The organism is Escherichia albertii (assembly GCF_028622335.1).
GTDB lineage: Bacteria > Pseudomonadota > Gammaproteobacteria > Enterobacterales > Enterobacteriaceae > Escherichia > Escherichia albertii.
In genome coordinates, this window is the sequence record NZ_CP117568.1 from 3,110,783 (window position 1) to 4,033,528 (window position 922,746).

The window sequence follows — 922,746 nt, forward strand, 5'->3', positions numbered from 1 at the left end:
TAAATGGGCGGAATTTACCCTTCGGACCGATTTTTCGCCGGGAATCGAGCATGATGCCGGTACCGATATCGGTAAATGCTGTGAAGAATTTAGAAATAAAAAAGATAATGCCGCCATAGGTGCCGGGCAGCCCCAGAACGTCGGTATAAAACTTCAAAAGATAAAGCGTGCCGATATCCAGCAGAATGTTGGAGGCCAGGTCGCCGATACCGTAAGAGAGTTTTTCTTTAAACGGCAAACGTAGAGTAGCCGGATCTTCCGTTGTGATGTGACTCATCGTCGTTCTCCATTTGCCCGTGAGTTACCCCACGGGCGGGCGTGATTAGATATTTTTTAACGCAGCGAACAGTGCAGCCCATTCGCTATCAGCACGATAAAAGACTGGCGGCTTACCGATGGGAGCATCGACGGTAATTTCTCCACCGCAGAAGGTTTCTCCGGTCCAGGCATGGATCCAGTTATCGTCTGGCAGATAGAGCGTCCAGTCGCTACGTCCTTGCTCATGCACTGGAGCAACCAGAATGTCGCGACCCAACAGATACTGGTATTTCAGGGCGTAGGTATGCGCATCGTCTTCGTAATGCAGGAACAGTGGGCGCATGACTGGCAGACCGGACTTCGCATTGTGGGCAACGGCCTCTTTCAGATAAGGCTTCAGGGTGGTGAAGACGGTCGTCATGCGGGCAAAATGCGCAATGGTTTCCGCGTCGCCATCGAACTGCCAGTTGTCGCCCGGGCGGTTGCCTTCATGGGTGCGCATCATTGGTGTAAAGGCGCTGAAGTCACACCAGCGCAGCAGCAGTTCTTTGCTGCGTTTCATTTCAAATAGCGTGGTGTAGCCGCCAATATCACTGTGATGCAGGCCGTGTCCGGTCATGGCCAGCGATAGCGCCGCCGGAACGACCGAGGCCAGGCCATCATCCAGACTCCAGTCCACGTTCTGGTCGCCCGCCCACATCATGGTGGAATATTTCTGGCTACCGGTAGAACCGGCGCGCATAAAGAAGAGAATCTCGCCGAGCTTGTCTGCTTCCTGAAGGGCTTCGTAGTTACATTTTGCCCACAGCGCAGGCCAGGCGTTATGCATAATTTCAGCGCTGATGCCGTTATGCAGGTAAGTGTCGGTGGGCAGATACTCGCCGAAGTCGGCCATCCAGCCGCCGCAGCCGAGTTCAATCATGTTCTTTTTGATGACTTCTTTAAACTAGGCGTAGGCTTCAGGGTTAGTCAGGTCAACCACGCCGCCGTAGAACTCACCGAACTCCACCAGATAATCGCCGCCGGAGGCATCTTTTGCCAGATAGCCGCGCTTTGCCGCTTCTGCGCAGAGGTCCTTATCGCTGGCAACATACGGGTTGATATAGGCGAGGAACTGCACGCCTTCTTTATTCCATTGCTTAATACGCGAATCCAGTTGCGGATAGTTTTCGCTATTCCATTTCCAGTTCCACATCACGCGTTTACCAAAGGAGGTCATACGGACACCGGACCAGTCCTGCGCCCAGATACCATTCACTTTGACGCCTGCGTTGCGCATAACATCCAGCTTTTGCTGACAAACCTCGGTGCCGCCCTGAATGCCGAGCGTCACCCCGTCATAAACCCAGTCCGGCAGTTCTGGCTGGCGTCCCAGCAGAGCGGTTAATTTTTCCAGCAAGGAGATGTACGTATCCGCACATTCAAAACGCAGAGTGGCTTTGTCTTCCCACAGCGCCAGCTCATGGTATTCCGGTGCGCTAAAGTCGAAGTTCATGTAGCAACTGTTGTCGACATGGCAGTAATACTTCTGCGTGCTGACGAACGTGGGTTGTGGGAAGAAGGTCCAGTAGTAGTCACCTCCGGCGTTCTCTTTGCAATCGGCCTGCCAGGTAACATAGCTTTGTTTATTACGCCCAACACCTTGCTCGCTGGTCCACAGCGGGAATGGTTTTCCGCGCAGATCAAAGTACGAGAATTGCTCGCCGCAGCCGTAGATATGGTCTTCTGGCTGCGCGGCAAGACGTAACCAGATGCGATTGTGGTTAACGTCGTCATTTTGCAGTTTCAGCACTAAACGACCCTGATCGTCGGCGGAGATACGCAATGTGGCGCTAATGTCAGAACCGCGGCTGAAATGGATTAACCAGCCATCCGGCGACTGACTGACAGCGGTATGGGTGAGCGCAATCTTTTCCTGCAATTTATCTTTAATGCTGAAATTGCCGCGGAACATATCAATATCCGCAATACCTGAGCCAATCCATAAACAAGGATTATCTTTGCTGTGTGTTAAAATAAGACGTTGTTGAAAATGTAGCGTAAAATTGTCGCTATTTTGGTGAAATTGAAAATCTAATAACTGCTGGCGTGGCGTATCCATAAATAATCTCCATAGAGTATAAAGGTAATATTCATGCCATCCTGTTATTACAGGTTTAATTCAAAGTTGCTGTGCGGATATAAAATTAATGCCCGCACGAATTATTATTTACTTTCTTCAGCCCGGCGAATTTCCGCTACTTTTTTACCAAATGCCAGTTGCAATATGGCTAACAAGGCAAATGGAGGCAGAAGCGCGGCAGCCGCAGGGATGCTCAGCGCGCCTTTTATTAACATAGAGCCGGAGGCTATTAGCAATAAGAAGACCATCACGCGGAAGACCTTAACGGAAATGCGTTTATGTACATATTGTCCAACCAGCGAACCGAGGATCATGGTGGGAATACAAAAGATCACCAGTTTAAAAATGGAGACAGTTAAAATTCCACTGGTGGCCAGCCCGCCAATGACCGCAATGTTGTTCGCGGTGAAGAAAGCGTTCAGCGTGCCGCGAAATGCGGCCGGACCCAAGTTACGCAACATGCCGTAGATAACCATCGGTGGTCCGTTGGTTGAGAACGCTGCGCCTAATGCACCGGCAACAGCCCCGATGGGGGCGGCAATCCAGTTGCGGTCATAAATCGGCAAGCGTGGAATAAACATGCTGTAGAACGAATAAAGGATCAGGAATCCGCCTAAGCCCACCTTCATAAAATGGTCGGGTAAATACGACAACGCGTATAACCCGACTGGTATTCCCAGAAATGAGAAAATAATCAGCACTATTGCCGAGCGCCAGTCTGTTTCTTTGCGTGACAGCCAGGTGGCGTACAACGCAGTAGCCGTGCCGACAATCACTGAGAGCGGCGTCGCCATTTTAACGGGCAGCATTAATGTGACCAGCGGCATGGTCGTTAAACCACCGCCGAACCCTGCGCAGATGCCGACAAAGGTATAAAGAAACATTAACGCGATAACAATGCATACCACGTTGGTTTCCACCATGACCCCATCCGGCGTAAATAAAGTAAAAAAGTCCATAATGTTTCCTGTTACGTTAATATAACTATTAACAACGATATTGTTCTTCTCTTAATAAAATTAACGTCGCTTTCCGTGAATATTAAAAAACAGGCGATGTGTTTTTCCGGGTTCCAGTAATAGTAAATCGGTGCCAGAGTTAAAGGCGTTCGGCGGGCAACTCATGGGTTCTACTGCTAATCCCTGACGCTGTAGTTTTTCACCACTATAAACCTGTACCCAGGGCTGATCGGAACGGAGGCTGACTGAAAGCGCCTGCTGTGGATGAGTAATAGTCATTTCCCATTGGTCATTAATGGTTTTGAAAGTGTGGTCAATTTGTGTATCGGCTATTTTTTTCGCCTGCGTGAAATTTAAATTTAGCTCGTCAACGTGGTGAAGCGTTGTCGGATTGGCGTGCTTATCAACGGCATAAACCTGATTTGCCGGTAGCTGGAATAAATAGTCATCAACAGGCATTAAGTTGCAGGTCAAATAGGGATGAATACCCACACCGTAAGGCGCTGACTGGCTGCCGATATTCTGGCTGGCAATTTCCACAGCAAGGCCGCTTTGTGCATTAAGCGAATAGACAACCTGTGAAGCCAGCATAAACGGATAGCCATAACTGGGCGGCAGAAAAGCCGTCAAGGTGACGCTGGTGGCGGTTAACTCGCTGATTTGCCAGTCACGCCAGGCAAGCAAACCGTGAATAGAAGCCTGTGACGCGTGTTCATTAATAGGTAACTGATATTCCTGTCCTTGATAGCGATAACAGCCGTTGGCAATCCGATTGGGCCACGGAATAAGCACTTTCCCCAGATGCGCGAGCGGCATCTCTTCGGGTTTGTGTGGGAGCACTAAATGGCAGCCCTGAAAGGTTAATTCAGCCAGACCTGCTCCGACAGTCACGATAGTCGCGTGATAATCCCCGGCGATGAGTGAAATTGTCTGCCCGCTACTATGCATATTGGTTATTCGCATACGAGACGCCTTATTAAATAACGGCATATCCGACACGCAGTTTGGTATGCCGTTTTTCAGATCAGTTATTTGGCATTCACGTCCAGCAGACCCGCCGCAACTGCTGGAGCCAGACCTGGCGCTAACGGGATACGTGGGATCACCAGGCAGTGCAGCAGGTGGTAGATATCCTGTTTACCGTCCCAGACTTTGGTGGTGACCTTATTGTCTGCGTCCAGCTCCTGCCACCACGAACCATTTTCATAGTCCATCAGATACTTAATGCAGTACTCCCACCATGTCTGATACCAGGTTTCGTACTGGCGATCGCCGGTGACGGTGTAGAGCGCGTAAGCCGTACCCATCGCTTCGACGATAGGCCAACGCACACGTTCGCGGACAACCGGTTTGCCTTCCCAGTCAACGGTATAAACAATTCCGTCTGCGCCATCGGGCGCCCAGGCGTCGCGGATGGTGGCATTGAACAGGCCTTTGGCATCTTCCAGCAGCCAGGCTGGAGGCTGTTCGCAGCGGGCTTCCAGTGCGGCATGGATATGCAGCATCAAGCGGCCCCACTCAATCCAGTGTCCCGGCGTACCACCGAACGCGCGGAAGCGGTGAGCAGGGTTATCTTTGTTGTAATCAGGAATAGGTTTCCACTGCGTATCGAAGTGTTCGTTGACGCGGTAATGATTATTTCTGGCGACGTCGTGAATAATGACGGAAGCCACGCGAATCGCACGATCCAGCCATTTTTTGTCGTGGGTGACGTCATAAACAATCAGGAAGGCTTCCACTGCATGCATGTTGGCATTGCCGCCGCGATACTCTTCGGTTTTACTGAAGGCTTCGTCCCAGGACTCAAGGCACATCTGCTCTTCTTCACTCCAGAAATATTTCTCGATGATCTCAATGGTGTAATCGAGCAGTTTACGGGCTTCCGGGTGGCCTGTTGTGACGGCGCTGGCAGCCCCCAGCAGAGCAAAAAAGTGTTGATAACCCTGTTTGGAAGCATCCACTACGCCTTCATCATTCACGCAGGCATACCAGCCGCCATATTTTTTATCGCGCAGTGCGCCGTTCATCGCTTTGATACCGTGATCAACCAGTGAATAAGCGCCAGGGCGGCCCATCGCGGCAGCAACGGAATAGACGTGAAGCATACGGACGGTGATCCATAAATGCGTGCCCATTTCTTCTTTGATTTGACCTTTATTACCCAGCCAGCCAAAGCCGGTTGGTACTACGGCATGTTTACCAAAATCAAAGATGCGATCGGTTTCCTGTTCCAGCCAACGGTTGTGGCTCAAGGTATTAAACCATTTCATTCCTTTATCCTCATATTAACGGCGTTTAGCCATCATTTCGTCGACGATATTGCCAAGTTGTTGCAATTTCGGTGCACAAACGTCACGTAGCATTAACTCACTATCTGGTAAACCAACGACGGATGCCCACACTGCACGACCTGCCAGGAATCCAGATGCGCCCGCCGTCATTGCTACACGCACGGCGCGCGGGAACAGTTTTTCGTCCACGCCGGAAGAGAGGATCACCCAGGGCATATTGATATGCTCGTTCAGACGTTGTGAAGCGGTAAGAAGCTCTTGTTGCGGACCTTTGCCATAAAGCGGCATTTCGACTTTGTAGAGATCGGCGCCGCTGTCGCCAAGCTCTTTTGCGGCATTGATGATTGCTTGTTCGCGATCGAATTTATCGCCACGACGCGGTGGGCGGACGACGGGCTCAATGATGCTCACCAGACCGTGTGAATGACACAGTTCGTTGAACTCTTTCACCATCTCCAGGCGTTGTTGTGCATCTTCATCACTACGCCAGAGCACCAGCAGTTTCAGAGCTTTGCCGCCGTCCTGTTTGATCTGTAATGGGTTGATTTTGCGGTCAATCACCACGCTATCCACCGGAATACCGTTGCCTGGAATAAACTCATCGGCGGCGACAATCATGGCGCAATTTTTGGCAATCGCGTTTTGCTCAACCACCTGGCGATAGCAGAACTGTTGATCCACCAGAATGGCTGAGGCATAAGGCGAAAGCGTTTTTGCGGCGTTAACTTTGAAATTGGTCAGTACGCTGTCGGCCACCGGCGATTTTTCGCCTGCCGCAGCAAACATCATGCGCATGGCTTCACGCTGATCGACCGCCAGCATGGCAAAACCGCCTGATGCACGCGTAATGTCGTTGATGGTGTACTTATTCATTCATTTTTTCCTTTATCCAGTCGTTACATTTTTACGTTGGCAGTCATCCCGGCGCTGACACGGACCTGTTCCAGAATGGCGGACCAGTCCTGGCGACCACGACCTGCTGCGCGCGCCTGGCTATAAACCTCCCGTGAAGCGGCCCCCAGTGGCATCGGCACATGCAACTGGTTAGCGACATCAAGGGCGATACCAAGATCCTTATGGGCGAGATCGATCATGAAAGCGGGAGAAAGATCCCCGCTCAGGACTTTGTTCGGCCAACTGGTGGTGAAGTGGCCTTTTCCAGCGGCGGTGCCGCTCATCACCTTGACGGCAACATCGAAGGAAAGATTCAGGGCTTCACACAGTACGGCGGCTTCAGCCGACAGCGCATTGAGCGCGATGCTCATGTAGTTGTTGATCAGTTTGACGCGGATCCCCATGCCCGGACCGCCCGTGTTGATCAGCTCGCTGCCCATCGCCATCAGCACGGGTGTAGCGCGCTCAACTTGTTCAGCGGTGCCGCCAGCGAGCAGCAGCAGAGTGCCGGTAATAGCATTCGCGGAAGTTCGACCTACTGGCACATCCATCAGGCTGAAGCCTCTGGCATGCATATCAGCAATTAATTTATCGGTTTGCAGCGGGTGGATGGTTGACATATCAATGACCAGCGCATTGGCAGATAAACTCTCGCAAACGCCGTTTTCCCCAAATAGTACGCTGCGTACCAGATCGCCATTCGGCAACATAGTGATGATAAATTCAGCATCGATCGCTGCTTGCGCTGGATTGGCGGCAGGAGTTGCCCCTTTTTCTACCAGATGCTGTACGGCCTCTGGGTTGACATCGAATACGCGAAGCTGGTGTCCCTGCTGCAGTAAATTGCTCGCCATAGGCGAACCCATTTGCCCTAAGCCGATAAATGCGATTGCTGCCATAACCCTCTCCTGATGACGATCTTGTCAATTTATGTCATTTATGACGCGTAATGACTGTCTGTTTTTGATCGTATTTGTAATTTATGGTCAAAAAATTGACAGTCGTCACTTTTTAAACAATTGGTGAAATTAAAATGAATACATTCAAAAGTGATTAAGGAATGACCATGATTCGTATTGCTTGTGTAGGTATTACCGTGATGGATCGCATCTATTACGTGGAAGGGTTACCGACAGAGAGCGGTAAATATGTGGCGAGAAATTATCAGGAAGTGGGCGGCGGGCCAGCGGCTACGGCAGCGGTTGCGGCGGCCAGACTGGGAGCGCAGGTTGATTTTATTGGTCGCGTCGGTGATGACGATATCGGCAACAGCTTACTGGTAGAGCTGGAATCCTGGGGAGTTAACACCCGTTACACCAAACGGTATCGGCAGGCGAAATCCTCGCAGTCCGCCATCATGGTAGATGCCAAAGGCGAGCGGATAATTATTAACTACCCAAGCCCAGATCTGCTTTCTGACGCTGAGTGGCTAGTGGATATCGATTTTTCTCAGTGGGATGTTGTGCTGGCGGATGTGCGTTGGCATGACGGGGCGAAAAAAGCGTTCACCCTGGCGCGGCAGGCAGGCGTGATAACTGTACTGGATGGTGATATTACGCCGCAGAATATCAGCGAGCTGGTGGCGTTAAGCGATCACGCGGCTTTCTCAGAACCGGGACTGGTGCGCTTAACGGGCGTGAACGAGATGGCGAGTGCGCTAAAACAAGCGCAAATGCTCACAAATGGTCATGTTTATGTTACCAAAGGAAGCGCAGGGTGCGACTGGCTGGAAAACGGCGGTCGTCAGCATCAACCCGCATTCAGTGTTGATGTTGTGGATACCACTGGCGCAGGTGATGTTTTTCACGGCGCATTAGCGGTGGCGCTGGCGACTGGCGGGACGTTAGCGGAGTCAGTCCGGTTTGCCAGCGGCGTTGCAGCGCTGAAATGTACGCGTCCTGGTGGCAGAGCTGGGATCCCTGACTGTGATCAAACCCGATCTTTTTTGTCACTTTTTGTATAAAATGCCAGGGTGATGGTTTTTCGAGGAATTCCCATGAGTCTTACCGAATTGACCGGTAACCCGCGGCACGACCAACTTCTCATGCTGATTGCGGAGCGTGGGTATATGAATATCGATGAGCTGGCGAATCTGTTGGATGTTTCCACGCAGACGGTCCGCCGGGATATTCGTAAATTGAGCGAACAAGGACTGATTACGCGCCATCATGGTGGTGCGGGTCGGGCCTCCAGCGTCGTCAACATGGCATTCGAACAGCGAGAGGTTTCGCAGACAGAGGAAAAAAAAGCCATTGCCGAAGCGGTGGCCGACTATATTCCTGATGGTTCGACAATTTTTATCACTATCGGCACCACGGTGGAGCACGTAGCCCGAGCGTTACTTAACCATAACCATCTGCGGATTATTACTAACAGCCTGCGTGTGGCGCATATTCTTTATCATAACCCGCGCTTTGAAGTGATGGTGCCTGGCGGCATATTGCGTTCGCATAATAGCGGGATCATTGGCCCTTCTGCAGCGTCGTTTGTTGCTGATTTTCGCGCGGATTATCTGGTGGCAAGCGTGGGTGCGATTGAGAGTGATGGCGCGTTGATGGAGTTCGATGTGAATGAAGCCAACGTGGTGAAAACGATGATGGCGCACGCCAGAAATATTCTGTTGGTCGCCGATCATACGAAGTATCACGCTTCCGCAGCGGTAGAGATTGGTAATGTGGCGCAGGTCACCGCGCTTTTTACCGACGAGGAACCGCCTGCCGCCTTAAAATCGCGCTTACAGGACAGCCAAATCGAAATCATCCTTCCCCAGGACGATGCATAGATTTTTGTGACCGTTAACCTGGCTTCGCGCCTGACCTCATAGCCAAACTCATCCTTTCCCGCTACAGTTAATTTCTTGTGGCGAGAAAGGAGGCAAAAATGCTCTATATCTTTGATTTAGGTAATGTGATTGTCGATATCGACTTCAACCGTGTGCTGGGAACGTGGAGCGATTTAACGCGTATACCGCTGGCTACGCTTAAGAAGAGTTTTCATATGGGCGAGGCATTTCATCAGCATGAGCGCGGGGAGATCAGTGACGAAGCGTTCGCAGAGGCGCTGTGTCATGAGATGGCTCTACCGCTAAGCTATGAGCAGTTCTCCCACGGTTGGCAGGCGGTATTTGTCGCGCTACGCCCGGAAGTGATCGCTATCATGCATAAACTGCGTGAGCAGGGGCATCGCGTAGTGGTGCTTTCCAATACTAACCGCCTGCATACTACCTTCTGGCCAGAAGAATACCCGGAAATCCGTGATGCTGCCGACCATATCTATCTGTCGCAAGAATTGGGTATGCGCAAACCCGAAGCGCGAATTTACCAGCATGTTTTACAGGCAGAAGGATTTTCACCTGACGATACGGTCTTTTTTGACGATAACGCCGATAATATAGAAGGGGCTAATCAACTGGGCATTACCAGCATTCTGGTGAAAGATAAAACCACCATCCCGGACTATTTCGCGAAGGTGTTATGCTAAAAAACATTCAGGATAAAGCCAGGCATCATACCCGTCCGCTATGGGCCTGGCTGAAACTACTCTGGCAACGCATTGATGAGGACAACATGACAACCCTGGCAGGTAATCTTGCCTATGTGTCGTTACTCTCATTAGTGCCGCTGGTTGCCGTTGTTTTTGCGCTTTTCGCCGCTTTTCCCATGTTTTCCGACGTCAGCATTCAGCTGCGTCACTTTATCTTCGCCAACTTTCTGCCTGCTACTGGCGATGTTATTCAGCGATATATCGAACAGTTTGTCGCCAATTCCAACAAGATGACCGCCGTTGGGGCATGTGGCCTGATCGTCACGGCGTTATTGTTGATGTATTCCATCGATAGTGCGTTGAATGCCATCTGGCGAAGTAAACGGGCGCGACCCAAAATTTACTCGTTTGCGGTGTACTGGATGATCCTGACGCTGGGGCCGCTGCTGGCGGGGGCCAGTCTGGCGATCAGTTCCTATTTGCTTTCCCTGCGCTGGGCGAGCGATCTCAATACCGTTATCGACAATGTGCTGCGTATTTTTCCGCTGCTGTTGTCGTGGATCTCCTTCTGGCTGCTGTACAGCATTGTTCCTACCATCCGCGTCCCCAACCGCGACGCGATTGTCGGTGCGTTTGTCGCCGCACTCCTGTTCGAAGCAGGAAAGAAAGGTTTCGCGCTATATATCACCATGTTCCCGTCATATCAGCTTATTTACGGCGTGCTGGCGGTGATCCCCATTCTCTTCGTCTGGGTCTACTGGACATGGTGTATCGTCTTGCTTGGCGCGGAAATTACTGTCACTCTCGGGGAATACCGCAAACTAAAGCAAGCTGCTGAACAAGAAGAAGACGACGAACCATGATTGCATTAATTCAACGCGTAACCTGTGCCAGCGTCACCGTGGAGGGAGAAGTGACGGGCGAAATCGGCGCGGGACTTTTGGTGTTATTGGGTGTCGAAAAGGATGATGACGAACAGAAAGCAAACCGTCTGTGCGAGCGCGTGCTCGGCTATCGTATTTTCAGCGATGCCGAAGGCAAGATGAATCTCAACGTACAACAGGCGGGCGGCAGTGTGCTGGTGGTTTCCCAGTTTACCCTTGCCGCAGATACCGAACGGGGGATGCGCCCCAGCTTCTCCAAAGGGGCTCCGCCAGATCGCGCAGAGGCGTTATATGACTATTTCGTCGAACGCTGTCGCCAGCAGGAGATGAACACGCAAACAGGATGCTTTGCTGCGGATATGCAGGTATCGCTGGTCAATGACGGTCCCGTGACATTCTGGTTGCAGGTATGAGCCAGCTTCCGGGGTTGTCACGGGTTACAAGAGAGAGTATCGCTATGTATCACCTTCGGGTTCCACAAACAGAAGAAGAATTAGAGCGCTACTATCAGTTCCGTTGGGAGATGTTGCGTAAGCCCCTGCATCAACCGAAAGGTTCTGAACGCGACGCCTGGGATGCGATGGCGCATCACCAGATGGTCGTCGACGAGCAGGGAAATCTGGTGGCGGTCGGTCGGCTGTATATTAATGCCGATAACGAAGCGTCCATTCGCTTTATGGCTGTTCATCCCGACGTGCAGGACAAAGGATTAGGAACGCTGATGGCGATGACTCTGGAGTCGGTAGCGCGCCAGGAAGGTGTTAAGCGCGTGACTTGTAGCGCTCGTGAAGACGCGGTGGAGTTTTTCGCCAAGCTGGGGTTTGTCAATCAGGGAGAAATCACCACGCCTACCACCACGCCGATTCGCCATTTTCTGATGATTAAACCTGTCGCTACTCTGGATGATATTCTTCATCGCGGCGACTGGTGCGCCCAGCTCCAGCAAGCGTGGTATGAACATATCCCGTTAAGCGAAAAAATGGGTGTGCGCATTCAGCAATATACCGGGCAAAAATTTATCACCACCATGCCGGAAACCGGCAATCAGAATCCGCACCATACGCTGTTTGCCGGGAGTTTATTCTCGCTGGCAACGCTCACCGGTTGGGGGCTTATCTGGCTGATGCTGCGCGAACGCCACCTCGGCGGAACGATTATTCTTGCCGATGCGCATATCCGCTACAGCAAGCCGATTAGCGGAAAACCCCATGCGGTAGCCGACCTCGGTGCGTTAAGTGGCGATCTCGACCGTCTGGCGCGCGGACGAAAAGCACGGGTGCAAATGCAGGTCGAAATCTTTGGCGACGAGACGCCGGGTGCGGTGTTTGAAGGTACGTATATCGTTCTGCCCGCGAAGCCATTTGGCCCGTATGAAGAGGGCGGGAATGAAGAGGAGTAGAGGGGGGAGGGGGCGGTGAAGCCTCTCTCATCCATTCAGGTTATTTACATCTAACGTATTTGTTAGCTTTTGACTATTTCTTCCAGTTTTATCTAAACATTAATTACAGTAAAAACGTCCATGTGTATCATTTGTGGAAATTCTTATGATTGCACAATCATCGTAGATAATGCTTAATTTATCATATAACTTCAGATTTGAGCGTTTTTTGATAGTTGGAGTACGCTCAGATGGAGTATTTTCCACATAATAGCCATTTAAATCGGTATCAAGCAAGTAATATAAAAATATTTGCTGATTAAGATATTTATATGGAGTGTCAGAAAATCATAAAAAATGACTTCGTAATTTGTATTAGTGAAAATAATAGATTGTCATCATGTTAGTATCATCAATTTATTATCCTGAATTGTTATAAGCTATTATACGTTTGTGATTAAATCATGTGCAGGAGGCTAAAATGGTTGTTGATATTAATCTTATTAAACAAAAATATTATTCTGTAATTAATTTAGAAAAATTGCGTTCGAGCAATGAATCACAGAAGCAAACGCTATTAAATGATTTTTCTCATCGCCTTAAAATGGATGCTCAGGAGCAACTGAGCAGTTGTGTAAATGAACTAAAACATGGACTGTCGAGTAACAATGAATATAGTTTATTCAAAAATAGAGAAGGTTCACTGTGGAAACGAACAGTGCCGGAAAGTGCTGCTTTGGCAATGACGGGAACCGTATATAAATTATTTGGTAGCCGATTACTCAACGATTGTGGTCAATTGGATAAAGACCTCCTCGAAATGGCTATGCAAATGGTTTATGGAAAGGATATGGTGACAAAATCGGGAGAAATACTGATTGATGCCCAACTAAATAAGGAGGGAGTTCTCCAGAGTAAGCATTATTTACTTGATGTCGGTGAAATTAAAAATAATTATGATATTGACCTTTTTGTAAATACTTCGAGTGTTAATCAAACTTATCTGCATGACAAAAGTATCAGTGACATTACGATTTTATATGACACTTTAGATAACGTTCCCTCTGTTGTCGCGGAATGTACAGGTAAAAATAATCAGTTCAAAGTTGAAGCTACATCACCACAAGAAAGACGCGAAAAAATTCAGAAAATGTGTGATGATATGAGAAGTAATGCTTTTATGTTTGATCACACGACGAAAACAGCCGGTAATATTGAGCACAGATTGCAGCTAAAATTTCTCGTAGATTCACGTCCGTCGATTACGAATAAATATCCCGCCGGAGAAGTTGGTTCTGACATTCTCGATCTGCCCGTCAACGTATGGCAGGCGCAGTTTAACATTAATAGTGCAGTAGAGAAAGTTTCAACAATTATTTTATGTGCTGTACAACAAGATCAATATACGGCCAGGCAGGTTATGGGAGGGATAATGAAAAATCTGCCGAAAAATAATAAACCCAAAACGGTTCTTCTTGATTTACGTTTTCTTAGTGCAATTAAGCAGATGGTTGTTTCGGGAAGTGAAAAACCGTTATTTGTAAAACATACTGAAATGATAAGAGAGGCATGCGAAGAATTATCGCAGCCAGTAGAATACATACCTTTACATTGTGAAGCACATAGCCACCGTAGTGTCGCCTTTGCCAAAACCGTGGCTGCCCCCATCATGGCGACAGGTGTGGGTGCGGCATTAATGTATGCCACATCATCAGGCCCATATTATGCGCGGAGCATGTCCAGTTCACCGGAAATAGAGATGGTTAAAAGCCGCATGGCTGATCTGTTTAACCAGATGGATAATGTTGCGCGGGAAAAATATCTCCCGATTTTCCGTAAATGGAATGAAATGGTGGGGGAATTGAATTATGAAAGGAATTCCGTTCCGTTTGCCTCATTGACTAATATTTTAGCTACGGCGATAAATCAAAGTCATAATGGTGATACGAACGTTGTTGTTATGATGGGGTGTAAATCTGCGAAAGATCGCACCACTTCTGTTGTTCTTGGCAACTCTCTGTTACAGACATTGATTGAAAAGCGCCTCGCTGAGCATACAACAATAGAAACTCTCTTTGACAAAGAGGGTTATTTCAGTTGTGAATCACTCACAACTGAAGAATTAGTGATGTTAAAAGATCTTTTTGATATTCGTATCCTTCATATTGCCAATAAATTCAATGTAGGGTTGGAAGGGAACATAAATACCGATGTTTTACAAGATTCGTTTTTTAAAAATGTTGATTTTATCCATAAATCAAACGCATATACTGGGTCGATGAGTAATTGATAATTAATATTCGTTGGAGTTATCAGAATTCTACAACCGAGCCTGCAAAGGCTCTGTTGCGAGCGATTGCCAATGATTTGCAAAACATGTTGCGTTAGGGTGTATACAGAAAGCGCCAGCGTTCAGAACTCATATAATCGAATAATAAAAATAACTATCGTTTGAAAGCGCCACATTGATAATGAGATTAGATTCACATCTTGCTTATAACCTGATGGTTATACTATATCATCAAACTTCGATATATTTATTCTATGAATGATTGGTGGTATATGAAGATACTCCGTTTATCAAAATATTCACCGCCAAAACCTGATGAGGAAATCTGGTCTTTTGGCTTGTTTATTGTTGGTTTTGTTGTAACAGTTTTTATGATGAATAAAATTCTGTCAATTGACTTGAACTATATTATCAGGATCGCCTTTATTGGTGTTCCCGCATTTATAGTTGGCTGCCTTCTTGTTTATCTACAGGAGATTATAAGAATAATTGCATTATTAATTGAAACTGTGTTATTTTTGATTGAAATTTTATGTTCTCTTGCTTTTATTTGCTTTGTTATATATATGGTGTGTGAACTGGTCTATACTATTGTACGATCATAAATATTAGGTATCTTTGTGATTGAATATGTCGGATTGTTTATCTGATATCAGTTCAATCATGTTTGTATCTCCTTATCTAAATATATGTAACTCTTTTTTGTGTCATTCAGGATGGTAAACTTTCTCTTTAGGTGTTATTGCTGGAGAATGAGCATGATAACTAAACCGTATCCCCCGAACTTTTGGAACGCGCATCCATCTCTTCCGGCCATTTAAATAGCCAATTATTTCTCAAAAAAACAAATGGCTTCGGTTTGGTCGATTCATCAGGAACAGGCATAAAGGCCATGTAATGCTGGCAGTAGCTCCAGATTTTGGGAATATAACTTCTTTGTCTTTCCCATTCTTCATTTGTCCACGGCGCTCGGGTTGCATACATGCGCGTTTGTTTTAATAGGCTGATCTCATTCGAGGTGTTTTCAACAAGATGAAGCCCAAAATAAGGTGAGTTTTTAGCAAAACGTCGACTTACCGACCAGGCCTCCACATCCTTCCAGTCCATCTCCCTAAAGGTTAATTTTATCTTGCGGAAAAATATACCACCTTCTATCTTTAGGTCGGCAACATAAATTTTTTGCGTTTTTCTGTTAAATCGGATGGGAAGATAATGTGGGGTTAAAAATGCGATTTTTGCCGCGCTGGGTAAGACAGCAATGCAAAAAAACGCAGTGACAATATAAGCGAAAAATAAATGAGGACTATAACCTAATGCAAAAAATGAACTTACGGTCACTAACAGGAAAGATATTGACAGTAGGGAAAGAATAAATCCCATAAATACTTCTCCCGATACCATCCAAAAAGGTGAGCGCCTGAACTCCATGTAGTCATCGTTAACGTCTATGTGCCATGGCGCCTCTGGTGGAATGAGGTTATAGCGAACATCGCCAGGGAGTCGGCTCAACTCGATACCTTCTGTGCCGTATGGCCAGCGGCTAATTGCTTTTATCTCTTGAGCAAAAAAAAGCCTCATTTTTTTATGTGAGATAAATTTATTTATTTTCATAATTATAACTCTATAAATTATATTGTAATAAAAATAGCAAATGGCAGGTCAGGTTGTCAAAGTATAAACTCATTTAAGTTATGAATATATTAATAAGTATGAATGTGTGCTATTGATATTTAAATATAACGTGATCGTTGAGGAAGTATAATTTTTCCACACCAGAGGATCATGCTATATAACCTGAAATCTTCATTACCGCGTAAAAATTCAGGGAAACAATATCTACGCCTTTAAAATAATTTATCCACTAACTCTCTGGAATTAAATGTGGGTTGGTTAGCTGTAAATGTAAGCGGAAGAGAGGGGAGCGGAAACCGTGCAATATCACTTATATCATCTTTCCATATATAGTTTGGTCATTGGTTACCGGGTTGTAGATGATAACATAGATTCAAAAATAATATTGGTGAAATAATTATGAATCCTCTGGCAGGTATGGATATGGGCAGAATTTTACTCGAGTTATCCGATGAGGTGATTAAGTGACTTGATGATCTCAAGGTGCTGCGCAATCTTCCATGTGCAGACCTATTACGAGAAGCGATAGAACAATATATGGAAAATCAATCGCAAACAGCAATATCCCGTGTTTCTGGCATCTGGCAAAGTATGCCGGATGCGGCGTGAACGCCTTATCCAGCCTACAAAGCCTTGAAAGCTCAATATATTGTAGTTTATTGGTAGGCTTGATAAGCGCAGCGCATCAGGCAATCTTACGCTTGTCATCAGTGACATACCAATAACCTTATTGATGTGTTGGAGGGAAGAACGAGGCCAAACAAGCACTGGCGGCATGGTCTTGAATGGATAACGCGAAATACGAGAGATGGTGTAATCACACCCTATCAACCGTAATCCGGGCGACCTGCGCCACCCGGAAAACATCAGAGATTACTCCCCTTCCCCCGGAAACAGGAACGGGTTGATGGAACTGCGGGCGTAGCCTTCTTGCTCCATTCGCGCGTCCAGCACCAGAGACGCGAGGTCATCCGCTACGGCTTCAACTTTTGGATCTTTTTCCTGATAAAAAATCTTCAGGTAAGTGCCGCAGTCATCACAGCTTTCGGCTTTAATTGCGGCTTGTTCGTCATCCAGTGACCAGTAGTGCAGTTTGCCGCTCTGTTCGCAGTTGCTGCATTTTACACGCACCACGTGCCATTCGGTTTCACACAGGTTGCAGTGCAGGTAACGCAGCCCCTGAGTGGTACCAATTTGCACCATACTGGACACCGGCATAGAACCACAGACCGGGCAATATTGACGCTGTTCGCCGTATTCTGCGCGGGCTTTACCGGGGATCAGGTTGGCCATTTGCGCCCAGTAGAGCGACAGCGCAGCCCAGATAAACGGCGCTTTATCGCTGCTGACGGACGAGAAATCAGAGGCAAACAGTGCGCTGGCCATATCTTCCAGCTCCTGAGTCGATGCCTTCTCCAGATTCTCAATCACTGCCAGCGCCGGGCCGCTCATTTCAGGTTTCAGCTCAGCAATCAGCGCCATCAGCAGCTTTTGCCAGTGCTTATCACGCGGCAGAACGTGAATATCCAGCGGTGGCTTGCCTTGTGCGCTGGCTTCTTTAATGCGCGCAGTCAGGTCCATCTCCAGCGGATGGTCGTACAGCACCACTTCCTGGGCGTGGGCGATAAGCGCAGCAAAGCGCAGATAATCGCCCAGCGGATTATTTTCGGCCAGTTCGCGCAGACGCTCGGCGCGGCGGTTGTATAAATTCTTGAGTCGAGGGAACAATAACGGCGGAATCATATCCGCCGTACGTTTCTCGCTCGAACCCAGCTCATCTTGCGGGATTATGCGAATACTCATTCAGCTTTCTTTTCCGTTGTCTTGCGGACCTCACGGTACCAGCGCGGGTGATGTTTCTTCGCCCATGCGTTGGTAACCCATCCTTCCACCATGGCGGTAATCGTGCCTTTTACCCAAAGGGCAGCGTAGATATGCACCATGATAACCACAATTAACGCCACTGCGGCAAATGAATGCAGCATTAACGCGAATCGGATCACCGGGATTGAGAAAGCAGGCGCGAAATAAGGACGCCAGATAATCACGCCGCTCACCAGCAGCAGCACCAGGAAAATAATCGCCGCCCAGAAAACGCATTTCTGACCGAAGTTATAACGCCCGGTGTCACCTACTTCCTCGTTGACGACGATCTTACGAATATTCTTCGCCCAAAAGATATCATCCCGATTGATTAGGTTGTGGTGCCAGTAACGGAAAAACATGATGATGAACGAGGCAAACATAACCACGCCGACAAACGGGTGCAGAATACGCGCCAGTTGCGGTGTGCCCATGATTTGCATCAACCAGTTGAAGGAGGGGAACAAAAAGCCCATTCCGCTCACCGCCGCCAGGATGAAGCAGAAGGCGGTGATCCAGTGGTTGATACGTTCCGGCGCGGTGTAGCGCACGATGGTGTCACGTCGTTTCATTTGCGCTCCTCGTCTTTCTCTTCATGCAGATTATTCTCTTCCTCATCCGCACGGTTCGGACCGACACCCACGTAGTGGAAGATACTGGCCGCAAAGGTAGCCGCAAAGCCAACAGCCGCGAGCGGTTTCCAGATGCCTTTCCAGAATTTCACGGTTTCACTGATTTCCGGGTTCTCCGGCAAGCCATGATACAGATTCGGCTTGTCAGCATGGTGCAGCACGTACATGACGTGTGTACCACCGACGCCTGCCGGATCGTACAGACCCGCGTTGTCGTAACCACGAGTTTTCAGCTCAGCCACACGCTCGCTTGCCAGCGTTTTCATCGATTCTTTCGTACCGAAGTGAATCGCGCCCGTCGGGCAGGTCTTCACGCAGGCCGGTTCTTGCCCAACCACCACACGGTCAACGCACAGCGTACATTTGTAAACCCGGTTGTCTTCCGGGTTGAGGCGCGGCACGTTGAACGGACACCCGGCGATGCAATAACCGCAGCCGATACACTGCTCGGACTGGAAATCGACAATGCCGTTAGCATACTGAATGATAGCTCCTTCCGCCGGGCACGCTTTCAGGCAGCCTGGATCGGAACAGTGCATACAGCCGTCTTTGCGGATCAGCCATTCCAGTTTGTCGTCCTGCTCCACTTCCGAGAAGCGCATTACTGTCCACGATTTGGCGCTTAAATCATTGGGGTTGTCGTACACCCCAACGTTATTGCCGACAGTATCGCGAATGTCATTCCACTCTGAACATGCCACCTGACAGGCTTTACAGCCGATACAGGTGGTGACGTCGATGAGCTTCGCTACTTCTTCCTGGAAGTCCCGCGCCTGAGGCGCGGGGGTCAGACCGTTAGTCGCGGAGCGACGAATAATGTCTTGCGATTGATAAGCCATATGTCGTCTCCGTTATACCTTTTCCACATTCACAAGGAAGGACTTAAACTCCGGCGTCTGCGTGTTTGCATCACCGACGAATGGCGTTAACGTGTTGGCAATAAAGCCTTTTTTCGCAACGCCTTCATAGCCCCAGTGAATTGGAATACCGATGGTATCGATATCTTTGCCGTTCGCTTTCAGCGTGCGAATACGTTTGGTCACCACCGCTTTGGCTTTGATATAGCCACGGTTAGAGGAGACTTTCACGGTATCGCCCTGAGCAATGCCCAGTTTATTCGCCAGCGACTCGCCGATTTCCACAAACTGCTCTGGCTGCAAAATCGCGTTCAACAGCGCGTGTTTGGTCCAGTAGTGGAAGTGCTCGGTCAGACGATAGGTGGTTCCGACATACGGGAACTTATCGGCTTTACCCAATGCTTCGGCGTCGTCTTTAAAGATACGTGCAGCCGGGTTTGAGATAACGTTTGGATGCAGTGGGTTAGTCCCCAGCGGCGTTTCAAACGGCTCGTAGTGTTCCGGGAACGGACCTTCCGCCATCTTATCGAGGGCAAACAGACGCCCCATGCCTTCCTGCTGCATGATAAACGGCCCGACGCCGCTGCCCGGAGGCGCTGCGCTGTAGTCCGGGATATCCCAGCCGGTCCACTTAGTGCCATCCCATTTCAGTAACTGACGCTTCGGATCCCACGGGTTACCCTGCGGATCTGCGGAGGCGCGGTTATACAGAATGCGGCGGTTAAGCGGCCATGCCCATGCCCAGCCCAGCGTGTTACCGAGGCCAGACGGATCGGCGTTATCACGGCGTGCCATCTGGTTACCTTCCGGCGTCCAGCTACCGGCGAAAATCCAGCAGCCACAGGAGGTTGTACCGTCATCGCGCAGTTGGGCGAACGAGCTAAGTTGTTGGCCTTTCTTGACGATAACCGCCCCAGTTGCCGGATCGGTAATATCGGCCAGCGCCTTACCGTTGCTCTCCATCGCCACTTCCTCAGACTTCGGCTCATGCGGGATGGCGTAGTTCCAGGTCATGTTCAGCACCTGGTCGGGGTTCGCGCCACCTTGTTCGGCATACATCTTGCGCAAGCGCAGGAAGATACCGGAGAGGATCTCGCCGTCAGTCAGCGCAATCCCCGGGGCGTCCGCACCTTTCCAGTGCCACTGCAACCAGCGACCGGAGTTAACGATTGAACCGTTCTCTTCCGCGAAGCAGGTCGATGGCAGACGGAACACTTCGGTCTGGATCTTCGTCGGATCCACGTCGTTCATCTCGCCGTGGTTCTGCCAGAAGTTGGAGGTTTCAGTGTTCAGCGGGTCGATGGTGACGAGGAACTTCAGTTTCGACAGACAGCCGATCACTTTGTTTTTGTTCGGGAATGAGGCGACCGGGTTAAAGCCCTGGCAGATATAGCCATTGACCTTGCCTTCTTTCATCATCTCGAAGTATTGCAGGACGTCGTAGCCTTTATCCCACTTCGGCAACCAGTCAAAGCCCCAGCTATTTTCCGCCGTCGCTTTATCACCAAAGAAGGCCTTCATCATGGAGACGAAGAATTTTGGGTAGTTGCCCCAGTAGTTAACCTGGCCTTCCAGCAGCGGTTTCGGCGTGTTGGCGGTGAGGTAGGTTTGCAGATCGGTCTGCTTCTCGCTTGGCAGTGTCATGTAACCTGGCAGGCTCTGCGACAGCAGCCCCAGGTCCGTCAGCCCCTGAATGTTGGAGTGACCGCGCAGGGCGTTAACGCCGCCGCCTGCCATCCCCATATTGCCGAGCAGTAGCTGGATCATCGCCATCGTACGAATGTTCTGCACACCAACGGAGTGTTGCGTCCAGCCAAGCGCGTAGAGGAACGAGGCGGTTTTATCGTGAGCACTGGTTTCGGCGATGTATTCGCAGACTTTCAGGAACGCGTCTTTTGGCGTACCACAGATGTTTTCAACCACATCTGGCGTATAACGGGAAACGTGCTGTTTCAGCAAGTTCCACACGCAGCGCGGATGTTGCAGCGTGGTATCGCGTTTGGCGAAGCCGTTTTCGTCCAGTTCGTAAGTCCAGGTGGATTTATCGTACTGGCGTTTTTCCGCGTCGTAGCCGGTGAACAAACCATCTTCAAAGCCGTAATCCGCACGCACGATCAGGCTGGCGTTGGTATAGGCTTCGGTGTATTCGCGGTTGAATTTTTCATTGTTCAGCAGATACAGCAATACGCCTGACAGGAAAGCAATGTCAGTACCGGAACGGATAGGGGCATAGTAGTCAGCCACCGCCGCCGTACGCGTAAAGCGAGGATCGATCACAATCAGCTTCGCGCCGTTGTGAATTTTGGCTTCCATCGCCCAGCGGAACCCGACCGGGTGAGCTTCAGCGGCGTTACCGCCCATCACCACGACGAGGTTGGCGTTCTTGATGTCGACCCAGTGGTTGGTCATCGCACCGCGACCAAATGTTGGAGCAAGACTTGCTACCGTTGGTCCGTGTCAGACACGCGCCTGGTTGTCGACCGCGAGCATACCCAGCGCGCGGGAGAATTTTTGCGTTAAATAGCCGGTTTCGTTACTCGACGCGGAAGCACACAGCATTCCGGTGGAGAGCCAACGGTTAACCGTCACGCCTTCGGCGTTTTGTGCAATGTAGTTAGCATCGCGGTCTTCTTTCATCAGTTTGGCGATGCGATCAAACGCTTCTTCCCAACTGATTTGCTGCCATTTATCAGAACCAGGGGCACGGTATTCCGGGAACTTCAGACGGCTTTCGGAGTGGATGAAATCCACCAGGCCAGCGCCTTTCGGACAAAGTGCACCGCGGTTGACCGGGTGATCCGGGTCACCTTCGATATGGAAGATAGATGCTTTGGCGTTTTTTGCTCCGTCACCGAGGCTGTACATCAGCAGCCCACAACCAACAGAACAATAGGTGCAGGTATTACGGGTTTCGCGGGTACGCAGCAGTTTATACTGCCTTGTTTCTGCGAGTGCTACGCTGGGTGCAAAACCCAGTGCGGCTGCCGTGGTGCCTGCCATACCGCCAGCGCAGATCTTAAAGAACTGCCTTCTGCTGACCTGCATGGATTGCTCCTTGTTTCGACATTGTCACGTCCCATTTACATTCGCGTGCTGCGTGTGCAGGGAGTGGGAGTTATTTTTCTTTGCGGAAGGGGCCGCAAAGGTCCAGAATTGGCGCAATTTCCCTCCGTCCAGGAAGGGTTTGTAACAGAATACCATAATGTTGGTGTGTGTGTTCTCATCTGGTTAAAAGAAAGTGAAAAAAACACAGCAAAAAGAAATCATAAATGTGACAAATGTCACAGGCGTTCGCCAAATTGAGGTATGGCGGCGTGATGATTTACAACATCCGCGACTTGATGAAGTGGCGGAAGAAGTTCCTGTTGCGCTGGTCTACAACGGCATTTCGCACGTGGTGATGATGGCCTCGCCCAAAGACCTTGAACGCTTTGCGCTTGGTTTTTCGCTTTCCGAAGGGATTATCGAAAGTCCGCGCGATATCTTCGGCATGGACGTCGTTCCTTCCTGTAACGGCCTGGAAGTGCAAATCGAGCTTTCCAGCCGCCGCTTTATGGGACTGAAGGAGCGCCGTCGGGCACTGGCCGGGCGCACGGGCTGTGGCGTCTGTGGCGTAGAGCAGCTTAATGACATCGGTAAACCGGTGCAGCCGCTGCCATTCACTCAGACGTTTGATCTCAACAAACTGGATGACGCGTTACGCCATCTCAACGATTTCCAGCCCGTGGGGCAACTGACCGGTTGTACTCACGCTGCGGCCTGGATATTACCTTCCGGTGAGCTGGCGGGTGGACATGAAGACGTGGGCCGCCATGTGGCGCTGGATAAATTACTAGGTCGTCGGGCGCAAGAAGGTGAAAACTGGCAGCAAGGCGCAGTGCTGGTTTCCAGCCGGGCCAGTTATGAAATGGTGCAAAAGTCGGCGATGTGCGGCGTAGAGATTTTGTTTGCGGTGTCTGCTGCGACCACGCTTGCCGTAGAAGTAGCTGAGCGCTGTAATCTGACGCTGGTGGGCTTTTGTAAGCCGGGTCGGGCGACGGTTTATACCCATCCCCAAAGGTTGAAGTGTTAATTAAATTAAGTCCTGCAATTGTATATTGCATTGCAGGACTTATTCATTTTGTGAATTTTATCGATTTATTTATAAATAAATCTTGCGTAGTGGTATTTCCTTTTTCCCTTTATCATATTCGCACTCTTATTCATCTATTTATAAGGCAATTAAATGAAAAGGAATTTATTATCTTCGGCTATTATTGTCGCCGTAATGGCCCTCAGTGTCACTGGATGTGATGATAAAAAAGCTGAAACAGAAAGCTCTCCGTCCGCCAATAATCAACCCGCCGCTCCCACAACTGAATCAAAACCGACTGAAAAACCGGCAGCAAAAGCTGAGGCTAAATCGGAGGCGTCTGCGCAACCTGTGGTCGATGAGCAAGCTGTGTATGATGAGAAGATGGCTGTCTACATCAAATGTTTCAATGAATTACAGCTTCCTGTACAACGTAGTCTGTCGCGTTACGCTGATTGGTTAAAAGATTTTAAACAGGGGCCGACAGGTAAAGAGAGCATTGTTTATGGGATCTATAGTATCAGTGAAATAAGCCTTACTGGCTGTGAAAAAGGGATGAAGCGTGTTGAGGCATTAACACCGGCGCTTGAACCTATTGATGGTGTTGCGTTGGACTATATTAATGCTGCTGTAGCGTTGGGTAATACCATTAATGAAATGGATAAATATTACACTCAGGAAAATTATAAAGACGACGCGTTTGCTAAAGGGAAAATTCTTCACCAGACGTTGTTGAAGAATATCGAAGCCTTCCAGCCAGTTGCGGAGTCTTATCGTACGGCTATTGAAGAAATTAATGATCGGCGCCAGCTTGCTGAACTGAAAAATATTGAGCAACGAGAAGGGAAGAATTTCCACTACTATTCACTGGCTGTCATGATTTCAGCTAAAAAAATTAATGGGTTAATTTCACAAGAAAAGTTTGATACGGAAATGGCAATGAAGAAAGTTGCCGAACTGGAAACATTGGTCGCGCAGGTCAAGGAAGCAGATAAAGGCGGCATGAATTTTCCTTTTATTAACTCGGCAGGCGAATATCAACTTGCGGCTAAGAAATATGTTCGCCGCGTCAGAGATAACGTCCCGTATTCTGAAGGGGATAAAGAGCTGCTTCAGGATCCAGGCTCAAGTTGGATGGTAGAAGCCTCTTACCCGGCGGCATTAAACGAATACAATGAAATGGTCGGCGATTATAACCGTCTGCGATAAGAGTTTGTTTTTTGGATTAGCGTTGTAATGTCGGATGCGACGCATCCGATAATATTCCCTCACTGGCGGAGTGACGCTATTCCGTTAGTCTCATGACATTAAGTAGATGATTTGGCGCATATCTCAGGCATTTCCCTGCAAAACCATATCCTTATGAAAAGTGCGGCATTGATAATCATTTTCAATATCATTTAATTAACTATAATGAACCAACTGCTTACGCGGCATTAACAATCGGCCGCCCGACAATACTGGAGATGAAAATGAGCTATACCCTGCCATCCCTGCCGTATGCTTACGATGCCCTGGAACCGCACTTCGATAAGCAGACCATGGAAATCCATCACACCAAACATCATCAGGCCTACGTCAACAACGCCAACGCGGCGCTGGAAAGTCTGCCAGAGTTCGCCAATCTGTCGGTTGAAGAGTTGATTACCAAACTGGAACAGCTGCCAGCAGACAAGAAAACCGTGCTGCGCAATAACGCGGGCGGTCACGCTAACCATAGCCTGTTCTGGAAAGGTCTGAAAAAAGGCACCACTCTGCAGGGTGATCTGAAAGCGGCTATCGAACGTGATTTCGGTTCCGTCGATAATTTCAAAGCAGAATTTGAAAAAGCGGCGGCTTCCCGCTTTGGTTCCGGCTGGGCATGGCTGGTGCAAAAAGGCGATAAACTGGCGGTAGTTTCTACTGCTAACCAGGACTCCCCGCTGATGGGTGAAGCCATTTCTGGCGCTTCCGGCTTCCCGATTCTGGGGCTGGACGTTTGGGAACACGCTTACTACCTGAAATTCCAGAACCGTCGCCCGGACTACATCAAAGAGTTCTGGAACGTGGTGAACTGGGATGAAGCTGCGGCACGTTTCGCGGCGAAAAAATAAGGTTGCATAAACGCCTGTGAGAAGCGAGTCTGATGGCTCGCTTTTTTGTATCTGCGAAGGAGAAAACAGATGCATTATCCCGTTGATGTATACACAGGCAAAATTCAGGATTATCCGCAAAGTCGCCCCAGTGCGATTGCGAAAATCCAGGTCGATGGCGAACTGGTGCTGACGGAACTGGGCCTGGAAGGCGATGAGCAGGCAGAGAAAAAAATCCACGGCGGGCCAGACAGGGCGCTGTGTCACTATCCTCGTGAACATTATCTTTATTGGGCGCGGGAATTCCCGGAGCAGGCGGATCTGTTTGTGGCTCCAGCCTTTGGGGAAAACTTGTCAACCGAAGGCCTGACCGAGAGTAATGTCTATATTGGTGATATTTTTCGCTGGGGAGAGGCGCTGATTCAGGTCACCCAGCCGCGTTCGCCATGTTTTAAACTCAATTATCATTTCGGTATTAGCGATATGGCGCAGTTGATGCAGAATGCCGGGAAAATTGGCTGGCTGTATAGTGTGATAGCGCCAGGAAAGGTGTCTGCCGATGCGCCGCTGGAGCTGGTCTCGCGTGTCAGTGATGTCACCGTGCAGGAGGCTGCCGCCATCGCATGGCATATGCCGTTTGATGACGATCAGTATCACCGTTTACTGTCCGCCGCCGGGCTATCGAAAAGCTGGACGCGGACGATGCAGAAGCGGCGTCTTAGCGGCAAGATTGAAGATTTTTCCCGGCGGTTGTGGGGAAAATAACCCCGGAGTGTAGGCCTAATAAGACGCTATCAGCGTCGCATCAGGCATCCTGCTCAAATGCCGGATGCGGCGTAAACGCCTTATCCTGCCTACAAATGCGGAGTTTAACTCCGCTTATACAACGGCAGCCAAATCACCAGTCGTAAACCGCCCAGCGGGCTATCGTCGGCTTTCACCCAACCACGGTGCTGCTGAATGGCGGTTTCAACAATCGCCAGACCCAGGCCCGTACCGCCAGATTCGCGATCGCGCGCTTCGTCAGTACGATAGAATGGACGGAAAATCTGCTCGCGATCTGCCGGGCTAACGCCCGGGCCATCGTCATCCACCGTAATGGTGATACCGTCTTTATCTACCGCGAAGCCCACTTCAATCTTCGTATGAGAATAACGCAGCGCGTTGCGAACGATGTTTTCCAGCGCACTTTCCAGAGCATTCGGGTTACCGTACAGCGGCCATGGCCCTGGCGGGAAATTAACCGTAAACGATTTGCCCATTTGTTCTGCCTCGAACGCCGCATTATCCAGCACTTCACTCCATAACTGGTTGGCTTTGATGGTCTCGCTCACCAGCGCGTTCTTTTGCTGATTACGTGACATCACCAACAGGTCGTTGATCATGCTATCCAGTCGTTGGGCTTCGGTTTCAATACGTTCCAGTTCCTTGCTTTCGCCGCTACGACGACGCAGTAACGCCGTACCCAGTTGCAGGCGCGTCAACGGCGTGCGTAGTTCGTGAGAAATGTCAGAGAGCAAGCGCTGCTGGGAGGTCATCATGCGCTCCAGTGCGGTGACCATCTGGTTAAAACTGGCGCCTGCGGCAAGGAATTCTTGCGGCCCTGCTTCCAGTTCCGGGTGCTGGCGTAAGTTCCCCTGGGCGACCTCATCGGCAGCGTTTTTTAGCTTACGCGCCGGTTTCGCCAGACTCCAGGCCAACCACAACAGCAGCGGTGAACTGACCAACATGGTGACAATAAGCAGTAATAGAGGACGGTCGAACAGTAAGTTAATAAAATCGGATTGAGAACTGCTGGCCGGGCGGATCAGATAGAGTTGGTAATTATCTTCGCCGTCGCGCACGGAGAATGGCCCGACAAGTTCCACGCGACCATACTTTTTCTTCTGCGGGTGATCGGCGTTATCTGCCTGACCAATAAAGTTGCGAATGATCTGCATTTCGTTGCGTTCAGCACCGATCACGCGCCCTTCGGTGGTTACCAGTAATAAACGCTGGCCCGGAGGCGCCCACTTATCAATGGCACGGAACAGGCGACGCCACCACATTAAATCGTTGGGCGGATCGTTCGCCAGCTCTGCTTCGACATGCTGCTCAATCATCAGCCCCTGACGCTGCTCGCTATCCAGAAGCTCGGTCATCTGGCGTGAATCGAGCTTAGGTAACATCAAGACCAACATCAACACCAGCGCCAGCGTCAGCCAGAAGATGGCGAAGATACGCGCGGTTAAGCTGCCTATCATGAAGCGGAGACCATCAGATAGCCGCGACCACGCAACGTTTTAAACCACGGATGACCGTCTTTACGATCTGGCAATTTACGACGCAGGTTGGAGATATGCATATCGATAGCGCGGTCGAAAGGCGTCAGGCGTTTGCCCAGCACTTCCTGGCTTAAATGTTCGCGTGAAACGACCTGACCCAGATGCTGCGCCAATAAATAGAGCAGGGTAAATTCGGTGCCGGTTAACTCCAGCGTTTGCCCGTCGAAGCTGGCTTCCTGACGCCCCGGATTCAGTACTAACGCATCGACTTCCAGTGTCGGAGAACCGTTGTCGTTGTTTTGCTGTTGCTGCTCGCTCCAGTGCGAACGGCGCAGAATCGCGCGAATACGGGCGACCAGCTCACGGTCATTAAATGGTTTTGGAAGATAGTCATCTGCGCCCAGCTCAAGGCCGAGAACGCGATCAAGTTCACTACCGCGTGCCGTCAACATAATGACAGGCGTCTGGTGTGTCTGGCGAAGTGTTTTTAGCGTATCGATGCCATTTTTCTTCGGCATCATTACATCAAGCAAAAGTAAATCAATGCTGTCGTCCAGAAGCTCAAGCGCTTGTTCCCCGTCGTGGGCAACAATCACGTTGAAGCCTTCCATTTCGAGCAGCTCCTTTAACAGGGAAGTCAGCTCTCGGTCATCATCAACTAACAGGATTTTATTCATTGTTTAAATACCTCCGAGGCAGAAATTACGTCATCAGACGTCGCTGATCCATGACTTTACGTTGTTTTACACCCCCTGACGCATGTTTGCAGCCTGAATCGTAAACTCTCTATCGTTGAATCGCGACAGAAAGATTTTGGGAGCAAATGATGCGCATAGTTACCGCTGCCGTCATGGCCTCAACGCTGGCAGTCAGTTCATTAAGCCACGCTGCTGAAGTCGGTTCAGGCGATAACTGGCATCCGGGCGAAGAACTTGCGCAGCGCAGTACGCAGAGCCATATGTTCGACGGCATAAGTTTAACCGAACATCAGCGTCAGCAGATGCGAGATCTTATGCAGCAGGCCCGACATGAACAGCCTCCTGTTAATGTTAGCGAAATGGAGACAATGCATCGCCTTGTCACTGCAGAAAATTTTGATGAAAACGCTGTGCGCGCTCAGGCAGAAAAAATGGCGAAAGAGCAGATCGCTCGTCAGGTTGAAATGGCTAAAGTCCGCAACCAAATGTATCGCCTGCTAACGCCAGAGCAGCAAGCGGTTTTAAATGAGAAACATCAACAACGAATGGAACAGTTGCGCGACGTGACGCAATGGCAAAAAAGTTCATCGTTGAAGCTATTGAGTAGTAGCAACTCACGTTCCCAGTAGTAAACCCTGTTTTCCTTGCCATAGACACCATCCCTGTCTTCCCCCACATGATGTGGGGGTTTTTTTTATCAATCACTTACATCGGTTCCCTTAAGAAAACAGCAACTTAAGAAAACCTATAAGGGACTGGAAGGGCTACAAAGTTCTCCAAGTGTGGACACTATGTGGACACTCGGTCGGTCTAATTCCCTAATCGAGTATGTCGAGTTCTCTGATTTTTTGTACGGCTGCAATAAGCTCATCTGGCTTGTAATTGGAAGCATCAATTTCTTTCAACTTTCCATCATCGAGAACAAGCCGCAATTTTTTATCTTTTTTAAGATAAGCGGCTAACACACCGGCAACTGCGCCAATGGCAGCAGTGCCGAACGGTAGCAGGATGTTGATATATTCCGTTGTTCCAGCACCGAAACACATTGGCCCTCGTTGATAAGGAACGGCCACGGTGTCAAGCTCTTTGGCTAAATAGGCAATATTTCTGCCGCTGGCTCTGCAATGGATCTTGTTTATGGAACTGTTTGTCATTTCTTCAAAACTCCCTTTGCGTAAACGCATTAAACTGGTCATCCCACTTTTTAAAGGTGTTATGACCATCCTCTGTGGTTACAACTGGTCGCTTAAATTCAGACCTGCTGGGAAAGCGCAGGCCGACGGGTTAAGCTTTGACGTCTATCAGGACGACGTTACATCGCAAGGTGCGCTTATCGTCTTGGTCGATAGCAAACGGACTATGCTGCATGATTAGTTATCAAACCGTTAAACCTCCCTTTAGCGGGTTTAATGCTACTGCGTTTTGCAGGTAATCAGGTGCAAGGTGCGCGTAGGCCATCGTCTGCTGAATGCTTGCGTGTCCGAGAATCTGTTGCAACGCAATAATATTGCCCCCGTTCATCATGAAATGGCTTGCGAAGGTATGGCGCAGGATATGGGTTGCCTGATTGGGTGGGATATCAGGTTTTACTCTGCGTAAAATTCCACAAAACTTCTCATAATCGACCTTGAACAATTTAGCGCTGGCCTCCTCTTTAACTTTCTTCTCCAGTTCCTCAGAAATCGGCACGGTTCGCTTTTTACCGTTTTTGGTTTTCAGGAAGGTAACCCTACAATTTGTAATCTGTGCTGGTTTTAGCGTGGCAACTTCCGTCCATCTTCCTCCAGTGCTCAGACATAAAAGCGCGACAAGTAAGTCATCACCAGTCAAAACATTTAACAGTTTTTTGATTTCTGCTTTTTCCAGGAACGTCATTTCCGGGTTGGCTTCCGCCAGTGGCGGCAGTCCGTGAATCGGATGTTGCCCGGAAAACTCATCTAGCTGGATTAGCTTGGTGAACATGCCCGATAAGCGGTACATGTCACGATTTATCGTCGCCGCGCTGATGCCATCGCGTAGACGAGCAGAGCGGTAATCCATCAGGCATTTTTTATTTAACCTGCTGACCTGTATGTCACCCAATCCGCTGATGGTTTTGCGCAAATGCCCTCGCTCTTTTTCTCCGTGTTCGTGATTCTGGCCGTGATACTTCCACCATGCCTCTAACAGCTCTGACAGGGAGCGGCGGTCTGTTCGCTGGCCTGCCCATTCTTTCTGGCTGGCGTTGGCGATTGTGTACCGCTCAAATGCCACCGCCTCAGCTTTTCTTTCAAACTTCCTGCGGATGCGTTTTCCGTCGCGACCGCGAGGTCTAATGTCCACTTCATAGCGACCATCATCGAGCTTCTTAATTGACATAAGAAAGCCCTCCGGCGCTGTACTCACCATCTTGGTAACAAATGGTGAAAATGTAATGTTTATAGAGAGTTAACCAGTCTGTTTCTCGGAGCGGTCTGATTCTGTTGGTTCTCGCCCAATGTGTGCGAGAGCCGGTGCTATCTGACCAGCTTGCGGAGCTGTCTCATCAGTCATTATCCAAAGAGTGTATTTTTTGAGCTGTGGTGTGTTAACTACTTGAGTCACAATTTGAATTCCGGGTTCCTTATGTCCACCTTCATAATTTTTCAGTGAGCTAAGAGCTATCCCACTAATTTCACAGAACATTTTTTGAGTTAAACCTTCGGCTTTGCGGATTGCTCGTAGCTTCTCGGATATTTTCATTTGACATGGTTTCCTTATGGAGACTATATTTCTCCCAAAAGGTATCCGAATGGAAACCTTTTAAGGCACGTAAACCAGCCCCTAGTAAGGACAGGAGTGACTTGTAAGGGACTGGAACTAACAAGGGTAACACGAAAGCAAAAAGGGGCTAACCAATGGGAGTCAATGACTATGTGATTCAGTACCCGCTTGATGCGGTACATACGGTTAAGTTTGCAGAGTTACTTGGTAAGCCAGAAACGGCGGTAGTCAAGATGGTAAAAGAAAATAAATTGCCAGTTATTGAGCTTCGGGATCCAAGTAAGCCGAACGCTCGTGTCGGTGAGAAGTGGGTTTTCATTCCAGAGTTTAATCGTGCTGTGCGTGAGGCATTCTACAACCGACCTGTTGAACAGCGCGACGCGTGGCTGCTGTGGATGGGGCTTTAAATCATTGCTAAATCAGGCTGTCGGCAACGGGGCGGACGGCATAAGGGGAAAGTCATGGCGAATAAAAATAGTGCGAACCAGTGCGGCACAGATAAGGCACTGACGCAGAGAGAAATTTTAGAACTGGCGGTAAAAATCGGGGATTTCATTAAAGAAGAGGCCGGACGCTTAGATAAACAGGTGTCCGGCAAAGATATCAGCGTTATCGCTGGCGTCATTGATTTTCTGTCTTATGACGAATGATGCATTAACTGGAGGCTAATTTCTCCTCGAGCTTTTTTTCCAATACTGGATAAATCGAGTCAAAGAGACGTTGAGTGTGCTTATCCAGCGTAACGTTGGGGTTCATGTGAGGTATGGAGGAGCTGATTACCACGCAAGTTTGCTCAAAGAGAAATTTTACCTTTTCTTCATTATTCATGATTTTTTCCCTTGTGTTATTAACTAATTGCATACATGTGGAGTGTAGCGTTTGGAGCATATCACAAGACCATGTGCCGGACATGGCTAAAAACCGGCTCTGTTTCAGGAGGAGTTATGCAGGAACCTCGTTGTATTGCTCAGTTATTGCGTAACGAAAGCCCCAGGGCGATTGACTTCACCATCACCCATGGGAAGGGGCGCAAAGGCATCATTATTCGCACCAAAAAACAGAGTCCGTTAAAGAAGGCTCTGACCTTTCTGAAAAGCCGGAGGGTATGGAAATGACAGTGATGACGCTCAATCTCGTTGAAAAACAACCAGCAACTATGCGCCGGATAATTGGTAAGCATCTTGCAGTCCCTCGCTGGCAGGAGACATGTGATTATTATAATCAGATGATGGAGCGCGAACGGCTAACGGTTTGCTTCCATGCTCAGTTAAAACAGCGTCACGCAACGATGCGTTTTGAAGAAATGAACGACGTCGAACGTGAACGACTGGTATGTGCAATTGATGAATTGCGTGGCGCATTCTCAAAACGCCGTCAGGTTGGCGCAAGTGAGTATGCATATATTAGTTTTTTAACAGTCAGTCAGCGTCGTACTTTATTTATGCACGCACGACTTACAGAAAAAGAATTTAACCAGCCATACTGGCGAATTAATGAAGAGTCATGTTACTGGCGTGATGCTTTATTCCGTGCATTACGTGAATTATTCAGCCTGTTTGAGTATGCACCGACAATTTTGACGTCGGTAAAACCAGAGCAATATCTGCATTAAGTAATTAACCAGAGTTTTTAACGCACTTAATTGTGCGGGGCTTCTTTTTGCCTGGAGAAAGTCATGCATACAGTTTCTGAAAATCAGTGCGGTAAATACGCATTACTGCTGCAACAGGCCAGAACCGAAGCACAGGCCGACGCTGCGACGCGTTTTTCTTCTCATCTTGACGCCATGATTCGCCACATCACAAAGGCGGAGTTATCCCGCGTGGAGATAGTCGAGTTGCTCAGTCAGGAGTCTGCCAAATTCCATAATCTAGGACTCAATAAATAACAGGAAAGTTGGAGATGACAAAGACAAAATGGTTCAGGAAACGCTTAACAGATTATCAACTTTCATTACTTAAAAAATTAGATGACAAGACTCCACTACATCCTTCAAGCGATGTCTTCCTCTCCTGGCCTAGTCGTGTGGAAAAAGCATTTATGGCAATGGAGAAATGGGGGCTTGTGACCAAATCAAGAGAAGGTTTCTGTATTACCGATAATGGCCGGGGAATGATTGATTCTGCGGAGAGGGCATACAGCGAATGAAAAATATATTGCTTAATAACTGGCTGAAGATTTCAGTTATGAAAAACGGTGATTTGTCGCTAGCTGATATTAAACGCGATAAAAACACTGGGGATATGGTGGAATCAACTATAGCCATTTATGCGGATAAATTAAATCTCCTGTCTGATGTGGTCAATTTACTTGTTAAACGCGCTGTATTTCACAAGCAAATTTCCTCCGTGGATGGACTGACAAAATTAACGACAGAAGTCACCAGCTATTGCGCTGATGAATTTAAGAAACTGAACGACAAAAGGAGCTGGTAATGCCGGACAACGTAGATTTTATTCAGGAACAACAGGCTGAATTACTGGAGCGCCAGATTAACGCGGCAAGGGTAAAACATTGCGGTGCTTCTGCGCTGGTTTGCGAAGAGTGTGACGCGCCAATACCTGCTGCCCGTCGTGCGGCTTATCCGTCAGCCACGCGTTGTGTTTCCTGTCAGTCAGTCTTTGAAGCAAAAAACAAACATTACCGGAGAACGGCATGAGTATTCGTATTGAAATTGGCGAACGTTATGTCGTTACCAGTGACAGCTTTCAGTTTATTCTCCACGAGAAAAAGAGAGCTGAAAGCGGTAAAAACGCCGGTCAGGAATGGCTGGCGGTGGTTGGTTATTACCCGAAATTAAGCCAGCTCGTTTCCGGCCTGATGCATCACGATATTCTGACCGGAAGCGCAAAGTCTTTTGCTGATTTAAACGCGCAGGTTGAGCAACTCAGCAGGCGTTGTTCAGAGGCTTTTGGCTCATATGGCCGTTAAAGCCTCCGGGCGTTTTGTCCCTCCGTCAGCATTTGCCGCAGGCACCGGTAAGGCGTTTACCGGTGCTTACGCATGGAACGCGCCACGCGAGGCCGTCGGGCGCGAAAGACCCCTTACACGTGACGAGATGCGTCAGGTGCAAGGTGTTTTATCCACGATTAACCGCCTGCCTTACTTTTTGCGCTCGCTGTTTACTTCACGCTATGACTACATCCGGCGCAATAAAAGCCCGGTGCACGGGTTTTATTTCCTCACATCCACTTTTCAGCGTCGTTTATGGCCGCGCATTGAGCGTGTGAATCAGCGCCATGAAATGAACACCGACGCGTCGTTACTGTTTCTGGCAGAGCGTGACCACTATGCGCGCCTGCCGGGAATGAATGACAAGGAGCTGAAAAAGTTTGCTGCCCGTATCTCATCGCAGCTTTTCATGATGTATGAGGAACTCAGCGATGCCTGGGTGGATGCGCATGGCGAAAAAGAATCGCTGTTTACGGATGAGGCGCAGGCTCACCTCTATGGTCATGTTGCTGGCGCTGCACGTGCTTTCAATATTTCCCCTCTCTACTGGAAAAAATACCGTAAAGGACAGATGACCACGAGGCAGGCATATTCTGCCATTGCCCGTCTGTTTAACGATGAGTGGTGGACTCATCAGCTTAAAGGCCAGCGTATGCGCTGGCATGAGGCGTTACTGATTGCTGTCGGGGAGGTGAATAAAGACCGTTCTCCTTATGCCAGTAAACATGCCATTCGTGATGTGCGTGCACGCCGCCAGGCAAATCTGGAATTTCTTAAATCGTGTGACCTTGAAAACAGGGAAACCGGCGAGCGCATCGACCTTATCAGTAAGGTGATGGGCAGTATTTCTAATCCTGAAATTCGCCGGATGGAGCTGATGAACACCATTGCCGGTATTGAGCGTTACGCCGCCGCAGAGGGTGATGTGGGGATGTTTATCACGCTGACCACGCCGTCAAAGTATCACCCGACACGTCAGGTCGGAAAAGGCGAAAGTAAAACCGTCCAGCTTAATCACGGCTGGAATGATGAGGCATTTAATCCAAAGGATGCGCAGCGTTATCTCTGCCGTATCTGGAGCCTGATGCGCACGGCATTCAAGGATAATGATTTACAGGTCTACGGTTTGCGTGTCGTCGAGCCACACCACGACGGAACGCCGCACTGGCATATGATGCTTTTTTGTAATCCACGCCAGCGTAACCAGATTATCGAAATCATGCGTCGCTATGCGCTCAAAGAGGATGGTGACGAAAGAGGAGCCGCGCGAAACCGTTTTCAGGCAAAGCACCTTAACCGGGGCGGTGCTGCGGGATATATCGCGAAATACATTTCAAAAAATATCGACGGCTATGCACTGGATGGTCAGCTCGATAACGATACCGGTAAGCCGCTTAAAGATACTGCCGCGGCTGTTACCGCATGGGCGTCAACGTGGCGCATCCCGCAATTTAAAACGGTTGGACTACCGACAATGGGGGCTTACCGTGAACTACGCAAATTGCCTCGCGGCGTCAGTATTGCTGATGAGTTTGACGAACGCGTCGAGGCTGCTCGCGCTGCCGCAGACAGTGGTGATTTTGCGTTGTATATCAGCGCGCAGGGTGGGGCAAATGTCCCGCGCGATTGTCAGACTGTCAGGGTTGCCCGTAGCCCGTCGGATGACGTCAACGAGTACGAGGAAGAAGTCGAGAGAGTGGTCGGCATTTACGCGCCGCATCTCGGCGCGCGTCATATTCATATCACCAGAACGACGGACTGGCGCATTGTGCCGAAAGTTCCGGTCGTTGAGCCTTTGACTTTAAAAAGCGGCATCGCCGCGCCTCGGAGTCCTGTCAATAACTGTGGAAAGCTCACTGGTGGTGATGCTTCGTTACCGGCTCCCACACCTTCTGAGCACGCCGCAGCAGTGCTAAATCTGGTTGATGACGGTGTTATCGAATGGAATGACCCGGAGGTCGTGAGGACGCTCAGGGGTGCATTAAAACACGGCCTGAAAACACCAAATCGTCAGCAAAGAAACGGAAGCCCGTTAAAACCACATGAAATAGCACCGTCGGCCAGACTGACCCGGTCGGAACGATTGCAAATTACCCGTATCCGCGTTGATCTCGCTCAGAACGGTATCAGGCCGCAGCGATGGGAGCTTGAGGCGCTGGCGCGTGGCGCGACCGTAAATTATGACGGGAAACAATTCACGTATCCGGTTGCTGATGAGTGGCCGGGATTCTCCAACTTTATGGCGTTCAGTAGTGAACATTACTGAGAATCTTCGGTTTTTATTAGTTGTGAATAAGGGGAATAGCGTTCTGTACATATGGGGCTATGTAATAAATATAAACCGTCAGTTCATTCTGACGGTTTATATATTTTTATGCTTAGTATGATAGAAAATCATACAGGCACAATAATTTACGGTAATGAGTATCTATTTTGTGTGATATAGAGATAAGATATTTTCTGAGTTGTGCTAAGGAAATGGTGTCATTAAGTACACAATACATGATTGTATTGGCTACTTTATATTCTTTTGTTGTTTCTAATATCTCATCTATTGTTGTTGCATCACATCTGCACGCTTTAATTCTAGTGAGTTGATTTATTATCTTATCCAGTTGTCTGTCTTTGTATAGCTTAACGTTTTCTAATTCAGGGCATACAGAACTAAATGCGTAAATTGGAAAGTGCTCATGATTTGTGATAGTTTGTTTATTCAAAAGTGCAATGAGTTGTGCGTTAGCTTCATCGACAATTTTAAAGTAATTTTGAATCATTTCAGATTTTGTCTGGTATTCGTAGGTAACAGTTCTTTCTGAGCCTACAGCGATTACCATTTCTTCATTCCGTAATTCATCGAGGTTTTCCGTGATTTTTACCTTGATTTCACCGCCACTTTTTATTGTATTCCAGACTTTTTGTACTTTTCTTATATCCATTGCGGAAACAGGGAGAATTAAATTAGATATGGCATCGTAAACGGCTTTGTAATTGTCTGTTTTGATTTTGTTAATTCTTATAATGGATAAACCTTCAATATTAATATCATGTTCAGAAATAGTTGTAGACATGTTCCCCTCATCATATTCAACAAGGAGAAAGTTGTCTTTTATTTTTTTTGCTAGTTCAGTATTTAGATCTACATATGAAAATATTGTCTGCAGGAGGTATTTAATATTCTTATCACTGATGCTATATCCTAAAAAAATAATGGGGTTGTGAATGAATATAGATAATAGTTGAGCACGTATTAACTCATATTTGTCATTAAAGTTATTATAATCATCAGATGTTATGATTATGTTGTTGGGGTCACTAACACAACCGTGTATTTTATATACCGAGCCATATGGATTGCTTAGTAATATATTGTTGCCAATAAGCGGGGAGAAATCGAATAAATTTTCGATAAGTTGATCGTAATTGGTGGTAATAATTGAGCCAATATTCTTTCTTGTTTTTATTAAGCTATTAATCTCATCTCTTAAATCTTCTTTGAGAGGTGAGTCTTTTAATATTGATGTTAGGTATATTTTGAACCGGCTAAGTTTTTTTCCATGACTCATGTTCTCGTAGAAAATATCATTGATGCTTTCAAACTTTCCGTTTCTGTCTTCGGCGAGTTTCTTATTGAAGATATTCTCTAATTTTGTTGCAAGAATGTCGTATCTGTATTCGTCACCTTCAATACTTTCCGATTTAAGATCATAATAAAATTCAGGATTGCCAGTTAAATCAACGGCAATTTTCATCAATAACCCATCCCAACTGAATGAGTTTTGCAGATATCTTAGACTAAAACCTGTACCTATAAAAAGAACAGGGTGGTTTTTGTACTGGCTGACAAATTCTTTGATTTCCATATTAATTCTCGAAGTTGATCATCGTTATCTCTATACAACCAAATAGCAGATAAAACTTCAAACAGACTTTCAAAAAGCGACATATGTTTTGGCAGAATAAGGATGAGCGCATCAGTGTCAAGAAGATTCGAGATCTTAATCTACTCAATAGGAACAAGACGTCAGACTTAATTGTGTACTACCGGTGAAAACTGCCTGATAAAGTTGAATCTACGGCATGATTCGTCGGTTTTTTATGCGATATTACCTTAGTTTATGTTGTCCTTGGTAATACTGACGTTATTGCATTAAATTGCATGTGTTTTGATTTCATGCCCTTTGCCAACTACGTCAATACTGGTGCTGTTTCCACGTGTTTATGCACTTGCATTAAAACCGCAACATGAAGCGGGCGGGCGAGGCGGGGAAAGCACTGCGCGCTGGCGGTGGTGCTGATTTTATTTTTTCAGCGTCTGAGCGCGTCGTGATGACGTTTATATTGTGCGCCGGGGCGTTGGTGTGTCTGCGGGGTGTTTTGTGCGGTGGTGAGGGCGTGATGACGGGGTGTAAAAAAGCCGCCCGCAGGCGGCGATGTTCAGCCGTTGTCAGTGTCCAGTGAGTAGTTTTTAAAGCGGATGACCTCCTGACCGAGCCAGCCGTTTATCTCGCGGATCCTGTCCTGTAACGGGATAAGCTCATTGCGGACAAAGACCTTTGCCACTTTCTCAATATCGCCCAGCGACCCGACGTTCTCCGGCTTGCCGCCCATCAACTGAAAGGGGATGCGGTGCGCGTCCAGCAGGTCAGCGGCGCTGGATTTTTTGATATTAAAAAAATCGTCCTTTGTCGCCACTTCACTGAGCGGGATAATTTTGATGCCGTCTGGTTTTCCCTGTGGGGCATAGAGAAACAGATTTTTAAAGTTATTGCGGCCTTTCGAATTAGCCATGTTTTCGCGGAGTGAGTCAATGTAATCGCGATCCTGCAATGCGTCGGTGATATACATGATGTATCCGGCATGAGCGCCGTTTTCGTAATACTTGCGGCGGAACAGCGTGGCCGACTCATTCAGCCAGGCAGAGTTAAGGGCGCTGAGATATTCCGGCAGGCCGTACAGCTCCTGATTAATATCCGGCTCCAGCAGGTGAAACACGGAGCCGGGCGCGAAGGCTGTCGGCTCGTTGAAGGACGGCACCCACCAGTAAACATCCTCTTCCACACCACGGCGGGTATATTTTGCCGGTGAGGTTTCCAGTCTGATGACCTTACCGGTGGTGCTGTAACGCTTTTCCAGAAACGCATTACCGAACACCAGAAAATCCAGTACAAAGCGGCTGAAATCCTGCTGGGAAAGCCACGGATGCGGGATAAATGTCGAGGCCAGAATATTGCGTTTGACGTAAATCGGGGAGCTGTGATGCACGGCAGCACGCAGGCTTTTTGCCAGACCGGTAAAGCTGACCGGCGGCTCATACCATCTGCCGTTACTGATGCACTCGACGTAATCCAGAATGTCACGGCGGTCGAGTACCGGCACCGGCTCACCAAAGGTGAATGCTTCCATTTTCGGGGCGCTGGCGGTCATTGTTTTTGCCGCAGGTTGCGGTGTTTTCCCTTTTTTCTTGCTCATCAGTAAAACTCCAGAATGGTGGATGTCAGCGGGGTGCTGATACCGGCGGTGAGTGGCTCATTTAACAGGGCGTGCATGGTTGCCCAGGCGAGGTCGGCGTGGCTGGCTTCCTCGCTGCGGCTGGCCTCATAGGTGGCGCTGCGTCCGCTGCTGGTCATGGTCTTGCGGATAGCCATAAACGAGCTGGTGATGTCGGTGGCGCTGACGTCGTATTCCAGACAGCCACGGCGGATAACGTCTTTTGCCTTGAGCACCATTGCGGTTTTCATTTCCGGCGTGTAGCGGATATCACGCGCGGCGGGATAGAACGAGCGCACGAGCTGGAACACGCCGACACCGAGGCCGGTGGCATCAATACCGATGTATTCGACGTTGTATTTTTCGGTGAGTTTGCGGATGGATTCCGCCTGAGTGGCAAAGTCCATGCCTTTCCACTGGTGACGCTCAAGTATTCTGAATTTGCCACCGGCCACCACCGGCGGTGCCAGCACCACGCATCCGGCACTGTCGCCACGGTGTGACGGGTCGTAACCAATCCATACCGGGCGGGAGCCGAACGGATTGGCGGCAAAGGGTGCATAGTCTTCCCATTCTTCCAGCGTGTCGACCATGCAGCGTTGCAGCTCCTCGAACGGGAACACCGACGCCTTGTCGTCAACAAATTCACACATGAACAGGTTTTTAAAATCGTCGGCGCTGTTTTCGCGTTTGAGCTGCTCAATGTCGAACAGCGTGCAGCCACCTTTCAGGGCGTCCTCAATGGTGACAATCTGTCGCCACTGGCCGTCCGCACAGAGAAGCCCACCGGCAAGGGCGTTATGACTGACGTCGATTTCCACGCGTTCGGCGGCGCTGGCGCGTCCCCGGTTAAACAGTTCACCCGACCAGAACGGGTAGGCGTCGTGCGCCAGCGTGGACGGGGTGGAGAAATAGGTCGAGCGCAGGTGGCTCTGTGAGGCCATACCTGATGCCACCTTACGCAGTACCTGAAAATTCGGGATCCAGAAAATCTCGTCGACGTACAGGTCGCCGTTATGGCTCTGTGCGGTGTTGGAGTTGGTGCCGAGAAAAATCAGTTTTGCGCCGTTATTGCCCAGGACAATCGGGTCACCGGTCAGGTCAACGTCAACCAGCCGGGCAAAGGCGATGATGTATTCGCGGAACACATACGCCTGCGTTTTACTGGCCGACAGAAAAATCTGGTTATGACCGGTTTTCAGGGCGCGCAGCAGCGCCTCGCGGGAAAAATAAAACGTCGCGCCAATCTGGCGGGATTTCAGAATATCGCGGATGCGGTGCTCAAGCCCGGCGCGATACCAGTGCAACTGATAGTCGAAAGACTGCTCAAAGAAAATCTGCTCCAGCTTTTCGATGGCTTCGTCGCTGAAAAAATTCTTTTTCGGTTTGCGGCGCCCGCCTTTGTTGCGGTTAGCGACGTTCGGATTAAGGTCTGCCTCGTTGCCGGTCTGACTGTAACGGTTGACCCGTGCCAGTCGTTCAATCTGGCGTCCCAGCAGGTCAATTTCCTTGAAGTCACCGCCGGTTTTCTGCGGTTTGATGATGAGCTGGGTCAGCCGCGCTTCCAGACTCATTTCGACACGGCTGATGGGGGCAACGCTGTCCCAGCCGTCGCGCTGTTTCCAGCTCTGCACCGTCGGGCGTTTCATCTGCAACATGGCGGCAATCTGCGGCACGGAAAACCCCTGCCAGTACAGCAGCGCCGCCTGACGACGCGGGTCGTGCAAAAGAGTGGTGTCTGTGGTGATGGTCATGAATACCTCGCCGTGATGAATACACGGCAAGGCTACTGAGTCGCGCCCCGCGATTCGCTAAGGTGCTGTTGTGTCAGTGATAAGCCATCCGGGACTGATGGCGGAGGATGCGCATCGTCGGGAAACTGATGCCGACATGTGACTCCTCTAATCACTATTCAGGACTCCTGACAATGGCAAAAAAAGTCTCAAAATTCTTTCGTATCGGCGTTGAGGGTGACACCTGTGACGGGCGTGTCATCAGTGCGCAGGATATTCAGGAAATGGCCGAAACCTTTGACCCGCGAGTCTATGGTTGCCGCATTAACCTGGAACATCTGCGCGGCATCCTGCCTGACGGTATTTTTAAACGTTATGGCGATGTGGCCGAACTGAAGGCCGAAAAGATTGACGATGATTCGGCGCTGAAAGGCAAATGGGCGCTGTTTGCGAAAATCACCCCGACCGATGACCTTATCGCGATGAACAAGGCCGCGCAGAAGGTCTACACCTCAATGGAAATTCAGCCGAACTTTGCCAACACCGGCAAATGTTATCTGGTGGGGCTGGCCGTCACCGATGACCCGGCAAGCCTCGGCACGGAATACCTGGAATTCTGCCGCACGGCAAAACACAACCCCCTGAACCGCTTCAAATTAAGCCCTGAAAACCTGATTTCAGTGGCAACGCCCGTTGAGCTGGAATTTGAAGACCTGCCTGAAACCGTGTTCACCGCCCTGACCGAAAAGGTGAAATCCATTTTTGGCCGCAAACAGGCCAGCGATGACGCCCGTCTGAATGACGTGCATGAAGCGGTGACCGCTGTTGCTGAACATGTGCAGGAAAAACTGAGCGCCACTGAGCAGCGCCTCGCTGAGATGGAAACCGCCTTTTCCGCACTTAAGCAGGATGTGACTGACAGGGCGGATGAAACCAGCCAGGCATTCACCCGCCTGAAAAACAGTCTCGACCACACCGAAAGTCTGACCCAGCCGCGCCGCAGCAAGGCCACCGGCGGTGGCGGTGACGCCCTGATGACGAACTGCTGACCGGCGTCAGTCAGTCCGGGAAAACCTTCACGATTAACCCTTAATTTCAGGAAAAACTATGCGCCAGGAAACCCGCTTTAAATTTAATGCCTACCTGTCCCGTGTTGCCGAGCTGAACGGCATCGATGCCGGTGATGTGTCGAAAAAATTCACCGTTGAACCGTCGGTCACCCAGACCCTGATGAACACCATGCAGGAGTCCTCTGACTTTCTGACCCGCATCAATATTGTGCCGGTCAGCGAAATGAAAGGGGAAAAAATTGGTATCGGTGTCACCGGCTCCATCGCCAGCACCACCGACACCGCCGGTGGCACCGAGCGTCAGCCGAAGGACTTCTCGAAGCTGGCGTCTAACAAGTACGAATGCGACCAGATTAACTTCGATTTTTATATCCGCTACAAAACGCTGGACCTGTGGGCGCGTTATCAGGATTTCCAGCTCCGTATCCGTAACGCCATTATCAAACGCCAGTCCCTTGATTTCATCATGGCCGGTTTTAACGGCGTGAAGCGTGCCGAAACCTCTGACCGCAGCAGCAATCCGATGCTGCAGGATGTGGCGGTCGGCTGGCTGCAGAAATACCGCAATGAAGCCCCGGCGCGCGTGATGAGCAAGGTCACTGACGAGGAAGGGCACACCACCTCTGAGGTCATCCGCGTGGGTAAGGGCGGTGATTATGCCAGCCTTGATGCACTGGTGATGGATGCGACCAACAACCTGATTGAGCCGTGGTATCAGGAAGACCCTGACCTTGTGGTGATTGTGGGACGTCAGCTACTGGCGGACAAGTATTTTCCCATCGTCAACAAGGAGCAGGACAACAGCGAAATGCTGGCCGCTGACGTCATCATCAGCCAGAAACGCATCGGCAACCTGCCAGCGGTACGCGTCCCGTACTTCCCGGCGGATGCGATGCTCATCACGAAGCTGGAAAACCTGTCCATCTACTACATGGATGACAGCCATCGCCGCGTGATTGAGGAAAACCCGAAACTCGACCGCGTGGAGAACTACGAGTCAATGAACATTGATTACGTGGTGGAGGACTACGCCGCCGGTTGTCTGGTGGAAAAAATTAAGGTCGGTGATTTCTCCACACCGGCTAAAGCGACCGCAGAGCCGGGAGCGTAACCGATGACGAGTCCCGCACAGCGCCACATGATGCGGGTCTCGGCAGCAATGACCGCGCAGCGGGAAGCCGCCCCGCTGCGACATGCAACTGTCTATGAGCAGATGCTGGTTAAGCTCGCCGCAGACCAGCGCACACTGAAAGCGATTTATTCAAAAGAGCTGAAGGCCGCGAAAAAGCGCGAACTGCTGCCGTTCTGGTTGCCGTGGGTGAACGGCGTGCTGGAGCAGGGCAAAGGTGCACAGGATGACATTCTGATGACGGTCATGCTGTGGCGTCTGGATACCGGCGATATTGCCGGTGCGCTGGAGATTGCCCGTTATGCCCTGAAGTACGGTCTGACCATGCCGGGTAAACACCGCCGCACCCCGCCGTACATGTTCACCGAGGAGGTGGCGCTTGCGGCCATGCGTGCCCACGCTGCCGGTGAGTCTGTGGATACCCGCCTGCTGACGGAGACCCTTGAACTGACCGCCACGGCTGACATGCCTGATGAAGTGCGCGCAAAGCTGCACAAAATCACCGGTCTGTTTCTGCGTGACGGTGGTGATGCCGCCGGTGCGCTGGCTCACCTGCAGCGTGCGACACAGCTCGACTGTCAGGCAGGCGTCAAAAAAGAGATTGAACGACTGGAGCGGGAGCTGAAACCGAAGCCGGAGCCGCAGCCCAAAGCGGCCACCCGTACCCCGCGTAAGACCCGGAGCGTGACACCGGCAAAACGTGGACGCCAGAAAAAGAAAGCCAGTTAACAACCGAATGCGCCCCGCGCCAGGGCGGCACGCCGGTCAGTGAGGGTGAATCACCTGACGCTGTACCGGCGTCCACCGCCCGACTTTTCAGAGGTAGTCATGATGACGCTGATTATTCCGCGAAAGGAGGCTCCCGTGTCCGGTGAGGGTACGGTGGTCATCCCGCAACCGGCAGACGACGAGCCGGTGATTAAAAACACGTTCTTTTTTCCCGATATCGACCCGAAGCGCGTCCGGGAACGTATGCGCCTTGAGCAGACCGTCGCCCCCGCCCGTCTGCGTGAGGCCATCAAGTCAGGCATGGCGGAGACGAATGCGGAGCTGTACGAGTACCGCGAACAGAAAATTGCCGCCGGTTTTACGCGTCTGGCGGACGTTCCGGCGGACGACATCGACGGTGAAAGCATCAAAGTTTTTTACTACGAGCGCGCCGTGTGTGCGATGGCGACCGCGTCGCTTTATGAGCGTTACCGCGGCGTGGATGCCAGTGCGAAAGGCGACAAGAAGGCCGACAGCATTGACAGCACCATTGATGAGCTGTGGCGGGATATGCGCTGGGCAGTGGCGCGCATCCAGGACAAGCCGCGCTGCATCGTGAGTCAAATCTGATGAAGACCTTTGCGCTACAGGGCGACACGCTCGACGCCATTTGTGTCCGGTATTACGGGCGCACTGAGGGCGTGGTTGAGAACGTGCTCGCCGCAAATCCGGGACTGGCTGAACTGGGTGCGGTGCTGCCGCACGGCACCGCCGTCGAACTGCCCGACGTTCAGACCGCGCCCGTGGCTGAAACTGTCAATCTGTGGGAGTAACGCATGACAGCAGAAGAAAAAAGCGTCCTGTCGCTTTTCATGATTGGGGTGCTGATTGTTGTCGGCAAGGTGCTTGCCGGTGGTGAACCCATCACCCCGCGTCTGTTTATCGGGCGCATGTTGCTCGGTGGTTTTGTATCGATGGTTGCCGGTGTTGTTCTGGTGCAGTTTCCTGACCTGTCGCTGCCTGCGGTGTGCGGCATCGGCTCCATGCTGGGTATCGCCGGTTATCAGGTGATTGAGATTGCCATTCAGCGCCGTTTTAAGGGCAGGGGGAAACAGTAATGCCGGTAATTAACACGCATCAGAATATCGCTGCCTTTCTCGACATGCTGGCCGTGTCCGAAGGGACGGCGAATCATCCGCTGACGAAAAACCGGGGCTATGACGTGATAGTCACCGGACTGGACGGGAAGCCGGAAATTTTCACCGACTACAGTGACCACCCGTTCGCACATGGCCGACCGGCGAAGGTGTTTAACCGTCGCGGTGAAAAATCCACGGCCTCCGGTCGCTATCAGCAGCTTTACCTGTTCTGGCCGCACTACCGCAAACAGCTTGCCCTGCCGGATTTCAGTCCGTTGTCACAGGACAGGCTCGCCATTCAGTTGATCCGCGAACGCGGTGCACTGGATGACATCCGGGCGGGACGCATTGAGCGCGCCATTTCACGCTGTCGCAATATCTGGGCGTCCCTGCCGGGTGCCGGTTACGGTCAGCGTGAGCATTCACTGGAAAAACTGGTCACCGTCTGGCGTACCGCTGGCGGCGTACCGGCTTAAACGGAGTAAACACCATGAAGAAATTATCCCTTTCACTGATGCTGAACGTGTCGCTGGCGCTGATGCTGGCACTGTCCCTGATTTACCCGCAGAGCGTGGCCGTCAGTTTTGTCGCCGCCTGGGCGATTCTGGAGACGGTTATCTGTGTGGTTGCCGGTGGTGTCGGGGGGTATGCCACTGAGTATGTGCTGGAACGCTACGGGCGGGAGCTGCCGCCGGAATCGCTGGCCGTGAAGATTGTCACGTCGCTGTTTTTGCAGCCGGTGCCGTGGCGCAGGCGGGCAGCGGCTCTGGTGGTGATGGTGGCGACGTTTATCTCGCTGGTCGCTGCCGGGTGGATTTTTACTGCGCTGATTTACCTCGTGGCGTCGGTGTTCTTCCGGCTGATACGTACGGCCTGCCGTCAGCGTTTTGAGGGGCGGGAACCATGTCAAAGCTGATGATTGTGATGGTTGTGTTGTTATCGCTGGCGGTGGCGGGGCTGTTTCTGGCGAAGCATGAAAACGCCAGCCTGCGCGCCTCGCTGGACAGGGCGAACAACGTCGCCAGCGGGCAGCAGACGACCATCACCATGCTGAAAAACCAGCTTCATGTTGCACTCACCAGGGCAGACAAAAACGAGCTGGCGCAGGTGGCACTGCGTCAGGAACTGGAGAACGCCGCGAAGCGTGAAGCACAGCGCGAGAAAACCATCACGAGGTTACTGAATGAAAACGAAGATTTTCGCCGCTGGTACGGTGCTGACCTGCCTGATGCTGTGCGCCGGTTGCACCAGCGCCCCGCCTGCACCGACGCCAGTGATTGTCCACAACGCCTGCCCGAAAGTGAGCCTTTGCCCGATGCCGGGCAGTGACCCGGAGACGAACGGCGATTTAAGTGCTGATATCCGGCAGCTTGAGAACGCGCTGGCACGCTGTGCCAGCCAGGTAAAAATGATTAAACACTGTCAGGACGAAAACGATGCTCAAACCCGACAGCCTGCGCAGGGCGCTGACTGATGCCGTCACGGTGCTGAAAACTAACCCCGATATGCTGCGGATATTCGTGGATAACGGGAGTATTGCCTCCACACTGGCGGCGTCGTTGTCATTCGAAAAGCGTTACACGCTCAATGTGATTGTGACCGACTTTACCGGTGATTTTGACCTGCTCATCGTGCCGGTGCTGGCGTGGCTGCGGGAAAATCAGCCCGACATCATGACCACCGACGCAGGCCAGAAAAAGGGCTTCACGTTTTATGCAGACATCAACAATGACAGCAGCTTTGATATCAGCATCAGCCTGATGCTGACCGAGCGCACGCTGGTCAGTGAGGTGGACGGTGCGCTGCATGTGAAGAATATCCCGGAACCTCCGCCGCCGGAGTCGGTCACCCGCCCGATGGAGCTTTATATCAATGGCGAACTGGTGAGCAAGTGGGATGAATGAGTTTAAGCGTTTTGAAGACCGGCTGACCGGACTGATTGAGTCGCTGTCACCGTCAGGGCGTCGGCGACTGAGTGCCGAACTGGCAAAACGTCTGCGGCAGAGTCAGCAGCGTCGGGTGATGGCACAGAAAGCCCCGGACGGCACACCCTACGCGCCACGCCAGCAGCAGAGCGCCAGAAAAAAGACCGGTCGTGTTAAGCGAAAAATGTTTGCGAAACTTATCACCAGTCGTTTTTTGCATATCCGCGCCAGCCCGGAGCAGGCATCAATGGAATTTTACGGCGGGAAGTCGCCGAAAATCGCCAGTGTGCATCAGTTTGGTCTGTCGGAAGAAAACCGGAAAGACGGTAAGAAAATTGATTATCCGGCGCGTCCTCTGCTCGGCTTTACCGGTGAGGATGTGCAGATGATTGAAGAGATTATCCTGGCTCACCTTGAGCGTTAGTTGTGCCATCCCCGACACCTCATCGTCACATTGCCGCCGGTATGACCCGGCGGCATCCTTCCCGTTATGAACACTCTCGCAAATATTCAGGAACTTGCGCGCGCACTGCGCAACATGATTCGTACCGGCCTTGTCGTCGAAACCAACCTTAAAGCCGGTCGCTGCCGTGTGCAGACCGGCGGCATGTGCACCGACTGGCTTCAGTGGCTGACCCATCGCGCCGGACGTTCGCGCACATGGTGGGCACCTTCCGTGGGGGAGCAGGTGCTGATTCTGGCCGTGGGCGGTGAACTCGACACGGCATTCGTTCTGCCGGGGATTTATTCCGGCGATAACCCTGCGCCGTCTGCGTCGGCGGATGCCCTGCATATCCGTTTCCCTGACGGGGCGGTGATTGAGTATGAACCCGAAACCAGTGCACTCACGGTAAGCGGAATTAAAACGGCCAGCGTGACGGCTTCTGATTCTGTTACCGCCACGGTGCCGGTGGTCATGGTGAAAGCATCAACCCGCGTCACCCTGGACACGCCGGAGGTGGTCTGCACCAACAGGCTGATTACCGGCACGCTGGAAGTGCAGAAGGGCGGGACGATGCGCGGCAACATTGAACACACCGGCGGTGAACTCTCATCAAACGGTAAGGTACTGCATACCCATAAACACCCCGGCGACAGCGGCGGCACAACCGGGAGTCCTCTATGACTGCGCGTTATCTCGGAATGAATCGCAGTGATGGCCTGACTGTCACCGACCTTGAGCATATCAGCCAGAGTATTGGCGATATCCTGCGCACACCGGTCGGCTCACGGGTGATGCGTCGTGATTACGGCTCGTTGCTGGTGTCAATGATTGACCAGCCGCAGACCCCGGCGCTTGAGTTGCAGATTAAGGTCGCCTGTTACATGGCGGTGCTGAAATGGGAACCCCGCGTCACGCTGTCATCTGTCACCACGGCGCGCAGTTTTGACGGGCGAATGACGGTCACGTTAACCGGCCAACACAACGACACCGGCCAGCCACTTTCGTTAACCATCCCTGTGAGTTGAAACCATGCCGATTATCGACCTGAACCAGCTACCCGCACCGGATGTGGTCGAGGAGCTGGACTTTGAAACCATTCTCGCTGAACGCAAGGCGACACTGATTTCCCTTTACCCGGAAGACCAGCAGGAGGCGGTCGCCCGTACCCTGACGCTGGAATCTGAGCCTCTCGTCAAACTGCTGGAGGAAAATGCTTATCGTGAGCTTATCTGGCGTCAGCGTGTGAATGAGGCTGCACGGGCGGTGATGCTGGCCTGTGCGGCCGGTAATGACCTTGATGTGATTGGTGCCAATTACAACACCACGCGCCTGACTATCACCCCGGCAGACGATTCGACCATCCCGCCGACACCGGCAGTGATGGAATCTGACACCGATTATCGGCTGCGTATTCAGCAGGCGTTTGAAGGTTTAAGCGTTGCCGGGTCGGTGGGTGCCTATCAGTATCATGGTCGCAGTGCCGACGGGCGCGTCGCAGATATCTCTGTCACCAGTCCGTCTCCGGCCTGCGTCACCATCTCCGTGCTGTCACGTGAAAATAACGGTGTTGCATCCGAAGACCTGCTGGCCGTGGTGCGTAACGCCCTTAATGGCGAGGACGTCAGGCCGGTGGCCGACCGCGTGACCGTGCAGTCTGCCGCCATTGTTGAATATCAGATAAACGCCACGCTTTACCTTTACCCAGGTCCCGAAAGCGAACCCATCCGCGCTGCTGCCGTGAAAAAACTGGAAGCGTACATCACGGCACAGCACCGGCTTGGGCGCGACATCCGTCTGTCTGCCATTTATGCCGCTTTGCATGTGGAAGGTGTGCAGCGTGTCGAACTGACTGCACCTCTGGCTGACATCGTGCTCAACAGTACGCAGGCGTCTTTCTGTACCGAATACCGCGTCGTGACCGGAGGCTCGGATGAGTGATTCGCGACTGCTGCCGACCGGCTCATCACCGCTTGAAGTCGCCGCCGCAAAAGCCTGTGCGGAAATTGAAAAAACGCCGGTCAGTATTCGTGAGCTGTGGAACCCGGACGCCTGTCCGGCAAATCTGCTGCCGTGGCTGGCGTGGGCGTTTTCGGTCGACAGGTGGGATGAAAAGTGGCCGGAAGCGACAAAACGCGCTGTTATCCGCGATGCCTATTTCATCCACTGTCATAAAGGCACTATAGGTGCAATCCGGCGTGTGGTGGAGCCGCTCGGCTATCTCATCAACGTGACGGAGTGGTGGGAAAACAGTGACCCGCCCGGCACCTTCCGGCTTGATATTGGTGTACTGGAAAGTGGCATCACAGAGGAAATGTATCTGGAAATGGAGAGGCTGATTGCTGATGCCAAACCTGCAAGCCGTCACCTTATTGGTCTGAACATTACCCAGGACATTCCCGGCCACCTGTTCGCCGGTGGTGTGGCTTACGACGGCGATGTCATTACGGTTTACCCCGGATAAGTGAGGAATAATGAGCACAAAATTCAAAACCGTTATCACCACTGCCGGTGCAGCAAAGCTGGCAGCGGCAACCGCGCCGGGAGGGCGGAAGGTCAACATTACCACGATGGCCGTCGGGGATGGTGGTGGTAAATTGCCTGTCCCGGATGCCGGACAGACAAAACTTGTTAATGAGGTCTGGCGACATACCCTGAATAAAATCAGTCAGGACAATCGACACAGTAATTATATTATCGCAGAGCTGGTTATCCCGCCGGAGGTGGGCGGTTTCTGGATGCGTGAGCTTGGCCTGTACGATGATGCGGGAACGTTAATTGCCGTGGCGAACATGGCCGAAAGTTATAAGCCAGCCCTTGCCGAAGGCTCAGGGCGTTCGCAGACCTGTCGCATGGTCATCATCGTCAGCAGTGTGGCCTCAGTGGAACTGACCATTGACACCACAACGGTGATGGCGACGCAGGATTACGTTGATGACAAAATTGCAGAGCACGAACAGTCACGACGTCACCCGGACGCCTCGCTGACCGCAAAAGGTTTTACTCAGTTAAGCAGCGCGACCAACAGCACGTCTGAAACACTGGCCGCAACACCGAAAGCGGTAAAGGACGCCTATGACCTTGCTAACGGGAAATATACCGCACAGGACGCCAGCACGGGGCGAAAAGGTCTTGTTCAGCTAAGTAGTGCCATCAACAGCGAATCTGAGACGCTCGCAGCAACGCCAAAGGCGGTTAAGACAGCATATGACCTTGCTAATGGCAAATACACTGCACAGGACGCCACCGCGGCACGAAAAGGGATTGTTCAGTTAAGCAGCGCCACTAACAGTGACTCTGAAACGCTTGCGGCAACGCCGAAAGCGGTGAAAGCTGCGAATGACAATGCGAATGGGCGGGTGCCTTCTGTCCGCAAGGTGAATGGTAAGGCACTTTCAGAGGATATAACACTGACGCCGAAGGATATCGGTACGCTTAACTCAACAACTATGTCATTCATCGGTGGTGCTGGTTGGTTCAAATTAGCAACGGTAACCATGCCACAGGAGAGTTCTGTTGTTTCAATTACGTTGATTGGTGGCGCTGGATATAACGTCGGTTCACCTCAACAGGCAGGTATATCTGAACTTGTTTTGCGTGCAGGTAATGGTAATCCGAAGGGGATTACTGGTGCTTTATGGCAGCGCACATCGACAGGGTTTACAAATTTTGCCTGGGTCAATACATCTGGTGATACTTACGATATTTACGTTGCAATCGGAAATTATGCGACTGGTGTAAATATTCAATGGGATTATACCAGTAATGCCAGCGTGACGATTCATACGTCACCAGCATATTCTGCTAATAAGCCGGAAGGGTTAACGGACGGTACAGTTTATTCACTCTATACGCCATCAGAGCAGTTTTATCCGCCTGGCGCACCAATCCCGTGGCCATCAGATACCGTTCCGTCTGGCTATGCCCTGATGCAGGGGCAGACTTTTGACAAATCTGCATACCCGAAACTTGCAGCGGCTTATCCGTCAGGCGTTATTCCTGATATGCGTGGCTGGACGATTAAGGGCAAACCCGCCAGTGGTCGCGCCGTATTATCACAGGAACAGGACGGAATTAAATCACATACCCACAGTGCCAGTGCATCCAGTACGGATTTAGGGACGAAAACAACCAGTTCGTTTGATTACGGGACAAAAACGGTCAGCACGTTTAACCACGGCACAAAAACGACAAACAATACGGGAGCGCATACACACACTGTCGGTGGTCGTTACGGTGGTGACTCCATCGGGGGTAAACAACGCGTACAGGTATCAGGAACCAACCAGGTGTCAAGCTCTGCGGGAGCACACGCCCATACAGTCGACATTGGTCAGCATAATCACACGGTTGGCATTGGTGCTCACAGCCATTCCATTGCGATTGGCGCGCATAGTCATACCGTCACTGTAAGTGCCACAGGTAATTCAGAGAACACCGTCAAAAACGTTGCGTATAACTATATTGTGAGGCTGGCATAATGACTTTCAGAATGAGTGCAGAGGCACAAACTATTCGCGTATTCAATTTACTGGATGGAAGCAATGAATTTATTGGCGAAAGCGATGCATATATTCCACCGTATACAGGTCTTCCTGCAAACAGTACAGACATTGCACCTCCAGATATTCCGGCTGGCTATGCTGCCGTTTTCAATGCAGACGAAATGAAATGGGAACTGATGGAAGACCATCGCGGAAAGACTGTCTATGAAACAAAAACAGGAGCAGCCATTTATATTTCTGAACTTGGCTCATTACCATCTGATGTAACAACAATTTCCCCGACCGGCAACTATCAGAAATGGAACGGGAATGTGTGGGTGGACGATGAGAGCGCAGAGCGTGATGCGCTTGTCAGGGAGGCTGAGTCTCAGAAGAAAGAGCAGACCGCATATGCAGGCGAAATTATTGCCACTTTGCAGGATGCAGTCGATTTAGATATGGCTACCGAAGAAGAAAAATTAAGTCTGACAAAATGGAAAAAATACCGGGTATTACTTAACCGCGTTCAGCCGGAAGATGCTCCGAATATAGAATGGCCGGAACTACCGCAATAAACACAGGCGGGCTGATTGCCCGCCTTTTCTTTATCTGTTGTTTCATCCACTGACCATCCAGGCCAAATAGCGTCTCATGCTCTGCACAACAGACAATAGTTGCACCCATTAACCACGGAGTTAAACGGATGAGTGACTATCATCACGGCGTGCAGGTGCTGGAGATTAACGACGGCACCCGCGTCATTTCCACCGTATCCACTGCCATTGTCGGCATGGTCTGCACGGCCAGCGATGCGGATGCGGAAACCTTCCCCCTCAATAAACCGGTGCTGATTACCAATGTGCAGAGCGCAATTGCAAAGGCCGGTAAAAAAGGCACGCTGGCGGCGTCGTTGCAGGCCATCGCTGACCAGTCAAAACCGGTCACCGTTGTCGTGCGCGTAGAAGACGGCACCGGCGACGACGAAGAAACGAAACTCGCGCAGACCGTTTCCAATATCATTGGCACCACCGACGAAAACGGTCAGTACACCGGACTGAAAGCCCTGCTGGCGGCGGAGTCGGTAACCGGTGTTAAACCGCGTATTCTCGGTGTGCCGGGACTGGACACCAAAGAGGTGGCTGTTGCACTGGCATCCGTCTGTCAGAAGCTGCGCGCTTTCGGGTATATCAGCGCATGGGGCTGTAAAACCATTTCCGAGGTGAAAGCCTACCGCCAGAATTTCAGCCAGCGTGAGCTGATGGTCATCTGGCCGGATTTCCTCGCATGGGATACGGTCACCAGTACCACCTCCACCGCGTATGCCACCGCCCGTGCACTGGGGCTGCGTGCCAAAATCGACCAGGAGCAGGGCTGGCATAAAACGCTGTCCAATGTCGGGGTGAACGGTGTTACCGGCATCAGCGCATCTGTATTCTGGGATTTGCAGGAGTCCGGCACCGATGCTGACCTGCTTAACGAGTCAGGCGTCACTACGCTGATTCGCCGCGACGGTTTCCGCTTCTGGGGTAACCGTACCTGCTCTGATGACCCGCTGTTCCTCTTTGAAAACTACACCCGCACCGCTCAGGTGCTGGCCGACACGATGGCTGAGGCGCACATGTGGGCGGTGGATAAGCCCATCACCGCAACGCTGATTCGCGACATCGTTGACGGCATCAATGCCAAATTCCGCGAGCTGAAAACAAACGGCTATATCGTGGATGGCTCATGCTGGTTCAGCGAAGAATCCAACGATGCGGAAACCCTCAAGGCCGGAAAACTGTATATCGACTACGACTATACACCGGCGCCTCCTCTCGAAAACCTGACCCTGCGCCAGCGTATTACCGATAAATACCTGGCGAATCTGGTCACCTCGGTTAACAGCAATTAAGGAGCCTGACCGATGGCAATGCCGCGCAAACTCAAGTTAATGAACGTCTTTCTGAACGGCTACAGCTATCAGGGCGTTGCAAAGTCCGTCACGCTGCCAAAACTGACCCGTAAGCTAGAAAACTATCGCGGTGCGGGGATGAACGGCAGCGCACCGGTAGACCTCGGCCTTGATGACGATGCGCTGTCAATGGAGTGGTCGCTCGGGGGCTTCCCGGATTCGGTTATCTGGGAGCTTTACGCCGCAACCGGTGTGGATGCCGTACCGATTCGTTTTGCTGGCTCTTACCAGCGCGACGATACCGGCGAAACGGTGGCCGTCGAGGTGGTCATGCGTGGACGTCAGAAAGAAATCGACACCGGCGAGGGGAAACAGGGAGAAGACACTGAGTCGAAAATCTCCGTGGTCTGCACCTATTTCCGGCTGACGATGGACGGTAAGGAGCTGGTCGAAATCGACACCATCAACATGATTGAGAAGGTGAACGGCGTCGACCGGCTGGAGCAACACCGCCGTAATATCGGCCTGTGATTTTCATCCGGTCAGCCAGGCTGACCGGTTAACCCTGATTCAGAAGTGAGAAAACCATGAACAAAGAAAATGTGATTACCCTGGAAAATCCGGTCAAACGTGGTGAGCAGGTTATCAAACAGGTCACGCTGATGAAACCTAATGCCGGGACGCTTCGCGGTGTCAGTCTGGCTTCGGTCGCACACTCCGAAGTCGATGCACTTATTAAGGTGCTGCCGCGCATGACGGCACCGATGCTGACCGAGCAGGAAGTCGCCGCGCTGGAACTGCCTGACCTTGTGGAACTGGCCGGTAAGGTGGTCGGTTTTTTGTCGCCGAACTCGGTGCAGTGACGTTCCCGAAAAATCTCTCGGTCGATGACCTGATGGCGGATGTGGCAGTGATATTTCACTGGCCGCCATCAGAACTGTATCCCATGAGCCTGACCGAACTCATCACATGGCGCGAAAAGGCGCTCCAACGAAGCGGAAACACGAATGAGTAACAATGTAAAATTACAGGTATTGCTCAGGGCTGTTGACCAGGCATCCCGCCCGTTTAAATCCATCCGCACAGCGAGCAAGTCGCTGTCGGGGGATATCCGGGAAACACAAAAATCACTGCGCGAGCTGAACGGTCACGCATCCCGTATTGAGGGATTCCGCAAGACCAGTGCACAGCTCGCCGTGACTGGTCAGGAACTGAAAAAAGCCAGACAGGAAGCCGCAGCTCTGGCTGTCCAGTTTAAAAATACTGAACGACCGACAAATGCACAGGCAAAGGCAATGGAAGCCGCGCGTAAAAATGCGTCTGAGTTACAGGCGAAATATAACAGCCTGAGATTGTCGGTACAGCGACAGCGTCAGGAGTTGAGTCAGGCGGGTATTAATACCCGTAATCTGGCGCATGATGAACGAGGGCTGAAAAACCGTATCAGTGAAACCACCGCACAGCTTAACCGTCAGCGTGACGCGCTGGCGCGTGTCAGTGCGCAACAGGCAAAACTTAACGCAGTAAAACAGCGTTATCAGGCAGGCAAGGAACTGGCCGGAAATATGGCCTCGGTAGGCGCTGCCGGTGTGGGGATTGCGGCGGCGGGAACGATGGCCGGAGTTAAGCTGCTGATGCCCGGTTATGAGTTTGCGCAGAAAAACTCAGAATTACAGGCTGTGCTCGGAGTGGCAAAAGACTCCGCCGAAATGGCCGCGCTCCGCAAACAGGCGCGCCAGCTCGGCGACAACACCGCCGCCTCGGCGGACGATGCAGCCGGTGCGCAGATTATTATTGCGAAAGCCGGTGGGGATGTTGATGCCATTCAGGCGGCAACGCCGGTCACGCTGAATATGGCGCTGGCAAACCGTCGTACGATGGAAGAAAACGCTGCCCTGCTGATGGGGATGAAATCCGCCTTTCAGCTTTCAAACGATAAGGTCGCTCATATCGGGGATGTTCTCTCCATGACGATGAACAAAACCGCCGCCGATTTTGACGGCATGAGCGATGCGCTGACCTATGCCGCACCTGTGGCAAAAAATGCCGGTGTCAGCATTGAAGAAACCGCCGCAATGGTCGGGGCGCTGCATGATGCAAAAATCACAGGCTCAATGGCGGGGACGGGAAGCCGTGCCGTGTTAAGTCGCCTGCAGGCACCGACGGGAAAAGCATGGGATGCACTCAAAGAGCTTGGCGTGAAAACCTCAGACAGTAAGGGGAATACCCGACCAGTATTTACCATTCTGAAAGAAATGCAGGCCAGTTTTGAGAAAAACCGGCTCGGTACTGCCCAGCAGGCTGAATACATGAAAACCATTTTCGGGGAGGAGGCCAGCTCAGCCGCCGCCGTGCTGATGACTGCCGCCTCAACCGGAAAGCTGGACAAACTGACCGCTGCGTTTAAAGCCTCAGACGGGAAGACCGCCGAGCTGGTAAATATCATGCAGGACAACCTCGGCGGTGACTTTAAGGAGTTTCAGTCCGCTTATGAGGCGGTGGGGACAGACCTGTTTGACCAGCAGGAAGGCGCGCTGCGTAAGCTCACGCAGACGGCCACAAAGTATGTGTTAAAACTCGACGGCTGGATACAGAAAAACAAATCACTGGCGTCAACCATTGGCCTCATTGCCGGTGGCGCGCTGGCGCTTACTGGCATCATCGGTGCAATTGGTCTTGTTGCCTGGCCGGTTATCACCGGCATCAATGCCATCATCGCGGCAGCAGGCGCAATGGGGGCAATCTTCACGACGGTTGGCAGTGCTGTTATGACGGCCATCGGGGCGATTAGCTGGCCGGTTGTGGCCGTGGTGGCCGCCATTGTCGCCGGGGCGTTGCTTATCCGTAAATACTGGGAGCCTGTCAGCGCATTCTTTGGCGGTGTGGTTGAAGGGCTGAAAGCGGCATTTGCGCCGGTGGGGGAACTGTTCACGCCACTGAAGCCGGTGTTTGACTGGCTGGGCGAAAAGTTACAGGCCGCGTGGCAGTGGTTTAAAAACCTGATTGCCCCGGTCAAAGCCACCCAGGACACCCTGAACCGTTGCCGTGACACGGGCGTCATGTTCGGGCAGGCACTGGCTGACGCGCTGATGCTGCCGCTTAATGCGTTCAACAAACTGCGCAGTGGTATTGACTGGGTACTGGAAAAACTCGGTGTTATCAACAAAGAGTCAGACACACTTGACCAGACCGCCGCCAGAACTCAAGCCGCCACGTATGGCAGCGGTGGTTATATTCCGGCGACCAGCTCTTATGCAAGCTATCAGGCTTATCAGCCGGTCACGGCACCGGCTGGCCGCTCTTATGTAGACCAGAGTAAAAACGAATATCACATCAGCCTGACGGGTGGTACTGCGCCGGGGACACAGCTCGACCGCCAGTTACAGGATGCGCTCGAAAAATACGAGCGGGATAAGCGTGCGCGCGCCCGTGCCAGCATGATGCATGACGGTTAAGGAGGTGACGAAAAATGATGCTCGCGTTAGGTATGTTTGTTTTTATGCGCCAGACGCTGCCACACCAGACCATGCAGCGTGAATCAGATTATCGCTGGCCGTCAAATTCCCGTATCGGTAAACGGGATGCCTACCAGTTTCTCGGTGTTGGTGAGGAAAACATGACGCTTGCCGGTGTGCTTTATCCCGAACTTACCGGCGGCAAGCTGACGATGACCACGCTCAGACTGATGGCAGAGGAAGGCCGGGCGTGGCCGTTGCTGGATGGTACCGGCATGATTTACGGCATGTATGTCATCAGCAGGGTGAGTGAAACAGGGAGTATTTTCTTTGCAGACGGCACACCCCGGAAAATTGATTTTACGCTGTCGCTCACCCGCGTTGATGAATCACTGGCCGCGCTTTATGGCGATATCGGTAAACAGGCGGAATCGCTCATCGGTAAGGCTGGCAGTATGGCGACCAGATTCACGGGTATGACGGGGGCGGGATAATGCTGGATGCGCTGACATTTGATGCAGGCAGTACGCTGACGCCGGATTACATGCTGATGCTCGACAGCAGGGATATTACCGGCAATATCAGCGACCGTCTGATGAGTATGACCCTGACGGATAACCGGGGCTTTGAGGCTGACCAGCTTGATATTGAACTGAACGACGCCGACGGGCAGGTCGGGCTACCGATTCGTGGCGCTGTCCTGACGGTGTATATCGGCTGGAAAGGTTTTGCCCTGGTATGCAAAGGGAAATTTACCGTTGATGAGGTTGAACACCGGGGCGCGCCGGATGTGGTTACCATCCGCGCCCGGAGTGCAGATTTCCGCGGGACGCTTAATTCCCGCCGGGAAGGCTCCTGGCATGACACCACGCTCGGCGCGATTGTTGAGGCGATAGCCTCCCGTAACAGGCTGGAAGCCAGTGTCGCTCCGTCACTGGCCGGAATTAAAATTCCGCACATCGACCAGTCGCAGGAGTCTGATGCGAAATTCCTGACCCGCCTTGCTGAACGCAACGGCGGTGAGGTGTCGGTAAAAATGGGAAAACTGCTGTTTCTCAAAGCGGGGCAGGGGGTGACGGCCAGCGGTAAAAAAATCCCGCAGATTACCATCACCCGCAGCGACGGCGACCGTCATCATTTTGCGATTGCTGACCGTGGAGCTTACACCGGCGTAACGGCAAAGTGGTTACACACCAAAGACCCGAAGCCGCAAAAGCAGAAGGTAAAACTGAAACGCAAAAAGAAAGAGAAACACCTGCGCGCACTGGAGCACCCCAAAGCGAAACCGGTCACGCAGAAGAAAGCGCCAAAAGTACCGGAAGCGCGCGAAGGTGAATACATGGCCGGTGAAGCTGACAACGTTTTTGCCCTGACTACGGTATATGCCACAAAAGCGCAGGCCATGCGCGCCGCTCAGGCAAAGTGGGATAAGCTGCAACGAGGCGTTGCGGAGTTCTCCATCAGTCTGGCTACTGGTCGGGCAGATATTTACACGGAAACGCCGGTCAAAGTGTCAGGCTTTAAGCGCGTCATAGACGAGCAGGACTGGACAATCACTAAGGTGACACATTTTCTGAATAATAGCGGCTTCACGACGTCCTTAGAGCTTGAGGTCAGGCTTTCTGATGTGGAGTACGAAACAGAAGATGATGAGTGATGTTTTTATTTTATCTGTTTGTTTTATAAGGATAAATTAAATAAAATGGCACCATCAACAAAACCGGAAGAGGTGCTCGCGATGTTTCATTGTCCTTTATGCCAGCATGCCGCACATGCGCGTACAAGTCGCTATATCACTGACACGACAAAAGAGCGTTATCACCAGTGCCAGAATGTGAATTGCAGCGCCACGTTCATCACTTATGAGTCGGTACAGCGATACATCGTGAAGCCGGGAGAAGTCCACGCCGTGAGGCCGCACCCGTTGCCGTCAGGGCAGCAAATTATGTGGATGTGATCACAAAAATAGCCCCTCAGTTGAGGGGCTTTATTTATGGTCGATGTGGACGCTATGTGGACAGTGCTTGATATAAATCCATTTATATCATCAGGTTAGGTGCTTTTTTGTGACACCATCCCTGTCTTCCCCCACATGATGTGGGGGTTTTTTTTATCCTTAATTTGCCTGTTGCTTAATGCATTGCAGATGATTTGCATCCGTTATACTACCGTCAGTTGATAGCGGGAGTATTTATGAATCAATCTTATGGACGGCTGGTCAGTCGGGCGGCAGTTGCTGCGACGGCGATGGCTTCGCTGCTATTGCTGATTAAAATTTTTGCATGGTGGTATACCGGTTCGGTGAGTATTCTTGCCGCGTTGGTCGATTCGTTAGTTGATATCGGCGCGTCGCTGACGAATTTGCTGGTGGTGCGATATTCGCTGCAGCCTGCCGACGACAATCACTCGTTTGGCCACGGTAAAGCTGAGTCCCTCGCGGCGCTGGCGCAAAGCATGTTTATCTCCGGTTCGGCGCTGTTTTTGTTTTTGACTGGCATTCAGCACTTGGTTTCTCCAACGCCGATGACAGATCCTGGGGTTGGAGTTATCGTGACTATCGTGGCGTTAATCTGCACGATCATACTTGTCTCGTTTCAGCGTTGGGTCGTGCGCAGGACGCAAAGTCAGGCTGTGCGGGCAGATATGCTACATTATCAGTCTGATGTTATGATGAACGGCGCGATTTTGCTGGCGCTGGGTTTGTCCTGGTATGGCTGGCATCGTGCTGATGCCTTGTTTGCTTTGGGAATCGGCATCTATATTTTATATAGCGCGTTACGCATGGGGTATGAGGCGATACAGTCATTGCTGGATCGCGCGCTGCCCGATGAGGAGCGACAGGAAATTTTTGATATCGTGACTTCCTGGCCGGGAGTTAGCGGTGCTCACGATCTTCGCACGCGGCAGTCAGGGCCGACTCGCTTTATTCAGATTCATTTGGAAATGGAAGACTCTCTGCCTTTGGTTCAGGCACATATGGTGGCGGATCAGGTAGAGCAGGCTATTTTACGGCGTTTTCCGGGATCGGATGTGATTATCCATCAGGATCCTTGCTCCGTCGTACCCAGGGAGAGTAAAAAGTCTACGCTTTCATGATCGGTATAAAAAGAGAGCCAGACTCGCATTTTGTGTATAAAATACCGCCATTTGGCCTGACCTGAATCAATTCAGCAGGAAGTGATTGTTATACTATTTGTACATTCGTTGGATCACTTCGATGTGCAAGAAGACTTCCGGCAACAGATTTCATTTTGCATTCCAAAGTTCAGAGGTAGTCATGATTAAGAAAATCGGTGTGTTGACAAGCGGCGGTGATGCGCCAGGCATGAACGCCGCAATTCGCGGGGTTGTTCGTTCTGCGCTGACAGAAGGTCTGGAAGTTATGGGCATTTATGACGGCTATCTGGGTCTGTATGAAGACCGCATGGTACAGCTAGACCGTTACAGCGTGTCTGACATGATCAACCGTGGCGGTACGTTCCTCGGTTCTGCACGCTTCCCGGAATTCCGCGACGAGAACATCCGCGCCGTGGCTATCGAAAACCTGAAAAAACGTGGAATTGATGCACTGGTCGTTATTGGTGGTGATGGTTCCTATATGGGGGCAATGCGTCTGACCGAAATGGGCTTCCCGTGCATCGGTCTGCCGGGCACCATCGATAACGATATCAAAGGCACTGACTACACCATCGGTTTCTTCACTGCGCTGAGCACTGTTGTAGAAGCTATCGACCGTTTGCGTGATACCTCTTCTTCTCACCAGCGTATTTCCGTGGTGGAAGTGATGGGTCGTTACTGTGGCGATCTGACGCTGGCTGCGGCTATTGCTGGTGGTTGTGAATTCGTTGTGGTTCCAGAAGTTGAATTCAGCCGTGACGACCTGGTAAATGAAATCAAAGCGGGTATCGCGAAAGGTAAAAAACACGCGATTGTGGCGATTACCGAACACATGTGCGATGTCGACGAACTGGCGCACTTTATCGAAAAAGAAACCGGTCGTGAAACTCGTGCAACTGTACTGGGCCACATTCAGCGCGGCGGTTCCCCGGTACCTTATGACCGTATTCTGGCTTCCCGTATGGGCGCTTATGCGATTGAGCTACTGCTGGCTGGTTATGGCGGTCGCTGCGTAGGTATTCAGAACGAGCAACTGGTTCACCATGACATCATTGACGCTATCGAAAACATGAAGCGTCCGTTCAAAGGCGACTGGCTGGACTGCGCGAAAAAACTGTATTAATGATTTCGGAAAAAGGCAGATTTCTTTAGCCTGAAACCGATGACAGAAGCAAAAATGCCTGATGCATTTCGCTTATCAGGCCTACATGAATTCTGCAATTTATTGAATTTGCAAGATTTTGTAGGCCTGATAAGGCGTTGACGCCGCATCCGGCATGGACAAAGCGCATTTTGTCAGCAATATGAGGCGGATTTCTTCCGCCTTTTTAACCCCCCCGATATATACCTACAAGTTATAGCCAATCTTTTTTTATTCTTTAATGTTTTATGCCCTTTCTGGCACGCTTTGATCATCACAACACAACATAAGAGAGCCGGGCGATGAACACGTGGGGCGTAGGGTTAACATTTTTGCTGGCAGCGACCAGCGTTATGGCAAAGGATATTCAGCTTCTTAACGTTTCGTATGATCCAACACGCGAGTTGTATGAGCAGTACAACAAAGCGTTCAGCGCCCACTGGAAACAGCAAACTGGCGATAACGTGGTAATTCGCCAGTCGCACGGTGGTTCAGGTAAGCAAGCGACGTCGGTAATTAATGGTATCGATGCAGATGTCGTCACGCTGGCGCTGGCTTATGACGTGGATGCCATTGCAGAACGTGGTCGTATTGATAAAAACTGGATCAAGCGCCTGCCAGATAACTCTGCGCCATACACTTCCACCATTGTATTTCTGGTGCGCAAGGGCAATCCGAAGCAAATTCACGACTGGAACGATTTGGTTAAATCGGGTGTTTCAGTGATTACGCCAAACCCAAAAAGCTCTGGCGGCGCTCGCTGGAACTATCTGGCTGCCTGGGGATACGCGCTGCATCACAATAATAACGATCAGGCAAAAGCGCAGGATTTCGTGCAGTCACTGTATAGAAACGTTGAAGTGCTGGACTCCGGCGCACGCGGTTCCACGAATACTTTTGTCGAGCGCGGTATTGGCGATGTGCTGATTGCCTGGGAAAACGAAGCACTGTTGGCGGCGAATGAGCTGGGGAAAGATAAATTCGAAATCGTTACGCCGAGTGAGTCTATTCTTGCAGAACCAACCGTGTCGGTGGTTGATAAAGTGGTAGAGGAAAAAGGGACTAAAGAGGTGGCGGAAGCCTATCTGAAGTATCTCTACTCACCAGAGGGTCAGGAGATTGCGGCCCAAAACCATTATCGCCCGCGCGATCCTGACGTGGCAAAAAAGTACGAAAATGCGTTTCCGAAGCTGAAGTTATTCACCATTGATGAAGAGTTTGGCGGTTGGGCGAAAGCGCAAAAAGCGCATTTCTCTAATGGCGGTACGTTTGACCAAATCAGCAAACGCTAATCTCCTGGATAATCACCACACCCGATCGTATTGCACGATCGGGTTTTTTATTTGTCGCGATTTTGCGTTACCCTTGCATCTCTTTGAGGTACAGGGAAAAAAAGATGAAAAAAGCGGGTCTTCTTTTTTTGGTGATGATGGTTATTGCCGTTGTAGCTACGGGTATCGGCTACTGGAAATTGACCGGCGAAGAGTCGGACACGTTACGTAAGATTGTTCTTGAGCAATGTCTGCCCAACCAGCAGGAAAACCAAAATCCGTCGCCATGTGCGGAAGTCAAACCCAACGCCGGATACGTGGTTTTTAAAGATCGTAATGGCCCACTGCAATATTTGCTGATGCCAACGTACCGTATTAACGGTACTGAAAGTCCATTGTTAACCGATCCGTCGACACCTAATTTTTTCTGGTTAGCCTGGCAGGCGCGTGATTTTATGAGTAAAGAATACGGTCAGCCTGTTCCCGATCGCGCGGTATCTCTGGCGATAAACTCCCGAACCGGGCGTACGCAAAACCATTTCCATATTCATATTTCTTGTATTCGTCCTGATGTGCGCGAACAACTGGACAATAATCTGGCGAATATCAGCAGCCGCTGGTTGCCGCTGCCTGGTGGTTTGCGTGGGCATGAATACCTGGCGCGTCGGGTAACTGAAAGCGAACTGGTACAACGCAGTCCGTTTATGATGCTGGCGGAAGAAGTGCCTGAAGCGCGGGAGCATATGGGAAGCTACGCGCTGGCGATGGTGCGGCAAAGTGATAACTCGTTTGTATTGCTGGCGACACAACGTAATTTGCTGATGTTGAATCGTGCTTCAGCCGAGGAAATTCAGGATCATCAGTGTGAGATTTTGCGTTAATCGAAGAGCGTTGGCGTAGTCAGAGGCGGGAGCTGAAAGGCATGTTTACCTGTGCTCATTTGAGATGAGCACCTCATCAGGTGATATGGTAACATTTACTCATATACCTACCATTTCAACGGGTCAGGAGACTATGCATGTCTATTCAGCCCCTACAAAAAATACAGGCTATTGCCGTCGTCAAAGCTTATTTCATTGAGCGCAAAACGAAAAGCCAGATTGCCGATGAGTTGGGGATTTCACGCTTTCGTGTCGCGCGGATACTCGACGAAGCAATAGAAAGTGGCTTGATCAAGTTTGTTATTGCTGAACAAGACGAAATTGATAGTGACCTTTCACAACGACTGGCTAAAAAATTTGCCATCAGGCAAGTAGTTGTTTTAAGTGGCCCAAATGCTGCTGCCAGAACATTGATCCCACAACTAGGGGCGCTCGGTGCTTCCGTTGTTGAAGAGTTGTTGACGTCTGGTATGAATGTTGGCATTGCTTCCGGGCGCGTGCTTTCCGCCATGGCTGACGCATTAAAACATCTGCCATTTTTGGATGTTGTACAGGCGACTGGCGCGTTACCCGGGATGGAGTTTTCCCATAATTCGATTGAATTAGTCCACCGAATTGCTCAGGTTGGAGAAGGAAAAGCGCATCCTATTTATATTCCGATGTGGGTTGATAGCCCGGAGACGGCACAAAATCTGTTGCGCGAACCGAGCGTGGCCGCAGTGCATGAACGTTATAACCACCTCGATGTACTCATTACCGGTATTGGTTCATGGACCCAACCAGAATCTTGTATGTTCAACACATTTCCGGAAGCGTGGCGGCAACAGGTATTAAAAAATGGGGTATGCGCCGATCTCTGTACAGCATTGATTGATGAAGAAGGAAATCTTGTTCCATCTCCTTTAGATCAGTTAAGTCTTTCTATAAAACCGGAACAGATACGCAAAATTCCTGAGATCATTGCCATTGCTGGCGGACAGGAAAAACATGCCGCGATTGCAGCGGCGCTTAAAGGGCGCTGGGTAACAACACTCATTACTGATGCAGGTACTGCCCGATACCTCCTTTCTTTATAATTCCACACTGTGCGCTCAAATGAGCGCATGCATCATTTCTCTTATCGTTTGTTAACTCTTCTCATTGCGCTTTTTAAGGCTTTACTGGCTGTTTTTAGCGAAATTTTGTGATCAATGATCGATCTAAAGCAGATTCTCATTGCTCAAGTTGCTTGTTGTTGTAAATTTAGACAAACAAATGAGCGGAGCATAAATACAAATGAGCAATATAAATAATTTTAGTATCAGTGAGGTCGCATCTCAGGTCACTGACGCTGAAATAAGAGCGGTCGCTGCGATCAAAGACCTTTTTTCTCAACAAGTGCTTAGCGATGTTGCGGATCTACTGGCGAATTGTCAGGGAAAGGTCCTGGTGACGGGGTGTGGAACGTGTGGTGCGGTTGCCGCGCGAACTGCACATTTGCTGTCTGTATGCGGAACGCCAGCATTTCATCTCTCTCCTGGCGATGGTTTACACGGTGGCCTTGGCGTCTTAACCGAACACGATGTCATCCTCGCGTTTTCCAAAGGTGGCAGCTCACTTGAGCTAAATGATTTTTGTGCGCGTGGACGTACGTTGGCAAATCATCTGGTTGTTGTCACTGCGAATCCAGATTCCGCGTTAAGTCAGCAAGCAGATTATGTCCTCAATATTCCCCTGGAAAAAGATTGTGATCTGGGCGGAGTAATTGCTACCGGTTGTACGCTGTCGTTCTCCGCGCTGACCGATGTGTTGGTTGAACTTACCCGCAGAATGCGTGGCTATGAGTGGGAGTCATTTTTCTATACGCATCCAGCGGGCGCCGTTGGGAAGCACGCCGAAGATAGCCTGAAACGTTTACATAATAGCGAGCAGGGGTAAGTAACATGGCGCGCGATATTGTTGCTGGCATTGATTCTTCAACCCAGTCTTGCACCGTGTTACTACGGGATCTGGCTTCTGGAGAGGTGATTGCGCAAGCTCGCGCGCCGCATCCCCCGACTACGCCGCCCTGCAGTGAGCAGGAGCCAGAGTCATGGTGGCAAGCCTTGTGTGTTGCCCTGGAAGAGCTGAAAGCATATTGGCCGCGGATTGCTGCACTGGCTGTGGGCGGACAAGGCCACGGTCTGGTTATGCTGGATGAACATGATCAACCGTTACGTCCGGCTAAATTGTGGAACGATACTGAGTCAGGCCCACAGGCAAGAGCACTTTGCGCCATGTTGTCCGGGCAGGAGTGGGCTTGCGCGACAGGGTCAGTGCCTGGGCCGGCATTAACCATTTCTAAACTGGCCTGGACTGCGGAGCATCATCCCGACATTCTGCCGAAAATTCGTCGCATTATGTTGCCTTTTGATTACCTGGTCTGGCGTTTATCTGGCGCTTTTGTCACCGAGCGTGGAGGGGCATCCGGTACTGGTTACTTCAATCCTTTCAATAATACCTGGCAACCGCAGCTTACTGCATTGATTACATCGAAAATTGACTGGCTGCCTTTGTTTCCCCGCATCATTCCTTCGAGCCAGACGGCTGGGACAGTGCAAGCCAGTGCTGGTTTTGCGGAACTGACTGGCGCGCTGGTCGGTGTCGGTACTGGTGATAATATGTCAGCGGCGCTGGGAATGAATCTTCAGCCTGGAGACATTGCTATTTCAATCGGTACCAGCGGCACACTGTATGGCATTTCACTACAAGGCATTGTCGATCCGACAGGGACCTTAAATGGTTACGCCGATGCAGGCGAACGGTTTATGCCGATGGTCACTACGCTGAATGCCGCCAAAGTTACGGATACTTTTCGTCGAATATTACGCGTCACCACCGATGAATTTGATCAACTGGCGCTGTCCAGTCCAGCTGGCGCAGAAGGCGTAACGTTAATCCCTTATCTTGATGGCGAAAGAACGCCGAACCTTCCTTCTGCACAAGGGCAGCTGTCGGGTATTCGTTCCACAACCACTGACGCGCATATTGCCAGAGCGGTTATTGAAGGCGTGCTCTGTGGGTTATTGATGGGGCGGGAGACGCTTTTTGGCGCAGGGTTTAATGCACAAAGTGGCGGGCGTTTGCTGTTAACGGGCGGCGGAAGTCGTTCACTCGCTTATCGACAGATCCTCGCAGATTTAACGGGTGAAACGGTATGGGTTAGTGCGGTTGATGAAACTGCCGCCGCTGGCGCCGCAGTTCAGGCAGCCGCGATTGTTTATGGTTGCGGCAATGTTGAAATGGCTGCGCGCTGGGACGTGGCGCTTCGTCAGGTTGCCGAGCCGCGAAGCGATGGTCGATTTGTCATGCAGCAGTATGCCGCGCGGGCAAAGGTATTCCGGGAGATTAACCATGAGTCAAATTGATATTCATCCAGCGAAAAAACCCATCAAAGTTCCGGTTGAAACCGGGATTGCCGTCGTGTTTATGCTGGTTATGTTGGGGGGATTTATCGCTTCTCCTAATTTCCTGACAGTATCAAACCTGATGGTGCTGTTACTGAACGGCGCAGTAATTGGATTTTTGTGTCTTGGGCAATCTTTTGTTCTGCTGACGGGCGGCATTGATCTTTCTTGCGGTTCAATTGTGGCGATGACCTGTGTGGTTGCGGCATTGCTAATGGAAAAGTTCGGCCTACCCTGGCAAATCGCAGTTCCTGTGGTACTGGTAGTTGGTGCATTAACTGGGTTTATCAATGGGTTAATCATTGAAAGAACGGGTGTGCCACCTTTTATCGTAACTTTTGCCATGATGGGTGTTGCTGCTTCGATTCCACAGATTATTACTGGTGCAGAGTCCATTCGGGTAACACAAATAGGTTATAGCCTGATTGGTCAATCGAAACCATTAGGTATTCCTTTTCCGGTCATTGCTTTGGTATTAGCCATTGTGATAGCGGTGATATTTTTACGCAGAACGGTCACAGGCACACATATTTATGCTGTTGGCGGTAATGTCGACGCTGCGCGTTTATCGGGAATTAGTATTCCGCGCATAACGTTGCTGGTTTATGCCATCTCCGGTTTGTGTGCAGCATGCGGTGGGTTAATTTACGGTTCACGCTTAATGACCGGATATCCCACAGCGGGGCGCGGTGACGAATTATTTTTCTCGATTGCTGGCGCAGTTGTTGGCGGTGTGAGTTTATTCGGCGGTACGGGAAGTATTATTGGGGCCATGATTGGTGCCATGCTTATTGCCGCGATTTCAAACCTGATGAATGTAATGAATGTCAGCGCCTACTGGCAGCCATTGGTTATCGGTTTGATTATTTTGTTTGGTGTGACATTCGACACGTTAAGAAGTACAAAGAAATTAACTATTCCATGGTTAAAAAAACGTAATTCAACGAACCGATTATAAGAACATCATGTACCCTACCAAAGGAGACGGTCATGCAACTTGGTAAAAAGTTTATTCTGGCAACATCAGTAGTGCTAATAGCTACTGCGTTAGCTGGTTGTAATAGAGAAGAGGCGGCGGAAACAGCAGGCAGATCAGATACAAAAACATTAGGCGTAACATTGCCAAATTTGACGAATCCTTATTATGTGGCGATGAAAAAAAGCTTTGAGGAAAACGGGAAAGCGCAAGGCTTTAACGTCAAAGTTTCTATTGCCGATAACGATGATGCAAAACAACTTTCACAAGTGCAAAGTTTTATCCAACAAAAAGTTGATGCTGTTGCCGTAAACTGTGTCTCCTCTGGGCCTTGCGTATCGGTTATTGGTGAACTGAATAAAGCCAATATTCCCGCATTTGCTATTAACATTATGCCTGATACCAATGGCATGAAGCAGCAAGGCGTAAGTATGGTGCAAGGTGTTCAGACCGATCAGCGTGAAGGGGGGAAATATATCGGTCAGCAGTTAGTTAAAGATTTAGGTCCTGACGCGAAAGCGGTTATTGGTATTGTCGGTGAACCGACCTCTATTTCCGCAAATGCACGCGACGATGGGTTTAAAGAAGCGATAGCCAGCAATCCAGGTTTAAAAGTCGTGGCATTAGTTAACGGCAAAGTTGAAGAAACGACGTCCCTGAAAGTCACGACTGAAATGTTGCAAGGGAATCCTGATATGACCATCGTTTTTTCCGATACAGAACCCGCTGCGCTGGGGGCTACTGCAGCAATTGAGCAGCTCGGTAAAAGCGGTACAGTACAGTTATATAGCTTTGTTGATAAAGAGGGTGTCAAGAAAATTACCGACAACAAAGTGCTAAAAGCTGGTGCCATTCAGGAGCCCGTAAAATTAGCAAAATTGTTAGTTGAGAGTGTGAAAAAACATTTTTCTGGTGAAAAAGTACCTGAGATGCTGAATAGCCCGCCACTGCTGGTCAATAAAGATAATGCTGGCGAAGTTATCAATTCTGCGTATTGATAAGTAATGATGACGAAAGGCGAAACTAAAATGGATTATACCGCTCGACAAATTAAAATAGCATTCTCTGGTGTTCAGGTACTTCACGGCGTAGATTTTTGCGTTAAGCCTGGAGAGATTCATGGTCTATTTGGTCATAATGGTGCAGGTAAATCAACATTGCTCAAAATACTGGCCGGAGTTAACCCTCATGACTCGGGAGAACTCCGGTTGGGCAATAACGTTATTCGTCTTTCGTCACCTCGTGATGCGCTAAATAAAGGGATCGCCTGTGTTTATCAGGAACTCCGACTGATCCCCGGAATGAGTGTATGGCAAAATTTATTTCTTGGGCGTGAAATAAGAAAAAATGGTTTTCTTGATGAAATTACCATGCGAGATCATACCGTAAAGATTATTGAGGAATATGGTCTTAGTTTTCATGCGAATGATTTAGTTAAGGATTTATCGCATCCCGATAAACAAATGCTTGAAGTGATTGCGAATCTCGACCGCGATGCTCGTTTTCTCTTTCTCGATGAACCCACTACTGCGCTGGAAGGACATCAGGCAAAAGAGTTGCTGAATGCAGTACAGCGTATTGCAAGAGAAAAAAGTATCGGCGTGGTGCTGGTATCTCACAAACTGGATGAGGTTCTGGGTGTTTGCGATAAAGCAACGGTGATGTGCGGCGGCAAAGTCATTTACCATGCCGATAAAGAGACGCTGAGTAAAGACGCTATCGTTGATGCGATAGTCGGAGATGCTGCCGTTTATCAGGCATCTGAAGAGAAGCGAGATATTTCTGCTTTATCTCTACCCTTATTTTTACAGGTTAATCACCTGACAACGCCGCGTTTGAAAGAGATTAATTTAACTGCCAGGAAAGGAGAAATTCTCGGTATTTATGGTCTGGCGGGGGCGGGGCGGACGCGATTTTGCCGGACGCTGTATGGTCTTGAACCGCAAACTGGCGGTGAGATCCTGATGAATAATCAACAGTACCATCCATCTTCTCCTGGATGGGCAATTAAAAATAACATTGCCTATTTAACGGAAGAGCGCAAAAAGGATGGTTTCATTCCAAATATGTCCAGCTTTGTGAATGCAACGCTACCTATATTGCAACGTTTTCGGTCTTCAGGATTGGTTAATCACATGCAAGCGGAGGAATCCGCCTCTGAAATTTTGCGCCAGATGAACACGCGAGGAACCCTGACAGGACCAATTAAATCATTGTCGGGTGGGAATCAACAAAAGGTTTTGTTTGCCAGAGTCATTGGTCAAAAAGCGGAACTGGTCTTGCTTGATGAACCGACTAAAGGTGTTGATATTGGTGCTAAAGCCGACATTTACAAAATAATTTATCAGCTGGCTGAAGCTGGTTGCTGTGTCTTAATGGTTTCCAGCGAAGAAGAGGAATTGCTTGAGGTTGCCGATAATATCGTTGTATTCCGTCAGGGAGTCTGTGATGGCGTAGCGATCCCTGCACAGCAGTTAACGCCTGCGCTATTGCGTAAGGCGGCCTGGAGTGAAGGGGAGGCGGTGAAATGAATATTTCTGCCAGTGTTTATGCCGCCAATCCTCTGTATATCAACAGTCAGATTACGGCGTTGTTGCCTGACATTGAATCCCTGCATTTTGATGTTATGGATGGGCATTTCGTTCCTGCTTATGGCTTAAATATCACCTTATTTCAGCAATTAAAGGAAAATTTCGACCTGCCGATCGACGTCCATTTAATGGTGACGAATCCAGAAGAATGGGCACTTTCTTTCGCGCAAATGGGGGCGAGGTATATTGCTGTTCATCCAGAGAGTTGCCGCGACCCTGTTTCATTATTACGTGCGATTCGGCAACGGGGTGCGAAGGGATATCTGGCGATAAGTACATCGCTGTCAATGGTGGATGTGCAGCCATTAATTGCAGAAGCGGACGGTATATTGATATTGAGTGCACCTGCGGGCGGTGGTGAATTTATACCGGAGATGTTGCACAAAGCCCAGGATATACCTGCTGATTTACCGGTTGTCTATGACGGTAGAATGCAGAAAAATCGATTTCATCTGTTAAGAAACCAACCCCACGATCAGGTTGTTATTGGCAGTGCGTTATTTAATTCACTGATGCCAGAGGATAAATAACCCCTCTCCTGAGAAAAGAAGAGGGGGAAAGCATTAAGCCTGTTTAGCCGCTTCAGCAGCTTTGACGATCACTGCGAAAGCATCAGCTTTCAGAGAAGCACCGCCAACCAACGCACCGTCGATGTCCGGCTGAGCAAACAGTTCTGCAGCGTTAGACGCGTTTACAGAACCGCCGTACTGAATGATCACTTGTTCAGCGATGTTAGCGTCAACTTTAGCGATGTGGTCACGGATAAATTTGTGAACAGCCTGTGCCTGCGCTGGAGTCGCAGACTTGCCAGTGCCGATTGCCCATACGGGTTCGTAAGCGATTACTGCACCTTCGAATGCAGCAGCGCCCTGAGTTTTCAGTACCGCATCGATCTGGCGTGCGCAAACTTCTTCAGTTTTGCCTGCTTCATTTTCAGCTTCAGTTTCACCGATGCACAGAACCGGAGTCAGACCCTGTTCTTTCAGTACAGCGAATTTTTTCGCGATCAGTTCGTCAGACTCTTTGTGGTAAGTACGACGTTCAGAGTGACCAATGATGATGTACTGTGCGCCGATGTCTTTCAGCATAGCAGCAGAGGTTTCACCAGTGAATGCGCCGGACAGGTTCAGATCTACGTTCTGAGCACCCAGCATGATGTGGCTGCCTTCAGCTTCACGCTTCGCCATATCGATGTACATTTCCGGTGGCGCGATTGCAACCGCACAGCCAGCAACGCCTGCCAGCTCTTTACGCAGGTTAGAAACCAGCTCGTGAACCATGTGGCGGCTGCCGTTCAGTTTCCAGTTACCCATCACTAAAGGATGTCGCATTTTAATTCTCCACGCTTATAAGCGAATAAAGGAAGATGGCCGCCCCGCAGGGCAGCAGGTCTGTGAAACAGTATAGAGATTCATCGACATAAAGGCTTTGCTTTTTGTCATTGATTCAACCCTTCCAGCGTTTCAGATAGCGCCAGCTTAATCGGTTCAACAGCGAAGGTCAGCCCCTTTTCGCCGTTGTCCGCGACAACATAGCGCAGAGCGCCTTCTGTCTCGGTGTAATAACGTTTGTTTTTACCCGCAGTGAGTAATGACTGTAACTTCTTCTGGCTTTGCGCTTTAGTCATCAAAGGCGTGAGCGTGCGAATGACTGCGGCCATATATTCCTGGGCTTTCGCCCTGGCGGCTTTTTGCTCTGGCCCCTGGATTGGCAACCAGGTAATTTGAATGCTTTTGATTTTTAAAGTGCCGCGCTCCAGCGCTGTAGAGGCATACAAGTTCTCGTTAATTTTACTGGCGGCGCGAGTCAGGTTGGCTTTGTCGGGGCTGCTGTCGATAGCGCGAAACTCGTTCAGTGGCAGGCTGGGGTTCTGGCTGTTAAAGTTTTCTCGAAACTGGCTGATAGAGAGATCGAAGGTAGGGGCGCCAGCCAGCAAGTAAGGCGCTGTAGTCGCCGTACTTTGTGTTTGTGCATACGCCGTTGTTGTCACGGTTAATGCAGAACATATGAGAAAAAACAGCGTACACCCTGACTTCATCGACAGTACCTTTTGTTATGACTGGCTTCGATTAAAACGATATCTGTCGCCCTTGTCAAAAGGGTAGAATCCTGGAGAAGACAACCACCAAGGAACTTACATGACCATACAGCAATGGTTATTCTCGTTTAAAGGGCGTATTGGACGCCGTGATTTCTGGATTTGGATCGGCCTCTGGTTTGTTGGCATGCTGGCGCTGTTTTCACTGGCAGGTAAAAATTTACTCGATATCCAGACCGCAGCGTTTTGCCTTGTGTGCCTGTTATGGCCAACAGCGGCGGTGACAGTTAAACGGCTGCACGATCGTGGGCGTTCCGGCGCCTGGGCGCTTTTGATGATTGTGGCATGGATGCTGCTGGCAGGTAACTGGGCAATTTTGCCGGGAGTATGGCAATGGGCGGTGGGGCGTTTTATCCCAACATTGATTCTGGTGATGATGCTTATTGATCTTGGGGCTTTTGTCGGGTCACAAGAGGCAAATAAATACGGTAAAGATACTCAGGATGTGAAGTATAGAACGGATAATAAATCAAGTGATTAACTTTTAATATATCTATTATTGCTATTTTCCCCCGGGATCGTTATTCCTTTATGAAAATAACGATCCCGGAAAATCCTTCTCATATCCTCACCTTAAGCAATATCAAAAAAAATGGTAATCCATAAGATCATTACTTGTTTGTTCTTCTGTTAACGGCGCATTATTCTTAAGTGGCAATCGACAGAGAGGCGAATATACAGAGGTGCCCTATGAAAGATGTCGTAGATAAATGCAGTACTAAAGGATGTGCGATTGATATCGGTACCGTTATTGATAACGACAACTGTACCAGCAAGCTGTCGCGCTTTTTCGCCACTCGCGAAGAAGCAGAATCCTTTATGACGAAACTGAAAGAGCTTGCCGCCACTGCATCCTCTGCGGATGAAGGGGCCAGCGTGGCCTACAAGATTAAGGATCTGGAGGGGCAAGTCGAGCTTGATGCGGCTTTCACCTTCTCATGTCAGGCCGAGATGATTATTTTTGAGCTATCCCTGCGTTCACTTGGTTAATGGAGTTAAACATGGCTTATAAACATATTGGCGTGGCAATTTCCGGGAATGAAGAAGATGCCTTACTGGTGAACAAAGCTCTGGAGCTCGCCAGACATAATGACGCTCACCTGACGTTAATTCATATTGATGATGACTTAAGTGAGTTTTATCCGGGCATCTATTTCCCTGCTACAGAAGATATTCTTCAACTGTTGAAAGATAAGTCTGATAACAAACTGTATAAGCTGACTAAGAATATTCAGTGGCCGAAGACGAAACTGCGTATTGAGCGTGGGGAAATGCCGGAAACACTGCTGGATATCATGCAAAAAGAGCAGTGTGACCTCCTTGTTTGCGGTCATCACCACTCATTTATCAATCGCCTGATGCCTGCTTATCGCGGCGTTATCAACAAGTCGACGGCAGATTTGCTAATCGTGCCGTTTATCGACAAGTAACTGCTTACCAATAATGCTCCGCTGTCATGTGACCCGGTCGACGACGTAAATGCTTCGTCATCTGCCGGGTCTCTTTCAGCAGTTGCTGGGTGTCCCGCACCATCTGTGGATTACCGCACAGCATTACATGGCTGGTCTCTTTGTTCATCGGCAGGCCAACGGCATTTTCCAGTGCGCCGCTTTCAATCAACGCCGGTATCCGCCCGGTAAGCGACCCTTCTGCGGTTTCCCGACTGACTACCGTTTGAATACGTAGTTTCCCTTCATAACGTTTTTCCAGTTCCCGCATTAGCGGCAGATAGCTTAAGTCCGCGGCATAACGCGTAGCGTGAACCAGTACCAGATTTTTGAAGCGATCTAAATCTTTGCCCAGTTGCAGAATAGACAAATAGGGGCCAATCGCCGTCCCCGTCGCCAGCATCCACAGTGTTTCACTATTCGGCACTTCATCCAGTACAAAGAATCCTGCCGCTTCGCTAACAACGTGTACTTCGTCACCCGGTTTTAGCGCCGCCAGTCGTGGACTTAATTTGCCATCGGGAACGGTTACCAGGTAAAACTCCAGATCGGGATTGTCTGGCGAGTTAACATAGGAGTAGGCGCGCTGAATACGCTCGCCGTCAATATCAAGGCCAAGTTTGGTGAATTGCCCGGCAGTAAACGGATGCACGGGGGCGTGAACGGTGAGACTAAACAGGGCGTCGGTCCAGTTCTGCACTTTAGTAACTTTGCCTGTTACCCAATCAGCCATGTTTTTCTCCTGTTTTGATTGACTGACCTTATCTTCGTTCTCCGAACAAAAAAATTCCAGTCCCGAAGGACTGGAAGGCTCAATCGATCAAATCGGTCAGAGGATGTGCACCTGCATTTCCGGGTCTTTGCGATCCAGATAGTGAATCGACTGAATGCGGCGAATGGTGCGTGACTTACCGCGAATCAGCAGTGTCTCAGTGGTGGCGATATTGCCTTTACGGCTAATACCTTCCAGCAGATCACCCTTGGTGATGCCGGTTGCGGAGAAAATAACGTTATCGCTGCGCGCCATATCACCCAGACGCAGCACTTTACCGGCTTCGATACCCATTGCTGTACAACGCGCCAGCTCTCCCTCGCCAATACGGCGATTCTCTTCGTTGTCGCCTTTGACGTCATGACGCGCCAGCAGACGACCATTCATATCGCCATCTAACGCGCGGATCACTGCCGCGGAAACTACGCCTTCCGGCGCGCCGCCAATACCGTACAGCACATCTACTTCACTATCCGGCATACAGGTGAGAATTGAGGCGGCAACGTCACCATCAGGAATAGCAAACACACGCACGCCAAGTTGTTGCATTTGGGCGATTACCGCGTCATGACGTGGTTTCGCCAGAATCGTTACCGTCAGTTCGCTTAATGGTTTGCCGAGCGCTGTCGCAACGTTGCGCAGGTTATCTGCCAGCGGCAGATTCAGGTCAATGGCGCCTTTCGCTCCTGGCCCGACGATCAGCTTTTCCATATACATATCCGGCGCATTGAGGAAGCAGCCTTTATCCCCCACAGCCAGCACCGCCAGCGCATTTGCCTGGCCCATCGCCGTCATGCGCGTGCCTTCAATCGGATCAACGGCAATATCTACCGCATCGCCGTGGCCTGTCCCGACCTTTTCACCAATGTAGAGCATTGGCGCTTCGTCGATTTCACCTTCGCCAATGACGATAGTACCGTCAATGTTGACCTGGTTGAGCATAATACGCATGGCGTTAACCGCCGCGCCGTCAGCGGTGTTTTTATCGCCGCGTCCTAACCATTTGTAGCCGGCCAGCGCCGCAGATTCGGTGACGCGGGAAAATTCGATGGCAAGTTCTCGTCTCATAGCAAACTCTAAGCAGTAAGGAATGGCGCGAAGTGTAGCACAGGGGAAAGGAGGGATTATTGATGTGTGCGGGGTTGCCCCCGCACGGTTTCAGCGCCTGCATGATGCCGGATATGTATCCGCCTCGTAGGCCAGGTAAGACGCGTCAGCGTCGCATCAGGCGATCTGCATCAGGCAATCAGCTCTGGTGCCTGACATTACTCGTCGTGTTCTTCCCACGCCATCGCGCGTTTAACTGCTTTTTTCCAGCCAGCGTAACGGTAATTACGTTCGGTGGTTTCGATGCCAGGACGGAACTCGCGCTCAATCACCGCTTTCTCGTGCAGTTCGTCGAGATTCTGCCAGAAGCCGACAGCCAGACCCGCGAGGTATGCCGCACCTAATGCAGTCACTTCGCGGACTTCCGGGCGCTCTACGCGAGCGCCGAGGATATCGGACTGGAACTGCATCAGGAAGTTGTTCGCCACCGCGCCGCCATCTACGCGTAATGCGTGCAGACGAATGCCGGAGTCAGCCTGCATCGCTTCCAGCACGTCACGTGTCTGATAAGCGATAGATTCCAGCGTTGCACGAATAATGTGGTTAGAGTTCACCCCGCGAGTTAAACCGAAAATCGCCCCGCGCGCATACGGATCCCAATATGGCGCGCCCAGCCCGGTAAAGGCCGGAACCACATATACGCCGTTGGTATTTTGCACTTTAGTGGCAAAGTATTCGGAATCGTAGGCGTCATTGATCAGCTTCATTTCATCGCGCAGCCACTGAATGGATGCGCCCGCCATAAATACGGCGCCTTCCAGAGCATAATTTACTTCTCCGCCTGGGCCGCAAGCGATGGTCGTCAGCAGTCCGTTTTCCGATTTTACGGCCTTCTTGCCAGTGTTCATCAGCATAAAGCAGCCGGTGCCGTAGGTATTTTTTGCCATCCCTTCTTTAACGCACAATTGACCGAACAGCGCCGCTTGCTGATCGCCTGCGATCCCGGCGATCGGAATACGTGTGCCGCCTTTGCCGCCAATGTTGGTCTGACCATACACTTCGGAAGAACGACGCACTTCCGGCAGCATCTCGCGCGGGATATCCAGCGCATCAAGCATTTTGTCGTCCCAGTCCAGAGTATGGATGTTGAACAACATGGTACGAGACGCGTTGGTGTAATCGGTGACGTGAACGCGACCCTGGGTCATTTTCCAGATAAGCCAGGTATCAACTGTACCAAACAACAGTTCGCCACGACGCGCACGCTCGCGGGAACCCTCTACATGGTCGAGGATCCACTTCACTTTAGTGCCGGAAAAGTACGGGTCAACGACCAGGCCGGTGTTGTTACGAATGTACTCTTCCATGCCATCGCGTTTTAGATGCTCGCAGATGTCGGCAGTACGGCGACACTGCCAGACAATGGCGTTATAAATGGGCTTGCCGGTTTCTTTTTCCCAGACGATGGTGGTTTCACGCTGGTTGGTAATACCGATAGCCGCAATTTGATCGGAACTGATGTCTGCTTTCGCCAGCACCTCAACCAGCGTGGAGCTTTGGGTGGCCCAGATTTCCATTGGGTCGTGTTCTACCCAACCTGCTTTCGGGTAGATTTGCTCGAATTCGCGTTGCGACACGCTAATGATATTGGCATCGTGATCCATCACGACCGCGCGGGAACTGGTGGTGCCCTGGTCGAGCGCGACGATATATTTTTTTTCAGTCATGATTATTTGTCCCGTAGTCACATTACAGCGAAGCTTTTTGTTGTGAAGGTGTAGTGGTCTCTTTCTCTTCCACAACACAGGTATCGCACGGCAAATGGCGTCCAATCAGTTTGCGATAGGCAAATGCGCCTATAATTGCGCCAACGATGGGGCCGAAAAGCGGTACCAGGAAGTAAGGAATGTCTCTGCCGCCGGTAAAGGCGACGTTGCCCCATCCAGCAAGCCAGGCAAAGGCTTTCGGACCGATGTCACGTGCTGGGTTCATGGCAAAGCCCGTCAATGGGCCCATCGATGCGCCAATGACTGCAATCAGCAAACCAATCAACAACGGAGCCAGAGGCCCACGCGGTACGCCGTTGCCATCGTCGGTTAACGCCAGGATCAGCCCCATCAGAATAGCGGTAATCACCATCTCAACTGCGAAAGCCTGCACAAAATTGATATGAGGATTAGGGTAAGTAGAGAAAGTACCTGCCAGATCAACACTTTCGACGCTTCCGCGCACAATGTGATGAGTCTGCTCGAAGTCGAGGAATAAATTGTAGTAAAGCCCGTAAACTAATGCCGCGGCGCAGAAAGCACCGGCAAATTGTGAAACGATAAAAGGGATAACCTTGCGCTTGTCGAAACAGGCAAATAGCCACAATGCGATGGTGACTGCTGGATTAAGATGTGCGCCGGAAACCCCTGCGGTTAGATAGATTGCCATCGCCACCCCCAGTCCCCAAATGACACTGATTTCCCACTGACCAAAAGTCGCCCCAGCGACTTTAAGTGCAGCTACGCAACCCACACCGAAAAAAATCAACAACCCGGTACCGAGGAATTCAGCAATGCACTGGCCTTTCAAGGTTGATGTTTGACTCATAATCGGATCCTGAAGAGTTAATGTTTGTTGTATGCGTGAAAGTCACGGACCTTCACGATGCTTGTAGGTTCGCTGTGAATTTATCGTTAACGAGCAAAAACGAGAAATATCGAACTTAAAATGTGTGTGCTTCGTCATAAAATGAGCGTTATCGCGCCATCTATTTCCCATGTTTGTACATGATGCACGCTTGTAAGATCATTTGTGTAACAAATATATTAACATTTGCAATTCGCGTGGGGTATGTAACCAGGAGAAGGACGAAAAGTGTAGCAAACCGTAATCTGCAAGGCGTGCCGCTGGACAGCGATGTCGCGGCTTCATACAATCGGAGCTAACTAAAGTGCGCTCGTATTTATTAAGGCGTCACCGATAATCGGGACGAGGATTTTTATCCATCAACGCCTTGCAATTCAGGAGAGGTATGACGATGTCATTAGAAGTGTTTGAGAAACTGGAAGCAAAAGTACAGCAGGCGATTGATACCATCACCCTGTTGCAGATGGAAATCGAAGAGCTGAAAGAAAAAAACAACTCATTGTCGCAAGAAGTTCAGAATGCCCAGCATCAGCGTGAGGAGCTGGAGCGTGAGAACAATCATCTGAAAGAACAGCAAAACGGCTGGCAGGAACGTCTGCAGGCTCTGCTGGGTCGCATGGAAGAGGTTTAATCTCTTTCACACTGAGGCGCCGCAAGGCGCCTTATTTTTCACTTCACTGCATTTTTAGCAGACAACATAATCTCCATCGCCTGTTGGCGATATTTTTCTGCCGTATCTGGCTCCATTAATGCAATGAGCCCCACAGCCCTGGGGGTATCTTCAAGATAAACGCTGATAGTTCTCTTCTGCTGACCATCAAAAGTTATTAGCACATCCTGATATTTGCAGGTGAAATGTTTGGCATTACAATCATGAAACTGGAAGGTTTCTTCATTGTATTGATCCTTGAGATTGTCTCGCTGCATCTTCTTTAACTCTTCCAGCGAGTCATCGGCGCTACGCCCTGCGGGCAGGCGGAAAGCAGAGATAAAGACGCTATTATCTTCACTTCTTATATCAATGGTTTTATCAGTACTAATGGAAACCGTATTCCAGTGTCTGTTCGGGACAGTCACGGAAATTGCAGCATTCTGAAATGTATATTGCCACGGGGTGAACATACGAAACATATTGCCGATATTGGATAAAAGCAGCACTCCCAATACCCAGCAGCACCCGCGAGTAAAACTGGCGAAGTTACGCGTTTTTTTAGTGAATGCGCACAGGATCCCAGATACAAGCACCGGGAGTAATAACGGCCCCAGAAATACTGAACCGATATACTCGCCAACCATGCCAGGATCTCCAGCAAGCAAGTTACTGTGCTGAAGATGACTAAGAAAAACAGTTATTATCCATAGTATAAATAAGATAACATATCTCATATCAATCCCTTATTATATAATGTGCTCTCTACTACCGATAATTCATATCGATATTCCCGGAATAGTTAATTTACCATATAACTTAATTTCCGATGTTATATTGTTTTTTGGGGATTGGGTGTCGATAATTAATTTATATTGTTAGATGTGAAGCATTGATGTTTAAAATGAATCGAACAAAGGAACATAATAGTTGTTATAAGTATTTAGTATATAAAAAAGGGGGAATTTAATTCCCCCTTTTAACGCATGGCAGAGAGTTATTCAATATCCAGCGGATCTTCGGAAAGAATAATTCCGGTATTGTCGGCATAGAGATGGTCGCCGGAGAAGAAAGTGACGCCGCCAAAGTTGACGCGGACATCGCTTTCGCCAACGCCTTCACCTGCGGCGCCGACCGGAATTGCGGCCATCGCCTGGATGCCGATGTCCAGCTCTTCCAGATCATCAACCTGACGTACCGCGCCGTAGATGACCATTCCTTCCCATTCATTTTGTACTGCCAGACGTGCCAGCTCAGCATCGACCAGTGCGCGACGAACAGAACCACCGCCATCGACGACGAGGACATGACCACGGCCATTCTGTTCGAGCAGATCGTACAGCAACCCGTTGTCCTCGAAACATTTTACCGTGATGATTTGTCCGCCAAACGACGCCCGTCCGCCAAAGTTGGAGAACAGCGGTTCCACGACGTTGACATCTTCCTGATAGATGTCACAAAGCTCGGAAGTATCGTATTTCATAGGCTTAACATTCAGTTGCTGCGAGAATTTTCAGTATATCGCGCTATGTGGGTTGTTGGCAAAATCATCAATTGTTAATTGATATTTGTCAGTTATGCTACCCACTGGCTTAAGAATATTCCCAAAACAAACAGCAAGTTAGTCAGTAACGCGCCTTTGACAGTGCGTTCCAGCATTGGGCGCATTGCCACCGGATTCATTTCACGCATCACATAGCGAGTTTGTTTCACCAGCAACGGCGCCGCCAGCAGGAACAGCCAACCCCACAGGCTATGCAGAGAAAAGAGATTAAACAGCGCCAGACAAACCAGAGAGCCCATCAACAGGCAGGCATGGTAACGTCGGGCGTTAATTTCACCTAAGCGTACTGCCAGCGTGTTTTTGCCGTTTTCACGGTCACTATTGATGTCGCGCAGGTTGTTAATGTTCAGTACTGCCGTGGCCAGCAGACCACAAGCCGTTGCCGGAAGGAAAAGCGCCGGAATCAGAGTATGGGCTTGTAAGTACCAGCTACCCATTACACTTAGCCAACCAAAAAATACCAGTACGGAAATATCACCTAAACCTATGTATCCGTAAGGACGATTGCCTACGGTATAGGTGATTGCGGCGATGATCGACAGTCCACCCAGAATCAGGAAGCCGACAAAATCGGTTAACGTGTGACATGCCACCACCACCAGCGCCAGCCCTGAGAGGCAGATCAGCGCCACGGTGATAATGAGCGCACGTTTCATTTGCTGTTGAGTAATGACGCCTTTTTGCATGCCGCGTAACGGCCCAATACGGTCAGGTTTGTCGCTGCCTTTAACGGCATCGCCGTAATCATTGGCGAGGTTAGAGAGAATTTGCAGCAATCCTGCGGTGATTAACGCTAGAAGAGCGACCAGCGGATCGAAGTGACCTTGCCACCATGCCAGTGTCGTCCCGACGATAATTGCAGCAAAGGCGAGAGGGAGGGTTTTAGGTCGTAAACTTTCCAGCCACGCCTGAGTTCGGCTAATTTGTTGTTCAGTCATATTACGCGCCAATAAAAATGGGGCCTTTCAGCCCCATCAAACAATGATGAAAATGATTGAACGCGATTATAGGATAAAACGGCTCAGATCTTCATCTGCCACCAACGCATCCAGATGTTTGCTCACATAATCTGCGTCAATAGTGATGGTTTGACCGCTTAAATCACTGGCGTCGTAGGAAATCTCTTCCATCAAACGCTCCAGAACGGTATGTAAACGACGTGCACCGATGTTTTCGGTGGATTCGTTCACCTGCCATGCGGCTTCGGCAATGCGCTTAATACCCGACTCAGTGAACTCGATGTTCACGCCTTCGGTCGCCATCAGCGCTTTGTACTGCACGGTGATGGACGCATTCGGCTCGGTCAGAATACGTTCGAAGTCGCTGGTGGTCAGTGCCTGCAATTCAACGCGGATCGGCAGACGACCTTGCAGTTCCGGGATCAGGTCAGACGGCTTCGCAATCTGGAATGCGCCAGAAGCGATAAACAGAATGTGGTCGGTTTTGACCATCCCGTGTTTGGTGGAAACGGTACAACCTTCTACCAGCGGTAGCAGGTCGCGCTGAACGCCTTCACGGGAAACATCCGGGCCGGAGGATTCGCCGCGCTTACAGATTTTGTCGATTTCGTCGATAAACACGATCCCGTGCTGCTCAACAGCGTCGATAGCATCTTGTTTCAGCTCTTCCGGGTTCACCAGTTTCGCTGCTTCTTCTTCAATCAGCAGCTTCATGGCGTCTTTGATTTTTAGCTTACGCGCTTTTTGCTTCTGACCGCCCAGGTTCTGGAACATGGACTGTAACTGGCTGGTCATCTCTTCCATTCCCGGAGGCGCCATAATTTCAACGCCCATCGGTGCGGCGGCAAGATCGATTTCGATTTCTTTGTCATCGAGCTGGCCTTCGCGCAGTTTTTTGCGGAATGCCTGACGGGCAGCGGAAGGTTCCTGCTGCTGTTCGGTCTGTCCCCAGTTGTTTTTAGCTGGCGGGATCAGCACGTCGAGAATACGTTCTTCTGCCAGCTCTTCAGCGCGATAGCGGTTTTTCTCGATGGCTTGTACACGCACCATTTTCACTGCGGCGTCAGTCAGATCGCGGATAATAGAATCCACTTCCTTACCGACATAGCCTACTTCGGTGAATTTGGTTGCTTCGACTTTGATGAATGGCGCATTAGCCAGTTTCGCCAGACGACGGGCGATTTCGGTTTTACCGACGCCGGTCGGGCCGATCATCAGGATATTTTTTGGGGTGACTTCATGGCGCAACTCTTCGTTGAGCTGCATGCGGCGCCAGCGGTTACGCAGTGCAATCGCCACAGAACGCTTGGCGTTGTCCTGGCCGATGATGTGCTTATCCAGTTCGCTGACGATTTCGCGTGGGGTCATTTCAGACATGGGAGATCCTTACGCTTTGTAGCTTAATTCTTCGATGGTGTGGAAATGGTTGGTATAGATGCAAATATCGCCTGCAATATCCAACGCCTTTTCAGCAATTTCACGAGCGCTAAGTTCTGTGTTTTCTAACAGCGCACGCGCCGCAGCCTGGGCGTAAGGACCGCCGGAGCCGATAGCAATAAGATCGTTTTCTGGCTGCACTACGTCACCGTTACCGGTGATGATGAGCGAAGCGGTTTCGTCCGCGACCGCCAGTAATGCTTCAAGTTTGCGTAACATGCGATCGGTGCGCCAGTCTTTCGCCAGCTCAACGGCGGCTTTGACCAGATGGCCCTGATGCATTTCCAGCTTACGTTCAAACAGTTCGAACAACGTGAAGGCATCCGCCGTGCCGCCGGCAAAGCCTGCGATCACTTTATCGTTATACAGGCGGCGAACTTTTTTTACGTTGCCTTTCATTACGGTGTTACCCAGTGTGGCCTGACCATCACCGGCGATTACCACGTGGCCATTACGGCGTACGCTTACTATAGTTGTCACGAGCAGACCCCTTGGTTAGGAATACAGAATCCAAACCCCGCACAATAGTGCGGGGCATAATGAGAGTATAGATGGGGGAGATTTTGAGGGTTTCAACCCCCGGCGGCGAGCCGAATGCAGTTTGTATGACCCGCCATCTTCAAACGGTTGAGGGTGCTATCTGCGTTCTCTTTGCCTTTCACCGGGCCAATGACCACACGATTCCAGCCATTGTTGGTGGTAATTTTTGAATCAAAGCCTTCAAACGCTAGCTGAGCACGTACCGTCTCTGCCTGTTCTGCGCCTCTGAACGAACCGCACTGTACCATCCAGCGGCGTTCGTCTTTTTTCTCTGCCGTTGGTTTTGGTGCGTCCGCGGCGCGGGCAACAGGCGCAGCTTGCTGTTGTTTCGGCTGCGAGGCGGTGGTGTGCGCAGGCGTTTGCAGCAGATCCTGATACGGCTGCTGAGTGGAAGCCGGTTTAGATTGACGCGGTTGCGACTGTACCTGCGCGGTTTGCGATGTACGCGTCTGCTGCTGCCAGCTTTGCTCTGTCGTACGCGGCTGTTGGGCCAGACGTTGTTGTTCCGCAAACTGCTGCGCCTGACGCTGGCGTTGCAGCGTTTGCTGACGCTGTGCCGGCGTTTGTTCGTTCCACGGGACCTCAACCAACTGAGTCGGCTGCTGACGCATATCTGCCTGCATTTGCTCAAGAAGCTGGCGTTGTTCCGGGGTCAGTTGTTCCGGGTTTTTTACTTCTCCGCCCGCAGAAGGTTCTGTTGGCGCGCGTACACCAGGCTGGCGACTTTCCAGCTCTTTAATGTAGCGCCAGCGCTCTTCCGGCTTCGGCGGTAACCCGTTTCCGGTCACTTTCTGGCTTTGCAGCGTCTCGGACTCTTCTTTCTTGTGATGCGTAATGAAGTACAGACCACCGATAAAGGTCACAAGGACGGCGGCAGCAATAGCGACCATTGCGGGAGAAACCGCAGGCATGTTTCGTTGCTTTTTCCGTGAGGTGCTCTTTTTTCGCCGCGAAGGTGCCTGTTGGCTGCGGCGTACATAATCTCGTTGTGCCACTATCGTTTCGCTGTATTTATTCGTTCGTCAGCCCGCCATGTTACTTAAGCGGCGGGCCTTTGACCAGTCGCGTAGGCCTTAAAGGTTTACTTTAAGTTAACGCGCGTGTTGATCCCCGGATAATAAGTTCGCAGTCCATTAAACGTGATCCACTGCCGACTATTTGTCCTTGCATTTGATCAAGCAATAACAGCATAGCCTCCCGACCAATTTCATAACGTGGTTGCGCGATGGTTGTTAGCGGAGGATCGCTAAATTGCGTCAGGTCTATGTTATCGAAACCAATTATAGAAAGGTCTTCGGGGACTTTCAGCCCCTGACGCTTGGCCTGCGAAAGTGCGCCGAGTGCCATTACATCGCTATGGCAGAAGACTGCGGTAGGCGGTTGTGGAAGGTCGAGTAATTGCTGCATAGCTTTGCTTCCGGCTTCGAAGGAGAAGTCACCCCGGGCAATATAATGCGGGTCAACCATAATGCCGCAACGCCGCAGCGCCTGAACGTAGCCTTGCAGGCGGTAATGACACAGCGGCATTTCTTCGGGACCAGCAATACAACCAATCCGTTTATGTCCCTGTTCATACAGATAATTTACTGCATTAAAAGCAGCGGTCAGATTGTCGATATGAACCGTAGGCAGTTCCAGCTCCGGTGCGAATTCGTTCGCCATCACCATCGGCGGCAGATTACGTTGTTCCTCAATGCTGGCATCAAACGGTAGCCTTGAACCCAGCAGCAACATGCCATCAATTTGCTTGGTGATGATCAAATCGATAAAGGTTTTTTCCTGCTGATTCTGATGGGCGCAGTCGCCAATCAGCACCAGATATCCGTGGCTTGCCGCTGTGACTTCGATACCGCGAATAATTTCGCTAAAGAAGGGATCGCAGATATCCGGGACAATCACCAGAATGGTTCGGGATTCATTACGTTTGATGTTGCGCCCCATTGGCTGCGGAAAATAACCCACTTCCCGGGCCGCTTTTTCTACCCGACTACGGGTGGCCTGAGAGACTTTGTCGGGGTTCATTAACGCTCGGGAGACGGTGGCCGTTGAGACTTTTGCCTTCAGAGCAACATCTTTCATCGTCGCTGCAGTTTCCTGCTTCTTCGCTTTCACTCTCACTCCTCGCCTGGCACATCAGGCGCAGTACTTCCATGTTGCTTTCACATCGGCAACATTTTTAGCAGATAGCGCGTGAAAACGGTTACAGAATTTTCATGAAAAGTGTGATGAATATTAAATTTTTCGATCCGCCTCGCATCGTGAGCGATTTAACCCTCAATAGGATCGACATCCAGCACCCATTTCACTTTTCGTGAATCGGGTATTGTATTGATAAGCGCTAATGTGCCGTTGATGATGTGCTGCAAGCGCACGCGGGAAGGGTGCTGCAACAAGATTTGCCAGCGCCAGCGACCGCCTCGTTTAGGGGCCAGTGCCGGAACCGGACCGAGAACCCACAGTTTGTCATCCGCCAGCGGGCTGGAGAGGATCAGATTACGCAGTTGCTGCAAGAACAGCGGCGCGTGCTGATTGTTATGATCTTCCGCGCGTACAATCACATGGCTGGTCCACGGCGGTAGTTGCATCATCCGTCGCTCAGCAAGCGCCTGTTCAGCGAAAGCGTCGTAGCCTTTATACAGCAACGTTTGCAACAGAGGATGTTCAGGATGGTGTGTTTGCAGCACCACTTCGCCCTGTTTACCCGCACGCCCGGCACGCCCGGCGACCTGAGTGTAAAGCTGGGCAAAACGTTCCGCCGAGCGGAAATCCGCAGAAAACAGCGCACCGTCCACGTCCAGTAATGCCACCAGCGTCACATCCGGGAAGTGGTGGCCTTTCGCCAACATTTGCGTGCCAATCAAAATCCGTGCACCACCGCGGTGTACTTCCGCCAGTTGCTGTTCCAGCGCGCCTTTGCGGCTGGTGGTGTCGCGGTCGATACGTGAAATGGGTACGCCAGGGAACAGTGGCGCTAACGTCTGTTCAAGTTGTTCGGTGCCCAGTCCCACCGGCACCAGATGCGTGGAGCCGCAGGAGGGGCACTGGCGCGGCACCGGACGCTGACTATCGCAATGATGACAGCGCAGATGCTGTTGTGCCTGATGCAACGTGTAGTAGTGATCGCAGCGCGGACATTCGGCAATCCAGCCACAATCATGGCACAGCAACGCAGGCGCAAAACCCCGACGATTAAGAAAAAGAATGACCTGATTGTCGGCTTGTAAATGTTGGCGCATACGGGTGATCAACGCCGGAGCCAGCCCCGCCTGTACCTTCTGACCTTTTAAATCCAGCACGTGTTGAATTGCCGGACGCGCATTCCCCGCCCTACGGGTCAGGCGCAGCAGACGGTATTTTTTCTGCTGTACATTACATAACGTTTCCAGTGCGGGCGTTGCGGAGCCAAGAATAATCGGGATTTGCTCGCTGTGCGCACGATACACCGCCAGGTCGCGGGCATGATAGCGCCAGCCTTCCTGTTGTTTGTAGGAACTGTCGTGCTCTTCATCGATAACAATCACGCCGAGATTTTTAAATGGCGTAAACAGCGCGGAGCGGGTGCCGATAACAATCGCCGCCTCGCCATTTTTCGCTTTCAGCCACGCCGAAAGGCGCTCGCTGTCGTTCAGGCCGGAATGCAGAACTTCTACTGGCGCATTAAACCGTTCACGAAAACGGGCGATAGTTTGCGGCGTCAGGCCGATTTCCGGCACCATCACCAGCGCCTGTTTGCCCTGAGCGAGTACATTTTCCAGGACGCTCAGATAAACCTCTGTTTTACCGGAGCCGGTAACGCCCGCCAGCAGCCAGGCAGAGAAGGTATCCGCCGTGCTATGGATGGCGCCAACGGCGGTGGCCTGTTCGGTATTCAATCGCAATCGCTCACCAGAAACGGCATAGTTTGTGCGCCAGTCGCTAAACTCTGGTGTTTCACTTGCTAAATCACACAGACCTTTTTTGCGCAGCGCCTGCAACGCGGCATCATTAAATTCAAGTTCCGCAACCTGGTCACGCCAGATTTTCCCTTGTCGCAATGCTGCCAGTGCCTGTTGCTGCTTTGGCGAGCGTTTCAGGCTGTTAATATCCACCGCCTGACCTTGTTCAGTAGCAAACCAGTACCACATCGGCGCGTTCGCTGCAGGCCGCCCCTGGCGCAATAAAATCGGCAAGGCATGAAACAATACATCGCCAATTGGATGATGATAGTAATCCGCAGCCCACAGCAGTAATCGCCAGACGGAGTGAGTAAACACCGGTTCAACGTCCAGCACGTCTACCACCGCTTTTAGTTCATTGAGCGGCAACTCGCTGATATCGCTAACTGACACCACAATCCCGATGCGCTCCTGCTGTTTGCCAAACGGCACGCGTACGCGACACCCGGCTTTAACTGTCATGCCTTCTGGTAGCAGATAGTCAAAGGTACGAGGAAGCGGAACGGGCAAGGCAACGTGGGCAACGGGCATAGCATCATCCTGGCTTGAAATTCGGTGGAACAGTATACACATTGCCGCAGAGGAGTGCGGATCAGTTTGCATACGCTGGTTAATTTCTGTATGATTCGGCGCCTTTGATGCGAAATGATCGTGTCAAACTATACTTTAAACATCGCGTGGTGTCTGGCGTTAGGGCTGGAAGAGCGACGCGGCCTTAAACCGAGGTTTTCCCATGAAAAAAGATATTCACCCGAAATACGAAGAAATTACTGCAACCTGCTCTTGCGGTAATGTGATGAAAATCCGCTCCACCGTTGGTCATGACCTGAACCTCGACGTGTGCAGCAAGTGCCACCCGTTCTTCACTGGCAAACAGCGTGATGTTGCTACCGGTGGCCGTGTTGACCGCTTCAACAAGCGTTTCAACATCCCGGGCAGCAAATAAGACCGGATTTCCGAAAAAAGCGCCGTATGGCGCTTTTTTTGTGCCTGAAATTTCGTCATATCACCAGGAAAACAGCGGCCACTCTTTGGCGACTGTGGTGAGTTGTGGCGCATCGAAAACGGCCTGTGGCGAGACCACCGTTTCCTCAAGCGGAATATTTTTACCGTAGCGTTCTTTGAGTTTTGCCTGAACCTGCGGGTTACTAAGGTCGAACTCTTTCAGCTTTTGCTGTTCGCCCACACGCATTCCCAGCGCATTCTGATAAACCTTCCACACCACTTCCGAACAGTACTGGCGATCGTCGCTCCACGAGAAACTGAAATCATAAGGTTTACCGAGATAACGTTTTGTCGTTTGCGCTAGTTTTTGCTGTTGCTCGGCATTTAGCCCGCCTTTAACGCGACGCACGATGTACTTGCTATCTTCACCGTGGGCGATCCACTGTTTCAGCGGGGTATATTTTACCGGGCCGACGGCTTCAAAGACGTAGGGCTGTTTGTTGCGTATCACCAGCATACCGGTGTGGCTGTAATCGGAATGGGTAGCCAGTTGGATCGCTTTACTTTGCGACGAGCGAGAAATTTGAAAGATGATGTCGCCGGTTTGCGGTTGCCAGGCAAGGGCTGGTGCGGAAACCAGCAGGCTGAGAATGAGTAGCCTGTATTTCATAGTTAAACGTCCATGTATAAAAAAGCGGTGGGTTAGAGCAGAGCCGCTGACAACGTGCTCGTTGTTTATGCCGGATGCGGCGTGAACGCCTTATCCGGGATACAAAATCAGTAAATTCAACAGGTTTTGTAGGCCTGATAAGCGTAGCGCATCAGGCGATTTTGCCTTTGTCAGCAGATGCAGCGGCTGGTTAACCCCACGCCGCTCTTTTCAGCTTTAGTATTCCCACGTCTCCGGGTTAATCCCCATCTCACGCATGATCTCTTTTGCTGCTTCCGGGATTTCGTCGTTGCGCTCTTTACGCAGGTCGGCATCATCCGGCAGAGGTTGCCCGGTAAAGGCATGCAGAAACGCTTCACACAGCAGCTCGCTGTTGGTCGCGTGACGCAGGTTGTTCACCTGACGACGCGTGCGTTCATCGGTGAGGATTTTTAACACCTTCAGAGGAATGGAAACCGTAATTTTTTTGACTTGTTCACTCTTCTTGCCGTGCTCAGCGTATGGGCTGATATATTCGCCGCTCCATTCAGCCATGAGATACTTAATCCTCTTCGTCAATAAATTGAGACCAGACCACCCAATTAATGTGGGTACTGACCATAAACCCGCATAGTTTACCGTACAGGCGCCACTGTGACATCGTGTAATGCGCCTGTCGGCGTGATAATGCATATAATTTTAACGGCTATTTGGGATTTGCTCAATCTATACGCAAAGAAGTTTAGATGTCCAGATGTGTTGACGTCTATTGGCGCAGTGTTTACTCTGGTGGCTGACTTTTCACCGACAAAGCCCAGGGAACTTCATCAAATGACGCGTAAACAGGCCACCATTGCAGTGCGTAGCGGGTTAAATGACGACGAGCAGTATGGTTGTGTTGTCCCGCCAATCCATCTTTCCAGCACCTATAACTTTACCGGATTTAATGAACCGCGCGTGCATGATTACTCGCGTCGCGGCAACCCGACGCGCGATGTGGTCCAGCGTGCGCTGGCAGAACTGGAAGGCGGAGCTGGCGCGGTGCTGACGAATACCGGCATGTCAGCCATTCACCTGGTGACCACTGTCTTTTTGAAGCCGGGCGATCTGCTGGTTGCGCCGCACGACTGCTATGGCGGCAGCTATCGCCTGTTTGACAGCCTGGCGAAGCGCGGGTGTTACCGTGTGTTGTTTGTTGATCAAAGTGATGAGCAGGCATTGCAGGCAGCACTGGCGGAAAAACCGAAACTGGTACTGGTAGAAAGCCCAAGTAATCCGTTGTTACGCGTCGTGGATATTGCGAAAATCTGTCATCTGGCAAGGGAAGTCGGGGCGGTGAGCGTGGTGGATAACACCTTCTTAAGCCCGGCATTACAAAATCCACTGGCATTGGGCGCCGATCTGGTGTTGCATTCATGCACTAAATATTTGAACGGTCACTCTGATGTAGTGGCTGGCGTGGTGATTGCCAAAGAGCCGGATGTGGTCGCCGAACTGGCCTGGTGGGCAAACAATATTGGCGTGACGGGCGGCGCGTTTGATAGCTATTTGCTGCTGCGTGGTCTACGAACGCTGGTGCCGCGTATGGAACTGGCCCAGCGTAATGCGCAGGCGATTGTGAACTATCTGCAAACCCAGTCGCTGGTGAAAAAACTGTATCATCCGTCGCTGCCGGAAAATCAGGGGCATGAAATTGCCGTGCGCCAGCAAAAAGGCTTTGGCGCAATGTTGAGTTTTGAACTGGATGGCGATGAGCAGACGCTGCGTCGTTTCCTGAGCGGGCTGTCGTTATTTACGCTGGCGGAATCATTAGGGGGAGTGGAAAGTTTAATCTCTCACGCCGCAACCATGACACATGCGGGCATGGCGCCAGAAGCGCGTGCTGCCGCCGGGATCTCCGAGACGCTACTGCGTATCTCCACCGGTATTGAAGATGGCGAAGATTTAATTGCCGACCTGGAAAATGGCTTCCGGGCTGCAAACAAGGGGTAAAAATGAGTGTGATTGCGCAGGCAGGGGCGAAAGGTCGTCAACTGCATAAATTTGGTGGCAGTAGTCTGGCTGATGTGAAGTGTTATTTACGCGTCGCGGGCATTATGGCGGAGTACTCTCAGCCCGACGATATGATGGTGGTTTCTGCCGCCGGTAGCACCACTAACCAGTTGATTAACTGGTTGAAACTCAGCCAGACCGATCGTCTCTCTGCGCATCAGGTTCAACAAACATTACGTCGTTATCAGTGCGATCTGATTAGCGGCCTGTTACCCGCCGAAGAAGCCGATAGCCTCATTAGCGCCTTTGTCAGCGATCTTGAGCGCCTGGCGGCGCTGCTCGACAGCGGTATCACTGACGCGGTATATGCAGAAGTGGTGGGGCACGGTGAAGTGTGGTCGGCGCGCCTGATGTCTGCGGTACTTAACCAACAAGGACTGTCTGCGACCTGGCTTGATGCCCGCGAATTTTTACGCGCTGAACGCGCCGCGCAACCACAGGTTGATGAAGGGCTTTCTTATCCGTTGCTGCAACAATTATTGGTGCAACATCCGGGCAAACGTCTGGTGGTGACCGGGTTTATCAGCCGCAACAACGCGGGGGAAACGGTGCTGCTGGGGCGCAACGGTTCTGACTATTCGGCAACGCAAATTGGTGCGCTGGCGGGCGTTTCCCGCGTAACCATCTGGAGCGATGTTGCCGGGGTATATAGTGCCGACCCGCGTAAAGTGAAAGATGCTTGCCTGCTGCCGTTGCTGCGTCTTGATGAAGCCAGCGAACTGGCGCGTCTGGCGGCCCCCGTTCTTCATGCCCGTACCTTACAGCCCGTTTCTGGCAGCGAAATCGATCTGCAACTGCGCTGTAGCTACACGCCGGATCAAGGCTCCACGCGCATTGAACGTGTGCTGGCCTCCGGTACTGGCGCGCGTATTGTTACCAGTCATGATGATATCTGTTTGATTGAGTTTCAGGTGCCAGCCAGCCAGGATTTCAAACTGGCGCATAAAGAAATCGACCAGATCCTGAAACGCGCGCAGGTACGTCCACTGGCAGTGGGCGTACACAACGACCGCCAGTTGCTGCAATTTTGCTACACCTCAGAAGTCGCCGACAGTGCACTGAAAATCCTCGACGAAGCAGGATTACCTGGTGAACTGCGTTTGCGTCAGGGGCTGGCGTTGGTGGCGATGGTTGGGGCAGGGGTCACCCGTAATCCGCTGCATTGCCACCGTTTCTGGCAGCAACTGAAAGGTCAGCCGGTCGAATTTACCTGGCAGTCGGATGACGGTATCAGTCTGGTGGCGGTACTGCGCACCGGTCCGACCGCAAGTCTGATTCAGGGGCTACATCAGTCCGTCTTCCGCGCGGAAAAACGCATCGGTCTGGTGCTGTTCGGCAAAGGCAATATCGGTTCCCGCTGGCTGGAGCTGTTCGCTCGTGAACAGAGCACGCTCTCGGCGCGTACCGGATTTGAATTTGTGCTGGCAGGTGTGGTGGACAGCCGCCGTAGTCTGCTGAGCTATGAAGGACTGGACGCCAGCCGCGCGTTAGCCTTCTTCAATGATGAGGCTGTTGAGCAGGATGAAGAGTCACTGTTCCTGTGGATGTGTGCCCATCCGTATGATGATTTAGTGGTGCTGGATGTTACTGCCAGTCAGCAATTGGCAGATCAATACCTCGATTTCGCCTGCCACGGTTTCCACGTCATCAGTGCCAACAAGCTGGCGGGAGCGAGCGACAGCAACAAATATCGCCAGATCCACGATGCGTTCGAAAAAACCGGGCGTCACTGGTTGTATAACGCCACCGTCGGTGCAGGTTTGCCGATCAACCACACCGTGCGCGATCTGATCGACAGTGGCGATACTATTTTGTCGATCAGCGGGATCTTCTCCGGCACGCTCTCCTGGCTGTTCCTGCAATTCGACGGCAGCGTACCGTTTACCGAACTGGTGGATCAGGCATGGCAGCAGGGCTTAACCGAGCCTGACCCGCGTGATGACCTTTCCGGCAAAGACGTGATGCGCAAGCTGGTGATTCTGGCGCGTGAAGCAGGTTACGATATCGAACCGGACCAGGTGCGCGTGGAGTCGCTTGTGCCAGCCCATTGCGAAGGCGGTAGCATCGATCACTTCTTTGAGAACGGCGATGAACTGAACGAGCAGATGGTGCAACGGCTGGAAGCGGCCCGCGAAATGGGGCTGGTGTTGCGCTATGTGGCGCGTTTTGATGCCAACGGCAAAGCGCGTGTTGGTGTGGAAGCCGTGCGTGAAGACCATCCGCTGGCATCACTGCTGCCGTGCGATAACGTCTTTGCCATCGAAAGCCGCTGGTATCGCGATAACCCGCTGGTGATCCGCGGACCTGGCGCAGGGCGCGACGTCACCGCCGGGGCGATTCAGTCGGATATTAATCGTCTGGCGCAGTTGCTTTAAAATCTTTAATAAGGAGTTAGCGGAAGTTAGCTCCTTATTTTATTTGTTTATTATGTTCCCATTTACAACCGAATTATCCGGCGATAAGACGTATAATTTCCGCCAATGTCGTTTATATAATCTAATTCATCTGTATGTTTGTTGTATCCTTTATAATACGTCGCTACCGGTAAGAAACCTAATGCAATATTGGCTCCCCCGCAGAGATTACATCCGCCATCGCCACCTTTCAAAAGAGTATCTTTGTCATTAATGATTTCCTGAATATAGGGGTTGAACGCGATCTTCAATCCAAATTGATTCGGCCATTCTATATCCCAGGTTGTAGGTTCTTCTGATGTTATAAAAGGGATTTTCATTTTATAATCGAAGCTATTTCCCCAACGCCAGAGTGTTCTGGAGCCGCCTCCACATAAATATTCCCACTCATCTTCTCCAGGAAGATCAAAGCCGGATTTTTGTATTTCTTGAATCAACTCCTGATAACTGATTATTTCATAGATATGTACCAATAATCTTTCATCTTTATATTGTAATTTCAACGTGTCATTTAATTCGTGAATCCCTGGGTTAGTTTTCTTCATGTAATCAGATAGAAATTCTTGTAACATATGATTTTCTGTGATGCGAGAGTCAGTCAGAGAAACCTCTTTCCAGCTTAGTTTAGCGTGCACGTTTCTTTCAACGAGCATTGGAGAAATAATGACTTTTCTGACAGGTGTGCAAGAATCAGTGAGATAATTATTCAAATTTAATTTTTCTGGTTCGAACATCTCCTCAAATTCTTGTTTTGTTTGGTCATCCATATCATTAAGGCTGGTGTCCCAACCTAATATTGCTATATCTCCGGGGACAACAACAAATTCACTGCCATCTTTATACTTAAAAATACCCGTTTCAGTAGATTGCCCAAATGCGGAGAATGTCTCTATTCTGTCAAAAGTAAAGTCTGTTAGAGATGCCAGTTTTTGCAGTAATAAATTTTTCTTTTCACTTTTATTTAACTTATTGTACTGAGTTTGAGTATTAAGGTACATGGGTTATTCTTCCAGAAAATAGTTTGACGCTATCAAGCTATCATTATCCATATGAGAGTGACTATTGATATAATCTTAAAATCTCACGGTTTAACATACGTTGTGCCTATGAATAGGGGAGTAATTAGATAAATAATTATCTTAATAAAAGAACATATCCTGGCGTTTCTATTACGAGGGATTTTGGCCTGCATCCTGAATTTTTCTCATCTTCTCTGATTTTTCCTCACCATCATTGCCCATTTTTTGGTTGACGCTCCTCGGCTTTTCCTTCATCTTTGCATCTGGACGTCTAAATGGATAGATGTTCGCAACACAACATATAACGACAAGCGATTGATGAGGTAAGGTATGAGCTTTTTTCACGCCAGCCAGCGGGATGCCCTGAATCAGAGCCTGGCAGAAGTCCAGGGACAGATTAACGTTTCGTTCGAGTTTTTCCCGCCGCGTACCAGTGAAATGGAGCAGACCCTGTGGAACTCCATCGATCGTCTTAGCAGTCTGAAGCCGAAGTTTGTATCGGTGACCTATGGCGCGAACTCCGGTGAACGTGACCGTACGCACAGTATTATTAAAGGTATTAAAGAGCGCACAGGTCTGGAAGCTGCGCCGCATCTCACCTGCATTGATGCGACGCCCGACGAGCTGCGCACCATCGCCCGTGACTACTGGAATAACGGCATTCGCCATATTGTGGCGCTGCGTGGCGACTTGCCGCCAGAAAGCGGTAAGCCAGAAATGTACGCCGCAGACCTGGTGACGCTGTTAAAAGAAGTGGCAGATTTCGATATCTCGGTGGCGGCGTATCCTGAAGTACATCCAGAGGCGAAAAGTGCTCAGGCGGATCTGCTCAATCTGAAGCGTAAAGTGGATGCCGGAGCTAACCGCGCTATCACCCAGTTCTTCTTTGATGTCGAGAGTTACCTGCGTTTTCGCGATCGTTGTGTCTCTGCGGGTATTGATGTGGAAATTATTCCGGGCATTTTGCCGGTTTCTAACTTTAAACAGGCGAAGAAGTTTGCCGATATGACCAACGTGCGCATTCCTGCGTGGATGGCGCAAATGTTTGATGGTCTGGACGACGACGCAGAAACCCGCAAGCTGGTGGGCGCGAATATTGCCATGGATATGGTGAAGATTTTAAGCCGTGAAGGAGTGAAAGATTTCCACTTCTATACGCTTAACCGTGCGGAAATGAGTTATGCGATTTGCCATACGCTGGGTGTGCGTCCGGGGGTATAGATATTTTGGCTTTTGTAAAAATCACACTGCGATCACAAAATTTAAACAGAGCACAAATTAGCTCCTCGTATTGAGGACAGGAAATTCAAAATCATTGACCCGCTTTTCCTCCCGTTATCCTTGAAGGACAAGGGAGAATAAAGCGGGAAAATCCCTTTTTATAAAGCATTTGTCCGTATTCGGATATATTGCAAAAAACTTATTCACGATCAATTTGATCTACATCTCTTTAACTAATGGTATGTAAGATCCCAACTATCGCATCCGTGGATTAATTCAATTATAACTTCTCTCTAACGCTGTGTATCGTAACGGTAACACTGTAGAGGGGAGCACATTGATGAGTACGTCAGACGACATCCATAACACAACAGCCACTGGCAAATGCCCGTTCCATCAGGGCGGTCATGATCAGAGCGCAGGTGCGGGAACAACCACTCATGACTGGTGGCCAAAACAACTCCGTGTTGACCTGTTAAACCAACATTCAAACCGTTCTAACCCATTGGGCGAGGACTTTGACTACCGCAAAGAATTCAGCAAGTTAGATTACTATGGTCTGAAAAAAGATCTGAAAGCATTGCTGACAGAATCTCAACCGTGGTGGCCGGCAGACTGGGGCAGCTATGCGGGTCTGTTTATTCGTATGGCATGGCACGGCGCAGGTACTTACCGTTCCATCGACGGACGCGGCGGCGCCGGGCGTGGTCAGCAACGTTTTGCTCCGCTCAACTCCTGGCCTGATAACGTCAGCCTGGATAAAGCGCGTCGCCTGCTGTGGCCAATCAAACAGAAATATGGTCAGAAAATCTCCTGGGCCGACCTGTTTATCCTTGCGGGTAACGTCGCACTGGAAAACTCCGGTTTCCGTACCTTTGGTTTCGGTGCTGGTCGTGAAGATGTCTGGGAACCGGATCTCGATGTGAACTGGGGTGATGAAAAAACCTGGCTTGCTCACCGTAACCCGGAAGAACTGGCAAAACGCCCGTTAGCAGCAACTGAAATGGGGCTTATTTACGTCAACCCGGAAGGACCAAATGCCAGCGGCGAACCGCTTTCAGCGGCATCAGCTATTCGTGCAACCTTTGGCAACATGGGGATGGACGATGAAGAGACCGTGGCGCTGATCGCCGGTGGTCATACGCTGGGTAAAACTCACGGCGCAGGTCCGGCAACACACGTTGGCCCGGATCCAGAAGCTGCGCCGATTGAAAACCAGGGCTTAGGCTGGAAAAGTGATTTTGGCAGCGGCGTTGGCGCAGACGCCATCACCTCGGGTCTGGAAGTCGTCTGGACGCAAACGCCGACCCAGTGGAGCAACTATTTCTTCGAAAACCTGTTCAAGTATGAGTGGGTACAGACCCGCAGCCCGGCTGGCGCAATCCAGTTCGAGGCGGTAGACGCACCGGAAATCATCCCGGATCCGTTCGATCCGTCGAAGAAACGTAAACCGACAATGCTGGTAACCGACCTGACGCTGCGTTTTGATCCTGAGTTCGAGAAGATCTCTCGTCGCTTCCTTAATGATCCGCAAGCGTTTAACGAAGCTTTTGCCCGTGCGTGGTTCAAACTGACGCACAGAGATATGGGGCCGAAATCTCGTTACATCGGACCGGAAGTACCGAAAGAAGATCTGATCTGGCAGGATCCGCTGCCGCAGCCGACCTACAATCCGACCGAGCAAGACATTATCAATCTGAAATTCGCTATTGCGGATTCTGGTCTGTCGGTCAGTGAGCTGGTGTCGGTCGCCTGGGCGTCTGCTTCTACCTTCCGTGGTGGCGACAAACGCGGTGGCGCCAACGGTGCACGTCTGGCATTAGCGCCGCAGCGCGACTGGGATGTTAACGCCGCAGCGGTTCGTGCACTGCCAATTCTGGAGAAAATCCAGAAATCAACGAATACCGCTTCTCTGGCCGATGTTATCGTACTGGCAGGTGTGGTTGGCGTTGAGAAAGCGGCAAGTGCGGCAGGCGTCAGCATCCATGTGCCATTTACGCCGGGTCGTGTAGATGCGCGCCAGGATCAAACTGATATTGAAATGTTTGAGTTGCTCAAACCTGTCGCTGATGGTTTCCGTAACTATCGTGCTGGTGCGGGTGAAGCTACAACAGAATCTTTGCTGATCGATAAAGCACAGCAACTGACGCTGACCGCGCCGGAAATGACCGCGCTGGTGGGCGGGATGCGCGTACTGGGCGCCAACTTCGATGGCAGCAAAAACGGCGTCTTCACTGACCGCGTGGGCGTATTGAGCAATGACTTCTTTGTGAACTTGCTGGATATGCGTTATGAGTGGAAAGCGACCGACGAATCGAAAGAGCTGTTCGAAGGCCGTGACCGTGAAACTGGCGAAGTGAAGTTCACTGCCAGCCGTGCGGATCTGGTCTTTGGTTCTAACTCCGTCCTGCGCGCTGTGGCAGAAGTTTACGCCAGCAGCGATGCCCACGAGAAGTTTGTGAAAGACTTCGTTGCGGCATGGGTGAAAGTGATGAACCTTGACCGTTTCGACCTGCTGTAATCTGATCTCCTTCAGCGACTGCTTGATGGCAGTCGCTGAAGTTTCTTTACCAGCGTATAGTGTCCGCAGGAAAACTACACACTGGATCTCTCATGTCTGCCGCAGGAAAGAGCAACCCACTGGCAATTAGTGGCCTGGTTGTGCTCACGCTTATCTGGAGTTATAGCTGGATTTTCATGAAGCAAGTCACCAGCTATATCGGTGCCTTTGACTTTACGGCCTTACGCTGCATTTTCGGCGCTCTCGTTCTATTCATCGTTCTTTTGTTACGTGGACGCGGAATGCGCCCAACACCATTTAAATACACCTTAGCCATTGCTCTGTTACAAACCTGTGGGATGGTTGGTCTGGCGCAATGGGCTCTGGTGAGCGGCGGAGCGGGGAAGGTGGCAATTCTTAGCTATACCATGCCGTTCTGGGTAGTGATTTTCGCGGCGTTGTTTCTCGGTGAACGACTGCGACGTGGGCAATATTTGGCGATTTTGATTGCTGCTGTTGGATTATTGCTGGTGTTACAACCGTGGCAACTTGATTTCTCTTCGATGAAAAGCGCTATCCTGGCGATCCTCTCCGGCGTCAGTTGGGGCGCGAGCGCCATTGTCGCGAAACGCCTTTACGCCCGCCATCCACGTGTGGATTTATTATCCTTAACCGCCTGGCAGATGCTTTATGCGGCACTGGTGATGAGCGTAGTGGCATTGATGGTGCCGCAACGTGAAATTGACTGGCAACCGACCGTATTCTGGGCGCTGGCTTACAGTGCGATTCTGGCGACGGCGCTGGCCTGGAGTTTATGGCTGTTTGTTTTGAAAAACTTACCTGCCAGTATCGCCAGCTTAAGTACGCTGGCGGTTCCCGTTTGCGGCGTGCTTTTTTCCTGGTGGCTGCTCGGCGAGAATCCCGGCACAGTTGAAGGCAGCGGTATCGTGCTGATTGTGTTAGCACTGGCGCTGGTGAGTCGGAAGAAAAAAGAATCTACTAACGTAAAAAGAATCTGAAGAGGCCATCCATTGGGTGCTATTGCTTAGCGAGCAAAATAGCGATAGTGCCCGACAATTCGCCAGCTAAACAGCACGTCTTCTTCTTGCGCGCCTGCACCGATGTTATGTATCACCAGCGGCGTGCCGTCACGGGCAAAACCATCTGAAATCACGCCAATGTGCGCCAGTCCGTTGTCTAATCGCCAGGAGACGATATCGCCTGGTTGATAGTCACCGACATTTTTACTGATGGGGCGTGTTTTGTTGTGGCGGGTAAACCAGGTTTCCAGGTTAGGAACCCGACGGTGATCGATGTTGCTGTCCGGGCGCTTTAACTGCCACTTGTGCGGATAATCGGCAAAATTCTTTGCCATATCTTCATGAACCAGTTTCTGCAAATCCACCTTCTGGTTGCGTAGGGCGCGGATCACCACATCGGAACATACGCCGCGCTCCTGCGGGACATCACCGCCAGGATAGGTAAGCTGCACATATGTGGGGTCGTAAAATAGCGTGCTGCCAATTTGCTGTCTGGCACCGTCTGCGATGGCAAGGTTGGTGTTGGCCTGGATTTGTACCACCGCTGGTGGAACGGCGGGGGATTTTAAGGAGTGGCTGGTAAATGCCATCAGAAGGCTGACCAGCGCCAGTGAAACTTTCATCTGTTTCGTCCGTGAAAATAGTATTCACAGATTCGACCTTCCGGGCTAACGATTGTTCTGTAGATAAAATGTCCAGAAGCGGATAAAAAACTCCCGAACAACGTGGGCGTTTCAGATTACCTGGATAGGGTGCCAAATGCGGTGTGAACGCCTTATCTGGCCTACAAAAGCATGCAAATTCAATATATTGCAGAGATTACGTAGGCCTGATGAGCGTAGCGCATCAGGCAGTTTTGCGTTCAAACTCCCGGACAAGCCGGGAGTTTGGCGTAGGTTATTCCCACTCTTGCAGGAAACGTTGGCCGTACTGGTCAGCCACCAGCAATGCTGCATACACTTCATCTGGCGTTGCGCCGCCAGGCATGTTGTGGATAGTTTCACCTTCTGCGCATGCTGCTTCTGCCACAATCCGCATTTTCGCCGGGACGTTTTCTTTAATATCCAGTTGTGCCAGCGTAATAGGCAGGCCAACAGCGTGGCTAAGTGCAGCGACGGTTTCAATTTCTTCAATCGGTGCGTTTTCCAGAACCAGTTGCGTCAGCGTACCGAACGCCACTTTTTCACCGTGATAATAGTGATGTGCATCTGGAATTGCAGTCAGGCCATTGTGCACCGCGTGTGCCGCAGCCAGACCACCGCTTTCAAAGCCAACGCCGCTCAAATAGGTGTTGGCTTCAATCACGCGCTCCAGTGCAGGGGTTACCACATGCTGTTCGGCGGCGAGCATCGCTTTTTCGGCCTCTTCCAGCAGAGTGTTGTAGCATAGTTCAGCCAGTGCCAGCGCCGCCTGAGTACATTTACCGCCCGCCATGGTGGTCGCGCCGCTACGGGAACAGGCACGCGCTTCAAACCAGGTTGCCAGCGCGTCGCCAATACCCGCTGCTAATAGACGCGCAGGCGCGCCCGCGACGATTTTAGTATCGACAATAACCATATTCGGGTTGTTTGGCAGCATCAGATAGCGGTCAAACTCGCCTTCATCAGTGTAGATAACGGAAAGTGCGCTACAAGGCGCGTCGGTTGAAGCAATGGTCGGGGCAATGGCTACCGGAACGCCCATAAAGTGTGCCAGCGCTTTAGCGGTATCGAGGGTTTTACCGCCGCCGATACCGAGAATGGCGCCACACTGAGCCGTTTCCGCGATGCCGCGCAGACGATCAATTTCATTTTGCGAACATTCGCCGCCAAACGGCGCTATTTCTACCGCCAGTCCGGCATCTTTAAAGCTTTTTTCAACGGTGGATTGAGCAAAACCTAACACGAATTTGTCACCCACCACTAACCAGCGTTCTGCCAGTGGTTTCAGGTATTCGCCCAGACGATTAATCACATCAGCGCCCTGGATATATTTACCTGGGGATTGAATAATGCGGTCCATAATTGCTCCTTTAAAGATGAGTTGTGCCAAATGCGGCATTCCAGTCGTGCTCGAACTTCTCTATCGCTGACTCTACCGCAGGGGTGTTGAGCATTTGTTGCGCTACATCTAAAGGCAGGGTGATGGATTCACATCCAGCCAGCAAACAATCCAGCGCCTGACGCGGCGTTTTAAAGCTAGCCGCCAGTACCATGCTTTCTGGCGCGTGCATTTCCAGTAATGCTTGCAGTTCTTGCACGGTGCGAATGCCGTCGCCGCCCTGAGCGTCTACGCGGTTAACATATGGAGCAACGTATTTGGCGCCTGCCAGCGCGGCCAGTAACCCTTGCGCGGCGCTATATACAGCGGTGCCAAGTGTAGTAATACCCTCTTTTTTCAGCATCTTAATGGCGGCCAGACCTTCGGAAGTCACCGGGATTTTTACCACAATACCCGGAATGGCGTCGCGCAGGCGCTTCGCTTCTTCCACCATGCCCTGTGCGTCGCGGCTCATGGTCTGAGCAAACAGAATGCCCTCATCACCGATCGCTTTTTGCAGGCGCGGCAGCACTTCCCAGATGGACTCCTTGCTGGCAGCGATAATGCTCGGGTTAGTTGTCACCCCGGCAATCGGGAATATACGTGCCAGACGTTCGACTTCTGCGACGTTAGCGGTGTCCAGATACAGTTCCATGATGTTTCCTTTTACAGTTCCAGTTCATGTTGCAGCAGGCTGGCGATAGCGTCGGCAGAGGCGGCGTTAACCAGCGCGTTACGGAATTCTTCGTGCATGATACGACGAGCGAGGCGCGAGAAAATGCGCATATGTTGATCGCCAGCGGCGTGTTTGTTCAGGGTTAACATAATGATGAATTGCGCTTCATCATCGCCCCAGCGCACTGGCGCTTGCAGACGTGCTACGCTGATGGTGGATTGCTCAATATGTTCCGATTTGCTGTGTGGAATGGCAAAACTAAAGCCCAGTCCGGTAGAGAAAACGGCCTCGCGCGCCCACAAGTCGGCTTCCAGTTTACGCGGATAGCGGCAGCGCCCTGCCAGCAGCAGGTTATCGGTCATGCCTTTGAGCACTTCTTCTTTGTTGCGCCAGTCGCTTTCCAGCGTGATGCACTCGGCGGTGACCAGCGGCGCGTCCTGTTGTGTCATGCGGAACTGCGCCAGCAGGTGTTCCACTTCCAGTGAAGTACGGCAGGCCATCGCCTGGTTGAGCAACTGGCGGCACTCGCGGCTATCAAGTTGCGCCATCCGCGCTTTCGCCGCCGGAATCGACGGCGCGCTCATGCTGAGTTCATCCAGACCTAAACCAATCAGCAGTGGCAGCACGGAACCCTTTGCTCCCAGTTCACCGCACAGGCCAATCCATTTGCCCTGGCGATGCACCGCCTGCACGGCATAATCGAGCGCCCGTAAGAATGCCGGATTCAGGCTGTTGTAGTGACGAGTTACCTTAGCATTATCGCGATCTACTGCCAGCAGATATTGCGTCAGGTCGTTACTGCCGATACTAAAGAAATCAATCTCTTCACAGCACTGATCGATGATGAACATTACCGATGGCACTTCCAGCATGATGCCAAGAGGGATCTTCTCATCAAACGGAATGTGTTCATTGCGCAGCTGCTGTTTGGCTTCCGCCAGTTTCTCTTTCACCCATAAGATCTCTTCCATTGAGGAGATCATCGGGATCATGATCTTTAAGCTGCCGTGGGCAGATGCTCGCAGGATCGACCGTAATTGTGTGGTGAACAGCGACGCATATTCTTCATAAATACGTACTGCGCGATAACCGAGGAACGGGTTCGCTTCCGCAGGAATATTTAGATAATCAACAGGTTTGTCACCGCCAATGTCCATAGTGCGGACAATAATGCTGCGACCGTTGGCGGATTCCAGCGCCTGACAAAAAATGTTGTACAGCTCGCTCTCGCCAGGAGCGCTGGCGCGATCCATATAGAGCATTTCAGTACGGAACAAACCGACGCCTTCCGCACCATTGCCGAATGCGGCCTGCGCTTCCACGGAGTGAGCGATGTTCGCGGCAATTTCAATGCGGATACCGTCAGCGGTACGGGCTTGCTGGGTCAGCCAGACACGCTGTTGCTCACGCAGGGCGTCCTGCACGCGGGCTTCTTGCTGATAATAACGGGCTACCGCGTCTGTCGGTTCGACTACAATCGCCCCAGCGTTGCCGTCGATATAAATCGTTTGATGTTGCCACGGAGTAAGCGTGTCGATATCCACGCCAACCAGCGTCGGAATATTGAACGAACGGGCAAGGATCACTGTGTGTGAGGTAGTGCCGCCGCTTTTCAGCAACAGACCTTTCAGATGATTTTTATCCAGTTCGAGGAACTGGCTGGGAGTCAGCTCATCCGCCATACAAATGGCGGGTTGCGTCAGTTTTCCGGGGGCAGGGAAGCGTTGTTCGCCATAAATTTGCTGGAGTAACTGGAAGCAGACGTCGCGTACATCCAGTGCACGCTCTTGCAGGTAGCTGCTGCTGGAACGGGCAAACTCGTCACAAAAGTGATTCGCGCTGGCGATAATTGCTTCGGCACAGCTTAATCCGGCGCTGACGCCAGCCAGTAAGTGCTGACGTAAAGAGGTATCGCTCGCTAATGATCGGTGAGCTTCCAGAATCGCGCTGGTAGCACCGTCGCTATCCAGCAGACGAAACTCTATGTTTTTCAGTACCAGCGTCAGGCCGTTTTCCAGTGCGGATTGTTCGGCGTCAACGCCTTTGGCAGCGGGAAGATTACCCAGCGCATTGAGATCTAAAGAAGAGATCGGCGTCAGAATGCCGCCTGCGCTGCCACTGCACACGGAGCGAGCGCGAATAATTCGCGGCTTCAGGTTAGTCAGTGAAATCGGTAGCGGCTCCAGCTCGTCAGATTTTACTTCCGCCAGCGGTGCATCGCAGTGGGGAAATTCATCGCGCAACCATTGGCTTAAACGCTGGTGTGCTGTTTGTTCGTCTGCCCCGGAAATCAGTAACTGACAGCTATCGCCCATCAGAGTATCGGTACCGATCAGCGCCAAAGCGCTTTTGGCGTTACCCTTGCGGTCAGTGCGTAGGTTGTGCCACTCAATCTGTGATGAAAAAGTATTACACAGCGTTTCAACGTGGCTTGCCGGGCGTGCATGTACGCCATTTGGCAGCTCACAAGTAAATTCCACAATCAGGGCCATTGCCTCTCTCCCATTACGCTTTTCTGCTTACAGGATAAGAGCGCTCGGCGACGGCCTGCCATGTGACAAATCTGCCAAAAACTGGACAAATGTAATGTAACCGTCAAAGTGAGACACGCCTCACAAGACGCGACGCCTCGTTTAAATTCCGAGTTAACGCAAGTTATGAGGCTGATCGCATTTTTGTACTGATATTACAAAAGTCCAGTAAATGGCCTTTTTATCCACTGTTTGCCCTGCTTGCGATTGCCTATTGTTTCACCCATCAAAAATATGGACATGGGCTTTCGCAGGCCCGGGAGCAGCTTATGAATGAGTTGGTACAGATCCTGAAAAATACCCGTCAGCACTTAATGACGGGCGTTTCACACATGATTCCTTTCGTGGTATCGGGCGGTATTTTGCTGGCGGTTTCCGTCATGCTGTATGGCAAAGGCGCGGTGCCGGATGCTGTAGCCGATCCGAATCTGAAAAAATTGTTTGATATCGGCGTGGCTGGATTAACGCTGATGGTGCCTTTCCTTGCGGCTTACATCGGTTATTCCATTGCAGAGCGCTCTGCGCTGGCCCCGTGCGCCATCGGCGCCTGGGTGGGTAACAGCTTTGGCGCAGGCTTCTTCGGTGCGCTAATTGCCGGGATTATTGGCGGCATCGTCGTGCATTACCTGAAAAAAATACCGGTGCATAAAGTTCTGCGCTCGGTGATGCCCATCTTCATTATTCCCATTGTCGGCACACTGATTACCGCAGGCGTCATGATGTGGGGGCTTGGCGAGCCGGTAGGGGCATTGACCAGCAGCCTGACCCAGTGGCTACAGGGGATGCAGCAAGGCAGCGTGGTGATGTTGGCGGTGATCATGGGCCTGATGTTGGCCTTCGATATGGGCGGTCCGGTCAACAAAGTGGCCTATGCCTTCATGCTGATTTGCGTCGCTCAGGGTGTTTATACCGTGGTGGCCATTGCTGCTGTAGGGATTTGTGTTCCGCCGCTGGGTATGGGGCTAGCGACGTTGATTGGGCGCAAAAATTTCTCTTCCGAAGAGCGTGAAGCAGGTAAAGCGGCGCTGGTGATGGGCTGTGTTGGCGTCACCGAAGGGGCGATTCCTTTTGCTGCTGCCGATCCGTTGCGTGTTATTCCTTCCATCATGATCGGTTCTGTGTGTGGAGCGGTTACCGCAGCGCTGGTGGGGGCGCAGTGTTATGCCGGTTGGGGTGGCCTGATTGTGTTGCCAGTGGTTGAAGGCAAGCTGGGTTACATCGCGGCTGTCGCAGTTGGCGCCGTTGTAACCGCGGTTTGCGTAAACGTGCTGAAAAGTCTGGCGCGTAAAAATGGGTCTTCAATTGATGAAAAAGAAGACGACCTGGATCTGGATTTTGAAATTAATTAATTGAGGAACGAGCCATGACGAAAATTATTGCAGTAACCGCGTGTCCTTCCGGTGTTGCCCATACTTATATGGCGGCGGAAGCGCTGGAAAGCGCCGCGAAAGCCAAAGGCTGGGAAGTGAAAGTAGAAACTCAGGGGTCGATTGGTCTGGAAAATGAGCTGACTGCGGAAGACGTGGCGAGCGCCGATATGGTGATTCTGACTAAGGATATCGGCATTAAGTTTGAAGAGCGTTTTGCCGGAAAAACCATCGTGCGCGTCAACATCAGCGACGCAGTAAAACGCGCTGACGCCATCATGAGCAAAATTGAAGCTCACCTGGCACAAACCGCTTAAGTTCTTATCCCGCCCGTAAGGGCGGGTTCGCTTTCCTGGAGGAGTTCTTCATGACGAATCGTATCTCTCGCCTTAAAACTGCGCTGTTTGCCAATACCCGTGAAATCTCACTGGAGCGGGCGCTGCTTTATACTGCCAGCCATCGGCAAACCGAAGGCGAACCGGTGATATTGCGCCGGGCGAAAGCAACAGCGTATATCCTTGAACACGTTGAAATTTCGATTCGTGATGAAGAACTGATTGCCGGTAACCGCACGGTGAAACCGCGCGCCGGGATTATGTCGCCGGAAATGGACCCTTACTGGCTGCTCAAAGAGCTGGACCAGTTCCCGACGCGCCCGCAGGACCGTTTCGCTATTAGCGAAGAAGATAAACGTATCTACCGCGAAGAGTTGTTCCCGTACTGGGAAAAACGTTCGATGAAAGATTTCATCAACGGTCAGATGACGGATGAAGTAAAAGCCGCGACCAGCACGCAGATTTTCAGCATCAACCAGACGGATAAAGGCCAGGGGCACATCATTATTGATTACCCGCGCTTGCTGAATCACGGGCTGGGTGAGCTGGTGGCGCAGATGCAGCAACATTGCCAGCAACAGCCGGAGAATCACTTTTATCAGGCGGCGCTGTTATTGCTCAAAGCCTCGCAGAAACACATTTTGCGTTACGCCGGGCTGGCGGAAACGCTGGCGGCAAACTGCCCGGATGCTCAGCGTCGCGAAGAGTTACTGACCATTGCGGAGATCTCCCGCCATAACGCCGAACATAAGCCGCAGACCTTCTGGCAGGCGTGCCAGTTATTCTGGTACATGAACATCATTTTGCAATACGAATCTAACGCCAGCTCGCTGTCGTTGGGGCGCTTCGACCAGTATATGTTGCCGTTCTATCAGGCATCATTAACCCAGGGCGAAGATCCGGCGTTCCTGAAAGAACTGCTCGAATCTTTATGGGTGAAATGCAACGACATCGTGCTGTTGCGCTCCACCAGCAGCGCGCGTTATTTCGCAGGTTTCCCAACCGGCTATACCGCACTGCTCGGCGGTTTAACCGAGAACGGACGTAGCGCGGTGAACGTGCTTTCGTTCCTTTGCCTCGATGCCTATCAGAGCGTGCAATTACCGCAACCGAACCTCGGCGTGCGCACTAATGCTTTGATAGACACACCGTTCCTGATGAAAACCGCAGAAACCATTCGCCTCGGCACCGGTATTCCGCAAATCTTCAACGATGAAGTGGTAGTGCCCGCGTTCCTCAACCGTGGCGTTTCGCTGGAAGATGCGCGCGACTATTCCGTAGTGGGTTGCGTGGAATTATCTATTCCCGGCAGAACCTACGGTCTGCACGATATTGCGATGTTTAACTTGCTGAAAGTGATGGAAATCTGCCTGCATGAAAATGAAGGCAATGCTGTGCTGACTTATGAAGATTTGCTGGAGCAGATTCGTACCAAGATTAGTCACTACATCACCCTGATGGTTGAGGGCAGCAATATTTGCGATATCGGTCACCGTGACTGGGCGCCGGTGCCGCTGCTCTCGTCGTTTATCAGCGATTGCCTGGAAAAAGGCCGTGATATTACCGACGGTGGCGCGCGTTATAACTTCTCCGGCGTACAGGGGATCGGTATCGCTAACCTGAGTGATTCTCTCCATGCGTTGAAAGGGATGGTTTTTGAGCAACAGCGTTTAAGTTTTGACGAGTTGTTGTCGGTATTAAAAGCCAACTTCGCCACGCCAGAAGGCGAAAAAATCCGTGCTCGCTTAATTAACCGCTTCGAGAAATACGGTAACGATATCGATGAGGTGGATAACATCAGCGCCGAGCTGTTGCGCCATTACTGCAAAGAAGTGGAAAAATATCAGAACCCGCGTGGTGGTTACTTCACGCCGGGGTCGTATACCGTTTCTGCTCACGTCCCGTTGGGAGCGGTGGTTGGCGCGACACCAGACGGGCGTTTTGCCGGGGAGCAACTGGCAGACGGTGGTTTGTCACCCATGCTGGGCCAGGACGCACAAGGGCCAACGGCAGTACTGAAGTCAGTCAGTAAACTGGATAACACGCTGCTTTCTAACGGGACGTTGCTGAACGTGAAATTCACTCCGGCAACCCTGGAAGGTGAAGCGGGATTACGCAAACTGGCCGACTTCTTACGGGCATTTACCCAGCTTAAGTTGCAACATATTCAATTTAACGTGGTGAATGCCGACACGTTGCGGGAAGCGCAGCAACGCCCGCAAGATTATGCCGGGCTGGTGGTGAGAGTTGCCGGATACAGCGCCTTCTTTGTCGAATTGTCAAAGGAGATCCAGGATGACATCATCCGCCGGACAGCGCATCAGTTGTAATGTTGTGGAAACGCGCCGCGATGACGTGGCGCGTATTTTCAACATTCAGCGCTATTCGCTGAATGACGGCGAAGGCATCCGCACGGTGGTCTTTTTTAAAGGCTGCCCGCATCTTTGTCCGTGGTGTGCTAACCCAGAATCGATCTCCGGCAAAATCCAGACGGTGCGCAGAGAGTCGAAATGTCTGCATTGCGCGAAATGTTTGCGTGATGCGGATGAATGCCCTTCTGGAGCATTTGAGCGGATTGGTCGTGATATCAGTCTTGATGCGCTGGAGAGGGAAGTGATGAAAGATGACATTTTCTTTCGCACCTCCGGCGGCGGCGTCACGCTTTCTGGCGGCGAAGTGTTAATGCAGGCGGAGTTTGCCACCCGTTTTTTGCAACGACTGCGGCTATGGGGTGTGTCATGCGCCATCGAAACTGCCGGAGACGCGCCAGCCAGCAAGCTGTTACCGCTGGCGAAATTGTGCGATGAAGTGTTATTTGATTTAAAGATTATGGACCCGAACCAGGCGCGGCAGGTAGTGAAGATGAACCTGCCACGCGTGCTGGAGAACCTGCGTTTGCTGGTGAGCGAAGGCGTCAACGTAATTCCTCGTTTGCCGCTGATTCCCGGTTACACGCTCACTAAAGAAAATATGCAGCAAGCGCTGGATGTGTTGATTCCGCTGAATATCAGGCAGATCCACCTGTTGCCGTTTCACCAGTACGGCGAGCCGAAATACCGTCTGCTGGGGAAAACATGGTCGATGACAGACGTTTCTGCGCCATCGTCAACTGATGTTGCATTGATGCGTGGAATGGCAGAACGGGCCGGGTTTCAGGTTACCGTGGGAGGTTAAAAATGGCATACCTGGTAGCAGTAACCGCCTGCGTGAGCGGCGTGGCGCATACTTATATGGCGGCAGAACGGCTGGAAAAGTTGTGCCAGCAAGAAAAGTGGGGCGTCAGCATCGAAACGCAGGGCGCGCTGGGAACTGAAAATCGTTTATCGGAAGAAGATATTCGTCGGGCTGATGTGGCGCTGCTGATTACCGATATCGAGCTTTCTGGTGCGGAGCGATTCGAGCATTGTCGCTATGTGCAATGCGGTATTAGTGCGTTTTTACGGGAACCACAGCGAGTAATGAGCGCAGTGCGCAAAGTGCTTTCTGCACCGCAACAAACCCATCTTATTCTGGAGTAGTTGGTTTTTCTGTCAGTTGGCTGTGGTATTGCCGACGATACTCCGACGGTGAGCGTTCGGTATTTTTGCGAAACAGACGGCAAAAGTAGTTGCTGTCGACAAACCCGCAGGCGTGCGCCACTTCTTTTACCTTCAGGTCATAGCCTTTCAATAACGTTTTTGCATGTTCCAGCCGCGTGTGGTTCAGATATTCGTTAAAGCCAATAGCGCCTGTTTTTTGAAACAGGTGAGAGAGATAGTTTGGTGAAATGTAGAACGCCTGCGCAACAGATTCACGAGTCAGCGCGGAGGCATAACGTTCGTCGATATAATCGCGGATAGCCTCGAACAGCGCCTGGCTGCGCGAAGCGGTCTGGATTTGGCTGCCGAGTAAGTCGCGGCAGTGGCTAAGCAGACTGGTGACGATAAGTCTGGCCGTTTGCTGTTCCTGCGGCTGCATTTGCATTTCATTGAGTGTTTGCAGTAAGAACGAACCAATACGCGGGCCGCGTCGGGCGACGTGCTGTTTCGCCAGGTTTTGATATTGCTTGCCATTCCATTGCACGACGCTGAAGCCGAGTTGCTGTTTGCCAAACAGCACGCTAAAAGTCGTGGTGGGTGTTTGCCATTGCGGGAAATTCCAGCCGCCAGCGGGGACGTACAGTACATCGCCCGGAACTAACGCCGCACCCGCGCCGGTATCGACAAATTCACCCTCCAGCACAATTTCCAGCCGTGGGAAATCGACCTGATACGCAAGATCGGGGACCGGACCATTAGTGCTGGCAAAGTAAATCTGACGGAGCGGCAGCGGGCCGTTTATCAGGCGGGAGAGCAAATAGCTGACGTCGTGATACATGTTATTCCCTTCGATATGCAGACGGGAAAACAGTAACTGGCATTAGGAAAAAAGGCCACCTGAAAAGCGTGGCCTGATGGGAGTTCGATGTAAACATTGCGGCAGTTGTATTGCCGGATGCGGCGTAAACGCCTAATCCGGCTTACCGCCGCGATCTGTCGACCGGGTAAGACGCGTCAAGCGTCGCATCCGGCAAAGAGCACTTGGCTGATAATTACTGATTACCCACCTGATCGCCATACGGCAGAGTATCGTAATCGATCAGCGCATTTTTCTTATACGGGTTACCAATCCAGCGAGTGGTTTCTTTGAACTGCGGGTTCACCACTGAACGGGTTGGGTCGTAACCGTCGTAAGATAAACCAGCCAAATCTGACCAGGTGTGGATCAGTTCCGCCAGGCTGTATTTACGATTAACATCCTGCGAGAAATCACGCGGATGAGTCGCCTGCCATTTGTCCGACGTCCACAGCAGGAACGGAATGGTGTACATGTGGCGTGTCGGGTTGTCTTCGTTGCGCCCCTGAGTTTTGTGCGGAGGCGTGTCGTAAACCTCTTCACCGTGGTCAGAGAAATAAACCAGGAAACCGTTCGGGTCGGTCGCTTTAAAGTCTTTAATCAGGCTGGCAACCACGTGATCGTTGTACAGGTTAGCGTTGTCGTAATCGTTATACGACTCCAGCTCTTCCGCGTTCAATCCCGGCGGGACATGATCGGTATTGCCATCAAACTTGCCCTGATCTTCCGGGTAACGGTACTTGTACTTGATATGTGTGCCCAGCAGATGAACGATGATCAGTTTCTTCGGCGCAGGGTCCTTCAGCACTTCCTGGAATGGCTTCAGTACGTTGGTGTCGTATTCACGGGCACTCTGCGTGCGTTGCTGATTCATGTAGTACTGCTTGTCGGTCTGGCGCGAAAATACCGTCAGCATGGTGTTGCGGGCGGTCATCGTTTGCTGGTTGGTGATCCAGAAGGTTTTATAACCTGCCTGTTTCATCATGTTCATCAGCGACGGTTGCGTCAGATACAGATCCGGGTTCTTTTCGTTGGCGAAAGTCAGCGCCTGTTGCAGGATTTCAATGGTGTACGGACGTGAAGTGACCACGTTATTAAACACAGTCAGATTCGGATCGGTTTTATGCAGCATATCCAGTTCCGGCGTGGTTTCACGCGGATAACCGTACAGACTCATACGCCCACGCTGGGTAGATTCACCAATCACCAGTACTAAAGTACGCGGCGCATCGCCGGAATTATCTTTAAAGTTTGCCAGTGGCGGTAACGCATCGTTTTCGTTAAGCAACCGGGTCAGTGAAGAGAGTTGCTGACGATATTGATAATAGCCGGAAATAAACTGCCACGGAGCCGCAGGTTCCATGCGTGAAGCCAGGTTATTCAGCGTTTTCGCGAAAGGTTTATGGTTGATGACGGAATTGACCACCATCGGATGCAAAATCAAACCATACAGCAGTGCAAACGACACCAGATAGCGCCACGGAGATGGAATATAGACCGGGCGCAGGCGTGTCCACAGCAGAACAGCCACCGCTGTATAGGCCAGCGCGATAAGCACAATCTTCAGGCTGAAATACTGGCTTAAATACTCACTGGCTTCGTTGGTGTTGGTTTCAAACATCACGAACAGAACGCTTTGCGAGAACTCCTGACCATATATGACGTAGTAGCACAATGCGGCCAGTGAGGCCGCCCAGAGCACCACGCCGACTACTGCCGCGATAATTTTAATCCGCCTTGGGAAGAGGAATACCGGGATCAACCACAGCGAACTAAACAACAGCGAGTCGCGAACGCCGTTGGTACCGCTGTAGCCGCTGATGTAAATAATGGCCTGTAGCAGGGTGGAGAAAAACCAAAAATAGAGCAGTGCCCAACCCAGGGCTTTCCAGCTAAAAAGGGGTTTAGCCTGGACTTCTGTGGAATGCATAGTAAAAACCTGTCTCGAAAAAAATAGCGCTGAATGTAACGACAAAACCTTAAAGATATCTGAAGGGATATCCGGGATTTGAATAAAATGCAGACAGAAATATATTGAAAACGAGGGTATTAGAACAGCAGTATTTCAGAAAACCCTCGCACAAAAGCACGAGGGTTTGCAGGAGAGGAGGATTAACCGGTATTACGCATACCTGCCGCGATCCCGGCAATAGTGACCATTAACGCTTGTTCAACGCGAGGATCTGGTTCGTGGCCTTCTTTTTCCGCCTGACGGGAACGGTGCAACAATTCTGCTTGCAGTACGTTTAGCGGGTCGGTGTAAATATTTCGTAGCTGAATAGACTCGGCAATCCACGGTAGATCCGCCATCAGATGGGAGTCATTGGCAATCGCCAGCACGACTTTGATGTCTTCTTCTTGTAGATTGCGTAACTCTTTACCCAGCGACCAAAGCTCTTTTGCGACCAGCCGCTGATCGTAGTATTCCGCCAGCCACAGATCCGCTTTGGCGAAAACCATCTCCAGCATTCCAAGGCGCGTTGAGAAGAAAGGCCAGTCGCGACACATGGTTTCCAGCTCGTTCTGTTTGCCATCTTCCACCACTTTTTGCAGCGCCGTACCTGCGCCCAGCCAGGCTGGCAGCATCAGGCGGTTTTGCGTCCAGGCAAAAATCCACGGAATGGCGCGCAATGATTCGACACCGCCGGTCGGGCGACGTTTCGCCGGACGTGATCCCAACGGCAGTTTGCCGAGTTCCTGCTCTGGCGTGGCAGAGCGGAAGTAAGGTACAAAATCTTTGTTTTCACGCACGTAGCCGCGGTAGACATCGCAAGAGATGACAGACAGTTCATCCATAATGCGACGCCAGCTCTCTTTCGGCTCCGGTGGCGGCAGCAGGTTGGCTTCCAGAATCGCCCCGGTATACAGCGAAAGGCTGCTAACAGTGATTTCTGGCAGACCGTACTTGAAGCGGATCATCTCGCCCTGTTCGGTCACACGCAGGCCGCCTTTCAGGCTTCCCGGCGGTTGCGACAGCAGTGCCGCATGGGCCGGTGCGCCGCCGCGACCAATGGAACCGCCGCGACCGTGGAACAGCGTCAGTTCAATGCCCGCTTTTTCGCAGGTTTTGATTAACGCATCTTGTGCCTGATATTGCGCCCAGGATGCCGCCATCACACCCGCATCTTTTGCTGAGTCGGAATAGCCAATCATCACCATCTGTTTGCCCTGAATCAGGCCGCGATACCAGTCGATATTCAGCAACTGGGTCATGACATCGTTAGCGTTGTTCAGGTCATCCAGGGTTTCAAAAAGCGGTGCGACTGGCATCGCAAATCCAATACCTGCTTCTTTCAGTAACAGGTGGACGGCCAGTACGTCGGACGGCGTTTTCGCCATTGAGATCACATAGGCAGCAATCGAACCTTGTGGCGCTTCGGCAATGACCTGACAGGTATCAAGCACTTCACGCGTTTCGGCGCTTGGCTGCCAGTTGCGCGGCAGCAATGGACGTTTAGAGTTCAGTTCGCGGATCAGGAATGCTTGTTTGTCGGCTTCAGACCAGCTTTCGTAATCGCCAATGCCGAGGTAGCGGGTCAGCTCGCCCAATGCTTCGGTATGACGAGTGCTCTCCTGGCGGATATCAATACGCACCAGCGGTACGCCGAAACATTTCACACGACGCAGGGTATCGAGCAGATCGCCGTTGGCGATAATTCCCATGCCACATGCCTGAAGTGACTGATAACAAGCGTAGAGCGGCTCCCAAAGTTCTTCGTTTTGCGTCAGCAGACCTTCTGGCTTCGGCAGTTCTTCGCCTTTCAGACGTGCTTCCAGCCAGGCCTGTGTCGCCATCAGACGGGAGCGCAGGTTTTTCATCAGATAGCGATACGGTTCTGCGGCGCCTTCTTCGCCGACCAGCGCCAGCAGTTCAGGCGTCGCGTCAACCATCGACAGTTCAGAAACCAGAACCTGAATATCTTTCAGGAACAGATCGGTCGCTTTCCAGCGGCTGAGCAACAAAACGTGTCGGGTGATATCCGCGGTAACGTTCGGGTTACCGTCACGGTCGCCGCCCATCCACGAAGTAAAACGGACTGGAACAAATTCCACTGGCAGTTTGTAGCCGAGATTCTCTTCCAGTTGTTCGTTCAGTTCGCGCAGATAATTCGGCACGCCTTGCCACAGGCTGTTTTCCACCACGGCAAAGCCCCATTTGGCTTCATCTACCGGGCTTGGGCGCTGTTTACGGATTTCATCGGTATGCCAGGACTGAGCGATCAACTGACGCAGGCGGCGCATCAGTTGGTTTCGCTCGTAGTCAGCGATGTCTTTGTTATCGAGCTGTTTCAAACAGGTGTTCACTTCCACCATTTTGTGGATCAGCGTACGACGGGTAATTTCGGTCGGGTGCGCGGTCAGAACCAGTTCCAGCGACAGCGATTCCACCGCTTTTTTGATCGTAGCAGCGTCAAGGTCTGGCTGGTTTTTCAGTTTACGCAGGGTGCGGGCAATGACTTCCGGGTTGCTGGCAGCCTCGCCTTTCGGCGAAATGCTATGATATTGCTCAGCGGTGTTGGCCAGATTCAGAAACTGACTAAACGCACGTGCAACGGGCAGCAGCTCGTCGTTCGACAAATTTTGTAAGGTGGTGAGTAACTCCTGGCGGTTAGCATCATTGCCAGCGCGTGAAGATTTGGACAACTTACGGATAGTTTCTACGCGTTCAAGAATGTGTTCGCCCAACGCATCCTTGATGGTTTCTCCCAGCACTTTGCCGAGCATACTGACATTACTACGCAATGCGGAATATTGTTCGTTCATATGACCCCAGACACCCCATCTTATCGTTTGATAGCCCTGTATCCTTCACGTCGCACTGGCGCGAATATGCTCGGGCTTTGCTTTTCGTCGTCTTTTATAAAGCCACGTAAACGCGGTGACGTCAAATGCTGCGAAATCGCTTCAGCAAACGAATAAATAGCCGGAATTTACGCCATTAAATTCACAACGAATAAAATAAGCGTAACTTATGGAAATGTTAAAAAATCGCCATACATAACACCAAAGGTGTAGGTCAGATAAGTTTGGGCATCATTTGAGTCACTGTAGGCCGGATAAGATGCGCAAGCATCGCATCCGACATGATTTGTAGCACCGGAGCTTCGCAACAGTGCCGGATGCGGCGTGACCGCCTTATCCGGCCCGAGTTTTAATGCCAGCAGAAATGATGAATTACCTGAGTGATCAGCTCACGGGTGGGCTTGATAAAACGTGTTTCCAGATATTCATCAGGCTGATGAGCTTGATTGATTGAGCCGGGGCCTAATACCAGCGTCGGGCATAACGTCTGAATAAAAGGCGCTTCGGTACAATAGTTCACCACTTCGGTCTGCGCGCCGAGCAATTTCTCAACCACTTCAACCAGTTGATGGTTCGGCGGGCATTCATAGCCAGGGATCGGCGGATGTAACTCTTCGACCGTCAGACGACCCGGCCAGCGTTCGCTCACTGGCGCCAGCGCGTCGTTGAGTAATCCATTCAGCTCATTGAGTGTCATGCCCGGCAGCGGACGAATATCCATATGTAACTCACAGCAGGCACAGATACGGTTAGACGCGTCGCCACCATGAATATGCCCGAGGTTGAGTGTGGGATATGGCACGGTAAACGCTTCGTAGTGATAGCGTTCTTTCAGATTATCGCGCAATTGCAAAATATGACCGATGGCGTCGTGCATCAGTTCGATAGCATTAACTCCGCGCGACGGATCGCTGGAGTGCCCAGACTGGCCCATGATTCGGATGGCATTGGAGATGTGACCTTTATGTGCGCGTACCGGTTGTAGCGATGTTGGTTCGCCAATGATGGCGCAGTCAGGACGCAGAGCGGTGGTTTCGGCAAAATAGCGCGCCCCAGCCATGCTGGTTTCTTCATCGGCGGTTGCCAGAATATAGAGCGGTTTTTTCAGTTTTGTGACGTCGACATCGCGTAATGCATCAAGGATAAACGCAAAGAACCCTTTCATATCGGCGGTGCCTAAGCCGTAAAGTTTGCCCTCATGCTCTGTCAGCGTAAACGGATCGCGCGTCCAGCGCCCATCATCAAACGGCACGGTATCGGTATGGCCTGCCAACAGTAAGCCGCCAGCGCCCTGCCCGCAACTGGCCAGCATATTAAACTTATTGCGCGTCTCTGGCACGGGCTGGACTTCCACATTGAAGCCCAAATCTTTAAACCAACCCGCCAGCAGAGTGATTAAATCTGCATTGCTTTGATCGAGCGCCTCTTCCGTAGCGCTTATTGAAGGTGTGGCAATCAGGGCGCGGTAAATCTCGATAAATGGCGGTAATTTGTTTTTCATTGTTGACACACCTCTGGTCATGATAGTATCAATATTCATGCAGTAATTATGAATAAAAATACACTAACGTTGAGCGTAATAAAACCCACCAGCCGTAAGGTGAATGTTTTACGTTTAACCAGGCAACCAGACATAAGAAGGTGAATAGCCCCGATGTTGAATACGCTGATTGTGGGGGCCAGCGGTTACGCTGGCGCAGAGTTAGTGGCCTATGTAAATCGCCATCCGCATATGAACATAACCGCTTTGACGGTTTCTACGCAAAGCAATGATGCGGGAAAGTTAATCTCCGATTTGCATCCGCAGCTCAAAGGCATCGTTGATCTGCCGTTGCAGCCGATGTCGGATATCAGCGAGTTTAGTCCAGGGGTGGACGTGGTGTTTCTCGCCACCGCCCATGAAGTTAGCCACGATTTAGCACCGCAATTTCTTGAAGCTGGCTGTGTGGTGTTCGACCTTTCCGGCGCGTTTCGTGTTAACGATGTCGCCTTCTACGAAAAATATTACGGCTTTACCCATCAATACCCGGAACTGTTGGAACAAGCAGCTTATGGTCTGGCGGAGTGGTGCGGAAATAAATTAAAAGACGCAAATTTGATCGCGGTGCCGGGTTGTTATCCCACAGCGGCACAGTTGGCGCTGAAACCGTTGATTGACGCCGATCTCCTCGACCTCACTCAGTGGCCGGTCATCAACGCCACCAGCGGTGTGAGCGGGGCAGGACGTAAGGCGTCGATTTCAAATAGCTTTTGTGAAGTCAGCCTGCAACCTTACGGTGTCTTTACCCATCGCCATCAGCCTGAGATTGCCACACACCTCGGCGCCGACGTGATTTTCACTCCACATTTGGGCAATTTCCCGCGCGGTATTCTCGAAACCATTACCTGTCGCCTTAAGCCTGGCGTAAACCAGGCGCAAGTGGCGCAAGCGTTGCAGCAGGCGTATGCCCATAAACCGTTGGTACGGTTGTATGACAAAGGCGTTCCGGCGCTGAAAAACGTCATAGGGCTGCCGTTCTGCGATATCGGGTTTGCCGTTCAGGATGAGCATCTGATTATCGTGGCGACCGAAGATAATTTATTAAAAGGTGCGGCGGCACAGGCTATCCAGTGCGCCAACATTCGTTTCGGCTATGCGGAAACGCAGTCTCTTATTTAAGGATGCAAAGATGAATCCATTAATTATCAAACTGGGCGGCGTACTGCTGGATAGCGAAGAAGCGCTGGAACGTCTGTTTAGTGCACTGGTGAATTATCGTAAGTCACATCAGCGTCCGCTGGTCATTGTCCACGGCGGCGGCTGCGTGGTGGATGAGCTGATGAAAGGGCTGAATCTGCCGGTGAAAAAGAAAAATGGCCTGCGGGTGACGCCTGCGGATCAGATAGACATTATCACCGGGGCGCTGGCGGGAACGGCAAATAAAACTCTGCTGGCGTGGGCGAAGAAACACCAGATTGCTGCTGTAGGCTTGTTTCTCGGTGACGGCGATAGTGTAAAAGTGACCCAGCTCGATGAAGAGTTAGGCCATGTTGGACTGGCGCAGCCAGGTTCACCTAAGCTCATCAACACATTGCTGGAAAACGGTTATCTGCCGGTGGTGAGTTCTATTGGCGTGACCGACGAAGGGCAACTGATGAACGTCAATGCTGACCAGGCGGCGACGGCGCTGGCGGCAACGCTGGGCGCGGATCTGATTTTGCTTTCTGATGTCAGCGGCATCCTCGATGGCAAAGGGCAACGTATTGCCGAGATGACGGCAGAGAAAGCGGAGCAACTGATTGAGCAGGGCATTATTACGGATGGCATGATTGTGAAAGTGAACGCGGCGCTGGATGCCGCGCGCGCGCTGGGCCGTCCGGTGGATATCGCCTCCTGGCGTCATGCGGATCAGCTTCCGGCACTGTTTAACGGTATGCCAATGGGCACGCGGATTTTAGCTTAAGTTTTGTTAGCCGGAGGCGTTGCTATCCGGTATTGCATTCAAAAGAAGGAAACAGAGTTATGGCACTTTGGGGCGGACGTTTTACCCAGGCAGCAGATCAACGGTTCAAACAATTCAATGACTCACTGCGTTTTGATTACCGTCTGGCGGAGCAGGATATTGTTGGCTCTGTGGCCTGGTCCAAAGCGTTGGTAACGGTAGGTGTGTTGACCGCAGAAGAGCAAGCGCAACTGGAAGAAGCATTGAACGTGCTGCTGGAGGAAGTTCGCGCCAGGCCACAACAAATTCTCGAAAGCGATGCTGAAGATATTCATAGCTGGGTGGAAGGCAAACTAATCGACAAAGTGGGTCAGTTAGGCAAAAAGCTGCATACCGGGCGTAGCCGTAATGACCAGGTGGCGACTGACCTGAAACTGTGGTGCAAAGATACCGTTAGCGAGTTGCTGACGGCTAACCGCCAGTTGCAATCGGCGCTGGTGGAAACGGCGGAAAACAATCAGGATGCGGTAATGCCGGGTTATACGCATCTACAACGCGCTCAGCCGGTGACGTTCGCGCACTGGTGCCTGGCTTATGTTGAGATGCTGGCGCGTGATGAAAGCCGTTTGCAGGATGCGCTCAAGCGTCTGGATGTCAGCCCGTTAGGCTGTGGTGCGCTGGCGGGAACGGCTTATGAAATCGACCGTGAACAGTTGGCAGGTTGGCTGGGGTTTGCCTCGGCGACCCGTAACAGTCTCGATAGCGTTTCTGACCGCGACCACGTGCTGGAGCTGCTTTCTGCGGCCGCTATCGGTATGGTGCATCTGTCGCGTTTCGCTGAAGATCTGATTTTCTTTAACACCGGTGAGGCCGGTTTCGTGGAGCTTTCTGACCGTGTGACTTCCGGTTCGTCATTAATGCCGCAGAAGAAAAACCCGGATGCGCTGGAGTTGATTCGTGGTAAATGCGGGCGTGTGCAGGGGGCGTTAACCGGCATGATGATGACGCTGAAAGGTTTACCGCTGGCCTATAACAAAGATATGCAGGAAGACAAAGAGGGTTTATTCGATGCGCTCGATACCTGGCTGGATTGCTTGCATATGGCGGCACTGGTGCTGGACGGCATTCAGGTGAAGCGTCCGCGTTGCCAGGAAGCCGCACAACAGGGTTACGCTAATGCCACTGAACTGGCTGATTATCTGGTCGCAAAAGGCGTGCCGTTCCGCGAAGCGCACCATATCGTGGGTGAGGCGGTGGTGGAAGCTATTCGTCAGGGTAAACCACTGGAAGAGCTGTCGCTGGCCGAGTTGCAGAAATTCAGTCCGGTGATTGGCGAAGATGTCTATCCGATTCTGTCGCTGCAATCGTGCCTCGATAAACGTGCAGCAAAAGGCGGCGTCTCACCGCAGCAGGTGGCGCAGGCGATTGCTTTCGCGCAGGCGCGGTTGGGGTAAGCACATTTCTTTATGCAAACGTGAGCTGTTTTTTGAGTAAAAAAAATGCGGATCCTGGGATCCGCAAAAGTTCACGTTGGCTTTAGTTATTCGAGTTGAGAAACTCTCGAAACGGGCAGTGACTTCAAGGGTTAAAAAAGGTGCCGCTCCGTTTCTGTGCTCTATTATTAGACAGAAAGCTTGATAGGGATAATCGTTCGTTGCTATGCTTCCTATCGCCGCTAACTATCGTGGCGATGGAGGATGGATAATGAATATTCGTGATCTTGAGTACCTGGTGGCATTGGCCGAACACCGCCATTTTCGCCGTGCGGCAGATTCCTGCCACGTCAGCCAGCCAACCCTGAGTGGGCAAATTCGCAAGCTGGAAGATGAGCTGGGCGTAATGTTGCTGGAGCGGACGAGCCGCAAAGTGTTGTTCACCCAGGCGGGAATGCTGTTGGTGGATCAGGCGCGTACCGTGTTGCGCGAGGTGAAAGTCCTCAAAGAGATGGCAAGTCAGCAGGGCGAGACCATGTCCGGCCCGTTGCATATTGGTTTGATCCCCACAGTTGGACCTTACTTGTTGCCGCATATTATTCCGATGCTGCACCAGACCTTCCCGAAACTGGAAATGTATCTCCATGAAGCGCAGACTCACCAGCTACTGGCACAACTGGACAGTGGCAAACTCGATTGCGTGATCCTTGCGTTGGTGAAAGAGAGCGAAGCCTTTATTGAAGTGCCGTTGTTTGATGAACCCATGCTGCTGGCAGTCTATGAAGATCACCCGTGGGCTAATCGCGAATGTGTGCCGATGGCCGATCTGGCAGGGGAAAAACTGTTAATGCTGGAAGATGGTCACTGTTTGCGTGATCAGGCGATGGGCTTTTGTTTTGAAGCGGGGGCGGATGAAGATACGCATTTTCGTGCCACCAGCCTGGAGACGTTGCGTAACATGGTGGCGGCGGGTAGCGGTATTACTTTGTTACCGGCGCTGGCTGTGCCGCCAGAGCGTAAACGCGATGGCGTTGTCTATCTTCCATGCATTAAGCCGGAGCCCCGTCGTACTATTGGTCTGGTTTATCGTCCTGGTTCGCCGCTACGCAGCCGCTATGAGCAGCTGGCAGAGGCTATCCACACAAGGATGGATGGCCTCTGCGATAAAATGTTAAAAGAGGCGGTTTAAGCCATTTAACGCGGCTACCCGATAGGCTTCCGCCATCGTCGGGTAGTTAAAGGTGGTGTTAACGAAGTACTCAATGGTGTTGCCGCCACCTTTCTGTTCCATAATCGCTTGACCGATATGAATAATTTCGGCTGCGCGCTCACCAAAGCAATGGATACCCAGAATTTCTTTCGTTTCCCGATGGAACAAAATTTTCAGCGTACCCACGTTCATTCCGACGATTTGCGCACGTGCCAGATGTTTAAACTGGGCGCGCCCCACTTCATACGGCACTTTCATCGCAGTGAGTTGTTGTTCGGTTTTGCCCACGGAGCTGATTTCCGGGATGGTGTAGATACCCGTCGGGATATCTTCAATCAGATGCGCGGTGGCTTCGCCTTTCACCAACGCCTGTGCGGCGATGCGTCCCTGGTCGTAGGCCGCTGAAGCCAGACTTGGATAACCAATCACGTCGCCTACTGCGTAAACGTGCGGCTGTGCAGTTTGATACATGCTGTTGACTTTGAGTTGTCCACGGCTGTCAGTTTGCAGACCGATGTTTTGCAATGCCAGCGAATCGGTGTTCCCGGTGCGACCGTTGGCATAGAGCAGGCAGTCTGCTTTCAGTTTTTTACCTGACTTCAGGTGCATGATCACGCCGTCATCGCAGCCTTCAATCTTCTCATACTCTTCGTTGTGGCGAATCACTACGCCACTGTTCCAGAAGTGATAGGAGAGAGAATCAGACATCTCTTGATCAAGGAATGCCAGCAGGCGATCGCGAGTGTTGATCAGATCCACTTTCACATCCATACCACGGAAGATCGACGCATATTCGCAGCCGATTACTCCAGCGCCATAGATAAGCACGTGGCGCGGTTCGTGATGCATGCTAAGAATTGAGTCGCTGTCGTAAATGCGTGGATGAGTGAAATCGACATCCGTTGGATGATAAGGACGTGAACCGCAGGCAATAACAAATTTTTCAGCGGTCAGCGTTTCGGCCGTGCCGTCCGGGCAGTCCAGTGCCAGCGTGTGTTCGTCAACAAAGCGGGCGTTCCCCTGCAATATTTCACAGTGATTACGTTCGTAAAATCCCTGACGCATGCGCGTTTGTTGATTAATCACGTTATCAGCATGATTGAGAATATCGGCAAAAGAAGAACGGAGTAGTCGCGAATGGTCGCTGTAAAGTGGGTTTTGATTGAATTCAATGATACGGCTGACGGCGTGGCGGAGGGCTTTTGATGGGATGGTGCCCCAGTGGGTACAGCCGCCGCCAACGTTTTGATAACGTTCAATAACCGCGACGCGCGCTCCTTGTTTAACCAGGCCCATTGCAGCGCCTTCGCCGCCGGGGCCGGAACCTATTACTATGGCATCGTAATCGTAGGAATGTGGCATGGTAGGGCTTACCTGTTCTTATACATAAAAGCAACAGAATGGTAACATTTTATCGCGGGTAAGCCAATTGATCCCCGTCATTTATCTGGCTATATCATGAGCGGCCCTGGCTTTGTCTTCCCCCTTCTTATTTTATTTATTCACTATTAATCGCTTTTTCTTATAGCTGATAGTTTTATCTTGCCGAAGCGTGCTTTTTTGTTATTGTCTTTTTGAAATATCATTATAAAACAAATATATAAATATTTTATATTGATGAGTTATTTATATTTATACCATCAATAAAATCCATTAATTAGCCTGTTTATAAGTGAATAAAGGAATAGCAGATGATCGAACACTATATTCGTGGGTTTGAGGAAGAGCTGCGCGAGATCCGCCATCAGATTCATGAAAATCCTGAACTGGGATTACGAGAGTTTAAAACCAGTACGTTGGTAGCGGAAAAGCTACGCCAGTGGGGCTATGAGGTAGTGCAAGGGCTGGCGACGACTGGCGTGGTGGCCACATTAAAGGTGGGTGACGGAGAGAAAAGTATTGGTCTGCGCGCTGATATGGATGCGTTGCCAATTTATGAAAATAGCGACAAGCCCTGGGCCAGTAAACAACCGGGTTTAATGCATGCCTGCGGGCATGACGGGCATACCACAATATTATTGGGAGCCGCGCGTTATCTTGCTGAAACTCGCCGTTTTAACGGTACGTTGCGTCTCATCTTCCAGCCAGCGGAAGAGATGATCAATGGCGGTGAGATTATGGTTAAAGAGGGCCTTTTCGACCGTTTCCCCTGTGATGTCATTTTCGGCATGCATAACATGCCTGGTTTGCCGGTGGGTAAGTTTTATTTCCAGCCTGGGGCGCTGATGGCGTCAATGGATCAATTCCACATTACCGTTCGCGGTTGTGGCGGACATGGTGCGATTCCTCACAAAGCGATTGATTCGGTTGTGGTTGCCGCGCATATCACCACCGCATTGCAAAGTATAGTAGCGCGCAATGTTGATCCACTGGAAGCGGCAGTGATAACTGTCGGCAGCATTGTTGCGGGTGAAGCCGCTAACGTAATCCCTGATAGCGCTGAAATGAAAATCAGCGTCCGCTCCCTGAGTCGTGAAACCCGACAACTTCTTCTGACTCGTCTCCCCGCTTTAGCACAAGCCCAGGCAGCCAGTTTTGGCGCAACGGCTGAAGTTACGCATGTTAACGGTACTCCGGTGTTGGTTAACGATGAAGAGATGGCGCGCTTTGCCTGGCAGGTAGCGTGTAAAACGTTTGGTGAAGAGCGGGCCGAGTTTGGCATCAAGCCACTGATGGGTAGCGAAGATTTCTCTTTCATGCTGGAAGCCCAGCCGAAAGGCGCTTTTTTGCTGTTCGGTAATGGTGATGTCGGGGAAGGGGCATGCATGGTTCATAACCCCGGTTATGACTTCAACGATGCAAGCCTGGTCCCGGCAAGCAGCTACTGGGGCGCACTGGTAGAAACCTGGCTGCAATAAATAAAAAACAACACAAAACACAACAACTCTTATGGCAAGGAACATGGAATGACGGCGATCGTAAATGAAACAATGGACGTAAGGAAAAAGCCCAGCGGTAAGCGGGTGATTTTTGCCTCAGCGTTTGGCAATGCGCTCGAATTTTTTGATTTTGGTGTTTACAACTTTTTTGTCGTCTACATTAGCGCGCTGTTTTTCCCTCCCAGCGCGGATAAAAACGTCGCACTATTACTGGCATTCGCCACCTTCGGGGTGAGCTTTTTTATGCGTCCGCTTGGTGGCGTTATTGTCGGAGCATGGGCAGATCGATTCGGCCGCAAACCCGCGATGGTGTTTACCATTGCCCTGATGAGCCTGGGGACGCTGATGATTGGTATCGCGCCGACATATGCAACGGCGGGCTATTGGGGAACGGCGACACTGGTGCTGGCGCGCCTGATTCAGGGGGTTGCGGCGGGTGGTGAAGTCGGAGCCTCAATGTCTTTGCTGGTAGAGTCAGCTCCGGCAAATCGTCGTGGTTTTTACAGTAGTTGGTCGCTGGCGACTCAAGGTCTGGCAACAACCTTTGGCGGTGTCGTTGCTTTAGGTTTAAGCGCATGGTTGCCGTTCGTCACAGGTTCAGAAACCGTAATGGCGGAATGGGGCTGGCGTGTGCCGTTTTTTATTGGTGTGCTATTAGCGCCCATCGGTTGCTGGCTGCGCCTGAGCCTGGAAAACGATGGGCCTGCACCTGCGCACAATAAAAAAGTCGTTGCCAACGAAAGCGCCTTCTCTTTACTTATGCAACATAAAGCAACCCTTGCCAACGGCGTTTTACTCGCTATTGGTAGTACGGTTGCGACCTATATCTCTCTCTTTTACTACGGTACCTGGGCGGCGAAGTATCTGGGGATGCCTCAACACTATTCTCATGCAGCGATGTTACTGGCAGGGGTAATTACGTTTGCTGGCGCGCTGCTGGTGGGGATGCTGTGTGATTCAGTCGGACGTAAAAAGCTGATTTTTATCTCGCGTGTGATGGTGTTGATCTGTAGCTGGCCTTCGTTCTGGTTGTTGGTGAATTACCCAAGCCCAGGCATGTTGTTGACGGTGGTTTTCGTGATGGTCAGCTTTACCACGTTGGGCGGCGTACCTGTGATGTTGCTGATCTCTGAGCTGTTGCCCAAACGTATTCGCGCTCTGGGATTTGCCCTGGTCTATAGCATAGGTGTGGCAATCTTCGGCGGTTTTGCACAATATTTTGCGACACAATCCATTGTGTTACTGGATAGCCTGACGGCTCCGGCGTGGTATCTGGGCGGGGGAACGTTGTTATCGATGTTGGCGTTGTTGTTCGTGAAAGAACCGGCTAAAGAGCTGCAATAATTCTGTCTGGTTGCGTTACTGTTCATTCACAACACGGGATGAATCCAGTATGTTCATTCTTCTGGTATAGTGCCAGCGGTACTTTTGGCAAGGATTCAGACATCGTGATGGGCGTAAGAGCGCAACAAAAAGAAAAAACCCGACGTTCGCTGGTGGAAGCCGCATTTAGCCAGTTAAGCGCTGAACGTAGTTTCGCCAGTTTGAGTTTGCGTGAAGTGGCGCGTGAAGCGGGCATCGCTCCCACCTCTTTTTATCGGCATTTCCGCGACGTAGATGAACTTGGTCTGACAATGGTTGATGAAAGCGGCTTAATGCTGCGTCAGCTAATGCGCCAGGCTCGTCAGCGTATTGCTAAAGGCGGGAGTGTGATCCGTACCTCGGTCTCCACATTTATGGAGTTCATTGGTAATAATCCGAATGCCTTCCGGTTATTATTGCGGGAACGCTCCGGCACCTCCGCTGCATTTCGTGCCGCCGTCGCGCGTGAAATTCAGCACTTCATTGCGGAACTTGCGGACTATCTGGAACTCGAAAACCATATGCCTCGTGCGTTTACTGAAGCGCAGGCTGAAGCCATGGTGACGATTGTCTTCAGTGCAGGCGCCGAGGCGTTGGATGTCGGCATTGAACAACGTCGGCAATTAGAAGAGCGACTGGTACTGCAACTGCGAATGATTTCGAAAGGGGCTTATTACTGGTATCGCCGTGAACAAGATAAAACCGCAATTATTCCGGGAAATGTGAAGGACGAGTAATGAAACAAGCAAATCAAGACAGAGGTACGCTGCTGCTGGCACTGATTGCTGGCTTATCGATTAATGGTACTTTTGCAGCGCTATTTAGCTCCATTGTGCCATTTTCTGTATTCCCTGTTATTTCCCTGGTACTGACAGTTTACTGCCTGCATCAACGTTACCTTAATCGCACTATGCCTGTCGGTTTACCGGGACTGGCCGCAGCCTGCTTTATTCTCGGTGTACTGCTGTACAGCACTGTGGTTCGAGCGGAATACCCGGATATCGGTTCTAACTTCTTCCCGGCCGTGCTGTCCGTCATTATGGTGTTCTGGATTGGCGCTAAGATGCGTAACCGTAAACAGGACGTTGCTGAGTAATCGGTATCATGCCGGATGCGATGCTGGCGCATCTTATCCGGCCTGGGTTTTACTTCGCAGTCAGTAACACACCGCACTCCATATGGTGTGTATAAGGGAACTGATCAAACAGAGCCAGACGTTCAACTTTGTGCGTCTGGCTTAATGTTTCCAGATTCTTACACAGTGTTTCCGGGTTGCAGGAGATATACAGAATACGCGGATACGCCTGCACCATTTTCTCGGTTTCACTGTCCAGACCGCTGCGCGGCGGGTCGACAAAAATGGTTTCGCACTGATAACTCTTTAAGTCGATTCCCTGTAAACGGTTAAACTCGCGTACGCCATTCATCGCCTGGGTAAACTCTTCCGCTGCCATACGAATTATTTGTACGTTATCAATATGGTTAGCGGCAATGTTGTATTGCGCCGCGGCGACTGACGGCTTGGCGATTTCGGTGGCGAGTACCCGATCAAAATTACGCGCCAGCGCTAACGAAAAGTTACCGTTGCCGCAGTACAGCTCCAGTAAATCGCCCTTTGATCCTTTGGTGACGTCCAGCGCCCATTCCAGCATCTGAATATTCATCGCCGCGTTCGGCTGGGTGAAGCTATTCTCCACCTGACGGTAGATCATCTCTTTGCCTGCTACAGGCAGACGTTCGTCGATGTAATCTTGATCCAGCTCGATTTTGGTTTTCGTTGCCCGACCAATCAGATGTACATTCAGATTCTGCGCGCGCAGCGCATCACGCAGAGCTTCCGCCTGCTGACGCCACTCATCGTCCAGCTTTTTATGATACAGCAGGGAAACCACTGCCTGGTTACTTAGCGTGGTGAGGTAATCAATCTGGAACAGCTTGTTGCGCAGAACGGGATTATTACGCACGCCCGCAATCATTGCCGTCATTAACTGGTTGATAAGTTCACTGGCGGCAGGAAAGCTCTCTACGCGGATGCGGCTTTTGGTTTGCTGATCGAAAATGATGTGGTACAGGTCATCGCCATCGTGCCAGATGCGGAACTCTGCACGCATCCGGTAATGACTGACCGGCGAGCGAAACACTTCCGGAACCAGGTCAGAAAACGGTGCCATCATACTTTGCAAACGCACCACTTTTTCGGCTAACTGCGCTTCATACTGTTCTGTTGGAAGGTGTTCGGGGGTCATGATGTATCCTGAAAAATTAAAGTACGCGGCGATTGTAGGGATTGCTCATCAGATGTCCAGATCTTGATGAATTCCTATTTGTGAGCTACGTCTGGACAGCAACTTGTTACAACCTGTAGCATCCACTCGCCGGTCCTGTGAGTTAATAGGGAATCCAGTGCAAATCTGGAGCTGACGCGCAGCGGTAAGGAAAGGTGCGATGATTGCGTAATGCTGACACTGCCATCCGGTGGGAAGTCATCATCTCTTTTGTATCCTGTGGATACCCCTCCAAGCCCGAAGACCTGCCGGCCAACGTCGCATCTGGTTCTCATCATCGCGTACTATCGGTGAAACCTGCGGCATCCTTCTTCTATTGTGGATGCTTTACAATGATTAAAAAAGCTTCGCTGCTGACGGCGTTCTCCGTCACGGCATTTTCTGCTTGGGCACAGGACACCAGCCCGGATACTCTCGTCGTTACTGCTAACCGTTTTGAACAGCCTCGTAGCACTGTGCTGGCGCCAACGACTGTTGTGACGCGCCAGGATATTGACCGCTGGCAATCGACTTCGGTCAACGATGTGCTGCGTCGTCTTCCGGGCGTGGATATCACTCAAAATGGCGGGTCAGGTCAACTCTCTTCTATTTTTATTCGTGGTACTAATGCCAGTCATGTATTGGTGTTAATTGATGGTGTACGCCTGAATTTGGCGGGGGTGAGTGGTTCTGCTGATCTTAGCCAATTCCCTATTGCGCTGGTGCAACGTGTCGAATATATCCGCGGGCCGCGATCCGCCGTTTATGGTTCTGATGCGATAGGCGGGGTAGTGAATATCATCACGACGCGCGATGAACCGGGAACGGAAATATCAGCGGGATGGGGAAGTAATAGTTATCAGAATTACGATGTCTCTACACAGCAACAACTGGGGGATAAAACACGGGTAACTCTGTTGGGTGATTACGCCTATACCCATGGCTTTGACGTTGTTGCTTATGGCAATACCGGAATGCAAGCGCAGCCAGATAAAGATGGTTTCTTAAGCAAAACGCTTTACGGCGCGCTGGAACATAACTTTACCGATGTCTGGAGCGGTTTTGTGCGCGGCTATGGCTATGATAATCGTACCAATTATGACGCGTATTATTCTCCCGGCTCGCCGCTTCTCGATACCCGTAAACTCTATAGCCAAAGTTGGGACGCCGGGCTGCGCTATAACAGCGAACTGATTAAATCACAACTGATTACCAGTTACAGCCATAGCAAAGATTACAACTATGATCCTCATTATGGTCGTTATGATTCGTCGGCGACGTTGGATGAGATGAAGCAGTACACCATCCAATGGGCAAACAACGTTACCGTTGGGCACGGTAATATTGGTGCGGGTGTTGACTGGCAGAAGCAGACCACGACGCCGGGCACGGGGTATGTTGACGAGGGTTATGATCAGCGTAATACCGGTATCTATCTGACCGGGCTGCAACAAGTCGGCGATTTTACGTTTGAAGGCGCAGCACGCAGCGACGATAACTCTCAGTTTGGTCGTCATGGCACCTGGCAAGCCAGCGCCGGTTGGGAGTTCATTGAAGGGTATCGTTTTATCGCCTCTTATGGCACGTCTTACAAGGCTCCTAATCTTGGGCAACTGTATGGCTTCTACGGTAATCCGAATCTGAATCCTGAGAAAAGTAAACAATGGGAAGGTGCGTTTGAAGGCTTAACCGCTGGGGTGAGCTGGCGTATTTCTGGGTATCGTAACGATGTCAGTGATTTGATCGATTATGACGATCACACCCTGAAATATTACAACGAAGGGAAAGCGCGGATTAAAGGTGTCGAGGCGACTGCCAATTTTGATACCGGTCCTCTGATGCATACAGTGAGTTATGATTATGTCGATGCGCGTAACGCGATTACTGATACGCCGCTGTTACGTCGTGCTAAACAGCAGGTGAAATACCAGCTTGACTGGCAACTGTATGACTTCGACTGGGGTATTACTTATCAGTATTTAGGAACTCGTTATGATAAGGATTACTCTTCCTGGCCGTATCAAACTGTGAAAATGGGCGGTGTGAGTTTGTGGGATCTCGCGGTTGCGTATCCAGTCACCTCTCACCTGACAGTTCGTGGTAAAATAGCCAACCTGTTCGACAAAGATTACGAGACAGTCTATGGCTACCAAACTGCAGGACGGGAATACACCTTGTCTGGCAGCTACACCTTCTGAACCACGTCCCACCGTGCTGGTGTTTGACTCCGGCGTCGGTGGGTTGTCGGTCTATGACGAGATCCGCCGTCTCTTACCGGATCTCCATTACATTTATGCTTTCGATAACGTCGCTTTCCCGTATGGCGAAAAGAGCGAAGAGTTTGTTGTTGAGCGCGTGGTGGAAATTGTCACTGCGGTGCAAGAGCATTATCCCCTTGCGCTGGCGGTGGTGGCTTGCAATACAGCCAGTACCGTTTCGCTTCCTGCATTACGCGAAAAGTTCGCTTTCCCGGTTGTCGGTGTTGTGCCGGCAATTAAACCCGCTGCGCGTCTAACTGCTAATGGCATTGTTGGATTGCTGGCAACCCGCGGTACGGTGAAGCGTTCTTATACCCATGAGCTGATCGCCCGTTTCGCCAATGAATGCCAGATAGAAATGCTGGGATCGGCGGAAATGGTTGAATTAGCTGAAGCGAAGCTGCATGGCGAAGACATTTCTCTGGATGCGCTAAAACGTATCTTGCGTCCGTGGTTGAGAATGAAAGAACCGCCAGACACCGTTGTTCTGGGCTGTACCCACTTTCCTCTATTACAAGAAGAGCTATTGCAAGTGCTGCCAGAGGGAACCCGACTGGTGGACTCTGGCGCAGCGATTGCTCGCCGAACGGCCTGGTTGTTAGAGCATGAAGCCCCGGAGGCAAAATCTGCCGACGCTAACATTGCCTTTTGCATGGCAATGACGCCAGAAGCTGAACAATTATTGCCTGTTTTACAGCGCTATGGCTTCAAAACGCTCGAAAAACTGGCAATCCCGGACTGATTTGGTTGAATGTTGCGCACTCGGAAAATTATTTTAAATTTCCTCTTGTCAGGCCGGAATAACTCCCTATAATGCGCCACCACTGACACGGAACAACGGCAAACACGCCGCCGGGTCAGCGAGGTTCTCCTGAGAATCTCGGCAGAGAAAAGCAAAAAATGCTTGACTCTGTAGCGGGAAAGCGTATTATGCACACCCCGCGCCGCTGAGAAAAAGCGAAGCGGCACTGCTCTTTAACAATTTATCAGACAATCTGTGTGGGCACTCGAAGATACGGATTCTTAACGTCGCAAGACGAAAAATGAATACCAAGTCTCAAGAGTGAACACGTAATTCATTACGAAGTTTAATTCTTTGAGCATCAAACTTTTAAATTGAAGAGTTTGATCATGGCTCAGATTGAACGCTGGCGGCAGGCCTAACACATGCAAGTCGAACGGTAACAGGAAGAAGCTTGCTTCTTTGCTGACGAGTGGCGGACGGGTGAGTAATGTCTGGGAAACTGCCCGATGGAGGGGGATAACTACTGGAAACGGTAGCTAATACCGCATAACGTCGCAAGACCAAAGAGGGGGACCTTCGGGCCTCTTGCCATCGGATGTGCCCAGATGGGATTAGCTTGTTGGTGAGGTAACGGCTCACCAAGGCGACGATCCCTAGCTGGTCTGAGAGGATGACCAGCCACACTGGAACTGAGACACGGTCCAGACTCCTACGGGAGGCAGCAGTGGGGAATATTGCACAATGGGCGCAAGCCTGATGCAGCCATGCCGCGTGTATGAAGAAGGCCTTCGGGTTGTAAAGTACTTTCAGCGGGGAGGAAGGGAGTAAAGTTAATACCTTTGCTCATTGACGTTACCCGCAGAAGAAGCACCGGCTAACTCCGTGCCAGCAGCCGCGGTAATACGGAGGGTGCAAGCGTTAATCGGAATTACTGGGCGTAAAGCGCACGCAGGCGGTTGATTAAGTCAGATGTGAAATCCCCGGGCTCAACCTGGGAACTGCATCTGATACTGGTCAGCTTGAGTCTCGTAGAGGGGGGTAGAATTCCAGGTGTAGCGGTGAAATGCGTAGAGATCTGGAGGAATACCGGTGGCGAAGGCGGCCCCCTGGACGAAGACTGACGCTCAGGTGCGAAAGCGTGGGGAGCAAACAGGATTAGATACCCTGGTAGTCCACGCCGTAAACGATGTCGACTTGGAGGTTGTGCCCTTGAGGCGTGGCTTCCGGAGCTAACGCGTTAAGTCGACCGCCTGGGGAGTACGGCCGCAAGGTTAAAACTCAAATGAATTGACGGGGGCCCGCACAAGCGGTGGAGCATGTGGTTTAATTCGATGCAACGCGAAGAACCTTACCTGGTCTTGACATCCACGGAAGTTTTCAGAGATGAGAATGTGCCTTCGGGAACCGTGAGACAGGTGCTGCATGGCTGTCGTCAGCTCGTGTTGTGAAATGTTGGGTTAAGTCCCGCAACGAGCGCAACCCTTATCCTTTGTTGCCAGCGGTTAGGCCGGGAACTCAAAGGAGACTGCCAGTGATAAACTGGAGGAAGGTGGGGATGACGTCAAGTCATCATGGCCCTTACGACCAGGGCTACACACGTGCTACAATGGCGCATACAAAGAGAAGCGACCTCGCGAGAGCAAGCGGACCTCATAAAGTGCGTCGTAGTCCGGATTGGAGTCTGCAACTCGACTCCATGAAGTCGGAATCGCTAGTAATCGTGGATCAGAATGCCACGGTGAATACGTTCCCGGGCCTTGTACACACCGCCCGTCACACCATGGGAGTGGGTTGCAAAAGAAGTAGGTAGCTTAACCTTCGGGAGGGCGCTTACCACTTTGTGATTCATGACTGGGGTGAAGTCGTAACAAGGTAACCGTAGGGGAACCTGCGGTTGGATCACCTCCTTACCTGAAAGAACTGTACTTTGCAGTGCTCACACAGATTGTCTGATGAAAATGAGCAGTAAAACCTCTACAGGCTTGTAGCTCAGGTGGTTAGAGCGCACCCCTGATAAGGGTGAGGTCGGTGGTTCAAGTCCACTCAGGCCTACCAAATTTGCACGGCAAATTTGAAGAGGTTTTAACTACATGTTATGGGGCTATAGCTCAGCTGGGAGAGCGCCTGCTTTGCACGCAGGAGGTCTGCGGTTCGATCCCGCATAGCTCCACCATCTCTGTAGTGATTAAACAAAAAATACTTCAGAGTGTACCTGCAAAGGTTCACTGCGAAGTTTTGCTCTTTAAAAATCTGGATCAAGCTGAAAATTGAAACACTGAATAGTCGAAAGATTATTCGTGAGTCTCTCAAATTTTCGCAACACGATGATGAATCGAAAGAAACATCTTCGGGTTGTGAGGTTAAGCGACTAAGCGTACACGGTGGATGCCCTGGCAGTCAGAGGCGATGAAGGACGTGCTAATCTGCGAAAAGCGTCGGTAAGGTGATATGAACCGTTATAACCGGCGATGTCCGAATGGGGAAACCCAGTGTGTTCCGACACACTATCATTAACTGAATCCATAGGTTAATGAGGCGAACCGGGGGAACTGAAACATCTAAGTACCCCGAGGAAAAGAAATCAACCGAGATTCCCCCAGTAGCGGCGAGCGAACGGGGAGGAGCCCAGAGCCTGAATCAGTGTGTGTGTTAGTGGAAGCGTCTGGAAAGGCGCGCGATACAGGGTGACAGCCCCGTACACAAAAATGCACATGCTGTGAGCTCGAAGAGTAGGGCGGGACACGTGGTATCCTGTCTGAATATGGGGGGACCATCCTCCAAGGCTAAATACTCCTGACTGACCGATAGTGAACCAGTACCGTGAGGGAAAGGCGAAAAGAACCCCGGCGAGGGGAGTGAAAAAGAACCTGAAACCGTGTACGTACAAGCAGTGGGAGCCTCTTAATGGGGTGACTGCGTACCTTTTGTATAATGGGTCAGCGACTTATATTCTGTAGCAAGGTTAACCGAATAGGGGAGCCGGAGGGAAACCGAGTCTTAACTGGGCGTTAAGTTGCAGGGTATAGACCCGAAACCCGGTGATCTAGCCATGGGCAGGTTGAAGGTTGGGTAACACTAACTGGAGGACCGAACCGACTAATGTTGAAAAATTAGCGGATGACTTGTGGCTGGGGGTGAAAGGCCAATCAAACCGGGAGATAGCTGGTTCTCCCCGAAAGCTATTTAGGTAGCGCCTCGTGAATTCATCTCCGGGGGTAGAGCACTGTTTCGGCAAGGGGGTCATCCCGACTTACCAACCCGATGCAAACTGCGAATACCGGAGAATGTTATCACGGGAGACACACGGCGGGTGCTAACGTCCGTCGTGAAGAGGGAAACAACCCAGACCGCCAGCTAAGGTCCCAAAGTCATGGTTAAGTGGGAAACGATGTGGGAAGGCCCAGACAGCCAGGATGTTGGCTTAGAAGCAGCCATCATTTAAAGAAAGCGTAATAGCTCACTGGTCGAGTCGGCCTGCGCGGAAGATGTAACGGGGCTAAACCATGCACCGAAGCTGCGGCAGCGACGCTGATGCGTTGTTGGGTAGGGGAGCGTTCTGTAAGCCTGTGAAGGTGTGCTGTGAGGCATGCTGGAGGTATCAGAAGTGCGAATGCTGACATAAGTAACGATAAAGCGGGTGAAAAGCCCGCTCGCCGGAAGACCAAGGGTTCCTGTCCAACGTTAATCGGGGCAGGGTGAGTCGACCCCTAAGGCGAGGCCGAAAGGCGTAGTCGATGGGAAACAGGTTAATATTCCTGTACTTGGTGTTACTGCGAAGGGGGGACGGAGAAGGCTATGTTGGCCGGGCGACGGTTGTCCCGGTTTAAGCGTGTAGGCTGGTTTTCCAGGCAAATCCGGAGAATCAAGGCTGAGGCGTGATGACGAGGCACTACGGTGCTGAAGCAACAAATGCCCTGCTTCCAGGAAAAGCCTCTAAGCATCAGGTAGCATCAAATCGTACCCCAAACCGACACAGGTGGTCAGGTAGAGAATACCAAGGCGCTTGAGAGAACTCGGGTGAAGGAACTAGGCAAAATGGTGCCGTAACTTCGGGAGAAGGCACGCTGATGGTAGGTGAAGCGACTTGCTCGTGGAGCTGAAATCAGTCGAAGATACCAGCTGGCTGCAACTGTTTATTAAAAACACAGCACTGTGCAAACACGAAAGTGGACGTATACGGTGTGACGCCTGCCCGGTGCCGGAAGGTTAATTGATGGGGTCAGCGCAAGCGAAGCTCTTGATCGAAGCCCCGGTAAACGGCGGCCGTAACTATAACGGTCCTAAGGTAGCGAAATTCCTTGTCGGGTAAGTTCCGACCTGCACGAATGGCGTAATGATGGCCAGGCTGTCTCCACCCGAGACTCAGTGAAATTGAACTCGCTGTGAAGATGCAGTGTACCCGCGGCAAGACGGAAAGACCCCGTGAACCTTTACTATAGCTTGACACTGAACACTGGTCCTTGATGTGTAGGATAGGTGGGAGGCTTTGAAGTGTGGACGCCAGTCTGCATGGAGCCGTCCTTGAAATACCACCCTTTAATGGCTGGTGTTCTAACGTTGGCCCCTTATCGGGGTTGCGGACAGTGTCTGGTGGGTAGTTTGACTGGGGCGGTCTCCTCCTAAAGAGTAACGGAGGAGCACGAAGGTTGGCTAATCCTGGTCGGACATCAGGAGGTTAGTGCAATGGCATAAGCCAGCTTGACTGCGAGCGTGACGGCGCGAGCAGGTGCGAAAGCAGGTCATAGTGATCCGGTGGTTCTGAATGGAAGGGCCATCGCTCAACGGATAAAAGGTACTCCGGGGATAACAGGCTGATACCGCCCAAGAGTTCATATCGACGGCGGTGTTTGGCACCTCGATGTCGGCTCATCACATCCTGGGGCTGAAGTAGGTCCCAAGGGTATGGCTGTTCGCCATTTAAAGTGGTACGCGAGCTGGGTTTAGAACGTCGTGAGACAGTTCGGTCCCTATCTGCCGTGGGCGCTGGAGAACTGAGGGGGGCTGCTCCTAGTACGAGAGGACCGGAGTGGACGCATCACTGGTGTTCGGGTTGTCATGCCAATGGCACTGCCCGGTAGCTAAATGCGGAAGAGATAAGTGCTGAAAGCATCTAAGCACGAAACTTGCCCCGAGATGAGTTCTCCCTGAGACTTAGAGTCTCCTGAAGGAACGTTGAAGACGACGACGTTGATAGGCCGGGTGTGTAAGCGCAGCGATGCGTTGAGCTAACCGGTACTAATGAACCGTGAGGCTTAACCTTACAACGCCGAAGGTGTTTTGGCGGATTGAGAGAAGATTTTCAGCTCAGATTCAGAGTCCGAAGGGTTTTACGCTGAGACAAGGCGGCAAATGAAGCGAAGGAAGGAGCATACTGAAGTATGTGACTGACTTTCGGGAATGCAGCCGGCGCAGTATCAGTGGAAAAGACACAGGACAGAGCACAAAGAATTTGCCTGGCGGAGATAGCGCGGTGGTCCCACCTGACCCCATGCCGAACTCAGAAGTGAAACGCCGTAGCGCCGATGGTAGTGTGGGGCTTCCCCATGCGAGAGTAGGGAACTGCCAGGCATCAAATTAAACAGAAGGCCATCCATAAGGATGGCCTTTTTGCGTTTCTACAAACACTTCCTGTCATCATATCTACAAGCCATACCCCCGCAGATACGGTAAACTAGCCTCGTTTTTGCATCAGGAAAGCAGCTATGAACCACTCCTTAAAACCCTGGAATACATTTGGCATTGATCATAATGCTCAACACATTGTATGTGCCGAAGACGAACAACAACTACTCAATGCCTGGCAGCATGCAACCGCAGAAGGACAACCCGTTCTTATTCTGGGTGAAGGAAGTAATGTACTTTTTCTGGAAGACTATCGCGGTACGGTGATCATCAACCGAATCAAAGGTATCGAAATTCATGATGAACCTGATACGTGGTATTTACATGTAGGAGCCGGAGAAAACTGGCATCGCCTGGTAAAATACACTTTGCAGGAAGGTATGCCCGGTCTGGAAAATCTGGCATTAATTCCTGGTTGTGTTGGCTCATCACCTATCCAGAATATTGGTGCTTATGGCGTAGAATTACAGCGAGTTTGCGCTTATGTTGACTGTGTTGAACTGGCGACAGGCAAGCAAGTGCGCTTAACTGCCAAAGAGTGCCGTTTTGGCTATCGCGACAGTATTTTTAAACATGAATACCAGGGCCGCTTCGCCATTGTAGCCGTAGGTCTGCGTCTGCCAAAAGAGTGGCAACCTGTACTAACGTATGGTGACTTAACTCGTCTGGATCCTACAACAGTAACGCCACAGCAAGTATTTGATGCGGTGTGTCATATGCGCACCACCAAACTCCCTGATCCAAAAGTGAATGGCAATGCCGGTAGTTTCTTCAAAAACCCTGTTGTACCTGCCGAAACGGCTAAAGCATTATTGGCACAATTTCCAACCGCACCAAATTACCCCCAGGCGGATGGTTCAGTAAAACTGGCAGCAGGTTGGCTTATCGATCAGTGCCAGCTAAAAGGGATGCAAATGGGTGGGGCTGCGGTGCACCGTCAACAGGCGTTAGTTCTCATTAATGAAGACAATGCAAAAAGCGAAGATGTCGTGCAACTGGCACATCATGTAAGACAGAAAGTGGGTGAAAAATTTAATGTCTGGCTTGAGCCAGAAGTTCGCTTTATTGGTGCATCAGGTGAAGTTAGCGCAGTGGAGACGATTTCATGAAGGATAATACCGTTCCACTGAAATTAATCGCGCTGTTAGCAAATGGTGAATTTCACTCTGGCGAGCAGTTGGGTGAAACGCTGGGAATGAGCCGGGCGGCTATTAATAAACACATTCAGACACTGCGTGACTGGGGGGTTGATGTCTTTACCGTTCCGGGTAAAGGATACAGCCTGCCTGAGCCCATCCAGTTACTTAATGCAGAACAGATATTGAGTCAGCTGGATGGCGGCAGTGTGGCCGTGTTGCCGGTTATTGATTCTACAAATCAATATCTCCTTGATCGTATCGGAGAGCTTAAATCGGGCGATGCCTGCGTTGCAGAATACCAGCAGGCAGGTCGTGGTCGCCGTGGTCGGAAATGGTTTTCGCCTTTTGGCGCAAACTTATATTTGTCGATGTTCTGGCGTCTGGAACAAGGCCCGGCTGCGGCGATTGGTTTAAGTCTGGTTATCGGTATCGTGATGGCGGAAGTATTACGCAAGCTGGGTGCTGATAAAGTTCGTGTTAAATGGCCGAATGACCTCTATCTGCAGGATCGCAAGCTGGCAGGTATTCTTGTGGAACTGACTGGCAAAACTGGCGATGCGGCGCAAATAGTCATTGGTGCCGGGATCAACATGGCAATGCGTCGGGTTGAAGAGAGTGTCGTTAATCAGGGGTGGATCACGTTGCAGGAAGCGGGGATCAATCTCGATCGTAATACGTTGGCGGCCATGCTAATACGTGAATTACGCGTGGCGCTGGAACTCTTCGAGCAAGAAGGATTGGCACCTTATCTTTCTCGCTGGGAAAAGCTGGATAATTTTATTAATCGCCCAGTGAAACTTATCATTGGTGATAAAGAAATATTTGGTATTTCACGCGGAATAGACAAACAAGGTGCTTTATTGCTTGAGCAAGATGGAATAATAAAACCCTGGATGGGCGGTGAAATATCCCTGCGTAGTGCAGAAAAATAAGAAAGGGGAGCATTAGCTCCCCTGAAAATTATTTGCGTAGTCTGACCTCTTCTACCGCATGATTAGCACTTTTCGTCAGGATTAAACTGGCGCGCTCACGAGTAGGTAGAATATTTTGCTTTAAGTTCAGCCAGTTGATCTCTCTCCACAACGTCATGGCTGTCTTAATAGCTTCTTCCTTAGTTAATTTCGCGTAGTTATGAAAATAGGAATCCGGGTCTGTAAAAGCCCCTTCGCGGAATTTCAGGAAACGATTGATATACCATGTCTGAAGTAAGTCTTCCGGGGCATCAACATATATCGAAAAATCGACGAAATCAGAAACAAAAACATGATGCGGGTCGTGCGGATAATCCATCCCGCTCTGTAAGACATTTAATCCTTCAAGAATTAAAATATCAGGTTGAACAACAGTTTTATCTCCATCCGGGATCACATCATAAATAAGATGCGAGTAAACAGGAGCTGTAACGTTTGGCACGCCAGATTTGAGATCGGAAACAAACTTCACCAGACGATGCATATCATACGATTCCGGGAAGCCTTTCTTCTTCATCAGGCCACGCTCTTTAAGCACCTGGTTAGGGTGAAGAAAACCATCTGTGGTTATCAACTCAACACGGCGATGTTCCGGCCAACGGCTTAATAGCGCCTGTAATACACGGGCGGTCGTACTTTTCCCCACCGCGACGCTACCAGCAATGCTGATAATGTAAGGAATACGTTGCCCGTTGGTACCAAGAAACTGTTCCAGAACTGCCTGACGGCGCAGGTTTGAGCTTATATAGAAGTTCAGCAAACGCGACAGAGGCAAATAGATCTCGGCAACTTCTTCTAAGGAGAGATCTTCATTTATACCTTTGAGGCGGGCAATCTCTTCTTCCGTTAACGTCATGGGTACGGAATCACGCAGAGCTGCCCACTGGTTGCGGTCAAACTGTAGGTAAGGCGTCATTAACGTTTGCTCTTTTACACTCATAAGCATGTTTCTGGCGGTCATAGCTCTATCGGCAAAGCGATATTCGCCATGGCGCGTCACAGTTCAGTTTAATGGGATAATGGGCAGGAGGGTAACACCAGATGGGAAGGAATAATAAGAAAAAATCTCTTTCGGCGAGCTATCGTTGAAAAGCAATGTGACAGATATTCCATCTGATAAAAAGGATTGTGTCTTGATGGCGGTATGTTGTTAAGCAGAACGGTGCTGAAAAAGTGTGCTAATCAGCGCCTTCTTCGATGATTTCTTCATCGTCTCGAGCAAAATGTGACCAACAAAACAAATTATGCAATTTTTTAGTTGCATGAACGCGCATGTCTCCATAGAATGCGCGCTACTTGATGCCGACTTAGCTCAGTAGGTAGAGCAACTGACTTGTAATCAGTAGGTCACCAGTTCGATTCCGGTAGTCGGCACCATCAAGTCCGGTGGGGTTCCCGAGCGGCCAAAGGGAGCAGACTGTAAATCTGCCGTCACAGACTTCGAAGGTTCGAATCCTTCCCCCACCACCAATTTCGGCCACGCGATGGCGTAGCCCGAGACGATAAGTTCGCTTACCGGCTCGAATAAAGAGAGCTTCTCTCGATATTCAGTGCAGAATGAAAATCAGGTAGCCGAGTTCCAGGATGCGGGCATCGTATAATGGCTATTACCTCAGCCTTCCAAGCTGATGATGCGGGTTCGATTCCCGCTGCCCGCTCCAAGATGTGCTGATATAGCTCAGTTGGTAGAGCGCACCCTTGGTAAGGGTGAGGTCGGCAGTTCGAATCTGCCTATCAGCACCACTTCTTTTCTCCTCCCTGTTTTTTCCTTCTGTCTATTGCATTCAACAAGTCGGGCATGTTGCCTGGTTGATGTGGTGATATCACCGATTTATCCGTGTCTTAGAGGGACAATCGATGTCTAAAGAAAAGTTTGAACGTACAAAACCGCACGTTAACGTCGGTACTATCGGCCACGTTGACCATGGTAAAACAACGCTGACCGCTGCAATCACTACCGTACTGGCTAAAACCTACGGCGGTGCTGCTCGCGCATTCGACCAGATCGATAACGCGCCGGAAGAAAAAGCGCGTGGTATCACCATCAACACTTCCCACGTTGAATACGACACCCCGACCCGTCACTACGCACACGTAGACTGCCCGGGCCACGCTGACTATGTTAAAAACATGATCACCGGTGCTGCGCAGATGGACGGCGCTATCCTGGTTGTTGCTGCGACTGACGGCCCGATGCCGCAGACTCGTGAGCACATCCTGCTGGGTCGTCAGGTAGGCGTTCCGTACATCATCGTGTTCCTGAACAAATGCGACATGGTTGATGACGAAGAGCTGCTGGAACTGGTTGAAATGGAAGTTCGTGAACTTCTGTCCCAGTATGATTTCCCGGGCGATGACACCCCGATCGTTCGTGGCTCTGCTCTGAAAGCGCTGGAAGGCGACGCAGAGTGGGAAGCGAAAATTCTGGAACTGGCTGGCTTCCTGGATTCTTACATTCCGGAACCAGAGCGTGCGATTGACAAGCCGTTCCTGCTGCCGATCGAAGACGTATTCTCCATCTCCGGTCGTGGTACCGTTGTTACCGGTCGTGTAGAACGCGGTATCATCAAAGTGGGCGAAGAAGTTGAAATCGTTGGTATCAAAGAGACTCAGAAGTCTACCTGTACTGGCGTTGAAATGTTCCGCAAACTGCTGGACGAAGGCCGTGCTGGTGAGAACGTAGGTGTTCTGCTGCGTGGTATTAAACGTGAAGAAATCGAACGTGGTCAGGTACTGGCTAAGCCGGGCACCATCAAGCCGCACACCAAGTTCGAATCTGAAGTGTACATTCTGTCCAAAGATGAAGGCGGTCGTCATACTCCGTTCTTCAAAGGCTACCGTCCGCAGTTCTACTTCCGTACTACTGACGTGACGGGTACCATCGAACTGCCGGAAGGCGTAGAGATGGTAATGCCGGGCGACAACGTTAAAATGGTTGTTACCCTGATCCACCCGATTGCGATGGATGACGGTCTGCGTTTCGCAATCCGTGAAGGCGGTCGTACCGTTGGCGCGGGCGTTGTAGCTAAAGTTCTGGGCTAATTGCCGATAACATTTGACGCAATGCGCAATAAAAGGGCATCATTTGATGCCCTTTTTGCACGCTTTCGTACCAGAACCTGGCTCATCAGTGATTTTCTTTGTCATAATCATTGCTGAGACAGGCTCTGTTGAGGGCGTATAATCCGAAAAGCTAATACGCGTTTCGATTTGGTTTGCCTCGCGATCGCGGGGTGAAAATGTTTGTAGAATACTTCTGACAGGTTGGTTTATGAGTGCGAATACCGAAGCTCAAGGAAGCGGGCGCGGCCTGGAAGCGATGAAGTGGGTCGTTGTGGTTGCGTTGCTCCTGGTGGCAATTGTAGGCAACTACCTTTATCGCGACATTATGTTGCCGTTGCGTGCGCTGGCCGTAGTAATTCTTATTGCTGCAGCGGGCGGTGTCGCGCTGTTAACGACAAAAGGTAAAGCAACCGTTGCTTTTGCCCGTGAAGCGCGTACCGAAGTCCGTAAGGTCATTTGGCCGACTCGCCAGGAAACATTGCACACCACGCTGATTGTGGCTGCGGTTACCGCAGTAATGTCACTGATCCTGTGGGGACTGGATGGTATTCTGGTTCGCCTGGTATCCTTTATCACTGGCCTGAGGTTCTGAGATGTCTGAAGCTCCTAAAAAGCGCTGGTACGTCGTTCAGGCGTTTTCCGGTTTTGAAGGCCGCGTAGCGACTTCGCTGCGTGAGCATATCAAATTACACAACATGGAAGAGTTGTTTGGTGAAGTCATGGTTCCAACCGAAGAAGTGGTTGAAATCCGTGGCGGTCAGCGCCGCAAAAGCGAGCGCAAATTCTTCCCGGGCTACGTCCTCGTTCAGATGGTGATGAATGACGCGAGCTGGCATTTGGTGCGCAGCGTACCGCGTGTGATGGGCTTTATCGGCGGTACTTCCGATCGTCCTGCGCCAATCAGCGATAAAGAGGTCGATGCGATTATGAACCGCCTACAGCAGGTTGGTGACAAGCCTCGTCCGAAAACGCTGTTTGAACCGGGTGAAATGGTTCGTGTTAATGATGGTCCATTCGCTGACTTCAACGGTGTTGTTGAAGAGGTGGATTACGAGAAGTCTCGCCTGAAAGTGTCTGTTTCTATCTTCGGTCGTGCGACCCCGGTAGAGCTGGACTTCAGCCAGGTTGAAAAAGCCTAACTCAATGATCAAAAAAACGGCGATTTAATCGTTGCACAAGGCGCGAGATTGGAATACAATTTCGCGCCTTTTGTTTTTATGGGCATTGCCCGTAAAACGATTTTTTATATCACGGGGAGCCTCTCAGAGGCGCTATTACCCAACTTGAGGAATTTATAATGGCTAAGAAAGTACAAGCCTATGTCAAGCTGCAGGTTGCAGCTGGTATGGCTAACCCGAGCCCGCCAGTAGGTCCGGCTCTGGGTCAGCAGGGCGTAAACATCATGGAATTCTGCAAAGCGTTCAACGCAAAAACGGATTCCATCGAAAAAGGTCTGCCGATCCCGGTAGTTATCACTGTTTACGCTGACCGTTCTTTCACTTTCGTTACCAAGACTCCGCCGGCAGCAGTTCTGCTGAAAAAAGCGGCTGGTATCAAGTCTGGTTCCGGTAAGCCGAACAAAGACAAAGTGGGTAAAATTTCCCGCGCTCAGCTGCAGGAAATCGCGCAGACCAAAGCTGCCGACATGACTGGTGCCGACATTGAAGCGATGACTCGCTCCATCGAAGGTACTGCACGTTCCATGGGCCTGGTAGTGGAGGACTAAGAAATGGCTAAACTGACCAAGCGCATGCGTGTTATCCGCGAGAAAGTTGATGCAACCAAACAGTACGACATCAACGAAGCTATCGCTCTGCTGAAAGAGCTGGCGACTGCTAAATTCGTAGAAAGCGTGGACGTTGCTGTTAACCTCGGCATCGACGCTCGTAAATCTGACCAGAACGTACGTGGCGCAACTGTACTGCCGCACGGTACTGGCCGTTCCGTTCGCGTAGCCGTATTTACCCAGGGTGCAAACGCTGAAGCTGCTAAAGCTGCAGGCGCTGAACTGGTAGGTATGGAAGATCTGGCTGACCAGATCAAGAAAGGCGAAATGAACTTTGACGTTGTTATTGCTTCCCCGGATGCAATGCGCGTTGTTGGCCAGCTGGGCCAGGTTCTGGGTCCGCGCGGCCTGATGCCAAACCCGAAAGTGGGTACTGTAACGCCGAACGTTGCTGAAGCGGTTAAAAACGCTAAAGCTGGCCAGATCCGTTACCGTAACGACAAAAACGGCATCATCCACACCACCATCGGTAAAGTGGACTTTGACGCTGACAAACTGAAAGAAAACCTGGAAGCTCTGCTGGTTGCGCTGAAAAAAGCAAAACCGACTCAGGCGAAAGGCGTGTACATCAAGAAAGTTAGCATCTCCACCACCATGGGTGCAGGTGTTGCAGTTGACCAGGCTGGCCTGAGCGCATCTGCAAACTAATGCCTTTACGTGGGCGGTGATTTTGTCTACAATCTTACCCCCCACGTATGCTGCTTAAAGCAGGTTTATATCCGCGATATTCGAGGGGCGGCAAGGCCGTTACAAACTGAATAGCGACGGGTAGAAAAGATTTGTTCGTTGGAGTCTGGCCTATCCAGACCTCCGTCGAAGACCGCAGGTGTTTCGTAAGAGACTTAATACCCTGCGTAGACGGTGACAGAACGCTAAGATTATTCTTTTATATTCTGGCTTGTTTCTGCTCACCGTATTAAAGATGCTCTCTCCATTTGGAGGAGTGAAGTGAGTTCCAGAGATTTTCTCTGGCAAACATCCAGGAGCAAAGCTAATGGCTTTAAATCTTCAAGACAAACAAGCGATTGTTGCTGAAGTCAGCGAAGTAGCCAAAGGCGCGCTGTCTGCAGTAGTTGCGGATTCCCGTGGCGTAACTGTAGATAAAATGACTGAACTGCGTAAAGCAGGTCGCGAAGCTGGCGTATACATGCGTGTTGTTCGTAACACCCTGCTGCGTCGTGCTGTTGAAGGTACTCCGTTCGAGTGCCTGAAAGACGCGTTTGTTGGTCCGACCCTGATTGCATACTCTATGGAACACCCGGGCGCTGCTGCTCGTCTGTTCAAAGAGTTCGCGAAAGCGAATGCAAAATTTGAGGTCAAAGCCGCTGCCTTTGAAGGTGAGCTGATCCCGGCGTCTCAGATCGACCGCCTGGCAACTCTGCCGACCTACGAAGAAGCAATTGCACGCCTGATGGCAACCATGAAAGAAGCTTCGGCTGGCAAACTGGTTCGTACTCTGGCTGCTGTACGCGATGCGAAAGAAGCTGCGTAATCGCAGTTATCTTTTTAACGCATTCGCTTACGTATAAACTTATTCTGATATTCAGGAACAATTTAAATGTCTATCACTAAAGATCAAATCATTGAAGCAGTTGCAGCTATGTCTGTAATGGACGTTGTAGAACTGATCTCTGCAATGGAAGAAAAATTCGGTGTTTCCGCTGCTGCTGCTGTAGCTGTAGCTGCTGGCCCGGCTGCTGAAGCTGCTGAAGAAAAAACTGAATTCGACGTAATTCTGAAAGCGGCTGGCGCTAACAAAGTTGCTGTTATCAAAGCAGTACGTGGCGCAACTGGCCTGGGTCTGAAAGAAGCTAAAGACCTGGTAGAATCTGCTCCGGCTGCTCTGAAAGAAGGCGTGAGCAAAGATGACGCTGAAGCACTGAAAAAAGCTCTGGAAGAAGCTGGCGCTGAAGTTGAAGTTAAATAAGCCAACCCTTCCGGTTGCAGCCTGAGAAATCAGGCTGATGGCTGGTGACTTTTTAGTCACCAGCCTTTTTGCGCTGTAAGGCGCCAGTAGCGTTTCACACTGTTTGACTACTGCTGTGCCTTTCAATGCTTGTTTCTATCGACGACTTAATATACTGCGACAGAACGTCCGTTCTGTGTAAATCGCAATGAAATGGTTTAAGCGTGATAGCAACAGGCATTGCGGAAAGTGTTCCATTTTCCGGTCAACAAAATAGTGTTGCACAAACTGTCCCCCGCAGGACAGATGGGTCGACTTGTCAGCGAGCTGAGGAACCCTATGGTTTACTCCTATACCGAGAAAAAACGTATTCGTAAGGATTTTGGTAAACGTCCACAAGTTCTGGATGTACCTTATCTCCTTTCTATCCAGCTTGACTCGTTTCAGAAGTTCATCGAGCAAGATCCTGAAGGGCAGTATGGTCTGGAAGCTGCTTTCCGTTCCGTGTTCCCGATTCAGAGCTACAGCGGTAATTCCGAGCTGCAATACGTCAGCTACCGCCTTGGCGAACCGGTGTTTGACGTCCAGGAATGTCAAATCCGTGGCGTGACCTATTCCGCACCGCTGCGCGTTAAACTGCGTCTGGTGATCTATGAGCGCGAAGCGCCGGAAGGCACCGTAAAAGACATTAAAGAACAAGAAGTCTACATGGGCGAAATTCCGCTCATGACTGACAACGGTACCTTTGTTATCAACGGTACTGAGCGTGTTATTGTTTCCCAGCTGCACCGTAGTCCGGGCGTCTTCTTTGACTCCGACAAAGGTAAAACCCACTCTTCGGGTAAAGTGCTGTATAACGCGCGCATCATTCCTTACCGTGGTTCCTGGCTGGACTTCGAATTCGATCCGAAGGACAACCTGTTCGTACGTATCGACCGTCGCCGTAAACTGCCTGCGACCATCATTCTGCGTGCCCTGAACTACACCACTGAACAGATCCTCGACCTGTTCTTTGAAAAAGTTATTTTTGAAATCCGCGACAACAAGCTGCAGATGGAACTGGTGCCGGAACGCCTGCGTGGTGAAACCGCATCTTTCGACATCGAAGCTAACGGTAAAGTGTACGTAGAAAAAGGCCGCCGTATTACTGCGCGCCACATTCGCCAGCTGGAAAAAGACGACGTCAAACTGATCGAAGTTCCGGTTGAGTACATCGCAGGTAAAGTGGTTGCTAAAGACTACATTGATGAGTCTACCGGCGAGCTGATCTGTGCTGCGAACATGGAGCTGAGCCTGGATCTGCTGGCTAAGCTGAGCCAGTCTGGTCACAAGCGTATCGAAACGCTGTTCACCAACGATCTGGATCACGGCCCATATATCTCTGAAACCTTACGTGTCGACCCAACTAATGACCGTCTGAGCGCACTGGTAGAAATCTACCGTATGATGCGCCCTGGCGAGCCGCCGACTCGTGAAGCTGCCGAAAGCCTGTTCGAGAACCTGTTCTTCTCTGAAGACCGCTATGACCTGTCTGCGGTTGGTCGCATGAAGTTCAACCGTTCTCTACTGCGCGAAGAAATCGAAGGTTCCGGTATCCTGAGCAAAGACGACATCATTGATGTTATGAAAAAGCTCATCGATATCCGTAACGGTAAAGGCGAAGTCGATGATATCGACCACCTCGGCAACCGTCGTATCCGTTCCGTTGGCGAAATGGCGGAGAACCAGTTCCGCGTTGGCCTGGTACGTGTAGAGCGTGCGGTGAAAGAGCGTCTGTCTCTGGGCGATCTGGATACCCTGATGCCTCAGGACATGATCAACGCCAAACCGATTTCTGCAGCAGTTAAAGAGTTCTTCGGTTCCAGCCAGCTGTCTCAGTTTATGGACCAGAACAACCCACTGTCTGAGATTACGCACAAACGTCGTATCTCCGCACTCGGCCCTGGCGGTCTGACTCGTGAACGCGCGGGCTTCGAAGTTCGAGACGTACACCCGACTCACTACGGTCGCGTATGTCCTATCGAAACGCCTGAAGGTCCGAACATCGGTCTGATCAACTCTCTGTCCGTGTACGCACAGACTAACGAATACGGCTTCCTCGAGACTCCGTATCGTAAAGTGACCGATGGTGTGGTAACCGACGAAATTCACTACCTGTCTGCTATCGAAGAAGGCAACTACGTTATTGCCCAGGCGAACTCCAACCTGGATGAAGAAGGCCGCTTCGTTGAAGACCTGGTAACTTGTCGTAGTAAAGGTGAATCCAGCTTGTTCAGCCGCGACCAGGTTGACTACATGGACGTATCCACCCAACAGGTGGTATCCGTCGGTGCGTCCCTGATCCCGTTCCTTGAACACGATGACGCCAACCGTGCATTGATGGGTGCGAACATGCAACGTCAGGCCGTTCCGACTCTGCGTGCTGATAAGCCGCTGGTTGGTACGGGTATGGAACGTGCTGTTGCCGTTGACTCCGGTGTAACTGCGGTGGCTAAACGTGGTGGTGTCGTTCAGTACGTGGATGCTTCCCGTATCGTTATCAAAGTTAACGAAGACGAAATGTATCCGGGCGAAGCAGGTATCGACATCTACAACCTGACCAAATACACCCGTTCTAACCAGAACACCTGTATCAACCAGATGCCGTGTGTGTCTCTGGGTGAACCAGTAGAACGTGGCGACGTGCTGGCAGATGGTCCGTCCACCGACCTCGGTGAACTGGCGCTCGGTCAGAACATGCGCGTAGCGTTCATGCCGTGGAATGGTTACAACTTCGAAGACTCCATCCTCGTCTCTGAGCGTGTGGTTCAGGAAGACCGTTTCACCACCATCCACATTCAGGAACTGGCGTGTGTGTCCCGAGACACCAAGCTGGGGCCGGAAGAGATCACCGCTGACATCCCGAACGTGGGTGAAGCTGCGCTCTCCAAACTGGATGAATCCGGTATCGTTTACATTGGTGCTGAAGTAACTGGTGGCGACATCCTGGTGGGTAAGGTAACGCCGAAAGGTGAAACCCAGCTGACCCCAGAAGAAAAACTGCTGCGTGCGATCTTCGGTGAGAAAGCGTCTGACGTTAAAGACTCTTCTCTGCGCGTACCAAACGGTGTATCCGGTACGGTTATCGACGTTCAGGTCTTTACTCGCGATGGCGTAGAAAAAGACAAGCGTGCGCTGGAAATCGAAGAAATGCAGCTCAAACAGGCGAAGAAAGACCTGTCTGAAGAACTGCAGATCCTCGAAGCGGGTCTGTTCAGCCGTATCCGTGCAGTACTGGTAGCCGGTGGCGTTGAAGCTGAGAAGCTCGACAAACTGCCGCGCGATCGCTGGCTTGAACTGGGCCTGACCGACGAAGAGAAACAAAATCAGCTGGAACAACTGGCTGAGCAGTATGACGAACTGAAACACGAGTTCGAGAAGAAACTCGAAGCGAAACGCCGCAAAATCACCCAGGGCGACGATCTGGCACCGGGCGTGCTGAAGATTGTTAAGGTATATCTGGCGGTTAAACGTCGTATCCAGCCTGGTGACAAGATGGCAGGTCGTCACGGTAACAAGGGTGTAATTTCTAAGATCAACCCGATCGAAGATATGCCTTACGATGAAAACGGTACGCCGGTAGACATCGTACTGAACCCGCTGGGCGTACCGTCTCGTATGAACATCGGTCAGATTCTGGAAACCCACCTGGGTATGGCTGCGAAAGGTATTGGCGACAAGATCAACGCCATGCTGAAACAGCAGCAAGAAGTCGCGAAACTGCGCGAATTCATCCAGCGTGCGTACGATCTGGGCGCCGACGTTCGTCAGAAAGTTGACCTGAGTACCTTCAGCGATGAAGAAGTTATGCGTCTGGCGGAAAACCTGCGCAAAGGTATGCCAATCGCAACGCCGGTCTTCGACGGTGCGAAAGAAGCAGAAATTAAAGAGCTGCTGAAACTGGGCGACCTGCCGACTTCTGGTCAGATCACTCTGTACGACGGCCGCACAGGTGAACAGTTCGAACGTCCGGTAACCGTAGGTTACATGTACATGCTGAAACTGAACCACCTGGTCGACGACAAAATGCACGCGCGTTCTACCGGTTCTTACAGCCTGGTTACTCAGCAACCGCTGGGTGGTAAGGCGCAGTTCGGTGGTCAGCGTTTCGGGGAGATGGAAGTGTGGGCGCTGGAAGCCTATGGCGCGGCATACACCCTGCAGGAAATGCTCACCGTTAAGTCTGATGACGTGAACGGTCGTACCAAGATGTATAAAAACATCGTGGACGGCAACCATCAGATGGAGCCGGGCATGCCAGAATCCTTCAACGTATTGTTGAAAGAGATTCGTTCGCTGGGTATCAACATCGAACTGGAAGACGAGTAATTCTCGCTCAAACAGGTCACTGCTGTCGGGATAATTCCCGGCAGCGGATTGTGCTAACTCCGACGGGAGCAAATCCGTGAAAGATTTATTAAAGTTTCTGAAAGCGCAGACTAAAACCGAAGAGTTTGATGCGATCAAAATTGCTCTGGCTTCGCCAGACATGATCCGTTCATGGTCTTTCGGTGAAGTTAAAAAGCCGGAAACCATCAACTACCGTACGTTCAAACCAGAACGTGACGGCCTTTTCTGCGCCCGTATCTTTGGGCCGGTAAAAGATTACGAGTGCCTGTGCGGTAAGTACAAGCGCCTGAAACACCGTGGCGTCATCTGTGAGAAGTGCGGCGTTGAAGTGACCCAGACCAAAGTACGTCGTGAGCGTATGGGCCACATCGAACTGGCTTCCCCGACTGCGCACATCTGGTTCCTGAAATCGCTGCCGTCCCGTATCGGCCTGCTGCTCGATATGCCGCTGCGCGATATCGAACGCGTACTGTACTTTGAATCCTATGTGGTTATCGAAGGCGGTATGACCAACCTGGAGCGTCAGCAGATCCTGACTGAAGAGCAGTATCTGGACGCGCTGGAAGAGTTCGGTGACGAATTCGACGCAAAAATGGGTGCGGAAGCAATCCAGGCCCTGCTGAAGAGCATGGATCTGGAGCAAGAGTGCGAACAGCTGCGTGAAGAGCTGAACGAAACCAACTCCGAAACCAAGCGTAAAAAGCTAACCAAGCGTATCAAGCTGTTGGAAGCGTTCGTTCAGTCTGGCAACAAACCAGAGTGGATGATCCTGACCGTTCTGCCGGTACTGCCGCCAGATCTGCGTCCGCTGGTTCCGCTGGATGGTGGTCGTTTCGCAACGTCTGACCTGAACGATCTGTATCGTCGCGTTATTAACCGTAACAACCGTCTGAAACGCCTGCTGGATCTGGCTGCGCCGGACATCATCGTACGTAACGAAAAACGTATGTTGCAGGAAGCGGTTGACGCCCTGCTGGATAACGGTCGTCGTGGTCGTGCAATCACCGGTTCCAACAAGCGTCCGCTGAAATCTTTGGCCGACATGATCAAAGGTAAACAGGGTCGTTTCCGTCAGAACCTGCTCGGTAAGCGTGTTGACTACTCCGGTCGTTCGGTTATCACCGTAGGTCCATACCTGCGTCTGCATCAGTGTGGTCTGCCGAAGAAAATGGCGCTGGAGCTGTTTAAACCGTTTATCTACGGCAAGCTGGAACTGCGTGGTCTTGCTACCACCATTAAAGCTGCGAAGAAAATGGTTGAGCGCGAAGAAGCTGTCGTTTGGGATATCCTGGACGAAGTTATCCGCGAACACCCGGTACTGCTGAACCGTGCACCGACTCTGCACCGTCTGGGTATCCAGGCATTTGAACCGGTACTGATCGAAGGTAAAGCTATCCAGCTGCACCCGCTGGTTTGTGCGGCATATAACGCCGACTTCGACGGTGACCAGATGGCTGTTCACGTACCGCTGACGCTGGAAGCCCAGCTCGAAGCGCGTGCGCTGATGATGTCTACCAACAACATCCTGTCCCCGGCGAACGGCGAACCAATCATCGTTCCGTCTCAGGACGTTGTACTGGGTCTGTACTACATGACCCGTGACTGTGTTAACGCCAAAGGCGAAGGCATGGTGCTGACTGGCCCGAAAGAAGCAGAACGTCTGTATCGCTCCGGCCTGGCTTCTCTGCATGCGCGCGTTAAAGTGCGTATCACCGAGTATGAAAAAGATGCTAACGGTGAATTAGTCGCGAAAACCAGCCTGAAAGACACGACTGTTGGTCGTGCCATTCTGTGGATGATCGTACCGAAAGGTCTGCCTTACTCCATCGTCAACCAGGCGCTGGGTAAAAAAGCAATCTCCAAAATGCTGAACACCTGCTACCGCATTCTTGGTCTGAAACCGACCGTTATTTTTGCGGACCAGATCATGTATACCGGCTTTGCCTATGCAGCACGTTCCGGTGCATCTGTTGGTATCGATGACATGGTCATCCCGGAGAAGAAACACGAAATCATCTCCGAGGCAGAAGCAGAAGTTGCTGAAATTCAGGAGCAGTTCCAGTCTGGTCTGGTAACTGCGGGCGAACGCTACAACAAAGTTATCGATATCTGGGCTGCGGCGAACGATCGTGTATCCAAAGCGATGATGGATAACCTGCAAACTGAAACCGTTATCAACCGTGACGGTCAGGAAGAGAAACAGGTTTCCTTCAACAGCATCTACATGATGGCCGACTCCGGTGCGCGTGGTTCTGCGGCACAGATTCGTCAGCTTGCTGGTATGCGTGGTCTGATGGCGAAGCCGGATGGCTCCATCATCGAAACGCCAATCACCGCTAACTTCCGTGAAGGTCTGAACGTACTCCAGTACTTCATCTCTACCCACGGTGCTCGTAAAGGTCTGGCGGATACCGCACTGAAAACGGCGAACTCTGGTTACCTGACCCGTCGTCTGGTTGACGTAGCGCAGGACCTGGTGGTTACCGAAGACGATTGTGGTACCCATGAAGGTATCCTGATGACTCCGGTTATCGAGGGTGGCGATGTTAAAGAGCCGCTGCGCGATCGCGTACTGGGTCGTGTAACTGCAGAAGACGTTCTGAAGCCGGGTACTGCCGACATTCTCGTTCCGCGCAACACGCTGCTGCACGAACAGTGGTGTGACCTGCTGGAAGAGAACTCTGTCGACGCGGTTAAAGTTCGTTCCGTTGTATCCTGTGACACCGACTTTGGTGTATGTGCGCACTGCTATGGTCGTGACCTGGCGCGTGGCCACCTCATCAACAAAGGTGAAGCTATCGGCGTTATCGCGGCACAGTCCATCGGTGAACCGGGTACACAGCTGACCATGCGTACGTTCCACATCGGTGGTGCGGCATCTCGTGCGGCTGCTGAATCCAGTATTCAGGTGAAAAACAAAGGTAGCATCAAGCTCAGCAACGTGAAGTCGGTTGTGAACTCCAGCGGTAAACTGGTTATCACTTCCCGTAACACTGAACTGAAACTGATCGACGAATTCGGTCGTACCAAAGAAAGCTACAAAGTACCTTACGGTGCGGTACTGGCGAAAGGCGATGGCGAACAGGTTGCTGGCGGCGAAACCGTTGCAAACTGGGACCCGCACACCATGCCGGTTATCACCGAAGTAAGCGGTTTTGTTCGCTTTACTGACATGATCGACGGTCAGACCATTACGCGTCAGACCGATGAACTGACCGGTCTGTCTTCGCTGGTGGTTCTGGATTCTGCAGAACGTACCGCAGGTGGTAAAGATCTGCGTCCGGCGCTGAAAATCGTTGATGCTCAGGGTAACGACGTTCTGATCCCAGGGACTGACATGCCTGCGCAGTACTTCCTGCCGGGTAAAGCGATTGTTCAACTGGAAGATGGCGTACAGATAAGCTCCGGTGACACCCTAGCGCGTATTCCGCAGGAATCCGGCGGTACCAAGGATATCACCGGTGGTCTGCCGCGCGTTGCGGATCTGTTCGAAGCGCGTCGTCCGAAAGAGCCGGCAATCCTGGCTGAAGTCAGCGGCGTTGTTTCCTTCGGTAAAGAAACCAAAGGCAAACGTCGTCTGGTTATCACCCCGGTAGATGGCAGCGAACCGTACGAAGAGATGATTCCGAAATGGCGTCAGCTCAACGTGTTCGAAGGTGAACGTGTAGAACGTGGTGACGTAATTTCCGACGGTCCAGAAGCGCCGCATGACATTCTGCGTCTGCGTGGCGTTCATGCTGTGACTCGTTACATCGTTAACGAAGTTCAGGACGTATACCGTCTGCAGGGCGTTAAGATTAACGATAAGCACATCGAAGTTATCGTTCGTCAGATGCTGCGTAAAGCGACTATCGTTAATGCGGGTAGCTCCGACTTCCTGGAAGGCGAACAGGTTGAATACTCTCGCGTCAAGATCGCTAACCGCGAACTGGAAGCGAACGGCAAAGTGGGGGCAACTTACTCCCGCGATCTGCTGGGTATCACCAAAGCGTCTCTGGCAACCGAGTCCTTCATCTCCGCGGCATCGTTCCAGGAGACCACTCGCGTGCTGACCGAAGCAGCCGTTGCGGGCAAACGCGACGAACTGCGTGGTCTGAAAGAGAACGTTATTGTGGGTCGTCTGATCCCGGCAGGTACCGGTTACGCGTACCACCAGGATCGTATGCGTCGCCGTGCTGCAGGTGAAGCTCCGGCTGCACCGCAGGTGACTGCAGAAGACGCATCTGCCAGCCTGGCAGAACTGCTGAACGCAGGTCTGGGCGGTTCTGATAACGAGTAATCGCTCTTCTTAAGAAATAAGCCAGTCAGGTCATACTGACTGGCTTTTTTGTGCACAGAAAACCCCCAGCTAGGCTGGGGGTTCTGGAAAGCTTTCAGCTTTGAGCCAGTTATTAAAACCCCTTTTGATTTGTTAAAACACCTTGCGGTCTGGCAACTGCAAGTGTCAAACAAGAAATCAAAAGGGGGTCCCAATGGGGAACGAAAAGAGCTTAGCGCACACCCGATGGAACTGTAAATATCACATAGTTTTTGCGCCAAAATACCGAAGACAGGTGTTCTACAGAGAGAAGCGTAGAGCAATAGGCAGTATTTTGAGAAAGCTGTGTGAGTGGAAAAGCGTACGGATTCTGGAAGCTGAATGCTGTGCAGATCATATCCATATGCTTGTGGAGATCCCGCCCAAAATGAGCGTATCCGGCTTTATGGGATATCTGAAAGGGAAAAGCAGTCTGATGCTTTACGAGCAGTTTGGGGATTTGAAATTCAAATACAGGAACAGGGAGTTCTGGTGCAGAGGGTACTACGTCGATACGGTGGGTAAGAACACGGCGAAGATACAGGATTACATAAAGCACCAGCTTGAAGAGGATAAAATGGGAGAGCAGTTATCGATTCCCTATCCGGGCAGCCCGTTTACGGGCCGTAAGTAAGGAAGTTGGATGCAAATGTCAGATCGTGTGCGCCTGTTAGGGCGCGGCTGGTAAGAGAGCCTTACAGGCGCATTTGAAAAACCTCCGGCTATGCCGGAGGATATTTATTTGGCATTCCGGTTACGATTGAAAGCGCTTTCCCACGCATTTTCGAGTTTCTTCTTTCAAAACAACATTCCCCACCCACCACTCCTATCCCGTTGAATAAAAATCCCTTTCCCGAAAAATTTCCCGTTTGTTTTTGTTTTCGTGATGGTAGTGTGAAAGGATTCATGGAATCAGAAAATTACAAAAGATATAAACGTTACGTGAGGTGAAATCATGTTTGGAAAAGAAAGGCAACGTCAAATATTGGCATATTTGAATAAGCATGAGCGGGCTACGGTTAATCAACTCGCCATCTTATTCTCTGTCAGTAAAGAAACGATCCGTAATGACTTAAATTTATTAGCGGAGCAAGGGGTTGTTGAGCGTTGTCACGGCGGAGCAATAATATTACGTCGTATTTTCCATTCGCAGCCCGTTAATAACGTTGGAACCTCTATTGAAAAGTTCCTCAATCAGGTCAACCGGCGAAAGAATTCGATGACAAACAAGAAAGGGAAAATAATGATAAGCAAAGTTTGTATATTAGGATCTTTTAATGTCGATATTATTGCCAAGGTTGATCGCTTCCCTAAAAGCGGCGAGTCAATTCTTGCCAGCAATACCATTATCGGACCAGGCGGTAAGGGCGCAAACCAGGCGATGGCAGCCAGTAAATGCCCCGTGCAGGTACACTTTGTCGGCAAAGTTGGCAACGACCATTTCGGCCAGATGGCGCATGACCATCTCTCTTCATCCGACATACGCAGTTTTACCCTCTACCAGGATGGAGAGCATAAAACAGGAAGCGCCATAATATATGTTTCAGAGCCTGCGGGTGAAAATAAAATTGCGATTTATTCTGGCGCCAATCAATATATCACTGAAGCGGAAGTCGCCAGTATTGCGGGCGAGTTGACGGATGCCAAAATATTTCTGACGCAGCTGGAAAATAACTTTGAAGCAACTGTGCTGGCATTAAATATGGCGCATCGGTCGGGCGTGAAAACTATCCTTAACCCGGCCCCTTATTCTGACCGGGCAAAAGAATGCCTGCAGTATGTTGATTATCTGACCCCGAATGAAACAGAAGCGTCGCTGATGTCCGGTGTCGAAATTAATGATGTCGAGAGCGCGAAAGAAGCGGCGCAAATCATAAAATCCTTGGGGGCAAAAAACATCATTATTACGATGGGTTCTCAGGGGGCGCTGATTTATGACGGTGAACAATTTACCCATATTCCAGCGCTAAAAGCAGTAAGTATTGACACCACCGGTGCGGGGGATGCGTTTAACGGTGCGTTTGCTGCCGCGATTGCGCAGGGCCAGTCGTTGCTCAGTTCAGCAAAATTTGCCTCTGCGTTTGCTTCTCTGGCAGTTGAGCGGGAAGGCGCATCGAACATGCCTGAGTATGAAGCCGTACTATCACGTCTTGCTCAATATGAGAGGAAATAAAATGACGAGCCAAGTCCAGAACCCGTCTGATGTTTCAGGTACGATGAAGGTCGAAACCAATGGGGTAAACCCGGTTAGTGATAACGAACGTTATGGTTCGCCAGCCGGACTTTTCCCGATCTGGTTTTCATGGAATGTCTCTATCCTCGGTATTACCTATGGGATTTATGTTTACTCACTGGGGTTAAGCCTCTGGCAGGCGATTGTTGCCGGTGTTGTGGGTTATTTTTTATCAAGCACGCTGGTGGGGGTTCTGGCCGTTGGCGGGCCACGCACTGGGCTGCCTACCTTAACGCAGACCCGATTTGCCTTTGGTTATCATGGGAATAAGATCCCCACATTATTTGCCTATATTTCCAATATGGGCTGGAAAATCACCATTATTACGCTGTCCTCGACCACGGGTGCCGCCCTCTTTGCACGGTTATGGCCAACCGTATTTGCCGCAGAAAACGGTCACCCTACCCTAGGGTGCCTGTTGGGCTGGTTCGTGGTGACCTTAGCATTGACCATGTCCGTTGCCATCTACGGCCACCAGCTCATCATGAAGGTAGAAAAGTATATTGCATGGTTAACGGGCGGAATGAGCATCATCTTTATTATCCTGATCTTGCCGCATATTCACTGGTCGCAGGCGGGAGCCGCGCCTGATGCCGGGTTTTTAACGTTTATCGGCGGCATGGTTATGGCAATGACGATGGTTGGGCTGGGCTTTCTCAACTATGGCGGTGATTTCGCCCGCTATCTGCCGCGCAAAATCGCTGCCGGGAAAGTGATTTTCTGGACGTCTCTTGGGATTTCGTTTCCGGTTTCCATCTTGCTAATTTTAGGTGCCCTGCTGGCCGACAGTAACCCGGAACTGAGCGGAGCCGCAGCGTCCGAACCGATTGCGGCCTTAACCTCGTTCCTGCCGTTTTGGTTCTATGTGCCGTTTTCAATTGTGATCATCATCTCCCTGCTGGCGGCAGCCATTACAGGTGTTTACAGCTCGGGCCTCGCATTGCTGGCAATGGGCGTTCCAGCCAGTCGTTCAACCACTACCGCGATCAATGCGGTCATTATCGCATTCGGTGCTTTCTACTTATTGTTTGTTTCTGACTCGTTCCTCGCAACCTTTCAGTCATTCCTGGCGACGGTATCCGTCGTATTGGGATCGATGGGCGCGATCCAGCTTGTCGACTTTGCCCGGCAAAAGCGCTTGCACTGGAACACTGATATGGCGCAGCCCGCCGGGCTTGGCGGACGTAACGGTCGCTGGACGGCATTATTATCGCTGTTTGTTGCCTCGGTTATCGGCATGGGGACCATCACCTCTGGCGATCCGTGGATTGCTCACCTGGTCGGCTTCTTACTGACGGCAGAAACCAAAACCAGCGTGTTTGCGACAGCAAATATTGGCGTGGTGGTGGCGATGCTGGTGGGCGCAGCGCTGTATGCCATTTTGACATACATTTGCCATTGTGATGTTCCGCCGATTAAGAAGGGGGAAAGTCATGAATGATTCGTTAGCACAGGCACGCCAAAACTTTAAAAACCCTGATGTATGGCACCTACCTGCAACCTACTGGTTCTGGCATACCATTCCAGGCAAAGAGCAGATCGACAGCCAACTGAGGCAATTGCAGGCGGGAGGGTATGGTTCATTTCAGATAGCCGCACGTTTGAGCCTTCCGCTGGAGAGTTATCTCAGTGAGCAGTGGCTGGCAGCCTGCCGCTACACGGCTGATAAAGCTGCCAGTATGGGACTGATGATGGGTATCTACGATGATTACAACTGGCTTTCCGGGCACGCCGGGGGAAGGACTGTTGAAGGGAGAGACGAGCTGCGTGAGCGCCATCTTTTCTGGAGCCAGTCCAGCCGGTCTGGAGATGTACTGACATGTCGTCTTTCCGGGATCCGCTCTGCGGATGCGCAGGCGCTACAGCAGTGTGGAATGGAGTGGATTTTTGCTGGCGGTAAACCGGCGTGGGATGAATGGGAAATTGTCGCCGCGTATGCCACCTCTTCATCAGGTCAGTGCAATGTGGATGAAATCGTTGATGTTTCTTCATTAGCCCGCATCACCAAAGCAACCACAGAGGAATTTGAGGTCACCTTTACGGGAAGCGATCTGCCCTGGGGAGCGGACACGGTGATTACGCTCTTTGCCGCGGCACGTTGCCTGACCTCACGGATGATTAATTACCTGATGCCCGAGGCGGCAGAAAATTTTATTCGTGTTGGCTACGAACCTTACGCCCGCGCTTTTGGCGATCATTTTGGTAAGACGGTGGCGTATCTTTTTTTCGACCAGCCGCATGCCTGTTTTTGGCAATGGAATGAACATACTGGCGCAGTCAAATCCTCCTTAATGTATGAAAAAAGGTTCGTTGATGCATTGCAACAGGCACCTTACTGCCTGGCAGAAAACCTGATGTCCTTAGTTATGGATATTGGCAGTCGTACCGCACGTCGGCGCTGCGAGCTGTTTTCCTGTTATTCCAGCCAGGCGATGCGGGCCTTTTTTGGTACGTTGTCAGAATGGGCGCACCAGCAGGGAATACAGCTAAGTGGTCATGAAGTATTAGGTCACGTCAGTAGCTGGAATTTCGCCAGTAAAATCATCACCGAAGATAACCGGTGTAATTTTGCTATGGATTACTTTGCTCTCGATGGCTGGCGGGATATTACGGCTGTCGATTCGCGAAATAGCGAGCCGCAGATGGCGGCGAAGGTTGGTGACTCCGTGGCGCGCGCTCACGGGCGGAAAGGGTGCATTGTTGAGCAATATTATGCGCGGGTGAAGCCAGACACGCATTTTGCCGCCGGGCAGTGGGAAATTTCGCTGCATGACATCCGGTTGCAGGCATTGCGCCATCACCTCCTTGGTGCGCGGCAATTTTTGATGCATGCGTTCTGGCTGACGGATGGGGAGGCAAATGACGACGTATTAAGTAACCCGCGTTTTGATTTTGCGCCGGGCGTTAACTTCCAGCCTTGGTACGCCTTCCACGCCGGGTTTGCTCAGGAATCTGGTCGCCTTGCCGAATTTCTTGAGCAGGGGGAGCCGTATGTTGATGTTGGCGTACTCTACCCCAAACGGACTTTCTGGCACTGTGGCGTGGATGGCAACGAAGGGCAGTCAGGCGAATATTGGGCAAAACAACTCAGCGCTCAGGGATTTGAATATTTCTTTATTGATGAAGAGAATTTGCTCCAGGCTGATGGAACGCGCATTAACGGCATGAATTTCCCGGCGCTTCTGTTAGCGGACGTTAAGGTGGTGAAATCAGCCGCCACGCTCAGCCAACTGGAGCACTTTGTCGCCGCTGGCGGTCAGCTTCTGATCGCCGGTGAGCTTGCGGCATATAGCGAGGAAAAAGGTGAAGACCGTTCTCTCACCGAAAGGCTGCAAAAACTGATTGAGGCGCAACCGCAGTGCAGCACGTTAGCCGACACGCTGAAAAACGATCGTCCCTTTGTTGAGTGTCCCCCTCGGAAAACTGCCGTCTGGACGCGAATTACGCAGGATGACACATCACGTTACGTCAGCGTATTTAACGACGGTGATACCCCGCTCTACGGCTGGCTACATTTTCCGGGCCTCAGCGGGCAGTTGTCGGAGTGGCATCTTGCAACGGGAGAGGTTTCAGTGCTGGAAGAGCATCTCATGGGAAGTTATCCGCTACAAATCGAACCCTGGCAGGCCCGTTGTTTCTCATTACAGGTAGCGGAAAGTCGCCACGAGGTGGTGCTGGATAAGCGCTGGCAGCTGCTGGTGGATAACGTTTCCCGCCCCATTGAGGTAACAAAAGGGTGGGAGCAGCAGGGGATGGAGACGTGGTGTGGTCCGGGACGTTATCAGTTACACTTTGCGCTGGAGACGATTACCGACGATATTGAGCTTTATTTACCGCAAGTGCAGGGAAGCGTTGCTATCTGGCTTAACGATACGTTAATTGCCGAAAAGGGCTGGCCGGAATATCGCTTCACCTTGCCACAGTCTTTGCTGAAAAAGCGTAATGAACTGGCGGTAGTAGTCTACCCATCGGCTGCGAATCATTATTATTCTGCGAGTGCATGGCAGGGGAATGAGTGGGATCGCTGCGGTTTGACCATGCCACCACGCGTGCGAACAAAAGACAGCGTGGCGGTAATTGCCGGGTAAAGAGGAGGCGAAGAGAAATCTTCGCCATTTTCACACCTGAATAATATCATTAACGCAAAGATGCGGCCCTTTTAATAATGGGCAAGGATGCTCAGTGAAACTTTCATGAGCGATAAACCAGGTATTTCGCTTGCTCAATATTGTGGGTTTTTTCTTGCCATCAATATCTTCATTAGTTCCATCAAGAAGAATAATCGCTGCGCTAAAAGGTTGTGCATTGATACTAATAGGGCAGTAATGTAGCGTTGTGCTATAAAGTTCAATCACCGATTTTGCCGGAATGAAAAATGGCTCTGCAAGTTCACCATTAAACGTGTCTCCCTGCATCAACCCTCGTTTACCTAAAAACAGGAAAAAGTCGCTGGCGGCGATAATGACTTCACTCCCCTGGTGATATTCAAAGCCATTCTGGGTGGTATTTACCCCGCAAACATACCCAGCCTGAACGGGCATTTCACCATAGATTTGGCACTGAATGTCGCTCACGGCGGAGTATCGGTTTAAGCGCTCATCGCTTCTGACATACGCCACCTGATCCGCTGGTACAGAAATTTCATCTTTAAGGTATTTAAGCAATGAATCTACATTTATTACAGAAATTACGTTTCCGTATAAGTGAAATTCATCACTATGAATCGATAACGCCTTTTTGGGGTAAACTGACATGATATTCTTGACCATATTTTGGTGAGGGTAAAATTATTATATCCTGTTATTGCATTCTCTTTTTTTGACGGCGCTCTTGCTTTGCAATTAAAACTTTATGTCGTGTCCGTTAAAATAGTTGTCTTATTGAAATGGTTATTTCTTCTGGCAATTATGAAATAGCGTACTGAGACGTTATTTTAAGAAAGGCAGGGCGAAACGAGGAAGAAGCTTTTCGCCCTGGACAACATTCCTGCTGACGGCACTACCATAAAAAACACAACGCTTTCAACAACCTTGCGTTTTTCATCTTCCGTAGCGGCTCGGAATAAATTTATGTTGTTACATTCCGTCTCATAGCTTTTGCGAGGCGCGTCCCAGATAACTGTCCCAGTCTTTCCATACTGGCTGCAAACCCTGAGCGGTTAATGCGGCGGCAACCGCTTCAGGTCTGCGATCGTCGTGCGGTGTGAACTGTTCCAGCTCGGGGTGATTGTCGGCATAACCACCTGGCTGCGTTTTCGAAAAAGCGCTGACGTTATTAATTGCCAGCGGAATAACGCGATCGCGAAACCACGGTGATTCCCGCGTGGAGAGTGACAGTTCAATCTCCGGCGCAAGCAGCCGGAAGGCGCAGATGGTTTGCACTAACTGGCGTTCATCCATAATCGACGCAGGCTCAATGCCGCCAGTACATGGACGCAGGCGTGGGAAGGAGACAGAGTAGCGGCTTTGCCAGTAATGCTGTTGCAGCCATAGCAAATGTTCTGCAACCATATAGCAGTCAACGCGCCAGCTGTCGGAAAGGCCAATTAGCGCGCCGAGGCCTATCTTATCAATCCCCGCACGGCCCAGCCGATCCGGTGTTTCCAGACGCCAGAGAAAGTCCTGTTTTTTGCCTTTCAGATGATGGAGGGTGTATGTCGCCTCGTGATACGTCTCCTGATAAACCATCACTCCATCGAGACCAAGTTGCTTTAACTCGGCGTATTCTGCTTCCGCCAGCGGTTGCACTTCCATCTGTAGTGAAGAGAACTGCTCACGCAGAGCAGGGAGATGACGACGAAAGTAATCCATCCCCACTTTCGCCTGATGTTCACCGGTGACCAGCAACAAATGTTCAAAGCCCATCTCCCGGATAGCGGCGCTTTCTCTGGCGATATCCGCTTCATCCAGCGTTTTGCGCTTGATGCGGTTGCTCATGGAAAATCCACAATAGGTGCAGTCGTTAGCGCAAAGATTAGAAAGATAGAGCGGGACGTAGAAGCTGACGATGTTGCCAAATCGCTGGCGAGTCAGACGCTGCGCTCGCTGGGCCAGGGGTTCCAGATAGTCACTGGCGGCAGGTGATAACAGCGCCATCATATCGTCGCGGGTGAGTTGCGAGGCATTTAGCGCTCGCTCTACGTCAGCAGCCGTTTTGCTGTTGATACGCAGGTGGATATCGTCCCAGTCCAGTTGTCGCCAGCGATCGCTGAAGGTTTTCATGCCGATGCCTCCAGAAATCCGGTCAGTGGGCTGGTGGCATGAGCAAAATGACTGCGGCTGCCCGGTCCGGCCTGACGTGCCAGCAGGCCCGCTTCAACCGCCAGACGAAATGCCTTCGCCATGTTGATGGGATCGTCCGCGACGGCAATCGCCGTATTCACTAACACTGCATCGGCCCCCATTTCCAGCGCCTGCGTGGCATGGCTGGGAACGCCGATGCCAGCATCGACAACCACCGGAACCGTAGTTTGCTGGATAATAATCTCCAGCATGGCGCGGGTTTCCAGCCCCTGATTAGAGCCAATCGGCGCGCCGAGCGGCATCACCGCTGCACAGCCGACGTCTTCCAGACGTTTGCACAACACCGGATCGGCACCGCAGTAAGGCAGCACGACAAATCCCTGTTGCACCAGCGTTTCGGCGGCTTTCAGGGTTTCGATAGGATCGGGCAACAGCCAGCGGGCGTCAGGGTGAATCTCTAATTTTAGCCAGTTTGTGCCTAACGCTTCACGTGCCAGATGGGCGGCGAAGATCGCTTCCTCTGCCGTTTTCGCCCCGGAAGTATTCGGCAGCAGGGTCACACCCGCCGTGATAAGCGGTTCGAGGATAGCGTCGTTGTGCTGGCGCAAGTTGACGCGTTTCATTGCCAGCGTCACCAGTTGACTGCCGGAAGCGCGAATAGACTCCACCATCAGTTGTGAAGAGGCGAATTTCCCGGTGCCGGTAAACAGATGTGAATCAAACGTTTTGTCCGCAATACGTAACATCTCAACCCCCTGCAATAACCTGAAAAAGCAGGATCTGGTCGCCATCCTGCACGATATGTTGCGCCCACTGTTCGCGCGGGATGATTTGCTGATTAATCGCCAGCGCCGCACCCGCTTGTTGTTGATTGAGTTGCTCCAGCAGCTCGTGAACGGTTTGTCCGGCGGCGCATTGCATCGGTTGATCGTTAAACAGGATCTGCATTGCATCCTCCACATACCGGGCAACCACTGGCGCGGCGCAACGCCAGGCTGCGCCACTGGCTCGACTTACCGTCGAACAGTCGGAGTTCTCCCGCAGGCGTCTCTATACCGCTTAATAACTTAATTGCTTCCAGTGCCTGCAACGTGCCCATAACCCCGACCACCGGGCCAACCACGCCCGCCGTGCGGCAGTTGCGTTCAGGTTCCTGGTTATCTGGCCACAGGCAGCGGTAACACCCCCGCTCCCAGGGCGGCGTCAGTACCATCAACTGACCGCCAAATCCGACCGCGCTGGCGGTGATTAGCGGCGTGTTGAGTGCCACGCAGGCGGCATTAATCTCCTGGCGAGTCGCCATATTGTCGGTACAGTCGAGCACCACATCGGCTTGTGCAACCGCATCTTTTAACGCCTCACCTGTTAATCGTTGTTGCAATGCCGTCAGTTGAATGTCGGGATTCAACTGTGTCAGTCGCTGTTGGCTGACCTGCGATTTCGGGCTGTTGATATCTTCAGTGGTAAAGAGGATTTGTCGTTGTAGATTGCTTAAATGCACATCGTCGTCATCTGCCAGTATCAGCGTCCCGACGCCTGCGCCCGCCAGGTATAGCGCAGCAGGTGTACCCAGCCCGCCAAGACCAATAATCAGCACCTGGCTGTCGAGCAGTTTTTGCTGCCCGTCCAGAGCGATATCGTCGAGCAGGATTTGGCGGCTATAACGCATAAAGTCACGGTCATTCATCGCCAACTCCTGCAATTTCCAGCAGCTGTGCCGTTGCCAAACGCCAGTCTGCGGCTTGAGTAATGGCGCTGACGACGGCGATACTGCCGACACCCGTCGTCATCACCGCAGGCGCGCGCGCCAGACTGATACCGCCAATCGCCACGGTGGGATAATCAGCCAGGCGCTCAACATGCCGTGCCAGCTGTTCCAGCCCCTGTGGTGCGGAAGGCATCTGCTTGGTTTGTGTCGGGAACACATGTCCCAGCGCGATATAAGAAGGGCGTGCAGCCAGCGCGACGTCGATTTCCATATCATCATGGGTCGAAACGCCCAGCCGCAGACCTGCCGCGCGGATGGCGCTGAGATCGGTGGCCTGCAAATCTTCCTGCCCCAGATGGACGCCATAGGCCTGATGTTTGATCGCCAGTCGCCAGTAATCGTTGATAAACAGTCGTGCGTTATAGCGGCGGCCCAGCGCAATTGCCGCCACAACATCGGCTTCAACCTCTTCATCGCGCCGATCTTTGATGCGTAGCTGGAGGGTGCGCACGCCTGCATCCAGCAGGCGTTCGATCCACTGTACGCTGTCCACCACCGGGTACAGTCCTAAACGAAAGGGCACAGGAGGAAAATCAGGCTGATACATCACGCTTCCTCCTTACGCAGGTAGATTTCTCCGCCTCTGGCGCGGAAGTTCTCCGACATATCCGCCATTCCCGCTTCAATGGTTTGTGCGGCAGCGTAATCGCGCACTTCCTGACTGATTTTCATCGAGCAGAATTTCGGCCCACACATGGAGCAAAAATGGGCGACCTTGCCGGACTCTTGCGGCAGAGTTTCATCGTGATAAGCGCGGGCGGTAAACGGGTCGAGAGCCAGATTAAACTGGTCCTCCCAGCGAAATTCGAAGCGGGCTTTCGACATCGCGTTATCGCGAATTTGCGCGCCCGGATGCCCTTTTGCCAGGTCGGCAGCGTGGGCGGCAATCTTGTAGGTGATAAGACCTTGCTTAACGTCTTCTTTATTGGGCAGACCCAGGTGCTCTTTTGGCGTTACGTAGCAGAGCATCGCACAGCCAAACCAGCCGATCATCGCTGCACCAATCCCCGACGTGAAGTGGTCATAACCTGGCGCAATATCGGTGGTCAGCGGCCCGAGAGTGTAAAATGGCGCTTCGTGGCAGTGCTCTAACTCCTCGGTCATATTGCGGCGAATCATCTGCATCGGCACATGCCCGGGGCCTTCAATCATCACCTGTACGTCATATTCCCAGGCGATTTTGGTCAGTTCGCCCAGCGTATGCAGCTCGGCAAACTGCGCTTCATCGTTGGCGTCCTGAACAGAACCGGGGCGCAGGCCGTCGCCCAGCGACAGCGAAACATCATAAGCGGCACAGATTTCACAAATTTCGCGGAAGTGTTGATAGAGGAAATTTTCCTGATGATGGGAGAGGCACCATTTCGCCATAATCGAACCGCCGCGAGAGACGATGCCGGTCAGGCGTTTCGCGGTCATCGGTACGTAGCGCAGCAGCACGCCCGCATGGATAGTGAAGTAATCCACACCTTGCTCGGCCTGTTCCAGCAGCGTGTCACGGAAGACTTCCCAGGTAAGATCTTCAGCGATCCCGTTCACTTTCTCCAGCGCCTGGTAGATCGGCACAGTGCCGATCGGCGCCGGGCTGTTACGCAAAATCCACTCGCGGGTTTCGTGAATATAGCGACCGGTGGAAAGATCCATCACGGTATCTGCTCCCCAGCGCGTGGACCATACCAGCTTTTCCACTTCTTCTTCGATGGAAGAGGTGACCGCCGAGTTGCCGATATTGGCGTTAACTTTTACCAGGAAATTGCGACCAATAATCATCGGTTCTGATTCAGGATGATTAATGTTGGCGGGGATAATCGCGCGTCCGGCAGCGACCTCATCACGGACGAATTCCGCGGTGATATTTTCCGGCAAGCGTGCGCCAAAACTCATTCCCGGATGCTGGTGGCGTAAAACTTCGCTACGTATGCGCTCGCGGCCCATATTCTCGCGGATGGCGATGAACTCCATCTCCGGCGTGATGATACCCTGGCGGGCATAGTGTAACTGTGTGACGCGGCGGCCTGCTTTGGCGCGTTTTGGCGTTAATACGCCACTAAAACGCAGCTCGTCGAGGCCATCATCTGCCAGCCGCGCTTTTGTGTAATCGGAACTGCGCACGGTAAGTTCTTCGGTATCGCCGCGTGCATCGATCCACGGCTGGCGCAGTTTTGCCAGCCCTTGCTGCACGTTAATGGCGATCTGTGGGTCGCCATACGGGCCGGAGGTGTCATAGACCGGAATCGCTTCGTTTTCTTCGTACTGCGGCTGTTCTTTGCTACCGCCGATTAGCGTCGGGCTAAGCTGGATCTCACGCATTGGCACGCGCACGCCGGGGTGTGTGCCGGTGATGTAAATGCGTTTTGAGTTCGGAAAAGCGGTGCCCTCCAGAGTATCGATAAAATGTTGGGCCTGGGCGCGTTGTTCGCGGCGGGTCAGTTTTGTTGCAGACATAGCTCATTCCAAAAGTTAAGGACGTGGCTTGTCAGACGACGGATGAAGCAAGAGACGATCGCCGCAAAGGCGATGCGATAGCAGATTAACTCTTGTTCCCTTCGCAGGTATTAGCCTGATCAGGTTCCGCGGATCCCGAATGAACGGTCTCAGCCAGTTAAGGCACTCCGACAAGAAATTAGCCCCGCAGACGGGGCGTTGGCTGTAAATTACGCGTTAACCGCGCAGAACTCAAGCAGGATGTTTGACGCGAGCGGCATCAAGCACCAGCAGAATCAGCTTATCTTCCAGCACAAAGCGCGCTTCCAGCGCCTCGCCGATGTCAGATAAAACCTGTTGAAACTCAAGGTAATTATCGTGATCGATGGCGGTTTCCAGGCTGGAATCGTAGTAATCCATAATCTGTTGGGTATTGGCTTCAAGCTGGGGCCAAATCTTCGTGGCGCGAGCGAGTTGTCCGTTGCCTTCCAGCTTATGAAGAATGCGTTCATAAATACTGAAATGTCCGGCAGACAAGTAATCGACCAGGCTCTGGCAAAAATCATCAAGGGCTTTTTCATTTAGCCTCATGTACGATTCTTTACCAGGCTTAATGCCAACCAGATTGTAGTAAGCCACGAGCAGATGCTTACGTACATGTAGCCAGCGATCAACCAGTTTGTTACTTCCTCTGACGTGCTCCGTCAGGTTATCGAGCTGGTTAAGCATGATTGACTCCGCAAGTTTGAATTCAAAAACTGCTCAGTGAGAAATGTAAAAACCATGTTAAACATGCCAGTGATGCAAAGGTAGTGCAAGAGCTATGGATCGTATAATTGAAAAATTAGATCACGGCTGGTGGGTCGTCAGTCATGAACAAAAATTATGGTTGCCGAAGGGTGAATTACCCTATGGCGAAGCGGTAAATTTCGATCTTGTGGGCCAGCGCGCACTACACATCGGCGAATGGCAGGGAGAACCCGTTTGGTTAGTACAACAGCAGCGTCGTCACGATATGGGATCGGTGCGTCAGGTCATTGATCTGGATGTCGGGCTGTTTCAACTGGCTGGACGCGGCGTGCAACTGGCGGAGTTTTACCGTTCGCATAAATACTGCGGATATTGCGGGCATGAAATGTATCCGAGCAAAACCGAATGGGCGATGCTGTGCAGTCACTGCCGCGAGCGTTACTATCCACAAATCGCCCCCTGTATTATCGTTGCTATCCGGCGTGATGATTCGATCCTCCTCGCTCAACATACCCGCCATCGCAATGGTGTCCATACGGTACTTGCCGGATTTGTCGAAGTGGGCGAAACCCTCGAGCAGGCAGTCGCGCGTGAAGTGATGGAAGAGAGCGGAATTAAAGTTAAAAACTTGCGTTACGTGACTTCCCAACCGTGGCCGTTTCCCCAGTCTTTAATGACCGCGTTTATGGCGGAATATGACAGCGGCGACATCGTGATCGACCCGAAAGAATTGCTGGAGGCGAACTGGTATCGCTACGACGATTTGCCGTTACTGCCGCCGCCCGGTACCGTGGCGCGTCGTCTGATAGAAGATACAGTGGCGATGTGTCGGGCAGAGTATGAGTGATGATACACTGACCGCCTGACGCACTAAGGAACAGCCAAAATGACCGAACTTAAAAACGATCGTTATCTGCGGGCGCTGCTGCGCCAGCCCGTTGATGTCACTCCAGTATGGATGATGCGCCAGGCGGGTCGCTATCTACCGGAATATAAAGCCACGCGCGCTCAGGCGGGTGATTTTATGTCGCTGTGCAAAAATGCCGAGCTGGCGTGCGAAGTGACTTTGCAACCGCTGCGTCGCTATCCGCTGGATGCGGCGATTCTTTTCTCTGACATTCTGACTGTCCCGGATGCGATGGGGCTAGGGCTTTATTTTGAAGCCGGAGAAGGTCCGCGATTCACCTCGCCAGTCACCTGTAAAGCCGATGTCGATAAACTGCCAATCCCGGACCCGGAAGATGAGCTGGGTTACGTGATGAACGCGGTGCGTACCATTCGCCGCGAACTGAAAGGCGAAGCGCCGCTGATTGGTTTTTCCGGCAGCCCGTGGACGCTGGCGACTTACATGGTGGAAGGCGGTAGCAGCAAAGCGTTCACCGTGATCAAAAAAATGATGTATGCCGATCCGCAGGCGCTGCACGCGCTGCTCGATAAACTGGCGAAAAGCGTCACGTTGTATCTGAATGCACAGATCAAAGCTGGCGCCCAGGCAGTGATGATTTTCGACACCTGGGGCGGCGTGCTTACCGGGCGCGATTATCAACAGTTCTCGCTCTATTACATGCATAAAATTGTTGATGGTTTACTGCGTGAAAACGACGGTCGCCGCGTGCCGGTCACGCTGTTTACCAAAGGCGGCGGACAGTGGCTGGAAGCGATGGCAGAAACCGGTTGCGATGCGCTGGGCCTCGACTGGACAACGGACATCGCCGATGCGCGCCGTCGTGTGGGTGATAAAGTCGCGTTGCAGGGCAACATGGACCCATCAATGTTGTATGCACCGCCAGCACGCATTGAAGAAGAAGTGGCGACAATTCTTGCCGGTTTTGGTCACGGCGAAGGCCATGTCTTTAACCTCGGCCATGGAATTCATCAGGATGTGCCGCCAGAACATGCTGGCGTGTTTGTCGAGGCAGTGCATCGCTTGTCTGAACAATATCACCGCTAAGGAGTGATTATGGATCTCGCGTCATTACGCGCTCAACAAATCGAACTGGCTTCTTCTGTGATCCGCGAGGATCGACTCGATAAAGATCCCCCGGATCTGATCGCCGGAGCCGATGTCGGGTTTGAGCAAGGCGGAGAAGTGACGCGAGCGGCGATGGTGCTGCTGAAATACCCCTCGCTTGAGCTGGTGGAGTATAAAGTGGCACGTATCGCCACCACCATGCCTTACATTCCTGGTTTTCTTTCCTTCCGTGAGTATCCTGCGCTGCTTACCGCGTGGGACATGCTGTCGCAAAAACCGGATTTAGTGTTTGTCGATGGTCATGGGATCTCGCATCCTCGCCGTCTTGGCGTCGCCAGCCATTTTGGTTTGCTGGTGGATGTGCCGACCATTGGCGTAGCGAAAAAACGACTATGCGGTAAATTCGAACCGCTCTCCAGCGAACCGGGCGCACTGGCCCCGCTGATGGATAAAGGCGAGCAGCTGGCCTGGGTCTGGCGCAGCAAAGCGCGCTGTAACCCGTTGTTTATTTCTACCGGCCATCGGGTCAGCGTGGACAGCGCGCTGGCGTGGGTACAACGCTGCATGAAAGGCTATCGTCTGCCGGAGCCAACGCGCTGGGCGGACGCGGTGGCCTCGGAACGTCCGGCGTTCGTGCGCTTTACAGCAAATCAGCCCTAATTCAGGTAAACTGCGGATAATTTTCGTATCTGAGAACTCAACATGTTACAAAACCCGATTCATCTGCGTCTGGAGCGCCTGGAAAGCTGGCAGCACGTCACTTTCATGGCTTGCTTATGCGAACGCATGTACCCCAACTACGCCATGTTCTGCCAGCAGACAGGTTTTGGTGATGGGCAAATTTACCGCCGTATTCTCGATCTCATCTGGGAAACGCTGACCGTCAAAGACGCAAAAGTAAATTTCGACAGCCAGCTGGAGAAGTTTGAAGAAGCGATTCCTTCTGCAGACGATTTCGATCTGTACGGCGTTTATCCAGCAATCGACGCCTGCGTGGCGTTAAGTGAACTGGTCCATTCGCGTTTGAGTGGCGAAACGCTCGAACACGCGGTGGAAGTGAGTAAGACTTCCATCACCACTGTCGCGATGCTGGAAATGACTCAGGCTGGTCGCGAAATGAGCGATGAAGAGCTCAAGGAAAACCCAGCTGTAGAGCAAGAATGGGACATTCAGTGGGAAATTTTCCGACTTTTAGCCGATTGCGAAGAACGCGATATCGATCTGATAAAAGGGTTGAGAGCGGACCTGCGTGAGGCGGGTGAGAGCAATATTGGTATAATTTTTCAGCAATAAGACCAGAAAACGTGATTTAACGCCTGATTTGTCGTACCTGGAGTCTTCCCTTTCGCCCCCCGTCTGGTCTACATTTGGGGGGCGAAAAAAAGTGGCTATCGGTGCGTGTATGCAGGAGAGTGCTATTCTGGCATTTCCGTCGCACTCGATGCTTAGCAAGCGATAAACACATTGTAAGGATAACTTATGAACAAGACTCAACTGATTGATGTAATTGCAGAGAAAGCAGAACTGTCCAAAACCCAGGCTAAAGCTGCTCTGGAGTCCACTCTGGCTGCAATTACTGAGTCTCTGAAAGAAGGCGATGCTGTACAACTGGTTGGTTTCGGTACCTTCAAAGTGAACCACCGCGCTGAGCGTACTGGCCGCAACCCGCAGACCGGTAAAGAAATCAAAATTGCCGCAGCTAACGTACCGGCGTTTGTTTCTGGCAAGGCACTGAAAGACGCAGTTAAGTAAGATTGCGTGGCAGTGAACAGTTTTAACGAAGGGGTGGTTTCACCCCTTTTGTCTTTCTGGCGTCGATCATTGATGCTGGCTGGCGCTCTGTTTCTCACTGCCTGTAGCCACAACGCTTCACTTCCTCCCTTTACCGCCAGTGGATTTGCTGAAGATCAGGGCGCGGTCCGCATCTGGCGAAAAGACAGCGGCGATAATGTCCATTTGCTTGCCGTGTTTAGCCCGTGGCGCAATGGCGATACCACGACGCGAGAGTATCGCTGGCAGGGCGATAACCTCACACTTATCAATATCAACGTTTACAGCAAACCGCCGGTAAACATCCGGGCGCGTTTTGACGATCGCGGTGACTTGAGCTTTATGCAACGTGAATCCGACGGGCAAAAGCAGCAGCTTTCCAATGATCAGATCGATTTATACCGTTATCGTGCCGCGCAGATCCGCGAGATTAGCGATGCCTTACGCCAGGGGAGAGTCGTGCTGCGTCAGGGACGCTGGCATGCAATGGAGCAGACAGTAACCACCTGTGAAGGGCAAACCATTAAACCTGATTTAGATGCGCAGGCGATAGCGCATATCGAGCGCCGCCAGAGCCGCTCATCTGTTGATGTGAGCGTGGCATGGCTGGAAGCGCCCGAGGGTTCGCAATTACTGTTAGTGGCAAACTCTGATTTCTGCCGTTGGCAACCCAACGAGAAGACGTTTTGATTTACCAGTGGCCCATGCCCATATGACCGCCACCATCGCAACCACCGTAACCCATACCGTAACCGCGCGGGATACCCGCTTCAGCCAACGCAATATCGCGTTTAACCCGTAACTCGTCTAATGATTGACGCAGCGTTTCCATCTCTTTAGCAACGGCATTGATTTTGCTGCTATCCGGTGGGTTCGCGGCTAACAACGCGTTGTATTCATAACGCTTCGTCACCAGTTTTTGTTGCAGCACGCTGCTTTGGGCGTAAAAGTCATTATGAATTTTTTGCCAGACTGTCTGTTGTTCGCTGGTCAAGGGGGCGGCGTTTTGCTGCCACATGCCGTGTCCGCCGTGGGCGAATGCCGGTGTTGCTCCCATTGTCATTGCTGAAAGCGCCATCATGACCAGGGCAATTTTCGTGTTCCGTTTCATGACTCATCCTCATGTGGTTGTTTTCTTCGGGTATTTGCATTTTCCGTGCCAACTAAAAAAAACAGGTCTGATGGGCTTTCTGTTGCGGCAAGCGAGTAAAAATGACTCGCCAGTCGTGGAGAGTGAGTCGTTTTTACTCATTGAAACACAAGCCTTTGTGTTTCAGCGCAGGGTCACAGTCGATAAAAGATGGCATGATTTCTGCTGTTCAGAAGGAATGACTAAGCAAAGAGCAGATCGTTTTATGCAGCGACCAAAAGATACCTTAGCGAAATGGCTCAGCACGATTCTTCCGGTGGCGATTCTGGTGCTGGTAGGGTTGTTTGCGGTAACCGTCATTCGGGATTATGGCCGGGCGAGCGAGGCCGATCGGCAGGCATTACTGGAAAAAGGAAATGTACTCATTCGCGCTCTGGAATCAGGAAGCCGCGTGGGCATGGGTATGCGTATGCATCATGTGCAGCAACAGGCATTGCTGGAAGAGATGGCAGGGCAACCGGGAGTGTTGTGGTTTGCCGTGACTAATGCGCAGGGGATTATCGTTCTTCATAGCAATCCCAATATGATTGGACGCCCTCTGTATACATCCGACGAAATGAAGCAGTTAAAGCCAGAGGAAAACGCTCGCTGGAGACTGATGGATAACACAGGAAATGAACCTGCACTTGAGGTTTATCGCTTATTCCAGCCAATGTCGGCTTCCTGGCGCCACGGCATGCATAATATGCCGCGCTGCAACAACGAAGGTGCGCCATTGGGAGAGGCACAACAGGTTATTTTTATCGCTGTTGATGCCAGCGATCTGGTAGCTACTCAGGCAGGAGAAAAACGCAATACCCTGATTATTATCTTCGCGCTGGCGACAGTACTGCTGGCAAGCGTGTTGTCTTTCTTCTGGTATCGTCGATATTTGCGTTCGCGCCAGCTTCTGCAGGATGAGATGAAACGCAAAGAGAAGCTGGTGGCGTTGGGGCATCTGGCAGCAGGTGTCGCCCACGAAATCCGTAACCCGCTTTCATCCATTAAAGGGCTGGCGAAATACTTCGCCGAGCGCGCGCCTGCGGGTGGCGAAGCGCATCAACTGGCGCAGGTGATGGCGAAAGAAGCCGACCGTTTGAATCGTGTGGTAAGTGAGCTGCTGGAGTTAGTTAAGCCAACGCATCTGGCTTTGCAGACGGTGGATCCCAATACTCTGATTAACCACTCATTACAGCTGGTAAGCCAGGATGCAAACAGCCGGGAGATCCAGTTACGCTTTACCGCCAACGACACATTACCGGAGATTCAGGCCGACCCGGACCGGCTGACTCAGGTCCTGTTGAATCTCTATCTCAATGCCATTCAGGCTATTGGTCAGCATGGCGTGATTAGCGTTGTGGCAAATGAAAGCGGAGCGGGCGTGAAAATCAGCGTTACCGACAGCGGTAAGGGAATTGCGGCGGATCAGCTTGAAGCCATCTTCACCCCGTATTTCACCACCAAAGCCGAAGGTACCGGGTTGGGGCTGGCGGTCGTACATAATATTGTTGAACAACACGGTGGTACAATTCAGGTCGCAAGCCTGGAGGGCAAAGGCGCTACGTTCACCCTCTGGCTTCCGGTCAATATTACGCATAAGGACCCACAAGGATGACGCACGATAATATCGATATTCTGGTGGTGGATGATGACATTAGCCACTGCACTATCTTGCAGGCATTGCTGCGCGGCTGGGGCTATAACGTCGCGCTGGCGAACAGCGGGCGACAGGCGCTGGCACAGGTGCGGGAGCAGGTTTTTGATCTCGTGCTTTGCGATGTGCGAATGGCAGAGATGGACGGTATTGCCACGCTGAAAGAGATCAAAGCGTTAAATCCGGCGATTCCGGTACTGATTATGACTGCGTACTCCAGCGTTGAGACGGCGGTAGAGGCGTTGAAAACCGGGGCGCTGGATTATCTCATTAAGCCGCTGGATTTCGATAACTTGCAGGCGACGCTGGAAAAGGCGCTCGCGCATACGCACTGTGTTGACGCTGAAATGCCTGCGGTGTCTGCCAGCCAGTTCGGTATGGTTGGCAAAAGCGCGGCGATGCAGCACCTGCTCAGTGAAATTGCCCTCGTCGCGCCATCAGAAGCCACAGTGTTGATCCACGGCGATTCCGGCACGGGCAAAGAGCTGGTTGCCAGAGCGATTCACGCCAGTAGCGCCCGTCGCGAAAAGCCTCTGGTGGCACTTAACTGCGCGGCGCTCAACGAATCCTTACTGGAATCCGAATTGTTTGGTCACGAAAAAGGGGCGTTTACCGGCGCCGACAAACGGCGGGAAGGGCGCTTTGTTGAGGCAGATGGCGGCACGCTGTTTCTCGATGAAATTGGCGATATCTCGCCGATGATGCAGGTTCGCCTGCTGCGTGCCATTCAGGAGCGCGAAGTGCAACGTGTCGGTAGCAACCAGACTATCCCGGTTGATGTCCGGCTGATTGCGGCGACCCATCGCGATCTTGCCGAGGAGGTGAATGCCGGGCGTTTTCGCCAGGATCTCTACTATCGCCTGAACGTAGTGGCAATTGAAGTACCGTCGCTACGGCAACGGCGGGAAGATATTCCCCTGCTGGCTGACCATTTTCTTCAGCGGTTTGCCGAACGTAATCGCAAGGCGGTAAAAGGTTTTACGCCCCAGGCGATGGATCTGTTGATTCACTACGACTGGCCGGGGAATATTCGTGAACTGGAAAACGCGATGGAACGGGCGGTGGTGTTGCTGACCGGGGAATATATTTCCGAACGCGAGCTGCCGCTGGCGATTGCCGGTACGCCGATCCCGATGGCGCAAAGTCAGGATATTCAGCCGCTAGTGGAAGTGGAAAAAGAGGTGATTCTGGCGGCGCTGGAGAAAACGGGCGGTAACAAAACCGAAGCCGCCCGTCAGTTAGGAATTACGCGTAAAACGCTGTTGGCAAAACTGTCGCGTTAGTTCTGTTCGCGTTCGATGGCGCGCCAGCCGATATCTTTCCGGCAGAAGCAATCGTCCCAGTGGATATCGGTCATTAAGGTATAAGCACGTTTCTGCGCTTCAGCTACGGTATGACCCAGCGCGGTGACGCACAGTACGCGTCCGCCGCTGGTCACCACCTGCTCGTCATCCGCCAGTTTTGTGCCCGCATGGAACACTTTGCCGCCTGCCACTTCTTCCAGCGGCAGGCCGTGGATCACATCGCCGGTGCGATAATCACCCGGATATCCACCCGCAGCCATCACCACGCCGAGAGAAGCACGTTCATCCCACTCGGACGTTTTCTCGTCCAGCTTCCCTTCACAGGCCGCCAGGCAGAGTTCAACCAGATCGGACTTCATGCGCAGCATAATCGGCTGGGTTTCCGGGTCGCCAAAGCGGCAGTTAAATTCGATAACCTTCGGATTGCCCTGTTTGTCGATCATCAGGCCCGCGTAGAGAAAACCGGTGTAGGTGTTGCCTTCCGCCGCCATGCCTTTCACGGTTGGCCAAATGATACGTTCCATGGTGCGCTGATGAACGTCATCGGTCACTACCGGGGCAGGGGAGTAAGCGCCCATCCCGCCCGTGTTTGGTCCGGTATCTTTATCGCCTACGCGTTTGTGATCCTGGCTGGTGGCCATCGGCAGCACATGCTCGCCGTCCACCATCACGATAAAGCTCGCTTCTTCGCCGTCGAGGAACTCTTCGATAACAATGCGATGACCCGCGTCGCCAAAAGCGTTGCCCGCCAGCATGTCGTGCACGGCGGCTTCAGCTTCTTCCAGCGTCATCGCCACGATCACGCCTTTCCCGGCAGCCAGACCGTCAGCTTTAATGACGATTGGCGCGCCTTTCTCACGCAGATACGCCAGCGCAGGTTCTACCTCGGTGAAGTTCTGGTATTCCGCCGTAGGGATTTTATGGCGGGCCAGGAAATCTTTGGTAAACGCTTTCGAACCTTCAAGTTGCGCGGCACCTGCGGTTGGGCCGAAGATTTGCAGCCCGGCGGCGCGGAAGGTATCAACCACGCCTTTCACCAGCGGCGCTTCCGGGCCGACGATGGTTAGATCTACCTTTTCGTTTTGCGCGAAATCCAGCAGTGCCGGGATATCGGTCACGCTGATAGCAACGTTTTGCAGCGCGGGCTCCAGTGCAGTGCCTGCGTTACCCGGAGCAACAAACACAGTCTCAACCAGCGGCGACTGCGCCGCTTTCCAGGCCAGCGCGTGCTCGCGCCCGCCGTTACCAATCACTAATACTTTCATCTATTGCTCCATTAATGGCGGAAGTGGCGCATGTCGGTGAAGAGCATCGCAATACCGTGCTCGTCGGCAGCGGCAATCACTTCGTCATCACGGATAGAACCACCAGGCTGGATAACACAAGTCACGCCCGCAGCGGCGGCGGCATCAATACCGTCGCGGAACGGGAAGAACGCGTCAGAGGCCATCGAGGAACCTTTCACTTCCAGACCTTCATCGGCCGCTTTAATACCGGCGATTTTTGCGGAGTACACGCGGCTCATCTGGCCCGCGCCAATCCCGATGGTCATATTGTTTTTGGCATAGACGATGGCGTTAGACTTAACGAACTTCGCTACCTTCCAGCAGAATAGCGCATCACGCAGTTCCTGTTCGGTCGGCTGGCGTTTGGTGACAACGCGCAGTTCTTCTGCACCAACCATCCCCAGGTCACGATCCTGAACCAGCAGACCGCCGTTAACGCGTTTGAAATCAAGGCCCGGAACACGTTCGCCCCACTGACCGCAGGTCAGAACGCGTACGTTCTGCTTGGCGGCGGTGATTTTCAGGGCTTCTTCGCTGGCGGACGGTGCAATGATCACTTCGACAAACTGACGAGAAATGATGGCCTGTGCGGTTTCAGCATCCAGCTCGCGGTTAAAGGCAATAATGCCGCCGAATGCGGAGGTTGGGTCGGTTTTGTACGCGCGATCGTAAGCATCAAGAAGGGAATTGCCGATAGCCACGCCGCAAGGGTTGGCGTGCTTCACAATCACACATGCTGGCTCGGCGAACTCTTTCACGCACTCCAGCGCCGCATCGGTATCGGCGATGTTGTTATAAGAGAGGGCTTTACCCTGAACCTGGGTTGCGGTGGCAACAGAGGCTTCTTTCACGTTCTCTTCTATATAGAAGGCCGCCTGCTGGTGGCTGTTCTCACCGTAACGCATATCCTGCTTCTTAATGAAGTTCAGGTTCAACGTGCGTGGGAAGCGACCGGCGGCTTCTTTGCTTTCACCGTGGTAAGCCGGAACCATGCTGCCGAAGTAGTTGGCAATCATGCTGTCGTAGGCGGCGGTATGTTCGAAGGCTTTGATGGCGAGGTCGAAACGGGTTGCAAGCGTCAGCGATCCTTCGTTGTCATCCATCTCTTTAATAATGGCGTCGTAGTCGCTGCTCTTCACCACGATAGCGACATCTTTATGGTTCTTGGCGGCGGAGCGCACCATGGTTGGGCCGCCGATATCGATGTTCTCAACCGCATCTTCCAGCGAGCAGCCTTCACGAGCAACGGTCTGGGCGAACGGATACAGGTTAACAACCACCATATCGATAGGTTGGATCTGATGTTCTTCCATAATGGCATCGTCCTGGCCGCGACGGCCCAGAATGCCACCATGCACTTTCGGATGCAGGGTCTTCACGCGTCCATCCATCATCTCCGGGAAACCGGTGTAATCGGAAACTTCGGTCACTGGCAGACCCTTTTCTGCTAACAGACGGGCAGTGCCCCCTGTAGACAGCAACTCCACACCGCGTGCGGAAAGTGCCTGGGCGAATTCGACGATACCGGCTTTGTCAGAAACACTGAGCAGAGCGCGGCGGACTGGACGACGTTGTTGCATGGTAAATCCCCTGGATTTGACTATTACAGAGAGCGTTAGCTGAATTTTTCGCGAAAAACTCAGCTAACGCCCCTAACGGGGCATCCTTATTTTTCGCCCGCATTGTAACGAAAACGTTTGCGCAACGCTCGCGAATTTTTCTCTTTCAATGGTGATCACAATTTTGACAGAGGTTACCGTGGGGGAAAATACAGAAATTACATTGATGATTGTGGATAACTCTGTGCGTAAAAAGGTATAAAGCGGGGTTTTGCTGGGGAATGCAGCAGTCAGTCATTTTTCTGCAATTTTTCTATTGCGGATGCGCGGGAACTCCCTATAATGCGCCTCCATCGACACGGCGGATGTGAATCACTTCACACAAACAGCCGGTTCGGTTGAAGAGAAAAATCCTGAAATTCGGGGTTGACTCTGAAAGAGGAAAGCGTAATATACGCCACCTCGCGACAGTGAGCTGAAAGCCGCGTCGCAACTGCTCTTTAACAATTTATCAGACAATCTGTGTGGGCACTCGAAGATACGGATTCTTAACGTCCTCGGACGAAAATGAATACCAAGTCTCAAGAGTGAACACGTAATTCATTACGAAGTTTAATTCTTTGAGCATCAAACTTTTAAATTGAAGAGTTTGATCATGGCTCAGATTGAACGCTGGCGGCAGGCCTAACACATGCAAGTCGAACGGTAACAGGAAGAAGCTTGCTTCTTTGCTGACGAGTGGCGGACGGGTGAGTAATGTCTGGGAAACTGCCCGATGGAGGGGGATAACTACTGGAAACGGTAGCTAATACCGCATAACGTCGCAAGACCAAAGAGGGGGACCTTCGGGCCTCTTGCCATCGGATGTGCCCAGATGGGATTAGCTTGTTGGTGAGGTAACGGCTCACCAAGGCGACGATCCCTAGCTGGTCTGAGAGGATGACCAGCCACACTGGAACTGAGACACGGTCCAGACTCCTACGGGAGGCAGCAGTGGGGAATATTGCACAATGGGCGCAAGCCTGATGCAGCCATGCCGCGTGTATGAAGAAGGCCTTCGGGTTGTAAAGTACTTTCAGCGGGGAGGAAGGGAGTAAAGTTAATACCTTTGCTCATTGACGTTACCCGCAGAAGAAGCACCGGCTAACTCCGTGCCAGCAGCCGCGGTAATACGGAGGGTGCAAGCGTTAATCGGAATTACTGGGCGTAAAGCGCACGCAGGCGGTTTGTTAAGTCAGATGTGAAATCCCCGGGCTCAACCTGGGAACTGCATCTGATACTGGCAAGCTTGAGTCTCGTAGAGGGGGGTAGAATTCCAGGTGTAGCGGTGAAATGCGTAGAGATCTGGAGGAATACCGGTGGCGAAGGCGGCCCCCTGGACGAAGACTGACGCTCAGGTGCGAAAGCGTGGGGAGCAAACAGGATTAGATACCCTGGTAGTCCACGCCGTAAACGATGTCGACTTGGAGGTTGTGCCCTTGAGGCGTGGCTTCCGGAGCTAACGCGTTAAGTCGACCGCCTGGGGAGTACGGCCGCAAGGTTAAAACTCAAATGAATTGACGGGGGCCCGCACAAGCGGTGGAGCATGTGGTTTAATTCGATGCAACGCGAAGAACCTTACCTGGTCTTGACATCCACGGAACTTTTCAGAGATGAGAATGTGCCTTCGGGAACCGTGAGACAGGTGCTGCATGGCTGTCGTCAGCTCGTGTTGTGAAATGTTGGGTTAAGTCCCGCAACGAGCGCAACCCTTATCCTTTGTTGCCAGCGGTTAGGCCGGGAACTCAAAGGAGACTGCCAGTGATAAACTGGAGGAAGGTGGGGATGACGTCAAGTCATCATGGCCCTTACGACCAGGGCTACACACGTGCTACAATGGCGCATACAAAGAGAAGCGACCTCGCGAGAGCAAGCGGACCTCATAAAGTGCGTCGTAGTCCGGATTGGAGTCTGCAACTCGACTCCATGAAGTCGGAATCGCTAGTAATCGTGGATCAGAATGCCACGGTGAATACGTTCCCGGGCCTTGTACACACCGCCCGTCACACCATGGGAGTGGGTTGCAAAAGAAGTAGGTAGCTTAACCTTCGGGAGGGCGCTTACCACTTTGTGATTCATGACTGGGGTGAAGTCGTAACAAGGTAACCGTAGGGGAACCTGCGGTTGGATCACCTCCTTACCTGAAAGAACTGTACTTTGCAGTGCTCACACAGATTGTCTGATGAAAAGTGAAAAGCAAGGCGTCTTGCGAAGCAGACTGATACGTCCCCTTCGTCTAGAGGCCCAGGACACCGCCCTTTCACGGCGGTAACAGGGGTTCGAATCCCCTAGGGGACGCCACTTGCTGGTTTGTGAGTGAAAGTCACCTGCCTTAATATCTCAAAACTCATCTTCGGGTGAAGTTTGAGATATTTGCTCTTTAAAAATCTGGATCAAGCTGAAAATTGAAACACTGAATAGTCGAAAGATTATTCGTGAGTCTCTCAAATTTTCGCAACACGGTGATGAATCGAAAGAAACATCTTCGGGTTGTGAGGTTAAGCGACTAAGCGTACACGGTGGATGCCCTGGCAGTCAGAGGCGATGAAGGACGTGCTAATCTGCGAAAAGCGTCGGTAAGGTGATATGAACCGTTATAACCGGCGATGTCCGAATGGGGAAACCCAGTGTGTTCCGACACACTATCATTAACTGAATCCATAGGTTAATGAGGCGAACCGGGGGAACTGAAACATCTAAGTACCCCGAGGAAAAGAAATCAACCGAGATTCCCCCAGTAGCGGCGAGCGAACGGGGAGGAGCCCAGAGCCTGAATCAGTGTGTGTGTTAGTGGAAGCGTCTGGAAAGGCGCGCGATACAGGGTGACAGCCCCGTACACAAAAATGCACATGCTGTGAGCTCGAAGAGTAGGGCGGGACACGTGGTATCCTGTCTGAATATGGGGGGACCATCCTCCAAGGCTAAATACTCCTGACTGACCGATAGTGAACCAGTACCGTGAGGGAAAGGCGAAAAGAACCCCGGCGAGGGGAGTGAAAAAGAACCTGAAACCGTGTACGTACAAGCAGTGGGAGCCTCTTAATGGGGTGACTGCGTACCTTTTGTATAATGGGTCAGCGACTTATATTCTGTAGCAAGGTTAACCGAATAGGGGAGCCGGAGGGAAACCGAGTCTTAACTGGGCGTTAAGTTGCAGGGTATAGACCCGAAACCCGGTGATCTAGCCATGGGCAGGTTGAAGGTTGGGTAACACTAACTGGAGGACCGAACCGACTAATGTTGAAAAATTAGCGGATGACTTGTGGCTGGGGGTGAAAGGCCAATCAAACCGGGAGATAGCTGGTTCTCCCCGAAAGCTATTTAGGTAGCGCCTCGTGAATTCATCTCCGGGGGTAGAGCACTGTTTCGGCAAGGGGGTCATCCCGACTTACCAACCCGATGCAAACTGCGAATACCGGAGAATGTTATCACGGGAGACACACGGCGGGTGCTAACGTCCGTCGTGAAGAGGGAAACAACCCAGACCGCCAGCTAAGGTCCCAAAGTCATGGTTAAGTGGGAAACGATGTGGGAAGGCCCAGACAGCCAGGATGTTGGCTTAGAAGCAGCCATCATTTAAAGAAAGCGTAATAGCTCACTGGTCGAGTCGGCCTGCGCGGAAGATGTAACGGGGCTAAACCATGCACCGAAGCTGCGGCAGCGACGCTGATGCGTTGTTGGGTAGGGGAGCGTTCTGTAAGCCTGTGAAGGTGTGCTGTGAGGCATGCTGGAGGTATCAGAAGTGCGAATGCTGACATAAGTAACGATAAAGCGGGTGAAAAGCCCGCTCGCCGGAAGACCAAGGGTTCCTGTCCAACGTTAATCGGGGCAGGGTGAGTCGACCCCTAAGGCGAGGCCGAAAGGCGTAGTCGATGGGAAACAGGTTAATATTCCTGTACTTGGTGTTACTGCGAAGGGGGGACGGAGAAGGCTATGTTGGCCGGGCGACGGTTGTCCCGGTTTAAGCGTGTAGGCTGGTTTTCCAGGCAAATCCGGAGAATCAAGGCTGAGGCGTGATGACGAGGCACTACGGTGCTGAAGCAACAAATGCCCTGCTTCCAGGAAAAGCCTCTAAGCATCAGGTAGCATCAAATCGTACCCCAAACCGACACAGGTGGTCAGGTAGAGAATACCAAGGCGCTTGAGAGAACTCGGGTGAAGGAACTAGGCAAAATGGTGCCGTAACTTCGGGAGAAGGCACGCTGATGGTAGGTGAAGCGACTTGCTCGTGGAGCTGAAATCAGTCGAAGATACCAGCTGGCTGCAACTGTTTATTAAAAACACAGCACTGTGCAAACACGAAAGTGGACGTATACGGTGTGACGCCTGCCCGGTGCCGGAAGGTTAATTGATGGGGTCAGCGCAAGCGAAGCTCTTGATCGAAGCCCCGGTAAACGGCGGCCGTAACTATAACGGTCCTAAGGTAGCGAAATTCCTTGTCGGGTAAGTTCCGACCTGCACGAATGGCGTAATGATGGCCAGGCTGTCTCCACCCGAGACTCAGTGAAATTGAACTCGCTGTGAAGATGCAGTGTACCCGCGGCAAGACGGAAAGACCCCGTGAACCTTTACTATAGCTTGACACTGAACACTGGTCCTTGATGTGTAGGATAGGTGGGAGGCTTTGAAGTGTGGACGCCAGTCTGCATGGAGCCGTCCTTGAAATACCACCCTTTAATGGCTGGTGTTCTAACGTTGGCCCCTTATCGGGGTTGCGGACAGTGTCTGGTGGGTAGTTTGACTGGGGCGGTCTCCTCCTAAAGAGTAACGGAGGAGCACGAAGGTTGGCTAATCCTGGTCGGACATCAGGAGGTTAGTGCAATGGCATAAGCCAGCTTGACTGCGAGCGTGACGGCGCGAGCAGGTGCGAAAGCAGGTCATAGTGATCCGGTGGTTCTGAATGGAAGGGCCATCGCTCAACGGATAAAAGGTACTCCGGGGATAACAGGCTGATACCGCCCAAGAGTTCATATCGACGGCGGTGTTTGGCACCTCGATGTCGGCTCATCACATCCTGGGGCTGAAGTAGGTCCCAAGGGTATGGCTGTTCGCCATTTAAAGTGGTACGCGAGCTGGGTTTAGAACGTCGTGAGACAGTTCGGTCCCTATCTGCCGTGGGCGCTGGAGAACTGAGGGGGGCTGCTCCTAGTACGAGAGGACCGGAGTGGACGCATCACTGGTGTTCGGGTTGTCATGCCAATGGCACTGCCCGGTAGCTAAATGCGGAAGAGATAAGTGCTGAAAGCATCTAAGCACGAAACTTGCCCCGAGATGAGTTCTCCCTGAGACTTAGAGTCTCCTGAAGGAACGTTGAAGACGACGACGTTGATAGGCCGGGTGTGTAAGCGCAGCGATGCGTTGAGCTAACCGGTACTAATGAACCGTGAGGCTTAACCTTACAACGCCGAAGGTGTTTTGGCGGATTGAGAGAAGATTTTCAGCTCAGATTCAGAGTCCGAAGGGTTTTACGCTGAGACAAGGCGGCAAATGAAGCGAAGGAAGGAGCATACTGAAGTATGTGACTGACTTTCGGGAATGCAGCCGGCGCAGTATCAGTGGAAAAGACACAGGACAGAGCACAAAGAATTTGCCTGGCGGAGATAGCGCGGTGGTCCCACCTGACCCCATGCCGAACTCAGAAGTGAAACGCCGTAGCGCCGATGGTAGTGTGGGGCTTCCCCATGCGAGAGTAGGGAACTGCCAGGCATCAAATTAAACAGAAGGCCATCCATAAGGATGGCCTTTTTGCGCTGGGGCAAAAAATGCCGGATGCGACGCTGGCGCGTCTTATCCAGCCTACGCAGGGCCATACTTCGCATCATTCCCTCACATACGCCAGATTCAGCAACGGATACGGTTTCCCCAAATCGTCCACCTCAGAGCGCCCTGTAACCTTAAAACCCATCTTCTTATAGAACCCAACCGCCTGCTCATTTTGCTCATTAACATTGGTTGTCAGTTCCGAAACCATTGAGAGTGCGTGCTCGACCAACATCCGACCCACACCGCAGCCGCGCACATCAGGATCGATAAACAGCGCATCCACATGCTGCCCACTTAGCAACATAAACCCAACCGGCTGATCCCGCTCATTAACCGCGACCCACAACGGTGCTTCCGGCAGAAAGGAATGCACCAGCTCTTCCAGCTCGGCCCGATACTCTGCGGATAAAAAATCGTGAGTGGCATCGACAGAACGACACCAAATCGCAACGAGTTCCTCCCCTTCCTCATGCCGTGAGCGGCGAATACTCATAACCATTTTCACTCCTTTTAGCCATTCTTATATTCTAACGTAGCCTTTTCCTTGAAACTTTCTCACCTTCAACATGCAGGCTCGACATTGGTAAATTTTCTGGGTATCTTCAGCTGTCTGGATGTCTAAACGTATAAGCGTATGTAGTGAGGTAATCAGGTTATGCCGATTCGTGTGCCGGACGAGCTACCCGCCGTCAATTTCTTGCGTGAAGAAAACGTCTTTGTGATGACAACTTCTCGCGCTTCTGGTCAGGAAATTCGTCCGCTAAAGGTGCTTATCCTTAACCTGATGCCGAAGAAGATCGAAACTGAAAATCAGTTTCTGCGCCTGCTTTCAAACTCGCCTTTGCAGGTTGATATCCAACTGTTACGCATTGATTCCCGTGAGTCGCGCAACACGCCCGCAGAGCATCTGAACAACTTCTACTGCAACTTTGAAGACATACAGGAACAGAACTTTGACGGCTTGATAGTCACCGGCGCGCCGCTGGGCCTGGTTGAGTTTAATGACGTCGCATACTGGCCGCAGATCAAACAGGTGCTGGAATGGTCGAAAGATCACGTCACCTCAACACTTTTTGTCTGTTGGGCGGTACAAGCTGCGCTCAATATCCTCTACGGCATTCCTAAACAAACCCGTACTGACAAACTCTCTGGCGTTTATGAGCATCACATTCTCCATCCTCATGCGCTCCTGACGCGTGGCTTTGATGATTCATTCCTGGCACCGCATTCGCGCTACGCTGACTTTCCGGCAGCGTTGATTCGTGATTACACCGATCTGGAAATTCTGGCGGAGACGGAACAAGGAGACGCCTACCTGTTCGCCAGCAAAGATAAGCGTATAGCCTTTGTGACGGGCCATCCCGAATATGATGCGCAAACTCTGGCGCAGGAATATTTCCGCGATGTGGAAGCCGGATTGAATCCAGATGTACCGTATAACTATTTCCCGCATAACAATCCACAAAATACACCGCGAGCAAGCTGGCGTAGTCATGGTAATTTGCTGTTTACCAACTGGCTCAACTATTACGTCTACCAGATCACGCCATATGATCTACGGCACATGAATCCAACGCTGGATTAATCTTCTGTGATAGTCGATCGTTAAGCGATTCAGCACCTTATCTCGGGCACCTTCGGGTGCTTTTTTATTTCCGAAATACACCTCACCAAGTAAATAAATTTTATTTGTGTTGTTATCAATAGGTTAAGTTGTATTTTTGTTTAAAATGGAAATTGTTTTTGATTTTGCGTTTTAAATGAGTAGTCTTAGTTGTGCTGAACGAAAAGCACACAACGATCCTTCGTTCACAGTGGGGAAGTTTTCGGATCCATGACGGGGAGCTGCACGATGACTGAACAGGCAACAACAACCGATGAACTGGCTTTCACAAGGCCGTATGGCGAGCAGGAGAAGCAAATTCTTACTGCCGAAGCGGTAGAATTTCTGACTGAGCTGGTGACGCATTTTACGCCACAACGCAATAAACTTCTGGCAGCGCGCATTCAGCAGCAGCAGGATATCGATAACGGAACGTTGCCTGATTTCATTTCGGAAACAGCTTCCATTCGTGAAAGCGGCTGGAAAATTCGCGGGATTCCTGCGGACTTACAAGACCGCCGCGTAGAGATTACCGGGCCCGTTGAGCGCAAGATGGTGATCAACGCACTGAACGCCAATGTGAAAGTCTTTATGGCCGATTTCGAAGATTCACTGGCCCCGGACTGGAACAAAGTGATCGACGGGCAAATTAACCTGCGCGATGCGGTTAACGGCACCATCAGTTACACCAATGAAGCAGGCAAAATTTATCAGCTCAAGCCCAATCCAGCGGTTTTGATTTGTCGGGTACGCGGTCTGCACTTGCCGGAAAAACATGTCATCTGGCGCGGCGAAGCGACTCCTGGCAGCCTGTTTGATTTTGCGCTCTATTTCTTCCACAACTACCAGGCCTTACTGGCAAAGGGCAGCGGTCCCTATTTCTATCTGCCAAAAACCCAGTCATGGCAGGAAGCGGCATGGTGGAGCGACGTTTTCAGCTATGCCGAAGATCGCTTTAACCTACCGCGTGGCACCATCAAGGCGACGTTGCTGATTGAAACGCTGCCCGCCGTGTTCCAGATGGACGAAATCCTTCACGCGCTGCGCGACCATATTGTCGGTCTGAACTGTGGTCGCTGGGATTACATCTTCAGCTATATCAAGACATTGAAAAACTATCCCGATCGCGTCCTGCCAGACAGACAGGCAGTGACGATGGAAAAACCCTTCCTGAATGCTTACTCACGCCTGTTGATTAAAACCTGCCATAAACGTGGTGCTTTTGCGATGGGCGGCATGGCGGCGTTTATTCCGAGCAAAGATGAAGAGCGCAATAACCAGGTGCTCAACAAAGTGAAAGCGGATAAATCGCTGGAAGCCAATAACGGTCACGATGGCACATGGATCGCACATCCAGGCCTTGCGGACACGGCAATGGCGGTATTCAACGACATTCTCGGCTCCCGTAAAAACCAGCTTAAGGTGATGCGCGAACAAGACGCCCCGATTACAGCCGATCAACTGCTGGCACCTTGTGACGGTGAACGCACCGAAGAAGGGATGCGCGCCAATATTCGCGTGGCTGTGCAGTACATCGAAGCGTGGATTTCCGGCAACGGCTGCGTGCCGATTTATGGCCTGATGGAAGATGCGGCGACGGCTGAAATCTCGCGTACCTCTATCTGGCAGTGGATCCATCATCGAAAAACGTTGAGCAATGGCAAACCGGTTACTAAAGCTCTGTTCCGCCAGATGCTTGCGGAAGAGATGAAAGTGATTGCCAGTGAATTGGGCGAACAACGTTTCAATAACGGACGCTTCGAGGATGCCGCACGCCTGATGGAACAGATCACCACATCTGATGAGTTAATTGATTTCCTGACCCTGCCAGGCTACCGCCTGTTAGCGTAAACCACCACATAACTATGGAGCATCTGCACATGAAAACCCGTACACAACAAATCGAAGAATTACAGAAAGAGTGGACTCAACCGCGCTGGGAAGGCATTACCCGCCCGTATAGCGCGGAGGATGTGGTGAAATTACGCGGTTCGGTCAATCCAGAATGCACGCTGGCGCAACTGGGCGCGGCGAAAATGTGGCGACTGCTGCACGGTGAATCGAAAAAAGGTTATATCAACAGCCTCGGTGCACTGACTGGCGGTCAGGCGTTGCAACAGGCGAAAGCGGGTATTGAAGCGGTCTATCTGTCTGGCTGGCAGGTAGCGGCGGACGCTAACCTCGCGGCCAGTATGTACCCTGACCAGTCGTTGTATCCGGCGAACTCAGTGCCAGCAGTAGTGGAAAGGATCAACAACACTTTCCGCCGTGCCGATCAGATCCAGTGGTCTTCCGGTATTGAGCCTGGCGATCCGCGCTATGTCGATTACTTCCTGCCGATCGTCGCCGATGCGGAGGCCGGTTTTGGCGGTGTACTGAATGCCTTTGAACTGATGAAAGCGATGATTGAAGCCGGTGTAGCGGCAGTTCACTTCGAAGATCAGCTGGCGTCAGTGAAGAAATGCGGTCACATGGGCGGCAAAGTTTTGGTGCCCACTCAGGAAGCTATTCAGAAACTGGTTGCCGCGCGTCTGGCCGCTGACGTGACAGGCGTTCCAACCCTGCTGGTTGCACGTACCGATGCCGATGCGGCGGATCTAATCACCTCCGATTGCGACCCGTATGACAGCGAATTTATTACCGGTGAGCGTACTAACGAAGGCTTTTTCCGTACTCATGCAGGTATTGAACAAGCAATCAGCCGTGGCCTGGCGTACGCGCCGTATGCTGACCTGGTTTGGTGTGAAACCTCCACGCCGGATCTGGAACTGGCGCGTCGCTTTGCACAAGCCATTCACGCGAAATATCCGGGCAAACTGCTGGCTTATAACTGCTCGCCGTCGTTCAACTGGCAGAAGAACCTCGACGATAAAACTATTGCCAGCTTTCAGCAGCAGCTGTCGGATATGGGCTACAAGTTCCAGTTCATCACCCTGGCGGGTATCCACAGCATGTGGTTCAACATGTTCGACCTGGCAAACGCCTATGCCCAGGGCGAGGGCATGAAGCATTACGTTGAGAAAGTCCAGCAACCGGAATTCGCCGCCGCGAAAGATGGCTACACCTTTGTTTCTCACCAGCAGGAAGTGGGTACTGGCTACTTCGATAAGGTGACGACCATTATTCAGGGCGGCACGTCTTCAGTTACTGCGCTGACCGGCTCCACCGAAGAATCGCAGTTCTAAGCAACCTACAGCCGTTGCCGAATGTAGGCCGGATAAGGCGTTTACGCCGAATCCGGCAATTCTCTGTTTTCGATGAGGGCACCTAATGTCGCGTGGCCTGGAATTACTGATTGCACAAACCATTTTGCAAGGCTTCGACGCTCAGTATGGTCGATTCCTCGAAGTGACTTCTGGGGCACAGCAGCGTTTCGAACAAGCCGACTGGCATGCTGTCCAGCAGGCGATGAAAAGCCGCATCCATCTTTACGATCATCACGTGGGGCTGGTCGTGGAGCAACTGCGCTGTATCACCAACGGCAAAAGCACGGACGCGGCATTTTTACTGCGCGTCAAAGAGCACTACACGCGGCTGTTGCCGGAGTACCCGCGCTTCGAGATTGCGGAGAGCTTTTTCAACTCCGTGTACTGTCGGTTATTTGACCACCGCTCGCTTACTCCCGAGCGGCTTTTTATCTTCAGCTCCCAGCCAGAGCGTCGTTTTCGTACCATTCCACGCCCGCTGGCGAAAGACTTTTACCCCGATCACGGCTGGGACTCACTGCTGATGCGCGTTCTCAGCGACCTGCCGCTGCGTCTGCGCTGGCAAAATAAAAGCCGTGACATTCATTACATCATTCGCCATCTGACAGAAATGTTGGGGACAGACAACCTCGCGGAAAGCCATTTACAGGTGGCGAACGAACTGTTTTACCGCAATAAAGCTGCCTGGCTGGTGGGTAAACTAATAACACCTTCCGGCACGTTGCCCTTTTTGCTGCCGATCCATCAGACGGACGACGGCGAGCTGTTTATTGATACCTGCCTGACGACCACCGCCGAAGCGAGCATTGTCTTTGGCTTCGCGCGCTCCTATTTTATGGTTTATGCACCGCTGCCTGGTGCGCTGGTTGAGTGGTTACGGGAAATTCTGCCGGGCAAAACGACCGCAGAATTGTATATGGCTATCGGCTGCCAGAAGCACGCCAAAACCGAAAGTTACCGTGAATATCTCGTTTATTTACAGGGCTGTCATGAGCAGTTCATTGAAGCGCCGGGTATTCGTGGAATGGTGATGCTGGTGTTTACGCTGCCGGGCTTTGACCGGGTATTTAAAGTGATTAAAGACAAGTTTGCGCCGCAGAAAGAGATGTCAGCCGCTCATGTTCGCGCCTGCTATCAACTGGTGAAAGAGCACGACCGCGTGGGTCGAATGGCGGACACCCAGGAATTTGAAAACTTTGTGCTGGAGAAGCGGCAAATTGCTCCGGCATTAATGGAATTACTGCTCCAGGAAGCGCCGGAAAAAATCACCGATCTCGGCGAACAGATTGTGATTCGCCATCTTTACATCGAACGGCGGATGGTGCCGCTCAATATCTGGCTGGAACAAGTAGAAGGCCAGCAGCTGCGTGATGCCATTGAAGAGTACGGCAACGCCATTCGCCAGCTTGCCGCCGCCAACATTTTCCCTGGTGACATGCTGTTTAAAAACTTTGGCGTTACTCGTCATGGTCGTGTGGTGTTTTATGATTACGATGAAATTTGCTACATGACGGAAGTGAATTTCCGTGACATCCCGCCGCCGCGCTACCCGGAAGACGAACTTGCCAGCGAACCGTGGTACAGCGTCTCGCCGGGCGATGTTTTCCCGGAAGAGTTCCGCCACTGGCTATGCGCCGATCCGCGCATTGGTCCGCTATTCGAAGAGATGCACGCCGATTTGTTTCACGCCGACTACTGGCGCGCACTACAAAACCGCATACGTGAAGGGCATGTGGAAGATGTTTATGCGTATCGGCGCAGGCAGCGGTTTAGCGTTCGATTCGTATAAATCAGAGGCGAAAAAGTCAGCGTATTCCACCGTACGCCAGCGTCACTTCCTTCGCCGCTTTAATCACCATCGCGCCAAACTCGGTCACGCGGTCGTCGGTTATACGTGAAATCGGCCCGGAAATCGAAATTGCGGCAAATGGTTCGCGATGTTCATCGAAAATACACGCCGCGAGGCAACGCAGTCCAAGTGCATGTTCTTCATCGTCAAATGAATAGCCACGTTTACGCGTCTGGGCGAGATCGTCCTTCAGATGGACTGGCGAGACCAGCGTCGCGTGGGTATAGGCATGTAAGCCTTTACGGTGCAGTAACTTCGTCACCTGGTCTTCACTTAGTTGGGCCAAAAAGGCTTTACCCACACCAGAAGCGTGCATTGGCAATTTACCGCCAATAGGGGCGGACATACGCATCAAGTGGGTACACTGCACCTGATCGATAATAATGGCTTCGTAATCGCTCTGATCAAGAACCGCCATGTTTACTGTTTCGCCAGACTCTTCCATTAAATTACGCAGAATAGGGTGGACAATGGCTAACAAATTACGGCTCTGGAGAAAGCTACTACCCACCATGAAAGCATGTGCGCCTACCGCCCAGTGGCCCAGTTCGCCAACCTGACGGACAAAGCCCAATTGTTGCATAGTGGTCAGCAATCGATGAGTGGTCGAGTTGGGTAAGCCCGCTTGCTGTGCTAATTCGGTCAACGCCACACTGCCATTGGATTCGGCAATCCACTCCAGTAATTTCAGGCCACGCGTTAAAGACTGAACCTGTCCAGTCGCGGGGGCGGTGGCAACGGTAGGTTTTCTGCCGCGTTTTGCAGGAATGGGGGTGACCATAACAGACTCCTTTTTCTGTATCATGGAAATTATTTTCATTTTTATCTCTGGTTATTGCAATAGTTGTCGCACTGCTCCGATGAGTACAAGTTGAACAAATCTCATGTTGCCTGGTGGTCGCTTTTACCACTGATGCGTTTATGCCAGTATGGTTTGTTGAATTTTTATTAAATCTGGGTTGAGCGTGTCGGGAGCAAGTGTGAGCAGCAAAGTTGAACAACTGCGTGCGCAGTTAAATGAACGAATTCTGGTGCTGGACGGCGGTATGGGCACCATGATCCAGAGTTATCGTCTGAGCGAAGCCGATTTTCGCGGCGAGCGTTTTGCCGACTGGCCGTGCGACCTCAAAGGTAACAACGACCTGCTGGTGTTGAGCAAGCCGGATGTGATCTCCGCAATCCACAACGCTTACTTTGAAGCGGGCGCGGATATCATCGAAACCAACACCTTCAACTCTACGACTATTGCGATGGCGGATTACCAGATGGAATCCCTGTCGGCGGAAATCAACTTTGCGGCGGCGAAACTGGCACGTGCCTGTGCTGACGAGTGGACCGCGCGCACGCCGGAGAAACCGCGCTATGTTGCCGGTGTTCTTGGCCCAACCAACCGCACGGCGTCTATTTCGCCAGATGTAAACGATCCGGCATTTCGCAATATCACCTTTGACCAACTGGTTGCAGCCTATCGCGAATCCACCAAAGCATTGGTCGAAGGTGGTGTCGACCTGATTCTGATTGAAACCGTCTTCGACACCCTCAACGCCAAGGCGGCGGTCTTTGCGGTGAAAACGGAGTTCGAAGCATTGGGCGTTGAGCTGCCGATTATGATCTCCGGCACCATCACCGACGCCTCCGGGCGCACGCTCTCCGGCCAGACAACCGAAGCATTTTATAACTCATTGCGCCACGCCGACGCGCTGACTTTTGGCCTGAACTGTGCGCTGGGGCCAGATGAACTGCGCCAGTATGTGCAGGAGCTGTCGCGTATTGCCGAATGTTACGTCACCGCGCACCCGAACGCCGGGCTGCCTAACGCTTTTGGTGAATACGATCTCGACGCCGACACGATGGCAAAACAGATACGTGAATGGGCAGAAGCAGGCTTTCTCAATATCGTCGGTGGTTGCTGCGGCACCACGCCGCAACATATTGCAGCGATGAGTCGTGCAGTGGAAGGATTAGCGCCGCGCAAACTGCCGGAAATTCCCGTCGCCTGCCGTTTGTCCGGCCTGGAGCCGCTGAATATTGGCGACGACAGCCTGTTTGTTAACGTCGGTGAGCGTACCAACGTCACTGGTTCCGCCAAATTCAAACGCCTGATCAAAGAAGAGAAGTACAACGAAGCGCTGGATGTAGCGCGTCAACAGGTGGAAAACGGTGCACAAATTATTGATATCAACATGGACGAGGGGATGCTCGACGCCGAAGCGGCGATGGTGCGTTTTCTCAATCTGATTGCCGGTGAACCGGATATCGCTCGCGTGCCGATAATGATCGACTCCTCAAAATGGGACGTTATTGAAAAAGGTCTGAAGTGTATCCAGGGCAAAGGCATTGTTAACTCTATCTCGATGAAAGAGGGCGTCGACGCCTTTATCCATCACGCGAAACTGTTGCGTCGCTACGGTGCGGCAGTCGTGGTAATGGCTTTTGACGAACAGGGCCAGGCCGATACCCGCGCACGGAAAATCAAGATTTGCCGTCGGGCGTACAAAATCCTCACCGAAGAGGTTGGCTTCCCGGCTGAAGATATCATCTTCGACCCGAACATCTTCGCGGTCGCAACTGGCATTGAAGAGCACAACAACTACGCGCAGGATTTTATTGGTGCGTGTGAAGACATCAAACGCGAACTGCCGCACGCGCTGATCTCCGGTGGCGTATCTAACGTGTCGTTCTCGTTTCGTGGTAACGACCCGGTGCGCGAAGCCATTCACGCGGTGTTCCTCTACTATGCCATCCGTAACGGTATGGATATGGGGATCGTCAACGCAGGGCAACTGGCCATTTACGACGATCTGCCTGCCGAGCTGCGCGAGGCGGTAGAAGATGTGATCCTCAACCGTCGCGACGATGGCACCGAGCGTTTACTGGAACTTGCCGAGAAATATCGCGGCAGCAAAACTGATGACACCGCCAACGCCCAGCAGGCGGAGTGGCGCTCATGGGAAGTGAATAAACGTCTGGAATATTCGCTGGTTAAAGGCATTACCGAATTTATCGAACAGGACACCGAAGAAGCCCGCCAACAGGCTACGCGCCCTATCGAAGTGATTGAAGGTCCGCTGATGGATGGCATGAATGTGGTTGGCGATCTGTTTGGCGAAGGCAAAATGTTCCTGCCGCAGGTAGTGAAATCGGCGCGCGTCATGAAACAGGCGGTGGCGTATCTCGAACCGTTTATTGAAGCCAGCAAAGAGCAGGGTAAAACCAACGGTAAGATGGTGATCGCCACCGTGAAGGGCGATGTGCACGATATCGGTAAAAATATCGTTGGCGTGGTGCTGCAATGCAATAACTACGAAATTGTCGATCTCGGCGTGATGGTGCCTGCGGAAAAAATTCTCCGTACCGCCAAAGAAGTGAATGCTGATTTGATTGGCCTTTCGGGGCTGATCACGCCGTCGTTGGACGAAATGGTCAACGTGGCGAAAGAGATGGAACGTCAGGGCTTCACCATCCCGCTATTGATTGGCGGCGCGACCACCTCAAAAGCGCACACGGCGGTGAAAATCGAGCAGAACTACAGTGGTCCGACGGTGTATGTGCAGAACGCCTCGCGCACCGTTGGTGTGGTGGCGGCACTGCTTTCGGACACTCAGCGCGATGATTTCGTTGCTCGTACCCGCAAGGAGTACGAAACCGTGCGTATTCAGCACGGACGAAAGAAACCACGCACACCACCGGTCACGCTGGAAGCGGCGCGTGATAACGACTTCGCTTTTGACTGGCAGGCTTACACGCCGCCGGCGGCGCACCGTCTCGGTGTGCAGGAAGTGGAAGCCAGCATCGAAACGCTGCGTAATTACATCGACTGGACACCGTTCTTTATGACCTGGTCGCTGGCCGGGAAGTATCCGCGCATTCTGGAAGATGAAGTGGTAGGCGTTGAGGCGAAGCGGCTGTTTAAAGACGCCAACGACATGCTGGATAAATTAAGCGCCGAGAAAACGCTCAATCCGCGTGGCGTGGTGGGCCTGTTCCCGGCAAACCGCGTGGGTGACGACATTGAAATCTACCGTGACGAAACGCGTACCCATGTGATCAACGTCAGCCACCATCTACGCCAACAGACCGAAAAAACCGGCTTCGCTAACTACTGCCTCGCTGATTTCGTTGCGCCGAAGCTTTCTGGTAAAGCAGATTACATCGGCGCATTTGCCGTGACTGGCGGGCTGGAAGAGGACGCACTGGCTGATGCCTTCGAAGCACAGCACGATGATTACAACAAAATCATGGTGAAAGCCCTTGCCGACCGTTTAGCCGAAGCCTTTGCGGAATATCTCCATGAGCGCGTGCGAAAAGTTTACTGGGGCTATGCACCGAACGAGAACCTCAGCAACGAAGAGCTGATCCGCGAAAACTATCAGGGCATCCGCCCGGCACCAGGCTACCCGGCCTGCCCGGAACATACGGAAAAAGCCACAATCTGGGAGCTGCTGGAAGTGGAAAAACATACTGGCATGAAGCTCACAGAATCTTTCGCCATGTGGCCCGGGGCGTCGGTTTCGGGTTGGTACTTCAGCCACCCGGACAGCAAGTATTACGCGGTAGCACAAATTCAGCGCGACCAGGTTGAAGACTACGCCCGCCGTAAAGGCATGAGTGTCTCAGATGTTGAACGCTGGCTAGCGCCAAATCTGGGGTATGACGCGGACTGATTCACAAATCTGTCACTTTTCCTTACAACAAACAGGGTACTCACTGAGTGCCCTGTCTCTTTATTAATATGAAACACTTATACTGGAATTATCTTAGTCGGAAAACGGACACCAAAAGTCACAACAAAGATGACGGTTTATGGTGGTGATGCGTTTCCAGACCTGGGGTTATCTATTGGTTTCAGGAACATATAACGATAAGGAGAACCTGAACTCGTGTTAACACTGCTTCACCTGCTTTCTGCCGTCGCCCTGTTGGTTTGGGGAACGCATATTGTTCGAACGGGCGTGATGCGCGTCTTTGGCGCTCGGTTGCGAACTGTGCTTAGCCGAAGTGTTGAGAAAAAGTCGCTCGCCTTCTGCGCGGGGATCGGCGTTACCGCACTGGTGCAGAGCAGTAATGCCACCACTATGCTGGTCACCTCGTTCGTCGCCCAGGATCTGGTCGCTCTCGCGCCTGCGCTGGTGATTGTGCTGGGGGCCGATGTCGGAACGGCGCTAATGGCTCGGGTCCTCACCTTCGATTTATCCTGGCTGTCGCCGCTACTCATTTTTATCGGCGTGATTTTTTTCCTCGGACGCAAGCAGTCACGCGCCGGACAACTGGGGCGCGTCGGTATTGGTCTTGGGCTGATTTTGCTGGCACTGGAGTTGATTGTGCAGGCCGTCACGCCAATCACTCAGGCTAATGGCGTTCAGGTGATCTTTGCCTCGCTGACTGGCGATATTTTACTGGATGCGCTAATTGGCGCGATGTTCGCGATTATCAGTTATTCCAGCCTTGCCGCTGTGCTGCTGACGGCCACCCTGACTACTGCGGGGATTATCTCGTTCCCGGTGGCGCTCTGTCTGGTGATTGGCGCTAACCTCGGCTCCGGTCTGCTGGCAATGCTCAACAACAGCGCCGCCAATGCTGCCGCGCGCCGTGTTGCGTTGGGTAGCCTGTTGTTCAAGCTGGTGGGTAGCTTGATTATCCTGCCGTTTGTCCATGTTCTGGCTGAATCAATGGATAAACTGCCTTTGCCAAAAGCGGAACTGGTTATCTATTTTCATGTCTTCTACAACCTCGTTCGTTGCCTGGTCATGCTGCCGTTTGTTGACCCGATGGCGCGATTCTGTAAAACCATTATTCGCGATGAACCGGAACTGGATACCCAACTAAGGCCGAAACATCTGGACGTTAGCGCACTGGACACGCCGACTCTTGCTCTGGCGAATGCCGCCCGTGAAACACTGCGTATCGGTGACGCGATGGAACAGATGATGGAAGGGTTGAATAAAGTGATGCACGGCGAGCCGCGTGAAGAGAAAGAACTGCGTAAGCTGGCGGATGATATCAACGTGCTCTATACCGCTATTAAGCTCTATCTGGCGCGGATGCCGAAGGAAGAACTGGCTGAGGAGGAGTCGCGCCGCTGGGCGGAGATTATTGAGATGGCGCTCAACCTTGAGCAGGCCTCCGATATTGTCGAGCGCATGGGGAGTGAAATCGCCGACAAATCGCTGGCAGCGCGGCGGGCATTTTCGATTGATGGGTTGAAAGAACTGGACGCGCTCTATGAGCAATTGCTCAGTAATTTAAAACTGGCAATGTCGGTTTTCTTCTCTGGCGATGTCACCAGCGCCCGTCGTTTACGCCGCAGCAAGCATCGTTTTCGCATTCTTAATCGCCGCTATTCCCATGCTCACGTTGATCGTTTGCATCAACAAAACGTGCAAAGTATTGAAACCAGTTCGTTGCATTTAGGCTTGCTGGGAGATATGCAGCGTCTGAACTCGCTGTTTTGTTCGGTCGCTTACAGTGTGCTGGAACAACCAGATGAAGATGAAGGACGGGACGAGTATTAATACCGTGACTCTGTAAGCCTGATAAGACGCATAAAGCGTCGCATCAGGCACTGTGTACAAAATGCCGGATCATGCATCCGGCAATTTACTTAAAAACGGTGTCCAGCTTCCAGCGGAACCGCTTCTTCTCCAGCCTTAAACACGTAGGTGGTATTTGGGCCACCCAGCGTCGCCTGACCTTTGCTCACCGTAATCCAGTTACCTTCCGGCAGACCAATAATCGTCAGTTCTGGCGCGACCACCAGCAGTTCACGAATACGCTGCTCACGGGTTTCACCTTTATGGCCTTCCGGCAAGGCATTGGTGAAGTGTGGGTTAATTTGCAGCGGGAACAGATTCAGCGCATCGAAACCTTGCGGATCGACAATCGGCATATCGTTGGTGGTACGAATGGTTGGGCAAGCAAGGTTAGCGCCTGCGCTCCAGCCAATATACAGCGCGCCACGTTTAACCACGTCAGTAATGGGGGCCAGCAGCCCGCGCTCGCGGCACTGTTTCAGCAACTGAAAAGTATTGCCGCCGCCAACAATGACGATCTCCGCATTTTCAATGGCGGCAACAGGATCGGCAACGCTATGAATACCGGTGACAGAAACACCCAGCGGAGCGAGAACTTCAGCCGTTTTGGCTGTGTAATCATCCCAGGTTTGCGTAACGCCAGCGAAAGGAATAAACACCGCGGAATGGCGACCTTGCAACTGTTCAGCAATCAGCGGCAGCGCATGTTCCAGCCAGGCCTTGCCCGGCAGCGTCGAGTTACTCAATAAAAGCAGTTCCATTACTTCTCCGGTTCGTAAGAAAACACGGGAGGCATGCTACCACTCTGATTTTAATCGCTTAATGATATGGCTCACGATGTCGCGCATTGCACCAGCCGTTCTGAGGATGGTTGGCAGACAAGGCGTTGAGACTGGTGATAAACATCAAATTGCCTGATGCGCTACGCTTATCAGGCCTACACGGTAATTGCAATATATTGAATTATCAGGATTATGTAGGCCGGATAAGGCGTTGACGCCGCATCCGGCATGAACAACGCGTATTTTGCCAACAACCTGAGCGCCGGTTAAGGCGCTGATGTTTCTATCCTTTTCGTGCAAATTGTGCAGCTTCAGCAATCAACTGCGTATCGGGCCGCACGCCGGTATACATCGCAAATTGCTCGACGGCCTGTAAGGCTATCACCTCTGCACCGCTGATCGTCTGCTTATCAAGCTGCTGCGCCAGGCGAATCAGCGGCGTTTCCGGTGGTAATGCCACAACGTCAAAAACGACGCTTGCCGCAGAGACCATCGCCTCGCTGAAGGCCAGCTCATGACTCTCTTTACCACCGCTCATGCCGACAGGGGTCACGTTAACCAGAATATCGCAGTCGATTCCTTCTGGCTGTGGTTGCCACTGAAAGCCATACTGCTTTGCCAGCGCCGGGCCGCTCTCGTGGTTGCGGGCAGCAATGATGACATCGGAAAACCCCGCGTCGCGAAAGGCGGCAATTACCGCTTTGCCCATGCCGCCGCTACCACGAATCATCACCCGTTTGGTGGTATTGAGCTGGTGGTGAATAATCAGGCTTTTCACCGCGATGTAGTCAGTGTTAAACCCGATCAGCTTGCCGTTGTCATTCACGATGGTATTCACAGAATCAATGACCTTTGCCGAGGGATCGATAGCATCGAGAAAGGACATACAGCTTTCTTTAAACGGCATCGACACGGCACAGCCGCGAATACCTAATGCGCGAACACCTTTCACCGCCGCCTCAATATCCTGGGTGGTGAACGCTTTGTAGATGAAATTCAGCCCCAGCTTTTCATACAGATAATTGTGAAAACGCGTGCCGAAGTTGCCGGGTCGCCCAGCCAGCGACATACAGAGTTGAGTATCGCGATTAATCATGGGAAATCGCCTCGGCATGGGCGAGCAGATATTGTTCCGCCTCACCGGACCAGACTCCCCGATGACGCGCCAGGATCGCTGCCAGTGCTTCATCCTGTATTTGTGTGAGTGAGGTCAGCGGCAGGTTTTTTCCGGTATACACCAGTTTTTTCCCGCCGCCGACGGCAGGCAATTCAAGCGTGGTTTCGCCCGCGGCATTCAGCCCAAGAATATGTGTCACCACTTTTGCGGCCTGCACTTTTTTCTCTTCGATCAGTTTGACCGCGGCGCGCATGTCATCGGTATTGCCGCCCGACGTGCCTACATAATGGGTAAAGGCATAATGTACATCGTAGAAATTAATCGGCGCGCTGAAGTGTTTATCCTGCGGTCCGGCGAAGAAATTCATACAGCCATCAGCCGCCAGTAAGGAAGAGGCGAGGGTGACAAGCTGTTCGTTCGGCACAAAGACAAAAATATCATCAAAGCCGTGACCACCGCTCAGCGCCATTAATGTCTCGTACGAAGTATCAGCGGCATTGAGGTAGTGAATCAGTGTTTGTGGCTCTGAAGGGTAATGCTTGCGAGCGTAGTTCAGTTTGTCGTTATTAATATCGGTGACAATCAGCAGTGATGGGTTAATCGGTCCATGCAACGCGTAGTCTATCGCCAGCAGCCCCATCGGGCCGGTGCCGCCGAGGATTAGCGTGCGTCCTTGCGGGCGAATCCCCATCGTGTGGTTATAGGTGCCTTCCTGAAGATGATAGTTGGCGTTGAACGCGCCAATCACGCAGGAAAGCGGTTCAACCAGCGAGCCTTCAAAGTAAGTTTCGCCTTCATATGCCAGCAGGCAATCCTGTGCCATGACCTCATTTGGGATAACTACATGCGTTGCTTCGCCACCCACCCACGGAAAGGAATAACCGGGGCAGTCCGGGCTGTCCGGCAGTTGCAGGTTAGCCTGAATCACATAGCGCTGGCCTGGTTGAAATTTGTGCTGCCACTTTTTACCTACAGCGATAATGTCGCCGCAAAATTCATGGCCGATAATGATGGGATGGGTCGCCACATCGTTGGGCACTTTTTTATGGTCTTCACCCAGATTGGCCTCTTTCCAGGAAGAGAGGCACAGGCTGTCGGTGACCACCGTAGCAAGGATTTCATCCTCCTGCATTTCAGGAAGATCAAAGGTTTCCAGGCGTAAATCACGTTTACCATAAAGACGCAGAGCTGTTGTTTTCATAAACCACCTCATGTTGAGCGATGGCCCCGACGGTTACGTCGGGGCGAAGAATCAGGACAGGAAGCCCAGCGCATTACCGATAATCCCTAAGCCAAACAGGGCGAAGATCAGCCATACCGGGTTAATTTTTTTGTTGAGCAGACGTACCATCAGCAGCGTCAGCCCCAGTGCCAGCAGGCCGGGACAGAGCTGGTCGAGGATGTTTTGCACGGTCATGGTGATGGTGGAGCCATCAGCGCCAGGCGTTTGTGAAACCACCAGCGGCACGCTGATCGACGTCCATTTAGTGACCAGCACGCCCATCACAAACAGACCAAGAATTGAGGCGCCTTCGGTGAGTTTTTGCAGCAAATTACCGCCCATGTCGCTGACGATATTTACTCCTTTACGAAAGCCCAGTTGCAGCCCATACCATTTCATGGCCAGACGAACTGCATTGAAAATAAAGAAAAACAGTAGCGGGCCGAGAATGTTGCCGGACAGCGCCAGCGATGCGCCGAGCGCTGCGGTAATCGGGCGCAGCGTTCCCCAGACCAGCGGATCGCCAACCCCTGCCAGCGGCCCCATCAGGCCGACTTTGATGCCGTTAATGGTGCCGTCATCAATTTCTGCACCATTGGCCCGCGCCTCTTCCATGGCGGCAGTGACGCCGATGACCGGGCCACACACGGCTGGCGTGGTGTTGAAGAACACCAGGTGTCGCCTGAGCGCTGCAACCTGATCTTCTTTTAATGGGTAGAGTCGCTTGATGGCGGGGATCATGTCGTAGCAAAAACCCAGCCCGTGAATACGTTCAAAGTTAAATGATGCCTGTTGCAGGTTGGAGCGCAGAAACATGCTCACCAGATCGCTGCGTGTAATTTTTCTCTGTTCCATGATGGCTCCGTTAATCGTCAAGTTGGTCAAGAGCGGTAGGGGAAGCGGCTTGTGTTTGCGGTTCGGCTTTACGCCACTGCGGATTTAGCTGGATGTAGACCAGGGCCATGATCACGCCGACGCCACCGAAAGCCAGCAGGCTGAGATCGAGATAGCCACCTGCCAGGAAGCCGAGGAAGAAGAAAGGCATTAAATATTTCACGCCCATCATGCGTAGTACCATGGCGTAACCGACCACCACGATAAAACCGCCAGCAATCTGTAATCCACGGGTTACAAATTCAGGAATGGCATTCAACATATTGCTTACCATATCGGCGCTGACGAACAGAGAGACTATGAGCGCCGGAATCGCGACGCGTAATGCCTGAACCCCAAGCGCAGAGACATGCAGAATGTCGATAGTGCGAAAGCGCGCGTCTTCTGCGGCTTTGTCTGCCGCATGTTGAAACACCACAGTGATGGTACGGGCAAACACGGTCAGTACCTGACCCGCAGCCGCTACAGGCAGTGCGATAGCGATGCCGGTGGCGATGCTTTGTTGACCAACAATAACCAGAATGGCGGAGATAATGCTGGCGAGCGCTGAATCAGGAGATTGCGCCGCACCGACGTTCATCCAGCCAAGGGCTATCAATTCCAGCGTGCCGCCGAGCATAATTCCGGTTTTTAAATCACCGAGAATTAAACCAATCACCGTACAGGCGATAAGTGGACGGTGAGTCTGAAATTCATCCAGTACGCTGCCCATTCCGGCAATACAGGAAAATAAAAATATGGCGATAATTTGTAGGGTACTAATTTCCATAATTTTTCACCTTATAAGTGTGATCATCCCTGCCTGTTAAAGCATAAATACACAGGCACTATTTTTTATTCAGTGGTTGTATATTCTTTTAATTTATCAATGATATTAATTGATGGATCGGACGCGACTACACGTAAATCTAATTTCACGCCTGATTTATCCAGTTCATTAAATGCGTTAATATCATCTTCATCTAATGACACCGCTTTGGTTAACTGTTTTTTCCCAGGTCGCCAGGCCATCCCTCCAATATTTAACACATCAATTTTGACGCCTTGTTTAACCATCGTCAGAGCATCTTGTGGATTGGTAAAAAGATAAAAAACCGTTTCGTCTTTATATTGTGGGTTATGGTAAACCGCGACGGCTTTTTCGATATTTACGACATTCACTTTCATTCCCGGTGGGGCGGCCTGGCGTAATAATGTCCGGCGTACTTCATCGTTAAAAACATCGTCATTACAGATGATAATCCGCTGGGCATTTGCGACTTTCGACCAGACGGTAGTGACCTGACCGTGGATCAGGCGGTCATCAATACGGGCAAGAGTAATCTTCATCAGAACTCCTCCTCAGTTGTTGTTGGTTGCTGCCAGACAACACAGGTTTGTGAGGCGATTTGTGTCAGGTGTTCACACAATTCATCAACGTTCATACTGCTTTGGTTGTCTACCAGTTCGAGCGCCAGAGGTAGTGATAAACCGCTAATTACGCGTAGACGTGGATTTTGCATTGCCAGCGTGGCAGCCGCATTCCACGGGCTGCCGCACTGTAAGTCCACGGCAATCAGCCACTCATCTTGAGTGTGTGTGCTTACTAACTTTTCAAGCTTCGTCACGATATCACTGGCGTTTTCGCCGGGGATAAATTCAACGGCTTCGACCCTGACATCGCCGTACACCATCTGGACCGATTCGAGCATGGCACAGGCCAATTTGCCGTGGGCGCAGAAGATTGCATTAACCATATTGCCTCCTTAACCGCGTGTTTTGCCGCCCGCAATGTTAGTGGTCACTCCGGTAATATAACTGGCACGTTCAGACAACAGATAACACACGAAATCAGCCACTTCGGCGAGTCGTCCTGAACGCCCGATGGGAATTGAGTTCTTGCTGTAGCCTTCGCGGAGTTGTTCGACAGTGATATTACGTGTCCATGCCAGCGCTTCTTCATATTCGGGGGTACGTAGTCCGGTTTTTTCCAGAATCCCCGGCGCAATACCGACCACACGGATACCATGCTTACCCAGTTCTTTTGCCCATGAGCGGGTAAAACTGTTCAGTGCGGCTTTGGTCGCGGCGTAGCAACTTTGGCCTTCGGAGCCTTCCAGACCACTTTCGGAAGAGACGTTTACAATCACGCCATCCCGCTGTTTTACCATCTGGCGTGCCACTGCTTGCGACATCAAGAACACACCTTTCTGGTTGATATTGACCATTTTTTCGAATGCAGCCTCGTTGAGTTCATACTTTCCTGCCGGGGCTTTTTCATCCACTAAAAGACGTGGAAAGTTCACACCAGCGTTATTGACCAGACCATCAATCCGCCCAAAGCGCTGAATTATTTGTGCAACAGTGTTATTTACTTGTTGAGCACAAGAAATATCTGTTGGCCAGAATTGATAGTCATGGTTATGTTCGCCAGCATGAATATCCACAACCTGGACATTCGCACCTTGTGCTAATAACTCCTCAACAATGGCATAACCAATTCCCGATGTTCCACCGGTCACAATAATTATCTTGCCTGCTAAATTTAACCATGTTTGCATCATTTTCTCTCCATGTAGATAAAGTGATCCCCCATAAAATGAATTATGTCGAATCAGAATAAATAGTGTTTATTGCAACAGTAATTCGGCTGTTTGGCAATTGGTAACTAAGCAATTAATATATTTACCGCGTAACGCGCCAAGAATTCCACTCAGCTTTTCTTCTCCCATGGCTATGCCAATCGAGTAACGTGCGTTCTTTAATTTATGGATTTCGATAGATAATGTTTTTTCGTTTATCTGAGTCTCTACGGTTACACCATTAATATCATAAAAGCGGGAACAGATATCGCCCGCAATTTGCCCTGCGTATAAATCGTCACTCTCTTCCCGACCATAAAAGGCGTGCCAGTTCGCACCGTCGCGTATTGCGGGCGAACCAATCCCAACTAACGCGATATCAATATTATTCCAGTAATCCGCAATAGTGCGAAAATGTTGTGATTGCATAATGCCGTTACGAATCAAAGCATTATCCAGTAATGCTGGAAAATCGGCGAGATGAGACTCCCCTTTTAGTTTTGCCGCCGCGCCGTAGGTGAGGGTATTCACATGGTAACGGCTTTCCAGTTTTCCCGAGGGGCCGCCAATGATAGGCACACAAATATGCTGGCGTGACTGGTTGGTGGTCGAAAGCCCTTCAACCATCGCCCGCACTGCACGCCCCCAGGAAAAACCGATGATATCGCCGGGTTCCAGCAGCCGCTCCAACATTTGCGCCCCTTGTACACCCAGCATTGCCAGTTGCTCTTCTTCTTGTTCATGTTGGCAGGGCACCACTACCGCTTCTTTCAGGCCAAATTTGTGCTTTAACTGTTGTTCCAGCCACAAGTTCTCGTTGTAGTTGTAATTGATAGAGATGCTCACCACGCCCAGTTCACGGCCGCGTTTTAGCAGGCGACTGATGGTCGTGCGATAAATACCTAACTCGCGGGCGATTTGCGCCTGAGTCATTTCCTGATCGTAATAAAGCTGCGCGATTTTCACGATCAGGCGAATATCATCACCATTATCCACCGCCATTTTGGCCTCCTGCACATTTGTGCAAATCTCATTTTTTGCCGCTTGATCTGATATAACCTCATCAATAAGGCGTTTCAAAAGAATTTTTCACTATTTATCTGTAAAAAATGTGGGGTTAATTATGCACATTTGATTTTGTGCATGTTGCAGGTAAGCACAGATGTGCATCGATATTTAATTTATTGATATTTATGTATATTTATGGAGGTTCCAACAGGAACTATCGTTGTGGAATTTTGTGTAGAAAAGTGTGTCGGATCACAATTAATTTCATCATTATGGCGAATCGCTGTTTTTCCTGAGTCTGAGTCGGAGTATATTCCGCGGTTTACAGGAGAATTTATGCTGCCCGACTCATCAGTCCGTTTAAATAAATACATCAGCGAAAGCGGAATTTGCTCACGCCGCGAAGCGGATCGCTATATCGAGCAAGGCAATGTGTTCCTTAATGGCAAGCGTGCCACCATTGGCGATCAGGTAAATCCCGGCGACGTTGTAAAAGTAAACGGTCAGTTGATTGAGCCACGGGAAGCTGAAGATTTGGTGCTTATCGCCCTGAACAAGCCTGTGGGCATTGTCAGCACCACCGAAGATGGTGAGCGCGACAACATTGTCAATTTCGTCAACCATAGCAAACGCGTGTTCCCGATTGGTCGTCTGGATAAAGATTCTCAGGGGCTGATTTTCCTCACTAACCACGGCGATCTGGTCAATAAGATCCTGCGTGCCGGAAACGATCATGAAAAAGAGTATCTGGTGACAGTGGATAAACCGGTGACAGATGAGTTTGTCACCGGCATGGCGGCAGGTGTACCGATCCTCGGTACGGTAACTAAAAAGTGCAAAGTAAAAAAAGAAGCGCCGTTTGTCTTTCGTATTACGCTGGTACAGGGGTTGAATCGGCAGATCCGTCGCATGTGCGAATACTTTGGCTATGAAGTGAAAAAGCTGGAACGTACACGCATTATGAACGTCAGCTTAAGCGGTATTCCGTTGGGGGAGTGGCGCGATTTAACTGACGACGAACTCATCGAGCTCTTTAAGCTCATTGAAAATTCATCTTCCGGGACGAAGCCCAAAGCAAAGGCCAAACCGAAAACGACAGGTATCAAGCGCCCGGTGGTGAAGATGGAAAAAAAGGCGGAAAAAGGTAGTCGCCCGGCGTCAAATGGTAAACGTTTCACCTCGCCGGGGCGTAAAAAGAAAGGGCGTTAATTAGCGTCTGCCACGCGTCGACGTATTTGCTGACCAGCTAAATGACGCCTCGGGATCTGGTTTATAAGCCTGCTTTTTCTTCAACTGGCGGGCTTTTTTCGCTTCCGCTTCTCGTTCAACCATCAGCTTATCAATGTACTCTTTTTTAATGCTGTTGGTTTCCGAGTTGGTCAACACGCGACCATGCGCAATACGCGCCCGATCCAGTAGCGTCTTCAGTTCGCGTTGTTCGCGCTCAGTCATCTCTTTTTGGGTAATGCGGGGGAGTGCCATGATGGTGCCCTCAGTTAGCCAGAGAGGTCAGTGTACGGGAATACGGAACAGGCGGATAGCGCTCGATCTGCAATACACAAAAGATAAGGTTAATTTGTGAGTTAATCTTGCTGCTACACATCGTTGTTGAATATCGCTAAGGCCATAGAAAATAGTCCAGCCATGTTGTGTTTAAAAGAACTGGAAACGTTAGAAGCCACAACATTTCTTCGGTGTAAGAGGAAAGCGGCTGGAGTGTAGGGGGAGGTGTCAGGGCCCGGAGCGAGTATTGATGGTGGCAGTGACAGAGAAATAAAGACGGCCCGGGAGGTATCATCCGGGCCGTACTGCTTTTACTCAAACAAATTGCTATGTAACTTCTGCACAACCTGCTCTGCATCAGCGCCAGGCACCAGGAAGCACAAGTTATGGCTGGAAGCGCCGTAGCAGATCATGCGGATGTTGAACGGTTCCAGCACGCCGAACACTTCTTTGCCGACGCCGCAGGCTTTTAACAGGTTATTACCAATCAGCGCCACCAGTGCAAGGCTTTCTTCCACTTCTACCCGGCACAATGCCGAAAGTTCCATCAGCAGAGATTGCGTCAGTAATGTGTCGTCGGTGGAGGTCGAGCCGGTGGTGTCGAGAGTTAACGCAACGCTCACTTCGGAGGTCGTGATGAGATCCACCGAAATATTATGCCGCGCGAGGATGCCGAAAACCTCTGCGAGAAAACCACGGGAATGCAGCATATTCAGGCTATGCAAAGTTAATAGCGTTTGTTTACGGCGCAGGGCCAGTGCACGGAACAGTGGCGGATTTTCGGTTTTATTACATACCAGAGTACCACCAGCGCGAGGATCTTTGCTGGAGCCGACAAACACCGGAATATCACTGCGTACGGCGGGTAGTAATGTCGCTGGATGCAGCACTTTCGCGCCAAAGGTCGCCATTTCGGCGGCTTCTGCAAAGGCGATTTCATCAATGCGTCTGGCCTCTGGCACCACGCGTGGATCGGTAGTGTAAATGCCGGGGACATCAGTCCAGATGTCGACGCGAGCAGCGTTGAGCGCTTCTGCTAATAGCGCTGCTGTGTAATCACTACCGCCGCGCCCCAGTGTCGTAGTGCGACCTTTACTTTCACTACCGATAAATCCCTGGGTGATCACTAAGCCTTCGTTGAGACGTGGGATAAGTTGTTGCGTTGCAAGTTCTGCCAGCGCGGCAACATCTGGCTCCGCACGACCAAAACGATCGTTGGTACGCATCACTTTACGCACATCAAACCACTGCGCCTGAACTTCGCGTTCACGCAGGATTTCAACAAATAGTAGCGTGGACATTAATTCGCCGTGGCTGACCAGCTCATCCGTTAGCGCCGGAGACGTTGCCAGCGCCGCGGCTTCTGCCAGAACAGTAATATTCTCCAGCAGACGTTCAATCTCTTCTCGAATGACATTCGGGTAACGCAGACGTTCCAGAATGGCGAACTGAATATTACGAATGGCATCGAGTTTTTCGAATCGCTCGGCTGGCTCCAACCCTTCAGCCAACGCGACCAGAAGATTGGTGATTCCGGCAGACGCCGAGAGGACGACTAAACGCACATTGGTATCAGAAAGCACAATGTCAGCGCTACGGTTCATAGCGTCAAAATCAGCTACGCTAGTACCGCCAAATTTGGAAACAATAATTTCAGACATAACTACCTCGTGTCAGGGGATCCATTTTCAGCCTTGGCACAAGGGAAGAGCGGAAGACGGGTGGGCGCAGAGCGATAAACGCTACTATTTTCACCCAGAAGTGCTCCACCACTTGCGAAACGCCCGACTGCGAACGTTTCTGGTGACAGCCCAGGGGATTCAGCTCCTGTAGCCGATGATGAACGTAACCAGCCGTTCAATCACCTCGGCGATGCTCCCCCTCAGGTGTTATCACAGGACTGGTTCCTCCAACACCGTTACCTGGGCAACGCACCTCTTCTGGCTATTACCTTTGATTTTCGCGCAACCGCGTCACTGGCGTCATTCACTTGCCGCTTTGCTGTGGCGCAAAATGTTTTGGTAATACAAACCTGCGCAAGCGCAGGCTGTACAGTTATAAATAAAGGGTGAGCGTGGCGGTTGTCAACGATGGGGTCATGCGGATTTTTCATTCACTTCTGGCGGTCAGTAGTTGAGCTAATAAAAGCTTCACCGCGCTAAGGGTTTACACTCAACATAACGCTAACGGCACTAAAACAATCACATTTTTCTGAGACTGGCGCTACAATCTTCCACAGTCACAATTCTCAAATCAGAAGAGTATTGCTAATGAAAAACATTAATCCGACGCAGACCGCTGCCTGGCAGGCACTACAGAAACACTTCGATGAAATGAAAGACGTTACGATCGCCGATCTTTTTGCTAAAGACGGCGATCGTTTTTCTAAGTTCTCCGCAACTTTCGACGATCAGATGCTGGTGGATTATTCCAAAAACCGCATTACTGAAGAGACGCTGGCGAAATTACAAGATCTGGCGAAAGAGTGCGATCTGACGGGCGCGATTAAGTCGATGTTCTCTGGTGAGAAGATCAACCGCACCGAAAACCGCGCTGTGCTGCACGTCGCGTTGCGTAACCGTAGCAATACTCCGATTCTGGTTGATGGCAAAGATGTGATGCCGGAAGTCAACGCCGTGCTCGAGAAGATGAAAACCTTCTCGGAAGCGATTATTTCTGGTGAGTGGAAAGGCTATACCGGCAAAGCAATCACTGACGTGGTGAACATCGGTATCGGCGGTTCTGACCTTGGTCCGTACATGGTGACTGAAGCTCTGCGTCCGTACAAAAATCACCTGAACATGCACTTTGTTTCTAATGTCGATGGGACTCACATCGCGGAAGTGTTGAAAAAAGTAAACCCGGAAACGACTCTGTTCCTGGTAGCCTCTAAAACCTTCACCACTCAGGAAACCATGACCAACGCCCACAGCGCGCGTGATTGGTTCCTGAAAGCCGCAGGTGATGAAAAACACGTTGCGAAACACTTTGCAGCGCTCTCCACCAATGCGAAAGCCGTCGGCGAGTTTGGTATTGATACTGCCAACATGTTCGAGTTCTGGGACTGGGTCGGTGGTCGCTACTCTCTGTGGTCTGCGATTGGCCTGTCGATTGTTCTCTCCATTGGTTTTGATAACTTTGTTGAACTGCTTTCCGGCGCACACGCCATGGACAAGCACTTCTCCACCACGCCGGCGGAGAAGAACCTGCCTGTACTGCTGGCGCTGATCGGCATCTGGTACAACAATTTCTTTGGTGCGGAAACTGAAGCGATTCTGCCGTATGACCAGTATATGCACCGTTTCGCGGCGTACTTCCAGCAGGGCAATATGGAGTCCAACGGTAAGTACGTTGACCGTAACGGTAATGTAGTGAATTACCAGACTGGTCCGATTATCTGGGGTGAGCCAGGTACTAACGGTCAGCACGCGTTCTATCAGCTGATCCACCAGGGAACCAAAATGGTGCCGTGCGATTTCATCGCCCCGGCTATCACTCATAACCCACTCTCTGACCACCACCAGAAACTGCTGTCTAACTTCTTTGCTCAGACTGAAGCACTGGCGTTTGGTAAATCCCGCGAAGTGGTTGAGCAGGAATATCGCGATCAGGGTAAAGATCCGGCAACGCTTGACTACGTGGTGCCGTTCAAAGTGTTCGAAGGCAACCGTCCAACCAACTCTATTCTGCTGCGCGAAATCACTCCGTTCAGCCTCGGTGCGTTGATTGCGCTGTATGAGCACAAAATCTTTACTCAGGGCGTTATCCTGAACATCTTCACCTTCGACCAGTGGGGCGTTGAGCTGGGTAAACAACTGGCTAATCGTATTCTGCCGGAGCTGAAAGATGATAAAGCCATCAGCAGCCACGACAGCTCGACTAATGGCCTGATTAACCGTTATAAAGCCTGGCGCGGTTGATTAAATAACCTTCTGTAAAAATGCCGACGTTATGTCGGCATTTTTTTATTTAAATTTTCTTGTCGATAAATAAAAAATAATGAGTTCTGGCAATAGCTTTTACGGACAGATTTACGGCGGCTATTTCGACATGATGTTTGGTGTATCGGGGCGGGAGTTCCAGTTGTATGGCGTGCCCCATGACCGTCGCGTTAATTTCTGTGAAGTCATGGAAAAGGTGCCAGTATGTGTAACCACTGACACCTTTATTCTTAATGGCCTGTTGAGCCATCAGGAATGCAGTTTACCCCCGGTTTGCGATCTGGCGTGTAAAGGCGAAAACATTCTGTTTTCCTGTCCGTCGATATCGGTTGCAGGTCTGGTTGCCTGAGCGACTGGGCCATCATTGGGCTGGAGACATTGCTTTGCGGAAGAGCGGCTTTATCAGCAGTACCGAGTGGACCAGCAAAAGCAGGAAGAACAGAGACTGATAACAACAAAGCAGCAAAATAAGGCTTCATTTTTACCACCTTTATCAGGTTGCGTTTCATTTGTTCCAGAGGAACATGGTCGATTTTTCGCGCATTACTGGTGGCTGGGAATCACCCGAATGGGTGATTTTTGCAGTACAGGCTATGGTGCGGTTTGTCTTGCAGGATGCGCCGCCAGACGCGGCTTATCCGGCCTACGGGTAGGACGGATAAGGCGTTCACGCCGCATCCGGTGTTGGTTGGGAGATGCCCACTGAATCTAGGTTGAACAAAACATACACAAAAAATATAGATCCCCGTCACATTTTTGCGTTATACAGGAAGCTCGCCACTGAGAAGGAGTTGCTGCTATGACGTCGCTCACTCGTCCTCGCGTGGAGTTTATCTCCACTATTTTGCAATCCGTACTTAATCTTGGCCTGTTGTGTCTCGGCCTGATTTTGATCGTCTTCCTCGGCAAAGAAACGGTGCATCTGGCTGATGTGTTATTCGCGCCAGAACAGACCAGCAAATATGAGCTGGTGGAAGGGCTGGTGGTTTACTTTCTCTATTTCGAATTTATCGCACTGATTGTGAAGTACTTTCAGTCCGGTTTTCATTTTCCCTTACGTTACTTTGTCTATATCGGGATCACTGCCATTGTGCGCTTGATCATCGTCGATCATAAATCGCCACTGGATGTGTTGATCTACTCGGCGGCGATCCTGCTGCTGGTGATCACTCTGTGGCTGTGTAATTCGAAACGGCTGAAGCGGGAGTAAAAAAAGGCGCTCCGAAGAGCGCCGAATAACAGTCACAAGTTGGGATAACGTAAGTTGAGGGTGCAGCGGCATAACATTGACAGAACAACATCTTTAACCTTTCACACCACCTGCCGTCAGACCGTTGACCAGCCAGCGCTGAGCCAGCAAGAAGACGATGGTGATTGGTAAGGCAGACATCACGGCAGCGGCGGCAAAGTCGCCCCACAGGTAGTTTTGCGGGTTGAGGTATTGCTGCATACCCACGGCCAGGGTGTAGCTGTTCACGTCACGCAGTAACAGCGACGCGACCGGAACTTCGGTAATTGCGGCAATAAACGACAGGATGAACACTACCGCCAGAATCGGTACTGATAATGGCAACAGGACAAGGCGGAAAGCCTGCCACGGCGTTGCGCCATCCAGCGCTGCCGCTTCTTCCAGCGAGCCGTCGATCGTTTCGAAATAACCTTTAATCGTCCAGACGTGCAGCGCAATTCCGCCCAGGTAAGCGAAGATAACGCCGCCATGCGTATTCAGACCGATGAAGGGAATGTACTCACCCAGACGGTCAAACAACGCATACAACGCCACCAGTGAGAGCACCGCCGGGAACATCTGGAAAATCAGCATCCCCTTCAGTAATGTCGCTTTGCCTGGAAAGCGCATACGGGCGAAAGCGTAGGCGCAGGTGGTGGAGAGCGCCACAATGCCAATCGCGGAAATCCCGGCGACCTTTACCGAGTTCCACAGCCACAGCAGTACCGGGAATGGCGGTGGCGTAATGCGACCATCAGCCTGTTCCACACTAAAACCTAACGCCAGTTTCCAGTGATCCCAGGAGATTTGCTCCGGGATCAGGCTACCGGTGGCGAAGTTTCCCTGACGCAGCGAGATAGCGATGACCATCAGCAGCGGAAACATAATTGCCGCGATGAAAAGCAGTAGTAGCAGGTGAGTAATAAACAATCGTGCTTTTTGCGATTTTGGTTGGACCATTGCCATTTTCGTTATCTCCCTTAATCAAACTTCATTCGCGTGGCTTTCAGGTTCACTATCGCCAGCGCACCCACCAGCAAGAAGATCAGTGTGGCAATCGCCGCCGCCAGACCGAAGTCCTGACCACCGCCGCCTTCAAACGCGATACGGTAGGTGTAGTTAACGAGCAGGTCGGTATAACCGGCTGGCGTGGTCGTGCCAAGACGATCCGGGCCGCCGTTGGTCAACAGTTGAATCAGTACGAAGTTGTTAAAGTTAAAGGCGAAGCTGGCGATCATCAGCGGCGTCAGCGGCTTAATCAGCAGCGGCAGTGTAATCTTAAAGAAGTTCTGCAAGGGACCTGCGCCATCCATCGCTGAGGCTTCATACAGATCGTCAGGAATCGCTTTCAGCAAGCCCATGCAGAGGATCATCATGTACGGATAACCCAGCCAGGTGTTGACGATAATCAGCATCGTCCGTGCAGTGGTTGGATCGCTGAACCAGGCGGGTTTTACGCCAAACAGCGTGCTCAACATCATGTTGATTTCACCGAAGCTCTGGTTGAACAATCCCTTGAAAATCAAAATGGAAATAAACGATGGCACGGCATAGGGCAGAATCAGCAGGACGCGATAGACCGCTTTGCCGCGTAACGCTTCCCACTGCACCAGACAGGCCAGAACCATGCCGACCGCCACCGTTAAAAAGACGGTGATCAGCGAAAACACTACGGTCCAGACGAAAATGGCGAGGAACGGTTTCTGAATGCCTTCGTCGGTAAAGACTCGGGTAAAGTTTTTCCAGCCGGTGGTCACGGTGTAGCCCGGGCTTAGCTTTTCATCACCCCAGTGACCGTCGGCGGTAATAGGCTGGTAAAAACCAATTCGGTTATTCGGACGATATTTCACGCCGCTCTGGTTATTGGTCAGCGTACCATCCTCGCCGAGGATATAGAGTGGTTGTGTACCAGAGAACTGGCGCAGGGAACTCATAATCACTTTGTTGCCATCCGGCAGAATGGCGGTAATGTCGCTCAGCGCCTGACGATTCTGGGTTATCACGCGCAGATTCGCGCGCTCGCCTTCAGGCAGGGTGGCGCTTTCTTTCAGTTGCAGTTTGTGCTCGCCGCCAAATTTAAAAGCGTCTGAGAGATAATTCTTGCCGCTTTCGCCGTCGGTGAGTGCCAGTTGCCACTCATTACCTGCCGGATAAAGACCGAAGTTATAGGTTTTGCCCGCTTGCCAGGATCTATCCAACAACACTTCCTGGGCGCGTTCAAAAGTCAGTTGGTTGGTGCTGCTGTAGTTGGTAAAGGCAATGGCGATGGTACAAACCAGAGGGAAGAGGACGAATAGCCCCATCCCGGCCATTCCTGGATAAACATAGCGCCAGGCGTAGGCTTTACGATTGGCGAAAATATACAGTCCCGCAGAGCTCAAAATCAGCGTGGTAATAGCGAACAGGTACTCCCCTTGTGCGTACATTAAAACTACAAGGTAACCCACCAGCAGGCCGAGCAGACCTAACACTGACCATTTCAGCGCGTCGCTTTGCCACCAATGTTTCTTTTTAATGACATCCATGGGGTTTTTCCTCATTCCAGGACGGATAAACGATGACGCCGTATCCGACAACAACTGCCTGATGCGACGCTGGCGCGCCTTATCAGGCCTACATACGTTTTGGTTTTGTAGGTCGGACAGGGCGTTCACGCCGCATCCGGCAACAACGGCCTGATGCGACACTGACGCGTCTTATCAGGCCTACATACGTTTCGATTTCGTAGGCCGGATAAGGCGTTCACGCCGTATTCGACAACAACGGCCTGATGCGACACTGACGCGTCTTATCAGACCTACATACGTTTCGGTTTTGTAGGCCGGACAGGGCGTTCACGCCGCATCCGACAATAACTGCCTGATGCGACGCTGACGCGTCTTATCAGGCCTACATACGTTTCGGTTTTGTAGGCCGGACAGGGCGTTCACGCCGCATCCGGCAACAACTGCCTGATGCAACGCTGACGCGTCTTATCAGGCCTGCATACGTTTCGATTTCGTAGGCCGGATAAGGCGTTCACGCCGCATCCGGCATTTCATCGCATTACCTGGTGATACGAGTCTGTGCATCTTTCAGGGCGGCATCGACAGTCTGACGACCGCTGGCGGCGTTGATTACTGCGGTACGAACGGCATACCAGAAGGCGGACATCTGTGGGATGTTTGGCATGATTTCACCTTTCTGGGCGTTATCCATGGTGGCGGCGATGCGAGGATCTTTTGCCAGCTCATCCTGATAGGACTTCAGCGCCACTGCACCTAGCGGTTTGTCTTTATTGACGGCTTCCAGTCCCTCGTCAGTCAACAGATAGTTTTCGAGGAGCTCTTTCGCCAGCTCTTTGTTCGGGCTGGCGGCGTTAATACCCGCGCTCAGCACGCCAACGAACGGTTTAGAAGGATGCCCTTTGAAGGTCGGCAGCAGCGTCACGCCGTAGTTCACTTTGCTGGTGTCGATGTTGGACCATGCCCACGGGCCGTTGATGGTCATCGCTGTTTCGCCTTTGTTAAAGGCTGCTTCTGCGATGGAGTAATCGGTGTCCGCGTTCATGTGTTTGTTTTTAATCAGATCAACCAGGAAGGTCAGACCCGCTTTCGCGCCAGCGTTATCCACGCCAACGTCTTTAATGTCGTACTTGCCGTTTTCATACTTGAACGCATAACCCCCGTCAGCGGCAATCAGCGGCCAGGTGAAGTACGGTTCTTGCAGGTTGAACATCAGCGCGCTCTTACCTTTCGCTTTCAGTTCTTTATCCAGCGCCGGGATCTCTTCCCAGGTTTTTGGCGGGTTCGGCAGCAGGTCTTTGTTATAAATCAGCGATAACGCTTCAACAGCAATCGGGTAAGCAATCAGCTTACCGTTGTAACGTACGGCATCCCAGGTGAACGGATACAGCTTGTCCTGGAATGATTTATCCGGGGTGATTTCAGCCAGCAGGCCAGACTGCGCATAGCCGCCAAAGCGGTCGTGCGCCCAGAAGATGATGTCAGGACCATCGCCAGTTGCTGCAACCTGAGGGAATTTTTCTTCCAGTTTATCCGGGTGCTCGATGGTGACTTTAATTCCGGTATCTTTCTCGAATTTCTTACCCACTTCAGCGAGGCCGTTATAGCCTTTATCGCCGTTAATCCAGATAACCAGTTTACCTTCTTCGATTTTGGCGAGAGCCGAGGCAGAAAACATCATCGTCGCTAATGCGGATAATGCGAGGATGCGTGCACCTGTTTTTATTTTCATCATCTATGGTCCTTGTTGGTGAAGTGCTCGTGAAAACACCTAAACGGACTCCAGTTTCTTTATACGGCAACCTCTTTCCATCCTCCTTGCCCCTACGCCCCACCGCTGCTTTATGTGATCTCTGTTACAGAATTGGCGGTAATGTGGAGATGCGCACATAAAATCGCCACGATTTTTGCAAGCAACATCACGAAATTCCTTACTTTGTCTCAACTTAGCTTGCAGACGCCGCGTTCTCATCCTCCCGCCTCCTCCCCCATAAAAAAGCCTGGGGGCGGAGGATTCAAGCCATCTTCTTATGACGCATAGTCAGCCCATCATGAATGTTGCTGTCGATGACAGGTTGTAACGAAGGGAGAAGGGCATGGTGAGCGTACAGCTGCAAAATGTAACGAAAGCCTGGGGCGAGGTGGTGGTATCGAAAGATATCAATCTCGACATCCACGAAGGCGAGTTCGTGGTGTTTGTCGGTCCGTCCGGCTGCGGTAAATCGACTTTACTACGCATGATTGCCGGGCTTGAGACGATTACCAGCGGCGACCTGTATATCGGCGACAAACGAATGAACGATACTCCGCCGGCAGAACGCGGCGTTGGTATGGTGTTTCAGTCTTACGCGCTCTATCCCCACCTGTCTGTAGCAGAAAACATGTCGTTTGGTCTGAAACTGGCTGGCGCGAAAAAAGAGGTAATTAACCAACGCGTTAACCAGGTGGCGGAAGTGCTGCAACTGGCACATTTGCTGGATCGTAAACCGAAAGCGCTCTCCGGTGGTCAGCGTCAGCGTGTGGCGATAGGTCGTACGCTGGTAGCTGAGCCCAGCGTGTTTTTGCTCGATGAACCGCTCTCTAACCTCGATGCTGCGCTGCGCGTGCAGATGCGTATTGAAATCTCTCGTCTGCATAAACGGCTGGGCCGCACGATGATTTACGTCACCCACGATCAGGTCGAAGCAATGACGCTGGCCGACAAAATCGTGGTGCTGGACGCCGGTCGCGTGGCGCAGGTTGGGAAACCGCTCGAGCTGTACCACTATCCCGCAGACCGTTTTGTCGCCGGATTTATCGGTTCACCAAAGATGAACTTCCTGCCGGTAAAAGTGACCGCCACTGCCATTGATCAAGTTCAGGTTGAGTTGCCGATGCCAAATCGCCAGCAAGTCTGGCTACCGGTTGAAAGCCGCGATGTTCAGGTCGGGGCCAACATGTCGCTGGGCATTCGCCCGGAACATCTACTGCCAAGCGATATCGCTGACGTCATCCTTGAGGGTGAAGTTCAGGTGGTCGAGCAGCTTGGCAACGAAACGCAAATCCATATCCAGATCCCTTCCATTCGTCAAAACCTGGTGTATCGCCAGTCTGACGTGGTGTTGGTAGAAGAAGGTGCCACATTCGCTATCGGCCTGCCGCCAGAGCGTTGCCATCTGTTCCGTGAGGATGGCACTGCATGTCGTCGACTGCATCAGGAGCCGGGCGTTTAAGCACCCTACAAAAGACACAAAACCTGTGACAGGTGATGTGAAAAAGAAAAGCAATGACTCAGGAGATAGAATGATGATTACTCTGCGCAAACTTCCTCTGGCGGTTGCCGTCGCAGCGGGCGTAATGTCTGCTCAGGCAATGGCTGTGGATTTCCACGGTTACGCGCGTTCCGGTATCGGCTGGACAGGGAGCGGCGGTGAACAACAGTGTTTCCAGACCACTGGCGCTCAAAGTAAATACCGTCTTGGCAACGAATGTGAAACTTATGCTGAATTAAAATTGGGTCAGGAAGTGTGGAAAGAGGGCGACAAGAGCTTCTATTTCGACACGAACGTGGCCTATTCCGTAGCGCAACAGAATGACTGGGAAGCCACCGATCCGGCCTTCCGTGAAGCGAACGTGCAGGGTAAAAACCTGATTGAATGGCTGCCTGGTTCCACTATCTGGGCGGGTAAGCGTTTCTACCAACGTCATGACGTTCATATGATCGACTTCTACTACTGGGATATTTCTGGTCCTGGCGCCGGTCTGGAAAACATCGATGTTGGCTTCGGTAAGCTGTCTCTGGCAGCAACCCGCTCCTCTGAAGCTGGTGGTTCTTCCTCTTTCGCCAGCAACAATATTTATGACTATACCAACGAAACTGCGAACGATGTCTTCGACGTGCGTTTGGCGCAGATGGAAATTAACCCGGGCGGCACATTAGAGCTGGGCGTCGACTACGGTCGTGCCAACCTGCGTGATAACTATCGTCTGGTTGATGGTGCATCGAAAGACGGTTGGTTATTCACTGCCGAGCATACTCAGAGCGTCCTGAAGGGCTTTAACAAGTTTGTTGTTCAGTACGCTACTGACTCGATGACCTCGCAGGGTAAAGGTCTGTCGCAGGGCTCTGGCGTTGCGTTTGATAATGAACACTTTGCTTACAATATCAACAACAACGGTCACATGTTGCGTATCCTCGACCATGGTGCGATCTCCATGGGCGATAACTGGGACATGATGTACGTCGGTATGTACCAGGACATCAACTGGGATAACGATAACGGCACCAAGTGGTGGACCGTCGGTATTCGCCCGATGTACAAGTGGACGCCTATCATGAGTACCTTGCTGGAAGTGGGTTACGACAATGTCGAATCCCAGCGCACTGGCGACAAGAACAATCAGTACAAAATCACCCTCGCACAACAATGGCAGGCGGGCGACAGCATTTGGTCACGTCCGGCTATTCGTGTCTTCGCAACCTATGCCAAGTGGGATGAGAAATGGGGTTATGACTACACGGGGAACTCCACAAACAACCCGTACTACGGCAAGGCCGTTTCGGCTGATTTCAATGGTGGTAGCTTCGGTCGTGGCGACAGCGACGAGTGGACCTTCGGCGCCCAGATGGAAATCTGGTGGTAATAGCAAAGCGTTGACCGGATAAGGCGTTCACGCCGCATCCGGCAATCAACGCCTGATGCGACGCAGTCGCGTCTTATCAGGCCTACAACTGTTGCCGAATGTAGGCCGGATAAAGCGTTCACGCTGCATCCGGCATAAAAACAGGTTTAAGGGGCGTAAGCCCCTCTGATTATCGGGTTAAGCGCGCTATTGCCTGGCTACCGCTGAACTCCAGATTTTGAGGTGAAAACAATGAAAATGAATAAACGTCTCATCGCCCTCTGTTTATCCGCAGGGCTACTGGCGAGCGCGCCTGGAATCAGCCTCGCCGACGTCAACTATGTACCGCAAAATACCAGCGACGCGCCCGCTATTCCTTCCGCCGCGCTGCAACAATTAACCTGGACACCGGTCGATCAATCCAAAACCCAGACCACTCATCTGGCAACCGATGGACAACAACTGAACGTCCCTGGCATCCGTGGCCCGGTCGCGGCATACAGTGTGCCTGCGAATATCGGTGAGTTGACGCTGACGCTGACCAGCGAAGTTAACAAGCAAACCAGCGTATTTGCGCCGAATGTGTTAATTCTTGATCAGAACATGACGCCATCGGCTTATTTCCCTGGTAGTTACTTTACCTATCAGGAACCTGGAGTAATAAGCGCTGACCGTCTGGAAGGGGTAATGCGTCTGACTCCGGCGCTGGGGCAACAGAAACTCTATGTACTGGTCTTTACCACCGAAAAAGATCTTCAACAGACGACCCAATTGCTTGACCCGGCAAAAGCGTATGCCAAAGGCGTCGGTAACTCGGTGCCGGATATTCCAGACCCGATTGCCCGTCACACCACTGATGGTTTGCTGAAACTGAAAGTGAAAAACAATTCCAGTTCCAGCGTACTGGTAGGGCCGTTATTTGGTTCTTCCGCTCCAGCTCCGGTTACGGTAGGTAACACGGCGGCACCTGCCGTGGCTGCACCAGCTCCGGCACCGGCGAAGAAAAGCGAACCAATGCTCAACGATACGGAAAGTTATTTTAATACTGCGATCAAAAATGCTGTCGCGAAGGGGGATGTTGATAAGGCGTTAAAGCTGCTTGATGAAGCCGAACGTCTGGGATCGACATCTGCCCGTTCCACCTTTATCAGCAGTGTAAAAGGCAAGGGGTAATTACGCTCCACAGTGCTGATTTTGCAACAACTGGTGCGTCTCCTGGCGCACCTTTTTTTCTTCTCCTGTGCCATTGTTGCGTTTTTGTTGCGCATTAGATCACTTAATTTGCTTTACTCCTCCCGTAAACGTTTTTCTGCGATACAATGCCTTTACGTTATGTAACGGAGAGTTCGGCATGTCACACCCTGCGTTAACGCAATTGCGTGCGCTGCGCTACTTTGAAGAGATCCCTGACCTGGACCCACAACAACTCGACTGGCTGTTACTGGAAGATTCCATGACGAAACGTTTTGAACAGCAGGGAAAAACGGTGAGCGTGACGATGATCCGCGAAGGGTTTGTCGACCAGAATGAAATCCCTGAAGAATTACCGCTGTTGCCGAAAGAGTCTCGTTACTGGTTACGTGAAATTTTGTTATGTGCCGATGAAGAACCCTGGCTTGCCGGGCGTACTGTCGTTCCTGCGTCGACGTTAAGCGGTCCCGAGCTGGCGTTGCGCAATCTGGGGAAAACGCCGTTAGGCCGTTATCTGTTTACTTCATCGACATTGACTCGGGACTTTATTGAGATAGGCCGTGATGCTGGATTGTGGGGGCGCCGTTCCCGCCTGCGATTAAGCGGTAAGCCGCTATTGCTGACTGAACTGTTTTTACCGGCATCACCGTTGTACTAAGAGGAAAAAAAATATGGAGTGGAGTCTGACGCAGAATAAGCTGCTGGCATTTCACCGCTTAATGCGTACGGATAAGCCAATTGGCGCGTTACTGCTGCTCTGGCCAACTTTGTGGGCGCTGTGGGTGGCGACGCCAGGCGTCCCCCAACTCTGGATTCTGGCGGTGTTTGTTGCCGGCGTCTGGTTGATGCGCGCTGCCGGATGTGTGGTGAATGATTATGCTGACCGTAAGTTTGATGGTCATGTTAAGCGCACGGCAAACCGACCACTTCCCAGCGGCGAGGTCTCGGAGAAAGAGGCGCGCACGTTGTTTGTGGTGCTGGTGCTGATTTCATTCTTACTGGTGCTGACGCTGAATACGATGACTATTCTGTTGTCGATTGCCGCGCTAGCGCTGGCGTGGGTTTACCCGTTTATGAAGCGTTACACCCATTTACCGCAAGTGGTGCTGGGCGCGGCGTTTGGTTGGTCGATTCCAATGGCTTTTGCTGCCGTTAGTGAATCAGTACCGCTAAGTTGCTGGTTGATGTTCCTTGCCAATATTTTCTGGGCGGTGGCCTACGACACGCAGTATGCGATGGTTGACCGGGACGACGACGTGAAGATTGGTATTAAGTCTACGGCGATCCTGTTTGGTCAATACGACAAATTGATTATTGGTATTTTGCAGATTGGCGTACTGGCGCTGATGGCGATAATCGGTGAGTTAAATGGCCTGGGCTGGGGATATTATGGGTCAATACTGGCGGCTGGCGCGTTGTTTGTTTATCAACAAAAACTGATTGCCAACCGCGAGCGTGAAGCCTGCTTTAAAGCGTTTATGAATAATAACTATGTGGGCCTGGTGTTGTTTTTAGGGCTGGCGATGAGTTACTGGCATTTCTGATGATGTGAAAAAGCCGGAGGAGCCTCCGGCTTTTTTGTCAGGGGAAAAATTGCCTGATGCGCTTCGCTTATCAGGCCTACCCGGTGAGTCACAATTTATTGGATTTTCAGGTCATAGTAGGCCGGATAAGGCGTTTCGCCGCATCCGGCAATTCTCACCGATTACGCCTCGCCCTGCGTCGCACTCTCAATCGTCAAACGCACATCGGACGTTATCAATTCCGCCAGCAACTGATACACCTTCATCGTCTCTGCCGGTTCGGCGTCACCGCTGTCGCTGATATATCCTTCATCGCGCAGCGTCAGCACCAGAGTACTGAACACGGCTTTGTCGAAGAATTCCGGCGCGTTGATGCCGTGCAGCACGGAGAGACGTTGCGCTACGGTACGGCTTTCTTTCTCCAGCGTGCTGCGGTTGATCGACGGGTTAGCGCTCAGCAGCCAGAAGGTAATTGCATAGCGTTGTAACGTTTCGCGCGCGCCGGCGGCCAGCAACTGAAGCGTGCGGGAATGCGCTGGATTGATATGCAACTCATCATTTTGCAGAGTAATCAACTCCTGACGCTGCATTTCATTCGCCAACGCATCAATAACGCCCGGCAACTCGTCGCGATCCCAGCGCAGGAACAACTCTGCTTTCAGCATTGGATACAGCACATTGACATGCTTCATCAACTCTTCGCGAGAAATTTGGCGATGTTGAGTCACAATCGCCGCCATCAGCGAAGGCAGAACCAACATATGTGCAATGTTGTTGCGATAGTAGGTCATCAACACCGCTTGTTCACGCGGCAGGATGATAATGTCGCCGATGGTATCTTTCTCAACTTCAAACTTGTTCATCTGCAGCGCGTGATCAATAAGTTCACTGGCGCTGGCTGAAGGCACCGTTGAGTCCGGGGAGTAAGGTACGTTGCGCATTAAATCGAGGTAGCAGTTGAGTTGCTCAGTCAACTGTTCGCGAGTGAGTGAACGCTGACGTGATGCCAGCAACGCAGTACAGCACAGGTTCATGGCGTTCGCCGCACCTGCGTTGTTAATACGTACCATCAGATCGGCAGCAATGTTATTGACCGTCGGCGTTAGCCAGGCCGGGCGCACGGCTTCAATGGGATCAATCGATTCACGCCAGTCTGGCACGTGCTGGTTGAGATAGGTCATCAACGGCATCGGCTCACCGAAATTGACGTATCCTTGACCGAGATTACGCAGCTTGCTTAAGCCGCGCAGCATCTGCGCTAGACTTTCTTTTTCTTTCGTCGCGCCGCGCAGTTCTTTAGCGTAAGTACCCACTTCCATTACGTGCTCATAACCGATGTAGATCGGGATTAACGTAATCGGACGTGTACCGCCACGCAACATCGCCTGAATGGTCATCGACAGCGTACCGGTTTTCGGATCCAACAAACGCCCCGTACGGGAACGACCGCCTTCCACAAAATATTCCACGGAATAACCACGGCTAAACAGTTCGCCGAGATACTCACGGAAAACAGTGGAATAGAGTTTATTGCCTTTAAAAGTACGGCGAATAAAGAACGCGCCCAGACGGCGGAAAATCGGCCCGGCAGGCCAGAAGTTCAGGTTGATCCCGGCAGCGATATGCGGCGGCACCAGCCCCTGGTGATACAACACATAAGAAAGCAGCAGATAGTCCATATGGCTACGGTGACATGGCACATACACCAGCTCATGACCGTCGTGGGCCAACTGGCGAACGCGTTCGGCGTTGTGGACGTTGATGCCCTGATAAAGCCGGTTCCAGGTGAAGCCCAGAATACGGTCGGTCAGACGGATCATCTCGTAAGAGAAGTTCGCTGCAATCTCTTCCATCAGCGCAATCGCGTTCTGCTGCGCTTTTTCATGAGAGATTTTTTTGCTACGCGCTTCATCTTCTACCGCTTTAGCAATCGCGCGAGAGGAGAGCAGTTTATTAAACAGATCCTGACGGGCGGGTAAGCGCGGGCCCACGGCAGCCAGACGCTGGCGGGCAAAGTGCATACGCGCCACGCGCGCCAGTTTTTGAGCGATGGTTTTATCCGTACCGTGCTCATCAGCCATGCGGCGCAGTGAAACCGATGGCGAGAAGCGCACAAAGCTGTCACGCCCCAGCCACAGTACGGCGAAAAACTTCTGCACGCCGTTGAGCATACGCAACGGCGGATTTACTTCACCTTTTTCGCGCCCCGGCGCGCGACCAAACATCACCGATACCGGCACCATTTGCACGTCCAGATTCGGATTGCTGCGGTGCAGATCGAGATAATCGTGGAACAGCTTAATGGACTCTTCTTTCGGCGTGTAATAAGTGAAAACACGCGGCCCGCCGTGAATAAACACGTAGCGCGGCAGCAGCGTACCGTCTATTTCCAGCGGCTCTAATGGGTCAGGCAGGTCGTGCGCCAGACACTGGGCGCGCAACGTCAGCAAATCCGCTTTTGAGTTGTACGGTAAAACGTACATAATTGGACGAGAGGTATCCAGTCCAAGTTCCGGGGCAGGATCCGCCGGAATAGACTTGCTTTTTACCAGGATGCTTAATGGTAAATTCAGTAATTTGTAGTAAATTCGTGGCCAGCCGGACATAAACGATGTAAAGCCTCTGGTTAATAATGCAAATGCGCGGCAAGGATAGCAGAAAGTCATGGGAAATTCTGTGGTATCTGCCCATGTTTCGCGCGGCGTTACGCTAACCCGAATCATCGGATTTAACGGTACACTGTATTGACGCTCATAATGTAAAAAGGTTCTTTTGATGGCCAATAATACCACTGGACTCACCCGAATTATCAAAGCCGCTGGCTATTCCTGGAAAGGCTTGCGCGCAGCATGGATTAACGAAGCGGCCTTCCGTCAGGAGGGCGTTGCGGTATTGTTGGCGGTGATCATCGCCTGCTGGCTGGACGTGGACGCGATTACCCGCGTGCTGCTTATTAGCTCCGTCATGCTGGTGATGATTGTAGAAATCCTTAATAGCGCCATCGAAGCGGTGGTTGACCGTATTGGTTCCGAATACCATGAACTTTCTGGACGGGCGAAAGATATGGGGTCCGCCGCAGTGCTGATCGCAATTATCGTCGCAGTGGCAACCTGGGTCATTCTGTTATGGTCACATTTTGGATAACCCTTCCAGAATTCGATAAATCTCTGGTTTATTGTGCAGTTTATGGTTCCAAAATCACCTTTTGCTGTATATACTCACAGCATAACTGTATATACACCCAGGGGGCGGAATGAAAGCGTTAACGGCCAGGCAGCAAGAGGTGTTTGATCTCATTCGTGATCACATCAGCCAGACAGGTATGCCGCCGACGCGTGCGGAAATCGCGCAGCGTTTGGGGTTCCGTTCCCCAAACGCGGCTGAAGAACATCTGAAGGCGCTGGCGCGCAAAGGTGTTATTGAAATTGTTTCCGGCGCATCGCGCGGGATTCGTCTGTTGCAGGAAGAGGAAGAAGGGTTGCCGCTGGTCGGTCGTGTGGCAGCCGGTGAGCCGCTTCTGGCGCAGCAGCATATTGAAGGTCATTATCAGGTCGATCCATCCCTGTTTAAGCCAAATGCTGATTTCCTGCTACGCGTGAGTGGGATGTCGATGAAAGATATCGGCATTATGGATGGCGATTTGCTGGCGGTGCATAAAACCCAGGATGTGCGTAATGGGCAGGTCGTTGTTGCACGCATCGATGACGAAGTTACCGTTAAGCGTTTGAAAAAACAGGGTAATAAAGTCGAGTTGTTGCCTGAAAACAGTGAGTTTAAACCCATTGTTGTCGATCTGCGTCAGCAGAGCTTCACCATTGAAGGGCTGGCTGTTGGAGTTATTCGCAACGGCGACTGGCTGTAATCATATCTCTCTGATACCGCGATGCGTCTGGCGTCGCGGTTTGTTTTTCAACTCCGTTCATCAGGCTTGTCGGCATGGCATTCCTCACTTCATCTGATAAAGCACTCTGGCATCTCGCCTTACCCATGATTTTCTCCAATATCACCGTTCCTTTGTTAGGGCTGGTTGATACGGCAGTTATTGGTCATCTTGATAGCCCGGTGTACCTGGGCGGCGTGGCGGTTGGCGCAACGGCGACCAGCTTTCTCTTTATGCTGTTGCTGTTTTTGCGCATGAGCACTACCGGACTTACTGCGCAGGCGTATGGCGCCAAAAACCCCCTGGCATTAGCGCGTGCGCTGATGCAGCCGCTATTGCTGGCATTAGGGGCTGGGGCATTAATTATTCTACTGCGCACACCAATTATCGATCTGGCGCTGCATATTGTCGGCGGCAGTGAAGCGGTGCTGGAACAGGCGCGTCGTTTCCTTGAAATTCGCTGGCTAAGCGCGCCGGCGTCGCTGGCAAATCTGGTGTTACTCGGCTGGCTGCTTGGCGTGCAATATGCCCGTGCGCCCGTTGTCCTGTTAGTCGTTGGCAACATTCTTAACATTGCTCTGGATGTCTGGCTGGTGATGGGGCTGCATATGAATGTCCAGGGAGCTGCGTTAGCGACGGTTCTTGCTGAATACGCGACGTTGCTGATCGGTTTGCTCATGGTGCGTAAAATCCTTCATTTACGGGGGATCTCCGTCGAAATGCTGAAAAACGCCTGGCGAGGAAACTTTCGCCGTTTGCTGGCGCTTAACCGTGACATTATGTTGCGCTCGTTGTTGCTGCAACTCTGTTTTGGTGCAATCACGGTGCTTGGCGCGCGACAGGGGAGCGATATTATCGCCGTCAACGCTGTCCTGATGACGCTGCTCACTTTTACCGCTTACGCGCTGGATGGTTTCGCTTATGCTGTTGAAGCGCATTCTGGTCAGGCATACGGCGCGCGTGACGGCAGTCAGCTATTGGATGTCTGGCGGGCAGCGTGTCGTCAGGCGGGGATCGTAGCGTTGCTGTTTTCCGTGGTTTATTGGCTGTCTGGTGAACACATTATCGCGTTATTGACTTCGTTAACTCAGATCCAACAACTGGCCGATCGCTACCTTATCTGGCTGGTGATTTTGCCGCTGGTGGGCGTCTGGTGTTATCTGCTGGACGGCATGTTCATTGGCGCAACGCGCGCCGCCGAAATGCGTAATAGTATGGCGGTGGCAGCAGCCGGTTTTGCGTTCACGCTACTCACATTGCCATGGCTGGGCAATCATGGGTTATGGTTGGCATTAACTGTCTTTCTGGCGTTGCGTGGGCTTTCTCTGGCGGTTATCTGGCGGCGTCACTGGCGCAACGGCACCTGGTTTTCCGCAACATAATGGTTAAAAATTCCGAATAAATAACCCGGAGCCAGATGCCTGACTACACTTAGTCCCACGTTTAGCAGAAAAGTGAACGTACTCTTATTCACCACCTAACGATGAGGACTTGAATATGAACAAAGACGAAGTCGGTGGTAACTGGAAACAGTTCAAAGGTAAAGTGAAAGAGCAATGGGGCAAGCTGACCGACGATGATATGACGGTCATTGAAGGTAAACGTGATCAGCTAGTGGGGAAAATCCAGGAGCGTTACGGTTATCAGAAAGAGCAGGCAGAAAAAGAGGTTGATCGCTGGGAAAAACGCAATGATTACCGCTGGTAATTAATCCCTCCTGCCTGACGTGTACAAGGACGTACATCGCTTAGCGTGATTTTTTTTTCATCGGAATAGAGTGGTCATGATGGCACTGTTCAGGATGACGACACGCTTCCACTTCCACACATGCCGCACAGAGTCCATGAGCTTCAATCACATTATGCCGCAGGGCAAACCCCATTTTTGCCGCCAGAGTATGCATGATGTCTTCAACACCTTCCGCACACTCTTCTTTTACCGCGCCGCAACGATCGCAAATAAACATTGCGGAAGTATGGGTTGGCTGATCGAACAGATGACAGAGCACGTAGCTGTTAGTGGACTCAACTTTATGCACAAAACCCTGCTCAAGCAGAAAATCGAGCGCGCGATAAACTGTTGGCGGCTTGGCTTGCGGTTCGGCTTCACGCAGTAAATCAAGGAGATCGTAGGCGCTGATAGCCCCTTCCTGCAGACTCATCAGACGCAACACTTCGAGACGTTGTGGAGTCAGGCGCACATTACGCTGCGTACAGAGTTTTTCAGCCTGTGCTAATAACTCCTGCGTTGTGGTCTTTTCCATTGGACACCTCGACAGTAGGGTTAAGAATGTCCTTACTTTACCATAGTTCTCACTTAAACGCCGAGAGCTGGGAGGCATGACCGTCACATTGCCTGATCGCATATTCGTTATGCTATAGTATCGCCCCCAATTTACCAGATGCTTAAAAAGTCGCCATGCCAGAAGAATCACAAACTGTTTATCCCGCTTACCGTTTCTCGATTGCTCCGATGCTCGACTGGACGGACAGACACTGCCGTTACTTCCTGCGTCTGCTTTCCCGCAATACGTTGCTTTATACCGAAATGGTAACCACAGGCGCGATTATTCACGGTAAAGGTGATTATCTGGCATACAGCGAAGAAGAACATCCAGTCGCGTTGCAGCTAGGCGGTAGCGATCCCGCGGCGCTGGCGCAGTGTGCGAAGCTGGCAGAAGCACGTGGATACGATGAGATCAACCTGAATGTCGGCTGCCCGTCTGACCGGGTGCAGAACGGCATGTTTGGTGCGTGTCTGATGGGTAATGCGCAGCTGGTTGCCGACTGCGTGAAAGCGATGCGCGATGTGGTGTCGATTCCGGTGACGGTGAAAATGCGTATTGGCATCGATGATCAGGACAGCTATGAATTTCTCTGCGATTTCATCAACACCGTTTCCGGCAAAGGTGAGTGTGAGATGTTCATCATCCACGCACGTAAAGCCTGGCTTTCTGGGTTAAGTCCGAAAGAAAACCGTGAGATCCCGCCGCTCGATTACCCGCGTGTCTATCAACTGAAGCGAGATTTTCCGCATCTGACCATGGCGATTAACGGCGGCATTAAGTCTCTGGAAGAGGCCAAAGCGCATCTGCAATATATGGATGGCGTGATGGTCGGGCGCGAGGCGTATCAAAATCCAGGTATTCTGGCGGCGGTGGATCGTGAGATTTTTGGTTCCTCGGATACCGATGCCGATCCGGTGGCGGTGGTACGGGCCATGTATCCGTACATTGAACGTGAGCTTAGCCAGGGGACGTATCTGGGTCATATTACCCGCCATATGCTGGGGTTGTTCCAGGGGATCCCTGGTGCGCGTCATTGGCGGCGTTATTTAAGTGAAAATGCCCATAAAGCGGGTGCAGACATTAATGTGCTGGAACACGCGCTCAAACTGGTGGCGGATAAGCGTTAATTTTTCACCACAAAGTAGTTAAATTCACCACGCCCCGCGCATTGTCGCGGGGCGTTTTGCTGATAAATCAGCAAATTATCTTTTGGCATGATTCTTGTAATACCAGTAGCAGATTTCATTTTGGGGAGAACATCATGCTGGAACTACTTTTTGTGATTGGCTTTTTTGTCATGCTGATGGTCACCGGCGTCTCGCTGTTGGGTATTATCGCCGCGCTGGTCATCGCGACGGCAATTATGTTCCTCGGCGGCATGCTGGCGTTGATGATTAAGTTGCTGCCATGGCTGTTATTGGCGATTGCGGTAGTGTGGGTGATTAAGGCGATTAAAGCGCCAAAAGTGCCGAAATATCAGCGTTATGACCGCTGGCGCTACTAAGGGATTGTGCGGATGATCACAACCTAAGGTTTTATCCTTAGAACAAAATAGGAATTGATAATCAAATCTGTCATTATTGCACGTCAAACAAATTCATCGTGCTGTACCCTACATACAGCCGAACTATAAAAGAAAGGGCTTCCCGGGTGGAAGCCCGATTTCTTTTAGGGAATCAATAAGCTGGAACCCTGCGTCGCCCGGCTTTCCAGAATCTCATGCGCACGTCGCGCATCCTTCAGCGGATATTTCTGTTGCTCCGTGACATCCACCTTAATGACGCCGCTGGCAATCAATGAAAACAGTTCATTACTGGCTTCAGTTAACTCCTCCCGCGTGGTGATGTAGCCTTGCAGGGAAGGACGTGTTACATACAGCGAGCCTTTTTGATTAAGAATGCCTAAGTTCACACCCGTCACTGCGCCTGATGAGTTACCAAAACTGACCATTAAACCGCGACGTTGCAGGCAATCCAGTGACCATTCCCAGGTGTCTCTGCCTACGGAATCGTACACCACGCGCACTTTTTTGCCGCCGGTGATCTCTTTTAACCGCTCGACCAGATTTTCTTCGCGATAGTTAATCACCTGCCACGCCCCTGCTTTTAACGCACTTTGCGCTTTTTGCGCCGTTCCCACGGTGCCGATAAGTTTCGCGCCCAGGGCTTTCGCCCACTGACAAGCAATTAAGCCAACGCCGCCAGCGGCTGCATGGAACAGGAATTGTTCGTCAGGTTTGATTTCATACGTTTTGCGCAGTAGATAATAAACCGTTAAACCTTTCAGGAATGATGCGGCGGCTTGTTCAAAAGAAATTGCTGCTGGCAGAATCGCGGCTTTATCGGCATTAACGTTATGTACAGAGCTGTATGCGCCCAGTGCTGACTGAGCATAAACCACGCGATCGCCGGCTTTAATATGTTTCACGCTACTGCCGACTTTTGTCACTATGCCAGCCGCTTCCGTGCCTAACCCACAGGGCAGCGATGGTGGGGGATAAAGACCGCTACGAATATATGTGTCGATAAAATTGATGCCAATGGCTTTATTTTCGACCTGGATTTCATTCTCTGCCGGATCGGCAGGAGTAAACTCCACGGCCTGAAGTACTTCCGGGCCACCGTGCTTGTGAAATTCGATGCGCGTTGCCATTTAAACTCCTTTACTGAGCGACATATCTGTTTTAAGCCTAACAGTAGTCACCAGACCGCGCGGGGATTTTTTCCGGGCTGTGGTCACAACCCGGAATATCTCTGGTCAGTATTGAAACAGCGTCGCCGCAATCCAGTTTTGCCACTGGCGCTCAAAATGGGTGAGCGTTAACACGCCTCGCTCACGGCACGGGCGCGTCCAGGTTTGGTAATCTTTAACATCCTGGCAAATGCAAATCATATATTGCCTGGCATCCTGATTTTCTGGTCGAAAACGCCAGGTCAGGAGTGGCCCATCTGGCGTTTGCGGTGCGATGCCTGCTTCGCCATCATAGACAGCCCTGGCGCCACGACTCCCGCCACCGTTTTCGATATAGCATTGTAAAGAGCGCAGTACAGCCAGCGCCAGTTGCGCACTTTGCCGCCACTGGAAAGACTGGGCGAGACTGTTTTCATCGCTTTGAATGCCTTCCCGGCGAATATCTTCACAAAGTGTTGCTATGGTTTGCGCGGCAGTGTTGATCCCCTGTGTATGACACAAAATTGCGGCATGGTGGCTCATGGTATTTTGTATCGTTTCTCGCACGTCGTCGTGTAGCAGCCCCTGATTCAGGTACTGTTGCGCCTCATTAATCGTGCTGAGAATTTGTTGCCTCTCGAGAGGGAGGTCCTGACTTTTCTGATGAGCAATATGCAATGCACAGCGACGGGCGAAAACTTGCCCGGCATTGAGCGCCGCCCCACCAGGGCGCGTAACACCATGTGTTCCGGCATTTTCTCCGATAGCGTAACAGCCAACTAACGATGTGCGCCCCCAAATATCAACATCAATACCTCCATTAAGATGTTGATTATTTAGCGTAAACTTGAGCGGTGAGGCGGTAAGATCATGACCGTGCATCTGATACAAACGAACAGCCAGTGGATTCATTTGTGTTAATCGTGCCAGCGGTTGTGCCAGCAGGGCATGATTTTGTTGCAGATAGTCGATGACATCATCATCTAGTTCCTGCAGGTTGAATGGCGTTCCGTCCGCTGCGGGTTCCGGTTCCCGCAGAAAATCGAGAAAAACATCGCGCCCTTTTTGTGTCTCCTCATACACCGCGACATCCAGCAGGCTGGAGCCATATTCCAGCATTCGTTCCGCGTGAAACGGCCACTGGTAACCTTTGCGAAATATCGCGGAGGCCAGCATACGAGTTGTGGGGTAATAAGCTGCCAGAAAATTATACTGACGCCCGGAGTGGTCCTGCGAGTAGATGCGCGGCATCGCCTGCATGTAAGTACCAGAAAGATTCCACGGAAACTGGTTGCGCGGTGTACCGATACCAAACTGACTTTCCGTAAGATTAACCAGAGTTATACCTGCTTCCAGCGCCATGCCCAACGCACTAAAACAGTTCACCGGATAAACACTGTCACGATAAAGTTCACCAGGCCCGCCCGTGGCTAAAACCAAATGCTGGCAGCGAATCACTACCATTCGCCAGGGATTATCCCGACAGGATTTATCGATGGCGATCACCCCTACGACTCGTCGATTTTCCCCTTCACCACTGGTCAGGATATGAATCGCCGTTGTGTGATCGCTAAGAGGAATATTAAGGCGCATTGCCTCCTGGGCCAGCACCTTCACCATCAGGCGCGATGTTCGAGGACCGCAGCTAGTGGCACGGCCAAATTCATCGTGATCGGTTTGATAACGCAACGTTGCGCCAAAGAGATCTTCAGGCAGATCCAGACCCAGATATTTCAGTACTTCACAGGTGTTCACTGATCCGACCGCCTCAACATATGCGGTGTCATGATCCATCGCACCACCTGCCGCCAGGGTGTTACTTAATGTCAGAAAATGGTCACCATTTGCACGCGTATTCGCGGTGTGAAGCGTTTGTTTATCGGAACCAGAACAGGCGGAAGTGCCCCAGAAGGCTTTGCTGGAGGCGATCATTACATCGACATTTTGCCGTTTCAGCTCGACGGCAGCTCGCCATCCTGCCGCGCCACTGCCCAGAACCAGCGTGTTGCAGCGGTACTCTGGTAAAATGGTACCGTTAAGGTCGATACTACCGCTGGCTTGAGCCAGCGGTGCGTAATGGGGCATTTTCACGTCTGTCAGGGAATCGATAATAGATTCAGAGACATTATGCGTCATGGTAGGTGCCCGTAGTCTGGTTATGTTGGGAAACGCTGATCGTTTCAGCATCGGCAAGATCATCAAGATCACGATCGCGTGTTTCTGGAGCAAAGAAAGTTGCAATAATCGTACCAACGGTCAGCAGACTAAGGTAAATAGCGATTGGCATCCAGGCAGCAATACCACTGGGATCGTTAGTGTGGATCACCCAGGAAATGATTGCAGAACCAACCAGTGGCGCGATCCCTCCGGCAATAACGGCAGAAACTTCCCTTGCCAGTGCGACGCCAATATAACGATGGCGAGCACCAAAGAGTTCAGGCAGAAAAGCACCTTGTGCGCCAAACATACCCCAGGCTCCAATCCCTAAGGCCAGAGAAAGAGAGACAATAGTGACAGGAACATTACCGTGGCTGAAAGACCACCACACCGGAAAGGTAATCAACAACTGAAAAATCGCCAGACTACGATAGACAAGAACCCTGCCGAAGCGATCGGTCAGCCAACCGGCAATAGGCACCATAATTGCACCGACTACTACCGCAGACATCAGGCATAGCGTACCAACTGATTTGTCCAGCCCAACCACACCAACGATATAACTGATCGCTAAAGCCTGATAAATCGACGAGCCGCCGTTTTCTGCCAGACGTAAGCCAATCCCGACGAAGACATTACGGCGTGATGTTTTCAGCAAATTTCGTAAGGGTGATTCTGTAACTTGTTGACGAGCTTCGAGTTTTGCGAATGATGGCGATTCTTTAAGATGCAGTCGAATATAAATAGCCACCGCGATAATCACCACGCTGGAGAGGAAGGGCAAGCGCCACCACCAGGTTTCGGCAAGATTTGTCACATTATGCAGCAGGATGAAGTAAACAGCAGATGCCATAAACGTACCAATCTGGATTCCGAGGAACGGCAGCGCGGCGTAATAACCCCGTTTGCCGTCAGGAGCATATTCGGTCATCAGTACGGCGGCTCCCGCCTGTTCAGCCCCAGCACCAAGCCCTTGCAGCAGGCGTAATGCAATAAGCATAATTGGCGCCCAGATTCCCGCTGTTTCGTAAGTGGGTAATACCCCGATCAACGTGCTGGCGATTCCCATTAACAACACCGTTGCTAACAGGACGAACTTACGGCCCAAACGATCACCTAATGAGCCGAAGAGAATTCCGCCTACAGGTCTGACGGCAAATCCGAGAAAGTAGGTGCCAAAACTGGCGATCAGCGCCATTCCCGGTTCCTGATTAGGAAAAAAGAGTGGACCAAAAATAATGGCGGATGCCAGGCTGTAAAGTGCGAAATCGTAGTATTCCAGTGCGCTGCCGAGAGAGCAGGTCCACGCCGCGCGACGCAGATCTGCCGATGAAACATTCGCTTTCTCTGCTGGTTGTGAAGGTTGCATGATGTGTCTCCTTTCAGACGGATAAAAGAAATCCGCCTAAAATCAATGGGATTCTTGCGTTATTATTAAAATCCAAAATGAAATGCTAAGTTATCGAGCACTAAAGTGCGGTTGACGCTTCTCAGTAAATGCCTGACTGCCTTCATGAGCATCTTCAGTCGTGGCGGAAAAAGCGCCAGCCAGTGCTTCAAGCGTCGAGGCCACAGCAATACCTTCTCCGGCATCAATAACCTGCTTGGCGATCTGCACTGCAACGGGAGCACGTTGGGCGATACGTTGTGCCAGTTGCAGTCCGGCGTCGTGTAACGCCTCCCTGGCGACAACGCGATTCACCAGCCCGCAGGACAGTGCCCGCTGTGCATCCAGTGGTTCACCGGTAAATACCAGTTCTTTCACCAGTGAGCGCCCAAGCAGTGCCGTCAGCCGCTGCGTTCCTGACCAGCCAGGCACTGTCGCCAGCCCGGTTTCTGGTAGTGCCATTTGTGCTTCGGCGCTACAAATACGGATATCGGCGGTAGCAGCCAGTTCCAGACCACCGCCATAAGCCAGGCCGTGCAACAGGGCGATTACGGGCTGTGGCAGTTGTGCCAGAGCATCAAATGCCTGATGACCGCGGCGGATCCAGTTGCGCCACATATCGAGTGCAGAAAGAGAGGTCCAGCGATGAATATCCGCGCCGACACAAAACGCTTTTTCACTGGCACTGGTCAGCAGTACTACGCGGATCTCCGAATCAGTTTCCAGCGTGTGGCAATGCGCCAGCAGTTGTTCGAGCATCTCCGGGGTTAATGCATTGAGTTTCGCCGGGCGATTAATCACCAGAGTGGCAATGAAACCGTTGCGCTGGAGGTCAATGGTGCCGTTATTCATAGTGACGTCCTTGTTGAAAATAGAGGGGATTCATTAGCTTGAGATCGTCCGCCAGACGGAGTGGGGCATCGCTTTGGGCGAGAATGTCGCGTTCAGGATCGATACCTGGGGCAATTTCTGTGACCAGTAGCCCGTCTGGTGTTAATTCCAGAACGCAGCGTTCAGTGACGTACTGCACTTGTCGCCCACGTGCCATCGCGCGTTTGCCGGAGAACGTTACGTGGGCGACTTCTTGTACCAGCTTTTTGGCTTTGCCTTCTTTAAGGATACGCAGTTGACCCTCTTCCAGTTGCAGCTGTGCTCCTGCATTGAAAAAGCCAGAGAAAATGATTCGCTTCGCATGTGAAGTAATATCAATAAACCCACCACATCCGGCAGTCACATGTGGACGAGCGGGGAGATGTGAGACGTTCACTGAGCCATCTGCGCCGATTTGCAAAAATGACATCAGAGTGAGATCAAAGCCACCGCCCTGGAAATAGGTGAACTGCTGGGGAGAAGGCAAAAAAGCTTCTGCATTAGAGGCGCAGCCGAACTGAAATTCCAGTAGTGGAACTCCGCCAATCGCGCCCTGTTCCAGCAGCCAGGTGACGTCACCGTGGCGACCTTGTTCCAGCAAAATACGCGGCACGTTGGCAGAAATACCAAAGCCAATATTTACCGCATCACCACTGTGTAGTTCTTGCGCGACTCGTTGGGCAATAACTCGCGCCGGGCCATGTTCCATATAACGAAAGGCTGACAGCGGACGACTGATTTCGCCGGAAATGGCAGGTTCATATTGCGTTTGTGTCGTTTGTGTTTGTTCCGGCGCAATCACGATGTAATCCACCAGTACACCCGGAATACGCACCTCTTTTGGTTTCAGACTTCCGGCGGCAACTTGTCGTTTTACTTGCGCAATTATGATGCCACCGTTATTGCGGACAGCAGTGGCCTGTTCCAGTGGCCCCAGATAAGCCCCTTCATGTTCATAAGTCAGGTTGCCGCGTTCATCAGCAGTGGTAGCGCGAATGATTGCCACCTGCGGCACAATACTGGGGAAAAACAGCCAGTCGTCGTTAGCAAATCGAACACGTTCAACCAGAGATTGTTGCGCCGCTTTTTCATTCATTGCACCGCCCTGCAACAGGGGATCCACGTAGGTATCCATACCTGTTTGTGTTAACACGCCAGGACGATGAGCCGCCGCTTCCCGGTGCATATCAAATAAGATCCCGGAAGGCAGATTCCAGGCAGGGAGCACGTTGTCATTGATCATTTGCCAGATTAACGGAGGTGGCATTGATGATGGCCCGGAGGGGTAGGAGCCGGCGATCACTTTTGCCAGTAATCCCGGTTGTGCCAGATGATCGACGCCTTTAACGCCATACATATCACCTGCGGCGATAGGGTGGATGGTGGTGATGTTTTGCGGATGTCCCACACGTTGAAAGCGTTCACCTATTGCTGCCAGCACGGCATCCGGGCAACCCATTCCACTGGAAGAGGAGACGGTGACAACTGCGCCATCAACAATCAAATCTGCAGCTTCCGGTGCAGTGATCGTGCGTACAGAGCACATAATAATTTCCTTATTTCGATGTAAAAATAATTTAAAATATTGCTTTAAAACAAAGAGATAATGGTTATAAATTAATTGGAACGATCTAATTTATGCGTAATTTGTACGATTGGCGTGCAAAAAACACAACAAGGGAAGTGCGAATCTGTGATCGAAGCGACGATCTTCTGCGATCCCTTGCATTAACGGATCACATGAGTAAAAGGAGATTATGATAAAGTAAATGCCTTGATCTTATGGGGATTTGGAGTAGTCATGGCGAAGTCGGATACTGGAAGAAAGCGGGTAACATTAACCGATGTTGCGCGTGCGGCTGGCGTTTCGAAATCGACCGTGTCGCTGGTACTCAACGACAGTCCGTTGATCAAAAAAGAGACTCAACAAAAAGTCCAGCAAGCCATTGAGCAATTAGGCTATGTCTATAACCGTTTTGCTGCCAATCTACGTTCGCAAAAATCGCTGACTATCGGCGTGGTGATTGATGATTTGACCAACCCTTTTTTCGCTGAATTTACAATGGGCCTTGAGATAACGCTGGCGGAGCACGGTTTTATCACCGTAATGTCTAATACCTCCCAGCGTAGCGATCGGCAAAAACAGGTACTTGATACCTTGCTGGAACACCACGTCGCGGGCATTGTCCTCTGTCCAGTGAACAGTACCTCAGAAGCCGATTTACAGCGTTATGCCAACAGTTCCACACCCTTATTAATCACGATGCGCCCTCTGGATTGGCAGCAATTACCTGTCGATTACGTTGGCGTGGACAGCCACGCAGGTGTACGGGAAGCGACGGAATATCTTATTCAACAAGGGCACAGGGATATCGTGTTTATTGGTGGTCTTACGCACCATATGCGTTATCAGGGATACCTTGAGGCGATGAATCACCATGGTTTACAGCCGTGGAGTACTGATGTTTTTTCGCTGCGTGCTGAGCCGACTCAGGCCAACGGCTACCAGTTGATGCAACAGCTGTTGGATATGCCTTCGCCACCAACAGCGGTGATTTGTTATAACGATTTAATGGCTTTTGGCGCGGAGTCGGCGTTAGGTGAAAGAGGATTATTTGCCGGAAAAGATATTTCGTTGATTGGTAATGATGGCGTGGCGGCTTGTGCTTACAGTAATCCGCCGTTAACCACAATTGCGGTAGAACCATTGGCTCTGGGGAAACAGGCGGCGCAGCAAATTTTACGACGCATTGCGCAGCCAGATGCACCGCTCAGCCATTACGTCTATCGCCCGACCCTGCAAATTCGCGCTTCCACCGGAAAGCGGGGGCGTTAAATGCTGTAGCGAGAAACTGTTTCTCGCTATACTCTCTTGTCCCCCGTTCAACAGCAGGTAACACCATTCGTTATGGCAGGAAATAAACCCTTCAACAAACAGCAGGCTGAACCCCGTGAACGCGATCCACAAGTTGCCGGGATAAAAGTGCCTCCGCATTCGATCGAAGCGGAGCAGTCGGTGTTGGGCGGTTTAATGCTGGATAATGAACGCTGGGACGATGTTGCTGAACGTGTGGTGGCAGACGATTTCTACACCCGTCCTCACCGCCATATCTTTACCGAAATGGCGCGTTTGCAGGAAAGCGGTAGCCCCATTGACCTGATTACTCTGGCTGAGTCGTTGGAGCGTCAGGGGCAGCTTGATAGCGTCGGCGGTTTTGCTTATCTGGCAGAACTGTCAAAAAATACGCCAAGTGCGGCGAACATCAGTGCATATGCCGACATCGTACGCGAACGTGCTGTTGTTCGTGAGATGATTTCTGTTGCTAACGAAATTGCCGAAGCCGGTTTTGATCCACAAGGGCGTACCAGTGAAGATTTGCTCGATCTTGCTGAATCCCGCGTCTTTAAAATAGCCGAAAGTCGTGCGAACAAAGACGAAGGGCCGAAGAATATCGCCGATGTGCTCGACGCCACCGTGGCGCGTATTGAGCAACTGTTCCAGCAGCCGCACGATGGTGTAACTGGGGTAAACACTGGCTATGACGATCTCAACAAAAAAACCGCGGGTTTGCAGCCGTCGGACTTGATTATCGTCGCGGCGCGTCCGTCGATGGGGAAAACGACATTTGCGATGAACCTCGTCGAAAACGCGGCGATGTTGCAGGATAAACCGGTACTTATCTTCTCGCTGGAGATGCCATCGGAACAAATTATGATGCGTTCTCTGGCGTCGCTGTCGCGCGTTGACCAGACCAAAATCCGTACCGGACAACTGGATGATGAAGACTGGGCGCGTATTTCCGGCACCATGGGTATTTTGCTCGAAAAACGTAATATCTATATTGATGACTCCTCTGGTCTGACGCCAACGGAAGTGCGTTCCCGCGCGCGCCGTATCGCTCGTGAACATGGCGGCATCGGACTTATCATGATCGATTACCTGCAACTGATGCGTGTGCCGGCGCTTTCAGATAACCGTACACTGGAAATTGCCGAGATCTCTCGCTCGTTAAAAGCGCTGGCGAAAGAATTGAACGTGCCGGTGGTGGCGCTGTCCCAGTTGAACCGTTCTCTGGAACAACGTGCCGACAAACGCCCGGTCAACTCCGACCTGCGTGAATCCGGCTCCATCGAGCAGGATGCGGACTTGATCATGTTTATCTATCGTGATGAGGTGTATCACGAAAACAGTGATTTAAAAGGCATCGCGGAAATTATTATCGGTAAACAACGTAACGGCCCTATCGGGACGGTACGTCTGACCTTTAACGGTCAATGGTCGCGCTTCGACAACTACGCGGGGCCGCAGTACGACGACGAATAATAATTATTTTATGAATTAGGTAATCAAAGCAAACACTTATCAAGGAACACAAATGCAAGCGGCAACTGTTGTGATTAACCGCCGCGCTCTGCGACACAACCTGCAACGTCTTCGTGAACTGGCTCCTGCCAGTAAACTGGTTGCGGTGGTGAAAGCGAACGCTTACGGCCACGGTCTTCTTGAGACCGCGCGAACGCTCCCCGATGCTGACGCCTTCGGCGTTGCCCGTCTCGAAGAAGCCTTACGACTTCGGGCGGGAGGGATCACCAAACCTGTGCTGCTACTCGAAGGTTTTTTTGACGCCAGAGACTTGCCGACCATTTCCGCGCAGCATTTTCATACTGCCGTACATAACGAAGAACAACTTGCGGCTCTGGAAGAGGCTGACCTGGATGAACCGGTTACCGTCTGGATGAAACTCGATACCGGTATGCACCGTCTGGGCGTCAGGCCAGAACAAGCTGGGGCGTTTTATCATCGTCTGACCCAATGTAAAAACGTGCGTCAGCCGGTAAATATCGTCAGCCACTTTGCCCGCGCTGATGAGCCCACATGCGGTGCAACCGAGAAACAGCTCGATATCTTCAACACTTTTTGCGAAGGCAAGCCGGGTCAGCGCTCGATTGCTGCGTCTGGTGGCATTCTGCTGTGGCCACAGTCGCATTTTGACTGGGTGCGTCCTGGCATCATTCTTTACGGCGTGTCGCCACTGGAAGATCGCTCTACCGGTGCCGATTTCGGTTGCCAGCCAGTGATGTCGCTGACCTCCAGCCTGATTGCCGTGCGTGAGCATAAAGCCGGAGAGCCTGTCGGTTATGGCGGCACCTGGGTCAGCGAGCGCGATACCCGTCTTGGCGTGGTGGCGATGGGCTATGGCGATGGTTATCCGCGCGCCGCGCCGTCCGGTACGCCAGTGCTGGTCAATGGCCGCGAAGTGCCCATTGTAGGGCGTGTGGCGATGGATATGATCTGCGTAGATTTAGGTCCACAGTCGCAGGATAAAGCCGGAGACCCGGTCATTTTATGGGGCGAAGGTTTGCCCGTAGAACGTATCGCTGAAATGACAAAAGTGAGTGCTTACGAACTTATAACCCGCCTGACGTCAAGGGTGGCGATGAAATACGTCGATTGATCGTCCTGTAATACCTGATTGTCTGTGCCGGATACGGCGTGAACGCTTTATCCGGCCTGTAAAATCATGCAAATTCAACATACTGCTATTCTCTCCTCGGACTGGTAAGCGTAGCGCGTCAGGCAATTTTACCTTGCTGCTTAGTCTCACAACGTTGCTAATTGCCGTCCATCGCTGAACATCCTCTCGATCTTCGCCTTTTTCCGGTTTATTGTGTTTTAACCACCTGCCTGTAAACCTGGAGAACCATAGCGTGTTTCAAAAAGTTGACGCCTATGCTGGCGACCCGATTCTTTCGCTTATGGAGCGTTTCAAAGAAGACCCTCGCAGCGACAAAGTGAATTTGAGCATCGGCCTGTACTACAACGAAGACGGGGTTATTCCGCAACTAAAAGCCGTCGCAGAAGCGGAAGCGCGTCTGAATGCGCAACCTCATGGCGCTTCGCTTTACTTGCCAATGGAAGGGCTTAACAGCTATCGCTATGCCATTGCGCCGCTGCTGTTTGGTACAGACCATCCAGTGCTGCAACAACAGCGCGTGGCAACTATTCAAACGCTTGGCGGTTCTGGTGCATTGAAAGTGGGCGCTGACTTTCTGAAACGCTATTTCCCGGAGTCTGGTGTCTGGGTCAGTGATCCGACCTGGGAAAACCACGTGGCAATATTCGCTGGAGCAGGATTCGAAGTAAGCACTTACCCCTGGTATGATGAAGCGACTAACGGCGTGCGTTTTAATGACCTCCTGGCGACGCTGAAAACATTGCCTGCCCGCAGTATTGTGCTGCTGCATCCGTGCTGTCATAACCCAACTGGTGCGGATCTTTCTCACGAACAGTGGGATGCCGTCATTGAAATTCTTAAAGCGTGCGATCTGATCCCGTTCCTCGACATCGCCTATCAGGGATTTGGTGCGGGGATGGAGGATGACGCTTATGCCATTCGCGCCATTGCCAGCGCCGGATTACCTGCCCTGGTCAGTAATTCGTTCTCGAAAATTTTCTCCCTGTACGGCGAGCGCGTTGGTGGTCTTTCGGTGATTTGTGAAGATGCTGAAACGGCAGGCCGTGTATTGGGGCAACTGAAAGCGACGGTGCGCCGTATTTATTCCAGCCCACCGAATTTTGGTGCGCAGGTGGTGGCTACGGTATTGAACGATGAAGCGCTAAAAGCCCGTTGGCTGGCAGAAGTGGAGGAAATGCGCACCCGTATTCTGGCGATGCGCCAGCAACTGGTGAAGGTATTAAGCGCAGAAATGCCGGGACGCAATTTCGATTATCTGCTCAAGCAACGCGGCATGTTCAGTTACACCGGACTGAGTGCGGCACAGGTCGATCGCCTGCGTGATGAGTTTGGCGTCTACCTGATAGCCAGCGGACGCATGTGCGTTGCAGGACTCAATTCTGCAAATGTACAACGTGTGGCAAAGGCGTTTGCAGCAGTGATGTAATTTTAATCAACAGGCGGAGCGCTCTTCCGCCTGTTCCTGACTCCAGCCACTACCTCCTGTCCTGTCCCTTTTTTCGCCCACTTTTATATGTTCTGTTTTATATAACTTTTTGAAAAGTCATGTTTTTCACTATTGGTATGGATTATGCAATAGCGCAGCCGTCTATGACCATCAGGAGAAAAACATGGAGAACATGACCTCGCCCGGCACGCTGCTTAGCGGAGATAACGCGACCTGGCTTGAAGATAACTACCAGACCTGGTTGCGTACGCCAGACCAACTCCCGGAAGACTGGCGGCGTTTTTTTCTTTCACCTGAACTGACTGCCCAAAGTGCATCTGGTGATAGCAACGTTAGCAGCGCGACGTTAAAAAAACAGGCTGCGGTAATGCAACTGATCAATGCCTGGCGCACTCAGGGGCATCTGCGCGCAAAGCTTGATCCACTTGGCCTGAATACTCCCGCCGACGTTCCCTCTCTCCAGCCAGGCTTTTGGGGATTAAGCGAAGAAGACCTGTTGCAGGAATTTAGCGTCACCTTCGGCTCACACACTACGCAAATGCCGCTTAAGCAGTTGATTAACTTACTGGAGCAAGCCTGGGCCGGTAGCCAGGCTTATGAAATTGCTCATCTGGAAAACCGTGAAGAAATCAACTGGTTGTTATCACGGATTGAAAGCAGCAATGCACCACAAGCTGATGCTCAAACCTGCATTGCCCGTTTTGAAAAACTGATGGCGGCAGAGACGTTAGAGCGTTATCTGCATACCCGTTATGTCGGGCAGAAACGGTTTTCTCTGGAAGGAGGCGAAAGCGCGATCCCGGCGCTCGATACGCTGACAAAATGCCTGCGTGCGCAAGGTGTCGAGGAAGTGGTCATCGGTATGGCACATCGGGGAAGGCTTAATGTGCTGGTGAATTTACTGAATAAAGACCCGGCACAACTGTTTGCCGAGTTTGAAGGTAAACAGACTATCGGTAATGGTTCTGGCGATGTGAAATACCACATGGGGTATTCCAGTAATCTGGAAACACCAGCCGGTTCGCTGCATGTGGCGCTGGCGTATAACCCCTCACATTTAGAGATTGTGAATCCGGTGGTGTTGGGCCAGGTGCGAGCCAGGCAGGAACGCCGTGGTGAGGATGGTCAGGCAACAGTGGTGGGCGTACTTATTCATGGGGATTCCGCGTTGGGCGGCCTCGGCGTCAACCAAACCACGTTTAACTTATCGCAGACTCAGGGCTACGGTACGGGCGGCACGCTGCATCTGGTGATTAACAACCAGATTGGTTTTACCACTTCCCGCTTGCAGGATATGCGGTCATCACGCTACTGCACGGATATTGCCAAAATGGTGGCGGCTCCGGTTATCCATGTTAATGGTGATGATGTCGATGCAGTTTGCCAGGCAATAGAGTTGGCGTGCGACTGGCGAAACACCTTCCGGCGCGACATCATCATCGATATTTGCTGTTTCCGTAAGCACGGGCACAACGAAAGCGATGAGCCGCGCCTGACTCAGCCACAAATGTATCAGGCCGTGGATGCTCACCCCGGTACGCGCACGCGCTACGGTGAATGTCTCGCTCGTCGCGGTCTGTTAAGTCAGACGCAGCAAGATGAGATGATTAGCCGCTATCGCGGCTGGCTGGATAGTTGCCAGAAACGCGACCCGCAGCCTCTCAAACCTGCGATTCATCCCTTTAGCGCTAACTGGAACGGGCTGACCAACCCTCGCTGGAGCTCTCCGGTATCTACGGTATTACCTCGCCAAATGCTGGAAGCGTATGGCGAAATCATCTCTACGCTGCCACCCGACGTGGTCGCGCATCCCACTATTAAACGGCAACTGGCATTACGTCAGGAAATGGCCGCAGGAACTCAGCCTGTAGACTGGGGAATGGCGGAAATGCTGGCTTACGCTTCGCTGGTGGATGCGGGTTTCGGTGTGCGTCTCTCTGGTGAGGATTCCGGGCGCGGTACATTCAGCCATCGCCATGCTGTGGTGCATCATCAAACCGAGGCCCGTCGCTATCTTCCTTTGCAACATATTCGCTCCGGTCAGGCATCTTTTGATGTTTATGATTCGGTGCTTAACGAAGAAGCTCTGCTGGCGTTTGAATATGGTTATTCAACGTCTGCACCGCAGCAACTGGTTATCTGGGAAGCGCAGTTTGGTGACTTTGCTAACGGTGCTCAGGTTGCCATCGATCAGTTTATCTGTTCTGGCGAAACCAAGTGGGATCGCTATAGCGGTTTAACCATTCTTCTGCCGCATGGCTATGACGGGCAAGGGCCGGAGCACTCTTCCGCACGTCCTGAACGCTGGCTGCAACTGTGCGCTGAAAACAATATGCAAGTGGTGATGCCCAGTGAGTCGGCACAAATGTTCCATTTGTTGCGCGGTCAGGTGTTGCGTCCGATGCGCAAACCGTTAGTGGTGGTTATGAGTAAGCGGTTACTTCGCTTCAAAGGTGCGATGAGTGAGCTTTCCGCTTTCACTGATGGTGCGTTTAAACCAGTTATTACCGAGCCACAGCCGCAAAACGCCAGCCAGATTAAGCGCGTTATTTTGTGCAGTGGTCAGGTCTATTACGACGTGCTGGACGCCCGTAAACAACGTGGGCTGGATGACGATGTGGCGATTGTCCGCGTGGAGCAACTCTACCCGTTTCCAGCGGCAGAACTTAATGATGTGCTGGCAAACTGGCCAGAATGCAACGAGTGGATCTGGTTGCAGGAAGAACCGGAAAACCAGGGGGCGTGGCGGCAGATTCGCCATGAGCTGGCGGCACTGAAAATCAACCATCCTTACTGGCATTACGCAGGTCGCCCGGCGGCGGCAGCTCCGGCGACGGGTTATGGTCGCGTGCATAAACAACAAATCGATGAATTCCTTGCTGCTGCATTTGCAGATATCCAGCTATGAAAGGCACACAAAAATAACAAGGAGAACATTTTATGATCGAAATTACTGTCCCTGTATTACCCGAGTCTGTCACGGAAGGCACGCTGAGTGCGTGGTGTAAACAAGAAGGCGAGCACGTAAAACGTGATGAAGTGATTGCTGAACTGGAAACCGATAAAGTGATTCTGGAAATCCCGGCCCCACAGGATGGCGTATTAAGCAATATTATCGTCAGTGAAGGTAGCACGGTCACGTCTGCACAACTGTTGGCGCATCTTAAGCCGCAGGCTGCAAAAGAAGAAACGGTTATACACGCAGTGGAAACTCCGGTGATGCCTGCTGCACGGCTGGAGGCGCAGCGTAGTGGTGTCGAATTGTCTGATGTTGCCGGGAGTGGGAGAAATGGACGCATTCTGAAAGAGGATGTGCTGCGTTTTATACCTGCGCCTGTTCTGCAAACCGGGGCTGTTGCTGAAATTCCGCCTGCCAGACCGCTGACGCCCGGTGTACGTCTGGAGCGCCGCGAACCGATGTCACGTCTGCGTCAGCGCATTGCGGAACGTCTGCTGGCCTCTCAACAAAACAACGCCATTCTTACCACGTTTAACGAAGTGAACATGCAAAGCGTGATGGATTTACGCGCTCGCTGGAAAGACCGCTTTGTAGAAAAACACGGTGTGAAACTGGGCTTTATGTCCTTCTTTGTGAAAGCGGTAACCCGTGCGCTGGAACGTTTTCCGGTGGTTAATGCCAGCGTCGATGGCAACGATATTATCTGGCGTGATTACTGCGATATCGGCATTGCGGTTAGCAGCAACCGGGGGCTGGTGGTGCCCGTGTTACGCAATGCGCAATCACTCTCTTTAGTGGAAATTGAACGGCAAATTGCCGAATACGCCACACTGGCGCGCAGTGGCAAGTTGCCACTGGAAGCATTACAGGGCGGCACGTTCTCTATCACCAACGGCGGTACTTTTGGCTCGATGATGTCGACGCCAATTATTAACCCGCCGCAGTCGGCCATTCTTGGAATGCATGCCATCACACCGCGTCCGGTCGCAGAAAACGGTCAGGTTGTTATTCGACCAATGATGTACCTTGCTCTCAGCTATGACCATCGCATTATCGACGGTCAGGAAGCCGTGCAGACGCTGGTGGCAATACGCGAGCTACTGGAGTCACCGGAACAACTGTTGCTGGATCTTTAAGGAGAGCGCCGATGAGTACGATTTTCGATGTGGCAGTAATGGGTGGTGGGCCAGGTGGTTATGTAGCGGCGCTGCGAGCTGCGCAGAATGGGCTTTCCGTGGTGTGTATCGATGATGGTGTTAATGCCCGGGGCGAGCCATCGCCGGGCGGTACGTGCCTCAATGTCGGCTGTATCCCGTCGAAATCACTGCTGCAATCTTCTGAGCTATACGCGCAAATCCAGCATGAGGCGAGCATTCATGGCGTTAACGTTGAAGGCGTAACTTTCAATGCCGCCGCCATGATTCAGCGTAAAGACGCTATTGTTGGTCGTCTGACGATGGGGATTGGCCTGCTATTTAAGAAAAATAACGTGAAGCACCTTTGCGGCCTTGCAACGTTGGAACGCGCCCAGGATGAGATTTGGCAATTACGTGTAAACGATCAACAAATCCTCGCTCGTAATGTCGTGATTGCAACGGGTTCTCAGCCGCGTCAGATGTCTGACATTGCCATTGATAATCAGCAGATCCTCGATAACCGTGGGGCGCTGGCGTTAACCGAAGTTCCGCCGCGTCTCGGTGTGATTGGCGCTGGAGTCATCGGTCTGGAATTAGGTTCGGTGTGGAATCGGGTCGGCTCAGACGTCACGTTGCTGGAGATGGCGCCAACGTTCTTGCCTGCACTGGAAGCTCGTTTGTCCAATGAAGTCCGTAAAGCAATGATTGCCAGTGGGATGAAAATACAACTGGCAGTTGAGATTGAGACTATTGAACAACGGAATGACGGTGTCCATGTGCGCTGGCGGCAGGGAGAGAATCAAGAAGAAAGCCGTTTCGATAAATTAATTATCGCGATTGGGCGCGTACCACGTCTTTCAGGCGTTGATCTCATGCAACTCGGTCTGGAATCCGACAACCGTGGCGGTATTGCCGTCGATAACTTATGCCGTACTGGGAAGGCGGGGCTATGGGCGATTGGCGATGTTGTACGAGGGCCGATGCTGGCGCATAAAGCGATGGCCGAAGGTGTGGTAGTTGCTGATCAAATTGCCGGACTGACGGTAGAGCCGGTTAATTTCGCGCTGATCCCTTCGGTAATTTACACCCAGCCGGAAGTCGCGTGGGTAGGAGAAAATGAGGCCTCGCTGAAAGCCTCTGGCAGAGCTTTTAACAAAGGGAATTCTCTGTTTGCAGGTAATGGTCGCGCCTTAGCATTAGGTCAGGAAGGTGGGCGTTGCACGTTATACAGCGATAAACACACCGACCGAGTACTTGGTGGCGCGATAGTTGGCCCACAGGCATCGGAACTGATTAATGAAATTGCGCTGGCGATGAATTTTAGCGCCTCTGGCGAGGATATTGCCTGTGCAATCCATGCCCACCCGACATTAAGCGAAGTCATCCACGAAGCGGCAATGGCATTGAATAACAAAGCATTACACGGATAACACACACCACCGAGGGAATATATGAATTTACATGAGTATCAGGCCAAAGCACTACTGGCTGGCATGGGGATGCCGTGCCCAAAAGAGATTGCCATTCAACAGATTTCGCAATTAACAGAGGCCTGGCAACATATTGCCTGCCCCAGCAAAGGCGCGGTACTGAAAGCGCAGGTTCATGCTGGTGGACGCGGTAAAGCTGGCGGCGTAAAAGTGCTTAAACAACTGCCGGAAGCGCAGGCTTTTGCACAACACATGCTGGGGTCGCAACTGGTGACTTATCAGACCGGGCCAGAAGGACAATATGTCAGCAGTATTTTGCTGTGCGAAAACATTTATCCGGTACGCCAGGAACTCTATTTTGGCATGGTGGTGGATCGTGAAAGCCAGCGCGTTACGTTTATTGTCAGCCCGGAAGGTGGCGTGGAGATTGAAAAAGTCGCCCATGAGACACCGGAGAAAATCAGCAGCGTCAGCATTGATCCACTGACTGGCGTGCAGCCTTGCCATATCCGCGAAATGTTTGCCGTTCTGCAACTGGAACACGGGCTATTTGCCGCCTTTAGTCGTCTGGTTAATCAGGCGTGGAAAGCCTTTAACGAACTGGATTTTGCCCTGCTGGAAATTAACCCTCTGGTGTTGCGGGAAACGGGCGAATTTGTGTGCGCAGACGCGAAAGTATCGCTGGATGATAACGCGCTGTATCGCCACCCGGAACTCCAGGCGCTACGCGATGAAACTCAGGAAGATCCGCGCGAAAGCCAGGCGGCAAAGCTTGATCTTAACTATGTCTCACTGGACGGTAACATTGGCTGTATGGTCAACGGGGCCGGACTGGCGATGGCGACGATGGACATCATCAAACTGTACGGTGAACAACCGGCAAACTTCCTGGATGTTGGCGGTGGCGCAACCCAGGAGCGCGTCAGTGAAGCCTTTCGGCTGATTGTTTCCGACAGCAAAGTGAAAGCCATTCTGGTTAATATTTTTGGTGGGATTGTCCGTTGTGACATGATCGCCAGAGCCATTATTCATGCTCTGAATGAGGCCAGCATCACCCTGCCTGTCGTGGTGCGTCTCTCCGGTAATAATGCTGCCGAAGGGCAGCGGTTACTGGCAGAAAGTGGTCTGGCGGTAGATGCCGTCGATTCTCTGGATGATGCCGCGAAACGCATCATTGCGTTACTGAACTAACAGGAGGTTAAGATGAGCGTTTTGATCAACAAACACACGCGGGTACTGGTGCAGGGCATTACCGGGAAAAACGGCACATTTCATACAGAGCAGGCTATTGCGTATGGCACGCAGATTGTGGGTGGGGTGACGCCAGGCAAGGGCGGACAACGGCATCTGGATCGCCCGGTTTTTGATTCAATGAAAGATGCGATGCGACAAACAGAGGCCGATGCCAGCGTGATTTATGTGCCTGCGCCGTTTGTGCTGGATTCTGTCGTTGAGGCTGTTGAGTCTGGTGTCAAATTGATTGTGGTGATTACCGAAGGTGTGCCGACACTGGATATGGTGAAAGTGCGTCGGCTGCTTGACTGCCACCCGGATGTGCGGCTGATTGGGCCAAACTGCCCAGGAATCATTACGCCTGGCGAGTGCAAAATCGGCATTATGCCCGGTGAAATCCACCGCCCAGGGCGTATCGGGATTGTTTCCCGCTCCGGTACATTAACCTACGAAGCTGTAGCGCAAACTACCGCGCTGGGGCTTGGGCAATCCACCTGTATTGGTATTGGCGGCGATCCGGTTCCAGGCACAAACTTTATTGATGCGCTGCGTTTATTCGAAAATGATCCGCAAACAGACGCGGTAATTATGATTGGTGAAATTGGCGGAAATGCAGAAGAACGCGCTGCAGAATTTATTCGCCATGAAATGACTAAACCCGTCGTAGGTTATATTGCCGGTGTTACTGCACCAAAAGGAAAACGTATGGGGCACGCCGGAGCCATTATTTCTGGCGGTAGCGGCAGTGCGGAGGATAAATTCCGGGCGTTCGATAAAGCAGGCATGGCATGGACACGAAATCCAGCATTACTTGGCGATACATTATGGAATGTTATTAAATAATCCATAAATGAATATCAAGGGAGCATATCGCTCCCTTTTTTTATCTGTGTGGTAAGGGAATCACCTTTTATTTACTGTGCGGAAAACCGCGCACAAAATAAAAAGAATAAATAATAAAATCATTAAATAACAAAGTGTTATTAAAAAATTAAAGATGGCATAGCTCCTGCAATAGCCCGGCAGGTTTTTTATTTTTCACAATGAGGTGAATATGTCATCAATATCTAACGACGCGCCGCAAAAGCGCCGAATTATTCCTAACCCCGGCTTGTGGTTGGCGATCATTGCCGGAATTATTATTACCCTTCTGCCGTTAGGCGATACATTGCCCGTCGCTGGACAAAATATGATCGCCATTCTGGTGTTCGCCATTATTGTCTGGATCAGCGAAGCGATGGATTACACCGCCAGTGCAATTGTGATTTCCGCACTGATTATCTTTATGGTTGGCTTTGCCCCAGATATGAATCACCCGGAAACTATTCTCGGCACCGCGAAGGCGCTGAAAATGACTCTGTCGGGTTTTTCCAACTCTGCTCTGGCGCTGGTGGCGGCGGCAATGTTTATCGCCGCGGCCATGACTATTACCGGACTGGATAAACGTATTGCGCTGTTTACCATGTCGAAAATAGGTGCCAGCAGTCGCAGCATTATTATCGGCGCCATTGTGGTCACCATCGTCCTGAGTCTGGTCGTACCCAGTGCCACCGCCCGCACGGCCTGTGTGGTGCCGATTATGATGGGCGTCATCGCGGCATTTAAGGTAGATAAACATTCACGTTTAGCGGCATCAATGATGATTGTTATCGCCCAGGCGACCAGTATCTGGAACGTTGGTATTCAAACCTCGGCGGCGCAAAACCTGCTTTCTATCGGTTTTATCAATAAAACTTTCGGCGCCGGGCATTCTGTTAGTTGGCTGGATTGGCTGTTAGCGGGCGCCCCCTGGAGCCTCGCTATGTCGGTTATCCTCTATTTCCTCGCACGTAAATTATTGCCACCCGAAACAGAAGCCGTTGAAGGCGGTAGCGAAGCCATTAAAAAAGCACTTGCAGAGTTAGGGCCAACCACCGGGAAAGAGAAACGCCTGATCGGTATTTCGCTGCTGCTGCTGTTCTTTTGGTCTACGGGCGGAAAATTACACAGCATTGATACCACCTCTGTCACCCTTGCCGGACTGGCGATTATGCTGCTGCCGGGGATTGGCGTTATGAGCTGGAAAGACGTTGAAAAACGTGTGCAGTGGGGAACGTTGCTGATGTTTGGTATTGGTATCAGCCTGGGGTCCACGCTGCTTGATACACAGGCAGCTTCATGGATGGCGAACTATGTGGTGAAAGGTTTTGGTCTCGACGGCTTGCCATCATTAGCCATCTTCGCGATTCTCGCCGCTTTTTTAATCATCATTCACCTGGGCTTTGCCAGCGCTACTGCGCTAACGGCTGCATTGCTGCCTATCCTGATTAGTCTGTTAAGTAGTCTGCCGCCTGAACTCGGTGTTAACCCGGTCGGTATGACTATTTTGCTGGCTTTCAGTGTTAGTTTCGGCTTCATTCTGCCGATTAATGCGCCACAAAATATGGTCTGCATGGGCACGGATACCTTCACGCCGCGCCAGTTTACCCGTGTCGGGCTGTACCTGACGGTGATTGGCTACCTGTTGTTACTGTTGTTTGCCGCCACCTGGTGGAAAATTTTAGGTCTGATGTGAGGAAGCCAACGATGTCATTACAAATTGCCGTGGAAAAAGTGCGTTGGTTAGCTGCCGGGCTGCTGGAACTGAATGGCTGTGATGCCGATATCGCTCAGGATGTGGCGGAACATATGATTGAAGCGGAACGTTATGGCTTTGCCAGCCACGGCGTCACGCTGCTACCGAAGTATCTGGAAAATATCGCTCGTGGCGATGTAACCGCGAATGCCCGCCCGGAATGCTTAACAAGTGAAGGTAATTTACAGCGTTTTCATGCCCACAATGGCTTTGGTCAACATGCGGGAAAAGTGGCGGTAAATGCTGCCATTGAACAAGCAAAACACCGCGGTTTTTGCCTGTTAACATTGTGCCATGCGCATCATTTAGGGCGTATGGGGCATTACGGGCAAATGGTTGCTGATCAAGGCCTGGCGATGCTGGCCATGAGTAACGTCACGGGGCGTCCGGCACTGGTCGCCCCGTGGGGCGGTGCAGAACCGCGTATGACCACTAACCCTTTCTGTTTTGCCTGGCCGTTCAGTGATGGGCGTCCGCCGATTCTGGTCGATTTTGCCACCAGTAGCATGGCGCTAAATAAAGCACGGGTAATGTCGTCCGCCGGAAAGCAGGCTGCGCCGGGACAATTGATCGATGCACAGGGAAATCCGAGTATCGATCCTGGAGTGCTATTCAGCAATCCGCCAGGTGCGTTATTGCCCTTTGGTGAACATAAAGGATTTGGCCTGGCGCTGATGATTGAGATGATGGCGGGGATCTTATCTGGTGGCGACACGATCGCCGAAGATCACCAGGCGGATGGATCGGCACATAATCATCTTTTTGCTTTGGTGCTCGATCCTGATCAATTTACCGATCTGGCGGGGGAGAAAGGGCAGTTCTTTGCGGATTATCTATTAGCCACGCAGCCTCAGCCGGGCGGTCACCCGGTGATTTACCCCGGGATGCCGGAAGCGGCTAATAGGGAACGCAATGCGACAATGATTACGATCCCGGTGTCATTCTGGTCCTGGGTGGTTGAACATTACGCCCGTAAAGGCATCAATCTGGGCCTGCATACACAAGAATCCGCATTAGCTGGATGATTCCAGACGATAAACCTGCGGCTGAATTTGATGCTTGTTGAGTTTGTCGTATAACGTCTTGCGCGGCAGTTGTAATAGCCGCGCAGTCAAACTGACCTGGCCTTCTGTTTGCCGTAGCATATCTTCGATTAACTTTTTCTCGAATGCGTCAAGGCAGGCGGTAAGGCCGCTTTCTTCTTGCTGTGTCATCGGTACTGGCTGATGCTGAGTCAGTAAACCGAGCACGAAGCGTTCAGCGTTATGTTTGAGTTCACGTACATTTCCAGGCCAGCTTTGTGATTGTAGCCAGGCCAGCAACATAGGAGAAATATCGGGTAGGGGGCGATTGTATTTTTGCGCCGCCTGACTGGCGAACCAGTAAAATAGCTCAGGAATATCTTCTCGCCGCTGGCGAAGAGGGGGAATATTCAGACTGACTACATTCAGACGATAATAGAGATCGAGGCGAAACAGATGTTCTTCACTGCGACGTAGTAAATCTTCTTTAGTGGCGGCGATGACACGACAATTAACGGGAATTAATTGATTGGCGCCTAATCTTTCGATGCTTCTTTCCTGCAGCACACGTAGCAGTTTGACCTGCATACCTGATGGCATCCCCTCTATTTCATCGAGAAATAATGTGCCGCCATTCGCATGTTCTATTTTACCGATACGTTTTTTGACCGCCCCGGTAAATGCCCCCGCTTCATGCCCAAATATTTCACTTTCAAAAAGCGTTTCGGGTAATCCTGCGCAGTTTAAAGCAACAAACTGCCCCTGACGACGAGTGCTCCAGTGATGCAACATTCTGGCGACAACTTCTTTGCCACAGCCTGTTTCACCGTAAATAAGCACATCGGCATCGGTATCTGCAACGTTGAGGATCATCTTTCTCAGTTGCTGTATTTGTGGGCTGCGACCAATCAGTACCGGACCATTTTCCTGTTGCAGATTCACCAGTAACTGTTGATTCTCTAAAATCAGTCGTCGTTTTTCCACTGCTCTGGCAATAATGCTAAGTAATTTATCTGAACTGCTGGGTTTCTCAATAAAATCAAATGCGCCATTGCGCATTGCTTCAACGGCCATTTCTACGTCACCGTGCCCGGTAATTAAAATAACCGGAATTTTGTTATCCATCTCACTGATGTAATTGAGTAGCTCCAGTCCCGATATTCCGGGTAGTCTGACATCAGTTAGTACAATAATATTCTGCAGACTTTGAATCAAAGGGAGACTGTGTTCCGCATCGCAACAGGAAATGACGCGATAACCCGCTAACGTAAGCGTTTGTTCACAGGCAAAACGAACATCGTCGCTGTCTTCAATATAAATAATTGTAATTTCATCAGGCTTATTTTCCATGATCTTCTCTCCATTCTGGCCAGGTTAATGTCATCACCGCGCCGCCTTCAGGATGATTACTGGCGTGGAGAGTACCGTTCGAATTACGGACAATTTCGCTGACGATCGCCAACCCCAGTCCCATTCCTCTGCGTTTAGTGGTAAAAAAAGGTTCAAATATGCGATCGATAACTTGCGGAGCAAACCCGGCGCCACTGTCTTTAATTGTAATAATGACCTTGTTATCGGTCTGGCGGATAGCGATATCCAGCCTTTTATAAGAACACCCTTCCATAGAGTCTAAAGCGTTGCTAATTAAATTACTGAATATCTGCTCAAGGCCGAGTTCATCGCAATTCACAAATAGCGGCATGGAGGCGGCTTTAATTCGTCTCTCAACATTATTTTTCTCCATACTGTGATTTAGCAATGACACGGCGCTATACATCACTTTGATGACATCGGCAGATCCTTTTGGTACACGGTGACGCGAAGCAAATGCTTTAAGTTCAGAGATGAGTTGTGTCATTCGCTCAATCACTGAAATAATGTGCTTCAGATTTTGTTCAACCTGTGGATACATCTCTTTTTTCAGCATAATACGTGCATTATCGGTGAGTGCATGAATAGCCGCTAATGGTTGATTTTGCTCATGAGCAATTTCGGTCGCCATTTGCCCGAGTGCAGCCAGTTTGCTGGATTCTGCCAGTTCACTGCGCGTGATTTGCAACACTTGCTCGGCCTGGCTACGTTCTTTTATCTCCTGCAGTAGTTTTTGATTGATCAATTCCAGCGCTGAGGTGCGTTCTTTTACCTGTTTTTCTAAAGTCTCATTGGCCTGTGTTAATAATTGTTGTGCATGAGAGCGTATTCGCCAGTATTTAATAAATAATAGAAATAGCAAATAGATAATTAATGTGACGACCAGAGAAATAGCCCATGACAAGTATAGATTATCTAAGGGCACCATAATCGTCATTTTCCAGTTAAACTCTGGGATGGCAATTTGCTGTGTATAATATTTAGGGAATAAGCAAAATTGTTCTTTCTTTTCTTTTAAGAAAAGAAAATTGTTTAAAGTGTAACAAGGATAGTAATCGGCAGGCAGCAGGTTATCGAGGCTGTACTGACGTGTAGATTGTAGCTTTTGTTTTGCCTGTATAGGTAACGGTTGCAGGGTACGCATTCGCCAGAGAGATTTTGAGCTTAAAAATATAATCCCGTGTTCATCATTGACGATAATGTTTTCTGGTCCTTCAGACCAGGCCTTTTCAATTTCATTAAGACTTATTTTTACAACCACTACACCAACGACTTTCCCTTTATCTTTAATACTGGTTGAGAGAAAAAATCCCGGTGTATTTGTGGTGCTGCCAATACCGTAAAAACGGCCATTTAAACCAGCCATTGCCTGTTTATAATAAGGACGGTAACTATAGTTTTGCCCTACATAGCTGCCGGGGGCCTGCCAGTTGCTGGAAGCGATAGCCTTTCCTTGCGTATCAAGAATAAATATTGCTGCGGTTTTGAGTTGTGTATTGAAATGCGCAATTCGCTGATTAAGTTCGCTGGACGTCATGTCTGATGGGGCAATAACGGCCTGACGGATGATATGATCTGTTGAGAGCATATAGGGTAAAACATAAAATTGTTCAATGGTGGAATATAATGTGGACTTATACATCTCAAGCCGCATTTTATCGGTAGCGGATAACGTAATAAAACGAAAGTGCAAAAAGATGATTGAAACGGCGAAACTGAACAGTAAAAGAGAAATACTTGTAATATGAAATCGCCATTTGTTCTTAAATATATAAGCACATGGTATTTTCATTCATCATCCATTGAATGTATTTATATTTATCTTCAGTATATTCCCTGAACAAGGCTTGCGAGAACCAAAAGAGTGTCATTGTGTGAATGTGTAAGCAGAATAGCGGCACCGATGTGCGGTTTATCGCACAGGTATTCCAAATGTGATCGTGCTCTTTTTCTGTAACAAAGCCGCAGATAATCCTTCCTTTCCCCTACAACTGGCGTTATGGTCAGATGGTTTTTTCAACAAATCTCACAATAAAACGTTTTAATATACTGACTATTTAGGGAAAAATATGCGCAAGATCACACAGGCATTGAGTGCTGTTTGCTTATTGTTCGCTCTAAACAGTTCCGCTGTTGCTCTGGCCTCTTCACCTTCACCGCTTAATCCTGGCACTAACGTTGCCCAACTTGCTGAACAGGCGCCCATTCATTGGGTTTCAGTCGCACAAATTGAAAATAGTCTCGCAGGACGTCCGCCGATGGCGGTTGGGTTTGATATTGATGACACCGTTCTGTTTTCCAGTCCCGGATTCTGGCGAGGTAAGAAAATCTTCTCGCCGGAAAGTGAGGATTATCTAAAAAACCCCGCATTCTGGGAAAAAATGAACAATGGTTGGGATGAGTTCAGTATTCCAAAAGAGGTCGCACGCCAGTTGATTGATATGCACGTGCGCCGCGGAGACGCTATCTTCTTTGTGACGGGCCGTAGTCCGACGAAAACAGAAACGGTTTCAAAAACGTTAGCCGATGATTTCCATATTCCGGCAACCAGTATGAATCCGGTAATTTTTGCAGGCGATAAGCCGGGACAAAACACAAAAACGCAGTGGTTGCAGGATAAAAATATCCGAATGTTTTATGGTGATTCGGACAACGATATCACCGCAGCGCGTGATGTCGGCATCCGTGGTATCCGTATTTTGCGAGCCTCCAATTCTACCTATAAACCCTTGCCACAAGCGGGCGCTTTCGGTGAAGAGGTGATCGTCAATTCAGAATACTGATAGAGTGAGAAAGTGTTAGTTTCTCTCTGGTGCTGTTTTTTTAATCACACCTTTATCCTTTTACTATCTTGCTGCAAACTGATTAAGAGAGTTTTATCAAGGAGCAGCATATGTGGTATCAAAAGACGCTCACGCTTAGTGCCAAATCTCGTGGATTTCATCTGGTAACGGATGAAATCCTGAATCAACTGGCTGATATGCCGCGTGTTAACGTCGGTTTACTACACCTGTTGTTGCAACATACCTCCGCCTCTCTGACACTCAATGAGAATTGTGACCCCACTGTACGCTATGACATGGAGCGTTTTTTCCTCCGCGCGGTTCCCGATAACGGAAACTATGAGCATGACTATGAAGGGGCAGACGATATGCCTTCTCATATTAAATCCTCAATGCTGGGGGTATCGCTCGTATTGCCAGTACATAAAGGGCGTATTCAGACCGGCACCTGGCAGGGTATCTGGCTGGGGGAACATCGCATCCACGGCGGATCGCGTCGCATCATCGTGACACTACAAGGGGAGTAAAAAATGACCATTTCGGAGTTGCTACAATATTGCATGGCAAAACCAGGCGCAGAACAGAGTGTGCATAGTGACTGGAAAGCAACGCAGATCAAAGTTGAAGATGTCCTTTTTGCAATGGTGAAAGAGGTAGAAGGGCGTCCGGCCGTTTCTCTGAAAACCAGCCCGGCGCTGGCGGAATTATTGCGTCAGCAGCACAGCGATGTGCGTCCCAGTCGCCACCTGAATAAAGCGCACTGGAGCACCGTTTATCTCGACGGCTCGTTGCCTGATTCGCAAATTTATTATCTGGTGGATGCGTCTTATCAGCAGGCAGTGAATTTGCTGCCGGAAGAGAAACGTAAGCTGTTGGTGCAACTCTGAAGATAAAGGCCGCTCAGAAAGCGGCCTGAGAATGATGACAAACGCAAAATTGCCTGATGCGCTACGCTTATCAGGCCTGCATGATCTCTGCAATATATTGAAACTGCATGTTTTTGTAGGCTGGATAAGGCGTTCACGCCGCATCCGGCAAGAACAGAGCGTATTTTGTCAATAATCAGAGGCCGCTCAGAAAGCGGCCTGAGAATGATGACAAACGCAAAATAGCCTGATGCGCTACGCTTATCAGGCCTACGTGATCTCTGCAATATATTGAAACTGCATGTTTTTGTAGGCTGGATAAGGCGTTCACGCCGCATCCGGCAAGAACAAAGCGCACTTTGTCAATAATCTGAGGCCGCTCAGAAAGCGGCCTTAGCGACTACAGCAGCGGCTTGAGGAAGCGCGCTGTATGTGAAGCTTCGCACTCTGCGACAGTTTCTGGCGTGCCGGAGACGAGGATCTCACCGCCGCCGCTACCACCTTCCGGTCCCAGGTCGACAATCCAGTCAGCGGTTTTAATCACGTCGAGGTTGTGCTCAATCACCACAATGGTGTTGCCCTGATCGCGCAGTTTATGCAGTACGTCGAGCAGCTGCTGAATATCGGCAAAGTGCAGGCCGGTGGTTGGCTCGTCGAGAATATACAGCGTCTGCCCGGTGCCGCGTTTTGACAGCTCACGCGCCAGCTTCACACGCTGGGCTTCACCGCCGGAAAGTGTGGTGGCGGACTGACCCAGACGAATGTACGTCAGGCCAACATCTATCAGCGTTTGCAGTTTACGCGCCAGCGCCGGAACGGCATCAAAGAACTCACGCGCCTCTTCGATGGTCATATCCAGCACTTCGTGGATGGTTTTACCTTTGTACTTAATCTCCAGCGTTTCGCGGTTATAGCGTTTACCTTTGCACTGGTCGCACGGTACGTAAATATCCGGCAGGAAGTGCATCTCCACTTTGATAACGCCATCGCCCTGGCAGGCTTCACAGCGTCCACCACGGACGTTAAAGCTGAAACGTCCGGGCGTATAACCGCGCGCACGGGATTCCGGTACGCCAGCGAACAGTTCACGCACGGGCGTAAATACGCCGGTATAGGTCGCCGGGTTAGAACGCGGAGTTCGACCAATCGGGCTTTGGTCGATATCGATCACTTTATCGAAATGCTCCAGCCCCTGAATATCGCGATACGGTGCTGGTTCCGCGATGGTTGCGCCATTCAACTGGCGTTGCGCTATCGGGAATAGCGTATCGTTAATCAGCGTGGATTTACCGGAACCAGAAACCCCGGTGATGCAGGTGAACAGGCCAACCGGCAGCGTTAACGTCACGTCTTTCAGGTTGTTGCCGCGCGCGCCCGTCAGTTTTAGCACTTTTTCTGGATTCGCAGGTACGCGTTTCTTCGGCACTTCAATCTTGCGTTTACCGCTCATGTACTGCCCGGTCAATGACTCCGGCACAGCCATAATCGCTTCCAGCGGACCTTCCGCGACCACTTCACCGCCGTGAACACCCGCGCCCGGGCCGATGTCGATCACATGGTCAGCCGCGCGAATGGCGTCTTCGTCGTGCTCCACTACAATTACGGTATTACCGAGATCGCGCAGGTGGATAAGCGTTCCCAACAGACGTTCGTTATCGCGCTGATGCAAGCCGATGGAGGGTTCATCCAGAACATACATAACGCCAACAAGGCCTGCGCCAATCTGGCTTGCCAGACGGATACGCTGGGCTTCGCCGCCGGAAAGTGTTTCTGCCGAGCGGGAAAGAGTCAGGTAATTCAGCCCGACGTTAACGAGGAATTTCAGGCGATCGCCAATCTCTTTAAGGATTTTTTCCGCAATTTTTGCTCGCTGGCCGGCGAGTTTGAGATTGTTGAAGAACTCCATCGCATGACCGATGCTCATATCGGAGATAGCGGGCAGCGGCGTATTCTCGACATAGACGTGGCGCGCTTCACGACGCAGACGCGTCCCTTCGCAACTGGCGCATGGACGATTGCTGATAAATTTGGCCAACTCTTCGCGTACCGCGCTGGATTCCGTCTCTTTATAACGGCGCTCCATATTGTGCAGCACGCCTTCGAACGGATGACGACGGATAGAGGTATCGCCACGATCGTTCATGTACTTGAATTCGATATTTTCTTTGCCGGAACCGTACAGCACCACTTTTTGCACGTTCGCGCTCAGGCTGCCCCACGGCGCTTCGACGTCGAATTTATAGTGATCTGCCAGTGATTTCAGCATCTGGAAGTAGTAGAAATTACGCCGATCCCAGCCGCGGATCGCGCCGCCTGCCAGCGACAGCTCAGGGTTTTGGATCACACGATCGGGATCGAAATATTGCTGTACGCCAAGACCGTCACAGGTCGGACAGGCGCCCGCCGGGTTGTTAAACGAGAACAGACGCGGTTCCAGTTCGCGCATACTGTAGCCGCAGATCGGGCAGGCGAAATTCGCAGAAAACAGCAGCTCTTCCGCTTTCGGGTCGTCCATATCGGCGACGACCGCCGTGCCGCCGGAAAGCTCCAGCGCAGTTTCAAACGACTCCGCCAGACGCTGGGTAAGATCGTCACGCACTTTGAAGCGATCAACCACGACTTCAATAGTGTGTTTCTTTTGCAGTTCCAGTTTTGGCGGATCGGAAAGATCGCAGACTTCGCCATCAATGCGCGCGCGGATATACCCCTGACTAGCCAGATTCTCCAGCGTTTTGATGTGTTCGCCTTTGCGCTCTTTAATGATTGGCGCAAGCAGCATCAGACGTTTACCTTCCGGCTGCGACAGCACGTTGTCCACCATCTGGCTGACGGTTTGCGCCGCCAGCGGAACATCGTGGTCTGGGCAGCGCGGCTCGCCGACGCGGGCGTACAGCAGTCGCAAATAGTCGTGGATTTCGGTGATTGTCCCCACCGTGGAGCGCGGGTTATGAGACGTCGATTTCTGTTCAATTGAGATGGCGGGTGAAAGCCCCTCAATATGATCGACGTCCGGCTTTTCCATCAGTGACAGAAACTGCCGCGCATAGGCAGAAAGGGATTCAACGTAACGACGCTGCCCTTCGGCATATAAGGTGTCGAAAGCGAGCGAGGATTTGCCAGAACCCGAAAGCCCGGTCACGACAATCAGTTTGTCGCGGGGGATAACGAGGTTGATATTTTTGAGATTATGGGTGCGGGCGCCCCGAACTTCGATCTTATCCATTCACCTTTCCCGGATTAAACACTTTCTTGCCCGGCGGCATGGCGCTACCGGCGGTCACAAACGGTTAATTATGACACAAATTGACCTGAATGAATATACAGTATTGGAATGCAAAACCCACAATACAGTGTAACAATGTCGGGCCATGTTTGTTTACCGGAACCGAGGTCACATCGTGGTAAAAGCGCTATTGGTAATGGTACAATCGCGCGTTTACACTTATTAGAACGTTTTTTTCAGGAGACACGAACATGGCCAGCAGAGGCGTAAACAAGGTTATTCTCGTTGGTAATCTGGGTCAGGACCCGGAAGTACGCTACATGCCAAATGGTGGCGCAGTTGCCAACATTACGCTGGCTACTTCCGAATCCTGGCGTGATAAAGCGACCGGCGAGATGAAAGAGCAGACTGAATGGCACCGTGTTGTGCTGTTTGGCAAACTGGCTGAAGTGGCCAGCGAATATCTGCGTAAAGGTTCCCAGGTTTATATCGAAGGTCAGCTGCGTACCCGCAAATGGACCGATCAGTCCGGCCAGGATCGCTACACGACAGAAGTTGTCGTAAACGTCGGCGGCACTATGCAGATGTTGGGGGGGCGTCAGAGTGGTGGCGCTCCGGCTGGCGGCAATATCGGTGGCGGTCAGCCGCAGGGGGGTTGGGGTCAGCCTCAGCAGCCGCAGGGTGGCAATCAGTTCAGCGGCGGCGCGCAGTCTCGTCCGCAGCAGTCCGCTCCGGCAGCGCCGTCTAACGAACCGCCGATGGACTTTGATGACGATATCCCGTTCTGATTTGCCATTAAGAAAACAGGTTATGTTTTCTTAAGGCGGGAAATTAAAGCTCCGTCAACCATAAAAAGAAGCCTCCTTTGCGGAGGCTTCTCAGATTTGCTGACAAAGTGCGATTTGTTCATGCCGGATGCGGCGTGAACGCCTTATCCGTCCTACAAAAGCATGAAAATTTAATACATTGCAAAGATTGTGTAGGCCTGATAAGCGCAGCGCACCAGGCTATTTTGCGTTTGCTATCATTCTGAGGCCGCTTTCTCCGCGGCCTCAGATTATTGACAAAGTGCGATTTGTTCATGCCGGATGCGGCGTGAACGCCTTATCCGTCCTACAAAAGCATGAAAATTTAATATATTGCAGAGATTGTGTAGGCCTGATAAGCGCAGCGCATCAGGCTATTTTGCGTTTGTTATCAGTCCCAGAAGCTTCTCTTTGCGGAGACTTCTGTTTATCAGGTCAAAATCATCGGCCACTGTGGTGGCGCCTGATTCATTCCTTCCACCATCACGGACTCAATATTGCTCCAGATGGCGGTAATATCCGCCATTGTGATGCCAAGCAATCCCATCGCGAACCAACAGGCGGAAACGACCCCCAGACCACTGCTGATTACTGCAAGCCCGATGTAATCAGAGCGACGAAAACGAATGTTGAGCGTACTGGCCAGAAACATCAGTACGGCGCTAAGAAGTTGCCAGCGGAGAAGAACCACGCCAGTGGTGAGGGTAGCCATCGAAAAATTCCTCTGAAAATAGCCGATGCCCTGGACAGCGCGACGTTGCTCACTGGAGGCGTGGTACACTCTGGCTATCGTGGGGCTTGCAGAACACAAAAATGAAACGCTAAATCTGTTTCATCATTTTTGTGAACTATATCACACTTGATTGTTTGTTAGCCAGATTATGCCATCGCTTTTATTTCTGTACTTATTATGTGGTTTTTCAGCGGCATTGAAGGAACGCCAAATAACAAAACGTTGTAACTTCCTGCCAGTTTTCTCTTTTTCAGGAAAGCTCTTTTGATATCAGCGAGTTATTTTTATTAGAACAACAATCATAAAGGTATCAATTTCAAATCAGGCAAAAGTGCTATTTATACCGTAAGATTTATCTAACGTCGTCGGTAGTCAGGGTTTTCACCTTGCAATGACCAGATATAACCAGGCAGGGAATGAATAGAAATGAGTCATAGCGCACGACACAAATTGCTGGCGTTGCCGGGCATTGTCTTTGTAGTACTTCTTCCCATCATTCTGTCGCTATGGATTGCTTTTCTTTGGGCGAAATCAGAAGTTAATAGTCAGCTTCGTACCTTTGCGCAGTTGGCGCTGGATAAATCCGAGTTGGTTATTCAACAGGCAGATTTGGCGAGCGATGAGGCGGAACGTTATCAGGGACACGTTTGTACTCCCGCCCATCAAAAGCGAATGTTGAATATTATTCGCAATTATCTTTATATCAATGAACTGATATATGCCCATGATAATCATTTTTTATGCTCATCGCTTATGGCCCCTGCTAACGGCTATATGATTGCACCTGCAGATTATAAGCGTGCTCCCAATGTTTCTATTTATTATTACCGTGATACGCTCTTTTTTTCAGGTTATAAAATGACCTATATGCAGCGGGGAAATTATGTGGCAGTTATCAACCCTCTATTCTGGAGCGAGGTGATGTCTGACGATCCAACGCTGCAATGGGGCGTGTATGATACGGTAACGAATGCTTTTTTCTCGTTAAGTAAATTGGCTTCGACAGAAACATTTTCACCTCTGATTCATCAGAATGAGTTAACTCTGGAGCGGAACGGTTACTTATATGCAATAGTCCATTCAACAAAACGTCCGATTGCCGCCATTGTTGCCACCTCAAAACAGCGTCTTCTCTCCCATTTTTATAACCATCTTATCTTTGCTTTACCCGCAGGTATTTTGGGGAGTCTTGTACTGTTATTGCTCTGGTTGCGTATAAGCCAGGAGTACCGCTCTCCCAAACGAAAATTACAGCGCGCACTCGAAAAACGGCAACTCTGTCTTTATTACCAACCCATTATCGACATTAAAACAGAAAAATGTATTGGCGCCGAAGCGTTGTTGCGGTGGCCCGGAAATCAGGGACAGGTGATGAACCCGGCAGAGTTTATTCCTCTGGCGGAAAAAGAAGGAATGATTGAACAGGTGACTGATTATGTCATTGATAACGTATTCAGTGAGCTGGGCGCGTATCTGGCAACCCATGCCGATCGCTATATTTCCATTAACTTGTCGGCTTCCGATTTTCATACTTCACGTGTGATTGCGCGAACCAATCAAAAAACAGAGCAATACGCGGTGCGCCCACAGCAAATTAAATTTGAAGTGACGGAACATGCGTTTCTTGATGTCACCAAAATGACGCCGATTATTCAGGCCTTCCGCCAGGCGGGTTATGAAGTGGCAATTGATGACTTTGGCATTGGTTACTCCAACCTGCATAACCTTAAATCATTGAATATCGATATTTTAAAAATCGATAAATCGTTTGTTGAGACGCTGACTACCCACAAAACCAGCCATTTAATTGCGGAACATATTATTGAACTGGCACATAGTCTGGGACTAAAAACGATCGCAGAAGGGGTAGAAACTGAGGAGCAGGTTAACTGGTTGCGTAAACGTGGCGTGCGCTATTGCCAGGGCTGGTTCTTTGCAAAAGCGATGCCGCCGCAGGTATTTATGGCATGGGCGGAGCAAGTACCCGCGCGCGAGTTAACGCGCGGGCAGTGAAACTACAGGCGATGGCGATAATCGCTGGGGGTGCGATCAAACTGCCGACGGAAAACGCGAGAAAAGGTCTGCTGCGAGACATAACCCAGATCCATCGCGATATCAAAAATAGGGCGCTCGGTGGTGCGCAACTCGACGGCGGCCAGCAACAGGCGGCGTTGACGAATGTAATCGCCAAGCGTTTGATGCGTCACCGCGCGGAACATCCGCTGCAAGTACCACTTTGAATAGCCTGATTTTTTCGCGACGATGTCAATGTTCAGCGGCTGGTCGATATGTTCGTCAATCCATGCAATAAGATCCTGAATAATTTTCTGATGGGACATAAATCTGCCTCTTTTCAGTGTTCAGTTCGTTAATTCATCTGTCGGGGAGTATAATTCCTCAAGTTAACTTGAGGTAAAGCGATTTATGGAAAAGAAATTACCCCGCATTAAAGCCTTGCTCACCCCAGGCGAAGTTGCGAAACGCAGTGGTGTGGCGGTATCGACGCTGCATTTTTATGAGAGCAAAGGTCTGATTAGCAGTATCCGTAACAGCGGCAATCAGCGGCGATATAAGCGTGATGTGCTGCGATATGTTGCAATCATCAAGATAGCTCAACGCATTGGCATTCCACTGGCGACTATTGGCGAGGCGTTCGGCGTATTACCTGAAGGGCATTCCTTGAGCGCAAAAGAGTGGAAACAACTTTCGTCGCAATGGCGAGAAGAGCTGGATCGCCGCATACACACTCTGGTGGCGCTGCGTGATGAGCTGGATGGTTGTATTGGTTGCGGCTGCCTTTCACGCAGTGACTGCCCGTTGCGTAACCCTGGCGACCGTTTAGGAGAGGAAGGAACAGGCGCGCGTTTGTTGGAAGACGAGCAAAACTAAAGCGCCGCAAGGGCGCTTTAGTTTGTTTCCGGTCTTTGTCTTTCTCTCTATCCCGCTGGTACACGGGAGGGTTTCCCCCGACGTCAACACACCTCATTCGAGCACGTGGTGGAGGTTCCGGTTTGTGTCGATATACTAATTGTATGTCACCCTTGTTTCTTCGCCAGTGCAAAGCGGTGCTTTTTAGCCGCAATGTTTTTGCCCTCTTGCGCGATTTTTTGCTGCAACTCTTCGCCACAAAACGTCTGTAAATGCCGTCATTTTGCGCACTGACGATAACGTTTGCGCATCAATTGCCTGGTTTTTCATCGTTAATACAAGAAAAGGGAAAAAAGCAACAAACTTTGGTTGAAAAAGCCGCTATGATCGCCGGATAATCGTTTGCTTTTTTTTACCACCCGTTTTGTATGCGCGGAGCTAAACGTTTGCTTTTTTTGCGACGCCCCAGATTGTCGCAAACCTGAAGCAGGAAGATAACGTTTTGCTGGCAGGGGATTGTCCGCCACGCATCTTGACGAAAAATAAACTCTCAGGGGATGTTTTCTTATGTCTACGCCATCAGCGCGTACCGGCGGTTCTCTCGACGCCTGGTTTAAAATTTCACAACGTGGAAGCACTGTCCGTCAGGAAGTGGTTGCCGGGTTAACAACATTTCTGGCGATGGTCTACTCGGTTATCGTTGTTCCGGGCATGTTGGGTAAGGCGGGTTTCCCGCCAGCAGCGGTTTTCGTAGCGACCTGTCTGGTCGCCGGACTGGGTTCTATCGCAATGGGGCTGTGGGCCAATCTGCCGTTGGCAATCGGCTGCGCCATCTCCCTGACCGCATTTACGGCATTCAGCCTGGTATTGGGACAACATATTAGCGTTCCAGTTGCGCTGGGCGCCGTATTTTTGATGGGCGTGCTGTTTACGGTCATCTCAGCAACGGGCATCCGTAGCTGGATCTTACGCAACCTGCCACATGGCGTGGCGCACGGTACAGGGATTGGTATCGGCCTGTTCCTGCTGCTGATTGCCGCCAATGGCGTTGGCCTGGTGATTAAAAACCCGCTTGATGGTCTGCCCGTCGCGCTGGGTGATTTCACGACCTTTCCGGTGATGATGTCGCTGGTCGGCCTGGCGGTGATCATCGGCCTGGAAAAACTGAAAGTGCCTGGTGGTATTCTGTTGACCATTATCGGTATCTCGATTGTCGGTCTGATCTTCGATCCTAATGTCCACTTCTCCGGCATTTTCGCCATGCCTTCATTGAGCGACGAAAACGGCAATTCGCTGATTGGTAGCCTGGATATTATGGGCGCGCTGAATCCGGTAGTCCTGCCAAGCGTGCTGGCGCTGGTGATGACGGCGGTTTTTGATGCTACCGGGACTATCCGTGCGGTAGCCGGGCAGGCTAACTTGCTGGATAAAGACGGGCAAATCATCGACGGCGGGAAAGCACTGACCACTGACTCTATGAGCAGCATCTTCTCTGGTCTGGTGGGGGCAGCTCCGGCAGCGGTATACATCGAGTCTGCGGCGGGTACGGCGGCGGGCGGTAAAACCGGTTTGACGGCTATCACCGTTGGCGTGCTGTTCCTGCTGATTCTGTTCCTCTCTCCGCTCTCTTACCTCGTTCCGGGGTACGCAACGGCTCCGGCGCTGATGTACGTTGGCCTGCTGATGCTGAGCAACGTGGCGAAAATCGACTTTGCTGATTTTGTCGATGCGATGGCTGGACTGGTCACGGCGGTGTTCATTGTCCTGACCTGTAACATCGTGACTGGCATCATGATTGGTTTCGCAACTCTGGTGATTGGTCGTCTGGTTTCCGGCGAATGGCGTAAGTTGAACATCGGTACGGTCGTCATCGCCGTGGCACTGGTGGCCTTCTACGCAGGGGGTTGGGCTATCTGATTTTTAATATGATTCTGAAAACGGGCGACAAGTGTTGCCCGTTTTTATTTTCCCCGCACATTGTGTGAGCTTTTGCGATATTCTGAAAAACTGAGAATCCGGGTATAACGCCTTTCTCAGATCATAAAAAACATCGCAAACAGGGAACACATGGAAATCTTCTTCACCATACTGATAATGACCCTCGTGGTCTCGCTGTCCGGGGTAGTCACTCGTGTCATGCCCTTTCAGATCCCGCTTCCGCTTATGCAAATCGCCATTGGTGCGCTACTGGCGTGGCCGACATTTGGTTTGCATGTGGAGTTTGACCCAGAACTCTTTTTAGTCTTATTTATCCCGCCGCTGCTGTTTGCGGATGGCTGGAAAACGCCGACCCGCGAATTTCTCGAACATGGTCGGGAGATTTTCGGCCTTGCGCTGGCATTGGTGGTGGTTACCGTCGTCGGCATTGGCTTTCTTATTTACTGGGTTGTGCCGGGTATCCCGCTGGTTCCTGCCTTTGCGCTGGCGGCCGTTCTCTCTCCAACCGATGCCGTAGCGCTCTCCGGGATTGTTGGTGAAGGGCGCATTCCGAAAAAAATCATGGGCATTTTGCAGGGCGAAGCGTTGATGAATGACGCCTCCGGTCTGGTGTCGCTGAAATTTGCTGTGGCAGTCGCGATGGGAACCATGATCTTTACCGTCGGCGGTGCGACGGTTGAATTTATGAAAGTGGCGATTGGCGGTATTCTCGCGGGCTTTGTGGTGAGTTGGTTGTATGGTCGCTCGTTGCGTTTCCTGAGCCGCTGGGGCGGCGATGAGCCTGCAACGCAAATCGTACTGCTGTTCCTGCTGCCGTTCGCTTCTTATCTGATTGCTGAACATATTGGCGTTTCCGGCATTCTCGCGGCGGTTGCCGCCGGGATGACCATCACTCGTTCCGGCGTAATGCGCCGTGCGCCGCTGGCGATGCGTCTGCGTGCTAACAGCACCTGGTCGATGCTGGAGTTTGTCTTTAACGGCATGGTGTTCTTGCTGTTGGGGCTGCAATTGCCTGGCATTCTGGAGACATCGCTGATGGCGGCTGAAATCGACCCCAACGTCGAAATCTGGATGCTGTTTACCGACATTATCCTGATTTATGCGGCGTTAATGCTGGTTCGTTTTGGCTGGCTGTGGACGATGAAAAAGTTCAGCAACCGTTTCCTGAAGAGGAAGCCGATGGAGTTTGGTTCGTGGACCACACGAGAAATCCTGATCGCTTCTTTCGCTGGGGTGCGCGGGGCGATCACTCTGGCCGGTGTGCTCTCTATTCCGCTGCTGTTGCCGGATGGCAACGTCTTCCCGGCGCGTTATGAGTTGGTCTTCCTGGCGGCTGGCGTCATTCTCTTCTCGCTGTTTGTCGGCGTGGTGATGTTGCCTGTTCTGCTGCAACACATTGAAGTCGCGGATCATTCGCAGCAGTTGAAAGAGGAGCGCATTGCGCGTGCTGCAACCGCAGAAGTGGCAATTGTGGCGATCCAGAAAATGGAAGAACGACTGGCGGCAGACACCGAAGAGAATATCGACAACCAGTTGCTCACTGAAGTTAGCTCTCGTGTCATTGGTAACTTGCGTCGTCGCGCCGATGGGCGGAACGATGTCGAAAGTTCAATTCTGGAAGAAAACCTGGAGCGGCGTTTCCGTCTGGCGGCGTTGCGTTCCGAACGCGCAGAACTGTACCACTTGCGCGCCACACGGGAGATCAGCAATGAAACACTGCAAAAATTGCTGCACGATCTCGATTTACTGGAAGCGTTGCTGATTGAGGAAAATCAGTAGGCCGAAAGCGACGTGACTTTGCCCGACTTAATCTGAAAAAGGTGCGATAAATCGCACCTTTTATCGGTTGGACGATGGGAAATTAATGTGCGCGGCCTTGCTCTACGCCAAAACCCGTCTGGGAGCGGATAAATTGCGCGCGGAATAGTTCACGCTCGCGCGCGCCTTCCTCTGAATTATCGGTTGCCGAGAAGAACCAGATGCCGAGGAATGCCACGCTGATTGAGAACAGCGCGGGGTATTCATACGGGAAGATGGCTTTTTCGTGGCCGAGAATTTGTACCCAAATCGTTGGCCCGAGGATCATCAACACCACTGCTGTAATCAGACCTAACCAGCCGCCCATCATCGCGCCACGTGTCGTCAGCTTCGACCAGTACATGGAAAGCAGAATAATTGGGAAGTTACAGCTCGCCGCGATGGCAAATGCCAGACCCACCATGAAGGCGATATTCTGATTCTCAAACAGCACGCCGAGGATAATGGCAATTACGCCGAGGATCAGCACGGTGATTTTTGATACCCGCAGTTCTTCACGTTCAGTTGCGCCTTTTTTGAAGACGTTGGCATACAGGTCATGAGAAACCGCCGACGCGCCTGCCAGCGTCAGACCCGCAACTACCGCGAGGATAGTGGCAAAAGCAACGGCTGAAATAAAGCCGAGGAACAGGTTACCGCCCACCGCATTCGCCAGATGAACCGCCGCCATGTTATTGCCGCCAATCAACTTACCCGCAGCATCTTTATATTCCGGGTTTGCACCAACCAGCATGATCGCGCCAAAACCGATAATAAAGGTCAGGATATAGAAGTAGCCCATAAATCCGGTGGCGTAGAACACGCTCTTACGCGCTTCGCGGGCATCGCTGACCGTAAAGAAGCGCATCAGAATATGCGGTAAACCTGCTGTACCAAACATCAAACCGAGACCCAGCGACAGAGCAGAGATAGGATCTTTTACCAGACCGCCTGGTTTCATGATGTCTGTACCTTTTGGGTGTACCGCCATCGCTTCGCTGAACAGATTGTTGAAACTAAAGCCGACGTGTTTCATCACCATAAAGGCCATAAAACTGGCACCGAACAGCAACAGAACGGCTTTGATAATCTGTACCCAGGTGGTTGCTAACATGCCGCCAAACAGAACGTACATCATCATCAGTACGCCGACCAACACGACTGCGATGTGATAGTTAAGACCGAACAGTAGCTCGATCAATTTACCCGCGCCGACCATCTGGGCGATAAGATAAAGCGCCACGACTACCAGAGAACCGCAAGCCGAAAGAATTCGGATCGGCCCTTGTTTCAGGCGATAAGAGGCTACGTCCGCAAAGGTATAGCGACCCAGATTACGTAGACGTTCGGCAATCAGGAACAGAATGATGGGCCAACCGACCAGGAAGCCCAGTGAGTAGATCAGACCGTCATAGCCGGAAGTAAATACCAGCGCGGAGATCCCCAAAAATGAGGCGGCGGACATATAGTCACCGGCAATCGCCAGCCCGTTCTGGAAGCCGGTGATATTGCCGCCTGCGGTGTAGTAGTCGCTACGGGAACGTACGCGTTTTGACGCCCAGTAAGTAATACCGAGCGTAAACACGACGAAAATCAGGAACATAATAATCGCCTGCCAGTTCGTTGGCTGGCGCTCAACGGCCCCGCTAAGAGCATCCGCAGCGTTAGCTGCGAAAGGGAGTGTGGCGGCAAGCGCCGTCAGGACTCTTTTCATGACGCTTGTACCTCATGCAGGACTTCGTTGTTAAGACGGTCGAATTCGCCATTTGCCCGCCAGATGTAGATACCAGTGAGTACAAAGGAGATAACAATCACTCCAACACCGACGGGAATACCGCGTGTGACGCTGGTGTTCGGATTCAGCGGAGTGCCGAGCCAGCCGGGCGCAAAGGCGATCAGTAAAATAAAGCTGATATAAACTGCCAGCATAATAATCGACAGGATGGTGGCAAACCGTTGCCGTTTTTCGACTAACTCCCTGAAATGCGCATTGTCTTCTATCCGCTGATAAATCGTACCATTCATCACAGATTCTCCAGAGGTAATGTAGGGATTGTTTTAGTTCCTGCTCCCTTATGGGAGAAGGTTAACGCTTGGGTAACCCTTGCCGAATGTAGGCCGGATAAGGCGTTTACGCCGCATCCGGCAATCAATGCCTGATGCGATGCTGTCGCGTCTTATCAGGCCTACAAACCGTTACCGACTCGCATCGGGCAATTGCGGGTTATGAGGGCATTGCGATAGCCTGCTTTTCTTCAAGCAGCTTCTCGACTACGCCAGGATCGGCAAGCGTCGAGGTATCGCCCAGGTTGCTGGTATCGCCCGCCGCAATTTTGCGCAGAATACGGCGCATAATTTTGCCGGAGCGGGTTTTTGGCAGGGAGTCGGTCCAGTGCAGCACGTCTGGCGTCGCCAGCGGGCCAATCTCTTTACGCACCCAGTTGCGGACTTCTGCGTACAGTTCTGGTGACGGCTCCTCCCCGTGATTAAGCGTGACGTAGGCGTAAATCGCCTGACCTTTAATATTGTGCGGAATACCTACTACGGCGGCTTCGGCAATTTTCGGATGCGCTACCAGTGCCGACTCAATCTCCGCTGTCCCCAGACGATGACCGGAGACGTTCAGCACATCGTCCACACGTCCGGTGATCCAGTAATAACCATCTTCATCACGACGTGCGCCGTCGCCGCTGAAGTACATATTTTTGAAGGTGGAGAAATAGGTCTGTTCAAAGCGTTCATGATCGCCAAACAGCGTACGTGCCTGACCCGGCCAGGAATCGGTGATCACCAGACTGCCTTCGGCAGCGCCTTCCAGCGGGTTACCTTCGTTATCAACCAGCGCAGGTTGTACGCCGAAGAACGGACGCGTCGCTGAACCGGCTTTCAGTTCGGTAGCGCCAGGCAGCGGTGTGATCATGAAACCGCCAGTTTCGGTCTGCCACCAGGTATCGACTACCGGGCACTTCTCATTGCCGATCTTTTTCCAGTACCACTCCCACGCTTCCGGGTTAATGGGCTCGCCCACGGAACCGAGAATACGCAGCGACGAGCGATCGGTGCCTTCAATTGCTTTATCGCCTTCTGCCATCAGCGCGCGAATTGCTGTAGGCGCGGTATAGAGAATATTGACCTGATGCTTGTCCACCACCTGCGCCATACGGGCAGGCGTCGGCCAGTTGGGCACGCCTTCAAACATTAACGTGGTTGCGCCGCAGGCCAGCGGACCGTAAAGCAAATAACTGTGCCCGGTAACCCAGCCCACATCGGCGGTGCACCAGTAGATATCGCCAGGATGATAATCAAAGACATATTTAAAGGTGGTCGCCGCGTACACCAGATAACCGCCGGTGGTGTGCAGCACGCCTTTCGGCTTACCGGTAGAACCGGAGGTATAGAGAATAAACAGCGGATCTTCGGCGTTCATCTCTTCCGCCTGGTGCTGATCGCTCGCTTGCGCAATCAGGTCATGCCACCACAGATCGCGCCCTTCCTGCCAGTCGATTTTTCCGCCAGTGCGCTTCAGTACCACCACATGTTCTACGCTGGTGACGTTCGGATTTTTCAGCGCATCATCGACGTTCTTCTTCAGTGGAATGCTACGCCCGGCGCGCACGCCTTCATCGGATGTGATAACCAATCGTGAGCTGGAATCGATAATGCGCCCGGCAACCGCTTCCGGCGAGAAGCCGCCGAAAATCACCGAATGCACCGCACCAATACGCGCGCAGGCCAGCATCGCAACTGCGGCTTCCGGTACCATCGGCATGTAAATTGCCACCACATCGCCTTTTTTAATGCCGAGATCGAGTAGGGTATTGGCGAAGCGACATACATCGCGGTGCAGTGTTTTATAGCTGATATGTTTGCTCTGGCTGGCGTCGTCGCCTTCCCAGATGATGGCGGTACGATCGCCGTTTTCTTGCAGGTGGCGGTCAAGGCAGTTGGCCGCCAGATTCAACGAGCCGTCTTCGTACCATTTAATTGAGACATTGCCAGGGGCAAAAGAGGTGTTCTTCACCTTCTGATACGGCTTGATCCAGTCGAGAATTTTTCCCTGTTCGCCCCAAAAAGTATCTGGTGCGTTAATAGATTGTTGATACATCGCCTCGTACTGCTGAGGGTTTATCAGGCAATGGTCTGCGATGTTGGCAGGAATAGGGTGTTTATGAATTTGACTCATGCTTTTGTTCTCCTTGTTGGATGTTAATAATATGTGGCATAAGAGTTAAATGTAGGAGTATTGGTAGTTTTGTTTAGTATTTGGGCGGCAGATCACGCAAAAGCAGAATTGTGCAAATAAGAGGCAGGGGAATTTTTGAAGGTCACCAACAAAAGTTGATTAATTCTTTGAGGAACATGCAGTTATGCATCTGCTTGAAAAAGGAGATAATAATCACTAACTCTAAAGTGGTATTTTACATGCACTTACAATTGATTAAAAACAACATTCTAAGTGTGGTTATTTGTTACACATAAGGGCGAGCAATGTCATGGCAGTGTATGTGCGGTTACTGTCATGAAAAAACAATAAAAACTGCCATTGCCTTAATGGCGCAATTTGGATGAAGCCCCTATGACAAGGATAAAAACCAACGCACGCCGTTTCTTCAGCTTATTGATTCCTTTTTTCTTTTTCACTTCTGTTCACGCTGAACAAACGGCATCTCCCGCGAAACCTGTAACTGTGGAAGCGAAGAATGAAACTTTCGCCCCGCAGCATCCCGATCAATATCTCTCCTGGAAAGCGACCTCGGAACTGTCAGAGCGTGTTGACGCACTGGCGGAAGATCCCCGGCTGGTGATTTTATGGGCGGGATATCCTTTCTCCCGTGATTACAACAAGCCGCGTGGTCATGCTTATGCCATCACCGATGTTCGCGAAACTCTGCGTACTGGCGCGCCAAAAAACGCCGAAGACGGCACGATGCCTATGGCCTGCTGGAGTTGTAAAAGCCCGGACGTGGCGCGTCTGATCCAGAAAGAAGGAGAAGACGGCTATTTCCACGGTAAATGGGCGCGCGGCGGCCCGGAGATCGTCAACAACTTAGGTTGTGCCGACTGCCATAACACTGCTTCACCAGAATTTGCTAAAGGCAAGCCGGAGCTAACTCTTTCACGTCCGTATGCCGAACGTGCAATGAATGCTATTGGCAAGCCGTTTGAAAAAGGTGGGCGCTTCGATCAGCAATCGATGGTCTGTGGTCAGTGCCACGTGGAGTATTACTTCGATGGCAAAGATAAAGCCGTTAAATTCCCGTGGGATAACGGTATGAAAGTCGAAAATATGGAGCAGTATTACGACAAAATTGCTTTCTCCGACTGGACCAACGCCCTGTCGAAAACGCCGATGCTGAAAGCCCAGCACCCGGAATATGAAACCTGGAGCGCAGGCATTCACGGCAAAAATAACGTGACTTGCATCGACTGCCACATGCCGAAAGTACAAAACGCTGAAGGCAAACTCTATACCGATCATAAGATTGGCAATCCGTTTGATAACTTCGCTCAGACCTGTGCGAACTGCCATACCCAGGACAAAGCTACGCTGCAAAAAGTAGTCGCGGAGCGTAAACAGTCGATTAATGACCTGAAAATCAAGGTGGAAGATCAACTGGTTCACGCTCACTTCGAAGCGAAAGCGGCGCTGGATGCTGGTGCGACTGCCGCCGAAATGAAACCGATTCAGGATGATATTCGTCATGCGCAATGGCGCTGGGATCTGGCGATCGCTTCCCATGGCATTCATATGCATGCCCCGGAAGAAGGTTTACGGATGCTCGGCACGGCAATGGATAAAGCCGCGGATGCTCGTACCAAACTGGCGCGTCTGTTAGCGACTAAAGGTATCACCCATGAAATCCAGATCCCGGATATCTCGACCAAAGAGAAAGCCCAGCAGGCAATTGGCCTGAATATGGAGCAAATCAAGGCTGAGAAGCAGGACTTCATCAAAACGGTGATCCCGCAGTGGGAAGAGCAGGCGCGTAAAAACGGTCTGTTAAGCCAATAACCCCCGTTCCGCCTCGTAAGGGGCGGAAAACACAATGGAGTGAATATGAGCGTATTACGTTCGTTATTAACTGCTGGGGTGCTGGCGTCGGGCCTGTTGTGGAGCCTGCACGGAATTACCGCTACCCCTGCGGCACAGGCATCTGATGATCGCTACGAAGTCACCCAGCAGCGTAACCCGGATGCTGCCTGTCTGGACTGTCATAAGCCAGACACTGAAGGTATGCATGGCAAACATGCTTCCGCTATCAACCCAAATAACAAACTGCCGGTCACCTGTACCAACTGTCACGGCCAGCCGTCACCACAACACCGCGAGGGAGTGAAAGATGTGATGCGCTTTAATGAGCCGATGTACAAGGTCGGGGAACAGAACAGCGTTTGTCTGTCCTGCCATTTACCGGAACAGTTGCAAAAAGCGTTCTGGCCGCACGATGTTCACGTGACCAAAGTGGCGTGCGCCAGCTGCCATTCCCTGCATCCTCAGCAAGACACGATGCAGACGTTAAGTGATAAAGGACGGATTAAGATTTGCGTCGATTGCCATAGCGATCAACGTACCAATCCGAACTTTAACCCGGCGTCTGTTCCATTGCTTAAGGAGCAGCCATGAGTTTGTCACGTCGCCAGTTTCTCACCGGCGTCGGCGTGTTGGCGGCAGCCAGCGGCACTGCAGGGCGTGTGGTGGCGAAAACGTTGAATATTAACGGCGTGCGTTACGGCATGGTGCATGACGAGTCGTTATGTATCGGCTGTACCGCTTGTATGGATGCTTGTCGGGAAGTTAATAAAGTGCCGGAAGGTGTCTCGCGGCTGACAATTATTCGCAGTGAACCGCAGGGCGAATTTCCTGATGTGAAATACCGTTTCTTCCGTAAGTCGTGTCAGCACTGCGACCATGCGCCGTGCGTTGACGTCTGCCCGACTGGCGCTTCTTTTCGCGATGCCGCCAGCGGGATTGTCGATGTTAACCCGGATCTCTGCGTCGGTTGCCAGTATTGCATCGCTGCATGCCCATACCGCGTACGCTTTATCCATCCGGTCACGAAGACGGTGGACAAATGCGACTTCTGCCGCAAAACCAATCTGCAGGCAGGTAAGCTGCCCGCCTGTGTTGAGGCATGTCCAACGAAAGCGCTGACTTTTGGCAACCTGGACGATCCCAACAGTGAAATTTCAAAACTGCTGCGTCAGAAACCCACTTACCGCTACAAGCTGGCGCTGGGAACCAAACCGAAGCTGTATCGCGTGCCGTTTAAATACGGGGAGGTGAGTCAATGACCCAGGTTTCCGCATTTCATTTTGAATCGTTGGTATGGGACTGGCCGATTGCCATCTATCTGTTTTTAGTGGGTATTTCCGCCGGTCTGGTCACGCTGGCGGTACTGCTGCGCCGTTTCTACCCACAGGCAGGCGGCGCGGACAGTACGCTACTGCGCACTACGCTGATTGTCGGGCCTGGCGCGGTGATCCTTGGTTTATTGATCCTCGTTTTCCACCTGGCACGTCCGTGGACTTTCTGGAAGCTGATGTTCCATTACAGCTTTACCTCAGTGATGTCGATGGGGGTGATGCTGTTTCAGCTCTACATGGTAGTGCTGGTGCTGTGGCTGGCGAAAATCTTTGAACACGATTTGCTTACCCTGCAACAACGTTGGCTGCCGAAGCTGGGGATCGTTCAAAAGGTTCTGAACCTGCTGACGCCCGTGCATCGTGGACTGGAAACGTTTATGCTGGTACTGGCGGTATTACTGGGGGCGTATACCGGCTTTTTGCTGTCGGCGCTGAAATCGTATCCGTTCCTCAATAACCCGATCCTGCCGGTGCTGTTCCTGTTCTCCGGGGTTTCATCCGGCGCGGCGATGGCGCTGTTAGCGATGGCGATACGTCAGCGCAGTAATCCGCATTCCACGGAAGCGCACTTTGTTCACCGCATGGAAATTCCTGTGGTATGGGGAGAAATTTTCCTGCTGGTGGCCTTTTTCGTCGGTCTGGCGCTGGGCGATGACGGTAAGGTACGTGCGCTGGCAGCGGCATTGGGCGGCGGTTTCTGGACATGGTGGTTCTGGCTTGGCGTCGCCGGGCTGGGACTGATTGTGCCGATGTTGCTCAAACCGTGGGTAAATCGCAGTTCAGGCATATCTGCTGTACTGGCGGCGTGTGGCGCCAGCCTGGTTGGGGTGTTGATGCTGCGCTTTTTCATTCTCTACGCCGGGCAGTTGACGGTGGCGTAAGCCAGAAAAGAGGTGGTTTCTGGACGTATTCCTTCCTGAAGTCGGTTTTCTGGCGCTGTTGTTAAGTCTTGGGGTCAATGTGTTGACCCCTCTGACGACTGCCGTGGGCGTGAGGTTGCGCTGGCCTGGTATGATGCGGCTTGCCTGCATTGGCATCCTGGCGCAGTTCGCGCTGCTACTGCTGGCGTTTGCCATTCTTACTTTTTGTTTTCTCTCCAGCGATTTCTCGGTCATTTACGTCGCCCAACATAGTTACAGCCTGCTGTCGTGGGAACTCAAACTGGCGGCGGTATGGGGTGGTCATGAAGGCTCGCTGTTGCTTTGGGTGCTGTTGCTTTCTGCCTGGAGCGCATTGTTTGCCTGGCATTATCGGCAGCAAACCGATCCGCTATTTCCACTCACGTTAACGGTTTTATCGCTGATACTTGCCGCGCTGCTGCTGTTTGTTGTCGGATGGTCCGATCCTTTTGTGCGGATATTTCCGCCCGCAATAGAAGGGCGCGATCTCAACCCAATGCTGCAACATCCAGGTCTTATCTTCCATCCGCCGCTGCTTTATCTCGGCTATGGCGGTTTGATGGTGGCGGCGAGCGTGGCGTTGGCGAGTTTATTGCGTGGCGATTTTGATGCCGCCAGTGCCCGGGTTTGCTGGCGATGGGCGCTGCCTGGCTGGTGCGCATTAACCGCAGGGATCATTCTCGGTTCCTGGTGGGCTTATTGCGAACTGGGCTGGGGCGGTTGGTGGTTTTGGGATCCGGTGGAAAACGCGTCGTTATTACCCTGGCTTTCATCTACCGCGTTGCTACACAGTTTGTCTTTGACACGTCAGCGGGGAATTTTCCGTCACTGGTCTCTGCTGCTGGCGATAGTTACCCTGATGCTGTCGCTACTGGGCACGTTGATTGTGCGTTCCGGCATTCTGGTTTCAGTCCATGCGTTCGCGCTGGATAACGTGCGTGCCGTGCCGTTGTTCAGCCTGTTTGCGCTGATTAGCCTGGCGTCTCTGGCTCTGTATGGCTGGCGAGTGCGGGACGGTGGCCCGGCGGTGCGTTTTTCGGGGTTATCGCGGGAAATGTTAATCCTCGCTACGCTGTTGCTGTTTTGCGCAGTGCTACTGATCGTGCTGGTGGGAACGCTTTATCCGATGATTTACGGCCTGCTGGGCTGGGGACGCCTCTCCGTTGGCGCGCCGTATTTTAACCGTGCGACGTTGCCGTTCGGTTTGCTGATGTTGGTGGTGATTGTGCTGGCGGCGTATGTTTCTGGCAAACGCGCACAGCTTCCGGCGCTACTGGCGCATTCCGGTGTGTTGCTGTTTGCCGCCGGTATCGTGGTTTCCAGCGTTAGTCGTCAGGAAATCAGCCTGAATTTACAGCCGGGGCAGGAAGTGACGCTGGCAGGCTACACCTTCCGTTTTGAGCGTCTCGATCTACAGGCTAAAGGCAATTACACCAGCGAAAAAGCGATCGTGGCGTTGTTTGACCATCAGCAACGCATTGGCGAATTGACGCCGGAGCGGCGCTTTTATGAGGCACGCCGTCAGCAAATGATGGAACCGTCGATTCGCTGGAACGGCATCCATGACTGGTATGCGGTCATGGGAGAGAAAACCGGAGCGGATCGTTACGCATTTCGTTTGTATGTACAAAGCGGTGTGCGTTGGATTTGGGGCGGTGGATTGTTGATGATTGTGGGCGCGTTATTAAGTGGATTGCGGAGGAGAACGCGCAATGAATAAACGGTTTCTCATGTTACTGCTGCTGTTTGCTGGCTTTGTACACGCTCAGGTCGTAGACACCTGGCAATTCGCCAATCCGCAACAACAGGAACAGGCGTTAAGTATTGCCAGCCAGTTACGTTGTCCGCAGTGCCAGAATCAGAACTTACTGGAATCCAACGCGCCGGTGGCGGTCAGTATGCGCCATCAGGTTTACAGCATGGTGGCGGAGGGGAAAAGCGAAGCTGAAATCATTGGCTGGATGACCGAACGCTACGGTGATTTTGTTCGCTACAACCCACCGTTAACCGGTCAGACACTGGTGTTATGGGCGCTGCCAGTGGTGTTGTTGCTGATGGTGGCGCTGATCCTCTGGCAGGTGAGGAAGAAGCAATGAAACAGCCTCAAATACCAGTGAAAATGCTGACAACACTCACTATTTTGATGGTATTTCTCTGTATCGGCGGTTATCTGCTAAGTCCGAAATGGGCGGCAGTGCGTGCGGAGTATCAACGTCAACGCGATCCGTTGCATCAGTTTGCCAGCCAACAAACGCCGGAAACACAGCTTCAGGTATTACAGAATAAAATCCGCGTCAATCCACAAAGCAGTGAACAGTGGGCGTTACTGGGCGAGTATTACCTGTGGCAAAACGATTATAGCCATGCGCTGCTGGCGTACCGCCAGGCGTTACGACTGCGCGGTGAAAACGCTGAATTATACGCGGCGTTGGCAACGGTGCTTTATTACCAGGAGGGGCAGCATATGACCGCTCAGACTCGCGCGATGATCGACAAATCCCTCGCGCTGGACAGTAATGAAATCACCGCTCTGATGCTGCTGGCCTCCGATGCGTTTATGCAGGCGAACTACGCGCAAGCCATCGAACTATGGCAAAAAGTGATGGATTTAAACTCACCGCGAGTTAACCGAACACAGCTGGTGGAGTCGATTAATATGGCAAAACTGCTACAGCGACGATCGGATTAATCATCCGGCGTTGAAGATTATGTCATTGAGCTGCATAAAAAATAATCGAATGAACATATGCCAAAAATAATCACTAATTAGTATTATTGCAAATTAAACAAATAAAAATCTTTCCATAACAAATGGTTATTCATTAATCCTGCCATAAACTCGCGTTATTATGCATTAATGCAGCGAAAAGCTCTGTTGTTAAAGGGTTGCGCAACATACCGCGCAAATGATACTGATCATAAGCGTTAAAAAAATCTACAAACCAACGCAACACAATTCATGCCCTGGCAGTATGTCACGTTCTCGCGTTTCTGAACGGGGAACGGCGCTCCATTGAGGAAGTCATTCATATGAAAAATATAAAATTCAGCCTGGCCTGGCAGATTCTGTTTGCTATGGTGCTGGGCATTCTCCTGGGAAGCTACCTGCACTACCATAGCGACAGCCGCGACTGGCTGGTCGTCAATTTGCTCTCTCCGGCGGGTGATATCTTCATCCATCTGATCAAAATGATTGTTGTGCCGATTGTGATCTCCACGCTGGTGGTGGGTATCGCGGGTGTTGGTGATGCCAAACAGCTCGGGCGTATTGGTGCGAAAACCATTATCTACTTCGAGGTGATCACCACCGTCGCCATCATTTTGGGGATCACTCTGGCGAACGTCTTCCAGCCCGGTGCCGGGGTGGATATGTCGCAGCTGGCGACCGTCGATATCTCGAAATATCAGAGCACTACGGAAGCGGTACAAAGCAGTTCCCACGGCATTATGGGCACGATTTTGTCGCTGGTGCCGACGAACATCGTGGCGTCGATGGCGAAAGGCGAAATGCTGCCGATCATCTTCTTCTCAGTGCTGTTTGGTCTGGGGCTTTCATCCCTGCCCGCGACGCATCGTGAACCGCTGGTGACCGTTTTCCGCTCCATCTCTGAAACCATGTTTAAAGTGACTCACATGGTGATGCGTTATGCGCCGGTGGGTGTGTTTGCGCTGATTGCGGTGACGGTGGCTAACTTTGGCTTCTCTTCTCTGTGGCCACTGGCGAAACTGGTGCTGCTGGTGCATTTCGCCATTCTGTTCTTCGCGCTGGTCGTGCTGGGGATTGTGGCGCGCCTGTGCGGGTTAAGTGTCTGGATCCTGATTCGTATTCTGAAAGATGAGTTGATTCTGGCGTACTCCACTGCCAGCTCTGAAAGTGTGCTGCCGCGAATTATCGAGAAGATGGAAGCCTATGGCGCACCGGCGTCAATCACCAGTTTCGTGGTGCCGACCGGTTACTCCTTTAACCTTGATGGTTCGACGCTGTATCAAAGTATTGCCGCTATCTTTATTGCCCAGTTGTATGGCATTGACCTGTCCATCTGGCAGGAAATCATTCTGGTATTGACGCTGATGGTGACCTCGAAAGGGATTGCTGGCGTGCCGGGGGTTTCGTTTGTGGTGTTGCTGGCAACGCTGGGTAGCGTAGGTATTCCGCTGGAAGGTCTGGCCTTTATTGCCGGAGTTGACCGTATCCTCGACATGGCTCGTACGGCACTGAATGTGGTAGGTAATGCGCTGGCGGTGCTGGTGATTGCCAAGTGGGAACACAAATTTGACCACAAAAAGGCGCTGGCCTACGAGCGTGAAATGCTGGGCAAATTTGATAAGACAGCGGATCAGTAATTGAAGATTGCCGGGGGATTATATCCACCCGGCAATGTGTGGATGCCTGATGCGACGCGTAACGCGTCTTATCAAGCCTACGCCAGACTGAGCAATAGCTCGATTTAGCGTGATTTTTGTAGGTCGGATAAGGCGTTTACGCCGCATCCGACATCAATGCCTGATGCGACGCATAACGCGTCTTATCAGGCCTGCTTTAACCGTTGGTTAATTTCTCAAACTCTTCACATCCGGTATCAAACCCTTCCATACAGCTCAGGTTCAACCAGTGCAGCGCCTTTTGTTTGTTCTTCTCAATAAACCCCTCTTCACCGTTTAAGAACATCATTCCCGCCCAGTACTCGGAATAACCGGTGCGGGAAATTGCGGAGCTGCGTTTGAAATACCAGGTCGCTTTGTCATCGTCGGCCTTAATGCCCACGCCATTAGCGTAAATCAAACCAAGCAACATCTGGGCATCGACGGCAGAGTCGTTCTCCAGATCTTCCGAGGCGTTTTCTAACAGCGAAATCGCCTTCGGATAATCCGGTTTACCCGCCTGGGTATTCACCAGAATATGCGCCAACGTCACTTCACCTTCTTTACTGCCTGCTTGCGCGGCTTTCTCGGCAAGCACTTTTGCTTGTGGATAGTCCAGGCTGACCGGATTGGTGATTTTGATCTGCGCCAACAGCGCGCAGGCATCGGCATCACCGCTGTCAGCGGCTTTCTGTGCCCAATATTCGGCTTTGCTCAAATCGCCGGAGCTAAACCAGCTGTCGGCAAGAAAATATTGTGCGCGTCGGTCTCCGGCTTCTGCCGCCTTTACATATTGGCTGCCAGGTTCGGAATCGTTCGCGTGGGCAAAGAATGTTAAAAACAACATCAAAGTGATAATTTTTTTCATTTTGATAATGAAGTTTGGTAGGGAATAGACAGTATAAAGTGTTCGGCTGGACAAAAAAACAACTGTAAAAAGACTCGCAGGCCGAATGATTTAATGCGATGTAAGGTGTTTAATCCATCCGATGCTCACCTTTTTCCAGGGCGTTGCGATCGAAAAATCGTTGAATTTTCCCCCCGGTCATCATTGCCGCACGGTCAGACATATGTGCGATGACATCGGCATCGTGGCTGACCAGCAGATACGTCATTTGGTGCTCCCGCTTCAGTTGATTCAATAAATTAAGAATTTCCGCTTGTACCGACATATCCAGCGCCGAGGTGGGCTCATCCAGTAGGAGAAGCTGTGGCCGTAACAACAGCGCGCGGGCGATAACCACGCGTTGCCGCTGACCACCGGAAAGCTGATGTGGGTAGCGACGAGCGGCGTCGAAAGGTAAGCCAACCTGTTCCAGTACAGTCTGGACGCGTTTTTCTATTTCGCTTTCGCCACGAATTTTGAGTGGTTCAGCCAGTGTTCGCCACAAAGTATGGTTGGGATGCAGCGAGGCGTAGGGATCCTGAAACACCATTTGCACATTGCGGCGGAGATCGCCCTGAAAACGCATTCCTGGTTTGATGGCGTGCCCAAGCAGTGATACCTGACCGTGCCAGTCGCGTAGTAATCCAGCCAGTACGCGTAAGATGGTGGATTTTCCGCAGCCAGATTCGCCAATTAAACTAAATGTCTCGCCAGCATTAACCGAAAAACTGGCGGCGGAAACTGCGGTTTTCTCAGCAAAAGTAACCTGCAAGTGATTAATTTCAACGACCGTCATGGTATTTCTCCAGCGTCATCGCCGTCCTGTCCAGCGTTGGCAATATCTGCCCGTAAGTTTGCGCATTCGGGCGGCAAGTCCACAGTGTGCGTGTGTAAGGATGCGTTGCAGTGGGGAGTGCGTCGGCGCGCATTTCATCTATCTTATTTCCCTGATACATCACCATCACCCGATGGCAAAATTGTGCGACTAATGGCAGGTCGTGACTGATCAGCAACATTGCCATCTGCCGTTGTTCACATTGAGTAACCAGGAGTTCCAGAATCTGATTGCGCAGGCGAACATCCAGTGCCGATGTCGGTTCATCGGCAATCAACACCTGGGGATCGTTGATGAGCGCCATTGCAATCATCACTCGCTGTCCCATTCCGCCAGAGAGTTCACGGGGATAGTTTTGTAACACTCGCGTATTGAGGCCGACGGCCTGAATCGCGGTATTTATTTTCTCTTCTTTTTCGCAGCGATTAAGGCGTTGATGGAGCGTAATTGCCTCTTCCAGTTGCGCTTTTACCGTCTTCACTGGATTAAGTGCATAACGCGGATCTTGCAATACCATCGCGATATCGTTACCGCGCAACTGCTGCCATCCACGCGCATTGAGAGTGAGCGCATTGCGCCCCAGAATGTTAAGTGTGTCTGCGGTTACCCTGCCGGGTTTGCGAATAAGCCCCATCAGGGCGCGGGCGGTCATTGATTTGCCTGAACCCGACTCACCAACCAGCGCCAGGCGCTCATTGCCTAATGTAAAGCTGACATTATTGACGACCCGGGAACCCGGGTAATCGACGCAGAGATTCTTAATATCAAGACGTGAGTCAGTCATGTTGCGGCTCCAGAACATCGCGCAAGCCATCACCCAACAGATTAAAGGCCAGACTGGCAATTAAGATAATTGCGCCGGGCGCGGCGGCAATCCACCATTGATCAAAAATGACCTGCATACCGTCGGCGATCATGGCTCCCCATTCTGCCATTGGCGGACGAGCACCAAGACCAAGAAAGCCCAGACCAGCAGCCGCCAGAATGATACCCGCTAAATCCAGCGCCAGACGGACAATGGCGGATGGCAGGCACAATGGCAAAATATGACCAGTCAGCAGACGCCCGCCGCGGATACCCATCATCTCTGCGGCGGCAAGATAATCACTGTGTCGTAGGCGTTGAATTTCACTCCGTGCCTGGCGCGCATAAGCAGGCCAGGTGGTTAACGCCAGCGCCAGTGCGCCGTTAACCAGCCCCGGTCCCAACATGGCGACAAATGCAAAGGCCAGAATCAAACGCGGCATTGACATTACCACGTCAGTAAAACGCATCAGTACGCGTTCCAGCCAACCGCCGTAGTACCCGGATAAAATGCCAATTAACAGACCAACCGGGAGCGTAATGATTGTCACCAATGCGACCAGCCCCAGCGCCGGGCGGCTGCCGTAGATTAAACGTGAAAGTAGATCTCGCCCGTAACTGTCCGTACCGAGCCAGTGCTGACTGTTCGGCGCTTGTAATCGTGCCGCCGCATCCTGCCAGTTAGGATCGTGAGGTGCCAGCAACGGCGCGAAGAGCGCAATTAGTATCAATAACAGGATAATTATCAACCCGCCGAACGCGGCGGGCGAACGACGTAAACGGCGTAAAAAGAGAAACATCGGCATCAGCGCAACCCCGGTTCGGTCAGCCTGACCAGCAGGTCGGTGAGGTTATTTATCAACACAAAGCAGATGCCAATCAGTAACGTACCGCCCATGATTGCGGTGGTATCGCCAGCGAACAGCGCCGTAGTGAGATAGCGGCCAATACCAGGCCAGGAAAAGACGGTTTCTGTCAGTACCGCGCCTTCCAGCATTGATGTATAGGCGAGGGCGATGACGGTGAGCAAGGTGCCGCGAATGTTTGGTAAAACATGGCGTAGCAAAATGGTCATCTCGCTGGCCCCTTTGGCGCGCGCCAACAAAATATATTCTTTATTCATTTCGCCAAGACAGGCCGAACGTGTCAGGCGCGTAATACTGGCGAGCGAGAAGTACGCCAGTAACAAAACTGGCAGCGTCAGATGATTGATTGCATTGATAAATGCTTCACAATCGCCCGAAAGCCAGGTATCAAACAGTGCAAATCCGCTGCGGGGAACAATGGTGAATTGATAAATATCATCCAGCCTGCCCGGTCCGGCACTCCATTGCAGTCTGGCGTAGAACAGCGCCAGCATTAGCAGACCAAGCCAAAAAATGGGGACGGAATTTCCCAGCAGAGTTAATGTTCGCACGGTGAAATCCAGCGGCGAACCAACATAACGGGCGCAAAGTACACCGGCAATGATGCCGATAGTAGCACCGACAATAAGTGCCAACGTTGCCAGCTCAATGGTTGCCGGAAACGCCGATAGCAAGTCCTGGAGTACCGGTTGCCCGGTGGCGCTGGCGATGCCGAGATCGCCGTGCGCCAGATTTACCAGGTAATGCCAGAACTGGACAGGTAATGGCTGATCCAACCCTAACTGGTGGCGCACCTGAGTATAGGTGGACTGGCTGGCGTGATCGCCAACGATTTGCAATGCCCGATCGACTGGTGAGAGAGCCGAAAGCGCAAAGGTAATCAGCAGCAGGCCGAGCAGCGTCAGAGCAACGGTAAACAATCCCTGCAACAGTGCGAGCAGAGGACGTTTACATCGCCATTTCATGCGAGTGGAAAAAACAGCAGACATGATCTTTCCATACAGTGAGAAATCAGCGGCTGGCCTGCAATACAGGCCAGCCCTGGTATCGCCCCCGATAACGTAGCCGGGAGCGAGTTGCATACAGGATTATTTGGTTACCTGATCAAACCAGACCATATCGGCATTCAAGCCTTGTTGATAACCCTGCACATTATCACGCAGAACAATTTGCGTTTTGCCTTGATCAATAAAGACATACGGGGAACTACGTTGCAGTTCCTGTTGCATCTTTTTATACAAATCAAGACGTTTTGCGTTATCCGGTTCAGCAATTGCCGCCAGCGTTTCTTTGTTTAGTTCCGGGATTTTCCAGCTATTTAACCCAGCAACGGTGCTGGATTTGCCATCGTTATAGGCGAAAGAGCTGGCGTTGGAATGTGCGTCAAAATAATCTGGCAACCACATCCGAATGGCCCCCTGATGCTGGTGGGCGCGAACGCGAGAGTAGACCTGACTCCCCGCGGCTGGCAGCAAATCAACTTTTACACCGCCCTGAGCAAAGCTGGCCTGAATTGACTGCGCGATGGTAATAAATGGTGGTTTATTTTCGACATCAAGCGTGAAGTGCGGGTCTTTGATTCCGGCTTTAGCGAGGATCTCTTTGGCTTTGGCTGGATTAAAGGTAAACGGTGTTTCCTCCAGAGCTCCAGGAAAGCCCACGGGCAGGAAACTTTGATGGGTAAAATATTGTCCTTTCAGTAGATTTTTGGTGATACCGTCGTAATCGACTAACCAGCGAGCGGCTTCCCAGAAAGCAGGATTACCCATCAACGGGTTATCCTTGTTGCCGGTATTAAAGGCCAGATAGTTCTGTTCGGCAGAGGCAATGCTCATCACCTTGACGCCAGGTTTACCCTGTAGCGCATCGATTTGATCGGCACCCAGATCGCGTGCCATATCAGCATCGCCTTGTTGGATCAGCAGGCGGCGCGTTGCCGGATCGGGGACATTTTTGATGATGACGCTTTTCAGCTTCGGTGCGCCGGTCGGTGAGGTCGCGTTGGCTTCCATTACGATGGCCTGATGCGGTTGGTAAGTGCGCATTTTAAACGCACCGCTGCCTGCAGAATGCATCTTCAGCCATTCATTGCCAAAGTCGTTATTTTTGGCGTTTGGCGCAACCAGCTTCTCGTCAACAATTGAGGCGATAGGCGTGGAGAGAATATTCAGCGCCAGCGCTGGGCTTACGTCAGCGCTCCATTGCACCTGGACGGTATGATCGTCGATTTTCTTTAACTGACTGGCGATATTTTCTGGCTGCCAGCCCAGCACATTGAGAATAAACGCACCAGATTTATTCAGCGTGACTGCCCGGATATAAGAGTAAATCACATCTTCCGGGCGCACCGGATTACCGGAGGCAAATTTCGCATCGCTTTTGAGTTTTATGGTCAGCGTTTTTGCTGCGGGGTCAGCCTGCCAACTTTCCGCCAGAATCGGCGTGATTTTCGCGGGATCGTTACGGTCCGGCTGTACTACGCGTTGATACAGGCTTGGTACCGTCTGAATACTGGAGAGTTCGTTAGCTTCTGCCGGGTCCAGACTCACAATATCATCCAGTCCCTGGGCAACAACCAACGTATTTGGCGGTGTAGCGGCAAAGGTGGTGGCGGAAATTGCGCTTAATACCAGTAAAGGTAATAGTTTTTTAATCATATGCTTCCCAATCCCTGAAGTTACTTTGAGGTTATAAACATGCTATTTTCCGGGATGTTACTGCATTTGTTGCGCCAGAATATCCCATGAATAGAACGTGTTAGACGGACGATGATTTCTCACCTTGCCGAAATTTTGATCGCCAAATGTAAAGTATTATTACGTTAGGCCGCGATGAGAATTGAGTAAAGATAATTCTCATTTGCAATTGTGACTGGAGAGGAATAACAACTGAAAAGATGTCGCTGATAACCAACATGGGCTGGTTTGGCTGCACGGGTATGTATAAAAAATCCGGAAACGGCTGATCGTTCCCGGATTGATACAAAGGCATTGGGTAATACCGCCGCCTTTAACGTAAGTTTAAGCGGTATTACGCCAGTGCTGCTTCGCGCAGGCGAGTTTTCAACTTGTTGTACTCGTCAATCACGTACTGCTCGGCGGCGCGCTGATCGGCGATCGGTTCGACGCGCACGGCGCAGTATTTGTACTCCGGCGTTTTCGTAATCGGGCTTAAGTTCTCGGTGACCAGCTCGTTACAGGCACCAATCCACCACTGGTAGGTCATGTAAATCGCCCCTTTGTTCGGACGATCGCTGACCTGCGCGCGGGTGATAATTTTGCCTTTACGTGAGTGCACCCAAACTAATGCCTCATCTTCAATACCCAGACGTTTGGCGTCTTCGGTATTGATTTGCGCGTAGCCTGGTTCATCAGCCAGTGCCGCCAGCGCCGCACAGTTACCGGTCATCGAACGGCAAGAGTAGTGACCGACTTCACGCACCGTTGACAGTACCATCGGGTACTCTTCAGTGAGTTTGTCGATAGGCGCTACCCAGTCGCAGGTGAAGAACTGCGCCAGACCATTCGGGGTATCAAACTTCTCTTTAAACAGATAAGAAGTCCCCTGATCGGCATCTGAAGTATCGCGGCAAGGCCACTGAATGAAGCCCAGTTCGCCCATTTTCTCGTAAGTCGCACCGTAGAAATCCGGGCACAGATGACGCAACTCGTCCCAGATTTCCTGGGTGTTGTTGTAGTGCATCGGGTAACCCATACGGGTGGCGATTTCACTGATAATCTGCCAGTCCGTTTTCAGATCCCACTTCGGTTCAACCGCTTTGAAGAAGCGCTGGAAGCCACGGTCCGCCGCAGTAAACACGCCTTCATGCTCGCCCCACGAGGTTGACGGTAAAATAACATCCGCCGCCGACGCGGTTTTGGTCATAAAGATATCCTGAACGATGACCAGCTCCAGATCTTCAAACGCTTTACGTACTGCCGACAATTCCGCGTCAGTTTGCAGCGGATCTTCGCCCATAATGTACGCTGCACGCACTTCGCCATGCGCCGCGCGGTGCGGCAGTTCGCTGATGCGATAACCGGTATGGGCCGGCAGACTTTCTACGCCCCAGGCTTTAGCGAATTTCTCGCGGTTAGCTGGATCTTTCACGTACTGATAGCCCGGATATGTATCCGGCAGCGCGCCCATATCACAGGCGCCCTGTACGTTGTTCTGACCACGAACCGGGTTAACACCAGCATGCGGCTTGCCGAGGTTACCGGTCAGCATCGCGAGGCTGGTCAGAGAACGCACGGTTTCCACGCCCTGATAGAACTGGGTCACACCCATGCCCCACAGGATAGATGCGCTTTCTGCCTGGGCATACATCCTCGCCGCCTGACGGATCTCACTGGCGCTGACGCCGGTGATATCTTCAACCGACTCCGGCGTGTAGCCTTCAACGATTTTGCGATACTCTTCAAAGCCTTCCGTACGGGAAGCAACGAATGCTTTGTCGTACAGATTTTCTTCAATAATGACATGGCCCATCGCATTCAACAGCGCGATGTTCGAGCCGTTTTTCAGCGCGATGTGCATGTCAGCAATGCGCGCGGTTTCAATTTTGCGCGGATCGCAGACAATAATTTTCGCGCCGTTACGTTTAGCGTTAATCACGTGATTCGCCACGATCGGGTGGGAATCAGCCGGGTTGTACCCGAAGACGAACACTAAATCGGTATTGTCAATTTCGTTAATGGCATTGCTCATTGCGCCGTTACCGACCGATTGGTGCAGACCTGCAACCGATGGGCCGTGTCAGACGCGAGCGCAGCAGTCAACGTTATTGGTACCAATAACGGCGCGCGCAAATTTTTGCATTACATAGTTGGTTTCGTTACCCGTACCGCGCGAGGAGCCGGTCGTCTGGATGGCATCTGGACCGTACTTCTCTTTGATGGCGCTCAGGCGCTCGGCAACGTAATTCAGTGCCTCATCCCAGGAAACAGGTTCGAGTTTGCCGCCACGCTGGCGACGGATCATGGGGGTTTTCAGGCGCGGGGTCAGGATCTGGGTATCGTTAATGAAATCCCAGCCATAATACCCCTTCAGACACAGGGTTCCCTGGTTGGTTTTCCCCTGCGCTGCCTCCGCCCGGACGATTTTGCCGTTATCGACGACCAGGTTGATTTTGCAACCTGATGCGCAATATGGGCAAACCGTGACGACTTTTTTCATCGGTCTCGCTCCAGTTAATCAAATCACGCATACGCGCTCTCGACTACAGTATGCATCTTTTATGCCACATTTTATTTGGGGCTATTTCCTGATATTACGGGCACTCTTTATTCAAAACTCTGACGAAAAACAGGCTGTCGTCAGTTTTGACGTGACGAAATGAAATGCCGCGTGACAGCCATCACGCGGCAGAGGTTTTATTTTTTCTCGACGATGGGCGCTGCCTGATACCCGCCGCCCAGCGATTTCATCAACTGAATGCTTTGAATCACACGACGACTATCCAGCATCAGTAACGCCATCTCTTCAGAAAGCACGGGTAATTGGGCTTCAGTGGCCTGCAAGCGACTGGTTAAACCGCGTTTATATGCAGCGTCGGCGGCGCGTTGGGTAAAACGGGTTGCTTCCACGCGCTCTGCCTGCATTTCTCGTTCTTCATTGAGCGTTTGCAGACGCGTACCATTGACTGCGACATCACGGACGGCATTCAGCACCGACTGGTTGTAACGTTCAATCATCATATTGCTGGTGGCGCGGGTGCCTTCAAGGTTCGCGTTCAACCTTCCGCCATCAAACAGCGGTAATTTCAGACCCGGGATGAAGTTAATCTGTCGACTGGTGTTTTTGAATAAGGTATCCAGGTGGATGGAATCCAGACCGAAAAACGCTTTGATATCAAAGCTCGGATAGAACAGTGCACGTGCTGCATCTACCTGATTTAGCGATGCCTGAACATACCAGCGCATGGCTTGTAGATCCGGGCGTCTGGCGAGTAAATCATATGAGAGCGTCGCAGGAATGCCGGTCTGAACCTGTGGCAGCGCCGTCGATTTGATCTCTGGCATATCGCTGGCGCCTGCGCCAGTTAACGCCCGCAGGGCTTCACGGGTTTCGGTAATTTGCCCTTTGACGGCGGCAATTTGTTTTTCCACAGCCAGAATTTGCGCTCGTGCGCCGTGGAAAGGTACTTGCGCTTCCAGGCCGTGTGCGACTTTGCTCTGGTGCGCCTTCACCGCATAATCAATAACGTCATGAGTTTGCTCTAACAGATCGAGCATCTGGTAACTGGCCTGAATGCTGTAATAAAGCTGTGCGACGCCAGTGGTCAGCGATAACTCAACCGCTGCTGTTTCTGCCAGCGCGGCGTTATGTGCGCCAATAGCGGCAGCAACCGATGAGCGATGCACTCCCCACAGATCGAGATCCAGGCCAGCGAATAGCCCTACGGTGGCTTCTGTGTAGTACGGTCCGTCCATACCCAGTGCAGGCGCATCCATCGCATAAGGGCTTAAAAATCCGTTCGCCGAGACGCGCTGGCGATTGAGCATCCCTAACGCCGCCACCTGTAATTGCGAACCTGCATCTAACAGATCGGCTTGCGACTGTGCTTTTTCTTCCCGCAATTTCGCTTCAGCGAGGGTGTGTGAACCGCTTAGCGTCCGTTTAATCAGGGCGTCCAGTTGTGGATCGTTAAATTGTTTCCACCATTGCGCTTGCGGCCAGCCGGAACTGGCCAGATGAATATCATTGGCCAGTTTGATTTGTTCCGGTTTAAGCTGTTGATGAGGCGCGGAATCCTTGCGAATCAACGCACAGCCGGACATCAGCGTCGCGCTGCCGAGAATGCCGCACAACAGCAGGCGTGAAAGTTGATGATTGATCATTGCGTGGCTCCTTGTGCCTGTTCCGTGGCGGGCGTTAATGCCGGGGCTGTCCAGTCTGGCAGGCGAGCGATGAGCTGGCAGACGTGTTGCTCCTGTTTTTCTAAGGTGGAGAATGCGGCCTGCGAGGGCGTTATCTCTTCCGCTGTGATTTGTGGAGGGCGGCTGGAGGCTGTCGCCAGACCAGCAGTGTATTTTTCCAGCGCATCGGCAAATTGACTGGCGCGATCTGGTTGTAGCGCGTTATCCATTATTTGCGCCGAGTTCCAGGTGACGTCCCAGGCGTGCAGAATATCGCGTCCCTGACGAATGATGCTTTGTGCACGTACAACCAGCGCAACGCGTTCTTCAGCATCCAACTGACGTTCCAGTGCTACGCGGTCACACATTTCTTCGCAGGCATTGAACGCCGCATGTAAACCGATGCGAATTTGCAGATAGCTTCGCAGAGTGGATGTTTCATGCTGGCGTGGAATACGCATCATCTTGCTTAACATTCCCAGCGCTGCCGCCAGTTTTGACGGTAAAGCACGAGCTTCGCTTTCTGGCCAGACAAAGGTGTAGATCACCGCAGATACCACGGTACCAATGATGATACCGAAGGCGCGATCGCGGATCTCAACCAGGTCATAGACGGGACCAAAGACGTTTTCGAGCGTGGCGAGCGCAAAGGTCACCACCAGTTGCGTACCGATATAAGAAGATCGTTCGGAGCTGGTGGCAATCCACGCGCCCAACAGGAAAATCGGAGCAAGAGCAAACAGTAATTCGACAATATTATCCAGCCAGGGCATGACCAGCAGCGTGAATAACAATGCCAGAATCGCCCCGCAGAAGGCTCCGCCAAAACGCAACGCCATCTTCTGGTATGACGAACCGATGGTCGGGTTGGCGACGATCACGCAGGTCAACATACAAGTGTGGATGCCTTCCCAGTCGACGCCGCTATAGAAGGTGTAACAGATCAAACAGGCGAGCAGCGTTTTCACCGCATAACGCATATAGTCCGGGTTCGTAAAGGCGTCGGGCACCATTGATGGTGGTTTAGCGGCAGGCGTTGGCGGTGTGTTGGGATCCATCTGTCCCAGTTGCATCAGTGCCTGGCAGATATTCTCCAGGTTGCATACCCGGGCCGCCACGGCTTCTTCTTCGCTAAGACGCCAGTCACTTTGCCAACTTTCACCTTGCGCAATAGCTTGCTGAAGTTTTTCGATTTCAGCCGCTAATTTTTGTCGCAGCTCTTTCGTGGCCTGTGATTCGGCAAAATCGGCGGGATGGTAGCGATTTAGCGTAGAGTAAATGTAGGTCACCGTCGCTACGCAACTTTGCCACCATGCGCTTTTCTCTCGCCAGTCTGCGTCGTCTGCGAGGCAAAATACGTTCAGTTTTTGCAACGCCAACGCCTCTCTTTCAACCTGTTTTTCCGGCAAAGGCGTGAGATTTTCTGCCAGATGGCTTAAGGCATCGTCCAGTCTGTCATTAAGGGCTTGATGCATCTGGCTGATAGCCCGACTGGGAAACCACAGCACGCCAATTAAGGTCATCAGCAGTGTCGGGTAGAGACCAACAACGATGCACCATAGTGTTAAGCGCACGACAATTTCCGGGTAGTCGAGCATTCCGGGAAATGTTTGTCCGTAAATAGCGACAATGGCAACGGCAAAGAAAACCAGTCCCAACCGATGGGTACGCATCATAAACATGCAGCCCATCAGGATAGGTCCGGCGATGATCAGCCGGATCAGTGGGTAGCTGTATGACCATTTGTAGATCAAAAACAGGCTGCCAATTTCCAGTACTGTAGCGACCACAAAGAGGATCGCTACAAATTTGGTATAGAAGGCGTTGGACTGAATGCCATAAAACAGTACCGCCAGAGAGAGCGCCAGAAAAGGGATCTCAAAGGTCATGGAGATCAACACTACAAGCAGGCAGCCGACCCACAATTGCACTGTCTGCGGCACGCGGCCTGGTCGTCGCTCGCTTAGTTCTTCATGAAAGAACGCCAGCAGCCTGACCACTGATAATGGCAGGTAGTTGATGGCGCTCATTATTGCAGCTCAAGATTAGCGGTTGCCGAAGCGCCGATACGGAACATTTCTGGATCCGGTTTATCGACCATGATTTTGACCGGAAAACGCTGGGCGACGCGAACCCAGTTAATGGAACGAGGCACTTTTGGTAGACCGCCAAGCACCAGACCGCCGTCGTCCGGTAACACGCCGTAACCAATGGAATCCACTTTACCCTCGAAGGTTTTGCCGCTGTCACTCATCAGGCGAATGGTTGCTGGCGTTCCGACATGAATGTTTTTCAGATCGGTTTCGCGGAAGTTGGCAATCACGTACCAGTGGCGAGTGTCGATAAGTGTGAAAATAGGGCGCATTGCGGAGGCAAACTGACCGACCGAAGTCTTCAGTGAAACAACGCGACCATCAAACGGCGCACGTACTGTCGCCATTTCCAGATGCAGTTTGGTCAGGGCAATATCAGCTTCGACCGCCGCACGTTGCGCCACCAGCGCATCGACGCCGCTGACGGCGCTGGCGGCTGACTGCGCCTGCAACAACACGGCGTTAAGATCGGCTTCTGCCGCACGCTGTGCTGTTCTCGCGCGATCAACGTCCTCCGCAGAGACAAAACCTTCTGCCAGTAGCGGCTCGGTACGATGCAATGTATCGCTAGCCTGTTTCGCGGCGGCACGCGCTTTTTCTACCGTGGCATTCACCGAGTCGGCGCCGAACTGCTGGGCGTTTACGCTACGTTGGGTGAGTATAATTTGTTTATCCAGCGCAGCGAGGGACGCTTCGGCTTTCGCCAGATTCGCTTCGTACGGGCGCGGGTCGATGCGGAACAGTAAATCGCCCTGTTTAACGGCCTGGTTATCGGTAACCGCCAGCTCCACAATGCGACCACTGACTTCTGGCACCACATCAATGGTGTCGGCTGACGCATAAGCGTCGTTGGTTGATGGCGCACTGTCTACGCGCCAGATAACGAAAACAAGGGCAACCAGCGCCAGCGCAACCACTAACAGAGCGGGGAATTTATTGCGTGGAGCTTTTTTCGGCGAACTTTCCATGAGCGCGTCTCAAACTAGATTAGAAAAATGCCAACCAGAACAGCATGGCGTAGAGAGCAAATAGGGCGGTATAAATAATTCCGACAAAGGCCAGATTTATATTTACCCGCTGAATAATTCGCCTTGTGATGAGGGTCACAATAAGGCTGGCGATAACACAAAAAAGCCAACTGGGATAATATGCGCCAATAAAGGGTATCGCCGGAGATAACGAACATCCCGACAACAGGAAGGCGGGGATTATCCATGCGGCTTTTTTTAGCTGTATCACCGTACGGGATAGAACTGTTTGCATAATAAAGTACATCCTGTCTGCTGCGAACAATATCCAGAGTGAATATCAAAATCCATTGAAGGCGTCAGTATGGCTATTTTCCTGATGGAGTAAAATAGCTTTATTCCGGGACCGCATTCATAACTTATTTGTTTGGTGTATTTATTTTTTATTTATATTGTTGTTAGTTATATAAATACTTCCGGGAGCACAAATGGCTCCCGGAAACTGCGTGAATTAATTCGGGGTAACGATATTAACCCACAGTTCGAAATTATCCAGACAAGCAATAATTTCCCCCAATTTTGCGCCATCGCCGATGACTTTGACTTTTTTCGCTTTCACCAGGTCAGCCATTTTCGCTTGTCCGGTCAGGACTGCGTGCAGGTCGTCGCGACTGATATAGAAGGACGCGTTAGCTTCTGGTTGCAGCGTGTGGCGATAATTAAGCACGCTGTCATTGAGGGTCAGGTTGAGGCTATCACCTTTATCCAGATTGAAGTTCAGGCTGATGTCCTTCCCTGCGGCTTTTCCGCTATCGAGACGAACGGCCATATAATCGAACAGCATCTCGACGGACATCCCGCGAATAGTGTCAGCAGAGTCGGTAGCGCCATGACTGAACTTATGCACACCTTCACGCAGTTCTTTCGCGCCAGTCAGGTAGAAGCCGCGCCAGGTGGCCGATTCCGCCTGATAACCAAGCTGCTCAAAGTTATTCGCCTGCAGATTCTTCGCTACCTGGTCTCCCGGATTGGCGGAAATCACCTGTTTCAGCAATTCGGCTGACCAGCGGTAATCCCCTTGTTTGTTCGCTTCTTGCGCCAGATTGATGACGTGTGCGGAACCGCCCAGCGCTTTTACATAACGTTTACCCATTTCAACCTGACCATACGGATGCAGGTTGGCCGGATTGCCATCGAAATAACCAAGGTAGAAGTTATAAACTGCACGCGCATTGTGACTGACGGAACCGTAATAGCCGCGGCTGGCCCAGTTATTGGCAAGCGCAGGTGGCAGCTTAATCATGTCGCCAATTTCATTCATGGTGTAACCCTGGTTTGCCAGATGCAGGGTCTGATCGTGAATGTACTTGATGGTATCGCGATATTTACCAATATAATCATTGATATGCTTATTACCCCATACCGGCCAGGTATGCGGCATAAACAGGACTTCTGCCTGGCTGCCCCACATGTCCAGTGTTTCGTTCAAATACTCGGTCCACTTGCTGGTGTCACGAGTTTTCGCGCCGCGCAGGGTGTAGAAATTATGCAGTGTGTGAGTAGCGTTCTCGGCGGTACAAAGCGCTTTCAGCGCTGGAATATAGAAGTGCATTTCCGCTGGCGCTTCACTACCTGGGGCCATCAGGAAATCGAATTCCAGACCGTCGATAACCATCTTCTCGCCGGTTTTGGTAACGGTTTTGGTCGGTGCGATGATCGTTGGGTTACCTGTGGCGATCGTTACGCCTAGGCCATTGCCAACGTTACCCTGGGCATTGTGTGGCAGCAGCAGGCCGTATGAGTAAAGCGCGCGACGGCTCATGATGTTGCCCGCCAGCACGTTTTCGCTGATGGCTTCTTCCATAAAACCAGCAGGTGCAATGATTTGCACTTTGCCGGACTTCACATCTTCTTCAGAAACCACACCTTTTACGCCACCATAGTGATCGGTATGGCTATGGGTATAGATGACGGCAACCACAGGTTTATGCGGGCGATTCTGGTAATAGAGGTCAAGGCTGGCTTTTGCCGCGTTAGCGGTTACCAGCGGGTCGATAACGATAATGCCGGTATCACCTTCGATAAAGGTGATATTGGAAACGTCCTGACCGCGAACCTGATACATTCTGTCGGTGACTTTAAACAGACCGGAAATACCGTTTAACTGTGACTGACGCCACAGGCTGGGGTTGACGGTTTCGGGGGCGGCGGCGTTGATATCGAATTTATAATCTTCTGCCCGATAATACGCTTTGCCGTTGGCATCTCGCAGAATACCTTCATCCTTTAGTGGCGCGATAAAGCCTCTCTGCGCGTCTTCAAAGTCCTGACGATCGCTAAACGGCAGTGATTTTGCGTAATTCTGGTTAATCTCTTTAGTATATTGAGAGGCGTCTTGTGCGACGTCTTTTGCGTAAGCCGTATTTATTAACATGCCGCTGGCGGCGGTTAATGCAATAACAATCCTGCTCAAACGGAATAACCGTGAGTTATTCATATAAATCTCCATTTAACATTTGTTTTGTGAATATTTAATTCACGTAAAATGATTATTTGCTGCTGACGTTATCATAATTGGGAATTTGCAGGTTTAAGAAGGGGAAGTGTGAGCCGGGGGAATATTTTTATTAGGCATTTGTGCTAATGGCAAAAATATGCTGCATATTTATTATCATTATCAATGATTATCTGTGTTCTATATTTTTATTATATACATTATGTCACTCTTTCCTTCCGGCAAGAAATATGCGCGCGTATTGAGGAGGTGAATAACTCAAAGTAAAACCATGAAACCTGTTGTACTGGTTGTGGATGATGGCATTACTATTTGCATTCAGTGAACATGTTTTACCGCCACGGTTTGTCATATCGGGTGACAGGTATTGGTACGCGTGGAAAGGGCGTCAGACATTGCGTGGGCGGTGGCGGATGTGATGTTGTTTTCAGAATTTCTCAAGAAGTCGTAAGAGTGTGTTTGAGATTCCTCCGCTACTCTCAGTATCCAGACTCGATTAACGTTAAGCCAGTCCATCACAGAGACTGACTTATGAAACCTTATTCCACGCCCTTTCTTTTCTCCCTGCTCACGCTGACCACCGTTCCGGCCCAGGCCGATATTATCGACGACACGATTGGCAATATTCAGCAGGCGATTAACGACGCTTATAACCCTGACGGTGGGCGAGACTATGACGATTCGCGCGGCGACGGCTGGCAGCGTGAAGTGAGCGACGATCGCCGTAGGCAATATGACGATCGTCGCCGCCAGTTTGAAGATCGCCGCAGACAACTGGACGATCGCCAACGCCAGCTTGATCAGGAACGTCGGCAACTGGAAGATGAGGCGCGGAGAATGGAAGAGGAGTACAGGCGGTGATATAGGAGGCGCGGGTATTTCTCTTCACGTCACCTCAATCACCATCTCATCAAACCCTGATGGTAGCGCGTTTTCCATCATCCACGCCCAGCAGTTCAATATGGCTACTGGTGGATTATTCCGTTGGCTGTTGTTTGACGACATTAATCATCCATGGCACACCAAATTTATCGGTGACTTTGCCGAATCCATGCGCCCAGAAGGTTTCCTGCCAGGTCATTTCGATTTTTCCGTGGGCGGCAAGGTTATCAAACCAACGTTTTCCTTCCTCGACCTGATGTGAGTCGAGCACCAGCGTAAAGCCGGAGTAGTTGGCTTTTCCTGATGGTATGGCATCGCTCATCATGATATCGCTGCCGGCGATGCGCACATTGGCATGGGCGATGGCAGTATCGGGAAATTGCATACCTGACGGGCAACCTTCGGCGCTGTCCTGTGCTGGTTTCGGCATTTCGCCGAAGCTGATTTTATAGAGTAATTCCGCGCCTAACGTGCGTTGATAATAGGCTATTGCGTCGGCACAGTTACCGGCAAAAGAGAGGTAGGGGCTTAACGACATGATGATGACCTCAGTTAAGAGAAGTCAGTTAAGTGTAGTTCGAAATTTATACCAGTGAGGGAGTAGGCCTGATAAGACGCGTGAGCGTCGCATCAGGCATTTGGCACTGTTGCCGGATGCTTTGCACCCGGCATGTGAAATCAGCTCTTTTTCACGAACTCAGATTTCAGCTTCATCGGACCAAAACCGTCGATCTTGCAATCGATGTTATGGTCGCCTTCAACCAGGCGGATGTTTTTCACTTTGGTACCGATCTTCAGCATTGAAGAGCTACCTTTCACTTTTAGATCTTTAATGATGGTCACGCTGTCGCCGTCAGCCAGCAGGTTGCCGTTCGCATCTTTAACGATCAGTTCGTCGCTTTCCTGCGCAGGTTCGTTATCGTTCCATTCGTAGGCGCATTCCGGGCAGATGTACATGCCGTTATCTTCGTAAGTGTATTCGGAGTTGCATTTCGGGCAGTTTGGTAATGACATGTGAATTTCCTCAAAAGTCAGCGGGGCAAAAGCGCCAAAAAACGGCAGATTGCCGAAAAAGGCCGCAATTATACACAAAATCCCTGAGTTTGTCGGGGGTACTGCTGATTTTAGACGACGATCGTTTTCATTTGAAAGACAACGTAAAAAGAAAATAATCTTTTTCCTCCATTTATTATTTAAGCTAATGTTAAAGCTCTTCTTGTTCTTTTTTTAATTCAATTGTTATTTTTATCTTCTGATTTTATGTGTCGGAAGAGGATTACTCATTCCAGTAAAATAATCTATTAAATATAGGATTATTTTTATATTAATTGTGAAATCCGAAAGCATGATTAAAAACGATCTGGATAAATAAAAGTAATTAAATTTACTTTAAGGAAGAACTTTCCATGTGCATATGAGTTAAGTCAGGAGGTGGAACGTCTGTTACTGTTTTCCCGGAACTCCCACAGCAAATTGCCGCCTTGTATGAGTGGTTTTCCGCCCGTTGTCGTTGGAAAGAGAAAAGGTTAGTGCAACGAGGGATGCGGAGACAGGCGGACAAACATCCCGTTTGTTGGTCAGTGACCCCGCGGTGGCAGGCTGTCGCGTTGGGGATGCCGCGACTCTGTTCAGTACAGCGTTTGGCGAAGGCGATGATAGAGGAAATCTTTTCTGTAAAACAAGTGTGATAAATTGGTTGCATCAATGAATATCAAACGAAATGTGCATGCGAAGTTGATCACAAATTTAAACGCTGGTAGGGTAAAAAGGTTATTAACTGCCCAACTCAGGCGTCAACAGGTTTGGTTGTACAGTCCTCAGCAGACCGTGTAAGTAAACCCGCTACGCTTGTTACAGAAATTGCATCCTGCAATTCCCGCTCTCCTTTTGCGGCCGTCGCGTTGATTTTCTGGCGTGTGCGGAAATGGGCTTACTCTGTGAGGAAAGCTATGCTGAAAAGGAAAAAAGTAAAACCGATTACCCTTCGTGACGTCACGATTATTGATGACGGCAAATTGCGAAAAGCCATTACTGCGGCATCGCTGGGTAATGCAATGGAGTGGTTCGATTTTGGTGTCTATGGTTTTGTTGCTTACGCATTAGGTAAAGTCTTTTTCCCGGGCGCAGACCCTGGTGTGCAGATGGTTGCCGCACTGGCCACTTTCTCCGTTCCCTTTCTGATTCGACCGCTTGGTGGACTCTTCTTTGGTATGTTGGGCGATAAATATGGTCGCCAGAAGATACTCGCTATCACCATTGTGATTATGTCGATCAGTACGTTCTGTATCGGCTTAATACCGTCCTACGCTTCTATTGGTATTTGGGCGCCGATTCTGCTGTTGCTGTGTAAGATGGCGCAAGGCTTCTCGGTGGGGGGCGAATATACCGGAGCGTCGATATTTGTCGCGGAATATTCTCCCGATCGTAAACGTGGCTTTATGGGCAGTTGGCTGGACTTTGGCTCCATTGCCGGATTTGTATTGGGCGCAGGCGTAGTGGTGTTAATTTCGACCCTTGTCGGCGAAGAGAAATTCCTCGACTGGGGCTGGCGCATTCCGTTCTTTATCGCTCTGCCATTAGGGATTATTGGGCTTTATCTGCGTCATGCCCTGGAAGAAACCCCGGCGTTTCAGCAGCATGTTGAGAAACTGGAGCAGGGCGACCGTGAAAGTTTACAGGATGGCCCGAAAGTTTCATTTAAAGAGATTGCCACTAAACACTGGCGTAGTTTGCTGGCCTGCGTCGGTCTGGTGATTGCAACTAACGTCACTTACTACATGTTGCTGACTTATATGCCGAGTTACCTTTCGCATAACCTGCATTACTCGGAAGATCACGGCGTGCTGATTATCATCGCCATTATGATTGGCATGCTGTTTGTGCAGCCAGTAATGGGGCTGCTGAGCGACCGTTTTGGTCGTCGTCCGTTTGTGATCTTTGGCAGTGTGGCGTTGTTTGCACTGGCGATCCCGGCGTTTATCCTGATTAACAGCAATATCATCGGTCTGATTTTTGCCGGGTTACTGATGCTGGCTGTGATCCTTAACTGCTTTACCGGGGTGATGGCTTCTACGTTGCCAGCGATGTTCCCGACGCATATTCGTTATAGCGCGCTGGCGGCAGCGTTTAATATTTCGGTGTTGATTGCCGGTCTGACGCCAACGCTGGCGGCCTGGCTGGTAGAAAGTTCGCAGAATCTGATGATGCCGGCATATTATCTGATGGTGGTGGCGGTAATTGGTTTGATTACCGGTATTACCATGAAAGAGACGGCAAATCGTCCGCTGAAAGGCGCGACGCCGGCGGCATCGGATTTACAGGAAGCGAAGGAAATTCTCGGCGAGCATTACGATAATATCGAGCAGAAAATTGATGATATCGACCATGAAATTGCCGAATTGCAGGCGAAACGTGCTCGCCTGGTGCTGCAACATCCACGTATTGATGCGTAATCTGAAGCAGGTTGCCTGATGCGACGCTGACGCGTCTTATCTGGCCTGCCATTGGGTAAGGCATGATGTCTGGATCTTAAGGTTCACTTAAGCTCTCATACGCATACTCTCCTCCATTCGTCTGGAGGAGAGTGCCATGAAAAAACGTATTTATGAAAGTTTAACCACCGTGTTCAGCGTGCTGGTCGTAAGCAGCTTTCTTTATATCTGGTTTACAACGTATTGATCTTTCTTCAGCCGTACCCAGGCGCGCGTACCGGATGTCCCTTCCCGGTTTTGCAGGAAAAATTGCCCGTGATGCAATTGTGTGATGCGGCTGACAATACTTAATCCCAAACCAATCCCGCCATAACGGCTGTCCATCCGCACAAATGCTTTGCTTAACTCCCCGCATTTACTCTCATCAATACCAGGCCCTTCATCTTCAACAGCCATTACCGCATCGCTATCATCTTGCAGCTTAATCATGATGTTGGTGTTTGGTGGGCTATAGCGATGGGCGTTTTCGACCAGATTACGCAACAACATTCGCAGTAGCGTCGCGTCGCCCTGAACGGTGATGTCAGCGGCGCTTTCTGGCAACAGCAAGGTTTGTTGACGCTGGTCGAGCATGGTGCTGAGTTCGTCATACGATGGCAGGATCACATCTTCCAGCAGCTTTACATGCTGATAATTTCCCGAAGAAAATGATTGCCCGGCGCGCGCCAGTTGCAACAACTGGGAGACGCTCTCCATCATTTGATCAAGCCGCGCCACTAACGGCGCCACATCAATATGGTGTGTTTTCGCCAGTAACTCCAGATGCAAACGCACCCCTGCCAGCGGTGTTCGCAGTTCATGAGCGACGTCAGCGGTAAACAGGCGTTCATTATCCAGCGTGTTGGTCAGGCGGCTTACCAGATCGTTCAGCGCCGAAACTACCGCTTCGATTTCGAGAGTGGCGCTGTGAATGGTGATGGGCGTTAAGTTGTCGGCGGTACGCGCTTCCAGCTCTTTTTGCAGCTCTGCCAGCGGGCGTGTGATGCGCCGTAGCGCCTGATAGCAGATAAACAACGTCAGGCTGACCATAAAGACGCCGGGGACAATCAGGCTGGCGACAGCTTCGCGGATCTCACGCATGATGTGGCGATCGTTGTTGCGATTGTCGCGCAGCGCCTGTTCAAAAAGCTGAATCTGCTCGGTACTTTCATGCCATAGCCAAAAGACGCTGATCAGCTCAAATACCAGCAGAATAGCCCCGATGGTCAATATCAACCGCTGACGCAGTGATATTGGTTGGCGTAGAAAACGCATCAGATTCAATTACTTTTCCTCATTGGCGACCAGCATATAACCAAAGCCGCGCACGGTGCGGATACGGGCTTTGCCCACTTTGTCGCGTAGGTTATGGATATGCACTTCCAGAGTGTTGGTTGAGGGTTCGTTGTCCCAGTTGTATATATCGTTGTAGAGAATTTCCCGATGCACCGGGCTACCTGCTTTAAGCATCAGGCGCGACAACAGAGCATACTCTTTGGGCGTCAGAATCAGTTCTTCACCGCTCATCCATACCTGACGGCGTCCCATATTTAGCGTCAGGTTGCCTACATTCAGCTCGCTCTCGCCTTGATTATTATGGCGGCGCAGCAATGCACGGATGCGGGCGTGCAATTCTTCCAGCGCGAACGGTTTTACCAGATAGTCGTCAGCCCCGACATCCAGCCCGGCGATTTTGTCGGTAAGAGTATCGCGGGCGGTGAGAATTAACACCGGCAGAGTGTATTTTTTCTGCCGGATACGGGCGAGAAAATGCAGCCCATCTTCATCGGGTAAACCTAAATCCAGCACCACCAGGCTATAATGCCCGGCTTCAAGGCTTTGCTCTGCCATCCGCGCTGTCGAGACGCCATCGCAGGCGTAACCTTCGGTTTGCGCCGCCAGAATCAGCCCCTGCAATAACAGTGTATCGTCTTCAACAATCAGAATTTTCATTGAGTATTTCTCCTGCAGGTCTGCAGAATATCATCCGCGGCCTGATAATACTTCGTCTCGACGCCGGTTAATCCCAACAAGGTTGAGAATAAATTGTCCTGTGAATAGTGCTGCGTTTTTGCCAGTTCTTGCAGGCAACTCTGGTCAACCTGATAACGTTTTTGATAATCCTCTGACAGCCACAACAGCATCGGTACCTGTTTCTGGCTGTCCGGGGCGATGGCGTACGGCAGACCGTGCAGATAGATACCGTTTTCTCCTAACGATTCGCCGTGGTCTGAAAGATAAACCAGACTGGTGGTGAATTTATCCTGATGTTCTTTCAGCAGATTAATCGCTTTATCAACAATATAATCGACATAGAGCACCGTATTGTCGTAGGTATTCACCAGTTGTTCCTGTGAGCAGGTCTGGATTTCGTTAGTGTCGCAGGTCGGGGTAAATTTCCTGAACTGCGGCGGATAGCGGTTGTAATAGGTCGGACCGTGGCTACCGATGGTGTGTAATACAATGAGGCCATCGCCTTGCAGATTATTGATGTACTCTTCCAGCCCGTGGAACAGCACTTCGTCATAGCATTCGCCGTTGATGCACTGACCTGGCAGGTTCAGCGCGGTGACGTTCTGGTGAGGCACGCGGTCGCAGACACCTTTACAGCCGCCATCGTTGTCATTCCACAGCACACTAATACCCGCCCGTTGAATGATATCCAACACACCTTCCTGGTGTTGCGCCAGCTCTTCTTTGTAATGCTCGCGCGGCATATCCGAGAACATGCATGGTACAGAGACGGCTGTTGCCGTGCCGCAAGAAGCGGTATCAGGGAAATAGACCACATTATCTTTTGCCAGACGTGGATTGGTTTCGCGTGGATAACCATTCAGTGAGAAGTTCTCTGCGCGCGACGTTTCTCCGACGATCAAAATGGTCAGGTTTTTACGTTTCCCGTCTTGCATTAATGGGTTGCGACGAGCATCTTCACCAATGCGTATCAGTGGCAGATTAGCCGACCGCTGGTGGGAATACCACGACCAACTGGCAACAATGCTGTTGGACGGGCTTAAGGATTTCACCAGCTCTTTGTTATTGCGAAATAGCGAGGCATAGTCTTTGTAGAACAGTGCCGCAACCAACAGAATTAGTAGCACGGAAATCAGGATATTGGCTCCGCGTAAAAGAACGCTTCGCAAACGTGAAGTGGAGGGTTTGATTTTGATCCAGCAGGCAATAATCGCGGCCAACACGCCACTTAATCCCAGCGTTAACAGCATTTGCGGGGTCATCAGGGCATAACTTTCCGCTGGGGTCGTATCAATGATATTGGTGATCATTGAGCGGTCGATGACGATGCCATAGGTCATGATGAAATATTGTGCCGCCGCGCCGACCAGAATAAACAGGCAAGCTATCGGACGGTTAAGCCATAAGAAGGTGCCTAGCGTCAGGACAATATTAATCACGCTGAATGCGACGACCGGCATCGACAAGAAAACCAGAACGTTATGCAGTGAATCCAGCGGTAACACCTGCAACACCTGTCTAAAAAAGGCGATATTCAGGCAGACTGAGATATAAAAAGCAGCGAGTAGTAACCAGGCGAATAAATTTAAAGAGGGTCTTTTTAGAAGGCGCTTCAACATCACGGTATTTCCATCAAACAAAGTGCGCATATGCTCGCAAAGCAAAATTAAGCCAACCTTAAGTTCTTAAGGTTGGCTTATCTGCCTGCGGGATTAAGAGGCGTTAATCTTTGCTTATTGGCGCATCTAATGGATACGGGTTTTTATGCAACCGGTTGTAATTCAACGCATACATGGCGGTGATCACCATCAGGGTGACAAATGACCACATGACTTCTTTTGCGCCAGAACCAACTACCGCCCAGATGCAGTAGAGAAAAGCAATAGTCGTAATGGCCAGATACGCCGGACGTGCTTTGCCGAAGTGGCCGTGACCTAACAGCAGTAACGCGGCGCAGGTATAAAGATATGGCACCAGCGTAAAGATAACCGACACGGAAGAAACCAGTCCAAACTCTTTAGTGGCGTTTGGCGAGATGCTGCTGAGCTGGAATATCGTCATTAAAATGCCGACGATAATCAGGCCTGCTACTGGTGTACCTGCTTTGTTTACGCGGGCAAAAATCGGCGGGAACAGGCCGTCATCGGCGGCGGCTTTTGCCGTTTGCCCCGCCAGCAGGGTCCAACCGCCCAGTGAGCCTAAGCAACCTGCTGCCGCGCAAAAGGAGACAATCGCGCCGGCGGTGTCGCCCAGCGCCATTCGCGCCGCATCACCGAACGGCGAGGCAGAAACGCGCAGTGCCGCGTTGGGTATCATCCCCATAATTGCGGTGGTGGAGAGCACATAGCAAACGGCGGCAATCAATACCCCGCCGATGGTGGCGATTGGCACATTGCGTTTGGGATTTTTCACCACGCCAGCCGCAACGGAAGCACTTTCTACCCCAATAAATGACCACAGGGTAACGTTAAGGGTGCTTTGAATCGCGCCGAAGGTACCCAGACCGCTGACGTTCCAGGCCGCCATATAGGTTGCACCGTGAAACCAGAACCAACCGAATACGGCAATTCCGACAATAGGGATCAGCGCCAGTACGGTGGCAACGGCCTGAACGCGGGTGATCATTTTAGGGCCGACGATATTCAGCAGAACGAAAATCCACAGCACCACGACGCAAGTAATGGTTAATACCAATGGATCTTTCAGAATGGGGAAGAAATAACTTAAATATCCTACGCCAATGACCACCATGGCGATATTACCGATCCAGCAGGCCAGCCAGTAGAGAACGTTGGTTTGATAACCGAGGAAAGGGCCAAAGCAGCGTCGGGCATAGGCGTAAGAGCCGCCGGGGCTGGGGTCGAGGAACGACATTTTGGCGTATACCATCGAGAGTCCCAGCGCACCGATAATTGTCACCAACCATCCATAAATGGCAATCCCGCCAGTGGAGGCCAGGTTTGCAGGTAACAGAAAAACACCTGACCCCATAATATTCCCCGACACCATCAGGGTGACGGGGATTAAGCCCACTTTGTGAGCATCAGCATCCGAAGACATAATTAAACTCCTGCGAAGGCGAGCTTCGTGACGATAAATTACGTCATATCATACGCCTGCATCCGCGAGTTGAATTATTGTTGGCTGGGTTATCGCTAATGCCGTTATTAATATAGCTTTTCGTTAAGGTTAAAAATCAGGCGCCAGGACATTCTTTGTGCTGACTGACATAATGCAGTGGCGTCATACCATAGAAGTCTTTAAAAACAGAAATAAAGTAAGACGTACTGTTGTAACCGCAGGACTGGGATACCTGGGAGATATTTTTACCGTCCATCATTAATTCATTTACGGCATAACGCATCCGGCAGGTGGTGATTATTTGGCTATAACTGGTATTTTCACTTTTCAGCTTTTTCTTTAACAAGCTAGGGCTAAGGCATAAACAACTGGCTACCATACTAAGATTCCAGTCTTTATGGATATCACTTTCAATAATTTGATAAACGCTGTCGCTAACACAACTACGTAACATATACATAAGTAGCGAAAGGAATTTTTTACTGTCGAGAAAACGTGATAGCACAGTGAATAATAATGCACGCGTTCGTTCTTTTTCTGACTCTGTTTCAGCGGGCAACATGCTATATCGTGCAGCGACGCGAAAGACGTCTGGCGTCAGGCATGGTAAGGTAAGAAAGGGAGCGGCGCTACGCTGCCAGACGGGGATTTGCGAGAGATCTTTATTCAGAAAACGGAGGTAATCTTTAATGATGTCGTGACTAATATGAGCAACCAAAGTGTTATTAAGAGAGGAGACATCGATAATATTATTTTCACAACTTAATAACGCCATATGGTTAGCTTTCAGGCTAATAGGTTCTTTCCCATTCACTCTTAGCCAGACATCTTTTTCAGTCAATAAAACAATACAGGGTTGGTTGCTGCAAATCCTCATACATGTACTCCTGGATGCAAATAAAAGACCAATTCTCGCCATAGCAGAGCGATACCGGGAAATGGTTATATAATTGTATGATGAATAAAAACATGCATAAAAATAACGGGTTTTACTAATATTACAAATTTTTATAGTAATTTCTTATGTACAAAATTTTTTACAGGGTTAAAAAGGATAAATAACAGGCAAAAAAAAGCGCGGGGTGGGACCGCGCAAAAAGTATGACATTTTTGTTTGCAGCATTTTTTATGAAAACGTTGCCATACTTAAAAAGCCTCAGCCAGACGGCGTAATGTTATTAAAACAATTACGCCTGTAGTGGAATAGTGGTTACGCTTTCACACACATTACATGGTAAATACCATCAATAATTTCGGTACCTTCTGTTTCGTGTTCAAAACCAGGGAAATGGTGATCCCAGGATTGTAATGAGCGTAAATAACTTACCTGTGGACTGTTTTTATCGCCGAAATTTTCGCCAGAGAGCAGCATTGGAATTCCCGGTGGATACGGAATAACCGAGTTTGCAGCAATGCGTCCAGGCAGGTTTTCAATAGATACCAGTTCAACGTTGTTATCGACGATCGCGTTGTAGGCTTCGCGCGGAGTGATTTCCGCCACCGGCAGGCCGGAATAGGCTTCGTTCAATCGTGCGCCAGGGTTATTTTCTTTCAGCCAGGCAAACATTTGGTCGCCCAGATCGTGAATCCCCATGTTTGCGTAAGTGTCAGGGTATTGATCTGCAAGTTCCGGCATCACCTGCGCCAGCGGTGTGTTCGCGTCATAGTGGCGTTTGAAGGAGCAGAGGGTGTTAACCAGTGTTCCCCATTTCCCACGGGTTACACCCATCGAGAACAAGAACATGATCTGGAAGTCGGTGGTGCGTGTGGGCACAATACCGTGGCGACCAAGCCAGGCGGTGACCAGCGCTGCCGGGACTCCGGTTTCTTCCAGTTCACCGTCTTCCCCCATCCCCGGAGCGAGGATGCTGACTTTTATCGGGTCGAGCATGCTCCAGTTATCCGGGATATCTTTAAAGCCGTGCCAGCTTTCGCCCGGATGCATCACCCAGCACTCCTGAACGGTGGTCAGCAATGTAGTCGGTGCGTCGGCAAAGTCATAGGTTTTGCCGGTTTGTGGGTCGGTGACCACTTCTTTGTTCCACGGTTTAAAGAACCAGCTGCCTTCGGCGGTAAACTCTTTATACAACCGCGCCATTGCCTGACGAAAATCAACCGCTTCATCGATCACTTCCTGAGTCAGTGACAGGCCGCTGTTACCGTCCATCATTGATACAGCCACATCGTTTGATGCGCAGATGGCATACAGCGGGGAAGTGGTGGCGTGCATCATATATGCCTGATTAAAGCGGGAGAAGTTAATCGCACCGCGGCCTTCACGCACATGAATGTAAGAGGCCTGCGACAATGCATTCAGCAATTTGTGGGTGGAATGAGTGGCGAAAACGGTCGGGCCGCTGTGATCGCCCGGTTCGCCGCGCATGGCATAGTGATCGGCATAGATCGGGTTAAAACGCGCATAACCGTACCAGGCCTCGTCAAAGTGCAGACGATCGGCGGTTTTTTCCAGCAGATCCTGTGCTTTTTTGGCGTTATAACACACACCGTCATAGGTACAGTTGGTCACCACGCAGTAAGAGGGTTTTTGCCCAACGTTATCTTTGGTCAGTGGGCTTTCACTGATTTTCTTCTGCAAGGTTTCAGGTTGCATTTCTTGCGGATAGATTGGTCCGATAATGCCGTAGCGGTTGCGGCTTGGCAGCATGTAGACCGGTTTCGCGCCAGTTAACATTAAGCCTTGCTCAATAGATTTGTGACAGTTACGGTCGACGACGACGACATCGTTATCGGTCATACAGGCTTGCATGATGGTGCGGTTAGAGCCGGAAGTACCGACGACCACCGACCAGGAGCGATCGGCGCCAAATACGCGCGCGGCATATTTTTCGCTTTCGCCAAATGCGCCAGTATGGTCAAGCAAAGAACCGAGGGATGTTCTTTCGATCCCCATGTCGGTGCGGAACAGATTTTCACCATAGTAGTCATGATAGAAACGTCCGGCAGGCGTTTTGGTGAAACCGACGCCGCCCTGGTGACCCGGAGCGGCCCAGGAATATTCATGGATGTCGCTGTATTTCATGAGCGCGCTGAACAGTGGCGGCAATAGTTGCTGACGGTAGCGACGGATTGCGGCAACGGCGCGTCCGGCAATAAAGTCAGCGGTATCTTCCAGAATCCAGGCGAATTCATCGACAAGCTCCAGCAGAGAGCGATCCATGACGGCGAGGGCTTTTTCCCGGTCGCCTAACAGGAAGACGGGCACGTTTTGTTGGCGCTCATGAAGCTTACCGATCAATTGTCTGACGTTTTTATGTTCGTCTGGATGTTCCATTTGATAGCTGAACATCAGGCAGTCAATGGCTTCGTTCGAAGAGAGAATGGCAAAACCATCATCAAAGGCGGTTGATTTAATTACGGTAACATTTTGCTGTCTTAAGGCATCCGCCAGACGCTCTACGGCGCTACCGACCCAGGTGTCCTGATGCAGAAACTCGCTTTCAACAATTAATACTTTCATCATTGCTTACCCGGTTATGAAGGAATCTTCGTTGCGGGCAAGTATCTTCCGGCCATTTCAGGCTGTAAAGCGCGTGAAAAATGGACGATATTGTATTTTTGTTTTTAAAAAAACAAAATGTTATGTTTGTTTTTGAATTAAATTTCATTGCTTATTATCGACAGCAAAACTATTTTTTTGGCTGATACTGATATCGTCTGTAGCCGGGAAGCCCGGCGACTGGCTGCCGGGCGGGTTGCGCCGCTAAAGATTGAGCGCTTCTGGCGTTCTGGTGATTAAGCCATAACGCCGTAACTGGCGGCAGTGAAGACGAGCGAGGAATATCACCGTGGTTAATGCGCCCAGCAGCGCGCAGAACATATCGGATTGCGTATCCCACGGATCGCCCTGAGTACCGAGAAAGTCATCCGCTCCCTGGCCCATCGCCAGTGCCGCCCACCACTCGATCAACTCATACATCGCGCTTATCGCCAGTGCTACACAGCAAACCAGAAATGCCGTCATTTTGCGTCCGCGAACGTATACCCCGCGCACAAGTATTTCTCGTGCCGCCAGTGCAGGCACCAGACCCTGGAAAAAATGCCCCAGCTTGTCATACGGATTACGGCTCAGCCCCAGCCATTCCTGAACTTCAAAACCGATGGGGACTTTTGCGTAGGTGTGCTGACCTCCGACCATCAGGATGATGGCGTGAAAGAAAATCAGCGTATAGAGCAGTGGGGTTAACGGGTAATGTCTGGCTGTAACAAGCAGTAGCGGAACCACGATAATCACCGGCGTTACTTCCATCAACCAGGTGAGTTTGTCATGGGCCGATATACCCGTATAAAGCAGAATTAACGTTAGCGCCAGCGCGCCAGTATTGAGGGTTAACGGCTTGAGTGTGCAGGTCATGATGAGTTCACAAGTCAGGAAAAGTACTGACTATTCACCAGTAAGCATGAAATTACAATTGCAGAAGAGGTGGCCCGGGGGGATCACCTGGCAGCACGCCGCCAGGCGCCGGGCCGAAGAGGTTATTTAGTGCAGTTTGCGCACTGTTTGTTGACGATTTGCTGGAAGAAGTCGTTGCCTTTGTCATCGACCAGGATAAACGCCGGGAAATCTTCCACTTCGATTTTCCAGATAGCTTCCATTCCCAGTTCTGGATAAGCAACGCATTCCAGATGCTTAATGCTCTGCTGCGCCAGCACTGCTGCCGGGCCGCCGATGCTGCCGAGGTAGAAGCCGCCGTGTTTATGGCACGCGTCGGTAACCTGCTGACTGCGGTTGCCTTTCGCCAGCATGATCATGCTACCGCCGTGGGATTGCAGTAGATCCACGTAAGAGTCCATACGGCCTGCCGTGGTTGGACCGAGTGAACCGGAAGGATAACCGGCTGGTGTTTTTGCCGGGCCTGCGTAGTAGATCGGATGATCTTTAATGTACTGCGGTAGCTCTTTACCTTCGTCAATCAGTTCTTTCAGTTTGGCATGTGCAATATCACGACCCACGATAATTGTGCCGGTGAGTGACAGACGAGTAGAAACCGGATATTGCGAAAGTTGGGCGAGGATCTCTTTCATTGGGCGGTTGAGATCGACTTTTACCGCTTCGCCTTCGCCCGCCTGACGTAGCTCTTCAGGAATATACTGGCCTGGATTGTGTTCCAGTTTTTCGATCCAGATCCCTTCACGGTTAATTTTCGCTTTGATGTTACGGTCTGCGGAGCAGGAGACGCCCATACCAACCGGACAGGATGCGCCATGACGCGGTAGACGAATCACGCGAATATCGTGAGCAAAGTATTTACCACCAAACTGCGCGCCGAGGCCGAGTTTCTGAGCCTCTTTCAGCAGTTCCTGTTCCAGTTGCACATCGCGGAAGGCCTGACCGTGTTCATTACCTTCAGTCGGTAAATTGTCGTAATAGTGAGCGCTTGCTAACTTGACGGTTTTCAGGTTGGTTTCTGCAGACGTACCGCCAATCACAAACGCGATATGGTACGGCGGGCAGGCTGCGGTGCCGAGAGTCCGCATTTTCTCAACGAGGAAATTCTTCAGCTTGCCGGGAGTCAGCAGGGCTTTGGTTTCCTGATAGAGATACGTTTTGTTAGCAGAGCCGCCGCCTTTAGCGACGCAGAGGAATTTGTACTCGTCACCATCTACCGCATACAGATCGATTTGCGCAGGCAGGTTAGTGCCGGTGTTAACCTCTTTGTACATATCCAGTGGCGCATTTTGTGAATAGCGCAGGTTATCTTCGATATAAGTGTTATAAACGCCTTTCGACAGCGCTTCTTCATCACCGCCGCCGGTCCACACGCGCTGGCCTTTTTTGCCGACGATGATGGCGGTACCGGTATCCTGGCAGGTTGGCAGCACGCCTTTGGCGGCGATTTCTGAGTTTCTTAAAAATTGCAGCGCCACATACTTATCGTTTTCACTGGCTTCTGGGTCATGAAGAATAGAAGCAACCTGTTTCTGGTGTGCCGGGCGAAGCATGAAAGAAGCGTCGTGGAAGGCTTGCTGCGCCAGCAAAGTCAGCGCTTCAGGTTCTACTTTCAGGATAGTTTCGCCGTCGAATTCGGCAACGCTGACGTAATCGGATGTGAGCAGATAGTATTCGGTATTGTCTTTCCCCATCGGGAAAGGCGTCTGGTAGATAAACGGTTTGTTTGACATAGCTTCCAGCCTGTAACTCTGTATTTGTTATACGAAAATGGCGTGCCGCACAACGACGGGCGGCACGCAGAGTGCAATTACAAGAACCCGTACATTGCGGCGAAGATCCAGCCAAAGACGCAGGATACGCTTACGCCAATCAACCCTGGCAGAATGAAGCTATGGTTGATCACGAAGCGACCGATGTGGGTGGTGCCGGAACGGTCAAACTGAATTGCCGCCAGGTCGCTCGGATAGGTCGGCAGGATGTAATAACCGTAGCAAGCCGGTGCTGAAGCCACGATGTACGCAGGGTCAACGCCAATCGCCAGCGCGACAGGAACAATCGCCGCCAGCGCTGCGGCCTGGGAGTTTACAAACTTGGAGACCAGTAGCAGAACAATGGCATAAGCCCACGGATACTCTTTCACCATTTCACCCAGTACGCCCTGGATTTCAGACATATGCGCACCGAACATGGTTTCCGCCATCCACGCAATACCGTACACCGCCACAATGGCGATCATACCGGAACGGAAGACTTCGTTTTTTGAGATAGACGCGGGATTGGTTTTCGTCAGGATAATGATCAGCGCCCCGGTTAGTAGCATAAACATCTGAATGACCAGTACCATCGACAGCGGTTTACCGCCGAAAGATGGACGCAGGTCAGAATCCGCACCGAGCAGAGCGACCACGGCGATTGCCGCGAGGAAGATCCACATTGCCAGCCAGTTACTCTTTGGCAGTTTTTTATCCAGCAGCGTGGCGGTATCACCGTAAACATATTCGCGGTTTTCTGGAACGGAGATGAATTTCTGGAACTCTTCATCTTTATCCAGATCTTTACCGCGGAACCAGCTAAAGATACCGATCGCCAGGATACCGATCAGGGTTGATGGAATGGTGATGGCAAGCAGGTCGAGGAATTCAAGATGACGCCCATCAAAGGTGACGTTACCCAGCATCGCGACCAGCGATACCACGGCAACGGATACCGGGCTGGCGATAATCCCCATTTGCGCGCCGATAGAACTCGCCGCCATCGGACGCTCCGGGCGAATGTTGTTCTTAATAGCAACGTCGTAGATGATAGGCAGAATGGTGTAGACCACGTGACCCGTACCACAAAGAATGGTCAGCGTACAGGTTACAAAAGGCGCGACGATAGAGACATATTTCGGGTTGCGGCGCAGCAGTTTCTCAGCGATTTGTAGCATCACATCAAGGCCGCCCGAGGCTTGCAAGGTTGCCGATGCCGCCACCACCGCAATGATAACCAGCATAACATCAACCGGTGGTTTACCCGGCTGAAGGTGGAAGACGAATACCAGAATGACCAGGCCGATACCGCCTAATAAACCCAGCGCGATACCGCCTTTTCTGGCACCATAAAACAGACATATCAGTATTATGATGAGCTGAATAGTAAATAACATGTGTGAACCCTCGCGATAATCCCATTTAAATTTTTGCCGAATAGATCACAGTCACGTTCTGGTTTGTATGAACTGTTTTCAGAGCCTGACTAAATATCCGTTTGGTCGTTACTGGCTTAAGCAAACACCTCACAGTGAATATTGACCGATTTACGCAATGGTAAATTTATGCACTGCGATAAGTGATTTTTTCAGAGATAAATACTCTCCGGCGATGGGTTTGTTGTTTGCACTTCGCAGATGTTAATGGTTTGTTTGCTTGATATCTTATTGATATTTATTGGTCTGGTTTTGTTCTACAGGCAGAAATCGCTAAGTTTATAGATTATTCTGATCTACCTATTTGTGGGTAAAAATACACATATTGCGGGTGACATAATAGTTAATTAACTTTTGTTAGCGTTTTGAAATTAAAAACACTATTCATTCGAAGGGATATTAATTTCAGGAACAGAGACGGGGATAATTATATTTGATCTGGCACAAATTTTATCGATGAACAATGTAACTTGTGCCAGTGCTATTTTGCATTACTGTAATAATTGTTACTTACAGATAACCAATAATAGTTTATTGGCAATATTGTTTTAGTAGTGAGTAATGCTCTGCCTGAATACGGTAACGGTAAACCGGGCGACCTGTGACGCCATAATGAATGCTGGTAAATAAAATGTGACAGTTAACCAGCCAAATCAGATACTTACGACAAGAAACGCGTGAGATGTTAACTTCGTTGGCCAGTTCATCAGTTGAGAACTCGTAGTCCTGATGGGCGTCGATCCACTGGCACAACGTACGTAGAGTCTGCGGCGTTAATCCTTTAGGCAGGCGGCGGGTATCCTGCTCGTTGGCGCTGCTGCCGTGGATCAACTGATCCAACTCGGCCTGGTCGTAATATTGATGTTTCTCCAGCGCCATTTTCTTTTGTCGCCAACCGGTTAGCGCCTCTTCAAAGCGAGAGGCCTGGAACGGTTTGATCAGGTAATCCACAACGCCGTAGTGCAGCGAATCTTTTATGGTTGCGGCATCAGCAGCGGAAGAGATGACAATCACATCGCTTTTACAACGGGCATTGTGCAGGGCTGGCAGTAAATCGAGCCCGTTCTCTTTTTGCATATAGATATCGAGCAATATCAGGTCGACAGGCGTGCCGCTGTTAAAGATAATCTCTTTTGCTTTTTCCAGCGTTGAGGCGGTGCCGCAGCACTGAAAGCCTGGAATCTGTGCGACATAGCGTCGGTTCAACTCCGCCACCATTGCGTCGTCATCGATAATTAATACATTGATCATCTGTTCGACCTCTCCCCATCCCAGGGTAACTGGACAAAAAATTGTGTGAAAATCCCGGGTTCCGATTCTACGGCAATGCTGCCGCCAAGACTTTCAACCTGTTGTTTGACAAGAGCTAAACCGACGCCTCGCTCGCTTCCTTTTGTCGAGATGCCTTTGTCAAAAATGCGATCGATTTTTTCAGGCGCGATCCCTGGACCGTCATCGTTAACTTCACAATGCAGCCAGCCGTGACGGTAGTGCAATGTTACGCTGATTTCGCCCCCCGGTTGTGACCCTAACGCTTCCAGGGCGTTTTCTATCAGATTGCCCAACACGGTGATTAATGCTGCAACCTGATCCTCGCTGCCGCTGTCTGGTAGCTGGCTTTCGCTGTTTAACAAAAGCGTATGACCCAAATCCGTTGCACGGTTAATTTTACTGATTAAGAAACCGGCGATGACTGGTGATTTGATTTTACCCAGCAGAGAGCCAATCTCCTCCTGATAGTTGTTGGCCGTTTTGAGGATGTAATCTTCCAACTGCTTATAACTCTTCAGATGCAATAATCCGAGAATCACGTGCAATTTATTCATAAATTCGTGGGAGCGTTCACGAAGTGCGTCAGCGTAGTTGACCAGACCATCCAGGCGTTGCATCAGCTTACGAACTTCCGTTTTATCCCGGAAGGAAGAGATGGCCCCGATGATGACGCCATTACTGCGTACTGGGACGGTGTTGATCAGCAATAGTCGATCTTTAACGGTAATCTCTTCGTCACGGCGCGGCGTGCCGTCGCGTAATACTTCGGAGACATCCACTACCTGCGACCATGCCTGGCTTAGTGTCGACAGCTTTTCGTCATCCTGCGATTTGTGGTAGTTAAGCAGTTCCTGTGCGGCATCATTGATGAGTGTGACTTCACCGCGATCGTCCACGGCAACGACGCCTTCTTTGATCGATTGCAACATTGCCTGGCGTTGCTCAAACAGGGTAGAGATTTCATAGGGTTCCAGGCCGAACAGGATGCGCTTAAGCACTTTGACCAGGATCCATGTTCCCAGCCCGCCGACCAGTGCGCCGAATAAAATTGACCAGATAATGCTCCAGCGGCTGTCGTTGATCTGCTGGGTCACGCGGCTTAACTCCAGACCAATCGCCACTACGCCAATTTGCTTATTATTTTCATCGTAGACGGGGGTAAATACACGTAGGGCCTGCGCCAAAAAACCGCGATTAATGGCGACATTTTCCTCACCATTGAGCGCCTTGAGGATATCGTCCCCTTTAAAAGGCTGACCAATGCGTTGCGCTTCGGGGTGCGAGTAGCGAAGGCTTTGCATATTGGTAACGACGATAAACAACAGATCGTTACGCTTGCGTACGGCTTCAGCGATGGCCTGGATACCGCTCTCCTGCGGTTTTTTCTGCAAGCCCTGACGAATTTCCGGCGAATCGGCAAGGGTTCGCGCCACAGCCAGCGCTTTGTTGGCCAGCCCGTCACGCGTCATATCACTGATTTGTGAGAAATAAATCAGATGGACCACTAGCAGCACCGAGAACAAAACAGCGCTGACCATTAAGATAGCCGTGGTGCTGAGTTTCATCGGGCGTTTGCGTAACATGCGGTAGGGCAGTGAATGTCTCATCAGCTTCCTTGTGTGACAAATTTCCTAAGCATTATCCCTGATGAAGTAGGTAATTCAAAGGGAGTAAGAGGGTTGGCTTTTGTCTGGAAACTGAAACAACACGTGTTGTCTGACGATTACGGGGCTATGCTTATAGCGAAAATCATACCCATGTGGGAGGCCAGTTTATGGATCAAGAATTGTTGGACGCTGGTTATCGCGTGTATACCGGCGAGAAAATTGATGTCTACTTTAACACTACGATGTGTCAGCATTCAGGCAATTGTGTACGTGGTAATAGCAAGCTATTTAATTTAAAACGTAAGCCGTGGATTATGCCTGATACAGTCGATGTCGGTATTGTGGTAAAGGTTATTGATACCTGTCCAAGTGGCGCACTGAAATATCGCCATAAATAAGTGAGGGAATGATGGAAATACATGAAGGGCATAATAAATTTTATATTAATGATGCACAGGGAAAACAAATTGCTGAAATTGTTTTTGTGCCGACAGGAGAACATTTGGCCATTATCGAACATACCGATGTTGATGAAAGCCTGAAAGGGCAGGGGATTGGTAAACGGCTGGTGGCGAAGGTGGTGGAAAAAATGCGCCGGGAGAAGCGGAAGATTATCCCGCTATGTCCGTTTGCGAAACACGAGTTCGATAAAACGCGCGAGTATGATGATATTCGTAGCTGAGCAGAGAAATTGTATCCGTCGTAAGCAATACAAATCAGAAGTGATGTTATGGGCATGTTTAAGCGGAATAACCCCGTAAATTCGGGGTTATTCAGGTTTTTGGCAAGCTGTACTTTGTTTATACCCGATGTGGTGTGAACGCTCTATTTTGCCTATAAATTAAACATATTGCAGGATCTAATATAGGTCTGATAAGCGTGGCGCATCAGGTAATGATACAAACCTATATGCAGACTCAATTAGTCAATATCTGTGGGTTGAGTTCTGCCAAGGGAGACTCTGTAGTCGCTTCTTCTTACCGTCTGTTCAGGTGTTGCAGGCACTGTTGTGGAGCGTAGATGCGTTGTTGGTTTGCCATGCTCTGGAACATAAAAAACACCAGTGCCATGATAACCGGATACAGAAACGTTAATTCCACGGCCTTCAAACTCGGCATAGACGTGTTCTGCTAATGAACGCTTTTGACCAAATAATGCACTAGCCAACCAGCCGCTGTTGGTTTTTGTTGATTTTTCTATTTCTTCAGGAGAGAAATCATTGTTTTTTGTTATGTTGGCTGAGTGACAAGATGTTAATCTGATGTCTTCTACTTCATGAAGATTATGTTCTACCAGACGATTGACGATATCAGTTGGTGATAAAAATTCATCTCCACACTTAAGAAGAGGTAGGCCAGCAGAACCATCCCCTGGCAGATAAATTTTATTGTATTTTTCTGGTGTTAAATCCTTTGGTAGGATAGTTTTCATCTCTGTTGCCGCAATACTTATAGCTGCTGCGGCAGCAACATCGGTGTTACTTGATTGTAGATAACTTCTGTTTGCACCAGGAAAGGTAAACTCTGTTTTCTTTTTATCAAAATCTTGTTTTGTAGCTTCGTGCAGGAATAATATATCATAAGGTTTTTTCCCTGTTGTGACTCTTGAAACATTTTGACCAAGAATATTAAGAGCATATTCACCTACGGATTTTGTTCCTAAAAACACAAGCAATCCTTCTTTCTCTGGCACTGTTTCTATTTTTCTCCCTCCAGGAATTGTGGAGATGGATTGAGATTGTTCTGCCGGAATTGATACGCTGGCGCTTATAGGTAGCTGGGATCTTATACTAAACATACAACCTCCTTCTTAGTTTGTTTAAATGTGAGTTCATGATAATTCTAATGGAGTGAGTAATATTTTAGTTGATAATAGCTGATATCCTTTTCAGCTATTAATCTGTTTATTTCAGAGTAAAATTTTTATTAATATTAGATTCGTATTTTGCGAGTTTCATGAGATTGCCAGATTTGGTCGCTCAATAATAAGGCTAGTGACAGACTTATTTATTAGGGACAAATTTAGCGAGGATATCAGGTTCACTAGCGACATAAATGCTTTCATCAGGCAGAGTTACAATGCCTTCAGGTTGGAGCAAATCACTGGTCAGAGAATGATTTCCTTTTGTCAGGTCCATCATCTCAACGAAAGACATTTCTGTCAGGTTAAACTTGAGTAACTTACGCGATTCATCGGACAGAATCATCAGACTTTCATTATTAAAGTCCAGGCCGGATATATCTTTAACACGTATATCATTTAGTTCCTCTGGAATCGTTACTTGTTTTGCACTCAGCAGATCTGGAGAAAGCTGATAGGCAAACATGCCTGTAGGGCGTCGTTCTTTAGCGACAAACAGCATCCGGCCTTCTGCTTTCCATGCCAGTCCTTCAAACCCTCTATTTTTTTTATTGAATTTTTCTAACTGAATTTTATTTCGCAAGGAGATATGCATATCTTTTGTAACTGTAAAAAAGAATAATTCAGAAGTCTTTTCGTCTACTGCAGCAAAAATGTTCCCTTGTATGTGCTCAATGGTTTCGGCATCAGAGATAAAAGGCAGCGGGGCTCGGCCGATGATGTCGCCATTTCTGGCTATTTTAAGTAGCTGCGCAGGGCTATTCTGGGTGGCATACAGGAAATCATCCTCTTTATTATACGTAAGAGATGATAAGTTCACCGTATTTGGTAATTGTTTTATAAATGAAAGTGAATATTCCTGTGGTGATTTTTTGTAACCATAATCAAATACAAATAATATTAATGCAATTGGCGTGACAAACATTGCAATAAAAAATGCAATAAATAAGCTTCTTTTCATTCCTTCTCCATTCGCTATAAATGGTTTGCGAAATAAATATCTTTGTTTTGTATGATTGCTGTGAGGTTAAATTATTAATAATTGTGAGTGTGATTAGTTATTGTTTGTTTTGATAAATAAAGTGCGTGGTGTCCATTTTTTTATTTTTAAATGTTTTTCAGGTATGTTTCAGATGCGCCATACCTTGGTTGTAGCGTTCTTACCATCTCATCGATTTCACATTTCACACCTTGTGGCACTTCATAGGAGGTCCTGTTCGTCAACATTCCTAACTCGTTGGGGCGGTCTTCTGGCGCCATTATCAGAATCCCGGTATGGCTGGCAACGTGAATGCTTCCATCTGGTGATTGAGAGATACTTATGTTAATGCACGCGTTAGGTACATCTAACGATCTTTCCACATTGTATTCTCTGGCTTGAGAGATCCTTGTATGTGTCAACATTAAGGCTGGCACATTGAAAGATTGATAGAAAGCCGAGCATATGGCTGTTGCCGCTTCGGGGTGGCATAAAAACTCCACAACTTCAGCTTTCTGTTTATCGCTGCCGCTGCTTTCCCTTGCTATTTGCTCTGCATGATGACGAGAAATACCATTATTTATAACATTCCGGGCAAGTGATGAATGTGTGTCTTTAAGTCCTAGTGCATCGCGAAGCAATTTTTGTGCATCTACAGGTATATCAACACCATTGAGTGAAAGCTTTGCATTGCCGAGTCCTCGAAATGTATCCATAAACATAGAGCTGAATGGTGTAGGCCCGGAAAGCGGATCTGTTTGAGTATTATGAGGAATCAAGGTTGCTGATAGTTTTGACGTAAAACTAAGTAGATTGTGCATTGACTTATGATCAGTCAGGTCCATCTTAGATAAGGCACGATGAACCTGAATGTATGGCATGTGGAGATTGATGGGTAAAGATTGTAATAACCTATTTTGTTCGTTTGACTCCAGGAGCATAAGAATCTTTTCATTATCTGGTGTGCGAATCTCGGCTTCAACAAGTTCGCTGTTAGTGACGGAAATTCTTAAGGATGAGCCATCTGCAAAATTAGCATATATTCTGCCCAATTCATTAGGCGCGGGAGATACAGGTTCTAAAACGGTTAACAACTCTTGAAATGTTTGCCTTTCACTACGAGTATACGTTGGATTCCATAAACCAAAACTAAGAACTTTTAGTAATTTTTCAGCGCATGACATATCATTCCACTGCTTTTTAAAATCAGAATTAATTCTAATTGCAGCATCTAAAACTAAAGATGCGGAATTATTATTAAGTCCGTTTATCATGAGAGATTCCCCTGTCTCATTTATTATGAATGATTCGACAACAGATATCATATAGCATGATATAGTGTCAATAATATATAAGCTATTTATAGCGAGAGTTTTAAATGTATAGAGAGTTATTTTTTTAAAATTAGAGGAAATACTCCTCTAATGACGAACAATAGATTTTCATTGATTCATCAGCAATAGTTTTTGTGCCTACGAAAAGATTGTAATTATTTACATTAATAATAGCATTCAGAAAAAAATTTTATTGTGCTGATAAAATATACCATTAGTGATTAGTTTAGATACCTGGCTTTCAGGCAACTTCTTTTTGTCTGTATATAAGGGATGATTACTAAGGTGGTACATTGATATCAGTTAGCTTTCCCTTTTCGGGTTACTTTATCAAAGAGTCCTCTTTATAGAAGAGCGCATTGTGGGTTTTCCAGATTGACTTAAACGTGTGGCGGCATCACACCGATCAACACGATCTGCAGCAAAGGGCAGGTGTAACCAGGCCCATCTTAGCGCTACGCACTTTTGAGCCACTGAGCTTGCTAACCGTTTACCCGGCTTTCACTGAGCTAATTACGGCGATAATCTGATGCCCAGTAAAACGGACTTGATGTATGACGGGTCCTCTTTTGCGGGATAGATATGGGAATATTTCTTAATGCGAATGGTACGGTTATGCGGGGGGGACAAACATGGTTGCTTGTTCTGCCATTTGTTCCTTGTTCCTTTTTATACCGCCGCCGCTCCCGGTCAGCACTGGGGAATAGGGGGTTGAGGTATATCTGCTCCTTATGTCAGGGGAACAGGTAATAGCTATATAGCGAAACGCCTTAGTGCTGTAGTTATTCCATTTTGCTATTTGTCTAATAGGACTAATCTTAAAGAAAACAAAACGATTAACTAAATGAAAAGGCAATTGTTAATGGCGTTTGCTAAAGAGATGAAGTTCTTCTACTTTATTGATTTTGAATGATTTTTAAGAAATATGATTTTTTTGTTGACATTTAATGATAATGTATTTTACACATTATACATCGGTGATTAATAACTTTTATAAGGATTTTGTTTGATGAAGTAGATGTGTTCTAATTTGATAGATAAAACGTTATCTCACATAATTTATATCATTCGATTAATTGTTGATCCTTCCTGATAAGGATAAGATCGCTAATAGCTTAATATATTAAAGCATGCGGAGATTATTTATTATGAATATGGAAACTAATTCGCACACAACAAGCCCATACATTCAGCTTATTGAGCAAATTGAAGTGTTACAACAGGAAGCAAAGCGACTGCGAGAGCAGGAAATTCAAAGTGTAATTGAGTCGATTCAAAAGCAGATTACTTATTACAATATAACCCTACAAGAGCTGGGATATACTAATGTGCCTGATGATGGCCTTGCTCGCCGGAACTCATCGAAAGGAGTTTACTATCGCAATGAAGAAGGACAAACTTGGTCGGGAGTTGGCCGACAGCCACGCTGGCTTAAAGAAGCACTGTTGAATGGAATGAAGAAAGAAGATTTTCTTGTGAAGGACACCGAAGAAGAAATAATACCGCTGAAAAATATTTAACATGAAATCATTAAATGATAACGATAACTGAACTGGAAGATGAAATAATAAAAAATAAAGAAGCCGCAAATATTTTCATTGAAAAAATAAACGACAAAAAGAACGAAATCCATGAAAAAATGAAACACCCCCTGGATAAAGTTACCTACAATGAAGCAAAGGAACTGCTCATTGCGTGCGATGCGGCAATCAGGATCATAGAGATAATGCTAATCAGAATTAATAATAAATAGAGGACGAGTATTGTGAGCCAAACAAAAAATAGAGAACTGTTAGATAAAAAAATAAGATCAGAAATTGAGGTGATAAAAAAAATAATCGCCGAATTTGATGTCGTAAAAGAAAACGTTAATGCTTTAAGTGAAAAAGCAAAAACAGATCCTCAGGCTGCAGAAAAATTAAACAAATTAATTGAGGGGTATACATATGGTGAAGAGCGAAAATTATATGATTCTGCCTTAAGTAAGATTGAAAAACTAATAGAGACAATGAGTCCTCCAAGATCTAAAAACCAATCAACAAAAAATCAACGGAATAAAAATAATAGAAAAATAGTATGACGATTTTGAATAAAATAGACTATAACTATTATAAATTAATTAATTATCCAATTATGATGGTCCATGATGAATGGCTAGGTGATTTAACCGGTGTCAATCAGGTTAGTTTTCGGCGTTTAAGAGAAAGTAGTTCTACTCGTAATCAACTCAATAAGATATTGCGTCAGGAAATACAAGATAAAATTTCTGGAGTGGAATTATCTGATATAAATAAGGAAGGTTTTTTATATCAGTCAATTGGGAAAATAAGATTGCTTGCTCTGAGTAGTGCATTATTTGAAATTCAATGCCCTGACTATATTTTTTCACGATTATATCGAGAAACTCTGATCAGAGAGATAGGATATCAAAATGTGAAGCAGTTATCATTCTATTGGCAGGGAGGGCAATGTAAACCAGAATATGGCGAAGAACGGTTTTGTTCTGAACTGATAAAATACGGTGCAGGAAATCTGGAATGGCTATTTTCTGATAATCCCTTATGGACTATAGTCAAATATCTTTTACCGAAAAGTGGAGAAATAAAACCAACCCATATTAATGATTTATTTCTTAACAGACTTAATAAAATTTTATTGCCTTATGAAACTTTATGAATATAAAAATATAAAAATTGATTTAGTGCTTACGGAAGATATCATACCAGAAGATAAGTTACTGGAAATTATTCAATCTGATGATATAGCCAAATTGGCTCGAAAAAAAACATGTGAACATTTACTGAGGGCAAGGAGGAGATCTAAAGAATTAAAGACAGAATCCAGAAAAAAAATTGCCAGAAAAATGATGGCAATGAGAGAAAGGATTCGAAAAAATAATAAAATAAAATTAGAGAAAGAAGTTAACAAATCGATAAAATGGGTTAAAGATATTCAGGATATCGAGTTGGTCTTAATGCAGGACATAATGAATAAGGTTCATTCGTCACTGACTAATGCATTACATTCTTTAGACACATCATCAAGAATTAATTGGGATGATTTACTTAATGAAGTCGTAAGGGAAACGCTTTCCCATAACAATATTGTTGGAGCTATTAAGATCACTAAAAACCCAGACATTAAACTTGATCCTGGAGAGGCTAATAATATACAGCTTATTAATGATGCAGACGCACCACTTAATAAGATAATAATAGAAAATGAATATATGAGAATAACTTTAGATCCGTTAGAACAAATAAATATTTTATTGAATTCATTTAAAGAGAATTATCTTAGCATTATTCAGGAATGATGATATGTCTCAATTAATGACCATTGGCTCACAGCCAATATTTTTAATTATTGTATTTTTTCTTTTATCATTACTGCCTATATTTGTTGTTATTGGTACTTCATTCCTGAAAATTTCGATTGTATTGGGGATTCTGAAGAACGCATTAGGTATTCAACAGGTACCACCAAATATGGCGCTAACATCAGTATCTTTGATACTGACAATGTTTATTATGTCTCCGATAATATTACAGATAAATGATAATATTTCTCAGGAACCAATCAATTACACCGACTCTGATTTTTTTCAAAAAGTTGATGAAAAAATATTATCACCATACCGCGGTTTTTTAGAAAAAAATACAGAGAAAGAAAATGTTGAGTTTTTTGAACGTGCAGCTCAAAAAAAATTGGGTAATGAAACTATCTTAAAAAAAGACTCTCTATTTATACTGTTACCAGCTTTCACGATGGGGCAGCTTGAAGCTGCATTCAAGATAGGTTTTTTGCTCTATTTACCTTTTATTGCGATAGATTTGATCATTTCCAATATCTTATTGGCCTTGGGTATGATGATGGTATCGCCAGTAACAATTTCGATTCCTTTTAAGATCTTGTTATTCATTCTTGTTGGAGGCTGGCAAAAATTATTCGAATTTCTGTTGGTGGTGAATTGATGGAAACTGGATATTTTGTTCAATTATGTGTGCAAACGCTCTGGATAATATTTATCCTCTCACTGCCTACAGTCATAGCGGCCTCTGTTGTCGGCATTATTATTAGCCTGGTTCAGGCTATAACGCAGTTACAGGATCAAACATTGCCTTTTTTGCTAAAAATAATAGCAGTGTTTGCTACGCTTGCCCTGACTTATCACTGGATGGGAACAACAATCATCAACTTCTCGTCGATAATATTTGAAATGATTCCGAAGGTGAATGGCTAATGAATGAAATAATGACGGTCATAGTATCATCATTTTTTTGTATACTCAGGCCGCTGGGGATGTTTATTATTCTACCAATATTTTCAACAGGTGTTTTGCTCAGTAACTTTATACGCAACTCAATTATGATTGCGTTTACACTTCCAATTATAGTAGAGAACTATACATTTTCGGAAAAATTACCATCCGGAATTTTTCAGTTGACAGGCATAGTGCTAAAAGAAATAAGTATAGGCTTTTTCATTGGGTTATCATTTACTATTCTTTTTTGGGCAATAGATGCGGCTGGGCAGATTATTGATACTTTAAGAGGTTCAACAATATCTTCAATTTTTAACCCGTCTATAAGTGATTCATCTTCTATCACTGGTGTTATTTTATACCAATTTATCACTGTGATCTTTGTTATTCATGGTGGGATACAAAGCGTTCTAGATAAGTTGTATTTATCCTACGAGATATTACCATTACAAGCCGATATTGCATTCAATCGTGCTTTAGTAGATTTTTTATTTTCGCTATGGGATTCATTTATTAAACTGATGTTATCATTTTCAATTCCCATGATTATCGGTATCTTCTTATGTGATATGGGGTTTGGGTTTCTCAATAAAACAGCGCCTCAGCTAAACGTATTCACATTATCACTGCCGGTAAAAAGTTTGATAGCAATCTTTATATTGTTATTAGTTATTCATGTTTTCCCTGATTTTATTACGGCAAATATTCATTCTGACATAATTGACAGATCGTTACCGAGCATGATTAATGAGTGAAAAAACAGAAAAGCCCACACCTAAAAAACTAAGGGATCTAAAAAAGAAGGGCGATGTAACAAAAAGTGAAGAGGTAATGGCTGCAGTGCAGTCATTAATCTTATTTTCATTTTTTTCTTTATATGGTGCGAGTTTTTTTGTTGAGGTTGTTGGTTTAGTTAATACGACTATAGACTCGCTAAATAGACCGTTTTTGTATGCCATTCGTGAAATATTAGGTGCGGTATTAAACATATTTTTATTGTATATTTTGCCAATTTCTTTGATTATCTTTGTTGGAACTGTTACGACTGGTGTATCACAAACAGGATTCATCTTTGCGGTTGAAAAAATAAAACCATCGGCTCAGAAGATTAGTGTAAAAAATAACCTGAAAAATATTTTTTCTGTAAAGAGTATTTTTGAGCTGCTTAAGTCAGTATTTAAGTTAGTGATAATTACTCTCATTTTTTACTTTATGGGGCATTCATATGCAAATGAGTTTGCTAATTTCACAAGACTGAACGCATATCAAACTCTTGTCGTTGTTGCCTTTTTTGTTTTTCTTTTATGGAAAGGCGTGTTATTCGGATATCTACTCTTTTCAGTATTTGATTTCTGGTTCCAGAAGCATGAGGGACTGAAGAAAATGAAAATGAGTAAAGATGAGGTGAAACGAGAAGCCAAGGATACTGATGGTAACCCTGAAATTAAAGGGGAGCGCCGTCGCCTTCATTCTGAGATACAAAGTGGAAGTCTGGCTAATAACATCAAAAAATCAACCGTGATCGTCAAAAACCCGACTCACATTGCGATTTGCCTATACTATAAACTCGGGGAGACTCCATTGCCTTTAGTTATTGAAACAGGAAAAGATGCCAAAGCTCTACAGATCATTAAACTGGCTGAACTCTATGATATTCCAGTGATTGAAGATATTCCTTTGGCAAGAAGTCTTTATAAGAACATACATAAAGGACAATACATAACAGAAGACTTTTTTGAACCTGTAGCACAATTGATTCGTATTGCAATAGATCTTGATTATTAATCGATAATTTGTTCATTGTTTTTTAATTTAGTGTATGTTTTATATATTTTCATTGCATATTGTCTTCTGAGTTCTACTGCATTTGGTGTGTTAAAGTAGCCTGCATTATACGCACCAACTGCATCCCATGTATTCCCCCTGGATTTTATGTTAGAGGCTAAGATATAACCAGCAACAGATATGTTTATACAGGCATCATTCAATAAATCATCTTCAGATATATTAAATTTGCTTAATAAATCTAAATGAGATGAATTTATTTGCATTATACCTATATCATACGTTCCGTTTTTGTTCATTTTACTTTTTATTCCGTTTTTGTTTTTTGATTCGTTCCATGCAATTGCTTTTAATATTAATGGGTCTATATTATATGCTTTTCCAGTAATTTCAAAACAATCAGAAGCATAACAAGAATTTGAAATGAGAATGATACTCAATATAATTTTTTTCATTTTCATGTTGATATTCAATATGATTCATCAGAAATTAAATATGTCAACCACGGAAAACAACAGGTTGGAATATGAGTATATTTAATGATATATTACATTGCAATCTGGAGAAAAAGAAAGGTCTCCGTTATTCTTGATATCGCTTATGGATAGAACAAATTGAAAGGAGTGAGGTTAGTATGAAACTGAGTGAGTTATGATTATGAAGGATGGCATCTATAGCATTATCTTTATTAGCAATGAAGATTCCTGTGGGGAAGGTATACTGATTAAAAATGGAAATTTGATCACTGGCGGAGATATTGCTTCTGTGTATCAGGGGGTCCTGTCTGAAGAGGAGGACATCATACTTCATGTCCATCGCTATAATCATGAAATTCCCTCGGTGCTAAACATTGAACAAGATTATCAATTAGTTATCCCTAAAAAAGTACTGAGTAATGATAGTAATGTCACATTACATTGCCATGTAAGAGGAAATGAAAAATTGTTTGTTGATGTTTATGCCAGATTTATAGAACCATTAATTATTAAAAACACAGAAATGTCATAAGTTTTATTTAAAATAATTTTTGTTTATGAATGTTTTTTATGCCGATTTATTTATCAAATAAAAAGAACATGGAAAATGGAATCTAAAAATAAAAATGGCGACTATGTAATTCCTGACTCAGTAAAGAATTACGATGGTGAGCCTCTGTATATCTTGGTTTCTCTTTGGTGTAAATTGCAGGAGAAATGGATTTCTCGCAATGATATTGCCGAAGCATTCGGTATAAACCTGAGGAGAGCATCATTTATTATAACTTATATATCGAGAAGAAAAGAAAAAATTTCATTTCGTGTCAGATATGTTAGTTATGGTAACTTGCATTATAAGCGCCTTGAGATTTTCATTTATGATGTTAACCTCGAGGCTGTTCCGATAGAAAGTCCGGTATCAACCGGACCAAAAAGAAAAACCTACCGAGTCGGTAATGGTATTGTGGGGCAGTCTAATATCTGGAACGAAATGATCATGAGGCGGAAAAAGAAGAATTAAACGTATTTTTTTGAGTATATTTTATAGAAGAATAAAAATAAAGCTCTATTCAAGGGCTTTGTTTTCCAGGATAAGCCTTTTTCTCTGCCAAAGTTTGAAAGTCATTTCCTGACAAATACACTCTGGGCTATAGATGATTGAAACAGTCAGATTTCTGATGCTAAGTTAAGATATATACTGCTTATTCTATAAGCGGAAATGACATTGAGTACAGCAGAAGATGGTTCAGGCGCATAAAATCCTGGTTAATGGAGTAACCCACACCTGTAGATAAATCTGCCAGCGGTCGGTGCTCAACGTTGGGCGCACTTCACCAAAGCAGCTTTATTATTTCCGATAGAAAATCCCCAGACAGCCTGGGGATTGGTATGGCAGATGGTAGTTTTTAATCTGTATTACCTAACAATTTTTTAATATTTTCTTTATATGTAGCGTATTTTTCTTGTTCATTACACCACATTAAACAAGCCTTAAAGGCTTTTTTGGCCATTTTCCGATTTCCGACCAATAAGTAGCTAATCCCAGAATAATAAGATGCCCTGGGATCTTGCATAACTAAAGTTGCACAGCGAGCGAAACACAGTTGTGCATCTTCATGATTTGATAAACGCTGATGACACAACCCCAGAGATAGGGTGTAGTCATAATTCCAGTGCTCCAGATATGTTAGCAGATGAAATAGATTTCTTGCGGTTATAACATCACCAGATTGGTATGCTGTATAGGCATAAGAATGAAGATCATTGAGATCTTGTTGCGTCAAATTTGTCAGTGATGCTAACGTACCACCATCCTGGTAGAAATCATAGATATCCTGTAGAGAGCTAAATTTCCTGCTCATAAAGCCTCATTTATTATTCGCTAGATGCTGATTTTATCGGGGTCGCTTTAATCAAAAAGAGTCGAACAACGCTGTGTTTTTGTTTTGTCGTACTGGAGAATAAGTTACCAATAACAGGAATATCACTTAACAACGGTATACCATCTTTACTTGAACTCTCTTTATCCTGGATAAATCCGCCAAGCAGCAGACTTTCTCCAGCGCTTAATGTCGCTTCTGTTGTCATTTCTGAATTTTGTACTTCAGGTAAGATGCTGCTGGCATCCTGAGCATTACTTTGGTTAGTCGATTGATTGCCATCCTGAATATCAAGTAACAAACGAACTCGTTCCCGACGTTTTCCGGTAAGACTATTCGAGTTGTCATCAAGTATACGTGGTGTCACTCTCAGCAATGTTCCGCTGGTAATACTTTCCAGAGACGCCACCTTTTCTCCGGAAACTTTTGTATAAAACGTTACGTTTTTATCAAGAATCGCCTGCATATTATTTAAGGTTATAATTGATGGCTGAGAGAGTATTTTTGCTTTCGAGTTCTGTTGTAACGCATTCACTCTGATCATGAAATTATTGGCGTTGCTTATCACAGAAGAACTGAGATTAGCTTGCGCCGTTGAGCTGTTAAAGGCAATAGAACCTTGCCCTGCATTTAATGTACCGGACCAGTTTACTCCCAGTTGCTGAAGATCATTTGCATCAACATCAATAATTGAAACAGAAATCTCAATTTGTCTTTGCTCAATATCAAGCTCAGAAATTAATTGCCGATATATGTCCATAGTTATTTCACGATCTTTTACAACAACTGCATTAAGACGTGGATCTGCGGAAATCTTTACACTGTTATCAAACAGGTTGCCGTTTCTTTCTACAGCGCCTTTGCCTGTGCTGGGAAGTGAGCCATTACTTGCCATCGTCTTCAGGATGGAGACGACGCCAGGCACGACAACATTTTGGTCGCGGTATTTATACGTTATATCTGTCGCTGATGCATAGTTTAATTTAAATACTCTAACGACATCTTTATTTTTTGCTTTAGACTGTGCTTCTTTATCAAGACTTTCAGATAAAGATGTAATGTATTTTATGCATTCAGGAACGCCACGAACTTCAATCGAGTTAAATGTTGTGATTTTTCTCACGTTACAGGAGTTTTTATTTACTGAGATTGTATCACGCAGATATTTTAACAGTGAGTCAATATCCAGATATGTTGGCGTAATTATGCTTCTTGATATTTCATTTGTTTTATAAATATACAAAATGTTCTCATCATAATACCATGTGAGATGATAGAGCCTGGACAGTTTTTCCAGTACCTTCATTGGTTTTTCATTTTTTATTTCACCAGAGAAATCATCATTCACAGAATTACTGATGAAAACAGGGATGCTATAATTAGCGGCAAAATCATTGAGGATTGCACGTACCGGAGAGCTTTTTGTAATAATAAAATACTCGTTCTTGCCTAATCTTTTTTCCAGAGAGGACGGGGCAGCCTGAGCACTGCAGCAAAATAGTGCTGTAAAAATAAAAAAACTTATTTTTTTCATTACACAATTCGTCCTATATCAGAAAACAAATGTGTTGGAGGCATCGTTGTATCTGATGTAGATGCTTGCTCTAACTTATCAAATTGCTTGTCAAGCAAAGAGGCGAGTGTGTGTTGCATTATTGCTTTTGACATGTTTGCGCGATGATTATTATCTTTATTAAACAGTTGGCAAAGATACCATTTTTTATTAGATTGAAAAATGCCCATTTGTTTATATTCTTTACTAACGGCCAGAATATTACAGAGTCTGATGAAGGTATCTGTTGGAACCTGGCGAAAATCGCCATTAAGCTCGATATACAGAACCCAGTAATTTCCAAAGTCGTGTAAGAAGGCATTTTTTTGATAGATATGAAAAGTAAGATGCTTTGGTGAACCTTTGACATCTTTTACAAAATCAAGAGCCGTTAGCCAGTCACTATCATTCTTAACTATGCTATTATTATTGTTCATACATATTACCCGTCCTGTCCTGAGGATGACTTGACAACGACACTAATATTTTCTAGTTTGAGATCGTCTACGCTATTCTTAACTAAGTTTTTTATCTGAATGACTGATGGTGCTAAGTTAACCTCTGGCGAGCTAATGACTAAAACAGCAGCCGAGGATGGTTGATTCTCGTTATTGTTAACATTTAATGAGACGCTGCAATCGATAACACCGGGGATTTTACTTAGTAACCTTTCTATATCTTGTTCTTTGAGATAGTTGATTTTTGCATTTTCTTGTGATGGCGATGCCACTAGCTGACTGGGCGGAAAAATAACTTCAATATCTGCAAATTTCTTTTTCGGGAAGCCATTGTTATTTAAAATGGTTATCGCACGGACAAAATCCTCTTTTTCCACACTTATTGTTACATTTCCACTTTTGTCCATTTCTTTAGATACATTGACATCATTGGATAACAACAATGCTTGCATCTGATTGGCTTCTTTTTCCGTTAATCCTGTATACAATTGCTCTTTACATGCAACTGTCAAACAAATAAAAGTAAATAAAAAGGCGTTTTTAATGTATTTTTTCATTTTTATTGCATTGAAACCAGTTTTGTAACCGATGTTGAAAGAAGACTTGCTAACTTGGATACGACATCAACATTGACGTTTGCGTTAAGCACATTCTTTTGTAATGTGAGCACATCTTCTGGCGAGAGCCCACCTGCAGATAGGGCATCGAAACTGAGATCGGTGTTCATTGTTGCAAGATGTCTCTTTTTAATTTCTTCAATTAAAACTTGCTCTGGAGAAGATACACCAGCTGTTTTAGGAAGCAATTGATCAAGAAACTGAGCCGCTCCAGCCGCAGAGGGCGTTGGTGCTAACGGGGCATGGTCATCAACGAAATTTGTTTGGGATACTTTATTAAAATGAATATTAATATTTTCTGATTGATTAATATTGTTCATATTTATGGTTAGTCTCTTTTCATGAGAGAGGTAATGGCATAATGCATCCATGACCTCTCTATTTTATTTATTCGATGCGATGATTAGGCATATTTCATCGCTAATCCGCTACCAAGCGCAGTAACACCACCGAATACGCCGGTGGCGATGCCTAAACCTAAGAACTCTTGTGAGCTTGTATCTGTAAATGCCATTGCAATGCCAGTACCTAAAGCAGCCAGGGCTGTAGTAGCGAGTGCGATTCCGCCTACAATTCTGATATTACGACTTGTCCCATTTTCTGGTGTCATTACTCCTGTATTTTCATCCACCGAAACATTTCCATTGATTGTGGCTGCCAGTGGTAATACTCCGCCAGAAGGACTTAAATTTGCTGCATCCATTAACTTTTCTCCATTGTCTAATTTAGACATTTGTCTGGTTATCAATAACCAAATTATCCCATGGGCAACTATTATATTATTTAAATAGTTGCAATGTACATAAAGTACATATACTGTATATATTATCCAATACGCTTTTTCAAGCAATAATATCCAAACATATACTTACTTCAGAGCCTGCATATGAATCTTTTAATTAAAAGAAATGTAGAAGAATTTTTAAGATTATTAGGTAATGATTTTTATTTGTTTGATAATCGCGTGGAAATTGATTTTAATGGTTTTTCTTTTTTTATTGAAATAATTGATAGTAATGTGTTTATTACGTTTGCCTTAGAGTATAACGAAAATGCGTTTTTTTCTTTTTTCAATGCCCTTGCCCCTGAACGGACGCAGGGAGTGATTGAACATATTTTTGTCTACGATAACAAATTGTGCTTAAGTTGTTTGTTAACCAATATTGATGTGTTTTCTCTAATGAATACTTTTCAGCAGCATGTGCAGATTATTGAACGAGTTCGCAGGATGACATCATGAATAAACTCTTAAATATATTTAAAAAAGCAGAGTCATATCACGATCTTATTCTGGCTCTCTTCTTCTTTATGGCTGTAATGATGATGATTATTCCATTGCCAACAGTTGTGGTGGATATCATTATCGCGATTAATATATCGACAGCGTTGCTTTTATTAATGCTCTCAATCTATATAAAAAATCCTCTTGAGCTAACTTCTTTTCCTACAATCCTGTTGATTACGACGTTGATGCGCCTGTCGCTCAGTGTTAGTACAACCAGACTTATTCTGCTGCATCACGATGCGGGTGACATTATTTACTCCTTCGGTAATTTTGTTGTTGGCGGTAATATTGTTGTTGGCCTGGTTATTTTTACCATTATCACCATTGTACAATTTATGGTTATTACAAAAGGGGCTGAGCGTGTTGCTGAAGTGAGTGCTCGTTTTTCCCTTGATGGTATGCCAGGAAAACAAATGAGTATTGATGGTGATATGCGCGCAGGCGTTATTGACCCGCTTGAGGCAAAAGTTCTTCGCTCCCGAGTGCAAAAGGAAAGCCAGTTTTATGGTTCAATGGACGGGGCGATGAAGTTTGTAAAAGGGGACGCTATTGCCGGTATCATCATTGTTTTAGTTAACCTGTTTGGTGGCGTGCTCATTGGAATGTGGCAATTTGACATGCCATTTAGTGAAGCACTTAGCCTGTTTTCTGTATTGTCTGTCGGTGATGCTTTGGTTGCCCAGATCCCTGCGCTTATTATTTCCGTCACTGCGGGGGTTGTTGTTACTCGTGTTCCCGGTGAAAGCGAAAAAGAAGAAAACCTTGCAGGTGATATTGTTCAACAGGTTTCTGTTAATAGTCGCCCTTTTTTAATCAGTGCCGCACTCATGATCGTAATGGCGATTATTCCTGGCTTTCCTACATTGGTCTTCTTGTTTCTGGCGGTTTGCCTGTTGGGTATCGCCTGGAAATTACAGAAGAAAAGAACATTTGGAACTGGCAATAATAAGGACGCTATGGGAGCTGATTTGTCTAATAGCCAAAATATCTCACCGGGTGCCGAGCCGTTGATTTTAAACTTAAGTAGTAATATTTATAGCTCAGATATTACACAGCAGATTGAGGTTATGCGTTGGAATTTCTTTGAGGAAAGTGGAATTCCATTGCCTAAGATTATTGTTAATCCAATTAAAAATAATGATAGCGCTATAGAATTTTTGCTCTATCAAGAGTCAATATACAAAGATACTCTTACAGATGATACTGTTTATTTTGAGGCTGGGCATGCAGAGATATCATTTGAATTTGTCCAGGAAAAGCTTTCTGCTAACTCTATCGTGTATAAAACGAATGAGGCTAACCAACAACTAGCTCACGTCTCAGGTATGGATGTTTATGCAAAAACAAATGATAAGATAACGTTTTTGCTAAAGAAACTTGTATTGTCTAATGCCAAAGAGTTCATCGGCGTACAAGAAACGCGTTATCTGATGGACATCATGGAGAGGAAATATAACGAACTTGTGAAAGAGCTTCAGCGTCAGCTTGGTCTGAGCAAGATTGTGGATATTCTTCAGCGTCTCGTAGAGGAAAATATCTCAATTAGAGATCTACGAACTATTTTTGAAACGCTTATTTTTTGGTCCACAAAAGAAAAAGATGTGGTTATCTTGTGCGAATACGTTCGTATCGCCCTCCGTCGGCATATTTTAGGTCGCTATAGCGTTCGCGGTACACTTCTGAATGTCTGGCTTATTGGCTCTGATATTGAAAATGAGCTACGAGAGTCGATCAGACAAACGTCATCAGGTTCGTATTTGAATATCTCACCGGAGCGAAGTGAGCAGATTATTGGCTTCTTAAAAAATATTGTGAATCCAACGGGGAATGGCGTCATTCTGACCGCTTTAGATATCAGGCGCTATGTGAAGAAAATGATTGAAGGTTCGTTCCCGTCAGTCCCCGTGCTCTCTTTTCAGGAAGTTGGGAATAATATCGAACTTAAAGTATTAGGAACGGTAAATGATTTCAGAGCATGATTCTGTATTGGAAAGATACCCACGTATCCAGAGAGTGCTCAATAGCACTGTGCCGACATTATCATTAAATTCGTCTACCAGATATGAAGGCAAGATTACCAATATCGGCGGGACGATTATCAAGGCGCGTTTACCAAAAGCGCGTATTGGCGCCTTTTACAAGATAGAACCCAGTCAACGTTTAGCTGAGGTGATCGCTATTGATGAAGATGAGGTTTTCCTGCTGCCTTTTGAGCATATTTCCGGCATGTATTGTGGCCAGTGGCTAAGTTATCAGGGGGATGAGTTCAAGATTCGTGTTGGAGACGAACTCCTTGGGCGACTGGTTGATGGCATAGGCAGACCAATGGGGAGTAATATTACTGCACCTTATCTTCCGTTTGAACGCAGTTTGTATGCTGAACCCCCCGATCCTTTATTAAGGCAGGTTATTGATCAGCCATTTACGCTTGGCGTCAGGGCAATAGATGGTTTACTTACTTGCGGTATTGGGCAACGCATCGGTATTTTCGCGGGGTCCGGCGTTGGTAAAAGTACGCTTTTGGGAATGATTTGTAATGGCGCATCCGCGGATATTATTGTCCTTGCCCTTATCGGCGAGCGTGGTCGCGAAGTAAATGAATTCCTCGCGCTTTTACCTCAATCCACGCTTTCTAAATGTGTACTGGTCGTCACAACGTCAGACCGTCCCGCGCTGGAAAGAATGAAGGCCGCATTTACGGCGACAACCATTGCAGAGTTCTTCCGGGATCAGGGCAAAAATGTATTATTAATGATGGATTCCGTAACTCGTTATGCCCGAGCCGCGCGTGATGTTGGGCTTGCATCGGGAGAGCCTGATGTAAGGGGGGGATTCCCTCCGAGTGTTTTTTCCTCGTTACCCAAATTATTAGAGCGTGCGGGGCCTGCGCCAAAAGGCTCAATAACCGCGATTTATACGGTGTTGTTAGAAAGCGATAATGTTAATGATCCCATTGGTGATGAAGTCCGCTCTATTCTTGATGGGCACATTGTGCTTACCCGAGAACTTGCAGAGGAAAATCATTTTCCTGCAATTAATATTGGTTTAAGCGCCAGTCGTGTTATGCATAATGTTGTTACATCGGAGCATTTGCGTGCGGCGGCAGAATGCAAAAAGCTTATCGCAACCTATAAAAATATTGAGCTGCTTATTCGTATTGGTGAGTACACGATGGGGCAAGATCCTGAAGCGGATAAGGCAATAAAAAACAGGAAAGCAATTCAGAGCTTTATACAACAAAGCACCAAAGATATCAGTAGTTACGAAAAAACGATTGAAAGCCTATTCAAAGTGGTTGCCTGAATATGTTGGACAGAATTTTATCTATTCGTAAAAGCAGAGCGAATCGATTGAGAGAATCAATGGCTAAGATTAACTCTCAGATAAAAGAGGTGGATGGTAAACTCGATGACTGCGAGCAAGCCATTAAAGAGTCGATTGCCTCTAAGCAGGCGTATTGTGCATCGCTGGTGAATCTGGATAAAGTGTCGTTGTATAAATACCAGATTAAAAACAATGCATTTGATGAGCAAAAGCAGCGATTATATGAGAAAAAATCCTCACTTTCTAAAGAAAAGCGTTCATTGCTCGATTCACAAAAACGAACAAAAGAGGATCTACAACATGTTAATAAATCAATAGAGAAGTTATCTTTTGCCATAAAGGAACATTACTTTGACTAGCATTTCTCTAAAAAGAAATTTGATAGAGCCTGTTTCTTTTCAGCCGTCAGATGATTGGCCGCAGGGAGAAGAAAGTTTTAATGATATTTTTAATCGCATAAAAAAAAGAACACCTGACACTTCGTTCATACGAATGGCTTCTTTATGGAAACGATTGTTCTACGCTCCTGGACAGAGGCGACGCTACTTTGAACAAGGAGAGCGTTCATTTAGTATTATTTGTGGAAAGTTACGCGGAATTGTTTTAACAATAAAATGTAGTAATGGAACCATTTATCTGTCTATTACACTGAACCCCAATAACAAAAATCATGTTTTTTTATACCATAAAAAGAATTATATTTGTGATAAGTTAAAAGAAATCTTTCCTGATGAACCTATTGAATTCTCAATTGAATATGAAAATTAATGATTTTTACTTGCCATTGTTGTCAGTCATAGGAACCGGTCGCCTCTATATTACGCCTGAAGGGCATGCTTGCCATGCATATTTTCGCGAAGTCAGCGGTAATGGTATCCGCTTCACGTTAACATGCTCAGGCTATGAGGGGCGTTTTTGGATATCAGAAGAACAGTTCATTCAGTGGTGCCAGGAGTTATTCCCGTATAGCGAAAGCCGGCTGATACCGGAAGATATGATAAAACTCATGATCTTATGGGTAATGCAGACTGCTTTACCAGAAGGTGATGTGTCTGTTGATGATGTTCAATTTACGATGCTAAATAAAGATGTTTATCCGGTAATAGAAAATAATAATGGAGAAAACAGACTTAATGTAATTATACTCGAAATAACGGTACAGAGTTTACAATATCTAATTAATGAAAATTGGCAATTTGTTCCACATTCTAATACCATTTTCTTTGATGGGTATATTGCTCCTGGGTGGACTGATTACCCGGTTACAGAGCTGACTGTTGGTGATAGTTTAAGGCTCTATCATGTTGATGACAGCAAAGAAAGAGAGTGTTGGCTTGTTATTAATAACCCTTTAGCAACCGTAAAACTTTGTGATAATAATTTATTTATTGCGGATGTCCAGGCTGCAGATTTGTTATGTACTATCAGCAATGAGGCTGTAATGGATCGCATTTATTGTGTGATTGGAACAATTCATGTTGATATACATATGTTGCGCAATGCCAAAAAAGATGACATTATCGATTCAACTGGATATCATCTTTTTGGTGGGTGCCGGTTAATACGCAATAATACGACTATAGCATACGGAAGCATTGTAAAAATCAACGAAGATTTTTATTTTACTGTTAGTTTAGTATGTGATTAATCAGGAATAAGTTATATAGGGAGATGTATTATGTCGTCATCGTTATCAGGAATAATACTCAATACTTCGCTGACAAGTCACCATATGTCATGGGGCAAGTTTAGCAGAACTCTTCATGTATTGAATGAAGATATCGTAGATGAAATTCAGCTTAAAGCCCGAACACAACAACGCCACCATCGAGTATATTCAGAAATGGCGGATTACTCCGTTGTCTCCTTTCGGGGCAAAGAATATTCTGTTCGTTTTATTAAAGATTACAAAACAGATAATTATGTGTACAAAGTACAAAAGATGACTCAGGAAAGTGGGTGTCTCTCAAGATTATTTAGCTTTCTTTCTGGCGGTGTGACTAAGGCTTTGGAAAGTAAACTAAATGAGAGGCATATCACTCCACTTTCTCCAACCTGGTTTCCTCGAACTCCACTGGAGGGGGTCTTAACGGAAAGAGGATTATCTTCTTTATTACGTTGCGTACAGTCTACTGAAAACCTTGATTATAGTAATGCTATGATATCAAACTCTTTCTCTAACTCCGTAGTGTGATTATCATTTGAGCTTTCCTCCTGGTTTAACTCCAGAATAATTGTGATTCTGGAGTTTTTCTGTTTGTTTTATGTCGATAATACATTGTTTTTAGGAAAATATGGGATGAATATTCAGAGTGAGTTTGGCTGGCAGAAGTCAGAGATTCTGTGATGAGGAGGGGATTGAGCTGAATGGATGAATTCCTTCCAGCTCATAATTTATCAGGATAAAACATCTTACGACAATAAACTAATTACTTCATTCTTTAATAAATAACCGTTTTCCATTAAATTGATAAACTCTGTAATGTTAACCTTATCTGCAGGGAATGCAATATTCAAAAGTACGCTATCTTCTTTTAATGATAGAAAAAACATACCGAGTAGTTCTCGATTGCTATTTATTTCTAGTATTTTATCAATTTTTGAAGATTCATTATTGAATAAATAACAATAAAAAAACAGGACCTCAGATTGAGGCGCACACTCCAGTATCCATTCATGACCATCGTGATCATGGAAAGAGAGGGCGTTAGTTTGTTCTTCAAGAGTTATTCCGAACGTATGTGCAAGATCTGTGCGAAATTGTTCATTCATATTGTAGTCCTGTCATTCTTTCAATGAGGGGATGCTTAAACGTAATTAACTCGTGAGTTCTGGCACAAATAATAAGACGAAAATATAAGATGCGAGTAATAGTGTTGCATATTTATGATAGCATGTGATAAATGTAGTGCAACTACTTGTGGATAGTGCCGGAGGAAAATTTAAATATAAAACAATTATTGTTTTTAATGAAAATGAAAAATATTTTGTTATCGTTATATAATATATAAAGGTTTATTGTATGTTTAGTCCAATGACAATGGTAGGTAGATCGTTAGCTCAGGCGGCTACACAAACTCTTAGACCTGCGGTCACCAGAGCTGCGACACAAGCGGGGGTGGGAGCCAGTGGTATGAAGTTCGTGCCCATGCAGTCGAACTTTATGATTAATCATGGCAAACTGACTAACCAGCTACTTCAGGCCGTGGCCAAACAAACCCGTAGCGGTGATACTCAGCAATGGTTCAAACAGGAGCAAATTACTTATATATCCAGAACAGTAAACAGAGCTATTGATGACTATTGCATGAGTAATAATTCGGTAATTGGTAAGGAGACCAAAAGCCACATTTTCAAGGCTGTTGAAAGCACGATAAAGCAACCTCTCGATATGAATTGTGCACAAACGTCGATTGGCCATTTCTTACAGTCCAACAAATACTTTAATAAAAAAGTTGATGAGCAGTGTGGCAAAGGGGTGGATCCAATTACACGCTTTAACACCCAGACCAGGATGATAGAACAAGTCTCACAAGAAATCTTTGAACAGAAATTTGGTGGTTTGAAAGTTAGTGATATCAAAGCTCTGACTCAGAGCACGATTGCACAGCATGTACAGGATACTCGGTTGTAGGAATAACCTGTTTATATGCGTGTTGGGCATAAGTTAAGCTTCCTGGTGTATAGCGTAGTCTTTGCTGATGTAAGAAAAGGCTATATACGGAAACTTGATATACTATAAACTTCATTATTTATTAGATTGAAAAAAGTTATTTAATTGATTTGTTTTGTAATTTTAATGCTTCAATTGGATAAACATAAAATATAGCTTTATTTATAGTATGTTTTATTAAAGTTTCACGTGGCATTTATTTTTATATCGCATGATTATTTTCATTTAATTACACTGATGTGTATTTTTCTGCATTATTTTCTTGCATCAAAAATCAGACTGTGATTTATTTGGTCGATGTTATGTTCAGCCGTATATCGACTACGTACTGTATACCATTACATTATTATGTAATAGCAATATAAAGGATTATTATCTATTTACATAAAATAAAAAGGAGATATTTTATGCCTATTGGTAATCTTGGCCACAATCCCAATGTGAGAGCTTTAATTCCACCTGCTCCGCCATTACCTTCACAAACCGACGGTGCAGGAGGTGCCCGTAATCAGCTCATTAACTCAAATGGCCCGATGGGGTCTCGTTTGCTATTTACGCCTATAAGGAATTCTGTTGCCGATGCTGCTGATTCTCGTGCCAGTGATATTCCCGGACTTCCTACAAATCCACTGCGCTTTGCTGCGTCCGAGGTATCTTTGCATGGTGCGCTTGAAGTTCTTCATGATAAAGGGGGGCTTGATACTCTTAACTCTGCTATTGGATCTTCGTTATTCCGTGTTGAAACTCGGGATGATGGCAGCCATGTTGCTATCGGACAAAAAAATGGCCTCGAGACCACTGTTGTTTTAAGTGATCAAGAGTTTTCTAGCTTACAGTCCCTTGATCCTGAAGGTAAAAACAAATTTGTATTTACTGGAGGCCGCGGTGGCGCAGGGCATGCTATGGTCACGGTTGCTTCAGATATCGCCGAAGCCCGTCAGAGGATAATAGATAAATTAGAACCAAAGGATACAAAGGAGACGAAGGAGCCAGGGGATCCAAATAGTGGCGAGGGAAAAATCATTGAAATTCATACCTCAACCTCAACTTCTAGCCTCCGTGCAGATCCTAAACTTTGGTTGTCATTGGGGACTATTGCTGCAGGTCTGATAGGGATGGCTGCGACGGGTATTGCACAGGCTGTTGCGTTGACTCCAGAGCCGGATGATCCAACTACTACCGATCCTGATACTGCAGCAAGCACAGCTGAAGCTGCGACAAAAGATCGGTTAACGCAGGAGGCATTCCAGGATCCAGATAAACAAAAAGTTAATATCGATGAGAACGGAAATGCAATTCCGTCAGGGGAATTAAGAGATGATGTTGTTGCGCAAATAGCAGAACAAGCTAAAGCGGCGGGGGAACAGGCCAGACAGGAAGCTATTGAAAGTAATTCTCAGGCGCAGCAAAAATATGATGAGCAGCATGCTAAACGCGAACAGGAAATGTCTCTTTCATCGGGGGTTGGCTACGGTATTAGTGGGGCGCTGATTCTTGGAGGGGGAATTGGTGCCGGTGTTACTGCTGCTCTTCATCGGAAAAACCAACCGGCAGAACAAACAATCACTACACGTACAGTAGTCGATAATCAGCCTACGAATAACGCATCTGCACAGGGCAATACTGACACAAGTGGGCCAGAAGAGTCCCCGGCGAGCAGGCGCAATTCGAATGCCAGCCTTGCATCGAACTGGTCTGACACCTCCAGCACGGGCACGGTAGAGAATCCGTATGCTGACGTTGGAATGCCCAGAAATGATTCACTGGCTCGTATTCCAGAGGAACCTATTTATGATGAGGTCGCTGCAGATCCTAATTATAGCGTCATTCAACATTTTTCAGGGAACGGCCCAGTTACCGGAAGGTTAGTAGGAACCCCAGGGCAAGGTATCCAAAGTACTTATGCGCTTCTGGCAAGCAGCGGCGGATTGCGTTTAGGTATGGGAGGATTAACGGGGGGGGGCGAGAGCGCAGTAAGTACTGCCAATGCCGCACCAACGCCGGGACCCGCACGTTTCGTTTAAATATATCCGTGAGTATTTAGTTGAGGTCGGGAGGGGGGGAGTTTTACTAATATTAATGTTTCAGAGAATAAAGTTGCAGCATGGGCAACTCTTGAACTTCTGTAATTATAAATTCAATTAAGAGAAATTATAATGTCATCAAGATCTGAGCTTTTATTAGATAGATTTGCAGAAAAAATTGGTATTGGATCTATTTCATTTAATGAAAATAGATTGTGTTCTTTTGCTATTGATGAGATTTATTATATTTCGTTATCTGATGCTAATGACGAATATATGATGATCTATGGCGTCTGTGGGAAATTCCCGACAGATAATCCTAACTTCGCTCTTGAGATTTTGAATGCAAACTTATGGTTTGCAGAGAATGGTGGACCATACCTGTGTTATGAATCAGGAGCACAATCGCTGTTGTTAGCGTTACGTTTTCCGCTCGATGATGCTACACCTGAAAAACTTGAGAATGAAATAGAAGTCGTCGTTAAGTCAATGGAAAACCTGTATTTGGTATTACATAATCAGGGAATAACATTAGAAAACGAACATATGAAAATAGAGGAAATTAGTTCAAGCGATAATAAGCATTATTACGCCGGAAGATAAAAGATTATTTATTAATATAATTTACTATTCATTCTAACTCATTGTGGTGGAGCCCATAACATGATTACTCATGGTTTTTATGCCCGGACCCGGCACAAGCATAAGCTAAAAAAAACATTTATTATGCTTAGTGCTGGTTTAGGATTGTTTTTTTATGTTAACCAGAATTCATTTGCAAACGGTGAAAATTATTTTAAATTGAGTTCAGATTCAAAACTGTTAATTCAAAATGCCGCTCAGGATCGCCTTTTTTATACGTTAAAAACAGGTGAAACTGTTGCCAATATTTCTAAATCACAGGGGATCAGTTTATCGGTAATTTGGTCACTGAATAAACATTTATACAGTTCCGAAAGCGAAATGATGAAGGCTGGACCTGGTCAACAGATCATTTTGCCACTCAAAAAACTGTCTGTTGAATATAGTGCCTTACCTGTCTTGGGTTCGGCACCTGTTGTTGCTGCAGGTGGTGTCGCTGGTCATACGAATAAAATGACTAAAATGTCCCCGGACGTGACTAAAAGCAACACGACCGATGACAAGGCTCTAAATTATGCGGCACAACAGGCCGCGAGCCTTGGTAGCCAGCTTCAGTCGCGCTCATTGAACGGCGATTACGCGAAAGATACCGCTCTTGGTATGGCCAGCAGCCAGGCTTCATCACAGTTGCAGGCCTGGTTACAACATTATGGAACGGCAGAGGTTAATCTGCAGAGCGGTAATAACTTTGACGGTAGTTCACTGGACTTCTTATTACCGTTCTATGATTCCGAAAATATGCTGGCGTTTGGTCAGGTCGGGGCGCGTTACATTGACTCCCGCTTTACGGCAAATTTAGGTGCTGGCCAGCGTTTTTTCCTTCCTGAAAATATGTTGGGCTATAACGTCTTCATTGATCAGGATTTTTCTGGTGATAATACCCGTTTAGGTATTGGTGGCGAATACTGGCGAGACTATTTTAAAAGTAGCGTTAACGGCTATTTCCGCATGAGCGGCTGGCATGAGTCATACAATAAGAAAGACTATGATGAGCGCCCGGCAAATGGTTTCGATATCCGCTTTAATGGCTATCTACCATCATATCCGGCATTAGGCGCCAAGCTGATGTATGAGCAGTATTATGGTGATAATGTTGCTTTGTTTAATTCCGATAAGTTGCAGTCGAATCCTGGTGCGGCGACCGTTGGTGTAAACTACACTCCGATTCCTCTGGTGACGATGGGGATCGATTACCGTCATGGTACGGGTAATGAAAATGATCTCCTTTACTCAATGCAGTTCCGTTATCAGTTTGATAAACCGTGGTCTCAGCAAATCGAGCCACAGTATGTTAACGAGTTAAGAACATTATCGGGCAGCCGTTACGATCTGGTTCAGCGTAATAACAATATTATTCTGGAGTACAAAAAGCAGGATATTCTTTCTCTGAATATTCCGCATGATATTAATGGCACTGAACACAGTACGCAGAAGATTCAATTGATCGTTAAGAGCAAATACGGTCTGGATCGTATTGTCTGGGATGATAGTGCATTACGCAGTCAGGGCGGTCAGATTCAGCATAGCGGAAGCCAAAGCGTACAAGACTACCAGGCTATTTTGCCTGCTTATGTGCAAGGTGGCAGCAATATTTATAAAGTGACCGCTCGCGCCTATGACCGAAATGGTAATAGTTCTAATAATGTACAGCTCACTATTACCGTTTTACCGAATGGGCAGGTTGTGGACCAGGTTGGGGTAACGGACTTTACGGCTGATAAGACATCGGCTAAAGCGGATAACGTTGATACCATTACTTATACCGCGACGGTTAAAAAGAATGGTGTAGCTCAGGCTAATGCCCCTGTAACATTTAGTATTGTATCCGGGACTGCAACTCTTGGGGCAAATAGTGCCAGAACGGATGGTAACGGTAAGGCGACCGTAACGCTGAAGTCGGCTACGCCAGGACAGGTCGTCGTGTCTGCTAAAACCGCGGAGATGACTTCGCCACTTAATGCCAGTGCGGTTATATTTGTTGATCAAACCAAGGCCAGCATTACTGAGATTAAGGCTGATAAAACAACAGCGAAGGCAAATGGTTCTGATGCGATTACCTATACTGTTAAAGTAATGAAGAATAACCAACCAGAAGCAAACCATTCTGTTACATTCTCAACGAACTTTGGTAATCTGGGGGGAAATTCTAATACCCAAATTGTGAAAACGGATAAAGATGGTAGGGCTACGGTAAAACTGACATCTGGCGTTGCAGGTAATGCTATTGTTAGTGCAAAAGTCAGCGAAGTTAATACAGAGGTTAAGGCTCCTGAGGTAAAATTCTTCTCAGTTCTGAGCATTGATAGTAATGTTAATATTATTGGAACCTCTGCTACTGGCGCTTTACCTAATATTTGGTTGCAATATGGTCAGTTCAAATTGACTGCTAAAGGTGGTGATGGGAAATATCAATGGCGCTCTCAAGATCCAAAAGTTGCATCAGTTGATGCTTTAACTGGTCGAGTTACTTTGCTGAAGAAAGGAACAACAAAAATTGAAGTTGTGTCTGGCGATAATCAAACCGCGACATATACAATTAATACACCTGAGAAAATTATAACTGTAGAAACACAAAATAAAGTAATCTATAGCGTTGCTGAAGCAACATGTAGCACGAATAGTGGTCGCTTACCGTCATCTACAAGTGAGCTAAAGGACGTGTATAATAAATGGGGGGCAGCTAATCGTTATGAGGGCTATAAAGGTAAAACCACAATAACAGCATGGACCCAACAAACAGGGGATGATAAAATTAAAGGTTGGACTAGTACATTTGATTTAGTTACCAAAAATGAAATCCCTAGTAATGGAAGTAATAGTAAGGTCGACGTGAAAAAAGCTAACGCTTTTGCCGTCTGTGTAAGATGATCTTATAATCATTAATTAATGCCCAACTAAGATAGTTATCTTAGTTGGGCTTAATAGATATTTATTCAACCTTAATAGTTGTACCTTATTTAGGTAAATTTCTTTACGGCGAGACCATTATTGAATTGCTCAACTGCGCTTGTTTAATATTCTGTATAAATGCTTCTCTCAGAACTGCCCATTCTTGTGATAACCGAGCTCGATAATTAAATGGCTCATTATCATACGTCTGATCCCCTGGCGACATTCTCTGTTACTATGATAGCGACAGGATTGCTATTCACATTACTTTTCCAGCGTTCCTCACTAGAAAATTTGCTATTACTTCACCCTACAATAAATAAAAAACCCTCCGAAGAGGGGGAAAGTGATAATAAGTTAATAAGACAGTGGAATATGTATATATTCGTCTGGGCGGGAGATGTTGATACCGTCTTTAGGATCAATCGCGTCTATGACATAACCTCCTTTCAGTATGCTACCAATTCCCAGGCTTGTACCGTTATCAAGAGCAATTGTTGGATTCTTCATCGTGCCGCTGATTCTAAGTATTTTTCCGGGGAAAATATCTGCTGAAATGTACGGCTGAATGTTCTGAAATAGTATCTTGACGTTACTATTTTTGTTCATCGCATTTATAATGGCAAGGATCTTACTCTCGTTCTGTTGAGAAACCTCCCCCGCAACAATGATGACATCATTCTTTTTGAAAATATTGACATAGTTTATTAATTTATTCTTTTTGAACTCTGATGCTAGTTCATTGATTTTATTGTTACTGTTGTTATGTATTTCCCATCCAGCGACCCCTGGCGTATTCAGTAACAGATTTTCAACTTCGCTCCATTTTGGTGAAGGGGGAATGTATCCCGATAACAGGAAGAATCCAGGCTTATTACCTTTTGTAATGATGATATCCTTATAACCGTATTCCGTTAAAATATCATTAATTGCGGAGATGATTTGGTTATTGCAAATGATATTGTTGTAATAAAAAATATTTTTTTCTTTCAGGTAATTAAAAAATGGAGTTAAATCAGTGGTTGATTCGCAACGCCCATAAAGCGCGACATTTTTCCCATGCCATACCAGAGTGATTGCATGAAGTTTGTTTTCTTTTAGCTGCTGGTATACATCAGCTCTGGTAAACGCTGGGGGTTCAGCTTTTGGGGAAAGCAAAACGTAACTGCCGATGGCGCCAGACAACGCAATCGCAGCACCAATCACGCTAGCCAGGATAAGACGCTTTTTACGTCGATTTTTGGCAGAGAACCTTTCTGGCACATCAGACAATGGCAAGGTGTGGTCAATATCACCAATGATGAAGCAACATCCCGCTATATCGATGACCTTTCCGACAGGTAATGACTGTTCTGCTTCATAGGGGGTGGGCTGTCCATCAATCCAAAATTCAACCGGAGATAAAAGGAAAACACCTTCCTCACGTATATCAAGTAAAAACTGATTGAGGCCTTGTTCAAGGGGAAAATAAACAATATCGTTATCTTCTGTGCCTATCGTTAGGTTTCCCATCGGAAGTTGTAATTCCCGATTATGCATCGCACCATTGAGAAGTTTTATTTTATATGAGGATAACATTTTTAAATTTTATTCATCCTGGTGGTTGAACAATGAGAAAAAATATGGTGAACTTACATCAACTAAGAATAGAGTAGAAAGGAAGCTGTTGTACAGTACTATTTAATGGAATATTCATAATTAATGATTACGTGAGTTTCCAATGGCTAATGGTATTGAATTTAATCAAAACACCGCATCTGTTTTTAATTCTAATTCATTAGATTTTGAATTGGAATCTCAACAATTAACGCAAAAAAATTCTTCTAATAGTTATTCTCCATTATTAAATTTACAAAATGAATTAGCGATGATTACTAGTTCATCGCTTTCTGAAACGATTGAAGGGCTAAGCCTGGGATATCGCAAAGGCAGTGCAAGGAAAGAAGAGGAAGGTACGACAACGGAGAAGCTGCTTAATGATATGCAAGAGCTGCTTACTCTGACCGATAGCGATAAATTAAAAGAACTATCATTAAAGAACAGTGGGCTGCTGGAACAGCATGATCCTAATTTGGCTATGTTTGGTAATATGCCAAAAGGGGAGATTGTTGCACTTATATCTTCTTTATTACAATCTAAATTTGTTAAGATTGAATTAAAAAAGAAATACGCCAAATTATTATTAGATTTATTAGGCGAAGATGATTGGGAGTTGGCTCTGCTTTCCTGGTTAGGGGTGGGTGAGTTAAATCAGGAAGGTATCCAGAAGATCAAAAAACTTTATGAAAAGGCCAAGGATGAGGATTCTGAAAAGGGAGCCTCTTTACTTGACTGGTTTATGGAGATTAAGGATCTTCCAGAGCGTGAGAAGCACTTAAAGGTTATTATTAGGGCGCTATCGTTCGATCTGTCTTATATGTCTTCTTTTGAAGATAAGGTGAAAACATCTTCAATTATTAGCGATTTATGCCGGGTAATCATTTTTTTATCGCTTGATAACTATACAGATATTATTGCAATCTCTATTAATAAAGATAAAGATGTCATTTTAAATGAAGTATTGTCTATTATTGAACATGTATGGTTAACAGAAGACTGGCTCCTGGAAAGCCCTTCTCGGGTATCGATTGTCGAAGATAAACATGTTTATTATTTCCACCTATTGAAAGACTTTTTTGCATCATTACCTGACGCTTGTTTTATTGATAGGGAACAGAGAGATAATACATTATTAATGATTGGTAAAGTAATTGATTATAAGGAGGATGTTATTTGATATTGATTTTTTAATCGTTTTTGGTCTTGCTAAGAAAGATTATTAAGAGGTATATACATGGATACATCAACTGCAACATCAGTTGCTAGTGCGAACGCGAGTACTTCGACATCGACAGTCTATGACTTAGGCAGCATGTCGAAAGACGAAGTAGTTCAGCTATTTAATAAAGTCGGTGTTTTTCAGGCTGCGCTTCTCATGTTTGCCTATATGTATCAGGCACAAAGCGATCTGTCGATTGCAAAGTTTGCTGATATGAATGAGGCATCTAAGGAGTCAACCACAGCCCAAAAAATGGCTAATCTTGTGGATGCTAAAATTGCTGATGTTCAGAGTAGTTCTGACAAGAATAAGAAAGCCAAACTTCCTCAAGAAGTGATTGACTATATAAATGATCCTCGCAATGACATTACAGTAAGTGGTATTAGCGATCTAAATGCTGAATTAGGCGCTGGTGATTTGCAAACGGTGAAGGCCGCTATTTCGGCCAAATCGAATAACTTGACCACGGTAGTGAATAATAGCCAGCTTGAAATACAGCAAATGTCAAATACGTTAAACCTATTAACGAGTGCACGTTCTGATATTCAGTCACTGCAATACAGAACTATTTCAGCAATATCCCTTGGTAAATAACCGGAGATAACTATGCTTAATGTAAATAGCGATATCCAGTCGATGAGGTCTGGGGCCAGCGCTGCTACGGCTACTTCAGGTATTAATCAGCCTGAAGTGACTTCCGCGCTGGATTTACAACTGGTTAAATCCACGGCCCCATCAGCAAGTTGGACAGAAAGTACCGCTTTACCAACGCCACCGGCAGGCCACTCATTAGTGACGCCCTCTGTTGCTGAGGATGTCCTGAGTAAACTGTTTGGTGGTATTAGTGGTGAAGTTAGGAGTCGAACAGAGGGAACCGAACCACAGCGCAGCACTCAGAATGCAAGCTCTGGCTATCCTTATCTTTCTCAGGTGAATAACGTTGACCCTCAGGCCATGATGATGATGGTCACCCTGTTATCCCTGGATGCTTCAGCGCAGAAAGTTGCGAGTATGAAAAACTCCAACGAGATCTACACGGATGGGCAAAATAAGGCGCTGGATAATAAAACGCTGGAGTTTAAAAAGCAGCTCGAAGAACAACAAAAAGCCGAAGAGAAAGCACAAAAAAGTAAAATTGTTGGTCAGGTCTTTGGTTGGTTGGGCGTCGCGGTAACTGCTATTGCAGCTATTTTTAACCCGGCACTCTGGGCTGTTGTTGCCGTTAGCGCAACAGCAATGGCACTGCAAACTGCAGTTGATGTAATGGGCGATAAGGCCCCGCAGGCGTTAAAGACAGCAGCGCAAGTCTTTGGCGGAGTATCTATTGCTGCAAGTATTCTGACAGCCGGCATTGGCGGGGTGTCTTCACTTATGTCTAAAGTTGGCGATGTCGCTAACAAAGTTGGTTCAAACATCGTGAAAACAGTTACTAAACTGGCCGATGTATTTGTTGAGAACGTTGTTTCAAAAGTTGCGGCAACGGCAAATGGATTTACGACCTCTGCACGTTCTATTGGGACAACTGTGCTGAATAATGATTCTGCGCAATACAGCATATTGGCTCAGTTATCTGCTTATGCGGTGCAAAACTTAACTCGACAGAGTGAAAACCTGGGTGAGAGTGCGAAGGTTGAGCTGGATAAAGCTGCAGCCGAGTTGCGAAACCAGGCAAGCTATTTACAAAATGCCTCTCAGTTAATATCCGACTCAGCACGAGTAAATAGCCGTATTGTTAGTGGTCGAGTTTAATTATTAAAGAGAATTTAATTATGAATACTATTGATTATACTAATCAAGTAATGACGGTTAATTCTGTTTCGGAGAATACTACCGGCTCTAATGCAATTACCGCATCTGCTATTAATTCATCTTTGCTTACCGATGGTAAAGTCGATGTTTCTAAACTGATGCTGGAAATTCAAAAACTCCTGGGCAAGATGGTGCGTATATTGCAGGATTACCAACAGCAACAGTTGTCGCAGAGCTATCAGATCCAACTGGCCGTTTTTGAGAGCCAGAATAAAGCCATTGATGAAAAAAAGGCCGCTGCAACAGCCGCTCTGGTTGGTGGGGCTATTTCATCAGTATTGGGGATCTTAGGCTCTTTTGCAGCAATTAACAGTGCTACGAAAGGCGCGAGTGATATTGCTCAAAAAACCGCCTCTACATCTTCTAAGGCTATTGATGCGGCTTCTGATACTGCGACTAAAACGTTGACTAAGGCAACGGAAAGCGTTGCTGATGCTGTTGAAGATGCATCCAGCGTGATGCAGCAAGCGATGACTACAGCAACGAGAGCGGCCAGTCGTACATCTGACGTTGCAGATGACATTGCCGATTCTGCTCAGAGAGCTTCTCAGCTGGCTGAAAACGCTGCAGATGCCGCTCAGAAGGCAAGTCGGGCAAGCCGCTTTATGGCTGCAGTAGATAAGATTACTGGCTCTACACCATTTATTGCCGTTACCAGTCTTGCCGAAGGCACGAAGACATTACCAACAACGGTATCTGAATCAGTCAAATCTAACCATGAGATTAGCGAACAGCGTTATAAGTCTGTGGAGAACTTCCAGCAGGGTAATTTGGATCTGTATAAGCAAGAAGTTCGCAGAGCGCAGGATGATATCGCTAGCCGTCTGCGTGATATGACAACAGCCGCTCGCGATCTCACTGATCTTCAGAATCGTATGGGTCAATCGGTTCGCTTAGCTGGGTAATTGATCATGGTCGATACGTTTAATGATGAAGTGCTTAATCACTATCTTGAACAAAAAGGGTACACAATACAGAAGGAGTTTCTTTGTGGCAGTGCCTTTTTTATCGGATGGCGGATTGAGACCTCTTTTTTCTCATTAGCGTACAGACTTGATGAACAAGAACTGATTTTGTGCTCTTTTGAAGCACGTAACCAAACAGGGCTTAACAGCCCTGTTTTATCACTGACTCGCTTGCTCGAAGAGTTGTACCACCATTTTTCGGGTATTAAGAAAATCAGTGCGATGAAATCTAAGATTGGTTCAGATTCAGAACGTCAAAAGCGCGAAGAGTTGTTTAATTACTTCATCAGAAAGGGCGCTGTGCAGCAAGAAACAGAAGACGGAATTTGGTTCGTAATGAATGTAAATAGTTAGAAATTTTTATTTTTATTAACTATTGAGGAAAATTTAATGAATTTATCTGAAATTACTCAACAAATGGGTGAAGTAGGTAAAACGCTGAGTGATTCTGTGCCAGAGTTACTTAATAGCACCGATTTGGTTAATGACCCTGAAAAAATGTTAGAGCTGCAGTTCGCGGTTCAGCAATATTCTGCTTATGTCAACGTAGAAAGTGGAATGCTGAAAACGATAAAAGATTTGGTCTCAACCATTTCCAACCGTAGCTTTTAATTTTTATGGTTAATGATGTTTCTGCCAACAAGATACTGGTGTGGGCGGCTGTAGCTGCGGCAAATCATAAGCTTCCCAAATATGCAGAATCAATCCTGAATGTATTGCCGCAAATTATACCCGATAAAAAAGATATTGCACATTTAGAATTTATTATTTTATATGGATTAAATAGAAAAAATGATGCGGTAAAGGCTCTGGAGGACTTTATGGATGATGAGACAAGCCAGTTGTTATGCAGCCTGGTCCACGAGAATAATAGAAGCTGGACACTAATGTTTTAATCTCATATTGAGTTTAAATAATTGATAAATTTCATTTTGGTATGCTATAAATTTTAACAGAGATATTTATAATACCTTAATGAAAAATATAGCTGTACGAAAGTTTCTATGTTTCCATGTGTGTTTGATTTAATAGTTTATAGTCGTTAACTATTTTTAATTTTAATATAAATCAATAATTATTCCTGTTAATTAGATATAAAAAGGCATGAATTATGCTTAATGGAATTAGTCAAGCTGTTTCTACACTAGGACGGCATATTACTAGTGCGGCAAGCCGGGTAAGCTCTGCGGGGTTATCTGGCTTTTCAGTGTCCCCTCAGGCTGTTCGTCTGAATCCGATTAGGGCTCAATCTCCTTTTTCTCCCGGTACGTCGAATATCAATGCGAGAACGACTTTTAATGTGAGTAGCCCGGCGACTTCATTTACTCCCTCTCGTCCGGCCCCACCGCCGCCGACAAGTGGACAGGCTTCCGGGGCGTCCCGCCCTTTACCGCCCATTGCACAGGCATTAAAAGATCACCTGGCTGCCTATGAAAAATCGAAAAGCCTTGAGGCTTCAGGTCTTAAGCCAAGCCGCCCGGCCCCACCGCCGCCGACAAGTGGACAGGCTTCCGGGGCATCCCGCCCTTTACCGCCCATTGCTCAGGCACTAAAAGATCATTTGGCTGCCTATGAAAAGTCGAAAAGCCTTGAGGTTTCAGGCCTTAAGCCGGCCCGCCCGGCCCCACCGCCGTCGACAAGTGGGCTGGCATCCGAGGCATCCCGGTCTTTACCGCCCATTGCTCAGGCATTAAAAGATCATTTAGCTGCCTATGAAAAGTCGAAAAGTCTTGATACTTCAAGCCTTAAGCCAAGCCGCCCGGCACCGCCGCCGCCGACAAGCGGGTTGGTATCTGGGTCATCCCGGTCTTTACCGCCCATTGCTCAGGCGCTAAAAGATCATTTGGCTGCCTATGAAAAATCGAAAAGTCTTGATACTTCAGGTCTTAAGCCAAGCCGCCCGGCACCGCCGCCACCGACAAGTGGACAGGCATCCGAGGCATCCCGGCCATTACCGCCTATTGCTCAGGCATTAAAAGATCATTTAGCTGCCTATGAACTGTCGAAAAAGGCATAAAAAGTAGATTTAAAATTATTAATTACTGTTGATTGTTTAGAGAGTTAAAAGATAAAAACCGATATTAAGTTGCATTGTGATAAATGTGATTGGCAATATCGGTTTTTATTGAAATAAATATTGTAATAAATGATGAAAGAGGGGAATAGAGCAAGAGGGGGGTGTTTCGTTAACCAGAGCCTGTAATTTTTTATCCATAAATTTACCGCTATTTGATGTTGGATTTGACATATCAACATCAGGCAACGACACAACTCTATGTACAGGCTCTTATAGGTATTTTTTTTCTGGTTAGCGTTAAGGGGTATCTCTATTTATGCCGATATGACGCTGGCAGCCATAATATATCTGGGGATGTCATCTCGTAGCTGTTTGATGTCAACATCTGGACTAATATGCTTTTGGAAGAATTGGTCTGCGAGTTGATTGGCTATTACATCCATTGTCTGGTTCTTTACTTCTCTACTCACTCCCTTGCAAAGCATATTTATTTTATCACCGAAACGGCCATTTCCTATTATGAGATGGTTGATAGAGCTTTGCGCTGCTATGATATTCAACTTGAGACTGTAATCCTTTTCAATGAATTTAAAAACTCTTTGCCGTACTTCACTGGAAATGTTTCTGCTATTTTCAGCACAATATTTATCAATTCCCTGGTTGATCACGCGAGATGGGTAAACTGTCTGTTCATCTCTTTTCCAGGCATTAATATCTTTGGTGCTTTGTCGGGCGACGGAGGTCAAAATTCGGTTGTTCAGCGTATTAGTGGATAACTTGATAGTCCTCTGACCCATTGAACATCGCAGGATATCATCAGATTTCCTCCAGCAGGAGTGTTTCTGGATAAAGCTTATACCAAATGAGTTGAAGGGTGTTCCTGATATATTTGCTGGCATAGTAATTCCTTTTATTTGTCAATATTTACAATGTAGCAAGTTTATAATTATTTTAGTATCGCAACGCTTTGGTGTAAATAATGATAAGTCAATAATTGATGGTATGTTGCCAAAATGTTTTGTCTGTTTTATTTTATGTGTGGATGTTTATTTGTTGTTGGCCTGGATAAGCTAAATACATTACAGAGGGAGATAATATGCCCGTCGTATTAAATATCTCAGATGGAAGGGCGCTGCCTGAAAGTGAACTGGAAGCTCTGCGTAATATAGCAAGAAGCAATCAGAGTGATACTCTGATTGTGGGAAGTCGTAGTCTGAGGCTGCACCATGTTTCATTTATGGATGCTTTTAGTGTGGAGCCGATTCAGGGCAGTCTTCTTGACCGTCTTGGAGGGAGGTGTCGTCGCCTTGCAGAGAGTCTGGAGAGACAGCTTAATCATGGCAATACTTTCCTGCAGGCGTTCAGTTTATATATGGAGCAGGTTCGTTTAACCCCATTCTGGTTGGAAGGGGGCAGAAATGCAGTGCAGACCAGAATTAATTCTCATGCATTTACCGTCAATCCTGGAGATTTTCCTTGCTGTGAGCAACATCTGAGTTGCCCGATAACATTATGTATACCAAAAACAGGCGTTTTTGTTAAAAATGCACTGCATTCAAAAGTCTGTTCTTTATACGATAAGGATGCCTTGTCTGAGGCTATCCGACACAATGTTTTTCATCCCCTCAGTCGTGAAGCGTTTTCTCCAGAAATGATCGTTGGCAGAGAGGAGTGTTATTTTGATCTAACTGATCAGCGTTTCTGCATCATTTCCGGGCAGGATGTACGTTTTTGAGTGGGGGATATTAATACAGACTGAGTTGTACTGACTGCTGCTTTTTTATTCGTCTTCGATTGACAACATTATTTTGCTGGTTGTTAGAATCCGGGTCAGATTGCTGGGTTTATTCTGGAATGAACATGTAGTAACTGTACTTGCTTTTCCAGCGTGAAATAGCGTCTGTAATGATGCCTTTTCGCCATCGGGAAACCCTGGATACAGGCTCTCTGTATGAAATTTGTCAGGTAAGCTCCTCGGATGGGGCTTACCTTATAGTGATTTATTTTCTGAAAATGGAATTTATTGATGCTTTCCACATCACAATTAAAATTGTCAGGGACTGCCTGTCATCATATTACTGAAACACCCGCAAGCTTTAAAAGTGAAATTACGTCCCGGCAACTGGAAGATGCACGGGAAAGTGGTTGTCTGCATATAAAAAATTGTGACATGGAGTTCTTGCCTCATTTACCGGAAGAAATCACAGCGATAACAATAGAGAACTGTAATAAGCTGACCGGTCTTACAGGGCTACCGGTCAATATAAAAAGCCTGTCCATTATTAATTGTGAGAATCTGAAAGTCAGTGAACTGCCGCCGACAGTAAGAGAGCTACGTATTGAATTGAATAATTCGTCTTTTGTACATACTGTTCCAGAGGGCGTTGAGCATTTGAAACTTGGTCACTGTCAGGTATCGGGTGTGCCTGATAGTGTCCGGTCTCTTGAGTTGACGGGTAGGGCTGCGGAGACGCTTACCGGCGTACCATCAGAGTTGTGTTCTCTGAGTATCCGGGATTATAACCCGGAGTATCAGGTCAGAATCGATAATTTTATATCCCCTTCACTGCAGATGTTGTCTCTGACGGGTTGCAGTAATATCGTGTTGCCGGAAAAACTCCCAAAAGGGATGGTGTCAGCAACCATTTATACAGAGCAGAAAACGACATGGAATATCGTTGCTGAAGGATTTCCCGAAGGGATGGATCTTGATTTACAGAATGTACAGCTTTCTCCAGATGTGATTAAAGAAAAAAATATTACTTTTCAGGGCTATGCCATGGAGGCGGCTTTACATTTTCGTCCAGGGGATATTGTGTATGGGCTTTCGGAACCCAGAGGAAAAGTTGTTAATACAATAAAACTGGTTAATGATTTTTCTAAAAAAGATATTTTAATACAGAATACGTTAACAAGTGCTGTATGGGATTATAAATCTCCTCGGAAATATAAGAAAGACGCTCTTATCAAGAGAGCATTAAGTGAGTCTGATAGAGGAATTAACTTTAAGCAGTATTTGAAGAACCATAGTAAATATAATGTCACTATGGCCGATCTTTCTGTGTGTAATCGTGACAAGTTATGGGCAAAAACCAGTAAGGCTGGCCTGGAGTTTCAGTTATTAGTAAGGAACAAAATGGTGCATTTTTGTGCCGATGGGCTTGTCGATACTCTAAAAAATATAGCCAATAAGGGGGATGTTTATGGGCAAAGTATTACAGCCAGTGAGTTGCGATGGATTTATCGTAATCAGGATAATGAGCAGATAATGAAAAATATAAAGTTTTATCTACGTGGGAAAGAAGTTCCGGCAGAGAAAATTTTAGGCATGCCAGAATGGAAAGATTATCATCCGAAACGTTCTGGATTGATATCTGAATACTCTAAATAATGCACTTCTATTATGACAGTGCATATCAGTAAAGTAATATCGGCAGGAGATAAAATTATGCCATTGTCAATCGGAAGTTGTTTTTCATGTCACACAGGACGTCGACCAGAAATATCTGATCCAATAATTGATAAGCCATCAACTAAAAATTGTGAACTGATATCAACAACATGTAATGTGGATGGTATAACGGTTATATCCAGAAGCTCTTATGGTTTTGATATGAAGCCACCTGGTGCGGGGGAGCGAGCTCCACGGCTAAAATTGTCGGCCTCAGAAGCTCAGTGGATGGCAGCAATAATAGATGCAGAGGGGCGTAATATAAGCAACACCTGACCATTTACTCAGTGATGTGTTAAACCCGCTCTGACTCTGAGGGCTGGCGGAGTTTGTACACAGATTGTGCCGTTGCCTGATGTTGATATGTTCAGCTCAGCATCAAATGAAGGCGATTATGGACGAAAAACGGACCTCCGTGGAGGTCCGTTAATATGAGTCAGGTGCCTGATTCGGAATCGAATTAAGGATTCATTAACACGGCAATGAAATCACCAAATAACAGTAAGTTACCTTTACACTTCGATTCCAAATGTACCACTATTTTGTACTGTTCAAGTCGTATTACTTCTGATACATCATTTTATGATCTCGTGGAGGACAGAGGATTCTGGTAAGGGTAAGAAGCGAGAAGGAAAGAAGAGTCTGTTGCAGGTGAACGGAGTGGTGAAGAGCCCCATGTCAATGGCGTATCAGGTTTTCCCGCTTGTTATTGAAGATTTTCCCACCTTATTCTCCGCGACAAAATCACGTTAAGACCTGCGGATTAAGGCGAAATGATAACTCTCCTGTTTCCCCGTGTTTTCTACTTCATTATGAATGTTCTGAGAAAAGGGAACCGTAGAAAGACCGTAGTAGTAGAGTAAGGAAAAGGCACACATCATAGGATGTTGGGGTGTCTAAAAGTAACGAACATCGGCGAAAATGGTGAGAAATACAACAAACAAATAACGTGTTGCAACGACCGGAAATCTACCGTAGTCAGAAAAGAAAAAAGCCCCGCTTTGCAGCGAGGCCTTATGAATTTGGTGCCCGGACTCGGAATCGAACCAAGGACACGGGGATTTTCAATCCCCTGCTCTACCGACTGAGCTATCCGGGCAACGGGGCGCATTAAACCGTAATCCGTACATCTCGTCAACCTAATTTCAGAAAAAGTGATTCAACTGCTTAAGATTGCGGCAAAATGCCTGTTTTCTGAGTTTTGGTCAGGTCAATGCCCCGCCCTGGCGGCAGCGAGCGAAGCGCAGGATATCTTCCGCCAGTCGGTGTGCGGTGTCGACATCTGCCTGGCTACGATTCACCAGCATACGACTTAAACACCCTTCCAGCACCAGTTCCATCTGCCTCGCAACCATTGCGGGATCATCAACTTCCAGCGTGGTTAGCAGTTCATGGGTGAACTCATAAGCCGCGCTTTTTTGCTGATTGGCCAGTTGATGAATAGGGTGCTCTGGATCGGGATAAAACGTACAGGCAGCGATAAACAGGCAGCCCGGATAGCGGTTGTTTTTCACGCACTCTGATAACGCCGGGTAACGTGCCAGCAGTTTTTGCTCTGCGGATTGCGTTTCGTCCAGCATCAGTTGACGACGCCAGGCATCGATTTGTTGGCTAAGATAGCGCAGAGCGTCATAGAGGATCGCCTCTTTGTCCGGCCAGAAACGCTGGATCTCCTCCAGAGGATAATCCACACGTTCAGCAACCATCTCCAGCGTGGTGTTGGCAATCCCTTGTAGTTCTAATAATTTCAGGGTTTCTCCCAGAACATCTTCACGTTGCACGCTATTTTCCTCCGTCTTTCCCACTGCAAGTGTTGTTCACGGTTGGCGATCGCGCAAATGCGCGCTGAAGGTTTCTGCATCCATAAAGCCCGTGACGCGTGCTTGTGGATGCTCCTGGCCTTGTCCGTCAAAAAAGAGAATTGTCGGCAGGCCAAGGACATTCAGATGCTTTAATAGCGCCACATCTTGTGCGTCGTTGGCGGTCACATTAGCCTGAAGTAAGACTGTGTCTCCCAACGCTTTTTGCACTTGCGGGTCGCTGAAGGTGTACTTCTCGAACTCTTTACAGGCAACGCACCAGTCGGCATAAAGATCTAACATCACCGGCTTGCCTTTGGCTTCGGTGAGCGCGTGATTTAACTCATCCACTGTTTTGATTTGTTTAAAGTTGAGATGTGACTGAGATTGCACTGTATTGGTGGCGCCAAATGCCCAGTCCTGTAGCGGACGTACACTAATCAGTGCCGCTGCCAGCAGGATAATTTGTACGATACGCATCCACCCGCGTTTGGCTTGTAAGCTGGTGACAAAGCCCCAGCCAAAGAATGCGACGCCAAGCGCCGACCACAAGCGTAATCCCCAGACATCGCCAATCACTCGCTCCAACAGAAAGGCTGGCAGTGCGAGGATCACAAAACCAAACGCGGTTTTGACCTGTTCCATCCACGGACCGCTTTTCGGTAGCAGGCGGTTGCCGAAGACGGTAATTAGCATCAGCGGCAGGCCCATGCCCAGCGCATAGAGGTAAAGTGTGCCGCCGCCCAGCCACATGTTCCCACTTTGGGCGATATACAGCAGAATCGCGCTGAGTGGCGCGGTAGTGCACGGTGAACAGATCAATCCGGCAATTGCCCCCATAACAAACACACCGCCGGGTGAGCCGCCTTGTTGGCGGTTGCTCATTAACGTGAGGCGCGTTTGTAGCGAGGAGGGGAGCTGTAAGGTGAATAAGCCGAACATCGACATCGCCAGCAAAGTAAAAACGATGGCCAGGCCGATAAGCACATAAGGATGCTGTAGCGCCGCCTGGAACTGTAATCCTGCGGCGGCAACCACCAGACCCAGCGCCGTGTAGGTTAGCGCCATCCCTTGAACATAAATAAAGGCCAGCGCCAATGCTCTGGCGGTCGATAATCGCTGTTTACCGCCCAACACGATGCCGGAAATCAGCGGGTACATCGGCAACACGCATGGCGTAAAGGCGATACCGATACCGATCAACAACGCCCAGAGCGCAGAAAAGGGGAGTTGCGCGGCGGTTTGCTCTTGCTGCGGAACAGATACCGGTTGTGGCGTCACGCTGTTGGCAACCACTGCGCTTAACGGTACGGTTTTGGTCTCAGGCGGATAACAGAAACCCGCGTCAGCGCAGCCCTGGTAAGTAACCGTTAATGTTGCACCAGGTGTTGCCTGGTTGATCGTGACGGGGAGCGTCAACCGTTTACGGTAAATCTCGCTCTTGCCGTAAAACTCATCCTCATGCCAGACGCCCGGCGGCAACTGCACGTCAGCAATCTTCGCCTGCTCCGGCGTGATGCGGATCTGTTTACGGTAGAGGTAATACCCGTCTTTGATCTGCCAGGTCAGATTAAGGTCATGTTGGTTTTGCTGAAAATCAAAAGCAAAGGCTTGATCCGCAGGGACAAATTGTGAACGTCCCGGCGCGTCGAATAATCCGGCAAAAACGGAAGTGCTGCAAAGTAGCAGGATCAGCGTAAAGATGCGTTGAGCCATGAGAGGTAATCTGTGTCTCCGAGTGTAACAGGTAAAACCAGAAGCTCCGGGGTTTGATACGGATGGTGAGACTTCAGGCATTCCAGCAGCGCCTGCTGGTGAGATACGGTAGTTTTAAATATCATCTGCACTTCATATTCTTGTTCCAGCTTACCTTCCCAGTAATAGAGAGAGGTTGCGCCGGGGATCAAGGTCGCGCAGGCCGCCAGTTTCTCCGCCAGTGCTTTGGCGGCTAAATCCTGGGCCGTCGCTTCATCAGGCGCGGTACACAGCACCACGACAGATGCGGCATTCGAACTTTTTTCATCAAGCATAAACACCTCGCAAGAACAGATGAAACCGCAAGAGAGGTCACTATACAACGGACGAAGGAAGGATGTTAGTCGGCGAGAAAGAAAGCGGGGCATGAATGCCCCGCGATTTGTCATTACAGCATCACGCTGCCCAGCAGGAAGCCGAAGCAAACGGCCAGAGCAACACCCAGAGTTCCCGGGATAAAGAACGGGTGGTTGAAGACGAATTTACCGATACGGGTTGTACCCGTGTCATCCATCTGTACCGCAGCAACCAGCGTCGGATAGGTCGGCAGAATGAACAGACCAGATACGGCAGCGAAAGATGCTACAGCGGTCAGTGGAGAAACATTCAGCGCCAGAGCCATCGGCATTAGTGCTTTTGCGGTTGCAGCCTGAGAGTACAGCAGAGCAGAAGCAAAGAAGAAGATGACGGCCAGCAGCCACGGATGGCCCTGAATCACTTCACCTGCGGTATCTTTGATCCAGTCGATGTTGTTGGAAACGAAAGTATCGCCCAGCCACGCAACACCCAGGATACAAATACAGGCGCTCATACCCGCTTTGAAGGTGCTGGAGTTGAGGATGTTGTCGGTGTCCACTTTGCAAAGAACGGTGGTCAGGGTTGCAACACTCAGCATGATGATCAGGATTGCGTTGGTGGTGTTCATCAGCGGCTTCTCAACCAGTCCCATACTCGGGCTGTTGACAATTGCATAGATAACCACGCCAACTACGCCCAGCAGGAACAGCCAGACGGATGCTTTCGCGCCTTGTTTGATTTCAATCTGCTTCTCACCGCGCAGCTCAACCAGGCCTTCTTCCAGACGCTTGCGATAAATCGGATCGTCAGACAGTTTGGAGTTGAACAGCATGGTTACCAGGAAGGACATCACCAGAACCGCCAACAGAGTGGATGGGATGACCACAGAGAGCAGATGGAGATAGCTGATGCCATGACCTTCCATCACGGAAGACATGTAAACGACTGCTGCAGAGATTGGCGATGCGGTGATCGCAATCTGTGCGGAAACTACCGCTGTAGATAACGGACGACAAGGTTTAACGCCTTGTTCCTTCGCAACTTCAGCGATAACGGGCAGCGTTGCCAAAGAAATGTTGCCAGTACCTGCAAAAATAGTCAGGAAATAGGTCACGATTGGTGCAAGGATCGTGATGTATTTCGGGTTACGGCGCAGCAGCTTTTCTGTCTGATGAACCAGATAGTCCAGACCGCCAGCAACCTGCATGGCAGAAATTGCGGCGATAACCGCCATGATAATGGAAATGACATCGAACGGGATGTTACCAGGTTTGACGCCAATAGCGGCAAGAACCAGTACCCCCAATCCGCCAGCAAAACCAATACCAATTCCCCCGAGTCTGGCGCCCAAGAAGATCGCCAGCAAAACGATGATGAGTTCTACAACTAGCATATTAGCCTTCCTTGTTTTTTAACAAGTTGATATTAAATTGTTGTTTTTTAGTTACTGCTCACAAGAAAAAAGGCACGTCATCTGACGTGCCTTTCTTTGTACTACCCTGTACGATTACTGTTCGCTTTCATCAGTATAGCGTTTTGCTTTGTAAGCCGGATGCATCAGGTTCTGTACGGAGAAAATATCGTCTAGTTCCGCTTCAGTCAACAGGCCGCGCTCCAGAACGACTTCACGCACGCTCTTACCGGTTTCGGCACAGATTTTACCCACGATGTCACCGTTGTGGTGGCCGATGAATGGGTTGAGATAAGTAACGATACCGATGGAGTTGTAAACGTAGCCTTCGCACACTTCTTTGTTAGCAGTGATGCCATTGATGCATTTTTCTAACAGGTTGTAGCAAGCATTGGTCAGAATGTGAACGGATTCAAACATTGCCTGGCCAATGACCGGTTCCATAACGTTCAGTTGTAACTGACCAGCTTCCGCCGCCATGGTGACCGTGGTGTCGTTACCAATAACTTTGAAGCAGACCTGGTTAACCACTTCAGGAACAACCGGGTTTACTTTCGCTGGCATGATGGAAGAGCCCGCCTGCAGTTCCGGCAGGTTGATCTCGTTCAGGCCGGCACGTGGGCCAGAAGAGAGCAGGCGCAGGTCGTTACAGATTTTAGACATCTTCACAGCCAGGCGTTTCAGTGCGCCGTGAACCATAACATAAGCGCCGCAGTCAGAGGTCGCTTCGATCAGGTCTTCAGCCGGTACGCATGGGAAGCCGGTGACCTCTGCCAGTTTTTTCACTGCCAGCGGAGAGTACTCTTTCGGCGTGTTCAGGCCAGTACCGATTGCCGTTGCACCGAGGTTAACTTCCAGCAACAGTTCAGCAGTACGTTCGATGTTTTTCACTTCTTCTTTCAGCAGGATGCTGAAAGCGCGGAATTCCTGACCAAGGGTCATCGGCACTGCGTCCTGCAGCTGAGTACGGCCCATTTTCAGGATGTCCTGGAATTCGACAGCTTTACGCTCAAAACCTTCACGCAGTTGGTTAATGGCATCGACCAGTTTAATCAGAGAAGAGTAAACCGCGATGCGGAAACCGGTTGGGTAGGCGTCGTTAGTGGACTGACATTTGTTAACGTGGTCGTTCGGATTCAGGTACTGGTATTCACCTTTCTGGTGACCCATCAGTTCCAGACCAATATTGGCCAGCACTTCGTTGGTGTTCATGTTTACGGAAGTACCTGCGCCGCCCTGGTAGACGTCTACCGGGAACTGATCCATGCATTTTCCGTTGTTCAGGACTTCATCACATGCGGCAATGATGGCATTCGCTACACTTTTAGGAATGGTTTGCAGCTCTTTGTTTGCCATAGCTGCGGCTTTTTTAACCATTACCATACCGCGAACAAATTCAGGAATATCGCTGATTTTGTTGTTGCTGATGTAGAAGTTTTCAATCGCTCTCAGAGTGTGAACCCCATAGTAGGCATCAGCTGGAACTTCCCTGGTACCCAACAGATCTTCTTCGATACGAATGTTGTTTGACATGTGAACCTTCTTTTTCAAGCTGCCAATGATTTGCTTTAAACACACAGAATATATGTGGTTTCGAATGTTTTTCGACCGACGATTATCCCCTGCATCGGCCGAATACCCGAGATCATATGCTGCTTGAGAATTTCTACCGTAATCTGGATCACTTTAATTGTCGGTTTTTACCCCTTAATGATTAATTTGTGAAATAGATCACCGCATTGGGATTACTACCAAAAATAGTTGCGCAAGAGTCTTGAAATTTTGCTAATGACCACAATATAAGCTAAACGCGATTCGCAACCCATTTCAGGTGACCGGGCTTAACCGGTTGCTATTACAGGAGAAACCTTTGCGCTGGTTACCTTTCATTCTCATTTTCCTTTATGTCTATATTGAGATTTCAATCTTTATTCAGGTTGCCCATGTATTGGGAGTATTGCTAACTCTCGTGCTGGTTATATTCACGTCAGTTATTGGTATGTCACTGGTACGTAACCAGGGCTTTAAGAATTTTGTGTTGATGCAACAAAAAATGGCGGCGGGTGAAAACCCTGCGGCGGAGATGGTTAAAAGCGTTTCGTTGATTATTGCCGGTTTGTTGCTTTTATTACCGGGATTTTTCACCGATTTTCTTGGCCTTCTTCTTTTATTACCGCCAGTGCAGAAGCACCTGACTGTGAAACTGATGCCACATCTGCGCTTTTCCCGTATGCCGGGCGGCGGTTTTGGCGCCAGTGCTGGCGGCGGCAATACCTTTGATGGTGAGTATCAGAGGAAGGATGATGACCTCGACCGCCTTGATCATAAAGATGATCGCCAGAATTAATATCGAAACGCCGGATTATGGTGTTATGCCTCTTTCCGGCGTTTTTCGTTTGGGCAGGAATAACCACAGGCCCGCCAGCATGATCAGCGCGTACAGGCTCTTCCAGCCGACCATCGCCAGTAACATTACACATAACAGCCCGCCAGTTACCGCCAGTAGCCGATAGCGTCCTTGTAATAATTTACAGCCTGCCAGCATGCATAACAGATAAATCATAATAAAGATGCCGTTGGCATAAATAATAAGTGCGTCCAGATTGATCTCTAAAGCATGGAGCACCAACGTACTCGCCACGCAACAACCAAGCACGGTATTAAGGGCATTATGCGGAATATGGCGAGAAGAGAGGCGTGCCAGGTAGTGGTCAGGGTTATGTTGCGCCTGCGACCAGACCAGGCGGGCGAAACTCTGTATATAAATGTTGAGACTGGCAAAGCAGGCCAGATAGCCAATCACGCAGGCAATCCACAGCGCCTGTACGCCGAACAGTTGCACTACAATTTTTGGAAGCGATGCTGCCGCCGCCATTTTTTCACCATAGGCGTCGAAGTGTAAGACGACTACCGTACAGCCCCAGTAGACTAATCCTGCCAGCAGCAGACCAATCATCAAAGCACGAGGAAAATCACGCTCTGGATTTTTAAACTCCGAGGCGAGATGGGCAAATGCTTCCAGACCGACAAAGCACCAGAACATCACCGATAACGCAGAAAATAACCCGGTAAGTTCGATATTACCTGGCGCAGGGAAGGGGATATTTGCAGGTTTGATATCGCCAGCCCACCAGATGGCGGCAATCAACGCGACGATAAGCCCGGCAATAATCGTTTGCAGATTAGCACTGGAGCTGGCGCCGCGAGTACCGATATACCATACCAGCGCCAGCGTGCTGAGTTCCGCCAGAAGCAACTGCCAGCTGTGCCAGCCAAACATCGCCTGGCCGAATCCGGCAGCAATTTGTAGCGCAGCGGGCAAACCCACGGGAATGACCGATAAAAACAGCCAGCCGGTGACTCGCTCAAGTCGCGAGCCGAACGCCATACCGACGAAGTGCGCGACACCACCTGCGCTGGGATAGCGGCGACCCAGAATCGCAAACACGATTGCGATTGGGAAAACTAAGATGATAAGAACGGGCCAGGCCCACAGGCTGTTATTGCCCGCCCCCAGAGCGGCTAAGGCAGGAACAGCAAACACGCCAGTGCCCAATAATGATGTTGATAACAGACCAATGCCCTGGGCCAGTCCCAGTTCTTGTTTGAGTTCACTCATGGGGTGATGTCCGGTTTCGCCCGCTTTTTGGGCAACTGCGTAGGTTTTCGATGGTAGCACAATCAGATTCGCTTATGATGGCGATGGGGAAATTGCGAGGAAACGTGAGGTGAATCAGGGTTTTTACCTGATTTTGTGCTGATCAGAATTTTTTTTCTTTTACCCCCTTGAAGGGGAGATTCCTCATCCCCATTTCTCTGGTCACCAGCCGGGAAACCACGTAAGGTCCGGCGCCACCCATAACAGATACGGACTTTCTCAAAGGAGAGTTATCAATGAATATTCGTCCATTGCATGATCGCGTGATCGTCAAGCGCAAAGAAGTTGAAACTAAATCTGCTGGCGGCATCGTTCTGACCGGCTCTGCAGCGGCTAAATCTACCCGCGGCGAAGTGCTGGCTGTCGGCAATGGCCGTATCCTCGAAAATGGCGAAGTGAAGCCGCTGGACGTGAAAGTTGGCGACATCGTTATTTTCAACGATGGCTACGGTGTGAAATCTGAGAAGATCGACAATGAAGAAGTGTTGATCATGTCCGAAAGCGATATTCTGGCAATTGTTGAAGCGTAATCCGCGCACGACACTGAACATACGAATTTAAGGAATAAAGATAATGGCAGCTAAAGACGTAAAATTCGGTAACGACGCTCGTGTGAAAATGCTGCGCGGCGTAAACGTACTGGCAGATGCAGTGAAAGTTACCCTCGGTCCGAAAGGCCGTAACGTAGTTCTGGATAAATCTTTCGGTGCACCGACCATCACCAAAGATGGTGTTTCTGTTGCTCGTGAAATCGAACTGGAAGACAAGTTCGAAAATATGGGGGCGCAGATGGTAAAAGAAGTTGCCTCTAAAGCGAACGACGCTGCGGGCGACGGTACTACCACTGCAACCGTACTGGCTCAGGCTATCATCACTGAAGGTCTGAAAGCTGTTGCTGCGGGCATGAACCCGATGGACCTGAAACGTGGTATCGACAAAGCTGTTTCCGCTGCAGTTGAAGAACTGAAAGCGCTGTCTGTACCGTGCTCTGACTCTAAAGCGATTGCTCAGGTTGGTACTATCTCCGCTAACTCCGACGAAACCGTAGGTAAACTGATCGCCGAAGCGATGGACAAAGTCGGTAAAGAAGGTGTTATCACCGTTGAAGACGGTACCGGTCTGCAAGACGAACTGGACGTGGTTGAAGGTATGCAGTTTGACCGCGGCTACCTGTCTCCTTACTTCATCAACAAGCCGGAAACTGGCGCTGTTGAACTGGAAAGCCCGTTCATCCTGCTGGCTGACAAGAAAATCTCCAACATCCGCGAAATGCTGCCGGTTCTGGAAGCTGTTGCAAAAGCAGGCAAACCGCTGCTGATCATCGCTGAAGATGTTGAAGGCGAAGCGCTGGCAACTCTGGTTGTTAACACCATGCGCGGCATCGTGAAAGTGGCTGCGGTTAAAGCACCGGGCTTCGGCGATCGTCGTAAAGCTATGCTGCAGGATATCGCAACCCTGACTGGCGGTACTGTAATCTCTGAAGAGATCGGTATGGAGCTGGAAAAAGCAACTCTGGAAGACCTGGGTCAGGCTAAACGTGTTGTGATCAACAAAGACACCACCACCATTATCGATGGCGTGGGTGAAGAAGCTGCAATCCAGGGCCGTGTTGCTCAGATCCGTCAGCAGATTGAAGAAGCAACTTCTGACTACGACCGTGAAAAACTGCAGGAGCGAGTAGCGAAACTGGCAGGCGGCGTTGCAGTTATCAAAGTAGGTGCTGCTACCGAAGTTGAAATGAAAGAGAAAAAAGCACGCGTTGAAGACGCCCTGCACGCGACCCGTGCTGCGGTAGAAGAAGGCGTGGTTGCTGGTGGTGGTGTTGCGCTGATTCGCGTAGCGTCTAAGCTGGCTGACCTGCGTGGTCACAACGAAGACCAGAACGTGGGTATCAAAGTTGCACTGCGTGCGATGGAAGCTCCGCTGCGTCAGATCGTACTGAACTGCGGCGAAGAACCGTCTGTTGTTGCTAACACTGTTAAAGGTGGCGACGGCAACTACGGTTACAACGCAGCAACCGAAGAATATGGCAACATGATCGACATGGGTATTCTGGATCCAACCAAAGTAACTCGTTCTGCTCTGCAGTACGCAGCTTCTGTGGCTGGCCTGATGATCACCACCGAGTGCATGGTTACCGACCTGCCGAAAAACGATGCAGCTGACTTAAGCGCTGCTGGCGGTATGGGCGGCATGGGTGGTATGGGCGGCATGATGTAATTGCCCTGCACCTCGCAGAAATAGTGAAACCCTCAGGCAGAAATGTCTGGGGGTTTTTCTTTTGGTCATCTTTCTAGTATAAGATTCAGACACGGACGACGCGAGTGACGTCCAGCTCATTGATTATGGGGAATAACATGCACGTAAAATACTTAGCAGGGATTGTTGGTGCCGCGCTACTGATGGCGGGTTGTAGCTCCAGCAACGAATTGAGTGCAGCTGGTCAGAGTGTACGCATTGTGGACGAGCAGCCAGGCGCAGAGTGCCAGCTGATTGGTACCGCGACAGGCAAGCAAAATAACTGGCTTTCCGGGCAACACGGTGAAGAGGGCGGTTCTATGCGCGGTGCGGCAAACGATCTGCGTAATCAGGCGGCAGCAATGGGCGGTAACGTGATTTATGGTATCAGCAGCCCGACACAAGGTATGTTGTCCAGCTTTGTTCCGACTGACAGTCAGATTATCGGTCAGGTATATAAGTGCCCGAACTGATGTGATTCAGAAGCTGGATGGTAAACGTGTCATTGCCTGATGCGCTTCGCTTATCAAGCCTACATCGTGTACTGCAACTAATTGAATGTTCGAGAGTTCGTAGGCTGTATAAGGCGTTTACGGCGTATCCGGCACGCTTAACGATCACGTTATCTGCAATCTGAGGCTGGATGGCTCTCCAGCCTCGCATTAGCAAAGATGGGATTATTTCGTCTGTGGTGCGGCTTTGCTGATGGACTGAACACGTAAGTGATGCAGTGCGCGCAGGCATTGATCCTGACTCAGTGGTTGGGCGTTATTTGCAGCCACGGTACGGACATAAACCTGACATGGCACGCCAGCAAGTTTTTTCAGTCTTGGGCTGAAATCAAGCATTCGGCGAGTGATCGCCTCCACTTCTTTACCCGGCGTCGCTTCACGCGTTTTTACCACAGCTCCGCTAAATTGCTCTTTACCACTCTCATCTTTAAAACGATAAAGTACCGCCAGATAGTGGGTAAACAGGTTATGTTTCCATTCCGGTTGGGAATAGGTGTCATATTCCAGATTCCCATTATCCTGGCAGTCGACATCATACAGCGGCAGAAAATCTAACAGCGATGTAATACGTAACGCCAGTTCACGCATTTCTGCATTATTAATTGCGTGAATGATTGCTCGCGCCAGCATTTCCATCTGCAACTCATTCACTGTTAATTCACATTTGCTGCCATCATGCAGAGTTAATGCAAATGTGAGGTTTTCTCCCTGATTATCTGCAAGCGCCAGCGTGTTAACGCGGCGATTAATATCGGCATTTCTAAGCTCATCAACCTTAATTTCCGGGATGTTTTCCGCCATCTTTTTCATAGCTTTATCGCGCGCTTGCTCATACTGAAGTCGGGCATCAGCGTCGAGCTTATGTTTCTGATACAGACGACTTTCCAGCGCAATCAGCAAGTCCCGTAATTCCATAACAGACATGAAGAATAATGATTCTTTATTGCGAGGTTCTTTAATTTTCAGCGCCAGTGCAATGAAATTATTACTCTTACGAATAACACCAGTATTAACGCCCTTGATGCTTATGGCCATATAGGTTCTCCCTAACCATTTCTCAATTAAATAATTAATTTTAATTTATAATTCAGATGAATTATTTTCATAGCAATGGTTGTTAAAATAGCACAACTCAGGGGGCTCGCTCTATATAAACAAAAAAGAATGATTAATTATTTGTATCAATTATAAAAACCATGAAAAATATCATTTCAAGTGAATAATCACAGCGAATTTTATCCGATATCCGTAAGTTTGCTGTAACGGCGTAGATTAAACGTCCCTGTCTAATCAGTTACTGCTGGCGTAGCTGGAGATCCAGCGGCGTTTTACTGGGTTCGCCGCCAATCTCGCGCGCCAGTTTCGGTACCAGATATCCAGATACCAGCGTCAGCAACTCACGCATAATCTGCCGTGCTTCGTCATCACTCACCATAAAATGCGCTGCGCCCTGCACTTTATCGAGTACATGCAGGTAATACGGCATCACGCCCGCATCAAACAATGCATTACTCAGGTTGGCCAGTGTTTGCGCGTTATCGTTCACGCCACGCAGTAAAACACTCTGATTAAGCAGGGTGACGCCGACCCGGCGCAATTTAGCCATCGCCTGACGGAACGTTTCATCTACCTCATTGGCATGGTTGATATGATTCACTAGCAAGATTTGCAGCGTAGAACGAGCAAAGCGTTCAACCAGCGCTTCTGTGATGCGTGCCGGAATCACAATCGGCAGACGGCTGTGAATGCGCAGACGCTTGATATGCGGGATGGTTTCCAGTTGCGTGAGCAACCAGTCCAGCTCGTGATCTTTCGCCATCAACGGATCGCCGCCGGAGAAAATGATTTCGTCCAGCTCTGGATGCGCAGCAACATACTCAAGCGCCACCTTCCAGTTACGCTTGTTGCCTTGATTCTCGGCATACGGGAAATGGCGGCGGAAACAATAGCGGCAATTTACCGCGCAGCCGCCTTTGACCAGCAGTAGCGCCCGGTTATGGTATTTGTGCAACAATCCTGGTACCACACTGTGCTGCTCTTCCAGTGGATCGGTGGAGAATCCGGGGGCGGCGATGTACTCATCTTGTGAAGTAAGTACCTGACGCAAAAGTGGATCATCAGGATTGCCTTTCTCCATGCGTTCAATAAATGAGCGAGGTACACGCAGGGCAAACAGCTTTTTGGCACTACGACCGGCTAACAGTTTTTCGTTCGCGTCTATCTTCAAAAGACGCAGAAGTTCATCGGGATCGGTCACAACATCGGCAAGTTGCGTTAACCAATCTTCTCTGGATGGGGTATTTAGGGTTACAATGTGCGCCATTTTGTGGCTTAGCTACCAATTAACAAATTTCAGAGGGCCTTATGGCAACATACTATAGCAACGATTTTCGTGCTGGTCTTAAAATCATGTTAGATGGCGAACCTTATGCGGTTGAAGCCAGTGAGTTCGTGAAACCGGGTAAAGGTCAGGCATTCGCTCGCGTTAAACTGCGTCGTTTGCTGACGGGGACTCGCGTAGAAAAAACGTTCAAATCTACTGATTCCGCTGAAGGCGCTGATGTTGTCGATATGAACCTGACTTACCTGTACAACGATGGTGAGTTCTGGCACTTCATGAACAACGAAACCTTCGAACAGCTTTCTGCTGATGCTAAAGCCATTGGCGACAACGCTAAATGGCTGCTGGATCAGGCAGAGTGCATCGTAACCCTGTGGAATGGTCAGCCGATTTCCGTAACTCCGCCGAACTTTGTTGAACTGGAAGTCGTTGATACTGATCCGGGCCTGAAAGGCGATACCGCAGGTACTGGCGGCAAACCAGCGACCCTGTCTACTGGCGCTGTGGTTAAAGTTCCGCTGTTCGTACAGATCGGCGAAGTCATCAAAGTGGATACCCGCTCTGGTGAGTATGTTTCTCGCGTGAAGTAATGCGGTTGTGGTGCGGCCTTCTGGTCGCACCATCACTTTTCAGGTTAGATATGATGAAACGTCTTATCCTTCTTGCTTTACTTGCCAGCACGCTGCTTACAGGCTGTAACACCGCTCGCGGTTTCGGTGAAGATATCAAACATCTCGGCAATTCTATTTCCCGCGCAGCCAGCTAATTTTTTCTTCTTTTCTGAAAAAACATCGTATTTCCGTCATTTTTCGTGATGTTGTCTATTATTAATTTGCTATAGGCAAACACAAATAACATTACTTAAAAGGAAGACGTTATGGTTAAGAAGACAATTGCAGCGATCTTTTCTGTTCTGGTGCTTTCCTCCGTATTAACCGCCTGTAACACCACGCGCGGCGTCGGTGAAGATATTTCCGAAGGTGGCAGCGCAATTTCTGGTGCAGCGACAAAAGCACAGCAATAAGCAATAACAGTGCGGCAGCTGTGCCGTGCCGTTTGAGGCTTATGGTAAACGCAAAACTGCCTGATGCGCTTCGCTTATCAGGCCTACATTTCCCATACATTATATTGAACTTGCACGATTTTGTAGGCTGGATAAGGCGTTTACGCCGCATCCGGCATAAACCACGCGTGTTTTGTCAACAATGTGTAACGGTGCGACAGCTGTGTCGTGCCGTTTGTTTTTTCTGCGATAGTCACTAAGGTAATAGTTGAAATTCCCCTGCCACCTGGCAAAATATCCGTTCAACTATCAGCTTTGCGGGACGACCTGCAAACGCGTCTTTTCATCGGGGACGGCCCCAATTCTTCGGAGCCTGATATGTCCTGGATTATCTTAGTTATTGCTGGTCTGCTGGAAGTGGTATGGGCCGTTGGCCTGAAATATACTCACGGCTTTAGTCGTTTGACGCCAAGTGTTATTACCGTGACGGCGATGATCGTCAGTATGGCGCTACTTGCCTGGGCGATGAAATCACTGCCGGTAGGTACGGCTTATGCCGTGTGGACAGGGATTGGCGCGGTTGGCGCGGCTATCACCGGTATTGTGTTACTTGGCGAGTCCGCTAACCCGATGCGTCTGGCGAGTCTGGCGTTAATCGTATTGGGGATTATTGGTCTGAAACTCAGCACTCATTAACTACCGGGTTGCTGTACCCAAATAAATTTACTGACGTCAAACCCTTCCCGGGTCGCAACTGCCAGCATCTCCTGTTTCACTTTGTCAGAAATGGTTGGTGTGCGGGAGAGTATCCACAGGTAGTCGCGGTCCGGGCCGCAAACCAGCGCGTGGCGGTACTCCCGGTCAAGTGCGATGACATTATAACCGCCGTAGAATGGCCCAAAGAACGATACTTTCAAGGCTGCGCGACGCGGATTTCCGGTAAAGTACGCTTTTCCTTCACTTTGCTGCCACATCTCTCTGTCCGGGTTGTAGCCTTTATTAATGACATTCAGGCCGCCGTCATCCCGCAGGCTATACGTCGCAGTCACTTTCTCCAGCCCGCGTTCAAAGCGGTGATCAAAACGGGCAATCTCATACCAGGTACCGAGATAGCGTTTGGTATCGAAATTATTTACTACGGTCACGCCACGTGGTGGTGTGGGAGAACTACAGGCAACGACCAGAAATGCCGCTGTCGCTACGGCAACGAGAGGGAGCAGACGCATAGACGTTTCCTTACTGTTTTTTTCTAAGTGTAGATGACAGCAAGGAAAAGCGGAGAAAAGGTCCGAAAATTCGGACCTGATGAAATTTTATTGTAGGGCGTTGAGGATCTGCCAGGCGGCGGCGACTCTCACAGGGTTTGGATAGTTTTTGTTAGCCAGCATCACAATACCCAGCTCTTTTTCTGGGATAAACGCGACATAGCTACCAAATCCGCCGGTCGCCCCCGTTTTATGTACCCATGATGCGCGCACTGCAGGCGCTGGGGGCGTAATCGCTTTTACGGGACGTGCCGCCAGTGCAATTTTATTGTCGCTGCCGTTAATGATGATGTCAGGATTTACCGGCCAGTCCAGCATTTCCCAGCCCAGCCCCTGATACATATCGCCAGATTGCCAGTAGCGAGATTGCGCCAGTTGGATACCTTGCTGAAGAGTTTTGTCTTTGATCTCCTGGGGATTCATATTGCTTTGCAGCCAGCGGGCCATATCTTCAATCGTCGATTTCACACCGTAAGCTTCAGCATCTAACGCCCCTGGTGAAACATGTACTGCCTTACCTTCGCGATATCCCCAGGCATAATTCTTTTCTTCCGCTGATGGCACATTAATCCACGTATGGGTGAGTTTGAGAGGCTGGAAAACACGAGTTTGCATCGCCTGTTCAAAGCTTAAACCAGACGGCTTCACAACCAGTGCGCCGAACAAACCAATACTGGAATTCGCGTACAAACGTTGTGTTCCTGGCGCCCATTCAGGCTGCCAGTTTTGATAGAAACGTAGCAGGTCCGTTGCGGATTTAACGTCATCCGGCACCTGCAATGGCAGGCCGCCAGCGGTATAGGTTGCGAGATGTAATAGTGTGATCCTATTCCACTGTTTAGCGGTAAGTTCAGGCCAGTATTTTGTGACGGGATCGCTTAGAGTGATTTCCTCTCGTGCAATAGCGTCGCCACTAAGCACGCCGGTAAATGTTTTGCTCACCGAACCTAGCTCAAATAATGTTTGCTGCGTGACGGGCCGATTTTTTTCCACGTCCGCATAGCCCCAGGTAAAGTAATAAGGCTTGCCCTGATAAATCACCGCCACAGCCATGCCGGGGATTTGCTGTTGCTCAATGAGTGGCGTCATTGTGCGATGCACAATCTCGTTGATCTGTTGTTCGCTGTGGGAGGCGGCAAGTGTGGAGTAAGAGATGGCGAGCAGTAAGGCGCAGAGCGTCGTTTTGAACATAGGAGCTGTTTTCCATACAAAACGGCCCGCCAGAGGCGGGCCGGATTTACATTGACGATACGTTAGATTGTAACGATACCGACCAGCGTGACAACTGTCAGAATAGCAGCCAGACCGTAGAAAACCCATTTTCCCGCAGGCACGTGGATTTTCAGGTCATGCATCGCGTGGTGCATACGGTGTAAACCACACCACAGCGGCAGGACGATCATCAGGAACAGGAATACGCGACCAATGAAGCTCTGCGCAAACGCCAGAATGCGTTCATAGCTCAGCGCATCACCTGGGAACAGGCCCAGCGGCAACATAATGCCGACGAGCAGAACCATTACCGGTGCGATGATCGCGCCCCACATGCCGCCTGCACCGAAGAGGCCCCAGAATACCGGTTCGTCAGAACGCTTTGGATTTGGATTAATCATCTCAGGCTCCTTACCAGTACAGGGCAACAAACAGGATTACGATGGTGGCAACCACGGTTACCGCCCAGAGACCTTTGATAATCGGCTCTGGCCCCATTTTTTCGTCTTTTACAATGATATTGGCGGCTTTCGGCGCCAGTTCAAACCAGGTTTTGGTGTGCAGCAAGGCTGCCGCCAGAGTGATCAGGTTAATGATCACGATAACCGGGTTTTGTAAAAAGTCGACGAATCCCGCCCAGGCTTCCGGGCCGTTTTTCAGGGCAAACAGCCCGAAAATCAGTTCAATGCTGAACCACACAGCCGGAACTGCCGTGCCTTCGCGCAGCATGTAAAAGCGATAAAACGGCAATTTTTTCCACCAGGTGGACGTCATTGGCCGTACATACGGTTTACGTTTAGTCGTCATGTTGCACTCCTTAGCGTGGTTTCAGGGTAGCGATAAGAAAGTCTTTCGAACTTTCTACTTTGCCCTGCTGAATGGCTGCAGCCGGATCGACGTGTTTCGGGCAGACTTCGGAGCAGTAGCCCACGAAAGTACAGCTCCATACGCCGTTCTGGCTGTTTAACTGCGCCATACGCTCCTTCTTACCGTGGTCGCGGCTATCTTCGTTATAACGATGTGCCAGCGTAATGGCAGCCGGACCGATGAACTCTGGGTTCAGGCCGAACTGCGGGCATGCGGCATAGCACAGACCACAGTTGATGCAACCGGAGAACTGGTGATACTTCGCCATCTGCGCAGGAGTCTGAATGTTAGTACCCTGATCCGCAGTGCGGGAGTTGCCGATGATGTACGGTTTGATCGCTTCCAGGCTTTCGATGAAGTGAGTCATATCAACAACCAGATCGCGTTCGATCGGGAAGTTCGCTAACGCTTCAACCTTCATACCGTCGGTGTAGTCACGCAGGAAGGTTTTACATGCCAGTTTCGGCACGTTGTTAACCATCATGCCGCAGGAACCGCAAATCGCCATACGGCAGGACCAGCGGTAGCTCAGGTCCGGCGCCAGGTTGTCTTTGATATAGCCCAGCGCATCCAGCAACGAGGTGGTTGCGTCATAAGGCACTTCATAGAATGCGCTATGCGGTGCGGTATCGACTTCCGGGTTATAGCGCACCACCTCAATTTTCAGGTTCTTCATCTCAGCCATTCGCCTTCTCCTTCTTATTGGCTGCTTCCGCTTTATCGGCTGCATCCGCTTCGCCACCGTAAACGCGTTTGGCTGGCGGCAGCGTAGTAATCTTCACGTCGCTGTACTCCAGGCGAGTAGTGCCATCAGCATCGCGGAAGGCGAGGGTATGTTTGAGGAAGTTGACGTCGTCACGCTCGGTGCAACCTTCGTCCAGACGCTGGTGCGCGCCGCGGGACTCTTTACGCGCCATTGCGGAGTGCGCCATACATTCGGCAACGTTCAGACCGTGGCCCAGCTCAATGGTGTAGAGCAGGTCGGTGTTGAACACGCTGGAAGTGTCGGTGATACGTACGCGCTTGAAGCGTTCCTGTAGTTCCGCCAGCTTGTCGATGGTTTTCTGCATCAGTTCCGGCGTACGGTAGATACCGCAACCTTCTTCCATAGCGAGACCCATTTCGTCGCGGATCTTCGCCCAGTTTTCGCCGCCATCCTGGTTAACCAGATCTTTCAGACGTTGTTCAACGGCTGCGGCTTGTGCTTCGATTGCCGCTTCGTTGCCGTTACCGGCCGTGGCGGCACGCTCCGTCGCTTGTTCACCAGCCAGGCGACCAAAGACCACCAGTTCCGCCAGTGAGTTGGAGCCCAGACGGTTTGCGCCGTGCAGACCGACAGAGGAACATTCGCCCACGGCGAACAGACCCTTAATGCGGGTTTCGCAGTTCTGATCGGTTTCGATACCGCCCATGGTGTAGTGTGCGGTCGGACGTACTGGGATCGGTTCTTTAACCGGATCGACGCCAACATACGCTTTTGCCAGTTCGCAGATAAACGGCAGACGTTCGTGCAGTTTTTTCTCACCCAGGTGACGCAGGTCGAGGTATACCACATCGCCACGCGGCGTAGAGATAGTGTTGCCTTTGCGCCACTCGTGCCAGAAGGCCTGAGAAACTTTGTCGCGTGGACCCAGTTCCATATATTTGTTTTTCGGTTCGCCCAGCGGAGTTTCTGGCCCCATGCCGTAGTCTTGCAGATAGCGGTAGCCATTTTTGTTGACCAGAATACCGCCTTCACCACGGCAACCTTCGGTCATCAGGATACCGGAACCTGGCAGACCCGTCGGGTGATACTGAACGAATTCCATATCACGCAGTGGAACACCATGGCTCAACGCCATACCCATGCCGTCACCGGTTACAATACCGCCGTTAGTGTTGTAGCGATAAACGCGACCCGCACCGCCTGTAGCCATAACTACTGCGTTAGCACGGATCTGTACCAGCGTGCCTTCCATCATGTTCATTGCCACCAGGCCGCGAACATGACCATCATCGACCAGAATATCCAGTACGAAGTGTTCGTCAAAACGCTGGATCTGTGGGAACTGTAGAGAGGTCTGGAACAGAGTATGAAGCATATGGAAGCCGGTCTTATCGGCGGCGAACCAGGTACGCTCGATTTTCATACCGCCGAAGCGACGTACGTTGACGCTACCATCCGGGCGACGACTCCATGGGCAGCCCCACAGTTCCAGTTGGGTCATCTCGGTTGGGCAGTGATGGACGAAATAATCCACAACATCCTGCTCACATAACCAGTCGCCACCTGCTACTGTATCGTGAAAGTGATATTCGAAGCTGTCATGATCCTGCGCGACAGCGGCGGAGCCCCCTTCTGCAGCAACGGTATGACTGCGCATCGGGTATACTTTTGAGATTAGTGCGATTTTTGCATTTGGGTTTGCCTGCGCGGCAGCAATTGCAGCACGTAATCCCGCGCCACCGGCACCTACAATGGCAAGATCGGCTTGAAAGGTTTGCACGACATTCCTCCAGATTGTTTTTATCCCACAGTCACGTACTTCAGAGTAAGTACCTGAAAGTTACGCACTGCGAACGCTATTCCACTGCTCCTTTATAGGTACAACAGTATAGTCTGATGGATAAGTCTGAAATTTGACGAGATCGATTTTTTTAGCGTGCCAGGAGGCTAAATTATCACTGAAGATGATTAATTTAATTACTAAACCATCAGTTTGCGGTTTTTTTAGTCACTCCCCATCACGGCCTGATCCTTGCGTAAAATTTGTCTCTCCGTCGCGTTACGAGTAGACTTCGTGCCCTTGTTAAAAACTGGAGATTTCACTATGAGCGAAACGGCATCCTGGCAGCCGAGCGCATCTATTCCTAACTTGTTAAAACGCGCGGCGATTATGGCGGAAATCCGTCGCTTCTTTGCCGATCGTGGAGTGCTGGAGGTGGAGACGCCTTGTATGAGTCAGGCGACGGTAACGGATATTCATCTGGTCCCGTTTGAGACACGTTTCGTTGGCCCCGGACACTCCCAGGGGATGAATCTTTGGTTAATGACCAGCCCGGAATATCACATGAAACGCCTGCTGGTAGCAGGTTGTGGTCCCGTATTCCAGTTATGCCGCAGCTTCCGTAATGAAGAGATGGGGCGTTATCACAACCCTGAATTCACCATGCTGGAGTGGTATCGACCGCATTATGATATGTACCGGTTGATGAATGAGGTTGATGATCTTCTGCAGCAGGTGTTGGATTGTCCGGCCGCAGAAAGCCTTTCTTATCAACAAGCTTTTCTGCGTTATCTGGAAGTTGACCCGCTCTCTGCCGATAAAACACAGTTGCGGGAAGCCGCGGCGAAACTGGATTTGAGCAATGTTGCCGATACCGAAGAAGATCGCGACACACTGCTACAACTGTTATTTACCTTTGGCGTAGAGCCAAACATAGGTAAAGAGAAACCGACCTTTGTTTATCACTTCCCTGCCAGCCAGGCATCTCTGGCGCAAATCAGTACTGAGGATCATCGGGTCGCGGAACGCTTCGAGGTTTACTATAAAGGTATTGAACTGGCGAATGGTTTCCATGAGTTGACGGATGCTCATGAACAGCAACAACGCTTCGAACAGGATAACCGTAAACGTGCGGCGCGCGGTTTACCACAACATCCTATCGACAAGAATCTGATTGATGCTCTGGAAGTGGGCATGCCCGACTGTTCCGGCGTGGCGCTGGGCGTTGACCGCCTGGTGATGTTGGCGCTGGGAGCGGAGACTCTGGCAGAAGTGATTGCCTTTAGCGTTGACCGGGCATAATTCTGAAAAATCACTGAATTAACGACACAGAATGGCGTAACTGGCGCCATTCTGTAGCATATTTTTTCATTTTTCTGCCAAAGCCTACAATTTAAGACTGGATGTTTGTTATCATCCGGGTATCAATTCTGTATTGGTTTTTATGCTGCCCATCAATCGGTGGGTAGTACAGTTCAATTGGCGCGTTTAATATACGTGCTGAAATGAAGGATGGTTTCATGCCTCACTCGGTAAAAAAGATGAGTCTGATTGGACTCATATTGATGATCTTTACTTCCGTATTTGGATTTGCCAATAGCCCATCAGCGTATTACTTAATGGGGTATAGTGCGATTCCCTTTTATATATTTTCTGCATTGTTATTCTTTATTCCATTCGCCCTAATGATGGCTGAAATGGGAGCTGCTTATCGTAAAGAAGAAGGCGGCATCTATTCCTGGATGAATAATAGCGTCGGACCGCGTTTTGCCTTTATTGGCACATTTATGTGGTTTTCCTCTTATATTATCTGGATGGTGAGTACCTCCGCTAAAGTATGGGTACCATTTTCTACCTTCCTCTACGGTAGCGATATGACTCAGCACTGGCGCATTGCCGGTCTGGAGCCAACGCAGGTAGTCGGTCTGTTGGCGGTGGCCTGGATGATTCTGGTAACTGTTATTGCCTCGAAGGGAATTAATAAAATTGCCCGAATTACCGCAGTGGGCGGTATTGCAGTAATGTGTCTTAATTTAGTATTACTGTTAGTGAGTATTATCATTTTGTTATTAAATGGTGGTCATTTCGCGCAAGATATTAATTTTATGGTATCTCCAAATCCGGGATATCAGTCTGGTCTGGCGATGTTATCGTTTGTTGTATTTGCTATTTTTGCTTACGGTGGAATTGAAGCCGTTGGCGGGCTGGTAGATAAAACAGAAAATCCAGAAAAGAACTTTGCTAAAGGGATTATTTTTGCCGCTATTGTTATTTCAATTGGTTATTCGCTGGCAATATTTTTATGGGGCGTCAGTACTAACTGGCAGCAGGTATTAAGTAACGGTTCTGTTAACCTCGGTAATATTACTTATGTGCTGATGAAGAGTCTGGGGATGTCGCTGGGTAACGCGTTGCATTTATCACCTGAAACGTCGTTGTCGCTGGGCGTATGGTTTGCGCGTATTACAGGACTTTCCATGTTCCTTGCCTACACCGGCGCGTTCTTTACGCTCTGTTATTCGCCGTTAAAAGCGATTATCCAGGGGACGCCGAAAGCGTTGTGGCCAGAGCCGATGACGCGCCTGAACGCGATGGGAATGCCATCTGTCGCCATGTGGATGCAGTGTGCTCTGGTCACTGTTTTCATTCTGTTGGTTTCATTTGGTGGGGGGACGGCCTCGGCGTTCTTTAACAAGTTGACGCTGATGGCGAACGTGTCTATGACGCTGCCTTATCTGTTCCTCGCGCTGGCTTTCCCGTTTTTTAAAGCGCGTCAGGATCTCGACAGACCGTTTGTTATTTTTAAAACGCACATGTCGGCAATGATTGCGACGGTGGTGGTCGTGCTGGTGGTGACTTTTGCGAACGTCTTCACCATCATCCAGCCGGTAGTTGAAGCCGGAGACTGGGACAGCACATTGTGGATGATTGGCGGCCCGGTCTTTTTCTCGCTGTTAGCGATGGCGATTTACCAGAACTATTGCAGCCGTATGGCGAACAAGCCTGAGCTGGCACTGGACTGATCATGTGAAATCCTGCAACTCATCGTCTCTCCGGCGATGAGTTGTCTGGTAAGGAAGACGTTATGGACGACGGTAGTCGGGATCCAGTGATAACCGAAGATGAAATCAGGGCGCTGCAATTTTCTGCACAGGACATTGCAGAAATAGAGCACGTTATCCTTTCTTTTGCCGATGCCCGCCACACCCGCAAAGTAGCGATGGTGGTCGGTAATACCATTAATATCCTCAAAGATCGCGATGGTTCGCGGTGGGGAAACCTGCCTGATATCTATTGCACTTACCTGATCAGGTGTCTGGTTTTTCGTGGGGAATTAATCGGGTATGGGGATTTGTTCCGCATGCGTTATAGCGAAATTAAACTGCCGATTGAAACATCATGAGTGCGCGTCAGTTTATTTTATGCTGCATTTGGTTCTTCGTATCTGTTCTCTGGATTCTGATACTGTCCACGCTGGACAAAGAGTGGATGATTGAGGAGAGGGGAGTTAAAAATATCTGCGATGTGTTGGAATATCTTGAAAATGACGATACCCGCGATATTGGTGTGATAATGACGTTACCGCTTTTTTTCCCCTTTCTCTGGTTCACGCTGCGGCGAAAAAAACGCGGTTGGCTTATGTATGCCACCGCGCTGACCATTTTCAGCTACTGGCTGTGGCAATTTTTCCTGCGCTATCAATTTTGTTGGTGATTGAAGCTGCCAGATTCACATCCGGCAGCTTCACGCATTACAAACTTCCCACCTGACGTCCTTTACCTGCAGAAGTCAGCGTTCTTCCCGTTTGCTTGCCGTTCAGACTTTCCAGACGCATCTGGAAGGGCGGGAATGGCATATCGATACCGTGGGCGTGGAAGCCCGCCAGAATTAGCTGGTGGATTTCATGGCGTAGCGGCATGCGGTGGCCCATTTCGGCAGCGTAAATACGCAACTCGAAAATCTGAATCCCCTGTTGCAGATCCACCAGAAAAGCTTCCGGCGCCGGATTGTCGAGCACCAGCGAGCAGCGCCGCGCTGCCGTAAGCAGGATTTCCGTCACTTCTTTACTGTTGGCATCGGCAGGGGCCGGAATTGTCAGCACCACGCGCGTTACCGAGTCAGAGAGTGACCAGTTGATAAACTGCTCAGTAATAAACGCCTTGTTCGGCACGATAATCTCTTTACGGTCCCAGTCGCTGATAGTGGTGGCGCGAGTGTTAATTTTCGTCACGCTACCGGTGAGATCGCGGATTGTCACAGTATCGCCAATGCGAATCGGTTTTTCGAACAGGATAATCAGGCCAGAGATAAAGTTGGCGAAAATCTCTTGCAAACCAAAGCCCAGACCAACACCGAGCGCGGCGACCAGCCACTGCAATTTCGACCACTCAATGCCAATCATCGAGAAGCCAACCAGACCGCCAATCAGCATCAGCAGATATTTGGTGATGGTGGTGATGGCGTACCCCGTACCTGGTGTTAAATCCAGATGCTGCAAAATCGCCAGTTCCAGCAGGGCAGGCAGGTTGCGCACCAGTTGCGTAGTGATGATAAACACCAGAATGGCAATCAGCACTGCGCCAAGGGTAATCGGCTCCAGGCTTTCCACGCCCCGTACTGTTGAAGTGACATCCCACAGCGAAATATTTTCGAGGAAGCCGAAAGCGGAATGAATTTCCGACCACAGTACGATGACTGAAAGCAGGGCGATCAGCATCAGAATTGAACGAACCAGTCGCAAGGACTGGGCACTGATGGCATCGAGATCGACTTCACTTTCATCTACCTCAATCGCCCCTTCCGGGCTACTGTGGTGATGCGCTTCTTCTTCGCCACGCGCGCGCTGCGCCAGCATTTCTGCCCGGCGATGTTTCGCGCGATCAAATGCCAATCTGCGCCGCTGGATTAACATCCAGCGGCGGATAACGTAGTAAATCACCAACAGCAGGAACCAGATGGCAACTGAGGTTTCCAGTCTCGCTAATAGCGCCTGCGCTGTTGCCAGGTAACCGACCGCGGATGCCAGAATGGCAACCAGCGGCGCGCCAATCATCATGTTCCATAACATATGGTTGGCAATATTGTCCCCGCTGCCTTCTTTATTGAGATACAGCGGGATCCCGGCCTTTTTCAGACTGAGAGTAACAACCGCCAGCGCACCACAGATGAGGATGAAGCAGAGTCGTCCCAGCGAACCGGAAAACTCACGGTCGTTGAGATTATCGAACATCATCAACGCCATAATCAGCGGTACGATAAGCCCAATGCTCATCAGGTAGTAGCGCATCCCACGAGAAACCCGTTCGCGCGGCCAACCAAAATGGGCGATAAACAAGCCGTTAGGCCGGGCAAAGGCAGCGCAAATCATCACCACCCATAGCAGCGGCACGGTGGCCGTTACGCCATCGCCAATCGCTACCGCTAACGGATAAGGCCACGCCTCGCGCAGCCCGTAACCCAACGTCATCCACAGCACCGGCAGCGGTGAAGCAACGAGTATCGACCAGAAAAGCGTCCGTAACGTCAGCCAGAAGTGATCCTGAGTCACTTTGCCGACTTTTGCTGCCGAACGTTCGAGAAAACGAGTGAAATAGCGGCGTGAGTAAATACTGCAACCGACCAGAATCAACGCCCCAAACAGAGGCAAAAGCGTCTCTTTGCTGGTTAGCATCATGATGCTGGCTTTGCCCAACTGACTGAAGGTGTCCAGTGAGATCAGACGACGCAGATCCTGAGCGATCTCCAGCGGCCAGGCGATGGTCATTGGACGCACGTCAGAGGTCCAGAACAGATAGCGGTGTGTCGCTTCGTTCACCTCTTTCAGTGCATCCTCCAGTTGCCCGTTGGAAACTTTCAGCTTAGTCAGTTCGAGCAGTAGCGTGTCGCCGCCCTGCAACAATGAATTCAGCAATTCACGCTGAGTACGCAGTTGGGCTTCGAGAATGCGATTTTGCTCGGCGGTCAGCGGCTGACCGTCGGCCTGATGGATTTGTCGTAGTTGCGGCTGCTTGTTTAGCAGATCCTCATAGCGCAACCGTTGCACGCGTAACTGGGTCATTTCGGTATCCAGTTGTTGCGGTTTGGGCATTTCCGGCAAGCGCGCTACCTGTGCCCGTAACGCTTCGCCGAGCAGGTTTGATGACCCCAGCCATTGTGACTGTTCACGCAGCGTATTCAGTGCCTGCCTGACCTGTAACGTCTGGCTGGCAGCCTGGCGCTGTTGCGAAGCCACTAAATCCATTCGCTGTGCCTGCTGATTCAGCGCTGCCGATAGTTCACGGTTAATTTTGAACTGTGCGACGATATCTTTCGGCAAATCGGCGCTGCTTTCCGCCAGTTGCTCGGTGCTTTCCAGCGCCCGTTCCGCCTCCAGTTGGCGCTGGCTGTTTAACTGGTTGCGTAATGTCTGCAAATACGCATCGAGTTGTTGACTCTCTTTGTCTGCCAGTTCTGAGCGTAAACGCGCTAATTCCTGGCGATTATTAGCAGAAAGTTGTGCCAGTTCGAGCTCATCGACCAATGATTTCAAACGCGCGGAGTCTGCTTGCAAAGCGAAATTTTGCGCCTGATTAAGCGGAGTATTTCCGGTGAGCGCACCCAGCCGACGCTCGACTTCATTCAACTGACGGCGAGTGTCAGTTTGCTGCTGCGGCAGTTGGTTAAGCGAATCTGCAATTTCACGGGCGCGTTCTTGTTCCTGCTGGGCCTGGCGACTTTTATCCAGCAACTGGCTACTGATCTGGAGAATTTCCTGATTTAGCGCGTCGGTGGACATCCCCGACGGCGCACTGCGCGGCTCGTCATGCATATTGTTTAATTGCGCGCGTAGAGCAGCAGAGAGCTTCGGATAATTATCAATAACGTCTTGATATTGTTTGATGCGCTCAAGGGAACCTTTTCGTTCCTCAAGCGCATTTAAGGCGGACTGGAGCGTCTCTACGACTTCCGGCTGTGCGGGTTTCGCCGCTTTCGCCTGCTCCAGTTCTTGCGAGATTTGTTTACTATCGGGGGCCGTCGCAGCGTACGCCCCCCAACTGAGGCACCAGGCCATCAGAAAAGTGATAATCAGGCGCACGTCAGCGTTTCCTTTGATGAATTAGACCTGGTCTTTTTTGTCGTCAACCAATGAGCTGGCGTCGTGTTCTGCCGGGCTCTCTTCAGCAGGAAGAGAGGACGGTTCAGCTTCTGGCGCAACAAAGGTTTCGGTAGATACTGCCAGCGGCTGGCCAATTTTCGTGACCGACAGGCTTTCCAGTTGCTCTACCAGATTCACTTTACCCGGTGCGAACAGGTTGATCACGGTAGAACCGAGTTTAAAGCGACCCATTTCCTGGCCTTTCAGCAGCGCCACAGAACCGTCGTTTTCCCCGGCAGGCCAGGTCCAGCGTTTGATGATGCCTTCGCGTGGCGGCGTAATGGTGCCCGCCCAGACGGTTTCAATGCTGCCAACAATGGTTGCACCGACCAGAATCTGCGCCATCGGACCAAATTCGGTATCGAACAGGCAGATCACGCGCTCATTACGGGCAAACAAATTCGGCACGTTCTGGGCGGTGAGATGGTTCACAGAGAAGAGATCGCCCGGTACGTAGATCATCTCACGCAGAATGCCGTTACATGGCATATGTACGCGGTGGTAATCACGCGGGGAGAGGTAAGTGGTCACAAACGTACCGTTGCGGAAGAGATCCGCCATCAGGTAGTTACCTGCCAGCAGGGCTTCAAGGCTGTAGTTATGGCCTTTGGCTTGCAGGATTTTATCTTCTTCGATTTTACCTAACTGGCTGATAACGCCATCGGCAGGCATGACCAGAACATTCGGATCGGTATTAATTGGGCGTACTTCGTCACGCAGCGGACGGACAAAGAATTCGTTAAACGTGCGATAGCTGGCGGTATCCGGCTTCTGCGCCTCTTTCATGTCGACCTTGTAGTATTTAACGAACAGATCGATAACCAGTTTTGTCAGCCATCCTGCCCGCTTGCTTGCGCCCCAACCCGCCAGGCGAGTAAGCCATAGTTTCGGCAGAATGTACTGTAGCGAAAGTTTAAATGAATTTAACAAGGTAGCCTCCAGGCCATTGTTTTGTCGTTCCTGATCCGGCGTAGAGGCCGGATCCTGAAAAAAAGGGGGACGATTCTAACGACGGTTAGCTTAATTGTCAGTCGTCCGTAGCAGAAAAGTTTTTACGCGTTTTTACCTGCGCCATGCTTTCCAGAATACGGTGATAGTTTTCGAAACGAGTTTCCGCGATTTTCCCTTCCTCAACCGCTTCACGGATAGCGCAACCCGGATCGGTATCGTGCTTGCAATTGCGATATTTGCACAAGCCTAAGTAGTCGTGGAATTCGACAAAACCCTGAGTGACTTGTTCCGCTCCCAGGTGCCAGAGGCCAAATTCACGCACTCCGGGTGAGTCGATCACGTCGCCGCCGTGCGGGAAATGATACAACCGTGCGGCAGTCGTAGTGTGCTGACCGAGACCGGAAACGTCAGACACATCATTGGTCAGAATCTCTTTTTGCAGCCCCAGCAGCGCATTCAGCAGGCTGGATTTGCCGACGCCAGACTGCCCGGCAAAGATGCTGATGCGCCCGGTCAACGCCTCTTCCAGCGGTTTCAGCCCATCCTGAGTATGGCTGGAAACCATCAATACGCGATAACCAATATTGCGGTAGATATCCATCTGCTCGTTAACGAACGCCATCCCTTCATCGTCCAGCAGATCGATTTTGTTGAGCACAATAATCGGCTCAATCTGCAAGGTTTCGCAAGCCACCAGGTAACGGTCGATAATATTGAGCGACAGCTCCGGCAAAATAGCGGAGACAATGACGATCTGGTCGATATTGGCGGCAATAGGTTTTACGCCGTCGTAGAAATCCGGGCGCGTCAATACCGAAGTACGCTCATGCACCGCCTCCACGATCCCTTTGACATTTACGCCTTCCGCCGCTGGTTTACCTGGGCGCCAGACCACGCGATCGCCGGTTACCAGCGAACGGATGGTTCGGCGAATATTGCAGCGGTGAACCTCGCCATCGGCAGATTCCACATCAGCGTGCATGCCAAAGCGACTGATGACGATGCCTTCATCGGGCTCGCCAAACAAATTGTCGTCGTAGTCGGGCTTCTCCTTAGACGTTTTTAGACGACGCTGGTGATTAGCGTTCACACGGCGCTGCTGGCCTTTGGAGAGTTTATTTTTACTCAATCGTACTGACTCCTGGTCGCCCCTGATGGGCAAAACATCTATGATACACGCAATTGTGGATCAATATAGTCACTGTGAATGGGTGGAAAATAGCATGAGTGCCAATGAAAACAACCTGATTTGGATCGATCTTGAGATGACCGGTCTGGATCCCGAGCGCGATCGCATAATTGAGATTGCCACGTTGGTGACCGATGCCAACCTGAATATTCTGGCAGAGGGGCCGACTATTGCAGTACATCAGTCTGATGAACAACTGGCGTTGATGGATGACTGGAACGTGCGCACCCATACCGCCAGCGGGCTGGTGGAGCGCGTGAAAGCGAGCACAATGGGCGATCGGGAAGCTGAACTGGCGACGCTCGAATTTTTAAAACAGTGGGTGCCTGCGGGAAAATCACCTATCTGCGGTAACAGCATCGGCCAGGATCGTCGCTTCCTGTTTAAATACATGCCGGAGCTGGAAGCCTACTTCCACTACCGTTATCTTGATGTCAGCACGCTGAAAGAGCTGGCGCGTCGCTGGAAGCCAGAAATTCTTGCTGGTTTTACCAAGCAGGGGACGCATCAGGCGATGGATGATATCCGTGAGTCGGTGGCAGAACTGGCTTACTATCGCGAGCATTTTATCAAGCTGTAAAATTTTTCCTGGTCACATAACCGCCGGAATTCTCTTGCGGCGGCGTGGTTTTGACGCTAAATTGAACGTCTTGCTGATAATTTCAGCACTTGAGATAAAAACTCAAAAAAATTTTTTAGGGGGGGTTGCAGAGGGAAAGAATTCTCGTATAATGCGCCTCCCGTAACGACGCAGAAATGCGAAATTACGAAAGCAAAAATTAAGTAGTACGCGGGAATAGCTCAGTTGGTAGAGCACGACCTTGCCAAGGTCGGGGTCGCGAGTTCGAGTCTCGTTTCCCGCTCCAAAATTTGAAAGTGCTGTGAAGCACAGACCACCCAATCGCAGTATTTCGAATTGCGACAAGGCGGCAACTGAGCGAATCCTTGGGAGCTTACAGAAGTAAGTGACTAAGGTGAGTGAAGGCAGCCAAAGCAGTAGCGGTTCGAAAGACGAAGATTAAGCGGGAATAGCTCAGTTGGTAGAGCACGACCTTGCCAAGGTCGGGGTCGCGAGTTCGAGTCTCGTTTCCCGCTCCAAAATTTGAAAGTGCTGTGAAGCACAGACCACCCAAGCGGGAATAGCTCAGTTGGTAGAGCACGACCTTGCCAAGGTCGGGGTCGCGAGTTCGAGTCTCGTTTCCCGCTCCAAATTCTTCTCTCAATAAAATATCCACAGCGACGCGATGCGTTATTGCTGGCTTTTGTTGTCTCTGGAAAACTGTTGTAAACAGAGTTATCCACAGGTTCAGGTTAAAATCTTAATTTTAGAAAAGCTTCGTACGGTGAATGGTATTTTTTTAACTAATTGATATATAACTTAAAAATTAAGATTGTATTTTGTCGTATCGATCACTTGACGATTTTTTCCGGCTTGAATTGCAATGCGTTTTTATTTTTATTCACAAGCTGTGGATGAATCAGGCGTCACGCGGCAACCCCTTTTCAATCACTCTCACCAGACGCTGTTTTTTCGGCAATTGCACTTCGACTACGCACGCATTTCGTCTCTCGATTTGCTGCGCAATCGCCCACGCTATGTGCTCATCAAGAAGTGGGTGCTCACCTTTACGGCTTTCCAGCGCTGTCAAAATCGTTTCATCCCAGGGGGCATTGCCTAATGCTACGGCGATATTACGCAGCCAACGCAGGTGACCTATACGGCGAATCGCCGATCCTTCCGTGACTTTTAAAAACGTCTCTTCGCTCCAGGCGAATAACTCAATGAGTTCCGGTGCGTGTAGCGGCTTACGCGGGCTGAAATCGTCTTCTGTCGTGAGTTGCGAATAGCGATTCCACGGGCAGATAAGCTGGCAGTCATCGCAACCGTAAATACGATTTCCCATTAACGGCCGCAGCTCTTCCGGGATAGCCCCTTCCAGTTCAATCGTCAGATAAGAAATACAACGGCGAGCATCGACAGTATATGGCTCGACGATGGCGCCGGTCGGGCAAATCGTCATGCAGGCCACGCATTTACCGCATCCTTCCTCGACCGGTTGATCCACGGGCAGCGGAATATCGACCAGCAATTCACCTAAAAAGAAGAACGAACCAGCCTCGCGATTGAGGATAAGTGAGTGCTTACCTGTCCAGCCCAGCCCCGCTTTTTCAGCTAACGGGCGCTCGAGAATAGGCGCAGAATCGACAAACGGTCTAAAATTCAGCGAAACACAATGTTGCTGAATCATCTCGCCCAGCTTTTTGAGTCGGTTGCGCAGAAGTTTGTGATAGTCACGACCCAGTGCATAACGGCTAACATAGCCGAGTTTGGGATTTTTCAGCGTGCTGGCAAACGCGGCGTTGGCAGGCAGATAATTCATCCGCACGCTGATCACGCGCAGCGTACCAGGCAATAACTCGTGGGGGCGGGCGCGCAGCATACCGTGACGCGCCATCCAGTCCATTTCGCCGTGGTATTGTTTGTCCAGCCATGCCTGTAGTTTGGGCTCGGACTCGCTGAGATCGGTATCGGTAATACCTACCTGCTGAAAGCCCAGTTCCAGCCCCCATTGTTTAATATTTTGCGCTAACTGATTGAGATCGAGGGGCTCTGACATGACGGACCATACAATGAAGAAAAACCCCGTAAGTATACCACACACCGTCTGGCACGCCGACGATATCCGCCGCGGCGAACGCGAGGCGGCAGATGCGCTGGGGCTCACACTCTATGAGCTGATGCTTCGCGCTGGCGAAGCCGCATTCCAGGTATGTCGTACCGCTTATCCTGACGCCCGCCACTGGCTGGTGCTGTGCGGTCATGGTAATAACGGCGGCGATGGCTACGTGGTCGCGCGGCTGGCCAAAGCGGTCGGCATTGAGGTCACGCTGCTGGCCCTGGAAAGTAGCAAACCGTTACCGGAAGAGGCCGCTCTGGCACGTGAAGCGTGGTTAAACGCGGGAGGCGAGATCCATGCGACGAATATTGTCTGGCCCGAGTCGGTAGATCTGATTGTTGATGCGCTGCTCGGCACCGGATTGCAGCAAGCGCCTCGTGAATCCATTAGTCAGTTAATCGACCACGCTAATACTCACCCTGCGCCGATTGTGGCGGTTGATATCCCTTCCGGCCTGCTGGCTGAAACCGGCGCTACGCCAGGCGCGGTGATCAACGCCGATCACACCATCACTTTCATTGCACTAAAACCAGGCTTGCTCACCGGAAAAGCGCGGGATGTTACTGGACATCTGCATTTTGACTCTCTGGGGCTGGATAGCTGGCTGGCAGGTCAGGAGACGAAAATTCAGCGGTTTTCGGCGGAGCAACTTTCTTACTGGCTAAAACCGCGTCGCCCGACTTCGCATAAAGGCGATCACGGGCGGTTGGTGATTATCGGTGGCGATTACGGTACCGCGGGGGCTATTCGCATGACGGGGGAAGCGGCGCTGCGTGCTGGCGCTGGTTTAGTCAGAGTGCTGACCCGCAGTGAAAACATTGCGCCGCTGCTGACTGCACGACCGGAATTGATGGTGCATGAACTGACGATGGACTCTCTTACCGAAAACCTGGAATGGGCCGATGTGGTGGTGATTGGTCCTGGTTTGGGCCAGCAAGAGTGGGGAAAAAAAGCCCTGCAAAAAGTTGAGAATTTTCGCAAACCGATGTTGTGGGATGCCGATGCATTGAACCTGCTGGCAATCAATCCCGATAAGCGTCACAATCGCGTGATCACGCCGCATCCTGGCGAGGCCGCACGGCTGTTGGGTTGTTCCGTCGCTGAAATTGAAAGTGACCGCTTACATTACGCGCAACGTCTGGTACAACGTTATGGCGGCGTAGCGGTGCTGAAAGGTGCCGGAACCGTGGTCGCCGCCCATCCTGACGCTTTAGGCATTATTGATGCCGGAAATGCAGGCATGGCGAGCGGCGGCATGGGCGATGTGCTCTCTGGTATTATTGGCGCATTGCTCGGGCAAAAATTGTCGCCATATGATGCGGCGTGCGCGGGCTGTGTCGCACACGGTGCGGCGGCGGATGTTCTGGCGGCGCGTTTGGGGACGCGCGGGATGTTGGCAACCGATCTCTTTTCCACGCTACAGCGTATTGTTAACCCGGAAGTGACTGATAAAAAACATGATGAATCGAGTAATACCGCTCCCTGACGAGCAGGCAACGTTAGACCTGGGCGAGCGGATAGCCAAAGCCTGTGATGGCGCCACCGTAATCTATCTGTATGGCGATTTAGGCGCAGGAAAAACCACTTTCAGCCGGGGCTTTTTACAAGCTCTGGGTCATCAGGGTAATGTCAAAAGCCCTACCTATACGCTGGTCGAACCCTATACGCTCGACAACTTAATGGTTTATCACTTTGATTTGTACCGCCTTGCCGATCCCGAGGAGCTGGAGTTTATGGGGATCCGCGATTATTTTGCCAACGACGCCATCTGCCTGGTGGAGTGGCCGCAACAAGGTACAGGTGTTCTTCCTGACCCGGACGTCGAAATACACATTGATTATCAGGCACAAGGCCGTGAGGTGCGCGTGAGTGCGGTTTCCTCAGCGGGTGAATTGTTGCTGGCGCGTTTAGCCGGTTAACCTTTGAAAGGTGGCGGGATGATGTATCGCATCAGAAATTGGTTGGTAGCGACGTTGCTGCTGCTGTGCGCGCAGGCTGGCGCCGCGACGCTCTCTGATATTCAGGTTTCTAATGGCAATCAACAGGCGCGAATAACGTTGAGTTTTATTGGCGATCCTGATTATGCGTTTAGTCATCAAAACAAACGTACTGTGGCGCTGGATATCAAACAAACTGGCGTAATACAGGGGCTGCCGTTGTTGTTTAGCGGCAACAATCTGGTGAAAGCTATTCGTTCCGGCACGCCAAAAGATGCACAAACGTTGCGGCTGGTGGTCGACCTCACCGAAAATGGTAAAACCGAAGCGGTGAAGCGCCAGAATGGTAGCAATTACACCGTTGTCTTTACGATTAATGCCGATGTGCCGCCACCGCCGCCGCCAGTGGTTGCCAAACGTGTTGAAACGCCTGCGGTTGTCGCACCGCGCGTAAGCGAGCCAGCGCGTAATCCGTTTAAAACTGATAGCAACCGGACTACTGGCGTCATCAGTAGTAATACGGTAACGCGTCCGGCAGCCCGCACGACGCCTAACACTGGCGATAAAATTGTTATCGCCATTGATGCCGGACACGGCGGCCAGGACCCTGGCGCTATTGGCCCAGGCGGTACGCGGGAGAAAAATGTCACTATCGCCATCGCCCGTAAATTGCGCACTTTGCTCAATGACGATCCGATGTTTAAGGGCGTTTTAACCCGTGACGGAGACTACTTTATCTCGGTAATGGGGCGCAGCGACGTCGCACGTAAGCAAAACGCCAATTTCCTGGTGTCGATTCACGCCGATGCCGCACCGAATCGCAGCGCGAGCGGCGCTTCCGTATGGGTGCTCTCTAACCGTCGCGCGAACAGCGAAATGGCAAACTGGCTGGAACAGCATGAGAAACAGTCGGAGCTACTGGGCGGGGCGGGCGATGTGCTGGCGAACAGTCAGTCAGACCCGTATTTAAGCCAGGCGGTGCTGGATTTACAGTTCGGTCATTCTCAGCGGGTAGGGTATGATGTGGCGACCAGTATGATCAGCCAGTTGCAACGCATTGGCGAAATTCATAAACGCCGACCAGAGCACGCCAGCCTTGGCGTTCTGCGTTCGCCGGATATCCCATCCGTACTGGTTGAAACCGGTTTTATCAGCAACAACAGTGAAGAACGTTTGCTGGCGAGCGACGGTTACCAACAACAATTGGCCGAAGCCATGTACAGCGGTCTGCGCAATTATTTCCTTGCGCATCCGATGCAGTCTGCGCCACAAGGTGCAACAGCACAAACCGCCAGTACGGCGACGACACCAGATCGCACGCTGCCAAACTAAGGATGATTGATGCCAATTCAGGTCTTACCGCCACAACTGGCGAACCAGATTGCCGCAGGTGAGGTGGTCGAGCGACCTGCGTCGGTAGTCAAAGAACTGGTGGAAAATAGTCTCGATGCGGGTGCGACACGTATCGATATTGATATCGAACGCGGCGGGGCGAAACTTATCCGCATTCGTGATAACGGTTGCGGTATCAAAAAAGACGAGCTGGCGCTGGCGCTGGCTCGCCATGCCACCAGTAAAATCGCCTCTCTGGACGATCTCGAAGCCATTATCAGCCTGGGTTTTCGCGGTGAGGCGCTGGCAAGTATCAGTTCGGTTTCCCGTTTGACGCTCACTTCGCGCACTGCAGAACAGCAGGAAGCCTGGCAGGCTTATGCTGAAGGGCGCGATATGGATGTGACGGTCAAACCTGCCGCCCATCCGGTGGGGACGACGCTGGAAGTGTTGGATCTGTTCTACAACACTCCGGCGCGGCGCAAATTCCTGCGCACTGAGAAAACCGAATTTAACCATATTGATGAAATCATCCGCCGCATTGCGCTGGCACGTTTCGACGTCACTATCAATCTGTCGCATAACGGTAAAATTGTACGCCAGTACCGTGCAGTACCGGAGAATGGGCAAAAAGAACGGCGCTTAGGCGCGATTTGCGGCACCGCTTTTCTCGAACAAGCGCTAGCGATTGAATGGCAGCACGGCGATCTCACGCTACGCGGCTGGGTGGCTGATCCGAATTACACTACGCCCGCGCTGGCAGAAATTCAGTATTGTTATGTGAATGGTCGAATGATGCGCGATCGCCTGATCAATCATGCGATCCGCCAGGCCTGCGAAGACAAACTGGGGGCCGATCAGCAACCGGCGTTTGTGCTGTATCTGGATATCGACCCACATCAGGTGGACGTCAACGTCCATCCGGCAAAACACGAAGTGCGTTTTCATCAGTCGCGTCTGGTGCATGACTTTATCTATCAGGGCGTGCTGAGCGTGCTACAACAGCAACTGGAAACGCCGCTGCCGCTTGACGATGAACCACAACCTGCACCGCGCGCCATCCCGGAAAACCGCGTGGCGGCAGGGCGTAATCATTTTGCAGAACCGGCAGTTCGTGAGCCTGCAGCTCCGCGCTACTCTCCTGCGCCAGCCGCAGGCAGTCGCCAGGCTGCGACATGGCCGAATGCGCAGCCTGGCTACCAGAAACAGCAAGGTGAAGTGTATCGCCAGCTTTTGCAAACGCCCGCGTCGATGCAAAAACCAAAAGCGCCAGAAGCGCAGGAACCTGCACTTGCAGCGAACAGCCAGAGTTTTGGTCGAGTACTGACTATCGTCCATTCTGACTGTGCATTACTGGAGCGAGATGGAAAAATTTCACTTCTATCTCTGCCTGTGGCGGAGCGCTGGTTGCGTCAGGCGCAACTGACGCCGGGCGAAGTACCGGTTTGCGCCCAGCCGTTGCTCATTCCATTGCGGTTAAAAGTCTCAGGTGAAGAAAAATCGGCATTAGAAAAAGCGCAGTCGGCGCTGGCAGAATTAGGCATCGAATTTCAGTCCGATGCGCAGTATGTGACCATCAGGGCCGTGCCTTTACCCTTACGCCAACAAAATTTACAAATCTTGATTCCTGAACTGATAGGCTACCTGGCGAAGCAGTCCGTATTCGAACCTGGCAATATTGCGCAGTGGATTGCACGAAATCTGATGAGCGAACATGCACAGTGGTCAATGGCGCAGGCCATTACCCTGCTGGCGGACGTCGAACGATTATGTCCGCAGCTTGTGAAAACGCCGCCGGGTGGTCTGTTACAATCTGTTGATTTACATCCGGCGATAAAAGCCCTGAAAGATGAGTGATATCAGTAAGGCGAGCCTGCCTAAGGCGATTTTTTTGATGGGGCCGACGGCCTCCGGTAAAACGGCGTTAGCCATTGAGCTGCGTAAAATTTTACCAGTAGAGTTGATAAGCGTTGATTCTGCCCTTATTTACAAGGGGATGGATATCGGAACGGCGAAGCCGAATGCTGAAGAGTTACTCGTCGCGCCGCACCGATTGCTGGATATTCGCGATCCGTCGCAGGCTTATTCGGCTGCTGATTTTCGCCGCGATGCGTTGGCGGAAATGGCAGATATTACGGCTGCGGGGCGCATCCCACTGTTAGTGGGCGGTACGATGTTGTATTTCAAGGCGTTGCTGGAAGGGTTGTCGCCGCTACCGTCGGCGGACCCGGAAGTGCGGGCCAGAATTGAGCAACAGGCGGCAGAGCAAGGTTGGGAGTCATTGCATCGTCAACTTCAGGAGATTGATCCGGTTGCGGCAGCAAGGATTCATCCAAATGATCCACAAAGGCTTTCCCGGGCACTGGAAGTTTTTTTCATTTCGGGTAAAACTTTAACGGAACTGACGCAAACGTCAGGAGACGCTCTACCGTATCAGGTGCATCAGTTCGCCATCGCCCCGGCGAGCCGTGAACTGCTCCATCAACGAATTGAGCAGCGTTTTCATCAGATGTTGGCTTCAGGTTTTGAAGCAGAAGTCCGGGCGCTTTTTGCCCGAGGAGATTTGCATACGGACTTGCCTTCCATTCGTTGCGTGGGGTATCGCCAGATGTGGTCTTACCTTGAAGGCGAAATCTCATACGATGAAATGGTTTATCGAGGTGTTTGCGCCACGAGACAGTTGGCGAAGCGGCAAATAACCTGGTTGCGTGGTTGGGAAGGGGTTCACTGGCTTGACAGTGAAAAACCAGAACAAGCGCGTGACGAAGTATTACAGGTTGTTGGTGCTATCGCAGGCTGAATGTGTACAATTGAGGCGTATCGTGCGCAATTTTTTCAGAATCGAAAGGTTCAAAGTACAAATAAGCATATAAGGAAAAGAGAGAATGGCTAAGGGGCAATCTTTACAAGATCCGTTCCTGAACGCACTGCGTCGGGAACGTGTTCCAGTTTCTATTTATTTGGTGAATGGTATTAAGCTGCAAGGTCAAATCGAGTCTTTTGATCAGTTCGTGATCCTGTTGAAAAACACGGTCAGCCAGATGGTTTACAAACACGCGATTTCAACTGTTGTCCCGTCTCGCCCGGTTTCTCATCACAGTAACAATGCCGGTGGCGGTACCAGCAGTAACTACCATCACGGTAGCAGCGCGCAGAATACTTCCGCGCAACAGGACAGCGAAGAAACCGAATAAGGTTTCAGGCTGTTTTTTTACACGGGGAGCCAGCGATCCTGCGTTCCCCGCTGATCTATTTAGAGGGTTATACGCTTGTTTGACCGTTATGATGCTGGTGAGCAGGCGGTACTGGTACACATCTATTTTACGCAAGACAAAGATATGGAAGACCTCCAGGAGTTTGAATCTCTGGTCTCTTCCGCCGGTGTCGAAGCATTGCAGGTGATTACCGGTAGCCGTAAAGCGCCGCACCCAAAGTATTTTGTTGGTGAAGGTAAAGCCGTTGAAATTGCGGAAGCTGTAAAAGCGACGGGTGCTTCGGTCGTTCTTTTTGACCATGCATTAAGCCCGGCACAGGAGCGTAACCTTGAGCGTTTGTGCGAGTGTCGTGTTATCGACCGCACTGGTCTTATTTTAGATATTTTTGCCCAACGTGCGCGTACCCATGAAGGTAAGTTGCAGGTTGAGCTGGCGCAGCTGCGCCATCTGGCTACGCGCCTGGTGCGTGGCTGGACCCACCTTGAAAGACAGAAAGGCGGGATAGGTTTACGTGGCCCGGGTGAAACCCAGCTCGAAACCGACCGTCGTTTGTTGCGTAATCGCATCGTGCAGATACAGTCGCGCCTGGAAAAAGTTGAAAAGCAGCGTGAGCAGGGGCGGCAATCGCGTATCAAAGCCGACGTTCCTACTGTTTCGCTGGTGGGATATACCAACGCCGGTAAATCCACCCTTTTCAATCGCATCACCGAAGCGCGGGTCTACGCGGCAGACCAGTTGTTTGCCACCCTCGACCCGACGTTGCGGCGTATTGACGTCGCGGATGTCGGTGAAACCGTGCTGGCGGATACCGTTGGGTTTATTCGCCATTTGCCTCACGATCTGGTGGCGGCGTTTAAAGCCACGTTGCAAGAGACGCGGCAAGCCACGCTGCTGTTGCATGTGATTGATGCGGCAGATGTGCGTGTACAAGAAAACATCGAAGCGGTGAATACGGTTCTTGAAGAGATCGATGCTCACGAGATCCCAACTCTGCTGGTGATGAACAAGATCGATATGCTGGACGATTTCGAACCGCGTATTGACAGAGATGAAGAAAACAAACCGATCCGTGTCTGGCTTTCCGCGCAGACCGGAGCGGGGATACCACAGCTTTTTCAGGCTTTGACGGAGCGACTTTCCGGTGAGGTGGCGCAGCATACATTGCGTTTGCCGCCGCAGGAAGGGCGTCTGAGAAGTCGTTTTTATCAGCTTCAGGCAATAGAAAAAGAGTGGATGGAGGAAGACGGCAGCGTAAGTCTGCAAGTTCGTATGCCGATCGTTGACTGGCGTCGCCTCTGTAAACAAGAACCGGCGTTGATCGATTACCTGATCTAACCGGCGATCGTCTGAAGCGTGGAGTCATATCCTCTGGCGTCGAAAGACTACAGGGATCACCGCATAACAAATATGGAGCACAAACATGGCGTGGAATCAGCCCGGTAATAACGGACAAGACCGCGACCCGTGGGGAAGCAGCAAACCTGGCGGCAACTCTGAGGGAAATGGAAACAAAGGCGGTCGTGATCAAGGGCCACCTGATTTAGATGATATCTTCCGCAAACTGAGCAAAAAGCTCGGTGGTCTGGGCGGCGGTAAAGGCACCGGATCTGGCGGTAGTAGTTCATCGCAAGGCCCGCGCCCGCAGCTTGGCGGTCGTGTCGTTACCATCGCAGCGGCAGCGATTGTCATTATCTGGGCGGCCAGTGGTTTCTACACCATTAAAGAAGCCGAACGCGGCGTGGTAACACGCTTTGGGAAATTCAGCCATCTGGTTGAGCCTGGTCTGAACTGGAAACCGACGTTTATTGACGAAGTCAAACCGGTGAACGTAGAAGCCGTGCGTGAACTGGCCGCTTCTGGTGTGATGCTGACGTCGGACGAAAACGTGGTGCGCGTTGAGATGAACGTGCAGTACCGCGTCACCAATCCAGAAAAATATCTGTATAGCGTGACCAGCCCGGACGATAGCCTGCGTCAGGCTACCGACAGCGCCCTGCGTGGGGTTATCGGTAAATACACCATGGACCGCATTCTGACGGAAGGTCGTACTGTGATTCGTAGCGATACTCAGCGCGAACTGGAAGAGACGATTCGCCCGTATGACATGGGGATCACTCTGCTGGACGTCAACTTCCAGGCAGCTCGTCCGCCGGAAGAAGTTAAAGCCGCGTTTGACGATGCGATTGCCGCGCGTGAAAACGAACAGCAATACATTCGTGAAGCAGAAGCGTATACCAACGAAGTTCAGCCGCGTGCGAACGGTCAGGCGCAGCGTATCCTCGAAGAGGCGCGTGCGTACAAGGCTCAGACCATCCTGGAAGCTCAGGGTGAAGTGGCGCGCTTTGCTAAACTTCTGCCGGAATATAAAGCCGCGCCGGAAATTACTCGCGAGCGTCTGTATATCGAGACGATGGAAAAAGTGTTGGGCAATACCCGCAAAGTGCTGATTAACGACAAAGGCGGCAACCTGATGGTTCTGCCGTTAGACCAGATGCTGAAAGGCGGTAATGCGCCTGCGGTGAAGAGCGACAACAACGCCAGCAACTTGTTGCGCCTGCCGCCAGCGCCTTCCTCCACGAACAGTGGCGTAAGCAACACATCGTCCACCAGTCAGGGCGATATTATGGACCAACGCCGTGCTAACGCGCAGCGTAATGACTACCAGCGTCAGGGGGAATAACGATGCGTAAGTCAGTTATCGCGATTATCATCATCGTGCTGGTAGTGCTTTACATGTCTGTCTTTGTCGTCAAAGAAGGTGAGCGCGGCATTACACTGCGTTTTGGTAAGGTACTGCGTGACGATGATAACAAACCTTTGGTTTATGAGCCGGGCCTGCATTTCAAGATACCGTTTATTGAAACGGTAAAAATGCTCGACGCGCGTATTCAGACCATGGACAACCAGGCCGATCGCTTTGTGACCAAAGAGAAGAAAGACCTGATCGTCGACTCTTACATCAAATGGCGCATCAGCGATTTCAGCCGTTACTATCTGGCAACGGGCGGCGGCGACATTTCGCAAGCGGAAGTGCTGTTGAAACGTAAGTTCTCTGACCGTTTACGTTCTGAAATCGGTCGTCTGGACGTGAAAGACATCGTCACTGATTCCCGTGGTCGCTTGACCCTGGAAGTGCGTGATGCGCTGAACTCCGGTTCTGCGGGTACCGAAGACGAAGTTACTACTCCAGCAGCGGATAACGCCATTGCCGAAGCGGCAGAGCGCGTAGCTGCTGAAACTAAAGGTAAAGTTGCTGCGATTAACCCGAACAGTATGGCGGCGCTGGGTATTGAAGTTGTCGATGTACGAATTAAGCAGATCAACCTGCCGACCGAAGTATCTGAAGCGATCTACAACCGTATGCGCGCCGAGCGTGAAGCGGTAGCACGTCGTCACCGTTCACAAGGTCAGGAAGAAGCAGAAAAACTGCGTGCGACTGCCGACTATGAAGTCACCAGAACGCTGGCAGAAGCAGAGCGTCAGGGGCGCATCATGCGCGGTGAGGGCGATGCCGAAGCTGCTAAACTGTTTGCTGATGCATTCAGTCAGGATCCAGACTTCTACGCATTCATCCGTAGCCTGCGAGCTTATGAGAAAAGCTTCACTGGTAATCAGGACGTGATGGTCATGAGCCCGGACAGCGATTTCTTCCGCTATATGAAGACGCCGAACTCCACGACGCGTTAATATAACGATTGCGGTACAGGTAAAAAGCCACCGCATCCTCAGGGATGTCGGTGGTTTTCTTTTTCTATAAGGATAATGAATGAATTCTACAATCTGGCTGGCGCTTGCCCTTGTTTTGGTGCTGGAAGGTTTAGGGCCGATGCTCTATCCACAGGCATGGAAGAAGATGATCTCCGCGATGACCAATTTACCCGATAATATTTTACGTCGTTTTGGCGGTGGACTTGTGGTTGCGGGCGTTGTGGTCTACTACATGTTGAGGAAAACGATTGGCTGAACAAAAAACAGACTGATCGAGGTCATTTTTGAGTGCAAAAAGTGCTGTAACTCTGAAAAAGCGATGGTAGAATCCATTTTTAAGCAAACGGTGATTTTGAAAAATGGGTAACAACGTCGTCGTACTGGGCACCCAATGGGGTGACGAAGGTAAAGGTAAGATCGTCGATCTTCTGACTGAACGGGCTAAATATGTTGTACGCTACCAGGGCGGTCACAACGCAGGCCATACTCTCGTAATCAACGGTGAAAAAACCGTTCTCCATCTTATCCCATCAGGTATTCTCCGCGAGAATGTAACCAGCATCATCGGTAACGGTGTTGTGCTGTCTCCGGCCGCGCTGATGAAAGAGATGAAAGAACTGGAAGACCGTGGCATCCCTGTTCGTGAGCGTCTGCTGCTGTCTGAAGCATGTCCGCTGATCCTTGATTATCACGTTGCGCTGGATAACGCGCGTGAGAAAGCGCGTGGCGCGAAAGCGATCGGCACCACGGGGCGTGGTATCGGGCCTGCTTATGAAGATAAAGTGGCACGTCGCGGTCTGCGTGTTGGCGACCTTTTCGACAAAGAAACCTTCGCTGAAAAACTGAAAGAAGTGATGGAATATCACAACTTCCAGTTGGTTAACTACTACAAAGTTGAAGCGGTTGATTACCAGAAAGTTCTGGATGATGTGATGGCCGTTGCCGACATCCTGACTTCCATGGTGGTTGACGTTTCTGACCTGCTCGATCAGGCGCGTCAGCGTGGCGATTTCGTCATGTTTGAAGGTGCGCAGGGTACGCTTCTGGATATCGACCACGGTACTTATCCGTACGTAACCTCTTCCAACACCACTGCGGGCGGCGTGGCGACCGGTTCCGGCCTGGGCCCACGTTATGTTGATTACGTTCTGGGTATCCTCAAAGCTTACTCTACTCGTGTAGGCGCAGGTCCGTTCCCGACTGAACTGTTTGATGAAACTGGCGAGTTCCTCTGCAAGCAGGGTAACGAATTCGGCGCAACGACGGGTCGTCGTCGTCGTACCGGCTGGCTGGATACCGTTGCGGTTCGTCGTGCGGTACAACTGAACTCCCTGTCTGGCTTCTGCCTGACCAAACTGGACGTTCTGGATGGTCTGAAAGAGGTGAAACTCTGCGTGGCTTACCGTATGCCGGATGGTCGCGAAGTGACCACCACTCCGCTGGCAGCAGACGACTGGAAAGGTGTAGAGCCGATTTACGAAACCATGCCGGGTTGGTCTGAATCCACTTTCGGCGTGAAAGATCGTAGTGGTCTGCCGCAGGCAGCGCTGAACTACATCAAGCGTATTGAAGAGCTGACCGGTGTGCCGATCGATATCATCTCTACCGGCCCGGATCGTACTGAAACCATGATTCTGCGCGACCCGTTCGACGCATAATTATGGCACGTCCGGCAGATATTTTGCCTGCCGGGCTAACAATGTGATACATTACTGTGTCGGGTTAGCTAATAGAGCTATCCGGCACAGTGTTAAATCCTCGCTTTTTTCCTTCCCCGAACTGAAATAAATTAGCGACACAGCTTGTGGCTGGTTTATCATCAATACAAGTGTATTTTTCCCGATTTCCCTTTTCTTGAGGTTGATGTGCAGTTAACGAGTTTCACCGATTACGGATTACGTGCGCTGATCTATATGGCGTCATTGCCGGAAGGGCGGATGACCAGTATTTCTGAAGTAACTGATGTCTACGGCGTCTCCCGTAATCATATGGTCAAAATAATCAATCAACTTAGTCGTGCCGGCTACGTGACTGCTGTTCGTGGAAAAAATGGCGGCATTCGTCTGGGGAAACCGGCGAGTGCTATACGTATTGGTGATGTGGTGCGTGAGCTGGAACCCTTATCGCTGGTGAATTGCAGCAGTGAGTTTTGCCACATAACACCTGCCTGTCGGTTGAAACAGGCACTTTCTAAGGCCGTGCAAAGTTTTCTGACGGAACTGGATAACTACACGCTTGCCGATTTGGTTGAAGAGAATCAACCGCTTTATAAATTATTGCTGGTGGAGTGACGAAAATCTTCATCAGAGATGACAACGGAGGAACCGAGATGTCACAAGATCCTTTCCAGGAACGCGAAGCTGAAAAATACGCGAATCCCATCCCTAGCCGGGAATTTATCCTCGAACATTTAACCAAACGAGAAAAACCAGCCAGCCGTGATGAGCTGGCAGTAGAACTGCACATCGAAGGCGAAGAGCAACTGGAAGCTTTACGTCGCCGTCTGCGCGCTATGGAGCGCGACGGACAACTGGTCTTCACTCGCCGTCAGTGCTATGCGCTGCCGGAACGCCTCGATCTGGTGAAAGGTACCGTTATTGGCCACCGTGATGGCTACGGCTTTCTGCGGGTTGAAGGGCGTAAAGATGATTTGTATCTCTCCAGCGAGCAGATGAAAACCTGCATTCATGGCGATCAGGTACTGGCGCAGCCGCTGGGCGCCGACCGCAAAGGCCGTCGTGAAGCGCGCATTGTCCGCGTGCTGGTACCCAAAACCAGCCAGATCGTCGGTCGCTACTTTACTGAAGCGGGCGTCGGCTTCGTGGTTCCTGACGACAGTCGTTTGAGCTTCGATATTTTAATCCCGCCCGATCAGATTATGGGCGCGAGGATGGGCTTTGTGGTGGTGGTCGAACTGACCCAACGTCCAACTCGCCGTACCAAAGCGGTGGGTAAAATCGTCGAAGTGCTTGGCGATAATATGGGCACCGGCATGGCGGTCGATATCGCTCTGCGTACCCATGAAATTCCGCACATCTGGCCGCAGGCCGTTGAGCAACAGGTTGCCGGGCTGAAAGAAGAAGTACCGGAAGAGGCAAAAGCAGGCCGTGTTGATCTGCGCGATCTACCATTGGTTACCATTGATGGTGAAGATGCTCGTGACTTTGACGATGCGGTTTACTGCGAGAAGAAACGCGGCGGCGGTTGGCGTTTGTGGGTCGCAATTGCCGACGTCAGTTACTATGTGCGTCCGCCAACACCGCTGGACAGAGAAGCGCGTAACCGTGGTACTTCGGTCTACTTCCCGTCGCAGGTTATTCCGATGTTGCCGGAAGTGCTCTCTAACGGCCTGTGCTCGCTTAACCCGCAGGTAGACCGCCTGTGTATGGTATGCGAAATGACGGTTTCATCGAAAGGGCGATTGACCGGCTATAAATTCTACGAAGCGGTGATGAGTTCTCACGCGCGTCTGACCTACACCAAAGTCTGGCATATTCTGCAAGGCGATCAGGAGCTGCGCGAGCAGTACGCGCCGCTGGTTAAGCATCTCGAAGAGCTGCATAACCTCTATAAAGTGCTGGATAAAGCCCGTGAAGAGCGCGGCGGGATCTCATTTGAAAGCGAAGAAGCGAAGTTTATTTTCAACGCTGAACGTCGTATTGAGCGTATCGAACAGACTCAGCGTAACGATGCACACAAATTAATTGAAGAGTGCATGATTCTGGCGAATATCTCGGCGGCGCGTTTCGTTGAGAAAGCGAAAGAACCGGCACTGTTCCGTATTCACGACAAGCCGAGCACTGAAGCGATTACCTCCTTCCGTTCAGTACTGGCGGAGCTGGGGCTGGAACTACCCGGCGGTAACAAACCGGAACCGCGTGACTACGCTGAGCTGCTGGAGTCGGTGGCCGACCGTCCTGATGCAGAAATGCTGCAAACCATGCTGCTGCGCTCGATGAAACAGGCGATTTACGATCCAGAAAACCGCGGTCACTTCGGTCTGGCATTACAGTCTTATGCGCACTTTACTTCGCCGATTCGTCGTTACCCTGATCTGACGCTGCACCGCGGCATTAAGTATCTGCTGGCGAAAGAGCAGGGGCATCAGGGGAATACCACCGAAACTGGCGGTTATCATTATTCGATGGAAGAGATGCTGCAACTGGGTCAGCACTGTTCGATGGCGGAACGCCGTGCCGATGAAGCGACGCGTGATGTGGCTGACTGGCTGAAGTGTGACTTTATGCTCGACCAGGTTGGCAACGTCTTTAAAGGCGTCATCTCCAGCGTTACCGGATTTGGTTTCTTCGTCCGTCTGGACGAGCTGTTTATTGATGGCCTGGTTCACGTCTCTTCGCTGGACAACGACTACTATCGTTTTGACCAGGTGGGTCAACGTCTGATGGGCGAATCCAGTGGTCAGACTTATCGTCTGGGCGATCGCGTGGAAGTTCGCGTCGAAGCGGTTAATATGGACGAGCGCAAAATCGACTTTAGCCTGATCTCCAGCGAACGCGCGCCGCGTAACATCGGTAAAACGGCGCGCGAGAAAGCGAAAAAAGGCGATACAGGAAAAAAAGGCGGCAAGCGTCGTCAGGTCGGTAAAAAGGTAAACTTTGAGCCAGACAGCGCCTTCCGCGGTGAGAAAAAAGCGAAGCCGAAAGCGGCGAAGAAAGAGGCGAGAAAAGCGAAAAAGCCCTCGGCTAAAACGCAAAAAATAGCTGCAGCGACCAAAGCGAAGCGTGCGGCGAAGAAAAAAGTGGCAGAGTGATCAATATCCTCTTTAAACAGAAGAGGGTCAGATTGCTGGCAAAATGCGCTTTGTTCATGCCGGATGCGGCGTGAACGCCTTATCCGGTCTACATAATTACGCAAACTCAATATATTGCAGGAATCATGTAGGCCTGATAAGCGTAGCGCATCAGGCAAAACGTAAACAACGAGTACATTAATGAGCGAAATGATTTACGGCATCCACGCAGTGCAGGCCCTGCTGGAGCGCGCCCCTGAACGTTTTCAGGAAGTCTTTATTTTAAAAGGCCGTGAAGATAAACGTCTGTTGCCGCTGATTCACGCCCTTGAGTCCCATGGCGTGGTTATCCAGCTGGCAAACCGCCAATATCTCGACGAGAAAAGCGACGGTGGCGTACATCAGGGGATTATCGCCCGCGTTAAGCCGGGACGTCAGTATCAGGAAAACGATCTGCCGGATCTGATTGCTTCGCTCGATCAACCTTTCCTGTTGATCCTCGACGGCGTGACCGATCCGCATAACCTCGGCGCGTGCTTGCGTAGCGCGGATGCCGCAGGTGTTCACGCCGTGATCGTGCCGAAAGATCGCTCCGCACAACTTAACGCCACGGCGAGAAAAGTCGCTTGCGGCGCAGCAGAAAGCGTTCCGCTGATTCGGGTGACTAACCTGGCGCGCACCATGCGTATGCTACAGGAAGAGAATATCTGGATCGTTGGTACGGCGGGTGAAGCAGACCATACTCTCTATCAGAGCAAAATGACCGGACGTCTGGCGCTGGTGATGGGCGCAGAAGGTGAAGGTATGCGTCGCCTGACCCGTGAACATTGCGATGAGTTGATCAGCATCCCAATGGCTGGAAGCGTTTCTTCCCTGAATGTTTCGGTTGCGACCGGAATTTGCTTATTTGAAGCGGTTCGCCAGCGCAGCTAGCTCATCTGAATTATGAAAAGCCATCCAGATTTGGATGGTTTTTTTTTATCTATAGCTGGTAAGATAATTACGTGCTGAAATATTTATATCATTAATATTTAAACTTAATCTATATGGAATAATATATGACATGGAATCCGTTGGCGCTGGCGACGGTGCTGCAAGCTGTACCTGAACAAAATATTTATATAACAAATAGTGAAAACGCATTAATTATTAAAATGAATGATTATGGCGATTTGCAAATCAATATTCTTTTTACTTCTCGCCAGATGATTATCGAAACCTTTATTTGTCCGGTAAGTTGTATCAGTAATCCAGATGAATTTAATACCTTCTTATTAAGAAATCAGAAGATGATGCCGTTGTCATCAGTAGGGATATCCAGCGTGCAACAGGAAGAGTATTACATCGTTTTCGGTGCGCTATCGCTTAAATCGTCTCTCGATGACATTCTGCTGGAGATAACCACGTTGGTGGATAATGCGTTGGATCTGGCTGAAATTACTGAAGAATATTCACACTAATTACAAGGATGGGTATCTATGGGGATTTTAAAAAGTTTATTTACGCTGGGTAAATCATTTATCTCACAGGCAGAAGAGTCCATTGAAGAAAATCAGGGCGTACGCATGTTGGAACAACATATTCGCGATGCCAGGGCTGAACTGGATAAGGCCGGAAAATCACGCGTCGACCTGCTGGCGCGGGTGAAATTAAGTCACGATAAGCTGAAAGATTTACGCGAACGTAAAGCCAGTCTGGAAACCCGGGCGCTGGAAGCGTTAAGTAAGAACGTCAACCCGTCGTTGATTAACGAGGTTGCCGAAGAAATCGCACGCCTTGAGAATCTCATTACCGCTGAAGAGCAAGTATTGTCGAATCTGGAAGCCTCCCGCGATGGCGTAGAAAAAGCAGTTACGGCGACAGCGCAGCGCATTGCCCAGTTTGAGCAGCAAATGGAAGTCGTTAAAGCTACTGAAGCCATGCAGCGTGCGCAACAGGCTGTAACAACATCTACGGTTGGCGCATCTTCCAGTGTTTCGACAGCGGCAGAATCCTTAAAACGCCTGCAAACGCGTCAGGCCGAACGTCAGGCTCGCCTGGATGCCGCAGCGCAACTGGAAAAAGTGGCTGATGGCCGCGATCTTGACGAAAAGCTGGCGGAAGCGGGTATTGGTAGTACTAACAAAAGCAGTGCCCAGGATGTGCTTGCCAGACTGCAACGCCAACAGGGCGAGTAATTTTTTGCCAGCCTTACAGCAAGGCTGGCAACTCTCTTAAGGATAAAATATGTCTGGTTTTTTCCAGCGCCTGTTTGGCAAGGATGATAAACCTGTTATCGCTCGTGGCCCGATGGGTCTGCATCTCAATAGTGGCTTTACGCTCGACACGTTAGCGTTTCGTTTGCTGGGAGATGAATTGCTGATTGCGTTGCCGGGAGAAGAATACACAGTGGCTGCTGTCAGCCACATCGATCTGGGCGGCGGTAGCCAGATTTTTCGCTACTACACTTCGGGCGATGAATTTCTGCAAATTAATACCACTGGCGGTGAAGATATTGATGACATTGATGATATCAAGCTCTTTATTTATGAAGAGAGCTACGGTATCAGCAAAGAGAGCCACTGGCGTGATGCAATTAGCGCCAAATCGATGGGCATGATGAACTTAACCTGGCAAGAAAAACGCTGGCAGCGATTTTTTAATAGCGAAGAACCGGGAAATATCGAACCTATCTACATGCTGGAAAAAGTAGAAAATCAAAATGATGTGAAATGGGAAGTACACAATTTTACGATGGGCTACCAACGGCAGGTGACTGAAGATACCTGCGAATATTTACTTTTAAATGGTGAGGAATCTTTTAACGATCTCGGTGAGCCGGAATGGTTATTTTCACGCGCGCTGGGTGTCGATATCCCATTGACATCACTTCATATTATTGGTTAATTACAGGGACGTTTACAATGCATATACTGGATTCACTTCTTGCCTTTAGCGCCTATTTTTTTATTGGTGTGGCTATGGTGATTATTTTTCTGTTTATCTATTCTAAAATTACACCGCACAACGAATGGCAGTTAATCAAAAACAATAATATCGCAGCGTCACTGGCGTTCAGCGGTACATTGTTAGGTTACGTGATCCCGTTATCCAGTGCGGCAATCAATGCGGTGAGCATTCCAGATTATTTCGCCTGGGGTGGGATCGCACTGATGATTCAGTTACTCGTTTTTGCTGGTGTCAGACTTTATATGCCAGCATTAAGCGAAAAAATTATTAATCACAACACCGCTGCAGGAATGTTCATGGGAACCGCCGCGCTGGCTGGCGGTATTTTTAACGCAGCTTGTATGACATGGTAATGGACGATCATGGCCAGAAAACGTAAATCGAGAAATAATAAAACTATTGGTCATGGGGCAATCAGTCGTATTGACCGACCCAATAACCCTTTTGAACCGCGGCGGAATCGTTATACGCAAAAATATCTGACACTGGCAATTATGGGCGGTGCTGCTTTTTTAGTGCTCAAGGGATGGAGTGAAAGTAGCGACGTGGATAACGACGGTGATGGAACGTTTTATTCTTCGGTACAGGATTGTATTGATGATGGTAATAATTCAGCCATCTGCGCTCATGGCTGGAACAACGCCAAAGCGACATTTTATGCCGATGTACCGAAGAATATGACCCAGCAGAATTGCCAGTCTAAGTATGCAAATTGCTACTATGACAACGTCGAACAGAGTTGGATACCCGTCGTTTCTGGATTTTTGTTAAGCAGGGTTATTCGTAAAGATCGCGATGAACCGTTCGTCTATAACAGCGGCGGATCCTCATTTGCTTCTCGCCCCGTCTGGCGCAACACTTCCGGTGATTACTCCTGGCGCTCCGGTTCTGGTAAAAAAGAGTATTACTCCACAGGTGGTTTTACCACTAAAAAAGCGTCGACCATTTCGCGCGGTGGCTATGGGCGTTCTTCCAGCGCCCGTGGGCATTGGGGAGGCTAACCATGCTGAGACACAATGTTCCTGTGCGACGGGATCTGGACCGGATTGCCGCTGACAACGGTTTCGACTTTCATATCATCGATGATGAAATTTATTGGGATGAGAGTCGGGCTTACCGCTTTACCCTTCGGCAGATTGAAGAGCAGATCGAAAAACCCACTGCGGAATTGCACCAAATGTGCCTGGATGTGGTGGATCGTGCGGTGAAAGATGAACAGATCCTGACGCAACTGGCGATCCCACCGCTGTACTGGGATGTGCTCGCTGAAAGTTGGCGCGCACGCGATCCTTCGCTGTATGGTCGGATGGATTTTGCCTGGTGTGGCAATGCGCCAGTAAAATTGTTGGAATATAACGCCGATACGCCAACGTCATTGTATGAGTCGGCGTATTTTCAGTGGCTGTGGCTGGAGGATGCCCGGCGCAACGGCATTATTCCGCGTGATGCTGATCAGTATAATGCCATTCAGGAGCGTTTGATTTCGCGCTTTAGCGAGCTTTACAGCCGGGAGCCGTTTTATTTTTGCTGCTGTCAGGATACCGACGAAGACAGGAGTACCGTGTTGTACTTGCAGGACTGCGCCCAGCAGGCGGGGCAGGAGTCACGGTTTATCTATATGGAAGATCTCGGCCTGGGCGTTGGCGGCGTGCTGACCGATCTCGATGATAACGTTATTCAGCGCGCATTTAAGCTTTACCCGTTAGAGTGGATGATGCGTGATGATAACGGTCCGCTGTTGCGTAAGCGCCGTGAGCAATGGGTGGAACCACTATGGAAAAGTATTTTGAGCAACAAAGGATTAATGCCGCTGTTATGGCGTTTTTTCCCTGATCACCCTAATCTTCTTGCGTCCTGGTTCGATGGCGAAAAACCGCAGATTGCCGCTGGCGAAAGCTATGTACGTAAACCGATCTACTCGCGCGAAGGCGGTAATGTCACCATTTTTGATGGTAAAAATAATGTCATTGACCATGCGGAAGGTGACTACGCCGATGAACCGATGATCTATCAGGCGTTTCAACCGCTACCGCGATTTGGTGATAGCTACACGCTGATTGGTAGCTGGGTTGTCGATGATGAAGCGTGCGGTATGGGGATTCGCGAAGATAACACGCTGATAACCAAAGACACCTCACGTTTTGTCCCACATTACATTGCTGGCTAAGAATGTTTTAGCAATCTCTTTCTGTCAGGAATCCGTGGCAGTGACCATACTTAGGGTGACTGCCATTGATGGAGGGAGACACAGTGCACTGGCAAACTCACACCGTTTTTAATCAACCGATACCATTAAATAACAGCAATTTATATCTGTCAGATGGCGCGCTCTGCGAAGCGGTAACGCGTGAAGGCGCGAGCTGGGATAGCGATTTTCTTGCCAGTATTGGCCAGCAATTAGGGACGGCTGAATCCCTTGAATTGGGGCGGCTGGCGAATGTGAATCCGCCAGAGTTGTTACGCTACGACGCCCAGGGACGCCGTCTGGACGATGTTCGTTTTCATCCCGCATGGCACCTGCTGATGCAGGCGTTATGTACTAATCGGGTGCACAATCTGGCCTGGGAAGAAGATGTTCGCTCCGGCGCATTTGTGGCGCGGGCAGCGCGTTTTATGTTGCACGCGCAGGTTGAGGCCGGATCGTTATGTCCGATAACCATGACCTTTGCCGCCACGCCATTGTTGTTACAGATGCTGCCAGCGCCGTTTCAGGACTGGACCACGCCGCTGTTGAGCGATCGCTACGACTCCCACTTATTGCCCGGCGGACAAAAACGCGGTCTGTTGATTGGCATGGGAATGACGGAAAAGCAGGGCGGCTCAGATGTGATGAGTAATACCACTCGCGCGGAACGTCTGGATGATGGTTCTTATCGACTGGTGGGGCATAAATGGTTTTTCTCGGTGCCGCAAAGTGATGCGCATCTGGTGCTGGCGCAGACCACGGGCGGCTTGTCCTGTTTTTTTGTGCCGCGATTTTTGCCTGACGGGCAACGCAACGCGATTCGCCTGGAACGGCTGAAAGATAAGCTGGGCAATCGCTCCAACGCCAGCTGTGAAGTGGAGTTTCAGGATGCCATCGGCTGGTTACTGGGTCAGGAAGGTGAAGGAATTCGTCTGATCCTGAAAATGGGCGGGATGACGCGTTTTGATTGTGCCCTGGGTAGCCATGCCATGATGCGCCGCGCGTTTTCGCTGGCGGTTTATCATACTCATCAACGTCATGTATTTGGCAAGTCGTTAATTGAACAACCTCTAATGCGTCATGTCTTAAGTCGCATGGCGCTCCAGCTTGAAGGACAAACTGCGCTGCTGTTTCGTCTGGCGCGGGCGTGGGATCGGAGTGCCGATGCTAAAGAAGCCCTGTGGGCGCGCTTATTTACGCCTGCGGCGAAGTTTGTAATCTGCAAAAGCGGTATCCCGTTTGTCGCGGAAGCGATGGAAGCGCTTGGTGGTATTGGTTATTGCGAGGAGAGTGAGTTGCCGCGGCTGTACCGGGAAATGCCGGTGAACAGTATCTGGGAAGGTTCTGGCAACATTATGTGTCTGGATGTTCTGCGCGTTCTTAACAAACAAGCGGGCGTATACGATTTATTGACGGAAGCATTTATGGAAGTGAAAGGGCAGGATCGCTATTTTGATCGCGCGGTTCGCCGTTTGCAGCAACAATTGCGCAAACCGGCTGAAGAACTGGGGCGAGAGATCACTCATCAGCTATTCTTACTGGGCTGTGGTGCGCAAATGTTGAAATATGCCTCTCCACCAATGGCGCAGGCGTGGTGTCAGATGATGTTTGATACGCGCGGTGGCGTGCGGTTGTCAGAGCAGATCCAGAATGATTTATTGCTGCGGGCGACAGGCGGCGTGTGTTTGTAAGTGTCAACGCTGGCACGTCTTCTCATGCCTACAGCAGTATTCTGTACTAATGCCATGAAATTTCAGGATCTGTAGGCCGGATAAGGCGCTTGCGCCGCATCCGGCATTGTTCGCAGTTGATGACACTTACGCATACAGTATCGCCTGTACGCGCCAGTTATCAGGCTGCTGGTCTTCATACATGGTAATAATGCGATACCATGATGCGCCTTGTTCATCGGCTTTTAACGCCACGATACGTTCCACATCCTGCGGATCCCCTGAAATATTGCTAACCGAGATCTGACCTATTTCATTCAGGCCCGTCACGCAGTCAGCACTGGCGAATTCGGCAGACTGTGCCATGGCGCTCGCGGGATAAGTCACTAATTGCAGCGAGGGTGAGGCAAGTAATTGTTTCATCGTCAGCTCCATTTTTCGTTTCCCCGCATGTTGCAGGGCATTCCATCGCGGTAATAAACGCCCGGGCTTCCCGCTGGTAGTTTATTGTGCACAGGTAAACGCATAGGGACGCAAAGCAATGTAAAGCTGACTATGTAAGTTGTCTGATTTATTTACGATATAAAATGGCTTGTGAATACCACTGTCCTGTCACGATGGTTTCGTCCACCATGACGACAACGTAATAATCAGCTTTGGCTGCGGCAGCTTTCGCTCTGATTTCTGCTAATGCGTCATCTGGAGAACCTCGAACCATCGTGGTTACCGTACCTATTCGCTGTAGCCCTTGCGTCTGGTCGCGGCGAATTTCTTGCGGATGGTCCGTTACTGGCGGTGCTGGCTGTGGCGTACCTTGCAGTGCGCTACAGGCACTTAACATCAATACCAATAATAAACTGGTAAACCGGTAAATAACGCTATTACGTTTCCTGCTAACCATAGTGTAGTGCCTTATTAATTTAACTTTGGGGGAATGTTCCCGAATTGTTACCTGGTACGCGATTTTCGAATGAAAACGTGGCGAAAGCGTAACCTATATCTCAACATTATGAATCAATACTGTCGGCAGAAACTTGTACTAAGGATTTCTTCATGTCATACCAGACTAAAAGGAGAGACAGATGATTGAATTAGAATCACGAGTACTGGCAGATATTCCTGTTCTTCATGCTTGTCCTGCCGGGCAAAAAGAGACACCGCTACCATGTGTGATTTTTTATCACGGCTTTACTTCATCCAGCCTGGTTTATAGCTATTTTGCTGTCGCACTGGCGCAGGCTGGCTTACGGGTAATAATGCCGGATGCGCCCGATCATGGTATCCGTTTTAGTGGTGATGCATCGCGACGACTCAAACAATTCTGGCAAATTTTGCTGCAAAATATGCATGAGTTCACTGCGTTACGTGCGGCAATTATTGAAGAAAACTTGCTGCTTGATGAACGTCTGGCGGTCAGTGGCGCGTCGATGGGAGCGATGACGGCGCTTGGGATTGCAGCTTGCTATCCATCTGTGAAATGTACTGCCAGTATGATGGGATCTGGCTATTTCACATCGCTTGCCCGTTCTCTGTTTCCACCGTTGCAGCCTGAAACGCCAGCACAGCAAAATGAATTTAATAACACTATTGCTCCACTGGCAGAGTGGGAAGCGACAAACCGCCTGGACGAACTGGGAAGCAGGCCACTGCTGTTATGGCATGGCCTTGACGATGATGTTGTGCCTGCCGAGGAATCACTACGTTTGCAGCAGGCATTAAGAGAAACGGGACGAGATAAACAATTGACCTGTTCGTGGCAGCCAGGCGTACGTCACCGCATTACGCCTGAGGCGCTGGAGGCTGCTGTGATATTTTTCCGCCAGCATCTTTAAACGCGCAGAATGCTGACCCCTTGCGCTTCCAGTTGTTGCAGGATTTCCGGGTTAGCATTTTTGCCGGTGATCAACATATCGATTTGATCGGCGCGGCTAAAGAGCATACCCGCGCGTTCACCAATCTTGCTGCTATCGACCAGTACGACCAGTTTTCCTACCACGCTCAGCATCTTCTGTTCTGCCATCGCCGTCAGCATATCGGTTTTATACAACCCTTCAGCGGTCAACCCTTTGCCGCTGGTGAACATCCAGTGCCCGGCGTAGAGGCTATTTTCGCTACCCTGCGGACTTAAAGTGATGGACTGACTTTTGTTGTATTGCCCGCCCATGATGATCACGCTGTCGTGTTCCTGATCGATCAGATAATTCGCCAACGGTAGATAATTAGTGATGATTTGCACTGGCTTGCCGCACATTTCTCGCCCGAGCAGGAACGCAGTAGAACCGCAGTTGATGACCACGCTTTCGCCCGGATTCACCAGTTGTGAAGCTGTTTTGGCGATACGAACTTTTTCGTCGTGGTTTTGCGCCTGGTGTAGATTCATTGGCGTCCAGCGCGGGCGCTGTTGAGTAATGGCTTCTGCGCCGTTGCGCACTTTTTTCAGTTTGCCGCTTTCGTCGAGTTTATTGATGTCGCGTCGCGCGGTAGCAGGCGAAATCCCCAGACGCTCAACGACTTTCTCTACGGTCACAAAGCCCAATTGTGCGAGCATTTCCAGGAGGATTTGATGTCTTTGTGCTTCAGTCATGAGCTATTCCGATAAAATTTGATTTTTTTAGATGATATTTGAAATAGCCAGGAAATACTACGCCGGATAACGCCGTGCTACCCGGCATAAACAACAAATTACAGGAACGATTTGAACGGCAGATCCGGTTCAATGGTGAAGCAATCATCGAAACCACGCGGATAGTGATACTCGAGGTTATCTTTATCTAACGGCCAGGTAAATTTGCCGCCAACCTGCCAGATAAACGGCTTGAAGCCATACTTCAGACGATCTTTTTTCATCTCCCACAGCACGCGGATCTCTTGCGGATCGGCCTGGAAGTTTGACCAGATATCGTGATGGAATGGGATCACCACTTTCGTATTCAGCGCTTCTGCCATGCGCAGGATATCGGCGCTGGTCATTTTGTCAGTAATACCGCGCGGGTTTTCACCGTAAGATCCTAAAGCCACGTCGATCTGATGTTCGTTGCCATGTTTCGCGTAGTAGTTGGAATAGTGAGAGTCGCCACTGTGATACAGGGAGCCGCCTGGCGTTTTGAACAGATAGTTCACTGCGCGATCGTCCATGCCATCCGGCAGGACGCCAGCCGCTTTTTGATCCGCAGGCAGGGTGATCAATGCAGTACGGTCAAATGCGTCAAGTGCATGAATTTCGATATCTTTCACTTTAACCACATCGCCGGGTTTCACCACGATGCAGCGTTCTTTCGGTACGCCCCAGCCAATCCACAGATCCACGCAGGTTTTCGGACCGATGAACGGTACGTCGTCAGCGCAGTTTTGCATCACGGCGGCAGCAACGTTCACGTCAATATGATCATTGTGATCGTGAGTAGCCAGTACGGCGTCGATCTGGCGAATCGCAAACGGATCAAGGACAAACGGTGTAGTACGCAGGTTTGGTTGCAGTTTTTTCACGCCGGCCATGCGTTGCATCTGATGGCCCTGTTTCATCAGCGGGTTACCGTGACTTTGTTTGCCGGTGCCGCACCAGAAATCGACGCACACATTGGTGCCGCCTTCTGATTTCAACCAGATCCCGGTACAACCGAGCCACCACATCGCAAATGTGCCTGGTGCAACCTGCTCCTGTTCAATTTCTTCGTTCAGCCAGCTACCCCACTCCGGGAAGGTGCTCAGGATCCAGGATTCACGGGTGATACTTTTCACTTTACTCATCGCCATTTACCTTCATGGTTGTTCAATTTGAATCAGCTTATGATTGGTTTTGATTAATCCTGACACTATTCTTTCAGGAAGGCAATGACCGTTTTTTGGGTTTTTGCCAGAAGAGTTGTTGCTGATTTTGGGCAATGTAAGATTTAATGGAGTAGAGAAAATGTTTAACCAAATGAATTTAAATGAATAAATTTGACGTTGTGTGAGTTCCATACTTTTACGATGGAATTATTTGCGTGTCGCGTCACAATTAATCATATTTAATCTTGTTGTGATTACTTCTGAAAATTAGAGTGAGGACACAACATTCTGGGTGTGCGGAATACTCAGCTACCTCTTCTTCAGGAGATCGTGATGGAGATCCTCTACAGCATCTTTACCGTGTTTTTTAACCAGGTCATGACCAATGCCCCATTACTGCTGGGTATTGTGACCTGTCTGGGTTACATCCTGCTGCGCAAAAGTGTCAGCGTTATTATCAAAGGTACGATAAAAACCATTATCGGTTTCATGTTGTTACAGGCGGGATCTGGGATCCTGACCAGCACCTTCAAACCGGTGGTGGCGAAAATGTCGGAAGTTTACGGCATCAACGGCGCTATCTCAGATACTTACGCATCAATGATGGCAACCATCGAGCGTATGGGCGACGCCTATAGCTGGGTAGGTTATGCAGTGCTGTTGGCACTGGCGCTGAATATCTGTTACGTGCTGTTGCGTCGTATTACTGGTATTCGCACCATTATGCTGACGGGCCATATCATGTTTCAGCAAGCGGGGCTTATCGCCGTCACGCTGTTTATTTTTGGCTACTCCATGTGGACAACCATTATCTGCACCGCAGTTTTGGTTTCACTCTACTGGGGGATTACCTCCAACATGATGTACAAGCCGACTCAGGAAGTGACGGATGGCTGCGGTTTCTCCATTGGTCACCAGCAGCAATTTGCTTCGTGGATCGCTTATAAAATTGCGCCTTACCTGGGAAAAAAAGAGGAAAGCGTTGAAGATCTCAAACTGCCGGGCTGGCTGAATATTTTCCATGACAATATCGTCTCCACGGCGATTGTGATGACCATTTTCTTTGGCGCCATCCTGCTCTCGTTCGGTATTGATACCGTTCAGGCGATGGCAGGCAAAGTGCACTGGACTATCTATATCCTGCAAACGGGTTTCTCCTTTGCGGTCGCGATCTTCATCATTACTCAGGGCGTACGCATGTTTGTGGCGGAACTCTCTGAAGCGTTCAACGGTATTTCCCAGCGTCTTATCCCCGGCGCGGTTCTGGCGATTGACTGTGCGGCAATTTATAGCTTCGCGCCGAACGCCGTAGTCTGGGGCTTTATGTGGGGCACTATCGGGCAGCTAATTGCGGTCGGTATCCTGGTCGCTTGCGGCTCTTCCATTCTGATTATTCCTGGCTTTATCCCGATGTTCTTCTCCAACGCCACCATTGGTGTATTCGCTAACCATTTCGGCGGCTGGCGGGCAGCGATCAAGATTTGTCTGGTGATGGGGATGATCGAAATCTTTGGCTGTGTCTGGGCGGTGAAACTCACTGGTATGAGTGCCTGGATGGGCATGGCGGACTGGTCAATTCTGGCTCCGCCGATGATGCAGGGCTTCTTCTCCGTCGGTATTGCTTTTATGGCCGTCATCATCGTTATTGCCCTGGCGTATATGTTCTTCGCTGGTCGCGCGCTGCGTGCAGAAGAAGAGGCAGAAAAACAACTGGCAGAGCATTCTGCTTAACAAGGAGTTTTGATTATGACCGTACGTATTCTGGCTGTGTGTGGCAACGGACAAGGCAGTTCCATGATCATGAAAATGAAAGTGGACCAGTTTTTAACCCAATCAAACATTGACCACACGGTAAATAGCTGCGCGGTTGGCGAGTACAAAAGCGAGTTGAGCGGTGCGGATATCATCATCGCTTCTACCCATATCGCAGGCGAAATCACCGTGACCGGCAACAAATATGTGGTGGGGGTGCGCAACATGCTCTCGCCTGCTGACTTTGGTCCAAAACTGCTGGAAGTGATCAAAGAGCATTTCCCGCAGGACGTGAAGTAAGGACGCGCCATGAAATTACGTGATTCGCTGGCTGAAAATAAATCCATCCGTCTGCAGGCCGAAGCTGAAAGCTGGCAGGAGGCGGTGAAAATCGGCGTTGACCTGCTGGTGGCGGCAGATGTGGTAGAGCCACGTTATTACCAGGCGATTCTGGATGGCGTTGAACAGTTCGGCCCTTATTTCGTTATCGCTCCGGGGCTGGCGATGCCGCACGGACGGCCAGAAGAGGGAGTCAAAAAAACTGGATTTGCTCTCGTCACGCTGAAAAAACCGCTGACGTTCAACCACGATGATAACGATCCAGTGGACATCCTCATCACCATGGCGGCGGTCGATGCCAACACGCATCAGGAAGTGGGCATCATGCAGATCGTCAATCTGTTTGAAGATGAAGAGAATTTTGACCGTTTGCGCGCCTGCCGCACCGAGCAGGAAGTGCTTGATTTAATTGACCGCACCAACGCGGCTGCTTAAGAAGGAATTGAACATGTCATTACCAATGCTGCAAGTCGCGCTGGACAACCAAACGATGTCTCACGCGTATGAAACCACACGTCTGATCGCCGAAGAAGTCGATATTATCGAAGTGGGAACCATCCTTTGTATGGGGGAAGGCGTGCGTGCGGTTCGCGATCTGAAAGCGCTCTATCCGCACAAAATCGTACTGGCTGATGCCAAAATCGCTGATGCGGGAAAAATTCTTTCTCGCATGTGTTTTGAAGCCAATGCGGATTGGGTCACTGTGATTTGTTGCGCGGATATCAACACCGCGAAAGGTGCACTGGAAGTCGCCCATGAATTTAAAGGCGATGTACAGATTGAGCTGACAGGGTTCTGGACATGGGAACAGGCGCAGGCGTGGCGCGAAGCGGGCATTCAGCAGGTGGTTTATCATCGCAGCCGCGATGCGCAGGCGGCAGGTGTGGGTTGGGGCGAGGCGGATATTACGGCTATTAAGCGTCTTTCTGATATGGGTTTCAAAGTCACCATTACTGGTGGTCTGGCGCTGGAAGATCTGCCGCTGTTCAAAGGGATTCCGATTCACGTCTTTATTGCGGGTCGCAGCATCCGTGATGCGGCATCTCCGGTCGAAGCCGCACGTCAGTTCAAACGCTCCATCGCTGAATTGTGGGGCTAAGGAGCGGATATGTTGTCTAAACAAATCCCGCTTGGCATCTACGAAAAAGCGCTCCCCGCCGGGGAGTGCTGGCTGGAACGGCTGCAACTGGCAAAAACGTTAGGCTTCGATTTTGTTGAGATGTCGGTAGATGAAACTGACGAGCGCCTTTCGCGCCTCGACTGGAGCCGCGAGCAGCGTCTGGCGCTGGTAAGCGCCATTGTCGAAACTGGCGTGCGCGTGCCGTCTATGTGCCTTTCCGCCCATCGCCGTTTCCCGCTGGGCAGCGAAGATGACGCGGTGCGGGCACAGGGGCTGGAGATTATGCGTAAAGCCATTCAGTTCGCCCAGGACGTCGGCATTCGCGTGATCCAGCTGGCGGGCTATGACGTTTACTACCAGGAAGCCAATAACGAAACGCGCCGTCGTTTCCGTGACGGTCTGAAAGAGAGCGTTGAGATGGCAAGTCGTGCGCAGGTGACGCTGGCGATGGAGATCATGGATTATCCGTTGATGAATTCCATCAGCAAGGCGCTGGGCTACGCACACTATCTTAACAACCCGTGGTTCCAGCTCTACCCGGATATCGGCAACTTATCGGCGTGGGACAACGACGTGCAGATGGAGTTGCAGGCTGGAATCGGGCATATCGTCGCGGTGCATGTGAAAGACACCAAACCTGGCGTCTTTAAAAACGTGCCGTTTGGCGAAGGCGTGGTGGATTTCGAACGTTGTTTTGAAACGCTCAAACAGAGTGGCTATTGCGGGCCGTACCTGATTGAGATGTGGAGCGAAACGGCGGAAGACCCGGCGGCAGAAGTGGCGAAAGCGCGTGATTGGGTGAAAGCGCGCATGGTCAAAGCAGGCATGGTGGAGGCGGCATAATGCAAAAGCTGAAACAGCAGGTGTTTGAAGCCAACATGGATCTGCCGCGTTACGGGCTGGTGACTTTTACCTGGGGCAACGTCAGCGCTATTGACCGCGAACGCGGGCTGGTGGGGATCAAGCCCAGCGGCGTCGCTTATGAAACCATGAAAGCGGACGATATGGTGGTGGTTGATATGAGCGGCAAGGTGGTGGACGGGGAGTATCGTCCGTCTTCCGACACCGCGACACATCTCGAACTCTACCGTCGTTACCCGTCGCTTGGCGGCATTGTTCATACTCACTCCACTCATGCTACCGCATGGGCGCAGGCGGGGCTGGCGATCCCGGCGTTAGGTACTACACATGCCGACTACTTCTTTGGCGACATTCCGTGTACGCGTGGATTAAGCGAAGAAGAAGTGCAGGGCGAGTACGAACTGAACACCGGCAAAGTAATTATCGAAACGCTGGGCGACGCCGAGCCGCTGCATACGCCGGGAATTGTGGTGTATCAGCACGGGCCGTTCGCCTGGGGGAAAGATGCCCACGAAGCGGTGCATAATGCGGTGGTGATGGAAGAAGTGGCGAAAATGGCGTGGATTGCGCGCGGCATTAACCCGCAGCTTAATCCCATCAATAGCTATTTGATGAATAAACACTTCATGCGTAAGCACGGACCCAACGCTTATTACGGGCAAAAGTAAAACACGCGCTGCGGAAATTTCCTTTTTCGGGAGATAACTGGTCTGATTCCGCAGCCGTTTTTCAAAAAAAGCCCCCGGTGAAGGGGGCAATGCAAACTATGGCAATGTTTCGTTGGTTATACCTGGTGCTAGCGATAAATATCCGCGCTGGCGTGCATGTTGCCGTTGCTCCCCGGTTCCCGCATCAGAATCACGTGGTAGTACGTTGCGCCTCGCGCATCTGTCTCTTCGTTCAGTGCCTGACGCGCTTCGCTTTCAGTGGCGAAGTTATGATTGATATAAATCACGCCTAAGCTCTGTACATCATCCATATTTCTGGCCTGGTGGTTATTAATTTCAATGGCTGCCGATGCATTCGCACTTAGCAAAAGCACAGCCAGAAGGGCTAAAACACGGCTGAACATAGATACCTCCTCGACGGCTGTCTCTGTGTGCTCTCCTCTTTAGCGATCTTCTGATTTAATTTTAACCACTGATGACAGAGGTGATGGTGACCATTTCTGATGCAGTTGTTCAAAAAAACACCTTAATGAGATGTGATGAACTTCAAATCAGCGAGTTAGTCCTGTTTAGTGAAAGATCAGATTTATTTGTCGGCTGGCCTTGAGTTTGGCGGGGTATGTCAGTACTATAACGCGTCATTTTTCAGCCGACCTTTAACACGTTCCTTGCCTCCCCGGGATTCGGCTGACCCAGACAGGAGGCTGAATAATCCGTAAGGAGCAATTCGATGCGTCATTACGAAATCGTTTTTATGGTCCATCCTGACCAGAGCGAACAGGTTCCGGGCATGATCGAGCGCTACACTGCTGCCATCACTGGTGCAGAAGGCAAGATCCACCGTCTGGAAGACTGGGGCCGCCGTCAGCTGGCTTACCCGATCAACAAACTGCACAAAGCACACTACGTTCTGATGAACGTTGAAGCGCCGCAGGAAGTGATCGATGAGCTGGAAACTACCTTCCGCTTCAACGATGCCGTTATCCGCAGCATGGTTATGCGTACCAAGCACGCTGTTACCGAAGCATCTCCGATGGTTAAAGCGAAAGACGAGCGCCGCGAGCGTCGCGATGATTTCGCAAACGAAACCGCAGATGATGCTGAAGCTGGGGATTCTGAAGAGTAATTTCTGATGACCAACCGTCTGGCGTTGTCCGGCACCGTGTGCAGGATGCCCCTTCGAAAGGTCAGTCCATCAGGAATTCCTCACTGCCAGTTCGTGCTTGAGCATCGTTCTGTGCAGGAGGAAGCCGGTTTTCACCGGCAGGCGTGGTGCCAAATGCCCGTTATTGTTAGCGGACACGAAAACCAGGCCATTACTCACAGTATAACGGTCGGCAGTCGCATAACCGTTCAGGGGTTCATTTCATGCCACAAGGCAAAGAACGGTCTGAGCAAAATGGTTTTGCATGCCGAGCAGATTGAATTGATAGATTCTGGAGACTAGCCATATGGCACGTTATTTCCGTCGTCGCAAGTTCTGCCGTTTCACCGCGGAAGGCGTTCAAGAGATCGACTATAAAGATATCGCTACGCTGAAAAACTACATCACCGAAAGCGGTAAGATTGTCCCAAGCCGTATCACCGGTACCCGTGCAAAATACCAGCGTCAGCTGGCTCGCGCTATCAAACGCGCTCGCTACCTGTCCCTGCTGCCGTACACTGATCGCCATCAGTAATCGGTCACGGTCCATTAATACGACTTTGAGAGGATAAGGTAATGCAAGTTATTCTGCTTGATAAAGTAGCAAACCTGGGTAGCCTGGGTGATCAGGTAAACGTTAAAGCGGGCTATGCTCGTAACTTCCTGGTACCGCAGGGTAAAGCTGTTCCAGCTACCAAGAAAAACATTGAATTCTTCGAAGCACGTCGCGCTGAGCTGGAAGCTAAACTGGCTGAAGTTCTGGCAGCAGCTAATGCTCGCGCTGAGAAAATCAATGCACTGGAAACTGTTACTATCGCGTCTAAAGCTGGCGACGAAGGTAAACTGTTCGGTTCCATCGGTACTCGCGACATCGCTGACGCTGTAACTGCAGCTGGCGTTGAAGTGGCTAAGAGCGAAGTTCGTCTGCCGAACGGCGTTCTGCGTACCACTGGCGAACACGAAGTGAGCTTCCAGGTTCACAGCGAAGTATTCGCGAAAGTGATCGTAAACGTAGTCGCTGAATAATTCGTTATTCAACGAGACGTAAAAACGCCGACCTTGTGTCGGCGTTTTGCTTTATAGAGAAAGCGTTACAGCTGGCAGTATAACGCCCTGATATCTATCAATTAGCTTGTTGCTAACTGTACGTGCGGTTCTTCATCTTTAACTTTGATAAGCGTCCACAGTGCAATGGCACCAATAATGTCAAAGAAAGCCAGCGCAATAAAGAACGGTGCGAAGCCGATAATGTGAACGAATGCCCCGATGAACAGGTTGAAAATCAACTGACCGCTCCATGCACAGGCTCCAGCCATACCCACAGCGGTAGCCACTTCGTCTTTTTTGAACAGATCGCCGCCCAGAGTTGCTGCAACAGTAGAAAGACATTGATGCGAGAACGCGCCAATACTAATCAATAACACAGCAATGTAGGGATTTTCTACAATACTCACCAGACCAATAGTCATCATAATAACGGCTGCGATAGTGAAGGTTATTCTTCGTGAGTTAATTAAACTCACGCCGCGATCGTGGAAGAACTTCGCGACAAAACCACTGGCTAAACAGCCGAGATCGCCCAGCAGGAAAGGTAGCCAGACGAACATGGCAATTTCTTTCAGGCTAAAATGCAGCGTTTCGACGAAGAAAATTGGCACCCAGAAGTTAATGGTTCCCCATGCCGGGTCAGCGAGAAAACGCGCGATGCCAATCCCCCAGAAATTACGTTGGCTGAGGATATGCTTGATTGAGGTTTTTTCTTTCTTATCTGTTTTAAGATGCTGTTCTTGTCCTGATTCAATATACTGGCGCTCTTCATCAGAAAGGCGTTTGGCATCTTTCGGATCTTTATAACAAAAGAACCAAAATAAAGCCGCGAGCAAAGCAAGGCTACCTGAGACAATAAACGCAAATTGCCAGCTATGAAACATAATGCACCAGGCAATTAGCGGTGGTGCAAGCATCGCGCCGAGTGAGGTGCCCATATTGAAAACACCTGTCGCCACGCCACGCTCTTTTGCCGGGAACCATGTAGATGCTGTTTTAACACCCGCTGGAATTGCTGACGCTTCGCTGAAACCCATCAGGGCACGCATAAATGCCAGACCTGACCATGTTCCGGTCAGTGCATGGCCCATTGTCGCCAGGCCCCAAATTGCGGCACATATCGCAAAACTTAACTTCAGACCCACGGTATCAATAAAGAAGCCCATTACCGGTTGCCCTAATGTATAGGCCAGCTGGAATGCACTGACAATCCATGAATATTGCTCTTTAGTTATTCCGGTTGTCTCCATAATCGTTGGAGCCGCAATACCTAACGCCGTTCTGTCCAGATAATTGATTACAGTGATAAAGCATACGAGGGCAATCATATGCCACCGGTAATTCTTTATTTTATTCATGTTTAACCCTTTTAATTATATTAATAAACCCTGGTTGTTGGTAATTCCGTGTAATAGGTAATAAAAATCAAGTGCAGAGGAAATATTGAAAATTATTGTGTGTAAATTTCTCCCTTTAAAAAGTCTGGCCAGTTTTTTTCAAAGTAAATACCATTAATACGCGGTTGTTCACGTAAAGATTTCACTTCGGTAATAAAAAAACCTTGCGAATATTGAATCGTTAATTTGTGATTTTTGTCTTCAGCGAGTTCAGAGCGAAAACGCCATTCTTCTATTGCGCCGCGACGAGTTTGTGGTAGACATTCACCTTGTGGATCAATAACCATCCGCGCCCCGCGACTACCGCCACCAGCATCAATATAATGCGTCAATTGTGTTAATACGGCAGCCGAAGTAAGAGACATATGCCGCCACATAAACAGTTCGGCAATTTCCCCCACATGGCGGATCGATAAACCATTTTGTTGGACGAATTCACTTAGTAGCAGAGCGTCGCGGTTGGCGTGACGAACTTTATCGGCATGACAAATAAATCCAGCGTAATCAGACATTCGTGCCTGGATTTTTTCTTTCACTGTCGCCAGTGCCATTCCGTTCTCGTTTGCCAGCGCCTGAGTAATGATCTCTCTGACAGTAGACAACGGCGAGGCTGCCAGTTGTGCAATGTCCCCATTAACAGACCGCTTTTGTGTGCAACCAATAAAACGCGCCAGACGAACAGCAAAAACCTGTCCGGCATTCAGTGCTGCGCCACCAGGTCGGGTAACGCCGTGAGTTCCGGCCACTTCTCCCACCGCAAAACAACCGGGCAGGGAGGTTTGCCCCCAGATATCCACCTCAATGCCGCCATTCATGTGCTGATTGTTCATCGCGAATTGCAATGGCTGTGCGGTGAGATCGTAACCGTGCATCTTATACAGCGAGATAGACAGCGGATTCATTCGTTGCAGGCGTTCGATGGGTGATGGTGCCAGTGCGTCGTTATTTTCCAGATATGCGCGAACGTCGTCGTCCAGTCGCTCTAATGAGAACGGCAAATCACCTGGCACTGTTTCAGGATTGCGATTGAAATCCATAAAAACCTGGCGACCGCGTTGTTGTTCCTGCGCTACCGCCATATCCAGCAAGCTTGAACCAAAATCCATCACTCGTGTGGCGTGGAACGGCCACTGATAGCCTTTACGGAAGATGTTTGAAGCCAGTTCCTGGGTGGTGCGATAGTCATCCGCGAGGAAGTTATACTCGTTGCCCTCGGCATCTACGGAATAGATATATGGGATCACCTGTACATAGGTGCCGGACAAATTCCACGGAAACGTGCTGCGCGGCGTGCCAATACCAAACTGGCTTTCGGTCAGATTGGTTAGCGTCAAACCTTCTTCCAGTGCCAGTCCCAGCGAGCCGAAACATTTATGTGGATAAACACTGTCACGATAAAGTTCGCCTGGTCCGCCCGTTGCCAGTACCACATTGGGCGCAGTCACAATTGCCAGTCCCCACGGGTTATGGGTGCGGGAACCAGTTGCGAGAATAGCTCCTGCCACGCGATCTTCGCCATTCTCTCCGCACTGATGCAGGAGCTTAATCACCGTTGCACTGGTCAGTAGTGGAATGGCGAGGCGCTGTACTTCTTCCAACAGCACTTTCACCATCAGACGAGATGTGCGCGGCCCACAGGAGGTTGCACGCCCGGCTTCGTCATGGTCGGTTTGATAACGAAGAATCGCGCCATAGCGATCTTCCGGCAATTCCAGACCAAGATATTGCAACCCGCCAAGAGTGTGCAGAGAACCGACCGCCTCGACATAAGCGGTGTCGTGATCCATCGCCCCACCGCTCGCCAGTGCCTCTGCCAGTTTGGTGAAGTTGTCACCGTTGCCCGCGGTAGCGGCGGTAAACAGTGTTTGTTTATCGGAGCCAGAACATGCCGATGTCCCCATATATAACCCGGCGGTGGCGATCAGCACATTTTGCTGACGACGCTTTAGTTCGACAGCCGCTCGTAGCCCGGCAGCGCCGCTACCAACCACCAGGGTATCAACTTGCCAGAGTGGATAATCTACACCGTCCACCGCAACAACCACGGTTGGCTCTGCCTGCGCAAAACCCTTTGGGAAAGTGACATGCGTCAGCGAATCGAGGATGGCGTCATCAAGCTGGCTCATGCATCCTCCATTGGCGTAAACAGGCTGCTTTCCATCAGACGTGGTTGCCTGATAATCGGACGGAAGGCCATGAACGGTAAAATGTCGCGGTCAATGTCCACGCCAGGGGCGATCTCAATTAATTCAACGCCTTCTGTCGTTAACCGGAATACTGCACGTTCGGTGATGTACAGCACTTCCTGGCCGCTTTGCTGTGCGTAGGCGGCGCTAAAGGTGATTTTTTCCACCTGGGTAACCAGTTTAGGGATTTGACCTGACTGGGCGATATGCAAGCCATCAGGTGTTACATCAATCTTGCTGCCTTTGGCGTCAAACGTACCGCAGAACACCACTTTACGGGCGTTTTGCGCAATTTCGAGAAATCCGCCAGGGCCGATCAGATTGCCATTGAGATGTGAGACGTTGACATTACCGTGCTGATCCATCTCGCCCATGCCGAGGAAAGTAATGTCGATGCCGCCACCGCTGTAGAACTCGAATTGATCGAGTGATGGAATAATGGCATCGGCGTTACGGGCACAACCAAACAGGGCATCATCCAGCATCATACCGTTATGTACGCCCTGTTCTACGCTCAGCCATAAACTTTGATAAGGCACGCCTTCGCGCAGCGCAACCCCAGGAATACCGCCTGGAATACCGAAACCAAAGTTGGTTGAAGCGCCAGCCACCAGTTCGCGTGCTGCCCGGCGAGCAATCAGGCGACGCACCGGATGACTGACGAGTTCGATAGCGTCGTTAGAGCTCAGACGGCGATGCTGACCGCTGATGGTCAGGTCGTAACCGCCAAGATAGGTTTGCGGTTGTTCGCGGTGTTCAACGATACCATCGACCAGAATCCCCGGTAGCTTGACCTTGCGAGGTTCAATAGCGCCAGCTTCCAGCACATCGCGGACCTGTACGAATACTTTGCCGCCGCTGTTGTGTGCTGCCAGCGCCATCGAATAGCTATCCATATCAATAGCTTCTTCTTCGAGGCTGACGTTGCCACGCGGATCGGCATAAGTGCCGCGTAAAATGGCGTAGTCCACTTTGAATGGGCGATAGCGGAGTTTGGTTTCACCATCAATTTCAATCAGTTCTACCAGATCGTCGATGGTGCATTCATTCGACTTTCCGCCGCCATTGCGCGGATCTACAAACGATCCCAGCCCAACGTGGGTAAACAGCCCTGGACGTCCGGCGCCGATTTCCCGCAGCAATGCCTGAATCACGCCGCCCGGGAAGCAGTAGGCTTCAATGGCATTGTTTTTCACCAGTTCCTGCATTTTGGGTGACCAGGTAAAGTGCCCGGCAATGATGCGTTTGAGCATATCTGCATGAGCGAAGCGGTTCGTACCTTTGCTGTCGCGATCGCCAATACCCAAAGAATGGATCAGCGTCAGGTCACGCGGGTGTCCGGTTTGTAGAAAACGAGCTTCAATAGCTGCCAGAATATGGTCAGCTTCCACCATGCCGCCGCCGTTACCGCTAATGGCAATGGTTGCGCCGTCCTGAATTTGCGCCGCCAGTGCCTCGGCGGTTGATATCTTACGCATACAATTTCCTTATTGATTATGGAAGCTTACGCTGCTTTTTTCGGCAAATGCGCGCGTCGCCTGCTGGCAATCCTGAGTAGCGGACATTAACCCTGCCAGTAACTGGTGGGAGTAATCGGCGTGTTTATTTTCCAGGGCCAGAATCAGTTGCTTGATGTGTGCCAGCGCCACCGGACCACATTTTTCCAGCTGGGCGAACTGGTTCGCCATCCAGCTTTCCACCTGTTCTTTTTCCACCACTTCATCAATTAAATTCGCTGCCTGAGCTTCCTGCGCCGTCAGGCGTTTACCCAGCATCAGCATCTGGCGACCAACCACCGGGCCAACCTGATTAAGCACGCGCTCAATGCCCATCCAACCTGGCACCATGCCGAGGATCACTTCAGGATTAGAGAATTTCGCGTGGGGGCGAGCGATACGAATATCGCAGCACAAAGCAAGTTCAATACCGCCACCGATGGTGTGTCCGTTGAGATTCGCAACCGTTAATTGGGGCAAATTGCGCAGGCGATTAAAAACGTCATTACCGCGTTTAATCCATTTTCTACCCATATCTAATGGCGAATAGGCTGACCACGATTTGATATCGCCGCCCGCACAAAAGAATTTATCGCCGGTTGCAGTTAATTCGACTAATCGTAATGTGGTGTCGTTTTCAATTTCATTTAAATAATGGTCGAGAGATTCGATCATTTCTTCATTAATAGCATGACATTTATCTTCACGGTTCAATGTCAGGCGGCAGGAAGCCGCCGCTCTGCTGAACAGAACGGGTTGGTCACTCATGATCATTCCTTAACAATAATGCGCGATGCGATCGACGCTAATATCCAGCGTGCGGTTAATATTTTGCTGCCACCAGTACGGTGAGAATATTTCCAGTTCAATAGCGCCATTAAATCCGGCGTTTTCGACTAACCGACGAATCGACGGAATATTAATAACGCCATCCCCCGGCATTCCCCGGTCATTGACCAGATCGGTGGTCGGCACCAGCCAGTCGGAAACATGAAACGCGAGAATACGTTTTCCGGCACGCAGGATCTGACTGGCGAGATCCGGGTCCCACCAGACATGGTAGACATCTACCGCCACGCCGAGGCCAAATTCGCCATCGGGATCGAGTTCATCACACCAGTCCAGCGCCTGACGTAATGTGCACAGACAAGAACGATCGGCAGCAGTCATCGGGTGCAGTGGCTCCAGTGCAATTGGCACGCCGACCTCTTTCGAATGTGGCAGCAACTGGCGAATCCCTTGTTTCACCTGTTCCCGCGCTTCATACAGATCTTTAGTGCCCGTTGGCAGACCGCCAACCACCTGCATGTAACAGGCAGCGTTCAGTGCCGCGGCGTCGTCCAGCGCCCGGCGGTTATCGTCAACCGCCTGCTTGCGCTCTGCCAGCGTCGGCGCAGTGTAGTAGGTGCTGCGGCACAACCCGGAAACGTCCATATTGCTGGCGCTAAGCTGGCGAGCGATCTGTTGGATATTTTCGCCCTGCAACTCTCTGCGCCAGGGGGCGATCGCGCCTATACCGCGTGCGGCGCAGGCATCAATGATGGCGGGCAACGGCGTTTTATAGCCCAGTGTCGCAGTATTGATGCTGAATAAATCCGGGCGTTGCAAAAGATCTCTCATGATTCAGCCTCAGAAGCGCGGCATACTTAAGCCGCCGTCGATGGCGACCGCCTGACCACAGGTGTAAATCAGTTTGCCTTCTGCCATCGCTCGCACGGTGGAGGCAATATCAGCCGGATAGCCCCAACGCCCCCATGGCACCAGACCTTTGGCAATCAATTCGTCGTAATAGGCGGTTGCCGGAATCGTCATATCGGTTTTGATTAAACCAGGACGGATTTCATAAACGCCAATCTGTTCTTCACAAAGGCGAGCGGCAAACAGGCGGGCGGCAGCTGAGACGGCGGTTTTGGCTATGGTGTATTCGCCGCGATTCATCGCCAGCATGATGGCGTTAATGGAGCTGACAAAAATAATCGAACGGTGCGGCAGTTCCGATTCTGGTTTGGGTTGTGCCAACAGGCGCTTGCTGAAAGCCTGGGCGAGAAAGAATGGCGCGCGAGTGTTGATGGCAATGTTTTGGTCGAAGCTGTCTGGTTCCAGGTCGAGAATATCGCCGCGTTTTTTCACGGAAATTCCGGCGTTGTTGAGTAAACAGTCCAGACGCCCCCACTGATTTTGCGCCGCGTTGAGCATCTCTTCATGCAGGGAAAGATCGCCAACATCGGCAGGAAAGCAAATAACTTCCACGCCTTCTGTCATACATTCCTGTTGCGTGGCATGCAGTTTTTCAACGCTGTCGGCATCAGGACGATCGTTAATCAACAGGTTAAATCCGCTACGGGCAAGCTCCAGTGCACAACCCTTTCCAATGCCGCGTGCGGCTCCAGTGATGACAGCAACAGGACGAGTGGATTTCATTCATTAACCCTCTTTTTTGAATATTGTTTCCTTAAGTGATGGTTAGCTTGCGACTAGTTAATAAAAAGATCAACCATCTGGTTGGTTGAACTGCGATGGTGATCACAAGGCATTTGATAACTCGATGAAAGACAATGTTTTTGCCTTTTTGCTGTCGCTGAAATCAAATACGGTTATGATAGTCATCATGAAGAAAGCGTGGGGAAACGTTATGTATCTTGATACCAGCAACGTACAAAGCCTGAAGGAAAAGCTGTTGTTATGTGCGGTTAATGAATTTGCCGAGTATGGTTATGAAGGGGCAAGAGTCGATAATATCGTAAAGGCTGCGGAGTGCAGTAAACAAACGGTTTATCATCATTTTGGTAATAAAGAAAATTTATTTATCGAAGTGCTGGAATATACCTGGAATGATATTCGACAAAAAGAAAAATCCCTTGATGTCTCAGGACTCCCGCCACAAAAAGCCATTGAGAAAATCATCGATTTCACCTGGGATTATTATATTGACAATCCCTGGTTTTTAAAAATTGTACATAGTGAAAACCAAAGTAAAGGTGTGCATTATGCAAAATCTCAGCGCCTTCAGGATATTAATCATGCGCACTTACAGCTAATGGAATCCTTATTAGCTGAAGGAAAGAAACGTAATATTTTTAAATCAGATATTGACCCATTACAGGTGAATATTAATATTGCCGCGCTTGGGGGGTATTATTTGATCAACCAACATACGCTTGGCCAGGTTTATCACATCAGTATGGTTTCAGCGCAGGCACTGGAAGCCAGACGTAAGGTCATCAAAGAAACGATCCTTAGCTGGCTTCTGGTTGACCCTTCATCTACCGCGCACGAATAAAACTGCCATCCGGCTGGCGGGTAAACAGGACCTGTTGATTATTCCCCGTATCAATGGTTAAGCCCGTCACCACGCCGCTGGCGTTCTGGCGGATTTTCACCATCTGCCCATTTTGCAAATTACTTAGCGGCTTGCCCGCGCCTTCTACCTGCGCCATGGCATACACATCGGTAGGCGGTAGCCCGTGATCGCGGAACAATTGGGCGAGTGTTTTGCCAGGTTCCACACGATAAGAGCGCCATTGATTGTCAATGCCGCTGTCTGACTGGAATGGTTGCGTCTGTGTGGTTTGCGGCTGCTCTTCCGGTTGACCTTCCTGTATTGGTTCAGGGGCGACCGGAGCCACTTGATCTGGATCGTTCTGTGGGGTGACCTGTTGTGCCCGTAGCTGCTCTTCCGTCGGCGGTTGTGATTGCGACTGAATATCCAGTTGTGCTTCACGCGTCACCACCGGCGCATTGGGCGTATCATCAGATGGGAGCAGAAAACCGACCGCTAAAACAATGGCGGCAATAATGATCCCCCGGCGATGCATCGGTGGCAGCGGGTCCATGAAGCGAAAGTTGTCCGGCGCGTGCCAGACTTTCTCCAGGGTTGGTTTTAGTTCAAAGCGCCCGGGCATGGTTTCCTCCTGCTCCGCGTCTTGTTCCTCAATCATAGCCTATGAATAAGCTAACGCTATGATGTCCGTGGTAAACCCGCCTTTATTATATTCATACGGGATATTGCTATTGTTTCTTTTTCCCCGTGATTTGTCATCATTCCCGCGACAAAGTTTTACCCGAAGAAGTGTGGCTGATATGCTGCCCGCTACTTTATACCCTAAGAAAGGAAATACGATGACCACCCCAACTTTTGACACTATCGAAGCGCAGGCAAGTTACGGCATTGGTTTGCAGGTAGGGCAACAACTGAGTGAATCTGGTCTGGAAGGGCTGCTGCCAGAAGCGCTGGTTGCAGGCATTACCGATGCGCTGGAAGGTAAACATCCGGCTGTTCCGGTTGATGTAGTGCACCGCGCGCTGCGTGAAATCCACGAACGTGCTGATGCCGTTCGTCGCCAGCGTTTCCAGGCGATGGCTGCCGAAGGTGTGAAATATCTTGAAGAAAACGCCAAAAAAGAAGGTGTTAACAGCACTGAATCTGGCCTGCAATTCCGCGTGATTAACCAGGGCGAAGGTGCCATTCCGGCACGTACCGACCGCGTTCGTGTTCATTACACTGGTAAACTTATCGACGGTACTGTATTTGACAGCTCCGTTGCTCGCGGCGAGCCGGCTGAATTCCCGGTGAATGGCGTGATTCCCGGCTGGATTGAAGCATTGACCCTGATGCCAGTTGGTTCGAAATGGGAACTGACTATCCCGCAGGAACTGGCTTATGGCGAGCGTGGCGCTGGTGCGTCCATTCCTCCATTCAGCACCCTGGTGTTTGAAGTCGAACTGCTGGAAATTCTCTAAGCAGCGCATTCTGTTCCCCTCACCGCAGAGGGGAACAAGTATTCAGTAATAACCCCTTCCATTTGCCAGATAGCGCTATTTTATGTTGCAAACACCACGTAAGGGTGTATTTTTGTGAGTTGTTTCGCATTATCATCGTGATATGACACCCACTTTAAACATAAAATTAACATTAGATCTAAATCTTAGTATTCATCCCGCTTATTCTTACCTAATATCGATGAGTCCCGATACAGAATCGTCGTATCATAAACCGACAAAAGGCCGTAGAGCCTGAACAACACAGACAGGTACAGGAAGAAAAAACATGGTAGATCAGGTAAAAGTCGTTGCCGATGATCAGGCACCGGCTGAACAGTCGCTACGGCGCAATCTTACAAACCGACATATTCAGCTTATAGCCATTGGCGGCGCCATTGGTACGGGACTGTTTATGGGCTCTGGTAAAACTATCAGTCTTGCCGGGCCGTCGATCATTTTCGTTTATATGATCATCGGTTTTATGCTTTTTTTCGTGATGCGGGCAATGGGGGAATTGCTGCTTTCAAATCTGGAATACAAGTCTTTTAGTGATTTCGCATCCGATCTACTGGGCCCCTGGGCAGGCTATTTCACTGGCTGGACCTACTGGTTCTGCTGGGTGGTTACTGGAATGGCGGACGTCGTCGCCATCACCGCCTATGCCCAATTCTGGTTCCCTGAGCTCTCAGACTGGGTTGCCTCGCTGGCGGTGATTGTGCTGTTGCTGACGCTGAACCTTGCCACCGTGAAAATGTTCGGTGAGATGGAGTTCTGGTTTGCGATGATCAAAATCGTCGCCATCGTGTCGCTGATTGTCGTCGGCCTGATTATGGTAATGATGCACTTCCAGTCACCGACCGGCGTGGAGGCGTCGTTTGCGCATTTGTGGAATGACGGCGGCTGGTTCCCGAAAGGCTTAAGCGGCTTCTTTGCCGGATTCCAGATAGCGGTTTTCGCTTTTGTGGGGATTGAGCTGGTCGGTACAACGGCTGCGGAAACCAAAGATCCAGAGAAATCACTGCCGCGCGCGATCAACTCCATTCCTGTTCGCATCATCATGTTCTACGTCTTCGCGCTGATTGTGATTATGTCCGTGACGCCGTGGAGTTCTGTCGTCCCGGAGAAAAGTCCGTTTGTTGAACTGTTTGTGCTGGTGGGACTGCCTGCAGCGGCAAGCGTGATTAACTTTGTGGTTCTGACCTCTGCGGCTTCTTCTGCGAACAGTGGCGTTTTCTCTACCAGCCGTATGTTGTTTGGTCTGGCGCAGGAAGGCGTTGCGCCGAAAGCGTTCGCTAAACTCTCGAAACGTGCAGTACCCGCGAAAGGGCTGACCTTCTCTTGTATCTGTCTGCTCGGCGGTGTGGTGATGTTGTATGTGAATCCAAGCGTGATTGGCGCGTTCACGATGATCACGACCGTTTCGGCGATTCTGTTTATGTTCGTCTGGACGATCATCCTCTGCTCATACCTGGTGTATCGCAAACAACGTCCGCACCTGCATGAGAAATCTATCTACAAGATGCCGCTCGGCAAGTTGATGTGCTGGGTATGCATGGCGTTCTTTGTGTTTGTTCTGGTGTTGCTGACGCTGGAAGATGATACCCGTCAGGCGCTGCTGGTGACCCCGCTGTGGTTTATCGCGCTGGGGCTGGGCTGGTTGTTTATTGGTAAAAAGCGCATGGCGAAGTAATGCCGCTAAGACACCTGCGGGTGTCTTTCAGGCTGCAAAATTGCCTGATGCGCTACGCTTATCAGGCCTACAGAACCTCTGCAATATATTGAGTTTGCGTGCTTTTGTAGGCCGGATAAGGCGTTTACGCCGCATCCGGCATGAACAAAGCACACTTTGTCAGCAATCTCCTTTGTCTTTATACATTCCTAAAAATATTTCCCGTTATCGACAACCCTCAGGCGCGGGCTTACCGTGGATCTTTGCCACTTGTTGCAGAGTTCACTATGGTTACGCGCAGTTGGTTATTAATCGCCGCACTACCGTTCTCCATTTCACCTTCCTGGGGCGCAGATTTTTATTACCGCCAACAGGAGAAAGGCACGGTTTACGTTGCCGAACAGAAGGGTGAAAAAGATGAGCGCCTCTCCGAACTACCGGACGTTAATTTTTCCCGCCTCTGGCGTATTGCCAATTTAGCCAATAAACAAGATTGTCGCTTACTGTCCGATTTTAATCCCGATAAGTTCGATTGTGATGGTGAGGGAGATTGCCAGCATACCTGGTTAACTGATGGACGCTCTGTCCTGTGGGCTGGCAAAGTCCTGAAAAATCCGTCCGGTAAACCTAATGTTGATGCCGCCAGTTTTCAGGCATTCGGCGCTTTCGCTGCTGATAAACACAGTATCTATTTTGACGGTCAGCGTACCGATGATAATAGCGGTGATAAGCAGGTGGATATGTCATCGCTGGCAGAGACCGAAATCTGGAATTTACTGCGTGATAAAAATAGCCTTTGGCATAAAGGTCGCTGGCTGGGTCATGCTGATGGATTTCAAATATTACGGCATGATTCAGCCCTGCAATTTGTTGTGCTGACTGATTCGCAGGTAATTGTTAACGGCACGTCGCTACCTGCTGATAGTAAAACTTTTCAGATTATCCGTTGGATGCCCGGAGAGTTGTTGGTTTACCGCGATAAAAGCGGCGAGCATGACTATGAGCTTAAAGATATTGGTCACAGTTGTGCGTCATTTAAAATTGGTTTGCAGAATGTGTCCTGGCTTAAACAAGAAGCCACTCCGGCGGGCAGTGATTGTGTTTATGAAACGCTGGCGGGAGTTGATCCGGAATATTTTTATCTGTTTGTTAGGGATATTGGTTTATATAAGAACCAAATTTATAAAGTCACAACCAATGCTCTGGGAGAAGGGGCGTTGATTAATCTCAAACCAGAGGATGTTTCGGACTCATTTGGACCAGGTAGCGGTTGGGGATCTACTGGCATGTATTTATCAGGAGATGGGCAACTCTACAGCAATAGATTTAGTCGTGAATGGCTGCGTTACAACCCTATTTCAGCAGAATGGTCATCGGTGAAGCAACCTCCGAGCGGACTTAAACCTTTATTTAAATAACCTCCTCACGTTACCAGTATCAGGATGATGCTATGTTGCCAATTAAATCCGTTTGTCTCGTTCTGGCTTTATTTTCAATCAATTCAATAGCCTGCTCCGGCGTACCCTCTGCCTCTTTTTATTACCAACCGTGGGGGCAAGGAACAAAATATATTGTTGAAGATAGCGACGATTATGGTATCAATTTTCCAGATATTCATCTGCCGCAGGTGAAGTTCAAAAAACTGCGCCGCGTAGCTAATGGCACTGATGATGAATATGATTCCCCGGATAATATCAATAATGATTTTGTGCAAGTGGATGGGGGCGCTTATATCAGAACTAACGGCGGCTGGCGTTTCGACTGGTTGACTGATGGTCGCCATATTTTATGGGCAGGGAAAATAGTCCAGAACCCACCGGGAACACCGAAAGTTGATGCCGCAACATTCCATGCCTGGGGCCGTTTTGCCGCCGATAAAGACAGCCTCTATTTTGATGGCGAACGCACGGATGATAATCACGGCGAAAAACAGGTTGATATGGATTCGCTGCAACAGGTGGGGGGGAGGATGGATTCAATGGATTCCGCGGATGTGCTGAAAGACCGTCGTAATCTTTACTTTCAGGGGCGCTGGTTGGGGAGTGCGCAAGGGTATTCTATTCTTGGCATTAAATCCTGGACACGTCGTTCCATTCTTTATTCACCTAATAGCTGTGAAAGCAAAAGTAACCCTGGACCATGGGATACTATCTGGCGGACAAAATCGCAGGTCTTTGTGAACGGAGATGCCATCAACGCCGATCCTAATACCTTTCATATTGTGCGCTGGATAGCCGGCTCCCTGCTGATTTATCGTGATAAAGACGGTGAGAAACGTTATGCGTTTGGGAAAGATTGCCGGAGTACATTTGACCTACAACGGGATAAAGTAACATGGTTGACGCGTGATGCTTCCTGGCACGGCAATGACTGCCGGGTGGCGGTCATTCCTGATGTCGACCCGGAGTATTTTCGCCCGCTGACGCAGAATGTGGCGCAATATAAAGATTCGCTCTATCTGGTGAAGTATGTTTCTGCGGTAGAAAAAACGCTGTCAGTTATTCATTTGCCCGACCCGCAACAAGAATTACAGGAAGGTGTTAATATCGTCGGGAGTAAAGTTTATTTCATTGCGCGCGATGATGTGAATATTTTTGATATTAACGGACAATGGCAGTGGTTTAAAAATGCGGATGGTGGGTTATCAAAACGTGTAGCATTTGACGATCGATATATGTATTTCATCGGCGATGGTTCTATTACTAAATTTGTGATGAAAGGGAAGTTAACATGGTTTAAAACCCCTGATGGTAATTTTACCGATATTTTTGCTCATGATGATAAATATATTTACTTTTTGGACGCCTCTCTTGTTAACGGTGGACGGCGGCGTAACGAAACCCGGTCGATGGGTGATGCTTACATTAATAATAATGATCTGGTGACTGTGGAAGGGGTTTACTACTGGAGTAATAATGAATTTTTTCCGCATAAAACATATAAAAGAATATTCCACTATAGAGAATAATTCAAAGTAAGATGATCATTAACGCACCTGGCGTGTCAGTCAGGTGCGTTGATCGAACAAATCACTCACCCGCCAGCGCGCGCGGGAACAGCACATTATTTTCCAGACTGATGTGCTCCATCAGATCATCAATCAGTTCATTAATGCCGTTATACATCGCTTTCCAGGTAGTGCAGGCTTCTGGCGGCGGTGTGACGTTATTAGTGGTGTGCTTGATAACCTCCAGCAGTTCGCCTGCTTCATCGTGCTCGCTTTCCATCACGCTGATTGGCCCCATCGCCTGGCTACCCATACCTTGTTTGATCATCGGGAAGAGAATTTGCTCTTCTTTCATCATGTGGCTGGAAAGCTCTTCATGCAGCATAGTCAGGTATTTTGTCAGCCCTTTTGGCACGCTCGGTTTGTCGGCGTGAACGCGCTCTACTTTGGTGGCTTGTAGGATCAGCTCCGGTAGTTGCTCGCGATGGCGATCGTGGTAGCGCACAATGATGTGGTCGATGATTTCCGCCAGTGGGGCGCTACGCCAGTCTTTCTCAATCGGTTGTTCAGCCAGTTTTGCCAGCTCAGCTTCAATGACGTCAACATCCAGCTCTTTACGTGCCGCCGCGCGCGCCAGTGTCTGCTTACCACCGCAGCAGTAATCCATATCATATTTGCGAAACAGAGCCGAAGCGCGAGGAATAGAGAGCGCCAGTTCACCTAAAGGTTGGTCGCGATAAGCCATAGCTGATACCTCATTCTTGATTAGATAAGATGTATTTTAAATGCATCTTTATGTTGAAAGCTATAACCCTTACGTAGCAGAGGCTTATTTAACTCACTGCCGGCGTGTCAACTTTCAGAGACAGATTCAGTTAAGGTTTTTTCCGGTTTTGCTCTGACTGCAATCACCACGCCGACCACTAACAGCGCGATACCGCTCAGCGTCATTAGCGGTGGCATTTGCTGGCGGAGTAAAAAGGTGTACAGCAAACCTGCCAGCGTTTCGAAAACAATCAGCGGCCCGAGAATAACCGTTGGTAATCGCTGGCTGGCGATGTTCCAGCAAAGTGCGCCGACCCATGAGCAAAGCACGGCGATAGCAATCATCAGGCTAATGAATACCAGCGGACGGGGGCCAAAAGGTAGCGAGAAGTCTGGCGTTTGCGTATTCAGCCAGTAACAGGCGACGAGATAACCGATGAGCGAAACCGGCAGCGTGACCAGCGCCTGCGCCGTTGCCCACATCATCGGATGTTTGTCGGGATTTTCCCGCAGCCAGCGGGCGTTGCGCAGGGCATACCATGCCCAGCAAACCACGGAGACTAATGCCAGCACAATGCCTGAGGCATAATGTGCCCAGTCAAAATCGGGGAGTCCGTGGTTTAACTCAGCAATGTTTACACACGTAAGACCGATGCCAATACAAACCAGCGCCGGGGCCAGTTTCCCCCACGCGAGTTTGCCGTCGCGCTGGCTATAAAGCAGATTGGCAAAGACGGGTATCACCACTGGCAGGGTGCCGATAATCATCGTAGAAACAGGTGCGCCAGTACGTTGTATGGCGCTGGCGAGGCAGAAGTAATAGATGAGGTTGCCCATCATGGTGAGCATTAGCGCGGTAAGCCAGTCGCGACGCGCCAACTGGCGCAGACGCACGCGCCCCAGCCAGGCAATGGGCAGCGCAATTAATCCTAACGCCAGATAACGCCCCATCGACTGCAACATCGCCGGGTATTCCGGCACGATCAACGGCCCGACAAAAATAAGCCCCCACATCAACCCTGCTAACAGGGCATACAGCACGCCGCTAATCATTACTGGCATCCATTGGTCTGTCAGAAGAAACATTCAGGGAACAACCGTAGTCGTTCCCCGCATCACGTCATTATCAGAGAGGATGCGGGAGGGTGCCACCTTAATTAACTAGTTATTAACATTAACCGGGCATCGCTGGTAACGCCACCGCATGTGGAATATAGCCTTACGCCGCTGGGCAAGCAGGTCAGTGAAAAGGTTGCGGCACAGGCGGACTGGATTGAGTTGAATTTACCTGAGGTGCTGGCGGTGTGGGATGAATGTACAGCATAACTGCCGGATGCGCTGCGCTTATCCGGCCTACGGTTCATGGCTTGTAGGGCGGATAAGATGCGCCAGCATCGCATCCGACAATAATTGCCGGATGCGGCTGATGATTCGTAGGCCGGAAAAGATATGTATTACTTACTCAAATCCACCTGATAAATTGCAAACCCGATATCATCGGTCGCGACTTTATTCATCGGATATTGCCCTTTCTCTTTAATAAACGCCGCGGCTTTATCTGACGGAGAGGTTTCGAAACGGATATCCAGTTTCTTATCGCCAGCAATTGGTGCCAAACGCCAGTTGTTATCCGCTGCCGGGTGAATTTCCCCCGCACGCTTCGACTCTTCAGCAATCCACGCTGCCAGTACCGAGCGGTTTTCATCCGGCGAAGCAAAGGCGATATGGCTGTCGCCCGTGCCGGCAAATTTGCCGCCGTAAGCACGATAGTTATTGGTGGCAACCAGGAACATGGCGTTTGGATCAATCGGTTTGCCGTTAAAGGTCAGGTTCTTAATCCTTTGCGCATTGGCATTGATCATCTGACATTCGCCGTCATAGCGTGCGGGCTGGGTAACATCAATCTGATAATTCACGCCATCAATAACATCAAAGTTATAGGTGCGGAAACCCTCCCAGTTGATTAAAGACTGCGGTTTAGTGCTGTTGGGATCAATCTGGTTAAACTGCCCGGCAGAGCATTCCAGCCACTCTTTCACTTCTTTACCGCTGGCTTTCACCACAATCAGCGTATTGGGATAGAGATAGAGATCGGCGGCATTACGGAAGGTTAACTGACCTTTTTCCACTTCCACATAACTGGCAGGGTCATTTTTGCGACCGCCGACTTTAAACGGCGCGGCGGCAGAGAGCACCGGGAGTTTTGCCAGATCGGGATCGCCCTGGATGTAATGTTCGACATACGCTTTTTGCGCGTTATTCACAACCTGTACGGTCGGATCGTCCTGCACTAGCGCCAGATAGCTATACATATTGTCGGCAGATTTACCGATGGGTTTGCTGACAAACTGGCGGGTGGCATCGTGATCGGCTTTAAGTGTTTCTACCAGCTTGCTGTCTTCTGCTGCGAGGGATTTTTTATTGGCGATATCGTAAATTGGTCGCGCTTCTGCTTTCGCCTGTGTGACCTGCCATTTCCCGCTGTCATTATTGAGTTGCAGATCGACCACGCCCAGATGATCGCCCCACATTCCGGGCATCACTGCCGGAACGCCGTTAAGTGTGCCTTTGGCGATATCAGCCCCTTTGATATCCGCAAAATCTTTACTCGGGAAAACGGCGTGAGCATGACCAAACATAATGGCGTCAACGCCTGGAATTTCACTGAGATAATAGACCGAGTTTTCCGCCATGACTTTATACGGATCGGCAGACAGTCCAGAATGCGCCAGTACCACTACCACATCGGCGCCTTTCTCACGCATTTCTGGCACGTACTTGCGCACCGTTTCAGTGATATCGTTAACGGTGACTTTGCCGGATAAATTGGCTTTATCCCAGCCCATGATCTGTGGCGGCACGACGCCAATATAACCTATTTTCAGCGTCTGTTTCTTGCCGTCTTTATCGACCACTTCAGTGTCTTTAATCAGATACGGCGTAAACATCGGCTGTTGGGTTTTGGCGTCAATGACGTTGGCGTTTACATAAGGGAATTTCGCCCCAGCCAGTGCATGTTTCAGGTAATCCAGACCGTAGTTAAATTCATGGTTGCCGAGCGTGCCAACAGTATAATCCAGCGTATTCAGCGCCTTATAGACTGGATGAACATCACCTTCTTTTAATCCTTTCGCCGACATGTAATCTGCCAGTGGACTCCCCTGGATTAAGTCACCGTTATCGACCAGCACGCTGTTTTTTACTTCATTGCGAGCATCGTTAATCAGGCTTGCGGTGCGTACCAGTCCAAATTTTTCTGTTGCGGTATCTTTGTAATAATCGAAATCCATCATGTTACTATGCAAATCAGTGGTTTCCATAATACGCAGATCGACCGTCGCTGCATTCACACTGGCGGCAATCAGCGTGGCCAGGAGCGTTGCGCTAAACTTAATCATCAGAGACATCCTTTTATCATCGGAAATACGAAAGAAAAGGGAGAACAACCATCTTCAGGCTGTTGGCAAAGCGCTTTTTATTTCATGCTGGATGCGGTGTGAACGCGTTATAGGATCTACAAAATCTTGCAAACTCAATATATTGCAACTTCCATGTAGGCCAGATAAGCGTAGCGCATCAGGCAATTTAGCGTTTGTCATCAGCCTCATCTTGCTTATAGAACAGCGAAGAATGCCATATTTTAAACAATTAAAAATGATGACACTATCACAGTTGGCGCATTCTTTAACGATAGGGTATAAGTAAAACAATAGGTTAACACCGTTCACAGAGACGAGGTGGAGAATGTTAGATCAAGTATGCCAGCTTGCACGGAATGCAGGCGATGCCATTATGCAGGTCTACGACGGGATCAAGCCGATGGACGTCGTCAGCAAAGCGGATAACTCTCCAGTGACAGCGGCGGACATTGCCGCACATACCGTAATCATGGACGGTTTACGTACGCTGACGCCGGATATTCCGGTCCTTTCTGAAGAAGATCCTCCCGGCTGGGAAGTTCGCCAGCACTGGCAGCGTTATTGGCTGGTGGACCCGTTAGATGGCACTAAAGAGTTTATTAAACGTAATGGCGAATTTACCGTTAACATTGCACTCATCGACAAGGGTAAACCGATTTTAGGTGTGGTGTATGCGCCAGTAATGAACGTGATGTACAGCGCAGCGGAAGGGAAAGCCTGGAAAGAGGAGTGCGGCGTACGCAAGCAAATTCAGGTAAGTGATGCTCGCCCGCCGTTGGTCGTCATCAGCCGGTCTCACGTAGACGAAGAGCTGAAAGAGTACTTGCAACAGCTTGGCGAGCACCAGACGACATCCATTGGTTCTTCGCTGAAGTTTTGCCTGGTAGCGGAAGGGCAGGCTCAGCTTTACCCTCGCTTTGGGCCAACTAATATTTGGGATACTGCGGCTGGTCACGCGGTTGCAGCCGCAGCCGGAGCGCATGTGCACGACTGGTTGGGCAAAACGCTGGATTACACCCCGCGTGAATCGTTCCTGAATCCAGGATTCAGAGTTTCTATTTATTAATTTTGCTAAAAATAGTTCAGGAATTGCTGGTGCCGCAATTCCTGAATTAAAACGGATATTATTTGATAATATTTGCCACTATGACATATCTAAAAGGTAACTTTATCAAGTTATATGCAAAGCTGTCGTCTGTACTGTTTTATTTTGCTGTTGATACAATAGGGCGGAAGATTAAGAAGATTAGCAATATTATCTTTTGCCTCTAAAATATTTGTTTTTTGAGTTATAAATGAGTGCAATATCTCTTGCATCATAGTCACTTTGAGCAATGGATACTCATCGCTAATACTACTGATGGCATCCAGGAAATTATATCGTTCATCGGACTTATCATTTGATATTCTCGGGTTTGATGAATAAATATCAAGTCGTGGGTGTTGGTGTTGTATTTTATAAAGGGCGGATTTTTCTGTATTATTTCCTCTTTTGAACCAATAAAATAAATGTCCAGACGTCCATTTTGCGGGCAACCACAGAAGAGGTGAACTGATGATTATATTATCAAATTTAGCCTTCGTGAAGTTTGTACCAATAATATTTATTAATGATAAATTCGAACCTGTCATATCGGTATTGCTGAAGTTACTAAAAGAAAGATCTGTTCTATTTAAAATGCTCTTTGAAAAGTTATAATTTTTAAAATTGCTATGACGCAACCTTAACCCCGACAAATTAATATTCTCCATCGCAGGGTTGGCATCTGACATAACAAATAGATAGGGATTTGAGCGAAAAAGTATTTGGTGTTTTTCAAAAAACTCTTTTATGTTAATTAATAAATTGACTGCGCCTATTTTATGGTTAATGCTAAAAATAGTTTGAGGCGAACTCGAAATTTTATCCTGAGTCATTGATCTTATTGTGCATGTCAGATCGGAAAAATCTTCTGTCCACTGGAGAGTGATTGTTGAATACAGATTAATATTATTATCTATAGTAAATGAAATACCTAATGTACAGGTTCTATTACTGTAAACCGGGAAGGAGTAAGAGGTAATTGAACTCGCCATGATTCTGAAGATACGTGGATTCTGAATCGAGGTGTTGCTATCTTCATGATTGAGAAGATAAGTTAAACAATTTGTAAATTGCGATATGTAATGCTCTTGAGTTGTTATGCTTCTATAGGTTATTTCTCTTATTTCAGGAGAGACATTCAGAAGTCGTGTTTTTTCTGAATAATTTTTTCTTTCATTTATACTGTCATTGTTTTCATTCTTTACTGGTGGTGTGCCATAGTAGATATTGTTATTTGTTCGAGAGATCATAGCGTATATTACCAGCTTATTTGAATGGCTAATATTAGGCAGGTAAATTTATGGTAGGTTTGTTATTCGCACTATCAAAAATCGCTCATTTGTTTTATTCATCATACTCATAATGTTAGTATCAGCTATAGAGAGGGAGTTTCTTTGTAAATACGGACTGTGAACAGCATCATTATCGCTTTTCTACAGTCCAGTGAGTATTCTTATTGCGTTGGTTGATTTAAAAATTAAGCCGCTTAAGTAAGTAGTTTATGCAGCAAATCCATTACTTGCTGCACCTCTTGTTGGGTTAGTGCTCCGTCCTTCGCCCATCGCACGCGACCATCTTTATCCAGCACCACAATAGCTGAACTTCCTTCATTCAGTTGCCAGGCACTGCGCGCGACACCATCACTATCGACAATAAATTGTGACCATGGATAGCGCTTTTTGTTGCTTTCCAGGCTACTGCGTACAAACATGCCGGATCCTGGAATTGCGTCGTCGGTGTTGACAATGGTGGTGGTCTGGTAGCGATCGTGTGGGAACTTCGCCGATTTAATCGCTTCAATCAGAGCAGCATTTTTCTCTTTTGCAGAAGTGCGACCAGCGATATGTTGCAGCACTCGTACTTTTCCCGCTAACTGCGCGCTGTTCCAGGTTTTATAGCTAAACTGATCTTTATCAAGAACCAACTCACCACGATCGGTGATGCCAATTGGCGGCACTCGCTGACCGGTTTCAAATTTGTGTGCTGAGGCCATCATCGGCAGCAACAGGCAGGTTAGCGCGAGAATCTTGCATAGAGTCATGGTGTTTCCTTCTTATCGTAGGCAGGTGATCCGACCACTTAGGCCAGACTTTTAATCATATGTGCTATTTATCGAAACACCCGTGAGGGCGATGCCAGTTTGCGGACAAGCGCACAAATCATAGGAAATATGAATGGTTATACTGAGGTTAGTGTTTCGATAGAAAGATAATTCTGAATAATTGTAACCTTTAGGTAAGAAAAGTTATACGTGCTGGAAACATTGTCTGGATAGTCTATAGTCACTAAGCATTAAAATTTGCGCCTCATAATAGTTGGGCCGAATGTGGCACCGCAAGGCGTAATACTCAGCAGGAGACAACAATGAAAATTTTCCAACGGTACAACCCATTGCAGGTGGCGAAGTACGTGAAGATCCTGTTCCGTGGACGGTTATACATCAAGAACGTTGGCGCTTTTGAATTTGATAAGGGTAAGATTCTTATCCCAAAAGTGAAAGATAAGCTGCATTTGTCAGTGATGTCTGAAGTTAATCGTCAGGTTATGCGTCTGCAAACAGAGATGGCTTAACCGAAGTGCTATGCAGTAATAAGACGGCTCCTGATTCAGGAGCCGTTGATGTTTCTGGGGTTATGCGACGCTGTCTTCTTTATCTTTAGCGTCAGGCAGTTTTGGTGAAAGTGCGCTGGCTTTATTGTCGATGCGTGTTACCAGCAACTGGTCGATGCGGTAGTTATCAATATCCACCACTTCGAATTTGTAGCCGGAGAACTTCACCGAATCAGTGCGTTTCGGGATCTTACGCAGCATAAACATCATAAAGCCGCCGATGGTTTCGTAGTTGTCTGACTGCGGAAACTCATCGATATCCAGCACGCGCATCACGTCGTCAATGGGGGTACCGCCATCAATCAACCATGAGTTTTCATCACGTGCCACAATCTGCTCTTCCAGACCCTGACCGACCAGATCGCCCATCAGTGTTGTCATCACATCATTCAGCGTAATGATCCCCACGACCAGCGCGTATTCATTCATGATTACTGCAAAGTCTTCACCCGCGGCTTTAAAACTTTCCAGCGCTTCGGAAAGAGTAAGCGTATCAGGAACAATCAAGGTATTGCAGATTTGTACACCGCTGTTCAGGGCCAGACTTTGGTTAGCCAGTACGCGGTTAAGCAGATCTTTTGAATCGACGTAGCCGATGATGTGATCAATATCTTCATTACAGACGAGGAATTTTGAGTGCGGATGTTCCGCCACTTTATTCTTCAGGCTTTGCTCATCTTCATGAAGATCAAACCAAACGACATTTTCGCGTGGCGTCATGGAAGAAGGCACAGTACGGGATTCCAGTTCGAACACGTTTTCGATCAGTTCGTGCTCCTGCTTACGCAACACTCCCGCCAGCGCACCCGCTTCTACCACCGCATAAATATCATCGGAAGTGATGTCATCTTTACGCACCATCGGGAGTTTAAAGATGCGGAAGATAATATTTGCCAGTCCGTTGAAGAACCATACTAGCGGTGTGAAGATTAGCAGGCAGAAGCGCATCGGGTTGATGATACGCAAAGCGACAGCTTCTGGCGCAACCATACCGATGCGTTTCGGGGTTAAATCCGCAAACAGGATAAAAAGGCCAGTCACTAACGAGAAAGAGAGAATAAAGCTCAGTTGCTCGGAGAGTTCCTCAGGCATATAGCCAGAAAACAAGCTGTGAAACGCCGGAGAAAACGCCGCATCACCCACGATACCACCAAGAATGGCGACCGCGTTCAGACCAATTTGCACAACGGTGAAGAACATTCCAGGGTTGGCCTGCATATCCAGCACCCGCTGGGCATTAATATTACCCTCATCTGCCAGCAGTTTAAGTTTGATTTTGCGCGAAGCGGCAAGTGAAATCTCCGATATAGAGAAGAACGCACTCACAGCGATCAAACAGAGTATGACGAAAATACTGTTTAACATATCTTATCCGACCGTTCAGGTCAGATCCTCGGAAGGGGACGTTGATTAATTTGTGCGAAATACACATTGAAAGCCGGTCTGAAGAGAGTGAACCGGCATTTTCAGTGGCTAGTATAGCGTAAGGTGCTGTAAAGTCGCCAGAGGGTTAAATTTTTACCTCTTTTTTACTTTGATCCTGCCTTTTATTATTACACCTCAGGTGGTAGACAGACCCCAATTCCACCAATGCCACAATAGCCGTACGGATTTTTATGCAAATACTGTTGATGATCGTCTTCAGCATAATAAAACGGTGTGGCATTAGCGATTTCCGTGGTGATTTTACGATCATCATCGGCAGCGAGCATCGCAGCTTGAAAACGATTCAGACTGGCGCGGGCGGCGGTATCTTGCTCAGGCGTCAGTGGGTAAATTGCGGAGCGATACTGCGTGCCATGGTCATTGCCCTGACGCATTCCCTGCGCGGGATCGTGATTCTCCCAGAATACTTGCAACAGTTGCTCATAGCTGAGAACTGAAGGATCGTATACCACGCGCACCGCTTCGGCGTGACCGGTATCACCGGAACAGACCTCCCGATAGGTTGGATTTGGCGTATAACCACCGGTATAGCCTGCAGCGGTGCTGTAAACGCCAGGAAGTTGCCAGAAAAGGCGTTCCACGCCCCAAAAGCACCCCATCGCAAAAATAGCGATCTCCATTCCGTCAGGCACATTGGTCATTGAGTGACCGTTGACTGCATGCAACGTGGCTACAGGCATCGGGGTATTACGCCCGACAAGAGCATCGGCGGGGGAAACCAGATGCTTTTTATCAAATAAACTCATGGTGTCGTTCTCCCGAAATTCGCTCATTGGCGTTAAGGTTGTAACAAGGCGCGTATTTGCACACAATAACCTCCGTGAATGCGTCTAAAGTAAAACATAAGAAATATTTGGGGTTTAGTCTGCTTTTTAATCCATATTGCTGGATTTTTGTTAAGCCGTTTAACGGCGTTCCAGGGGCAGGAATAAAGGATATTCAGGAGAAAATGTGCGCTATATCCGACAGTTATGCTGTGTAAGCTTACTCTGCTTAAGCGGATCTGCCATCGCCGCGAACGTCCGTCTACAGGTCGAAGGATTATCGGGGGCGCTGGAAAAAAACGTCCGTGCGCAGCTTTCTACAATTGAAAGTGATGAAGTGACGCCAGACCGTCGCTTTCGCGCGCGCGTCGATGATGCCATCCGCGAAGGTCTGAAGGCTCTGGGTTATTACCAGCCGACGATAGAATTTGATCTCCGGCCACCGCCAAAGAAAGGGCGGCAGGTATTGATCGCCAAAGTGACGCCTGGTGTGCCTGTGTTGATTGGCGGCACCGATGTGGTCTTGCGTGGCGGCGCACGGACCGATAAAGACTATTTGAAATTGCTTGATACTCGTCCGGCCATTGGTACGGTACTGAATCAGGGAGATTATGAAAATTTCAAAAAGTCCTTAACCAGTATTGCGTTACGTAAAGGCTATTTCGATAGTGAATTTACCAAAGCGCAGCTAGGTATTGCGCTCGGCCTGCATAAAGCCTACTGGGATATTGATTACAACAGCGGCGAACGCTATCGCTTCGGTCATGTGACCTTTGAAGGATCGCAGATCCGCGACGAATATCTGCAACATCTGGTGCCGTTTAAAGAAGGCGATGAGTACGAATCCAAAGATCTGGCGGAACTGAACCGCCGTCTCTCTGCCACCGGCTGGTTTAATTCGGTGGTAGTGGCGCCACAATTTGATAAGGCGCGAGAAACGAAGGTGTTGCCGCTGACTGGCGTGGTTTCGCCACGCACGGAAAACACCATCGAAACTGGTGTTGGTTACTCAACGGACGTTGGGCCGCGCGTTAAGGCGACGTGGAAAAAGCCGTGGATGAACTCTTACGGTCATAGTTTGACGACCAGCGTCAGTGTTTCATCGCCGGAACAGACACTCGATTTCAGCTATAAAATGCCGCTGCTGAAGAACCCGCTGGAACAATATTATTTGGTGCAGGGGGGATTTAAGCGTACCGATCTTAACGATACCGAATCTGACTCCACTACGCTTGTGGCTTCCCGTTACTGGGATCTCTCCAGCGGTTGGCAGCGCGCCATTAACCTGCGCTGGAGTCTCGACCACTTTACCCAGGGCGAAATAACTAACACCACCATGCTGTTTTATCCGGGAGTGATGATCAGCCGGACGCGTTCGCGCGGTGGTTTGATGCCTACCTGGGGCGACTCGCAGCGTTACTCTATCGACTACTCTAATACCGCCTGGGGATCGGACGTCGATTTCTCGGTGTTTCAGGCGCAAAACGTCTGGATCCGCACACTGTACGATCGTCATCGCTTTGTCACGCGCGGCACGCTGGGTTGGATTGAAACGGGAGATTTTGACAAAGTACCGCCGGATCTGCGTTTCTTCGCCGGGGGCGATCGTAGTATTCGTGGCTATAAGTACAAATCTATCGCACCGAAATACCCTGACGGCGACCTGAAAGGGGCCTCGAAACTGATTACCGGATCGCTGGAATACCAGTACAACGTGACCGGAAAATGGTGGGGCGCGATGTTTGTGGATAGCGGTGAAGCCGTAAGCGATATCCGTCGCAGCGACTTCAAAACCGGTACCGGTGTTGGCGTGCGCTGGGAATCGCCCGTCGGGCCAATCAAGCTCGATTTCGCCGTACCGGTTGCTGATAAAGATGAGCACGGTTTACAGTTTTACATCGGTCTGGGGCCAGAATTATGAGTTTGTGGAAAAAAATCAGCCTCGGCGTCGTTATCACCCTCCTGTTGCTGCTGGGATCGGTTGCGTTTCTGGTCGGCACGACCAGCGGCCTGCATTTGCTATTTAAAGCGGCAGATCGTTGGGTGCCAGGGCTGGACATAGGCAAGGTTACTGGCGGATGGCGCGATCTTACCTTATCTGACGTTCGTTATGAGCAGCCAGGCGTGGCGGTAAAAGCGGGCAATCTACATCTGGCGGTTGGGCTGGATTGTCTGTGGAACAGCAGCGTTTGCATTAATGACCTGACGCTGAAAGACATTCAGGTCAATATCGATAGTCAAAAAATGCCGCCTTCCGAACAGGTAACCGAAGAGGAAGATAGCGGCCCGCTGGATCTCTCCACGCCGTACCCTATCACTTTGGCGCGGGTGGCGCTGGATAACGTCAATATCAAGATTGATGACACTACAGTGTCGGTAATGGATTTCACCTCAGGCTTGAGCTGGCAGGAGAAAAATCTGACCCTGAAACCGACGTTGTTAAAAGGTTTGCTGATTGCTCTGCCGAAAGTCGCTGAAGTAGCACAGGAAGAGGTCGTCGAACCGAAGATCGAAAATCCGCAACCGGAGGAAAAGCCGCTTGGCGAAACGCTGAAAGATCTCTTTTCTCGCCCGGTATTGCCGGAAATGACCGACGTGCACTTGCCGCTCAACCTGAACATTGAAGAGTTTAAGGGCGAGCAACTGCGCGTGACGGGCGGCACGGACATCACCGTGCGCACCATGTTGCTGAAAGTGAGCAGCATCGATGGCAATACCAAACTGGATGCGCTGGATATCGACTCTAACCAGGGAATCGTCAATGCCAGCGGCACAGCGCAACTATCCGATAACTGGCCGGTAGATATCACCCTCAACAGTACGCTCAACGTGGAGCCGTTGAAAGGTGAAAAAGTGAAGCTGAAAGTGGGCGGGGCGCTGCGCGAACAGCTTGAGATTGGCGTTAACCTTTCTGGCCCGGTGGATATGGACCTGCGCGCCCAGACTCAATTGGCAGAAGCTGGATTACCGCTCAATGTGGAAGTGAACAGCAAGCAGCTTTACTGGCCGTTCACTGGCGAGAAACAGTATCAGGCAGATGATCTGAAACTGAAACTTTCCGGCAAAATGACTGATTACACGCTGTCTATGCGCACGGCAGTCAAAGGTCAGGAGATCCCGCCAGCCACCATTACCCTTGATGCCAAAGGTAATGAACAGCAGGTTAATCTCGACAAACTCACCGTTGCGGCGCTGGAAGGGAAAACGGAACTCAAGGCGCTACTCGACTGGCAACAGGCAATTAGCTGGCGCGGTGAGCTAACGCTTAACGGCATTAACACCGTCAAAGAGTTCCCGGAGTGGCCGTCGAAACTCAATGGTTTAATCAAAACGAGCGGCAGCCTGTACGGCGGCACCTGGCAGATGGACGTGCCGGAACTGAAGCTGACTGGCAACGTTAAACAAAACAAAGTGAACGTTGACGGAACGCTGAAAGGCAACAGCTATATGCAGTGGACGATTCCGGGTCTGCATCTGGAACTGGGGCCAAACAGTGCCGAAGTGAAAGGTGAGTTGGGGGTGAAAGATCTCAATCTTGACGCCGCCATCAACGCGCCGGGGCTGGATAACGCGCTGCCGGGGCTTGGCGGTACAGCGAAAGGGCTGGTGAAAGTGCGAGGCACGGTAGATGCGCCGCAGTTGCTGGCAGATATCACCGCGCGTGGCTTGCGCTGGCAGGAACTCTCCGTGGCGCAAGTTCGCGTGGAAGGCGATATCAAATCCACCGATCAGATTGCGGGTAAACTCGACGTGCGCGTTGAGCAAATCTCGCAGCCGGATGTGAATATAAACCTCGTTACCCTCAATGCGAAAGGCAGCGAAAAGCAGCACGAATTACAACTGCGGATTCAGGGCGAACCGATTTCCGGGCAGCTAAATCTGGCGGGAAGCTTTGATCGCAAAGAAGAACGCTGGAAGGGAACGCTGAGTGATACCCGCTTCCAGACGCCAGTTGGGCCGTGGACGTTGACGCGCGATGTTGCGCTGGATTACCGCAATCAGGAACAAAAAATCAGCATCGGGCCACACTGCTGGCTTAACCCGAATGCAGAATTGTGCGTACCGCAAACCATTGATGCCGGAGCAGAAGGACATGCGGTGGTCAATCTCAACCGTTTTGACCTCGCGATGCTGAAACCGTTTATGCCGGAAAGCACTCAGGCAAGCGGCATCTTTACAGGTAAGGCGGATGTTGCTTGGGACGCCACTAAAGAAGGACTGCCGCAAGGCAGTATCACGCTTTCTGGTCGTAACGTGCAGGTGACGCAAACCGTCAATGATGCGGCCTTGCCAGTGGCGTTTCAGACGTTGAACCTGACGGCGGAGTTGCGGAATAACCGTGCTGAACTGGGCTGGACTATCCGTCTGACCAATAACGGTCAGTTTGATGGTCAGGTGCAGGTGACCGATCCTCAAGGGCGGCGTAATCTCGGTGGTAACGTGAATATCCGTAACTTTAACCTCGCGATGGTAAACCCCATCTTTACCCGTGGGGAAAAAGCAGCAGGGACGGTGAACGCCAACTTACGCCTCGGCGGTGATGTGCAAAGCCCGCAGTTGTTTGGTCAGCTACAAGTTACTGGCGTGGATATCGACGGTAACTTTATGCCGTTTGATATGCAGCCGAGCCAGCTTGCAGTCAACTTTAACGGTATGCGTTCGACACTTGCAGGCACCGTGCGGACTCAGCAGGGGGAAATCTATCTGAATGGCGATGCCGACTGGAGCCAGATTGAAAACTGGCGGGCGCGAGTGACGGCGAAGGGCAGTAATGTACGTATCACTGTGCCGCCGATGGTGCGAATGAACGTGTCGCCGGACGTAGTGTTTGAGGCCACGCCAAATCTGTTCACTCTGGATGGCCGCGTGGATGTGCCGTGGGCGCGCATCGTGGTGCATGATTTGCCGGAAAGCGCAGTCGGCGTCTCCAGCGATGTGGTGATGCTTAACGATAATCTGCAACCGGAAGAGCAGAAAACCGCATCAATACCGATTAACAGCAACCTTATTGTTCACGTCGGCAACAACGTACGCATTGACGCTTTTGGTCTGAAAGCGCGGTTGACGGGCGATCTCAACGTCGTACAGGACAAGCAAGGTCTGGGGCTGAATGGGCAGATCAACATTCCTGATGGGCGCTTCCATGCTTATGGGCAGGATCTGATTGTGCGTAAGGGGGAGCTGCTGTTCTCTGGTCCGCCAGATCAACCATATCTCAATATCGAAGCGATTCGTAACCCGGATGCGACAGAAGACGACGTAATCGCCGGAGTTCGTGTCACTGGGCTGGCAGATGAGCCTAAAGCTGAGATCTTCTCTGACCCGGCGATGTCACAACAGGCTGCATTATCTTACTTGTTGCGTGGACAAGGGCTGGAGAGCGACCAAAGCGACAGTGCGGCGATGACCTCTATGCTGATTGGTCTGGGGGTTGCACAAAGCGGTCAAATTGTGGGTAAAATCGGCGAGACGTTTGGCGTAAGCAATTTAGCGCTCGACACCCAGGGGGTAGGCGACTCTTCCCAGGTGGTGGTCAGCGGCTATGTATTGCCGGGTCTACAAGTGAAATATGGCGTGGGTATATTTGACTCTATAGCAACACTCACGTTACGTTATCGCCTGATGCCTAAGCTATATCTGGAAGCTGTGTCTGGTGTAGATCAGGCACTGGATTTGCTCTATCAGTTCGAGTTTTAGCAATGCGAATATTTGTCTACGGCAGTTTACGCCACAAACAAGGCAACAGCCACTGGATGACGAATGCCCAGTTGCTGGGCGATTTCAGTATCGATAACTATCAGTTGTATAGTCTGGGCCACTATCCAGGCGCAGTTCCGGGAAATGGAACGGTACATGGTGAAGTTTATCGTATTGACAACGCCACGCTGGCCGAACTTGATGCTTTGCGCACCAGGGGCGGTGAATACGCGCGCCAGTTGATACAGACGCCGTACGGGAGTGCATGGATGTACGTTTATCAACGGCCCGTCGAAGGATTAAAGCTGATTGCAAGCGGCGACTGGTTAGACAGGGATAAGTCATGATATAAACACGCCACCTTCGGGTGGCGTTGTTTTATGCGATGTATCTCGCAATCTGTTTTGTAATTTTCCCGCTTTTTGCTTTTCTCCCCGAGCCGCCTTCCATATCTGTTAACGCATAAAAAACTCTGCTGGTGTTCACAAATGCGCAGGGGTAAAACGGATGCACGCTTTGAACGGTGAGAATGAGTAAGGTTGGCTAACTTCCAGCAAGCGGCTATGAACAGCAAAGTGATGGTCGGGTTTGTTTGTTCTCACCGTTCAAGCTTTTTAACCATTGAGAATAATGATGGCGGAATAGATAGTGTATTTATCGCGGGCATAAAAAAACCCTTACTAACCGAAGCCCGGCGTTCAGGGTTATTGCGTCAGAAGAACTTATTTATTCTTTGCGCGCTCGAAGGAAGCAACGATTTCAGCTTTAGCAGCTTCAGCGTTATCCCAGCCTTCAACTTTAACCCACTTACCTTTTTCGAGGTCTTTGTAGTGCTCGAAGAAGTGAGCGATCTGCGCTTTCAGCAGTTCCGGCAGGTCATTAACGTCTTTAATGTGATCATATTCTTTGCTCAGCTTGCTGTGCGGAACGGCAATCAGTTTCGCATCTTCACCGGCTTCATCGGTCATTTTCAGAACGCCAACCGGACGGCAACGGATCACAGAACCCGGCTGCAGCGGGTACGGAGTCGGGACCAGCACGTCAACCGGGTCACCGTCCAGAGACAGGGTGTGGTTGATGTAACCGTAGTTGCACGGATAGAACATCGCAGTGGACATGAAGCGGTCAACGAACAGTGCGCCGCTCTCTTTGTCGATTTCGTATTTGATTGGATCTGCGTTAGCCGGGATTTCGATAACAACGTAGATGTCTTCCGGCAGATCTTTACCCGCAGGGACGTTGAGTAAGCTCATGTCTGTTTCCTTTAAAAATATGTGGCAAACAAGTGCCGAGTATTATAGCCAACTCGCGCCGAATGTCTTCGCTTGTTTTCGCCCTCGTTTTCCTTTTTCGCCAGTTTTAAGACGGTTCATGAAGCAGGAAAATCCATAACCGTAGCTGCATTATTCATAGTGGTATGAAAGCGATTACAAACTTGTGATTAACGTTTTATTTACTTTTTTGAAGTGTGATGTAACGCAATTCGTTACATAACCGATTGTCTATAGTTTTTTCGCGAACATCTTTTCACCAATAATAATCTCCCGACGAGGACAACCCTATGTGGAAACGCTTACTTGTAGTCTCTGCAGTCTCGGCAGCCATGTCGTCTATGGCGTTGGCCGCGCCTTTAACCGTAGGATTTTCACAGGTCGGGTCTGAATCCGGCTGGCGTGCCGCAGAAACCAGTGTGGCGAAAAGTGAGGCCGAAAAACGCGGAATCACGCTGAAAATTGCCGATGGTCAGCAAAAGCAAGAAAACCAGATTAAAGCTGTGCGTTCTTTTGTTGCACAAGGCGTAGATGCGATCTTTATCGCACCGGTCGTGGCGACGGGGTGGGAACCGGTTTTGAAAGAGGTGAAAGATGCCGGTATTCCCGTCTTTTTGCTCGATCGTTCCATCGATGTGAAAGACAAATCTCTCTATATGACAACCGTGACCGCCAACAACATTCTGGAAGGCAAGTTGATCGGCGACTGGCTGGTGAAAGAGGTCAACGGCAAGCCGTGTAATGTGGTTGAGTTGCAAGGCACTGTTGGAGCAAGCGTGGCCATTGATCGTAAGAAAGGCTTTGCCGAAGCCATCAAGAATGCGCCAAACATCAAGATTATCCGCTCGCAGTCCGGGGACTTCACTCGCAGTAAAGGCAAAGAAGTGATGGAAAGTTTTATCAAAGCGGAAAACAACGGCAAAAATATCTGCATGGTTTACGCCCATAACGACGACATGGTAATCGGCGCCATTCAGGCAATTAAAGAAGCGGGTCTGAAACCGGGTAAAGATATCCTCACAGGTTCCATTGACGGTGTGCCGGACATTTACAAAGCGATGATGGATGGCGAGGCGAACGCCAGCGTTGAACTGACGCCAAACATGGCTGGCCCGGCCTTTGACGCGCTGGAAAAATACAAAAAAGACGGCACCCTGCCTGAAAAGCTGACGCTTACCAAATCTACCCTGTACCTGCCTGATACCGCAAAAGAAGAGTTAGAGAAGAAAAAAGATATGGGGTATTGAGGGGCATCAATATCTGATGCCGATTTGTGGGCCGCCGGATAAGGCGTTCACGCCGCATCCGGCGATTGTGCACGGATGCCTGATGCGACGCTTACCGCGTCTTATCAGGCCTACGAGTTCGATACTTTGTGCAGGCCGGATAAGGCGTTTACGCCGCATCCGGCAGTTGTGCGCGGATGCCTGATGCGACGCTGGCGCGTCTTATCATGCCTACGAGTTCGATACTTTGTGTAGGCCGGATAAGGCGTTCACGCCGCATCCGGCAGTTGTGCGCGGATGCCTGATGCGACGCTTACCGCGTCTTATCAGGCCTACGAGTTCGATACTCTGTGTGGGCCGGATAAGGCGTTTACGCCGCATCCGGCGGTTGTGCACGGATGCCTGATGCGACGCTTACCGCGTCTTATCAGGCCTACGAGTTCGATGCTCTGTGCAGGCCGGATAAGGCGTTTACGCCGCATCCGGCAGTTGTGCACGGATGCCCGATGCGACGCTTACCGCGTCTTATCATGCCTACGAGTTCGATACTTTGTGCAGGCCGGATAAGGCGCTCACGCCGCATCCGGCGATTGTGCACGGATGCCTGATGCGACGCTTACCGCGTCTTATCATGCCTACGAGTTCGATACACTGTGCAGGCCGGATAAGGCGTTCACGCCGCATCCGGCGGTTGTGCACGGATGCCTGATGCGACGCTGGCGCGTCTTATCATGCCTACGAGTTCGATACTCTGTGTAGGCCGGATAAGGCGTTCACGCCGCATCCGGCGGTTGTGCAGTACAGAACTTAACACCGTGCACGATCTATTCCCAGGCTTTTAGAGTGTGGCTAAGGGGGAAACCATGACTACCGACCAACACCAGGAAATCCTCCGCACCGAAGGATTAAGCAAATTTTTCCCCGGCGTTAAAGCGTTAGACAATGTTGATTTCAGCCTGCGCCGTGGCGAAATCATGGCGCTGCTCGGTGAAAACGGGGCAGGAAAATCGACGTTAATCAAAGCATTAACTGGCGTTTACCATGCCGATCGCGGCACCATCTGGCTGGACGGTCAGGCTATCTCACCGAAAAACACCGCCCACGCGCAGCAGCTTGGTATAGGCACTGTCTATCAGGAAGTTAACTTGCTGCCCAACATGTCGGTCGCCGACAATCTATTCATAGGTCGCGAGCCTAAACGTTTCGGCCTGCTACGGCGTAAAGAGATGGAAAAGCGCGCCACCGAACTGATGGCATCCTACGGTTTTTCCCTCGACGTGCGTGAACCTCTCAACCGTTTTTCGGTAGCGATGCAGCAAATCGTCGCTATTTGCCGGGCGATTGACCTATCTGCCAAAGTGCTGATCCTCGATGAACCCACTGCCAGCCTCGACACTCAGGAAGTGGAACTCCTGTTTGGCCTGATGCGTCAGCTTCGCGATCGCGGTGTTAGCCTGATCTTCGTCACTCATTTTCTCGATCAGGTGTATCAGGTCAGCGATCGGATCACCGTATTACGCAACGGCAGTTGCGTAGGCTGTCGGGAAACCCGCGAGCTACCGCAGATCGAACTGGTGAAAATGATGCTGGGGCGCGAACTGGATACCCACGCGCTACAGCGTGCCGGGCGAACATTGCTGAGCGACAAACCCGTTGCCGCGTTTAAAAATTATGGCAAAAAAGGGACCATCGCGCCGTTTAATCTCGAAGTGCGCCCTGGCGAGATCGTCGGCCTGGCAGGCCTGCTGGGATCCGGGCGTACCGAAACCGCTGAAGTGATCTTCGGCATCAAACCCGCCGATAGCGGCACGGCGCTGATCAAAGGCAAACCGCAAACGCTACGATCGCCACATCAGGCTTCGGTACTGGGCATCGGCTTTTGCCCGGAAGACAGGAAAACTGATGGCATCATCGCCGCAGCCTCAGTGCGGGAAAATATCATCCTCGCTCTCCAGGCCCAGCGCGGCTGGTTACGGCCGATTTCGCGCAAAGAACAGCAAGAGATTGCCGAACGCTTTATCCGCCAGCTTGGCATTCGCACACCTTCCAGCGAACAGCCGATTGAGTTTCTCTCCGGTGGCAATCAGCAAAAAGTGCTGCTCTCACGCTGGCTACTGACCCGGCCGCAATTTCTGATCCTCGACGAGCCAACCCGTGGCATTGACGTTGGCGCCCATGCCGAGATTATTCGCCTGATCGAAACGCTGTGCGCCGATGGTCTGGCACTACTGGTGATCTCTTCCGAACTGGAAGAGCTGGTGGGCTATGCCGATCGGGTGATCATCATGCGCGATCGCAAACAGGTGGCAGAGATCCCGCTGGCAGAGCTTTCTGTTCCGGCGATCATGAACGCCATTGCGGCGTAAGGAGAACAGTGTGATGCCTCAATCTCTCCCGGACACTACGCCGTCGAAAAGGCGCTTTCGTTGGCCAACGGGAATGCCGCAACTGGCGGCGCTGTTTCTGGTGCTGCTGATCGATAGCCTGGTGGCCCCGCATTTCTGGCAGGTGGTGCTCCAGGATGGGCGTTTGTTCGGTAGCCCCATCGACATTCTTAATCGCGCTGCCCCGGTTGCGCTACTGGCGATTGGCATGACGCTGGTGATCGCTACGGGTGGGATTGATCTCTCCGTAGGGGCGGTGATGGCCATCGCCGGAGCCACAACGGCTGCGATGACGGTCGCGGGGTTCAGCCTGCCAATTGTTTTGTTAAGCGCCCTGGGCACCGGCATCCTGGCGGGATTGTGGAACGGTATACTGGTAGTGATCCTCAAAATTCAGCCGTTTGTCGCTACCCTGATCCTGATGGTCGCCGGGCGCGGCGTAGCGCAACTGATCACCTCCGGGCAGATCGTCACGTTTAACTCGCCGGATCTCTCATGGTTCGGCAGCGGATCGCTGTTGTTCTTGCCAACGCCAGTCATTATCGCGGTGCTGACGCTTCTCCTGTTCTGGTTGTTGACCCGCAAAACGGCGCTGGGGATGTTTATCGAAGCCGTTGGTATCAATATTCGGGCGGCAAAAAATGCCGGCGTAAACACGCGGATCATCGTTATGCTCACCTACATGTTGAGCGGATTGTGTGCGGCAATTGCGGGCATTATCGTGACGGCGGATATTCGCGGCGCCGATGCCAACAACGCCGGATTATGGCTGGAGCTGGATGCCATTCTTGCGGTGGTGATTGGCGGCGGAGCGCTGATGGGCGGGCGCTTTAACCTGCTGCTCTCAGTGGTAGGGGCGCTGATTATTCAGGGAATGAACACCGGGATTTTACTTTCTGGCTTTCCGCCAGAGATGAATCAGGTGGTGAAAGCCGTGGTGGTGCTTTGCGTGCTGATTGTTCAGTCGCAACGCTTTATCAGTCTGATTAAAGGAGTGCGTAGCCGTGATAAAACGTAACTTGCCACTGATGATCACCATCGGCGTTTTTGTGTTGGGCTATCTCTATTGCCTGATGCAGTTTCCCGGTTTTGCTTCCACAAGAGTGATCTGCAATATCCTGACCGATAATGCCTTTCTTGGGATCATTGCCGTTGGCATGACCTTTGTGATCCTCTCCGGTGGGATCGATCTCTCCGTTGGTTCGGTGATCGCCTTTACTGGCGTGTTTCTGGCAAAAGTGATTGGCGATTTCGGCCTCTCGCCGCTGCTGGCGTTTCCGCTGGTGCTGATGATGGGCTGTGCCTTCGGCGCATTTATGGGGCTTTTGATCGACGCCCTGAAGATCCATGCGTTCATCATTACCCTGGCGGGGATGTTCTTTTTGCGCGGCGTTAGCTATCTCGTTTCGGAAGAATCGATCCCGATTAACCATCCTGTTTATGACACGCTCTCAAGCCTTGCGTGGAAAATCCCTGGCGGCGGCCGCTTAAGTGCGATGGGGCTGCTGATGCTGGCGGTGGTAGTTATCGGCATATTCCTCGCGCATCGTACCCGTTTTGGGAATCAGGTTTATGCCATTGGCGGCAACGCGACGTCGGCGAATCTGATGGGAATTTCCACCCGCAGCACCACTATTCGCATTTATATGCTCTCCACCGGGCTGGCAACGCTGGCGGGGATTGTTTTCTCTATTTATACCCAGGCCGGATATGCGCTGGCGGGCGTAGGTGTGGAACTGGACGCTATCGCCTCAGTGGTGATTGGCGGTACACTTTTAAGCGGTGGCGTCGGGACAGTGCTCGGAACGCTATTCGGTGTGGCAATTCAAGGGTTGATCCAGACCTATATTAATTTTGATGGTTTGCTCAGTTCGTGGTGGACGAAAATCGCTATTGGCATTTTGTTATTCATTTTTATTGCCTTACAGCGTGGATTAACGGTGCTATGGGAAAATCGTCAGAGTTCGCCAGTAATGAGAGTAAGTTCAGAAAGTATACAAAAAGAGTAGAATTTACTGATATATAAGGATGTTATAAATGTGGGTAAAGGAAGGCGAGGAATTAAAGGCAACGTGCAAAAGCTGCGGTGTGAGTGTTTTACCGCCTGACGATTATTGCAAAAGTTGTACTGATAAAAAGCTTACGGGAATTGGAGGTTGGCTGTATTTTCCTGCTATTGGTTTAGTACTTGGTATTATTGCGAACATTTATTCAACTGTACGCACCTGGAAGCTTGCTCAGGCAATTCAGGAAGAACCGCTCAGGACAGTTCTTTTTCTGGAAACGGCTGGATTTGCCATTTTATTTCTGCTGGTAAGTTATACTACTTATCTGTTTTTTAAGAAAAAACGACAACTTCCACAATACTATATTGCCCTTCTTCTGGCGCTTTTTGCATTTAATGTTGCTGATATTTGGGGAACAGTGACATTAATCGGCGTTTCTTTTGACCTGAAGGATGCATGGGAGCTGCTGAAAAGCATCATCCATCTTGCAATCTGGATCCCTTACTTCCGCTTATCTAAGCGTGTCAAATTAACCTTCGTTAATTGATAATTAAAAACGCCGGATTGCTCCGGCGTTTTTAGACCGTTACGCGTCCGGGAACTCACGGATAAAGCGTTCGACGTCTTCAACCATATGATCGTTGCCGACGAAGAACGAACGGCGCTGGTGCAGCGTTTCCGGGATGATATCCAGAATACGCTCTTTACCATCACTCGCTTTACCGCCTGCTTGTTCCGCCAGGAACGCCATCGGGTTGCATTCATACAGCAAACGCAGTTTACCGTCCGGGTGGCTGGCGGTGCTTGGGTAGAGATAAATACCGCCCTTCAGCAGATTACGGTGGAAATCCGCGACCAGTGAACCGATATAACGTGAGGTATACGGGCGGTTGGTGGACTTATCTTCTTCCTGGCAGAATTTAATGTACTTCTTCACTCCGTTAGGAAACTTAATGTAGTTTCCTTCGTTGATGGAGTAGGTGTTTCCTTTCTCCGGGAAGCGCATTCGTTCCTGGCACAGGCAGAAAACGCCAAGTGAAGGGTCATAGGTAAAGGCGTGAACACCACATCCCGTGGTGTAAACCAGCATGGTAGAGGAACCGTATACCACGTAACCAGCAGCAACCTGTTTGTTTCCAGGCTGGAGGAAATCTTCTTCCGTTACCGGCGTGCCGACGGGCGTAACGCGGCGGTAAATGGAGAAAATGGTACCGACAGAGACGTTAACATCGATGTTGGACGAGCCATCCAGTGGGTCCATCAGCACAACGTATTTTGCGTGTTCACACCCGTCAAAGACGACAATTCCATCTTCTTCTTCGGATGCAATGCCTGCAACGATATCGCGCGCTTTCAGTGCGGCTTTCAGTTTTTCATTAGCGAACAAGTCGAGTTTTTGCTGAACCTCACCCTGTACGTTCTCAGCACCGCTGGCACCCAGGATATCAACCAGTCCAGCTTTGTTAATATCACGATGGATAATCTTGGCGCCCAGTTTTATTGCCGACAGCAAAGCAGTGAGCTCACCGGTAGCATGAGAAAACTCGTGCTGCTTTTCGACAATAAATTCACCTAACGTTTTCATAAAACTTTCCCTGCAATGTTTATGGAGTAAAGCGACCGCAACAATCTTAACAAATAATCCGAATGTTGCGCTCAGGTGAATCGCGCCAGCAAATTACGGTTTATCCTGAAATGCGTTTCTCAGTTGCCCGACATATGCGTAAAATGAGCGGCAGATTAAAAAAGGATAGTGACGTATGCGCATTCATATTTTAGGAATTTGTGGCACGTTTATGGGCGGTCTGGCGATGCTGGCGCGCCAGTTGGGCCATGAAGTAACGGGTTCGGATGCCAATGTGTATCCGCCGATGAGCACCTTACTTGAGAAGCAAGGCATCGAACTGATTCAGGGTTACGATGCCAGTCAGCTCGACCCACAGCCGGATCTGGTGATCATTGGCAACGCCATGACCCGTGGAAATCCGTGTGTGGAAGCGGTACTGGAGAAAAACATCCCTTATGTGTCCGGCCCACAGTGGTTACACGATTTCGTACTGCGCGATCGTTGGGTACTGGCCGTTGCCGGTACCCATGGCAAAACAACCACGGCGGGGATGGCGACCTGGATTCTGGAGCAGTGCGGCTATAAACCGGGTTTTGTGATTGGCGGCGTACCGGGGAACTTTGAGGTTTCTGCACGTTTGGGCGAAAGCGACTTCTTTGTTATCGAAGCGGACGAATACGACTGCGCCTTCTTCGACAAACGCTCCAAGTTTGTTCATTACTGCCCGCGTACGCTGATCCTCAACAACCTTGAGTTCGATCACGCCGATATCTTCGACGATCTAAAAGCGATCCAGAAACAGTTCCACCATTTGGTGCGTATCGTTCCGGGTCAGGGCCGTATTATTTGGCCGGAAAACGACATCAACCTGAAGCAGACCATGGCAATGGGCTGCTGGAGTGAGCAGGAGCTGGTGGGCGAGCAAGGTCACTGGCAGGCGAAAAAGCTGACCACTGACGCTTCCGAGTGGGAAGTGTGGCTGGATGGCGAAAAAGTGGGTGATGTGAAATGGTCGCTGGTCGGCGAACATAACATGCACAACGGCCTGATGGCGATTGCCGCGGCCCGTCATGTTGGCGTTTCTCCGGCAGATGCCGCTAATGCGTTGGGTTCGTTCATTAACGCCCGTCGTCGTCTGGAATTGCGCGGTGAGGCGAATGGCGTGACGGTATATGACGATTTTGCCCATCACCCAACGGCGATTCTGGCAACCCTGGCGGCACTGCGCGGCAAAGTTGGTGGTACGGCGCGTATCATTGCTGTGCTGGAACCGCGCTCTAACACGATGAAGATGGGGATCTGCAAAGACGACCTGGCGCCGTCATTAGGCCGTGCCGATGAAGTCTTTCTGCTGCAACCGCCTCACATTCCGTGGCAGGTCGCTGAAGTAGCAGAAGCCTGCGTTCAGCCTGCACACTGGAGTGGCGATGTTGATGCACTGGCGGATATGGTGGTGAAAACCGCCCAGCCTGGCGACCATATTCTGGTGATGAGCAATGGCGGTTTTGGTGGGATTCATCAGAAACTGCTGGATGGTCTGGCGAAGAAAGCGGAAGCTGCTCAGTAATTCTGCAGCCTTGCATGCTTATGTAGGCCGGATAAGGCGTTTACGCCGCATCCGGCGTTTGAGCAAAGTGCCTGATGCGACGCTTGACGCGCCTTATCAGGCCTGGAGGTCCGCCGCATCCGGCAAACCATACTCACATCAACAACGAAAATTACCCGTCGTTTTCCGCTAATTCGCGCAGATACTGGAAAATCTGTCGCGCGGATTTCGGCGGTTTATTTCCTTCTTTCTCTTTCTTCGCGTTGCGGATCAGAGTACGTAGTTGCTGGCGATCGGCATCTGGCCACAGATTCAATACTTCGGCGATGGCGTCATCACCGTGATCAATTAAACGATCGCGCAGATTTTCCAGTTTATGGAACAGCACCACCTGCTGGTTATGGCGGTTTTTTAGCTTATCCAGCGCCTGACGGATCGGTTCTACATCACGCTGGCGCAGCATCTTACCGATGAGCTGCAACTGGCGGCGGCGACCTTCCATCTTAATACGCTGGGCTAACTCGATGGCTGCACGCAGATCCTCATCTAATGGGATCTTATCCAGCGCGTTTTTCCCCAGATCAACAATTTCCGCGCCCAGGCGTTTTAGCTCTTCGGCATCACGTTTAATTTCACTTTTACTGACCCAGATAATTTCATCGTCTTCGTCTTCGATGTCATCACCGGGAACGTCGTCGAGCCAGTCTTCGGGCTGCTTAGTCATGTCAGGCTCCTTAAAAAAAGAGGCTAATGTTACCAGTTAAGATGCGCACTGAAAAACGGTTCTCTGTTAGACTTCAGAGAAACTCTCTACATTATGGCACTTGCAATGAAAGTAATCTCTCAAGTTGAAGCGCAGCGCAAGATTCTGGAAGAAGCAGTTTCGACTGCGCTGGAGTTAGCCTCAGGCAAATCGGACGGTGCGGAAGTTTCCGTCAGCAAGACTACCGGCATTAGTGTAAGCACGCGTTATGGTGAAGTGGAGAATGTCGAGTTCAATAGCGATGGTGCGCTGGGGATCACCGTGTATCACCAGAACCGTAAAGGTAGCGCATCATCCACTGATTTAAGCCCACAGGCCATTGCCCGCACCGTACAGGCGGCGCTGGATATTGCGCGTTACACTTCGCCAGATCCCTATGCAGGCGTGGCAGACAAAGAACTGCTGGCTTTTGATGCACCGGATCTTGACTTGTTCCACCCAGCGGAAGTTTCCCCGGATGAAGCTATTGAACTGGCTGCACGCGCGGAACAGGCGGCATTGCAGGCGGACAAACGTATCACCAATACCGAAGGCGGCAGCTTTAACAGCCACTACGGCGTAAAAGTTTTCGGCAACAGCCACGGTATGTTGCAGGGGTACTGCTCAACGCGTCATTCGCTCTCCAGTTGTGTTATTGCGGAAGAAAATGGCGATATGGAGCGTGATTACGCCTACACCATTGGTCGCGCGATGAGCGATTTACAAACGCCAGAGTGGGTTGGGGCAGAGTGCGCTCGCCGAACTCTATCGCGACTGGCGCCGCGTAAACTCTCCACTATGAAAGCGCCGGTAATTTTTGCCAATGAAGTTGCCACGGGTCTGTTTGGTCACTTGGTTGGCGCGATTGCTGGTGGCGCGGTCTACCGTAAATCGACCTTCCTGCTCGACTCGCTAGGTAAACAAATTCTACCGGACTGGCTGACCATTGAAGAACATCCGCATCTACTGAAAGGACTGGCATCCACGCCGTTTGACAGTGAAGGTGTGCGTACCGAGCGCCGCGATATCGTCAAAGATGGCATCCTGACCCAGTGGTTGTTGACCAGCTATTCTGCGCGCAAGCTGGGGCTGAAAAGTACCGGACACGCGGGCGGTATTCACAACTGGCGCATTGCTGGACAAGGGTTCAGCTTCGAACAAATGCTCAAAGAGATGGGCACCGGGCTGGTGGTGACGGAGCTGATGGGTCAGGGCGTGAGCGCGATCACCGGTGATTATTCCCGTGGCGCGGCGGGCTTCTGGGTAGAGAACGGCGAAATCCAGTATCCGGTGAGTGAAATCACCATCGCAGGTAATTTAAAAAATATGTGGCGCGATATCGTTGCTGTTGGTAATGATATTGAAACGCGCAGTAACATACAGTGTGGTTCTGTTCTGTTACCGGAGATGAAAATCGCCGGGCAGTAAACAAACTGGCGCGACCTGCCGCGTCAAATCTTAATAAGGAAAAATGGAAGGAAGTGTGCAATGCGTAAAAGCCTGTTAGCTATTCTTGCTGTCTCTTCATTAGTATTCAGTTCGGCGTCGTTTGCCGCTGGGCTGGAAGACAATATGGAAACCCTTAACGACAATTTAAAAGTGGTAGAAAAAGCGGATAACGCGGCGCAAGTCAAAGATGCGCTAACCAAAATGCGTGTCGCGGCACTGGATGCGCAAAAAGCGACGCCGCCGAAGCTGGAAGGCAAATCATCGGACAGTCCCGAGATGAAAGACTACCGCCATGGTTTTGACATTCTGGTTGGTCAGATTGACGATGCGCTGAAGTTGGCAGACGAAGGCAAAGTGAAAGAAGCACAGGCCGTCGCAGAGCAACTGAAAACAACCCGCAACGCCTATCACAAGAAGTATCGTTAATTCCTTATTGGGCGGTGAAACGTTACCGCCCAATGCTCTTCTCCTTTCATCACTTCCCCGCAGAATTTACTTTCAACACGGCTATTTCCCTGTGTATATCCCCATTATACGCACAGTCAGGGAACGACTGACCAACCCACAAGAGGCCATTAAGGTCCGACTGGATGAACTATGAGCTGGCTTTTGAGCCGCGGGCGCTGAAAGAGTGGCAAAAACTGGACGTGACAGTCCGGGAACAATTTAAAAAAGGCTTGAGGATGTGCTGAAAAGGCTGCGCAATCCATCGACTAAACTATGGGATTCGCCGGACTGCTACAAAATTAAGCTTCGCACACTGGGATATCGCCTGGTCTATCAGGTCAATGATAAAGAGTTGCTCGTGTTGGTGATAGCTATTGGTAAGAGAGAGTACTCAGCCGTTTATGAAGACGCGACAAAACGGCTGGATGAGTGACTAACGCAAATGATGCACCACCTGGTTGCTGCTACCGCGCCAGATCAGGGAAGGATCTTTTAAATCCTGTACAAATTTGCCATCGACCAGCACATTAATCAAATCAACAACCTGCATTTGCGCAGCGTTGAGTTCATCGAGTTTATAGCCTGTCCATACCCAGATGTCTTTACCCGGACACTCGGCGCGGATGCGTTGCACCAGTTTTAAAATGTCCGGCACGTTTTGCGGATGCAGCGGATCGCCGCCGGAAAGAGAAATTCCCTGACGTTTAATGCGGGTGTCGTTCAGATCGTTGATGATCTGGTCTTCCATTGCCTTGGTAAATGGCTGACCGGAATTTAACCGCCAGGTGCTTTTGTTATAGCAGCCGGGGCACTCATGAACGCACCCTGAGACAAACAAGGTGCAGCGAGTGCCGGGGCCGTTGACGATGTCGACAGGATAGTATTGATGGAAGTTCATATTTCGCCTGGCTTATCAGTCCGCGTGTAGGCCGGATAAGGCGTTTACGCCGCATCCGGCATTTGCTTACCGCAGAGTGGGGATCAACCTATTTGCCCATTCCCCAAATGTTTAACGCGGCGCTTAACTTCTTCCTGCTTACCGGCGTTAAACGGGCGAGCATCAGGGCTACCTAAATATCCGCACACGCGGCGAGTCACCGACACACGGGAGGTGTCATGGTTACCACATTTCGGGCAAGTGAATCCTTTGCTGGTACATTCAAACTCGCCGGTAAAACCACACTCGTAGCACTCATCGATTGGCGTGTTAGTGCCGTAATACGGTACATGCTGATAGCTGTAGTCCCAGACATCTTCCAGCGCCTTCAGGTTATGCTGAATGTTTGGATACTCGCCGTAGCAAATGAAACCACCGTTCGCCAGCGGCGGGTAAGGTGCTTCAAAGTCGATTTTGTCGTACGGATTTACCTTTTTCTCCACATCGAGGTGGAAGCTGTTGGTGTAGTAGCCTTTGTCAGTTACGCCCGGCACCACGCCAAACTCAGCGGTATCGAGACGGCAGAAACGGTCGCACAGGTTTTCACTCGGCGTACTGTACAGGCTGAAACCGTAGCCAGTTTCTTCTTTCCACTGATCGACTGCCTGACGCAGGCGTTCGACAATCGCAATACCTTTTGCGCGAAGTTGTTCGTTATCATAAACATGCTCGCCGCCGAACAGCGCGTTAATGGTTTCGTGGATACCGATGTAGCCCAACGATATAGACGCACGACCGTTTTTGAAAATTTCAGAAACGTCATCGTCGGCATTCAGACGTACGCCGCAGGCACCTTCCATATAAAGGATCGGAGCCACGCGTGCTTTCACGCCTTCCAGACGGGCGATACGGGTCATCAGCGCTTTACGCGCCAGCACCAGACGCTCATCCAGCAGCTTCCAGAAGGTGGTCTCATCGCCTTTCGCTTCCAGTGCAATACGCGGCAAGTTCAGACTGATGACGCCAAGGTTGTTGCGGCCATCGTGGATCTGTTCGCCGTTTTCGTTTTCCCACACGCCAAGGAAGCTGCGGCAGCCCATCGGCGTTTTAAACGAACCGGTTACTTTCACTACCTGATCGTAGTTCAGAATGTCCGGGTACATGCGCTTGCTTGCGCACTCCAGCGCCAGTTGCTTGATGTCGTAGTTCGGATCGCCGGGCTTATGGTTCAGGCCATCGCGAATCGCAAACACCAGTTTCGGGAACACCGCAGTTTTACGGTTTTTGCCGAGGCCCGCGATACGATTACGCAGGATAGATTCCTGAATCAGGCGCGATTCCCAACTGGTGCCCAAGCCAAAGCCAAAGGTTACAAACGGCGTCTGACCGTTGGCGGTGTGCAGGGTATTCACTTCATATTCCAGCGACTGGAAGGCGTCGTAGCACTCTTTGATGGTACGAGAGTTAGCGTAGCCTTCGGCGTCCGGGATATTCCACTCTTCGGCTGTTTTACGGTGTTTGTTGTAGCTGGCGGTAACAAACGGCGCCAGCACTTCATCAATACGGTTAATGGTGGTGCCGCCATAAATATGGCTGGCGACCTGAGCAATAATTTGCGCAGTCACTGCGGTAGCCGTAGAGATCGATTTCGGCGGCTCGATCTCGGCATTCCCCATCTTAAAGCCCTGGGTCAGCATGCCTTTCAGGTCGATCAGCATACAGTTGAACATCGGGAAGAACGGCGAGTAATCGAGATCGTGGTAGTGAATATCGCCGCGCTCATGCGCCTGCACCACATCACGCGGCAGCAGGTGCTGACGCGCATAGTGTTTAGCAACAATCCCGGCCAGCAGGTCGCGCTGGGTTGGAATCACTTTGCTGTCTTTGTTAGCGTTTTCATTGAGCAACGAAGAGTTGGTCTGCTCGACCAGGCCGCGAATCTCCTGGTTCAGGCGACCGCGTTTTTCACGTTCAATGTCGCGATCGTGACGGTACTCGATGTAAGCACGGGCCAGTTGTTTGTACGGGCCAGACATTAGCTGGTTTTCAACCGCGGTCTGGATCTCATTGATATCTACCTGGCTGCGGCCCTGCATCTGCTCGCTGACAATAGCGGCAACAGTGGCGCAATAATCAGCATCATCGACTTCCGCTGCTTTAGCTGCACGCAGAATGGCTTCTTTGATGCGCTCTGATTTAAACGGCACTTTGCAGCCGTCTCGTTTCATCACATGCGGTGTCATGATCGCTCCATATTTTTAAGAACAGGTTATCCACAGAAATTGGGAAAGGTGTTTTCCGGTTTTTTCGTTTCGTTTTCCGGCGCTTTCCACAATCACCATCCGCTTATCCACAACTCCATACCTTCTTAAAGGAAAGCTGTAGTAGCAATTATAGCCGATTAATACAACATATTGGGTTGGTGGGCATTTTAAAGTCTATATATAGTGCTTTGCATCAAGGATGTTTGAGGTTTTTTTGATGTAGCTCAAAGTAAAAAGCAGAGTGTACGGATGGCGGGCGCTACAGAGATATGTAAATTTTCTAATGATTTTCTGACTGGAAAATCAACAAAAACAAGATGCTTGTCGAGGCAGGCCCCGGAAATATTTGTTTTACCGGGGCATGGTGAAGAGTTATCGCTGCAACCACCAGACAGCCTCAAAAGGCCGTAATGTCATGGCGCATGGTTGTGGTGACGCTTCTTCATAGTTATGCATCAGAAGCTGCCAGTCACCGCGAATTTGCGTTGGCTGCCAGGATTGTACGTCACGGCTCAGGTTGGCAATCACCAATAGACTTTGTCCCTGCCATTCACGACGATAACACCACAATGCAGGGCTGATTGGCAGCAGATCCTGATAATTACCCCATGTCAGAATGGGTTCTTGTTTGCGTAGTGCAATTAACTTCTGATAGGTGTAAAACACCGAGGATTCATCGGCCAGCGCGGTTTCCACGTTGATTTCCTGATAGTTATCGCACAGGCCAATCCACGGCTTACCAGTAGTAAATCCTGCGTTATCGTCATTGTTCCACTGCATCGGCGTACGACTGTTGTCGCGAGATTTACTGGCAAGGATTGCTAATAACTCGTCGGCATCACGCCCATTGCTACGCAATTCAGCAAACATATTGAGACTTTCAACGTCGCGATAGTCGGTAATGCGCGTGAAATGCGGGTTGGTCATACCAATCTCTTCACCCTGGTAGATATACGGTGTTCCCTGCATACCATGCAGCACCATCGCCAGCATTTTAGCTGCTGGCTCGCGGTATTGGTCTTCATCGCCAAAACGAGAAACAATGCGTGGCTGGTCATGGTTACACCAGAACAAGGCATTCCACGCGATGTTGTGCATTCCCTGTTGCCAGTAGCGGAACAACGTTTTCAGTGCCACAAAGTCGGGTTTAGCCAGCGTCCATTTTTCACCATCGGGATAATCGACTTTCAGGTGGTGAAAATTAAAGGTCATCGACAATTCACTGCCTGTTAACGCTGCGTATCGCTGGCAATGTTCAAGGCTGGTGGAAGACATTTCGCCTACGGTCATTAACCCGCGTGGCGTAAACACATCACGGTTCATTTCGTGCAAAAACTCGTGTACACGTGGCCCGTCTGTATAAAAGCGGCGCCCATCGCCATCCAGATCGTTAGGGAAGTTCTGGTCCTTAGAAATCAGATTCACCACATCCAGACGCAGCCCGTCGACGCCACGATCGGCCCAGAACTCACAGACTTTCTTCAGTTCCGCGCGTACCTCCGGGTTCTCCCAGTTGAGGTCCGCCTGTTCTGGTGCAAACAGATGTAAATAGTACTGTCCGCTTTCTGCGTGCCAACGCCAGGCATTGCCGCCGAATTTAGAACGCCAGTTGTTCGGGGGGATACCCGGTTCGCCATCACGCCAGATATAAAACTGACGATAAGGACTTTCTTTCTTCAGCGCCTCGTGAAACCAGGCATGTTGGGTAGAGGTATGGTTAAACACCATGTCGAGAATGACACGAATGCCGCGCGATTTTGCCTGTGTCACCAGTTCGTCAAAATCATCCAGCGTGCCGTAAGTGGGATCAATCGCCGTGTAGTTCGCTACGTCATAACCATTATCGACCTGGGGAGAGACATAAAAAGGCGTCAACCAGATAGCATCGACGCCCAGTTTTTGCAGATAGTCCAGGCGTTGGATAACGCCACGTAAATCGCCGGTGCCGCTGCCCGTGGTGTCCTGAAAGCTCTTTGGATAGATCTGGTAGATAACACCGTTTTGCCACCAGTGGGGAAGATGAGTCATTACGTATTTCCTGCAAATGCGAGGGGCGCAATGACGCCCCGAAGAAAATTAAACAATTTCAAGCGTGCCCAGGCGGTGTTTACGCTGGTAGATAAACGAGGTGAGCACAATCGGAACGATGATGGCGACAGCCATTGCCAGCGCAAATACCTGCCAGTAGCTCGGTTGAATCGAGAGAATGCCCGGCAGACCACCAACACCAATGCCGTTTGCCATGACGCCGTTCAGGCCGCACAACAATCCTGCCAGGCCAGAACCTACCATCGCGCACAGCATCGGAAAGCGATATTTCAGGTTGATGCCGTACATTGCAGGCTCAGTGACTCCAAGCCAGGCAGAGATAGCGGCAGGCACGGAGATCTCGCGTTCATTGTTCTTGCGACTGGAGATGATAATGCCCATCACGGCGGAGCCCTGAGCAATATTTGAGAGGGCAATCAGCGGCCAGACAGGTGTGCCGCCCATGCTTTGAATCATCTGCATATCAATAGCAAGCGTGGTCTGGTGTACGCCGGTGATCACCAGCGGCGCGTAAAGGAAGCCAAACAATGCTGCGCCAATGGGGGCAAAGCTGCCGGTCATCAGGTGGCGAACCGCAAAGGCAACGCCATCACCGATCATGCGACCAAATGGACCAATCAGCGCATGAGCGAGGAATACGGCGAGGATCAGCGAAAAGACCGGAACCACGACCAGATAAAGGTAATCCGGCACGATGCGCTTAAGGCGAGTTTCAATAACGCCCAGCGCCAGCCCAGCTAACAGGGCCGGAATCACCTGTGCCTGATAGCCCACTTTAGCGATGCTAAACATGCCAAAGTTCCATACTTCCGGCACCTGCTGCCCGAGCAGATAGGCGTTCATCAGTTGCGGAGAAACCAGCGTCACGCCCAGTACGATACCGAGGATCGGCGTGCCGCCCATTTTTTTCACCGCTGACCAGCAAATCCCGACCGGCAGGTAGAAGAAGATGGCCTCACCGATCAACCACAGAAAATCGTAGATCGTTTGCAGGGAAGGGTACATTTGCGCCAGCGTCTGACCGTTGCTCATGGGCAGATCGCCGATCACATTACGAAAGCCGAGGATCAAACCGCCGCTAATCAATGCCGGGAGTAACGGGAAGAAGATCTCTGCGAAATGAGAGATCAACTGCTCATGCCATTTCATATTCTGCCGGGCGGCTTTTTTCACCTGCTCTTTATCGACCTGCGCCTGGCCGGTCGTCGCTATCAGCGCTTGATAGTAATCGCCAACGTTGGTGCCAATGACGACCTGAAATTGCCCGGCATTGGTGAAGCAGCCTTTCACCATCGGCAGTTGCTCGATTTCTTTCGGTCTGGCATTGCCCGGTTGGTTGAGGACAAAGCGCAGGCGGGTAATACAGTGACTTACCGTTGCGATATTGCCGCGCCCACCAACCAGTTCTATTAACTGATCAATATCCGCTTGATTAACTTTGCTCATCATAAAGCCCCGTGGCAGATGACATATTTGGTTGGCTGCAGAATATATTGTCGGGAACAATTAAAAAATGGGAACGTTCCCGAAACGTAGCGAAGATCACAAATTATCGTTCAGGAAACGATCAGGAAAGAGTGGCGGGAATGATGATCTGCTGGGGGGCGCAACGTCCGTTGATCTGCTCGATCAACTGGCTGGCGGCCTGTCGCCCGGCTTCCGCGTATCCGGGATCCACGGTGATGATCTCCGGGTGGAGGAACTTCATGAGCGGCGTATTACCAACGCTCGCCAGTTGCAAAGTGTTGATGTGCTGTTCTTGTAGGTACTTACTCGCGCCAAGCGCCAGCGTGTCAGTCGCACACAGTAAAGCGGTGGTCTCAGGCGTAATCACTTTTGCTACGTTCTCATAACCTTGCTTCATAGCAAGGCCTGGCAGAGCGGCAACGGGATGCAGTTTATGTGTGTTGCAGAATGCCAGATAGGCTTCGTGACGCCGCTTACCGGTTGTTACGTCACTGTGCGGCACGCCGAGATAACTGATATTGCGATGCCCCAACTCGAGTAGCCGTTGCATCAGGATGTTGATCGCTCCTTCATCGTCATAGCAAACTGAAGCAAAACCTTTGGCGTCGCGTGCCAGCAGAACCAGCGATGACTGCCAGTGGGCTAACATGTCTTCCGTTATACCGGTAAAACCAAATAGCACTACGCCGTCAATATTACGGCGTTTCAGGACGCCCAGATGCTCGGCAACTAATTGCGGGGAAAACTGGCTTTCCATCATAATTGGGTCGTAACCCTGTTCATAAAATGCAGGCAGCATGGTCTGAACGGCGAGGTTTTCTGATAACGAATCCAGACGGGTAACGATAATGGCGACGACTTTATCGCTTTGTCCACGCATGGCACGTGCGGAACGGGAAGGGGAAAATCCATGCTGATTCATCACGGCTTCCACGCGCTCACGTGTGCGCTGGCTCACGCCGCTTTCGTTATTCAGTACCCGGGAGACAGTGGATTTTCCCACGCCGCTTAAGCGTGCGATGTCTTTGATGGTCAGCCGATTTTGCATCCTGTTATCCCGTAACGTGCGTTTAATTATTTGAGACTAACTTTACCTGCGCATATGGCAATGAGCAAAGTCTGGTTTATCGTTGGTTTAGTTGTCAGCGAGTATTATATCGCCATAAATGCTACGAATATTATTAGATTCTCCTTATTATTCGTGGCGCTATTTTTTCACTTACCGGAGGTTATATGGAACCTGATCCCACGCCTCTCCCTCGATGGAGATTAAAACTTTTCCGGTAAGCCCGTCTTTTCACGGCGTTACCGGATGCGTAAGGCCGTGACGTTTTAACGTCCCTGCTCATTTTTATTACCTTCAGGTAAGGTTTTACTACGCCTGAAGATATTTTCTGCACCATGCTTACAGGGTGCGGAGGGACTTCCTATGTTTAAAGAAATTTTTACCCGGCTAATTCGCCATTTACCTTCTCGTCTGGTCCATCGCGACCCGCTGCCTGGCGTGCAGCAGACAGCGAATACTCCGATTCCGCCTTCCTTAAGCGCGCATTGTCTGAAAATGGCGAATATGCCAGAGGACGAATTATGGAAAACCTTCGGCACGCATCCAGAAGGGTTAAATCAGGCGGAAGTGGAATCTGCCCGCGAAAAACATGGCGAGAATAAATTGCCCGCGCAACAACCGTCACCGTGGTGGGTACATTTGTGGGTTTGTTATCGCAACCCATTTAATATTTTGCTCACTATTCTCGGTGGGATTTCCTACGCGACGGAAGATTTATTTGCCGCAGGCGTGATTGCATTGATGGTAGGTATTTCTACATTGCTGAATTTTATTCAGGAAGCGCGCTCCACCAAAGCGGCAGACGCCCTGAAAGCGATGGTCAGCAATACCGCGACGGTGCTGCGGGTAATTAACGATAAAGGTGAAAATGGTTGGCTGGAGATCCCGATCGACCAGTTAGTGCCCGGCGATATTATTAAACTGGCAGCAGGAGATATGATCCCGGCTGATTTACGTATTTTGCAGGCTCGGGATCTGTTCGTCGCCCAGGCGTCGTTAACCGGCGAGTCTCTACCCGTTGAAAAAGCAGCAACCACCCGGCAGGCAGAGCACAGTAATCCGCTGGAGTGCGACACTCTGTGTTTTATGGGCACCACGGTGGTTAGTGGTACGGCACAGGCGATGGTGATTGCCACTGGCGCAAATACCTGGTTTGGTCAACTGGCGGGACGCGTTAGTGAACAGGAGAGTGAACCAAATGCTTTCCAGCAAGGGATCAGTCGCGTCAGTATTTTGTTGATTCGCTTTATGCTGGTAATGGCGCCCGTGGTGCTGTTCATCAATGGTTATACCAAAGGCGACTGGTGGGAAGCGGCGCTGTTTGCGCTTTCGGTTGCTGTGGGTTTAACGCCAGAAATGTTGCCGATGATTGTTACCTCGACGCTGGCGCGTGGCGCGGTAAAGCTGTCGAAACAGAAAGTGATCGTCAAACACCTGGATGCTATTCAGAACTTTGGCGCAATGGATATTCTTTGCACTGATAAAACCGGCACCCTGACACAAGATAAAATTGTGCTGGAAAATCATACCGATATCTCAGGTAAAACCAGCGATCGCGTGCTGCATAGCGCGTGGCTGAACAGTCATTATCAGACCGGACTTAAAAACCTGCTTGATACAGCAGTGCTGGAAGGGATAGACGAAGAGTCTGCGCGCCAGTTGGCGAGCCGTTGGCAGAAAGTGGATGAAATTCCGTTTGATTTCGAACGCCGTCGGATGTCGGTAGTGGTGGCGGAGAATGCTGAACATCATCAACTGGTTTGTAAAGGGGCATTGCAGGAGATCCTCAATGTGTGTTCGCAGGTGCGCCACAATGGCGAGATTGTTCCGCTTGATGACACCATGCTGCGGCGTATTAAACGGGTGACTGATACGCTGAATCGTCAGGGATTGCGCATTGTTGCGGTAGCGACGAAATATCTGCCAGCGCGTGAAGGGGATTACCAGCGGATTGATGAATCCGACTTGATCCTTGAAGGCTACATCGCCTTTCTTGATCCGCCTAAAGAGACAACGGCGCCGGCACTACGAGCGTTAAAGGCGAGTGGCATCACCGTGAAAATCCTTACCGGCGACAGCGAACTGGTGGCGGCGAAGGTGTGCCACGAAGTGGGGTTGGATGCGGGAGAGGTGGTCATCGGCAGTGATATTGAAACGTTATCTGACGACGAACTGGCAAGCCTGGCACAACGTACCACGCTGTTTGCCCGTCTGACGCCGATGCATAAAGAACGCATTGTGACCTTGCTGAAGCGCGAAGGACATGTGGTTGGCTTTATGGGCGATGGTATTAATGACGCGCCCGCTTTACGTGCCGCGGATATCGGTATTTCCGTGGATGGCGCGGTGGATATTGCCCGTGAAGCGGCAGATATTATTCTGCTGGAGAAAAGCCTGATGGTGCTGGAAGAAGGGGTCATTGAAGGGCGTCGTACTTTCGCCAACATGCTGAAATACATCAAAATGACGGCGAGTTCTAACTTCGGTAATGTGTTTAGTGTGCTGGTGGCGAGTGCTTTCTTGCCCTTCTTGCCGATGCTGCCATTGCACTTACTGATCCAGAACCTGCTGTATGATGTGTCGCAGGTGGCGATCCCGTTTGATAACGTCGACGATGAGCAAATTCAAAAGCCGCAACGCTGGAAGCCGGCGGATCTGGGGCGCTTTATGATCTTCTTCGGACCGATCAGCTCTATTTTCGATATTCTGACGTTTTGTCTGATGTGGTGGGTATTCCATGCCAACACGCCGGAAACGCAAACGCTATTTCAGTCGGGCTGGTTTGTGGTGGGATTATTGTCGCAAACGTTGATTGTGCATATGATCCGCACCCGTCGGATCCCGTTTATTCAGAGCCGTGCTTCCTGGCCGTTAATGATCATGACGGTGATCGTAATGATCGTGGGGATCGCATTGCCGTTTTCGCCACTGGCAAGTTATCTGCAACTGCAGGCGCTGCCATTAAGCTATTTCCCGTGGCTGGTTGCGATTCTGGCAGGATATATGACGCTAACGCAACTGGTGAAAGGGTTTTATAGCCGCCGCTACGGTTGGCAGTAAACACGTGATGAAACTGACCTGAAATACTCTTTCAGGTCAGCCGTTTATGCAAAGACCTGAACAAAAAAATAGATTACTGCAAAAATAAAAAAACAAATAAACGTCCAGCTCAAATTATAAAGGGCGCTGTAGCTATTATTTACAGAACGAGAGAGATAGATGTCTTCTTTTTTAATGTGTCTGGCGGAGATGTTGCGATACAGGCGAATATAATAAACACAATAAAGTAATAAAGGCGGTATTACCCATCCACCTGTAGGTTTGCCAAATATAAGCGTGAGTATAATGGAGACAGCAAAGAAAAGCAGAAAGACGATTTGCGCTTTGGATTCTATTTTTTTTAATTCACTTCTTACGCCTTCTGCGTGCTGTTCTTGCCAGCGCCGCAGTGTACTAACACTAAATTGATAGTGTTCACATAATTCTTTATTAGGCGCACCCTTTTTTGACTGCTGTAAAATTTCAGCAATTTGTTCATCAGTGAAACGGGCTTTAGCCATCTTCAACCCTCCGTGGTTGAATCAGATAATCCAGGCGCGAAACCTGGATTATCTTTTTGAAAGAGATTAGCGACGAACAGCGATCGCTTCGATCTCAATCTTCACGTCTTTCGGCAGACGGGCAACTTCAACACAAGAACGTGCCGGGAAGGTCGCATTGTGTTCGGTGAAGAAGGCTTCGTAAGTGGCGTTCACGGTTGCGAAGTCGTTCAGATCTTTTACAAACACGGTGGTTTTAACGATGTCGCCCACTTTCAGGCCAGCCGCTTCCACGATAGCTTTCACGTTATCCAGCGACTGACGCGCCTGTGCAGCTACGTCTGCCGGTACTTCGCCAGTTTTTGGGTTTACCGGGATCTGACCGGAGGTGATGATCATACTGCCCAGATCAACGCCCTGAACATAAGGACCGATGGCTGCGGGTGCATTTTCCGTCGCGATAGTTTTGCTCATGATTTCTCCTTTATTACAGCGGTAAAAAGTCTGGTTCATTATAGGGAGACAGACTTTTATTACCAACCGCAATTAATTGGCCAGCACCACATTATGCGAAAACTCTTTTTCGCAGTATTTACATTTGAGCGCGATATCATTGGCGCGTTTTCTCACTGCAAAGCTGGAAGAAACCGGTTCGGCATGGCTGATACAGTTGCTGTTCGGGCAGACCAACACATTATCAATACGTTCCGGCAAGCTGGGGCGCGATTTGCCAACGACTTCATAGTTGTCGATACGATTTACCGTGGCTTGTGGGGCGTACAGGGCCAGTTGATTAACCTGAGCGTCGGTCAGGAAGGTATTTTCGATTTTTATCAGATCCTTACGCCCCAACTCACCAGAAGGCAGATTCAGGCCGATGGTAATACGTTGATCTGTTTCGGTCAGCTTGAACAAACTCAACAGTTTAAAACCGATCTGGGCGGGGATATGGTCGATTACCGTGCCGCGTTTAATCGCTTCAACCTGCAATTTATTATCGTGTGTCATCTCTTTTTCCCCTTACAGTACCAGATCGCGATTCAGAACCAGTGCCAGTAACGCCTGGCGAGCGAAAATCCCATTACCTGCCTGCTGGAAGTACCAGGCGTGCGGCGTTTTATCAACATCGGTGGCAATCTCATCAACACGCGGCAGCGGATGCAGCACTTTCATATTGGCTTTGGCGTTGTGGAGATCGCTGGCGCGTAGAACAAACTGCGCTTTCACGTTGGCGTATTCGGACGGGTCCAGGCGCTCTTTTTGCACGCGAGTCATGTACAAAATATCCACTTCTGCCATGACTTCTTCAATGGCGCTGTGTAGGCTCCAGGAGATACCTTTTTCATCGAGCATATCCAGAATGTACTGCGGCATTGCCAGTGCATCCGGGGCGATGAAGTAAAAACGGTTGCCGTCAAATTTCGCCAGCGCCTGAGTCAGAGAGTGAACGGTACGGCCATATTTCAGGTCACCGACCATCGCAACGCGAAGATTGTCCAGGCGTCCCTGGGTTTCCTGAATAGTGAACAGATCCAACAGAGTTTGCGTCGGATGCTGGTTGGAGCCATCACCGGCATTCAGCACCGGTACATTGCCAGAAAACTCAGTAGCCAGACGCGCCGCGCCTTCCTGCGGATGGCGCATCACAATCGCATCAACATATGTGCTGATAACCGAAATGGTGTCGGCCAACGTTTCCCCTTTTTTACCCAGTGACGTGTTGGCGCTGTCGGAGAAGCCCACCACGCTGGCGCCCAGGCGGTGCATGGAGGTTTCGAAAGAGAGGCGGGTACGGGTTGAAGCTTCGAAGAAGCAACTGGCAATCACTTTATGCTTTAGCAGCTCCGGTTGTGGGTTAGCTTTCAGTTTCGCCGCTGTCGCCAGCACCAGATTGAGGTCATCGCGACTAAGGTCGTTTATGGAAATGATATGTTTCTGATATAGCGGGTTAGCCATGTTTATCTCCTGACGCCTGGGCAAAAAAAAGCCCCTCGATTGAGGGGCTGGGAACGGGTGATCAACGGGAAGAAAAACGGCAGGCCAGCGTCTTTTTTCAGACGCGGTAAGACAAAATGTCGAACACACTGAACCATACATCCTCCCGGCAAATTGTCCGGCATTATACTCAGCCAGAAAGTGGGATCAAGCAGTTAATGCAATAATTTCCGAAAGTAAACGATTGTAGTGAATTTATATGTCTTAAAATTGAATTTATAACGCATTGTGTTTTCAAGTGTAATGGGGAGAAAAACATGCGCCAGCGCAATCTGGCGATAAAAAATGCTGGTATGGCAGTAAGGAATTACGTATAACGAGATAAATGAAACGATGTTTTAATTGAGGGAAATAAAAGATGATCATCGGAAATATTCATAATCTCCAGCCATGGCTGCCAGAAGAGTTTCGCCAGGCAATAGAGCACATCAAAGCGCATGTAACGGCAGAAACGCCAAAAGGTAAGCACGATATCGAAGGCAACCGTCTGTTTTATCTTATCTCTGAAGATATGACCGAGCCGTTTGAGGAGCGTCGTGCGGAGTACCACGCCCGCTATCTCGACATCCAGATTGTGTTAAAAGGGCAGGAAGGTATGACCTTCAGTACACAATCTGCGGGGGCGCCGGAAACCGACTGGTTGGCTGATAAAGACATCGCCTTTTTACCGGAAGGCGTTGAGGAGAAGACCGTTATCCTTAATGAAGGCGATTTTGTTGTGTTCTATCCGGGTGAAGTTCACAAGCCGTTGTGTGCGGTAGGCGCGCCAGCGAGGGTTCGCAAAGCCGTTGTGAAAATGCTGATGGCGTGATGGCCTTTCGCCGTAAATAACTCCAGGTTTACGGCGAACTGCGTGAAAAGAGCGTTTTCTGATATTTTTTTGCTAGATAAAGTCGTAACAATCGGACGTTCTCACTAACTCAAGGAGCGCGTCATGGGAAGTTTCAATACCTCAGTTTCGAATAATTATCCTGGTATACTAAATGCCGACAATCTCCTCCTGAATAAAAAAGACTTAAATACCTTACAGACAGGAATTAATCATCTTGCCAGTATTGCTGGAGGACAAAATAACACTGGAAATATTCGCTCACCCAAAGCTTTTTTAGAGTTTCTGGTATGGGTATTTACGTTGGGGCATGTGAATTTTAACGAAATCCGCCACGAGGCGGGGAAAAAAATGATGGCGAATGTAACTGCTACTAATCATTTTAAAGATGATAATGGTGATGAAATAATGCAGTTTCACACGATAAATTCAGAGGGGAATGGGAGTGGTTTATCAGAGGTAATTATAGAAATTAAATTTGATACGTCTTCTTATGATGGGATCCCGCGAGGGCATACAGCTATTATACATCAACAACCTGACGGATCGAGTATTCGTTATGAGGGAAACTCGTTCGAAAGAAAAGATAATAGCTCGTTGCTCCTGATAGCTAACAAAGTTTTTGAGTATTATCAGCGTGATATTAATAATCAAACTGCGATAGAGATAAACAACCTCAATAAAAATGGTGAAGATGAGGTTATTTATAAAGAAATAGCGGATAATATATTAAATAGAATGTCACCACAAATAGAGTGCGGACATTTGTTAGTAATACCTTATCTGAATGATGAAATTCTTCCTCACTTACTGAATGAAAAAGACGATATACTTAAAAAAATTAATGATATTGAATATCATGGCATCTCAGAGGGAACCAGCAAAGAAAAAATAAATGATGAAATTAATCGTGTCAAAATTACTCTCTCTCATATACTTATCGATTACTTAGACAATGCGAAAGTTGACCTCTCTCCGGTCCTGATATCGATGTTAGAAGATTTTTCAGATTTGCCATATATTAATGACGTAAAGATACTGGAGTGGTGTTTTAATAAAAGTCTGAAATACATGAATGATGAATCAAAAATAAAATATGCATGCGAAATGGTTAATAAAATTGATTGTGGTCGTGAGCAGCCTAAAATAGCTGGGTTATTGCTTTCAATTCTAAGTAAGGATGCGTATAGAAATAATGAGTCAATACATGATCTTATTTGGGGTGAAGTCATTAAGAATATTGATGTCTTTGAGTTAAGTTCTCAAGAGAAATTTAATTTAATACAAGTTTATTTTAATAATGCTAAGTCACTGTTTAAAACAATACCTGCCTCTGTATTGACGAATGGAATTTTTTTAAATGATTTTTTTATCAATAATTCTAATATGTTTTCCTGGTATTTTCCTCATTTGCTTGAGCAGTATCAACTCTGTAAGAGCGAACTGGATAAAATAGAAATTCATATAGATGATTTAGAGAAAAATAAAACTGGTATACAAAATCAATCGCATTATTGGCAATTTTTTAACCAGCTTTCACTTGATGAGTTAACACTCAGAAAGTGCCTTATGTTGACCATTTTAAAATCAAATTGTGATATATCAATGTTTATTGATGAAGAGCAGTTGAATGCATTTAATTACCCAGAAAATTTAAGAGATACAATACAAAAATATGGATGGAAGAAATAAATTATCATTGTCTGGAATAATGTGATGCCGGGATAACGTTGTATTTCCCGGCATCGTCATATCCATTATTTGCTGAGCGTCGCGACCATGACTGCTTTGATGGTATGCATACGGTTTTCCGCCTGATCAAAGACAATACTGGCGGCGGATTCAAAAACTTCATCAGTGACTTCCATTCCACCATGCAGACCAAATTCTTCAGCCATCTTTTTGCCCTGCGTTGTTTGATCGTCATGAAAGGCGGGCAGGCAGTGCAGAAATTTAACCTGCGGGTTACCGGTGAGCTGCAGCATCTTGCTATTCACTTGATAATCACGCAGTAACGTGATGCGTTCAGCCCATTTCTCTTTCGCTTCTCCCATCGACACCCACACATCCGTGTAGATAAAGTCGGCATCTTTAACGCCTGCCGCAACGTCTTCCGTCAGGGTGATATTTCCGCCATGTTTCTGTGCCAGCGCGCGGCATTCGGTAACCAGTGAGGCTTCCGGCCAGCACGCTTGCGGGGCGACCAGCCGCAGATCCAGGCCAGTCAGCGCCGCCGCTTCCAGCATTGAGTTGCCCATGTTGTTACGCGCGTCACCTGCATAGACCAGCGTCATTTCGTTGAATGCTTTGCCGGGCAAATGCTCCTGCATGGTGAGGAGATCCGCCAGCAGCTGCGTGGGGTGGAACTCATTGGTCAGGCCGTTCCATACTGGCACACCAGCGTATTCCGCCAGCGTTTCGACAATCTCCTGACCATAGCCGCGATACTGAATACCGTCATACATCCGACCAAGCACGCGGGCAGTGTCTTTAATCGACTCTTTGTGACCAATCTGGCTGCCGCTTGGGCCGAGATAAGTAACGCGAGCACCCTGGTCATATGCGGCAACTTCGAAAGAGCATCGAGTACGGGTCGAGTCTTTTTCGAAGATGAGCGCGATATTTTTACCCGTGAGTTTGGCTTCTTCTTTGCCGTTTTTCTTATCAGCTTTCAGTTTCGCGGCTAACTGGAGCAGGCTATTGAGTTCCGCTGGCGTGAAATCAAGTAATTTCAGGAAATGCTTATGATAAAACCCGGACATAGGTCCCTCCTGTGGCTGACGCTGTGGTGAATTAAAATTCACTTTATATGTATTATTATTCATTTGCAAGCCTGATACATAAATCTTTGTCACAAAGGTGGAGGCAATGTCAGTGGTGTGTGACAATAAGAGTATCGGCAGGACATTTAAGAGGAATAAGCCATGGCAAACCCGGAACAACTGGAAGAACAACGTGAAGAAACGCGTTTGATTATCGAAGAATTACTGGAAGATGGTAGCGATCCAGACGCGCTATATACCATTGAGCACCACCTTTCCGCAGACGATCTGGAAACACTGGAAAAAGCCGCGGTTGAAGCATTTAAACTGGGTTATGAAGTGACCGATCCAGAAGAGCTGGAAGTAGAAGATGGCGATATCGTGATTTGCTGTGACATTCTCAGCGAATGCGCTTTGAATGCCGAGCTGATTGACGCTCAGGTTGAGCAACTGATGACACTGGCGGAGAAATTCGACGTTGAGTACGACGGTTGGGGGACTTACTTTGAAGATCCTGATGGTGAAGACGGCGACGATGAAGATTTTGTCGACGAAGATGATGACGGCGTCCGCCACTAATTAAGCGTTGACGACAAATGCAAAATTACCTGATGCGCTACGCTTATCAGGTCTACGAGGTTCCTGCAATCTATTGAATTTGTATGCCGGATAAGACGTTCACGCCGCATCCGGCATACACAAAAAGTACATTGTTATTGATCGGATGCCCGATAGTATGAACTGGCGGGCATTTTTTTAGAGTTTGCGCAGCATCCGCACTTCACAATCCACATGGCCCGTACAGCCAAGCGCGTAGTCGATATGTTGAAAACCTAAATGTTCATACAGAGCAATAGCGTCTGTCAGAAAAGCTGTTGTTTCCAGATAGCAGCGTTTGAAGCCCATTTCTCGCGCCTGCTCCATCGCCATTAAAGCCAGTTTTTTCGCCAGCCCTTTACCGCGAATGTCTGGAAGAAAATACATTTTTTGCAGTTCGCAAATGTCCGATTCACTACCCGTTAGTGGCGCAATTCCACCACCGCCTGCGACTTGACCATCATGTTCAACCACCCAATAAGCGTGACCCGGCTGGCTATACATTTGATACAACTCGTCGAGATTCGGATCGGCGACGGTGTAGCCTTTATCAGCGGTAAGGCCATACTCTGCAGAAACCTGGCGGATGACGCTGGCGATGGCTGCATTATCGGCAGCAGTAAGTTTGCGTAAACGGAGTGTGGGCGAAATGACGACATTCATAGCATAGCTCAATTTAAAATGTATGATTTATAGCTCACTTTAATACCACCCTAACTTATGTGGTGCAAGAAGAAGATAAATCAGAAAATATTAAGCATAGATCTCTTTAAGAAAGCGTATTCTAGACAGACCAGTACTACAGTGCTGGAATTATTATCTATATGAATGGAATTTATTTTAGGGATATGATTCATGAATGATGTAACCATCGGGAAAGATAACTCTCGTCACTCATTTGTATTCACCGGTAAAGGTGGTGAGTATTTTCTTATTTGTCTTGTGAATTTTTTACTGACAATTATTACTCTGGGTATCTATGGGCCATGGGCATTGGTGAAATGCCATCGTTATATTTATCAACACGTGACGCTCAAGGGGCAATCCTTTAGTTATAAAGGTACTGGAGGTGCTATTTTTATTAGTTTTTTATTCCTTATGGTGGTTTATTTTCTAAGTGTTTTTTGTTTTTCAAGTCAACACTTTGCGCTGGGGGGACTCCTGTTTGCGCTCTTGATCTGCGGTATTCCATGTATGGCAGTAAAGAGTCTGCAGTATCAGGCGAACATGACCTCACTAAATGGCATTCGCTTTGGCTTTAACTGCTCTATGCTCCGTGCATGGTGGGTTATGTTAGGGCTGCCTGTTCTGTTGGCGTTAGCTTTTTGGTTCATTCTGTATCTTATTGCGCAAGTAACGACATCGATAGGAGGATTATTCTTTAACTTAGTGATGTTAAGTTTACTTTCTGTCGTCGGGCTGGGCGTTATTCATGGTGTTACCTATAGTAAATGGATGCCATTGTTAGGTAATAACTCAAAATTTGGCGTTCATCAATTTTCCATTAAGGTAAGCGTCAAAGATTGTGTTAAAGGATGTATGCTTGCAATATTAACCCTGGTTCCGTTCATTGTTGTGATCGGTATTATGATTGCGCCAGTATTCCAGCAGTTAATGATGATGAGCATGTTGGGACGAACTGATGCAGGTGGCGAGCTCATTATGCAATATTACTCGCAGATCATGGCTTCCTATTTCCTTTATTTCGTCGCGATTCTTGTTTTTGCCAGTTATCTCTATGCCACGTTACGCAATCTGTTTCTGAATAATCTGGCGCTGGCAAATGGAACAATCCGTTTTCATTCGTCCATTACCACGTTCGGTATACTTCTGCGCATGTTTGCTGTATTAATAGGTTCCTCAGTCACCTGTGGCCTGGCTTATCCCTGGCTAAAAATGTGGATGGTTAGCTGGATTGCCAACAATACCCACGTTCAAGGTGACCTTGATTCGCTGGAGTTAACCAATGATGACAAACCGCAGGATAGCGGTCCGTTAATGTGGATATCTCGCGGTATTATGCTGTATGTTCCGTTTATTTAAATAAAAAGGCCGGAGCATGCTCCGGCCTTCGTTTGTATAGCGAATATTACAGCGCGGCGATAACTGCCTGCTGCTCAATCAGTTTCGCTTTTGCTTCCGCATAGCCTTCCAGCTTTTCACGCTCTTTCGCGATAACTGCTTCCGGCGCGCGGGACACAAAGCCTTCATTCGCCAACTTGTTCTCGATGCGGCTGATTTCACCTTCAATCTTCGCCACTTCTTTCGCCAGACGTGCCAGCTCATCTTCTTTGTTGATGAGACCCGCCATCGGGATTAGCAGTTCTGCGCCGTCGACGATCTTAGTAACGGAAACCGGACCTTTGTCATCGGCAGGCAGCACGGTGATGCTTTCCAGGCGAGCCAGCGTTTGCAGGAAGCCACGGTTTTCGTTTACACGACGCTCTGCATCCGCGCTGCAACCACGCAACAGCAGCTCCAGCGGTTTACCCGGGGCGATGTTCATTTCCGCGCGAATATTACGTACCGCAACGATCGCCTGCTTCAGCCACTCGGTGTCAGCCAGTGCCGCTTCATCAACCTGAGACGCATCGTACTGCGGGAACGGTTGCAGCATGATGGTGTCAGCAGTGATGCCGCAAAGCACTTTCACACGCTGCCAGATGGTTTCGGTGATGAACGGAATGATCGGATGTGCGAGGCGCAGCAGACCTTCCAGCACGGTCACCAGCGTATGGCGAGTACCGCGCAGTTCGGCTTCGGTGCCACCGTTCATTACTGGCTTGGTCAGTTCCAGATACCAGTCGCAGAATTGGTTCCAGGTGAATTCATACAGAATGCCTGCGGCGATATCGAAGCGGAAGCTGTCCAGCGCTTCGCGGTACGCTTTGATAGTCTGGTTGAACTCCGCCAGAATCCAGCGGTCCGCCAGCGACAGCGTCATTTCGCCGCCGTTGAAGCCGCAATCCTGACCTTCAGTGTTCATCAGTACAAAGCGGCTGGCGTTCCACAGCTTGTTACAGAAGTTACGGTAACCTTCCAGGCGCTTCATATCCCAGTTGATGTCACGACCGGTAGAAGCCAGCGCCGCCAGGGTGAAGCGCAGAGCGTCAGTACCGTGCGGCTCAATGCCGTTCGGGAACTGCTTCTCGGTGCGCTTACGGATTTTGTCCGCCAGCTGCGGCTGCATCATATTGCCGGTACGTTTTTCCAGCAGTTCTGGCAGCGAAATACCGTCAACCATATCCAGCGGGTCGATAACGTTACCCTTGGATTTAGACATCTTCTGGCCTTCGTCGTCACGAATCAGACCGGTCATGTAAACGGTGTGGAACGGCACCTGCGGCTTGCCATTTTCATCTTTGATGAAGTGCATGGTCATCATGATCATGCGGGCAATCCAGAAGAAGATGATGTCGAAGCCGGATACCATCACGCTGGTTGGGTGGAACTGACGCAGGGCGTCGGTGTTTTCCGGCCAGCCGAGCGTGGAGAAGGTCCACAGCGCGGAGGAGAACCAAGTGTCGAGAACGTCTTCATCCTGACGCAGGGCAACGTCGGCACCGAGGTTATTTTCCTGACGCACTTCGTCTTCATTGCGACCAACATAAACGTTACCTGCTTCGTCGTACCATGCCGGGATACGGTGGCCCCACCACAGCTGACGAGAGATACACCAGTCCTGAATATCGCGCATCCAGGAGAAATACATGTTTTCGTACTGCTTCGGTACGAACTGAATGTCGCCATTCTCAACCGCTTCAACTGCCGGTTTCGCCAGTACATCGGCACGCACGTACCACTGGTCGGTCAGCATCGGTTCGATAACCACGCCGCCACGGTCGCCGTAAGGAACGGTCAGGTCGTGCGGTTTAATTTCTTCCAGCAGGCCGAGTGCGTCAACCGCAGCAACGATCGCTTTACGTGCGGCAAAACGCTCCAGTTTCTGGAATTCAGCCGGGATTTCGCTGGAATAAACGTCGGATTCATTACCTTTGGTATCGAACACCTGAGCGCTTTCACGGATATCACCGTCAAAGGTCAGAATGTTGATCATTGGCAGGCTATGACGTTTACCGACTTCATAGTCGTTAAAGTCGTGCGCCGGAGTGATCTTCACGCAGCCGGTGCCTTTTTCCATGTCGGCGTGTTCATCGCCAACGATCGGAATACGGCGGTTAACCAGCGGCAGAATGACATATTTGCCAATCAGATCTTTGTAACGCGGATCTTCCGGGTTAACGGCCACGCCGGTATCGCCCAGCAGGGTTTCTGGGCGGGTGGTCGCAACCACCAGATAATCTTTACCGTCTGCGGTTTTCGCGCCGTCAGCCAGCGGATAGCGGATGTGCCACATAGAACCTTTCGATTCGCGGTTTTCCACTTCCAGGTCGGAGATAGCGGTACGCAGTTTCGGGTCCCAGTTTACCAGGCGCTTGCCACGGTAAATCAGGTCTTCTTTATACAGACGAACGAAAACTTCTTTCACCGCATTGGACAGACCTTCGTCCATCGTGAAGCGCTCACGATCCCAGTCGACGGAGTTGCCGAGACGACGCATCTGGCGGGTAATGGTGCCGCCGGATTCCGCTTTCCATTCCCAGATTTTGTCGATAAAGGCTTCGCGGCCATAGTCGTGACGGGTTTTACCTTCTTCTGCGGCAATCTTGCGCTCAACGACCATCTGGGTAGCGATCCCGGCGTGGTCAGTACCGACCTGCCACAGGGTGTTTTTACCCTGCATGCGCTGATAGCGGATCATGGTATCCATGATGGTTTGCTGGAAGGCGTGACCCATATGCAAACTGCCGGTGACGTTCGGCGGCGGGATCATGATGCAGAAACTTTCCTGGCTTTCATCGCCATTAGGCTTAAAGTAGCCCTGCTTTTCCCAGTGCTCGTAAAGCGGCTGTTCGATATCTTGTGGGTTATATGTCTTTTCCATTATTTCCAGGTTGCCGTATTCAGGTTGAAACCAGCCACGCGGTAGGCTTTATAGCGTTCGCGCGCCAGTTGTTTCAGAGAATCTTCATAAGGAACGAAGTCTACCACTTCTGTGAAAGCGGTGGCAAAATCTGCAAAGATTGTTCGCAGACTAATCAATATATCGCGCGGGCTGCTGCTGCGCTTTTGCGGCCAGGCGATCTCCACCGGCGCACCGCCGCGCGGTCCTTCTCCCGCTAAATTATGCGGAACAAAGCTTTCTGCCGGACGCGCCCACAGGGCTTCATCCAGTCTGTAAGCCTGCTTTTCATCTTCACAGGCGATGAGTACGCGCTTACCACTGCGCCAACGTTCTGCGGCAATTTCACACACCAACTGCTCAACGGCGCTTAAGCCATCGACGGTGGTGTCATTGTCCAGAAGGTAGAACGTTGCGTTTTTCATATATGGGGCTTCTTGTGGTGGATTTAAATACACATCAGGTAAACACCGTATTGCCTGATGCGACGCTGTCGCGTCTTATCAGGCCTACGAGTTCAGTGCTCTGTGTAGGCCGGATAAGGCGTTCAGGGCGCACCCGACAATGATAACATTGCCTGATGCGACGCTATCGCGTCTTATCAGGCTTACGAGTTCAGTGCTGTGTAGGTCGGATAAGGCGTTTACGCCGCATCCGACAATAACAATGCCTGATGCAATTACTCTTCGCCGTTAAATCCGGCGCGGTTTAGCAGGAACTGTGCCAGCAACGCTACTGGACGACCGGTTGCGCCTTTTGCCTTGCCAGAACGCCAGGCGGTTCCGGCGATATCCAGGTGCGCCCAGTTGTACTTACGGGTAAAGCGCGACAGGAAACAACCCGCGGTAATCGCCCCGCCTGGACGTCCGCCAATATTCGCCATATCGGCAAAATTGGACTCCAGTTGCTCCTGATACTCATCACCCAGTGGTAAACGCCATGCGCGGTCACCGGATTGTTCAGACGCAGCAATCAGCTCATGGGCCAGCGGGTTATGGTTTGCCATCAGACCTGTGATGTGATGGCCCAGCGCGATAACGCAAGCGCCAGTCAATGTGGCGACGTCAATCACCGCTTCCGGCTCAAAACGCTCAACATAGGTTAACACGTCGCACAGTACCAGGCGGCCTTCGGCGTCGGTGTTTAGCACTTCTACGGTTTGACCGGACATGGTGGTTAACACATCGCCCGGACGATAGGCACGCCCGCCAGGCATATTTTCGCAGCCTGCCAGCACGCCGATAACGTTAATCGGCAGTTGCAGCTCCGCGACCATGCGCATCACGCCGTAAACCGCTGCCGCACCGCACATATCGTACTTCATCTCATCCATGCCTTCTGAAGGCTTGATAGAGATACCGCCAGAGTCGAAGGTTAAACCTTTACCCACCAGCACAATCGGGCGCGCATCTTCCGACGCGTTGCCCTTGTACTCAATAACCGACATCAGCGATTCGTTTTGCGAGCCCTGACCGACCGCCAGATAAGAGTGCATTCCCAGCTCTTTCATCTGCTGCTCGCCGATAACGCGGGTAATGACATTCTTACTGTAGCTGTCAGCCAACTGGCGCGCCTGAGAGGCGAGGTAGGCGGCGTTACAGATATTCGGCGGCATATTGCCGAGATCTTTCGCAGCTTTAATGCCTGCCGCAATCGCCAGACCGTGTTGGATCGCACGCTCGCCGCTGGTCAGCTCACGACGGGTCGGCACGTTGAACACCATTTTACGCAGTGGACGACGCGGTTCGCTCTTGTTGGTTTTCAGTTGATCAAAGCTGTAGAGCGTTTCTTTTGCCGTCTCGACCGCCTGGCGTACTTTCCAGTAGTTATTGCGGCCTTTGACGTGTAATTCAGTCAGAAAGCAGACCGCTTCCATTGAACCGGTATCATTCAGCGTATTAATGGTTTTTTGAATGACCTGCTTATACTGGCGCTCATCAAGCTCACGTTCTTTACCGCAGCCAATAAGGAGGATGCGCTCGGAAAGTACGTTTGGTACGTGATGCAGCAACAGCGTCTGCCCAGGTTTTCCTTCCAGTTCGCCCCGACGCAGCAGGGCGCTGATGTACCCATCACTGATCTTATCGAGCTGTTCTGCAATCGGAGAAAGGCGACGTGGTTCGAAGACGCCCACGACGATGCAGGCACTCCGCTGTTTCTCCGGGCTACCGCTTTTTACACTAAACTCCATGCACTACGCTCCTGAATCTTAAAGACAACGGCGGTGGCTACAGATAGAATTGCAAGCTTTCGTAACTCATGTCCGCTGTTGCGATGACTTCGTGTTAATCTTAACGTTATTACGGCATTGGCACGTCAGAACAAAATCTGAGAGGTGATTCCGTTGAGTATAATTATCTTAGCGACGATTTCGACGACTCAAGAGAATAAATGACGTTTAAGCCATGAAACAAGCTAAAATCCTGCAAAAGACGAGTTTTTACGGGCGTATTTAAAGTGATAATCATAAGATATCTGGTACGGGAGACGCTCAAAAGCCAGCTGGCGATACTCTTCATCTTGCTTTTGATCTTCTTCTGTCAAAAGTTAGTGAGGATCCTCGGCGCAGCGGTTGACGGCGATATTCCAGCGAATCTGGTGCTCTCCCTTCTCGGACTGGGCGTGCCGGAAATGGCGCAGCTTATCCTGCCACTAAGCCTGTTTCTCGGGCTATTGATGACGTTGGGCAAACTGTATACCGAAAGTGAAATTACGGTAATGCATGCCTGCGGCCTAAGCAAAGCGGTTCTGGTGAAAGCGGCGATGATCCTCGCAGTGTTCACAGCGATTGTTGCGGCGGTTAACGTTATGTGGGCCGGGCCGTGGTCATCGCGCCATCAGGACGAAGTTCTGGCGGAGGCGAAAGCTAACCCGGGTATGGCGGCGCTGGCGCAAGGGCAATTCCAGCAGGCGACTAACGGTAGTTCGGTACTGTTTATTGAAAGCGTTGACGGTAGCAATTTCAAAGATGTGTTCCTCGCGCAAATTCGCCCAAAAGGCAATGCACGCCCTTCTGTGGTAGTGGCAGATTCCGGGCATTTAACCCAACTGCGCGATGGTTCCCAGGTCGTTACCCTCAATCAGGGAACCCGTTTCGAAGGAACCGCGCTACTGCGTGATTTCCGCATTACGGACTTTCAGGATTATCAGGCAATCATTGGCCACCAGGCGGTGGCGCTGGATCCAAACGATACCGACCAGATGGACATGCGCACGCTGTGGAACACCGATACTACGCGTGCTCGCGCGGAGCTGAACTGGCGCATCACGTTGATATTTACTGTATTTATGATGGCGCTGATGGTTGTGCCGCTGAGTGTGGTTAATCCGCGTCAGGGGCGTGTCCTGTCAATGCTGCCAGCGATGTTGCTGTATCTGCTGTTCTTCCTGATCCAAACGTCTCTGAAATCTAACGGCGGCAAGGGCAAGCTGGACCCGACGCTGTGGATGTGGACCGTTAACCTGATTTATCTGGCGCTGGCGATTGTTCTGAACCTTTGGGATACGGTGCCGGTCCGCCGTCTGCGCGCCAGTTTTTCGCGTAAAGGAGCGGTGTGATGCAAGCTTTTGGCGTACTTGACCGCTATATCGGTAAAACCATTTTCACCACCATCATGATGACGCTGTTCATGCTGGTGTCGCTCTCCGGCATTATCAAGTTTGTCGATCAGTTGAAAAAAGCCGGGCAGGGGAGCTACGACGCATTAGGCGCCGGGATGTATACCCTGCTTAGCGTGCCGAAAGATGTACAAATCTTCTTTCCGATGGCGGCTTTGCTAGGCGCGTTGCTCGGGTTGGGGATGTTGGCTCAACGTAGTGAACTGGTGGTGATGCAGGCTTCTGGTTTTACTCGTATGCAGGTGGCGCTGTCGGTAATGAAAACCGCTATTCCACTGGTATTGCTGACGATGGCGATGGGTGAGTGGATCGCGCCGCAGGGTGAACAGATGGCGCGTAATTACCGTGCGCAGGCAATGTACGGCGGCTCGTTGCTCTCTACTCAGCAAGGTTTATGGGCGAAAGATGGCAACAATTTTGTTTATATCGAGCGGGTAAAAGGCGATGAAGAGTTAGGCGGTATCAGTATTTATGCCTTTAACGAAAATCGTCGTTTGCAATCAGTACGCTATGCTGCCTCTGCGAAGTTTGATCCCGAGCATAAAGTCTGGCGCCTGTCGCAGGTTGATGAATCTGATCTGACTAATCCAAAACAGATAACTGGTTCACAGACTGTGAGCGGCACCTGGAAAACTAATCTCACGCCAGACAAACTGGGCGTGGTGGCTCTGGACCCGGATGCGCTCTCTATCAGCGGTTTGCACAACTATGTGAAGTATCTGAAATCTAGCGGCCAGGACGCCGGGCGTTATCAGCTCAACATGTGGAGCAAAATATTCCAGCCGCTTTCTGTGGCGGTGATGATGCTGATGGCGCTGTCGTTCATTTTCGGCCCACTGCGTAGCGTACCGATGGGGGTGCGTGTGGTCACCGGTATCAGCTTTGGCTTCGTGTTCTACGTACTGGACCAGATCTTTGGCCCACTAACGCTGGTTTACGGTATTCCGCCGATCATTGGCGCATTGCTGCCAAGTGCCAGCTTCTTCGTAATCAGCCTGTGGCTGTTAATGAGAAAATCGTAAACGGATGACCGAATAAAGGGAGCGAAAGCTCCCTTTATTATTGTTAGCAAAGTGCGATTTGTTCATGCCGAATGCGGCGTGAACGCCTTGTCCAGTTCACAAAAACATGCAAATTTAATATATTGCAGTGGCGTCGGCCTGATAAGAGGCGTCAGCGTCGCATCAGGCAAAGACAAAACGCACCTGGCTTACTTTTTTCTCCCCCCGAGCAAACTCCCCAGCACACCGCGCACAATCTGATTTGTCACCTGGCGGGCGGCGCTTTTTGCCATCGTTTGTACCACACCGTCTTTCTTCCCGCCGCGCGGCCCGGTCGTGCCAAATAAAATATCTTTTAATCCACTAAGAATACCGTTATCCACTGCCATTTCTTTCCCTTTGGCAGGAGGATTATTTTGCTGCCCGGTATTCGCCTGCACGCCTTTTTGCAGCATCTCATACGCGGATTCCCGATCCACGCCATCTTCATACTTGCCATACACCGGAGAGTGGTTAATCAGGTCATTTCGCTCATCTTCCGTCACTGGTCCCATCCGCGAACATGGCGCAATCACCATCGCCCGCTCTACCACCGACGGACTTCCTTTTGCATCCAGAAGCGAGATTAATGCCTCGCCGGTCCCCAGCTCCTGAATCGCCTTTTCGGTATCAAATGCCGGATTGGCACGCATTGTTTGCGCCGCCGCTTTCACTGCTTTTTGATCTTTCGGCGTAAAAGCGCGAAGGGCGTGCTGAACACGGTTTCCCAACTGCCCAAGTACATTATCAGGAATATCGGACGGATTTTGCGAGATGAACCAGACGCCTACGCCTTTCGAGCGGATAAGTCGTATCACTTGCTCAATCTTATCCAGCAGCACCTGCGGAGCATCGTTAAACAGCAGGTGTGCTTCATCGAAGAAAAACACCAGTTTCGGTTTCTCCAGATCGCCCGCTTCCGGTAGTTGCTCATACAACTCCGAGAGCGTCCATAGCAGACTGGTGGCGTACAGTTTCGGCATCTGATAAAGCTTTTCTGCGCTGAGGATATTGATGACCCCTTTTCCGTTGGCATCGGTACGTATCCAGTCTTTGATGTCCAGCATCGGCTCGCCAAAGAAGTGCGCGGCGCCTTGCTGTTCCAGCGACAGCAGCCCGCGCTGGATTGCGCCAATCGATGCGCTACTGATATTCCCATACTGATTCTGGAAGGATTTGGCGTTATCGCCGATGTACTGAGTAATTGCCCGCAGATCTTTAAAGTCGAGCAGCAACAATCCCTGATCGTCGGCAATGCGGAAGATAATATTCAGCACGCCGGATTGCACATCGTTGAGATTTAACAGCCGCGCCAGCAATAGCGGCCCCAGATCCGAGACCGTCGCGCGTACCGGATGGCCTTTCTCGCCAAAGATATCCCACACCACCACCGGATTGGCATGCGGTTGCCAGTTATTGACGCCGATATTTTTCAGCCTTGCGAGCAGTTTTTCCGAAGATGTACCTTCCTCCGCTACTCCCGTTAAATCACCTTTCACATCGGCCATAAACACCGGAACGCCGATTTCCGACAGTGACTCCGCCAGTTTTTGCAGCGTAACGGTTTTGCCCGTCCCCGTTGCGCCAGTAATCAGCCCGTGACGGTTAGCCATTCCCGGCAGTAAAAACAGTTCTGTGTCCGGCGTGCGGGCAATTAACAGGGGTTCGCTCATGAGATTTCCTCCAGTTTCCTGCCTGGAGTATAGGCAACGGCTGTGCACTCTTCACCGGTAAATTCAGCAGATTGCGAGACGCCTTCCAAAGAGATTTTATCGCCGGGCGGCAGACACCCGGCAAAGGGATTAGAAGTCGGCTTTCAACACCACCCGATAACGTGCCTTACCGTCGCGTACATGCTGTATGGCATCGTTAATTTTTGACATCGGGAACAGTTCGATAGTTGGCGCAACCTTACTGCGGGCGGCGAAGCGCATCAGCTTACGCAGTTCGTAAGGCGTGCCGGTAGCTGAACCAGAGACACTGCGATCGCCTACAATCAATGTAAAGGCCGGAACAGACAGCGGCGTCAGCACCGCACCGACCGTGTGAAAATTGCCGCCATAGGTCAGCGCCTCAAAATAAGGCTGCCAGTCGAGGCTAACATTGACGGTGTTGATAATGAGATCGAACTGACCCGCCAGAGCTTTCAGTGCCTGAGGATCGCGGCTGTTCACTACTTTATCAGCGCCCATTGCCAGCACTTCCTGCTCTTTTGCTGGGTTTGAACTAAAGGCGGTCACCTCACATCCCATCGCGTGCAAAAGCTTAATGGCGATATGCCCCAGCCCGCCAATGCCAATCACCCCGACGCGGCTGGTGGCGGTAATATGGTGCATTAACAGCGGTTTAAAGACCGTGATGCCACCGCACAACAGCGGCCCGGCTGACTCGATATCGATATTTTCCGGCAGCGGAATCACCCATTGCCAGTCCGCACGCAACTTCTCGGCAAAGCCGCCGTGATTCATAATCGTCGGCACCACGCCTTGCTCGCAGTTGATCTGATTGCCGCTAATACAGGCATCACAGTGACCACAGCTACGTGCCGTCCAGCCAATCCCGACTCGCTGACCAATCTGCAAGCCTTTATTTTGCGCGGCGCTACCTAATGCAACCACGCGCCCAATCACCTCATGCCCGGCAACCAACGGGTATTGTGAAAATCCCCATTCGTTATCGATCATCGACAGATCGGAATGGCAAATCCCGCAGTAATCCACCTGCACTTCGACATCTTGTGGCTTCAGTTCACCGGGATCGTATTCATAAACTTCCAGTTCGCCGCCAGCCTCTTTTGCGGCATAGCTTTTTATCATCGACATGGTTTTGTCCTTCTCTGGTGTTGTCTGGGAAGTGTAGAGTATGGTCGGGCGGGGCGCCTGGAGTGTGATAAAGATTACACATCGCCGAAGACAATGCTGAAATTTTCAGCACTTAGCAAGGCAGATGCAAGCTGGCGCTTGCATGGTGGCGCGTGACAGGTATAATTCACAGCGTTTTCCGCATACCTCTTCAGTGCCGAAGTGGCGAAATCGGTAGACGCAGTTGATTCAAAATCAACCGTAGAAATACGTGCCGGTTCGAGTCCGGCCTTCGGCACCAAAAGTATGTAAATAGACCTCAACTGAGGTCTTTTTTTATGCCTGAAATCCGCGCCACACAAGGCTTTTCCAGCTTTTCTCCTCAACTGAAGTCAACCTGACTCAACCCACATCAACAGGCTTGTGAGTATACTAATGAGTATATTTGCCGATTCGATATTGCTTGTATACTCACGAGATATCAATGGAAGGAAGACCATTATGGCCCTAACGGATACTAAAGTTCGTTCTGCGAAACCTGAGGAGAAAGAGTATTCACTTGTTGACGGCGACGGCATGTCCTTACTTGTAAAACCTGGCGGTTCAAAGTATTGGCGATTTCGTTTCCGTTTTGGCGGTAAACAACATTTGATGGCGTTCGGCGTTTACCCGGATGTTTCGCTGGCAGATGCCAGGAAGAAAAGGGAAGAGGCCAGAAAGCTGGTAGCTGCTGGTATCGATCCTCGTGAGCATAAGCGTGCTGTGAAAGAAGAGCAGGCGAAAGAGATTATTACTTTCGAGAAGGTTGCCAGAGAGTGGCTCGTAACCAACCAAAAATGGTCGGAAGATCATGCTAATCGTGTAAAAAAGAGCCTGGAGGACAATATCTTCCCGGCAATTGGTGCTCGCGATATTGCTGAACTGGGTACCCGCGATCTGTTAATTCCTATTAAAGCCGTAGAGACATCTGGACGTCTTGAGGTGGCTTCACGCCTTCAACAGCGCACCACGGCTATCATGCGCTATGCAGTGCAAAGCGGGTTAATAGATTACAACCCGGCGCAAGAGATGGCGGGGGCGGTAGCTTCCAGTAATCGGCAGCATCGTCCGGCGCTGGAGTTAAAGCGTATCCCGGAGTTACTTCAGAAAATCGATGAATACACCGGCAGGCCACTAACCCGTTGGGCAACCGAACTTACTCTGCTTATCTTTATTCGCTCCAGTGAGCTGCGTTTTGCTCGCTGGTCAGAAATCGATTTTGAAACGTCAATGTGGACTATCCCGCCTGAGCGAGAACCGATTCCCGGTGTGAAACATTCTCAGCGAGGATCAAAGATGCGCACACCTCATCTGGTGCCGCTTTCAAAGCAGGCGCTAGCGATCCTGAAACAGATAAAACAGTTCTGTGGCGAACATGAGCTGATTTTTATTGGCGATCACGATCCGCGTAAGCCCATGAGTGAAAACACCGTAAATAGTGCGCTACGGGTGATGGGATATGACACTAAAGTTGAGGTTTGCGGTCACGGCTTCCGCACAATGGCTTGTAGTTCGTTGATTGAGTCAGGGCTATGGTCGAAGGATGCGGTGGAAAGGCAGATGAGCCATATGGAACGCAATTCGGTGAGGGCGGCGTATATCCATAAAGCGGAACATCTTGACGAACGCAAGCTGATGTTGCAGTGGTGGGCGGATTTTTTGGATGCAAATCGAAATAAATTACATAGCCCATTTGAGTATGGAAAGAATGGATATTAAAATTGATACATTCATATTAATTAGGTGTTTCACTCGTTTTTATTGAGCTAATGTTTGTTTTTTGACTTGATTATTTTTATGGTTTTGCTTGATAAATAACATTATAATAGAAAGATTAGTGATCGTTAAGTGAGTTTATATGAGTGATCGTGATAGTGTTCAAAAACTTACATGTATTGAGGGGTTCTGTGGCGCGGGAGGAATGTCCCTTGGGCTTAAGCAGGCCGGTTTTGATATCAAATTAGCATTTGATATCAATGAGGATGCTGTAAAAACGTATAATAATAATCTTGGAGAACATTGCCTTCAATTAGATGCCTCTACTATTAGCGGTAAGTTTCTCTTAGAAAAAGCTGGGATAACTTCTAGGTTAGACCTTTTTAGTGGCGGACCTCCATGTCAGGGATTTTCTAAACAAAGAAAAGGTGCTCATCTATTAAATGATGAAAGAAATAAGTTAGTCCTTGAATATTCTAGGCTGGTGAATGAATTAAATCCAAGAGCTTTTTTGTTTGAAAATGTCGAGATTTTTGGACAGAAAAGAGGTCGGGACTTAATTGATGAGATAAAAGAAAGGTTATTTAGATATAATATATTTACCTTTTTTATTTGTTCCTCAGATTTTGGTGTTGCCCAGAAAAGAGGGCGTTTTATTATGATCGGAATAGATAAATCTGAGAATAGTGACTATCCAAAGCTCGAAAGAACAGACAGCGTGCTTACTATTAAAGATGTTATTGGCAATCTTCCTCCACCTCCTGAAGATTATACTGAGCATAGTGAGATACCTAATCATATTAAGTGTAAAATAACAAAACTTAATGAAGAAAGGTTTTCTCATGTTCCTCCAGGCGGTGGATGGAAAGATATTCCACATCATTTGAGGCTAAAATGTCATCAAAATGTCGATACCAACTCTGGGGGATGGCCTGATGTATACGGGCGGCTTGAGTGGGATAAACAATGTCCAACAATTACCGCAGGATTTGATAGTTTCACTAGAGGTAGATATGGGCATCCATCTCAAAATAGAGCCATAACTCTTAGAGAGGGGGCTATGTTGCAAGGATTCCCCATCGACTACCGGTTTTACGGTAAGAGGGATGCTATAAGATTGCAAATTGGGAATGCTGTTCCGCCTCCAGTAGCTAAAGCTGCAGGAACAGCAATTATTAAATGTCTTAATAATCAGAGCACTGAAAACAGTAGTTATCAAAGCCCTATTGAGAACTCTGATGAGGAGCAAATTGAGCTGTTCTCATAAAAAAATTATTTATATCTAACAAAAATTCACCCATTGATTTGACCGGTATAATATCGGTCAAATCAGCTTGTAAATATCTTTCAGGTATATCGCAATAATACATTCCAGCAACATTTGAAAGGTATTTTTGATACAGTCGTATAGTTCCAGGTACACATATATGATTTACTTTTCGATGGGTTTTATCTTGCTGTGTTTCACTAATACATGCTAAGAAAGAATTAAAAATACCATTGCCGAAATATGAATCTAAGATTCGTTGCTGGGCAAATGGTTGAACGATTCTTTCCCTTGTTGTTATTTTCAATGGGATAACAACTCCTCGGTTCACATTTGTGCCACTTTTAATTACTATATCGGTGGAAACACTTGCTGGATCTGTAAGTTCTTCATCAGAGTTTATCTGATCAATCAGTGGAATATGTTTTGAGAAAATTTCATTAGGGAGCATTACTTTCAAGAGAGCCGCGATATAAATTTCAAAAACTGTGCCTGGTGTTTTTCTGCTACCTTTCTTCCACAAATCGAAAGCACAAGCTATTGACATAATTGAAGTATATATAACTTTATTTGCTAAATTTGATTTATCTGAGTCCCAGTTAGTGTTAATGTTTTTTAAATCTATAAGCACATTATTGCTTGATTTCTTATAATTATTTATGTCTCTGATATATAAATCATCTCGGATGGGTCTAGAAATCTCATTATTGCCAAAGAAGGCATAGTATCCTATTTCTTCTTTTCCTTTAAATGGGCCGAAATAATCATATTTTGCATTCTCCTTTAAAAGGAACATTGAATGTTCAATTAATTCTAATGTTGCTGGAAGGTGATCAAGATTTCGATTATAAAGCTTAGATGCACGACTAACTAGTTCCCTTAATTTATCCACTTCAGACACCCCATTAATTTTTCGCAAAGATATATCATATCAATCTCTTGTTTTTAGAACAGTGCATTATACAAAAGTTTTCCAATTGGTGCAGTCTAAATGCCTCTGATCCGCTGAGTAAATTTAGAATTGTTGTCTGCTACCTACAAGTGTCTATCACAACTAGACCAGAGATATAAGATCATCTGGTGTTATCAGCCTTCAGAGATTTTTATTCGGTGGTATAACGCAGGACATCGTCACTGCGGTATCGGCTACATAACGCCGGAGCAGTGGCATAAGGGCGACGACCTCGTTGGCTCTTGCCGGCATGTAGTGCATACAAATGCTAGAAAAAACCTTTAAGTTCAATGGGGTTGGTTATCTACTCTCTACAAAGCAACGTTTGAAGTTTTTTGCTTTTTAACAAACTGAAATCAGGAGAATTATAAAATGACTACGATATGCCCGCAATGTGGTTCTGACCGCGTAAGTGAACGTCATATAGGCAGGAAAACAGGAAGTATTGCCGGGGGCGTGGCTGGTGCTCTCAGTGGTGCTGGAATGGGGGCTGCGATTGGCTCTGCTGTGCCAGTGGTGGGAACAACGACAGGCGCGGTTATTGGTGCATTGCTGGGGCGGTTTGTCGCAGGGACAACGGCCGGAGCTGTTACAGGTTCAGCTGTGGATGGCGTACTGTTTGATCGGTATGAATGTCGGAACTGCGAACACACATTTGATTGATTACATTGATATTTATTGTTTATCCTTCTTGATCATGTAATCGTTACATCTCTATTTTGTTTGTCTCTCCCTCACTGATTGATCCGTGCCGTCGATCAATTGCCACATAACAATAGATTTCATGAATGAATATTTGTCTATTCATCGTCAATATCAATAGATATAACAGATCAATTCCGCAATTTCGATCGGTATTAACAATTTTACTCCCTTCAACCTTCCTGAAAAGATCACAAAAAATCTGGCCTTCGTCAGGTGACTGACGTTTCACCGCTACCTGACGCGCTTAAGGGATTGCTCGCAGGTGTAAGGATAAATCTATTGAGTGGGCGAGCGCTCTCCGGGACGACCTTTTTAATTAACCAACGGACGACGAATGTGAAAAAACTATCTTCATACTTATTATTAGTTTCGCTATTTGCTACAGCCCCTGTTTATGCAAATGAAAATTATGACCTGAAATGTACGCTGGATAACGGCGACCAAATGACGGTCAGTCATAACAGCAGCACTGTTTATATTGAATTTTTAGGGGCGAAGGGCGATCCCGATGAAGGTGGCTCAGTTATTAAACTGGATATTCCTTCCGGTAGCGCACAACAGACTATTACATCCAACCCGAATGTAGGTACAGCCTCATTTACCCTTCGTGGTACTGATGAGGATATCGATGGTGCTGTTGCTGTCGTATATGAAGAGTATGATGGCGTTCCAAATGCTTATTTCAGTACAATGAATACGATGGGGAATGAAACATCTAATCTCAGTTGTGAACCGGGAACAGTTAAAGCCAGCGTTAATCTGACTAAACAGGGAATTGCAGGAATTAATAAGGCACAAGCACCATCTCAACCCGTTGCTGAACCTGAGCCACAGGCAATCCCCAAAACATCTCCGGTTAAAATAAGTATTGGTCAGCGAGTATCACAATACAGCACAATGAAAACGGTATATAGAACGGTTAATATTATCAGTGTTACAGATAATTTGGTTATTAATCGGGTTATTGTTAATCGCGATCAGTGTTCTGGCAGTGTGGGTAATCCGAGTAAAGCGTTTAAGTTACCTTATGGACGTACAGTGAGTTACAGCTTTACTATCAATTCACAACGCTGTGATGTGGTGGAAGTCATTGTTAAAACAAATCAGGGCGACTGGACACTGAATCCTTAATTAATAGTTAAGGTATTAATTATAGGTAAAGATGCCCGGTAAACAATAGCCGGGCATATATCTCTACTTTAACCAGCAGCAACGCTATTAACTGCGCTACGGCAGAACGGGCAAGACTTTGTTCCGCAATATTGTCGATGGCACTGCGTACAGATCCAGCGCGTGGCTAATCCTGCTGATTTAACAGTCTTTATTTTTTTCATCATTGATTCCTTACCCGATAACAGGCAGCAGCAGCCCTGTCAGGCGTTTCACTGACATAGTGAGTAGTTGGTTAATATTTACGGATAAAACGCGTGGAGAGGGACTCTGGGGCGTTAATGGCGGGATTCTTCAATACGTTCTGTCAGCCAGCGTTTAACTTCAGCTTTCCCGCCAGCGGGAACTACGCCCCAGTTTGACAGGCTTTGGAAACTTGCCTTCACTAATCAGTTTATAAAACCATTTGTCGGTCAGGCCAGTAAACGTGGTAATAAATGCCATCGTCACCAGTTTGTCATTCATCAGGTCAGTATCGGTATTCAGTTGATTGTTCATGACGATTGTCCTTCTGTCTTTACGTTGATAAAAGACAGGAGCAGCAACACTAACCAATTGATTTAAGATGATGTTGCATACTCCGCCATTACAATCACTTCTCCGGTAATAAATTACTTATCCCTGACTACAACCAAAGTTACGTTCACCATCATCGTGGTTTTTGGTGTACTCCTTCGCCAGATAACTGATGTGGTATATGTAGCTGCGGAAAAAGTCCGTATTTGTGCCATTTCTGCGATCCAGTTCATAAGAGACGCCCGGTAAATGAAAGGGGACTTTATTTGCCATATCTCCGGTACGTCTAAGTGCCACAGCCCATGCTCGCGCCACCATTCCCACCAGCAATCCGCGAGGTTGCGCTGAATTCTCCGTATTCAGCATGGTGTTCCTGAATACTTCCCGATTAACCAGCAACAGCATGTGATAATGCTTGTTGCCATTCAGTTCGCCAAATTCTCTTACCCATGCATATCGCAGCTTACAGGGGTAAACACGTTTACCGTCTCTCCTGCGCCGTTGTAAATATGCGGCTATCTGTGCTTTCAGTGAGGCTATAAAACGCGTAATAACCGCTGAATCATACCCATTATGGCTATTATCTACTGGCAGTAATAAATCTACTCTGAAAGCCAGTATTCTGGCGTAATCATCCATCGCATAGCGAGTAATCTCTTCCAGACGTTTCATATAGTGTGCATCAGGCTTGCCATATCGTTCATTTAATTTCATGTTAAGTTCCTTGTGGTTGGTTACATATCCATAAGTGCTGTAGTAACTTTTCACTGAACTATGCCGATCTGGATTACTTTTCCCAGTCTCTGGTGTTATCCCTTTATATGCTGAATCTAATGAATGAGTGATAAACATAATATTAATACCGGCAAGGTTGATTCATAAAAAAGGGTGATAAAAAGAGTGGAAGCCCGGTATTTACAGGTGTTTGTAGTTAGTTATCTGTTCCTGAAGATAAAGAATTTCACTCTTAAGTTATGACCAATACATTGACCCAGGCTATGAATTGGTGTTTATGAATGAGTCTTTCTGACGTCAACTCGTTGTCATGGGAGGTTTAATCCGTGAAGTTAGCAGGGCTACAAGTGGAAAAAATTTAAGACTATCCAGCCGTTTTCTACAGGCGGAATTTGTGAGTATGGTGATAAATAAAAAACTACGTTGATGGTGCTTTATTACTATGGAATAACACGATATTACTACGTATTTTCCACTTTTATTGATTTGTTGCTACGGTTTTACTTCGAAAATACGTCATAATTACGCTATTGATTTCGACTGATTTAATAAGGATGACGAGGTAGAACAATGGTCGTTAATGTACGCTCATCAATAGCAGTGAAGGACATCCGAACCAGCAGGTTCCTTTTCTGTTACATCAGGAAAAACATTCAGGGGGCAAATCAATTTGCGTTTGACGGGAACAATCCAGATACATCTCTTTCAGAACGAATTATTAATACAGCCCTCGAGGCCGGGTATCCCGACCCCATTCAGCGGAGTAATTTTATTCGCTCACTGGAGCTGGCGATAAATACGACGCTTTTGCCGGAGAAATATTTTAGTTGGTTAAAAGAAAATGAAAGAGCGACGTTCTGGCTATGGGGCGTGATGTGTCTTGATTACCGCTGTATGGAGTCAATTAACGAAAAGCTGGGCACAAATTTAAACATTAACTGGTATCAGAAAGCCGGAATAACAGATTCTCCTGCAAGCCATAACGAAAGACACTCAATCATCGTTGCATTACTGGACTATATCAATATTGAGACTAATCAGGCACCGTTGATGAGACAGTGGCTATATGAGAGGCTTGTATTCTGGAGGAAAAGTGAACATCAGAAAATAAAATTACGCTGGCTTACTGAGGATAATAGCGAAGTCTGTACCTGGGCTTATAATTACATTAATAAATTCCAGAAAGAGCACGGCGGTAATACAGGAAACCGTTTAGACCCCGTTCAGATCCCGGAACCACTGAATAGCGTAGAAACCTATCACGCCATTTATGCCATGCTGGATTTATGGTCAGCGGATGATGACATACAGCAGAAAGCGGTAAAGAAAATAAATAAAGCGTTTTACCAAAAAAGCTTCAGACGTAAACTTTCTGAAAAACGGGAACGGGAGTCTATCAGTGATACGCATAAAGAACGTCTGGATTTTCTGGTTAAATTTTACAAGTCAGATAAAATATCCGTTATTGAAAGACTAATAGACGAAAGGGTTCAGGGAATAGAAACAAGATTATCCCGTGGTTGAGGTGTCATTTCAAACTTAAATTCTCCCGGTGATAGTTACCGGGAGAATTCAGATATGTATTATTTCATCACTATATCACGCTCATATATGCACTGCCGGAATGTAATTTAATATCTGCACGCACCTATTATTTTATCCTGTCCATACTACCATCCGTCTTAATCACGCATTAAATTAGCCGCAATTTTTCAGAAGATGCGGTCTGTTTTTTTATATTCTTTATTAAGGAATTTACCATGAAATTAGCCAGCCGCTTTGGTCGCGTAAATCAAATCCGTCGCGATCGCCCATTAACGCATGACGAACTGATGCAGTATGTCCCCAGCGTATTCGGGGAAAATAAGCACGAATCACGCAGCGAACGCTATACCTATATTCCCACCATTACCCTGCTCAATAACCTCCAGCGTGAAGGATTTCAACCTTTCTTTGCCTGCCAGACCCGCGTTCGTGATGTGGGTAAACGTGAGCATACAAAACACATGCTGCGTCTTCGCCGGGAAGACCAGATCAATCGCAACCAGGTGCCGGAAATTATTCTGCTCAACAGCCATGATGGTTCCAGTTCTTATCAGATGCTGCCAGGGCTGTTCCGTTCTGTTTGTTGTAACGGACTGGTCTGCGGCGAGTCGTTTGGTGAAGTACGGGTACCGCATAAAGGCAATGTGGTGGAGAAAGTGATTGAAGGCGCTTATGAAGTCCTCAGTGTTTTTGACCAGGTTGAAGAGAAACGCGATGCCATGCAGTCTCTGATGCAGCCTGCCCCTGCGCAACAGGCGCTGGCAAAGGCGGCGCTGACTTATCGCTTTGGCGAAGAGTACCAGCCGGTGACGGAATCCCAGTTGCTGGCTCCCCGCCGCTGGCAGGATGAATCCGGCGATTTGTGGACGACCTACCAGCGTATTCAGGAGAACCTGATCAAAGGTGGTTTAAACGGGCGCACGGCAAAAGGTGGTCGTACGCACACCCGCGCCATTAAAGGCATCGACGGCGATGTCAGGCTCAACCGCGCCCTGTGGGTGATGGCTGAAAACATGTTGCAACTGGCCTCATAAACAACGCTATTAATAGTAAAGGAAATACGATGTCTGAACTGATGCTAACACCGGTATTTTCGGTGAGTGAACAACGTGTTATTCGCCGTGCGATGCGTCTGCTGGAGAAATATCAACGCAATCCTGGCGAATCTTTTCTTTCCTCTGACGCCACAAAAACCTGGCTGCAACTGCATCTGGCACGACAGGAGCGGGAAATGTTTGTTGTGCTCTACCTCGATAACCAGAACCGACTGCTGGAACACGAAACGCTATTTCTCGGCACGATTAACAGCACAGAAGTACATCCCCGTGAGATTGTGAAATCTGCGCTACGGCACAATGCCGCAGCAGTGATCCTTGCGCATAACCATCCCTCCGGCGTGACGGAACCCAGTCGGGCCGACAGACTTATTACAACGAATATTGTTAAGACACTGGATTTGGTGAATGTGAGGGTGCTGGATCATTTCATTATTGGGGCGGGTGATGTCTTCTCTTTTGCCGAACAGGGCTGGCTGTAATGCTGCAAAAGGACAAGGTCATGCAACAAGAATGGGGGCTTCCCTGTACCGTTACACCACGCTTCACTGCACGACTGGTACAGGAAAGACATAACCTGAATTACCTGGCTGATCGGGCCGCAATCACCGGGAAATTCAGCTCCCCGGATCTGCTGCATATCGACCAGGCTTTCCCGGTGCTGATGAAACAACGGGAGCTGAAACTGGCTGACGGTGAACTCTCCCCCTGCCAACAACGTACCGTCACGCTACACGCCAAAGGGCTGACCTGCGAAGCCGATACGCTGGGTTCCTGTGGTTACGTCTATATCGCTATTTATCCCATTCAACGCTGAGTTTTAACCTCCTTAATACGGAACATTGTTATGAAAATTATACCTGCAACGACGCTGCGGGCGACGACGTCATATCTGTCGCCTGTCGTGGTCTGGCAAACATTACTGGCCCGCCTGCTGGAGCAGCACTACGGGCTGAATCTTAATGACACACCATTCAACAATGAAAAGGTGATTCAGGAACACATAGATGCCGGAATCACTTTGGTTGATGCCATCAATTTTTTGGTGGAGAAGTACCAATTGATCCGTATCGACAGGAAAGGATTTAGCTGGCAGGAACAGACGCCTTATCTTCGTGCGGTCGATATTTTACGGGCGCGGCAGGCTACAGGTCTGCTGCGCCGCTGCCATAACACGGCGACACGGTGAATCTGCGAGCCGTCTTCCCGATTTACATCGCCAAAATTACTTCCCTCATATCTCCCTGCATAATGCGCCTACAGTTCATGGCTGGCGCATTTGCTTTAATACGGACAAAAGATTATGCAAACAGAAGCTGAAGTCTTAACCGATCATAACGAACTAATATGCTCGACCAGTATTGAGCGTATTGTGACGGGGCGTGATAGTGCACTGAACCAGATAACGACGTTAATCCAAAAACTTGATGATATCTCCAGCCTGACATCCAGTATTGGCGGTGATGTGGCTGGAACCTGGGCAATGCGGAATGGATATGCCTTTGATTGCTGGCTGATGCAGCCAACCGACAAAGCGATGCCGGTGATCACCCGCAATATCGATCGCAGCATCTGGCGCGATCTCATGCTGAAGTCCGGGATGTTGACTCTGATGGATGCCGAAGCCCGCAGTCAGTGGGCAAAGAACCTGGAGGAGGGCGATCTCCCGGCGATTAGCGAAGCCAACATCCTGAGTACCTTTGAACAACTCCACCACAATAAGCAGGACGTTTTCGAACGTGGGATTATCAATGTATTTAAGGGATTGAGCTGGGACTACAAAACCAATAATCCCTGTTATTTCGGTAAGAAGATTATCGTTAACAATCTGGTGAAGCATGACAGATGGGGCTACAGCCTGAACTGGGGCTGGCGGCGAGATCAGCTTGCCGATGCTGGAACGGATGTTCTACCTGCTGGATGGGAAGACCATTCCCGATAACCGGCATGATGTCTCCATCCGGTTTATGGATTTTGTGCGCGATAATCCGCATCAGCAGATTTTCGAAGATGAGTTGTTCACTATTCGCTACTTTCAGAAGGGCAGTGGGCATATCACTTTCAAACGCCTGGATCTGGTGGAGAAGATGAATGATATCGTGGCGAAGCACTTTCCGGGGATGTTGCCTGCGAAATGAGATTGATGTTTTTATAAGCACCTCTATGCTAATATTAATAGGAGTTATTAAATGTTATTAAACGAGGTAATCCCTATGGGTTCGCTTACTAAACAAACCATCAGCGCGCAGATACCTATTGAATTGGCCGCTGCTGTTGAGAATCTGGCAATTGAGTTAGATCGTTCTAAAAGCTGGATTATTAAGGAAGCGTTGACCAGTATGCTGGCCGAAAGAGAACGGCGTCACCAGAGCATCCAGGCCGGTCTTGCGGATGTGGATGCCGGTCGCGTGGTGAGCCACTCGGACATGGTGGATTTTGCTAATCGCTTAAAGAAATCCTGATAAATGGAAATTTACTGGACGCTTAAAGCTCAGGATGACCTGGAACGTATCTACCGTTTTGCCCTTCAGTACAGCCGCCAGCACGCCGATGACGTTTTGGATCGCCTGATTACTGGCTGTGCTGGTCTTACAGCGCATCCGGCTATTGGCGTACAGCAGACTCGGTATGAACCTCGGGAAGTCCGAAAAGTGTTATTTGATGACTATGAGGTTCACTACGAACTTCGTGACAATGACATTTATATAGTCGATCTCTGGCATACCAGAGAAGAACGATGAAGAGATTTTCTTTTCGTTCAAGGGTGTTGATTAGTGAGTGTAAACACGATTATGTGTTTATACTCAATTTTGTGTTTTAATGGCACTTTCTACTCCTTCTGAAGGATGGATGCCATGTTACAGAACAACATCAAACAGCTCCGTACCCAGCTATCTATCACCCAGCGCGAGCTGGCGTTTATGGTCGGCACCAGCCAGCAACAAATTCAGCGTATCGAAACCGGGAAGGTTGCTGCAAAGCTGGGTCTCGCACAGGCAATATGCAATGCTCTGGATAAGCCTCTAAACGTAGTGTTCCCGGAAAGCGATCGGTTGATAAACAACTTCCGCAAAAAGCGTCGTAAAACTGATGAAGATCTTGAGGCTATAGCCACAAGCGGCATTGAAATGGATAGCGGTCTCTGGACCGTAAAACTTTGGCTACAGGGGCAGCGGGACTATTTGCTGTTGCCCATTTCAGCAGCGGATAAGCGGAGGTTTTATTATTATTTTCAGGAAAAAAACACCCCAAATATAGAACGCTTCTTCGTTTTTGATTCTTCCGGGTATCGTTATGCGTTAAATATGCGTGAAGTGGTATTTCATCAGTTTCTTTCTGATGGTCTGCGGCCAATCGTTGACGAAGAGGATGATGCCTACGAAGACGATTATTTTAATGTCCATATCACGCTGGTAAACGGCGGACCAGTGATTCCACTGAGTATTGAGCCTGATGCGCCGCAAAACGAAGAGACGGGTGATATCGGCCAGTTGAATGCTTTTTTTGACACGCTGGATTGCGAGCCTGAAACCACGGATCGTTTTATGATAACCGACGAAGATGGAGAAGATGCTTTTATTCGTATTGGTTCTATCGCTATGGTGCGGGTCGCGCTTGACGCGTTAGAACCTGTGGAAGATGATGAAGAGTAATTTTTGAGCTAGCTAAGATCTCAGAGAATTGCGTTGAGTATACATGTGAGTATATGCGTCGGTTCTCTTATTTTTAAATTTCAATTATTTCAGTTGGTTACGTCGAAAATCGCGGTGCGGCCTTCGCACCAAAAGTATGTAAATAGACCTCAATTGAGGTCTTTTTTTATGCCTGAAATCCGCGCTACACAAGGCTTTTCCAGCTTTTCCCCTCAACTGAAACCAACTTGACTCAACCCACATCAACAGGCTTGTGAGTATACTTATCACTATTCCTTTCTATCCGAGCGAACAGGAGCAGGAGCTTTATGAACGCGTACAAAAATTGCTTGAACGTGAGGGTAGTTATGCCTTACCAAAACGACACCGGCATCTGACGGGGCTTATTCTCAGAAAGCTACTTTCCTCAAGTACGAAAGCCGTATTGAATAACTTGCAGATCCTTAAGAATCGTTTAGAAAGGTTAAAGCTAGAAGGCATCGCTGAAGATGATATGGACATCATCCAACAGATCATAATGGATGACGATCTTGAAGATGCTGAATCAGTAGCTTTAGATACAGAGTGCAAGGCTGTAGATTCAAATGCGCTTCAGGCAGAAATCAATGAGTTGGAATCACTCATTGTCAAAGTAGAACATATTGGCACTGATACCAAATCAAAAGAGTTGCTTTCTGGACTGGGACAAGGTTTTGCACAGCTTGCTGAAATGGGGGCTGCAAAAAAGTCATCATCTTCCCGTTGGATGGCTCTCGCCTCAGGAGGAAGTGAGACAGGTAACGATTTATGAACAGAAAGCTGGCGTAGGGGTGATAGCTACACCGATTCATATTACTCACTCAGCGCTTCAGCTATTTCTTCTGTTTAATGATGGGGCCATTTCGCTGCTGTCAGTTCATAGCATTTTCATCAGGTCACCTTCCTTAGTGCCTGTGGAAGATTAATATTAATCTATATAATATTTTAGCCTGTATATTCATACACAACTGAAATAACTGTTACTCCCCGTATTGACAACCTGGACTTGCTTTCTGTTAAAATTTTTGTCAAATAAACACATTTTCAATATTACTAATAGAAAATTAGTGCGGTAATTTTTTATAAACTTCAGGAGTAATATATGCTGACAATCAACAATTGCCCCCCTACATCTTTTCCAACGGAGCAAGGTAATGTAATTAAAAATCTGATGGAAATGAAATGTCAAATTGAAGAGGCTGCCAGAAAGTACAGCTTTTGTGATGCGAAGATACAGGAGGTCATAAGCGTAATAAAACGTAACAATGTATTGTGGATGGCTTGCAAAGATAAGCTGGAAGTTAGAGTAATAAAATCACTTAATGGTAATCTATCTCGTCATCCTATAGATGAGGAGAACGAAAGATGGTCAGGACAGTATCATGTTTATTTAACTATTAAAGATGACTCAGGAAAGCGGCTGGTAATCGATCCTTATATTGGAGGTCCAGATTTATGTGCAATTACGAGTGAAGAAATATGGATTGATTATCACTGGAAAGGGGATAAGGAAAGAGATTTCACTTTGGAAACAATAGCACCGCAAAGTGAACGATATAATTCACAAGGTGACTATGAACCTCCTTTTGAGTTAGAGGACTTCATGTATAACTCTTTTTTACCTGAAATATATGAGTCACATGCTTATTACTTCAAGTAGAATTATATATTCTGTAAAAATATGTGCTTAAGTTTGTATCAGGAGGAACTGTAATAATTGTTGAAATTACATTCGAGAGGTTGCGGCTAATTTTGTCAACAATTTTAAGATGTTCTAAAGATACAGAACAACATGATTGCATAGCGTAATAAGGTTCGTTATCTTTATCCAGACTGGGGAATTGATATGTGTTTGACGAATGTTATATGTTTCTTATAAATTTGCTCAGCGAGAAGGGTCATCAATTATCTGCTGTATTTATCAATACAGCGCAGACAGCAGCCTGAACCGAATCTATTGATTATAACAGACATCTATGGACGAAGGTATGCTGTTCAGCATATCAGGTCACTTGGTGGATTTTGTATTCAGTCTGTAAGAGATGGGAGGTTGAATAAATTACTGTGCAGTAGCAAAGTCAAAGCACGTTTTGCTGCTTTAGAAAAATAGTTCAATAAGAATTGTAAACCTGTTAAAACTTATAATAAGTACATGAATAAGTTATTAGAGAGCAGCGTATAACATTAGCATCATACGCTCCCTCTATTTGACCTGCTCAGAGAGGGGAGATATTTATATATAAAAAATAGATTTATAATATTTTTCAATACTTTTAAAAGATATTTAATCGAGTTTTGTGGGGGCCCTGGCGGTCACTTTTGAGAATAGGTATGTACACAGAATGGCAAACATGCTCAAGCAGGAGATCTGAATGTTAGAAACTGTCTACTATCGGGGACACTAATACAGAACCACATGGCCTCTGAGCTCCTGAACGAGAACTGACAAGGTGGTTGTTATCAATATAAAATGTGAACAGCAATCAGCAATATTTTACCAACATCACCAGTAGATGTTACTAATGGACAACTTTTTTATTGACAACATTGCTTTGCTGATTGTTAAAATCCAACCAACATTCAGGATCACGATTTTATATAATAAAATAATGGGAGGAAAGGATGTCATTGTTAATCAGAATTTTTGTTAAGGTCAACAATGTTCTGTATCTATGGTAGAAAAACAATTAAGCAGACGTAGTATTCCGTCTAAATGAGAGTACGATATTAACATGATTAGACTAAGGGGAATTTTATGTTACCTCCATTAAATATCCTTCAATCTAACTTCAGAGGAGAGACTGCTGTATCAGATAGTACCCCTCTCCAGACTGCCTCTTTTGCTGGAAAAGAATATTCTCTGGAACCTATTGATGAAAAGACTCCCATTCTTTTTCAGTGGTTCGAAGCAAGACCAGAACGATATGGAAAAGGAGAGGTGCCAATATTGAATACCAAAGAACATCCGTATTTAAATAATATTATAAATACTGCAAAAATAGAAAATGAGCGCATAATAGGAGTGCTGGTAGATGGAGACTTTACTTATGAGCAGAGAAAAGAATTTCTCAGCCTTGAAAATGAATATCAAAATATAAAGATAATCTATCGGACAGATGTTGATTTCAGTATGTATGATAAAAAACTCTCTGATATTTATCTTGAAAACATTCATGAACAAGAATCATATCCAGCGAATGAGAGAGATAATTATCTGTTGGAGTTATTAAGAGAGGAGTTAAAAAATATTCCAGAAGGGAAGGACTCTTTGATTGAATCATATGCAGAAAAAAGAGAACATACTTGGTTTGATTTTTTTAGGAATTTGGCTGTATTGAAGGGGGGGAGTTTGTTTACAGAGACGGGTAAAACTGGATGTCATAACATATCACCCAGTGGCGGATGTATATATCTTGATGCAGATATGATTATTACCGATAAATTAGGTGTCCTGTATGCTCCTGATGGTATCGCTGTGTATGTGGATTGTAAGGATAATAGAAAAAGTCTTGAAAATGGTGCAATAGTTGTCAATCGTAGTAATCATCCGGCATTACTTGCTGGCCTCGATATTATGAAGAGTAAAGTTGATGCACATCCATATTATGATGGCGTTGGAAAGGGGCTCAAGCGACATTTTAACTATTCATCATTACAGGATTATAATGCTTTTTGTGATTTTATTGAATTTAAGCATAAAAATATTATACCGAACACCAGTATGTATACCAGTAGTTCATGGTAAGTTTTCTGTTGAAAATATTGTTATGGAGATATAGATGATTAATCCTGTCACTAATGCTCAGAGCGTGCCCTCTATAAATACTAAACATGCTGAACATGTAGTGAAAAATATTTACCAGGAAATTGAACATAACTACTTTAATGAACCACCCAATATATATGATAAGAAGTATATATCTGGCATAACCAGAGGTGTAGCTGAACTAAAACAGGAAGAATTTATTAACGAGAAAGCCAGACGGCTTACTTATATGCAGGCAATGTATTCTGTATGTCCAGAAGAGTTTCAACCTATTTCCAGAAATGAAGCCAGTACATCGGAAGGAAGCTGGCTAACAGTTATATCTGGAAAACGCCCAATGGGACAGTTTTCTGTAGATAGTTTATACCATCCTGACTTACATGCATTGTGTGAGCTTCCGGATATTCGTTGCAAGATCTTCCCTAAAGAAAAAAATGATTTTTTGTATATAGTTGTTGTGTACAGAAATGACAGCCCTCTGGGAGAACAACGGGCAAATAGATTTATAGAATTATATAATATAAAAAGAGGCATTATGCAGGAATTAAATTATGAATCCCCAGAGTTAAAGGCTGTAAAATCTGAAATAATTATTGCACGTGAAATGGGAGAGATCTTTGGCTATGCGTCGGAGGAAATAGATAGTTATATGAAATATATGAATAATAGACTTGCTCAAATTGAGGAGAGAAGGTCAGCCACTTAGGGGAGGGAGGGACAAATTGCCTGAAATTAATTCTATTTCATTCTTTAAAGAATACCAATAATAAAAATAATATTGGATCGCACCCCATCATTTTGATGAAGATACCTCTCACAATGAAGTATCGTTATTAAAAAATGTACGCAACGGTAAAGGATATAACATGCTTTCCCACTGCCAGAAACTCGACTGTACCAAGTGTGATTGCCAGGTCATTTGCTTCGAGTGTGGTGCTCGGCATGGTATTGCACCCGAGGCTAAAATCGGTTTTTCCGGCGACAGGCTCTTAAAGGTAAAGCTCCGTTTCTCCAGATCTGACCTGGCGAATTCGCCTGTTCTTATGCAACAGATATCATTCTCTGCTGAAACTATTCTGGCGCTCAGTCACAGATACTATAGCAGCAACAAATTCAGTAACTGTTATATTAAATAGATTAATAGCTATTTTTTAAATAAAATAAATTATAAACACGTTATAAACAAATAGGCATTAGCATTGCTTTATTAAAAAATATTTATTTCGAGCGCGTCGTTTATTATTTCATAAGGAAATAATTCAGATAGATTACTTTAAATGAAGTTAATTTATACCTCTTATTTTAACCTTCGTCAGGAAACATCACCCGCAGCTCATCAATATAAAATGGATCACAAACGTTTTAATGTTGCAACTACCAACTTTCATTATTTTTTGCGCCAATAATTGTGATAAATATCACAATCATTGTTACATTTAGTGTTAATAATTCACAAGCAACCTAAATGTTTTTCATTTCAGGCTACAAATGTTGCTAATGTAGCTTTCGTGGGATGGTTATTTCGGAATTATTTACAATGAACAAAATATATTCTCTAAAATATTGTCATATTACCAATACAATAAAAGTGGTTTCAGAACTGGCACGAAGAGTGTGTAAGGGAAGTGCTCGCAGAGGCAGGAGACTCTCTGCTATTTCATCTTTGACTCTGGCTGCATTATTTCCTGCTGTTAGTATGGCATCAGTAGTCAGTGGAAATATTCCCTATCAAACATATCGCGACTTTGCGGAAAATAAAGGACAGTTTCAGGCCGGCACAACTAATATCCCCATCTTTAATAAAAACGGAGATTTAGTCGGGCGACTTGATAAGGCCCCTATGATTGATTTCAGCAGCGTCAATGTGGGGTCAAACCCAGGCGTTGCAACATTAATAAATCCACAATATGTGGCCAGTGTAAAGCATAACAGGGGATATCAGGGAGTCAGTTTCGGTGATGGTGAGAATCGCTACAATATTGTGGACCGTAATGAACATGGTTCAGCGGATTTTCATGCGCCCAGACTGAATAAACTCGTTACCGAGATTGCACCAGCTATGGTAACAGGTGCATCACAGGCTGAAATACTGGATCCATCAAAGTTCTCGGCACTCTATCGGATGGGATCAGGAAGTCAGTATATTCAGGATGCTCAGGGAAAGTGGAACTGGGTAAGTGGCGCATATGGCTATCTGACCGGGGGATTACTTCCCACATCATTTTTTACTCATGGTGCAGGCGGTATTCAGGCATATATGGGGGGGAATATTAATGATCATAGCGTTATGCCCTCTTTCGGTCAGGCCGGAGACAGTGGTTCACCATTATTTGGCTGGAATACCACCAGGAGTCAGTGGGAGCTGATCGGCGTTTACTCGGCCGTAGGGGGAGGGACAAATATGATATATCAGCTGATCCCTCAGAACTTTCTCTCACAGATTTATTCAGAGGACAATGACGCCCCTGTATTTTTTAATCCTTCGGTCGGCTCTCCCCTGCACTGGAAATTTGATAGCAGCACCGGCAGTGGCAGCCTGACACAGGGCTCCACTGAATATGCCATTCATGGGCAAAAAGGCTCTGACCTGAACGCAGGCAAGAACCTGACATTCCTTGGGCATGATGGTCAGATTGTTCTGGATAATTCAGTCTCACAGGGCGCCGGCTCCCTGACATTCCATGATGACTACACTGTAACCACCTCAAACGGAAGTACCTGGACTGGCGCCGGTATTATTGTGGATAAGGATGTCTCCGTAAACTGGCAGGTTAATGGTGTAAAAGGCGACAATCTGCATAAAATCGGCGAGGGAACCCTGGTTGTACAGGGGACCGGTGTTAATGAGGGCGGCCTGAAAGTCGGGGATGGTACCGTTGTCCTGAATCAGCAGGCAGACAGCTCAGGACAGGTTCAGGCATTCAGTAGTGTGAATATTGCCAGTGGCCGCCCGACAGTCGTGTTGGCAGATAACCGGCAGGTTAATCCGGACAATATTTCCTGGGGATACCGGGGCGGTGTTCTGGATGTTAACGGTAATGACCTGACATTTCATAAACTGAATGCGGCTGATTACGGCGCCGTGCTGGGTAACAGCAGTGATAAAATGGCCAGTATCACGCTGGATTATCAGATGCATCCGGCAGACGTGAAAATTAACGAATGGTCATCATCCAAAAAAGGTACTGCAGGGGCATTATATGTTTATAACAACCCTTACACACATACCGTCGATTATTTTATCCTGAAGACAAACGACTATGGCTGGTTCCCGACCGGACAGGTCAGTAATGAACACTGGGAATATATCGGTCATGACCAGAGCAGCGCACAGACGTTGCTTGCAGACAGAACTAACAGCAAAGGATATCTGTATCACGGCAGGTTGCTGGGAAATATTAATGTTTCAAATAAAGTACTCCCGGATACAACAGGAGCGCTGGTTCTGGATGGCTCTGCAAACATTCGGGGCTCTTTCAGCCAGGAAAATGGCCGTCTGACCATTCAGGGACACCCGGTTATCCATGCATCAACCTCTCAGAGTGTTGCAAATACAGTCGCGTCCCTGGGCGACAATTCCGTTCTGACACGGCCCACCTCATTCACTCAGGATGACTGGGAGAACAGAACGTTCAGTTTTGGTTCACTGGTATTAAAGGATACGGACTTTGGTCTGGGACGCAATGCCACACTGAACACACACATCCTGGCTGATAACTCCAGTGTCACGCTGGGCGACAGTCGGGTATTTATCGACAAAAACGACGGTAAGGGAACAGCCTTCACCCTGGAAGAAGGAACATCTGTTGCCGTTAAAGATAGCGATAAAAGTGTTTTCAACGGCACCGTCAGCCTGGACAACAAGTCAGTACTGAATATTAATGAGAAATTCAGCGGCGGAATACAGGCTAATCACAGTACGGTAAATATTTCCTCTGCTGATGCCGTGCTGGAAAACTCAACACTGACCGATACCGCGCTGAACCTGAACAAAGGTGCACGGGCACTGCTCAGCCAGAGCTTTATTTCTGACGGTCCTGTGAATATTTCAGATGCCACTCTGAGTCTGAACAGTCATCCTGGTGAAATATCCCACACACTTTTACCCGTTTACAGTAGTGCGGGGTCATGGAACCTGAAGGGAGATAATGCCCGCCTGAACGTGGGGCCTTTCAGTATGCTGTCAGGTAATATCACCGTTCAGGATAAAGGCTCCGTCACCATCGGAGGCGAAGGAGAGCTGAGTCCTGAACTGACGTTACAGGATAAAATGTTTTACAGTCTGTTCAACGACTACCGGAACACCTGGGACGGGAGTCTGCACGCACCTGATGCCAGTGTCAGCATGGCCGACACCCGGTGGTCAATGAACGGAGACTCCACGGCAGGACACCTGAAACTTAACCGGACGATAATCGGTTTTAACGGAGGAACGTCGCCGTTTACGACACTGACGACGGATAATCTGGATGCGGTTCAGTCTGCATTTGTTATGCGTACGGACCTTAATAAGGCAGATAATCTGGTGATAAACAAATCTGCGACGGGTCATGACAACAGCATCTGGGTTAACTTCCTGAAAAAACCGTCCGATAAGGACACGCTTGATATCCCACTGGTCAGCGCACCAGAAACGGCAGCTGATAATCTGTTCAGGGCATCAACACGGGTTGTGGGATTCAGTAATGTCACCCCAACCCTCAGTGTCAGAAAAGGTGACGGGAAAAAAGAGTGGGTCCTCGATGGTTATCAGGTTGCACGCAATGACGGTCAGAGCAAGGCTGCTGCCACCTTCATGCATATCAGCTATAACAACTTTATCACTGAAGTTAACAATCTGAACAAACGCATGGGGGATTTGCGGGACATCAACGGCGAAGCCGGTACCTGGGTTCGCCTGCTGAATGGTTCCGGCTCTGCCGATGGCGGTTTCAGTGACCACTACACCCTGCTGCAGATGGGGGCAGACCGTAAACATGAGCTGGGGAGTATGGATCTGTTTACCGGTGTGATGGCCACCTACACTGATACTGATGCGTCAGCGGGTCTGTACAGTGGTAAAACAAAATCATGGGGCGGTGGACTCTATGCCAGTGGCCTGTTCCCGTCCGGGGCCTACTTTGATTTGATTGCCAAGTATATTCACAATGAAAACAAATATGATCTGAACTTTGCCGGTGCGGGTAAGCAGAACTTCAGTACACATTCGCTGTATGCAGGTGCAGAGGTCGGATACCGTTATCATCTGACAGACACGACGTTTGTGGAGCCCCAGGCTGAGCTTGTCTGGGGAAGACTGCAGGGCCAGACATTTAACTGGAACGACAGTGGAATGGATGTCTCAATGCGTCGCGACGGTGTCAACCCTCTGGTGGGAAGAACAGGGGTTGTATCCGGTAAAACCTTCAGCGGTAAGGACTGGAGGCTGACAGCCCGGGCAGGGCTGCATTATGAGTTCGATCTGACGGACAGTGCTGACGTTCATCTGAAGGATGCGGCCGGAGAACACCAGATTAATGGCAGAAAAGACGGTCGTATGCTGTATGGCGTGGGGTTAAATGCCCGGTTTGGCGACAATATTCGTCTTGGTCTGGAAGCTGAACGCTCTGCGTTTGGTAAATACAACACAGATGATGCGATAAACGCCAATATTCGTTATTCGTTCTGAAATTAGCAGACATAAGGGACAGCTACTGGCTGTCCCTTTTTTACAAGTAATTTCTGAATCTGAAAAACTGGAAGTCAAAGGCTATTACAACGTAAAAATTATGTGATTTATCAAAAAAATGAATGCCTAATTATGTTTATTTGTTTTTTAACTGAAAGTGGTATTGTTTTTTATTTTAATAAAATGTTTTTATTTATTATATGCGCCAGGATACAATCTTGTGTTGTTGTATAGCCCGATAAGATATGGTACTTTTATTTTGTTAAGGACGTTGTATATGTATTTCAAGGAGTTTATATGTCCCTTATTAATTTGTTCAGCGGGCGAGTTCCTCAACTATCTGCAGCTTTTATCAATACAGTTCAGGCAACAGCCAGAACTGGAGGTATTGCACATATAAGTGTTGGCGGCCGAAATTATACTGTTCAGCATGTCAAATCTCTTGACGGGTTTTGTGTTCAGTCTGTGGGAGTGGGAAGTGGGATTCTGAATAAATTATTAGGTAATGGAAAAACCGAAGCTCGTGTTGCGGCTTTAGAAAAACAGTTTAATAGTAATTGCAATTTTGTTAGAGGATATAACGAATATTATAATAAGATCCTGGAGAGCAGTATATAATACAAGCACTATATAAACAGTATTACATATTCCCTCTGTTCTGATTTATACCTGATGGGCGCATTGCACATACCAACAATGTGCCCTATTAAAATAACAACTCTGAGTATCTCTTCGGTATTCACTGAAAAAAGTCAGTTATCCATGATAATATCAACGGTAGTTTTTATAAAAGAACAGCAGGTGCCAGTAGTAATGGGAGAACAACAGTAGCTGAGCATGAAAACCAGGCAAGAACTATCAGTTCCGGGTTCAGAGAGTCTGGTGCAGATTCCAGAACAGTAAACTCATTACAATAATCATAGAGTATGGCGTATCAGATAAAATAAAGAAGAAAACATGATGTATAAATCAGAAGTGGAAAAATTACCCATGCTGAATAAATATGAACAAGTATCCTGATGGTGGAAGTCTTTGTATATTATTAAAGAATGCAGAGTTTACAATTCACTCATTTTGTTAGTTATGTAAACCTGTTATCAGGAAACACTCATTGTTCTTGCTCATCCGAGCCTGCTTTAATTGTTTTATTTCAACTTCATGCGACTTTCAAATGCTCTCGTAAGAATATCATTTTTTATAGAGTGACAAACACCTAATATGTTATAACTGAATGGGGGTATATAAAAAGTATGGTGTTTATATCCACTAACTCTAATTTTTATATTATCGCTAGTAACAGGGGTGATTTTAATATTCACACTCTCATGTACAAATTCATAAGAGGAGAATACAAGCACAGAACATAGATCGAAGGATGTTCCAAAAACCACATCGACATTTAGATCCCTGGCTGCTCTAATTTTTCTATCGCATTTTATATAGTTCAGTGATTTTTGTAAGTTATACTCCTCTTTATTTATATGTAATATATTTTTGTAGTTGCTTAATATGTCATGGGCGATGTGTCTGATTTTGTTTTTCATGATTCTTTTTAATGTAAATCAATGTTCTCTTTTTATATAAGAGACTGTCATGGTTTATTATGCTGACTTTGTTCTTTAAACCATATAGTTAACATATGCTATTAACTATATGGTTACATTCTAAAAATGCATCAGCGATATTTATTTTTTATTTTCCTTTAACCATGCCTGCATCTCTTTTATCTCCTTTTTTTGCTCTAATATAATATTTTTTGCCAGCTTAATCATTTCAGGATTTTTTCCATATTTAAGTTCAACTTCTGCCATTTCAACTGCACCTAAATGATGAGGTAACATTCCAGCAGCAAAAGCAACATCAGGATCATTACTCATCATGCCAGCGTGCATTTTTTCTTGCATTATCCGCATGTCGGTATTGAGTTCTTCATGCATGTTTTTCGCTTGCTCAACGCTCAATTCATTTGCATATGAAAAAAAAGGGAACATCAATACAACTAAGGTTTTCTTCAACATACTATCTCCAATATATACCATACTAAATTTTTAAATGTTTTCGATTGTTAACAGTAAAAGTTAAAGTAGGACGTATCTATATAAAGGCGTTTTCTTTGAACTCTCTGGTTCACCTCAACAAACAACCAGACCTCTCACATCTAACAAATGCTTTTTATATCATTAAACATAACTAATGATATCTCTTCTCTTTCTTTTAAGTTTACTGTATGTATAAAGAAAAAAAGCCTCATTTTTAGCAAAATTAGACTAATAATTAAGCTATATTTGTAGTTGATTTATCAGTGTTTATTATCGATAAGTCCTCAAGTTATAGTGTAGTGTAAGTGATTGAAATAAAAATATATCTGCTGCCTCAGAACTTACTCTGGTTGAGATATTTTTCGTTCCAGCTATGGCAACTGATAGCAAAACACCAAAAGTCTCACCGATAGCTCCTGCACAAATCGAAATACGTGAGATAAAGAAAAATCGACAACAAATTGAAATGGAAAATGAAATATTAAAAAAGGCTACCGCGCTCTTGATGCCAGATTCCCTGAACATAATGGATCGCGCAATTTGCGTTCTGCTGACCAAATCCTGATGCAGCGGGGTATTCGTTCCCCTGCGACATGCATCATGGCTGGCTCCATGTTGTTCTGAATACGTTCTTGCGAGGCCTGGAGTAAAAGAAGATCCACCACGGCAGTATGGAACGATGAGAACGCCAGCGTTATCGGGAATGGAGGGCAGTAATTTCCGCGAAATATACAGTGCCTGCCCAACTACCGTATTGTGTTCATATAAATTTCGCGTAATTAAAATGGCAAATTAATAACGGGCTCCTTTAAAGGAGCCTGGGTAAGTTAGTTTTGCACCGTTACTTTATTATCTTTTACAGAGATCAACACCGAATCCGCAACAGCGTTACCGCCCGTGGTTTCTCCGCCAATAATCAATAAACCGTTATTCCAGGGTAATGATACGCCATAGGCCCGGCCTTCCGATAGTTCGCCAGATTTATCCCATTTTCCGTTATGCCAAAGATGAATATCAGCGCTGTAGGATTTTTTCAGGCCCTCATGTGCATAGTGCTTACCGTTTTGGTAATTTTTTCGCGAACCTTTAAATCCGGCACCTCCGGCAAATATAAGATTGCCATCGCTGATACCCGCAAAACCGCCAGCCACGCCATCTGGTGATGATACCGGAGGGAGTTTATTCCATTTTATATCATTGCCGGTAAGATCAAGTTGAAATACGGCATCAGTCCGTAGTCCTGGTTTTACCTCACCATTAATAAGCCAGATTTTATTGCCCTCGTTTACTACTGCCGCACCAGCCGTTCCGAACCAGGGGGATTCGCCTGCGTAACTCCATTGCCGTGTTGAAGGTTCAAAAGACAGCAGAAACTTATTGAAGAAATAATCTTCTGCTTTTTTATCAAAATAGTGATCGTTTATTTTATCTATAGCTGCTGAATTTTTTTCGGCCTCGTTGAGATCCTCAAAATAACCATTGAAGATATTCTGATTTACACCGCCAGTAATATAGGCTTTACCATTGTGTACAAACGTTATGTGGCCTGCCATGCCTATCGGTGCGTGCGACATTAATTTAATCCAGATATTGGTTCTGGGATCATATTTATACACGTCGTTGAATACCTGGGGCAAACCTTGTTGATTTTTACCGATGCCGCCAAATACATAGAGGTTGTCGTCAATAAATGCGGAAGTTGCCTGATCTCTCGGGCCGCCAGGGAATTCTGCCAGAACTGTCCATTTTTTATTCCTGGCCTGTGTATCCAGTTTGTACCATGCCGTGCCTGCACTACCTAAACCGATGTAGACCGTGTTGTTATCAATCACCCCTGTACCACTTTTAAATGGCACTGGGGTTTCGGGTAGTACAGAGGCATTTGCGGCAAATGATGTGCCCATGATAACAAGTGCTGTTATTGTTTTATTCATTGAGACTCTCTCCGGTCTACCATTGTTTTGTAGTGTATGCCTTTATACCTGTCATACCAGAACAAAAAACAAACAATCCATACAACAAAATCAGTTTTGTAATTTGTGTCACAAATTATGTCGATATTCTTAAAAGATGACGATGCTATGCGAAGCCCGATGGGAAGCTGTGATTTCCTTCATAAGTCAGCGTCTTAATCATGATTTAATTTTTTAACATTATGTTTTTATTGCTTTTCTATGGTTTTTCTTTGTCGTTGAGGTCATTTGAACTTTAACGTCAGTGGTATGGTGAAAATGAGCCTCTGTCTGTAACAAGGTGTCGTATAATTCTTGCAGTAAAATATGTTTTGTTGGTTCGATAAATCGGCACAAGTCGTTGTGATAGCGGCTATATTTAACAACGAATGTATATGAAAAAAGACCCATCAAGTTTGTTGTTTTGTATCACCGGGCAATAAAAGACAATGAAATAATCTAAATGCCATAAAGAATAAATGTAAAGGTGATGATAAATAGCGCACTAAGAATTAGTGTGTTAATAAAACTTAAAATCTTCCATTTTGGTGGAATAATAATTATGCATAAAAAGTGAGTTGACTAATAATCTTTTATGTGAGATTACCGTAGAAACTAATGTGGAAATTTACTGAACTTTTTATGACGTTTATACTTGTTACATACGTTATCACATGATATATAAAGTAGTCAGGATTAACTGCATTGAGCCCGAGGTTTATTATTGAATTTACTTTTAGATTGATGAATATATAAATATATATAGCATGCAAGAACATATTGTAATTGCATCATATGATTAATATAAATAACTATCGCTATTTATTTTAATCCAGTATAGATGAGCAAGTCCGTTTACGATAATCATTAAACAAACGTTTGCTACTATAAGAAAAATAAGGCTTGAAATGTTGGATTAATGATAACCCAGCACAGCTAGTGCGTGTCTGCGACAGTAAGGGAACATGATGAAAAATAAGGCTAATAACAAAAAAAGGAACTTCCTGACCCAAAGTGAAATTGAGTCACTCCTTAAAGCAGCAAATACTGGACCACATGCTGCACGTAATTATTGTCTGACTTTACTTTGTTTTATTCATGGTTTTAGGGCGAGTGAAATTTGCCGTCTGAGAATTTCAGATATTGATCTCAAGGCAAAATGTATATATATCCACCGACTAAAAAAAGGTTTTTCAACAACGCATCCATTATTGAATAAAGAAGTTCAGGCTTTAAAAAATTGGTTCAATATCCGTCGTCCTTACCCATATTCCGACAGCGAGTGGGTTTTTTTATCCCGCAAGGGGAATCCGCTCTCCCGTCAGCAGTTTTATCAAATTATCTCAACGGCAGGTGATAATGCTGGCCTGTCACTGGAGATTCATCCTCACATGTTACGCCATTCGTGCGGTTTTGCTTTAGCAAATATGGGAATAGATACACGGCTCATTCAGGATTATCTTGGGCATCGTAATATTCGTCATACTGTCTGGTATACTGCCAGTAATGCAGGACGCTTTTACGGAATCTGGGATAGCACCAGAGGAAGACAGCGTAACGCTGTTTTATAAAACGGAACATATGCCAGGGATGGCGTTGAAATTACATTATTCTTACGACTCATCAATAACAATTAACCATTTATTAATTAATGTTATTATAACTGCAATTCTCAATGATCATAAAAAACATCGACTTAACTATATCCATACAAATCACAATGATTCATTTCCTTCAAAATAAAAAAACAAAAGCATTCATAAATTTACATATCATCTAAATTCTTATCTTAATGTGCTTTTTTCTTGGTTTTCCAGGTAGCTGACCGCTAACCCGATTCGCTCTATTGTTATATAGTATAAAATCAATGAAAATAGCCGCTGTCACATCAGTGATATTTTATTTTTTGTACGCATATTTAATGCAATTGCCTGATAGTCACACAAATTTGTGTGTGATTATCTTTTTATCTATTGGGCTAATTTTGACCGATTGAGGTTTCCTATAGGTATCTATTCAAATATAACTCAGTTCAGGAGTACTACTATTGTGAGTAAACGTCGTTATCTTACCGGTAAAGAAGTTCAGGCTATGATGCAGGCGGTTTGCTATGGACCAACGGGGCTGCGAGATTATTGCCTTATTTTACTGGCATTTCGGCATGGAATGCGTATCAGTGAGCTTCTTGACCTTCATTACCAGGATCTTGACCTCAACGAAGGCCGGATAAATATTCGCCGATTGAAGAACGGATTTTCCACTGTTCATCCGTTACGCTTTGATGAGCGTGAAGCGGTAGAACGCTGGACTCGGGAACGAGCTAACTGGAAAGGGTCTGATCAGACCGACGCCATATTTATTTCTCGTCGTGGAAGCCGACTTTCTCGCCAGCAGGCCTATCGCATCATTCGTGATGCTGGTATTGAAGCGGGTACTGTGACACAGACTCATCCCCATATGTTAAGACATGCTTGCGGTTATGAACTTGCGGAACGTGGTGCGGATACCCGTTTAATTCAGGATTACCTGGGACATCGAAATATTCGTCATACTGTGCGTTATACAGCCAGTAATGCTGCACGGTTTGCCGGATTATGGGAAAGAAGTAATCTAATAAACGAAAATTTAAAAAGAGAAGAAAGTTAATATAATTAATTGATAATTAAACAGAAAAATAAATAATTACAAGACAATTGGGGCCAAACTGTCCATATCATAAAAAAATTTCGTGTTTTTTCTCAAGCATAAATTCATAAAAAATCGATAGTAATCTGTTAACCATTTGATATGCAAATAATTTATCTTGTAAACTAATTGCACTCTATCTCCAGGATTCCATACTGGTAAGGTTCCTGACTCTCGAACCCACTATCCTCATCTCTCCCTCTTTAAATCATTATTGCCAACATAAAAAACTAAATAAACAACAAAATTTAGTACATAAAACCAAAGTGAAGACTGAATTAACGTGTGGGCGATGCTTTTCTCTATGAGTCAAAATGGCCCCAAATGTTTCATTCTTTGGGGGAAAACTGTGCAGTGTTGGCAGTCAAACTATTTGTCTGAACAAAGCGTACAGAACGACTGCCCATGTCGATTTAGAAATAGTTTTTTGAAAGGAAAGCAGCATGAAAATTAAAACTCTGGCAATTGTTGTTCTGTCGGCTCTGTCTTTGAGTTCTACAGCGGCTTTGGCCGAAACAACTCCCACGACGGTAAATGGCGGGAAAGTCCACTTTAAAGGGGAAATCGTTAATGCCGCTTGTGCGGTCGATGCGGGATCTGTTGATCAAACCGTTCAGCTGGGCCAGGTTCGTACTGCCACTCTAAAGCAGGCTGGAGCAACCAGCTCTGCCGTCGGTTTTAACATTCAACTGAATGATTGCGATACCACCGTTGCAAGCACAGCCGCGGTTGCCTTTTTAGGCACGGCGATTGACAGCAATAATTCTAAAGTGCTGGCGCTACAGAGTTCTGCTGCAGGTAGCGCAACTAACGTTGGCGTGCAGATCCTGGACAGAACAGGTAACGTGCTGGCGCTGGATGGGGCGACATTCAGTACACCAACGACCCTGAATAACGGTACCAACACCATTCCGTTCCAGGCGCGTTATTATGCAACGGGTGTTGCCACCCCTGGTGCAGCTAACGCGGATGCAACCTTCAAGGTTCAGTATCAATAATCGAGTTCGATTTTAAGGAAATATTTTGGGCAGGGATGCCCGCTCCCTGTGCGATAAGAATAACGATGAAAAGGATGAAATTATTTCTATTGGTGTCGTTGCTACCCGCGTTTGCACTGGCTGGAAATAAATGGACTGCCACTTTGCCCGGGGGAAATATGCAATTCCGGGGCGTCATTATTGCGGAAACCTGTCGTATTGAAGCAGGTGACAGGCAAATGACCGTCAATATGGGACAAATTAGCAGTAACCGGTTTCATGCGGTGGGGGAAGATAGCGATCCAGTACCTTTTGTTATTCATTTACGGGAATGTAACACGGTAGTGAGTGAGCGTGTTGGCGTGACGTTTCACGGTGTAGCTGATGGCAAAAACCCGGATGTACTTTCCGTTGGTGAGGGGCCGGGGATCGCAACCAATATTGGTATTGCGCTGTTTGATGACAAAGGAAATCTGCTTCCTGTGAATCGTCCACCTGAACATTGGGCTCGACTTTATTCCGGCTCCACTACGCTACATTTCGTCGCCAAATATCGTTCTACCGGACGCAGCGTTACAGGCGGTGTGGCTAATGCCCAGGCCTGGTTCTCCTTAACCTACCAGTAATTGAACAGCAGATAGAGTGAAAACAGGAACAGGACAGTGATAAAAAAAAGCGTCAATCTAAGAGCATCACAGGAAAAAACATACTGCTTACTGGCAGGTATCTTGATGATAATAATGCTGGTTGCCGGACGTGCTGAGGCCGGGGTGGCATTAGGTGCGACTCGGGTTATTTATCCGGCGGATCAAAAGCAGGTCCAACTGGCTGTTACAAATAATGATGAGAATAGTACTTACTTAATTCAATCCTGGGTAGAAAATGCCGATGGTGTAAAAGATGGACGTTTTGTCGTGACGCCGCCTCTGTTTGCGATGAAGGGGAAAAAAGAGAATACCCTGCGTATTCTTGATGCCACGAATAACCAATTACCGCAGGATCGGGAAAGTTTGTTCTGGATGAATGTCAAAGCGATCCCATCAATGGATAAAGCGAAATTAAACGAAAATACGCTACAGTTGGCGATAATCAGTCGCATTAAACTGTATTATCGTCCGGCGAAATTAGCATTGCCGCCAGATCAGGCTGCAGAAAAATTAAGATTTCGTCGCAGTGGGAGCTCTCTGACCCTTATTAACCCGACTCCGTATTACCTGACGGTAACAGAACTCAATGCCGGAACCCGGATTCTTGATAATGCTTTAGTGCCGCCGATGGGCGAAAGCACGGTTAAATTACCTTCTGATGCAGGAAGCAACATTACTTATCGAACAATAAATGATTATGGCGCACTTACCCCCAAAATGAAGGGCGTAATGGAATAACGCAGGGGGATTTTTTCGCCTGAATAAAAAGAATTGACTGCCGGGTGATTTTGAACCGGAGGAATAATGTCATATCTGAATTTAAGCGTTTACCAGCGAAACACACAATGTTTGCATAATCGTAAGCTTCGTTTGGCTGGTTTTTTTGTCCGGCTCTCTGTTGCCTGTGTTTTTGCTGCACAGGCACCTTTTTCATATGCCGATCTCTATTTCAATCCGCGTTTTTTGGCGGATGATCCCCAGGCAGTTGCTGATTTGTCGAATTTTGAAAATGGACAAGAATTACCTCCAGGGACTTATCGTGTCGATATTTATCTGAATAATGGCTATATGGCGACGCGTGATGTCACTTTTAATGCCGGCGATAGCGAACAAGGCATTGTTCCTTGTCTGACGCGCGCGCAACTGGCCAGTATGGGGCTGAATACGGCTTCTGTTCCCGGCATGAATCTGCTGGCTGCTGACGCCTGCGTGCCGTTGACATCGATGATCAACGAGGCGACGTCTCATCTGGATGTTGGTCAACAACGGCTAAATCTGACGATTCCTCAGGCATTTATGAGCAATCACGCACGAGGATATATCCCTCCAGAATTGTGGGATTCAGGGATTAATGCCGGATTGCTCAATTATAACTTCACCGGGAATAGCGTGCAGAATAGCATTGGCGGCGACAGTCATTATGCATATTTAAACCTGCAGAGTGGGTTAAATATTGGCGCATGGCGTTTACGAGACAATACGACCTGGAGCTATAGCAGTGGTGCAAATTCTTCAGGCAGTAAAAATAAATGGCAGCATATTAATACATGGCTTGAGCGGGATATTATCCCATTGCGTTCCCGGCTGACGCTGGGCGATGGTTATACTCAAGGGGATATTTTCGATGGCATCAACTTTCGCGGTGCGGAGTTGGCTTCAGATGACAATATGCTACCCGACAGCCAGAGAGGATTTGCCCCGGTGATCCATGGTATTGCCCGTGGTACTGCACAGGTATCTATTAAGCAAAATGGGTATGACATTTATAATAGTACGGTGCCACCGGGGCCTTTTACAATCAACGATCTCTATGCTGCAGGTAATAGTGGTGACTTACAGGTAACGATTAAAGAGGCTGACGGCAGCACGCAGATCTTTACCGTACCGTATTCGTCAGTACCGCTTTTACAACGTGAAGGGCATACCCGTTATTCCATTACAGCCGGAGAATATCGTAGTGGTAATGCGCAACAGGAAAAGCCTCGCTTTTTCCAGAGCACGTTACTTCATGGTCTCCCGGCTGGCTGGACAATATATGGCGGTATGCAACTGGCAGATCGTTATCGCGCTTTTAATTTCGGAGTCGGGAAAAACATGGGCGCGCTGGGGGCTCTGTCCGTAGATATGACTCAGGCCAATGCCACACTCCCTGATGACAGTGAACATGAGGGGCAATCGGTACGTTTTCTCTATAATAAATCACTTAATGAATCTGGAACGAATATTCAGCTAGTAGGGTATCGCTATTCAACCAGTGGATATTTCAACTTCGCTGATACGACATATAAACGGATGAGCGGCTACAATATTGAGACACAGGATGGCGTTATTCAGGTAAAGCCGAAATTCACCGACTATTACAACCTCGCTTATAACAAACGTGGGAAATTACAATTCAGTGTGACTCAACAACTCGGGCGCACATCAACACTTTATTTGAGCGGTAGTCATCAGACTTATTGGGGAACAAATAATATTGATGAGCAATTACAGGCCGGCCTGAATACCGCGTTTGAGGATATCAACTGGACGCTCAGCTATAGCCTGACCAAAAATGCCTGGCAAAAAGGACGAGACAGAATGTTGGCGCTTAATGTCAATATTCCTTTCAGTCACTGGCTGCGTTCCGACAGTAAATCGTTGTGGCGGCATGCCAATGCCAGCTACAGCATGTCGCACGATCTTAAGGGGCGTATGACCAATCTTGCAGGTTTATACGGTACGTTGCTTGAAGACAACAACCTTAGTTATAGCGTGCAAACAGGTTATGCCGGTGGTGGTGAAGGAAGTAATGGCAATTCTGGCTATGCGGCGCTGAATTATCGCGGCGGCTATGGCAATGCCAATATTGGTTATAGCCATAGTGATGATATTAAACAGTTTTATTACGGTATCAGCGGTGGCGTATTGGCGCACGCCGATGGCGTGACGTTGGGGCAACCGTTGAACGACACCGCTGTGCTTATTAAAGCGCCCGGCGCGAAAGATGCGAAAGTGGAAAACCAGACGGGAGTTCGTACCGACTGGCGCGGCTATGCTGTATTGCCTTATGCCACAGAATATCGGGAAAACAGGGTAGCGCTGGATACCAATAGTCTGGCTGATAACGTCGATCTGGATAATGCCGTTGCGAATGTTGTCCCGACGCGCGGGGCAATTGTGCGTGCGGAGTTTAAAGCGCGTGTTGGAATGAAATTGCTAATGACGCTGACCCGTAATAATAAGCCACTGCCGTTTGGCGCGATGGTCACATCGGACAGTAGCCAGAGTAGCGGCATTGTTGCGGATAATGGCCAGGTCTACCTCAGCGGGATGCCCTTAGCGGGAAAAGTTCAGGTGAAATGGGGGGAAGGAGAGAATGCCCACTGTGTTGCCGATTACAAGCTACCGCCAGAGAGTCAGCACCAGTTATTAACCCAGCTATCAGCCGAATGTCGTTAGGGAGGCATGATGGGAGGCAAATCTTTTTATCTTCAGTGTGCTTTTTTGTGGCTGGTGGCAAGTAGCGCTTTAGCCGCGGATAGCACGATTACTATCCGCGGCTATGTCAGAGATAACGGCTGTTTTGTGGCTGCTGAATCAACAAATTTTACCGTTGATCTGATGGAAAACGCGGCGAAGCAATTTAATAACATTGGGGCGACGACTCCGGTCGTTCCATTTCGTATTTTGCTGTCGCCCTGCGGGAATGCCGTTACTGCCGTAAAAGTCGGGTTTACCGGTGTTGCGGATGGCAACAATGCCAATCTGCTTGCATTAGAAAGTCATTCGTCGTCCGCCGCAGGGGTGGGGATACAGCTTCTGAATGAGCAACAAAATCAGATACCGCTTAATGCGCCATCGTCCGGGATTTCGTGGACGACCCTGACGCCGGGAAAACCAAATACGCTGAATTTTTACGCTCGACTGATGGCCACACAGATGCCCGTCACGGCGGGGCATATCAATGCCACGGCAACATTCACTCTTGAATATCAGTAACTGGAGATACTCATGAAATGGAGCCAATACGGCTGGTTTTGGGCGGTAATGCTGGCTTTTTCGTGCATGGCGGCGCGTGCTGCCGATGTCACTATCACCGTAAACGGTAAGGTCGTTGCAAAGCCGTGCACAGTGTCCACTACGAATGCTACGGTCGATCTCGGCGATCTTTATTCTTTCAGTCTGATATCTGCCGGGGCGGCATCGGCCTGGCACGATGTTGCACTTGAGTTGAGTCATTGTCCGGTAGGGACCTCCAGAGTCACCGCCAGCTTCAGTGGGACAGCCGACAGTACCGGGTATTATAAAAATCAGGGGACTGCACAAAACATCCAGTTAGAGCTACAGGATGCCAGTGGTAACACATTAAATACCGGCGCGACCAAAACCGTTCAGGTGGACGACGCTACACAATCAGCGCATTTCCCGTTGCAGGTCAGAGCATTGACAGTAAACGGTGGCGCCACGCAAGGAACCATTCAGGCAGTGATTAACATCACTTATACCTACAGCTAAACCAGAAGAGAGCATTGTAATGAAAAGAGTTATCACCTTGCTTGCCGCAGTACTGATGGGGTGGTCTGTAAATGCCTGGTCATTCGCCTGTAAAACCGCCAATGGTACGGCTATTCCTATTGGCGGCGGTAGCGCCAATGTCTATGTAAACCTTACGCCCGCCGTAAATGTAGGGCAAAACCTGGTCGTGGATCTTTCGACGCAGATCTTTTGTCATAACGATTACCCGGAAACGATTACCGATTATGTAACGCTGCGGCAAGGGTCGGCTTATGGCGGCGTATTAGCCAATTTTTCCGGGACCGTGAAATATAATGGCAATAGCTATCCTTTCCCTACGACCAGCGAAACGCCGCGCATTGTTTATGATTCGCGAGCGGATAAACCCTGGCCTGTTGCTCTTTATCTGACGCCGGTCAGCAGTGCGGGTGGTGTCGCGATTAAGGCCGGGTCATTAATTGCCGTGCTTATTTTGCGCCAGACGAATAACTATAACGGCGACGATTTTCAGTTCGTCTGGAATATTTATGCCAATAACGATGTGGTGGTCCCCACTGGCGGCTGTGATGTTTCCGCTCGTGATGTCACCGTTACACTGCCTGACTATCCCGGTTCAGTGTCGATTCCTCTCACCGTTTATTGTGCGAAGAGCCAAAACCTGGGGTATTACCTTTCAGGCACAACCGCAGATGCGGGCCACTCGATTTTCACCAATACGGCGTCGTTTTCGCCAGCACAGGGAGTCGGCGTGCAGTTGACGCGTAATGGCGCGGTTATTCCGGCGAATAGCACGGTGTCATTAGGGGCTGTAGGGACTTCGGCGGTTAGTCTTGGGTTAACGGCAAATTATGCTCGTACCGGAGGACAGGTAACTGCAGGGAATGTGCAGTCGATTATTGGTGTGACTTTTGTTTATCAATAAATAACAGAACTTGCCAATGCTGGTGCGCAATATCGCCTGATGCGCAACGCTTGTCAGGCCTACAAAACCTGCACGGTGAGTCTTTTGCAGGCCAGATAAAATGCGCCAGTGTCGCATCTGGCATAAACAAGGCGTACTTTGCCAACAATCCGAACTGAGCCTGCCAATAGCAGGCTCTAATGTTCCTTTACGCGACCATGCTGATAATCAACACAATAATCAGCCCAACCACGGAGTTGACCAGTTCCAGCAGTCCCCAGGTCTTCAGCGTGTCTTTGACTGACAGATCAAAGTAGCCTTTGAACAGCCAGAAGGAGGCATCGTTAATATGAGTGAGGGTGTTGGAACCCGCCGCCGTCGCCAGCACCAGCAGCGCCGGGTTCACGCCAACCAGTTGCCCTGTTGCTGGATCAAGGATTGCTGCGCTAATAATCCCGGCGGCAGTCATTGCTGAAACAACCCCCTGACCGGTCGCCAGGCGAATCAGTACGGTGATCAGCCATGCCATGATGTAGGGTGAAATGTTGCCGTGCGACATCAGCATACCGATGGTGTCGCCAATGCCGGTGTCAATGATGGTTTGTTTCAGCACGCCGCCCGCACCGATGATCAGAATTACCATCGCAATGCTTTTTACTGCGCTTTCAAAGGCATTCATTACCCATTGCATATCGTGACCGCGTGCGGTGCCGAACAGCACGAACGCCACGACCATAGCGATAAACATGGCAATCGGCGAAGAGCCAATAAAGTTAACCACTTCCCACGCCGGTGTGTCTTTGACCAGCCAGATGTTGGCGATGGTCGTGGATATCATAATGATCGCCGGGATCAGCGGAACCAGAATCGAAATGCCGAAAGAGGGCAGATTATTCATATCGACCGGTTGATCCGCTTTCAGGAATGACGGCGTTGGGCGTTCAAGATTACCGAGGAACTTCGGCAGGATCAGGCCAGCGCAGATTACGCTGGGGATAGTCACCAGCACACCATAGATATAAACCATCCCCATGTCCGCACCATACGCATTTACCAGTGCCACCGGACCCGGTTGCGGTGGGAACAGCGAATGCGCGGTGGTAGCTGCTGCTACTGCCGGAATAGCCAGTTTCAGGAACGGGATTTTGGCTTCGGCGGCAATCACGATCACCAGCGGCGCCAGCATGATAAAGGCCACTTCATAGAACATCGCCAGACCGAAAATCAGGCCGATGATGATCACCGATATCTGAACGTAGCGCAGGCCGAGGCGTGCTAATAGTGTATGCGCTATTTGATGAGCTGCGCCGGAGTCGACCATCAATTTACCTATGACCGCACCGAACACCACGATGATTGCCAGTTCTCCCAGCGTGTTGCCGAAGCCTGCTTTCATGGTATGCAGCAGCGACATCAAATCCATACCGGCAAGCATCCCGACGGACAACGCCGCTACCAGCAAAGCCACCATCGAGTTGATCTTAAACTTCAAATTCAGTACCAGCATCAGGCCGATGCCGAATACTACCCAGAGAATGTTAAGCACATGCATAAAGTTTTACCTTACCTGGTTGAGCCATTGTTATTTTGGGCGACATGTTATGTAAATTGGTCAACCATTGTTGCGATGAATATCACATCCCCTGATTAATCACCGTGGATTACTCTTTGTTGCAATTTGCAGCAAAGAGTCAGAGACTGCATTTCTTGTGATGTGGTTAACCAATTTTAGATTTCGGGTTGACATGTATTACCAAAAGGTAGAACTTATACGCCATCTCATCCGATGCAACGTCATGGCTGTGGCGGGGTATGCATTCGGATACCTAAACAACTCCGGGGTTCCGCGTCTCTTCGCTGTTGAACCCACTATGTGAAAGAGGAAAAACCATGGAACAGACCTGGCGCTGGTACGGCCCTAACGATCCGGTTTCTTTAGCTGATGTCCGCCAGGCGGGCGCAACTGGCGTGGTTACCGCGCTGCACCATATCCCGAATGGGGAAGTGTGGTCCGTCGAAGAGATCCTCAAACGCAAGGCTATCGTTGAAGACGCGGGCCTGGTGTGGTCCGTCGTGGAAAGCGTGCCTATTCACGAAGATATCAAAACTCATACCGGTAACTACGAACAGTGGATCGCTAACTATCAGCAGACCCTGCGCAACCTGGCGCAGTGCGGCATTCGCACCGTGTGCTACAACTTCATGCCGGTGCTCGACTGGACCCGTACCGACCTCGAATATGTACTGCCGGACGGTTCCAAAGCACTGCGTTTCGACCAAATTGAATTCGCCGCGTTTGAAATGCATATCCTGAAGCGTCCAGGCGCAGAAGCGGATTACACCGAAGAAGAAATTGCTCAGGCTGCAGAACGCTTCGCTACCATGAGCGACGAAGACAAAGCACGTCTGACCCGTAACATCATTGCCGGTCTGCCAGGCGCGGAAGAAGGCTACACTCTCGATCAGTTCCGTAAGCACCTGGAGCTGTACAAAGATATCGACAAAGCCAAACTGCGCGAAAACTTTGCGGTTTTCCTGAAAGCGATTATTCCGGTTGCCGAAGAAGTTGGCGTGCGTATGGCGGTTCACCCGGATGATCCGCCGCGCCCGATCCTCGGCCTGCCGCGTATCGTCTCCACCATTGAAGATATGCAGTGGATGGTTGATACCGTAAATAGCATGGCGAACGGTTTCACTATGTGCACCGGTTCTTACGGTGTGCGTGCAGACAACGATCTGGTTGATATGATCAAGCAGTTTGGTCCACGCATTTACTTCACCCATCTGCGCTCCACCATGCGTGAAGAAAACCCGAAAACCTTCCACGAAGCGGCGCACCTGAACGGTGACGTTGATATGTACGAAGTGGTGAAAGCGATTGTTGAAGAAGAACACCGTCGTAAAGCGGAAGGCAAAGAAGACCTGATCCCGATGCGCCCGGACCACGGTCATCAGATGCTGGACGACCTGAAGAAGAAAACCAACCCAGGTTATTCTGCGATTGGTCGTCTGAAAGGCCTGGCCGAAGTTCGCGGCGTCGAAATGGCGATCCAGCGCGCTTTCTTTAGCCGTTAATATCCACCGGCATGGCTGCGCGCCGTGCCGGTTCCTTCTTCCTTGCCGTCACTCTCTGAAGACGGATTCTGGAGTTTACGATGACTACTATTGTTGACAGCAATCTGCCGGTTGCCCGCCCGTCATGGGATCATTCTCGTCTGGAATCACGCATTGTGCACCTCGGTTGCGGGGCGTTTCACCGCGCGCATCAGGCGCTGTACACTCATCACCTGCTGGAAAGTACCGACAGCGATTGGGGGATCTGCGAAGTTAACCTGATGCCAGGTAACGATCGCGTGCTGATCGAAAACCTGAAAAAACAGCAACTGCTGTACACCGTGGCGGAAAAAGGCGCAGAAAGCACCGAGCTGAAAATTATCGGTTCGATGAAAGAAGCACTGCACCCGGAAATCGACGGTTGTGAAGGTATCCTCAATGCGATGGCGCGTCCGCAGACGGCGATTGTCTCTCTGACCGTAACGGAAAAAGGTTACTGCGCTGATGCGGCAAGTGGTCAACTGGATCTCAATAACCCGTTGATTAAGCACGATCTGGAAAACCCGACCACGCCGAAATCCGCAATTGGTTACATCGTAGAAGCGCTGCGTCTGCGTCGTGAGAAAGGGCTGAAAGCGTTTACGGTAATGTCCTGCGACAACGTGCGTGAAAACGGTCATGTAGCGAAAGTTGCCGTTCTCGGGTTGGCTCAGGCGCGCGACCCGCAACTGGCGGCATGGATTGAAGAGAACGTCACCTTCCCGTGCACCATGGTTGACCGTATTGTTCCGGCGGCGACGCCTGAAACCTTACAGGAAATTGCCGATCAACTGGGCGTTTACGATCCGTGCGCCATTGCCTGTGAACCGTTCCGTCAGTGGGTAATTGAAGACAACTTTGTTAATGGTCGCCCGGACTGGGATAAAGTGGGCGCACAGTTCGTTGCGGACGTTGTTCCGTTCGAAATGATGAAACTGCGTATGCTTAACGGCAGCCACTCTTTCCTGGCATACCTCGGCTACCTCGGCGGTTATGAAACTATTGCCGACACCATGACTAACGAGGATTATCGCAAAGCAGCTTTCGCTCTGATGATGCAGGAACAAGCGCCAACGCTGTCGATGCCGGAAGGAACTGACCTGAACGCGTATGCGACGCTGTTGATCGAACGTTTCAGCAACCCGTCTCTGCGTCACCGTACCTGGCAGATCGCGATGGATGGCAGCCAGAAGTTGCCGCAGCGTCTGCTGGACCCGGTACGTTTGCACCTGAAAAACGGCGGTAGCTGGCGTCATCTGGCACTTGGCGTGGCTGGCTGGATGCGTTATACCCAGGGTGTGGATGAGCAAGGTAATGCCATTGACGTGGTAGACCCGATGCTGGCGGAGTTCCAGAAGATCAACGCACAGTATCAGGGCGCAGAACGCGTGAAAGCGCTGCTGGGCCTGAGCGGTATTTTTGCCGATGATCTGCCGCAGAATGCAGACTTTGTTGGCGCGGTGACGACTGCGTATCAGCAACTGTGTGAGCGCGGTGCCCGCGCGAGTGTTGCTGCTCTGTAACTAACTGATTACCCAACAGAGTTACTGGTCAATCAAATAAATATTTGGTTGACCAGTTTTCGCTTTTTTGCCCGCCTGTACGTGCCAACTTCCTGTGCAAATGGTATAGTTTTAAATTGACGGTCAACATAAGATTGCCTGATACACAAACTTATCGGGCCTACAGGTCAATCGCAATTTCTTGAATACGCACTCTTTATAAGCCGGATAAGAGGTTTACGCCGCATCCGGCAATAATTTGATTAACCGCATTTAACGGACATAACATCATGAAATCTGCCACCTCTGCGCAAAGACCTTACCAGGAAGTCGGGGCGATGATCCGCGATCTGATCATAACGACGCCTTACAATCCTGGCGAACGGCTGCCGCCGGAGCGTGAAATCGCAGAAATGCTTGATGTCACGCGTACAGTAGTCCGCGAAGCGTTGATCATGCTAGAAATCCAGGGGCTGGTGGAAGTACGCCGTGGTGCAGGTATTTATGTTCTCGACAGCTTAACCCGTCAGAGTGCAGAGAGCGCAGATACCAACGTCTGCAACGATGCCGGGCCTTTTGAGTTGTTGCAGGCGCGCCAGTTGCTTGAGAGTAATATCGCCGAGTTTGCTGCTTTGCAGGCCACTCGTGAAGATATTGTGAAAATGCGCCAGGCACTGCAGCTTGAAGAACGCGAACTGGCCTCCAGCGCGCCGGGCAGCAGTGAAAGCGGCGATATGCAATTTCATCTTGCTATTGCTGAAGCTACCCATAACAGCATGTTGGTAGAGTTGTTTCGCCAGTCCTGGCAGTGGCGGGAAAATAACCCAATGTGGATCCAGTTACACAGCCATCTGGATGACAGCTTATATCGCAAAGAGTGGTTGGGCGATCATAAACAGATCCTTGCAGCATTAATCAAAAAAGACGCCCGTGCGGCTAAACTGGCAATGTGGCAGCATCTGGAAAATGTGAAACAGCGTCTGCTGGAGTTTTCCAACGTTGATGATATTTATTTTGATGGCTATCTATTCGATTCCTGGCCGTTGGATAAAGTCGACGTCTGATATTATTATATGCGCAAGCTTAAATGTATCTTGCGCTTATTTTGATAAATAAATCATACGGTATTTCGGTGATGATTAACTTTCTAATCATCACTGACCAATGTACTTCCATTCACCGTTGTTTAATTCAAACAGTTCTGGATGATTCGCGGGGCGCAGAGTCATGCGTTTGACCTCCATATTCTCGTCTCCAGGTATAACCTCATATCCCATTCGTGAGTGGACTGGTGCGGTGTCTGGATAGGCATTCAGACCGATTGTTGGGTTAATTCCAGTCTGAGGATTGGCATTAAGTAATGCTGCGTAGACGAATCCAGATGAATTTGATACCCCTGTCACTGTCATTATCTGATCAATATAGATATCAATTTGGGGCTGTTCATTTGACCACTCTGGGGCTCGTTCAACGGGAAGAGTTACAATGTATCCTATAGTGGTTCCTGCATAACCTGGAATATTGCAACCCGGGCCCAGTGTTATTTCATGTATGGTATAGTCGACAATGGAATCCAGAATTATGTTCTGCCGTAGACCCGCGTTTAACTCTGCGGCTACATGTGTTTTTTCACATTTCCCACCGTATATTTCGTCTAATTCTGATGTGATTTCCCATTCACGACTGACAACTCTGCCTCTGACTGTAACACCATCAGCTTTTTGACACGCATCAGTTACGTAATTAAATGGCCAGAATCCCTGATTACCAAACATAAGTTTTCTAATTTCGACGACACTTCCTCCATCGTAATTATGGTTATCTCCACGTTCAAGAGGCGTAACATAGATATTTTCTGTATTTAGACGCGCATGCTTATATCTGCATAGTAGCTCGTTGTCGATTTCTGGATGCGGGGCGAAATGATTTGTTGTAGAAATAAGGTTGTGAATGGAATTGCTGCCAGGTATAGACATAGTATTGTATCCTGTTAAAGAAATTTCATTTATGTTCAGAAAAGAATGTGTAATTTATTCCTTAAATAAAGCGTGAGAACATATCATCACATATTTTAGTTGCAGGTATATGAAGTCAATACAACGATGCTAAAATACATTGATGATAAGAAATATAAAAAAACGCTCATTTTTAGTCATTCAAACTGTTCAAGAAGAAATATCTTATAGCCAGATAACATTTATTGTTATTATATTGTTGTCAGCTTTAATGCTATTTTCGCCTGGTGTATTGGGGATGTTCTTTTTGTTGTTAGCGTTCATTAAAAGCAGATGTCTCAATGGAATGTAGTAAACTATATAAAAGCAAATAATAACGCATTGAAATTAAATTTAAGTAACACGAAATTTTTCATCTACGTAATTATTCGGAATATATTAGTAAAATTTTTTTATGTTTGATGACCTCCATCAAACCATGCTTTTTTTCTTGAAAAGTCAGTAGATATTCATTGGCAAGTAAGGTTTTATATTTTGTGGGCAAAAGCTATGCCTGTATCAGGTTGTCATGGATGTAATGAACAAAGGGATGGTTATGGGAAATGAGCATCAATACTGTGGTACCCGATATTCAGGGCAAGCCGCATATATTGCCAGACGTCAGGAGTGCGCAAAATGATGCGCCAATCACTTCAGACAGTATTACCTGAAAGCACAGGAAACAATACATCATCGCTACGTGATTCCGTATGCCGGGATCTCTTTCAACTTTTTAACTCCCCCCATTCACCGTTACCAACATTACTGGTTTCAGGTATGCCCGAGTGGCAAGGGCATAACCAGAGCGACAAATGTCTCCAGAATTGGTATTGCCGCCAGTTGCGTTCCGCGCTTTTATTTCATGAACCAAGAATTGCCGCTTTGCAGGTGAGTCTTAAAGAGGCGTATTGCCGCGATCTGGCGATCAGCCTGGAGATGATGCTATTCCACGACGATGAGCCATTAACGTTTGATCTGATCTGGCGAAATGGCAGCTGGCAGAGTTTGGGGCAGGGGTGAACGATAAGAAACGCGATACGTACAGACGTATCGCGTTGGGCAACACATTAGCGGGATGTTCTGATGGTCGCTTTTAATGCCGGAAGTCGGGATGAACTGGCACTAAGCTTATCAATTCCCATGTTGAGCAGAATTGCGGTTTGCTGGGTATCTCCGGCCATTTCGCCACACATACTAACCGGAATTTCATTGTTACGTCCGGCCTGACACACCAGATCAATAGCCTTAATGACTGCGTCATTACGATAATCAACCAGTTCCGCGACGGCACTATTTCCCCTGTCAGCCGCCATAATATATTGCGTCAGATCGTTAGTGCCGATGGAGAAGAAATCGACCTCGCAAGCTAATTTGTCTGCAATCATCACTGCGGCAGGAACTTCAATCATAATTCCCAGGGCAGGGAGATTTTCTGTCGGGATCCCCAACAATTTTGCTTGTTCTTGTATCAACTTTTTGACGGCGTTGACCTCTTGTAGCGTTGAAACCATCGGCAGCATAATTTGTAGAGTTGGATATTCTTTCCCGGCCCGAAGAAGTGCGCGTAATTGCGGAATAAATATTTGCGGATGCGCCAGGCATAACCGGATACCACGAAGGCCAAGGAATGGGTTGTCCTCTGCGGGTAAAGGATATGAAGGTAATGGCTTGTCACCGCCAATATCCAGAGTACGGATAGTGACAGGTTTATCGCCAAAAGCACAGGCAACAGAACAATACACGCGGAACTGCTCTTCTTCGTCGGGTAACGTTGCAGCCTCATGAAATAAAAACTCTGTGCGCAACAAACCAACGCCCTCAGCCCCGTGAGATAGCGCGGCATCAATGTCTTGCAGGTCTCCGATGTTCGCCAGCACGCTAATTTTACGACCACCCTGTGTAGTTGCAGGCATCATGGCATCGGCTAACTGACTCTCCCTTTGCTGTTGCCATGCTTCGGCACGTTGCAGTAAATCCAGACGGGTAACCTCATCCGGCTGTAGCCATAAACGCCCTGTTTCACCATCAAGAATGACCGTTTCGTTATCGCGGACGGTTTGCGGGGTGATATTTGCCTTCACAATGGCAGGAATACCCATTGCTCTGGCCAGAATCGCCGTGTGTGAAGTTGTTCCGCCGTTATGAAGACAGATACCAAGAATGTGCGCTTTATTCAGGCTGGCTATCTGTGATGGCAAAAGATCGTTAGCTAACAAAATGCAGGGCGCGGTAGTTATAAAGTGTTGCTCACTTACCCCGCAAAGTTGGTTCAGTACCTGACGCGAAAGGTCGCGGATATCTGCCTCGCGTTCACGTAAATAGAGTGTCTCCGCCTGACAATATTGTTCTGTCAGCGCTTCCATGACTTCTAACCATGCGAATTCAGCCTGTTTACCCTTTGCCAGGCTTCGTTGTAATTGCCGGTTAATCTCTGGATCTTCAAGCATCATCTTATGGGCGGCAAAAATATCACCTTCAGACCCTGCCGCTTTATCGGCAAGTTGGTGAACCACAACGTCGATTGCAAACTCAATTTGCGACAGTTCTTCCTGTGGAGAATCGGGGGTTCGATGTGTAATTTCCGGTATCTCGCAGGTAAACCATTTAACCGGGCCAGTAGCGATACCATTTTGTACTGACAAACCTGTGATTGCGCCATCGACAGGGGAGCTGGCCACAGGCGTTGCCGTTATCGGAATCTCTGAAGAAGCGAGCAAGTGAGCTTCGCCAAAATGATTTTTCGCCAACGTTTCAATTGCCTTGAGAGCGTCACTGGCATCGACACCTTCCGCCTTGAAGGTGATTTCATCGCCACAGCGAGCACCCAGCATCGCCAGTTCATTGAGACTGCGGGCGCTGGCGCGTTTATCTCCTCTGATGACGATAATGTTTGCCGAATATTGTGCTGATACTTTCAGGATGCTGGCTGCCGGACGGGCATGAATGCCGTGGGGATTACGTATCGTCCAGCAAAAGGTTTGCCATTCATCGGAATGATTGACTGGTGATACCGTTGGCACAACTTCGCCCGCAGGAGAGAATGGCGTGAGCTGCTGCTGTTTAGCGCACAGCGCAAGATCCACTTCGGCGATAATCTCCGTCACCGAAAGTCCCGCCGCGGCAGATGTCACCGCAGACATGGTGCCTTCCACCACCGGTGCCGCCAGCAGATAGATAGCGCCTCTCTGCTCTTCAGAAAGCAATTCCAGTGCCATCCCGGTGCTAAGAAGTGCACTCCCCATATCCATGAGTACCAGAACGCCTTCCGGTGACCAGACTGATTCAATCGCAGACATAATCGCAATGGCATCAGTGCCAATCGGATTTTGCGGATCATCAATACCTGCAGCAATGGCCAGAGGAACGACACCACCGGACATCTGCTGTGCTAACTCTTCGATTCCCTGGGCCAGGCGTAGACTATGAGAAACAATAACAATGGCAACCATAATTTATTCCGCGAATCCTTCCTGCATAGCCTTAATCATCAGCCAGGAAGAGGTCGCGCCTGGATCCTGATGGCCTACACTACGAGCGCCAAGGTAGCTGGCTCGTCCTTTTTTCGCCTGCATATTGATGGTGTTATCGACTGCTGTTGCAGCATCTTGCACCATCGTATTCAGCAGAAGGGAAGGCGACATTCCAGCCTGCAGGTTTTTTTTGGCTTCGTTGAGAACCGGAACCCAGACATCACACAGTGTTTTGTCTCCTTGTTCAGCCTTTCCTCGGGCGATTACCCCGGCAATACCTTCTTCCAGACATGCTAACCACTCTTCCAGACTTAATTCCGTTCTGGCTCCGATCGCCGCAGAAGTGCGAATAAATAACGTCCCATAAAGAGGACCGCTGGCACCGCCGACGCTGGAAAGCAGTTTCATGCCGGTATTTTTCAGGATGTTGTCAATATGCTGACGTTCAATATCGGGTAAGGTTGCTTTGACCGCACTGAAACCACGATTCATATTGAGGCCGTGGTCGGCGTCACCAATATCTCTGTCGAGTGCGGTTAAAAAGTCTTGCTGTTCAGTGAAATGAGCTGCACAACTCCCAAGCCAGGCGATAATATGTCTGCTTTGAATTTTCATAAAATATCCTTATTAACATCCCCATCGAAGAGCAGGTGTATTGACCGGTGCATCCCAAAGTTGCAAAAATTCTGGAGTGCATTTCAGCAGACTGATGGAAAAGCCTGCCATATCCAGTGAAGTGCAATAATTACCGACCAACTGGCGCGTAATTTTGAGTCCCTGGCGCTGTGCTGCGCGCATAAATCCCCTGGTTACACCATATAACTCTGATTCTGGTGTGCTGCCAAGTCCGTTAATTAATACAATGTATTCCGCATTTTTATCGAATGACTCATTCATTGAGGATGTGTCAATCCACACTCCGGCGTGGCGATCCCAATGGCGCAACGTGCGTCGCCAGGGAGTGTTATCCAGTAATTGCCCTATCACGCTGTCGATTAAAGCATTCAGATCTTGTAAGGTTCGGCGCTCAATACCGGGTTCTCCGTGGATCCCGACACCAAATTCAATTTCATTATCCGCCAGTTCAAACGAGGGTTTTCCGGCAGCGGGAACGGTACAGGCCGACAGTGCAACGCCAAAAGAGCGAGTGGCATTGTTGACGTCCTTGCCAAGTTGTTCGCATTGTCCCAGGTTATATCCCTGAAGCGCAGCCGCGCCGACAATTTTCTCGACAAAAACCGTGCCTGCAACACCGCGACGTCCGGCGGTATACAAGCTGTCTTTTACTGCCACGTCATCGTCAATAATAACTGTGCCAACAGCGATACCTTCATCGTGAAGCATCTCGACTGCTGTTTCGAAATTAAGAATATCGCCAGTGTAATTTTTGATGAAGAACAGGACGCCAGAACCATTATCAACCGCTTTGGCGCATTCGATCATTTGATCAGGCGTTGGCGACGTGAAGACTTCTCCGGGGCAAGCTCCGGTTAACATCCCCATGCCGACAAAACCTGCATGTAGCGGTTCGTGGCCGGAGCCGCCGCCTGAAATCAGCGCCACTGCATTATCGTTTTGTTTGCACCACACATACCGGGGAGCATAATTTGCCTGCAGATGTGGCCAGGTGGCGATGAGTCCTTCCATTTGTTCTGTGACAACAGAATCAATCTGGTTAATTAATTTCTTCATAGTCATTCCTGTTCTGATAAATTACGTAAATCGCGCTAAATATGTTTGCGAGATTAATTCTCCAGTGCGATAAAACAAACTACTCGATAATAAGATTCATAATGAAACAGTTAATTCATAGCGCTGTTTCAAAATGAAATGATAACAGTGACAGGATTGGGGGATTGTGATTAAAGCATAAAAAATATTTTTTATTATCATCCGTGGATGATGTTTTTTACAGCGTGATCATAAAACATAATTTTTCGCGAATGAAACATTTGCCGTCACTGGATGCAACGAGTAGGTTAACGGTGAGGCAAAACAAGTTACGCGAGGAAAGACATGGATAAGATTATTATAAGTCCGGGTAAATATATTCAAGGGAATGGTTCTCTGGATAATATTGCTACATATGCGGCAAGTTTAGGAACTGAACCATTAATTATTGCAGATGGATTCGTTACCGGTCTGGTGAGTGACAGGGTTAACAAGAGCTTTGCAAAAGAGAATATCACTGCGGATTTTGACCTTTTTTGTGGTGAGTGTTCGCAAAATGAAATTTCACGAATCCGTGGGAAATTTGATCAGCGCAAATATAATGTCGTTATTGGTATTGGCGGTGGTAAAACGCTGGACACAGCAAAAGCTGTGGCATATTACCAAAAAGTTCCTGTAGTCGTTGTGCCAACAATTGCTTCCACAGATGCGCCAACCAGTTCACTGGCGGTAATTTATACCCCGGAAGGTCAGTTTAGCGAATATCTGTTTTTCCCGAAAAATCCCGATATGGTGATTATGGATACTGGCGTTATTTCTGCCGCGCCAGTGCGTTTGCTGGTTTCCGGTATGGGTGATGCATTGTCGACCTGGTTTGAAGCGCGAGCAAATCAGATATCTGGAAAAGCCACGATGGCAGGTGGGGCATCGACACTGGCGGCATTGGCTATTGCCCGGCTCTGTTATACCACGTTGCTGGAAGATGGCTATAAGGCAAAAATCGCTGTTGAACAAGGCGTTAGCACCAAAGCAGTCGAGAATATTATTGAAGCTAATACCTATCTTAGCGGTATTGGTTTTGAAAGTAGTGGTCTGGCTGCGGCCCATGCCATCCATAATGGCATGACACAACTGGACGAATGTCACCATTGCTATCATGGTGAAAAAGTAGCATTTGGCGTCCTGGTACAGTTAGTGCTGGAAAATGCGCCACAGCAAGAAATTGATACTGTATTGAGTTTCTGTCGCAGTGTTGGCTTGCCAACCAATCTCCATATGTTGGGAGTGAAAGAAATTAATAAAGATAAATTACTGGCAGTTGCTGAAGCAGCCACTGCTGAAGGGGAAACTATCCATAATATGCCATTTGTGGTAACTGCGCAGGACGTTCTTTCCGCAATTCTGACCGCGCATCATTTAGGACTTTAAAAAATAAAACGGCCTGTGCAAAGCAGGCCGCTGGTGGCATTTTTAATACTTCATTCGGGAATGAATATGACCAATAACTGGAAACGTTGGATCACGCTGGCGTTATGCGGTATTGCCGGAAGTGCAATATATAAATTACCTTATCTTCGGGAAACCTATTACGATGCGATGCAACAGGCTACCGGAGCAACCAACGCTGAACTTGGTTTTTTAATGACAGCGTATGGCTTGGTTAACTTTGTATTATATTTACCTGGCGGCTGGGCAGCCGATAGATTTTCTGCTCGTAAATTAATGACCTTTTCATTAATTTCCACCGGGATAAGCGGATTTTATTATGCGACATTCCCCTCGTATACCATGATCTGTCTGTTACATGCGCTTTGGGCCGTGACAACCGTATTTACGTTTTGGGCTGTATGTGTACGTATCATTCGCACTTTGGGTTCCAGTGAAGAACAGGGGCGTTTATATGGTTACTGGTTTCTTGGTAAGGGATTAACCTCCATTGTACTGGGTTTTCTTTCTGTACCGGTATTTGCCAAATTTGGCGAGGGTGTCGATGGGTTACGGGCAACAATTATCTTCTATTCTGTGGTAACTATTCTGACCGGGGTTTTAGCCTGGTTTGTTTGTCAGGATGAAACGCACAGCGAAGATAAAGCGAATTTTCGCCTGGCGGATATGGCCTTCGTGCTGAAAATGCCGACGGTTTGGTTAGCCGGAATTGTGACCTTCTGCATGTGGTCAATTTATATCGGTTTTGGCATGGTGACCCCGTATCTTACACAGATCCTACATATGGGAGAATCGGAAGTAGCGGTTGCCAGTATTCTGCGTGCCTATGTGTTATTTGCGATGGGCGGGTTAATTGGCGGACAACTGGCTGACCGTTGCGCATCACGTACGCGTTTTATGATCTACGCCTTCATCGGCATGATTGTCTTTACTACCGTTTATTTCTTCCTGCCCGGCGAATCTCGTTACATTACCATTGCGTTGGCGAATATGGTTGCGCTTGGCGTGTTTATTTACTCCGCGAATGCAGTGTTCTTCTCAATTATTGATGAAGTACGGATCCCGGCAAAAGTCACAGGGACCGCTGCTGGCTTGATCTCTTTACTAACCTATTTTCCAGAAATCTACTGCTACACGATGGTGGGAAATATGGTCGACCGTAAACCGGGGATTGCCGGTTACCAGGATGTCTTCCTGTTCATGTTGGTTTGTGCGTTCATCGGCCTTATTGCCGCGCTGGTTCTCCAGCGAGTGAATCGTAAAAGTAAAAATCAAGGTAATGAAATTACTCAAAGCAATGCGGATTGCACATCCTGAGTTCGGGTATAGGGAGAACAAATAGTGGACATGATTTATGAGAATGCACGGCAAACGCCAGTCATTGTACAAACAGATGTTTTGGTGATCGGTGGCGGTCCGGCAGGATTATCCGCAGCCATTGCGGCAGGGCGGTTAGGCGCCAGGACTATGATCGTTGAGCGTTATGGTTCGCTCGGCGGTGTACTGACGCAGGTCGGGGTGGAAAGTTTTGCCTGGTATCGTCATCCGGGGACGGAAGATTGTGAAGGGATCTGTCGTGAATATGAAAGCCGGGCGCGTGCGCTGGGTTTCACACGGCCAGAACCGCAGTCCATTAGCGAAGTTATTGATACAGAAGGGTTTAAAGTTGTCGCCGATCAAATGATCACAGAAGCTGGCGTTGAACCGCTATATCACTCCTGGGTCGTGGATGTGATAAAGGAAGGTGATACGTTACGCGGTGTGATCGTCGAGAATAAATCAGGTCGTGGGGCAATTCTGGCGGAAAGAATCGTCGATTGTACGGGAGATGCTGACGTTGCTGCTCGCGCAGGTGCACCCTGGACGAAACGGAGCAAGGACCAACTGATGGGCGTCACGGTGATGTTCAGTTGCGCAGGTGTTGATGTGGCACGCTTTAATCGTTTTGTTGAGGAAGAACTTAAGCCGACCTATGCGGATTGGGGGAAGAACTGGACGATTCAAACCACAGGTAAAGAAGACCAGATGTTCAGCCCTTATATGGAGGATATTTTTACCCGCGCGCAACAAGATGGTGTTATTCCAGGCGACGCGCAGGCGATTGCAGGAACCTGGTCAACCTTTTCTGAAAGCGGCGAGGCTTTCCAGATGAATATGGTGTACGCCTTTGGTTTTGACTGTACAGATGTCTTCGATTTAACCAAAGCAGAGATTGCTGGAAGGCAGCAAGCATTATGGGCGATTGACGCTTTACGTCACTATGTTCCGGGTTTTGAAAATGTACGGTTACGCAATTTTGGCGCTACGCTGGGAACACGAGAATCACGACTTATTGAGGGGGAAATTCGTATTGCCGATGATTATGTCCTGAACCAGGGGCGATGCGCAGATAGCGTAGGGATCTTCCCGGAATTCATTGATGGGTCTGGTTATCTCATTTTGCCAACGACCGGGCGTTTCTTTCAGATCCCTTACGGCTGTCTGGTGCCGCAAAAAGTAGAAAACCTTCTGGTCGCCGGTCGCTGCATTTCGGCAGGCGTGGTTGCACATACCTCCATGCGCAACATGATGTGTTGTGCTGTCACCGGTGAGGCCGCTGGTACTGCCGCGGCGGTTTCACTACAGCAACATTGCACCGTACGCCAGGTTGCGATTCCCGATTTGCAAAATACGCTGCAACAGCAGGGCGTACGTCTGGCATAACCATGGGGTGCAGAGAGCCGAAAGTTCTCTGCGCCTTGCAGGAGAAATACCATGAGGGATGATGAGCTGGAGCATTTAAGTGCTAATTACTGGATAGTCACAATTCTCTGCGGTCTCTTTTTAGGGATATTTTTCTTTATGCTGCGACAACATCAACACGGAATCACACTGTATTGTATTGGTGCTCTCTCGCTGCTTTTCGCCTTCTTTTCTCTGTGTCTTTCCCGACAATTACAAAAAATGAAGAAAGAGCGGCGAAATATTCGTACTCGTTGAATGAGATCATTCAGGCGGCTAACATGCAATATATTAAAAAAAGATTTTCGCTTATTGAACTGAATGTGTTTATTCCGGCAATACTATTTATTGCCGGAGTTATCATGTGTTTGACTATATTTCCACAAGAGACCAGCTTTTATATTAATAAAATGCATCACTATTTGACATGGGAAATGGGCGGCATTTTTTTAGTCATGACCTTTCTGGTGGTGTTATGCTGCTTGTGGTTAGCTTTTTCTCGTTATGGCAATATTTTGTTAGGCACTCCAGGTGAGAAACCTGATTTTAGTTTACTGACCTGGCTTGGACTCATTTTTACCTCAGGAACCGGTGGAAGTCTGTTATATCTGGCCTCTGTAGAGTGGATTTGGATCATTCAGCAACCGCCTTTTGGTGCGGCAGCAGGAAGCGATCAGGCTGCTCGTTGGGCTTCTGCTTACGGTATGTTCCATTGGGGACCATCTGCATGGGCATGGTATCTGATTTGTGCTGTTCCCATTGGTTGGTTTATGCATGTAAAGAAAACAACATCGCTAAAAGTGAGTGATTTATGTCGCGGATATCTGGGAGCGCATGCAGACGGTTTTTACGGACATTTAATTAATTTCTTCTATATGTTTGGTTTGCTCGGCGGTGCGGTTACCTCTCTGGCGCTGGGAACTCCGATGATTTCTGCCGTATTTTGTCATGTGTTCCATCTGGATCCCTCCGGGTGGTTTATTAATGTTATGGTTATTTTTGTCTGGACTCTTGTACCATTATTAATTCTCTTTTTTGGCCTTAAAAAAGGTATGGCCTGGGCCAGTAACTGGAATATTCGTGCAGATATATTAATGCTACTGGCGATCCTGGTTTGCGGTCCGACGGCGTTTATTCTTAATCAATCTATTGATGGTCTCGGCCTGATGCTGCAAAACTTTGTCGCGATGAGTTTAAGTACCGACGCCATCGGTCGTAGCGGATTTCCACAGATGTGGACTGTATTTTATTTCTCATGGTGGGTTGTGTATGCCATCCCATTCGGTTTATTTATTGCCCGTATTTCAAAAGGAAGAACAATTCGGCAATTGATAGTATGTGGGATTCTGGCCGGTTCATTGGGATGTATGGTTTTCTACATGGTGCTGGCTAATTTCGGCTTATCTTTGCAGACAACTCATATTATTGATTTTGTTCCCATACTCAACGAGCAGGGGCGTGGTGTTGTGGTTTCTCGCTTACTGGAACAACTCCCTGTTAGTCAGGTATTTTTGGTCGCTTTTGGCGCAATTGCGTTAATTTCATATATTACCGGGCATTGTACTGTCGGTTATGCCCTCGGCTTTGCGACGCAAAAGCGAGCAGATTGTGAGAGCGAGCCTGCATTCTGGAATGTGGCATTTTGGTTGATAATAACCGGAGTGGTCGCAATCACACTCTATCTTCTTGATGCGCAGAGTCTGCAACCGTTACAAACGGTCTCTATTCTGGCCGGACTACCGCTTTGCGGCGTAGTGTTTATTTTATTGAAGAGTTTTTTGATGCAGCTTGCGGTTGAAGAGAAAAACGAGATAGGTGAATGATAGTGTTCAGGTATGCCCGATAGTTTACTTTATCGGGCATTTTCCCGGCCGGAAATTAGCTCAAGACCGCGCGAAAATATCCCGCCAAATTTTCCCCAAGACGAATTAGATTATCTTCCCCCTGACTCAGCGCGGTTGGTAAATCACAAGGACCGTTGATGACAGAAAAACAGGCGTCAATCCCGCATTGACGGAGTTCATTAAGATCAAGCTGATTGTCGATATATCCCGCTATAGCAACCACCGGAACTCCCATCATGTGGGCAATTTTGGCTGCGCCAACAGGCGCTTTTCCATTCAGGCTTTGGCTGTCTAATTTACCTTCGCCAACAATCGCTAACGCCGCGTATTTTAAATGCTGGGTATATTGAATAGCTTCCAGCACGAGCGAAATACCCGGTTGTAGGCGAGCATCCAAAAAAGCCATTAATGCTGCGCCAACACCGCCAGCTGCCCCGGTTCCTGGGATCGCATTGATGTCTTTACCGCAACAGCGACGGATGCAATCGGCATAATTTTGCATTCCCTGCTCCAGCTGCTCGAGGTCATCAGCGCTGGCCCCTTTTTGCTGGCCGAAAACTCGGGTTGCGCCGTTCTCACCAGTTAGTGGATTGGTGACATCACAGGCCGCAATAAATTTCACATTTTTCAATCGCGGATCGAGGTGCTGTAAGTCAATTTGGTGGATAGCTGACAGTCCCATACCATTCACCGAAACCGAGTTTCCATCAGCATCGGTGAACAGCGCACCCAGTGCCGACATCAACCCAATACCGCCATCATTGGTGGCACTGCCGCCAAGGCACAGAATAACGGTATCAATATTGTGTTCCAGTGCGGCGAGAATAAGTTCTCCGGTTCCAAACGACGTCGTATAAAGAGGGGAACGCTGGACCGGAGAAAGCAGTTCCAGTCCAGAAGCCTGCGCTATTTCTATCACTGCGGTAGTTTGGTTGCCTAAGATACCGTATTGCGCATGTCTTGATTCGCCAAGTGGTCCGGTGACCGTTTTAGTGTAAAACGTTCCATGAGTTGCATGAATGAGTGTTTCGAGTGTTCCTTCGCCGCCATCAGCCACGGGCAAACACACCAGTTGGCTGCCTGGCAGAACCTTACGCCAGCCAGTTGCCAACGCTTCGGCAACTTTCCAGGCGGGAAGGCATTCTTTAAAGGAGTCGGGGGAGATGACTATCTTCATAGCTGGTCTCTCAAAATAGGGGGAGTGCAACGAGTGAACAAAGGGAACCTGCGGCTCCCTTTATTTATTATTTACGGATGGTGTAATTAGCTTGCGTTTCAAGCGCCCGGATTAAAGCGGAATGATCCCATTCTTTACCGCCAAGCGCGGCGCAGGTGCTAAATAGCTGTTGCGTTGTCGCCGTATTAGGAAGCGGTGTGTTTAACAGGCGTGCATTCTCCAGCGCCAGATTCAGATCCTTTTGATGCAGGCTAATACGAAAACCGGGTTCAAATGTTCCTTTGATCATCCGCTCACCGTGAACTTCCAACACACGAGAGGAAGCGAAACCGCCCATCAGAGCTTCACGTACACGAGCGGGATCGGCACCTGATTTACTGGCAAATAGCAGGGCTTCAGCTACCGCTTCAATATTCAATGCGACAATGATTTGGTTAGCGACTTTACACGTTTGACCATCGCCTACATTACCGACCAGGGTGATATTTTTGCCCATCAATTCCAGAATTGGTTTGATTTGCAAATACACGTCTTCAGGCCCGCCGACCATAATGGAAAGCGTTCCGGCTTTTGCACCTACTTCGCCACCAGAGACTGGCGCATCAATATATTCCGCACCTGTTGCGATAATACGTTGCGCAAATGCTTTTGTGGCGACCGGAGAAATTGAACTCATATCGATGACAATTTTCCCGTGGCTTAAACCGTGTATTACGCCATACCGGGAATGAAAAAAAACATCCTCAACATGAGGTGTGTCAGGAAGCATGGTGATGATAATCTCACATTTCTGCGTGACTTCATGGGGAGTGGCACAAACAATGCCATGCTCCCCAATAAGTTCTTGCGGTGCGGGTTCGAAATGTGTCGAAAAATAGAGAGTATGTCCGGCTTGTTGTAAATTATAAGCCATTGGTTTACCCATTATACCTGTACCGATAAATCCAATATTCATACTGAATATCCTCATAAATTAAATGTGAGTATTATTTAATCCAGCTTAAACTTTCTGTAGTAGTTGTTGATGGTATATATTCACAACCAATCCAGCCCTGATAACCTATCTGGTCAATATAATTTAGCAACCATGGGTAATTAATCTCACCAGTACCCGGTTCATGGCGTCTAGGGTTATCAGCTAATTGAATGTGTCCAATACTCTCCAGATTGTTTTTAAGTGTTATGGCAATATTCCCTTCCATAATTTGCATATGATAAATATCATATTGATAGCGCAAATTAGGATGGTTTACATCATGAATGATATTGAGAGCTTGTTGGGTGTTGTTAACAAAAAAACCGGGGATATCTTTGGTATTAATGGCTTCAAGAACCAGTTTTATCCCATGAGAGGACAGTCTTTCTGCTGCATAACGTAAATTTTCGACCAGTGTTTCATGGCATTGCTCGTGCGAATAACCACCGGGATGTTTGCCTGCAAGACAATTAATTTGTTTGCAATCAAGAAGTTGTGCATACTCTATTGCTTTGAACACGCCTTCCTGAAATTCTTTTACTCGACCAGGATGACATGCGATGCCTCGCTCGCCATCCTGCCAGTTACCCGCTGGAAGATTAAACAGAACTTGTATCAGATTATGCTGATGCAATTGCGAAGCTAACTTATCGGCGGAGAAGTCATAGGGAAAAAGATATTCAACGCCATGGAATCCTGCGTGACTTGCCTGTGCAAAACGTTCAATAAATGGATGCTCGGTAAAGAGCATAGATAAATTTGCTGCAAATTTTGCCATAATCCTTGCTCCTTATAAATCGAGAATTTCTTCAAATTCGGTGACTTTATTAATGTCAGGTCCCATAGCGATATTAGTCACACGTTCGGTAATAATTTCCACGACCACAGGTACGCGAAATTCATCGCGCAAGCGCTGAGCTTCTTGCAGTGCCGGTTCGATATCTTGCGGGGCGAAAACACGAATCGCTTTACAACCTAATCCTTCAACTACCGATTTATGATCAACACCATAACCGTTAACTTCTGGAGCATTAATATTTTCAAATGACAGTTGAACACAATAGTCAATATCGAATGCACGCTGTGACTGGCGAATTAATCCAAGATAAGCGTTGTTCAGTAAAATATGGATATAAGGAAGGTTAAATTGCGCCCCGACTGCTAACTCTTCAATTAAGAATTGAAAATCGTAGTCGCCGGATATTGCCACAACGGGAACAGACGGATCAGCTTTTACCGCGCCCAGTGCCGCGGGCATTGTCCAGCCTAGCGGCCCAGCCTGACAGGCATTAATCCAGTGGCGTGGGCGGTAAACATGCAAAAATTGGTTAGCGGCAATTTGCGCCAGACCAATTGTTGAGATATAGCGCGTCTCCGGTCCGAAAACCTTATTCATTTCATGATAAACGCGCTGTGGCTTGATGGGCGTACTATCAAAGTCGGAACGGCGTAACATACTGCGTTTGCGTTCGGCACATTCGGCAACCCAGTGACCGTGATCTTTTAGCTCGCCGCGTGCTTTCATATCGCGAGCAACCTGAATAAATAGAGTCAAAGCACTATGAGCATCAGAAACAATGCCCAGATCTGGCGCAAAAATCCGACCAATTTGCGCTGGTTCGATATCAACATGAATGAATTTGCGACCTGCGGTATAGGTTTCAATCGCTCCGGTATGGCGATTAGCCCAACGGTTGCCGATGCCAAAAACAAAATCAGAGGCCAGATAACTGGCGTTGCCATAGCGGTGGCCAGCCTGACATCCCATGCGGCCAATCATTAAAGGGTGATCGTCTGATAATGCGCCCCAACCGCGTAATGTTTGAATGACGGGAACGCCGGTTAACTCAACAAATTCGCGCAACAGTTCGCTCGCTTCGGCATTAATAATGCCACCGCCAGCTACGATTACCGGTTTTTCGGCGCTGTTTAGCATTTTCAATGCGCGTTCTGCCTGGGCCAGAGTTGCCTGAGGTTGCCAGGGAGTTAATGGCTGGTAGAGATCGATATCAAACTCAATTTCGGCCATCTGAACATCAAAAGGGAGATCCAAAAGAACCGGACCGGGGCGACCTGAACGCATTTCCCAAAAGGCTTTCTGAAATATTCCTGGTAACTGACCAGCTTCGAGAATTGTTCGTGCCATTTTAGTGACAGGTGTGGCGATAGCCTCAATATCAACAGCCTGAAAATCTTCTTTATGAAGTTTTCCTACAGGGGCCTGACCAGTTATACAGAGAATAGGAATTGAATCAGCAGAAGCGGAATAAAGCCCGGTGATCATGTCCGTACCTGCAGGTCCCGATGTGCCGATACAAACACCAATATTGCCATTATGGCTGCGTGTGTAACCTTCAGCCATATGCGAAGCGCCCTCGACATGACGGGCCAGAATGTGATCAATTCCGCCTGATTTTTTCATCGCGGCATAGAGTGGATTTATTGCTGCGCCGGGTACACCAAAAGCGACGCTAATGCCTTCTTTTTTCAGTATTTCTACCGCGGCTTCAATTGCACGCATCCTCGCCATACATTATTTCTCCTGATATTTACGCTGATTAGAATAGTCAGCCAATGTTGGAATTTAACGATGAAATATCTTTGAGGAAATAAAAGGGTAGAACAAATTTCGACGTGTTGTTTCATAATGAAACGGCTATGACTCCTGTGTCGTTTCAGTTTGGATGATTATAAATATCAAACGCAAATATTTCAGATGCTGCTGGCAATTTTAGAATTTATCTAATGTATTGTACGTTTTTTATTGTTTTAAAGGTTATTCTCTCTAATGTATATGTTATTACCTTGTTGATTGAGTCCGTTTTTGTAAAGACGTAGGCCAGATATTATTGCGTTTGATCAAGCTTACTTGCATGACATTCTGATACAAGTTCTAAACGTGACTTGAATGGATATTCTTATAATGAATAAAGAGTCGTATCATAGTGATCTAAAAAATAAATGGAAAATGTTTGTTAAGCATGGCTGGGTTGCGACAAACCCGACGAATCAGGTGATGTTGCGATCATGGCAAAAATGTCTAAAACATTGTGATCCCCGGCGCTGGAAAATGCCTGTTAAGGCCTCAGGGCAAACATTACAGATGATTTTTTCTCGTAATGAAGAGTTTATTAGAATCTCACGAAGAGTTGTTGAAGATCATTTTACTCTGGCTAATGACGAACGATTGGCATTTTTAATTATTGATCCTCACGGTTGGGTACTATCGTTATATGCAGCAGAAGGTTACTCCCGACAATTGCAAGATTTAGGGATAGAATCTGGCATGTCATGGGCAGAAGATGGCATTGGAACAAATGTATATGGCCTTTGTCGGGAAACAAATATATATACTCAACTGGAAGGTGCAGAACATTTTAGTGAACAGTTGCATTGTTATGCAATGAGTGCAACTCCGGTTATAGATCATTATGGTAATATCCACGGCTATATTTTATGCATAATTGAGTCCACAGCAGAACTTGTTAAATTGAAAATCTCATATTCATGTGCGACAGAAATTGCCAATTATATTTATATTGAAAACGAACAAAAACTTATAAATAAAGTGCTTTGCCAACATAATGCAGTAATTGAATGTATGGATGATGGTTTTATTTGCTGGGATAGTCACTCATTAATTACGATGGTGAATCCTCAGGCGCAGACTTTATTGAATATTGATAAAAAAAGTTTAATTGGTCAAAACATCAGAAAAGGATTTGTTTTTCCACCAATTCTAAATGAGGCGATTACACAACGAAATAAACTATCACAAAAGCAAATTGTTCTTGAATGTCGTGGGGAGTTCATTGAACTGATGGTTACCCTTCGTCCTTTGAGCGATGGTTCATTTCTACTTTTTCTCCATCCATTAGATAAAATCAGGAAAATAGCCCAACAACAAATAAGCACTAATGCAAATTTTACCTTTGATAGTTTACATGCAGCATCGAGTGGCATGAAGCAGGTTCTGATTATCGCCCGTCGAGCAATTAAGACTATCTCTCCGATTCTGATCAATGGTGAAGAAGGCGTAGGGAAATTGAGTCTGGCAATGGCAATACATAATGAGAGCGAGCAGCGTGATGGGCCGTTTATTTCTGTTGATTGTCAGATGCTATCACCAGAAAACATTTTACATGAACTTCTGGGCTCCGATGTTGGCCCTTCCCCATCGAAATTTGAATTGGCACATAATGGCACGCTGTATCTGGATAAAGTGGAATATCTTTCCGGTGAAGTTCAAAGTGTCTTATTAAAAGTATTGAAAACCGGGCTTGTTACGCGTTCAGACAGTCATCGCTTGATCCCGGTGCGTTTTCGTCTAATTACCTGTACCAGTAGCTTTTTACGTGATTATGTTCAGCAAGGTGCGTTCAGCCGCCAGCTATATTACGAAATTTCTATGAGTGAAATTGAGATCCCGCCACTGCGTAAACGGCGGGAGGACCTTAAACAAATGATTGAAGATATTGTTGATAAATATCAGGAACGTACCAAAAAGAAAATGACAATCACTCCTGATGCCAACTCTGTTTTACTTGAGTACCGTTGGCCGGGGAACTTCTCTGAATTTAAAAATAGAATGGAGAAGATATTTATTAACTGTAATCGACTTGTCCTCGGTTTAGAAAATATTCCTTTAGATATACGACAAAATAACAGTAGTGCTGAAGATGATATTCCTCATCTCACCTCACTGGCAGAACTGGAGATGCAAGCCATCGAACATACATGCCGGGTCTGCGAATGGAACCTGACTAAGGCCGCAGAAGTATTAAAAATTGGTCGTACAACATTATGGCGCAAGCTTAAAAATTATAATCTTTATCCAGGTACAGAGAATGTTGACTGACTCTTTTCAAACTGAAAAGGCTTTAGTATTGCGGTGTTTCATATTGGAAAGACGATAGCAGCGATTTGTAATATTGTGATGTGTTTCATAAATATCATTTAGATGATGCTTCTGGGGATTCTAAATTGTGTGTGTACTCCTGAAATAATAAAAAACAGGCCAAGGGAGATGATCTCCTTGTTTATCTGTATTAGCATGACTTTGCTTGTTAATAATTAAAAATATCAACGCGCTCATATTAGCGTGGGGATTATTTTACTCAATTATTGAATATGGAGATAAAGTATGGATTTTTATCTGGAACCAGCCCGTAATATACCCATTCTGGCGACTACGGAAGTATTAGTTGTCGGTGGAGGACCGTCAGGTATTGCCGCAGCAATAAGTGCCGCTCGTGAAGGCGCGGCAACTATGCTAATTGAGCGTTTCGGTTGCTTCGGCGGTATGATGACGACGGCTGGCGTTGAGTCAATAGCCTGGTGGCGTCATGAAAATACCGTTGAATCAGGAGGAATTGCGAGAGAAATAGAAGAGACAGCCAGACTAATGGGCGCTACCAGCCCCGAGCCGCAATCGAATAGCCAGGCCATAAATGCCGAACGTTTCAAATTGGTTGCTGATGCAATGCTTGAACAAGCCGGTGTGCGTCGCGTACTGCATATTACCGCTGTTGATGTCATTAAACAGGAAAATAATTTACTGGGAGTAATAACAGAGAGTAAATCAGGCCGTCAGGCAATTTTAGCAAATGTTATTATTGATTGTACTGGTGATGCAGATATTGCATGGCTTGCCGGAGCGCCATTCATTAAACGTGAACGTGAAGAACTGATGTGCATGACGACCGTTTTTAGCTGCGCAAATGTGAATAAAGATGCGTTCATGAAGAATATTAAAACCACGCAACCTAAATACGGTGACTGGGGGGCGGACGAAGAAAATAAAAACTGGTCTTATGATGTACATGAGTCTTGTCGTGATATGTTCAGCCCTTATTTAGGTAAAGTTTTTGCGAAAGGAAAATCGGCGGGAATTATTCCAAAAGACGTTACGTTAGGTGGGTCCTGGAGTACGGTAACTGAATATGGTGATGCAAATTATTTGAACGTTGTTAGTATTCCGTCGGTTGATTGTACGGATGTTTTTGATCTGACGAGAGCGGAAATAGAAGGGCGCAAGCAAGCCATGCAGGCAATTGAGGCGTTACGTCAGTTCCAGCCTGGATTTGAACAGGCACAATTAAAAAACTTCGGTATGACCGTTGGAACTCGAGAGTCCAGACATATTATTGGACACGCTAAACTTATTGAGAATGATATTTGTAATGAGGGACGCCATACTGATTCTATCGGTATATTTCCTGAATTTATAGATGGCAATGGTCATCTTAAATTACCTCTTGAAGCGCATTATTTTCAAATTCCTTATGGCGTAATGGTTCCGCAGCAAGTTGAAAATCTGTTGGTTTGCGGACGGGCTATCGATGCAGATAATTTCGCCTACGCGACAATCCGTAATATGGGGTGTTGTATTGTCACCGGAGAGGGGGCTGGGACTGCTGCAGCCGTCGCTATTAAAAATAACACTACTGTTTCATCGGTAGATATTCAGGCTGTACAGGAGCGCTTACAGCAAAATGGCGTTAAAGTATTTTGACAGGGAATAAAATTATGAGAGAAAAACCCAGTTTTTATGTTGCGCTGACTCCGATCATTTTTATGATGATCGTGTTAGTTGTTGGCATCGGTGTTATGGGCTGGCCCGCCAGTGTTTGTTTATTAATTTCAGCGGCGTTTTCCTGCATTATTGCGATGGCTAAGCTGAAATATACCTGGGATGAAATCCAGGGATTTATTATTGATAAGATTTCGGCGGTGATGGCACCGGTGCTTATCGTTATTTTCGTTGGCTTTATGGTCGCCACATGGAGCTATGCGGGTACACTGCCGATGCTGGTTTATTACGGTATGTTACTGGTTGCGCCCGCATGGCTTTATGCCATAGCGTTCTTTCTGAACGCCGTATTGTCCTATGTTTCTGGGGCATCATGGGGATCTGTAGCTTCTATTGGTGTTGCATTAATGGGCATTGGTTCTGGTTTACATGCCGATCTTCCGATTCTGGCGGCAGCTATTGTTACTGGGGCTTATTTTGGCGACAAACTTTCACCATTAAGTGATACCACTAATCTGACGTCTGCAGTCACCAAAACTAAACTCTATGATTTGATCAAATATCTGCTATGGACGACCATTCCATCGACGATTATTAGTCTGCTGTTTTTTACCTGGCTAGGAATGATCCATACATCTACAGGTTCTATCTCGCCAGAAAGTATGCAGATGCTGGTACAGCTTAAAGAGTTATATGATTTTGGTTTGTTGCCGCTATTACCTATGCTTATTGTCCTGTGCTTTACCTTTTTGCGTTTGCCCACAGTACCGGCATTATTAAGTAGCGCATTTGTGGCAGTACTGGTTGGATGGCTATATCAAGGTTTCCCGCTGGCGGAAGGTATTAAAGCTACAATGAGTGGTTTCCGTCTGACAATGATCACTGATTCAACGACGCTGTTACCTTCTGTGAAAGAACTGCTTGAGCAGGGCGGTCTTAATAATCAGGGAGGATTTCTGTCATTTATTATCTGCGCCATGATGTTTGCGGGCATTCTGACGGGAACAGGAATGATGGATGTCACGTTACAAAGTGCGGCAAACAAAATAAAAAGTGCCTTTGGCGCTATCCTGGCAAGTGGTGTTTTGGCGATTATCATTAACTTGCTTACCGGTTCCGATGGTTTAAATAAGATTGTTATTTCTGAGTTGATGATGAAGAAATTCGAAGATCTTAATTTATCACCGTTAGTTTTAGCGAGGACGCTGGAAGATTTTGGCACTATGAGTGCACCAATTATTCCGTGGTCAGCTGCCGGATTGTATATGGCAACGACACTAGGCGTTCCGACGTTTAGTTACCTGCCGTACTGTGTATTCTGTTTCTGCTCGATGATATTTGCATTGATCTATGCTTCTACAGGTTTCCGTTTACTGCGCTTTAATGAAGCAAAAGCCTGAGTTATTCAGGATAATAAATATGTTTGCCGGATGGTTTAATTACTATCCGGCGTTATTTTCAGAATCGCTTACCGCGAAATTTTCGCTGAATGGCATCTTTGGGCAGCCAGACAATTTCAAACCTACATTATTCTTTGTCAGCCGCCCGTGCGGGGGTCTATGCCTGTTCGGGCGGCTGGCAATGGCTTATGCTGATTCGAACGTTCCTTTCACGCACGCTTTACCGTCTTTGACCATCAGCTTCCCGCGGGCGTACACCTGTTCAATGCTCAGTTCCGGTGTCATGACCAGCAGATCAGCATCGTTGCCTGGCAGGATTTCGCCTTTCCCGGTCAGGTTGAGGAAATCGGCTACGCTACTGGTGAGAGGGCGCAGGGCGTCGCTGAGGCTGAATCCGTAGTCCTTGACCAGCACTTGCACAGTTTCCAGCAACGTTTCAAAACCGGCAACGCCGATGTGCGTCAAATTCCCTTCGTCGTCAAAGAATGGCTGACTGCCATTGCCGTCGGAACTGAGGGTGACGCGTGCCAGTGGAATACCGGCCTGAACGGCGCGAGCGATACCTTCGGCAGGGGCAACCGGTTCGTCAATGCTACTGGTGATGTCGATGGTGCCGCCTTTGCGCGCGAATTCCAGTGCCTGTTCAAACAACGGAATATTGCGGTTAACGTGTGTCGGCAGCAACTTGCTGATGGGAACATCGCAGTTTTCAAGAATATCGTAGATTGGCTGCAATGCTTTTTTGCTATCGCCCATGTGGAACACGGTGACGCCAGGTTTACCGCCGAGTAGACCACCAACGCGGGATTCTGCCGCCATATTGGCCAGATGATAAACGTCCGGTGCGGCTGAGCGGTGGTCTGAGATAGCACATTTTACGCCAATCACACGCTCAATAATCGCCACATCTTTTTCTACAGAGCCCGTAATGGTGCGGGAAGGCACATGATATGCGCCGGTTAGCATCCAGGCGCTGATGCCTTCTTCATTGAGCGCCCGGGTCTTGGCGAGCAGTGACTCCGGGTGGCGAGAGATAGAATCGGTGCCCAGCAGACCGACCACGGATGTGACGCCGGCTTCCGTCAGACGGCTGAGCGCCACTTCCGGTGTCCGTGTGGTCGGGCCGGCTTCGCCGCCGCCGCCAATCAAATGGACGTGCTGATCAATGAACCCTGGGCAGAGGAGCTGCCCACTGAGATCAACAACGGTACAGTCTGGTACGATGTCTGCGGGGATGTTGTCGGCAACCGCAATAATCTTGCCATTAGCGATGAGGAGATCACAGATTCCCCGATCTTCAGGCGCATACAGATGCGCTCCCTGTAGTAGGGTAAAACCAGCTGCGGAAAAATCAATCATGGTAACTCCTTGTTAAATAATAATCTGCATGACCCAGATCGACAGCAGTGCGTTAATAACGCAGACCGTAATGATATGCGGATAGTATTTGGCATTCACTTCGGCTGTCCCCAGGCAGCGCCCGACATTTTGCACCGGGTTACCCATCAAATACATCGCGGGGAGCAAAACGGTAACATCATGACCGGTCAGAGCCCCGGCAGTCGCCAGACTGGCGGCGACACCGACTGCGCCGCCCATACTCATCAATGCGGCTAACAGGACGGTTGCCGCTTCGCCCGGTAATCCCCACAGCGCCATCACGGGTTCGCAGATATGGCCTACCCAGTCGAGCAGTCCGGTAATTTTCAGTGCCTGGATGATAACAAATGCCATCACCACATTCGGCAACAGGTTAGTGGTGGCAATAGTAAAGCCACGGCGTGCGCCATCGATAAACATATCCATGACATTTTTACGGACTTGAGTCGTCATGCTTGTGCTCCTTGCGTGGGGTTGCGACGTTCTTCAACGTTAAGCCAGACGCGTAAAATATTGGCGCCGATAAATTTAAACACCAGGATGACGGCTAAAGGTACGATTACAGATGTTCCCAGAAAGGCAAACACGGCGACACCGGAAGAAAAGTAGTTGGTGATGATGGCGCTACCGCTGGTTTGATATGCGGCAAAAATCACTTTATCGCGCTCGGTAATTTCCCCTTCCTGCGCCAGTTCTTTGGTCATACCGGCGGCAGCATCAGTGTTTTGTAGGTTGGCTATCAGCGCCAGCGAACAGATGCCCGGAATGCCCAACAGAGGTTTTAGTACAGGCGTCATTAGTTGCTGTGCAGCACGCAGCCCACCAAGACCATCGGTAATAGAGATAATCCCCAGAGAAAGGATTACTGAAGGTGCCAGTTCCAGCGCGAAGAGGAAGCCATCTTTGGCCCCAGTGCCGCCAGCACCGCGAAACGAGGTGGTCGCTCCATTCGCACCAGGCAGTTGTCCAAACGATCCGTTCAGAACGGAAAAATCAAAAACGCGCCACCAACTGTCTGTCCCGGAAAAAACGCCGGAAAAAAAGATAATGGTGAGAAAAAATGCCAGATACCCTTTAATACCTACTTTTTGTGTCGCCAGCTTTCCGGCCACAGCATCCCCTTGTTGTGTCATAACAATCCCCATTGTTTTTTGTGCATGTGTGTTGTGACTGCCAGGAAAATTCCTGGAGCCAAAAAACCTTATCAGCCATGTGGGTATGGGGAAAATGCAAGTATGTTTCTGGCTATGCGTTTTTTGCATAGTGGAGGTAATTATTCGTCGGCAACGTAACGTAAGTGTTTACGCTTGAGTAACTGCGCTCCGCTGATAAGGGCTGTCGCCAGAAGCTCTGTTGCGCCGCACAGGAGCGCACCGGGCTAATCTGTTAAGGCGTCGATGTGAGGGTAAACGATATGAATATTTTACGTGGGATAAATTTATGACAAACGCCGCAGGTAGCTTACTACGGCGTTTTGTTAGGCAGCAGGATTTTTATCATTTACTTAGGCTGACAACGTTACTTATCCAGGGATGATGAAGGTCTCATTTCAAAGATTTGTATTGTGATATCACTCTCGTCATTTGGTGTACGCACATAATAGTCATCATCTGTATTTATTGAATTAATCGTTTTAACGTTTTCAAAAGTTGCTAAATGAAGATTCGAATTGAGAAAGGAAACATTAATCGACTTAACCCCATTAAAATGAGATTCAGGAATTTGGGCGTTATTAAAGTTAACATTTTTAAAAGTAGCTTTGTCGAAATAAACTTTTTCCTGGAAGATTGCCTTATAAAATGATGAGTGCAGAATATTACTTTCGGAAAAATTAACATTAGACCAGTTAGTCTCAATGAAAAAACAGTTTTCAAGTTTAGCCTTGGAAAAATTTATCGATTCAGCTTCAGAATTATTGAAAATAAAGTTGTTAAAGTTGGCGTTCGTGAAATCTATCTCGTTCATTTTTGTTTTGTAAAAAGAAACATATTTTCCCCATGCTCTGTGGAAACTGACGTTGTTTAAATTTGCCTTGTCGAATATTACGTTAGTAATCCTGGCTCTATTAAAATTAATATTGGAACCAGTCGCTTCGGTTAGAACAGTTTCGGTTAGAGTGGAAAAATTAAACTCTGCACCATCAAGGATGGCTTTATTTAAAATAGTTTTTGTTAAAATAGTATGATTTAATTTGACTCCAGTGAGATCGTAGCCTGAGAGATCCTTCCCTGAAAGATTGGAATAGTTAAGTACGGCTCCAGCAAGAAGAGTTTTATCGAGAACCGTGTTTATAAAAAATACATATTCGAGGTTAGCGTTTCGAAGGTCTGCCTGGGTAAAATTGACACCAGAGAAATCATGCCCCTTGAAATTGCACTCCCGAAGATTAGCCCTTAAGAATATCACTCCTTTCATATTGTTAACATATTCAAAATCGACCTTCATTAATGACGCGTCAGTAAAATCTGCATGATTGATGTCACAATCTAAAAGTATAGCACCGTCAAGAGTAGCATTATTGAAAATAGCTCTTTTAAGGATGCTGTCCTGAAAATTGACATTTCTAAGATTCATTCCAGAAAAATTAAACCTGGATAAATTCATGCCCGATAAATCCAAACCTTCGAGGGATAGCTGGCCCATGTCGTCTTTAGGAATAGCTTGCTCAACAGTGTTTATAACATAATCACCAATATGGAAAGTCATTTTTATTTTAGTGTCGGAGATAGTCATATCACGCGTTAGAAGTTTACTATTACTATCGGTTGTATTCTTCTTAATAATATTGTATTGATCACATACCTGACAAAGTCTCTTCCAGTTCTCATCATTGGTTCTTGTCTTGTCCGGGGAATAATTTGCAATACTATAAAGATCTTCTACGATGCTGTCCTTCACTTCAGGAATGAAATAATCACTGACTTGAGGCGAAGAGATATATTCTTTAATATTTTTACTATCGTTTGAATCAATTGTGTTTGATTGTTGGTGGCCTTTTGAAGCGTATTTAAGTAGGTTTTCCCATTGTAAGTTTGTTAATGGAATCATGTCTACTGTGTTTTTATTATCCCGAATGGTTAGTTGTTTATCTATTGGATCATAATAAATCATGAAATTATCCAGATGACGGTATTGTTGGTTTGCATCTAAAACAACATTAAATGAATTTGTTTCTTTGTAGGCATAGGTTAAAAATTTATCAAATGGCAAATGTTGTTCTTCAGGTAATTCTTGTGCTTCACTACGCGAAATATTTATAACACTCTCTTTAAAGTTTTGCATGTCAATATAAATTGGCAGTTGACCTTTTTGTTCTATTGTTTTGATTAATTCATTTATTTGACTAATTTCTGCGCGACCACTATGGTTCATGTTATTGCTGCTGACTGTTAATATACCATCTTTCTCATTCTGCGGCATGAAGTTTACTTTAATATCGGCGAATTCAAACTCATATTGCCCATTTCTTTTCGCATTGGAAAATATTTTCTCTGTTGTTGATGAGTACCTGTCCAGTGTTAATTCGAGATCGTCGGGATTTAAAATGAAATGCATAATAAGAACTAGTGCGCGCTTAATAAAGTTATCATTTTGATGTTTGATATCATAACTGATTTGTTTAAGTAGGCTTTCAACACCGATATGAGTATCTGAATTAAAGACTTCATGGGTAGTTGCGTTATAGTTTGAGTGCATATTGTATTTGTCTGTAATTATTGATTGTGGCATATTCTTTTACCCTTTATATGTGAAGTTTTTATGGAAATTTAAAAATAATTTCTGGATGTATTGATAAATATAAAATTAGATAAGGAATTTATATTTGCGAATATTTTCCATCAATCATGATTCAGCCTCTTTAATATAACTTGACACGCATGTTTGATTAATATAATAACTGATAATAGTTTAAGGACTAACGACCGGGATACTATCAAAAATCGCTCATTTGTTGGACAGATAATGTCTGGTGTGGATAAAGTCACATCACCAGTATTATATAGCGATTAATCCTGGTGTTACTTTTAAATATCTTATTAAATATTGGTTGTTGCCGCACCGTAATGTGCAATGCATTTCCAGCCGCCATCTAGCTGGCAGTAAATAGATTCAGTTTGACCCGGAATTACCCACTGCATTTCTTCGCCTGGCGGGCAGGTCAACCAGATGCATAACCCACAGCCACCACGTAAATCACGGGGAATATCGGCGACGCGAAAGGTCATACCCGCAGCCTGCAGGGCCTTGCGGGTTTGCACGACGCCAACCGTTGAGTGAAATAAAAATAAGAATTCCGTCACAGGCGTTTTCCTTGTCGTTGACCCATTAACGCCGCGCCGATAGCGCCTGCAAATTGTGCATCTGGATGCGTATATACTGGCATTTTCAGATGCGTTTCCAGCATACGGGTAAATGCCCGGCAATGACTGACGCCGCCTGTAAACAGAATCGGCGCTTTACAGGAGAGACGGCCAATGAAATTGGCGCTGCGTCGCGCCATCGCGTTAATTACCCCGGCGAGAATCGCTTCCGCTGGTACACCCGCAGAACGCAGGCTGATCACTTCCGATTCGGCAAACACGGTACACATGCTGCTGATGGCGTGTGGCTGCACATTTTCGGTGATATTGTCGAGTTCCTCGACGCTGGCGCCCAATGTGCGGGAAATGACTTCCAGAAAACGCCCGGTGCCTGCCGCGCATTTGTCATTCATCAGGAAGTCGCACAGGTTGCCGTCGCTATCGAGCTGAATCACTTTGCTGTCCTGACCGCCGATGTCGATTACCGCACGCGTTGCTGGCGCAAGAAACCGTGCGCCGAGTCCGTGACAGGAAATTTCTGTTACCTGCTTATCGGCAAAATCCACCAGTTGCCGCCCGTAGCCGGTGAGCGTTAAAAACGGCGTTGCCTCTAACCCTTCGCGCAGAGTTTCCCAGGCTTCAGTAATTGCTGTTGCCGGACGAAATGGCGTTGGAACGAGAAAACGGCGCGTGATCACGCCGTCTGCCAGTAAGATCCCTTTAGTGGCGGTAGAGCCGGAATCAATGCCTATCGAATATCTCACAGCTATCCCTTACAACATCTCAATAAAGGCCGCGACGCGGGTGCTGAGTTGCCCGATATCCGAAGTAGAGTAGTCCGTTTCAATGGCGATATAAGGAATGTTGTGCTGTTGGCGCACGTGGCGTTTAATCGCCAGTGATTCCACCGCATAGGTATGACAGGCCTGCAAAATTACATCCACCACGCCATCGACCTGATATTCCTCCACCATCTGACTGAGCATTTTCAGGCGCTGATCGTTCGGCGAAACACAGGAACAGCCAATCGCCAGATATTTATCAGCAAGAGCGTCATACACATCGCCCGTTTCTGTCACGCACTGTTCGGTGGCTTTCGCCCCGGTGCAGTTTTCATAACCGACTACCCAGCCGCCGTTCTCTTCAATTGCGCGCACGACTTTCTCTGCCGCGCCGCCAATTGGGCAACCGGTAATTAAAATTCGTGGACGCGGGTCCAGTCGCTGGCCATCTTCCCACTGCTGACGAACGCGAGCAGTCATCATGTCCAGCTCATTGATCAACGCGTCTTTATCGAACCGGAACGTTGCGCCATAAACCACTTTCAGAATGTCGCTACCGCTAAGTGCCGGAGGATTTAGCTGCCCCAGATGATAGAAATTGGCCAGTGCGCGGCGTTCACGGTTTTTTAACGCAATGGCATCGCGTAATGTGTCTTCTGTGATTGCTTTCCCGAAACGTTCTTCAACGGCTTTCTGCAAGCGCAACATTTCCGCTTTCCACAATGCGCGAGAGGCGTCGTCCTGCACGCTGTTCGGCAGTTGCATTACATGAACGGGCTTAAACTCTGCCATATATTCGTACATTTTCTTTTTGCCGTCGCAGGTGGTTTCGCCGACCACCAGATCAGAAAAGTAGAAGTAGGGACATTTATCCGTTTTGCCGAAACCGTAGCTGCTTTTGATTAGCGGACAAAGGTTGCGCGGCAGATCTTTCTCCGCTTCTTCGATGGTTTCATCGGAGGTTGAACAGAGCGAGACTACAACCGCCCCGGCAGCCATCGGGATCTCTTGCGGCATAAACGTACAATAGGTGCCAACCAGCGGAATGCCGCGCTCCTTGAGATCCATGACAGTGAGAAAGCCTTTCTGGCGAGCTTCGGAGAACTGATCGAAAATGGCGGGTAGATCGGTGACAAGTGACATGATTTTCCTTCCCCGTTCCACGGGAGACAATGAAAAGAGGTCACAGTATTACCATGTTTTTAGTGTGGTTTATTTGATCTCTCTCGCGGTTAGCCATTTAGCTCATTTTTCGTGGATTCCTAAAAATTGCTAAAGGGTAATAAGGACGGAATTTGCGACAATAAATATAAAATCAGCCCAATACAGCCACCGACCAGCGTGCCGTTGACGCGGATAAACTGTAAATCTTTGCCGATGTTTAACTCGATTTGCCGCGACATATCGCGCGCATCCCAGCTTTTCACCGTATCGCTGATGTGGCGAGTCAGAAATGCCGCAAACTCCGGCGCGACGCGGTGCGCAGCCTGTTCCAGGTGACCATTTAACGACGCCCGCAAGGCGTCATCGGCAATTAACGTTTCGCCAAACCATTGCCCCGCCTGCGCGATGCGTTCCTTCACGTGAGAATTTTCGGCGTTGATATCCGTTTTTAGCCATTCCCGCAAATCTCCCCACAATTCACCGAGATAGCGGTTAAAGGCCTCATCTTTTTTCAGATAGTTCTTCACGGCATCGGCCCGCGCTGCCATTTCAGGATCGTTTTTCAGTTTGTCGATCAGCGCAAAAGTGGCGCGATCAAACGTATGGCGGATCTGATGCGTGCGATCGCGGCTGATATCATCAAGCAACGAATTAACCGCGTCGGAAACCCACTCTGCACTGTGTTCGCCCAGCCATTCCGTAGGCAAAATTTTAGCTTTTAGCGGATGCTCGCTCTCCAGCCAGTGGACAATTTGCTGAGCAATAAACTTGCGTGATTTATCGCGCTGGAGCAGGGCGATCAGTTGTGTGATCAATGTGTCCAGAAGCACCTGATGACGATTGTTTTTGGTCATGCTCTCCAGCATCAATGCACTGGTGCCGGAAAGATCCACTTTATCGATCGCCTTATGCACCGCGCGCTTAAGCAGCCGTTGAATACGCGCGTCATCGGTCAGTTCGATAAAACCGCTCATGATCTGCAACAGATGCTGGCCGACACGGCGGGCGTTCTCCGGCTGGCTGAACCAGTTGCCGATCAACAACGCCGGTTCATGGCGCCGAATCAATGCCACCAGCGATTGGGTATCAAGAAATTTTTCCTGCACGAACTGGCCGAGATTTTCGCCAATTCGGTCTTTATTACGCGGAATAATTGCTGTATGGCGAGAAATAATCGGTATCGGCACGCGGCGAAACAGCGCCACCACCGCAAACCAGTCCGCCAGCGCGCCCACCATCGCCGCTTCGGCAATCGCCTTCACGCCGTTTACCCAAAAATTAGGCGGTAAAAACAGCGTAACGACAAAGGTAGCAGCGGCGATAAGCAGCAAAGAGAGTGCCAACATTTTGGCGCGTCGAAGTTCAATGAGTTTATTCATAACATTAAGAATAGAGCCTGGTGCCGGGGGTGCGTAAAAATCGAGATATCTTCCATAAAAATGTATCGCTTGCGGAAGAATAAAAATAGCCTGGAAAGCCCCTCGGGGAATGGGAAATTGCCGGGTGAGAATGGTTTTGTTAGTCGCTAAAGTCAGGCCATCTTTTTCAACAGGTGACGGATCGCCATGACAAACTTCACGACCAGCACGCCGCATGATGCATTATTTAAAACCTTTCTCACGCACCCTGATACTGCGCGGGATTTTATGGAGATTCATTTACCAAAAGGCTTACGTGAACTGTGCGAGCTCGACACCTTAAAACTGGAATCCGCCAGCTTTGTCGATGAAAATTTGCGGGCGCTACATTCCGATATTCTGTGGTCGGTAAAGACCCGCGAAGGAGATGGCTATATCTATGTGGTGATTGAACATCAGAGCCGCGAGGATATCCATGTGGCGTTTCGCCTGATGCGATATTCCATGGCGGTGATGCAGCGCCATATAGAGCATGACAAACGCCAGCCGCTACCGCTGGTCATCCCGATGCTGTTTTATCACGGTAGCCGTAGTCCTTATCCCTGGTCCCTGTGCTGGCTGGACGAATTTGCCGACCCACTTATCGCACGGAAGCTTTATACCGATGCGTTCCCGCTGGTGGATATCACCGTGGTGCCAGACGACGAGATTGTGCAGCATCGCAGAGTCGCCTTACTGGAGTTAATCCAAAAACATATTCGCCAGCGCGATCTGATGGGGCTTATCGATCAACTGGTAGTATTACTGGTTACAGAGTGTGCTAATGACAGCCAGATAACTGCGCTGTTAAATTACATTTTACTGACTGGCGATGAAGCGCGTTTTAAGAAGTTTATCAGCGAACTTACCCGTCGAATGCCACAACAAAGGGAGCGAATAATGACAATTGCAGAGCGAATTCATAATGATGGATGGCTGTTGGGAAGGGAAGAAGGGGAACAGCACATTCTTCGATTGCTGTTGCAGAATGGGGCGGATCCTGAATGGATACAACGATATACCGGACTTTCGGCAGAGCAAATGCAGGCATTAAGGCAGCCCTTGCCTGAGCGCGAGCGCTATTCATGGCTCAAGAGCTAACCAGAGACGGATGGCAAACGCAAAGCTGCCTGATGCGCTACGTTTATCAGGTCTACATAACCCATCCAAGATATTGAAATTTAAATATTTTGTAGACATGGTAAGGCGTTCACATGGCATCCGGCATGAACAAAGCGCTTTGCCTAAGCTATGCCGGAAGCCGAGAAAATCGAGCCTGCTGCCACCTGGATTTTCATGCGGTACAGCTGCCGCGCTGCGCAGACCATATCGACCTGTTCAGGCAATTCTATCCACAGCAAAAATCTGTCTTTCGGGCGCGTAATACAAATTACGCAGGGAAAATACTCCCGTGTCCAGCAGGTAAAAGCGCCATTTTCGCAGACGGTACATTAAAGCTGCTGGTGGCAGCAAATGCAGACCCGGTGCGTGTTACTGCTGGTGAGAGATGAATGATTAGAGAATATTGGGTTACGCAGGAAGAATATGGCGTAATGAAGGCCGTTCTTCACATAATTATGGGATTTATATATCAACTCGTCAGATAAGTAGTTATTATTGCTAAATCATAGCTTCACGGAAAGACGTCAGAATGAAAGCAACAGAAGCCCGTTTACTCGATTTTTTAAAATGTTCACAGCAGTTTGTTATTCCCATTTATCAACGAACTTATTCATGGACAGAACAACAATGTCGGCAACTTTGGGACGACATCATTCGTGCCGGAAAGCGTGACGATATATCTGCACATTTTATCGGCTCAGTTGTTTATATTGAGCAGGGGTTATATCAGGTTTCTGGTATTTCTCCGCTACTGGTCATTGATGGTCAGCAGAGGCTGACGACCGCAATGTTGCTGATTGAGGCTTTATCGCGCCATCTTGGCGAAGAAGAAGTGTTTGATGGCTTTTCGGCAGTGAAATTGCGTAATTATTATTTGCTCAATCCTTATGAGTCCGGCGAGAAAGGATTTAAATTACTGCTGACCGAGACTGATAAAGACAGTTTGCTGGCGTTAATAAAACAAAGACCAATGCCAGAAAACTATTCCCACCGAATAATGGAAAATTTTACTTTCTTTGATGAGCAAATTGCTAAACTCGGTGATGACTTGATCCCCTTATGTCGTGGGTTAGCAAAGTTATTAATTGTCGATGTGGCGCTTAATCGTGGTCAGGATAATCCGCAACTGATTTTTGAAAGTATGAACTCCACCGGTAAGGCGTTAAGTCAGGCCGATCTGGTGCGCAATTTTATTCTGATGGGCCTCGAACCAGAGCATCAAACCCGGTTGTATGAAGATCACTGGCGTCCAATGGAAGTCGCTTTTGGTCAGCAAGGTTACAGCGAATATTTTGACAGTTTTATGCGTCATTATCTGACGGTAAAAACGGGGGAGATCCCGCGGACAGATGAAGTCTATGAGGCATTTAAACTGCATGCCCGCAGCCAGAGTGTTGCCGAAAAAGGTGTGGATCGACTGGTTGAAGATATACACATCTACGCGGAGTATTACTGTGCAATGGCATTGGGCAAAGAAAGTGACAAACTGCTTGCCACGGCTTTTCAGGATTTGCGCGAGTTAAAAGTTGATGTGGCATATCCATTTTTACTGGTGCTTTATCATGACTATAAAAATAAAAAATTGTCTCACGAAAATTTCCTGAGCATAATTCGTTTAATTGAATCTTATGTTTTCCGCCGTGCAGTATGTGCGATTCCGACAAATTCTTTAAACAAGACGTTTGCCACTTTTTATAAGGTCATTAATAAAGAAAAATATCTGGAAAGCATTCAGGTACATTTTCTGAATCTGCCTTCATATCGTCGTTTCCCCAACGATGATGAGTTTAAACGAGAATTAAAAATTCGCGATCTCTATAATATCCGCAGTCGCAGCTACTGGTTACGACGACTGGAGAACGATAAGCGCAAGGAACGCGTGGACGATGAGTTTACGATTGAACACATCATGCCACAGAACGAAAATCTGTCGGCTAAATGGCGCGAGGAGCTGGGAAGTGACTGGCAACGTATTCATAAAGAACTATTGCATACGTTGGGGAATCTGACCTTAACGGGTTACAACTCTCGCTATAGCGACAGACCGTTCGCTGAAAAGCGCGACATGAAAGAGGGGTTTAAACATAGTCCGTTATATCTGAATGTTGGGCTGGGGCAATGTGAAAAATGGGATGAAGCCGCTATTCATGCCCGTGCCGATCGTCTGGCGGAGCTTGCGGTTCAGGTTTGGCAAGCGCCTGCTCTTCCTGAAGAGGTATTAGCTGTTTATCGGAGGCAGCCGGAGAACAAAAACAGTTACAGCCTGAGTGATTATCCTTTCCTTGCTGATGGTTCGTATAGCCGGGTGTTATTCGAGCATCTTCGCGATGAAGTTATGCGCCTGGATGCAGGGATCACACAGGAAGTTTTAAAGCTATATATTGCGTTCAAAGCTGAAACGAATTTTGTTGATGTTGTGCCGCAAAAAAGCCGACTGCGATTGTCGCTTAATATGCAGTTTCATGAACTGGTCGATCCGAAAGGTATTGCCAAAGATGTGACAAATGTTGGGCGCTGGGGCAATGGTGATGTGGAAATTGGTTTCAGCGACCTCGCACAACTACCTTACATTATGGGATTAATTCGTCAGGCATTTGAAAAACAGATGGAGAGCGTGTTGGTATAACGCGGCGAATAATACCCGGTAGCACTGGCGCTACCGGGTCAATGTATCAGGCGACTTTCTGTTTACCTGTAATTACCCCAATAAACTCCTGCACCTGCTTTTGTTTACGCGCCGACAGCTTGCACACCTGGCGCAGCGACTGCATCAGTTCGCTCTCTTCGGTGGCGGGTGGTTGGGTGGTGAGGACAATACAGCCTTCCATCACTTTGACATCTACCACCGTGCCGGTGGCAAAACCGGCGGCTTCCAGCCACTGACCTTTCAGGGTGATGGCGGGAATACGGCTGTAATCCGGGTAGCGACTCGCATAACTTACGGTTAATTTACGGTTATTTGCCGGGGAGACTTCTGCTTCGAACGGTTGTGCAATAGAATGCGTGTCAGTCATAACTGCTATTCTCCGATAATAGTGATTGTGATGAGCGGTGCGGGTGTGTTGGCGCACATCCGCACCGCGCTAAATACCTGGATATATCATCAGTAAATACAGGGAAAGTCCAGCTAAAAATAGAATAAAATGGGCAGTTTCTGGAATGATTTAAATATATTTATGTGAGTTATGATTGGCATGAAATAATAAAAAGCGCACCGGAAAGGTGCGCCAGAAAATAATGATCAGGATTTTTTACGCGAGGCTTTTTTACCCCCGCTGGCTGCGCGTTCAGCTTTGATTTTTTCCAGCAACGCGGCGGCGCTGTTTTCTCCGCTGATTAATTCCGGGTTTTCGGCCCGCCACTGGGCGGTAAGTTCACCACGGAACGCTTTTGCCAGGATGGATTGCGTCAGGCTACTGACGCGGGCCAGGGCGTTGTTGACCTGTTTTTCTATGGTGTCGGCGTAGGCGAAAAGCTGCTCGACGCGGCGGACGATTTCGTGTTGTTCAGGGATTGGAGGGAGTGGCAATTCCAATGATGCCAGTTCCTTGCTGTTTATGTTATTAACTCCAGATGTCGAACGTGCGATGTTTTCTATAATTTGTCTTAACTGGGGGCTTTGCACGCAATACGAAATATATTTTGGCACAGCTTTTTCTAAGCATAATCTTACTCGAATAAGATATCCTGCATATAAATACTGCGTATCATTTTCTGAAATTACGGCAACCTTGCCAACTAAATCGACGCTTCCATTGGAACGTATCAAAAGTAAATCGCCTTCCTTTAAAGTTAATGCTGATAATTCTTTAGAGTCGAAGTTGGCATATTTCAGATTGTTATTGATTATGTAACCAGGTCCAATGTTAGGAATGCGCAAAACTGGAGTGTGACCTTCAGATTCAGAACATTTCTTAGATGTTCCATATCTAATGTCTTCTGCAATGCTTCCTAGTGTAGTTAATATAGCTTTATTATTTTCATTATTAACGAGTTTTCCACTTACAGCAGCAGCCAATACCGCCTGACGAAAACGTTTCAGGATTTGTGGGATTTGCTCAAGACGTGCTTTGGTGCTCTCTACCTGCGCCAGCAGCGTATCGAGTTTTTCAGCGATGATTTTTTGTTCGGCAAGTGGAGGAATTGGTACTATAAGCGTGGATAATTTTTGAGCATTTACATTTTGTAATGCATTTCCAGCCGACATAGAGGCAAGCTGAACCCAATAGTTGCCGGACTCTAAAAAACGCTTCAAGTAAAGCTCTGAAATATTATCAAAAGGTTTGAATCTGATCAGGTACGAAGCAAAGACAGCATTATTCGGTGGGTTTTTTACTAAAAAACTAAAACCTACGGAACCAGCCCGGGATATAACAATATCTCGATCTTGAAGCTGATATTTAAGTATATCATCAGGATTTTGCAAACAATAAGGTACAGTGGACCAATCCACAGTACCTTTAGTAATATCTGTAGTTCTTAAAAATTTTACATTACCTGTAAAGCTCGACTTAGTTGTATAACCATATTGTGGTTTACTACATATTTCAGAAAGGTAGGTTTCAACCCACCCCTCCGGCAATTTCCCCACACTCATTCCTTCACCCCACCAAACGCTTCTTCCAGCAACTGACGCTGTGCATCCGCCTCATCACTCGCCCCCAGTTCACGCATCAGCGCATCCAGTTCACCCAGCGCCTGTACCAGTTCACCCATCGCTTCTGCCGTTAAAACATCCGGCTCCGGCAGGTTGTCGGCATCAATGCTGTCTTTATCTTTCAGCCAGGAGATATCCAGCGAATCGGATTTCGCGGTGCGGATCCACTCACGGCTGAACTTGCGCCAGCGGCTGGTAGCAAGATGCTGATCGGTGTTTTTGTTCTCTTCGCTGTCGGCAACTTCCGTCTCTTCGGCGTTAAAACTCCATTCACCTTCAGTGCGCGGGCTTAAACCGTGCGGGTCTTCGCCAAACACGCGTTCAAACGGCTGCAGATGTTCGTCGGTAAACGGCGTGCGCTTGCCGAAGTTCGGCATATTGGTACGCAGGTCATACACCCACACGTCATCGGTGCAGTTCTTATCTTGATGCGGGTTCGCCACCGTCCCTTTGGTAAAGAACAGCACGTTGGTTTTCACACCCTGAGCGTAAAAAATACCGGTCGGCAGACGCAGAATGGTGTGCAGATGACACTTATCCATCAGGTCACGACGGATGTCGGTGCCTTTGCCGCCTTCAAACAGCACGTTATCCGGCACCACCACCGCCGCACGACCGCCGGGGTGCAGCGTTTCGATAATATGCTGCATAAAGCACAACTGTTTGTTGCTGGTCGGGTGAACAAAGGTGCGGGTAATGTTGGTGCCTGCGGCGCTGCCAAACGGCGGGTTAGTGGCGACAATATGCGCCTTCGGCAGGTTTTCGCCGTCGCTACCCAGGGTGTTGCCCAGACGGATTGCGCCGCCGTGGTCGAGGTTGCCTTCAATATCGTGCAGCAGGCAGTTCATCAGCGCCAGACGACGGGTGCCGGGCACCAGTTCGAGGCCGATAAACGCGCGGTGGATCTGGAAATCCTGCGTGTCGCCATCAAGGTCGTCCAGATCATTGGTTTGCGACTTAACGTAGCGGTCGGCTTCAATCAAAAAGCCCGCCGTACCTGCTGCCGGGTCCTGTACCACTTCACGCGGCTGCGGTTTCAGCAGATGAATAATGGTTTTAATCAGCGGACGCGGGGTGAAGTACTGGCCTGCGCCAGACTTGGTTTCATTCGCGTTCTTCTGCAACAACCCTTCGTACATATCGCCGAAGTCATCGCGCGACTTACCGTGCGCACCGTTGTACCAGTCCAGTGAATCCATATTGCTGACCAGTTCGGTCAACTGTTTCGGCTGGGTAATGGTGGTGTTGACGTTCTGGAACACCGCCTGCACCAGCTTTTGATTGTCGGCGCCCAGATGTACCAGCAGGTTACGGTAAAACTGCAATTGATCCTGGCCGATGCGGGATTTCAGGTCATCCCAGCGGTAGCCTTCCGGCAGGTACTCCGCTTCCTGCCCGGTCTCTTTACACATTTTCAAAAACAGCAGCGAGGCGAGTTCATTGACGTAGTTTTGATAGGAAACGCCGCCATCGCGCAGGTTGTCGCACAGCTTCCACAGCTTCGCGACCAGATCATTATTGTTCATTGTGAGTTCCGTAAATTAAGCAGCGGCCCGCATTGTTTGGGGCCACAGAAGAAGAAATTGCCGAGGGTAATATACACAAAATCATTCAGGTTGCATCAAGGCGGCAAGTGACCGGGGTGAACGAGCGCAGCCAACGCAGAGGCAACCTGAAGGATGAAGTGTATACGTGTCAGGCCAGCTCGTCCCAGATGTAATCGCTGAATTTGCCCAGCAGGGTATCGAGATTATCGTCAAAGGTTCTTTGCAGCATCGCCTTCCCGCCGCGACGGTGGAAGTTGCCGGTTTTGAAGACATCGTCGTCGAGCACCACTTTCTCTTTCAGCGCCTGCGCTAAACGATCGAGCCAGCTTAATTGCTCGCTGCTCCAGTCGTTTTCGCCCTTAATGCGCGTCAGCGCGTGATCGACACGTTCCTCAAACGGTTTCAGCGCATCGCCTACCGCAGCACGGCGAATATGACCAATCAGCCGGGCGGCAATATCTTCATTACGCGTCTCTTTCCACGCTTTGCGCAGGGAAGATTCCTCAAAGTGCTGGCGGTCAAACCACTCCTGGAGCTCGACCAGCCCTTTACGGGTGAGATCGCGCGGGCGATTGATCACCGCCTGCAATGCCGGTTGTGCGTTCGGGGAACGTTGCACCAGCGAGTCAAAGGCTTCGAGGAAATCCTGCGGCGTGTCGTAATCACCGTACAGCGATTTAACGCTCACCACTTCATCGTCGATATCGAGGAAGATCGGCACATCATTCAGGTTGTTGATGTCGGTTTTCAGCTTTTCCAGACGGGCGATAAAGCCAGGCAGTTTGTTAAAGACTTCGGCGCTCCAGTGCGGCCCTTTTTCCCGCAGGCGCGAGGCGAAGCCGTTAAAGTTCACGCCCGCCGCGTCCTGGCATAGCTCATCCAGACGACGCACCTGTTTATCTATCGTTTCGCTGCGGTCACGGTTAAACGTGGCCAGGCCGATGATGCGCTGGAGCTTCGCCACCAGTTGTTCATGGCTGTGCTCGGCAAAACTGCGGCCATCCGCTTCGGTGATTTTATAGGTTTCTGAATCGGTAATTTCGTTGACCAGCGTTTGCAGTTCCACTTTCGGGCGCACCACCACCGGACGCATGGTGTCGACGCTCTCCAGCGTGCTGTAGATATCGACGCAGTCGAAAATCTTAAAGCTGGTTTTATTCACCTCCGGGCATAAGCGCGTGGCGCGACCTTTCATTTGCTCGTACAGAATGCGGCTGCGTACTTTACGCAGGAACACGATGTTACAGATCGACGGAATATCGACGCCGGTGGTCAGCAGGTCGACGGTCACCACGATATTAGGCAGCCGCTCTTTATTGAAACGGGTGATCATGGTCTGCACTTTGCGCGCGTCTTTATCGGCATCACCGGTGATCTTGATGATCGCGTCGTGCTCCAGTTGCGGATACTTTTTCTTGAACGCGGTACGCAGCTCTTCCACCACCATATCGGCATGGGCATTGGTGACGCAGAAGACCAGCGTTTTTTGCGAGCCGGTCGGGTCAAGGTAATTGGTGAGTTCGTTACAGACGGCGCGGTTAAACGCCGGGATCACCAGACCACGGTTAAAGTCGGCGACCTCAAAATCCTGATCGTCTTCCAGGGTGTCGTTGATCACTTCTCCCTGCGGGCTGATGCGCTCTACCTGCTCGCCTTTGGCGAGGTAAACACCTTCCTGGGCGTTGCGGGTGGTGATTTGGATCGGCGGGTCCTGGTCGATCAAAAAACCGTCAATAACCGCGGTACGGTAGGTGTAACGGTAAACCGGCTCGCCGAAAATCTGCACCGTATGCAGCGCCGGGGTAGCGGTGAGAGCGATTTTTACCGCATCGAAGTGATCGAGAATGCGACGATAGGCAGAAACGTAATCCAGTTGGCTGCGGAACTGCAGTTCGCCTTCGGTCTGCTCTTTATCGAGAATATAGCCGCGATGCGCTTCATCGACGACGATACAGTCGTAACGGGCCACCGGCATCGGTTCATCTGATTGTAGGGTGCGTTTCACCAGCGACTGTACGGTGGCAACGTGAATTTTGGTGCTGTCTTCCGGGAATTTATCCGTCAGCCCTTTAATGTCGAAAATGCTGTTGAAGGTGTCGCCGTTAATACGCGTATCTTCAAACGCCCCCAGCGCCTGCTCGCCAAGAGAACGGCGATCGACAAGGAAGAGAATGCGTTTAAAACGCTGGGACTGGATCAGGCGGAACATCATGGCGATTGCCGTACGGGTTTTACCTGTACCGGTCGCCATCGCCAGCAGGATCTCTTGTTGCCCCTTGACGATTGCTTTTTCAACCGCGCGGACGGCATCTTCCTGGTAATAACGCAGGCCCAGCTCGCTCATGCCAGGGTTATCGGCAAACCACTGATTCTGTTTTTGCGGTTCACTGCCGAGCATTTCCAGCAGCTCTTCCGGGCGATGCCACTCAGGTAAGGCTTTCGACATATTGCGGGTATCACGCACGTCGCGATACCAGATGCCGCTTTTAGTCTTCATCGCTGCGCGGTATTCGCGCCCGTTGGTCGAGTAGCAGAAGGGGATTTTAAACCGTTGTTGGCCGCAGGTGTCCTGCCAGCTGGTTTCATACTCCGGCACCGCTTCATGCACTTCATCCGGTGAGTAATGCTCAAGCAAGGTTTCCCGCAGGAAGCCATTATCGAAGCATTTACTGTAGCGATACGACTCATTGAGCTTTGCGGGAACGTCGATATTTTTACGTTTCGCCTCTACCACCGCGATGGGCTTGAGGCCGACAAACAGCACATAATCCGCAAAGCCCTGATTACCCGTTTCATCTTTCCCGGTCGGCCATTCGGCAATGGCTTTATTGACGCCGGGTTCTGGGCGTGCGCCTTTGGAGAAGCGCAGGGTTTTGCTATCGGCCTGCCAGCCTGCTTTACGCAGTTGCGCGTCAATCAGGAAGCGACTCTCTTCTTCGCTAAGGTTGAGTGTGCGCTTGATGGCCTGATCGGTAATTTCTTTGTGGTAAGCCTTACGTTCCTGTTCGGTCTGTTTTGCCAGTTCCGCGTTCTTCTCGGCGAGCTGCGCTTCCAGTGCAGCAAGGCGAGCCTGGGTTTGCGCTTCGGTTTCCTGCTGTTTGCCTTCCAGAATGGCAATATAGCCGTTCAGGGCAACCAGCTTCTGCTGTTGCGCTTCGACTTCTGCCTGAGTCTGCGCTTTTTCTCGCGCCTGCTGTTCAAGCTGTTGTTTTAGCGTCAGCACTTCCTGGTGATAGAGGTTTTCACCACGTTCCGGCAACACAAACACCGGCACCGGGAAGTCATAATCTTTGGTGACCAGACGGTAGTACCAGACAGCCAGACGGAAGCCGAGCCGCAGGCACATCTGGGCATCGTCGAGATCGTTATGATATTCGTGTACCGCCTGGTTACCAATGCGGCGTAATTTGTGGAATACAGAGAGAATGTTGTCATCAACGAAGGCGATTTTGCCAAGTTCGCGCAGGAGAACGTGTTGATTCTCACAAGGGGGGATATTGAGTAACAGACCAAGATGTTTCGCTGTGGCTTCGCCAAACATACGCATTTTAATCAGCGTCGTGTTGGGATCATCCGGGTAGTTATTTTCCGCCGCACAGGCGATGGCATAAGTGAAGTCGTTGACGCCCTTCAGGAATTCGAAGTTGGATTTATTCATCATTGTTATTAATCCATTGCTGTGTGGGCCTGTCCAAATATTTAAGGCCCATAACGCCCTATCTTAGCTTTCTGTACCTTTCCGGGCAATGACCGGAGTCACAGCAACTGACTCATTTCTAACGTGTTCGTCTATTTTTGTAGTGCTATAGTAGTCGCAATAACGACTCGTTTTTCTGGCCGGTGTTTCTTTACGTTTTTTGAAGGTGCTGAAGCTGGATTATTTTGAGTAAAAAATAGTGAACCATGCAATCAAGGATCCTCTAATGACAACCAAACTACTGGACCTGAGCTGGAATGCAAATGCCATCCCGGCGATGCAAATTGTCGGTACGCGCGCGGCATTGTTTACCTTCAAAACGCATATGGCGGGTTTTGTCTGGGATGCCGCGCAACTGGAAAATAACCCTTATACCTTTGTTGAAGTTAAAACGCTGCTCGATGGCGTCACCGTTGGCGGGCACAAGGTCAGTGATACTGAGCAGGTGCTAAACCTGGCGGACAGTGCGAAAAAGTTGATCGAGCTTGTGCAGTCAGGCCGTTTTGATCTCGATAAAAAAACGTTCACGTTATTGTACGGCATTATTGCCCGCAACGAGGCGCTGGAGTGGGGCATTTTTCGCGGCGAAGGTGAAGAGTTGCATTACAATGCGCGCGTTTATCTCGGCGAGTTGGGCACCCATTTCCCTCCTGCTACCGAAGCGGGTGCACCAGAGCTGAACCGTATTTTTGCGCAGGGTGTCGCGCATATTAAAATGCTTCCCCCGTTTGAAGGCGCGCTGGCGATGTTCCTTTTCGGTGCCTACTATCAGTTTTTCTTCGACGGTAACAAGCGCACCAGCCGCCATATGATGAATGGCTGGTTAATGATGCATGGCTATAATCCAATCAGTATTCCAGCAGCGAAGGCACTGGAATTTAACAGCAAAATGGTACGCTTTTATCACAGCAAAGACGCGACGGAGATGATGGCGTTTTTGGTGGCGTGCTATCAGCTCTGAGTAGACGCCGGATGCGGCTGCGCCTTATCCGGCCCATAAAACCTACTTCCTCAACCCCGCAAACGCTGCCCTTATCTCATCCTCCGGCAGTTGAATCCCGATAAACACCATCGTGCTATGCGGTTTTTCATCGCCCCACGGGCGGTCCCAGTCGGCGCTGTAGAGGCGCTGGACGCCCTGGAACAGCAGGCGGTTAGGTTCGCCGTCAATCCACAGCATCCCTTTGTAACGCAGCAGTTTATCTGCTGATTCCAGCAGCAGGTTTTCCATCACCCGGGAAACTTCACTGATATCTACCGGGTAATCCAGTTCCACCACAATCGACGAAATATCGTTTTGTTTATCCGCGATAAAGTGGAAACGCGGTTTGGCGCTGACGACGTTCTCTTCCAGCATAAAACCGTTGGTGTTGAACAGCAGGCCCAGATCGATGTCGCCGTGGGTAACGGTGTAGATCGGGGCACGGGCGTTGATGCGCGCCAGGCGTTCACGCAGTTTTTCTGCTTCGCCTGCGACGTCGGTTTTAGTCAGCAGAATACGATCGGCGTAGCCAACCTGTGACTGGGCGATGGTGAACTGGTTCATCTGCTCATCGGCATGTACTGCATCGACCAGTGCAATCACGCCGTCCAGCAGGTAACGCTGGCATAAAATCTCATGGGAGAAAAAAGTCTGAATAATCGGGCCGGGATCGGCCATGCCCGTACATTCGATCACCAGACGATCGAACTGAATATTGCCCTTGTCGAGATTATCCAGCAGGTCGAGTAGCGCGTCCTCCAGCTCGTTGGAGCGCGAACAGCAGATGCAGCCGTTGGTCAGCGTTTTGATTTGCGTGGCGCGGTCGCCAATTAATTGATCGTCAACGGAGACTTCGCCAAATTCGTTTTCAATTACGGCAATCTTGTAGCCGTGCTGTTCGTTAAGAATATGGCGCAGCAGGGTGGTTTTGCCCGCGCCTAAAAAACCGGTGAGTAGGGTAACTGCAATCGGGTTCATGCTCTCTCCATTAACAACAGCGCATACCGCCTTTACCATCGCCGCCGTAGCGCGCGTTCTGGCGCTCGCGGAAGAATTCTTCATAGCTCATGTACGGCTTGTCGGGATGGTTGGTCTTCATATGCTCGACGTAGTTGTCGTAGTCTGGAATGCCAATCAACATCTTCGCCGCCTGGCCGAGATATTTTTTTGCCTGTCCTAAGTTACCAAACATTTTGCCTTCCAGATATGCGTAAAGCCCGGAAGGTCTCCGGGCCGGGGATTTGCCGGATGCGGCGTAAACGCTTTATCCGGCCTACGATAGACATTTTGTAAGCCGGATAAGGCAACCGATTAGTGGTGCGAAGAGATCTTCACGCCGCCTTCCGGGATTGGAACGTACGGAGTTTCTTTGTCAGTACGTTTGTCGCTGTTACGCACCGCAAGCCAGGTTTTGAAACCGTAGAAGATGATGCTGTACACCACAATCAGGAACAGAATACTCAGGCCCGCGTTGGTGTAGTTGTTCACAACGATGTGGTTCATGTTGGCAATCTGTTGCGCCGTCAAGTCAGTACCGTTAGCAATCTTCTCTTTGTACTGGCTTGCCATGTAGAAGAAGCCTTCCATCTGCGGGTTGCTGCTGAACAGTTTCAGGCCCAGCGCCCAGGTGGTGCAGATAAGCAGCCATACAGCCGGAACAACAGTTACCCAGATGTATTGGGTGCGCTTCATCTTAATCAGCACAACGGTGCCCAGTACCAGCGCCACGGCTGCCAGCATCTGGTTGGAGATACCGAACAGCGGCCACAGGCTCTTAACGCCGCCTAGCGGGTCAACCACGCCCTGATACAGCAGATAGCCCCACAGACCGACACAGCCCGCAGTACCGATGATACCGGCAACCAGAGAGTCGGTTTTTTTCAGGAACGGCACGAAGTTACCCAACAGGTCTTGCAGCATAAAGCGGCCAGAACGGGTACCGGCATCCAGCGCGGTCAGAATGAACAGGGCTTCGAACAGAATACCGAAGTGATACCAGAAGCCCATGTCAGCCATCGGCAGCACTTTGTGGAACACGTGCGCGATACCTACCGCCAGCGTCGGCGCACCACCTGCACGGTTCAGGACAGAAGGCTCACCAATGTCTTTTGCGGTTTGCAGGATCTGCTCTGGCGAAATCACGAAGCCCCAGGAGCTGACAGTCGCTGCCGCGTGTGCGGTAACGTCTTTCAGCTGCGCCATGATGATCGGCGCGTTCTCGCCACCCATTTCATGCAGGTTAGGCATGGTGATGCCAAGGCCCGCAGGCGGGGTGTTCATCGCGAAGTAAAGACCCGGTTCGATGATGGACGCAGCAACCAGCGCCATAATCGCCACGAAGGACTCCATCAGCATTGCGCCGTAGCCAATGAAACGCGCGTCGGTTTCGTTAGCCAGCAGTTTCGGCGTCGTACCGGAAGAGATCAGCGCGTGGAAGCCAGACACCGCACCACAGGCGATGGTGATGAACAGGAACGGGAACAGAGCGCCTTTCCACAGCGGGCCAGTACCGTCAATGTACTGGGTCATCGCAGGCATTTTCAGTTCCGGGTTCAGCACCACGATACCCAGCGCCAGACCGACGATAACGCCGATTTTCAGGAAGGTTGCCAGATAGTCGCGCGGGGCAAGGATCAGCCACACCGGCAGCAGTGCGGAAATAAACGCATAGCCAATCAGCGCGAAGGTAATGGTGGTGTCTTTAAAGGTCAGTGCCGGACCCCAGTACGGATCGTGAGCAATCACGCCACCGAAGTAGATAGAGGCAACCAGCAGCACGATACCAATGACAGAGACTTCACCCACACGCCCCGGACGGATAAAGCGCATGTAGATACCCATAAACAGCGCAATCGGTACGGTTGAGCAAACGGTGAAGACACCCCACGGACTTTCGGCCAGGGCTTTAACCACAATCAGCGCCAGGACGGCGAGGATGATGATCATGATTAAGAAACAGCCAAACAGCGCGATAGTCCCCGGTACTGGCCCCATCTCTTCTTTGATCATCTCACCGAGAGATGCGCCGTTACGGCGAGAGGAGATAAACAGCACCATAAAGTCCTGTACCGCACCGGCCAGCACGACCCCCGCCAGCAGCCACAGCGTACCAGGCAGGTAGCCCATCTGCGCGGCGAGAACCGGACCGACCAGCGGACCCGCGCCGGCGATAGCGGCGAAGTGGTGACCAAACAACACGTAACGGTTGGTTGGCACATAGTTCAGACCGTCGTTGTTAATAACCGCAGGCGTCGAGCGCGTGGGGTCGAGTTTCATCACCTTCTGGGCGATGTACAGACTGTAGTAGCGATAAGCCACCAGATACACCGACACAGAGGCGACCACAATCCACAGGGCGCTGACATGCTCCCCCCGACGTAATGCAACTACCGCGAGGCAGAATGCACCGATGATTCCAAGAATCACCCAGGGTATGTGCTTGAATATCTTTTTAGTATCCATAGTAAAACCTGGCATTTTACTCGTCGTCTTTTGGCTTACAGGTGCGGCAGCTGCGTTCGTTCACCCCTGTCACTTACTGTTGTAAGCTCCCGGGGATTCACTCACTTGCTGCCTTCCTGCAAACCAAAATCCATAGAGTAGTTTGTTAATCATAGGCCGAAGCCGTTCTAGGTTTGCGTTGCGTTTGAGGAGGTAAATTGACCGCTATCCTGAAGTGATGTTGCCAGAGTTACGCGCGCGTAAAGTAAGGTAAATAACTGAGTGGTTATATAGAGAAGTAAGCGGTCAGTTTTGCAGATGAGCGGCAAAGAGGTGGTTTAAGCGACAGTAAATATGTGATTTATATCACGTATTTATATTGTGAATAATTTACGGAAATAATTGAGTTTTAAATTCAGGACATCAATAAATTTATTCCGCGTAATCTTCGCCGAATATTCGTAAAGTTTCCGCTTTACAGGCCGAAAATTCTGCCATCGGTCAACAGGAAAGAGAAACGATGTTTAAAAGTATCAGGATCGCTGCTGGTTTTGGCTGTTTTCGGCCTTTTACAACTGATATCAGGCGGTCTGTTTTTTAATTCTGTAAAGAATGACAAAGAAAATTTCACCGTTTTAAAAACTATTCGCTAACAGCAATCCATGCTGAATGGTAGCTGAGTGGCGTTGTTGCAGACACGTAATACCCTCGACCGTGCGGGTATCCGCTACATGATGAAAACAATATTGGCAGCGACTCTACGGTTACAGAACTGATGCAAAGTGCCAGTATTTCGCTCAAACAGGCGGAGAAGAACTGGACGGATTACGAAGCGTTGCCGCCGGATCGACACTGGCAGAAGCCGTGGCGGTGTTCCATATTCAGCAGGAACAACAACGTCAATGTGAAGCATCGGCAGTAGTAAAAACTGTCACGTCAGTTGCGCCGCGTAAAGTGGTTATGGCTGATAACGGAGAAAATTGGGAAACGTTTTAATTGCAAAGAAAATGCCCGATAAGCCATAAGTTATCGGGCAATAAGGTGATTACTCTTTACGTGGGTCGTTGATCGGCTGGCGAACCAGGAATATGTACGCCAACGCACCTGCTGCGGTAACGCAACCGCAGATGATTAATGCCAGGCGGAACGAGTGGGTGGTATCGACAATAAAACCGGTAATGATCGGCGCGAAAGAGGCACAGATAAAACTGGCAAAGTTCTGGATACTGCCCACCGACGCAGTCATACGAGAAGCTACCGCCACGTGAATCAATCCCCAACAGGATGTACCGGCAAAGTGAATACAGAATAGCGCCATGCCAATCAGCAGAACTGCCGTCATGGATGTTGTCGCTTGTGGTACCACCAGAGTAAAGGCGGCAGAACAGAACATCCCGGCGATAATACAGATCTTACGGCTCTTGATTGGCGCCATTCCTACTTTGACCAGCCAGTCGGTTACGTAACCGTTGACCAGCATCCCGGCCGCTCCAAACAGGAAAGGGATAGCTGCCATCAATCCTGTGCTTTTTAAATCCAGGTTATAGGCTGTTTGCAGGTAACCTGGCAGCCAGGCCAGATACAGCCACGCAGTGTAGTTGATACCACTGAATCCGAGCATCATTCCCCACATTGTGCGGTTACGGAACAGGCTGCGCCATTCAGCAAAACTGAGCGGATCGCGACGGGCATTGACGCTACCGGCATTGAGATAGGCTTGTTCAACGGCAGTTAGCTCCACGTGTTCGCGGTTGCGATAAAGCATATACCAGCCGATGGCGAGAAAAATACCTAATATGCCAATGGTAATAAACATCCCGCGCCAGCCCATTACCAGCATCATTGCTGCCAGAATTGGTGGACTAACGGCAACACCAATGGTTGAGGCTGCGTTGAAGAACCCCATTGGGCGCCCGCGCTCTTTGATGTTGAACCAGTCGTTAATTACCTTAACGCCGCACGGGTTCATTGGCGCTTCACCGATTCCCATACCAATGCGTACCAGTACGAATTGTGTAAAGTTGTGCACCATGCCAGACATTGCCTGGAACAGCGACCAGAAGAACATCCCCAGACCCAGCATAATGCGCGGGCCTTTACGATCAAGTAGCGGGCCGCAAGGCAGTTGTGCTATTCCATAAGCCAGCGAGAACACTGATAGCAAAGCACCGATTTCAGTGGCGCTTAACCCAAGTTCTTCCCGAATGGTTAAATTCGCTACCGACAGCGAGCTGCGATCGAGATAATTTATTACTGCCGCAAAAAATAATAACAACATGGCGGTTGTTTGAATGCGTTTAATTCGGGTACTACGTTGAACTAATCCATCAGGCGGCACGGGGATATCTGCCGACGAAGATGAACCAAACGAAGAACGCGGATCGAGGGTGATGTTTTCTTTTTCCACGCCGGACTCCTGTATTTATAATTTTAATATTTGCGTAATTGAGTGTTACGCAAGGTTGATATTAACGGCAGGTGAAAATTTTATAGCTTCACTACCGCTCACAAAAAAACACGATTACAGCCGACTGATTGTGAGCATAGATATATGGATTTTTCCCGGTATTTATATTTTGATGAAATCGTGCACCCGTTAATAGTTTGCTGTTTTTAATCTGTACTTAATGAGCATGCCGTTTGTTTTCATTAATTGAACGAATCATCGATTGTTTGGCTGAATTCAAATGGTTACGTAGTGCCAGAGTCGCATCCAGATCGCTATGGCAAATCAAAGCGCTGAGAATAGTCATATGCTCATCGACAGCGATGATATTTCGTTGTTTGAGATCGCTTTCGTCCCATTGATAGTGAAAATGAAAGATGACAGAGATGATTTCAAGTGATTGATTAAAAAAGATGTTGTCAGCGGCTGATAAAAGCAATGAGTGAAAGTCGCGATCCAGTTGCGAGAACATGCGAAAGCTGCTGCCGATGTTGTCACGTAGCATTCGATGGCGTTCGAGGAGGGTTTTCGCTTGTAACCAACGAGGATCGTCATCTGGCAGGTTAAGAAAGTGCTGTAGCGAGTGCGTTTCCAGCATTTCGCGCAGTTCAAAAAGTTGCTCAGCGTAGGATTGATCAAATTGCTTCATGCTCCATTGACCGCGTTTTTCACTCTGAATCAGATTATAACGCCCGAATTTTAAAAGATATTCTCTTACCACGACCGGGCTCACGCCCGCTGCCCGCGCCAGTTGTAGTTCAGAGAATGTTTCGCCAGGGCGTAGTTGACGCTGATTTATCATGGAGAAAAAAGCCTGCTCGAAGATCTTGTTTTGTTCAGCCATTGATGCGGTAGTACAGGCAAAACCGTCATTGTGGTCGGGTTTACGCGAGATGACGTAGTCATTTCCGACCTGAGTCAGAACATTGCATTCGCGCAAGTGGCTGAGAATATGGCGCACGGTGGTGCGACTGATGTTATACATCTCCGCCAGCGCGCTTTGCGATGGGAGCGGGGAAGGGATATGACCACGAGCCATATCATCAATAACCTGATTAATTACATTGTGGCGTAAATTTTGCGAACGACTCATACTTTCCTCCTTGTTGCGCCATTAAAACCCGATTTAAAACATTTTTATGCGTAGGTTTTCACAAAATAGATTTTCTATTTCGCTGGCATTTTTCATTTTCATCGATATCTAAGACAACAAAAAATGGAGAGCAGAATCATGTCTACGATGAATGTATTAATTTGTCAGAAACCGAAAGAATTAGTCTGGAAACAGCGTGAGATACCTATTCCAGGTGACAGTGAAGCATTAATAAAAATTAAGTCTGTCGGGATTTGTGGGACTGATATTCATGCCTGGGGAGGAAATCAACCGTTTTTTAACTACCCACGTGTTCTGGGCCATGAAATATGTGGAGAGATTGTTGGGCTGGGTAAAAATATACATGATTTAAAAAATGGTCAGCAAGTTGCCGTTATCCCTTATGTTGCCTGCCAGGAATGCCCTGCATGTAAAAGTGGTCGCACCAATTGTTGTGAAAAAATTTCAGTCATTGGTGTGCATCAGGACGGTGGTTTTAGTGAGTATCTGAGTGTGCCGGTAGCGAATATTTTGCCTGCCGACGGTATTGACCCACAAGCAGCGGCGTTGATTGAGCCTTTTGCGATTAGCGCTCATGCGGTGCGTCGCGCAGCGATTGCCCCTGGTGAACAGGTGCTGGTGGTTGGTGCAGGGCCAATTGGTCTGGGAGCCGCGGCGATTGCAAAAGCGGACGGAGCTCAGGTGGTCGTGGCGGATACCAGCCCGACCCGGCGCGAACATGTGGCTACGTATCTGGAGTTACCGGTTCTGGACCCGTCAGCAGAAGATTTTGATGCCCAGTTGCGTAAACAGTTTGGCGGTTCCCTGGCGCAGAAGGTGATCGATGCGACAGGTAATCAACATGCGATGAATAACACCGTAAATTTGATTCGCCACGGCGGTACGGTGGTATTTGTCGGTCTGTTTAAAGGCGAGTTGCAGTTCTCTGATCCAGAATTCCACAAAAAAGAGACCACAATGATGGGCAGCCGTAACGCTACGCCGGAGGATTTTGCTAAAGTTGGGCGGCTGATGGCGGAAGGAAAAATTACTGCGGGCATGATGTTAACTCATTGCTACCCGTTCGCCACGCTGGCAGAAACTTACGAGCGCGATGTGATTAACAATCGTGAGTTGATTAAAGGGGTTATTACTTTCTGATAATGAGAGATAGCTAAAGTTGCCATGCAGCGTCCGGGGAAGTGTTGGGCGCTGTCTTTTTCTGCTTTTCAGTCATGCTTTATAGACCGGATAAGGCGTTTACGCCGCATCCGGCATTATGTACTCAATGCCGGATGCGACGCTTGCGCGTCTTATACGACCGACAAGTCGGTCAATAATTACCCATCACGCTCAACTACTTTGATTTCTACCATACCAATGCCGAGCTTACGCGGAGAGTGTCCGAGAATGTTTCCTTCGTTAGTTGAGACTGGTTCTGGCGGCACAATGACCAGCGTATCGGCATCGGTTGGGTTATCGAAATGCAACGTCGTGGTGGTCACCTCGTTGCCCAGCACCATCGTTTGCTCTTCTTTTCCTACTCGTACCGGAATCGGTCGGCTGGCGTTGTTGCCGTACGCTTTAGCGGTAATCACCAGATCAAACTTCTTCGGCAGTGGATGTTTATACTCGATTTTCACTTCATCGCCCAACTGCGCGTTGGACCAGCGGCCCCACGACTCTGGACGTGAAATACCGCTAAACTGTTTCACCTCTTCTGGCGCGCCGGCGACGTTAAAGATGAAGCTGTCGGCTTTGTAGCGAATGTCGTTATCGACAATTTTCAGCGTATCCACATTCTCTTTGTAGCGTTTCATGTCGATGACGGTATCTTTAAACGCCGTTTTGCCTTTCCATTCAGGTTTATCAACATGCTGCACAATTTGTTGCCCGCCAAGTTGACCTTGTGAGACGCACCAGTCGGTGGAGAGCGCCAGCTCCGGCGCCCACAGTTGCGCCATCTTGTAACAGCGGTCAACCCAGACGAAATTGTCGCGTGGGGCGAAATCAGCCAACTGGAAACGCAGTGGTGCGGAGTACTCACTTTCCGGCAGGGGTTCCACGCGCTTGTCTGAAACCCGCAACAGCAGCGGCAAACGGAAATGGCTACCCGAGAAGGCAATCATGTTTTTCTGCTGGTCGATGGTGAACTTTTTCATCTCGGTAGGAAACTTCCATAAGCGGATGATATCCGGCTTCCATGCCAGTACTTTCTCTTTAATGTTGAGGAACACTTCTGACATCGACTGCCCGGACAAGCTGCTGCGCCCAAGGCCGAGGAAGTTATCGCCCCCGAGAATATCCAGCACCGTAGCGCCGTTATCCATAGTGTTACGCTTTACTGCCAGCGTCTCTTGTTGTGGTTTGTCGCCGCGAATGACGAAAAACAGGTTATTACGATCCTGTTTATTGAGGTATTTCCACGCCGTGTTGTTCATCGCCAGATGGTCGGAAGAGACGACGATGACGGTATCTTTAAACCACGGTGACGCTTTGATTTTGTTGATAAACGTCGCGATATTTTCCTGGCTGCAACTTACCGCGCTGAATGACTGGTTCGGTTTGCCGTCAAAATCATATTTTTTGCGGTTACAGGTGCGAGAGATAAAACCATCCGGGTGATGGGTATCGACCGTCAGGGTAAACAGTGAGAATCGTTGACCGGAGCGAGACAGTTCTTCAAATTTTTTCCATGCTTCATCCAGCACGGTATCGTCGTAGAATCCCCAGTCGTTGCGATAATGCGGGTCCGCCACCACGCTTTTCAGTTCTTCCGAGCCATATAAATGGTCAAAACCGTGCGATTTCAGGAATACGTCTTTGCCTGCAAAACGCAGGTTAGCTCCCTGAACGAAATAGTTCTGATAACCCGAATTTTTCAGGATATCGCCCAGACAAATGTTCTGTGGGAAAAAGCTGGAAACCGAAGCGGAAGCGTTGCCTTCAAACGGGGCAAACAGCGGAATGCCGCACTGGGAAGCCACCATGCCCGCGATTGTGTAATCTGTTCCCGGCAGTTGCTGCGTGTGGCTGAAATCCAGCCCTTCATTTTTTAGTGCGCCCAGTTCGGGAGTGAGATCTGGAAAAGCGTCGTTGTCAAAATAGGTTCTCTCGAGACTTTCACCGTAGATATAGACCAGATTGAGTTTTGGATTGGGAATGGTTTTGGATGGTTCTTTGTAATAGGCCGCAAAGTCAGGATCGCCGTCGCGTGACTGGGATTTCACCAGTTCCGTTATCTGACGAAATGCCGGGCTGGCGTCCACTGAACCCAGTGCCAGTAATAGCGCCAGCAGGCTGTAGCCAAAATGGTGAGGATGATGGCGGCGTCGGCGTAGTATCCAGCCCAGCGCGCTGAAAACGGCAGTCAGCGCGAGTACGATCCCAATACCGGGCAGAATATATTTACTAACGCCTGCTCCGGTCAGGCTGTTCGTTAAGGTGTAGAGCACCGCGTCGTTAATGCCGTCGCCGGTAAAATAGTCGCTGGCAAACAGGGTGATGTTTAAAACAACAAATAGTCCCAGTACCGTTAATGTGGCGGCAAACCACCAGGTATTACGTCCCGCTTTCCATGCGTAGATCAGCACGGAAGCGAGAAACAGGGCGAAAGAGAATAGTTCTGACAACGGGCGATCCTCACTAAACCAGTCCATGTAGCCGATGTTTAAGCTTTTTGAGAAGCACAATGTAATGGCGCGGCCATATTGCTGCAATTCTAGTGTCAAAAAAATGCGATGTTGTTAGGAATTAGTTTATAAACAGACTTTTTTGACAGAGGCAATCTCGCGCATAACGGGGGATGAGAGCGTTACAACTGGAAAAAGGAGAAGGGAATTGCCGCGTCAGCCAATTAACAGCTAAAACGCGGCATTACGTGGATCAGGAGATAAAGTTCAGCCCTTGTTTTAATACCAGATCGCAAGCTTTGGTTTTCACTTTCTCTGCTAGCGGAGTAGTACCGATATTATCCAGATTGAGCTGTTGACCATCTTTGGTCTTTAACAGACCCTGAATGCCATCCAGATAGTTGGTGTCTTCTTTCTGTTTTTCGCTGTTCAGGCCCAATTTTTCCAGCACCTGGTTTTTCACATTTTCGGCATCGGTTACTGAAGCCAGCTTTTGCTTCGCGCAATATTGCAAAATACCCGCGGCATTGTTCATGTTGTCTGCGCTTAACGCTTGATTGCCGCTGCCAAGCAGGCTCGTTAAGGAAGAGAGCGACCAACCGCCTTCCTGTGTTGTGCTGTTCTGGTTACTAAGTCCGCTGGCAGCGCTGGTGAGCGTCTCTTTCCAGGAGGCGGCGTGTGTTCCGGCAGAAACTAGCGCGCTGGCGGTAATTGCACAGCACAGAAGGTATTTAACAGTTTTCATCATAATTACTCATAGTGGCATTTTGTCGCAGTATAGCGTCAGGGCCGGGCGGAATTGTCTTAATATTCTTTGCCCGTGACCCGGCTGCGATAACTATCCCAGTTGAAGATCACCCACAGACTGTTACCTAACCGCATACGATCCATCACTCGCTCACCCAGTAATTTCGTCATTTCTTCCATGTTGCTGTTGGTCAGCATCCCGGTTGGGCGCTTGGAAGAGGAACGACGATCGACGATCTGGTTGATGATCACTTTTTCATATTTGGATTCGGTTTGAACGCCGATCTCATCGATTACCAGCAGATCAACATTACTCAAATCGTTCAGTAGCTGCTCTTCACTGGTGCTGTTATTTCTGAAGGTATCTTTCATCGCCGACATAATATCGGCCACGGTAATAATCAGGACTGATTTACCGCGTAGCAGCAGTTCGTTGCAGATCGCCGCCGCCAGATGGTTTTTGCCAGTTCCAGGCTTGCCAGAAAAGATAAAGCTGGCAATGTTGCCGTCGAACTCTTCCACATACTGGCGTGCTTTGCTTAACGCATTCATCTGGCCTTCGCACTCAACGCGATAGTTCTCGAAGGAGCAATTTTGATGTAGCGGACGAATGCCGGAGCGATTAAAGGTGCGCTGCATTTTCATCGCCCGATTCTCGCGTTCAAGGGCGGCGGAGCGGATGGCTCCTTGTTCTTTCTGCCAGGCTAATAGTTCTTCACCCGTTTTGAAGGCGGGTTTGATATGAGCAGGCATCATTTTTTGCAGGCGCTGCATCAGGTCGCCAACGTTTTTCATCGTTATCCTCTGAATCCCGGTGGAATTTGGCTGTCAGGTTCACTGACCGTGTTCACATCTCGTTTGGCTAATCCGCCGCTGCTGGCGCGACCGATTTGCAGACTGCGCGCCAGTTTTTGTTGCCATTGTACATGGTGAAAAACTTTGCCTTCCGCCTGCCAGTAGGCAATGAATGAGGCCAACTCTTCGGCTGTTACCGGCTCTCTTAGCGCCACGCCCCATAACGCGGCCTGGCGGATAAAGTCGGCATCGGGCTGCCAGTCTGGGTACATGGCGAATTTACCCATTGGTACGGCAACGGGAGCGGCTTGTGGTTCCTGATAGAGTTGATCGTCCAGAGCAACATCGCTTCCCGGACGTGCCAGCTTTTCTTCCAGCGCCAGCAGTTCAGCCAGGCGCGCGGGCGTGACGGCATAAAAGGCCGGGGCGTTGTTAGCAAATACGGCAACCACACCGCTTTCAGCTTTTGCCAGAACGGTTTGGTGATCGTGTACCAGGGCGTCAATACCAACGACGTCCGGGGTCAAAACTCTGGAAGACATACTGTTTCTCAATATGGAACGATGAACGAGAAGGGAGATTACTTTTATAGTAACACACGGATGAGAGGAGGCTGTCTCTCATCCGTGTGCTTAAGCGAGGCAATTCTATACGCGGGGACGCTTGCGGTACAACCATAATCCAGGAACGGAAAGGCCAATGGATAATGCGCCAACAATTGATGAAGCCGTAAGAAAGTTGGTTAACAGGGCAATCATCAACGGTTCGCTGTATCCTAACTGGCTGATTTTTACCGCTGAAATCATCGCAGTGTAGGCGGGAATACCCGGGAACATGGGGATCACCGCCGCCACGGTGAAGACTTTCGGATGCGCCAGATACCAGCGTGACCACTGGATGCCAATGGTGCCGACCAACAGAGAAGCTATGAATGTCGACCATTCGATATTCAGCCCGGTAGTCATTAAGATCATCCGTGTACCATGACCCATGGCGCCAAGTAGCGCACACCAGCGTAATGCCCTAATGGGGACGTTGAACACCATGGCGAAACCGACCGCCGGTATAGCCGCGAGGATCATATCCTGTGCCAGCGCCAACAGAAATTCGATTACACCCATCCGCGTAGCCCCCATATGGTTAATGCCATCACCACACCAACGCAGGTCGCCAGGGTCAACAGACTGGCGATCGCCCAACGTGCCAGCCCGGTATTAATGTGGCCCTTAAACATATCGGCGACGGCATTAATGAGTGGAAAACCCGGCACCAGTAGTAAAACGCTGGCCGCCATCGCCACGCTGGGCGTATTGCTGAAGGTGGGGAGTTGCAAAAGCAGTCCAGAAATGGTGGTGGCGGCAAATGCTGTGATGCAAAAGTTGATCTGTGGGTGAAGGTGGCGTTGTGCCAGTAGCTGACGGATATACATGGCGATCATGCTGGCGAAGAAGGTGATAACAGCGCCGTCCCATCCACCGTTATTCAGCTTGCAGAAACAGGCGCAGGAAAGCCCAACCATCAAGGCAACCAGCCAGCGTGGATAGCGCAGTGGACGTATTTGGCTAAAACGTTTCTCAACGCCTTTGTAATCTAACAGTTGATGTTCTGCCAGAATGACAATGTGCTGTACTTCGGTAACTACGTGCATATTAATGCCGCGATCGTGATTTTTGCGCGTTGATGTCAGGCATTGCCCGTCTTTAATGGTGGTAAGCACGATGGCATTGGAAGAAATGGCGCTTTCAACGCTGTCCATTCCCAGCGCCCGACCAAGTCGCGAAGATAGTTCATCAACCACCGCGCTTTCCGCTCCGTGTTGTAATAAAAAAAGCCCGCACTGGATACATAGCCGTGTGATGGCCCGCTGTTGCTCTTCTTGCATGACTCGCCCTGTGTCATTAGACGTGTTGCAGATTGTCCAAATAATGAGATCCCTTTTGTATCATGAAGCGCGGTTGTTTTGACGTTGGTTAAGATCAAAATTGCGCTGATTAGTCCTGATCCCTATGGTGAGTCCGGTGTTGGACCGAAGTTTGTATTTGTCATGAAGTAAATTATTGTATGAATATTATCATTTCAATGAATTAATGATTTTTTCTTTTACGTGTTCAGTTAATTTCCGATGGTATGTACTTTAAGTGAGTGAATAAAAATAACTAGTTAGATTTTATTACTTTTTTCTCGTTTTTCTGGCGGAAATGCTCGCATGGCGGCATTGTTCGCCTTTTTAATTATATAAAAAAGTAATTGAATTCCAGACCCATCATTAAGTATTTCTAACAACATAATTTAGATATTTTAAATGTGTCAAAGCTATTTCACCAGGTTATTATTTGAGGCTATTCTCCTGAAACATACAAAGGGCTTTTGTGTGCAGGAGCAACTGATATGAAAGTGAATGCTAAGGATAATTTATTCGCTTAGTCTATTAATCTGTTGGATTTATTTAAGGAATGAATATTCTGAAAAGCCATTATGATTTTTAGACAGTGGATGTGGAGGAAATATGTTGCCAGGATGCTGCAAAAATGGAATTGTTATCAGTAAAATACCCGTCATGCAAGCAGGGCTGAAAGAGGTTATAAAGACCCATTTCCCTGAATATGATATGACATCCAGCGCCTCTGCAGAGGAGCTTACCTTATTACAATTACGCCGTGCTGGGTTAGTGATTGTTGATTTAGCCGGACAAATTGAACACCCGCGAGCCGTTTGTGAGCATTATTATTCGTTAATCTCGCAATATCGGGAGATTCACTGGATTTTTATGGTGTCGCGCGCCTGGTATACCCTGGCGGTAGAGTTGCTGATGTGTCCCACCGCGACATTATTATCCGATCTCGAACCCATTGATAGTCTGGTCAAGACCGTTCGTTCCGGTAATGCCCATGCAGACCGAATCAGCGCTATGCTGACTTCTCCTGTGATGTCGGAAACGCAAGATTCAAATTATCAGTCTGTCGTTTTGACCATTTCTGAACGTAAGGTTCTGCGGTTGTTAGGTAAAGGATGGGGCATCAACCAGATAGCGTCATTGCTTAAAAAAAGTAATAAAACCATTAGCGCACAAAAGAACAGTGCGATGCGTCGTCTGTCAATTCACAGCAACGCGGAAATGTATGCATGGATAAATAGCGCACAGGGTGCAAGAGAACTTAACTTGCCTTCTGTTTATGGAGATGCCGCGGAATGGAACACAACCGAATTAAGAAGAGAAATGTCGCACTTATAGAAAAATGCGTCATGAGCAGTATCGGGATTGAGAGTTTATTCAGAAAGTTTGCGGGTAACCCCTATAAACTCCATATCTACACTAGCCGGGAGGCGTTCCAGGATGCTATGTCACGAGTCTCATTTACGGCGGTTATATTCTCGTTTTCTGCCATGAGAACGGAGCGCAGAGAGGGATTATCCTGTTTGAATGAACTGGCAATTAAGTTTCCGCGTACCCGACGTTTGGTTATTGCAGATGATGATATCGAAGCACGATTGATAGGATCATTGTCGCCATCGCCTTTAGATGGAGTGCTAAGCAAAGCCTCAACATTAGACGTGTTTTACCAGGAACTTTTTCTGTCATTAAATGGTGTACGTCAGGCGACCGATCGTCTTAACAACCAGTGGTACATTAATCAAAGTCGCACGTTAAGCCCAACAGAGAGAGAAATATTGCGCTTTATGTCGCGTGGCTACTCAATGACACAAATTGCCGAGCAGCTTAAGCGAAATATTAAAACGATTCGCGCGCATAAGTTTAATGTGATGTCGAAACTGGGCGTCAACTCCGATGCAGGGTTACTGGAAGCCGCAGATATTTTGTTGTGTATGCGGATTTCAGACGCAATTCATGTACTACATCCTTTTTAAAACGATGAACGCCGGGTTAATCGTCCCGGCTGCGTTTTTTTATTTCAGCGTACAGTCGCCGCACTGTTGCACATCTGGCAGGCGGTAACGCTGGCAACAGGTTCGACGAACTAATAAACCGTCGCGTAGCACGACTGTGCGCCATAATGGATTATCTTCTCCGCTGGAGAGCGTTTTCTCAAAGAACAGGGCATGGCGGAGCGATTCAACGGTTGATTCACCGATTAGTTTTTTCATCTCTGTCAGATACCAGTTGATCAAATAGCCAGTGTTACTCCAGATGAGTTTACCGTTGATTTCGTCAGTGGCTTCTAGTGCCTGCACAACCGGGATCAACGCTGTCGTGATCAACTTTTCCATTCGCTGCCGCGGTGAATATATGGCTGCATTCTTGTCTTCACACACATCGACCCAGAAACAGGCGGCGCGTCCAGTTTCGTGAAACTCAACGTGGAAATGTTCCGGGGAAAGGTCTAACGCTTTTTCCTGCGTTAGCAGCGCCAGCATTAATGGTGGCGTCATCAGGCCGATATACCATTGCGCCCACAGTGAGAGCAGCGGCTTGTTCTCGCGGATCATCATCGGTTGGTTGCGGTAGATATGATCGGAATAGACCGCCAGTAGAGAACTTAGCGCATTCGGCGATGACCATTGCGCCAGCGTCATGGCGTTAAGCGGGGCGGGTTCATCCAGACGGATAAATTCCAGCAGATGTTCACGATGTTCGGCGATCGTCGCACGTACCGCTTGTGCAAGCGTTGGATCTTGCGGTTTGAGATGCGTTCGCCAGATAACATCTTCAAAAAGCGGTGCGGAACGATAGGACATAATCGTGATAGCAATCTAAATGATAATGATTGCTAATACTATCTATAGGTTTATCCGATAGCAAGGGGTTTCTCGTGCTTGTAAATGATAAAAATTACCATATGATATTTATTATCATTATCGATGTGAGAGATAAAACCATGTTGCAACGTATGCTGGGTAGTGGTTGGGGAGTATTTTTGCCGGGGTTGTTGATTGCAGGTCTGGCGTATGCTGATTTATCGCCGGATCAGTGGCGGATTGTGATTCTGATGGGATTAGTGTTGACGCCGGTGATGCTGTATCACAAACAATTACGGCATTACGTTTTGCTGCCATCGTGCCTGGCGCTTATTTCTGGCGTCATGCTGATGATAATGAACGGGAATCAGGGATGAAAAAGCAAAGAAGAAACAAGAGAGGAAGTAAAGATAATTGGTGCGAGGGGGGGGACTTGAACCCCCACGTCCGTAAGGACACTAACACCTGAAGCTAGCGCGTCTACCAATTCCGCCACCTTCGCACAGTCATCTTACTTTTTTGATATCGCCTCGTTGGTGCGAGGGGGGGGACTTGAACCCCCACGTCCGTAAGAACACTAACACCTGAAGCTAGCGCGTCTACCAATTCCGCCACCTTCGCCCAGTGCGAGCAATATCAACGTGGTTTTTGGTGCGAGGGGGGGGACTTGAACCCCCACGTCCGTAAGGACACTAACACCTGAAGCTAGCGCGTCTACCAATTCCGCCACCTTCGCATACCATCAATTCTTAAAAAGAATTGCTACCACGGAGGCGCATTCTAGTGGTTTTCAGCTATTCGTCAATAGTTAATTATCGCCTGATGCGTGATTGTTGGAAAAATGGTCATCAGGAGGCTAACGTGCGGGTTTGGTTGGTCGGATAAGGCGTTCACGCCGCATCCGACACGGTATGCGGGTGCAGATGTCAGATGCGACGCTGGCGCGTTTTATCTGGCTTACGATAGGCTAACGTACAGGTTTGTAGGTTGGATAAGACGTTCACGCCGCATCCAACAAGGATTGCGGCGTGATTCTTAACCTTTCTTCGCCTGGCGGGTCATAATGGCGCGATACACCTTGAAGCGCCCGGTTTGCGCGATCACTTCGTGGAAACCAAATGTTTCATCCAGTACGTCCGGGTAAGGCAGGAAGGCGTTTGCCACAATTCGCAACTCGCCGCCGCTGTTAAGATGGCGCACCGCGCCGCGAATCAGCGTTTGCGCTGCATCAAGGCTGGTTTGCATCCCGTCGTGGAATGGCGGGTTGGAGATGATCATATCAAAACGACCTTTCACCTCGGAAAAGACGTTGCTGGCAAAGACCTCACCTTCAATGCCGTTAGCAACAAGCGTTGCGCGGCTGGCTTCTACCGCTGGCGCAGAGACATCGCATAAGGTGAGACGAATCTTCGGCGAATGGCGTGCAAAGGCAACCGAAAGCACTCCTGTGCCACAACCGATATCCAGTACTTTGCCTTTCGTGTGCGGGGTTAATGTCGAGAGCAGTAACTGGCTGCCGGCATCCAGACCGTCACGGCTAAATACGCCTGGCAGCGTTTTAATGGTCAGGCCATCAACACTGTATTCGCCCCAGAATTTATCGGCATCAAACACCGGCTGCTTTTCCAGACGACCAAAATAGAGGCCACAGCGACGGGCGCTGTCTACCTTATTCAACGGCGCATAATCGGCCAGCATCTGCTCGGCGCTGCGCACGCCGCTGCGGTTCTCGCCAACGACGAAAATGTCAGTGCCCACCGGCAGCAGAGAAAGTAAATTCATCAACTGGAACTGAGCTTCCGGTTTGTTCTTCGGCCAGTAGTAAATCAGCGTATCGCAATCTGCGACGTCATCCGCCGTTGCCACCAGGCTAAAACGGGCGTTATCTCCCATCTGGCGGCTTAACACCTGCCAGTGGTGGAATTGCTGGGTATGAGCACGGCTGGCCGCGGTATCTAAACGCGCGGGCAGGTCATCCTGTAAGTCTCCGGCAAACAGAATACGGCTTTTTTCGAAATCATCACTGTGACGCAGCAAGACTTCACTTGCCGGGGTAAATGCAGACATGGAATGCTCCTCAATTGATACTGGCGGCGATTATAGCCATATGTTGGCGCGGTATCGACGAATTTGCTATATTTGCGCCCCTGACAACAGGAGCGATTCGCTATGACATCCCGACGAGACTGGCAGTTACAGCAGCTGGGCATTACCCAGTGGTCGCTGCGTCGCCCTGGCGCGTTGCAGGGGGAGATTGCCATTGCGATCCCGGCACACGTTCGTCTGGTGATGGTGGCAAACGATCTTCCCGCCCTGACCGATCCCCTGGTGAGCGACGTTCTGCGTGCATTAACCGTCAGCCCCGATCAAGTGCTGCAACTGACGCCTGAAAGGATCGCGATGCTGCCGCAAGGCAGTCGCTGCAACAGCTGGCGGTTGGGTACTGATGAACCGCTGTCACTGGAAGGCGCTCAGGTGGTATCACCGACGCTCACCGAATTACGGGCAAACCCAACGGCACGCGCCGCATTATGGCAACAAATTTGCACATATGAACACGATTTCTTCCCTCGAAACGACTGATTTACCTGCGGCTTTTCACATTGAACAACGCGCCCACGCCTTTCCGTGGAGCGAAAAAACCTTTGCCAGCAATCAGGGCGAGCGTTATCTCAATTTTCAGTTAACGCAAAACGGCAAAATGGCAGCGTTTGCGATTACGCAAGTGGTGCTGGATGAAGCTACCTTGTTCAATATCGCGGTCGATCCCGACTATCAGCGTCAGGGACTGGGAAGGGCGCTGCTGGAACATTTGATCGACGAACTGGAAAAACGCGGCGTGGCGACCCTATGGCTGGAAGTCCGCGCCTCAAATGCTGCTGCCATTGCTCTGTACGAAAGTTTAGGCTTTAACGAGGCGACGATTCGCCGCAATTACTACCCCACCACGGACGGTCGCGAAGACGCCATCATCATGGCGTTGCCAATCAGTATGTAAGACAAGGTGGAATAATGAAGTGGGACTGGGTTTTCTTTGACGCCGATGAAACGCTGTTTACCTTTGACTCGTTCACCGGCCTGCAGCGGATGTTTCTTGATTACAGCGTCACCTTTACCGCTGAAGATTTTCAGGACTATCAGGCCGTTAACAAGCCCCTGTGGGTGGATTATCAAAACGGTGCGATCACTTCATTACAGCTTCAGCACGGGCGTTTTGCAAGCTGGGCCGAACGGCTGAATGTCGAGCCGGGTAAACTCAATGAAGCCTTTATTAATGCAATGGCGGAAATTTGCACGCCGTTGCCGGGGGCGGTTTCCCTGCTTAACACCATTCGCGGCAATGCCAAAATCGGTATCATCACTAACGGCTTTAGCGCCCTGCAGCAAGTGCGTCTGGAACGCACGGGCTTGCGTGACTATTTCGATCTGCTGGTGGTTTCTGAAGAAGTTGGCGTTGCTAAACCGAATAAGAAAATATTCGATTATGCGCTGGAACTGGCGGGCAATCCTGAGCGTTCACGCGTGCTGATGGTTGGCGACACTGCCGAGTCTGATATCCTCGGTGGCATCAACGCCGGGCTTGCGACCTGCTGGCTGAATGCGCACAATCGCGAGCAACCAGAAGGCATCGCGCCCACCTGGACCGTTTCTTCGTTGCACGAACTGGAGCAGCTCCTGTGTAAACACTGATTGCCTCCCCCCCGTTGATGGGTAAAATAGCCGCAATTTTTCGTTTTCAACAAGCGCGGCGCGATGCCGCTTACTCAAGAAGAAAGAATTATGACGTTGTCTCCTTATTTGCAAGAGGTGGCGAAGCGCCGCACTTTTGCCATTATTTCTCACCCGGATGCCGGTAAAACCACCATCACCGAGAAGGTGCTGCTGTTCGGACAGGCCATTCAGACCGCCGGTACAGTAAAAGGCCGTGGTTCCAACCAGCACGCTAAGTCGGACTGGATGGAGATGGAAAAGCAGCGTGGGATCTCCATTACCACGTCTGTGATGCAGTTTCCGTATCACGACTGCCTGGTTAACCTGCTCGACACCCCAGGGCACGAAGACTTCTCGGAAGATACCTATCGTACCCTGACCGCGGTGGACTGCTGCCTGATGGTTATCGACGCTGCAAAAGGTGTTGAAGATCGTACCCGTAAACTGATGGAAGTAACCCGTCTGCGCGATACGCCGATCCTCACCTTTATGAACAAACTTGACCGTGATATCCGCGACCCGATGGAATTGCTCGATGAAGTTGAGAACGAGCTGAAAATCGGTTGCGCGCCGATCACCTGGCCGATTGGCTGCGGCAAGCTGTTTAAAGGCGTTTACCACCTTTATAAAGATGAAACCTATCTCTATCAGAGCGGTCAAGGTCACACCATTCAGGAGGTCCGCATTGTTAAAGGGCTGAACAACCCGGATCTCGATGCCGCTGTCGGTGAAGATCTGGCGCAACAATTGCGCGATGAACTGGAACTGGTGAAAGGCGCCTCTAACGAATTCGATAAAGATCTGTTCCTCGCAGGTGAAATCACCCCTGTATTCTTTGGTACTGCGCTGGGTAACTTCGGCGTCGATCATATGCTGGATGGCCTGGTGGAGTGGGCGCCTGCGCCGATGCCGCGTCAGACCGATACCCGTACCGTAGAAGCGAGCGAAGACAAATTTACCGGCTTCGTGTTTAAAATTCAGGCCAACATGGACCCGAAACACCGCGACCGCGTGGCATTTATGCGTGTGGTGTCCGGTAAATATGAAAAAGGCATGAAACTGCGTCAGGTGCGTACTGCGAAAGATGTGGTGATCTCCGATGCGCTGACCTTTATGGCGGGTGACCGTTCGCACGTTGAAGAAGCATATCCGGGCGACATTCTCGGTCTGCACAACCACGGCACCATTCAGATCGGCGATACCTTTACCCAGGGCGAGATGATGAAGTTCACCGGTATTCCGAACTTCGCACCGGAACTGTTCCGTCGTATCCGCCTGAAAGATCCGCTGAAGCAAAAACAGTTGCTCAAAGGGCTGGTACAGCTTTCCGAAGAGGGCGCGGTGCAGGTGTTCCGTCCTATCTCTAACAACGACCTGATTGTCGGTGCGGTTGGTGTGCTGCAGTTCGATGTGGTGGTGTCGCGTCTGAAGAGTGAATACAACGTCGAAGCGGTGTATGAATCGGTCAACGTCGCTACCGCTCGTTGGGTAGAATGCGCGGATGCGAAGAAATTCGAAGAGTTCAAGCGTAAGAACGAAAGCCAACTGGCGCTGGATGGCGGTGACAACCTCGCTTACATCGCTACCAGTATGGTCAACCTGCGCCTGGCGCAGGAACGTTATCCAGACGTTCAGTTCCACCAGACTCGCGAACATTAATTCTTGCCTTAAGGGCGCGGCAACCGCTGCGCCCTGTCAATTTCCCTTCCTTATTAGCCGCTTGCGGAATGTTCTTAAAACATTCGCTTTTACCTGTTTTTTAGACGATGTGCCGGGCGGTTTCAAAATTGTGATCTATATTTAACAAAGTGATGACATTTTGGTTGGTTTTAAACACTGTTCAATTTGTGGATATCAGTATTTAAAACCGTTAGTTGTCATCGCATTGATATAAATAACTGAATCAGAGACAGAAATGGTCGTTATTCATCGCTTGTCATTTTTGTGACGGCGACCATGGACTTCTGCACAGGGTGAAGCCTCTCCCTTTCAGCAATGCAACCTCGTGTTGCCTGGCTCAAATTACGAGCAAACATACAGGAATACATCGATGACTATGACAAGACTGAAGATTTCGAAAACTCTGCTGGCTGTAATGTTGACCTCTGCCATAGCGACTGGATCTGCTTTTGCAGATAACAATGTGCAGACTGGTGCTGAAACTGCAGGGCAAAAAGTCGATAGCTCTATGAGTAAAGTCGGTAATTTCATGGATGACAGCGCCATCACCGCGAAAGTGAAGGCAGCGCTGGTGGATCATGACAACATCAAGAGCACCGATATCTCTGTCAAAACCGATCAAAAAGTCGTGACATTAAGCGGATTTGTTGAAAGTCAGGCACAGGCCGAAGAGGCAGTGAAAGCGGCGAAAAGCGTTGAAGGCGTGACCTCTGTCAGCGACAAACTACACGTTCGTGACAGTAAAGAAAGCTCTGTAAAGGGTTACGCGGGTGATACCGCCATCACCAGTGAAATCAAAGCCAAACTTCTGGCGGACGACACTGTCCCTTCTCGCCACGTAAACGTTGAAACCACCGATGGCGTTGTTCAGCTCTCCGGTACCGTAGATTCTCAGGCACAAAGTGACCGTGCTGAAAGTATCGCCAAAGCGGTAGATGGTGTGAAAAGCGTTAAAAATGATCTGAAAACTAAGTAATTCGTCGTAATTCGTCCTCCCGAGCTTTGTCGGGAGGCACGATGTACACCACACTAAAAATATCGCATTGAGTGATTTGTATGCTCATATCCAGCGGTAACACTAACTATGGTAAAGGGGACGCTTATGTTTCGTTGGGGCATCATATTTCTGGTTATCGCGTTAATCGCCGCCGCACTTGGCTTTGGTGGGCTGGCAGGTACTGCGGCAGGTGCAGCAAAAATCGTTTTTGTCGTTGGAATTATTCTGTTCCTGGTGAGTTTGTTTATGGGCCGAAAACGCCCCTAGATTTCAGACTATTAAGAAAATTTTATACAAAGCCAGTCCAGTGGACTGGCTTTTACGGTTTTAGCGAATAATAAATTGCGTTACTTTGTCAGTCTTTCACAATGAAAAACAGGAAGGCAGAGGTGGGGCAGCGAATACCTGTAACGCTTGGTAATATTGCGCCGTTGTCGCTAAGGCCGTTCCAGCCCGGACGAATTGCGCTGGTATGCGAAGGCGGTGGGCAGCGCGGAATCTTCACGGCTGGCGTGCTGGACGAGTTTATGCGTGCACAGTTTAACCCTTTCGATCTTTATTTCGGCACGTCCGCCGGGGCGCAAAATCTGTCGGCGTATATCTGCAACCAGCCAGGTTACGCGCGCAAAGTCATTATGCGCTATACCACAAAACGCGAATTTTTCGATCCATTGCGTTTTGTTCGTGGCGGCAATCTTATCGATCTTGACTGGTTGGTGGAGTCGACTGCAAGCCAGATGCCGTTGCAGATGGACACCGCCGAACGGCTATTCGATAGCGGAAAATCTTTTTATATGTGCGCCTGTCGTCAGGATGATTACTCGCCGAATTACTTTTTACCGACCAGGCAAAACTGGCTGGATGTCATTCGCGCTTCCAGTGCGATTCCTGGATTTTACCGCACAGGGGTATCACTGGACGGCGTTAACTATCTTGATGGTGGGATCAGCGATGCTATTCCGGTCAAGGAAGCCGCAAAGCGAGGGGCGAAAACGCTGGTGGTGATCCGTACCGTGCCGTCGCAAATGTACTATACGCCGCAGTGGTTTAAACGTATGGAACGCTGGTTAGGTGACAGCAGCCTGCAGCCGTTGGTTAATTTGGTGCACCACCATGAAACCAGCTATCGCGCCATCCAGCAATTCATTGAAAAGCCGCCGGGCAAGCTGCGGATTTTGGAAATTTATCCGCCGAAACCGTTGCATAGCATTGCGCTCGGTAGCCGACTTCCCGCGCTGCGTGAAGACTATAAGCTTGGGCGTTTATGCGGTCGCTATTTCCTGGCGACGCTCGGTAAAATACTCACCGAAAAACCGCCGCTCGCCCGTCATCTGGCGCCTGTAGCGACAGCGGAATCGCTTGTCATTCCGCCAGCGCCCGTCGCCAACGATACGCTGGTTGCTGGAGTGAGCGACGCTCCGCAGGCGAATGACCCGACATTTAACAACGAGGATCTGGCTTGATTTGCCGTTTTATCGACACCCATTGCCATTTTGATTTTCCGCCGTTTTGCGGTGATGAAACTACGAGCCTGCAACGCGCGGCACAAGCGGGTGTCGGCAAGATCATTGTTCCGGCAACTGAGGCGGCAAATTTTGCCCGCGTGCAGGCGTTGGCGGAAAATTTTCAGCCGCTGTATGCCGCCTTAGGGTTGCATCCGGGGATGTTGGAAAAACACACCGAGGCGTCGCTGGATCAGTTACAGCAGGCGCTGGAAAGGCGTCCTGCGAAGGTGGTAGCTGTGGGGGAGATCGGTCTGGATCTCTTTGGCGATGATCCACAGTTTGAGAGGCAACAGTGGTTGCTCGACGAACAACTGAAACTGGCGAAACGCTACGATCTCCCGGTGATCCTTCATTCACGGCGCACGCATGACAAGCTGGCGATGCATCTTAAGCGCCACAATTTGCCGCGTGCGGGCGTTGTCCACGGATTTTCTGGCAGCCTGCAACAGGCCGAACGGTTTGTGCAACTGGGCTACAAAATTGGCGTAGGCGGTACTATCACCTATCTACGCGCCAGTAAAACACGCGATGTCATCGCAAAATTACCGCTGGCATCGTTGTTGCTGGAAACCGACGCGCCGGATATGCCACTCAACGGTTTTCAGGGGCAACCCAATCGACCGGAACAAGCAGCTCGGGTGTTTGCTGTGCTGGGCGAGCTACGCCCGGAACCGGCGGATGAGATTGCGGAAGTGTTGCTTAATAACACGTATACGGTGTTTAACGTTCGTGGGTAGTTTGTCTTTCGCAGGCCGGATAAGGCGTTCACGCCGCATCCGGCAGTCGGCGCACAATGCCTGATGCGAGGCTGACGCGTCTTATCATGCCTACAGGCCTGTGCCGAACCGTAGGCCGGATAAGGCGTTTACGCCGCATCCGGCATATCAAAGATACAGCGCCGGAAATATCAACCTGCTCACTCCGCGCTCCCGTAATGCATCAGCCAACCTCTCAACGTCTTCCGGCGTGGCGCTCGGCCAGCTTTGCGCTTCGCCATACACGCCGTGGGCATGAAACGCGTTCAGGCGTACTGGAACAGCGCCAAGTCTCTTGATAAACGCCGCCAGCTCATCGATGTGTTGCAAATAATCCACCTGTCCTGGGATCACCAGTAAACGCAGTTCCGTCAGCTTACCGCGCTCTGCAAGCAGACTGATGCTGCGCTTAATCTGCTGATTATCGCGTCCGGTTAATTGTTGATGGCACTCGCTCCCCCACGCTTTTAGGTCGAGCATTGCGCCGTCGCACACCGGAAGCAGTTTTTCCCAGCCGGTTTCGCTCAACATGCCGTTGCTGTCCACCAGACAGGTGAGGTGACGCAGTTGCGGATCATTTTTGATAGCAGTAAACAGCGCCACCACAAACGGGAGTTGAGTTGTGGCTTCACCGCCGCTCACCGTTATCCCTTCAATAAACAGCACCGCTTTGCGGATATGGCTAAGCACCTCATCCACACTCATGGATTGCGCCATCGGTGTGGCATGTTGAGGACACATCTTCAGGCAGGTATCACACTGCTCGCAGAGCGCCGCGTTCCACGCCACTTTGCCGCCGACAATCTGCAACGCTTGATGTGGGCACTGTGGCACGCACTCACCGCAATCATTACAGCGCCCCATTGTCCACGGATTGTGACAGTTTTTGCAGCGCAGATTGCAGCCCTGCAAAAACAGAGCCAGACGACTACCTGGCCCGTCAACACAGGTGAAGGGGATAATCTTACTGACTAAAGCGCATCTGCTGTTCATGGCTTATCACGCGTGGCTGGCGTTCCAGAATACGAGTGTTGCGTGCGGCTTCTTCCCCCAGCCAGGTGGTGTTGGTACGTGAGCCTTCGGCACGATATTTTTCCAGATCCGACAAACGCACCATATAACCAGTAACGCGAACCAGATCGTTACCGCTGACATTGGCGGTAAATTCACGCATGCCGGCTTTAAAGGCGCCGAGGCAAAGCTGTACCAGCGCCTGCGGATTACGTTTGATGGTTTCGTCGAGCGTCAGGATGTCACTGATGCCGGAATAATAATAAGCATGATGCGGGGCGACGGTTTGCAGATGGGTGATGGGATCTGGCTCATCGCCATACGGCAAGCGCGCGCCCGGCGTGGTGCCGATATCAGAACTGATCCCCGACTGTGCGTGTAACATTGCACGTTTTTGCCAGCCATATTTCACTGGCGTGTTGGCGACAAACTCCGCCAGTTGCGCGCTGATGCGATAACCCACTTCATTTGCGGCGGCTTCTTTACCGTAGCGTGCGGCAATCCCTTCTTTCTCGCACAGCAGGTTGACCGCTTCTGCCAGCCCATACATGCCAAACATTGGCACAAAACGTTCAGGGCTAATCAGCCCTTCTTTCACCAGGAAGCTATTCTCAAAGAAGTGTGATTGTTGATAGAGGAATTCACACCGCGCATCGATGATGGCGATCTGCTGCTGGCAGTAGTGCGGTAGAGCGCGCGTAAAGAAGTCATCCAGCGATTCACTGCGTTCGGCAATGGCTTTCAGGTTAAGGCGCACCAGCGTGCTGCCACCACCCGCCAGCGGCAGTGAGTTGTAACAGCTCACGATCCCGTAGCCGCCTTTTGTGAAAATTTTATCATGTACCGGACCGTTGGCGATGTGCGGCTTGCTACATTCACAGATGTTTTTTGCTACTTCCAGTAGCAGATCATCAGGAGTGATTTCAGGATCGTAGATAAAGGTCAGGTTTGGTGAAACCTGCTTAAGTTCAGCATCTGCACGTAATATTGCGCGAGTGATGGGCGAATCAGCCGGGCCGATATTGGCGTGCATGAAGGCGTCTGGCAAGGTTCTGTCGAGATAACGCCAGAAACGTTTTATTCGAATATCGATCTCGTCTTGTGTTAGAATTCTAACATATGGTTGCAACAACGCATCCAGTTGCCCCAGGTAGACCGGCATCGATGTGACCGACGGTACGTGGTGGTAAAGAATGGTCAGCAGAGAGAGTGCATCATCAAGATCTTTCGCGCCTTCCAGCTCCAGCCATTCAGAACCGTTCGCCAGAAAACGGGCGTAATCGGGTAAGACATAGCGCGGTTTGTACGGCGCATGGCCTTCAAACATATCGCAGATTACGCCTTCATCCAGCGCTCGACGGGCTTCGGCAGGTAGCTCCGGGTAAGGCAGATTGTTTTCTGCTTCCAGCGCCAGGAAATGGCGTTTCTGTTCCGGGCTAAGCACCGGACTGGTGACAATTTGCTGGCAACGTTGTTGCAGTGCAATTTCATGAGAAGTGGGCATCTTCTTTTCCTTTTATGCCGAAGGTGATGCGCCATTGTAAGAAGTTTCGTCGTGTTCACTTTGATCCTGATGCGTTTGTCACCAATGACGCATTCGTTTGAAAGTGAATTATTTGAACCAGATCGCATTACAGTAGTGCAAATTTGTAAGTAGATTTCCTTAATTGTGATGTATATCGAAGTGTGTTGCGGAGTCGATGTTAGAATACTAACAAACTCGCAAGGTGAATTTTATTGGCGACAAGCCAGGAGAATGAAATGACTGATCTGAAAGCAAGCAGCCTGCGTGCACTGAAATTGATGGACCTGACTACCCTGAATGACGACGACACCGATGAGAAAGTGATCGCTCTGTGTCATCAGGCTAAAACTCCGGTCGGCAATACCGCCGCTATCTGTATCTATCCTCGCTTTATCCCGATTGCTCGCAAAACCCTGAAAGAGCAGGGCACCCCGGAAATCCGTATTGCTACGGTAACTAACTTCCCACACGGTAACGACGACATCGAAATTGCACTGGCGGAAACCCGTGCGGCAATCGCCTACGGTGCTGATGAAGTTGACGTGGTGTTCCCGTACCGTGCGCTGATGGCGGGTAACGAGCAGGTTGGTTTTGATCTGGTGAAAGCCTGTAAAGAGGCTTGCGCAGCAGCGAACGTACTGCTGAAAGTGATCATCGAAACCGGCGAACTGAAAGACGAAGCGTTGATCCGCAAAGCGTCTGAAATCTCCATCAAAGCCGGTGCTGACTTCATCAAAACCTCTACCGGTAAAGTGGCGGTGAACGCGACCCCAGAAAGCGCGCGCATCATGATGGAAGTCATCAAGGATATGGGCGTAGAAAAAACCGTTGGTTTCAAACCGGCGGGCGGCGTGCGTACTGCGGAAGATGCGCAGAAATATCTCGCTATCGCAGATGAACTGTTCGGCGCTGACTGGGCAGATGCGCGTCACTATCGCTTTGGCGCTTCCAGCCTGCTGGCAAGCCTGCTGAAAGCACTGGGCCACGGCGACGGTAAGAGCGCCAGCAGCTACTAAGTAAGATGCTTTGCGCCTGATGCGCTGCGCTTATCAGGCCTACGGGGAGATACGTCTCGTAGGCCGGATAAGGCGTAGACGCATCCGGCAAAAGCCGCCTCATACTCTTTTCCTCGGGAGGTTACCTTGTTTCTCGCACAAGAAATTATTCGTAAAAAACGTGATGGTCATGCGTTGAGCGATGAAGAAATTCGTTTTTTTATCAACGGCATTCGCGACAACACTATCTCCGAAGGGCAAATTGCCGCCCTCGCGATGACCATTTTCTTCCACGATATGACGATGCCGGAGCGTGTCTCGCTGACCATGGCGATGCGAGATTCAGGAACCGTTCTCGACTGGAAAAGCCTACATCTGAATGGCCCGATTGTTGATAAACACTCGACCGGCGGCGTCGGCGATGTGACTTCGCTGATGTTGGGGCCAATGGTCGCTGCCTGCGGCGGCTATATTCCGATGATCTCCGGTCGCGGCCTCGGTCATACTGGCGGCACGCTCGACAAACTGGAATCCATCCCTGGCTTCGATATCTTCCCGGATGACAACCGTTTCCGCGAAATTATTAAAGATGTCGGTGTGGCGATTATCGGCCAGACCAGCTCACTGGCTCCGGCGGACAAACGTTTCTACGCGACCCGCGATATTACCGCAACCGTGGACTCTATCCCGTTGATTACCGCCTCTATTCTGGCGAAGAAACTGGCGGAAGGTCTGGATGCGCTGGTGATGGACGTGAAAGTGGGTAGCGGCGCGTTTATGCCGACCTACGAACTCTCTGAAGCCCTTGCCGAAGCGATTGTTGGTGTGGCTAACGGCGCTGGTGTGCGCACCACCGCGTTGCTCACTGATATGAATCAGGTGCTGGCCTCCAGTGCCGGTAACGCGGTTGAAGTGCGTGAAGCGGTGCAGTTCCTGACCGGTGAGTATCGTAACCCGCGTCTGTTTGATGTCACGATGGCGCTGTGCGTGGAGATGCTTATCTCCGGCAAACTGGCGAAAGATGACGCCGAAGCGCGCGCGAAATTGCAGGCGGTGCTGGATAACGGTAAAGCGGCAGAAGTCTTTGGTCGTATGGTGGCAGCACAAAAAGGCCCGACCGACTTCGTTGAGAACTACGCGAAGTATCTGCCGACAGCGATGCTGACGAAAGCAGTCTATGCTGATACCGAAGGTTTTGTCAGTGAAATGGATACCCGCGCGCTGGGAATGGCTGTGGTTGCAATGGGCGGCGGTCGCCGTCAGGCATCTGACTCCATCGATTATAGCGTCGGCTTCACTGATATGGCGCGTCTGGGCGACCAGGTAGACGGCCAGCGTCCGCTGGCGGTTATCCACGCGAAAGACGAAACCACCTGGCAGGAAGCGGCAAAAGCGGTGAAAGCGGCAATTAAACTTGCCGATAAAGCACCGGAAAGCACACCAACTGTCTATCGCCGTATCAGCGAATAACGGTATACTGATCTGATCATTTAAATTTGAAGCACTGAGTACGGAGAACATATGAAACGTGCATTTATTATGGTGCTGGACTCATTCGGCATCGGCGCTACAGAAGATGCAGAACGCTTTGGTGACGTCGGGGCCGACACCCTGGGTCATATCGCAGAAGCTTGCGCCAAAGGCGAAGCTGATAACGGTCGTAAAGGCCCGCTCAATCTGCCAAATCTGACCCGTCTGGGGCTGGCGAAAGCACACGAAGGTTCTACCGGTTTCATTCCGGCGGGAATGGACGGCAACGCTGAAGTTATCGGCGCGTACGCATGGGCGCACGAAATGTCATCCGGTAAAGACACCCCGTCTGGTCACTGGGAAATCGCCGGTGTCCCGGTTCTGTTTGAGTGGGGATATTTCTCCGATCACGAAAACAGCTTCCCGCAAGAGCTGCTGGATAAACTGGTTGAACGCGCTAATCTGCCGGGTTACCTCGGTAACTGCCACTCTTCCGGTACGGTCATTCTGGATCAACTGGGCGAAGAGCACATGAAAACCGGCAAGCCGATTTTCTATACCTCCGCTGACTCCGTGTTCCAGATTGCTTGCCACGAAGAAACCTTTGGTCTGGATAAACTCTACGAACTGTGCGAAATCGCCCGTGAAGAGCTGACCAACGGCGGCTACAACATCGGTCGCGTTATCGCCCGTCCGTTTATCGGCGACAAAGCCGGTAACTTCCAGCGCACCGGTAACCGTCACGACCTGGCAGTTGAACCGCCAGCACCGACCGTGCTGCAGAAACTGGTTGATGAAAAACACGGTCAGGTGGTTTCTGTCGGTAAAATTGCGGACATCTACGCTAACTGCGGCATCACCAAGAAAGTGAAAGCGACTGGCCTGGACGCGCTGTTTGACGCCACCATCAAAGAGATGAAGGAAGCGGGTGACAACACCATCGTCTTCACCAACTTCGTTGACTTCGACTCTTCCTGGGGCCACCGTCGCGACGTTGCGGGTTATGCCGCAGGTCTGGAACTGTTCGACCGCCGTTTGCCGGAGCTGATGTCTCTGCTGCGTGATGACGACATCCTGATCCTCACCGCTGACCACGGTTGTGATCCGACCTGGACCGGTACTGACCATACGCGTGAACACATTCCGGTACTGGTGTATGGCCCGAAAGTGAAACCTGGTTCGCTGGGTCACCGTGAAACCTTTGCGGATATCGGCCAGACGCTGGCAAAATATTTTGGTACTTCTGATATGGAATATGGCAAAGCCATGTTCTGATGGATTTGGGCGGAGCGTTGACTCCGCCTTTGTTATGTCACAAAAAGGATAAAACGATGGCTACCCCACACATTAATGCAGAAATGGGCGATTTCGCTGACGTAGTTTTGATGCCAGGCGACCCGCTGCGTGCAAAATATATTGCTGAAAACTTTCTTGAAGATGTCCGTGAAGTGAACAACGTTCGCGGTATGCTGGGCTTTACCGGTACTTACAAGGGCCGCAAAATTTCCGTAATGGGTCACGGTATGGGTATCCCGTCCTGCTCCATCTACACCAAAGAACTGATCACCGATTTCGGCGTGAAGAAAATCATCCGCGTGGGTTCCTGTGGCGCAGTTCTGCCGCACGTAAAACTGCGTGACGTGGTGATCGGTATGGGTGCCTGCACCGACTCCAAAGTTAACCGTATCCGTTTTAAAGACCATGACTTCGCCGCTATCGCTGACTTTGACATGGTGCGTAACGCAGTGGACGCGGCTAAAGCACTGGGCGTTGATGCTCGCGTTGGTAACCTGTTCTCCGCTGATCTGTTCTACTCCCCGGATGGCGAAATGTTCGACGTGATGGAAAAATACGGCATCCTCGGCGTAGAAATGGAAGCGGCAGGTATTTATGGTGTGGCTGCAGAATTTGGCGCGAAAGCGCTGGCTATCTGCACCGTATCTGACCACATCCGTACTCACGAGCAGACCACTGCCGAAGAGCGTCAGACTACCTTCAATGACATGATCAAAATCGCGCTGGAATCCGTTCTGCTGGGCGATAAAGAGTAATTGTGTTTCGCTGAAAGGCGATTGTCGTGTGAAGCCGGAGCGGGAGACTGCTCCGGCTTTTTAATTCATCAATTAACTACCGTACCGCCCCCGCTAACCATGCCGACAATTCCCGTAGCTCTTTTTCCTGTCCCGGAAAATCAATCAACAGAGCTTCACACTCTTGTTGCAGCATATCCGCGCGGTACAGGCAACCTTGCAGTTGCTCAGCCAGGGCTTCCAGCGGCGCGGGGTTGAGGCTGTCGGTAAACACCTGGGCGCGGGTAATATGGCCTTTTTCAACGTCGAAGTGTAGCTCCACGCCGCCCCAGTTAAAGCGTTCATCCAGCAGATGTGAAAACGCCGGAGCCTGACCGAAGTTCCACTCCCAGCTACTCTGACGGGCAAAGGTTTCAGCGAAATTTGGCAAGTCTGGCGTTTTGTCCGGGGAGATAATTTCCGCTTCTACACGCTCGCCATAATGGGCGAAAAAGGCTTCACGAATCGCCTCGCAAACCTGTTCATGGGTGATCCCAGGCTGCAATTCAGTCAGATTGGTCACGCGAGAACGTACCGAAGTAATGCCTTTCGCTGCCAGTTTCTTTTTATCCGGGTTGAGATAGTTTGCCAGGCGGCTGAGATCGGCATTGAGTAGCAAGGTGCCGTGGTGGAAGCCGCGATCTTTGGTTTCGCGATAGGCTGAGCCAGAGACTTTGCGATCGCCTTCGGCTGTTTTCACCACCAGGTCGTTGCGCCCGGAAGCTTCTGCGGTGACGCCAAGCGTATTCAGCGCGTTGAGTACAATCGCCGTGGAGATGGTTTTATCGTACTCCGGCTTGCCAGCCATAAAGGTAAAGCAGGTATTACCGAGGTCGTGGAACACCGCGCCGCCGCCGCTACTGCGTCGCGCCAGGCGGACGTTATCTTCTTCCATCCGCCGGGTATTGCACTCTTTCCACGGGTTCTGCGCGCGACCAATCACTACCGTGTCGGCATTGCGCCAGAGAAACAGTACGCGCTGCGTGGCGGGCATCTGGCGAAAAATACACTCTTCTACCGCCAGATTAAACCACGGGTCGTAAGAGTCAGAGATAAGCAGGCGTAATGTGGTCATAACGATTTCCTTTCTTGTAGTAATGGGTCACTCTTTTGGCTCGTTTTCTTCCTCTTCCGGTACCGAGTTGTTGGCGGTTAAAAGGAAGGGCGATTGCTGCCAGCGGGTGCGCTTACCCTGCAATAGCGTGCGAGTCAGCACCACGCCGATCGCCAGTGCGAGCAGCAACATCAGGCGTAAAATATTGGTGGTGTTATCAACCTGTTTGGCTTCGGTGGCGAGCGTATGGGTGTCCAGCGTCAGACGCAGATAGCCGAGCGGGCCATTTTTCCCCTCGATAGGTTCGACAATTTGCTGATTAAAATAGCTGCCGGCTTTTTTCCCGTTGAGCGCCAGTCGATCGCGTACTTCTACGCTTTCTCCTGCGCGAGCGATAAGATCGCCTTGTTCATCGTATACGCCCGCGTCGAGAATGCGGCTTTCATGTGTTAACTGGTTGAGTATGGTCTGAATGCGTTTTTCATCCGGCGAGTCGGTGCGCATCAGCGGCGCAACGTTCAGCGTTACCTGCCGCGCCAGGGTGCGGGCCAGTTCTTCCAGCTGTGGATTGCGCTGCCGTTGGTGGTTTTGACTAAACCAGGACGCACCTTGCATCAGGGCGACCAGCAAGGCAAGACAGAACAGGACAATCACTGCCCGATGCAGCCGGAATTTCAGTTTTGTGCGAGCCATGTTCCACCCTTTGAAAATTTGAGACTTAATGTTGCCAGAAGCAATGGATACAAGGTAGCCTCATGCGTTATTTTCCCTGCTTCGAACGATTTTACAGGAGCCTTAATGCCTAACATTACCTGGTGCGATCTGCCTGAAGATGTCTCTTTATGGCCAGGTCTGCCTCTTTCATTAAGTGGTGATGAAGTCATGCCACTGGATTACCACGCAGGTCGTAGCGGCTGGCTGCTGTATGGTCGAGGGCTGGATAAACAACGTCTGACCCAGTACCAGAGCAAACTTGGCGCGGCGATGGTGATTGTCGCCGCCTGGTGTGTGGAAGATTATCAGGTGATTCGTCTGGCAGGTTCGCTCACCGCGCGAGCAACGCGTCTGGCCCATGAAGCGCAACTGGATGTCGCGCCGTTGGGGAAAATTCCACATTTGCGTACGCCGGGGCTGTTGGTGATGGATATGGACTCCACCGCCATCCAGATTGAATGTATTGATGAAATTGCCAGGCTGGCCGGAACGGGCGAGATGGTGGCGGAAGTGACCGAACGGGCGATGCGCGGGGAACTCGATTTTACCGCCAGTCTGCGCAGTCGCGTGGCGACGCTGAAAGGCGCTGACGCGAACATTTTGCTACAGGTGCGTGAAAATCTGCCGCTGATGCCAGGATTAACGCAACTGGTGCTCAAGTTGGAAACGCTGGGCTGGAAAGTGGCGATTGCCTCCGGCGGGTTTACCTTCTTTGCTGAATATCTGCGCGACAAGCTGCGATTAACCGCCGTGGTAGCCAATGAACTGGAGATCATGGACGGTAAATTTACCGGCAATGTGATCGGCGACATTGTAGATGCACAGTACAAAGCGAAAACACTGACTCGCCTGGCGCAGGAGTATGAAATCCCGTTGGCGCAGACAGTGGCGATTGGCGATGGCGCCAACGACCTGCCGATGATCAAAGCAGCGGGGCTGGGAATTGCCTACCATGCCAAGCCAAAAGTGAATGAAAAGACGGAAGTGACCATCCGTCACGCCGACCTGATGGGCGTATTCTGCATCCTCTCTGGCAGTCTGAATCAGAAGTAATTGTACGCCCGTCATTCTGCGGGCGGCACAGCATTAACGAGGTACACCGTGGCAAAAGCTCCAAAACGCGCCTTTGTTTGTAATGAATGTGGGGCAGATTATCCGCGCTGGCAGGGACAGTGCAGCGCCTGCCATGCCTGGAATACCATCACCGAGGTGCGTCTTGCCGCGTCGCCAACGGTGGCGCGTAACGAGCGTCTCAGTGGCTATGCCGGTAGCGCCGGGGTGGCGAAAGTCCAGAAACTCTCCGATATCAGTCTTGAAGAGCTGCCGCGTTTTTCCACCGGATTTAAAGAATTTGACCGCGTGTTAGGCGGCGGCGTTGTGCCGGGAAGTGCCATTCTGATTGGCGGTAACCCCGGTGCCGGGAAATCCACGCTGTTGCTGCAAACATTGTGCAAACTGGCGCAGCAGATGAAAACGCTGTATGTCACCGGCGAAGAGTCGCTGCAACAGGTGGCGATGCGTGCTCACCGTCTCGGCCTGCCGACTGATAACCTGAATATGCTGTCAGAAACCAGCATCGAACAGATCTGCCTGATTGCCGAAGAAGAGCAACCGAAGCTGATGGTGATCGACTCTATCCAGGTGATGCACATGGCTGATGTGCAGTCTTCGCCAGGCAGCGTGGCGCAGGTGCGTGAAACGGCGGCTTACCTGACGCGCTTCGCCAAAACGCGCGGTGTGGCGATTGTCATGGTGGGTCACGTCACTAAAGATGGCTCGCTGGCTGGCCCTAAAGTGCTGGAACACTGTATCGACTGTTCGGTGCTTCTGGATGGCGATGCCGACTCCCGTTTTCGTACCTTACGCAGCCATAAAAACCGCTTCGGTGCGGTGAATGAGCTGGGCGTTTTCGCGATGACCGAACAGGGGCTGCGTGAAGTCAGCAATCCTTCCGCCATCTTCTTAAGCCGTGGCGATGAAGTGACCTCCGGCAGTTCGGTTATGGTGGTGTGGGAAGGAACGCGCCCGCTGCTGGTTGAGATCCAGGCGCTGGTCGATCACTCGATGATGGCGAATCCACGCCGCGTGGCGGTTGGGCTGGAGCAAAACCGACTGGCGATCCTGCTGGCGGTACTGCACCGTCACGGTGGTCTGCAAATGGCCGATCAGGATGTGTTTGTAAACGTGGTCGGCGGTGTGAAGGTGACCGAAACCAGTGCCGACTTAGCATTACTGCTGGCGATGGTTTCCAGCCTGCGCGACAGGCCGCTGCCGCAGGATCTGGTGGTGTTTGGTGAAGTGGGGCTGGCAGGTGAGATCCGTCCGGTGCCCAGCGGTCAGGAACGAATCTCTGAAGCGGCGAAACACGGTTTTCGCCGGGCGATTGTTCCGGCAGCCAACGTACCGAAAAAAGCGCCGGAAGGGATGCAGATTTTTGGCGTTAAAAAACTCTCCGACGCGCTCAGCGTGTTTGACGACTTATAATGAGAGATACGGAGGGAGATATGTCGTCATTTGATTACCTGAAAACTGCCATCAAGCAACAGGGCTGCACGCTACAGCAGGTAGCCGATGCCAGCGGTATGACCAAAGGGTATTTAAGCCAGTTACTGAATGCCAAAATTAAAAGCCCCAGTGCGCAAAAGCTGGAGGCGTTACACCGTTTTTTGGGGCTGGAGTTTCCCCGCCAGAAGAAAACGATCGGCGTTGTATTCGGTAAGTTTTACCCGCTGCATACTGGACATATCTATCTAATCCAGCGCGCCTGTAGCCAGGTTGACGAGCTGCATATCATTATGGGCTTTGATGATACCCGTGACCGCGCGTTGTTTGAGGACAGCGCTATGTCGCAGCAGCCAACGGTGCCGGATCGTCTGCGTTGGTTATTGCAAACCTTTAAGTATCAGAAAAATATCCGTATTCATGCTTTCAACGAAGAGGGCATGGAGCCGTATCCGCACGGCTGGGATGTGTGGAGCAACGGCATCAAAAAGTTTATGGTCGAGAAGGGGATCCAGCCGGACTTGATCTACACCTCGGAAGAAGCCGACGCGCCGCAGTATATGGAACATCTGGGGATCAAGACGGTGCTGGTCGATCCGAAACGCACTTTTATGAATATCAGCGGTGCGCAGATCCGCGAAAACCCGTTCCGCTACTGGGAATATATTCCTACCGAAGTGAAGCCGTTTTTTGTGCGTACTGTGGCGATCCTCGGTGGTGAATCGAGCGGTAAATCCACCCTGGTAAACAAACTTGCCAATATTTTCAACACTACCAGCGCGTGGGAATATGGTCGCGATTATGTTTTTTCACATCTGGGCGGCGATGAGATTGCGTTGCAGTATTCCGACTACGATAAAATCGCGCTGGGTCACGCGCAATATATTGATTTTGCAGTGAAATATGCTAATAAAGTGGCGTTTATCGACACCGATTTTGTCACTACCCAGGCGTTCTGCAAAAAGTACGAAGGGCGTGAACATCCGTTCGTACAGGCGCTGATCGATGAATATCGTTTTGATCTGGTGATCCTGCTGGAGAATAACACTCCGTGGGTGGCGGATGGTTTACGCAGCCTCGGTAGTTCGGTGGATCGTAAAGAGTTCCAGAATTTGCTGGTGGAGATGCTGGAAGAGAACAATATCGAATTCGTGCGAGTTGAAGAGGACGATTACGACAGCCGTTTCCTGCGCTGCGTGGAGCTGGTGCGGGAGATGATGGGGGAGCAGAGATAAGACCCAATGCCCGATGCGATGCTTACCGCGTCTTATCAGGCCTACGGTTTCACAACGTATTGAAATCGCTGGTTTTGTAGGCCGGATAAGGCGTTCACGCCGCATCCGGCATTTTACGCATTACTTCGCAATACGCTTGTACTTGATACGCTTCGGCTCCAGCGCGTCTGCACCCAGCGTGCGTTTCTTATACTCTTCGTACTCGGTAAAGTTACCTTCGAAGAACTCAACTTTACCTTCATCCTGGTAGTCCAGAATGTGCGTGGCGATACGGTCGAGGAACCAACGGTCGTGCGAGATAACCATCGCGCAGCCCGGGAACTCCAGCAGGGCGTTTTCCAGCGCGCGCAGGGTTTCGATATCCAGGTCGTTGGTCGGTTCGTCGAGCAGCAGCATGTTGCCGCCAACTTGCAGCAATTTCGCCAGGTGCAGACGACCGCGCTCACCACCGGAGAGTTCGCCAACGTGTTTACCCTGATCAACCCCTTTGAAGTTAAAGCGGCCAACGTAGGCGCGACTTGGCATCTCGGTGTTGCCGATTTTCATGATATCCAGCCCGCCGGAAACTTCTTCCCATACGGTTTTGCTGTTATCCATTGAGTCACGGAACTGATCAACCGATGCCAGTTTTACTGTTTCACCCAAAGTGATGGTGCCGCTGTCCGGCTGTTCCTGACCGGAGATCATACGGAACAGTGTCGATTTACCCGCGCCGTTCGGACCGATGATCCCAACGATTGCCCCTTTCGGGATCGAGAAGCTCAGGTCATCAATCAGCAGGCGATCGCCGTAGGATTTACGCAGGTTGCTGACTTCCAGCACTTTATCGCCCAGACGTGGTCCAGGTGGAATAAACAGTTCGTTGGTTTCGTTACGTTTCTGATATTCGGTGCTGTTCAGCTCTTCAAAGCGTGCCAGACGCGCTTTGCCTTTCGACTGACGGCCTTTTGTGCCCTGACGCACCCATTCCAGCTCTTTCTCAATCGATTTACGACGCGCTGCTTCTTGTGAAGCTTCTTGCGCCAGACGCTGATCTTTCTGCTCCAGCCAGGAGGAGTAGTTGCCTTCCCACGGAATACCTTCACCACGGTCAAGTTCGAGGATCCAGCCAGCGACGTTATCGAGGAAGTAACGGTCGTGGGTAATCGCCACCACGGTGCCTTCGAAGTCGTGCAGGAAGCGCTCCAGCCATGCCACGGATTCCGCATCCAGGTGGTTGGTCGGTTCGTCGAGCAGCAGCATGTCTGGTTTTTCTAACAGCAGGCGGCACAACGCCACGCGACGACGCTCACCACCGGAGAGGTTAGCGATTTTTGCCTCCCAGTCCGGCAGACGCAGCGCATCCGCCGCGCGCTCCAGTTGCACGTTCAGGTTATGACCGTCGTGAGCCTGAATGATTTCTTCCAGACGGCCCTGCTCAGCAGCCAGTTTGTCAAAATCAGCATCTGGATCGGCATACAGCGCATACACTTCGTCCAGACGTTTCAGCGCATTAACCACTTCAGAAAGCGCTTCTTCCACGGATTCACGCACCGTGTGTTCCGGGTTCAGTTGCGGTTCCTGCGGCAAATAACCAATCTTAATATCTGGCTGCGGGCGAGCTTCGCCTTCGATGTCTTTATCAATGCCCGCCATAATGCGCAGCAGGGTAGATTTACCCGCGCCGTTCAGACCCAGGACGCCGATTTTTGCCCCAGGGAAGAAACTCAGAGAGATGTTTTTCAAAATATGACGTTTCGGCGGAACAACTTTGCCGACACGATGCATGGTATAAACGAATTGAGCCACGTTGGACTTCGCCTCTATGTTTATCGTGATAATGAGTTTTCAAAGGCGAAGTGTAGCCTGTTTCCCTGTCTAATCCCAGCCAGTCGATCACTCCGTAAAAGTAAAAAAGTGTCCGTAACGTGGCGCAAACGGCAATGACTGGTTAGCATAAATCTATTACGCGGCATGATGCTGCATTGATGTATTGACACTTAGAGGATGCGCTTGTGGAAAAAGCCAAACAAGTTACCTGGCGGCTGTTGGCTGCCGGTGTCTGTCTGCTGACCGTCAGCAGCGTGGCGCGAGCCGACTCACTGGATGAGCAGCGTAGCCGCTACGCGCAAATTAAGCAGGCCTGGGATAATCGACAAATGGATGTGGTCGAACAAATGATGCCATCCCTGAAGGATTATCCGCTTTACCCCTATCTGGAATATCGCCAGATCACTGATGATTTAATGAATCAACCGGCGATCACGGTCACTAACTTTGTTCGTGCCAACCCTACGCTTCCTCCGGCTCGTACGCTGCAATCACGTTTCGTCAATGAACTGGCGAGACGCGAAGACTGGCGTGGCTTGTTAGCGTTTAGCCCGGAAAAGCCTGCGACTACCGAAGCGCAATGTAATTACTACTATGCAAAATGGAACACCGGGCAGAGTGAAGAAGCCTGGCAAGGGGCGAAAGAGCTGTGGCTAACCGGCAAGAGCCAGCCTAATGCTTGTGACAAATTATTTAGCGTCTGGCGCGCGTCAGGCAAACAAGATCCGCTGGCGTATTTAGAGCGTATCCGCCTGGCGATGAAAGCGGGTAACACAGGTCTGGTGACCGTGCTGGCAGGGCAGATGCCAGCCGATTACCAGACTATCGCTTCGGCAATCATTTCACTGGCGAACAACCCTAATACGGTGCTGACCTTTGCGCGTACAACTGGAGCGACCGATTTTACCCGTCAGATGGCGGCAGTAGCCTTTGCCAGCGTCGCGCGCCAGGATGCAGAAAACGCACGGCTGATGATCCCTTCGCTTGCTCAGGCGCAGCAGCTTAATGAAGATCAGATTCAGGAACTGCGCGATATCGTTGCCTGGCGTTTGATGGGCAACGATGTCACTGACGAACAAGCAAAATGGCGCGATGACGCCATTATGCGCTCGCAATCCACGTCGTTGATTGAACGCCGCGTACGGATGGCGCTGGGTACTGGCGATCGTCGGGGCCTGAATACTTGGCTGGCACGCTTGCCGATGGAAGCGAAAGAGAAAGATGAATGGCGTTACTGGCAGGCGGATTTATTGCTGGAACGTGGGCGTGACACTGAAGCGAAAGAGATTTTACATCAGTTAATGCAGCAGCGTGGTTTCTACCCGATGGTTGCTGCTCAGCGCCTTGGCGAAGAGTATCAACTGAAGATTGATAAAGCGTCGCAGAATGTCGACAGTGCTCTGATTCAGGGGCCGGAGATGGCGCGCGTGCGCGAGCTGATGTACTGGAATCTCGATAATACCGCGCGTAGCGAGTGGGCTAATCTGGTGAAGAGCAGGTCGAAAGTCGAGCAGGCGCAACTGGCACGGTATGCTTTCAACAATCACTGGTGGGATCTCAGCGTTCAGGCGACGATCGCCGGAAAACTTTGGGATCATCTGGAGGAGCGATTCCCGCTGGCCTACAACGATCTTTTCAAACGCTACACCAGCGGTAAAGAGATCCCGCAAAGCTATGCGATGGCGATTGCTCGTCAGGAGAGCGCCTGGAATCCGAAAGTGAAGTCACCGGTCGGGGCCAGCGGGCTGATGCAGATTATGCCTGGTACGGCGACCCATACGGTGAAGATGTTTTCTATTCCTGGTTACAGCAGCCCTGGGCAATTGTTAGATCCAGAAACGAACATCAACATCGGCACCAGCTACCTGCAATATGTTTATCAGCAGTTTGGCAATAACCGCATTTTCTCCTCGGCAGCCTATAATGCCGGCCCAGGGCGGGTACGCACCTGGCTTGGCAACAGCGCGGGGCGTATCGACGCGGTGGCGTTTGTCGAGAGCATTCCATTCTCCGAAACACGCGGTTATGTGAAGAACGTGCTGGCTTATGACGCGTACTATCGCTATTTCATGGGCGAAAAGCCAACCTTGATGAGCGCCACAGAATGGGGGCGTCGTTACTGATCTGTCCGTTTATGATATGCTATCGTACTCTTTAGCGAGTACAACCGGGGGAGGCATTTGACTTCCCCCGCTAACAATGGCGACACACTATGGCTCAACAATCACCCTATTCAGCAGCGATGGCAGAACAGCGTCACCAGGAGTGGTTACGCTTTGTCGACTTGCTTAAGAATGCCTACCAAAACGATCTCCATTTACCACTGCTAAACCTGATGCTGACGCCGGATGAACGAGAAGCATTGGGGACTCGCGTGCGTATCGTCGAAGAGTTGTTGCGCGGTGAAATGAGCCAGCGCGAGTTAAAAAATGAACTCGGCGCAGGCATTGCCACCATTACGCGTGGATCTAACAGCCTGAAAGCCGCGCCTGTCGAGCTGCGTCAGTGGCTGGAAGACGTGTTGCTAAAAAGCGATTGATTTTGTAGGCCTGATAAGATGCGTCAGCGTCGCATCAGGCGCTTAATACACCGCATTATGAAACGGACTCAGTGCCAGGATCACCGCCTGGTAATAGACGCTGGCGCGAGTGAGTTTCCCGGCGGTAAACACGCCGATTGCTCCTTCTTTACGACCAATCTCATCAATGCCGGTATAGCGCGACATTACGGGGCCAAGCGCCTCGCCTTCACGTACTTTCTCCAGAATCACCGCAGGCAACGGCAGAGTTGCCGAACGCGCTTCGCCACGTTGGCTGGCGTTTTCAATCACCACCCAACTAAAGGTGCTGTCGCCATCAATCCCCGCTTCAATCGCCACCCAAAAATCAGCCTCTGGATGTAAACAGCGGGCATTTGCTACCCGATTTCGTGCGCCAGCGCGCGTTTCCTCACTGCCAAAAGGTTGTTCCGGTACGCCGCTCTCGACGGCGACAGACGCAATATGGCAGGATCCTTCGCCGAAGATCTCGTGAAATGCCTGCAGGATGGCCTGAATTTTAGCGGGATTGGTGGTCGCACAGACAACTTGGTGCATAATCAGGATTACTCAGAAAATTAACGTTAAAGCAGTATACGGAAAAAAAGCATGTTACAGGTATATCTTGTCCGCCACGGTGAAACGCAGTGGAACGCCGAACGACGTATTCAGGGCCAGTCTGACAGCCCGCTGACCGCAAAAGGTGAGCAACAGGCGATGCAGGTGGCGATGCGGGCCAAAGAGCTTGGTATTACACATATCATCAGTAGCGATTTAGGCCGCACCCGACGTACGGCAGAAATCATCGCCCAGGCTTGCGGCTGTGACATCATCTTTGATTCCCGCCTGCGTGAGTTGAATATGGGCGTGCTGGAAAAAAGACACATTGATTCTCTGACTGAAGAGGAGGAGAACTGGCGTCGCCAGCTGGTGAACGGCACGGTGGATGGGCGTATTCCTGAAGGCGAATCAATGCAGGAACTCAGTGAACGCGTCAATGCCGCGCTGGAATCTTGTCGGGATTTACCTCCTGGAAGTCGCCCGCTGCTGGTGAGCCACGGGATTGCGCTGGGGTGTCTGGTGAGTACCATCCTGGGCTTACCGGCGTGGGCAGAACGCCGCTTGCGTCTGCGTAACTGTTCTATTTCGCGCGTGGATTACCAGGAAAGTCCGTGGCTGGCATTGGGGTGGGTGGTGGAAACCGCAGGGGACATCTCGCATCTGGATGCCCCTGCATTAGATGAACTGCAGCGTTAACGACGGATCGGAATCAGCAGCTCGCAGCGCAGATTAATTGGGCGATCTCCCGCTTTGGCATCTTCTGCCGGGTAGTATCGCTCAATGTCCTGACCTTTACGGCGCGTCAGGTTAAGCATTGGCATGCACGTACCGTACACCGTCAGGATAAATTCTTGCACGCCGGTTCCCAGACCTTCGTAGGTAAACATTACATATTCGCCGCCTTGCAACAGCACGGGATGCCCTGTCAATACATAACCATCGGCCTGATCCTGGGCTAGTGCGGTGGTGTAGAACACTTCTTGTTCGTCGTCTTTATCCTGACTTGGGCGCGTTTCGTTCAGGCCGTAAAGTACCGGTGGGATTGTCGGTGCGTTGCCGAGAAAATCATGCCAGAACTGGTAGCGCATTTCGTGGCGGAAGTCAGAGATTTGCTCCAGCGAGCAGGAGTAGCTCTGCGTTACACCAATCAGCGGCGTATCTTCCAGCGTGACAAATTTGTGCTCTGGTATAGAGAACTCACCCAAACGCAGCGGTGGGCGAATGCCAAAGGCGCTCCATTCTGGAGAACGACGGTAAAGCGCGGGAGTCTGGGCAAACTGCTTTTTGAACGCTCGGGTAAATGTTTGTTGAGAGTCGAAGCGGTATTGCAGCGCAATATCCAGAATCGGACGCGCGGTCAGGCGTAGCGCAACCGCTGATTTCGACAAACGACGAGCACGAATATACGCGCCAATAGCATGGCCAGTGACATCTTTAAACATTCTCTGCAGGTGCCACTTGGAATAACCTGCTTTCGCCGCTACATTGTCGAGCGACAGGGGCTGATCCAGATGACCTTCCAGCCAGATTAAAAGGTCGCGAATAATGCCGGCCTGATCCATAAAATATCCTCATCCTTTCAACAACGAGCACCTGACATCAGGTAATTGGATAATAGCATTTTTTGCTGTTTTAGCATTCAGTGTTTTTTTCTTAATAGAGTATGTTTTAGGTCTTGACGGAAATAAAAATATTGAAATTTTGTTCTTAATCAATATGTTATTTATTATAGCGAACTAATTACTCAGTGTAACTTATAAAAGTGGTAACAATATGAAATACAAGCATTTGATCCTGTCTTTAAGCCTTATAATGCTGGGACCGTTGGCACATGCGGAAGAAATTGGTTCTGTCGATACCGTATTTAAAATGATTGGCCCGGATCACAAAATTGTCGTTGAGGCTTTTGATGATCCCGATGTGAAAAATGTCACTTGCTATGTGAGCAGAGCGAAAACGGGAGGAATTAAAGGCGGATTAGGTCTGGCGGAAGATACTTCCGACGCGGCTATTTCTTGCCAGCAGGTGGGGCCAATTGAGCTAACCGAGCGTATTAAGAACGGCAAAGCTCAGGGTGAAGTGGTATTCAAAAAACGTACGTCGCTGGTTTTCAAGTCATTACAGGTCGTGCGTTTCTATGATGCCAAACGAAATGCGCTCGCTTACCTAGCCTACTCCGATAAAGTGGTTGACGGTTCACCTAAAAATGCGATCAGCGCCGTACCTGTCATGCCGTGGCGGCAATAACAGGGGCGATATATGAAACGGGAAACAGTCTGGTTAGTGGAAGACGAGCAGGGAATAGCCGACACGCTGGTCTACATGTTGCAGCTGGAAGGTTTTAGCGTCGACGTTTTCGAACGGGGCTTGCCAGTGCTGGACAAAGCGCGCCAGCAGGCTCCCGACGTCATCATTCTCGATGTTGGCTTACCTGATATCAGCGGCTTTGAATTGTGTCGCCAGTTGTTGGCTATCCATCCGGCGCTGCCGGTGCTGTTTCTGACCGCTCGTAGTGAAGAGGTGGATCGTCTGCTTGGGCTGGAGATAGGCGCTGATGACTACGTGGCTAAACCTTTTTCCCCTCGTGAAGTGTGCGCCAGAGTGCGCACTTTACTGCGGCGGGTGAAAAAGTTCTCGACGCCGCCTCCCGTTCTTCGTACTGGACATTTTGAGTTGAATGAGCCAGCGGCACAAATTAGCTGGTTTGATACGCCCTTAACGCTGACACGGTACGAATTTTTACTGTTGAAAACATTACTCAAATCGCCTGGTCGCGTCTGGTCCCGGCAGCAATTGATGGATTGTGTCTGGGAAGATGCTCAGGATACCTACGATCGTACTGTCGATACCCATATTAAAACGCTGCGTGCCAAGTTGCGCGCCATCAACCCCGAGCTTTCACCGATCAATACCCATCGCGGTATGGGATACAGCTTGAGGAGCCTGTAATGCGCATCGGCATGCGGCTGTTGCTGGGCTATTTTTTACTGGTGGCGGTAGCGGCCTGGTTCGTGCTGGCAATTTTTGTCAAAGAAGTTAAACCGGGCGTTAGAAGGGCGACGGAAGGGACGTTGATCGACACGGCAACGTTGCTGGCGGAGCTGGCGCGTCATGATTTGCTCTCTGGCGATCCTGCGCATGGACAACTGGCGCAGGCGTTTAACCAACTGCAAAATCGCCCGTTTCGCGCCAATATCGGCGGAATCAACAAAGTCCGCAATGAATACCATATCTATATGACTGATGCGCAGGGGAAGGTATTGTTCGATTCGGCAAATAAAGCCGTCGGGCAAGACTACTCTCGCTGGAACGATGTCTGGCTAACGTTGCGTGGTCAGTATGGCGCGCGCAGCACGTTGCAAAACCCTGCTGACCCCGAAAGTTCGGTGATGTATGTCGCCGCCCCCATTATGGACGGCTCACGGCTTATCGGCGTCCTGAGCGTGGGTAAGCCGAATGCGGCGATGGCGCCGGTGATTAAACGTAGCGAGCGGCGAATTTTATGGGCCAGCGCTATTTTGCTGGGAATTGCGTTGGTGATTGGTGCAGGAATGGTGTGGTGGATCAACCGCTCTATTGCCCGACTCACCCGTTATGCTGATTCCGTTACGGACAATAAGCCCGTTTCTCTCCCCAATCTCGGTAGTAGTGAGCTGCGAAAGCTCGCGCAGGCGCTGGAAAGTATGCGCGTGAAGCTGGAGGGGAAAAACTATATTGAGCAGTATGTCTATGCGTTAACCCATGAGCTGAAAAGTCCACTGGCGGCAATTCGGGGGGCGGCGGAAATTTTACGCGAAGGTCCGCCGCCGGAAGTGGTGGCACGTTTCACCGACAATATTCTGGCGCAGAATGTACGTATGCAGGCATTGGTTGAAAGATTGTTACGGCAGGCAAGGCTGGAGAATCGTCAGGAAGTGGCACTGTTGCCAGTGGATATTTCTATGCTGTTTAGAAATGTCAGCGAGGCGCGCGCAGTACAACTGACAGAAAAAAATATTACTCTGAGTGTTATTTCCTCAGAGGTTAAGGTTGCCGCTGATCCTGCGTTGCTGGAACAGGCGTTAGGAAATTTACTGGATAACGCCATCGATTTTACTCCCGGTAATGGCTGCATTACGCTTAGCGCCCACGTTGAACAGGAACATGTAACGCTTAATGTTCAGGATACCGGTAGTGGCATCCCTGACTACGCGCTTTCGCGTATTTTTGAGCGTTTTTACTCTTTGCCGCGCGAGAATGGGCAAAAAAGCAGCGGTCTGGGGCTGGCGTTCGTCAGTGAAGTCGCCCGCTTGCTTAATGGCGAAGTTACGCTGCACAACGTGCCGGAAGGCGGCGTGCTGGCCTCGCTTCGACTTCACCGTCACTTCACATAACTTCAAATTCTTCCCACATAGCCTTCGTAAACTGTCGCTATTGCAAAGGAGAAGACTATGTTGAAATCCCCCCTGTTCTGGAAGATAGCTACCCTGTTTGGCGCTGTATTACTGTTGTTGATTCCATTAATGCTGATTCGGCAGGTGATCGTCGAACGTGCCGATTATCATAGCAATGTTGAAGATGCGATTCGGCAAAGCACCAGCGGGCCGCAAAAGTTGATTGGGCCGCTCATCGCTATTCCTGTAACTGAACTTTATACGGTGCAGGAAGAGGGGAAAACTGTTGAGCGAAAGCGAAGTTTTATCCATTTTTGGTTACCGGAATCGTTGATGGTTGATGGCAATCAGAACGTGGAAGAACGCAAGATCGGCATTTATACCGGTCAGGTCTGGCACAGTGATTTAATGTTGAAAGCCGATTTCGATGTTTCGCGCCTGAGTGAATTGAATACCCCTAATCTCACTCTGGGTGAGCCCTTTATTGTCATTAGCGTTGGCGATGCGCGTGGGATTGGTGTGGTGAAAACGCCTGAGCTTAACGGAACGGCGCTGGTCATTGAGCCCGGAACGGGATTAGGGCAAGGCGGGCAGGGCGTACATATTCCTTTATCCGAAGGGAACTGGCTAAAGCAGAACCTGAAGTTAAATATGGCGCTGAATTTAAGCGGTACGGGTGATTTTTCCGTGGTGCCGACGGGGCGTAATAGCGAGATGACCTTAACCAGTAACTGGCCGCATCCCAGTTTTTTAGGTGATTTTTTGCCGGCGAAGCGGGAAATTAGCGCGTCAGGTTTTCAGGCTCAGTGGCAAAGTAGTTGGTTCGCCAATAACCTCGGAGAACGTTTTGCTACAGACAATGATAACAGCTGGGACGATTTCCCGGCGTTTAGTGTTGCGGTAACTACGCCCGCCGATCAGTATCAATTAACGGATCGTGCGACTAAATATGCCATCTTATTAATAGCCCTGACTTTTATGGCCTTTTTTATCTTTGAAACGTTAACCGCGCAACGTTTACACCCAATGCAGTATTTGCTGGTGGGATTGTCTTTGGTGATGTTTTATTTACTCTTGCTGGCGCTTTCTGAACATATTGGTTTTACGTTGGCATGGATAATTGCCAGTCTGGTGGGCGCGGTAATAAACGGTGTGTATTTACAGGCGGTATTAAAAGGCTGGCGTAACAGCATATTGTTTACCGTGGCACTGTTGGTGCTGAATGGTGTGATGTGGGGACTGCTGAATTCTGCTGATAGTGCGCTTCTGTTGGGGACGAGTGTGCTGGTGGCGGCGCTGGCAGGTATGATGTTTGTAACGCGAAATATCGACTGGTATGCATTTTCACTGCCGAAAATGAAAGCCAGCAAAGAAGTCACAATGGACGATGAGTTACGTATCTGGAAATAAAAGGCGCCGTTTGAAATTGATGAGGAACGTAAATTTGCCTGATGCGCCACGCTTATCAGGCCTACGAGGATGGTGCAATATATTGCATTTGTACGATTTTGTAAGCCGGATAAGGCGTTCGCGCCATTCAGAACGGGGCACAGCAATAAAAAACGGCGCTAAAAAGCGCCGTTTTTTGGACGGTGGTAAAGCCGATTAATCTTCCAGATCACCGCAGAAACGATAACCTTCACCGTGAATGGTGGCGATGATTTCCGGCGTATCCGGCGTAGATTCGAAGTGTTTACGAATACGACGGATTGTCACGTCTACGGTACGGTCATGTGGCTTCAGCTCACGACCGGTCATTTTCTTCAGCAGTTCAGCACGAGACTGAATTTTGCCTGGGTTTTCGCAGAAGTGAAGCATGGCGCGGAACTCACTGCGTGGCAGTTTGTACTGCTCGCCATCAGGGCCGATCAATGAACGGCTGTTGATGTCCAGTTCCCAACCATTGAACTTATAGCTTTCAACGCTACGACGTTCTTCGCTGACAGTGCCCAGATTCATGGTACGGGACAGCAGGTTGCGTGCACGGATAGTCAGTTCACGCGGGTTGAACGGTTTGGTGATGTAGTCATCTGCGCCAATTTCGAGGCCGAGAATTTTATCGACTTCGTTGTCACGGCCAGTCAGGAACATCAACGCAACATTCGCCTGTTCGCGCAGTTCACGCGCTAACAGAAGGCCGTTCTTACCCGGCAGATTGATATCCATGATCACCAGGTTGATGTCATATTCGGAGAGGATCTGATGCATTTCCGCGCCATCTGTCGCTTCGAAAACATCATAGCCTTCCGCTTCGAAAATACTTTTCAACGTGTTGCGTGTTACCAACTCGTCTTCAACGATAAGAATGTGCGGGGTCTGCATGTTTGCTACCTAAATTGCCAACTAAATCGAAACAGGAAGTACAAAAGTCCCTGACCTGCCTGATGCATGCTGCAAATTAACATGATCGGCTTAACATGACTAAAGTACGTAATTGCGTTCTTGATGCACTTTCCATCAACGTCAACAACATCATTAGCTTGGTCGTGGGTACTTTCCCTCAGGACCCGACAGTGTCAAAAACGGCTGTCATCCTAACCATTTTAACAGCAACATAACAGGCTAAGACGTGCCGGACACCCAATAAAACTACGCTTCGTTGACATATATCAAGTTCAATTGTAGCACGTTAACAGTTTGATGAAATCATCGTATCTAAATGCTAGCTTTCGTCACATTATTTTAATAATCCAACTAGTTGCATCATACAACTAATAAACGTGGTGAATCCAATTGTCGAGATTTATTTTTTATAAAATTATCCTAAGTAAACAGAAGGATATGTAGTATTTTTTAACAATTCAATCATTAGTACGGTCAGGAAATAGTTTAGCTTTTTTTAAGCTAAGTAGAGGGCTTTTTCTGCGACTTACGTTAATATTTTGTAAATTCGCTCCGCGTAATAAGTTGACATTAATCATCTTATTCGTGGTTATTTGGTCAAGAAGAGTGGCAACATGCGTATAACGATTATTCTGGTTGCTCCAGCCAGAGCAGAAAATATTGGTGCAGCGGCGCGGGCAATGAAAACGATGGGATTTAGCGAACTGCGTATTGTCGATAGCCAGGCGTATCTGGAACCAGCTACGCGTTGGGTTGCTCATGGCTCTGGTGATATCATTGATAATATTGCTGTTTTCTCAACACTTGAAGAAGCGTTGCAGGACGTGGATTTCACCGTCGCCACCACCGCACGTAGCCGGGCAAAATATCATTATTACGCCACGCCTGTGGAGCTGGTGCCGTTGCTGGCAGAAAAATCGGCGTGGATGAACCATATTGCACTGGTGTTTGGCAGGGAAGATTCCGGTCTGACCAACGAGGAACTGGCGCTGGCTGATATTCTTACCGGCGTACCGATGGTGGCGGATTATCCTTCGCTTAATCTGGGGCAGGCTGTGATGGTCTATTGCTATCAATTAGCAACATTAATACAACAACCGACGAAAAGTGACGCATCGGCAGATCAATACCAATTGCGTGCTTTACGCGAACGCGTTATGTCGTTGTTAACGACGTTAGCGGTGGCAGATGACACAAAACTGGTGGACTGGATACAACAACGTATCGGGCGTTTAGAACAGCGTGATACCGCAATGTTGCATCGTTTGCTGCATGATATTGAAAAAAATATCACCAAATAAAAAATTACAATGAAGGTTATTTTCAGATTTTCATTCTGACTGCAACGGGCAATATGTTCCTGTGCAGATTAAAAAAAGAGTGCCTGGTAGCAGCTTATGAACTTATTGCCTGCCGTGAGTAAATTAAAATTTTATTGACTTAGGTCACTAAATACTTTAACCAATATAGGCATAGCGCACAGACAGATAAAAATTACAGAGTACACAACATCCATGAAACGCATCAGCACCACCATTACCACCACCATCACCATTACTACAGGTAACGGTGCGGGCTGACGCGTACAGGAAACACAGAAAAAAGCCCGCACCTGACAGTGCGGGCTTTTTTTTCGACCAAAGGTAACGAGGTAACAACCATGCGAGTGTTGAAGTTCGGCGGTACATCAGTGGCAAATGCAGAACGTTTTCTGCGGGTTGCCGATATTCTGGAGAGCAATGCCAGGCAGGGGCAGGTGGCGACCGTCCTCTCTGCCCCCGCCAAAATCACCAACCATCTGGTGGCGATGATTGAAAAAACCATTAGCGGCCAGGATGCTTTACCCAATATCAGCGATGCCGAACGTATTTTTGCCGAACTTCTGACTGGACTCGCCGACGCCCAGCCGGGATTTCCACTGGCGCAACTGAAAACTTTCGTCGATCTGGAATTCGCTCAAATAAAACATGTTCTGCATGGCATCAGTCTGTTAGGGCAGTGCCCGGATAGCATTAATGCCGCGCTGATTTGCCGTGGCGAAAAAATGTCGATTGCCATTATGGCGGGTGTGCTGGAAGCGCGTGGCCACAACGTTACGGTTATCGATCCAGTTGAAAAACTGTTGGCAGTTGGTCATTACCTCGAATCTACCGTTGATATTACTGAGTCTACCCGCCGTATTGCCGCAAGTCGCATTCCTGCTGACCACATGGTGCTGATGGCCGGTTTCACAGCCGGTAACGAAAAAGGCGAACTGGTGGTGCTGGGGCGTAACGGTTCTGACTACTCTGCAGCCGTACTGGCAGCTTGTTTACGCGCCGATTGTTGTGAGATCTGGACTGACGTTGATGGCGTTTATACCTGTGACCCGCGTCAGGTGCCCGATGCGAGGTTGTTGAAGTCGATGTCCTACCAGGAAGCGATGGAGCTTTCCTACTTCGGCGCTAAAGTTCTTCACCCCCGCACCATTACCCCCATCGCCCAGTTCCAGATCCCTTGCCTGATAAAAAATACCGGAAACCCTCAAGCGCCGGGTACGCTCATTGGCGCCAGTCGTGATGAAGATGAGTTGCCGGTGAAGGGAATTTCCAACCTGAATAACATGGCGATGTTTAGCGTTTCCGGTCCGGGAATGAAAGGAATGGTCGGCATGGCGGCGCGCGTCTTTGCAGCGATGTCACGCGCCCGTATTTCAGTGGTGCTGATTACGCAATCGTCTTCCGAATACAGTATCAGTTTCTGCGTACCACAAAGCGACTGTGTGCGAGCTGAACGGGCGATGCAGGAAGAGTTCTATCTTGAACTGAAAGAAGGTCTGCTGGAGCCGCTGGCAGTCACTGAACGGCTGGCGATTATCTCAGTAGTGGGCGATGGTATGCGTACGTTGCGTGGCATCTCAGCGAAATTTTTTGCTGCGCTGGCGCGCGCTAATATCAATATTGTTGCCATTGCTCAGGGATCTTCCGAACGTTCTATCTCCGTAGTGGTAAATAACGATGACGCAACTACTGGTGTGCGCGTTACCCACCAGATGCTATTCAATACCGATCAGGTTATTGAAGTGTTTGTCATTGGCGTCGGTGGCGTGGGCGGGGCGTTGCTGGAGCAACTGAAGCGTCAGCAAAGCTGGCTTAAGAACAAACATATCGACTTACGCGTTTGCGGCGTCGCTAACTCGAAGGCGTTGCTGACTAATGTACATGGCCTCAATCTGGAAAACTGGCAGGAAGAGCTTGCACAAGCCAAAGAGCCGTTTAACCTTGGGCGCTTAATTCGCCTGGTGAAAGAATATCATTTGTTGAACCCGGTCATTGTTGACTGCACCTCCAGCCAGGCAGTAGCGGATCAATATGCCGACTTCCTGCGCGAAGGTTTCCACGTTGTTACGCCGAACAAAAAGGCCAACACCTCGTCGATGGATTACTACCATCTGTTGCGTCATGCGGCGGAAAAGTCGCGGCGTAAATTCCTCTACGACACCAACGTCGGCGCGGGATTGCCGGTTATTGAGAACCTGCAAAACTTGCTCAGTGCTGGCGATGAATTGATGAAATTCTCCGGCATTCTTTCGGGCTCGCTCTCATTTATCTTCGGTAAATTAGATGAAGGTATGAGTTTCTCTGAGGCGACCGCCCTGGCCCGGGAAATGGGCTATACCGAACCGGACCCGCGAGATGATCTTTCCGGTATGGATGTGGCGCGCAAATTGTTGATTCTCGCCCGTGAAACCGGGCGGGAACTGGAGCTGTCGGATATCGAGATTGAACCTGTGCTGCCAGCCGACTTTAACGCGGAAGGTGATGTTGCGGCATTTATGGCGAATCTGGTGCGACTGGATGCTCTCTTTGCCGCGCGCGTGGCAAAGGCGCGCGATGAAGGCAAAGTATTGCGCTATGTTGGCAATATTGATGAAGATGGCGTCTGCCGCGTGAAGATTGCTGAAGTCGACGGTAACGATCCGCTGTTTAAAGTGAAAAACGGCGAAAACGCATTGGCCTTCTATAGTCACTATTATCAGCCGCTGCCGCTGGTTCTCCGCGGTTATGGCGCGGGCAATGACGTTACGGCTGCCGGCGTCTTTGCCGATCTGCTACGCACTCTTTCATGGAAGTTAGGAGTCTGACATGGTTAAAGTTTATGCTCCGGCGTCCAGTGCCAATATGAGCGTCGGGTTTGATGTGCTTGGAGCGGCAGTGACGCCTGTTGATGGTTCCTTGTTGGGGGATGTCGTGACGGTTGAAGCGGCAGAGCATTTCAGCCTCAATAACCTCGGACGGTTTGCCGATAAGCTGCCGTCGTCCCCACGAGAAAATATCGTTTATCAGTGCTGGGAACGTTTTTGCCAGGAACTGGGTAAGCAAATTCCGGTGGCGATGACTCTGGAAAAGAATATGCCGATCGGTTCTGGCTTAGGTTCCAGCGCCTGTTCGGTGGTCGCGGCGCTGGTGGCGATGAATGAACACTGCGGTAAGCCGCTCGATGATATCCGCCTGCTGGCCTTGATGGGCGAGCTGGAAGGGCGTATCTCCGGCAGCATTCATTACGACAACGTGGCACCGTGTTTTCTTGGCGGTATGCAGTTGATGATCGAAGAAAACGGCATCATCAGTCAGCAGGTACCAGGGTTTGATGAGTGGCTATGGGTGTTGGCGTATCCGGGAATTAAAGTCTCGACGGCAGAAGCGCGGGCCATTTTACCGGCGCAGTATCGCCGCCAGGATTGCATTGCTCATGGGCGGCATCTGGCGGGCTTCATTCATGCCTGCTATTCCCGCCAGCCTGAACTAGCCGCGAAGCTGATGAAAGATGTTATCGCGGAACCGTATCGTGAGCGTTTGTTGCCGGGCTTCAGGCAGGCACGGCAGGCGGTAGCGGAAATTGGCGCGGTGGCGAGTGGTATCTCCGGCTCAGGCCCGACGTTGTTCGCACTGTGTGACAAACCGGATACCGCCCGGCGCGTTGCTGATTGGCTGGGTAATAACTACCTGCAAAATCAGGAAGGTTTTGTTCATATTTGCCGGCTGGATACGGCGGGCGCACGAGTACTGGAAAACTAAATGAAACTCTATAATCTGAAAGATCACAACGAGCAGGTCAGCTTTGCGCAAGCCGTAACTCAGGGATTGGGCAAAAATCAGGGGCTGTTTTTTCCGCACGACCTACCGGAATTCAGCCTGACTGAAATTGATGAGATGCTGAAGCTGGATTTTGTCACCCGCAGCGCAAAGATCCTCTCCGCGTTTATTGGTGATGAGATCCCGCAGAACGTACTGGAAGAGCGCGTACGCGCGGCGTTTGCGTTCCCGGCTCCAGTTGCCAAAGTTGAAGGCGACATCGGTTGTCTGGAACTGTTTCACGGACCGACGCTGGCATTTAAAGATTTCGGCGGTCGCTTTATGGCGCAAGTGCTGACCCATATTGCGGGCGATAAGCCAGTGACCATTCTGACTGCGACTTCCGGCGATACCGGAGCGGCAGTAGCTCACGCTTTCTACGGTTTACCGAACGTTAACGTGGTCATCCTTTATCCGCGCGGCAAAATCAGCCCACTGCAAGAAAAACTGTTTTGTACGCTGGGGGGCAACATTGAAACCGTTGCTATTGACGGCGATTTCGATGCCTGTCAGGCGCTGGTGAAGCAGGCCTTTGATGATGAGGAACTGAAAGTAACGCTGGGGCTGAACTCCGCTAACTCTATCAACATCAGCCGCTTACTGGCGCAGATTTGTTATTACTTTGAGGCTGTAGCGCAGTTGCCGCAGGAAGCTCGTAACCAGTTGGTTGTCTCGGTGCCGAGCGGAAACTTCGGTGATTTGACGGCGGGGCTGCTGGCAAAATCACTCGGCTTACCGGTGAAGCGTTTTATCGCTGCCACTAACGTTAACGATACGGTGCCTCGTTTTCTCCGCGATGGGCAGTGGTCACCAAAAGCGACTCAGGCAACGTTATCCAATGCGATGGATGTTAGCCAGCCAAACAACTGGCCGCGCGTGGAAGAGTTGTTCCGCCGCAAAATCTGGCAACTTAAAGAGCTGGGGTATGCCGCGGTGGATGATGAAACCACTCAACAGACGATGCGCGAGTTAAAAGCGCTGGGATATATCTCGGAACCGCACGCTGCCGTAGCTTACCGTGCGTTGCGCGATCAGTTGCATCCTGGCGAATACGGCCTGTTCCTCGGCACCGCACATCCGGCGAAATTTAAAGAGAGCGTGGAAGCGATTCTCGGTGAAACGCTCGAACTGCCAAAAGAACTGGCAGAACGTGCTGATTTGCCATTACTTTCGCATAACCTTCCCGCCGATTTTGCTGCGCTGCGTAAACTGATGATGAATCATCAGTAATATCTATTGATTATCTAAAAAAGCCGGGCTTGCGTTTATGCAGTCCGGCTTTTTTGTGGAGAAAATATGGAGAAAATCGACAGGGAAAAAGGAGAAATTCTCAATAAATGCGGTAAGTTAGAGATTAGGATTGCAGAGGATAACAACGATCGTTCTCTTACCGTAATCTCCTTATATCGACCCATAACGGGCAATGATAAAAGGAGTAACCTGTGAAAAAGATGCAATCCATTGTTCTCGCACTTTCCCTGGTTCTGGTCGCTCCCATGGCAGTGCAGGCTGCGGAAATTACGTTAGTCCCGTCAGTAAAATTACAGATTGGCGATCGTGATAATCGCGGCTATTACTGGGATGGCGGTCACTGGCGGGACCACTGCTGGTGGAACAAACATTATGAGTGGCGAGGTAATCGCTGGCACCCACATGGGCCGCCGCCACCGCCGCGTCACCATAAGAAAGCGCATCATGATCATCACGGTGGTCATGGTGCAGGCAAACATCACCGCTAAATGACAAATGCCGGGTAACAATCCGGCATTCAGCGCCTGATGCGACGCTGGCGCGTTTTATCAGGCCTACGTGAATTCTGCATGCATACTTTTGTAGACCGGATAAGGCGTTCACGCCGCATCCGGCATTGACTACAAACTTAACGTAGTTCGTAACGTTTAAACACCAGTTCGTCATTGCTGGACGAGGCTTCGTCAAAGAAATAGCCTTCGCTATTAAAGCCAGTCAGTTGTTCTGGTTTGGTCAGGCGATTTTCAATAATAAAACGGCTCATCAGGCCGCGCGCTTTTTTGGCATAAAAACTAATAACTTTGAACTTGCCGTTTTTCTCATCGAGGAAAACCGGCTTAATAATCTCAGCATTCAGTTTCTTTGGTTTAACCGACTTAAAATACTCATCTGACGCCAGATTAATCACTACGCGATCGCCTTGCGCTTCGAGCGCCTCGTTCAGCTTGTTGGTGATGATATCGCCCCAGAACTGGTACAAATCTTTTCCTCTGGCGTTCTCAAGACGGATCCCCATTTCCAGACGATAAGGCTGCATTAAATCGAGTGGGCGCAGTACGCCGTACAGGCCGGAAAGCATCCGCAAATGCTGTTGGGCAAAGTCGAAATCGTCTTCGTTGAAGGTTTCGGCCTGCAAACCGGTGTAGACATCACCTTTAAACGCCAGAATTGCCTGTCGGGCATTCTCCGGCGTGAAATCTGGCTGCCAGTCATGAAAGCGGGCGGCGTTGAGACCCGCCAGTTTGTCACTGATGCGCATTAGCGTGCTAATTTGCGGAGGCGTCAGTTTTCGCGCTTCATGAATCAGTTGCTGGGTGTTGTCTAACAGCTCTGGCAGCGTATAGCGCGTAGTGGCTAACGGGCTTTGGTAATCAAGCGTTTTTGCAGGTGAAATCAATATCAGCATATCCAGTCCTTGCAGGAAATTTACTGCGACTGTAGCAAAAAAAGAGGATGAATTGATCGATAGTTGTGATTACTCCCGTGAAACATCATCCCATGCGTCAGGGGAGAGCTGGCGACTGATATCTGGATAGCGCAGGGGATCAAATACCGGGCGCACTCCAAGCTTACGCTGGCGTAGATAATCGCTGGCAATGGTATGAACCACCGGAGAGAGCAGTAAAATCGCGGTCAGATTAGTGATAGCCATACACGCCATAATAATATCAGCCAGTTGCCACATTAGAGGAAGGCTAAGTAGCGTGCTGCCAATTACCGTAGCAAAGGTGCAGATACGCAGGCACCAGAGCGCTTTGGGATTGTTCAGGCGTAAAAAAAAGAGGTTATTTTCGGCATAAATGTAGTTGGCGACGATAGAACTGAAGGCGAACAGAATAATCACTACTGTGACAAACTCCGCTCCCCATGGCCCCATTAATACCCGCATCGCTTTCTGGATAAGCTGAATACCTTCCAGAGGCATGTAGGTTACGCCGTTTCCGGCCAGCAATATCAGCATGGCGCTTGCCGTACAGATGACCAGCGTGTCGATAAAAATGCCGATCATCTGGACAATCCCCTGCGCCGCCGGATGCGGAGGCCAGGAAGCTGCTGTCGCGGCCGCGTTTGGCGTAGAACCCATCCCCGCTTCATTGGAAAACATACTGCGCTGAAAGCCGTTAGTAATCGCCTGACTTAGGGTATATCCTGCCGCGCCGCCAGCCGCTTCCTGCCAGCCAAAGGCACTCTCAAAAATGGATAAAATGATGTGAGGAAGCTGCCCAATGTGCATTGCGCAAATAACCAGACTGGTGAGTACCCAGATTAATGCCATCATTGGGATAAACCATTGCATCAGTCTGGCGACGCCACAAATACCGCGGGTTATCACCAGCAGGGCGAAAGAGGCGAGTATGATGCCAGTCATCAATGGTGGAAAATTAAACGAAAAACTCAGGGCGCGGGCAACGGAGTTTGCCTGGACGCCGCTGAAAATTAAACCGTAAGCAATGAGCAGAAAGATAGCGAACAGCACTCCCATCCAGCGCATCCCAAGTCCGCGCGCCATATACCATGCCGGACCGCCGCGGAACTGCCCATTGGCATCGCGTTCTTTATAAAGCTGGGCGAGGGAGCATTCAGCAAAAGAGGTCGCCATGCCGATAAACGCGGCAACCCACATCCAGAAGACAGCTCCAGGTCCACCGGCGGTAATAGCCAGCGCAACACCAGCCAGATTACCGCTACCCACGCGCGCGGCAAGACTGGTACATAATGATTGAAAAGAGGTTAAACCGCCCGGTTGTGGATGAATGCTTATTTTCAGACTTTTGCCAAACTGGCGAATATAGCGAAATTGAACAAGCCCGGTGCGAAAAGTAAACCAGCAGCCTGCGCCAAAGAGCAGGTAAATCATCACCGAACCCCAGAGGACGCTGTTAATAAAGGAAAAAAAATCTGGCATGCATATCCCTCTTATCGCCGGTGCGCGATGACTTTCCTGTGTTAGCGTTACTCATTGATTAAGAATTATATACGACGGGCATGGATTAATAATGCTTGCGTAGCATACATGGGATTTTGTTTAAGAATGGCGAGCAATATCAACGCAGTGTCAGAAATCCGAAACAGTCTTGCCTGTTGCTAACCCTCTCGTCGGCGGTTGCGCTGTCGTTGCGTCGTGATATCATCAGGGCAGACCGGTTACATCCCCCCTAACAAGCTGTTTAAAGAGAAATACTATTATGACGGACAAATTGACCTCCCTTCGTCAGTACACCACTGTAGTGGCCGACACTGGGGACATCGCGGCAATGAAGCTGTATCAACCGCAGGATGCGACAACCAACCCTTCTCTCATTCTTAACGCAGCGCAAATCCCGGAATACCGTAAGTTGATTGATGATGCTGTTGCCTGGGCGAAACAGCAGAGCAACGATCGCGCACAGCAGATCGTTGATGCCACTGATAAGCTGGCGGTGAACATTGGCCTGGAAATTCTGAAACTGGTTCCGGGTCGTATTTCAACTGAAGTTGATGCGCGTCTTTCCTATGATACTGAAGCGTCAATTGCGAAAGCAAAACGCCTGATTAAACTCTACAACGATGCTGGCATCAGCAACGATCGTATTCTGATTAAACTGGCGTCTACCTGGCAGGGCATCCGTGCTGCAGAACAACTGGAGAAAGAAGGTATCAACTGTAACCTGACTCTGCTGTTCTCATTCGCTCAGGCGCGCGCTTGTGCAGAAGCCGGCGTGTTCCTGATCTCTCCATTTGTTGGACGTATTCTTGACTGGTACAAAGCAAATACCGATAAGAAAGAATATGCTCCGGCAGAAGATCCGGGCGTGATTTCCGTGTCGGAAATCTACCAGTATTACAAAGAGCATGGTTATGAAACCGTGGTTATGGGCGCAAGCTTCCGTAACATCGGCGAAATTCTGGAACTGGCAGGCTGCGACCGCCTGACTATCGCACCGGCACTGCTGAAAGAGCTGGCTGAGAGCGAAGGTGTTGTTGAACGTAAACTGTCTTACACCGGCGAAGTGAAAGCGCGTCCGGCGCGTATCACCGAGTCCGAGTTCTTGTGGCAGCATAACCAGGATCCGATGGCAGTAGATAAACTGGCGGAAGGTATCCGTAAGTTTGCTGTTGACCAGGAAAAACTGGAAAAAATGATCGGCGATCTGCTGTAATCATTCTTAGCGTGACCGGGAAGTCGGTCACGCTACCTCTTCTGAAGCCTGTCTGTCACTCTCTTCGCAGTGTATCATTCTGTTTAACGAGACTGTTTAAACGGAAAAATCGTGATGAATACTTTACGTATTGGCTTAGTTTCCATCTCTGATCGCGCATCCAGCGGCGTTTATCAGGATAAAGGCATTCCTGCGCTGGAAGAATGGCTGACATCGGCACTGACCACGCCATTTGAACTGGAAACCCGCTTAATCCCCGATGAGCAAGCGATCATTGAGCAAACGTTGTGTGAGCTGGTAGATGAAATGAGTTGTCATCTGGTGCTCACAACGGGCGGAACTGGCCCGGCGCGTCGTGATGTGACGCCTGATGCGACGCTGGCAGTGGCCGATCGCGAGATGCCGGGATTTGGTGAACAGATGCGCCAGATTAGCCTGCATTTTGTACCAACCGCGATCCTTTCGCGTCAGGTGGGGGTGATTCGTAAACAGGCAGTGATCCTTAATTTGCCTGGTCAGCCGAAATCCATTAAAGAGACGCTGGAAGGGGTGAAGGACGCCGAAGGTAACGTTGTGGTGCACGGTATTTTTGCCAGCGTACCTTACTGTATTCAGTTGCTGGAAGGACCATACGTTGAAACGGCACCGGAAGTGGTTGCGGCATTCAGACCAAAGAGCGCAAGACGAGAAGTTAGCGAATAAAAAATCTCCCCATGCGGGGGACGCTGATACTGATGGAAAACATAAAATTGCTTGATGCGCTACGCTTATCAGGCCTGCGTGATTTCTGCAATATATTGAATTTGCATGACTATGTAGGCCGGATAAGGCGTTCACGCCGCATCCGGCATGAATAAAGCGCACGTTATTAACAATCTGAGCTCCCCCTGAGCGGGGGAGCTCAAACAATTAGTGGGATTCACCAATCGGCAGAACGGTGCGGCCAAACTGCTCGTTCAGCACTTCCCCCATCGCCAGATAGATTGCGCTGGCGCCGCAGATCAGACCAATCCAACCTGCAAAGTGGATGATCGCTTCGTTACCGGCAATGTTACCGATAGCCAGCAGAGCAAATAGCACGGTCAGGCTGAAGAAAACGAATTGCAGAACGCGCGCGCTTTTCAACGTACCAAAGAACATAAACAGCGTAAATACGCCCCACAGTCCCAGATAAACACCGAGGAACTGCGCATTTGGCGCGTCGGTCAGACCCATTTTTGGCATCAACAAAATAGCAACCAGCGTCAGCCAGAAAGAACCGTAGGAGGTAAAGGCGGTTAAACCGAACGTGTTGCCTTTTTTATATTCCAGCAGACCAGCAAAGATTTGCGCGATGCCGCCGTAGAAGATGCCCATGGCAAGAATAATACCGTCCAGAGCAAAATAACCCACGTTGTGCAGGTTAAGCAGAATGGTGGTCATGCCGAAGCCCATCAGGCCCAGCGGTGCCGGATTAGCCAACTTAGTGTTGCCCATAATTCCTCAAAATCATCATTGAATGAATGGTGAAATAATTTCCCTGAATAACTGTAGTGATTTCAGGGCGCGGCATAATAATCAGCCGATGGGGCAGTGTCTACGATCTTTTGAGGGGAAAATAAAAATTTTCCCCGGTGTCCGGTATTAGACCTGAGTGGCGATAACCATCCGGCGCAGGCAGGCAATTTGCAACACGGCAGGAATAGTGACGCGGTAAGCGCTACCGCTGATGGCTTTAACACCGTTTAAGGCTGCACCGACCGGGCCGCCAAGGCCCGCGCCACGCAGCAGACCATGTCCAAGCACACTCATTGCCGCGTGGGTACGCAAAATGCGGGTCAGTTGGCTGGAAAGCAGATGCGATACGCCTTTTGCCAGCAGTTTGTCTTTCATCAGTAATGGCAGCAGTTCTTCCAGCTCATTAACCCTTGCATCGACCGCTTGCAGAAATTCCTGCTTATGTCCCTCATCCATTTTCTTCCAGGTATTGCGCAGAAATTGTTCGAGTAACTGTTGTTCAATTTCAAAGGTGGACATCTCTTTATCGGCTTTCAGTTTCAGCCGTTTTGAGACATCCAACAAAATGACCCGGTACAATTTACCGTGTCCGCGAAGTTTATTGGCGATGCTATCACCGCCAAAATGTTGTAATTCTCCGGCAATCAACTGCCAGTTGCGGCGATGTTGCTCGGGATGTCCTTCCATCGATTTAAACAATTCGTTGCGCATCAACACGCTGGACAGACGAGTTTTACCTTTATCGTTATGAGTAAGTAATCGGGCGAAGTTTGCCAACTGTTCTTCGCTGCAATGTTGTAGAAAATCTAAATCTGAGTCATGTAGGTAGTTGACGTTCATGTCATTGTGGCTTCTGTATTAAAAGGTTAGTCGTCGCCGATAACTTTCAGCGTGGCCATATCGGACGAATTTACCGTATGACCGGAAAAGGTGATTTTTGACACGCAGCGTTTGTTGTCGTTGTCGCTGTTGATGTTGATCCAGTTGGTTGTTTGCCCCTCTTTGATTTCAGAAGGCACGCTCAGGCTTTGGCTGGCGCTACGGGCAGCCTTGAAATAAACCGATGCACCGCTCAGCTGTAAATCACCGTGATCAGCGGTGAGTTGTATACGTTTAACAACGCGGCAAACAGGCAGCTTTAGTGCCAGATCGTTGGTTTCGTTACGTGGCATGGCAATAACGCCGAGTATTTTATGGTCATTGGCCTGTGCGGTATTGCACAACATCAGGCCAAGCGCCAGACAGGTGGAAATCTTCAACGCGGATTTCATGAGAGATTCTCTTAGCGGAGAGCGGTAGGGGAATGAATGGTCCATTTTACCGCTGGCAGGAAAAAGATTCAGGCGCGTAATCTTTTCTTTTTATTACAATTTTTCCATGAATATAAAAGCGTTAATTATCTATTTTGTGAATGCAATAATTCCCTGTTTCTTCCCCTTTTCCTGCATATCGCGAAGTTTCTGCGTAAAAGCACAAAAAATTTTTGCATCTCCCCCTTGATGACGTGGGTTACGACCCCATTTAGTAGTCAACCGCAGTGAGTGAGTCTGCAAAAAAATGAAATTGGGCAGTTGAAACCAGATGTTTCGCCCCTATTACAGACTCACAACCACATGATGACCGAATATAAAGTGGAGACGTTTAGATGGGTAAAATTATTGGTATCGACCTGGGTACTACCAACTCTTGTGTAGCGATTATGGATGGCACCACTCCGCGTGTGCTGGAGAACGCCGAAGGCGATCGCACCACACCTTCTATCATTGCCTATACCCAGGATGGTGAAACTCTGGTTGGTCAGCCGGCTAAACGTCAGGCAGTGACAAACCCGCAAAACACCCTGTTTGCGATTAAACGCCTGATTGGCCGCCGCTTCCAGGACGAAGAAGTACAGCGTGATGTTTCCATCATGCCGTTCAAAATTATTGCTGCTGATAACGGTGACGCTTGGGTCGAAGTTAAAGGCCAGAAAATGGCACCGCCGCAGATTTCTGCTGAAGTGCTGAAAAAAATGAAGAAAACCGCTGAAGATTACCTGGGCGAACCGGTAACTGAAGCTGTTATTACCGTACCGGCATACTTTAACGATGCTCAGCGTCAGGCAACAAAAGACGCAGGCCGTATCGCTGGTCTGGAAGTAAAACGTATCATCAACGAACCGACCGCAGCTGCGCTGGCTTACGGTCTGGACAAAGGTACTGGCAACCGTACTATCGCGGTTTATGACCTGGGTGGTGGTACTTTCGATATTTCTATTATCGAAATCGACGAAGTTGATGGCGAAAAAACCTTCGAAGTTCTGGCAACCAACGGTGATACCCACCTGGGTGGTGAAGACTTCGACAGCCGTCTGATCAACTACCTGGTTGAAGAATTCAAGAAAGATCAGGGCATTGACCTGCGCAACGATCCGCTGGCAATGCAGCGCCTGAAAGAAGCGGCAGAAAAAGCGAAAATCGAACTTTCTTCCGCTCAGCAGACCGACGTTAACCTGCCGTACATCACTGCAGACGCGACCGGTCCGAAACACATGAACATCAAAGTGACTCGCGCAAAACTGGAAAGCCTGGTGGAAGACCTGGTGAACCGTTCCATCGAGCCGCTGAAAGTTGCACTGCAGGACGCTGGCCTGTCCGTATCTGATATCGACGACGTTATCCTCGTTGGTGGTCAGACTCGTATGCCAATGGTTCAGAAGAAAGTTGCTGAGTTCTTTGGTAAAGAGCCGCGTAAAGACGTTAACCCGGACGAAGCTGTAGCCATCGGTGCTGCTGTTCAGGGTGGTGTTCTGACTGGTGACGTAAAAGACGTACTGCTGCTGGACGTTACCCCGCTGTCTCTGGGTATCGAAACCATGGGCGGTGTAATGACGACGCTTATCGCGAAAAACACCACTATCCCGACCAAGCACAGCCAGGTGTTCTCTACCGCTGAAGACAACCAGTCTGCGGTAACCATCCACGTGCTGCAGGGTGAACGTAAACGTGCGGCTGATAACAAATCTCTGGGTCAGTTCAACCTGGATGGTATCAACCCGGCACCGCGCGGCATGCCGCAGATCGAAGTGACCTTCGATATCGATGCTGACGGTATCCTGCACGTTTCCGCGAAAGATAAAAACAGCGGTAAAGAGCAGAAGATCACCATCAAAGCTTCTTCTGGTCTGAACGAAGATGAAATCCAGAAAATGGTACGTGACGCGGAAGCGAATGCTGAAGCTGACCGTAAGTTTGAAGAGCTGGTACAGACCCGTAACCAGGGCGACCATCTGCTGCACAGCACTCGTAAGCAGGTTGAAGAAGCAGGCGACAAACTGCCGGCTGACGACAAAACTGCTATCGAATCTGCGCTGACTGCACTGGAAACCGCTCTGAAAGGTGAAGACAAAGCCGCTATCGAAGCGAAAATGCAGGAACTGGCGCAGGTTTCTCAGAAACTGATGGAAATCGCCCAGCAGCAACATGCCCAGCAGCAGACTGCCGGTGCTGATGCTTCTGCAAACAACGCGAAAGATGACGATGTTGTCGACGCCGAGTTTGAAGAAGTCAAAGACAAAAAATAATCGCTCTATAAACGGGTAATTATACTGACACGGGCGAAGGGGATTTTCCTCTCCGCCCGTGCATTCATCCAGGGGCAAATAAAAAGAGATGGCTAAGCAAGACTATTACGAGATTTTAGGCGTTTCCAAATCAGCGGAAGAGCGTGAAATCAAAAAGGCCTACAAACGCCTGGCCATGAAATATCACCCGGACCGTAACCAGGGTGATAAAGAGGCCGAAGCGAAATTTAAAGAGATCAAGGAAGCTTATGAAGTTCTGACCGATTCGCAAAAACGCGCGGCATACGATCAGTATGGTCATGCGGCGTTTGAGCAAGGCGGCATGGGCGGCGGCGGTTTTGGCGGCGGCGCAGACTTCAGCGATATTTTTGGTGACGTTTTCGGCGATATTTTTGGCGGCGGACGTGGTCGTCAACGTGCGGCACGTGGTGCTGATTTACGCTATAACATGGAGCTCACCCTCGAAGAAGCTGTACGTGGCGTGACCAAAGAGATCCGCATTCCGACTCTGGAAGAGTGTGATGTTTGCCACGGTAGCGGTGCAAAACCAGGCACGCAGCCGCAGACCTGTCCGACCTGTCATGGTTCTGGTCAGGTGCAGATGCGCCAGGGTTTCTTCGCCGTACAGCAGACCTGTCCACACTGTCAGGGCCGCGGTACGCTGATCAAAGATCCGTGCAACAAATGTCATGGTCATGGTCGTGTTGAGCGCAGTAAAACGCTGTCCGTTAAAATCCCGGCAGGGGTGGATACAGGTGACCGCATCCGTCTTGCGGGCGAAGGTGAAGCGGGCGAACACGGCGCACCAGCAGGCGATTTGTATGTTCAGGTTCAGGTTAAACAGCACCCGATTTTCGAGCGTGAAGGCAACAACCTGTATTGCGAAGTACCAATCAACTTTGCTATGGCTGCACTTGGTGGCGAAATCGAAGTCCCGACCCTTGATGGTCGCGTCAAACTGAAAGTGCCTGGCGAAACCCAGACCGGCAAGCTGTTCCGTATGCGCGGTAAAGGCGTGAAGTCTGTCCGTGGCGGCGCACAGGGCGATCTGCTGTGTCGCGTAGTTGTCGAAACACCGGTAGGCCTGAACGAGAAGCAGAAACAGTTGTTACAAGAGCTGCAAGAAAGCTTCGGTGGCCCAACCGGCGAACACAACAGCCCGCGTTCGAAGAGCTTCTTTGATGGCGTGAAGAAGTTTTTCGACGATCTGACTCGCTAACCTCCCCAAAAGCCTGCCCGTGGGCAGGCCAGGGTAAAAATAGGGTGCGTTGAAGATATGCGAGCGAGCACCTGTAAAGTGGCGGGGATCACTCCCCGCCGTTGCTCTTACTCGGATTCGTAAGCCGTGAAAACAGCAACCTCCGTCTGGCCAGTTCGGATGTGAACCTCACAGAGGTCTTTTCTCGTTACCAGCGCCGCCACTACGGCGGTGATACAGATGACGATCAGGGCGACAATCATCGCCTTATGCTGCTTCATTGCTCTCTTCTCCTTGACCTTACGGTCAGTAAGAGGCACTCTACATGTGTTCAGCATATAGGGGGCCTCGGGTTGATGGTAAAATATCACTCGGGGCTTTTCTCTATCTGCCATCCAGCTAATGCCTGAGACAGACAGCCTCAAGCACCCACCGTTATTATACTTCGCATTTAATTAACTTCTGTTTTATCAATTATTTTTCTGAAGACGTCTCGCATTTTTGTAGAATTAATTTTTAGCGTATCACTGATTTTAACTTTCTGATGTCTTTTAATTTACAAAAAGGAGCGTGTAAAACAAATCTTAAATTTATGCTGTACCTGAATGGAGAGTTATTACTTGAGGACGTAATCGCTTTCACTAATGATAAATACGCAATACTGAAACTGAATTGTCATTTCATGATTAAAATATGCCTATAAATCAAAGGGTGATTTAAAAAATAGACACATTTTTTGAAACACGATAGTTCTTCACTTGATTGCAAAGTATTCTGCGATCTCCATCACGCTTCGACTCCTGGCTTTAAATATACTTTCCTGGTTGTTCTTAATAAAAATGAATTATCTGATGTATTAGTTTCGATGGAATCATAAAAACAATGAATGGAGAGTATTTTATATGTCAGCCAGAAGACGAGTTCTTATTGCATGTGCCCTGACAACGGCTATCTGCCATTTCCCGGCATATTCTTCATTAGAATATAAAGGTGCTTTCGGCTCAATAAATGCGGGTTATGCCGACTGGAATAGCGGATTTGTAAACACCCATCGTGGTGAAGTATGGAAAGTGACTGCGGACTTTGGGGTTAACTTCAAAGAAGCAGAGTTTTACTCCTTTTATGAAAGTAATGTGCTTAACCATGCTGTAGCAGGGCGAAATCATACGGTTTCTGCAATGACGCATGTCAGACTCTTTGACTCCGATATGACATTCTTTGGCAAGATTTATGGCCAATGGGATAACTCATGGAGTGACGATCTGGATATGTTTTACGGTTTAGGCTACCTCGGCTGGAATGGTGAATGGGGATTTTTTAAACCGTATATTGGATTACATAACCAATCTGGAGACTATGTATCAGCTAAATATGGTCAAACGAATGGCTGGAATGGTTATGTTGTTGGCTGGACAGCAGTATTACCTTTTACGTTATTTGACGAGAAATTTGTTTTATCTAACTGGAATGAAATAGAACTGGACAGAAATGATGCCTATACGGAGCAACAATTTGGCCGTAATGGGCTGAATGGCGGTTTAACATTAGCCTGGAAATTTTATCCTCGTTGGAAAGCCAGTGTGACGTGGCGTTATTTTGATAATAAATTGGGCTACGATGGTTTTGGCGATCAAATGATTTATATGCTTGGTTATGATTTCTAATTTTTTATCAGGGAATTATTATGAAGAAAACATTAATGGCCAGTTTGATCGGCCTTGCAGTTTGCACAGGAAATGTTTTTAACCCTGCGTTAGCAGCAGAAACTAAACAACCTAACTTAGTCATCATTATGGCTGATGATTTAGGCTATGGTGATTTGGCAACCTATGGTCATCAGATTGTTAAAACCCCTAATATCGACAGGCTTGCTCAGGAAGGGGTCAAATTTACTGACTACTATGCTCCTGCTCCCTTAAGTTCACCTTCACGCGCAGGGCTATTAACAGGCCGGATGCCATTTCGTACAGGCATTCGCTCATGGATCCCAGCGGGAAAAGATGTGGCGCTGGGGCGTAATGAATTAACCATTGCTAATTTGCTAAAAGCGCAAGGATACGACACGGCGATGATGGGTAAACTACATCTTAATGCTGGTGGCGATCGACTTGATCAGCCACAAGCTAAAGATATGGGGTTTGATTATTCGCTGGTCAATACGGCTGGATTTGTCACAGATGCGACGCTGGATAATGCTAAGGAGCGACCGCGTTATGGCATGGTCTACCCGACTGGCTGGCTGCGTAACGGGCAACCTACTCCGCGAGCCGATAAAATGAGCGGAGAGTATGTCAGTTCAGAAGTTGTCAATTGGTTGGATAATAAAAAGGATAGCAACCCTTTCTTCCTCTATGTCGCTTTTACTGAAGTACACAGCCCGCTGGCTTCGCCAAAACAGTACCTCGATATGTACTCACAATATATGAGTGCGTATCAGAAGCAGCATCCTGATTTATTTTATGGTGATTGGGCAGACAAACCCTGGCGTGGTACAGGGGAATATTATGCCAATATCAGTTATCTGGATGCACAGGTCGGAAAGGTACTGGATAAAATCAAAGCGATGGGTGAAGAAGACAACACAATCGTTATTTTTACCAGTGACAATGGCCCGGTCACACGTGAAGCACGTAAGGTCTATGAGCTGAACCTGGCAGGGGAAACGGATGGATTACGCGGTCGTAAAGATAATCTTTGGGAAGGCGGGATCCGTGTCCCGGCTATTATTAAATATGGTAAACATCTTCCACAGGGAATGGTTTCAGATACGCCTGTTTATGGTCTCGACTGGATGCCTACCCTGGCGAAAATGATGAATTTTAAACTGCCAGCCGATCGTACCTTCGATGGTGAATCATTAGTTCCTGTCCTTGAGAACAAAACGCTAAAACGTGAGAAACCGCTAATCTTCGGAATTGACATGCCATTTCAGGATGATCCGACAGATGAATGGGCAATCCGTGATGGTGACTGGAAAATGATCATCGACCGTAATAATAAACCGAAGTATTTATACAACCTTAAAACCGATCGTTTTGAAACTATGAATCTGATAGGCAAAAAAGCAGATATTGAAAAACAAATGTATGGTAAATTCTTAAAATACAAATCTGATATTGATAATGATTCATTAATGAAAGCCCGAGGCGATAAACCAGAAGCGGTGACCTGGGGTTAATCTAATAATTATAACTAATGTGAAGTATGCCATTTAGGGCAGTGCCCGCCTGATTCAGTGCATGCACTGAATCAGGTTCTTTTCCTGGCAACCGGACTATCCCGAACAGACTGAAGAATACAAACATCTGGCAACAATTCACAGGGAGTGGATATGTTTTCCAACGTAAATGTCGATTGCTGCAAAACACTGGGTTGTAAAAATCTGGGGGTGCTGAATAGCGTGGATTATATTGCGCAGGGGAAAAATATTTTATGTCGGGAGTGTGGCTATTTGTTTCCAGTGATATCTGAACGCTCTCTGAATCTTTATCGTAATATCGTTAATCATTCATGGCGAGGCGTGATTCAACAGTGTCCTGCTTGCGGGAGCACATCTCTGAAAAAATATGGTTATTCAGCACAGGGCCAGCGAAGAATGTATTGTCATCATTGCGATAAAACATTTATTAGTCTGGAACATATAAATACAACTCCGCGGAGAACTCAACTGGCATTGATGATTGAGCAAGGCGTTTCACTTACAGATATCAGAAACTCATTATTGCTTAATAGTACCGGACTTAACCGTGAATTAATAAAATTAGCGCGGGAAGCAAATTATAAAGAAAGCCGGCAGTTCATCTCTGCTTTTGATATTTCCCTTAGTACCCGTGCCTTTCGTGTAAAGTATAATGGTAGCAATAACTATCTTTATATACTGGTTACCGCAGAAGAACAAAGCGGTAGAGTTGTTGCTATTTCAACCAATTACTCTCCACTTGCCGTAGAGCAACATTATCAATATACATCAAGCTATGAAGAACGTATGCCTCCCGGCACGCTGGTACATCACGTGCAACGCAAAGAGTTACTCACTATGCGGCGTGAAACATTATTTGATATTGATTATGGTCCTGCTGTTTTACATCAAAACGATCCAGGGATGTTGGTAAAGCCTGTACTTCCCGCTTATCGCCATTTTGAACTGGTCAGAATACTGACCCATGAGCACACCCTAAATGTTCAGCATTATCTTGATCAAGAGTGTTTCATATTAGGCGGCTGTTTGATGGCTAACCTTCAGGATATACGCCATGGTCGGTGCCATATTTCTTTTGTGAAAGAACGCGGGACTGCGCCAGTATGTCTGGAGGCCGTATCACGATTGTTTCTTAGCGGTGGTGTGCGAAACAATGTCTGGCGCGCATTTTCTACCCGTGACTATTCCATGGCTGTTTGCAACCTTACCGGGAGTAAGAAGATTAACGATATGAAACGAGCGACGTTGAAAAGCGCCAGTGGTTTTATAAATTACGTGGAACGTCATCCTTTTCTGCCATCGATAAACCGCATGTCACCAGCTAACGTTGCCTCAACGTTAGATTATCTGAAGCATCTCTGGAACAGACAACTGTCATAACCCACGATTTAATGATGACTTTTCTGAATAAAACATCATGAAAACGTGACATTAGGCTATGATTAATTTTGCTTAAGATCACCTGCAACCCTTCCTGGTGGTCAAAAAACCTCATCATTGTGGATGTCACTATCCTTTGAATGATTCGTAAAAAACGAGTAATTCCTACTATATAATCTGATTTTAACGATGATTCCTGCAGAGTAAGATAGTAAAAACGATCTATTCACCTTAAAGAGTAATAAAAAGTGAAACACCTGCATCGATTCTTTAGCAGTGATGCCTCGGGAGGCATTATTCTCATTATTGCCGCTGTTCTGGCGATGATTATGGCCAACAGCGGCGCAACCAGCGGATGGTATCATGACTTCCTTGAGACGCCAGTTCAGCTCCGGGTTGGTTCGCTTGAGATCAACAAAAACATGCTGTTATGGATAAATGACGCTCTGATGGCAGTATTTTTCCTGCTGGTCGGTCTGGAAGTTAAGCGTGAGTTAATGCAAGGTTCGTTGGCGAGTCTGCGTCAGGCTGCGTTTCCGGTTATCGCCGCCATCGGCGGAATGATCGTTCCGGCATTGCTCTATCTGGCCTTTAACTATGCCGATCCCATCACTCGCGAGGGATGGGCGATTCCGGCTGCAACTGATATCGCCTTTGCGCTGGGAGTCCTGGCACTGCTGGGAAGCCGTGTACCGTTGGCTCTGAAGATCTTCTTGATGGCGCTGGCGATTATCGACGATCTGGGCGCTATCATCATTATCGCCTTGTTCTACACGAATGATCTGTCAATGGCCTCGCTCGGCGTTGCGGCTGTCGCGATAGCCGTACTCGCCGCATTGAATATTTGTGGCGTACGCCGTACGGGAATTTATATTCTGGTTGGCGTGGTGCTGTGGACTGCGGTATTGAAGTCGGGAGTCCATGCAACGCTGGCAGGCGTCATTGTCGGCTTCTTTATTCCGTTGAAAGAGAAGCATGGGCGTTCCCCAGCTAAGCGTCTGGAGCATGTATTACATCCGTGGGTGGCGTATCTGATTTTGCCTCTGTTTGCATTTGCTAATGCCGGCGTCTCTTTACAGGGGGTTACGTTGGATGGTCTGGCCTCCATTCTGCCGTTGGGGATTATCGCGGGGTTGCTGATTGGCAAGCCGCTGGGTATTAGCCTGTTCTGCTGGCTGGCGTTGCGTTTGAAAGTGGCGCATTTGCCGGAAGGAACGACTTACCCGCAAATTATGGCGGTTGGGATCCTGTGCGGTATCGGTTTTACTATGTCTATCTTTATTGCCAGCCTGGCCTTTGGTAGCGTAGATCCAGAACTGATTAACTGGGCAAAATTAGGCATTCTGGTGGGCTCGATCTCTTCGGCAGTAATTGGATATAGCTGGTTACGTGTTCGTTTACGTCCATCAGTTTGACAGGACTATGTACCGGGGAGCCATAAACGGCTCCCTTTTTATTCTTATCAGGGAGAGAAATGAGCATGTCTCATATCAATTACAACCACTTGTATTACTTCTGGCATGTCTACAAAGAAGGTTCCGTGGTTGGTGCAGCGGAAGCGCTTTATTTAACGCCACAAACCATCACCGGGCAAATCAGGGCGCTGGAAGAGCGTTTGCAAGGGAAATTATTTAAGCGCAAAGGACGGGGGCTGGAGCCCAGCGAATTGGGCGAACTGGTTTATCGCTATGCCGATAAAATGTTCACATTGAGCCAGGAAATGCTGGATATTGTGAATTATCGCAAAGAGTCCAATTTGCTGTTTGATGTTGGTGTGGCCGATGCGCTTTCCAAACGTTTGGTTAGTCGCGTGCTGAATGCCGCAGTGGTAGAAGGAGAGGCAATTCATCTTCGTTGCTTTGAATCTACCCACGAGATGCTACTGGAACAGTTAAGTCAGCATAAACTGGACATGATAATTTCCGATTGTCCGATAGACTCCACGCAGCAGGAAGGGCTGTTTTCCGTGAGAATTGGGGAATGCGGCGTGAGCTTCTGGTGTACAAATCCACCACCGGAAAAACCGTTCCCTGCTTGTCTGGAGGAACGGCGGTTATTGATTCCAGGGCGCCGCTCTATGCTGGGGCGCAAATTGCTTAACTGGTTCAACTCCCAGGGATTAAATGTCGAGATTCTTGGCGAGTTTGATGATGCCGCATTGATGAAAGCATTTGGTGCAATGCACAATGCGATTTTTGTGGCGCCGACGCTTTACGCACAGGACTTCTACGCAGATGAGGCTATTGTCGAAATTGGTCGCGTTGAGAATGTGATGGAAGAGTACCATGCCATATTTGCTGAACGGATGATTCAGCATCCGGCGGTACAGCGTATTTGTAATACGGATTACTCTGCGCTTTTTAGCCCAGCGGCGCGTTAATCGGTAGCTCCCCCAAAGGCAAAATGGGGGAGACGGGTTAGTTGCATATAACCGCGATTTGGGAATGAACTTTAATGGTATTTTTTGTATGTTGTGACTCCGCACACTCAATGATTATCCCGTTATAATGATATTTACGTCTCTAATGAGCAATACTTTTCATCAGGGTTATACATTCGTTGATAGCTTGAAGGTATTTTTTAATTTCCTGACTAAGATGGCCTTTATATTTGTCTATTTCCCGGTGCTTCCCGTTTTGCGATATCTCCAGGCGTTCATAAAATGACTGGAGATTGTTGCAGGCCTCATAAAATGTTTCAGGCGTATATAAATTTGAGTATATTTCCTGATTGAAGTTTATCTTTAAGAAATTAATGAATTTTAGATAGCAATCATGGGATATCTTAATATTATCAGAAATATATTTATTTGTCCTGTCATCAAAAACATACAGACTAAGTAATGTAATATTCTGATGTTGTAAAAAAGAAAATTGAACAGTGTGTTCTATGAGTTTACATCTATAAAAATGTGCGTCTATCAGATGAGTGTGTTGAAAAAAAACATGAATAGCCGGCGATGGTGTAGGTAAATGTTGGCTTCTGTAAAAATCGTCAAATAATATTATGAACTCAGCTTTATAATCGCAAAATATTTTTAATAGCTCATATTTTCTTGTTTTTTTACTAACATATCTTCTGCTGTATTTGATTTATAAAGGTAATGTGGCGAAGTATAGATACCATCTGTCATTATCATTCCTTGAAGGTGAATAATTTTTTACACTTTATTTTAAGAGTAAATACGACTACTATCAAAAATCGCTCATTCTTTTTAATAAAAGCAAGAGAAATGAATGTTTAATATATGTTGAATATTGTTGGTGATTTATAAGATTTAATAAGCAGATATTTATAGATGGTTAAAGTATATGAAAAATTAATTCAGAAATAGATCCGCCTTGAGTTTAATTCCTCATTTTGCACCAACCTTCCCAATTTTTATCGAAACTTTTAGATTGAGTAGAGAATCTTATTCAGACTGCATCAGTCGAGTCGTATTGTGAACCCACAAAGAGTGCGGATTTAGTGGGTAATCATAGCGGGAGCTTTGCATGAACTCGCAGCCGTTGAGACTCTGTCAATCGGCTTTGTGTTCTCACAAAAACGACAGGCATAAAAAAACCCGCTTGCGCGGGCTTTTTCACAAAGCTTCAGCAAATTGGCGATTAAGCCAGTTTGTTGATCTGTGCAGTCAGGTTAGCCTTATGACGTGCAGCTTTGTTTTTGTGGATCAGACCTTTAGCAGCCTGACGGTCCACGATCGGTTGCATTTCGTTAAATGCTTTCTGTGCAGCAGCTTTGTCGCCAGCTTCGATAGCTGCGTATACTTTCTTGATGAAAGTACGCATCATAGAGCGACGGCTTGCGTTGTGCTTACGAGCCTTTTCAGACTGAATGGCGCGCTTCTTAGCTGATTTGATATTAGCCAAGGTCCAACTCCCAAATGTGTTCTATATGGACAATTCAAAGGCCGAGGAATATGCCCTTTTAGCCTTCTTTTGTCAATGGATTTGTGCAAATAAGCGCCGTTAATGTGCCGACGCTCGTTACGTAGTGATGGCGCAGGATTCTACCAGCTTGCGTGGTGCGAATACAGCTTTTCCACGATAAAAATTGCAGCAGGCGGTCAGTTTCTTCCCGTGATTTGCGCCATAGCAATGAAAAGCCACTTCTTTCTGATTTCGGTACCCAATCGCCGGTTAACCTTGACCGCTGTACAAGGTATACTCGGACGATTTTCACTGTTTTGAGCCAGACATGAAGCTGATACGCGGCATACATAATCTCAGCCAGGCCCCACAGGAGGGGTGTGTGCTGACTATTGGTAATTTTGACGGCGTGCATCGCGGCCATCGCGCGCTGTTGCAGGGCTTGCAGGAAGAAGGGCGCAAACGCAGTTTGCCAGTGATGGTGATGATTTTTGAGCCTCAACCGCTGGAGCTGTTTGCGACTGATAAAGCCCCGGCACGCCTGACCAGGATGCGGGAAAAACTGCGTTACCTCGCTGAGTGCGGCGTGGATTACGTGCTGTGCGTGCGTTTTGACAGACGCTTTGCGGCGCTGACAGCGCAAAATTTCATCAGTGATCTTCTGGTGAAGCATTTGCGGGTAAAATTTCTTGCTGTCGGCGATGATTTCCGCTTTGGCGCTGGTCGTGAAGGCGATTTCTTGTTATTACAGAAAGCTGGCGCTGAATATGGCTTCGACATCACCAGCACGCAAACTTTCTGCGAAGGTGGTGTGCGTATCAGCAGCACCGCCGTGCGTCAGGCACTGGCGGATGACAATCTGGTCCTGGCCGAAAGTTTACTGGGGCACCCGTTTGCCATCTCCGGGCGTGTTGTTCACGGTGATGAGCTAGGGCGCACTATTGGTTTCCCGACGGCGAATGTGCCGCTGCGTCGTCAGGTTTCCCCGGTTAAAGGGGTTTATGCGGTGGAAGTGCTGGGCCTCGGCGAAAAGCCGTTGCCTGGTGTCGCAAACATCGGAACGCGCCCAACGGTTGCAGGTATTCGCCAGCAACTGGAAGTGCATTTATTAGATGTTGTAATGGACCTTTACGGTCGCCATATACAAGTAGTGCTGCGTAAAAAAATACGCAATGAGCAGCGATTTGCGTCGCTGGACGAACTGAAAGCGCAGATTGCGCGTGATGAATTAACCGCCCGCGAATTTTTTGGGCTAACAAAACCGGCTTAAGCCTGTTATGTAATCAAACCGAAATACGGAACTGAGAATCTGATGAGTGACTATAAATCAACCCTGAATTTGCCGGAAACAGGGTTCCCGATGCGTGGCGATCTCGCCAAGCGCGAACCGGGAATGCTGGCGCGTTGGACTGATGATGATCTGTACGGCATCATCCGTGCGGCTAAAAAAGGCAAAAAAACCTTCATTTTGCATGATGGCCCTCCTTATGCGAATGGCAGCATTCATATTGGTCACTCGGTTAACAAGATTCTGAAAGACATTATCATTAAGTCCAAAGGGCTTTCTGGGTATGACTCGCCGTATGTGCCCGGTTGGGACTGCCATGGTCTGCCGATCGAGCTGAAAGTAGAGCAAGAATACGGTAAGCCAGGTGAGAAATTCACCGCTGCTGAGTTCCGCGCTAAGTGCCGTGAATACGCGGCTACCCAGGTTGACGGTCAGCGCAAAGACTTTATCCGTCTGGGCGTGCTGGGCGACTGGTCGCACCCGTACCTGACCATGGACTTCAAAACGGAAGCCAACATCATCCGCGCGCTGGGTAAAATCATTGGCAACGGTCATCTGCACAAAGGCGCTAAGCCGGTGCACTGGTGTGTTGACTGCCGTTCTGCGCTGGCTGAAGCGGAAGTTGAGTATTACGACAAAACTTCTCCGTCCATCGACGTCGCTTTCCAGGCGGTCGATCAGGATGCGCTGAAAGCAAAATTTGGCGCAAGCAACGTTAACGGCCCCATTTCGCTGGTTATCTGGACCACCACGCCGTGGACACTGCCTGCTAACCGTGCAATCTCCATTGCACCTGATTTCGACTATGCGCTGGTGCAGATCGACGGCCAGGCCGTGATTCTGGCGAAAGATCTGGTAGAAAGCGTAATGCAGCGTATCGGCGTTACCGATTACACCATTCTTGGCACGGTGAAAGGTGCCGAGCTGGAGTTGCTGCGCTTTACCCATCCGTTTATGGACTTCGATGTTCCGGCAATTCTCGGTGATCACGTTACGCTGGATGCTGGTACCGGTGCCGTTCATACCGCGCCTGGTCACGGCCCGGATGACTATGTGATCGGTCAGAAATACGGTCTGGAAACCGCTAACCCGGTTGGCCCGGACGGCACTTATCTGCCAGGCACTTACCCGACTCTGGATGGCGTTAACGTTTTCAAAGCGAACGATATTGTCATTGCATTGTTGCAGGAAAAAGGTGCGCTGTTGCACGTTGAGAAAATGCAACACAGCTACCCGTGCTGCTGGCGTCACAAAACGCCGATCATTTTCCGCGCGACACCTCAGTGGTTTGTCAGCATGGACCAGAAAGGTCTACGTGCGCAGTCGCTGAAAGAGATTAAAGGCGTACAGTGGATCCCGGACTGGGGCCAGGCGCGTATTGAATCAATGGTTGCTAACCGTCCTGACTGGTGTATTTCCCGTCAGCGCACCTGGGGCGTACCGATGTCACTGTTCGTGCATAAAGACACTGAAGAGCTGCATCCGCGTACCCTCGAACTGATGGAGGAAGTGGCGAAACGCGTTGAAGTTGACGGTATCCAGGCGTGGTGGGATCTCGATGCGAAAGAGCTCCTCGGCGACGACGCTGACCAGTACGTGAAAGTGCCGGATACGCTGGACGTGTGGTTTGACTCCGGGTCTACCCACTCTTCCGTTGTCGACGTGCGCCCGGAATTTGCCGGTCACGCTGCTGACATGTATCTGGAAGGTTCTGACCAGCACCGTGGCTGGTTCATGTCTTCTTTGATGATCTCCACCGCGATGAAAGGCAAAGCGCCGTATCGTCAGGTACTGACTCATGGCTTCACCGTGGATGGTCAGGGTCGTAAGATGTCCAAATCCATCGGCAACACCGTTTCGCCGCAGGATGTGATGAACAAACTGGGCGCGGATATTCTGCGTCTGTGGGTGGCATCAACTGATTACACCGGTGAAATGGCCGTTTCTGACGAGATCCTGAAACGTGCTGCCGACAGCTATCGTCGTATCCGTAACACTGCACGCTTCCTGCTGGCAAACCTCAATGGTTTCGATCCGGCAAAAGATATGGTGAAACCGGAAGATATGGTGGTACTGGATCGCTGGGCCGTGGGCTGTGCGAAAGCCGCGCAGGAAGACATCCTCAAGGCTTACGAAGCGTACGATTTCCACGAAGTAGTACAGCGCTTGATGCGTTTCTGCTCCGTTGAGATGGGGTCCTTCTACCTCGACATCATCAAAGACCGTCAGTACACCGCCAAAGCAGACAGCGTGGCGCGTCGTAGCTGCCAGACTGCGCTGTATCACATCGCAGAAGCGCTGGTTCGCTGGATGGCGCCGATTCTTTCCTTCACCTCTGATGAAGTGTGGGGCTATCTGCCGGGCGAACGTGAAAAATACGTCTTCACTGGAGAGTGGTACGAAGACCTGTTTGGTCTGGCAGACAGCGAAGCGATGAACGATGCGTTCTGGGACGAACTGTTGCAAGTACGCGGCGAAGTGAACAAAGTCATTGAGCAGGCGCGCGCCGACAAGAAAGTGGGCGGGTCGCTGGAAGCGGCAGTGACGCTGTATGCAGAACCGGAGCTGGCGGCGAAATTGACCGCGCTGGGCGATGAATTACGATTTGTCCTGTTGACCTCTGGCGCTGTCGTTGCAGATTACAATGACGCTCCTGCTGATGCTCAGCAGAGCGAAGTTCTCAAAGGGCTGAAAATCGCGTTGAGTAAAGCCGAAGGTGAGAAGTGCCCACGCTGCTGGCACTACACTCAGGATATCGGCAAGGTGGCGGAACACGCAGAAATCTGCGGCCGCTGTGTCAGCAACGTCGCCGGTGACGGTGAAAAACGTAAGTTTGCCTGATGAGTCAATCGATCTGTTCAACAGGACTACGCTGGCTGTGGCTGGTAGTCGTCGTGCTGATTATCGATCTGGGCAGCAAATACCTGATCCTCCAGAATTTTGCTCTGGGGGATACAGTTTCGCTGTTCCCGTCGCTTAATCTGCATTATGCGCGTAACTATGGCGCGGCGTTTAGTTTCCTTGCCGATAGCGGCGGCTGGCAGCGTTGGTTCTTTGCCGGTATTGCGATTGGTATTAGCGTGATCCTGACGGTGATGATGTATCGCTCGAAGGCGACGCAGAAACTAAACAATATCGCTTACGCGCTGATTATTGGCGGCGCGCTGGGCAACCTGTTCGACCGTCTGTGGCACGGCTTCGTTGTCGATATGATCGACTTCTACGTCGGCGACTGGCACTTTGCCACCTTCAACCTCGCCGATACTGCAATTTGTGTCGGTGCGGCACTGATTGTGCTGGAAGGTTTTTTGCCTTCTAAAGCGAAAAAACAATAATAAACCCTGCCGGATGCGATGCTAGCGCATCTTATCCGGCCTACAGATTGTTGCGAAATTGTAGGCCGGATAAAGCGTTTACGCCGCATCCGGCAAAAATCCTCAAAATACAAGAGCAAACCTGCATGTCTGAATCTGTACAGAGCAATAGCGCCGTCCTGGTGCACTTCACGCTAAAACTCGACGATGGCACTACCGCCGAGTCTACTCGCAACAACGGTAAACCGGCGCTGTTTCGCCTGGGTGATGCTTCTCTTTCCGAAGGGCTGGAGCAACACCTGCTGGGGCTGAGAGTGGGCGACAAAACTACCTTTTCGCTGGAGCCTGATGCGGCGTTTGGCGTGCCGTCACCGGACCTGATTCAGTACTTCTCCCGTCGGGAGTTTATGGAGGCAGGCGAGCCAGAAATTGGCGCAATAATGCTTTTTACCGCAATGGATGGCAGTGAGATGCCTGGCGTGATCCGCGAAATTAACGGCGATTCTATTACCGTTGATTTCAACCATCCGCTGGCCGGGCAGACCGTTCATTTTGATATTGAAGTGCTGGAAATCGATCCGGCACTGGAGGCGTAACATGCAGATCCTGTTGGCCAACCCACGTGGTTTTTGTGCCGGGGTAGACCGCGCTATCAGCATTGTTGAAAACGCGCTGGCCATTTACGGCGCACCGATATATGTCCGCCACGAAGTGGTGCATAACCGCTACGTGGTCGATAGCCTGCGCGAGCGTGGCGCTATCTTTATTGAGCAGATTAGTGAAGTGCCGGACGGCGCGATTCTGATTTTCTCCGCGCACGGTGTTTCTCAGGCGGTACGCAATGAAGCGAAAAGCCGCGATCTGACGGTATTCGACGCGACCTGTCCGCTGGTGACCAAAGTGCATATGGAAGTCGCCCGCGCCAGTCGCCGTGGTGAAGAGTCAATTCTCATCGGTCACGCCGGTCACCCGGAAGTAGAAGGTACGATGGGCCAGTACAGCAACCCGGAAGGGGGAATGTATCTGGTCGAATCGCCGGAAGATGTGTGGAAACTGACAGTCAAAAATGAAGGGAAGCTTTCTTTTATGACCCAGACCACCCTGTCGGTGGATGACACATCCGATGTGATCGACGCGTTGCGTAAACGCTTCCCGAAAATCGTCGGGCCGCGTAAAGATGATATTTGCTATGCCACCACCAACCGTCAGGAAGCGGTACGCGCTCTGGCGGAGCAGGCGGAAGTGGTGTTAGTGGTGGGGTCGAAAAACTCTTCCAACTCCAACCGCCTGGCAGAACTGGCGCAGCGCATGGGTAGACACGCATTTTTGATTGACGATGCAGCAGACATCCAGGAAGAGTGGGTGAAAGGCGTCAATTGTGTTGGCGTGACCGCCGGCGCATCGGCCCCGGATATTCTGGTGCAGAATGTGGTTGCACGTTTACAGCAGCTTGGCGGCGGCGAAGCTATTCCGCTGGAAGGCCGCGAAGAAAACATCGTTTTCGAAGTGCCGAAAGAACTGCGTGTGGATATTCGTGAAGTCGATTAAGTCATTAGCAGCCTAAGTTATGCGAGAATGCCGGTCTTGTTACCGGCATTTTTTATGGAGAAAATATGCGTTTGCCAATTTTTTTAGATACCGATCCCGGTATCGACGATGCTGCGGCAATTGCCGCCGCGCTTTTTGCCCCTGAGCTGGATCTTCAGCTAATGACTACCGTTGGAGGCAATGTTTCCGTACAGAAAACTACCCGAAACGCGCTGCAACTGTTGCATTTCTGGAATGCGGATATCCCTCTCGCTCAGGGGGCTGCCGTGCCGTTGGTGCGTGCGCCGCGCGATGCATCGCATGTTCACGGCGAATCAGGCATGGAAGGTTACGACTTCGTTGAGCACAACCGAAAACCATTAGAGAAACCAGCCTTTCTTGCTATTCGGGATGCGTTAATGACAGCTCCAGAGCCTATTACGCTGGTGGCAATTGGCCCGTTGACCAATATTGCGTTACTGCTCTCGCAATGCCCGGAATGCAAACCGAATATTCGTCGCCTGGTGATCATGGGGGGGTCAGCGGGGCGTGGTAATTTAACACCAAATGCCGAGTTTAATATTGCTGTCGATCCTGAAGCTGCTGCTCAGGTCTTCCAGAGTGGGCTGGATATTGTGATGTGTGGTCTGGACGTCACCAATCAGGCGATGTTAACCCCGGAGTATCTCTCCACGTTGCCTGAATTAAATCGCACCGGAAAAATGCTCCACGCGCTGTTTAGCCACTATCGCAGCGGCAGTATGCAAAGCGGTCTGCGAATGCATGATCTCTGTGCCATCGCCTGGCTGGTGCGCCCGGACTTGTTCACTCTCAAACCGTGTTTTGTTGCGGTGGAAACTCAGGGCGAATTTACCTCCGGTACTACGGTTGTGGATATTGAAGGTCGCATGGGTAAACCCGCCAACGTTCGGGTGGCGCTGGATCTGGACGTGAACGGCTTTCGCCAGTGGGTCGCTGAGGTCTTAGCCCTGGCAAAGTAATTGCAGAGCAAGGAGGTGCTTAATGACGTATGGAGAAGCGTATTTAGCGGGGTGGAAGAATATCTTTAATTATAAAGGCGTTGCCACCCGCTCTGAGTTCTGGTCGTTTATGAGTGGTAGTGTCGCTATCTGCTTGCTGCCGCTTTTATGCTGGTGGTGTGCGGCAACAATTGACCGTGATTACGGTGTTTTCCTTTTTTATGCGCTGCCCGTTTCATTTCTCTTAACGTTGATTTTTGCTGTACCAGCGATAGCGTTAGTCGTCAGAAGGATGCACGATATCGGGCATTCGGGGTGGTGGTTTGCTATTGTCGTGTTGATCCCTTTTACGGGCATATTTCTGCTAATAATGTGCTGCCTGCCGTCAAAATCACAAAACCAGGCATAATGCCAGAGGGCATGACGTGGCCGTTTTTGCGTCATGCCTTCCACTGATATCCCTCCCTGTTTATCATTAAATTCTAATTATCGGCGTTTTTGGCTGGCGGCGTAGCAATGCGCTGGTTACTCTGAAAACGATCTATGCAATTAACAAAAGAGAATAGCTATGCATGATGCAAACATCCGCGTTGCCATCGCGGGAGCCGGAGGACGTATGGGCCGCCAGTTGATTCAGGCGGCGCTGGCATTAGAAGGCGTGCAGCTTGGTGCGGCGCTGGAGCGTGAAGGATCTTCTTTATTGGGCAGCGATGCAGGCGAACTGGCAGGAGCCGGAAAAACCGGTGTTATCGTGCAAAGCAGCCTCGATGCGGTAAAAGATGATTTCGATGTATTTATCGATTTTACCCGCCCGGAAGGTACGCTGAACCATTTGGCTTTTTGCCGCCAGCACGGTAAAGGGATGGTGATTGGCACGACAGGTTTTGACGAAGCAGGAAAACTGGCGATTCGTAATGCCGCTGAAGATATTGCGATTGTCTTTGCCGCCAACTTTAGTGTCGGTGTTAACGTCATGCTTAAGTTGCTGGAGAAAGCGGCGAAAGTGATGGGGGACTATACCGATATCGAAATTATTGAAGCACATCATCGGCATAAAGTGGATGCGCCATCAGGTACTGCGTTGGCAATGGGAGAGGCGATTGCCCACGCTCTGGATAAAGAGCTGCAAGATTGCGCCGTTTACAGTCGTGAAGGCCATACCGGTGAACGTGTGCCAGGTACTATTGGTTTTGCAACTGTACGGGCGGGGGACATCGTTGGTGAACACACTGCCATGTTTGCTGATATCGGCGAGCGCCTGGAGATTACCCATAAAGCTTCCAGCCGTATGACCTTTGCTAACGGTGCGATAAGATCGGCATTGTGGCTAAATGGCAAGAAAAGTGGTCTTTTTGATATGCGAGATGTGCTTAAACTCAATGGTTTTTAATAGCAAAACTATTGTTTTTGCACAAAAACAATAGTTGTATATGCATGATTGCAAAGGGCTTTTGTTTTTAGCCCTTTTATTTTTGTCGTTATGTTTTAAAATTTTCAGTAAGTGCTAAAAATAACCTCTTTTACCTTCTGTTTTTGTTGTTTTAATGTAAATTTTGACCATTTGGTCCACTTTTTTCTACGTGTTTTTATTTCATGCAATCTTCTCGTTACGCAAGCGTTTTCCAGACAATGTTATGTGATATTTTTATCGCTTAATGCCTGTAAAACATGCATGAGCCGCGAAATGATATAAAAAATCCCGTCATTAAGTTGACATTTAACCCACTTATCTCCAGAATGCCGCCGTTTGCCAGAAATTCGTCGGTAAGCAGATTTGCATTGATTCACGTCATCATTGTGAATTAATATGCAAATAAAGTGAGTGAATATTCTCTGGAGGGTGTTTTGATTAAGTCAGCGCTATTGGTTCTGGAAGACGGAACCCAGTTTCACGGTCGGGCCATAGGGGCAACAGGTTCGGCGGTTGGGGAAGTCGTTTTCAATACTTCAATGACCGGTTATCAAGAAATCCTCACTGATCCTTCTTATTCTCGCCAAATCGTCACTCTTACTTATCCTCATATCGGTAATGTCGGCACCAATGAAGCCGATGAAGAATCCTCTCAGGTACATGCCCAAGGTCTGGTGATTCGCGACCTGCCGCTGATTGCCAGCAACTTCCGTAATACCGAAGACCTCTCTTCTTACCTGAAACGCCATAACATCGTGGCGATTGCCGATATCGATACCCGTAAGCTGACGCGTTTGCTGCGTGAAAAGGGCGCACAGAATGGTTGCATCATCGCGGGCGATAACCCGGATGCGGTGCTGGCATTAGAAAAAGCCCGCGCGTTCCCAGGTCTGAACGGTATGGATCTGGCAAAAGATGTGACCACCGCAGAAACCTATAGCTGGACACAAGGGAGCTGGACGCTGACCGGCGGCCTGCCAGAAGCGAAAAAAGAAGACGAGCTGCCGTTCCATGTGGTGGCTTATGATTTCGGCGCCAAACGCAATATCCTGCGTATGCTGGTGGACAGAGGCTGTCGCCTGACCATCGTTCCGGCGCAAACCCCGGCTGAAGATGTGCTGAAAATGAATCCAGACGGCATCTTCCTCTCCAACGGTCCTGGCGACCCGGCACCATGTGATTACGCTATTACCGCCATCCAGAAATTCCTCGAAACCGATATTCCGGTATTTGGTATCTGCCTCGGCCATCAGTTGCTGGCGCTGGCCAGTGGTGCGAAGACCATCAAAATGAAATTTGGTCACCACGGCGGCAACCATCCGGTTAAAGATGTGGAGAAAAACGTGGTGATGATTACCGCCCAGAACCACGGTTTTGCGGTGGATGAAGCAACATTGCCTGCAAACCTGCGCGTGACACACAAATCCCTGTTCGACGGTACGTTACAGGGGATTCATCGCACCGATAAACCGGCATTCAGCTTCCAGGGCCACCCTGAGGCCAGCCCCGGTCCGCACGACGCCGCGCCGTTGTTCGACCGCTTTATCGAGTTAATTGAGCAGTACCGTAAAACCGCTAAGTAATCAGGAGTAAAAGAGCCATGCCAAAACGTACAGATATAAAAAGTATCCTGATTCTGGGTGCGGGCCCGATTGTTATCGGTCAGGCGTGTGAGTTTGACTACTCTGGCGCGCAAGCATGTAAAGCCCTGCGCGAAGAGGGTTACCGCGTCATTCTGGTGAACTCTAACCCAGCGACCATCATGACCGACCCGGAAATGGCCGATGCAACCTACATCGAGCCGATTCACTGGGAAGTGGTACGCAAGATTATTGAAAAAGAGCGCCCGGATGCAGTGCTGCCGACGATGGGGGGTCAGACGGCGCTGAACTGTGCGCTGGAGCTGGAACGTCAGGGCGTGCTGGAAGAGTTCGGCGTCACTATGATTGGTGCCACCGCTGACGCGATAGATAAAGCAGAAGACCGTCGCCGTTTCGACGTGGCGATGAAGAAAATCGGTCTGGAAACTGCGCGCTCCGGCATCGCACACTCAATGGAAGAAGCGCTGGCGGTTGCCGCTGAAGTGGGTTTCCCGTGCATTATTCGCCCATCCTTTACCATGGGCGGTAGCGGTGGCGGTATCGCTTATAACCGCGAAGAATTTGAAGAAATTTGTGCCCGCGGTCTGGATCTCTCCCCGACCAAAGAGCTGCTGATTGATGAGTCGTTGATAGGCTGGAAAGAGTACGAGATGGAAGTGGTGCGTGATAAAAACGACAACTGCATCATCGTCTGCTCTATCGAAAACTTCGACGCGATGGGCATCCATACTGGTGATTCCATCACTGTAGCGCCAGCGCAAACGCTGACCGACAAAGAATACCAAATCATGCGTAACGCCTCGATGGCGGTACTGCGTGAAATCGGCGTTGAAACCGGCGGTTCTAACGTCCAGTTTGCGGTTAACCCAAAAAACGGTCGTCTGATTGTTATCGAAATGAACCCGCGTGTATCCCGTTCTTCGGCGCTGGCGTCGAAAGCCACCGGCTTCCCGATTGCCAAAGTGGCAGCGAAACTGGCGGTCGGTTATACCCTCGACGAACTGATGAATGACATCACTGGCGGTCGCACTCCGGCTTCCTTCGAACCGTCTATCGATTACGTTGTGACGAAAATTCCTCGCTTCAACTTCGAGAAATTTGCCGGGGCTAATGACCGTCTGACCACCCAGATGAAATCGGTTGGCGAAGTGATGGCGATTGGTCGCACCCAGCAGGAATCGCTGCAAAAAGCCCTGCGCGGCCTCGAAGTTGGCGCGACGGGTTTCGACCCGAAAGTCAGCCTTGATGACCCGGAAGCGCTGACTAAAATCCGCCGTGAACTGAAAGACGCTGGCGCAGAGCGTATCTGGTACATCGCCGATGCCTTCCGCGCAGGCCTGTCTGTGGATGGCGTGTTTAATCTGACTAACATCGATCGCTGGTTCCTGGTACAAATCGAAGAACTGGTGCGTCTGGAAGAGAAAGTGGCAGAAGTGGGTATCACTGGCCTGAACGCTGACTTCCTGCGCCAGTTGAAACGTAAAGGCTTTGCCGATGCGCGTCTGGCAAAACTGGCGGGCGTACGCGAAGCGGAAATTCGCAAGCTGCGTGACCAGTATGACCTGCACCCGGTCTACAAGCGCGTGGATACTTGTGCGGCAGAGTTCGCCACTGACACCGCGTACATGTACTCCACCTATGAAGAAGAGTGCGAAGCGAATCCGTCTACCGACCGTGAAAAAATTATGGTGCTGGGTGGCGGTCCGAACCGTATCGGTCAGGGTATCGAGTTCGACTACTGCTGCGTACACGCCTCGCTGGCGCTGCGTGAAGACGGTTATGAAACCATCATGGTTAACTGTAACCCGGAAACCGTTTCCACCGATTACGACACTTCCGACCGTCTCTACTTCGAGCCGGTAACCCTGGAAGACGTGCTGGAAATTGTGCGTATTGAGAAGCCGAAAGGCGTTATCGTGCAGTACGGCGGTCAGACCCCGCTGAAACTGGCGCGCGCGCTGGAAGCTGCTGGCGTACCGGTTATCGGTACCAGCCCGGATGCCATCGACCGTGCGGAAGACCGTGAACGCTTCCAGCACGCGGTTGACCGTCTGAAACTGAAACAACCGGCGAACGCCACCGTGACCACCATTGAAATGGCGGTAGAGAAGGCGAAAGAGATTGGTTACCCGCTGGTGGTGCGCCCGTCTTACGTTCTCGGCGGTCGCGCGATGGAAATCGTTTACGACGAAGCCGACCTGCGCCGCTACTTCCAGACGGCGGTCAGCGTGTCTAACGATGCGCCGGTATTGCTGGACCACTTCCTCGATGACGCGGTAGAAGTCGATGTGGACGCCATCTGCGACGGCGAAATGGTGCTGATTGGCGGCATCATGGAACATATCGAACAGGCGGGCGTGCACTCCGGTGACTCCGCATGTTCTCTGCCAGCGTACACCTTAAGCCAGGAAATACAGGATGTGATGCGCCAACAGGTGCAGAAACTAGCCTTCGAATTGCAGGTGCGCGGCCTGATGAACGTGCAGTTTGCGGTGAAAAACAACGAAGTCTACCTGATTGAAGTTAACCCGCGTGCAGCGCGTACCGTTCCGTTCGTCTCCAAAGCGACCGGTGTACCGCTGGCGAAAGTGGCGGCGCGCGTGATGGCAGGTAAAACGCTGGCTGAGCAGGGCGTGACCAAAGAAGTTATCCCGCCGTATTACTCGGTGAAAGAAGTGGTGCTGCCGTTCAACAAATTCCCTGGCGTTGACCCGCTGTTAGGACCAGAAATGCGTTCTACCGGGGAAGTGATGGGCGTGGGTCGCACTTTTGCTGAAGCGTTTGCCAAAGCACAACTGGGTAGCAACTCCACCATGAAGAAACACGGTCGTGCGCTGCTCTCTGTGCGTGAAGGTGACAAAGAGCGCGTGGTGGACCTGGCGGCAAAACTGCTGAAACAGGGCTTTGAACTGGATGCGACCCACGGTACGGCGATTGTGCTGGGCGAAGCGGGCATCAATCCGCGTCTGGTAAACAAGGTGCATGAAGGTCGTCCGCACATTCAGGACCGTATCAAGAATGGCGAATATACCTACATCATCAACACCACCTCAGGTCGCCGCGCAATTGAAGATTCCCGCGTGATTCGTCGTAGTGCGCTGCAATATAAAGTGCATTATGACACCACCCTGAACGGTGGTTTTGCCACTGCGATGGCGCTGAATGCCGATGCGACCGAAAAAGTTATTTCGGTACAGGAAATGCACGCACAGATCAAATAATAATGTGTTATGGCGGATATTTTTTATCCGCTATTTTGATCGAATAACGAATACGGTTCTCTGCTGAGGACCGTTTTGTTGCCTATAAAGCAAATCTTTCTTGGAATTTATATTTTTGATGGCATAAGCAGGATTTAGCTCACACTAATCCACAGTTAAGTTGCATACTATCGATATATCCACAATTTTAATATGGCCTTGTTTTATTCATTCCGAACAAGTCATAGCCAGATTTTTAATTTGTGAAACTGGAGTTTGTATGTGTGAAGGATATGTTGAAAAACCACTCTATTTGTTAATCGCCGAATGGATGATGGCTGAAAACCGGTGGGTGACAGCAAGAGAGATTTCTATCCATTTCGATATTGAACACAGCAAGGCGATTAATACCCTGACTTATATTCTGTCGGAAGTCGCAGAAATAAGCTGCGAAGTTAAGATGATCCCTAATAAGCTGGAAGGGCGGGGATGCCAGTGTCAGCGGTTAGTAAAAGTGGTTGAGATTGATGCGCAAATCTATGCGCGTCTGCGGCATAACAGTCGGGAAAAATTAGTGGCTCTGAGAAAGACGCCGCGTATTCCAGCCGTTCCGCTTACGGAGCTGAATCGCGAGCAGAAGTGGCAGATGATGTTGTCGAAGAGTATGCGTCGTTAATTTAATTTCGTTGATACCGTGCGGCCTGGTTGCCGGATGCGATGCTGGCCCATCTTATCCGGCCTACGGGGTATCCGGCGGTGTTATCGTTTTGGCGCAACATCCGTCGTCCCCTGCAAACGGGGACGATTTTCCTCCATTTGTGTCAATGGCTGTGTTTCTCGTAACGCTGTATGGCAGCGTCCAACCAAATCCTGGTACTCTTTGGTATTCAACCGCTTCCAGTGCAACTCGTCATCACGAACACTGCGTACCGCGCGGGCTGGCGTGCCCATCAATAACTGGCGTTTCTCGCCACTAAAACCCGCTTTGACAAAGCTCATGGCGGCAACAATGCTTTCTTCGCCAATGACTGCGCCATCCATAATTACGCTGTTCATCCCGACCAATGCATCACGACCAATCACACAGCCATGCAGAATAGCACCATGACCGATATGGCCGTTCTCCCCCACAATGGTGTCGGTATCGCAGTAGCCGTGCATGATGCAACCATCCTGAATATTGGCCCCCGCTTGCACGATCAACCGCCCGTAATCACCGCGCAGTGAGGCGAGGGGACCGATGTAAACACCGGCTCCCACAATCACATCACCAATCAATACCGCGCTGGGATGGACAAACGCCGTAGGATGAACCACAGGAATTAATCCTTCGAAGGCGTAGTAGCTCATCTATTGTTAACGCCCTTTCCATACCGGATCGCGCTTCTCGGCAAACGCCAGCGGCCCTTCAATGGCATCTTCCGAATGCAGAACCGATGGATAGTGTTTCAGTACGCCGCTGCGAATATAACGATATGCTTCCTCCACGGGCATTTCACTGGTGGCGCGGTAGATCTCTTTCAGCGCCGCAATTGCCAGCGGGGCGCTGTTAACCAGTTGTTGTGCCAGTTCGCGGGCGTTATCCATCAGCTCCGCCTGGCTAACCACGCGGTTGACTACCCCCCAACGCAGCGCCTCTTCTGCGCCCATTCTTCTGCCGGTCATTATCATTTCATTAACGATGGCAGGTGGTAGGATCTTCGGCAGACGCAGCACGCCGCCGCTGTCTGGAACGATGCCCAGTTTGGCTTCCGGCAGGGCGAAGCTGGCGTTATCCGCGCAGACAATAAAATCTGCGGCCAGCGCCAGTTCAAAGCCGCCGCCAAAGGCATATCCGTTCACGGCGGCGATGACCGGTTTGTCGAGATTAAAAATTTCGGTTAAACCCGCAAAACCCCCCGGACCGAAATCAGCATCCGGCACTTCGCCTTCCGCTGCCGCTTTTAAATCCCAGCCTGCGGAAAAGAATTTCTCTCCGGCACCGGTAATGATGGCGACGCGCAATTGCGGATCGTCACGGAAATTAAGAAATACTTCGCCCATTTCAAAGCTGGTTTTTGCATCAATGGCATTCGCTTTTGGACGATCAAGGGTAATTTCCAGAATTGATCCATTGCGGGTCAGATGTAATGATTCACTCATTCCTTTTCTCCATTTTGGCTTTTTCAGGGACGATAACGCCCCTGCAAAGAATGCATATTATTTTTAGAACGTGATTATTAGTTGGCAGGGTAGTTCCCTGCCGTTTCATTTATTTCAGATTCTTTCTGATTATTTTCCCCGAGCAATTACGCGGCAGATCGGTTCTGATCTCCAGATAAGACGGCACCTTAAATTTCGCCATATTTTGCTCGCAGAAACAGAAGAATTCTTCTTCACTTAATGTTTCACCCTCATTCAGCACGACAAATGCTTTGATGGCTTCATCGCGAATAGCGTCTTTAATACCTACAACCACAATGTCCTGAATTTTCGGATGCGTGGAGATAATATTTTCCAGCTCCACACAGGAGACGTTCTCTCCGCCGCGCTTAATCATATTGCAGCGGCGATCGACGAAGTAAAAAAAGCCCTCTTCGTCGCGGTATCCCGTATCGCCGGTATGCAACCAGCCATCGGCTTCCAGGACTCTGGCGGTGGCCTGCGGATTGAGAAAATATTCTTTGAAGATGGTTTTCCCTGGTTCGCCTTTTATGCAGATTTCTCCGATTTCACCTGCCGGGAGCGGGCGATTGTGATCGTCGCGGATCTCCGCTTCGTAGCAAAATCCCGCCCGACCAATCGACGGCCAGCGACGTTTATCGCCGGGGCGATCGCCGATAATGCCCACAATGGTTTCCGTCATCCCGTAAGACGTCAGCAAGCGGACGCCGAAGCGTTCACAAAAAGCGTCTTTTTCCTGCTCTGACAGGTTGAGATAAAACATCACTTCCCGCAGGCAGTGTTGCCTGTCATTCGCAGAAGGTGGTTGTACCATCAGGGTACGGATCATCATCGGAATACATTCGGTAACGGTGGCACGGTACTTCTGTACCTGTCCCCAGAAGGCGCGGACGCTGTATTTCTCGACCAGCACAAAGGTGGCCCCGGCAGAAAATGCCGCCATTGCCGCAGTACACTGGCAATCGATATGAAATGCAGGCATTACCGTCAGATAGATGTCATCATCACGCAGTGCGCACTGCCAGGCGGAGTAATATCCGGCAAAGCGCAGATTGTAATGGGTAATTACCACCCCTTTCGGGCGAGAGGTTGTACCGGAGGTAAAAAGAATTTCCGCCGTATCGTCGGTCGATAGCGGCGGTGCATAGCACAAGGTGGCTGGTTGTTGATTTTTTAGTTGAGTAAACGAACTTATGCCGTCATCAGCGGGAATCTCCACATCTGTCAGACAGATATGCCGTAGCTGTGTTTCGTCTTCCTGCTGAATCTGCTGATACATAGGATAAAATTGTGCGCTGGTTACCAGCAGACACGCCTGGCTGTTTTGCAGGATCCACGCGCTCTCTTCGCGCAGCAGGCGAGCGTTAATCGGCACCATAATCGCGCCGATTTTTGCCAGTCCGAACCAGCAAAAGATAAATTCCGGGCAGTTGTCGAGATGTAGTGCAACCTTGTCGCCTTTGCGAATTCCCAGCGTATAAAACAGGTTTGCCGTGCGGTTAATTTCCTGATTTAACTCAAGATAACTATACCGGTTGACGTTCCCACTACTGGATTCACAAATTAGCGCCGTTTTATGACCGTAAACGTCCGCCAGATCGTCCCACATTTGACGTAGATGTTGTCCGCCAATGATATCCATTGCACCTCTATCCATTTTGTTCGTTTGTGATTGGGCGGGCGCGCGTCGGGCAAATCGACGCGCGCCGCGCGTTTAATCCTCAACTTTGGCCAGACCTTTGTTGACCAACTCCTGGATGTCGTTTTCGCTGTAGCCGATATTTTTCAAAATGGCGGCGGTGTCCATGCCGTGTGATGGCATACCGCGCCAGATTTGGCCTGGGTTATTTTTGAATTTCGGCATCACGTTCGGCCCTTTGCAGGTGCGTCCGTCCATCGTTTGCCACTGGGTGATCGACTCGCGAGCGATATACTGTGGATTGTTTTCCAGCTCCGGTACGGTCAGCACTTTGGCACAGGCGATATTCAGTTCCGCAAAGCGTTCTTTCACTTCAGCGATAGTGTGCGCTGCCAGCCAGGCATCGAGTTTCTCTTCTACCAGCGGACCGTAAGGACATTCGATACGGTGGATAAGCTGGGTGCCTTCCGGGATTTCTGGCGTGCCGAGCAGGTGCGCGAGGCCAATATCTTTAAAGCATTCTTCAATTTGGGTAATGCCTACCAGTTCCATCACGATGTAGCCGTCGGCGCATTTGTACAGGCCGCAACCGGCGTAGTAGGGATCTTTCCCTTTGGTCATGCGAGGGCACATTTCACCGCCGTTGAAGTAATCCATCATGAAGTACTGGCCCATACGCAGCATCACTTCATACATGGCGATGTCGATACTTTCGCCTTTGCCGGTTTCGCGCACTTTATGCAGTGCTGCCAGCGCCGCCGTGGTGGCGGTCAGGCCAGAAAAGTAGTCGGCGGTATAGGGGAAAGCAGGCATTGGCTGGTCAACGTCGCCGTTCTGAATCAGGTAGCCACTGAAGGCCTGGGCGATGGTGTTATAGGCAGGGAGATTGGTGTACTCCTCGGTGCCGTACTGACCGAAACCGGACAAGTGAGCGATAACCAGTTTCGGGTTGTGCTGCCACAGCACTTCATCGGTAATGCCGCGGCGGGCAAAGGCTGGGCCTTTACTGGCTTCGATGAAGATATCGGTGGTTTCCATTAATTTCAGAAACGCTTCGCGGCCTTCATCTTTGAAGATATTTAACGACAGCGCGTGCAGGTTGCGGCGAGAAAGCTGTGGGTAGTTCGGTTGAACGCGAATGGTGTCGGCCCAGGCAACGTTTTCGATCCAGATAACTTCCGCCCCCCATTCCGCGAACATTTGCCCGGCGAACGGCCCGGCGATTTCGATACCGGAGAAGACAACGCGTAATCCGGCCAGCGGCCCGAATTTCGGCATCGGTAGATGATCCATTATTAGCTCCTGAAAAATGTGTGTAGCGCATGATTGCCGGATGCGGCGTAAACGCCTTATCCGGCCTACTGTAGGCCTGATAAGCGAAGCGCATCAGGCAACGGCGCATGCTTGCTGGATGCGGCATAAATGCCTTATCCGGCCTACCGTAGGCCTGATAAGACGCGTCAGCGTCGCATCAGGCAGCGCACTGAATTAGCGGTATTGCTTCAGCACCGCACGACCCAGCGTCAGGATCTGCATTTCGTCAGATCCACCGGAGACGCGGTCTACACGCAGGTCACGCCAGAAGCGGCTGATGCGGTGGTTGCCCGCAATCCCGACGCCGCCCAGCACCTGCATTGCGCTATCCACCACTTCAAATGCCGCATTGGCGCAGAAGTATTTGCACATCGCCGCATCACCAGAGGTGATGGTGCCGTTGTCCGCTTTCCACGCTGCTTCATAGAGCATGTTTTTCATGGAGTTTAATTTGATCGCCATATGGGCGAATTTTTCCTGGATTAACTGGAAGCGACCAATCGTTTCACCAAACTGTACGCGTTGGTTGGCGTAACGCGCCGCATCTTCAAAGGCGCACATCGCTGTACCGTAGTTGGTGAGGGCCACCAGGAAACGTTCGTGATCGAACTCTTCTTTCACACGGTTAAAGCCGTTACCTTCCCGACCGAACATGTCTTTCTCGTCCAGTTCCACATCGTCAAAGGTGATTTCACAGCAGCTATCCATACGCAGGCCGAGCTTCTCAAGTTTGGTTACTTTGATGCCCGGTTTGCTCATATCAACAAACCATTCGGTGTAGACAGGTTTGTCTGGAGAAGCGCCGTCGCGCGCCATCACCACGATGTACGGGGTGTAGGCGCTGCTGGTAATAAAACACTTACTACCATTAAGATAAATCTTACCATTTCTACGGGTATAAGTCGTTTTCAGGCTACCTACGTCGGAGCCAGCGCCCGGTTCGGTAATTGCTGAGTTCCACATCTGCTTACCGGTGCCGCGGAAAGCCATGATCTTGTCGATCTGCTCTTGCGTACCTTCACGCAGGAAGGTGTTAAACCCGCCCGGTAACTGATACAGCACGTAAGTTGGCGCCCCCAGACGACCCAGTTCCATCCACACGGCGGCGAGGGTAACAAACCCCGCGTCCAGACCACCGTGTTCTTCCGGGATCAGCAGGCTGTCGATACCCATATCCGCCAGGGCTTTGACAAAACGCTCCGGGTAAACGCTGTCACGGTCACACTCGGCAAAATAAGCTTCCCAGTTTTCGCTGGCCATCAGTTCGCGGATACCGGCGACAAACAGTTCCTGCTCATCATTTAAATTAAAATCCATCTTTCAACCTCTTGATATTTTGGGGGTTAATTAATCTTTCCAGTTCTGTTTCGCGTCTTTAATAAAGGAGAGCGTCACCATGATGTTGACGAAGAACAGCGGGCATCCTCCGGCGATAATGGCGGTTTGAATCGGTTTCAGGCCGCCGAGCGCCAGCAGAACAATGCCGATAATGCCAACCAGAACTGACCAACCAATGCGCACCAGCAGCGGGGGTTCTTCGCCGTCACGCACTTCGCGGCAGGTGGACATCGCCAGGGTATAAGAGCAGGCGTTAACCAGCGTAACGGTGGCAATAAAGCAGAGAATGAAGAAGCCCCACATAGTGGCGGTGCTAAGCGGCAGTGCGGCCCAGGTTTCGATAATGGCGCGCGCCACGCCGTACTGTTCAATCAGATGCGGAATGTTGATGATGTTTTTATCTATCAACAGCAAAGTGTTACTGCCGAGTACGGTCCACAGGATCCAGGTGGAAGCCGTCAGGCCCAGCACCATGCCGAAACACAGTTCACGCACGGTACGACCACGGGAGATACGGGCGAGGAAAATGCTCATCTGGATGGCGTAAATCACCCACCATGCCCAGTAGAATACGGTCCAACCCTGCGGGAAGCCGCCTTTGGCGATGGGATCGGTATAGAACAACATGCGCGGCAGATACATCAGCAACATCCCCACCGAGTCGGTGAAGTAGTTCATGATGAAGCTGGCGCCGCTGACGATGAATACCCAACCCAGCATCAGGAAGCTCAGGTAGCTACGTACGTCGCTGGCGATACGCACCCCTTTTTGCAGACCGCAGGCGACGCAAATGGCGTTGAGGATGATCCAGCAGGTAATGATGATGGCATCCAGTTGCAGGGTATGCGGAATGCCAAACAACCACTGCATACACTCAGTCACCAGTGGTGTGGCAAGGCCGAGACTGGTGCCCATTGCGAAGATCAAGGCGACGAGATAGAAGTTGTCGACGATAGTGCCGAACAACCCTTTGGCGTGTTTTTCACCTACCAGCGGCACCAGGGTGGAACTGGGGCGAATGACTTCCATTTTGCGGACAAAGAAGAAGTAAGCGAAGGCGACAGAAAGGAAGCTGTAAGTGGCCCACGGTAGCGGCCCCCAGTGGAACAAGCTGTAAGCCAGTCCCAACTCTTTCGCGCCTGTTGAGTTCGGTTCTAAGCCAAACGGCGGGGTAGAAATGTAGTAGTAGATCTCAATTGATCCCCAGAACAGTACGGCAGCCGACGTACAGGAGGCGAACATCATAAAGATCCAACTGGCGGTGCTAAATTCCGGTGGTTCGTTACCTAAACGCTTTTTGGCATACGGGCCAAACACCAGCCAGAACCAGCCGAAAAGCATCACCACCATATACCATTCAAACGCCCATCCCCATACATTGGTGACGTAGCTGAATACGGCATTAATAACGACATTCGCCGCATCCAGATCTCTGACTGTAAGCCAACAAAGTATGCCAACGATTATTAACGGCGGAAAGAACACCTTCGGTTCTATTCCCGTTTTTCTCTTTTCATCTTTCATGAGTTAATTCCACTGTAAAAATAAATATTTATTTTGCGGTCCCGTTTGTTTTCTTTTTGTTTATTTTTGTTAACATTTAACTTGATTATTTTTAACCTCGTGGACGCGTTAATGGCTAACCCATAATGGGTATACAATTGGCTGTGTTCTGTGATGTGAATCACATTTTATTATTGGGTGAATGTCTGGTGTTTTTAGTGATTTATTCTTTGTAAATCAATGTGATGATGTTTGTTTTGATGGAAAAACTAACACCTGACTTTCAATATTGGTGATCCATAAAACAATATTGAAAATTTCTCTTTGCCACGGTCTGGTTTCAATATTGGTGAAGTACTTAACAATATTGAAAGTTGGATTTATCTGCGTGTGACATTTTCAATATTGGTGATTAAAGTTTTATTCCCGAATTAAAGGACGTGATATCTGTAATTAACACCACCGATATGAACGACGTTTCCTTCATGATTTCTGGAGATGCAATGAAGATTATTACTTGCTATAAGTGCGTGCCTGATGAACAGGATATTGCGGTCAATAATGCTGATGGTTCATTAGACTTCAGCAAAGCCGATGCGAAAATAAGCCAATACGATCTGAACGCTATTGAAGCGGCTTGCCAGTTAAAACAGCAGGCACCAGAGGCGCAGGTGACGGCCTTAAGTGTGGGCGGTAAAGCTCTGACCAACGCCAAAGGGCGCAAAGATGTGTTGTCGCGCGGCCCGGATGAATTGATTGTGGTGATTGATGACCAGTTCGAGCAGGCACTGCCGCAACAAACGGCGACTGCACTGGCTGCCGCCGCCCAGAAAGCAGGCTTTGATCTGATCCTCTGCGGCGATGGTTCTTCCGACCTTTATGCTCAACAGGTTGGCCTGCTGGTCGGCGAAATCCTTAATATTCCGGCAGTTAACGGCGTCAGCAAAATCCTCTCCCTGACAGCAGATACTCTGACCGTTGAACGCGAACTGGAAGATGAAACAGAAACGTTAAGCATTCCACTGCCTGCGGTCGTTGCTGTTTCTACGGATATCAACTCCCCACAAATTCCTTCGATGAAAGCCATTCTCGGCGCGGCGAAAAAGCCAGTCCAGGTGTGGTCGGCGGCGGATATCGGCTTTAACGCGGAGGCGGCCTGGTCTGAACAACAGGTTGCCGCGCCGAAACAGCGCGAACGTCAGCGCATCGTGATTGAAGGCGACGGCGAAGAACAGATCGCCGCATTTGCTGAAAATCTTCGCAAAGTCATTTAATTACAGGGGATGCTATGAACACGTTTTCTCAAGTCTGGGTATTCAGCGATACCCCTTCTCGTCTGCCGGAACTGATGAACGGTGCGCAGGCTTTAGCGAGTCAAATCAACACATTTGTCCTCAATGATGCCGACGGTGTACTGGCAATCCAGCTCGGCGCTAATCATGTCTGGAAATTAAGTGGCAAGCCGGACGATCGGATGATCGAAGATTACGCTGGAGTGATGGTGGACACCATTCGCCAGCACGGTGCAGACGGTCTGGTGTTGCTGCCTAACACTCGTCGCGGAAAATTACTGGCGGCGAAACTGGGTTATCGCCTTAAAGCGGCGGTGTCTAACGATGTCAGCACCGTCAGTGTGCAGGACGGCAAAGCGACGGTGAAACACATGGTTTACGGTGGCCTGGCGATTGGCGAAGAACGTATTGCCACGCCATATGCGGTACTGACCATCAGCAGCGGCACGTTCGATGCGGCTCAGCCAGACGCATCACGCACTGGCGAAACGCACACCGTGGAGTGGCAGGCTCCGGCTGTGGCGATTACCCGCACGGCAACGCAGGCGCGCCAGAGCAACAGCGTCGATCTCGATAAAGCCCGTCTGGTGGTCAGCGTCGGCCGCGGCATTGGCAGTAAAGAGAACATTGCGCTGGCAGAACAACTTTGTCAGGCGATTGGTGCGGAGCTGGCCTGTTCTCGTCCGGTGGCGGAAAACGAGAAATGGATGGAGCACGAACGCTATGTCGGTATCTCCAACCTGATGCTGAAACCCGATCTGTACCTGGCGGTGGGGATCTCCGGGCAGATCCAGCACATGGTTGGCGCTAATGCATCGCAAACTATTTTTGCCATCAATAAAGATAAAAATGCGCCGATTTTCCAGTACGCGGATTACGGCATTGTTGGCGACGCCGTGAAGATCCTTCCGGCGCTGACCGCAGCGTTAGCGCGTTGATCTATTCAGGCAGGGCTGCATTTTGGCCCTGCCGCTGACAGGGAGCTCTTATGTCCGAAGATATCTTTGATGCCATCATCGTCGGGGCAGGGCTTGCCGGTTCGGTTGCCGCACTGGTGCTCGCTCGCGAAGGGGCACAAGTGTTAGTTATCGAGCGTGGCAATTCCGCAGGTGCCAAGAATGTCACCGGCGGGCGTCTCTATGCCCACAGTCTGGAACACATTATTCCTGGTTTCGCCGATTCCGCCCCCGTAGAACGCCTGATCACCCATGAAAAACTCGCTTTTATGACGGAAAGGTCAGCGATGACTATGGACTACTGCAATGGCGACGAAACCTCGCCATCCCAGCGTTCTTACTCCGTTTTGCGCAGTAAATTTGATGCCTGGCTGATGGAGCAGGCCGAAGAAGCGGGCGCGCAGTTAATTACCGGTATTCGCGTCGATAACCTCGTACAGCGCGATGGCAAAGTCGTCGGCGTAGAAGCCGATGGCGATGTGATTGAAGCGAAAACGGTGATCCTGGCTGACGGGGTGAACTCCATTCTTGCCGAAAAGCTCGGGATGGCGAAACGTGTTAAACCGACGGATGTGGCGGTTGGCGTGAAGGAATTGATCGAGTTACCGAAGTCGGTTATCGAAGATCGTTTTCAGTTGCAGGGTAATCAGGGCGCGGCCTGTCTGTTTGCGGGTTCGCCCACCGATGGCCTGATGGGCGGTGGCTTCCTTTATACCAATGAAAACACCCTGTCGTTGGGGCTGGTTTGTGGTCTGCATCATCTGCATGACGCGAAAAAATCGGTGCCGCAAATGCTGGAAGATTTCAAACAGCATCCGGCAGTCGCACCGCTGATCGCAGGCGGAAAGCTGGTGGAATATTCCGCTCACGTGGTGCCGGAAGCGGGTATCAACATGCTGCCGGAGCTGGTCGGTGACGGCGTGCTGATTGCCGGTGACGCCGCCGGAATGTGTATGAACCTCGGTTTTACCATTCGCGGTATGGATCTGGCGATTGCCGCCGGGGAAGCGGCAGCGAAAACCGTGCTTTCAGCGATGAAAAACGACGATTTCAGTAAGCAGAAACTGGCGGAATATCGTCAGCATCTGGAGAGCGGCCCACTGCGCGATATGCGCATGTACCAGAAGCTACCGGCGTTTCTTGATAATCCGCGCATGTTTAGCGGCTACCCGGAACTGGCGGTAGGCGTGGCGCGTGACCTGTTCACCATTGACGGCAGCGCGCCGGAACTGATGCGTAAGAAAATCCTCCGCCACGCGAAGAAAGTAGGCTTCATCAATCTGATCAAGGATGGCATGAAAGGAGTGACTGTTTTATGACTTCTCCCGTCAATGTGGACGTCAAACTGGGCGTCAATAAATTCAATGTCGATGAAGAGCATCCGCACATCGTTGTGAAGTCTGATGCCGATAAACAGGCGCTGGAGTTGCTGGTGAAAGCGTGCCCGGCGGGTCTGTATAAAAAGCAGGATGATGGCAGCGTGCGTTTTGATTACGCCGGATGTCTGGAGTGCGGCACCTGCCGCATTCTGGGGCTGGGGTCGGCGCTGGAACAGTGGGAATACCCGCGCGGCACCTTTGGTGTGGAGTTCCGTTACGGCTGATGTTGGTTTTTATGATGCGTAACGTCAGGCCGGATAAGGCGTTTATGCCGCATCCGGCGGTTGTTGTCGGATGCGATGCTAACGCACCTTATCCAGCCAGGAAGGAGGCATGCAACCGTTGCCTGAAATAACGCCGTACTGACTCTCATTGCAAAAAAACAGGAATAACCCATGCAACCGTCCAGAAACTTTGACGATCTCAAATTCTCCTCCATTCACCGTCGCATTTTACTGTGGGGAAGCGGTGGCCCGTTTCTGGATGGTTATGTACTGGTAATGATTGGTGTGGCGCTGGAGCAACTGACTCCGGCGCTGAAGCTGGACGCTGACTGGATTGGCTTGCTGGGCGCGGGAACGCTCGCCGGGCTATTCGTCGGAACATCGCTGTTTGGCTATATTTCCGATAAAGTCGGACGGCGCAAAATGTTTCTGATCGATATTATCGCCATCGGCGTGATATCGGTGGCGACGATGTTTGTCTCATCCCCCGTCGAATTGCTGGTGATGCGGGTCCTCATCGGCATTGTCATCGGCGCGGATTATCCCATCGCCACCTCGATGATTACCGAGTTCTCCAGCACCCGTCAGCGAGCGTTTTCCATCAGCTTTATTGCCGCCATGTGGTATGTCGGCGCGACCTGTGCCGATCTGGTTGGCTACTGGCTTTATGATATGGAAGGCGGCTGGCGCTGGATGCTGGGCAGCGCGGCGATCCCCTGTTTGTTGATTTTGATTGGTCGATTGGAACTGCCTGAATCTCCCCGTTGGTTACTACGCAAAGGGCGAGTGAAAGAGTGTGAAGAGATGATGATCAAACTGTTTGGCGAACCGGTGGCTTTCGACGAAGAGCAACCGCAGCAAACCCGTTTTCGCGATCTGTTTAATCGCCGCCATTTTCCTTTTGTTCTGTTTGTTGCCGCCATCTGGACCTGCCAGGTGATCCCGATGTTCGCCATTTACACCTTTGGCCCACAAATCGTTGGTTTGCTGGGGTTGGGGGTCGGAAAAAATGCGGCGCTGGGGAACGTGGTGATTAGCCTGTTCTTTATGCTCGGCTGTATTCCGCCGATGTTATGGCTTAATACTGCCGGACGGCGTCCATTGTTGATTGGCAGCTTTGCCATGATGACATTGGCGCTGGCTGTTTTGGGACTGATCCCGGATATGGGGATTTGGCTGGTGGTGATGGCGTTCGCGGTGTATGCCTTTTTCTCTGGTGGGCCGGGTAATTTGCAATGGCTCTATCCTAATGAGCTCTTCCCGACGGATATCCGCGCCTCTGCTGTGGGTGTTATTATGTCCCTAAGCCGTATTGGCACCATTGTTTCGACCTGGGCGCTGCCGATCTTTATTAATAATTATGGCATCAGCAATACGATGCTGATGGGCGCGGGGATTTCGCTGTTTGGTTTACTGATTTCTGTGGCGTTTGCCCCGGAAACGCGCGGAATGTCACTGGCGCAGACCAGTAATATGACGATTCGCAGGCAGCGAGCGGGGTAACTTATTCAGATTTCTCCCTTTTTTGAATCAATATTATTGACTATAAGCCGCGTAAATATATGACTACACTTTGTGAGAAAACAAAGGTGTAATTGCGCAGGCTAACTATGATTCTAATCATTTATGCGCATCCGTATCCGCATCATTCCCATGCGAATAAACGGATGCTTGAACAGGCAAGGACGCTGGAAGGCGTTGAAATTCGCTCTCTTTATCAACTTTATCCTGACTTCAATATCGACATTGCCGCCGAACAGGAGGCGCTGTCTCGCGCCGATCTGATCGTCTGGCAGCACCCAATGCAGTGGTACAGCATTCCACCGCTCCTTAAACTTTGGATCGATAAAGTTTTCTCGCACGGCTGGGCTTATGGTCACGGCGGCACGGCGCTGCATGGCAAGCATTTGCTGTGGGCGGTGACGACCGGCGGCGGGGAAAGCCATTTTGAGATCGGTGCGCATCCGGGCTTTGATGTGCTGTCGCAGCCGCTACAGGCGACGGCAATCTACTGTGGGCTGAACTGGCTACCGCCGTTTGCCATGCACTGCACCTTTATTTGTGACGACGAAACCCTCGAAGGGCAGGCGCGTCACTATAAGCAACGTCTGCTGGAATGGCAGGAGGCACATCATGGATAGTCATACGCTGGTCCAGGCGCTGATCTATCTCGGTTCGGCGGCGCTGATTGTACCCATTGCGGTACGCCTCGGTCTGGGCTCGGTCCTTGGTTACCTGATTGCAGGCTGCATTATTGGCCCGTGGGGACTGCGGTTGGTGACCGATGCCGAATCTATCCTGCACTTTGCCGAAATTGGCGTGGTGCTGATGTTATTTATTATCGGTCTGGAGCTTGATCCACAGCGATTATGGAAACTGCGCGCGGCAGTATTCGGCGGTGGCGTATTGCAGATGGTGAGCTGTGGCGGCCTGCTGGGGCTGTTCTGTATGCTCCTCGGTATGCGCTGGCAAGTCGCGGGATTAATTGGCATGACGCTGGCGCTCTCCTCAACAGCGATTGCCATGCAGGCAATGAATGAACGTAACCTGACGGTAACGCAGATGGGGCGCAGTGCCTTTGCCGTACTATTATTTCAGGATATCGCGGCGATCCCATTAGTGGCGATGATCCCGCTACTGGCAGCGAGCAGTGCCTCAACGACGATGGGCGCATTTGCTCTCTCGGCGTTAAAAGTGGCGGGCGCGCTGGCGCTGGTGGTATTGCTGGGGCGCTATGTTACGCGTCCGGCGCTGCGCTTTGTTGCCCGTTCTGGCTTGCGGGAAGTGTTCAGTGCCGTAGCTTTATTCCTCGTGTTTGGCTTTGGTTTGCTGCTCGAAGAGGTCGGCTTGTCGATGGCGATGGGCGCGTTTCTGGCAGGCGTGTTGCTGGCAAGCTCGGAATACCGTCATGCGCTGGAAAGCGATATCGAACCATTTAAAGGTTTGCTGCTGGGGCTGTTTTTCATCGGTGTTGGCATGTCGATAGACTTTGGTACGCTGCTTGAAAATCCGTTGCGTATAGTCATCCTGCTGACTGGTTTCCTCATCATCAAAATTGCCATGCTGTGGCTGATTGCCCGACCATTACAGGTGCCGAATAAACAACGTCGCTGGTTTGCGGTGTTGTTAGGGCAGGGTAGTGAGTTTGCCTTTGTGGTGTTTGGCGCAGCGCAAATGGCAAATGTACTGGAACCAGAGTGGGCGAAGTCGCTGACGTTGGCGGTGGCATTGTCGATGGCGGCAACGCCGATTCTGTTGGTGATCCTCAATCGCCTTGAACAATCTTCCACTGAAGAGGCGCGCGAAGCTGATGAGATCGACGAAGAACAACCGCGGGTAATTGTTGCCGGATTCGGTCGTTTTGGTCAGATCACCGGGCGTTTACTGCTCTCCAGCGGGGTGAGAATGGTGGTACTCGATCACGATCCTGACCATATAGAAACTTTGCGCAAATTCGGCATGAAAGTGTTTTACGGCGATGCCACGCGGATGGATTTACTGGAATCTGCCGGAGCGGCGAAAGCGGAAGTGTTGATTAACACAATTGACGATCCGCAAACCAACCTGCAACTGACGGAGATGGTGAAAGAACATTTCCCGCATTTGCAGATCATTGCTCGCGCGCGTGATGTTGATCACTACATTCGTTTGCGTCAGGCAGGTGTGGAAAAGCCGGAGCGTGAAACCTTTGAAGGGGCGCTCAAAACCGGACGCCTGGCACTGGAAAGTTTAGGTCTGGGGGCGTATGAAGCGCGGGAACGAGCCGATTTGTTCCGTCGCTTTAATATTCAGATGCTGGAAGAGATGGCGATGAGTGAGAACGATACCAAAGCCCGGGCTGCGGTTTATAAACGTACCAACGCGATGTTAAGTGAGATAATCAGCGAAGATCGCGAACATCTGTCATTAATTCAACGGCACGGCTGGCAAGGTACTGAAGAAGGGAAACATACTGGCAATATGACCGATGAGCCAGAAACCAAACCCTCGTAATCATAAAGAGTGATATCACGCACGCTTTACAACTAACTGTTTGTTTTTATGTAATTGTAATAGGGCGAGTCCAGCGGCATAGCGTGGGCTCGCCAGCAGAATATAAAATTTTCCTCAACATCATCCTCTCGCCAGTCGACGAAGGTTTACGCTTTACGTATAGTGGCGACAATTTTTTTTATCGGGAAATCTCAATGATCAGTCTGATTGCGGCGTTAGCGGTAGATCGCGTTATCGGCATGGAAAATGCCATGCCGTGGAACCTGCCTGCCGATCTCGCCTGGTTTAAACGCAACACCTTAAATAAACCTGTGATTATGGGACGCCATACCTGGGAATCCATTGGTCGCCCGCTGCCAGGGCGTAAGAATATCGTCATCAGCAGCCAGCCGGGTACGGACGATCGCGTAACATGGGTGAAGTCGGTGGATGAAGCCATCGCGGCGTGCGGTGACGTACCAGAAATCATGGTGATTGGCGGTGGGCGCGTATACGAGCAGTTCCTGCCGAAAGCGCAAAAACTGTATCTGACGCATATTGACGCAGATGTGGAAGGCGACACTCATTTCCCGGATTACGATCCAGATGACTGGGAATCGGTATTCAGCGAATTCCACGACGCCGATGCGCAGAACTCTCACAGCTATTGTTTTGAGATTCTGGAACGGCGGTAAGTTTGTCTATTAGAATCCCGGCATCGCTGATACGTGCAGATATCCGTGTATACCAGACGTATAAATTGTACAGGAGCACGATATCATGACTGCAAAACGTACCACACAAAGTGTGGCCGTCACCGTCGACCGTGAGTTAGTCAATCGCGCTCGCGATGCTGGCTTAAATATGAGCGCTACCCTTACGGTTGCGCTCAATGCTGAACTTAAAAAACATGCAGCAACACGTTGGCGTGAAGAGAACGCAGAAGCTATCGCTGCGTTAAATCAATTGGCTGATGAAATCGGATGTTTTTCTGATGAGTACCATCGCTTCCAGAGATACCATTTACGGTATACCGCAGTCGCGGCAGGAACGCCGCATTTCCCTTTGTTATCAATGTTACCAGCGACATTATTGGTGAGATTAATCGCCGTATCGTTATTCCATTAACACTTATTGAACGATTTAGCCGTAATTACCCACCAGAACGACTTAACCCAATCCTTTTACTGGTGGATGGAAGAGAATATGTGCTCATGACGCATGAGACTGCAACTGTTCCAGTTAACGCGCTGGGAACGAAATTTTGTGATGCCAGCGCGCACCGAACGTTGATTAAAGGGGGATTAAATTTTATGCTCGACGGGATTTAAGACGCGACCGCCTCTCCCTCACCCAAATCCTTATGCCGGTTCGACGGCTGGACAAAATACTGTTTATCTTCCCAGCGCAGGCAGGTTAATGTACCACCCCAGCAGCAGCCGGTATCCAGCGCGTAAATCCCTTCCGGCGTGCCTTTGCCTTCCAGTGATGCCCAGTGACCAAAGGCGATGCTGTACTCTTCACTGACGGGGCCAGGAATCGCAAACCACGGTTTCAGTGGTGCTGGCGCTTCTTCCGGCGACTCTTTGCTATACATATCCAGTTGACCGTTCGGAAAACAGAAACGCATACGAGTAAAGGCGTTGGTGATAAAACGCAGTCTTCCTAACCCACGTAATTCCGGCGACCAGTTGTTTGGCATATCGCCGTACATAGCGTCGAGGAAGAAGGGGTAGGAATCGCTCGACAGTACCGCTTCTACGTCGCGTGCGCACTCTTTGGCTGTCTGGAGATCCCACTGTGGCGTGATCCCCGCGTGGGTCATCACCAGCTTTTTCTCTTCGTCGATTTGCATCAGAGGCTGGCGGCGCAACCAGTTAAGCAGTTCGTCGGCGTCAGGCGCTTCCAACAACGGCGTAAGGTGATCTTTCGGTTTATTACGGCTGATCCCGGCAAAGACCGCCAGCAGATGCAGATCGTGATTCCCCAGCACCAGACGTACGTTATCGCCTAAAGACTTTACATAACGCAGGACATCCAGCGAACCCGGGCCGCGCGCGACCAGGTCGCCCGTCAGCCAGAGGATATCTTTACCGGGAGTAAATTCCACTTTATGCAGCAATGCGATCAGTTCATCGTAACAACCGTGAACATCGCCAATAAGGTATGTCGCCATATTTATTAATGAATGAGTATTGGAACGGCGAGTCGAAATACGGGAATGTCGATGCTAAAGGGAACGCCATTCTCATCGATCATTTCGTAGTGACCCTGCATGGTGCCCAGCGGCGTTTCAATGATTGCGCCGCTGGTGTATTGGTATTCTTCACCAGGGGCGATATGCGGTTGGACGCCCACCACACCTTCACCCTGGACTTCGGTTTCGCGGCCATTGCCGTTAGTGATCAGCCAGTAACGTCCCAACAACTGCACTGGCGCTCGCCCCAGATTGCGTATGGTTACGGTATAAGCAAAAACGTAACGTTCATTATCAGGTGAAGATTGGGCCTCAATGTAGACGCTTTGAACCTGAATACACACTCGGGGCGAATTGATCATCGTTAACTCTCCTGCAAAGGCGCGTTCTCCGCCAGATAGTTCGCCATCTGGCAATATTGCGCGACAGAGATATTTTCCGCTCGCATCGCCGGGTCGATCCCCATTTCCGTTAGCGCTTCGGCGCTAAACAGGTTGCCGAGGCTGTTCCGAATGGTTTTACGACGCTGGTTAAAGGCTTCGGTAGTGATGCGACTCAACACGCGAATATCTTTAACCGGATAAGGCATCGTCGTGTGAGGAACCAGACGTACGACGGCGGAATCCACTTTTGGTGGTGGCGTAAAGGCGGATGGAGGTACTTCCAGCACCGGGATCACGTTGCAATAATATTGCGCCATGACGCTTAATCGACCATACGCCTTGCTGTTCGGTCCTGCAACCAGACGATTCACCACCTCTTTTTGCAACATGAAATGCATGTCGGCAATGGCATCAGTATAGCTAAACAGATGGAACATCAACGGCGTGGAGATGTTATACGGCAGGTTGCCGAAAACACGCAGCGGCTGGCCCATTTTTTCTGCCAGCTCACCAAAGTTAAAGGTCATCGCATCCTGCTGATAAATTGTCAGTTTTGGGCCTAAAAATGGATGCGTTTGCAGGCGTGCCGCCAGATCGCGGTCAAGTTCGATGACGGTGAGCTGATCCAGACGTTCACCGACCGGTTCGGTCAATGCCGCCAGACCGGGGCCGATTTCGACCATCGCCTGGCCTTTTTGCGGGTTAATGGCAGAAACAATGCTGTCGATCACGAACTGATCGTTGAGAAAGTTTTGCCCGAAGCGTTTACGGGCTAAATGGCCCTGGTGGACTCGATTATTCATTGGGTGTTAACAATCATTTTGATGGCGAGATTAAGCGCCGTAATAAAACTGCCGACATCGGCTTTGCCACGTCCCGCCAGTTCAAGCGCGGTGCCGTGGTCCACTGATGTGCGAATAAAGGGCAGGCCCAGCGTAATGTTCACACCGCGCCCGAAGCCCTGGTATTTTAGCACGGGAAGACCCTGATCGTGGTACATCGCCAGTACGGCGTCGGCGTTGTCGAGATATTTAGGCTGAAACAAGGTATCGGCAGGCAGCGGTCCGTTGAGTTTCATCCCCTGCGCCCGCAGCTCGTCGAGCACCGGAATAATGGTGTCTATCTCTTCCGTACCCATATGACCGCCTTCGCCTGCGTGTGGATTCAGCCCGCAGACCAGAATGCGCGGTTCAGCGATGCCAAATTTGGTCCGCAAATCGTGATGCAAAATACCGATCACTTCATGCAGTAGTGGCTGGGTAATGGCATCTGCAATTTCACGCAGCGGTAAATGCGTCGTTGCCAGCGCCACGCGAAGTTCTTCGGTTGCCAGCATCATCACCACTTTTTTCGCCTGCGAACGCTCTTCGAAAAACTCGGTATGACCGGTAAATGGAATGCCTGCGTCGTTAATGACGCCTTTATGTACGGGGCCGGTAATTAGCGCGGCAAATTCACCGCTCAGGCAGCCATCGCACGCTCGCGCCAGCGTCTCCACCACATAATGCCCATTTTCAACCGTCAGTTTCCCCGCCGTGACAGGCGCGCGTAGTGCGACAGGAAGTAGCGTTAATGTGCCCGCAGTTTGCGGTTGGGCAGGGGAATTAGGGGAATAAGGGCGGAGGGTAAGCGGCAAACCGAGCATCGCTGCCCGGTCGGTAAGGAGAGTGGCATCGGCACAAACAACCAGTTCGACCGGCCACTCACGCTGTGCGAGTTGGACAACTAAGTCCGGGCCAATCCCGGCGGGTTCGCCGGGAGTGATCACAACACGTTGGGTTTTAACCATTAGTTGCTCAAAATTTTCACATAAGCGCTGGCACGTTGTTCCTGCATCCAGCTTGCTGCTTCTTCCGAGAACTTACGGTTCATCAGCATGCGGTACGCACGATCTTTTTGCGCCGCGTCGGTTTTATCAACATTACGGGTATCCAGCAGTTCGATCAGATGCCAGCCGAATGAAGAGTGAACCGGAGCGCTCATTTGGCCTTTGTTCAGGCGGGTCAGCGCGTCACGGAAGGCCGGATCGAAAATGTCTGGCGTAGCCCAGCCAAGATCGCCGCCCTGGTTAGCAGAGCCTGGATCCTGAGAGAACTCTTTCGCTGCCGCAGCAAACGTGGTTTTACCGCTCTTGATATCCGCAGCAATCTGTTCCAGTTTCACGCGAGCTTGCTCGTCAGTCATGATCGGCGACGGTTTTAGCAGAATATGTCGAGCATGAACCTCGGTCACCGAGATATTTTTGCTTTCACCGCGCAGGTCGTTAACTTTCAGAATATGGAAGCCGACGCCGGAACGGATCGGGCCAACAACATCGCCTTTTTTCGCGGTGCTTAATGCCTGGGCGAAGATCCCCGGCAGTTCCTGAATCCGGCCCCAGCCCATCTGACCGCCATTCAGTGCTTGCTGATCGGCAGAGTGAGCGATAGCCAGTTTACCAAAATCAGCGCCGTTACGCGCTTGAGCGACAATGGCGCGCGCCTGGCTTTCCGCTTCGTTCACTTGATCTGAAGTCGGGTTTTCCGGCAGCGGGATCAGGATGTGGCTTAAATTCAGTTCAGTGCTGGCATCGTTTTGGTTACCGACCTGCTGCGCCAGAGCTTCGACTTCCTGCGGCAGGATGGTAATGCGGCGACGCACTTCGTTGTTACGCACTTCAGAGATAATCATCTCTTTGCGGATCTGGTTACGATAGGTGTTGTAGTTCAGACCATCGTAAGCCAGACGACTGCGCATTTGATCCAGCGTCATGTTGTTCTGTTTGGCAATGTTGGCAATTGCCTGATCGAGCTGCTCATCGGAGATTTTCACTCCCATTTTCTGCCCCATCTGCAGGATGATTTGATCCATGATCAAACGCTCCATGATTTGGTGGCGCAGCGTAGCGTCATCAGGAAGCTGTTGCCTTGCCTGGGCGGCGTTCAGTTTTACCGACTGCATTAATCCATCAACGTCGCTTTCCAGCACGACGCCGTTATTGACGACGGCTGCGACTTTATCAACTACCTGGGGGGCAGCGAAACTGGTATTCGCGATCATCGCGATACCGAGAAGCAGCGTTTTCCAGTTCTTCATACTTTTTCCATTTCAATTAACCGCACTGCGGATTACGTGGTAAATCAACAAATCACAAAGAGTTTTGATACGGCAGAATGTTCGAACGCAGCATCTCTTGCGTACCCAGACCGTAGTTAGAGCTCAGGCCGCGAAGTTCGATGTTAAAGCCGATTGCGTTGTCATATATCGCATGTTGTTTATTGCTATCCCAACCGTTCAGCTTACGCTCGTAACCGACGCGAATCGCATAGCAGCAGGAGCTGTATTGCACTCCTAACATTGAGTCTGCCTGCTTGTTCGCATTGGTATCGTAGTAGTAGGCCCCGACAATTGACCAACGATCGGCAATTGGCCAACTGGCAACCGTACCTACCTGCGAAATTCCGTTTTTATACTGCTCGGCAGTGGAATAGTACTTAGGCAATGTCGCCTGAATGTATTCCGGGCTGGCGTAACGGTAGTTCAGTTGTATCAGACGGTCTTCATCCCGACGGTATTCAATGCTGGAGTTACTGGTGGCTACGTTATCCAGACGGGTATCGTACTGAATCCCGCCACGCAGTCCCCAACGCTCAGAGATACGCCAGTAAGTATCGCCTGCCCATACCAGTGAGCCCGTTTTGTCGTTATTCTCCCATGTTATGTTGTCATCGCCAGTGCGAGACTCCGTGAAATAGTAGATTTGACCAACGGAAATATTAAAACGTTCAACGGCAGCATCATCATATACGCGAGATGTGACACCGGTCGTTATCTGGTTCGCGGAAGCAATACGGTCAAGACCGCCGTAAGTCCGGTCCCGGAACAGGCCAGAGTAGTCAGACTGCAGCAGTGAAGAGTCGTAGTTATAGATTTTGCTCTGATCGCGATACGGTACATACAGATACTGTGCGCGTGGTTCCAGCGTCTGGGTATAGCCTGGCGCCAGCATTTCCATATCGCGCTCGAAGACCATTCTGCCGTCTACTTTGAACTGCGGCATCACGCGGTTAGCGGAGTCTGCCAGTTTGGTGTTTTTGGGGTTGCTGTTATACCAGTCAAGATTGGTTTGCTGATAATGCGTCGCCAGCAACTTTGCTTCAGTATTGATACTGCCCCAGTTATTAGAGAGCGGCAGATTGATGGTCGGCTCCAGGTGAACACGAGTCGCCTCTGGCATGTCATCTCTGGTGTTAACAAAGTGCACAGCCTGACCGTAAATTCGCGTATCAAAAGGGCCAACATCGTTTTGATAGTAATTAACGTCTAACTGCGGTTCTGCCGAGTAGCTACTGGTGTTCTGTTCGTTGAAGACCTGGAACTGCTTGGTTGAAACGGTGGCATTGAAGTTTTGTACCGCATAGCCAACGCTGAATTTTTGCGTTGCATAACCGTCGGTACTGGAGCCGTATTTGTTATCGAAGTCATTGAAGTAGCTAGGATCGCTGACTTTGGTGTAGTCGACGTTGAAACGCCACACCTGATCCATTACCCCGGAGTGTTGCCAGTAGAACAACCAACGACGTGAGCTATCATCCTTCGGATGTTCATCTTCATAGACTTTATCTGAAGGCAGATAGTCAAGTTCCATCAAGCCAGCGCCAGCCTGAGTGAGATAACGGAACTCGTTCTCCCACATAATGTTGCCACGACGATGCATATAATGCGGCGTGATGGTGGCATCCATATTTGGCGCAATATTCCAGTAATACGGAAGATAGAACTCAAAGTAGTTGGTGGTGGTGTACTTGGCGTTCGGGATCAAGAAACCTGAGCGACGTTTATCACCCACTGGCAACTGCAAATAGGGGCTGTAAAAAATCGGCACCGGACCGACTTTAAAGCGGGCGTTCCAGATTTCCGCGACTTGTTCTTCGCGGTCATGAATAATTTCGCTACCTACCACGCTCCAGGTATCAGAACCAGGCAAACAGGAGGTAAAGCTACCGTTATCCAGAATGGTGTAGCGGTTTTCGCCACGTTGTTTCATTAGGTCGGCTTTACCACGTCCCTGACGGCCCACCATCTGGTAATCACCTTTCCAGACGTTGGTGTCTTTGGTGTTCAGATTCGCCCAGCCTTTCGGTCCTTTGAGGATCACCTGGTTATCGTCGTAATGAACGTTACCGAGCGCATCAACGGTACGTACCGGTTCCGCTTGTCCGGGGGCCTCTTTTTGATGGAGCTGAACTTCATCGGCCTGCAGGCGGCTGTTACCCTGCATGATATCCACGCTGCCGGTAAACACGGCGTCATCGGGGTAATTTCCCTTTGCGTGGTCAGCATTAATCGTCACGGGTAAGTCGTTAGTATCGCCCTGTACCAGAGGACGGTCATAGCTTGGCACGCCCAACATACACTGTGAGGCGAGATCGGCTGCCAGTCCCTGTTGACTATAAAGGGCGGTGGCAATCATGGTGGCCAGAAGAGTGGGGATACGTTTTTTCATACGTTGATTTTATTGTTCCATCATCGGTAACGTTGCGCGTGACAAACGGTCAGAGACTAACGTACTCGTCATCTCTACGCTAGTGTTAATCCTGTCCGAATAGCGTCAGTGGTGTTAGGCACGGCATTGAATGACAGGTATGATAATGCAAATTATAGGCGATGTCCCACAATTGACCGCAGCCGGAAAACGGTAAAAGCACCTTTATATTGTGGGAGATAGCCCTGATATCCGTGTGTCGATTTGGGGAATATATGCAGTATTGGGGAAAAATCATTGGCGTGGCCATGGCCTTAATAATGGGCGGCGGCTTTTGGGGCGTAGTGTTGGGGCTGTTAATTGGCCACATGTTTGATAAAGCCCGTAGCCGTAAAATGGCGTGGTTTGCCAACCAGCGCGAGCGTCAGGCGCTGTTTTTTGCCACCACTTTTGAAGTGATGGGGCATTTAACCAAATCCAAAGGTCGTGTTACCGAGGCTGATATTCATATCGCCAGCCAACTGATGGACAGAATGAATCTGCATGGCGCTTCCCGTACTGCGGCGCAAAATGCTTTCCGGGTGGGAAAATCAGACAATTACCCACTACGTGAAAAAATGCGTCAGTTTCGTAGTGTCTGCTTTGGTCGTTTTGACTTAATTCGTATGTTTCTGGAGATCCAGATTCAGGCGGCGTTTGCCGATGGTTCGCTGCATCCTAATGAACGGGCTGTACTGTATGTCATTGCTGAAGAGTTAGGGATTTCGCGCGCTCAGTTTGACCAGTTCCTGCGTATGATGCAGGGCGGGGCGCAGTTTGGCGGCGGTTATCAGCAGCAGTCTGGCGGTGGTCACTGGCAGCAAGCGCAGCGCGGCCCGACGCTGGAAGATGCCTGTAATGTGTTGGGCGTGAAGCCGACGGATGACGCGACAACGATTAAACGTGCCTACCGTAAGCTGATGAGCGAGCACCACCCGGATAAGCTGGTAGCGAAAGGTTTGCCGCCAGAGATGATGGAGATGGCGAAGCAGAAAGCGCAGGAAATTCAGCAGGCGTATGAACTGATTAAGCAGCAGAAAGGATTTAAATAAGTTTCAAACTGTAGGCCTGATAAGACGCGGCCCGCGTCGCATCAGGTAATCGGCGCAAAATTGCCGGATGCGGCGTAAACGCCTTATCTAGCCTACCGAATCGCGCCAGCGTGACTATCAAAAATCCGCTGGCGCTTTAAACGTCATACTATTGCCATACGCCGGATGGGTAATCGTCAACATTTCTGCATGCAACAATAATCGTGGCGCCATTGCTCTCGCTTCTGGTGATGCATAAAAACGATCGCCGAGAATCGGATGACCCAGCGCCAGCATATGCACACGCAACTGATGCGAACGCCCGGTAATCGGCTTTAACACCACTCTTGCCGTGTTATCCGCCGCATACTCCACCACTTCATATTCCGTCTGCGCAGGTTTACCCGTTTCGTAACAGACTTTCTGTTTCGGGCGGTTGGGCCAGTCGCAAATCAGCGGTAGATCTACCAGGCCTTCGGCGGGGGATGGATGCCCCCAGACGCGGGCCACATACTGCTTTTTCGGCTCGCGCTCGCGGAACTGGCGTTTTAATTCCCGCTCCGCGGCTTTGGTCAGCGCCACTACAATCACGCCGCTGGTGGCCATATCCAGGCGATGCACCGATTCCGCCTGCGGATAATCACGCTGAATGCGCGTCATCACGCTGTCTTTGTGCTCTTCCAGACGCCCCGGCACAGACAACAAACCACTCGGCTTGTTGACCACCATAATGTGGTCATCCTGATACAGGACAACCAGCCAGGGTTCCTGCGGCGGATTGTAGTTTTCCATCCCCATTTTCAGCTCCGTTATTGATGCGTCACAACGATCAAACGTAGGGCATCCAGACGCCAGCCCGCCTGATCCAGGCTTTCCATCACCTGCTGACGGTTGCTCTCAATGGCAGTCAGTTCGTCGTCACGGATGTTCGGGTTCACCGCGCGCAGCGCTTCCAGACGCGACAGTTCGGCAGACAGTTTTTCGTCGGCTTCGTTACGTGCCGCGTCAATCAGTGCACGGGCAGACTTCTCAATCTGCGCTTCACCCAACTGGAGGATAGCGTGAACATCCTGCTGCACGGCGTTAACCAGTTTACTGCCGGTATGACGGTTGACTGCGTTAAGCTGACGGTTGAAGGTTTCAAACTCCACCTGTGCCGCCAGGTTGTTGCCGTTTTTATCCAACAGCATACGCACCGGTGTCGGCGGCAGGAAGCGGTTAAGTTGCAACTGCTTCGGCGCCTGAGCTTCAACCACGTAAATCAGTTCCAGTAACAGAGTACCTACCGGCAACGCTTTGTTTTTCAACAGCGAAATCGTGCTGCTGCCGGTATCGCCAGAAAGGATCAGGTCCAGGCCGTTGCGGATCAGCGGATGCTCCCAGGTAATAAACTGTGCATCTTCACGCGCCAGCGCCACTTCACGATCGAAGGTGATGGTGATGCCATCTTCCGACAGACCCGGGAAGTCCGGCACCAGCATATGATCGGACGGCGTCAGGACGATCAGGTTGTCGCCGCGATCGTCCTGATTGATACCGATAATATCGAACAGGTTCATGGCGAAGGCGATCAGGTTGGTATCGTCATCCTGCTCTTCAATGCTTTCTGCCAGTGCCTGGGCTTTTTCGCCGCCGTTGGAATGGATTTCCAGCAGGCGGTCACGACCCTGTTCCAGCTGTGCTTTCAGGGCTTCATGCTGCTCGCGGCAGTTTTTGATCAGATCGTCAAAGCCTTCGGTTTGGTCCGGTGAAGCCAGATAGTTAATCAGATCGTTGTAAACGCTATCGTAAATAGTGCGTCCAGTCGGGCAGGTGTGCTCGAATGCGTCCAGACCTTCGTGATACCAGCGTACCAGCACCGACTGAGCGGTTTTCTCCAGATAAGGCACATGGATCTGAATATCGTGCGCCTGGCCGATACGGTCCAGACGACCAATACGCTGCTCCAGCAGATCCGGGTTGAACGGCAGATCGAACATCACCATATGGCTGGCGAACTGGAAGTTACGCCCTTCAGAACCGATTTCCGAACACAGCAGCACCTGCGCGCCGGTATCTTCTTCGGCGAACCAGGCGGCTGCGCGGTCACGCTCGATAATCGACATACCTTCGTGGAACACCGCGGCGCGGATACCTTCACGTTCGCGCAGTACTTGCTCCAGTTGCAGCGCGGTAGCGGCTTTGGCGCAGATCACCAATACTTTCTGAGAGCGATGGCTGGTCAGGTAGCCCATCAGCCACTCAACGCGCGGGTCAAAGTTCCACCAGGTGGCGTTATCGCCTTCAAATTCCTGATAAATACGCTCCGGGTAGAGCATATCGCGGGCGCGATCTTCCGCACTTTTACGTGCGCCCATAATGCCGGACACTTTAATTGCCGTCTGATACTGCGTCGGCAGCGGCAGCTTAATAGTGTGCAGCTCGCGTTTCGGGAAGCCTTTAACGCCGTTACGCGTGTTACGGAACAGTACGCGGCTGGTGCCGTGACGGTCCATCAGCATGGAAACCAGTTCCTGACGCGCGCTCTGGGCATCTTCGCTGTCGCTGTTTGCCACCTGCAAAAGCGGCTCGATATCCTGCTCGCCGATCATCTCACCGAGCATGTTCAGTTCGTCATTGCTCAGTTTGTTACCTGCCAGCAGCATGGCAACGGCGTCGGCGACCGGACGATAATTCTTCTGTTCTTCAACGAATTGTGCGAAATCGTGGAAACGATTCGGGTCCAGCAGGCGCAGGCGGGCGAAGTGGCTTTCCATCCCCAGTTGTTCCGGGGTTGCGGTCAGCAGCAGAACGCCAGGCACATGCTCTGCCAGTTGTTCAATGGTCTGATATTCACGGCTCGGCGCCTCTTCGCTCCACACCAGGTGGTGCGCTTCATCGACGACCAGCAGATCCCACTCGGCTTCACACAAGTGTTCCAGACGCTGTTTGCTACGACGGGCAAAATCCAGTGAGCAAATCACCAGCTGTTCGGTGTCGAACGGGTTGTAAGCATCGTGCTGAGCTTCGGCGTAACGCTCGTCATCAAACAGCGCAAAACGCAGGTTGAAACGGCGCAGCATTTCTACCAGCCACTGATGCTGTAAAGTTTCCGGGACGATAATCAGCACACGTTCAGCCGCGCCAGAGAGCAGTTGTTGATGCAGGATCATCCCGGCTTCAATGGTTTTCCCTAAACCTACTTCGTCAGCCAGCAGGACGCGCGGCGCGTGGCGGCGACCAACATCATGTGCGATGTTGAGCTGGTGTGGGATCAGGCTGGTACGCTGACCGCGCAGGCCGCTGTACGGCATACGGAACTGTTCGCTGGAATACTTACGTGCGCGATAACGCAACGCAAAGCGGTCCATACGGTCGATCTGTCCGGCAAACAGGCGGTCCTGTGGTTTGCTGAACACCAATTTGCTATCAAGGAAAACTTCACGCAGGGCTACGCCGGACTCTTCAGTATCCAGGCGAGTACCGATATAGGTCAGCAGGCCATTTTCTTCTTTTACTTCTTCGACTTGCATCTGCCAGCCGTCATGGCTGGTAATGGTATCACCAGGATTGAACATCACGCGGGTCACGGGAGAATCACTGCGTGCGTACAGACGGTTTTCACCAGTAGATGGGAAAAGTAAAGTGACAGTTCGCGCATCCACCGCGACAACGGTTCCAAGTCCTAATTCGCTTTCTGTATCGCTGATCCAGCGTTGACCAAGTGTAAAAGGCATATGTGTTTGGCTCTATATCTTCAATTGCAGGCAATAACCACCCGCTACCAGACTAATGTGGTAGTGGCGTTATTCAGGTCCAGGAATGGAAAGGGCGCTATGGTACTGGATGGCAAAGCATTCGTCACGCATCAAAATGGTCTCTGGCGAACTCTTTTTTTGCTCAAAATAGCCCAAGTTGCCCGGTCATAAGTGTAGCAAAATTATCCTCAATAAAAGGGAGTATTCCCTCCGCCACGGGTTGCAGTTGACGGGTCAGATAGTGTTCGTAATCCAGTGGTGAACGTTGGTAGTCAAGCGGCTCCGGGCCGTTGATGGTCCAGACGTACTTAATGGTGCCGCGGTTTTGATATTGCAAGGGGCGACCACGCTTGTGGTTTTCTTCATCGGCAAGGCGTGCGGCGCGTACATGAGGCGGCACATTACGCTGATATTCGCTCAGCGGACGGCGAAGTCGTTTACGGTAAACCAGCCGCGCATCCAGTTCGCCGGCCATCAGCTTGTCGATAGTTTCGCGCACGTACTCCTGATATGGCTCGTTGCGGAAGATGCGCAGATATAGCTCCTGCTGAAATTGCTGGGCCAGCGGCGTCCAGTCGGTACGCACGGTTTCCAGCCCTTTAAACACCATCCGCTGTTTGTCACCTTCCTGAATCAGCCCGGCGTAGCGCTTTTTGCTGCCGGTATCGGCTCCGCGAATGGTTGGCATCAGAAAACGGCAGTAATGGGTTTCATACTCCAGTTCCAGTGCGCTGGTCAGCCGTTGTTTTTGCAGTGTTTCCGCCCACCAGGCGTTAACGTGTCGCACCAGTGCACGACCGATTTTCGCCGCCTCTTCTTCTGAATGTGCGCCTTTCAGCCAGACAAACGTTGAGTCGGTATCGCCATAAATCACGTCATAGCCCTGCGCTTCAATCAACGCTTTGGTTTGCCGCATGATCTGATGACCACGCATGGTGATCGACGACGCCAGGCGCGGATCGAAGAAGCGACAGGCAGTGGTGCCAAGCACGCCATAAAAGGCATTCATGATGATCTTCAGCGCCTGCGACAGCGGCTTATTACCCTGGCGTTTGGCTTCATCGCGCCCGTGCCAGATGTTAGTCACAATCTCCGGCAGGCAATGTTTTTCCCGTGAGAACCAGGCATCGAGAAAGCCTTCGGTGCAGTGTTCAGGATCGGGCTGTGCCATGCCTTCCACCAGTCCGACGGGATCAATCAGAAACGTGCGGATGATCGACGGATACAGGCTTTTGTAGTCCAGCACCAGCACAGAATCATAAAGTCCAGGTCGCGAATCCATCACGTAGCCGCCAGGGCTTGCGTGTGGCGGCACTTCGCCGAGATTCGGTGCAACATAACCAGCGCGGTGCATTCGGGGAAAATAGAGATGGCCAAACGCCGCCACCGACCCCCCATGCCGATCCACTGGCAGACCGTTCACCGTCGCCCGTTCGAGTAAAAATGGCATGATTTCGGTTTTGTGGAAGATTTGCGTCACCAGTTCGCAATCTTTCAGGTTATAAGTCGCCAGCGCGGGTTTATCTTCGGCGAAACGGCGGTCAATTTCGTCCATCCGATCCCACGGGTTATCGATAGATTTGCCTTCGCCTAACAGCTCCTGGGCGACGGTTTCTAGTGAGAACGACGAGAAATTCCAGAATGCGGATTTTAGTGCCTCAATACCATCAATAATCAGCCGCCCTTTGGCCTGGGCAAAAAAGACACCGTTTTTAAAACCATGCTCGCGCCACTCCAGTTCGCTGTTATCGCGCCCCAGACGCAGTGGAATACGGTAACGCTCGGCAAGTTTTTGCAGCATTCGCAGATCAAACTGCACCACGTTCCAGCCGATGATCACATCGGGATCGTGAGTCGCAAACCAGGCGTTGAGTTTTTCCAGTAGCTGCGGGCGGCTGGCGACGTATTCCAGTTCAAAATCAAGCGCGGAGGCGTCGCCATTCTCCGGCCCCAGCATATAAACGATGCGCTGCCCGCAGCCTTCCAGGCCGATGCAGTACAGTTCACCGTGGCGGGTGGTTTCAATATCAATAGAAACCCACTTGAGCGGCGGGCGATAGTCAGGATTGGGCTTTAGTCGTGCGTTGATGATGGCGCCATTGCGCAAATCACCCTCGACCCACACCGGTGAGGTGATAAACCGTTCCATCAGGTAGCGTTCCGGCGGTCGCACATCGGCTTCGTAAACGGTAACGCCACCTTCACGCAGGCGCTTTTCGTAATTCATCAACTGGCGATGGGCGCGACAGTAAAGGCCATATACCGGCTGGCGATGAAAATCCTTCAATGCCAATGGCGTCAGACGAAAGCCTTGTTCACCGTGCAAAATGTGCTGAGCGCGGGGAACTTGATCGGCAGGAATAAACGCCACGGATTCTTGCGGCGTAAGGGTAACCTGCAACGGCCCGTTGTCCGTCGCCAGCCAGAAGGAAACTTCGGTCCCTTGCGGGGTGTCCCGCCAGTGTCGGGTTAAGATAAAACCTGCCAGTGTCACGCTGAAAATCCAATAAAAAACCAGACTCGATTATAGCCTGGTTTCAGTTGATTGGCTGTGGTTTTATACAGTTATCACTGCCCGTAATACGCCTTCGCACCATGCTTACGCAGGTAGTGCTTATCCAATAACGTTTGCTGCATATCCGGTAACTGCGGGGCTAACTGGCGGCAGAAAATCCCCATATAAGCGACTTCTTCCAGCACGATGGCGTTATGCACCGCATCTTCGGCGTTTTTACCCCATGCAAACGGGCCGTGAGAATGCACCAGTACACCAGGCATTTGCGCCGCGTCGATACCCTGTTTTTTGAAGGTTTCGACGATCACTTTGCCCGTTTCCCATTCATATTCGCCGTTGATTTCCGCATCGGTCATTTTGCGGGTGCAGGGAATGGTGCCGTAGAAATAGTCGGCGTGGGTGGTGCCGGTTGCCGGAATCGACTGACCTGCCTGCGCCCAGATGGTGGCGTGGCGCGAGTGGGTGTGCACAATGCCGCCAATGGACGGGAATGCCTGATAGAGTAGCCGGTGAGTTGGGGTGTCGGAGGAGGGTTTTTTCGTACCTTCGACGACCTCGCCAGTTTCGATGTTGACTACGACCATATCATCGGCGGTCATGACGCTGTAATCGACGCCGGAAGGCTTGATCACAAAGACGCCGCGCTCGCGATCAACGGCACTGACGTTTCCCCAGGTCAGCGTGACCAGGTTGTGTTTTGGCAGCGCCAGGTTGGCTTCTAATACCTGGCGTTTGAGATCTTCTAACATGTTGACTCCTTCGTGCCGGATGCGCTTTGCTTATCCGGCCTGCAAGCCCGGAACGCGTAGGCCTGATAAGACGCGCCAGCGTCGCATCAGGCGCTGAATGCCGGATGCGGCTAATTAGCGACGAAATCCGTAATACACTTCGTTCCAGCGCAGCGCGTCTTTAAACGCTGGCAGGCGGGTGTCGTTATCAATCACCGTGATTTCAATGTTGTGCATCTCGGCAAACTGGCGCATATCGTTGAGGTTCAGCGCATGGCTGAAGACGGTATGGTGCGCGCCACCGGCGAGGATCCACGCTTCAGAAGCGGTTGGCAGGTCTGGCTGGGCTTTCCACAGCGCATTTGCCACCGGCAGTTTCGGCAGGGCGTGTAGTGTTTTCACCGTGTCGATGCAGTTAACCAGCAGACGGTAACGATCGCCGAGATCAATCAGGCTGGCGACAATCGCTGGACCAGTTTGAGTATTGAAGATCAGACGCGCCGGATCTTCTTTACCACCAATACCAAGCTGCTGAACGTCGAGGATCGGTTTATCTTCTACAGCGATCGACGGGCAGACTTCCAGCATGTGGGAGCCGAGCACCAGATCATTACCTTTCTCGAAGTGGTAGGTATAGTCCTCCATAAAGGAGGTGCCGCCCTGCAGACCGGTTGACATCACTTTCATGATGCGAAGCAGGGCCGCGGTTTTCCAGTCGCCTTCGCCTGCAAAGCCGTAACCCTGCTGCATCAGACGCTGTACAGCAAGACCTGGAAGCTGTTTCAGGCCGTGCAAGTCTTCAAAGGTGGTGGTGAACGCGTGGAAGCCGCCTTGTTCCAGGAAACGCTTCATCCCCAGCTCAATACGCGCCGCTTCCAGCACGTTCTGCCGCTTCTCGCCGTGGATTTGTGTCGCAGGTGTCAGGATGTAGCTGCTTTCATACTCATCGACCAGCGCGTTAACATCACCATCGCTGATGGAGTTCACCACCTGTACCAGATCGCCAACCGCCCAGGTATTGACGGAGAAACCGAACTTAATCTGCGCGGCGACTTTATCGCCGTCAGTGACTGCCACTTCACGCATGTTATCGCCAAAACGGCAGACTTTCAGATGACGGGTATCCTGTTTAGATACCGCCTGGCGCATCCAGGCGCCGATACGCTCATGTGCTTGTTTATCCTGCCAGTGACCGGTAACGACGGCATGTTGCTGACGCATACGCGCGCCGATGAAACCGAACTCGCGGCCGCCGTGCGCGGTCTGGTTCAGGTTCATAAAGTCCATGTCGATACTGTCCCACGGCAGCGCCGCGTTGAACTGGGTGTGGAATTGCAACAACGGTTTGTTGAGCATGGTCAGGCCGTTGATCCACATTTTGGCCGGGGAGAAGGTGTGCAGCCACACTACCAGGCCGGCGCAACGATCGTCGTAATTGGCGTCACGGCAAATAGCGGTGATTTCGTCTGGCGTGGTGCCCAACGGTTTCAGTACCAGTTTACAGGGCAGTTTGGCTTCCGTATTCAGCGCCTTAACAACGTGTTCAGCATGTTGGGTGACCTGACGCAGGGTTTCCGGGCCATACAGATGCTGGCTGCCAATTACAAACCACACTTCATAATTATCAAAAATCGTCATTGTCGTGTCCTTATAGAGTCGGAACGGCCTGGTCAGCCAGCGCCGGATCGGAAGTTGGAAAGTAGTGTTGTTCTGCGCTCATCGCCCATTGCTGATAGCGGTGATAAAGCTGTTCAAAGCGTTGAGCCTGTGTTGTGCTCGGTTGCAAAGTTTTCTCTACCGCACTGGCCATTTTTTGCTGCGCTGATGGAATGTCTGCGTGTACTTTTGCGGCGACGGCCGCGAAAATCGCTGCACCGAGCGCGCAACACTGGTCAGAAGCGACGATTTGCAGCGGACGATTAAGCACGTCGCAGCAGGCCTGCATAATGACCGGGTTTTTTCGCGCGATGCCGCCCAGCGCCATCACGTTGTTTACGGCGATCCCCTGGTTGGTGAAGCACTCCTGAATTGCGCGTGCGCCAAAAGCGGTGGCGGCAATCAAACCGCCGAACAACAGTGGTGCGTCGGTAGCGAGATTCAGATCGGTAATTACCCCTTTCAGGCGTTGGTTAGCGTTTGGCGTGCGGCGGCCATTAAACCAGTCGAGCACCACTGGCAGGTGATCAAGAGACGGATTTTTGGCCCATGCTTCGGTGAGTGCAGGTAGCAGTTGCTTCTGGCTGACTTTGATTTGCTCTTTCAGTTCAGGATGCTGGGCGGCAAGTTGTTCCAGCGGCCAGCCGAGTACGCGACCAAACCAGGCATAGATATCGCCAAATGCCGACTGACCGGCTTCCAGACCAATAAATCCCGGTACCACGCTGCCGTCAACCTGACCGCAAATGCCTTTTACTGCCCGCTCGCCAACGCTCTGTTTGTCGGCAATCAGAATGTCGCAGGTGGAAGTACCAATAACTTTTACCAGTGCGTTAGGCTGTGCGCCCGCGCCGACCGCGCCCATATGGCAGTCAAACGCGCCGCCGGAAATCACTACGCTTTCTGGCAGACCGAGACGTTGCGCCCATTCCGGGCATAAAGTGCCAACCGGAATATCTGCGGTCCAGGTGTCAGTGAATAGTGGGGAAGGCAAATGGCGATTGAGGATCGGGTCCAGTTCATCAAAGAAACTGGCTGGCGGCAAACCGCCCCAGCTTTCGTGCCACAGCGATTTATGCCCGGCGCTGCAACGTCCGCGACGGATATCCTGCGGGCGGGTGGTGCCGGAGAGCAGGGCGGGCACCCAGTCGCACAGCTCAATCCACGATGCGGCAGATTGCGCCACGGCGCTGTCCTGACGAGTCACATGCAGAATTTTTGCCCAGAACCATTCACTGGAATAAATACCGCCAATATAGCGGGAGTAGTCAACGTTGCCCGGTGCGTGACACAGGCGGGTGATCTCTTCCGCTTCTTCGACCGCGGTGTGATCTTTCCATAATACAAACATCGCGTTTGGGTTTTCGGCGAATTCCGGGCGTAGCGCCAGCACATTGCCGTCGGCATCGATTGGCGCAGGTGTGGAGCCGGTACTGTCGACGCCAATGCCGACCACGTCCGCGCGCTGTTCGGCGCTAAGCTCTGCAAGCACGGTTTTTAGCGCCGCTTCCATTGACTCGATATAGTCGCGCGGATGATGACGGAACTGGTTATTCGGGGCATCGCAAAATTGCCCTTCCTGCCAACGGGGATACCACTCTACGCTGGTGGCGAGCTCTTCACCGGTGGCGCATTCCACCGCCAACGCTCGTACAGAATCACTGCCAAAATCGAGGCCAATTGCAATCGCCATCGTTTCACTCCATCCAAAAAAACGGGTATGGAGAAACAGTAGAGAGTTGCGATAAAAAGCGTCAGGCAGGATCCGCTAATCTTATGGATAAAAATGCTATGGCATAGCAAAGTGTGACGTCGTGCAAATATTCAATGTGGACTTTTTTGTCGTAATTATAGACACTTTTGTTACGCGTTTTTGTCATACCTGATGCATATCCTGTCAACAAAGTGCTTTTGACAAGCGGGTTTGTCGGTTGGCTTTTTGAAGATGGCCTGTCAGAGACGCATAGCAGGTGATGTTTAGTGCAATATGGACAATTGGTTTCTCCTCTGATTGGCAGGAGTATGAAAAGTATGGCTGAAGCACAAAATGATCCACTGCTGCCGGGCTACTCGTTCAACGCTCATCTGGTAGCCGGTTTAACGCCAATCGAAGCGAATGGTTATCTCGATTTTTTTATCGACAGGCCACTGGGAATGAAGGGATACATTCTCAACCTCACCATTCGGGGTAAGGGCGTGGTGAAAAATAATGGGAAAGAATTTGTCTGCCGACCGGGCGACATTTTGCTCTTTCCACCAGGCGAGATCCACCACTATGGGCGGCACCCGGATGCCAGTGAGTGGTATCACCAGTGGGTCTATTTTCGCCCCCGCGCCTACTGGCAGGAGTGGCTAAACTGGCCCGCTATTTTTGCTAATACCGGTTTCTTTCGCCCGGATGATGCCTGGCTACCTCATTTCAACGATCTGTTTGGGCAAATCATCAATGCCGGGCAAGGAGAAGGTCGTTATTCAGAATTACTGGCGATAAACCTTCTTGAGCAATTATTACTGCGACGTATGGAGGCTATCAATGAGTCGTTGCACCCGCCGATGGATAATCGGGTACGCGAGGCCTGCCAGTACATCAGTGATCATCTTGCGGACAGTCATTTTGATGTGGCCAGAGTGGCGCAACATGTGTGCCTTTCACCGTCGCGTTTGTCACACCTGTTCCGCCAGCAGCTAGGGATTAGCGTTTTAAGCTGGCGTGAAGATCAGCGTATCAGTCAGGCGAAGCTGTTATTGAGTACCACCCGGATGCCTATCGCCACAGTTGGGCGTAATGTCGGTTTTGACGATCAGCTCTATTTTTCGCGAGTATTTAAAAAATGTACCGGAGCGAGCCCGAGTGAGTTTAGAGCAGGTTGTGAAGAAAAAGTGAATGATGTAGCCGTCAAGTTGTCATAATTGGTAACGAATCAGATAATTGACGGCTTGACGGAGTGGCAATGGGTTTGCAGAATCCCTGCTTCGTCCATTTTACAGGCACATTATGCAAGCATTGCTGGAACACTTTATTACTCAATCTACCGTGTATTCGCTGATGGCGGTGGTATTGGTGGCCTTTCTTGAGTCGCTGGCGTTAGTCGGCTTGATTCTGCCTGGTACGGTGCTGATGGCGGGACTGGGGGCGCTGATTGGCAGTGGAGAGTTAAGTTTCTGGCATGCCTGGCTGGCGGGGATTGCTGGTTGCCTGATGGGGGATTGGATCTCCTTCTGGCTGGGCTGGCGGTTTAAAAAGCCGCTGCATCGCTGGTCATTTCTGAAAAAGAATAAAGCGTTGCTCGACAAAACTGAGCATGCGTTGCATCAACACAGCATGTTTACCATTCTGGTCGGGCGCTTTGTCGGGCCGACGCGTCCGCTGGTACCGATGGTCGCAGGGATGCTGGATCTGCCGGTGGTGAAATTTATCACGCCAAATATTATCGGTTGCCTGCTGTGGCCGCCGTTCTACTTCCTGCCGGGGATTCTGGCGGGGGCGGCGATTGATATTCCTGGCGGAATGCAAAGTGGTGAATTTAAATGGCTGCTGCTGGCGACGGCGGTGTTTTTGTGGGTCGGTGGCTGGCTGTGCTGGCGCTTATGGCGCAGCGGCAAATCAACCGATCGTTTAAGTCATTATTTGTCGCGGGGCCGTTTGTTGTGGCTGACGCCGCTGATTTCTGCCATTGGTGTCGTGGCGCTGGTGGTGTTAATTCGCCATCCGCTGATGCCGGTATATATCGATATCTTGCGCAAAGTGGTTGGGGTTTAGAGCATCGTTTTGTAGGCCTGATGCGACGCTTGCCGCGTCTTATTGGGCCTATAAAATGCATACCCGTAGGTCGGATAAGGCGTTCACGCCGCATCCGACAGTGCATACTAACCCATAATCCCCAATAGCGCCGAAGCACTCGCCTTACCGCTCAACAACTCATCGGTCTTACCCTGCCAGGCGATGCGCCCGTCGGCGACGACCACCGAACGCGTGGCGATCCTCGCCGCATCTTCCACGCTATGTGACACCATCAATAGCGTCATTTTTTGCTGCTGGCAGCTCGTGCTCACCAGCGTCAGCATCTCCTGGCGTAGTGCCGGATCGAGCGCGGAGAACGGTTCATCAAGTAATAAAATGGGCTGTTCGCGCACCAGACAACGCGCCAGAGCCACACGTTGTCGCTGACCACCGGAAAGCTCGCCCGGCAACCGTACCATTAAATGATCAATTCCCATCTGACGGGCGATAGCGTGCATTTTCTCCTGCTGTGCCGCGTTCAGTTTCAATCCGGGATTAAGCCCCAGCCCGATGTTCTGCGCGACCGTCAGGTGACTGAAAAGGTTGTTCTCCTGAAACAGCATCGACACCGGACGGCGTGACGGCGGCGTTGTGGTGTGATCAACGCCATCGATAGTCAGCGAACCGCTGGCTGGCGTCAGAAAACCGGCGATCAAATTCAGCAGAGTACTTTTCCCTGCGCCGCTTGGCCCGAGGATTGCCACCTGCTCGCCGCGTTCCACCGTTAAGCTAAAACGCATTGGCAAATGGTGGTAAAGCCAGGTGATATCAGTCAGTTTTAACATTTCGCCCCGGTAGTTTTTCAATCACGGTAAATAGCATAAAACAGAGCAGTAGCAGAATTAACGCGGTGACTGCGCCGTCCTGGCTGCGATAAGAACCGATTTGCTGGTAGAGATAAAACGGCAGGGTGCGGAAATCATCGTTACCGAACAACGCCACCACGCCAAAATCACCAATCGACAGCACGCAGGCAAAGGCCAGCGCCTGCGCCAGTGGGCGTTTCAGGGCGCGCAGTTCCACCACTTTTAAGTGCGACCAGCCTTCAATACCCAGCGACTGGCACAGCATGCTGTAGCGGGCAGTGATATCGCGCATCGGGTTTTCCAGCACTTTCAGCGCATAAGGGATCGCCATTAACGCGTTGGTGAAAATCACAATGCCGTCAGAAGATTGCGGCAGGCCGATAGTGTTGTTGAGCAACAAAAAGAAGCCCGTTGCCAGCACAATGCCCGGCATGGCGAGGATCAACATGCCGCTCATCTCCAGCGCCTGACCCGCCAGCATTTTTTGCCGCGCCCGCAGTTCGCGGCTGCTCCATAGCAGCATCATGGTCAGCACCACGCACAATACGCCTGCTGCCAGTGCAATACGCAATGAGGTCCACAGTGCCTGCCACAACACCGGTTGCGACAGAACTTCTGGCAACTGGAGGTTTACTCCATCGACGATCACCGCCAGTAACGGTGGCAGTAATAACAGCAACGCCAGCGCAATTAATACTGTGTCGCAAATGCGGCTATGCAGACGATCGTCCGGGTCGCGCCAGCCTTGCAGCAGCGTGGTACCGGGGGCAATGGCTTTACTTAGTCGCTGACTCAACAGCACCAGCCCGAGACAGCACACCATCTGGATCAGCGCCAGCATCGCTGCGCGGGCAGGATCGTAGTCGTAACTTAGCGCCTGATAAATAGCCAACTCGATAGTGGTCGCCTGCGGACCGCCGCCCAGCGACAGCACGGTAGCGAAGCTGGCGAAACAGAGCATAAAGATAAGCGCAGCAACTGGCGGGATTTGTCGCCGTAGCCACGGCCATTCGATGAAGCGGAAAAAATGCCAGCCGCGCATCCCAAGCTGGGCGGCAAGCTGGCGCTGCTCGCCGGGAATGCTTTCCAGCGCCTGGAGGAATAAGCGGCTTGCCATCGGCAGATTAAAAAATACGTGTGCCAGCAAAATGCCTTGCAGGCCGTAGGGCGAAAAGGTCCACTCCAGACCAAGCGAATGCCAGAGCGAGGCCAGCCAGCCCCGACGACCATAGACGCTAAGAATGCCGAAAACGGCGACCAACACCGGGAGGATCAAGGTCATTGCGCACAGACGCAGCAGCGCTAGTCGCCCCGGAAAGCGCCTGCGATAGAGCGCGCGGGCGAGGAATATTGCGGGAACGACAGAGAGCAGCGCCGAGAGAAACGCCTGCCAGAAGGAGAAGCGCACCACATGCCACAGGTAGCTGTCCTGCCAGATGGCCGTCCAGTCACCCTGCGGTGCGTTCCACCACAGGGCGAGAAACGCCGCCAGTGCAACCGCCACTACCAGCGTGGCGGCGCTTAATCCTGGGATTAACCAGCCGGGAATTAATGACTGACGGCGCGTTGCCATTCGCTAATCCATGCCTGACGTTGTGCCGCCACTTCGGCTGGCGTGAACTCCAGCGTGGTGGCAGGTTTGGTCAGTTGTGCAAAACCGGCAGGCAGCGCGACGTTTGCTACCGGATACATCCAGTTGCCGGTTGGGATCGCATTCTGAAAAGCCGGAGAAACCATAAACTGGAGGAATTTTTGCGCCAGCTCCGGCTGCTTGCTGGCAGCGGTGCGGGCGGCAACTTCCACTTGCAGATAGTGGCCTTCGCTAAAGTTAGCGGCGGCGTAGTTATCTTTCTTCTCTTCGAGAATGTGATAAGCCGGGGAGGTGGTGTAGCTCAGTACCAGATCGCTTTCACCTTTCAAAAACAGGCCATAGGCTTCACTCCAGCCTTTGGTGACCGTGACGGTTTTCTTCGCCAGCTTCTGCCAGGCCTGTGGGGCGTCATTGCCATAGATTTTTTGCATCCATAGCAGCAGGCCCAGACCAGGAGTACTGGTGCGCGGATCTTCATAAATCACCCGCCAGTTCTGATCGCTCTCAACCAGTTCTTTCAGACTTTGCGGCGGATTTTTCAGTTTGTTCTTGTCGTAAACGAAGGCGAAATAGCCATAGTCAAACGGCACAAAGGTGTCATTATTCCAGCCGCCGGGAACGTTTATAGCCTCTGTCGCTACGCCGCTTTTGGCAAACAACCCGGTTTTGCTGGCGGCGTCTAACAGATTGTTATCCAGCCCCAGCACCACATCAGCTTTGCTGTTTTTGCCTTCCATCCGCAGACGGTTCAGCAGTGAGACGCCATCTTCCAGCGCCACAAATTTCAGTTCGCAATTGCAGTCGGCTTCAAAGGCTTTTTTGACCACCGGACCAGGCCCCCAGTCGGCGGCGAAGGAGTCGTAGGTATAAACAGTCAGAACGGGTTTTGCGAAAACGGGCGCTGTGCATAGCAACAGCAGGGGAAGACATTTTTTTAACACTTTGCACCTCAAAGAAGAGTGGCAAAGGACTTGAGAAGGAGCCTCAAATCCCTTCGCCGGCGTTATCCGGATCAGGTTCGACGGGTATTTTCTCAGCTTGCGCGTTAGCGCAGGCACCCCGTTGAGAACGGCGTTAGTGTAGTGAGTTTGTTATCAAGCAGCAATCATGGATCCGGCGGAGCAAACCAGGCTGATTTAAAATCAAACCAACCAAGAGTGTTCATGCGCAGGCCGCGCATACTGCGTTGCCCCTGAATAATCAGCCAGTGATGGATAAGCGGCACTATCGCTTTGCTGGCAACCAGTTGTTGGCACCAGTTCGCCAGATTCATCTCGCCATTGCGCCAGCGGGCGGCGTCGGCTTGCCAGTCGAGCGGAATACAGCGTTGTAGCAGCGGCACTTCACACAAGTGCGCGAACAGCGAAAAATCCAGCGGCAGCGTAAAGTTGGCGCTGTTAAGCCAGATATCGCTTTCGATCTCTCCTTCATGCCACTGATCGTAGTCGATCTCGTTGATGTTCAAGGTGACCTGATGACTCGCGAGAATCTTTTGCATGATCCTGGCAATTACCCGATGCTCAATATGATCCTGGTAAAAGGTTAGCGTGAGGTTTTCCAGCCCGGCGGGTTTTTCACAATGGGTGGGGCGGGCATGATGCCAGCGGGGGAGTAGGCCATATGCCGGGAACCACAGTTGCTGGTATTGTTCCTCGGCGAAATAGACCAGATTGGTTGGAGAAAGAACGTAACTTACCCACTCTCTGACCGCTTGATTTGCCCCGCGATGGGTGCGGCTGTCAAACAGTAAATAGTAGCAACCTTCTTCCAGTCGGCTTTCAATCTCTTTTTCTTCACCTTGCGGCCCTTGCAGCATCAGACCGCCAGCAGGCTCGTCGGCAATTTCCGGCAATACCCAGACATTAACCTCGTCAATTAGTGCCCGATAGCCAAAAAAATCATCGAATGCCTGAATTTTCAACTGATTAGTGGAGTTACGGATCACCGCATACGGCCCGGTGCCAATGGGATGGCTGGCAAAGTTGCTGAGTGTTTCCCATTCGCGCGGCAGGATCATTGCCGGAACTTGCCCTAGCAGTAACGGTAACCAGCGATCCGGCTGCGTGAGATGAATGTCCAGCGTCCAGGGTGTTGGTGAAACGATGTCTGCAATGTGGGAATAGAGTGGGAGCGTATTGATCCTTTTTAGGGAAGCGATTACGTCGTCCATTTCCAGTTCGCGTCCGTGGTGGAAATGGATCCCGGGGCGCAAAAAGAAGCGCCAGTGAAGCGGTGAAATTTGCTGCCAGTGGTGGGCGATGTCCGCTTCCAGTTCCCCATTTTCCTCATTTACGCGCGTTAGCGAACTGAAGATTTGCCGGGCGATATGGGTTTCGGAGCGGCGCAATGCGCTGCCAGGCAGCAGATTGCGCAACGGGCGATAATAGAGGACGCGCAGGATGTGCCGGCCCCGGCGAAAGCTGCGCCCCAGATGGGAAATCAGCATTTGCCGCACGGCGGTTTTATCACCAACGAGTTGCACCAGTTGGTCGATGCGATCCTGCTCCAGTAGGTCTTCCGCCCGCTGTTGCTGGAGCGCCAGCCCGGTATAGAGGAAAGTTAAACGCGAGCGTTTACCGCGTCCAACTTCTGCTTCCCACGTCAGCCAGCCGCGTTCCTGCATCGTGTTGAGCAGGGTGCGCATATGACGACGGGAACAGCTCAATAACTCCGCCAGTTCATTGAGCGTCGTGTCCTGCGATTTACCCTCGCAGCATTGCCACAGGCGAATGAACTGTTGTTGCAGACGACCAGAAGGCATAAAAGGGGAACTCCCGCGTAAAATCCAGCAATTTTATTTTCCCTATATTAAGTCAATAATTCTGATTGATGAAGCAAGGAGGTGTCCCATGCGCCAGTTTTATCAGCACTATTTTACCGCGACTGCGAAGGTGTGCTGGTTGCGTTGGTTAAGCGCTCCACAACGCTTATCCATGCTTGAGGAACTGATGCAGTGGGAGGGGAGTGATTCTGACTACTGATTTGCGGACATCATGTGTGACTGAGTATTGGTGTTAATCGCCACGCCAGCAGTGAATACCTGCTGGCTTTTTTCTTTTTGACGATTGAGTCGAGCGGCGTACAAACTAACGCATAAACGCTGGTTGTTTCGCCTCATAAGCGGCGATCGCGTCGTCATGCTGCAAGGTCAGGCCGATGCTGTCCAGGCCGTTCATCATGCAGTGGCGGCGGAAGGCATCAATGGTAAAGCGATAGGTTTTCTCACCCGCTTTCACCTCTTGCGCCTCCAGGTCCACATCGAAATGGATCCCTGGATTGGCTTGTACCAGCGCAAACAGTTCATCCACTTCGGCATCGCTTAATTTCACTGGCAGCAGTTGGTTGTTAAAGCTGTTGCCATAGAAGATGTCAGCGAAACTCGGCGCAATCACCACTTTAAAACCGTAATCGGTCAATGCCCACGGCGCGTGCTCACGCGAGGAACCGCAGCCGAAGTTTTCTCGTGCCAGCAAAATGGAAGCTCCCTGATATTGCGGGAAGTTCAGCACGAAGTTCGGGTTTGGCTGCTGGCCTTTTTCATCGAGAAAACGCCAGTCATTAAACAGATGCGCGCCAAAACCTGTACGGGTCACTTTCTGCAAAAACTGTTTCGGGATGATTGCATCAGTATCAACATTGGCGGCATCCAGTGGAACCACCAGGCCTGTGTGTTTGATAAATTTCTCTGCCATGGTGTGCTCCTTATTTAATATTGCGAATGTCGGCGAAATGTCCGGTCACAGCCGCGGCGGCAGCCATTGCCGGGCTGACCAGATGCGTGCGCCCGCCGCGCCCCTGGCGGCCTTCAAAGTTACGGTTGCTGGTGGAGGCACAACGTTCGCCCGGATTCAGACGGTCGTTATTCATCGCCAGACACATTGAGCAACCGGGTAAGCGCCACTCAAAACCGGCTTCAATAAAGATTTTGTCCAGACCTTCCGCTTCCGCCTGGGCTTTTACCGGACCAGAGCCGGGAACCACCAGTGCCTGCACGCCTGGCGCGACTTTCCGACCTTTGGCGATTTCCGCCGCCGCACGTAAATCTTCAATGCGTGAGTTGGTGCAGGAACCGATAAACACTTTGTCGATAGCCACTTCGGTCAGCGGAATGCCCGGTTTCAGCCCCATATAGGCCAGAGCTTTTTCTGCTGAGGCACGTTCAACCGGATCGGCAAACGAAGCCGGATCGGGAATTTTGTCGTTCACGGAAATCACCTGGCCTGGATTGGTGCCCCAGGTGACCTGCGGCGAAATCGCCTCTGCTTGCAGAGTGACAACGGTATCGAAAGTTGCGCCTTCGTCGGTTTGCAGAGTTTTCCAGTAGGCAACGGCATCGTCGAAATTCTTGCCTTTCGGCGCATGCAGACGACCTTTGACATAGTTAAAGGTGGTTTCGTCAGGCGCAACCAGACCGGCTTTCGCGCCCATTTCGATTGCCATATTGCACAGAGTCATACGACCTTCCATGCTTAAATCACGGATTGCTTCGCCGCAAAACTCCACCACATGCCCGGTGCCGCCTGCGCTGCCAGTTTTACCGATAATTGCCAGCACAATATCTTTTGCGGTAATACCCGGCGCGGCTTTGCCCCGGACTTCAATTTTCATGGTCTTCGCGCGGCTCTGTTTCAGGGTTTGCGTTGCCAGCACGTGTTCAACCTCGGAAGTGCCGATACCAAAGGCCAGTGCACCAAACGCGCCGTGGGTGGCGGTATGCGAGTCGCCGCAGACAATGGTCATTCCTGGTAAGGTCACGCCCTGTTCTGGTCCCATTACGTGGACGATCCCCTGATACGGGTGATTCAGGTCATACAGTTCGACGCCAAACTCTTTGCAGTTTTTGATCAGCTCCTGCATCTGAATGCGCGCCATTTCACCGCAGGCATTAATGTCTTTGGTCTGGGTAGAGACGTTGTGATCCATGGTGGCGAAGGTTTTCCCCGGCTGACGCACCGGGCGACCGTGGGCGCGCAGACCATCGAACGCCTGCGGTGAGGTCACTTCATGCACCAGGTGGCGGTCAATATATAACAGCGGGGTTTCGTTTTCGGCTTCGTACACTACGTGAGCGTCGAACAATTTTTCGTATAACGTCTTAGCCATGATTACACCCCTTCTGCCACATAGCGGGCAATGATATCGCCCATTTCATCGGTACTAACGGCGGCAGCGCCACGGGCTAAATCGCTGGTGCGAATGCCTTCTTCTAATGCGCGGTTAATGGCGCGTTCAATGGCGGAAGCCGCATCATCGGCATCCAGGCTGTAGCGCAGCAGCAACGCCAGCGACAGAATTTGCGCAATCGGGTTGGCAATGTTCTTGCCTGCGATATCCGGCGCCGAGCCGCCCGCCGGTTCATACAGCCCAAAACCTTGTTCGTTCAGGCTGGCGGAAGGCAACATGCCCATCGAGCCAGTGATCATTGCGCACTCATCAGACAGAATGTCGCCAAACAGGTTGGAGCACAGCAGAACGTCAAACTGTGATGGATCTTTAATCAGCTGCATGGTGGCGTTGTCGATGTACATATGCGCCAGTTCGACATCCGGGTATTCGGTGGCGATCTCATTAACGATCTCCCGCCATAAGATAGAAGATTGCAGCACGTTGGCTTTGTCGATTGAGGTGACTTTGTGGCGACGCTTGCGGGCAGATTCAAACGCGATGCGGGCGATACGTTCGATCTCAAAACGGTGGTACACCTCGGTATCAAACGCTTTTTCATATTGTCCGCTGCCTTCGCGACCTTTTGGCTGACCGAAATAGATGCCGCCGGTCAGTTCGCGCACGCACAGGATGTCGAAACCGTTAGCGGCAATGTCAGCACGCAACGGACAGAACGCTTCCAGCCCCTGATACAGTTTTGCCGGACGCAGGTTGCTGAATAATTTGAAGTGCTTACGCAGAGGCAACAGCGCGCCGCGTTCTGGTTGCTGGTCTGGTGGTAAATGTTCCCACTTCGGACCGCCTACCGAGCCAAACAGCACGGCATCGGCTTGCTCACAACCTTCAACCGTCGCAGGCGGCAGTGGTTGCCCGTGGTTATCAATGGCTGCGCCGCCAACATCGTGATGGCTGGTGGTGATGCGCATTGCAAAGCGGTTGCGCACGGCGTCCAACACTTTCAGCGCCTGGTTCATTACTTCCGGGCCAATACCGTCTCCCGGCAATACGGCAATATGGTAATTCTTCGACATCACACGGTTTCCTTGTTGTTTTCGTTGTGTTGAGCTTTGCGTTGCAACTCTTTTTCGACTTCTGCGGCACGCCAGATATTGTTCAGTACGTGCACCATGGCTTTGGCGGAGGACTCGACAATATCGGTGGCCAGGCCGACGCCGTGGAAGCGGCGACCGTTGCAGTTGGCGACGATATCCACCTGGCCCAGCGCATCTTTGCCGTGACCTTTGGCGGTCAGGCTGTATTTCACCAGCTCGACGTTATAGTCGGTGATGCGGTTAATGGCTTGATAGACAGCATCCACCGGGCCGTTACCGTTGGCGGCTTCTGCTTTAACTTCTTCGCCGCACACCAGTTTGACGGCGGCAGTGGCGATATCATTAGAACCAGACTGCACGCTGAAATAGTCCAGACGAAAATGTTCCGGTTCTTCTTGCTGCTTACCGATGAAGGCCAGCGCCTCCAGGTCGTAATCGAACACTTGGCCTTTTTTATCCGCCAGCTTCAGGAAAGCGTCGTACAGATTGTCCAGATTGTATTCATTTTCTTTATATCCCATCTCATCCATGCGATGTTTTACTGCCGCACGGCCCGAACGGGAGGTCAGATTCAGCTGGATTTGGTTCAGACCAATAGATTCTGGCGTCATGATTTCGTAGTTTTCGCGGTTTTTCAGTACGCCATCCTGGTGAATACCGGAGGAGTGTGCGAAGGCGCCGCTGCCAACAATGGCTTTGTTTGCCGGGATCGGCATATTACAAATCTGGCTAACTAACTGGCTGGTGCGCCATATCTCCTGGTGATTAATGGCGGTATGTACATTCAGGATATCCTTGCGAACTTTGATCGCCATGATCACTTCTTCCAGCGAACAGTTACCGGCACGCTCGCCGATCCCGTTCATTGCGCCTTCCACCTGCCGCGCTCCGGCGTGTACCGCCGCCAGCGAGTTGCCTACCGCCAGACCTAAATCGTCGTGGGTATGAACGGAAATAATGGCGTTATCAATGTTGGGCACGCGTTCATACAGACCGCGGATGATTCCGGCGAACTCAAACGGCATGGTGTAGCCTACAGTGTCCGGGATGTTGATGGTGGTGGCTCCGGCGTTAATCGCCGCCTCTACTACCCGTGCCAGATCGGCAATCGGTGTACGCCCGGCATCTTCGCAAGAGAATTCAACGTCATCTGTGTAATTGCGTGCGCGTTTCACCATATAAACAGCGCGTTCGATCACTTCATCCAGCGTGCTGCGCAGCTTGGTAGCGATGTGCATTGGGGAGGTAGCAATAAAGGTATGAATACGGAAGGCTTCGGCGACTTTCAGAGATTCAGCCGCGACGTCGATATCTTTTTCCACGCAGCGGGCTAACGCGCATACGCGGCTATTTTTGACCTGGCGAGCGATGGTTTGCACCGATTCGAAATCGCCCGGCGAAGAGACGGGGAAACCGACTTCCATCACGTCAACACCCATACGCTCAAGGGCCAGCGCAATTTGCAGTTTTTCTTTCACACTCAAGCTTGCCTGTAACGCCTGTTCACCGTCGCGCAATGTGGTATCGAAAATAATGACTTGCTGGCTCATGGTTTAGGTCCTTGTCTCTTATTGAGCGCCTCGCTTCGGGCATAAAAAAACCCGCGCAATGGCGCGGGTTTTTTGTTTGACTGCGTGCTGGCTTAATGCTGAATGCCGCTCACTCGTCTACCGCGCAAAGAAGATGCGTTTAGTAGTAGTAGACCGATAAAGCGAACGATGTGAGTCATTAAATCAGCTCCAGATGAATGCGATATGCTTTTAGAGTTACTGGATACCAAAATGGATGTCAACCCTGCAGAAAGAAAAACGCCATGCCAGCAAGAATTTTGTACTCAGGAAATTAGCTAATTGTGCTGTGCACACGATAGTCACCGATATTAATTTCTGTTTAACCGTATGCGTTTTTACTGTTTGACATACTTCGGGATAATTTATTGCATTTTATCAAGGGAACAAAAGAGGATAAAACGTGCTCGCTACCTTCGTTATCCTGATGATCTGTATCGAATTATATATCTCATGAATATTTCTATATTCATCTGGCGAATATTATTGATCAATTAATGTTAAAAATTAGCGTATTAAACATATAAATTATTTATTAAATACGCACATTTAATCCATTTTGCGGATTATTGAGTATTCGTGAGACTTATGATTAGATTGTTTTCGCAACAAAAGTATTATGGATTATCGTGCTGTGGTGAATGACTCTCTACACAGTGGTGGATTCTGTTTTTATCAGAACCCGTATCTTTATGTTTTCCTAATTTTACGCATTTTACTTTTTCTTATTTTATATGCATGGTAAATCATATTTTCCAGGATTATTTCTCTGCATTCCAATAAGGGAAAGGGAGTTAAGTGTGACAGTGGAGTTAAGTATGTCAGAGCTAAAAACAGAACATCCAGAGTTAGCAGAGTTAAGCAAGCCGCAGTTGCGCATGGTCGATTTAAACTTATTAACTGTTTTCGATGCTGTGATGCAGGAGCAGAACATTACCCGTGCCGCTCATGTTCTGGGAATGTCGCAGCCCGCGGTCAGTAACGCAGTTGCACGCCTGAAGGTGATGTTTAACGATGAGCTGTTCGTCCGTTATGGTCGTGGTATTCAACCGACTTCTCGTGCATTTCAACTTTTTGGTTCTGTGCGCCAGGCGCTGCAACTCGTGCAAAATGAGTTACCGGGCTCAGGATTCGAACCTGCCAGCAGTGAACGCGTATTCCATCTTTGTGTTTGCAGTCCGTTAGACAGCATTCTGACTTCGTTGATTTATAATCACATCGAACAAGTTGCGCCGAATATTCATGTTGTATTCAAGTCCTCTTTAAATCAGAACACTGAACATCAGTTACGTTATCAGGAAACAGAGTTCGTCATTAGTTATGAAGATTTTCATCGCCCTGAATTTACCAGTATCCCTTTATTTAAAGATGAAATGGTGTTAGTCGCCAGCAAGAATCATCCGAGTATTAAAGGGCCATTACTGAAACACGATGTTTATAACGAACAGCATGCGGCAGTTTCGCTGGATCGTTTCGCTTCGTTCAGTCAGCCGTGGTATGACACAGTCGATAAACAAGCCAGTATTGCTTATCAGGGAATGGCGATGATGAGCGTCCTGAGTGTGGTCTCTCAAACTCATCTCGTCGCTATTGCGCCTCGCTGGCTGGCTGAAGAGTTCGCTGAATCCTTAGAGTTACAGGTATTACCGTTGCCGTTAAAACAAAATAGCAGAACTTGTTATCTCTCCTGGCATGAAGCCGCCGGGCGCGATAAAGGTCATCAGTGGATGGAAGAGCAATTAGCTTCTATTTGCAAGCGCTAACTGAATGCAGAATAGACCAGATGTTATTATCTGGTTTGTTCTGATTTTTTTATTAAACGCAGAATTTTATTCTGAATATGTATTCTGTTGGTTTTAAGAATAATGAAAAAAATAGAGAAATTGCTGTAAGCTGCAAGATTCAGCCGATTTATTGTTAATTTAGTCCTCCATTCTGGAGTATTTTACCGTTTCTTTTCGCCTTGCCTCCTGTTTATTCTTTTTCCTTCACGTTTGTGGCTCTACCTGCTAATTGCTTAAGCAATATCGGACGGTTAATGTGTTTTACACATTTTTTCTGTTAAACAGTGAGGCAAGCCATGGAGATGTTGTCTGGAGCCGAGATGGTCGTCCGATCGCTTATCGATCAGGGCGTTAAACAAGTATTCGGTTATCCCGGAGGCGCAGTCCTTGATATTTACGATGCATTGCATACCGTGGGGGGTATCGATCACGTATTAGTTCGCCATGAACAGGCCGCGGTGCATATGGCTGATGGCCTGGCGCGTGCGACAGGGGAAGTCGGTGTCGTGCTGGTGACGTCCGGGCCGGGAGCAACTAACGCTATTACTGGCATTGCCACTGCTTATATGGATTCCATTCCATTGGTTATCCTTTCCGGTCAGGTTGCAACCTCACTGATAGGCTATGACGCTTTTCAGGAGTGTGACATGGTGGGGATTTCCCGCCCGGTGGTTAAACACAGTTTTCTGGTGAAACAAACGGAAGACATTCCTCAGGTGTTGAAAAAAGCTTTCTGGCTGGCGGCAAGTGGTCGCCCGGGGCCGGTTGTGGTTGATTTACCTAAAGACATTCTTAATCCGGCGAACAAATTACCGTATGTCTGGCCGGAGTCGGTCTGTATGCGTTCTTATAACCCGACAACGCTGGGTCACAAAGGGCAAATTAAACGTGCGCTGCAAACTCTGGCAGCAGCGAAAAAACCGGTGGTTTACGTCGGTGGTGGTGCTGTGACCGCGGGGTGCCATGCGCAACTCAGGCAAATTATTGAGCAACTGAATCTCCCGGTCGTCTCATCATTAATGGGACTCGGCGCGTTTCCGGCAACACATCGTCAGGCGCTGGGGATGCTGGGTATGCATGGTACTTACGAAGCCAATATGACGATGCATAATGCTGATGTCATTTTTGCGGTCGGCGTACGTTTTGATGATCGTACGACTAACAATCTGGCAAAGTACTGTCCGAATGCGACGGTTTTACATATCGATATCGATCCGACTTCAATCTCAAAAACTGTTACTGCCGATATTCCGATCGTTGGCGATGCGCGGCTGGTGCTGGATCAAATGCTGGAGTTGTTACCGCAAGAAACAGCTCATCAACCATTGGATGAGATCCGTGACTGGTGGCAGCAGATTGAGCATTGGCGTGCGCGTCAGTGTCTGAAATATGACACCCGCAGTGAAAAGATTAAACCACAGGCGGTGATCGAGGCGCTCTGGAGACTGACGAAGGGCGAAGCTTATGTAACGTCTGATGTAGGCCAGCACCAGATGTTCGCTGCGCTTTATTATCCTTTTGACAGACCTCGCCGTTGGATCAACTCCGGTGGTCTCGGCACTATGGGCTTTGGTTTACCTGCGGCACTGGGCGTCAAAATGGCGCTACCGGAAGAAACGGTGGTCTGCGTTACTGGCGACGGCAGTATTCAAATGAATATTCAGGAACTGTCTACTGCTTTGCAATATGAATTGCCGGTGCTGGTAGTCAATCTCAATAACCGTTATCTGGGGATGGTGAAGCAGTGGCAGGACATGATCTATTCTGGTCGTCATTCACAATCTTATATGCAGTCACTACCGGATTTCGTCCGTCTGGCGGAAGCCTATGGTCATGTCGGTATTCAGATTTCCCATCCACAAGATCTGGAAAGCAAGCTTAGCGAGGCGCTGGAGCAAGTCCGTAATAATCGCCTGGTGTTTGTCGATGTCACCGTCGATGGCAGTGAGCACGTCTACCCGATGCAGATTCGCGGGGGCGGAATGGATGAAATGTGGTTAAGCAAAACGGAGAGAACCTGATTATGCGCCGGATATTATCAGTATTACTCGAAAATGAATCAGGCGCGTTATCCCGCGTGATTGGCCTTTTTTCCCAGCGAGGCTACAACATTGAAAGTCTGACCGTTGCGCCGACCGACGATCCGACATTATCGCGCATGACTATCCAGACCGTGGGCGATGAAAAAGTACTTGAGCAGATCGAAAAGCAATTGCATAAACTGGTCGATGTCTTGCGCGTCAGCGAACTGGGGCAGGGGGCGCACGTTGAGCGAGAAATCATGCTGGTAAAAATTCAGGCCAGTGGTTATGGGCGTGACGAAGTAAAGCGCAATACGGAAATATTCCGTGGGCAAATTATTGATGTCACGCCGTCGCTTTATACCGTCCAACTGGCGGGCACCAGCGATAAACTTGATGCGTTTTTAGCATCGATTCGTGATGTGGCGAAAATAGTGGAAGTCGCTCGCTCCGGTGTCGTCGGACTTTCGCGCGGCGATAAAATAATGCGTTGAGAATGATCTCAATGCGCAATTTGCAGCCCAATATGCCACGTTGGGCTTTTTTTGCGAATTCAGTGGTAACCTGGAATAAAAGCAGTTGCCGCAGTTAATTTTCTGCGTTTAGATGTTAATGAATTTAACCCATACCAGTACAATGGTTATGGTTTTTACATTTTACGCAAGGGGCAATTGTGAAACTGGATGAAATCGCTCGGCTGGCGGGAGTGTCGCGGACCACTGCAAGCTATGTTATTAACGGCAAAGCGAAGCAATACCGTGTGAGCGACAAAACCGTTGAAAAAGTCATGGCTGTGGTGCGTGAGCACAATTACCACCCGAACGCCGTGGCGGCTGGGCTTCGTGCCGGACGCACTCGTTCTATTGGCCTTGTGATCCCCGATTTGGAGAACACAAGCTACACCCGTATTGCAAACTACCTTGAACGTCAGGCGCGGCAACGTGGTTATCAACTGCTGATTGCCTGTTCTGAAGATCAGCCAGACAACGAAATGCGTTGTATTGAGCATCTTTTACAGCGCCAGGTCGATGCAATCATTGTTTCGACTTCGCTGCCGCCAGAGCATCCTTTTTATCAACGCTGGGCCAATGATCCGTTTCCGATTGTCGCGTTAGACCGCGCCCTCGATCGTGAACACTTCACCAGTGTCGTAGGTGCTGACCAGGACGATGCTGAAATGCTGGCGGAAGAGTTACGCAAATTTCCTGCCGAGACGGTGCTTTATCTTGGCGCATTGCCGGAGCTTTCGGTCAGCTTCCTGCGTGAGCAGGGCTTCCGTACAGCCTGGAAGGATGATCCGCGCGAAGTGCATTTCCTCTATGCCAACAGCTATGAGCGGGAAACTGCCGCCCAGCTATTCGAAAAATGGCTGGAAACGCATCCGATGCCGCAGGCGCTGTTCACTACTTCGTTTGCGCTGTTGCAGGGGGTAATGGATGTTACGCTGCGCCGTGATGGTAAATTACCCTCTGATCTGGCGATAGCCACTTTTGGCGATAATGAACTGCTCGACTTCTTACAATGCCCGGTACTGGCTGTGGCTCAGCGTCACCGCGATGTGGCTGAACGCGTGCTGGAAATTGTCCTGGCGAGCCTGGACGAGCCCCGCAAGCCTAAACCCGGTTTAACGCGCATTAAGCGTAATCTCTATCGCCGTGGCATACTTAGCCGCAGTTGAGTCGAGATGAAAAATACGCGTCAGGGGAATTTTCTGCTGGCGCGTCGAGTACGTAATTGGACATCAATATCCTTAATGTAAATAAGACAATTCCTGGCTATTATCGATAAATCCTTCTAAATACCCCGCGAATTAACTTTCTTTGCAGCGTTTAACAATAATTAAGTGGCAACGATGGCTTGCTTTGGCATTATTTTGTTACATGCCAGCGAGCAATTGTCGATTTAACAAACACTTTTCTCTTCTTTTGCGCAAACTCACTGACATCAGGCGTGGCGCAGGCGCAACAGGGACTGTTATCCAGGGGAGATATGTCCTAAAATGCCGCTCGCGTCGCAAACTGACACTTTATATTTTCTGCGGAAAATATTTAGTCATTTTAAAACAATGATGGTGGTGAGGAGTTTTTTCTTACAGCTATTCATAACGTTAATTTGCTTTGCACGCTGGACGTAAAATAAACAACGCTGATATTAGCCGTAAACATTGGGTTTTTTACCTCGGTATGCTTTGTGACTGGCTTGACAAGCTTTTCCTCCGCTCCGTAAACTCCTTTTAGTGGGAAATTGTGGGGCAAAGTGGTAATAAGGGGTGAGATTGGCATGTTCCGGGGAGCAACGTTAGTCAATCTCGACAGCAAAGGGCGCTTATCAGTGCCCACCCGATACCGGGAGCAGCTGCTCGAGAACGCTACCGGTCAAATGGTTTGCACCATTGACATTCATCACCCGTGCCTGCTGCTTTACCCCCTGCCTGAATGGGAAATTATCGAGCAAAAATTATCGCGTCTGTCGAGCATGAATCCGGTTGAGCGCCGTGTACAGCGCCTCCTGTTAGGACATGCTAGCGAATGTCAGATGGACAGTGCTGGTCGCTTACTGGTCGCACCTGTCCTGCGGCAACATGCCGGGCTGACGAAAGAAGTGATGCTGGTTGGACAGTTCAATAAGTTTGAGCTGTGGGATGAAACGACCTGGCATCAACAAGTCAAGGAGGATATCGACGCAGAGCAGTTGGCTACCGACAGCTTATCGGAGCGATTGCAGGACTTGTCTCTATAAAATGATGGAAAACTATAAACATACTACGGTGCTGCTGGATGAAGCCGTTAACGGTCTGAATATTCGTCCTGACGGCATTTACATTGATGGGACTTTTGGTCGCGGTGGTCATTCACGTTTGATCCTCTCGCAGCTTAGCGAAGAGGGGCGTTTGTTGGCAATTGATCGCGACCCGCAGGCTATTGCCGTTGCGAAGACTATTGATGATCCGCGCTTCTCCATCATTCATGGACCTTTCTCTGCGCTGGGCGAATACGTCGCCGAGCGTGATCTTATCGGCAAGATAGACGGTATTCTCCTTGATCTTGGCGTTTCTTCTCCGCAACTTGATGACGCTGAGCGTGGTTTCTCCTTTATGCGTGACGGCCCACTGGACATGCGCATGGACCCGACTCGCGGTCAGTCTGCTGCTGAGTGGCTGCAAACGGCAGAGGAAGCGGACATTACCTGGGTATTGAAAACCTATGGCGAAGAACGTTTTGCCAAACGTATAGCACGCGCCATTGTCGAGCGTAACCGCGAACAGCCGATGACCCGCACTAAAGAACTGGCGGAAGTGGTCGCGGCGGCAACGCCGGTGAAAGACAAATTCAAACATCCCGCGACCCGTACCTTCCAGGCGGTGCGCATTTGGGTGAACAGTGAACTGGAGGAGATAGAGCAGGCGCTAAAAAGCTCGCTCAGCGTATTGGCCCCGGGAGGGCGGCTTTCTGTCATCAGTTTTCATTCGCTGGAAGATCGTATTGTGAAACGCTTCATGCGTGAAAACAGCCGTGGACCGCAGGTTCCGGCAGGGTTACCGATGACTGAAGAGCAGCTCAAAAAATTGGGAGGCCGCCAGTTGCGAGCATTAGGCAAGTTGATGCCGGGCGAAGAAGAGGTAGCAGAGAATCCTCGTGCCCGTAGTTCAGTTCTGCGTATTGCAGAGAGGACGAACGCATGATCAGCAGAGTGACAGAAGCTCTAAGCAAAGTTAAAGGATCGATGGGAAGCCACGAGCGCCATGCCTTGCCTGGCGTTATCGGTGACGATCTTTTGCGATTTGGGAAGCTGCCACTCTGCTTGTTCATTTGCATTATTTTGACGGCGGTGACGGTGGTAACCACGGCGCATCATACCCGTTTGCTGACCGCTCAGCGTGAACAGCTCGTGCTGGAGCGAGATGCTTTAGATATTGAATGGCGTAACCTGATCCTTGAGGAGAATGCGCTAGGCGATCATAGCCGGGTAGAAAGGATCGCCACGGAGAAGCTGCAAATGCAGCATGTTGATCCGTCACAAGAAAATATCGTAGTACAAAAATAAGGATAAACGCGACGCATGAAAGCAGCGGCGAAAACGCAGAAACCAAAACGTCAGGAAGAACAGGCCAACTTTATTAGTTGGCGTTTTGCGTTGTTATGCGGTTGTATTTTGCTGGCACTGGCTTTTCTGCTCGGGCGCGTAGCATGGTTGCAGGTTATCTCCCCGGATATGCTGGTGAAAGAAGGCGACATGCGTTCTCTTCGCGTTCAGCAAGTTTCCACCTCCCGCGGCATGATTACCGACCGTTCCGGTCGCCCGTTGGCGGTGAGCGTGCCGGTAAAAGCCATTTGGGCCGACCCAAAAGAGGTGCATGACGCTGGCGGCATCAGCGTTGGTGACCGCTGGAAAGCGCTTGCCAATGCACTCAACATTCCACTGGATCAACTTTCCGCACGTATTAACGCTAACCCGAAAGGGCGGTTTATCTACCTTGCGCGTCAGGTTAACCCTGACATGGCGGACTACATCAAAAAACTGAAACTGCCGGGAATTCATCTGCGCGAAGAATCTCGTCGTTACTATCCGTCCGGCGAAGTGACTGCTCACCTCATCGGCTTTACTAACGTCGATAGCCAGGGGATTGAGGGCGTTGAGAAGAGTTTTGATAAGTGGCTTACCGGGCAGCCGGGCGAACGTATTGTGCGTAAAGATCGCTATGGTCGCGTAATTGAAGATATCTCTTCTACTGACAGCCAGGCGGCGCACAACCTTACGTTAAGCATTGATGAACGTCTGCAGGCGCTGGTTTATCGCGAACTGAACAATGCGGTGGCCTTTAACAAGGCGGAATCCGGTAGTGCTGTGCTGGTGGATGTCAACACTGGAGAAGTGCTGGCGATGGCTAATAGCCCGTCTTACAACCCAAACAATCTCAGCGGTACGCCAAAAGAGGCGATGCGTAACCGTACCATCACCGACGTTTTTGAACCCGGTTCTACTGTTAAACCGATGGTGGTGATGACTGCGTTGCAGCGCGGCGTGGTGCGGGAAAACTCAGTGCTGAACACCGTTCCTTATCGAATTAACGGCCACGAAATCAAAGACGTGGCGCGCTACAGTGAATTAACCCTGACCGGGGTATTACAGAAGTCGAGTAACGTCGGTGTTTCCAAGCTGGCGTTAGCGATGCCGTCCTCAGCGTTAGTAGATACTTACTCACGTTTTGGACTGGGAAAAGCGACCAATTTGGGGTTGGTCGGAGAACGCAGTGGCTTATATCCTCAAAAACAACGGTGGTCTGACATAGAGAGGGCCACCTTCTCTTTCGGCTACGGGCTAATGGTAACGCCGTTACAGTTAGCGCGAGTCTACGCAACAATCGGTAGCTACGGCATCTATCGCCCGCTGTCGATTACCAAAGTTGATCCTCCGGTTCCCGGTGAACGCGTCTTCCCGGAGTCCATTGTCCGCACCGTGGTGCATATGATGGAAAGCGTGGCGCTACCGGGCGGTGGCGGCGTGAAGGCGGCAATTAAAGGCTATCGCATCGCCATTAAAACCGGTACTGCGAAGAAGGTCGGGCCGGACGGTCGCTATATCAATAAATATATTGCTTATACCGCAGGCGTTGCGCCTGCGAGTCAGCCGCGCTTCGCGCTGGTTGTTGTTATCAACGATCCGCAGGCGGGTAAATACTACGGCGGCGCCGTTTCCGCGCCGGTCTTTGGTGCCATCATGGGCGGCGTATTGCGCACCATGAACATCGAACCGGATGCGCTGACAACGGGTGATAAAAATGAATTTGTGATTAATCAAGGCGAGGGAACAGGTGGCAGATCGTAATTTGCGCGACCTTCTTGCTCCGTGGGTGCCCGGTGCACCTTCGCGAGCACTGCGAGAGATGACACTCGACAGCCGTGTGGCTGCGTCGGGCGATCTCTTTGTAGCTGTAGTAGGTCATCAGGCGGACGGGCGTCGATATATCCCGCAGGCGATAGCGCAAGGTGTGGCTGCCATTATTGCAGAGGCGAAAGATGAGGCGACCGACGGTGAAATCCGTGAAATGCACGGCGTGCCGGTCATCTATCTTAGCCAGCTTAATGAGCGTTTATCGGCACTGGCGGGCCGCTTTTACCATGAACCCTCAGATAATTTACGTCTCGTGGGCGTAACGGGCACTAACGGTAAAACCACGACGACCCAGCTTCTGGCGCAGTGGAGCCAGCTGCTTGGCGAAACCAGCGCAGTGATGGGGACTGTAGGTAACGGTCTGCTGGGTAAAGTCATTCCGACAGAAAATACAACCGGTTCGGCAGTTGACGTGCAGCATGAGCTGGCGGGACTGGTGGATCAGGGCGCAACCTTTTGCGCGATGGAAGTTTCCTCCCACGGGCTGGTACAGCACCGTGTGGCGGCATTGAAATTTGCAGCCTCCGTCTTTACCAATTTAAGCCGCGATCACCTTGATTATCATGGTGATATGGAACACTACGAAGCAGCGAAATGGCTGCTTTATTCCACACATCATTGCGGTCAGGCGATTGTTAACGCCGACGATGAAGTGGGCCGCCGCTGGCTGGCAAAACTGCCGGACGCGGTTGCGGTATCAATGGAAGATCATATTAATTCAAACTGTCATGGTCGTTGGTTGAAAGCGACCGAGGTGAACTATCACGACAGTGGAGCGACCATTCGCTTTAGCTCAAGTTGGGGCGATGGCGAAATTGAAAGCCATCTGATGGGCGCATTCAACGTCAGTAACCTACTGCTGGCGCTGGCGACGCTGCTGGCGCTCGGTTACCCGCTGGCCGAGCTGCTGAAAACAGCAGCTCGTCTGCAACCGGTTTGCGGACGAATGGAAGTGTTCACTGCGCCAGGCAAACCGACAGTGGTGGTCGATTACGCTCACACCCCGGATGCGCTGGAAAAAGCCTTACAGGCAGCGCGCCTGCACTGTGCGGGTAAGCTGTGGTGCGTCTTCGGCTGCGGCGGCGATCGCGATAAAGGTAAGCGCCCACTAATGGGGGCGATTGCTGAAGAGTTTGCTGATGTGGCGGTAGTAACGGACGATAACCCGCGTACCGAAGAGCCGAGAGCCATCATCAACGATATTCTGGCGGGGATGTTAGATGCCGGACATGCCAAAGTAATGGAAGGTCGCGCCGAAGCTGTGACTTGCGCTGTTATGCAGGCTAAAGAAAATGATGTCGTACTGGTCGCTGGCAAAGGCCATGAAGATTACCAGATTGTCGGCAATCAGCGTCTGGACTACTCCGATCGCGTCACGGTGGCGCGGCTGCTGGGGGTAATCGCATGATTAGCGTAACCCTTAGCCGACTTACCGATATTCTCAACGGCGAGCTGAAAGGGGCTGATATCGCCCTGGATGCTGTAACCACCGACACTCGTAAACTGACGCCTGGTTGTCTGTTTGTCGCGCTGAAAGGCGAACGTTTCGATGCCCATGATTTTGCCGACCAGGCGAAAGCGGGTGGTGCGGGCGCGCTGCTGGTCAGCCGCCCGCTGGATATCGACTTGCCACAGTTAATCGTCAAGGATACGCGTCTGGCGTTTGGCCAACTGGCTGCATGGGTTCGCCAGCAAGTTCCGGCGCGAGTGGTTGCCCTGACAGGGTCTTCCGGCAAAACGTCCGTTAAGGAAATGACCGCGGCGATTTTAAGTCAGTGCGGCAACACGCTTTATACAGCGGGTAATCTCAACAACGACATCGGTGTGCCGATGACGCTGCTGCGTTTAACGCCGGAGTACGATTACGCGGTGATTGAACTTGGCGCGAATCATCAGGGTGAAATTGCCTGGACCGTTAGTCTGACTCGCCCGGAAGCCGCGCTGGTCAACAATCTGGCAGCAGCGCATCTGGAAGGTTTCGGTTCTCTTGCGGGGGTCGCGAAAGCGAAAGGCGAAATCTTTACTGGCCTGCCGGAAAACGGCATCGCCATCATGAATGCGGATAACAACGACTGTCTGAACTGGCAGAGTGTGATTGGCTCACGCAAAGTATGGCGCTTCTCTCCGAATGCCGCCAACAGCGATTTTACCGCCACCAATATTCATGTGACTTCGCACGGTACTGAATTCACGCTGCAAACCCCAACGGGTAGCGTCGATGTTTTGCTACCGCTGCCCGGACGTCACAATATTGCGAATGCGTTGGCAGCCGCCGCGCTCGCCATGTCCGTGGGCGCAACGCGTGATGCTATCAAAGCAGGGCTGGCAAATCTGAAAGCTGTTCCTGGCCGTCTGTTCCCCATTCAACTGGCGGAAAACCAGTTGTTGCTTGATGACTCCTACAACGCCAATGTCGGTTCAATGACTGCTGCCGTACAGGTACTGGCCGAAATGCCGGGTTACCGCGTGCTGGTCGTTGGCGATATGGCAGAGTTGGGGGCTGAAAGCGAAGCCTGTCATGTACAGGTGGGTGAAGCAGCGAAAGCAGCAGGCATTGACCGCGTATTAAGCGTGGGTAAGCAAAGCCATGCTATTGGCGCTGCGAGTGGCGTTGGCGAACATTTTGCCGATAAAACTGCGTTGATTGCGCATCTTAAAACCCTGATTGCTGAGCAACAGGTGATTACGATTTTAGTTAAAGGTTCACGTAGTGCCGCCATGGAAGAGGTAGTACGCGCTTTACAGGAGAATGGAACATGTTAGTTTGGCTGGCCGAACATTTGGTCAAATATTATTCTGGCTTTAACGTCTTTTCTTATCTGACGTTTCGAGCCATCGTCAGCCTGCTGACCGCGCTGTTCATCTCGTTGTGGATGGGGCCGCGCATGATTGCTCATTTGCAAAAACTTTCCTTTGGTCAGGTTGTTCGTAACGATGGCCCGGAATCGCACTTTAGCAAGCGCGGTACGCCGACCATGGGCGGGATTATGATCCTGACGGCGATTGTCATCTCCGTATTGTTGTGGGCTTATCCCTCTAATCCGTACGTCTGGTGCGTGCTGGTGGTATTGGTGGGTTACGGCATCATTGGCTTTGTTGATGATTATCGCAAAGTGGTGCGTAAAGACACAAAAGGTTTGATCGCGCGCTGGAAATATTTCTGGATGTCGGTGATTGCGCTGGGCGTTGCTTTCGCGCTGTACCTTGCCGGAAACGATACGCCAGCAACACAGCTTGTGGTGCCGTTCTTTAAAGATGTGATGCCGCAACTGGGACTGTTCTACATCCTGTTGGCTTACTTCGTGATTGTCGGCACCGGCAACGCAGTAAACCTGACTGATGGCCTTGATGGTCTGGCGATTATGCCGACCGTATTTGTTGCTGGCGGTTTTGCTCTGGTGGCCTGGGCGACCGGCAACATGAACTTTGCCAGCTATTTGCACATACCGTATCTGCGACACGCCGGGGAACTGGTTATCGTCTGCACCGCGATTGTTGGGGCTGGGCTGGGTTTCCTGTGGTTTAACACCTACCCGGCGCAGGTCTTTATGGGCGATGTCGGTTCACTGGCATTAGGTGGTGCTTTGGGCATTATCGCTGTATTGCTACGTCAGGAGTTTCTTCTGGTGATTATGGGCGGTGTATTTGTGGTAGAAACGCTGTCCGTCATCCTGCAGGTCGGCTCTTTCAAACTGCGCGGACAACGTATTTTCCGTATGGCGCCGATTCATCACCACTATGAACTGAAAGGTTGGCCGGAACCGCGCGTCATCGTGCGTTTCTGGATTATTTCGCTGATGCTGGTCCTGATTGGCCTGGCAACGCTGAAGGTACGTTAATCATGGCTGATTACCAGGGTAAAAATGTCGTTATTATCGGCCTGGGCCTCACCGGGCTTTCCTGCGTGGATTTTTTCCTTGCTCGTGGCGTGACGCCGCGCGTTATGGATACGCGGATGACGCCGCCCGGCCTGGATAAATTACCCGAAACGGTAGAGCGCTATACTGGCGGTCTCAATGATGAATGGTTAATGGCAGCCGATCTGATTGTCGCAAGCCCTGGTATTGCGCTGGCGCATCCTTCCTTAAGCGCTGCTGCCGATGCCGGAATCGAAATCGTTGGCGATATCGAGCTGTTCTGCCGCGAAGCACAAGCGCCGATTGTGGCGATCACCGGTTCTAACGGTAAAAGCACCGTCACCACTTTAGTGGGTGAAATGGCGAAAGCGGCGGGCGTTAACGTTGGCGTGGGCGGCAACATCGGCCTGCCAGCGTTGATGCTGTTGGATGATGAGTGCGAATTGTACGTGCTGGAACTGTCGAGCTTCCAACTGGAAACCACTTCCAGCTTGCAGGCAGTGGCGGCGACCATTTTGAACGTGACTGAAGATCATATGGATCGCTATCCGTTTGGTTTGCAGCAATATCGCACAGCAAAACTGCGTATTTACGACAATGCGAAAGTTTGCGTAGTCAATGCCGATGATGCCTTAACGATGCCAATTCGCGGCGCGGATGAACGCTGCGTTAGCTTTGGTGTCAATATGGGCGACTATCACCTGAATCATCAGCAGGGCGAAACCTGGCTACGGGTGAAAGGTGAGAAGGTGTTGAACGTGAAAGAGATGAAGCTTTCCGGGCAACATAACTATACCAATGCCCTGGCGGCGCTGGCGCTGGCTGACGCCGCAGGCTTGCCACGCGCCAGCAGCCTGAAAGCACTGACGACTTTTACCGGTCTGCCGCATCGCTTTGAAGTGGTGCTGGAGCACAACGGCGTGCGCTGGATTAACGATTCGAAAGCCACCAATGTGGGGAGTACGGAAGCGGCGCTGAACGGTTTGCAGGTAGACGGTACGCTGCATTTGTTGTTGGGAGGCGATGGTAAATCGGCAGACTTCAGCCCGCTGGCGCGCTATCTGAATGGCGATAACGTACGCCTGTATTGCTTTGGTCGTGACGGCGCGCAGTTGGCAGCGCTGCGCCCGGACGTGGCAGAACAAACCGAAACCATGGAGCAGGCGATGCGTCTATTGGCGCCGCGCGTGCAGCCGGGAGATATGGTTCTGCTTTCTCCGGCCTGTGCCAGCCTCGATCAGTTCAAGAACTTTGAACAACGAGGCAATGAATTTGCCCGTCTGGCGAAGGAGTTCGGTTGATGCGTTTATCTCTCCCTCGCCTGAAAATGCCGCGCCTTCCGGGATTCAGCATTCTGGCATGGATTTTTACGGCGCTGAAAGGCTGGGTGATGGGCTCGCGGGAAAAAGATACCGACAGCCTAATCATGTACGATCGCACCTTGCTGTGGTTGACCTTTGGTCTTGCAGCGATCGGCTTTATCATGGTGACTTCGGCGTCGATGCCTATTGGGCAGCGTTTAACCAACGATCCGTTCTTCTTTGCCAAGCGTGATGGCGTCTATCTGATCATGGCGTTCATTCTGTCGATCATTACGCTGCGTTTGCCGATGGAGTTCTGGCAGCGCTACAGCGCGACTATGCTGCTGGGGTCAATCATCCTGCTGATGATTGTGCTGGTGGTGGGGAGCTCGGTTAAAGGGGCATCGCGTTGGATCGATCTCGGTCTACTGCGTATTCAGCCTGCAGAGCTGACGAAGCTGTCGCTGTTTTGCTATATCGCCAACTATCTGGTGCGCAAAGGCGATGAAGTACGTAACAACCTGCGCGGCTTCCTGAAACCGATGGGCGTGATTCTGGTGCTGGCAGTGTTGCTGCTGGCGCAGCCCGATCTTGGTACGGTGGTGGTGCTGTTTGTGACCACGTTGGCGATGTTGTTCCTGGCTGGCGCGAAATTGTGGCAGTTCATTGCCATTATCGGCATGGGGATTTCAGCGGTCGTGCTGTTGATCCTCGCCGAACCGTACCGTATCCGCCGTGTTACCGCGTTCTGGAACCCGTGGGAAGATCCCTTCGGTAGCGGCTATCAGCTAACGCAATCGTTGATGGCGTTTGGTCGCGGCGAACTGTGGGGGCAAGGTTTAGGTAACTCGGTACAAAAACTGGAGTACCTGCCGGAAGCGCACACTGACTTTATTTTCGCCATTATCGGCGAAGAACTGGGTTATGTCGGTGTGGTATTGGCGCTTTTAATGGTATTCTTCGTCGCTTTTCGCGCGATGTCGATTGGCCGCAAAGCGTTAGAAATTGACCACCGTTTTTCCGGTTTTCTCGCCTGTTCGATTGGTATCTGGTTTAGTTTCCAGGCTCTGGTTAACGTAGGCGCGGCGGCGGGGATGTTACCGACCAAAGGTCTGACATTACCGCTGATCAGCTACGGTGGTTCGAGTTTACTGATTATGTCGACAGCTATCATGATGCTGTTGCGTATTGATTATGAAACGCGTCTGGAGAAAGCGCAGGCGTTTGCACGAGGTTCACGATGAGTGGTCAAGGGAAGCGATTAATGGTGATGGCAGGCGGTACTGGTGGACATGTGTTCCCGGGGCTGGCGGTTGCGCACCATTTAATGGCTCAGGGATGGCAAGTCCGCTGGCTGGGCACCGCCGATCGTATGGAAGCGGACTTAGTGCCGAAGCACGGCATCGAAATCGACTTTATTCGCATCTCTGGCCTACGCGGCAAAGGTGTTAAAGCTCTGCTCGCAGCCCCGCTGCGTATCTTTAACGCCTGGCGTCAGGCGCGGGCGATTATGAAAGCTTATAAACCTGATGTAGTGCTCGGTATGGGCGGCTACGTTTCAGGACCCGGTGGTCTGGCTGCGTGGTCATTAGGTATCCCGGTCGTACTACATGAACAAAATGGTATTGCGGGCTTAACCAATAAATGGCTGGCAAAGATTGCTACCAAAGTAATGCAGGCGTTTCCGGGCGCCTTCCCTGATGCGGAAGTGGTCGGTAACCCGGTGCGCACTGATGTGCTGGCGCTGCCGTTGCCGCAGCAACGTATGGCTGGTCGTGAAGGTCCGATTCGTGTGCTGGTTGTGGGCGGTTCTCAAGGCGCGCGCATTCTTAACCAGACAATGCCGCAGGTCGCGGCAAAGTTGGGCGATACGGTAACTATCTGGCATCAGAGCGGTAAAGGTGCGCAACAAACTGTTGAGCAGGCTTATGCGGGGGCGGGACAACCGCAGCATAAAGTGACGGAATTTATTGATGACATGTCAGCAGCCTATGCGTGGGCGGATGTCGTCGTTTGCCGATCCGGCGCGTTAACGGTAAGTGAAATCGCCGCGGCGGGGTTACCGGCGTTGTTTGTGCCGTTTCAGCACAAAGACAGGCAGCAGTACTGGAATGCGTTGCCGCTGGAAAAAGCCGGCGCAGCTAAGATTATCGAGCAGCCACAACTTACTGTGGATGCCGTCGCCAACACTCTGGCTGGGTGGTCGCGAGAAACCTTATTAACCATGGCAGAGCGCGCCCGTGCTGCATCTATTCCAGATGCCACCGAGCGAGTGGCAAATGAAGTGAGCCGGGCTGCCGGGCGTAATTAATTGTGGCGGTGCCTTTTGCATCGCATGAATTTGAGAAGTTAATGGCGTAAAGAATGAATACACAACAATTGGCAAAACTGCGTTCCATCGTGCCTGAAATGCGTCGCGTTCGGCACATTCACTTTGTCGGCATCGGTGGTGCCGGTATGGGCGGTATTGCCGAAGTTCTGGCCAATGAAGGGTATCAGATCAGTGGTTCCGATTTAGCGCCAAATCCGGTTACGCAACAGTTAACGAATCTGGGAGCGACGATTTATTTTAACCATCGCCCGGAAAACGTGCGTGATGCCAGCGTTGTGGTGGTTTCCAGCGCGATTTCTGCCGATAACCCGGAAATTGTTGCTGCCCATGAAGCACGTATCCCGGTGATCCGTCGTGCTGAAATGTTGGCCGAGTTGATGCGTTTTCGTCACGGTATCGCCATTGCCGGGACGCATGGTAAAACCACCACCACCGCGATGGTTTCCAGTATTTATGCGGAAGCAGGCCTCGACCCTACTTTTGTTAACGGCGGCCTGGTGAAAGCGGCGGGTGTGCACGCGCGTTTAGGTCATGGTCGTTATCTGATTGCCGAAGCCGATGAAAGCGATGCGTCGTTCCTGCATCTGCAACCAATGGTGGCTATTGTTACTAATATCGAAGCCGATCACATGGATACTTACCAGGGCGACTTCGAGAATTTAAAACAGACCTTTATTAATTTTCTGCACAACTTGCCGTTTTATGGACGTGCGGTGATGTGCGTTGATGATCCGGTGATCCGCGAGTTGTTGCCGCGGGTCGGTCGTCAGATCACTACTTATGGCTTCAGCAAAGATGCTGATGTTCGTGTGGAAGATTATCAGCAGATTGGCCCACAGGGACACTTTACGCTGTTACGTCAGGATAAAGAGCCGATGCGCGTAACCCTGAATGCGCCGGGCCGTCATAACGCTCTGAATGCTGCTGCTGCGGTTGCGGTGGCGACGGAAGAAGGGATTGACGACAATGCTATTCTGCGTGCGTTGGAGAGCTTCCAGGGAACTGGTCGTCGCTTTGATTTCCTTGGTGAATTCCCGTTGGAGCCGGTGAACGGTAAAAGCGGTACCGCAATGTTGGTTGATGACTATGGTCACCATCCCACCGAAGTAGATGCGACCATTAAAGCTGCGCGCGCTGGCTGGCCGGATAAAAATCTGGTGATGCTGTTTCAGCCGCACCGTTTTACCCGAACCCGTGACCTGTATGACGATTTCGCCAATGTGCTGACGCAGGTTGATACCCTGCTGATGCTGGAAGTTTATCCGGCAGGAGAAGCGCCGATTCCGGGAGCGGACAGCCGCTCGTTGTGTCGCACTATTCGTGGACGTGGGAAAATTGATCCCATTCTGGTGCCGGATCCGGCGCAGGTCGCCGAGATGTTAGCACCGGTTTTAACCGGCAACGATCTGATTCTTGTTCAGGGGGCGGGTAATATTGGAAAAATTGCTCGTTCTTTAGCTGAAATCAAACTGAAGCCGCAAACTCCAGAGGAAGAACAACATGACTGATAAAATCGCGGTCCTGTTGGGCGGAACCTCTGCAGAGCGGGAAGTGTCTCTGAATTCTGGCGCGGCTGTGTTAGCCGGGCTGCGTGAGGGCGGCATCGATGCATATCCTGTCGATCCGAAAGAGATTGATGTGACGCAGCTGAAGTCTATGGGCTTTCAGAAAGTATTTATCGCTTTGCATGGGCGTGGTGGTGAAGATGGCACCTTGCAGGGGATGCTCGAACTGATGGGCCTGCCCTATACCGGCAGCGGAGTGATGGCATCTGCGCTGTCAATGGATAAACTACGCAGCAAACTGCTGTGGCAAGGTGCCGGTTTACCCGTTGCCCCCTGGGTGGCGTTAACTCGCGCAGAGTTTGAAAAAGGCCTTAGTGATGAGCAGATTGCAGATATTTCTGCCTTAGGTTTGCCGCTCATCGTTAAACCGAGCCGTGAAGGTTCAAGTGTTGGAATGTCAAAAGTAGTAGCAGAAAATACTCTGCAAGATGCATTAAGATTGGCATTTCAGCATGATGAGGAAGTATTGATTGAAAAATGGCTAAGTGGGCCAGAGTTCACGGTTGCGATACTCGGTGAAGAAATTTTACCGTCAATACGTATTCAACCTGCTGGAACCTTCTATGATTATGAGGCGAAGTATCTGTCTGATGAGACACAGTATTTCTGCCCGTCAGGTCTGGAAGCGTCACAAGAGGCCAATTTACAGGCATTAGTGCTGAAAGCATGGATGACTTTAGGTTGCAAAGGCTGGGGACGTATTGACGTCATGCTGGATAGTGATGGACAGTTTTATCTGCTGGAGGCTAATACCTCACCGGGTATGACCAGCCACAGCCTGGTGCCGATGGCGGCCCGTCAGGCGGGGTTAAGCTTCTCGCAGTTGGTAGTACGAATTCTGGAACTGGCGGACTAATATGTCGCAGGCTGCTCTGAACACGCGAAATAGCGAAGAAGAAATCTCTTCTCGCCGCAATAATGGAACGCGTCTGGCGGGAATTCTGTTCCTGCTGACCGTTTTGACGACGGTGTTGGTGAGCGGCTGGGTCGTGTTGGGCTGGATGGAAGATGCACAACGCCTGCCGCTCTCAAAGCTGGTGTTGACCGGAGAACGCCATTACACGCGTAATGACGACATCCGGCAGTCGATCCTGGCGTTGGGTGAGCCAGGTACTTTTATGACCCAGGATGTAAACATCATCCAGACGCAAATTGAACAACGCTTGCCGTGGATTAAGCAGGTGAGCGTCAGAAAGCAGTGGCCTGATGAATTGAAGATTCATCTGGTTGAATATGTGCCGATTGCGCGTTGGAATGATCAACATATGGTCGACGCAGAAGGAAATACCTTCAGCGTGCCGCCGGATCGGACCAGCAAGCAGGTGCTTCCGATGTTGTATGGCCCGGAAGGCAGCGCCAATGAAGTGCTGCAGGGCTATCGCGAAATGGGGCAGATGCTGGCAAAGGACAGATTTACTCTGAAGGAAGCGGCGATGACCGCGCGTCGTTCCTGGCAGTTGACGCTGAATAACGGTATTAAGCTCAACCTTGGCCGGGGCGATACGATGAAACGTTTGGCTCGCTTTGTAGAACTTTATCCGGTTTTACAGCAGCAGGCGCAAACCGATGGCAAACGGATTAGCTACGTTGATTTGCGTTATGACTCTGGTGCGGCAGTAGGCTGGGCGCCTTTGCCGCCGGAGGAATCTACTCAGCAACAAAATCAGGCACAGGCAGAACAACAATGATCAAGGCGACGGACAGAAAACTGGTAGTTGGACTGGAGATTGGTACCGCGAAGGTTGCCGCTTTAGTAGGGGAAGTTCTGCCCGACGGTATGGTCAATATCATCGGCGTGGGCAGTTGCCCGTCGCGTGGTATGGATAAAGGCGGTGTCAACGACCTTGAGTCCGTAGTCAAGTGCGTACAGCGTGCGATTGACCAGGCAGAATTGATGGCGGATTGCCAGATCTCTTCGGTATATCTGGCGCTTTCTGGTAAGCACATCAGTTGCCAGAATGAAATTGGTATGGTGCCCATTTCTGAAGAAGAAGTGACGCAAGAAGATGTGGAAAACGTCGTCCATACTGCGAAATCGGTGCGTGTGCGCGATGAACATCGTGTGCTGCATGTGATCCCACAAGAGTATGCGATTGACTATCAGGAAGGGATTAAGAATCCGGTAGGGCTTTCTGGCGTGCGGATGCAGGCAAAAGTGCACCTGATCACATGTCACAATGATATGGCGAAGAACATCGTCAAAGCGGTTGAACGTTGTGGCCTGAAAGTTGACCAACTGATATTTGCCGGACTGGCATCAAGTTATTCGGTATTGACGGAAGACGAACGTGAACTGGGAGTCTGCGTCGTTGATATCGGTGGTGGTACAATGGATATCGCCGTTTATACCGGCGGAGCATTGCGCCACACTAAGGTAATTCCTTATGCTGGCAATGTTGTGACCAGTGATATCGCCTACGCCTTTGGTACGCCGCCAAGCGACGCCGAAGCGATTAAAGTTCGCCATGGCTGCGCGCTTGGCTCGATCGTCGGTAAAGATGAGAGCGTTGAAGTACCAAGTGTAGGCGGCCGCCCGCCACGTAGTCTGCAACGTCAGACTCTGGCGGAAGTGATTGAGCCGCGGTATACCGAGTTGCTCAACCTGGTCAACGAAGAAATATTGCAGCTACAGGAAAAGCTTCGCCAACAGGGGGTGAAACATCACCTGGCGGCAGGGATTGTATTAACGGGTGGTGCGGCACAGATAGAAGGTCTTGCCGCCTGTGCTCAGCGCGTGTTTCATACGCAGGTACGTATCGGCGCGCCGCTGAATATCACCGGTCTAACGGATTATGCTCAGGAGCCGTATTATTCAACGGCGGTGGGATTGCTTCACTACGGGAAAGAGTCACATCTTAGCGGTGAGGCGGAAGTAGAAAAACGTGTTACAGCATCAGTTGGCTCGTGGATTAAGCGACTCAATAGTTGGCTGCGAAAAGAGTTTTAATTTTTATGAGGTCGACGGTGATTACGGCCTCAGGCGACAGGCACAAATCGGAGAGAAACTATGTTTGAACCAATGGAACTTACCAACGACGCGGTGATTAAAGTCATCGGCGTCGGCGGCGGCGGCGGTAATGCTGTTGAACACATGGTGCGCGAGCGCATTGAGGGTGTTGAATTTTTCGCGGTAAATACCGATGCACAGGCGCTGCGTAAAACAGCGGTTGGGCAGACGATTCAGATCGGTAGTGGTATAACCAAAGGATTGGGAGCTGGCGCTAATCCAGAAGTTGGTCGTAATGCGGCTGACGAGGATCGCGATGCACTGCGTGCGGCGCTGGAAGGTGCAGACATGGTCTTTATTGCAGCGGGTATGGGCGGTGGTACTGGTACAGGTGCTGCGCCGGTCGTTGCTGAAGTGGCAAAAGATTTGGGGATCCTGACCGTTGCTGTCGTAACGAAGCCTTTCAACTTTGAAGGCAAGAAACGTATGGCATTTGCGGAGCAGGGGATCACCGAACTGTCCAAGCATGTGGACTCACTGATCACCATCCCGAACGACAAACTGCTGAAAGTTCTGGGCCGCGGCATCTCCCTGCTGGATGCGTTCGGCGCAGCGAATGATGTACTGAAAGGCGCTGTTCAGGGTATCGCCGAACTGATTACTCGTCCGGGCCTGATGAACGTCGACTTTGCTGACGTACGTACTGTAATGTCTGAAATGGGTTACGCAATGATGGGTTCTGGCGTGGCGAGCGGTGAAGACCGTGCGGAAGAAGCGGCTGAAATGGCAATTTCTTCTCCGCTGCTGGAAGATATCGACCTGTCTGGTGCACGTGGTGTGCTGGTCAACATCACGGCGGGCTTCGACCTGCGTCTGGATGAATTCGAGACTGTAGGTAACACCATTCGTGCGTTTGCTTCGGATAACGCTACTGTGGTTATTGGTACTTCTCTTGACCCGGATATGAACGATGAACTGCGTGTAACTGTGGTTGCAACGGGTATCGGCATGGACAAACGTCCTGAAATCACTCTGGTGACGAACAAACAAGTTCAGCAGCCGGTGATGGATCGCTACCAGCAACACGGTATGTCGCCGTTGACACAAGAGCAGAAACCGGTAGCTAAAGTCGTGAACGATAATACGCCGCAAGCGGCTAAAGAGCCGGATTATCTGGATATCCCGGCATTCCTGCGTAAGCAAGCTGATTAAGAATTGGCTGGAATTTGGGTTTCGAGGCTCTTTGTGCTAAACTGGCCCGCCGAATGTATAGTACACTTCGGTTGGATAGGTAATTTGGCGAGATAATACGATGATCAAACAAAGGACACTTAAACGTATCGTTCAGGCGACGGGTGTCGGTTTACACACCGGCAAGAAAGTCACCCTGACGTTACGCCCTGCGCCGGCCAACACCGGGGTCATCTATCGTCGCACCGACTTGAATCCACCGGTAGATTTCCCGGCTGATGCCAAATCTGTGCGTGATACCATGCTTTGCACGTGTCTGGTCAATGAGCATGATGTACGGATTTCAACCGTTGAGCATCTGAACGCTGCTTTGGCGGGCTTGGGTATTGATAACATTGTTATCGAAGTTAATGCGCCGGAAATCCCGATCATGGACGGCAGTGCTGCTCCGTTTGTATACCTGCTGCTTGATGCCGGTATTGACGAGCTAAACTGCGCCAAGAAATTTGTACGCATCAAAGAGACCGTTCGTGTCGAAGATGGCGATAAGTGGGCTGAATTCAGGCCGTACAATGGTTTTTCGCTGGATTTCACCATCGATTTCAATCATCCGGCTATCGACTCCAGCAACCAGCGCTATGCGATGAACTTCTCTGCTGATGCGTTTATGCGCCAGATCAGCCGTGCGCGTACGTTCGGTTTCATGCGTGATATCGAATATCTGCAGTCCCGTGGCCTGTGCCTGGGCGGCAGCTTCGATTGTGCCATCGTTGTTGACGATTATCGCGTACTGAACGAAGACGGCCTGCGTTTTGAAGACGAGTTTGTGCGTCACAAAATGCTCGACGCGATCGGTGACTTGTTTATGTGTGGTCACAACATTATTGGTGCATTTACCGCTTATAAATCTGGTCATGCACTAAATAACAAATTGTTGCAAGCTGTCCTGGCGAAACAGGAAGCCTGGGAATACGTGACCTTCCAGGACGACGCAGAACTGCCGTTGGCTTTCAAAGCGCCTTCGACTGTACTGGCATAACGACATCTATACTGTCGTATAAAATTCGACTGGCAAATCTGGCACTCTCTCCGGCCAGGTGAACCAGTCGTTTTTTTTGGTTTTTTATCACCATCGCAAAATAAACTGCACAATCGCTGTTTTCTTAAGCTGTTTTACGCACAACTTATCTTCATTCCTGCTGTGGATTTCAGGCTTTAATGATAAGATTTGTGCGCTAAAAACGTTGAATACGATCGGGATGGCAATAACGTGAGTGGAATACTGACGCGCTGGCGACAGTTTGGTAGACGCTACTTCTGGCCGCATCTCTTATTAGGGATGGTCGCGGCGAGTTTAGGTCTGCCTGTACTCAGCAACGCAGCCGAGTCAAATGCGCCAGCAAAAGCGACAACCCGTAATCACGAACCTTCCGCCAAAGTTAACTTTGGTCAGTTGGCCTTGCTGGAAGCAAACACGCGCCGCCCGAGCTCGAATTACTCCGTTGATTACTGGCATCAACATGCCATTCGTACGGTAATCCGTCATCTTTCCTTCGCAATGGCACCACAAACGTTGCCTGTTGCCGAAGAAACTTTACCTCTCCAGGCGCAACATCTTGCGTTACTGGATACCCTCAGCGCGCTGCTGACTCAGGAAGGCTCGCCGTCCGAGAATGTCTATCGCATTGACTATGTGCATTTTAGTCCACAAGCGACATTCAGCACGCCCGTCTGGATAAGCCAGGCGCAAGGTATTCGCGCTGGTCCTCAACGCCTTAGCTAACAACAATAAACCTTTACTTCATTTTATTAACTCCGCAACGCGGGGCGTTTGAGATTTTATTATGCTAATCAAATTATTAACTAAAGTTTTCGGTAGTCGTAACGATCGTACCCTGCGCCGGATGCGCAAAGTCGTCAACATGATCAATGCCATGGAACCGGAGATGGAAAAACTCTCCGACGAAGAGCTGAAAGGGAAAACGGCAGAGTTTCGCGCACGTCTGGAAAAAGGCGAAGTGCTGGAAAATTTAATCCCGGAAGCCTTTGCAGTCGTACGTGAAGCAAGTAAGCGTGTCTTCGGTATGCGTCATTTCGACGTTCAGTTACTTGGTGGTATGGTCCTCAATGAACGTTGCATTGCGGAAATGCGTACTGGTGAAGGTAAAACGCTGACCGCAACGCTGCCTGCTTACCTGAACGCATTAAGCGGTAAGGGGGTGCACGTTGTTACCGTCAACGATTATCTGGCGCAGCGTGACGCTGAAAACAACCGTCCGTTGTTCGAATTTCTCGGTATGACTGTCGGCATCAACTTGCCAGGTATGCCTGCGCCAGCCAAACGTGAAGCCTACGCGGCTGACATCACTTACGGTACAAACAACGAGTATGGCTTTGACTACCTGCGCGATAACATGGCGTTTAGCCCTGAAGAGCGTGTACAGCGTAAACTGCATTATGCGCTGGTGGACGAAGTTGACTCCATTCTGATCGATGAGGCGCGTACGCCGCTAATCATTTCCGGCCCGGCAGAAGATAGCTCGGAAATGTATAAGCGAGTAAACAAAATTATTCCGCATCTGATTCGTCAGGAAAAAGAAGACTCTGAAACCTTCCAGGGTGAAGGTCACTTCTCAGTTGACGAAAAATCTCGTCAGGTAAACCTGACCGAACGTGGTCTGGTGCTGATTGAAGAATTGCTGGTAAAAGAAGGCATTATGGATGAAGGCGAGTCTCTGTACTCTCCGGCTAATATTATGCTGATGCACCATGTAACCGCAGCGCTGCGTGCCCATGCCCTGTTTACCCGCGACGTTGATTACATCGTTAAAGATGGTGAAGTTATCATCGTTGACGAACATACTGGTCGTACCATGCAGGGCCGACGCTGGTCTGATGGTTTGCACCAGGCTGTGGAAGCGAAAGAAGGTGTACAGATCCAGAACGAAAACCAGACGCTGGCTTCGATCACCTTCCAGAACTACTTCCGCCTGTATGAAAAACTGGCTGGGATGACCGGTACTGCCGATACTGAAGCGTTTGAATTTAGCTCTATCTACAAACTGGATACTGTCGTTGTACCAACCAACCGACCGATGATTCGTAAAGATCTGCCAGACCTGGTCTACATGACCGAAGCAGAAAAAATTCAGGCGATCATTGAGGATATCAAAGAGCGTACTGCGAAAGGACAGCCGGTGCTGGTGGGGACTATCTCGATCGAGAAATCGGAGCTGGTGTCAAATGAATTGACCAAAGCGGGTATCAAACACAACGTCCTGAACGCTAAATTCCACGCCAACGAAGCGGCGATTGTTGCTCAGGCGGGGTATCCTGCTGCCGTGACTATCGCAACCAACATGGCGGGTCGTGGTACTGACATTGTGCTTGGCGGTAGCTGGCAGGCAGAAGTTGCCGCGCTGGAAAATCCGACTGCAGAGCAAATTGAAAAAATTAAAGCCGACTGGCAGGTGCGTCACGACGCGGTGCTGGCGGCAGGTGGTTTGCATATCATCGGTACAGAACGTCACGAATCCCGTCGTATCGATAACCAGTTGCGTGGTCGTTCTGGTCGCCAGGGGGATGCCGGTTCTTCCCGCTTCTACCTGTCGATGGAAGATGCGTTGATGCGTATTTTTGCTTCTGACCGCGTGTCCGGCATGATGCGTAAACTGGGGATGAAGCCAGGCGAAGCCATTGAGCACCCGTGGGTGACTAAAGCGATTGCTAACGCCCAACGTAAAGTTGAAAGCCGTAACTTCGATATTCGTAAGCAATTGCTGGAATATGATGATGTGGCTAACGATCAGCGTCGTGCCATTTACTCCCAGCGTAACGAACTGCTGGATGTCAGCGATGTGAGTGAAACCATCAACAGCATTCGTGAGGATGTGTTCAAAGCGACCATTGATGCTTATATTCCGCCACAGTCTCTGGAAGAAATGTGGGACATTCCGGGGCTGCAGGAACGTCTGAAAAACGATTTTGATCTTGAGTTGCCGATTGCCGAGTGGCTGGATAAAGAGCCTGAACTGCACGAAGAGACACTACGTGAGCGTATTCTGGCGCAATCCATCGAAGTGTATCAGCGTAAAGAAGAGGTGGTTGGTGCTGAGATGATGCGTCACTTCGAGAAAGGCGTGATGCTGCAGACGCTCGATTCTCTGTGGAAAGAGCACCTGGCAGCGATGGATTATCTGCGTCAGGGTATCCACCTGCGTGGTTACGCACAGAAAGATCCAAAGCAGGAGTACAAGCGTGAGTCCTTCTCCATGTTTGCAGCAATGCTGGAATCGCTAAAATATGAAGTGGTTAGTACGTTGAGCAAAGTTCAGGTACGCATGCCGGAAGAGGTTGAAGCTCTGGAAATGCAGCGCCGGGAAGAGGCCGAGCGTTTAGCGCAAATGCAGCAGCTTAGCCATCAGGATGATGACTCTGCCGCCGCCGCTGCGCTGGCTGCACAAACGGGTGAGCGTAAAGTTGGTCGTAACGACCCCTGTCCGTGTGGTTCGGGGAAAAAATACAAGCAGTGCCATGGTCGCCTGCAATAAAAACTAATCAATAAAACAAAGGCGCAGGAATCTGCGCCTTTTTTACAGGTTTAAGACAATGAAAAAGCTGCATATTGCCGTCGGTATTATTCGCAACAAGAACAATGAAATCTTTATAACCCGCCGCGCCGCAGATGCGCACATGGCGAATAAGCTGGAGTTTCCTGGCGGTAAAATTGAAGTGGGTGAAACACCAGAACAGGCGTTGGTGCGGGAGCTTCAGGAAGAGGTTGGGATTACCCCACAACATTTTTCGCTATTTGAAAAGCTGGAATATGAATTCCCGGACAGGCATATAACACTGTGGTTCTGGCTGGTCGAAAGCTGGGAAGGGAAGCCGTGGGGTAAAGAAGGGCAACCCGGTGAGTGGATGTCGCTGGTTGGTCTGAATGCCGATGATTTTCCGCCAGCCAATGAGCCGGTAATTGCGAAGCTTAAGCGTATGTAGGTCGGATAAGGCGTTCACGCCGCATCCGACATTTGCACACGATGCCTGATGCGACGCTGGTGCGTCTTATCAGGCCTACATGGTTTATTAACTCATTGATATGCAAGGTCTTGTAGGTCAGATAAGGCGTCACGCCGCATCCGACATTTACACATGATGCCTGATGCGGCGCTGTCGCGTCTTATCAGGCCTACATGGTTTATTAACTCATTGATATGCAAGGTCTTGTAGGTCGGATAAGGCGTTCACGCCGCATCCGACATTTGCACATGATGCCTGATGCGGCGCTGGTGCGTCTTATCAGGCCCACATGGTTTATTAACTCATTGATATGCAAGGTCTTGTAGGTCGGATAAGGCGTTCACGCCGCATCCGACATTTGCACATGATGCCTGATGCGACGCTGGTGCGTCTTATCAGGCTTGCGTGTGGCATCAGACAAAAAGTTACTGCTTTGGCTCTTCGCTCCAGTCATCGCTTTCGGAAAGATCGCCGCTGCTGGGGATTCGTTTCTCCTCTGCGGCCCACTCTCCGAGGTCTATCAACTGACAACGTTTGGAACAAAATGGCCGAAACGGGCTGACTTCACCCCATACCACTGTTTTCCCACAGGTTGGGCAATTCACCGTAATAGTTTCTGACATTTTTACTCCTTAGCAACAGGCCAGTTCAAAGTCCAGACGCTCCGGCACCTGTCCGCTCTCACTGTCCAGTGGCATAAAGCGAATGGCAAAACGACTCTTATGACCGGATATTTGCGGATAAAGTTGTGAATCGAGGGCAAGATTCAGACGCAGCAAATCGGCGTCTTCGCCATTATCCTGATAAAAGCCATTCAGGCTGGTTTGTTTACGGAACGGCGCTGACTGGCGAATTAAATCCAGCACCATCGTAAGGGCCTGCGTTAGCGGATTCAGGCTGGCAATCCAGGTTTCAACCTGAGAGTCGCGCTGTGCCTGAGATAAATGTAGCCAGATATGCAATGTGGGCAAATCAAAGCTACAACAGCCGCCAGGGATACTCAGGCGCTGACGCACAAGCGCAATCAGGCGATCTTCACGCAAAAACTGTCCGATACGCGGCGCGGAAATTAACACGCTACCCGCCGCTTTCAACTGCTGAATTAATGTTTCAATGCGGCTCTGATCCACACCAGGTACACCAATCCAGGCCTGGAGTTTACGCTGCTGGCGGTCAAGTTCTTTCAACAGCTCAGTGCGTACTTCGCCACGCTCAAGCACGTCCAGCAATTCACTAACATTACGGAAGAAATGCAGAGCGCCAGCGTGGTCAGCGATGGGTAAATTAACGGTGAGTTGTTGAATCAAAAACTCAATACGCAGCCATGTGCGCATTTTTTCATTTAGTGGATGTTCAAAAAGGACCTGGGTCTGCATTACGGTTTTTCCTGTGAGACAAACTGCGACGCGAGCTGCAAATAGTGTGCGTGCAAGCGGGCAACATCCGATGCAATGGCATCCGGTGCGCCATTATTATCAATGACGTCATCTGCTACGGCAAGACGGGCTTCGCGCGTAGCCTGGGCAGCAAGAATTTGTTCGACATGTTCGCGAGAAACATCGTCACGTCGCATAGTGCGCTTAAGTTGCGTTTCTGGGCTGACATCCACCACCAGCACACGATTCGCTTTTTTATGCAGTGAGTTTTCTATCAACAATGGCACAACCCACAGCACGTAAGGTGAGGTTGCCTGCTGGATCTGGCGTTGTGTTTCCTGCTGAATCAGTGGATGTAGCAGGGCGTTAAGCCAGTTTTTTTCTTCCGGGACAGCGAAGATCCGTTTGCGTAACGCCCGGCGTTGCAATGTTCCGTCAGCTGCAATCATGTCAGCACCAAAGTGCTCAGCGATAGCGCGTAACGCAGGGCTACCAGGTTCAACCACCTGACGCGCAATAATATCGGCATCAATGACGTTAATTCCGAGGTCAGCAAATGCATTTGCAACGGTGCTCTTGCCACTGCCAATGCCGCCCGTCAGGGCAACCGTATACCTCATAATTTATATTCCCGGGAATTCATCATGATTATCAAAATGTTAAAAATGAGCGTGCGAAAGCGAAATTGCTGAAACGTTCGCCCACTATTTACCAGGTAAATTTATGGGATTGTAGCGTAAAAAAAGACAATTTCGCAGTCTTGCGCAGTATCGATTAGTGCGTATGATAGCGTCACTGGAGTTGCGCTCTTACCCTTATAGCCATTAACCCCAGGAATCCGCACATGCGTATTGAAGAAGATCTGAAGTTAGGTTTTAAAGACGTCCTCATCCGCCCTAAACGCTCCACCCTTAAAAGCCGTTCTGATGTTGAACTGGAACGTCAATTCACCTTTAAACACTCAGGTCAAAGCTGGTCCGGTGTGCCAATTATCGCCGCGAATATGGACACTGTCGGCACTTTTTCCATGGCCTCTGCGCTGGCTTCTTTTGATATTTTGACTGCGGTGCATAAACACTATTCTGTTGAAGAGTGGCAGGCATTTATCAATAACTCTTCCGCAGATGTACTGAAACATGTGATGGTTTCTACTGGTACGTCTGATGCGGATTTCGAAAAAACGAAACAAATTCTCGACCTGAACCCGGCATTAAACTTCGTTTGTATTGATGTGGCGAATGGTTACTCTGAGCACTTTGTACAGTTCGTTGCAAAAGCGCGTGAAACCTGGCCGACCAAAACCATTTGTGCTGGTAATGTAGTAACTGGCGAAATGTGTGAAGAGTTGATTCTTTCCGGTGCCGATATCGTTAAAGTTGGCATTGGCCCTGGCTCTGTTTGTACAACTCGCGTGAAAACGGGCGTCGGTTATCCGCAGCTTTCTGCAGTGATCGAATGTGCCGATGCCGCGCACGGTCTGGGGGGGATGATCGTCAGTGATGGCGGTTGCACCATGCCGGGCGATGTGGCTAAAGCCTTTGGCGGCGGTGCCGATTTCGTGATGCTGGGCGGTATGCTGGCAGGTCACGAAGAGAGCGGTGGTCGCATTGTCGAAGAGAACGGCGAGAAATTTATGCTGTTCTACGGCATGAGCTCCGAGTCTGCGATGAAACGTCACGTTGGCGGCGTTGCGGAATATCGTGCTGCAGAAGGTAAAACCGTTAAGTTGCCGCTTCGTGGCCCGGTAGAAAACACAGCTCGCGATATTCTCGGTGGTTTGCGTTCCGCTTGTACTTACGTTGGGGCTTCACGCCTGAAAGAGCTGACCAAGCGCACCACGTTTATTCGCGTTCAGGAACAAGAAAACCGTATCTTCAATAACCTGTAATCGTACAGCGCTGGCGTGGTTCATCGTGCCAGCGTTACCCCATCCCACTCATTGCGTCGCCTAAATGGAAAATTGGCAAATACATTGCCACCACCAGCGTGCCGATAATCCCTCCAGTAATAACCAGCAGCGCTGGTTCCAGCAAGGCGGCAAGATTATCTGCCAGCGCAAACGTATTATCCCGGTGATGATGGGCGAGATTATCCAGCATGAGATCGAGTGAACCGGATGCTTCTCCCGTTCTCACCAACTGCAAACAGAGCGGGCTAAACTCATCGGCATTTTTTAGCGCCAGCCAGATGGGCTGCCCGTTGCTGATATCGAGCTGGATTTGTGTCATAAGTTGTGCCCAGTATGGGCAACGCATTGTTTCTCTGACACTTTCTACTCCCTGCAAAAAAGTAATCCCCGCGCTTTGCGTCAGCGCCAGAATCGTAAAAATCTGCGTGAGCTTTTGGCCCCGAATCAGAGCTCCCATAACTGGAATGCGTAGCAGTAACTTCTGCCGCACGATAAGCCAGGTTGAGCGACGCATTAGCAGTTTGTTCGCTACTACCAGCAAAAAACCGAACAGAATTAGTAACCAGCCCCAATGACTACTGAAGTCAGCCAGCGTTATGATTCCCTGCGTCAATGCGGGTAGTGGAGTGTTAAAGGTTTTATAGATGGCAGCAAACTCCGGCAGAACAAAATGCAGCATTGCCACAACTACCATAATTGCCATCGCTAAAATAATGACGGGATAACGCAAGGCTGATTTCACTTTATCGGTTAACTGACGCTGGGCTTTTTGCTGGCGAGCCAGTTCAAAGCAGCATTCATCCAGCTTACCTGTCAATTCGCCAGTACGGATCATCGCCTGATAAAGCGGTGGAAAAACCTCTGCCCAGGGCAATAAAGCATTGGAGAAAGCAATACCCTGTTCGAGATCGTGCGCCAGCGATTGCAACAACGCTTGCCATTGTTTGCTGGGATGTTGCTCTGCCAGTAACGCCAGACTTTCTGAAAGCGTTAACCCGGCTTTGAGTAGTGTCGCCAGTTGATGAATGACTTCCGCACTTTTGTCTCCACGCCACTGTGCAGGATTGATGGCGATTCGCTTCAGGTGCAGTGGCGTCACCCTTTGTTGCTGTAGAGCCAAAAGCAACAAGGCACGACTTTCCGCCCAGAGCGTTCCATCTTGCGCGTGGCCTTCGTGGGTAACGCCCTGCCAGTGCCAGAGTTGCTTACTCGCCATGCGGCATTCCTAATACACGAATCATTTCTTCAAAGGTGGTTAAGCCTTGCTCCACAGCAAGGCAGCCGTTTTCAAAAAGTGTGCACATTCCCGTCTGCCGGGCATGTGTTTCCAGCAATTCCGCGTCAGTATTTGCGGCAATAAGCTGGCTTATTGCTGGCGTAATGGGCAGAACTTCAAATAAGGCTGTGCGACCATAGAAACCGTGGTAGCAATGTTCACAACCCGATGCTTGCCAGCGGGGCAGTGGTGATGACCATAAATTGCCTGGAAGATGGATTGGTGCCCCTTGCTGTTGGCGGCAATGCGGACAAAGTTTACGGAGCAGGCGTTGGGCTATCACCAGCGTGAGCGCCGATGAGAGCATCCAGCGGGCAACGCCCATTTGCTGTAAGCGCACCAGCGTTTCACAGGTGGAGTTGGTGTGCAGCGTGGACAACACCAGATGACCGGTTTGCGCGGCTTTAATTGCGATTTCCGCCGTTTCTCCATCGCGAATTTCGCCCACCATAATCACGTCGGGATCCTGGCGTAATAACGCGCGTAAAACCCCCTGAAAGGTAAGACCAGCACGCGAATGGATTTGTGTCTGGTTTAGCCCGGTGATGGGGATCTCTACCGGATCTTCCACGCTGCAAATATTAATATCGACGGTATTCAGCGTTTGCAGCGCGCTATAAAGTGTGACTGTTTTGCCGCTACCGGTTGGGCCGGTAACCAACACCAGTCCCTGTGGTTGCTGCAATGCATGGGCAAATTCCACCAGTTGTGACGGCTGCATTCCTAACGCGTTGATATCTAGCCTCTGGTTTACCTGTTGTAACAAGCGTAATACTACCTTTTCGCCCCCCCGACATGGCAGGGTAGCTATACGAAATGAGACGGTGTTGCCTGCCAGTTCGACAGTGAATTGCCCATCTTGCGGCAGGCGATGTTCCGCAATATCCAGGCTTCCCAACACTTTTAATCTGGCGGTTAATGCGACTCCGGCATCCAGCGTAATATCAGGCAAAGGGTGCAGCACGCCGTCGATACGCAAGCGGATGCGATAGGCATTATCTGCTGGTTCGATATGAATATCAGAAGCGCGTTGTTCCAGTGCAGATTGTAATGTTTGAATCAGTAACTCAACTTTGTGCTGATGCTTCTCCGGGGCCGTGACCGATAAGACTTGTTGCGAGCGGGTGGCGTGACCCTCCATCTGCTGGCGCGTCCAGCAGGTGATGTCAATACGTTTAGTGGTCGCAAAATGCAAAGCATCCAGCAGCTCATGCGAGGGCGCATCGACCACCGCAACATGAACCACCTCTTCGCTGGCATCCAGTAAGACCCCCTGGTAACGCAGACACAGAGCGGTGAGCTGTGAAATATTCATCGCCGCTCCTTAGTTGGTGTTATCAAAGCGGAAGACGTCTGTGCAGGCTTGCTGCAACGCGCTATCGTTTTGAATATTGCAGTTGCGCGTCCAGCCGGTGACGCCGTTAGCGTTATCCCAACCGGGTGTCATGATGACGCTTAGCCCATTGAGACTCTCTTGCCCGGTCAGCGATACTACACCTTTTGCCACACTCATGGCGGAGACATAACGCGTCGTAGTGGGCGAGGGGATGCCATTGCTGCCGCCGTCACAGGTGTTCAACCCACCATGTTCCAGCGCACACAATTCTACGGCGGTACGGTAAGGCACAAAGGCTTGCAGCATGTCGGTGAGCGCAGCTTTGCGCAGGTAGTTCTGATATGCGGGAATGCCGATGGCGCTTAAAATGGCAATGATGCCGATAACAACCATCAGTTCGATAAGTGTAAAGCCGCGTTGTTTGTCCATCTGTTTTTTTCTCCTTGATTTGATTGTCGCTACTCTGGCAAACGTCATTGGCACTGGCGAGAGGCAAAAAACGAAACGGGAAGGCGGCTTCAGAGGTTTTTTATTATGTTGCAGCGTAAGACAAGGAATTTGCGAGGCGCAACGAAGAAAGGAGGGAAGAATATCCGCCCGCGATGGAGCGGATAAACGTGTCAGCAGTTAGCGAAAACGCATTGAAAGGTCGAGTGCCTGTACGTGTTTAGTTAGCGCACCGACGGAGATAAAGTCCACGCCCGTTTCGGCAAACTCACGCAGAGTTTTGTCGGTGACATTGCCTGAGACTTCCAGCAGCGCTTTGCCATTGGTGCGTTTGACGGCTTCGCGCATCTGTTCTGTTTCGAAGTTATCCAGCATGATGATATCGGCACCTGCTTTCAGGGCTTCATCAAGTTCTTCCAGATTCTCTACTTCGACTTCTACTGGCGCATCCGGGTGCAGCCAGGACGCTTTTTCGACTGCCTGCCGCACCGAGCCGGAAGCAATAATATGGTTTTCTTTGATCAGGAAGGCGTCGGAAAGGCCCAGGCGGTGGTTAGCGCCGCCGCCGCAAAGTACCGCGTATTTCAGGGCAGAACGCAGACCTGGCAAGGTTTTTCGCGTATCCAGCAGTTGGGTGTCGGTGCCTTCCAACAGCCCGACATAATGACGAACCTTACTGGCAACGCCGGAGAGGGTTTGCACAAAATTGAGTGCAGTGCGTTCGCCCGTCAACAGCACGCGGGATGGCCCTTCCAGTTCAAATAGCAGTTGATTGGCTTTAATGATATCGCCGTCATCTACATGCCAGGTAAGAGTGACGTCGTCGCCAGCCAGTTGAATAAATACCTCTTCAACCCAGCGTTTACCACAAAAGACGCCGTTTTCGCGAGTGATAACCGTGGCGTGAGAGCGAGAATTTTCCGGTAAAAGTTTTGCCGTAATATCATTGTTGGCATCGACTGTTCCGCCCAAATCCTCCCGCAGCGCCTGGGCCACCGCGCCGGGAATATCGAGATTAATGCGTTCCAGCAGCTCGTCACGTCGGGTGTCAGGGTTATAGCGGCGAGGCGGCATGTTAAAACTCCAGATAGCTAACGAATCATAAGGTAGAAACATGCTACTCTGAACCGGGTATTAGCACCACATATAAGGAGATCCTGCATGTTGTTAGAACAGGGGTGGCTAGCCGGCGCGCGCCGCGTTCCCTCACCGCATTACGATTGTCGCCCGGATAACGAAATTCCCACCTTGCTGGTGGTGCACAATATTAGCCTGCCGCCAGGTGAATTTGGCGGCCCGTGGATTGATGCATTATTCACAGGAACTATCGATCCGCAGGCTCATCCCTTCTTTGCCGGGATCGCTCATTTGCGCGTCTCTGCTCACTGTTTGATTCGCCGTGATGGTGAAATTGTTCAGTATGTTCCTTTTGATAAACGCGCCTGGCATGCGGGGGTATCTCAGTACCAGGGGCGCGAACGCTGTAATGATTTCTCTATTGGGATTGAGCTGGAAGGCACTGATACGCTGGCTTATACCGATGCGCAGTATCAGCAACTGGCGGCCGTTACGCGCGCGCTGATTAATCACTATCCGGCTATTGCCAGTAATATGACAGGGCATTGCGATATTGCGCCAGAGCGTAAAACTGATCCCGGCCCCGCATTTGACTGGGTGCGGTTTCGCGCCCTGGTCAGCAAGGAGACAACATGACGCTGTTCACAACCTTACTGGTGTTAATTTTTGAGCGCCTGTTTAAGTTAGGCGAACACTGGCAGCTTGATCATCGTGTTGAGGCGTTTTTTCGGCGGGTAAAACATTTTTCGTTGGGGCGCACGTTGGCGATGACCATTATTGTAATGGGCGTGACTTTTATACTATTGCGCGCGTTGCAGGGGATATTGTTCAACGTTCCGACGCTGCTGGTATGGTTGTTGATCGGTTTGCTATGCATTGGCGCCGGTAAAGTTCGTCTTCATTATCATGCCTATCTGACTGCCGCTGCACGTAACGATAGCCATGCCCGTTCCACGATGGCTGGCGAGTTAACCATGATTCACGGCATCCCCGCGGGCTGCGATGAACGTGAGTACTTGCGTGAGCTGCAAAATGCGTTGTTGTGGACCAACTTTCGTTTTTACCTTGCACCGCTATTCTGGTTGATTGTGGGGGGAACCTGGGGACCGGTTACTCTGATGGGCTATGCGTTTTTACGGGCGTGGCAGTCCTGGCTGGCGCGTTACCAGACACCCCATCATCGTCTACAGTCGGGGATTGATGTGATACTGCATGTGCTGGATTGGGTACCGGTTCGTCTTGCAGGCGTGGTTTATGCACTGATTGGTCATGGTGAAAAAGCGTTACCGGCCTGGTTTGCTTCGCTGGGGGACTTTCACACTTCTCAATATCAGGTGTTAACGCGTCTGGCACAGTTCTCACTGGCGCGTGAACCGCATGTCGATAAGGTAGAGACGCCGAAGGCCGCGGTTTCAATGGCGAAGAAAACCTCGTTCGTGGTTGTGGTGGTGATTGCGCTACTGACGATTTACGGGGCGTTAGTGTAAAGATTGTTGCCCTCACCAGGAGAAGGTGAGGGCAACAGAGATCAATGCGCTTTTACAGCTTTTGCGGTTTTCTCTTTGAACAGATAGCCGATACCTAACACGACCAGCCATACTGGAATCAGGTAAACCGAAATCGCCATCCCCGGCGTCATCAGCATAATCACCAGTACCGCCGCCATAAACAGCAGACAGATCCAGTTACCCAGTGGATAGAGCAAGGCAGGGAAGCGAGTTACCACGCCTTGTTCTTGTTTGGCGCGACGGAATTTCATGTGCGCCAGGCTAATCATCGCCCAGTTAATTACCAGCGCAGAAACGACCAGCGCCATTAACAGACCGAATGCAGACTCTGGTGCGAGATAGTTGATCAGTACGCACAAGGCTGTGACCAGCGCAGATACCAGAATGGTGTTTACCGGTACGCCGCGTTTATCGACAGCGACCAGCGCTTTTGGCGCATTCCCTTGTTGTGCCAGACCGAACAGCATACGGCTGTTGCAGTAGACGCAACTGTTGTAAACCGAAAGGGCTGCCGTCAGTACCACGATATTTAACGCATTCGCCACAAAGGTATCGCCCAGTTCATGGAAGATGAGCACAAATGGGCTGGTATCGGCGGTAACGCGTGTCCACGGCATTAGCGAGAGCAGAACAGCTAACGAACCAATGTAGAAAATCAGGATGCGGTAGATAACCTGATTAGTTGCTTTCGGAATGCTTTGCTCCGGGTTATCTGCTTCTGCAGCGGTGATCCCCACCAGTTCCAGTCCACCGAACGAGAACATGATAATTGCCATCATCATTACCAGCCCGGTGAAACCATGCGGCAGGAAGCCACCCTGTTCCCACAGGTTGCGCACGGTTGCCTGCGGGCCGCCGTTACCGCTGAACAACAGCCAGCCGCCGAACAGGATCATCGCCACCACCGCGATAACTTTGATGATGGCAAACCAGAACTCCATCTCGCCAAATACTTTAACGTTGGTCAGGTTGATGGCGTTGATCACCACAAAGAACACGGCGGCAGAAGCCCAGGTTGGGATTTCTGGGTACCAGAACTGAATGTATTTGCCGACGGCGGTAAGCTCTGCCATGGCAACTAAAACGTACAGAACCCAGTAGTTCCAGCCAGAGGCAAAACCGGCAAAGCTGCCCCAGTATTTATAAGCAAAGTGGCTGAATGAGCCTGCGACGGGTTCTTCGACCACCATTTCACCCAACTGACGCATGATCAGAAAGGCGATAAAACCGGCAATAGCGTAACCCAGGATAATGCCTGGCCCTGCAGACTGTATTACGGAGGCGCTTCCCAGGAATAGCCCAGTCCCTATCGCGCCACCCAGCGCGATAAGCTGAATATGGCGGTTTTTAAGGCCGCGCTTTAGCTGCTCGCCGTGCTGTTGACCTTCCATCATGAAACCTCGTGCGGTGATTGTTTTTTTGATTTACGCAGTGATGCGTGTGTAAGTTTACAATTCCGTTTGTTGTATTGATTTGTTTACATTGATGACTTTTTAATTGTTACAAAAAGACTTCCGTCAGATCAAGAATAATGGTATGCAGCTGGGAATGCACCCGCTTTATGCATCGTTGAAGATGAGTTGTCTAAAAAGAAACCGTTTGTAAAGACCCGCCTCCAATTACCCCCCCCACATATAAAGTGAATTTAAATTCACTTTATATGCATCAAAAAACAATAAGTTGGTAAGTGAATCGGTTCAATTCGGATTTTTATAGTTTAATAATCGTTAAAAAGACGCTTGCCAACGTAAAGTTTACATTTGTTCGTGGTTGCAACTTTGAAACGTTATATGTGTCGAGTTGTTAAAATGTGCGCGGTTTTATGATTTCAATCAAAACCTGTATGGACATAAGGTGAATACTTTGTTACTTTAGCGTCACAGGTATGAAATTGGTAAGACCAATTGACTTCGGCAAGTGGCTTAAGACAGGAACTCATGGCCTACAGCAAAATCCGCCAACCAAAACTCTCCGATGTGATTGAGCAGCAACTGGAGTTTTTGATCCTCGAAGGCACACTCCGCCCGGGCGAAAAACTCCCACCGGAACGCGAACTGGCGAAACAGTTCGACGTCTCCCGTCCCTCCTTGCGCGAGGCGATTCAACGTCTCGAAGCGAAGGGGTTGTTGCTTCGTCGCCAGGGTGGCGGCACCTTTGTTCAGAGCAGCCTCTGGCAAAGCTTCAGCGATCCGCTGGTGGAGCTGCTCTCCGACCATCCTGAATCTCAGTATGACTTGCTCGAAACACGACACGCCCTGGAAGGTATCGCCGCTTATTACGCCGCGCTGCGTAGTACCGATGAAGACAAGGAACGTATCCGTGAACTCCACCACGCCATAGAGCTGGCGCAGCAGTCTGGCGATCTGGACGCGGAATCAAACGCCGTACTCCAGTATCAGATTGCCGTTACCGAAGCGGCCCACAATGTGGTTTTGCTTCATCTGCTAAGGTGTATGGAGCCGATGTTGGCCCAGAATGTCCGTCAGAACTTCGAATTGCTTTATTCGCGGCGCGAGATGCTGCCGCTGGTGAGTAGCCACCGCACCCGCATATTCGAAGCGATTATGGCCGGTAAGCCGGAAGACGCGCGCGAAGCATCGCATCGCCATCTGGCCTTTATCGAAGAAATTTTGCTCGACAGAAGCCGTGAAGAGAGTCGCCGTGAGCGTTCTCTGCGTCGTCTGGAGCAACGTAAGAATTAGTGATTTTTCTGGTGAAAATTAACCAGAAGATGTTGTAAATCAAGCGCATATAAAAGCGCGGCAACTAAACGTAGAACCTGTCTTATTGAGCTTTCCGGCGAGAGTTCAATGGGACAGGTTCCAGAAAACTCAACGTTATTAGATAGATAAGGAATAACCCATGTCAGAACGTTTCCAAAATGACGTGGATCCGATCGAAACTCGCGACTGGCTCCAGGCGATCGAATCGGTCATCCGTGAAGAAGGTGTTGAGCGTGCTCAGTATCTGATCGACCAACTGCTTGCTGAAGCCCGCAAAGGCGGTGTGAAAGTAGCCGCAGGTACCGGCATCAGCAACTACATCAACACCATTCCCGTTGAAGAACAACCGGAGTATCCGGGCAATCTGGAACTGGAACGCCGTATTCGTTCAGCTATCCGCTGGAACGCCATCATGACGGTTCTGCGCGCGTCGAAAAAAGACCTTGAACTGGGTGGCCATATGGCGTCCTTCCAGTCTTCTGCGACCATTTATGATGTCTGCTTTAACCATTTCTTCCGTGCGCGCAATGAACAGGATGGCGGCGACTTGGTTTACTTCCAGGGCCACATCTCTCCGGGCATCTACGCACGCGCCTTCCTGGAAGGTCGTCTGACGCAAGAGCAGATGGATAACTTCCGTCAGGAAGTTCACGGCAATGGCCTCTCTTCCTATCCGCACCCGAAACTGATGCCGGAATTCTGGCAGTTCCCGACCGTATCTATGGGGCTGGGGCCGATTGGTGCTATCTACCAGGCTAAGTTCCTGAAATATCTGGAACACCGTGGCCTGAAAGATACCTCTAAACAGACCGTTTACGCCTTCCTCGGCGACGGCGAGATGGACGAACCAGAATCCAAAGGTGCGATCACCATCGCTACCCGTGAAAAACTGGATAACCTGGTTTTCGTTATCAACTGTAACCTGCAGCGTCTTGACGGCCCGGTCACCGGTAACGGCAAGATCATTAACGAACTGGAAGGCATCTTCGAAGGTGCTGGCTGGAACGTAATCAAAGTGATGTGGGGTAGCCGTTGGGATGAACTGCTGCGTAAAGATACCAGCGGTAAACTGATCCAGCTGATGAACGAAACCGTTGACGGCGACTACCAGACCTTCAAATCGAAAGATGGTGCGTATGTTCGTGAACACTTCTTCGGTAAATATCCTGAAACCGCAGCACTGGTTGCTGACTGGACTGACGAGCAGATCTGGGCACTGAACCGTGGTGGTCACGATCCGAAGAAAATCTACGCGGCATTCAAGAAAGCGCAGGAAACCAAAGGCAAAGCGACAGTAATCCTTGCTCATACCATTAAAGGTTACGGCATGGGCGACGCGGCTGAAGGTAAAAACATCGCGCACCAGGTTAAGAAAATGAACATGGACGGCGTGCGTCACATCCGCGACCGTTTCAATGTGCCGGTGTCTGATGCCGATATCGAAAAACTGCCGTACATCACCTTCCCGGAAGGTTCTGAAGAGCATACCTATCTGCACGCTCAGCGTCAGAAACTGCACGGTTATCTGCCAAGCCGTCAGCCGAACTTCACCGAGAAGCTTGAGCTGCCGAGCCTACAAGACTTCGGCGCGCTGCTGGAAGAGCAGAGCAAAGAGATCTCTACCACTATCGCTTTCGTTCGTGCCCTGAACGTGATGCTGAAGAACAAGTCGATTAAAGACAGGCTGGTGCCGATCATCGCCGACGAAGCGCGTACTTTCGGTATGGAAGGTCTGTTCCGTCAGATTGGTATTTACAGCCCGAACGGTCAGCAGTACACCCCGCAGGACCGCGAGCAGGTTGCTTACTATAAAGAAGACGAGAAAGGTCAGATTCTGCAGGAAGGGATCAACGAGCTGGGCGCAGGGTGTTCCTGGCTGGCAGCGGCGACCTCTTACAGCACCAACAATCTGCCGATGATTCCGTTCTACATCTATTACTCGATGTTCGGCTTCCAGCGTATCGGCGATCTGTGCTGGGCGGCTGGCGACCAGCAGGCGCGTGGCTTCCTGATCGGCGGTACTTCCGGTCGTACCACCCTGAACGGCGAAGGTCTGCAGCACGAAGATGGTCACAGCCACATTCAGTCGCTGACTATCCCGAACTGTATCTCTTACGACCCGGCTTACGCTTACGAAGTCGCTGTCATCATGCATGACGGTCTGGAGCGTATGTACGGTGAAAAACAAGAGAACGTTTACTACTACATCACCACGCTGAACGAAAACTACCACATGCCGGCTATGCCGGAAGGTGCCGAGGAAGGTATCCGTAAAGGTATCTACAAACTCGAAACCCTCGAAGGTAGCAAAGGTAAAGTTCAGCTGCTGGGCTCCGGTTCTATCCTGCGTCATGTCCGTGAAGCAGCACAGATCCTGGCGAAAGATTACGGCGTAGGTTCTGACGTCTATAGCGTGACCTCTTTCACCGAGCTGGCGCGTGATGGTCAGGATTGTGAACGCTGGAACATGCTGCACCCGCTGGAAACTCCGCGCGTTCCGTACATTACTCAGGTGATGAACGATGCGCCGGCTGTGGCATCTACCGACTATATGAAACTGTTCGCTGAGCAGGTCCGTACTTATGTACCGGCTGACGACTACCGCGTACTGGGTACTGATGGCTTCGGTCGTTCCGACAGCCGTGAGAACCTGCGTCACCACTTCGAGGTTGATGCTTCTTATGTTGTGGTTGCGGCGCTGGGCGAACTGGCTAAACGTGGCGAAATCGATAAGAAAGTGGTTGCTGACGCAATCGCCAAATTCAATATCGATGCAGATAAAGTTAACCCGCGTCTGGCGTAAGAGGTAAAAGAATAATGGCTATCGAAATCAAAGTACCGGACATCGGGGCTGATGAAGTTGAAATCACCGAGATCCTGGTCAAAGTGGGCGACAAAGTTGAAGCCGAACAGTCGCTGATCACCGTAGAAGGCGACAAAGCCTCTATGGAAGTTCCGTCTCCGCAGGCGGGTATCGTTAAAGAGATCAAAGTCTCTGTTGGCGATAAAACCCAGACGGGCGCCCTGATTATGATTTTCGATTCCGCCGGCGGTGCAGCTGACGCTGCACCTGCTCAGGCAGAAGAGAAGAAAGAAGCAGCTCCGGCAGCAGCGCCAGTGGCTGCGGCGGCAAAAGATGTTAACGTTCCAGATATCGGCAGCGACGAAGTCGAAGTGACCGAAATCCTGGTGAAAGTGGGCGATAAAGTTGAAGCTGAACAGTCGCTGATCACTGTAGAAGGCGATAAAGCCTCTATGGAAGTTCCGGCGCCGTTTGCAGGCACTGTGAAAGAGATCAAAGTGAATGTTGGCGACAAAGTGTCTACTGGCTCGCTGATCATGGTCTTCGAAGTGGCGGGCGCGGCAGCACCGGCAGCGAAACAGGAAGCCGCTCCGGCAGTAGCACCTGCGGCAGCCGCGGGCGTGAAAGAAGTTAACGTTCCTGATATCGGCGGTGATGAAGTTGAAGTGACCGAAGTGATGGTGAAAGTGGGCGACAAAGTTGCCGCTGAGCAGTCACTGATCACCGTAGAAGGCGACAAAGCTTCTATGGAAGTTCCGGCTCCGTTTGCAGGCGTCGTGAAGGAACTGAAAGTCAACGTTGGCGATAAAGTGAAAACTGGCTCGCTGATTATGATCTTCGAAGTTGAAGGTGCAGCGCCTGCGGCAGCTCCGGCGAAACAGGAAGCGGCAGCGCCGGCTCCGGCAGCAAAAGTTGAAGCCCCGGCAGCAGCTCCGGCGGCGAAAGTCGAAGGCAAATCTGAATTTGCTGAAAACGACGCTTACGTTCACGCGACTCCGCTGATCCGCCGTCTGGCGCGCGAGTTTGGCGTTAACCTGGCGAAAGTGAAGGGCACAGGCCGTAAAGGTCGTATCCTGCGCGAAGACGTTCAGGCTTACGTGAAAGAGGCTATCAAACGTGCAGAAGCGGCCCCGGCAGCGACTGGCGGTGGTATCCCTGGCATGTTGCCGTGGCCGAAGGTGGACTTCAGCAAGTTTGGTGAAATCGAAGAAGTGGAACTGGGTCGCATCCAGAAAATCTCTGGTGCTAACCTGAGCCGTAACTGGGTGATGATCCCGCATGTTACTCACTTTGATAAAACTGATATCACCGAGCTGGAAGCGTTCCGTAAACAGCAGAACGAAGAAGCAGCAAAACGTAAGCTGGATGTGAAGATAACCCCGGTTGTCTTCATCATGAAAGCCGTTGCTGCAGCGCTTGAGCAGATGCCTCGCTTCAACAGTTCCCTGTCGGAAGACGGTCAGCGTCTGACCCTGAAGAAATACATCAACATCGGTGTGGCGGTGGATACCCCGAACGGTCTGGTTGTTCCTGTATTCAAAGACGTCAACAAGAAAGGCATCATCGAGCTGTCTCGCGAGTTGATGACTATTTCCAAGAAAGCGCGTGACGGTAAGCTGACTGCGGGCGAAATGCAGGGCGGTTGCTTCACCATCTCCAGCATCGGCGGCCTGGGTACTACCCATTTCGCGCCGATTGTGAACGCGCCGGAAGTGGCTATCCTCGGCGTTTCTAAGTCCGCGATAGAGCCGGTGTGGAATGGTAAAGAGTTCGTGCCGCGTCTGATGCTGCCGATTTCTCTCTCCTTCGACCACCGCGTGATCGACGGTGCTGATGGTGCCCGTTTCATTACCATCATTAACAACACGTTGTCTGATATTCGCCGTCTGGTGATGTAAAAAAGAGCCGGCCCAACGGCCGGCTTTTTTCTGGTAATCTCATGAATGTATTGAGATTATTAGCGAATAGACAAATCGGTTGCCGTTTGTTGTTTAAAAATTGTTAACAATTTTGTAAAATACCGACGGATAGAACGACCCGGTGGTGGTTAGGGTATTACTTCACATACCCTATGGATTTCTGGGTGCAGCAGGGTAGCAAGCGCCAGAATCCCCAGGAGCTTACATAAGTAAGTGACTGGGGTGAGGGCGTGAAGCTAACGCCGCTGCGGCCTGAAAGACGACGGGTATGACCGCCGGAGATAAATATATAGAGGTCATGATGAGTACTGAAATCAAAACTCAGGTCGTGGTACTTGGGGCAGGCCCCGCAGGTTACTCTGCTGCCTTCCGTTGCGCTGATTTAGGTCTGGAAACCGTAATCGTAGAACGCTACAACACCCTCGGCGGTGTTTGCCTGAACGTCGGCTGTATCCCTTCTAAAGCACTGCTGCACGTAGCAAAAGTTATCGAAGAAGCCAAAGCGCTGGCTGAACACGGTATCGTCTTCGGCGAGCCGAAAACCGATATCGACAAGATTCGTACCTGGAAAGAGAAAGTGATCACTCAGCTGACCGGTGGTCTGGCTGGTATGGCGAAAGGCCGCAAAGTCAAAGTGGTCAACGGTCTGGGTAAATTCACCGGGGCTAACACCCTGGAAGTTGAAGGTGAGAACGGTAAAACCGTCATTAACTTCGACAACGCGATCATCGCAGCGGGTTCTCGCCCGATCCAACTGCCATTTATTCCGCACGAAGATCCGCGTATCTGGGACTCCACCGATGCGCTGGAACTGAAAGAAGTACCAGAACGCCTGCTGGTTATGGGCGGTGGTATCATCGGTCTGGAAATGGGTACCGTATACCACGCGCTGGGTTCACAGATTGATGTGGTTGAAATGTTCGACCAGGTTATCCCGGCAGCTGACAAAGACATCGTTAAAGTCTTCACCAAGCGTATCAGCAAGAAATTCAACCTGATGCTGGAAACCAAAGTTACCGCCGTTGAAGCGAAAGAAGACGGTATCTACGTGACGATGGAAGGCAAAAAAGCCCCGGCAGAACCGCAGCGTTACGACGCCGTGCTGGTCGCGATTGGTCGTGTGCCGAACGGTAAAAACATCGATGCGGGCAAAGCTGGCGTAGAGGTGGACGATCGTGGCTTTATCCGCGTGGATAAACAATTGCGTACCAACGTACCGCACATCTTTGCTATCGGCGATATCGTCGGTCAGCCGATGCTGGCGCACAAAGGTGTTCATGAAGGTCACGTTGCCGCTGAAGTTATCGCCGGTAAGAAACATTACTTCGATCCGAAAGTTATCCCGTCTATCGCCTATACCGAACCAGAAGTTGCATGGGTGGGCCTGACTGAGAAAGAAGCGAAAGAGAAAGGCATCAGCTATGAAACCGCCACCTTCCCGTGGGCTGCTTCTGGTCGTGCTATCGCTTCCGACTGTGCAGACGGTATGACCAAGCTGATTTTCGACAAAGAATCTCACCGTGTGATTGGTGGCGCAATTGTCGGTACCAACGGCGGCGAGCTGTTGGGTGAAATCGGTCTGGCAATTGAAATGGGTTGCGACGCTGAAGATATCGCGCTGACCATCCACGCGCACCCGACTCTGCATGAGTCTGTGGGCCTGGCGGCAGAAGTGTTCGAAGGCAGCATCACCGACCTGCCAAACCCGAAAGCGAAGAAGAAATAATCGCGTTATCCGGTCTATAACGCTGCCCTAATTTATTAAATTTTCAGGGGATTGTAGACCGGATAATAAAGATATCGTCATCCGACAAAATAGTGTGGGCATTTTGTCTGCAATCTGAAGCGGCTAAAGCAGCCGCTTTTTTTATGGATGAAATTGAGCAAAGCAATAACGCATTGCTGGTCATTGTTTCAGAGAAATAAATCGCTACATCTTGTCGATATTTGGTTGGTAATAACAAACTAAACTTATAGTGTGAAAATTATTTGAAAATATAAGCCATTCGTGAGGTGTAAGATGAAAGCGTTTCTGACTACCGTTGTATTAACCGCAGCCGTATTTTCAGGCATGGCTGTTGCTGCTGATCCGGTGATCCCATGGGCGACCAATAGCGGAGGGACGGAAAGCACCCATATCGCTGCTATGGGACAGGATTTGAATTCGCAACATCAGGCGATCACCAAAACTCAGGAAGGGGTTTGGGCCACTAACTCCGGCAGTATCAGCGCGGATGAAGCGGCGCTGAGTAGTACAAGGTCTGCTGTTGCCGCGCATTAGTAATGGTCGCGCAATTGAGTCATCAATAAGACCAGCGTTGTCTGGTTTTATTGATCTCAATGTGTTTGCCTTAACTCATTATCTGCTGCAAATCCATTTGGCTGTAGGCAAGATAACCTTGCGCATCGGGCAATCAGGCATTTGTCATCAGTCTCAAGCGGCGATCCTGATCGTTTTTTACTCCTGAACACTACCTTGCAAAATGTCTTATCGGGCGTTCCGCCACGCGTTCGCGTATTGCCGATCGTTGTTCATCATTCAACTTGCCGGTTCGACTGCTACCTTCATTGCGCAGTAAATTTTGTTCTTGTCCGTTAGTCCGATTGTGATTGTTGTTAAACAGATTCGGGTTATTTTTCTGCACATTTTGCCGGAAAGTTTGACGCTGCTCAGGCGTAGCTGATTGAATGCGCTGACGGGCGTTATCACGCTGTTGCTGATTCTGCGGATTCGTCTGCATTTTATTGCGAAACGCCTGCCGCTGTTCGGGCGTGGCGGACTGAATACGCTGACGAACCGAATCTCTTTGTTGCTGGCTTAATGGGTGTTCGTTCATTTTCTCGCGAAACGCCTGGCGTTGTTCAGGCGTGGCGGACTGGTAACGTTGACGAGCGGCGTCCTTTTGTTGCTGGGTCGGAGACTGGTGATGGCTGAACTCGCGGAAGTCGTCATAATTGCCATAGTGTTCAGCTTCATTAAACTTCTGTGCTGCAGCCTGACGTTGAGTCTCTTGCATGGTCGCTGGTGCGGAATGTGTTCGTTGTTGAAACTGACTTGCTGCCGCCTGACGCTGGCTATCACGTGTCGGTGCAGGAAGCTGTGTGGCGCTCATACCGCCTTTAACATCGGTTTGATGAAAGCGCTTAGCCATATCCTGATCATGATAAGGCACACCATCGCGGTAGTTTGGATTGTGCTGCCATGCCATATTCTTGTCAGTAAGATGCTCACCAGTAATACGGTTGAAATTGTCGACGTTGATATTGATGTTGTCACCGTTGTGTTGCCAGCCATTACTGTCATGATGACCGCCGTCGTGGTGATGGTTGTCATCATCGTCATGATGATGATGGTCATGATCGTCATCATCCCAGTCGATGTTGCTGAATAACGCGTATGTCGTGGCGACGCCCATGCTGTAGCCGAATCCGCGCACGAAACTGTCGACAAACGGTTCCCCCGCAGGTGGCGGAAGGTAAACTGGCGGATAGGCGGTATTGCCCCAGCTACCGTAAACAACAGTTGGGTTGTAGTTCGGAATGTAAACGACATCTGGGTTGGCGGGTTCAATCGAAATAACGGTTTGTGCTGGCTCTGCAATGACGGGGCTGGATGTAGAAACGGTATTGGATTGTGTGATGGGGGTGGTAGCAGTTTGATTTGTCGGTACGGCTTTTTTCGTTGTTGTGATGATCTTTTGCTCCACCGACGACTTCAGTGATCCAGTTTGTTGCGCCAGTTTACGCAAGCGCTGTACCGAATCCATCACCTCTTGTGGTTGTGCCAGAAAAGCATCCCCCAGATTTTGTACCCACTCAGGATTCTCGCCCATCAATGCCATTAACTGTGGAAAAGCCACCAGCGATTTGACGCTGGCGTCCCACGGTTGATCAGATACCGCCTGAATAGCGGCATCACCTTGTTTGAGCGGGTTATCGTGTGACCACTGCACGGCCTGGGCGACATTTGCCGGATAGGTCGATGCCATCAGCACTTGTGAAAGCAAGGCGTCGGGATACAGTGCGACAGGAGCAACCCATTGATCGATTTGCGCAGTGCTGAAGGCACTTTTGACGACGGCAGGCGTTACGGGCGGCGCTGAAACTGTTGCGGGAAGCGTAACGGCAACGACGTCAGGCGCTGCTTGTGGTGCCACTTGCGTTTCCACTGTGCGGCTTTTTACATACAACGTACCGGAAATGGCACAAAGCCCGGCACTGCAAATTAGCGCCAGCACATGGGGTTTAAACGGCAAAGTTATTTTCATAGTCCTGATCTCAAGGAAATCACAAGGGTCGACGAACTGCCACCCGCAGGTGCTGTGAATCCGAGTATAAAGAGGCGGTAGTTTAAATTTTGACTAATCTTGGGATTCATTGAGAAAGGTGATTATCATCATGCGAATTAACGAAGTTTTTACGGAGGGAAACAATCTCTGGACCATCCTTAACGATTTAGCGACTTTTTTATGTTGCTTTTTTGTAAACAGATTAACACATCGTCAAAATCCTGCTATTCTGCCCGCTGCGGTAATGGGCATTTACCCTACAAACTGCTGTCTCACAGGAGCGTGAAGAGAATCGCCTGCCGCACTATGACAATGAGAGCGAGGAGAACCGTCGTGCTAGAAGAATACCGTAAGCACGTAGCTGAGCGTGCCGCTGAGGGGATTGCGCCCAAACCCCTGGATGCAAACCAAATGGCCGCGCTCGTCGAGCTGCTGAAAAACCCGCCCGCGGGCGAAGAAGAATTCCTGTTAGATCTGTTAACCAACCGTGTTCCCCCTGGCGTCGATGAAGCTGCCTATGTCAAAGCTGGCTTCCTGGCTGCTGTCGCGAAAGGTGAAGCCAAATCCCCACTGTTGACCCCGGAAAAAGCTATTGAGTTGCTGGGTACCATGCAGGGTGGTTACAACATTCATCCGCTGATCGATGCGCTGGACGACACTGCACTGGCGCCGATCGCAGCTAAAGCCCTGTCCCATACGCTGCTGATGTTCGATAACTTCTATGACGTAGAAGAAAAGGCCAAAGCCGGCAATAAATATGCGAAGCAGGTCATGCAGTCCTGGGCTGATGCCGAATGGTTCCTGAATCGCCCGGCACTGGCTGAAAAACTGACCGTTACCGTCTTTAAAGTGACTGGCGAAACCAACACCGATGATCTCTCTCCGGCACCGGATGCGTGGTCGCGCCCGGATATCCCATTGCACGCCCTGGCGATGCTGAAAAATGCTCGCGAAGGGATCGAACCAGACCAGCCGGGTGTTGTTGGCCCGATCAAACAGATTGAAGCCCTGCAACAGAAAGGTTTCCCGCTGGCGTATGTCGGCGACGTTGTGGGTACGGGTTCTTCGCGTAAATCTGCCACTAACTCCGTACTGTGGTTTATGGGCGACGATATTCCACATGTACCGAACAAACGCGGTGGTGGTCTGTGCCTTGGCGGCAAAATTGCGCCAATCTTCTTTAACACGATGGAAGACGCCGGTGCGCTGCCCATTGAAGTGGACGTCTCTAACCTGAATATGGGGGACGTGATTGACGTTTACCCATACAAAGGTGAAGTGCGTAACCACGAAACCAACGAACTGCTGGCGACCTTCGAACTGAAGACCGACGTGCTAATTGATGAAGTTCGTGCTGGTGGTCGTATTCCGCTGATTATCGGTCGCGGTCTGACGACCAAAGCGCGTGAAGCACTTGGTCTGCCGCACAGCGATGTGTTCCGTCAGGCGAAAGATGTTGCGGAAAGCAATCGTGGCTTCTCGCTGGCGCAGAAAATGGTGGGGCGTGCTTGTGGCGTGAAAGGCATTCGTCCGGGCGCTTACTGCGAACCGAAAATGACTTCTGTCGGTTCTCAGGATACCACCGGCCCAATGACCCGTGATGAACTGAAAGACCTGGCGTGCCTGGGCTTCTCGGCTGACCTGGTGATGCAGTCCTTCTGTCACACCGCGGCGTATCCGAAGCCGATCGACGTCACCACCCACCACACGCTGCCAGATTTCATCATGAACCGTGGTGGTGTGTCTTTACGTCCTGGTGACGGCGTAATCCACTCCTGGCTGAACCGTATGCTGTTGCCGGATACCGTGGGTACTGGCGGTGACTCCCATACCCGTTTCCCGATCGGTATCTCCTTCCCGGCGGGCTCCGGTCTGGTGGCGTTTGCTGCCGCGACTGGCGTGATGCCGCTGGATATGCCGGAATCCGTTCTGGTACGCTTTAAAGGCAAAATGCAGCCGGGCATCACCCTGCGCGATCTGGTACACGCCATCCCGCTGTACGCCATCAAACAAGGCCTGCTGACTGTTGAGAAGAAAGGTAAGAAAAACATTTTCTCTGGTCGCATCCTCGAAATCGAAGGTCTGCCGGATCTGAAAGTTGAGCAGGCATTTGAGCTGACCGATGCGTCCGCCGAGCGTTCTGCCGCTGGTTGTACTATCAAGCTGAACAAAGAACCGATCATTGAATACCTGAACTCCAACATCATCCTGCTGAAGTGGATGATCGCGGAAGGTTACGGCGATCGTCGTACTCTGGAGCGTCGTATTCAGGGCATGGAAAAATGGCTGGCGAATCCTGAGCTGCTGGAAGCCGATGCAGATGCGGAATATGCGGCAGTGATCGATATCGATCTGGCGGATATTAAAGAGCCGATCCTTTGTGCACCGAACGATCCTGACGACGCACGTCCGCTGTCTGCGGTACAGGGCGAGAAAATCGACGAAGTGTTTATCGGTTCCTGCATGACTAACATCGGTCACTTCCGTGCCGCCGGTAAACTGTTGGATGCGCACAAAGGCCAGTTACCGACCCGTTTGTGGGTGGCGCCGCCAACGCGTATGGACGCCGCGCAACTAACCGAAGAGGGCTACTACAGCGTGTTCGGTAAGAGTGGCGCACGTATCGAAATTCCTGGCTGTTCCCTGTGTATGGGTAACCAGGCGCGTGTAGCAGACGGTGCGACGGTGGTTTCCACCTCTACCCGTAACTTCCCGAACCGTCTGGGGACGGGCGCGAACGTCTTCCTGGCTTCTGCGGAACTGGCGGCTGTTGCGGCGCTGATTGGCAAACTGCCAACGCCGGAAGAGTACCAGACCTACGTGGCGCAGGTAGATAAAACAGCCGTTGATACTTACCGTTATCTGAACTTCAACCAGCTTTCTCAGTACACCGAGAAAGCGGACGGAGTGATTTTCCAGACTGCGGTTTAAATGGTTCTGGCCCGGATTTCCGGGCCAGTTTTTACCGCGAATCATCGTAATAAAAATGGATATCCAGATTTTCAGTGGGCTTGAAGTTTTTTTGCGTAAACTCCAGCGTCAGTGGATCGATTTGTTTTAATGGCGAGCTAAAACAAGGGACAATGACTTCGCTTTCACTGTTTTTGTGGATACGCAGAGTGAAATCGCCAATTATGCCATCTTTCCAGTTGGCGCCAGTTTTCAGTATATAGCTCAGATTATTCCAGTCTATATCCGCGCTACCGTCTTCATTTCTGTCTTTTATTCCCACATCCAGTTGTTTTAATGCTTTACGTGTTGCAGGTGTCAGACATTTATCACCGTAATTCTCATTACTTAAAATACTTTCAAGGTTATTTGGTACGCCGCCGGAAGCGCTGGGCGTATACGAATGATGAATAATGATCTCCTTTCCAGCCGGGAAATACTGTTGCCAGATAAAGTATTGCTGAATCTCTATTTGTAGATAACCATTTTTAAACCATTCTGGCGGCAAAGGGGGCGTCTCGCTGGGATCACGAATACCGTGTACATAATCCAGCCATTGTGCCATTGTGCCATTGTCCATCCGCTATGGAGCAATATTTCCGTCACATCCTCCTGGATTTTGTTCTGCCCGTTAAGCCGCTTCGCCAGCCAGCGGGATTGCGTTTTTACTGGCTTGCCATTAACGCTGAGCTTAAAGTTTGCAATGCCGACAGAGCGGTCTCCCACATTGTTTTCCCCAAGTGCTGGCATAGGAAATGCCACAGGTACGGTAATGTCCTGAGGAGAATGGTTAATAAACACATAATCAACGTTAATTCTGTCTTTCGCTATTAGCAGCCGTTCCTTAGCCATGCTGATATTATTTTGTTTTAAAAAAATCAGGGTGCCGTTATCTTCACCGACCGCAGAATCATTAGCCAGAACAACGGAACTGATAAAAAATAACAGAGAGAGTAATTTTCTCATGAACGAAGATTCCATGTCCGAAAAATAATCACTATCATAATCCTGTTATCGCAATTTTTCGAGGGAGTGGGGAATGCGTTATTTTATATTTTTATTAATGATGTTTGGCGGAAATATATTTGCCGAAGAAATAAGACCGTTACTGCAAGGCGATGACTGGCGTAAAGGTATTGCGCAAGATTTACGTAATGAAGAGGGCTTGCAAAATGCGCTATTTAATCTTCGGCGGATTGAGGCGAGTTCGTCTATTGCTTATGTTTGCGGCCTGATGAAAGATAAAAACGATAATTTCCTGCCGGATGAGCACAATCAATATCATCTTTATGACCGGATTATGATGTGGGGTTACAAGGGCACATGGATTAGCGCGGTACGTTTTGACCGTGAAATCGACTCGCCGCAGGACGTCCACTGCTTCTACGGCAAAGAGGTGGCGTTACAGGTAATGCGACTGGAAGCCACCGTGGCGTCGCAAGGGCGTAAAACGCTATGCCAGCCGGTAAAGGCTGATGAGCCGCTCAGAAGCGAAATTCTCAACGACTTACGCCGCAATTATGTGGGCGATAGCAATCGCCTGACGCTGAACGGCCCGCTGCCGACGGTGAAATTTAAGGTCGACGAGCTTTGCGCTACGGAAAACTACGCCCATTTTATGGGGGAGCCGACGGATGACGCTGAGAGTGTGTATCACCATGATGGCGATGAGTTTACCAGGCTGGATGTGATCCTGAAAAAATCCGCTGATGGCGCGTGGCATCTAATGCCGGAAGGGCGTCTGTTGACACAGCAAGCGAAAGTGGATGCCGTTGGATATTACTATTACGGCATGTTGCGGGAACAGGATTTAGCGCAACTGGCGCAGGTTTGCTTTGTGGAAGGCGATACGGTCAATATCACCGGAACACTGCAACAACAAGGCGAAGAGTGGACAGTAACGCCGGATACGCCGTTGGCTTGCGTGCGCGATGTCGACATAAGCCAGGCTGGCTGGAATCAGAGGATGCAGCTAGTGCTCACCAGGCAGGAAAAAGAGCTGTTGAAAGATCTACCTGGGAAGAAAGTGCAGATGAGCGGCGATATATTTCTTGCATTAAGTACCGCACACCATACGCCGCTACTGCTGGATAATATTTTCCGCTTAAAGGAATTAAGTAAATGATCCATGGTTAAAAGATCGTCGTCGAAAATGGCGAAATTTCTGGGCATTGCAGTAGGGGCGCTTTCTTCACCATTTTTTATCTCTAAACCACCGCCGTTACGCTGTTTTTCTCCTGTAAGGCTGCGATAATTACATCAATGGCGCAATGCGATTTCGGCGCATTGCCGGGAGCTGAGGAACACACTATGGATTACGAATTTCTGCGCGATATTACCGGAGTGGTAAAGGTGCGTATGTCCATGGGGCATGAAGTGGTTGGGCACTGGTTTAATGAAGAGGTGAAAGAAAACCTGGCTTTGCTTGATGAAGTGGAACAAGCGGCGCATGCACTGAAAGGCAGCGAACGTTCCTGGCAGCGGGCAGGGCACGAATACACCCTGTGGATGGATGGCGAAGAGGTCATGGTTCGCGCCAATCAACTGGAATTCGCTGGCGATGAGATGGAAGAAGGGATGAACTACTACGACGAAGAAAGCTTGTCGCTGTGCGGCGTTGAGGATTTTCTTCAGGTGGTGGCGGCTTACCGTAATTTCGTTCAGCAGAAGTAGATAAATTTGGCGGAGCTTCCGTGCTCCGCCAGAGCCGTTAAATGGCTGGCATATTGCGCCCGTAATAAATCTCGCGCATTTCTTTCCACAGCGCAGCGGTAATTTCTTCGCGCTCGTCGGCGGTTAAATCTTCCGGTTTGGTGTGGAACATATAATGCTTAAGATCGAATTCTTTAAGCAGCATCTTGGTATGGAAAATATTTTCCTGATAGACGTTTACATCCACCATGTCATACAGCGCCTTTATATCATCAGACATAAAGTTCTGAATTGAATTAATCTCATGATCGATAAAGTGTTTCATGCCGTTAATATCGCGGGTAAATCCACGCACGCGATAATCAATGGTCACGATATCGGATTCAAGCTGGTGGATCAGGTAATTCAGCGCCTTCAGTGGGGAAATTACGCCGCAGGTGGAGACTTCAATATCGGCGCGGAAGGTACATAATCCGCCTTCAGGATGGCTTTCCGGGTAGGTATGTACGCAAATATGGCTTTTATCGAGATGGGCGACGACGGCTTCTGGCAATGGGCCGGGATGTTCCGTTGTGTCGATAAGTTTCGGGTCGACGGGTTCTTCGCTCACCAGAATCGTCACGCTGGCACCCTGTGGTTCGTAATCCTGGCGGGCTATGTTAAGAATATTGGCCCCGATAATGGAACACGTTTCTGACAGGATTTCGGTCAGGCGGTTGGCATTATAGAGTTCATCAATATAAGCAATATAACCGTCGCGCTCTTCTGCGGTTTTGGCGTAGCAGATATCGTAAATACAAAAACTCAGACTTTTGGTCAGATTATTAAAGCCATGCAGTTTTAGTTTTTTCAATTTCTTATCTTCTCCTTAGGACGCCTGTGAAACCAGTGCGTCTTGCAGATACTGGGGTAAGGCAAAAGCTGCCGTGTGGATTGCCGGATTGTAATAACGACATTTCAGACCAGAGGCGAGAAAACGTGCCTGAATAATTTCGGTTGAGAGATGGCGTAATGCGTCGTTATCGGTTGCCCATGCAAAGGTCATGATGCCGCCGTAATAGGTCGGGATTGCGGCCTGATAAAAGCCAACATCGTCGAAGTAATGGCTGAGTTTACGATGGCTGCCGATGGCTTCTTCCTGCTGTAAAAAGCAGACGCCGTTCTGCGCGACGAAGATACCGCCAGGATTCAGGCAGCGTTTGCAACCTTCATAAAATGCAGAAGTGAACAGACTTTCGCCGGGGCCGATGGGATCGGTACAGTCGGAGATGATCACATCAAAGGTTTGGTTGGTTTGATTAACGAAGTTGACACCATCGTCGATCACCAGTTTAAAGCGCGGATCGTCGTAGCTACCGGCGTTATGGTTAGGCAGATACTGACGGCAGAACGACACGACACCCGCGTCGATTTCCACCATCGTGATTGACTCAACGTTTTTGTGTCGGGTCACTTCACGCAGCATGGCGCCGTCGCCGCCGCCGATGATTAGCACATGCTTCGCGTGGCCGTGGGCCAGTAGCGGCACGTGGGTCATCATCTCATGATAGATAAACTCGTCGCGCTCGGTGGTTTGTACTACACCATCCAGCGCCATCACGCGACCAAATGCGGCGTTTTCAAAAATGATCAGATCCTGAAGATCGGTCTTTTCATGATACAGAACGTTATCTACAGCAAAGTACTGCCCAAACTGGTCGTGTAGCGTTTCATGCCACCGTTTCTTTTCGGCCATGGGTTGATACCTCCTTTGTTAACACCCGTAAAAAAAGGGCGCAACATAATAGCTAACATTAACCGTGGATGCACGGTCAATGTTTCTACAAAAAGGTATCAGGAATTATTTTACGTAGGCAAGCAGGCTTAAGGAATCGCGGGCCAGGGCTTTACACTTTTTGGCGACAGGAATGCCGATACCGCTGAGATCGCGATAGCTATCTTCACCGAGGGCTTTCATATCGAAGTTGTCGTAGTTGCTGAGATCCCACTGGTTTTGCTGGGCAAAAAAGACCAGTGCGCGACGAATCTGCCCGTTAGGTAAGTTCTGGTAACCACAATCGTTCTTCAGAAAAACAAAAACTGCCGTTAAGTCGGCCATATCTTCGGCTTCAGATTCGCTGAGCGCGTAACTATTTGCGCATACAGCCATCAGGCTGCCGAATAACACTGTTCTGAAAAACGTCTTCATTGCTTCTACCAGGGGCTTAAAGAGAGTAAACGTTAGCACACTGCGAGCGAGGCGACGACCATTATTGTCGATTAAATTGTGTGTCTGCGGCTTGACCTTCCCGTAAGGGGAAGGACTATCCTCAACGTTTAATTTTGTTTCGCCTGCTTGAGAATAAGGAAATAACTATGCAACGTCGTGATTTCTTAAAATATTCTGTCGCTTTGGGCGTGGCTTCGGCTTTGCCGTTGTGGAGCCGCGCAGTTTTTGCCGCCGAACGCCCCACATTACCGATCCCTGATTTGCTCGCCACTGATGCCCGTAATCGCATCCAGTTGACCATTGGCGCAGGCCAGTCCACTTTCGCCGGGAAAACGGCGACGACCTGGGGGTATAACGGCAATTTGTTAGGGCCAGCAGTGAAATTACAGCGTGGCAAAGCGGTGACAGTTGATATTTATAACCAACTGGCGGAAGAGACGACGTTGCACTGGCACGGGCTGGAAGTGCCGGGAGAAGTGGACGGCGGCCCGCAGGGGATTATCCCGCCTGGCGGCAAACGCACGGTGACGCTGAACGTCGATCAACCTGCCGCTACCTGCTGGTTCCATCCACATCAACACGGTAAAACCGGACGTCAGGTGGCGATGGGGCTGGCTGGTCTGGTTGTCATTGAAGATGACGAGATCCTGAAATTAATGCTGCCGAAACAGTGGGGTATCGATGATGTCCCGGTGATCGTTCAGGATAAAAAATTTAGCGCCGACGGGCAGATTGATTATCAACTGGATGTGATGACCGCCGCTGTTGGCTGGTTTGGCGATACGTTGCTGACCAACGGCGTTATCTACCCACAACACGCTGCGCCGCGTGGCTGGCTGCGTCTGCGTTTGCTCAATGGCTGTAACGCCCGCTCGCTCAATTTCGCTACCAGCGACAATCGTCCACTGTATGTCATTGCCAGTGATGGTGGTTTGCTGCCTGAACCGGTGAAGGTAAGCGAGCTGCCGGTGCTGATGGGCGAGCGTTTTGAAGTGCTGGTGGAGGTTAACGACAATAAACCGTTTGATCTGGTCACACTGCCGGTCAGCCAGATGGGGATGGCGATTGCGCCGTTTGACAAGCCGCATCCGGTAATGCGGATTCAGCCGATTGCCATTAGTGCCTCTGGTGCTTTGCCAGACACATTAAGTAGTCTGCCGGCGTTACCTTCGCTGGAAGGGCTGACGGTACGTAAGCTGCAACTCTCTATGGACCCGATGCTCGATATGATGGGTATGCAGATGCTGATGGAGAAATATGGCGATCAGGCGATGACCGAGATGGATCACAGCCAGATGATGGGCCATATGGGGCACGGTAATATGAATCATATGAACCACGGCGGTAAGTTCGATTTCCATCATGCCAATAAAATCAACGGTCAGGCGTTTGATATGAACAAGCCGATGTTTGCGGCGGCGAAAGGGCAATACGAACGTTGGGTTATTTCTGGCGTGGGTGACATGATGCTGCATCCGTTCCATATCCATGGTACGCAGTTCCGTATCTTGTCGGAAAATGGCAAACCGCCAGCGACGCATCGTGCAGGCTGGAAAGATACGGTGAGGGTTGAAGGTGGCGTCAGTGAAGTATTAGTGAAATTCAACCACGATGCGCCGAAAGAACATGCTTATATGGCGCACTGCCACCTGCTGGAGCATGAAGATACCGGGATGATGTTAGGATTTACGGTATAAAAATGCTGTATCCGAGAATATGCCCGGATCTCTCCGGGCATGAGATTGATGACAAACGCAAAACTGCCTGATGCGCTACGCTTATCAGGCCTACGCACAATATATTGAATTTGCAGGTTTTGTAGGCCGAATAAGGCGTTCACGCCGCATCCGGCATGAACAAAGCGCACGTTGTCTGGCCCCCTGCGGGTAAACGCGCCTGCCACAATTTTTCACCGTTGCTCATGTTGTAATCGCGCAGGTAGTTATCTGCCGTAGCGGCGATAAACAGCACATTACCCGCAGTAGAGATCGGCCCGCCCAGCATCGGCATTCCCATATTGAACGGTACCGGAACGGGCATCGGGAACGACATGCTGTCCTGCGGCGTACCAATGCGTTTCTTTTCACAAATTGAACTTTATTAACGGATTCCGCTTATGAATAGTTTTGCTGGTATACTGCATGTCTTGCGCTTTGTTGCGGTGCCGAAACCCGCCCGTGCGAAGTGATTTGTTTTTAAATCATATGGTTAGAGATATGAAACATACTGTAGAAGTAATGATCCCCGAAGCGGAGATTAAAGCGCGTATCGCCGAACTGGGTCGTCAGATTACTGAGCGTTACAAAGACAGCGGCAGCGATATGGTGCTGGTTGGTCTGCTGCGTGGCTCATTTATGTTTATGGCGGACCTGTGCCGTGAAGTTCAGGTATCTCATGAAGTCGATTTTATGACCGCCTCCAGCTACGGTAGCGGCATGTCCACCACCCGTGATGTGAAAATCCTCAAAGATCTGGATGAAGATATCCGTGGCAAGGACGTGTTGATTGTTGAAGATATCATCGACTCGGGTAATACACTGTCGAAAGTGCGTGAAATCTTAAGCCTGCGCGAACCGAAATCGCTGGCGATTTGTACGCTGCTGGATAAACCGTCCCGTCGTGAAGTGAACGTCCCCGTAGAATTTATCGGTTTCTCGATCCCGGATGAATTTGTGGTGGGTTACGGTATTGATTACGCTCAGCGTTACCGCCATCTGCCGTACATCGGCAAAGTGGTGCTGCTGGACGAGTAAGTGCGGATATGCCGGATGTATCGCATCCGGCATGGCGAATTTATTTGTGATTGATGTGCTTCAGCTTGAGGTTGGAAATCCCGTGGCGGTAACGTTGCTCCAGGGTTTCGCGGTTAGTGGCGGTGACATCCAGGTCACGCAGTAAACCATCGTGAATGCCGTAGGCCCAGCCATGAATGGTCACTTTCTGCCCGCGCTTCCACGCTGACTGCATAATGGTAGAGTGGCCCAGGTTATACACTTGTTCCATGACGTTCAGTTCGCACAGCGTATCCAGACGACGTTCTGGCGGCATTTCGCCGAGCAATGAGCTATGTTTGAACCAGATATCGCGGATGTGCAACAGCCAGTTGTTGATAAGCCCCAGTTCCGGGTTTTCAACAGCAGCCTGCACACCGCCGCAACCATAGTGGCCACAGATAATAATGTGTTCAACTTCGAGAACATCCACTGCATACTGAACCACGGAGAGGCAGTTGAGATCGGTGTGAATGACCAGGTTAGCAACATTACGGTGAACAAAGAGTTCGCCCGGCTCAAGACCGGTTAAACGTTCTGCAGGAACGCGACTGTCGGAACATCCAATCCATAGAAAGCGCGGTTTTTGCGCTTGTGCCAGTTTCTCAAAAAACCCGGGATCTTCTTCCACCAGCATTTTTGACCATAGTGCATTGTTGCTGATGAGTGTATCTATGTCTTTCATGGAGGTTAACGACCTGTAACCAAATAATTACGTTTGGCTAATATAGGGCAACTCCGGGACGATTTAAACCACAGATAAAGTGTAAGAACGTAAGGTAAGTAAAAATTTATGACCATTGCACTGGAACTTCAACAGCTTAAAAAAACCTATCCAGGCGGCGTTCAGGCGCTTCGTGGAATAGATTTGCAGGTCGAAGCGGGAGATTTTTATGCGCTTCTCGGGCCGAACGGGGCCGGGAAATCGACCACTATTGGTATTATCAGCTCACTGGTCAATAAAACCTCCGGGCGGGTCAGCGTATTTGGTTACGATCTCGAGAAAGATGTCGTGAACGCTAAACGTCAGTTGGGACTGGTGCCGCAGGAATTTAACTTCAACCCGTTTGAAACCGTGCAGCAAATTGTGGTGAATCAGGCGGGGTACTACGGTGTAGAGCGCAAAGAAGCGTACATTCGCAGCGAAAAGTATCTTAAACAGCTCGATTTATGGGAGAAACGTAACGAACGTGCGAGGATGTTATCAGGCGGGATGAAACGCCGTTTAATGATCGCTCGTGCGTTAATGCATGAACCTAAGCTGCTGATTCTCGACGAACCGACCGCCGGCGTGGATATTGAACTTCGCCGCTCAATGTGGGGATTTTTGAAGGATTTAAACGACAAAGGCACCACGATAATTCTCACCACGCACTACCTGGAAGAAGCAGAAATGCTGTGCCGCAATATCGGCATTATTCAACACGGTGAGCTGGTGGAAAATACCTCGATGAAGGCGCTGTTGGCGAAGTTGAAATCGGAAACCTTTATTCTCGATCTCGCACCGAAAAGCCCATTACCGAAGCTCGATGGCTACCAGTATCGACTGGTCGATACCGCCACGCTGGAAGTTGAAGTCCTGCGCGAGCAGGGCATCAACAGTGTGTTCACACAGTTAAGCGAGCAGGGCGTTCAGGTATTAAGTATGCGTAACAAAGCTAACCGACTGGAAGAGTTGTTTGTTTCACTGGTTAACGAAAAACAAGGAGATCGCGCATGATGCATCTTTACTGGGTGGCACTAAAAAGCATCTGGGCGAAAGAAATTCATCGCTTTATGCGTATCTGGGTGCAGACGCTGGTGCCGCCGGTCATCACCATGACCCTTTACTTTATTATCTTCGGCAACCTGATTGGTTCGCGCATTGGCGATATGCATGGCTTTAGCTATATGCAGTTTATCGTGCCGGGGCTGATCATGATGTCGGTGATCACCAATGCCTACGCCAACGTCGCATCCTCATTTTTCGGCGCCAAGTTCCAGCGCAATATTGAAGAGCTGCTGGTGGCTCCGGTGCCAACGCACGTAATTATTGCCGGATATGTTGGCGGTGGCGTGGCGCGTGGGTTGTTCGTTGGTATTCTGGTGACGGCGATTTCGCTGTTCTTTGTGCCATTTCAGGTGCATTCGTGGGTATTCGTTGCCTTAACGCTGGTGCTTACGGCGGTGTTGTTCTCTTTGGCTGGACTGCTGAATGGTGTTTTTGCGAAGACGTTTGATGATATCAGTCTGGTTCCGACCTTTGTACTGACGCCGCTGACCTATCTTGGCGGGGTATTTTACTCTCTGACCTTATTGCCGCCGTTTTGGCAAGGGTTGTCTCGCCTGAATCCGATCGTCTATATGATTAGTGGTTTCCGTTACGGCTTTCTCGGTATAAATGATGTACCGCTGGTGACAACCTTTAGCGTGTTGGTTGTCTTTATTGTCGCATTTTACCTGATCTGCTGGTCGCTGATTCAGCGCGGACGCGGGCTGCGTAGCTGAGGCAATGTCCTCTCCTCTGGCAAGGGGAGAGGAGTTTTGACGATTATCACCCTTTAACAACAATTGTCAGGGTAGACTGATTTTAGGCTAAGGAGGAAGGCAATGTTAGGTTGGGTAATTACCTGTCATGATGACCGGGCGCAAGAGATACTGGACGCGCTGGAAAAAAAATACGGAGCGCTGGTCCAGTGCTGTGCAGTCAATTTCTGGCACGGATTAAGTTCCAATATGTTAAGCCGCATGATGTGTGATGCGTTACATGAAACAGACTCGGGTGATGGCGTTATTTTTTTAACCGATATTGCCGGAGCGCCGCCGTACCGCGTCGCATCATTACTAAGCCACAAACACTCCCGCTGTGAAGTGATTTCTGGTGTTACGTTGCCGTTAATTGAACAGATGATGGCTTGTCGCGAAACAATGACCAGTGCGGAGTTTCGCCATCGCATGGTGGAACTGGGCGCACCGGAAGTGAGTAGTTTGTGGCACCAACAACAAAAAAATCCGCCGTTCGTTCTAAAGCATAATTTGTATGAGTATTAGCCCGCAATCGTGACTGCGCTTTGCTACAATAAACGCGTTGTTTCACGCCCTGGTTATTTTTCATGTATAAACAAGCTGTTATTCTCCTGTTGATGCTGTTTACGGTAAGCGTCAGTGCTGCATTACCCGCTCGTTATATGCAAACTATCGAAGATGCCGCCATCTGGGCGCAGGTTGGCGACAAAACGGTGGCAGTAGGGAATATCCGGGCCGGACAAATCCTCGCTGTAGAACCAGGGGCCGCCAGTTACTACGAGTTTAATTTTGGTTTCGGCAAAGGGTTCATCGATAAAGGCCATCTTGAGCCGGTACAGGGCCGCCAAAAAGTCGAAGATGGCCTTGGTGACCTTAACAAACCGCTGAGTAATCAGAATCTCATTACCTGGAAAGACACGCCGGTCTATAACGCGCCGAGTGTGGGCAGTGCGCCATTTGGCGTACTGGCGGAAAATTTGCGTTATCCCATTCTGAATAAACTAAAAGACAGATTGAATCAGACCTGGTATCAGATCCGCATTGGCGATCGCCTGGCCTATATTAGCGCGCTGGATGCGCAGCCAGATAACGGTTTGCCGGTGCTGACTTATCACCACATTTTACGCGATGAAGAAAATACCCGTTTTCGCCACACTTCGACCACTACTTCGGTACGTGCATTTAATAACCAGATGACCTGGTTACGTGACAGGGACTACGCCACGCTGAGTATGGCGCAGCTGGAAGGCTATGTGAAAAACAGCGTTAACCTGCCTGCGCGAGCCGTGGTGATTACCTTTGATGATGGCCTTAAATCGGTGAGTCGTTATGCTTATCCAGTTTTGAAACAATATGGTATGAAAGCAACGGCGTTTATTATCACCTCGCGCATCAAACGTCATCCGCAGAAATGGGACCCGAAATCGCTACAGTTTATGAGCGTTGCGGAGCTCAATGAAATTCGTGATGTATTTGATTTCCAGTCACATACTCATTTTTTGCATCGGATAGATGGTTACCGTCGGCCTATATTACTGAGCCGTAGTGAGCACAATATTCTGTTTGATTTTGAACGTTCACGTCGGGCACTGGCGCAATTTAATCCACATGTTTTGTATCTTTCTTATCCATTTGGCGGATTTAATGACAAAGCGGTGAAGGCGGCAAATGATGCCGGATTTCACCTGGCAGTGACGACCATGAAAGGCAAAGTTAAACCGGGGGATAATCCGTTGTTGTTAAAACGGCTTTATATCTTAAGAACGGATTCGCTGGAGACGATGTCGCGGCTGGTGAGTAACCAGCCGCAGGGGTGATTATCAGGCAACCTGAACCGGAATCGCTTTCGCGGTACGTTTCATTTCGTTATCACCTTCAAAGTAGGCGACTTTTGGTCGCCAGGCGCGAGCTTCTTCATCTGGCATGGTGACGAAGCTGGCGATAATGACAATATCGCCGACGCTGGCGCAGTGAGCCGCCGCGCCGTTGACAGAAATAATTCTCGAACCGCGTTCTGCTGCGATGGCATAGGTGGAGAAGCGCTTGCCGTTGGTAACATTCCAGATATCAATAGCTTCGTTTTCGAGAATACCGGCTGCGTCAAGAAAATCCTGGTCAATGGCGCAAGAACCTTCATAGTGCAGGTCCGCATGAGTCACTTTTACGCGGTGGAGTTTGCCCTGCAGCATCGTGCGAATCATAACTTCTACCTTTCTACCCTGTCGTTAACGAAGCAGACGGTGCCTGCTTTGAGGAAATTCTCACGCAGTATTGCCCGATTTTTGATGGGTGTCTACTCATCTGACGTCATTTGCATCAGCAGTTTGCGTACTGCGTCGAAACGTGCCATGCAATGTTTGTAACTAATTGAAATTTCTCTGAACGCTGCTCGGTAAACAACAAAGCGAAGGCTGACGGCGGCGATCATTGACTGGATACTGCCTTTACGCAAGACAACACGGAAGGCAGGGAAGATGGATGCACCGAGTACCACACCGCATGATGCGGTGTTTAAACAATTTTTAATGCATGCGGAGACGGCTCGCGACTTCCTGGATATCCATTTGCCAGCGGAATTACGCGAACTGTGCGACCTCGATACGCTGCATCTTGAGTCGGGGAGTTTTATCGAAGAGAGCCTGAAAGGACATAGCACGGACGTGCTCTATTCCGTGCAAATGCAGGGGAATCCCGGCTATCTGCATGTTGTGATTGAGCATCAAAGCAAACCGGATAAAAAAATGGCTTTTCGCATGATGCGCTATTCCATTGCTGCCATGCACCGACATCTGGAGGCTGACCACGATAAGCTGCCGCTGGTGGTGCCGATTCTGTTTTATCAGGGCGAGGCCACGCCTTATCCACTCTCTATGTGCTGGTTTGATATGTTTTACTCGCCGGAGCTGGCGCGGCATGTCTATAACAATCCTTTCCCGCTGGTGGATATTACCATCACGCCGGATGACGAAATCATGCAACATCGGCGGATTGCGATTCTCGAACTGCTGCAAAAACATATTCGCCAACGCGACTTAATGTTATTGCTGGAGCAACTGGTCACACTGATTGACGAAGGGTACACTAGCGGAAGTCAGTTAGTTGCTATGCAAAACTATATGCTGCAACGCGGTCATACTGAACAAGCGGATTTGTTTTACGGTGTGGTGAGAGACAGGGAATCAGGAGGGGAGTCTATGATGACGTTGGCGCAATGGTTTGAAGAGAAAGGGATTGAAAAGGGGATTCAGCTGGGAAGACAGGAAGGGAGACAGGAGGCACGACAAGAGGTAAGTCAGGAATTCGCCCTGCGTTTTCTGAGTAAAGGGATGTCTCGGGAAGACGTTGCAGAGGTGACAAATTTATCTCTTGCCGAGATTGATAAGCTGATTAACTAAGTTGTCTGCGATATGAATAATCGCTTACAGATGCTATTGCCATGATGTGGGGCAAATCAATAATTGGCGCCATCAGCCGTAGCGCCAGTTATACTCGTCATACTTCAAGTTGCATGTGCTGCGCCTGCGTTCGCTCACTCCAGTCACTTACTTATGTAAGCTCCTGGGGATTCACTCGCTTGCCGCCTTCCTGCAACTTGAATTATTTAGAGTATAAGTATTACGCCAGTTCGACGATTTTGTTGTCGATCAGGCGAGCATCGCCAAGCCAGGCGGCGACCAGAATCACTACCCGTTTGCTGTTTTCAGAGACTTCCAGCAGCGTGTCGGCATCGCGAATCTGAATATCATCGGCGCGGAAGCCTTTTTCATTGAGCTCTTGCCCCGCAATGGTAATAATCTCATCGAGATCCCGTTCTCCAGCCTGCAATTTGTCGGCAATCGAACTTAAAACTTTGTACAGACCCGGTGCAATTTTACGTTGTTCTGCGGTCAGATAACCATTGCGGGAACTGAGCGCCAGACCGTCTTTTGCCCGCATAATCGGCACGCCGACAATCTCAATATCAAAACCCATATCGGCAACCATTTTGCGGATCAGCGCCAGTTGTTGAAAATCCTTTTCTCCGAAGCAGGCGATGTCTGGCTGGACCAGGTTGAACAACTTGCTGACGATGGTTGAAACACCGCGAAAATGCCCTGGACGGCTGGCGCCTTCCAGCATGGTTGAAAGTCCAGGAACATCGACATAGGTGTGGGTTTCAGTACCATTCGGATAGATATCTTTTACGGATGGTGCGAAAACCAGATCGACTTTGCGCTTGTTCAGCTTCTCACAGTCTTCCTGCAACGTGCGTGGATAACGCGCCAGATCTTCCGGGCGATCGAACTGCATCGGGTTAACGAAAATGCTGACCACCACCACATCGGCCCGCGTTTTGGCTTCATCGACCAGTTTCATATGACCATCGTGCAGGTTGCCCATTGTCGGCACCAGCGCCACGCGCTTGCCTTCCATACGCAGGCGACGAATTTGCTGACGCAGCAGCGGCAGGGTTTCGATAATTAACACAACGTGACTCCTTAATGGAAACTGTGTTCTTCGCCCGGATAAATGCCGGACTCGACTTCAGCCATATACTGCCGCACAGCAGCGCGGATGTCGCCCGTTTCAGCGAGGAAATTTTTGGCGAATTTAGGAATGTGACCGCCGGTAATGCCGAACGCATCGTGCATCACGAGGATCTGCCCATCGGTAACGTTACCTGCGCCAATGCCGATAACCGGAATCGCCAGCGCTTCGGTAATACGTTTTGCCAGTTCAACCGGGACACATTCCAGCACCAACAATTGCGCGCCTGCCGCTTCTAAGGCTAATGCATCGCTAAGCAGTTGATCGCCAGCCTCATCGCCGCGCCCCTGGACTTTATAACCACCGAAAATATTCACTGACTGCGGCGTTAACCCTAAGTGACCGCACACTGGTACAGCGCGTTCGGTAAGCATTTGCACGGTCTCTACCAGCCATGCGCCGCCTTCAATTTTGACCATATTCGCACCGGCACGCATTACCGTTGCAGCATTTTCAAACGCCTGTTCCGGTGTGGCGTAAGCCATAAACGGCAGGTCAGCCAGTAGCAGGCAGTTTGGGGCGCCGCGACGCACGGCGGCGGTGTGATAAGCGATATCTTCAACGGTAACGGGAAGGGTGGAATCATGTCCTTGCACGGTCATGCCCAGCGAGTCGCCGACCAGCATGACGTTAAGTCCTTCATCAGCAAAGAGTTTCGCGAAGCTGTAGTCGTAGGCGGTAATGGTAGCGAAACGTTTTTTTTCCTGCTTATATTTCTGCAATGAAGCAATAGTGGTAGGTTTCATAACGTATCCTGATGGCTAAAGTCAGATCTGATTGCATTCTAGCAGTCGAAATCAGGTGGGCAATGGTTTTTAGTGTGAAGAAAAGTTCGCACCAGAGCAGAACGCTGGTGCGTTGAGAAGGGAGTAACGTTTATTTATTCATAGGTAAAGGAGAAGGTTGCATTACCTGAAAACGTTCCCGTACTGATGACCGTTCCACTGCCATCTGGTACGAGTTGTGCTGTAAAGGGGAAATAAAGCAGGTTATTCAACCAGACCGGGAAGTTATAATCTATTGCAGCGACACCATCAGGTTTTAATAACACCTTACTATCATTATAAGTTGAATGGACTTTTACGGCCACACCTGAGGCGGAGCCGGAAGTTTTACCAACAAGATTAGCATCACTTGCAGCATTTGCAGCCTTTAACTTAGCCGTAATCTTGCTGGCGTAACAGTATTCAGCTCGAATGGAAAAAGGAACCACCGCTGTATTACCGCTGTTTACTTCAGAAATATAATTATTGCCTAACTTGATTTCGTTGCCGCTGACATTTCCTCCATCCTGTGCCAGGGCAATCATTGCACAGGTTGGTTCGTCAACGTAAAAATGCACGGAGTTTGCTGTAACGAAAAAATCTATCCAGGGTTGGTTGCTATTACCTATATACCAGGAGGCTATTTTCCCTGGTATTGCAAATCCTTCAGAAACTCCATTTTGAGGTTTGAACTCAGGAGTCCAGAAGAAACGGAATCGTAAATACCAGCTATTGTCACTGTATTCATAAGCCCACCTGGTGCTGGCGTTATCTGTATGGCTATCTCCGTTACTTTGTCCGGGAAGATGCAAATCAAGTTCATCCGCAGCCCCACAACTGATACATACTAATTCTACTGAGTAAACAATACCAGGAACGGTTGTTTTTAGTAGTCCATAGCCATTACTTGTAGTATATGTTGATAAAAGATTGGCTTCCGCAGTATTAATAAAATGTACCGAACTTGTGCCACTGCCTAAGGATTTACATCCAATCTTATCGCCCCGAAGGTCAATATGGACATCCCAGACCGCAAAGGCTATTTCTGATGGTGTCGTAACCATTTGTGTTTGTATATTGAAGGGAGTTGGGGTTATCGTCATTTCATATGGCCCTGAAGCATTACGCTCTATGTAACATTCATTAGCTAACGTATACCGTGACGATATAAAAAATAACAGTATTATACTGCATAAGTTAATTAACAGTCTGTTGTTTTTCTTTTGCATAACTATCCTTATTATTCGTAAGAGACGTTAACAATAACCTGGCTTCTCACCATGCCCGATTCGGGAGGAAGGGCATTATTAACTCGCTGCATTCGGGAATAGAATGTCCAGATTGAAGGAATAAGATTACCCGAGGCTACCGAATAGATAGCTTGCGAACTTCCGTCAGTTTTCCTCACATTAAATGTTTGTTCATTGGATTGTGTCGAAAATATCACAATACCGACGTTTTTAGCTCCGGTAGATTGTTGTTCATATTCATTGCTGAAGATTTGATTATTCACTTGCGCGAGTGAACCCGACTGCGGCTGAAAATCTAATTTTATTTGCGATTGCGTAGTCTGAATATTATCGCAAGAGACAATATTCACGTTAAATGTTTTGCCGCCGCTATAATCTGTCGTCGGTGTAACATTGTCAGCAAAATAGTCCAGCGTCACAGTACCGAGATCCACCACGCCATTGTTACTGATTTCAACCTGACAGGTGCTAGCCACAATCTGTGCGGTAAGATCGATATCCTGACCGGCATTGCTGAAAGGTGTAATAAAGACGGTTGCCAGACCCAAAAGGCGTATGAATTTATGATGCCTGCATAGCATTCTAATATCCTTATCTGCACTTATTGGTAAGTTATCGTAAAAGTTGTGGGAGAGAGAAACTCACCCGGCGTGACATCAGCAGTTGTTCTGCCTTCAGCAACAGTCATCCGTGCACTTAACTTGTAGTCAAATGGCTGTGTCGTGGTGTCTGTTGGAAGATTGACTGTCATCACGTTTCTGAGATAACAATTGAACTGTGCACTGCCATTCCCTTCTGGCGTATCGGTTGTCCATACTTCCACTGCGGTTCTGCCAGCGGCTCCTGTACCGGAGAGTTTGTTGGCGAAACCAGAAGAATTGGAGTTAGAACCCGCGCAGTTTATCCCTCTGGGAGCTAATACTACCTGGGCACTATTTTGTGGAAGACCGGAACAATTGCTAAAGCGAATTTTAAATTTTTGTACTTTGCTTTTAGCTGCCAGCTCAGAAATATAAACATCGTTAAAGGCAACGATATTAATCTCAGTATCGCTGGAATTGAGTATCTTAGCAGTGCAGGTGCCCATGGTAAGGTTACTGTTAACGGTTAAAGAGGTTGAAGGTGTACCTGCATAAGTGAAATTGATACGAAAGTTTGTGCCCACTGCAACAATCGCAATTAGTGTAGCTATGGCTTTTAATTTCATGGTGGCTGTCCCTGCTATTCATAGGTGAAGTTAAAGGTGGCTTTAGCCTGAAATGTACCGGTGCGTCCCGATCCCACCGTTGTTTCACGTAGTGCGACGGTCAGTGGCACACCGTGAGACTTCTCATCGTTGCTCCATTCAAATCTGTCGGTATTATTGGGAGAGAAGAAGGTTGAATCAGCTGTACCTCTACGCTTAATTCCCATGCCAATACCGGCAGCGCCAGCGTTTGCTTCATTAACAATCAACTTACCTGAAATAGTTGTTCCTGTTAGCCTTGTATAAATTTTTGAGAGTTCATTACTACAACCGGTGGCGACTAATTTAAAGTTGGCTTCAGCGGAGGGGGCACCCGTAACAACTTTATCAAGTCCAACATCAGGAATTATCAGGCTATATTCATCGTTCCCACCATTGGTCACTACAGGGCCGCCATCTTGTTCAATGGCTATCGTACAGGTGGTGGCTAATACGGTGGCTGTAAAATCGACATCAAGATTTGTTGCAGTACTAACCATGGGAAAAACCAGGCCGATTAATGCGGATGTTATTATTATCCTTTTCATAGAATTTTCCATATTAATGATTTGCTACCTGACAGATAAGATCGTTAAGTAATAAGGTATTTGTATTTCCCAATGTTTGTGGCTGGACAGGGAGCTGATAATGTAATTTGCAGTGCGTGGTTTGATTGTTTTCAAACCAGCTAACTGTTAATTCCCCATTATCGTTAATACCACGTACAAATGCCTGGCCACCTTGTCCCATACTGCCTATCATTATTTCATTCTGGTAAACCTCTGCGGCAAATGGAATCGCTTTGCCATTATTGGCAGTAATATTCAACACGGCTGAGCGTCCCTGATCCGTTTCAAAACGGGTTAGAACAATGGAGCCGCTACGAGGTACGGTGGTAGCACTGGTACTTTTGAGTTCTACATCGTTTTCCATTGTTTCAATGTTCAGACCAACCCTGTTTTCACGGTATGGACTGACAGAGGATGTCACTGCATATCCCCAGCGATCGATTTCATTATTACTGTTATTGAGTCGCGCACCTTTCGCTCCTGGAGCTTTAATTAATACCAACGTATCGTTATTGCTGAAACTGTTGTTAGTGAACGTCAGTCCACCGCCATGTAATATAAAGCCGCCATCAGTTGAAATAGAATACTGTTGACTATTATCGGAAGTGGCAGAGGCCGAAGCGGAAAGGCCGCCTAATCCAGATTCATAATTGATATAGCCACCTACGGAGGCTATATCACTGGTGTTTTTATCCAGACTATAACCGGTATTGACGCTGTAATTCACGAGATTACTTTCGCTACTACCTGAACTATTAATATTTAACTGATGTGAGCCATCAAAATCGGTATTGAGCTGAGTATTTACATTACGGAAACCGGAAGACTTACGTTTACCACCGAAAATATTTTCAATAGGAACGCTAACGCTGATATACATTGCGTCATCTTTATCGCCATTTTCATTCCAGCTACGCTGTAGGTTGACGCTGAAGCTACCCCACGAAACACTTTTACTGTAGCCAATGTTATATTCTGTTCTGCTATCGTTTGCGGCCCAATAATCCGTCCAGCTACCGGAAATAAATAACGAACCATAGTCCTCATAAGCGATATTCAGCGGCTGGTTAATACTGACGGTAAACTGGTTCTTCATACGCGAGTATGTCTGCATGGTGTTTTTTTCTTCATCGGCAGACAAATGTTTGGCGTCATCAATCAGAACTAACGCATCATGTAGACCCAGATAATCCTGGGTGGAGTAGCGGTAAGCTGCGAGGTTAAATGACGTTCCGGTATCTTCAAAGAGCTTGTTCCAGGTGACGCGATAACTTTGCCCCTGATAGGTTTTATCATCCGGGATTTGAGTACGGGAATGGGTAACGTCAACGGCAAAGGCACCGATGCCAGTGTTAATACCAAGACCCAGCAATCCGGCGATATAGTCATTATCAGTGAACTGAATGCCGGTATAACCCGTGAAAAAGTTGTTCAAGCCATAGTAAAAAGAGGCTTGCCCCATGTTGGGTTCGGAACGCAGACCATCATCAATGACTTTACCGGCACTGAAGTCCCAACGGCCCACTCCAGGGCGTTGCATTTGTACAACGGAGGAGAAGGGTTGAGTAAACGTGCGTTTTGAACCATCAGCTTCTTCGATAGTTACAATTAGCTCACTACCAAAACCTGATGGGCTGACATCGTCTATAACAAACTCACCGGGTGGAACGGTGGTTTCATAGATTTTATACCCGCTCTGAGTCACCGTGACTTTGGCGTTGGAGTTTGCTACTCCACGTATGGTTGGGGCGTAACTGGCCAGTGCGGAAGGCAGCATCCGGCTATCACTGTACAGGCGAATACCACGAACGTTGACAGAGTCAAATGTTTCACCGGTAGTATAGGAGTCCCCCATGATTACCTGTGAACGCATTGCCGGAATGTCTCGTTGTAAGTAACGATCCTGGAAATCGAAATGACTGCCACTCTCTTTCGTCCAGTTATAGTTACCGCGTGCACGAAAGTGCCAGGCACCTAAATTGATACCCGAGTTTAAAGCACCATAGACACTGTCATTGTCGTTGTCATCTGAACTTGTGTGATAGGCATTCAGTGAATATGACAGCGTGGCTGCGTTAATCCCCGACTCCCACAACGAGGGATCGACATAACCGCCATAGTTCTTCAGGACATAGGCCTGAGGAATTGTTAGATTGAGAAACTGGTCGCTTCCATCAAAGCGAATGTCAGCCTGAGCGAATGATTTCTCCAGGTTCAAACAATCTTCCTCATCACCTTCTCTTGCAAGCAAGGTGACAGGGTGTTCTGGTTGCTTAATGTGTAACTGTGCCAGATTTTTGTGGGTAATACAGGCCGCCGCGCTGTTTTCACCAATATCCACAAACGGAATTTCTAAACTGGATATGGGTTGGCCGTTTACAAATACGCGAGCATTATAGAGGCCCGGTGGTGTCGGGTTACCTTGAGCGTAACGTTTAACATCAATAGTTGATGCGCCAGATCCCATTAAAAAGGAGCTGTCATATTCCACAGTATCTGCTGCTGCACCGCAGTTGCTATAAAAGAGGGCACAACAGGCCGCAAGTAGCGTTTTTTTCGGTATACGACTTTTTTGATGAGTAAACTGGTACAAGGTTGCATTCCTGGCAATGTTAAAGAAAATCCGTTTATTTTTAGAATGTTGCGGAACCGTCGATGTTGCCGCCAAAGTCGTTAATCGCTTTGTAGTTCACTTTTCCTGATGAAACGCTTCCTGGCTGACCGGTTACACTAAAGCTTGCCTGGCTGAAAGGAGCGACCATACTGGAATCGACTTTGTAGTTCTTGCCGGCGCTTTCCAGAGTGATGTCATTAAACGATACGTAATAAGGCGTTGGATTATTCGCCAGCAATTGCGCGTTATTTAATTTCCAGGTGATTTTCGCTGGCGCTTCAGCAGGTTCGCCCTGTAAGCCGCTCGGGCGATAAAAGAGTTTGATGCGGGTGCGGAAAGCCAGTTGTAATAAGTTTTTGTCGGTCTGAGCATCTTTTGGCTTGGGGGGCACTTCCAGCACGTTAAACCAGTAGACGCTTTCCCGGTCTTTAGGGAGATCTGTTGCACCGGTAAACATCACTTTTACGGTTTGCCCACGTTTTGGCTCAACGCGTGAAACAGGTGGCGTAGCGGTAAACGGGACTTTAATCTGGCTGGGATCGGCATTGTCATCGCCAGTATCCAACCAGTTCTGAATCAGTAAAGGACGGTTCCCTTTATTTTCAAGACGAACGTTGACATCTTTTTTATCAGAGTTATAGATGATACGAGTCCCGGAAATAATAATGTCAGCGAATGCCGGAGCACTGGTTAACAGAGTACTAATAAATAATGCACTAATCGTTTTTTTTACCAAGGGAAACATAAGCACTCCTTGCTGTTAGTGGGAAAATAAAATTAGTGAAAATAAGGTTTGCCCGATGGCAAACCTTATACTCAACTCACCATTAATTAAGGATAAGTAATAGTGTACAGTGCGTTAGTTGTTACATGACCTTCAGTAACCGCCGGGCTGTTTGGTGCTTTAACATAAGAGGCGTTAAACACATACTGACCGTTACCATCTGCATCCAATGTTAATTCCTGGACTTCAGAAGAATTGTTCATATGGATTTGTTTAATTTCAGCAGCGCCAGAGTTATTTTTCATATTATGAACAGCAATATTCACGTTCTTAGCCGGCTGAATATCGTTAATAGTGATGTTTGTATTGTTATTCAGAGTACCGCTGGTGTTCGCATAGCTAGCTGAACCCATGGTCAAAGCCGCGGTGGTCTTACCTGGTACACAATCAACAGCAATCATGAACTCTTTCGGCAATAAGCCGACAGCTGTTGCGCTTACTTCAGCAAAGTTATCCGTTACGTTCGCAGTATCCAGAGTAACTACGCCATCAGTGCTGATGCCGTGCATACCTGTATCAACTACACCGACTTTACAGGTGCCGGACTGTACCATACCGTTAAAATCGATATGGCCGCCATCAACAGCCAGGGCTGAACCGGAAGACAAAACCAGGACGGCTGCGAGCAGTGTTTTTTTCATGAAACGTATCCTTACAAAAAATTGAAGTATTAATTCGGCGGAGGAACATTACTGAAAGTATTGATGTAATGTAAGAGGGGGGGCGATTATTGTTGGTGTGAATATATGAATTAATTTTATTGGTTTTTGGTTTTATGATTTAAATATGGCGAAAAAAATAGATAATTCATATGTTGTGATTATTATTTGTTGTGTCAATTTATATTTTTTAAAAGGCGAATTAAGAATATATAACGTGGAATGGTTTGATTTTTAAGTTATTATAACAAATAACTTTTTTGTGGCTGTTAATGGAATTGACGGTGTCAGATGCAAGAAATGTTAAAACAAAGATAAGTTTCTTGAAGAGACGTTTTAGTTATTGAGTCTGATTGAGACGAGAATCTTATTTATCCCGAAGATATCACTTGAGATTTGTATATATGGACACGTTGTATCAGCATCATAAGCAACGTGGAGTATGATTAGATTGTTCTGTTATACCGCGCTTTACCAAAGTTCAGGTCTGGAAGCATCTGACTCAATAAGTATCTTCTGTAAAGAATCACCGTCAGGAAACACCAGCTCAGGCGCAATCTCAAACAGCGGCCACAGCATAAAACCGCGATTCTTCATATCGTAATGCGGAACAGTCAGGCGTTCGGTATCTATCACTGCATCACCAAACAGCATAATGTCGAGATCGAGCGTACGCGGCCCCCAGCGTTCGGCTTTGCGCACACGTCCCTGCTGTAGCTCAATACGCTGTGTATGGTTAAGTAACTCTTCTGGTGCGAGAGTGGTTTCCAGCGCTACGGCTGCGTTCAGATAATCGGGTTGATCCTGCGGACCCAGAGGGGGGGTGCGGTAAAACGAAGAGACGGCGAGAATGCGACTTTCGGGAATATCAGCTAATGCTTTTACGGCAGCATTGACCTGCTCCAGCGGAGAGGCCAGATTGCTGCCAATGGCAATATAAGCCACCGTCATGCGGTGCCCTCGCGACGTGGCGCGCGTCTGCGCGGACGACGAGTACGACGACGTGGTGACGGTTCTTCATCCAGCTCGTTGAGCATCCCTTTCTGGTCTGGCGGCGCGGAGACCTGGAACTCACCCCACCATTTCGCCAGGCGTTGTAATTCAGCGTTACGCTCCACTTCAGCACGCAGTGCCAGTAGATCGTAAGCCGCGCGGAACTTCGGATGTTCCAGTAATTTCCAGGCGCGTTTACCCTGACGGCGGGACATACGCAATTGCAGCTGCCAGATATCGCGGGTTAGCGTAGTCAGACGTTTCGGTATCGCCAGCGAACGGCAGGCTTCGTCCAGCACATCGTTCATCGCCAGCGCGAAAGCGTCATGATAAGTCAGGCCGCTTTCCTGGGCGATTTTCTGTGCCGTTTCCAGCAGTGGATACCAGAACATGGCGGCAAACAGGAACGCCGGATTAACGCGCATATCATTATGAATACGCGTATCGGTGTTTTTCAGGACCTGCTCAATGATTCGCTCCATTGGACTGTCGCCATTTTCCGTAAAGTAACGGGTAATGGTCGGGAACAGTGGCTGGAACAGATGATATTCACACAGCAGTTTATAGGTTTCGTAACCATAACCCGCTTGCAACAGTTTGAGTGACTCTTCAAACAGACGCGCTGGAGGAATATCGTTCAGCAGGGTAGCCAGGCGTGGGATCGGCTCTGCGGTTTCCGGGCTAATGCGCATGTGCAGCTTGGCGGCAAAACGTACCGCGCGCAGCATCCGTACCGGATCTTCACGGTAGCGCGTTTCCGGGTTACCAATCAGACGGATAACGCCGTCTTTCAGATCCTTCATGCCGCCAACGTAATCGCGAACGGTAAAATCCGCCACGCTGTAATACAGGCTGTTGATAGTGAAATCGCGGCGCTGGGCGTCTTCTTCGATGGAACCGAAAATGTTGTCGCGCAGCAACATACCATTTTGCCCGCGCTGGGAGGTGGTGCGATCGCTGACGTTGCCTTCGTGATGTCCGCGGAAAGTGGCAACTTCGATAATTTCCGGGCCAAACATCACGTGGGCGAGACGGAAACGGCGACCTACCAGACGACAGTTACGGAACAGTTTGCGTACCTGCTCTGGCGTGGCGTTAGTGGTCACGTCAAAATCTTTCGGCTTTTTGCCAAGTAACAGGTCGCGTACGCCGCCGCCAACCAGCCAGGCTTCGTATCCCGCTTTATTGAGCCTGTACATTACCTTCAGGGCGTTTTCACTGATATCTTTGCGGGAAATAGCATGCTGCTCACGCGGGATCACCGTCACCTGTGGACGGGCGACTGCCTGTTCAGCCTCGCTCTCCTCGCGGCTTAGCACCTTGCGGCAAAAATTAGCGACTCGGGTAAAAATAGTACACCTCGGTAGTGTCAAACATCATTCAGGACAAAAAAATAGCGGCTAATCATAGCTCAGCATGACGCATTTGAGAATGTTGAATTTACAATTGCCGACTCCGGCACCGCAGTCAGCGCCCAGTTTTTGACGGCTGACTGGAGGATTTGCTCAACGCTGTAATCCTGCCAATGTGCTTGTGTCTGTTGACCCAGAAACCGTAGCGCTTCAATTAGCACCGGGCGCGGATCGCCTTTTGGCAACGCAGGCGCATGATTCTGCTTGGAAAGTTTAGCGCCTTGTGCGTTAAGCGCCAGCGGTAAATGAATGTAATCCGGCACTTGCCAGCCAAAAAGCTGGTACAGCGAGATTTGCCGTACCGTTGGTTCAATCAAATCCGCACCACGGACAATTTCTGTCACGCCCTGAAAGTGATCGTCAACAACCACCGCCAGGTTATAGGCAAACAAACCATCACGGCGATGGATAATGAAGTCTTCCCGTGCCAGTTTTTCGTCGGCGTGGATGATACCGCGCAACTGATCGGTAAACTGCGTAACCGGATGTAATTGCCGAATGCGTACAGCCGCGTTTTCTGGGTCATGATGTAATTCACGGCAATGACCATCGTAAATACCGCCAATACTGTGAATTCGCGCTCGTGTACAGGTGCAGTAATAACTTAGCCCTTGCTCGTGTAGCCAGACGAGTGCTTCGCGATAGGCATCGTGACGCTGGGATTGCCAAAGAACGTCGCCGTCCCAGAGCAGACCGTAATGTTCCAGCTGGCGCAGAATAGTTTCTGCGGCACCGGGAACTTCACGAGGCGGGTCGATATCTTCAATGCGTACCAGCCAGCGACCTTTTTGCGCGCGTGCCTGCAAATAGCTGCCGAGTGCGGCAATCAGAGAACCAAAATGGAGCTCGCCGGAAGGAGAGGGAGCGAAGCGGCCAATATAGTGTGTGTCAGTCATCTCTTTGAACAAAAAATAAGGCGGGAGCATTTCCCGCCTGTGGTAAACGTGATGAAACGGCTGTAATTAGCCAGCCATCTGTTTTTCGCGAATTTCAGCCAGCGTTTTGCAGTCGATGCACAGATCGGCTGTCGGACGCGCTTCCAGACGACGAATACCAATTTCGACACCACAGGATTCGCAGTAGCCGAAATCTTCGTCTTCCACTTTTTTCAGCGTCTTTTCGATCTTTTTGATCAGCTTGCGCTCACGATCGCGGTTACGCAGTTCGAGGCTGAACTCTTCTTCCTGGGCTGCACGGTCTACCGGGTCCGGGAAGTTGGCCGCTTCATCCTGCATATGTGTAACGGTGCGATCGACTTCATCCCTGAGTTGATTACGCCATGCTTCCAGAATACGACGGAAGTGCGCCAGCTGGGCTTCGTTCATATACTCTTCGCCCGGCTTCTCCTGATATGGCTCCACCCCAGCGATGGCGAGAATACTCAGGGACGATGTTTTACGGTTTTGCCCTTCTTGCATGTTGCTTCTCCTTAACACGCACTATCGATCCCCATGTTCGGGGGAAAAATGAGGCCGCTATAAATAGCAGATGCTTTTCCGGATAGCAATTATCTAAACGTAACACTTGACAACTGTGTGAGGAAAAGCGTATTTGCGCACGCGACCAGAATGTAAATTAACCAGTTACTTACTCTACTACAGTGTAACGGGCAGTGATTTTTTAAGAGCCATACCTTTGGCAGAAAGTTCCGCTTTATAAGCCAGAATTTCTACCCCCTTCTGTTGAGCTTCTGACAATAGTTGCGCGTATTTCTCATCGATGTGGCGCGCGGGTGAAAACCGTGTAATGGCTGAATGCAGCACGGCAAAAAAGATAACCGCTCGCTGGCCTTCAGCCGCTACGTTCATCAACTCCCGAAGGTGTTTCTGACCTCTTTCAGTGACCGCATCGGGAAAGAATCCCTGTTCATTCTCCGCTAACGTAACCGATTTCACTTCAATATAGCAGTCTGGACGCGAATCCGCCTTTAACATGAAATCAATGCGGCTGCGTTCGGCGCCGTATTTTACTTCGCTTTTCAGCGAGCTATAGTCTGACAGCTCCGAAATTTTCCCATCAAGGATAGCCTCTTTCGTCAACCTGTTGGCCCACAGCGTATTAACGCAAATAAATGCACCGCTTTGGCTTTGGGTTAATTCCCAGGTGTGCGGGTATTTCCGTTTTGTATTGTCGGAAGTTGAATACCAGACAGTATCGCCTGGCGTCGCACAACCGGTCATTGCGCCAGTATTCGGGCAGTGTAGCGTTAACTCACGACCATCGGGTGTGATCACATCGGCTAAAAAGCGTTTGTAACGCCGGATTAGCGTAGCGCGTTGTAGTGGAGGGGAAAATTCCATTGCGACAATCCTTGTTATTGCGCCAGAGTCCAGCGTTTTAGCGGCGTGTAGCGTGTGCGCCCACGAGCAAACGAGGAGGCATAAAGGGTGAACTCTGTCACCGTATACGACCAGTTAAAGCTTGGCGGCGGAATGGTCACCGCTTCGCTGGCATCGCGCAATAAGGTGATATGTGGATGAAAAGGGCGATTGCTTTGAAAACAACCACTGCGTGCTGCTTGCGAACGGAGCATATTCGCCAGTTGAATTAAGCCGCGCGGCGGCTGGCGCATGCCCAACCACACCACGCGTGAACGCAACCATTGGCCTGCATCATCCAGCGTTAATGTAAAACCCGGTTGACGGATCCGTCCGGCCAGTAACGACAGCGCTTTCTCTTTCTCTGCGCTCACCTCGCCTAAAAACGGCAACGTCAGATGCAAATTCTCGGCGGCAACCGGACGCCCTGCGTCTGGCGGAAACTGTGCGGCGCGCCAGTGGATTATTTGCTCGCGGACTTCAGCAGGTAAATCGATAGCAAAGAATAGCCGTTGCGGTTCAGACATGTGAGACACTCGGTTATGAATTATCGCGATGCTACAATGTGACGCGAAGAATGTTAACCCTCTGGAGCGTTTTGTGTCGTCGTTGCCCGTTGCTGCCGTCTTACCTGAGTTACTTGCTGCCCTCGATTGTGCGCCGCAGGTGTTATTAAGTGCGCCGACCGGGGCCGGGAAATCAACTTGGCTGCCGCTGCAACTGCTGGCATATTCCGACATTGACGGGAAAATCATTTTGCTGGAGCCACGTCGACTGGCGGCGCGTAACGTTGCGCAACGCCTGGCGGAGCTGCTTAACGAAAAGCCCGGCGACACAGTTGGCTACCGGATGCGTGCGCAAAACTGCGTCGGGCCGAATACTCGTCTGGAAGTGGTCACCGAAGGCGTGCTGACGCGCATGATCCAGCGCGACCCGGAACTGAACGGTGTCGGTCTGGTGATCCTCGATGAATTTCATGAGCGCAGTTTGCAGGCAGATTTGGCGCTGGCGCTGTTACTCGATGTGCAACAAGGTCTGCGCGATGACTTAAAGCTGCTGATTATGTCGGCTACGCTGGATAACGACCGCTTGCAACAGATGCTGCCAGAAGCGCCCGTTGTTGTTTCCGAAGGGCGTTCGTATCCGGTGGAACGCCGCTATTTATCGCTGCCTGCCCATCAACGTTTTGACGAAGCTGTCGCGGCCGCTACCGCCGAATTACTGCGTCAGGAAGAGGGATCGCTGTTGCTGTTTCTACCCGGCGTCGGGGAAATACAGCGCGTTCAGGAGCAACTGGCCTCGCGCATCGGCAGTGATGTGCTGCTTTGCCCGCTGTATGGCGCGTTGTCGCTGAACGATCAGCGAAAAGCGATTCTTCCTGCACCGCAAGGAATGCGCAAAGTGGTGCTGGCGACCAATATTGCCGAAACCAGTTTAACCATTGAAGGCATCCGTCTGGTGGTGGACTGCGCTCTGGAACGGGTAGCGCGCTTTGACTCGCGTACCGGTCTTACCCGATTAATTACCCAGCGAGTCAGTCAGGCGTCGATGACACAACGTGCCGGGCGCGCCGGGCGTCTGGAGCCCGGTATTTGCCTGCATTTAATCGCCAAAGAACAAGCAGAACGCGCCGCCGCGCAAAGTGAACCGGAGATCTTACAAAGCGATCTTTCCGGCCTGCTGCTAGAGCTGCTGCAATGGGGATGTCACGATCCGACACAGATGAACTGGCTGGATCAACCGCCTGCGGTGAATTTACAGGCCGCAAAACGTCTGTTACGGATGCTGGGGGCGCTGGACGGCGAACGGCTGAGCGTCAGGGGGCAAAAAATGGCGACGCTGGGTAACGATCCGCGTTTAGCGGCAATGTTGGTGAGCGCGAAGAGCGACGACGAAGCGGCTACCGCCGCAAAAATTGCCGCCATTCTCGAAGAGCCGCCACGGATGGGAAGTTGCGATCTGGGGGCGCTATTCTCACGTAATCAACCTTCCTGGCAGCAACGCAGTCAGCAACTATTAAAGCGTTTAAATGTACGCGACGGCGAGGCCGACAGTTCGCTTATCGCCCCGCTACTTGCCCAGGCATTTGCCGACCGTATTGCCCGTCGCCGTGGACAAGATGGTCGCTATCAACTGGCAAATGGCATGGGGGCGATGCTGGACGCCGACGATGCGTTAAACCGCTACGAATGGCTGATTGCGCCGTTATTATTGCAGGGTAGCGCCTCGCCGGATGCGCGGATTTTACTGGCGCTGCCTGTCGACATAGATGAGTTGGTGCAACGCTGTCCACAATTAATACAGCAATCCGATACCGTTGAGTGGGACGACGTGCAAGGTACGCTGAAAGCCTGGCGGCGACAACAGATTGGTCAGCTCACGGTAAAAGTGCAACCGTTGGCAAAACCTTCGGAAGATGAGCTGCATCAGGCGATACTCAACGGTATTCGTGACAAAGGATTAAGCGTGCTTAACTGGACGCCTGAGGCGGAACAGCTACGCTTGCGTTTGATGTGTGCAGCGAAATGGTTACCGGAATATAACTGGCCAATGGTCGATGACGCGAGTTTACTGGCATTGCTGGAAACGTGGTTGTTGCCGCATATGAGCGGCGTACATTCATTGCGTGGTTTGAAATCGCTTGATGTTTACCAGGCCCTGCGCGGATTGCTCGATTGGGGTATGCAGCAACGTCTGGATAGTGAATTGCCTGCGCATTACACTGTGCCGACGGGAAGCCGGATCGCCATTCGTTATCATGAAGATAACCCGCCAGCGCTGGCGGTGAGAATGCAGGAGATGTTTGGCGAGGCGACTAATCCGACTATCGCCCAGGGGCGCGTGCCGTTGGTGCTGGAACTACTTTCACCCGCGCAAAGGCCGTTGCAGATCACGCGTGATTTAAGCGCTTTCTGGCAGGGAGCGTACCGCGAGGTGCAAAAAGAGATGAAAGGACGCTATCCCAAACACGTCTGGCCGGATGACCCGGCAAATACCGCACCGACGCGACGGACGAAAAAGTATTCGTGAAAACCAAACCGAATTTGAGAGATATCTTCTTCTGTTTTGTCACAGGAGAATGGAAAATCGGGCTTTTGCGCCTGAATATTGCGGAGAAAAAGCATGGCCGGGAATGACCGCGAGCCAATTGGACGCAAAGGAAAACCGACGCGTCCAGTCAAACAAAAGGTAAGCCGTCGTCGTTACGAAGATGACGATGATTACGACGATTATGATGACTATGAGGATGAAGAACCGATGCCGCGCAAAGGTAAGGGCAAAGGCAAAGGGCGTAAGCCTCGTGGCAAACGCGGCTGGTTATGGCTGTTGCTAAAACTGGCTATCGTTTTTGCCGTGCTGATTGCCATTTACGGTGTTTATCTCGATCAAAAAATTCGCAGCCGAATTGATGGCAAAGTCTGGCAATTGCCTGCTGCGGTTTATGGCCGGATGGTCAACCTTGAGCCAGATATGACCATCAGCAAGAATGAGATGGTGAAACTGCTGGAAGCCACGCAGTATCGTCAGGTGTCGAAAATGACCCGTCCTGGCGAGTTTACCGTGCAGGCAAACAGCATTGAGATGATCCGCCGTCCGTTTGATTTCCCGGACAGTAAAGAAGGGCAGGTGCGCGCGCGTCTGACCTTTGATGGCGATCATCTGGCGACTATCGTCAATATGGAGAACAACCGTCAGTTCGGTTTCTTCCGTCTTGATCCACGCCTGATCACCATGATCTCCTCGCCAAACGGCGAACAGCGCTTGTTTGTGCCGCGCAGTGGTTTCCCGGATCTGCTGGTAGATACCTTGCTGGCGACAGAAGACCGTCATTTCTACGAGCATGATGGCATCAGCCTCTACTCCATCGGGCGTGCGGTGCTGGCAAACCTGACTGCCGGACGCACAGTGCAAGGGGCGAGTACGCTGACCCAGCAACTGGTGAAAAACCTGTTTCTGTCCAGCGAGCGTTCTTACTGGCGTAAAGCGAATGAAGCCTACATGGCGTTGATCATGGATGCGCGTTATAGCAAGGACCGCATTCTTGAGCTGTATATGAACGAGGTGTATCTCGGTCAGAGCGGCGACAACGAAATCCGTGGCTTCCCACTGGCAAGCCTGTACTACTTTGGCCGTCCGGTAGAAGAGTTGAGTCTTGATCAGCAGGCGCTGTTAGTCGGCATGGTGAAAGGCGCGTCGATCTATAACCCGTGGCGTAACCCGAAACTGGCGCTGGAGCGACGTAACCTTGTGCTGCGTTTGCTGCAACAGCAACAAATTATTGATCAAGAACTCTACGACATGCTGAGTGCGCGTCCACTGGGCGTACAGCCGCGTGGCGGGGTGATTTCTCCACAGCCAGCCTTTATGCAACTGGTGCGTCAGGAGCTACAGGCGAAACTGGGCGATAAGGTGAAAGATCTCTCTGGCGTGAAGATCTTCACTACCTTTGACTCTGTCGCACAGGACGCGGCAGAAAAAGCCGCCGTGGAAGGTATTCCGGCGCTGAAGAAACAGCGTAAGTTGAGCGATCTGGAAACCGCGATTGTGGTCGTCGACCGTTTTAGCGGTGAAGTTCGCGCGATGGTCGGTGGTTCGGAACCGCAGTTTGCGGGTTACAACCGTGCGATGCAGGCGCGTCGTTCGATTGGTTCACTGGCAAAACCGGCGACTTATCTGACAGCATTAAGTCAGCCGAAAATTTATCGCCTGAATACGTGGATTGCTGATGCACCGATTGCACTGCGTCTGTCGAATGGTCAGGTCTGGTCACCACAGAATGATGACCGTCGCTATAGCGAAAGCGGCAGAGTGATGCTGGTGGATGCGCTGACCCGTTCGATGAACGTGCCGACGGTGAATCTGGGGATGGCGCTGGGGCTGCCTGCGGTTACGGAGACCTGGATCAAACTGGGGGTGCCGAAAGATCAGCTAAATCCAGTTCCGGCTATGTTACTGGGGGCGCTGAACCTGACGCCAATTGAAGTGGCGCAAGCGTTCCAGACCATCGCCAGCGGCGGTAACCGCGCACCGCTTTCTGCGCTGCGTTCGGTAATCGCGGAAGACGGCAAGGTGCTGTATCAGAGCTTCCCGCAGGCGGAACGTGCTGTTCCGGCGCAGGCGGCGTATCTGACGCTGTGGACCATGCAGCAGGTTGTACAACGCGGTACGGGTCGTCAGCTTGGCGCGAAATATCCCAATCTGCATCTGGCAGGGAAAACGGGTACCACCAACAACAACGTTGATACCTGGTTTGCCGGGATTGATGGCAGCACGGTGACCATTACCTGGGTAGGCCGTGATAACAACCAGCCGACAAAACTGTATGGCGCCAGTGGCGCAATGTCGATTTACCAGCGTTATCTGGCTAATCAGACGCCAACGCCGCTGAATCTTGTTCCGCCAGAAGATATTGTGGATATGGGCGTGGACTACAACGGTAACTTTGTTTGCAGCGGCGGTATGCGTACTTTGCCGGTCTGGACCAGCGACCCGAATTCGCTGTGCCAGCCGAGTGAGATGCCGCAGCAACCGTCAGGCAATCCGTTTGATCAGTCTTCTCAGCCGCAGCAACAGCCGCAACAGCAACCTGCTCAACAGGAGCAGAAAGACAGCGACGGCGTGGCTGGTTGGATCAAGGAGATGTTTGGTAGTAATTAATAACGTAATTGCTCTCCGCTTATGCGGAGAGCGTAATGAAATCATTTAGATAAATTAAATAAATATTTATTTAATGAATACACGACCATCAATATATATTTTTAGTTTATGTTATATTTTATTACCTTAAACTCTTAAAATAAAAAACCAAAAATAACACTTTAAAATTCATGTGGTTATTGTTTTATTACTGCAGCTTGTATAGACAGGCAATGTGTTTTTTGCTCTAATCTAAAAATAATATTCTTTGGTGAATATATTTCTAATATCAATATTTATCGAGCCCTGACCAGTCGCTCTGGAATGGAATCATGTGTGTCATCTCATAATTAAGGGATTTTTATGAATAAAAAATTGCTTTCTCTGTTAGTGTCAGGAAGTCTCATCGCTGCAGTAAGTACCAGTGTATTTGCTGCTGATACCGGAGTGGTTAACTTTAACGGTAAAATTGTTGCCGATACTTGCGAAATTAATGTAAACGAGTCTGCCAGTACAACGGGAACAGTCACTTTTGCAGATACTTACCCAGCGGACTATTCTGGAGACGGTAGTATTGGAACGTCAAAAGATTTTAAAATTGAATTAATAAAATGCGATCCGTTGGTGGACAAACTAAACCTGACATTTTCTGGAACGACAACGGATGCTGGTTTCCTGCGTCTGGAAAATAGCGAAGCTGGTGCCGGCAGTGCAACAAATGTGGGTATTACGGTGACAAATAAAAATGGCGGGGCTAACGATGTGAAATTTGATGGTTCAGTTCCCGATGCATCCACTGATGTTGATAATGCCGGGAGCATTACTCCAACAATATTCAATTACACAGCCAATGTTATTCAGGTTGGTAATAACGCGCCGACTGCGGGTAAGTATGCCTCATCTGCGACGTTCGAAGTATTTTATCGCTAATATTCATAGTGTTTGAAAGGACTATTTGACCACGGAGGGTTATTTATGTCAGTTTTTTCTCGAGTTTGTTTAGGTTTTACATTTCTTCTTACGGCATTGCAAGTACAGGCAAGTATTGTTCTTGGCGGTACACGTATTATCTATCCTTCAAATCAAAATGAAGTTCAAATCGCATTAAAAAATAAAGATGCATATGCACGTTATTTGGTGCAAAGCTGGGTAAGTAATATTGATGGCTCTAAAGCCCCCTTTCTCATTACGCCTCCAGTTTATAAACTTGAAGAAAATCGGCAAACATTACTCCATATTGTATTTACAGGTGATAAAAACAAACTTCCTCAGGATAGGGAAAGTTTGTTTCTGGCAAACATAAAATCTGTTTCTGCGATGCCAGAAGAGCTAAAAGATAAAAATACCTTGCAATTTGCAATGAAAGCCCGGCTTAAGTTGTTTTGGCGGCCAGCTTCTCTGGATAATAGTGATGCTCTCACTGCATGGGAAAAACTTAAGTTCCATAAAGAAGCGGGAAAGCTCATAGTAAAAAATCCAACGCCTTTTTATATCTCGTTCAGTGATCTGACTGTATCGGGAAAAAATATTGTTCCTACCGAGACTAAATCTGAACCTGGCGCATTATTGATGATGGTAGGGCCATTTTCTGAGCAGCGGTTTAGTCTTCCTGCCGGAGCGGGAAATATTGTTGAGTGGTCGGTGATAACTGACTACGGGTCAAGTTCTGGAAAACGACAACAAAAGCTATAAATCACCGAAGTGTATTACTATAAATAACCGATCTGTATTTATAATATTACGGGCGCAAGGGAATTTATGCCGCTACCATTGCATCGCACATTTGTCTTAACTGGGATAACATTTGCATTATCGGCAGTGTATTCATTGAGCTATGCACGAGATGAATTTAACCTTCGTATCCTGGAGCTGGATAGCCCACTTGAAAATACACAAGTACTGGAGGATTTTGTTAATAATAATAATTTAACTCCGGGAGTGTATCTTACCTCTGTTATGTGGGGGCAAGAGTATCTTGATAAGAGAAATATTACCTTCATTCTGTCTTCGGATAAAAAAAGTCTTATCCCTCGTTTTACAAAGGCGGATCTCCGTGAATTTGGTCTTAAAGTTGACGACATTCCAGCGTTACAAGTAATTGATGACGACACTGAGGTTGGTGATATTGCTCAGATTATTGATGGCGCACGTTATGATTTCCAGTTAGATAGCCAAACGCTGTGTCTGCGGATCCCGCAAATCTATCAGAATGCGCGGGCCGCAGGGAGTATTTCACCGAAATACTGGAATGATGGTGAGAGTGCGGCGTGGTTAAGTTATTACGCCAGTGGTTCCCGGCAAAACAGTGATGGCGATAACCTGAATTCAAATTGGTTGAATTTAAATTCAGGGATTAATTTAGGCGTATGGCGGCTACGAAATAATACCGTTTACAGTGACTCCAGTTGGGAGTCGATCAGCACCAGTTTGCAACGCGATATCAAAGCATTAAGAAGCCAGATGGAAGTCGGGCAGACGTTCACAAATGGCGATCTTTTTGACAGTGTGCAAATGACAGGTATAAAGCTTGAAACGGATACCAGTATGCTGCCTGACAGCGAACAAGGCTTTGCGCCTGTGGTTCGTGGTATTGCCAACAGCGATGCACAAGTTGTGATTAAACAAAACGGCTATGTCATTTACCAAACGTGGGTATCGGCAGGGCCATTTGAAATTAAAGACTTAAGCCAGGTAACGGCGGGAGCCGATCTGGAAGTCACCATCAAAGAAACTAACGGGCAAGAACACAGTTTTATTCAGGCCAGTTCAACGGTTCCAATTCTACAGCGAGAAGGCGCATTAAAATATAGTCTTGCAACTGGAAAATACCGTGACAATGATAATCATGCTGAGACACCTGTTTTTGGTGTTGCAACCGCGATATATGGCTTGCCCTATGGAATAACGATTTATGGCGGCATACTGGGTGCCTCAATGTATCATTCTGGTGTGACAGGGATTGGCGCTGATTTAGGCCGTCTGGGGTCGGTATCTGTTGATATCACCGCAGCAAAAACGAAGTTTGATGATGGGCGTGATGATGCAACAGGGCTGTCATGGCGTGCACAGTATGCGAAAGATTTTCCAGACACTGATACGACAGTAACTCTGGCAAGTTATCGTTATTCCACATCACAATTTTACACTTTCCAGGAAGCACTTGATCAACGTGATACACCTGATGACAAGGGTATTTACAGTTATCGGCAGACAAATAATCGGCGTAATCGTTTACAAATTAATCTTTCACAAAATATTGGTCGTTGGGGCTCGGTCTACCTTAATGGTTATCAACAGGATTATTGGGGAATGCATGGGGCCGAACGCAGTATAGGAATGGGGTACAGTACGACCTGGAATAATATTAACTGGTCTGTTAATTACACACTAACGAAAACGCCAGGAATGGCTGGCGAGCAGCAATTTTCATTAACACTCAATATTCCTCTCTCTCGCTGGCTGCCAGATTCATGGGCGATGTATAACGTAAACCGTTCCGATAAAAGTAATACATCACATCAATTGGGAATTGGCGGTACTGCTCTGCAAGATAACAACCTGAGTTATAATTTACAGCAAAGTTATACTGATAATAATGTGGGTTATGGTGCCAGCATGAATGGACGTTATCGTAGCTCAGTGGGGGAATTCGGTCTGGGATATAGCTATGATAAAAATAGTCGTCAGTGGAATTACAGTGCGCAAGGTGCGGTGGTTGCTCATGCTCATGGAGTAACATTGGGGCAATCAGTGCAGGATTCATTCGCGATCGTGCATATTAATGAGGGTGCCAATGTAAAAGTACAAAATGCGCAAGGCGTTTATACTGATTATTGGGGAAACGCGATTGTTCCCAATATGACGAATTATCGACATAACGCTATTACTGTGAATACTCAGGGGCACAATAGTCTTGATATTTCTGATGCCACACAAGATGTTATTCCTTCGAAAGGGGCTGTTGTCGGTGTCGATTTTGATGCACGTAGCGGAATGCGAGCCTTATTGACATTAGTCCATAATAAAGAACGCGTCCCCTTTGGGGCATTGCTGACATTAGGGAATAGTACAGCGATTGTTGGTGAAGATGGAGAGGTTTATATTACTGGTGTGCAAGAATCAATGACATTTACGGTACAGTGGGGAAAAGAGATTAACCAGCAATGTACAGGAGTTATCACTGTACCAGAAAAATACACCACGGGTATCTATAAAGCCACAATGGATTGTCGATAACAAATAAGACAGGAACAAATAATGAAGCCAGGATTTGCCTCTTATATACGAGCATTATTGACCATAATATTTCTTAGCTGGGGCGTCATTCCTGCGGTTTTCGCCAGTTGCAATATTTCTGGAAATGGAGGAAATCCGGCAACAATACAATTCTCCGTGCCTGCGTTAGTTGTTAATAGTGACGCTGCTCCTGGAACGATTATTGCGACAGTAAATGCGAACAGTCCTTCAATTTCAGTTTCCTGTACGGCAAATGGTGAGATCTGGCAAGGATATACCGTATTGACAAACGGCGATATGCGTACTGATAACCCACTTCCAGATGTGTTTCAGACTAATGTGCCAGGAATCGGTTTTCGTGCGGCGTGGGCGAATAACACCAGTGCGCAACTCACCGCCGGATATTTAATGACGCCCTGGCATAAAGGCTCGTCAACAGTGATTAAAGGATATGTTTATCCGATTACAATACATGCAGCTATTCAGTTTATTGTCACAGGACCTGTCGGTAATGGGACCATTGATACCAGCAAACTGATTGCTGACTGGAAGTATGACAATCGTGTTATTGGAGAGCTTCGTTTTAGTTCCGTTCCGGTCAATATTCAACCGGGCACATGCGACCTTATAGAAAAAAATATTACCGTTCCGCTCAACGATATTGGCACAGATGATTTTGATGTTAACAATGTGTCACCTGTAGTTTCCGATGATCGGTTTAAAATTCAGATTGAAAAATGTTCTCAGGATGTAAAAGTTGATTACCGCTTTACCTCATCAGGTTCTACTGGGGTAACGGGTAATAATATTCTTAATATTGAATCTGGTTCAGGAATGGCGGAAGGCGTTGGTCTGCAGATCCTCGACAGTAACAACAATGTGATGGTATTTGATACAGACTATACGGCTGTTCAAAAAACGACGTTAAATCAAAATATTACTATTCCATTAAAAGCACGCTACATCAAAACGGGTAGCGTCAAAAGTGGTCGGGTTAATTCTGTTGCCACCTTCGAAGTATATTACCGATAAGCTTTTCCCTTCGTCATAAAATGTTAATTTTTGGTAAGCGCATTTTTATGGTTTACGGTGCAAATATTAACATTTTTGATTCATCTGATTGATTCTCGCCCCTTCATGGACGCACAGAGCGCATATCACTTGCGAACCCGCCAGCGTTTCGAATATTATCTTATCTTTATAATAATCATTCTCGTTTACATTACTATTCACTTTACACCAGAGAAATACCAATGGCGCGTTCCAAAACTGCTCTGCCAAAACACTCGCTGCGTAAAATCGCAGTCGTAGTCGCCACAGCGGTTAGCGGCATGTCTGTTTATGCACAGGCGGCGGTTGAACCGAAAGAAGACACTATCACTGTTACTGCCGCACCAGCGCCGCAAGAAAGCGCATGGGGGCCGGCTGCAACCATTGCGGCGAGACAATCTGCTACCGGTACTAAAACAGATACGCCAATTCAAAAAGTGCCGCAGTCCATTTCTGTTGTCACCGCTGAAGAGATGGCGTTGCATCAGCCGAAGTCCGTAAAAGAAGCGCTTAGCTACACGCCGGGTGTTTCAGTGGGTACGCGTGGCGCGTCTAATACCTATGACCACCTGATCATTCGCGGTTTTGCCGCAGAAGGTCAAAGCCAGAATAACTACCTTAACGGGCTGAAATTACAGGGCAACTTCTATAACGATGCGGTTATCGATCCGTATATGCTGGAACGCGCAGAAATTATGCGTGGCCCGGTATCTGTGCTTTACGGGAAAAGCAGCCCTGGCGGTTTGTTGAATATGGTCAGCAAGCGTCCGACTACCGAACCACTGAAAGAAGTTCAGTTTAAAGCAGGTACTGATAGCCTGTTCCAGACGGGTTTTGATTTCAGCGATGCGCTGGACGATGACGGCGTTTACTCTTATCGTCTGACTGGTCTTGCTCGTTCTGCAAATGCCCAGCAGAAAGGGGCGGAAGAGCAGCGTTATGCTATTGCTCCGGCGTTCACCTGGCGCCCGGATGATAAAACTAATTTCACCTTCCTTTCTTACTTCCAGAACGAGCCGGAAACCGGTTATTACGGCTGGTTGCCGAAAGAGGGAACCGTCGAGCCGCTGCCAAATGGTAAGCGTCTGCCGACTGACTTCAACGAAGGTGCGAAGAACAACACCTATTCTCGTAATGAGAAGATGGTGGGTTATAGCTTCGACCACGAATTTAATGACACCTTTACCGTGCGTCAGAACTTGCGTTTTGCCGAAAATAAAACTTCGCAAAACAGTGTATATGGCTACGGTGTTTGCTCCGATCCGGCGAATGCTGATAGCAAACAATGTGCCGCTCTGGCGCCAGCGGATAAAGGCCATTATCTGGCGCGTAAATACGTCGTTGATGATGAGAAACTGCAAAACTTCTCTGTAGATACCCAGTTACAGAGCAAATTTGCCACTGGCGATATCGACCACACCCTGCTGACGGGCGTCGATTTTATGCGTATGCGTAATGACATCAACGCCTGGTTTGGTTATGACGACTCTGTGCCGCTGTTGAATCTGTACAATCCGGTATATACCGACTTTGACTTCAACACGAAAGACCCGGATAACTCCGGCCCTTACCGTATTCTGAATAAGCAGAAGCAAACAGGGATTTATGTTCAGGATCAGGCGCAGTGGGATAAAGTGCTGGTGACTCTGGGCGGGCGCTATGACTGGGCAGACCAGGAGTCGCTCAACCGTGTTGCCGGAACGACGGACAAACGTGATGACAGACAGTTTACCTGGCGTGGTGGCGTTAACTATCTGTTTGATAACGGTGTAACGCCGTACTTCAGCTATAGCGAATCGTTTGAACCTTCTTCGCAAGTTGGGAAGGATGGTAATATTTTCGCACCGTCTAAAGGTAAGCAGTATGAAGTCGGCGTGAAATACGTGCCGGAAGATCGCCCAATTGTTGTCACTGGTGCGTTGTATAATCTCACTAAAACCAACAACCTGATGGCGGATCCGAATAATCCCAATTTCTCGATTGAAGGCGGTGAGATCCGCGCTCGTGGCGTAGAAATCGAAGCGAAAGCGGCGCTGTCAGCGAGTGTTAATGTAGTCGGTTCTTATACCTATACCGATGCGGAATACACCACCGATACGACCTACAAAGGCAACACGCCTGCGCAGGTGCCAAAACACATGGCTTCTCTGTGGGCTGACTACACCTTCTTTGATGGTCCGCTTTCCGGTCTGACGCTGGGCACTGGCGGTCGTTATACGGGTTCCAGCTATGGCGATGCGGCTAACTCCTTCAAAGTGGGAAGTTATACGGTCGTGGATGCGTTAGTGCGTTATGATCTGGCGCGAGTCGGTATGGCTGGCTCCAACGTGGCGCTGCATGTTAACAACCTGTTCGATCGCGAATACGTCGCTAGCTGCTTTAACACCTATGGCTGCTTCTGGGGCGCAGAACGTCAGGTCGTTGCAACCGCAACCTTCCGTTTCTAATTTCTCTTTGGGCACGGATTTCCGTGCCCGTTTCACAAGTTGGCTGTTATGCAGGAATACACGAATCATTCCGATACCACTTTTGCACTGCGTAATATCTCCTTTCGTGTGCCCGGGCGCACGCTTTTGCATCCGCTGTCATTAACTTTTCCCGCCGGGAAAGTGACCGGCCTGATTGGTCACAACGGTTCTGGTAAATCCACACTACTCAAAATGCTGGGACGCCATCAGCCACCGTCGGAAGGCGAGATTCTTCTCGACGCTCAGCCGCTGGAAAACTGGAGTAGCAAAGCATTTGCCCGCAAAGTCGCGTATTTACCGCAGCAACTTCCTCCGGCAGAAGGGATGACCGTGCGTGAACTGGTGGCGATTGGTCGCTACCCGTGGCATGGCGCGCTGGGGCGCTTTGGCGCGGCTGATCGCGAAAAGGTCGAGGAAGCTATCTCGCTGGTTGGCTTAAAACCACTGGCGCATCGGCTGGTCGATAGCCTCTCTGGCGGCGAACGCCAGCGGGCGTGGATCGCTATGCTGGTAGCACAGGATAGCCGTTGTCTGTTGCTCGACGAACCGACCTCGGCGCTGGATATCGCCCACCAGGTTGATGTGCTGGCGCTGGTGCATCGTTTAAGTCAGGAGCGTGGTCTGACGGTCATTGCTGTGCTGCACGATATCAATATGGCGGCGCGCTACTGTGATTACCTGGTTGCCCTGCGCGGTGGCGAAATGATTGCTCAGGGAACGCCAGCGGAAATTATGCGCGGCGAAACCCTCGAAATGATTTATGGCATCCCGATGGGGATTTTGCCGCATCCGGCGGGTGCCGCACCTGTGAGTTTTGTCTATTGATGAGCGGCTTACCTCTTATTTCGCGCCGCCGACTGTTAACGGCGATGGCGCTTTCTCCGTTGTTATGGCAGATGAATACCGCCCGCGCAGCGGCTATCGATCCGCATCGTATTGTGGCGCTGGAGTGGTTGCCGGTGGAATTACTGCTGGCGCTCGGCATCGTGCCTTACGGTGTGGCGGATACCATCAACTATCGACTGTGGGTCAGCGAACCTCCGCTGCCGGACTCAGTGATTGACGTCGGTTTGCGCACAGAACCGAATCTTGAACTGCTGACCGAAATGAAACCGTCATTTATGGTCTGGTCGGCAGGTTACGGCCCTTCGCCAGAAATGCTGGCGCGCATTGCACCGGGACGCGGATTTAACTTCAGTGACGGTAAACAGCCGTTGGCGATGGCGCGTAAATCACTGACGGAAATGGCGGATTTGCTTAACCTGCAAAGCGCAGCAGAAACGCATTTAGCGCACTATGAAGACTTCATCCGCAGCATGAAACCCCGTTTTGTGAAGCGTGGTGCGCGCCCATTATTGCTGACGTCGCTTCTCGATCCGCGCCATATGCTGGTCTTCGGTCCAAACAGCTTGTTCCAGGAAATTCTCGATGAGTACGGCATCCCAAATGCCTGGCAAGGGGAAACTAACTTCTGGGGTAGCACTGCCGTCAGTATCGATCGTCTGGCGGCGTATAAAGATGTTGATATGTTGTGTTTTGATCACGGTAACAATAAGGACATGGAGGCGTTAATGGCGACGCCGCTGTGGCAGGCGATGCCGTTTGTCCGTGCAGGTCGTTTTCAGCGCGTTCCGGCAGTCTGGTTCTATGGCGCGACGTTCTCGGCTATGCACTTTGTGCGTATTCTGGATAACGCCATTGGAGGTAAAGCGTGAGTAAGCGAATTGCGCTTTTCCCGGCGTTATTGTTGGCAATATTGGTGATTACCGCTGCGGCGTTAACCTGGGTGAACTTCTCACAGGCGCTGCCGCGTAGCCAGTGGGCGCAGGCCATCTGGTCGCCGGATATCGATGCTATTGAGCAGATGATTTTTCACTACAGCTTGCTGCCGCGTCTGGCGATTTCGTTGCTGGTTGGCGCAGGCCTGGGACTGGCGGGCGTACTGTTTCAGCAAGTGCTGCGTAACCCGCTGGCGGAACCGACGACACTGGGCGTGGCAACAGGGGCGCAACTGGGGATTACCGTCACGACGCTCTGGGCGATCCCCGGCGCGATGGCGAGCCAGTTTGCCGCGCTGGCGGGGGCTTGTGTCGTTGGCTTAATCGTCTTTGGCGTCGCGTGGGGGAAACGGCTTTCGCCGGTAACGCTGATCCTCGCGGGGCTGGTAGTGAGCCTTTATTGCGGCGCAATCAATCAGTTACTGGTTATTTTCCACCATGATCAGTTACAAAGCATGTTCCTGTGGAGCACCGGAACGCTGACGCAAACCGACTGGGGCGGCGTTGAGCGTTTATGGCCGCAGTTGCTGGGCGGCGTGATGCTGACGTTACTGCTACTTCGCCCGTTAACCCTGATGGGGCTTGATGATGGCGTGGCGCGCAATCTGGGGCTGGCCTTGTCGCTGGCGCGTCTGGCGGTGCTGTCGCTGGCGATAGTCATCAGTGCGCTGCTGGTGAACGCGGTGGGGATTATCGGTTTTATCGGGTTGTTCGCGCCACTGCTGGCAAAAATGCTGGGGGCGCGGCGACTGCTGCCACGGCTGATGCTGGCGTCGCTGATTGGGGCGTTAATTCTCTGGCTTTCCGATCAAATCATCCTCTGGCTGACTCGCGTGTGGATGGAAGTTTCCACTGGTTCGGTCACTGCACTGATTGGTGCGCCGCTGCTGTTGTGGTTGCTACCCCGTCTACGCAGTATTAGCGCGCCGGATATGAAGGTTAACGATCGGGTTGCGACTGAACGTCAACATGTGTTGGCGTTTGCCCTCGCTGGCGGCGTGCTGTTGCTGATTGCCGTAGTGGTGGCGCTGTCGTTTGGTCGTGACTCGCAAGGCTGGACGTGGGCGAGTGGTGCGCTACTTGAGGATTTAATGCCGTGGCGCTGGCCGCGAATTATGGCGGCGCTGTTTGCGGGCGTCATGCTGGCGGTAGCGGGATGTATTATTCAGCGGCTGACCGGAAATCCAATGGCAAGCCCGGAAGTGTTAGGGATTAGCTCTGGCGCGGCGTTTGGCGTGGTGTTGATGTTGTTTTTAGTGCCAGGCAATGCCTTCGGTTGGTTGTTGCCTGCGGGAAGTATCGGTGCGGCGGTGACCTTGTTGATCATTATGATCGCCGCCGGGCGCGGTGGATTTTCCCCACATCGCATGTTACTGGCGGGGATGGCGTTAAGCACCGCGTTCACCATGCTTTTGATGATGTTGCAGGCGAGCGGCGACCCGCGAATGGCGCAAGTGCTGACCTGGATTTCCGGTTCGACCTACAACGCCACCGATGCGCAGGTCTGGCGCACCGGAATTGTGATGGTGATTTTGCTGTCGATTACCCCGTTGTGCCGCCGCTGGCTGACCATTTTACCGCTGGGCGGTGATACCGCACGGGCTGTGGGAATGGCGCTGACGCCGACACGAATTGCGTTGCTGATGTTAGCGGCCTGTCTGACAGCGACCGCGACGATGACTATTGGACCGTTGAGTTTTGTTGGTCTGATGGCGCCGCATATCGCGCGGATGATGGGCTTTCGACGGACGATGCCGCACATCGTAATTTCGGCGCTGGTGGGAGGATTACTGCTGGTGTTCGCTGACTGGTGTGGGCGGATGGTATTGTTTCCATTCCAGATCCCGGCGGGGCTGCTGTCGACGTTTATTGGCGCGCCGTATTTTATCTATTTGTTGAGAAAGCAAAGCCGTTAGTTTGCTTGCTGGCAAACGATGCCCGATGCGACGCTGGCGCGTCTTATCGGGCCTACAAACGGTTCTGAACAGTAGGCCGGATAAGGCGTTTACGCCGCATCCGGCAAGCAGTGCAGGATTACAATTTGGCAAACACCCGACGTGCAGCATCGATGGTGTTATTGATATCTTCCATGCTGTGCGCCACGGACATAAAGCCCGCTTCAAACGCCGACGGCGCCAGGTAAACACCTTCATCCAGCATCATATGGAAGAAACGCTTAAAGCGTTCCACGTCACAGGCCATTACGTCCTGATAACACGTCACCGACTCGGCGTCAGTAAAGAAAATACCGAACATGCCGCCAACGTGATTCACAACCAGCGGAATTCCCGCTTCTTTCGCCGCTTCCAGCAGACCTTCTGCCAGACGTGTTGTCAGCTCATCCAGCGTTTCGTGAACGCCCGGCTGCGCCACTTCATTCAGACAAGCGAAACCTGCAGCCATCGCAATCGGGTTGCCGGAAAGCGTACCCGCCTGGTACACCGGACCGGTTGGGGCCAGCGCATCCATTACATCACGACGACCGCCAAACGCGCCTACCGGCATTCCGCCGCCGATAATTTTGCCCAGGCAGGTTAAATCCGGCACCACGCCGTAATAATCCTGCGCGCCAGCTAACGCCACACGGAAGCCGGTCATGACTTCATCGATGATCAGCAACGCGCCAAATTCATCGCACAGCGCGCGCAGACCCGGCAGGAACTCTGGCAGCGGCGGAACACAGTTCATATTGCCTGCCACCGGTTCGACGATAATACAGGCAATATCTTGCGGGTACTGTTCGAACGCGGCGCGTACAGACGCCAGATCGTTATAAGTACAGGTTAATGTATGTTTGGCGAAATCTGCCGGAACGCCCGGTGAGTTTGGTTGACCTAAAGTGAGTGCGCCAGAACCGGCTTTCACCAGCAGGCAGTCAGCGTGACCGTGGTAACAACCTTCGAATTTAATGATTTTGTCGCGGCCAGTAAAACCACGGGCCAGGCGGATGGCGCTCATTGTCGCTTCGGTACCGGAGTTCACCATGCGTACCATATCCATGGTCGGCACCAGTTCGGTGACCAGTGCTGCCATTTTCACTTCCATTTCGGTTGGCGCACCAAAACTCAGACCGCGTTCTGCGGCTTCAATTACCGCATTGCGGATTGCCGGATGGTTATGGCCCAGCACCATCGGCCCCCAGGAACCGACATAGTCGATATACGCTTTGCCATCAACATCGTACAGATAAGCGCCGTCCGCTTTTTCGATAAATAACGGAGTGCCGCCCACGCCAGTAAAGGCGCGAACAGGAGAGTTCACACCGCCAGGGATTAGCTCGCGCGCTGCGCTGTAAAGATTTTCAGACTTACTCATGGAAGGTTCCTGATTCGTAGAAAAAGTGAATGGCTGCTATTCTATGTTATTCATAACAAGTTAAATACTCGTCAAATCTCAGGTTGCCAGTGCTGCTGCAACCCGGATTCCTAAGAGTATAAAAGTTTTGCACGTTTGAAACATTACGCTTTGCAAAGGATTTTCATTGAGCGTGCGAGTAAAATGCCGTCATCTTATTTGTATGACTAATAAGTGATCATTGGATGAAAACTGATACTCCCTCTTATGAAATACCGCAGGCTGCACGTCTGCGACGCAGACAGCTGATTCGTCAACTTCTTGAACGCGATAAAACACCATTAGCCATTTTGTTTATGGCGGCGGTCGTCGGCACGCTTGTCGGGCTGGCGGCGGTTGCGTTTGACAAAGGTGTTGCCTGGTTGCAGAACCAACGTATGGGGGCGTTGGTACATGCTGCCGATAATTATCCTCTTTTGTTGACTGTCGCTTTTCTTGGTTCGGCAGTGCTGGCAATGTTCGGCTATTTTCTGGTACGTAAATACGCGCCGGAAGCTGGCGGTTCGGGTATCCCAGAAATTGAAGGGGCGCTGGAAGATCAACGCCCCGTTCGCTGGTGGCGCGTATTGCCGGTGAAATTCTTCGGGGGGCTGGGAACGCTGGGCGGCGGTATGGTGCTGGGGCGAGAAGGGCCAACCGTGCAGATTGGCGGTAACATTGGTCGCATGGTGCTTGATATTTTCCGCATGAAAGGTGATGAAGCGCGTCACACCTTGCTGGCAACCGGTGCAGCAGCGGGGCTGGCGGCGGCCTTTAACGCACCGCTGGCGGGTATCTTGTTTATTATCGAAGAGATGCGTCCGCAGTTTCGCTATACGCTGATTTCAATTAAAGCGGTATTTATTGGTGTCATTATGTCGACCATTATGTACCGTATTTTTAATCACGAAACGGCTCTGATTGACGTGGGGAAGCTTTCTGATGCTCCGCTCAATACGCTTTGGCTTTATCTGATCCTCGGGATTATTTTTGGCATCTTCGGCCCTGTTTTTAATAAATGGGTGCTGGGGATGCAGGATTTGCTGCACCGTGTACACGGCGGCAATATTACCAAATGGGTGCTAATGGGCGGTGTGATTGGCGGACTGTGCGGACTGCTTGGTTTTATCGCACCTGTAACCTCGGGCGGCGGCTTTACCCTGATTCCAATCGCGACAGCGGGGAATTTCAGCGTGGGAATGTTGATATTCATCTTCGTAGCGCGCGTAATCACTACCTTACTTTGCTTCTCTTCAGGTGCGCCGGGGGGCATTTTCGCGCCGATGTTGGCGTTAGGTACGGTGCTGGGGACGGCATTCGGTATGGCCGCCGTAGAAATGTTCCCGCAATATCACCTTGAAGCAGGAACGTTTGCGGTTGCCGGAATGGGGGCGCTACTGGCGGCATCTGTCCGCGCACCGTTGACCGGCATTATATTGGTACTTGAGATGACCGATAATTATCAGCTCATTTTGCCAATGATTATTACGGGGCTTGGCGCAACACTATTAGCACAATTTACCGGCGGGAAACCGCTATACTCGGCAATTCTTGCCCGTACGCTGGCAAAACAGGAAGTGGAACAGTTGGCGCGCAACAAGGCTGCACCTGCCGGCGAGAATACTTGAACGAAATACCAGGGTATTAGATAATGGCGAATATTATTGGGTTAGAATTTGCCCAATTGCCGATGTCGTTTGGAGCAAAATATGAGTGATGACGTAGCACTGCCGCTGGAGTTTACCGACGCAGCAGCCAACAAAGTTAAGAGTCTGATCGCTGATGAAGATAACCCGAATCTGAAGTTACGCGTGTATATCACCGGTGGTGGTTGTAGCGGCTTCCAGTACGGTTTCACCTTTGATGATCAGGTGAATGAAGGCGATATGACTATCGAGAAACAGGGCGTTGGCCTGGTGGTTGACCCAATGAGCCTGCAATATCTGGTGGGTGGTTCCGTTGACTACACCGAAGGTTTGGAAGGTTCGCGCTTCATCGTGAACAACCCGAATGCGAAAAGTACCTGCGGTTGTGGTTCTTCCTTCAGCATTTAACCTACTGATTAATATGCCGGCCAATCTGGTCGGCATATTTTCTTTCTTTAACGTCCGTTATCATCCAGCGCAAATGTCGGCAATTTCAGGCGCCAGCGGATAGCCGCCAGACGAATCAACAGCGTCACCACCATTCCCATCATACTGGCTGTGTCTAACGGCACGGAAAATGTGTAATAAGCCGTAGCGTGGACAATGCCGCCGATAATACAGGCCGTTGCGTAGATCTCTGTGCGGAAAATCATCGGGATTTCACGCGCCAGCACATCGCGGATAATCCCGCCGCCGACGCCCGTAATGACGCCCATACAAACCGCGATCAACGGCCCGGCTTCGGCATTAAAGGCTTTGTTGACGCCAATACCGACGAACACCGCCAGACCAACGGCGTCCAGCACTGGCAACATCCATTTTGGTAAACGTCTTGGCTGGCGCACCAGAACGATAGTCAACATGCTGGTCACCATTGCGACGACCAGATCGGTGGGATCTTTCACCCAAAATACCGGGCCGTGATCCAGCGCCATGTCGCGAATTGTCCCGCCGCCTACTGCGGTAACCACGCCTAATACCAGGACGCCAAAAGGGTCCATACGCAATTTTCCGGCCAGTAAAACGCCGGAGATGGCAAATACCGCTGTGCCGACTATATCCAGCCAATAGACGAGCATTGTTCAATCCCCACTGAGCACCTGAAAAGGTCAGGCGCTAATCCACCTGTGAAAGCGCATTACAGAGTTGTTGTGCAGCGAGGATAATACGTGGGCTTGCACGTTCAAACCAGTCGCTTGTAAGAGGTATGACCGGAATTTTGAGCTGTTCGCCCCAGTATTGTTTGATTTTAGGAATTTGCTCCACTCCGCCAGCGATGACAATGGCTTGCGGGGCGCGTGCTAATACTTGTTCCCGGCTAACCTGCGGCCAGGGAACCCGGCTGTCTTTAAAGATGTTTTCTCCGCCGCAAACATCCAGAATCTGATTCTGAATCGACTCTTTTCCGCTGGTAAATGGTGGATTAATGCCGAACTGTAAGAAAACACGTTTTTTAGGTTTATCAGCGTATTGTGCTTTCAGTTGCGCATATTGTTCCAGCAACGTTTGCGCGGCTTTCCTGGCTTTGTCTGGTTGTGGACTCCAGGAAGCCAGTTGGCGTAATGCATCGGCAATTTGCTCAACGCTTGTTGCATCGACCCACATCACTTTTATGCCCAGCGAAGCCAGCTGGTCAACCTGCCGCTCGGCATTACCTCCACGCCAGGCAATCACCAGATCGGGTTTCAGCGCGACAATGCGTTCCAGATTCATCCCCTGCCAGGTGGAAACTTGCTCAATTTTCTGCGCTTCTGGTGGATAGTCGGAATAGCTACTGACTCCCACCGGGGTGATCCCGGCGGCAAAGGCCAGTTCAGTGTTAGCGGGGGAAAGCGTGATGACGCGCGGCGCGGCGTTGAGCCACAGCGGTACGAGAAAAGACAGGGCGACCAGCGCCCTGAACAGTGACTTAGCCATGAGCCAGTTTCTGCACCAGCGACTCAACCATCAGGCTGGACTGTTTAGCGGCAACCGCCAGGAACTCATCGAAGCTGAGATGAGACTGCTGATCGGCTACGTCGGAGATGGCGCGTACCACCACAAACGGCACGTTAAAATTGTGGCAGACGTGGGCAATAGCTGTTGCTTCCATCTCCACCGCAATGGCCTGTGGGAAGTTGTGGCGGATTTTCGCCAGCGCTACGGAGCCGTTGATGAAAGCGTCGCCGCTGACAATCAGACCGCGCACGGCGTTAAGATTCAGGTCGGCAATGCACGACTCGGCTGCCGCGATCAGTTTATCATCGGCCTTGAAGCCAGCCGGACAGCCAGGTAACTGACCGTATTCATAGCCAAACGCCGTAACATCTGCATCGTGGTAACGTGTTTCGTCAGAGACAACGATATCGCCCACTTTCAGTGTTGGCGCCAGACCACCAGCGGAGCCCGTGTTAATAATCACATCTGGCTTGCAGTGCTCCAGTAGCAGAGTCGCGCCCAGTGCCGCAGCGACTTTACCAATGCCTGATTTAAGTAATGCAACCTCGGTTCCATTCAGTTGGCCGGTGTAGATTTCGCAACCGCCCAGGCTGAGAGTTTGACGGTTTTCGATTTTGTCACGCAGTAGCGTAACTTCTTCTTCCATTGCACCAATGATGCCGATTTTCATAGATTTACTCGCGATAAGCCCGATTTGAAGGCATAGTTTACCATGCGCTTAAGGGGAAGCGTATTTCTCACGCGGGAGAGGACATGGCACAGATTGATTTCCGAAAAAAAATAAACTGGCATCGTCGTTATCGTTCGCCGCAAGGTATTAAAACGGAACATGAAATTCTGCGAATCTTTGAAAGCGATCGTGGACGTATTATCAACTCCCCGGCAATTCGTCGTTTGCAACAAAAGACCCAGGTTTTTCCGCTCGAGCGCAATGCTGCTGTGCGCACGCGTCTTACTCACTCTATGGAAGTACAGCAGGTGGGGCGTTATATCGCCAAAGAGATTTTAAGCCGACTGAAAGAGCTTAAATTGCTGGAGGCGTATGGGCTGGATGAACTGACTGGCCCCTTTGAAAGTATTGTCGAGATGTCATGTTTGATGCACGATATCGGCAATCCTCCGTTCGGTCATTTTGGTGAAGCGGCTATTAATGACTGGTTTCGCCAGCGTTTATTTCCTGGCGATGCCGAAAGCCAGCCGTTGACCGACGATCGTTGTAGTGTAGCCGCGTTGAGATTGAGGGAAGGGGAAGATCCTCTCAACGAACTGCGACGAAAAATTCGTCAGGATTTGTGTCATTTTGAAGGCAATGCGCAAGGTATTCGTCTGGTGCATACACTGATGCGGATGAATCTCACCTGGGCGCAGGTTGGCGGTATTTTAAAATATACCCGCCCGGCGTGGTGGCGTGGCGATACACCTGCGACGCATAACTATTTAATGAAAAAGCCGGGCTATTACCTTTCTGAAGAACGCTATATTACTCGTTTACGTAAAGAACTTAATTTGGCGCTTTACAGTCGTTTCCCATTAACATGGATTATGGAAGCCGCTGACGACATCTCTTATTGTGTCGCCGACCTTGAAGATGCGGTAGAGAAAAGAATATTCACCGTCGAGCAGCTTTATCATCATTTGCATGAGGCGTGGGGCCAGCATGAGAAAGGTTCGCTCTTTGCGCAGGTGGTGGAAAATGCCTGGGAAAAATCACGTTCAAATAGCTTAAGCCACAGCACGGAAGATCAGTTTTTTATGTATTTACGGGTGAATAGCTTAAATAAACTGGTGCCCTATGCTGCGCAACGATTTATCGATAATTTGCCAGAGATATTTGCCGGAACCTTTAATCATGCACTACTGGAGGATGCCAGCGAATGTAGCGATCTTCTGAAGTTATACAAAAATGTCGCTGTAAAACATGTGTTTAGCCATCCAGACGTTGAGCAACTTGAGTTGCAAGGCTACCGGGTAATTAGTGGTTTATTAGAGATATATCGACCTTTGTTAAGTATGTCGTTATCAGATTTTTGCGAACTGGTCGAAAAAGAACGGGTGAAACGCTTTCCAATTGAATCGCGTTTATTCCATAAGCTCTCAACGCGCCATCGACTGGCCTATGTGGAGGCCGTGAGTAAATTACCGCCAGATTCTCCTGAGTATCCGCTATGGGAATATTATTACCGTTGTCGTCTGCTACAGGATTATATTAGCGGTATGACCGACCTCTATGCGTGGGATGAATACCGACGTCTGATGGCGGTAGAACAATAACCAGGCTTTTGTAAAGACGAACAATAAATTTTTACTTTTTGCAGAAACTTTAGTTCGGAACTTCGCGCTATAAAACGAATCTGAAGAACACAGCAATTTTGCGTTATCTGTTAATCGAGACTGAAATACATGAAAAAAACCACATTAGCATTGAGTGCCCTTGCTCTGAGTTTAGGTTTGGCGTTATCTCCGCTCTCTGCGACAGCCGCGGAGACATCTTCTGCAACGTCAGCCCAGCAAATGCCGAGCCTTGCACCGATGCTCGAAAAGGTGATGCCTTCGGTGGTCAGCATTAACGTAGAAGGTAGCACAACCGTGAATACGCCGCGTATGCCGCGTAATTTCCAGCAGTTCTTCGGTGATGATTCCCCGTTCTGTCAGGACGGTTCTCCATTCCAGAGCTCTCCGTTCTGCCAGGGCGGTCAAGGCGGTAATGGCGGCAGCCAACAACAGAAATTTATGGCGCTGGGCTCTGGCGTTATCATTGATGCCGATAAAGGCTATGTCGTCACTAACAACCATGTTGTTGATAACGCGACGGTAATTAAAGTTCAGCTTAGCGATGGTCGTAAGTTTGACGCGAAGATGGTGGGCAAAGATCCGCGCTCTGATATCGCGCTGATCCAGATCCAGAACCCGAAAAACCTGACCGCAATTAAGATGGCGGATTCTGATGCACTGCGTGTCGGTGATTACACCGTAGCAATTGGTAACCCGTTCGGCCTGGGCGAGACAGTAACTTCCGGGATTGTCTCTGCGCTGGGACGTAGCGGCCTGAACGCAGAAAACTACGAAAACTTCATCCAGACGGATGCGGCTATCAACCGGGGTAACTCCGGCGGCGCGCTGGTTAATCTGAATGGTGAACTGATCGGTATCAACACCGCGATCCTTGCACCGGACGGCGGTAACATCGGTATCGGTTTTGCTATCCCGAGCAACATGGTGAAAAACCTGACCTCGCAGATGGTGGAATACGGCCAGGTGAAACGTGGTGAATTGGGTATTATGGGCACTGAGCTGAACTCCGATCTGGCGAAAGCGATGAAAGTTGACGCCCAGCGCGGTGCTTTCGTAAGCCAGGTTCTGCCGAACTCTTCCGCCGCGAAAGCGGGTATTAAAGCGGGTGATGTGATCACCTCACTGAACGGTAAGCCAATCAGCAGCTTTGCCGCACTGCGTGCTCAGGTGGGCACTATGCCGGTAGGCAGCAAACTGACCCTGGGCTTACTGCGCGACGGGAAGCAGGTTAACGTGAACCTGGAACTTCAGCAGAGCAGCCAGAATCAGGTTGATTCCAGCACCATCTTCAACGGCATTGAAGGCGCTGAGATGAGCAACAAAGGCAAAGATCAGGGCGTGGTGGTGAACAACGTGAAAACGGGCACTCCGGCTGCGCAGATCGGCCTGAAGAAAGGTGATGTGATTATTGGCGCGAACCAGCAGGCAGTAAAAAACATCGCTGAACTGCGTAAAGTTCTCGACAGCAAACCGTCTGTTCTGGCGCTGAATATTCAGCGTGGCGACAGCACTATCTATCTGTTAATGCAGTAATCACTCTCAACCCCTTCCTGTTCAGGGAAGGGGTTCTCCTTATAATCTGTGAACTTCTCCACAACTCCATATATCTTCGTCGTCCTTTGGGCGTTTGCACAATGCCGCGCATTCCATACTTCCTTATGCTAAGCCATGCACAACGGAGGGCTTATGGCTGGCTGGCATCTTGATACCAAAATGGCGCAGGATATCGTGGCGCGCACCATGCGCATTATCGATACCAATATTAACGTGATGGACGCACGTGGGCGCATTATCGGCAGCGGCGATCGTGAGCGTATTGGTGAATTGCACGAAGGGGCTTTGTTGGTCCTTTCTCAGGGGCGGGTGGTTGATATTGACGATGCGGTGGCGCGGCATCTTCATGGTGTGCGACAGGGGATTAATCTGCCGTTGCGGTTGGAAGGCGAGATTGTCGGTGTGATCGGCCTGACTGGCGAACCGGAGCATTGGCGCAAGTATGGCGAGCTGGTCTGTATGACAGCGGAAATGATGCTGGAGCAGTCGCGACTGATGCACCTTCTCGCACAGGATAGCCGTTTGCGTGAAGAATTGGTGATGCATCTGATTCAGGCTGAAGAGAATACGCCAGCGTTAACTGAATGGTCACAGCGCCTGGGCATTGATCTTAACCAACCGCGCGTGGTGGCGATTGTCGAGGTCGATAGCGGTCAGCTCGGCGTGGACAGCGCAATGGCGGAGTTACAGCAGTTGCAAAATGCGTTAACCACACCGGAACGCAATAATCTGGTGGCGATAGTCTCGCTGACTGAAATGGTGGTGCTGAAACCGGCGTTGAATCAGTTTGGTCGCTGGGATGCGGAGGAGCATCGTAAGCGAGTAGAACAACTTATCATCCGCATGAAAGAGTATGGCCCGCTGCGTTTTCGCGTGTCACTGGGCAATTATTTTACCGGTGCAGGCAGTATTGCACGCTCTTATCGTACGGCGAAAACAACGATGATGGTGGGCAAACACCGGATGCCGGAAAACCGCTGCTATTTTTATCAGGATCTGATGTTACCAGTGTTGCTCGATAGTTTGCGTGGCGACTGGCAGGCCAATGAATTGGCTCGCCCTCTGGCCCGGCTAAAAGCAATGGATAATAACGGCTTGTTGCGGCGGACATTGGCAGCATGGTTTCGTCATAATGTGCAACCGTCGGCAACCTCAAAGGCGCTGTTTATCCATCGTAATACCCTGGAGTATCGGCTTAATCGTATCTCGGAACTGACCAGGCTGGATTTGGGCAATTTTGATGACAGACTGTTGCTGTATGTGGCGTTACAACTGGATGAAGAGCAGTAGGTCCATGACAGAATTTAAGCCGGGTGATATGTTACCCGGCTCCTGGAATGACATCATTTACGCGTCAGTTTTTCCAGATCGGCTTCAATCTCGCTGATCTTATTGGTTACTACCGATTCAAGATGGCGTAAATCGTCGAGGATTTTACGTTTTAGATCAACTTCGCTTCGGTCGCGCTGGCAGATTTGATCAAGCTCATCAATGATATATCGCAGATTCGGGCTGATCTCCTGAACCTCCTTATAACCCTGACCCACGCCATCGGCGACCACCGTTTTGCGCTGGCGCGGATATTTAAACTTCACGCTCTTAGCGAAAAACTCGCCTTTGTCTTTCTGGAAATAGATTTTCAGAATATCGTTGTTGGCTTCCTGCCGGAGGCTGTAACGATCAATTTCTTCAGGATTGGTAATACCCAGACTTTTCAGATTGTCGTACATAGCGTTACCTCAAAATGAGTCAGTAAATTGTGCTTATCTTAGCATTTGTCCTGGCCCGACCGGCTCGACGGCGATCGCAGAAAGCCTTTTTCCAGACTTCTATCATGGCGTAAAAATTAAAAAATTACCTGCTTTATTCTGATAAGAGAATTCGCTTTCTACACCAGCTCCAGTATCGTTACTTCCGGGCGGCAATTCAGACGCAAGCCATACAAACTTCCGACACCCCGAGTCGTGTAAATTTGTCGCTCACCAAAGGCGTTTAAACCAGCGGTGTAGCGTTTATCTTCTACGGGCGCAAAAGGTTCGCCAACCAACGGTATGTGTATCTGACCGCCGTGAGTATGACCGCAGAGCATCAGATCCCACGCTTCATCACGCATGACTTCTTTGCTATCTGGATTATGCGCCAGCACCAGTCGTGACAGACCAGCTTCGCTGGTGGGAGGCGGTTTGCATTGTCCGGCCCATAAATCACCAGTGCCAACCAGTTCAAATTGCTGCTTCTGAGCGGAGATTAGCGTAGCTTCGTTAAATAACACCGTGATCCCCGCCGATTTTAACGCCTCGCCAATTACGCGATTTTTCTCCGTTCCCACGGGGTGATCGTGGTTGCCATAAATAGCGAACGTGGGTGCACGCTTGGCTAATGGCGAGAGTACGTCACTGAACGCTGGAAAATTCAGCGGCATATCAAATAATACGTAATCGCCGCCCAGCAAAATCAAGTCAGGTTTTTGTGCTATGCCAAGGTTAATGGCTTCTGAAATTAAGGTCAGCGGAACAAAGCGGGAATAATGGAGGTCGGCAAGAAAAAGAATTTTAAAAGACTGAGATTTGTCTTTAAAAAAGGCGATGCGGTGATGGGTTAATTCAAGCCAGCCTGGTTCCATGTAATGTATATAACCGAAACCAGATCCCGCAGCTAACGTCGCGGCGGCAACCTGCAACAAACGTCGGCGTGAAATCATTATCTGTCCCTGTAAAAAATCGGGCAGCGTCGTGCTGCCCGTGTTTATCTTTTTAGTCGATGGTACGCAGCAGTTCGTTGATGCCGACTTTGCCGCGGGTTTTCGCGTCAACTTTCTTAACGATAACCGCACAATAGAGGCTGTATTTACCATCTTTCGATGGCAGATTGCCAGAAACAACCACAGAACCCGCTGGAACGCGGCCGTAATGGATTTCGCCAGTTTCACGGTCGTAAATACGGGTGCTTTGACCGATATATACGCCCATGGAAATGACGGAGCCTTCTTCGACGATCACGCCTTCAACGACTTCAGAGCGCGCGCCGATGAAACAGTTATCTTCAATGATGGTTGGGTTAGCCTGCAGCGGCTCCAGTACGCCACCAATGCCAACGCCGCCAGAGAGATGAACGTTTTTACCGATTTGCGCACAGGAACCGACGGTGGCCCAGGTATCAACCATGGTGCCTTCATCAACGTAAGCGCCAATGTTCACGTAAGACGGCATCAGTACGGTGTTACGGGCGATAAATGCCCCCTGACGCACTGCCGCTGGCGGTACTACGCGGAAACCTTCTTTCTGGAAACGCGCTTCGTCGTAGTTAGCGAATTTCATCGGCACTTTATCGAAGTAGCGGCTTTCTGCTCCCTCGATCATCTGATTATCATTTATACGGAAAGAGAGCAGCACCGCTTTTTTCAACCACTGATGCGTCACCCACTGACCGTCGATTTTTTCCGCAACACGCAGTGCGCCGGAATCCAGCATGGCGATCACCTGATTTACCGCCTCGCGGGTAACGGTGTCTGCGTTAGCTGGCGTGATTTCGGCACGGCGTTCAAAAGCGGTTTCAATAATGTTCTGTAACTGCTGCATTGTTAAACTCTTTTCATATCAGTAAACACATTACCCTTTATCGTTTGGATTGAGGGCCTCTGTCAACCGCTGATGCACTTCCTGCTGCAACTCGTTATTAAGCGCACGCCGGTCAGCGGTAGCAATTATGAATAAATCTTCTACTCGTTCGCCAATGGTTGTAATTCGGGCGCCATGAAGCGAAATTCCCAGATCGGCAAAAATTTTCCCCACCCGTGCCAGTAAGCCTGGCTGATCAAGCGCAATCAATTCGAGGAAGGATTTTCGCTCGGTATGCGTCGGCAAAAACGTTACTTCAGTTTCTACAGTAAAGTGACGTAATTTAGCGGGCTGGCGACGCGGCTGCGGTGGTTGCCAGGTGCTTTGTGTCAGTACCTGCTCAAGTCCATAACGAATAACGTCATGGCGATCGGTGGACAGCGGGCTGCCATCCGGCTCAAGAACAATGAAGGTATCCATCGCCATGCCGTCACGGGTAGTGAATATTTGCGCGTCGTGAACGCTTAAGTTACGGCGGTCTAACTCGGCGCATACAGCGGCAAACAGATAGGGGCGGTCCGGGCTCCAGATAAAAATCTCGGTGCCTCCACGCGTAGCCTGCGGGCTAAGCAGTACCAGCGGTTTGCTTAAATCATGCTGCAATAAATGGCGTGCGTGCCAGGCCAGTTGATTTGGGCTATGACGGACAAAATAGTTAGCGCGACAGCGTGACCAGATTTGATGTAGCGCCTCTTCGTCGATGTTATCCATACGCAGCAACGCCAGTGCCTGTAACTGATGATGGCGAACCCGTTCGCGCATATCCGGCGTGTTTTGCATTCCGCGTCGTAGTTGTTTTTCAGTGGCGAAATAGAGTTCGCGTAACAGACTCTGTTTCCAGCTATTCCACAATGTTTCGTTGGTGGCGCATATATCGGCTACCGTCAGGCATACCAGATAACGCAGACGATTTTCCGTTTGCATTTCTTTGGCGAACTGTTTAATCACTTCCGGGTCCTGGATATCGCGACGTTGGGCGGTTACGGACATCAGCAAGTGCTGGCGAACCAGCCAGGCAACCAGTTGCGTTTCACGCGAGTTCAGACCGTGCAGTTCGGCAAAATTCACTACATCTTGCGCCCCGAGAATGGAATGGTCGCCGCCGCGCCCTTTGGCGATATCGTGAAACAATGCAGCAATGAAAATCAGCTCCGGCGACGGCAGGCGTGGCCAGACATCCACACACAACGGATGGCGCTGGCGCGTTTCTTCACTGGCAAAAGTCTCCAGTTTCAACATCACGCGAACAGTATGTTCATCCACCGTGTACGCGTGAAACAGGTCAAACTGCATTTGCCCGACAATATGTGACCATTGCGGCATATAAGCGCCTAATACGCTGTGACGATGCATCGGCAACAGCCCGCGACGCACCGCGCCGGGGTGACGAAGAATGCTTAAAAACAGTTTTCGCGCTTCTGGAATATGGCAAAGCGGTTGTTGCAGATGGCGACGGGCATGGCGTAACTGGCGCAGTGTAGTGGAGTAAATACCGGTGATCGCACTATTGCGCACCATGGTATAGAACATTCGCAGGATGGCTTCCGGCTGGCGCATAAACAGCGTTTCATCGCGCAGGTCGATAAGTGTACCGCGTAGCTGAAATTCATCGTCAATCGGACGGGGTTTTTCGTCAGCGGGGAGCGCGAGAATAGCTTCATCGAACAGTTGCAGCAGCATTTGGTTGAGCTCGCTGACGCGACGCGTAACACGGAAGTAATCCTTCATCATCCGCTCGACTGGTTCGTTGCCTTCACCACTGTAATTCAGGCGCTGGGCGACGCTAAGCTGGCGATCGAATAACAGGCGATTATCGTAACGACTGACGACCAGATGCAGGGCAAAGCGAATACGCCACAAGATATGTAGACACTCGTTTAATTCCGCCCGTTCCGCTGAGGTTAAGAAGCCAAATCCAACCATCTCATCCAGCGAGGTCGCGCCAAAATGACGGCGGGCAACCCATTGCAGAGTGTGGATATCGCGCAAGCCGCCGGGGCTGCTTTTGATGTCTGGCTCAAGGTTGTAGCTGGTGCCGTGGTAACGCTGATGGCGCTGGTTCTGTTCTTCAACTTTCGCTGCGTAGAACTTGTCGGAAGGCCAGAATCCTTCGCTGAAAATATGTTTTTGCAGTTCGAGGAATAACGCAACATCGCCAATTAATAAGCGAGATTCAATTAAGTTTGTGGCGACGGTTAAATCCGATAACCCTTCCAGCATGCACTCTTCAAGCGTGCGCACGCTATGACCGACTTCCAGCTTTACATCCCACAGCAGCGTTAACAGCTCGCCCACTTTTTGCGCCTGCTCATCCGGGAGTCTCTTACGGCTCAAAATTAGCAAATCGACGTCTGAAAGCGGATGCAGCTCGCCACGACCATAGCCACCGACGGCGACCAGCGCCAGATCGGCAATTTGACTGAACCCTGCTTCAATCCACAACCGTTGCAGGAGTTGGTCGATAAATTCAGTACGCGCTTCAATTAACTGTTCTGCGGAGATACCGCTGTTAAAAGCCTCGCCCAGCCAACGCTGAAAAGTATCGATACGGGCTTTTATCCCACAAACGGTTAATTCGTCACGAGGCCAGACACACGGATTCTGCGGTTGGCCGGGAAGGGTGGGGAGAGCGGTGTTTGCGTGCTGTTCTGGAAGGGTATTCATCGTGCGCCACCCATAAGATTAAATTATCGCATTAAAAAAGCCGGCATTTGCCGGCTTCCTCTTATTCGTTGTGCGAGATTATCGCCGGGATGGTGTCATCCTTGCGTAGTGTCAGAATTTCGCAGCCGTTATCGGTCACCACAATAGTATGCTCGTATTGTGCAGACAAGCTGCGATCTTTGGTTTTTACCGTCCAGCCATCTTTCATGGTGCGGATCTCTTTTTTACCCGCGTTGACCATTGGCTCGATGGTGAACGTCATCCCCGGTTTCAGCACGACGTTGGTTTCTGGAGAGTCATAGTGCAGCACCTGCGGTTCTTCGTGGAAGCCGCGACCAATACCGTGTCCGCAATATTCACGAACGACGGAGAAACCTTCAGCTTCGACAAATTTCTGAATCGCCGCACCGATTTCGCGCAGATTGATGCCTGGTTTCACCATTCGCAGTGCCAGGTACAGGCTTTCTTGCGTCACGCGACACAGGCGTTCGCCCATGATGGTCGGCTTACCGACGATAAACATTTTCGAGGTGTCGCCATGGAAACCATCTTTGATTACGGTAACGTCGATGTTAACGATATCGCCATCTTTCAGCAGTTTGGCGTCGTCCGGGATACCGTGGCATACCACTTCATTAATAGAGATGCACACGGATTTCGGATAACCGTGGTAGCCGAGGCAGGCAGAAACCGCGTGTTGTTCATTAACAATGTAATCATTACAGATGCGATCCAGCTCGCCGGTGCTGATGCCCGGTTTAACGTATGGTTCGATCATCTCCAGCACTTCGGCAGCCAGGCGGCCAGCGACGCGCATTTTTTCGATATCTTCAGGGGTCTTGATTGAGATAGCCATTAATTCTGTCCATCAGCGTCGGTGATACCGACAATATATATGTAAGTGCCGTCAATGGTATCACACCCGGGCAAATTGAGAATCATTCTGAATTTCGCCAAACGTGCCACTGAACGTTTTCTATAATAGAAAGTTCACCATCTGATGCTGTACACCACGCCAACAATTATTGGAGTCCGCGGCGTATTTGTGGTATAAAGCGCGCCGGACTTCCGATCTATTTCGTATACACAGACTGGACGGAAGCGACAATCTCACTTTGTGTAACAACACACACGTATCGGCACATATTCCGGGGTGCCCTTTGGGGTCGGTAATATGGGATACGTGGAGGCATAACCCCAACTTTTATATAGAGGTTTTAATCATGGCAACTGTTTCCATGCGCGACATGCTCAAGGCTGGTGTTCACTTCGGTCACCAGACTCGTTACTGGAACCCGAAAATGAAGCCGTTCATCTTCGGTGCGCGTAACAAAGTTCACATCATCAACCTTGAGAAAACTGTACCGATGTTCAACGAAGCTCTGGCTGAACTGAACAAGATTGCTTCTCGCAAAGGTAAAATCCTTTTCGTTGGTACTAAACGCGCTGCAAGCGAAGCGGTGAAAGACGCTGCTCTGAGCTGCGACCAGTTCTTCGTGAACCATCGCTGGCTGGGCGGTATGCTGACTAACTGGAAAACCGTTCGTCAGTCCATCAAACGTCTGAAAGACCTGGAAACTCAGTCTCAGGACGGTACTTTCGACAAGCTGACCAAGAAAGAAGCGCTGATGCGCACTCGTGAGCTGGAGAAACTGGAAAACAGCCTGGGCGGTATCAAAGACATGGGCGGTCTGCCGGACGCTCTGTTTGTAATCGATGCTGACCACGAACACATTGCTATCAAAGAAGCAAACAACCTGGGTATTCCTGTATTTGCTATCGTTGATACCAACTCTGATCCGGACGGTGTTGACTTCGTTATCCCGGGTAACGACGACGCAATCCGTGCTGTGACCCTGTACCTGGGCGCTGTTGCTGCAACCGTACGTGAAGGCCGTTCTCAGGATCTGGCTTCTCAGGCGGAAGAAAGCTTCGTAGAAGCTGAGTAATAAGGCTTGATAACTCCCCCAAAATAGTTCGAGTTGCAGAAAGGCGGCAGGCTCGAGAATTCCCGGGAGCTTACATCAGTAAGTGAGCGGGATGAGCGAGCGAAGACAACGTATCTGCGGCGCGAAAGATGAAGGGGGAGAGCCCTTATAGACCAGGTAGTACACGTTTGGTTAGGGGGCCTGCATATGGCCCCCTTTTTCACTTTTATATCTGTGCGGTTTAATGCCGGGCAGATCACATCTCCGAGGATTTTAGAATGGCTGAAATTACCGCATCCCTGGTAAAAGAGCTGCGTGAGCGTACTGGCGCAGGCATGATGGATTGCAAAAAAGCACTGACTGAAGCTAACGGCGACATCGAGCTGGCAATCGAAAACATGCGTAAGTCCGGTGCTATTAAAGCAGCGAAAAAAGCAGGCAACGTTGCTGCTGACGGCGTGATCAAAACCAAAATCGACGGCAACTACGGCATCATTCTGGAAGTGAACTGCCAGACTGACTTCGTAGCAAAAGACGCTGGTTTCCAGGCGTTCGCAGACAAAGTTCTGGACGCAGCTGTTGCTGGCAAAATTACAGACGTTGAAGTTCTGAAAGCTCAGTTCGAAGAAGAGCGTGTTGCACTGGTTGCGAAAATCGGTGAAAACATCAACATTCGCCGTGTTGCTGCACTGGAAGGCGATGTTCTGGGGTCTTATCAGCACGGTGCGCGTATCGGCGTTCTGGTTGCTGCTAAAGGCGCTGACGAAGAGCTGGTTAAACACATCGCTATGCACGTTGCTGCCAGCAAGCCAGAATTCATCAAGCCGGAAGACGTATCCGCTGAAGTGGTAGAGAAAGAATACCAGGTTCAGCTGGACATCGCGATGCAGTCTGGTAAGCCGAAAGAAATCGCAGAGAAAATGGTTGAAGGCCGCATGAAGAAATTCACCGGCGAAGTTTCTCTGACCGGTCAGCCGTTCGTTATGGAACCGGCAAAAACTGTTGGTCAGCTGCTGAAAGAGCATAACGCTGAAGTGACTGGTTTCATCCGCTTCGAAGTGGGTGAAGGCATCGAGAAAGTTGAGACTGACTTTGCAGCAGAAGTTGCTGCGATGTCCAAGCAGTCTTAATTATCGAAAAGGAGCCGCCTGAGGGCGGCTTCTTTTTGCGCCCATCTTGTAAATTCAGCTAACCCTTATGGGGCAGCGCTGAAAAGCGACATACAATGTCGTCGGTATTAATTCATTTCAATCGTTGACAGTCTCAGGAAAGAAACATGGCTACCAATGCAAAACCCGTCTATAAACGCATTCTGCTTAAGTTGAGTGGCGAAGCTCTGCAGGGCACGGAAGGCTTCGGTATTGATGCAAGCATACTGGATCGCATGGCTCAGGAAATCAAAGAACTGGTTGAACTGGGTGTTCAGGTTGGTGTGGTGATTGGTGGGGGTAACCTGTTCCGTGGCGCTGGTCTGGCGAAAGCGGGTATGAACCGCGTTGTGGGCGACCACATGGGCATGCTGGCTACTGTTATGAACGGTCTGGCAATGCGTGATGCGCTGCACCGCGCCTATGTGAACGCTCGTCTGATGTCTGCTATTCCATTGAATGGCGTGTGCGACAGCTATAGCTGGGCAGAAGCCATCAGCCTGTTGCGTAACAACCGTGTGGTGATTCTCTCCGCCGGTACGGGCAACCCATTCTTTACCACCGACTCTGCTGCTTGTCTGCGTGGTATTGAAATTGAAGCCGACGTGGTACTGAAAGCGACCAAAGTTGATGGCGTGTTTACCGCTGACCCGGCGAAAGATCCAACTGCAACTATGTACGAGCAGTTGACCTACAGCGAAGTGCTGGAAAAAGAGCTGAAAGTGATGGACCTGGCTGCCTTTACGCTGGCTCGTGACCACAAATTGCCGATTCGTGTTTTCAACATGAATAAACCGGGTGCGCTGCGCCGTGTGGTAATGGGTGAAAAAGAAGGGACTTTAATCACGGAATAATTCCCGTGATGGATAAATAAGGGTAAGATTCCGCGTAAGTATCGCGGGGCGTAAGTCTGATTATAAGGTGTTATTGTTGCAGGCAGTTTGGTCACGGCCAGCGCGCAGCAAACAAAAGTACGTGAGGATTATGCGTTCTTCGGGTCGCCCTGAAGGGCGTTCAACATTCTTAAGCGTTTTGTGCGAGCACAGCCTGGGGCCAAAATGGCAAATAAAATAGCCTAATAATCCAGACGATTACCCGTAATATGTTTAATCAGGGCTATACTTAGCACACTTCCACTGTGTGTGACTGTCTGGTCTGACTGAGACAAGTTTTCAAGGATTCGTAACGTGATTAGCGATATCAGAAAAGATGCTGAAGTACGCATGGACAAATGCGTAGAAGCGTTCAAAACCCAAATCAGCAAAATACGCACGGGTCGTGCTTCTCCCAGCCTGCTGGATGGCATTGTCGTGGAATATTACGGCACGCCGACGCCGCTGCGTCAGCTGGCAAGCGTAACGGTAGAAGATTCCCGTACTCTGAAAATCAACGTGTTTGATCGTTCAATGTCTGCGGCCGTTGAAAAAGCGATTATGGCGTCCGATCTCGGCCTGAACCCGAACTCTGCGGGTAGCGACATTCGTGTTCCGCTGCCGCCGCTGACGGAAGAACGTCGTAAAGATCTGACCAAAATCGTTCGTGGTGAAGCAGAACAAGCGCGTGTTGCAGTCCGTAACGTGCGCCGTGACGCGAACGACAAAGTGAAAGCACTGTTGAAAGAAAAAGAGATCAGCGAAGATGACGATCGCCGTTCTCAGGATGATGTACAGAAACTGACTGATGCTGCAATCAAGAAAATTGAAGCGGCGCTGGCAGACAAAGAAGCAGAACTGATGCAGTTCTGATTTCTTACACGACAAAAACGCCGCTCAGTAGATCCTTGCGGATCGGCTGGCGGCGTTTTGCTTTTTATTCTGTCTCAACGTTGGATGTTTCATGAAGCAACTCACCATTCTGGGCTCAACCGGCTCGATTGGTTGCAGCACGCTGGACGTGGTGCGCCATAATCCCGAACACTTCCGCGTAGTTGCGCTGGTGGCAGGCAAAAATGTCACTCGTATGGTAGAACAGTGCCTGGAATTCTCTCCGCGCTATGCCGTAATGGATGATGAGGCGAGTGCAAATCTTCTCAAAACGACGCTCCGACAACACGGTAGCCGCACCGAAGTCTTAAGCGGCCAGCAAGCAGCCTGCGATATGGCGGCGCTTGAGGATGTTGATCAAGTGATGGCGGCGATTGTTGGCGCAGCGGGATTACTTCCTACACTTGCAGCCATCCGCGCGGGTAAAACTATTTTGCTGGCAAACAAGGAATCATTGGTTACCTGCGGACGTCTGTTTATGGACGCGGTAAAACAATGTAAAGCTCAACTTTTGCCTGTCGATAGCGAACATAACGCTATTTTTCAGAGTTTACCGCAACCTATCCAGCATAATCTGGGATACGCTGACCTTGCGCAAAATGGGGTGGTGTCCATTTTACTTACCGGGTCTGGTGGCCCTTTCCGTGAGACGCTATTGTGCGAACTGGCAACAATGACGCCCGATCAAGCCTGCCGTCATCCAAACTGGTCGATGGGACGTAAAATCTCCGTCGATTCGGCGACCATGATGAACAAAGGTCTCGAGTACATTGAAGCGCGTTGGTTGTTTAACGCCAGCGCCAGCCAGATGGAAGTGCTGCTTCACCCGCAGTCAGTGATTCACTCTATGGTGCGTTATCAGGATGGTAGTGTTCTGGCGCAACTGGGAGAACCTGACATGCGCACGCCAATTGCCCACACCATGGCATGGCCGAATCGTGTGAATTCTGGCGTGAAGCCGCTCGATTTTTGCAAGCTGAGCGCATTGACATTTGCCGCACCGGATTATGAGCGTTATCCGTGCCTGAAACTGGCTATGGAAGCGTTTGAACAAGGCCAGGCAGCGACCACCGCATTAAATGCCGCAAACGAAATCACCGTTGCAGCATTTCTTGCGCAACAAATCCGCTTTACGGATATCGCTGCGTTGAATTTATCCGTTCTGGAAAAAATGGATCTGCGCGAACCGCAATGTGTGGAAGATGTGTTGTCTGTCGATGCCAGTGCGCGTGATGTCGCCAGAAAAGAGGTGATGCGTCTCGCAAGCTGAGGATAATCCGGCTACAGAGAGTCGTGCTATTTGTTAGCGTAGGGCTTCAGTGATATAGTCTGCGCCATCTGATCCTAATTAGTCGGCTTTATAAGATCAGATATGCCGTGGTTTGACACGGCTTTTTTTTGTATAGGCTTCAGTATTCCTGAGTACCGTAAACCCTGTCAGGGAATAAGAAACGCGTGATGTTGTCTGCTACTCAACCACTTAGCGAAAAAATGCCAGCTCATGGCTGTCGTCATGTTGCGATCATTATGGATGGCAATGGTCGCTGGGCAAAAAAGCAAGGGAAGATTCGTGCCTTTGGGCATAAGGCCGGGGCAAAATCCGTCCGCCGGGCTGTCTCTTTTGCGGCCAACAACGGTATTGAGGCGCTAACGCTGTATGCCTTTAGTAGTGAAAACTGGAACCGACCAGCGCAGGAAGTCAGTGCGTTAATGGAACTGTTTGTGTGGGCGCTCGATAGCGAAGTAAAAAGCCTGCACAGACATAACGTGCGTCTGCGTATTATTGGCGATACCAGTCGTTTTAACTCGCGTTTGCAAGAACGTATTCGTAAATCTGAAGCGTTAACTGCCGGGAATACGGGCCTGACGCTGAATATTGCAGCGAACTACGGTGGACGCTGGGATATCGTCCAGGGAGTCAGGCAACTGGCTGAAAAGGTGCAGCAAGGAAACCTGCAACCGGCTCAGATAGATGAAGATATGCTCAACCAGCATGTCTGTATGCATGAACTGGCCCCTGTAGATTTAGTAATTAGGACTGGGGGAGAACATCGCATTAGTAACTTTTTGCTTTGGCAAATTGCCTATGCCGAACTTTACTTTACGGATGTTCTCTGGCCCGATTTCGATGAACAAGACTTTGAAGGGGCGTTAAATGCCTTTGCTAATCGAGAGCGTCGTTTCGGCGGCACCGAGCCCGGTGATGAAACAGCCTGATGGGGGTCGCTTTTGCTGAAGTATCGCCTGATTTCTGCTTTTGTTTTAATACCCGTTGTCATCGCGGCGTTGTTTCTGTTGCCGCCGGTGGGGTTCGCCATTGTTACGTTGGTTGTCAGTATGTTGGCGGCATGGGAATGGGGACAGCTTAGCGGTTTTACCACTCGCTCGCAGCGAGTTTGGCTGGCGTTGTTGTGCGGTTTATTACTGGCGCTGATGCTTTTTCTGTTGCCGGAATATCACCGAAATATTCATCAACCGCTGGTTGAAGCCTCGCTTTGGGCATCGCTTGGCTGGTGGGGTGTCGCATTACTGTTGGTGTTATTCTATCCCGGTTCCGCGGCGATCTGGCGTAACTCCAGAACGTTGCGCATTATCTTTGGCATATTAACCATTGTTCCCTTCTTTTGGGGCATGCTGGCATTACGGGCCTGGCACTATGACGAAAATCATTACAGTGGCGCGATATGGCTGCTCTATGTCATGATCCTGGTTTGGGGGGCTGACTCCGGGGCATATATGTTTGGCAAATTATTTGGCAAACATAAGCTGGCGCCGAAGGTTTCTCCGGGCAAAACCTGGCAGGGCTTTATCGGTGGACTTGCTACCGCAGCAGTCATCTCATGGGGTTATGGGATGTGGGCGAATCTCGATGTTGCGCCTGTCACCTTGCTCATTTGCTCCATTGTCGCAGCGTTAGCCTCTGTGCTCGGTGATTTGACCGAGAGCATGTTTAAGCGTGAAGCAGGAATCAAGGACAGCGGTCATTTAATTCCAGGACACGGCGGTATTTTAGATCGTATTGATAGCCTGACGGCTGCGGTGCCGGTCTTTGCTTGCCTGTTGTTGTTGGTATTCAAGACGCTTTAACGGAAGGTATTATGCTGAGTTTTCTCTGGGATTTGGCTTCGTTCATTGTTGCGCTGGGTGTACTTATCACCGTGCATGAATTTGGTCATTTCTGGGTTGCCCGGCGTTGTGGTGTTCGCGTTGAGCGTTTCTCAATAGGTTTTGGTAAGGCGCTCTGGCGCCGTACTGACAAACTTGGCACCGAGTATGTCATCGCCCTGATCCCTTTGGGCGGTTATGTCAAAATGCTGGATGAGCGGGCAGAACCGGTCGCTCCAGAGTTTCGCCACCAGGCTTTCAATAATAAATCTGTCGGTCAACGTGCGGCGATTATTGCCGCAGGTCCGGTTGCAAACTTCATTTTTGCTATCTTTGCCTACTGGTTGGTTTTTATCCTTGGCGTGCCCGGCGTTCGTCCGGTAGTTGGCGAAATATCGCCCAACTCGATAGCTGCGCAAGCACAAATTGCACCTGGTACGGAACTAAAAGCCATCGATGGTATCGAAACGCCTGATTGGGATGCCGTGCGTTTGCAACTGGTCGATAAAATTGGCGATGAAAGTACCACTATCACGGTCGCGCCATTTGGCAGCGACCAGCGGCGGGATGTAAAGCTCGATTTACGTCAGTGGGCGTTTGAGCCAGACAAAGAAGATCCGGTATCTTCGCTAGGGATTCGTCCTCGTGGGCCGCAAATTGAACCTGTACTGGAAAATGTGCAGCCAAACTCAGCGGCAAGTAAGGCCGGTTTGCAAGCAGGCGACAGGATCGTTAAAGTCGATGGTCAGCCATTAACACAATGGGTGGCGTTTGTGATGCTTGTCCGGGATAACCCGGGCAAACCTCTGGCATTGGATATCGAAAGGCAGGGGAGTCCCTTGTCTTTGACATTAGTCCCGGAGAGCAAACCGGGTAATGGTAAGGCGATTGGTTTTGTCGGCATTGAACCGAAAGTCATTCCTTTGCCAGATGAGTATAAAGTTGTACGCCAGTATGGGCCGTTCAACGCTGTCGTCGAAGCCACGGATAAAACGTGGCAGCTGATGAAGCTGACGGTCAGTATGCTGGGAAAATTGATCACCGGTGATGTGAAGCTGAACAACCTCAGTGGGCCGATCTCTATCGCCAAGGGGGCTGGGATGACAGCGGAACTCGGGGTTGTTTATTACCTGCCGTTTCTTGCGCTTATTAGCGTGAACTTAGGGATAATCAACCTGTTTCCGTTGCCCGTGCTTGACGGGGGGCATCTGCTGTTCCTTGCGATCGAAAAGATCAAGGGCGGACCGGTATCCGAGCGGGTTCAAGACTTTTGTTATCGCATCGGCTCGATTCTGCTGGTGCTGTTAATGGGGCTTGCACTTTTCAATGATTTCTCTCGGTTATGAGAGTTAGTTAGGAAGAACGCATAATAACGATGGCGATGAAAAAGTTGCTCATAGCGTCGCTGCTGTTTAGCAGCGCCACCGTATACGGTGCTGAAGGGTTCGTAGTGAAAGACATTCATTTCGAAGGCCTTCAGCGTGTCGCCGTTGGTGCGGCCCTCCTCAGTATGCCGGTGCGCACAGGCGACACGGTTAATGATGAAGATATCAGTAATACCATTCGCGCTCTGTTTGCTACCGGCAACTTTGAGGATGTTCGCGTCCTTCGTGATGGTGATACCCTCCTGGTTCAGGTAAAAGAACGCCCGACCATTGCCAGCATCACTTTCTCCGGTAACAAATCGGTGAAAGATGACATGCTGAAGCAAAACCTCGAGGCTTCTGGCGTGCGTGTGGGCGAATCTCTCGATCGCACCACCATTGCTGATATCGAAAAAGGTCTGGAAGACTTCTACTACAGCGTCGGTAAATATAGCGCCAGCGTTAAGGCTGTCGTGACCCCTCTGCCGCGTAACCGTGTTGACCTTAAACTGGTGTTCCAGGAAGGTGTGTCAGCGGAAATCCAGCAAATCAATATCGTTGGTAACCATGCTTTCACTACCGATGAACTGATCTCTCATTTCCAGTTGCGTGACGAAGTGCCGTGGTGGAACGTGGTAGGCGATCGTAAATACCAGAAACAGAAACTGGCGGGGGACCTTGAGACCCTGCGTAGTTACTATCTGGATCGCGGTTATGCACGTTTCAACATCGACTCGACCCAGGTCAGTTTGACCCCGGATAAAAAAGGTATTTACGTCACGGTCAACATCACCGAAGGCGATCAATACAAGCTCTCTGGCGTTGAAGTAAGCGGCAACCTTGCCGGACACTCTGCGGAAATTGAGCAGCTAACTAAGATCGAGCCGGGTGAGCTGTATAACGGCACCAAAGTGACCAAAATGGAAGATGATATTAAAAAGCTTCTTGGTCGCTATGGTTATGCCTACCCACGTGTACAGTCGCAGCCTGAAATTAACGATGCTGACAAAACCGTTAAATTACATGTGAATGTTGATGCGGGTAACCGCTTCTACGTTCGTAAGATCCGCTTTGAAGGCAACGATACATCCAAAGATGCTGTTCTGCGCCGTGAAATGCGCCAGATGGAAGGTGCCTGGTTGGGTAGCGATCTGGTCGATCAGGGTAAAGAGCGTCTGAATCGTCTGGGCTTCTTTGAAACTGTTGATACAGACACTCAGCGTGTTCCGGGTAGCCCGGACCAGGTTGACGTGGTCTACAAAGTGAAAGAACGTAACACCGGTAGCTTCAACTTTGGTATTGGCTACGGCACAGAAAGTGGCGTGAGTTTCCAGGCTGGCGTGCAGCAGGATAACTGGTTAGGTACGGGTTATGCTGTAGGTATCAACGGTACTAAAAATGATTACCAGACCTATGCTGAACTGTCGGTAACTAACCCATACTTCACTGTAGATGGCGTAAGCCTTGGCGGTCGTCTCTTCTACAATGACTTCCAGGCAGATGACGCCGACCTGTCCGACTATACCAACAAGAGTTATGGTACAGATGTAACGCTGGGCTTCCCGATTAACGAATATAACTCCCTGCGTGCGGGTCTGGGTTATGTACATAACTCCTTGTCCAATATGCAGCCGCAGGTTGCGATGTGGCGTTATCTCTACTCCATGGGTGAACATCCGAGCACCGCTAACCAGGATAACAGCTTCAAAACAGACGACTTTACGTTCAACTATGGGTGGACCTATAACAAGCTCGACCGTGGTTACTTCCCGACCGATGGTTCGCGCGTCAACCTGACGGGTAAAGTAACCATTCCTGGATCGGATAACGAATACTACAAAGTGACGTTAGATACGGCGACCTATGTACCGATCGACGATGATCACAAATGGGTTGTTCTGGGACGTACTCGCTGGGGCTATGGTGATGGTTTAGGCGGTAAAGAGATGCCGTTCTATGAGAACTTCTATGCCGGTGGCTCCAGCACCGTGCGTGGCTTCCAGTCTAACACCATTGGTCCAAAAGCGGTCTACTTCCCGCATCAGGCCAGTAACTATGATCCAGACTACGACTACGAATGTGCGACACAGGACGGAGCGAAAGACCTGTGTAAATCTAATGATGCCGTAGGGGGTAACGCCATGGCGGTTGCCAGCCTCGAATTCATTACCCCGACGCCGTTCATTAGCGACAAGTATGCCAACTCGGTCCGTACCTCCTTCTTCTGGGATATGGGGACTGTTTGGGATACAAACTGGGATTCCAGCCAATATTCTGGATATCCGGACTATAGTGATCCAGGCAATATCCGTATGTCTGCGGGTGTCGCGTTACAATGGATGTCCCCATTGGGGCCGTTGGTGTTCTCCTACGCCCAGCCGTTCAAAAAGTACGATGGAGACAAGGCAGAACAGTTCCAGTTTAACATCGGTAAAACCTGGTAAGTGTTCTCCACAAAGGAATGTAGTGGTAGTGTAGCGATGACTTTAGGCGATCTTGTGTAAGATCGCCGGGCCACGCAAAGAACTGCACCTTCCGGTGCAAATGGGATGGTAAGGAGTTTATTGTGAAAAAGTGGTTATTAGCTGCAGGTCTCGGTTTAGCACTGGCAACTTCTGCTCAGGCGGCTGACAAAATTGCAATCGTCAATATGGGCAGCCTGTTCCAGCAGGTAGCACAGAAAACCGGAGTTTCCAACACGCTGGAAAATGAGTTCAAAGGCCGTGCCAGCGAACTGCAGCGTATGGAAACTGATCTACAGGCTAAAATGAAAAAGCTGCAATCCATGAAAGCAGGCAGCGATCGTACTAAGCTGGAAAAAGACGTGATGGCTCAGCGTCAGGCTTTTGCTCAGAAAGCACAGGCCTTTGAGCAAGATCGCGCACGTCGTTCCAACGAAGAACGCGGCAAACTGGTTACTCGTATCCAGACTGCTGTGAAATCCGTTGCCAGCAGCCAGAGCATCGATCTGGTTGTTGATGCAAACGCCGTTGCTTACAACAGCAGCGATGTAAAAGACATCACTGCCGACGTACTGAAACAGGTTAAATAAGTAATGCCTTCAATTCGACTGGCTGATTTAGCGCAGCAGTTGGATGCAGAACTACACGGTGATGGCGATATTGTCATCACCGGCGTTGCGTCCATGCAATCTGCACAAACAGGTCACATCACGTTCATGGTTAATCCTAAATACCGTGAGCATTTAGGCTTGTGCCAGGCGTCTGCGGTTGTGATGACCCAGGACGATCTCCCTTTCGCGAAAAGTGCCGCGCTGGTAGTGAAGAATCCCTACCTGACTTATGCGCGCATGGCGCAAATTTTAGATACCACGCCGCAGCCCGCGCAGAACATCGCACCCAGTGCAGTGATCGACGCGACGGCAAAGCTGGGTAGCAATGTCTCAGTTGGCGCTAACGCGGTAATTGAGTCCGGCGTTGAGTTAGGCGATAACGTGATTATCGGCGCTGGCTGTTTCGTTGGTAAGAACAGTAAGATTGGCGCAGGCTCGCGTCTTTGGGCAAACGTCACCATTTACCATGAAATCCAGATCGGCCAAAATTGCCTGATCCAGTCAGGAACTGTGATAGGCGCGGACGGTTTTGGTTATGCCAACGATCGTGGCAACTGGGTGAAGATCCCACAAATTGGTCGCGTAATTATTGGCGATCGCGTGGAGATCGGCGCATGTACCACTATCGATCGTGGCGCGTTGGATGACACGGTGATCGGCAATGGCGTGATCATTGATAACCAGTGTCAGATTGCACATAACGTCGTGATTGGCGACAATACGGCGGTTGCCGGTGGCGTCATTATGGCGGGCAGCCTGAAAATTGGTCGTTACTGCATGATTGGCGGTGCCAGCGTAATCAACGGGCATATGGAAATATGCGATAAGGTAACGGTTACGGGCATGGGTATGGTGATGCGTCCCATCACAGAACCTGGCGTCTATTCCTCAGGCATTCCGCTGCAACCCAACAAAGTCTGGCGCAAAACCGCTGCACTGGTGATGAACATTGATGACATGAGCAAGCGTCTGAAAGCGCTTGAGCGCAAAGTTAATCAGCAAGACTAACGTTCCATCTTTTGTTCGCCAAGCTTTACGGCCTGTCTCATTCTTACGATTGTGGCAGGCCGTGTTATTATTGTCGTTTCTTATATTTTGACAGGAAGAGTATCTTGACTACTAACACTCATACTCTGCAGATTGAAGAGATTTTAGAACTTTTACCGCACCGTTTTCCGTTCTTACTGGTAGATCGTGTGCTGGATTTTGAAGAAGGTCGTTTTCTGCGCGCGGTAAAAAATGTCTCTGTCAATGAGCCATTCTTCCAGGGCCATTTCCCTGGGAAACCGATTTTCCCGGGCGTGCTGATTCTGGAAGCTATGGCACAGGCAACGGGGATTCTGGCGTTTAAAAGCGTAGGAAAACTGGAACCGGGCGAGCTGTACTACTTCGCCGGTATTGACGAAGCGCGTTTCAAGCGCCCGGTCGTGCCTGGCGATCAAATGATCATGGAAGTCACTTTCGAAAAAACGCGCCGCGGCCTGACCCGTTTTAAAGGGGTTGCTCTGGTCGACGGTAAAGTAGTTTGCGAAGCAACGATGATGTGTGCTCGTAGCCGGGAGGCCTGATACGTGATTGATAACTCCGCCTTTGTGCATCCAACCGCCATTGTGGAAGAGGGTGCGACGATTGGCGCCAACGTCCACATTGGTCCTTTTTGTATCGTTGGACCCCATGTCGAAATTGGTGAGGGTACCGTACTGAAATCTCATGTTGTCGTGAATGGTCATACTAAAATTGGCCGCGACAATGAGATTTATCAGTTCGCCTCCATCGGCGAAGTTAACCAGGATCTGAAATATGCTGGCGAACCGACCCGTGTGGAAATCGGCGATCGTAACCGCATTCGCGAAAGCGTCACCATTCATCGTGGTACAGTCCAGGGCGGTGGATTGACGAAGGTGGGCAGCGACAACTTACTGATGATCAATGCGCATATCGCGCACGATTGTACGGTAGGTAACCGCTGCATCCTCGCCAACAATGCAACGCTGGCAGGGCACGTATCAGTAGACGACTTTGCGATCATCGGCGGTATGACAGCAGTCCATCAGTTCTGCATCATTGGTGCGCACGTGATGGTTGGCGGTTGTTCCGGCGTGGCACAGGACGTCCCTCCTTATGTTATTGCGCAGGGTAACCACGCAACGCCGTTTGGTGTCAACATCGAAGGGTTAAAGCGTCGTGGATTTAGCCGTGAGGCGATTACCGCTATCCGTAATGCGTACAAGCTGATTTATCGCAGCGGTAAAACGCTCGATGAAGTGAAACCGGAAATTGCTGAACTGGCGGAAACATGGCCGGAAGTGAAAGCCTTTGCCGATTTCTTTGCTCGCTCAACGCGCGGTCTGATTCGTTAATGGCTGAGCAGCGTCCATTAACGATTGCCCTGGTCGCCGGAGAAACCTCCGGCGATATTCTGGGCGCCGGTTTAATCCGTGCCCTGAAAGAACGTGTGCCCAACGCTCGTTTTGTGGGGGTTGCCGGGCCGCGGATGCAGGCTGAGGGCTGCGAAGCCTGGTACGAAATGGAAGAGCTGGCGGTGATGGGCATTGTTGAAGTGCTCGGTCGCCTGCGTCGTTTGCTGCATATTCGTGCTGATCTGACAAAGCGTTTTGGCGAACTGAAGCCAGATGTTTTTGTCGGCATTGATGCGCCTGACTTCAATATTACCCTCGAAGGCAATCTCAAAAAGCAGGGTATCAAAACTATTCATTATGTCAGTCCGTCCGTTTGGGCGTGGCGACAGAAACGCGTTTTCAAAATAGGCAGAGCCACCGATCTGGTGCTTGCTTTTCTGCCTTTCGAAAAAGCGTTTTATGACAAATATAATGTGCCGTGTCGTTTTATCGGTCACACCATGGCTGATGCCATGCCGTTAGATCCTGATAAAAACGCCGCGCGTGATGCGTTGGGGCTCCCTCATGATGCCCACTGTCTGGCATTGTTACCGGGCAGCCGTGGTGCGGAAGTGGAGATGCTCAGCGCCGATTTCCTGAAAACCGCTCAGCTTTTGCGCCAGACGTATCCTGATCTTGAGATCGTGGTGCCGCTGGTAAATGCTAAACGCCGCGAGCAATTTGAGCGTATCAAAGCAGAAGTCGCACCGGATCTTTCGGTTCATCTGCTGGATGGGATGGGCCGCGAGGCGATGATCGCCAGCGACGCGGCACTGCTGGCATCGGGGACGGCGGCACTGGAGTGTATGCTGGCGAAATGCCCGATGGTGGTGGGCTATCGTATGAAGCCTTTCACCTTCTGGCTGGCGAAGCGACTGGTAAAAACAGATTATGTCTCGCTGCCTAACTTGCTGGCGGGAAGAGAGTTAGTCAAAGAGTTATTGCAGGAAGAGTGTGAGCCGCAAAAACTGGCTGCGGCGCTGTTGCCGCTGTTGGCAAATGGTAAAACCAGTCACACGATGCACGACACCTTCCGCGAACTGCATCAGCAGATCCGCTGCAATGCCGATGAGCAGGCGGCACAGGCCGTTCTGGAGTTAGCACAATGATCGAATTTGTTTATCCGCACACGAACCTGGTTGCGGGTGTGGATGAGGTCGGGCGTGGGCCGTTGGTTGGCGCGGTTGTTACTGCTGCCGTGATCCTCGATCCGGCGCGTCCGATTACCGGGTTGAATGATTCCAAAAAGCTGAGCGAAAAACGCCGTCTGGCGCTGTACGAAGAGATCAAAGAAAAAGCGCTAAGCTGGAGTCTGGGCCGCGCAGAGCCTCATGAAATCGACGAGCTGAATATTTTACACGCGACCATGCTGGCGATGCAGCGTGCCGTCGCTGGGCTACATATTGCGCCGGAATATGTATTGATTGATGGGAATCGCTGTCCGAAATTGCCTGTGCCGTCGATGGCAGTAGTTAAAGGCGATAGCCGCGTGCCGGAAATCAGCGCCGCGTCTATTCTGGCGAAAGTAACGCGTGACGCTGAAATGGCAGCGCTGGACACCGTATATCCGCAATATGGTTTTGCCCAGCATAAAGGGTATCCAACGGCTTTTCATCTGGAAAAACTGGCTGAATACGGTGCGACTGAGCATCATCGGCGCAGTTTTGGGCCTGTCAAACGCGCACTGGGACTTGCGTCCTGATTCTTGTGTCGAGATTAAGTAAACCGGAATCTGAAGATGTCTGAACCACGTTTCGTACACCTGCGGGTGCACAGCGACTACTCGATGATCGATGGCCTGGCCAAAACCGCGCCGCTGGTAAAAAAGGCGGCGGCGTTGGGTATGCCTGCACTGGCGATCACCGATTTCACCAACCTTTGCGGTCTGGTGAAGTTCTACGGAGCGGGACATGGTGCAGGGATTAAACCCATCGTCGGGGCGGATTTTAACGTCCAGAGCGAACCGCTGGGTGATGAGTTAACCCACCTGACAGTGCTGGCTGCGAACAATACCGGCTATCAGAATCTGACATTGCTGATCTCAAAAGCGTATCAGCGCGGGTATGGTGCTGCCGGGCCAATCATCGATCGCGACTGGCTTATCGAATTAAACGAAGGACTGATCCTTCTTTCCGGTGGACGCATGGGCGACGTTGGTCGCAGCCTTTTGCGTGGCAACAGTGCGCTGGTAGATGAGTGTGTCGCCTTTTATGAAGAACATTTCCCGGATCGTTATTTTCTCGAACTGATTCGCACTGGCAGGCCGGACGAAGAAAGCTATCTGCACGCGGCGGTGGAACTGGCGGAAGCGCGCGGTTTGCCTGTCGTGGCGACCAACGACGTGCGTTTTATCGACAGCAGCGACTTTGACGCGCACGAAATTCGCGTCGCCATTCATGATGGATTTACTCTCGACGATCCCAAACGCCCGCGTAACTATTCGCCGCAGCAATATATGCGCAGCGAAGAGGAGATGTGCGAGCTGTTTGCTGACATCCCCGAAGCCCTTGCCAACACCGTTGAGATTGCCAAACGTTGTAACGTGACCGTGCGTCTTGGTGAATACTTCCTGCCGCAGTTCCCGACCGGGGACATGAGCACCGAAGATTATTTGATCAAACGTGCAAAAGAAGGGCTGGAAGAGCGTCTGGCATTTTTATTCCCTGACGAGGAAGAACGTCTTAAGCGGCGCCCGGAATATGACGTACGTCTGGATACTGAACTCCAGGTTATCAACCAGATGGGGTTCCCCGGCTACTTCCTTATCGTAATGGAATTTATCCAGTGGTCGAAGGATAACGGCGTACCGGTAGGACCGGGCCGTGGTTCAGGTGCGGGGTCACTGGTGGCCTACGCGCTAAAAATTACCGACCTCGATCCGCTGGAGTTTGACCTGCTGTTCGAACGTTTCCTTAACCCGGAACGTGTCTCCATGCCTGACTTTGACGTTGACTTCTGTATGGAGAAACGCGACCAGGTTATCGAACACGTGGCGGACATGTACGGTCGCGATGCGGTATCGCAGATTATCACCTTCGGTACGATGGCGGCAAAAGCGGTGATCCGCGACGTAGGCCGCGTGCTGGGGCATCCGTACGGCTTTGTTGATCGTATCTCGAAACTGATCCCGCCCGATCCGGGGATGACGCTGGCGAAAGCGTTTGAAGCAGAGCCGCAGCTGCCGGAAATCTATGAAGCGGATGAAGAAGTTAAGGCGCTGATCGACATGGCGCGCAAACTGGAAGGGGTTACCCGTAACGCCGGTAAACATGCTGGTGGGGTGGTTATTGCACCGACCAAAATTACCGATTTTGCGCCGCTTTATTGCGATGAAGAGGGTAAACATCCGGTCACCCAGTTTGATAAAAGCGACGTTGAATACGCCGGGTTGGTGAAATTTGACTTCCTTGGCCTGCGTACGCTCACCATCATCAACTGGGCGCTGGAGATGATCAATAAGCGGCGGGAGAAGAATGGTGAGCCGCCGCTGGATATCGCCGCGATCCCGCTGGATGACAAGAAAAGTTTTGACATGCTGCAACGCTCGGAAACCACCGCGGTATTCCAGCTTGAATCGCGCGGCATGAAAGACCTGATCAAGCGTCTGCAACCTGACTGCTTCGAAGATATGATCGCACTGGTGGCGCTGTTCCGCCCCGGCCCGTTGCAATCAGGGATGGTGGATAACTTTATCGACCGTAAACATGGTCGTGAAGAGATTTCCTATCCAGACGTGCAGTGGCAGCATGAAAGTCTGAAACCGGTACTGGAGCCGACTTACGGCATTATCCTGTATCAGGAACAGGTCATGCAGATTGCCCAGGTGCTTTCTGGCTATACCCTCGGCGGTGCAGATATGCTGCGTCGTGCGATGGGTAAGAAAAAGCCGGAAGAGATGGCCAAGCAGCGTTCTGTATTTGCCGAAGGTGCGGAAAAGAACGGGATCAACGCTGAACTGGCAATGAAAATCTTCGATCTTGTGGAGAAATTCGCTGGTTACGGATTTAACAAATCACACTCTGCGGCCTATGCTTTGGTGTCATATCAAACGTTATGGCTGAAAGCGCACTACCCGGCAGAGTTTATGGCGGCGGTAATGACCGCCGATATGGACAACACCGAGAAGGTGGTGGGTCTGGTGGATGAGTGCTGGCGGATGGGGCTGAAAATCCTGCCGCCAGATATAAACTCGGGTCTTTACCATTTCCACGTCAACGATGACGGCGAAATCGTGTATGGTATTGGCGCCATCAAAGGGGTGGGTGAAGGCCCGATTGAGGCCATCATCGAAGCCCGTAATAAAGGCGGCTACTTCCGCGAACTGTTTGATCTCTGCGCCCGAACCGACACTAAAAAGCTGAACCGGCGAGTGCTGGAAAAGCTAATCATGTCCGGGGCGTTTGACCGCTTGGGGCCGCACCGCGCTGCGTTGATGAACTCGCTGGGCGATGCGTTAAAAGCGGCTGATCAACACGCGAAAGCGGAAGCCATCGGTCAGGCCGATATGTTTGGCGTGCTGGCGGAAGAGCCGGAGCAAATTGAGCAATCCTACGCCAGCTGCCAGCCGTGGCCGGATCAGGTGGTGCTGGATGGGGAGCGCGAAACGTTGGGTTTGTACCTGACGGGACACCCTATCAACCAGTATTTAAAAGAGATTGAGCGTTATGTCGGAGGCGTAAGGCTGAAAGACATGCACCCGACAGAACGTGGTAAAGTCACCACGGCCGCCGGGCTTGTTGTTGCTGCGCGGGTTATGGTCACCAAGCGCGGTAATCGTATCGGTATCTGCACGCTGGATGACCGTTCCGGGCGCCTCGAAGTGATGTTGTTTACTGACGCCCTGGATAAATACCAGCAATTGCTGGAAAAAGACCGCATACTTATCGTCAGCGGACAGGTCAGCTTTGATGACTTCAGCGGCGGGCTTAAAATGACCGCTCGCGAAGTGATGGATATTGACGAAGCCCGGGAAAAATATGCTCGCGGGCTTGCTATCTCGCTGACGGACAGGCAAATTGATGACCAGCTTTTAAACCGACTCCGTCAGTCTCTGGAACCCCACCGCTCTGGGACAATTCCAGTACATCTCTACTATCAGAGGACGGATGCACGTGCGCGGTTGCGTTTTGGCGCGACGTGGCGTGTCTCTCCGAGCGATCGTTTATTAAACGATCTCCGTGGCCTCATTGGTTCGGAGCAGGTGGAACTGGAGTTTGACTAATACAGGAATACTATGAGTCTGAATTTCCTTGATTTTGAACAGCCGATTGCAGAGCTGGAAGCGAAAATCGATTCTCTGACTGCGGTTAGCCGCCAGGATGAGAAACTGGATATTAATATCGATGAAGAAGTGCATCGTCTGCGTGAAAAAAGCGTAGAACTGACGCGTAAAATCTTTGCCGATCTCGGTGCATGGCAGATTGCCCAACTGGCACGTCATCCGCAGCGCCCTTATACCCTGGATTATGTTCGCCTGGCATTTGATGAATTTGACGAACTGGCTGGCGACCGTGCGTATGCAGACGATAAAGCGATCGTCGGTGGTATCGCCCGTCTCGACGGTCGTCCGGTGATGATCATTGGTCACCAGAAAGGTCGCGAAACCAAAGAAAAAATTCGTCGTAACTTTGGTATGCCGGCGCCAGAAGGTTACCGCAAAGCACTGCGTCTGATGCAAATGGCTGAACGTTTTAAGATGCCAATCATCACCTTTATCGACACTCCGGGCGCTTATCCTGGCGTGGGCGCAGAAGAGCGCGGTCAGTCTGAAGCTATTGCTCGCAACTTGCGCGAAATGTCTCGTCTGAACGTACCGGTGATCTGCACCGTGATCGGTGAAGGTGGCTCCGGCGGCGCGCTGGCGATTGGCGTGGGCGATAAAGTAAATATGCTGCAATACAGCACCTATTCCGTTATCTCGCCGGAAGGTTGTGCTTCTATCCTCTGGAAGAGCGCGGATAAAGCGCCTCTGGCGGCAGAAGCGATGGGGATCATCGCTCCGCGTCTGAAAGAACTGAAACTGATTGACTCCATCATCCCGGAACCGCTGGGCGGCGCTCACCGTAACCCGGAAGCGATGGCTGCATCTTTGAAAGCGCAACTGCTGGCGGATCTGGCCGATCTCGACGTGTTAAGCACTGAAGATTTAAAAAATCGTCGTTATCAGCGTCTGATGAGCTACGGCTACGCATAATCAGTAAATGTTCTGAAAAGGGTCACTTCGGTGGCCCTTTTTTATCGCCGCAGTTTGAGCTGGCTATGATTAAGGAAAGATTTTCCTGGAGGAACACCTGACGTCTTCTTACCCTCCGGGCGTGCCACTACTGATGGCGGGAGAAATACTGACCCAGAAGAGCTGTGCGGTGCCAGGTTTTCTGCTGCTACTTTGTTCGGTGGGTAAAGTTCCCCCGGTTTCGCAACGGATATTCACGGTGCGAAGCAGAATGAAGATGGTGTTTATCGCGTACGAGCGCTAAAAATAGCTGGATAACTTGCCAGACAAGCCAGGAGGCGAGTAACGTGCAGTTAACAAATAAAGGAGACGCTATGCTGGGGTTAAAACAGGTTCACCATATTGCGATTATTGCGACGGATTATGCGCAGAGCAAAGCCTTCTACTGCGACATTCTCGGTTTCACGCTGCAAAGCGAAGTCTATCGCGAAGAACGAGATTCGTGGAAAGGGGATTTGGCGCTTAATGGGCAGTATGTGATTGAGCTTTTCTCATTCCCTTTTCCGCCAGAACGCCCCAGTCGCCCAGAAGCTTGCGGCCTGCGTCATCTGGCGTTTAGCGTTGATAATATTGATGACGCGGTGGCGCACCTGGAAAGTCATAACGTGAAATGTGAAGCGATACGTGTCGATCCATACACGCAAAAACGCTTCACGTTCTTTAACGATCCTGACGGATTACCATTGGAATTGTACGAACTGTAAGGCTTGTCATTACGGAATTTGCCCGGTAACGTGCCGGGCATCATCACGATAAAGCAGCACCATTATGACACTCACGCTGAATACACATCTTCTTTCATCACGCCAGATTCTGGTGGCCTTTAGCGGCGGCCTTGATTCAACTGTTCTGCTGCATCAGCTGGTGCAGTGGCGGATGGAAAATCCGGGCGTCACTCTGCGCGCTATTCATGTGCATCACGGTTTAAGTGCCAATGCCGATGCCTGGGTTATGCATTGCGAGAACATCTGCCAACAGTGGCAGGTGCCGCTGGTGGTTGAACGAGTACAACTTGCGGAGGAAGGATTGGGTATTGAGGCCCAGGCCCGGCAAGCGCGTTATCAGGCATTTGCCCACACCTTGTTGCCCGGTGAAGTGCTGGTTACAGCGCAACATCTTGACGATCAATGTGAAACCTTTCTGCTGGCGCTCAAACGCGGCAGCGGTCCTGCCGGGCTTTCTGCCATGGGGGAAGTCTCAGATTTTGCCGGAACGCAACTCATCCGCCCATTACTTGCCCGCACGCGTGGAGAACTTGAGTTGTGGGCGCATGAACATGGCCTGCGCTGGATTGAAGACGAAAGTAATCAGGATGATACCTACGATCGTAACTTTCTGCGCTTGCATGTGGTGCCGTTATTGCAGCAGCGTTGGCCGCATTTTACCGAAGCAACGGCTCGTAGCGCCGCACTTTGCGCTGAACAAGAACGTCTTCTGGATGAACTGCTGGCGGATGATTTAGCACACTGTCAAACGTCGCAGGGAACGTTGCTGATTACGCCAATGATGACGATGAGCGATGCCCGTCGCGCGGCGATTATTCGTCGCTGGCTGGCGAAGTTGAATGCGCCGATGCCTTCCCGCGACGCTCTGGTGCGTATCTGGCAGGAAGTGGCGCTGGCGCGAGAAGATGCTTCTCCTTGCTTGCGCTTTGGCGCGTTTGAAATCCGTCGCTATCAGTCGCAATTGTGGTGGATTAAATCCTTTGTCGGGCAAAGCGAAACTATTGTGCCGTGGCAGATGTGGCAACAGTCGCTGGAATTACCGGCGGGGCTGGGAAGTGTACAGCTTACTGCGGGAGGCGATATTCGCTTTCCACGTGCAGACGAAGCGGTCAGCGTGCGTTTTAAAGCGTCAGGATTACTGCATATTGTCGGGCGCAACGGTGGGCGCAAGTTAAAGAAAATCTGGCAGGAACTGGGCGTGCCGCCGTGGTTGCGCGACACCACGCCGTTACTGTTTTATGGCGAAACGTTGATTGCGGCGGCAGGGATTTTTGTGACGCAAGAAGGTGTGGCTGAAGATGAGAACGGCGTAAGTTTTGTCTGGCAGAGAAACGCTTAGTTAAGTGAAAGCCGGATAAGACGTATCAAACGTCGCATCCGGCAAAAGTGAATCAGGACTCGCTCACCACCACTGTTCCGATTTCCGGGTGGCTAAAGCTGGTAATTTTATCCAGACGCAGCTCGCGGGGTTCGCCAGCGGCCTCGACAATCAGATATTCCACATTTTTGCGGGAGACTAAATCGCTGGCCTTCGCCTGCAATTTTTCGCCATCTTTCAGCTCCAGCGTCAGCATTAAATGGTGCTGGCAGGCGAGCTCAAGATTATCGTAATCATCACAATTGATTGGTTGATACGTATCATTCATTGACATAATCGCTCACCAGTAAGTTTGCAGCAGCGTATGCCGCTTTTTCCCTGACAGCTTCTGAAAGGGCATCGTCGGCTGCCATTTCATTCAGCACTTTCAAAACGCAGCCCAGCGCGTCTGGAACGTATCCTAAGTCTCCGCTGGCAATTTCCGCGTACCGCTTGCGTATTAACTCACAATATTTTTCCACATGCCCTCCTGTCAGTACTCTGACTTAACCGTGGATGCAAGTCTAAGCCTACGAAGATAAACTCTGTTTCGCAAGGTGACTATACCACACTCATTTCTGCAATATCAGCGTCGCAACTGCACGTATTCCGTTACAATGGCCTCCTGATTCGAAAGGAGTTTTCTTATGGCGCTTAAAGCGACAATTTATAAAGCGACAGTTAATGTGGCCGATCTCGACCGCAACCAGTTTCTCGATGCCTCTCTGACGCTGGCGCGCCACCCTTCAGAAACCCAGGAACGTATGATGCTGCGTCTGCTGGCGTGGATGAAATATGCCGATGAACGTCTGCAATTTACCCGTGGTTTGTGTGCTGATGATGAGCCGGAAGCATGGTTGCGTAATGATCATCTGGGGATTGATTTGTGGATTGAACTGGGATTGCCGGACGAACGACGGATTAAGAAAGCCTGCACCCAGGCCGCAGAAGTGGCGTTGTTTGCCTATAATAGTCGGGCAGCGCAAATCTGGTGGCAACAAAATCAAAACAAATGCGCGCAATTTGCCAACCTGTCAGTCTGGTATCTGGACGATGAGCAGTTGGCAAAAGTAAGCGCCTTCGCTGACCGGACTATGACGCTACAGGCGACGATTCAGGATGGCGTTATCTGGTTATCGGATGACAGGAATAATCTGGAAGTGAACTTAACTGCCTGGCAACCACCATCATGATTGTGATTTCCCGGCATGCAGTTATCCCCGATAGTGAGTATGAGATCACCGCTATTCGAGCGCAGGACGCGGGGGGGGCAGCATGTTAATAAGGCCTCAACGGCCATTCATTTGCGTTTTGACATTCGGGCCTCCAGCCTGCCAGAGTATTACAAAGAACGCCTGCTTGCCGCCAGCCATCATCTGATCAGCAGCGATGGCGTGATTGTTATTAAGGCACAGGAATATCGTAGCCAGGAGCTTAACCGCGAAGCGGCGCTGGCCCGACTGATGACGGTAATTAAAGAATTGACCACCGTACAAAAAGCCCGCCGACCAACACGGCCCACCCGCGCATCAAAAGAACGCCGGCTGGCATCGAAGGCACAAAAATCAACCGTGAAGGCAATGCGTGGCAAAGTGCGCAGTGGTCGGGAATAAAAAGAAGGAATGAAGAGTGAGAAAAGCGATAGTGACAGCGATGGCTGTAATCAGCCTTTTTACACTTATGGGATGTAATAATCGTGCCGAAGTCGAGATGCTTTCTCCGGCGCAGGCTGCTGAATTGAAACCGATGCCGCAAAACTGGCGCGGCGTGCTACCGTGTGCTGATTGCGAAGGTATCGAAACCTCTTTGTTCCTCGAAAAAGACGGAACCTGGGTAATGAATGAGCGCTATCTGGGCGCACGAGAAGAGCCTTCGTCCTTTGCTTCTTACGGCACCTGGGCGCGAACCGCCGACAAGTTGCTACTTACCGATAGTAAAGGTGAGAAGTCATATTATCGGGTGAGAGGCGATGCGCTGGAGATGCTCGATCGTGAAGGTAATCCGATTGAATCCCAGTTCAACTATACGCTGGAACCGACAAAATCCAGTCTGCCTGTGACGCCGATGACCATGCGCGGCATGTATTTTTATATGGCTGACGCGGCGACCTTTACCGATTGCGCAACGGGTAAACGGGTCATTGTCGCTAGCGATCCTCGCCTTGAGCGAGATTATCTGGCGATACGCGATACGGCAGAGAAACCCGTATTGTTGGCAATGGAAGGTCATTTTACTCTGGAAGAGAACCCGGACACGGGCGAATCGGTAAAAGTGCTGGTGGCGGATAAAGAGATTAAATTTATTCCAGGACAGGATTGCAGCAGCAAATAAAGAGAACCCCCGCGACAGGTCGCGGGGGGAGCAACAGTGTTATCAGCCTTTAATGGCTTTTAGCAGAAAATCGACGATATCACCGGTCTTGATTAACTGTTTCTCGCCATTACGACGATATTTGTATTCGATATCGTCATTGTCGAGGTTACGGTCGCCCAGCACGATGGTGTGTGGAATACCAATCAGTTCCATATCGGCAAACATCACGCCTGGACGCTCTTTACGATCATCCAGCAGTACTTCGATCCCCTGTGCACGCAGTTCGCTGTACAGTTTCTCAGCCAGCTCTTGTACGCGGAAAGATTTGTGCATGTTCATCGGTAGAATTGCTACCTGGAACGGTGCGATAGCGTCAGGCCACACGATGCCGCGTTCGTCATAGTTCTGCTCAATTGCTGCAGCCACTACGCGCGTTACCCCGATACCGTAGCAACCCATCGTCAGGATCTGGTTACGGCCATCTTCGCCCTGAACGGAGGCTTTCAGGGCTTCGGAGTACTTAGTACCCAGCTGGAAGATGTGACCGACTTCGATACCACGTTTGATCAGCAGTGTACCCTGACCATCCGGGCTTGGATCGCCAGCCACCACGTTACGGATATCAGCAACTTCTGGAGTAGCGACATCGCGATCCCAGTTGATACCGAAGTAGTGTTTACCGTCGATGTTAGCACCAGCAGCAAAATCACTCATTGCCGCAACGGTACGGTCAATTACTACCGGAATCGGCATGTTTACCGGACCCAGCGAACCCGGACCCGCTTTAACCACGGCGCGAATTTCTTCTTCAGTTGCGAAAGTCAGCGGGCTTGCAACCTGCGGCAGTTTTTCCGCTTTAACTTCATTCAGCTCGTGGTCGCCGCGCACCAGCAGCGCAACCAGCGGGAAGCTACTGCCTTCAACCGCTTTAACCAGCAGAGTCTTAACCGTTTTCTCAATCGGCAGATTGAACTGTTCAACCAGTTCGGCGATGGTTTTCGCGTTCGGCGTATCAACCAACGTCATTTCCTGAGTAGCAGCGCCGCGCGGTTCTTTCGGTGCGATAGCTTCTGCCAGCTCAATGTTTGCCGCGTAGTCAGAGGTGTCGGAGAAGACCACATCATCTTCACCACTCTGCGCCAGCACCTGGAATTCGTGAGAGGCGCTGCCGCCGATAGAGCCCGTATCAGCCTGAACGGCGCGGAAATCCAGCCCCATACGGCTGAAGATTTTACTGTAGGCTGCATACATTGCATCATAGGTTTCCTGCAGGGATTCCTGAGAAGTATGGAAAGAGTAGGCATCTTTCATCAGGAATTCGCGGGAACGCATCACGCCAAAACGCGGGCGAACTTCGTCACGGAATTTCGTCTGGATTTGGTAGAAGTTCAGTGGCAACTGTTTGTAAGAGCTGAGCTCATTACGAATCAGGTCGGTGATGACTTCTTCGTGAGTTGGGCCGAGTACGAACGGACGATCGCCACGGTCAGCAATACGCAGCAATTCCGGGCCGTACTGTTCCCAACGACCACTCTCTTGCCACAGTTCAGATGGCTGAACCACCGGCATTAACACCTCGATAGCACCGGCGTTGTTCATCTCTTCACGCACGATGTTTTCGACTTTTTTCAGGACGCGCACGCCGGTCGGCAGCCAGGTGTATAACCCGGAGGCCAGCTTGCGGATCATCCCGGCGCGCAGCATCAGCTGGTGGCTGATAACCTCGGCGTCGGCAGGTGTCTCCTTAAGAGTGGAGAGCAGGTATTGGCTAGTACGCATGTTGTTACGGTTCCAGTTGGAAGGTAGAACAGGCTCAAAGTGAGCCTGGGACAAAAAAAGTGATTTAGTTTACCAGTGCAAAAGAGATGTCAAAAGAGAAGGGCGTGAATTTAACGCGGTTCCAGCGCAAAGACTTCAAAACCGGCATCGGTGACGCGCCAGCGGACATTAAAATCATGCAGCCAGACGGCATAGGTTTTACCCGCTTCTTCACCTTTACGATAGGCTGGGCGCGGGTCCTGCGCCAGTACTTCACGAATAAACCGCGTTAACTGCGGATAACGCTTCTCCAGTGTTAAAAGCTGTTTTTTGACTTCTGTGGTAAAGCTCACTGCCATCTCTGCCGCTGGCGCACTTTGCGCATAGCTGGCGCTGGCATCGGGAAGCGATTCAGCAAAGGGGAGATACGGTTTTATATCTACCACCGGCGTACCATCGACCAGATCCAGACTGCCAAGCTTCAGAATCACGTTATCTTTATGGCAAACAACCTCTTGCAGCTCTACCAGCGACATACCAATCGGGTTAGGACGGAAAGTAGAGCGTGTGGCGAAAACGCCCATTCTGGCATTACCACCAAGACGAGGTGGGCGCACAGTTGGGCGCCAGCCGCCTTCCATTGTTTGATGAAAGACGAAAAGTATCCATAAATGGCTGAATGCTTCCAGGCCGCGAACGGCGTCGGCCTGGTTGTATGGAGCAATGAGATGCAGTTCGCCGTTAGCACTTTTTACCAGACCTGGCTGGCGTGGAACGGCGAATTTTTCTTTATAGGGCGAGCGAATAACGCCTATTTGCTCGAACTGGAAACTGCTCATTTTGCCGTAATGTTAAGCGCAGAACCGATACATACAGCCTGACGATAGCAGCCTGGCGTGCCGCTGGTGACTTCACAGCTATGCAGCAATACTGCGTTGGCTTTCATTTTAGAGGCGTTGATTTGCATCCGCTTACGTGCAGTTGGGATACTCGGCGGAGAGTCCTGATTAGAGGCCTGGCAAGAGTCGCCGCTCACTTCACCGAGATCGCGAAACGGTTTGCCGACTAATTCTTCAGCATTGGTATAAATTCGGACCGGCGTAGCGCGCGGCGCTTTCGGTTTTGCTGGCTCCGCTTTCGGCTGGGGTGCGGTGCTTTGAACGGGTTCGACAGGGGATCTGCTTAACATGGAACAGCCGCTCAGCATGAGTGCTAATAAACAGATCGGTAAAGCACGCATAGTATTTCCTCAATGTATGATCAAAACGTCAATATTGAATCAGGCGCTTATAAAAATAACAAGACGGGCAAGCGCCCGTCCTGAATGATATTACAAATTGTGGAAACAGCCTAAAAATTACCAGCCTTTAACTGCACCGCCGTTAAACACTTTGTTTGCCGCTTCGTAAACTTCATCAGACTGATAAGCCTGGACGAATTTCTTCACGTTTTCTGCGTCTTTGTTATCTTCACGCGTCACGATCAGATTCACGTAAGGAGACTCTTTGTCTTCTACGAAGATTCCATCTTTTGCCGGGGTCAGGCCAATCTGGCTGGCGTAGGTGGTATTGATAACTGCCAGTTCAATCTGAGCATCGTCCAGAGAACGCGGCAATTGTGGCGCTTCCAGCTCAACAATTTTCAGATTTTTTGGGTTCTCGACTACATCAAGAACGGTCGGCAGCAGACCAACGCCATCTTTCAGTTTGATTAACCCCACTTTTTGCAGCAACAGCAGCGAACGACCGAGGTTAGTCGGATCGTTGGGAACGGCAACCTGCGAACCATTCGGAAGTTCATCTAATGATTTAATTTTCTTGGAATAGCCGGCAATCGGATAAACAAAGGTATTGCCTACTGCTACCAGTTTGTAGCCACGATCTTTCAGTTGTTGATCGAGATATGGTTTGTGCTGGAAGGCGTTGGCGTCGATATCGCCTTTGCTCAATGCTTCGTTCGGCAGCACGTAGTCGTTGAAGGTTACCAGTTCAACGTCCAGGCCATATTTGTCTTTCGCGACTTTCTGTGCAACTTCTGCAACCTGCTGTTCGGCGCCGACAATCACACCGACTTTAATGTGATTCGGATCTTTTTCATCCGGGCCACAGCCTACCAGTGCCAGAGATCCAATCAGAGCTCCCACTGCCGCAAATGTTTTGAATTTGAACGCCATACTTTATTCCTTCTTCAATTATTTATGTTGTGTTGAACGTTACTTGCGAGTGACAGCCCGGACGATGCGATCGCCTGCGAACTGAATTAAATAAACCAGAATGACCAGTAATACCAGAACCGTATTCATGACAGTCGCGTTATAGCCGATGTAACCATATTGATAGCCAATCTGACCCAGGCCACCGGCACCGACTGCGCCACCCATCGCGGAATAACCAACCAGAGTAATCAGCGTAATGGTTGCGGCGTTCACCAGACCCGGAAGCGCTTCCGGTAACAGCACTTTACGGACGATCTGCATCGGTGTGGCGCCCATTGCGCGAGAGGCTTCAATCAACCCGGTTGGGATTTCCAGCAGGGCATTCTCGACCATACGAGCAATGAACGGCGCTGCGCCAACGGTCAGTGGAACAATCGCTGCCTGTAAGCCAATCGATGTACCGACAATAACGCGGGTGAACGGAATCATCCATACCAGTAAGATAATGAACGGGATGGAACGGAAAATGTTCACAATCGCAGATATGGTGCGATACAGCTTAGCGTTGGCAATAATTTGTCCCGGACGCGTGACATAAAGCAAGACGCCGACCGGCAGACCAATCACAAAACCGAAAAAACCGGATACGAAGGTCATTGCCAGCGTTTCCCATACGCCACGAACCAGTAACCACATCATCGGCTCAGACATAACCCAGTACCTCTACTTTTACATGGTGTTCCTGCAGCCAGGCAATGGCGGCTTGCGTATCTTGTTGTGTGCCGTGCATTTCAGTCAGCATGATGCCGAACTTCACGCCACCGGCGTAATCCATCTGCGCACTAATTATGTTGTTATTGACGTTGAAACGGCGCGCAGTTTCTGAAAGCAATGGCGCATCTACTGATTGGCCAGTAAATTCCAGACGTAGCATTGGCACGCAGTCAGTGAAGGGCTCTGTTTTTAAACGTGCCTGATAATCTTCCGGGATATCCAGATGCAGGGTCGACTGAATAAACTTCTGCGCCAGTGGTGTTTTGGGATGTGAGAACACTTCGCTTACCGTGTCCTGCTCGATCAGTTCGCCATTGCTGATGACCGCCACGCAATCACAAATGCGCTTCACAACGTCCATTTCGTGGGTGATCAACAGAATCGTCAAACCCAGACGACGGTTGATGTCTTTCAGCAGTTCGAGAATAGAACGCGTGGTTGCCGGGTCCAGCGCGCTGGTGGCTTCATCGCACAGCAATACTTTGGGATTGCTGGCTAACGCACGGGCAATCGCCACACGCTGTTTCTGCCCGCCGGAAAGATTTGACGGGTAGCTATCATGCTTATCGCCAAGACCAACCAGCGCCAGCAGCTCAGTCACGCGACGTTTGATCTCGTCTTTCGGCGTGTTGTCCAGCTCCAGCGGCAGCGCCACGTTGCCAAAAACAGTACGCGAAGAGAGTAGATTAAAATGCTGGAAAATCATGCCAATCTGGCGGCGCGCTTTGGTCAGTTCGGATTCTGACAGCGTGGTCAGCTCTTGACCGTCGACCAGCACGCTACCCTCGGTTGGGCGCTCCAGCAGGTTTACACAACGGATAAGCGTACTCTTACCCGCGCCCGAGGCACCGATAACGCCATAAATTTGTCCAGCAGGCACATGCAGGCTGACGTTATTCAACGCCTGAATGGTGCGGGTGCCCTGGTGGAACACTTTGCTGATATTCGAAAGTTTTATCATTGATATTTATTATCGTAATTAAGTTAGCCGTGGCATTTTCGTCTGCCTGATACGGTCAAAGCCGTCAACGAAATGGATGTTAAGGCATCCAGACGTCTAAATCAATCAGGTTTATACGAAGAGCACTTTCTTGCTGGTCGAAACATGCGATACTAACGCGACATACCTTATTAAGGAGCTATAAAAGGTGGCGAAGAGCGTACCCGCAATTTTTCTTGACCGTGATGGCACCATTAATGTCGATCACGGCTATGTTCACGAGATTGACAACTTTGAATTTATCGACGGTGTCATCGACGCGATGCGCGAGTTAAAAAAGATGGGCTTTGCGCTGGTAGTGGTGACTAACCAGTCTGGCATTGCGCGCGGTAAATTTACTGAAGCGCAGTTTGAAACGTTGACTGAGTGGATGGACTGGTCGCTGGCGGACCGCGATGTTGATCTGGATGGCATTTATTATTGCCCGCATCATCCGCAAGGGAGTGTTGAAGAATTTCGCCAGGTTTGCGATTGCCGCAAACCGCATCCAGGGATGCTTATCTCGGCACGCGATTATTTGCATATTGATATGACCGCTTCTTATATGGTGGGCGATAAATTAGAAGATATGCAGGCAGCCGCTGCGGCGAATGTCGGAACTAAGGTGCTGGTGCGTACGGGGAAACCTGTTACTCCAGAAGCGGAAGACGCGGCGGATTGGGTGTTAAATAGCCTGGCAGACCTGCCGCAAGCGATAAAAAAGCAGCAAAAACCGACGTGATGATTAAAAGGTGAGCTGTTGAAATAAAAATGCATTTTTTTGCTTGTCTTCCTGAAACGACTCCCTATAATGCGCCTCCATCGACACGGCGGATGTGAATCACTTCACACAAACAGCCGGTTCGGTTGAAGAGAAAAATCCTGAAATTCGGGGTTGACTCTGAAAGAGGAAAGCGTAATATACGCCACCTCGCGACAGTGAGCTGAAAGCTGCGTCGCAACTGCTCTTTAACAATTTATCAGACAATCTGTGTGGGCACTCGAAGATACGGATTCTTAACGTCGCAAGACGAAAATGAATACCAAGTCTCAAGAGTGAACACGTAATTCATTACGAAGTTTAATTCTTTGAGCATCAAACTTTTAAATTGAAGAGTTTGATCATGGCTCAGATTGAACGCTGGCGGCAGGCCTAACACATGCAAGTCGAACGGTAACAGGAAGAAGCTTGCTTCTTTGCTGACGAGTGGCGGACGGGTGAGTAATGTCTGGGAAACTGCCCGATGGAGGGGGATAACTACTGGAAACGGTAGCTAATACCGCATAACGTCGCAAGACCAAAGAGGGGGACCTTCGGGCCTCTTGCCATCGGATGTGCCCAGATGGGATTAGCTTGTTGGTGAGGTAACGGCTCACCAAGGCGACGATCCCTAGCTGGTCTGAGAGGATGACCAGCCACACTGGAACTGAGACACGGTCCAGACTCCTACGGGAGGCAGCAGTGGGGAATATTGCACAATGGGCGCAAGCCTGATGCAGCCATGCCGCGTGTATGAAGAAGGCCTTCGGGTTGTAAAGTACTTTCAGCGGGGAGGAAGGGAGTAAAGTTAATACCTTTGCTCATTGACGTTACCCGCAGAAGAAGCACCGGCTAACTCCGTGCCAGCAGCCGCGGTAATACGGAGGGTGCAAGCGTTAATCGGAATTACTGGGCGTAAAGCGCACGCAGGCGGTTGATTAAGTCAGATGTGAAATCCCCGGGCTCAACCTGGGAACTGCATCTGATACTGGTCAGCTTGAGTCTCGTAGAGGGGGGTAGAATTCCAGGTGTAGCGGTGAAATGCGTAGAGATCTGGAGGAATACCGGTGGCGAAGGCGGCCCCCTGGACGAAGACTGACGCTCAGGTGCGAAAGCGTGGGGAGCAAACAGGATTAGATACCCTGGTAGTCCACGCCGTAAACGATGTCGACTTGGAGGTTGTGCCCTTGAGGCGTGGCTTCCGGAGCTAACGCGTTAAGTCGACCGCCTGGGGAGTACGGCCGCAAGGTTAAAACTCAAATGAATTGACGGGGGCCCGCACAAGCGGTGGAGCATGTGGTTTAATTCGATGCAACGCGAAGAACCTTACCTGGTCTTGACATCCACGGAAGTTTTCAGAGATGAGAATGTGCCTTCGGGAACCGTGAGACAGGTGCTGCATGGCTGTCGTCAGCTCGTGTTGTGAAATGTTGGGTTAAGTCCCGCAACGAGCGCAACCCTTATCCTTTGTTGCCAGCGGTTAGGCCGGGAACTCAAAGGAGACTGCCAGTGATAAACTGGAGGAAGGTGGGGATGACGTCAAGTCATCATGGCCCTTACGACCAGGGCTACACACGTGCTACAATGGCGCATACAAAGAGAAGCGACCTCGCGAGAGCAAGCGGACCTCATAAAGTGCGTCGTAGTCCGGATTGGAGTCTGCAACTCGACTCCATGAAGTCGGAATCGCTAGTAATCGTGGATCAGAATGCCACGGTGAATACGTTCCCGGGCCTTGTACACACCGCCCGTCACACCATGGGAGTGGGTTGCAAAAGAAGTAGGTAGCTTAACCTTCGGGAGGGCGCTTACCACTTTGTGATTCATGACTGGGGTGAAGTCGTAACAAGGTAACCGTAGGGGAACCTGCGGTTGGATCACCTCCTTACCTGAAAGAACTGTACTTTGCAGTGCTCACACAGATTGTCTGATGAAAATGAGCAGTAAAACCTCTACAGGCTTGTAGCTCAGGTGGTTAGAGCGCACCCCTGATAAGGGTGAGGTCGGTGGTTCAAGTCCACTCAGGCCTACCAAATTTGCACGGCAAATTTGAAGAGGTTTTAACTACATGTTATGGGGCTATAGCTCAGCTGGGAGAGCGCCTGCTTTGCACGCAGGAGGTCTGCGGTTCGATCCCGCATAGCTCCACCATCTCTGTAGTGATTAAACAAAAAATACTTCAGAGTGTACCTGCAAAGGTTCACTGCGAAGTTTTGCTCTTTAAAAATCTGGATCAAGCTGAAAATTGAAACACTGAATAGTCGAAAGATTATTCGTGAGTCTCTCAAATTTTCGCAACACGATGATGAATCGAAAGAAACATCTTCGGGTTGTGAGGTTAAGCGACTAAGCGTACACGGTGGATGCCCTGGCAGTCAGAGGCGATGAAGGACGTGCTAATCTGCGAAAAGCGTCGGTAAGGTGATATGAACCGTTATAACCGGCGATGTCCGAATGGGGAAACCCAGTGTGTTCCGACACACTATCATTAACTGAATCCATAGGTTAATGAGGCGAACCGGGGGAACTGAAACATCTAAGTACCCCGAGGAAAAGAAATCAACCGAGATTCCCCCAGTAGCGGCGAGCGAACGGGGAGGAGCCCAGAGCCTGAATCAGTGTGTGTGTTAGTGGAAGCGTCTGGAAAGGCGCGCGATACAGGGTGACAGCCCCGTACACAAAAATGCACATGCTGTGAGCTCGAAGAGTAGGGCGGGACACGTGGTATCCTGTCTGAATATGGGGGGACCATCCTCCAAGGCTAAATACTCCTGACTGACCGATAGTGAACCAGTACCGTGAGGGAAAGGCGAAAAGAACCCCGGCGAGGGGAGTGAAAAAGAACCTGAAACCGTGTACGTACAAGCAGTGGGAGCCTCTTAATGGGGTGACTGCGTACCTTTTGTATAATGGGTCAGCGACTTATATTCTGTAGCAAGGTTAACCGAATAGGGGAGCCGGAGGGAAACCGAGTCTTAACTGGGCGTTAAGTTGCAGGGTATAGACCCGAAACCCGGTGATCTAGCCATGGGCAGGTTGAAGGTTGGGTAACACTAACTGGAGGACCGAACCGACTAATGTTGAAAAATTAGCGGATGACTTGTGGCTGGGGGTGAAAGGCCAATCAAACCGGGAGATAGCTGGTTCTCCCCGAAAGCTATTTAGGTAGCGCCTCGTGAATTCATCTCCGGGGGTAGAGCACTGTTTCGGCAAGGGGGTCATCCCGACTTACCAACCCGATGCAAACTGCGAATACCGGAGAATGTTATCACGGGAGACACACGGCGGGTGCTAACGTCCGTCGTGAAGAGGGAAACAACCCAGACCGCCAGCTAAGGTCCCAAAGTCATGGTTAAGTGGGAAACGATGTGGGAAGGCCCAGACAGCCAGGATGTTGGCTTAGAAGCAGCCATCATTTAAAGAAAGCGTAATAGCTCACTGGTCGAGTCGGCCTGCGCGGAAGATGTAACGGGGCTAAACCATGCACCGAAGCTGCGGCAGCGACGCTGATGCGTTGTTGGGTAGGGGAGCGTTCTGTAAGCCTGTGAAGGTGTGCTGTGAGGCATGCTGGAGGTATCAGAAGTGCGAATGCTGACATAAGTAACGATAAAGCGGGTGAAAAGCCCGCTCGCCGGAAGACCAAGGGTTCCTGTCCAACGTTAATCGGGGCAGGGTGAGTCGACCCCTAAGGCGAGGCCGAAAGGCGTAGTCGATGGGAAACAGGTTAATATTCCTGTACTTGGTGTTACTGCGAAGGGGGGACGGAGAAGGCTATGTTGGCCGGGCGACGGTTGTCCCGGTTTAAGCGTGTAGGCTGGTTTTCCAGGCAAATCCGGAGAATCAAGGCTGAGGCGTGATGACGAGGCACTACGGTGCTGAAGCAACAAATGCCCTGCTTCCAGGAAAAGCCTCTAAGCATCAGGTAGCATCAAATCGTACCCCAAACCGACACAGGTGGTCAGGTAGAGAATACCAAGGCGCTTGAGAGAACTCGGGTGAAGGAACTAGGCAAAATGGTGCCGTAACTTCGGGAGAAGGCACGCTGATGGTAGGTGAAGCGACTTGCTCGTGGAGCTGAAATCAGTCGAAGATACCAGCTGGCTGCAACTGTTTATTAAAAACACAGCACTGTGCAAACACGAAAGTGGACGTATACGGTGTGACGCCTGCCCGGTGCCGGAAGGTTAATTGATGGGGTCAGCGCAAGCGAAGCTCTTGATCGAAGCCCCGGTAAACGGCGGCCGTAACTATAACGGTCCTAAGGTAGCGAAATTCCTTGTCGGGTAAGTTCCGACCTGCACGAATGGCGTAATGATGGCCAGGCTGTCTCCACCCGAGACTCAGTGAAATTGAACTCGCTGTGAAGATGCAGTGTACCCGCGGCAAGACGGAAAGACCCCGTGAACCTTTACTATAGCTTGACACTGAACACTGGTCCTTGATGTGTAGGATAGGTGGGAGGCTTTGAAGTGTGGACGCCAGTCTGCATGGAGCCGTCCTTGAAATACCACCCTTTAATGGCTGGTGTTCTAACGTTGGCCCCTTATCGGGGTTGCGGACAGTGTCTGGTGGGTAGTTTGACTGGGGCGGTCTCCTCCTAAAGAGTAACGGAGGAGCACGAAGGTTGGCTAATCCTGGTCGGACATCAGGAGGTTAGTGCAATGGCATAAGCCAGCTTGACTGCGAGCGTGACGGCGCGAGCAGGTGCGAAAGCAGGTCATAGTGATCCGGTGGTTCTGAATGGAAGGGCCATCGCTCAACGGATAAAAGGTACTCCGGGGATAACAGGCTGATACCGCCCAAGAGTTCATATCGACGGCGGTGTTTGGCACCTCGATGTCGGCTCATCACATCCTGGGGCTGAAGTAGGTCCCAAGGGTATGGCTGTTCGCCATTTAAAGTGGTACGCGAGCTGGGTTTAGAACGTCGTGAGACAGTTCGGTCCCTATCTGCCGTGGGCGCTGGAGAACTGAGGGGGGCTGCTCCTAGTACGAGAGGACCGGAGTGGACGCATCACTGGTGTTCGGGTTGTCATGCCAATGGCACTGCCCGGTAGCTAAATGCGGAAGAGATAAGTGCTGAAAGCATCTAAGCACGAAACTTGCCCCGAGATGAGTTCTCCCTGAGACTTAGAGTCTCCTGAAGGAACGTTGAAGACGACGACGTTGATAGGCCGGGTGTGTAAGCGCAGCGATGCGTTGAGCTAACCGGTACTAATGAACCGTGAGGCTTAACCTTACAACGCCGAAGGTGTTTTGGCGGATTGAGAGAAGATTTTCAGCTCAGATTCAGAGTCCGAAGGGTTTTACGCTGAGACAAGGCGGCAAATGAAGCGAAGGAAGGAGCATACTGAAGTATGTGACTGACTTTCGGGAATGCAGCCGGCGCAGTATCAGTGGAAAAGACACAGGACAGAGCACAAAGAATTTGCCTGGCGGAGATAGCGCGGTGGTCCCACCTGACCCCATGCCGAACTCAGAAGTGAAACGCCGTAGCGCCGATGGTAGTGTGGGGCTTCCCCATGCGAGAGTAGGGAACTGCCAGGCATCAAATTTAGTAGTAAGCCGGTCATAAAACTGGTGGTTGTAAAAGAATTCGGTGGAGCGGTAGTTCAGTCGGTTAGAATACCTGCCTGTCACGCAGGGGGTCGCGGGTTCGAGTCCCGTCCGTTCCGCCACTTATTAAGAAGCCTCGAGTTAATGCTCGAGGTTTTTTTTCGTCTGTATTTCTATTATTGCCAAAACCGCAAAAATCCTCTGCGTTTTACGCTCTTTTTTCGCAACAGTCTGAAGCTCATAATCGTCTCAGTTAACGAACATTGCATTAAAAGAGGCATATTATGGCTATCCCTGCATTTGGTTTAGGTACTTTCCGTCTCAAAGACGACGTTGTTATTGCATCAGTGAAAACGGCGCTTGAGCTTGGCTATCGCGCAATTGATACCGCACAAATCTATGATAACGAAGCAGCTGTAGGTCAGGCGGTTGCAGAAAGCGGCGTGCCACGTAATGAACTCTACATCACTACTAAAATCTGGATTGAAAACCTCACTAAAGACAAACTAATCCCGAGTCTGAAAGAGAGTCTGCAAAAATTGCGTACCGATTATGTTGAGCTGACGCTAATCCACTGGCCATCACCAAACGATGAAGTCTCTGTTGAAGAGTTTATGCAGGCGCTACTGGAAGCGAAAAAACAAGGGCTGACGCGTGAGATCGGTATTTCCAACTTCACGATCCCGTTGATGGCGAAAGCGATTGCTGCTGTTGGCGCTGAAAACATCGCCACCAACCAGATTGAACTCTCTCCTTATCTGCAAAACCGTAAAGTGGTCGATTGGGCTAAGCAGCACGGCATCCATATTACTTCCTATATGACGCTGGCTTATGGTAAAGCGCTGAACGATGAGGTTATTGCTCGTATCGCAGCGAAACACAATGCGACTCCGGCACAAGTGATTCTGGCGTGGGCTATGGGGGAAGGTTACTCAGTAATTCCTTCTTCTACTAAACGTGAAAACCTGGCGAGCAACCTGCAGGCAGTTAATTTACAGCTTGATGCTGAAGATAAAAAAGCGATCGCCGCACTGGATTGCAACGACCGCCTGGTAAGCCCGGAAGGTCTGGCTCCTGAATGGGATTAAGCCTCTCTGACAGCTCCTCCGGGAGCTGTTTTTACATGCTCGCTAAGGAAATCGATAAAAGCCCGGATGCGCGTACTTACCGCACGGTCGCTGTAATAGACGGCGCTGAAGGGCATTTCTACCGGCAGTACTTTGTCTGCCATTAACTCTACCAGTTCGCCACGAGCGATTTCTCTATCGATCATATAGTCGGACAAACACGCAATCCCGTTGCCACTCAAGCAAAGTTGTTTCAGTGTTTCCCCACTATTGGATGACAAACCATACTTCACCTCATGTAATTGCCCATCGCAACAGGCTATCGGCCAGGTATTGAGGGAAGCAGGTTCAGTGAATCCCAGGCAAACATGTTGCTTTAAATCGTCGATAGTTTCTGGTTTCCCGTAGCGGGCAATATAGTCAGGGGAGGCGATAATTTTTCGATAGCTGGTAAACAACGGCCTGGCTCGCAGACTGGAGTCTGTCAACGTACCAGCACGAATCGCGACATCCACTTTTCTTTCAATCAGATTAATAATGGTTTCGGAAGAGACTAACGACAAAGTCACTTCCGGATAGCGTTCACGAAATGGCTTAATTAACGGCATCAGGAAGTGTAGCACCACGGGTGTCGCGGCATCTATTCGCAACAGCCCGCGTGGCATATTACGAGTTTCCATAATTTCTGATTCTGCTGCCGCCATCTCCTGTAAAATCGACTGTACGCGACGAAAATAACGTTCACCTTCCTCCGTCAGGCTGAGTTGCCGCGTGGTGCGATTAAGCAAGCTGACGCCAAGTTTCATTTCAAGCTTTTTTACCGCCCGGCTTACCGCAGAGTTCGCTTGTCCTAATTGTTCAGCCGCCCGGCTAAAACTTCCGCTCTCGACCACCGAAACAAAAATGGCGAGTTCTTCCGACGTAGCTTTCATTTTTGCACCTGTCGCAAAATATTAGAGGTATTTTGAATCTATTTGTTATTAAACCATTCAGATAGATGATATGTCATCCAATTTATAAGCGTTATGAGCGAGTAAAAAACTGTCGATGTAAGCGTTCACTTACAAAACAATATGCAGTTGTTCGTTGAAAGAGTGAGCTAAAATCCCTATAACAGTAGAACCCTCCCGAGTGCGGAAGGGTTGACGTAATAGAGGTTTCAAAGTCTAAAGTGCGAAAAAACACCTATGCCATGCGCTATGTTGCTGGACAACCTGCGGAAAGGATTTTACCTCCGGGGTCTTTTGCGAGCATTGGTCAGGCATTACCACCCGGTGAACCACTAAGTACAGAAGATCGTATTCGGATCCTGGTGTGGAACATCTACAAACAACAACGCGCTGAATGGTTGTCGGTATTAAAGAACTACGGAAAAGATGCGCACCTGGTTTTATTACAGGAAGCACAGACGACGCCAGAGTTGGTGCAGTTCGCGACCGCTAACTATCTTGCCGCCGATCAGGTGCCCGCTTTCGTGCTACCACAACATCCTTCCGGCGTAATGACCCTTTCGGCGGCGCATCCTGTTTATTGTTGCCCATTACGCGAGCGTGAACCTATATTGCGTCTGGCGAAGTCAGCGTTGGTGACGGTTTATCCATTGCCAGACACACGTCTATTGATGGTAGTAAATATTCATGCAGTTAATTTCAGTCTGGGTGTAGATGTCTATAGTAAGCAGTTACTTCCTATCGGAGACCAGATTGCACATCACAGCGGCCCAGTCATTATGGCGGGAGATTTCAATGCCTGGAGCCGTAGAAGGATGAACGCGTTATATCGCTTTGCGCGGGAAATGTCGCTGCGCCAGGTACGCTTTATGGATGACCAGCGCCGTCGGGCATTTGGCCGCCCGCTCGATTTTGTCTTCTACCGAGGTTTGAACGTCAGCGAAGCTTCTGTACTGGTGACTCGCGCTTCTGATCACAATCCGCTACTCGTTGAATTCAGTCCCGGCAAACCTGATAAATAAGGTAAGTCTGGTCTGCCTGGGCAGACCAACTTTGGCGCTGCCCTATGGGACGCGAGAATGCACACGCCAGACGTATTAGTGAATGCTATACGCGTTTACCAGCGATACCATCATGGTTGAAGCACATAAAGCGGCGTAAATGAAAAAGGCACCGGGGGAATCGGTGCCTTTTTGTTATCTGGTTTGTCAGGAGTCAGGCATGTTGTTGTTTTTCACAAACAACGTCAACTTATCGCCTGGTTGCAAATTTGCAGTATCGTTGTTCCAGCGCATCACATCTTTGATGTTCACGCCATGACGCTTAGCAATACTTGAAAGCGAATCGCCTTTGCGCACACGATACGTGATACTGTCGCTGTTGTTTGCCAACCGTTGGGCGCTATCACCAGCACCAATTGTCAGACTTTGGCCTGGTTTCAGCTTAGAACCGCGCAGATTGTTCCACTGCTGCAAATTCCTGGTGCTTACGCCGAGACGTGAAGCGATACTTGAAAGCGTGTCGCCAGAGCGTACGGTGTAAACACGGCTGTTAAGCGGCGTATTGTCGGCAACCAGTGTCGACTGTACGTCTGCAATTTCACCTGAAGCCAGGGATTCACGTAGTTGATCCGCATGCTTCTTTGGCACCATCACGTACTGTGGACCACTTGCGCCCAACGTGGATCCTTTCACGCCTGCGTTGAATGTCTTCAGTTTGCTGACGGAAATCCCCGCCATATCTGCAACCTTCGCCATTTCAACCGGGCTGCTCAGGTGCACACGCGCCAGAGCGCGGCTTTCATCGGTCGTCGGCAGACGTACGCCATAACGTTTGCTGTTTTTGAGGATATCACTCAATGCCAACATTTTAGGCACGTACTGCTTCGTTTCCTGCGGCAAGGGTAACGACCAGAAGTCTGTGGATTTGCCACGCGCTTTGTTCGTTTTGATTGCCTTCATGACCCGACCTTCGCCGCTGTTATAAGCCGCTACGGTCAGAAGCCAGTCGCCGTCAAACATCTTGTTCAGACGCTGCATCATGTTCAGTGCGGCTGTTGTTGAAGCAACAACATCGCGACGTGCGTCATAATTGCGGGTCTGTTTCAAACCATAATTGCGCCCCGTGCTCGGAATGATCTGCCAGATACCTGCGGCATTGGCGCCAGACGTCGCGTGAGGATCAAAAGCGCTCTCCACTATGGGTAGTAGTACCAGCTCCATAGGCATGTTACGTTTTTTAACTTGCCCGGCTATCCAGTACATATACGGCTCTGCCCGTAAAGTTACATCGTGGAGATAGCTCTTATTGCGTAAGTATTTCTGTTTTTGTTCGCGAATCCGGTCGTTTTCCGGAATTCCCATCTTTAGCTCGTCGCCTATGAAAGCCCACAAGTCACCATCTGGCGCGATAGACGTCCCATCGTCCATCCATCGTGCCTGACTTGTAAACTTTGCTGCTTCCCCTTGACCAGCCGCAGAAAGGCTCTGTGCATGCTGCTGAACGTTACCGGTACCCTGGCAACCTACAAGCAGGACAGAGGCGAGTAATATCGCTTTTGCCTTCATGTGTGTGTCAATAGTTGCTTAAAAGACGACCGATCATAGCGGCGAACGAAGCCGATGACAAGAAAGTTTTATCAGAATCTATCTTTCTTTGACCTTAACCAGGCAAAACGTTCTTCAGGGTGTTGCAATAATGTTTCTTTGTTAATTACGTTAATTAAATCAATATCTTCCGTTCTTAAAAAAACATTAATTTGTCGCTCATTTTTCAGAATTACGGGCAGTGTCATTTGATTTTTAGCCCGTAACTCCTTAACTTTACGATAATAATCATTTATGGACAAATCGTGCGGAAGAATACTCAAGGCAAACTTCATATTTGATAACGTATATTCATGAGCACAACATACCAATGTATCGTCAGGTAACGCACTTAACTTTTTAAGTGATTGATACATTTGGAACGGTGTCCCTTCGAATAACCGACCACAGCCACCAGAAAACAGCGTATCGCCGCAAAATAGATAAGGTTTGCTGAAGTAACAGATGTGTCCCAAAGTGTGACCCGGTGTGGCAATTACACTAAATTCATGCCCCAAAACGAGGGCAGTTTCGCCATCTTTGACTACGAGCGTTGTTCCCTTATCTTGTGTCTCTTGTGGGCCATACACCACAATTTGCGGAAATTTTTCCACCAGTTTTTTCACGCCGCCAACGTGATCGTGGTGATGGTGGGTGAGAAATATGGCCTCCGGTTGCCAGTTATTGGCGGCAATGGCCTTTAATACTGGCTCTGCGTCTCCGGGATCGACAATCAGGCAACGACCTGCTTCATTAGTCAAAACCCAGATGTAATTGTCATCAAAGGCGGGAATACTGTTAAGATTCATAGATTACCTCTCAGTGTGAAACGGAAGGTTGTGATGAAACCGGCAAGAGTCTCTCAAACTGTCGTGGCTCCCGATTGCTGGGGCGATTTGCCCTGGGGAGAGCTTTATCGCAAGGCGCTGGAGCGCCAGCTCAACCCGTGGTTCACTAAAATGTATGGTTTTCATCTGCTTAAGATTGGTAATTTAAGCGCAGAAATCAATTGCGAAGCGTGCGCAGTTTCTCATCAAGTGAATGTTTCTGCGCAAGGAATACCCGTTCAGGTGCAGGCGGACCCACTTCATCTTCCTTTTGCCGATAAATCCGTCGATGTTTGTTTGCTGGCACATACATTGCCGTGGTGCACCGATCCGCATCGTTTATTGCGTGAAGCCGATCGGGTATTGATTGATGATGGCTGGCTGGTCATTAGTGGCTTCAATCCCATCAGTTTAATGGGATTACGCAAACTTGTGCCGGTATTGCGAAAAACATCGCCCTATAACAGCCGGATGTTTACTCTGATGCGGCAACTGGACTGGCTCTCTTTGTTGAATTTTGAAGTGTTACACGCCAGCCGTTTCCATGTTCTCCCGTGGAACAAACACGGCGGAAAACTGTTGAGCACGCATATTCCTGCGCTTGGTTGCTTACAACTTATCGTTGCCCGGAAACGGACTATTCCTCTGACGCTCAACCCGATGAAACAAAGTAAAAATAAACCACGGATCCGCCAGGCGGTTGGCGCCACCCGGCAATGTCGTAAACCACAGGCTTAAACTTCGACTTGATATCCTGTATCTTCCCGCGTGGGATTCATCGCCGCGGCACGAGCCAGTTCATCACAGCGTTCGTTTTCCGGGTGTCCGGCATGGCCTTTAACCCATTGCCATTTGATTTGATGCTGACCCAACGCGGCATCGAGACGTTGCCAGAGATCGACATTTTTTACCGGTTTTTTATCTGCTGTTTTCCAGCCACGTTTTTTCCAGTTGTGGATCCACTGGGTGATCCCCTGGCGGACGTACTGGCTGTCGGTACTCAAAATGACTTCGCAATGTTCTTTTAATGCTTCCAGCGCGACAATAGCGGCCATCAACTCCATACGGTTGTTGGTGGTGCGGGTGTAGCCTGCGCTAAAAGTTTTTTCGCGTCCACGATAGCGTAAAATAGCACCGTAGCCTCCCGGTCCTGGATTACCCAGACACGAACCATCGGTGAAAATTTCTACCTGTTTAAGCATCTCTGGTAGACTTCCTGTAATTGAATCGAACTGTAAAACGACAAGTCTGACATAAATGACCGCTATGAGCACTGCAATTACACGCCAGATCGTTCTCGATACCGAAACCACTGGTATGAACCAGATTGGCGCGCACTATGAAGGCCACAAGATTATTGAGATTGGTGCCGTTGAAGTGGTGAACCGTCGCCTGACGGGCAATAACTTCCATGTATATCTGAAACCCGATCGACTGGTGGACCCGGAAGCCTTTGGCGTACACGGTATTGCCGATGAGTTTTTGCTTGATAAGCCCACGTTTGCCGATGTGGCTGATGAGTTTATGGACTATATCCGTGGCGCGGAGCTGGTGATCCATAACGCAGCGTTCGATATCGGCTTTATGGACTATGAGTTTTCGCTGCTCAAGCGTGATATTCCGAAGACTAATACCTTCTGTAAGGTTACCGATAGCCTGGCGGTAGCGAGGAAAATGTTTCCCGGTAAGCGCAATAGCCTCGATGCGTTATGTGCTCGCTACGAAATAGATAACAGTAAACGAACGCTGCACGGGGCATTACTCGATGCCCAGATCCTTGCCGAAGTTTATCTGGCGATGACCGGTGGTCAAACGTCGATGGCTTTTGCGATGGAAGGTGAGACGCAACAGCAACAAGGTGAAGTAACAATTCAGCGTATTGTGCGTCAGGCAAGTAAGTTACGCATTGTTTTTGCGACAGATGAAGAGCTCGAAGCGCATGAAGCCCGTCTCGATTTGGTGCAGAAGAAGGGCGGAAGTTGCCTCTGGCGGGCATAATTATCCATAAAAGGCGCTAAAAATAGTATGTTGGGCGATTTTTGCAGCAAACGATTCAAAAGGTAAGAAAAACCGTTGACGAAGGACGAGGTAATCCGTAATATTCGCTCCGTTCCCAACGGAACACAACGCGGAGCGGTAGTTCAGTCGGTTAGAATACCTGCCTGTCACGCAGGGGGTCGCGGGTTCGAGTCCCGTCCGTTCCGCCAAATCCTCTCATGATAATGAGTTCAAAGAGTCGCAACTTTCTAAGTTTGCGACTTTTTTGTATCTAAATTTTGTCACTCTCCTTCTGATATCTCTTTTGGTTGTGGTGCTGGTGCGTTAATCGCTTGTGTAACCCTATTCATTCGTATCCCGGGTATTATCAATTCATTCATAGTAAATATATTTACCATACTATGTTTTTTATTTTTATATTCATTATATGAATTTGTAATTGATATTATTTTGTTTTTGTTCTGATTGTGGTGGGATATATAATCAGAATCGGATATTATGATAATTAATACAGGCGAGGGAGTGTCCGGTTATGAATTCCAAAGTAGTTTGTTGTTTATGTGTGATGTTTTCACTTCTTGTGGGGTGTGCCTCAAAATCTCCTATTGATGCAAAGAAAAAAAACGCTCCAACTGAAAAAAACATGAGTAAAAACTCAAGCTCGCAACTGACCGATAAAGATCTTTTTGGAAATGAAACCACGCTGGCGGTTTCGGAGGAGGATATTCAGGCGGCGCTTGATGGAGAGCAATTTCGCGTGCCGCTCAACTCCCCTGTGATTTTGGTGCAATCAGGTAGTCGCGCGCCAGAAGCCATTATGCAGGAGGAGATGCGAAGATATTATACTGTCGCCACATTTTCAGGTATTCCAGACAGACAAAAAGTACCGACTTGTAGTAAAAATAAAGATGAGAACCAGGATATCGCAGCCGCTGAAAATATGAACTGGATGCAGGCGCTGCGTTATGTCGCTGCAAAAGGACATCAGAAAGCCATTATCGTGTACCAGGATACATTACAGATCGGAAAATACGACCCTGCACTGAAATTAACTGTGTGGTCCGACTACAAAAGTGAAAAACTGACCGATACGATATCGCTGCGCTATCTGGTACGATTCACGCTGGTGGACGTGGCAACCGGCGAATGGGCTACCTGGTCGCCGGTAAATTATGAATATAAAGTGCTTCCACCACTGATCAGCAAGAATGAAGCCAGTACGACTAATGTGACAGAGCAGCAAATCATGCAACTTAAGCAAAAGACATATAAAGCAATGGTAAAGGATTTGGTTAACCGCTATCAATAATAAATTATATCTGCCGCCAGTAACTTCTGGCGGCAATGGAATGGTACAAAATTCTTTGTATAAGAAATTTTTCCTGACAAAGGAAGTACCACAAATAAGAAAGGACATATAATTCTAAGTTCAAACTATTTATTTTAAGATGGTTAACTATTTTAAGTTCTTAATCATCCCGATGAGAAATATATTCATTATTACATTCCATGCCGTTTTTAATATAGGTTGCACCAGGGAAAATTCCTTTGTTATTACTGCAGGGGTGATAATGAGCATTGACGTATCCTGTGACAAAGGGGGCCATTAAAGGTGCTATGGCGATAGCTATTAATAAAAAAGTAAGAGTTAACTGCATTGTTATATCTGTGGCGAAATTGATAATTTTCGTTTTTTTGATTAAGAATGATTTTATTATCGTAAGTAAAATTACATGAATGTTTAAAAAGGAAAACGATATGAAACCAAAGCATAGAATTAACATTCTCCAGTCGTAAAATATTTCCGTACAGCCTTTTATTATTGAATACAGAGGTTTAATACCGGTAAAAAATAAAGATGCATTGAATGCAGGAAAAAATAATATGGCTATAAAAAACATCGAAAGAAAGTCTTTCAATTTAACATGTAAACGCATAGTTAATCCTTATACCACGGGGGGAGTGTTAAGAACATACATAAATGGAGTCATGCTTTCCCTTTTCCATTTGTCAATTTCCTGTTGCCGTTTTAGTCCATCTCTAATCGCATCTTTTAATTTTTCTGATAAATGGTATTGAGTATCGATTTCATTTAAAACAACTGTACACACTATCCCTGTCAGTAAAATTGCTCCCCCTACAAGAATTACTGGAAAGCCAAAACTAAGACAGGCAAAAGAAGCCAGGCTTCCAATAGCGGTTGCAGCACCGCCTGCAATCACTGCTTTAACAACATCCATAGAAATATCGCCAAGAAAATTAACCAGATCCCGCTCAGAACTCATAATAAATTCTATGGTTCTCCAGGCTACTGAAAACCAAATACAGAACTTAACTCCTTTTATTGATTCAGATAAAGATCCTCGCCAGCCAATAGCGAGCTCCAGCACTTGAGGTGCTCGTGAAGAGAAAATATATTTACCAAGTTTTTCTAAAAGCCAGGGACTGGATGTTGTAATTTTTATATACTTCTCTCCAAGTATTTCAAAATAACTGGCTCTTGTATGCTTTAAAGTATTAAGATTAAATATGATTTTCCCATTTTCATCAAGCCCAGTCGTTAACTTACCCGCGTTAGATAACCAGGCGAGTGTATCTTTTATACCTGAAGGATGTGTAGTGATAAAATGAATGTAATCAAATGATGTTATTGGCTTGAGTATTTTTTTTGCAACTTCAAGTGTCAAGAGAATAACATGATGAGTGTTCTGACGCCTTAACTCATCAATGAGAGGAACATCGTCAAGATAAGGGTGCTGAGGTACTAGCTGGTTTATCGGTTGAGACCCCCGAAGAATGTCACCCACATAATCAGCCCACTGTGCATTCTGTGTGTTTTTATTATTCCTTAAACCAGCCATTTTATCTCTCCACAATAGAAAGTTATTATATTATTACTGTATACGATCCTGCCATTTACTCATTGCATTTGTCCCGGCTAATGTATGCTCCCATGAAATTGTTTCATAAATAAATGTAATTCTTTCCTGTGGCTCCAGTTCTTTTTCCAGGACAGCATGTGGTATGACAAAATCAATGCTTGATATTCTGGCTTTTGACAGGTTTATTTTATAGTAAGGCTGGTAAACGCCCGCTTTACTGGTCCGGTAGAGTATAAATTCGCACGTTGTCATTATTTCATTGTCACTTATCGCTTTTGCCAGTAATGGCGAAGATTTATCAACGGGCTTGGTTATGGTCAGCTCATGATGATTGACATTCTGACTTCTTGATATGGAGTGCATTAGCGCATAAACCATGATCTGATCTTTATGCTCTGGCTGTGCTTTGTTTCCGATAGAATCAAGCGTTGAACAACTCGCTGAAATCAGCCCTTGTGTTTCCCCACTCAACGATAAATAACTCATATTTGCCATGATAATCTCCTTTAATTAAATAATTCTTTTCCTGACGTGGTCCCGGTTGTTTCCTCCTGCATCACGTTATTCTTCAGCAGCAGCCAGCGACTTAATACGCCGTCGAGTCGCTCATTAATTTGTTTTTCCAGCGCATCTGTATTCTGCTTTTGCGCACGGGCATCCTGGTACTGCGTCAGCAGAGATTCCAGAGGCGTTTCCTGCCCTAGCCCCCGCTCCGCCTGCCAGATAACATTTTTGATGTAGGAAAGGGTTAATCCCTCTTTCTCGCGCTGCATCACGAGATCTGCAAAGTCATGTAAGTCCTGACGGGTCTGTAACCAGCCGCGTAACTGTGGGCTGTTCTGTGCGCGGATTTTCAGCGTCTCATTCCACTGTGCAGTGGCCTGCTGCTGTTGCAGGCTTTCCGGCCAGCGACTGTCGGCAACACGCATCATCTGCATCCCGGTTTCCAGCGGTTGTACCGGAGAGGCATCAAGAAGTTGTCGTAGCCTGTGTTCATAGTTTTTGAGTTCGGGCGATGCCATCCAGACTGTTGCCGCACCCTGTGCGGTATCACTGACCTGGGTGAGTTGTTGCTGCATGGGATAAACCTGCCACCACCAAAGAGCAGCGGCAACAGCCGCAGAGCAGACAATACCCGCGATAAAGCCTTTCGCTGCACAGCCCTGCTTTGCCTCTCTGGTCGGTAGTGTGCTGTTAACCTGTCTGTGCACCTCCACCTTCATTTCCGGCAGCTCGGGGGGGAGCGGCATTACCGTTTCTGTTGCTGGTGCAGTGCTATTTTCTGGGGCATAAACCAGCGTTCTGACTGTGGTCTGTGCGGCGTTCTCAGTGTTGCTCTTCGGCTGAGGGGCAAGCCGTTTACGCGTGTTTTGCATAAAATAGAGCAGATTCTCCACGCGCGGAACGCGCTTCAGCTCCACCTGCTGGAGCTTGTCGCAGATAAGCTGCAATGCTCGCTCTGTGCGGTAGATCAGCGGCAGATCAGATTCTGCAAAGGAGATTTGCTGGCGCAGGATATTGCCGGTGCGGGAGTTGAACCAGTCCAGCATTTCAGTGCGCGCCGGGCCGCTTTGCGGCCAGAACTTATCCCAGTCATGGCTAATCATTGCCGCCAGCAGTTCCGCACCTTCGCAAAAGCCAGCCAATCCCTGTGTCCGTGTCCGGGCAAGCGTGTAGTAGGTGGCGGTGTGCAGGTCCACGCCGTTGCTTTTAAAAATCGTCAGTGCCAGCGACTCCACCAGTTTCCAGTTCAGCTCCGGCTGTGACGGATGACTGGCTTTGTTGATTTCCTCGCGGATAGCGCTGAACTCCGGTAGCCCGCGCGGGTCGCTGCCGGTAACAATAGTTTGTGTCAGTACGTTATTATTCATCCCTGCTTCCTCAGTACAGCGTGTCAGACAGACTAAACTGGCTGAACAACCCACCACTGAACGGGTTATCTTCCGTATCGGTATGCACGCGGTAGGTCATTGCGCCACTGTCCACGCTAAAGCGCACAGTAAAGTTGCCATCCTGTACTCCGGTTAGCTGTCCGGCTCCGAACAGGCGGAACTGCGCCCATGGCCCACTGAAGCTGATACTGCGCGGTGCTCCGCCGCGGGTTCCTATCAGTGTTAGTTTGCTTTCATTACCTTCCCGCATGTTATTCGGCCATACCAGATGGGCGGAATAATTGCGTCCCTGGCTGTAATCGACTAACTGACCGTCAAGGTTCAGTACGCTGCGACGTTTGTTGCCGGAAAGTGATACGGTTTCCACAGCAAAGGAGGTCCCCAGGCCGTTCTGTTTGCTGAAGAAGATGTCACGGATTTTCTGCGCGGTGTTCAGTTGCTGAATAATATCTTCACGGATAATGACGCTGTTATCGCCATCCTCCAGATGCAGGTCATTGTCGATAAACAGCTTCAGATTCTGCTGATAGAAAGTATCCAGTATGCCGTCCGGTTTAAAGAAACGCTCAAATGCATCCAGTGACGCATCCTGTGCAGAACGAGGATTAAACGGATAGTTATTTGCCAGTTGCTCGTTAAACGGTTTTACCACGCTATCGCGCCAGTCCACTTCCATATAGTGAATAGCTTCCACCATCACGACATGCCAGGCCTGGTCAGCTAGTCGGCCTATCCAGCGGTTGAGTGGCGCTGGCAGAGTTTTTGCCATCTGGCGGGTGGCGAATATCGGATCGCTGCTGTTCTGGTCAAGGCGTAACTGGACGGCTTTCAGCGCCGATTTTCCCGGTACAGGCGCGTTCTGGATCGCCAGCAGATAGCGGTGCAGCTCTGTTAACTGTTGGTACACCGCCTGCATCGTACTTTCTTTATCCTTTTGTACCGCGAGTGTACTGTTTTCTGGGGCGAATTCATGCCCCAGACGGGTAAGTAACTGGTAGTCCGGCTCTGCCAGAGCTTCTTCCCGCTCTTTGTCAGAGAGTTTTTCAGAAAAAACGCCTGGTTGTGTGTTGTCTCGTAATACAGTCAACGCCCGCTGCAAAGGCTGATCACCGCTGATCACCTGCTCCAGCGCCCCGGTCAGTTGCCCGATGGACTCAAAATTGCGGATATTCAGGTTGTCCATCCCGGCCCGCCAGGTGGCGGTGTAGTCGCTGATATACTGTTCTATCAACTGGCGCTGGATTTCCGCGCGGTCGGTCTCACTGTATTTCACGCTGCGGGTAAGGTTGAGTACCCAGGAATCCATCGCCGTCAGTTCAACCAGCTCATCGCGCTGTTTTACAAAATAGCTTTGCAGGCCGTAACGGGTAAGAAACTGGGGAACAACCAATTTGTTATCATCGGCAGACCTAAAAACCTGGTCAAATGTTGGCCCTACCTGGTCACGGAGGTTGAGGTCAGCAGGCAGCACGCCCAGTGCCCGTGTTTTCAGGCTCTGGTAAACCCGCTGGTAGACAGGCAGTTTGTTCAGTTCTTTCTGTGCTGCCACGACTGGCTTGTCATACGGCGTCCAACGGCTGATAGCGCCACTGTCGCCAGCCAGGCGCTCTGCGTGCCAGTCAGTGTGTGCAAGTGCGTAGTCAAGATGGGACATCAGTTGTGTCTGAATATCACGCTGGCCGTGGAATTTTTCGCTCCAGCGTTTAGCCATATACTGTTTCACCACCTCATTATTGCGCCCGCTTTTGTCCTCCAGCATTCGCATTACGCGCAGCACGGCGAGTTTTGCCTCGCTTTCTGGCGGCGCGGCGTTTATCTCTTTGACCAGCCCGTTAAATAGCGAAGGCAGGTAACGCTGCTCCAGTAACTGCAGGTAGGTCTGCTCCACATAAGGGCCGATGCGTCGTCCCTGATACAATCCCATATCAGCCAGACGGCTGCGGTTGCCCCAGTCGCCGTAGGCCAGTGTGGCATCACGCACCGGGTTCAGTAGCGGCAGTTGCAGGTTGCCATAGTCATCTTCCCCCTGCGGAGGCGGCACATCCATAAAGACTTTTGCCTGCTTAAGCACAGTAATGCCGGACTGATAGTTACCGTTGTAATAGTGATGCCAGCCGATAATGAGCAGCAGTGCTGCTACACCGCCTGTAATAGAGAAGATCGTCAGGCGACGACGGGAACGCATTAGCCAGGTGCGGCTCTCCGTTGCCAGATTAGGCTCTGCGAGTAATGCCTGAGAAAACAGACTGCGGGTGAAATAGGGCGCGGTGTCCACCAGGGGCCAGGACGCCAGTGGGTTATTGCCTAGTCGGTACTGGCGGGCGGCTGACTGAGTGAAAATATCATCCATCTGTCCACGTTGCAGCGAGGAGGTGAGATAAACGCCGCGCAGCATCACGTTCATATTTTCGCCGTCAAGCAGTCCTTCAAGCAGTGATGCCAGCGGTTCACGGCTTCCCTGCATCTGGCGGGAAAAGCTAAATAGAGACGCTCGGGAATGGTTCTGAGCGACCATCAGGTCCGGCAACGCCAGATTCATTCGATCCACCCATGTTTGCCAGAAAGCATTCAACTCTGTTCGCCAGTTGTCATTTTCATGGGCTCGATGGGTGAATGTGACACCCAGAATCGCATCACGATCCTGCCTGTTTAATGACTGGAACAAGGCGGCAAAACCTTGTAATAAATCAAGGCGGGTCAGTACAACGTAAACCGGTAACTGGCAATGAAGATGCTGGCGTATATCCTGCAAACTGCTGCGCAGTATTTGTAAAAGATACTCACGGCGGCGTTTGTCTGCGGTCAATAGATCGGGTAAATCGAGAGTCAGAATAATCCCGTTCAGAGGCTGACGTGCGCGCTTTTCCTTCAGCCAGCCGAGGGCATGTTCCCACAGGTGGCGATGCAGGATATCCGCATCAGCGGAAGCGCAGAGTGTGCCGTCGATATCAAAGAGCACGGCCTGTTTACCGACATGGGGAGTGAGGTACAGGTGTTGTTCTGCACCGTGTGCGCCCTCCGGGGCATAAATAATGTCAGACGGAAAACCTTCCCGCAGTAACGTGGTTTTACCACTACCAGCAGGGCCGATGACCATATACCAGGGGAGTTGCCACAGGTAACGGCGGTTGTCGAGATGGCGTTGCAAGTGCAGCAACCAGCGATCAAGGTAACGTTGCTGGGCGTTCAGTTCCACACTGAGCGGATTAACGGCCTCTTCGCGCTGTTGCTTTTGTATTTTTTCAAGCTGTTGCAGGCGTTTCATGACCCGGACGGTAAGCCATACAAGAGCAATAATTCCCCATATCGCCGTCGCCAGCCAGCGGTTAGCCAGAGGTTTGAGCCACTGTTCTTCATACAGCGTCCAGGTCGGGCCTTTCCACCAGATCCATACCAGCAGAAAGAACCACACCAGTATCAGCAGCCAGAAAGCGGAGACTTTAAACCGGGGCATTGCCGGTCGCAGGGCTGATTTGAGTCCGCTGAATAATCGCGGGGTCGGTAATCTGAACACAAAAACTCCTGTTCTCTTTTATTGTTCTGCCGTGAATTTATGTTCGAGTTGCTTAAGCAGGGATGGCTCCCAGTCCGTGACCATCATTTGCGTTCCCATCCTGAACAATATCCTGTACTGCTGTTGCGCAAGCTGTACCAGCCCTGCTTCTTCCATAAGTTGCGCGCCAAAATACTGACGGTGAAACTGGTCGCGGGGTTCACCTGCGGGCAATGTGTCCAGATATCGCAGGGCGGCTTCTAGTCCTTGTTCATCAAAACACGCCTGCGCAGCTTGATTATCTTCATTACTACTCGTTTGTGTGGCCGGGCTGCCAGTTGAAGACGCAAGCCACTGCTTCGTTTTTTCTGAAACGAACGGTGTGCGGTCGTTAAATAGCAGAGCGGCGAGAGAGGGCAGACGACTAAGAAAAGAGACAACTTCATCGCGGATGGCATCGCCTACGGTCATATAACCAAGATGGTGCGCTATTTGTGCAGAAAGGCAGTGACCATCCAGCCACCAGGGCGCCAGCAACACGCTTTTTTCCACCTGCTGCCACAGCACCATATCTGCGTTGGCAAGTCGCGACTGGTAATCCGCAATCATATCGGCAGAGACCGCGGCTAGCGGGGTTCGTCCGTCCTTTTCTGCCTGAGGGAGGCTGGTGATGGATTGCCACAGGGCATGACGACGTAGACGGTAGCCCTGCGGCGAGTCCGGCTGGCGCTCGCATAAAATGGTCGCCACTTTCAGCAGTGTATCGCGCCAGGCTTTATCATCGTGGTTGTCGATGGTAACCAGCGTGGCTGGATTACCGGATTGTGTCATGCCGCTTTCCGGCATGACGGTAGTCTGCGGTGTGTTTCCTGGGATTGCTGGAGTGGAGGAGGGAACAGGGGAAGTGCCATTAAATGCTCGCTGATACAGGGCAAAAAGATCATCCGTCGCCTGCGCCAGTTCCGGTACATTATGTGACTGCCAGCACTGTGCGAGTTTCGCCAGTTCACCCAGCAGCGCGTCGCGTTGTGCTGTGACGGCACTTTTCGCAAAAACCGTAATGCCCGCCTCGAAGCGTTTAATAACCTGGCTGGCAAAGCGTTTTTTATGCGCCATATTCTGTGGAGCTGCCACTGTCCAGTAATGCTCCATATACAGCGTCAGCAGGCGCAGTGCCTGGAGCGGATCGCCTGCATGTTGCAGGGTTCTCAGCAGATGCGCCAGCAGGCGAAAATCCTTGCTCTCCGAAGCCAGAAGGAGCAATCCCCTTTGCTGGAGTTCCGGGATATTCAGCTGACTGTGGGCCAGAGACCCTAGTTTGACGATTTCGCCGTCGATATACTCCCAATCCGGGTTATCGTCTTTCAGCGCCGATGCCTGTTTTTCTTCCGGTAGTTTTTCCAGCAGGTGCGACATCCAGACATTTGGATCGCGTAAGTCCATTGCCATATTTTTATTCCCCCGCCCAGTGGCAGGCGTCGCGTAGCGGTGCAATGACCTGCGACAATCCATCAATGTTAAAAGTCAGTTTCCCTGCAGCCGAATCTGCGCCGGTATCAATGATCAGTGTTTTTGCCCCGAACAGTTGCTTAATTTCATCAATCCCGGACAGCCCTCTGCTGGACTCCAGCAGGACGCCGTTCTCACGCACAAACCAGTGGCTGCGCAATGCCCGGCTGTCAGCATCCAGAGTGATGGCAATATCATGGGCATCCAGAGGATGCATCAGCGCCACCTGCATCCGGGTGATATTGTCCACACAACTGAACATCAACACCGGGCGTGGCGGAACATGACCGATAGCCGGGGTGGTTATCACCACTGTCTGGCGTTCACCAGGCACTTGCGTCATCAGCAGCTCTGTGGTGTTGCCCTGGCGGCGTTTTTCCTGTTCTGTGGCGCGAGTCCAGGCTTCGCCCACAAAGCTGGCTTTGACCAGTGCGGTGTTGCCAAAGTTGGGCTGTTCCGGCGCAAGAATACGGTCATAACAGTCAAGCCGCTCCAGCGCCGCGGGCTCCCGCCGACAGGACTGCATGGCCTGTACCGTGGTTGTTGCATCCGGCGGTGCCGCTGTGGCGGCGGCTACCGCCACAGCGACCATTGACGATGTTTCTGCGGGAGTGGCACTGGCGGGTAAGCCCGCGATCAGGCCCGCGATAAACCATCCTGTCTGCCGGAAAACGCGCAACCTGTTCATAAAATCGCGTCATCCTCTGTGACGGACTCATCGTCCCGAGCATCTTCCACATCTGCCGTAAATGCACCGTCTGTCGCCGACAGGCGAATCCGGGCAATCGCCGTGTTCGCCGCCATTTTCTGCAACAGTAGCAGCGAGAGCGGTGGCAGCATGTCACCGTCGATGACCGATTCGAGCATCCTCGCGCCGTTTTCCGCGCGGGTGACGCGGCTCATGATTTCATTCGTCACTTCCGGTTCAATAATCACCTCCGCGGCAAAGCGGCTGCGCAGCACGTTATCCAGGCGGGCCAGTTTTCCGGCAATGATGGTGACGAGCGTCTCTTTCGACAGCGGCAGGTATGGCACCACTTCCATACGCGCCAGCAGGGCAGGTTTAAAGAAGTCAGCCAGTACCGGATACAGGGCTTCCTGCATGGTCTCCGGGTCATCGGCGTGTTCGACAATCACCTGGTAGCCGAGGTTGGAAGTGAGGAAGAAGACGATGTTTTTACAGTCAATCAGGCGGCCTTCGCCGTCTGCCATCTCGCCCTTGTCAAACGCCTGGTAGAACAGGTTGAGCACATCCGGGTGTGCTTTTTCCACTTCGTCGAGCAGCACCACCGAGTACGGTTTCTGGCGAATGGCTTCAGTCAGTACGCCGCCTTCGCCATAGCCGACATAGCCAGGAGGTGAGCCAATCAGCCGCGAGACGGTGTGTTTCTCCTGGAACTCAGACATATTGATGGTGGTCAGGTACTGGCGACCGCCGTAGAGCAGCTCTGCCAGTTGCAGGACGGTTTCGGTTTTACCCACGCCGCTGGGGCCAGCCAGCAGGAACGCGCCGAGCGGGCGTCCCGGACGGCGCAGGTCGGCGCGCGCGGTCAGCAGATGTTTATGCAGGCTGGCAATTGCCAGGTCCTGGCCTTTGATGGTGTCGCCCAGCCATACCGGCAGGTCGGTGATGACCGACATTTCATTCTGCGACAGGCGGTTAAGCGGCACGCCGGTCCATTCGGCAATCACCGCCGCAATCTGTTTTTTATCGACGTGCGGGGAGATCAGCAACTGGTCGTTATGCAGGGCGTCCAGTTGGGCCGTGAGCTGTGCCAGCCGCTGTACTGGGGAAACCGTTTCTGCGGTTTCTTCCGGCTGTGCGCTGCCAGCTTCATCAGCCGGTGCGACACCGATATTATCCTGTTCTGACTCTGACGGCGTATCCTCCACGGCATCTGCGTCCGACAACGACGCCGCATTGTCTTCTGCAACGCCCAGCAACTGCTGGCGCAGCGCGATAATCTCCCGGACCAGCGCCTGCTGCTGATGCCAGGCGGCTTCCAGTTCATCCAGTGCCGTCAGTGTTTCATCGTACTGCTCCAGCACCCCGGTCATCCGTGAGGTGTCGGTACGCAGCCCGATGCGAAGCTCGCGCTTAAGCTGGCGAATTTCCGCCTCCTGCTGGTGGCTCAGGGTGGTCAGTGCCGAGATTCGCTTTGGTGGCGATGAAAGGTTGATTGCTACACGGGCGCAGGCGGTATCCAGCACATCAATGGCTTTGTCCGGCAACTGACGCCCGGAGAGATAACGCTCGCTTAATGTTGCTGCGGCCTGTAAGGCGTCATCATCAATCAGCACGCCGTGAGACTGTTCATAGACCGCCGACAGGCCGCGCAGAATAATGGTGGCCTCGGCGGCGTTGGGTTCGCTGACCTTCACTAACTGGAAGCGACGTGACAGGGCGGCGTCTTTCTCGAAATATTTTTTGTACTCGCTCCAGGTGGTGGCGGCGATGGTTTTCAGCTCGCCGCGCGCCAGCGCCGGTTTGAGCAGGTTGGAGATATCCAGCCCGCCCTGCTGGTTGCCCGCGCCAATCAAGGTATGCGCTTCGTCGATAAACAAAATGACGGGGACCGGAGACGAAATGACTTCTGCCATCAGCCCCTTGAAACGTTTTTCGAATTCGCCCTTCACCGACGCCCCGGCCTGCAATGCGCCCAGGTCAAGGGTCATGATATCGGTGTTTTTCAGCTTGTCCGGCACCTGGTCTGCCACGATGCGCAGCGCCAGCCCTTCAATCAGCGCGCTTTTACCCACGCCCGCTTCGCCCACCACCACCGGGTTGTTTTTTCGGCGACGGCAGAGAATATCGATCATCAGGTCGATTTCGTGGTCACGGCACAGTACCGGGTCAAGCCCGCCGTTACGGGCGTCTGCGGTCATGTTTTTGGCGTAGCGGGCAAGCAGGCTGTCAGCGGCGTCCGTCAGTGTACCTGCGCCTTTACCCTCTGTATCCGGTACGACTGATTCCGCCGACTCCAGTGTCCATTGCGCAAAGTCCTGTTGCAGACGGTCACGGTTAATGCCGGTCAACAGCCGGGCGGCAGCGGGCGGTATGTAACGTAGCGGTGAATGCAGCAGGGCCAGCAGCAACACGCCGCCGCGCAGCTCGCTGTGCTGCATTTCTGCCGACGCCAGCAGCCAGCTTTCTTTCAGCCACTCAACCAGCATCGGAGAAAACGCCGGGTAGCTGTCCGCAGAACGGGCGGTTGGGTATTTCTCCACCGTCAGCGCCAGGTGTAACTCTTCCATGCCAATATCGCTCTGCCGGGTAATAACCCGCAGGTCACTGCGCGGCATGGCGAGCATCTGCATAAGCACATGGCTGACGGTAATTTCCGCGTAAGCGTCAACGGAGCACCGTATTGACGCTTATTTATTGGTGAGTACTACGTTCCATGGCAGGAGTTCGTCAACACGGTTGGAGGGCCATTCCGGCAGTACGCTCAGAATATGGCGCAGATACGCTTCCGGATCGATACCGTTCAGACGGCAGGTGCCGATCAGCCCGTACAGCAGTGCTCCACGCTCGCCGCCGTGATCGCTACCGAAGAACACGTAATTTTTCTTTCCGAGACAGACTGCACGAAGCGCTCTTTCCGCTGTGTTATTGTCCGCTTCTGCCAAACCATCATCACTGTAATAACAGAGGGCGTCCCACTGATTCAGTACATAGCTGAACGCTTCGCCCAGTCTGGATTTTTTCGACAGCGTGCCATTCTTCTCCACCATCCATTCATGCAGCGACGTCAGTAACGCTTTGCTTCGCTGCTGCCTGGCTGCAAGACGCTCTGACTCTGGTAATCCCCGTATTTCATCCTCGATGGCGTACAGTTCACTGATTCGCTTCAGGGCTTCTTCTGCCGTCGCACTTTTGCTGCTGATGTATACATCGTGGATTTTTCGCCGGGCATGGGCCCAGCACGCAACTTCTGTCAGTGCACCACCTTCACGTTCTGCACTGAACAACCTGTCGTAACCTGTGAACGCATCCGCCTGCAGGATACCCCGGAAGGGGCGAAGGTGTTGCTCCGGGTGTTTTCCCTGCCGGTTCGGCGAGTACGCGAACCAGACCGCTGGAGGAGATGACGAACCCACATTGCGATCATCCCGGACATACGTCCAGATACGCCCTGTTTTCGCCTTTTTCTGACCCGGTGCCAGTACCTTTACCGGTGTGTCATCAGTGTGAACCTTGCGGGTATTCATTACATAACGGTACAGGGCATCATTCACCGGTGTCATTAACTGGCAGCACGCGTCAACCCAGTTGGAGAGTAAGGCCCGGCTCAGTTCGACACCCTGGCGGGCAAAGATTTCACTCTGACGATACAGTGGCAGATGTTCGCAGTATTTTCCCGTTAACACGCGGGCAAGTAATCCGGGGCCCGCGATACCACGCTCTATCGGGCGGGACGGCGCCGGTGCTTCAACAATACAGTCACATTTTGTACAGGCTTTTTTTACCCGTTCTGTGCGGATCACTTTCAGGGCACTGCTCACCAGTTCCAGCTGTTCAGCGCTGACTTCCCCCAGATAATCCAGCTCACCGCCACACTCCGGGCAACAGCTTTCTTCTGGCTCCAGGCGGTGTATTTCACGGGGAAGGTGTGCCGGTAACGGACGACGATGGCGCGACTGTCGCAACTGGCGGGGAACCTGAGGATCGTCTTCCCGCCCACTGTAACGATCGCTGTCCTGTTCACGTTGTTTCAGCAGAGCCTCAGCCAGTTCAACTTCACGACGCAGTTTTTCAGAACGGGTACCGAACAGCATCCGGCGCAGTTTTTCTATCTGAGCCCGCAGATGTTCTATTTCCCGTTCATCTTCTTCGATCTTTTCTTCGGCACGTGCCAGTGCAGAGCGCAGGAAGGCCTCCGTCTCTTCAACCAGACTCAGTTGCTGGTCTTTCTGACGGAGCTGGCTTTCCAGTTCTGCAATGCGAATGAGGTATTTCTGACTCATGGCCGTTTTTATAATGCGGCCAGGCGTTTTTTACAACATTGTCAGTGCGTTAAGGCGGGATGTTTTTGGCTGACGCCAGTCCAGCTTATCGAGGAGCATTGCCAGTTGCGAGCGGGTAATGGATACCTTGCCGTCACGTACCGCAGGCCAGATAAACTGGCCTTCCTCCAGGCGTTTGGTGAACAGGCACAGACCATCAGCATCAGCCCAAAGAATTTTAACGGTGTCACCCCGTCGGCCACGGAAGATAAACAGGTGACCGGAGAAGGGATTATCATTCAGCACATGTTGTACCTGTTCTCCCAGTCCGTTGAAGGATTTACGCATATCGGTAACGCCGGCAACGAGCCAGATACGGGTACCTGATGGGAGTGAGATCATCTTCCCCTCCCGGTCAGTTCACGGATCAACACCGTGAGCAGCTCTGGCGATGGATTTTCCAGCGTCATGTTACCGTGACGGAATTCCACCTTGCAGGAACTGGCACTGACTCTGGTCTGAGTGGAAGTGGATAAAGACGGCGCAATGGCCGCCACAGGTTCTTTCTGCTCATCCGGCGTTATTTCTACAGGTAATAATTCAACGCCAGTGTCAGAAGAGGTCGTTACCGGAAGACGCCGCGAAACACGCCCTTCGTTCTGCCAGAGCCTGAGCCATTTGAAAATAACATTATCATTGACGCCATTTTCACGTGCAATCTGTGCAACACAAGCTCCAGGTTGTGATGCCAGTTCCACCATACGAAGTTTGAATTCATTCGAATAGTTTTTACGAGGTTCTTTTCGCCAGTCCTGTAATTCCATACTTAGATGTCCGTCTATATCAGATGGGCGTCTAAGTTACCAATTCTCGTCTGATGGCTACATACGGCGGTCAGTTTACGCTTACATTTCCGCTGCCTGCTGGCTCATACATTCTGAGGCGGCCATCTCCAGCGCCTGGCGGGAGAACAGGTTAAGCCGCTTTACCAGTGCGGGAAGATCAATCTGGATCATAGATGTCCTTATCGAAGTAATTTGTTTAGCTGGTGCAGAATGTCCTGTGTCTGGCTATCCAGTCGCAGCAGATAAAACAGGTAGAAAAACGCCAATACGACAACGCCACCACCCAAAATATGCTTAATGGTCAGGCGGTTGATTAACTGATAACGCTCCCCCTGGTTTTTTTTATTCTGGTGTAACAGCGGAAAGGGCGCATCGCCGCGCAGTTTATGCAGAACGTGGTAAAGGCGGCGGTAGATCTGTTCAAATTCTCCTTGATCCTGCGTTGCCACTTTGTAGCGTCCGCGAAAACCCAGAGAAAAGCAGATCCAGAGAAATTCCAGCAGATCCTGGTAGCGTTTAGGTTCACGGATCAGGCGCTCCAGCAGGATGAAAACTTTCTCGCCACCCCAGGCTTCATTGTGGAAATGGACCAGCAGTGACTGTTTGATCCACTCGTTCTTGTTCGACCAGCCATTGCCGAGGGCCGCTTCATCAATAAAGGTGCAGAGGATGTAACGAAATGAAATAATCACGCCAGGTTCGTAGCCCTGCTCCTGAAGCAGTTGTTCCATGGCTTGCACATCCGTCACCACCTGAGAAAAAAGGTGTTCCGGCATCATCTGGCTGTTCATGGTTGAAAGGCGCATCACCATACCGAGGAGTGGCGTGGCCGCGTCGATCATCGGATTAAGGCTGTTGCCACGAAGTGCGAGATGGTAGTCACGCTGGCCTTTTTTTTCGTATTCGGTAAATGGGGGTAGAGACAGAGATCCCTCATCCATTGGCTTAACCTCTTATCGCCCACAGTTGCATATTCAGATCCGGGAAACTACCGGACACATGCAATGCAACGGCACCTGCAGCAGCCATTTCTGCCCAGGCCGTACCGCTCTTGTCGAGCTCGAAATAGCTGAACCCGGAATGGTAGGGAAGCTGGCGGGGAGCCACCATCAGTGCGCGCAGTGGAATACCGGGGATCTGTACACTGACCGTGTTGCGGATCTTTTCCGGTGAGGAAATTTTCGACTGCTGAATAAACTGGCGCTGAATCTGATCGACAGGCATATTTGCCGCCACAGCCAGCACAAAGGTCGCAGACTGTAACAACTCAGTGTCATGGACATCGGCCTGCCAGATGCCATCACGCAGATGAAGCGGCAGATTAACTGCTCTGGGGGACAGAACGGTATGCAGTGCTCGCTTGACTTCCAGTAACAGCGTTTTAAATGATTTCGTCAGGTCATGATGATCATACACATCAAGCGGGCAGGGCAGGCGAGATGGCTCGGTAAAAGTCATCAGTTCTCCCAGTAATCCGGCAAGATCAAGATAGAAATCTTCTGGATGGAGCTGGGAGCGGCGGGCGCGATGGGTAAACCGGGTCTGGTTACGGTTAAGCAACTGCAACATCATAAATTCTGCCACATCCGCGATTCCGCTCTGTGCCGGAGAACCAATGCGATTTGCAAGATCGCTTGCCCGTCCGCCAATTGCTCCCTGCACCTCTTTGAGATAACCACGCAGTTTCTTACTGACCTGAATATTCTGACAGGAGGGGATAAAATCATCATCCAGCGTCAGGGAGCCGTCGGCATGGCGCTCGCTGATGCGACAAAGCGGAAGCGTAATCCAGGCGCTCATGTCTTCTGCACCACTCATAATGCGCGGCGTCAGTTGCCCCAGAGTCAGTGTTCGCGCGTCGCCTTCTTCTGAATGTAAATCCCTGACATCGGCATAATTCAGCCGGTAACGACCGATTCGCTGCCCGTCGCTGATTTCATTTCTCACATCACTGGCGATCGGCAGAGCCAGGTAAATGTTACGGCTTTTTTCATCCGGGAAATTTTGCGGGTGTAGAGGATCGGGCAAGGCGTCCTGGTCGGGGATGGTGAAAACGGTGCCGTCGGGCAACGTGCCCGATGCACTGTCAATCATGATTTTACCTTGCGCCAACAGTTCTTTGTTGAGGGCGAGTTCGGTAAACCCCCAGGATAAATCATTCATGGCCAGGAAGCGCCGGTTACCCAGATAGTCGTTGTAACGTTGCTGTTGCTGAAAATGGTGTGGACGCATCAGCATCCCTTCCTGCCACATCACCTTGTTGCGAGTGGTTGCCATAATTATTCATCCTCTTTCTTCATTTCGATGCTGCTTTGACGTACATGCACCAGCAGGCGGTAGTGGTGGCCCGTTCCTTCCACCGTCTCTATTTGCTTCCATTCAGTGGCCTGGTCGTCGGAGAAATAGGCAACGACGCCAATAAACTGTGTTTTTTCATCCAGCTTCACCGGGGGCAGGGTTTTGACGGCGTCCGGCAACAGGTTAAAATCCTGGTGGTCGATATAGTTTTTTCCCAGCACATCCGGTAACGGGGTACTGGCGATTTGGTCATAGTCGGCTGCCTGCAATTTTGAGTCGTCAGTCAGGTATATCAGTTGTACATCCACGGCAGCGGCTTCCCCCTCCGCATTGGTATTGGTGTCTGGTTCAGTCAGCAGAGTGACGATGATTTCTGATGGTTGTTCTTTCAGACTCCCTACCTGGATATTCGGATTTTTGATTACTTGACTGATTTTTTTCGCCGTTTCGCAGCCGGTTAATATGACGCACATCAGCACGCAGGCCAGAAACGCCTTCTTATTCATGCTTCCGGCTCCCGCTGTTTTTCACGAAGTACCCGGTCATAGACCTGGGCGTAGACTTCGTTAAACAGCATCTCAAACCCCTGTTGGCGATCGGAGGCTAACTCTTCGTAATAATGGCTGTACATTTGCCATGCTCCGGCATCATCCAGCGGTTGGCGCAGTTCATGACTTCGACGGTACTGTACAAAACGACGCATCAGATTCCTGGGGGAGAAGGCGTCCAGCAGGACACGGAGCGACTCCACAATCGCCGCCCGGTTGGCTTCTTCATGGTGGCGGACATTGCGAAGACTTTCACTGACGGCCGCGGGGGCAGCCAGGTGTACCGGGCTTTTACCTTCGGCAAACATCACGTCGAGCGCGACGGCGTAATCCATGTTCAGGCGCAGTGGGTTATCTTCCAGCGGGCGTAAATGTTTGTCTGACAGGCTGTTACGCTGTTGCTGCAAATCGAGCAGACCTTTTATTGCCGCCTGTAACGTTCGTCCGGCCTCCTCCAGAAAATCATCCGCATCGTCGGAATTGTTCACGGTCAGCGAACCGCCAAGACCGCGTAGTAATGGTGTGACGGCAAGGTGGCGTTGCGCCATTTCTGTCGGGGAGAGGTCATCGCTACGATCGCCAGGACGGGCGTAGATGGGAGGCAAATCCATAAATGGAGTGTTGATGCCTCCATTGCCCGCCGGATCGGACAGTGGCGCCGAGGGACGGACAGTCGCAATACCTGACAGCGGAGCGTCGGTGGTTACCAGACTTTCGGACTGGAGTGCCTGGAGTGGATCGGCTGAAAAACCATTTACTACAGTGTCTGCAAGCTGGTGTCGGTAAGTCATTCCCGGATAGTGTGGCGCGCCCTCGGTTGACAGCAGGGTATCTGCAAGTATATCGCGATTGGTGACAATGGTTTCAGGCGTGATCATTGTCTCATCGTAGTGGGGAGCATCTCCCCGACTCAGGTGGACTCTTACCATCAGCCGCCCGATCTGGAGCTCATCGCCCTGGCGCAGCTGTATCAGATCTGATGTTGCTGTGATTTTTGCCTGGTTCAGCCACAGTTGCGCAGTTTGCGGATGCAGGCAAAATGAACCCTCGTGCAGGACTACGGTAAAAGCCAGTGCCGGAATGCTTTGCTGACGATCTTGTACCGACCAGTGGCATTCGGGGCCATGGCCGACATTTCCCTGTTGCGTGAACAGACAGCGCGCCGTGCGCCCGCTTTCCAGCTCACTGCTGTTGATGATCTGCAATGAAAGCGTCTGTTGTTTCTCTTCCGGCATATTCTGCTCCGTGATTATCATAATTTACGACCTTACCCTGATGGCGACTGAAGGTCGTTCTTCCGGTGTGCCGAGGAAGCTGGTCCAACCCAGCAGCGCACTTTTGTTATCGCCCAGACGCATTGCGCCGACCTGTTCCGGCGCCAGTCCCAGATGTAAATCCCAGGCAAGCTGATCGCGCAGGATGAAGGACACGAACATCGTCAGCGGCAGGAAGTTTTCGCCGGACGGCAGAAAAGAGAGGAACTGTTTTCGGGTCAGGTTAGTAATACTGAGCTGGAATTTTCCGCTGAGATCGAGCACTCGAGTCCCCAGGACAAAACTGCCCAACACCGATCTCCCCGCCCGTTTTTCGCCATTTTTAAGCGAATAGCATCCCAGGCTGTTTTGCTGATCCGGTTCAATATCCACCTTGCGGCGTTGCCAGTTTTGCAGCGTCACATTTGACAAATCAAAGCAGTGGGACACCAGGCCACAGATAATTTCCGGGGATCGTCCCGGATTGGCGAGTATTCCAGAATACGCCAGCATTTTGCTGTGATTAATCGCCAGCTTATCGCGAAGCTGACGATGGCCCAGCCCGACAAGGGAGTACATGCGCTGTGAGAATGCATCCACACCGCCGTTACGAAAACTGACGTGATAACGGTACTTGCGCCAGATATGCCAGACAAACTGTGTCAGGCGGTGGCTGAACATATCCAGAAAATCACCTACCGGGCTCTGTTCATGTACCGCTTTCCAGGCCAGGTGATCGAGGTAATAACCGGGGAGAGGTGACTGGCTGCCCTGTAATCCCATAAATGTGGTGGTCATCCTGAATACGCCTGACATATCCCGTTTCAGTGAACTGATATCACTGCATGGAAATGCAAGACTGGCGTCGGCGCTGAAACGCAGGTTTTCCTGTATCGGATCATCGCGCAGGGATAATTCTGGCGTTCCTTTTTCACCCTGTGCCAGACGATGCAATAACTCCGCCATCGCAAAAAAATTATAAGAGCAGGCATTATGGAAAACCTGACCCAGTGGATCATTCGTTCCTTCATTTACCGGGAGATTACCCGAAATCAGATGAGGGGATGCTGTCCGCTTCTTTCCGTCCATTTCCATGTCTCCTGGCTTTCCATGTTTACAACGGTCAGCATGTGGAATGAGTTGACGCTGGCGTACAGCGACAGAAAATGCGAAAGCACTGTACCAAGCAGATACATTTCCCCTTCACAGACAAACGGCTCAGGATGTAGATACAGCGTTGAGGCCAGCCCCCGAACAGGAATACCTGTGAACAGACGATCGACGGGGCGAGTTTCGAGACGCTCAATGGCATCCAGCTTTTGTTGTGACAACCGTGCCGTCTGTGGATGATGAATTGCGTGGCGATCAAAATTAGCGATAACCTGCTTCAGCGCGTCTGTGTCCAGCAATGACAGATAATTCAGGTTCATGGCAGAGAGCAGGGACCAGTGCAGGCTGCCATCAATAACCGGCCAGAGTGGTTGTGTCGGGCGGATAATGTTGCGAAATGATGCTACCGCCGCATTTTTACCCGTTGTGCCGGTGATATCGCCAGAGCGAAGTTGTGATGGAAGTTCCCGGTTGGTGCATGTCAGCGATACCGAAACCACTTCATTACTGAGCAGTGATTCATCTGATGGATAACTGCCATCGGCATGAATAAAGGCGAGAGTATGATCAAAGCCGCGATGGAACAGAGACGTATTGGTTCGGTGATGCCAGTACACGACTTCCCGTTTTCGGCTATATTCCATCTGATGACTGAAGCTTTCAAAGGCAGGCCACTGACGTGCAGCTTGCGTCGAAACGGGGCGTCCCATATCTTTTTTTCTGAACATATCCTTGACCTGGCTTACTACACTGTTTACGGAAAATACATCGTAATGTTCCGGGTAGTGACGGCTGGGGACCAGCGGATAGTCTGCCCGCCGATTGTCCAGAGTGATGGCTTCTGCGTGATGGGTGAATAAATTAATGGCAGGTGCACAATACAGGCGCAGGGAGTCGTTGCGTAGCCGAATATCCACGGGTAATGGGCGTGAAAAACGCAGTTGCAGGGTAAAGGCGTCTGCCTGCAACCTGCCAGGTAACACCGGACAACCACACAGATCAAAGAAGAGAAATGCATCTGGATAACAGAAATACTCCTGAAGGATCCGGTAGCCGCTGTGAACATTTTTTGGCCAGGGGAGCATGGCATCCTGCGGCTTAAAACCGACGGCTTTCAGCATAAACTCAGGCAGCTGAATATGCTGTTCACCCACAGTCAGGTCGGCGCTCTGTAAGTATTCACAAAACCACAAATAAAGTTGATCACGAGTATAGTTGTCATCATTGCCGAGCCAGAAGCGAAGTTTGTTCAGATCCAGTGTGCGGAAGTCCGTTCCTGGCGCGACCGAAAAGGTAATGTTAATGACGCTATTACGGGGCGTACTGCGATTTTCAATTTGCTCCAGGCGAACTGGTAGCAACCATATATCCCGGCAGAGAGTGAAAGTACACGGAGGTGGTTCTTTCTGTGTATCAACAGAGGGCAGAACCTTGTCAACCCGGCTTTCCCCGGCATTGGTTGTGAACTGCTCATTGCGAGGGATTAACACCGGAACAGAAGATTTATCCATATCCGGCGTATATTCAATAAGGGTCATTGCCGGAACTGGACGCAGATAATTAGGCCACAGCATCTTGATAAGCCCGTGCGTCAGTTCTGGAAATTCATCCTCAATTTTCTGGCGAAGATTGCCGGTAAGAAAAGCCACGCCTTCCAGCAGACGTTCAATGTCAGGGTCTGCATCTTTTTCGGCCAAAAAGCGGGCCAGATGGGGTTTTTCTGTTGCCAGCAGCTTGCTGAGTTGGCGCAGATAATCGAGCTCTTCCCGAAAATAACGTTCTTCAAGTCCCATTATTCAGTCCACCCGATAATGCTGGCTGCCATTCGGCGCCATATCAAATTCAAACACTTCGTGAGTATCGTTAAATGTCACCCAGGCTGTAATGTGAAACATCATATCCAGCGGACTGGAGGCGGATGTCATTACTGCCTGTACTTCAGCCTGTGAGACTCGGGGTTCATAGCGTTCTATACATTGAGCTATGGTTCGACTCATTGATTCGCGAAAGTTATCAACACCTTCCGGTTCATTAATTCCTAGCTCAGGCGCGCCCCGGCAACTACCGGACCGGGTATTAAGGATATTTCGCAGATTCTGGCGAATGGACTGCCTGAGCATATGGCTGCTGCTTCCCTGTTGCCTTCTGGTTGGGGGAGCTTCCATACGCTCAAAAAGAGAACCTGTGCTTCTTTCCCGATCCGGTATCATGCTGCGTTACTCTCTGTCTAACCGACCAACCAGGGAGAGCTCAAAGTTTGCCCCCATAAATTTGAAATGTGGTCTCACACTCAGTGCGACCTGGTACCAGCCGGGTTCACCTTCTACATCCATAACCTCAACTTTGGCTGCGCGTAGAGGCTTGCGACTGCGTACGTCTGCTGGTGGGTTTTCCTGGTCGGCAACATACTGGCGGATCCAGGTATTAAGCTCCCTTTCTAAATCGCTCCTTTCTTTCCATGACCCCAGTTGCTCACGCTGCAATACTTTAATGTAGTGAGCTAACCGATTAATTATGAAAAGATAAGGAAGCTGTGTACCCAGCTTATAGTTGGTTTCTGCGTCTTTAGCCGGAAAGTGTTTCGGCTTTTGTACCGAGTTTGCGGAGAAAAAGGCGGCATTATCAGAGTCTTTACGCATGGTCAGGGTGATAAACCCTTCTTCAGCCAGTTCAAATTCGCGGCGATCGGTGATCAGTACCTCGGTTGGAATTTTGGCCTGAATCTGCCCCATCGTTTCGAACAGATGCACTGGCAGATCTTTCACCGCGCCGCCGCTTTGCGGGCCAATGATATTTGGACACCAGCGGTATTTGGCAAAACTATCAGCGACATTGCACGCCAGCATCCAGGCCGTATTACCCCACAGATAATCTTCGTGGTTTCGACTGACATCTTCGTGATAATTAAAGTTCTTAACAGGGTTATCCGTCGGCGAATAGGGTTGGCGAAGCAGGAAGCGCGGCGCGGTAAGCCCTAAATAGCGCGAGTCTTCCGAGTCACGCAGGGTGCGCCATTTGGTATAGGCCGGACCTTCAAAGATGGCATAAAGATCCTTGATATTAGGTAGTTCGGTCCAGGACGTCAGGCCCATAAATTCTGGGGAGACAGAGGACAGGAATGGTGCGTGCGCCATTGCGCCAACAGCACTGACGTATTGCAGTAGTTTCATGTCAGGTGTGGTATTTTTGAACTCGTAAGCGCCCAGTACGGCGGCGATGGGTTCCCCACCAAACTGTCCGAATCCAGATGAATAAACGTGTTTATAAAATCCTGACTGAATGATTTCTGGGGCAAATTCGAAATCTTCCAGAAGCTCCTGCTTGGTGACATGAAGCACGTTGATCTTGATATTTTCACGGAAGTCAACGCGATCCACCATGGTTTTCAGTGAGCGCCAGAATGACTCTACCTGTTGAAAGGCGGGCGCATGGATGATGCCATCCATCTGGCGACTGATGCGTTCATCGATATCTGCAATCATGCTGTCCACAGCCAGTTTATTGACCGGTTCAGCAGATGCAGTGGATTGCAGGATACTGGTGATAAAGGCTGTCACCCCCTGGCGGGCAACATCATAACCTTCTGAGCCTGGCTGAATACGGGTCTGCGCCATTATTTGATCAAGCAGCGATGATGTTTGCTCGACGTGACTGGAAACGCGTTCTTCTTCCTGTAAAGACATACCGAAAATCCTTCTATTTAGCTGTGTTTCTGAAGCTGGGGGTTCGCCGTTAGTGAGACTCACACTGCTGCAGGACGTAAAGATGGATAATCTTATCTACCCATCAAGCAACTGATGCGACTATCCTGTTTGGCCACCAACATATCTATTGCCTCCCGGTTTATTTCACCGGTCCGACTGAAACGCACCCAGTGAACTGCCTGCAAAAAGCCCTGGTCAGAGCGAGATTGTTCCCGGGGATATTTTTGTTTGCCGCCGCGCCTGGACAACCCATGTTTAATGAAATGGTGATAATTACTTTCCGCTTACCAGACCGATTTCTCTGAGTAACTGCTCCCGGGATTCCTCGTTTTCCAGTAAGGCCTGAAGTTGGATTCGAAATGCAGGGAGATTGCCCATTGGCCCTTTCAGTGCGGTCAGCGCTTCACGTAGATCCAGTAATTTATTCACTTCAGGAACCTGTCTGGCTACGCTGTCCGGGGAAAAGTCATCCAGTGATTTGATATTCAACGCGACATTCAATTCTTCATCATTGGGACCTTCCTTTAATACCGCGGGAACGGTAAAACTCAGGCCGATGGCTGCTTCAGCCATCACTGCGCCGAAATTGTGTTTGTTAACAGAAACGGCCTGACGCTCATCCAGAGGGGATGTCTCTTGTGTATTTCCGGTATCGCCGACAACGAGCATATTTAGTGGAAGTTCCACCTCAGCAGTCTGACCATCTGTTTTTGGAACGTAAGATATATTAATTCGCTCGCGGGGAGCGACGCTACCTTCGAATTTTTTACTCATAAAAATGATCCCTCATGTTATCTGTACAGGCCATGAGCACGATATATTGGCACCAAAATTCCCGATAGTTCCATTCTTATAGTGTCACGAATAATAAAATTTCCTACTCCGTCACTGAATTGCATTTTACATATGAAAATAAATAGGAGAAGTACTTTTTATCGAACTTAAAGAAGTGTATTCTCCCTGAGAAAAATATGCAATACAATTGATTGGTTTTGTGTAATGTATTGTTTTTAATGTGATTTCTTGATTGATAAGTATTTTTAATGTTTGCGTGGTTATATATTTATCTCGTGATTGATAACGTGGCAAATTTGAGGTTTATCTCAAAAATTATCAAAATGAGATTATTTTGAGAGTGGATAAATACAATATTTATTCATGATTCAGCTTTGCTTTTTATGTCAGTGAAGCTCTTGTATGGGACTACTTATTATAGTTGTCGGGAAAATGTTTTGGTGGTGGAAATACAATATTTATTCACTATAAAAATAGTGAATTCGATAACCATCAACTTCAGTTTGTATGTAAAAAATCAGAATAATTGATGCAGTTCACAGTGTGTGCTGTATCTGCCTGCCGGAAATTAAGGGTGGGTCAGTAGTAAGTAGTTGTTAATAACATTCACAAGGAGTTTACAAATGCCAACACCGTGTTATATCTCCATTACAGGTCAGACTCAGGGGAATATTACTGCTGGTGCATTTACCGCAGATTCTGTCGGTAATATCTATGTGCAGGGGCACGAAGACGAAATGCTGGTGCAAGAGTTTCTGCATAACGTAACGGTCCCAACCGATCCACAATCCGGTCAGCCTGCTGGTCAGCGTGCTCACAAACCGTTCATCTTTACTGTGGCGCTGAACAAAGCGGTTCCGCTGATGTATAACGCACTGGCTTCCGGCGAAATGTTGCCGAAAACTGAACTGCACTGGTGGCGCACTAGCGTGGAAGGCAAGCAAGAGCACTATTTCACCACCCGCCTGACAGATTCGACGATTGTCGATATGAAACTGCATATGCCGCATTGTCAGGACCCAGCGAAACGTGAGTTTACCCAGTTGCTCGAGGTTTCACTGGCCTACCGCAAAATTGAGTGGGAACACGTCAAATCAGGCACCTCCGGCGCCGATGACTGGCGTGCACCGCTGGAAGCCTAAGTTAAACCAACAGCATCTGATCATCTGGTCGGATGCTGTTTTTGTATCACGCCGTAAAAAGAAGGGTTGTCAGTAAGGGGTCACGTTCACGGGAGATGGCGGATGCCGGAAACTTCGGCGGTAGCGTGTCTGAATGCAAGCGTAACACTGTACTGCCACAGCCGCTTTAACAGCGAACAGTCTGTTTTTCCTTAACCCCGGAGGTTGCCATGTCAACCGGATTACGTTTCACACTGGAAGTGGACGGCCTGCCGCCGGACGCTTTTGTGGTGGTTTCCTTTCACCTGAGCCAGTCGCTCTCTTCAGTCTTTTCCCTCGAGCTCTCCCTTGTCAGCCAGCAGTTTCTCTCCCTTGATTTCCCGCAGGTGCTGGAAAAAATGGCCTACCTGACGATATGGCAGGGCAATGACGCACAGCGCCGGGTAAAAGGCGTGGTGACCTGGTTTGAACTGGGGGAGAACGACAAAAAACAGATGCTGTACAGCATGAAAGTCTGTCCGCCGCTGTGGCGCGCCGGGCTGCGCCAGAACTTCCGTATCTTCCAGAATGAGGACATCGAAAGCATCCTCGGCACGCTCCTGAAGGAAAACGGTGTGACAGAGTGGAGCCCGCTGTTCAGTGAGCCGCATCCTTCCCGTGAATTTTGTGTCCAGTACGGCGAAACCGATTACGAGTTCTTGTGCCGGATGGCGGCGGAGGAAGGCATCTTCTTTTATGAGGAACACGCGCAGAAAAGTACCGACCAGAGTCTGGTGTTGTGTGACACGGTGCGCTACCTGCCTGACGCCTTTGAAATCCCCTGGAACCCGAACACCCGTACCGAAGTGAGCACCCGCTGCATCAGCCAGTTCCGCTACAGCGCGCAGATACGCCCCTCACAGACCATCGTCAAGGATTACACCTTTAAACGTCCCGGCTGGGCGGGGCGCTTTGACCAGGACGGTGAAAATATGGATTACCAGCGCACGCAGTATGAAGTGTATGACTACCCCGGGCGTTTCAAAAATGCACATGGCAAGAATTTTGCCCGCTGGCAGATGGACGGCTGGCGCAATAATGCGGAAGTGGCACGCGGGGCAAGCCGTTCGCCGGAGATATGGCCGGGACGGCGGTTCACCCTGACGGAGCACCCGCAGGCGAGTCTTAACCGGGAATGGCAGGTGGTGACGAGCGAACTGCACGGCGAACAGCCGCAGGCGATACCGGGACGTGGGGGGGCCGGCACCACGCTGAATAACCATTTTGCGGTGATACCGGCAGACCGGACATGGCGACCGCAGCCACAGCCGAAACCGCTGGTGGACGGCCCGCAGAGCGCGGTGGTGACCGGGCCGGCGGGGGAAGAAATCTTCTGTGATGAACATGGCCGCGTGCGGGTGAAATTTAACTGGGACCGTTATAACCCGTCAGACCAGGACAGTTCCTGCTGGATACGGGTGGCGCAGGCGTGGGCTGGCACCGGGTTCGGCAACCTGGCGATACCGCGTGTGGGTCAGGAGGTGATTGTGGACTTCCTCAACGGCGACCCGGACCAGCCGATCATTATGGGGCGCACCTACCACGAAGATAACCGCACTCCCGGTAGCCTGCCGGGCACCAAAACGCAGATGACCATTCGCTCAAAGACCTATATGGGCAGCGGGTTCAACGAACTGAAGTTTGACGATGCGACAGGGAAAGAACAGGTCTACATCCACGCGCAGAAGAACATGGATACCGAGGTGCTCAATGACCGTACCACTGATGTGATAAACAACCATGCCGAAAAAATAGGTAACAACCAGGCGATCACCGTAACCAATAACCAGATCCAGAAAATTGGCGTTAATCAGATACAGACAGTTGGTGTCAACCAGGTGGAAACGGTAGGCAGTAACCAGATTATCAAAGTGGGATCAAACCAGGTTGAAAAGGTGGGGATCATTCGTGCGCTGACGGTGGGGGTGGCTTACCAGACGACGGTAGGCGGCATCATGAATACCTCGGTGGCGTTATTGCAGTCCTCACAGGTGGGGCTGCATAAATCACTGATGGTGGGAAGGGGCTACAGCGTCAATGTAGGGAATAACGTCACCTTCACGGTGGGCAAGACGATGAAGGAAAACAGCGGACAAACGGCAGTTTATTCTGCCGGTGAGCATCTGGAGCTCTGCTGTGGTAAGGCAAGGCTGGTACTGACGAAGGACGGAAGCATATTTCTCAATGGTACACACATTCATCTGGAAGGGGAGTCGGATGTGAACGGTGATGCGCCGGTGATTAACTGGAACTGTGGTGCCACACAACCTGTACCGGATGCACCTGTGCCGAAAGATTTACCCCCCGGAATGCCGGATATGCGGAAATATTAAGTTCGGTGCAGAAAATCAAAACAGAACTGGTGCAGTGACCAGATGAACCATATTAAAAGCAGAAGGAATTGATTCATGAGCGGAAAACCGGCGGCGCGGCAGGGTGACATGACCCGCAAGGGACTGGATATTGTGCAGGGTTCAGCAGGGGTGCTGATAGGTGCGCCGACGGGAGTGGCCTGTTCGGTGTGTCCCAACAGCCCGGTGGAGGAGCAGAAGGGCAACCCGGTGAACCCGCTACTGGGTGCGAAGGTGCTGCCGGGCGAGACGGACCTTGCGCTGTCCGGCCCGCTGCCGTTTATTCTTTCCCGCGCCTACAGCAGTTACCGGACCAGGACGCCCGCGCCGGTGGGCGTGTTTGGCCCCGGCTGGAAAGCGCCCTTCGATATCCGCTTACAGATACGCGATGAAGGCCTGATACTCAACGACAGCGGTGGCAGGAGCATTCACTTTGAGTCGCTGTTTCCCGGCGAGATAAGCTACAGCCGCAGTGAGTCGTTCTGGCTGGCAAGGGGCGGGGTGGCGGAGCAGCACAGTTCGCAGCCGTTAAGCGCGCTCTGGCAGGTACTGCCGGAAGATGTTCGCCTGAGTCCGCATGTGTACCTGGCAACAAACAGTCTTCAGGGGCCGTGGTGGATACTCAACTGGCCGGAGCGGGTGCCGGAGGCGGATGAGGTGCTGCCGCCGGAGCCGCCCGTATACCGGGTGCTGACGGGCGTGGTGGACGGCTTCGGGCGGACGCTGGCCTTTCACCGGGCGGCGGAGGGCGAAGTGGCGGGTGCCGTGACGGGGGTGACGGACGGCGCGGGCCGCCGTTTTCACCTGACGCTGAGCACGCAGGCGCAGCGGGCGGAAGCCTTCCGTAAACAGCGCGCCACGTCTTTATCTTCCCCAGCCAGTCTCCGTTCTGTTTCCTCTTCTCCGGCTTTCCCCGACACACTGCCCGCCGGTACAGGATATGGCACGGATAATGGTATCCGGCTGGAGGCGGTATGGCTGACACACGACCCGGCATACCCGGATGAGCTGCCCGCCGCGCCGCTGGCGCGCTACACGTACACGGCCCGTGGTGAACTGCTGGCGGTGTATGACCGCAGCGGAACACAGGTGCGCGGGTTTACTTATGATGCGGAACACACCGGGCGGATGGTGGCGCACCATTATGCGGGGAGACCGGAGAGCCGCTACCGGTATGATGATACCGGGCGGGTGACGGAGCAGGTCAACCCGGAGGGGCTGGACTACCGCTTTGAATACGGGCAGGACCGTGTGACCATCACGGACAGCCTGAACCGACGGGAGGTGCTGTACACGGAAGGCGAAGGTGGCCTGAAGCGGGTGATGAAGAAGGCGCATGCGGACGGGAGCGTCACCCGCAGTGAGTATGATGAGGCTGGGAGGCTGAAGGCGCAGACGGATGCGGCAGGACGGCGGACGGAGTACAGCCTGCATATGGCGTCGGGCGCGGTGACAGCGGTGACGGGGCCGGACGGCAGGACGGTGCGGTATGGCTACAACAGCCAGCGGCAGGTGACATCAGTGACGTACCCGGACGGGCTGCGCAGCAGCCGGGAGTATGATGAGAAGGGAAGGCTGGCGGCGGAGACCTCGCGCAGCGGTGAGACGACGCGGTACAGCTATGATGATCCGGCGAGTGAACTACCGACAGGGATACAGGATGCGACGGGCAGTACGAAACAGATGGCATGGAGCCGTTACGGTCAACTGCTGGTCTTCACGGACTGTTCGGGGTACACGACGCGGTATGAGTACGACCGGTACGGACAGAGGACAGCGGTTCACCGGGAGGAAGGCCTCAGTATTTACAGTATCTATGACAGTCGCGGCAGGCTGACGGGGCAGAAGGATGCGCAGGGGCGTGAAACCCGTTATGAGTACAGCGCCGCAGGCGACCTCACCGCTATCATTGCCCCGGACGGCAGCCGCAGTGAGACAAAGTACGATGCGTGGGGTAAAGCCATCAGCACCACGCAGGGCGGGCTGACGCGCAGCATGGAGTATGACGCTGCCGGGCGCATCACCGTGCTGACCAACGAGAACGGCAGCCAGTCCACGTTCCGGTATGACCCGGTGGACCGCCTGACGGAGCAGCGCGGCTTTGACGGCAGGACACAGCGTTACCGGTACAGCGCCACAGGGCAGCTAATCCGCAGCGAGGATGAGGGGCTGGTCACGCAGTGGTACTACGATGAAGCAGACCGCATCACGCACCGGACGGTGAACGGCGACCCGGCGGAGCAGTGGCAGTATGATGAGCACGGGTGGCTGACAGAAATCAGCCACCTGAGTGAAGGCCACCGCGTGGCGGTCCACTACGGCTATGACGATAAAGGCCGCCTGACGGGCGAACGGCAGACGGTGGAGAACCCGGAGACGGGGGAGATGCTGTGGGAGCATGAGACGGGGCACGCGTACAGCGAACAGGGGCTGGCGAACCGTCAGGAGCCGGACGGACTGCCGCCGGTGGAGTGGCTGACGTATGGCAGTGGTTATCTTACGGGGATGAAGCTGGGCGGAACGCCACTGGTTGAGTACACGCGGGACCGGCTGCACCGTGAGACGGTGCGCAGCTTCGGTAACGGGGCAGACAGCAGTACAGCGGGGTACGAGCAGGCCACGGCGTACACCCTCACAGGCCAGCTCCGGAGCAGGCACCTGAATCTCCCGCAGCTTGACCGTGACCACGACTGGAACGACAACGGACAGCTAATCCGCATCAGCGGCCCGCAGGAGAGCCGGGAGTACCGTTACAGCGACACGGGAAGGCTGACGGGCGTCCACACCACGGCGGCGAACCTGGATATCGATATCCCGTATGCGACGGACCCGGCAGGAAACCGGCTGCCGGACCCGGAGCTGCACCCGGACAGCACCCTCACGGCGTGGCCGGATAATCGCATCGCGGAGGATGCGCACTATGTCTACCGCCACGATGAGTACGGCAGGCTGGCGGAGAAGACGGACCGTATCCCGGAAGGGGTGATACGGATGCACGACGAGCGCACCCACCACTACCACTACGACAGCCAGCACCGTCTGGTGTTCTACACGCGGATACAGCATGGTGAGCCGCTGGTCGAAAGCCGCTACCTGTATGACCCGCTGGGCCGCCGGACGGGAAAACGGGTGTGGCGGCGGGAGCGTGACCTGACGGGGTGGATGTCGCTGTCGTGTAAACCGGAGGTGACATGGTACGGGTGGGACGGTGACCGTCTGACCACCATCCAGACCCGACAGAGCCGTATCCAGACGGTGTACCAGCCGGGGAGCTTCACACCGCTCCTGAGAATCGAAACAGAGAATGGCGAACAGGCGAAGGCGCGGCACCGTAGCCTGGCGGAGGTGTTGCAGGAGGACACGGGGGTGACGCTACCGGCGGAGCTGGCGGTGATGCTGGGAAGGCTGGAGCGGGAACTGCGCGCGGGGGCGGTGAGTGCGGAGAGTGAGGCATGGCTTGCGCAGTGCGGGCTGACGGCGGCGCAGATGGAAAGCCAGATGGAGGCGGAATACGTCCCGGAGAGGACACTTCATCTTTACCACTGTGACCACCGGGGACTGCCGCAGGCGCTCATCAGCCCGGAAGGGGAAACGGCGTGGCGCGGGGAGTATGACGAGTGGGGAAACCTGCTGGGAGAGGAAAACCCGGAGCAACTGCAACAGTCACTCCGTCTGCCGGGGCAGCAGTATGATGAGGAGTCGGGGCTGTACTACAACCGTCACCGATACTATGACCCGTTGCAGGGACGGTATATCACTCAGGATCCTATTGGGCTGGAAGGGGGATTAAATCCTTACCAGTACCCACTCAATCCTATTGAACATATAGATCCGTTGGGGTTAGCCGATGTAACACCGCAAATGATGTTTGGAACTAATTATTATAACACTATGCAGGGGGCTAATGTTGGATTCGCCCCGAACCTGTCAGATGAAGAAAAATTTAAAGCGTTGGATGATTTTTCAAGTATGCGTGGAGTGTATAATCCATTAGACGATTATGTAAAAGGATGGGCTTTGCTGCCTCCTGTTATTGCCGGAGTAGTATTTACCGGGCCAGTAGCAAGTGCGGCTGCATTAGAAAGAGGGACTCTTACATGGGGAGAGATGGCAATTGGAAGTCTTAGTTCATGTGGTGCGGTTGCTACGACTGACTATATGTCTGATCATAAGATGCCGGATAAATCTGAGTTGGCGCTATGTGCTTTAGGTGGTTCTTGGGGAGCGGGAAAAACGTTTGTTGAGAAAATAGCTTTGAAAATGGGATTGTCATTTTTAAGTAAGGGAGGGGATTTTAAATCTGGTGTTTATGCTGCTGCTGATACAGGAGCGGAGGAATTATTAGGTGCAACTTTGAGTAAATTGCCCTTTGTGCCTGAAAATGCTTTTGGAGATTATATTACTGACGTGACTTCTAGTGAAGCGGTAGATAAACTTAAAGGTGATGATAAAAAAGATGCCAATAAAAAATAACCGAAAAATATTAATGTATGTTGTTGTGATGTTTTTTTTTGAAGTGTTGAGTATTCCTGTCGCAATTGGGGTGACAGAATACACAGCAGCCTCCAATAAAATGACATATATAAGAAAAGATGCTGATAAGGGAGATGCTACTGCACAATTTAATCTTGCTGAACTATATCGAACTGGTTCTGAAGGTATCCAGAGTTATAAAAATGCAGTATATTGGTATATGCTTGCGGCAAATCAGGGGATGCCAGAGGCTCAATATAATCTTGGTTTTATGTATGCTCATGGTTATGGGGTGTCTCAAAGCTATGAAAAAGCATTTGAATGGTATCAAATGGCAGCTGAAAAAGGTTTTCCAGAGGCGCAGGGAAATTTAGGAGTATTATATAGTAAAGGGAGTGGCGTGATAAGAGATTATGGTAAGGCCATAGCGTGGTTAAATAAAGCTGCAAATTCTGGATTAGTTACGGCTCAAACTAATCTTGCTTTACTATATGATGAGACTAACAAAAAAGATCTGGCAGAGAAGTGGTATCGTATCGCTGCGGAGCAAGGGGATAAGGTTGCTCAGTATCATTTAGGGCGACTCTATTATGAAGGCATTATTATTAAAAAGGATTATAATAAAGCCGCCTTTTGGTATGATAAATCGGCAAGTCAAGGTTTCACAAAAGCACAATCAGCACTAAGTATCTTTTACTATGAAGGACTGGGTGGGATTACTGTAAATAAATATAAAGCAATAGAACTGTTAAGAAAGTCAGCCACACATGGTGATCCTGTTGCACAACATAATCTTGCATTAATCTATTCCGTAGGCACGAAAGAGTTACCACTCGATAATAAACAGGCATATGCCTGGTTCAGTGCCGCATACGCTCATGGGCTTGATGAAAGTGCTCAATATAAATTGAAGATGGAAAATAGATTAACTCCTGAAGAGTTTGAAAGGGCGCGGATTCTTTCAAAAGAATATATTGAGAAATATAAAAACTAAAGATAATTGGCTATATTTCATGATAATAATCTAATGAGGGATTTTTCTGAACACCAAATCGCATCGAAGTCAGTTAGAGTGCTGCGATTGTCTTGCACGTATTAAATTCAGAGAGAAAATATAGTTGTAGGTATGGGAAAATAACCAACCTAATGTAAATCAGTTCATAGGAAGAAGAATAAACCATGAGCGGAAAATCGGCAGCGCGGCAGGGCGACATGACCCGCAAGGGACTGGATATTGTGTAGGGTTCAGCAGGGGGGCTGATAGGCGCGCCGACGGGAGTGGTCTGCTCGGTGTGTCCGGGAGGGGTTACTTGTGCTAACCCGGTGAACCCGCGGCTGGGGACAAAGGTGCTGCCGGGCGTACCGTTACAGCGATACGGGAAGGCTGACGGGCGTCCACACCACGGCAGCGAACCTGGACATTGATATCCCGTATGCGACGGACCCGGAACTGCACCCGGACAGTACGTTCACGGCGTGGCCGGATAACCGCATCGCGGAGGATGCGCACTATGTCTACCGCTACGATGAGTACGGCAGGCTGGCGGAGAAGACGGACCGTATCCCGGAAGGGGTGATACGGATGCACGACGAGCGCACCCACCACTACCATTACGACAGCCAGCACCGTCTGGTGTTCTACACGCGGATACAGCATGGTGAGCCGCTGGTCGAAAGCCGCTACCTGTATGACCCGCTGGGCCGCCGGACGGGGAAACGGGTGTGGCGGCGGGAGCGTGACCTGACGGGGTGGATGTCGCTGTCGCGTAAACCGGAAGTGACCTGGTACGGGTGGGACGGCGACCGTCTGACCACCATCCAGACCCGACAGAGCCGTATCCAGACGGTGTACCAGCCGGGGAGCTTCACACCGCTCCTGAGAATCGAAACAGAGAATGGCGAACAGGCGAAGGCGCGGCACCGTAGCCTGGCGGAGGTGTTGCAGGAGGACACGGGGGTGACGCTACCGGCGGAGCTGGCGGTGATGCTGGGAAGGCTGGAGCGGGAACTGCGCGCGGGTGCGGTGAGTGCGGAGAGTGAAGCATGGCTTGCGCAGTGCGGGCTGACGGCGGCGCAGATGGAAAGTCAGATGGAGGCGGAATACATCCCGGAGCGGAAACTTCATCTTTACCACTGTGACCACCGTGGACTGCCGCAGGCGCTCATCAGCCCGGAAGGCGAAACAGCATGGCACGGAGTGTATGACGAGTGGGGGAACCAGCTGGGCGAAACCAGCGCGCAGCACCTGCAACAGCCGTACTGTCTACCGGGGCAGCAGTATGATGAGGAGTCGGGGCTGTACTACAACCGTCACCGGTACTATGACCCGTTGCAGGGACGGTATATCACTCAGGATCCGATTGGGCTAAGAGGTGGATGGAATCAGTATAATTACCCACTGAATCCAGTAACAGAGACAGATCCGCTGGGGCAAAAAGGGATGCGTTCTGATGGTCATCCTTGGGGCTATGGATGTGGAGATGAGAGTACAGACAGATTTGTACCTGATTCTTTGGGGGCTGCTGACTTTTTACCAGCCTGTCGAAATCATGATATATGCTATGGAACATTAGATAGTAACAAGGCTACTTGTGATAAAGGCCTTGGGGCTGATATGAAATACGCATGTAAAAATGATTTAAAAGGATTGCATACATTATATCGTCCCTTTTGTAATGGTATGGCAGGAGGATATGAATTCGCAGTAAGTAAATTTGGTCAGTCGGCCTATGATGCCGCACAGGGAAAAGCATTAAATAACTATATGGAATTTGAAATGTTAGATTTATTACAAAGCATGGGAGAGAATGTCAATCCAGATGAATATAAGCAGGCGCATGATAGAGTTGTTAATCCAAATTGAATGCAGGGGGGTATTAAAGCTTATAATGTTATTTTCAATATTTTTTATCCCGTTTTTGGTAGGTTGCAGTATGGTTGATGATGTTTTTGAGAAAAACTACTCATTGAGTTCTGTCGCCAGTTTTCCAGATGATGTTGATGAATTAAAAGAAATATGGTTTTTTTGTGAAAGATGTTTAAGTGATGGACAGTGCGAAAATCATGACATTAAACAATGTAGAGATGTAACTATTCCCGGTAGAGATGAAGCATTAAGTAAAGCTGTAGGCAGAGCCAATGTCGAAGCTGTTTACTTTCTTGTTGATGTGGCAAAAACTGATGTCAATGGTATTACAGGTAAGTATAAGGAAACACCATTAATTATTTCTGCATATTATGGAACTCAAGCACATCAGGATATAGCTGAATTTTTGCTATTACATGGGGCAGATATTAATAAAATTTCCCCTGCCATTGGGCGAAATCCTCTAGGCGTCGCCAGATGGAAGCATAATGTCGATTTCGTTAATTTTCTACTGAAGCATGGTGCTGAACCAGCAGTACATATGGGGTCGATTGAGAATAAAAAGTGAGATTTAACAAAAATGCAATTCATGATCTTGCCTCAGGGAAAGATCATCAGAAGTGTGTTTTTTGCACAATTAAAACAGCATTCTTGCTTAAAAAATGTACGGTTTGTTGACAGTGGAAACTACCATTTTGCTGTTAGTTATGATCAACTATCTCCTGAAAAATAAGGAGATAAAACATGGATATCGAAAAATTAATGGCGCATATATCAATTATCCCCGATTACAGACAAGCCTGGAAAGTAGAATGATAAATTATCAGATGTTCTACTATTGACTATTTGTGCCGTCATTCCTGGTGCAGAAGACTATGAAGATATAGAGAGTTTCGGTGAAACACATCTCGATTTTTTGAAGCAATATGGTGATTTTGAAAATGGTATTCCTGTTCATGATACTATTGCCAGAGTTATATCCTGTATCAGTCCTGCAAAAATTCACGAGTGCTTTATTAACTGGATGCGTGACTGCCATTCTTCAGATGATAAAGACGTCATCACAATGGATGGAAAAACACGTCCTTGCGGGGAGCGGGCTTTCGTAAGCTTACCCAGACTCCTCCTGGATCTAAACATAACCCCCACTCACAACAACCTAAACCCATCCGCATCCTGCCAGGCCGGGAATTTTTCACGATATTCCCGTAATGCCACCATCGAAAGTTCCGCATCTATGCGTGTGGCCTGGTGCGGTTCGGCGGTGGCGATAATCTCGCCTTGTGGATTAATTACCCTGCTGTCGCCGCGATAGTGGCAGCCGTTACCGTCGCTGCCCACTCGGTTACATCCCGCGACATATGCCTGATTCTCAATAGCGCGTGCCGCCAGTAACGCCTGCCAGTGCAGCGAGCGCGGGGCAGGCCAGTTAGCAACGTAAATTGCCAGATCATAATCATTGAGATTACGCGACCATACCGGAAAACGCAGGTCGTAGCATACTAGTGGCAAAATACGCCAGCCGCGCCATTCCATAATCACCCGCTCATTTCCCGCTTTATAGTGCAGATGCTCATCCGCCATTCGAAACAGATGGTGCTTATCATAGAAATGTACCGTGCCGTCCGGCTCAACCAGCAAAAAGCGATTAACCGCACCAGAATCCGTTTGCAATGCAACACTGCCTGCAATCAGCGCATTACACTGTTGTGCTTTTGCTGCCATCCAGCCCACGACGTTATCTTGCGATAGCGATGAAACCGCCGCTTCCATCGCAAAACCGCTGGTGAACATTTCCGGTAAAACGATCACATCACGTCCGGTAATTCCTTCCAGCTGACGATCAAAATGGCGCAGGTTAGCCGGGCCATCCATCCACACCAGCGGTTGCTGCAAAAGCGTAATCTTCAAACCAGACACGGTGTTCAACTCCTTTAGTCGGGGGGGATTATAACTTTAACACCTTATCAGGCTGTTGCCTTAGCGTGGAATAAATTGATAACAAATGCTGATATTAGAAATATCTGATTTGCAAATTGCCGCGTTATCGCCAATCTTTAGGACGTTAATAACATGAGTGGAAAAGCTCGGGAGGAATGATGTTTAAGGCAATAACGGCTGTCGCCGCTTTGGTCATCGCCACCAGTGCAATGGCGCAGGATGATTTAACCATTAGCAGCCTGGCAAAAGGCGATGCCACCAAAGCTGCGTTTAATCAGATGGTTCAAGGGCATAAACTGCCGGCCTGGGTGATGGCTGGTGGTACGAATACCCCCGCACAAACTGTGAAATTGGGGAATGAATCTTATCAGGTGATGAGCGCGTGCAAACCGCATGACTGCGGTTCGCAACGTATCGCGGTAATGTGGTCAGAGAAATCTCATCAGATGGCTGGCCTGTTCTCGACTGTTGATGAGAATACTTCACAAGAGAAACTCACCTGGCTGAACGTGGATGATGCGCTCTCTATTGATGGTAAAACAGTGCTGTTCGCGGCGTTGAGCGGCAGCCTGGAAAACCATCCAAATGGATTTAATTTTAAATAATTAGCAGATAAAGAAACGGAGCCTTTCGGCTCCGTTTTACATTATGCGGCTTCAACTTTCCGTACTTTCTCCGGCAATTTTATCGGCTTTGTCGCCAACGCTTCCGGTTCAAAGTCATCAACATTAATACTGCGCAGGCGGCTCTCTTCCGCTTTTACCAGAATGGCGGCTTCATCTTTATCAATCAGCCCTTTCGCCAGTGCGTTATGCGCCAGTTCATCCAGACGAGTAAAGGGCAGATTTTTACCCAGCTCTTTACAGATTCGCTGATGAATCGGGTCGGCGGCAATCACGTCCACCAGCGCCTCTTCCAGCAAACCAACCGGGTTATGCTCGCTCGGCGTCAGGTACTGACCGCGGCCAATACGTGAACGGGTAGCGTTTGGCACTTGTAAAATCTTCGCCACTTTATGATCCAGCTTGTCAGACGGCGCCAGATAATGGCGTCCGGTCGGGAAGATAACCACATTCAACAACCCGGCAACCATGCGATTTGGGAAGTTTTGCAGTAAATCGTCCATCGCCTGTTCAGCCTGATACAGCGCATCCTGTACGCCCCAGTGTACCAGCGGCAGATCGGCTTCATTACGGCCTTCATCGTCATAACGCTTCAGAACGGCAGAGGCGAGGTAAAGCTGGCTTAAAATATCACCCAGACGTGCCGAAATGCGTTCGCGACGTTTCAGGCTGCCGCCCAACACCGCCATCGAAACATCAGAAAGCAGGGCGAGGTTGGCGCTCAGGCGGTTAAGGTGCTGATAGTAGCGTTTAGTGGCATCGCCAGTTGGCGTGCTGCTGGTCAAGCCGTGTGTCAGGCCCAGCCAGAAACTACGGACTTTATTGCTGCCGACGTGGCCGATATGTTTGAACAACAGTTTATCGAACGCGTTGACGTCATTGTTCTTCGCCGCTTCCATCTCTTCCAGTACATACGGATGGCAACGAATTGCTCCCTGTCCGAAGATCATCATACTGCGGGTCAGAATGTTGGCCCCTTCAACGGTGATGGCAATCGGTGCGCCCTGGTAAGCACGCGCCAGGAAGTTGCTTTGCCCGAGCATAATACCTTTACCCCCGGTGATATCCATCGCATCAATAATCGACTGCTGCCCGCGGTGGGTACAGTGATACTTGACGATAGCCGACAGCACGGCAGGTTTTTCACCGAGCATAATGCCGTAGGTAATCAGCGACGCCGCCGCATCCATCACATAGGCGTTCCCGGCAATGCGCGCCAGTGGCTCTTCAATCCCTTCCATCTTACCGATAGAGATTTTGAACTGACGACGAATGTGAGCGTACGCGCCCGTTGCCAGCGCTACCGATTTCACGCCGCCGGTTGAGTTGGAAGGCAGGGTGATGCCGCGGCCTACCGAGAGACACTCCACCAGCATCCGCCAGCCTTGCCCGGCCATTTTCGGCCCACCGATAATGTAATCGATCGGTACGAAGACATCTTTACCGCGCGTCGGTCCGTTCTGGAACGGTACGTTCAGCGGAAAGTGGCGACGACCAATTTCCACGCCCGGCGTGGTGGTCGGGATCAGTGCACAGGTAATACCCAAATCTTCATCACCGCCGAGCAGTTTGTCCGGGTCAGAGAGTTTAAACGCCAGCCCAAGCACGGTCGCAATCGGCGCCAGTGTAATGTAGCGTTTGTTCCAGGTCAGACGCATGCCCAGCACCTGCTGGCCCTGCCACTCACCCATGCAGACAATCCCGGTATCTGGAATCGCACCTGCATCGGAACCCGCTTCCGGGCTGGTCAGCGCAAAGCAAGGGATCTCCTGACCACGCGCCAGACGTGGCAGATAGTGATTTTTCTGTTCGTCAGTGCCGTAATGTTGCAGCAGTTCACCCGGGCCTAACGAGTTTGGTACGCCGACGGTAATCGCCAGAATCCCGCTCACGCCGGAGAGTTTTTGCAGCACGCGAGACTGGGCATAAGCCGAGAACTCCAGCCCGCCGTACTCTTTTTTGATGATCATCGCAAAGAAGCGATGCTCTTTCAGATACGCCCACAGCTCCGGCGGTAAATCGGCCAGTTCATGGGTAATCTGAAAATCATTCGCCATCCGACAGGCTTCTTCTACCGGGCCGTCGAGAAACGCTTGCTCTTCAGCGGTCAGGTGCGGCTGCGGATAGTTATGCAGCTTTTTCCAGTCTGGCTTGCCCTGGAACAGGTCGCCTTCCCACCAGGTGGTGCCCGCGTCAATCGCTTCCTTTTCAGTGCGCGACATCGGCGGCATCACTTTACGAAAGCCACGGAATACCGGTGCGGAAATCAGCGACTTGCGCATAGGGGCAAAGTTAAACGGTATGAGGACAATGGCCAGGGGCACCAGTACCCACGCCGACCACAGACCCGTAACGCTGAGGGCGGCTGTCCAGGCGAGCAAAATCAGACTGCTGATAAATAAGCTCACGCGGTGATAGAACAACGCGCCGAGCAGGACAACCGTAGCGAGAATACTCAAAATCATCATAACGAAAAGCCCCTTACTTGTAGGAGGTCCGACCACTTGTGATGATATGGTTGTAGTAGATGTAAAATAATTTATCAATATGTTTACAATGCAATTACAACAGAGCTCACATTGTTGCTGTTTTTATCCACACTTTATGTCAAAAAGTCCTGGCCATTGCGCAGCCCTGGACTTCTCGCTTATGGCGGTATCCGGTACACTGCATTTTGTCTATTACATTTATGCTGAAGGATATCCTCATGTACCAGGATCTTATTCGTAATGAACTGAACGAAGCGGCGGAAACGCTGGCTAACTTTTTAAAAGATGACGCCAATATTCACGCCATTCAGCGCGCGGCGGTCCTGTTAGCAGACAGCTTTAAAGCTGGTGGCAAGGTGCTTTCCTGTGGCAACGGCGGTTCCCATTGCGACGCTATGCACTTTGCGGAAGAGTTGACCGGTCGCTACCGTGAAAATCGCCCGGGCTACCCGGCAATTGCCATTTCTGACGTTAGCCATATTTCCTGCGTTGGCAACGATTTTGGTTTCAACGACATTTTCTCCCGTTACGTTGAAGCAGTAGGTCGCGAAGGCGATGTGCTGCTGGGGATCTCCACTTCCGGTAACTCTGCGAACGTGATCAAGGCGATCGCGGCGGCGCGTGAGAAGGGGATGAAAGTGATCACCCTGACAGGTAAAGACGGCGGCAAAATGGCTGGCACGGCAGATATCGAAATTCGCGTTCCACACTTTGGCTATGCCGACCGTATTCAGGAAATTCACATTAAAGTTATCCATATCCTGATCCAGTTAATTGAAAAAGAGATGGTTAAGTGAGTCTTGCGTAGGCTGGATAAGGCGTTTACGCGCATCCGGCATTTGTTCGCTGATGCCTGATGCGACGCTGGCGCATCTTATCAGGCCTACAAATCTATACCCGAACCGTAAGCCGAATAAAGCGTTCATGTCGCATTCGGCCTGAAAATCTTTAAATCAATCTTCGCCGGGGGCTATTCGCCCTCGCTGTTGTGGAGGTTACCGATGTGCGAACTGCTCGGGATGAGCGCCAACGTCCCAACCGATATCTGCTTTAGTTTCACCGGACTGGTGCAGCGTGGTGGTGGAACCGGGCCACATAAAGATGGCTGGGGCATCACCTTTTACGAAGGTAAAGGCTGTCGCACATTTAAGGATCCGCAACCCAGTTTTAATTCCCCCATCGCCAAACTGGTCCAGGACTACCCGATAAAATCCTGCTCGGTAATCGCTCATATTCGCCAGGCGAATCGGGGCGAGGTGGCGCTGGAAAATACCCACCCGTTCACCCGTGAGTTGTGGGGACGCCACTGGACCTACGCTCATAACGGGCAATTGAGAGGCTACAAATCACTGGAAACCGGCAACTTCCGTCCGGTAGGCGAAACTGACAGCGAAAAAGCCTTCTGTTGGTTGTTGTATAAACTGACGCAGCGTTACCCGCGCACGCCAGGCAACATGGCGGCGGTGTTTAAATATATCGCCTCACTGGCGGATGAACTGCGTGAGAAGGGCGTCTTCAACATGCTGCTTTCGGATGGGCGCTATGTAATGGCGTATTGCTCGACTAATCTGCACTGGATCACCCGCCGCGCGCCGTTTGGCGTAGCAACATTGTTGGATCAGGATGTGGAAATCGACTTTAGCTCGCAGACCACACCGAATGATGTGGTCACGGTGATTGCGACTCAGCCGCTGACGGGCAATGAAACCTGGCAAAAGATTATGCCAGGCGAGTGGCGGTTATTTTGCTTCGGGGAGCGTGTAGTTTGATGCCAGTTGTGGCTGCACCACTTCGTGGCTCAACGGCTTGCTGACCACGTAACGACCATTGACCACAGAAACTATCGGTGGCTTACGAGTTTGTTCAAAGTAGTCGTAACCCGGCTTAAGCTGCTCCCAGAAATCCTTAAAATTGGAATACTTGTGGCGCTGCATATTGGCGTCGGTCATGCGGAAAGGGTAAATGCTCACCTGCACGCTCGGTTGACCAAACACCAGCGCACCAGTAACGAACTGGAATATCTCATCAATCCCCTGATTGGTCATCGCATAGCAGCCGATGGAAACACAGTCGCCGTGAATCATCAGATATTTCCCTTCGTAACCATGCGCGCGGTCATAGGCGTTGGGGAAACCAATATTAATCGCTTTGTAGTAACGGCTATCTGGTTTTAGCTGATTACGCTGAACGCTATAAAATCCTTCCGGGCTTTTGAAATCGCCCTGACGCTGTTTTGGCCCTAATCCGCCGGAATATTTACAGATTTTATAACTGTCGAGCAGTTGATATTGCTCACCCATTTTTACGTAGAGATCGAGCGTGCGCTCTTCCTTGAAGATCTGGATGTAGACTGGGGATCCCATCAACTGTTGCTTATACTCTTTGCTCACTGGCGTGGTTGAGCTACTGCTGCCCAGCAAACCGGCAAACGAAACGCACGGGATCAACAACATCGCAAGAATGAATGCGATTTTACGCATACTGCTTATTCCTTGATAAAACGGTTATACACGCCAGGACGGCAAAATAGAGCCCAAATCAGAAAACTCTGGATTTGGAGCGCTCACATTAGCACCAAAAGAGTTTTACGCAAGCCTGTCGGCGCAGGGTTTACAAATTTAGCATAAGAGGCGATTTTCAAAAGTCCGAAAAGCGCATGTAGGGGGGATTTATTACTTATTTCCTAAGATTATGAAACCCCGATATTAATATGCAAATAAGCAATTAATAATCCCGCTTTCCCTCCCGGTACTCTAAAATTCTCGCTTCAATTTAGCCGGTTTATATTCTTCATGTTTTTGTTCTCTCGAGACAGGTTGCTGTGCCTGAGCGTGTTTTCTTTGTTCCTTTTGCTTCCTTTACTTGCCAGCGCCACTACCTCACACACTACCTTTAGCTATGCCGCCCGCCAGCGGATGCAAAACCGTGCGCGATTATTCAAGCGGTACCAGGCGCATCTGAAAAAACAGGCCAGCTACATTGTGGAAGGTGATGCACAAAGCAGAAAGGCGCTACGCCAGCACAATCGGGCGCAGATTAAGCAGCATCCCGAATGGTTTCCCGGCCCGTTGAAGTTGAGCGACCGACGCTGGCAGGCGCTGGCGGAGAACAATCATTTTTTAAGCAGCGACCATCTGCATAACACCACCGAAGTGGCGATTCACCGTCTGGAGCAACAGATTGGCAAGCCCTACGTCTGGGGCGGTACACGGCCCGCTCAAGGCTTCGACTGTAGCGGGTTGGTTTTTTACGCCTACAACAAGATCCTCGAGGCGAAACTCCCGCGCACGGCCAATGAGATGTATCACTACCGCCGGGCAACGATTGTGGCGAATAACGACCTGCGCCGGGGAGATTTGCTGTTTTTCCATATCCACAGCCGCGAGATTGCCGACCATATGGGCGTATATCTGGGCGATGGGCAATTTATCGAGTCGCCGCGCACCGGCGAAACCATTCGGATAAGTCGGTTAGCCGAACCTTTCTGGCAGGACCATTTTTTGGGAGCGCGGCGGATTTTGACAGAAGAGACGATTTTGTAAATGGGTAATATTGACGAACTGGCAAAAGGTCGGATGCCACGCGGCATCCGACCTGTTTACATCTGGGCTGAAAACTCTCGTTCTAAGACATCAACAATGAGCTGGTTTTTTGAAATGGAATGTTGTCTGGCGACGATGGTCAGCCGCGAATCAATGTGATGAGGAACACGAAGCGTCAGGCGTTTTTGCTCTTCTTCTTCACGAAAAGGGGCAATGCCGTCCTCTTCACAATCCGCAATCCACTCATCCAGCGCGCTTTCACCTTCACGATATAATGCCTCAATGCTTGTCGCTACAAAGTCGCAATAACCGTTTACATTGAGGAATTTGCCGCGAAATGCGTTGATATCGGCTTCAAATGTCACTGCGGCTGGTTGACCTTTAATTGTGATAATGTTCGATGCTTTATTCATAATCTACCCCTACACAGTTAACAAACCACTCCTTAAGACCTGCTACTGCGCCTTTATCCATCACATTCTTTGGATGTGGCTCATGTGTGCTGAATTTGGTCGTTCCAATCTGAAATTTTCGTCTGGAACCATTGTTATTTTTTATTGTTCCACCCACCGCTTTAATGAGTGCAACAACATCACCCCATTTAATTCCAGATTTTGGCGGCTCCGTCATTACATCGTCGAATGTTTTTCTATGACGAGAGCCTAGCGCGCTGACCTTAATCATACTATCAATCCATGACGTCATTTTATGGTGTCATCGTAGTCTGTTTGCAGTGTGACGTCAATTAATGGTGTCAGATGCTGCAATGCATGGAAAAGAATCCCCCAATCAACTCAACGCCCCCATAATCTTCAACTCCAGCTCATCCGGCACTTCGTTATACGACAACACATGCAGCCCCGGCGCAAACAACCTTGCGTAGCGCGCCAGCAAAGGGCGCAACTGCGGCGGCACCAGCAGCACCGGGTCTTTCCCCGCCGCTTTCATCTGCTCCTTCACCTGCGGCATTGTGTTCTGAAACTGGTTGAGCATATTCGGGTCAACCGGCACGCTGTCGAGCATCACTTTCCCGCCCTGTTGCGCTTGATTCACCACGTTGGTCAGCAGATTTTCCAGCTCATTATTCAGCGTATACACCGCCAGCTCCTGCTTGCGAACGAACGGATGGGTGATACTGCGCCGCAGCGCCAGGCGCACATCGGCCGCCAGCAGAATATGATCTTTGGTCACCGTGCTACTGGCGACCAGCACGGTGGCGATGGTGACAATATCGCGCAGGGAAACGCCTTCGGTCAGCAGCGCCCGGTACACTTTCAGCAACAGGCTGTAATTGAGCGCCGCGCTTAAATCTTCCGCCAGCCGTGGTGCCATCGATGACAAACGGTTATGCAACTGCGTGATGTCGTCATAGTTAAACAAATCAGGAATATAGCTGCGCACAATCTTATTCACATGGGTGGCAATCACGCTGGCGCTGTCGATCACCTGATACCCCATATTCAGCGCCTTCGCTTTCTGTGCAGGCTGGATCCAGGTCACCGGCATCCCATACGCCGGGTCGTTCCCCAGCATGCCGTCTATCTCACCGTAGGTTTCGCTGGAGGGCAGGGCCATCAGTTTATCCGCCGGAATATCCGCTTCATCAGCCTTAATACCGTTGATGAAAATAGCGTACTGGCTGGGCTTGAGGCGAAAGTTTTCCCGAATGCGGATCTCCGGCAGCAGCACGCCGTTGCCGTCGGAAATCACCTGCCGCACGCCGCGAATCCGCTGGGTGAGCGGGTTACCCTGGGCTTTATCGACCAGCGCCACCAGCTTGTAGCCAAGGCTTAAACTGATAGGCTCAATGAGCGGAATGGTTTCCCAACTGACCTGTTGCTCGCTGGTTTCAGTGATGGTGCGGGTCAGCGTTTCGAGGCTTTTCTCTTCCACCTCCGCCGCTTGCGGGCGTTTACTCATTCGCCAGCCGGTATAGCCAAGCAGGGCGCTGAACATCAGGAACGGGAAGTGCGGCATTCCCGGCACCACCGCCAGCACAAACATAATCCCGGTGGCGGTGTAGAGCACCGACGGGCTTGCCAGCAACTGGTGGCGCACGTCATGGGCGATATCGCCGTTGTCGCTGACGCGGGTGACGATAATCGCCGCCGCGGTGGAGAGCAGCAGGGAAGGGATCTGCGCCACCAGGCCGTCGCCGATGGTCATCAACACATATTGCTGGAAGGCAGCATCGGCGCTCAGGTTGTATTTGAAGATCCCAATACAGACGCCGCCGATCAGGTTGATCGCCAGAATCATCATCCCGGCGATGGCATCCCCGCGCACAAACTTCGATGCCCCGTCCATCGCGCCGTAGAAATCGGCCTCGCTGGCAACATCTTTACGCCGGGTTTGCGCCTGTGCCTGGTTGATCAACCCGGCGTTAAGATCGGCGTCAATTGCCATCTGTTTGCCGGGCATCGCGTCCAGGGTAAAGCGGGCAGAAACCTCGGAAATACGCTCGGCCCCTTTGGTGACGACGATAAAGTTGATTGTCAACAGCGTCAGTAAATCTGAGCGCGAGAGCATTATCGCTGCGCTACACGGACAGTCGATTTTCAATGGCGGCGGGTTGTCGCCATTAAATAAAATCACTCCGACTCGCAAGGCTAAACCGGCTACTGTCGCGGTACCGGAAGAGACGGAGAAAAAAGCGCGCGACGTGAATGAGAAAACGGCGTTGTTGAAGAAGAGATCCGCCACCGAGCTTGGCGAGCTTGCGACCAGTATCAACACCATTGCCCGTCATGCGCATATGGAAGCGAATCTGGAAATGGAGATAGTCCCACAGGGATTACGCGTGCTGATTAAAGACGATCAGAACCGCAATATGTTTGAACGCGGCAGCGCAAAGATTATGCCGTTCTTTAAAACGCTGCTGGTGGAGCTCGCGCCGGTGTTCGACTCGCTCGACAACAAAATTATTATTACCGGGCATACCGACGCGATGGCCTACAAAAACAATATCTACAACAACTGGAACCTCTCGGGCGACCGCGCGCTTTCGGCTCGTCGGGTGCTGGAAGACGCCGGGATGCCGGAAGATAAAGTGATGCAGGTGAGCGCAATGGCGGACCAGATGTTGCTGGATGCGAAAAATCCGCAAAGTGCGGGCAACCGACGTATTGAGATTATGGTGCTGACCAAAAGCGCGTCCGATACGCTGTATCAATACTTTGGTGAGCATGGAGATAAAGTGGTGCAGCCGCTGGTGAAAAAACTGGATAGGCAGAACGGGTAGCAAAAGTGGCCTTCTGTAGACCGGATAAGCGCTGCGCATCCGGCGATAAAGGGGATTGATTGCAGAATTTTTATGCGTTTCTCAAACTCTAAAAACACTGTATACTTTACCAGTATTGAGAGGTGAGCAATGCGTAAAATCATTCATGTCGATATGGACTGTTTTTTCGCAGCGGTGGAGATGCGCGATAATCCCGCCCTGCGCGACATCCCTATTGCTATTGGCGGCAGTCGTGAACGTCGGGGGGTGATTAGCACCGCTAACTATCCGGCGCGTAAATTTGGCGTGCGTAGCGCCATGCCGACCGGTATGGCGCTAAAATTATGTCCGCATCTCACGTTACTTCCGGGGCGCTTTGACGCTTACAAAGAAGCCTCGAGTCACATTCGCGAAATCTTCTCGCGCTATACCTCGCGTATTGAGCCACTGTCGCTGGATGAAGCTTATCTTGACGTTACCGACAGTGTACATTGCCACGGTTCTGCGACCCTTATCGCTCAGGAAATCCGCCAGACAATTTTCAACGAGTTGCAGCTTACTGCCTCTGCTGGCGTAGCGCCGGTAAAGTTTCTCGCCAAAATTGCTTCCGATATGAATAAACCCAATGGCCAGTTCGTCATTACTCCGGCGGACGTTCCGGTATTTCTGCAAACATTGCCGCTGGCGAAAATTCCCGGCGTCGGAAAAGTCTCGGCAGCAAAACTGGAAGCGATGGGATTACGGACCTGTGGTGATGTGCAAAAGTGTGATCTGGTGACGTTGCTTAAACGTTTTGGCAAATTTGGCCGTATTTTGTGGGAGCGTAGTCAGGGTATTGACGAGCGCGACGTTAACAGCGAACGATTGCGAAAATCCGTCGGTGTGGAGCGCACAATGGCGGAAGATATTCATCACTGGTCTGAATGTGAATCGATCATTGAGCGGCTTTACCCGGAACTGGAACGCCGCCTGGCAAAGGTAAAACCTGATTTACTGATTGCCCGCCAGGGGGTGAAATTAAAATTCGATGATTTTCAACAAACCACTCAGGAACATGTCTGGCCGCGGCTGAATAAAGCCGATTTGATTGCTACCGCGCGTAAAACCTGGGATGAACGCCGCGGCGGGCGCGGTGTGCGGCTGGTGGGGCTGCATGTGACGTTGCTTGACCCGCAAATGGAAAGACAACTGGTGTTGGGATTATGAATAACATACAAATAAGAGGCTATCAGCCTGGCGATTTTCAGCAACTATGCGCTATTTTCATTAGAGCGGTTACGATGACGGCTAGTCAGCACTATTCTCCACAACAAATTGCCGCCTGGGCACAGATTGATGAATCTCGCTGGAAAGAGAAACTTGCGCAATCACAAGTGCGGGTAGCGGTCATTAATGCACAACCGGTCGGTTTTATTACCTGCATTGAACACTATATCGATATGTTATTTGTTGACCCGGAATACACCCGCCGCGGGGTTGCCTGTGCCTTGTTAAAACCTTTGATTACGTCTGAATCCGAACTTACGGTAGATGCCAGCATAACCGCAAAACCTTTTTTTGAACGTTATGGTTTTCAGGTAGTTAAACAACAGCGCGTGGAATGTCGGGGAGAGTGGTTTACTAATTTTTATATGCGATATAAACAGCAACATTAAATCCAGCTTGCAATGAAAATAACGCAAGCTTAGTATGTGCGCGTTTTCTTATTCCACAAACTGCAAGGAGGTAAATCATGACAAATCCTTTATCAATGACTCTTTGCAGACCTTTCCAGGATTAATTCTTTTTTTCTTGCCCTGGATTTGTCTGCCATTTCCTGATTTTTTAATGGTTACTCTCAATAATTCGAGTCGCAACACATGCAACTTGAAGTATGAAGAGTCTATTTACGGAATGGTACATGGGCAAATATATTCGTCCCTTATCTGATGTGGTATTTACCATCGCATCCGATGACTTGTGGATCGAAAGTTCAGCGATCCAACAATTACACACCACGGCAAAACTTCCCGATATGCAACGCGTTGTGGGAATGCCAGATTTTCACCCCGGACGCGGTTATCCGATTGGCGCCGCGTTCTTCTCCGTTGGTCGTTTTTACCCGGCGCTGGTCGGCAATGATATCGGCTGCGGCATGGCGCTATGGCAAACAGATATTCTCGCGCGCAAATACAACGCTGATAAGTTTGAAAAGCGATTATCTGCTCTGGATGACGTTGCTGAAGAAAGCTGGCTGGAGGAAAACCTGCCGCCAGCCTTTGCACAGCATCCGTGGCGCAGCTCGTTGGGCGCCATCGGTGGCGGTAACCACTTCGCAGAACTGCAACAGATTGATCAAATCATCGATGCTGAACTGTTTGCACTGGCAGGTCTGGATGCACAGCATCTGCAACTATTGGTTCATA

Annotated in this window: 817 protein-coding genes, 19 tRNA genes, 9 rRNA genes, 23 pseudogenes, 4 riboswitches and 1 other annotated feature (2 of these 873 only partly in view); of the genes and pseudogenes, 512 read left to right on the top strand and 356 right to left on the bottom strand. The window is 50.0% G+C overall.

All coding sequences use genetic code 11. The features are described from left to right. From PS053_RS15125 to yihU, 7 genes and pseudogenes are all read right to left on the bottom strand, one after another. On the bottom strand, window positions 1-277 hold the 5' end (the start) of the coding sequence (locus tag PS053_RS15125) for an MFS transporter (protein ID WP_000018358.1). The gene continues 1,109 nt to the left of window position 1, outside the view; 277 of the gene's 1,386 nt are visible here — the first part of the coding sequence; the start codon lies at window positions 275-277; the stop codon falls past the left edge of the window. 45 nt (window positions 278-322) lie between these two features. Then, window positions 323-2,359 (bottom strand): annotated as a pseudogene (gene yihQ, locus PS053_RS15130) (sulfoquinovosidase). Window positions 2,360-2,463: 104 nt separating this feature from the next. After that, a complete protein-coding gene (locus PS053_RS15135; RefSeq protein WP_059228891.1) occupies window positions 2,464-3,339 on the bottom strand; it encodes a sulfite exporter TauE/SafE family protein in 876 nt (291 codons plus the stop codon). 60 nt (window positions 3,340-3,399) lie between these two features. Next, complete coding sequence (locus PS053_RS15140) at window positions 3,400-4,302, bottom strand: aldose-1-epimerase (RefSeq protein ID WP_256879429.1); 903 nt, start codon at window positions 4,300-4,302, stop codon at window positions 3,400-3,402. Between the two features lie 65 nt (window positions 4,303-4,367). Further along, window positions 4,368-5,609: a sulfoquinovose isomerase gene (gene yihS, locus PS053_RS15145; RefSeq protein WP_256879428.1), complete on the bottom strand. Its 1,242-nt coding sequence runs from the start codon at window positions 5,607-5,609 to the stop codon at window positions 4,368-4,370. A 15-nt stretch (window positions 5,610-5,624) separates the two neighbouring features. Further along, window positions 5,625-6,503: a sulfofructosephosphate aldolase gene (gene yihT / locus PS053_RS15150; protein WP_001046472.1), complete on the bottom strand. Its 879-nt coding sequence runs from the start codon at window positions 6,501-6,503 to the stop codon at window positions 5,625-5,627. 23 nt (window positions 6,504-6,526) lie between these two features. Beyond that, window positions 6,527-7,423, bottom strand: coding sequence for a sulfolactaldehyde 3-reductase (gene yihU / locus PS053_RS15155; protein WP_059217713.1), 897 nt, complete (start codon window positions 7,421-7,423; stop codon window positions 6,527-6,529). Window positions 7,424-7,590: 167 nt separating this feature from the next. On the opposite strand from yihU, the gene PS053_RS15160 reads away from it, so the two are divergent. The 7 genes from PS053_RS15160 to PS053_RS15190 all read left to right on the top strand — a co-directional run bounded on the left by PS053_RS15160 (window position 7,591) and on the right by PS053_RS15190 (window position 14,559). Beyond that, a complete protein-coding gene (locus PS053_RS15160; RefSeq protein ID WP_059217712.1) occupies window positions 7,591-8,487 on the top strand; it encodes a sugar kinase in 897 nt (298 codons plus the stop codon). A gap of 33 nt (window positions 8,488-8,520) precedes the next feature. Next, on the top strand, window positions 8,521-9,306 hold the full coding sequence (locus PS053_RS15165) for a DeoR/GlpR family DNA-binding transcription regulator (protein WP_000059671.1): 786 nt from the start codon (window positions 8,521-8,523) through the stop codon (window positions 9,304-9,306). Window positions 9,307-9,404: 98 nt separating this feature from the next. Next, window positions 9,405-10,004, top strand: a complete 600-nt coding sequence (yihX, locus tag PS053_RS15170) for a glucose-1-phosphatase (protein ID WP_002460585.1) — start codon at window positions 9,405-9,407, stop codon at window positions 10,002-10,004. Then, window positions 9,998-10,870, top strand: a complete 873-nt coding sequence (locus PS053_RS15175; RefSeq protein ID WP_000916663.1) for a virulence factor BrkB family protein — start codon at window positions 9,998-10,000, stop codon at window positions 10,868-10,870. Before yihX ends, PS053_RS15175 begins: the two co-directional genes overlap by 7 nt. Next, entirely contained in the window at window positions 10,867-11,304 is a 438-nt protein-coding gene (gene dtd, locus PS053_RS15180; protein WP_256879427.1) for a D-aminoacyl-tRNA deacylase, read from the top strand. The genes PS053_RS15175 and dtd overlap by 4 nt, the downstream gene beginning before the upstream one ends. Before the next feature lie 44 nt (window positions 11,305-11,348). Next, window positions 11,349-12,290, top strand: a complete 942-nt coding sequence (fabY, locus tag PS053_RS15185) for a fatty acid biosynthesis protein FabY (protein WP_001297068.1) — start codon at window positions 11,349-11,351, stop codon at window positions 12,288-12,290. A 460-nt stretch (window positions 12,291-12,750) separates the two neighbouring features. After that, on the top strand, window positions 12,751-14,559 hold the full coding sequence (locus PS053_RS15190) for a hypothetical protein (protein WP_256879426.1): 1,809 nt from the start codon (window positions 12,751-12,753) through the stop codon (window positions 14,557-14,559). Window positions 14,560-15,324: 765 nt separating this feature from the next. Here the strand turns inward: PS053_RS15190 and PS053_RS15195 are convergent. Further along, window positions 15,325-16,170 (bottom strand): DUF6708 domain-containing protein, encoded by an 846-nt coding sequence (locus PS053_RS15195; protein ID WP_256879425.1) that lies wholly within the window; start codon window positions 16,168-16,170, stop codon window positions 15,325-15,327. A gap of 420 nt (window positions 16,171-16,590) precedes the next feature. Here PS053_RS15195 and PS053_RS15200 point away from each other — a divergent pair. Further along, window positions 16,591-16,800: pseudogene (locus tag PS053_RS15200) on the top strand (CopG family transcriptional regulator). Window positions 16,801-17,064: 264 nt separating this feature from the next. On the opposite strand, the gene fdhE reads toward PS053_RS15200, so the two are convergent. Genes fdhE through fdnG form a run of 4 tightly spaced genes read right to left on the bottom strand, consistent with a single transcriptional unit; the run spans window position 17,065 to window position 22,588 of the window. Then, window positions 17,065-17,994 (bottom strand): formate dehydrogenase accessory protein FdhE, encoded by a 930-nt coding sequence (gene fdhE, locus PS053_RS15205; protein ID WP_000027704.1) that lies wholly within the window; start codon window positions 17,992-17,994, stop codon window positions 17,065-17,067. Next, window positions 17,991-18,626 carry a formate dehydrogenase cytochrome b556 subunit gene (gene fdoI / locus PS053_RS15210; protein WP_000829019.1) on the bottom strand — a complete coding sequence of 212 codons (636 nt, stop codon included), beginning with the start codon at window positions 18,624-18,626 and terminating at the stop codon, window positions 17,991-17,993. Before fdoI ends, fdhE begins: the two co-directional genes overlap by 4 nt. Further along, a complete protein-coding gene (gene fdoH, locus PS053_RS15215; protein ID WP_059225175.1) occupies window positions 18,623-19,525 on the bottom strand; it encodes a formate dehydrogenase O subunit beta in 903 nt (300 codons plus the stop codon). The genes fdoI and fdoH overlap by 4 nt, the downstream gene beginning before the upstream one ends. Window positions 19,526-19,537: 12 nt before the next feature. Then, entirely contained in the window at window positions 19,538-22,588 is a 3,051-nt protein-coding gene (fdnG, locus tag PS053_RS15220; protein ID WP_273774164.1) for a formate dehydrogenase-N subunit alpha, read from the bottom strand. A 193-nt stretch (window positions 22,589-22,781) separates the two neighbouring features. Here fdnG and fdhD point away from each other — a divergent pair, with 193 nt between their 5' ends. The 4 genes from fdhD to yiiM all read left to right on the top strand — a co-directional run bounded on the left by fdhD (window position 22,782) and on the right by yiiM (window position 26,452). Then, window positions 22,782-23,615: a formate dehydrogenase accessory sulfurtransferase FdhD gene (gene fdhD, locus PS053_RS15225; RefSeq protein WP_000753602.1), complete on the top strand. Its 834-nt coding sequence runs from the start codon at window positions 22,782-22,784 to the stop codon at window positions 23,613-23,615. Window positions 23,616-23,768: 153 nt separating this feature from the next. Further along, window positions 23,769-24,824 (top strand): YiiG family protein, encoded by a 1,056-nt coding sequence (locus PS053_RS15230; protein WP_000828059.1) that lies wholly within the window; start codon window positions 23,769-23,771, stop codon window positions 24,822-24,824. A 263-nt stretch (window positions 24,825-25,087) separates the two neighbouring features. Beyond that, entirely contained in the window at window positions 25,088-25,708 is a 621-nt protein-coding gene (gene sodA / locus PS053_RS15235; protein ID WP_002460606.1) for a superoxide dismutase [Mn], read from the top strand. Window positions 25,709-25,777: 69 nt separating this feature from the next. Beyond that, entirely contained in the window at window positions 25,778-26,452 is a 675-nt protein-coding gene (yiiM, locus tag PS053_RS15240; RefSeq protein WP_059225172.1) for a 6-hydroxyaminopurine reductase, read from the top strand. A gap of 104 nt (window positions 26,453-26,556) precedes the next feature. On the opposite strand, the gene cpxA is transcribed toward yiiM, so the two are convergent. Then, window positions 26,557-27,930: an envelope stress sensor histidine kinase CpxA gene (gene cpxA, locus PS053_RS15245; protein WP_000580409.1), complete on the bottom strand. Its 1,374-nt coding sequence runs from the start codon at window positions 27,928-27,930 to the stop codon at window positions 26,557-26,559. Next, complete coding sequence (gene cpxR / locus PS053_RS15250; protein ID WP_001033724.1) at window positions 27,927-28,628, bottom strand: envelope stress response regulator transcription factor CpxR; 702 nt, start codon at window positions 28,626-28,628, stop codon at window positions 27,927-27,929. Before cpxR ends, cpxA begins: the two co-directional genes overlap by 4 nt. Window positions 28,629-28,777: 149 nt before the next feature. On the opposite strand from cpxR, the gene cpxP reads away from it, so the two are divergent. Beyond that, window positions 28,778-29,278, top strand: coding sequence for a cell-envelope stress modulator CpxP (cpxP, locus tag PS053_RS15255; protein ID WP_024164685.1), 501 nt, complete (start codon window positions 28,778-28,780; stop codon window positions 29,276-29,278). A gap of 189 nt (window positions 29,279-29,467) precedes the next feature. Here cpxP and PS053_RS15260 read toward each other — a convergent pair whose 3' ends face one another. After that, window positions 29,468-29,803 (bottom strand): hypothetical protein, encoded by a 336-nt coding sequence (locus tag PS053_RS15260; RefSeq protein WP_059225171.1) that lies wholly within the window; start codon window positions 29,801-29,803, stop codon window positions 29,468-29,470. On the opposite strand from PS053_RS15260, the gene PS053_RS15265 reads away from it, so the two are divergent. Further along, window positions 29,787-30,023, top strand: coding sequence for a hypothetical protein (locus tag PS053_RS15265; RefSeq protein WP_059225170.1), 237 nt, complete (start codon window positions 29,787-29,789; stop codon window positions 30,021-30,023). The genes PS053_RS15260 and PS053_RS15265 overlap by 17 nt on opposite strands. Window positions 30,024-30,026: 3 nt before the next feature. Here the strand turns inward: PS053_RS15265 and PS053_RS15270 are convergent, their stop codons facing one another. Next, complete coding sequence (locus PS053_RS15270) at window positions 30,027-31,007, bottom strand: phage integrase (RefSeq protein WP_273774167.1); 981 nt, start codon at window positions 31,005-31,007, stop codon at window positions 30,027-30,029. 69 nt (window positions 31,008-31,076) lie between these two features. Then, on the bottom strand, window positions 31,077-31,370 hold the full coding sequence (locus PS053_RS15275) for a helix-turn-helix domain-containing protein (RefSeq protein WP_059225168.1): 294 nt from the start codon (window positions 31,368-31,370) through the stop codon (window positions 31,077-31,079). Between the two features lie 155 nt (window positions 31,371-31,525). On the opposite strand from PS053_RS15275, the gene PS053_RS15280 reads away from it, so the two are divergent. Both PS053_RS15280 and PS053_RS15285 read left to right on the top strand, forming a co-directional pair. Further along, entirely contained in the window at window positions 31,526-31,798 is a 273-nt protein-coding gene (locus PS053_RS15280; RefSeq protein ID WP_059225167.1) for a Cox family DNA-binding protein, read from the top strand. 54 nt (window positions 31,799-31,852) lie between these two features. Then, on the top strand, window positions 31,853-32,041 hold the full coding sequence (locus PS053_RS15285) for a hypothetical protein (protein ID WP_059225166.1): 189 nt from the start codon (window positions 31,853-31,855) through the stop codon (window positions 32,039-32,041). A gap of 4 nt (window positions 32,042-32,045) precedes the next feature. Here the strand turns inward: PS053_RS15285 and PS053_RS15290 are convergent, their stop codons facing one another. After that, window positions 32,046-32,219, bottom strand: coding sequence for a hypothetical protein (locus PS053_RS15290; RefSeq protein WP_171002070.1), 174 nt, complete (start codon window positions 32,217-32,219; stop codon window positions 32,046-32,048). A 116-nt stretch (window positions 32,220-32,335) separates the two neighbouring features. Here PS053_RS15290 and PS053_RS15295 point away from each other — a divergent pair, with 116 nt between their 5' ends. The 8 genes from PS053_RS15295 (at window position 32,336) to PS053_RS15330 (ending at window position 36,609) form a co-directional block, all read left to right on the top strand. Then, window positions 32,336-32,506: a hypothetical protein gene (locus PS053_RS15295; protein ID WP_001157771.1), complete on the top strand. Its 171-nt coding sequence runs from the start codon at window positions 32,336-32,338 to the stop codon at window positions 32,504-32,506. Continuing rightward, window positions 32,503-33,003 carry a hypothetical protein gene (locus PS053_RS15300; RefSeq protein ID WP_000217684.1) on the top strand — a complete coding sequence of 167 codons (501 nt, stop codon included), beginning with the start codon at window positions 32,503-32,505 and terminating at the stop codon, window positions 33,001-33,003. The genes PS053_RS15295 and PS053_RS15300 overlap by 4 nt, the downstream gene beginning before the upstream one ends. Before the next feature lie 63 nt (window positions 33,004-33,066). Beyond that, a complete protein-coding gene (locus tag PS053_RS15305) occupies window positions 33,067-33,279 on the top strand; it encodes a DUF2732 family protein (protein WP_021529511.1) in 213 nt (70 codons plus the stop codon). A 14-nt stretch (window positions 33,280-33,293) separates the two neighbouring features. Then, window positions 33,294-33,539, top strand: coding sequence for a hypothetical protein (locus PS053_RS15310; RefSeq protein ID WP_208461210.1), 246 nt, complete (start codon window positions 33,294-33,296; stop codon window positions 33,537-33,539). Continuing rightward, complete coding sequence (locus PS053_RS15315; protein ID WP_061352253.1) at window positions 33,536-33,826, top strand: DUF5405 family protein; 291 nt, start codon at window positions 33,536-33,538, stop codon at window positions 33,824-33,826. Before PS053_RS15310 ends, PS053_RS15315 begins: the two co-directional genes overlap by 4 nt. Continuing rightward, window positions 33,826-34,050, top strand: a complete 225-nt coding sequence (locus PS053_RS15320) for a TraR/DksA C4-type zinc finger protein (RefSeq protein ID WP_001113264.1) — start codon at window positions 33,826-33,828, stop codon at window positions 34,048-34,050. The genes PS053_RS15315 and PS053_RS15320 overlap by 1 nt, the downstream gene beginning before the upstream one ends. Then, on the top strand, window positions 34,047-34,322 hold the full coding sequence (locus PS053_RS15325; RefSeq protein ID WP_000027667.1) for a DUF5405 family protein: 276 nt from the start codon (window positions 34,047-34,049) through the stop codon (window positions 34,320-34,322). The genes PS053_RS15320 and PS053_RS15325 overlap by 4 nt, the downstream gene beginning before the upstream one ends. Next, window positions 34,312-36,609, top strand: coding sequence for a replication endonuclease (locus PS053_RS15330; RefSeq protein WP_273774179.1), 2,298 nt, complete (start codon window positions 34,312-34,314; stop codon window positions 36,607-36,609). The genes PS053_RS15325 and PS053_RS15330 overlap by 11 nt, the downstream gene beginning before the upstream one ends. Window positions 36,610-36,721: 112 nt before the next feature. Here PS053_RS15330 and PS053_RS15335 read toward each other — a convergent pair whose 3' ends face one another. From PS053_RS15335 to PS053_RS15345, 3 genes are all read right to left on the bottom strand, one after another. Next, a complete protein-coding gene (locus tag PS053_RS15335; protein WP_139947142.1) occupies window positions 36,722-38,203 on the bottom strand; it encodes an SIR2 family protein in 1,482 nt (493 codons plus the stop codon). Between the two features lie 574 nt (window positions 38,204-38,777). Continuing rightward, window positions 38,778-39,812 carry a phage portal protein gene (locus PS053_RS15340; protein WP_181665890.1) on the bottom strand — a complete coding sequence of 345 codons (1,035 nt, stop codon included), beginning with the start codon at window positions 39,810-39,812 and terminating at the stop codon, window positions 38,778-38,780. Further along, window positions 39,812-41,584: a terminase ATPase subunit family protein gene (locus PS053_RS15345; protein ID WP_000156861.1), complete on the bottom strand. Its 1,773-nt coding sequence runs from the start codon at window positions 41,582-41,584 to the stop codon at window positions 39,812-39,814. The genes PS053_RS15340 and PS053_RS15345 overlap by 1 nt, the downstream gene beginning before the upstream one ends. Window positions 41,585-41,757: 173 nt before the next feature. Here PS053_RS15345 and PS053_RS15350 point away from each other — a divergent pair, with 173 nt between their 5' ends. From PS053_RS15350 to PS053_RS15530, 37 genes are all read left to right on the top strand, one after another. Next, window positions 41,758-42,612, top strand: coding sequence for a GPO family capsid scaffolding protein (locus PS053_RS15350; protein WP_273774183.1), 855 nt, complete (start codon window positions 41,758-41,760; stop codon window positions 42,610-42,612). A gap of 58 nt (window positions 42,613-42,670) precedes the next feature. Then, the gene (locus PS053_RS15355; protein ID WP_001248553.1) at window positions 42,671-43,744 is read left to right on the top strand and encodes a phage major capsid protein, P2 family; all 1,074 of its coding nucleotides are present in this window, start codon (window positions 42,671-42,673) and stop codon (window positions 43,742-43,744) included. Window positions 43,745-43,747: 3 nt separating this feature from the next. After that, window positions 43,748-44,491: a phage terminase small subunit gene (locus PS053_RS15360; protein ID WP_273774184.1), complete on the top strand. Its 744-nt coding sequence runs from the start codon at window positions 43,748-43,750 to the stop codon at window positions 44,489-44,491. Window positions 44,492-44,590: 99 nt separating this feature from the next. Continuing rightward, on the top strand, window positions 44,591-45,100 hold the full coding sequence (locus tag PS053_RS15365; RefSeq protein WP_001538238.1) for a head completion/stabilization protein: 510 nt from the start codon (window positions 44,591-44,593) through the stop codon (window positions 45,098-45,100). Next, window positions 45,100-45,303: a tail protein X gene (locus tag PS053_RS15370; protein WP_059253623.1), complete on the top strand. Its 204-nt coding sequence runs from the start codon at window positions 45,100-45,102 to the stop codon at window positions 45,301-45,303. Before PS053_RS15365 ends, PS053_RS15370 begins: the two co-directional genes overlap by 1 nt. Window positions 45,304-45,306: 3 nt before the next feature. After that, window positions 45,307-45,588, top strand: coding sequence for a phage holin family protein (locus PS053_RS15375; RefSeq protein ID WP_000123124.1), 282 nt, complete (start codon window positions 45,307-45,309; stop codon window positions 45,586-45,588). Beyond that, window positions 45,588-46,085, top strand: coding sequence for a glycoside hydrolase family 24 protein (locus PS053_RS15380; protein ID WP_001144101.1), 498 nt, complete (start codon window positions 45,588-45,590; stop codon window positions 46,083-46,085). The genes PS053_RS15375 and PS053_RS15380 overlap by 1 nt, the downstream gene beginning before the upstream one ends. A gap of 14 nt (window positions 46,086-46,099) precedes the next feature. Beyond that, on the top strand, window positions 46,100-46,525 hold the full coding sequence (locus PS053_RS15385; protein ID WP_273774209.1) for a DNZ54_00345 family protein: 426 nt from the start codon (window positions 46,100-46,102) through the stop codon (window positions 46,523-46,525). Continuing rightward, window positions 46,513-46,938 carry an Rz-like lysis system protein LysB gene (gene lysB / locus PS053_RS15390; RefSeq protein ID WP_150003001.1) on the top strand — a complete coding sequence of 142 codons (426 nt, stop codon included), beginning with the start codon at window positions 46,513-46,515 and terminating at the stop codon, window positions 46,936-46,938. The genes PS053_RS15385 and lysB overlap by 13 nt, the downstream gene beginning before the upstream one ends. Further along, window positions 46,838-47,083: an Rz1-like lysis system protein LysC gene (gene lysC / locus PS053_RS15395; protein WP_016607902.1), complete on the top strand. Its 246-nt coding sequence runs from the start codon at window positions 46,838-46,840 to the stop codon at window positions 47,081-47,083. Before lysB ends, lysC (PS053_RS15395) begins: the two co-directional genes overlap by 101 nt. After that, window positions 47,046-47,513, top strand: a complete 468-nt coding sequence (locus tag PS053_RS15400; protein ID WP_150003000.1) for a phage tail protein — start codon at window positions 47,046-47,048, stop codon at window positions 47,511-47,513. Before lysC (PS053_RS15395) ends, PS053_RS15400 begins: the two co-directional genes overlap by 38 nt. Continuing rightward, on the top strand, window positions 47,506-47,958 hold the full coding sequence (locus tag PS053_RS15405) for a phage virion morphogenesis protein (protein ID WP_001001781.1): 453 nt from the start codon (window positions 47,506-47,508) through the stop codon (window positions 47,956-47,958). Before PS053_RS15400 ends, PS053_RS15405 begins: the two co-directional genes overlap by 8 nt. Before the next feature lie 66 nt (window positions 47,959-48,024). Continuing rightward, window positions 48,025-48,660 (top strand): phage baseplate assembly protein V, encoded by a 636-nt coding sequence (locus PS053_RS15410; RefSeq protein ID WP_001093750.1) that lies wholly within the window; start codon window positions 48,025-48,027, stop codon window positions 48,658-48,660. Further along, on the top strand, window positions 48,657-49,004 hold the full coding sequence (locus PS053_RS15415) for a GPW/gp25 family protein (protein ID WP_240101914.1): 348 nt from the start codon (window positions 48,657-48,659) through the stop codon (window positions 49,002-49,004). Before PS053_RS15410 ends, PS053_RS15415 begins: the two co-directional genes overlap by 4 nt. A gap of 4 nt (window positions 49,005-49,008) precedes the next feature. Next, complete coding sequence (locus PS053_RS15420) at window positions 49,009-49,917, top strand: baseplate assembly protein (RefSeq protein ID WP_001121499.1); 909 nt, start codon at window positions 49,009-49,011, stop codon at window positions 49,915-49,917. Beyond that, a complete protein-coding gene (locus tag PS053_RS15425) occupies window positions 49,910-50,440 on the top strand; it encodes a phage tail protein I (protein ID WP_273774211.1) in 531 nt (176 codons plus the stop codon). Before PS053_RS15420 ends, PS053_RS15425 begins: the two co-directional genes overlap by 8 nt. 10 nt (window positions 50,441-50,450) lie before the next feature. Then, window positions 50,451-52,457: a phage tail protein gene (locus PS053_RS15430; RefSeq protein ID WP_273774212.1), complete on the top strand. Its 2,007-nt coding sequence runs from the start codon at window positions 50,451-50,453 to the stop codon at window positions 52,455-52,457. Next, on the top strand, window positions 52,457-53,035 hold the full coding sequence (locus PS053_RS15435; RefSeq protein ID WP_059275711.1) for a tail fiber assembly protein: 579 nt from the start codon (window positions 52,457-52,459) through the stop codon (window positions 53,033-53,035). Before PS053_RS15430 ends, PS053_RS15435 begins: the two co-directional genes overlap by 1 nt. A 128-nt stretch (window positions 53,036-53,163) precedes the next feature. Continuing rightward, window positions 53,164-54,354 carry a phage tail sheath protein gene (locus tag PS053_RS15440; protein WP_273774214.1) on the top strand — a complete coding sequence of 397 codons (1,191 nt, stop codon included), beginning with the start codon at window positions 53,164-53,166 and terminating at the stop codon, window positions 54,352-54,354. A gap of 12 nt (window positions 54,355-54,366) precedes the next feature. Further along, window positions 54,367-54,885, top strand: coding sequence for a phage major tail tube protein (locus tag PS053_RS15445; protein ID WP_001251408.1), 519 nt, complete (start codon window positions 54,367-54,369; stop codon window positions 54,883-54,885). A 56-nt stretch (window positions 54,886-54,941) separates the two neighbouring features. After that, the gene (locus tag PS053_RS15450; RefSeq protein ID WP_021540560.1) at window positions 54,942-55,217 is read left to right on the top strand and encodes a phage tail assembly protein; all 276 of its coding nucleotides are present in this window, start codon (window positions 54,942-54,944) and stop codon (window positions 55,215-55,217) included. Window positions 55,218-55,249: 32 nt separating this feature from the next. Beyond that, complete coding sequence (locus tag PS053_RS15455) at window positions 55,250-55,369, top strand: GpE family phage tail protein (protein ID WP_049804398.1); 120 nt, start codon at window positions 55,250-55,252, stop codon at window positions 55,367-55,369. Next, window positions 55,362-57,809: a phage tail tape measure protein gene (locus PS053_RS15460; RefSeq protein ID WP_273774222.1), complete on the top strand. Its 2,448-nt coding sequence runs from the start codon at window positions 55,362-55,364 to the stop codon at window positions 57,807-57,809. The genes PS053_RS15455 and PS053_RS15460 overlap by 8 nt, the downstream gene beginning before the upstream one ends. Before the next feature lie 14 nt (window positions 57,810-57,823). Beyond that, window positions 57,824-58,303, top strand: coding sequence for a phage tail protein (locus PS053_RS15465; RefSeq protein WP_000978916.1), 480 nt, complete (start codon window positions 57,824-57,826; stop codon window positions 58,301-58,303). Continuing rightward, window positions 58,303-59,466 carry a phage late control D family protein gene (locus PS053_RS15470; protein WP_000882937.1) on the top strand — a complete coding sequence of 388 codons (1,164 nt, stop codon included), beginning with the start codon at window positions 58,303-58,305 and terminating at the stop codon, window positions 59,464-59,466. Before PS053_RS15465 ends, PS053_RS15470 begins: the two co-directional genes overlap by 1 nt. 81 nt (window positions 59,467-59,547) lie before the next feature. Next, window positions 59,548-59,766, top strand: coding sequence for a prophage transcriptional regulator OgrK (gene ogrK / locus PS053_RS15475; protein ID WP_000468308.1), 219 nt, complete (start codon window positions 59,548-59,550; stop codon window positions 59,764-59,766). Window positions 59,767-60,002: 236 nt separating this feature from the next. Beyond that, the gene (gene fieF, locus PS053_RS15480; RefSeq protein ID WP_001076754.1) at window positions 60,003-60,905 is read left to right on the top strand and encodes a CDF family cation-efflux transporter FieF; all 903 of its coding nucleotides are present in this window, start codon (window positions 60,003-60,005) and stop codon (window positions 60,903-60,905) included. Between the two features lie 181 nt (window positions 60,906-61,086). Next, the gene (gene pfkA, locus PS053_RS15485; protein ID WP_001355350.1) at window positions 61,087-62,049 is read left to right on the top strand and encodes a 6-phosphofructokinase; all 963 of its coding nucleotides are present in this window, start codon (window positions 61,087-61,089) and stop codon (window positions 62,047-62,049) included. A 320-nt stretch (window positions 62,050-62,369) separates the two neighbouring features. Further along, window positions 62,370-63,359, top strand: coding sequence for a sulfate/thiosulfate ABC transporter substrate-binding protein Sbp (gene sbp, locus PS053_RS15490; protein ID WP_059217459.1), 990 nt, complete (start codon window positions 62,370-62,372; stop codon window positions 63,357-63,359). 104 nt (window positions 63,360-63,463) lie between these two features. Beyond that, on the top strand, window positions 63,464-64,219 hold the full coding sequence (gene cdh, locus PS053_RS15495) for a CDP-diacylglycerol diphosphatase (RefSeq protein WP_054411682.1): 756 nt from the start codon (window positions 63,464-63,466) through the stop codon (window positions 64,217-64,219). A 137-nt stretch (window positions 64,220-64,356) separates the two neighbouring features. Beyond that, window positions 64,357-65,295 carry a sugar-binding transcriptional regulator gene (locus PS053_RS15500; RefSeq protein WP_000027396.1) on the top strand — a complete coding sequence of 313 codons (939 nt, stop codon included), beginning with the start codon at window positions 64,357-64,359 and terminating at the stop codon, window positions 65,293-65,295. 199 nt (window positions 65,296-65,494) lie between these two features. Continuing rightward, window positions 65,495-66,136 carry an SIS domain-containing protein gene (locus PS053_RS15505; protein ID WP_000065503.1) on the top strand — a complete coding sequence of 214 codons (642 nt, stop codon included), beginning with the start codon at window positions 65,495-65,497 and terminating at the stop codon, window positions 66,134-66,136. Window positions 66,137-66,141: 5 nt separating this feature from the next. After that, the gene (xylB, locus tag PS053_RS15510; RefSeq protein WP_000090274.1) at window positions 66,142-67,605 is read left to right on the top strand and encodes a xylulokinase; all 1,464 of its coding nucleotides are present in this window, start codon (window positions 66,142-66,144) and stop codon (window positions 67,603-67,605) included. Then, complete coding sequence (locus tag PS053_RS15515; protein WP_000077983.1) at window positions 67,592-68,602, top strand: ABC transporter permease; 1,011 nt, start codon at window positions 67,592-67,594, stop codon at window positions 68,600-68,602. The genes xylB and PS053_RS15515 overlap by 14 nt, the downstream gene beginning before the upstream one ends. A 32-nt stretch (window positions 68,603-68,634) precedes the next feature. Continuing rightward, on the top strand, window positions 68,635-69,618 hold the full coding sequence (locus PS053_RS15520; protein ID WP_001175923.1) for a substrate-binding domain-containing protein: 984 nt from the start codon (window positions 68,635-68,637) through the stop codon (window positions 69,616-69,618). A 30-nt stretch (window positions 69,619-69,648) separates the two neighbouring features. Continuing rightward, window positions 69,649-71,151, top strand: a complete 1,503-nt coding sequence (locus tag PS053_RS15525) for a sugar ABC transporter ATP-binding protein (RefSeq protein ID WP_024165365.1) — start codon at window positions 69,649-69,651, stop codon at window positions 71,149-71,151. Further along, window positions 71,148-71,741, top strand: coding sequence for a beta/alpha barrel domain-containing protein (locus tag PS053_RS15530; RefSeq protein ID WP_001026700.1), 594 nt, complete (start codon window positions 71,148-71,150; stop codon window positions 71,739-71,741). The genes PS053_RS15525 and PS053_RS15530 overlap by 4 nt, the downstream gene beginning before the upstream one ends. 33 nt (window positions 71,742-71,774) lie before the next feature. On the opposite strand, the gene tpiA is transcribed toward PS053_RS15530, so the two are convergent. Then, window positions 71,775-72,542, bottom strand: coding sequence for a triose-phosphate isomerase (gene tpiA, locus PS053_RS15535; RefSeq protein ID WP_001216325.1), 768 nt, complete (start codon window positions 72,540-72,542; stop codon window positions 71,775-71,777). A 107-nt stretch (window positions 72,543-72,649) separates the two neighbouring features. After that, entirely contained in the window at window positions 72,650-73,249 is a 600-nt protein-coding gene (locus PS053_RS15540; RefSeq protein WP_000834911.1) for a YiiQ family protein, read from the bottom strand. Window positions 73,250-73,349: 100 nt separating this feature from the next. Between PS053_RS15540 and PS053_RS15545 the strand changes: the two genes are divergently transcribed. From PS053_RS15545 to uspD, 3 genes are all read left to right on the top strand, one after another. Beyond that, the gene (locus tag PS053_RS15545) at window positions 73,350-73,790 is read left to right on the top strand and encodes a DUF805 domain-containing protein (RefSeq protein WP_000155267.1); all 441 of its coding nucleotides are present in this window, start codon (window positions 73,350-73,352) and stop codon (window positions 73,788-73,790) included. A 209-nt stretch (window positions 73,791-73,999) separates the two neighbouring features. Beyond that, a complete protein-coding gene (locus PS053_RS15550; RefSeq protein WP_000655995.1) occupies window positions 74,000-74,299 on the top strand; it encodes a DUF406 domain-containing protein in 300 nt (99 codons plus the stop codon). Between the two features lie 11 nt (window positions 74,300-74,310). Next, window positions 74,311-74,739: a universal stress protein UspD gene (gene uspD / locus PS053_RS15555; RefSeq protein ID WP_000323550.1), complete on the top strand. Its 429-nt coding sequence runs from the start codon at window positions 74,311-74,313 to the stop codon at window positions 74,737-74,739. A 4-nt stretch (window positions 74,740-74,743) separates the two neighbouring features. Here uspD and fpr read toward each other — a convergent pair whose 3' ends face one another. From fpr to glpF, 4 genes are all read right to left on the bottom strand, one after another. Beyond that, the gene (gene fpr, locus PS053_RS15560) at window positions 74,744-75,490 is read right to left on the bottom strand and encodes a ferredoxin--NADP(+) reductase (RefSeq protein ID WP_000796308.1); all 747 of its coding nucleotides are present in this window, start codon (window positions 75,488-75,490) and stop codon (window positions 74,744-74,746) included. Window positions 75,491-75,586: 96 nt separating this feature from the next. Then, the gene (gene glpX, locus PS053_RS15565; RefSeq protein WP_001250632.1) at window positions 75,587-76,597 is read right to left on the bottom strand and encodes a class II fructose-bisphosphatase; all 1,011 of its coding nucleotides are present in this window, start codon (window positions 76,595-76,597) and stop codon (window positions 75,587-75,589) included. A 197-nt stretch (window positions 76,598-76,794) separates the two neighbouring features. Then, window positions 76,795-78,303 carry a glycerol kinase GlpK gene (glpK, locus tag PS053_RS15570; protein WP_000136774.1) on the bottom strand — a complete coding sequence of 503 codons (1,509 nt, stop codon included), beginning with the start codon at window positions 78,301-78,303 and terminating at the stop codon, window positions 76,795-76,797. A 22-nt stretch (window positions 78,304-78,325) separates the two neighbouring features. Further along, window positions 78,326-79,171: a glycerol uptake facilitator protein GlpF gene (glpF, locus tag PS053_RS15575; protein ID WP_000084280.1), complete on the bottom strand. Its 846-nt coding sequence runs from the start codon at window positions 79,169-79,171 to the stop codon at window positions 78,326-78,328. A gap of 424 nt (window positions 79,172-79,595) precedes the next feature. Between glpF and zapB the strand changes: the two genes are divergently transcribed. Then, window positions 79,596-79,841: a septal ring assembly protein ZapB gene (zapB, locus tag PS053_RS15580; RefSeq protein WP_001296623.1), complete on the top strand. Its 246-nt coding sequence runs from the start codon at window positions 79,596-79,598 to the stop codon at window positions 79,839-79,841. 38 nt (window positions 79,842-79,879) lie between these two features. On the opposite strand, the gene PS053_RS15585 is transcribed toward zapB, so the two are convergent. The 8 genes from PS053_RS15585 to priA form a co-directional block, all read right to left on the bottom strand. Then, a complete protein-coding gene (locus PS053_RS15585) occupies window positions 79,880-80,506 on the bottom strand; it encodes a hypothetical protein (protein WP_137654355.1) in 627 nt (208 codons plus the stop codon). 350 nt (window positions 80,507-80,856) lie between these two features. Beyond that, the gene (gene rraA, locus PS053_RS15590) at window positions 80,857-81,342 is read right to left on the bottom strand and encodes a ribonuclease E activity regulator RraA (RefSeq protein ID WP_000872905.1); all 486 of its coding nucleotides are present in this window, start codon (window positions 81,340-81,342) and stop codon (window positions 80,857-80,859) included. Between the two features lie 92 nt (window positions 81,343-81,434). Further along, complete coding sequence (gene menA, locus PS053_RS15595) at window positions 81,435-82,361, bottom strand: 1,4-dihydroxy-2-naphthoate polyprenyltransferase (RefSeq protein ID WP_010342312.1); 927 nt, start codon at window positions 82,359-82,361, stop codon at window positions 81,435-81,437. Window positions 82,362-82,427: 66 nt separating this feature from the next. Then, the gene (gene hslU / locus PS053_RS15600) at window positions 82,428-83,759 is read right to left on the bottom strand and encodes an HslU--HslV peptidase ATPase subunit (protein WP_001293346.1); all 1,332 of its coding nucleotides are present in this window, start codon (window positions 83,757-83,759) and stop codon (window positions 82,428-82,430) included. A gap of 9 nt (window positions 83,760-83,768) precedes the next feature. Then, window positions 83,769-84,299 carry an ATP-dependent protease subunit HslV gene (gene hslV / locus PS053_RS15605; protein WP_000208242.1) on the bottom strand — a complete coding sequence of 177 codons (531 nt, stop codon included), beginning with the start codon at window positions 84,297-84,299 and terminating at the stop codon, window positions 83,769-83,771. Between the two features lie 92 nt (window positions 84,300-84,391). Next, on the bottom strand, window positions 84,392-85,354 hold the full coding sequence (ftsN, locus tag PS053_RS15610; protein ID WP_000068854.1) for a cell division protein FtsN: 963 nt from the start codon (window positions 85,352-85,354) through the stop codon (window positions 84,392-84,394). Window positions 85,355-85,445: 91 nt separating this feature from the next. Then, window positions 85,446-86,471 (bottom strand): DNA-binding transcriptional regulator CytR, encoded by a 1,026-nt coding sequence (gene cytR, locus PS053_RS15615; protein WP_000644912.1) that lies wholly within the window; start codon window positions 86,469-86,471, stop codon window positions 85,446-85,448. 155 nt (window positions 86,472-86,626) lie between these two features. Further along, on the bottom strand, window positions 86,627-88,825 hold the full coding sequence (priA, locus tag PS053_RS15620; protein WP_025237941.1) for a primosomal protein N': 2,199 nt from the start codon (window positions 88,823-88,825) through the stop codon (window positions 86,627-86,629). Between the two features lie 202 nt (window positions 88,826-89,027). Here priA and rpmE point away from each other — a divergent pair, with 202 nt between their 5' ends. Next, window positions 89,028-89,240 carry a 50S ribosomal protein L31 gene (gene rpmE, locus PS053_RS15625; protein WP_000710772.1) on the top strand — a complete coding sequence of 71 codons (213 nt, stop codon included), beginning with the start codon at window positions 89,028-89,030 and terminating at the stop codon, window positions 89,238-89,240. 60 nt (window positions 89,241-89,300) lie between these two features. Here rpmE and PS053_RS15630 read toward each other — a convergent pair whose 3' ends face one another. Together PS053_RS15630 and metJ are read right to left on the bottom strand one after the other, a co-directional pair. Beyond that, window positions 89,301-89,909: a YiiX family permuted papain-like enzyme gene (locus PS053_RS15630; RefSeq protein ID WP_000877396.1), complete on the bottom strand. Its 609-nt coding sequence runs from the start codon at window positions 89,907-89,909 to the stop codon at window positions 89,301-89,303. Between the two features lie 216 nt (window positions 89,910-90,125). Continuing rightward, on the bottom strand, window positions 90,126-90,443 hold the full coding sequence (metJ, locus tag PS053_RS15635) for a met regulon transcriptional regulator MetJ (protein ID WP_000852809.1): 318 nt from the start codon (window positions 90,441-90,443) through the stop codon (window positions 90,126-90,128). A gap of 276 nt (window positions 90,444-90,719) precedes the next feature. Here metJ and metB point away from each other — a divergent pair, with 276 nt between their 5' ends. Beyond that, window positions 90,720-91,880: a cystathionine gamma-synthase gene (metB, locus tag PS053_RS15640; protein ID WP_002460642.1), complete on the top strand. Its 1,161-nt coding sequence runs from the start codon at window positions 90,720-90,722 to the stop codon at window positions 91,878-91,880. A gap of 2 nt (window positions 91,881-91,882) precedes the next feature. Then, window positions 91,883-94,315, top strand: a complete 2,433-nt coding sequence (gene metL, locus PS053_RS15645) for a bifunctional aspartate kinase/homoserine dehydrogenase II (protein ID WP_256879422.1) — start codon at window positions 91,883-91,885, stop codon at window positions 94,313-94,315. 62 nt (window positions 94,316-94,377) lie between these two features. On the opposite strand, the gene PS053_RS15650 is transcribed toward metL, so the two are convergent. Further along, window positions 94,378-95,352, bottom strand: coding sequence for a formylglycine-generating enzyme family protein (locus tag PS053_RS15650; RefSeq protein ID WP_256879421.1), 975 nt, complete (start codon window positions 95,350-95,352; stop codon window positions 94,378-94,380). A gap of 351 nt (window positions 95,353-95,703) precedes the next feature. Here PS053_RS15650 and metF point away from each other — a divergent pair, with 351 nt between their 5' ends. The 3 genes from metF (at window position 95,704) to yijE (ending at window position 100,113) form a co-directional block, all read left to right on the top strand. Further along, the gene (gene metF / locus PS053_RS15655) at window positions 95,704-96,594 is read left to right on the top strand and encodes a methylenetetrahydrofolate reductase (RefSeq protein WP_000007528.1); all 891 of its coding nucleotides are present in this window, start codon (window positions 95,704-95,706) and stop codon (window positions 96,592-96,594) included. A 340-nt stretch (window positions 96,595-96,934) separates the two neighbouring features. After that, window positions 96,935-99,115: a catalase/peroxidase HPI gene (gene katG / locus PS053_RS15660; RefSeq protein ID WP_010332996.1), complete on the top strand. Its 2,181-nt coding sequence runs from the start codon at window positions 96,935-96,937 to the stop codon at window positions 99,113-99,115. Window positions 99,116-99,207: 92 nt separating this feature from the next. Further along, window positions 99,208-100,113, top strand: coding sequence for a cystine transporter YijE (gene yijE, locus PS053_RS15665; protein WP_001271252.1), 906 nt, complete (start codon window positions 99,208-99,210; stop codon window positions 100,111-100,113). Between the two features lie 26 nt (window positions 100,114-100,139). On the opposite strand, the gene PS053_RS15670 is transcribed toward yijE, so the two are convergent. The 4 genes from PS053_RS15670 to ptsP (PS053_RS15685) form a co-directional block, all read right to left on the bottom strand. Continuing rightward, the gene (locus tag PS053_RS15670; protein ID WP_000868778.1) at window positions 100,140-100,757 is read right to left on the bottom strand and encodes a DUF1287 domain-containing protein; all 618 of its coding nucleotides are present in this window, start codon (window positions 100,755-100,757) and stop codon (window positions 100,140-100,142) included. 274 nt (window positions 100,758-101,031) lie between these two features. Further along, on the bottom strand, window positions 101,032-102,135 hold the full coding sequence (gene gldA / locus PS053_RS15675) for a bifunctional L-1,2-propanediol dehydrogenase/glycerol dehydrogenase (RefSeq protein WP_059239575.1): 1,104 nt from the start codon (window positions 102,133-102,135) through the stop codon (window positions 101,032-101,034). Between the two features lie 10 nt (window positions 102,136-102,145). After that, a complete protein-coding gene (gene fsa, locus PS053_RS15680) occupies window positions 102,146-102,808 on the bottom strand; it encodes a fructose-6-phosphate aldolase (RefSeq protein WP_000424845.1) in 663 nt (220 codons plus the stop codon). An 11-nt stretch (window positions 102,809-102,819) separates the two neighbouring features. Then, window positions 102,820-105,321, bottom strand: a complete 2,502-nt coding sequence (gene ptsP, locus PS053_RS15685; RefSeq protein ID WP_054411654.1) for a phosphoenolpyruvate--protein phosphotransferase — start codon at window positions 105,319-105,321, stop codon at window positions 102,820-102,822. Window positions 105,322-105,629: 308 nt separating this feature from the next. On the opposite strand from ptsP (PS053_RS15685), the gene PS053_RS15690 reads away from it, so the two are divergent. The 5 genes from PS053_RS15690 to PS053_RS15710 are packed head-to-tail and all read left to right on the top strand — an operon-like array spanning window position 105,630 to window position 110,580. Next, window positions 105,630-106,709, top strand: coding sequence for a PTS fructose transporter subunit EIIC (locus tag PS053_RS15690; protein WP_001004474.1), 1,080 nt, complete (start codon window positions 105,630-105,632; stop codon window positions 106,707-106,709). A gap of 14 nt (window positions 106,710-106,723) precedes the next feature. Then, window positions 106,724-107,044: a PTS fructose-like transporter subunit IIB gene (locus tag PS053_RS15695; RefSeq protein WP_000161265.1), complete on the top strand. Its 321-nt coding sequence runs from the start codon at window positions 106,724-106,726 to the stop codon at window positions 107,042-107,044. 50 nt (window positions 107,045-107,094) lie between these two features. Then, the gene (locus tag PS053_RS15700; RefSeq protein WP_059244652.1) at window positions 107,095-109,392 is read left to right on the top strand and encodes a formate C-acetyltransferase; all 2,298 of its coding nucleotides are present in this window, start codon (window positions 107,095-107,097) and stop codon (window positions 109,390-109,392) included. Further along, entirely contained in the window at window positions 109,358-110,236 is an 879-nt protein-coding gene (locus tag PS053_RS15705) for a [formate-C-acetyltransferase]-activating enzyme (RefSeq protein WP_000204119.1), read from the top strand. The genes PS053_RS15700 and PS053_RS15705 overlap by 35 nt, the downstream gene beginning before the upstream one ends. Before the next feature lie 2 nt (window positions 110,237-110,238). Continuing rightward, window positions 110,239-110,580 carry a PTS fructose-like transporter subunit IIB gene (locus PS053_RS15710; protein ID WP_000323856.1) on the top strand — a complete coding sequence of 114 codons (342 nt, stop codon included), beginning with the start codon at window positions 110,239-110,241 and terminating at the stop codon, window positions 110,578-110,580. Here PS053_RS15710 and PS053_RS15715 read toward each other — a convergent pair. From PS053_RS15715 to argE, 4 genes are all read right to left on the bottom strand, one after another. Further along, entirely contained in the window at window positions 110,567-111,418 is an 852-nt protein-coding gene (locus PS053_RS15715; protein WP_000274605.1) for a helix-turn-helix transcriptional regulator, read from the bottom strand. The two genes, PS053_RS15710 and PS053_RS15715, sit on opposite strands and share 14 nt — an antisense overlap. 214 nt (window positions 111,419-111,632) lie before the next feature. Further along, complete coding sequence (locus PS053_RS15720) at window positions 111,633-113,366, bottom strand: phosphoethanolamine transferase CptA (RefSeq protein WP_000556324.1); 1,734 nt, start codon at window positions 113,364-113,366, stop codon at window positions 111,633-111,635. A gap of 182 nt (window positions 113,367-113,548) precedes the next feature. Further along, window positions 113,549-116,200, bottom strand: coding sequence for a phosphoenolpyruvate carboxylase (gene ppc, locus PS053_RS15725; protein WP_001005557.1), 2,652 nt, complete (start codon window positions 116,198-116,200; stop codon window positions 113,549-113,551). A 388-nt stretch (window positions 116,201-116,588) separates the two neighbouring features. Beyond that, window positions 116,589-117,740, bottom strand: a complete 1,152-nt coding sequence (argE, locus tag PS053_RS15730) for an acetylornithine deacetylase (RefSeq protein WP_002460659.1) — start codon at window positions 117,738-117,740, stop codon at window positions 116,589-116,591. Window positions 117,741-117,893: 153 nt separating this feature from the next. On the opposite strand from argE, the gene argC reads away from it, so the two are divergent. From argC to oxyR, 4 genes are all read left to right on the top strand, one after another. Then, the gene (gene argC / locus PS053_RS15735) at window positions 117,894-118,898 is read left to right on the top strand and encodes an N-acetyl-gamma-glutamyl-phosphate reductase (protein ID WP_054411648.1); all 1,005 of its coding nucleotides are present in this window, start codon (window positions 117,894-117,896) and stop codon (window positions 118,896-118,898) included. A gap of 10 nt (window positions 118,899-118,908) precedes the next feature. Beyond that, complete coding sequence (gene argB, locus PS053_RS15740; RefSeq protein WP_010337677.1) at window positions 118,909-119,682, top strand: acetylglutamate kinase; 774 nt, start codon at window positions 118,909-118,911, stop codon at window positions 119,680-119,682. Between the two features lie 59 nt (window positions 119,683-119,741). Next, a complete protein-coding gene (gene argH / locus PS053_RS15745; RefSeq protein ID WP_044714635.1) occupies window positions 119,742-121,115 on the top strand; it encodes an argininosuccinate lyase in 1,374 nt (457 codons plus the stop codon). A gap of 250 nt (window positions 121,116-121,365) precedes the next feature. Beyond that, window positions 121,366-122,283 (top strand): DNA-binding transcriptional regulator OxyR, encoded by a 918-nt coding sequence (gene oxyR, locus PS053_RS15750; protein ID WP_001025944.1) that lies wholly within the window; start codon window positions 121,366-121,368, stop codon window positions 122,281-122,283. Here the strand turns inward: oxyR and sthA are convergent. Continuing rightward, a complete protein-coding gene (sthA, locus tag PS053_RS15755; RefSeq protein WP_001120820.1) occupies window positions 122,266-123,666 on the bottom strand; it encodes a Si-specific NAD(P)(+) transhydrogenase in 1,401 nt (466 codons plus the stop codon). The two genes, oxyR and sthA, sit on opposite strands and share 18 nt — an antisense overlap. A gap of 329 nt (window positions 123,667-123,995) precedes the next feature. Here sthA and PS053_RS15760 point away from each other — a divergent pair, with 329 nt between their 5' ends. From PS053_RS15760 to PS053_RS15775, 4 genes are all read left to right on the top strand, one after another. Beyond that, a complete protein-coding gene (locus tag PS053_RS15760; protein ID WP_256879420.1) occupies window positions 123,996-125,162 on the top strand; it encodes a M20 aminoacylase family protein in 1,167 nt (388 codons plus the stop codon). A 48-nt stretch (window positions 125,163-125,210) separates the two neighbouring features. Continuing rightward, window positions 125,211-126,527 carry a citrate-proton symporter gene (locus PS053_RS15765; protein ID WP_059271419.1) on the top strand — a complete coding sequence of 439 codons (1,317 nt, stop codon included), beginning with the start codon at window positions 125,211-125,213 and terminating at the stop codon, window positions 126,525-126,527. A 104-nt stretch (window positions 126,528-126,631) separates the two neighbouring features. Next, on the top strand, window positions 126,632-127,282 hold the full coding sequence (fabR, locus tag PS053_RS15770; protein ID WP_002460670.1) for an HTH-type transcriptional repressor FabR: 651 nt from the start codon (window positions 126,632-126,634) through the stop codon (window positions 127,280-127,282). Continuing rightward, the gene (locus tag PS053_RS15775; RefSeq protein ID WP_000806406.1) at window positions 127,282-127,641 is read left to right on the top strand and encodes a YijD family membrane protein; all 360 of its coding nucleotides are present in this window, start codon (window positions 127,282-127,284) and stop codon (window positions 127,639-127,641) included. Before fabR ends, PS053_RS15775 begins: the two co-directional genes overlap by 1 nt. A 49-nt stretch (window positions 127,642-127,690) precedes the next feature. Here the strand turns inward: PS053_RS15775 and trmA are convergent, their stop codons facing one another. Further along, window positions 127,691-128,791, bottom strand: a complete 1,101-nt coding sequence (gene trmA, locus PS053_RS15780) for a tRNA (uridine(54)-C5)-methyltransferase TrmA (protein WP_000187038.1) — start codon at window positions 128,789-128,791, stop codon at window positions 127,691-127,693. A 113-nt stretch (window positions 128,792-128,904) separates the two neighbouring features. Continuing rightward, window positions 128,905-129,097, top strand: a riboswitch (cobalamin riboswitch). Between the two features lie 65 nt (window positions 129,098-129,162). Here trmA and btuB point away from each other — a divergent pair. The 9 genes from btuB to birA all read left to right on the top strand — a co-directional run bounded on the left by btuB (window position 129,163) and on the right by birA (window position 139,505). Continuing rightward, window positions 129,163-131,007, top strand: coding sequence for a TonB-dependent vitamin B12 receptor BtuB (gene btuB / locus PS053_RS15785; protein WP_256879419.1), 1,845 nt, complete (start codon window positions 129,163-129,165; stop codon window positions 131,005-131,007). Beyond that, entirely contained in the window at window positions 130,952-131,809 is an 858-nt protein-coding gene (gene murI, locus PS053_RS15790) for a glutamate racemase (protein WP_071825235.1), read from the top strand. Before btuB ends, murI begins: the two co-directional genes overlap by 56 nt. Before the next feature lie 371 nt (window positions 131,810-132,180). Then, window positions 132,181-133,722: ribosomal RNA gene (locus PS053_RS15795) — 16S ribosomal RNA — on the top strand. Between the two features lie 68 nt (window positions 133,723-133,790). After that, window positions 133,791-133,867: transfer RNA gene (locus PS053_RS15800), tRNA-Ile, on the top strand. 42 nt (window positions 133,868-133,909) lie between these two features. Beyond that, a tRNA-Ala gene (locus PS053_RS15805) sits at window positions 133,910-133,985 on the top strand. Between the two features lie 185 nt (window positions 133,986-134,170). Continuing rightward, window positions 134,171-137,072 (top strand): 23S ribosomal RNA (locus PS053_RS15810). Between the two features lie 192 nt (window positions 137,073-137,264). After that, window positions 137,265-137,380: ribosomal RNA gene (gene rrf, locus PS053_RS15815) — 5S ribosomal RNA — on the top strand. Together the 16S, 23S and 5S rRNA genes with 2 tRNA genes alongside form the textbook arrangement of a ribosomal RNA operon. A 134-nt stretch (window positions 137,381-137,514) precedes the next feature. Next, window positions 137,515-138,543, top strand: a complete 1,029-nt coding sequence (gene murB / locus PS053_RS15820) for a UDP-N-acetylmuramate dehydrogenase (RefSeq protein WP_001016678.1) — start codon at window positions 137,515-137,517, stop codon at window positions 138,541-138,543. Further along, window positions 138,540-139,505: a bifunctional biotin--[acetyl-CoA-carboxylase] ligase/biotin operon repressor BirA gene (birA, locus tag PS053_RS15825; protein ID WP_256879503.1), complete on the top strand. Its 966-nt coding sequence runs from the start codon at window positions 138,540-138,542 to the stop codon at window positions 139,503-139,505. The genes murB and birA overlap by 4 nt, the downstream gene beginning before the upstream one ends. Before the next feature lie 28 nt (window positions 139,506-139,533). Here the strand turns inward: birA and coaA are convergent, their stop codons facing one another. Continuing rightward, a complete protein-coding gene (gene coaA / locus PS053_RS15830; protein ID WP_000111603.1) occupies window positions 139,534-140,484 on the bottom strand; it encodes a type I pantothenate kinase in 951 nt (316 codons plus the stop codon). A 361-nt stretch (window positions 140,485-140,845) separates the two neighbouring features. Between coaA and PS053_RS15835 the strand changes: the two genes are divergently transcribed. From PS053_RS15835 to PS053_RS15915, 17 genes are all read left to right on the top strand, one after another. Next, window positions 140,846-140,921 (top strand) — tRNA-Thr (locus PS053_RS15835). Between the two features lie 8 nt (window positions 140,922-140,929). Further along, window positions 140,930-141,014, top strand: a tRNA-Tyr gene (locus tag PS053_RS15840). A 116-nt stretch (window positions 141,015-141,130) separates the two neighbouring features. After that, a tRNA-Gly gene (locus PS053_RS15845) sits at window positions 141,131-141,205 on the top strand. Between the two features lie 6 nt (window positions 141,206-141,211). Then, window positions 141,212-141,287, top strand: a tRNA-Thr gene (locus tag PS053_RS15850). Between the two features lie 114 nt (window positions 141,288-141,401). Next, on the top strand, window positions 141,402-142,586 hold the full coding sequence (gene tuf, locus PS053_RS15855) for an elongation factor Tu (RefSeq protein WP_025237921.1): 1,185 nt from the start codon (window positions 141,402-141,404) through the stop codon (window positions 142,584-142,586). Between the two features lie 229 nt (window positions 142,587-142,815). Further along, window positions 142,816-143,199: a preprotein translocase subunit SecE gene (secE, locus tag PS053_RS15860; protein ID WP_001275702.1), complete on the top strand. Its 384-nt coding sequence runs from the start codon at window positions 142,816-142,818 to the stop codon at window positions 143,197-143,199. A 1-nt stretch (window position 143,200) separates the two neighbouring features. Next, complete coding sequence (gene nusG / locus PS053_RS15865; RefSeq protein WP_001287521.1) at window positions 143,201-143,746, top strand: transcription termination/antitermination protein NusG; 546 nt, start codon at window positions 143,201-143,203, stop codon at window positions 143,744-143,746. A 158-nt stretch (window positions 143,747-143,904) separates the two neighbouring features. After that, complete coding sequence (gene rplK / locus PS053_RS15870; protein ID WP_001085926.1) at window positions 143,905-144,333, top strand: 50S ribosomal protein L11; 429 nt, start codon at window positions 143,905-143,907, stop codon at window positions 144,331-144,333. Between the two features lie 3 nt (window positions 144,334-144,336). Then, window positions 144,337-145,041: a 50S ribosomal protein L1 gene (rplA, locus tag PS053_RS15875; RefSeq protein ID WP_001096679.1), complete on the top strand. Its 705-nt coding sequence runs from the start codon at window positions 144,337-144,339 to the stop codon at window positions 145,039-145,041. Between the two features lie 346 nt (window positions 145,042-145,387). After that, a complete protein-coding gene (gene rplJ, locus PS053_RS15880) occupies window positions 145,388-145,885 on the top strand; it encodes a 50S ribosomal protein L10 (RefSeq protein WP_001207201.1) in 498 nt (165 codons plus the stop codon). Window positions 145,886-145,951: 66 nt separating this feature from the next. Further along, complete coding sequence (gene rplL / locus PS053_RS15885; protein WP_000028876.1) at window positions 145,952-146,320, top strand: 50S ribosomal protein L7/L12; 369 nt, start codon at window positions 145,952-145,954, stop codon at window positions 146,318-146,320. Window positions 146,321-146,638: 318 nt separating this feature from the next. Further along, window positions 146,639-150,667 carry a DNA-directed RNA polymerase subunit beta gene (gene rpoB / locus PS053_RS15890; protein ID WP_002460546.1) on the top strand — a complete coding sequence of 1,343 codons (4,029 nt, stop codon included), beginning with the start codon at window positions 146,639-146,641 and terminating at the stop codon, window positions 150,665-150,667. Between the two features lie 76 nt (window positions 150,668-150,743). Continuing rightward, on the top strand, window positions 150,744-154,967 hold the full coding sequence (rpoC, locus tag PS053_RS15895) for a DNA-directed RNA polymerase subunit beta' (protein WP_000653939.1): 4,224 nt from the start codon (window positions 150,744-150,746) through the stop codon (window positions 154,965-154,967). A gap of 193 nt (window positions 154,968-155,160) precedes the next feature. Then, on the top strand, window positions 155,161-155,619 hold the full coding sequence (tnpA, locus tag PS053_RS15900; RefSeq protein ID WP_000526135.1) for an IS200/IS605-like element IS200C family transposase: 459 nt from the start codon (window positions 155,161-155,163) through the stop codon (window positions 155,617-155,619). Between the two features lie 321 nt (window positions 155,620-155,940). Further along, window positions 155,941-157,158 carry a ribokinase gene (rbsK, locus tag PS053_RS15905; RefSeq protein WP_024165037.1) on the top strand — a complete coding sequence of 406 codons (1,218 nt, stop codon included), beginning with the start codon at window positions 155,941-155,943 and terminating at the stop codon, window positions 157,156-157,158. 1 nt (window position 157,159) lies between these two features. Continuing rightward, the gene (locus tag PS053_RS15910; RefSeq protein ID WP_000203869.1) at window positions 157,160-158,659 is read left to right on the top strand and encodes a purine-cytosine permease family protein; all 1,500 of its coding nucleotides are present in this window, start codon (window positions 157,160-157,162) and stop codon (window positions 158,657-158,659) included. Further along, entirely contained in the window at window positions 158,652-161,306 is a 2,655-nt protein-coding gene (locus tag PS053_RS15915; RefSeq protein WP_256879496.1) for a hypothetical protein, read from the top strand. Before PS053_RS15910 ends, PS053_RS15915 begins: the two co-directional genes overlap by 8 nt. Before the next feature lie 30 nt (window positions 161,307-161,336). Here the strand turns inward: PS053_RS15915 and PS053_RS15920 are convergent, their stop codons facing one another. The 8 genes from PS053_RS15920 to PS053_RS15955 all read right to left on the bottom strand — a co-directional run bounded on the left by PS053_RS15920 (window position 161,337) and on the right by PS053_RS15955 (window position 168,378). Then, window positions 161,337-161,972, bottom strand: coding sequence for a DUF4867 family protein (locus PS053_RS15920; protein ID WP_238530816.1), 636 nt, complete (start codon window positions 161,970-161,972; stop codon window positions 161,337-161,339). A gap of 333 nt (window positions 161,973-162,305) precedes the next feature. Further along, a complete protein-coding gene (gene thiH, locus PS053_RS15925) occupies window positions 162,306-163,439 on the bottom strand; it encodes a 2-iminoacetate synthase ThiH (protein WP_256879494.1) in 1,134 nt (377 codons plus the stop codon). Beyond that, the gene (gene thiG, locus PS053_RS15930; RefSeq protein ID WP_256879493.1) at window positions 163,436-164,206 is read right to left on the bottom strand and encodes a thiazole synthase; all 771 of its coding nucleotides are present in this window, start codon (window positions 164,204-164,206) and stop codon (window positions 163,436-163,438) included. Before thiG ends, thiH begins: the two co-directional genes overlap by 4 nt. Window position 164,207: 1 nt before the next feature. Then, window positions 164,208-164,408 (bottom strand): sulfur carrier protein ThiS, encoded by a 201-nt coding sequence (gene thiS, locus PS053_RS15935; RefSeq protein ID WP_059216082.1) that lies wholly within the window; start codon window positions 164,406-164,408, stop codon window positions 164,208-164,210. After that, window positions 164,392-165,147 (bottom strand): thiazole biosynthesis adenylyltransferase ThiF, encoded by a 756-nt coding sequence (gene thiF, locus PS053_RS15940; RefSeq protein ID WP_256879492.1) that lies wholly within the window; start codon window positions 165,145-165,147, stop codon window positions 164,392-164,394. The genes thiS and thiF overlap by 17 nt, the downstream gene beginning before the upstream one ends. Continuing rightward, window positions 165,140-165,775, bottom strand: coding sequence for a thiamine phosphate synthase (thiE, locus tag PS053_RS15945; RefSeq protein ID WP_125060778.1), 636 nt, complete (start codon window positions 165,773-165,775; stop codon window positions 165,140-165,142). Before thiE ends, thiF begins: the two co-directional genes overlap by 8 nt. Continuing rightward, on the bottom strand, window positions 165,775-167,670 hold the full coding sequence (gene thiC, locus PS053_RS15950; protein ID WP_059268842.1) for a phosphomethylpyrimidine synthase ThiC: 1,896 nt from the start codon (window positions 167,668-167,670) through the stop codon (window positions 165,775-165,777). The genes thiE and thiC overlap by 1 nt, the downstream gene beginning before the upstream one ends. Window positions 167,671-167,749: 79 nt before the next feature. Then, window positions 167,750-167,850: riboswitch (TPP riboswitch) on the bottom strand. A gap of 51 nt (window positions 167,851-167,901) precedes the next feature. Then, window positions 167,902-168,378 (bottom strand): Rsd/AlgQ family anti-sigma factor, encoded by a 477-nt coding sequence (locus PS053_RS15955; protein WP_000934293.1) that lies wholly within the window; start codon window positions 168,376-168,378, stop codon window positions 167,902-167,904. 94 nt (window positions 168,379-168,472) lie between these two features. Between PS053_RS15955 and nudC the strand changes: the two genes are divergently transcribed. From nudC to PS053_RS15985, 6 genes are all read left to right on the top strand, one after another. Then, on the top strand, window positions 168,473-169,246 hold the full coding sequence (gene nudC, locus PS053_RS15960; RefSeq protein ID WP_000373948.1) for an NAD(+) diphosphatase: 774 nt from the start codon (window positions 168,473-168,475) through the stop codon (window positions 169,244-169,246). A 39-nt stretch (window positions 169,247-169,285) separates the two neighbouring features. Continuing rightward, the gene (hemE, locus tag PS053_RS15965) at window positions 169,286-170,350 is read left to right on the top strand and encodes a uroporphyrinogen decarboxylase (RefSeq protein ID WP_256879491.1); all 1,065 of its coding nucleotides are present in this window, start codon (window positions 169,286-169,288) and stop codon (window positions 170,348-170,350) included. 9 nt (window positions 170,351-170,359) lie between these two features. Beyond that, a complete protein-coding gene (gene nfi, locus PS053_RS15970; protein WP_256879490.1) occupies window positions 170,360-171,031 on the top strand; it encodes a deoxyribonuclease V in 672 nt (223 codons plus the stop codon). A 42-nt stretch (window positions 171,032-171,073) separates the two neighbouring features. Beyond that, window positions 171,074-171,664 carry a YjaG family protein gene (locus tag PS053_RS15975; protein ID WP_000940103.1) on the top strand — a complete coding sequence of 197 codons (591 nt, stop codon included), beginning with the start codon at window positions 171,074-171,076 and terminating at the stop codon, window positions 171,662-171,664. Window positions 171,665-171,850: 186 nt separating this feature from the next. Continuing rightward, on the top strand, window positions 171,851-172,123 hold the full coding sequence (gene hupA / locus PS053_RS15980) for a nucleoid-associated protein HU-alpha (protein WP_001044513.1): 273 nt from the start codon (window positions 171,851-171,853) through the stop codon (window positions 172,121-172,123). Window positions 172,124-172,135: 12 nt separating this feature from the next. Then, window positions 172,136-172,831: a DUF1481 domain-containing protein gene (locus PS053_RS15985; protein ID WP_032275427.1), complete on the top strand. Its 696-nt coding sequence runs from the start codon at window positions 172,136-172,138 to the stop codon at window positions 172,829-172,831. Window position 172,832: 1 nt separating this feature from the next. On the opposite strand, the gene zraP is transcribed toward PS053_RS15985, so the two are convergent. Then, window positions 172,833-173,252, bottom strand: coding sequence for a zinc resistance sensor/chaperone ZraP (gene zraP / locus PS053_RS15990; protein ID WP_025237910.1), 420 nt, complete (start codon window positions 173,250-173,252; stop codon window positions 172,833-172,835). A 217-nt stretch (window positions 173,253-173,469) separates the two neighbouring features. On the opposite strand from zraP, the gene zraS reads away from it, so the two are divergent. Beyond that, a complete protein-coding gene (gene zraS / locus PS053_RS15995; protein WP_256879489.1) occupies window positions 173,470-174,885 on the top strand; it encodes a two-component system sensor histidine kinase ZraS in 1,416 nt (471 codons plus the stop codon). Then, the gene (gene zraR, locus PS053_RS16000) at window positions 174,882-176,207 is read left to right on the top strand and encodes a sigma-54-dependent response regulator transcription factor ZraR (RefSeq protein WP_059225472.1); all 1,326 of its coding nucleotides are present in this window, start codon (window positions 174,882-174,884) and stop codon (window positions 176,205-176,207) included. The genes zraS and zraR overlap by 4 nt, the downstream gene beginning before the upstream one ends. Here the strand turns inward: zraR and purD are convergent. Together purD and purH are read right to left on the bottom strand one after the other, a co-directional pair. Beyond that, complete coding sequence (gene purD / locus PS053_RS16005; RefSeq protein WP_059225473.1) at window positions 176,204-177,493, bottom strand: phosphoribosylamine--glycine ligase; 1,290 nt, start codon at window positions 177,491-177,493, stop codon at window positions 176,204-176,206. The genes zraR and purD overlap by 4 nt on opposite strands. An 11-nt stretch (window positions 177,494-177,504) precedes the next feature. Next, window positions 177,505-179,094 (bottom strand): bifunctional phosphoribosylaminoimidazolecarboxamide formyltransferase/IMP cyclohydrolase, encoded by a 1,590-nt coding sequence (gene purH, locus PS053_RS16010; RefSeq protein WP_059225474.1) that lies wholly within the window; start codon window positions 179,092-179,094, stop codon window positions 177,505-177,507. A gap of 616 nt (window positions 179,095-179,710) precedes the next feature. On the opposite strand from purH, the gene PS053_RS16015 reads away from it, so the two are divergent. The 4 genes from PS053_RS16015 (at window position 179,711) to rrf (PS053_RS16030) (ending at window position 184,818) form a co-directional block, all read left to right on the top strand. Then, window positions 179,711-181,252 (top strand): 16S ribosomal RNA (locus PS053_RS16015). 85 nt (window positions 181,253-181,337) lie between these two features. Further along, a tRNA-Glu gene (locus PS053_RS16020) sits at window positions 181,338-181,413 on the top strand. Window positions 181,414-181,608: 195 nt separating this feature from the next. Beyond that, a 23S ribosomal RNA gene (locus PS053_RS16025) occupies window positions 181,609-184,510 on the top strand. Between the two features lie 192 nt (window positions 184,511-184,702). Next, window positions 184,703-184,818: ribosomal RNA gene (rrf, locus tag PS053_RS16030) — 5S ribosomal RNA — on the top strand. 112 nt (window positions 184,819-184,930) lie between these two features. Here the strand turns inward: rrf (PS053_RS16030) and PS053_RS16035 are convergent. Beyond that, window positions 184,931-185,374 (bottom strand): acetyltransferase, encoded by a 444-nt coding sequence (locus PS053_RS16035; RefSeq protein WP_059271815.1) that lies wholly within the window; start codon window positions 185,372-185,374, stop codon window positions 184,931-184,933. A 156-nt stretch (window positions 185,375-185,530) separates the two neighbouring features. Between PS053_RS16035 and metA the strand changes: the two genes are divergently transcribed. From metA to aceK, 4 genes are all read left to right on the top strand, one after another. Further along, complete coding sequence (metA, locus tag PS053_RS16040) at window positions 185,531-186,460, top strand: homoserine O-acetyltransferase MetA (protein WP_059215425.1); 930 nt, start codon at window positions 185,531-185,533, stop codon at window positions 186,458-186,460. Between the two features lie 267 nt (window positions 186,461-186,727). After that, on the top strand, window positions 186,728-188,329 hold the full coding sequence (gene aceB / locus PS053_RS16045; RefSeq protein WP_000138914.1) for a malate synthase A: 1,602 nt from the start codon (window positions 186,728-186,730) through the stop codon (window positions 188,327-188,329). A gap of 29 nt (window positions 188,330-188,358) precedes the next feature. Then, on the top strand, window positions 188,359-189,663 hold the full coding sequence (aceA, locus tag PS053_RS16050) for an isocitrate lyase (RefSeq protein ID WP_256878781.1): 1,305 nt from the start codon (window positions 188,359-188,361) through the stop codon (window positions 189,661-189,663). An 85-nt stretch (window positions 189,664-189,748) separates the two neighbouring features. Further along, window positions 189,749-191,473, top strand: a complete 1,725-nt coding sequence (gene aceK, locus PS053_RS16055) for a bifunctional isocitrate dehydrogenase kinase/phosphatase (protein WP_256878780.1) — start codon at window positions 189,749-189,751, stop codon at window positions 191,471-191,473. A gap of 16 nt (window positions 191,474-191,489) precedes the next feature. On the opposite strand, the gene iclR is transcribed toward aceK, so the two are convergent. Next, the gene (iclR, locus tag PS053_RS16060; protein ID WP_059236468.1) at window positions 191,490-192,314 is read right to left on the bottom strand and encodes a glyoxylate bypass operon transcriptional repressor IclR; all 825 of its coding nucleotides are present in this window, start codon (window positions 192,312-192,314) and stop codon (window positions 191,490-191,492) included. 199 nt (window positions 192,315-192,513) lie between these two features. Here iclR and metH point away from each other — a divergent pair, with 199 nt between their 5' ends. Both metH and PS053_RS16070 read left to right on the top strand, forming a co-directional pair. Continuing rightward, window positions 192,514-196,197 carry a methionine synthase gene (gene metH, locus PS053_RS16065; RefSeq protein ID WP_131109826.1) on the top strand — a complete coding sequence of 1,228 codons (3,684 nt, stop codon included), beginning with the start codon at window positions 192,514-192,516 and terminating at the stop codon, window positions 196,195-196,197. Window positions 196,198-196,413: 216 nt separating this feature from the next. After that, a complete protein-coding gene (locus tag PS053_RS16070) occupies window positions 196,414-198,045 on the top strand; it encodes a Na/Pi cotransporter family protein (RefSeq protein ID WP_059228361.1) in 1,632 nt (543 codons plus the stop codon). An 89-nt stretch (window positions 198,046-198,134) separates the two neighbouring features. On the opposite strand, the gene pepE is transcribed toward PS053_RS16070, so the two are convergent. The 9 genes from pepE to PS053_RS16120 form a co-directional block, all read right to left on the bottom strand. Continuing rightward, the gene (gene pepE / locus PS053_RS16075) at window positions 198,135-198,824 is read right to left on the bottom strand and encodes a dipeptidase PepE (RefSeq protein WP_000421745.1); all 690 of its coding nucleotides are present in this window, start codon (window positions 198,822-198,824) and stop codon (window positions 198,135-198,137) included. A 304-nt stretch (window positions 198,825-199,128) separates the two neighbouring features. Then, complete coding sequence (locus PS053_RS16085) at window positions 199,129-199,941, bottom strand: shikimate 5-dehydrogenase (RefSeq protein WP_044713118.1); 813 nt, start codon at window positions 199,939-199,941, stop codon at window positions 199,129-199,131. After that, on the bottom strand, window positions 199,934-201,163 hold the full coding sequence (sorE, locus tag PS053_RS16090) for an L-sorbose 1-phosphate reductase (RefSeq protein ID WP_000858538.1): 1,230 nt from the start codon (window positions 201,161-201,163) through the stop codon (window positions 199,934-199,936). Before sorE ends, PS053_RS16085 begins: the two co-directional genes overlap by 8 nt. Window positions 201,164-201,214: 51 nt before the next feature. Continuing rightward, window positions 201,215-202,039, bottom strand: a complete 825-nt coding sequence (locus PS053_RS16095) for a PTS system mannose/fructose/sorbose family transporter subunit IID (RefSeq protein WP_000437898.1) — start codon at window positions 202,037-202,039, stop codon at window positions 201,215-201,217. 10 nt (window positions 202,040-202,049) lie between these two features. Next, entirely contained in the window at window positions 202,050-202,847 is a 798-nt protein-coding gene (locus PS053_RS16100; protein ID WP_000406328.1) for a PTS mannose/fructose/sorbose transporter subunit IIC, read from the bottom strand. A gap of 65 nt (window positions 202,848-202,912) precedes the next feature. Continuing rightward, window positions 202,913-203,407, bottom strand: a complete 495-nt coding sequence (locus PS053_RS16105) for a PTS sugar transporter subunit IIB (protein ID WP_000705126.1) — start codon at window positions 203,405-203,407, stop codon at window positions 202,913-202,915. Continuing rightward, a complete protein-coding gene (locus PS053_RS16110) occupies window positions 203,407-203,814 on the bottom strand; it encodes a mannose/fructose/sorbose PTS transporter subunit IIA (protein ID WP_059216885.1) in 408 nt (135 codons plus the stop codon). Before PS053_RS16110 ends, PS053_RS16105 begins: the two co-directional genes overlap by 1 nt. Before the next feature lie 9 nt (window positions 203,815-203,823). After that, a complete protein-coding gene (locus PS053_RS16115; protein WP_024165380.1) occupies window positions 203,824-204,618 on the bottom strand; it encodes an SDR family oxidoreductase in 795 nt (264 codons plus the stop codon). A gap of 69 nt (window positions 204,619-204,687) precedes the next feature. After that, window positions 204,688-205,635 carry a sugar-binding transcriptional regulator gene (locus tag PS053_RS16120; RefSeq protein ID WP_024165024.1) on the bottom strand — a complete coding sequence of 316 codons (948 nt, stop codon included), beginning with the start codon at window positions 205,633-205,635 and terminating at the stop codon, window positions 204,688-204,690. Between the two features lie 348 nt (window positions 205,636-205,983). On the opposite strand from PS053_RS16120, the gene rluF reads away from it, so the two are divergent. Next, window positions 205,984-206,856 carry a 23S rRNA pseudouridine(2604) synthase RluF gene (gene rluF, locus PS053_RS16125; protein WP_137651043.1) on the top strand — a complete coding sequence of 291 codons (873 nt, stop codon included), beginning with the start codon at window positions 205,984-205,986 and terminating at the stop codon, window positions 206,854-206,856. Here rluF and PS053_RS16130 read toward each other — a convergent pair whose 3' ends face one another. Then, window positions 206,857-207,129 carry a YjbD family protein gene (locus PS053_RS16130; RefSeq protein WP_001207638.1) on the bottom strand — a complete coding sequence of 91 codons (273 nt, stop codon included), beginning with the start codon at window positions 207,127-207,129 and terminating at the stop codon, window positions 206,857-206,859. Between the two features lie 332 nt (window positions 207,130-207,461). After that, window positions 207,462-208,811 (bottom strand): lysine-sensitive aspartokinase 3, encoded by a 1,350-nt coding sequence (gene lysC, locus PS053_RS16135; RefSeq protein ID WP_256878779.1) that lies wholly within the window; start codon window positions 208,809-208,811, stop codon window positions 207,462-207,464. A 90-nt stretch (window positions 208,812-208,901) separates the two neighbouring features. Beyond that, window positions 208,902-209,098: riboswitch (Lysine riboswitch) on the bottom strand. A 322-nt stretch (window positions 209,099-209,420) separates the two neighbouring features. Between lysC (PS053_RS16135) and pgi the strand changes: the two genes are divergently transcribed. Continuing rightward, entirely contained in the window at window positions 209,421-211,070 is a 1,650-nt protein-coding gene (gene pgi / locus PS053_RS16140) for a glucose-6-phosphate isomerase (RefSeq protein ID WP_059225280.1), read from the top strand. Between the two features lie 79 nt (window positions 211,071-211,149). Beyond that, window positions 211,150-211,440, top strand: a complete 291-nt coding sequence (locus tag PS053_RS16145; protein WP_123057923.1) for a hypothetical protein — start codon at window positions 211,150-211,152, stop codon at window positions 211,438-211,440. Here PS053_RS16145 and PS053_RS16150 read toward each other — a convergent pair. Then, window positions 211,322-211,600 carry a hypothetical protein gene (locus PS053_RS16150; protein WP_059260031.1) on the bottom strand — a complete coding sequence of 93 codons (279 nt, stop codon included), beginning with the start codon at window positions 211,598-211,600 and terminating at the stop codon, window positions 211,322-211,324. The genes PS053_RS16145 and PS053_RS16150 overlap by 119 nt on opposite strands. 15 nt (window positions 211,601-211,615) lie before the next feature. On the opposite strand from PS053_RS16150, the gene PS053_RS16155 reads away from it, so the two are divergent. Together PS053_RS16155 and psiE are read left to right on the top strand one after the other, a co-directional pair. Next, complete coding sequence (locus PS053_RS16155; protein WP_010341749.1) at window positions 211,616-211,744, top strand: hypothetical protein; 129 nt, start codon at window positions 211,616-211,618, stop codon at window positions 211,742-211,744. Window positions 211,745-211,890: 146 nt separating this feature from the next. Continuing rightward, window positions 211,891-212,301, top strand: coding sequence for a phosphate-starvation-inducible protein PsiE (gene psiE / locus PS053_RS16160; RefSeq protein WP_000202962.1), 411 nt, complete (start codon window positions 211,891-211,893; stop codon window positions 212,299-212,301). A gap of 93 nt (window positions 212,302-212,394) precedes the next feature. On the opposite strand, the gene malG is transcribed toward psiE, so the two are convergent. The 3 genes from malG to malE all read right to left on the bottom strand — a co-directional run bounded on the left by malG (window position 212,395) and on the right by malE (window position 216,555). Next, on the bottom strand, window positions 212,395-213,285 hold the full coding sequence (malG, locus tag PS053_RS16165; RefSeq protein WP_059216890.1) for a maltose ABC transporter permease MalG: 891 nt from the start codon (window positions 213,283-213,285) through the stop codon (window positions 212,395-212,397). A gap of 14 nt (window positions 213,286-213,299) precedes the next feature. Continuing rightward, window positions 213,300-214,844, bottom strand: coding sequence for a maltose ABC transporter permease MalF (malF, locus tag PS053_RS16170; RefSeq protein WP_256878778.1), 1,545 nt, complete (start codon window positions 214,842-214,844; stop codon window positions 213,300-213,302). Window positions 214,845-215,364: 520 nt separating this feature from the next. Beyond that, window positions 215,365-216,555: a maltose/maltodextrin ABC transporter substrate-binding protein MalE gene (gene malE, locus PS053_RS16175; RefSeq protein WP_256878785.1), complete on the bottom strand. Its 1,191-nt coding sequence runs from the start codon at window positions 216,553-216,555 to the stop codon at window positions 215,365-215,367. A gap of 364 nt (window positions 216,556-216,919) precedes the next feature. On the opposite strand from malE, the gene malK reads away from it, so the two are divergent. The 5 genes from malK (at window position 216,920) to ubiA (ending at window position 222,160) form a co-directional block, all read left to right on the top strand. Beyond that, window positions 216,920-218,035, top strand: a complete 1,116-nt coding sequence (gene malK, locus PS053_RS16180) for a maltose/maltodextrin ABC transporter ATP-binding protein MalK (protein WP_256921734.1) — start codon at window positions 216,920-216,922, stop codon at window positions 218,033-218,035. 70 nt (window positions 218,036-218,105) lie between these two features. Next, a complete protein-coding gene (lamB, locus tag PS053_RS16185; protein WP_000973652.1) occupies window positions 218,106-219,446 on the top strand; it encodes a maltoporin LamB in 1,341 nt (446 codons plus the stop codon). Window positions 219,447-219,677: 231 nt separating this feature from the next. Then, window positions 219,678-220,598, top strand: coding sequence for a maltose operon protein MalM (gene malM, locus PS053_RS16190; RefSeq protein WP_002460767.1), 921 nt, complete (start codon window positions 219,678-219,680; stop codon window positions 220,596-220,598). Between the two features lie 178 nt (window positions 220,599-220,776). Next, window positions 220,777-221,274, top strand: a complete 498-nt coding sequence (gene ubiC / locus PS053_RS16195; protein ID WP_000019225.1) for a chorismate lyase — start codon at window positions 220,777-220,779, stop codon at window positions 221,272-221,274. Between the two features lie 13 nt (window positions 221,275-221,287). Then, window positions 221,288-222,160, top strand: a complete 873-nt coding sequence (gene ubiA, locus PS053_RS16200; protein WP_025237885.1) for a 4-hydroxybenzoate octaprenyltransferase — start codon at window positions 221,288-221,290, stop codon at window positions 222,158-222,160. Between the two features lie 161 nt (window positions 222,161-222,321). On the opposite strand, the gene plsB is transcribed toward ubiA, so the two are convergent. Continuing rightward, complete coding sequence (gene plsB / locus PS053_RS16205) at window positions 222,322-224,745, bottom strand: glycerol-3-phosphate 1-O-acyltransferase PlsB (RefSeq protein ID WP_000017355.1); 2,424 nt, start codon at window positions 224,743-224,745, stop codon at window positions 222,322-222,324. Window positions 224,746-224,914: 169 nt separating this feature from the next. On the opposite strand from plsB, the gene dgkA reads away from it, so the two are divergent. The 4 genes from dgkA to PS053_RS16225 all read left to right on the top strand — a co-directional run bounded on the left by dgkA (window position 224,915) and on the right by PS053_RS16225 (window position 227,726). Further along, window positions 224,915-225,283 (top strand): diacylglycerol kinase, encoded by a 369-nt coding sequence (gene dgkA / locus PS053_RS16210; protein ID WP_000002912.1) that lies wholly within the window; start codon window positions 224,915-224,917, stop codon window positions 225,281-225,283. A 109-nt stretch (window positions 225,284-225,392) separates the two neighbouring features. After that, window positions 225,393-226,001 (top strand): transcriptional repressor LexA, encoded by a 609-nt coding sequence (gene lexA / locus PS053_RS16215; protein ID WP_000646078.1) that lies wholly within the window; start codon window positions 225,393-225,395, stop codon window positions 225,999-226,001. A gap of 74 nt (window positions 226,002-226,075) precedes the next feature. Next, window positions 226,076-227,401 (top strand): MATE family efflux transporter DinF, encoded by a 1,326-nt coding sequence (gene dinF, locus PS053_RS16220; protein ID WP_256878776.1) that lies wholly within the window; start codon window positions 226,076-226,078, stop codon window positions 227,399-227,401. A gap of 115 nt (window positions 227,402-227,516) precedes the next feature. After that, complete coding sequence (locus PS053_RS16225) at window positions 227,517-227,726, top strand: CsbD family protein (protein WP_001030604.1); 210 nt, start codon at window positions 227,517-227,519, stop codon at window positions 227,724-227,726. Window positions 227,727-227,766: 40 nt separating this feature from the next. Here PS053_RS16225 and zur read toward each other — a convergent pair whose 3' ends face one another. Further along, complete coding sequence (zur, locus tag PS053_RS16230) at window positions 227,767-228,282, bottom strand: zinc uptake transcriptional repressor Zur (protein WP_256878775.1); 516 nt, start codon at window positions 228,280-228,282, stop codon at window positions 227,767-227,769. Window positions 228,283-228,437: 155 nt separating this feature from the next. Between zur and dusA the strand changes: the two genes are divergently transcribed. Together dusA and pspG are read left to right on the top strand one after the other, a co-directional pair. Beyond that, window positions 228,438-229,433, top strand: coding sequence for a tRNA dihydrouridine(20/20a) synthase DusA (gene dusA, locus PS053_RS16235; protein ID WP_256878774.1), 996 nt, complete (start codon window positions 228,438-228,440; stop codon window positions 229,431-229,433). 134 nt (window positions 229,434-229,567) lie between these two features. Then, complete coding sequence (gene pspG / locus PS053_RS16240) at window positions 229,568-229,810, top strand: envelope stress response protein PspG (protein ID WP_000891397.1); 243 nt, start codon at window positions 229,568-229,570, stop codon at window positions 229,808-229,810. A 164-nt stretch (window positions 229,811-229,974) separates the two neighbouring features. On the opposite strand, the gene PS053_RS16245 is transcribed toward pspG, so the two are convergent. From PS053_RS16245 to PS053_RS16265, 5 genes are all read right to left on the bottom strand, one after another. After that, a complete protein-coding gene (locus PS053_RS16245; RefSeq protein WP_256878773.1) occupies window positions 229,975-230,958 on the bottom strand; it encodes a quinone oxidoreductase in 984 nt (327 codons plus the stop codon). A gap of 105 nt (window positions 230,959-231,063) precedes the next feature. After that, window positions 231,064-233,112 (bottom strand): FAD-dependent oxidoreductase, encoded by a 2,049-nt coding sequence (locus tag PS053_RS16250; RefSeq protein ID WP_273774248.1) that lies wholly within the window; start codon window positions 233,110-233,112, stop codon window positions 231,064-231,066. Next, window positions 233,102-234,502 carry an MFS transporter gene (locus PS053_RS16255; protein ID WP_001183175.1) on the bottom strand — a complete coding sequence of 467 codons (1,401 nt, stop codon included), beginning with the start codon at window positions 234,500-234,502 and terminating at the stop codon, window positions 233,102-233,104. The genes PS053_RS16250 and PS053_RS16255 overlap by 11 nt, the downstream gene beginning before the upstream one ends. 90 nt (window positions 234,503-234,592) lie before the next feature. Next, window positions 234,593-235,372 carry an enoyl-CoA hydratase/isomerase family protein gene (locus tag PS053_RS16260; RefSeq protein WP_001059068.1) on the bottom strand — a complete coding sequence of 260 codons (780 nt, stop codon included), beginning with the start codon at window positions 235,370-235,372 and terminating at the stop codon, window positions 234,593-234,595. Then, on the bottom strand, window positions 235,365-236,936 hold the full coding sequence (locus PS053_RS16265; RefSeq protein WP_256878771.1) for an acyl CoA:acetate/3-ketoacid CoA transferase: 1,572 nt from the start codon (window positions 236,934-236,936) through the stop codon (window positions 235,365-235,367). Before PS053_RS16265 ends, PS053_RS16260 begins: the two co-directional genes overlap by 8 nt. Before the next feature lie 255 nt (window positions 236,937-237,191). On the opposite strand from PS053_RS16265, the gene PS053_RS16270 reads away from it, so the two are divergent. From PS053_RS16270 to PS053_RS16320, 11 genes are all read left to right on the top strand, one after another. Beyond that, the gene (locus PS053_RS16270; RefSeq protein ID WP_059228384.1) at window positions 237,192-238,226 is read left to right on the top strand and encodes a LacI family DNA-binding transcriptional regulator; all 1,035 of its coding nucleotides are present in this window, start codon (window positions 237,192-237,194) and stop codon (window positions 238,224-238,226) included. Window positions 238,227-238,298: 72 nt separating this feature from the next. After that, window positions 238,299-239,714, top strand: a complete 1,416-nt coding sequence (dnaB, locus tag PS053_RS16275) for a replicative DNA helicase (RefSeq protein WP_000918357.1) — start codon at window positions 238,299-238,301, stop codon at window positions 239,712-239,714. Window positions 239,715-239,766: 52 nt separating this feature from the next. After that, entirely contained in the window at window positions 239,767-240,846 is a 1,080-nt protein-coding gene (gene alr / locus PS053_RS16280; protein ID WP_001147294.1) for an alanine racemase, read from the top strand. A 253-nt stretch (window positions 240,847-241,099) separates the two neighbouring features. Next, on the top strand, window positions 241,100-242,293 hold the full coding sequence (gene tyrB / locus PS053_RS16285) for an aromatic amino acid transaminase (RefSeq protein WP_059215448.1): 1,194 nt from the start codon (window positions 241,100-241,102) through the stop codon (window positions 242,291-242,293). Between the two features lie 184 nt (window positions 242,294-242,477). Beyond that, the gene (locus PS053_RS16290) at window positions 242,478-245,222 is read left to right on the top strand and encodes a 2-oxoglutarate dehydrogenase E1 component (RefSeq protein ID WP_059236416.1); all 2,745 of its coding nucleotides are present in this window, start codon (window positions 242,478-242,480) and stop codon (window positions 245,220-245,222) included. 32 nt (window positions 245,223-245,254) lie between these two features. Next, window positions 245,255-246,409, top strand: coding sequence for a 2-oxoglutarate dehydrogenase complex dihydrolipoyllysine-residue succinyltransferase (gene odhB, locus PS053_RS16295; protein ID WP_059225270.1), 1,155 nt, complete (start codon window positions 245,255-245,257; stop codon window positions 246,407-246,409). A gap of 11 nt (window positions 246,410-246,420) precedes the next feature. Then, window positions 246,421-247,839: a dihydrolipoyl dehydrogenase gene (lpdA, locus tag PS053_RS16300; protein WP_256878770.1), complete on the top strand. Its 1,419-nt coding sequence runs from the start codon at window positions 246,421-246,423 to the stop codon at window positions 247,837-247,839. Window positions 247,840-247,860: 21 nt separating this feature from the next. Then, window positions 247,861-249,030 (top strand): ADP-forming succinate--CoA ligase subunit beta, encoded by a 1,170-nt coding sequence (gene sucC / locus PS053_RS16305; RefSeq protein ID WP_256878769.1) that lies wholly within the window; start codon window positions 247,861-247,863, stop codon window positions 249,028-249,030. A 12-nt stretch (window positions 249,031-249,042) separates the two neighbouring features. Further along, window positions 249,043-249,915, top strand: a complete 873-nt coding sequence (sucD, locus tag PS053_RS16310) for a succinate--CoA ligase subunit alpha (protein WP_256878768.1) — start codon at window positions 249,043-249,045, stop codon at window positions 249,913-249,915. 211 nt (window positions 249,916-250,126) lie between these two features. Continuing rightward, window positions 250,127-251,626 (top strand): DASS family sodium-coupled anion symporter, encoded by a 1,500-nt coding sequence (locus PS053_RS16315; protein ID WP_053887270.1) that lies wholly within the window; start codon window positions 250,127-250,129, stop codon window positions 251,624-251,626. Window positions 251,627-251,637: 11 nt separating this feature from the next. Then, window positions 251,638-252,711, top strand: a complete 1,074-nt coding sequence (locus tag PS053_RS16320; RefSeq protein ID WP_159386536.1) for an Ldh family oxidoreductase — start codon at window positions 251,638-251,640, stop codon at window positions 252,709-252,711. Here PS053_RS16320 and PS053_RS16325 read toward each other — a convergent pair. Together PS053_RS16325 and PS053_RS16330 are read right to left on the bottom strand one after the other, a co-directional pair. Continuing rightward, complete coding sequence (locus tag PS053_RS16325) at window positions 252,700-254,058, bottom strand: sigma-54-dependent transcriptional regulator (RefSeq protein ID WP_000428615.1); 1,359 nt, start codon at window positions 254,056-254,058, stop codon at window positions 252,700-252,702. The genes PS053_RS16320 and PS053_RS16325 overlap by 12 nt on opposite strands. Continuing rightward, entirely contained in the window at window positions 254,048-255,871 is a 1,824-nt protein-coding gene (locus PS053_RS16330; RefSeq protein WP_059228398.1) for an ATP-binding protein, read from the bottom strand. Before PS053_RS16330 ends, PS053_RS16325 begins: the two co-directional genes overlap by 11 nt. A 277-nt stretch (window positions 255,872-256,148) precedes the next feature. On the opposite strand from PS053_RS16330, the gene aphA reads away from it, so the two are divergent. The 3 genes from aphA (at window position 256,149) to PS053_RS16345 (ending at window position 257,749) form a co-directional block, all read left to right on the top strand. Continuing rightward, entirely contained in the window at window positions 256,149-256,862 is a 714-nt protein-coding gene (gene aphA / locus PS053_RS16335) for an acid phosphatase AphA (RefSeq protein WP_001226934.1), read from the top strand. A gap of 110 nt (window positions 256,863-256,972) precedes the next feature. Continuing rightward, complete coding sequence (locus PS053_RS16340; protein WP_141116189.1) at window positions 256,973-257,389, top strand: secondary thiamine-phosphate synthase enzyme YjbQ; 417 nt, start codon at window positions 256,973-256,975, stop codon at window positions 257,387-257,389. Window positions 257,390-257,392: 3 nt separating this feature from the next. After that, a complete protein-coding gene (locus PS053_RS16345) occupies window positions 257,393-257,749 on the top strand; it encodes an MmcQ/YjbR family DNA-binding protein (RefSeq protein ID WP_000155670.1) in 357 nt (118 codons plus the stop codon). 379 nt (window positions 257,750-258,128) lie between these two features. Here the strand turns inward: PS053_RS16345 and uvrA are convergent, their stop codons facing one another. Next, complete coding sequence (gene uvrA / locus PS053_RS16350; protein ID WP_059253973.1) at window positions 258,129-260,951, bottom strand: excinuclease ABC subunit UvrA; 2,823 nt, start codon at window positions 260,949-260,951, stop codon at window positions 258,129-258,131. A gap of 251 nt (window positions 260,952-261,202) precedes the next feature. Between uvrA and ssb1 the strand changes: the two genes are divergently transcribed. Beyond that, a complete protein-coding gene (gene ssb1, locus PS053_RS16355; RefSeq protein ID WP_000168310.1) occupies window positions 261,203-261,739 on the top strand; it encodes a single-stranded DNA-binding protein SSB1 in 537 nt (178 codons plus the stop codon). 448 nt (window positions 261,740-262,187) lie between these two features. Here the strand turns inward: ssb1 and PS053_RS16360 are convergent, their stop codons facing one another. Then, complete coding sequence (locus PS053_RS16360) at window positions 262,188-262,469, bottom strand: YjcB family protein (protein ID WP_010338933.1); 282 nt, start codon at window positions 262,467-262,469, stop codon at window positions 262,188-262,190. A gap of 447 nt (window positions 262,470-262,916) precedes the next feature. Between PS053_RS16360 and PS053_RS16365 the strand changes: the two genes are divergently transcribed. Continuing rightward, on the top strand, window positions 262,917-264,503 hold the full coding sequence (locus PS053_RS16365; protein ID WP_000019704.1) for an EAL domain-containing protein: 1,587 nt from the start codon (window positions 262,917-262,919) through the stop codon (window positions 264,501-264,503). Window positions 264,504-264,505: 2 nt separating this feature from the next. Here the strand turns inward: PS053_RS16365 and soxS are convergent, their stop codons facing one another. Next, window positions 264,506-264,829, bottom strand: a complete 324-nt coding sequence (gene soxS / locus PS053_RS16370; protein WP_000019352.1) for a superoxide response transcriptional regulator SoxS — start codon at window positions 264,827-264,829, stop codon at window positions 264,506-264,508. Window positions 264,830-264,914: 85 nt separating this feature from the next. Between soxS and soxR the strand changes: the two genes are divergently transcribed. The 3 genes from soxR to PS053_RS16385 all read left to right on the top strand — a co-directional run bounded on the left by soxR (window position 264,915) and on the right by PS053_RS16385 (window position 269,075). Then, entirely contained in the window at window positions 264,915-265,379 is a 465-nt protein-coding gene (soxR, locus tag PS053_RS16375) for a redox-sensitive transcriptional activator SoxR (protein ID WP_000412438.1), read from the top strand. Between the two features lie 546 nt (window positions 265,380-265,925). Then, window positions 265,926-267,275: a guanine/hypoxanthine transporter GhxP gene (gene ghxP / locus PS053_RS16380; RefSeq protein WP_000106870.1), complete on the top strand. Its 1,350-nt coding sequence runs from the start codon at window positions 265,926-265,928 to the stop codon at window positions 267,273-267,275. A 150-nt stretch (window positions 267,276-267,425) separates the two neighbouring features. Then, complete coding sequence (locus PS053_RS16385; RefSeq protein ID WP_000402212.1) at window positions 267,426-269,075, top strand: Na+/H+ antiporter; 1,650 nt, start codon at window positions 267,426-267,428, stop codon at window positions 269,073-269,075. Between the two features lie 82 nt (window positions 269,076-269,157). Here PS053_RS16385 and actP read toward each other — a convergent pair whose 3' ends face one another. From actP to acs, 3 genes are all read right to left on the bottom strand, one after another. Beyond that, window positions 269,158-270,807 carry a cation/acetate symporter ActP gene (gene actP, locus PS053_RS16390; protein WP_000832586.1) on the bottom strand — a complete coding sequence of 550 codons (1,650 nt, stop codon included), beginning with the start codon at window positions 270,805-270,807 and terminating at the stop codon, window positions 269,158-269,160. After that, complete coding sequence (locus tag PS053_RS16395) at window positions 270,804-271,118, bottom strand: DUF485 domain-containing protein (protein WP_001337746.1); 315 nt, start codon at window positions 271,116-271,118, stop codon at window positions 270,804-270,806. Before PS053_RS16395 ends, actP begins: the two co-directional genes overlap by 4 nt. 199 nt (window positions 271,119-271,317) lie before the next feature. Beyond that, complete coding sequence (acs, locus tag PS053_RS16400; RefSeq protein ID WP_256878767.1) at window positions 271,318-273,276, bottom strand: acetate--CoA ligase; 1,959 nt, start codon at window positions 273,274-273,276, stop codon at window positions 271,318-271,320. Window positions 273,277-273,669: 393 nt separating this feature from the next. Between acs and nrfA the strand changes: the two genes are divergently transcribed. The 8 genes from nrfA to gltP all read left to right on the top strand — a co-directional run bounded on the left by nrfA (window position 273,670) and on the right by gltP (window position 281,701). After that, window positions 273,670-275,106, top strand: coding sequence for an ammonia-forming nitrite reductase cytochrome c552 subunit (nrfA, locus tag PS053_RS16405; protein ID WP_000196886.1), 1,437 nt, complete (start codon window positions 273,670-273,672; stop codon window positions 275,104-275,106). 45 nt (window positions 275,107-275,151) lie between these two features. Next, entirely contained in the window at window positions 275,152-275,718 is a 567-nt protein-coding gene (nrfB, locus tag PS053_RS16410; RefSeq protein ID WP_010334603.1) for a cytochrome c nitrite reductase pentaheme subunit, read from the top strand. Then, the gene (gene nrfC / locus PS053_RS16415; protein ID WP_000059409.1) at window positions 275,715-276,386 is read left to right on the top strand and encodes a cytochrome c nitrite reductase Fe-S protein; all 672 of its coding nucleotides are present in this window, start codon (window positions 275,715-275,717) and stop codon (window positions 276,384-276,386) included. The genes nrfB and nrfC overlap by 4 nt, the downstream gene beginning before the upstream one ends. Then, a complete protein-coding gene (gene nrfD, locus PS053_RS16420; protein ID WP_256878766.1) occupies window positions 276,383-277,339 on the top strand; it encodes a cytochrome c nitrite reductase subunit NrfD in 957 nt (318 codons plus the stop codon). The genes nrfC and nrfD overlap by 4 nt, the downstream gene beginning before the upstream one ends. A 19-nt stretch (window positions 277,340-277,358) precedes the next feature. Next, window positions 277,359-279,077 (top strand): heme lyase CcmF/NrfE family subunit, encoded by a 1,719-nt coding sequence (locus tag PS053_RS16425; RefSeq protein ID WP_256878784.1) that lies wholly within the window; start codon window positions 277,359-277,361, stop codon window positions 279,075-279,077. After that, complete coding sequence (nrfF, locus tag PS053_RS16430) at window positions 279,070-279,453, top strand: heme lyase NrfEFG subunit NrfF (RefSeq protein ID WP_001042069.1); 384 nt, start codon at window positions 279,070-279,072, stop codon at window positions 279,451-279,453. The genes PS053_RS16425 and nrfF overlap by 8 nt, the downstream gene beginning before the upstream one ends. After that, window positions 279,450-280,046 (top strand): heme lyase NrfEFG subunit NrfG, encoded by a 597-nt coding sequence (gene nrfG, locus PS053_RS16435; RefSeq protein WP_059277517.1) that lies wholly within the window; start codon window positions 279,450-279,452, stop codon window positions 280,044-280,046. Before nrfF ends, nrfG begins: the two co-directional genes overlap by 4 nt. A 341-nt stretch (window positions 280,047-280,387) precedes the next feature. Further along, window positions 280,388-281,701: a glutamate/aspartate:proton symporter GltP gene (gltP, locus tag PS053_RS16440; protein WP_256878764.1), complete on the top strand. Its 1,314-nt coding sequence runs from the start codon at window positions 280,388-280,390 to the stop codon at window positions 281,699-281,701. Window positions 281,702-281,897: 196 nt separating this feature from the next. On the opposite strand, the gene yjcO is transcribed toward gltP, so the two are convergent. From yjcO to PS053_RS16500, 12 genes are all read right to left on the bottom strand, one after another. After that, window positions 281,898-282,587 (bottom strand): Sel1 family TPR-like repeat protein YjcO, encoded by a 690-nt coding sequence (yjcO, locus tag PS053_RS16445; protein WP_000720932.1) that lies wholly within the window; start codon window positions 282,585-282,587, stop codon window positions 281,898-281,900. 109 nt (window positions 282,588-282,696) lie between these two features. Next, a complete protein-coding gene (locus PS053_RS16450) occupies window positions 282,697-283,401 on the bottom strand; it encodes an ABC transporter ATP-binding protein (protein WP_000219262.1) in 705 nt (234 codons plus the stop codon). Further along, entirely contained in the window at window positions 283,388-284,224 is an 837-nt protein-coding gene (locus PS053_RS16455) for an ABC transporter ATP-binding protein (protein WP_059253978.1), read from the bottom strand. Before PS053_RS16455 ends, PS053_RS16450 begins: the two co-directional genes overlap by 14 nt. Further along, window positions 284,217-285,050 carry an ABC transporter permease gene (locus tag PS053_RS16460; RefSeq protein ID WP_001131979.1) on the bottom strand — a complete coding sequence of 278 codons (834 nt, stop codon included), beginning with the start codon at window positions 285,048-285,050 and terminating at the stop codon, window positions 284,217-284,219. Before PS053_RS16460 ends, PS053_RS16455 begins: the two co-directional genes overlap by 8 nt. Then, a complete protein-coding gene (locus PS053_RS16465; protein WP_060877557.1) occupies window positions 285,050-286,099 on the bottom strand; it encodes an ABC transporter permease in 1,050 nt (349 codons plus the stop codon). Before PS053_RS16465 ends, PS053_RS16460 begins: the two co-directional genes overlap by 1 nt. 99 nt (window positions 286,100-286,198) lie before the next feature. Then, window positions 286,199-287,767: an ABC transporter substrate-binding protein gene (locus PS053_RS16470; protein WP_054411738.1), complete on the bottom strand. Its 1,569-nt coding sequence runs from the start codon at window positions 287,765-287,767 to the stop codon at window positions 286,199-286,201. A 373-nt stretch (window positions 287,768-288,140) separates the two neighbouring features. Next, a complete protein-coding gene (gene fdhF, locus PS053_RS16475; RefSeq protein ID WP_077629437.1) occupies window positions 288,141-290,288 on the bottom strand; it encodes a formate dehydrogenase subunit alpha in 2,148 nt (715 codons plus the stop codon). A gap of 197 nt (window positions 290,289-290,485) precedes the next feature. Then, entirely contained in the window at window positions 290,486-291,952 is a 1,467-nt protein-coding gene (gene mdtP / locus PS053_RS16480; RefSeq protein WP_000607093.1) for a multidrug efflux transporter outer membrane subunit MdtP, read from the bottom strand. Continuing rightward, on the bottom strand, window positions 291,949-294,000 hold the full coding sequence (mdtO, locus tag PS053_RS16485; protein WP_059236144.1) for a multidrug efflux transporter permease subunit MdtO: 2,052 nt from the start codon (window positions 293,998-294,000) through the stop codon (window positions 291,949-291,951). Before mdtO ends, mdtP begins: the two co-directional genes overlap by 4 nt. Continuing rightward, window positions 294,000-295,031 carry a multidrug efflux transporter periplasmic adaptor subunit MdtN gene (gene mdtN / locus PS053_RS16490; RefSeq protein ID WP_000446049.1) on the bottom strand — a complete coding sequence of 344 codons (1,032 nt, stop codon included), beginning with the start codon at window positions 295,029-295,031 and terminating at the stop codon, window positions 294,000-294,002. Before mdtN ends, mdtO begins: the two co-directional genes overlap by 1 nt. Before the next feature lie 19 nt (window positions 295,032-295,050). Then, the gene (locus tag PS053_RS16495; RefSeq protein WP_024164934.1) at window positions 295,051-295,326 is read right to left on the bottom strand and encodes a YtcA family lipoprotein; all 276 of its coding nucleotides are present in this window, start codon (window positions 295,324-295,326) and stop codon (window positions 295,051-295,053) included. 216 nt (window positions 295,327-295,542) lie between these two features. Next, window positions 295,543-297,528 carry an alkyl/aryl-sulfatase gene (locus tag PS053_RS16500; RefSeq protein WP_054411734.1) on the bottom strand — a complete coding sequence of 662 codons (1,986 nt, stop codon included), beginning with the start codon at window positions 297,526-297,528 and terminating at the stop codon, window positions 295,543-295,545. 549 nt (window positions 297,529-298,077) lie between these two features. Between PS053_RS16500 and yjdP the strand changes: the two genes are divergently transcribed. Next, a complete protein-coding gene (gene yjdP / locus PS053_RS16505; RefSeq protein ID WP_256878763.1) occupies window positions 298,078-298,407 on the top strand; it encodes a DDRRRQL repeat protein YjdP in 330 nt (109 codons plus the stop codon). 115 nt (window positions 298,408-298,522) lie between these two features. Here yjdP and yjdN read toward each other — a convergent pair whose 3' ends face one another. Next, window positions 298,523-298,966 carry a VOC family metalloprotein YjdN gene (gene yjdN / locus PS053_RS16510; RefSeq protein ID WP_256878762.1) on the bottom strand — a complete coding sequence of 148 codons (444 nt, stop codon included), beginning with the start codon at window positions 298,964-298,966 and terminating at the stop codon, window positions 298,523-298,525. Between the two features lie 140 nt (window positions 298,967-299,106). After that, window positions 299,107-299,442 carry a zinc ribbon domain-containing protein YjdM gene (locus tag PS053_RS16515; RefSeq protein ID WP_002460783.1) on the bottom strand — a complete coding sequence of 112 codons (336 nt, stop codon included), beginning with the start codon at window positions 299,440-299,442 and terminating at the stop codon, window positions 299,107-299,109. Window positions 299,443-299,873: 431 nt separating this feature from the next. Here PS053_RS16515 and PS053_RS16520 point away from each other — a divergent pair. The 3 genes and pseudogenes from PS053_RS16520 to pmrR all read left to right on the top strand — a co-directional run. Further along, window positions 299,874-300,116 (top strand): annotated as a pseudogene (locus PS053_RS16520) (diguanylate cyclase regulator RdcB family protein); the annotation flags it as partial. Window positions 300,117-300,377: 261 nt separating this feature from the next. After that, the gene (proP, locus tag PS053_RS16525) at window positions 300,378-301,880 is read left to right on the top strand and encodes a glycine betaine/L-proline transporter ProP (RefSeq protein ID WP_000919718.1); all 1,503 of its coding nucleotides are present in this window, start codon (window positions 300,378-300,380) and stop codon (window positions 301,878-301,880) included. Window positions 301,881-302,016: 136 nt separating this feature from the next. Next, the gene (gene pmrR, locus PS053_RS16530; RefSeq protein ID WP_000746246.1) at window positions 302,017-302,106 is read left to right on the top strand and encodes an LpxT activity modulator PmrR; all 90 of its coding nucleotides are present in this window, start codon (window positions 302,017-302,019) and stop codon (window positions 302,104-302,106) included. Here the strand turns inward: pmrR and pmrB are convergent. The 11 genes from pmrB to PS053_RS16585 form a co-directional block, all read right to left on the bottom strand. After that, window positions 302,082-303,182, bottom strand: a complete 1,101-nt coding sequence (gene pmrB, locus PS053_RS16535; RefSeq protein ID WP_001052112.1) for a two-component system sensor histidine kinase PmrB — start codon at window positions 303,180-303,182, stop codon at window positions 302,082-302,084. The two genes, pmrR and pmrB, sit on opposite strands and share 25 nt — an antisense overlap. Then, complete coding sequence (basR, locus tag PS053_RS16540; RefSeq protein ID WP_000697906.1) at window positions 303,183-303,851, bottom strand: two-component system response regulator BasR; 669 nt, start codon at window positions 303,849-303,851, stop codon at window positions 303,183-303,185. Continuing rightward, on the bottom strand, window positions 303,848-305,491 hold the full coding sequence (eptA, locus tag PS053_RS16545; protein ID WP_256878761.1) for a phosphoethanolamine transferase EptA: 1,644 nt from the start codon (window positions 305,489-305,491) through the stop codon (window positions 303,848-303,850). The genes basR and eptA overlap by 4 nt, the downstream gene beginning before the upstream one ends. 103 nt (window positions 305,492-305,594) lie before the next feature. Continuing rightward, window positions 305,595-306,932 (bottom strand): arginine/agmatine antiporter, encoded by a 1,338-nt coding sequence (adiC, locus tag PS053_RS16550; protein ID WP_000093143.1) that lies wholly within the window; start codon window positions 306,930-306,932, stop codon window positions 305,595-305,597. A gap of 136 nt (window positions 306,933-307,068) precedes the next feature. Then, window positions 307,069-307,830 carry a DNA-binding transcriptional activator AdiY gene (adiY, locus tag PS053_RS16555; RefSeq protein ID WP_059224522.1) on the bottom strand — a complete coding sequence of 254 codons (762 nt, stop codon included), beginning with the start codon at window positions 307,828-307,830 and terminating at the stop codon, window positions 307,069-307,071. A gap of 333 nt (window positions 307,831-308,163) precedes the next feature. Beyond that, window positions 308,164-310,431: an arginine decarboxylase gene (gene adiA, locus PS053_RS16560; RefSeq protein WP_076736663.1), complete on the bottom strand. Its 2,268-nt coding sequence runs from the start codon at window positions 310,429-310,431 to the stop codon at window positions 308,164-308,166. A 243-nt stretch (window positions 310,432-310,674) separates the two neighbouring features. After that, entirely contained in the window at window positions 310,675-311,325 is a 651-nt protein-coding gene (locus PS053_RS16565; RefSeq protein ID WP_059224519.1) for a DUF2238 domain-containing protein, read from the bottom strand. Window positions 311,326-311,447: 122 nt separating this feature from the next. Next, a complete protein-coding gene (gene fumB, locus PS053_RS16570) occupies window positions 311,448-313,094 on the bottom strand; it encodes a class I fumarate hydratase (protein WP_000066716.1) in 1,647 nt (548 codons plus the stop codon). 77 nt (window positions 313,095-313,171) lie between these two features. After that, window positions 313,172-314,512: an anaerobic C4-dicarboxylate transporter DcuB gene (gene dcuB / locus PS053_RS16575; protein ID WP_000899519.1), complete on the bottom strand. Its 1,341-nt coding sequence runs from the start codon at window positions 314,510-314,512 to the stop codon at window positions 313,172-313,174. A 570-nt stretch (window positions 314,513-315,082) separates the two neighbouring features. Beyond that, complete coding sequence (dcuR, locus tag PS053_RS16580) at window positions 315,083-315,802, bottom strand: two-component system response regulator DcuR (protein WP_000611295.1); 720 nt, start codon at window positions 315,800-315,802, stop codon at window positions 315,083-315,085. After that, on the bottom strand, window positions 315,799-317,430 hold the full coding sequence (locus PS053_RS16585) for a sensor histidine kinase (protein WP_001216455.1): 1,632 nt from the start codon (window positions 317,428-317,430) through the stop codon (window positions 315,799-315,801). The genes dcuR and PS053_RS16585 overlap by 4 nt, the downstream gene beginning before the upstream one ends. A gap of 167 nt (window positions 317,431-317,597) precedes the next feature. Here PS053_RS16585 and yjdI point away from each other — a divergent pair, with 167 nt between their 5' ends. After that, window positions 317,598-317,828: a 4Fe-4S mono-cluster protein YjdI gene (gene yjdI / locus PS053_RS16590; RefSeq protein WP_059224514.1), complete on the top strand. Its 231-nt coding sequence runs from the start codon at window positions 317,598-317,600 to the stop codon at window positions 317,826-317,828. An 11-nt stretch (window positions 317,829-317,839) separates the two neighbouring features. After that, the gene (locus tag PS053_RS16595; protein WP_000402405.1) at window positions 317,840-318,112 is read left to right on the top strand and encodes a GNAT family N-acetyltransferase; all 273 of its coding nucleotides are present in this window, start codon (window positions 317,840-317,842) and stop codon (window positions 318,110-318,112) included. Between the two features lie 239 nt (window positions 318,113-318,351). On the opposite strand, the gene PS053_RS16600 is transcribed toward PS053_RS16595, so the two are convergent. The 3 genes from PS053_RS16600 to PS053_RS16610 form a co-directional block, all read right to left on the bottom strand. Next, window positions 318,352-319,227 carry a hypothetical protein gene (locus PS053_RS16600; RefSeq protein ID WP_000491536.1) on the bottom strand — a complete coding sequence of 292 codons (876 nt, stop codon included), beginning with the start codon at window positions 319,225-319,227 and terminating at the stop codon, window positions 318,352-318,354. Window positions 319,228-319,432: 205 nt separating this feature from the next. After that, entirely contained in the window at window positions 319,433-320,251 is an 819-nt protein-coding gene (locus PS053_RS16605) for an SdiA-regulated domain-containing protein (protein WP_054411720.1), read from the bottom strand. A 146-nt stretch (window positions 320,252-320,397) separates the two neighbouring features. Beyond that, window positions 320,398-321,543, bottom strand: coding sequence for an EspG domain-containing protein (locus tag PS053_RS16610; RefSeq protein WP_000606967.1), 1,146 nt, complete (start codon window positions 321,541-321,543; stop codon window positions 320,398-320,400). A 1,208-nt stretch (window positions 321,544-322,751) separates the two neighbouring features. On the opposite strand from PS053_RS16610, the gene ler reads away from it, so the two are divergent. From ler to escU, 9 genes are read left to right on the top strand one after another with little or no spacing between them, the layout of a single operon-like run. Beyond that, on the top strand, window positions 322,752-323,123 hold the full coding sequence (gene ler / locus PS053_RS16615) for a type III secretion system LEE master regulator Ler (RefSeq protein ID WP_059220633.1): 372 nt from the start codon (window positions 322,752-322,754) through the stop codon (window positions 323,121-323,123). Between the two features lie 14 nt (window positions 323,124-323,137). After that, window positions 323,138-323,356, top strand: coding sequence for a YscE family type III secretion system co-chaperone EscE (escE, locus tag PS053_RS16620; RefSeq protein WP_000628726.1), 219 nt, complete (start codon window positions 323,138-323,140; stop codon window positions 323,354-323,356). A gap of 12 nt (window positions 323,357-323,368) precedes the next feature. Further along, the gene (locus PS053_RS16625; RefSeq protein WP_000084152.1) at window positions 323,369-323,683 is read left to right on the top strand and encodes a type III secretion system filament chaperone; all 315 of its coding nucleotides are present in this window, start codon (window positions 323,369-323,371) and stop codon (window positions 323,681-323,683) included. Beyond that, the gene (locus PS053_RS16630; protein WP_000154002.1) at window positions 323,680-324,279 is read left to right on the top strand and encodes a type III secretion system domain-containing protein; all 600 of its coding nucleotides are present in this window, start codon (window positions 323,680-323,682) and stop codon (window positions 324,277-324,279) included. Before PS053_RS16625 ends, PS053_RS16630 begins: the two co-directional genes overlap by 4 nt. Beyond that, window positions 324,266-324,919 carry a type III secretion system LEE stator protein EspL gene (gene espL / locus PS053_RS16635; RefSeq protein ID WP_059236123.1) on the top strand — a complete coding sequence of 218 codons (654 nt, stop codon included), beginning with the start codon at window positions 324,266-324,268 and terminating at the stop codon, window positions 324,917-324,919. Before PS053_RS16630 ends, espL begins: the two co-directional genes overlap by 14 nt. A 4-nt stretch (window positions 324,920-324,923) precedes the next feature. Beyond that, complete coding sequence (gene escR / locus PS053_RS16640) at window positions 324,924-325,577, top strand: type III secretion system LEE export apparatus protein EscR (protein WP_001299990.1); 654 nt, start codon at window positions 324,924-324,926, stop codon at window positions 325,575-325,577. Then, on the top strand, window positions 325,577-325,846 hold the full coding sequence (gene escS / locus PS053_RS16645) for a type III secretion system LEE export apparatus protein EscS (protein WP_000447503.1): 270 nt from the start codon (window positions 325,577-325,579) through the stop codon (window positions 325,844-325,846). Before escR ends, escS begins: the two co-directional genes overlap by 1 nt. After that, window positions 325,846-326,622 (top strand): type III secretion system LEE export apparatus protein EscT, encoded by a 777-nt coding sequence (gene escT / locus PS053_RS16650; RefSeq protein WP_001002808.1) that lies wholly within the window; start codon window positions 325,846-325,848, stop codon window positions 326,620-326,622. The genes escS and escT overlap by 1 nt, the downstream gene beginning before the upstream one ends. Continuing rightward, complete coding sequence (gene escU / locus PS053_RS16655) at window positions 326,615-327,652, top strand: type III secretion system LEE export apparatus switch protein EscU (protein WP_273774257.1); 1,038 nt, start codon at window positions 326,615-326,617, stop codon at window positions 327,650-327,652. Before escT ends, escU begins: the two co-directional genes overlap by 8 nt. Here the strand turns inward: escU and etgA are convergent. Next, on the bottom strand, window positions 327,649-328,107 hold the full coding sequence (etgA, locus tag PS053_RS16660) for a type III secretion system LEE muramidase EtgA (protein WP_033803165.1): 459 nt from the start codon (window positions 328,105-328,107) through the stop codon (window positions 327,649-327,651). The two genes, escU and etgA, sit on opposite strands and share 4 nt — an antisense overlap. A 196-nt stretch (window positions 328,108-328,303) precedes the next feature. Between etgA and grlR the strand changes: the two genes are divergently transcribed. Both grlR and grlA read left to right on the top strand, forming a co-directional pair. After that, window positions 328,304-328,660 (top strand): type III secretion system LEE GrlA-binding negative regulator GrlR, encoded by a 357-nt coding sequence (grlR, locus tag PS053_RS16665; protein ID WP_000605357.1) that lies wholly within the window; start codon window positions 328,304-328,306, stop codon window positions 328,658-328,660. A 75-nt stretch (window positions 328,661-328,735) separates the two neighbouring features. Next, a complete protein-coding gene (gene grlA, locus PS053_RS16670; protein ID WP_256878760.1) occupies window positions 328,736-329,149 on the top strand; it encodes a type III secretion system LEE transcriptional regulator GrlA in 414 nt (137 codons plus the stop codon). A 385-nt stretch (window positions 329,150-329,534) separates the two neighbouring features. Here grlA and cesD read toward each other — a convergent pair whose 3' ends face one another. The 6 genes from cesD to PS053_RS16700 all read right to left on the bottom strand — a co-directional run bounded on the left by cesD (window position 329,535) and on the right by PS053_RS16700 (window position 333,338). Beyond that, window positions 329,535-329,990, bottom strand: a complete 456-nt coding sequence (gene cesD, locus PS053_RS16675; RefSeq protein WP_000087469.1) for a SycD/LcrH family type III secretion system chaperone CesD — start codon at window positions 329,988-329,990, stop codon at window positions 329,535-329,537. A gap of 13 nt (window positions 329,991-330,003) precedes the next feature. Next, the gene (escC, locus tag PS053_RS16680; RefSeq protein WP_000723928.1) at window positions 330,004-331,542 is read right to left on the bottom strand and encodes a type III secretion system LEE outer membrane ring protein EscC; all 1,539 of its coding nucleotides are present in this window, start codon (window positions 331,540-331,542) and stop codon (window positions 330,004-330,006) included. Next, window positions 331,542-331,997: a type III secretion system LEE switch protein SepD gene (gene sepD, locus PS053_RS16685; protein ID WP_054411713.1), complete on the bottom strand. Its 456-nt coding sequence runs from the start codon at window positions 331,995-331,997 to the stop codon at window positions 331,542-331,544. Before sepD ends, escC begins: the two co-directional genes overlap by 1 nt. 5 nt (window positions 331,998-332,002) lie before the next feature. Then, a complete protein-coding gene (escJ, locus tag PS053_RS16690) occupies window positions 332,003-332,575 on the bottom strand; it encodes a type III secretion system LEE inner membrane ring protein EscJ (protein WP_256878759.1) in 573 nt (190 codons plus the stop codon). Between the two features lie 2 nt (window positions 332,576-332,577). Beyond that, on the bottom strand, window positions 332,578-332,955 hold the full coding sequence (gene sctI / locus PS053_RS16695; protein WP_001059792.1) for a type III secretion system inner rod subunit SctI: 378 nt from the start codon (window positions 332,953-332,955) through the stop codon (window positions 332,578-332,580). A gap of 83 nt (window positions 332,956-333,038) precedes the next feature. Continuing rightward, window positions 333,039-333,338, bottom strand: coding sequence for a SepZ/EspZ family type III secretion system protein (locus tag PS053_RS16700; RefSeq protein ID WP_256878783.1), 300 nt, complete (start codon window positions 333,336-333,338; stop codon window positions 333,039-333,041). A gap of 183 nt (window positions 333,339-333,521) precedes the next feature. Here PS053_RS16700 and cesL point away from each other — a divergent pair, with 183 nt between their 5' ends. Genes cesL through PS053_RS16735 form a run of 7 tightly spaced genes read left to right on the top strand, consistent with a single transcriptional unit; the run spans window position 333,522 to window position 339,438 of the window. Beyond that, the gene (cesL, locus tag PS053_RS16705; RefSeq protein WP_001050414.1) at window positions 333,522-333,875 is read left to right on the top strand and encodes a type III secretion system LEE chaperone CesL; all 354 of its coding nucleotides are present in this window, start codon (window positions 333,522-333,524) and stop codon (window positions 333,873-333,875) included. Next, complete coding sequence (escV, locus tag PS053_RS16710; RefSeq protein WP_033803153.1) at window positions 333,872-335,899, top strand: type III secretion system LEE export apparatus protein EscV; 2,028 nt, start codon at window positions 333,872-333,874, stop codon at window positions 335,897-335,899. Before cesL ends, escV begins: the two co-directional genes overlap by 4 nt. After that, on the top strand, window positions 335,883-337,223 hold the full coding sequence (escN, locus tag PS053_RS16715) for a type III secretion system LEE ATPase EscN (protein ID WP_256878758.1): 1,341 nt from the start codon (window positions 335,883-335,885) through the stop codon (window positions 337,221-337,223). The genes escV and escN overlap by 17 nt, the downstream gene beginning before the upstream one ends. 59 nt (window positions 337,224-337,282) lie before the next feature. Beyond that, window positions 337,283-337,603, top strand: a complete 321-nt coding sequence (locus PS053_RS16720) for a hypothetical protein (protein WP_001062953.1) — start codon at window positions 337,283-337,285, stop codon at window positions 337,601-337,603. Further along, window positions 337,596-338,012 carry a DUF1106 domain-containing protein gene (locus PS053_RS16725; RefSeq protein WP_048816286.1) on the top strand — a complete coding sequence of 139 codons (417 nt, stop codon included), beginning with the start codon at window positions 337,596-337,598 and terminating at the stop codon, window positions 338,010-338,012. Before PS053_RS16720 ends, PS053_RS16725 begins: the two co-directional genes overlap by 8 nt. Continuing rightward, window positions 337,975-338,892: a type III secretion system protein SepQ gene (locus PS053_RS16730; protein ID WP_001050796.1), complete on the top strand. Its 918-nt coding sequence runs from the start codon at window positions 337,975-337,977 to the stop codon at window positions 338,890-338,892. The genes PS053_RS16725 and PS053_RS16730 overlap by 38 nt, the downstream gene beginning before the upstream one ends. Window positions 338,893-338,922: 30 nt before the next feature. Beyond that, window positions 338,923-339,438: a hypothetical protein gene (locus PS053_RS16735; protein WP_001374266.1), complete on the top strand. Its 516-nt coding sequence runs from the start codon at window positions 338,923-338,925 to the stop codon at window positions 339,436-339,438. Between the two features lie 218 nt (window positions 339,439-339,656). Here PS053_RS16735 and PS053_RS16740 read toward each other — a convergent pair whose 3' ends face one another. After that, window positions 339,657-340,016, bottom strand: coding sequence for a type III secretion system chaperone family protein (locus tag PS053_RS16740; RefSeq protein ID WP_059236119.1), 360 nt, complete (start codon window positions 340,014-340,016; stop codon window positions 339,657-339,659). 250 nt (window positions 340,017-340,266) lie between these two features. Here PS053_RS16740 and PS053_RS16745 point away from each other — a divergent pair, with 250 nt between their 5' ends. From PS053_RS16745 to eae, 4 genes are all read left to right on the top strand, one after another. Then, window positions 340,267-340,878, top strand: a complete 612-nt coding sequence (locus tag PS053_RS16745; protein ID WP_033803157.1) for a type III secrection system effector, WxxxE family — start codon at window positions 340,267-340,269, stop codon at window positions 340,876-340,878. Between the two features lie 446 nt (window positions 340,879-341,324). After that, window positions 341,325-342,941: a type III secretion system LEE translocated intimin receptor Tir gene (gene tir, locus PS053_RS16750; protein WP_256878757.1), complete on the top strand. Its 1,617-nt coding sequence runs from the start codon at window positions 341,325-341,327 to the stop codon at window positions 342,939-342,941. Between the two features lie 132 nt (window positions 342,942-343,073). Continuing rightward, window positions 343,074-343,544 (top strand): type III secretion system LEE chaperone CesT, encoded by a 471-nt coding sequence (gene cesT / locus PS053_RS16755; protein WP_000098786.1) that lies wholly within the window; start codon window positions 343,074-343,076, stop codon window positions 343,542-343,544. A gap of 60 nt (window positions 343,545-343,604) precedes the next feature. Further along, window positions 343,605-346,451 (top strand): intimin type epsilon, encoded by a 2,847-nt coding sequence (eae, locus tag PS053_RS16760; RefSeq protein ID WP_256878756.1) that lies wholly within the window; start codon window positions 343,605-343,607, stop codon window positions 346,449-346,451. 378 nt (window positions 346,452-346,829) lie between these two features. Here eae and escD read toward each other — a convergent pair whose 3' ends face one another. Further along, entirely contained in the window at window positions 346,830-348,050 is a 1,221-nt protein-coding gene (escD, locus tag PS053_RS16765) for a type III secretion system LEE inner membrane ring protein EscD (RefSeq protein WP_256878755.1), read from the bottom strand. Between the two features lie 142 nt (window positions 348,051-348,192). On the opposite strand from escD, the gene sepL reads away from it, so the two are divergent. From sepL to PS053_RS23090, 9 genes and pseudogenes are all read left to right on the top strand, one after another. Next, window positions 348,193-349,248: a type III secretion system LEE gatekeeper SepL gene (gene sepL, locus PS053_RS16770; protein WP_001273459.1), complete on the top strand. Its 1,056-nt coding sequence runs from the start codon at window positions 348,193-348,195 to the stop codon at window positions 349,246-349,248. A gap of 57 nt (window positions 349,249-349,305) precedes the next feature. After that, entirely contained in the window at window positions 349,306-349,884 is a 579-nt protein-coding gene (espA, locus tag PS053_RS16775) for a type III secretion system LEE translocon filament protein EspA (protein ID WP_000381555.1), read from the top strand. A 12-nt stretch (window positions 349,885-349,896) separates the two neighbouring features. Then, a complete protein-coding gene (locus PS053_RS16780; protein ID WP_000935770.1) occupies window positions 349,897-351,039 on the top strand; it encodes a type III secretion system translocon subunit SctE in 1,143 nt (380 codons plus the stop codon). A 20-nt stretch (window positions 351,040-351,059) separates the two neighbouring features. Beyond that, window positions 351,060-352,004, top strand: coding sequence for a type III secretion system LEE translocon pore-forming subunit EspB (espB, locus tag PS053_RS16785; RefSeq protein ID WP_001092012.1), 945 nt, complete (start codon window positions 351,060-351,062; stop codon window positions 352,002-352,004). A gap of 6 nt (window positions 352,005-352,010) precedes the next feature. After that, window positions 352,011-352,418, top strand: a complete 408-nt coding sequence (cesD2, locus tag PS053_RS16790) for an LcrR family type III secretion system chaperone CesD2 (RefSeq protein WP_059271722.1) — start codon at window positions 352,011-352,013, stop codon at window positions 352,416-352,418. 36 nt (window positions 352,419-352,454) lie between these two features. After that, window positions 352,455-352,676, top strand: coding sequence for a type III secretion system LEE needle filament protein EscF (gene escF, locus PS053_RS16795; RefSeq protein WP_001053840.1), 222 nt, complete (start codon window positions 352,455-352,457; stop codon window positions 352,674-352,676). A 5-nt stretch (window positions 352,677-352,681) separates the two neighbouring features. Continuing rightward, window positions 352,682-352,960 (top strand): EscG/YscG/SsaH family type III secretion system needle protein co-chaperone, encoded by a 279-nt coding sequence (locus PS053_RS16800; protein WP_000245867.1) that lies wholly within the window; start codon window positions 352,682-352,684, stop codon window positions 352,958-352,960. A 215-nt stretch (window positions 352,961-353,175) separates the two neighbouring features. Next, window positions 353,176-353,931 (top strand): annotated as a pseudogene (espF, locus tag PS053_RS16805) (type III secretion system LEE effector EspF); the annotation flags it as partial. A 36-nt stretch (window positions 353,932-353,967) separates the two neighbouring features. Beyond that, window positions 353,968-354,081 (top strand): annotated as a pseudogene (locus PS053_RS23090) (EspF repeat-containing protein); the annotation flags it as partial. A 314-nt stretch (window positions 354,082-354,395) separates the two neighbouring features. Here PS053_RS23090 and PS053_RS16815 read toward each other — a convergent pair. Continuing rightward, entirely contained in the window at window positions 354,396-354,980 is a 585-nt protein-coding gene (locus PS053_RS16815) for a type III secrection system effector, WxxxE family (RefSeq protein ID WP_256878754.1), read from the bottom strand. Window positions 354,981-355,177: 197 nt separating this feature from the next. Here PS053_RS16815 and PS053_RS16820 point away from each other — a divergent pair, with 197 nt between their 5' ends. Beyond that, window positions 355,178-355,816: a DUF1076 domain-containing protein gene (locus PS053_RS16820; RefSeq protein ID WP_001145629.1), complete on the top strand. Its 639-nt coding sequence runs from the start codon at window positions 355,178-355,180 to the stop codon at window positions 355,814-355,816. A 291-nt stretch (window positions 355,817-356,107) separates the two neighbouring features. Then, window positions 356,108-357,472: an EspK/GogB family type III secretion system effector gene (locus PS053_RS16825; protein ID WP_256878753.1), complete on the top strand. Its 1,365-nt coding sequence runs from the start codon at window positions 356,108-356,110 to the stop codon at window positions 357,470-357,472. Window positions 357,473-358,555: 1,083 nt separating this feature from the next. On the opposite strand, the gene PS053_RS16835 is transcribed toward PS053_RS16825, so the two are convergent. The 6 genes from PS053_RS16835 to aspA all read right to left on the bottom strand — a co-directional run bounded on the left by PS053_RS16835 (window position 358,556) and on the right by aspA (window position 364,327). Further along, window positions 358,556-358,631, bottom strand: a tRNA-Phe gene (locus tag PS053_RS16835). A 106-nt stretch (window positions 358,632-358,737) separates the two neighbouring features. Then, window positions 358,738-359,313: a transcriptional regulator gene (locus tag PS053_RS16840; RefSeq protein WP_059236780.1), complete on the bottom strand. Its 576-nt coding sequence runs from the start codon at window positions 359,311-359,313 to the stop codon at window positions 358,738-358,740. Window positions 359,314-359,349: 36 nt separating this feature from the next. Continuing rightward, the gene (gene dsbD / locus PS053_RS16845; RefSeq protein ID WP_059236777.1) at window positions 359,350-361,047 is read right to left on the bottom strand and encodes a protein-disulfide reductase DsbD; all 1,698 of its coding nucleotides are present in this window, start codon (window positions 361,045-361,047) and stop codon (window positions 359,350-359,352) included. Next, window positions 361,023-361,361, bottom strand: a complete 339-nt coding sequence (cutA, locus tag PS053_RS16850; protein ID WP_000883396.1) for a divalent cation tolerance protein CutA — start codon at window positions 361,359-361,361, stop codon at window positions 361,023-361,025. The genes dsbD and cutA overlap by 25 nt, the downstream gene beginning before the upstream one ends. 113 nt (window positions 361,362-361,474) lie before the next feature. Further along, window positions 361,475-362,776: an anaerobic C4-dicarboxylate transporter DcuA gene (gene dcuA, locus PS053_RS16855; RefSeq protein WP_000961954.1), complete on the bottom strand. Its 1,302-nt coding sequence runs from the start codon at window positions 362,774-362,776 to the stop codon at window positions 361,475-361,477. A 114-nt stretch (window positions 362,777-362,890) separates the two neighbouring features. Next, complete coding sequence (gene aspA, locus PS053_RS16860; RefSeq protein ID WP_010339925.1) at window positions 362,891-364,327, bottom strand: aspartate ammonia-lyase; 1,437 nt, start codon at window positions 364,325-364,327, stop codon at window positions 362,891-362,893. Window positions 364,328-364,664: 337 nt separating this feature from the next. Here aspA and PS053_RS16865 point away from each other — a divergent pair, with 337 nt between their 5' ends. Further along, a complete protein-coding gene (locus PS053_RS16865; RefSeq protein ID WP_001267457.1) occupies window positions 364,665-365,141 on the top strand; it encodes an FxsA family protein in 477 nt (158 codons plus the stop codon). Between the two features lie 15 nt (window positions 365,142-365,156). Here the strand turns inward: PS053_RS16865 and yjeH are convergent, their stop codons facing one another. Continuing rightward, a complete protein-coding gene (gene yjeH, locus PS053_RS16870) occupies window positions 365,157-366,413 on the bottom strand; it encodes an L-methionine/branched-chain amino acid transporter (protein WP_256921736.1) in 1,257 nt (418 codons plus the stop codon). A gap of 275 nt (window positions 366,414-366,688) precedes the next feature. Here yjeH and PS053_RS16875 point away from each other — a divergent pair, with 275 nt between their 5' ends. From PS053_RS16875 to PS053_RS16885, 3 genes are all read left to right on the top strand, one after another. After that, window positions 366,689-366,982: a co-chaperone GroES gene (locus tag PS053_RS16875; protein ID WP_001026276.1), complete on the top strand. Its 294-nt coding sequence runs from the start codon at window positions 366,689-366,691 to the stop codon at window positions 366,980-366,982. 43 nt (window positions 366,983-367,025) lie between these two features. Beyond that, window positions 367,026-368,672: a chaperonin GroEL gene (groL, locus tag PS053_RS16880; RefSeq protein ID WP_256878751.1), complete on the top strand. Its 1,647-nt coding sequence runs from the start codon at window positions 367,026-367,028 to the stop codon at window positions 368,670-368,672. A 137-nt stretch (window positions 368,673-368,809) separates the two neighbouring features. After that, the gene (locus PS053_RS16885) at window positions 368,810-369,163 is read left to right on the top strand and encodes a DUF4156 domain-containing protein (RefSeq protein WP_001340689.1); all 354 of its coding nucleotides are present in this window, start codon (window positions 368,810-368,812) and stop codon (window positions 369,161-369,163) included. A gap of 204 nt (window positions 369,164-369,367) precedes the next feature. On the opposite strand, the gene PS053_RS16890 is transcribed toward PS053_RS16885, so the two are convergent. Both PS053_RS16890 and epmB read right to left on the bottom strand, forming a co-directional pair. Continuing rightward, window positions 369,368-370,237: a YjeJ family protein gene (locus PS053_RS16890; RefSeq protein WP_059255575.1), complete on the bottom strand. Its 870-nt coding sequence runs from the start codon at window positions 370,235-370,237 to the stop codon at window positions 369,368-369,370. 259 nt (window positions 370,238-370,496) lie between these two features. After that, window positions 370,497-371,525 (bottom strand): EF-P beta-lysylation protein EpmB, encoded by a 1,029-nt coding sequence (gene epmB / locus PS053_RS16895; RefSeq protein WP_000940495.1) that lies wholly within the window; start codon window positions 371,523-371,525, stop codon window positions 370,497-370,499. Between the two features lie 41 nt (window positions 371,526-371,566). On the opposite strand from epmB, the gene efp reads away from it, so the two are divergent. The 4 genes from efp to sugE all read left to right on the top strand — a co-directional run bounded on the left by efp (window position 371,567) and on the right by sugE (window position 373,242). Beyond that, a complete protein-coding gene (efp, locus tag PS053_RS16900) occupies window positions 371,567-372,133 on the top strand; it encodes an elongation factor P (protein WP_000257279.1) in 567 nt (188 codons plus the stop codon). Window positions 372,134-372,183: 50 nt separating this feature from the next. After that, the gene (ecnA, locus tag PS053_RS16905; RefSeq protein WP_000977752.1) at window positions 372,184-372,309 is read left to right on the top strand and encodes a lipoprotein antitoxin entericidin A; all 126 of its coding nucleotides are present in this window, start codon (window positions 372,184-372,186) and stop codon (window positions 372,307-372,309) included. Window positions 372,310-372,420: 111 nt separating this feature from the next. Continuing rightward, on the top strand, window positions 372,421-372,567 hold the full coding sequence (ecnB, locus tag PS053_RS16910; protein WP_000239593.1) for a lipoprotein toxin entericidin B: 147 nt from the start codon (window positions 372,421-372,423) through the stop codon (window positions 372,565-372,567). A 357-nt stretch (window positions 372,568-372,924) separates the two neighbouring features. Next, the gene (sugE, locus tag PS053_RS16915; protein ID WP_000118482.1) at window positions 372,925-373,242 is read left to right on the top strand and encodes a quaternary ammonium compound efflux SMR transporter SugE; all 318 of its coding nucleotides are present in this window, start codon (window positions 372,925-372,927) and stop codon (window positions 373,240-373,242) included. Here the strand turns inward: sugE and blc are convergent. The 6 genes from blc to frdA all read right to left on the bottom strand — a co-directional run bounded on the left by blc (window position 373,239) and on the right by frdA (window position 378,376). Then, window positions 373,239-373,772 (bottom strand): lipocalin Blc, encoded by a 534-nt coding sequence (gene blc, locus PS053_RS16920; protein ID WP_001238387.1) that lies wholly within the window; start codon window positions 373,770-373,772, stop codon window positions 373,239-373,241. The genes sugE and blc overlap by 4 nt on opposite strands. A gap of 87 nt (window positions 373,773-373,859) precedes the next feature. After that, on the bottom strand, window positions 373,860-375,002 hold the full coding sequence (ampC, locus tag PS053_RS16925; RefSeq protein WP_256878749.1) for a CMY2/MIR/ACT/EC family class C beta-lactamase: 1,143 nt from the start codon (window positions 375,000-375,002) through the stop codon (window positions 373,860-373,862). 62 nt (window positions 375,003-375,064) lie between these two features. Further along, window positions 375,065-375,424, bottom strand: coding sequence for a fumarate reductase subunit FrdD (gene frdD, locus PS053_RS16930; protein WP_001340693.1), 360 nt, complete (start codon window positions 375,422-375,424; stop codon window positions 375,065-375,067). Window positions 375,425-375,434: 10 nt separating this feature from the next. After that, window positions 375,435-375,830: a fumarate reductase subunit FrdC gene (gene frdC, locus PS053_RS16935; protein WP_000208756.1), complete on the bottom strand. Its 396-nt coding sequence runs from the start codon at window positions 375,828-375,830 to the stop codon at window positions 375,435-375,437. A 10-nt stretch (window positions 375,831-375,840) separates the two neighbouring features. Further along, complete coding sequence (gene frdB / locus PS053_RS16940; protein ID WP_000829498.1) at window positions 375,841-376,575, bottom strand: fumarate reductase iron-sulfur protein; 735 nt, start codon at window positions 376,573-376,575, stop codon at window positions 375,841-375,843. Beyond that, the gene (gene frdA / locus PS053_RS16945) at window positions 376,568-378,376 is read right to left on the bottom strand and encodes a fumarate reductase (quinol) flavoprotein subunit (RefSeq protein WP_001192971.1); all 1,809 of its coding nucleotides are present in this window, start codon (window positions 378,374-378,376) and stop codon (window positions 376,568-376,570) included. Before frdA ends, frdB begins: the two co-directional genes overlap by 8 nt. Before the next feature lie 324 nt (window positions 378,377-378,700). On the opposite strand from frdA, the gene epmA reads away from it, so the two are divergent. From epmA to PS053_RS16965, 4 genes are all read left to right on the top strand, one after another. After that, window positions 378,701-379,678: an elongation factor P--(R)-beta-lysine ligase gene (epmA, locus tag PS053_RS16950; RefSeq protein ID WP_000004778.1), complete on the top strand. Its 978-nt coding sequence runs from the start codon at window positions 378,701-378,703 to the stop codon at window positions 379,676-379,678. A gap of 218 nt (window positions 379,679-379,896) precedes the next feature. Continuing rightward, on the top strand, window positions 379,897-381,399 hold the full coding sequence (yjeM, locus tag PS053_RS16955; RefSeq protein ID WP_256878748.1) for a glutamate/gamma-aminobutyrate family transporter YjeM: 1,503 nt from the start codon (window positions 379,897-379,899) through the stop codon (window positions 381,397-381,399). 62 nt (window positions 381,400-381,461) lie between these two features. Continuing rightward, the gene (yjeN, locus tag PS053_RS16960) at window positions 381,462-381,779 is read left to right on the top strand and encodes a protein YjeN (RefSeq protein ID WP_000340877.1); all 318 of its coding nucleotides are present in this window, start codon (window positions 381,462-381,464) and stop codon (window positions 381,777-381,779) included. Then, on the top strand, window positions 381,776-382,090 hold the full coding sequence (locus PS053_RS16965) for a YjeO family protein (RefSeq protein ID WP_001276186.1): 315 nt from the start codon (window positions 381,776-381,778) through the stop codon (window positions 382,088-382,090). Before yjeN ends, PS053_RS16965 begins: the two co-directional genes overlap by 4 nt. A 37-nt stretch (window positions 382,091-382,127) precedes the next feature. Here the strand turns inward: PS053_RS16965 and mscM are convergent, their stop codons facing one another. The 3 genes from mscM to rsgA form a co-directional block, all read right to left on the bottom strand. Beyond that, window positions 382,128-385,451, bottom strand: coding sequence for a miniconductance mechanosensitive channel MscM (mscM, locus tag PS053_RS16970; RefSeq protein ID WP_256878747.1), 3,324 nt, complete (start codon window positions 385,449-385,451; stop codon window positions 382,128-382,130). Between the two features lie 21 nt (window positions 385,452-385,472). Further along, window positions 385,473-386,441 carry an archaetidylserine decarboxylase gene (gene asd, locus PS053_RS16975; RefSeq protein WP_000934938.1) on the bottom strand — a complete coding sequence of 323 codons (969 nt, stop codon included), beginning with the start codon at window positions 386,439-386,441 and terminating at the stop codon, window positions 385,473-385,475. Between the two features lie 97 nt (window positions 386,442-386,538). Next, entirely contained in the window at window positions 386,539-387,591 is a 1,053-nt protein-coding gene (gene rsgA / locus PS053_RS16980; protein ID WP_256878746.1) for a small ribosomal subunit biogenesis GTPase RsgA, read from the bottom strand. Between the two features lie 94 nt (window positions 387,592-387,685). Here rsgA and orn point away from each other — a divergent pair, with 94 nt between their 5' ends. From orn to PS053_RS17000, 4 genes are all read left to right on the top strand, one after another. Further along, window positions 387,686-388,231 carry an oligoribonuclease gene (gene orn, locus PS053_RS16985; protein WP_001340699.1) on the top strand — a complete coding sequence of 182 codons (546 nt, stop codon included), beginning with the start codon at window positions 387,686-387,688 and terminating at the stop codon, window positions 388,229-388,231. A gap of 210 nt (window positions 388,232-388,441) precedes the next feature. Then, a tRNA-Gly gene (locus PS053_RS16990) sits at window positions 388,442-388,517 on the top strand. 156 nt (window positions 388,518-388,673) lie between these two features. Next, a tRNA-Gly gene (locus PS053_RS16995) sits at window positions 388,674-388,749 on the top strand. A gap of 35 nt (window positions 388,750-388,784) precedes the next feature. Next, window positions 388,785-388,860: transfer RNA gene (locus PS053_RS17000), tRNA-Gly, on the top strand. A gap of 269 nt (window positions 388,861-389,129) precedes the next feature. Here PS053_RS17000 and queG read toward each other — a convergent pair. Then, window positions 389,130-390,269: a tRNA epoxyqueuosine(34) reductase QueG gene (gene queG, locus PS053_RS17005; protein ID WP_001294247.1), complete on the bottom strand. Its 1,140-nt coding sequence runs from the start codon at window positions 390,267-390,269 to the stop codon at window positions 389,130-389,132. Here queG and nnr point away from each other — a divergent pair. The 21 genes from nnr (at window position 390,268) to PS053_RS17110 (ending at window position 412,096) form a co-directional block, all read left to right on the top strand. Further along, on the top strand, window positions 390,268-391,815 hold the full coding sequence (nnr, locus tag PS053_RS17010) for a bifunctional ADP-dependent NAD(P)H-hydrate dehydratase/NAD(P)H-hydrate epimerase (RefSeq protein WP_256878745.1): 1,548 nt from the start codon (window positions 390,268-390,270) through the stop codon (window positions 391,813-391,815). The two genes, queG and nnr, sit on opposite strands and share 2 nt — an antisense overlap. Then, complete coding sequence (gene tsaE / locus PS053_RS17015; protein WP_256878073.1) at window positions 391,787-392,248, top strand: tRNA (adenosine(37)-N6)-threonylcarbamoyltransferase complex ATPase subunit type 1 TsaE; 462 nt, start codon at window positions 391,787-391,789, stop codon at window positions 392,246-392,248. Before nnr ends, tsaE begins: the two co-directional genes overlap by 29 nt. 18 nt (window positions 392,249-392,266) lie before the next feature. Beyond that, a complete protein-coding gene (amiB, locus tag PS053_RS17020; protein WP_000990280.1) occupies window positions 392,267-393,598 on the top strand; it encodes an N-acetylmuramoyl-L-alanine amidase AmiB in 1,332 nt (443 codons plus the stop codon). 9 nt (window positions 393,599-393,607) lie between these two features. Next, window positions 393,608-395,455, top strand: a complete 1,848-nt coding sequence (mutL, locus tag PS053_RS17025; protein ID WP_059228903.1) for a DNA mismatch repair endonuclease MutL — start codon at window positions 393,608-393,610, stop codon at window positions 395,453-395,455. Further along, complete coding sequence (gene miaA / locus PS053_RS17030; protein ID WP_001280362.1) at window positions 395,448-396,398, top strand: tRNA (adenosine(37)-N6)-dimethylallyltransferase MiaA; 951 nt, start codon at window positions 395,448-395,450, stop codon at window positions 396,396-396,398. Before mutL ends, miaA begins: the two co-directional genes overlap by 8 nt. A gap of 85 nt (window positions 396,399-396,483) precedes the next feature. Beyond that, window positions 396,484-396,792, top strand: coding sequence for an RNA chaperone Hfq (gene hfq / locus PS053_RS17035; RefSeq protein ID WP_001051883.1), 309 nt, complete (start codon window positions 396,484-396,486; stop codon window positions 396,790-396,792). A gap of 75 nt (window positions 396,793-396,867) precedes the next feature. Continuing rightward, window positions 396,868-398,148 (top strand): ribosome rescue GTPase HflX, encoded by a 1,281-nt coding sequence (hflX, locus tag PS053_RS17040; RefSeq protein ID WP_000460355.1) that lies wholly within the window; start codon window positions 396,868-396,870, stop codon window positions 398,146-398,148. A gap of 85 nt (window positions 398,149-398,233) precedes the next feature. Beyond that, window positions 398,234-399,493, top strand: coding sequence for an FtsH protease activity modulator HflK (gene hflK / locus PS053_RS17045; RefSeq protein WP_137646539.1), 1,260 nt, complete (start codon window positions 398,234-398,236; stop codon window positions 399,491-399,493). Between the two features lie 2 nt (window positions 399,494-399,495). Continuing rightward, the gene (gene hflC, locus PS053_RS17050) at window positions 399,496-400,500 is read left to right on the top strand and encodes a protease modulator HflC (protein WP_059273519.1); all 1,005 of its coding nucleotides are present in this window, start codon (window positions 399,496-399,498) and stop codon (window positions 400,498-400,500) included. Window positions 400,501-400,579: 79 nt separating this feature from the next. Beyond that, window positions 400,580-400,777 carry a DUF2065 domain-containing protein gene (locus PS053_RS17055; protein WP_001089300.1) on the top strand — a complete coding sequence of 66 codons (198 nt, stop codon included), beginning with the start codon at window positions 400,580-400,582 and terminating at the stop codon, window positions 400,775-400,777. 103 nt (window positions 400,778-400,880) lie between these two features. Continuing rightward, the gene (gene purA, locus PS053_RS17060; protein WP_000527967.1) at window positions 400,881-402,179 is read left to right on the top strand and encodes an adenylosuccinate synthase; all 1,299 of its coding nucleotides are present in this window, start codon (window positions 400,881-400,883) and stop codon (window positions 402,177-402,179) included. Window positions 402,180-402,386: 207 nt separating this feature from the next. Further along, window positions 402,387-402,812 (top strand): nitric oxide-sensing transcriptional repressor NsrR, encoded by a 426-nt coding sequence (nsrR, locus tag PS053_RS17065; RefSeq protein ID WP_001177639.1) that lies wholly within the window; start codon window positions 402,387-402,389, stop codon window positions 402,810-402,812. Between the two features lie 38 nt (window positions 402,813-402,850). Next, window positions 402,851-405,292, top strand: coding sequence for a ribonuclease R (gene rnr, locus PS053_RS17070; protein ID WP_256878744.1), 2,442 nt, complete (start codon window positions 402,851-402,853; stop codon window positions 405,290-405,292). 180 nt (window positions 405,293-405,472) lie between these two features. Further along, window positions 405,473-406,204, top strand: a complete 732-nt coding sequence (rlmB, locus tag PS053_RS17075; RefSeq protein WP_001293270.1) for a 23S rRNA (guanosine(2251)-2'-O)-methyltransferase RlmB — start codon at window positions 405,473-405,475, stop codon at window positions 406,202-406,204. A gap of 125 nt (window positions 406,205-406,329) precedes the next feature. Then, complete coding sequence (locus tag PS053_RS17080) at window positions 406,330-406,731, top strand: YjfI family protein (RefSeq protein ID WP_044710541.1); 402 nt, start codon at window positions 406,330-406,332, stop codon at window positions 406,729-406,731. Window positions 406,732-406,749: 18 nt separating this feature from the next. Then, the gene (locus tag PS053_RS17085; protein ID WP_044710538.1) at window positions 406,750-407,448 is read left to right on the top strand and encodes a PspA/IM30 family protein; all 699 of its coding nucleotides are present in this window, start codon (window positions 406,750-406,752) and stop codon (window positions 407,446-407,448) included. A 49-nt stretch (window positions 407,449-407,497) separates the two neighbouring features. After that, window positions 407,498-408,157 (top strand): YjfK family protein, encoded by a 660-nt coding sequence (locus PS053_RS17090; RefSeq protein ID WP_059277776.1) that lies wholly within the window; start codon window positions 407,498-407,500, stop codon window positions 408,155-408,157. Window positions 408,158-408,174: 17 nt separating this feature from the next. Beyond that, on the top strand, window positions 408,175-408,573 hold the full coding sequence (locus tag PS053_RS17095) for a DUF350 domain-containing protein (protein ID WP_059277775.1): 399 nt from the start codon (window positions 408,175-408,177) through the stop codon (window positions 408,571-408,573). A 9-nt stretch (window positions 408,574-408,582) separates the two neighbouring features. Further along, the gene (locus PS053_RS17100) at window positions 408,583-409,221 is read left to right on the top strand and encodes a DUF1190 domain-containing protein (RefSeq protein WP_044715173.1); all 639 of its coding nucleotides are present in this window, start codon (window positions 408,583-408,585) and stop codon (window positions 409,219-409,221) included. 2 nt (window positions 409,222-409,223) lie between these two features. After that, window positions 409,224-410,387, top strand: a complete 1,164-nt coding sequence (locus PS053_RS17105) for a glutathionylspermidine synthase family protein (RefSeq protein WP_256878743.1) — start codon at window positions 409,224-409,226, stop codon at window positions 410,385-410,387. 83 nt (window positions 410,388-410,470) lie between these two features. Next, entirely contained in the window at window positions 410,471-412,096 is a 1,626-nt protein-coding gene (locus PS053_RS17110) for an isovaleryl-CoA dehydrogenase (protein ID WP_059236101.1), read from the top strand. 126 nt (window positions 412,097-412,222) lie between these two features. On the opposite strand, the gene yjfN is transcribed toward PS053_RS17110, so the two are convergent. Further along, window positions 412,223-412,498, bottom strand: coding sequence for a DUF1471 family protease activator YjfN (yjfN, locus tag PS053_RS17115; protein WP_000811564.1), 276 nt, complete (start codon window positions 412,496-412,498; stop codon window positions 412,223-412,225). Window positions 412,499-412,646: 148 nt separating this feature from the next. Then, entirely contained in the window at window positions 412,647-412,976 is a 330-nt protein-coding gene (bsmA, locus tag PS053_RS17120) for a biofilm peroxide resistance protein BsmA (protein ID WP_059219039.1), read from the bottom strand. A gap of 181 nt (window positions 412,977-413,157) precedes the next feature. Here bsmA and yjfP point away from each other — a divergent pair, with 181 nt between their 5' ends. Next, window positions 413,158-413,907 carry an esterase gene (gene yjfP / locus PS053_RS17125; protein WP_103054216.1) on the top strand — a complete coding sequence of 250 codons (750 nt, stop codon included), beginning with the start codon at window positions 413,158-413,160 and terminating at the stop codon, window positions 413,905-413,907. Here yjfP and ulaR read toward each other — a convergent pair. Then, window positions 413,904-414,659 carry an HTH-type transcriptional regulator UlaR gene (ulaR, locus tag PS053_RS17130; RefSeq protein ID WP_000133642.1) on the bottom strand — a complete coding sequence of 252 codons (756 nt, stop codon included), beginning with the start codon at window positions 414,657-414,659 and terminating at the stop codon, window positions 413,904-413,906. The genes yjfP and ulaR overlap by 4 nt on opposite strands. 98 nt (window positions 414,660-414,757) lie before the next feature. Then, window positions 414,758-415,822 (bottom strand): L-ascorbate 6-phosphate lactonase, encoded by a 1,065-nt coding sequence (ulaG, locus tag PS053_RS17135; protein ID WP_001340710.1) that lies wholly within the window; start codon window positions 415,820-415,822, stop codon window positions 414,758-414,760. Window positions 415,823-416,176: 354 nt separating this feature from the next. On the opposite strand from ulaG, the gene ulaA reads away from it, so the two are divergent. The 6 genes from ulaA to ulaF are packed head-to-tail and all read left to right on the top strand — an operon-like array spanning window position 416,177 to window position 420,583. Beyond that, the gene (gene ulaA, locus PS053_RS17140) at window positions 416,177-417,574 is read left to right on the top strand and encodes a PTS ascorbate transporter subunit IIC (protein WP_000404893.1); all 1,398 of its coding nucleotides are present in this window, start codon (window positions 416,177-416,179) and stop codon (window positions 417,572-417,574) included. A gap of 15 nt (window positions 417,575-417,589) precedes the next feature. Next, window positions 417,590-417,895, top strand: a complete 306-nt coding sequence (gene ulaB, locus PS053_RS17145) for a PTS ascorbate transporter subunit IIB (protein WP_000218362.1) — start codon at window positions 417,590-417,592, stop codon at window positions 417,893-417,895. A 9-nt stretch (window positions 417,896-417,904) separates the two neighbouring features. Beyond that, window positions 417,905-418,369 carry a PTS ascorbate transporter subunit IIA gene (gene ulaC, locus PS053_RS17150; RefSeq protein WP_256878742.1) on the top strand — a complete coding sequence of 155 codons (465 nt, stop codon included), beginning with the start codon at window positions 417,905-417,907 and terminating at the stop codon, window positions 418,367-418,369. Between the two features lie 13 nt (window positions 418,370-418,382). Next, on the top strand, window positions 418,383-419,033 hold the full coding sequence (gene ulaD / locus PS053_RS17155) for a 3-keto-L-gulonate-6-phosphate decarboxylase UlaD (protein WP_000056772.1): 651 nt from the start codon (window positions 418,383-418,385) through the stop codon (window positions 419,031-419,033). Between the two features lie 9 nt (window positions 419,034-419,042). Continuing rightward, on the top strand, window positions 419,043-419,897 hold the full coding sequence (gene ulaE / locus PS053_RS17160; RefSeq protein ID WP_000949519.1) for an L-ribulose-5-phosphate 3-epimerase UlaE: 855 nt from the start codon (window positions 419,043-419,045) through the stop codon (window positions 419,895-419,897). Beyond that, window positions 419,897-420,583 (top strand): L-ribulose-5-phosphate 4-epimerase UlaF, encoded by a 687-nt coding sequence (gene ulaF, locus PS053_RS17165; protein WP_256878741.1) that lies wholly within the window; start codon window positions 419,897-419,899, stop codon window positions 420,581-420,583. The genes ulaE and ulaF overlap by 1 nt, the downstream gene beginning before the upstream one ends. Before the next feature lie 128 nt (window positions 420,584-420,711). Here the strand turns inward: ulaF and yjfY are convergent, their stop codons facing one another. Then, window positions 420,712-420,987 carry a DUF1471 family protein YjfY gene (gene yjfY, locus PS053_RS17170; protein ID WP_025237791.1) on the bottom strand — a complete coding sequence of 92 codons (276 nt, stop codon included), beginning with the start codon at window positions 420,985-420,987 and terminating at the stop codon, window positions 420,712-420,714. A gap of 326 nt (window positions 420,988-421,313) precedes the next feature. On the opposite strand from yjfY, the gene rpsF reads away from it, so the two are divergent. Genes rpsF through rplI form a run of 4 tightly spaced genes read left to right on the top strand, consistent with a single transcriptional unit; the run spans window position 421,314 to window position 422,753 of the window. Further along, window positions 421,314-421,709 carry a 30S ribosomal protein S6 gene (rpsF, locus tag PS053_RS17175; RefSeq protein ID WP_001216676.1) on the top strand — a complete coding sequence of 132 codons (396 nt, stop codon included), beginning with the start codon at window positions 421,314-421,316 and terminating at the stop codon, window positions 421,707-421,709. A 6-nt stretch (window positions 421,710-421,715) separates the two neighbouring features. Beyond that, window positions 421,716-422,030, top strand: coding sequence for a primosomal replication protein N (gene priB / locus PS053_RS17180; protein ID WP_012134407.1), 315 nt, complete (start codon window positions 421,716-421,718; stop codon window positions 422,028-422,030). 4 nt (window positions 422,031-422,034) lie between these two features. Further along, a complete protein-coding gene (rpsR, locus tag PS053_RS17185; RefSeq protein WP_000135199.1) occupies window positions 422,035-422,262 on the top strand; it encodes a 30S ribosomal protein S18 in 228 nt (75 codons plus the stop codon). 41 nt (window positions 422,263-422,303) lie between these two features. After that, complete coding sequence (gene rplI / locus PS053_RS17190) at window positions 422,304-422,753, top strand: 50S ribosomal protein L9 (protein ID WP_001196062.1); 450 nt, start codon at window positions 422,304-422,306, stop codon at window positions 422,751-422,753. Window positions 422,754-422,854: 101 nt separating this feature from the next. Here rplI and PS053_RS17195 read toward each other — a convergent pair whose 3' ends face one another. The 6 genes from PS053_RS17195 to PS053_RS17220 all read right to left on the bottom strand — a co-directional run bounded on the left by PS053_RS17195 (window position 422,855) and on the right by PS053_RS17220 (window position 430,274). After that, complete coding sequence (locus PS053_RS17195; protein WP_059270822.1) at window positions 422,855-424,132, bottom strand: MFS transporter; 1,278 nt, start codon at window positions 424,130-424,132, stop codon at window positions 422,855-422,857. A 92-nt stretch (window positions 424,133-424,224) separates the two neighbouring features. Next, window positions 424,225-426,297 (bottom strand): FAD-dependent oxidoreductase, encoded by a 2,073-nt coding sequence (locus PS053_RS17200; protein WP_256878740.1) that lies wholly within the window; start codon window positions 426,295-426,297, stop codon window positions 424,225-424,227. After that, complete coding sequence (locus PS053_RS17205) at window positions 426,294-427,835, bottom strand: acyl CoA:acetate/3-ketoacid CoA transferase (RefSeq protein WP_001226886.1); 1,542 nt, start codon at window positions 427,833-427,835, stop codon at window positions 426,294-426,296. The genes PS053_RS17200 and PS053_RS17205 overlap by 4 nt, the downstream gene beginning before the upstream one ends. A gap of 9 nt (window positions 427,836-427,844) precedes the next feature. After that, window positions 427,845-428,621 (bottom strand): enoyl-CoA hydratase/isomerase family protein, encoded by a 777-nt coding sequence (locus tag PS053_RS17210; protein ID WP_001283552.1) that lies wholly within the window; start codon window positions 428,619-428,621, stop codon window positions 427,845-427,847. A gap of 9 nt (window positions 428,622-428,630) precedes the next feature. Next, a complete protein-coding gene (locus tag PS053_RS17215) occupies window positions 428,631-429,473 on the bottom strand; it encodes a sugar phosphate isomerase/epimerase family protein (protein WP_149451260.1) in 843 nt (280 codons plus the stop codon). A gap of 9 nt (window positions 429,474-429,482) precedes the next feature. Then, window positions 429,483-430,274, bottom strand: a complete 792-nt coding sequence (locus PS053_RS17220) for a 3-ketoacyl-ACP reductase (protein WP_256878739.1) — start codon at window positions 430,272-430,274, stop codon at window positions 429,483-429,485. A 211-nt stretch (window positions 430,275-430,485) separates the two neighbouring features. Between PS053_RS17220 and PS053_RS17225 the strand changes: the two genes are divergently transcribed. Beyond that, window positions 430,486-431,133, top strand: coding sequence for a TetR/AcrR family transcriptional regulator (locus tag PS053_RS17225; RefSeq protein ID WP_024164654.1), 648 nt, complete (start codon window positions 430,486-430,488; stop codon window positions 431,131-431,133). Here PS053_RS17225 and ytfB read toward each other — a convergent pair. Then, on the bottom strand, window positions 431,117-431,755 hold the full coding sequence (gene ytfB / locus PS053_RS17230) for a cell division protein YtfB (RefSeq protein WP_256878738.1): 639 nt from the start codon (window positions 431,753-431,755) through the stop codon (window positions 431,117-431,119). The two genes, PS053_RS17225 and ytfB, sit on opposite strands and share 17 nt — an antisense overlap. Before the next feature lie 217 nt (window positions 431,756-431,972). Here ytfB and fklB point away from each other — a divergent pair, with 217 nt between their 5' ends. The 4 genes from fklB (at window position 431,973) to PS053_RS17255 (ending at window position 437,251) form a co-directional block, all read left to right on the top strand. Next, on the top strand, window positions 431,973-432,593 hold the full coding sequence (gene fklB, locus PS053_RS17235) for a BamJ family beta-barrel-assembly machinery protein (protein WP_000211232.1): 621 nt from the start codon (window positions 431,973-431,975) through the stop codon (window positions 432,591-432,593). A 307-nt stretch (window positions 432,594-432,900) separates the two neighbouring features. Further along, window positions 432,901-434,304, top strand: coding sequence for a D-serine/D-alanine/glycine transporter (gene cycA / locus PS053_RS17240; RefSeq protein ID WP_000228353.1), 1,404 nt, complete (start codon window positions 432,901-432,903; stop codon window positions 434,302-434,304). A gap of 266 nt (window positions 434,305-434,570) precedes the next feature. Further along, entirely contained in the window at window positions 434,571-435,701 is a 1,131-nt protein-coding gene (locus PS053_RS17250) for a hypothetical protein (RefSeq protein WP_256878737.1), read from the top strand. A 32-nt stretch (window positions 435,702-435,733) separates the two neighbouring features. Then, window positions 435,734-437,251, top strand: a complete 1,518-nt coding sequence (locus PS053_RS17255; RefSeq protein ID WP_256878736.1) for a hypothetical protein — start codon at window positions 435,734-435,736, stop codon at window positions 437,249-437,251. A gap of 61 nt (window positions 437,252-437,312) precedes the next feature. Here the strand turns inward: PS053_RS17255 and ytfE are convergent, their stop codons facing one another. Continuing rightward, window positions 437,313-437,975, bottom strand: coding sequence for an iron-sulfur cluster repair protein YtfE (gene ytfE, locus PS053_RS17260; protein WP_000331451.1), 663 nt, complete (start codon window positions 437,973-437,975; stop codon window positions 437,313-437,315). A gap of 107 nt (window positions 437,976-438,082) precedes the next feature. Further along, a complete protein-coding gene (locus PS053_RS17265) occupies window positions 438,083-439,048 on the bottom strand; it encodes a DMT family transporter (RefSeq protein ID WP_059228917.1) in 966 nt (321 codons plus the stop codon). 138 nt (window positions 439,049-439,186) lie between these two features. Here PS053_RS17265 and PS053_RS17270 point away from each other — a divergent pair. Then, window positions 439,187-439,321 (top strand): annotated as a pseudogene (locus tag PS053_RS17270) (winged helix-turn-helix transcriptional regulator); the annotation flags it as partial. Between the two features lie 128 nt (window positions 439,322-439,449). On the opposite strand, the gene cpdB reads toward PS053_RS17270, so the two are convergent. Next, window positions 439,450-441,393, bottom strand: a complete 1,944-nt coding sequence (gene cpdB / locus PS053_RS17275; protein WP_059238658.1) for a 2',3'-cyclic-nucleotide 2'-phosphodiesterase — start codon at window positions 441,391-441,393, stop codon at window positions 439,450-439,452. Window positions 441,394-441,739: 346 nt separating this feature from the next. Here cpdB and cysQ point away from each other — a divergent pair, with 346 nt between their 5' ends. Further along, the gene (gene cysQ, locus PS053_RS17280; RefSeq protein WP_000886886.1) at window positions 441,740-442,480 is read left to right on the top strand and encodes a 3'(2'),5'-bisphosphate nucleotidase CysQ; all 741 of its coding nucleotides are present in this window, start codon (window positions 441,740-441,742) and stop codon (window positions 442,478-442,480) included. Window positions 442,481-442,590: 110 nt separating this feature from the next. On the opposite strand, the gene PS053_RS17285 is transcribed toward cysQ, so the two are convergent. Next, window positions 442,591-443,748, bottom strand: a complete 1,158-nt coding sequence (locus PS053_RS17285) for a pentapeptide repeat-containing protein (protein WP_059273513.1) — start codon at window positions 443,746-443,748, stop codon at window positions 442,591-442,593. A 236-nt stretch (window positions 443,749-443,984) separates the two neighbouring features. Next, on the bottom strand, window positions 443,985-444,539 hold the full coding sequence (locus tag PS053_RS17290) for a YtfJ family protein (protein ID WP_054412095.1): 555 nt from the start codon (window positions 444,537-444,539) through the stop codon (window positions 443,985-443,987). Window positions 444,540-444,862: 323 nt separating this feature from the next. Between PS053_RS17290 and PS053_RS17295 the strand changes: the two genes are divergently transcribed. Next, window positions 444,863-445,069, top strand: coding sequence for a DUF1107 domain-containing protein (locus PS053_RS17295; RefSeq protein WP_000689230.1), 207 nt, complete (start codon window positions 444,863-444,865; stop codon window positions 445,067-445,069). Between the two features lie 60 nt (window positions 445,070-445,129). Here the strand turns inward: PS053_RS17295 and paeA are convergent, their stop codons facing one another. Then, window positions 445,130-446,473: a polyamine export protein PaeA gene (paeA, locus tag PS053_RS17300; protein ID WP_000934980.1), complete on the bottom strand. Its 1,344-nt coding sequence runs from the start codon at window positions 446,471-446,473 to the stop codon at window positions 445,130-445,132. A gap of 188 nt (window positions 446,474-446,661) precedes the next feature. Next, window positions 446,662-447,300: a peptide-methionine (S)-S-oxide reductase MsrA gene (gene msrA / locus PS053_RS17305; protein ID WP_000051461.1), complete on the bottom strand. Its 639-nt coding sequence runs from the start codon at window positions 447,298-447,300 to the stop codon at window positions 446,662-446,664. Window positions 447,301-447,505: 205 nt separating this feature from the next. Between msrA and tamA the strand changes: the two genes are divergently transcribed. The 3 genes from tamA to PS053_RS17320 are packed head-to-tail and all read left to right on the top strand — an operon-like array spanning window position 447,506 to window position 453,362. Further along, a complete protein-coding gene (tamA, locus tag PS053_RS17310; protein WP_001269297.1) occupies window positions 447,506-449,239 on the top strand; it encodes an autotransporter assembly complex protein TamA in 1,734 nt (577 codons plus the stop codon). Then, window positions 449,236-453,015, top strand: coding sequence for an autotransporter assembly complex protein TamB (gene tamB / locus PS053_RS17315; protein ID WP_141109352.1), 3,780 nt, complete (start codon window positions 449,236-449,238; stop codon window positions 453,013-453,015). Before tamA ends, tamB begins: the two co-directional genes overlap by 4 nt. A 2-nt stretch (window positions 453,016-453,017) precedes the next feature. Further along, window positions 453,018-453,362, top strand: a complete 345-nt coding sequence (locus PS053_RS17320) for a gamma-glutamylcyclotransferase family protein (RefSeq protein ID WP_001219163.1) — start codon at window positions 453,018-453,020, stop codon at window positions 453,360-453,362. 375 nt (window positions 453,363-453,737) lie between these two features. Here the strand turns inward: PS053_RS17320 and ppa are convergent, their stop codons facing one another. Beyond that, complete coding sequence (gene ppa, locus PS053_RS17325) at window positions 453,738-454,268, bottom strand: inorganic diphosphatase (protein WP_000055069.1); 531 nt, start codon at window positions 454,266-454,268, stop codon at window positions 453,738-453,740. 308 nt (window positions 454,269-454,576) lie between these two features. Between ppa and ytfQ the strand changes: the two genes are divergently transcribed. The 5 genes from ytfQ to PS053_RS17350 all read left to right on the top strand — a co-directional run bounded on the left by ytfQ (window position 454,577) and on the right by PS053_RS17350 (window position 460,449). Beyond that, window positions 454,577-455,533, top strand: coding sequence for a galactofuranose ABC transporter substrate-binding protein YtfQ (gene ytfQ, locus PS053_RS17330; RefSeq protein ID WP_000265952.1), 957 nt, complete (start codon window positions 454,577-454,579; stop codon window positions 455,531-455,533). 842 nt (window positions 455,534-456,375) lie between these two features. After that, window positions 456,376-457,878: a galactofuranose ABC transporter, ATP-binding protein YtfR gene (ytfR, locus tag PS053_RS17335; protein ID WP_256878735.1), complete on the top strand. Its 1,503-nt coding sequence runs from the start codon at window positions 456,376-456,378 to the stop codon at window positions 457,876-457,878. Window positions 457,879-457,891: 13 nt separating this feature from the next. Further along, window positions 457,892-458,914 carry a galactofuranose ABC transporter, ATP-binding protein YtfT gene (gene ytfT, locus PS053_RS17340; protein WP_054412087.1) on the top strand — a complete coding sequence of 341 codons (1,023 nt, stop codon included), beginning with the start codon at window positions 457,892-457,894 and terminating at the stop codon, window positions 458,912-458,914. Continuing rightward, window positions 458,901-459,905 (top strand): galactofuranose ABC transporter, permease protein YjfF, encoded by a 1,005-nt coding sequence (gene yjfF, locus PS053_RS17345; protein WP_256878734.1) that lies wholly within the window; start codon window positions 458,901-458,903, stop codon window positions 459,903-459,905. Before ytfT ends, yjfF begins: the two co-directional genes overlap by 14 nt. Before the next feature lie 28 nt (window positions 459,906-459,933). After that, the gene (locus tag PS053_RS17350) at window positions 459,934-460,449 is read left to right on the top strand and encodes a DUF2569 domain-containing protein (RefSeq protein WP_000270073.1); all 516 of its coding nucleotides are present in this window, start codon (window positions 459,934-459,936) and stop codon (window positions 460,447-460,449) included. Window positions 460,450-460,488: 39 nt separating this feature from the next. Here PS053_RS17350 and fbp read toward each other — a convergent pair whose 3' ends face one another. Then, on the bottom strand, window positions 460,489-461,487 hold the full coding sequence (gene fbp, locus PS053_RS17355; RefSeq protein ID WP_000853759.1) for a class 1 fructose-bisphosphatase: 999 nt from the start codon (window positions 461,485-461,487) through the stop codon (window positions 460,489-460,491). A gap of 175 nt (window positions 461,488-461,662) precedes the next feature. On the opposite strand from fbp, the gene mpl reads away from it, so the two are divergent. Beyond that, on the top strand, window positions 461,663-463,036 hold the full coding sequence (gene mpl / locus PS053_RS17360; protein ID WP_059219052.1) for a UDP-N-acetylmuramate:L-alanyl-gamma-D-glutamyl-meso-diaminopimelate ligase: 1,374 nt from the start codon (window positions 461,663-461,665) through the stop codon (window positions 463,034-463,036). Between the two features lie 151 nt (window positions 463,037-463,187). Here the strand turns inward: mpl and yjgA are convergent, their stop codons facing one another. Then, window positions 463,188-463,739 (bottom strand): ribosome biogenesis factor YjgA, encoded by a 552-nt coding sequence (gene yjgA / locus PS053_RS17365; protein WP_000166283.1) that lies wholly within the window; start codon window positions 463,737-463,739, stop codon window positions 463,188-463,190. A 93-nt stretch (window positions 463,740-463,832) separates the two neighbouring features. Between yjgA and pmbA the strand changes: the two genes are divergently transcribed. From pmbA to PS053_RS17380, 3 genes and pseudogenes are all read left to right on the top strand, one after another. Further along, window positions 463,833-465,185, top strand: coding sequence for a metalloprotease PmbA (gene pmbA / locus PS053_RS17370; RefSeq protein WP_001162197.1), 1,353 nt, complete (start codon window positions 463,833-463,835; stop codon window positions 465,183-465,185). Window positions 465,186-465,245: 60 nt separating this feature from the next. Then, complete coding sequence (cybC, locus tag PS053_RS17375) at window positions 465,246-465,632, top strand: cytochrome b562 (RefSeq protein ID WP_001232259.1); 387 nt, start codon at window positions 465,246-465,248, stop codon at window positions 465,630-465,632. Between the two features lie 164 nt (window positions 465,633-465,796). After that, window positions 465,797-466,086 (top strand): annotated as a pseudogene (locus tag PS053_RS17380) (type II toxin-antitoxin system RelE family toxin). On the opposite strand, the gene nrdG reads toward PS053_RS17380, so the two are convergent. The 5 genes from nrdG to treR all read right to left on the bottom strand — a co-directional run bounded on the left by nrdG (window position 466,087) and on the right by treR (window position 473,385). Continuing rightward, entirely contained in the window at window positions 466,087-466,551 is a 465-nt protein-coding gene (nrdG, locus tag PS053_RS17385) for an anaerobic ribonucleoside-triphosphate reductase-activating protein (RefSeq protein ID WP_059219054.1), read from the bottom strand. An 83-nt stretch (window positions 466,552-466,634) separates the two neighbouring features. After that, entirely contained in the window at window positions 466,635-468,773 is a 2,139-nt protein-coding gene (nrdD, locus tag PS053_RS17390; RefSeq protein WP_000187766.1) for an anaerobic ribonucleoside-triphosphate reductase, read from the bottom strand. A gap of 393 nt (window positions 468,774-469,166) precedes the next feature. After that, window positions 469,167-470,822 carry an alpha,alpha-phosphotrehalase gene (treC, locus tag PS053_RS17395; RefSeq protein WP_054412078.1) on the bottom strand — a complete coding sequence of 552 codons (1,656 nt, stop codon included), beginning with the start codon at window positions 470,820-470,822 and terminating at the stop codon, window positions 469,167-469,169. Between the two features lie 48 nt (window positions 470,823-470,870). Then, a complete protein-coding gene (gene treB / locus PS053_RS17400) occupies window positions 470,871-472,292 on the bottom strand; it encodes a PTS trehalose transporter subunit IIBC (RefSeq protein WP_016241084.1) in 1,422 nt (473 codons plus the stop codon). 118 nt (window positions 472,293-472,410) lie between these two features. Then, window positions 472,411-473,385 (bottom strand): trehalose operon repressor TreR, encoded by a 975-nt coding sequence (treR, locus tag PS053_RS17405; RefSeq protein ID WP_254901836.1) that lies wholly within the window; start codon window positions 473,383-473,385, stop codon window positions 472,411-472,413. Window positions 473,386-473,543: 158 nt separating this feature from the next. On the opposite strand from treR, the gene mgtL reads away from it, so the two are divergent. Together mgtL and mgtA are read left to right on the top strand one after the other, a co-directional pair. Beyond that, window positions 473,544-473,597, top strand: a complete 54-nt coding sequence (mgtL, locus tag PS053_RS17410) for a mgtA regulatory leader peptide MgtL (protein WP_100207247.1) — start codon at window positions 473,544-473,546, stop codon at window positions 473,595-473,597. Between the two features lie 142 nt (window positions 473,598-473,739). Further along, window positions 473,740-476,436, top strand: coding sequence for a magnesium-translocating P-type ATPase (gene mgtA / locus PS053_RS17415; RefSeq protein ID WP_256878733.1), 2,697 nt, complete (start codon window positions 473,740-473,742; stop codon window positions 476,434-476,436). 44 nt (window positions 476,437-476,480) lie between these two features. Here mgtA and PS053_RS17420 read toward each other — a convergent pair whose 3' ends face one another. The 5 genes from PS053_RS17420 to pyrL form a co-directional block, all read right to left on the bottom strand. Further along, window positions 476,481-476,936, bottom strand: coding sequence for a transposase (locus PS053_RS17420; protein WP_025237772.1), 456 nt, complete (start codon window positions 476,934-476,936; stop codon window positions 476,481-476,483). A 66-nt stretch (window positions 476,937-477,002) separates the two neighbouring features. Next, the gene (locus PS053_RS17425) at window positions 477,003-477,389 is read right to left on the bottom strand and encodes an enamine/imine deaminase (RefSeq protein ID WP_000047542.1); all 387 of its coding nucleotides are present in this window, start codon (window positions 477,387-477,389) and stop codon (window positions 477,003-477,005) included. Between the two features lie 72 nt (window positions 477,390-477,461). Then, complete coding sequence (gene pyrI / locus PS053_RS17430) at window positions 477,462-477,923, bottom strand: aspartate carbamoyltransferase regulatory subunit (RefSeq protein ID WP_000148573.1); 462 nt, start codon at window positions 477,921-477,923, stop codon at window positions 477,462-477,464. Window positions 477,924-477,935: 12 nt separating this feature from the next. Then, a complete protein-coding gene (gene pyrB / locus PS053_RS17435; protein ID WP_000013053.1) occupies window positions 477,936-478,871 on the bottom strand; it encodes an aspartate carbamoyltransferase in 936 nt (311 codons plus the stop codon). Between the two features lie 2 nt (window positions 478,872-478,873). Continuing rightward, entirely contained in the window at window positions 478,874-479,008 is a 135-nt protein-coding gene (gene pyrL / locus PS053_RS17440) for a pyr operon leader peptide (protein ID WP_032156451.1), read from the bottom strand. 260 nt (window positions 479,009-479,268) lie between these two features. Between pyrL and tabA the strand changes: the two genes are divergently transcribed. Together tabA and PS053_RS17455 are read left to right on the top strand one after the other, a co-directional pair. Beyond that, the gene (gene tabA / locus PS053_RS17450) at window positions 479,269-479,721 is read left to right on the top strand and encodes a toxin-antitoxin biofilm protein TabA (RefSeq protein ID WP_000583465.1); all 453 of its coding nucleotides are present in this window, start codon (window positions 479,269-479,271) and stop codon (window positions 479,719-479,721) included. A gap of 123 nt (window positions 479,722-479,844) precedes the next feature. Next, the gene (locus tag PS053_RS17455; protein ID WP_256878732.1) at window positions 479,845-481,431 is read left to right on the top strand and encodes a hypothetical protein; all 1,587 of its coding nucleotides are present in this window, start codon (window positions 479,845-479,847) and stop codon (window positions 481,429-481,431) included. A 65-nt stretch (window positions 481,432-481,496) separates the two neighbouring features. On the opposite strand, the gene argF is transcribed toward PS053_RS17455, so the two are convergent. Next, window positions 481,497-482,501, bottom strand: coding sequence for an ornithine carbamoyltransferase (gene argF / locus PS053_RS17460; RefSeq protein WP_256878731.1), 1,005 nt, complete (start codon window positions 482,499-482,501; stop codon window positions 481,497-481,499). A 162-nt stretch (window positions 482,502-482,663) separates the two neighbouring features. Between argF and rraB the strand changes: the two genes are divergently transcribed. After that, complete coding sequence (gene rraB, locus PS053_RS17465) at window positions 482,664-483,080, top strand: ribonuclease E inhibitor RraB (protein ID WP_000002957.1); 417 nt, start codon at window positions 482,664-482,666, stop codon at window positions 483,078-483,080. A gap of 177 nt (window positions 483,081-483,257) precedes the next feature. Here the strand turns inward: rraB and PS053_RS17470 are convergent, their stop codons facing one another. Beyond that, window positions 483,258-483,761: a GNAT family N-acetyltransferase gene (locus PS053_RS17470; protein WP_159386607.1), complete on the bottom strand. Its 504-nt coding sequence runs from the start codon at window positions 483,759-483,761 to the stop codon at window positions 483,258-483,260. A gap of 192 nt (window positions 483,762-483,953) precedes the next feature. Between PS053_RS17470 and PS053_RS17475 the strand changes: the two genes are divergently transcribed. Beyond that, on the top strand, window positions 483,954-485,141 hold the full coding sequence (locus PS053_RS17475) for a YjgN family protein (protein WP_059236059.1): 1,188 nt from the start codon (window positions 483,954-483,956) through the stop codon (window positions 485,139-485,141). A gap of 46 nt (window positions 485,142-485,187) precedes the next feature. Here the strand turns inward: PS053_RS17475 and valS are convergent, their stop codons facing one another. The 3 genes from valS to pepA form a co-directional block, all read right to left on the bottom strand. Beyond that, complete coding sequence (gene valS / locus PS053_RS17480) at window positions 485,188-488,043, bottom strand: valine--tRNA ligase (protein ID WP_113650729.1); 2,856 nt, start codon at window positions 488,041-488,043, stop codon at window positions 485,188-485,190. Next, on the bottom strand, window positions 488,043-488,486 hold the full coding sequence (holC, locus tag PS053_RS17485; protein ID WP_119183054.1) for a DNA polymerase III subunit chi: 444 nt from the start codon (window positions 488,484-488,486) through the stop codon (window positions 488,043-488,045). Before holC ends, valS begins: the two co-directional genes overlap by 1 nt. A gap of 254 nt (window positions 488,487-488,740) precedes the next feature. Beyond that, window positions 488,741-490,252, bottom strand: a complete 1,512-nt coding sequence (gene pepA, locus PS053_RS17490) for a leucyl aminopeptidase (protein ID WP_000397144.1) — start codon at window positions 490,250-490,252, stop codon at window positions 488,741-488,743. 153 nt (window positions 490,253-490,405) lie between these two features. Here pepA and ytgA point away from each other — a divergent pair, with 153 nt between their 5' ends. The 3 genes from ytgA to lptG all read left to right on the top strand — a co-directional run bounded on the left by ytgA (window position 490,406) and on the right by lptG (window position 492,701). Then, window positions 490,406-490,456 (top strand): protein YtgA, encoded by a 51-nt coding sequence (ytgA, locus tag PS053_RS17495; RefSeq protein ID WP_211180521.1) that lies wholly within the window; start codon window positions 490,406-490,408, stop codon window positions 490,454-490,456. Between the two features lie 62 nt (window positions 490,457-490,518). Further along, window positions 490,519-491,619: an LPS export ABC transporter permease LptF gene (lptF, locus tag PS053_RS17500; protein WP_000584126.1), complete on the top strand. Its 1,101-nt coding sequence runs from the start codon at window positions 490,519-490,521 to the stop codon at window positions 491,617-491,619. Beyond that, complete coding sequence (lptG, locus tag PS053_RS17505) at window positions 491,619-492,701, top strand: LPS export ABC transporter permease LptG (protein WP_001340730.1); 1,083 nt, start codon at window positions 491,619-491,621, stop codon at window positions 492,699-492,701. The genes lptF and lptG overlap by 1 nt, the downstream gene beginning before the upstream one ends. 188 nt (window positions 492,702-492,889) lie before the next feature. On the opposite strand, the gene PS053_RS17510 is transcribed toward lptG, so the two are convergent. Together PS053_RS17510 and ahr are read right to left on the bottom strand one after the other, a co-directional pair. Then, a complete protein-coding gene (locus PS053_RS17510) occupies window positions 492,890-494,392 on the bottom strand; it encodes a helicase HerA-like C-terminal domain-containing protein (RefSeq protein ID WP_256878730.1) in 1,503 nt (500 codons plus the stop codon). Window positions 494,393-494,521: 129 nt separating this feature from the next. Further along, on the bottom strand, window positions 494,522-495,541 hold the full coding sequence (gene ahr / locus PS053_RS17515; protein WP_044711930.1) for an NADPH-dependent aldehyde reductase Ahr: 1,020 nt from the start codon (window positions 495,539-495,541) through the stop codon (window positions 494,522-494,524). Between the two features lie 195 nt (window positions 495,542-495,736). Between ahr and PS053_RS17520 the strand changes: the two genes are divergently transcribed. The 3 genes from PS053_RS17520 (at window position 495,737) to PS053_RS17530 (ending at window position 498,542) form a co-directional block, all read left to right on the top strand. Beyond that, window positions 495,737-495,821: transfer RNA gene (locus PS053_RS17520), tRNA-Leu, on the top strand. A gap of 200 nt (window positions 495,822-496,021) precedes the next feature. Continuing rightward, the gene (locus PS053_RS17525; protein WP_256878729.1) at window positions 496,022-497,278 is read left to right on the top strand and encodes a tyrosine-type recombinase/integrase; all 1,257 of its coding nucleotides are present in this window, start codon (window positions 496,022-496,024) and stop codon (window positions 497,276-497,278) included. A 139-nt stretch (window positions 497,279-497,417) separates the two neighbouring features. Continuing rightward, window positions 497,418-498,542: a DNA cytosine methyltransferase gene (locus PS053_RS17530; RefSeq protein ID WP_059217852.1), complete on the top strand. Its 1,125-nt coding sequence runs from the start codon at window positions 497,418-497,420 to the stop codon at window positions 498,540-498,542. Here the strand turns inward: PS053_RS17530 and PS053_RS17535 are convergent. Then, window positions 498,499-499,434: a type II site-specific deoxyribonuclease gene (locus tag PS053_RS17535; RefSeq protein ID WP_256878728.1), complete on the bottom strand. Its 936-nt coding sequence runs from the start codon at window positions 499,432-499,434 to the stop codon at window positions 498,499-498,501. The genes PS053_RS17530 and PS053_RS17535 overlap by 44 nt on opposite strands. 432 nt (window positions 499,435-499,866) lie before the next feature. Between PS053_RS17535 and PS053_RS17540 the strand changes: the two genes are divergently transcribed. Next, on the top strand, window positions 499,867-500,157 hold the full coding sequence (locus PS053_RS17540; protein WP_256878727.1) for a complement resistance protein TraT: 291 nt from the start codon (window positions 499,867-499,869) through the stop codon (window positions 500,155-500,157). Between the two features lie 378 nt (window positions 500,158-500,535). Then, a complete protein-coding gene (locus tag PS053_RS17545; RefSeq protein WP_233929136.1) occupies window positions 500,536-501,330 on the top strand; it encodes a hypothetical protein in 795 nt (264 codons plus the stop codon). A 68-nt stretch (window positions 501,331-501,398) separates the two neighbouring features. On the opposite strand, the gene PS053_RS23235 is transcribed toward PS053_RS17545, so the two are convergent. The 3 genes and pseudogenes from PS053_RS23235 to PS053_RS17555 all read right to left on the bottom strand — a co-directional run bounded on the left by PS053_RS23235 (window position 501,399) and on the right by PS053_RS17555 (window position 502,599). After that, complete coding sequence (locus tag PS053_RS23235) at window positions 501,399-501,536, bottom strand: putative zinc ribbon protein (RefSeq protein ID WP_439709143.1); 138 nt, start codon at window positions 501,534-501,536, stop codon at window positions 501,399-501,401. 111 nt (window positions 501,537-501,647) lie between these two features. Continuing rightward, window positions 501,648-501,867, bottom strand: a pseudogene (locus tag PS053_RS17550) (helix-turn-helix transcriptional regulator). Between the two features lie 117 nt (window positions 501,868-501,984). Next, window positions 501,985-502,599, bottom strand: a complete 615-nt coding sequence (locus tag PS053_RS17555) for an inovirus Gp2 family protein (RefSeq protein ID WP_256878726.1) — start codon at window positions 502,597-502,599, stop codon at window positions 501,985-501,987. A 591-nt stretch (window positions 502,600-503,190) separates the two neighbouring features. Here PS053_RS17555 and PS053_RS17560 point away from each other — a divergent pair. From PS053_RS17560 to PS053_RS17630, 15 genes and pseudogenes are all read left to right on the top strand, one after another. After that, window positions 503,191-504,144, top strand: a complete 954-nt coding sequence (locus PS053_RS17560) for a hypothetical protein (RefSeq protein WP_256878725.1) — start codon at window positions 503,191-503,193, stop codon at window positions 504,142-504,144. Between the two features lie 236 nt (window positions 504,145-504,380). After that, complete coding sequence (locus PS053_RS17565; protein ID WP_256878724.1) at window positions 504,381-505,199, top strand: DUF932 domain-containing protein; 819 nt, start codon at window positions 504,381-504,383, stop codon at window positions 505,197-505,199. A gap of 29 nt (window positions 505,200-505,228) precedes the next feature. Next, window positions 505,229-505,702, top strand: coding sequence for a RadC family protein (gene radC / locus PS053_RS17570; protein ID WP_256878723.1), 474 nt, complete (start codon window positions 505,229-505,231; stop codon window positions 505,700-505,702). After that, window positions 505,702-506,037 (top strand): type IV toxin-antitoxin system YeeU family antitoxin, encoded by a 336-nt coding sequence (locus tag PS053_RS17575; protein WP_130222474.1) that lies wholly within the window; start codon window positions 505,702-505,704, stop codon window positions 506,035-506,037. The genes radC and PS053_RS17575 overlap by 1 nt, the downstream gene beginning before the upstream one ends. Window positions 506,038-506,067: 30 nt before the next feature. Next, window positions 506,068-506,409, top strand: coding sequence for a TA system toxin CbtA family protein (locus tag PS053_RS17580; RefSeq protein WP_130222476.1), 342 nt, complete (start codon window positions 506,068-506,070; stop codon window positions 506,407-506,409). A 114-nt stretch (window positions 506,410-506,523) separates the two neighbouring features. Next, window positions 506,524-507,358 (top strand): annotated as a pseudogene (locus PS053_RS17585) (DUF4942 domain-containing protein). A gap of 75 nt (window positions 507,359-507,433) precedes the next feature. Continuing rightward, on the top strand, window positions 507,434-507,682 hold the full coding sequence (locus PS053_RS17590) for a CopG family ribbon-helix-helix protein (protein ID WP_000535212.1): 249 nt from the start codon (window positions 507,434-507,436) through the stop codon (window positions 507,680-507,682). A gap of 3 nt (window positions 507,683-507,685) precedes the next feature. After that, entirely contained in the window at window positions 507,686-507,961 is a 276-nt protein-coding gene (locus PS053_RS17595) for a type II toxin-antitoxin system RelE/ParE family toxin (RefSeq protein ID WP_001683517.1), read from the top strand. 114 nt (window positions 507,962-508,075) lie between these two features. Beyond that, window positions 508,076-508,873, top strand: coding sequence for a helix-turn-helix transcriptional regulator (locus PS053_RS17600; RefSeq protein ID WP_256878721.1), 798 nt, complete (start codon window positions 508,076-508,078; stop codon window positions 508,871-508,873). A gap of 253 nt (window positions 508,874-509,126) precedes the next feature. Next, window positions 509,127-509,663, top strand: coding sequence for a hypothetical protein (locus PS053_RS17605; protein WP_059221727.1), 537 nt, complete (start codon window positions 509,127-509,129; stop codon window positions 509,661-509,663). Window positions 509,664-509,993: 330 nt separating this feature from the next. Continuing rightward, on the top strand, window positions 509,994-510,551 hold the full coding sequence (locus tag PS053_RS17610; protein WP_256878720.1) for a hypothetical protein: 558 nt from the start codon (window positions 509,994-509,996) through the stop codon (window positions 510,549-510,551). 1,095 nt (window positions 510,552-511,646) lie between these two features. Continuing rightward, complete coding sequence (locus PS053_RS17615) at window positions 511,647-512,636, top strand: NleB family type III secretion system effector arginine glycosyltransferase (RefSeq protein WP_054409997.1); 990 nt, start codon at window positions 511,647-511,649, stop codon at window positions 512,634-512,636. A gap of 34 nt (window positions 512,637-512,670) precedes the next feature. After that, on the top strand, window positions 512,671-513,363 hold the full coding sequence (gene nleE, locus PS053_RS17620; RefSeq protein WP_256878719.1) for a type III secretion system effector cysteine methyltransferase NleE: 693 nt from the start codon (window positions 512,671-512,673) through the stop codon (window positions 513,361-513,363). A gap of 831 nt (window positions 513,364-514,194) precedes the next feature. Next, window positions 514,195-518,325, top strand: coding sequence for a S6 family peptidase (locus tag PS053_RS17625; protein WP_256878718.1), 4,131 nt, complete (start codon window positions 514,195-514,197; stop codon window positions 518,323-518,325). 297 nt (window positions 518,326-518,622) lie between these two features. Beyond that, window positions 518,623-518,943, top strand: coding sequence for a hypothetical protein (locus PS053_RS17630; RefSeq protein WP_000052786.1), 321 nt, complete (start codon window positions 518,623-518,625; stop codon window positions 518,941-518,943). 1,067 nt (window positions 518,944-520,010) lie between these two features. On the opposite strand, the gene copM is transcribed toward PS053_RS17630, so the two are convergent. After that, the gene (copM, locus tag PS053_RS17635) at window positions 520,011-520,343 is read right to left on the bottom strand and encodes a CopM family metallochaperone (protein WP_000915009.1); all 333 of its coding nucleotides are present in this window, start codon (window positions 520,341-520,343) and stop codon (window positions 520,011-520,013) included. Window positions 520,344-520,752: 409 nt separating this feature from the next. Between copM and PS053_RS17640 the strand changes: the two are divergent. Then, window positions 520,753-520,886: pseudogene (locus tag PS053_RS17640) on the top strand (IS3 family transposase); the annotation flags it as partial. A gap of 12 nt (window positions 520,887-520,898) precedes the next feature. Here PS053_RS17640 and PS053_RS17645 read toward each other — a convergent pair. Both PS053_RS17645 and PS053_RS17650 read right to left on the bottom strand, forming a co-directional pair. Beyond that, window positions 520,899-521,111, bottom strand: a pseudogene (locus PS053_RS17645) (sialate O-acetylesterase); the annotation flags it as partial. A gap of 80 nt (window positions 521,112-521,191) precedes the next feature. Next, window positions 521,192-522,298 (bottom strand): N-acetylneuraminate epimerase, encoded by a 1,107-nt coding sequence (locus PS053_RS17650; RefSeq protein ID WP_256878717.1) that lies wholly within the window; start codon window positions 522,296-522,298, stop codon window positions 521,192-521,194. A gap of 986 nt (window positions 522,299-523,284) precedes the next feature. Between PS053_RS17650 and fimB the strand changes: the two genes are divergently transcribed. From fimB to PS053_RS17695, 9 genes are all read left to right on the top strand, one after another. Next, on the top strand, window positions 523,285-523,887 hold the full coding sequence (fimB, locus tag PS053_RS17655; RefSeq protein WP_273774913.1) for a type 1 fimbria switch DNA invertase FimB: 603 nt from the start codon (window positions 523,285-523,287) through the stop codon (window positions 523,885-523,887). Between the two features lie 478 nt (window positions 523,888-524,365). Then, window positions 524,366-524,962: a type 1 fimbria switch DNA invertase FimE gene (gene fimE / locus PS053_RS17660; RefSeq protein ID WP_000044719.1), complete on the top strand. Its 597-nt coding sequence runs from the start codon at window positions 524,366-524,368 to the stop codon at window positions 524,960-524,962. A gap of 482 nt (window positions 524,963-525,444) precedes the next feature. Beyond that, window positions 525,445-525,999: a type 1 fimbrial major subunit FimA gene (fimA, locus tag PS053_RS17665; RefSeq protein ID WP_000695583.1), complete on the top strand. Its 555-nt coding sequence runs from the start codon at window positions 525,445-525,447 to the stop codon at window positions 525,997-525,999. A gap of 65 nt (window positions 526,000-526,064) precedes the next feature. After that, window positions 526,065-526,604, top strand: a complete 540-nt coding sequence (gene fimI, locus PS053_RS17670; protein ID WP_059254420.1) for a type 1 fimbrial minor subunit FimI — start codon at window positions 526,065-526,067, stop codon at window positions 526,602-526,604. Window positions 526,605-526,640: 36 nt separating this feature from the next. Next, on the top strand, window positions 526,641-527,363 hold the full coding sequence (locus tag PS053_RS17675) for a fimbria/pilus periplasmic chaperone (protein WP_059273490.1): 723 nt from the start codon (window positions 526,641-526,643) through the stop codon (window positions 527,361-527,363). A 66-nt stretch (window positions 527,364-527,429) separates the two neighbouring features. Further along, on the top strand, window positions 527,430-530,066 hold the full coding sequence (locus PS053_RS17680; protein WP_054409972.1) for a fimbrial biogenesis usher protein: 2,637 nt from the start codon (window positions 527,430-527,432) through the stop codon (window positions 530,064-530,066). 9 nt (window positions 530,067-530,075) lie between these two features. Further along, window positions 530,076-530,606, top strand: a complete 531-nt coding sequence (gene fimF / locus PS053_RS17685; RefSeq protein ID WP_137653884.1) for a type 1 fimbrial adaptor subunit FimF — start codon at window positions 530,076-530,078, stop codon at window positions 530,604-530,606. 48 nt (window positions 530,607-530,654) lie between these two features. Beyond that, window positions 530,655-531,122: a type 1 fimbrial minor subunit FimG gene (gene fimG / locus PS053_RS17690; protein WP_370649602.1), complete on the top strand. Its 468-nt coding sequence runs from the start codon at window positions 530,655-530,657 to the stop codon at window positions 531,120-531,122. 19 nt (window positions 531,123-531,141) lie between these two features. Next, window positions 531,142-532,044, top strand: coding sequence for a fimbrial protein (locus tag PS053_RS17695; protein WP_000832252.1), 903 nt, complete (start codon window positions 531,142-531,144; stop codon window positions 532,042-532,044). Window positions 532,045-532,231: 187 nt separating this feature from the next. Here the strand turns inward: PS053_RS17695 and gntP are convergent, their stop codons facing one another. Next, the gene (gene gntP, locus PS053_RS17700; protein ID WP_000558241.1) at window positions 532,232-533,575 is read right to left on the bottom strand and encodes a gluconate permease GntP; all 1,344 of its coding nucleotides are present in this window, start codon (window positions 533,573-533,575) and stop codon (window positions 532,232-532,234) included. A 338-nt stretch (window positions 533,576-533,913) separates the two neighbouring features. Between gntP and uxuA the strand changes: the two genes are divergently transcribed. From uxuA to uxuR, 3 genes are all read left to right on the top strand, one after another. Then, window positions 533,914-535,098, top strand: a complete 1,185-nt coding sequence (gene uxuA / locus PS053_RS17705) for a mannonate dehydratase (RefSeq protein WP_000438585.1) — start codon at window positions 533,914-533,916, stop codon at window positions 535,096-535,098. Window positions 535,099-535,178: 80 nt separating this feature from the next. After that, window positions 535,179-536,639, top strand: coding sequence for a fructuronate reductase (locus tag PS053_RS17710; protein WP_059214704.1), 1,461 nt, complete (start codon window positions 535,179-535,181; stop codon window positions 536,637-536,639). A gap of 269 nt (window positions 536,640-536,908) precedes the next feature. After that, entirely contained in the window at window positions 536,909-537,682 is a 774-nt protein-coding gene (gene uxuR / locus PS053_RS17715; RefSeq protein ID WP_059221712.1) for a Uxu operon transcriptional regulator, read from the top strand. A 90-nt stretch (window positions 537,683-537,772) separates the two neighbouring features. Here uxuR and PS053_RS17720 read toward each other — a convergent pair whose 3' ends face one another. Continuing rightward, window positions 537,773-538,594, bottom strand: coding sequence for a DUF2686 family protein (locus PS053_RS17720; protein WP_105198079.1), 822 nt, complete (start codon window positions 538,592-538,594; stop codon window positions 537,773-537,775). A 654-nt stretch (window positions 538,595-539,248) separates the two neighbouring features. Here PS053_RS17720 and iraD point away from each other — a divergent pair. Further along, the gene (gene iraD / locus PS053_RS17725) at window positions 539,249-539,632 is read left to right on the top strand and encodes an anti-adapter protein IraD (protein ID WP_010341332.1); all 384 of its coding nucleotides are present in this window, start codon (window positions 539,249-539,251) and stop codon (window positions 539,630-539,632) included. A 47-nt stretch (window positions 539,633-539,679) separates the two neighbouring features. On the opposite strand, the gene ptsP (PS053_RS17730) is transcribed toward iraD, so the two are convergent. Genes ptsP (PS053_RS17730) through dhaK form a run of 3 tightly spaced genes read right to left on the bottom strand, consistent with a single transcriptional unit; the run spans window position 539,680 to window position 543,774 of the window. Then, window positions 539,680-542,061, bottom strand: a complete 2,382-nt coding sequence (ptsP, locus tag PS053_RS17730; RefSeq protein ID WP_256878716.1) for a phosphoenolpyruvate--protein phosphotransferase — start codon at window positions 542,059-542,061, stop codon at window positions 539,680-539,682. Window positions 542,062-542,064: 3 nt separating this feature from the next. Further along, window positions 542,065-542,697, bottom strand: a complete 633-nt coding sequence (gene dhaL, locus PS053_RS17735) for a dihydroxyacetone kinase subunit DhaL (protein WP_000701705.1) — start codon at window positions 542,695-542,697, stop codon at window positions 542,065-542,067. A gap of 12 nt (window positions 542,698-542,709) precedes the next feature. Beyond that, window positions 542,710-543,774: a dihydroxyacetone kinase subunit DhaK gene (gene dhaK, locus PS053_RS17740; RefSeq protein ID WP_000733758.1), complete on the bottom strand. Its 1,065-nt coding sequence runs from the start codon at window positions 543,772-543,774 to the stop codon at window positions 542,710-542,712. Window positions 543,775-544,098: 324 nt separating this feature from the next. Here dhaK and PS053_RS17745 point away from each other — a divergent pair, with 324 nt between their 5' ends. The 4 genes from PS053_RS17745 to PS053_RS17760 all read left to right on the top strand — a co-directional run bounded on the left by PS053_RS17745 (window position 544,099) and on the right by PS053_RS17760 (window position 549,743). Next, window positions 544,099-545,181 (top strand): glycerol dehydrogenase, encoded by a 1,083-nt coding sequence (locus tag PS053_RS17745; RefSeq protein ID WP_256878715.1) that lies wholly within the window; start codon window positions 544,099-544,101, stop codon window positions 545,179-545,181. Between the two features lie 66 nt (window positions 545,182-545,247). After that, window positions 545,248-546,516, top strand: a complete 1,269-nt coding sequence (locus PS053_RS17750) for an MFS transporter (protein ID WP_000184045.1) — start codon at window positions 545,248-545,250, stop codon at window positions 546,514-546,516. A gap of 21 nt (window positions 546,517-546,537) precedes the next feature. Then, window positions 546,538-547,902, top strand: coding sequence for an FAD-dependent oxidoreductase (locus PS053_RS17755; RefSeq protein WP_024165292.1), 1,365 nt, complete (start codon window positions 546,538-546,540; stop codon window positions 547,900-547,902). 299 nt (window positions 547,903-548,201) lie between these two features. Continuing rightward, complete coding sequence (locus PS053_RS17760; RefSeq protein ID WP_256878714.1) at window positions 548,202-549,743, top strand: BCCT family transporter; 1,542 nt, start codon at window positions 548,202-548,204, stop codon at window positions 549,741-549,743. Window positions 549,744-549,798: 55 nt separating this feature from the next. Here PS053_RS17760 and PS053_RS17765 read toward each other — a convergent pair whose 3' ends face one another. The 4 genes from PS053_RS17765 to gcl form a co-directional block, all read right to left on the bottom strand. Next, a complete protein-coding gene (locus PS053_RS17765; RefSeq protein ID WP_000706591.1) occupies window positions 549,799-550,941 on the bottom strand; it encodes a glycerate kinase in 1,143 nt (380 codons plus the stop codon). Between the two features lie 67 nt (window positions 550,942-551,008). Further along, the gene (locus PS053_RS17770; RefSeq protein WP_001020475.1) at window positions 551,009-551,896 is read right to left on the bottom strand and encodes a 2-hydroxy-3-oxopropionate reductase; all 888 of its coding nucleotides are present in this window, start codon (window positions 551,894-551,896) and stop codon (window positions 551,009-551,011) included. A gap of 31 nt (window positions 551,897-551,927) precedes the next feature. Continuing rightward, window positions 551,928-552,695, bottom strand: coding sequence for a hydroxypyruvate isomerase (gene hyi, locus PS053_RS17775; protein ID WP_256878713.1), 768 nt, complete (start codon window positions 552,693-552,695; stop codon window positions 551,928-551,930). Window positions 552,696-552,707: 12 nt separating this feature from the next. Then, on the bottom strand, window positions 552,708-554,447 hold the full coding sequence (gcl, locus tag PS053_RS17780; protein WP_059227969.1) for a glyoxylate carboligase: 1,740 nt from the start codon (window positions 554,445-554,447) through the stop codon (window positions 552,708-552,710). Window positions 554,448-554,840: 393 nt separating this feature from the next. Here gcl and dhaR point away from each other — a divergent pair, with 393 nt between their 5' ends. The 3 genes from dhaR to nhaC all read left to right on the top strand — a co-directional run bounded on the left by dhaR (window position 554,841) and on the right by nhaC (window position 559,849). Beyond that, window positions 554,841-556,775: a dihydroxyacetone kinase operon transcriptional regulator DhaR gene (dhaR, locus tag PS053_RS17785; protein ID WP_025237745.1), complete on the top strand. Its 1,935-nt coding sequence runs from the start codon at window positions 554,841-554,843 to the stop codon at window positions 556,773-556,775. A 285-nt stretch (window positions 556,776-557,060) separates the two neighbouring features. After that, window positions 557,061-558,431: a putative intracellular survival FAD-dependent oxidoreductase IbeA gene (gene ibeA, locus PS053_RS17790; RefSeq protein WP_025237744.1), complete on the top strand. Its 1,371-nt coding sequence runs from the start codon at window positions 557,061-557,063 to the stop codon at window positions 558,429-558,431. A 14-nt stretch (window positions 558,432-558,445) separates the two neighbouring features. Next, window positions 558,446-559,849, top strand: a complete 1,404-nt coding sequence (gene nhaC, locus PS053_RS17795) for a Na+/H+ antiporter NhaC (RefSeq protein ID WP_001208424.1) — start codon at window positions 558,446-558,448, stop codon at window positions 559,847-559,849. A gap of 186 nt (window positions 559,850-560,035) precedes the next feature. Here the strand turns inward: nhaC and iadA are convergent, their stop codons facing one another. The 8 genes from iadA to PS053_RS17835 all read right to left on the bottom strand — a co-directional run bounded on the left by iadA (window position 560,036) and on the right by PS053_RS17835 (window position 568,855). Then, window positions 560,036-561,208: a beta-aspartyl-peptidase gene (gene iadA / locus PS053_RS17800; protein ID WP_256878712.1), complete on the bottom strand. Its 1,173-nt coding sequence runs from the start codon at window positions 561,206-561,208 to the stop codon at window positions 560,036-560,038. A gap of 12 nt (window positions 561,209-561,220) precedes the next feature. Beyond that, on the bottom strand, window positions 561,221-561,682 hold the full coding sequence (locus tag PS053_RS17805) for a YjiG family protein (RefSeq protein WP_059235101.1): 462 nt from the start codon (window positions 561,680-561,682) through the stop codon (window positions 561,221-561,223). Beyond that, the gene (locus tag PS053_RS17810; RefSeq protein ID WP_059235099.1) at window positions 561,679-562,362 is read right to left on the bottom strand and encodes a nucleoside recognition domain-containing protein; all 684 of its coding nucleotides are present in this window, start codon (window positions 562,360-562,362) and stop codon (window positions 561,679-561,681) included. Before PS053_RS17810 ends, PS053_RS17805 begins: the two co-directional genes overlap by 4 nt. 385 nt (window positions 562,363-562,747) lie before the next feature. Beyond that, complete coding sequence (locus tag PS053_RS17815; protein ID WP_256878711.1) at window positions 562,748-564,958, bottom strand: pentapeptide repeat-containing protein; 2,211 nt, start codon at window positions 564,956-564,958, stop codon at window positions 562,748-562,750. Window positions 564,959-565,266: 308 nt separating this feature from the next. Continuing rightward, on the bottom strand, window positions 565,267-565,530 hold the full coding sequence (locus PS053_RS17820) for a putative Se/S carrier protein (RefSeq protein WP_000134300.1): 264 nt from the start codon (window positions 565,528-565,530) through the stop codon (window positions 565,267-565,269). Next, entirely contained in the window at window positions 565,527-566,294 is a 768-nt protein-coding gene (yjiL, locus tag PS053_RS17825; protein ID WP_001270707.1) for a putative 2-hydroxyacyl-CoA dehydratase activator YjiL, read from the bottom strand. Before yjiL ends, PS053_RS17820 begins: the two co-directional genes overlap by 4 nt. Before the next feature lie 9 nt (window positions 566,295-566,303). Next, the gene (locus tag PS053_RS17830; protein ID WP_000060704.1) at window positions 566,304-567,455 is read right to left on the bottom strand and encodes a double-cubane-cluster-containing anaerobic reductase; all 1,152 of its coding nucleotides are present in this window, start codon (window positions 567,453-567,455) and stop codon (window positions 566,304-566,306) included. A 119-nt stretch (window positions 567,456-567,574) separates the two neighbouring features. Continuing rightward, window positions 567,575-568,855: a DUF445 domain-containing protein gene (locus PS053_RS17835; protein WP_059235091.1), complete on the bottom strand. Its 1,281-nt coding sequence runs from the start codon at window positions 568,853-568,855 to the stop codon at window positions 567,575-567,577. A gap of 186 nt (window positions 568,856-569,041) precedes the next feature. Between PS053_RS17835 and PS053_RS17840 the strand changes: the two genes are divergently transcribed. Continuing rightward, the gene (locus PS053_RS17840; RefSeq protein ID WP_256878710.1) at window positions 569,042-569,974 is read left to right on the top strand and encodes an Rpn family recombination-promoting nuclease/putative transposase; all 933 of its coding nucleotides are present in this window, start codon (window positions 569,042-569,044) and stop codon (window positions 569,972-569,974) included. 152 nt (window positions 569,975-570,126) lie between these two features. On the opposite strand, the pseudogene PS053_RS17845 reads toward PS053_RS17840, so the two are convergent. Continuing rightward, window positions 570,127-570,300: pseudogene (locus PS053_RS17845) on the bottom strand (aminotransferase-like domain-containing protein); the annotation flags it as partial. Between the two features lie 224 nt (window positions 570,301-570,524). Between PS053_RS17845 and PS053_RS17850 the strand changes: the two are divergent. Both PS053_RS17850 and PS053_RS17855 read left to right on the top strand, forming a co-directional pair. Beyond that, window positions 570,525-571,178, top strand: a pseudogene (locus tag PS053_RS17850) (DUF262 domain-containing protein); the annotation flags it as partial. A 276-nt stretch (window positions 571,179-571,454) separates the two neighbouring features. After that, on the top strand, window positions 571,455-572,621 hold the full coding sequence (locus PS053_RS17855; protein WP_256878709.1) for a GmrSD restriction endonuclease domain-containing protein: 1,167 nt from the start codon (window positions 571,455-571,457) through the stop codon (window positions 572,619-572,621). A gap of 46 nt (window positions 572,622-572,667) precedes the next feature. On the opposite strand, the gene symE is transcribed toward PS053_RS17855, so the two are convergent. The 4 genes from symE to hsdR form a co-directional block, all read right to left on the bottom strand. Then, window positions 572,668-573,009 carry an endoribonuclease SymE gene (gene symE, locus PS053_RS17860; RefSeq protein WP_256878708.1) on the bottom strand — a complete coding sequence of 114 codons (342 nt, stop codon included), beginning with the start codon at window positions 573,007-573,009 and terminating at the stop codon, window positions 572,668-572,670. A gap of 227 nt (window positions 573,010-573,236) precedes the next feature. Then, the gene (locus PS053_RS17865) at window positions 573,237-574,592 is read right to left on the bottom strand and encodes a restriction endonuclease subunit S (RefSeq protein ID WP_256878707.1); all 1,356 of its coding nucleotides are present in this window, start codon (window positions 574,590-574,592) and stop codon (window positions 573,237-573,239) included. Further along, window positions 574,589-576,178 carry a type I restriction-modification system methyltransferase gene (gene hsdM, locus PS053_RS17870; protein WP_059250861.1) on the bottom strand — a complete coding sequence of 530 codons (1,590 nt, stop codon included), beginning with the start codon at window positions 576,176-576,178 and terminating at the stop codon, window positions 574,589-574,591. The genes PS053_RS17865 and hsdM overlap by 4 nt, the downstream gene beginning before the upstream one ends. A gap of 169 nt (window positions 576,179-576,347) precedes the next feature. Further along, a complete protein-coding gene (gene hsdR, locus PS053_RS17875; protein ID WP_256878706.1) occupies window positions 576,348-579,860 on the bottom strand; it encodes a type I restriction-modification system endonuclease in 3,513 nt (1,170 codons plus the stop codon). 262 nt (window positions 579,861-580,122) lie between these two features. Here hsdR and PS053_RS17880 point away from each other — a divergent pair, with 262 nt between their 5' ends. Beyond that, entirely contained in the window at window positions 580,123-580,857 is a 735-nt protein-coding gene (locus tag PS053_RS17880; protein ID WP_059227954.1) for a Fic family protein, read from the top strand. 42 nt (window positions 580,858-580,899) lie between these two features. Here the strand turns inward: PS053_RS17880 and yjiA are convergent, their stop codons facing one another. The 3 genes from yjiA to btsT form a co-directional block, all read right to left on the bottom strand. Further along, window positions 580,900-581,856: a GTPase gene (gene yjiA, locus PS053_RS17885; protein ID WP_002430330.1), complete on the bottom strand. Its 957-nt coding sequence runs from the start codon at window positions 581,854-581,856 to the stop codon at window positions 580,900-580,902. 10 nt (window positions 581,857-581,866) lie between these two features. After that, window positions 581,867-582,070 carry a YbdD/YjiX family protein gene (locus PS053_RS17890; RefSeq protein WP_000467859.1) on the bottom strand — a complete coding sequence of 68 codons (204 nt, stop codon included), beginning with the start codon at window positions 582,068-582,070 and terminating at the stop codon, window positions 581,867-581,869. 119 nt (window positions 582,071-582,189) lie between these two features. Further along, window positions 582,190-584,340: a pyruvate/proton symporter BtsT gene (gene btsT / locus PS053_RS17895; protein ID WP_024164651.1), complete on the bottom strand. Its 2,151-nt coding sequence runs from the start codon at window positions 584,338-584,340 to the stop codon at window positions 582,190-582,192. Between the two features lie 470 nt (window positions 584,341-584,810). Here btsT and PS053_RS17900 point away from each other — a divergent pair. Then, window positions 584,811-585,166 (top strand): annotated as a pseudogene (locus PS053_RS17900) (Tar ligand binding domain-containing protein); the annotation flags it as partial. 198 nt (window positions 585,167-585,364) lie between these two features. Here the strand turns inward: PS053_RS17900 and PS053_RS17905 are convergent. Together PS053_RS17905 and PS053_RS17910 are read right to left on the bottom strand one after the other, a co-directional pair. Further along, on the bottom strand, window positions 585,365-586,726 hold the full coding sequence (locus PS053_RS17905) for an MFS transporter (RefSeq protein WP_000410123.1): 1,362 nt from the start codon (window positions 586,724-586,726) through the stop codon (window positions 585,365-585,367). A gap of 217 nt (window positions 586,727-586,943) precedes the next feature. Further along, window positions 586,944-587,858, bottom strand: coding sequence for a GntR family transcriptional regulator (locus PS053_RS17910; protein ID WP_256878705.1), 915 nt, complete (start codon window positions 587,856-587,858; stop codon window positions 586,944-586,946). A 138-nt stretch (window positions 587,859-587,996) separates the two neighbouring features. Here PS053_RS17910 and lgoD point away from each other — a divergent pair, with 138 nt between their 5' ends. Continuing rightward, the gene (gene lgoD, locus PS053_RS17915) at window positions 587,997-589,019 is read left to right on the top strand and encodes an L-galactonate oxidoreductase (protein WP_000106018.1); all 1,023 of its coding nucleotides are present in this window, start codon (window positions 587,997-587,999) and stop codon (window positions 589,017-589,019) included. A gap of 179 nt (window positions 589,020-589,198) precedes the next feature. Here the strand turns inward: lgoD and opgB are convergent, their stop codons facing one another. From opgB to PS053_RS17945, 6 genes are all read right to left on the bottom strand, one after another. Continuing rightward, complete coding sequence (gene opgB, locus PS053_RS17920; protein WP_059218502.1) at window positions 589,199-591,490, bottom strand: phosphatidylglycerol--membrane-oligosaccharide glycerophosphotransferase; 2,292 nt, start codon at window positions 591,488-591,490, stop codon at window positions 589,199-589,201. A gap of 253 nt (window positions 591,491-591,743) precedes the next feature. Further along, the gene (gene yjjA, locus PS053_RS17925; RefSeq protein WP_072243621.1) at window positions 591,744-592,238 is read right to left on the bottom strand and encodes a DUF2501 domain-containing protein YjjA; all 495 of its coding nucleotides are present in this window, start codon (window positions 592,236-592,238) and stop codon (window positions 591,744-591,746) included. 56 nt (window positions 592,239-592,294) lie between these two features. Further along, on the bottom strand, window positions 592,295-593,032 hold the full coding sequence (dnaC, locus tag PS053_RS17930; RefSeq protein WP_000799910.1) for a replicative helicase loader DnaC: 738 nt from the start codon (window positions 593,030-593,032) through the stop codon (window positions 592,295-592,297). A gap of 2 nt (window positions 593,033-593,034) precedes the next feature. Next, a complete protein-coding gene (gene dnaT / locus PS053_RS17935; protein WP_000098828.1) occupies window positions 593,035-593,574 on the bottom strand; it encodes a primosomal protein DnaT in 540 nt (179 codons plus the stop codon). A gap of 105 nt (window positions 593,575-593,679) precedes the next feature. Then, window positions 593,680-594,153, bottom strand: a complete 474-nt coding sequence (locus PS053_RS17940) for a threonine/serine exporter (RefSeq protein ID WP_000538184.1) — start codon at window positions 594,151-594,153, stop codon at window positions 593,680-593,682. Beyond that, a complete protein-coding gene (locus PS053_RS17945) occupies window positions 594,144-594,914 on the bottom strand; it encodes a threonine/serine exporter family protein (protein ID WP_001154814.1) in 771 nt (256 codons plus the stop codon). The genes PS053_RS17940 and PS053_RS17945 overlap by 10 nt, the downstream gene beginning before the upstream one ends. A 624-nt stretch (window positions 594,915-595,538) precedes the next feature. On the opposite strand from PS053_RS17945, the gene PS053_RS17950 reads away from it, so the two are divergent. Both PS053_RS17950 and bglJ read left to right on the top strand, forming a co-directional pair. After that, on the top strand, window positions 595,539-596,264 hold the full coding sequence (locus PS053_RS17950) for a helix-turn-helix transcriptional regulator (protein WP_000936619.1): 726 nt from the start codon (window positions 595,539-595,541) through the stop codon (window positions 596,262-596,264). Next, complete coding sequence (gene bglJ, locus PS053_RS17955; RefSeq protein WP_000400850.1) at window positions 596,222-596,899, top strand: DNA-binding transcriptional activator BglJ; 678 nt, start codon at window positions 596,222-596,224, stop codon at window positions 596,897-596,899. Before PS053_RS17950 ends, bglJ begins: the two co-directional genes overlap by 43 nt. A gap of 39 nt (window positions 596,900-596,938) precedes the next feature. Here bglJ and fhuF read toward each other — a convergent pair whose 3' ends face one another. Then, window positions 596,939-597,727, bottom strand: a complete 789-nt coding sequence (gene fhuF, locus PS053_RS17960; protein ID WP_256878704.1) for a siderophore-iron reductase FhuF — start codon at window positions 597,725-597,727, stop codon at window positions 596,939-596,941. 140 nt (window positions 597,728-597,867) lie between these two features. On the opposite strand from fhuF, the gene PS053_RS17965 reads away from it, so the two are divergent. After that, window positions 597,868-598,104, top strand: coding sequence for a DUF1435 domain-containing protein (locus tag PS053_RS17965; protein ID WP_072178908.1), 237 nt, complete (start codon window positions 597,868-597,870; stop codon window positions 598,102-598,104). Window positions 598,105-598,142: 38 nt separating this feature from the next. On the opposite strand, the gene PS053_RS17970 is transcribed toward PS053_RS17965, so the two are convergent. The 4 genes from PS053_RS17970 to rsmC form a co-directional block, all read right to left on the bottom strand. After that, window positions 598,143-598,229: transfer RNA gene (locus tag PS053_RS17970), tRNA-Leu, on the bottom strand. A 32-nt stretch (window positions 598,230-598,261) separates the two neighbouring features. Then, window positions 598,262-598,348, bottom strand: a tRNA-Leu gene (locus tag PS053_RS17975). Between the two features lie 28 nt (window positions 598,349-598,376). Then, a tRNA-Leu gene (locus PS053_RS17980) sits at window positions 598,377-598,463 on the bottom strand. Window positions 598,464-598,762: 299 nt separating this feature from the next. After that, entirely contained in the window at window positions 598,763-599,794 is a 1,032-nt protein-coding gene (rsmC, locus tag PS053_RS17985) for a 16S rRNA (guanine(1207)-N(2))-methyltransferase RsmC (protein WP_001272259.1), read from the bottom strand. Window positions 599,795-599,896: 102 nt separating this feature from the next. Here rsmC and holD point away from each other — a divergent pair, with 102 nt between their 5' ends. From holD to PS053_RS18025, 8 genes are all read left to right on the top strand, one after another. Next, complete coding sequence (gene holD, locus PS053_RS17990) at window positions 599,897-600,310, top strand: DNA polymerase III subunit psi (RefSeq protein ID WP_044714832.1); 414 nt, start codon at window positions 599,897-599,899, stop codon at window positions 600,308-600,310. Continuing rightward, the gene (gene rimI, locus PS053_RS17995) at window positions 600,279-600,725 is read left to right on the top strand and encodes a ribosomal protein S18-alanine N-acetyltransferase (protein ID WP_001092450.1); all 447 of its coding nucleotides are present in this window, start codon (window positions 600,279-600,281) and stop codon (window positions 600,723-600,725) included. The genes holD and rimI overlap by 32 nt, the downstream gene beginning before the upstream one ends. A gap of 14 nt (window positions 600,726-600,739) precedes the next feature. Further along, a complete protein-coding gene (gene yjjG, locus PS053_RS18000) occupies window positions 600,740-601,417 on the top strand; it encodes a pyrimidine 5'-nucleotidase (protein ID WP_059259115.1) in 678 nt (225 codons plus the stop codon). A gap of 90 nt (window positions 601,418-601,507) precedes the next feature. After that, complete coding sequence (prfC, locus tag PS053_RS18005) at window positions 601,508-603,097, top strand: peptide chain release factor 3 (protein WP_000175957.1); 1,590 nt, start codon at window positions 601,508-601,510, stop codon at window positions 603,095-603,097. Between the two features lie 391 nt (window positions 603,098-603,488). Then, on the top strand, window positions 603,489-604,094 hold the full coding sequence (gene osmY, locus PS053_RS18010) for a molecular chaperone OsmY (RefSeq protein ID WP_044710474.1): 606 nt from the start codon (window positions 603,489-603,491) through the stop codon (window positions 604,092-604,094). Between the two features lie 126 nt (window positions 604,095-604,220). Next, window positions 604,221-604,382, top strand: coding sequence for a DUF1328 domain-containing protein (locus PS053_RS18015; RefSeq protein ID WP_000490275.1), 162 nt, complete (start codon window positions 604,221-604,223; stop codon window positions 604,380-604,382). 122 nt (window positions 604,383-604,504) lie between these two features. Further along, entirely contained in the window at window positions 604,505-605,578 is a 1,074-nt protein-coding gene (locus PS053_RS18020) for a patatin-like phospholipase family protein (RefSeq protein ID WP_000531524.1), read from the top strand. Next, on the top strand, window positions 605,575-606,357 hold the full coding sequence (locus tag PS053_RS18025) for a metal-dependent hydrolase (RefSeq protein ID WP_059216562.1): 783 nt from the start codon (window positions 605,575-605,577) through the stop codon (window positions 606,355-606,357). Before PS053_RS18020 ends, PS053_RS18025 begins: the two co-directional genes overlap by 4 nt. 147 nt (window positions 606,358-606,504) lie before the next feature. Here the strand turns inward: PS053_RS18025 and PS053_RS18030 are convergent, their stop codons facing one another. Beyond that, entirely contained in the window at window positions 606,505-607,368 is an 864-nt protein-coding gene (locus PS053_RS18030; protein WP_059216561.1) for a YjjW family glycine radical enzyme activase, read from the bottom strand. Then, a complete protein-coding gene (locus PS053_RS18035) occupies window positions 607,340-608,890 on the bottom strand; it encodes a YjjI family glycine radical enzyme (RefSeq protein WP_001143196.1) in 1,551 nt (516 codons plus the stop codon). Before PS053_RS18035 ends, PS053_RS18030 begins: the two co-directional genes overlap by 29 nt. Window positions 608,891-609,147: 257 nt before the next feature. Between PS053_RS18035 and deoC the strand changes: the two genes are divergently transcribed. The 4 genes from deoC (at window position 609,148) to deoD (ending at window position 613,427) form a co-directional block, all read left to right on the top strand. Beyond that, on the top strand, window positions 609,148-609,927 hold the full coding sequence (deoC, locus tag PS053_RS18040) for a deoxyribose-phosphate aldolase (RefSeq protein ID WP_002430325.1): 780 nt from the start codon (window positions 609,148-609,150) through the stop codon (window positions 609,925-609,927). Between the two features lie 126 nt (window positions 609,928-610,053). Further along, complete coding sequence (gene deoA, locus PS053_RS18045) at window positions 610,054-611,376, top strand: thymidine phosphorylase (RefSeq protein WP_000477805.1); 1,323 nt, start codon at window positions 610,054-610,056, stop codon at window positions 611,374-611,376. A gap of 51 nt (window positions 611,377-611,427) precedes the next feature. Further along, window positions 611,428-612,651 (top strand): phosphopentomutase, encoded by a 1,224-nt coding sequence (gene deoB, locus PS053_RS18050; RefSeq protein ID WP_000816471.1) that lies wholly within the window; start codon window positions 611,428-611,430, stop codon window positions 612,649-612,651. Window positions 612,652-612,707: 56 nt separating this feature from the next. Next, window positions 612,708-613,427 carry a purine-nucleoside phosphorylase gene (deoD, locus tag PS053_RS18055; RefSeq protein ID WP_000224873.1) on the top strand — a complete coding sequence of 240 codons (720 nt, stop codon included), beginning with the start codon at window positions 612,708-612,710 and terminating at the stop codon, window positions 613,425-613,427. A 76-nt stretch (window positions 613,428-613,503) separates the two neighbouring features. Here deoD and lplA read toward each other — a convergent pair whose 3' ends face one another. Together lplA and PS053_RS18065 are read right to left on the bottom strand one after the other, a co-directional pair. Further along, window positions 613,504-614,520 (bottom strand): lipoate--protein ligase, encoded by a 1,017-nt coding sequence (gene lplA / locus PS053_RS18060; RefSeq protein WP_059235070.1) that lies wholly within the window; start codon window positions 614,518-614,520, stop codon window positions 613,504-613,506. Between the two features lie 27 nt (window positions 614,521-614,547). Beyond that, window positions 614,548-615,192 carry a YtjB family periplasmic protein gene (locus PS053_RS18065; RefSeq protein WP_000124621.1) on the bottom strand — a complete coding sequence of 215 codons (645 nt, stop codon included), beginning with the start codon at window positions 615,190-615,192 and terminating at the stop codon, window positions 614,548-614,550. A gap of 105 nt (window positions 615,193-615,297) precedes the next feature. On the opposite strand from PS053_RS18065, the gene serB reads away from it, so the two are divergent. Genes serB through nadR form a run of 3 tightly spaced genes read left to right on the top strand, consistent with a single transcriptional unit; the run spans window position 615,298 to window position 618,950 of the window. Further along, window positions 615,298-616,266, top strand: a complete 969-nt coding sequence (serB, locus tag PS053_RS18070) for a phosphoserine phosphatase (RefSeq protein ID WP_001132970.1) — start codon at window positions 615,298-615,300, stop codon at window positions 616,264-616,266. A 48-nt stretch (window positions 616,267-616,314) separates the two neighbouring features. Beyond that, the gene (gene radA, locus PS053_RS18075) at window positions 616,315-617,697 is read left to right on the top strand and encodes a DNA repair protein RadA (RefSeq protein ID WP_001029698.1); all 1,383 of its coding nucleotides are present in this window, start codon (window positions 616,315-616,317) and stop codon (window positions 617,695-617,697) included. A 20-nt stretch (window positions 617,698-617,717) separates the two neighbouring features. Next, a complete protein-coding gene (gene nadR, locus PS053_RS18080) occupies window positions 617,718-618,950 on the top strand; it encodes a multifunctional transcriptional regulator/nicotinamide-nucleotide adenylyltransferase/ribosylnicotinamide kinase NadR (protein ID WP_000093821.1) in 1,233 nt (410 codons plus the stop codon). Window positions 618,951-619,070: 120 nt separating this feature from the next. On the opposite strand, the gene ettA is transcribed toward nadR, so the two are convergent. After that, on the bottom strand, window positions 619,071-620,738 hold the full coding sequence (ettA, locus tag PS053_RS18085; RefSeq protein ID WP_000046763.1) for an energy-dependent translational throttle protein EttA: 1,668 nt from the start codon (window positions 620,736-620,738) through the stop codon (window positions 619,071-619,073). A 206-nt stretch (window positions 620,739-620,944) separates the two neighbouring features. On the opposite strand from ettA, the gene sltY reads away from it, so the two are divergent. Together sltY and trpR are read left to right on the top strand one after the other, a co-directional pair. Continuing rightward, a complete protein-coding gene (sltY, locus tag PS053_RS18090; RefSeq protein WP_059214681.1) occupies window positions 620,945-622,882 on the top strand; it encodes a murein transglycosylase in 1,938 nt (645 codons plus the stop codon). An 89-nt stretch (window positions 622,883-622,971) separates the two neighbouring features. Continuing rightward, entirely contained in the window at window positions 622,972-623,298 is a 327-nt protein-coding gene (trpR, locus tag PS053_RS18095) for a trp operon repressor (RefSeq protein ID WP_000068677.1), read from the top strand. A 42-nt stretch (window positions 623,299-623,340) separates the two neighbouring features. Here trpR and yjjX read toward each other — a convergent pair whose 3' ends face one another. Beyond that, the gene (gene yjjX / locus PS053_RS18100) at window positions 623,341-623,853 is read right to left on the bottom strand and encodes an inosine/xanthosine triphosphatase (protein ID WP_000554402.1); all 513 of its coding nucleotides are present in this window, start codon (window positions 623,851-623,853) and stop codon (window positions 623,341-623,343) included. A 51-nt stretch (window positions 623,854-623,904) separates the two neighbouring features. On the opposite strand from yjjX, the gene gpmB reads away from it, so the two are divergent. Next, a complete protein-coding gene (gene gpmB, locus PS053_RS18105) occupies window positions 623,905-624,552 on the top strand; it encodes a 2,3-diphosphoglycerate-dependent phosphoglycerate mutase GpmB (protein ID WP_256878703.1) in 648 nt (215 codons plus the stop codon). On the opposite strand, the gene robA is transcribed toward gpmB, so the two are convergent. Continuing rightward, complete coding sequence (robA, locus tag PS053_RS18110) at window positions 624,549-625,418, bottom strand: MDR efflux pump AcrAB transcriptional activator RobA (RefSeq protein ID WP_000371660.1); 870 nt, start codon at window positions 625,416-625,418, stop codon at window positions 624,549-624,551. The two genes, gpmB and robA, sit on opposite strands and share 4 nt — an antisense overlap. Before the next feature lie 211 nt (window positions 625,419-625,629). Between robA and creA the strand changes: the two genes are divergently transcribed. From creA to creD, 4 genes are read left to right on the top strand one after another with little or no spacing between them, the layout of a single operon-like run. Continuing rightward, window positions 625,630-626,103: a protein CreA gene (creA, locus tag PS053_RS18115; RefSeq protein ID WP_000875489.1), complete on the top strand. Its 474-nt coding sequence runs from the start codon at window positions 625,630-625,632 to the stop codon at window positions 626,101-626,103. 12 nt (window positions 626,104-626,115) lie between these two features. After that, the gene (creB, locus tag PS053_RS18120; RefSeq protein WP_059227933.1) at window positions 626,116-626,805 is read left to right on the top strand and encodes a two-component system response regulator CreB; all 690 of its coding nucleotides are present in this window, start codon (window positions 626,116-626,118) and stop codon (window positions 626,803-626,805) included. Continuing rightward, window positions 626,805-628,229 (top strand): two-component system sensor histidine kinase CreC, encoded by a 1,425-nt coding sequence (gene creC / locus PS053_RS18125; RefSeq protein ID WP_256878702.1) that lies wholly within the window; start codon window positions 626,805-626,807, stop codon window positions 628,227-628,229. The genes creB and creC overlap by 1 nt, the downstream gene beginning before the upstream one ends. Before the next feature lie 57 nt (window positions 628,230-628,286). Then, the gene (creD, locus tag PS053_RS18130; RefSeq protein WP_256878701.1) at window positions 628,287-629,639 is read left to right on the top strand and encodes a cell envelope integrity protein CreD; all 1,353 of its coding nucleotides are present in this window, start codon (window positions 628,287-628,289) and stop codon (window positions 629,637-629,639) included. Between the two features lie 195 nt (window positions 629,640-629,834). Here the strand turns inward: creD and arcA are convergent, their stop codons facing one another. Continuing rightward, window positions 629,835-630,551, bottom strand: a complete 717-nt coding sequence (gene arcA / locus PS053_RS18135; RefSeq protein WP_001194358.1) for a two-component system response regulator ArcA — start codon at window positions 630,549-630,551, stop codon at window positions 629,835-629,837. Window positions 630,552-630,646: 95 nt separating this feature from the next. On the opposite strand from arcA, the gene yjjY reads away from it, so the two are divergent. The 7 genes from yjjY (at window position 630,647) to PS053_RS18170 (ending at window position 637,425) form a co-directional block, all read left to right on the top strand. Continuing rightward, window positions 630,647-630,787, top strand: coding sequence for a YjjY family protein (gene yjjY / locus PS053_RS18140; RefSeq protein ID WP_001303782.1), 141 nt, complete (start codon window positions 630,647-630,649; stop codon window positions 630,785-630,787). A 399-nt stretch (window positions 630,788-631,186) separates the two neighbouring features. Continuing rightward, on the top strand, window positions 631,187-631,873 hold the full coding sequence (locus PS053_RS18145; protein WP_001223201.1) for a tRNA/rRNA methyltransferase: 687 nt from the start codon (window positions 631,187-631,189) through the stop codon (window positions 631,871-631,873). A gap of 213 nt (window positions 631,874-632,086) precedes the next feature. Continuing rightward, window positions 632,087-632,152, top strand: a complete 66-nt coding sequence (gene thrL, locus PS053_RS18150; protein ID WP_001386572.1) for a thr operon leader peptide — start codon at window positions 632,087-632,089, stop codon at window positions 632,150-632,152. After that, window positions 632,088-632,207: a sequence feature (Thr leader region), on the top strand. (Overlaps the previous gene by 65 nt.) A gap of 25 nt (window positions 632,208-632,232) precedes the next feature. Continuing rightward, window positions 632,233-634,695, top strand: a complete 2,463-nt coding sequence (thrA, locus tag PS053_RS18155; protein WP_054409900.1) for a bifunctional aspartate kinase/homoserine dehydrogenase I — start codon at window positions 632,233-632,235, stop codon at window positions 634,693-634,695. A gap of 1 nt (window position 634,696) precedes the next feature. Next, window positions 634,697-635,629 (top strand): homoserine kinase, encoded by a 933-nt coding sequence (thrB, locus tag PS053_RS18160; protein WP_000241676.1) that lies wholly within the window; start codon window positions 634,697-634,699, stop codon window positions 635,627-635,629. Further along, window positions 635,630-636,916, top strand: a complete 1,287-nt coding sequence (thrC, locus tag PS053_RS18165; protein WP_054409896.1) for a threonine synthase — start codon at window positions 635,630-635,632, stop codon at window positions 636,914-636,916. A gap of 212 nt (window positions 636,917-637,128) precedes the next feature. Then, a complete protein-coding gene (locus tag PS053_RS18170) occupies window positions 637,129-637,425 on the top strand; it encodes a DUF2502 domain-containing protein (protein ID WP_059250845.1) in 297 nt (98 codons plus the stop codon). A gap of 140 nt (window positions 637,426-637,565) precedes the next feature. Here PS053_RS18170 and yaaA read toward each other — a convergent pair whose 3' ends face one another. Both yaaA and PS053_RS18180 read right to left on the bottom strand, forming a co-directional pair. Beyond that, window positions 637,566-638,342 carry a peroxide stress protein YaaA gene (yaaA, locus tag PS053_RS18175; protein WP_000906164.1) on the bottom strand — a complete coding sequence of 259 codons (777 nt, stop codon included), beginning with the start codon at window positions 638,340-638,342 and terminating at the stop codon, window positions 637,566-637,568. 69 nt (window positions 638,343-638,411) lie between these two features. After that, a complete protein-coding gene (locus PS053_RS18180) occupies window positions 638,412-639,842 on the bottom strand; it encodes an alanine/glycine:cation symporter family protein (protein ID WP_059235058.1) in 1,431 nt (476 codons plus the stop codon). Between the two features lie 280 nt (window positions 639,843-640,122). On the opposite strand from PS053_RS18180, the gene tal reads away from it, so the two are divergent. Both tal and mog read left to right on the top strand, forming a co-directional pair. Continuing rightward, window positions 640,123-641,076, top strand: a complete 954-nt coding sequence (gene tal, locus PS053_RS18185) for a transaldolase (protein WP_000130184.1) — start codon at window positions 640,123-640,125, stop codon at window positions 641,074-641,076. Between the two features lie 114 nt (window positions 641,077-641,190). Next, window positions 641,191-641,778: a molybdopterin adenylyltransferase gene (mog, locus tag PS053_RS18190; protein ID WP_059273363.1), complete on the top strand. Its 588-nt coding sequence runs from the start codon at window positions 641,191-641,193 to the stop codon at window positions 641,776-641,778. Between the two features lie 207 nt (window positions 641,779-641,985). On the opposite strand, the gene satP is transcribed toward mog, so the two are convergent. From satP to PS053_RS18205, 3 genes are all read right to left on the bottom strand, one after another. Beyond that, window positions 641,986-642,552, bottom strand: coding sequence for an acetate uptake transporter (satP, locus tag PS053_RS18195; protein ID WP_000528545.1), 567 nt, complete (start codon window positions 642,550-642,552; stop codon window positions 641,986-641,988). 147 nt (window positions 642,553-642,699) lie between these two features. Further along, window positions 642,700-643,413, bottom strand: a complete 714-nt coding sequence (gene msyB, locus PS053_RS18200) for an acidic protein MsyB (protein ID WP_001102345.1) — start codon at window positions 643,411-643,413, stop codon at window positions 642,700-642,702. Window positions 643,414-643,439: 26 nt separating this feature from the next. After that, a complete protein-coding gene (locus PS053_RS18205; RefSeq protein WP_000833521.1) occupies window positions 643,440-643,844 on the bottom strand; it encodes a DUF2541 family protein in 405 nt (134 codons plus the stop codon). Between the two features lie 374 nt (window positions 643,845-644,218). Here PS053_RS18205 and dnaK point away from each other — a divergent pair, with 374 nt between their 5' ends. Both dnaK and dnaJ read left to right on the top strand, forming a co-directional pair. Next, the gene (gene dnaK, locus PS053_RS18210) at window positions 644,219-646,135 is read left to right on the top strand and encodes a molecular chaperone DnaK (protein WP_000516135.1); all 1,917 of its coding nucleotides are present in this window, start codon (window positions 644,219-644,221) and stop codon (window positions 646,133-646,135) included. 88 nt (window positions 646,136-646,223) lie between these two features. After that, window positions 646,224-647,354 (top strand): molecular chaperone DnaJ, encoded by a 1,131-nt coding sequence (gene dnaJ / locus PS053_RS18215; protein ID WP_001118445.1) that lies wholly within the window; start codon window positions 646,224-646,226, stop codon window positions 647,352-647,354. Between the two features lie 107 nt (window positions 647,355-647,461). Here dnaJ and mokC read toward each other — a convergent pair whose 3' ends face one another. Further along, window positions 647,462-647,614, bottom strand: coding sequence for a type I toxin-antitoxin system toxin MokC (mokC, locus tag PS053_RS18220; RefSeq protein WP_000809168.1), 153 nt, complete (start codon window positions 647,612-647,614; stop codon window positions 647,462-647,464). Window positions 647,615-648,235: 621 nt separating this feature from the next. On the opposite strand from mokC, the gene PS053_RS18225 reads away from it, so the two are divergent. The 5 genes from PS053_RS18225 (at window position 648,236) to nhaR (ending at window position 654,292) form a co-directional block, all read left to right on the top strand. Further along, on the top strand, window positions 648,236-648,997 hold the full coding sequence (locus tag PS053_RS18225) for an outer membrane protein OmpK (protein ID WP_105198098.1): 762 nt from the start codon (window positions 648,236-648,238) through the stop codon (window positions 648,995-648,997). A 20-nt stretch (window positions 648,998-649,017) separates the two neighbouring features. Further along, the gene (locus PS053_RS18230; RefSeq protein WP_059214855.1) at window positions 649,018-650,511 is read left to right on the top strand and encodes a sulfatase family protein; all 1,494 of its coding nucleotides are present in this window, start codon (window positions 649,018-649,020) and stop codon (window positions 650,509-650,511) included. Between the two features lie 153 nt (window positions 650,512-650,664). Then, complete coding sequence (locus PS053_RS18235) at window positions 650,665-651,912, top strand: IS1/IS1595 family N-terminal zinc-binding domain-containing protein (RefSeq protein ID WP_059224806.1); 1,248 nt, start codon at window positions 650,665-650,667, stop codon at window positions 651,910-651,912. 248 nt (window positions 651,913-652,160) lie between these two features. Then, window positions 652,161-653,327: a Na+/H+ antiporter NhaA gene (nhaA, locus tag PS053_RS18240; RefSeq protein WP_025237693.1), complete on the top strand. Its 1,167-nt coding sequence runs from the start codon at window positions 652,161-652,163 to the stop codon at window positions 653,325-653,327. A gap of 65 nt (window positions 653,328-653,392) precedes the next feature. Beyond that, entirely contained in the window at window positions 653,393-654,292 is a 900-nt protein-coding gene (gene nhaR / locus PS053_RS18245; RefSeq protein ID WP_002430319.1) for a transcriptional activator NhaR, read from the top strand. Window positions 654,293-654,479: 187 nt separating this feature from the next. Here the strand turns inward: nhaR and PS053_RS18250 are convergent. Together PS053_RS18250 and rpsT are read right to left on the bottom strand one after the other, a co-directional pair. Next, a pseudogene (locus PS053_RS18250) lies at window positions 654,480-655,045 on the bottom strand (pentapeptide repeat-containing protein); the annotation flags it as partial. A gap of 475 nt (window positions 655,046-655,520) precedes the next feature. Beyond that, window positions 655,521-655,784: a 30S ribosomal protein S20 gene (rpsT, locus tag PS053_RS18255; protein WP_001274021.1), complete on the bottom strand. Its 264-nt coding sequence runs from the start codon at window positions 655,782-655,784 to the stop codon at window positions 655,521-655,523. Window positions 655,785-655,886: 102 nt separating this feature from the next. On the opposite strand from rpsT, the gene PS053_RS18260 reads away from it, so the two are divergent. The 12 genes from PS053_RS18260 (at window position 655,887) to caiF (ending at window position 669,781) form a co-directional block, all read left to right on the top strand. Beyond that, window positions 655,887-656,105 carry a DUF2575 family protein gene (locus PS053_RS18260; RefSeq protein ID WP_010338300.1) on the top strand — a complete coding sequence of 73 codons (219 nt, stop codon included), beginning with the start codon at window positions 655,887-655,889 and terminating at the stop codon, window positions 656,103-656,105. A 7-nt stretch (window positions 656,106-656,112) separates the two neighbouring features. Continuing rightward, window positions 656,113-657,054 (top strand): bifunctional riboflavin kinase/FAD synthetase, encoded by a 942-nt coding sequence (ribF, locus tag PS053_RS18265; RefSeq protein ID WP_000767342.1) that lies wholly within the window; start codon window positions 656,113-656,115, stop codon window positions 657,052-657,054. A gap of 42 nt (window positions 657,055-657,096) precedes the next feature. Beyond that, window positions 657,097-659,913 (top strand): isoleucine--tRNA ligase, encoded by a 2,817-nt coding sequence (gene ileS / locus PS053_RS18270; RefSeq protein ID WP_059224808.1) that lies wholly within the window; start codon window positions 657,097-657,099, stop codon window positions 659,911-659,913. Further along, window positions 659,913-660,407, top strand: a complete 495-nt coding sequence (gene lspA, locus PS053_RS18275) for a signal peptidase II (RefSeq protein ID WP_000083387.1) — start codon at window positions 659,913-659,915, stop codon at window positions 660,405-660,407. The genes ileS and lspA overlap by 1 nt, the downstream gene beginning before the upstream one ends. Window positions 660,408-660,532: 125 nt before the next feature. Further along, the gene (gene fkpB, locus PS053_RS18280; RefSeq protein WP_059224809.1) at window positions 660,533-660,982 is read left to right on the top strand and encodes an FKBP-type peptidyl-prolyl cis-trans isomerase; all 450 of its coding nucleotides are present in this window, start codon (window positions 660,533-660,535) and stop codon (window positions 660,980-660,982) included. A 1-nt stretch (window position 660,983) separates the two neighbouring features. Then, complete coding sequence (gene ispH / locus PS053_RS18285; protein WP_001166407.1) at window positions 660,984-661,934, top strand: 4-hydroxy-3-methylbut-2-enyl diphosphate reductase; 951 nt, start codon at window positions 660,984-660,986, stop codon at window positions 661,932-661,934. Window positions 661,935-661,999: 65 nt separating this feature from the next. Further along, window positions 662,000-662,914, top strand: coding sequence for a ribonucleoside hydrolase RihC (gene rihC / locus PS053_RS18290; protein ID WP_001239110.1), 915 nt, complete (start codon window positions 662,000-662,002; stop codon window positions 662,912-662,914). A 22-nt stretch (window positions 662,915-662,936) separates the two neighbouring features. After that, on the top strand, window positions 662,937-663,302 hold the full coding sequence (locus PS053_RS18295; RefSeq protein WP_044708066.1) for a DUF805 domain-containing protein: 366 nt from the start codon (window positions 662,937-662,939) through the stop codon (window positions 663,300-663,302). Between the two features lie 159 nt (window positions 663,303-663,461). After that, entirely contained in the window at window positions 663,462-664,283 is an 822-nt protein-coding gene (gene dapB / locus PS053_RS18300; RefSeq protein ID WP_137649573.1) for a 4-hydroxy-tetrahydrodipicolinate reductase, read from the top strand. Between the two features lie 455 nt (window positions 664,284-664,738). After that, complete coding sequence (gene carA, locus PS053_RS18305; RefSeq protein ID WP_273774343.1) at window positions 664,739-665,887, top strand: glutamine-hydrolyzing carbamoyl-phosphate synthase small subunit; 1,149 nt, start codon at window positions 664,739-664,741, stop codon at window positions 665,885-665,887. 17 nt (window positions 665,888-665,904) lie between these two features. Beyond that, a complete protein-coding gene (carB, locus tag PS053_RS18310; protein ID WP_001126337.1) occupies window positions 665,905-669,126 on the top strand; it encodes a carbamoyl-phosphate synthase large subunit in 3,222 nt (1,073 codons plus the stop codon). Between the two features lie 259 nt (window positions 669,127-669,385). Then, window positions 669,386-669,781 (top strand): carnitine metabolism transcriptional regulator CaiF, encoded by a 396-nt coding sequence (gene caiF / locus PS053_RS18315; protein WP_000333130.1) that lies wholly within the window; start codon window positions 669,386-669,388, stop codon window positions 669,779-669,781. An 83-nt stretch (window positions 669,782-669,864) separates the two neighbouring features. Here the strand turns inward: caiF and caiE are convergent, their stop codons facing one another. The 6 genes from caiE to caiT all read right to left on the bottom strand — a co-directional run bounded on the left by caiE (window position 669,865) and on the right by caiT (window position 677,083). Continuing rightward, complete coding sequence (caiE, locus tag PS053_RS18320; RefSeq protein ID WP_054409873.1) at window positions 669,865-670,455, bottom strand: carnitine operon protein CaiE; 591 nt, start codon at window positions 670,453-670,455, stop codon at window positions 669,865-669,867. Between the two features lie 6 nt (window positions 670,456-670,461). Beyond that, window positions 670,462-671,247: a crotonobetainyl-CoA hydratase gene (caiD, locus tag PS053_RS18325; protein WP_256878700.1), complete on the bottom strand. Its 786-nt coding sequence runs from the start codon at window positions 671,245-671,247 to the stop codon at window positions 670,462-670,464. Between the two features lie 109 nt (window positions 671,248-671,356). Further along, window positions 671,357-672,910 (bottom strand): crotonobetaine/carnitine-CoA ligase, encoded by a 1,554-nt coding sequence (gene caiC, locus PS053_RS18330; protein ID WP_149476736.1) that lies wholly within the window; start codon window positions 672,908-672,910, stop codon window positions 671,357-671,359. A gap of 72 nt (window positions 672,911-672,982) precedes the next feature. After that, a complete protein-coding gene (caiB, locus tag PS053_RS18335; RefSeq protein WP_059267788.1) occupies window positions 672,983-674,200 on the bottom strand; it encodes an L-carnitine CoA-transferase in 1,218 nt (405 codons plus the stop codon). Window positions 674,201-674,395: 195 nt separating this feature from the next. Further along, complete coding sequence (gene caiA / locus PS053_RS18340; RefSeq protein ID WP_000347119.1) at window positions 674,396-675,538, bottom strand: crotonobetainyl-CoA dehydrogenase; 1,143 nt, start codon at window positions 675,536-675,538, stop codon at window positions 674,396-674,398. A 30-nt stretch (window positions 675,539-675,568) separates the two neighbouring features. After that, window positions 675,569-677,083 carry an L-carnitine/gamma-butyrobetaine antiporter gene (gene caiT / locus PS053_RS18345; protein WP_000650970.1) on the bottom strand — a complete coding sequence of 505 codons (1,515 nt, stop codon included), beginning with the start codon at window positions 677,081-677,083 and terminating at the stop codon, window positions 675,569-675,571. Window positions 677,084-677,565: 482 nt separating this feature from the next. Here caiT and PS053_RS18350 point away from each other — a divergent pair, with 482 nt between their 5' ends. The 10 genes and pseudogenes from PS053_RS18350 (at window position 677,566) to PS053_RS18395 (ending at window position 686,216) form a co-directional block, all read left to right on the top strand. Continuing rightward, the gene (locus PS053_RS18350; RefSeq protein WP_059214864.1) at window positions 677,566-678,336 is read left to right on the top strand and encodes an electron transfer flavoprotein FixA; all 771 of its coding nucleotides are present in this window, start codon (window positions 677,566-677,568) and stop codon (window positions 678,334-678,336) included. Window positions 678,337-678,350: 14 nt separating this feature from the next. After that, the gene (locus PS053_RS18355) at window positions 678,351-679,292 is read left to right on the top strand and encodes an electron transfer flavoprotein subunit alpha/FixB family protein (RefSeq protein WP_059218482.1); all 942 of its coding nucleotides are present in this window, start codon (window positions 678,351-678,353) and stop codon (window positions 679,290-679,292) included. 50 nt (window positions 679,293-679,342) lie between these two features. Continuing rightward, window positions 679,343-680,629, top strand: coding sequence for an FAD-dependent oxidoreductase (locus PS053_RS18360; RefSeq protein ID WP_054409863.1), 1,287 nt, complete (start codon window positions 679,343-679,345; stop codon window positions 680,627-680,629). Beyond that, window positions 680,626-680,913 (top strand): ferredoxin-like protein FixX, encoded by a 288-nt coding sequence (fixX, locus tag PS053_RS18365; protein ID WP_000203750.1) that lies wholly within the window; start codon window positions 680,626-680,628, stop codon window positions 680,911-680,913. The genes PS053_RS18360 and fixX overlap by 4 nt, the downstream gene beginning before the upstream one ends. A gap of 171 nt (window positions 680,914-681,084) precedes the next feature. Beyond that, window positions 681,085-682,416 carry an MFS transporter gene (locus PS053_RS18370; RefSeq protein WP_273774344.1) on the top strand — a complete coding sequence of 444 codons (1,332 nt, stop codon included), beginning with the start codon at window positions 681,085-681,087 and terminating at the stop codon, window positions 682,414-682,416. Between the two features lie 107 nt (window positions 682,417-682,523). Next, window positions 682,524-683,054, top strand: a complete 531-nt coding sequence (gene kefF / locus PS053_RS18375; RefSeq protein ID WP_000600725.1) for a glutathione-regulated potassium-efflux system oxidoreductase KefF — start codon at window positions 682,524-682,526, stop codon at window positions 683,052-683,054. Beyond that, a complete protein-coding gene (gene kefC, locus PS053_RS18380) occupies window positions 683,047-684,906 on the top strand; it encodes a glutathione-regulated potassium-efflux system protein KefC (RefSeq protein WP_256878699.1) in 1,860 nt (619 codons plus the stop codon). Before kefF ends, kefC begins: the two co-directional genes overlap by 8 nt. Before the next feature lie 194 nt (window positions 684,907-685,100). Next, window positions 685,101-685,580 carry a type 3 dihydrofolate reductase gene (gene folA, locus PS053_RS18385; protein WP_025237677.1) on the top strand — a complete coding sequence of 160 codons (480 nt, stop codon included), beginning with the start codon at window positions 685,101-685,103 and terminating at the stop codon, window positions 685,578-685,580. Window positions 685,581-685,665: 85 nt separating this feature from the next. Beyond that, a pseudogene (locus PS053_RS18390) lies at window positions 685,666-685,896 on the top strand (type II toxin-antitoxin system CcdA family antitoxin); the annotation flags it as partial. Window positions 685,897-685,901: 5 nt separating this feature from the next. Then, entirely contained in the window at window positions 685,902-686,216 is a 315-nt protein-coding gene (locus tag PS053_RS18395) for a CcdB family protein (RefSeq protein ID WP_256878782.1), read from the top strand. On the opposite strand, the gene apaH is transcribed toward PS053_RS18395, so the two are convergent. The 6 genes from apaH to lptD are packed head-to-tail and all read right to left on the bottom strand — an operon-like array spanning window position 686,213 to window position 692,950. Further along, window positions 686,213-687,061: a bis(5'-nucleosyl)-tetraphosphatase (symmetrical) ApaH gene (apaH, locus tag PS053_RS18400; protein ID WP_025237675.1), complete on the bottom strand. Its 849-nt coding sequence runs from the start codon at window positions 687,059-687,061 to the stop codon at window positions 686,213-686,215. The two genes, PS053_RS18395 and apaH, sit on opposite strands and share 4 nt — an antisense overlap. Window positions 687,062-687,066: 5 nt before the next feature. Beyond that, window positions 687,067-687,444, bottom strand: a complete 378-nt coding sequence (gene apaG / locus PS053_RS18405; RefSeq protein ID WP_000610898.1) for a Co2+/Mg2+ efflux protein ApaG — start codon at window positions 687,442-687,444, stop codon at window positions 687,067-687,069. 2 nt (window positions 687,445-687,446) lie between these two features. Further along, window positions 687,447-688,268, bottom strand: a complete 822-nt coding sequence (gene rsmA, locus PS053_RS18410; protein ID WP_059277211.1) for a 16S rRNA (adenine(1518)-N(6)/adenine(1519)-N(6))-dimethyltransferase RsmA — start codon at window positions 688,266-688,268, stop codon at window positions 687,447-687,449. Further along, on the bottom strand, window positions 688,265-689,254 hold the full coding sequence (gene pdxA, locus PS053_RS18415) for a 4-hydroxythreonine-4-phosphate dehydrogenase PdxA (protein WP_059277210.1): 990 nt from the start codon (window positions 689,252-689,254) through the stop codon (window positions 688,265-688,267). The genes rsmA and pdxA overlap by 4 nt, the downstream gene beginning before the upstream one ends. Continuing rightward, the gene (gene surA / locus PS053_RS18420) at window positions 689,254-690,540 is read right to left on the bottom strand and encodes a peptidylprolyl isomerase SurA (protein WP_256878698.1); all 1,287 of its coding nucleotides are present in this window, start codon (window positions 690,538-690,540) and stop codon (window positions 689,254-689,256) included. The genes pdxA and surA overlap by 1 nt, the downstream gene beginning before the upstream one ends. A 52-nt stretch (window positions 690,541-690,592) precedes the next feature. Further along, a complete protein-coding gene (lptD, locus tag PS053_RS18425; protein ID WP_059227904.1) occupies window positions 690,593-692,950 on the bottom strand; it encodes an LPS assembly protein LptD in 2,358 nt (785 codons plus the stop codon). Window positions 692,951-693,204: 254 nt separating this feature from the next. Here lptD and djlA point away from each other — a divergent pair, with 254 nt between their 5' ends. Further along, entirely contained in the window at window positions 693,205-694,020 is an 816-nt protein-coding gene (gene djlA, locus PS053_RS18430; protein WP_001200559.1) for a co-chaperone DjlA, read from the top strand. Between the two features lie 117 nt (window positions 694,021-694,137). Here djlA and rluA read toward each other — a convergent pair whose 3' ends face one another. The 6 genes from rluA to araB all read right to left on the bottom strand — a co-directional run bounded on the left by rluA (window position 694,138) and on the right by araB (window position 704,328). After that, window positions 694,138-694,797, bottom strand: coding sequence for a bifunctional tRNA pseudouridine(32) synthase/23S rRNA pseudouridine(746) synthase RluA (gene rluA, locus PS053_RS18435; RefSeq protein ID WP_000525208.1), 660 nt, complete (start codon window positions 694,795-694,797; stop codon window positions 694,138-694,140). Between the two features lie 11 nt (window positions 694,798-694,808). Continuing rightward, entirely contained in the window at window positions 694,809-697,715 is a 2,907-nt protein-coding gene (gene rapA / locus PS053_RS18440) for an RNA polymerase-associated protein RapA (protein WP_256878697.1), read from the bottom strand. A 163-nt stretch (window positions 697,716-697,878) separates the two neighbouring features. Continuing rightward, window positions 697,879-700,230, bottom strand: coding sequence for a DNA polymerase II (gene polB, locus PS053_RS18445; RefSeq protein WP_256878696.1), 2,352 nt, complete (start codon window positions 700,228-700,230; stop codon window positions 697,879-697,881). Window positions 700,231-700,304: 74 nt separating this feature from the next. Then, on the bottom strand, window positions 700,305-701,000 hold the full coding sequence (gene araD / locus PS053_RS18450; protein WP_059218476.1) for an L-ribulose-5-phosphate 4-epimerase: 696 nt from the start codon (window positions 700,998-701,000) through the stop codon (window positions 700,305-700,307). Between the two features lie 114 nt (window positions 701,001-701,114). Then, a complete protein-coding gene (gene araA / locus PS053_RS18455) occupies window positions 701,115-702,617 on the bottom strand; it encodes an L-arabinose isomerase (protein WP_059218475.1) in 1,503 nt (500 codons plus the stop codon). Window positions 702,618-702,627: 10 nt separating this feature from the next. Then, on the bottom strand, window positions 702,628-704,328 hold the full coding sequence (araB, locus tag PS053_RS18460; RefSeq protein WP_256878695.1) for a ribulokinase: 1,701 nt from the start codon (window positions 704,326-704,328) through the stop codon (window positions 702,628-702,630). A 338-nt stretch (window positions 704,329-704,666) separates the two neighbouring features. On the opposite strand from araB, the gene araC reads away from it, so the two are divergent. After that, entirely contained in the window at window positions 704,667-705,545 is an 879-nt protein-coding gene (araC, locus tag PS053_RS18465) for an arabinose operon transcriptional regulator AraC (protein WP_002430306.1), read from the top strand. A gap of 85 nt (window positions 705,546-705,630) precedes the next feature. Further along, complete coding sequence (locus tag PS053_RS18470) at window positions 705,631-706,395, top strand: DedA family protein (protein WP_001148389.1); 765 nt, start codon at window positions 705,631-705,633, stop codon at window positions 706,393-706,395. Window positions 706,396-706,502: 107 nt separating this feature from the next. On the opposite strand, the gene thiQ is transcribed toward PS053_RS18470, so the two are convergent. The 4 genes from thiQ to sgrR form a co-directional block, all read right to left on the bottom strand. After that, on the bottom strand, window positions 706,503-707,201 hold the full coding sequence (gene thiQ, locus PS053_RS18475) for a thiamine ABC transporter ATP-binding protein ThiQ (protein ID WP_059224190.1): 699 nt from the start codon (window positions 707,199-707,201) through the stop codon (window positions 706,503-706,505). Further along, window positions 707,185-708,795 carry a thiamine/thiamine pyrophosphate ABC transporter permease ThiP gene (gene thiP, locus PS053_RS18480; RefSeq protein ID WP_256878694.1) on the bottom strand — a complete coding sequence of 537 codons (1,611 nt, stop codon included), beginning with the start codon at window positions 708,793-708,795 and terminating at the stop codon, window positions 707,185-707,187. The genes thiQ and thiP overlap by 17 nt, the downstream gene beginning before the upstream one ends. Further along, window positions 708,771-709,754 carry a thiamine ABC transporter substrate binding subunit gene (thiB, locus tag PS053_RS18485; RefSeq protein WP_059244702.1) on the bottom strand — a complete coding sequence of 328 codons (984 nt, stop codon included), beginning with the start codon at window positions 709,752-709,754 and terminating at the stop codon, window positions 708,771-708,773. The genes thiP and thiB overlap by 25 nt, the downstream gene beginning before the upstream one ends. A 30-nt stretch (window positions 709,755-709,784) precedes the next feature. Beyond that, window positions 709,785-709,885: riboswitch (TPP riboswitch) on the bottom strand. Window positions 709,886-709,918: 33 nt separating this feature from the next. Further along, window positions 709,919-711,574, bottom strand: coding sequence for a DNA-binding transcriptional regulator SgrR (gene sgrR, locus PS053_RS18490; protein ID WP_001139054.1), 1,656 nt, complete (start codon window positions 711,572-711,574; stop codon window positions 709,919-709,921). 88 nt (window positions 711,575-711,662) lie between these two features. On the opposite strand from sgrR, the gene sgrT reads away from it, so the two are divergent. Further along, window positions 711,663-711,794 carry a glucose uptake inhibitor SgrT gene (gene sgrT / locus PS053_RS18495; protein WP_001248771.1) on the top strand — a complete coding sequence of 44 codons (132 nt, stop codon included), beginning with the start codon at window positions 711,663-711,665 and terminating at the stop codon, window positions 711,792-711,794. A gap of 105 nt (window positions 711,795-711,899) precedes the next feature. On the opposite strand, the gene leuD is transcribed toward sgrT, so the two are convergent. The 5 genes from leuD to leuL all read right to left on the bottom strand — a co-directional run bounded on the left by leuD (window position 711,900) and on the right by leuL (window position 716,760). Next, entirely contained in the window at window positions 711,900-712,505 is a 606-nt protein-coding gene (gene leuD, locus PS053_RS18500) for a 3-isopropylmalate dehydratase small subunit (RefSeq protein WP_025237662.1), read from the bottom strand. Between the two features lie 10 nt (window positions 712,506-712,515). Continuing rightward, on the bottom strand, window positions 712,516-713,916 hold the full coding sequence (gene leuC, locus PS053_RS18505) for a 3-isopropylmalate dehydratase large subunit (RefSeq protein WP_001140678.1): 1,401 nt from the start codon (window positions 713,914-713,916) through the stop codon (window positions 712,516-712,518). Window positions 713,917-713,918: 2 nt separating this feature from the next. Then, window positions 713,919-715,010, bottom strand: a complete 1,092-nt coding sequence (gene leuB, locus PS053_RS18510; protein ID WP_000042342.1) for a 3-isopropylmalate dehydrogenase — start codon at window positions 715,008-715,010, stop codon at window positions 713,919-713,921. Beyond that, entirely contained in the window at window positions 715,010-716,581 is a 1,572-nt protein-coding gene (leuA, locus tag PS053_RS18515) for a 2-isopropylmalate synthase (protein WP_256878693.1), read from the bottom strand. The genes leuB and leuA overlap by 1 nt, the downstream gene beginning before the upstream one ends. Window positions 716,582-716,673: 92 nt before the next feature. Next, complete coding sequence (leuL, locus tag PS053_RS18520) at window positions 716,674-716,760, bottom strand: leu operon leader peptide (RefSeq protein WP_001300467.1); 87 nt, start codon at window positions 716,758-716,760, stop codon at window positions 716,674-716,676. A 657-nt stretch (window positions 716,761-717,417) separates the two neighbouring features. Here leuL and leuO point away from each other — a divergent pair. From leuO to mutT, 24 genes are all read left to right on the top strand, one after another. Further along, a complete protein-coding gene (gene leuO, locus PS053_RS18525) occupies window positions 717,418-718,362 on the top strand; it encodes a transcriptional regulator LeuO (RefSeq protein WP_010340885.1) in 945 nt (314 codons plus the stop codon). A gap of 317 nt (window positions 718,363-718,679) precedes the next feature. Beyond that, a complete protein-coding gene (gene ilvI, locus PS053_RS18530) occupies window positions 718,680-720,404 on the top strand; it encodes an acetolactate synthase 3 large subunit (RefSeq protein WP_059218464.1) in 1,725 nt (574 codons plus the stop codon). A 2-nt stretch (window positions 720,405-720,406) separates the two neighbouring features. Further along, window positions 720,407-720,898, top strand: a complete 492-nt coding sequence (gene ilvN, locus PS053_RS18535; protein ID WP_001252744.1) for an acetolactate synthase small subunit — start codon at window positions 720,407-720,409, stop codon at window positions 720,896-720,898. Window positions 720,899-720,909: 11 nt separating this feature from the next. Next, a complete protein-coding gene (locus PS053_RS18540) occupies window positions 720,910-720,996 on the top strand; it encodes a hypothetical protein (RefSeq protein ID WP_032275039.1) in 87 nt (28 codons plus the stop codon). An 81-nt stretch (window positions 720,997-721,077) separates the two neighbouring features. Next, window positions 721,078-722,082, top strand: coding sequence for a catabolite repressor/activator (gene cra / locus PS053_RS18545; RefSeq protein ID WP_000762403.1), 1,005 nt, complete (start codon window positions 721,078-721,080; stop codon window positions 722,080-722,082). A gap of 602 nt (window positions 722,083-722,684) precedes the next feature. After that, on the top strand, window positions 722,685-723,143 hold the full coding sequence (gene mraZ / locus PS053_RS18550; RefSeq protein WP_010340881.1) for a division/cell wall cluster transcriptional repressor MraZ: 459 nt from the start codon (window positions 722,685-722,687) through the stop codon (window positions 723,141-723,143). 1 nt (window position 723,144) lies between these two features. Then, window positions 723,145-724,086: a 16S rRNA (cytosine(1402)-N(4))-methyltransferase RsmH gene (gene rsmH / locus PS053_RS18555; protein ID WP_256878692.1), complete on the top strand. Its 942-nt coding sequence runs from the start codon at window positions 723,145-723,147 to the stop codon at window positions 724,084-724,086. Further along, window positions 724,083-724,448, top strand: coding sequence for a cell division protein FtsL (gene ftsL, locus PS053_RS18560; RefSeq protein WP_000625658.1), 366 nt, complete (start codon window positions 724,083-724,085; stop codon window positions 724,446-724,448). The genes rsmH and ftsL overlap by 4 nt, the downstream gene beginning before the upstream one ends. Window positions 724,449-724,463: 15 nt before the next feature. After that, on the top strand, window positions 724,464-726,230 hold the full coding sequence (gene ftsI, locus PS053_RS18565) for a peptidoglycan glycosyltransferase FtsI (RefSeq protein WP_000642226.1): 1,767 nt from the start codon (window positions 724,464-724,466) through the stop codon (window positions 726,228-726,230). Continuing rightward, the gene (murE, locus tag PS053_RS18570) at window positions 726,217-727,704 is read left to right on the top strand and encodes a UDP-N-acetylmuramoyl-L-alanyl-D-glutamate--2,6-diaminopimelate ligase (RefSeq protein ID WP_059218462.1); all 1,488 of its coding nucleotides are present in this window, start codon (window positions 726,217-726,219) and stop codon (window positions 727,702-727,704) included. Before ftsI ends, murE begins: the two co-directional genes overlap by 14 nt. Continuing rightward, window positions 727,701-729,059, top strand: coding sequence for a UDP-N-acetylmuramoyl-tripeptide--D-alanyl-D-alanine ligase (gene murF / locus PS053_RS18575; RefSeq protein WP_204619614.1), 1,359 nt, complete (start codon window positions 727,701-727,703; stop codon window positions 729,057-729,059). Before murE ends, murF begins: the two co-directional genes overlap by 4 nt. Continuing rightward, complete coding sequence (mraY, locus tag PS053_RS18580) at window positions 729,053-730,135, top strand: phospho-N-acetylmuramoyl-pentapeptide-transferase (RefSeq protein ID WP_000964123.1); 1,083 nt, start codon at window positions 729,053-729,055, stop codon at window positions 730,133-730,135. The genes murF and mraY overlap by 7 nt, the downstream gene beginning before the upstream one ends. Window positions 730,136-730,137: 2 nt before the next feature. Next, window positions 730,138-731,454: a UDP-N-acetylmuramoyl-L-alanine--D-glutamate ligase gene (gene murD, locus PS053_RS18585; RefSeq protein WP_256878691.1), complete on the top strand. Its 1,317-nt coding sequence runs from the start codon at window positions 730,138-730,140 to the stop codon at window positions 731,452-731,454. Next, a complete protein-coding gene (ftsW, locus tag PS053_RS18590; protein ID WP_002430300.1) occupies window positions 731,454-732,698 on the top strand; it encodes a cell division protein FtsW in 1,245 nt (414 codons plus the stop codon). The genes murD and ftsW overlap by 1 nt, the downstream gene beginning before the upstream one ends. Then, a complete protein-coding gene (murG, locus tag PS053_RS18595) occupies window positions 732,695-733,765 on the top strand; it encodes an undecaprenyldiphospho-muramoylpentapeptide beta-N-acetylglucosaminyltransferase (protein ID WP_000016576.1) in 1,071 nt (356 codons plus the stop codon). The genes ftsW and murG overlap by 4 nt, the downstream gene beginning before the upstream one ends. Window positions 733,766-733,818: 53 nt before the next feature. After that, the gene (gene murC, locus PS053_RS18600; protein ID WP_256878690.1) at window positions 733,819-735,294 is read left to right on the top strand and encodes a UDP-N-acetylmuramate--L-alanine ligase; all 1,476 of its coding nucleotides are present in this window, start codon (window positions 733,819-733,821) and stop codon (window positions 735,292-735,294) included. After that, complete coding sequence (ddlB, locus tag PS053_RS18605; protein WP_000130031.1) at window positions 735,287-736,207, top strand: D-alanine--D-alanine ligase; 921 nt, start codon at window positions 735,287-735,289, stop codon at window positions 736,205-736,207. Before murC ends, ddlB begins: the two co-directional genes overlap by 8 nt. Window position 736,208: 1 nt before the next feature. After that, complete coding sequence (ftsQ, locus tag PS053_RS18610; protein WP_000075733.1) at window positions 736,209-737,039, top strand: cell division protein FtsQ; 831 nt, start codon at window positions 736,209-736,211, stop codon at window positions 737,037-737,039. Continuing rightward, a complete protein-coding gene (ftsA, locus tag PS053_RS18615) occupies window positions 737,036-738,298 on the top strand; it encodes a cell division protein FtsA (protein ID WP_000588477.1) in 1,263 nt (420 codons plus the stop codon). The genes ftsQ and ftsA overlap by 4 nt, the downstream gene beginning before the upstream one ends. Window positions 738,299-738,358: 60 nt before the next feature. Then, a complete protein-coding gene (gene ftsZ / locus PS053_RS18620; RefSeq protein ID WP_000462779.1) occupies window positions 738,359-739,510 on the top strand; it encodes a cell division protein FtsZ in 1,152 nt (383 codons plus the stop codon). Window positions 739,511-739,610: 100 nt separating this feature from the next. Beyond that, window positions 739,611-740,528, top strand: coding sequence for a UDP-3-O-acyl-N-acetylglucosamine deacetylase (lpxC, locus tag PS053_RS18625; protein WP_000595486.1), 918 nt, complete (start codon window positions 739,611-739,613; stop codon window positions 740,526-740,528). Window positions 740,529-740,759: 231 nt separating this feature from the next. Further along, window positions 740,760-741,272 (top strand): secA translation cis-regulator SecM, encoded by a 513-nt coding sequence (gene secM / locus PS053_RS18630; RefSeq protein WP_024164640.1) that lies wholly within the window; start codon window positions 740,760-740,762, stop codon window positions 741,270-741,272. A 61-nt stretch (window positions 741,273-741,333) separates the two neighbouring features. Continuing rightward, window positions 741,334-744,039 carry a preprotein translocase subunit SecA gene (gene secA / locus PS053_RS18635; protein ID WP_000905807.1) on the top strand — a complete coding sequence of 902 codons (2,706 nt, stop codon included), beginning with the start codon at window positions 741,334-741,336 and terminating at the stop codon, window positions 744,037-744,039. Window positions 744,040-744,097: 58 nt separating this feature from the next. Then, window positions 744,098-744,487, top strand: coding sequence for an 8-oxo-dGTP diphosphatase MutT (gene mutT / locus PS053_RS18640; protein ID WP_000733106.1), 390 nt, complete (start codon window positions 744,098-744,100; stop codon window positions 744,485-744,487). Window positions 744,488-744,933: 446 nt separating this feature from the next. Here the strand turns inward: mutT and yacG are convergent, their stop codons facing one another. Genes yacG through coaE form a run of 3 tightly spaced genes read right to left on the bottom strand, consistent with a single transcriptional unit; the run spans window position 744,934 to window position 746,504 of the window. Continuing rightward, window positions 744,934-745,131, bottom strand: coding sequence for a DNA gyrase inhibitor YacG (gene yacG, locus PS053_RS18645; protein WP_000005046.1), 198 nt, complete (start codon window positions 745,129-745,131; stop codon window positions 744,934-744,936). Between the two features lie 9 nt (window positions 745,132-745,140). Then, on the bottom strand, window positions 745,141-745,884 hold the full coding sequence (gene zapD, locus PS053_RS18650) for a cell division protein ZapD (RefSeq protein WP_059220750.1): 744 nt from the start codon (window positions 745,882-745,884) through the stop codon (window positions 745,141-745,143). Next, window positions 745,884-746,504, bottom strand: a complete 621-nt coding sequence (coaE, locus tag PS053_RS18655; RefSeq protein ID WP_001270923.1) for a dephospho-CoA kinase — start codon at window positions 746,502-746,504, stop codon at window positions 745,884-745,886. Before coaE ends, zapD begins: the two co-directional genes overlap by 1 nt. A 24-nt stretch (window positions 746,505-746,528) precedes the next feature. On the opposite strand from coaE, the gene PS053_RS18660 reads away from it, so the two are divergent. Beyond that, on the top strand, window positions 746,529-746,576 hold the full coding sequence (locus PS053_RS18660) for a hypothetical protein (protein ID WP_176221587.1): 48 nt from the start codon (window positions 746,529-746,531) through the stop codon (window positions 746,574-746,576). Window positions 746,577-746,728: 152 nt separating this feature from the next. Further along, a complete protein-coding gene (gene guaC, locus PS053_RS18665; protein ID WP_001217345.1) occupies window positions 746,729-747,772 on the top strand; it encodes a GMP reductase in 1,044 nt (347 codons plus the stop codon). Window positions 747,773-747,806: 34 nt separating this feature from the next. Here guaC and hofC read toward each other — a convergent pair whose 3' ends face one another. The 4 genes from hofC to nadC all read right to left on the bottom strand — a co-directional run bounded on the left by hofC (window position 747,807) and on the right by nadC (window position 751,926). Continuing rightward, complete coding sequence (hofC, locus tag PS053_RS18670) at window positions 747,807-749,009, bottom strand: protein transport protein HofC (RefSeq protein ID WP_025237652.1); 1,203 nt, start codon at window positions 749,007-749,009, stop codon at window positions 747,807-747,809. Further along, window positions 748,999-750,384, bottom strand: a complete 1,386-nt coding sequence (gene gspE / locus PS053_RS18675; protein ID WP_256878688.1) for a type II secretion system protein GspE — start codon at window positions 750,382-750,384, stop codon at window positions 748,999-749,001. Before gspE ends, hofC begins: the two co-directional genes overlap by 11 nt. Before the next feature lie 9 nt (window positions 750,385-750,393). Next, a complete protein-coding gene (gene ppdD, locus PS053_RS18680; RefSeq protein WP_044712992.1) occupies window positions 750,394-750,834 on the bottom strand; it encodes a prepilin peptidase-dependent pilin in 441 nt (146 codons plus the stop codon). Window positions 750,835-751,032: 198 nt separating this feature from the next. Next, complete coding sequence (nadC, locus tag PS053_RS18685; protein WP_054409803.1) at window positions 751,033-751,926, bottom strand: carboxylating nicotinate-nucleotide diphosphorylase; 894 nt, start codon at window positions 751,924-751,926, stop codon at window positions 751,033-751,035. 87 nt (window positions 751,927-752,013) lie between these two features. Here nadC and ampD point away from each other — a divergent pair, with 87 nt between their 5' ends. Continuing rightward, a complete protein-coding gene (gene ampD / locus PS053_RS18690; protein WP_000923707.1) occupies window positions 752,014-752,565 on the top strand; it encodes a 1,6-anhydro-N-acetylmuramyl-L-alanine amidase AmpD in 552 nt (183 codons plus the stop codon). Further along, window positions 752,562-753,416: a beta-lactamase regulator AmpE gene (gene ampE / locus PS053_RS18695; protein ID WP_000172027.1), complete on the top strand. Its 855-nt coding sequence runs from the start codon at window positions 752,562-752,564 to the stop codon at window positions 753,414-753,416. Before ampD ends, ampE begins: the two co-directional genes overlap by 4 nt. Window positions 753,417-753,457: 41 nt before the next feature. On the opposite strand, the gene aroP is transcribed toward ampE, so the two are convergent. After that, window positions 753,458-754,831 carry an aromatic amino acid transporter AroP gene (aroP, locus tag PS053_RS18700; protein ID WP_256878687.1) on the bottom strand — a complete coding sequence of 458 codons (1,374 nt, stop codon included), beginning with the start codon at window positions 754,829-754,831 and terminating at the stop codon, window positions 753,458-753,460. A 543-nt stretch (window positions 754,832-755,374) separates the two neighbouring features. Here aroP and pdhR point away from each other — a divergent pair. The 5 genes from pdhR (at window position 755,375) to PS053_RS18725 (ending at window position 763,163) form a co-directional block, all read left to right on the top strand. Next, window positions 755,375-756,139, top strand: a complete 765-nt coding sequence (gene pdhR, locus PS053_RS18705; protein ID WP_000331774.1) for a pyruvate dehydrogenase complex transcriptional repressor PdhR — start codon at window positions 755,375-755,377, stop codon at window positions 756,137-756,139. A 160-nt stretch (window positions 756,140-756,299) separates the two neighbouring features. Then, window positions 756,300-758,963 carry a pyruvate dehydrogenase (acetyl-transferring), homodimeric type gene (gene aceE / locus PS053_RS18710; protein WP_025237647.1) on the top strand — a complete coding sequence of 888 codons (2,664 nt, stop codon included), beginning with the start codon at window positions 756,300-756,302 and terminating at the stop codon, window positions 758,961-758,963. Window positions 758,964-758,977: 14 nt separating this feature from the next. Further along, entirely contained in the window at window positions 758,978-760,861 is a 1,884-nt protein-coding gene (aceF, locus tag PS053_RS18715; protein WP_256878686.1) for a pyruvate dehydrogenase complex dihydrolipoyllysine-residue acetyltransferase, read from the top strand. Window positions 760,862-761,183: 322 nt separating this feature from the next. Next, a complete protein-coding gene (gene lpdA, locus PS053_RS18720) occupies window positions 761,184-762,608 on the top strand; it encodes a dihydrolipoyl dehydrogenase (protein ID WP_024164639.1) in 1,425 nt (474 codons plus the stop codon). Window positions 762,609-762,902: 294 nt separating this feature from the next. Then, window positions 762,903-763,163 carry a hypothetical protein gene (locus PS053_RS18725; protein WP_000643167.1) on the top strand — a complete coding sequence of 87 codons (261 nt, stop codon included), beginning with the start codon at window positions 762,903-762,905 and terminating at the stop codon, window positions 763,161-763,163. Between the two features lie 190 nt (window positions 763,164-763,353). Here PS053_RS18725 and PS053_RS18730 read toward each other — a convergent pair whose 3' ends face one another. Then, window positions 763,354-765,150: a DUF3300 domain-containing protein gene (locus PS053_RS18730; protein ID WP_105198118.1), complete on the bottom strand. Its 1,797-nt coding sequence runs from the start codon at window positions 765,148-765,150 to the stop codon at window positions 763,354-763,356. A 354-nt stretch (window positions 765,151-765,504) separates the two neighbouring features. On the opposite strand from PS053_RS18730, the gene acnB reads away from it, so the two are divergent. Further along, window positions 765,505-768,102 carry a bifunctional aconitate hydratase 2/2-methylisocitrate dehydratase gene (acnB, locus tag PS053_RS18735; RefSeq protein ID WP_256878685.1) on the top strand — a complete coding sequence of 866 codons (2,598 nt, stop codon included), beginning with the start codon at window positions 765,505-765,507 and terminating at the stop codon, window positions 768,100-768,102. A 31-nt stretch (window positions 768,103-768,133) separates the two neighbouring features. Here acnB and PS053_RS18740 read toward each other — a convergent pair whose 3' ends face one another. Together PS053_RS18740 and PS053_RS18745 are read right to left on the bottom strand one after the other, a co-directional pair. Next, window positions 768,134-768,685 carry a DUF4424 family protein gene (locus tag PS053_RS18740; protein WP_273774346.1) on the bottom strand — a complete coding sequence of 184 codons (552 nt, stop codon included), beginning with the start codon at window positions 768,683-768,685 and terminating at the stop codon, window positions 768,134-768,136. Next, window positions 768,589-769,086, bottom strand: coding sequence for a DUF4424 family protein (locus tag PS053_RS18745; RefSeq protein ID WP_273774347.1), 498 nt, complete (start codon window positions 769,084-769,086; stop codon window positions 768,589-768,591). Before PS053_RS18745 ends, PS053_RS18740 begins: the two co-directional genes overlap by 97 nt. A 73-nt stretch (window positions 769,087-769,159) precedes the next feature. Here PS053_RS18745 and PS053_RS18750 point away from each other — a divergent pair, with 73 nt between their 5' ends. Then, window positions 769,160-770,245: a DUF4431 domain-containing protein gene (locus PS053_RS18750; protein ID WP_059224226.1), complete on the top strand. Its 1,086-nt coding sequence runs from the start codon at window positions 769,160-769,162 to the stop codon at window positions 770,243-770,245. Window positions 770,246-770,430: 185 nt separating this feature from the next. After that, complete coding sequence (gene yacL / locus PS053_RS18755; protein WP_000384306.1) at window positions 770,431-770,793, top strand: protein YacL; 363 nt, start codon at window positions 770,431-770,433, stop codon at window positions 770,791-770,793. 37 nt (window positions 770,794-770,830) lie between these two features. On the opposite strand, the gene speD is transcribed toward yacL, so the two are convergent. The 3 genes from speD to PS053_RS18770 all read right to left on the bottom strand — a co-directional run bounded on the left by speD (window position 770,831) and on the right by PS053_RS18770 (window position 772,960). Next, on the bottom strand, window positions 770,831-771,625 hold the full coding sequence (gene speD / locus PS053_RS18760; RefSeq protein ID WP_000734296.1) for an adenosylmethionine decarboxylase: 795 nt from the start codon (window positions 771,623-771,625) through the stop codon (window positions 770,831-770,833). A 15-nt stretch (window positions 771,626-771,640) separates the two neighbouring features. Beyond that, window positions 771,641-772,507: a polyamine aminopropyltransferase gene (gene speE, locus PS053_RS18765; RefSeq protein ID WP_059220734.1), complete on the bottom strand. Its 867-nt coding sequence runs from the start codon at window positions 772,505-772,507 to the stop codon at window positions 771,641-771,643. 105 nt (window positions 772,508-772,612) lie between these two features. Beyond that, the gene (locus PS053_RS18770) at window positions 772,613-772,960 is read right to left on the bottom strand and encodes a YacC family pilotin-like protein (protein ID WP_000846616.1); all 348 of its coding nucleotides are present in this window, start codon (window positions 772,958-772,960) and stop codon (window positions 772,613-772,615) included. 167 nt (window positions 772,961-773,127) lie between these two features. On the opposite strand from PS053_RS18770, the gene cueO reads away from it, so the two are divergent. After that, complete coding sequence (gene cueO, locus PS053_RS18775) at window positions 773,128-774,678, top strand: multicopper oxidase CueO (protein ID WP_256878683.1); 1,551 nt, start codon at window positions 773,128-773,130, stop codon at window positions 774,676-774,678. A 139-nt stretch (window positions 774,679-774,817) separates the two neighbouring features. Here the strand turns inward: cueO and PS053_RS18780 are convergent. Then, a pseudogene (locus tag PS053_RS18780) lies at window positions 774,818-775,063 on the bottom strand (hypothetical protein); the annotation flags it as partial. A gap of 134 nt (window positions 775,064-775,197) precedes the next feature. Between PS053_RS18780 and hpt the strand changes: the two are divergent. Beyond that, a complete protein-coding gene (gene hpt / locus PS053_RS18785) occupies window positions 775,198-775,734 on the top strand; it encodes a hypoxanthine phosphoribosyltransferase (RefSeq protein ID WP_000683336.1) in 537 nt (178 codons plus the stop codon). Between the two features lie 40 nt (window positions 775,735-775,774). On the opposite strand, the gene can is transcribed toward hpt, so the two are convergent. Further along, a complete protein-coding gene (gene can, locus PS053_RS18790; RefSeq protein ID WP_000651596.1) occupies window positions 775,775-776,437 on the bottom strand; it encodes a carbonate dehydratase in 663 nt (220 codons plus the stop codon). Window positions 776,438-776,545: 108 nt separating this feature from the next. On the opposite strand from can, the gene PS053_RS18795 reads away from it, so the two are divergent. The 4 genes from PS053_RS18795 (at window position 776,546) to PS053_RS18810 (ending at window position 780,074) form a co-directional block, all read left to right on the top strand. After that, on the top strand, window positions 776,546-777,472 hold the full coding sequence (locus PS053_RS18795; RefSeq protein WP_000150633.1) for an ABC transporter ATP-binding protein: 927 nt from the start codon (window positions 776,546-776,548) through the stop codon (window positions 777,470-777,472). Continuing rightward, window positions 777,469-778,239, top strand: a complete 771-nt coding sequence (locus tag PS053_RS18800) for an ABC transporter permease (RefSeq protein WP_000972204.1) — start codon at window positions 777,469-777,471, stop codon at window positions 778,237-778,239. The genes PS053_RS18795 and PS053_RS18800 overlap by 4 nt, the downstream gene beginning before the upstream one ends. Window positions 778,240-778,341: 102 nt before the next feature. After that, window positions 778,342-778,782: a PTS sugar transporter subunit IIA gene (locus PS053_RS18805; protein ID WP_000902000.1), complete on the top strand. Its 441-nt coding sequence runs from the start codon at window positions 778,342-778,344 to the stop codon at window positions 778,780-778,782. A gap of 62 nt (window positions 778,783-778,844) precedes the next feature. Then, complete coding sequence (locus PS053_RS18810) at window positions 778,845-780,074, top strand: polysaccharide deacetylase family protein (protein WP_059224239.1); 1,230 nt, start codon at window positions 778,845-778,847, stop codon at window positions 780,072-780,074. Window positions 780,075-780,077: 3 nt separating this feature from the next. Here PS053_RS18810 and panD read toward each other — a convergent pair whose 3' ends face one another. Continuing rightward, on the bottom strand, window positions 780,078-780,458 hold the full coding sequence (gene panD, locus PS053_RS18815) for an aspartate 1-decarboxylase (protein WP_000621509.1): 381 nt from the start codon (window positions 780,456-780,458) through the stop codon (window positions 780,078-780,080). Between the two features lie 273 nt (window positions 780,459-780,731). Between panD and PS053_RS18820 the strand changes: the two genes are divergently transcribed. Continuing rightward, window positions 780,732-781,652, top strand: coding sequence for an Rpn family recombination-promoting nuclease/putative transposase (locus tag PS053_RS18820; RefSeq protein ID WP_000339898.1), 921 nt, complete (start codon window positions 780,732-780,734; stop codon window positions 781,650-781,652). Between the two features lie 220 nt (window positions 781,653-781,872). Here the strand turns inward: PS053_RS18820 and panC are convergent, their stop codons facing one another. From panC to thpR, 15 genes are all read right to left on the bottom strand, one after another. Beyond that, complete coding sequence (gene panC, locus PS053_RS18825) at window positions 781,873-782,724, bottom strand: pantoate--beta-alanine ligase (RefSeq protein WP_000905402.1); 852 nt, start codon at window positions 782,722-782,724, stop codon at window positions 781,873-781,875. An 11-nt stretch (window positions 782,725-782,735) separates the two neighbouring features. Beyond that, the gene (gene panB / locus PS053_RS18830) at window positions 782,736-783,530 is read right to left on the bottom strand and encodes a 3-methyl-2-oxobutanoate hydroxymethyltransferase (protein ID WP_000805478.1); all 795 of its coding nucleotides are present in this window, start codon (window positions 783,528-783,530) and stop codon (window positions 782,736-782,738) included. A gap of 134 nt (window positions 783,531-783,664) precedes the next feature. Further along, window positions 783,665-784,777 (bottom strand): fimbrial protein, encoded by a 1,113-nt coding sequence (locus PS053_RS18835; protein WP_256878682.1) that lies wholly within the window; start codon window positions 784,775-784,777, stop codon window positions 783,665-783,667. A gap of 11 nt (window positions 784,778-784,788) precedes the next feature. Then, on the bottom strand, window positions 784,789-785,379 hold the full coding sequence (locus tag PS053_RS18840) for a fimbrial-like protein (protein WP_000882558.1): 591 nt from the start codon (window positions 785,377-785,379) through the stop codon (window positions 784,789-784,791). Window positions 785,380-785,399: 20 nt separating this feature from the next. Beyond that, window positions 785,400-786,005 (bottom strand): fimbrial protein, encoded by a 606-nt coding sequence (locus PS053_RS18845; RefSeq protein WP_025237634.1) that lies wholly within the window; start codon window positions 786,003-786,005, stop codon window positions 785,400-785,402. A 14-nt stretch (window positions 786,006-786,019) separates the two neighbouring features. Continuing rightward, a complete protein-coding gene (locus PS053_RS18850; protein WP_025237633.1) occupies window positions 786,020-786,571 on the bottom strand; it encodes a fimbrial protein in 552 nt (183 codons plus the stop codon). Window positions 786,572-786,584: 13 nt separating this feature from the next. Then, window positions 786,585-789,185 (bottom strand): outer membrane usher protein, encoded by a 2,601-nt coding sequence (locus PS053_RS18855; protein WP_256878681.1) that lies wholly within the window; start codon window positions 789,183-789,185, stop codon window positions 786,585-786,587. A 40-nt stretch (window positions 789,186-789,225) separates the two neighbouring features. Further along, window positions 789,226-789,951 (bottom strand): fimbrial chaperone, encoded by a 726-nt coding sequence (locus PS053_RS18860; protein WP_025237631.1) that lies wholly within the window; start codon window positions 789,949-789,951, stop codon window positions 789,226-789,228. An 86-nt stretch (window positions 789,952-790,037) separates the two neighbouring features. After that, window positions 790,038-790,631, bottom strand: a complete 594-nt coding sequence (locus PS053_RS18865) for a fimbrial protein (RefSeq protein WP_256878680.1) — start codon at window positions 790,629-790,631, stop codon at window positions 790,038-790,040. Window positions 790,632-791,120: 489 nt separating this feature from the next. Continuing rightward, window positions 791,121-791,600: a 2-amino-4-hydroxy-6-hydroxymethyldihydropteridine diphosphokinase gene (gene folK, locus PS053_RS18870; protein WP_000215156.1), complete on the bottom strand. Its 480-nt coding sequence runs from the start codon at window positions 791,598-791,600 to the stop codon at window positions 791,121-791,123. Continuing rightward, entirely contained in the window at window positions 791,597-792,994 is a 1,398-nt protein-coding gene (gene pcnB, locus PS053_RS18875; protein ID WP_205570410.1) for a polynucleotide adenylyltransferase PcnB, read from the bottom strand. Before pcnB ends, folK begins: the two co-directional genes overlap by 4 nt. Window positions 792,995-793,053: 59 nt before the next feature. Beyond that, the gene (gene gluQRS, locus PS053_RS18880; RefSeq protein WP_032278907.1) at window positions 793,054-793,950 is read right to left on the bottom strand and encodes a tRNA glutamyl-Q(34) synthetase GluQRS; all 897 of its coding nucleotides are present in this window, start codon (window positions 793,948-793,950) and stop codon (window positions 793,054-793,056) included. A 66-nt stretch (window positions 793,951-794,016) separates the two neighbouring features. Beyond that, on the bottom strand, window positions 794,017-794,472 hold the full coding sequence (dksA, locus tag PS053_RS18885; RefSeq protein ID WP_001155227.1) for an RNA polymerase-binding protein DksA: 456 nt from the start codon (window positions 794,470-794,472) through the stop codon (window positions 794,017-794,019). A 177-nt stretch (window positions 794,473-794,649) separates the two neighbouring features. After that, on the bottom strand, window positions 794,650-795,354 hold the full coding sequence (gene sfsA, locus PS053_RS18890; RefSeq protein WP_059218443.1) for a DNA/RNA nuclease SfsA: 705 nt from the start codon (window positions 795,352-795,354) through the stop codon (window positions 794,650-794,652). Between the two features lie 14 nt (window positions 795,355-795,368). Continuing rightward, complete coding sequence (gene thpR / locus PS053_RS18895; RefSeq protein WP_273774348.1) at window positions 795,369-795,899, bottom strand: RNA 2',3'-cyclic phosphodiesterase; 531 nt, start codon at window positions 795,897-795,899, stop codon at window positions 795,369-795,371. Window positions 795,900-795,972: 73 nt separating this feature from the next. Here thpR and hrpB point away from each other — a divergent pair, with 73 nt between their 5' ends. The 10 genes from hrpB to fhuB all read left to right on the top strand — a co-directional run bounded on the left by hrpB (window position 795,973) and on the right by fhuB (window position 812,457). Further along, window positions 795,973-798,402, top strand: a complete 2,430-nt coding sequence (gene hrpB, locus PS053_RS18900; protein ID WP_137648631.1) for an ATP-dependent helicase HrpB — start codon at window positions 795,973-795,975, stop codon at window positions 798,400-798,402. 93 nt (window positions 798,403-798,495) lie between these two features. Then, entirely contained in the window at window positions 798,496-801,030 is a 2,535-nt protein-coding gene (mrcB, locus tag PS053_RS18905) for a bifunctional glycosyl transferase/transpeptidase (RefSeq protein ID WP_000918152.1), read from the top strand. Window positions 801,031-801,372: 342 nt separating this feature from the next. Next, window positions 801,373-801,939, top strand: coding sequence for a fimbrial protein (locus PS053_RS18910; protein WP_025237625.1), 567 nt, complete (start codon window positions 801,373-801,375; stop codon window positions 801,937-801,939). Window positions 801,940-801,984: 45 nt separating this feature from the next. Further along, window positions 801,985-802,701, top strand: coding sequence for a fimbrial biogenesis chaperone (locus PS053_RS18915; RefSeq protein WP_256878679.1), 717 nt, complete (start codon window positions 801,985-801,987; stop codon window positions 802,699-802,701). A gap of 66 nt (window positions 802,702-802,767) precedes the next feature. Continuing rightward, the gene (locus tag PS053_RS18920) at window positions 802,768-805,245 is read left to right on the top strand and encodes a fimbria/pilus outer membrane usher protein (RefSeq protein WP_059253704.1); all 2,478 of its coding nucleotides are present in this window, start codon (window positions 802,768-802,770) and stop codon (window positions 805,243-805,245) included. A gap of 21 nt (window positions 805,246-805,266) precedes the next feature. After that, on the top strand, window positions 805,267-806,277 hold the full coding sequence (locus PS053_RS18925) for a fimbrial protein (RefSeq protein WP_059253702.1): 1,011 nt from the start codon (window positions 805,267-805,269) through the stop codon (window positions 806,275-806,277). A 221-nt stretch (window positions 806,278-806,498) separates the two neighbouring features. After that, window positions 806,499-808,742, top strand: a complete 2,244-nt coding sequence (fhuA, locus tag PS053_RS18930) for a ferrichrome porin FhuA (RefSeq protein WP_059253701.1) — start codon at window positions 806,499-806,501, stop codon at window positions 808,740-808,742. 48 nt (window positions 808,743-808,790) lie between these two features. After that, window positions 808,791-809,588, top strand: a complete 798-nt coding sequence (gene fhuC, locus PS053_RS18935; RefSeq protein ID WP_001158926.1) for a Fe3+-hydroxamate ABC transporter ATP-binding protein FhuC — start codon at window positions 808,791-808,793, stop codon at window positions 809,586-809,588. Further along, complete coding sequence (fhuD, locus tag PS053_RS18940) at window positions 809,588-810,478, top strand: Fe(3+)-hydroxamate ABC transporter substrate-binding protein FhuD (RefSeq protein ID WP_054409750.1); 891 nt, start codon at window positions 809,588-809,590, stop codon at window positions 810,476-810,478. Before fhuC ends, fhuD begins: the two co-directional genes overlap by 1 nt. Beyond that, window positions 810,475-812,457, top strand: a complete 1,983-nt coding sequence (fhuB, locus tag PS053_RS18945) for a Fe(3+)-hydroxamate ABC transporter permease FhuB (protein ID WP_059218439.1) — start codon at window positions 810,475-810,477, stop codon at window positions 812,455-812,457. Before fhuD ends, fhuB begins: the two co-directional genes overlap by 4 nt. Before the next feature lie 118 nt (window positions 812,458-812,575). Here the strand turns inward: fhuB and hemL are convergent, their stop codons facing one another. Beyond that, window positions 812,576-813,856 carry a glutamate-1-semialdehyde 2,1-aminomutase gene (gene hemL, locus PS053_RS18950; protein WP_000045243.1) on the bottom strand — a complete coding sequence of 427 codons (1,281 nt, stop codon included), beginning with the start codon at window positions 813,854-813,856 and terminating at the stop codon, window positions 812,576-812,578. Window positions 813,857-814,021: 165 nt separating this feature from the next. Between hemL and yadX the strand changes: the two genes are divergently transcribed. The 4 genes from yadX to erpA are packed head-to-tail and all read left to right on the top strand — an operon-like array spanning window position 814,022 to window position 815,928. After that, window positions 814,022-814,066, top strand: coding sequence for a hypothetical protein (gene yadX / locus PS053_RS18955; RefSeq protein WP_212736864.1), 45 nt, complete (start codon window positions 814,022-814,024; stop codon window positions 814,064-814,066). 14 nt (window positions 814,067-814,080) lie between these two features. Next, window positions 814,081-815,502 carry a H(+)/Cl(-) exchange transporter ClcA gene (gene clcA, locus PS053_RS18960; RefSeq protein ID WP_000845420.1) on the top strand — a complete coding sequence of 474 codons (1,422 nt, stop codon included), beginning with the start codon at window positions 814,081-814,083 and terminating at the stop codon, window positions 815,500-815,502. A gap of 23 nt (window positions 815,503-815,525) precedes the next feature. Beyond that, window positions 815,526-815,591 (top strand): small protein YadW, encoded by a 66-nt coding sequence (gene yadW, locus PS053_RS18965; protein ID WP_123057734.1) that lies wholly within the window; start codon window positions 815,526-815,528, stop codon window positions 815,589-815,591. Next, complete coding sequence (gene erpA, locus PS053_RS18970; RefSeq protein ID WP_002430292.1) at window positions 815,584-815,928, top strand: iron-sulfur cluster insertion protein ErpA; 345 nt, start codon at window positions 815,584-815,586, stop codon at window positions 815,926-815,928. The genes yadW and erpA overlap by 8 nt, the downstream gene beginning before the upstream one ends. Window positions 815,929-815,975: 47 nt before the next feature. Here the strand turns inward: erpA and PS053_RS18975 are convergent, their stop codons facing one another. The 3 genes from PS053_RS18975 to mtnN are packed head-to-tail and all read right to left on the bottom strand — an operon-like array spanning window position 815,976 to window position 818,128. After that, window positions 815,976-816,599 (bottom strand): TRIC cation channel family protein, encoded by a 624-nt coding sequence (locus PS053_RS18975; RefSeq protein ID WP_000964217.1) that lies wholly within the window; start codon window positions 816,597-816,599, stop codon window positions 815,976-815,978. Window positions 816,600-816,636: 37 nt separating this feature from the next. Then, window positions 816,637-817,437, bottom strand: a complete 801-nt coding sequence (gene btuF / locus PS053_RS18980) for a vitamin B12 ABC transporter substrate-binding protein BtuF (protein WP_025237618.1) — start codon at window positions 817,435-817,437, stop codon at window positions 816,637-816,639. Continuing rightward, window positions 817,430-818,128 (bottom strand): 5'-methylthioadenosine/S-adenosylhomocysteine nucleosidase, encoded by a 699-nt coding sequence (gene mtnN, locus PS053_RS18985; RefSeq protein WP_000689857.1) that lies wholly within the window; start codon window positions 818,126-818,128, stop codon window positions 817,430-817,432. Before mtnN ends, btuF begins: the two co-directional genes overlap by 8 nt. Window positions 818,129-818,211: 83 nt before the next feature. Here mtnN and dgt point away from each other — a divergent pair, with 83 nt between their 5' ends. From dgt to cdaR, 3 genes are all read left to right on the top strand, one after another. Next, window positions 818,212-819,729, top strand: a complete 1,518-nt coding sequence (gene dgt, locus PS053_RS18990) for a dGTPase (RefSeq protein ID WP_025237616.1) — start codon at window positions 818,212-818,214, stop codon at window positions 819,727-819,729. A gap of 129 nt (window positions 819,730-819,858) precedes the next feature. After that, the gene (degP, locus tag PS053_RS18995) at window positions 819,859-821,283 is read left to right on the top strand and encodes a serine endoprotease DegP (RefSeq protein WP_000753933.1); all 1,425 of its coding nucleotides are present in this window, start codon (window positions 819,859-819,861) and stop codon (window positions 821,281-821,283) included. A 153-nt stretch (window positions 821,284-821,436) separates the two neighbouring features. Further along, window positions 821,437-822,594: a DNA-binding transcriptional regulator CdaR gene (gene cdaR / locus PS053_RS19000; protein ID WP_025237615.1), complete on the top strand. Its 1,158-nt coding sequence runs from the start codon at window positions 821,437-821,439 to the stop codon at window positions 822,592-822,594. Between the two features lie 53 nt (window positions 822,595-822,647). Here the strand turns inward: cdaR and PS053_RS19005 are convergent, their stop codons facing one another. From PS053_RS19005 to map, 5 genes are all read right to left on the bottom strand, one after another. Further along, complete coding sequence (locus PS053_RS19005) at window positions 822,648-823,034, bottom strand: DUF3461 family protein (protein ID WP_000272188.1); 387 nt, start codon at window positions 823,032-823,034, stop codon at window positions 822,648-822,650. A 158-nt stretch (window positions 823,035-823,192) separates the two neighbouring features. Then, a complete protein-coding gene (gene yaeI / locus PS053_RS19010; protein WP_025237614.1) occupies window positions 823,193-824,005 on the bottom strand; it encodes a phosphodiesterase YaeI in 813 nt (270 codons plus the stop codon). A gap of 52 nt (window positions 824,006-824,057) precedes the next feature. After that, complete coding sequence (gene dapD, locus PS053_RS19015) at window positions 824,058-824,882, bottom strand: 2,3,4,5-tetrahydropyridine-2,6-dicarboxylate N-succinyltransferase (protein WP_001186660.1); 825 nt, start codon at window positions 824,880-824,882, stop codon at window positions 824,058-824,060. 30 nt (window positions 824,883-824,912) lie between these two features. After that, entirely contained in the window at window positions 824,913-827,585 is a 2,673-nt protein-coding gene (glnD, locus tag PS053_RS19020; protein ID WP_256878677.1) for a bifunctional uridylyltransferase/uridylyl-removing protein GlnD, read from the bottom strand. 61 nt (window positions 827,586-827,646) lie between these two features. Then, a complete protein-coding gene (gene map / locus PS053_RS19025) occupies window positions 827,647-828,441 on the bottom strand; it encodes a type I methionyl aminopeptidase (protein WP_059227835.1) in 795 nt (264 codons plus the stop codon). Window positions 828,442-828,808: 367 nt separating this feature from the next. On the opposite strand from map, the gene rpsB reads away from it, so the two are divergent. From rpsB to tilS, 20 genes and pseudogenes are all read left to right on the top strand, one after another. After that, window positions 828,809-829,534, top strand: coding sequence for a 30S ribosomal protein S2 (gene rpsB / locus PS053_RS19030; RefSeq protein ID WP_000246882.1), 726 nt, complete (start codon window positions 828,809-828,811; stop codon window positions 829,532-829,534). 257 nt (window positions 829,535-829,791) lie between these two features. After that, window positions 829,792-830,643, top strand: a complete 852-nt coding sequence (gene tsf / locus PS053_RS19035) for a translation elongation factor Ts (RefSeq protein WP_000818112.1) — start codon at window positions 829,792-829,794, stop codon at window positions 830,641-830,643. Window positions 830,644-830,789: 146 nt separating this feature from the next. Then, window positions 830,790-831,515: a UMP kinase gene (pyrH, locus tag PS053_RS19040; protein ID WP_000224577.1), complete on the top strand. Its 726-nt coding sequence runs from the start codon at window positions 830,790-830,792 to the stop codon at window positions 831,513-831,515. A 333-nt stretch (window positions 831,516-831,848) separates the two neighbouring features. Next, window positions 831,849-832,406 (top strand): ribosome recycling factor, encoded by a 558-nt coding sequence (gene frr, locus PS053_RS19045; protein WP_000622416.1) that lies wholly within the window; start codon window positions 831,849-831,851, stop codon window positions 832,404-832,406. A gap of 91 nt (window positions 832,407-832,497) precedes the next feature. Beyond that, window positions 832,498-833,694 carry a 1-deoxy-D-xylulose-5-phosphate reductoisomerase gene (ispC, locus tag PS053_RS19050; RefSeq protein WP_256878676.1) on the top strand — a complete coding sequence of 399 codons (1,197 nt, stop codon included), beginning with the start codon at window positions 832,498-832,500 and terminating at the stop codon, window positions 833,692-833,694. Window positions 833,695-833,882: 188 nt separating this feature from the next. Then, window positions 833,883-834,641 (top strand): (2E,6E)-farnesyl-diphosphate-specific ditrans,polycis-undecaprenyl-diphosphate synthase, encoded by a 759-nt coding sequence (gene ispU, locus PS053_RS19055; RefSeq protein WP_010338877.1) that lies wholly within the window; start codon window positions 833,883-833,885, stop codon window positions 834,639-834,641. A gap of 12 nt (window positions 834,642-834,653) precedes the next feature. After that, window positions 834,654-835,511 (top strand): phosphatidate cytidylyltransferase, encoded by an 858-nt coding sequence (gene cdsA, locus PS053_RS19060; RefSeq protein WP_000922459.1) that lies wholly within the window; start codon window positions 834,654-834,656, stop codon window positions 835,509-835,511. 11 nt (window positions 835,512-835,522) lie between these two features. Beyond that, window positions 835,523-836,875 carry a sigma E protease regulator RseP gene (gene rseP, locus PS053_RS19065; RefSeq protein WP_059227833.1) on the top strand — a complete coding sequence of 451 codons (1,353 nt, stop codon included), beginning with the start codon at window positions 835,523-835,525 and terminating at the stop codon, window positions 836,873-836,875. 29 nt (window positions 836,876-836,904) lie between these two features. Beyond that, a complete protein-coding gene (gene bamA, locus PS053_RS19070) occupies window positions 836,905-839,337 on the top strand; it encodes an outer membrane protein assembly factor BamA (RefSeq protein WP_001240910.1) in 2,433 nt (810 codons plus the stop codon). Between the two features lie 122 nt (window positions 839,338-839,459). Beyond that, window positions 839,460-839,945, top strand: a complete 486-nt coding sequence (gene skp, locus PS053_RS19075) for a molecular chaperone Skp (RefSeq protein WP_000758953.1) — start codon at window positions 839,460-839,462, stop codon at window positions 839,943-839,945. 3 nt (window positions 839,946-839,948) lie between these two features. Next, on the top strand, window positions 839,949-840,974 hold the full coding sequence (gene lpxD, locus PS053_RS19080; protein WP_001139293.1) for a UDP-3-O-(3-hydroxymyristoyl)glucosamine N-acyltransferase: 1,026 nt from the start codon (window positions 839,949-839,951) through the stop codon (window positions 840,972-840,974). Between the two features lie 104 nt (window positions 840,975-841,078). Next, the gene (gene fabZ, locus PS053_RS19085) at window positions 841,079-841,534 is read left to right on the top strand and encodes a 3-hydroxyacyl-ACP dehydratase FabZ (protein ID WP_000210739.1); all 456 of its coding nucleotides are present in this window, start codon (window positions 841,079-841,081) and stop codon (window positions 841,532-841,534) included. A gap of 3 nt (window positions 841,535-841,537) precedes the next feature. Further along, the gene (gene lpxA / locus PS053_RS19090; RefSeq protein WP_000566781.1) at window positions 841,538-842,326 is read left to right on the top strand and encodes an acyl-ACP--UDP-N-acetylglucosamine O-acyltransferase; all 789 of its coding nucleotides are present in this window, start codon (window positions 841,538-841,540) and stop codon (window positions 842,324-842,326) included. After that, window positions 842,326-843,474: a lipid-A-disaccharide synthase gene (gene lpxB, locus PS053_RS19095; RefSeq protein WP_256878675.1), complete on the top strand. Its 1,149-nt coding sequence runs from the start codon at window positions 842,326-842,328 to the stop codon at window positions 843,472-843,474. The genes lpxA and lpxB overlap by 1 nt, the downstream gene beginning before the upstream one ends. Beyond that, window positions 843,471-844,067 carry a ribonuclease HII gene (gene rnhB / locus PS053_RS19100; protein WP_059234963.1) on the top strand — a complete coding sequence of 199 codons (597 nt, stop codon included), beginning with the start codon at window positions 843,471-843,473 and terminating at the stop codon, window positions 844,065-844,067. Before lpxB ends, rnhB begins: the two co-directional genes overlap by 4 nt. Before the next feature lie 36 nt (window positions 844,068-844,103). After that, the gene (gene dnaE, locus PS053_RS19105) at window positions 844,104-847,586 is read left to right on the top strand and encodes a DNA polymerase III subunit alpha (protein ID WP_001294809.1); all 3,483 of its coding nucleotides are present in this window, start codon (window positions 844,104-844,106) and stop codon (window positions 847,584-847,586) included. Between the two features lie 12 nt (window positions 847,587-847,598). Next, on the top strand, window positions 847,599-848,558 hold the full coding sequence (gene accA, locus PS053_RS19110; RefSeq protein WP_000055744.1) for an acetyl-CoA carboxylase carboxyl transferase subunit alpha: 960 nt from the start codon (window positions 847,599-847,601) through the stop codon (window positions 848,556-848,558). A gap of 109 nt (window positions 848,559-848,667) precedes the next feature. After that, window positions 848,668-848,855 (top strand): annotated as a pseudogene (locus PS053_RS19115) (Orn/Lys/Arg family decarboxylase); the annotation flags it as partial. Between the two features lie 56 nt (window positions 848,856-848,911). Further along, window positions 848,912-849,301 (top strand): VOC family protein, encoded by a 390-nt coding sequence (locus PS053_RS19120; protein ID WP_000901084.1) that lies wholly within the window; start codon window positions 848,912-848,914, stop codon window positions 849,299-849,301. Window positions 849,302-849,365: 64 nt separating this feature from the next. After that, the gene (gene tilS, locus PS053_RS19125) at window positions 849,366-850,661 is read left to right on the top strand and encodes a tRNA lysidine(34) synthetase TilS (protein ID WP_000176588.1); all 1,296 of its coding nucleotides are present in this window, start codon (window positions 849,366-849,368) and stop codon (window positions 850,659-850,661) included. Between the two features lie 52 nt (window positions 850,662-850,713). On the opposite strand, the gene rof is transcribed toward tilS, so the two are convergent. Both rof and PS053_RS19135 read right to left on the bottom strand, forming a co-directional pair. Next, the gene (gene rof, locus PS053_RS19130; RefSeq protein WP_000062309.1) at window positions 850,714-850,974 is read right to left on the bottom strand and encodes a Rho-binding antiterminator; all 261 of its coding nucleotides are present in this window, start codon (window positions 850,972-850,974) and stop codon (window positions 850,714-850,716) included. Then, window positions 850,961-851,161 carry a YaeP family protein gene (locus PS053_RS19135; protein ID WP_000417058.1) on the bottom strand — a complete coding sequence of 67 codons (201 nt, stop codon included), beginning with the start codon at window positions 851,159-851,161 and terminating at the stop codon, window positions 850,961-850,963. Before PS053_RS19135 ends, rof begins: the two co-directional genes overlap by 14 nt. Before the next feature lie 165 nt (window positions 851,162-851,326). Here PS053_RS19135 and PS053_RS19140 point away from each other — a divergent pair, with 165 nt between their 5' ends. From PS053_RS19140 to nlpE, 3 genes and pseudogenes are all read left to right on the top strand, one after another. Next, on the top strand, window positions 851,327-851,872 hold the full coding sequence (locus PS053_RS19140; RefSeq protein ID WP_001185304.1) for a YaeQ family protein: 546 nt from the start codon (window positions 851,327-851,329) through the stop codon (window positions 851,870-851,872). Beyond that, a pseudogene (arfB, locus tag PS053_RS19145) lies at window positions 851,869-852,292 on the top strand (alternative ribosome rescue aminoacyl-tRNA hydrolase ArfB). Before PS053_RS19140 ends, arfB begins: the two are co-directional and overlap by 4 nt. A 16-nt stretch (window positions 852,293-852,308) precedes the next feature. After that, window positions 852,309-853,010, top strand: a complete 702-nt coding sequence (gene nlpE, locus PS053_RS19150) for an envelope stress response activation lipoprotein NlpE (RefSeq protein WP_256878674.1) — start codon at window positions 852,309-852,311, stop codon at window positions 853,008-853,010. 42 nt (window positions 853,011-853,052) lie between these two features. On the opposite strand, the gene proS is transcribed toward nlpE, so the two are convergent. The 6 genes from proS to metN form a co-directional block, all read right to left on the bottom strand. Then, window positions 853,053-854,771 carry a proline--tRNA ligase gene (gene proS / locus PS053_RS19155; protein WP_025237601.1) on the bottom strand — a complete coding sequence of 573 codons (1,719 nt, stop codon included), beginning with the start codon at window positions 854,769-854,771 and terminating at the stop codon, window positions 853,053-853,055. 110 nt (window positions 854,772-854,881) lie between these two features. Beyond that, complete coding sequence (tsaA, locus tag PS053_RS19160; RefSeq protein ID WP_137648629.1) at window positions 854,882-855,589, bottom strand: tRNA (N6-threonylcarbamoyladenosine(37)-N6)-methyltransferase TrmO; 708 nt, start codon at window positions 855,587-855,589, stop codon at window positions 854,882-854,884. Beyond that, window positions 855,586-855,990 (bottom strand): Rcs stress response system protein RcsF, encoded by a 405-nt coding sequence (gene rcsF / locus PS053_RS19165; protein WP_001202318.1) that lies wholly within the window; start codon window positions 855,988-855,990, stop codon window positions 855,586-855,588. The genes tsaA and rcsF overlap by 4 nt, the downstream gene beginning before the upstream one ends. Before the next feature lie 117 nt (window positions 855,991-856,107). Then, entirely contained in the window at window positions 856,108-856,923 is an 816-nt protein-coding gene (gene metQ, locus PS053_RS19170) for a methionine ABC transporter substrate-binding lipoprotein MetQ (RefSeq protein WP_000874219.1), read from the bottom strand. Window positions 856,924-856,962: 39 nt separating this feature from the next. Next, window positions 856,963-857,616: a methionine ABC transporter permease MetI gene (locus tag PS053_RS19175; protein ID WP_001294595.1), complete on the bottom strand. Its 654-nt coding sequence runs from the start codon at window positions 857,614-857,616 to the stop codon at window positions 856,963-856,965. Further along, on the bottom strand, window positions 857,609-858,640 hold the full coding sequence (gene metN / locus PS053_RS19180; protein WP_044714064.1) for a methionine ABC transporter ATP-binding protein MetN: 1,032 nt from the start codon (window positions 858,638-858,640) through the stop codon (window positions 857,609-857,611). Before metN ends, PS053_RS19175 begins: the two co-directional genes overlap by 8 nt. 187 nt (window positions 858,641-858,827) lie before the next feature. Between metN and gmhB the strand changes: the two genes are divergently transcribed. The 8 genes from gmhB to dkgB all read left to right on the top strand — a co-directional run bounded on the left by gmhB (window position 858,828) and on the right by dkgB (window position 866,061). Next, window positions 858,828-859,400, top strand: a complete 573-nt coding sequence (gmhB, locus tag PS053_RS19185; protein WP_059273325.1) for a D-glycero-beta-D-manno-heptose 1,7-bisphosphate 7-phosphatase — start codon at window positions 858,828-858,830, stop codon at window positions 859,398-859,400. Window positions 859,401-859,764: 364 nt separating this feature from the next. Further along, window positions 859,765-861,306, top strand: a 16S ribosomal RNA gene (locus tag PS053_RS19190). A 68-nt stretch (window positions 861,307-861,374) separates the two neighbouring features. Then, window positions 861,375-861,451 (top strand) — tRNA-Ile (locus PS053_RS19195). A gap of 42 nt (window positions 861,452-861,493) precedes the next feature. Further along, window positions 861,494-861,569: transfer RNA gene (locus PS053_RS19200), tRNA-Ala, on the top strand. Window positions 861,570-861,754: 185 nt separating this feature from the next. Next, a 23S ribosomal RNA gene (locus PS053_RS19205) occupies window positions 861,755-864,656 on the top strand. A gap of 192 nt (window positions 864,657-864,848) precedes the next feature. Further along, window positions 864,849-864,964, top strand: a 5S ribosomal RNA gene (gene rrf, locus PS053_RS19210). A gap of 54 nt (window positions 864,965-865,018) precedes the next feature. Then, a tRNA-Asp gene (locus tag PS053_RS19215) sits at window positions 865,019-865,095 on the top strand. A 162-nt stretch (window positions 865,096-865,257) separates the two neighbouring features. Then, window positions 865,258-866,061, top strand: a complete 804-nt coding sequence (dkgB, locus tag PS053_RS19220) for a 2,5-didehydrogluconate reductase DkgB (RefSeq protein ID WP_256879480.1) — start codon at window positions 865,258-865,260, stop codon at window positions 866,059-866,061. Here the strand turns inward: dkgB and yafC are convergent. Beyond that, window positions 866,058-866,972: a DNA-binding transcriptional regulator YafC gene (gene yafC / locus PS053_RS19225; RefSeq protein ID WP_059259530.1), complete on the bottom strand. Its 915-nt coding sequence runs from the start codon at window positions 866,970-866,972 to the stop codon at window positions 866,058-866,060. The genes dkgB and yafC overlap by 4 nt on opposite strands. 239 nt (window positions 866,973-867,211) lie before the next feature. Here yafC and PS053_RS19230 point away from each other — a divergent pair, with 239 nt between their 5' ends. Beyond that, the gene (locus PS053_RS19230) at window positions 867,212-868,012 is read left to right on the top strand and encodes an endonuclease/exonuclease/phosphatase family protein (RefSeq protein WP_256879479.1); all 801 of its coding nucleotides are present in this window, start codon (window positions 867,212-867,214) and stop codon (window positions 868,010-868,012) included. Window positions 868,013-868,198: 186 nt separating this feature from the next. Here PS053_RS19230 and mltD read toward each other — a convergent pair whose 3' ends face one another. Next, entirely contained in the window at window positions 868,199-869,557 is a 1,359-nt protein-coding gene (mltD, locus tag PS053_RS19240; protein WP_000644672.1) for a murein transglycosylase D, read from the bottom strand. 71 nt (window positions 869,558-869,628) lie between these two features. Further along, window positions 869,629-870,384 carry a hydroxyacylglutathione hydrolase gene (gene gloB, locus PS053_RS19245; protein ID WP_256879478.1) on the bottom strand — a complete coding sequence of 252 codons (756 nt, stop codon included), beginning with the start codon at window positions 870,382-870,384 and terminating at the stop codon, window positions 869,629-869,631. A 33-nt stretch (window positions 870,385-870,417) separates the two neighbouring features. Here gloB and PS053_RS19250 point away from each other — a divergent pair, with 33 nt between their 5' ends. Further along, window positions 870,418-871,140, top strand: a complete 723-nt coding sequence (locus tag PS053_RS19250; RefSeq protein WP_002430288.1) for a class I SAM-dependent methyltransferase — start codon at window positions 870,418-870,420, stop codon at window positions 871,138-871,140. On the opposite strand, the gene rnhA is transcribed toward PS053_RS19250, so the two are convergent. Next, window positions 871,137-871,604: a ribonuclease HI gene (gene rnhA / locus PS053_RS19255; protein WP_000917887.1), complete on the bottom strand. Its 468-nt coding sequence runs from the start codon at window positions 871,602-871,604 to the stop codon at window positions 871,137-871,139. The two genes, PS053_RS19250 and rnhA, sit on opposite strands and share 4 nt — an antisense overlap. A 64-nt stretch (window positions 871,605-871,668) precedes the next feature. Here rnhA and dnaQ point away from each other — a divergent pair, with 64 nt between their 5' ends. The 3 genes from dnaQ (at window position 871,669) to PS053_RS19270 (ending at window position 873,709) form a co-directional block, all read left to right on the top strand. Further along, a complete protein-coding gene (gene dnaQ / locus PS053_RS19260) occupies window positions 871,669-872,400 on the top strand; it encodes a DNA polymerase III subunit epsilon (RefSeq protein ID WP_002430287.1) in 732 nt (243 codons plus the stop codon). A gap of 132 nt (window positions 872,401-872,532) precedes the next feature. Then, window positions 872,533-872,609, top strand: a tRNA-Asp gene (locus PS053_RS19265). Window positions 872,610-872,932: 323 nt separating this feature from the next. Beyond that, window positions 872,933-873,709 carry a lipoprotein YafT gene (locus tag PS053_RS19270; protein ID WP_256879477.1) on the top strand — a complete coding sequence of 259 codons (777 nt, stop codon included), beginning with the start codon at window positions 872,933-872,935 and terminating at the stop codon, window positions 873,707-873,709. 160 nt (window positions 873,710-873,869) lie between these two features. Here PS053_RS19270 and ykfM read toward each other — a convergent pair whose 3' ends face one another. The 21 genes and pseudogenes from ykfM to tssB form a co-directional block, all read right to left on the bottom strand. Next, a complete protein-coding gene (gene ykfM, locus PS053_RS19275; RefSeq protein WP_038430066.1) occupies window positions 873,870-874,337 on the bottom strand; it encodes a protein YkfM in 468 nt (155 codons plus the stop codon). A gap of 9 nt (window positions 874,338-874,346) precedes the next feature. Then, window positions 874,347-875,261, bottom strand: coding sequence for a hypothetical protein (locus tag PS053_RS19280; protein ID WP_256879476.1), 915 nt, complete (start codon window positions 875,259-875,261; stop codon window positions 874,347-874,349). Window positions 875,262-875,294: 33 nt separating this feature from the next. Next, window positions 875,295-875,777 (bottom strand): Hcp family type VI secretion system effector, encoded by a 483-nt coding sequence (locus tag PS053_RS19285; protein ID WP_044712774.1) that lies wholly within the window; start codon window positions 875,775-875,777, stop codon window positions 875,295-875,297. A gap of 11 nt (window positions 875,778-875,788) precedes the next feature. Continuing rightward, window positions 875,789-877,153: a VasL domain-containing protein gene (locus PS053_RS19290; protein WP_256879475.1), complete on the bottom strand. Its 1,365-nt coding sequence runs from the start codon at window positions 877,151-877,153 to the stop codon at window positions 875,789-875,791. Window positions 877,154-877,163: 10 nt separating this feature from the next. Beyond that, window positions 877,164-880,628, bottom strand: a complete 3,465-nt coding sequence (tssM, locus tag PS053_RS19295; RefSeq protein ID WP_476397316.1) for a type VI secretion system membrane subunit TssM — start codon at window positions 880,626-880,628, stop codon at window positions 877,164-877,166. 78 nt (window positions 880,629-880,706) lie between these two features. Continuing rightward, complete coding sequence (gene tssA / locus PS053_RS19300) at window positions 880,707-882,116, bottom strand: type VI secretion system protein TssA (protein WP_059242375.1); 1,410 nt, start codon at window positions 882,114-882,116, stop codon at window positions 880,707-880,709. Window positions 882,117-882,120: 4 nt separating this feature from the next. Beyond that, window positions 882,121-882,864 carry a type VI secretion system-associated protein VasI gene (gene vasI / locus PS053_RS19305; protein ID WP_044710921.1) on the bottom strand — a complete coding sequence of 248 codons (744 nt, stop codon included), beginning with the start codon at window positions 882,862-882,864 and terminating at the stop codon, window positions 882,121-882,123. Then, the gene (tssH, locus tag PS053_RS19310; RefSeq protein WP_420703706.1) at window positions 882,861-885,545 is read right to left on the bottom strand and encodes a type VI secretion system ATPase TssH; all 2,685 of its coding nucleotides are present in this window, start codon (window positions 885,543-885,545) and stop codon (window positions 882,861-882,863) included. The genes vasI and tssH overlap by 4 nt, the downstream gene beginning before the upstream one ends. Before the next feature lie 6 nt (window positions 885,546-885,551). After that, window positions 885,552-887,144, bottom strand: a complete 1,593-nt coding sequence (tnpC, locus tag PS053_RS19315; protein ID WP_048237919.1) for an IS66 family transposase — start codon at window positions 887,142-887,144, stop codon at window positions 885,552-885,554. 30 nt (window positions 887,145-887,174) lie between these two features. Further along, a complete protein-coding gene (tnpB, locus tag PS053_RS19320) occupies window positions 887,175-887,525 on the bottom strand; it encodes an IS66 family insertion sequence element accessory protein TnpB (protein WP_000624718.1) in 351 nt (116 codons plus the stop codon). Next, entirely contained in the window at window positions 887,522-887,947 is a 426-nt protein-coding gene (tnpA, locus tag PS053_RS19325) for an IS66-like element accessory protein TnpA (protein ID WP_000422741.1), read from the bottom strand. The genes tnpB and tnpA (PS053_RS19325) overlap by 4 nt, the downstream gene beginning before the upstream one ends. A gap of 84 nt (window positions 887,948-888,031) precedes the next feature. After that, window positions 888,032-888,139 (bottom strand): annotated as a pseudogene (locus PS053_RS23195) (hypothetical protein); the annotation flags it as partial. 8 nt (window positions 888,140-888,147) lie between these two features. Further along, a complete protein-coding gene (gene icmH, locus PS053_RS19330; RefSeq protein ID WP_044712016.1) occupies window positions 888,148-888,909 on the bottom strand; it encodes a type IVB secretion system protein IcmH/DotU in 762 nt (253 codons plus the stop codon). A gap of 4 nt (window positions 888,910-888,913) precedes the next feature. After that, entirely contained in the window at window positions 888,914-890,245 is a 1,332-nt protein-coding gene (gene tssK / locus PS053_RS19335) for a type VI secretion system baseplate subunit TssK (RefSeq protein WP_256879473.1), read from the bottom strand. Window positions 890,246-890,247: 2 nt separating this feature from the next. Further along, entirely contained in the window at window positions 890,248-890,772 is a 525-nt protein-coding gene (gene tssJ / locus PS053_RS19340; protein WP_098402510.1) for a type VI secretion system lipoprotein TssJ, read from the bottom strand. Next, a complete protein-coding gene (gene tagH / locus PS053_RS19345) occupies window positions 890,769-892,049 on the bottom strand; it encodes a type VI secretion system-associated FHA domain protein TagH (RefSeq protein WP_059272067.1) in 1,281 nt (426 codons plus the stop codon). The genes tssJ and tagH overlap by 4 nt, the downstream gene beginning before the upstream one ends. Before the next feature lie 24 nt (window positions 892,050-892,073). After that, window positions 892,074-893,156, bottom strand: a complete 1,083-nt coding sequence (gene tssG, locus PS053_RS19350) for a type VI secretion system baseplate subunit TssG (protein ID WP_103053279.1) — start codon at window positions 893,154-893,156, stop codon at window positions 892,074-892,076. After that, a complete protein-coding gene (tssF, locus tag PS053_RS19355; protein ID WP_044714119.1) occupies window positions 893,120-894,970 on the bottom strand; it encodes a type VI secretion system baseplate subunit TssF in 1,851 nt (616 codons plus the stop codon). The genes tssG and tssF overlap by 37 nt, the downstream gene beginning before the upstream one ends. 3 nt (window positions 894,971-894,973) lie before the next feature. After that, window positions 894,974-895,387, bottom strand: coding sequence for a type VI secretion system baseplate subunit TssE (gene tssE, locus PS053_RS19360; protein ID WP_256879472.1), 414 nt, complete (start codon window positions 895,385-895,387; stop codon window positions 894,974-894,976). 6 nt (window positions 895,388-895,393) lie between these two features. Next, window positions 895,394-896,860: a type VI secretion system contractile sheath large subunit gene (gene tssC, locus PS053_RS19365; protein ID WP_054412784.1), complete on the bottom strand. Its 1,467-nt coding sequence runs from the start codon at window positions 896,858-896,860 to the stop codon at window positions 895,394-895,396. Window positions 896,861-897,154: 294 nt separating this feature from the next. Next, window positions 897,155-897,655 carry a type VI secretion system contractile sheath small subunit gene (gene tssB, locus PS053_RS19370; RefSeq protein WP_000037393.1) on the bottom strand — a complete coding sequence of 167 codons (501 nt, stop codon included), beginning with the start codon at window positions 897,653-897,655 and terminating at the stop codon, window positions 897,155-897,157. A gap of 644 nt (window positions 897,656-898,299) precedes the next feature. On the opposite strand from tssB, the gene PS053_RS19375 reads away from it, so the two are divergent. The 7 genes and pseudogenes from PS053_RS19375 to PS053_RS19405 form a co-directional block, all read left to right on the top strand. Next, the gene (locus PS053_RS19375; RefSeq protein ID WP_001142955.1) at window positions 898,300-898,818 is read left to right on the top strand and encodes an Hcp family type VI secretion system effector; all 519 of its coding nucleotides are present in this window, start codon (window positions 898,300-898,302) and stop codon (window positions 898,816-898,818) included. A gap of 209 nt (window positions 898,819-899,027) precedes the next feature. Beyond that, the gene (locus PS053_RS19380; protein WP_256908044.1) at window positions 899,028-901,169 is read left to right on the top strand and encodes a type VI secretion system Vgr family protein; all 2,142 of its coding nucleotides are present in this window, start codon (window positions 899,028-899,030) and stop codon (window positions 901,167-901,169) included. Between the two features lie 75 nt (window positions 901,170-901,244). Next, a complete protein-coding gene (locus PS053_RS19385; protein ID WP_256908043.1) occupies window positions 901,245-905,660 on the top strand; it encodes an RHS element core protein in 4,416 nt (1,471 codons plus the stop codon). Then, window positions 905,644-906,654, top strand: coding sequence for a tetratricopeptide repeat protein (locus PS053_RS19390; protein ID WP_149540557.1), 1,011 nt, complete (start codon window positions 905,644-905,646; stop codon window positions 906,652-906,654). The genes PS053_RS19385 and PS053_RS19390 overlap by 17 nt, the downstream gene beginning before the upstream one ends. A gap of 360 nt (window positions 906,655-907,014) precedes the next feature. Further along, window positions 907,015-908,523, top strand: a pseudogene (locus PS053_RS19395) (RHS repeat-associated core domain-containing protein); the annotation flags it as partial. 70 nt (window positions 908,524-908,593) lie between these two features. Then, on the top strand, window positions 908,594-909,094 hold the full coding sequence (locus PS053_RS19400; RefSeq protein ID WP_256879081.1) for an ankyrin repeat domain-containing protein: 501 nt from the start codon (window positions 908,594-908,596) through the stop codon (window positions 909,092-909,094). Window positions 909,095-909,270: 176 nt separating this feature from the next. Further along, window positions 909,271-909,607, top strand: a pseudogene (locus tag PS053_RS19405) (ISAs1 family transposase); the annotation flags it as partial. Between the two features lie 68 nt (window positions 909,608-909,675). Here PS053_RS19405 and PS053_RS19410 read toward each other — a convergent pair. Next, window positions 909,676-910,446, bottom strand: a complete 771-nt coding sequence (locus PS053_RS19410; RefSeq protein ID WP_256879080.1) for an amidohydrolase — start codon at window positions 910,444-910,446, stop codon at window positions 909,676-909,678. 179 nt (window positions 910,447-910,625) lie between these two features. Here PS053_RS19410 and ivy point away from each other — a divergent pair, with 179 nt between their 5' ends. After that, window positions 910,626-911,072 (top strand): Ivy family C-type lysozyme inhibitor, encoded by a 447-nt coding sequence (ivy, locus tag PS053_RS19415; RefSeq protein ID WP_002430282.1) that lies wholly within the window; start codon window positions 910,626-910,628, stop codon window positions 911,070-911,072. 41 nt (window positions 911,073-911,113) lie between these two features. Here the strand turns inward: ivy and fadE are convergent, their stop codons facing one another. After that, on the bottom strand, window positions 911,114-913,558 hold the full coding sequence (gene fadE, locus PS053_RS19420) for an acyl-CoA dehydrogenase FadE (RefSeq protein ID WP_054412749.1): 2,445 nt from the start codon (window positions 913,556-913,558) through the stop codon (window positions 911,114-911,116). 239 nt (window positions 913,559-913,797) lie between these two features. Here fadE and lpcA point away from each other — a divergent pair, with 239 nt between their 5' ends. Both lpcA and PS053_RS19430 read left to right on the top strand, forming a co-directional pair. Further along, window positions 913,798-914,376: a D-sedoheptulose 7-phosphate isomerase gene (gene lpcA / locus PS053_RS19425; protein ID WP_000284050.1), complete on the top strand. Its 579-nt coding sequence runs from the start codon at window positions 913,798-913,800 to the stop codon at window positions 914,374-914,376. A 204-nt stretch (window positions 914,377-914,580) separates the two neighbouring features. Further along, window positions 914,581-915,348, top strand: coding sequence for a class II glutamine amidotransferase (locus PS053_RS19430; protein WP_010337052.1), 768 nt, complete (start codon window positions 914,581-914,583; stop codon window positions 915,346-915,348). Here the strand turns inward: PS053_RS19430 and dpaA are convergent. After that, the gene (dpaA, locus tag PS053_RS19435; RefSeq protein ID WP_001225662.1) at window positions 915,319-916,059 is read right to left on the bottom strand and encodes a peptidoglycan meso-diaminopimelic acid protein amidase; all 741 of its coding nucleotides are present in this window, start codon (window positions 916,057-916,059) and stop codon (window positions 915,319-915,321) included. The two genes, PS053_RS19430 and dpaA, sit on opposite strands and share 30 nt — an antisense overlap. A gap of 312 nt (window positions 916,060-916,371) precedes the next feature. On the opposite strand from dpaA, the gene PS053_RS19440 reads away from it, so the two are divergent. Continuing rightward, on the top strand, window positions 916,372-917,121 hold the full coding sequence (locus tag PS053_RS19440) for a C40 family peptidase (RefSeq protein ID WP_141109817.1): 750 nt from the start codon (window positions 916,372-916,374) through the stop codon (window positions 917,119-917,121). 56 nt (window positions 917,122-917,177) lie between these two features. Here the strand turns inward: PS053_RS19440 and PS053_RS19445 are convergent, their stop codons facing one another. From PS053_RS19445 to PS053_RS19455, 3 genes and pseudogenes are all read right to left on the bottom strand, one after another. Beyond that, window positions 917,178-917,534 (bottom strand): type II toxin-antitoxin system HicB family antitoxin, encoded by a 357-nt coding sequence (locus tag PS053_RS19445; RefSeq protein WP_001030481.1) that lies wholly within the window; start codon window positions 917,532-917,534, stop codon window positions 917,178-917,180. Continuing rightward, the gene (locus PS053_RS19450; RefSeq protein WP_000598761.1) at window positions 917,527-917,805 is read right to left on the bottom strand and encodes a type II toxin-antitoxin system HicA family toxin; all 279 of its coding nucleotides are present in this window, start codon (window positions 917,803-917,805) and stop codon (window positions 917,527-917,529) included. Before PS053_RS19450 ends, PS053_RS19445 begins: the two co-directional genes overlap by 8 nt. 105 nt (window positions 917,806-917,910) lie before the next feature. Then, a pseudogene (locus PS053_RS19455) lies at window positions 917,911-919,629 on the bottom strand (flagellar biosynthesis protein FlhA); the annotation flags it as partial. Between PS053_RS19455 and lafU the strand changes: the two are divergent. The 4 genes from lafU to PS053_RS19475 all read left to right on the top strand — a co-directional run. Then, the gene (lafU, locus tag PS053_RS19460) at window positions 919,595-920,362 is read left to right on the top strand and encodes a putative lateral flagellar export/assembly protein LafU (protein ID WP_072243690.1); all 768 of its coding nucleotides are present in this window, start codon (window positions 919,595-919,597) and stop codon (window positions 920,360-920,362) included. The pseudogene PS053_RS19455 and the gene lafU sit on opposite strands and share 35 nt — an antisense overlap. A gap of 129 nt (window positions 920,363-920,491) precedes the next feature. Next, on the top strand, window positions 920,492-921,547 hold the full coding sequence (gene dinB / locus PS053_RS19465; protein WP_059217800.1) for a DNA polymerase IV: 1,056 nt from the start codon (window positions 920,492-920,494) through the stop codon (window positions 921,545-921,547). Continuing rightward, window positions 921,544-921,996, top strand: a complete 453-nt coding sequence (locus PS053_RS19470) for a GNAT family N-acetyltransferase (RefSeq protein WP_072248429.1) — start codon at window positions 921,544-921,546, stop codon at window positions 921,994-921,996. The genes dinB and PS053_RS19470 overlap by 4 nt, the downstream gene beginning before the upstream one ends. Before the next feature lie 245 nt (window positions 921,997-922,241). Further along, window positions 922,242-922,746, top strand: the start of a protein-coding gene (locus tag PS053_RS19475; protein ID WP_256879079.1) for an RNA ligase RtcB family protein. It continues 635 nt past the right edge of the window; the window shows 505 of its 1,140 coding nt (coding positions 1-505); it begins with the start codon at window positions 922,242-922,244; its stop codon lies beyond the right edge, outside the window.

Excerpts from the sequence above, each read along its gene's own strand:
- nrfG (WP_059277517.1), top strand. The coding sequence starts at position 279,450 with ATGAAACAGCCTCAAATACCAGTGAAAATGCTGACAACACTCACTATT.
- PS053_RS18015 (WP_000490275.1), top strand. The coding sequence starts at position 604,221 with ATGTTTCGTTGGGGCATCATATTTCTGGTTATCGCGTTAATCGCCGCC.
- tnpB (WP_000624718.1), bottom strand. The coding sequence starts at position 887,525 with ATGATCTCACTCCCATCAGGTACCCGTATCTGGCTCGTTGCCGGCGTT.
- tssK (WP_256879473.1), bottom strand. The coding sequence starts at position 890,245 with ATGGCAACCACTCGCAACAAGGTGATGTGGCAGGAAGGGATGCTGATG.
- dhaR (WP_025237745.1), top strand. The coding sequence starts at position 554,841 with ATGAATAAAGAGTCGTATCATAGTGATCTAAAAAATAAATGGAAAATG.
- PS053_RS18800 (WP_000972204.1), top strand. The coding sequence starts at position 777,469 with ATGATGCATCTTTACTGGGTGGCACTAAAAAGCATCTGGGCGAAAGAA.
- grlA (WP_256878760.1), top strand. The coding sequence starts at position 328,736 with ATGGAATCTAAAAATAAAAATGGCGACTATGTAATTCCTGACTCAGTA.
- PS053_RS17475 (WP_059236059.1), top strand. The coding sequence starts at position 483,954 with ATGAATGATGTAACCATCGGGAAAGATAACTCTCGTCACTCATTTGTA.
- btuB (WP_256879419.1), top strand. The coding sequence starts at position 129,163 with ATGATTAAAAAAGCTTCGCTGCTGACGGCGTTCTCCGTCACGGCATTT.
- birA (WP_256879503.1), top strand. The coding sequence starts at position 138,540 with ATGAAGGATAATACCGTTCCACTGAAATTAATCGCGCTGTTAGCAAAT.
- cybC (WP_001232259.1), top strand. The coding sequence starts at position 465,246 with ATGCGTAAAAGCCTGTTAGCTATTCTTGCTGTCTCTTCATTAGTATTC.
- holD (WP_044714832.1), top strand. The coding sequence starts at position 599,897 with ATGACATCCCGACGAGACTGGCAGTTACAGCAGCTGGGCATTACCCAG.
- PS053_RS15975 (WP_000940103.1), top strand. The coding sequence starts at position 171,074 with ATGTTACAAAACCCGATTCATCTGCGTCTGGAGCGCCTGGAAAGCTGG.
- lpdA (WP_256878770.1), top strand. The coding sequence starts at position 246,421 with ATGAGTACGATTTTCGATGTGGCAGTAATGGGTGGTGGGCCAGGTGGT.
- PS053_RS18805 (WP_000902000.1), top strand. The coding sequence starts at position 778,342 with ATGTTAGGTTGGGTAATTACCTGTCATGATGACCGGGCGCAAGAGATA.
- PS053_RS16465 (WP_060877557.1), bottom strand. The coding sequence starts at position 286,099 with ATGTCTGCTGTTTTTTCCACTCGCATGAAATGGCGATGTAAACGTCCT.
- PS053_RS19380 (WP_256908044.1), top strand. The coding sequence starts at position 899,028 with ATGTCAACCGGATTACGTTTCACACTGGAAGTGGACGGCCTGCCGCCG.
- PS053_RS15460 (WP_273774222.1), top strand. The coding sequence starts at position 55,362 with ATGAGTAACAATGTAAAATTACAGGTATTGCTCAGGGCTGTTGACCAG.
- PS053_RS17575 (WP_130222474.1), top strand. The coding sequence starts at position 505,702 with ATGCTGCAAAAGGACAAGGTCATGCAACAAGAATGGGGGCTTCCCTGT.
- ddlB (WP_000130031.1), top strand. The coding sequence starts at position 735,287 with ATGACTGATAAAATCGCGGTCCTGTTGGGCGGAACCTCTGCAGAGCGG.
- malK (WP_256921734.1), top strand. The coding sequence starts at position 216,920 with ATGGTGAGCGTACAGCTGCAAAATGTAACGAAAGCCTGGGGCGAGGTG.
- lpxC (WP_000595486.1), top strand. The coding sequence starts at position 739,611 with ATGATCAAACAAAGGACACTTAAACGTATCGTTCAGGCGACGGGTGTC.
- ppdD (WP_044712992.1), bottom strand. The coding sequence starts at position 750,834 with ATGGACAAACAACGCGGCTTTACACTTATCGAACTGATGGTTGTTATC.
- PS053_RS16095 (WP_000437898.1), bottom strand. The coding sequence starts at position 202,039 with ATGGAACAGAGAAAAATTACACGCAGCGATCTGGTGAGCATGTTTCTG.
- pepE (WP_000421745.1), bottom strand. The coding sequence starts at position 198,824 with ATGGAACTGCTTTTATTGAGTAACTCGACGCTGCCGGGCAAGGCCTGG.
- secA (WP_000905807.1), top strand. The coding sequence starts at position 741,334 with ATGCTAATCAAATTATTAACTAAAGTTTTCGGTAGTCGTAACGATCGT.
- ulaD (WP_000056772.1), top strand. The coding sequence starts at position 418,383 with ATGTCATTACCAATGCTGCAAGTCGCGCTGGACAACCAAACGATGTCT.
- sfsA (WP_059218443.1), bottom strand. The coding sequence starts at position 795,354 with ATGGAATTTTCCCCTCCACTACAACGCGCTACGCTAATCCGGCGTTAC.
- PS053_RS19400 (WP_256879081.1), top strand. The coding sequence starts at position 908,594 with ATGGTTGATGATGTTTTTGAGAAAAACTACTCATTGAGTTCTGTCGCC.
- PS053_RS16780 (WP_000935770.1), top strand. The coding sequence starts at position 349,897 with ATGCTTAATGTAAATAGCGATATCCAGTCGATGAGGTCTGGGGCCAGC.
- PS053_RS16265 (WP_256878771.1), bottom strand. The coding sequence starts at position 236,936 with ATGTGCTCTGTACGCACGATCACTGCACCGGAAGCTGCAGATTTGATT.
- PS053_RS17220 (WP_256878739.1), bottom strand. The coding sequence starts at position 430,274 with ATGAAATCCACTCGTCCTGTTGCTGTCATCACTGGAGCCGCACGCGGC.
- PS053_RS18205 (WP_000833521.1), bottom strand. The coding sequence starts at position 643,844 with ATGAAATCCGCGTTGAAGATTTCCACCTGTCTGGCGCTTGGCCTGATG.
- nadC (WP_054409803.1), bottom strand. The coding sequence starts at position 751,926 with ATGCCGCCTCGCCGCTATAACCCTGACACCCGACGTGACGAGCTGCTG.
- sucD (WP_256878768.1), top strand. The coding sequence starts at position 249,043 with ATGAGCGTTTTGATCAACAAACACACGCGGGTACTGGTGCAGGGCATT.
- murD (WP_256878691.1), top strand. The coding sequence starts at position 730,138 with ATGGCTGATTACCAGGGTAAAAATGTCGTTATTATCGGCCTGGGCCTC.
- fdhE (WP_000027704.1), bottom strand. The coding sequence starts at position 17,994 with ATGAGTATTCGCATAATCCCGCAAGATGAGCTGGGTTCGAGCGAGAAA.
- rlmB (WP_001293270.1), top strand. The coding sequence starts at position 405,473 with ATGAGCGAAATGATTTACGGCATCCACGCAGTGCAGGCCCTGCTGGAG.
- nhaC (WP_001208424.1), top strand. The coding sequence starts at position 558,446 with ATGAGAGAAAAACCCAGTTTTTATGTTGCGCTGACTCCGATCATTTTT.
- thpR (WP_273774348.1), bottom strand. The coding sequence starts at position 795,899 with ATGTCTGAACCGCAACGGCTATTCTTTGCTATCGATTTACCTGCTGAA.
- pepA (WP_000397144.1), bottom strand. The coding sequence starts at position 490,252 with ATGGAGTTTAGTGTAAAAAGCGGTAGCCCGGAGAAACAGCGGAGTGCC.
- PS053_RS18840 (WP_000882558.1), bottom strand. The coding sequence starts at position 785,379 with ATGCTATGCAGGCATCATAAATTCATACGCCTTTTGGGTCTGGCAACC.
- sorE (WP_000858538.1), bottom strand. The coding sequence starts at position 201,163 with ATGAAAACAACAGCTCTGCGTCTTTATGGTAAACGTGATTTACGCCTG.
- zur (WP_256878775.1), bottom strand. The coding sequence starts at position 228,282 with ATGGAAAAGACCACAACGCAGGAGTTATTAGCACAGGCTGAAAAACTC.
- PS053_RS15410 (WP_001093750.1), top strand. The coding sequence starts at position 48,025 with ATGAACACTCTCGCAAATATTCAGGAACTTGCGCGCGCACTGCGCAAC.
- cueO (WP_256878683.1), top strand. The coding sequence starts at position 773,128 with ATGCAACGTCGTGATTTCTTAAAATATTCTGTCGCTTTGGGCGTGGCT.
- secE (WP_001275702.1), top strand. The coding sequence starts at position 142,816 with ATGAGTGCGAATACCGAAGCTCAAGGAAGCGGGCGCGGCCTGGAAGCG.
- tssB (WP_000037393.1), bottom strand. The coding sequence starts at position 897,655 with ATGAGTAAAAAATTCGAAGGTAGCGTCGCTCCCCGCGAGCGAATTAAT.
- PS053_RS17760 (WP_256878714.1), top strand. The coding sequence starts at position 548,202 with ATGCAATATATTAAAAAAAGATTTTCGCTTATTGAACTGAATGTGTTT.
- nadR (WP_000093821.1), top strand. The coding sequence starts at position 617,718 with ATGTCGTCATTTGATTACCTGAAAACTGCCATCAAGCAACAGGGCTGC.
- PS053_RS17105 (WP_256878743.1), top strand. The coding sequence starts at position 409,224 with ATGCTGAGACACAATGTTCCTGTGCGACGGGATCTGGACCGGATTGCC.
- PS053_RS15910 (WP_000203869.1), top strand. The coding sequence starts at position 157,160 with ATGACGAGCCAAGTCCAGAACCCGTCTGATGTTTCAGGTACGATGAAG.
- PS053_RS15425 (WP_273774211.1), top strand. The coding sequence starts at position 49,910 with ATGAGTGATTCGCGACTGCTGCCGACCGGCTCATCACCGCTTGAAGTC.
- holC (WP_119183054.1), bottom strand. The coding sequence starts at position 488,486 with ATGAAAAACGCAACGTTCTACCTTCTGGACAATGACACCACCGTCGAT.
- PS053_RS17810 (WP_059235099.1), bottom strand. The coding sequence starts at position 562,362 with ATGACACAACAAGGGGATGCTGTGGCCGGAAAGCTGGCGACACAAAAA.
- ilvI (WP_059218464.1), top strand. The coding sequence starts at position 718,680 with ATGGAGATGTTGTCTGGAGCCGAGATGGTCGTCCGATCGCTTATCGAT.
- caiB (WP_059267788.1), bottom strand. The coding sequence starts at position 674,200 with ATGGATCATCTACCGATGCCGAAATTCGGGCCGCTGGCCGGATTACGC.
- caiE (WP_054409873.1), bottom strand. The coding sequence starts at position 670,455 with ATGAGCTACTACGCCTTCGAAGGATTAATTCCTGTGGTTCATCCTACG.
- aceK (WP_256878780.1), top strand. The coding sequence starts at position 189,749 with ATGTCGCGTGGCCTGGAATTACTGATTGCACAAACCATTTTGCAAGGC.
- fklB (WP_000211232.1), top strand. The coding sequence starts at position 431,973 with ATGACCACCCCAACTTTTGACACTATCGAAGCGCAGGCAAGTTACGGC.
- thiH (WP_256879494.1), bottom strand. The coding sequence starts at position 163,439 with ATGAAAACCTTCAGCGATCGCTGGCGACAACTGGACTGGGACGATATC.
- mutT (WP_000733106.1), top strand. The coding sequence starts at position 744,098 with ATGAAAAAGCTGCATATTGCCGTCGGTATTATTCGCAACAAGAACAAT.
- lexA (WP_000646078.1), top strand. The coding sequence starts at position 225,393 with ATGAAAGCGTTAACGGCCAGGCAGCAAGAGGTGTTTGATCTCATTCGT.
- PS053_RS15365 (WP_001538238.1), top strand. The coding sequence starts at position 44,591 with ATGATGACGCTGATTATTCCGCGAAAGGAGGCTCCCGTGTCCGGTGAG.
- PS053_RS15230 (WP_000828059.1), top strand. The coding sequence starts at position 23,769 with ATGAAAAGGAATTTATTATCTTCGGCTATTATTGTCGCCGTAATGGCC.
- PS053_RS19175 (WP_001294595.1), bottom strand. The coding sequence starts at position 857,616 with ATGTCTGAGCCGATGATGTGGTTACTGGTTCGTGGCGTATGGGAAACG.
- PS053_RS18835 (WP_256878682.1), bottom strand. The coding sequence starts at position 784,777 with ATGCAAAAGAAAAACAACAGACTGTTAATTAACTTATGCAGTATAATA.
- thiC (WP_059268842.1), bottom strand. The coding sequence starts at position 167,670 with ATGTCTGCAACAAAACTGACCCGCCGCGAACAACGCGCCCAGGCCCAA.
- yjfP (WP_103054216.1), top strand. The coding sequence starts at position 413,158 with ATGATTGAATTAGAATCACGAGTACTGGCAGATATTCCTGTTCTTCAT.
- fdoI (WP_000829019.1), bottom strand. The coding sequence starts at position 18,626 with ATGAAACGACGTGACACCATCGTGCGCTACACCGCGCCGGAACGTATC.
- PS053_RS16460 (WP_001131979.1), bottom strand. The coding sequence starts at position 285,050 with ATGCCGATGTTTCTCTTTTTACGCCGTTTACGTCGTTCGCCCGCCGCG.
- nrfF (WP_001042069.1), top strand. The coding sequence starts at position 279,070 with ATGAATAAACGGTTTCTCATGTTACTGCTGCTGTTTGCTGGCTTTGTA.
- PS053_RS16395 (WP_001337746.1), bottom strand. The coding sequence starts at position 271,118 with ATGAATGGTACGATTTATCAGCGGATAGAAGACAATGCGCATTTCAGG.
- murF (WP_204619614.1), top strand. The coding sequence starts at position 727,701 with ATGATTAGCGTAACCCTTAGCCGACTTACCGATATTCTCAACGGCGAG.
- dcuB (WP_000899519.1), bottom strand. The coding sequence starts at position 314,512 with ATGTTATTTACTATTCAGCTCATCATAATACTGATATGTCTGTTTTAT.
- PS053_RS16890 (WP_059255575.1), bottom strand. The coding sequence starts at position 370,237 with ATGGCCATAAGCATCAAGGGCGTTAATACTGGTGTTATTCGTAAGAGT.
- PS053_RS19250 (WP_002430288.1), top strand. The coding sequence starts at position 870,418 with ATGAAACCGGCAAGAGTCTCTCAAACTGTCGTGGCTCCCGATTGCTGG.
- PS053_RS17950 (WP_000936619.1), top strand. The coding sequence starts at position 595,539 with ATGTTGCCAGGATGCTGCAAAAATGGAATTGTTATCAGTAAAATACCC.
- mdtO (WP_059236144.1), bottom strand. The coding sequence starts at position 294,000 with ATGAGCGCCATCAACTACCTGCCATTATCAGTGGTCAGGCTGCTGGCG.
- tpiA (WP_001216325.1), bottom strand. The coding sequence starts at position 72,542 with ATGCGACATCCTTTAGTGATGGGTAACTGGAAACTGAACGGCAGCCGC.
- caiA (WP_000347119.1), bottom strand. The coding sequence starts at position 675,538 with ATGGATTTTAATTTAAATGATGAGCAGGAACTGTTTGTCGCCGGTATC.
- zraP (WP_025237910.1), bottom strand. The coding sequence starts at position 173,252 with ATGAAACGGAACACGAAAATTGCCCTGGTCATGATGGCGCTTTCAGCA.
- lptD (WP_059227904.1), bottom strand. The coding sequence starts at position 692,950 with ATGAAAAAACGTATCCCCACTCTTCTGGCCACCATGATTGCCACCGCC.
- PS053_RS18145 (WP_001223201.1), top strand. The coding sequence starts at position 631,187 with ATGCGTATAACGATTATTCTGGTTGCTCCAGCCAGAGCAGAAAATATT.
- rplK (WP_001085926.1), top strand. The coding sequence starts at position 143,905 with ATGGCTAAGAAAGTACAAGCCTATGTCAAGCTGCAGGTTGCAGCTGGT.
- tnpC (WP_048237919.1), bottom strand. The coding sequence starts at position 887,144 with ATGAGTCAGAAATACCTCATTCGCATTGCAGAACTGGAAAGCCAGCTC.
- cdaR (WP_025237615.1), top strand. The coding sequence starts at position 821,437 with ATGGCTGGCTGGCATCTTGATACCAAAATGGCGCAGGATATCGTGGCG.
- PS053_RS17540 (WP_256878727.1), top strand. The coding sequence starts at position 499,867 with ATGACTACGATATGCCCGCAATGTGGTTCTGACCGCGTAAGTGAACGT.
- gcl (WP_059227969.1), bottom strand. The coding sequence starts at position 554,447 with ATGGCGAGGATGCGTGCAATTGAAGCCGCGGTAGAAATACTGAAAAAA.
- PS053_RS15955 (WP_000934293.1), bottom strand. The coding sequence starts at position 168,378 with ATGCTTAACCAGCTCGATAACCTGACGGAGCACGTCAGAGGAAGTAAC.
- metF (WP_000007528.1), top strand. The coding sequence starts at position 95,704 with ATGAGCTTTTTTCACGCCAGCCAGCGGGATGCCCTGAATCAGAGCCTG.
- rpsF (WP_001216676.1), top strand. The coding sequence starts at position 421,314 with ATGCGTCATTACGAAATCGTTTTTATGGTCCATCCTGACCAGAGCGAA.
- rihC (WP_001239110.1), top strand. The coding sequence starts at position 662,000 with ATGCGTTTGCCAATTTTTTTAGATACCGATCCCGGTATCGACGATGCT.
- PS053_RS15140 (WP_256879429.1), bottom strand. The coding sequence starts at position 4,302 with ATGCGAATAACCAATATGCATAGTAGCGGGCAGACAATTTCACTCATC.
- priB (WP_012134407.1), top strand. The coding sequence starts at position 421,716 with ATGACCAACCGTCTGGCGTTGTCCGGCACCGTGTGCAGGATGCCCCTT.
- PS053_RS15670 (WP_000868778.1), bottom strand. The coding sequence starts at position 100,757 with ATGAAAGTTTCACTGGCGCTGGTCAGCCTTCTGATGGCATTTACCAGC.
- hemL (WP_000045243.1), bottom strand. The coding sequence starts at position 813,856 with ATGAGTAAGTCTGAAAATCTTTACAGCGCAGCGCGCGAGCTAATCCCT.
- dkgB (WP_256879480.1), top strand. The coding sequence starts at position 865,258 with ATGGCTATCCCTGCATTTGGTTTAGGTACTTTCCGTCTCAAAGACGAC.
- serB (WP_001132970.1), top strand. The coding sequence starts at position 615,298 with ATGCCTAACATTACCTGGTGCGATCTGCCTGAAGATGTCTCTTTATGG.
- PS053_RS16035 (WP_059271815.1), bottom strand. The coding sequence starts at position 185,374 with ATGGTTATGAGTATTCGCCGCTCACGGCATGAGGAAGGGGAGGAACTC.
- PS053_RS18035 (WP_001143196.1), bottom strand. The coding sequence starts at position 608,890 with ATGCCCACTTCTCATGAAATTGCACTGCAACAACGTTGCCAGCAAATT.
- PS053_RS17865 (WP_256878707.1), bottom strand. The coding sequence starts at position 574,592 with ATGAGTGTGGGGAAATTGCCGGAGGGGTGGGTTGAAACCTACCTTTCT.
- fimF (WP_137653884.1), top strand. The coding sequence starts at position 530,076 with ATGGGAGGCAAATCTTTTTATCTTCAGTGTGCTTTTTTGTGGCTGGTG.
- speE (WP_059220734.1), bottom strand. The coding sequence starts at position 772,507 with ATGGCCGAAAAGAAACGGTGGCATGAAACGCTACACGACCAGTTTGGG.
- PS053_RS16360 (WP_010338933.1), bottom strand. The coding sequence starts at position 262,469 with ATGGCTACCCTCACCACTGGCGTGGTTCTTCTCCGCTGGCAACTTCTT.
- yjdI (WP_059224514.1), top strand. The coding sequence starts at position 317,598 with ATGGATCAAGAATTGTTGGACGCTGGTTATCGCGTGTATACCGGCGAG.
- PS053_RS17295 (WP_000689230.1), top strand. The coding sequence starts at position 444,863 with ATGAAAATTTTCCAACGGTACAACCCATTGCAGGTGGCGAAGTACGTG.
- carB (WP_001126337.1), top strand. The coding sequence starts at position 665,905 with ATGCCAAAACGTACAGATATAAAAAGTATCCTGATTCTGGGTGCGGGC.
- PS053_RS19270 (WP_256879477.1), top strand. The coding sequence starts at position 872,933 with ATGAATTCCAAAGTAGTTTGTTGTTTATGTGTGATGTTTTCACTTCTT.
- tal (WP_000130184.1), top strand. The coding sequence starts at position 640,123 with ATGACGGACAAATTGACCTCCCTTCGTCAGTACACCACTGTAGTGGCC.
- lpxB (WP_256878675.1), top strand. The coding sequence starts at position 842,326 with ATGGCTGAGCAGCGTCCATTAACGATTGCCCTGGTCGCCGGAGAAACC.
- PS053_RS19285 (WP_044712774.1), bottom strand. The coding sequence starts at position 875,777 with ATGGCAAATATGAGTTATTTATCGTTGAGTGGGGAAACACAAGGGCTG.
- mgtA (WP_256878733.1), top strand. The coding sequence starts at position 473,740 with ATGTTTAAAGAAATTTTTACCCGGCTAATTCGCCATTTACCTTCTCGT.
- PS053_RS18730 (WP_105198118.1), bottom strand. The coding sequence starts at position 765,150 with ATGAAAATAACTTTGCCGTTTAAACCCCATGTGCTGGCGCTAATTTGC.
- PS053_RS15700 (WP_059244652.1), top strand. The coding sequence starts at position 107,095 with ATGACGAATCGTATCTCTCGCCTTAAAACTGCGCTGTTTGCCAATACC.
- fhuA (WP_059253701.1), top strand. The coding sequence starts at position 806,499 with ATGGCGCGTTCCAAAACTGCTCTGCCAAAACACTCGCTGCGTAAAATC.
- PS053_RS15375 (WP_000123124.1), top strand. The coding sequence starts at position 45,307 with ATGACAGCAGAAGAAAAAAGCGTCCTGTCGCTTTTCATGATTGGGGTG.
- PS053_RS17420 (WP_025237772.1), bottom strand. The coding sequence starts at position 476,936 with ATGGCTAAAGCCCGTTTCACTGATGAACAAATTGCTGAAATTTTACAG.
- PS053_RS15545 (WP_000155267.1), top strand. The coding sequence starts at position 73,350 with ATGACCATACAGCAATGGTTATTCTCGTTTAAAGGGCGTATTGGACGC.
- PS053_RS16825 (WP_256878753.1), top strand. The coding sequence starts at position 356,108 with ATGCTTTCCACATCACAATTAAAATTGTCAGGGACTGCCTGTCATCAT.
- sthA (WP_001120820.1), bottom strand. The coding sequence starts at position 123,666 with ATGCCACATTCCTACGATTACGATGCCATAGTAATAGGTTCCGGCCCC.
- cpdB (WP_059238658.1), bottom strand. The coding sequence starts at position 441,393 with ATGATTAAGTTTAGCGCAACGCTCCTGGCCACGCTGATTGCCGCCAGT.
- PS053_RS17210 (WP_001283552.1), bottom strand. The coding sequence starts at position 428,621 with ATGAGTGACCAACCCGTTCTGTTCAGCAGAGCGGCGGCTTCCTGCCGC.
- tnpA (WP_000526135.1), top strand. The coding sequence starts at position 155,161 with ATGGGGAACGAAAAGAGCTTAGCGCACACCCGATGGAACTGTAAATAT.
- PS053_RS16885 (WP_001340689.1), top strand. The coding sequence starts at position 368,810 with ATGCACGTAAAATACTTAGCAGGGATTGTTGGTGCCGCGCTACTGATG.
- bglJ (WP_000400850.1), top strand. The coding sequence starts at position 596,222 with ATGGAACACAACCGAATTAAGAAGAGAAATGTCGCACTTATAGAAAAA.
- PS053_RS18725 (WP_000643167.1), top strand. The coding sequence starts at position 762,903 with ATGAAAGCGTTTCTGACTACCGTTGTATTAACCGCAGCCGTATTTTCA.
- murI (WP_071825235.1), top strand. The coding sequence starts at position 130,952 with ATGGCTACCAAACTGCAGGACGGGAATACACCTTGTCTGGCAGCTACA.
- PS053_RS15135 (WP_059228891.1), bottom strand. The coding sequence starts at position 3,339 with ATGGACTTTTTTACTTTATTTACGCCGGATGGGGTCATGGTGGAAACC.
- dnaE (WP_001294809.1), top strand. The coding sequence starts at position 844,104 with ATGTCTGAACCACGTTTCGTACACCTGCGGGTGCACAGCGACTACTCG.
- rsmH (WP_256878692.1), top strand. The coding sequence starts at position 723,145 with ATGATGGAAAACTATAAACATACTACGGTGCTGCTGGATGAAGCCGTT.
- mutL (WP_059228903.1), top strand. The coding sequence starts at position 393,608 with ATGCCAATTCAGGTCTTACCGCCACAACTGGCGAACCAGATTGCCGCA.
- PS053_RS16515 (WP_002460783.1), bottom strand. The coding sequence starts at position 299,442 with ATGTCATTACCAAACTGCCCGAAATGCAACTCCGAATACACTTACGAA.
- PS053_RS17745 (WP_256878715.1), top strand. The coding sequence starts at position 544,099 with ATGGATAAGATTATTATAAGTCCGGGTAAATATATTCAAGGGAATGGT.
- ampE (WP_000172027.1), top strand. The coding sequence starts at position 752,562 with ATGACGCTGTTCACAACCTTACTGGTGTTAATTTTTGAGCGCCTGTTT.
- fimB (WP_273774913.1), top strand. The coding sequence starts at position 523,285 with ATGAAAAATAAGGCTAATAACAAAAAAAGGAACTTCCTGACCCAAAGT.
- mraY (WP_000964123.1), top strand. The coding sequence starts at position 729,053 with ATGTTAGTTTGGCTGGCCGAACATTTGGTCAAATATTATTCTGGCTTT.
- PS053_RS15360 (WP_273774184.1), top strand. The coding sequence starts at position 43,748 with ATGACGAGTCCCGCACAGCGCCACATGATGCGGGTCTCGGCAGCAATG.
- tssF (WP_044714119.1), bottom strand. The coding sequence starts at position 894,970 with ATGGGACTTGAAGAACGTTATTTTCGGGAAGAGCTCGATTATCTGCGC.
- PS053_RS17250 (WP_256878737.1), top strand. The coding sequence starts at position 434,571 with ATGGTTACGCGCAGTTGGTTATTAATCGCCGCACTACCGTTCTCCATT.
- PS053_RS15540 (WP_000834911.1), bottom strand. The coding sequence starts at position 73,249 with ATGAAGTCAGGGTGTACGCTGTTTTTTCTCATATGTTCTGCATTAACC.
- PS053_RS15715 (WP_000274605.1), bottom strand. The coding sequence starts at position 111,418 with ATGTATCACGACGTCAGCTATTTGCTCTCCCGCCTGATAAACGGCCCG.
- msyB (WP_001102345.1), bottom strand. The coding sequence starts at position 643,413 with ATGAACGTCAACTACCTACATGACTCAGATTTAGATTTTCTACAACAT.
- PS053_RS17630 (WP_000052786.1), top strand. The coding sequence starts at position 518,623 with ATGTCCCTTATTAATTTGTTCAGCGGGCGAGTTCCTCAACTATCTGCA.
- nhaR (WP_002430319.1), top strand. The coding sequence starts at position 653,393 with ATGTCTCATATCAATTACAACCACTTGTATTACTTCTGGCATGTCTAC.
- aceF (WP_256878686.1), top strand. The coding sequence starts at position 758,978 with ATGGCTATCGAAATCAAAGTACCGGACATCGGGGCTGATGAAGTTGAA.
- murG (WP_000016576.1), top strand. The coding sequence starts at position 732,695 with ATGAGTGGTCAAGGGAAGCGATTAATGGTGATGGCAGGCGGTACTGGT.
- lpxD (WP_001139293.1), top strand. The coding sequence starts at position 839,949 with ATGCCTTCAATTCGACTGGCTGATTTAGCGCAGCAGTTGGATGCAGAA.
- PS053_RS15705 (WP_000204119.1), top strand. The coding sequence starts at position 109,358 with ATGACATCATCCGCCGGACAGCGCATCAGTTGTAATGTTGTGGAAACG.
- folK (WP_000215156.1), bottom strand. The coding sequence starts at position 791,600 with ATGACGGTGGCTTATATTGCCATTGGCAGCAATCTGGCCTCTCCGCTG.
- PS053_RS17255 (WP_256878736.1), top strand. The coding sequence starts at position 435,734 with ATGTTGCCAATTAAATCCGTTTGTCTCGTTCTGGCTTTATTTTCAATC.
- PS053_RS16115 (WP_024165380.1), bottom strand. The coding sequence starts at position 204,618 with ATGCAAACATGGTTAAATTTAGCAGGCAAGATAATTATTGTGACCGGT.
- frdB (WP_000829498.1), bottom strand. The coding sequence starts at position 376,575 with ATGGCTGAGATGAAGAACCTGAAAATTGAGGTGGTGCGCTATAACCCG.
- yjiA (WP_002430330.1), bottom strand. The coding sequence starts at position 581,856 with ATGAACCCGATTGCAGTTACCCTACTCACCGGTTTTTTAGGCGCGGGC.
- symE (WP_256878708.1), bottom strand. The coding sequence starts at position 573,009 with ATGACTGACACGCATTCTATTGCACAACCGTTCGAAGCAGAAGTCTCC.
- PS053_RS17720 (WP_105198079.1), bottom strand. The coding sequence starts at position 538,594 with ATGTCTATACCTGGCAGCAATTCCATTCACAACCTTATTTCTACAACA.
- PS053_RS15765 (WP_059271419.1), top strand. The coding sequence starts at position 125,211 with ATGACGGCGATCGTAAATGAAACAATGGACGTAAGGAAAAAGCCCAGC.
- creA (WP_000875489.1), top strand. The coding sequence starts at position 625,630 with ATGAAATACAAGCATTTGATCCTGTCTTTAAGCCTTATAATGCTGGGA.
- map (WP_059227835.1), bottom strand. The coding sequence starts at position 828,441 with ATGGCTATCTCAATCAAGACCCCTGAAGATATCGAAAAAATGCGCGTC.
- caiC (WP_149476736.1), bottom strand. The coding sequence starts at position 672,910 with ATGGATATCATTGGCGGACAACATCTACGTCAAATGTGGGACGATCTG.
- PS053_RS17530 (WP_059217852.1), top strand. The coding sequence starts at position 497,418 with ATGAGTGATCGTGATAGTGTTCAAAAACTTACATGTATTGAGGGGTTC.
- tsaA (WP_137648629.1), bottom strand. The coding sequence starts at position 855,589 with ATGAGCAGTTTCCAGTTCGAGCAAATAGGCGTTATTCGCTCGCCCTAT.
- PS053_RS17625 (WP_256878718.1), top strand. The coding sequence starts at position 514,195 with ATGAACAAAATATATTCTCTAAAATATTGTCATATTACCAATACAATA.
- thrC (WP_054409896.1), top strand. The coding sequence starts at position 635,630 with ATGAAACTCTATAATCTGAAAGATCACAACGAGCAGGTCAGCTTTGCG.
- PS053_RS17265 (WP_059228917.1), bottom strand. The coding sequence starts at position 439,048 with ATGATTAGCGGCGTGCTGTATGCCCTGTTAGCAGGGTTGATGTGGGGG.
- PS053_RS16700 (WP_256878783.1), bottom strand. The coding sequence starts at position 333,338 with ATGGATGCAGCAAATTTAAGTCCTTCTGGCGGAGTATTACCACTGGCA.
- djlA (WP_001200559.1), top strand. The coding sequence starts at position 693,205 with ATGCAGTATTGGGGAAAAATCATTGGCGTGGCCATGGCCTTAATAATG.
- fimI (WP_059254420.1), top strand. The coding sequence starts at position 526,065 with ATGAAAAGGATGAAATTATTTCTATTGGTGTCGTTGCTACCCGCGTTT.
- PS053_RS17765 (WP_000706591.1), bottom strand. The coding sequence starts at position 550,941 with ATGAAGATAGTCATCTCCCCCGACTCCTTTAAAGAATGCCTTCCCGCC.
- priA (WP_025237941.1), bottom strand. The coding sequence starts at position 88,825 with ATGCCCGTTGCCCACGTTGCCTTGCCCGTTCCGCTTCCTCGTACCTTT.
- ler (WP_059220633.1), top strand. The coding sequence starts at position 322,752 with ATGAATATGGAAACTAATTCGCACACAACAAGCCCATACATTCAGCTT.
- mraZ (WP_010340881.1), top strand. The coding sequence starts at position 722,685 with ATGTTCCGGGGAGCAACGTTAGTCAATCTCGACAGCAAAGGGCGCTTA.
- rluA (WP_000525208.1), bottom strand. The coding sequence starts at position 694,797 with ATGGGGATGGAAAACTACAATCCGCCGCAGGAACCCTGGCTGGTTGTC.
- PS053_RS15380 (WP_001144101.1), top strand. The coding sequence starts at position 45,588 with ATGCCGGTAATTAACACGCATCAGAATATCGCTGCCTTTCTCGACATG.
- PS053_RS15325 (WP_000027667.1), top strand. The coding sequence starts at position 34,047 with ATGAGTATTCGTATTGAAATTGGCGAACGTTATGTCGTTACCAGTGAC.
- PS053_RS16450 (WP_000219262.1), bottom strand. The coding sequence starts at position 283,401 with ATGACGGTCGTTGAAATTAATCACTTGCAGGTTACTTTTGCTGAGAAA.
- dnaB (WP_000918357.1), top strand. The coding sequence starts at position 238,299 with ATGGCAGGAAATAAACCCTTCAACAAACAGCAGGCTGAACCCCGTGAA.
- PS053_RS19385 (WP_256908043.1), top strand. The coding sequence starts at position 901,245 with ATGAGCGGAAAACCGGCGGCGCGGCAGGGTGACATGACCCGCAAGGGA.
- kefF (WP_000600725.1), top strand. The coding sequence starts at position 682,524 with ATGATTCTAATCATTTATGCGCATCCGTATCCGCATCATTCCCATGCG.
- PS053_RS15370 (WP_059253623.1), top strand. The coding sequence starts at position 45,100 with ATGAAGACCTTTGCGCTACAGGGCGACACGCTCGACGCCATTTGTGTC.
- PS053_RS16315 (WP_053887270.1), top strand. The coding sequence starts at position 250,127 with ATGTCATCAATATCTAACGACGCGCCGCAAAAGCGCCGAATTATTCCT.
- metN (WP_044714064.1), bottom strand. The coding sequence starts at position 858,640 with ATGATAAAACTTTCGAATATCAGCAAAGTGTTCCACCAGGGCACCCGC.
- dgt (WP_025237616.1), top strand. The coding sequence starts at position 818,212 with ATGGCACAGATTGATTTCCGAAAAAAAATAAACTGGCATCGTCGTTAT.
- rpmE (WP_000710772.1), top strand. The coding sequence starts at position 89,028 with ATGAAAAAAGATATTCACCCGAAATACGAAGAAATTACTGCAACCTGC.
- PS053_RS15440 (WP_273774214.1), top strand. The coding sequence starts at position 53,164 with ATGAGTGACTATCATCACGGCGTGCAGGTGCTGGAGATTAACGACGGC.
- ispU (WP_010338877.1), top strand. The coding sequence starts at position 833,883 with ATGTTGTCTGCTACTCAACCACTTAGCGAAAAAATGCCAGCTCATGGC.
- tnpA (WP_000422741.1), bottom strand. The coding sequence starts at position 887,947 with ATGGAATTACAGGACTGGCGAAAAGAACCTCGTAAAAACTATTCGAAT.
- PS053_RS17770 (WP_001020475.1), bottom strand. The coding sequence starts at position 551,896 with ATGAATATTGGATTTATCGGTACAGGTATAATGGGTAAACCAATGGCT.
- pdxA (WP_059277210.1), bottom strand. The coding sequence starts at position 689,254 with ATGGTTAAAACCCAACGTGTTGTGATCACTCCCGGCGAACCCGCCGGG.
- PS053_RS18770 (WP_000846616.1), bottom strand. The coding sequence starts at position 772,960 with ATGAAGACGTTTTTCAGAACAGTGTTATTCGGCAGCCTGATGGCTGTA.
- tssG (WP_103053279.1), bottom strand. The coding sequence starts at position 893,156 with ATGGACGGAAAGAAGCGGACAGCATCCCCTCATCTGATTTCGGGTAAT.
- PS053_RS15445 (WP_001251408.1), top strand. The coding sequence starts at position 54,367 with ATGGCAATGCCGCGCAAACTCAAGTTAATGAACGTCTTTCTGAACGGC.
- PS053_RS16605 (WP_054411720.1), bottom strand. The coding sequence starts at position 320,251 with ATGAAAAGAAGCTTATTTATTGCATTTTTTATTGCAATGTTTGTCACG.
- rbsK (WP_024165037.1), top strand. The coding sequence starts at position 155,941 with ATGTTTGGAAAAGAAAGGCAACGTCAAATATTGGCATATTTGAATAAG.
- nrdG (WP_059219054.1), bottom strand. The coding sequence starts at position 466,551 with ATGAACTTCCATCAATACTATCCTGTCGACATCGTCAACGGCCCCGGC.
- PS053_RS19280 (WP_256879476.1), bottom strand. The coding sequence starts at position 875,261 with ATGGCTGGTTTAAGGAATAATAAAAACACACAGAATGCACAGTGGGCT.
- pfkA (WP_001355350.1), top strand. The coding sequence starts at position 61,087 with ATGATTAAGAAAATCGGTGTGTTGACAAGCGGCGGTGATGCGCCAGGC.
- fabY (WP_001297068.1), top strand. The coding sequence starts at position 11,349 with ATGTATCACCTTCGGGTTCCACAAACAGAAGAAGAATTAGAGCGCTAC.
- mog (WP_059273363.1), top strand. The coding sequence starts at position 641,191 with ATGAATACTTTACGTATTGGCTTAGTTTCCATCTCTGATCGCGCATCC.
- deoD (WP_000224873.1), top strand. The coding sequence starts at position 612,708 with ATGGCTACCCCACACATTAATGCAGAAATGGGCGATTTCGCTGACGTA.
- tssE (WP_256879472.1), bottom strand. The coding sequence starts at position 895,387 with ATGATACCGGATCGGGAAAGAAGCACAGGTTCTCTTTTTGAGCGTATG.
- leuC (WP_001140678.1), bottom strand. The coding sequence starts at position 713,916 with ATGGCTAAGACGTTATACGAAAAATTGTTCGACGCTCACGTAGTGTAC.
- PS053_RS15435 (WP_059275711.1), top strand. The coding sequence starts at position 52,457 with ATGACTTTCAGAATGAGTGCAGAGGCACAAACTATTCGCGTATTCAAT.
- arcA (WP_001194358.1), bottom strand. The coding sequence starts at position 630,551 with ATGCAGACCCCGCACATTCTTATCGTTGAAGACGAGTTGGTAACACGC.
- PS053_RS17095 (WP_059277775.1), top strand. The coding sequence starts at position 408,175 with ATGCATATACTGGATTCACTTCTTGCCTTTAGCGCCTATTTTTTTATT.
- PS053_RS17225 (WP_024164654.1), top strand. The coding sequence starts at position 430,486 with ATGTATCTTGATACCAGCAACGTACAAAGCCTGAAGGAAAAGCTGTTG.
- trmA (WP_000187038.1), bottom strand. The coding sequence starts at position 128,791 with ATGACCCCCGAACACCTTCCAACAGAACAGTATGAAGCGCAGTTAGCC.
- ispC (WP_256878676.1), top strand. The coding sequence starts at position 832,498 with ATGAAGCAACTCACCATTCTGGGCTCAACCGGCTCGATTGGTTGCAGC.
- hupA (WP_001044513.1), top strand. The coding sequence starts at position 171,851 with ATGAACAAGACTCAACTGATTGATGTAATTGCAGAGAAAGCAGAACTG.
- PS053_RS17815 (WP_256878711.1), bottom strand. The coding sequence starts at position 564,958 with ATGCCACAATCAATAATTACAGACAAATACAATATGCACTCAAACTAT.
- PS053_RS18910 (WP_025237625.1), top strand. The coding sequence starts at position 801,373 with ATGAATAAAAAATTGCTTTCTCTGTTAGTGTCAGGAAGTCTCATCGCT.
- PS053_RS17565 (WP_256878724.1), top strand. The coding sequence starts at position 504,381 with ATGAAATTAGCCAGCCGCTTTGGTCGCGTAAATCAAATCCGTCGCGAT.
- coaA (WP_000111603.1), bottom strand. The coding sequence starts at position 140,484 with ATGAGTGTAAAAGAGCAAACGTTAATGACGCCTTACCTACAGTTTGAC.
- argC (WP_054411648.1), top strand. The coding sequence starts at position 117,894 with ATGTTGAATACGCTGATTGTGGGGGCCAGCGGTTACGCTGGCGCAGAG.
- PS053_RS16345 (WP_000155670.1), top strand. The coding sequence starts at position 257,393 with ATGACCATTTCGGAGTTGCTACAATATTGCATGGCAAAACCAGGCGCA.
- queG (WP_001294247.1), bottom strand. The coding sequence starts at position 390,269 with ATGTCAGAGCCCCTCGATCTCAATCAGTTAGCGCAAAATATTAAACAA.
- rimI (WP_001092450.1), top strand. The coding sequence starts at position 600,279 with ATGAACACGATTTCTTCCCTCGAAACGACTGATTTACCTGCGGCTTTT.
- frdD (WP_001340693.1), bottom strand. The coding sequence starts at position 375,424 with ATGATTAATCCAAATCCAAAGCGTTCTGACGAACCGGTATTCTGGGGC.
- leuL (WP_001300467.1), bottom strand. The coding sequence starts at position 716,760 with ATGACTCACATCGTTCGCTTTATCGGTCTACTACTACTAAACGCATCT.
- PS053_RS15400 (WP_150003000.1), top strand. The coding sequence starts at position 47,046 with ATGCTCAAACCCGACAGCCTGCGCAGGGCGCTGACTGATGCCGTCACG.
- yafC (WP_059259530.1), bottom strand. The coding sequence starts at position 866,972 with ATGAAAGCTACGTCGGAAGAACTCGCCATTTTTGTTTCGGTGGTCGAG.
- nrfB (WP_010334603.1), top strand. The coding sequence starts at position 275,152 with ATGAGCGTATTACGTTCGTTATTAACTGCTGGGGTGCTGGCGTCGGGC.
- dinB (WP_059217800.1), top strand. The coding sequence starts at position 920,492 with ATGCGTAAAATCATTCATGTCGATATGGACTGTTTTTTCGCAGCGGTG.
- ykfM (WP_038430066.1), bottom strand. The coding sequence starts at position 874,337 with ATGCGTTTACATGTTAAATTGAAAGACTTTCTTTCGATGTTTTTTATA.
- escC (WP_000723928.1), bottom strand. The coding sequence starts at position 331,542 with ATGAAAAAAATAAGTTTTTTTATTTTTACAGCACTATTTTGCTGCAGT.
- pspG (WP_000891397.1), top strand. The coding sequence starts at position 229,568 with ATGCTGGAACTACTTTTTGTGATTGGCTTTTTTGTCATGCTGATGGTC.
- pyrB (WP_000013053.1), bottom strand. The coding sequence starts at position 478,871 with ATGGCTAACCCGCTATATCAGAAACATATCATTTCCATAAACGACCTT.
- plsB (WP_000017355.1), bottom strand. The coding sequence starts at position 224,745 with ATGTCCGGCTGGCCACGAATTTACTACAAATTACTGAATTTACCATTA.
- PS053_RS16495 (WP_024164934.1), bottom strand. The coding sequence starts at position 295,326 with ATGCAAACAGTTCTATCCCGTACGGTGATACAGCTAAAAAAAGCCGCA.
- PS053_RS15915 (WP_256879496.1), top strand. The coding sequence starts at position 158,652 with ATGAATGATTCGTTAGCACAGGCACGCCAAAACTTTAAAAACCCTGAT.
- PS053_RS17470 (WP_159386607.1), bottom strand. The coding sequence starts at position 483,761 with ATGAATGTCGTCATTTCGCCCACACTCCGTTTACGCAAACTTACTGCT.
- metB (WP_002460642.1), top strand. The coding sequence starts at position 90,720 with ATGACGCGTAAACAGGCCACCATTGCAGTGCGTAGCGGGTTAAATGAC.
- PS053_RS18820 (WP_000339898.1), top strand. The coding sequence starts at position 780,732 with ATGGATGCACCGAGTACCACACCGCATGATGCGGTGTTTAAACAATTT.
- PS053_RS17965 (WP_072178908.1), top strand. The coding sequence starts at position 597,868 with ATGTTGCAACGTATGCTGGGTAGTGGTTGGGGAGTATTTTTGCCGGGG.
- thiG (WP_256879493.1), bottom strand. The coding sequence starts at position 164,206 with ATGTTACGTATTGCGGACAAAACGTTTGATTCACATCTGTTTACCGGC.
- tsaE (WP_256878073.1), top strand. The coding sequence starts at position 391,787 with ATGATGAATCGAGTAATACCGCTCCCTGACGAGCAGGCAACGTTAGAC.
- kefC (WP_256878699.1), top strand. The coding sequence starts at position 683,047 with ATGGATAGTCATACGCTGGTCCAGGCGCTGATCTATCTCGGTTCGGCG.
- ssb1 (WP_000168310.1), top strand. The coding sequence starts at position 261,203 with ATGGCCAGCAGAGGCGTAAACAAGGTTATTCTCGTTGGTAATCTGGGT.
- rnhA (WP_000917887.1), bottom strand. The coding sequence starts at position 871,604 with ATGCTTAAACAGGTAGAAATTTTCACCGATGGTTCGTGTCTGGGTAAT.
- escV (WP_033803153.1), top strand. The coding sequence starts at position 333,872 with ATGAATAAACTCTTAAATATATTTAAAAAAGCAGAGTCATATCACGAT.
- grlR (WP_000605357.1), top strand. The coding sequence starts at position 328,304 with ATGATTATGAAGGATGGCATCTATAGCATTATCTTTATTAGCAATGAA.
- lysC (WP_256878779.1), bottom strand. The coding sequence starts at position 208,811 with ATGTCTGAAATTATTGTTTCCAAATTTGGCGGTACTAGCGTAGCTGAT.
- PS053_RS15330 (WP_273774179.1), top strand. The coding sequence starts at position 34,312 with ATGGCCGTTAAAGCCTCCGGGCGTTTTGTCCCTCCGTCAGCATTTGCC.
- sodA (WP_002460606.1), top strand. The coding sequence starts at position 25,088 with ATGAGCTATACCCTGCCATCCCTGCCGTATGCTTACGATGCCCTGGAA.
- malM (WP_002460767.1), top strand. The coding sequence starts at position 219,678 with ATGAAAATGAATAAACGTCTCATCGCCCTCTGTTTATCCGCAGGGCTA.
- ftsW (WP_002430300.1), top strand. The coding sequence starts at position 731,454 with ATGCGTTTATCTCTCCCTCGCCTGAAAATGCCGCGCCTTCCGGGATTC.
- araA (WP_059218475.1), bottom strand. The coding sequence starts at position 702,617 with ATGACGATTTTTGATAATTATGAAGTGTGGTTTGTAATTGGCAGCCAG.
- rof (WP_000062309.1), bottom strand. The coding sequence starts at position 850,974 with ATGTCAATGAATGATACGTATCAACCAATCAATTGTGATGATTACGAT.
- zapB (WP_001296623.1), top strand. The coding sequence starts at position 79,596 with ATGACGATGTCATTAGAAGTGTTTGAGAAACTGGAAGCAAAAGTACAG.
- rapA (WP_256878697.1), bottom strand. The coding sequence starts at position 697,715 with ATGCCTTTTACACTTGGTCAACGCTGGATCAGCGATACAGAAAGCGAA.
- lysB (WP_150003001.1), top strand. The coding sequence starts at position 46,513 with ATGTCAAAGCTGATGATTGTGATGGTTGTGTTGTTATCGCTGGCGGTG.
- rpsR (WP_000135199.1), top strand. The coding sequence starts at position 422,035 with ATGGCACGTTATTTCCGTCGTCGCAAGTTCTGCCGTTTCACCGCGGAA.
- PS053_RS16365 (WP_000019704.1), top strand. The coding sequence starts at position 262,917 with ATGAGTCATAGCGCACGACACAAATTGCTGGCGTTGCCGGGCATTGTC.
- pmbA (WP_001162197.1), top strand. The coding sequence starts at position 463,833 with ATGGCACTTGCAATGAAAGTAATCTCTCAAGTTGAAGCGCAGCGCAAG.
- pdhR (WP_000331774.1), top strand. The coding sequence starts at position 755,375 with ATGGCCTACAGCAAAATCCGCCAACCAAAACTCTCCGATGTGATTGAG.
- treB (WP_016241084.1), bottom strand. The coding sequence starts at position 472,292 with ATGATGAGCAAAGTTAATCAAGCGGATATTGATCAGTTAATAGAACTG.
- amiB (WP_000990280.1), top strand. The coding sequence starts at position 392,267 with ATGATGTATCGCATCAGAAATTGGTTGGTAGCGACGTTGCTGCTGCTG.
- PS053_RS17650 (WP_256878717.1), bottom strand. The coding sequence starts at position 522,298 with ATGAATAAAACAATAACAGCACTTGTTATCATGGGCACATCATTTGCC.
- ulaB (WP_000218362.1), top strand. The coding sequence starts at position 417,590 with ATGACCGTACGTATTCTGGCTGTGTGTGGCAACGGACAAGGCAGTTCC.
- hsdR (WP_256878706.1), bottom strand. The coding sequence starts at position 579,860 with ATGATGAATAAATCCAACTTCGAATTCCTGAAGGGCGTCAACGACTTC.
- iraD (WP_010341332.1), top strand. The coding sequence starts at position 539,249 with ATGATGCGCCAATCACTTCAGACAGTATTACCTGAAAGCACAGGAAAC.
- PS053_RS17090 (WP_059277776.1), top strand. The coding sequence starts at position 407,498 with ATGTCTGGTTTTTTCCAGCGCCTGTTTGGCAAGGATGATAAACCTGTT.
- thiP (WP_256878694.1), bottom strand. The coding sequence starts at position 708,795 with ATGGCAACGCGCCGTCAGTCATTAATTCCCGGCTGGTTAATCCCAGGA.
- PS053_RS16585 (WP_001216455.1), bottom strand. The coding sequence starts at position 317,430 with ATGAGACATTCACTGCCCTACCGCATGTTACGCAAACGCCCGATGAAA.
- thiF (WP_256879492.1), bottom strand. The coding sequence starts at position 165,147 with ATGAATGACCGTGACTTTATGCGTTATAGCCGCCAAATCCTGCTCGAC.
- uspD (WP_000323550.1), top strand. The coding sequence starts at position 74,311 with ATGGCTTATAAACATATTGGCGTGGCAATTTCCGGGAATGAAGAAGAT.
- PS053_RS16630 (WP_000154002.1), top strand. The coding sequence starts at position 323,680 with ATGACGATTTTGAATAAAATAGACTATAACTATTATAAATTAATTAAT.
- ftsZ (WP_000462779.1), top strand. The coding sequence starts at position 738,359 with ATGTTTGAACCAATGGAACTTACCAACGACGCGGTGATTAAAGTCATC.
- PS053_RS15260 (WP_059225171.1), bottom strand. The coding sequence starts at position 29,803 with ATGACAAACAGTTCCATAAACAAGATCCATTGCAGAGCCAGCGGCAGA.
- argE (WP_002460659.1), bottom strand. The coding sequence starts at position 117,740 with ATGAAAAACAAATTACCGCCATTTATCGAGATTTACCGCGCCCTGATT.
- PS053_RS16330 (WP_059228398.1), bottom strand. The coding sequence starts at position 255,871 with ATGAAAATACCATGTGCTTATATATTTAAGAACAAATGGCGATTTCAT.
- PS053_RS19445 (WP_001030481.1), bottom strand. The coding sequence starts at position 917,534 with ATGAATAAAGCATCGAACATTATCACAATTAAAGGTCAACCAGCCGCA.
- PS053_RS17890 (WP_000467859.1), bottom strand. The coding sequence starts at position 582,070 with ATGTTTGGTAACTTAGGACAGGCAAAAAAATATCTCGGCCAGGCGGCG.
- ftsA (WP_000588477.1), top strand. The coding sequence starts at position 737,036 with ATGATCAAGGCGACGGACAGAAAACTGGTAGTTGGACTGGAGATTGGT.
- radC (WP_256878723.1), top strand. The coding sequence starts at position 505,229 with ATGTCTGAACTGATGCTAACACCGGTATTTTCGGTGAGTGAACAACGT.
- tamB (WP_141109352.1), top strand. The coding sequence starts at position 449,236 with ATGAGTTTGTGGAAAAAAATCAGCCTCGGCGTCGTTATCACCCTCCTG.
- pmrR (WP_000746246.1), top strand. The coding sequence starts at position 302,017 with ATGAAAAAACGTATTTATGAAAGTTTAACCACCGTGTTCAGCGTGCTG.
- yjjX (WP_000554402.1), bottom strand. The coding sequence starts at position 623,853 with ATGCACCAAGTTGTCTGTGCGACCACCAATCCCGCTAAAATTCAGGCC.
- PS053_RS15720 (WP_000556324.1), bottom strand. The coding sequence starts at position 113,366 with ATGCATTCCACAGAAGTCCAGGCTAAACCCCTTTTTAGCTGGAAAGCC.
- yjdN (WP_256878762.1), bottom strand. The coding sequence starts at position 298,966 with ATGTCGTTAAGCCCCTACCTCTCTTTTGCCGGTAACTGTGCCGACGCA.
- caiT (WP_000650970.1), bottom strand. The coding sequence starts at position 677,083 with ATGAAAGATGAAAAGAGAAAAACGGGAATAGAACCGAAGGTGTTCTTT.
- araC (WP_002430306.1), top strand. The coding sequence starts at position 704,667 with ATGGCTGAAGCACAAAATGATCCACTGCTGCCGGGCTACTCGTTCAAC.
- PS053_RS16470 (WP_054411738.1), bottom strand. The coding sequence starts at position 287,767 with ATGATTAAAAAACTATTACCTTTACTGGTATTAAGCGCAATTTCCGCC.
- PS053_RS18350 (WP_059214864.1), top strand. The coding sequence starts at position 677,566 with ATGAAGATTATTACTTGCTATAAGTGCGTGCCTGATGAACAGGATATT.
- deoB (WP_000816471.1), top strand. The coding sequence starts at position 611,428 with ATGAAACGTGCATTTATTATGGTGCTGGACTCATTCGGCATCGGCGCT.
- prfC (WP_000175957.1), top strand. The coding sequence starts at position 601,508 with ATGACGTTGTCTCCTTATTTGCAAGAGGTGGCGAAGCGCCGCACTTTT.
- dnaJ (WP_001118445.1), top strand. The coding sequence starts at position 646,224 with ATGGCTAAGCAAGACTATTACGAGATTTTAGGCGTTTCCAAATCAGCG.
- cysQ (WP_000886886.1), top strand. The coding sequence starts at position 441,740 with ATGTTAGATCAAGTATGCCAGCTTGCACGGAATGCAGGCGATGCCATT.
- PS053_RS18225 (WP_105198098.1), top strand. The coding sequence starts at position 648,236 with ATGTCAGCCAGAAGACGAGTTCTTATTGCATGTGCCCTGACAACGGCT.
- PS053_RS18845 (WP_025237634.1), bottom strand. The coding sequence starts at position 786,005 with ATGAAATTAAAAGCCATAGCTACACTAATTGCGATTGTTGCAGTGGGC.
- pyrL (WP_032156451.1), bottom strand. The coding sequence starts at position 479,008 with ATGGTTCAGTGTGTTCGACATTTTGTCTTACCGCGTCTGAAAAAAGAC.
- yacL (WP_000384306.1), top strand. The coding sequence starts at position 770,431 with ATGGATTACGAATTTCTGCGCGATATTACCGGAGTGGTAAAGGTGCGT.
- PS053_RS16735 (WP_001374266.1), top strand. The coding sequence starts at position 338,923 with ATGTCGTCATCGTTATCAGGAATAATACTCAATACTTCGCTGACAAGT.
- fdoH (WP_059225175.1), bottom strand. The coding sequence starts at position 19,525 with ATGGCTTATCAATCGCAAGACATTATTCGTCGCTCCGCGACTAACGGT.
- cpxR (WP_001033724.1), bottom strand. The coding sequence starts at position 28,628 with ATGAATAAAATCCTGTTAGTTGATGATGACCGAGAGCTGACTTCCCTG.
- PS053_RS17910 (WP_256878705.1), bottom strand. The coding sequence starts at position 587,858 with ATGAGTCGTTCGCAAAATTTACGCCACAATGTAATTAATCAGGTTATT.
- pyrI (WP_000148573.1), bottom strand. The coding sequence starts at position 477,923 with ATGACACACGATAATAAATTGCAGGTTGAAGCGATTAAACGCGGCACG.
- aceB (WP_000138914.1), top strand. The coding sequence starts at position 186,728 with ATGACTGAACAGGCAACAACAACCGATGAACTGGCTTTCACAAGGCCG.
- rplI (WP_001196062.1), top strand. The coding sequence starts at position 422,304 with ATGCAAGTTATTCTGCTTGATAAAGTAGCAAACCTGGGTAGCCTGGGT.
- yjeH (WP_256921736.1), bottom strand. The coding sequence starts at position 366,413 with ATGAGTGAACTCAAACAAGAACTGGGACTGGCCCAGGGCATTGGTCTG.
- murC (WP_256878690.1), top strand. The coding sequence starts at position 733,819 with ATGAATACACAACAATTGGCAAAACTGCGTTCCATCGTGCCTGAAATG.
- PS053_RS15465 (WP_000978916.1), top strand. The coding sequence starts at position 57,824 with ATGATGCTCGCGTTAGGTATGTTTGTTTTTATGCGCCAGACGCTGCCA.
- PS053_RS15290 (WP_171002070.1), bottom strand. The coding sequence starts at position 32,219 with ATGAATAATGAAGAAAAGGTAAAATTTCTCTTTGAGCAAACTTGCGTG.
- tsf (WP_000818112.1), top strand. The coding sequence starts at position 829,792 with ATGGCTGAAATTACCGCATCCCTGGTAAAAGAGCTGCGTGAGCGTACT.
- ampC (WP_256878749.1), bottom strand. The coding sequence starts at position 375,002 with ATGTTCAAAACGACGCTCTGCGCCTTACTGCTCGCCATCTCTTACTCC.
- ytfE (WP_000331451.1), bottom strand. The coding sequence starts at position 437,975 with ATGGCTTATCGCGACCAACCTTTAGGTGAACTGGCGCTCTCTATTCCT.
- PS053_RS17750 (WP_000184045.1), top strand. The coding sequence starts at position 545,248 with ATGACCAATAACTGGAAACGTTGGATCACGCTGGCGTTATGCGGTATT.
- nnr (WP_256878745.1), top strand. The coding sequence starts at position 390,268 with ATGACGGACCATACAATGAAGAAAAACCCCGTAAGTATACCACACACC.
- PS053_RS15650 (WP_256879421.1), bottom strand. The coding sequence starts at position 95,352 with ATGTACCTTAATACTCAAACTCAGTACAATAAGTTAAATAAAAGTGAA.
- PS053_RS15190 (WP_256879426.1), top strand. The coding sequence starts at position 12,751 with ATGGTTGTTGATATTAATCTTATTAAACAAAAATATTATTCTGTAATT.
- PS053_RS17195 (WP_059270822.1), bottom strand. The coding sequence starts at position 424,132 with ATGAATAAAATAAAGAATTACCGGTGGCATATGATTGCCCTCGTATGC.
- bsmA (WP_059219039.1), bottom strand. The coding sequence starts at position 412,976 with ATGGTTAGCAGGAAACGTAATAGCGTTATTTACCGGTTTACCAGTTTA.
- PS053_RS17940 (WP_000538184.1), bottom strand. The coding sequence starts at position 594,153 with ATGGGTGTAATCGAATTTCTGTTGGCGCTGGCACAGGATATGATCCTC.
- tir (WP_256878757.1), top strand. The coding sequence starts at position 341,325 with ATGCCTATTGGTAATCTTGGCCACAATCCCAATGTGAGAGCTTTAATT.
- psiE (WP_000202962.1), top strand. The coding sequence starts at position 211,891 with ATGACGTCGCTCACTCGTCCTCGCGTGGAGTTTATCTCCACTATTTTG.
- glpK (WP_000136774.1), bottom strand. The coding sequence starts at position 78,303 with ATGACTGAAAAAAAATATATCGTCGCGCTCGACCAGGGCACCACCAGT.
- dcuR (WP_000611295.1), bottom strand. The coding sequence starts at position 315,802 with ATGATCAATGTATTAATTATCGATGACGACGCAATGGTGGCGGAGTTG.
- xylB (WP_000090274.1), top strand. The coding sequence starts at position 66,142 with ATGGCGCGCGATATTGTTGCTGGCATTGATTCTTCAACCCAGTCTTGC.
- dcuA (WP_000961954.1), bottom strand. The coding sequence starts at position 362,776 with ATGCTAGTTGTAGAACTCATCATCGTTTTGCTGGCGATCTTCTTGGGC.
- PS053_RS17525 (WP_256878729.1), top strand. The coding sequence starts at position 496,022 with ATGGCCCTAACGGATACTAAAGTTCGTTCTGCGAAACCTGAGGAGAAA.
- gltP (WP_256878764.1), top strand. The coding sequence starts at position 280,388 with ATGAAAAATATAAAATTCAGCCTGGCCTGGCAGATTCTGTTTGCTATG.
- yiiM (WP_059225172.1), top strand. The coding sequence starts at position 25,778 with ATGCATTATCCCGTTGATGTATACACAGGCAAAATTCAGGATTATCCG.
- yjcO (WP_000720932.1), bottom strand. The coding sequence starts at position 282,587 with ATGAAAAAAATTATCACTTTGATGTTGTTTTTAACATTCTTTGCCCAC.
- ilvN (WP_001252744.1), top strand. The coding sequence starts at position 720,407 with ATGCGCCGGATATTATCAGTATTACTCGAAAATGAATCAGGCGCGTTA.
- purD (WP_059225473.1), bottom strand. The coding sequence starts at position 177,493 with ATGAAAGTATTAGTGATTGGTAACGGCGGGCGCGAGCACGCGCTGGCC.
- uxuA (WP_000438585.1), top strand. The coding sequence starts at position 533,914 with ATGGAACAGACCTGGCGCTGGTACGGCCCTAACGATCCGGTTTCTTTA.
- PS053_RS17610 (WP_256878720.1), top strand. The coding sequence starts at position 509,994 with ATGCTGACAATCAACAATTGCCCCCCTACATCTTTTCCAACGGAGCAA.
- aphA (WP_001226934.1), top strand. The coding sequence starts at position 256,149 with ATGCGCAAGATCACACAGGCATTGAGTGCTGTTTGCTTATTGTTCGCT.
- glpF (WP_000084280.1), bottom strand. The coding sequence starts at position 79,171 with ATGAGTCAAACATCAACCTTGAAAGGCCAGTGCATTGCTGAATTCCTC.
- ampD (WP_000923707.1), top strand. The coding sequence starts at position 752,014 with ATGTTGTTAGAACAGGGGTGGCTAGCCGGCGCGCGCCGCGTTCCCTCA.
- nrfD (WP_256878766.1), top strand. The coding sequence starts at position 276,383 with ATGACCCAGGTTTCCGCATTTCATTTTGAATCGTTGGTATGGGACTGG.
- yjjA (WP_072243621.1), bottom strand. The coding sequence starts at position 592,238 with ATGATGAAAACTGTTAAATACCTTCTGTGCTGTGCAATTACCGCCAGC.
- PS053_RS18740 (WP_273774346.1), bottom strand. The coding sequence starts at position 768,685 with ATGGCACAATGGCTGGATTATGTACACGGTATTCGTGATCCCAGCGAG.
- orn (WP_001340699.1), top strand. The coding sequence starts at position 387,686 with ATGAGTGCCAATGAAAACAACCTGATTTGGATCGATCTTGAGATGACC.
- malE (WP_256878785.1), bottom strand. The coding sequence starts at position 216,555 with ATGAAAATAAAAACAGGTGCACGCATCCTCGCATTATCCGCATTAGCG.
- creD (WP_256878701.1), top strand. The coding sequence starts at position 628,287 with ATGTTGAAATCCCCCCTGTTCTGGAAGATAGCTACCCTGTTTGGCGCT.
- ytfR (WP_256878735.1), top strand. The coding sequence starts at position 456,376 with ATGACTACCGACCAACACCAGGAAATCCTCCGCACCGAAGGATTAAGC.
- yjjG (WP_059259115.1), top strand. The coding sequence starts at position 600,740 with ATGAAGTGGGACTGGGTTTTCTTTGACGCCGATGAAACGCTGTTTACC.
- PS053_RS17425 (WP_000047542.1), bottom strand. The coding sequence starts at position 477,389 with ATGAGCAAAACTATCGCGACGGAAAATGCACCCGCAGCCATCGGTCCT.
- PS053_RS15585 (WP_137654355.1), bottom strand. The coding sequence starts at position 80,506 with ATGGTTGGCGAGTATATCGGTTCAGTATTTCTGGGGCCGTTATTACTC.
- rpsB (WP_000246882.1), top strand. The coding sequence starts at position 828,809 with ATGGCAACTGTTTCCATGCGCGACATGCTCAAGGCTGGTGTTCACTTC.
- dgkA (WP_000002912.1), top strand. The coding sequence starts at position 224,915 with ATGGCCAATAATACCACTGGACTCACCCGAATTATCAAAGCCGCTGGC.
- ppc (WP_001005557.1), bottom strand. The coding sequence starts at position 116,200 with ATGAACGAACAATATTCCGCATTGCGTAGTAATGTCAGTATGCTCGGC.
- PS053_RS18030 (WP_059216561.1), bottom strand. The coding sequence starts at position 607,368 with ATGAACAGCAGATGCGCTTTAGTCAGTAAGATTATCCCCTTCACCTGT.
- ecnA (WP_000977752.1), top strand. The coding sequence starts at position 372,184 with ATGATGAAACGTCTTATCCTTCTTGCTTTACTTGCCAGCACGCTGCTT.
- PS053_RS18295 (WP_044708066.1), top strand. The coding sequence starts at position 662,937 with ATGACGTATGGAGAAGCGTATTTAGCGGGGTGGAAGAATATCTTTAAT.
- PS053_RS18260 (WP_010338300.1), top strand. The coding sequence starts at position 655,887 with ATGTGCCGACGCTCGTTACGTAGTGATGGCGCAGGATTCTACCAGCTT.
- PS053_RS16500 (WP_054411734.1), bottom strand. The coding sequence starts at position 297,528 with ATGAATAACTCACGGTTATTCCGTTTGAGCAGGATTGTTATTGCATTA.
- escT (WP_001002808.1), top strand. The coding sequence starts at position 325,846 with ATGAATGAAATAATGACGGTCATAGTATCATCATTTTTTTGTATACTC.
- proP (WP_000919718.1), top strand. The coding sequence starts at position 300,378 with ATGCTGAAAAGGAAAAAAGTAAAACCGATTACCCTTCGTGACGTCACG.
- PS053_RS18235 (WP_059224806.1), top strand. The coding sequence starts at position 650,665 with ATGTTTTCCAACGTAAATGTCGATTGCTGCAAAACACTGGGTTGTAAA.
- rsmC (WP_001272259.1), bottom strand. The coding sequence starts at position 599,794 with ATGTCTGCATTTACCCCGGCAAGTGAAGTCTTGCTGCGTCACAGTGAT.
- mltD (WP_000644672.1), bottom strand. The coding sequence starts at position 869,557 with ATGAAGGCAAAAGCGATATTACTCGCCTCTGTCCTGCTTGTAGGTTGC.
- yjjY (WP_001303782.1), top strand. The coding sequence starts at position 630,647 with ATGACTAAAGTACGTAATTGCGTTCTTGATGCACTTTCCATCAACGTC.
- PS053_RS16100 (WP_000406328.1), bottom strand. The coding sequence starts at position 202,847 with ATGGAAATTAGTACCCTACAAATTATCGCCATATTTTTATTTTCCTGT.
- lamB (WP_000973652.1), top strand. The coding sequence starts at position 218,106 with ATGATGATTACTCTGCGCAAACTTCCTCTGGCGGTTGCCGTCGCAGCG.
- copM (WP_000915009.1), bottom strand. The coding sequence starts at position 520,343 with ATGTTGAAGAAAACCTTAGTTGTATTGATGTTCCCTTTTTTTTCATAT.
- ivy (WP_002430282.1), top strand. The coding sequence starts at position 910,626 with ATGTTTAAGGCAATAACGGCTGTCGCCGCTTTGGTCATCGCCACCAGT.
- PS053_RS17590 (WP_000535212.1), top strand. The coding sequence starts at position 507,434 with ATGGGTTCGCTTACTAAACAAACCATCAGCGCGCAGATACCTATTGAA.
- dnaC (WP_000799910.1), bottom strand. The coding sequence starts at position 593,032 with ATGAAAAACGTTGGCGACCTGATGCAGCGCCTGCAAAAAATGATGCCT.
- PS053_RS15385 (WP_273774209.1), top strand. The coding sequence starts at position 46,100 with ATGAAGAAATTATCCCTTTCACTGATGCTGAACGTGTCGCTGGCGCTG.
- hyi (WP_256878713.1), bottom strand. The coding sequence starts at position 552,695 with ATGGCAAAATTTGCAGCAAATTTATCTATGCTCTTTACCGAGCATCCA.
- PS053_RS15420 (WP_001121499.1), top strand. The coding sequence starts at position 49,009 with ATGCCGATTATCGACCTGAACCAGCTACCCGCACCGGATGTGGTCGAG.
- yihT (WP_001046472.1), bottom strand. The coding sequence starts at position 6,503 with ATGAATAAGTACACCATCAACGACATTACGCGTGCATCAGGCGGTTTT.
- ytfQ (WP_000265952.1), top strand. The coding sequence starts at position 454,577 with ATGTGGAAACGCTTACTTGTAGTCTCTGCAGTCTCGGCAGCCATGTCG.
- PS053_RS15630 (WP_000877396.1), bottom strand. The coding sequence starts at position 89,909 with ATGAAATACAGGCTACTCATTCTCAGCCTGCTGGTTTCCGCACCAGCC.
- ptsP (WP_256878716.1), bottom strand. The coding sequence starts at position 542,061 with ATGGTTGCCATTGTTATTGTTTCTCATAGTCTACGCCTGGCCCAGGGA.
- ulaG (WP_001340710.1), bottom strand. The coding sequence starts at position 415,822 with ATGAGTAAAGTGAAAAGTATCACCCGTGAATCCTGGATCCTGAGCACC.
- PS053_RS19430 (WP_010337052.1), top strand. The coding sequence starts at position 914,581 with ATGTGCGAACTGCTCGGGATGAGCGCCAACGTCCCAACCGATATCTGC.
- btuF (WP_025237618.1), bottom strand. The coding sequence starts at position 817,437 with ATGGCTAAGTCACTGTTCAGGGCGCTGGTCGCCCTGTCTTTTCTCGTA.
- ribF (WP_000767342.1), top strand. The coding sequence starts at position 656,113 with ATGAAGCTGATACGCGGCATACATAATCTCAGCCAGGCCCCACAGGAG.
- PS053_RS15285 (WP_059225166.1), top strand. The coding sequence starts at position 31,853 with ATGGCGAATAAAAATAGTGCGAACCAGTGCGGCACAGATAAGGCACTG.
- dapB (WP_137649573.1), top strand. The coding sequence starts at position 663,462 with ATGCATGATGCAAACATCCGCGTTGCCATCGCGGGAGCCGGAGGACGT.
- icmH (WP_044712016.1), bottom strand. The coding sequence starts at position 888,909 with ATGGATGAGGGATCTCTGTCTCTACCCCCATTTACCGAATACGAAAAA.
- iclR (WP_059236468.1), bottom strand. The coding sequence starts at position 192,314 with ATGGTCACCCCCATTCCTGCAAAACGCGGCAGAAAACCTACCGTTGCC.
- PS053_RS15500 (WP_000027396.1), top strand. The coding sequence starts at position 64,357 with ATGTCTATTCAGCCCCTACAAAAAATACAGGCTATTGCCGTCGTCAAA.
- rnr (WP_256878744.1), top strand. The coding sequence starts at position 402,851 with ATGTCACAAGATCCTTTCCAGGAACGCGAAGCTGAAAAATACGCGAAT.
- PS053_RS15775 (WP_000806406.1), top strand. The coding sequence starts at position 127,282 with ATGAAACAAGCAAATCAAGACAGAGGTACGCTGCTGCTGGCACTGATT.
- yaeI (WP_025237614.1), bottom strand. The coding sequence starts at position 824,005 with ATGATTTCACGCCGACGTTTGTTGCAGGTTGCCGCCGCGACGTTAGCT.
- PS053_RS17350 (WP_000270073.1), top strand. The coding sequence starts at position 459,934 with ATGTGGGTAAAGGAAGGCGAGGAATTAAAGGCAACGTGCAAAAGCTGC.
- PS053_RS17285 (WP_059273513.1), bottom strand. The coding sequence starts at position 443,748 with ATGATCTCTCGAACAAATAACAATATCTACTATGGCACACCACCAGTA.
- guaC (WP_001217345.1), top strand. The coding sequence starts at position 746,729 with ATGCGTATTGAAGAAGATCTGAAGTTAGGTTTTAAAGACGTCCTCATC.
- rraB (WP_000002957.1), top strand. The coding sequence starts at position 482,664 with ATGGCAAACCCGGAACAACTGGAAGAACAACGTGAAGAAACGCGTTTG.
- cesT (WP_000098786.1), top strand. The coding sequence starts at position 343,074 with ATGTCATCAAGATCTGAGCTTTTATTAGATAGATTTGCAGAAAAAATT.
- cesL (WP_001050414.1), top strand. The coding sequence starts at position 333,522 with ATGAATCTTTTAATTAAAAGAAATGTAGAAGAATTTTTAAGATTATTA.
- PS053_RS17600 (WP_256878721.1), top strand. The coding sequence starts at position 508,076 with ATGTTACAGAACAACATCAAACAGCTCCGTACCCAGCTATCTATCACC.
- argB (WP_010337677.1), top strand. The coding sequence starts at position 118,909 with ATGAATCCATTAATTATCAAACTGGGCGGCGTACTGCTGGATAGCGAA.
- gldA (WP_059239575.1), bottom strand. The coding sequence starts at position 102,135 with ATGGACCGCATTATTCAATCCCCAGGTAAATATATCCAGGGCGCTGAT.
- espA (WP_000381555.1), top strand. The coding sequence starts at position 349,306 with ATGGATACATCAACTGCAACATCAGTTGCTAGTGCGAACGCGAGTACT.
- leuD (WP_025237662.1), bottom strand. The coding sequence starts at position 712,505 with ATGGCAGAGAAATTTATCAAACACACAGGCCTGGTGGTTCCACTGGAT.
- gspE (WP_256878688.1), bottom strand. The coding sequence starts at position 750,384 with ATGAATATTTCACAGCTCACCGCTCTGTGTCTGCGTTACCAGGGGGTC.
- aroP (WP_256878687.1), bottom strand. The coding sequence starts at position 754,831 with ATGATGGAAGGTCAACAGCACGGCGAGCAGCTAAAGCGCGGCCTTAAA.
- lysC (WP_016607902.1), top strand. The coding sequence starts at position 46,838 with ATGCTGTGCGCCGGTTGCACCAGCGCCCCGCCTGCACCGACGCCAGTG.
- aspA (WP_010339925.1), bottom strand. The coding sequence starts at position 364,327 with ATGTCAAACAACATTCGTATCGAAGAAGATCTGTTGGGTACCAGGGAA.
- PS053_RS19375 (WP_001142955.1), top strand. The coding sequence starts at position 898,300 with ATGCCAACACCGTGTTATATCTCCATTACAGGTCAGACTCAGGGGAAT.
- metJ (WP_000852809.1), bottom strand. The coding sequence starts at position 90,443 with ATGGCTGAATGGAGCGGCGAATATATCAGCCCATACGCTGAGCACGGC.
- malF (WP_256878778.1), bottom strand. The coding sequence starts at position 214,844 with ATGGATGTCATTAAAAAGAAACATTGGTGGCAAAGCGACGCGCTGAAA.
- yjdP (WP_256878763.1), top strand. The coding sequence starts at position 298,078 with ATGAAACCTTATTCCACGCCCTTTCTTTTCTCCCTGCTCACGCTGACC.
- degP (WP_000753933.1), top strand. The coding sequence starts at position 819,859 with ATGAAAAAAACCACATTAGCATTGAGTGCCCTTGCTCTGAGTTTAGGT.
- creB (WP_059227933.1), top strand. The coding sequence starts at position 626,116 with ATGAAACGGGAAACAGTCTGGTTAGTGGAAGACGAGCAGGGAATAGCC.
- PS053_RS18850 (WP_025237633.1), bottom strand. The coding sequence starts at position 786,571 with ATGAAAAGGATAATAATAACATCCGCATTAATCGGCCTGGTTTTTCCC.
- tssM (WP_476397316.1), bottom strand. The coding sequence starts at position 880,628 with ATGCCCCGGTTTAAAGTCTCCGCTTTCTGGCTGCTGATACTGGTGTGG.
- paeA (WP_000934980.1), bottom strand. The coding sequence starts at position 446,473 with ATGTTAAACAGTATTTTCGTCATACTCTGTTTGATCGCTGTGAGTGCG.
- blc (WP_001238387.1), bottom strand. The coding sequence starts at position 373,772 with ATGCGTCTGCTCCCTCTCGTTGCCGTAGCGACAGCGGCATTTCTGGTC.
- fhuC (WP_001158926.1), top strand. The coding sequence starts at position 808,791 with ATGCAGGAATACACGAATCATTCCGATACCACTTTTGCACTGCGTAAT.
- gloB (WP_256879478.1), bottom strand. The coding sequence starts at position 870,384 with ATGAATCTTAACAGTATTCCCGCCTTTGATGACAATTACATCTGGGTT.
- ytfT (WP_054412087.1), top strand. The coding sequence starts at position 457,892 with ATGCCTCAATCTCTCCCGGACACTACGCCGTCGAAAAGGCGCTTTCGT.
- PS053_RS18470 (WP_001148389.1), top strand. The coding sequence starts at position 705,631 with ATGCAAGCATTGCTGGAACACTTTATTACTCAATCTACCGTGTATTCG.
- folA (WP_025237677.1), top strand. The coding sequence starts at position 685,101 with ATGATCAGTCTGATTGCGGCGTTAGCGGTAGATCGCGTTATCGGCATG.
- coaE (WP_001270923.1), bottom strand. The coding sequence starts at position 746,504 with ATGAGGTATACGGTTGCCCTGACGGGCGGCATTGGCAGTGGCAAGAGC.
- PS053_RS18860 (WP_025237631.1), bottom strand. The coding sequence starts at position 789,951 with ATGTTTCCCTTGGTAAAAAAAACGATTAGTGCATTATTTATTAGTACT.
- fimA (WP_000695583.1), top strand. The coding sequence starts at position 525,445 with ATGAAAATTAAAACTCTGGCAATTGTTGTTCTGTCGGCTCTGTCTTTG.
- fsa (WP_000424845.1), bottom strand. The coding sequence starts at position 102,808 with ATGGAACTGTATCTGGACACCGCTAACGTCGCAGAAGTCGAACGTCTG.
- cesD (WP_000087469.1), bottom strand. The coding sequence starts at position 329,990 with ATGAGCAGGAAATTTAGCTCTCTACAGGATATCTATGATTTCTACCAG.
- PS053_RS16455 (WP_059253978.1), bottom strand. The coding sequence starts at position 284,224 with ATGACTGACTCACGTCTTGATATTAAGAATCTCTGCGTCGATTACCCG.
- PS053_RS16740 (WP_059236119.1), bottom strand. The coding sequence starts at position 340,016 with ATGAATGAACAATTTCGCACAGATCTTGCACATACGTTCGGAATAACT.
- PS053_RS16745 (WP_033803157.1), top strand. The coding sequence starts at position 340,267 with ATGTTTAGTCCAATGACAATGGTAGGTAGATCGTTAGCTCAGGCGGCT.
- yjfN (WP_000811564.1), bottom strand. The coding sequence starts at position 412,498 with ATGAAACAATTACTTGCCTCACCCTCGCTGCAATTAGTGACTTATCCC.
- tssA (WP_059242375.1), bottom strand. The coding sequence starts at position 882,116 with ATGGCAATGGACTTACGCGATCCAAATGTCTGGATGTCGCACCTGCTG.
- PS053_RS16150 (WP_059260031.1), bottom strand. The coding sequence starts at position 211,600 with ATGAAACGCAACCTGATAAAGGTGGTAAAAATGAAGCCTTATTTTGCT.
- clcA (WP_000845420.1), top strand. The coding sequence starts at position 814,081 with ATGAAAACTGATACTCCCTCTTATGAAATACCGCAGGCTGCACGTCTG.
- osmY (WP_044710474.1), top strand. The coding sequence starts at position 603,489 with ATGACTATGACAAGACTGAAGATTTCGAAAACTCTGCTGGCTGTAATG.
- caiD (WP_256878700.1), bottom strand. The coding sequence starts at position 671,247 with ATGAGTGAATCATTACATCTGACCCGCAATGGATCAATTCTGGAAATT.
- PS053_RS18180 (WP_059235058.1), bottom strand. The coding sequence starts at position 639,842 with ATGCCAGATTTTTTTTCCTTTATTAACAGCGTCCTCTGGGGTTCGGTG.
- malG (WP_059216890.1), bottom strand. The coding sequence starts at position 213,285 with ATGGCAATGGTCCAACCAAAATCGCAAAAAGCACGATTGTTTATTACT.
- dsbD (WP_059236777.1), bottom strand. The coding sequence starts at position 361,047 with ATGGCTCAACGCATCTTTACGCTGATCCTGCTACTTTGCAGCACTTCC.
- hslU (WP_001293346.1), bottom strand. The coding sequence starts at position 83,759 with ATGTCTGAAATGACCCCACGCGAAATCGTCAGCGAACTGGATAAGCAC.
- lpcA (WP_000284050.1), top strand. The coding sequence starts at position 913,798 with ATGTACCAGGATCTTATTCGTAATGAACTGAACGAAGCGGCGGAAACG.
- miaA (WP_001280362.1), top strand. The coding sequence starts at position 395,448 with ATGAGTGATATCAGTAAGGCGAGCCTGCCTAAGGCGATTTTTTTGATG.
- fhuF (WP_256878704.1), bottom strand. The coding sequence starts at position 597,727 with ATGTCCTATCGTTCCGCACCGCTTTTTGAAGATGTTATCTGGCGAACG.
- PS053_RS19120 (WP_000901084.1), top strand. The coding sequence starts at position 848,912 with ATGCTGGGGTTAAAACAGGTTCACCATATTGCGATTATTGCGACGGAT.
- soxS (WP_000019352.1), bottom strand. The coding sequence starts at position 264,829 with ATGTCCCATCAGAAAATTATTCAGGATCTTATTGCATGGATTGACGAA.
- PS053_RS17855 (WP_256878709.1), top strand. The coding sequence starts at position 571,455 with ATGGCATTGGGCAAAGAAAGTGACAAACTGCTTGCCACGGCTTTTCAG.
- sctI (WP_001059792.1), bottom strand. The coding sequence starts at position 332,955 with ATGAACAATATTAATCAATCAGAAAATATTAATATTCATTTTAATAAA.
- PS053_RS16720 (WP_001062953.1), top strand. The coding sequence starts at position 337,283 with ATGGCTAAGATTAACTCTCAGATAAAAGAGGTGGATGGTAAACTCGAT.
- PS053_RS17205 (WP_001226886.1), bottom strand. The coding sequence starts at position 427,835 with ATGCGTAAGATATCAACCGCCGAGGCACTGGCGGCGCAAATTCAGGAC.
- ulaC (WP_256878742.1), top strand. The coding sequence starts at position 417,905 with ATGAAATTACGTGATTCGCTGGCTGAAAATAAATCCATCCGTCTGCAG.
- gntP (WP_000558241.1), bottom strand. The coding sequence starts at position 533,575 with ATGCATGTGCTTAACATTCTCTGGGTAGTATTCGGCATCGGCCTGATG.
- dapD (WP_001186660.1), bottom strand. The coding sequence starts at position 824,882 with ATGCAGCAGTTACAGAACATTATTGAAACCGCTTTTGAACGCCGTGCC.
- metQ (WP_000874219.1), bottom strand. The coding sequence starts at position 856,923 with ATGGCGTTCAAATTCAAAACATTTGCGGCAGTGGGAGCTCTGATTGGA.
- PS053_RS18230 (WP_059214855.1), top strand. The coding sequence starts at position 649,018 with ATGAAGAAAACATTAATGGCCAGTTTGATCGGCCTTGCAGTTTGCACA.
- rnhB (WP_059234963.1), top strand. The coding sequence starts at position 843,471 with ATGATCGAATTTGTTTATCCGCACACGAACCTGGTTGCGGGTGTGGAT.
- panD (WP_000621509.1), bottom strand. The coding sequence starts at position 780,458 with ATGATTCGCACGATGCTGCAGGGCAAACTCCACCGCGTAAAAGTGACT.
- araD (WP_059218476.1), bottom strand. The coding sequence starts at position 701,000 with ATGTTAGAAGATCTCAAACGCCAGGTATTAGAAGCCAACCTGGCGCTG.
- acs (WP_256878767.1), bottom strand. The coding sequence starts at position 273,276 with ATGAGTCAAATTCATAAACACCCTATTCCTGCCAACATCGCAGACCAT.
- escN (WP_256878758.1), top strand. The coding sequence starts at position 335,883 with ATGATTTCAGAGCATGATTCTGTATTGGAAAGATACCCACGTATCCAG.
- deoC (WP_002430325.1), top strand. The coding sequence starts at position 609,148 with ATGACTGATCTGAAAGCAAGCAGCCTGCGTGCACTGAAATTGATGGAC.
- PS053_RS18745 (WP_273774347.1), bottom strand. The coding sequence starts at position 769,086 with ATGAGAAAATTACTCTCTCTGTTATTTTTTATCAGTTCCGTTGTTCTG.
- argF (WP_256878731.1), bottom strand. The coding sequence starts at position 482,501 with ATGTCCGGGTTTTATCATAAGCATTTCCTGAAATTACTTGATTTCACG.
- PS053_RS16250 (WP_273774248.1), bottom strand. The coding sequence starts at position 233,112 with ATGACGCATAATGTCTCTGAATCTATTATCGATTCCCTGACAGACGTG.
- rsmA (WP_059277211.1), bottom strand. The coding sequence starts at position 688,268 with ATGAATAATCGAGTCCACCAGGGCCATTTAGCCCGTAAACGCTTCGGG.
- PS053_RS16965 (WP_001276186.1), top strand. The coding sequence starts at position 381,776 with ATGAGTGCGCGTCAGTTTATTTTATGCTGCATTTGGTTCTTCGTATCT.
- PS053_RS16875 (WP_001026276.1), top strand. The coding sequence starts at position 366,689 with ATGAATATTCGTCCATTGCATGATCGCGTGATCGTCAAGCGCAAAGAA.
- thiE (WP_125060778.1), bottom strand. The coding sequence starts at position 165,775 with ATGTATCAGCCTGATTTTCCTCCTGTGCCCTTTCGTTTAGGACTGTAC.
- thiQ (WP_059224190.1), bottom strand. The coding sequence starts at position 707,201 with ATGTTAAAACTGACTGATATCACCTGGCTTTACCACCATTTGCCAATG.
- PS053_RS18925 (WP_059253702.1), top strand. The coding sequence starts at position 805,267 with ATGAAGCCAGGATTTGCCTCTTATATACGAGCATTATTGACCATAATA.
- hpt (WP_000683336.1), top strand. The coding sequence starts at position 775,198 with ATGAAACATACTGTAGAAGTAATGATCCCCGAAGCGGAGATTAAAGCG.
- fbp (WP_000853759.1), bottom strand. The coding sequence starts at position 461,487 with ATGAAAACGTTAGGTGAATTTATTGTCGAAAAGCAGCACGAGTTTTCT.
- fieF (WP_001076754.1), top strand. The coding sequence starts at position 60,003 with ATGAATCAATCTTATGGACGGCTGGTCAGTCGGGCGGCAGTTGCTGCG.
- ulaA (WP_000404893.1), top strand. The coding sequence starts at position 416,177 with ATGGAGATCCTCTACAGCATCTTTACCGTGTTTTTTAACCAGGTCATG.
- fhuD (WP_054409750.1), top strand. The coding sequence starts at position 809,588 with ATGAGCGGCTTACCTCTTATTTCGCGCCGCCGACTGTTAACGGCGATG.
- PS053_RS15175 (WP_000916663.1), top strand. The coding sequence starts at position 9,998 with ATGCTAAAAAACATTCAGGATAAAGCCAGGCATCATACCCGTCCGCTA.
- PS053_RS17510 (WP_256878730.1), bottom strand. The coding sequence starts at position 494,392 with ATGAGCGAACCCCTGTTAATTGCCCGCACGCCGGACACAGAACTGTTT.
- PS053_RS15295 (WP_001157771.1), top strand. The coding sequence starts at position 32,336 with ATGCAGGAACCTCGTTGTATTGCTCAGTTATTGCGTAACGAAAGCCCC.
- vasI (WP_044710921.1), bottom strand. The coding sequence starts at position 882,864 with ATGAACAGGTTGCGCGTTTTCCGGCAGACAGGATGGTTTATCGCGGGC.
- creC (WP_256878702.1), top strand. The coding sequence starts at position 626,805 with ATGCGCATCGGCATGCGGCTGTTGCTGGGCTATTTTTTACTGGTGGCG.
- PS053_RS17615 (WP_054409997.1), top strand. The coding sequence starts at position 511,647 with ATGTTACCTCCATTAAATATCCTTCAATCTAACTTCAGAGGAGAGACT.
- PS053_RS15310 (WP_208461210.1), top strand. The coding sequence starts at position 33,294 with ATGACAAAGACAAAATGGTTCAGGAAACGCTTAACAGATTATCAACTT.
- PS053_RS15690 (WP_001004474.1), top strand. The coding sequence starts at position 105,630 with ATGAATGAGTTGGTACAGATCCTGAAAAATACCCGTCAGCACTTAATG.
- mdtP (WP_000607093.1), bottom strand. The coding sequence starts at position 291,952 with ATGATCAATCATCAACTTTCACGCCTGCTGTTGTGCGGCATTCTCGGC.
- rpoB (WP_002460546.1), top strand. The coding sequence starts at position 146,639 with ATGGTTTACTCCTATACCGAGAAAAAACGTATTCGTAAGGATTTTGGT.
- mdtN (WP_000446049.1), bottom strand. The coding sequence starts at position 295,031 with ATGGAAAGTTCGCCGAAAAAAGCTCCACGCAATAAATTCCCCGCTCTG.
- ghxP (WP_000106870.1), top strand. The coding sequence starts at position 265,926 with ATGTCTACGCCATCAGCGCGTACCGGCGGTTCTCTCGACGCCTGGTTT.
- iadA (WP_256878712.1), bottom strand. The coding sequence starts at position 561,208 with ATGATTGATTTTTCCGCAGCTGGTTTTACCCTACTACAGGGAGCGCAT.
- cdh (WP_054411682.1), top strand. The coding sequence starts at position 63,464 with ATGAAAAAAGCGGGTCTTCTTTTTTTGGTGATGATGGTTATTGCCGTT.
- PS053_RS16260 (WP_001059068.1), bottom strand. The coding sequence starts at position 235,372 with ATGAATAACGGCACCATTGACCTCCAGCGCAACGGTTTCATTGCCACT.
- basR (WP_000697906.1), bottom strand. The coding sequence starts at position 303,851 with ATGAAAATTCTGATTGTTGAAGACGATACACTGTTATTGCAGGGGCTG.
- PS053_RS15350 (WP_273774183.1), top strand. The coding sequence starts at position 41,758 with ATGGCAAAAAAAGTCTCAAAATTCTTTCGTATCGGCGTTGAGGGTGAC.
- rplL (WP_000028876.1), top strand. The coding sequence starts at position 145,952 with ATGTCTATCACTAAAGATCAAATCATTGAAGCAGTTGCAGCTATGTCT.
- hsdM (WP_059250861.1), bottom strand. The coding sequence starts at position 576,178 with ATGAACAATAATGATCTGGTCGCGAAGCTGTGGAAGCTGTGCGACAAC.
- yihX (WP_002460585.1), top strand. The coding sequence starts at position 9,405 with ATGCTCTATATCTTTGATTTAGGTAATGTGATTGTCGATATCGACTTC.
- rplJ (WP_001207201.1), top strand. The coding sequence starts at position 145,388 with ATGGCTTTAAATCTTCAAGACAAACAAGCGATTGTTGCTGAAGTCAGC.
- PS053_RS17290 (WP_054412095.1), bottom strand. The coding sequence starts at position 444,539 with ATGACTCTATGCAAGATTCTCGCGCTAACCTGCCTGTTGCTGCCGATG.
- yijE (WP_001271252.1), top strand. The coding sequence starts at position 99,208 with ATGTCTGCCGCAGGAAAGAGCAACCCACTGGCAATTAGTGGCCTGGTT.
- cpxA (WP_000580409.1), bottom strand. The coding sequence starts at position 27,930 with ATGATAGGCAGCTTAACCGCGCGTATCTTCGCCATCTTCTGGCTGACG.
- PS053_RS16730 (WP_001050796.1), top strand. The coding sequence starts at position 337,975 with ATGAACCTATTGAATTCTCAATTGAATATGAAAATTAATGATTTTTAC.
- glnD (WP_256878677.1), bottom strand. The coding sequence starts at position 827,585 with ATGAATACCCTTCCAGAACAGCACGCAAACACCGCTCTCCCCACCCTT.
- fkpB (WP_059224809.1), top strand. The coding sequence starts at position 660,533 with ATGTCTGAATCTGTACAGAGCAATAGCGCCGTCCTGGTGCACTTCACG.
- fumB (WP_000066716.1), bottom strand. The coding sequence starts at position 313,094 with ATGTCAAACAAACCGTTTATCTACCAGACGCCTTTCCCGATGGGGAAA.
- epmA (WP_000004778.1), top strand. The coding sequence starts at position 378,701 with ATGAGCGAAACGGCATCCTGGCAGCCGAGCGCATCTATTCCTAACTTG.
- PS053_RS17805 (WP_059235101.1), bottom strand. The coding sequence starts at position 561,682 with ATGACGACTCAAGTCCGTAAAAATGTCATGGATATGTTTATCGATGGC.
- PS053_RS16325 (WP_000428615.1), bottom strand. The coding sequence starts at position 254,058 with ATGGAAAATAAGCCTGATGAAATTACAATTATTTATATTGAAGACAGC.
- purA (WP_000527967.1), top strand. The coding sequence starts at position 400,881 with ATGGGTAACAACGTCGTCGTACTGGGCACCCAATGGGGTGACGAAGGT.
- PS053_RS16565 (WP_059224519.1), bottom strand. The coding sequence starts at position 311,325 with ATGACCTGCACACTCAAGCCGTTAACCCTCAATACTGGCGCGCTGGCG.
- PS053_RS15160 (WP_059217712.1), top strand. The coding sequence starts at position 7,591 with ATGATTCGTATTGCTTGTGTAGGTATTACCGTGATGGATCGCATCTAT.
- rcsF (WP_001202318.1), bottom strand. The coding sequence starts at position 855,990 with ATGCGTGCTTTACCGATCTGTTTATTAGCACTCATGCTGAGCGGCTGT.
- aceA (WP_256878781.1), top strand. The coding sequence starts at position 188,359 with ATGAAAACCCGTACACAACAAATCGAAGAATTACAGAAAGAGTGGACT.
- PS053_RS15695 (WP_000161265.1), top strand. The coding sequence starts at position 106,724 with ATGACGAAAATTATTGCAGTAACCGCGTGTCCTTCCGGTGTTGCCCAT.
- PS053_RS17710 (WP_059214704.1), top strand. The coding sequence starts at position 535,179 with ATGACTACTATTGTTGACAGCAATCTGCCGGTTGCCCGCCCGTCATGG.
- PS053_RS15525 (WP_024165365.1), top strand. The coding sequence starts at position 69,649 with ATGGATTATACCGCTCGACAAATTAAAATAGCATTCTCTGGTGTTCAG.
- ubiA (WP_025237885.1), top strand. The coding sequence starts at position 221,288 with ATGGAGTGGAGTCTGACGCAGAATAAGCTGCTGGCATTTCACCGCTTA.
- glpX (WP_001250632.1), bottom strand. The coding sequence starts at position 76,597 with ATGAGACGAGAACTTGCCATCGAATTTTCCCGCGTCACCGAATCTGCG.
- PS053_RS18810 (WP_059224239.1), top strand. The coding sequence starts at position 778,845 with ATGTATAAACAAGCTGTTATTCTCCTGTTGATGCTGTTTACGGTAAGC.
- zraS (WP_256879489.1), top strand. The coding sequence starts at position 173,470 with ATGACTAAGCAAAGAGCAGATCGTTTTATGCAGCGACCAAAAGATACC.
- PS053_RS16085 (WP_044713118.1), bottom strand. The coding sequence starts at position 199,941 with ATGATTAATCGCGATACTCAACTCTGTATGTCGCTGGCTGGGCGACCC.
- uxuR (WP_059221712.1), top strand. The coding sequence starts at position 536,909 with ATGAAATCTGCCACCTCTGCGCAAAGACCTTACCAGGAAGTCGGGGCG.
- satP (WP_000528545.1), bottom strand. The coding sequence starts at position 642,552 with ATGGGCAACACTAAGTTGGCTAATCCGGCACCGCTGGGCCTGATGGGC.
- btsT (WP_024164651.1), bottom strand. The coding sequence starts at position 584,340 with ATGGATACTAAAAAGATATTCAAGCACATACCCTGGGTGATTCTTGGA.
- dnaQ (WP_002430287.1), top strand. The coding sequence starts at position 871,669 with ATGAGCACTGCAATTACACGCCAGATCGTTCTCGATACCGAAACCACT.
- rraA (WP_000872905.1), bottom strand. The coding sequence starts at position 81,342 with ATGAAATACGATACTTCCGAGCTTTGTGACATCTATCAGGAAGATGTC.
- PS053_RS16155 (WP_010341749.1), top strand. The coding sequence starts at position 211,616 with ATGGTCGATTTTTCGCGCATTACTGGTGGCTGGGAATCACCCGAATGG.
- fpr (WP_000796308.1), bottom strand. The coding sequence starts at position 75,490 with ATGGCTGATTGGGTAACAGGCAAAGTTACTAAAGTGCAGAACTGGACC.
- araB (WP_256878695.1), bottom strand. The coding sequence starts at position 704,328 with ATGGCGATTGCAATTGGCCTCGATTTTGGCAGTGATTCTGTACGAGCG.
- yjeM (WP_256878748.1), top strand. The coding sequence starts at position 379,897 with ATGCCTCACTCGGTAAAAAAGATGAGTCTGATTGGACTCATATTGATG.
- PS053_RS16595 (WP_000402405.1), top strand. The coding sequence starts at position 317,840 with ATGGAAATACATGAAGGGCATAATAAATTTTATATTAATGATGCACAG.
- PS053_RS15515 (WP_000077983.1), top strand. The coding sequence starts at position 67,592 with ATGAGTCAAATTGATATTCATCCAGCGAAAAAACCCATCAAAGTTCCG.
- PS053_RS18795 (WP_000150633.1), top strand. The coding sequence starts at position 776,546 with ATGACCATTGCACTGGAACTTCAACAGCTTAAAAAAACCTATCCAGGC.
- PS053_RS16145 (WP_123057923.1), top strand. The coding sequence starts at position 211,150 with ATGAGTTCTGGCAATAGCTTTTACGGACAGATTTACGGCGGCTATTTC.
- PS053_RS16320 (WP_159386536.1), top strand. The coding sequence starts at position 251,638 with ATGTCATTACAAATTGCCGTGGAAAAAGTGCGTTGGTTAGCTGCCGGG.
- PS053_RS23235 (WP_439709143.1), bottom strand. The coding sequence starts at position 501,536 with ATGATGAAAAAAATAAAGACTGTTAAATCAGCAGGATTAGCCACGCGC.
- adiY (WP_059224522.1), bottom strand. The coding sequence starts at position 307,830 with ATGAGGATTTGCAGCAACCAACCCTGTATTGTTTTATTGACTGAAAAA.
- cutA (WP_000883396.1), bottom strand. The coding sequence starts at position 361,361 with ATGCTTGATGAAAAAAGTTCGAATGCCGCATCTGTCGTGGTGCTGTGT.
- PS053_RS15530 (WP_001026700.1), top strand. The coding sequence starts at position 71,148 with ATGAATATTTCTGCCAGTGTTTATGCCGCCAATCCTCTGTATATCAAC.
- oxyR (WP_001025944.1), top strand. The coding sequence starts at position 121,366 with ATGAATATTCGTGATCTTGAGTACCTGGTGGCATTGGCCGAACACCGC.
- yjgA (WP_000166283.1), bottom strand. The coding sequence starts at position 463,739 with ATGACTAAGCAGCCCGAAGACTGGCTCGACGACGTTCCCGGTGATGAC.
- espB (WP_001092012.1), top strand. The coding sequence starts at position 351,060 with ATGAATACTATTGATTATACTAATCAAGTAATGACGGTTAATTCTGTT.
- treC (WP_054412078.1), bottom strand. The coding sequence starts at position 470,822 with ATGACTCATCTTCCCCACTGGTGGCAAAACGGTGTTATCTACCAGATC.
- argH (WP_044714635.1), top strand. The coding sequence starts at position 119,742 with ATGGCACTTTGGGGCGGACGTTTTACCCAGGCAGCAGATCAACGGTTC.
- purH (WP_059225474.1), bottom strand. The coding sequence starts at position 179,094 with ATGCAACAACGTCGTCCAGTCCGCCGCGCTCTGCTCAGTGTTTCTGAC.
- etgA (WP_033803165.1), bottom strand. The coding sequence starts at position 328,107 with ATGAAAAAAATTATATTGAGTATCATTCTCATTTCAAATTCTTGTTAT.
- PS053_RS15520 (WP_001175923.1), top strand. The coding sequence starts at position 68,635 with ATGCAACTTGGTAAAAAGTTTATTCTGGCAACATCAGTAGTGCTAATA.
- efp (WP_000257279.1), top strand. The coding sequence starts at position 371,567 with ATGGCAACATACTATAGCAACGATTTTCGTGCTGGTCTTAAAATCATG.
- ulaR (WP_000133642.1), bottom strand. The coding sequence starts at position 414,659 with ATGACTGAAGCACAAAGACATCAAATCCTCCTGGAAATGCTCGCACAA.
- erpA (WP_002430292.1), top strand. The coding sequence starts at position 815,584 with ATGAGTGATGACGTAGCACTGCCGCTGGAGTTTACCGACGCAGCAGCC.
- rplA (WP_001096679.1), top strand. The coding sequence starts at position 144,337 with ATGGCTAAACTGACCAAGCGCATGCGTGTTATCCGCGAGAAAGTTGAT.
- ecnB (WP_000239593.1), top strand. The coding sequence starts at position 372,421 with ATGGTTAAGAAGACAATTGCAGCGATCTTTTCTGTTCTGGTGCTTTCC.
- PS053_RS15345 (WP_000156861.1), bottom strand. The coding sequence starts at position 41,584 with ATGACCATCACCACAGACACCACTCTTTTGCACGACCCGCGTCGTCAG.
- PS053_RS17945 (WP_001154814.1), bottom strand. The coding sequence starts at position 594,914 with ATGCAAGAAGAGCAACAGCGGGCCATCACACGGCTATGTATCCAGTGC.
- soxR (WP_000412438.1), top strand. The coding sequence starts at position 264,915 with ATGGAAAAGAAATTACCCCGCATTAAAGCCTTGCTCACCCCAGGCGAA.
- PS053_RS16270 (WP_059228384.1), top strand. The coding sequence starts at position 237,192 with ATGGCGAAGTCGGATACTGGAAGAAAGCGGGTAACATTAACCGATGTT.
- sugE (WP_000118482.1), top strand. The coding sequence starts at position 372,925 with ATGTCCTGGATTATCTTAGTTATTGCTGGTCTGCTGGAAGTGGTATGG.
- ibeA (WP_025237744.1), top strand. The coding sequence starts at position 557,061 with ATGGATTTTTATCTGGAACCAGCCCGTAATATACCCATTCTGGCGACT.
- ppa (WP_000055069.1), bottom strand. The coding sequence starts at position 454,268 with ATGAGCTTACTCAACGTCCCTGCGGGTAAAGATCTGCCGGAAGACATC.
- odhB (WP_059225270.1), top strand. The coding sequence starts at position 245,255 with ATGATCGAAATTACTGTCCCTGTATTACCCGAGTCTGTCACGGAAGGC.
- PS053_RS17695 (WP_000832252.1), top strand. The coding sequence starts at position 531,142 with ATGAAAAGAGTTATCACCTTGCTTGCCGCAGTACTGATGGGGTGGTCT.
- dnaK (WP_000516135.1), top strand. The coding sequence starts at position 644,219 with ATGGGTAAAATTATTGGTATCGACCTGGGTACTACCAACTCTTGTGTA.
- ulaF (WP_256878741.1), top strand. The coding sequence starts at position 419,897 with ATGCAAAAGCTGAAACAGCAGGTGTTTGAAGCCAACATGGATCTGCCG.
- yacG (WP_000005046.1), bottom strand. The coding sequence starts at position 745,131 with ATGTCAGAAACTATTACGGTGAATTGCCCAACCTGTGGGAAAACAGTG.
- gpmB (WP_256878703.1), top strand. The coding sequence starts at position 623,905 with ATGTTACAGGTATATCTTGTCCGCCACGGTGAAACGCAGTGGAACGCC.
- groL (WP_256878751.1), top strand. The coding sequence starts at position 367,026 with ATGGCAGCTAAAGACGTAAAATTCGGTAACGACGCTCGTGTGAAAATG.
- PS053_RS15305 (WP_021529511.1), top strand. The coding sequence starts at position 33,067 with ATGCATACAGTTTCTGAAAATCAGTGCGGTAAATACGCATTACTGCTG.
- PS053_RS17100 (WP_044715173.1), top strand. The coding sequence starts at position 408,583 with ATGGCCAGAAAACGTAAATCGAGAAATAATAAAACTATTGGTCATGGG.
- tagH (WP_059272067.1), bottom strand. The coding sequence starts at position 892,049 with ATGCCGGAAGAGAAACAACAGACGCTTTCATTGCAGATCATCAACAGC.
- PS053_RS16105 (WP_000705126.1), bottom strand. The coding sequence starts at position 203,407 with ATGAAGATTACTCTTGCCCGTATTGATGACCGCCTGATCCACGGTCAG.
- PS053_RS15275 (WP_059225168.1), bottom strand. The coding sequence starts at position 31,370 with ATGAAAATATCCGAGAAGCTACGAGCAATCCGCAAAGCCGAAGGTTTA.
- hofC (WP_025237652.1), bottom strand. The coding sequence starts at position 749,009 with ATGGCGAGTAAGCAACTCTGGCACTGGCAGGGCGTTACCCACGAAGGC.
- apaH (WP_025237675.1), bottom strand. The coding sequence starts at position 687,061 with ATGGCGACATACCTTATTGGCGATGTTCACGGTTGTTACGATGAACTG.
- can (WP_000651596.1), bottom strand. The coding sequence starts at position 776,437 with ATGAAAGACATAGATACACTCATCAGCAACAATGCACTATGGTCAAAA.
- mtnN (WP_000689857.1), bottom strand. The coding sequence starts at position 818,128 with ATGAAAATCGGCATCATTGGTGCAATGGAAGAAGAAGTTACGCTACTG.
- eae (WP_256878756.1), top strand. The coding sequence starts at position 343,605 with ATGATTACTCATGGTTTTTATGCCCGGACCCGGCACAAGCATAAGCTA.
- PS053_RS17880 (WP_059227954.1), top strand. The coding sequence starts at position 580,123 with ATGACAACCAAACTACTGGACCTGAGCTGGAATGCAAATGCCATCCCG.
- escE (WP_000628726.1), top strand. The coding sequence starts at position 323,138 with ATGATAACGATAACTGAACTGGAAGATGAAATAATAAAAAATAAAGAA.
- cpxP (WP_024164685.1), top strand. The coding sequence starts at position 28,778 with ATGCGCATAGTTACCGCTGCCGTCATGGCCTCAACGCTGGCAGTCAGT.
- PS053_RS19290 (WP_256879475.1), bottom strand. The coding sequence starts at position 877,153 with ATGAATAATAACGTACTGACACAAACTATTGTTACCGGCAGCGACCCG.
- zapD (WP_059220750.1), bottom strand. The coding sequence starts at position 745,884 with ATGCAGACCCAGGTCCTTTTTGAACATCCACTAAATGAAAAAATGCGC.
- ulaE (WP_000949519.1), top strand. The coding sequence starts at position 419,043 with ATGTTGTCTAAACAAATCCCGCTTGGCATCTACGAAAAAGCGCTCCCC.
- tuf (WP_025237921.1), top strand. The coding sequence starts at position 141,402 with ATGTCTAAAGAAAAGTTTGAACGTACAAAACCGCACGTTAACGTCGGT.
- PS053_RS17455 (WP_256878732.1), top strand. The coding sequence starts at position 479,845 with ATGGGAAGTTTCAATACCTCAGTTTCGAATAATTATCCTGGTATACTA.
- ytfB (WP_256878738.1), bottom strand. The coding sequence starts at position 431,755 with ATGCCCGGGCGCTTTGAACTAAAACCAACCCTGGAGAAAGTCTGGCAC.
- accA (WP_000055744.1), top strand. The coding sequence starts at position 847,599 with ATGAGTCTGAATTTCCTTGATTTTGAACAGCCGATTGCAGAGCTGGAA.
- PS053_RS15505 (WP_000065503.1), top strand. The coding sequence starts at position 65,495 with ATGAGCAATATAAATAATTTTAGTATCAGTGAGGTCGCATCTCAGGTC.
- tabA (WP_000583465.1), top strand. The coding sequence starts at position 479,269 with ATGATCATCGGAAATATTCATAATCTCCAGCCATGGCTGCCAGAAGAG.
- PS053_RS15415 (WP_240101914.1), top strand. The coding sequence starts at position 48,657 with ATGACTGCGCGTTATCTCGGAATGAATCGCAGTGATGGCCTGACTGTC.
- escR (WP_001299990.1), top strand. The coding sequence starts at position 324,924 with ATGTCTCAATTAATGACCATTGGCTCACAGCCAATATTTTTAATTATT.
- adiC (WP_000093143.1), bottom strand. The coding sequence starts at position 306,932 with ATGTCTTCGGATGCTGATGCTCACAAAGTGGGCTTAATCCCCGTCACC.
- PS053_RS18065 (WP_000124621.1), bottom strand. The coding sequence starts at position 615,192 with ATGGCTCGCACAAAACTGAAATTCCGGCTGCATCGGGCAGTGATTGTC.
- sepL (WP_001273459.1), top strand. The coding sequence starts at position 348,193 with ATGGCTAATGGTATTGAATTTAATCAAAACACCGCATCTGTTTTTAAT.
- PS053_RS15550 (WP_000655995.1), top strand. The coding sequence starts at position 74,000 with ATGAAAGATGTCGTAGATAAATGCAGTACTAAAGGATGTGCGATTGAT.
- thiS (WP_059216082.1), bottom strand. The coding sequence starts at position 164,408 with ATGCAGATCCTGTTTAACGATCAACCGATGCAATGCGCCGCCGGACAA.
- yjfY (WP_025237791.1), bottom strand. The coding sequence starts at position 420,987 with ATGTTCAGCCGTGTTTTAGCCCTTCTGGCTGTGCTTTTGCTAAGTGCG.
- escJ (WP_256878759.1), bottom strand. The coding sequence starts at position 332,575 with ATGAAAAAATACATTAAAAACGCCTTTTTATTTACTTTTATTTGTTTG.
- PS053_RS16385 (WP_000402212.1), top strand. The coding sequence starts at position 267,426 with ATGGAAATCTTCTTCACCATACTGATAATGACCCTCGTGGTCTCGCTG.
- valS (WP_113650729.1), bottom strand. The coding sequence starts at position 488,043 with ATGGAAAAGACATATAACCCACAAGATATCGAACAGCCGCTTTACGAG.
- actP (WP_000832586.1), bottom strand. The coding sequence starts at position 270,807 with ATGAAAAGAGTCCTGACGGCGCTTGCCGCCACACTCCCTTTCGCAGCT.
- leuO (WP_010340885.1), top strand. The coding sequence starts at position 717,418 with ATGTCAGAGCTAAAAACAGAACATCCAGAGTTAGCAGAGTTAAGCAAG.
- PS053_RS15165 (WP_000059671.1), top strand. The coding sequence starts at position 8,521 with ATGAGTCTTACCGAATTGACCGGTAACCCGCGGCACGACCAACTTCTC.
- sgrR (WP_001139054.1), bottom strand. The coding sequence starts at position 711,574 with ATGCCTTCTGGTCGTCTGCAACAACAGTTCATTCGCCTGTGGCAATGC.
- PS053_RS17055 (WP_001089300.1), top strand. The coding sequence starts at position 400,580 with ATGAATTCTACAATCTGGCTGGCGCTTGCCCTTGTTTTGGTGCTGGAA.
- alr (WP_001147294.1), top strand. The coding sequence starts at position 239,767 with ATGCAAGCGGCAACTGTTGTGATTAACCGCCGCGCTCTGCGACACAAC.
- PS053_RS17560 (WP_256878725.1), top strand. The coding sequence starts at position 503,191 with ATGGTCGTTAATGTACGCTCATCAATAGCAGTGAAGGACATCCGAACC.
- nrdD (WP_000187766.1), bottom strand. The coding sequence starts at position 468,773 with ATGACACCGCATGTGATGAAACGAGACGGCTGCAAAGTGCCGTTTAAA.
- ahr (WP_044711930.1), bottom strand. The coding sequence starts at position 495,541 with ATGTCGATGATAAAAAGCTATGCCGCAAAAGAGGCTGGCGGCGAACTG.
- PS053_RS15405 (WP_001001781.1), top strand. The coding sequence starts at position 47,506 with ATGAATGAGTTTAAGCGTTTTGAAGACCGGCTGACCGGACTGATTGAG.
- PS053_RS17840 (WP_256878710.1), top strand. The coding sequence starts at position 569,042 with ATGACAAACTTCACGACCAGCACGCCGCATGATGCATTATTTAAAACC.
- PS053_RS17085 (WP_044710538.1), top strand. The coding sequence starts at position 406,750 with ATGGGGATTTTAAAAAGTTTATTTACGCTGGGTAAATCATTTATCTCA.
- PS053_RS15920 (WP_238530816.1), bottom strand. The coding sequence starts at position 161,972 with ATGTCAGTTTACCCCAAAAAGGCGTTATCGATTCATAGTGATGAATTT.
- PS053_RS16340 (WP_141116189.1), top strand. The coding sequence starts at position 256,973 with ATGTGGTATCAAAAGACGCTCACGCTTAGTGCCAAATCTCGTGGATTT.
- ftsI (WP_000642226.1), top strand. The coding sequence starts at position 724,464 with ATGAAAGCAGCGGCGAAAACGCAGAAACCAAAACGTCAGGAAGAACAG.
- pgi (WP_059225280.1), top strand. The coding sequence starts at position 209,421 with ATGAAAAACATTAATCCGACGCAGACCGCTGCCTGGCAGGCACTACAG.
- PS053_RS18360 (WP_054409863.1), top strand. The coding sequence starts at position 679,343 with ATGTCCGAAGATATCTTTGATGCCATCATCGTCGGGGCAGGGCTTGCC.
- yjeN (WP_000340877.1), top strand. The coding sequence starts at position 381,462 with ATGGACGACGGTAGTCGGGATCCAGTGATAACCGAAGATGAAATCAGG.
- surA (WP_256878698.1), bottom strand. The coding sequence starts at position 690,540 with ATGAAGAACTGGAAAACGCTGCTTCTCGGTATCGCGATGATCGCGAAT.
- escU (WP_273774257.1), top strand. The coding sequence starts at position 326,615 with ATGAGTGAAAAAACAGAAAAGCCCACACCTAAAAAACTAAGGGATCTA.
- rseP (WP_059227833.1), top strand. The coding sequence starts at position 835,523 with ATGCTGAGTTTTCTCTGGGATTTGGCTTCGTTCATTGTTGCGCTGGGT.
- PS053_RS19440 (WP_141109817.1), top strand. The coding sequence starts at position 916,372 with ATGTTTTTGTTCTCTCGAGACAGGTTGCTGTGCCTGAGCGTGTTTTCT.
- hflK (WP_137646539.1), top strand. The coding sequence starts at position 398,234 with ATGGCGTGGAATCAGCCCGGTAATAACGGACAAGACCGCGACCCGTGG.
- nrfA (WP_000196886.1), top strand. The coding sequence starts at position 273,670 with ATGACAAGGATAAAAACCAACGCACGCCGTTTCTTCAGCTTATTGATT.
- PS053_RS15195 (WP_256879425.1), bottom strand. The coding sequence starts at position 16,170 with ATGAAAATAAATAAATTTATCTCACATAAAAAAATGAGGCTTTTTTTT.
- mokC (WP_000809168.1), bottom strand. The coding sequence starts at position 647,614 with ATGAAGCAGCATAAGGCGATGATTGTCGCCCTGATCGTCATCTGTATC.
- lplA (WP_059235070.1), bottom strand. The coding sequence starts at position 614,520 with ATGACCACATTACGCCTGCTTATCTCTGACTCTTACGACCCGTGGTTT.
- escS (WP_000447503.1), top strand. The coding sequence starts at position 325,577 with ATGGAAACTGGATATTTTGTTCAATTATGTGTGCAAACGCTCTGGATA.
- lptG (WP_001340730.1), top strand. The coding sequence starts at position 491,619 with ATGCAAGCTTTTGGCGTACTTGACCGCTATATCGGTAAAACCATTTTC.
- dhaK (WP_000733758.1), bottom strand. The coding sequence starts at position 543,774 with ATGAAGAAATTAATTAACCAGATTGATTCTGTTGTCACAGAACAAATG.
- PS053_RS18920 (WP_059253704.1), top strand. The coding sequence starts at position 802,768 with ATGCCGCTACCATTGCATCGCACATTTGTCTTAACTGGGATAACATTT.
- PS053_RS17555 (WP_256878726.1), bottom strand. The coding sequence starts at position 502,599 with ATGAAATTAAATGAACGATATGGCAAGCCTGATGCACACTATATGAAA.
- PS053_RS16110 (WP_059216885.1), bottom strand. The coding sequence starts at position 203,814 with ATGGTTAATGCAATCTTCTGCGCCCACGGCAAATTGGCCTGTGCCATG.
- PS053_RS16130 (WP_001207638.1), bottom strand. The coding sequence starts at position 207,129 with ATGGCACTCCCCCGCATTACCCAAAAAGAGATGACTGAGCGCGAACAA.
- PS053_RS18540 (WP_032275039.1), top strand. The coding sequence starts at position 720,910 with ATGCGCAATTTGCAGCCCAATATGCCACGTTGGGCTTTTTTTGCGAAT.
- PS053_RS19005 (WP_000272188.1), bottom strand. The coding sequence starts at position 823,034 with ATGTACGACAATCTGAAAAGTCTGGGTATTACCAATCCTGAAGAAATT.
- PS053_RS16225 (WP_001030604.1), top strand. The coding sequence starts at position 227,517 with ATGAACAAAGACGAAGTCGGTGGTAACTGGAAACAGTTCAAAGGTAAA.
- eptA (WP_256878761.1), bottom strand. The coding sequence starts at position 305,491 with ATGTTGAAGCGCCTTCTAAAAAGACCCTCTTTAAATTTATTCGCCTGG.
- PS053_RS18370 (WP_273774344.1), top strand. The coding sequence starts at position 681,085 with ATGCAACCGTCCAGAAACTTTGACGATCTCAAATTCTCCTCCATTCAC.
- PS053_RS15470 (WP_000882937.1), top strand. The coding sequence starts at position 58,303 with ATGCTGGATGCGCTGACATTTGATGCAGGCAGTACGCTGACGCCGGAT.
- ubiC (WP_000019225.1), top strand. The coding sequence starts at position 220,777 with ATGTCACACCCTGCGTTAACGCAATTGCGTGCGCTGCGCTACTTTGAA.
- leuA (WP_256878693.1), bottom strand. The coding sequence starts at position 716,581 with ATGAGCCAGCAAGTCATTATTTTCGATACCACATTGCGCGACGGTGAA.
- mrcB (WP_000918152.1), top strand. The coding sequence starts at position 798,496 with ATGGCCGGGAATGACCGCGAGCCAATTGGACGCAAAGGAAAACCGACG.
- PS053_RS15455 (WP_049804398.1), top strand. The coding sequence starts at position 55,250 with ATGGCGGATGTGGCAGTGATATTTCACTGGCCGCCATCAGAACTGTAT.
- PS053_RS17080 (WP_044710541.1), top strand. The coding sequence starts at position 406,330 with ATGACATGGAATCCGTTGGCGCTGGCGACGGTGCTGCAAGCTGTACCT.
- bamA (WP_001240910.1), top strand. The coding sequence starts at position 836,905 with ATGGCGATGAAAAAGTTGCTCATAGCGTCGCTGCTGTTTAGCAGCGCC.
- rluF (WP_137651043.1), top strand. The coding sequence starts at position 205,984 with ATGCTGCCCGACTCATCAGTCCGTTTAAATAAATACATCAGCGAAAGC.
- hfq (WP_001051883.1), top strand. The coding sequence starts at position 396,484 with ATGGCTAAGGGGCAATCTTTACAAGATCCGTTCCTGAACGCACTGCGT.
- PS053_RS17595 (WP_001683517.1), top strand. The coding sequence starts at position 507,686 with ATGGAAATTTACTGGACGCTTAAAGCTCAGGATGACCTGGAACGTATC.
- frdC (WP_000208756.1), bottom strand. The coding sequence starts at position 375,830 with ATGACGACTAAACGTAAACCGTATGTACGGCCAATGACGTCCACCTGG.
- ftsL (WP_000625658.1), top strand. The coding sequence starts at position 724,083 with ATGATCAGCAGAGTGACAGAAGCTCTAAGCAAAGTTAAAGGATCGATG.
- sgrT (WP_001248771.1), top strand. The coding sequence starts at position 711,663 with ATGCGCCAGTTTTATCAGCACTATTTTACCGCGACTGCGAAGGTGTGC.
- ftsQ (WP_000075733.1), top strand. The coding sequence starts at position 736,209 with ATGTCGCAGGCTGCTCTGAACACGCGAAATAGCGAAGAAGAAATCTCT.
- PS053_RS16610 (WP_000606967.1), bottom strand. The coding sequence starts at position 321,543 with ATGATAAACGGACTTAATAATAATTCCGCATCTTTAGTTTTAGATGCT.
- PS053_RS18865 (WP_256878680.1), bottom strand. The coding sequence starts at position 790,631 with ATGAAAAAAACACTGCTCGCAGCCGTCCTGGTTTTGTCTTCCGGTTCA.
- nusG (WP_001287521.1), top strand. The coding sequence starts at position 143,201 with ATGTCTGAAGCTCCTAAAAAGCGCTGGTACGTCGTTCAGGCGTTTTCC.
- fadE (WP_054412749.1), bottom strand. The coding sequence starts at position 913,558 with ATGATGATTTTGAGTATTCTCGCTACGGTTGTCCTGCTCGGCGCGTTG.
- yihU (WP_059217713.1), bottom strand. The coding sequence starts at position 7,423 with ATGGCAGCAATCGCATTTATCGGCTTAGGGCAAATGGGTTCGCCTATG.
- caiF (WP_000333130.1), top strand. The coding sequence starts at position 669,386 with ATGTGTGAAGGATATGTTGAAAAACCACTCTATTTGTTAATCGCCGAA.
- PS053_RS17215 (WP_149451260.1), bottom strand. The coding sequence starts at position 429,473 with ATGAGAGATCTTTTGCAACGCCCGGATTTATTCAGCATCAATACTGCG.
- uvrA (WP_059253973.1), bottom strand. The coding sequence starts at position 260,951 with ATGGATAAGATCGAAGTTCGGGGCGCCCGCACCCATAATCTCAAAAAT.
- PS053_RS15335 (WP_139947142.1), bottom strand. The coding sequence starts at position 38,203 with ATGGAAATCAAAGAATTTGTCAGCCAGTACAAAAACCACCCTGTTCTT.
- PS053_RS16600 (WP_000491536.1), bottom strand. The coding sequence starts at position 319,227 with ATGTTTAGTATAAGATCCCAGCTACCTATAAGCGCCAGCGTATCAATT.
- PS053_RS17320 (WP_001219163.1), top strand. The coding sequence starts at position 453,018 with ATGCGAATATTTGTCTACGGCAGTTTACGCCACAAACAAGGCAACAGC.
- tilS (WP_000176588.1), top strand. The coding sequence starts at position 849,366 with ATGACACTCACGCTGAATACACATCTTCTTTCATCACGCCAGATTCTG.
- lpdA (WP_024164639.1), top strand. The coding sequence starts at position 761,184 with ATGAGTACTGAAATCAAAACTCAGGTCGTGGTACTTGGGGCAGGCCCC.
- PS053_RS15340 (WP_181665890.1), bottom strand. The coding sequence starts at position 39,812 with ATGAGCAAGAAAAAAGGGAAAACACCGCAACCTGCGGCAAAAACAATG.
- nudC (WP_000373948.1), top strand. The coding sequence starts at position 168,473 with ATGGATCGTATAATTGAAAAATTAGATCACGGCTGGTGGGTCGTCAGT.
- PS053_RS15355 (WP_001248553.1), top strand. The coding sequence starts at position 42,671 with ATGCGCCAGGAAACCCGCTTTAAATTTAATGCCTACCTGTCCCGTGTT.
- dksA (WP_001155227.1), bottom strand. The coding sequence starts at position 794,472 with ATGCAAGAAGGGCAAAACCGTAAAACATCGTCCCTGAGTATTCTCGCC.
- yihS (WP_256879428.1), bottom strand. The coding sequence starts at position 5,609 with ATGAAATGGTTTAATACCTTGAGCCACAACCGTTGGCTGGAACAGGAA.
- tssC (WP_054412784.1), bottom strand. The coding sequence starts at position 896,860 with ATGTCTTTACAGGAAGAAGAACGCGTTTCCAGTCACGTCGAGCAAACA.
- PS053_RS17835 (WP_059235091.1), bottom strand. The coding sequence starts at position 568,855 with ATGAATAAACTCATTGAACTTCGACGCGCCAAAATGTTGGCACTCTCT.
- PS053_RS16290 (WP_059236416.1), top strand. The coding sequence starts at position 242,478 with ATGGAGAACATGACCTCGCCCGGCACGCTGCTTAGCGGAGATAACGCG.
- PS053_RS17680 (WP_054409972.1), top strand. The coding sequence starts at position 527,430 with ATGTCATATCTGAATTTAAGCGTTTACCAGCGAAACACACAATGTTTG.
- yaaA (WP_000906164.1), bottom strand. The coding sequence starts at position 638,342 with ATGCTGATATTGATTTCACCTGCAAAAACGCTTGATTACCAAAGCCCG.
- katG (WP_010332996.1), top strand. The coding sequence starts at position 96,935 with ATGAGTACGTCAGACGACATCCATAACACAACAGCCACTGGCAAATGC.
- sbp (WP_059217459.1), top strand. The coding sequence starts at position 62,370 with ATGAACACGTGGGGCGTAGGGTTAACATTTTTGCTGGCAGCGACCAGC.
- robA (WP_000371660.1), bottom strand. The coding sequence starts at position 625,418 with ATGGATCAGGCCGGCATTATTCGCGACCTTTTAATCTGGCTGGAAGGT.
- espL (WP_059236123.1), top strand. The coding sequence starts at position 324,266 with ATGAAACTTTATGAATATAAAAATATAAAAATTGATTTAGTGCTTACG.
- menA (WP_010342312.1), bottom strand. The coding sequence starts at position 82,361 with ATGACTGAACAACAAATTAGCCGAACTCAGGCGTGGCTGGAAAGTTTA.
- lgoD (WP_000106018.1), top strand. The coding sequence starts at position 587,997 with ATGTCTACGATGAATGTATTAATTTGTCAGAAACCGAAAGAATTAGTC.
- pyrH (WP_000224577.1), top strand. The coding sequence starts at position 830,790 with ATGGCTACCAATGCAAAACCCGTCTATAAACGCATTCTGCTTAAGTTG.
- apaG (WP_000610898.1), bottom strand. The coding sequence starts at position 687,444 with ATGATCAATTCGCCCCGAGTGTGTATTCAGGTTCAAAGCGTCTACATT.
- PS053_RS18750 (WP_059224226.1), top strand. The coding sequence starts at position 769,160 with ATGCGTTATTTTATATTTTTATTAATGATGTTTGGCGGAAATATATTT.
- tssJ (WP_098402510.1), bottom strand. The coding sequence starts at position 890,772 with ATGAATAAGAAGGCGTTTCTGGCCTGCGTGCTGATGTGCGTCATATTA.
- gluQRS (WP_032278907.1), bottom strand. The coding sequence starts at position 793,950 with ATGACTGACACACACTATATTGGCCGCTTCGCTCCCTCTCCTTCCGGC.
- PS053_RS15450 (WP_021540560.1), top strand. The coding sequence starts at position 54,942 with ATGAACAAAGAAAATGTGATTACCCTGGAAAATCCGGTCAAACGTGGT.
- ogrK (WP_000468308.1), top strand. The coding sequence starts at position 59,548 with ATGTTTCATTGTCCTTTATGCCAGCATGCCGCACATGCGCGTACAAGT.
- dpaA (WP_001225662.1), bottom strand. The coding sequence starts at position 916,059 with ATGCGTAAAATCGCATTCATTCTTGCGATGTTGTTGATCCCGTGCGTT.
- metA (WP_059215425.1), top strand. The coding sequence starts at position 185,531 with ATGCCGATTCGTGTGCCGGACGAGCTACCCGCCGTCAATTTCTTGCGT.
- dnaT (WP_000098828.1), bottom strand. The coding sequence starts at position 593,574 with ATGTCTTCCAGAGTTTTGACCCCGGACGTCGTTGGTATTGACGCCCTG.
- ileS (WP_059224808.1), top strand. The coding sequence starts at position 657,097 with ATGAGTGACTATAAATCAACCCTGAATTTGCCGGAAACAGGGTTCCCG.
- nrfC (WP_000059409.1), top strand. The coding sequence starts at position 275,715 with ATGAGTTTGTCACGTCGCCAGTTTCTCACCGGCGTCGGCGTGTTGGCG.
- dhaL (WP_000701705.1), bottom strand. The coding sequence starts at position 542,697 with ATGAAAATTCAAAGCAGACATATTATCGCCTGGCTTGGGAGTTGTGCA.
- proS (WP_025237601.1), bottom strand. The coding sequence starts at position 854,771 with ATGCGTACTAGCCAATACCTGCTCTCCACTCTTAAGGAGACACCTGCC.
- ptsP (WP_054411654.1), bottom strand. The coding sequence starts at position 105,321 with ATGGCCCTGATTGTGGAATTTACTTGTGAGCTGCCAAATGGCGTACAT.
- escF (WP_001053840.1), top strand. The coding sequence starts at position 352,455 with ATGAATTTATCTGAAATTACTCAACAAATGGGTGAAGTAGGTAAAACG.
- PS053_RS18975 (WP_000964217.1), bottom strand. The coding sequence starts at position 816,599 with ATGCTCGTCTATTGGCTGGATATAGTCGGCACAGCGGTATTTGCCATC.
- nleE (WP_256878719.1), top strand. The coding sequence starts at position 512,671 with ATGATTAATCCTGTCACTAATGCTCAGAGCGTGCCCTCTATAAATACT.
- PS053_RS16800 (WP_000245867.1), top strand. The coding sequence starts at position 352,682 with ATGGTTAATGATGTTTCTGCCAACAAGATACTGGTGTGGGCGGCTGTA.
- cycA (WP_000228353.1), top strand. The coding sequence starts at position 432,901 with ATGGTAGATCAGGTAAAAGTCGTTGCCGATGATCAGGCACCGGCTGAA.
- epmB (WP_000940495.1), bottom strand. The coding sequence starts at position 371,525 with ATGGCGCACATTGTAACCCTAAATACCCCATCCAGAGAAGATTGGTTA.
- dtd (WP_256879427.1), top strand. The coding sequence starts at position 10,867 with ATGATTGCATTAATTCAACGCGTAACCTGTGCCAGCGTCACCGTGGAG.
- thrA (WP_054409900.1), top strand. The coding sequence starts at position 632,233 with ATGCGAGTGTTGAAGTTCGGCGGTACATCAGTGGCAAATGCAGAACGT.
- PS053_RS15300 (WP_000217684.1), top strand. The coding sequence starts at position 32,503 with ATGACAGTGATGACGCTCAATCTCGTTGAAAAACAACCAGCAACTATG.
- PS053_RS19140 (WP_001185304.1), top strand. The coding sequence starts at position 851,327 with ATGGCGCTTAAAGCGACAATTTATAAAGCGACAGTTAATGTGGCCGAT.
- PS053_RS15430 (WP_273774212.1), top strand. The coding sequence starts at position 50,451 with ATGAGCACAAAATTCAAAACCGTTATCACCACTGCCGGTGCAGCAAAG.
- escD (WP_256878755.1), bottom strand. The coding sequence starts at position 348,050 with ATGTTATCCTCATATAAAATAAAACTTCTCAATGGTGCGATGCATAAT.
- dusA (WP_256878774.1), top strand. The coding sequence starts at position 228,438 with ATGCCAGAAGAATCACAAACTGTTTATCCCGCTTACCGTTTCTCGATT.
- PS053_RS15315 (WP_061352253.1), top strand. The coding sequence starts at position 33,536 with ATGAAAAATATATTGCTTAATAACTGGCTGAAGATTTCAGTTATGAAA.
- PS053_RS16820 (WP_001145629.1), top strand. The coding sequence starts at position 355,178 with ATGCCCGTCGTATTAAATATCTCAGATGGAAGGGCGCTGCCTGAAAGT.
- adiA (WP_076736663.1), bottom strand. The coding sequence starts at position 310,431 with ATGAAAGTATTAATTGTTGAAAGCGAGTTTCTGCATCAGGACACCTGG.
- sepD (WP_054411713.1), bottom strand. The coding sequence starts at position 331,997 with ATGAACAATAATAATAGCATAGTTAAGAATGATAGTGACTGGCTAACG.
- msrA (WP_000051461.1), bottom strand. The coding sequence starts at position 447,300 with ATGAGTTTATTTGATAAAAAGCATCTGGTTTCCCCCGCCGATGCTCTT.
- PS053_RS18355 (WP_059218482.1), top strand. The coding sequence starts at position 678,351 with ATGAACACGTTTTCTCAAGTCTGGGTATTCAGCGATACCCCTTCTCGT.
- sucC (WP_256878769.1), top strand. The coding sequence starts at position 247,861 with ATGAATTTACATGAGTATCAGGCCAAAGCACTACTGGCTGGCATGGGG.
- PS053_RS16815 (WP_256878754.1), bottom strand. The coding sequence starts at position 354,980 with ATGCCAGCAAATATATCAGGAACACCCTTCAACTCATTTGGTATAAGC.
- PS053_RS15265 (WP_059225170.1), top strand. The coding sequence starts at position 29,787 with ATGGAACTGTTTGTCATTTCTTCAAAACTCCCTTTGCGTAAACGCATT.
- zraR (WP_059225472.1), top strand. The coding sequence starts at position 174,882 with ATGACGCACGATAATATCGATATTCTGGTGGTGGATGATGACATTAGC.
- hflC (WP_059273519.1), top strand. The coding sequence starts at position 399,496 with ATGCGTAAGTCAGTTATCGCGATTATCATCATCGTGCTGGTAGTGCTT.
- PS053_RS18915 (WP_256878679.1), top strand. The coding sequence starts at position 801,985 with ATGTCAGTTTTTTCTCGAGTTTGTTTAGGTTTTACATTTCTTCTTACG.
- fixX (WP_000203750.1), top strand. The coding sequence starts at position 680,626 with ATGACTTCTCCCGTCAATGTGGACGTCAAACTGGGCGTCAATAAATTC.
- aceE (WP_025237647.1), top strand. The coding sequence starts at position 756,300 with ATGTCAGAACGTTTCCAAAATGACGTGGATCCGATCGAAACTCGCGAC.
- PS053_RS15270 (WP_273774167.1), bottom strand. The coding sequence starts at position 31,007 with ATGTCAATTAAGAAGCTCGATGATGGTCGCTATGAAGTGGACATTAGA.
- mpl (WP_059219052.1), top strand. The coding sequence starts at position 461,663 with ATGCGCATTCATATTTTAGGAATTTGTGGCACGTTTATGGGCGGTCTG.
- PS053_RS17830 (WP_000060704.1), bottom strand. The coding sequence starts at position 567,455 with ATGTCACTTGTCACCGATCTACCCGCCATTTTCGATCAGTTCTCCGAA.
- PS053_RS15760 (WP_256879420.1), top strand. The coding sequence starts at position 123,996 with ATGATCGAACACTATATTCGTGGGTTTGAGGAAGAGCTGCGCGAGATC.
- trpR (WP_000068677.1), top strand. The coding sequence starts at position 622,972 with ATGGCTCAACAATCACCCTATTCAGCAGCGATGGCAGAACAGCGTCAC.
- nfi (WP_256879490.1), top strand. The coding sequence starts at position 170,360 with ATGGATCTCGCGTCATTACGCGCTCAACAAATCGAACTGGCTTCTTCT.
- murB (WP_001016678.1), top strand. The coding sequence starts at position 137,515 with ATGAACCACTCCTTAAAACCCTGGAATACATTTGGCATTGATCATAAT.
- fimG (WP_370649602.1), top strand. The coding sequence starts at position 530,655 with ATGCTGGCTTTTTCGTGCATGGCGGCGCGTGCTGCCGATGTCACTATC.
- cesD2 (WP_059271722.1), top strand. The coding sequence starts at position 352,011 with ATGGTCGATACGTTTAATGATGAAGTGCTTAATCACTATCTTGAACAA.
- panB (WP_000805478.1), bottom strand. The coding sequence starts at position 783,530 with ATGAAACCTACCACTATTGCTTCATTGCAGAAATATAAGCAGGAAAAA.
- PS053_RS15280 (WP_059225167.1), top strand. The coding sequence starts at position 31,526 with ATGGGAGTCAATGACTATGTGATTCAGTACCCGCTTGATGCGGTACAT.
- hemE (WP_256879491.1), top strand. The coding sequence starts at position 169,286 with ATGACCGAACTTAAAAACGATCGTTATCTGCGGGCGCTGCTGCGCCAG.
- PS053_RS19470 (WP_072248429.1), top strand. The coding sequence starts at position 921,544 with ATGAATAACATACAAATAAGAGGCTATCAGCCTGGCGATTTTCAGCAA.
- PS053_RS19450 (WP_000598761.1), bottom strand. The coding sequence starts at position 917,805 with ATGATTAAGGTCAGCGCGCTAGGCTCTCGTCATAGAAAAACATTCGAC.
- PS053_RS17580 (WP_130222476.1), top strand. The coding sequence starts at position 506,068 with ATGAAAATTATACCTGCAACGACGCTGCGGGCGACGACGTCATATCTG.
- metL (WP_256879422.1), top strand. The coding sequence starts at position 91,883 with ATGAGTGTGATTGCGCAGGCAGGGGCGAAAGGTCGTCAACTGCATAAA.
- PS053_RS16255 (WP_001183175.1), bottom strand. The coding sequence starts at position 234,502 with ATGCAACCTTCACAACCAGCAGAGAAAGCGAATGTTTCATCGGCAGAT.
- PS053_RS15710 (WP_000323856.1), top strand. The coding sequence starts at position 110,239 with ATGGCATACCTGGTAGCAGTAACCGCCTGCGTGAGCGGCGTGGCGCAT.
- ispH (WP_001166407.1), top strand. The coding sequence starts at position 660,984 with ATGCAGATCCTGTTGGCCAACCCACGTGGTTTTTGTGCCGGGGTAGAC.
- PS053_RS19390 (WP_149540557.1), top strand. The coding sequence starts at position 905,644 with ATGCCAATAAAAAATAACCGAAAAATATTAATGTATGTTGTTGTGATG.
- dinF (WP_256878776.1), top strand. The coding sequence starts at position 226,076 with ATGGCATTCCTCACTTCATCTGATAAAGCACTCTGGCATCTCGCCTTA.
- lspA (WP_000083387.1), top strand. The coding sequence starts at position 659,913 with ATGAGTCAATCGATCTGTTCAACAGGACTACGCTGGCTGTGGCTGGTA.
- PS053_RS15320 (WP_001113264.1), top strand. The coding sequence starts at position 33,826 with ATGCCGGACAACGTAGATTTTATTCAGGAACAACAGGCTGAATTACTG.
- PS053_RS17200 (WP_256878740.1), bottom strand. The coding sequence starts at position 426,297 with ATGAGCCAGCTTGATGACGCCATCCTCGATTCGCTGACGCATGTCACT.
- PS053_RS16245 (WP_256878773.1), bottom strand. The coding sequence starts at position 230,958 with ATGGCAACGCGCATCGAATTTCACAAGCACGGTGGCCCGGAAGTACTT.
- thrB (WP_000241676.1), top strand. The coding sequence starts at position 634,697 with ATGGTTAAAGTTTATGCTCCGGCGTCCAGTGCCAATATGAGCGTCGGG.
- leuB (WP_000042342.1), bottom strand. The coding sequence starts at position 715,010 with ATGTCGAAGAATTACCATATTGCCGTATTGCCGGGAGACGGTATTGGC.